This window comes from Pectobacterium parvum, from assembly GCF_020971565.1.
GTDB classification, from domain to species: Bacteria; Pseudomonadota; Gammaproteobacteria; order Enterobacterales; family Enterobacteriaceae; genus Pectobacterium; species Pectobacterium polare.
Genome location: NZ_CP087392.1, coordinates 3,400,507 through 4,323,252 on the forward strand (window position 1 = coordinate 3,400,507; position 922,746 = coordinate 4,323,252).

779 protein-coding genes, 13 tRNA genes, 4 rRNA genes, 2 other RNA genes, 36 pseudogenes, 1 riboswitch and 2 other annotated features (1 of these 837 only partly in view) are annotated in these 922,746 nt (G+C 50.7%); of the genes and pseudogenes, 351 read left to right on the top strand and 483 right to left on the bottom strand.

All coding sequences use genetic code 11. The features are described 5' to 3' along the window. A protein-coding gene (gene rcsD, locus LOZ86_RS15285; protein WP_039486031.1) for a phosphotransferase RcsD crosses the window boundary here: on the top strand, positions 1-2,628 show its 3' portion. It extends 60 nt beyond the left edge of the window; only the last 2,628 of its 2,688 coding nucleotides appear in the window; its start codon lies off the left edge, out of view; the stop codon is at positions 2,626-2,628. Between the two features lie 8 nt (positions 2,629-2,636). Next, on the top strand, positions 2,637-3,287 hold the full coding sequence (gene rcsB, locus LOZ86_RS15290; RefSeq protein WP_005976164.1) for a response regulator transcription factor RcsB: 651 nt from the start codon (positions 2,637-2,639) through the stop codon (positions 3,285-3,287). Between the two features lie 37 nt (positions 3,288-3,324). Here the strand turns inward: rcsB and rcsC are convergent, their stop codons facing one another. Next, positions 3,325-6,180 (bottom strand): two-component system sensor histidine kinase RcsC, encoded by a 2,856-nt coding sequence (rcsC, locus tag LOZ86_RS15295; RefSeq protein WP_072037833.1) that lies wholly within the window; start codon positions 6,178-6,180, stop codon positions 3,325-3,327. Between the two features lie 115 nt (positions 6,181-6,295). Further along, positions 6,296-8,935: a DNA topoisomerase (ATP-hydrolyzing) subunit A gene (gene gyrA, locus LOZ86_RS15300; RefSeq protein WP_039486024.1), complete on the bottom strand. Its 2,640-nt coding sequence runs from the start codon at positions 8,933-8,935 to the stop codon at positions 6,296-6,298. Positions 8,936-9,161: 226 nt separating this feature from the next. On the opposite strand from gyrA, the gene ubiG reads away from it, so the two are divergent. The 6 genes from ubiG to LOZ86_RS15330 all read left to right on the top strand — a co-directional run bounded on the left by ubiG (position 9,162) and on the right by LOZ86_RS15330 (position 15,883). Beyond that, positions 9,162-9,881 (top strand): bifunctional 2-polyprenyl-6-hydroxyphenol methylase/3-demethylubiquinol 3-O-methyltransferase UbiG, encoded by a 720-nt coding sequence (gene ubiG, locus LOZ86_RS15305; protein WP_039486021.1) that lies wholly within the window; start codon positions 9,162-9,164, stop codon positions 9,879-9,881. Between the two features lie 508 nt (positions 9,882-10,389). Beyond that, a complete protein-coding gene (gene nrdA / locus LOZ86_RS15310; protein ID WP_230242255.1) occupies positions 10,390-12,675 on the top strand; it encodes a class 1a ribonucleoside-diphosphate reductase subunit alpha in 2,286 nt (761 codons plus the stop codon). Positions 12,676-12,796: 121 nt separating this feature from the next. Beyond that, positions 12,797-13,927 carry a class Ia ribonucleoside-diphosphate reductase subunit beta gene (gene nrdB, locus LOZ86_RS15315; protein ID WP_039486016.1) on the top strand — a complete coding sequence of 377 codons (1,131 nt, stop codon included), beginning with the start codon at positions 12,797-12,799 and terminating at the stop codon, positions 13,925-13,927. Between the two features lie 3 nt (positions 13,928-13,930). Beyond that, positions 13,931-14,191 (top strand): class I ribonucleotide reductase maintenance protein YfaE, encoded by a 261-nt coding sequence (gene yfaE / locus LOZ86_RS15320; RefSeq protein ID WP_010284079.1) that lies wholly within the window; start codon positions 13,931-13,933, stop codon positions 14,189-14,191. Positions 14,192-14,513: 322 nt separating this feature from the next. Continuing rightward, on the top strand, positions 14,514-15,428 hold the full coding sequence (locus LOZ86_RS15325) for an SPFH domain-containing protein (RefSeq protein ID WP_039486013.1): 915 nt from the start codon (positions 14,514-14,516) through the stop codon (positions 15,426-15,428). Continuing rightward, on the top strand, positions 15,428-15,883 hold the full coding sequence (locus LOZ86_RS15330; RefSeq protein WP_230242257.1) for an NfeD family protein: 456 nt from the start codon (positions 15,428-15,430) through the stop codon (positions 15,881-15,883). The genes LOZ86_RS15325 and LOZ86_RS15330 overlap by 1 nt, the downstream gene beginning before the upstream one ends. Before the next feature lie 37 nt (positions 15,884-15,920). Here the strand turns inward: LOZ86_RS15330 and cueR are convergent, their stop codons facing one another. Next, positions 15,921-16,328 carry a Cu(I)-responsive transcriptional regulator gene (cueR, locus tag LOZ86_RS15335; protein ID WP_039486006.1) on the bottom strand — a complete coding sequence of 136 codons (408 nt, stop codon included), beginning with the start codon at positions 16,326-16,328 and terminating at the stop codon, positions 15,921-15,923. 117 nt (positions 16,329-16,445) lie between these two features. Between cueR and copA the strand changes: the two genes are divergently transcribed. Continuing rightward, complete coding sequence (gene copA, locus LOZ86_RS15340) at positions 16,446-19,169, top strand: copper-exporting P-type ATPase CopA (RefSeq protein WP_165707406.1); 2,724 nt, start codon at positions 16,446-16,448, stop codon at positions 19,167-19,169. Between the two features lie 95 nt (positions 19,170-19,264). Here the strand turns inward: copA and LOZ86_RS15345 are convergent, their stop codons facing one another. Together LOZ86_RS15345 and LOZ86_RS15350 are read right to left on the bottom strand one after the other, a co-directional pair. Continuing rightward, a complete protein-coding gene (locus LOZ86_RS15345) occupies positions 19,265-19,696 on the bottom strand; it encodes a type II toxin-antitoxin system HicB family antitoxin (RefSeq protein ID WP_039486001.1) in 432 nt (143 codons plus the stop codon). Positions 19,697-19,718: 22 nt separating this feature from the next. After that, complete coding sequence (locus LOZ86_RS15350; protein WP_039485998.1) at positions 19,719-19,901, bottom strand: type II toxin-antitoxin system HicA family toxin; 183 nt, start codon at positions 19,899-19,901, stop codon at positions 19,719-19,721. Between the two features lie 185 nt (positions 19,902-20,086). Here LOZ86_RS15350 and LOZ86_RS15355 point away from each other — a divergent pair, with 185 nt between their 5' ends. Together LOZ86_RS15355 and ybaK are read left to right on the top strand one after the other, a co-directional pair. After that, positions 20,087-20,905 carry a TraB/GumN family protein gene (locus LOZ86_RS15355; protein ID WP_039485997.1) on the top strand — a complete coding sequence of 273 codons (819 nt, stop codon included), beginning with the start codon at positions 20,087-20,089 and terminating at the stop codon, positions 20,903-20,905. A gap of 70 nt (positions 20,906-20,975) precedes the next feature. Further along, a complete protein-coding gene (gene ybaK / locus LOZ86_RS15360) occupies positions 20,976-21,455 on the top strand; it encodes a Cys-tRNA(Pro)/Cys-tRNA(Cys) deacylase YbaK (RefSeq protein ID WP_039485996.1) in 480 nt (159 codons plus the stop codon). 107 nt (positions 21,456-21,562) lie between these two features. On the opposite strand, the gene LOZ86_RS15365 is transcribed toward ybaK, so the two are convergent. From LOZ86_RS15365 to LOZ86_RS15390, 6 genes are all read right to left on the bottom strand, one after another. Further along, positions 21,563-22,945, bottom strand: a complete 1,383-nt coding sequence (locus LOZ86_RS15365; RefSeq protein ID WP_039485995.1) for a glycoside hydrolase family 28 protein — start codon at positions 22,943-22,945, stop codon at positions 21,563-21,565. Positions 22,946-23,163: 218 nt separating this feature from the next. Beyond that, positions 23,164-23,571 carry a hypothetical protein gene (locus tag LOZ86_RS15370; protein WP_111778980.1) on the bottom strand — a complete coding sequence of 136 codons (408 nt, stop codon included), beginning with the start codon at positions 23,569-23,571 and terminating at the stop codon, positions 23,164-23,166. 445 nt (positions 23,572-24,016) lie between these two features. Beyond that, positions 24,017-25,003: a GTPase gene (gene yjiA, locus LOZ86_RS15375; protein ID WP_230242259.1), complete on the bottom strand. Its 987-nt coding sequence runs from the start codon at positions 25,001-25,003 to the stop codon at positions 24,017-24,019. Between the two features lie 16 nt (positions 25,004-25,019). Next, the gene (locus LOZ86_RS15380; protein WP_005976130.1) at positions 25,020-25,223 is read right to left on the bottom strand and encodes a YbdD/YjiX family protein; all 204 of its coding nucleotides are present in this window, start codon (positions 25,221-25,223) and stop codon (positions 25,020-25,022) included. A gap of 145 nt (positions 25,224-25,368) precedes the next feature. Further along, positions 25,369-27,522: a carbon starvation CstA family protein gene (locus tag LOZ86_RS15385; protein ID WP_039472414.1), complete on the bottom strand. Its 2,154-nt coding sequence runs from the start codon at positions 27,520-27,522 to the stop codon at positions 25,369-25,371. A gap of 478 nt (positions 27,523-28,000) precedes the next feature. After that, a complete protein-coding gene (locus LOZ86_RS15390) occupies positions 28,001-28,378 on the bottom strand; it encodes a hypothetical protein (RefSeq protein WP_230242261.1) in 378 nt (125 codons plus the stop codon). 150 nt (positions 28,379-28,528) lie between these two features. Here LOZ86_RS15390 and LOZ86_RS15395 point away from each other — a divergent pair. Continuing rightward, positions 28,529-29,856 (top strand): annotated as a pseudogene (locus LOZ86_RS15395) (IS4 family transposase). 10 nt (positions 29,857-29,866) lie between these two features. Here the strand turns inward: LOZ86_RS15395 and LOZ86_RS15400 are convergent. The 3 genes from LOZ86_RS15400 to ushA all read right to left on the bottom strand — a co-directional run bounded on the left by LOZ86_RS15400 (position 29,867) and on the right by ushA (position 35,921). After that, positions 29,867-31,573, bottom strand: a complete 1,707-nt coding sequence (locus tag LOZ86_RS15400) for an SGNH/GDSL hydrolase family protein (RefSeq protein WP_039487893.1) — start codon at positions 31,571-31,573, stop codon at positions 29,867-29,869. A gap of 436 nt (positions 31,574-32,009) precedes the next feature. After that, on the bottom strand, positions 32,010-34,028 hold the full coding sequence (locus LOZ86_RS15405) for a discoidin domain-containing protein (RefSeq protein WP_039487892.1): 2,019 nt from the start codon (positions 34,026-34,028) through the stop codon (positions 32,010-32,012). A 243-nt stretch (positions 34,029-34,271) separates the two neighbouring features. Next, complete coding sequence (ushA, locus tag LOZ86_RS15410) at positions 34,272-35,921, bottom strand: bifunctional UDP-sugar hydrolase/5'-nucleotidase UshA (RefSeq protein WP_039487890.1); 1,650 nt, start codon at positions 35,919-35,921, stop codon at positions 34,272-34,274. Between the two features lie 668 nt (positions 35,922-36,589). On the opposite strand from ushA, the gene ybaL reads away from it, so the two are divergent. Continuing rightward, positions 36,590-38,275, top strand: a complete 1,686-nt coding sequence (gene ybaL / locus LOZ86_RS15415; RefSeq protein ID WP_039487888.1) for a YbaL family putative K(+) efflux transporter — start codon at positions 36,590-36,592, stop codon at positions 38,273-38,275. A gap of 111 nt (positions 38,276-38,386) precedes the next feature. Here ybaL and hemH read toward each other — a convergent pair whose 3' ends face one another. From hemH to LOZ86_RS15455, 8 genes are all read right to left on the bottom strand, one after another. Next, positions 38,387-39,349 (bottom strand): ferrochelatase, encoded by a 963-nt coding sequence (gene hemH, locus LOZ86_RS15420; protein WP_039487886.1) that lies wholly within the window; start codon positions 39,347-39,349, stop codon positions 38,387-38,389. 222 nt (positions 39,350-39,571) lie between these two features. After that, on the bottom strand, positions 39,572-40,216 hold the full coding sequence (gene adk, locus LOZ86_RS15425; RefSeq protein ID WP_039487885.1) for an adenylate kinase: 645 nt from the start codon (positions 40,214-40,216) through the stop codon (positions 39,572-39,574). Between the two features lie 263 nt (positions 40,217-40,479). Continuing rightward, a complete protein-coding gene (gene htpG, locus LOZ86_RS15430) occupies positions 40,480-42,363 on the bottom strand; it encodes a molecular chaperone HtpG (RefSeq protein WP_181892560.1) in 1,884 nt (627 codons plus the stop codon). 180 nt (positions 42,364-42,543) lie between these two features. After that, a complete protein-coding gene (gene recR / locus LOZ86_RS15435; protein ID WP_230242269.1) occupies positions 42,544-43,149 on the bottom strand; it encodes a recombination mediator RecR in 606 nt (201 codons plus the stop codon). Next, positions 43,149-43,478 carry a YbaB/EbfC family nucleoid-associated protein gene (locus LOZ86_RS15440; protein ID WP_005976112.1) on the bottom strand — a complete coding sequence of 110 codons (330 nt, stop codon included), beginning with the start codon at positions 43,476-43,478 and terminating at the stop codon, positions 43,149-43,151. Before LOZ86_RS15440 ends, recR begins: the two co-directional genes overlap by 1 nt. Positions 43,479-43,518: 40 nt before the next feature. Further along, positions 43,519-45,585: a DNA polymerase III subunit gamma/tau gene (dnaX, locus tag LOZ86_RS15445; RefSeq protein ID WP_039487880.1), complete on the bottom strand. Its 2,067-nt coding sequence runs from the start codon at positions 45,583-45,585 to the stop codon at positions 43,519-43,521. Positions 45,586-45,659: 74 nt separating this feature from the next. Next, positions 45,660-46,214, bottom strand: coding sequence for an adenine phosphoribosyltransferase (gene apt, locus LOZ86_RS15450; protein WP_039487878.1), 555 nt, complete (start codon positions 46,212-46,214; stop codon positions 45,660-45,662). A gap of 215 nt (positions 46,215-46,429) precedes the next feature. After that, positions 46,430-46,825, bottom strand: coding sequence for a DUF454 family protein (locus LOZ86_RS15455; protein WP_039487876.1), 396 nt, complete (start codon positions 46,823-46,825; stop codon positions 46,430-46,432). Positions 46,826-47,014: 189 nt separating this feature from the next. Between LOZ86_RS15455 and priC the strand changes: the two genes are divergently transcribed. Beyond that, positions 47,015-47,551: a primosomal replication protein PriC gene (gene priC / locus LOZ86_RS15460; protein WP_039487874.1), complete on the top strand. Its 537-nt coding sequence runs from the start codon at positions 47,015-47,017 to the stop codon at positions 47,549-47,551. Positions 47,552-47,588: 37 nt separating this feature from the next. Further along, a complete protein-coding gene (rsmS, locus tag LOZ86_RS15465) occupies positions 47,589-47,759 on the top strand; it encodes a pleiotropic regulatory protein RsmS (RefSeq protein ID WP_072012465.1) in 171 nt (56 codons plus the stop codon). A 56-nt stretch (positions 47,760-47,815) separates the two neighbouring features. Here the strand turns inward: rsmS and acrR are convergent, their stop codons facing one another. Then, on the bottom strand, positions 47,816-48,457 hold the full coding sequence (acrR, locus tag LOZ86_RS15470; RefSeq protein ID WP_039487872.1) for a multidrug efflux transporter transcriptional repressor AcrR: 642 nt from the start codon (positions 48,455-48,457) through the stop codon (positions 47,816-47,818). 165 nt (positions 48,458-48,622) lie between these two features. Here acrR and LOZ86_RS15475 point away from each other — a divergent pair, with 165 nt between their 5' ends. The 6 genes from LOZ86_RS15475 (at position 48,623) to LOZ86_RS15500 (ending at position 54,792) form a co-directional block, all read left to right on the top strand. Next, on the top strand, positions 48,623-49,816 hold the full coding sequence (locus LOZ86_RS15475; RefSeq protein ID WP_039487870.1) for an efflux RND transporter periplasmic adaptor subunit: 1,194 nt from the start codon (positions 48,623-48,625) through the stop codon (positions 49,814-49,816). 28 nt (positions 49,817-49,844) lie between these two features. Continuing rightward, positions 49,845-52,973, top strand: a complete 3,129-nt coding sequence (locus tag LOZ86_RS15480) for an efflux RND transporter permease subunit (RefSeq protein ID WP_039487869.1) — start codon at positions 49,845-49,847, stop codon at positions 52,971-52,973. A gap of 186 nt (positions 52,974-53,159) precedes the next feature. Continuing rightward, on the top strand, positions 53,160-53,408 hold the full coding sequence (locus LOZ86_RS15485) for a type B 50S ribosomal protein L31 (protein ID WP_015839361.1): 249 nt from the start codon (positions 53,160-53,162) through the stop codon (positions 53,406-53,408). 17 nt (positions 53,409-53,425) lie between these two features. Beyond that, on the top strand, positions 53,426-53,569 hold the full coding sequence (gene ykgO, locus LOZ86_RS15490; RefSeq protein WP_072012464.1) for a type B 50S ribosomal protein L36: 144 nt from the start codon (positions 53,426-53,428) through the stop codon (positions 53,567-53,569). A 597-nt stretch (positions 53,570-54,166) separates the two neighbouring features. Then, entirely contained in the window at positions 54,167-54,535 is a 369-nt protein-coding gene (tomB, locus tag LOZ86_RS15495; protein ID WP_039487867.1) for an Hha toxicity modulator TomB, read from the top strand. Between the two features lie 53 nt (positions 54,536-54,588). Continuing rightward, the gene (locus tag LOZ86_RS15500) at positions 54,589-54,792 is read left to right on the top strand and encodes an HHA domain-containing protein (protein WP_005976087.1); all 204 of its coding nucleotides are present in this window, start codon (positions 54,589-54,591) and stop codon (positions 54,790-54,792) included. A 468-nt stretch (positions 54,793-55,260) separates the two neighbouring features. On the opposite strand, the gene ffs is transcribed toward LOZ86_RS15500, so the two are convergent. After that, positions 55,261-55,357: signal recognition particle sRNA small type (gene ffs / locus LOZ86_RS15505), an RNA gene on the bottom strand. Positions 55,358-55,539: 182 nt separating this feature from the next. On the opposite strand from ffs, the gene LOZ86_RS15510 reads away from it, so the two are divergent. Further along, positions 55,540-55,860, top strand: coding sequence for an MGMT family protein (locus LOZ86_RS15510; protein WP_010282239.1), 321 nt, complete (start codon positions 55,540-55,542; stop codon positions 55,858-55,860). A gap of 19 nt (positions 55,861-55,879) precedes the next feature. On the opposite strand, the gene LOZ86_RS15515 is transcribed toward LOZ86_RS15510, so the two are convergent. Continuing rightward, positions 55,880-56,461 (bottom strand): YbaY family lipoprotein, encoded by a 582-nt coding sequence (locus LOZ86_RS15515; RefSeq protein ID WP_039485508.1) that lies wholly within the window; start codon positions 56,459-56,461, stop codon positions 55,880-55,882. Positions 56,462-56,672: 211 nt separating this feature from the next. Here LOZ86_RS15515 and tesB point away from each other — a divergent pair, with 211 nt between their 5' ends. Continuing rightward, positions 56,673-57,536 carry an acyl-CoA thioesterase II gene (tesB, locus tag LOZ86_RS15520; RefSeq protein WP_039485505.1) on the top strand — a complete coding sequence of 288 codons (864 nt, stop codon included), beginning with the start codon at positions 56,673-56,675 and terminating at the stop codon, positions 57,534-57,536. 56 nt (positions 57,537-57,592) lie between these two features. On the opposite strand, the pseudogene LOZ86_RS15525 reads toward tesB, so the two are convergent. The 6 genes and pseudogenes from LOZ86_RS15525 to LOZ86_RS15550 all read right to left on the bottom strand — a co-directional run bounded on the left by LOZ86_RS15525 (position 57,593) and on the right by LOZ86_RS15550 (position 65,205). After that, positions 57,593-58,914, bottom strand: a pseudogene (locus tag LOZ86_RS15525) (IS4 family transposase). Between the two features lie 185 nt (positions 58,915-59,099). After that, the gene (amtB, locus tag LOZ86_RS15530; RefSeq protein WP_039485503.1) at positions 59,100-60,386 is read right to left on the bottom strand and encodes an ammonium transporter AmtB; all 1,287 of its coding nucleotides are present in this window, start codon (positions 60,384-60,386) and stop codon (positions 59,100-59,102) included. Between the two features lie 39 nt (positions 60,387-60,425). Continuing rightward, positions 60,426-60,764 (bottom strand): P-II family nitrogen regulator, encoded by a 339-nt coding sequence (glnK, locus tag LOZ86_RS15535; RefSeq protein WP_039485501.1) that lies wholly within the window; start codon positions 60,762-60,764, stop codon positions 60,426-60,428. A gap of 360 nt (positions 60,765-61,124) precedes the next feature. Beyond that, a complete protein-coding gene (locus tag LOZ86_RS15540; protein ID WP_039485499.1) occupies positions 61,125-62,903 on the bottom strand; it encodes a SmdB family multidrug efflux ABC transporter permease/ATP-binding protein in 1,779 nt (592 codons plus the stop codon). After that, a complete protein-coding gene (locus LOZ86_RS15545; RefSeq protein ID WP_039485497.1) occupies positions 62,896-64,665 on the bottom strand; it encodes a SmdA family multidrug ABC transporter permease/ATP-binding protein in 1,770 nt (589 codons plus the stop codon). Before LOZ86_RS15545 ends, LOZ86_RS15540 begins: the two co-directional genes overlap by 8 nt. Positions 64,666-64,743: 78 nt before the next feature. Next, positions 64,744-65,205, bottom strand: coding sequence for an Lrp/AsnC family transcriptional regulator (locus LOZ86_RS15550; RefSeq protein ID WP_005976040.1), 462 nt, complete (start codon positions 65,203-65,205; stop codon positions 64,744-64,746). Between the two features lie 280 nt (positions 65,206-65,485). Here LOZ86_RS15550 and LOZ86_RS15555 point away from each other — a divergent pair, with 280 nt between their 5' ends. The 3 genes from LOZ86_RS15555 to queC all read left to right on the top strand — a co-directional run bounded on the left by LOZ86_RS15555 (position 65,486) and on the right by queC (position 68,052). Next, positions 65,486-65,929 carry a hypothetical protein gene (locus LOZ86_RS15555; RefSeq protein ID WP_072012400.1) on the top strand — a complete coding sequence of 148 codons (444 nt, stop codon included), beginning with the start codon at positions 65,486-65,488 and terminating at the stop codon, positions 65,927-65,929. Between the two features lie 156 nt (positions 65,930-66,085). Next, entirely contained in the window at positions 66,086-67,162 is a 1,077-nt protein-coding gene (locus tag LOZ86_RS15560) for a PLP-dependent cysteine synthase family protein (RefSeq protein ID WP_039485492.1), read from the top strand. Positions 67,163-67,356: 194 nt separating this feature from the next. Beyond that, positions 67,357-68,052, top strand: coding sequence for a 7-cyano-7-deazaguanine synthase QueC (gene queC, locus LOZ86_RS15565; RefSeq protein WP_230242277.1), 696 nt, complete (start codon positions 67,357-67,359; stop codon positions 68,050-68,052). Between the two features lie 95 nt (positions 68,053-68,147). Here queC and LOZ86_RS15570 read toward each other — a convergent pair whose 3' ends face one another. The 9 genes from LOZ86_RS15570 to bolA all read right to left on the bottom strand — a co-directional run bounded on the left by LOZ86_RS15570 (position 68,148) and on the right by bolA (position 78,874). Further along, entirely contained in the window at positions 68,148-68,546 is a 399-nt protein-coding gene (locus LOZ86_RS15570) for an acyl-CoA thioesterase (protein WP_230242279.1), read from the bottom strand. Between the two features lie 105 nt (positions 68,547-68,651). Continuing rightward, entirely contained in the window at positions 68,652-69,017 is a 366-nt protein-coding gene (locus tag LOZ86_RS15575) for a helix-hairpin-helix domain-containing protein (RefSeq protein ID WP_039485488.1), read from the bottom strand. 138 nt (positions 69,018-69,155) lie between these two features. Then, positions 69,156-71,036, bottom strand: a complete 1,881-nt coding sequence (gene ppiD, locus LOZ86_RS15580) for a peptidylprolyl isomerase (RefSeq protein ID WP_039485487.1) — start codon at positions 71,034-71,036, stop codon at positions 69,156-69,158. A 269-nt stretch (positions 71,037-71,305) separates the two neighbouring features. Continuing rightward, on the bottom strand, positions 71,306-71,578 hold the full coding sequence (hupB, locus tag LOZ86_RS15585; RefSeq protein ID WP_005976031.1) for a nucleoid-associated protein HU-beta: 273 nt from the start codon (positions 71,576-71,578) through the stop codon (positions 71,306-71,308). Between the two features lie 197 nt (positions 71,579-71,775). After that, positions 71,776-74,157, bottom strand: a complete 2,382-nt coding sequence (gene lon, locus LOZ86_RS15590) for an endopeptidase La (protein ID WP_039485486.1) — start codon at positions 74,155-74,157, stop codon at positions 71,776-71,778. Positions 74,158-74,351: 194 nt separating this feature from the next. Continuing rightward, complete coding sequence (clpX, locus tag LOZ86_RS15595) at positions 74,352-75,626, bottom strand: ATP-dependent protease ATP-binding subunit ClpX (RefSeq protein ID WP_039485483.1); 1,275 nt, start codon at positions 75,624-75,626, stop codon at positions 74,352-74,354. Positions 75,627-75,789: 163 nt separating this feature from the next. Beyond that, positions 75,790-76,413: an ATP-dependent Clp endopeptidase proteolytic subunit ClpP gene (gene clpP / locus LOZ86_RS15600; protein WP_010282141.1), complete on the bottom strand. Its 624-nt coding sequence runs from the start codon at positions 76,411-76,413 to the stop codon at positions 75,790-75,792. A 522-nt stretch (positions 76,414-76,935) separates the two neighbouring features. Next, entirely contained in the window at positions 76,936-78,240 is a 1,305-nt protein-coding gene (gene tig / locus LOZ86_RS15605) for a trigger factor (protein ID WP_039485480.1), read from the bottom strand. Positions 78,241-78,559: 319 nt separating this feature from the next. Continuing rightward, positions 78,560-78,874, bottom strand: a complete 315-nt coding sequence (bolA, locus tag LOZ86_RS15610) for a transcriptional regulator BolA (RefSeq protein ID WP_039485477.1) — start codon at positions 78,872-78,874, stop codon at positions 78,560-78,562. Between the two features lie 323 nt (positions 78,875-79,197). Here bolA and LOZ86_RS15615 point away from each other — a divergent pair, with 323 nt between their 5' ends. From LOZ86_RS15615 to LOZ86_RS15650, 8 genes are all read left to right on the top strand, one after another. Further along, on the top strand, positions 79,198-79,776 hold the full coding sequence (locus LOZ86_RS15615) for a lipoprotein (protein ID WP_010304166.1): 579 nt from the start codon (positions 79,198-79,200) through the stop codon (positions 79,774-79,776). A gap of 59 nt (positions 79,777-79,835) precedes the next feature. Further along, positions 79,836-81,323, top strand: a complete 1,488-nt coding sequence (gene ampG, locus LOZ86_RS15620; protein WP_230242281.1) for a muropeptide MFS transporter AmpG — start codon at positions 79,836-79,838, stop codon at positions 81,321-81,323. Between the two features lie 424 nt (positions 81,324-81,747). After that, entirely contained in the window at positions 81,748-82,710 is a 963-nt protein-coding gene (gene cyoA, locus LOZ86_RS15625) for a cytochrome o ubiquinol oxidase subunit II (protein WP_039514069.1), read from the top strand. A 4-nt stretch (positions 82,711-82,714) separates the two neighbouring features. After that, a complete protein-coding gene (cyoB, locus tag LOZ86_RS15630; RefSeq protein WP_039485471.1) occupies positions 82,715-84,706 on the top strand; it encodes a cytochrome o ubiquinol oxidase subunit I in 1,992 nt (663 codons plus the stop codon). Further along, positions 84,696-85,310: a cytochrome o ubiquinol oxidase subunit III gene (locus tag LOZ86_RS15635; protein ID WP_230242283.1), complete on the top strand. Its 615-nt coding sequence runs from the start codon at positions 84,696-84,698 to the stop codon at positions 85,308-85,310. The genes cyoB and LOZ86_RS15635 overlap by 11 nt, the downstream gene beginning before the upstream one ends. Beyond that, positions 85,310-85,642, top strand: coding sequence for a cytochrome o ubiquinol oxidase subunit IV (locus LOZ86_RS15640; RefSeq protein ID WP_039490482.1), 333 nt, complete (start codon positions 85,310-85,312; stop codon positions 85,640-85,642). The genes LOZ86_RS15635 and LOZ86_RS15640 overlap by 1 nt, the downstream gene beginning before the upstream one ends. Before the next feature lie 14 nt (positions 85,643-85,656). Then, positions 85,657-86,547, top strand: coding sequence for a heme o synthase (gene cyoE / locus LOZ86_RS15645; RefSeq protein ID WP_010282097.1), 891 nt, complete (start codon positions 85,657-85,659; stop codon positions 86,545-86,547). 240 nt (positions 86,548-86,787) lie between these two features. Continuing rightward, complete coding sequence (locus LOZ86_RS15650; protein ID WP_039485465.1) at positions 86,788-88,152, top strand: MFS transporter; 1,365 nt, start codon at positions 86,788-86,790, stop codon at positions 88,150-88,152. A gap of 62 nt (positions 88,153-88,214) precedes the next feature. Here LOZ86_RS15650 and LOZ86_RS15655 read toward each other — a convergent pair whose 3' ends face one another. After that, a complete protein-coding gene (locus LOZ86_RS15655; RefSeq protein ID WP_005976012.1) occupies positions 88,215-88,706 on the bottom strand; it encodes a YajQ family cyclic di-GMP-binding protein in 492 nt (163 codons plus the stop codon). Between the two features lie 188 nt (positions 88,707-88,894). On the opposite strand from LOZ86_RS15655, the gene panE reads away from it, so the two are divergent. Together panE and yajL are read left to right on the top strand one after the other, a co-directional pair. After that, positions 88,895-89,803, top strand: coding sequence for a 2-dehydropantoate 2-reductase (panE, locus tag LOZ86_RS15660; RefSeq protein ID WP_039485463.1), 909 nt, complete (start codon positions 88,895-88,897; stop codon positions 89,801-89,803). Continuing rightward, entirely contained in the window at positions 89,766-90,356 is a 591-nt protein-coding gene (gene yajL, locus LOZ86_RS15665) for a protein deglycase YajL (RefSeq protein WP_039485462.1), read from the top strand. The genes panE and yajL overlap by 38 nt, the downstream gene beginning before the upstream one ends. A 204-nt stretch (positions 90,357-90,560) precedes the next feature. Here the strand turns inward: yajL and thiI are convergent, their stop codons facing one another. Continuing rightward, on the bottom strand, positions 90,561-92,009 hold the full coding sequence (gene thiI / locus LOZ86_RS15670; protein ID WP_039514067.1) for a tRNA uracil 4-sulfurtransferase ThiI: 1,449 nt from the start codon (positions 92,007-92,009) through the stop codon (positions 90,561-90,563). A 252-nt stretch (positions 92,010-92,261) separates the two neighbouring features. On the opposite strand from thiI, the gene xseB reads away from it, so the two are divergent. From xseB to dxs, 3 genes are read left to right on the top strand one after another with little or no spacing between them, the layout of a single operon-like run. Then, positions 92,262-92,510 (top strand): exodeoxyribonuclease VII small subunit, encoded by a 249-nt coding sequence (gene xseB / locus LOZ86_RS15675; RefSeq protein ID WP_010282080.1) that lies wholly within the window; start codon positions 92,262-92,264, stop codon positions 92,508-92,510. Further along, the gene (gene ispA / locus LOZ86_RS15680) at positions 92,507-93,418 is read left to right on the top strand and encodes a (2E,6E)-farnesyl diphosphate synthase (protein WP_039485458.1); all 912 of its coding nucleotides are present in this window, start codon (positions 92,507-92,509) and stop codon (positions 93,416-93,418) included. The genes xseB and ispA overlap by 4 nt, the downstream gene beginning before the upstream one ends. 18 nt (positions 93,419-93,436) lie before the next feature. Next, the gene (gene dxs, locus LOZ86_RS15685) at positions 93,437-95,302 is read left to right on the top strand and encodes a 1-deoxy-D-xylulose-5-phosphate synthase (protein WP_039485456.1); all 1,866 of its coding nucleotides are present in this window, start codon (positions 93,437-93,439) and stop codon (positions 95,300-95,302) included. A gap of 71 nt (positions 95,303-95,373) precedes the next feature. Here the strand turns inward: dxs and pgpA are convergent, their stop codons facing one another. The 6 genes from pgpA to nrdR all read right to left on the bottom strand — a co-directional run bounded on the left by pgpA (position 95,374) and on the right by nrdR (position 99,592). Further along, positions 95,374-95,910, bottom strand: a complete 537-nt coding sequence (gene pgpA, locus LOZ86_RS15690) for a phosphatidylglycerophosphatase A (RefSeq protein ID WP_039485455.1) — start codon at positions 95,908-95,910, stop codon at positions 95,374-95,376. Beyond that, entirely contained in the window at positions 95,885-96,865 is a 981-nt protein-coding gene (thiL, locus tag LOZ86_RS15695) for a thiamine-phosphate kinase (RefSeq protein WP_039485452.1), read from the bottom strand. Before thiL ends, pgpA begins: the two co-directional genes overlap by 26 nt. A gap of 68 nt (positions 96,866-96,933) precedes the next feature. Further along, on the bottom strand, positions 96,934-97,353 hold the full coding sequence (nusB, locus tag LOZ86_RS15700; protein ID WP_010282066.1) for a transcription antitermination factor NusB: 420 nt from the start codon (positions 97,351-97,353) through the stop codon (positions 96,934-96,936). Positions 97,354-97,377: 24 nt separating this feature from the next. Beyond that, the gene (ribH, locus tag LOZ86_RS15705; protein WP_039485449.1) at positions 97,378-97,854 is read right to left on the bottom strand and encodes a 6,7-dimethyl-8-ribityllumazine synthase; all 477 of its coding nucleotides are present in this window, start codon (positions 97,852-97,854) and stop codon (positions 97,378-97,380) included. A gap of 116 nt (positions 97,855-97,970) precedes the next feature. Then, positions 97,971-99,107, bottom strand: a complete 1,137-nt coding sequence (ribD, locus tag LOZ86_RS15710; protein WP_039485447.1) for a bifunctional diaminohydroxyphosphoribosylaminopyrimidine deaminase/5-amino-6-(5-phosphoribosylamino)uracil reductase RibD — start codon at positions 99,105-99,107, stop codon at positions 97,971-97,973. 35 nt (positions 99,108-99,142) lie between these two features. Next, positions 99,143-99,592 (bottom strand): transcriptional regulator NrdR, encoded by a 450-nt coding sequence (nrdR, locus tag LOZ86_RS15715; RefSeq protein ID WP_010282042.1) that lies wholly within the window; start codon positions 99,590-99,592, stop codon positions 99,143-99,145. Positions 99,593-99,809: 217 nt separating this feature from the next. Here nrdR and LOZ86_RS15720 point away from each other — a divergent pair, with 217 nt between their 5' ends. Then, positions 99,810-100,379, top strand: coding sequence for a SadB/YajI family lipoprotein (locus LOZ86_RS15720; RefSeq protein ID WP_039485445.1), 570 nt, complete (start codon positions 99,810-99,812; stop codon positions 100,377-100,379). Between the two features lie 72 nt (positions 100,380-100,451). Here the strand turns inward: LOZ86_RS15720 and secF are convergent, their stop codons facing one another. The 5 genes from secF to queA all read right to left on the bottom strand — a co-directional run bounded on the left by secF (position 100,452) and on the right by queA (position 106,062). Then, entirely contained in the window at positions 100,452-101,363 is a 912-nt protein-coding gene (secF, locus tag LOZ86_RS15725; protein WP_230243168.1) for a protein translocase subunit SecF, read from the bottom strand. A 72-nt stretch (positions 101,364-101,435) separates the two neighbouring features. Beyond that, complete coding sequence (gene secD / locus LOZ86_RS15730) at positions 101,436-103,283, bottom strand: protein translocase subunit SecD (RefSeq protein ID WP_071822569.1); 1,848 nt, start codon at positions 103,281-103,283, stop codon at positions 101,436-101,438. Between the two features lie 27 nt (positions 103,284-103,310). Next, positions 103,311-103,643, bottom strand: a complete 333-nt coding sequence (yajC, locus tag LOZ86_RS15735) for a preprotein translocase subunit YajC (protein ID WP_010282033.1) — start codon at positions 103,641-103,643, stop codon at positions 103,311-103,313. Between the two features lie 109 nt (positions 103,644-103,752). After that, positions 103,753-104,898: a tRNA guanosine(34) transglycosylase Tgt gene (gene tgt, locus LOZ86_RS15740; protein WP_039485440.1), complete on the bottom strand. Its 1,146-nt coding sequence runs from the start codon at positions 104,896-104,898 to the stop codon at positions 103,753-103,755. 96 nt (positions 104,899-104,994) lie between these two features. Continuing rightward, positions 104,995-106,062: a tRNA preQ1(34) S-adenosylmethionine ribosyltransferase-isomerase QueA gene (gene queA, locus LOZ86_RS15745; RefSeq protein WP_039514065.1), complete on the bottom strand. Its 1,068-nt coding sequence runs from the start codon at positions 106,060-106,062 to the stop codon at positions 104,995-104,997. A 236-nt stretch (positions 106,063-106,298) separates the two neighbouring features. On the opposite strand from queA, the gene LOZ86_RS15750 reads away from it, so the two are divergent. The 3 genes from LOZ86_RS15750 to LOZ86_RS15760 all read left to right on the top strand — a co-directional run bounded on the left by LOZ86_RS15750 (position 106,299) and on the right by LOZ86_RS15760 (position 109,385). Beyond that, complete coding sequence (locus tag LOZ86_RS15750; protein ID WP_039485435.1) at positions 106,299-106,880, top strand: acyl carrier protein phosphodiesterase; 582 nt, start codon at positions 106,299-106,301, stop codon at positions 106,878-106,880. Between the two features lie 404 nt (positions 106,881-107,284). After that, positions 107,285-107,887, top strand: coding sequence for a peroxiredoxin C (locus LOZ86_RS15755; protein WP_039485432.1), 603 nt, complete (start codon positions 107,285-107,287; stop codon positions 107,885-107,887). Positions 107,888-108,110: 223 nt separating this feature from the next. Continuing rightward, positions 108,111-109,385, top strand: a complete 1,275-nt coding sequence (locus LOZ86_RS15760; protein ID WP_039485430.1) for a mechanosensitive ion channel family protein — start codon at positions 108,111-108,113, stop codon at positions 109,383-109,385. A 290-nt stretch (positions 109,386-109,675) separates the two neighbouring features. Here LOZ86_RS15760 and proY read toward each other — a convergent pair whose 3' ends face one another. From proY to phoB, 6 genes are all read right to left on the bottom strand, one after another. Further along, on the bottom strand, positions 109,676-111,046 hold the full coding sequence (gene proY, locus LOZ86_RS15765) for a proline-specific permease ProY (RefSeq protein WP_039514062.1): 1,371 nt from the start codon (positions 111,044-111,046) through the stop codon (positions 109,676-109,678). A gap of 141 nt (positions 111,047-111,187) precedes the next feature. Beyond that, a complete protein-coding gene (gene brnQ, locus LOZ86_RS15770; RefSeq protein ID WP_039485425.1) occupies positions 111,188-112,507 on the bottom strand; it encodes a branched-chain amino acid transport system II carrier protein in 1,320 nt (439 codons plus the stop codon). Between the two features lie 668 nt (positions 112,508-113,175). Further along, positions 113,176-114,282, bottom strand: a complete 1,107-nt coding sequence (locus tag LOZ86_RS15775) for a cobalamin-independent methionine synthase II family protein (protein WP_039485420.1) — start codon at positions 114,280-114,282, stop codon at positions 113,176-113,178. Positions 114,283-114,524: 242 nt separating this feature from the next. Then, positions 114,525-115,463 carry a PstS family phosphate ABC transporter substrate-binding protein gene (locus tag LOZ86_RS15780; RefSeq protein WP_230242285.1) on the bottom strand — a complete coding sequence of 313 codons (939 nt, stop codon included), beginning with the start codon at positions 115,461-115,463 and terminating at the stop codon, positions 114,525-114,527. 15 nt (positions 115,464-115,478) lie between these two features. Next, a complete protein-coding gene (phoR, locus tag LOZ86_RS15785) occupies positions 115,479-116,801 on the bottom strand; it encodes a phosphate regulon sensor histidine kinase PhoR (RefSeq protein WP_010281808.1) in 1,323 nt (440 codons plus the stop codon). A gap of 27 nt (positions 116,802-116,828) precedes the next feature. Further along, the gene (phoB, locus tag LOZ86_RS15790) at positions 116,829-117,518 is read right to left on the bottom strand and encodes a phosphate response regulator transcription factor PhoB (protein WP_005975981.1); all 690 of its coding nucleotides are present in this window, start codon (positions 117,516-117,518) and stop codon (positions 116,829-116,831) included. A gap of 294 nt (positions 117,519-117,812) precedes the next feature. On the opposite strand from phoB, the gene sbcD reads away from it, so the two are divergent. Together sbcD and LOZ86_RS15800 are read left to right on the top strand one after the other, a co-directional pair. Next, positions 117,813-119,051 carry an exonuclease subunit SbcD gene (gene sbcD / locus LOZ86_RS15795; RefSeq protein ID WP_039485415.1) on the top strand — a complete coding sequence of 413 codons (1,239 nt, stop codon included), beginning with the start codon at positions 117,813-117,815 and terminating at the stop codon, positions 119,049-119,051. Continuing rightward, entirely contained in the window at positions 119,048-122,731 is a 3,684-nt protein-coding gene (locus LOZ86_RS15800) for an SbcC/MukB-like Walker B domain-containing protein (protein WP_039485413.1), read from the top strand. Before sbcD ends, LOZ86_RS15800 begins: the two co-directional genes overlap by 4 nt. Before the next feature lie 3 nt (positions 122,732-122,734). On the opposite strand, the gene mak is transcribed toward LOZ86_RS15800, so the two are convergent. Further along, positions 122,735-123,646, bottom strand: a complete 912-nt coding sequence (gene mak / locus LOZ86_RS15805) for a fructokinase (protein WP_039485410.1) — start codon at positions 123,644-123,646, stop codon at positions 122,735-122,737. A 289-nt stretch (positions 123,647-123,935) separates the two neighbouring features. Between mak and rdgC the strand changes: the two genes are divergently transcribed. Next, positions 123,936-124,865 (top strand): recombination-associated protein RdgC, encoded by a 930-nt coding sequence (gene rdgC / locus LOZ86_RS15810; RefSeq protein ID WP_039485408.1) that lies wholly within the window; start codon positions 123,936-123,938, stop codon positions 124,863-124,865. 93 nt (positions 124,866-124,958) lie between these two features. Here the strand turns inward: rdgC and LOZ86_RS15815 are convergent, their stop codons facing one another. Next, positions 124,959-126,749 carry a methyl-accepting chemotaxis protein gene (locus LOZ86_RS15815; RefSeq protein WP_039485406.1) on the bottom strand — a complete coding sequence of 597 codons (1,791 nt, stop codon included), beginning with the start codon at positions 126,747-126,749 and terminating at the stop codon, positions 124,959-124,961. 537 nt (positions 126,750-127,286) lie between these two features. On the opposite strand from LOZ86_RS15815, the gene LOZ86_RS15820 reads away from it, so the two are divergent. Further along, positions 127,287-128,033: a GntR family transcriptional regulator gene (locus LOZ86_RS15820; RefSeq protein WP_230242286.1), complete on the top strand. Its 747-nt coding sequence runs from the start codon at positions 127,287-127,289 to the stop codon at positions 128,031-128,033. On the opposite strand, the gene LOZ86_RS15825 is transcribed toward LOZ86_RS15820, so the two are convergent. The 7 genes from LOZ86_RS15825 to LOZ86_RS15855 form a co-directional block, all read right to left on the bottom strand. Beyond that, on the bottom strand, positions 128,007-128,984 hold the full coding sequence (locus LOZ86_RS15825; RefSeq protein WP_039485401.1) for a PfkB family carbohydrate kinase: 978 nt from the start codon (positions 128,982-128,984) through the stop codon (positions 128,007-128,009). The genes LOZ86_RS15820 and LOZ86_RS15825 overlap by 27 nt on opposite strands. Further along, entirely contained in the window at positions 128,984-129,985 is a 1,002-nt protein-coding gene (locus LOZ86_RS15830; RefSeq protein ID WP_230242288.1) for an ADP-ribosylglycohydrolase family protein, read from the bottom strand. Before LOZ86_RS15830 ends, LOZ86_RS15825 begins: the two co-directional genes overlap by 1 nt. Next, positions 129,982-131,262 carry a nucleoside permease gene (locus LOZ86_RS15835; RefSeq protein WP_039485397.1) on the bottom strand — a complete coding sequence of 427 codons (1,281 nt, stop codon included), beginning with the start codon at positions 131,260-131,262 and terminating at the stop codon, positions 129,982-129,984. The genes LOZ86_RS15830 and LOZ86_RS15835 overlap by 4 nt, the downstream gene beginning before the upstream one ends. A gap of 275 nt (positions 131,263-131,537) precedes the next feature. Further along, entirely contained in the window at positions 131,538-131,822 is a 285-nt protein-coding gene (gene ppnP / locus LOZ86_RS15840; RefSeq protein WP_039485395.1) for a pyrimidine/purine nucleoside phosphorylase, read from the bottom strand. Positions 131,823-131,962: 140 nt separating this feature from the next. Next, complete coding sequence (gene aroL, locus LOZ86_RS15845) at positions 131,963-132,484, bottom strand: shikimate kinase AroL (RefSeq protein WP_039485393.1); 522 nt, start codon at positions 132,482-132,484, stop codon at positions 131,963-131,965. A 281-nt stretch (positions 132,485-132,765) separates the two neighbouring features. Next, a complete protein-coding gene (locus LOZ86_RS15850) occupies positions 132,766-133,815 on the bottom strand; it encodes a type II asparaginase (protein ID WP_039485390.1) in 1,050 nt (349 codons plus the stop codon). Positions 133,816-134,021: 206 nt separating this feature from the next. Continuing rightward, the gene (locus LOZ86_RS15855; RefSeq protein ID WP_039485388.1) at positions 134,022-135,668 is read right to left on the bottom strand and encodes a multidrug ABC transporter permease/ATP-binding protein; all 1,647 of its coding nucleotides are present in this window, start codon (positions 135,666-135,668) and stop codon (positions 134,022-134,024) included. A gap of 704 nt (positions 135,669-136,372) precedes the next feature. On the opposite strand from LOZ86_RS15855, the gene LOZ86_RS15860 reads away from it, so the two are divergent. The 4 genes from LOZ86_RS15860 (at position 136,373) to LOZ86_RS15875 (ending at position 156,305) form a co-directional block, all read left to right on the top strand. Beyond that, positions 136,373-150,982 carry an Ig-like domain-containing protein gene (locus tag LOZ86_RS15860; RefSeq protein ID WP_230242289.1) on the top strand — a complete coding sequence of 4,870 codons (14,610 nt, stop codon included), beginning with the start codon at positions 136,373-136,375 and terminating at the stop codon, positions 150,980-150,982. A gap of 512 nt (positions 150,983-151,494) precedes the next feature. Further along, complete coding sequence (locus LOZ86_RS15865) at positions 151,495-152,946, top strand: TolC family outer membrane protein (RefSeq protein WP_039485382.1); 1,452 nt, start codon at positions 151,495-151,497, stop codon at positions 152,944-152,946. Positions 152,947-152,985: 39 nt separating this feature from the next. Further along, positions 152,986-155,124: a type I secretion system permease/ATPase gene (locus LOZ86_RS15870; protein WP_230242298.1), complete on the top strand. Its 2,139-nt coding sequence runs from the start codon at positions 152,986-152,988 to the stop codon at positions 155,122-155,124. An 11-nt stretch (positions 155,125-155,135) separates the two neighbouring features. Further along, entirely contained in the window at positions 155,136-156,305 is a 1,170-nt protein-coding gene (locus tag LOZ86_RS15875; RefSeq protein WP_039485378.1) for an HlyD family type I secretion periplasmic adaptor subunit, read from the top strand. A 94-nt stretch (positions 156,306-156,399) separates the two neighbouring features. Here LOZ86_RS15875 and LOZ86_RS15880 read toward each other — a convergent pair. Then, positions 156,400-157,606, bottom strand: a pseudogene (locus LOZ86_RS15880) (glycoside hydrolase family 28 protein). Positions 157,607-158,183: 577 nt separating this feature from the next. On the opposite strand from LOZ86_RS15880, the gene pelI reads away from it, so the two are divergent. Then, positions 158,184-159,227 (top strand): pectate lyase PelI, encoded by a 1,044-nt coding sequence (gene pelI / locus LOZ86_RS15885; RefSeq protein ID WP_039485375.1) that lies wholly within the window; start codon positions 158,184-158,186, stop codon positions 159,225-159,227. A gap of 101 nt (positions 159,228-159,328) precedes the next feature. Here the strand turns inward: pelI and uxuA are convergent, their stop codons facing one another. Beyond that, complete coding sequence (gene uxuA / locus LOZ86_RS15890; RefSeq protein WP_039485372.1) at positions 159,329-160,525, bottom strand: mannonate dehydratase; 1,197 nt, start codon at positions 160,523-160,525, stop codon at positions 159,329-159,331. Between the two features lie 263 nt (positions 160,526-160,788). Continuing rightward, on the bottom strand, positions 160,789-161,523 hold the full coding sequence (locus tag LOZ86_RS15895) for an FCD domain-containing protein (RefSeq protein ID WP_039485370.1): 735 nt from the start codon (positions 161,521-161,523) through the stop codon (positions 160,789-160,791). A gap of 211 nt (positions 161,524-161,734) precedes the next feature. Here LOZ86_RS15895 and LOZ86_RS15900 point away from each other — a divergent pair, with 211 nt between their 5' ends. The 6 genes from LOZ86_RS15900 (at position 161,735) to LOZ86_RS15925 (ending at position 167,060) form a co-directional block, all read left to right on the top strand. After that, entirely contained in the window at positions 161,735-162,928 is a 1,194-nt protein-coding gene (locus LOZ86_RS15900) for an alpha/beta hydrolase (RefSeq protein WP_230242305.1), read from the top strand. A 198-nt stretch (positions 162,929-163,126) separates the two neighbouring features. Next, a complete protein-coding gene (locus LOZ86_RS15905; RefSeq protein ID WP_230242307.1) occupies positions 163,127-164,371 on the top strand; it encodes a SpoIIE family protein phosphatase in 1,245 nt (414 codons plus the stop codon). A 13-nt stretch (positions 164,372-164,384) separates the two neighbouring features. Next, positions 164,385-164,939: a SiaB family protein kinase gene (locus tag LOZ86_RS15910; RefSeq protein ID WP_039485363.1), complete on the top strand. Its 555-nt coding sequence runs from the start codon at positions 164,385-164,387 to the stop codon at positions 164,937-164,939. A gap of 1 nt (position 164,940) precedes the next feature. Beyond that, positions 164,941-165,393: a DUF1987 domain-containing protein gene (locus LOZ86_RS15915; protein WP_039485361.1), complete on the top strand. Its 453-nt coding sequence runs from the start codon at positions 164,941-164,943 to the stop codon at positions 165,391-165,393. Continuing rightward, positions 165,380-166,087: a GGDEF domain-containing protein gene (locus LOZ86_RS15920; protein ID WP_039485359.1), complete on the top strand. Its 708-nt coding sequence runs from the start codon at positions 165,380-165,382 to the stop codon at positions 166,085-166,087. The genes LOZ86_RS15915 and LOZ86_RS15920 overlap by 14 nt, the downstream gene beginning before the upstream one ends. A gap of 79 nt (positions 166,088-166,166) precedes the next feature. Beyond that, on the top strand, positions 166,167-167,060 hold the full coding sequence (locus LOZ86_RS15925; RefSeq protein ID WP_230242309.1) for a LysR family transcriptional regulator: 894 nt from the start codon (positions 166,167-166,169) through the stop codon (positions 167,058-167,060). Here the strand turns inward: LOZ86_RS15925 and LOZ86_RS15930 are convergent. The 3 genes from LOZ86_RS15930 to LOZ86_RS15940 form a co-directional block, all read right to left on the bottom strand. Next, positions 167,057-167,782, bottom strand: a complete 726-nt coding sequence (locus LOZ86_RS15930; protein WP_207783197.1) for a sulfite exporter TauE/SafE family protein — start codon at positions 167,780-167,782, stop codon at positions 167,057-167,059. The two genes, LOZ86_RS15925 and LOZ86_RS15930, sit on opposite strands and share 4 nt — an antisense overlap. A gap of 610 nt (positions 167,783-168,392) precedes the next feature. Continuing rightward, positions 168,393-169,463 carry a lytic murein transglycosylase B gene (mltB, locus tag LOZ86_RS15935; RefSeq protein ID WP_039485354.1) on the bottom strand — a complete coding sequence of 357 codons (1,071 nt, stop codon included), beginning with the start codon at positions 169,461-169,463 and terminating at the stop codon, positions 168,393-168,395. Positions 169,464-169,601: 138 nt separating this feature from the next. After that, complete coding sequence (locus tag LOZ86_RS15940; protein ID WP_039485351.1) at positions 169,602-169,943, bottom strand: zinc ribbon domain-containing protein YjdM; 342 nt, start codon at positions 169,941-169,943, stop codon at positions 169,602-169,604. A 320-nt stretch (positions 169,944-170,263) separates the two neighbouring features. Here LOZ86_RS15940 and LOZ86_RS21565 point away from each other — a divergent pair. Beyond that, a pseudogene (locus LOZ86_RS21565) lies at positions 170,264-171,175 on the top strand (IS3 family transposase). 78 nt (positions 171,176-171,253) lie between these two features. Here LOZ86_RS21565 and LOZ86_RS15955 read toward each other — a convergent pair. Then, a complete protein-coding gene (locus LOZ86_RS15955) occupies positions 171,254-172,468 on the bottom strand; it encodes a tyrosine-type recombinase/integrase (protein ID WP_039485349.1) in 1,215 nt (404 codons plus the stop codon). 514 nt (positions 172,469-172,982) lie between these two features. Here LOZ86_RS15955 and LOZ86_RS15960 point away from each other — a divergent pair. Then, positions 172,983-173,474, top strand: coding sequence for a YhfG family protein (locus LOZ86_RS15960; RefSeq protein ID WP_039485346.1), 492 nt, complete (start codon positions 172,983-172,985; stop codon positions 173,472-173,474). Beyond that, positions 173,467-174,051: a Fic/DOC family protein gene (locus LOZ86_RS15965; protein WP_039485345.1), complete on the top strand. Its 585-nt coding sequence runs from the start codon at positions 173,467-173,469 to the stop codon at positions 174,049-174,051. Before LOZ86_RS15960 ends, LOZ86_RS15965 begins: the two co-directional genes overlap by 8 nt. 180 nt (positions 174,052-174,231) lie before the next feature. Here the strand turns inward: LOZ86_RS15965 and LOZ86_RS15970 are convergent, their stop codons facing one another. From LOZ86_RS15970 to LOZ86_RS15995, 6 genes and pseudogenes are all read right to left on the bottom strand, one after another. Next, a complete protein-coding gene (locus LOZ86_RS15970; RefSeq protein ID WP_230242311.1) occupies positions 174,232-176,559 on the bottom strand; it encodes a phage/plasmid primase, P4 family in 2,328 nt (775 codons plus the stop codon). 10 nt (positions 176,560-176,569) lie between these two features. Further along, on the bottom strand, positions 176,570-176,782 hold the full coding sequence (locus LOZ86_RS15975; RefSeq protein ID WP_039481839.1) for a hypothetical protein: 213 nt from the start codon (positions 176,780-176,782) through the stop codon (positions 176,570-176,572). After that, positions 176,775-176,972 (bottom strand): host cell division inhibitor Icd-like protein, encoded by a 198-nt coding sequence (locus LOZ86_RS15980; RefSeq protein ID WP_039481836.1) that lies wholly within the window; start codon positions 176,970-176,972, stop codon positions 176,775-176,777. The genes LOZ86_RS15975 and LOZ86_RS15980 overlap by 8 nt, the downstream gene beginning before the upstream one ends. 44 nt (positions 176,973-177,016) lie before the next feature. Then, positions 177,017-177,316 (bottom strand): annotated as a pseudogene (locus LOZ86_RS15985) (ash family protein); the annotation flags it as partial. Between the two features lie 8 nt (positions 177,317-177,324). After that, entirely contained in the window at positions 177,325-177,549 is a 225-nt protein-coding gene (locus tag LOZ86_RS15990; RefSeq protein ID WP_039481834.1) for a hypothetical protein, read from the bottom strand. Then, positions 177,546-177,806 carry a helix-turn-helix transcriptional regulator gene (locus LOZ86_RS15995; RefSeq protein WP_039481831.1) on the bottom strand — a complete coding sequence of 87 codons (261 nt, stop codon included), beginning with the start codon at positions 177,804-177,806 and terminating at the stop codon, positions 177,546-177,548. The genes LOZ86_RS15990 and LOZ86_RS15995 overlap by 4 nt, the downstream gene beginning before the upstream one ends. A gap of 532 nt (positions 177,807-178,338) precedes the next feature. Here LOZ86_RS15995 and LOZ86_RS16000 point away from each other — a divergent pair. Together LOZ86_RS16000 and LOZ86_RS16005 are read left to right on the top strand one after the other, a co-directional pair. Continuing rightward, complete coding sequence (locus LOZ86_RS16000; RefSeq protein ID WP_230242313.1) at positions 178,339-179,142, top strand: capsid protein; 804 nt, start codon at positions 178,339-178,341, stop codon at positions 179,140-179,142. After that, complete coding sequence (locus LOZ86_RS16005) at positions 179,139-179,387, top strand: ogr/Delta-like zinc finger family protein (protein WP_116156036.1); 249 nt, start codon at positions 179,139-179,141, stop codon at positions 179,385-179,387. The genes LOZ86_RS16000 and LOZ86_RS16005 overlap by 4 nt, the downstream gene beginning before the upstream one ends. Positions 179,388-180,723: 1,336 nt before the next feature. Here LOZ86_RS16005 and LOZ86_RS16015 read toward each other — a convergent pair. From LOZ86_RS16015 to gpt, 9 genes are all read right to left on the bottom strand, one after another. Continuing rightward, complete coding sequence (locus LOZ86_RS16015; RefSeq protein ID WP_230242315.1) at positions 180,724-181,137, bottom strand: hypothetical protein; 414 nt, start codon at positions 181,135-181,137, stop codon at positions 180,724-180,726. A 17-nt stretch (positions 181,138-181,154) separates the two neighbouring features. Beyond that, on the bottom strand, positions 181,155-182,420 hold the full coding sequence (locus LOZ86_RS16020; protein WP_230242317.1) for an ORC-CDC6 family AAA ATPase: 1,266 nt from the start codon (positions 182,418-182,420) through the stop codon (positions 181,155-181,157). Next, the gene (locus tag LOZ86_RS16025) at positions 182,420-183,592 is read right to left on the bottom strand and encodes a tyrosine-type recombinase/integrase (protein ID WP_039486944.1); all 1,173 of its coding nucleotides are present in this window, start codon (positions 183,590-183,592) and stop codon (positions 182,420-182,422) included. Before LOZ86_RS16025 ends, LOZ86_RS16020 begins: the two co-directional genes overlap by 1 nt. Before the next feature lie 162 nt (positions 183,593-183,754). Continuing rightward, positions 183,755-183,830, bottom strand: a tRNA-Thr gene (locus LOZ86_RS16030). An 846-nt stretch (positions 183,831-184,676) separates the two neighbouring features. Beyond that, the gene (gene proA, locus LOZ86_RS16035; RefSeq protein WP_039486946.1) at positions 184,677-185,930 is read right to left on the bottom strand and encodes a glutamate-5-semialdehyde dehydrogenase; all 1,254 of its coding nucleotides are present in this window, start codon (positions 185,928-185,930) and stop codon (positions 184,677-184,679) included. 10 nt (positions 185,931-185,940) lie between these two features. Beyond that, positions 185,941-187,044: a glutamate 5-kinase gene (gene proB / locus LOZ86_RS16040; RefSeq protein ID WP_005975751.1), complete on the bottom strand. Its 1,104-nt coding sequence runs from the start codon at positions 187,042-187,044 to the stop codon at positions 185,941-185,943. A 123-nt stretch (positions 187,045-187,167) separates the two neighbouring features. Beyond that, positions 187,168-187,542 (bottom strand): sigma factor-binding protein Crl, encoded by a 375-nt coding sequence (gene crl, locus LOZ86_RS16045; RefSeq protein WP_039486949.1) that lies wholly within the window; start codon positions 187,540-187,542, stop codon positions 187,168-187,170. A gap of 104 nt (positions 187,543-187,646) precedes the next feature. After that, entirely contained in the window at positions 187,647-188,897 is a 1,251-nt protein-coding gene (frsA, locus tag LOZ86_RS16050; RefSeq protein WP_039486951.1) for an esterase FrsA, read from the bottom strand. Between the two features lie 227 nt (positions 188,898-189,124). Next, positions 189,125-189,583, bottom strand: a complete 459-nt coding sequence (gene gpt, locus LOZ86_RS16055) for a xanthine phosphoribosyltransferase (RefSeq protein ID WP_039513955.1) — start codon at positions 189,581-189,583, stop codon at positions 189,125-189,127. A 331-nt stretch (positions 189,584-189,914) separates the two neighbouring features. Between gpt and pepD the strand changes: the two genes are divergently transcribed. Next, positions 189,915-191,375 carry a beta-Ala-His dipeptidase gene (gene pepD, locus LOZ86_RS16060; RefSeq protein WP_039486953.1) on the top strand — a complete coding sequence of 487 codons (1,461 nt, stop codon included), beginning with the start codon at positions 189,915-189,917 and terminating at the stop codon, positions 191,373-191,375. Positions 191,376-191,441: 66 nt separating this feature from the next. Here the strand turns inward: pepD and dinB are convergent, their stop codons facing one another. Next, on the bottom strand, positions 191,442-192,500 hold the full coding sequence (gene dinB, locus LOZ86_RS16065; protein WP_039486954.1) for a DNA polymerase IV: 1,059 nt from the start codon (positions 192,498-192,500) through the stop codon (positions 191,442-191,444). 75 nt (positions 192,501-192,575) lie between these two features. Further along, positions 192,576-193,376, bottom strand: a complete 801-nt coding sequence (locus tag LOZ86_RS16070) for a helix-turn-helix transcriptional regulator (RefSeq protein WP_039486956.1) — start codon at positions 193,374-193,376, stop codon at positions 192,576-192,578. A 251-nt stretch (positions 193,377-193,627) separates the two neighbouring features. Here LOZ86_RS16070 and LOZ86_RS16075 point away from each other — a divergent pair, with 251 nt between their 5' ends. Continuing rightward, positions 193,628-194,398 (top strand): class I SAM-dependent methyltransferase, encoded by a 771-nt coding sequence (locus tag LOZ86_RS16075; RefSeq protein WP_039487032.1) that lies wholly within the window; start codon positions 193,628-193,630, stop codon positions 194,396-194,398. 464 nt (positions 194,399-194,862) lie between these two features. Further along, positions 194,863-195,597: a peptidoglycan meso-diaminopimelic acid protein amidase gene (gene dpaA, locus LOZ86_RS16080; protein WP_039486958.1), complete on the top strand. Its 735-nt coding sequence runs from the start codon at positions 194,863-194,865 to the stop codon at positions 195,595-195,597. On the opposite strand, the gene LOZ86_RS16085 is transcribed toward dpaA, so the two are convergent. Next, the gene (locus LOZ86_RS16085) at positions 195,568-196,335 is read right to left on the bottom strand and encodes a class II glutamine amidotransferase (RefSeq protein ID WP_039361094.1); all 768 of its coding nucleotides are present in this window, start codon (positions 196,333-196,335) and stop codon (positions 195,568-195,570) included. The two genes, dpaA and LOZ86_RS16085, sit on opposite strands and share 30 nt — an antisense overlap. Positions 196,336-196,491: 156 nt before the next feature. Beyond that, complete coding sequence (gene lpcA / locus LOZ86_RS16090; RefSeq protein WP_005975726.1) at positions 196,492-197,073, bottom strand: D-sedoheptulose 7-phosphate isomerase; 582 nt, start codon at positions 197,071-197,073, stop codon at positions 196,492-196,494. 349 nt (positions 197,074-197,422) lie between these two features. Here lpcA and fadE point away from each other — a divergent pair, with 349 nt between their 5' ends. Both fadE and yajD read left to right on the top strand, forming a co-directional pair. After that, a complete protein-coding gene (gene fadE, locus LOZ86_RS16095; RefSeq protein ID WP_039486960.1) occupies positions 197,423-199,870 on the top strand; it encodes an acyl-CoA dehydrogenase FadE in 2,448 nt (815 codons plus the stop codon). Between the two features lie 254 nt (positions 199,871-200,124). Then, positions 200,125-200,475 carry an HNH nuclease YajD gene (yajD, locus tag LOZ86_RS16100; protein WP_010282592.1) on the top strand — a complete coding sequence of 117 codons (351 nt, stop codon included), beginning with the start codon at positions 200,125-200,127 and terminating at the stop codon, positions 200,473-200,475. Positions 200,476-200,540: 65 nt separating this feature from the next. Here yajD and mtnK read toward each other — a convergent pair whose 3' ends face one another. Beyond that, entirely contained in the window at positions 200,541-201,743 is a 1,203-nt protein-coding gene (mtnK, locus tag LOZ86_RS16105; protein ID WP_039486962.1) for an S-methyl-5-thioribose kinase, read from the bottom strand. A 135-nt stretch (positions 201,744-201,878) separates the two neighbouring features. On the opposite strand from mtnK, the gene mtnA reads away from it, so the two are divergent. Further along, a complete protein-coding gene (gene mtnA, locus LOZ86_RS16110) occupies positions 201,879-202,913 on the top strand; it encodes an S-methyl-5-thioribose-1-phosphate isomerase (RefSeq protein WP_039486963.1) in 1,035 nt (344 codons plus the stop codon). A gap of 360 nt (positions 202,914-203,273) precedes the next feature. Here mtnA and LOZ86_RS16115 read toward each other — a convergent pair whose 3' ends face one another. Genes LOZ86_RS16115 through LOZ86_RS16125 form a run of 3 tightly spaced genes read right to left on the bottom strand, consistent with a single transcriptional unit; the run spans position 203,274 to position 205,119 of the window. Next, positions 203,274-203,819, bottom strand: a complete 546-nt coding sequence (locus tag LOZ86_RS16115) for a 1,2-dihydroxy-3-keto-5-methylthiopentene dioxygenase (RefSeq protein WP_039486965.1) — start codon at positions 203,817-203,819, stop codon at positions 203,274-203,276. After that, a complete protein-coding gene (gene mtnC, locus LOZ86_RS16120) occupies positions 203,816-204,505 on the bottom strand; it encodes an acireductone synthase (RefSeq protein WP_039486968.1) in 690 nt (229 codons plus the stop codon). The genes LOZ86_RS16115 and mtnC overlap by 4 nt, the downstream gene beginning before the upstream one ends. After that, a complete protein-coding gene (locus LOZ86_RS16125; RefSeq protein ID WP_039486970.1) occupies positions 204,502-205,119 on the bottom strand; it encodes a methylthioribulose 1-phosphate dehydratase in 618 nt (205 codons plus the stop codon). The genes mtnC and LOZ86_RS16125 overlap by 4 nt, the downstream gene beginning before the upstream one ends. 188 nt (positions 205,120-205,307) lie before the next feature. Here LOZ86_RS16125 and LOZ86_RS16130 point away from each other — a divergent pair, with 188 nt between their 5' ends. After that, positions 205,308-206,465 carry a pyridoxal phosphate-dependent aminotransferase gene (locus LOZ86_RS16130; RefSeq protein WP_039486972.1) on the top strand — a complete coding sequence of 386 codons (1,158 nt, stop codon included), beginning with the start codon at positions 205,308-205,310 and terminating at the stop codon, positions 206,463-206,465. Then, a complete protein-coding gene (locus tag LOZ86_RS16135) occupies positions 206,453-207,220 on the top strand; it encodes an amidohydrolase (RefSeq protein WP_039486974.1) in 768 nt (255 codons plus the stop codon). Before LOZ86_RS16130 ends, LOZ86_RS16135 begins: the two co-directional genes overlap by 13 nt. A 30-nt stretch (positions 207,221-207,250) precedes the next feature. Here the strand turns inward: LOZ86_RS16135 and hpxK are convergent, their stop codons facing one another. The 7 genes from hpxK to LOZ86_RS16170 all read right to left on the bottom strand — a co-directional run bounded on the left by hpxK (position 207,251) and on the right by LOZ86_RS16170 (position 214,120). Next, the gene (gene hpxK / locus LOZ86_RS16140) at positions 207,251-208,513 is read right to left on the bottom strand and encodes an allantoate amidohydrolase (RefSeq protein WP_039486976.1); all 1,263 of its coding nucleotides are present in this window, start codon (positions 208,511-208,513) and stop codon (positions 207,251-207,253) included. After that, a complete protein-coding gene (locus tag LOZ86_RS16145) occupies positions 208,510-209,754 on the bottom strand; it encodes a pyridoxal-phosphate-dependent aminotransferase family protein (protein WP_039486977.1) in 1,245 nt (414 codons plus the stop codon). The genes hpxK and LOZ86_RS16145 overlap by 4 nt, the downstream gene beginning before the upstream one ends. A 93-nt stretch (positions 209,755-209,847) precedes the next feature. Then, positions 209,848-210,591: an amino acid ABC transporter ATP-binding protein gene (locus LOZ86_RS16150; RefSeq protein WP_014916424.1), complete on the bottom strand. Its 744-nt coding sequence runs from the start codon at positions 210,589-210,591 to the stop codon at positions 209,848-209,850. Next, positions 210,572-211,225: an amino acid ABC transporter permease gene (locus LOZ86_RS16155; protein ID WP_029368898.1), complete on the bottom strand. Its 654-nt coding sequence runs from the start codon at positions 211,223-211,225 to the stop codon at positions 210,572-210,574. The genes LOZ86_RS16150 and LOZ86_RS16155 overlap by 20 nt, the downstream gene beginning before the upstream one ends. Beyond that, positions 211,225-211,890, bottom strand: a complete 666-nt coding sequence (locus LOZ86_RS16160) for an amino acid ABC transporter permease (protein ID WP_039486979.1) — start codon at positions 211,888-211,890, stop codon at positions 211,225-211,227. The genes LOZ86_RS16155 and LOZ86_RS16160 overlap by 1 nt, the downstream gene beginning before the upstream one ends. A gap of 12 nt (positions 211,891-211,902) precedes the next feature. After that, on the bottom strand, positions 211,903-212,688 hold the full coding sequence (locus LOZ86_RS16165) for a transporter substrate-binding domain-containing protein (RefSeq protein WP_480285509.1): 786 nt from the start codon (positions 212,686-212,688) through the stop codon (positions 211,903-211,905). A 592-nt stretch (positions 212,689-213,280) separates the two neighbouring features. Then, positions 213,281-214,120, bottom strand: coding sequence for a MurR/RpiR family transcriptional regulator (locus LOZ86_RS16170; protein WP_039486985.1), 840 nt, complete (start codon positions 214,118-214,120; stop codon positions 213,281-213,283). A 188-nt stretch (positions 214,121-214,308) separates the two neighbouring features. Between LOZ86_RS16170 and LOZ86_RS16175 the strand changes: the two genes are divergently transcribed. From LOZ86_RS16175 to hpxZ, 4 genes are read left to right on the top strand one after another with little or no spacing between them, the layout of a single operon-like run. After that, the gene (locus LOZ86_RS16175) at positions 214,309-215,895 is read left to right on the top strand and encodes a gamma-glutamyltransferase family protein (protein WP_039513960.1); all 1,587 of its coding nucleotides are present in this window, start codon (positions 214,309-214,311) and stop codon (positions 215,893-215,895) included. A 26-nt stretch (positions 215,896-215,921) separates the two neighbouring features. Next, entirely contained in the window at positions 215,922-216,134 is a 213-nt protein-coding gene (gene hpxX / locus LOZ86_RS16180) for an oxalurate catabolism protein HpxX (protein WP_039487034.1), read from the top strand. Continuing rightward, on the top strand, positions 216,131-217,621 hold the full coding sequence (locus LOZ86_RS16185; RefSeq protein ID WP_111778857.1) for an AtzE family amidohydrolase: 1,491 nt from the start codon (positions 216,131-216,133) through the stop codon (positions 217,619-217,621). Before hpxX ends, LOZ86_RS16185 begins: the two co-directional genes overlap by 4 nt. 43 nt (positions 217,622-217,664) lie before the next feature. Beyond that, a complete protein-coding gene (hpxZ, locus tag LOZ86_RS16190) occupies positions 217,665-218,051 on the top strand; it encodes an oxalurate catabolism protein HpxZ (protein WP_039486991.1) in 387 nt (128 codons plus the stop codon). 46 nt (positions 218,052-218,097) lie between these two features. Here the strand turns inward: hpxZ and LOZ86_RS16195 are convergent, their stop codons facing one another. Beyond that, entirely contained in the window at positions 218,098-218,490 is a 393-nt protein-coding gene (locus tag LOZ86_RS16195; protein WP_039486993.1) for a VOC family protein, read from the bottom strand. Between the two features lie 670 nt (positions 218,491-219,160). On the opposite strand from LOZ86_RS16195, the gene proV reads away from it, so the two are divergent. Genes proV through proX form a run of 3 tightly spaced genes read left to right on the top strand, consistent with a single transcriptional unit; the run spans position 219,161 to position 222,656 of the window. Beyond that, the gene (gene proV / locus LOZ86_RS16200) at positions 219,161-220,363 is read left to right on the top strand and encodes a glycine betaine/L-proline ABC transporter ATP-binding protein ProV (protein ID WP_039486995.1); all 1,203 of its coding nucleotides are present in this window, start codon (positions 219,161-219,163) and stop codon (positions 220,361-220,363) included. Then, complete coding sequence (gene proW / locus LOZ86_RS16205; RefSeq protein ID WP_230242319.1) at positions 220,356-221,624, top strand: glycine betaine/L-proline ABC transporter permease ProW; 1,269 nt, start codon at positions 220,356-220,358, stop codon at positions 221,622-221,624. Before proV ends, proW begins: the two co-directional genes overlap by 8 nt. 27 nt (positions 221,625-221,651) lie before the next feature. Next, the gene (gene proX, locus LOZ86_RS16210; protein WP_039486999.1) at positions 221,652-222,656 is read left to right on the top strand and encodes a glycine betaine/L-proline ABC transporter substrate-binding protein ProX; all 1,005 of its coding nucleotides are present in this window, start codon (positions 221,652-221,654) and stop codon (positions 222,654-222,656) included. Positions 222,657-222,760: 104 nt separating this feature from the next. Here proX and LOZ86_RS16215 read toward each other — a convergent pair whose 3' ends face one another. Beyond that, positions 222,761-223,651, bottom strand: a complete 891-nt coding sequence (locus LOZ86_RS16215) for an alpha/beta fold hydrolase (RefSeq protein WP_039487001.1) — start codon at positions 223,649-223,651, stop codon at positions 222,761-222,763. A 90-nt stretch (positions 223,652-223,741) separates the two neighbouring features. Here LOZ86_RS16215 and LOZ86_RS16220 point away from each other — a divergent pair, with 90 nt between their 5' ends. Next, entirely contained in the window at positions 223,742-224,323 is a 582-nt protein-coding gene (locus LOZ86_RS16220) for a CGNR zinc finger domain-containing protein (RefSeq protein ID WP_039487003.1), read from the top strand. A gap of 135 nt (positions 224,324-224,458) precedes the next feature. On the opposite strand, the gene LOZ86_RS16225 is transcribed toward LOZ86_RS16220, so the two are convergent. Further along, positions 224,459-225,619, bottom strand: coding sequence for a lactonase family protein (locus LOZ86_RS16225; protein WP_039487005.1), 1,161 nt, complete (start codon positions 225,617-225,619; stop codon positions 224,459-224,461). 158 nt (positions 225,620-225,777) lie between these two features. Here LOZ86_RS16225 and LOZ86_RS16230 point away from each other — a divergent pair, with 158 nt between their 5' ends. The 7 genes from LOZ86_RS16230 (at position 225,778) to LOZ86_RS16260 (ending at position 233,351) form a co-directional block, all read left to right on the top strand. Then, a complete protein-coding gene (locus tag LOZ86_RS16230; RefSeq protein ID WP_039513963.1) occupies positions 225,778-226,998 on the top strand; it encodes an MFS transporter in 1,221 nt (406 codons plus the stop codon). A gap of 195 nt (positions 226,999-227,193) precedes the next feature. Next, on the top strand, positions 227,194-227,925 hold the full coding sequence (locus tag LOZ86_RS16235) for an AzlC family ABC transporter permease (RefSeq protein ID WP_039513964.1): 732 nt from the start codon (positions 227,194-227,196) through the stop codon (positions 227,923-227,925). Beyond that, the gene (ygaH, locus tag LOZ86_RS16240; RefSeq protein ID WP_039513966.1) at positions 227,922-228,251 is read left to right on the top strand and encodes an L-valine transporter subunit YgaH; all 330 of its coding nucleotides are present in this window, start codon (positions 227,922-227,924) and stop codon (positions 228,249-228,251) included. The genes LOZ86_RS16235 and ygaH overlap by 4 nt, the downstream gene beginning before the upstream one ends. Positions 228,252-228,440: 189 nt before the next feature. Then, positions 228,441-228,956 (top strand): transcriptional repressor MprA, encoded by a 516-nt coding sequence (mprA, locus tag LOZ86_RS16245; RefSeq protein WP_039318163.1) that lies wholly within the window; start codon positions 228,441-228,443, stop codon positions 228,954-228,956. A gap of 274 nt (positions 228,957-229,230) precedes the next feature. Next, a complete protein-coding gene (gene emrA / locus LOZ86_RS16250) occupies positions 229,231-230,406 on the top strand; it encodes a multidrug efflux MFS transporter periplasmic adaptor subunit EmrA (protein ID WP_039513970.1) in 1,176 nt (391 codons plus the stop codon). A gap of 56 nt (positions 230,407-230,462) precedes the next feature. Further along, complete coding sequence (emrB, locus tag LOZ86_RS16255; protein WP_207783187.1) at positions 230,463-231,959, top strand: multidrug efflux MFS transporter permease subunit EmrB; 1,497 nt, start codon at positions 230,463-230,465, stop codon at positions 231,957-231,959. 207 nt (positions 231,960-232,166) lie between these two features. Further along, positions 232,167-233,351 (top strand): NupC/NupG family nucleoside CNT transporter, encoded by a 1,185-nt coding sequence (locus tag LOZ86_RS16260; RefSeq protein ID WP_039513975.1) that lies wholly within the window; start codon positions 232,167-232,169, stop codon positions 233,349-233,351. A 49-nt stretch (positions 233,352-233,400) separates the two neighbouring features. Here LOZ86_RS16260 and LOZ86_RS16265 read toward each other — a convergent pair whose 3' ends face one another. Both LOZ86_RS16265 and LOZ86_RS16270 read right to left on the bottom strand, forming a co-directional pair. Continuing rightward, a complete protein-coding gene (locus LOZ86_RS16265) occupies positions 233,401-233,835 on the bottom strand; it encodes a DUF3574 domain-containing protein (RefSeq protein ID WP_039487021.1) in 435 nt (144 codons plus the stop codon). 69 nt (positions 233,836-233,904) lie between these two features. Further along, a complete protein-coding gene (locus tag LOZ86_RS16270; RefSeq protein ID WP_039487023.1) occupies positions 233,905-235,056 on the bottom strand; it encodes a tRNA/rRNA methyltransferase in 1,152 nt (383 codons plus the stop codon). 249 nt (positions 235,057-235,305) lie between these two features. On the opposite strand from LOZ86_RS16270, the gene trxC reads away from it, so the two are divergent. From trxC to pssA, 4 genes are all read left to right on the top strand, one after another. Beyond that, the gene (gene trxC, locus LOZ86_RS16275; protein WP_039487025.1) at positions 235,306-235,725 is read left to right on the top strand and encodes a thioredoxin TrxC; all 420 of its coding nucleotides are present in this window, start codon (positions 235,306-235,308) and stop codon (positions 235,723-235,725) included. 182 nt (positions 235,726-235,907) lie between these two features. Then, positions 235,908-236,621 carry a tRNA-uridine aminocarboxypropyltransferase gene (locus LOZ86_RS16280; RefSeq protein WP_039513984.1) on the top strand — a complete coding sequence of 238 codons (714 nt, stop codon included), beginning with the start codon at positions 235,908-235,910 and terminating at the stop codon, positions 236,619-236,621. A gap of 32 nt (positions 236,622-236,653) precedes the next feature. Next, the gene (locus tag LOZ86_RS16285; RefSeq protein ID WP_039487026.1) at positions 236,654-239,305 is read left to right on the top strand and encodes a bifunctional acetate--CoA ligase family protein/GNAT family N-acetyltransferase; all 2,652 of its coding nucleotides are present in this window, start codon (positions 236,654-236,656) and stop codon (positions 239,303-239,305) included. A gap of 197 nt (positions 239,306-239,502) precedes the next feature. After that, on the top strand, positions 239,503-240,858 hold the full coding sequence (gene pssA / locus LOZ86_RS16290; RefSeq protein ID WP_039487028.1) for a CDP-diacylglycerol--serine O-phosphatidyltransferase: 1,356 nt from the start codon (positions 239,503-239,505) through the stop codon (positions 240,856-240,858). Positions 240,859-240,968: 110 nt separating this feature from the next. Here the strand turns inward: pssA and LOZ86_RS16295 are convergent, their stop codons facing one another. The 11 genes from LOZ86_RS16295 to rluD form a co-directional block, all read right to left on the bottom strand. After that, positions 240,969-242,249, bottom strand: coding sequence for an MFS transporter (locus LOZ86_RS16295; protein ID WP_039487030.1), 1,281 nt, complete (start codon positions 242,247-242,249; stop codon positions 240,969-240,971). A 303-nt stretch (positions 242,250-242,552) separates the two neighbouring features. Further along, positions 242,553-242,668, bottom strand: a 5S ribosomal RNA gene (gene rrf, locus LOZ86_RS16300). A gap of 37 nt (positions 242,669-242,705) precedes the next feature. Then, positions 242,706-242,781: transfer RNA gene (locus LOZ86_RS16305), tRNA-Thr, on the bottom strand. 18 nt (positions 242,782-242,799) lie between these two features. Beyond that, positions 242,800-242,915 (bottom strand): 5S ribosomal RNA (gene rrf / locus LOZ86_RS16310). 124 nt (positions 242,916-243,039) lie between these two features. After that, a 23S ribosomal RNA gene (locus LOZ86_RS16315) occupies positions 243,040-245,949 on the bottom strand. A gap of 220 nt (positions 245,950-246,169) precedes the next feature. Further along, positions 246,170-246,245, bottom strand: a tRNA-Ala gene (locus LOZ86_RS16320). Between the two features lie 42 nt (positions 246,246-246,287). Next, a tRNA-Ile gene (locus LOZ86_RS16325) sits at positions 246,288-246,364 on the bottom strand. A gap of 73 nt (positions 246,365-246,437) precedes the next feature. Next, positions 246,438-247,979: ribosomal RNA gene (locus tag LOZ86_RS16330) — 16S ribosomal RNA — on the bottom strand. The 16S, 23S and 5S rRNA genes sit together here with 3 tRNA genes alongside, the layout of an rRNA operon. 491 nt (positions 247,980-248,470) lie before the next feature. Next, entirely contained in the window at positions 248,471-251,047 is a 2,577-nt protein-coding gene (gene clpB, locus LOZ86_RS16335) for an ATP-dependent chaperone ClpB (RefSeq protein WP_039514225.1), read from the bottom strand. Between the two features lie 133 nt (positions 251,048-251,180). Next, positions 251,181-251,906: a purine nucleoside phosphorylase YfiH gene (gene yfiH, locus LOZ86_RS16340; protein WP_039488070.1), complete on the bottom strand. Its 726-nt coding sequence runs from the start codon at positions 251,904-251,906 to the stop codon at positions 251,181-251,183. Between the two features lie 43 nt (positions 251,907-251,949). Further along, the gene (gene rluD, locus LOZ86_RS16345; protein ID WP_039488071.1) at positions 251,950-252,927 is read right to left on the bottom strand and encodes a 23S rRNA pseudouridine(1911/1915/1917) synthase RluD; all 978 of its coding nucleotides are present in this window, start codon (positions 252,925-252,927) and stop codon (positions 251,950-251,952) included. Positions 252,928-253,061: 134 nt separating this feature from the next. Between rluD and bamD the strand changes: the two genes are divergently transcribed. The 3 genes from bamD (at position 253,062) to pheA (ending at position 255,965) form a co-directional block, all read left to right on the top strand. Further along, entirely contained in the window at positions 253,062-253,796 is a 735-nt protein-coding gene (bamD, locus tag LOZ86_RS16350; protein WP_039488072.1) for an outer membrane protein assembly factor BamD, read from the top strand. A 320-nt stretch (positions 253,797-254,116) separates the two neighbouring features. After that, positions 254,117-254,455: a ribosome-associated translation inhibitor RaiA gene (gene raiA, locus LOZ86_RS16355; RefSeq protein ID WP_039488073.1), complete on the top strand. Its 339-nt coding sequence runs from the start codon at positions 254,117-254,119 to the stop codon at positions 254,453-254,455. 195 nt (positions 254,456-254,650) lie between these two features. Then, positions 254,651-254,776, top strand: a sequence feature (Phe leader region). A gap of 28 nt (positions 254,777-254,804) precedes the next feature. Next, entirely contained in the window at positions 254,805-255,965 is a 1,161-nt protein-coding gene (pheA, locus tag LOZ86_RS16360; protein WP_039488074.1) for a bifunctional chorismate mutase/prephenate dehydratase, read from the top strand. Positions 255,966-256,029: 64 nt separating this feature from the next. On the opposite strand, the gene tyrA is transcribed toward pheA, so the two are convergent. Together tyrA and LOZ86_RS16370 are read right to left on the bottom strand one after the other, a co-directional pair. Then, positions 256,030-257,151 (bottom strand): bifunctional chorismate mutase/prephenate dehydrogenase, encoded by a 1,122-nt coding sequence (tyrA, locus tag LOZ86_RS16365; protein ID WP_230242326.1) that lies wholly within the window; start codon positions 257,149-257,151, stop codon positions 256,030-256,032. Positions 257,152-257,157: 6 nt separating this feature from the next. Further along, the gene (locus tag LOZ86_RS16370; RefSeq protein WP_039488076.1) at positions 257,158-258,231 is read right to left on the bottom strand and encodes a 3-deoxy-7-phosphoheptulonate synthase; all 1,074 of its coding nucleotides are present in this window, start codon (positions 258,229-258,231) and stop codon (positions 257,158-257,160) included. Positions 258,232-258,480: 249 nt separating this feature from the next. Here LOZ86_RS16370 and btsR point away from each other — a divergent pair, with 249 nt between their 5' ends. The 4 genes from btsR (at position 258,481) to LOZ86_RS16390 (ending at position 262,115) form a co-directional block, all read left to right on the top strand. Beyond that, the gene (btsR, locus tag LOZ86_RS16375) at positions 258,481-259,197 is read left to right on the top strand and encodes a two-component system response regulator BtsR (RefSeq protein ID WP_010306189.1); all 717 of its coding nucleotides are present in this window, start codon (positions 258,481-258,483) and stop codon (positions 259,195-259,197) included. Positions 259,198-259,279: 82 nt separating this feature from the next. Then, positions 259,280-259,594 (top strand): DUF2799 domain-containing protein, encoded by a 315-nt coding sequence (locus tag LOZ86_RS16380; RefSeq protein WP_373425766.1) that lies wholly within the window; start codon positions 259,280-259,282, stop codon positions 259,592-259,594. A 60-nt stretch (positions 259,595-259,654) separates the two neighbouring features. Continuing rightward, complete coding sequence (locus tag LOZ86_RS16385; protein WP_230242335.1) at positions 259,655-260,863, top strand: IS256 family transposase; 1,209 nt, start codon at positions 259,655-259,657, stop codon at positions 260,861-260,863. Positions 260,864-261,176: 313 nt separating this feature from the next. After that, positions 261,177-262,115: a class I SAM-dependent methyltransferase gene (locus LOZ86_RS16390; RefSeq protein ID WP_039483930.1), complete on the top strand. Its 939-nt coding sequence runs from the start codon at positions 261,177-261,179 to the stop codon at positions 262,113-262,115. 348 nt (positions 262,116-262,463) lie between these two features. Here LOZ86_RS16390 and LOZ86_RS16395 read toward each other — a convergent pair whose 3' ends face one another. The 4 genes from LOZ86_RS16395 to LOZ86_RS16410 all read right to left on the bottom strand — a co-directional run bounded on the left by LOZ86_RS16395 (position 262,464) and on the right by LOZ86_RS16410 (position 265,929). Next, entirely contained in the window at positions 262,464-263,522 is a 1,059-nt protein-coding gene (locus LOZ86_RS16395; RefSeq protein WP_230242336.1) for a site-specific integrase, read from the bottom strand. Between the two features lie 95 nt (positions 263,523-263,617). Then, positions 263,618-263,953, bottom strand: a complete 336-nt coding sequence (locus tag LOZ86_RS16400) for a hypothetical protein (protein ID WP_230242338.1) — start codon at positions 263,951-263,953, stop codon at positions 263,618-263,620. Between the two features lie 202 nt (positions 263,954-264,155). Further along, on the bottom strand, positions 264,156-265,058 hold the full coding sequence (locus LOZ86_RS16405; RefSeq protein WP_230242340.1) for a hypothetical protein: 903 nt from the start codon (positions 265,056-265,058) through the stop codon (positions 264,156-264,158). A gap of 13 nt (positions 265,059-265,071) precedes the next feature. Continuing rightward, entirely contained in the window at positions 265,072-265,929 is an 858-nt protein-coding gene (locus LOZ86_RS16410) for a phage repressor protein CI (protein WP_230242342.1), read from the bottom strand. A gap of 122 nt (positions 265,930-266,051) precedes the next feature. On the opposite strand from LOZ86_RS16410, the gene LOZ86_RS16415 reads away from it, so the two are divergent. Genes LOZ86_RS16415 through LOZ86_RS16425 form a run of 3 tightly spaced genes read left to right on the top strand, consistent with a single transcriptional unit; the run spans position 266,052 to position 267,137 of the window. Beyond that, positions 266,052-266,387 carry a Cro/Cl family transcriptional regulator gene (locus LOZ86_RS16415; RefSeq protein WP_230242344.1) on the top strand — a complete coding sequence of 112 codons (336 nt, stop codon included), beginning with the start codon at positions 266,052-266,054 and terminating at the stop codon, positions 266,385-266,387. A 38-nt stretch (positions 266,388-266,425) separates the two neighbouring features. After that, entirely contained in the window at positions 266,426-266,935 is a 510-nt protein-coding gene (locus tag LOZ86_RS16420; RefSeq protein WP_230242345.1) for a phage regulatory CII family protein, read from the top strand. Between the two features lie 13 nt (positions 266,936-266,948). Then, on the top strand, positions 266,949-267,137 hold the full coding sequence (locus tag LOZ86_RS16425; RefSeq protein WP_230242347.1) for a hypothetical protein: 189 nt from the start codon (positions 266,949-266,951) through the stop codon (positions 267,135-267,137). Between the two features lie 23 nt (positions 267,138-267,160). Here the strand turns inward: LOZ86_RS16425 and LOZ86_RS16430 are convergent, their stop codons facing one another. After that, positions 267,161-267,331 carry a hypothetical protein gene (locus LOZ86_RS16430; protein WP_230242349.1) on the bottom strand — a complete coding sequence of 57 codons (171 nt, stop codon included), beginning with the start codon at positions 267,329-267,331 and terminating at the stop codon, positions 267,161-267,163. A 133-nt stretch (positions 267,332-267,464) separates the two neighbouring features. Here LOZ86_RS16430 and LOZ86_RS16435 point away from each other — a divergent pair, with 133 nt between their 5' ends. The 8 genes from LOZ86_RS16435 (at position 267,465) to LOZ86_RS16475 (ending at position 272,908) form a co-directional block, all read left to right on the top strand. Further along, the gene (locus tag LOZ86_RS16435; protein ID WP_230242350.1) at positions 267,465-267,641 is read left to right on the top strand and encodes a hypothetical protein; all 177 of its coding nucleotides are present in this window, start codon (positions 267,465-267,467) and stop codon (positions 267,639-267,641) included. Next, entirely contained in the window at positions 267,638-268,138 is a 501-nt protein-coding gene (locus tag LOZ86_RS16440; RefSeq protein WP_230242357.1) for a replication protein B, read from the top strand. Before LOZ86_RS16435 ends, LOZ86_RS16440 begins: the two co-directional genes overlap by 4 nt. Before the next feature lie 66 nt (positions 268,139-268,204). After that, complete coding sequence (locus LOZ86_RS16445) at positions 268,205-268,447, top strand: DUF2732 family protein (RefSeq protein ID WP_230242359.1); 243 nt, start codon at positions 268,205-268,207, stop codon at positions 268,445-268,447. Beyond that, positions 268,447-268,755: a DUF5405 family protein gene (locus LOZ86_RS16450; protein WP_230242372.1), complete on the top strand. Its 309-nt coding sequence runs from the start codon at positions 268,447-268,449 to the stop codon at positions 268,753-268,755. The genes LOZ86_RS16445 and LOZ86_RS16450 overlap by 1 nt, the downstream gene beginning before the upstream one ends. After that, positions 268,755-268,979: a TraR/DksA family transcriptional regulator gene (locus tag LOZ86_RS16455; protein ID WP_230243169.1), complete on the top strand. Its 225-nt coding sequence runs from the start codon at positions 268,755-268,757 to the stop codon at positions 268,977-268,979. The genes LOZ86_RS16450 and LOZ86_RS16455 overlap by 1 nt, the downstream gene beginning before the upstream one ends. 187 nt (positions 268,980-269,166) lie before the next feature. Continuing rightward, on the top strand, positions 269,167-271,470 hold the full coding sequence (locus LOZ86_RS16460; protein WP_230242374.1) for a replication endonuclease: 2,304 nt from the start codon (positions 269,167-269,169) through the stop codon (positions 271,468-271,470). Continuing rightward, on the top strand, positions 271,467-271,775 hold the full coding sequence (locus tag LOZ86_RS16465) for a hypothetical protein (protein WP_230242376.1): 309 nt from the start codon (positions 271,467-271,469) through the stop codon (positions 271,773-271,775). The genes LOZ86_RS16460 and LOZ86_RS16465 overlap by 4 nt, the downstream gene beginning before the upstream one ends. Positions 271,776-272,692: 917 nt before the next feature. Next, the gene (locus LOZ86_RS16475; protein WP_230242379.1) at positions 272,693-272,908 is read left to right on the top strand and encodes a hypothetical protein; all 216 of its coding nucleotides are present in this window, start codon (positions 272,693-272,695) and stop codon (positions 272,906-272,908) included. A gap of 183 nt (positions 272,909-273,091) precedes the next feature. Here LOZ86_RS16475 and LOZ86_RS16480 read toward each other — a convergent pair whose 3' ends face one another. Beyond that, positions 273,092-274,300 carry an IS256 family transposase gene (locus tag LOZ86_RS16480; protein ID WP_230242335.1) on the bottom strand — a complete coding sequence of 403 codons (1,209 nt, stop codon included), beginning with the start codon at positions 274,298-274,300 and terminating at the stop codon, positions 273,092-273,094. Between the two features lie 85 nt (positions 274,301-274,385). On the opposite strand from LOZ86_RS16480, the gene LOZ86_RS16485 reads away from it, so the two are divergent. Continuing rightward, positions 274,386-275,099: a hypothetical protein gene (locus LOZ86_RS16485; RefSeq protein WP_230242381.1), complete on the top strand. Its 714-nt coding sequence runs from the start codon at positions 274,386-274,388 to the stop codon at positions 275,097-275,099. Between the two features lie 305 nt (positions 275,100-275,404). On the opposite strand, the gene LOZ86_RS16490 is transcribed toward LOZ86_RS16485, so the two are convergent. Further along, entirely contained in the window at positions 275,405-275,698 is a 294-nt protein-coding gene (locus LOZ86_RS16490) for an Arc family DNA-binding protein (protein WP_230242397.1), read from the bottom strand. A 296-nt stretch (positions 275,699-275,994) separates the two neighbouring features. Between LOZ86_RS16490 and LOZ86_RS16495 the strand changes: the two genes are divergently transcribed. The 3 genes from LOZ86_RS16495 to LOZ86_RS16505 all read left to right on the top strand — a co-directional run bounded on the left by LOZ86_RS16495 (position 275,995) and on the right by LOZ86_RS16505 (position 277,351). Further along, entirely contained in the window at positions 275,995-276,672 is a 678-nt protein-coding gene (locus LOZ86_RS16495) for an ORF6N domain-containing protein (RefSeq protein ID WP_230242399.1), read from the top strand. Between the two features lie 86 nt (positions 276,673-276,758). Continuing rightward, on the top strand, positions 276,759-277,013 hold the full coding sequence (locus LOZ86_RS16500) for a type II toxin-antitoxin system HicA family toxin (RefSeq protein WP_116238280.1): 255 nt from the start codon (positions 276,759-276,761) through the stop codon (positions 277,011-277,013). After that, on the top strand, positions 277,010-277,351 hold the full coding sequence (locus LOZ86_RS16505; protein WP_039288288.1) for a type II toxin-antitoxin system HicB family antitoxin: 342 nt from the start codon (positions 277,010-277,012) through the stop codon (positions 277,349-277,351). Before LOZ86_RS16500 ends, LOZ86_RS16505 begins: the two co-directional genes overlap by 4 nt. Before the next feature lie 32 nt (positions 277,352-277,383). Here LOZ86_RS16505 and LOZ86_RS16510 read toward each other — a convergent pair whose 3' ends face one another. Both LOZ86_RS16510 and LOZ86_RS16515 read right to left on the bottom strand, forming a co-directional pair. Further along, on the bottom strand, positions 277,384-278,403 hold the full coding sequence (locus LOZ86_RS16510) for a phage portal protein (protein ID WP_230242401.1): 1,020 nt from the start codon (positions 278,401-278,403) through the stop codon (positions 277,384-277,386). Further along, positions 278,400-280,169: a terminase ATPase subunit family protein gene (locus tag LOZ86_RS16515; protein ID WP_230242402.1), complete on the bottom strand. Its 1,770-nt coding sequence runs from the start codon at positions 280,167-280,169 to the stop codon at positions 278,400-278,402. Before LOZ86_RS16515 ends, LOZ86_RS16510 begins: the two co-directional genes overlap by 4 nt. Positions 280,170-280,308: 139 nt before the next feature. On the opposite strand from LOZ86_RS16515, the pseudogene LOZ86_RS16520 reads away from it, so the two are divergent. From LOZ86_RS16520 to LOZ86_RS16570, 11 genes and pseudogenes are all read left to right on the top strand, one after another. Continuing rightward, positions 280,309-281,164, top strand: a pseudogene (locus LOZ86_RS16520) (GPO family capsid scaffolding protein). A 50-nt stretch (positions 281,165-281,214) separates the two neighbouring features. Then, positions 281,215-282,342 (top strand): phage major capsid protein, P2 family, encoded by a 1,128-nt coding sequence (locus LOZ86_RS16525; RefSeq protein ID WP_230242416.1) that lies wholly within the window; start codon positions 281,215-281,217, stop codon positions 282,340-282,342. A 3-nt stretch (positions 282,343-282,345) separates the two neighbouring features. Then, positions 282,346-283,005, top strand: a complete 660-nt coding sequence (locus LOZ86_RS16530; RefSeq protein ID WP_230242418.1) for a phage terminase small subunit — start codon at positions 282,346-282,348, stop codon at positions 283,003-283,005. Between the two features lie 91 nt (positions 283,006-283,096). Continuing rightward, entirely contained in the window at positions 283,097-283,600 is a 504-nt protein-coding gene (locus tag LOZ86_RS16535; protein ID WP_230242420.1) for a head completion/stabilization protein, read from the top strand. Next, entirely contained in the window at positions 283,600-283,803 is a 204-nt protein-coding gene (locus LOZ86_RS16540) for a tail protein X (protein WP_230242422.1), read from the top strand. The genes LOZ86_RS16535 and LOZ86_RS16540 overlap by 1 nt, the downstream gene beginning before the upstream one ends. Beyond that, positions 283,794-284,015, top strand: coding sequence for an HP1 family phage holin (locus LOZ86_RS16545; protein ID WP_033071244.1), 222 nt, complete (start codon positions 283,794-283,796; stop codon positions 284,013-284,015). Before LOZ86_RS16540 ends, LOZ86_RS16545 begins: the two co-directional genes overlap by 10 nt. Then, positions 283,999-284,508: a lysozyme gene (locus tag LOZ86_RS16550; protein ID WP_230242423.1), complete on the top strand. Its 510-nt coding sequence runs from the start codon at positions 283,999-284,001 to the stop codon at positions 284,506-284,508. Before LOZ86_RS16545 ends, LOZ86_RS16550 begins: the two co-directional genes overlap by 17 nt. Next, positions 284,505-284,864, top strand: a pseudogene (lysB, locus tag LOZ86_RS16555) (Rz-like lysis system protein LysB); the annotation flags it as partial. The gene LOZ86_RS16550 and the pseudogene lysB, both read left to right, overlap by 4 nt. Further along, entirely contained in the window at positions 284,785-285,075 is a 291-nt protein-coding gene (gene lysC / locus LOZ86_RS16560; protein WP_230242431.1) for an Rz1-like lysis system protein LysC, read from the top strand. The pseudogene lysB and the gene lysC, both read left to right, overlap by 80 nt. Continuing rightward, positions 285,038-285,493: a phage tail protein gene (locus LOZ86_RS16565; protein WP_230242445.1), complete on the top strand. Its 456-nt coding sequence runs from the start codon at positions 285,038-285,040 to the stop codon at positions 285,491-285,493. Before lysC ends, LOZ86_RS16565 begins: the two co-directional genes overlap by 38 nt. Continuing rightward, positions 285,486-285,935: a phage virion morphogenesis protein gene (locus LOZ86_RS16570; RefSeq protein ID WP_230242447.1), complete on the top strand. Its 450-nt coding sequence runs from the start codon at positions 285,486-285,488 to the stop codon at positions 285,933-285,935. The genes LOZ86_RS16565 and LOZ86_RS16570 overlap by 8 nt, the downstream gene beginning before the upstream one ends. Positions 285,936-285,963: 28 nt before the next feature. Here LOZ86_RS16570 and LOZ86_RS16575 read toward each other — a convergent pair whose 3' ends face one another. Next, the gene (locus LOZ86_RS16575) at positions 285,964-286,305 is read right to left on the bottom strand and encodes a HigA family addiction module antitoxin (RefSeq protein WP_039512487.1); all 342 of its coding nucleotides are present in this window, start codon (positions 286,303-286,305) and stop codon (positions 285,964-285,966) included. Positions 286,306-286,359: 54 nt separating this feature from the next. Continuing rightward, positions 286,360-286,674, bottom strand: a complete 315-nt coding sequence (locus LOZ86_RS16580) for a type II toxin-antitoxin system RelE/ParE family toxin (RefSeq protein ID WP_015841346.1) — start codon at positions 286,672-286,674, stop codon at positions 286,360-286,362. Between the two features lie 344 nt (positions 286,675-287,018). On the opposite strand from LOZ86_RS16580, the gene LOZ86_RS16585 reads away from it, so the two are divergent. After that, on the top strand, positions 287,019-287,684 hold the full coding sequence (locus tag LOZ86_RS16585) for an ORF6N domain-containing protein (protein ID WP_039512486.1): 666 nt from the start codon (positions 287,019-287,021) through the stop codon (positions 287,682-287,684). A 41-nt stretch (positions 287,685-287,725) separates the two neighbouring features. Here LOZ86_RS16585 and LOZ86_RS16590 read toward each other — a convergent pair whose 3' ends face one another. Continuing rightward, on the bottom strand, positions 287,726-288,778 hold the full coding sequence (locus LOZ86_RS16590; RefSeq protein WP_230242448.1) for a hypothetical protein: 1,053 nt from the start codon (positions 288,776-288,778) through the stop codon (positions 287,726-287,728). A gap of 102 nt (positions 288,779-288,880) precedes the next feature. Here LOZ86_RS16590 and LOZ86_RS16595 point away from each other — a divergent pair, with 102 nt between their 5' ends. The 13 genes from LOZ86_RS16595 to LOZ86_RS16655 all read left to right on the top strand — a co-directional run bounded on the left by LOZ86_RS16595 (position 288,881) and on the right by LOZ86_RS16655 (position 300,791). Next, the gene (locus tag LOZ86_RS16595; RefSeq protein ID WP_230242450.1) at positions 288,881-289,516 is read left to right on the top strand and encodes a phage baseplate assembly protein V; all 636 of its coding nucleotides are present in this window, start codon (positions 288,881-288,883) and stop codon (positions 289,514-289,516) included. Beyond that, the gene (locus LOZ86_RS16600) at positions 289,513-289,857 is read left to right on the top strand and encodes a GPW/gp25 family protein (RefSeq protein WP_039512482.1); all 345 of its coding nucleotides are present in this window, start codon (positions 289,513-289,515) and stop codon (positions 289,855-289,857) included. The genes LOZ86_RS16595 and LOZ86_RS16600 overlap by 4 nt, the downstream gene beginning before the upstream one ends. 3 nt (positions 289,858-289,860) lie before the next feature. Beyond that, positions 289,861-290,769 carry a baseplate assembly protein gene (locus tag LOZ86_RS16605; RefSeq protein ID WP_161546603.1) on the top strand — a complete coding sequence of 303 codons (909 nt, stop codon included), beginning with the start codon at positions 289,861-289,863 and terminating at the stop codon, positions 290,767-290,769. Further along, entirely contained in the window at positions 290,762-291,373 is a 612-nt protein-coding gene (locus LOZ86_RS16610) for a phage tail protein I (RefSeq protein ID WP_161546604.1), read from the top strand. The genes LOZ86_RS16605 and LOZ86_RS16610 overlap by 8 nt, the downstream gene beginning before the upstream one ends. Further along, the gene (locus LOZ86_RS16615) at positions 291,370-293,505 is read left to right on the top strand and encodes a phage tail protein (RefSeq protein ID WP_230242457.1); all 2,136 of its coding nucleotides are present in this window, start codon (positions 291,370-291,372) and stop codon (positions 293,503-293,505) included. The genes LOZ86_RS16610 and LOZ86_RS16615 overlap by 4 nt, the downstream gene beginning before the upstream one ends. Positions 293,506-293,819: 314 nt before the next feature. After that, positions 293,820-294,989 carry a phage tail sheath protein gene (locus LOZ86_RS16620; protein ID WP_230242459.1) on the top strand — a complete coding sequence of 390 codons (1,170 nt, stop codon included), beginning with the start codon at positions 293,820-293,822 and terminating at the stop codon, positions 294,987-294,989. 14 nt (positions 294,990-295,003) lie between these two features. Then, positions 295,004-295,525 (top strand): phage major tail tube protein, encoded by a 522-nt coding sequence (locus LOZ86_RS16625; protein WP_039512476.1) that lies wholly within the window; start codon positions 295,004-295,006, stop codon positions 295,523-295,525. 67 nt (positions 295,526-295,592) lie between these two features. Next, the gene (locus LOZ86_RS16630; RefSeq protein ID WP_230242461.1) at positions 295,593-295,889 is read left to right on the top strand and encodes a phage tail assembly protein; all 297 of its coding nucleotides are present in this window, start codon (positions 295,593-295,595) and stop codon (positions 295,887-295,889) included. Between the two features lie 14 nt (positions 295,890-295,903). After that, entirely contained in the window at positions 295,904-296,026 is a 123-nt protein-coding gene (locus LOZ86_RS16635; RefSeq protein ID WP_010310409.1) for a GpE family phage tail protein, read from the top strand. Then, positions 296,019-298,841 (top strand): phage tail tape measure protein, encoded by a 2,823-nt coding sequence (locus tag LOZ86_RS16640; protein ID WP_230242463.1) that lies wholly within the window; start codon positions 296,019-296,021, stop codon positions 298,839-298,841. The genes LOZ86_RS16635 and LOZ86_RS16640 overlap by 8 nt, the downstream gene beginning before the upstream one ends. Before the next feature lies 1 nt (position 298,842). After that, positions 298,843-299,328, top strand: coding sequence for a phage tail protein (locus tag LOZ86_RS16645; protein ID WP_103161057.1), 486 nt, complete (start codon positions 298,843-298,845; stop codon positions 299,326-299,328). Continuing rightward, the gene (locus tag LOZ86_RS16650) at positions 299,325-300,485 is read left to right on the top strand and encodes a phage late control D family protein (RefSeq protein ID WP_103199360.1); all 1,161 of its coding nucleotides are present in this window, start codon (positions 299,325-299,327) and stop codon (positions 300,483-300,485) included. The genes LOZ86_RS16645 and LOZ86_RS16650 overlap by 4 nt, the downstream gene beginning before the upstream one ends. An 87-nt stretch (positions 300,486-300,572) precedes the next feature. Next, positions 300,573-300,791, top strand: a complete 219-nt coding sequence (locus tag LOZ86_RS16655) for a DNA-binding transcriptional regulator (RefSeq protein ID WP_103161059.1) — start codon at positions 300,573-300,575, stop codon at positions 300,789-300,791. A 161-nt stretch (positions 300,792-300,952) separates the two neighbouring features. Here LOZ86_RS16655 and rplS read toward each other — a convergent pair whose 3' ends face one another. From rplS to ffh, 5 genes are all read right to left on the bottom strand, one after another. Then, complete coding sequence (gene rplS / locus LOZ86_RS16660) at positions 300,953-301,300, bottom strand: 50S ribosomal protein L19 (protein ID WP_039483928.1); 348 nt, start codon at positions 301,298-301,300, stop codon at positions 300,953-300,955. Positions 301,301-301,363: 63 nt separating this feature from the next. Beyond that, positions 301,364-302,119 (bottom strand): tRNA (guanosine(37)-N1)-methyltransferase TrmD, encoded by a 756-nt coding sequence (trmD, locus tag LOZ86_RS16665; RefSeq protein WP_039483926.1) that lies wholly within the window; start codon positions 302,117-302,119, stop codon positions 301,364-301,366. Positions 302,120-302,157: 38 nt separating this feature from the next. Further along, positions 302,158-302,706: a ribosome maturation factor RimM gene (gene rimM, locus LOZ86_RS16670; RefSeq protein WP_039483924.1), complete on the bottom strand. Its 549-nt coding sequence runs from the start codon at positions 302,704-302,706 to the stop codon at positions 302,158-302,160. 18 nt (positions 302,707-302,724) lie between these two features. Continuing rightward, complete coding sequence (gene rpsP / locus LOZ86_RS16675; protein ID WP_010285998.1) at positions 302,725-302,973, bottom strand: 30S ribosomal protein S16; 249 nt, start codon at positions 302,971-302,973, stop codon at positions 302,725-302,727. A 157-nt stretch (positions 302,974-303,130) separates the two neighbouring features. Next, complete coding sequence (ffh, locus tag LOZ86_RS16680) at positions 303,131-304,492, bottom strand: signal recognition particle protein (RefSeq protein WP_039483922.1); 1,362 nt, start codon at positions 304,490-304,492, stop codon at positions 303,131-303,133. A 170-nt stretch (positions 304,493-304,662) separates the two neighbouring features. Between ffh and LOZ86_RS16685 the strand changes: the two genes are divergently transcribed. After that, complete coding sequence (locus tag LOZ86_RS16685) at positions 304,663-305,457, top strand: cytochrome C assembly family protein (RefSeq protein ID WP_039483921.1); 795 nt, start codon at positions 304,663-304,665, stop codon at positions 305,455-305,457. A 69-nt stretch (positions 305,458-305,526) separates the two neighbouring features. Here LOZ86_RS16685 and luxS read toward each other — a convergent pair whose 3' ends face one another. From luxS to LOZ86_RS16755, 14 genes are all read right to left on the bottom strand, one after another. Beyond that, positions 305,527-306,042 carry an S-ribosylhomocysteine lyase gene (luxS, locus tag LOZ86_RS16690; RefSeq protein ID WP_014916315.1) on the bottom strand — a complete coding sequence of 172 codons (516 nt, stop codon included), beginning with the start codon at positions 306,040-306,042 and terminating at the stop codon, positions 305,527-305,529. Between the two features lie 153 nt (positions 306,043-306,195). Beyond that, the gene (gshA, locus tag LOZ86_RS16695; protein ID WP_039483919.1) at positions 306,196-307,749 is read right to left on the bottom strand and encodes a glutamate--cysteine ligase; all 1,554 of its coding nucleotides are present in this window, start codon (positions 307,747-307,749) and stop codon (positions 306,196-306,198) included. Between the two features lie 82 nt (positions 307,750-307,831). Next, complete coding sequence (locus LOZ86_RS16700) at positions 307,832-308,260, bottom strand: YqaA family protein (protein ID WP_039483917.1); 429 nt, start codon at positions 308,258-308,260, stop codon at positions 307,832-307,834. After that, positions 308,257-308,823 carry a fructose-1-phosphate/6-phosphogluconate phosphatase gene (gene yqaB, locus LOZ86_RS16705; protein ID WP_039514161.1) on the bottom strand — a complete coding sequence of 189 codons (567 nt, stop codon included), beginning with the start codon at positions 308,821-308,823 and terminating at the stop codon, positions 308,257-308,259. The genes LOZ86_RS16700 and yqaB overlap by 4 nt, the downstream gene beginning before the upstream one ends. 398 nt (positions 308,824-309,221) lie before the next feature. Continuing rightward, positions 309,222-309,298: transfer RNA gene (locus tag LOZ86_RS16710), tRNA-Arg, on the bottom strand. Between the two features lie 52 nt (positions 309,299-309,350). Continuing rightward, positions 309,351-309,427: transfer RNA gene (locus LOZ86_RS16715), tRNA-Arg, on the bottom strand. Between the two features lie 71 nt (positions 309,428-309,498). Further along, positions 309,499-309,575: transfer RNA gene (locus LOZ86_RS16720), tRNA-Arg, on the bottom strand. A gap of 8 nt (positions 309,576-309,583) precedes the next feature. Beyond that, positions 309,584-309,676, bottom strand: a tRNA-Ser gene (locus tag LOZ86_RS16725). Positions 309,677-309,970: 294 nt separating this feature from the next. Beyond that, positions 309,971-310,156 carry a carbon storage regulator CsrA gene (gene csrA / locus LOZ86_RS16730; protein WP_005972168.1) on the bottom strand — a complete coding sequence of 62 codons (186 nt, stop codon included), beginning with the start codon at positions 310,154-310,156 and terminating at the stop codon, positions 309,971-309,973. A gap of 324 nt (positions 310,157-310,480) precedes the next feature. After that, positions 310,481-313,108 carry an alanine--tRNA ligase gene (gene alaS, locus LOZ86_RS16735; RefSeq protein ID WP_230242471.1) on the bottom strand — a complete coding sequence of 876 codons (2,628 nt, stop codon included), beginning with the start codon at positions 313,106-313,108 and terminating at the stop codon, positions 310,481-310,483. Between the two features lie 137 nt (positions 313,109-313,245). Continuing rightward, positions 313,246-313,740 carry a recombination regulator RecX gene (gene recX, locus LOZ86_RS16740; RefSeq protein WP_039483909.1) on the bottom strand — a complete coding sequence of 165 codons (495 nt, stop codon included), beginning with the start codon at positions 313,738-313,740 and terminating at the stop codon, positions 313,246-313,248. A 45-nt stretch (positions 313,741-313,785) separates the two neighbouring features. After that, positions 313,786-314,859, bottom strand: coding sequence for a recombinase RecA (recA, locus tag LOZ86_RS16745; RefSeq protein ID WP_039483907.1), 1,074 nt, complete (start codon positions 314,857-314,859; stop codon positions 313,786-313,788). Between the two features lie 107 nt (positions 314,860-314,966). Further along, the gene (gene pncC / locus LOZ86_RS16750; RefSeq protein WP_039483905.1) at positions 314,967-315,461 is read right to left on the bottom strand and encodes a nicotinamide-nucleotide amidase; all 495 of its coding nucleotides are present in this window, start codon (positions 315,459-315,461) and stop codon (positions 314,967-314,969) included. Positions 315,462-315,696: 235 nt separating this feature from the next. Next, positions 315,697-316,032: a hypothetical protein gene (locus LOZ86_RS16755; RefSeq protein ID WP_039483904.1), complete on the bottom strand. Its 336-nt coding sequence runs from the start codon at positions 316,030-316,032 to the stop codon at positions 315,697-315,699. Between the two features lie 481 nt (positions 316,033-316,513). On the opposite strand from LOZ86_RS16755, the gene LOZ86_RS16760 reads away from it, so the two are divergent. The 3 genes from LOZ86_RS16760 to LOZ86_RS16770 all read left to right on the top strand — a co-directional run bounded on the left by LOZ86_RS16760 (position 316,514) and on the right by LOZ86_RS16770 (position 319,525). Then, positions 316,514-317,002 carry an SRPBCC family protein gene (locus LOZ86_RS16760; protein WP_230242473.1) on the top strand — a complete coding sequence of 163 codons (489 nt, stop codon included), beginning with the start codon at positions 316,514-316,516 and terminating at the stop codon, positions 317,000-317,002. An 82-nt stretch (positions 317,003-317,084) separates the two neighbouring features. Then, a complete protein-coding gene (locus LOZ86_RS16765; RefSeq protein WP_039483901.1) occupies positions 317,085-317,759 on the top strand; it encodes a MarC family NAAT transporter in 675 nt (224 codons plus the stop codon). A 233-nt stretch (positions 317,760-317,992) separates the two neighbouring features. Then, complete coding sequence (locus LOZ86_RS16770) at positions 317,993-319,525, top strand: sensor domain-containing diguanylate cyclase (RefSeq protein WP_225969836.1); 1,533 nt, start codon at positions 317,993-317,995, stop codon at positions 319,523-319,525. A gap of 299 nt (positions 319,526-319,824) precedes the next feature. Here the strand turns inward: LOZ86_RS16770 and LOZ86_RS16775 are convergent. Further along, a pseudogene (locus tag LOZ86_RS16775) lies at positions 319,825-320,462 on the bottom strand (MFS transporter); the annotation flags it as partial. Between the two features lie 115 nt (positions 320,463-320,577). Next, positions 320,578-321,451 (bottom strand): annotated as a pseudogene (locus LOZ86_RS16780) (LysR family transcriptional regulator). Positions 321,452-321,665: 214 nt separating this feature from the next. Between LOZ86_RS16780 and grxB the strand changes: the two are divergent. Next, positions 321,666-322,301, top strand: coding sequence for a glutaredoxin 2 (grxB, locus tag LOZ86_RS16785; RefSeq protein WP_230242475.1), 636 nt, complete (start codon positions 321,666-321,668; stop codon positions 322,299-322,301). Positions 322,302-322,391: 90 nt separating this feature from the next. Here the strand turns inward: grxB and LOZ86_RS16790 are convergent, their stop codons facing one another. The 3 genes from LOZ86_RS16790 to pvcA form a co-directional block, all read right to left on the bottom strand. Further along, positions 322,392-323,732: a glycosyltransferase gene (locus LOZ86_RS16790; RefSeq protein WP_111778439.1), complete on the bottom strand. Its 1,341-nt coding sequence runs from the start codon at positions 323,730-323,732 to the stop codon at positions 322,392-322,394. 11 nt (positions 323,733-323,743) lie between these two features. Continuing rightward, positions 323,744-324,598, bottom strand: a complete 855-nt coding sequence (locus tag LOZ86_RS16795) for a TauD/TfdA dioxygenase family protein (protein WP_423805535.1) — start codon at positions 324,596-324,598, stop codon at positions 323,744-323,746. 64 nt (positions 324,599-324,662) lie between these two features. Continuing rightward, positions 324,663-325,622 (bottom strand): L-tyrosine isonitrile synthase, encoded by a 960-nt coding sequence (pvcA, locus tag LOZ86_RS16800; RefSeq protein ID WP_370829037.1) that lies wholly within the window; start codon positions 325,620-325,622, stop codon positions 324,663-324,665. 911 nt (positions 325,623-326,533) lie between these two features. On the opposite strand from pvcA, the gene mutS reads away from it, so the two are divergent. Next, entirely contained in the window at positions 326,534-329,098 is a 2,565-nt protein-coding gene (mutS, locus tag LOZ86_RS16805) for a DNA mismatch repair protein MutS (protein WP_111778440.1), read from the top strand. A 71-nt stretch (positions 329,099-329,169) separates the two neighbouring features. Here mutS and nlpE read toward each other — a convergent pair whose 3' ends face one another. Beyond that, the gene (gene nlpE, locus LOZ86_RS16810; RefSeq protein ID WP_039483889.1) at positions 329,170-329,865 is read right to left on the bottom strand and encodes an envelope stress response activation lipoprotein NlpE; all 696 of its coding nucleotides are present in this window, start codon (positions 329,863-329,865) and stop codon (positions 329,170-329,172) included. Positions 329,866-329,938: 73 nt separating this feature from the next. Continuing rightward, positions 329,939-330,493 carry a YaeQ family protein gene (locus LOZ86_RS16815; protein WP_039483887.1) on the bottom strand — a complete coding sequence of 185 codons (555 nt, stop codon included), beginning with the start codon at positions 330,491-330,493 and terminating at the stop codon, positions 329,939-329,941. 240 nt (positions 330,494-330,733) lie between these two features. On the opposite strand from LOZ86_RS16815, the gene LOZ86_RS16820 reads away from it, so the two are divergent. Together LOZ86_RS16820 and rof are read left to right on the top strand one after the other, a co-directional pair. Continuing rightward, positions 330,734-330,934 carry a YaeP family protein gene (locus tag LOZ86_RS16820; protein WP_010285748.1) on the top strand — a complete coding sequence of 67 codons (201 nt, stop codon included), beginning with the start codon at positions 330,734-330,736 and terminating at the stop codon, positions 330,932-330,934. After that, a complete protein-coding gene (gene rof / locus LOZ86_RS16825) occupies positions 330,921-331,181 on the top strand; it encodes a Rho-binding antiterminator (RefSeq protein WP_029367608.1) in 261 nt (86 codons plus the stop codon). Before LOZ86_RS16820 ends, rof begins: the two co-directional genes overlap by 14 nt. Before the next feature lie 125 nt (positions 331,182-331,306). On the opposite strand, the gene tilS is transcribed toward rof, so the two are convergent. From tilS to rpsB, 19 genes are all read right to left on the bottom strand, one after another. Beyond that, positions 331,307-332,641 (bottom strand): tRNA lysidine(34) synthetase TilS, encoded by a 1,335-nt coding sequence (gene tilS / locus LOZ86_RS16830; protein ID WP_039483885.1) that lies wholly within the window; start codon positions 332,639-332,641, stop codon positions 331,307-331,309. Next, entirely contained in the window at positions 332,631-333,020 is a 390-nt protein-coding gene (locus LOZ86_RS16835; RefSeq protein WP_039483883.1) for a VOC family protein, read from the bottom strand. Before LOZ86_RS16835 ends, tilS begins: the two co-directional genes overlap by 11 nt. A gap of 126 nt (positions 333,021-333,146) precedes the next feature. Further along, positions 333,147-334,106 carry an acetyl-CoA carboxylase carboxyl transferase subunit alpha gene (accA, locus tag LOZ86_RS16840; protein WP_039483881.1) on the bottom strand — a complete coding sequence of 320 codons (960 nt, stop codon included), beginning with the start codon at positions 334,104-334,106 and terminating at the stop codon, positions 333,147-333,149. Between the two features lie 12 nt (positions 334,107-334,118). Then, positions 334,119-337,601, bottom strand: a complete 3,483-nt coding sequence (gene dnaE, locus LOZ86_RS16845) for a DNA polymerase III subunit alpha (RefSeq protein ID WP_230242477.1) — start codon at positions 337,599-337,601, stop codon at positions 334,119-334,121. An 86-nt stretch (positions 337,602-337,687) separates the two neighbouring features. Further along, positions 337,688-338,284, bottom strand: a complete 597-nt coding sequence (rnhB, locus tag LOZ86_RS16850; RefSeq protein ID WP_230242479.1) for a ribonuclease HII — start codon at positions 338,282-338,284, stop codon at positions 337,688-337,690. 7 nt (positions 338,285-338,291) lie between these two features. Beyond that, positions 338,292-339,443: a lipid-A-disaccharide synthase gene (gene lpxB, locus LOZ86_RS16855; RefSeq protein ID WP_230242480.1), complete on the bottom strand. Its 1,152-nt coding sequence runs from the start codon at positions 339,441-339,443 to the stop codon at positions 338,292-338,294. Between the two features lie 3 nt (positions 339,444-339,446). Then, positions 339,447-340,235: an acyl-ACP--UDP-N-acetylglucosamine O-acyltransferase gene (gene lpxA, locus LOZ86_RS16860; protein WP_198998342.1), complete on the bottom strand. Its 789-nt coding sequence runs from the start codon at positions 340,233-340,235 to the stop codon at positions 339,447-339,449. Between the two features lie 4 nt (positions 340,236-340,239). Then, the gene (gene fabZ / locus LOZ86_RS16865; protein ID WP_005975923.1) at positions 340,240-340,695 is read right to left on the bottom strand and encodes a 3-hydroxyacyl-ACP dehydratase FabZ; all 456 of its coding nucleotides are present in this window, start codon (positions 340,693-340,695) and stop codon (positions 340,240-340,242) included. A 102-nt stretch (positions 340,696-340,797) separates the two neighbouring features. Beyond that, a complete protein-coding gene (lpxD, locus tag LOZ86_RS16870; protein ID WP_039483876.1) occupies positions 340,798-341,820 on the bottom strand; it encodes a UDP-3-O-(3-hydroxymyristoyl)glucosamine N-acyltransferase in 1,023 nt (340 codons plus the stop codon). Between the two features lie 3 nt (positions 341,821-341,823). Then, positions 341,824-342,321 carry a molecular chaperone Skp gene (skp, locus tag LOZ86_RS16875; RefSeq protein ID WP_039483875.1) on the bottom strand — a complete coding sequence of 166 codons (498 nt, stop codon included), beginning with the start codon at positions 342,319-342,321 and terminating at the stop codon, positions 341,824-341,826. Between the two features lie 143 nt (positions 342,322-342,464). Continuing rightward, positions 342,465-344,894 (bottom strand): outer membrane protein assembly factor BamA, encoded by a 2,430-nt coding sequence (gene bamA / locus LOZ86_RS16880; protein WP_039483874.1) that lies wholly within the window; start codon positions 344,892-344,894, stop codon positions 342,465-342,467. A 35-nt stretch (positions 344,895-344,929) separates the two neighbouring features. Further along, positions 344,930-346,285, bottom strand: coding sequence for a sigma E protease regulator RseP (gene rseP, locus LOZ86_RS16885; protein ID WP_230242482.1), 1,356 nt, complete (start codon positions 346,283-346,285; stop codon positions 344,930-344,932). Positions 346,286-346,306: 21 nt separating this feature from the next. Continuing rightward, positions 346,307-347,164, bottom strand: coding sequence for a phosphatidate cytidylyltransferase (cdsA, locus tag LOZ86_RS16890; RefSeq protein WP_039483871.1), 858 nt, complete (start codon positions 347,162-347,164; stop codon positions 346,307-346,309). A gap of 9 nt (positions 347,165-347,173) precedes the next feature. Then, entirely contained in the window at positions 347,174-347,935 is a 762-nt protein-coding gene (ispU, locus tag LOZ86_RS16895; RefSeq protein WP_230242484.1) for a (2E,6E)-farnesyl-diphosphate-specific ditrans,polycis-undecaprenyl-diphosphate synthase, read from the bottom strand. A 198-nt stretch (positions 347,936-348,133) separates the two neighbouring features. Next, positions 348,134-349,330 carry a 1-deoxy-D-xylulose-5-phosphate reductoisomerase gene (gene ispC, locus LOZ86_RS16900; protein ID WP_039483868.1) on the bottom strand — a complete coding sequence of 399 codons (1,197 nt, stop codon included), beginning with the start codon at positions 349,328-349,330 and terminating at the stop codon, positions 348,134-348,136. Positions 349,331-349,580: 250 nt separating this feature from the next. Further along, complete coding sequence (frr, locus tag LOZ86_RS16905) at positions 349,581-350,138, bottom strand: ribosome recycling factor (protein ID WP_039483866.1); 558 nt, start codon at positions 350,136-350,138, stop codon at positions 349,581-349,583. 260 nt (positions 350,139-350,398) lie between these two features. Then, positions 350,399-351,124, bottom strand: coding sequence for a UMP kinase (gene pyrH / locus LOZ86_RS16910; protein ID WP_005975910.1), 726 nt, complete (start codon positions 351,122-351,124; stop codon positions 350,399-350,401). Between the two features lie 155 nt (positions 351,125-351,279). After that, a complete protein-coding gene (tsf, locus tag LOZ86_RS16915) occupies positions 351,280-352,131 on the bottom strand; it encodes a translation elongation factor Ts (RefSeq protein ID WP_010296401.1) in 852 nt (283 codons plus the stop codon). A gap of 134 nt (positions 352,132-352,265) precedes the next feature. Then, a complete protein-coding gene (rpsB, locus tag LOZ86_RS16920) occupies positions 352,266-352,991 on the bottom strand; it encodes a 30S ribosomal protein S2 (protein WP_039483864.1) in 726 nt (241 codons plus the stop codon). 344 nt (positions 352,992-353,335) lie between these two features. On the opposite strand from rpsB, the gene map reads away from it, so the two are divergent. The 4 genes from map to LOZ86_RS16940 all read left to right on the top strand — a co-directional run bounded on the left by map (position 353,336) and on the right by LOZ86_RS16940 (position 358,217). Further along, positions 353,336-354,130, top strand: a complete 795-nt coding sequence (map, locus tag LOZ86_RS16925; RefSeq protein ID WP_014914446.1) for a type I methionyl aminopeptidase — start codon at positions 353,336-353,338, stop codon at positions 354,128-354,130. Positions 354,131-354,172: 42 nt separating this feature from the next. Beyond that, on the top strand, positions 354,173-356,887 hold the full coding sequence (gene glnD, locus LOZ86_RS16930) for a bifunctional uridylyltransferase/uridylyl-removing protein GlnD (protein ID WP_039483951.1): 2,715 nt from the start codon (positions 354,173-354,175) through the stop codon (positions 356,885-356,887). A 28-nt stretch (positions 356,888-356,915) separates the two neighbouring features. After that, the gene (gene dapD / locus LOZ86_RS16935) at positions 356,916-357,743 is read left to right on the top strand and encodes a 2,3,4,5-tetrahydropyridine-2,6-dicarboxylate N-succinyltransferase (protein WP_010284812.1); all 828 of its coding nucleotides are present in this window, start codon (positions 356,916-356,918) and stop codon (positions 357,741-357,743) included. A gap of 84 nt (positions 357,744-357,827) precedes the next feature. After that, complete coding sequence (locus LOZ86_RS16940) at positions 357,828-358,217, top strand: DUF3461 family protein (RefSeq protein WP_010284811.1); 390 nt, start codon at positions 357,828-357,830, stop codon at positions 358,215-358,217. Between the two features lie 73 nt (positions 358,218-358,290). Here the strand turns inward: LOZ86_RS16940 and LOZ86_RS16945 are convergent, their stop codons facing one another. From LOZ86_RS16945 to syd, 4 genes are all read right to left on the bottom strand, one after another. Continuing rightward, complete coding sequence (locus tag LOZ86_RS16945) at positions 358,291-358,746, bottom strand: flavodoxin (RefSeq protein WP_039472270.1); 456 nt, start codon at positions 358,744-358,746, stop codon at positions 358,291-358,293. Positions 358,747-358,801: 55 nt separating this feature from the next. Then, a complete protein-coding gene (truC, locus tag LOZ86_RS16950) occupies positions 358,802-359,587 on the bottom strand; it encodes a tRNA pseudouridine(65) synthase TruC (RefSeq protein ID WP_039483948.1) in 786 nt (261 codons plus the stop codon). Beyond that, positions 359,580-359,930 carry a YqcC family protein gene (locus LOZ86_RS16955; RefSeq protein ID WP_039483862.1) on the bottom strand — a complete coding sequence of 117 codons (351 nt, stop codon included), beginning with the start codon at positions 359,928-359,930 and terminating at the stop codon, positions 359,580-359,582. Before LOZ86_RS16955 ends, truC begins: the two co-directional genes overlap by 8 nt. Positions 359,931-360,751: 821 nt before the next feature. After that, positions 360,752-361,300, bottom strand: coding sequence for a SecY-interacting protein (gene syd, locus LOZ86_RS16960; protein WP_039483860.1), 549 nt, complete (start codon positions 361,298-361,300; stop codon positions 360,752-360,754). Between the two features lie 70 nt (positions 361,301-361,370). Between syd and queF the strand changes: the two genes are divergently transcribed. The 3 genes from queF (at position 361,371) to xni (ending at position 364,756) form a co-directional block, all read left to right on the top strand. Then, positions 361,371-362,219 (top strand): NADPH-dependent 7-cyano-7-deazaguanine reductase QueF, encoded by an 849-nt coding sequence (gene queF / locus LOZ86_RS16965; protein WP_039483858.1) that lies wholly within the window; start codon positions 361,371-361,373, stop codon positions 362,217-362,219. A 317-nt stretch (positions 362,220-362,536) separates the two neighbouring features. Next, complete coding sequence (gene ppnN, locus LOZ86_RS16970; protein WP_010284789.1) at positions 362,537-363,901, top strand: nucleotide 5'-monophosphate nucleosidase PpnN; 1,365 nt, start codon at positions 362,537-362,539, stop codon at positions 363,899-363,901. Between the two features lie 72 nt (positions 363,902-363,973). Beyond that, positions 363,974-364,756, top strand: coding sequence for a flap endonuclease Xni (xni, locus tag LOZ86_RS16975; RefSeq protein WP_039483856.1), 783 nt, complete (start codon positions 363,974-363,976; stop codon positions 364,754-364,756). Positions 364,757-364,809: 53 nt separating this feature from the next. Here the strand turns inward: xni and rlmM are convergent, their stop codons facing one another. The 4 genes from rlmM to LOZ86_RS16995 all read right to left on the bottom strand — a co-directional run bounded on the left by rlmM (position 364,810) and on the right by LOZ86_RS16995 (position 368,091). Continuing rightward, on the bottom strand, positions 364,810-365,910 hold the full coding sequence (rlmM, locus tag LOZ86_RS16980) for a 23S rRNA (cytidine(2498)-2'-O)-methyltransferase RlmM (protein ID WP_039483854.1): 1,101 nt from the start codon (positions 365,908-365,910) through the stop codon (positions 364,810-364,812). After that, complete coding sequence (locus tag LOZ86_RS16985) at positions 365,903-366,298, bottom strand: DUF423 domain-containing protein (RefSeq protein WP_010296354.1); 396 nt, start codon at positions 366,296-366,298, stop codon at positions 365,903-365,905. Before LOZ86_RS16985 ends, rlmM begins: the two co-directional genes overlap by 8 nt. A gap of 110 nt (positions 366,299-366,408) precedes the next feature. Then, on the bottom strand, positions 366,409-367,332 hold the full coding sequence (locus LOZ86_RS16990; RefSeq protein ID WP_039483852.1) for a transcriptional regulator GcvA: 924 nt from the start codon (positions 367,330-367,332) through the stop codon (positions 366,409-366,411). Positions 367,333-367,869: 537 nt separating this feature from the next. After that, positions 367,870-368,091 (bottom strand): YgdI/YgdR family lipoprotein, encoded by a 222-nt coding sequence (locus LOZ86_RS16995; protein WP_005975888.1) that lies wholly within the window; start codon positions 368,089-368,091, stop codon positions 367,870-367,872. A gap of 183 nt (positions 368,092-368,274) precedes the next feature. Between LOZ86_RS16995 and csdA the strand changes: the two genes are divergently transcribed. After that, on the top strand, positions 368,275-369,480 hold the full coding sequence (gene csdA / locus LOZ86_RS17000) for a cysteine desulfurase CsdA (protein WP_230242486.1): 1,206 nt from the start codon (positions 368,275-368,277) through the stop codon (positions 369,478-369,480). Between the two features lie 3 nt (positions 369,481-369,483). Next, on the top strand, positions 369,484-369,939 hold the full coding sequence (gene csdE, locus LOZ86_RS17005) for a cysteine desulfurase sulfur acceptor subunit CsdE (RefSeq protein ID WP_039483849.1): 456 nt from the start codon (positions 369,484-369,486) through the stop codon (positions 369,937-369,939). A 51-nt stretch (positions 369,940-369,990) separates the two neighbouring features. Here the strand turns inward: csdE and tcdA are convergent, their stop codons facing one another. The 3 genes and pseudogenes from tcdA to mltA form a co-directional block, all read right to left on the bottom strand. Then, positions 369,991-370,803: a tRNA cyclic N6-threonylcarbamoyladenosine(37) synthase TcdA gene (gene tcdA, locus LOZ86_RS17010; RefSeq protein ID WP_039483846.1), complete on the bottom strand. Its 813-nt coding sequence runs from the start codon at positions 370,801-370,803 to the stop codon at positions 369,991-369,993. Positions 370,804-370,890: 87 nt separating this feature from the next. Further along, positions 370,891-371,226, bottom strand: a pseudogene (locus tag LOZ86_RS17015) (Asp-tRNA(Asn)/Glu-tRNA(Gln) amidotransferase GatCAB subunit C); the annotation flags it as partial. 18 nt (positions 371,227-371,244) lie between these two features. Further along, positions 371,245-372,381, bottom strand: coding sequence for a murein transglycosylase A (mltA, locus tag LOZ86_RS17020; RefSeq protein ID WP_039512986.1), 1,137 nt, complete (start codon positions 372,379-372,381; stop codon positions 371,245-371,247). 272 nt (positions 372,382-372,653) lie between these two features. On the opposite strand from mltA, the gene LOZ86_RS17025 reads away from it, so the two are divergent. The 3 genes from LOZ86_RS17025 to LOZ86_RS17035 all read left to right on the top strand — a co-directional run bounded on the left by LOZ86_RS17025 (position 372,654) and on the right by LOZ86_RS17035 (position 373,028). Further along, positions 372,654-372,730: transfer RNA gene (locus LOZ86_RS17025), tRNA-Met, on the top strand. 72 nt (positions 372,731-372,802) lie between these two features. Continuing rightward, positions 372,803-372,879: transfer RNA gene (locus tag LOZ86_RS17030), tRNA-Met, on the top strand. Between the two features lie 72 nt (positions 372,880-372,951). After that, positions 372,952-373,028, top strand: a tRNA-Met gene (locus LOZ86_RS17035). A gap of 172 nt (positions 373,029-373,200) precedes the next feature. On the opposite strand, the gene amiC is transcribed toward LOZ86_RS17035, so the two are convergent. After that, on the bottom strand, positions 373,201-374,445 hold the full coding sequence (gene amiC, locus LOZ86_RS17040; RefSeq protein WP_039483843.1) for an N-acetylmuramoyl-L-alanine amidase AmiC: 1,245 nt from the start codon (positions 374,443-374,445) through the stop codon (positions 373,201-373,203). 365 nt (positions 374,446-374,810) lie between these two features. Between amiC and argA the strand changes: the two genes are divergently transcribed. Then, entirely contained in the window at positions 374,811-376,154 is a 1,344-nt protein-coding gene (gene argA, locus LOZ86_RS17045; RefSeq protein ID WP_174866179.1) for an amino-acid N-acetyltransferase, read from the top strand. A gap of 83 nt (positions 376,155-376,237) precedes the next feature. Here the strand turns inward: argA and LOZ86_RS17050 are convergent, their stop codons facing one another. Further along, positions 376,238-377,434, bottom strand: coding sequence for an L-talarate/galactarate dehydratase (locus LOZ86_RS17050; protein WP_010286465.1), 1,197 nt, complete (start codon positions 377,432-377,434; stop codon positions 376,238-376,240). A 326-nt stretch (positions 377,435-377,760) separates the two neighbouring features. Between LOZ86_RS17050 and LOZ86_RS17055 the strand changes: the two genes are divergently transcribed. After that, a complete protein-coding gene (locus tag LOZ86_RS17055; protein ID WP_039483839.1) occupies positions 377,761-378,783 on the top strand; it encodes a LacI family DNA-binding transcriptional regulator in 1,023 nt (340 codons plus the stop codon). 76 nt (positions 378,784-378,859) lie between these two features. Here the strand turns inward: LOZ86_RS17055 and recD are convergent, their stop codons facing one another. From recD to LOZ86_RS17095, 8 genes are all read right to left on the bottom strand, one after another. Continuing rightward, the gene (gene recD / locus LOZ86_RS17060) at positions 378,860-380,725 is read right to left on the bottom strand and encodes an exodeoxyribonuclease V subunit alpha (RefSeq protein WP_230242488.1); all 1,866 of its coding nucleotides are present in this window, start codon (positions 380,723-380,725) and stop codon (positions 378,860-378,862) included. Next, positions 380,722-384,303: an exodeoxyribonuclease V subunit beta gene (recB, locus tag LOZ86_RS17065; protein WP_230242490.1), complete on the bottom strand. Its 3,582-nt coding sequence runs from the start codon at positions 384,301-384,303 to the stop codon at positions 380,722-380,724. The genes recD and recB overlap by 4 nt, the downstream gene beginning before the upstream one ends. After that, positions 384,300-387,236, bottom strand: coding sequence for a pitrilysin (gene ptrA, locus LOZ86_RS17070; RefSeq protein WP_230242492.1), 2,937 nt, complete (start codon positions 387,234-387,236; stop codon positions 384,300-384,302). Before ptrA ends, recB begins: the two co-directional genes overlap by 4 nt. Before the next feature lie 96 nt (positions 387,237-387,332). After that, complete coding sequence (gene recC / locus LOZ86_RS17075; protein WP_039512993.1) at positions 387,333-390,731, bottom strand: exodeoxyribonuclease V subunit gamma; 3,399 nt, start codon at positions 390,729-390,731, stop codon at positions 387,333-387,335. Positions 390,732-390,788: 57 nt separating this feature from the next. Next, the gene (locus tag LOZ86_RS17080) at positions 390,789-391,184 is read right to left on the bottom strand and encodes a prepilin-type N-terminal cleavage/methylation domain-containing protein (RefSeq protein WP_039483834.1); all 396 of its coding nucleotides are present in this window, start codon (positions 391,182-391,184) and stop codon (positions 390,789-390,791) included. Then, positions 391,171-391,626, bottom strand: coding sequence for a YgdB family protein (locus LOZ86_RS17085; protein WP_225969797.1), 456 nt, complete (start codon positions 391,624-391,626; stop codon positions 391,171-391,173). The genes LOZ86_RS17080 and LOZ86_RS17085 overlap by 14 nt, the downstream gene beginning before the upstream one ends. After that, positions 391,623-392,249, bottom strand: a complete 627-nt coding sequence (locus LOZ86_RS17090; RefSeq protein ID WP_072012372.1) for a prepilin peptidase-dependent protein — start codon at positions 392,247-392,249, stop codon at positions 391,623-391,625. The genes LOZ86_RS17085 and LOZ86_RS17090 overlap by 4 nt, the downstream gene beginning before the upstream one ends. Beyond that, positions 392,243-392,746, bottom strand: a complete 504-nt coding sequence (locus LOZ86_RS17095) for a prepilin peptidase-dependent protein (RefSeq protein WP_039483831.1) — start codon at positions 392,744-392,746, stop codon at positions 392,243-392,245. Before LOZ86_RS17095 ends, LOZ86_RS17090 begins: the two co-directional genes overlap by 7 nt. 222 nt (positions 392,747-392,968) lie before the next feature. On the opposite strand from LOZ86_RS17095, the gene LOZ86_RS17100 reads away from it, so the two are divergent. Beyond that, a complete protein-coding gene (locus tag LOZ86_RS17100; RefSeq protein WP_230242493.1) occupies positions 392,969-393,238 on the top strand; it encodes a hypothetical protein in 270 nt (89 codons plus the stop codon). Here the strand turns inward: LOZ86_RS17100 and LOZ86_RS17105 are convergent. Further along, entirely contained in the window at positions 393,235-394,563 is a 1,329-nt protein-coding gene (locus tag LOZ86_RS17105; RefSeq protein WP_161546580.1) for an IS4 family transposase, read from the bottom strand. The genes LOZ86_RS17100 and LOZ86_RS17105 overlap by 4 nt on opposite strands. A gap of 417 nt (positions 394,564-394,980) precedes the next feature. Here LOZ86_RS17105 and LOZ86_RS17110 point away from each other — a divergent pair, with 417 nt between their 5' ends. Beyond that, complete coding sequence (locus tag LOZ86_RS17110) at positions 394,981-395,217, top strand: hypothetical protein (RefSeq protein WP_039483828.1); 237 nt, start codon at positions 394,981-394,983, stop codon at positions 395,215-395,217. A gap of 45 nt (positions 395,218-395,262) precedes the next feature. Here LOZ86_RS17110 and thyA read toward each other — a convergent pair whose 3' ends face one another. The 4 genes from thyA to rppH all read right to left on the bottom strand — a co-directional run bounded on the left by thyA (position 395,263) and on the right by rppH (position 400,071). Beyond that, complete coding sequence (gene thyA, locus LOZ86_RS17115) at positions 395,263-396,057, bottom strand: thymidylate synthase (RefSeq protein WP_039483826.1); 795 nt, start codon at positions 396,055-396,057, stop codon at positions 395,263-395,265. Between the two features lie 36 nt (positions 396,058-396,093). Then, on the bottom strand, positions 396,094-396,960 hold the full coding sequence (gene lgt / locus LOZ86_RS17120) for a prolipoprotein diacylglyceryl transferase (protein WP_039483944.1): 867 nt from the start codon (positions 396,958-396,960) through the stop codon (positions 396,094-396,096). A 318-nt stretch (positions 396,961-397,278) separates the two neighbouring features. Beyond that, on the bottom strand, positions 397,279-399,525 hold the full coding sequence (gene ptsP, locus LOZ86_RS17125; protein WP_230242495.1) for a phosphoenolpyruvate--protein phosphotransferase: 2,247 nt from the start codon (positions 399,523-399,525) through the stop codon (positions 397,279-397,281). 12 nt (positions 399,526-399,537) lie between these two features. Next, positions 399,538-400,071, bottom strand: coding sequence for an RNA pyrophosphohydrolase (gene rppH / locus LOZ86_RS17130; RefSeq protein ID WP_010282870.1), 534 nt, complete (start codon positions 400,069-400,071; stop codon positions 399,538-399,540). Positions 400,072-400,767: 696 nt separating this feature from the next. Between rppH and mutH the strand changes: the two genes are divergently transcribed. The 4 genes from mutH (at position 400,768) to LOZ86_RS17150 (ending at position 404,107) form a co-directional block, all read left to right on the top strand. Further along, entirely contained in the window at positions 400,768-401,463 is a 696-nt protein-coding gene (mutH, locus tag LOZ86_RS17135; protein ID WP_010282867.1) for a DNA mismatch repair endonuclease MutH, read from the top strand. 277 nt (positions 401,464-401,740) lie between these two features. Continuing rightward, complete coding sequence (locus LOZ86_RS17140; protein WP_039483823.1) at positions 401,741-402,457, top strand: TerC family protein; 717 nt, start codon at positions 401,741-401,743, stop codon at positions 402,455-402,457. Positions 402,458-402,632: 175 nt separating this feature from the next. Next, entirely contained in the window at positions 402,633-402,851 is a 219-nt protein-coding gene (locus LOZ86_RS17145) for a YgdI/YgdR family lipoprotein (protein ID WP_039483821.1), read from the top strand. 194 nt (positions 402,852-403,045) lie between these two features. Beyond that, positions 403,046-404,107, top strand: a complete 1,062-nt coding sequence (locus LOZ86_RS17150) for an NADP(H)-dependent aldo-keto reductase (protein WP_039483819.1) — start codon at positions 403,046-403,048, stop codon at positions 404,105-404,107. Positions 404,108-404,165: 58 nt separating this feature from the next. On the opposite strand, the gene LOZ86_RS17155 is transcribed toward LOZ86_RS17150, so the two are convergent. The 3 genes from LOZ86_RS17155 to trmB form a co-directional block, all read right to left on the bottom strand. Then, complete coding sequence (locus tag LOZ86_RS17155; protein WP_039483818.1) at positions 404,166-404,879, bottom strand: YggN family protein; 714 nt, start codon at positions 404,877-404,879, stop codon at positions 404,166-404,168. A 114-nt stretch (positions 404,880-404,993) separates the two neighbouring features. After that, positions 404,994-405,338, bottom strand: coding sequence for a YggL family protein (locus LOZ86_RS17160; protein WP_039483816.1), 345 nt, complete (start codon positions 405,336-405,338; stop codon positions 404,994-404,996). A 1-nt stretch (position 405,339) separates the two neighbouring features. Then, complete coding sequence (gene trmB, locus LOZ86_RS17165) at positions 405,340-406,059, bottom strand: tRNA (guanosine(46)-N7)-methyltransferase TrmB (protein ID WP_039472184.1); 720 nt, start codon at positions 406,057-406,059, stop codon at positions 405,340-405,342. Between the two features lie 165 nt (positions 406,060-406,224). Here trmB and mutY point away from each other — a divergent pair, with 165 nt between their 5' ends. The 4 genes from mutY (at position 406,225) to LOZ86_RS17185 (ending at position 409,913) form a co-directional block, all read left to right on the top strand. Then, entirely contained in the window at positions 406,225-407,331 is a 1,107-nt protein-coding gene (gene mutY / locus LOZ86_RS17170; RefSeq protein ID WP_039483814.1) for an A/G-specific adenine glycosylase, read from the top strand. Further along, the gene (locus LOZ86_RS17175) at positions 407,328-407,600 is read left to right on the top strand and encodes an oxidative damage protection protein (protein WP_014700955.1); all 273 of its coding nucleotides are present in this window, start codon (positions 407,328-407,330) and stop codon (positions 407,598-407,600) included. The genes mutY and LOZ86_RS17175 overlap by 4 nt, the downstream gene beginning before the upstream one ends. 52 nt (positions 407,601-407,652) lie before the next feature. Further along, positions 407,653-408,726, top strand: a complete 1,074-nt coding sequence (mltC, locus tag LOZ86_RS17180) for a membrane-bound lytic murein transglycosylase MltC (RefSeq protein ID WP_039483813.1) — start codon at positions 407,653-407,655, stop codon at positions 408,724-408,726. Between the two features lie 95 nt (positions 408,727-408,821). Continuing rightward, complete coding sequence (locus LOZ86_RS17185; protein ID WP_230242496.1) at positions 408,822-409,913, top strand: helix-turn-helix domain-containing protein; 1,092 nt, start codon at positions 408,822-408,824, stop codon at positions 409,911-409,913. Here the strand turns inward: LOZ86_RS17185 and LOZ86_RS17190 are convergent. The 3 genes from LOZ86_RS17190 to LOZ86_RS17200 form a co-directional block, all read right to left on the bottom strand. Then, entirely contained in the window at positions 409,876-410,919 is a 1,044-nt protein-coding gene (locus LOZ86_RS17190) for an alpha/beta hydrolase family protein (RefSeq protein WP_230242498.1), read from the bottom strand. The two genes, LOZ86_RS17185 and LOZ86_RS17190, sit on opposite strands and share 38 nt — an antisense overlap. Before the next feature lie 216 nt (positions 410,920-411,135). After that, a complete protein-coding gene (locus LOZ86_RS17195) occupies positions 411,136-411,969 on the bottom strand; it encodes a phosphoenolpyruvate hydrolase family protein (RefSeq protein ID WP_106389063.1) in 834 nt (277 codons plus the stop codon). Between the two features lie 12 nt (positions 411,970-411,981). Further along, positions 411,982-413,205: a Tm-1-like ATP-binding domain-containing protein gene (locus LOZ86_RS17200; RefSeq protein ID WP_039483808.1), complete on the bottom strand. Its 1,224-nt coding sequence runs from the start codon at positions 413,203-413,205 to the stop codon at positions 411,982-411,984. Between the two features lie 288 nt (positions 413,206-413,493). Here LOZ86_RS17200 and LOZ86_RS17205 point away from each other — a divergent pair, with 288 nt between their 5' ends. Next, a complete protein-coding gene (locus tag LOZ86_RS17205; protein ID WP_039483806.1) occupies positions 413,494-414,123 on the top strand; it encodes a TetR/AcrR family transcriptional regulator in 630 nt (209 codons plus the stop codon). 79 nt (positions 414,124-414,202) lie between these two features. Continuing rightward, on the top strand, positions 414,203-414,943 hold the full coding sequence (locus LOZ86_RS17210) for an SDR family oxidoreductase (protein WP_039483804.1): 741 nt from the start codon (positions 414,203-414,205) through the stop codon (positions 414,941-414,943). A 72-nt stretch (positions 414,944-415,015) separates the two neighbouring features. Here the strand turns inward: LOZ86_RS17210 and LOZ86_RS17215 are convergent, their stop codons facing one another. Then, the gene (locus tag LOZ86_RS17215; RefSeq protein WP_165717303.1) at positions 415,016-415,168 is read right to left on the bottom strand and encodes a hypothetical protein; all 153 of its coding nucleotides are present in this window, start codon (positions 415,166-415,168) and stop codon (positions 415,016-415,018) included. Positions 415,169-415,250: 82 nt separating this feature from the next. Between LOZ86_RS17215 and ansP the strand changes: the two genes are divergently transcribed. Then, positions 415,251-416,702 carry an L-asparagine permease gene (ansP, locus tag LOZ86_RS17220; protein WP_039483800.1) on the top strand — a complete coding sequence of 484 codons (1,452 nt, stop codon included), beginning with the start codon at positions 415,251-415,253 and terminating at the stop codon, positions 416,700-416,702. 60 nt (positions 416,703-416,762) lie between these two features. Here the strand turns inward: ansP and LOZ86_RS17225 are convergent, their stop codons facing one another. Continuing rightward, positions 416,763-418,916, bottom strand: a complete 2,154-nt coding sequence (locus tag LOZ86_RS17225) for an ornithine decarboxylase (protein WP_039483798.1) — start codon at positions 418,914-418,916, stop codon at positions 416,763-416,765. Between the two features lie 231 nt (positions 418,917-419,147). Further along, positions 419,148-419,279, bottom strand: coding sequence for a hypothetical protein (locus LOZ86_RS21365; protein ID WP_258210277.1), 132 nt, complete (start codon positions 419,277-419,279; stop codon positions 419,148-419,150). Positions 419,280-419,786: 507 nt separating this feature from the next. On the opposite strand from LOZ86_RS21365, the gene LOZ86_RS17230 reads away from it, so the two are divergent. Both LOZ86_RS17230 and LOZ86_RS17235 read left to right on the top strand, forming a co-directional pair. Next, a tRNA-Phe gene (locus LOZ86_RS17230) sits at positions 419,787-419,862 on the top strand. Positions 419,863-420,021: 159 nt separating this feature from the next. Then, complete coding sequence (locus LOZ86_RS17235) at positions 420,022-421,275, top strand: tyrosine-type recombinase/integrase (protein WP_111778446.1); 1,254 nt, start codon at positions 420,022-420,024, stop codon at positions 421,273-421,275. A 790-nt stretch (positions 421,276-422,065) separates the two neighbouring features. Here the strand turns inward: LOZ86_RS17235 and LOZ86_RS17240 are convergent. The 8 genes from LOZ86_RS17240 to dynA form a co-directional block, all read right to left on the bottom strand. Further along, on the bottom strand, positions 422,066-424,126 hold the full coding sequence (locus tag LOZ86_RS17240) for a peptidase domain-containing ABC transporter (protein ID WP_181892557.1): 2,061 nt from the start codon (positions 424,124-424,126) through the stop codon (positions 422,066-422,068). Continuing rightward, positions 424,116-424,895, bottom strand: coding sequence for an HlyD family secretion protein (locus tag LOZ86_RS17245; protein WP_230242500.1), 780 nt, complete (start codon positions 424,893-424,895; stop codon positions 424,116-424,118). Before LOZ86_RS17245 ends, LOZ86_RS17240 begins: the two co-directional genes overlap by 11 nt. After that, positions 424,879-425,385 carry an HlyD family secretion protein gene (locus tag LOZ86_RS17250; RefSeq protein WP_230242501.1) on the bottom strand — a complete coding sequence of 169 codons (507 nt, stop codon included), beginning with the start codon at positions 425,383-425,385 and terminating at the stop codon, positions 424,879-424,881. Before LOZ86_RS17250 ends, LOZ86_RS17245 begins: the two co-directional genes overlap by 17 nt. Positions 425,386-425,501: 116 nt before the next feature. Continuing rightward, positions 425,502-425,819, bottom strand: coding sequence for a hypothetical protein (locus tag LOZ86_RS17255; RefSeq protein ID WP_111778449.1), 318 nt, complete (start codon positions 425,817-425,819; stop codon positions 425,502-425,504). Between the two features lie 35 nt (positions 425,820-425,854). Next, complete coding sequence (locus tag LOZ86_RS17260) at positions 425,855-426,031, bottom strand: helix-turn-helix domain-containing protein (RefSeq protein ID WP_392391503.1); 177 nt, start codon at positions 426,029-426,031, stop codon at positions 425,855-425,857. Positions 426,032-426,067: 36 nt separating this feature from the next. Continuing rightward, positions 426,068-426,598: a DUF2975 domain-containing protein gene (locus LOZ86_RS21575; RefSeq protein ID WP_111778451.1), complete on the bottom strand. Its 531-nt coding sequence runs from the start codon at positions 426,596-426,598 to the stop codon at positions 426,068-426,070. A gap of 873 nt (positions 426,599-427,471) precedes the next feature. After that, positions 427,472-427,639, bottom strand: coding sequence for a dynobactin A family peptide antibiotic (gene dynB / locus LOZ86_RS17270; protein WP_161546621.1), 168 nt, complete (start codon positions 427,637-427,639; stop codon positions 427,472-427,474). 15 nt (positions 427,640-427,654) lie between these two features. Continuing rightward, on the bottom strand, positions 427,655-428,887 hold the full coding sequence (gene dynA, locus LOZ86_RS17275) for a dynobactin maturation radical SAM/SPASM protein DynA (RefSeq protein WP_111778452.1): 1,233 nt from the start codon (positions 428,885-428,887) through the stop codon (positions 427,655-427,657). A 570-nt stretch (positions 428,888-429,457) separates the two neighbouring features. On the opposite strand from dynA, the gene LOZ86_RS17280 reads away from it, so the two are divergent. The 9 genes and pseudogenes from LOZ86_RS17280 to LOZ86_RS17320 all read left to right on the top strand — a co-directional run bounded on the left by LOZ86_RS17280 (position 429,458) and on the right by LOZ86_RS17320 (position 434,685). After that, entirely contained in the window at positions 429,458-430,381 is a 924-nt protein-coding gene (locus LOZ86_RS17280) for a hypothetical protein (protein ID WP_111778453.1), read from the top strand. Positions 430,382-430,513: 132 nt separating this feature from the next. After that, positions 430,514-430,699, top strand: coding sequence for an AlpA family transcriptional regulator (locus LOZ86_RS17285; RefSeq protein WP_111778454.1), 186 nt, complete (start codon positions 430,514-430,516; stop codon positions 430,697-430,699). Positions 430,700-430,724: 25 nt separating this feature from the next. Next, on the top strand, positions 430,725-431,312 hold the full coding sequence (locus LOZ86_RS17290) for a DUF2857 domain-containing protein (RefSeq protein WP_181892555.1): 588 nt from the start codon (positions 430,725-430,727) through the stop codon (positions 431,310-431,312). Beyond that, on the top strand, positions 431,302-431,511 hold the full coding sequence (locus tag LOZ86_RS17295) for a TraR/DksA family transcriptional regulator (protein ID WP_111778456.1): 210 nt from the start codon (positions 431,302-431,304) through the stop codon (positions 431,509-431,511). Before LOZ86_RS17290 ends, LOZ86_RS17295 begins: the two co-directional genes overlap by 11 nt. Before the next feature lie 399 nt (positions 431,512-431,910). Next, a complete protein-coding gene (locus tag LOZ86_RS17300; RefSeq protein ID WP_111778457.1) occupies positions 431,911-432,141 on the top strand; it encodes a hypothetical protein in 231 nt (76 codons plus the stop codon). A 78-nt stretch (positions 432,142-432,219) separates the two neighbouring features. Next, positions 432,220-432,930: a lytic transglycosylase domain-containing protein gene (locus tag LOZ86_RS17305; protein WP_146754364.1), complete on the top strand. Its 711-nt coding sequence runs from the start codon at positions 432,220-432,222 to the stop codon at positions 432,928-432,930. Next, positions 432,930-433,223 (top strand): TrbC/VirB2 family protein, encoded by a 294-nt coding sequence (locus LOZ86_RS17310; RefSeq protein ID WP_111778458.1) that lies wholly within the window; start codon positions 432,930-432,932, stop codon positions 433,221-433,223. Before LOZ86_RS17305 ends, LOZ86_RS17310 begins: the two co-directional genes overlap by 1 nt. Positions 433,224-433,235: 12 nt before the next feature. Further along, positions 433,236-433,469: pseudogene (locus LOZ86_RS17315) on the top strand (VirB3 family type IV secretion system protein); the annotation flags it as partial. Positions 433,470-433,534: 65 nt separating this feature from the next. Continuing rightward, positions 433,535-434,685 (top strand): IS3 family transposase gene (locus tag LOZ86_RS17320; RefSeq protein WP_106389060.1). Its coding sequence is split into 2 segments (ribosomal slippage): positions 433,535-433,769 and positions 433,769-434,685, totalling 1,152 coding nucleotides; the frame shifts between segments, so codons are not numbered across the junction. Between the two features lie 20 nt (positions 434,686-434,705). Here LOZ86_RS17320 and LOZ86_RS17325 read toward each other — a convergent pair. Beyond that, a pseudogene (locus LOZ86_RS17325) lies at positions 434,706-435,221 on the bottom strand (ParA family protein); the annotation flags it as partial. 259 nt (positions 435,222-435,480) lie between these two features. Between LOZ86_RS17325 and LOZ86_RS17330 the strand changes: the two are divergent. Then, a pseudogene (locus LOZ86_RS17330) lies at positions 435,481-436,739 on the top strand (tyrosine-type recombinase/integrase). A 130-nt stretch (positions 436,740-436,869) separates the two neighbouring features. On the opposite strand, the gene LOZ86_RS17335 reads toward LOZ86_RS17330, so the two are convergent. After that, on the bottom strand, positions 436,870-437,040 hold the full coding sequence (locus LOZ86_RS17335) for a hypothetical protein (protein WP_181892603.1): 171 nt from the start codon (positions 437,038-437,040) through the stop codon (positions 436,870-436,872). 140 nt (positions 437,041-437,180) lie between these two features. On the opposite strand from LOZ86_RS17335, the gene LOZ86_RS17340 reads away from it, so the two are divergent. The 3 genes and pseudogenes from LOZ86_RS17340 to LOZ86_RS17350 all read left to right on the top strand — a co-directional run bounded on the left by LOZ86_RS17340 (position 437,181) and on the right by LOZ86_RS17350 (position 439,695). Beyond that, positions 437,181-437,522, top strand: coding sequence for a hypothetical protein (locus LOZ86_RS17340; protein WP_039483796.1), 342 nt, complete (start codon positions 437,181-437,183; stop codon positions 437,520-437,522). 912 nt (positions 437,523-438,434) lie between these two features. Next, positions 438,435-439,178: a MobC family replication-relaxation protein gene (mobC, locus tag LOZ86_RS17345; RefSeq protein WP_039483795.1), complete on the top strand. Its 744-nt coding sequence runs from the start codon at positions 438,435-438,437 to the stop codon at positions 439,176-439,178. Positions 439,179-439,236: 58 nt separating this feature from the next. Next, positions 439,237-439,695, top strand: a pseudogene (locus tag LOZ86_RS17350) (type II toxin-antitoxin system CcdA family antitoxin). Positions 439,696-439,893: 198 nt separating this feature from the next. Here the strand turns inward: LOZ86_RS17350 and LOZ86_RS17355 are convergent. The 12 genes and pseudogenes from LOZ86_RS17355 to LOZ86_RS17410 form a co-directional block, all read right to left on the bottom strand. Next, entirely contained in the window at positions 439,894-440,724 is an 831-nt protein-coding gene (locus tag LOZ86_RS17355) for a TauD/TfdA dioxygenase family protein (RefSeq protein WP_039483789.1), read from the bottom strand. Position 440,725: 1 nt separating this feature from the next. Next, the gene (locus tag LOZ86_RS17360) at positions 440,726-441,901 is read right to left on the bottom strand and encodes an MFS transporter (RefSeq protein WP_039483787.1); all 1,176 of its coding nucleotides are present in this window, start codon (positions 441,899-441,901) and stop codon (positions 440,726-440,728) included. Further along, complete coding sequence (locus LOZ86_RS17365) at positions 441,898-443,055, bottom strand: M42 family metallopeptidase (RefSeq protein ID WP_039483786.1); 1,158 nt, start codon at positions 443,053-443,055, stop codon at positions 441,898-441,900. Before LOZ86_RS17365 ends, LOZ86_RS17360 begins: the two co-directional genes overlap by 4 nt. 51 nt (positions 443,056-443,106) lie before the next feature. Continuing rightward, positions 443,107-443,946 carry a GNAT family N-acetyltransferase gene (locus LOZ86_RS17370; protein WP_224718532.1) on the bottom strand — a complete coding sequence of 280 codons (840 nt, stop codon included), beginning with the start codon at positions 443,944-443,946 and terminating at the stop codon, positions 443,107-443,109. A 36-nt stretch (positions 443,947-443,982) separates the two neighbouring features. Further along, a complete protein-coding gene (locus LOZ86_RS17375) occupies positions 443,983-444,720 on the bottom strand; it encodes a thioesterase II family protein (RefSeq protein WP_072012370.1) in 738 nt (245 codons plus the stop codon). Positions 444,721-444,722: 2 nt separating this feature from the next. Continuing rightward, positions 444,723-446,648, bottom strand: coding sequence for a beta-ketoacyl synthase N-terminal-like domain-containing protein (locus LOZ86_RS17380; RefSeq protein ID WP_230242509.1), 1,926 nt, complete (start codon positions 446,646-446,648; stop codon positions 444,723-444,725). Then, positions 446,648-451,435, bottom strand: a complete 4,788-nt coding sequence (locus tag LOZ86_RS17385) for a non-ribosomal peptide synthetase (protein ID WP_039513009.1) — start codon at positions 451,433-451,435, stop codon at positions 446,648-446,650. Before LOZ86_RS17385 ends, LOZ86_RS17380 begins: the two co-directional genes overlap by 1 nt. Before the next feature lie 32 nt (positions 451,436-451,467). Further along, positions 451,468-455,079: an SDR family NAD(P)-dependent oxidoreductase gene (locus LOZ86_RS17390; RefSeq protein WP_230242511.1), complete on the bottom strand. Its 3,612-nt coding sequence runs from the start codon at positions 455,077-455,079 to the stop codon at positions 451,468-451,470. A gap of 45 nt (positions 455,080-455,124) precedes the next feature. Beyond that, complete coding sequence (locus tag LOZ86_RS17395; RefSeq protein ID WP_225969798.1) at positions 455,125-456,060, bottom strand: phosphopantetheine-binding protein; 936 nt, start codon at positions 456,058-456,060, stop codon at positions 455,125-455,127. Positions 456,061-456,096: 36 nt separating this feature from the next. Beyond that, entirely contained in the window at positions 456,097-459,285 is a 3,189-nt protein-coding gene (locus LOZ86_RS17400) for a type I polyketide synthase (protein ID WP_230242524.1), read from the bottom strand. 693 nt (positions 459,286-459,978) lie between these two features. Beyond that, a complete protein-coding gene (locus tag LOZ86_RS17405; RefSeq protein ID WP_039483778.1) occupies positions 459,979-460,173 on the bottom strand; it encodes a type II toxin -antitoxin system TacA 1-like antitoxin in 195 nt (64 codons plus the stop codon). Positions 460,174-460,651: 478 nt separating this feature from the next. After that, positions 460,652-460,783: pseudogene (locus LOZ86_RS17410) on the bottom strand (helix-turn-helix domain-containing protein); the annotation flags it as partial. Positions 460,784-460,801: 18 nt separating this feature from the next. Between LOZ86_RS17410 and LOZ86_RS17415 the strand changes: the two are divergent. After that, on the top strand, positions 460,802-461,050 hold the full coding sequence (locus LOZ86_RS17415; RefSeq protein ID WP_039483776.1) for a helix-turn-helix domain-containing protein: 249 nt from the start codon (positions 460,802-460,804) through the stop codon (positions 461,048-461,050). A gap of 14 nt (positions 461,051-461,064) precedes the next feature. Continuing rightward, the gene (ccdA, locus tag LOZ86_RS17420; protein ID WP_039483773.1) at positions 461,065-461,283 is read left to right on the top strand and encodes a type II toxin-antitoxin system antitoxin CcdA; all 219 of its coding nucleotides are present in this window, start codon (positions 461,065-461,067) and stop codon (positions 461,281-461,283) included. Between the two features lie 120 nt (positions 461,284-461,403). On the opposite strand, the gene LOZ86_RS17425 is transcribed toward ccdA, so the two are convergent. From LOZ86_RS17425 to LOZ86_RS17490, 14 genes are all read right to left on the bottom strand, one after another. Then, positions 461,404-461,697, bottom strand: a complete 294-nt coding sequence (locus LOZ86_RS17425) for a type II toxin-antitoxin system TacA family antitoxin (RefSeq protein WP_039483771.1) — start codon at positions 461,695-461,697, stop codon at positions 461,404-461,406. Positions 461,698-461,903: 206 nt separating this feature from the next. After that, positions 461,904-462,404, bottom strand: a complete 501-nt coding sequence (locus LOZ86_RS17430) for a serine acetyltransferase (protein ID WP_039461785.1) — start codon at positions 462,402-462,404, stop codon at positions 461,904-461,906. 26 nt (positions 462,405-462,430) lie between these two features. Further along, entirely contained in the window at positions 462,431-463,825 is a 1,395-nt protein-coding gene (locus tag LOZ86_RS17435) for a DUF4832 domain-containing protein (protein ID WP_039483769.1), read from the bottom strand. Positions 463,826-463,863: 38 nt separating this feature from the next. Further along, positions 463,864-464,271, bottom strand: a complete 408-nt coding sequence (locus LOZ86_RS17440; protein ID WP_039483767.1) for a hypothetical protein — start codon at positions 464,269-464,271, stop codon at positions 463,864-463,866. 2 nt (positions 464,272-464,273) lie between these two features. Beyond that, the gene (locus LOZ86_RS17445) at positions 464,274-465,386 is read right to left on the bottom strand and encodes a glycosyltransferase family 4 protein (RefSeq protein WP_039483765.1); all 1,113 of its coding nucleotides are present in this window, start codon (positions 465,384-465,386) and stop codon (positions 464,274-464,276) included. 1 nt (position 465,387) lies between these two features. Beyond that, positions 465,388-466,599, bottom strand: coding sequence for a glycosyltransferase family 4 protein (locus LOZ86_RS17450; RefSeq protein WP_039483939.1), 1,212 nt, complete (start codon positions 466,597-466,599; stop codon positions 465,388-465,390). A 9-nt stretch (positions 466,600-466,608) separates the two neighbouring features. After that, positions 466,609-467,598, bottom strand: coding sequence for a glycosyltransferase family 2 protein (locus tag LOZ86_RS17455; RefSeq protein ID WP_039513016.1), 990 nt, complete (start codon positions 467,596-467,598; stop codon positions 466,609-466,611). Further along, positions 467,591-468,973, bottom strand: coding sequence for a hypothetical protein (locus LOZ86_RS17460; protein ID WP_039513017.1), 1,383 nt, complete (start codon positions 468,971-468,973; stop codon positions 467,591-467,593). Before LOZ86_RS17460 ends, LOZ86_RS17455 begins: the two co-directional genes overlap by 8 nt. Further along, positions 468,970-470,181 carry a lipopolysaccharide biosynthesis protein gene (locus tag LOZ86_RS17465; RefSeq protein ID WP_039483759.1) on the bottom strand — a complete coding sequence of 404 codons (1,212 nt, stop codon included), beginning with the start codon at positions 470,179-470,181 and terminating at the stop codon, positions 468,970-468,972. Before LOZ86_RS17465 ends, LOZ86_RS17460 begins: the two co-directional genes overlap by 4 nt. A 13-nt stretch (positions 470,182-470,194) precedes the next feature. Beyond that, a complete protein-coding gene (locus LOZ86_RS17470) occupies positions 470,195-472,327 on the bottom strand; it encodes a GumC family protein (protein WP_039483758.1) in 2,133 nt (710 codons plus the stop codon). A 2-nt stretch (positions 472,328-472,329) separates the two neighbouring features. Next, a complete protein-coding gene (locus LOZ86_RS17475; RefSeq protein WP_029368636.1) occupies positions 472,330-472,887 on the bottom strand; it encodes a polysaccharide biosynthesis/export family protein in 558 nt (185 codons plus the stop codon). A 1-nt stretch (position 472,888) separates the two neighbouring features. Continuing rightward, positions 472,889-474,175, bottom strand: coding sequence for an outer membrane beta-barrel protein (locus LOZ86_RS17480; protein ID WP_039483756.1), 1,287 nt, complete (start codon positions 474,173-474,175; stop codon positions 472,889-472,891). Then, positions 474,165-475,556 carry an undecaprenyl-phosphate glucose phosphotransferase gene (locus LOZ86_RS17485; RefSeq protein WP_039483755.1) on the bottom strand — a complete coding sequence of 464 codons (1,392 nt, stop codon included), beginning with the start codon at positions 475,554-475,556 and terminating at the stop codon, positions 474,165-474,167. The genes LOZ86_RS17480 and LOZ86_RS17485 overlap by 11 nt, the downstream gene beginning before the upstream one ends. Positions 475,557-476,269: 713 nt before the next feature. After that, positions 476,270-477,226 carry an AraC family transcriptional regulator gene (locus LOZ86_RS17490; RefSeq protein ID WP_039483754.1) on the bottom strand — a complete coding sequence of 319 codons (957 nt, stop codon included), beginning with the start codon at positions 477,224-477,226 and terminating at the stop codon, positions 476,270-476,272. Between the two features lie 115 nt (positions 477,227-477,341). On the opposite strand from LOZ86_RS17490, the gene LOZ86_RS17495 reads away from it, so the two are divergent. Continuing rightward, positions 477,342-478,529 (top strand): MFS transporter, encoded by a 1,188-nt coding sequence (locus tag LOZ86_RS17495; protein WP_039483747.1) that lies wholly within the window; start codon positions 477,342-477,344, stop codon positions 478,527-478,529. Between the two features lie 130 nt (positions 478,530-478,659). Here LOZ86_RS17495 and LOZ86_RS17500 read toward each other — a convergent pair whose 3' ends face one another. Then, on the bottom strand, positions 478,660-479,082 hold the full coding sequence (locus tag LOZ86_RS17500) for a MarR family winged helix-turn-helix transcriptional regulator (RefSeq protein ID WP_039483745.1): 423 nt from the start codon (positions 479,080-479,082) through the stop codon (positions 478,660-478,662). Positions 479,083-479,240: 158 nt separating this feature from the next. Between LOZ86_RS17500 and LOZ86_RS17505 the strand changes: the two genes are divergently transcribed. Beyond that, on the top strand, positions 479,241-480,260 hold the full coding sequence (locus LOZ86_RS17505) for an alpha/beta hydrolase (RefSeq protein WP_039483743.1): 1,020 nt from the start codon (positions 479,241-479,243) through the stop codon (positions 480,258-480,260). A gap of 693 nt (positions 480,261-480,953) precedes the next feature. On the opposite strand, the gene LOZ86_RS17510 is transcribed toward LOZ86_RS17505, so the two are convergent. Together LOZ86_RS17510 and LOZ86_RS17515 are read right to left on the bottom strand one after the other, a co-directional pair. Continuing rightward, positions 480,954-481,175 (bottom strand): hypothetical protein, encoded by a 222-nt coding sequence (locus LOZ86_RS17510; RefSeq protein WP_039483741.1) that lies wholly within the window; start codon positions 481,173-481,175, stop codon positions 480,954-480,956. A gap of 318 nt (positions 481,176-481,493) precedes the next feature. Continuing rightward, a complete protein-coding gene (locus LOZ86_RS17515; protein ID WP_039483738.1) occupies positions 481,494-482,081 on the bottom strand; it encodes an NAD(P)H-dependent oxidoreductase in 588 nt (195 codons plus the stop codon). 117 nt (positions 482,082-482,198) lie between these two features. Here LOZ86_RS17515 and LOZ86_RS17520 point away from each other — a divergent pair, with 117 nt between their 5' ends. The 3 genes and pseudogenes from LOZ86_RS17520 to LOZ86_RS17530 all read left to right on the top strand — a co-directional run. Then, on the top strand, positions 482,199-482,801 hold the full coding sequence (locus tag LOZ86_RS17520; RefSeq protein WP_039483736.1) for a TetR/AcrR family transcriptional regulator: 603 nt from the start codon (positions 482,199-482,201) through the stop codon (positions 482,799-482,801). 203 nt (positions 482,802-483,004) lie between these two features. Then, on the top strand, positions 483,005-483,556 hold the full coding sequence (gene cueP / locus LOZ86_RS17525) for a copper-binding periplasmic metallochaperone CueP (protein WP_039483734.1): 552 nt from the start codon (positions 483,005-483,007) through the stop codon (positions 483,554-483,556). Positions 483,557-483,759: 203 nt separating this feature from the next. Then, positions 483,760-484,173: pseudogene (locus LOZ86_RS17530) on the top strand (transposase); the annotation flags it as partial. Positions 484,174-484,576: 403 nt separating this feature from the next. Here LOZ86_RS17530 and LOZ86_RS17535 read toward each other — a convergent pair. The 15 genes and pseudogenes from LOZ86_RS17535 to LOZ86_RS17605 all read right to left on the bottom strand — a co-directional run. Beyond that, on the bottom strand, positions 484,577-485,410 hold the full coding sequence (locus LOZ86_RS17535) for a crotonase/enoyl-CoA hydratase family protein (RefSeq protein ID WP_052012055.1): 834 nt from the start codon (positions 485,408-485,410) through the stop codon (positions 484,577-484,579). Positions 485,411-485,412: 2 nt separating this feature from the next. Beyond that, positions 485,413-486,612 carry a hypothetical protein gene (locus LOZ86_RS17540; protein ID WP_039483732.1) on the bottom strand — a complete coding sequence of 400 codons (1,200 nt, stop codon included), beginning with the start codon at positions 486,610-486,612 and terminating at the stop codon, positions 485,413-485,415. A 20-nt stretch (positions 486,613-486,632) separates the two neighbouring features. Further along, on the bottom strand, positions 486,633-487,376 hold the full coding sequence (locus LOZ86_RS17545) for an outer membrane lipoprotein-sorting protein (protein WP_039513019.1): 744 nt from the start codon (positions 487,374-487,376) through the stop codon (positions 486,633-486,635). Further along, the gene (locus LOZ86_RS17550) at positions 487,373-488,587 is read right to left on the bottom strand and encodes an ABC transporter permease (protein WP_039513021.1); all 1,215 of its coding nucleotides are present in this window, start codon (positions 488,585-488,587) and stop codon (positions 487,373-487,375) included. The genes LOZ86_RS17545 and LOZ86_RS17550 overlap by 4 nt, the downstream gene beginning before the upstream one ends. Then, entirely contained in the window at positions 488,584-489,246 is a 663-nt protein-coding gene (locus tag LOZ86_RS17555; protein WP_039513023.1) for an ABC transporter ATP-binding protein, read from the bottom strand. Before LOZ86_RS17555 ends, LOZ86_RS17550 begins: the two co-directional genes overlap by 4 nt. After that, positions 489,246-489,908 carry a hypothetical protein gene (locus tag LOZ86_RS17560; protein WP_039483725.1) on the bottom strand — a complete coding sequence of 221 codons (663 nt, stop codon included), beginning with the start codon at positions 489,906-489,908 and terminating at the stop codon, positions 489,246-489,248. Before LOZ86_RS17560 ends, LOZ86_RS17555 begins: the two co-directional genes overlap by 1 nt. Next, positions 489,905-491,239 carry an N-acyl amino acid synthase FeeM domain-containing protein gene (locus LOZ86_RS17565; RefSeq protein ID WP_039513026.1) on the bottom strand — a complete coding sequence of 445 codons (1,335 nt, stop codon included), beginning with the start codon at positions 491,237-491,239 and terminating at the stop codon, positions 489,905-489,907. Before LOZ86_RS17565 ends, LOZ86_RS17560 begins: the two co-directional genes overlap by 4 nt. After that, on the bottom strand, positions 491,226-492,086 hold the full coding sequence (locus tag LOZ86_RS17570) for a carbohydrate kinase family protein (RefSeq protein WP_230242526.1): 861 nt from the start codon (positions 492,084-492,086) through the stop codon (positions 491,226-491,228). Before LOZ86_RS17570 ends, LOZ86_RS17565 begins: the two co-directional genes overlap by 14 nt. Further along, positions 492,074-493,012, bottom strand: coding sequence for a hypothetical protein (locus LOZ86_RS17575; protein WP_230242528.1), 939 nt, complete (start codon positions 493,010-493,012; stop codon positions 492,074-492,076). Before LOZ86_RS17575 ends, LOZ86_RS17570 begins: the two co-directional genes overlap by 13 nt. Positions 493,013-493,024: 12 nt before the next feature. Then, positions 493,025-494,221 (bottom strand): beta-ketoacyl synthase N-terminal-like domain-containing protein, encoded by a 1,197-nt coding sequence (locus LOZ86_RS17580; RefSeq protein ID WP_039513031.1) that lies wholly within the window; start codon positions 494,219-494,221, stop codon positions 493,025-493,027. After that, a complete protein-coding gene (locus LOZ86_RS17585; protein ID WP_052012054.1) occupies positions 494,214-494,702 on the bottom strand; it encodes a 3-hydroxyacyl-ACP dehydratase FabZ family protein in 489 nt (162 codons plus the stop codon). The genes LOZ86_RS17580 and LOZ86_RS17585 overlap by 8 nt, the downstream gene beginning before the upstream one ends. After that, a complete protein-coding gene (locus tag LOZ86_RS17590; protein WP_039483717.1) occupies positions 494,686-494,961 on the bottom strand; it encodes an acyl carrier protein in 276 nt (91 codons plus the stop codon). The genes LOZ86_RS17585 and LOZ86_RS17590 overlap by 17 nt, the downstream gene beginning before the upstream one ends. A gap of 82 nt (positions 494,962-495,043) precedes the next feature. Then, complete coding sequence (locus LOZ86_RS17595) at positions 495,044-495,772, bottom strand: SDR family NAD(P)-dependent oxidoreductase (RefSeq protein WP_111778868.1); 729 nt, start codon at positions 495,770-495,772, stop codon at positions 495,044-495,046. Between the two features lie 688 nt (positions 495,773-496,460). Continuing rightward, positions 496,461-496,859 (bottom strand): hypothetical protein, encoded by a 399-nt coding sequence (locus LOZ86_RS17600; protein ID WP_039483715.1) that lies wholly within the window; start codon positions 496,857-496,859, stop codon positions 496,461-496,463. Further along, a pseudogene (locus tag LOZ86_RS17605) lies at positions 496,856-497,179 on the bottom strand (conjugative transfer ATPase); the annotation flags it as partial. The pseudogene LOZ86_RS17605 and the gene LOZ86_RS17600, both read right to left, overlap by 4 nt. Positions 497,180-497,324: 145 nt before the next feature. On the opposite strand from LOZ86_RS17605, the gene LOZ86_RS21625 reads away from it, so the two are divergent. Further along, positions 497,325-497,660, top strand: coding sequence for a DDE-type integrase/transposase/recombinase (locus LOZ86_RS21625; RefSeq protein ID WP_488656300.1), 336 nt, complete (start codon positions 497,325-497,327; stop codon positions 497,658-497,660). 9 nt (positions 497,661-497,669) lie between these two features. Here the strand turns inward: LOZ86_RS21625 and LOZ86_RS21630 are convergent. Further along, positions 497,670-497,720 (bottom strand): annotated as a pseudogene (locus tag LOZ86_RS21630) (hypothetical protein); the annotation flags it as partial. Here LOZ86_RS21630 and LOZ86_RS21635 point away from each other — a divergent pair. The 4 genes from LOZ86_RS21635 to pspG all read left to right on the top strand — a co-directional run bounded on the left by LOZ86_RS21635 (position 497,705) and on the right by pspG (position 500,917). Then, a complete protein-coding gene (locus LOZ86_RS21635) occupies positions 497,705-497,878 on the top strand; it encodes an integrase core domain-containing protein (RefSeq protein ID WP_479687431.1) in 174 nt (57 codons plus the stop codon). The pseudogene LOZ86_RS21630 and the gene LOZ86_RS21635 sit on opposite strands and share 16 nt — an antisense overlap. 727 nt (positions 497,879-498,605) lie before the next feature. After that, positions 498,606-499,232: a LysE family translocator gene (locus LOZ86_RS17615; protein WP_039483685.1), complete on the top strand. Its 627-nt coding sequence runs from the start codon at positions 498,606-498,608 to the stop codon at positions 499,230-499,232. A 224-nt stretch (positions 499,233-499,456) separates the two neighbouring features. Next, a complete protein-coding gene (gene dusA / locus LOZ86_RS17620) occupies positions 499,457-500,479 on the top strand; it encodes a tRNA dihydrouridine(20/20a) synthase DusA (protein WP_039483682.1) in 1,023 nt (340 codons plus the stop codon). Positions 500,480-500,644: 165 nt separating this feature from the next. Continuing rightward, entirely contained in the window at positions 500,645-500,917 is a 273-nt protein-coding gene (gene pspG / locus LOZ86_RS17625; protein WP_039483681.1) for an envelope stress response protein PspG, read from the top strand. Between the two features lie 399 nt (positions 500,918-501,316). Here pspG and LOZ86_RS17630 read toward each other — a convergent pair whose 3' ends face one another. Further along, positions 501,317-502,300 carry a quinone oxidoreductase gene (locus LOZ86_RS17630; RefSeq protein ID WP_039483679.1) on the bottom strand — a complete coding sequence of 328 codons (984 nt, stop codon included), beginning with the start codon at positions 502,298-502,300 and terminating at the stop codon, positions 501,317-501,319. A gap of 247 nt (positions 502,301-502,547) precedes the next feature. On the opposite strand from LOZ86_RS17630, the gene dnaB reads away from it, so the two are divergent. The 3 genes from dnaB to LOZ86_RS17645 are packed head-to-tail and all read left to right on the top strand — an operon-like array spanning position 502,548 to position 505,709. Then, a complete protein-coding gene (gene dnaB, locus LOZ86_RS17635) occupies positions 502,548-503,954 on the top strand; it encodes a replicative DNA helicase (RefSeq protein ID WP_039483678.1) in 1,407 nt (468 codons plus the stop codon). Positions 503,955-503,995: 41 nt separating this feature from the next. Continuing rightward, positions 503,996-505,078 (top strand): alanine racemase, encoded by a 1,083-nt coding sequence (alr, locus tag LOZ86_RS17640; RefSeq protein ID WP_039483676.1) that lies wholly within the window; start codon positions 503,996-503,998, stop codon positions 505,076-505,078. Next, complete coding sequence (locus LOZ86_RS17645) at positions 505,071-505,709, top strand: hypothetical protein (RefSeq protein ID WP_039483673.1); 639 nt, start codon at positions 505,071-505,073, stop codon at positions 505,707-505,709. Before alr ends, LOZ86_RS17645 begins: the two co-directional genes overlap by 8 nt. A gap of 40 nt (positions 505,710-505,749) precedes the next feature. Here the strand turns inward: LOZ86_RS17645 and LOZ86_RS17650 are convergent, their stop codons facing one another. The 8 genes and pseudogenes from LOZ86_RS17650 to uvrA form a co-directional block, all read right to left on the bottom strand. Then, positions 505,750-506,247 (bottom strand): M48 family metallopeptidase, encoded by a 498-nt coding sequence (locus tag LOZ86_RS17650; RefSeq protein ID WP_039483672.1) that lies wholly within the window; start codon positions 506,245-506,247, stop codon positions 505,750-505,752. Positions 506,248-506,330: 83 nt separating this feature from the next. Beyond that, positions 506,331-507,524 carry an amino acid aminotransferase gene (locus LOZ86_RS17655; protein WP_039483670.1) on the bottom strand — a complete coding sequence of 398 codons (1,194 nt, stop codon included), beginning with the start codon at positions 507,522-507,524 and terminating at the stop codon, positions 506,331-506,333. Positions 507,525-507,588: 64 nt separating this feature from the next. Beyond that, positions 507,589-508,029 (bottom strand): annotated as a pseudogene (locus LOZ86_RS17660) (YitT family protein); the annotation flags it as partial. Between the two features lie 14 nt (positions 508,030-508,043). Next, positions 508,044-509,373: pseudogene (locus tag LOZ86_RS17665) on the bottom strand (IS4 family transposase). A gap of 81 nt (positions 509,374-509,454) precedes the next feature. Continuing rightward, positions 509,455-509,640: pseudogene (locus tag LOZ86_RS17670) on the bottom strand (YitT family protein); the annotation flags it as partial. Positions 509,641-509,890: 250 nt separating this feature from the next. Beyond that, positions 509,891-510,370 (bottom strand): Lrp/AsnC family transcriptional regulator, encoded by a 480-nt coding sequence (locus LOZ86_RS17675; RefSeq protein ID WP_039483666.1) that lies wholly within the window; start codon positions 510,368-510,370, stop codon positions 509,891-509,893. Positions 510,371-510,778: 408 nt separating this feature from the next. Further along, entirely contained in the window at positions 510,779-511,198 is a 420-nt protein-coding gene (locus tag LOZ86_RS17680) for a secondary thiamine-phosphate synthase enzyme YjbQ (protein ID WP_039513034.1), read from the bottom strand. Positions 511,199-511,213: 15 nt separating this feature from the next. Then, positions 511,214-514,048 carry an excinuclease ABC subunit UvrA gene (gene uvrA / locus LOZ86_RS17685; RefSeq protein ID WP_039470146.1) on the bottom strand — a complete coding sequence of 945 codons (2,835 nt, stop codon included), beginning with the start codon at positions 514,046-514,048 and terminating at the stop codon, positions 511,214-511,216. A gap of 324 nt (positions 514,049-514,372) precedes the next feature. Between uvrA and ssb1 the strand changes: the two genes are divergently transcribed. The 3 genes from ssb1 to LOZ86_RS17700 all read left to right on the top strand — a co-directional run bounded on the left by ssb1 (position 514,373) and on the right by LOZ86_RS17700 (position 524,191). Next, entirely contained in the window at positions 514,373-514,933 is a 561-nt protein-coding gene (gene ssb1, locus LOZ86_RS17690) for a single-stranded DNA-binding protein SSB1 (RefSeq protein WP_039483661.1), read from the top strand. A gap of 583 nt (positions 514,934-515,516) precedes the next feature. Next, positions 515,517-515,798: a hypothetical protein gene (locus LOZ86_RS17695; protein ID WP_039483659.1), complete on the top strand. Its 282-nt coding sequence runs from the start codon at positions 515,517-515,519 to the stop codon at positions 515,796-515,798. A gap of 191 nt (positions 515,799-515,989) precedes the next feature. Continuing rightward, complete coding sequence (locus tag LOZ86_RS17700) at positions 515,990-524,191, top strand: RHS repeat domain-containing protein (RefSeq protein ID WP_039483657.1); 8,202 nt, start codon at positions 515,990-515,992, stop codon at positions 524,189-524,191. A 522-nt stretch (positions 524,192-524,713) separates the two neighbouring features. Here the strand turns inward: LOZ86_RS17700 and LOZ86_RS17705 are convergent. Further along, entirely contained in the window at positions 524,714-525,628 is a 915-nt protein-coding gene (locus tag LOZ86_RS17705) for a LysR family transcriptional regulator (RefSeq protein WP_230242530.1), read from the bottom strand. Between the two features lie 223 nt (positions 525,629-525,851). On the opposite strand from LOZ86_RS17705, the gene LOZ86_RS17710 reads away from it, so the two are divergent. Beyond that, on the top strand, positions 525,852-526,691 hold the full coding sequence (locus LOZ86_RS17710) for an arylamine N-acetyltransferase family protein (protein ID WP_039483653.1): 840 nt from the start codon (positions 525,852-525,854) through the stop codon (positions 526,689-526,691). 71 nt (positions 526,692-526,762) lie between these two features. Next, positions 526,763-526,921 (top strand): annotated as a pseudogene (locus tag LOZ86_RS17720) (Rpn family recombination-promoting nuclease/putative transposase); the annotation flags it as partial. A 2-nt stretch (positions 526,922-526,923) separates the two neighbouring features. Here LOZ86_RS17720 and LOZ86_RS21580 read toward each other — a convergent pair. Beyond that, positions 526,924-526,998, bottom strand: a pseudogene (locus tag LOZ86_RS21580) (DUF2913 family protein); the annotation flags it as partial. A 189-nt stretch (positions 526,999-527,187) separates the two neighbouring features. Further along, positions 527,188-529,695 carry an OspG family effector kinase gene (locus LOZ86_RS17725; protein WP_230242532.1) on the bottom strand — a complete coding sequence of 836 codons (2,508 nt, stop codon included), beginning with the start codon at positions 529,693-529,695 and terminating at the stop codon, positions 527,188-527,190. A gap of 304 nt (positions 529,696-529,999) precedes the next feature. Between LOZ86_RS17725 and LOZ86_RS21585 the strand changes: the two are divergent. Both LOZ86_RS21585 and LOZ86_RS17735 read left to right on the top strand, forming a co-directional pair. Next, positions 530,000-530,137, top strand: a pseudogene (locus LOZ86_RS21585) (Tn3 family transposase); the annotation flags it as partial. Between the two features lie 617 nt (positions 530,138-530,754). Next, positions 530,755-531,213, top strand: a complete 459-nt coding sequence (locus LOZ86_RS17735; protein WP_039483651.1) for a GNAT family N-acetyltransferase — start codon at positions 530,755-530,757, stop codon at positions 531,211-531,213. Between the two features lie 67 nt (positions 531,214-531,280). Here LOZ86_RS17735 and LOZ86_RS17740 read toward each other — a convergent pair whose 3' ends face one another. Genes LOZ86_RS17740 through LOZ86_RS17765 form a run of 6 tightly spaced genes read right to left on the bottom strand, consistent with a single transcriptional unit; the run spans position 531,281 to position 539,065 of the window. Continuing rightward, the gene (locus LOZ86_RS17740; protein WP_230242534.1) at positions 531,281-532,318 is read right to left on the bottom strand and encodes a LacI family DNA-binding transcriptional regulator; all 1,038 of its coding nucleotides are present in this window, start codon (positions 532,316-532,318) and stop codon (positions 531,281-531,283) included. Continuing rightward, positions 532,318-533,370: a carbohydrate ABC transporter permease gene (locus LOZ86_RS17745; RefSeq protein ID WP_039483648.1), complete on the bottom strand. Its 1,053-nt coding sequence runs from the start codon at positions 533,368-533,370 to the stop codon at positions 532,318-532,320. The genes LOZ86_RS17740 and LOZ86_RS17745 overlap by 1 nt, the downstream gene beginning before the upstream one ends. Before the next feature lie 8 nt (positions 533,371-533,378). Further along, entirely contained in the window at positions 533,379-534,377 is a 999-nt protein-coding gene (locus LOZ86_RS17750; protein WP_039470140.1) for a carbohydrate ABC transporter permease, read from the bottom strand. 23 nt (positions 534,378-534,400) lie between these two features. Next, positions 534,401-535,492, bottom strand: coding sequence for an ABC transporter ATP-binding protein (locus LOZ86_RS17755; RefSeq protein WP_039483646.1), 1,092 nt, complete (start codon positions 535,490-535,492; stop codon positions 534,401-534,403). 2 nt (positions 535,493-535,494) lie between these two features. Further along, on the bottom strand, positions 535,495-536,601 hold the full coding sequence (gene bglB, locus LOZ86_RS17760; protein WP_039483644.1) for a beta-galactosidase BglB: 1,107 nt from the start codon (positions 536,599-536,601) through the stop codon (positions 535,495-535,497). A 1-nt stretch (position 536,602) separates the two neighbouring features. Next, on the bottom strand, positions 536,603-539,065 hold the full coding sequence (locus LOZ86_RS17765; RefSeq protein WP_111779014.1) for a hypothetical protein: 2,463 nt from the start codon (positions 539,063-539,065) through the stop codon (positions 536,603-536,605). Positions 539,066-539,643: 578 nt separating this feature from the next. On the opposite strand from LOZ86_RS17765, the gene LOZ86_RS17770 reads away from it, so the two are divergent. The 8 genes from LOZ86_RS17770 to LOZ86_RS17805 all read left to right on the top strand — a co-directional run bounded on the left by LOZ86_RS17770 (position 539,644) and on the right by LOZ86_RS17805 (position 547,762). Continuing rightward, positions 539,644-540,951, top strand: coding sequence for an ABC transporter substrate-binding protein (locus tag LOZ86_RS17770; RefSeq protein ID WP_039483639.1), 1,308 nt, complete (start codon positions 539,644-539,646; stop codon positions 540,949-540,951). Continuing rightward, positions 540,948-541,499, top strand: a complete 552-nt coding sequence (locus LOZ86_RS17775; RefSeq protein WP_230242536.1) for a glucosamine kinase — start codon at positions 540,948-540,950, stop codon at positions 541,497-541,499. Before LOZ86_RS17770 ends, LOZ86_RS17775 begins: the two co-directional genes overlap by 4 nt. After that, complete coding sequence (locus LOZ86_RS17780) at positions 541,496-542,401, top strand: glucosamine kinase nucleotide-binding domain-containing protein (RefSeq protein ID WP_230242538.1); 906 nt, start codon at positions 541,496-541,498, stop codon at positions 542,399-542,401. The genes LOZ86_RS17775 and LOZ86_RS17780 overlap by 4 nt, the downstream gene beginning before the upstream one ends. A gap of 41 nt (positions 542,402-542,442) precedes the next feature. After that, complete coding sequence (locus LOZ86_RS17785; protein WP_039483632.1) at positions 542,443-544,260, top strand: metallophosphoesterase; 1,818 nt, start codon at positions 542,443-542,445, stop codon at positions 544,258-544,260. A gap of 444 nt (positions 544,261-544,704) precedes the next feature. After that, a complete protein-coding gene (locus LOZ86_RS17790) occupies positions 544,705-545,415 on the top strand; it encodes a metal ABC transporter ATP-binding protein (protein WP_230242540.1) in 711 nt (236 codons plus the stop codon). Then, positions 545,412-546,266, top strand: coding sequence for a metal ABC transporter permease (locus LOZ86_RS17795; RefSeq protein WP_039483630.1), 855 nt, complete (start codon positions 545,412-545,414; stop codon positions 546,264-546,266). The genes LOZ86_RS17790 and LOZ86_RS17795 overlap by 4 nt, the downstream gene beginning before the upstream one ends. A gap of 40 nt (positions 546,267-546,306) precedes the next feature. Continuing rightward, positions 546,307-547,185: a metal ABC transporter substrate-binding protein gene (locus LOZ86_RS17800; protein WP_039513038.1), complete on the top strand. Its 879-nt coding sequence runs from the start codon at positions 546,307-546,309 to the stop codon at positions 547,183-547,185. A 106-nt stretch (positions 547,186-547,291) separates the two neighbouring features. Further along, entirely contained in the window at positions 547,292-547,762 is a 471-nt protein-coding gene (locus LOZ86_RS17805) for a lipocalin-like domain-containing protein (RefSeq protein ID WP_039483627.1), read from the top strand. 26 nt (positions 547,763-547,788) lie between these two features. On the opposite strand, the gene LOZ86_RS17810 is transcribed toward LOZ86_RS17805, so the two are convergent. The 3 genes from LOZ86_RS17810 to dtnK form a co-directional block, all read right to left on the bottom strand. Beyond that, positions 547,789-548,604 carry a DeoR/GlpR family DNA-binding transcription regulator gene (locus LOZ86_RS17810; protein ID WP_039483626.1) on the bottom strand — a complete coding sequence of 272 codons (816 nt, stop codon included), beginning with the start codon at positions 548,602-548,604 and terminating at the stop codon, positions 547,789-547,791. A gap of 143 nt (positions 548,605-548,747) precedes the next feature. Beyond that, positions 548,748-549,728 (bottom strand): D-threonate 4-phosphate dehydrogenase, encoded by a 981-nt coding sequence (locus tag LOZ86_RS17815; RefSeq protein WP_039483624.1) that lies wholly within the window; start codon positions 549,726-549,728, stop codon positions 548,748-548,750. Next, positions 549,721-551,049 (bottom strand): D-threonate kinase, encoded by a 1,329-nt coding sequence (gene dtnK, locus LOZ86_RS17820; protein ID WP_039513040.1) that lies wholly within the window; start codon positions 551,047-551,049, stop codon positions 549,721-549,723. The genes LOZ86_RS17815 and dtnK overlap by 8 nt, the downstream gene beginning before the upstream one ends. Before the next feature lie 236 nt (positions 551,050-551,285). Here dtnK and LOZ86_RS17825 point away from each other — a divergent pair, with 236 nt between their 5' ends. The 6 genes from LOZ86_RS17825 (at position 551,286) to LOZ86_RS17850 (ending at position 557,285) form a co-directional block, all read left to right on the top strand. Further along, positions 551,286-552,422: an iron-containing alcohol dehydrogenase gene (locus LOZ86_RS17825; protein WP_039483621.1), complete on the top strand. Its 1,137-nt coding sequence runs from the start codon at positions 551,286-551,288 to the stop codon at positions 552,420-552,422. 68 nt (positions 552,423-552,490) lie between these two features. Beyond that, complete coding sequence (locus LOZ86_RS17830) at positions 552,491-553,375, top strand: dihydrodipicolinate synthase family protein (protein WP_039470120.1); 885 nt, start codon at positions 552,491-552,493, stop codon at positions 553,373-553,375. Between the two features lie 37 nt (positions 553,376-553,412). After that, the gene (locus tag LOZ86_RS17835) at positions 553,413-554,828 is read left to right on the top strand and encodes a sodium:solute symporter family protein (RefSeq protein ID WP_039483619.1); all 1,416 of its coding nucleotides are present in this window, start codon (positions 553,413-553,415) and stop codon (positions 554,826-554,828) included. A gap of 3 nt (positions 554,829-554,831) precedes the next feature. After that, positions 554,832-556,019: a sialidase family protein gene (locus LOZ86_RS17840; protein WP_039483616.1), complete on the top strand. Its 1,188-nt coding sequence runs from the start codon at positions 554,832-554,834 to the stop codon at positions 556,017-556,019. 62 nt (positions 556,020-556,081) lie between these two features. Next, positions 556,082-556,549, top strand: a complete 468-nt coding sequence (locus tag LOZ86_RS17845) for a NanQ anomerase/TabA/YiaL family protein (RefSeq protein ID WP_039483614.1) — start codon at positions 556,082-556,084, stop codon at positions 556,547-556,549. Positions 556,550-556,595: 46 nt separating this feature from the next. Further along, entirely contained in the window at positions 556,596-557,285 is a 690-nt protein-coding gene (locus LOZ86_RS17850) for an SDR family NAD(P)-dependent oxidoreductase (protein ID WP_039483611.1), read from the top strand. A 45-nt stretch (positions 557,286-557,330) separates the two neighbouring features. Here LOZ86_RS17850 and LOZ86_RS17855 read toward each other — a convergent pair whose 3' ends face one another. Beyond that, the gene (locus tag LOZ86_RS17855; RefSeq protein WP_039483608.1) at positions 557,331-558,521 is read right to left on the bottom strand and encodes a LacI family DNA-binding transcriptional regulator; all 1,191 of its coding nucleotides are present in this window, start codon (positions 558,519-558,521) and stop codon (positions 557,331-557,333) included. Between the two features lie 304 nt (positions 558,522-558,825). Between LOZ86_RS17855 and LOZ86_RS17860 the strand changes: the two genes are divergently transcribed. The 8 genes from LOZ86_RS17860 (at position 558,826) to LOZ86_RS17895 (ending at position 565,006) form a co-directional block, all read left to right on the top strand. Beyond that, positions 558,826-559,269, top strand: coding sequence for a PTS sugar transporter subunit IIA (locus LOZ86_RS17860; RefSeq protein WP_039483606.1), 444 nt, complete (start codon positions 558,826-558,828; stop codon positions 559,267-559,269). Positions 559,270-559,291: 22 nt separating this feature from the next. Continuing rightward, positions 559,292-559,579: a PTS sugar transporter subunit IIB gene (locus LOZ86_RS17865; RefSeq protein ID WP_039470109.1), complete on the top strand. Its 288-nt coding sequence runs from the start codon at positions 559,292-559,294 to the stop codon at positions 559,577-559,579. Positions 559,580-559,593: 14 nt separating this feature from the next. Next, the gene (ulaA, locus tag LOZ86_RS17870; RefSeq protein WP_039483604.1) at positions 559,594-560,853 is read left to right on the top strand and encodes a PTS ascorbate transporter subunit IIC; all 1,260 of its coding nucleotides are present in this window, start codon (positions 559,594-559,596) and stop codon (positions 560,851-560,853) included. Between the two features lie 53 nt (positions 560,854-560,906). Continuing rightward, the gene (fsa, locus tag LOZ86_RS17875) at positions 560,907-561,572 is read left to right on the top strand and encodes a fructose-6-phosphate aldolase (protein ID WP_039483601.1); all 666 of its coding nucleotides are present in this window, start codon (positions 560,907-560,909) and stop codon (positions 561,570-561,572) included. Positions 561,573-562,162: 590 nt separating this feature from the next. Continuing rightward, entirely contained in the window at positions 562,163-562,921 is a 759-nt protein-coding gene (locus LOZ86_RS17880) for a transporter substrate-binding domain-containing protein (RefSeq protein ID WP_039483597.1), read from the top strand. Positions 562,922-562,927: 6 nt separating this feature from the next. Then, on the top strand, positions 562,928-563,608 hold the full coding sequence (locus tag LOZ86_RS17885; protein WP_039483594.1) for an amino acid ABC transporter permease: 681 nt from the start codon (positions 562,928-562,930) through the stop codon (positions 563,606-563,608). After that, a complete protein-coding gene (locus LOZ86_RS17890; protein WP_230242542.1) occupies positions 563,605-564,330 on the top strand; it encodes an amino acid ABC transporter ATP-binding protein in 726 nt (241 codons plus the stop codon). Before LOZ86_RS17885 ends, LOZ86_RS17890 begins: the two co-directional genes overlap by 4 nt. 1 nt (position 564,331) lies before the next feature. Beyond that, complete coding sequence (locus LOZ86_RS17895) at positions 564,332-565,006, top strand: amino acid ABC transporter permease (RefSeq protein ID WP_039513044.1); 675 nt, start codon at positions 564,332-564,334, stop codon at positions 565,004-565,006. Positions 565,007-565,091: 85 nt separating this feature from the next. Here LOZ86_RS17895 and yacL read toward each other — a convergent pair whose 3' ends face one another. Then, positions 565,092-565,451 (bottom strand): protein YacL, encoded by a 360-nt coding sequence (yacL, locus tag LOZ86_RS17900; RefSeq protein ID WP_010286830.1) that lies wholly within the window; start codon positions 565,449-565,451, stop codon positions 565,092-565,094. Positions 565,452-565,656: 205 nt separating this feature from the next. After that, on the bottom strand, positions 565,657-568,254 hold the full coding sequence (gene acnB / locus LOZ86_RS17905; RefSeq protein ID WP_230243171.1) for a bifunctional aconitate hydratase 2/2-methylisocitrate dehydratase: 2,598 nt from the start codon (positions 568,252-568,254) through the stop codon (positions 565,657-565,659). Positions 568,255-568,699: 445 nt separating this feature from the next. Here acnB and LOZ86_RS17910 point away from each other — a divergent pair, with 445 nt between their 5' ends. Then, on the top strand, positions 568,700-569,206 hold the full coding sequence (locus tag LOZ86_RS17910; protein WP_039483583.1) for a DUF3060 domain-containing protein: 507 nt from the start codon (positions 568,700-568,702) through the stop codon (positions 569,204-569,206). Between the two features lie 143 nt (positions 569,207-569,349). Here the strand turns inward: LOZ86_RS17910 and LOZ86_RS17915 are convergent, their stop codons facing one another. Continuing rightward, positions 569,350-570,750, bottom strand: coding sequence for an RtcB family protein (locus LOZ86_RS17915; protein WP_039483580.1), 1,401 nt, complete (start codon positions 570,748-570,750; stop codon positions 569,350-569,352). Positions 570,751-571,010: 260 nt separating this feature from the next. Here LOZ86_RS17915 and LOZ86_RS17920 point away from each other — a divergent pair, with 260 nt between their 5' ends. Next, the gene (locus tag LOZ86_RS17920) at positions 571,011-571,322 is read left to right on the top strand and encodes an ArsR/SmtB family transcription factor (protein WP_039317193.1); all 312 of its coding nucleotides are present in this window, start codon (positions 571,011-571,013) and stop codon (positions 571,320-571,322) included. A gap of 81 nt (positions 571,323-571,403) precedes the next feature. Here LOZ86_RS17920 and LOZ86_RS17925 read toward each other — a convergent pair whose 3' ends face one another. Then, the gene (locus LOZ86_RS17925; RefSeq protein ID WP_039483577.1) at positions 571,404-573,698 is read right to left on the bottom strand and encodes a TonB-dependent siderophore receptor; all 2,295 of its coding nucleotides are present in this window, start codon (positions 573,696-573,698) and stop codon (positions 571,404-571,406) included. A gap of 422 nt (positions 573,699-574,120) precedes the next feature. On the opposite strand from LOZ86_RS17925, the gene LOZ86_RS17930 reads away from it, so the two are divergent. Continuing rightward, positions 574,121-575,104: a helix-turn-helix transcriptional regulator gene (locus LOZ86_RS17930; RefSeq protein ID WP_039513047.1), complete on the top strand. Its 984-nt coding sequence runs from the start codon at positions 574,121-574,123 to the stop codon at positions 575,102-575,104. 107 nt (positions 575,105-575,211) lie between these two features. After that, a complete protein-coding gene (locus LOZ86_RS17935) occupies positions 575,212-576,540 on the top strand; it encodes an MmgE/PrpD family protein (protein ID WP_039513048.1) in 1,329 nt (442 codons plus the stop codon). A 138-nt stretch (positions 576,541-576,678) separates the two neighbouring features. Here LOZ86_RS17935 and LOZ86_RS17940 read toward each other — a convergent pair whose 3' ends face one another. The 6 genes from LOZ86_RS17940 to LOZ86_RS17965 all read right to left on the bottom strand — a co-directional run bounded on the left by LOZ86_RS17940 (position 576,679) and on the right by LOZ86_RS17965 (position 585,245). Continuing rightward, entirely contained in the window at positions 576,679-578,391 is a 1,713-nt protein-coding gene (locus tag LOZ86_RS17940; RefSeq protein ID WP_039483571.1) for a hypothetical protein, read from the bottom strand. 113 nt (positions 578,392-578,504) lie between these two features. Further along, positions 578,505-579,683 carry a dienelactone hydrolase family protein gene (locus LOZ86_RS17945; protein WP_230243172.1) on the bottom strand — a complete coding sequence of 393 codons (1,179 nt, stop codon included), beginning with the start codon at positions 579,681-579,683 and terminating at the stop codon, positions 578,505-578,507. A 224-nt stretch (positions 579,684-579,907) separates the two neighbouring features. Continuing rightward, complete coding sequence (locus tag LOZ86_RS17950) at positions 579,908-580,531, bottom strand: hypothetical protein (RefSeq protein WP_127156317.1); 624 nt, start codon at positions 580,529-580,531, stop codon at positions 579,908-579,910. Between the two features lie 247 nt (positions 580,532-580,778). After that, the gene (locus tag LOZ86_RS17955; protein ID WP_039483568.1) at positions 580,779-582,686 is read right to left on the bottom strand and encodes a rhamnogalacturonan lyase; all 1,908 of its coding nucleotides are present in this window, start codon (positions 582,684-582,686) and stop codon (positions 580,779-580,781) included. 190 nt (positions 582,687-582,876) lie between these two features. Next, positions 582,877-584,061 (bottom strand): MFS transporter, encoded by a 1,185-nt coding sequence (locus LOZ86_RS17960; protein WP_181892605.1) that lies wholly within the window; start codon positions 584,059-584,061, stop codon positions 582,877-582,879. Further along, a complete protein-coding gene (locus tag LOZ86_RS17965) occupies positions 584,058-585,245 on the bottom strand; it encodes a serine hydrolase domain-containing protein (protein ID WP_230242544.1) in 1,188 nt (395 codons plus the stop codon). The genes LOZ86_RS17960 and LOZ86_RS17965 overlap by 4 nt, the downstream gene beginning before the upstream one ends. A 115-nt stretch (positions 585,246-585,360) precedes the next feature. Between LOZ86_RS17965 and LOZ86_RS17970 the strand changes: the two genes are divergently transcribed. Then, on the top strand, positions 585,361-586,257 hold the full coding sequence (locus tag LOZ86_RS17970) for a LysR family transcriptional regulator (protein ID WP_230242546.1): 897 nt from the start codon (positions 585,361-585,363) through the stop codon (positions 586,255-586,257). 62 nt (positions 586,258-586,319) lie between these two features. Here the strand turns inward: LOZ86_RS17970 and lpdA are convergent, their stop codons facing one another. From lpdA to pdhR, 4 genes are all read right to left on the bottom strand, one after another. After that, positions 586,320-587,744 (bottom strand): dihydrolipoyl dehydrogenase, encoded by a 1,425-nt coding sequence (gene lpdA, locus LOZ86_RS17975; RefSeq protein WP_230243173.1) that lies wholly within the window; start codon positions 587,742-587,744, stop codon positions 586,320-586,322. Between the two features lie 332 nt (positions 587,745-588,076). Beyond that, positions 588,077-589,963 carry a pyruvate dehydrogenase complex dihydrolipoyllysine-residue acetyltransferase gene (gene aceF / locus LOZ86_RS17980; protein WP_039483563.1) on the bottom strand — a complete coding sequence of 629 codons (1,887 nt, stop codon included), beginning with the start codon at positions 589,961-589,963 and terminating at the stop codon, positions 588,077-588,079. 14 nt (positions 589,964-589,977) lie between these two features. Continuing rightward, positions 589,978-592,641 (bottom strand): pyruvate dehydrogenase (acetyl-transferring), homodimeric type, encoded by a 2,664-nt coding sequence (gene aceE / locus LOZ86_RS17985; RefSeq protein ID WP_039483562.1) that lies wholly within the window; start codon positions 592,639-592,641, stop codon positions 589,978-589,980. Between the two features lie 141 nt (positions 592,642-592,782). Then, positions 592,783-593,547, bottom strand: coding sequence for a pyruvate dehydrogenase complex transcriptional repressor PdhR (gene pdhR, locus LOZ86_RS17990; protein ID WP_039483559.1), 765 nt, complete (start codon positions 593,545-593,547; stop codon positions 592,783-592,785). A gap of 680 nt (positions 593,548-594,227) precedes the next feature. Between pdhR and LOZ86_RS17995 the strand changes: the two genes are divergently transcribed. The 3 genes from LOZ86_RS17995 to LOZ86_RS18005 all read left to right on the top strand — a co-directional run bounded on the left by LOZ86_RS17995 (position 594,228) and on the right by LOZ86_RS18005 (position 598,134). Then, a complete protein-coding gene (locus LOZ86_RS17995; protein ID WP_039483555.1) occupies positions 594,228-595,586 on the top strand; it encodes an amino acid permease in 1,359 nt (452 codons plus the stop codon). Between the two features lie 183 nt (positions 595,587-595,769). Beyond that, a complete protein-coding gene (locus LOZ86_RS18000) occupies positions 595,770-597,203 on the top strand; it encodes a glycoside-pentoside-hexuronide (GPH):cation symporter (protein WP_230242555.1) in 1,434 nt (477 codons plus the stop codon). Beyond that, on the top strand, positions 597,181-598,134 hold the full coding sequence (locus LOZ86_RS18005) for a glycoside hydrolase family 43 protein (protein ID WP_181892610.1): 954 nt from the start codon (positions 597,181-597,183) through the stop codon (positions 598,132-598,134). The genes LOZ86_RS18000 and LOZ86_RS18005 overlap by 23 nt, the downstream gene beginning before the upstream one ends. A 51-nt stretch (positions 598,135-598,185) precedes the next feature. Here the strand turns inward: LOZ86_RS18005 and ampE are convergent, their stop codons facing one another. Beyond that, entirely contained in the window at positions 598,186-599,040 is an 855-nt protein-coding gene (gene ampE, locus LOZ86_RS18010) for a beta-lactamase regulator AmpE (RefSeq protein WP_039483552.1), read from the bottom strand. Further along, positions 599,040-599,612, bottom strand: a complete 573-nt coding sequence (gene ampD / locus LOZ86_RS18015) for a 1,6-anhydro-N-acetylmuramyl-L-alanine amidase AmpD (RefSeq protein ID WP_039483549.1) — start codon at positions 599,610-599,612, stop codon at positions 599,040-599,042. The genes ampE and ampD overlap by 1 nt, the downstream gene beginning before the upstream one ends. A gap of 419 nt (positions 599,613-600,031) precedes the next feature. Between ampD and LOZ86_RS18020 the strand changes: the two genes are divergently transcribed. From LOZ86_RS18020 to hofC, 5 genes are all read left to right on the top strand, one after another. After that, on the top strand, positions 600,032-600,892 hold the full coding sequence (locus LOZ86_RS18020) for a nucleoside-specific channel-forming protein Tsx (RefSeq protein ID WP_039483546.1): 861 nt from the start codon (positions 600,032-600,034) through the stop codon (positions 600,890-600,892). A 144-nt stretch (positions 600,893-601,036) separates the two neighbouring features. After that, positions 601,037-601,927 (top strand): carboxylating nicotinate-nucleotide diphosphorylase, encoded by an 891-nt coding sequence (nadC, locus tag LOZ86_RS18025; protein WP_039483543.1) that lies wholly within the window; start codon positions 601,037-601,039, stop codon positions 601,925-601,927. Between the two features lie 314 nt (positions 601,928-602,241). Continuing rightward, positions 602,242-602,688, top strand: a complete 447-nt coding sequence (gene ppdD, locus LOZ86_RS18030) for a prepilin peptidase-dependent pilin (RefSeq protein WP_039483540.1) — start codon at positions 602,242-602,244, stop codon at positions 602,686-602,688. Positions 602,689-602,690: 2 nt separating this feature from the next. Next, positions 602,691-604,175: a type II secretion system protein GspE gene (gene gspE / locus LOZ86_RS18035; RefSeq protein ID WP_039483538.1), complete on the top strand. Its 1,485-nt coding sequence runs from the start codon at positions 602,691-602,693 to the stop codon at positions 604,173-604,175. Then, complete coding sequence (gene hofC, locus LOZ86_RS18040) at positions 604,172-605,377, top strand: protein transport protein HofC (protein WP_039483536.1); 1,206 nt, start codon at positions 604,172-604,174, stop codon at positions 605,375-605,377. Before gspE ends, hofC begins: the two co-directional genes overlap by 4 nt. A gap of 82 nt (positions 605,378-605,459) precedes the next feature. Here the strand turns inward: hofC and LOZ86_RS18045 are convergent, their stop codons facing one another. Next, on the bottom strand, positions 605,460-606,500 hold the full coding sequence (locus tag LOZ86_RS18045) for a GMP reductase (protein WP_039483533.1): 1,041 nt from the start codon (positions 606,498-606,500) through the stop codon (positions 605,460-605,462). A gap of 416 nt (positions 606,501-606,916) precedes the next feature. Here LOZ86_RS18045 and coaE point away from each other — a divergent pair, with 416 nt between their 5' ends. The 3 genes from coaE to yacG all read left to right on the top strand — a co-directional run bounded on the left by coaE (position 606,917) and on the right by yacG (position 608,558). Next, complete coding sequence (gene coaE, locus LOZ86_RS18050) at positions 606,917-607,543, top strand: dephospho-CoA kinase (protein WP_039483531.1); 627 nt, start codon at positions 606,917-606,919, stop codon at positions 607,541-607,543. Next, entirely contained in the window at positions 607,536-608,288 is a 753-nt protein-coding gene (gene zapD / locus LOZ86_RS18055) for a cell division protein ZapD (RefSeq protein ID WP_039483529.1), read from the top strand. Before coaE ends, zapD begins: the two co-directional genes overlap by 8 nt. 75 nt (positions 608,289-608,363) lie before the next feature. Continuing rightward, positions 608,364-608,558 carry a DNA gyrase inhibitor YacG gene (yacG, locus tag LOZ86_RS18060; protein WP_039483526.1) on the top strand — a complete coding sequence of 65 codons (195 nt, stop codon included), beginning with the start codon at positions 608,364-608,366 and terminating at the stop codon, positions 608,556-608,558. A 44-nt stretch (positions 608,559-608,602) separates the two neighbouring features. Here the strand turns inward: yacG and mutT are convergent, their stop codons facing one another. The 3 genes from mutT to secM all read right to left on the bottom strand — a co-directional run bounded on the left by mutT (position 608,603) and on the right by secM (position 612,419). Next, the gene (gene mutT / locus LOZ86_RS18065) at positions 608,603-608,998 is read right to left on the bottom strand and encodes an 8-oxo-dGTP diphosphatase MutT (protein ID WP_039483523.1); all 396 of its coding nucleotides are present in this window, start codon (positions 608,996-608,998) and stop codon (positions 608,603-608,605) included. A 90-nt stretch (positions 608,999-609,088) separates the two neighbouring features. Then, positions 609,089-611,791, bottom strand: a complete 2,703-nt coding sequence (gene secA, locus LOZ86_RS18070; protein ID WP_039483521.1) for a preprotein translocase subunit SecA — start codon at positions 611,789-611,791, stop codon at positions 609,089-609,091. Between the two features lie 112 nt (positions 611,792-611,903). After that, on the bottom strand, positions 611,904-612,419 hold the full coding sequence (gene secM / locus LOZ86_RS18075; protein ID WP_181892606.1) for a secA translation cis-regulator SecM: 516 nt from the start codon (positions 612,417-612,419) through the stop codon (positions 611,904-611,906). 26 nt (positions 612,420-612,445) lie between these two features. Here secM and LOZ86_RS18080 point away from each other — a divergent pair, with 26 nt between their 5' ends. After that, entirely contained in the window at positions 612,446-612,973 is a 528-nt protein-coding gene (locus LOZ86_RS18080; protein ID WP_039483515.1) for a DUF721 domain-containing protein, read from the top strand. Positions 612,974-612,991: 18 nt separating this feature from the next. Here the strand turns inward: LOZ86_RS18080 and lpxC are convergent, their stop codons facing one another. From lpxC to mraZ, 16 genes are all read right to left on the bottom strand, one after another. Next, positions 612,992-613,909 (bottom strand): UDP-3-O-acyl-N-acetylglucosamine deacetylase, encoded by a 918-nt coding sequence (gene lpxC / locus LOZ86_RS18085; protein ID WP_039295256.1) that lies wholly within the window; start codon positions 613,907-613,909, stop codon positions 612,992-612,994. A 104-nt stretch (positions 613,910-614,013) separates the two neighbouring features. Next, positions 614,014-615,165 carry a cell division protein FtsZ gene (ftsZ, locus tag LOZ86_RS18090; RefSeq protein WP_039483513.1) on the bottom strand — a complete coding sequence of 384 codons (1,152 nt, stop codon included), beginning with the start codon at positions 615,163-615,165 and terminating at the stop codon, positions 614,014-614,016. A gap of 68 nt (positions 615,166-615,233) precedes the next feature. Beyond that, positions 615,234-616,490 carry a cell division protein FtsA gene (gene ftsA / locus LOZ86_RS18095; protein WP_039483509.1) on the bottom strand — a complete coding sequence of 419 codons (1,257 nt, stop codon included), beginning with the start codon at positions 616,488-616,490 and terminating at the stop codon, positions 615,234-615,236. A 71-nt stretch (positions 616,491-616,561) separates the two neighbouring features. Then, positions 616,562-617,386 (bottom strand): cell division protein FtsQ, encoded by an 825-nt coding sequence (gene ftsQ, locus LOZ86_RS18100; RefSeq protein ID WP_039483507.1) that lies wholly within the window; start codon positions 617,384-617,386, stop codon positions 616,562-616,564. A 1-nt stretch (position 617,387) separates the two neighbouring features. Then, complete coding sequence (locus LOZ86_RS18105) at positions 617,388-618,308, bottom strand: D-alanine--D-alanine ligase (protein WP_039483504.1); 921 nt, start codon at positions 618,306-618,308, stop codon at positions 617,388-617,390. Between the two features lie 8 nt (positions 618,309-618,316). Beyond that, positions 618,317-619,777 carry a UDP-N-acetylmuramate--L-alanine ligase gene (gene murC / locus LOZ86_RS18110; protein WP_039483501.1) on the bottom strand — a complete coding sequence of 487 codons (1,461 nt, stop codon included), beginning with the start codon at positions 619,775-619,777 and terminating at the stop codon, positions 618,317-618,319. A 62-nt stretch (positions 619,778-619,839) separates the two neighbouring features. Next, a complete protein-coding gene (gene murG / locus LOZ86_RS18115) occupies positions 619,840-620,931 on the bottom strand; it encodes an undecaprenyldiphospho-muramoylpentapeptide beta-N-acetylglucosaminyltransferase (protein WP_230242563.1) in 1,092 nt (363 codons plus the stop codon). After that, positions 620,928-622,130 carry a cell division protein FtsW gene (ftsW, locus tag LOZ86_RS18120; protein ID WP_039483495.1) on the bottom strand — a complete coding sequence of 401 codons (1,203 nt, stop codon included), beginning with the start codon at positions 622,128-622,130 and terminating at the stop codon, positions 620,928-620,930. Before ftsW ends, murG begins: the two co-directional genes overlap by 4 nt. After that, a complete protein-coding gene (gene murD / locus LOZ86_RS18125) occupies positions 622,130-623,446 on the bottom strand; it encodes a UDP-N-acetylmuramoyl-L-alanine--D-glutamate ligase (protein WP_039483493.1) in 1,317 nt (438 codons plus the stop codon). Before murD ends, ftsW begins: the two co-directional genes overlap by 1 nt. 3 nt (positions 623,447-623,449) lie before the next feature. Then, a complete protein-coding gene (gene mraY, locus LOZ86_RS18130) occupies positions 623,450-624,532 on the bottom strand; it encodes a phospho-N-acetylmuramoyl-pentapeptide-transferase (RefSeq protein WP_230242565.1) in 1,083 nt (360 codons plus the stop codon). Further along, on the bottom strand, positions 624,526-625,887 hold the full coding sequence (gene murF / locus LOZ86_RS18135; RefSeq protein WP_039483490.1) for a UDP-N-acetylmuramoyl-tripeptide--D-alanyl-D-alanine ligase: 1,362 nt from the start codon (positions 625,885-625,887) through the stop codon (positions 624,526-624,528). Before murF ends, mraY begins: the two co-directional genes overlap by 7 nt. After that, positions 625,884-627,371 carry a UDP-N-acetylmuramoyl-L-alanyl-D-glutamate--2,6-diaminopimelate ligase gene (gene murE, locus LOZ86_RS18140; RefSeq protein WP_039483487.1) on the bottom strand — a complete coding sequence of 496 codons (1,488 nt, stop codon included), beginning with the start codon at positions 627,369-627,371 and terminating at the stop codon, positions 625,884-625,886. Before murE ends, murF begins: the two co-directional genes overlap by 4 nt. Continuing rightward, on the bottom strand, positions 627,358-629,121 hold the full coding sequence (locus LOZ86_RS18145; protein WP_039483483.1) for a peptidoglycan glycosyltransferase FtsI: 1,764 nt from the start codon (positions 629,119-629,121) through the stop codon (positions 627,358-627,360). The genes murE and LOZ86_RS18145 overlap by 14 nt, the downstream gene beginning before the upstream one ends. A 23-nt stretch (positions 629,122-629,144) precedes the next feature. Next, on the bottom strand, positions 629,145-629,465 hold the full coding sequence (ftsL, locus tag LOZ86_RS18150) for a cell division protein FtsL (protein WP_039278301.1): 321 nt from the start codon (positions 629,463-629,465) through the stop codon (positions 629,145-629,147). Beyond that, the gene (rsmH, locus tag LOZ86_RS18155; RefSeq protein WP_039483478.1) at positions 629,462-630,406 is read right to left on the bottom strand and encodes a 16S rRNA (cytosine(1402)-N(4))-methyltransferase RsmH; all 945 of its coding nucleotides are present in this window, start codon (positions 630,404-630,406) and stop codon (positions 629,462-629,464) included. The genes ftsL and rsmH overlap by 4 nt, the downstream gene beginning before the upstream one ends. A 2-nt stretch (positions 630,407-630,408) precedes the next feature. Then, a complete protein-coding gene (gene mraZ, locus LOZ86_RS18160; protein WP_039483476.1) occupies positions 630,409-630,867 on the bottom strand; it encodes a division/cell wall cluster transcriptional repressor MraZ in 459 nt (152 codons plus the stop codon). A gap of 890 nt (positions 630,868-631,757) precedes the next feature. Here mraZ and LOZ86_RS18165 point away from each other — a divergent pair. Next, positions 631,758-632,195, top strand: a complete 438-nt coding sequence (locus LOZ86_RS18165; RefSeq protein ID WP_010681525.1) for an L-alanine exporter AlaE — start codon at positions 631,758-631,760, stop codon at positions 632,193-632,195. Between the two features lie 67 nt (positions 632,196-632,262). On the opposite strand, the gene cra is transcribed toward LOZ86_RS18165, so the two are convergent. From cra to LOZ86_RS18185, 4 genes are all read right to left on the bottom strand, one after another. Continuing rightward, positions 632,263-633,267, bottom strand: a complete 1,005-nt coding sequence (gene cra, locus LOZ86_RS18170) for a catabolite repressor/activator (RefSeq protein WP_039483474.1) — start codon at positions 633,265-633,267, stop codon at positions 632,263-632,265. A gap of 267 nt (positions 633,268-633,534) precedes the next feature. Then, the gene (gene ilvN, locus LOZ86_RS18175) at positions 633,535-634,026 is read right to left on the bottom strand and encodes an acetolactate synthase small subunit (RefSeq protein ID WP_039483471.1); all 492 of its coding nucleotides are present in this window, start codon (positions 634,024-634,026) and stop codon (positions 633,535-633,537) included. A 2-nt stretch (positions 634,027-634,028) separates the two neighbouring features. Beyond that, positions 634,029-635,747 carry an acetolactate synthase 3 large subunit gene (gene ilvI, locus LOZ86_RS18180; protein WP_039483468.1) on the bottom strand — a complete coding sequence of 573 codons (1,719 nt, stop codon included), beginning with the start codon at positions 635,745-635,747 and terminating at the stop codon, positions 634,029-634,031. Between the two features lie 486 nt (positions 635,748-636,233). Then, complete coding sequence (locus LOZ86_RS18185) at positions 636,234-638,039, bottom strand: AMP-dependent synthetase/ligase (RefSeq protein WP_039483697.1); 1,806 nt, start codon at positions 638,037-638,039, stop codon at positions 636,234-636,236. Positions 638,040-638,449: 410 nt separating this feature from the next. Between LOZ86_RS18185 and leuA the strand changes: the two genes are divergently transcribed. Genes leuA through leuD form a run of 4 tightly spaced genes read left to right on the top strand, consistent with a single transcriptional unit; the run spans position 638,450 to position 643,158 of the window. Then, complete coding sequence (gene leuA / locus LOZ86_RS18190) at positions 638,450-640,048, top strand: 2-isopropylmalate synthase (RefSeq protein ID WP_039513059.1); 1,599 nt, start codon at positions 638,450-638,452, stop codon at positions 640,046-640,048. Then, entirely contained in the window at positions 640,048-641,139 is a 1,092-nt protein-coding gene (gene leuB / locus LOZ86_RS18195) for a 3-isopropylmalate dehydrogenase (protein ID WP_039483462.1), read from the top strand. Before leuA ends, leuB begins: the two co-directional genes overlap by 1 nt. Before the next feature lie 2 nt (positions 641,140-641,141). Next, the gene (gene leuC, locus LOZ86_RS18200; protein ID WP_230242567.1) at positions 641,142-642,542 is read left to right on the top strand and encodes a 3-isopropylmalate dehydratase large subunit; all 1,401 of its coding nucleotides are present in this window, start codon (positions 641,142-641,144) and stop codon (positions 642,540-642,542) included. A gap of 13 nt (positions 642,543-642,555) precedes the next feature. Further along, entirely contained in the window at positions 642,556-643,158 is a 603-nt protein-coding gene (gene leuD / locus LOZ86_RS18205; RefSeq protein WP_039483456.1) for a 3-isopropylmalate dehydratase small subunit, read from the top strand. Between the two features lie 63 nt (positions 643,159-643,221). Here leuD and LOZ86_RS18210 read toward each other — a convergent pair whose 3' ends face one another. From LOZ86_RS18210 to LOZ86_RS18230, 5 genes are all read right to left on the bottom strand, one after another. Beyond that, entirely contained in the window at positions 643,222-643,533 is a 312-nt protein-coding gene (locus LOZ86_RS18210) for an AzlD domain-containing protein (RefSeq protein ID WP_103160829.1), read from the bottom strand. Then, positions 643,530-644,264 carry an AzlC family ABC transporter permease gene (locus tag LOZ86_RS18215; RefSeq protein ID WP_103160830.1) on the bottom strand — a complete coding sequence of 245 codons (735 nt, stop codon included), beginning with the start codon at positions 644,262-644,264 and terminating at the stop codon, positions 643,530-643,532. The genes LOZ86_RS18210 and LOZ86_RS18215 overlap by 4 nt, the downstream gene beginning before the upstream one ends. A 227-nt stretch (positions 644,265-644,491) precedes the next feature. Continuing rightward, the gene (locus tag LOZ86_RS18220; RefSeq protein WP_039513064.1) at positions 644,492-645,328 is read right to left on the bottom strand and encodes an AraC family transcriptional regulator; all 837 of its coding nucleotides are present in this window, start codon (positions 645,326-645,328) and stop codon (positions 644,492-644,494) included. 218 nt (positions 645,329-645,546) lie between these two features. Then, entirely contained in the window at positions 645,547-647,166 is a 1,620-nt protein-coding gene (locus LOZ86_RS18225) for a methyl-accepting chemotaxis protein (RefSeq protein ID WP_039513065.1), read from the bottom strand. Between the two features lie 445 nt (positions 647,167-647,611). Continuing rightward, entirely contained in the window at positions 647,612-647,797 is a 186-nt protein-coding gene (locus tag LOZ86_RS18230) for a hypothetical protein (RefSeq protein WP_111779007.1), read from the bottom strand. 74 nt (positions 647,798-647,871) lie between these two features. On the opposite strand from LOZ86_RS18230, the gene LOZ86_RS18235 reads away from it, so the two are divergent. Both LOZ86_RS18235 and LOZ86_RS18240 read left to right on the top strand, forming a co-directional pair. Next, the gene (locus LOZ86_RS18235) at positions 647,872-648,111 is read left to right on the top strand and encodes a type II toxin-antitoxin system CcdA family antitoxin (protein ID WP_052237773.1); all 240 of its coding nucleotides are present in this window, start codon (positions 647,872-647,874) and stop codon (positions 648,109-648,111) included. Positions 648,112-648,113: 2 nt separating this feature from the next. Further along, the gene (locus LOZ86_RS18240) at positions 648,114-648,422 is read left to right on the top strand and encodes a CcdB family protein (RefSeq protein WP_039513069.1); all 309 of its coding nucleotides are present in this window, start codon (positions 648,114-648,116) and stop codon (positions 648,420-648,422) included. A gap of 142 nt (positions 648,423-648,564) precedes the next feature. On the opposite strand, the gene sgrT is transcribed toward LOZ86_RS18240, so the two are convergent. Further along, positions 648,565-648,729, bottom strand: coding sequence for a glucose uptake inhibitor SgrT (gene sgrT / locus LOZ86_RS18245; RefSeq protein ID WP_039513071.1), 165 nt, complete (start codon positions 648,727-648,729; stop codon positions 648,565-648,567). 90 nt (positions 648,730-648,819) lie between these two features. On the opposite strand from sgrT, the gene sgrR reads away from it, so the two are divergent. The 4 genes from sgrR (at position 648,820) to thiQ (ending at position 653,956) form a co-directional block, all read left to right on the top strand. Further along, positions 648,820-650,478 (top strand): HTH-type transcriptional regulator SgrR, encoded by a 1,659-nt coding sequence (sgrR, locus tag LOZ86_RS18250; protein ID WP_111779006.1) that lies wholly within the window; start codon positions 648,820-648,822, stop codon positions 650,476-650,478. A 37-nt stretch (positions 650,479-650,515) separates the two neighbouring features. After that, a riboswitch (TPP riboswitch) is annotated at positions 650,516-650,612 on the top strand. An 83-nt stretch (positions 650,613-650,695) separates the two neighbouring features. Then, positions 650,696-651,676 carry a thiamine ABC transporter substrate binding subunit gene (thiB, locus tag LOZ86_RS18255; RefSeq protein WP_146752746.1) on the top strand — a complete coding sequence of 327 codons (981 nt, stop codon included), beginning with the start codon at positions 650,696-650,698 and terminating at the stop codon, positions 651,674-651,676. Further along, positions 651,652-653,259 (top strand): thiamine/thiamine pyrophosphate ABC transporter permease ThiP, encoded by a 1,608-nt coding sequence (gene thiP, locus LOZ86_RS18260; RefSeq protein WP_230242569.1) that lies wholly within the window; start codon positions 651,652-651,654, stop codon positions 653,257-653,259. The genes thiB and thiP overlap by 25 nt, the downstream gene beginning before the upstream one ends. Continuing rightward, complete coding sequence (thiQ, locus tag LOZ86_RS18265) at positions 653,246-653,956, top strand: thiamine ABC transporter ATP-binding protein ThiQ (RefSeq protein WP_039278251.1); 711 nt, start codon at positions 653,246-653,248, stop codon at positions 653,954-653,956. The genes thiP and thiQ overlap by 14 nt, the downstream gene beginning before the upstream one ends. A gap of 4 nt (positions 653,957-653,960) precedes the next feature. On the opposite strand, the gene LOZ86_RS18270 is transcribed toward thiQ, so the two are convergent. After that, positions 653,961-655,583, bottom strand: coding sequence for a family 43 glycosylhydrolase (locus tag LOZ86_RS18270; protein WP_230242570.1), 1,623 nt, complete (start codon positions 655,581-655,583; stop codon positions 653,961-653,963). A gap of 517 nt (positions 655,584-656,100) precedes the next feature. On the opposite strand from LOZ86_RS18270, the gene ilvB reads away from it, so the two are divergent. Together ilvB and ilvN (LOZ86_RS18280) are read left to right on the top strand one after the other, a co-directional pair. Beyond that, the gene (gene ilvB / locus LOZ86_RS18275; RefSeq protein ID WP_230242572.1) at positions 656,101-657,765 is read left to right on the top strand and encodes an acetolactate synthase large subunit; all 1,665 of its coding nucleotides are present in this window, start codon (positions 656,101-656,103) and stop codon (positions 657,763-657,765) included. A gap of 5 nt (positions 657,766-657,770) precedes the next feature. Beyond that, the gene (gene ilvN, locus LOZ86_RS18280) at positions 657,771-658,082 is read left to right on the top strand and encodes an acetolactate synthase small subunit (RefSeq protein WP_039278862.1); all 312 of its coding nucleotides are present in this window, start codon (positions 657,771-657,773) and stop codon (positions 658,080-658,082) included. Between the two features lie 34 nt (positions 658,083-658,116). Here ilvN (LOZ86_RS18280) and LOZ86_RS18285 read toward each other — a convergent pair whose 3' ends face one another. Then, complete coding sequence (locus LOZ86_RS18285; RefSeq protein WP_039483424.1) at positions 658,117-658,887, bottom strand: DedA family protein; 771 nt, start codon at positions 658,885-658,887, stop codon at positions 658,117-658,119. 361 nt (positions 658,888-659,248) lie between these two features. On the opposite strand from LOZ86_RS18285, the gene LOZ86_RS18290 reads away from it, so the two are divergent. From LOZ86_RS18290 to rluA, 4 genes are all read left to right on the top strand, one after another. After that, positions 659,249-660,829 (top strand): sensor domain-containing diguanylate cyclase, encoded by a 1,581-nt coding sequence (locus tag LOZ86_RS18290; RefSeq protein WP_230242580.1) that lies wholly within the window; start codon positions 659,249-659,251, stop codon positions 660,827-660,829. 111 nt (positions 660,830-660,940) lie between these two features. After that, positions 660,941-663,307, top strand: a complete 2,367-nt coding sequence (locus LOZ86_RS18295; RefSeq protein ID WP_039513081.1) for a DNA polymerase II — start codon at positions 660,941-660,943, stop codon at positions 663,305-663,307. Between the two features lie 185 nt (positions 663,308-663,492). Beyond that, on the top strand, positions 663,493-666,396 hold the full coding sequence (gene rapA / locus LOZ86_RS18300; protein ID WP_039483419.1) for an RNA polymerase-associated protein RapA: 2,904 nt from the start codon (positions 663,493-663,495) through the stop codon (positions 666,394-666,396). Positions 666,397-666,564: 168 nt separating this feature from the next. Beyond that, positions 666,565-667,218, top strand: a complete 654-nt coding sequence (rluA, locus tag LOZ86_RS18305) for a bifunctional tRNA pseudouridine(32) synthase/23S rRNA pseudouridine(746) synthase RluA (protein WP_039483417.1) — start codon at positions 666,565-666,567, stop codon at positions 667,216-667,218. Positions 667,219-667,300: 82 nt separating this feature from the next. Here rluA and djlA read toward each other — a convergent pair whose 3' ends face one another. Beyond that, complete coding sequence (djlA, locus tag LOZ86_RS18310) at positions 667,301-668,191, bottom strand: co-chaperone DjlA (protein ID WP_039483414.1); 891 nt, start codon at positions 668,189-668,191, stop codon at positions 667,301-667,303. A 185-nt stretch (positions 668,192-668,376) separates the two neighbouring features. Here djlA and lptD point away from each other — a divergent pair, with 185 nt between their 5' ends. From lptD to apaH, 6 genes are all read left to right on the top strand, one after another. Further along, complete coding sequence (lptD, locus tag LOZ86_RS18315) at positions 668,377-670,740, top strand: LPS assembly protein LptD (RefSeq protein WP_039483691.1); 2,364 nt, start codon at positions 668,377-668,379, stop codon at positions 670,738-670,740. A 218-nt stretch (positions 670,741-670,958) separates the two neighbouring features. Next, positions 670,959-672,254 (top strand): peptidylprolyl isomerase SurA, encoded by a 1,296-nt coding sequence (gene surA / locus LOZ86_RS18320; protein WP_230242582.1) that lies wholly within the window; start codon positions 670,959-670,961, stop codon positions 672,252-672,254. Continuing rightward, on the top strand, positions 672,254-673,255 hold the full coding sequence (gene pdxA, locus LOZ86_RS18325; RefSeq protein WP_039483407.1) for a 4-hydroxythreonine-4-phosphate dehydrogenase PdxA: 1,002 nt from the start codon (positions 672,254-672,256) through the stop codon (positions 673,253-673,255). The genes surA and pdxA overlap by 1 nt, the downstream gene beginning before the upstream one ends. Beyond that, a complete protein-coding gene (gene rsmA, locus LOZ86_RS18330; RefSeq protein ID WP_039483405.1) occupies positions 673,248-674,066 on the top strand; it encodes a 16S rRNA (adenine(1518)-N(6)/adenine(1519)-N(6))-dimethyltransferase RsmA in 819 nt (272 codons plus the stop codon). Before pdxA ends, rsmA begins: the two co-directional genes overlap by 8 nt. Positions 674,067-674,078: 12 nt before the next feature. Continuing rightward, positions 674,079-674,456: a Co2+/Mg2+ efflux protein ApaG gene (gene apaG, locus LOZ86_RS18335; RefSeq protein WP_039483402.1), complete on the top strand. Its 378-nt coding sequence runs from the start codon at positions 674,079-674,081 to the stop codon at positions 674,454-674,456. Between the two features lie 2 nt (positions 674,457-674,458). Continuing rightward, positions 674,459-675,316 carry a bis(5'-nucleosyl)-tetraphosphatase (symmetrical) ApaH gene (apaH, locus tag LOZ86_RS18340; RefSeq protein ID WP_039513085.1) on the top strand — a complete coding sequence of 286 codons (858 nt, stop codon included), beginning with the start codon at positions 674,459-674,461 and terminating at the stop codon, positions 675,314-675,316. A 37-nt stretch (positions 675,317-675,353) separates the two neighbouring features. Here the strand turns inward: apaH and LOZ86_RS18345 are convergent, their stop codons facing one another. Together LOZ86_RS18345 and LOZ86_RS18350 are read right to left on the bottom strand one after the other, a co-directional pair. Beyond that, a complete protein-coding gene (locus tag LOZ86_RS18345; RefSeq protein ID WP_072012364.1) occupies positions 675,354-675,548 on the bottom strand; it encodes a hypothetical protein in 195 nt (64 codons plus the stop codon). A 142-nt stretch (positions 675,549-675,690) separates the two neighbouring features. Then, positions 675,691-676,212 carry a DMT family transporter gene (locus LOZ86_RS18350; protein ID WP_039483399.1) on the bottom strand — a complete coding sequence of 174 codons (522 nt, stop codon included), beginning with the start codon at positions 676,210-676,212 and terminating at the stop codon, positions 675,691-675,693. Positions 676,213-676,323: 111 nt separating this feature from the next. On the opposite strand from LOZ86_RS18350, the gene LOZ86_RS18355 reads away from it, so the two are divergent. Beyond that, positions 676,324-677,229 (top strand): LysR family transcriptional regulator, encoded by a 906-nt coding sequence (locus tag LOZ86_RS18355; protein ID WP_039483396.1) that lies wholly within the window; start codon positions 676,324-676,326, stop codon positions 677,227-677,229. A gap of 79 nt (positions 677,230-677,308) precedes the next feature. Here LOZ86_RS18355 and folA read toward each other — a convergent pair whose 3' ends face one another. The 3 genes from folA to LOZ86_RS18370 form a co-directional block, all read right to left on the bottom strand. Next, a complete protein-coding gene (folA, locus tag LOZ86_RS18360) occupies positions 677,309-677,791 on the bottom strand; it encodes a type 3 dihydrofolate reductase (RefSeq protein WP_039483393.1) in 483 nt (160 codons plus the stop codon). 223 nt (positions 677,792-678,014) lie between these two features. Then, positions 678,015-678,449: a threonine/serine exporter gene (locus LOZ86_RS18365; protein WP_230243174.1), complete on the bottom strand. Its 435-nt coding sequence runs from the start codon at positions 678,447-678,449 to the stop codon at positions 678,015-678,017. Between the two features lie 26 nt (positions 678,450-678,475). Continuing rightward, positions 678,476-679,249: a threonine/serine exporter family protein gene (locus tag LOZ86_RS18370; protein ID WP_230243175.1), complete on the bottom strand. Its 774-nt coding sequence runs from the start codon at positions 679,247-679,249 to the stop codon at positions 678,476-678,478. A 220-nt stretch (positions 679,250-679,469) separates the two neighbouring features. Here LOZ86_RS18370 and LOZ86_RS18375 point away from each other — a divergent pair, with 220 nt between their 5' ends. Further along, positions 679,470-680,084, top strand: a complete 615-nt coding sequence (locus LOZ86_RS18375) for a LysE family transporter (protein WP_039483389.1) — start codon at positions 679,470-679,472, stop codon at positions 680,082-680,084. 32 nt (positions 680,085-680,116) lie between these two features. On the opposite strand, the gene LOZ86_RS18380 is transcribed toward LOZ86_RS18375, so the two are convergent. From LOZ86_RS18380 to LOZ86_RS18405, 7 genes and pseudogenes are all read right to left on the bottom strand, one after another. Further along, complete coding sequence (locus tag LOZ86_RS18380; RefSeq protein WP_052237774.1) at positions 680,117-680,857, bottom strand: thioesterase II family protein; 741 nt, start codon at positions 680,855-680,857, stop codon at positions 680,117-680,119. A 59-nt stretch (positions 680,858-680,916) separates the two neighbouring features. After that, positions 680,917-681,231, bottom strand: coding sequence for a tryptophan 2,3-dioxygenase family protein (locus LOZ86_RS21590; RefSeq protein ID WP_225969804.1), 315 nt, complete (start codon positions 681,229-681,231; stop codon positions 680,917-680,919). A gap of 125 nt (positions 681,232-681,356) precedes the next feature. Next, a pseudogene (locus tag LOZ86_RS18385) lies at positions 681,357-685,493 on the bottom strand (amino acid adenylation domain-containing protein). Between the two features lie 60 nt (positions 685,494-685,553). Further along, positions 685,554-685,718 carry a hypothetical protein gene (locus tag LOZ86_RS18390; protein WP_156890162.1) on the bottom strand — a complete coding sequence of 55 codons (165 nt, stop codon included), beginning with the start codon at positions 685,716-685,718 and terminating at the stop codon, positions 685,554-685,556. A 60-nt stretch (positions 685,719-685,778) separates the two neighbouring features. Continuing rightward, positions 685,779-686,486, bottom strand: coding sequence for a diiron oxygenase (locus LOZ86_RS18395; RefSeq protein WP_165708205.1), 708 nt, complete (start codon positions 686,484-686,486; stop codon positions 685,779-685,781). 14 nt (positions 686,487-686,500) lie between these two features. Further along, on the bottom strand, positions 686,501-686,785 hold the full coding sequence (locus LOZ86_RS18400; protein WP_165708202.1) for a 2Fe-2S iron-sulfur cluster-binding protein: 285 nt from the start codon (positions 686,783-686,785) through the stop codon (positions 686,501-686,503). A 180-nt stretch (positions 686,786-686,965) separates the two neighbouring features. Further along, positions 686,966-688,132: a multidrug effflux MFS transporter gene (locus tag LOZ86_RS18405; protein ID WP_039487122.1), complete on the bottom strand. Its 1,167-nt coding sequence runs from the start codon at positions 688,130-688,132 to the stop codon at positions 686,966-686,968. Between the two features lie 104 nt (positions 688,133-688,236). On the opposite strand from LOZ86_RS18405, the gene LOZ86_RS18410 reads away from it, so the two are divergent. Continuing rightward, entirely contained in the window at positions 688,237-689,004 is a 768-nt protein-coding gene (locus LOZ86_RS18410) for an AraC family transcriptional regulator (RefSeq protein WP_039487123.1), read from the top strand. Positions 689,005-689,081: 77 nt separating this feature from the next. Next, positions 689,082-689,168: pseudogene (locus LOZ86_RS18415) on the top strand (LysE family translocator); the annotation flags it as partial. 89 nt (positions 689,169-689,257) lie between these two features. Here the strand turns inward: LOZ86_RS18415 and carB are convergent. The 8 genes from carB to ribF all read right to left on the bottom strand — a co-directional run bounded on the left by carB (position 689,258) and on the right by ribF (position 701,065). Next, entirely contained in the window at positions 689,258-692,482 is a 3,225-nt protein-coding gene (carB, locus tag LOZ86_RS18420; RefSeq protein ID WP_039487125.1) for a carbamoyl-phosphate synthase large subunit, read from the bottom strand. 14 nt (positions 692,483-692,496) lie between these two features. Further along, positions 692,497-693,645, bottom strand: coding sequence for a glutamine-hydrolyzing carbamoyl-phosphate synthase small subunit (carA, locus tag LOZ86_RS18425; protein WP_039487192.1), 1,149 nt, complete (start codon positions 693,643-693,645; stop codon positions 692,497-692,499). 446 nt (positions 693,646-694,091) lie between these two features. Then, a complete protein-coding gene (gene dapB, locus LOZ86_RS18430; RefSeq protein WP_039513099.1) occupies positions 694,092-694,913 on the bottom strand; it encodes a 4-hydroxy-tetrahydrodipicolinate reductase in 822 nt (273 codons plus the stop codon). Positions 694,914-695,362: 449 nt separating this feature from the next. Beyond that, positions 695,363-696,313: a 4-hydroxy-3-methylbut-2-enyl diphosphate reductase gene (gene ispH / locus LOZ86_RS18435; protein WP_230242584.1), complete on the bottom strand. Its 951-nt coding sequence runs from the start codon at positions 696,311-696,313 to the stop codon at positions 695,363-695,365. Next, a complete protein-coding gene (gene fkpB / locus LOZ86_RS18440; RefSeq protein ID WP_039487132.1) occupies positions 696,294-696,767 on the bottom strand; it encodes an FKBP-type peptidyl-prolyl cis-trans isomerase in 474 nt (157 codons plus the stop codon). The genes ispH and fkpB overlap by 20 nt, the downstream gene beginning before the upstream one ends. Then, entirely contained in the window at positions 696,767-697,282 is a 516-nt protein-coding gene (lspA, locus tag LOZ86_RS18445; RefSeq protein ID WP_094371036.1) for a signal peptidase II, read from the bottom strand. Before lspA ends, fkpB begins: the two co-directional genes overlap by 1 nt. Next, the gene (ileS, locus tag LOZ86_RS18450) at positions 697,279-700,092 is read right to left on the bottom strand and encodes an isoleucine--tRNA ligase (RefSeq protein ID WP_230242591.1); all 2,814 of its coding nucleotides are present in this window, start codon (positions 700,090-700,092) and stop codon (positions 697,279-697,281) included. The genes lspA and ileS overlap by 4 nt, the downstream gene beginning before the upstream one ends. Before the next feature lie 31 nt (positions 700,093-700,123). After that, the gene (gene ribF / locus LOZ86_RS18455; protein ID WP_230242593.1) at positions 700,124-701,065 is read right to left on the bottom strand and encodes a bifunctional riboflavin kinase/FAD synthetase; all 942 of its coding nucleotides are present in this window, start codon (positions 701,063-701,065) and stop codon (positions 700,124-700,126) included. Between the two features lie 425 nt (positions 701,066-701,490). Between ribF and rpsT the strand changes: the two genes are divergently transcribed. Further along, positions 701,491-701,754, top strand: a complete 264-nt coding sequence (gene rpsT / locus LOZ86_RS18460) for a 30S ribosomal protein S20 (protein ID WP_010681770.1) — start codon at positions 701,491-701,493, stop codon at positions 701,752-701,754. Between the two features lie 35 nt (positions 701,755-701,789). Here rpsT and nhaR read toward each other — a convergent pair whose 3' ends face one another. The 4 genes from nhaR to dnaK all read right to left on the bottom strand — a co-directional run bounded on the left by nhaR (position 701,790) and on the right by dnaK (position 707,368). Then, positions 701,790-702,704, bottom strand: coding sequence for a transcriptional activator NhaR (nhaR, locus tag LOZ86_RS18465; RefSeq protein WP_039487137.1), 915 nt, complete (start codon positions 702,702-702,704; stop codon positions 701,790-701,792). 32 nt (positions 702,705-702,736) lie between these two features. Next, positions 702,737-703,933 (bottom strand): Na+/H+ antiporter NhaA, encoded by a 1,197-nt coding sequence (gene nhaA / locus LOZ86_RS18470; RefSeq protein ID WP_039487139.1) that lies wholly within the window; start codon positions 703,931-703,933, stop codon positions 702,737-702,739. 282 nt (positions 703,934-704,215) lie between these two features. Continuing rightward, positions 704,216-705,352 (bottom strand): molecular chaperone DnaJ, encoded by a 1,137-nt coding sequence (gene dnaJ, locus LOZ86_RS18475; RefSeq protein ID WP_095700661.1) that lies wholly within the window; start codon positions 705,350-705,352, stop codon positions 704,216-704,218. 108 nt (positions 705,353-705,460) lie between these two features. Continuing rightward, positions 705,461-707,368 (bottom strand): molecular chaperone DnaK, encoded by a 1,908-nt coding sequence (dnaK, locus tag LOZ86_RS18480; RefSeq protein ID WP_039487142.1) that lies wholly within the window; start codon positions 707,366-707,368, stop codon positions 705,461-705,463. A 483-nt stretch (positions 707,369-707,851) separates the two neighbouring features. Here dnaK and satP point away from each other — a divergent pair, with 483 nt between their 5' ends. Then, positions 707,852-708,427 (top strand): acetate uptake transporter, encoded by a 576-nt coding sequence (satP, locus tag LOZ86_RS18485; RefSeq protein WP_039487144.1) that lies wholly within the window; start codon positions 707,852-707,854, stop codon positions 708,425-708,427. A gap of 114 nt (positions 708,428-708,541) precedes the next feature. Here satP and LOZ86_RS18490 read toward each other — a convergent pair whose 3' ends face one another. After that, complete coding sequence (locus tag LOZ86_RS18490; RefSeq protein WP_230242594.1) at positions 708,542-709,879, bottom strand: MFS transporter; 1,338 nt, start codon at positions 709,877-709,879, stop codon at positions 708,542-708,544. Between the two features lie 122 nt (positions 709,880-710,001). Continuing rightward, the gene (mog, locus tag LOZ86_RS18495) at positions 710,002-710,589 is read right to left on the bottom strand and encodes a molybdopterin adenylyltransferase (RefSeq protein ID WP_039487148.1); all 588 of its coding nucleotides are present in this window, start codon (positions 710,587-710,589) and stop codon (positions 710,002-710,004) included. 387 nt (positions 710,590-710,976) lie between these two features. Here mog and LOZ86_RS18500 point away from each other — a divergent pair, with 387 nt between their 5' ends. After that, on the top strand, positions 710,977-712,065 hold the full coding sequence (locus tag LOZ86_RS18500; protein ID WP_039487151.1) for a GGDEF domain-containing protein: 1,089 nt from the start codon (positions 710,977-710,979) through the stop codon (positions 712,063-712,065). A gap of 76 nt (positions 712,066-712,141) precedes the next feature. Here the strand turns inward: LOZ86_RS18500 and tal are convergent, their stop codons facing one another. Beyond that, positions 712,142-713,095: a transaldolase gene (gene tal / locus LOZ86_RS18505; protein ID WP_039487153.1), complete on the bottom strand. Its 954-nt coding sequence runs from the start codon at positions 713,093-713,095 to the stop codon at positions 712,142-712,144. A 438-nt stretch (positions 713,096-713,533) separates the two neighbouring features. Here tal and yaaA point away from each other — a divergent pair, with 438 nt between their 5' ends. Next, positions 713,534-714,307, top strand: coding sequence for a peroxide stress protein YaaA (gene yaaA, locus LOZ86_RS18510; protein WP_039487154.1), 774 nt, complete (start codon positions 713,534-713,536; stop codon positions 714,305-714,307). 46 nt (positions 714,308-714,353) lie between these two features. Here yaaA and thrC read toward each other — a convergent pair whose 3' ends face one another. The 5 genes from thrC to LOZ86_RS18530 all read right to left on the bottom strand — a co-directional run bounded on the left by thrC (position 714,354) and on the right by LOZ86_RS18530 (position 720,149). Further along, a complete protein-coding gene (gene thrC / locus LOZ86_RS18515) occupies positions 714,354-715,643 on the bottom strand; it encodes a threonine synthase (RefSeq protein ID WP_039487156.1) in 1,290 nt (429 codons plus the stop codon). Between the two features lie 3 nt (positions 715,644-715,646). After that, complete coding sequence (gene thrB, locus LOZ86_RS18520; RefSeq protein WP_039487159.1) at positions 715,647-716,576, bottom strand: homoserine kinase; 930 nt, start codon at positions 716,574-716,576, stop codon at positions 715,647-715,649. Positions 716,577-716,578: 2 nt separating this feature from the next. After that, positions 716,579-719,038 (bottom strand): bifunctional aspartate kinase/homoserine dehydrogenase I, encoded by a 2,460-nt coding sequence (thrA, locus tag LOZ86_RS18525; protein ID WP_039487160.1) that lies wholly within the window; start codon positions 719,036-719,038, stop codon positions 716,579-716,581. A gap of 90 nt (positions 719,039-719,128) precedes the next feature. Then, positions 719,129-719,244: a sequence feature (Thr leader region), on the bottom strand. After that, positions 719,183-719,269 carry a thr operon leader peptide gene (thrL, locus tag LOZ86_RS21595; RefSeq protein WP_072012441.1) on the bottom strand — a complete coding sequence of 29 codons (87 nt, stop codon included), beginning with the start codon at positions 719,267-719,269 and terminating at the stop codon, positions 719,183-719,185. (Overlaps the previous feature by 62 nt.) A gap of 193 nt (positions 719,270-719,462) precedes the next feature. After that, positions 719,463-720,149 carry a tRNA/rRNA methyltransferase gene (locus tag LOZ86_RS18530; RefSeq protein ID WP_039487163.1) on the bottom strand — a complete coding sequence of 229 codons (687 nt, stop codon included), beginning with the start codon at positions 720,147-720,149 and terminating at the stop codon, positions 719,463-719,465. A 751-nt stretch (positions 720,150-720,900) separates the two neighbouring features. On the opposite strand from LOZ86_RS18530, the gene arcA reads away from it, so the two are divergent. Further along, on the top strand, positions 720,901-721,617 hold the full coding sequence (arcA, locus tag LOZ86_RS18535; RefSeq protein WP_010300511.1) for a two-component system response regulator ArcA: 717 nt from the start codon (positions 720,901-720,903) through the stop codon (positions 721,615-721,617). A gap of 54 nt (positions 721,618-721,671) precedes the next feature. Here arcA and creA read toward each other — a convergent pair whose 3' ends face one another. Then, the gene (gene creA, locus LOZ86_RS18540; protein ID WP_039487165.1) at positions 721,672-722,154 is read right to left on the bottom strand and encodes a protein CreA; all 483 of its coding nucleotides are present in this window, start codon (positions 722,152-722,154) and stop codon (positions 721,672-721,674) included. A gap of 205 nt (positions 722,155-722,359) precedes the next feature. Here creA and robA point away from each other — a divergent pair, with 205 nt between their 5' ends. Further along, positions 722,360-723,247, top strand: a complete 888-nt coding sequence (gene robA / locus LOZ86_RS18545; RefSeq protein WP_039487168.1) for an MDR efflux pump AcrAB transcriptional activator RobA — start codon at positions 722,360-722,362, stop codon at positions 723,245-723,247. Here the strand turns inward: robA and gpmB are convergent. Beyond that, positions 723,236-723,886 carry a 2,3-diphosphoglycerate-dependent phosphoglycerate mutase GpmB gene (gene gpmB, locus LOZ86_RS18550; RefSeq protein ID WP_039487171.1) on the bottom strand — a complete coding sequence of 217 codons (651 nt, stop codon included), beginning with the start codon at positions 723,884-723,886 and terminating at the stop codon, positions 723,236-723,238. The genes robA and gpmB overlap by 12 nt on opposite strands. A gap of 50 nt (positions 723,887-723,936) precedes the next feature. Here gpmB and yjjX point away from each other — a divergent pair, with 50 nt between their 5' ends. Then, positions 723,937-724,476, top strand: a complete 540-nt coding sequence (yjjX, locus tag LOZ86_RS18555; protein ID WP_039487172.1) for an inosine/xanthosine triphosphatase — start codon at positions 723,937-723,939, stop codon at positions 724,474-724,476. A 3-nt stretch (positions 724,477-724,479) separates the two neighbouring features. On the opposite strand, the gene trpR is transcribed toward yjjX, so the two are convergent. Both trpR and sltY read right to left on the bottom strand, forming a co-directional pair. Continuing rightward, positions 724,480-724,827 (bottom strand): trp operon repressor, encoded by a 348-nt coding sequence (gene trpR / locus LOZ86_RS18560; RefSeq protein ID WP_039487173.1) that lies wholly within the window; start codon positions 724,825-724,827, stop codon positions 724,480-724,482. A gap of 72 nt (positions 724,828-724,899) precedes the next feature. Then, on the bottom strand, positions 724,900-726,834 hold the full coding sequence (sltY, locus tag LOZ86_RS18565; protein ID WP_052237775.1) for a murein transglycosylase: 1,935 nt from the start codon (positions 726,832-726,834) through the stop codon (positions 724,900-724,902). Between the two features lie 361 nt (positions 726,835-727,195). On the opposite strand from sltY, the gene ettA reads away from it, so the two are divergent. Beyond that, a complete protein-coding gene (ettA, locus tag LOZ86_RS18570; protein ID WP_072012442.1) occupies positions 727,196-728,863 on the top strand; it encodes an energy-dependent translational throttle protein EttA in 1,668 nt (555 codons plus the stop codon). Positions 728,864-728,939: 76 nt separating this feature from the next. Here the strand turns inward: ettA and LOZ86_RS18575 are convergent, their stop codons facing one another. Together LOZ86_RS18575 and LOZ86_RS18580 are read right to left on the bottom strand one after the other, a co-directional pair. Beyond that, complete coding sequence (locus tag LOZ86_RS18575; RefSeq protein ID WP_039487176.1) at positions 728,940-730,643, bottom strand: methyl-accepting chemotaxis protein; 1,704 nt, start codon at positions 730,641-730,643, stop codon at positions 728,940-728,942. A gap of 254 nt (positions 730,644-730,897) precedes the next feature. Next, positions 730,898-731,806: a LysR family transcriptional regulator gene (locus LOZ86_RS18580; RefSeq protein WP_039487179.1), complete on the bottom strand. Its 909-nt coding sequence runs from the start codon at positions 731,804-731,806 to the stop codon at positions 730,898-730,900. A 136-nt stretch (positions 731,807-731,942) separates the two neighbouring features. On the opposite strand from LOZ86_RS18580, the gene LOZ86_RS18585 reads away from it, so the two are divergent. Beyond that, a complete protein-coding gene (locus tag LOZ86_RS18585; protein ID WP_161546653.1) occupies positions 731,943-732,944 on the top strand; it encodes a zinc-binding alcohol dehydrogenase family protein in 1,002 nt (333 codons plus the stop codon). A 54-nt stretch (positions 732,945-732,998) separates the two neighbouring features. On the opposite strand, the gene serA is transcribed toward LOZ86_RS18585, so the two are convergent. Beyond that, complete coding sequence (gene serA, locus LOZ86_RS18590) at positions 732,999-734,231, bottom strand: phosphoglycerate dehydrogenase (RefSeq protein WP_039487182.1); 1,233 nt, start codon at positions 734,229-734,231, stop codon at positions 732,999-733,001. 294 nt (positions 734,232-734,525) lie between these two features. Continuing rightward, positions 734,526-735,185, bottom strand: coding sequence for a ribose-5-phosphate isomerase RpiA (rpiA, locus tag LOZ86_RS18595; protein ID WP_039317220.1), 660 nt, complete (start codon positions 735,183-735,185; stop codon positions 734,526-734,528). Between the two features lie 240 nt (positions 735,186-735,425). Here rpiA and LOZ86_RS18600 point away from each other — a divergent pair, with 240 nt between their 5' ends. Continuing rightward, positions 735,426-736,319 (top strand): LysR family transcriptional regulator ArgP, encoded by an 894-nt coding sequence (locus LOZ86_RS18600; RefSeq protein WP_039487185.1) that lies wholly within the window; start codon positions 735,426-735,428, stop codon positions 736,317-736,319. 251 nt (positions 736,320-736,570) lie between these two features. On the opposite strand, the gene LOZ86_RS18605 is transcribed toward LOZ86_RS18600, so the two are convergent. The 8 genes and pseudogenes from LOZ86_RS18605 to tkt form a co-directional block, all read right to left on the bottom strand. Further along, positions 736,571-737,296: an oxidative stress defense protein gene (locus LOZ86_RS18605; RefSeq protein ID WP_039487196.1), complete on the bottom strand. Its 726-nt coding sequence runs from the start codon at positions 737,294-737,296 to the stop codon at positions 736,571-736,573. 247 nt (positions 737,297-737,543) lie between these two features. Next, positions 737,544-738,158, bottom strand: a complete 615-nt coding sequence (gene argO / locus LOZ86_RS18610; RefSeq protein ID WP_230242596.1) for an arginine exporter ArgO — start codon at positions 738,156-738,158, stop codon at positions 737,544-737,546. Positions 738,159-738,408: 250 nt separating this feature from the next. Beyond that, positions 738,409-739,257 (bottom strand): small-conductance mechanosensitive channel MscS, encoded by an 849-nt coding sequence (gene mscS / locus LOZ86_RS18615; protein WP_039487190.1) that lies wholly within the window; start codon positions 739,255-739,257, stop codon positions 738,409-738,411. 115 nt (positions 739,258-739,372) lie between these two features. Further along, positions 739,373-740,698, bottom strand: a pseudogene (locus LOZ86_RS18620) (IS4 family transposase). Positions 740,699-740,825: 127 nt separating this feature from the next. Continuing rightward, the gene (gene fbaA, locus LOZ86_RS18625; RefSeq protein WP_039487408.1) at positions 740,826-741,902 is read right to left on the bottom strand and encodes a class II fructose-bisphosphate aldolase; all 1,077 of its coding nucleotides are present in this window, start codon (positions 741,900-741,902) and stop codon (positions 740,826-740,828) included. A 137-nt stretch (positions 741,903-742,039) separates the two neighbouring features. Next, a complete protein-coding gene (pgk, locus tag LOZ86_RS18630) occupies positions 742,040-743,203 on the bottom strand; it encodes a phosphoglycerate kinase (protein ID WP_039487407.1) in 1,164 nt (387 codons plus the stop codon). Positions 743,204-743,275: 72 nt separating this feature from the next. Beyond that, positions 743,276-744,292 (bottom strand): erythrose-4-phosphate dehydrogenase, encoded by a 1,017-nt coding sequence (epd, locus tag LOZ86_RS18635; RefSeq protein WP_230242598.1) that lies wholly within the window; start codon positions 744,290-744,292, stop codon positions 743,276-743,278. Between the two features lie 314 nt (positions 744,293-744,606). Continuing rightward, complete coding sequence (gene tkt, locus LOZ86_RS18640; protein ID WP_039487402.1) at positions 744,607-746,601, bottom strand: transketolase; 1,995 nt, start codon at positions 746,599-746,601, stop codon at positions 744,607-744,609. A gap of 410 nt (positions 746,602-747,011) precedes the next feature. On the opposite strand from tkt, the gene loiP reads away from it, so the two are divergent. Then, complete coding sequence (loiP, locus tag LOZ86_RS18645; protein ID WP_039487399.1) at positions 747,012-747,764, top strand: metalloprotease LoiP; 753 nt, start codon at positions 747,012-747,014, stop codon at positions 747,762-747,764. A 676-nt stretch (positions 747,765-748,440) separates the two neighbouring features. Next, on the top strand, positions 748,441-748,986 hold the full coding sequence (locus LOZ86_RS18650; RefSeq protein WP_010295421.1) for a helix-turn-helix transcriptional regulator: 546 nt from the start codon (positions 748,441-748,443) through the stop codon (positions 748,984-748,986). Between the two features lie 22 nt (positions 748,987-749,008). On the opposite strand, the pseudogene LOZ86_RS18655 reads toward LOZ86_RS18650, so the two are convergent. The 17 genes and pseudogenes from LOZ86_RS18655 to LOZ86_RS18735 all read right to left on the bottom strand — a co-directional run. Continuing rightward, a pseudogene (locus LOZ86_RS18655) lies at positions 749,009-749,231 on the bottom strand (IS4 family transposase); the annotation flags it as partial. A 6-nt stretch (positions 749,232-749,237) separates the two neighbouring features. Continuing rightward, positions 749,238-750,247: pseudogene (locus tag LOZ86_RS18660) on the bottom strand (transposase). A gap of 173 nt (positions 750,248-750,420) precedes the next feature. After that, positions 750,421-751,584 (bottom strand): hypothetical protein, encoded by a 1,164-nt coding sequence (locus LOZ86_RS18665; protein ID WP_230242600.1) that lies wholly within the window; start codon positions 751,582-751,584, stop codon positions 750,421-750,423. Then, positions 751,574-752,809 carry a M20/M25/M40 family metallo-hydrolase gene (locus LOZ86_RS18670; protein ID WP_039487396.1) on the bottom strand — a complete coding sequence of 412 codons (1,236 nt, stop codon included), beginning with the start codon at positions 752,807-752,809 and terminating at the stop codon, positions 751,574-751,576. The genes LOZ86_RS18665 and LOZ86_RS18670 overlap by 11 nt, the downstream gene beginning before the upstream one ends. Next, the gene (locus LOZ86_RS18675) at positions 752,799-753,698 is read right to left on the bottom strand and encodes a hypothetical protein (protein ID WP_146752740.1); all 900 of its coding nucleotides are present in this window, start codon (positions 753,696-753,698) and stop codon (positions 752,799-752,801) included. Before LOZ86_RS18675 ends, LOZ86_RS18670 begins: the two co-directional genes overlap by 11 nt. Then, on the bottom strand, positions 753,695-754,654 hold the full coding sequence (locus LOZ86_RS18680) for a phosphotransferase (protein ID WP_039487392.1): 960 nt from the start codon (positions 754,652-754,654) through the stop codon (positions 753,695-753,697). Before LOZ86_RS18680 ends, LOZ86_RS18675 begins: the two co-directional genes overlap by 4 nt. Further along, positions 754,651-755,631 (bottom strand): NAD-dependent epimerase/dehydratase family protein, encoded by a 981-nt coding sequence (locus LOZ86_RS18685; protein ID WP_039487389.1) that lies wholly within the window; start codon positions 755,629-755,631, stop codon positions 754,651-754,653. Before LOZ86_RS18685 ends, LOZ86_RS18680 begins: the two co-directional genes overlap by 4 nt. Before the next feature lies 1 nt (position 755,632). Continuing rightward, on the bottom strand, positions 755,633-756,511 hold the full coding sequence (locus tag LOZ86_RS18690; RefSeq protein WP_039487388.1) for a hypothetical protein: 879 nt from the start codon (positions 756,509-756,511) through the stop codon (positions 755,633-755,635). Beyond that, entirely contained in the window at positions 756,489-757,481 is a 993-nt protein-coding gene (locus LOZ86_RS18695) for a lysylphosphatidylglycerol synthase transmembrane domain-containing protein (RefSeq protein ID WP_039487385.1), read from the bottom strand. Before LOZ86_RS18695 ends, LOZ86_RS18690 begins: the two co-directional genes overlap by 23 nt. Then, positions 757,478-758,173: a phosphatase domain-containing protein gene (locus LOZ86_RS18700; protein WP_039487383.1), complete on the bottom strand. Its 696-nt coding sequence runs from the start codon at positions 758,171-758,173 to the stop codon at positions 757,478-757,480. The genes LOZ86_RS18695 and LOZ86_RS18700 overlap by 4 nt, the downstream gene beginning before the upstream one ends. Then, positions 758,167-759,342, bottom strand: a complete 1,176-nt coding sequence (locus LOZ86_RS18705; protein ID WP_230242602.1) for a DegT/DnrJ/EryC1/StrS family aminotransferase — start codon at positions 759,340-759,342, stop codon at positions 758,167-758,169. The genes LOZ86_RS18700 and LOZ86_RS18705 overlap by 7 nt, the downstream gene beginning before the upstream one ends. After that, positions 759,339-760,070, bottom strand: a complete 732-nt coding sequence (locus tag LOZ86_RS18710) for a DUF3750 domain-containing protein (RefSeq protein ID WP_111778612.1) — start codon at positions 760,068-760,070, stop codon at positions 759,339-759,341. The genes LOZ86_RS18705 and LOZ86_RS18710 overlap by 4 nt, the downstream gene beginning before the upstream one ends. Continuing rightward, positions 760,070-760,726 (bottom strand): CDP-alcohol phosphatidyltransferase family protein, encoded by a 657-nt coding sequence (locus LOZ86_RS18715; RefSeq protein WP_230243176.1) that lies wholly within the window; start codon positions 760,724-760,726, stop codon positions 760,070-760,072. Before LOZ86_RS18715 ends, LOZ86_RS18710 begins: the two co-directional genes overlap by 1 nt. A gap of 88 nt (positions 760,727-760,814) precedes the next feature. Beyond that, on the bottom strand, positions 760,815-762,179 hold the full coding sequence (locus LOZ86_RS18720; RefSeq protein WP_052012109.1) for a nucleotide sugar dehydrogenase: 1,365 nt from the start codon (positions 762,177-762,179) through the stop codon (positions 760,815-760,817). A gap of 308 nt (positions 762,180-762,487) precedes the next feature. Further along, positions 762,488-762,634: pseudogene (locus LOZ86_RS18725) on the bottom strand (IS5/IS1182 family transposase); the annotation flags it as partial. 241 nt (positions 762,635-762,875) lie between these two features. Then, positions 762,876-764,858: a biosynthetic arginine decarboxylase gene (speA, locus tag LOZ86_RS18730; RefSeq protein ID WP_039487380.1), complete on the bottom strand. Its 1,983-nt coding sequence runs from the start codon at positions 764,856-764,858 to the stop codon at positions 762,876-762,878. Further along, positions 764,851-765,009, bottom strand: coding sequence for a hypothetical protein (locus LOZ86_RS18735; protein WP_165707522.1), 159 nt, complete (start codon positions 765,007-765,009; stop codon positions 764,851-764,853). The genes speA and LOZ86_RS18735 overlap by 8 nt, the downstream gene beginning before the upstream one ends. A gap of 558 nt (positions 765,010-765,567) precedes the next feature. On the opposite strand from LOZ86_RS18735, the gene metK reads away from it, so the two are divergent. From metK to ruvX, 7 genes are all read left to right on the top strand, one after another. Continuing rightward, positions 765,568-766,719, top strand: coding sequence for a methionine adenosyltransferase (gene metK, locus LOZ86_RS18740; RefSeq protein WP_010295424.1), 1,152 nt, complete (start codon positions 765,568-765,570; stop codon positions 766,717-766,719). Positions 766,720-766,841: 122 nt separating this feature from the next. Then, entirely contained in the window at positions 766,842-767,354 is a 513-nt protein-coding gene (locus LOZ86_RS18745; protein ID WP_039487412.1) for a SprT family zinc-dependent metalloprotease, read from the top strand. Between the two features lie 96 nt (positions 767,355-767,450). After that, entirely contained in the window at positions 767,451-768,149 is a 699-nt protein-coding gene (endA, locus tag LOZ86_RS18750; RefSeq protein ID WP_230242604.1) for a deoxyribonuclease I, read from the top strand. Positions 768,150-768,247: 98 nt separating this feature from the next. Then, positions 768,248-768,982 carry a 16S rRNA (uracil(1498)-N(3))-methyltransferase gene (gene rsmE / locus LOZ86_RS18755; protein WP_039487375.1) on the top strand — a complete coding sequence of 245 codons (735 nt, stop codon included), beginning with the start codon at positions 768,248-768,250 and terminating at the stop codon, positions 768,980-768,982. A gap of 11 nt (positions 768,983-768,993) precedes the next feature. Next, on the top strand, positions 768,994-769,953 hold the full coding sequence (gene gshB / locus LOZ86_RS18760; RefSeq protein WP_010285797.1) for a glutathione synthase: 960 nt from the start codon (positions 768,994-768,996) through the stop codon (positions 769,951-769,953). Positions 769,954-770,035: 82 nt separating this feature from the next. Next, positions 770,036-770,599, top strand: coding sequence for a YqgE/AlgH family protein (locus LOZ86_RS18765; RefSeq protein ID WP_039487374.1), 564 nt, complete (start codon positions 770,036-770,038; stop codon positions 770,597-770,599). Continuing rightward, entirely contained in the window at positions 770,599-771,018 is a 420-nt protein-coding gene (ruvX, locus tag LOZ86_RS18770) for a Holliday junction resolvase RuvX (RefSeq protein WP_039487371.1), read from the top strand. Before LOZ86_RS18765 ends, ruvX begins: the two co-directional genes overlap by 1 nt. 61 nt (positions 771,019-771,079) lie before the next feature. On the opposite strand, the gene fbp is transcribed toward ruvX, so the two are convergent. Then, positions 771,080-772,084: a class 1 fructose-bisphosphatase gene (gene fbp / locus LOZ86_RS18775; RefSeq protein ID WP_039487368.1), complete on the bottom strand. Its 1,005-nt coding sequence runs from the start codon at positions 772,082-772,084 to the stop codon at positions 771,080-771,082. A gap of 169 nt (positions 772,085-772,253) precedes the next feature. Here fbp and mpl point away from each other — a divergent pair, with 169 nt between their 5' ends. Continuing rightward, on the top strand, positions 772,254-773,639 hold the full coding sequence (gene mpl / locus LOZ86_RS18780) for a UDP-N-acetylmuramate:L-alanyl-gamma-D-glutamyl-meso-diaminopimelate ligase (protein ID WP_039487367.1): 1,386 nt from the start codon (positions 772,254-772,256) through the stop codon (positions 773,637-773,639). Between the two features lie 113 nt (positions 773,640-773,752). Here the strand turns inward: mpl and LOZ86_RS18785 are convergent, their stop codons facing one another. The 11 genes and pseudogenes from LOZ86_RS18785 to LOZ86_RS18835 all read right to left on the bottom strand — a co-directional run. Continuing rightward, on the bottom strand, positions 773,753-775,051 hold the full coding sequence (locus tag LOZ86_RS18785; RefSeq protein WP_039487366.1) for an adenylosuccinate synthase: 1,299 nt from the start codon (positions 775,049-775,051) through the stop codon (positions 773,753-773,755). A gap of 99 nt (positions 775,052-775,150) precedes the next feature. Next, complete coding sequence (locus tag LOZ86_RS18790; RefSeq protein WP_039487365.1) at positions 775,151-775,351, bottom strand: DUF2065 domain-containing protein; 201 nt, start codon at positions 775,349-775,351, stop codon at positions 775,151-775,153. A gap of 127 nt (positions 775,352-775,478) precedes the next feature. Beyond that, positions 775,479-776,471 carry a protease modulator HflC gene (gene hflC / locus LOZ86_RS18795; RefSeq protein ID WP_039487362.1) on the bottom strand — a complete coding sequence of 331 codons (993 nt, stop codon included), beginning with the start codon at positions 776,469-776,471 and terminating at the stop codon, positions 775,479-775,481. A gap of 3 nt (positions 776,472-776,474) precedes the next feature. Then, a complete protein-coding gene (gene hflK / locus LOZ86_RS18800) occupies positions 776,475-777,731 on the bottom strand; it encodes an FtsH protease activity modulator HflK (RefSeq protein WP_039487360.1) in 1,257 nt (418 codons plus the stop codon). A 96-nt stretch (positions 777,732-777,827) separates the two neighbouring features. After that, positions 777,828-779,108 carry a ribosome rescue GTPase HflX gene (gene hflX, locus LOZ86_RS18805; protein WP_039487359.1) on the bottom strand — a complete coding sequence of 427 codons (1,281 nt, stop codon included), beginning with the start codon at positions 779,106-779,108 and terminating at the stop codon, positions 777,828-777,830. Between the two features lie 94 nt (positions 779,109-779,202). Then, a complete protein-coding gene (hfq, locus tag LOZ86_RS18810) occupies positions 779,203-779,502 on the bottom strand; it encodes an RNA chaperone Hfq (protein WP_010285823.1) in 300 nt (99 codons plus the stop codon). Between the two features lie 244 nt (positions 779,503-779,746). Then, positions 779,747-780,682: a tRNA (adenosine(37)-N6)-dimethylallyltransferase MiaA gene (gene miaA / locus LOZ86_RS18815; protein ID WP_039487358.1), complete on the bottom strand. Its 936-nt coding sequence runs from the start codon at positions 780,680-780,682 to the stop codon at positions 779,747-779,749. Next, complete coding sequence (mutL, locus tag LOZ86_RS18820) at positions 780,675-782,684, bottom strand: DNA mismatch repair endonuclease MutL (RefSeq protein WP_039487355.1); 2,010 nt, start codon at positions 782,682-782,684, stop codon at positions 780,675-780,677. The genes miaA and mutL overlap by 8 nt, the downstream gene beginning before the upstream one ends. 51 nt (positions 782,685-782,735) lie before the next feature. After that, positions 782,736-784,406: an N-acetylmuramoyl-L-alanine amidase AmiB gene (gene amiB, locus LOZ86_RS18825; protein ID WP_039487353.1), complete on the bottom strand. Its 1,671-nt coding sequence runs from the start codon at positions 784,404-784,406 to the stop codon at positions 782,736-782,738. Then, complete coding sequence (gene tsaE, locus LOZ86_RS18830; protein WP_039487351.1) at positions 784,403-784,885, bottom strand: tRNA (adenosine(37)-N6)-threonylcarbamoyltransferase complex ATPase subunit type 1 TsaE; 483 nt, start codon at positions 784,883-784,885, stop codon at positions 784,403-784,405. Before tsaE ends, amiB begins: the two co-directional genes overlap by 4 nt. Positions 784,886-784,929: 44 nt before the next feature. After that, positions 784,930-785,370: pseudogene (locus tag LOZ86_RS18835) on the bottom strand (NAD(P)H-hydrate dehydratase); the annotation flags it as partial. A gap of 235 nt (positions 785,371-785,605) precedes the next feature. Between LOZ86_RS18835 and ahpC the strand changes: the two are divergent. Together ahpC and ahpF are read left to right on the top strand one after the other, a co-directional pair. Further along, positions 785,606-786,169: an alkyl hydroperoxide reductase subunit C gene (ahpC, locus tag LOZ86_RS18840; protein ID WP_039487346.1), complete on the top strand. Its 564-nt coding sequence runs from the start codon at positions 785,606-785,608 to the stop codon at positions 786,167-786,169. A 128-nt stretch (positions 786,170-786,297) separates the two neighbouring features. Then, positions 786,298-787,860, top strand: coding sequence for an alkyl hydroperoxide reductase subunit F (gene ahpF, locus LOZ86_RS18845; protein WP_039487344.1), 1,563 nt, complete (start codon positions 786,298-786,300; stop codon positions 787,858-787,860). Positions 787,861-788,387: 527 nt separating this feature from the next. Here ahpF and queG read toward each other — a convergent pair. The 21 genes from queG to LOZ86_RS18950 form a co-directional block, all read right to left on the bottom strand. After that, the gene (queG, locus tag LOZ86_RS18850) at positions 788,388-789,527 is read right to left on the bottom strand and encodes a tRNA epoxyqueuosine(34) reductase QueG (RefSeq protein ID WP_039487342.1); all 1,140 of its coding nucleotides are present in this window, start codon (positions 789,525-789,527) and stop codon (positions 788,388-788,390) included. Positions 789,528-789,651: 124 nt separating this feature from the next. Next, complete coding sequence (locus LOZ86_RS18855) at positions 789,652-789,906, bottom strand: phosphopantetheine-binding protein (protein ID WP_052012108.1); 255 nt, start codon at positions 789,904-789,906, stop codon at positions 789,652-789,654. An 88-nt stretch (positions 789,907-789,994) separates the two neighbouring features. Further along, the gene (locus tag LOZ86_RS18860; protein ID WP_207783148.1) at positions 789,995-792,967 is read right to left on the bottom strand and encodes a hypothetical protein; all 2,973 of its coding nucleotides are present in this window, start codon (positions 792,965-792,967) and stop codon (positions 789,995-789,997) included. A gap of 10 nt (positions 792,968-792,977) precedes the next feature. Next, the gene (locus LOZ86_RS18865) at positions 792,978-793,394 is read right to left on the bottom strand and encodes a hypothetical protein (protein WP_146754369.1); all 417 of its coding nucleotides are present in this window, start codon (positions 793,392-793,394) and stop codon (positions 792,978-792,980) included. Then, positions 793,375-794,535: an IpaD/SipD/SspD family type III secretion system needle tip protein gene (locus tag LOZ86_RS18870; RefSeq protein ID WP_052012024.1), complete on the bottom strand. Its 1,161-nt coding sequence runs from the start codon at positions 794,533-794,535 to the stop codon at positions 793,375-793,377. The genes LOZ86_RS18865 and LOZ86_RS18870 overlap by 20 nt, the downstream gene beginning before the upstream one ends. 130 nt (positions 794,536-794,665) lie before the next feature. Continuing rightward, positions 794,666-795,913 carry an IpaC/SipC family type III secretion system effector gene (locus LOZ86_RS18875; protein WP_161546661.1) on the bottom strand — a complete coding sequence of 416 codons (1,248 nt, stop codon included), beginning with the start codon at positions 795,911-795,913 and terminating at the stop codon, positions 794,666-794,668. A 99-nt stretch (positions 795,914-796,012) separates the two neighbouring features. Beyond that, a complete protein-coding gene (gene sctE / locus LOZ86_RS18880; protein ID WP_230242620.1) occupies positions 796,013-797,914 on the bottom strand; it encodes a type III secretion system translocon subunit SseC family protein in 1,902 nt (633 codons plus the stop codon). 20 nt (positions 797,915-797,934) lie between these two features. After that, positions 797,935-798,450 (bottom strand): type III secretion system translocator chaperone SicA, encoded by a 516-nt coding sequence (gene sicA / locus LOZ86_RS18885; RefSeq protein ID WP_039481697.1) that lies wholly within the window; start codon positions 798,448-798,450, stop codon positions 797,935-797,937. A gap of 107 nt (positions 798,451-798,557) precedes the next feature. Further along, positions 798,558-799,721 (bottom strand): EscU/YscU/HrcU family type III secretion system export apparatus switch protein, encoded by a 1,164-nt coding sequence (locus LOZ86_RS18890; protein ID WP_165707524.1) that lies wholly within the window; start codon positions 799,719-799,721, stop codon positions 798,558-798,560. A gap of 15 nt (positions 799,722-799,736) precedes the next feature. Continuing rightward, positions 799,737-800,501: a type III secretion system export apparatus subunit SctT gene (sctT, locus tag LOZ86_RS18895; protein ID WP_161546663.1), complete on the bottom strand. Its 765-nt coding sequence runs from the start codon at positions 800,499-800,501 to the stop codon at positions 799,737-799,739. 12 nt (positions 800,502-800,513) lie between these two features. After that, positions 800,514-800,768, bottom strand: a complete 255-nt coding sequence (gene sctS / locus LOZ86_RS18900) for a type III secretion system export apparatus subunit SctS (RefSeq protein ID WP_039481701.1) — start codon at positions 800,766-800,768, stop codon at positions 800,514-800,516. After that, on the bottom strand, positions 800,765-801,436 hold the full coding sequence (locus LOZ86_RS18905; protein WP_039481703.1) for an EscR/YscR/HrcR family type III secretion system export apparatus protein: 672 nt from the start codon (positions 801,434-801,436) through the stop codon (positions 800,765-800,767). The genes sctS and LOZ86_RS18905 overlap by 4 nt, the downstream gene beginning before the upstream one ends. Continuing rightward, a complete protein-coding gene (locus tag LOZ86_RS18910) occupies positions 801,429-802,349 on the bottom strand; it encodes a FliM/FliN family flagellar motor switch protein (RefSeq protein WP_161546664.1) in 921 nt (306 codons plus the stop codon). The genes LOZ86_RS18905 and LOZ86_RS18910 overlap by 8 nt, the downstream gene beginning before the upstream one ends. Next, positions 802,346-803,305, bottom strand: coding sequence for a SpaN/EivJ family type III secretion system needle length determinant (locus LOZ86_RS18915; protein ID WP_052012025.1), 960 nt, complete (start codon positions 803,303-803,305; stop codon positions 802,346-802,348). Before LOZ86_RS18915 ends, LOZ86_RS18910 begins: the two co-directional genes overlap by 4 nt. Then, on the bottom strand, positions 803,286-803,711 hold the full coding sequence (locus LOZ86_RS18920) for a type III secretion system protein (RefSeq protein WP_230242622.1): 426 nt from the start codon (positions 803,709-803,711) through the stop codon (positions 803,286-803,288). Before LOZ86_RS18920 ends, LOZ86_RS18915 begins: the two co-directional genes overlap by 20 nt. A 19-nt stretch (positions 803,712-803,730) precedes the next feature. After that, complete coding sequence (sctN, locus tag LOZ86_RS18925; RefSeq protein WP_039481710.1) at positions 803,731-805,026, bottom strand: type III secretion system ATPase SctN; 1,296 nt, start codon at positions 805,024-805,026, stop codon at positions 803,731-803,733. 18 nt (positions 805,027-805,044) lie between these two features. Continuing rightward, a complete protein-coding gene (locus LOZ86_RS18930) occupies positions 805,045-805,452 on the bottom strand; it encodes an InvB/SpaK family type III secretion system chaperone (RefSeq protein WP_039481712.1) in 408 nt (135 codons plus the stop codon). A 14-nt stretch (positions 805,453-805,466) separates the two neighbouring features. Further along, positions 805,467-807,518 carry an EscV/YscV/HrcV family type III secretion system export apparatus protein gene (locus tag LOZ86_RS18935; protein ID WP_039482445.1) on the bottom strand — a complete coding sequence of 684 codons (2,052 nt, stop codon included), beginning with the start codon at positions 807,516-807,518 and terminating at the stop codon, positions 805,467-805,469. 48 nt (positions 807,519-807,566) lie between these two features. Next, the gene (locus tag LOZ86_RS18940; RefSeq protein ID WP_111778547.1) at positions 807,567-808,691 is read right to left on the bottom strand and encodes an HrpJ domain-containing protein; all 1,125 of its coding nucleotides are present in this window, start codon (positions 808,689-808,691) and stop codon (positions 807,567-807,569) included. 15 nt (positions 808,692-808,706) lie between these two features. After that, positions 808,707-810,476, bottom strand: a complete 1,770-nt coding sequence (gene sctC, locus LOZ86_RS18945; RefSeq protein ID WP_111778546.1) for a type III secretion system outer membrane ring subunit SctC — start codon at positions 810,474-810,476, stop codon at positions 808,707-808,709. Beyond that, positions 810,469-811,323 (bottom strand): helix-turn-helix domain-containing protein, encoded by an 855-nt coding sequence (locus LOZ86_RS18950; protein ID WP_230242624.1) that lies wholly within the window; start codon positions 811,321-811,323, stop codon positions 810,469-810,471. The genes sctC and LOZ86_RS18950 overlap by 8 nt, the downstream gene beginning before the upstream one ends. 422 nt (positions 811,324-811,745) lie before the next feature. On the opposite strand from LOZ86_RS18950, the gene LOZ86_RS18955 reads away from it, so the two are divergent. The 8 genes from LOZ86_RS18955 to LOZ86_RS18990 are packed head-to-tail and all read left to right on the top strand — an operon-like array spanning position 811,746 to position 816,551. After that, a complete protein-coding gene (locus LOZ86_RS18955; protein ID WP_161546665.1) occupies positions 811,746-813,035 on the top strand; it encodes a PrgH/EprH family type III secretion apparatus protein in 1,290 nt (429 codons plus the stop codon). After that, positions 813,028-813,294 carry a type III secretion system needle filament subunit SctF gene (gene sctF, locus LOZ86_RS18960; protein ID WP_039481722.1) on the top strand — a complete coding sequence of 89 codons (267 nt, stop codon included), beginning with the start codon at positions 813,028-813,030 and terminating at the stop codon, positions 813,292-813,294. The genes LOZ86_RS18955 and sctF overlap by 8 nt, the downstream gene beginning before the upstream one ends. A gap of 50 nt (positions 813,295-813,344) precedes the next feature. Beyond that, on the top strand, positions 813,345-813,668 hold the full coding sequence (gene sctI / locus LOZ86_RS18965) for a type III secretion system inner rod subunit SctI (protein ID WP_039481725.1): 324 nt from the start codon (positions 813,345-813,347) through the stop codon (positions 813,666-813,668). Beyond that, complete coding sequence (sctJ, locus tag LOZ86_RS18970; RefSeq protein WP_039481727.1) at positions 813,668-814,465, top strand: type III secretion system inner membrane ring lipoprotein SctJ; 798 nt, start codon at positions 813,668-813,670, stop codon at positions 814,463-814,465. The genes sctI and sctJ overlap by 1 nt, the downstream gene beginning before the upstream one ends. Beyond that, positions 814,455-815,012 (top strand): hypothetical protein, encoded by a 558-nt coding sequence (locus LOZ86_RS18975; RefSeq protein ID WP_039481731.1) that lies wholly within the window; start codon positions 814,455-814,457, stop codon positions 815,010-815,012. Before sctJ ends, LOZ86_RS18975 begins: the two co-directional genes overlap by 11 nt. Next, positions 814,990-815,676 (top strand): type III secretion protein, encoded by a 687-nt coding sequence (locus tag LOZ86_RS18980; RefSeq protein WP_161546666.1) that lies wholly within the window; start codon positions 814,990-814,992, stop codon positions 815,674-815,676. The genes LOZ86_RS18975 and LOZ86_RS18980 overlap by 23 nt, the downstream gene beginning before the upstream one ends. After that, positions 815,666-815,995: a hypothetical protein gene (locus LOZ86_RS18985; RefSeq protein WP_039481735.1), complete on the top strand. Its 330-nt coding sequence runs from the start codon at positions 815,666-815,668 to the stop codon at positions 815,993-815,995. The genes LOZ86_RS18980 and LOZ86_RS18985 overlap by 11 nt, the downstream gene beginning before the upstream one ends. A 55-nt stretch (positions 815,996-816,050) precedes the next feature. Continuing rightward, a complete protein-coding gene (locus tag LOZ86_RS18990) occupies positions 816,051-816,551 on the top strand; it encodes a lytic transglycosylase domain-containing protein (RefSeq protein WP_106389049.1) in 501 nt (166 codons plus the stop codon). A 1,393-nt stretch (positions 816,552-817,944) separates the two neighbouring features. On the opposite strand, the gene LOZ86_RS18995 is transcribed toward LOZ86_RS18990, so the two are convergent. Next, positions 817,945-818,691, bottom strand: coding sequence for a transcriptional regulator (locus LOZ86_RS18995; protein WP_052012027.1), 747 nt, complete (start codon positions 818,689-818,691; stop codon positions 817,945-817,947). Between the two features lie 1,093 nt (positions 818,692-819,784). Between LOZ86_RS18995 and LOZ86_RS19000 the strand changes: the two genes are divergently transcribed. Next, positions 819,785-821,866, top strand: coding sequence for a DUF4034 domain-containing protein (locus LOZ86_RS19000; protein WP_039481737.1), 2,082 nt, complete (start codon positions 819,785-819,787; stop codon positions 821,864-821,866). A 399-nt stretch (positions 821,867-822,265) separates the two neighbouring features. On the opposite strand, the gene LOZ86_RS19005 is transcribed toward LOZ86_RS19000, so the two are convergent. From LOZ86_RS19005 to LOZ86_RS19035, 7 genes are read right to left on the bottom strand one after another with little or no spacing between them, the layout of a single operon-like run. Further along, on the bottom strand, positions 822,266-824,380 hold the full coding sequence (locus LOZ86_RS19005) for an amino acid adenylation domain-containing protein (protein ID WP_230242626.1): 2,115 nt from the start codon (positions 824,378-824,380) through the stop codon (positions 822,266-822,268). Further along, the gene (locus tag LOZ86_RS19010) at positions 824,377-830,709 is read right to left on the bottom strand and encodes a non-ribosomal peptide synthetase (RefSeq protein ID WP_165707526.1); all 6,333 of its coding nucleotides are present in this window, start codon (positions 830,707-830,709) and stop codon (positions 824,377-824,379) included. Before LOZ86_RS19010 ends, LOZ86_RS19005 begins: the two co-directional genes overlap by 4 nt. A gap of 22 nt (positions 830,710-830,731) precedes the next feature. Next, positions 830,732-831,517, bottom strand: a complete 786-nt coding sequence (gene dhbA, locus LOZ86_RS19015; protein WP_039481742.1) for a 2,3-dihydro-2,3-dihydroxybenzoate dehydrogenase — start codon at positions 831,515-831,517, stop codon at positions 830,732-830,734. Positions 831,518-831,522: 5 nt separating this feature from the next. Next, positions 831,523-834,666, bottom strand: a complete 3,144-nt coding sequence (locus tag LOZ86_RS19020) for a non-ribosomal peptide synthetase (RefSeq protein WP_230242628.1) — start codon at positions 834,664-834,666, stop codon at positions 831,523-831,525. Further along, on the bottom strand, positions 834,663-835,538 hold the full coding sequence (locus LOZ86_RS19025) for an isochorismatase (protein ID WP_039481747.1): 876 nt from the start codon (positions 835,536-835,538) through the stop codon (positions 834,663-834,665). Before LOZ86_RS19025 ends, LOZ86_RS19020 begins: the two co-directional genes overlap by 4 nt. A 10-nt stretch (positions 835,539-835,548) precedes the next feature. After that, positions 835,549-837,174, bottom strand: coding sequence for a (2,3-dihydroxybenzoyl)adenylate synthase (locus tag LOZ86_RS19030; protein WP_039481749.1), 1,626 nt, complete (start codon positions 837,172-837,174; stop codon positions 835,549-835,551). After that, positions 837,171-838,367 carry an isochorismate synthase gene (locus tag LOZ86_RS19035; protein ID WP_039481752.1) on the bottom strand — a complete coding sequence of 399 codons (1,197 nt, stop codon included), beginning with the start codon at positions 838,365-838,367 and terminating at the stop codon, positions 837,171-837,173. Before LOZ86_RS19035 ends, LOZ86_RS19030 begins: the two co-directional genes overlap by 4 nt. A 343-nt stretch (positions 838,368-838,710) precedes the next feature. Between LOZ86_RS19035 and LOZ86_RS19040 the strand changes: the two genes are divergently transcribed. Continuing rightward, a complete protein-coding gene (locus tag LOZ86_RS19040) occupies positions 838,711-839,958 on the top strand; it encodes an MFS transporter (RefSeq protein WP_080728036.1) in 1,248 nt (415 codons plus the stop codon). A 217-nt stretch (positions 839,959-840,175) separates the two neighbouring features. Then, positions 840,176-842,137 (top strand): TonB-dependent receptor domain-containing protein, encoded by a 1,962-nt coding sequence (locus tag LOZ86_RS19045; RefSeq protein ID WP_039481756.1) that lies wholly within the window; start codon positions 840,176-840,178, stop codon positions 842,135-842,137. Between the two features lie 49 nt (positions 842,138-842,186). Here the strand turns inward: LOZ86_RS19045 and LOZ86_RS19050 are convergent, their stop codons facing one another. The 8 genes from LOZ86_RS19050 to LOZ86_RS19085 form a co-directional block, all read right to left on the bottom strand. Beyond that, positions 842,187-842,903, bottom strand: coding sequence for a 4'-phosphopantetheinyl transferase family protein (locus LOZ86_RS19050; RefSeq protein ID WP_039481759.1), 717 nt, complete (start codon positions 842,901-842,903; stop codon positions 842,187-842,189). A 172-nt stretch (positions 842,904-843,075) separates the two neighbouring features. Then, positions 843,076-844,353, bottom strand: a complete 1,278-nt coding sequence (locus LOZ86_RS19055) for a NupC/NupG family nucleoside CNT transporter (protein WP_039481762.1) — start codon at positions 844,351-844,353, stop codon at positions 843,076-843,078. 316 nt (positions 844,354-844,669) lie between these two features. Beyond that, positions 844,670-845,467, bottom strand: coding sequence for a TatD family hydrolase (locus tag LOZ86_RS19060; RefSeq protein WP_039481764.1), 798 nt, complete (start codon positions 845,465-845,467; stop codon positions 844,670-844,672). A gap of 114 nt (positions 845,468-845,581) precedes the next feature. Further along, the gene (locus LOZ86_RS19065; protein WP_010284712.1) at positions 845,582-845,770 is read right to left on the bottom strand and encodes a CsbD family protein; all 189 of its coding nucleotides are present in this window, start codon (positions 845,768-845,770) and stop codon (positions 845,582-845,584) included. A gap of 154 nt (positions 845,771-845,924) precedes the next feature. Continuing rightward, positions 845,925-846,086 (bottom strand): DUF1328 domain-containing protein, encoded by a 162-nt coding sequence (locus LOZ86_RS19070; protein WP_003019081.1) that lies wholly within the window; start codon positions 846,084-846,086, stop codon positions 845,925-845,927. 155 nt (positions 846,087-846,241) lie between these two features. Next, positions 846,242-846,850 (bottom strand): molecular chaperone OsmY, encoded by a 609-nt coding sequence (gene osmY, locus LOZ86_RS19075; RefSeq protein ID WP_161546668.1) that lies wholly within the window; start codon positions 846,848-846,850, stop codon positions 846,242-846,244. Positions 846,851-847,373: 523 nt separating this feature from the next. Then, positions 847,374-848,963, bottom strand: coding sequence for a peptide chain release factor 3 (prfC, locus tag LOZ86_RS19080; RefSeq protein WP_039481772.1), 1,590 nt, complete (start codon positions 848,961-848,963; stop codon positions 847,374-847,376). Positions 848,964-849,169: 206 nt separating this feature from the next. After that, positions 849,170-849,865 (bottom strand): YtjB family periplasmic protein, encoded by a 696-nt coding sequence (locus LOZ86_RS19085; RefSeq protein WP_039481775.1) that lies wholly within the window; start codon positions 849,863-849,865, stop codon positions 849,170-849,172. Positions 849,866-850,021: 156 nt separating this feature from the next. Here LOZ86_RS19085 and serB point away from each other — a divergent pair, with 156 nt between their 5' ends. From serB to nadR, 3 genes are all read left to right on the top strand, one after another. Next, positions 850,022-850,999: a phosphoserine phosphatase gene (gene serB / locus LOZ86_RS19090; protein WP_039481779.1), complete on the top strand. Its 978-nt coding sequence runs from the start codon at positions 850,022-850,024 to the stop codon at positions 850,997-850,999. A gap of 17 nt (positions 851,000-851,016) precedes the next feature. Further along, positions 851,017-852,399, top strand: a complete 1,383-nt coding sequence (gene radA / locus LOZ86_RS19095; protein WP_039481782.1) for a DNA repair protein RadA — start codon at positions 851,017-851,019, stop codon at positions 852,397-852,399. 119 nt (positions 852,400-852,518) lie between these two features. After that, on the top strand, positions 852,519-853,772 hold the full coding sequence (nadR, locus tag LOZ86_RS19100) for a multifunctional transcriptional regulator/nicotinamide-nucleotide adenylyltransferase/ribosylnicotinamide kinase NadR (RefSeq protein WP_039481785.1): 1,254 nt from the start codon (positions 852,519-852,521) through the stop codon (positions 853,770-853,772). Here nadR and LOZ86_RS19105 read toward each other — a convergent pair. The 3 genes from LOZ86_RS19105 to zapA all read right to left on the bottom strand — a co-directional run bounded on the left by LOZ86_RS19105 (position 853,769) and on the right by zapA (position 855,043). Beyond that, positions 853,769-854,416, bottom strand: a complete 648-nt coding sequence (locus LOZ86_RS19105; RefSeq protein WP_039481787.1) for a 5-formyltetrahydrofolate cyclo-ligase — start codon at positions 854,414-854,416, stop codon at positions 853,769-853,771. The genes nadR and LOZ86_RS19105 overlap by 4 nt on opposite strands. Positions 854,417-854,455: 39 nt before the next feature. After that, a non-coding RNA gene (gene ssrS / locus LOZ86_RS19110) (6S RNA) lies at positions 854,456-854,639 on the bottom strand. 74 nt (positions 854,640-854,713) lie between these two features. Then, on the bottom strand, positions 854,714-855,043 hold the full coding sequence (gene zapA / locus LOZ86_RS19115; RefSeq protein WP_010284667.1) for a cell division protein ZapA: 330 nt from the start codon (positions 855,041-855,043) through the stop codon (positions 854,714-854,716). A 186-nt stretch (positions 855,044-855,229) separates the two neighbouring features. On the opposite strand from zapA, the gene LOZ86_RS19120 reads away from it, so the two are divergent. The 4 genes from LOZ86_RS19120 to ubiI are packed head-to-tail and all read left to right on the top strand — an operon-like array spanning position 855,230 to position 859,664. Then, on the top strand, positions 855,230-855,817 hold the full coding sequence (locus LOZ86_RS19120) for a YecA/YgfB family protein (protein WP_039481789.1): 588 nt from the start codon (positions 855,230-855,232) through the stop codon (positions 855,815-855,817). Positions 855,818-855,874: 57 nt separating this feature from the next. Next, a complete protein-coding gene (gene pepP, locus LOZ86_RS19125; protein ID WP_039481790.1) occupies positions 855,875-857,200 on the top strand; it encodes a Xaa-Pro aminopeptidase in 1,326 nt (441 codons plus the stop codon). 45 nt (positions 857,201-857,245) lie between these two features. Continuing rightward, positions 857,246-858,424, top strand: a complete 1,179-nt coding sequence (gene ubiH / locus LOZ86_RS19130; RefSeq protein WP_039481793.1) for a 2-octaprenyl-6-methoxyphenyl hydroxylase — start codon at positions 857,246-857,248, stop codon at positions 858,422-858,424. Between the two features lie 28 nt (positions 858,425-858,452). Then, positions 858,453-859,664 (top strand): FAD-dependent 2-octaprenylphenol hydroxylase, encoded by a 1,212-nt coding sequence (ubiI, locus tag LOZ86_RS19135; RefSeq protein ID WP_039481796.1) that lies wholly within the window; start codon positions 858,453-858,455, stop codon positions 859,662-859,664. A gap of 64 nt (positions 859,665-859,728) precedes the next feature. Here the strand turns inward: ubiI and LOZ86_RS19140 are convergent, their stop codons facing one another. Next, positions 859,729-860,754 carry an NADP-dependent oxidoreductase gene (locus tag LOZ86_RS19140; RefSeq protein ID WP_039481797.1) on the bottom strand — a complete coding sequence of 342 codons (1,026 nt, stop codon included), beginning with the start codon at positions 860,752-860,754 and terminating at the stop codon, positions 859,729-859,731. 94 nt (positions 860,755-860,848) lie between these two features. Then, the gene (locus LOZ86_RS19145) at positions 860,849-861,355 is read right to left on the bottom strand and encodes a TIGR00645 family protein (protein WP_039481799.1); all 507 of its coding nucleotides are present in this window, start codon (positions 861,353-861,355) and stop codon (positions 860,849-860,851) included. A 326-nt stretch (positions 861,356-861,681) separates the two neighbouring features. Here LOZ86_RS19145 and rhaT point away from each other — a divergent pair, with 326 nt between their 5' ends. The 5 genes and pseudogenes from rhaT to LOZ86_RS19170 all read left to right on the top strand — a co-directional run. Then, entirely contained in the window at positions 861,682-862,716 is a 1,035-nt protein-coding gene (rhaT, locus tag LOZ86_RS19150) for an L-rhamnose/proton symporter RhaT (RefSeq protein ID WP_039481802.1), read from the top strand. 201 nt (positions 862,717-862,917) lie between these two features. Further along, positions 862,918-863,433, top strand: a complete 516-nt coding sequence (locus tag LOZ86_RS19155) for a hypothetical protein (RefSeq protein WP_039481804.1) — start codon at positions 862,918-862,920, stop codon at positions 863,431-863,433. Between the two features lie 16 nt (positions 863,434-863,449). Continuing rightward, positions 863,450-863,836, top strand: a complete 387-nt coding sequence (locus LOZ86_RS19160; RefSeq protein ID WP_039481805.1) for a DUF2750 domain-containing protein — start codon at positions 863,450-863,452, stop codon at positions 863,834-863,836. Between the two features lie 95 nt (positions 863,837-863,931). Next, complete coding sequence (locus LOZ86_RS19165) at positions 863,932-864,252, top strand: hypothetical protein (protein ID WP_207783150.1); 321 nt, start codon at positions 863,932-863,934, stop codon at positions 864,250-864,252. Positions 864,253-864,481: 229 nt separating this feature from the next. Next, a pseudogene (locus LOZ86_RS19170) lies at positions 864,482-864,957 on the top strand (integrase core domain-containing protein); the annotation flags it as partial. Between the two features lie 80 nt (positions 864,958-865,037). Here LOZ86_RS19170 and LOZ86_RS19175 read toward each other — a convergent pair. The 4 genes from LOZ86_RS19175 to pepA form a co-directional block, all read right to left on the bottom strand. Beyond that, positions 865,038-866,213 (bottom strand): hypothetical protein, encoded by a 1,176-nt coding sequence (locus tag LOZ86_RS19175; RefSeq protein ID WP_039481809.1) that lies wholly within the window; start codon positions 866,211-866,213, stop codon positions 865,038-865,040. A 432-nt stretch (positions 866,214-866,645) separates the two neighbouring features. Continuing rightward, complete coding sequence (locus LOZ86_RS19180; protein ID WP_039481811.1) at positions 866,646-869,501, bottom strand: valine--tRNA ligase; 2,856 nt, start codon at positions 869,499-869,501, stop codon at positions 866,646-866,648. A gap of 12 nt (positions 869,502-869,513) precedes the next feature. Beyond that, entirely contained in the window at positions 869,514-869,963 is a 450-nt protein-coding gene (locus LOZ86_RS19185) for a DNA polymerase III subunit chi (protein WP_010284626.1), read from the bottom strand. Between the two features lie 363 nt (positions 869,964-870,326). Continuing rightward, the gene (pepA, locus tag LOZ86_RS19190; RefSeq protein WP_010284628.1) at positions 870,327-871,838 is read right to left on the bottom strand and encodes a leucyl aminopeptidase; all 1,512 of its coding nucleotides are present in this window, start codon (positions 871,836-871,838) and stop codon (positions 870,327-870,329) included. Between the two features lie 282 nt (positions 871,839-872,120). On the opposite strand from pepA, the gene lptF reads away from it, so the two are divergent. The 6 genes from lptF to LOZ86_RS19220 all read left to right on the top strand — a co-directional run bounded on the left by lptF (position 872,121) and on the right by LOZ86_RS19220 (position 879,047). Next, a complete protein-coding gene (gene lptF, locus LOZ86_RS19195; RefSeq protein WP_230242630.1) occupies positions 872,121-873,236 on the top strand; it encodes an LPS export ABC transporter permease LptF in 1,116 nt (371 codons plus the stop codon). Further along, a complete protein-coding gene (gene lptG / locus LOZ86_RS19200; RefSeq protein WP_039481817.1) occupies positions 873,236-874,312 on the top strand; it encodes an LPS export ABC transporter permease LptG in 1,077 nt (358 codons plus the stop codon). The genes lptF and lptG overlap by 1 nt, the downstream gene beginning before the upstream one ends. 218 nt (positions 874,313-874,530) lie before the next feature. Then, positions 874,531-874,615, top strand: a tRNA-Leu gene (locus LOZ86_RS19205). A gap of 163 nt (positions 874,616-874,778) precedes the next feature. Further along, positions 874,779-876,050 carry a tyrosine-type recombinase/integrase gene (locus LOZ86_RS19210; RefSeq protein WP_230242637.1) on the top strand — a complete coding sequence of 424 codons (1,272 nt, stop codon included), beginning with the start codon at positions 874,779-874,781 and terminating at the stop codon, positions 876,048-876,050. A 715-nt stretch (positions 876,051-876,765) separates the two neighbouring features. Then, on the top strand, positions 876,766-878,625 hold the full coding sequence (locus LOZ86_RS19215; protein WP_039513592.1) for a DEAD/DEAH box helicase: 1,860 nt from the start codon (positions 876,766-876,768) through the stop codon (positions 878,623-878,625). Beyond that, positions 878,622-879,047, top strand: coding sequence for a hypothetical protein (locus tag LOZ86_RS19220; protein ID WP_039513589.1), 426 nt, complete (start codon positions 878,622-878,624; stop codon positions 879,045-879,047). The genes LOZ86_RS19215 and LOZ86_RS19220 overlap by 4 nt, the downstream gene beginning before the upstream one ends. A 484-nt stretch (positions 879,048-879,531) precedes the next feature. Here LOZ86_RS19220 and LOZ86_RS19225 read toward each other — a convergent pair whose 3' ends face one another. Together LOZ86_RS19225 and LOZ86_RS19230 are read right to left on the bottom strand one after the other, a co-directional pair. Then, positions 879,532-879,780, bottom strand: coding sequence for an ogr/Delta-like zinc finger family protein (locus LOZ86_RS19225; RefSeq protein WP_072037848.1), 249 nt, complete (start codon positions 879,778-879,780; stop codon positions 879,532-879,534). Further along, entirely contained in the window at positions 879,777-880,535 is a 759-nt protein-coding gene (locus LOZ86_RS19230; RefSeq protein WP_039513588.1) for a hypothetical protein, read from the bottom strand. Before LOZ86_RS19230 ends, LOZ86_RS19225 begins: the two co-directional genes overlap by 4 nt. Positions 880,536-881,074: 539 nt before the next feature. Between LOZ86_RS19230 and LOZ86_RS19235 the strand changes: the two genes are divergently transcribed. From LOZ86_RS19235 to LOZ86_RS19270, 8 genes and pseudogenes are all read left to right on the top strand, one after another. After that, positions 881,075-881,335 (top strand): helix-turn-helix transcriptional regulator, encoded by a 261-nt coding sequence (locus tag LOZ86_RS19235; RefSeq protein ID WP_039513585.1) that lies wholly within the window; start codon positions 881,075-881,077, stop codon positions 881,333-881,335. Further along, a complete protein-coding gene (locus LOZ86_RS19240) occupies positions 881,332-881,556 on the top strand; it encodes a hypothetical protein (protein WP_230242638.1) in 225 nt (74 codons plus the stop codon). The genes LOZ86_RS19235 and LOZ86_RS19240 overlap by 4 nt, the downstream gene beginning before the upstream one ends. 8 nt (positions 881,557-881,564) lie before the next feature. After that, positions 881,565-881,867 (top strand): annotated as a pseudogene (locus LOZ86_RS19245) (ash family protein); the annotation flags it as partial. A 44-nt stretch (positions 881,868-881,911) separates the two neighbouring features. Then, positions 881,912-882,109, top strand: a complete 198-nt coding sequence (locus tag LOZ86_RS19250; protein WP_230243177.1) for a host cell division inhibitor Icd-like protein — start codon at positions 881,912-881,914, stop codon at positions 882,107-882,109. After that, a complete protein-coding gene (locus LOZ86_RS19255; RefSeq protein WP_005973630.1) occupies positions 882,102-882,296 on the top strand; it encodes a hypothetical protein in 195 nt (64 codons plus the stop codon). The genes LOZ86_RS19250 and LOZ86_RS19255 overlap by 8 nt, the downstream gene beginning before the upstream one ends. Continuing rightward, positions 882,293-882,559, top strand: a complete 267-nt coding sequence (locus LOZ86_RS19260) for a hypothetical protein (RefSeq protein ID WP_039513580.1) — start codon at positions 882,293-882,295, stop codon at positions 882,557-882,559. The genes LOZ86_RS19255 and LOZ86_RS19260 overlap by 4 nt, the downstream gene beginning before the upstream one ends. Beyond that, a complete protein-coding gene (locus tag LOZ86_RS19265; protein ID WP_039488121.1) occupies positions 882,556-882,897 on the top strand; it encodes a DUF5375 family protein in 342 nt (113 codons plus the stop codon). The genes LOZ86_RS19260 and LOZ86_RS19265 overlap by 4 nt, the downstream gene beginning before the upstream one ends. A 10-nt stretch (positions 882,898-882,907) precedes the next feature. Further along, complete coding sequence (locus LOZ86_RS19270; protein ID WP_230242640.1) at positions 882,908-885,232, top strand: phage/plasmid primase, P4 family; 2,325 nt, start codon at positions 882,908-882,910, stop codon at positions 885,230-885,232. A gap of 53 nt (positions 885,233-885,285) precedes the next feature. On the opposite strand, the gene LOZ86_RS19275 is transcribed toward LOZ86_RS19270, so the two are convergent. Both LOZ86_RS19275 and LOZ86_RS19280 read right to left on the bottom strand, forming a co-directional pair. Beyond that, positions 885,286-885,765: a GNAT family N-acetyltransferase gene (locus LOZ86_RS19275; RefSeq protein ID WP_039481845.1), complete on the bottom strand. Its 480-nt coding sequence runs from the start codon at positions 885,763-885,765 to the stop codon at positions 885,286-885,288. After that, positions 885,756-886,028, bottom strand: coding sequence for a type II toxin-antitoxin system TacA family antitoxin (locus LOZ86_RS19280; RefSeq protein WP_039481848.1), 273 nt, complete (start codon positions 886,026-886,028; stop codon positions 885,756-885,758). The genes LOZ86_RS19275 and LOZ86_RS19280 overlap by 10 nt, the downstream gene beginning before the upstream one ends. Before the next feature lie 290 nt (positions 886,029-886,318). Here LOZ86_RS19280 and LOZ86_RS19285 point away from each other — a divergent pair, with 290 nt between their 5' ends. From LOZ86_RS19285 to LOZ86_RS19295, 3 genes and pseudogenes are all read left to right on the top strand, one after another. Continuing rightward, positions 886,319-886,570: a type II toxin-antitoxin system Phd/YefM family antitoxin gene (locus tag LOZ86_RS19285; RefSeq protein ID WP_005973616.1), complete on the top strand. Its 252-nt coding sequence runs from the start codon at positions 886,319-886,321 to the stop codon at positions 886,568-886,570. Further along, positions 886,560-886,839: pseudogene (locus LOZ86_RS19290) on the top strand (type II toxin-antitoxin system RelE family toxin). The gene LOZ86_RS19285 and the pseudogene LOZ86_RS19290 overlap by 11 nt, the downstream one beginning before the upstream one ends. A 605-nt stretch (positions 886,840-887,444) precedes the next feature. Next, positions 887,445-887,975, top strand: a pseudogene (locus LOZ86_RS19295) (tyrosine-type recombinase/integrase); the annotation flags it as partial. 446 nt (positions 887,976-888,421) lie between these two features. On the opposite strand, the gene LOZ86_RS19300 reads toward LOZ86_RS19295, so the two are convergent. Both LOZ86_RS19300 and LOZ86_RS19305 read right to left on the bottom strand, forming a co-directional pair. Continuing rightward, positions 888,422-888,706: a helix-turn-helix domain-containing protein gene (locus LOZ86_RS19300; protein ID WP_005971242.1), complete on the bottom strand. Its 285-nt coding sequence runs from the start codon at positions 888,704-888,706 to the stop codon at positions 888,422-888,424. Continuing rightward, entirely contained in the window at positions 888,696-889,025 is a 330-nt protein-coding gene (locus tag LOZ86_RS19305; protein WP_039481852.1) for a type II toxin-antitoxin system RelE/ParE family toxin, read from the bottom strand. Before LOZ86_RS19305 ends, LOZ86_RS19300 begins: the two co-directional genes overlap by 11 nt. Positions 889,026-889,329: 304 nt before the next feature. Here LOZ86_RS19305 and LOZ86_RS19310 point away from each other — a divergent pair. The 3 genes and pseudogenes from LOZ86_RS19310 (at position 889,330) to LOZ86_RS19320 (ending at position 892,409) form a co-directional block, all read left to right on the top strand. Then, a pseudogene (locus LOZ86_RS19310) lies at positions 889,330-889,746 on the top strand (GNAT family N-acetyltransferase). 90 nt (positions 889,747-889,836) lie between these two features. Further along, complete coding sequence (locus LOZ86_RS19315) at positions 889,837-890,958, top strand: ribosomal protein uL16 3-hydroxylase (protein ID WP_039481856.1); 1,122 nt, start codon at positions 889,837-889,839, stop codon at positions 890,956-890,958. A gap of 296 nt (positions 890,959-891,254) precedes the next feature. After that, a complete protein-coding gene (locus LOZ86_RS19320; protein WP_039481858.1) occupies positions 891,255-892,409 on the top strand; it encodes a lipase family protein in 1,155 nt (384 codons plus the stop codon). 64 nt (positions 892,410-892,473) lie between these two features. Here LOZ86_RS19320 and LOZ86_RS19325 read toward each other — a convergent pair whose 3' ends face one another. Genes LOZ86_RS19325 through LOZ86_RS19340 form a run of 4 tightly spaced genes read right to left on the bottom strand, consistent with a single transcriptional unit; the run spans position 892,474 to position 897,192 of the window. Further along, complete coding sequence (locus tag LOZ86_RS19325) at positions 892,474-893,667, bottom strand: ABC transporter permease (protein ID WP_039481863.1); 1,194 nt, start codon at positions 893,665-893,667, stop codon at positions 892,474-892,476. Further along, the gene (locus LOZ86_RS19330; RefSeq protein ID WP_039481866.1) at positions 893,661-894,776 is read right to left on the bottom strand and encodes an ABC transporter permease; all 1,116 of its coding nucleotides are present in this window, start codon (positions 894,774-894,776) and stop codon (positions 893,661-893,663) included. The genes LOZ86_RS19325 and LOZ86_RS19330 overlap by 7 nt, the downstream gene beginning before the upstream one ends. Further along, the gene (locus LOZ86_RS19335) at positions 894,776-895,774 is read right to left on the bottom strand and encodes an HlyD family secretion protein (RefSeq protein WP_230242642.1); all 999 of its coding nucleotides are present in this window, start codon (positions 895,772-895,774) and stop codon (positions 894,776-894,778) included. Before LOZ86_RS19335 ends, LOZ86_RS19330 begins: the two co-directional genes overlap by 1 nt. Beyond that, positions 895,771-897,192: a TolC family protein gene (locus LOZ86_RS19340; RefSeq protein ID WP_039481872.1), complete on the bottom strand. Its 1,422-nt coding sequence runs from the start codon at positions 897,190-897,192 to the stop codon at positions 895,771-895,773. The genes LOZ86_RS19335 and LOZ86_RS19340 overlap by 4 nt, the downstream gene beginning before the upstream one ends. A gap of 1,373 nt (positions 897,193-898,565) precedes the next feature. On the opposite strand from LOZ86_RS19340, the gene LOZ86_RS19345 reads away from it, so the two are divergent. From LOZ86_RS19345 to LOZ86_RS19355, 3 genes are read left to right on the top strand one after another with little or no spacing between them, the layout of a single operon-like run. Continuing rightward, positions 898,566-900,122, top strand: coding sequence for a type 2 periplasmic-binding domain-containing protein (locus LOZ86_RS19345; protein ID WP_080728038.1), 1,557 nt, complete (start codon positions 898,566-898,568; stop codon positions 900,120-900,122). Next, complete coding sequence (locus LOZ86_RS19350) at positions 900,119-900,520, top strand: fucose-binding lectin II (protein WP_039481874.1); 402 nt, start codon at positions 900,119-900,121, stop codon at positions 900,518-900,520. Before LOZ86_RS19345 ends, LOZ86_RS19350 begins: the two co-directional genes overlap by 4 nt. A gap of 10 nt (positions 900,521-900,530) precedes the next feature. Next, positions 900,531-900,932: a fucose-binding lectin II gene (locus LOZ86_RS19355; RefSeq protein WP_039481877.1), complete on the top strand. Its 402-nt coding sequence runs from the start codon at positions 900,531-900,533 to the stop codon at positions 900,930-900,932. Between the two features lie 234 nt (positions 900,933-901,166). Here LOZ86_RS19355 and aspA read toward each other — a convergent pair whose 3' ends face one another. The 3 genes from aspA to LOZ86_RS19370 form a co-directional block, all read right to left on the bottom strand. Then, positions 901,167-902,606, bottom strand: coding sequence for an aspartate ammonia-lyase (gene aspA / locus LOZ86_RS19360; protein WP_039481878.1), 1,440 nt, complete (start codon positions 902,604-902,606; stop codon positions 901,167-901,169). Positions 902,607-902,842: 236 nt separating this feature from the next. Beyond that, positions 902,843-903,838 (bottom strand): LysR family transcriptional regulator, encoded by a 996-nt coding sequence (locus LOZ86_RS19365; RefSeq protein WP_039481880.1) that lies wholly within the window; start codon positions 903,836-903,838, stop codon positions 902,843-902,845. Positions 903,839-904,455: 617 nt separating this feature from the next. Next, positions 904,456-904,791, bottom strand: a complete 336-nt coding sequence (locus LOZ86_RS19370) for a hypothetical protein (RefSeq protein ID WP_039481884.1) — start codon at positions 904,789-904,791, stop codon at positions 904,456-904,458. A gap of 930 nt (positions 904,792-905,721) precedes the next feature. Between LOZ86_RS19370 and LOZ86_RS19375 the strand changes: the two genes are divergently transcribed. Continuing rightward, the gene (locus LOZ86_RS19375; RefSeq protein ID WP_039513572.1) at positions 905,722-906,183 is read left to right on the top strand and encodes a lysozyme; all 462 of its coding nucleotides are present in this window, start codon (positions 905,722-905,724) and stop codon (positions 906,181-906,183) included. 313 nt (positions 906,184-906,496) lie between these two features. On the opposite strand, the gene LOZ86_RS19380 is transcribed toward LOZ86_RS19375, so the two are convergent. Beyond that, on the bottom strand, positions 906,497-907,399 hold the full coding sequence (locus LOZ86_RS19380; protein WP_039481888.1) for a LysR family transcriptional regulator: 903 nt from the start codon (positions 907,397-907,399) through the stop codon (positions 906,497-906,499). Between the two features lie 181 nt (positions 907,400-907,580). Here LOZ86_RS19380 and LOZ86_RS19385 point away from each other — a divergent pair, with 181 nt between their 5' ends. Next, positions 907,581-908,348: a type 1 glutamine amidotransferase domain-containing protein gene (locus tag LOZ86_RS19385; protein WP_039481891.1), complete on the top strand. Its 768-nt coding sequence runs from the start codon at positions 907,581-907,583 to the stop codon at positions 908,346-908,348. Positions 908,349-908,350: 2 nt separating this feature from the next. Here LOZ86_RS19385 and LOZ86_RS19390 read toward each other — a convergent pair whose 3' ends face one another. Then, positions 908,351-908,575 carry a hypothetical protein gene (locus LOZ86_RS19390; protein ID WP_039481893.1) on the bottom strand — a complete coding sequence of 75 codons (225 nt, stop codon included), beginning with the start codon at positions 908,573-908,575 and terminating at the stop codon, positions 908,351-908,353. 71 nt (positions 908,576-908,646) lie between these two features. Here LOZ86_RS19390 and LOZ86_RS19395 point away from each other — a divergent pair, with 71 nt between their 5' ends. The 6 genes from LOZ86_RS19395 (at position 908,647) to LOZ86_RS19420 (ending at position 917,689) form a co-directional block, all read left to right on the top strand. Next, the gene (locus LOZ86_RS19395; RefSeq protein ID WP_039513567.1) at positions 908,647-910,035 is read left to right on the top strand and encodes a glycoside hydrolase family 1 protein; all 1,389 of its coding nucleotides are present in this window, start codon (positions 908,647-908,649) and stop codon (positions 910,033-910,035) included. 220 nt (positions 910,036-910,255) lie between these two features. Beyond that, positions 910,256-911,197, top strand: a complete 942-nt coding sequence (treR, locus tag LOZ86_RS19400) for a trehalose operon repressor TreR (RefSeq protein WP_039482468.1) — start codon at positions 910,256-910,258, stop codon at positions 911,195-911,197. A gap of 111 nt (positions 911,198-911,308) precedes the next feature. Then, a complete protein-coding gene (gene treB, locus LOZ86_RS19405; protein WP_039513566.1) occupies positions 911,309-912,730 on the top strand; it encodes a PTS trehalose transporter subunit IIBC in 1,422 nt (473 codons plus the stop codon). Between the two features lie 29 nt (positions 912,731-912,759). Further along, entirely contained in the window at positions 912,760-915,465 is a 2,706-nt protein-coding gene (locus tag LOZ86_RS19410; protein ID WP_230242643.1) for a glycoside hydrolase family 65 protein, read from the top strand. Beyond that, positions 915,462-916,133: a beta-phosphoglucomutase gene (gene pgmB, locus LOZ86_RS19415; protein WP_039481905.1), complete on the top strand. Its 672-nt coding sequence runs from the start codon at positions 915,462-915,464 to the stop codon at positions 916,131-916,133. Before LOZ86_RS19410 ends, pgmB begins: the two co-directional genes overlap by 4 nt. 65 nt (positions 916,134-916,198) lie before the next feature. Beyond that, positions 916,199-917,689 carry a carbohydrate porin gene (locus LOZ86_RS19420; RefSeq protein ID WP_039481907.1) on the top strand — a complete coding sequence of 497 codons (1,491 nt, stop codon included), beginning with the start codon at positions 916,199-916,201 and terminating at the stop codon, positions 917,687-917,689. An 87-nt stretch (positions 917,690-917,776) separates the two neighbouring features. Here LOZ86_RS19420 and LOZ86_RS19425 read toward each other — a convergent pair whose 3' ends face one another. The 4 genes from LOZ86_RS19425 to spy all read right to left on the bottom strand — a co-directional run bounded on the left by LOZ86_RS19425 (position 917,777) and on the right by spy (position 922,587). Further along, positions 917,777-919,687 carry a beta-glucoside-specific PTS transporter subunit IIABC gene (locus LOZ86_RS19425; RefSeq protein ID WP_230242645.1) on the bottom strand — a complete coding sequence of 637 codons (1,911 nt, stop codon included), beginning with the start codon at positions 919,685-919,687 and terminating at the stop codon, positions 917,777-917,779. 316 nt (positions 919,688-920,003) lie between these two features. After that, positions 920,004-920,366 carry a CopM family metallochaperone gene (gene copM / locus LOZ86_RS19430; protein ID WP_039481911.1) on the bottom strand — a complete coding sequence of 121 codons (363 nt, stop codon included), beginning with the start codon at positions 920,364-920,366 and terminating at the stop codon, positions 920,004-920,006. Between the two features lie 70 nt (positions 920,367-920,436). After that, positions 920,437-921,906, bottom strand: a complete 1,470-nt coding sequence (locus tag LOZ86_RS19435; protein WP_039481913.1) for a GGDEF domain-containing protein — start codon at positions 921,904-921,906, stop codon at positions 920,437-920,439. A gap of 192 nt (positions 921,907-922,098) precedes the next feature. Continuing rightward, positions 922,099-922,587, bottom strand: coding sequence for an ATP-independent periplasmic protein-refolding chaperone Spy (spy, locus tag LOZ86_RS19440; RefSeq protein WP_039481915.1), 489 nt, complete (start codon positions 922,585-922,587; stop codon positions 922,099-922,101). Positions 922,588-922,746 lie beyond the last annotated feature (159 nt).

The following is a 922,746-nucleotide window of genomic DNA, read 5'->3' on the forward strand; positions in this document are numbered from 1 at the left end:
GGAACATTCGGCTATAGCTACATCAACAATCTGCTAGCGGACAAAAAACATTCGCTAACGGCAATTGCCCAAGGCATACAGAAACGCGTCGATACCTACCGTTTTTTCACCTATCAAATATACGGCAACTTGAATAACGAACCTTCTGCTAGCGACCCCAACATTAGCGCCATTAGTTTAATGCCAAATGTTTTCTACGTAGAAAAAAACGGTCAGAAAACGGACGCCCTTATTTTTGGGCAACATGATAAAAAGACGCTCATCTCAGTGCGCCGGATATCCCGTTATCTCGATATCCTCTGGGGTGCCGAGAATAACGTCTACTCCATGTACTATCTGAATGGCATCGACAACAGCCTGACGATGATTTCTACGCAGACACTGAAAGATATCTCCTCACAGTTTCGTGGCAATTATATAACGGTCATCGCTGAAGCCCGTCGTACAGAAATGCTGCAACAGGCGAATGTGCTAGACGAGCGCGAAAGTTTTTCTCCACTGCGTAAATTACGCTTCTATAACGACTACTATTTTACGCTGCGTACCACATTCAATCAGCCAGGTCATCTGGCAACGATCCTGGCGTTCGATCTGCCGATTAACGATTTAATTCCAGACACCATTCCGCGTGAACATCTTATGCTGAAGCCGGATACACCTGCGGCCAGCAATATCGACAGCAGTGGTAACGACGAAGGCACGACAGACGTGCAGTTTCACGGTTCCAATATTGAAATTTCCGCCACGCTCGTAAATGCCCCAATAAAAATCGTTTTTCAGGTACCCGTAAAAGTCCTGATTATTGATTCATTGCGTAATAACGTCTGGCTTCTGCTCCTGAATCTGGTTCTGCTGAGTGTATCCATTGCAGGCTTTTATCTTTTCCGTCGGAAAAATACGCATCCTAGAGAAGATTTATCTTATCAGTTGGAAAAAAAACTGAATATTTACCGCGAAATGGCAAGCAAAATTCCAATGGGTTTGCTGGTTTATGATTTCAGCAGCAACAAAGTGGTCATGCAAAACGAGCGTGCAGAGCAGCTGCTTCCGCACCTGAGCCTGCAAAAAATCACCAATATGGCGGACGAGCATCAGGGCGTCATTCAGGTCACGATTAATAATGAGATGTATGAAATACGCCAAATCCGCAGCCAATATTCACCTGACTATTGCCTCTTCCTGCTGCGTGAACAGGATAAAGAGATTCTGGTACAGCGGAAATTGCTGCTCGCCCAGCGTGAATACGAAAAGAATATTCATGCCAGAAAACGGTTATTCCAAAACCTGCTCAGCGAATTCAAACAGCCGCTGATTTCACTGCGACAGCATATTCAGGCGCTACGCCACAGCGAGACAGCAACCGTACCGACGCCCACACTGGATCAGCTAACGGCGGATACCCGCTGCGCGATTGAGCTGCTGGAAAATATTGCCTTGCACGAAAAGCTGGAAGCGCAGGAATGGAATGTGGTCAACGAGAGTTTTTCACCACTGACGGTTATCGACCATGTTCTCCTTGAGCTGCTGCCACGATTGAATCAAAAAGGTCTGACACTATTCCATCATTACAATCTGGATATGAATCAAACCTACGTGGGCGATGTCGAGCTGTTGAAAAAGACGCTGGCGCTGTTGCTGAATTATTCGGTGACCAATACGGATTACGGCAAGATTACGGTGTCGATTGATAGAAAAAATAATGAGTCGGATACGCTGATTATTCAGATCAGCGATACGGGTACGAATGTTTCAGGCAAAGAGCAGGAAAATATTCGGCACCCCTTCCTGCATCCTGCAACTTCCGATCGTTTCGGACAAAATTCAGGATTGACCTTATTTTTGTGCAATCAACTCTGTAATAAACTGGGCGGCGCGTTAACTATCAACAGTAAGGCCGGATTAGGCACACACTATATTCTGACGCTAAAACTGGAGCCAGAAGCGCTTCCCGTTGAGGAAGAAAAACTGCTGGATGGTATTACCGTTCTGCTGGATGTGACGTCTGATGAAGTACAGCATATTGTCGGCAATATGCTGACGGGCTGGGGTGCGAATTATCTGGTTAGCGATGAACGTCAGATTAATCAGGAAGCGGATATCTGCATGACTGATGACCCGGAGAAAAAAGCAGATTATACGCTACTGTTGAGTCATGACGATGGCACCGTAACGCCTTTGGGCCCGCGCCGTTTGCGGGTAAATTATAATATCAGCCACCTCCTGCTGGAGGCATTACTTAAGCTGATTGAGCTACAACTGGAAAAATCACCCGATTCGCTACAGGAAGGGGAACCGGATAATGTCGAATTTTACGCCGAACAATTGGCAGCAAGCGACTATTATTCGCTGTTCGTGGAGACAGTACCGGATGATTTAAAGAGGCTGTATACTGAAGTGGAAGCAGGCGATTTTCCGTCGCTTTCGCAGACGGCACACCGGCTGAAAGGCGTGTTTGCCATGCTTAATCTGCATCCAGGCAAACTGTTGTGTGAACAGCTTGAACAGCATATTACCGCGCATGATAGTGAACAGATCGAGGCTAACCTTCATGAAATTGAGAGGTTTGTCAGTGCATTACTATCCCCAGTAGAACCTAAAGGGCAGCAAGGTAGCCAACAAGATGAGTAACCAAAACGATGAGTAACTTAAACGTAATTATTGCCGACGACCATCCTATTGTCCTTTTTGGCATCAAAAAATCGCTTGAGCAGATTGAATGGGTCAATGTGGTTGGCGAATTTGAAGACTCAACAGCGCTGATCAATAATCTACCTAAGCTGGACGCTAATGTTTTAATCACCGATTTATCCATGCCAGGCGATAAATACGGCGATGGTATTACCCTCATTAAATACATTAAGCGCCATTTCCCTCACCTTTCTATTATTGTTCTTACCATGAACAATAATCCGGCGATTCTGAGCGCGGTGCTGGATTTGGATATCGAAGGCATCGTGCTGAAACAGGGTGCGCCGACCGATTTACCCAAAGCGCTGGCTGCCCTGCAAAAAGGGAAGAAATTCACGCCGGATAGCGTATCCAAAGTGCTGGAGAAAATCAGCGCCAGCGGCTACGGCGACAAACGCCTGTCCCCGAAAGAAAGTGAAGTGCTGCGTTTGTTTGCAGAAGGCTTTTTGGTTACCGAAATCGCCAAAAAACTGAATCGCAGTATCAAAACGATCAGTAGCCAGAAAAAGTCAGCCATGACTAAGCTGGGCGTCGAGAACGATATCGCCCTGCTGAATTACCTGTCTTCCGTTAACGGCGGCGCGACGCAGGTAGACTAAGCATCTCCCCTCCTGCACCGGCAGCCGCTGGTGCAGGTTATTCCTCGGATGTTCTCGCATGACGCACCACGTTACTGTAATGCGCCAACGCCTGCTGCAACGTATCCAGCGTAACCGGTTTTGACAAACAGTGATCCATCCCAGCCCCGAGGCAACGCTCTCTTTCTTCCGCCAACGCATTTGCCGTCACGCCGATAACCGGGAAACGTAACCCCTGCTCGCGCATACGTCGTGTGAACAAATAACCATCCATATTCGGCATATTGACATCCGTCAACACGATATCAATATGGTTTTTACTCAACACACTCAGACCATCTACGCCATCATTCGCCGTCATTGCCTGATAGCCCAGAGAGCCTAGCTGATCCGCCAGTAGTCGACGATTGATCGGGTGATCGTCAACCACCAGAATCATAATGTCACCATTCTCAGCTCGTACATAGTTAGTCAGCGGCAGTGAAATCTCTGTACGAGTCTTATCCTCGTTTTCTGAACGATAGATTTTTTCCAGCAAATCCGGCAGATGTTGAGGTGTGGACGCCCCTTGCACCCAGTGCCCGTCGCTCACTTCCTGCGCTGACCCAGTATGCGCGCCGCTCATCACGATATGCGCCCGAACGTTAACGGCCTCTTCTGACACGTAATCGCTAATCATCACATCATCAGGTGACACAGTTTGATTCTGGTAACGCGCCACCTGCAACCCTTGCTCCTGTAACAGCGTCAGCAGATAAGCCTCCAGCCGGGCATTGCGTATCCTCAACCAACAAATTTTCCCTTGCAGGCTGGCGTTGATCGCCGCTGGAGCATAGCGCGCTTTATACAGCGGAATTCGGACACCAAACAGGCTGCCAAGCCCAGGTTCCGACTCAATGGTAATGTCTCCATCCATCAGATTGACCAGCTTTTCACAAATCGCCAGCCCTAAGCCTGTCCCCTGAAAATGACGCTGAACACCGCTCCCAGCCTGGAAGAACGGGTCAAACAGCTTCACCGCCTCGCGAGGCTGAATGCCCACGCCAGTATCACGCACCACAAATTCCAGATAACCATCGCGGCAGCCGACTTCGAAAATGATGCAGCCTGTGTCCGTGAATTTGATGGCGTTACTCAGCAGGTTAGATAACACCTGCTGCAAACGTACGGGATCGCCGAACAGGCTGACCGGTACATTGGGATCGATAAAGCAGTACAGCGTCAGGCGTTTTTTGACCACCAGCGGGAGATAGTTGCTGGTGATGTGGCTGATGACTTCATGCGGTGCAAACTCACACGCTTCGATCTTCAGCTGTTCCGACTCAATCTTGGAAAAATCGAGGATATCGCTGATGATTTTCAGCAGCAGCGAGGAAGAGTTGCTCATCGCTGCAACCAGACGGTTGGCATCCTGCGGCAGCGATTTGGTTTGCAGTAAATCGAGGTTACCGATAATCCCGTACAGCGGCGTACGTAATTCATGGCTGACAGTAGCCAGGAACATCGATTTAGACTGGCTTGCCTGCTCGGCGGCATTCGCCATTTCCTGTAGCGACTCTTCCATTTTGACCCGCGCACTGACGTCCAGCAGCACACAAATCGCCACGTTTTCATTACGATAGCGCGAATGGACAAAGCTGATTTGCAGGTGATGATTGCGGCTGGTCATGACATCCACAAACTTGGACTGCTGCTCGCAAATAATGCGGGTAATTCGCAGCCTATCCTCGTGGGTCAACAGGTTGAGATAGTTGTGCGCCAGCTCGTTACTGAGGATGTTCGTGCCGTCATTAATACGCAGGATACAAATACCGACTGGTGCCGATGCGACAATTTTGCGGTTGAATTGCTCGTTTTCTTCCAGTTGGAATGCATTGATTTCCGATGGCAACAGCATTTTCCGCTCAAACACCAGCACCAGCACAAACAGCAAGATAGCCGAGAGCATATTCAGCACCAGCATATTGATCATCAATGCGCTGATATGGGAGATCAACACCGTCAACGGCAGCGAATATACGATGCTGAATGATGTCGGCGACAGCGACTTCTTCAGAATGAGTTCATCATACCCATTCACATAGCCAAAATAGTTATGATCGGAGGGATAACCGCCAACCGAAGAAGCGTACCGCTCTTTATCATCGGAAAACTGCAAAACCACCTGATTATATTGATCCAGCAGCCGGGCACTGATCGGAAATTTACCCATGGTGACGAAGTCATCCAGACGAATCGTCTGTTCAATCCCCATGATGACTTCCAGCTTGTTATCCACATATATCGGCGTCAGCGCATATAAATAGCCGACATCGGGAATAGAGGCAGGGGTAATCCAATAGACCGTTTCATCGCGTCCAGTTTGGGGGCGACTCTTCTTCTGATCCTGAAACCGATCCTGCACATTTTTAAGCAAGTTATCACGGTCGAGCGACTGGTTACGGATGCCAAAATCAACCATGCAGCGCCGATCGCCGCCGACAAAAAAGACCCGATTAAGATCGTAGACGGCAGAGAAATTATCCTGCCAGCCGTTGAAAAAATGGCTCAATGAGAGCAGCGCCGCATTCCCGCCATATTGCGTGGAACACGTCGCGCCGGGAGCCAGTGCATAAACGGAAACACCAGGGCCCCCTTCCGTTGGCGGCTCTGCCTTTTCTCTTGCCAACATCAGGCGATTTACCGCCAGATACTGGAGTTCGCGCACAATATCCGATGCGTGTCGGATGTAACCCTGCGACTGATCAAAGCTGAGGTTATATTCCTGCCGCAGCTCTGATTCTTTTTCATTCAATACTTTAGTGACATAAAAAACGGATATCAGCGCGCACAATACCCACAGCATGACCGCCAGAACCCGAAATAAATAGCGGGACACCTTTAATGTGGTCTGGAATGAGGCGAGATATTTCAAATGGATACCGTTGAATAAGGGAAGAACCAGTTGGCTGATACACTACCGAGAGTCGATAAAAAAAGCCAGCGCATTGCGCTGGCTTACTCTACTCATTCCGGTTTAATAAAAAGGCTTATTCGTCATCTTCAGCGATATCATCATCGCCATCAATGTCATCGATAGCATCATCGTCTTCGGCAACTTCGCCTTCAACTTTTACCACGCCATCCAGCTCCTCATCTTCTACCGGCTCAGCAACGCGTTGCAGGCCGACAACATGTTCGTCTTCCGCCGTACGAATCAGCGTGACACCCTGCGTGTTACGGCCAACGATACTGACTTCAGACACGCGAGTACGCACCAGCGTTCCCGCATCGGTGATCATCATGATCTGGTCTGCGGCATCAACCTGAACCGCGCCAACCACTTTACCGTTACGTTCGCTGACCTTGATAGAGATAACCCCTTTCGTCGCACGCGACTTGGTCGGGTACTCGCTCACAGCAGTACGCTTACCAAAGCCATTTTGCGTGACGGTCAGGATATCGCCTTCGCCGCGAGGAATGATCAGAGAAACGACGCGATCTTCGCCTTGCAGGTTGATACCACGGACGCCCGTTGCCGTTCGGCCCATCGAACGCACCGCCTGCTCGGAGAAGCGAACCACTTTGCCTTCCGCAGAGAACAGCATCGCTTCATCGCTACCGCCGGTCAGGTCAACGCCAATCAGCTCGTCCCCCTCGTTCAGGTTAACCGCGATGATCCCCGCACTACGCGGACGGCTGAATTCCGTCAACGCCGTTTTCTTGACCGTACCGCTCGCAGTTGCCATGAAGATATGGCGGCCTTCTTCGTATTCACGCACTGGCAGAATCGCGGTAATACGCTCATTCGGCTCAAGCGGCAGCAGGTTGACAATCGGACGACCGCGCGCACCGCGGCTGGCTTCCGGCAGTTGATACACCTTCATCCAGTACAAGCGACCACGGCTGGAGAAGCACAGAATCGTGTCGTGGGTGTTGGCCACCAGCAGACGATCGATAAAGTCTTCTTCTTTAATACGAGCAGCAGACTTGCCACGACCACCGCGACGCTGGGCTTCATAGTCACTCAGCGGCTGATACTTCACGTAACCCTGATGAGACAGCGTAACGACAACATCTTCTTGGTTGATCAGATCTTCGATGTTGATGTCAGCGGTGTTCGCCGTGATTTCCGTACGGCGCTCGTCGCTGTATTGCGTTTTGATCGCTTCCAGCTCTTCGCGGATCACTTCCATCAGGCGCTCAGGGCTATTGAGGATATAAAGCAGCTCGGCGATCTCCGCCAGCAGCGCTTTATATTCATCAAGCAGCTTTTCGTGCTCCATGCCGGTCAGTTTCTGCAAACGCAGATCCAGAATCGCCTGCGCCTGCGGTTCGGTCAGGTAGTAGTGACCGTCACGGATACCGAACTCTGGCTCCAGCCACTCTGGACGCGCAGCATCATCGCCCGCACGTTCCAACATGGTAGCCACGCTACCTAGCTCCCATGCTTGTGCGATCAGCGCGGCTTTCGCTTCAGCAGGTGATGCAGCACGACGAATCAGTTCGATAATCGGATCGATGTTCGCCAACGCAATCGCCAGACCTTCCAGAATGTGGGCACGGTCACGGGCTTTACGCAGTTCAAAAATGGTACGACGCGTCACCACTTCACGGCGGTGGCGCACAAACGCAACCAGAATGTCCTTCAGCGGCATGATCTTCGGCTGGCCCTGATGCAGAGCGACCATGTTGATGCCGAATGACGTCTGAAGCTGCGTCAGGGAATACAGATTATTCAGTACCACTTCGCCCACGGCGTCACGTTTAATCTCGATGACGATACGCATACCGTCTTTATCAGATTCGTCACGCAGTGCGCTAATACCTTCGATACGTTTATCTTTGACCAGTTCGGCGATTTTCTCGATCAGGCGCGCTTTGTTCACCTGATACGGAATTTCATGCACGATGATGGTTTCACGTCCGGTTTTCGCGTCTGCTTCCACTTCAGCACGCGCACGGATGTAAATTTTACCGCGCCCAGTGCGATAGGCTTCTTCAATGCCACGTCGGCCATTGATGATCGCCGCCGTCGGGAAATCCGGGCCTTTGATGTGCTCCATCAACTCTTCGAGGCTGATGTTTTCATCGTCGATATACGCCAGACAGCCGTTCACGACTTCTGTCAAGTTATGCGGTGGAATATTCGTTGCCATCCCGACGGCGATACCGGAAGAACCGTTAACCAGCAGGTTGGGAATACGCGTAGGCATGACGTCAGGAATCTGCTCGGTGCCGTCATAGTTCGGCACAAAATCGACCGTCTCTTTTTCGAGATCGGCCAGCAGTTCATGAGCAATTTTCGACATGCGAATTTCGGTATAACGCATGGCCGCAGCGGAGTCGCCGTCAATCGAACCGAAGTTGCCCTGACCATCAACCAGCATGTAGCGCAGTGAGAAAGGCTGCGCCATACGCACGATGGTTTCATAAACGGCAGAGTCACCATGTGGGTGGTATTTACCGATGACATCCCCGACGACACGGGCGGATTTTTTATACGGTTTGTTCCAGTCGTTACCCAGTACGTTCATCGCGTACAGTACGCGGCGGTGCACCGGTTTCAGTCCATCACGAACATCTGGTAATGCACGCCCGACAATAACGGACATCGCATAATCCAGATACGAACTTTTCAGTTCGTCTTCAATGTTGACCGGTGTGATTTCTCTGGCAAGGTCGCTCATGTAGCCGCTATCCCTCTATTTAGGCATCTACCCGAGTTCAAAAGGTGAAAAATTATATCACAAACCGCCGTTTCGGGGGAAACTCCCTTCCGCCCTAAACAGACTGTTTTCCCGATGGACTTTATTCCTCAGATATCCCTTAGAGAAAACGGACATCGCTGCACGTTGCAGCGCGAAGGGAGTATACTCGCGGCAGGATAAAGATGACGAAAGGCAGTGATGACACATGAATGTAGAAAATCAAACTCCGAACGTTGACCATCAGGAGATTGCCAAATTTGAGGCTATCGCTTCACGCTGGTGGGATTTAGAAGGTGAATTCAAACCATTGCACCGCATTAATCCGCTGCGTCTGGGCTATATTTCGCTGCACGCGGAAGGCCTGTTCGGCAAGAAAGTGCTGGATGTCGGCTGCGGCGGTGGCATTTTAGCCGAAAGCATGGCGCGTGAAGGCGCGGACGTCACCGGGCTCGATATGGGCGCAGAGCCGTTGCAGGTCGCGCGTTTACATGCGCTGGAAAGCGGTGTCGCCGTCGATTATGTGCAGGAAACGGTAGAAGCGCATGCACATGCTCATCCGAGCCTCTACGATATCGTCACCTGTATGGAAATGCTGGAGCACGTTCCCGACCCACAATCCGTGGTGCAGGCTTGTGCCAAGTTGGTCAAACCCGGTGGACACGTCTTTTTCTCCACCATCAACCGCAATGCGAAAGCGTGGATGATGGCCGTTATCGGTGCCGAGTACGTGCTCAAAATGGTACCTCGCGGCACGCACGACATTAAAAAGTTCATTCGCCCAGCAGAACTGATGCACTGGGTCGACAGTACACCGCTGCGTGAAAAGCATATCACCGGGCTGCACTACAATCCGCTGACGGACCACTTTAAACTGGGTCCAAACGTGGACGTGAACTACATGCTGCACACTCGCCACGATAAATAGAAAAGCATGCAGCTAGAGGTGATGGGCACCAGATTTTGAGTACTCACCCAGTAAAAAATTAACCGCAGGGCACTCCCCTGCGGAAACAAAAAACCCATAATATCATCACCTTTGTTGCTACTGTGTTAACTACAGGCAACTTAATAATCAAACAGTCCTGACTTTATCTTTCTGTTTTGTGACTTGATCAATATCATAATTTTCAACACGAACAATAAAGCGGCAACCGAGTAAATATTTCATTTTTTATCGCCAAGGGCTAAAAAGATGAGATGGCCCAAGCAAACAGGTAGTTACCGAATCAATCACATTTACTCCCCTGAGTTATCCACAATTACTCCGTTTTTGTTCACTTGCAATAACATCCTTTTCTCATTATTTTGTTACCAAACCAAACCCACCCCCTACATATAGTGTTTGCTCTCGGCAAAAAGGCACAGATGTGCCTTGCGTGTCGTTTTTGCATGTGCTAACGACAGAGGGGGAAAATTAACAGGTATTACTTCTCATGAACCAAAGCCTCCTAGTTACCAAACGCGATGGCAGTAAAGAAAGAATCAATTTGGATAAAATCCACCGCGTCATTACCTGGGCCGCAGAAGGTTTACACAATGTCTCCGTTTCTCAGGTCGAACTGCGTTCACACATTCAGTTTTATGACAGCATCAAAACCTCTGATATCCATGAGACCATCATTAAGGCCGCAGCCGATCTGATCTCCCGCGAAAGCCCAGATTACCAATATCTGTCCGCGCGTTTGGCTATCTTCCATTTGCGTAAGAAAGCTTACGGCCAGTTTGAGCCGCCGGCCCTGCTGACCCACGTCACCAAAATGGTCGAACTGGGCAAGTACGACAAGCACCTGCTGGAAGACTATAGCCAAGAAGAATTCGCACAGATGGACGCTTTCATCGATCACTGGCGTGACATGAATTTCTCCTATGCGGCGGTTAAACAGCTGGAAGGGAAATACTTAGTACAAAACCGCGTCACCGGTGATATCTACGAAAGCGCCCAGTTCCTGTACATTTTGGTCGCCGCCTGCCTGTTCTCTCGCTACCCGCGTGAGACACGTCTGGATTACGTTAAACGTTTTTATGACGCAATCTCTACGTTCAAAATTTCCCTGCCGACGCCAATAATGGCGGGCGTACGTACGCCAACACGTCAGTTCAGCTCTTGCGTGCTGATCGAATGCGGCGACAGTCTGGATTCCATCAACGCGACCTCCAGCGCTATCGTGAAGTATGTTTCCCAACGTGCGGGTATCGGCATTAACGCGGGCCACATCCGTGCGCTCGGCAGCCCGATTCGCGGCGGTGAAGCATTCCACACCGGCTGTATTCCTTTCTATAAACACTTCCAGACAGCAGTGAAATCCTGCTCTCAGGGCGGCGTACGCGGCGGGGCTGCCACGCTGTTCTATCCGCTGTGGCATCTGGAAGTGGAAAGCCTGCTGGTGCTGAAAAACAACCGTGGCGTAGAAGGCAACCGCGTTCGCCACCTCGACTACGGCGTGCAGCTGAACAAACTGATGTATCAGCGTTTGGTAAAAGGTGAAGACATCACGCTGTTCAGCCCGTCTGACGTACCGGGACTGTACGACGCCTTCTTCGCCAATCAGGATGAGTTCGAGCGCCTGTATGTGAAATATGAACAGGATGGCAGCATTCGCAAGCAGCGTATCAAAGCAAGTGAGCTGTTCTCCCTGATGATGCAGGAACGCGCGTCTACAGGCCGTATCTATATCCAGAACGTTGACCACTGCAACACGCACAGCCCGTTCGATCCGCAGATTGCCCCCGTTCGCCAGTCCAACCTGTGTCTGGAGATCGCATTACCGACCAAACCGTTGAATGACGTGAATGATGAAAACGGTGAAATCGCGCTGTGTACGCTGTCGGCTTTCAATCTCGGTGCAATCAATAGCTTAGACGATCTGGAAGATCTGGCGACGCTGGCCGTGCGTGCGCTGGATGCGCTGCTGGATTATCAGGATTATCCGATTAAAGCCGCAGAACGTGGTGCGATGGGCCGCCGCACGTTGGGTATTGGCGTCATTAACTTCGCCTACTATCTGGCGAAAAACGACGTACGTTACTCCGACGGCAGCGCCAACGGCCTGACGCACAAAACGTTTGAAGCGATTCAATACTATCTGTTGAAGGCGTCGAATGTGCTGGCACGCGAACAAGGTGCTTGCCCGTGGTTCAATGAAACCACCTATTCGCAGGGTATTTTGCCTATCGATACCTATAAGCGCGATCTGGATGCGATTTGCAACGAACCGCTGCATCTCGACTGGGAAGCGCTGCGTAACGACATCAAAGAGTATGGTCTGCGTAACTCCACGCTGTCTGCGCTGATGCCGTCTGAGACCTCATCTCAGATCTCCAACGCCACCAACGGTATTGAACCACCGCGCGGCCACATCAGCGTCAAAGCGTCCAAAGACGGCATTTTGCGTCAAGTGGTGCCTGAGTACGAAACGCTGAAAGACGCTTACGAACTGCTGTGGGATATGCCAAATAACGACGGTTACCTGCAATTAGTTGGTCTGATGCAGAAGTTTGTCGATCAGGCGATCTCTTCCAACACCAACTACGATCCATCACGTTTCCCACCAGGTCGAGTACCGATGAAACAGCTGCTGAAGGATCTGGTCACGGCCTATAAACTCGGCGTTAAAACGCTGTATTACCAAAACACCCGTGACGGCGCTGAAGACGTACAAGACGACCTGCTGCCAGAACCTCAGGACGACGGCTGCGAAGGCGGCGCGTGTAAGATTTAAGCCAATAATGAAAGGCTGCCGATGCAGCCTTTCTCTTTTATAGCAAACGTCGCTGCCCGCCCCTTCTGGGCCTTCACAAGCGGCGTTAAAAAATGCTCCCTGCATTTTTTTGGAGAGACTCATGGCCTATACCACTTTTTCACAGAACAAAAACAACCAACTGCTAGAACCGATGTTCTTCGGTCAGTCGGTTAACGTTGCGCGTTTCGATCAGCAAAAATATGAAATTTTCGAAAAACTGATCGAAAAACAACTGTCCTTCTTCTGGCGTCCAGAAGAAGTCGACGTGTCCCGCGATCGCATCGACTATCATGCTCTGCCCGATCATGAAAAACATATCTTTATCAGCAACCTGAAATACCAAACACTGCTGGATTCGATTCAGGGACGTAGCCCGAACGTGGCACTGCTACCGCTGATTTCTATCCCTGAGCTGGAAACCTGGGTAGAAACCTGGGCTTTCTCGGAAACCATTCACTCACGCTCCTACACGCACATCATTCGTAATATCGTGAACGATCCGTCGCTGGTATTTGACGATATCGTGACTAACGAAGAGATTCTGAAGCGTGCCAAAGATATCTCCGGTTACTACGATTCGCTGATCGAAATGACCAGCTACTATCATCTGCTGGGTGAAGGGTCACATCAGGTTAACGGCAAGACCGTGACCGTGAATCTACATGCGCTGAAAAAGCAGCTGTATATCTGTCTGATGAGCGTAAACGCGCTGGAAGCGATTCGCTTCTACGTCAGCTTCGCCTGCTCGTTTGCTTTTGCGGAACGCGAACTGATGGAAGGCAACGCCAAAATCATCAAGCTGATCGCCCGTGATGAAGCGCTGCACCTGACCGGCACACAGCATATGCTGAACCTGATGCGTTCCGGCCATGACGACCCAGAAATGGCGCAGATTGCCGAAGAGTGTCAGCAGGAATGTTATGATCTGTTTGTGCTCGCCGCTCAGCAAGAAAAAGAGTGGGCTGAATACCTGTTCCGCGACGGTTCGATGATTGGCCTGAACAAAGATATTCTGTGCCAGTACGTGGAATACATTACCAACATCCGCATGCAGGCGGTTGGGCTGCCGCTGCCGTTCCAGACGCGCACTAACCCAATCCCGTGGATCAACGCCTGGCTGGTGTCCGATAACGTACAGGTCGCGCCACAGGAAGTTGAAGTCAGCTCTTATCTGGTCGGTCAGATCGATTCAGAAATTAGCGACGACGATCTGAGCGATTTCCAACTGTAATCGATGAGCAATCCAACGATCACACTGCGCACATCCGGTGCGCAGTTTTCCTGTTCAGACGACGGCCCTTCCCTGCTGGATGTGCTGGAATCTAACCGAGTCAGCATTGAATATCAGTGCCGATCCGGCTATTGCGGTTCCTGTCGGTTGCGTCTGGTAAAAGGCAGAGTAGCGTATCGTCAAACTCCGCTGGCCTGCATCCAACAGGATGAGATCCTTCCCTGCTGCTGTATGCCGCAGGGCGACATCGAACTCGATATTTAGTCCCTACCAATCCTCCTATCGCTCTCGCTAGCAGGCGCATTTCCTGCCCGCATTCATACTTAAGTGAGTTACACTATCTACAGACATCGTCTTTCGACTGATATATACCCTAAATAATTCGAGTTGCATGACAAAACGTTAGCGTTTTGAACAACGCTTTGCGTTGACCCTTTAGGGCAAGGCTCATTTATGGCCTTGTAACGCGGAGACCGAGCGAATCCCCAGGAGCTTACGCGAGTAAGTGACTGAGGTGAGTAAGAGAATCCAACGCACATGCAGCCTGAAGTATGACGGGGATAAAACAAACTGGAGGTTTTAGAACATGCTCACCGTCATTCCTATTTTGATCTTTGTTGCACTCATCATTGTCTGGTCAGGCATCAAAATCGTACCTCAGGGATATCAATGGACTGTGGAACGGTTTGGTCGCTATACCAAAACGCTGATGCCGGGGCTGAATCTGGTCGTGCCGTTTATGGATCGCGTTGGTCGTAAAATCAACATGATGGAACAGGTATTAGATATCCCCTCTCAGGAAATTATCTCTCGCGATAACGCCAATGTAGCCATTGATGCCGTGTGTTTTATTCAGGTGATCGATCCCGCGCGGGCCGCCTATGAAGTTAGCAATCTGGAACAGGCTATCGTGAACCTCACCATGACCAACTTCCGTACGGTGCTGGGTTCCATGGAGCTGGACGAAATGCTGTCTCAGCGCGATAGCATCAACACCCGCCTGCTGCACATTGTTGATGAAGCCACGAACCCGTGGGGCGTGAAAATCACCCGCATCGAGATTCGTGACGTACGCCCGCCAGCTGAACTGATTGCCGCCATGAATGCGCAGATGAAAGCAGAGCGTAACAAGCGTGCCGATATTCTGGAAGCCGAAGGGGTGCGTCAAGCCGCGATCCTGAAAGCCGAAGGGGAAAAACAGTCGCAGATTCTGAAAGCCGAAGGCCAGCGCCAATCCGCCTTCCTGGAAGCAGAAGCGCGTGAGCGTGCGGCAGAAGCAGAAGCACAGGCGACTAAAATGGTGTCCGAGGCCATCGCAGCAGGCAACATTCAGGCGATTAACTACTTTGTTGCCCAGAAATATACCGACGCCTTGCAGCAGATCGGCTCCTCCAATAACAGCAAAGTGATCATGATGCCGCTGGAAGCCAGCAATCTGATGGGCGCTATTGGCGGGATTACGGAGCTGATTAAAGACAGCAAAGATAGCCGAGGTCAATAATGGGCATTGAACTGGTGATGGAAAATGCGCACTGGTTCTGGCTGTCGCTCGGCGGTCTGCTTTTGGCCGCCGAAATGCTGGGTGCCAGTGGCTATTCGCTGTGGAGCGGTTTATCGGCGGTATTGGTTGGGCTACTAACGGGGGTGATGCCGATGGGCTGGCCATGGCAGGGAACGATTTTCGCCATCCTGACGATCGTTACGGCACTGCTCTGGTGGTATTGGCTGCGTAAACGAACGCTGTCACGCCCACAATCGATGCTCAACCAGCGCGGACAACAGTTGGTTGGCCTGCGCGCGACGCTGACCGACCCGGTGATCAACGGTTTCGGCCGGGTAAACATCGGTGACAGCAGCTGGCGTGTGAAATCAGAACAGGATCTGCCCGTCGGCACGCAGGTTGAAGTGATTGCCATTGATGGTATCACGCTGTATGTGCGCCCGATTGAGCACTAACATAACGCATTATTTGGGGGAGCCTGTCTCCCCTTTATCACTTTTTTCTCTTTTGACAACAGCCTGCCAGATTATTGATTATCGGACAGTCTGCGCCCCCATCCCCCGGACACTGTTCTGCCAGTGCCAGTAAATGTTCACGCATCGTTTTCAGCTCTTCGATATGCATCTCGATTTCCTGCACTTTCTGCAAGGTTCGCGCTTTTACATCCGCACTTCGCCGCAGCGGATCGTTAAATAACGTAACCAGCTCTCGGCATTCATCCAGATTAAAGCCAACCTGACGCGCCTGACGCAGCAGCGTCAGCTCTTCGACATGATGCTCGTCGTAGCTGCGGTAACCATTTTCAGAACGCAGCGGCGTAGTCAGAAGTTCTTTCTCTTCATAGAAGCGAATGGTTTTACTGCTAAGACCGGTTTTTTTTGCAACATCACTGATATTCATGATTTCCCCCTTGACCCTCCCCTTGCTAGAAGGTTTACCTTACCCAATAACTAGTAGAAATCAGATGGCCGGTCAACGTCTTTCGCCGCCGGCTGTGATCACGGGAGAAAAATTACTATGTCACAAACCGTCTTGTTGTCATTGCAGGGACTGACCTGCGGACACTGTGTCCAACGCGTTAAAAAAGCACTGGACGCGCTGCCTGCGGTCGAACAAACCGACGTCACCCAACAGTACGCCAGCGTCAGCGGCGACGTTGATTCCCAGACGTTGATCGACACCATTGAGCAGGCTGGCTACGAAGCACAGCTTGCTACTACGCCGGATGTGTCCCTCCAGCTTTCTGGCCTGAGCTGCAATCACTGCGTTGCCGCTACGCGTAAAGTGCTGGAAGCCATTCCCGGCGTCGTGGCGACGGATGTCACCACAGAGCAGGCAACCGTTTATGGCAACGTTGAGGCCACAGCACTGATTAGCGCCATTGAAGAAGCCGGCTATCACGCCAGCGTGCAGGAGAACATTCACCCAAAAACTGAGCCGCTGGCACAGGTAGCGACGACGCCGGAAGCGCTGCCAGCGGCCGAGAGTACTCTTCCGGCAATGACAACACTCGCCACCCGCGATGACGACAGCGTACAGCTCCTGCTTCAGGGCATGAGCTGCGCCAGCTGCGTGAACCGCGTACAAACGGCGCTGCAAAACGTCAGCGGCGTCACACAGGCGCGGGTGAATTTGGCCGAACGTAGCGCGTTGGTCAGCGGTCACGCCGAACCGGAAGCGCTGATCGCCGCCGTTGAGCAAGCGGGCTATGGCGCGGAAATTATTCAGGACGAAGAAGCTCGCCGCGCACGCCAGCAGCAAACCTCTCAGCAGGCTATTCGCCGTTTCCAATGGCAGGCCGCGCTGGGATTGCTGCTTGGTGTGCCGCTGATGCTGTGGGGCGTACTGGGCGGCAGCATGAGCCTGACGCCGGAAAGCCAAACGCCGTGGCTGGTCATCGGTATTTTGACGCTAGCAGTGATGGTGTTCGCTGGCAGTCATTTTTACCGTAACGCCTGGCGCAGTCTGAGAAATGGCACCGCGACCATGGATACGCTGGTCGCGCTGGGAACGGGGGCAGCCTGGCTTTACTCTATTACCGTCAACCTGTGGCCGGATCTTTTCCCGATGGCGGCGCGTCACCTTTACTACGAAGCCAGCGCGATGATCATCGGTTTAATCAACCTCGGTCATGCGCTGGAACAGCGTGCTCGTCAACGCTCTTCGCGGGCGCTGGAACGGTTACTGGATTTGACGCCCCCCACCGCTCGCGTCGTGACGCCGGAAGGTGAAAAATCCATTCCGCTATCCGACGTGCAGGCCGGCATGACGCTGCGTCTGACAACCGGCGATCGTATTCCTGTCGATGGCGAGATTTTGCAAGGCGAAGTGTGGGTGGATGAAGCCATGCTGACCGGGGAACCGATCCCGCAAGCCAAAACGTCCGGCGATACGGTTCACGCAGGTACGCTGGTTTCCGACGGCAGCGTCCTCTTTCGCGCGGACGCGATCGGCAACCAAACCACCCTATCGCGCATCATCCGACTGGTCAGGCAGGCGCAAAGTAGCAAACCCGCTATCGGCCAGTTGGCGGATCGTATTTCTGCCGTGTTTGTTCCCGTCGTCGTGGCCATCGCCCTTCTCAGCGGCGCAATCTGGTTCTTCGTGGGGCCACAGCCGCAGATGGTCTACACGCTCATTATCGTCACGACCGTCCTGATCATTGCCTGCCCCTGTGCACTTGGTCTGGCAACGCCGATGTCGATTATTTCCGGCGTCGGGCGTGCCGCAGAGTTTGGCGTGCTGGTGCGTGATGCCGATGCCTTACAGCAGGCCAGCAAGCTGGATGTACTGGTGTTTGACAAAACCGGTACGCTAACCGAAGGACAGCCGCGCGTTGTGGCGATTCATACCTTCGCCGACGTGACGGAAGCTCAGGCGTTAGCCTGGGCGGCTTCGCTGGAGCAAGGCTCGAATCACCCACTGGCAAAAGCGATTCTTGAACGCGCAGAGAATCTGACGCTCACGCCAGCCGAACAGTTCCGTACGCTACGTGGCCTCGGCGTCAGCGGCAAGATCGGTGATGCATACCTGCTGCTGGGGAATCCAGCGCTGCTCAAACAGCATCAGGTCGATATCACCGCAGGCGAAACGCTGATCAATGAGCAAGCTCAGCGCGGTATCACGCCGGTATTGCTGGCGGCAAATGGCCACATCATTGCGGTGTTTTCCATCCACGATCCGCTGCGAGCGGATAGCGTCAGCGCCTTGCAGCGTCTCCACCAGCAGGGCTATCAGCTCGTCATGCTAACGGGAGACAACCCGATCACGGCGAAAAGCATCGCGAAAGAAGCGGGTATCGACCAAGTGATTGCTGGCGTGCTGCCAGACGGCAAAGCGGAAGCCATCAAAAAGCTACAGGCTCAGGGCAAGCGCGTGGCCATGATTGGCGACGGCATCAACGATGCGCCAGCACTGGCGCAGGCCGATGTCGGCATTGCGATGGGCGGCGGCAGCGATATCGCTATTGAAACCGCCGCTATCACGCTGATGCGCCACAGCCTGCACGGCGTCGCCGATGCGCTGGCGCTGTCCAATGCCACGCTGCGCAACATGAAGCAGAACCTGCTGGGCGCGTTTATCTATAACTCGCTGGGGATTCCCATTGCCGCAGGCGCGCTCTACCCGCTAACCGGAACGCTGCTCAGCCCAGTGGTAGCTGGTGCCGCTATGGCGCTCTCCTCCATCACGGTGGTCAGCAACGCTAACCGCCTGCTGCGTTTTAAACCTAAAAATCAGTAATACAAACGCGGCGCGTCTCAAGAACGCGCCGCGTTTTCCTTTGCCGAAAATCATCGTGATTTTTATCGCTGGCAACCAGACCTATTCAACCGCGCTTACTCTAGTTCATGGCGTGCAGCTTCTGCCAAAAAATGGCTGCGATCGCGATAAGTACTCGGCTGCTCTCGTACGCGATTATCAATACGCTGTATCAACGTATCGGGAAGAGAAATGTTCAATCGCTGCGGCTTTCCCTCAAAAGCCGATAGATCGACATCCAGCACGAACCAACTATCATAGTCCGCAAAATCTGGCATCGCCGCATAGATGAGGTGTCCAGCGTCGTTAAGTCGTCTAATATCCAGATTTCCGCGACTCACGGCTTCATCAATAAGGGTTAAAATCGCTTCTCGCGCCATGCGTGCAATCTCTTGCTGGCTGTCTGCCGCAGAGAAGCAGCCGTAATCATCAGTACACAATGCCGGAACGATCAGCCCATATGCCGTAGCATCATCTTTTGGCGTTTCAACACCGACTGAAAAAAACATATTACCTCCGAAAAGGCAGGGATCAGATCCCCGCCATTTTTTTGATGGATTTGACAGTGCCAAGTGGTAAATCCTTTTTTGGATGCGGCACTGGAAACGTTTTTCCAGTAATGGGTGACCACCATATTTGGTGACTCCCGCCGTTATGCCGTTTGCACTCACAACCTGCCGCTGCCAGCTCCTTTATCAGGTCGGTTGATTTCATGTATCCTCCTAACCTGATTTTTATTATACACACCAATACACACCCATCAATATTTACGTATAGAAAGAATCGATAGGAAGTGAGTAGCCAAACACGTAGGCTTCCGTGCCCTTAGGAGTGGTATACCTTGTATTGTTCCGCATCTAGCGTTTAGCATAGTTATTCCACATCAGGAGACGGAATCAATGGGGCAACTGCTGCGTAGAATCGCGACTTTTCTTGGCTTTATCTCACCGCTGGCTTATGCCTACCCGGCGATAGACGTTCAGCTTGCCAATGAACGGCAACTGCATCTGGTCGGCAGTATTCATATGGGCAGCAAAGATATGGCACCGCTGCCCGATACGCTGCTGCAACAGCTTCGGCAGGCGACCGCACTTATCGTCGAAGCTGATATATCCGATTCGCATTCCCCCTTCGGACACAATGATGCCGAGCCGCCGCTCGTACAGCGCCTCAGCCCGGAAAACTACCGTCAGCTGCAAAAAATCTGCGAATCACTCTCTTTCGATGAGAGCAATATCAGTACGCTTCCGGCCTGGCAGGCCGCGCTGATGCTGCAAGCCAGACAGGCGCAGTTGCTGGGCTTACGCCCCGACTACGGCATCGATTATCAATTGATCAACGCCGCGAAATCTCACGGTATTCAGGTTATCGAATTAGAAGGGCAGCAGACGCAGGTTGATTTGTTACAACAACTGCCGCAGGGCGGCCTGCTGTTGCTGGAAGATACGATTAAACACTGGCGTACCAACGCGCATTTACTACAAACGATGGTGGGCTGGTGGCTAGACAGCAGACCCGGCAAATATACGCCGGATATCCCCGCGACGTTCAGCAATGAAATGACCGACCTGCTGATGGGCCAGCGTAACCGCCGCTGGCAACAGCAGCTTCAGGCGTTGCCACCTGGAAATTACGTTGTGGCCGTAGGGGCACTGCACCTGTATGGCGATGAGAATTTACCTACGCTGCTCACAAACGGCCATTCAGCAACCCCGTGAAAGAACACGTTATGGCGCGTAGCCGCGTCCGCAAGATAAAGCCCGCTACAGGGTTAAGGATAGTGAAATCATGACACCCGCAGTCAATCTGCTTGAAAAGAACAAGGTCGCCTTTACGCTACACAGCTACCACCACGACAGCGACGAGACCAATTTTGGCGAAGAAGCGGCCAGAAAGCTGGGGCTGAATAAAGCACAGGTTTATAAAACGCTGCTCGTTTCTCTGAATGGTGATGCAAAAAATCTCGCCGTGGCCGTTACGCCAGTCGCTGGCATGCTGGATCTCAAGAAAGTCGCTCGCGCGCTGTCGGCTAAAAAAGCGGATATGGCCGATCCGATCATCGCTCAGCGTGTCACGGGTTATCTGGTAGGTGGAATCAGCCCGCTGGGGCAGAAGAAACTGTTGCCGACCGTGATTGATGAACCGGCGCGCCAGTTCGGTACTATTTTTATTTCCGGTGGTAAACGGGGGTTGGATATTGAGCTGTCGGCTGATGATCTGGCACGCCTGCTGCGCGCCACTTTTGCCGATATCGCCAAGCATGATTAATGCCCGCCATTAAACGAACATAACCAGCCAGGCGATGAGCATCAAAACGAAGCAGATAGCAGAGGACTCCACGGCCAGTGTGTCCCCTGCTACCGCTTCATGATCGATTACTGATCGACTTTCGCCCCTTTATCCAACTGCATCACTGGGCCCTCTTTCACATTCAGCGTCAGGCCTTTGGTTTGCAACTCCGCATTCCTTACGCGAATGCCTTTATCCGCATCAATGCGCACATTATCAAAGTGGAAACCACTGAGCGGGGCTTCCGGTACGCCGATAATGTAAGCCGCGGCCTTGGTCTTACCGGTTGACTCCAGGTTCTCGATCGTCACATTGCTGAAATGCGGCGTCTTGTATTGATCAAACGGCTGCTCTGGATCGGTATCCGGCGGATAAATCTGCTCACCCATCGTGAAGCCGCCTTCGGCCAGCATCTTGTCTACTTCAGCTTGCACAATCGGCGCAGCTTTGTAGTAAGCGGCAAAGACCAGCGGGATTTCAACATCCACCATTTTGGTATTACGGTAAGTGATGTTTTTCACTTCGCCGCCTTTACCACGCAGGGTTTTAATGCGGATACCGTACATGGAACCTTCGAACTGATTGTTTTCAACCAGCACGTTATTCACACCGCCGGAGGTTTCGCTGCCGATAGAGATGCCGCGCCCCTGCTTCAGGATATTGTTGGCGATATAGATGTTATCCACGACGCCATTCGGAAAACGGCTATCCGGTTTCTCGGCTTTTATCGCGATGTGGTCGTCATTACAGTCGATATAGTTGTTGGTAATACGGATATTCTGGCTGTCGATCGGGTCGATAGCATCGGTATTTGGCGCATGCCACGGCGACAGAATCCGAGTACCGTTCACATCCACATCATGCGAGTAACGCATCACAACGTGGAAGCTCGGGGAATGCGTAAGCGTGACGCCATCCACCAGCACATTATTAGAGCTTTTGATATAAATCAGACGTGGACGATCGGTACCGCCTTTCTTGCCGGTTGCACGAATATTCTCACGCCAGCGCTCCCACCAGACAGCGCCCTGCCCATCAATGGTACCCTGGCCAGTAATAGCCACATTCTGTGCATCAGCAATACTGATAAAGGGAAGCCAGCCATTTTCCGCTTCAGCGTACTTGGTTTTTTCCGTCGCGCGATACGCGGCTTCTTCGGTCGACGCGACGATGGTCGCATCTTTTGCCAGATCCAGCCTGATGTTACTTTTCAGGAACAGCGGATCAACCAGATAATTACCGCGAGGAACGTGTACCGTTCCGCCGCCAGCCGCAGCACAATCATCAATCGCTTTCTGGAAAGCCTGGGTATTCAGTGCGATTTGTAGGCGGTGGCCTTCGGCCCCGTATTGCGTGACGTCACAGATTTTATCTGGGAATTTTACGGAGCTGGCAGCTTGTGCCGAACCAGCCTGAATACCCAATGTGATGCAGGAAGCCATTAATGACAGAGCAAGACCACTACGCATACTTAACCTCACTAAAAAATGAAATATCGTTTTAATAAAATACCATTCCTATTCCATTAAAAAGCGAGAGGCGATCACGTTTTAGATGTATTCGTAATAATTACAATAAGGTAAGAGTTTTTTCGTGCAATTGCCCTATTGTCATCCTGTTGATTCACACATTGCAGGTACCATACTCTACGAGACAACCTGCCGCACAACGACTATTCTTAAGAAATCTAGATAAGATTTTCCTTTCCGAAAAGGATAATCGTACGATCTGACGTTGAGAAATATGTAGGCTCGTTTAAATTCCTCTCATCTTTTTTTGATTTAATTGAATTATCAACAATATTTTTAATACCAGGTGTTAATGCTAAGTTAGTTATTTTTTGCTGATCAGAATTAGTCATCGTAGTTTTTCCCTTTGACATCTCTTCTAGAAAATAATTATATTGAGGGATTTTACCCTGTATAAAAAAGTCTCTTTTTGAATTTTTAACTACAACCTCACGATATAACCTTTCATTTTTCACAGTAATAATCCGCTCAGCAAATGAGCGATACTTATTATTATCCTTTGCTAGCTCAAAGGCTGCACTACTACTACGAAATATGCTAGCCCGTAGATAAGTCAATATTTTCATAAAATATTTACCACTCCTTTTACATCGTAATAACTCTACAAATGGTTATACTCCAGTTTATCCACAAACGAAATATAGATAATGAGACCGGATGAATTTAATAAAAATGTTGATTGAGTACAATTCATACTCACAAAATTATTAATTAAACTTCACATTAAATACAAATTAATTAAATGATAGCCAAAATAAAAGAAACAACCATAAAAAAACGATTTTACGAAAAAAATTAATAATGCAGAGAAAAACAATCATTACGGAAAAGTTTCCATGCCATGTATGTGGAATGAAAATTTATCCTTTGTAACCAACGCTTGACTGAACTGCCAATATAGCCTCCCGGTGGTTCATTAACCCCGGATAACATTCAGAATAAAAAAGAAGTGGAACTGAAAGAACCCGTTTAGGCTGGCCTGAATGACCAGCCCAGATAAGATAAATGGCGTTATGCCGTCAGGCGAGCGAAAGCATCACGGATTTCCTGTTCAGGTAAATCCACACCGATAAACACCAGCACGCCTTTTCTTTCTTCATCAGGCTGCCATTCTCTGTCCCAGTCGGCGCTATACAAGCGCTGAACGCCCTGAAACAGCAAGCGGCGGTCATCACCGTTGATGGCCAGAATACCTTTATAACGCAGCAGATTATCGGAGAATTGCAGCAGCAGGTTTTCCATCACATCAGAAACAGACTGAAGCTCAACCGCCTTATCGAGATAGACAACAATTGATTGCACGTTATTCTTCGCGGGGGCAACAAAGCGGAATACGGGCGTTTTCACGTCCAGCTTGTCGCTGAGGACAAAACCGTCGATGTTAAACAGCACACTCAGATCGATATCGCCATGGACGACAGGGTAGATCGGTGCACGCGCATTAATGCGCTGAAGGCGTGGTAGCAGCGTCTCGTCTTCGCTTGCCACGTCGGTTTTGGTCAGCAGTATGCGGTCGGCATAACCAATCTGCGACTGCGCGATGGTGAACTGATCGAGCTGCTGCTGTGCATGTACTGCGTCCACCAACGTGATAATCCCGTCCAGAACAAAGCGTTCACAGATAACTTCATGCGAGAAGAAGGTCTGCGCCACCGGCCCTGGATCGGCCATACCGGTGCATTCAATGATGACGTGATCAAAATCCAACGTGCCGTTATCCACGCCATCAATCAGATCGAGCAGCGCATCGGCCAGTTCATTGGACTGCGTACAGCAGATGCAGCCGTTGCTCAGCGTCGTAATCTGGCTGGCACGTTCACCTATCAACGTATTATCAATCGGGACTTCGCCGAATTCGTTTTCAATCACGGCAATCTTGTAGCCGTGCTCGGCATTCAGAATATGCCGTAATAAGGTCGTTTTTCCTGCACCAAGAAACCCGGTCAAAATGGTGACATACACGGGTTTCGTCACATCAGAGGATAAAGGTTGAGTCATAACAGGTCCCAAGTCGTTAACAGCAGCGCATCCCGCCTTTGCCGTCTCCACCATAACGCGCCTGCTGGCGTTCGCGGAAGAATTCTTCGTACGTCATCGCAGGTTTATCCGGGTGATTAGTCTGCATATGCTGCACATAGGTATCATAATCTGGCATACCGACCAGCATACGCGCCGCCTGGCCCAAATATTTTCCTGCTTTTCCCAGATTGCCAAACATCATTACCTCCAGACCATCGCCTGCAATAGCGGCTAGATAAAAAATACCCTGTATAACGTTATACATTATACAGGGTATCCGTACCCGTCATCTTTCACGTTCAGCCTTGCTAGCTGTCTCGCAAAATCTGACGGGCGTGAATCGCTTAGTGGCCGGAAGAGACTTTCACGCCACCTTCAGGAACCGGAACATACGGGGTTTCCTGATCGGTACGTTCAGCCACTTTACGTGCAGCCAGTGCCGCTTTAATACCGTACGCAATAATACTGTACACCACGATCAGGAACAGAATGCTCAGACCGGCGTTGGTATAGTTGTTCGTCACGATGTGGTTCATGTTCGAAATCTGCTGTGCGCTCAGATCGGCACCGCCTTCCGCAATTTTGCCCTTGAACATGTTCGCCATGTAGAAGAAGCCTTCCAACTGAGGATTGTCGCTGAACAGTTTCAGACCCAGCGCCCAGGTAGTACAGATCAGCAGCCAAATCGCCGGAACCAGCGTGACCCAGATGTACTGCGTACGTTTCATCTTAATCAGGATAACCGTACCCAGAATCAGCGCCACGGCAGCCAGCATCTGGTTAGAGATACCGAACAACGGCCACAGGCTCTTCACGCCGCCCAGTGGATCAACCACGCCTTGATACAGCAGGTAGCCCCACAGACCGACGCAGCCCGCCGTACCGATCATACCGGCAATCAGAGAGTCGGTTTTCTTCAGGAACGGAACGAAGTTACCCAACAGATCTTGCAGCATGAAACGGCCAGCACGCGTACCTGCATCCAGTGCCGTCAGAATGAACAGCGCTTCAAACAGAATACCGAAGTGATACCAGAAGCCCATGTTGGCACCAGGAATGATCTGGTGGAACACGTGTGCGATACCGACAGCCAGTGTTGGTGCACCGCCTGCACGGTTCAGAACGGAAGGTTCACCGATGTCTTTCGCCGTTTGCAGAATCTGCTCTGGAGAAATCACGAAGCCCCAAGAGCTAACGGTCGCCGCCGCGTGTGCGGATACGTCCTGCAGTTGTGCCAGAATCATCGGCGCATCGGCTGTACCCAGACGGTGCAGATCCGGCATCGTAATACCCAACGCCGCCGGCGGGGTATTCATCGCGAAGTACAGACCCGGTTCAATGATAGACGCTGCAACCAGCGCCATCACTGCCACGAAAGATTCCATTAGCATGGCGCCGTAACCGATGAAACGCGCATCGTTTTCGTTAGCCATCAATTTCGGCGTAGTACCGGAAGCAATCAGCGCGTGGAAACCAGACACCGCACCACAAGCGATAGTAATAAACAGGAACGGGAACAGCGTACCTTTCCAGACCGGACCGGTGCCATCCACAAACTGCGTTACCGCTGGCATTTTCAGATCGGGGTTCAGAATCACGATACCAATCGCCAGACCGACGATGACACCAATTTTCAGGAAGGTCGCCAGATAGTCACGTGGCGCCAGAATCAACCATACTGGCAGCAGTGCGGACACAAAAGCATAGCCAATCAGCGTATAGGTGATGGTCGTATCTTTGAAGGTCAGCGCCGGGCCCCAGTACGGGTCATGTGCCACTACGCCGCCAAACCAGATTGCCAGCACCAGCAGCACGATCCCGATCACCGAGATTTCACCGACTTTACCCGGACGGATAAAGCGCATGTAGACGCCCATAAACAGCGCGATTGGCACCGTAGAACATACGGTAAAGACGCCCCACGGACTTTCTGCCAGTGCTTTCACCACAATCAGCGCCAGTACGGCAAGAATGATGATCATGATAAGGAAGCAGCCGAACAGCGCAATCGTACCCGGGACTGGGCCTAATTCTTTCTTAACGATTTCGCCTAATGACGCGCCGTTACGACGGGTCGAAATAAACAGGACCATAAAGTCCTGCACAGCACCTGCCAACACCACGCCGCCCAGCAACCATAAGGTGCCCGGCAAGTAGCCGACCTGCGCAGCCAATACCGGCCCAACCAGCGGACCTGCACCTGCGATAGCGGCAAAGTGGTGCCCGAACAGGACGTTACGGTTCGTCGGCACATAGTTAAGACCGTCGTTATTCACAACGGCGGGGGTTGCTCTGGTCGGATCTAACTGCATGACTTTTTGTGCGATATACAGGCTGTAGTATCGATAAGCCACGAGGTAAACGGCGACAGAGGCAACAATAATCCATAATGCACTAATATGCTCACCGCGACGTAGTGCGACTACGCCGAGGCAAGCAGCCCCGATGATTCCAAGAATCATCCAAGGGATGTGTTTAAGAATGGCGTTGCTCTTCATAAGACATCCTTCAATTAAAAATCACAATCGTTTGATTTTGTTAGCTGTAGAAAAATAAACCCTGGTAATGCGTCGTGCGATAACGCGGGTTATCGCGTATTTCAGATAAAGGAAAATAGTGGCGGCACATTACGCCATCGCGTGCGCGCGTGGGGCGGGTATTTGGGTAGGCGGCAGAATAGCGAGCTAAGCGGTTAGAATGACGCAGTAAGTGGCTGGGGATAAATTGGGCGGTATAAAACGAAAAGGCCGCGACGTTCGCGGCCAGTAGAATGTTAATGTGATAAGCGATTACGGAACCTGATATGCCAGCTTGTAATTGCGGTTAGCGTTGCGGCATTAATCTGTGCCCATGAGCCAGCTGATGTTAATAATTTCTGAGTTACTGACTGTGCTAACGGAGTATATATTGTACGCACACTAATCTGATGCGCCGCGCGATAAATGCAGCACATCAGGCGAGATAAATTACAGATTTCTAGAGACCGCCGATGACTGTAACTCTGAACGACGTCGGATTGATGAGTGCATTAGCCGCATTATAAAACAGAATCCTGAACGAGTTCGTCGTCTTAAATACCACTCTATGGATGATGAACGATGCGTCTTCTGTATATTCCACGTCAACTCTATAGTTATCAGTAACAAGATTGGCCATGCTTATATTGAATTGGCCAACAGCTTCAGTTGTGCATCCTGTAACGAAACCAGTAACCGTGTTACTAGACCCCCTTCTGAACAACGTCCCCACCACCCCGCCGTTGATGTCATTATTTTTAACGTTAGACCAGCTATCGCAGACCAGCCCCTCTAATGACACAGGCCCAGCATTCTGTCCTGATGCGAATGTAATCATGTGCCACCCCGCCGTTGTCACATGCAAATAGCCTGCTGTTGCGAGTTGAGAAAATCGCTCAGTAGCCCTAATGCTGATCAGTTAAGGATCAGTTGAACGATCCAATAGCTGTGTAAGAATCCGGAAGTGTTCTTCATTTCCGGATTTTTTATGCGTATCTCTCAGGCCATCGACCTCGTTTCACGTTACGATTCGACCCGTAATCCTTTGACTTCTCTTGGCGACTTTCTTGACCCAGAACTTATTGCCCGTTGCCTTGCTGAGTCCGGCGTGGTCACCCTGCGTAAACGCCGTCTTCCTCTCGAAATGATGGTCTGGTGCGTTGTCGGCATGGCGCTTGAACGTAAGGAGCCGCTTCATCAGATTGTCAATCGGCTGGATATTATGCTGCCCGGTAACCGTCCCTTTGTTGCTCCCAGCGCGGTTATCCATACCGACAGCGGCTCGGAAGTGACGCCGTTCGACGGGTGTTCACGCACACCGCTCACTTGTGGCACAACGCTGTGGCGCATCCCCACTGGTGTGGATTGACGTTACTGGCGATGGATGGCGTCGTCTGGCGCACACAGGAAACACCTGAAAATGATACCGCCTTCCCGCGCCAGACTTACTGCGCAAACCCTACCCTACCCGCAGGTCAAAATGGTCTGTCAGATGGAGCTGACCAGCCATCTGATAACCGCAGCAGCCTTCGGTACGATGAAAGACAGCGAATATACCCTTACTGAGCAACTGATAGACCAGACCGCAGATAATACGCTGACGCTGCTCGATAAAGGGTATTACTCATTAGGGTTGCTGAATGCCTTATGAAGCGTGCGGGAGAACACCGACACTGGATGATACCGCTTAAGAAAGGTACCCGTTACGAGGAGGTCCGGAAACTGGGAAAAGGCGATCATCTGGTACAGTTGAAAACTACGCCACAATCCCGCAAAAAATGGCCGGGACTGAGTACAGAAGTGACAGCCCGATTACTGACCTATAGCCGTAAAGGAAAAATCTATCAGTTACTGACTTCGATGACTGATGGCATGCGTTATCCGGGAGGTGAAATGGTTGAGCTTTACAGTCACCGTTGGGAAATCGAGTTGGGTTACCGTGAAATCAAACAGACAATGCAACTGAGCAGACTGACACTGAGAAGCAAAAAACCGGAACTTGTGGAGCAGGAGTTATGGGGTGTGCTGCTGGCGTATAATCTCGTGAGATATCAGATGATTAAAATGGCCAGTCAACTGAAAGGTTACTGGCCAAATCAGCTGAGCTTCTCAGAATCCTGCGGGCTGGTCATGAGGATGTTGATGACGCTTCAGGGTGCATCGCCGGGTCGTATCCCTGAACTACTGCGAGATCTGGAGAGTATGGGACAGATGGTGAAGCTGCCGATAAGAAGAGAAAGAACCTTCCCGAGAGTGGTGAAAGAAAGGCCTTATAAATATCGAAAAGCGAAGAAAAACAGCCAGTCAGTTGCTTAACTGACTGGCATTACTCAGTAGCCCGGTTTTTTGATGTGTCACCCGAAATCGAACGCCTAGAAACAATGTAGTCTGGGTCTTGTAAAATGGTAGGGATTTCAACATTTGACGGATACAACGGCTGACGTTCGCCATTATTCAGAATCATGTCAACCATCCACGGGCCTTTTGCATGAAATGACGGAAAAATTAATGAATTATCGTCCTTGATATAAACCGCGATTGTCACGGCCCCGCCAACAGGGTCGTTGGGTAACATAACCCCGACAGCCTCTGGATCGTCAGCAGCACCGAGAAAAGGCGGCGAGGTGCCGTTAGTAAATTCGTTCCTCTTCAATGTAACGTTAGACGATACAGGGGCATAAAATATGTGAGGAAGGACTACAGACCCCTGCCGCATGACGCACGGTCTTTTGTAATCCTGTTGCATAAAGACAGCGGCCAGCTTCTTACCCATTATCGATAAGAATTCTTCACGTAGATGAACACCATCGAACGCCGATTCGCTCAAACCATACTGCCGAATAACGTCCCGCTTGGTATCAATAAACATACATCCGAATTCATTCGCGACCGATTTAACCGCTGAGTCATATACCCATGAAACATAGCCCTCTGTCAGATTACCCATCGGAGAGATATTTGCACCACCGACAAACTGTGTAGTGCCCAGCAATACTACACATCGGCGACGTAACAATTCTCTCGCGACAAACTTACGCATGACTACAGAAAAATTTTTACCGCTATAGAGAGAATCGCCGTCTACATTTTCGGGCACATTGCCGTTATTGGTTGCGGCTTTAATATCATTGATGCCCAACATAATTGTTGAAATATCACCGTCCAAACCATCATTAATCGTTCGGATATAGTGGACTAATGCTGTATCCCCTGCATGCGCCTGATTCTGAGACGTCCATACTGACTGCGTTAATGACGACATAACCTCTGCTATCACAGCGGGGTACGTCACAGACATTTGCCCGCCTCCTGGGCCTTGCGCCCATGTGATGCTGTCTCCATAACTGATCATTTTGATGGGTTTATTAGTCCGCAGCTTGGCTTGATATTGTGTATAGCTGAGATTTTCTAACTCATTTAGTTTGTCGTAATCGTCAAACTCTAACATCCCACCATTCGAGACTAACTTATGCAGTTCATCGTCAGATGTGATTTCCGAGCCTGCATGACCGAGGATAATATTTCGCGATGACTTATACACAAATGTATAACCGACATCCGTTAAATAAACGCGCTGGCCATCAATAAACCGCTCAAATGTTTTTGCATTGGCCAATGTGAGACGAATGACTTGCAGGCCACCGACCATTAAAAACCCTGTAGGGGCGGCCAGCTCGCTTCGTAGCGCCACATCGCCAACGTTAACGTTAATCCAGTTGCCATCGTCATCCGGGGATGCCCCAGAGATAACATGAGGTTCATCAAGATTACCTGCGTAGCGATACCATGAACCCTGATAGTTCACAATCTGGGTCGGCAATGAGATTTCCAGACCTATCTCCCATATACCTAATTGAATCCACCCCAGACCATCAAAGGCTGTGTTGAATTTCTGATACAACCAGCGCGTTCTATTTGCCAGGTCCCTTAACGGTTTATTCGCAGTACCATCCGGTCCACCACCAACGGGGTCGTTACGCTCTATTTGATAAACGCCTGCTGTCCATTCTGGCGATTCAGGTAAATTAGCCATTTTTTCTCCTGGTGTATTAATACACGAACTTGTGTTCTTCGTTATAAGTGATGGCGCGGAATTCATTAATCATTGAGATACGCCCAAACATGCCCAGTTCTATTGACGTTTTTTTGCATATCGGACAATATTAATGGCATAGTTTCTAATCCGACGAGGTTATTGCCTGTATTAATCAGCTCTAACATGCCAACGGGATCGATATTGACGCGGTAGAATTCGAACAGCGTTTTCCTGCTATTCTCTGCCAGATTGAGGGGCGTACTAAGTTCGGACTCCTAGAGCCCTCTCTTCACCATTCATGCATAGGGAGTATTATTTATTTTTTATAAAAATTATTTTAAATCGATTTAATAACTTACTGTTTCATGTTCTGTAAAATTTAGAAAAAAGCCGCGATATACGCGGCTATTGAAATAGGTCATCGGGAGAAGAATTATGGAACCTGATACGCCAGTTTGTAATTACCTGCCGTCGAAGTACGGAATGTCACGCTGTCCGTGCGCCAGCGGATTTCCACTTCCGAAGGTGACTGCACTTTCCAGCTTGAGGCATCGTTGACATTCAGCACCAGTCGATCAATGGTCGCTACGTCGGTGACCGGGTCAGTGATATCGAGTGCAAATGCAAACACGAGTGAATCCAGTACGCCGTTATTGGATGAGAACAGCTGCGTCCACTGCGCCACCGTAATACCGCCGAGCTCGGCTGGCGTCATACCGTCCGCAATCAGTACTTCTGCACCAGTGGTATCAGTTGAAAGCGTACCAACATCAACCCACATCCCGTTCCGCAAGACATGCCAGTTAACTAGATCTCGTGTGACAGCAACACGCACTTTACCCTTGCCCGTCTGCGTTGCGGTTAGCGTTGCTGAATTAACCTGTGACCACACCGCCACACTCGGCAGACTTTTCTGTATTGCAATTTGAGAATGCGGTGTATAGAGAACATTTACATCAATATTCTTAGATGAAAAAATCGTTACCGGCAGTATTCCTAACAAAGACGACTCGGGGATTACACCAGATGACAAAAAGCCAGTCTCATAAAAGTCTGCCGCCACAGAAGGCGCCGGGACAGATGTTAATACTCCATTGCTAGCCGAATACCACTGGCCATCACTACTATTAATCAACAGGCGATCGCTGCGAAATATTTCAAGCTCGCCAATTTGGACATGCGCACCACCGTTTTGCCCTGTGATTAAAATACGGAAAGATGAATAAAGCGTGTTATTGGCAAACGTATATTCTCGAACTTCCCCCATCGCATCGCGAGTATCATTAGAGACCGTATGTAACGTATGCCATGTTGTACCGTCATTGCTCCCCTGAAACATCCATGATTTCGGGCTGAGTGGCGTTGAGTGCATATTTTCGTTTGTGATTCTGTATGTATCAATTAATACAGGGGCCACCATAGTAATGCGCAACCAATGCGGGTTAGCCGCTGTTGGTACCGTGCTGGATGCCCAGTATCGATTTAACGTTCCATTGAATGCTGTCCATGCCGCATATTGCGCTGAATACTCGGATGATGCATCAACAGTGTAACCAGTTGGCATATTATTTGCCGTCATTTCAGGAATTAGCGTTTTATTAACAGCATTAATCGCATCAAGTTCAATGCTCTCACCGTCTGCTCTGATTTGCGCCGAATAAAAACGACCGGATTGATCTAAGTGATATCGCGTTCCAACATAGGGATGCAATGTGTTATCAAAAATAGCAGCATCAGTTACGCTGTAGTTGTCCTCGCTAGATACGCCGAAATCATCAACAACGTAAGTCTGATTTGCTGCACCCGCTTCTTCTTTCAGCGCATACGCCGCGAGATTAAATGTATTTTGTGGACGAATGTTGAACACATGGTTTTGCCCTGCCGTTGCGCCCTGACGATCGGCAGCGATATAGCCAGAATTGCCGCCGGAACCACCAGCAGCACTGATGATGGTTTTCTCATTCACCGGGTTATAGCTCAGCGTCACGCCCGCTCCGGCTTCCAGCGAGGAATGGATGAGCTGCTTCGTTTTTTGCGTGTAGTCGGTGATGTCCGCTGTGGTGTGCGTGTGATCCGCGGCCGCAACGCCCATTTGCGCTGGCGTCAGTGAGATATCACCGCTGCCCAGCAGTGATTGATCAAAGAGCGTGCGGATGTTGGTGCCAGAAATTAATGCATCCTGCTTTGCATTCCAGACTGCTTTTTCATCCGGCGTGGCAAATTTTCTGGTAGCAGTTTCAGTGATCTGATCGGCCGTATAGTCGCCGGGCTGTACGGTTACGACACCGGTGCGCCCAAATACGGAGGCAACGCCAGAAACACCGGGCTCCTGACCACCGCCATTGTCTGAATGGCAGCAAGTATGGGAATCAACTTGAATAGGGGGATTAACAGCACATGTTGATTTTCCCGTGCTGCCACAGACGTTGATTTCAATATTTACGTTTTTCATAGTACCGACTACTCCGTTAGTTAGGGTGTATCAGGAGTATCGTGTATTTGGCAGGTCGGTTATTTTAAAGCACTTTACTAAACATAAGATTATTTAATCAATTAAATCAGCAAATTAGATTTAATGCTTTTTGGTAGTTAAAAGTTTAAATGCGGCATGATTATCTCAGGATAACACCCAAAAAAATGGCGGTTTATGTCATCAGCAAAGAGACAAAAACCGCCATCACTATTTGTTAATTTGTTACTTATAAACAATCTCGCCTTTCGGCGCGTAGGCTTCCGCATCCAGCGGAGAATGCTTCTCGATATACTGCTTCAGCACTTCAGCGTCGACAAAACCGGTGTTCACATAGCTCGGCAGATTATCAAGACGCGGATAACCATCGCCACCCATCGCATTAAAGTTCAGCGTTGCCATACGGTAAACTTTATCTGCCTGTAACGGCTCACCTTTGATTTTCACGTTCTTCACACCCTGCCCGTCTGCCGTCAAGCTGACGTTAAGGAATTGCGCATAGGCACCAGAATCCACCTTTTTATTGGCGGCTACGGCCAGATACTTCTCAACGTCGCTGCCTTTCATATCCACATAAACCAGCGTGTTGGCGAACGGCTGAACCTTCAGTACATCTTTATAGGTGATATCACCGGATTCGATCGAGTCGCGTACACCACCGCCGCTCATGATGGCAAAATCAGCCCCAGCACGCTCAAGCTGTGCAGACAGCAGCAAGTGCGCCAGATTGGTCTGACGGAAACGCACCTGATTGCGATCGCCTTCCAGCTTGCCTTTCACGCTACCGATCTTAATGCCCAGCTGCGCCTGCCCTTTCTCCTGGAACGGCGTCAGCATTTTCATAACGTCAGAATCCTGCGTGATTTCATGCGTATAGAAGACACGTTCGGTTTTGCCGTCTTTCTCTACCTTTTTCTTCAGGTTGATCGGAATCAGCTGGTAATGCTCAAGTTTCAATTCACCATTGCGGAATGTGAAATCAGCACGACCGACATATTTACCCCACTCATGTGCCTGAACAATCCAGGTGCCGTTCTGACGATCGGGTGCACAAGGCGTGCCCGGCACATAATCCACCTGCTTTTTATTTTCCTGCGCCATACAGACCGGATCCTGCGAGTGGCCACCGACAATCATGTCCAGATATCCAGCAGGCAGGCTACGCGCCATTTCCACATCACCCGGCGCATTAGAACCGTGATTACCGTCGTCATAGTGTCCCATGTGCGTCGCGGCAATAATCACATCCGGCTTTTCGCTCTTCCGCAATTGCTCAACAACCTGCTTCGCTTCTGTCGAAGGATTACGGAATTCGATATCGGTAAAATACTCAGGATTGCCTAATTTGGCCGTATCGTCCGTTGTCAGGCCGATAACCGCGATTTTCACACCTTGCTTGTCGAACAGGGCATAAGGCTTAAATAAGCGCTGATTGGTGCTTTTTTGGTAGATATTGGCTGATAACAGCGGGAATTTCGCCCATTTCTCCTGCTGACGCAGAACAGACAGCGGATTATCGAATTCGTGGTTGCCAAGTGCCATTGCATCATAGCCGACCATGTTCATACCACGGAAATCTGGTTCTGCATCCTGCAAATCGGACTCAGGCACACCGGTATTAATATCACCACCGGAAAGCAGCAGTACGCTGCCACCTTTACTCGCCACTTCCTGACGAATCTGATCGACCAGCGTTTTTTGTGCGGCCAATCCATATTCACCGTGATCGTTATGCCAGAAGTGACCGTGATGGTCATTGGTATGCAAAATAGTGATGGCGTATGTTTTGTCTTTTTCCCAAGCCATTGACATTACAGGTGTTAGCGCGAGCGATACCGCCATCGCACATCCCAGAGCTTTTATTGAAAAGCGCATGATAAATCTCCGTTTATTTTAAAGACCCAGTGGAACCACTGAGAAATTCACCACACAAACTAGCACAGCAAGATGAACAATGCGCGAGGCGCATTCACGCTGTCCGTCAGCAATGTGCGGTAGCCGACAAAATCAGATTAGGTATAGCAGCGAGAGTGATATCACGCTGACTTGCCACTGTCGCCACGCCGTCACGAACTCTTGCTAATATGGATACTTCATCGGAATAACCCAACGACACACCGTTTATCCCCTATTTCCTGGGGTTTCACGTCAGTGGATAAAACCATTCCGCTGAATACACGGGAAAGCCGTAGGGCATTACAGCCAATAACATCATGCTATCAGAATAATTACGCATGTTTATCAACGCTTATCGCGAGAAACCATCCCTAAATCTGTGTTAGACTACCTTTAACTGGAGAAACTGATATTTTTCATAAAATACCACTTTTATCCAAGCAACATTTCGCTATATGCAATAGAATTTATCTATACCCAGAGTAATTGGCGTTGCAGCCAAACAGCAAACGAACGAATCCCAATACGCTTTTCGGTACATAATAAAAGTCATAAGGGTACGTAAGCGCTGCTAACCACGCTGTAACTTCAAAGCAAGAAGGGTAAATCCGCTCAATTACGTTTCACCTATGGCACAAGGAGTTGGGATGCATGCTGCAACACCGCTAATTTCTACTATCGCTGGGGGGCTGGTTCTTGCCTTCCTCCTTGGTATTCTGGCACACCGCCTGCGTATCTCCCCCCTTGTTGGTTACCTTGCCGCAGGCGTTCTTGTCGGTCCTTTTACACCCGGTTTCGTTGCCGATACCTCACTGGCATCAGAACTCGCGGAACTTGGCGTCATCCTGCTGATGTTTGGCGTTGGCCTGCACTTCTCGCTGAAAGATCTCATGGCGGTAAAGTCCATCGCCATTCCCGGTGCGATAGCCCAGATTGCCGTGGCAACGCTACTTGGAATGGGGTTATCCTCCATGCTGGGTTGGAGCCTGGCGAGCGGCCTGGTTTTTGGCCTCTGCCTGTCCACCGCCAGTACCGTGGTTCTGCTACGCGCGTTGGAAGAACGTCAGCTTATAGATAGTCAGCGTGGTCAAATCGCCATCGGCTGGCTGATTGTGGAAGATCTGGCGATGGTCCTTACGCTGGTTCTGCTACCAGCCTTCGGCGACATGATCGGCGCTGAGCATGCCGACACCAGCAAACTGCTGGCCGATTTAGCCTGGACCATCGGCAAAGTCATTGCGTTTATTACCCTGATGATTGTGGTTGGTCGCCGTCTGGTACCGTGGGTGTTGGCAAAAAGCGCCAGCACCGGTTCACGTGAGCTTTTCACGCTGGCGGTGTTAGCCATGGCACTGGGTATCGCCTTTGGCGCGGTGAAGCTGTTTGATGTCTCCTTTGCTCTCGGCGCATTCTTCGCTGGCGTGGTATTGAACGAATCTGAACTCAGCCAGCGTGCGGCACACGACACGCTGCCGCTGCGCGATGCCTTCGCAGTACTGTTCTTCGTTTCCGTCGGTATGCTGTTTGATCCGATGATCCTGCTGAACGATCCGATTTCCGTGCTGATCACGCTGGCCATTATCGTGTTCGGTAAGTCAGCCGCCGCCTTCGTGCTGGTCCGACTCTTTGGTCACTCCAAGCGTACAGCATTAACGATTTCCGCCAGTCTGGCGCAGATCGGTGAATTTGCCTTTATTTTGGCCGGACTCGGTATTGTGCTGGGTCTGCTGTCCGAAGAAGGGCGGAATTTGGTACTGGCCGGTGCCATTCTCTCCATCATGATAAACCCGCTGCTGTTTACGCTGCTTGAACGCTATCTGGCGAAGAACGAAACAATAGAAGAGCAGATCGTAGAAGAAGCGATTGAGGAAGAGAAACAAATTCCTGTCGATATGTGCAACCACGCGCTGCTGGTCGGCTATGGTCGCGTTGGTAGCCTGATTGGTGCCAAGCTACATCAGGCTGGGATTCCCGTGGTCGTGATTGAGAATTCGCGTACACGCGTCGACGCACTGCGTGAGCAGGGAATTAAAGCCGTATTGGGTAACGCCACCAAGCCTGAAATCATGGATATTGCGCGTCTGGACTGCGCCCGTTGGTTATTACTGACGATTCCGAACGGCTATGAGGCGGGAGAAATCGTCGCGGCGGCTCGTGAGAAGCGTGCCGATCTGGAGATTATCGCTCGTGCGCACTATGACGATGAAGTCAGCTACATTACCGAACACGGTGCCAACGAGGTGGTAATGGGTGAGCGGGAAATCGCCAATAGCATGATCACACTGTTGAAGCTGGATGACATTCCACCAGCACCTCAGGCGTGCCCTATCTAAATGGCTACACGTTAGAGACAAAAATGGCGGGCCTATTTGGCCCGCCATTTTTTTTACGCTGTGCGATATCGATATGCCTGAAAACGTCGCCAGACAAAAAACCGTCGTTCCCTACTCGGCTTTACTCACTAGCTGTTCCAGCAGATCAATGTGCAGCGGATCGTCATTGAGTGCAGGAATATAGTGGAATGCCTCTCCGCCTGCATGCAGGAAGATTTCACGGTTCTGTTCCTGAATCTCCTCCAACGTTTCCAGACAGTCAGCGGAAAAACCGGGGCACATAATCTGAATATGTTTGATTCCCTGCGCGGGTAGTCCCTGTATGGTTTCATCCGTATATGGTGTCAGCCAGGGTTCACGGCCAAAACGCGACTGGAAGGTCATCATTATTTTGCCTTCCTGCAGCCCCAGCGCGGCAATCAGTGCCTCTGTGGTCGCACGACAGCGTTGTGGATAGTCATCCCCTTCATTGGCATACCGCTCGGGGATGCCGTGATAGGAGATCACTAATCTGTCGGGTTCGCCGTGTTCAGCAAAAGACTGCTCGACACGGTGCTTCAACGCCGCAATATAAGCAGGATGTTCGGCGTAATCACGGATAAAGCGAATCGCAGGCAACTGACGATTATCACGCAGCTGTGCCGCTAATCCATCCCACACGGCCGCGGTCGTTGAGCAGGAATATTGCGGATACATCGGCAATACCACCAGTTGCGTGACACCCTGCGCCAGTAGCTTATCCAACGCTGAACGTAGGCTTGGTGTGCCATAGCTCATTCCCAGCTCCACGGGCGTTTCCGGCATGCGTGCAGCCAGTGCCTGCTGCTGTCGGCGGCTAATCACCAACAGCGGCGATCCCTCTTCCATCCAGACCGACTGATAGAGCTTCGCCACTCGCGGTGAGCGGGTTGGTAGGATGATACCGCGCAGCAGCGGCCACCATAGCAGGCGCGGCGTATCCACTACGCGCCGGTCACTTAGAAACTCTGCCAGATAACGGCTCACCGCCTGCGACGTCGGGGCATCGGGTGTCCCTAAGTTCACCATCAGCACGCCGTATTTCTCTTGTTTCATCGCCGTCTTCCTTTTATGGAGAAGCAGGCTTTCTCTCAGCCCACCAGTGCGTAACATCAGATTCCTATTGTAGCGAAAAAAAGCTAAACAAATACGGGTAGATAGCAGGGATAACGCCGATGCTATCAATAGAGGAAACAAAGCCAATGAGGATCTCAGAACGAAAAAATGCCAGACGATCGTCTGGCATTCAGATAGCGGAGTATGATTCGCTTAGAAAAATTAGCCCAGAATGGTTTCCAGCTCTGCGCGAACTTCTTCCACTTTACGCGTACCTTCCACTTTGAAATAGCGCGTATTACCTGCATCAGCTTCTTTCTGATAGTAAGAAACCAGTGGTGCAGTCTGCTGATGATACTCAACCAGACGCTTGCGAACGGTATCTTCCTGATCGTCCTTACGAATGCTCAGCTCTTCGCCTGTCACGTCGTCTTTGCCTTCAACTTTAGGCGGATTGAATTTTACATGATAGACACGACCGGACGCCGCATGAACGCGACGGCCAATGATACGATCGATGATCAGTTCGTCAGGAACTGCAAATTCGATGACGTAATCCACATTGATGCCTGCATCTTTCATCGCATCAGCTTGTGGAATGGTGCGTGGGAAGCCATCCAGCAGAAAACCGTTACGGCAATCCTCCTGGGCGATGCGCTCTTTAACCAGAGCAATGACCAGTTCATCAGTGACCAGTTTACCTGCGTCCATGATTTCTTTAGCCTGCTTGCCCAATTCAGTACCCGCTTTTACCGCTGCACGCAGCATGTCACCCGTGGAAATCTGCGGAATACCGTATTTCTCCATGATGAATTGAGCCTGAGTACCTTTGCCTGCGCCCGGAGCGCCCAGCAGAATAATACGCATCGCGTAAATCCCCTTGCTATGTAATATTTATAAAATAAATTTGAAAAACGCTAAACCATACCATTCCAGACGCTTATGCTCAAGGAACGGGCTCGCTTCAGCAACGCGCAGGCAGATGAAAAAAAGCAAGATACCTAAAAATACGGTTTGCCGTCCGCCCAATGTTGCCATTCAGTGTAGACGAAGAAACGCCCAATAACGGATGGAAACGTAAAATCGGGGGGAAGACCCCGGTTGGCACCGGGGTCTAGAGGACATCAATATCAGGCACTTAACAGCTGATTCATACGGCGGATGAACAGGTTCGGATCGTCCAGCGTACCGCGTTCAGCCAGCAGAGCCTGATCCAGCAGCAGTTCGACCCACTCGCCAAACTCAGCGTCATCAGAAACATCCGCTGCGCGTTTAATTAACGCGTGTTCCGGGTTCAGTTCAAAAATGTACTTCACTTCCGGTGCTTGCTGGCCTGCCGCAGCGAACAGTTTCGCCATCTGCGTGCTCATCTCGTCCGCATCCGTTACGACAATCGCAGGCGTATCGGTCAAACGGTAGGTGAAACGCACATCTTTAACGCGCTCGCCCAGCAGCGTTTTCACACGCTCAACAAACGGCTCCAGCGCTTTCTGTGCTTCTTTCTGCGCATCGTTTTCTTCGTCAGCCAGTTTATCCAGCGTATCGTCCGCTTTGCTGACCGACTGGAAGGATTTACCGTCAAATTCGGTCAGGTAGCTCATCATCCATTCGTCAATACGTTCGGACAACAGCAATACCTCGATACCTTTCTTACGGAACAGCTCCAGATGCGGACTGCTCTTCGCCGCCGCATAGCTGTCTGCGGTGATGTAGTAGATCTTGTCCTGACCTTCCACCATCCGGCTAACGTAATCTTCCAGCGATATCGTCTGTGCGGAGCTGTCGGATTGCGTGGTAGCAAAGCGCAGCAGTTTCGCGATCGCTTCGCGGTTGCTGCCATCTTCCGCTGGGCCTTCTTTCAGCACCAGACCAAACTGTTGCCAGAACGTCTGGTATTTTTCTGCGTCGTCTTTCGCCAGTTTATCCAGCATTTGCAACACGCGTTTAGTCAGCGCATTACGCAGGTTCTGCGTCACACGGCTGTCCTGCAAAATCTCACGGGAAACGTTCAACGGCAGATCGTTAGAATCAATCAGGCCACGAACAAAACGCAGGTAGTTCGGCATGAACTGCTCGGCGTCATCCATAATAAAGACGCGCTGAACGTACAATTTCAGGCCGTGTTTATGATCGCGGTTCCACATATCCCACGGTGCATGGGCGGGAATGTAGAGCAGGCTGGTGTATTCCTGCTTACCTTCTACACGGTTATGGCTCCAGCTCAGCGGATCGGTAAAGTCATGGGAGATGTGTTTATAAAACTCGTTGTACTCTTCATCGCTGACTTCAGACTTACTGCGCGTCCACAGAGCCTGTGCCTTATTAATTTTTTCCCAGCTAACGGTGGATTCACCGCCTTCTTCTTCGCTTTCCGTCCGAGATTCAATTTCTACCGGCAGCGCAATATGGTCGGAATATTTGCTGATGACGGAACGCACACGCCAATCATCCAGGAATTCGTCTTCACCTTCACGCAGATGCAAGGTGATTTCCGTACCGCGATCGTCTTTGGTGATGTCAGCGATGGTGTAATCACCTTCACCGGCTGATTCCCAATATACACCCTGATCGGCATTTGCACCTGCAGCACGGGTGCGTACAGTCACTTTATCCGCCACGATAAAGGCTGAATAAAAACCGACACCGAACTGACCAATCAGTTGGCTATCTTTAACCTGATCGGAACCCATAGATTCCAGAAAAGCCTTGGTGCCAGATTTCGCAATCGTACCGAGATTATCAATGACTTCGTCACGGCTCATGCCGATACCGTTGTCAGAAATCGTCAGGGTGCGTTTTTCTTTATCCGTAGACACGCGCACGCGCAGGTCGCCATCACCCGCATACAGTTCTGGTGCGGACAGCGCACGAAAACGTAATTTATCTGCCGCATCGGAGGAGTTGGAGATCAATTCACGCAGAAAGATTTCTTTGTTGGAATAGAGTGAATGGATCATCAAATGCAGGAGTTGCTTAACTTCGGACTGGAACCCGCGAGTTTCTTGGCCTTTCATGCTCATTGTTGCTTACCTCAATCCTAATATTATTCAGGCTGATTAAACTGACGATAAGTAGCAAGTGGGGATAAACCAAGGTGATTTCAAGGGGTAAATTTCAGCGAAAAAAGAAAACGGTGAGATGAAAGAAGAAAACAAGACTGTGGCTGCCAGATAATGATGCTGGCAGCCGACAGATTAAAACCGGAAAGGCTGACGACCCGCGAGTGAATGGGAAAGCGTGGTGCCATCGACCATTTCCAGCTCACCGCCAACGGGAACACCGTGTGCAATGCGGCTGGCCATCACACCGTGTTGTGCGCACAGTTCAGCGATATAATTCGCGGTGGCATCACCCTCTACCGTCGGGTTGGTAGCCAGAATCACTTCGCTCATCGATTCCACTTGCAGACGTTCTTCCAACCGCCCCAAACCGATATCGTCTGGGCCAATGCCATCCAACGGTGACAAATGCCCCATCAGAACGATGTAACGACCCGCAAACTGCCCCGTCTGTTCAATGGCATGAATATCAGCGGGACTTTCTACCACGCAAATCTGCCCGTTTTGCTGGCGGCGCGGGTTCGAGCAAATCGCACAAACGTCCTGCTCGGTAAATGTCCGGCAATCGCTACAGTGACCGATTTCGGACATCGCCCGCGTCAACGCCTGCGCCAGACGCATACCGCCACTGCGGTTACGTTGCAGTAGCTGAAACGCCATGCGCTGCGCCGACTTGGGCCCAACGCCCGGCAGGCAGCGCAGCGCTTCCATCAATGATTCAAGAAGCGGACTGGTCTGCATCAGAACGGCATCTTGAAGCCCGGCGGCAGTTGCATACCGCTGGAAACCGACGCCATTTTCTCTTTCTGCGTTTCAGCAATACGACGAGCGGCATCGTTGAACGCCGCAGCGATCAGGTCTTCCAGCATCTCTTTGTCGTCTTCCATCAGGCTTGGATCGATCTCAACACGGCGGCAGTTATGCGCACCGTTGATCGTGATTTTCACCAGACCTGCACCCGATTCGCCCGTGACTTCCAGATTCGCCACTTCTTCCTGCATCTGCTGCATTTTTTCCTGCATCTGCTGGGCTTGCTTCATCAGGTTGCCAATTCCACCTTTACCAAACATAGTTTTCTCTCTATCACGTCGGGCTGCGCACTCGCAGCGGTTAAACAGGGCGGATACTTTCTTCGTCCAGTTCCGCATCAAAGAAACGCCGCAGCGTTTGAATCGTTGTATCGGCTAGAATCGACTGACGCGCCTGCGCCAATTTCTCTTCATAGATAGCCTGACGCCACTCCAGCGGCGTTCGCACCGCTGGGTTGTCATCTTCAGTAATCAGTAATTCTACAGGATGCCCATAGTGAGCCGTCAATGCATCTGCCAACGTCTTTTGCGCCGCAGGCGAATTGAGATGTCGCTGGGAGGAACGCAAATGTAGATGAATTTTGCCTGCCTCTTCACTCTCTTTAAACGCATTGAGTGCCAATTGTTGTACCAGCTTTGGCAACGTCAGGCGATGGATTTCCGCCGCCCATGCATCGCGCTCCAGTGACTCTTCCGCTAGCCGTGCCGCCAGTTCCGGCGTTTTTTCGTGCTCTAATGCCGAACGCAGCGCTTTTGGCGTCGCGACGTCAACCTTCTCTTCTTCAACTTTATTCTGCGCCCGCCAACGATACGCTTCCGGCTTTTTGGGCTCAGAGGAAGAAGTTTTCGCGTTTTGCCGTTGAATGCTGCGCTCAGTCACGGAAGCCAATCGCTCCAGCGCTGAGGTTGCCGGCCGCGTGTTGTCAGACGCTGCCGGATCAGCCTTTTTTGGTGGCGTACTCCCCTGTTTTCGCAGGAGCTGACTGCGAGCCTGCAACAGCTGAGACGTTGCATCAGGCAGTTCGCTCTCGCCATGCGGTTCCTCAGCCCCCGCAGAAGCAGGCACATCCCCTAACGGCGGCGCATACGCAGAGGCATCCATCGGCGTTTCAGGAGCGTAAGATGACGGTGGTACGTCTTCATGAAACGCCGCGTTTTGCGGCGTCGGCGCACGAAGCGGTGCCGATACGGTAGCAACCGGCTGCTGCACTAGAGGCTGGATGGAAGGCGCAGCCTGAGTTGGCGCGACACTCGCGGGTTTCACAGGTTCAGCAATTATCTGGCTGGGGTGAAACGCTAGCGCTCGCAGTAGCGTCATTTCAACGCCCATCCGACGATCTGGCGCAAAAGGCAGTTCTTTGCGGCCAATCAGCATCGTCTGGTAATAAAGCTGCACGTCCGCTGGCGGCAACGCACGCGCTAAATCTCGCATACGGGCTTCAACCGCAGCGTAATCATCACCCAGCGCAGCAGGCAGAAGTTGGACCATCGCAATACGGTGCAACAACGTCTGGGTTTCTACCAACAGTGATTCCCAATCCACACCCCGTGCCGCGACCTGATCTAGCAGCGACATGACCTGTGCACCATCGCCTTTCGCCAGCGCTTCAATAAGTGCTAGCGGTTGCTCATCGTCCAGCGTGCCCAGCATGTGGCTGACGGAATCCGTCGTCACCTGCCCTTGCCCCATAGCAATAGCCTGATCGGTCAGACTCAGCGCATCACGCAAGCTCCCATCAGCAGCACGAGCCAGAAGCTGTAGCGCACGCGGCTCACTGACGAGATTTTCTGCCTGTAATACCTGTTCCAGATGCGCACGAATCTGTTCGACATCCAGCGCTTTGAGGTGAAATTGCAGGCAGCGCGACAGAATGGTCACAGGCAGTTTTTGCGGATCAGTGGTCGCCAGCAGGAATTTAACATGCGGAGGCGGTTCTTCCAGCGTTTTCAGCAGCGCATTAAAGCTGTGGCGCGATAGCATGTGCACTTCGTCGATCAGGTACACCTTGAATCGCCCACGAGCGGGGGCGTACTGCACATTATCCAGCAGATCGCGCGTGTCTTCGACTTTAGTGCGAGACGCGGCATCGATTTCGATCAAATCGACAAAACGGCCCTGTTCGATTTCGCGGCAGTTATCACACTGACCACAAGGCGTTGCCGTCACGCCCTGTTCGCAATTCAGCCCTTTTGCCAGCAAACGGGCAATCGACGTTTTCCCGACACCGCGGGTGCCAGAAAACAAATACGCGTGATGAATTCTGCCTAGGGAAAGGCCGTTAGCTAACGCGGTCAGGACATGCTCCTGACCGACAACATGGGTAAAGGTTTGGGGACGCCACTTACGGGCAAGAACCTGATAGCTCATCAATACCGCAACAGTCGAGTTATTGAGGCGATCATGCTAACACAGCCACGCCGCTATCGGCGAGACTGTTATGATTAATGTCCGGGGAAGTCAACCAGGCTATAGCAGGTTACACCCATCTCGGTCAGGCGTTGCTCGCCACCCAGATCGAACAAATTGATGATAAAAGCGGCATCATTGACCGAACCACCCAGACGACGGATCAATTTCACCGTCGCTTCGAGCGTACCGCCGGTTGCCAGCAGATCGTCGATCACCAGCACATTATCGCCCGCGGAGATCGCATCTGCATGAATTTCCAGCGTATCTGAACCGTATTCCAGTTCATAGCTTTCACTGATAGTCGGACGTGGAAGCTTGCCCGGTTTACGCACGGGAACAAAACCCACACCCAGCGCCAACGCAACTGGGGCACCAAACAGGAAACCACGCGCTTCCGTCCCGACAACTTTCGTCACACCGGTGTTGCGGTAACGGTTTGCCAGCATCTCAATACTGGCCGCATAGGCCACAGGATCTTCCAGCAGGCTGGTGACATCACGGAACAGTATGCCCAGCTTAGGATAATCGGGGATGCTTTTGATACTGTTTTTAATTAATTCTGCCTGCTGCGCTGTTACGGTCGTCATAGTTGTGCCTGATAAAACGTTCTGAACATACCAATGCCGGTCGCCACAAGGCTTTCATCATCGCATGATGCGATGAATAGGCATTATGACAAAGAGGAAAAATGGCGACCCGTGCACGAAAACGGTCAAATCTAGTCAAAGTGACGGATAAATGCAACCACCCGCACTCTGGGTGTGTATTTTTTGTCTGTCCGTCACAGAGGCCACCGCTTACACTATCTTTTCGGATTCGCGCTCTGCGTTTGTTGTTCTGGATCAATCACGGGTAAACGAAGCATGAAGGTCAGCAAAATAGCCAAAATGACCAACAGCAAAATCCTGACCCAAACGAGCTTAACCAGCCAGAGCGAAAGCGCGAACGTTAACAGAATCATGGTGACAGCCTTCCATTTTGCACCCGGCGGCAACGCCCGATGTTGCTGCCAATGGCGCAGATAGCTGCCAAACCAAGAACGGTACAGTAACCAGTCATGGAAACGCGGGGACGAGCGGGCAAAACACCAGGCGGCCAGTAGCAAGAAAGGCGTTGTCGGTAATAAAGGTAACACGACGCCCAGCGTTGCCAGCACAACGGAAACCCACCCCAATATCATCAGCAACACGCGATACATATTCACCTTTATGCTTTATCCACTACAACTATGTGTTGTCTACGACAATGTCATCACACTTTATCACCACCTTGCCCGATGAATTAGTTAAGATATCCTCATACCGTGTATTAAGGCGACGTAGACTCACAGTGTCGATCTACCAAGCACCGACTCGCTGAATCATCAGCCTTACCGTAAGGGATAAAAGTGAACACGCATCGATTGCTGCAGGCGCTTGAACAACAAATTAATACGCTGGCGAAAGAGCTTGAACCGCTGGCGGATAAAGCCGTGCCGCAATCGCGCTTTGATCGTCAGCTTTTTAGCAGTTACGGTACCCGGCTACGTGACTATCGCGCCGAAGTTGAACAAAACCTGCACGTGATAAAACAATTAGTCGCAGAGCAGCGCACCGATCGCGTGGCGTTTCTGGCTGAAAAATTGGTCAGCCAGATAGCCGCATTGCAGCGTGAACTGGCGACGCAATCATTACGCAGGCAGGAGCAAAATGCAGCCCCACAACCAGAAGATGTGTATCACAAGCTGGCGGAGCATCAGGATTATGAACGTCGTTTGCTTTCCATGATTCAGGATAGAGAAAGCTTGCTTACCACGCAGACGCTCTTCAGCGAGCAACAGCGATTACAAAAAGAGCTGGCAGCGCTGGAAGGAAGGCTATCACGCTGCCGCCAGGCGCTATCGCGCTTGGAGCGTCAGATAGAACGCCGAGAGCAAGGACTATAGCGCGGCGGCTTCGCCGAGAAAAAAGAGGAACCGCTTCATGTCACTTGAAAACGCCCCACCCGACGTCAAGCTGGCGGTCGATTTGATTATGCTGCTGGAAGAAAACCAGATCGAACCACGTATCGCGCTGGCAGCATTGGAGATTGTACGCACCGATTTTGAAAAGAAGATCTCACAAGAAGAAGGTGACACTAAATCCTCTGCCTAAAGCAAAAATAACTCAGCACGTAAAGGCAACAGATGTTAGCGCCGTCGATCAATCGCTTACTCGGCGGATTTACGGAGCGCCGGGCTAAAATGCAACATATCGATAAAGGCATCTACCAGCGATGGGGCTTCCTGATCGAGATCGAAACTTTCCGGCATAAATAGCCAGTTCTCCATCACGCCAGAAAAATAGGCACGCAGCGCAATCGCCGCACGACGAGGATGAATATCTGTCGGCAACATTCCCAGACGGATGCACTCAATCAGATTATCTTCAATATCGACATAACAGGAGAGATAAAGCTCTTTGCGCGCATTGTACGATTGCAACATTTCACCGACAAACTCACATTTGTGAAAAACGATCTCCATAATGGATCGCCAATGCGTATCATTAACGGTTAAACGCAGCATATAAATCAATAATTCACGCATCACGCGGAGTGGATTATCAGGAAATTTTGTCTGATACTCTATTTCAAACTCACTGATCTTTGACTCTGCTAACGCCCAGATCTCATCAAAGATTTCGGCTTTGTTCTTAAAATGCCAATAAATAGCACCGCGAGTCACACCAGCAGCAGTCGCAATGTCAGACAATGAAGTTGCAGACACACCATGCTCAGAGAACACTCTTAACGCAGTATCCAGTAGCTGTTGCCGAGTTTCCTGAGCCTGTTTTTTGGTTTTTCGTGCCATGATAATTTGGTTTTTCGTGCCATATCGCTGTATTTGAAGGAAAGCGAGATTTACATACATTCAAGTATGTATGTAACATAGCACGAACATAAGACTATAGCAGCAATGGGTTTTTGAGCTTGTGATCCATTGGTCAATTTCAAATCGGACACTTGAGGTTTATCTATGAACAAAAACAGAGGGCTAACGCCTCTGGCGGCAGTTCTGATGCTTTCCGGCGGCTTAATGCTCGCAGGATGTGATAGCGGCAATAATCAGCAAGGCGGCGCACAGCAGCAGATGCCTGAAGTGGGTATTGTTACGTTGAAAACGGAAGCACTGAATGTCATGACCGAACTGCCGGGCCGTACAAGTGCTTACCGCATTGCTGAGGTTCGCCCACAGGTTGGCGGGATTATTCTCAAACGCAACTTCGTTGAAGGATCTGACGTCAAAGCTGGTGCATCGCTGTATCAGATCGATCCTGCGACATATCAGGCAAGCTACAACAGCGCCAAAGGTTCACTCGCTCAGGCTCAGGCTCAGGCAGAAATTGCCCGCTTGACCGTTAATCGCTATAAGCCATTGCTGGGCACCAACTACGTCAGCAAGCAGGATTACGATCAGGCCGTCGCTACATCCCGTCAGGCTGATGCTGCGGTTCAGGCTGCCAAAGCGGCAGTGGACACAGCACAAATCAATCTGGCTTACACCAAAGTCAATTCGCCAATCGAAGGCCGTGTAGGTAAATCTACGGTAACGGAAGGCGCATTGGTGGCAACAGGACAGGCAACGGCATTAACAACCGTGCAGCAACTTGATCCGATCTATGTTGACGTCACGCAGTCCAGCAACGATTTCCTGCAACTGAAGAAAGAGCTGGAAAACGGCACGCTGAAACAAAGTGAAGGCAAAGCCAATGCCCGCCTGCTGTTGGAAAACGGTACTGAATATACTGAGGCAGGTACATTAGAATTCTCTGATGTCACGGTAGACGAAACCACCGGTTCCATCACACTGCGCGCTATTTTCCCGAACCCACAGCATAACCTCCTTCCCGGAATGTTTGTACGCGCTCGCCTCGATTCCGGCGTGAACCCAACAGCCTTGTTAGTTCCTCAGCAAGGTGTTACCCGCGATCCACGTGGTCAGGCCACGGCGATGGTGGTTGGGGAAGGCGATAAAGTAGAACCCCGCACGCTTAAAACGAGTAAGGCAGTTGGTGACAAATGGTTAGTTACCGAAGGCTTGAAAGCGGGCGATCGCGTTATCGTCACTGGTCTGCAAAAAATCAGACCCGGTGCGCAGGTGAAAACTAAAGAAGTCGCTTCAGAAAATCAGCAGACGCCGCAAGCGTCAGCAGAACCCGCGAAGTCTTAAGACGTTCTAACAGGAGCCGGTATAATTCATGGCTAAGTTTTTTATAGATCGACCCATTTTTGCATGGGTGCTCGCCATCATGGTGATGCTGACGGGGTTGCTGGCAATTGTTAAATTACCTATTGCCCAGTATCCAACGATCGCACCACCTGCGATTGAAGTAACAGCAAATTATCCAGGGGCCGATGCATCAACGCTGCAAGATTCCGTGACGCAGGTTATCGAACAGAATATGAACGGTATCGATAACCTGATGTACATGTCATCAAGCAGTGACTCTTCAGGTACAGTGCAGATTACGCTGACCTTTGACGCAGGTACGGACGCGGACATCGCGCAGGTTCAGGTGCAGAACAAACTGCAACTGGCCATGCCGCTGCTGCCGCAGGAAGTACAGCAGCAAGGGGTTAACGTTCAGAAATCAAGTAGCAGCTTCCTCATGGTTGCCGCCTTCATTAGTGAAGACGGTAAAATGTCGCAGGAAGATATCGCTGACTACGTGGCTGCTAACGTTAAAGATCCTATCAGCCGTACATCCGGCGTAGGTGACGCACAGCTGTTTGGTGCTCAGTATGCGATGCGTATCTGGCTGGATCCAAACAAACTGAACAACTATCAGTTAACTTCAGGTGATGTCACTGCAGCAATCAGAGTCCAAAACAACCAGATCGCAGCAGGACAACTGGGGGGAGCACCACCCGTTCCCGGCCAACAGTTGAACGCCTCAATCATTGCTCAAACTCGACTGAACTCAGCAGAAGAGTTTTCTAAAATCCTGCTGAAGGTTAACGCTGACGGCTCTCAGGTTCGTCTTAAAGACGTTGCCCGCGTTGAATTGGGCGCAGAAAGCTATGACACGATTGCACGTTACAATGGTCAGCCCGCTGCTGGTATCGGTATCAAGCTGGCGACAGGCGCGAATGCGCTGGATACCGCAACTGCCGTAAAAAACTCACTAACAAAACTGGAAGAGTTCTTCCCTTCTGGCATGAAAGTGGTTTACCCGTATGATACAACGCCCTTCGTTAAGATCTCGATCAACGAAGTAGTGAAAACACTGGTAGAAGCCATCGTACTGGTATTCCTGGTTATGTATCTGTTCTTGCAGAACTTCCGTGCCACGCTGATCCCAACCATCGCGGTACCGGTCGTGTTGCTGGGGACATTTGCTATCCTCTCCGCGTTTGGTTATTCCATTAACACCTTGACGATGTTCGCGATGGTTCTCGCCATCGGGCTTCTGGTGGATGACGCCATCGTCGTCGTGGAAAACGTGGAACGTGTCATGGCGGAAGAAGGTCTGCCGCCTAAAGAAGCGACAAAACGCTCCATGGAGCAGATCCAAGGTGCGTTGGTCGGTATTGCACTGGTCCTGTCCGCGGTATTCGTCCCAATGGCGTTTACCGGTGGTTCGACAGGGGCAATCTACCGCCAGTTCTCCATCACTATCGTTTCTGCAATGGTGCTGTCGGTTCTGGTCGCATTGATTTTGACACCTGCTCTTTGTGCAACGCTGTTAAAACCGATTGCCAAAGGCGATCACGGTGAGAAGAAAGGCTTCTTCGGCTGGTTCAACAGACTGTTCGAGAAAAGTACCCATCACTACACCGATAGCGTGGCAAACATCCTGCGCAGCACGGGTCGTTATCTGGTCATCTATCTGCTGATTGTTGTGGGTCTGGCAGTGTTGTTCTTACGTTTGCCCGCGTCCTTCCTGCCAGACGAAGACCAAGGGGTTCTCCTGAATATTGTTCAGTTGCCTTCCGGTGCGACGCAGGAAAATACGCAGAAAATCATGGACAGAATGACGCAATACTATCTCGACAATGAGAAAGGTAACGTCAAGTCTGTGTTTACCGTGACGGGCTTCGGGTTCTCTGGTCGTGGGCAGAATGCCGGTCTGGCTTTCGCCAGCCTGAGTGACTGGAGTGAACGAAGCGGCAAAGAAAATAAAGTTCTGGCGATTGCAGGCCGAGCAAACGCAGCCTTTAGCCAGTATAAAGAAGCGATGGTTTTCGCAGTCAACCTTCCTGCGATTATCGAACTGGGTACCGCAACAGGTTTCGACTTCCAGTTGATTGACCAGGCTAACCTTGGGCACGCGAAACTGACGGAAGCACGTAACCAACTGCTGGGCATGGCGGCACAACGTCCTGATACGCTGGTGCAAGTTCGTCCTAACGGGATGGAAGATACACCGCAGTTCCGTCTCGATATCGATCAGGAAAAAGCACAAGCGCTTGGTGTGTCACTGTCGGATATCAGTTCAACATTGGCAACCACGCTGGGTGGTTCTTATGTAAATGACTTTATCGATCGCGGTCGCGTGAAGAAAGTTTACGTTCAGGCCGATGCGCCTTTCCGTATGTTGCCGGATGACATCAAAAACTGGTACATCCGCGGTAGCAACGGACAAATGGTGCCATTCTCTGCATTCACGCAGAGCCACTGGGAATATGGTTCACCGCGTCTGGAACGTTATAACGGCCAACCATCCATGCAGATCCAAGGTGAAGCCGCGCCAGGTAAGAGTACCGGTGAGGCCATGGCACTAATGGAAGAGTTCGTCACCCAATTGCCGCAGGGTATTGGCTACGAATGGACGGGTATGTCCTATCAAGAGCGGTTATCAGGCAACCAGGCACCGGCAATCTATGCCATTTCACTGATTGTTGTGTTCCTGTGTCTGGCGGCGCTTTATGAGAGCTGGTCAATCCCGTTCTCCGTCATGCTGGTGGTTCCATTGGGGATTATCGGTGCGTTGATTGCGGCGAATATGACAGGTCTTGAAAACGACGTTTACTTTAAGGTGGGCCTGCTGACAACCATAGGGCTATCGGCGAAGAACGCCATATTGATTGTCGAATTTGCTAAAGATCTGATGGATAAAGAAGGAAAAGGACTGATTGAAGCAACGCTTGATGCCGTTCGTATGCGTTTACGTCCAATCCTGATGACATCACTTGCCTTTATCCTCGGTGTTATGCCGCTGGTAATCAGCAGTGGTGCCGGTTCCGGTGCACAGAACGCCGTTGGTACTGGCGTAATGGGCGGGATGATTACCGCAACCGTGCTGGCTATCTTCTTCGTTCCTGTGTTCTTTGTTGTTGTCCGCCGTCGCTTCGGCAAGAAAGTCGACGACACAACAGCGCACTAAGACCGAACATCCATCGATGTCTCCCCTAAAAGGCCGCCTAGCGGCCTTTTTTACGCCCCTGCCCAGCTTCGTCGTCTCTAGAGTGGCTTAGAGAATGCTGACGTCTACCGAAACATAATAGTTGATCCTGATGCTAAAAAAGCGCAACATAATGGATATGTTATAACATAACAACCAGAGGCAACTATGAAAGCGGGTATTCATCCTGACTATCGCACAGTGGTATTTCATGATACCAGCGCAGATGTCTATTACAGGACTGGGTCAACCATTAAAACCGATCGAACCATTGAGCTTGAGGGTACCAGTTACCCTTACGTCACCATTGACGTTTCTTCGGCATCGCATCCCTATTATACCGGGAAGCAAAAAGAATATTCCAAAGAAGGCAGCACAGCGCGCTTCCAGCAGCGTTTTGGGAACTTCTTCAAGTAATCAGAGAGGGCTATTAAATGCAGGTGCTTAGTTCGCTACGTTCAGCAAAGAATCGTCATAAAGATTGTATTGTGGTCCGCCGTCGCGGGCGCATTTACGTTATATGCAAATCCAATCCACGCTTTAAGGCCGTGCAAGGCGGGAAAAAGAAAAAAGGTTAATCTTTCTCGCGCCCATCCCGATACAGTCAGTGTTATGACGCTAACAAGACTGTACGGGATGATTCGCATGAAAAAACTGCTGAAACAATAAGATAACGCATACCAATACCTCTTATCCGTTAAGTAATCTCTTCGCATTCCTTCTGCCATTTCTCATATTTTCAGATAGAAATAATTAAATAATCAGCAGCCGAGTTTATTCTATGCTCATTGTTACAACAAAAATTCTGAGAATTAATCAAAATAAATAGCAGTGAAAACCTTACCTATTATCCGCGAACTTTATGAACACTTTTGCTATAGTCATATATAGAACGACGTAACCGTAACCAGCATGGTATAGCTATACTTAAGGTTAAGTCATGAGATGTTGGTATTTACGCCAACGCTATTTCGCGACATAGTAGATACAGGGAGGTGCGATAGTCACTGTTTTCTCATTCATTACAGAACAAATCACAATGGTTCAACGCCCTGTCTGTAACAACATGAATACGAAACAACGTTAACGTTTTATCTTGTAAGCTTCATCAGTCTACCTGTTTACCAGGTGTTAACCGCTGTAACACTGAATAACGGCTTAACGGAGGGATTGATATGGATGAGTACACACCAAAACATTATGATATTGCCCAACTCAGATTCTTATGTGAGAATCTGTGTGACGAAAGCATAGCAACGTTAGGTGATAGCAGTCACGGCTGGGTCAATGATCCAACATCTGCGATCAATCTCCAATTAAATGAACTTATTGAGCATATCGCTACGTTTATTCTCACATTTAAAATAAAATACCCTAACGAAAGTGAGCTTTCAGAGCAGGTGGAAAAGTATTTGGATGATACTTACGTCTTGTTTAGCAACTATGGTATTAATGATGCTGAACTACGGCATTGGCAGAAGTCCAAAGCAAAATTATTCGGAATGTTCTCAGGGGAGAACGTCTGTACGCCTGCTAAAACTTAAGCAATAATTTATTTATATTTTTTAACCACCAGGTACTGTTTGCATAGGCCATTATGAAAAAAATCGACTATTTGATGCGTTTGCGTAAATGCACAACCATTGACACCCTCGAACGCGTTATTGAAAAAAACAAGTATGAACTCTCCAATGATGAACTGGAGATGTTCTTTTCCGCAGCCGATCATCGTCTGGCAGAACTGACGATGAACAAACTCTACGACAAAGTGCCTACTGCGGTATGGCGATACGTCCGTTAATTCCCAACGGAACACATAAAAAACCGACATTAAAAACATTGTGCCGATAATATTATCGGCCTTTGTTTTTAATTATTTTTTAACATATTAATGGAGTAAACTTGTAACAAATTGTATTTTTAATATTAAGTAAAAATGAACTTCCCCTTATATCTCTACGTTTATTTATCCATCACTTGTCATTTATAACAACTGCATCGATAACATCACTAATAGTATATCCAGTGATGAAAACAGAAGAGGTAATAATTGGTGCAATGATTACTCACTAGGTAAAGATGCACTGTATCCTTCCGAAGAAACAAAGAACGGTAAAACGGAAAGTGACAGTTCAGATCTTACGTATGCCAGAGAGCAGATTTATGACAGAGAATTGGCATATGGCAGAAAGCGTTGGGTTTACACGCAGAAGAAAACGAAAACAACTCTGGCGATGAAACGACTACCGATGGCACAAATTGGTGGAGACCCTGCCAGCTACATCCCGGCACACACGTCTCCTGCTGCGGCTGCTTCCTTCCGGACCTGACCGAATCCACAGGTTAGTGTTGCGGGAGAACCGACAGGGCCTCCATTGACGACTTCATAACAGCTTGCACATGATAACCACGCGTCACAAAGCGGTGAGCATTATCGGCGATGGGATAGGCAATTGCAAGCTAACACAGACTAACCGTTGTTTTCTTACCCACCCCACTGTGCCACTATGATGCTCAATCGGTTTAGGAACAGCAGGAACATCCGCTGATGTCAGAAGAAAACGATAATTTCCGTCAGCGCGTTTTTCAAATCGTCGCGGCAATCCCTTACGGAAAAATAGCGACCTATGGCGACATCGCACAGCTTGCCGATTCACCCAGAGCATCCCGACAAGTCGGCGGAGTATTAAAACGTCTGCCGAAAGACAGCAAACTTCCCTGGCATCGGGTAATCAATCGTAAAGGCGAAATATCGCTGGTTGGTGGAGATTATGTGCGTCAAAAGTCAGCGCTACAGGCGGAGGGCATTATTTTCAATCGTCAGGGAAAAGTTGATCTTGCGAAATACCGCTGGCAATACGCGCCATAACGGCGCGTATCCAGATGAATTACCAGATGGTCTGTGGTGCCGTAGATGACGAGCCAGGCTGCCCCTGAAGCATATGAGGGGTCTGGTTCGTCGGATTAGACATTATTGATTCCTGATTTTTCGCCGGTAAGGGAACAGAAGCGACAGGTACCAGCACCAAATCGGTGTTATTTACCCCGTTGCTAATAACCGGCAATACATTCTCCGTCACCATGACGATACGATTATCGATTGCAATCGCAGCGCTGAGTAAGATACGCGCATTGGGCTGGATATCAGCCGGGTTATACGGTAGCTCGAATTGGAAAGGAGCCTGCTTTCCTTCTGTCCGCGTCACACGCTGGGTAATCACTTTTGAAGGCGCATCCGCCAGCGATGCATCAGACACCGTAACGGTCAAAACGGCGTTGTGAGGTAGCGCAATGCGCTGACGAATATTCACCGTACCCGTTACCGCAGGCATCGCGACAACTGGATGCTGTGAAGAAATACTGGTGACAGGGGCGCCAGTCTGAGGAGAAACGCCATAATCACTCCTCTGTGCGCATGCAACCAGAGTCATCGATAACGTGATACAACCTAAGGTATGCCATAATTTCATTCGGTCAGTCTCCTTTATTACTGTCAGACTACCGGTATCGAAAACCGGCACTCATAAATAGTATGATTCACCCAACGCAATAATTATGGTGCAAAATTCTGATATTTTCCTTAAATCCACATATTTATTGTAGTAAAAAGCCATAAAAAGACATTTTACACCTTAAAAACAAACAGATAACTCGCCATTCGCATCCATTGGGGCCGATACCATGAGTCAATCACTACAACACCTTCTCGACCTCCTGCATTTAGAAAAGCTCGAAGAAGGGCTATTTCGCGGACAAAGCGATGATTTGGGGCTGCGTCAGGTCTTTGGCGGGCAAGTCGTTGGCCAGGCCATGTCGGCCGCCAAACAGACTGTCCCCGTCGAGCGCAACATTCACTCTTTCCACAGCTACTTTTTGTTACCCGGTGACAGTCAGAAACCGATTATTTATGACGTTGAAAACCTGCGCGATGGCAACAGTTTCAGCGCCAGACGCGTTAGAGCTATCCAGAATGGTCGCCCCATTTTTTATATGACGGCGTCATTTCAAAGTCATGAAGAAGGGTTCGAGCACCAGAATGTGATGCCAAACGTCACACCGCCAGAAGATCTGAAATCTGAGCAGGAAATCGCACAAGACATGCAGCACCTTCTGCCGCCCCGCTTTCACGATAAATTTATTCAGGCCAGCCCGATTGAGATACGCCCGGTTAAATTCCATAACCCGCTACAAGGCGAAGTGGACGAACCGGTGCGACACGTCTGGTGCCGTGCCAGCAGCCCGCTACCGGACGATAAGCGTATTCACCAATATCTGCTCGGCTATACGTCTGACTGCAATTTCCTACTCACGGCCTTGCAGCCTCACGGCGTTGGCTTTTTGGAACTGGGTATGCAGGTCGCCACCATCGATCACTCGATGTGGTTCCATCGTGATTTCCGGCTGGATGACTGGCTGTTATATACCGTGGAAAGCACGTCTGCATCCGGTGCTCGTGGTTTCGTTCGTGGGCAATTTTATACTCGGGAAGGCGTGCTGGTTGCATCCAGCGTGCAGGAAGGCGTCATGCGTCGCCGCCAGCCGTAAACCTTGTGACAGCCTCGTAATGTAAAAAACACCTCATCAGAAGTAATGCCAGTCAGTTAAGCAACTGACTGGCTGTTTTTCTTCGCTTTTCGATATTTATAAGGCCTTTCTTTCACCACTCTCGGGAAGGTTCTTTCTCTTCTTATCGGCAGCTTCACCATCTGTCCCATACTCTCCAGATCTCGCAGTAGTTCAGGGATACGACCCGGCGATGCACCCTGAAGCGTCATCAACATCCTCATGACCAGCCCGCAGGATTCTGAGAAGCTCAGCTGATTTGGCCAGTAACCTTTCAGTTGACTGGCCATTTTAATCATCTGATATCTCACGAGATTATACGCCAGCAGCACACCCCATAACTCCTGCTCCACAAGTTCCGGTTTTTTGCTTCTCAGTGTCAGTCTGCTCAGTTGCATTGTCTGTTTGATTTCACGGTAACCCAACTCGATTTCCCAACGGTGACTGTAAAGCTCAACCATTTCACCTCCCGGATAACGCATGCCATCAGTCATCGAAGTCAGTAACTGATAGATTTTTCCTTTACGGCTATAGGTCAGTAATCGGGCTGTCACTTCTGTACTCAGTCCCGGCCATTTTTTGCGGGATTGTGGCGTAGTTTTCAACTGTACCAGATGATCGCCTTTTCCCAGTTTCCACCTCCTCGTAACGGGTACCTTTCTTAAGCGGTATCATCCAGTGTCGGTGTTCTCCCGCACGCTTCCAGCATTCAGCAACCCTAATGAGTAATACCCTTTATCGAGCAGCGTCAGCGTATTATCTGCGGTCTGGTCTATCAGTTGCTCAGCCAGGTATATTCGCTGTCTTTCATCGTACCGAAGGCTGCTGCGGTTATCAGATGGCTGGTCAGCTCCATCTGACAGACCATTTTGACCTGCGGGTAGGTAGGGTTGGCCGCAGTAAGTCTGGCGCGGGAAGGCGGTATCATTTTCAGGTGTTTCCTGTGTGCGCCAGACGACGCCATCCATCGCCAGTAACGTCAATCCACACCAGTGGGGATGCGCCACAGCGTTGTGCCACAAGTGAGCGGTGTGCGTGAACACCCGTCGAACGGCGTCACTTCCGAGCCGCTGTCAGCCTGGATAACCGCGCTGGGAGCAACAAAGGGACGGTTACCGGGCAGCATAATATCCAGCCGATTGACAATCTGATGAAGCGGCTCCTTACGTTCAAGCGCCATGCCGACAACGCACCAGACCATCATTTCGAGAGGAAGACGGCGTTTACGCAGGGTGACCACGCCGGACTCAGCAAGGCAACGGGCAATAAGTTCTGGGTCAAGAAAGTCGCCAAGAGAAGTCAAAGGATTACGGGTCGAATCGTAACGTGAAACGAGGTCGATGGCCTGAGAGATACGCATAAAAAATCCGGAAATGAAGAACACTTCCGGATTCTTACACAGCTATTGGATCGTTCAACTGATCCTTAACTGATCAGCATTACTCATCAGAAGGTGGTTTAGGACTGATAATAAAGCAGGCGTGGAGTTTCCCCCACGCCTGCTTATTTGTACTCAAATGATCTCACTGATTAATTTACGCGATCTTATTGGTTGTAAGCACTCTCGCCATGGCTGTTAACGTCCAGACCTTCGCGCTCTTGATCTTCAGGTACACGCAGGCCGACAACCATATCCGCGATCTTGAAGGCGACAAATGCCACTACGCCAGACCACACCAGACAAACCATCACGCTGAACAGCTGCACCCAAACTTGGTGTGCCATCGTCACGCCTTCCGCATAGCCAGTACCGCCCAGTGATGCAGAGGTGAATACGCCAGTCAGGATACAACCAACGATGCCGCACACGCCGTGAACACCGAACACATCACACGGGTCATCCACACGCAGCCATCTTTTCAGTACCGTTACGCCCCACAGGCCTGCAACACCACCAGTCAGACCGATGATCAGTGCACCGCCGACGCCAACCGTACCCGCAGCAGGCGTGATTGCCACCAGACCCGCGATACAACCAGAGCATGCGCCCAGCAGAGAAGGCTTACCTCGAGTCATCCACTCACCACCAACCCATGCCAGAATTGCAGCAGCCGTCGCGACAACGGTATTCAGGAAAGCCAGAGCAGCGATACCGTTCGCAGCACCTGCAGAACCCGCATTGAAACCAAACCAGCCGATATACAGGATCGCCGTACCGATAAACACCATCGGCAGGTTATGCGGTTTGAAGGCTTCTTTGCCAAAACCGGCACGTTTTCCCAGCAGGTAAGCACCAACCAACCCAGCAACCGCGGCGTTAATATGAACGACCGTGCCGCCAGCAAAGTCCAGCGCGCCATCCGCAGCCAAGTAGCCACCGCCCCAGACCATGTGCGTCATCGGCAGGTAGGAGAATGTCAGCCACAGCGCCACGAAGATCAACACGGCGGAGAAACGAATACGCTCAGCAATCGCCCCGACAATCAGCGCAACCGTGATACAAGCAAAGGAAGCCTGATAAGCCACGTGCACGAACTGATAGAAGGTGCCACTGATGGATTCAATCCCGATGCCTTTCAGCATAAAGGTGCTGAAACCACCGAAGAAGGCATTACCTTCGCTGAAGGCCAGGCTATATCCGTAAACCACCCACAGGATACAGACCATCGCGAACGTTACGCTCACCTGCGTCATCATGGACAGTACGTTCTTAGAACGAATCAGGCCGCCGTAAAACAGTGCAATGCCCGGTATAGTCATAAAGAGTACCAGTACGGTACAAATCATAATAAAAGCGTTGTCCGCTTTATCAATCGTCGGTGTCGCAGCCATTGCCCAGGTCGGGAGTAATGCCGCCACACCGAGACCTAATGAAGAGAGTAGTTTTTTCATTTTCATCCATCCCTATTTACGTATCTACGCTAGGTGTTGTTAAAGTGCGGCTTCGTCAGTTTCACCCGTACGAATACGGATAACTCTTTGCAATTCGGCGACAAAAATTTTGCCATCACCAATTTTTCCGGTGTACGCGGATTTGCTGATGACGTCGATCACTTCATCCAGTTGGTCGTCTGCAATCGCGATATCAATTTTTACCTTAGGTAAAAAGTTAACGCTGTATTCCGCGCCGCGGTATAGCTCCGCGTGTCCTTTCTGACGACCAAACCCTTTCACCTCAGTGACGGTGAGTCCCTGGATGCCGACAGAAGATAACGCTTCACGTACATCTTCCAGCTTGAATGGTTTTATCACCACAGTAACCAGTTTCATTTATCTTCCCCCTAGCCATTATGTTCAGGCTTTCGCCCGTCACTTGTTCGATTACATGCTCTATGAAGTCGGTCTACGTCATGACTAAAGCAAAGGGTGTGCCATAAATGATTTATCTGGCACAAATCAGGAAAGAGAACGCAATTAACGATAAGAAAGGGCAAAAATAAAACCCGGTGGGGAAAGAAGTGTAGGAAGAATCGGGCGAGAATTGCACTAATTTAGTGCATAACGAGTATTTTCAGTGCAGCGGGGGGGAAACCTGAATCATGATGCTTATTGATGGTGCGAAGCCATGAATAGACTGTCGGTCTGCACCACACAAGGCGGTGCAGACCGAGATACTATCTCAGGTAAGTCTCAGTGCGCAGGGCAAGGCTCCGTGCTGGTGGCGGCAAGATCCTCTCCGGCGAGCTGCAATTGATACATTTGATAATAGCGCCCCTGCTGTTGCAGCAGTTGCTCATGCGTTCCCCGCTCAACGGTTTGCCCACGATGGAGCACCATAATCGTGTCGGCCTCAACGATAGTGGAAAGCCGATGGGCGATGATAATCAAGGTCGTTTGTTCCCTGATAATGCGCAGCGCCTTTTGCACAGCCTGCTCCGTACCCGAGTCAATATTCGCCGTCGCTTCATCGAGAATCAGGATTTTAGGCGTTTGCACCAGTACTCGCGCAATCGCCAGCAACTGCTTCTGTCCGGTAGACAGGTTATTCCCCTGCTCACCAATGCGCGTGTGCAATCCTTCAGGGAAAGCATGAACCAGTTCGGCAAGCTGCACCACTTCCAGCACGCGCCAGACGGCCTCTTCGCTGATATCACGTCCCAGCGTTACATTCACAAACATGGATTCCGCCAGCACAACCGGATCCTGTTGCACCATTGCCACATTTTGGCGCAACACCGCATGGGAAAGCGTCGACAGCGGACGGCCATCAAGACGAATCTCGCCCTCATCCGGCGCGTAATACCCCATAAGCAAACTGGCTAGCGTACTTTTCCCACTGCCGGTATGTCCGACCAGCGCGACGAATCCGCGCTCAGGTATCGTCAGAGAAATATTCTGTAGCACACGTTTTTCTGTGCCATACGAGAAAGAAACCTCGTCAATATCGACGCGCCCCGTCGCCAGAGGACAATCATCATCACCGTAGCTTTGCTTTTTGCCATCCATCAATTCAAAGATGCGCTCACCAGCGACGATCGCCTGCTGTAGCATGGACTGCTGGGTTGTCAGTTCAATCAGCGGTTCATTCAGACGGCCCAAATAGTTGATAAACGCGTACAAGACCCCGACGCCAACCGCTCCCATTGAGCTGAAACCGAATTGGATTAATAAGCCACACAGCACCATTGCGGCAAACAGACTCAGCAACGGCCTCAGCAGGAAACCTTCCAGACGCAAGGCCTTCATCCGCGCTTCATAATGTTCATAGCTGGCTGCACCCAATTTCTTGCCAAAGCGAGCCTGCTGGCGAAACTGCTGAATGACGCCCATGCCATTAATCACTTCGTTGAAACCATCATTAATGTCGGCCAGATAGCTTCGTACCTTGCGCACAGTCGGCGTACTAAAGCGATGGTACAGCACCATAACCGTCGCTACCGCAGGGAAAATCATCAACGCAACCAGTGCCATCTGCCAGTTCAGACTGAACATCGCCACCAGCATGGCACCAACCAGCGCCGCACTGCGTAATACCGTTGACACCACCATGACGTACAGGTCTTTGACCACTTCGGTGTCATTGGTAACGCGTGAAATCAGTTGCCCGACAGGCTGCGTATCAAATGTACTCAGCGGCTGGCGCAACGCCGCATCCATCACATCAATACGCAGTTGCTGAACGACACCGACCGCGACTCGGTTAAACAGCAGCGTCTGAAAATAGTGCAGCGAGGCCGCCAGAATTTGCAGCAGGATATAGACCATAGCCAGACCAGCTGCAATCGCCAGCGGGAATTGGCCTTTTGCTATCAAATCATCAATAAAATAGCTCACTAACACAGGGCCTGAGACTTCAGCGATTGCGGCAATCCACAGCATCAGGACGCCCTGCATCAGCGGTTTTCGCCAGGGGGAACCATAGGCCAGCAGACGTTTCAGGGTTGGCCAAAACTGTTGAGGGCTATTCATTTTTCGTTCCTTCCAACTGCGGCACATCATCCAGCGCCGCCTCCAGCTGTTGATAACGGTACATATCCCGATACCAGCCAGGTTGTGCCGCCAGCGTCCGGTGTGTACCACGCTGCACCGTTTGTCCTTGCTGCAACACCACAATTTCATTCGCTTCGGTTAAGGCCGACAGGCGGTGTGCGCTAATGATCACCGTCCGTTTTTCACCCCATGTTTTGAGATTCTGTAAAATCTGGTGTTCCGTTCGCCCATCAACCGCAGACAACGCATCGTCCAGCACCAGAATTTCAGCATCCAGCAATAATGCACGGGCAATCGCGATCCGCTGTTTTTGACCGCCTGATAGCATTACGCCGCGCTCTCCGACCTCTGTCTGATAACCCTGAGGCAAACGCAGAATGTCGTCATGCACGCTGGCAAGCCGTGCCGCTTCTTCAATCTCTTGTTGGGTAGCATCAGGCCGACCCAGTGCGATGTTTTGCGCCACCGTATCGGAAAACAAAAAGGGCATTTGCCCCACAACGGCAAAACGGTTCCGCAGTTCATCCAACCGAATAGCGCTCAATGGACGATCGTGATAACGAATCTCTCCCGACTGGGCATCGAAATGACGCAATATCAACGCCAGCAGCGTACTTTTTCCCGATCCTGTCGGTCCACATAGCCCCAGCATATTGCCCGGTGCCAGCGTAAACTGAATATGTTGTAAAGCATCACGGGTATTATCCGGGTAGCGAAACGCGGAGATATTCACCTCAAGCACACCCCGCTCGGCAGGTAATGATTCCTCACCGTCTTTCACCACGAGCTCTTCCGCAAGCAGCTGTCGAATACGGCTATATGCCGCGCTACCACGCTCAACAATATTAAACATCCAGGCCAGCGCCAGCATCGGCCAGATCATCAACCCCAGATACATGACAAAGCTGGTCAACAAGCCTAACGTCAGCGAACCGTTAATCACCATCCAACTGCCGCCACCAATCGCCAGCAAATTCGACAGCCCGACGGCAATATAAATCGTGGGATCAAAGCGGGCATCAACTCGGGCAACGTGCATGTTCTTGGCACCAGCATCTGCCGCAACCTGCGCAAAACGCGCGGACTGATAGTTTTCCAACCCGAAGGCTTTAATCATTCGAATGCTGGTCAAACCTTCCTGCGCCTGATCGTTAAGCGAAGAAAACGCGGCCTGTGCGGATTTAAAACGGTTATGCAATTGGGTGCCATAACGTTTGATGAAAATCGCCATGACCGGCATCGGAAGCAGCGCCAGCAGGGTCAGTTCCCAACTGATTTGAGTACACATGACAACCAGCACGGCACAACCCATCACCATCGAATCGACCAGAGTCAGCACGCCCTCTCCGGCGGCAAAGACCACGCGATCAACATCGTTAGTCGCTCGCGCCATCAGATCGCCAGTTCGGTGACGTTGATAAAATGCCGGATGCTGGCGGCTCAGTTGGCGGTAAAAATCCTCTCGTAGCTCAACCGCCAACTGGTATGACGCACCAAACAAGAACACTCGCCACACATAGCGCAGCAGATAGACCATGACGGCAGTCAGCAGCATCACGCCAATCCACTTCATCATTTCGGTCATCGACATGCCGTGCTGCGTTACACCATCGACAATCACGCCGACCAGTTTAGGGGGCAGCAATTGCAGAATCGCAATCGCAATCAATAGCGCAACAGCACCCAGATAGCGCCGCCATTCGCGGCGAAAATACCAACTCAGTTGAGCAAACAGTCTCACGCGGTTTTCATTCCAATAGCCAAACGGGTCATGACAGACTCAGACAAGTGATTATACAAAAGACGGATATACGATGAATCACAGGGATAAGGGCAGTGCCGTGGTATGTTTGATTCGTTCCATAGCAAAGCTAGATGTTACATCGACCAGCCCGGGAATACCATTCACCAGCCGCTTATAGAAATCATCATAGCTTTTCATATCAGCAACCTGAACCTGCATCAGGTAATCGTATTCGCCAGCCATACGATAGAAAGCCAGCACCTCCGGCATGTCGGACACTACGCGGGTGAAAGTCTGATACCAGTCACGGTTGTGCTGCTGCGTCTTCAATAAGACAAACGCCGTCAGCCCTAACCCCAGGCGCTCATTATCCAGCAACGCCACCCGAGCCCGGATGATTCCTTCCTCCTCCAGACGCTTCAGTCGTTTCCAGCACGGCGTAGATGTCAGATTAACCGCATCGGCCAGCGTCTGTAGTGAAAGTGTGCAATCCTGTTGCAGCATATTCAGCAGTGTGCGATCAATTTTATCTAGCATAGTTTTACCTAATATAGCCCGCCGATAGAAAACCTTGCCCTACTTTCCCCCATTAAGAGAGAAAAGCAATGTTCTTCCCATTAAAAATCGCCTTCAATATTCACTGACAACATCAAAAAACCACATCACCATTCGATAATGAAAAATCATAATGGATTGTATAATATGGAATTTCATTACCTTTTACAGAAGGTAATACGATAAGCAGACAGATTGATTTCTACAATTCATTACGCATCAGCCAGTGACGTGTTTTATGCCAATCAGGAGTGGCGAAACGATGACAAAGGATAAAAACAATAAACTCAGTACTATAGGTATGATTTTGGGCGCAATCGGATTAGTGATTGCCGTATCTTACTTTTGGGTCGGACCATCAACACCAGAAGTACCGATTGAAGAGCGAATCGCAGAAAAAATTGTCTCCATCCGTGATACTACGTTGGATAGATTAATAGGAAAAGCGGCGCCCACACCACCACAGCAATCCTCATTCAATGAAGAGCGGTTAGTGATTGCAGCAACATCCGTATTAGGTTGCCTTGCGATAATTTTCGCTGTTTTCGGCTTCGCTCGCCGTGAATCCACCAGACCTTGCATGAGCGCAGCCATGCTTGGTATCGCTGTGATCGCATTCCCTTTCATTATCAGTGCCATCAATATGGCGTTCGCTTTAATGGCTCTCGTTGTGCTAGCTGCAGCCATCGCCATGTTTTTTGGGTAAGCATCCCTCAGCCATGAAAATGGAAAATATTCCCAAAAAACCAGAAATAAAGAGTAAATAATTTCATTAAATTGGTCATGAAGAGATAAAAAGATAACCTTTTTATCCTGAAAACTCGTTACTCTATTCGCATCACTGCCTAACCGAGTTTTCATCATGACCAATGCCTGGGTTAAAAATGCCATCAGCGCTATCGAAGCAGATTTTCAGCGTTCGGCTGATACGCATCTTATCCGTCTAACCCTGCCGGATTATCCGGGTATCTATTTTTACCTCAAAGATGAAAGCACGCATCCCAGCGGCAGCCTGAAGCATCGCCTAGCTCGTTCCTTATTTCTCTACGGGCTGTGCAACGGCTGGATTAAAGAAGGCACGCCGATTATCGAAGCATCATCCGGCAGCACCGCCGTCTCAGAAGCCTACTTTGCACGTTTGCTTGGCCTGCCATTTATCGCCGTCATGCCCTCCTGCACCGCAAAAAAGAAAATCGAGCAAATCGCTTTCTATGGCGGACGCTGCCATTTTGTCGAGCAGGCGGGACAAATCTATGCCGCATCCGAACAGCTCGCACAAGAGATGAACGGCCATTATATGGATCAGTTCACCTACGCTGAACGTGCCACCGACTGGCGTGGCAACAACAATATTGCCGATAGCATTTACCGCCAAATGGCACGTGAACCGCATACCGTGCCGGATTACATCGTGATGAGCGCAGGAACTGGCGGTACGTCAGCCACGCTCGGACGCTACATTCGCTATCAGGGGCTGGATACGCAACTGGTCGTCGTCGATCCAGAAAACTCCGTCTTCTACGACTGCTACCAGCAGCGTGATCGTTCCATCACTGGCCCGTGCGGCAGTCGGATCGAAGGTATTGGTCGCCCGCGTGCCGAACCGTCTTTTATTCCTGACGTCATTGATAGCATGATCAAAGTGCCGGACGCTGCCAGCATCGCAACACTGTACTGGCTGGAAAGTGTGTTAGGTCGCAAAGCGGGAGCCTCTACCGGCACCAACGTCTGGGGGATGCTGCAACTGGCCAAAGAGATGGTGAACCGGGGTCAAAAAGGCGCGATTGTGACCCTGCTTTGCGACAGCGGCGAACGTTATCTGGACACCTACTACAACAGCAACTGGGTAGAAAAAAATATCGGTGACATTAGCCCTTATCTCAGTGTACTGAACAACTCAGAGATAGCTCACCTTTCCCCTGAATCCAACCTGACGTGAGGCTAGCGTATTCCGCATGCAGTCGCAGCGCTGAATGCGGGCTATTTTCTAGGTAACATGGTTTTTTCAGATAACCGAGCTTTTCAGATAACAGGTTTTTTCAGCTAACAGAGCTTTTCAGGTAAAATAGCGGCTTTACACCGCAGTGCGTTACAGACGTATTGCGGTTAACGTCGCGTTAAGGTGAATGAAGAATGAAGCGTGCTGTTGTCGTTTTTAGCGGTGGACAAGATTCCACAACCTGCCTGATTCAGGCTCTGCAAGATTATGATGACGTCCACTGCATCACCTTCGATTATTGGCAACGCCACCGCGCAGAAATTGATGTCGCTCGGGAACTCAGCCAGAAACTGGGCGCAACGGCGCATAAGGTTCTGGATGTCGGCTTGCTGAATGAGCTCGCCACCAGCAGCCTGACGCGTGACAGCATTCCTGTTCCCGATTACGACGCTAATGCACAAGGCATCCCCAACACTTTTGTTCCGGGAAGAAACATTCTTTTCCTGACGCTCGCCGCTATCTACGCCTATCAGGTTGGTGCAGAAGCCGTCATTACCGGCGTGTGTGAGACCGATTTTTCCGGTTACCCAGATTGTCGCGACGAATTCGTCAAAGCGCTAAATCAGGCTATTGTTTTAGGTATTGCCCGCGATATCCGTTTTGAAACCCCGCTGATGTGGCTTAATAAGGCCGAAACCTGGGCGCTGGCTGACCATTACCAGCAACTCGATACCGTTCGTTACCACACGCTAACCTGCTATAACGGCATCAAAGGTGAGGGGTGTGGTCAATGTGCCGCCTGCCATCTGCGAGCAAACGGGCTTGCACAGTATCAAAATGACTCCGTGGCTGTCATGGCATCGCTGAAGCAGAAAGCAGGGTTACGCTGAGACTTCACGTCGCCATACAAAACCCTACACGCAGAAACATTACACAATGTAAAAACAGCAGGCCATGCTTACAGAGAGTGGCCTGCTGCTTCATGTTAACGGCGAATCTCGTTTAGGTGTTCCAGCAACTCTCCCTCCAGCGGCAGTGATTTTTGCGTCGATAAATCGATACAGACAAACGTCAGCGTGGCATCCGCCACATCGCTTTCATCAGACACTCGGGTTATCTTCTGACTGATCACGCCACTCTTCGTATTCATCTGCAGTAATTCACTATCAATACGCAGCACGTCACCGAGAACGGTAGGCTTGCGATAGTTGATATTGATGTTCACCACGACGAAAGCGATATTGTTGCTATGCATCCAGCCAAAAGCGGGCAACGTTTCCAGCCATTGCCAACGCGCTTCTTCCAGAAACTCCAGATAGCGCGCGTTATTAACGTGCTGATAAACATCAATGTGATAACCACGAACGGTAATGAAAGTCTGCATGGCGGTAATACTCCTGTGACAACACCAACAACTGGTATGACCTGATAATTAGCCTAGCAGAGGTTCGCAGCCCAGAGGAAGTGCTCGACTGGGCTGCGACTGATATCACAGTTTTAAACGAGAGAGATTTCGCTCAACCAACGCAGCCCCAATTCCCGGGACCTCAGTTAATTGATCGATCTGGGTAAAAGGACCATTTTGCTCACGATAGTTAACGATCGCTTCCGCCTTTTTAAGGCCGACACCGTTCATTATTTCCGCCAAATCAGCAGCGTTTGCTGCATTAATGCTTACCTTATCCTCGTCACCATCAGGAAGCGTTGCTTTTTCCGCTTTCTGATCTGCTGGGGCAGACTTCACCGCTGTCGCCGTACTGTCGGCGGCTTTAGGTGCCGCCTGCCCCAGTAATGGCAACCCAGACAAACTCATTCCGATGATTAAACACAGTGCTTTTATTCCTGATTTTTTCATGCTGTTTCCTCCTTGTGTGTGACAGCACGGCTACCTTGCCGCAGACCCATCAACACCGCAAACAGCAGAATTTAAATGTGGAAAAGGCCGCGAAAGCGGCCTTTTGTTGTTGCAACGATTTGCAAATTTTTGCGGAGCTTATTGCTGTTCTTGCGCCGCATTGCCCATCTTGATTTTCGCTTCACTACGCAAGCTGGACAGCAGAGAATCAAACAGCGCGCCCAGAGAACCTTGCTGAACCTGGCTGGAAAACTGTGTTTTCTGCTCATCATTTAGCTGATGTGGCGTCACGCTATCCAGCGCGACCAGCACGACATTACCGGCTTGATCCTGAGTAATCGCATAAGATGGCTTATCTTTCTCTGGATGTGGCATAGCAAAGATTGCTTCGGCCGTTGCATCACCCTGAGAGATAGAAGACATCGTTTTTGCCTCACCAAAGCTCAGACCTGCAGCTTTAAGCGCGTCGTCTTTGCCTTGTTTCAGCTCAGCCAGAATTTTTTCAGCGTCTACACGAGTCTGCTGTTCAGCTTTCTGACGTTTCAGCGTCTCTACGATCTCGGTACGAACCTGATCCAGAGGGCGAGTACTTTCAGGCTTGTGCTCAGTGATACGCAGAACGAAAGCACGATCGCCGTCGACGTTAATCACATCGGAGTTGTTGCCCGCAGCACCGTTTTCGCCCAACAGCGCACCGCTAAAGATAGCCTGCGTTACCGGCTGGAAGTTCAGCGCAGCGGGAACTTTCTCACGCGTAAACCAGTCGGTCTGCGTTGCTTTCACGCCGGCAGCTTCTTCTGCTGAAGCCAGAGATTCGTTGTCATTGCTGGCCGCTTCGCTGACTTTTTGTTGCAGCGCATAGTAACCATCCTGCGCTTTCTCGTGCTTCACTTTCTCAGCGATCTCGGCACGCACTTCGCTCAGCGGTTTGACCTGCTGCGGCTGAACATCATCCAGACGCACAACCAGATAGCCAACAGATGATTTAATCGCTTCGGAAACCTGACCTTTCTCCGTCAGTTTTGCCTGCTTCAACTCATCAATCATGCTGTTTTCGTCCATCCATCCCAGATCGCCACCGTTGCGGCGCGAGATAACGTCCGTTGATTTTTCTTTCGCCAGCGTAGCGAAATCACCACCTTGTTTCAGCGCATCCAGAACAGACGCTGCATCGGCCTCATTCTTCACCTGAATAACGCTGAATTTTTTGCGCTCAGGTTGGGAATAATCGCTCTTGTTCTGTTCGTAGAAATCGTTGATGGCAGCATCGTCTACTTTCACGCCGTCCATGATGCTTGCCGCATCCAGCGAGATATAGCTGACTTTGAATTCTTCTGGTGCGATGAAATTTCCTTTGTTTTGATCGTAATAACTCTGGATCTCATCGTCAGCAACCGTCTGCGCTTTCGCCTTGGCAGCAATATCAATGGTTGCAACACGGACAACGCGATCTTGTGCAGCCAGTTTCACCAGGTTATCGATCTCCTGCGGCAGCAGGAACGCGGTATTGCCAAAGCCACGAATCAACTGCTGTGAAGTCAGTTGTTTACGCAGCATCTGAGCATACATATCCGGTGTGACGCCAAGACGACGAACCTGATCCAGATACTTTTCATTATCAAAACGGTTGTTGGTCTGAAACGTGGGAACGTCAAAGATCGCCTGTTTGATTTGCTCATCACTGATGTTAAGTCCCAGCTTGTTGGCATACTGATCCAGCAAGGTTTCATCAATGAGTTGGGAGAGTGCCTGCCTACGCAATTGCTGCATGTAGCCGTCATTACTCGCCAGAAGAGAGAAATTCTCACCCAAGGCTTCCTGCTGACGACTGCGTTCGTTCTGTACCGCCTGCTCAAGCTGTGCGCGGGTAATTTCCTGCCCGTTCACCTTTGCAGCGTAATCTCCTGAACCACCAATAAGATAATCACCAACGCCAGTTAGAACGAATGATGCGATGATCAAAGCAAGAATAATTTTGAGCACGACGTTATTCGCGGCCGTACGTAAATTGTCCATCATAATGTGACAACACTCCGCTGTAGAATGGATAAAACTCCCTGCGCTGGCCGGAGCCATGCATCCTTGCGATTGCTATAGCCCAATACAAGGCTAGGGCGCATTTAAGCTTATTGCCCGCCACGTTTTGCCATGTGTCGGGTATGTATAGTCCTAATAAATAAAAGGCACATCATAAAATGATGCGCCTCGTATCTTACCCTACCAATATCATTGCGTCAGGTATTGTTTGGCACCCAAAGTGGTTATCAGCCAAACCTGTGACGTAATAATCAGTTAACGGCGTCTTTCAGCGTTTTACCAGCACGGAATCCTGGTACTTTCGCCGCAGGGATACTGATTTCTTTACCAGTTTGCGGGTTACGGCCGGTACGAGCAGCACGTTCACGCACTGAGAAAGTACCAAAACCAACCAAAGCAACATCATCCCCTTCTTTCAGGGATTCGGTAACGGAACCAATAATTGCATCCAACACACGCCCTGCTGCCGCTTTGGAAATATCAGCATCTGCGGCAATTTTGTCGATCAATTGTGACTTGTTCACTCTGTCATCCCCTCTGGAATTCTCTTATCGCGCTTCATTGTCCCAAGACGCGACACGTGACTTATTATCAATACTGTCATGCCTAGCCAGTTATGGCTAAAACTAACAGTGCTCTAACTTAGCGGTACAAAAAAAAGCTGGCAAGCACGATTTCACTCACCAGCCCTGATTTTCTCAAGGGTTTTTGCGACAGGTCACTATTTTGCCTTGGCTTTGGTCTTGGCTTTAGGCGCCGTGACCACCTGCATGCCAGAAGGCGCATTCAGCAATGCGAGTGCCAATACTTCCTCGATACGTTTCACCGGATGGATTTCCAGATCGGCAATCACGTTCTGTGGGATATCTTCCAGATCGCGTTTGTTGTCATCAGGAATCAATACCGTCTTGATGCCACCACGGTGTGCTGCCAGCAGTTTCTCTTTCAGACCACCAATCGGCAGTACCAGACCACGCAGGGTAATCTCACCCGTCATCGCCACATCGGCACGCACCGGGTTCCCGGTCAAACAAGAAACCAGTGCGGTACACATAGCGATACCTGCACTCGGACCGTCTTTCGGCGTTGCACCTTCTGGAACGTGAACGTGGATATCACGCTTCTCGTAAAAATCAGCATTGATGCCTAATTTTTCTGCACGGGCGCGAACCACGGTAAGCGCAGCCTGAATCGACTCCTGCATGACCTCACCCAACGAACCGGTATAAGTCAGCTTACCTTTGCCCGGTACGCAGGCAGTTTCAATCGTCAACAGATCGCCGCCAACTTCCGTCCAGGCCAGTCCGGTCACCTGCCCTACGCGATTTTCATCGTCCGCACGACCATAGTCAAAACGCTGTACCCCAAGGAAATCCTTAAGGTTATCGCCCGAAATCTGGATATGCTTAGTGGATTTATCCATCAACAGCGTTTTTACTGCTTTACGGCACAACTTGGAGATTTCACGCTCCAGGCTACGCACGCCAGCTTCACGCGTGTAATAACGGATAATGCCAACAATCGCGCTGTCTTCTACCGAGATCTCACCATTTTTCAGCGCATTACGTTCGATCTGTTTCGGCAGCAGATGCTGTTTGGCGATATTCAGTTTTTCGTCTTCGGTATAGCCGGAAAGACGAATGACTTCCATACGGTCAAGCAACGGTGCTGGGATGTTCATCGAGTTAGACGTCGCAACAAACATCACGTCGGACAGATCGTAGTCGACTTCCAGATAGTGATCGTTAAACGCCACATTCTGTTCAGGATCGAGTACTTCCAGCAAGGCAGAGGCCGGATCGCCACGCATATCAGAAGACATCTTGTCGATCTCATCCAGCAGGAAGAGTGGGTTTTTCACACCAACTTTTGCCATTTTCTGGATCAGTTTGCCCGGCATTGAACCGATATAGGTACGACGGTGCCCGCGGATTTCCGCTTCGTCACGCACGCCACCCAGCGCCATACGCACATACTGACGTCCAGTCGCTTTGGCGATAGACTGACCGAGCGAGGTTTTACCCACGCCTGGCGGCCCCACCAGACACAGAATCGGCCCTCTGATCTTGCTGACACGGCTCTGTACTGCGAGATATTCAAGGATGCGTTCTTTCACGCGATCCAGACCATAATGATCGGTATCCAGCATTTCCTGCGCTTTCAGCAAGTCTTTCTTCACTTTGCTACGCGCATTCCACGGTACCTGCACCATCCAGTCGATATAGCTGCGCACCACTGTCGCTTCCGCTGACATCGGTGACATCATTTTCAGCTTTTGTAATTCGGCTTCGGCTTTCTCACGCGCGTCTTTCGGCATTTTCGCCGCTTCAATCTTGCGTTTTAACGCTTCGTGTTCATCCGGTGCGTCATCCATCTCACCCAGCTCTTTCTGAATCGCTTTCATTTGCTCATTCAGATAGTACTCACGCTGGCTTTTTTCCATTTGCTTCTTAACGCGGCCACGAATCCGTTTTTCTACCTGCAACAGGTCTATTTCGGATTCCATCATCGCCATCAGATACTCCAAACGTTCAGTAATATCGAACATTTCAAGTACAGACTGCTTATCAGCCAATTTCAGCGGCATGTGCGCAGCAATGGTGTCGGCCAAACGCGCAGCATCATCAATGCTGTTCAGCGATGTCAGCACTTCCGGCGGGATCTTCTTGTTCAGCTTGATGTATCCCTCAAACTGATTGACCGCCGTGCGCATGAGCACTTCTTGCTCGCGCTCATCAATCGCTGGGGAATCAAGATATTCTGCGTGTGCAGCGAAATGTTCACCGCTATCAGAAAGCGTCGTAATACGCGCACGCTGTAACCCTTCGACCAGCACTTTTACCGTGCCGTCCGGCAGTTTCAGCATTTGAAGAATTGAGGCTACCGTCCCTACCGAGAAAAGATCGTTAATACTTGGCTCATCCGTTGAGGCTTCTTTCTGTGCCACCAGCATGATCTTCTTATCATGATCCATTGCGGCTTCAAGGCACCGAATCGATTTCTCCCGACCAACAAACAACGGAATGACCATGTGCGGATAAACCACCACATCGCGCAATGGCAATACGGGGATTTCTATGCGTTCGGAACGCTCAGGGTTCATAGAGCTCTCTCTTAGTTTCGTTTCCGCCATAGGTTATGGGAATCTCGTGAAACGCGGTTTTCACGGGTTTCATCAAATAGGTATTTGAGTATATGGGGATAAATGTCTCACATTCAACGACCAGCATGCGTGTAAAAAACAAATGGGGGATAAAATCCCCCATTTTTATTTTTTGATACAGCCAAATTGATTAATTATTCGCCGGAAGCCTGCTGTGTCTCAGGTTTGCCATAGATCAGCAATGGTTCGGACTGGCCCGCAATAACGGATTCATCAATGACGACTTTATCCACGCTTTCCAACGATGGCAGGTCATACATGGTATCCAGCAAAGCAGCTTCAACGATAGAACGCAGACCACGTGCACCGGTTTTACGCACCATCGCTTTCTTAGCAATCGCCGTCAGCGCTTCATCGCGGAATTCCAGCTCAACGCCTTCCAGATTGAACAGCGCCTGATACTGTTTGGTCAGCGCATTCTTCGGCTCACGCAGAATCTGAATCAGCGCGTCTTCGCTCAGTTCTCTCAGCGTAGCAACGACGGGCAGACGACCGATAAACTCAGGAATCAAACCGAATTTAATCAAATCACCTGGCTCAACCTTGCCCAACAACTCGCCTTCTGTCGCTTTATCTGCGGTGCCTTTAACCGTTGCGTTAAAGCCGATGCCGCGTCCCGTGTCGGTACGCTGCTCAATCACTTTGTCCAGACCCGCGAACGCACCGCCACAGATAAAGAGGATCTTGGAGGTATCAACCTGCAAGAACTCCTGCTGCGGATGCTTACGGCCACCCTGCGGTGGAACCGCTGCGATAGTACCTTCGATCAGTTTCAGCAGAGCCTGCTGAACGCCTTCACCCGATACATCGCGGGTAATCGATGGGTTGTCTGACTTACGAGAAATCTTGTCGATTTCATCGATGTAGACAATGCCACGCTGCGCTTTCTGCACATCGTAATCGCACTTCTGCAACAGTTTCTGAATGATGTTCTCAACATCTTCACCGACGTAGCCCGCTTCAGTCAGCGTAGTCGCATCCGCCATAGTGAACGGAACGTCCAGGAAGCGCGCCAGCGTTTCAGCCAGCAGCGTTTTACCGCTCCCCGTAGGACCGATCAGCAGGATGTTACTTTTACCCAGTTCGATCCCGTTGCTGCTGTCACCATTACGCAAGCGTTTATAGTGGTTATATACCGCAACGGCCAACACCTTCTTGGCCTGCTCTTGACCGATGACGTAATCGTCAAGGTGGCGGCGAATTTCGTGTGGCGTCGGCAACGCACTGCGCTCACGGTGGGGCGCTACTTCCTTAATTTCTTCGCGAATAATGTCGTTACACAAGTCAACACATTCATCGCAGATATACACCGACGGCCCGGCAATCAGCTTACGCACTTCATGCTGGCTTTTGCCGCAAAAAGAGCAGTACAGTAACTTTCCTGAACCGTCTTTGCGCTTATCTGTCATGAGTTAAACCTCTTTTTCGTCTTTTGCCCGCAGGCCAACCACAGCGATACCGCTACAACGAACGCCGATACTTATAGCTAATACGCGTAAAATAACCTCGCACAACAGACTATCGGTCGAACACTGATTTTTAGCTACACCAGATCGCTAATATGGCGAATTATTACCCACGGTTAGTGAATACGGAGTCTACCAAACCGTAGTCTACTGCCTCACTGGCAGAGAGGAAACGATCGCGCTCGGTGTCTCTCTCTATCGCTTCAAGAGGCTGACCCGTATGTTTCGCCATCAGCTCATTCATCTTGGCTTTCACTTTCAGTATTTCTTTTGCATGGATTTCAATATCCGTTGCCTGCCCCTGGAAACCACCCAATGGCTGGTGAATCATGACGCGCGAGTTAGGCAGGCAAATACGTTTGCCTTTGGCTCCCGCCGTCAACAGGAACGCGCCCATGGAACAAGCCTGTCCCATACAGATCGTGCTGACATCCGGTTTGATAAACTGCATGGTGTCATAAATAGACATACCGGCAGTAATGACGCCACCTGGAGAGTTAATGTACAGATAAATATCTTTTTCTGGGTTTTCAGCTTCCAGAAACAGCATCTGTGCCACAACCAGATTCGCCATGTGATCTTCAACCTGACCAGTCAGGAAGATTATCCGTTCTTTTAGCAGACGGGAATAGATATCGTAAGAACGTTCCCCGCGAGAGGTCTGTTCAACCACCATCGGCACTAACGCCATATGAGGTGCTTGTCTTTCTTGTTCGCCACTGTATGACATTCACGTCTCCTAGATAAAATGCGTCCGGCACTCTTAGCGTTGTTCAATCAATTGCATTGTTCAATTCTACTAGAGATAGGGGGGGATGACTACGGAACCCTGTCTCGTCCTTGCTGAACAACCCATACGGCCGAGAATCCTTACCTGCTGTGCCTACTTTTCCTCTTCAGTGAGTGGGGGCACACGCATTGTATTTCAAGCTTACACTATCAATCGTTCTCTATTAAAGAGCCAATTATTTTATTCTTAACTCGTTATCGGAACGGCAACGCTGCAGTTTAACTCGTTGCCTTACCTGACAAATTCGCAGCCTGAGTTAACTGTATGACTTAATAGTAGTGCAATTTCAGGCGGTCATTCCTCGTGTATCCCCTGACAGGAACACCAAATACGACGTAGCATCCAAACGATCATCATCAGTATTGCACAAAGCACCAAGCAAAAAGCCCGCGCCATAAGGCACGGGCTTTTGATAGGGAAGCATCCCCGCTACGCAATAAACAATGTTGATATCAACAAGGTTTATGCCGTAGTCGTTTGATTCATCAGTTCGTTGAAGCTTACTAATTTCTCAACAACTTTCGCTTTAGCAAGCACGGTTTCTACCGCTTGCTCTTCCAGAGCGACGTTACGCATGTTGTTCAGCAGCTCTTTGTTTTTGCTGTAGAACTCGATAACTTCCTGCGGATCTTCGTAAGCAGAAGCCATCTCTTCGATCAGTGCATTAACGCGTGCTTCGTCAGCTTTCAGCTCATTGCTGCTGATGACTTCGCCCAGCAACAGACCGATAACAACGCGGCGTTTAGCTTGCTCTTCGAACAGCTCACGCGGTAATTCCTGCGCTTGCTTCTCGTTGCCGCCAAAACGCTGTGCAGCCTGACGACGCAGAACGTCGATTTCGCCATCGATCAGTGCAACTGGCACGTCGATTTCGTTGGCGTTGATCAGTCCGTCCAGAACCTGAGTTTTAACACGGTTACGCACCGCGCCTTTCAACTCACGTTCCATATTTTTACGAACTTCAGCACGCAGACCTTCCTGAGAACCATCAGCCACGCCGAAACGTTTGATGAATTCTTCAGTCAGTTCAGGCAGCTCACGCTCTTCAACTTTCTTCAGGACGATAGCGAACTGAGCCGCTTTTCCTTTCAGGTTTTCAGCGTGGTAATCTTCTGGGAAGTTCACGTTGATAGTGAATTCTTCACCCGCTTTGTGCCCAACGATGCCATCTTCAAAGCCTGGGATCATGCGATTCTGGCCCATTGCCAGAACGAAGTCAGACGCTTTTCCGCCTTCGAAGACTTCACCATCGATAGAACCGGTGAAATCGATCGTTGCACGATCTTCCGCTGCCGCAGCACGGTCAGTTTCTTTCCAGGTAGCCTGTTGCTTACGCAGCGTGTCCAGCATGGTATCAACGTCAGCATCAGTGACTTCAACAACCGGTTTTTCAACTTCGATTGCATCCAGACCTTTCAGCTCGACTTCTGGGTACACGTCAAATTCAACAGAGTAAGTGAAGTCGCCACCTACGGCATATTCGCCAGGGATGTAGTTAGGCGCGCCAACTGGATTAATTTTTTCTTTGATGATCGCGTCAACAAAGTTGCGCTGCATCAGGTCACCCAATACGTCCTGACGCACAGAGGCACCATAACGCTGAGCAACAACATTCATCGGCACTTTGCCTTTACGAAAACCGTCAATACGTACTTTTTTGGCCGTGTTGACCAGCTCGCTCTTCACCGCACTCTCAATGATGTCAGCAGCAACGGTAATCGTTACGCGACGTCCCAGACCTTGAGTTGTTTCAACTGAAACTTGCATCTTATTACCTCAAAAAATCACAGTGATCGGTCAACCCCAAAACTATTCTCGCGACGAAAAACTCTCACGACAGCGACACTTACTCAGACTGCCGCCACCGAAGGCGTACAGCTCGAATCAACCTCGCAGAACCGGGAAATTGCCAACCCCGTCCTTGTAGTCAGAAGCGTCCCGAATACATTCAGGAAAAAATTAGACGCGTATTATAGCGATATAGAGAGGATGAGTCGAGAACGGCGGGCGGACTATTACAGCAACGGATTCACACTTTTGTCAGTAACCCGCCCTGAATATGTCAGGAACGGGCCATATTAATGACTTAAGAAAGGATGCCAGCGCCACCGCAAGGCGGTGAAGAAGGTACGGCATTTTGCAAACTGGTCCACTCTTTTGCCGTATAGGTATGCAGCGCTAACGCATGCACTGACCCTGCCAGCTCCGTAGCCAGCACGGCATAGACTGCACGATGTCGACCAATCACGCGTTCGCCTGTAAATTTATCGCTGACCAGTACAACTTTAAAATGGCTTTCTGCTCCCGCAGGCACGTTGTGACGATAACTCTCATCAGTCACTTCTAAATGAACGGGTTCAAAACCCACACGCAGCTTGTCTTCTATCGTTTCACGCATCATACGGCTACCCTTTCGGCTTGGGGAAAATTTGATATCAACGCGACATGACTGTCATTCACCGATGCCCGAATCATTATAACCTCATCGTTTTTCAACCTGTTATGCGTAAAAACAGCATCGCGAGAAGAAAGCTGTACGCTACGGGTTGATATATCATCGACGGTCTTGATGTGATAAAAACGGTTTTTCTAGGTCAAAAGCGTGAAAAAGATGAATTTCAGGACAATTTACCTGCTATCGGATCTTTTTCCTGCCTGTGGCGATGATATGATATCAACAATATTTGTCAGCTCACCACACTAATCATTACTGAGAAAATACGAATGTTAAAAAAATTATTTTTCCCTCTTCTGGCCGTAATTCTGCTTGCAGGATGTGCAGCAAAAAGCAACACCTTGAACATCACCCCAAAAATTAGCGTGCCTTCTCAGGATCCGACGCTGATGGGCGTAACGATTAGCATCAATGGTGCAGACCAGCGCGCCGATCAGGCTCTGGCGAAAGTGAATCGCGATGGCCAACTGATTACGCTGACGCCTTCTCGCGATCTGCGTTTCCTGTTGCAAGAAGCGTTGGAAAAGCAAATGACCGCACGCGGTTACATGATCGGAACTGGTGGCCCAGTCGCCTTGCAGATCGTGGTTAACCACCTGTACGCTGACGTCTCCGAAGGCAACCTGCGCTACAACATCACCACCAAAGCGGATATCTCGATCATTTCTCAGGCAGCGAATGGCAACAAGCAGGTGAAGAACTACCGCTCAACCTATAATGTTCAGGGCGCGTTTACTGCCAATAACGAAAATATTACCAATGCCGTTAACACGGTGTTAGGCGATGTCATCAACGACATGGCGCAAGACACGACTGTAAGTAGCTTCATCAAAGAAAACGCCCGTTAATTTCTGTACGCCGCTTCCCTTGCTCCTGAACGCTCACGGAGCAAGGGAAAGGACTTTTCATGTTTAGTCGCATCATTGCTTTATTCAGCCAACGTAATTCGCTTTTTATGCTGTTGCTTGGCTTCGCTTCCGGTTTACCACTGGCATTGACATCAGGCACATTGCAAGCTTGGATGACCGTCGAGAATGTCGATCTGAAAACCATTGGTTTTTTCTCTCTGGTTGGTCAAGCCTACGTCTTCAAGTTCCTGTGGTCCCCACTGATGGACCGCTACACCCCACCGTTTCTCGGCAGACGCCGCGGCTGGCTGATTCTCAGTCAACTTCTGCTCATTGCTGCCAGTATTGGTATGGGGTTTATGAACCCGGCACGCGATCTCTGGTGGCTGGCCGCGCTGGCGGTTCTGGTCGCGTTCTGCTCCGCGTCTCAGGATATTGTTTTTGATGCCTATAAGACGGATTTACTTCCCCCTGAAGAACGCGGTACGGGTGCAGCCACCTCGGTATTAGGTTATCGTCTGGCCATGCTGGTTTCAGGCGGACTGGCACTGTGGATGGCCGATCGCTATTTCGGCTGGCAGGCCACTTATTGGTTAATGGCAGGATTAATGCTGATTGGTGTATTCGCCACCCTGTTAGCGCCGGAACCACTGAATAGCCAGCCTGCGCCGCGCACCATGGAGCAAGCAATTGTTGCCCCCTTGCGTGACTTCTTCGCACGCAACAACGCCTGGCTCATTCTTCTACTTATCGTGTTATACAAACTCGGCGACGCCTTTGCAGTCAGCTTGACGACAACTTTCCTGATACGGGGCGTTGGCTTCAATGCTGGTGATGTCGGGCTGGTTAATAAGACACTTGGACTCTTCGCCACCATCGTGGGAGCCATTTACGGCGGATTACTGATGCAGCGGCTCTCGTTGTTCAGAGCACTGATGCTGTTTGGTATTCTTCAGGCGGTATCGAATGCGGGATACTGGCTGCTGGCTATCACAGATAAAAGTCTGTTCACCATGGCCAGCGCTGTCTTTTTGGAGAATCTCTGCGGCGGTATGGGAACGGCAGCATTCGTCGCGCTATTGATGACACTGTGTAATAAGTCATTTTCAGCCACACAATTTGCTCTGCTTTCCGCCCTTGCCGCTGTCGGACGGGTTTACGTTGGCCCCATAGCAGGCTGGTTTGTCGAATCCTACGGCTGGGCATGGTTCTATCTGTTCTCGATTTTTGCCGCATTACCGGGACTGGCAATCCTGATGATTTGCCGTGAAACGCTGGAATTTACCCAGAAAACCGATACTTTTCAGTTACGCACACATTTCCAGAATTATTACAAGAAGACCATACATGTGCTGGGATTAGGTGTGATCGTGCTGGTATTGTGGCTCATGCTGCTGATCAGCAATGCACTGGAATGGTCCTCATTGCCTCTGTTGGCAGAATACCTGCTCGCCGCAGGCGGCACGCTCGCTCTGCTAGGCATTTTCTTCGGTAGCTTGCTGGACTATCTGTCACTCCGGTGCACGTCCAAACAGTCCGCGCACTAACGATATTCGTTCAGGCAGCGCTCATCTGCTGCCTGAACCTATTACATCATTCCTTTATTTAATTATTTTTTTCATAATTATCTTGCTAGAGGGAATTTTATTTCCTCGTAAAACCCGCCAGAACTAATTTCATTCGTTATCAAAAACACAGATTGAGCAAAAAATTTCACCAAACTAAAAATAGAAAATAAGCGTTAGGATACGTTGTAATTTCTTATTATCCATCCATACTCTCATCTGGGTAGCCACTTAATTTGCTGTTTTTCAATACCATTTTTATTTTGGTTATCTTTGTGACATTAAGGGCAAAAAACAGCAACAATCGGCTGACATAACCTTAATCATGTTTACAGTGCAGTAACCTTCCCGTAAAATGCCCGCTCGCATGAAATGATAATAGAGCCCTTGTTATTGAGGTCGCTAGATGAGACTCAAGAAATACAATAAAATTTTTGGGATGCTGTCTTTATTTGCAGCCACTGTTCTACTGAGCGGTTGCGATATGGCGCTGATGAACCCCAAAGGAGAAGTCGGGTTAGAGCAAAGATCGTTAATACTGACTGCCATCGGGCTGATGTTGATCGTTGTGATTCCCGTTATCGTTATGACGATAGCTTTTGCCTGGAAGTTCCGTGCTTCCAATGAAAAGGCAAAATATACCCCGAACTGGTCACATTCCAATAAGATAGAAGCAGTAGTCTGGACTGTACCAATTATCATTATCGTTATTCTTGGCACCATTACCTGGAAGACGACTCACTCGCTTGACCCTTACAAGCCGCTGGTATCAGACGTCAAACCTATCAATGTCGAAGTTGTTTCGCTTGATTGGAAATGGCTGTTTGTTTACCCGGATCTGGGTATCGCGACGGTTAACGAGCTGGCTTTTCCTGCCAACGTGCCTGTTGCGTTCAAGATTACATCCGACTCCGTGATGAACTCCTTCTTCATCCCTCGTCTTGGTGGACAGATTTACGCCATGGCCGGAATGCAGACGAAGCTCCACTTAATCGCTAATGAACCGGGCAAGTATGACGGTATCTCTGGCGGCTATAGTGGTAAAGGCTTCTCTGGTATGAAGTTCACCGCGATTGCCACGCCAACTCAACAAGAGTTTGACCAGTGGGTTGCGAACGTTCGGTCGTCCCCTAAGACACTGAATACCATGGATGAATTCAACGCGTTGGCTAAACCAAGTGAATTCCATCCTGTCGAATACTTCTCCACTGTCCAGCCGGATTTGTTCAATAATATTATTCGCAAATTCACAGGCAACGACATGAACATGCAACATCATGGTGAAGGCATGAAGCCCGACGAAAACATGCAACACGGTGAGGGTATGAACATGGGCGAGCATAGCTCGCACAAAGGAGCCGAGGGATAATACGATGTTCGGAAAACTTACACTCGATGCGGTTCCGTATCACGAACCCATTATTATGGTCACCGTGGCGGCGATCATCGTTGGCGGCCTTGCGCTGCTGGCGGCAATAACCTATTTCGGTAAGTGGAAATGGCTGTGGGCCGAATGGTTCACCTCCGTAGACCACAAGAAAATCGGTATCATGTACATCATCGTCGGTCTGGTGATGATGATACGTGGTTTTGCCGATGCCATCATGATGCGTGGCCAGCAGGTGCTGGCCTCTGCCGGGCAAGAAGGCTTCCTAAACGCTCACCACTACGATCAGATTTTCACCGCACACGGTGTCATCATGATCTTCTTCGTGGCAACTCCGTTCGTTGTTGGCTTGATGAACCTTGCGGTTCCCTTGCAGATCGGTGCGCGTGACGTTGCTTTCCCCTTCCTGAACTCCCTCAGCTTCTGGCTGTTTGTCGCTGGCGTTATCTTGATCAACCTCTCTCTCGGGGTAGGTGAATTTGCGCAGACTGGCTGGGTGGCGTATCCGCCGCTTTCAGGAAAGGAGTACAGTCCCGGCGTCGGGGTCGATTACTGGATATGGAGTCTACAGATATCCGGTATAGGTACCACGCTGACAGGTGTTAACTTCTTCGCTACGATTCTGAAGATGCGCGCACCGGGCATGACGCTGATGAAAATGCCAGTGTTTACCTGGACAGCACTGTGTACCAACGTGCTGATCATTGCCGCATTCCCGATATTGACCGTGACCATTGCGCTGCTGACGCTTGACCGTTACCTCGGCACCCATTTCTTTACCAATGATATGGGTGGCAACATGATGATGTACATCAACCTGATTTGGGCATGGGGTCATCCTGAGGTTTACATTCTGGTACTGCCAGTCTTCGGTATTTACTCCGAAGTGGTTGCGACCTTCTGTAAAAAACGGCTGTTTGGCTACACCTCACTGGTGTGGGCAACGATTGCGATTACGGTTCTGTCGTTCATCGTTTGGTTGCACCACTTCTTTACCATGGGGTCCGGCGCGAACGTCAACGCCTTCTTTGGTATAGCCACCATGATTATTTCAATCCCGACCGGGGTTAAAATCTTCAACTGGCTGTTCACCATGTATCAAGGCCGTATCGAATCCAACTCCGCGATGCTGTGGACCACGGGCTTCATCATCACCTTCACCATCGGTGGGATGACCGGGGTACTGCTGGCTGTACCGGGCGCGAACTTTGTCCTGCACAACAGTCTGTTCCTGATTGCTCACTTCCATAACGTGATCATCGGCGGCGTGGTGTTCGGTTGCTTCGCAGGTATTACTTACTGGTTCCCGAAAGCCTTTGGCTTCACCCTGAACGAAACTTGGGGTAAGCGCGCATTCTGGTTCTGGATTATCGGCTTCTTCGTTGCCTTCATGCCGCTGTATGTCCTCGGCTTCATGGGAATGACGCGTCGTCTGAGCCAGCAAATCAACCCTGAGTTCCACGCTTTACTGGTTGTGGCCTCCATCGGCGCGGTATTGATTGGTATCGGCGTACTGTGTCAGGTTATGCAGTTCTACGTCAGTATTCGTGACCGTGACCAGAACCGCGATCTGACGGGTGATCCGTGGGGTGGACGTACGCTGGAGTGGGCAACCTCTTCTCCTGCACCGTTCTATAACTTCGCTATCGTGCCACACGTCAACGACCGTGACGCATTCTGGGAAGCGAAAGAGAAAGGTGAAGCTTACAAGCGCCCTGCCAGCTATGAAGAGATTCACATGCCGAAGAACACCGGCGCTGGTGTGATTATCTCCGCATTCAGCCTGGTATTCGGTTTTGCCATGATCTGGCATATCTGGTGGCTTGCTATCGCTGGCTTCGCTGGCATGATTGTGACCTGGATTGTGCATAGCTTTAATCAAGACGTGGATTACTACGTGCCGGTTAAAGAAATTGAGCAAATTGAGAATCAGAATTTTGATCAACTCAGTAAGGCAGGCGTGAAACATGTCAACTGAAACTCTGACTAACCACAATACTACCCATGCCGAGCATGGGCACCACGACGCAGGAGCCAACAAAGTATTCGGCTTCTGGGTCTACCTGATGAGCGACCTGATCATTTTCGGGTCACTGTTCGCAACCTATGCGGTACTGGTTAACGGTACTGCGGGTGGCCCAAGCGGGAAGGAACTTTTCCAACTGCCTTTCGTGCTGGTGGAAACGTTCGCGCTGTTGTTCAGTAGTATTACCTACGGCATGGCGATGATCGCCATGAATAAGGGCAACAAATCTCAGGTTAATACCTGGTTAGGCGTGACCTTCCTGTTCGGTCTGGTGTTTATCGGGATGGAAATCTATGAATTCCATCACCTGATCGCTGAAGGCTATGGCCCAGATCGCAGCGCGTTCCTGTCTGCCTTCTTCGCACTGGTCGGCACCCACGGGCTGCACGTAACGGGCGGTCTGATCTGGTTGGTCATCATGATGATTCAGGTGTCCAAGCGTGGCCTGACTGCAACCAATAAAACGCGTCTGATGTGCCTGAGCCTGTTCTGGCACTTCCTCGACGTGGTATGGATCTGTGTCTTCACCGTTATTTATCTGCTGGGGGCAATGTAATGAGTCATTCAACAACCGATCATGCAGGTGCCAGCCACGGCAGCGTGAAGTCATATGTGATAGGTTTTGTTCTGTCTGTAATTTTGACAGTGATTCCTTTCAGTATGGTCATGAGCGGCACAGCCTCACATAGCGCCATTCTTTTCACGGTGGTGGGATGTGCCGTTGTTCAGATTCTGGTACATCTGGTGTACTTCCTGCACCTGAATACGTCCTCAGAAGAGCGCTGGAACGTGGTGGCTCTTGTGTTTGCCGTCCTGATTATCGCTATTGTCGTCGTGGGCTCCATCTGGATTATGATGAGCGCACACCACAATATGATGATCCAGTAACAGAGCCGTAAAAGATGATTAAGCAATACCTGCAAGTTACTAAACCAGGAATTATTTTCGGAAATCTGATTTCCGTTATCGGTGGATTTCTCCTTGCGGCCCAAGGCCGCATTGATTATCCCCTGTTTTTCGCCACCCTCGTGGGTGTGTCGTTAGTCGTTGCATCTGGCTGCGTGTTTAACAACGTCATTGACCGCGACATCGACAAGAAAATGGAGAGAACCAAAAATCGGGTTCTGGTAAAGGGACTGATTTCGCTGAAGGTAACGCTGGTTTACGCATCGCTGTTAGGTATTGCAGGCTTTGCTCTGCTTTACATCGCGGCTAACCCGCTGGCCATGTGGCTGGCGGTGATGGGCTTCGTCGTGTATGTCGGTGTGTATAGTCTGTACATGAAGCGGCATTCTGTTTATGGCACGCTGATTGGCAGCCTGTCTGGCGCGGCACCACCGGTTATCGGTTACTGTGCCGTCAGCAACCAGTTCGATGCTGGCGCGTTGATTCTGCTGCTGATCTTTAGCCTGTGGCAGATGCCGCACTCATACGCGATTGCGATTTTCCGCTTCAAGGATTATCAGGCCGCCAACATCCCGGTACTGCCTGTTGTGAAAGGTATCTCCGTTGCGAAACACCACATCACGCTGTACATCGTGGCGTTTGCGGTAGCGACGCTGATGCTGTCTCTTGGCGGCTATGCCGGCTATAAATATCTGATCGTTGCCGCAGCAGTTAGCGTCTGGTGGTTAGGTATGGCGCTGTCGGGCTATAAAAATGCGATTGATGACCGCGTATGGGCAAGAAAACTGTTTGTTTTCTCCATTGTCGCGATTACGTCACTGAGCGTCATGATGTCTGTGGATTCAATGGCACCAGCGCATGAAATTATGCTGACCTACCTGCGTTAATCATAAGCAGCGTTACAGGCATTTAATAAAAACAGGTGGCTCGTCCGCCTGTTTTTTTATGACCCGCTTCCTGCACGCGCCCTTCGTCTCGTCGCAAAAGCGACGTTGAAAAACGCTCCCTGCGTTTTTTTCTTTTCCCCCTCCCCTACTTCCTCCCCCGCCAAATCACGTAACAAACCTATCGTTTACTGTCTGGCCAATAACGCACTAAAATAGCGCCAATTGTTTTCAGAGGTACGCATGAACGATAATAAAATGACCCCTGGCGAATTACGCGCCACATGGGGCTTGGGAGCCGTTTTTTCACTGCGCATGCTTGGCATGTTCATGGTGCTGCCTGTTCTGACCACGTACGGCATGGCCTTGCAGGGCGCGAGTGAAGCGCTGATCGGTATTGCGATTGGCATTTATGGCTTAATGCAGGCTATTTTCCAGATTCCCTTTGGTTTGGTCTCCGATCGTATCGGTAGAAAACCGCTGATCGTCGGGGGGCTGCTGATATTTGCACTCGGCAGCGTCATCGCCGCACTAAGCGATTCCATCTGGGGCATTATCCTTGGTCGGGCATTGCAGGGCGCTGGCGCGATTTCTGCCGCCGTCATGGCGCTGCTTTCCGACCTGACGCGTGAGCAGAACCGAACCAAAGCCATGGCGTTTATCGGCGTCAGCTTTGGTGTCACCTTCGCTATCGCCATGGTCGTTGGGCCTATCGTTACCCACGCCTTCGGTTTACAGGCGCTCTTCTGGGGCATCGCCCTTCTGTCACTCGCTGGTATTGTCATCACGCTGACCTTGATTCCTTCTGCGCCTGCACACGTCCTGAATCGAGAATCGGCGATGGTACGCGGCAGTTTCCGCAAAGTGCTCGGCAATAGCCGCCTGCTGAAACTGAATATCGGCATCATGTGCCTGCATATTTTATTGATGTCGAGCTTCGTCGCCCTCCCCCGCGTAATGGAATCTGTGGGCTTGGCGCCGCAGGACCACTGGAAAGTCTATCTGGTCACGATGCTGATCTCTTTTGTCGGCGTCGTGCCTTTCATTATTTATGCTGAAGTGAAAAGGCGAATGAAGCAGGTCTTCATCGGCTGCATCGTGGTGCTGATCGCCGCAGAAGTTGTCCTATGGAAGGCAGATAACCACCTCTGGCAAATTATCATTGGTGTACAGCTGTTCTTCCTGGCTTTCAACGTCATGGAAGCTCTGCTGCCCTCGCTGATTAGCAAGGAATCACCTGCGGGATACAAAGGCACTGCGATGGGCGTTTACTCCACCACGCAGTTTATCGGTGTGGCCATTGGCGGGAGCATCGGCGGCGGGCTGTTTGAGCTTTATGGTGCCTCAGCCGTGTTTATGGCAGGCGCGGCGATTGCGGCCATCTGGCTACTCGTCAGCGTCACCATGCAGGAGCCGCCTTATCTCAGCAGCCTGAGAATCGCGCTGTCCGATTTAGCATTGCAGGATAGTGAATTGGAACAGAAAATTCGTACCCAGCCCGGCGTGGCCGAAGTGGTCATCGTGCCGGATGAATACAGCGCCTACGTGAAGATCGACAACAAAAAGACCAATCGGCAGCAGTTAGAACAATTAGTGGGTCAATCCTAACGCATCATGCAAAAGGCCAGCTTTCGCTGGCCTTACTGTTCATCGGCGGATGACTAAACGTATCAATCGCGGAAGTTGGTAAACTGGAACGGCTGTCCCAGATTTCCGCCGCGAATCAACGCCATCACACCCTGCAAATCATCGCGTGATTTACCGGTGACGCGAACCTGTTCCCCCTGAATCTGCGCCTGCACTTTCAGCTTGCTGTCTTTAATCAGCTTGATGATTTGCTTCGCTAGCGTCGTTTCAATACCTTGCTTCAGCTTCGCTTCCACGCTGTACGTTTTTCCGCTGTGTTCCATTTCTTCTGGGATCTCCAGCGCACCGCCTTCAATACCCCGCTTAACCAGCTTTTCGCGCAGAATATCAACCAGCTGTTGTACCTGAAAATCAGACTCGCTGGCCACTTTGATACTCTGTGATTTCTCATTCAGTTCAAAGCTGGCCGGAACATTGCGAAAATCCCAACGGGTGCTCAGATCGCGCGTCGCATTTTCCACCGCGTTACGGACTTCCTGCATATCAATTTCCGAAACAATATCGAAAGATGGCATAATTCGCTCTCCTGACAAATTTGGCTGGCGAGCATAATAACCGCTCTTCTGCGATAAGCAAGATGCCAGACACGATCCCGTTTTTTACTCTGCATCAGGTAAACAGGCCGAATAACACAAGATCGTGACATGAATGATAGCCTATGATGGCTGAACAACCGCGCCCGCATCGAATAAGGGAGACACACATGAAGATCACCGTTCTTGGCTGTGGCGCGCTGGGGCAACTTTGGCTCGCCGCGTTACATCAGCAAGGGCATGATGTCCAGGGATGGCTGCGCATTCCGCAACCGTATTGTCCAGTCAATGTCACGATGCTGGACGGCCAGCACTGTAATCTCAACCTGACAGCGAACGATCCCGATCATCTTGCCCAAAGCGAACTTCTGCTGGTGACGCTAAAAGCGTGGCAGGTTTCCAATGCCGTTACCGTGCTGTTGCCGCAGCTCAACCCGCATTGCACGATTCTGCTTTTACACAACGGGATGGGCACACGAGAAGAATTGCCGTCGCTGCAGCAGCCACTGGTGATCGGTATTACCACCCACGCAGCCAGACGCGATGTAAATAACGTCGTACACGTTGCGGCAGGCACAACGCATATTGGCACGTTTAACGGTGACAGTAGCCAAAGCCATTTAGCTGAAGTGCTGCATCAGGCCTTGCCGGATGTGGCCTGGCACACCAACATTAGCGCCACCTGCTGGCTGAAACTGGCGGCTAACTGCGTTATCAATCCGCTGACGGTGCAATATCACTGCACCAATGGCGAGCTTTCTGCCTACCCGGAACTGATTGTGTCACTTTGTCAGGAAGTGGCCAGCGTCATGGAACGGGAAGGCTTCCACACATCGCCAGATAGCCTGCTGCTCTACGTGAACCAAATTATTCAGAACACCGCGGCAAACACCTCATCAATGTTGCAGGACATCATCGCTCAGCGGCATACCGAAATTGATTACATTACCGGGTATTTACTGCACCGTGCACGTCTCCACGGTCTGACGCTCCCCGAGAATGCCCGTCTGTTTGACTACATTAAGCAAAAGGAAAATGATTATGACCGCATCGGCACTGGTGTGTCTGGCACCTGGTAGTGAAGAAACTGAAGCCGTCACGACCATCGATTTGCTTGTCCGAGCGGGTATTCAGGTCACGCTTGCCAGTGTAGCCAGCGATGGCAATCTGGAAATCGTCTGCTCACGCGGGGTAAGGCTGCTGGCGGATGCCCCACTGGCTACCGTCGCCGATCGGCCTTTCGATGTGCTGGTGTTACCGGGCGGCTTGCAAGGTGCGGAGTGCTTCCGCGATAGCCCAATACTGGTGGAATGCATTCGACAAGCACATCTGGAAGGGAAAATTGTCGCTGCGATGTGTGCAACGCCTGCGCTGGTGCTGGAATATCATCAGCTGTTCCCCGTCGGAAACATGACGGGCTATCCTGCGTTTAAGGATAAGATTGCACCAGAAAAATGGATAGAAAAGCGCGTCGTCTACGATCCACGTGTGAATCTGTTAACCACACAAGGGCCAGGCACCAGCATGGATTTCGCGCTGAAGATCATTGATTTACTGCTGGGAAAAGAAAAAGCCGCCGAAGTCGCCGCACAACTCATCCTGCCGCCGGGAATTCATAATTATCGCGATTGAGGCTGACGAAAAAGGCGCTTGCGCACGTTCTGTCGTTGATAAACCTATTTGGGGAACGAAAACGGTGATAATGGAATAGAAGAGTAAAGCGTCCGCGCCAGGGATGGCGCGGCTCGAGCTTACAGGGACGTACTTGCAGCGTCTTTACGATCTGCTCGACGCACTTTGTCAGCAAGTCTAAGGCGCTTGCGCGCCTTATTCCTATTACGGACGGTATACCTTCACATTGCTGAAACCTTGCTCACGCAGGTACAGCGCCTGCAAGCGGCTCATCACGCCACGCTCGCAGTAAAGTAGATAGGTTTTACTCTGATCCAAATCGCCAAACTGCGTACCCAGCTTGTAGAACGGTAAGGATTTGATTTCGATCTGATCCAGCTCAAGCGGTTTATCGTCCTGTTCATCCGGCGCGCGGATATCCAACAGCACGTCAGTTGGCGCAAACGACGCGACCGTTTCGACTTCAACCACATCTTGCTTCGTCTGCTCGGCGATCTCACGGATATCAATATTCCGTGCTTCACTCACCACGCGATCCAAGATAGCAAAATCAAAGTGGCCTTCTTCGGCCTCAATCTTCGCTTTCACTGCCTTCACCGTCGGGCTTTTAGAGATCACACCACAGTATTCCGGCATCGTTTTGGCGAAATCTTCCGTCCCCAGCTCACGAGCCTGTTTGATAATGTGCTCTTTATCATGAGAAATCAGCGGACGCAGAATCAGGGTATCGGAGGCATTATCGATCAAACGCAGGTTGGTTAGCGTCTGACTGGACACCTGCCCTAACGCTTCACCAGTCACCAACGCCTGAACACCGTAACGCTCAGCAACTTTGGAGGCCGCTCGCACCATCATGCGCTTCAGCACGACGCCCATCTGGCCATCGTCGACCTTCTCGAGAATTTCACCCACGACAGGATCGAAGTCGATAGCAATAAAACGCACCCGATGCGAGCTACCAAAGCGGTTCCACAGATAGTGTGCGACCTGTTTCACCCCAATCTCATGGGCTGCACCACCCAGGTTGAAGAAGCAGTAATGCACACGACATCCGCGACGCATCAACATATAGCTGGAGACACCGGAGTCAAAACCACCGGAAATCAGTGACAGCACATCTTCCTGCGTACCGATCGGGAAGCCGCCGATACCTTCATAGCGCCCTTTAATCAGCAGCAAACGGTCCTGCTCGATTTCCAGATGCACGGTGACCTGCGGTGCAGTGAGATTGACTCGTGCCGTTTCAATGTGCTGGTTCAAACCGCCGCCGACGTAGCGTTCTACGTCCTGTGAGCTGAATTCATGCTTACCGCGACGTTTCACTCGCACGCAAAACGTCTTGCCTTCCAACCGCTCACGGTACAGCGCCAGCGCTTGTTCAAAGATATTGTGCACGTCGGTGTAGGCGTGATCTTCAACTTCCAGAATATGGTGAATGCCCGGAATTCTTGTCAGCGCATCACGAATCGCCTCACGCTGGCTTTCGTCTTTGGCCCGAACTTCGATATGATCCCAGTGACGGACAACCGCCAGCGTTTCATCATAGTGTTTTAATACGTTGCGAATGTTTCCGGTTAGAATCTTGATAAAGCGCAACCGCACAGATTGGCTCTTGATGGTGATTTCCGGGAACAATTTAATGATAAACTTCATGGTGGCTGTCGTTACTTGGTCAGAAAGGCGTAAATAAATTTACCCTGAGCACTAAAATCACGTTATCGGTAAAATCAGCCAGAACAGAGATGATTTTACCAATAGCATCCAGGGCGCGGAGTATATCATTATATGAAGATATACTGTGCGCTTTAACCGTATAATTGTTGCGCATCCACAGATGACCACACGCAACACCACGCTCTGCCGCCACAAGCCAACGGCGTATAACACCAGGATTCTGAAACCACTATGCCTAAGAAGACCGAGCAGCCAGTCAGCTTTGAAAGCTCGCTGAACGAACTGGAAAAAATCGTTACCCGCCTCGAATCAGGCGAACTGCCGCTGGACGATGCGCTAAATGAGTTTGAGCATGGCATCCAGCTTGCTCGTCAGGGGCAGCAAAAACTGCAACAGGCGGAACAGCGCGTACAAATCCTGCTGAGTGACGATCCCGAGGCACCGTTGTCACCGTTTACGCCGGATAACGATTCGCTATGACCGATTTCAGTACGCAACTGGATGCACATTACCAACGCACTAACCGTATGTTGGGGCATTTCATCGCCGATCTCCCCTTTCAGAGTAGTCCACTGGTCAATGCGATGGAGTATGGCTCACTCTTAGGAGGCAAACGCCTACGCCCGTTTCTGGTTTATACTACTGGCGAACTGTTTGGCGTGCCGTTAGAGAATCTGGATGCGCCTGCTGCGGCAGTAGAATGTATCCATGCTTATTCACTGATTCATGACGATCTGCCGGCAATGGACGACGACGATTTACGTCGTGGACAGCCAACCTGCCACATCAAGTTTGGCGAAGCGAATGCCATTTTGGCAGGCGATGCATTGCAAACGCTGGCATTCTCCATTTTGGCCGATGCTCCGATGCCGCAGGTCTCTGACCGCGATCGGCTGGCGATGCTCTCAGAATTAGCTCATGCTAGTGGTGTAGCGGGCATGTGTGGTGGTCAGGCTTTCGATCTGGAAGCGGAAGGCCATCAGGTCGATCTGGCCGCGTTAGAGCGGATTCACCGCCACAAAACCGGTGCCTTGATTCGCGCGGCTGTCCGATTAGGCGCACTGGCCGCCGGTGAAACAGGCCGCGCTGCGTTGCCCCATCTGGATCGTTACGCTAACGCGATTGGGCTCGCTTTTCAGGTTCAGGACGATATTCTCGATGTTGTTGGCGACAGCGCGACAACAGGCAAACGTCAGGGTGCAGACCAGCAACTAGGTAAAAGCACCTATCCCAGTTTACTGGGGTTAGATAACGCACGAAAAAAAGCACAGGAGCTCTATCAGGAATCACTGGCATCGCTTGACGATCTCGTCGCATCCAGCTCAATTCCCCTGAATATTGCCCCACTACAAGCGCTGGCGAATTTCATCGTTGAACGCGATAAGTAATTACCTAATGAGTCTCTAATGAGTTTTGATACCGCGAAGTACCCTACATTGGCGTTAGTGGAAACACCGGATGAACTTCGGTTGTTGCCAAAAGAGAGCCTGCCAAAGCTGTGCGATGAGCTGCGCCAATATCTGCTGGACAGCGTCAGCCGTTCAAGCGGCCATTTTGCTTCAGGGTTAGGGACGGTTGAATTAACGGTTGCACTGCATTACGTCTATAACACCCCTTTCGATCATCTGGTGTGGGATGTCGGCCATCAGGCTTATCCGCACAAGATCATTACCGGCCGTCGCGATCGTATTTCAACGATCCGTCAAAAAGGCGGTTTGCACCCTTTCCCATGGCGTGATGAAAGCGAATATGACGTATTAAGCGTCGGGCATTCATCCACCTCAATCAGTGCCGGACTGGGCATGGCCGTTGCGGCCGAGCGTGAAGGCAAAGGACGTCGTACCGTTTGTGTGATTGGCGACGGCGCGATTACCGCAGGCATGGCCTTTGAGGCGATGAACCACGCGGGCGACATCAAATCCGATCTGCTGGTTGTGCTGAACGACAATGAAATGTCGATTTCAGAAAACGTCGGCGCACTGAACAACCATCTGGCGCAGCTGCTATCCGGCAAGCTCTACGCCAGCCTGCGCGAAGGCGGTAAAAAGGTCTTATCCGGCCTACCGCCTATCAAAGAGCTGGTGAAACGCACCGAAGAACACCTTAAAGGCATGGTCGTGCCAGGCACGTTATTTGAGGAACTGGGTTTTAACTATATCGGCCCGGTTGACGGTCATGACGTTCAGGCGCTGGCGCATACGCTGAAAAATATGCGCAGCCTGAAAGGCCCACAGCTCCTGCACATTATGACGAAGAAAGGCAAAGGGTACGCCCCTGCCGAGCAGGATCCGATCAGCTGGCACGCGGTGCCGAAATTCGATCCGGCCAGCGGCACATTGCCGAAAAGCAAAGAAGGTGCCCAACCCACCTATTCCAAAATCTTCGGTCAATGGCTACAGGAAACGGCTGCCAAAGACAGCAAGCTCATGGCGATCACACCTGCAATGCGCGAAGGTTCGGGCATGGTGCAATTCTCCCGCGACTATCCACAGCAATATTTTGACGTTGCGATTGCCGAACAGCATGCCGTAACGTTTGCTGCGGGTCTGGCTGTCGGTGGTTATCATCCGGTTGTCGCCATTTACTCGACTTTCCTGCAACGTGCTTACGATCAGGTCATCCACGATGTCGCGATCCAGAATCTACCCGTTCTGTTTGCTATCGATCGCGGCGGTATTGTTGGTGCGGATGGACAAACCCATCAGGGCGCGTTCGATCTCTCTTTCTTACGCTGTATCCCGAACATGATCATCATGACGCCTAGCGATGAAAATGAGTGTCGCCAGATGCTGCACACGGGCTATCACTACCAGAAAGGCCCTACGGCAGTGCGCTATCCGCGCGGAAACGGTACGGGTACGGAACTGACGCCACTATCAGAACTGCCAATTGGTAAGGGTGTGGTACGTCGTCAGGGCGAAACGATCGCGATTCTGAATTTCGGAACGCTATTGCCGGAAGCTCAGATTGCAGCAGATAAGTTGAATGCCACGCTTGTCGACATGCGTTTTGTTAAGCCGCTGGATGAAGCGTTACTGGAAGAGCTGGCGCAGTCTCACAGCACGTTTGTGACGCTGGAAGAGAATGCGGTCATGGGCGGCGCAGGGAGCGGTGTGAATGAATTCCTGATGGCGAAACGCCTTGCTGTCTCGGTGCTGAACATTGGGCTACCGGACGTCTTTATCCCACAAGGCTCGCAGGAAGAAATCCGTGTCGATCTGGGCCTCGATGCCGCTGGCATTGAGCGCAGAATCACGCAATGGATGGAATAAGCGACTCACGATAACCGGGGCACATGGCCCCGGTTCAATAATAATGTCAGTGATTCAATAGCGTTGTAACGTCAGAATATCGGCCAGTGATAGCCGATGAAATAGATAATTCCCGCAGAGATCACCCCCGCGACGACATCGTCGATCATGATGCCCATACCGCCATGCACGTTGCGATCGAACCAGCGAATCGGCCAAGGTTTCCAGATATCCAGACAGCGGAAGACGACAAACCCTGCCGCCACCCATTGCCAGTTATCCACCGGAATCGCCATCAGGGTAATCCACATGCCGACAAATTCGTCCCAGACGATGCTGCCGTGATCGTGAACGCCCATATCTTTCGCGGTCTGATGACACAAGTAAACACCGATACAAATGCTCAGCATCACCAAGAGCGAATACAATTCAAGCGGCAGGAACGACATGAGATACCACAGTGGAATCGCCGCCAATGATCCTACCGTACCCGGCATCCAGGGAGACAGACCGCTGCCAAACCCAGTTGCCATCAGGTGCCACGGGTTACTCAGCCGTAAGCGGCGTTTTGCCACTTCAGCACCTTTCGCCTTGTTCGCAGAGTCAGTTTTGCTCGCTAAAATGGTCATACCCCTTCCAGTTCAGCTCGGTCGCTTTATTATCTCTGAAAAAGCGTAGCCCTTCAGAGGAAGGCCCGATTTGCCCGATGCAGGTGTAGTCAGCGCCGAGATGCCCCAAGGCCAGTTCCAGCGCACCGCGGTTAATTTCCGGCACGGTAAAGCACAGCTCATAATCTTCGCCGCCAGATAGCGCCCAACGCAACGCCTGTTCTTCATCGACGCAGCCTCGCAACCAATCAGATTGTGGGATCGCATCCAGATTAATACGCGCACCGCACTCGCTGGCTTTAAGTATATGCTGTAGATCGGAGATGAGGCCGTCGGAAAGATCGATAGCCGAGCTGGCCAGATCGCGCAACGCCTGACCTTGCAGGATTCTCGGTTGAGGACGAAGGTGACGCTGGATCAATCCCTGACGTGCCTTTTCATCCTCAACGTGCAATGTATTCTGGAGAATAGCCAGACCAGCCGCGCTGTCGCCTAATGAACCGGTAACATAAATCCAGTCACCAATTCTGGCTCCGCGACGCGTCAACGCACGGCCTGCTGGCACCAGACCGTGGATAGTCAGCGTCAGGCTCAGTGGACCACGCGTCGTATCACCACCCACCAACTGCATACCATAATAATCAAGCAGCTCAAACAAGCTGTCGCTGTACGCGGATAGCCACTGGCTATTGCTTTTAGGTAGGGTAATGGCCAGAGAAAGCCAGGCAGGATCGGCGCCCATTGCAGCCAGATCGCTTAAATTGACCGCCAGAGATTTGTAACCCAGATCGGCGGGATCGATATCAGGTAGGAAATGAACGCCAGATACCAGCGTGTCGGTACTTACCGCTAGCATCTGCTTATCTGCCACCGTCAGTAACGCACAGTCATCACCGATGCCTAACTCAACATCGCGACGTGAACTTCGGACCCGATTAAAATAGCGGGCAATAAGGTCAAACTCACCTTCAACCATAACCTTTCCAGCCAGCCTATCATTCAAAAGCGATCAGGGCCGGATATCCGGCCCTGATTCGATTCGTTTTACTTCTTGCCTTTCCGTACACTCGGAGCAGCTTTGTCTAGCACGCCATTCACAAACTTATGGCTATCTTCAGCACCGAAGATTTTAGCCAGTTCGATGGCCTCGTTAATCGCCACCTTGTAAGGAACGTCTTCGCGCTTGCTCAGCTCAAACATCGCCAAACGCAGAATCGCTTTTTCAACCTGTCCCAATTCCTCAATTTGACGAGACAGGAAAGGTGCCATCAGTTGATCAAGCTTCTCAGCCTGAGTGGCAACACCCGCCAGCAATTCACGGAAATAGGTAATGTCGACATCTTTGACATCCTGCTCGCTCAGGAATTGGTGTTCAACATCGGCAATATCATTTTTAGATAACTGCCAGGAGTAAAGCGCTTGAACCGCACATTCACGAGCGCGGCGACGAGCAGCAGGTTTCACGGAATTCCCCTTACTTAATCAGGCTTACTTAATCGCTTTCAATACATTAATCATTTCTAGCGCGGTCAAGGCAGCTTCAGCACCTTTGTTCCCCGCTTTCGTACCGGCACGCTCAATCGCCTGCTCAATGCTTTCCGTCGTCAGAACGCCGAAAGCAACAGGGATTTCACTGTCCATCGCAACAGAGGACAGGCCTGAACTACATTCGCCAGCAACAAATTCAAAATGCGCTGTTCCACCACGGATGACCGTTCCCAGAGCAATCACGGCATCATATCCGCCATTTTTCGCGCTTTTGGTCAGCGCACGAACCGTCAATGGCAGTTCGTAAGCACCCGGCACCCAGACAACGGTGATGTTTTCGTCTTTAACCTGACCGATGCGTTTCAATGCATCAATCGCACCGTCCAGGAGGCTGTCGTTAATAAAATGGTTAAAACGCGCAATCACAATCGCCACACGGGCATCAGGAGTAGCAACAACACCTTCAATAACGTTCATAGCATTCCTTGTATCTGGTCTTTATGGCCCGCTAGGGGGGCGGATTCTATCATAATTTTTGTTGGCACGTATCCGGTTTTGTTGGACCTGCACCACGTATTGTATTTACATACACATCAGAATTTAGGTTTCAGGCGCAATCGCAAATCTGAGCCAATCTGGCGAACGTCTGCGATATCAAATTCCGGTGCCTGAGACAACTGATCCAGCCCAGGCAAGAGGCACAGCGAACGGGCATTTTCACCCAACAGTTTGGGGGCAAGATAAACGATAAGTTCATCAACAACGCCAGCATTAAGCAGCGCACCGGCCAGACTGGCCCCGGCTTCAACCCAAACGGAGTTAATCTGCCGTCTCCCCAGCACCATCATCAGCGCCACCAGATCAACGCCGCCATTGTGCTGCGGTAACATCACTTGTTCAACGCCCTGCGGCCACGCCTGTTCGTCCGCCTGCACGCGCGCCAGCCAGGTCTCACCCGGTTGGCTCACAATCCGATGCTGTGGCGTGACGCGCTGTCGACTGTCCACAATCACCCGCACGGGCTGCCTGAGATCCGCTTCTGAATAGCGTTTCTGTACATCGGCACCCAGCTCTGACCAGCGTACGGTAAGAGAGGGGTCGTCAGCTAACACTGTCGCACTGCTGCTCAGAATCGCTGCGCTCTCTGCACGAAAACGTTGCACATCCTGCCGTGCCTGCGGTGAAGTGATCCACTGGCTTTCTCCCGACGCCATCGCAGTACGCCCATCCAAAGACGCCGCCATTTTGAGCTGCACGTAAGGAAAGCCCGTCCGCATACGTTTCAGGAAGCCTACATTCACCTTCTCTGCTTCAGCCATCATCAAACCATGACTGACGGCAATCCCCGCTTGCTGTAGGCGATGCAAACCACGACCCGCTACCTGTGGATTCGGATCCTGCATTGCAGCAACCACGCGGGAAACGCCAGCAGCAATCAACGCATCGGCGCAAGGTGGCGTGCGGCCATGGTGGCTACACGGTTCCAATGTGACGTAGGCCGTCGCACCACGTGCAAGTTCCCCCGCCATTCTCAGCGCATGTACCTCAGCGTGTGGCTCACCAGCACGAAAATGATAGCCTTCACCTACAATTTCGCCATCACGAACAATCACACAGCCAACATTGGGGTTGGGTGCGGTCGTGAAACAACCACGGCGCGCCAGCTCTAACGCGCGCGCCATGTATAATTCATCCTGCGGCAAGTGGCCGTTTTCCTGAAAAACGCTCATTCCCGAACCTCTTATCTCCGTCGCGTTGACGCGACTTAATCCTGCAAACGCGCAATCTCTTCGCCAAATTCGCGGATATCTTCAAAGCTGCGATACACCGATGCAAAGCGGATGTAAGCCACTTTATCCAGCTTTCTCAACGCTTCCATCACCAGATTCCCCACCATCTTGGTGGTAACCTCACGTTCTCCGGTGGCACGAAGATGAGATTTAATGTGATTAAGCGCCATTTCGACGTCATCAGAACTGACTGGCCTTTTTTCCAGCGCTTTCAGCATGCCGCTACGCAATTTATCTTCATTAAAAGGCTCGCGTACTTCATTGCTTTTGATGACTCGCGGCATCACCAGTTCAGCCACTTCAAACGTGGTGAAACGTTCATGACAAACCAGACACTGCCGACGACGACGGACTTGCGAACCTTCGCCGACCAGACGGGAATCAATGACTTTGGTATCAACAGCGGAACAAAACGGGCAATGCATGATGTGTCCTGACCAGTAATCCTTAACGTAGCGACAGTTTACCCTGAATTAACGGACTAACCAAAACTCCTGATCCACGTTGCGAAGGGTTTCGCATCTCTCCCGGTAATAGGATGAAAAAAGCTGTCTCACCTATGACTTAGGCTTAATCGCAGCTAAACTCAGCAACAGGGATCAACGGATCAATGAATAAAACATCGAAAGGGGAACCACAGATATGAGAACCCGATATCGCGTACTGACCTTCCTGCCAGCACTGCTTTTGCTCGCAGGATGTGCTGAACAGCGCCAGATGCCCAAATTGCAGAATCAGATAGGTCAACTCAATCAGCAATTACAAACGCTGACCGATCAGGCCACGGCATTAGAGCGACAAAATGCGTTGAATTCCCAGTCCACCTCCGGTGTTTATTTACTGCCAGCCGCGCAAACCAGCACCGTATTGGAAAGCAGTATTGGCAGACTCAATGTATCGTTGCGCAATATCGAGACTGAAGCGAACGGAACAAGCGCGTTGCTACACATTCGTACGCTTGATGCGAAGGGGCTACCAGCTTTTGGCGCACAGCTTGACTGGGGACGGCTCGATCCCGTGAGTGGGAAGCCTTTAGCTGGCGATACGCAAACACAGTCCTTTGTCGTCTCCCCGACTCTGTTACCAAAAGCCGAAGCGATTATTGAATTGCGCCTGAGCGGCCTGCCGCCGGAAGAACTCGGCTTTGTTCGTTTGCATCAGGTTCAGGAAATACAGAGTCCGCCGCCTGTTGCCGCAACCGAGTCCCCCTAGTAAACGTATTTCCCCAACGCTAAGATGCAAAAAACCCCGCAAGCGGGGTTTTTTATGTTTACAGTCAGCAGATTAAGGCAGGATAGACGGTTGGTCCGCCCCTTCTTTTTCCACTTTCTGAACGATCAGGTGTTCACGCTTCATACCCAGTTTCAGCGCCAGAGCGGAAGAAACATAGATAGAAGAGATCGTACCGATGATCACACCGATAAACATCGTCAACGAGAAGCCATGCAACAATGCACCACCGAAGACCATGAGAATCACAATCATCGCCAACGTGGTCGCAGATGTGATGATGGTACGATGCAACGTCTGTGTCAGAGAGATGTTGGTAATCTCGTAAGGCGTGCCACGACGAACCTTGCGGAAGTTCTCACGAATACGGTCAGATACCACGATCTTATCGTTAAGTGAATAACCAATTACCGACATCAGCGACGCAATGATCGTTAGGTCAACCTCAATAGAGAACAGAGATAGCAGACCCATCGTGATGATCGCATCGTGCGCCAAAGCCAGCACGGCACTCATCGCCAGACGCCATTCAAAACGAAAACCGATGTAAATAAGGATAGCAATCAACGCAGACATCAGCGCCAATGCGCCCGCCTGTGCCAAATCGCTCCCCACGCTCGGCCCGACAAACTCAATACGTTTCACCGTCGCATGCTGCTGGAAGGTATCATTCACCACCTTCAGCACTTTGTTACCGAGCGCTTCGTTCTCGCTGCCAGAAACGGGTGGCATACGCACCATCACATCACGGCTGCTACCGAAATTCTGTACCTGCGGCTCTGAAAACCCAGAGGTCTCTAATGAACTACGCAGGACATCGAGATCGATCGGTTGCTCAAGGTTGATCTCGATAACCGTACCACCGGTAAAATCGAGTCCCCAGTTGAAACCACGCACACCCATAATCGCGATAGAAGCGATGATCAGCAGACCGGAAATGACAAATGCCAATGTATCCCAGCGCATGAAATCATAGACTTTACGTCCATGATTGAGTTGTTCAATGTTGTATTCCTGTTCCTGTGCCACAACGCACTCCTAGATAGACAGTTTGTTGATACGTTTACCGCCGTAAAGCAGGTTAACGATGGCACGAGTACCGACGATCGCCGTAAACATTGAGGTCGCAATCCCAATCGCAGTCGTGATAGCAAACCCTTTGATAGAACCGGTACCAACCGCATACAGGATGATGACTTTAATCAACGTCGTGACGTTCGCATCAACAATCGAACTGAATGCACCTTTGTAGCCCTCATGAATGGCCTGTTGCACAGAGCGACCATTACTGAGTTCTTCTTTGATACGTTCGTTAATGAGTACGTTAGCGTCGACGGCAACCGCCAGCGTAAGCACGATACCCGCGATACCTGGCATGGTCAGCGTCGCCCCCGGTAGCAGCGACATCACGCCGACAATCAACACCAGATTAGCAACCAGCGCACTAGTCGCAATGACACCAAACTTCTTGTAGAAGAAGACCATAAAGAGGATCGATGCGATCAAGCCCCACAAGCAGGCTTCCAGCCCCTGAGTGATGTTTTGCATCCCCAGCGTTGGCCCAATGGTACGTTCTTCAACGATTTGGATCGGCGCAATCAACGCACCCGCACGCAACAGCAGAGAAAGCTGACGCGCTTCGTTCGGGTTATCAATACCGGTAATACGGAAGCTGTTACCCAGTCGCGACTGAATCGTCGCTACGTTGATCACTTCTTCGTGTTTTTCCAATATCGAACGGCCAGTCGCATCTTTCTTGCCACTGTCTTTGTATTCCACAAAGAGCGTCGCCATCAGCTTGCCGATACTGTCTTTGGTGAAGTTGGACATGGTGTTGCCACCCGCGCTGTCCAGAGAAATATTCACCTGAGGCTGGTTATATTCATCCGTACTCGATGTCGAATCGGTAATATGGTCGCCCGTCAGAATCACACGCTTGAACAACACCACTGGTGAGCCGTCACGCATGTTTTTCACTTCAGAGTCGCCCGGCACACGGCCGTTCGCCGCTGCGGTTGCATCAGCATTACTGTTGACCAGACGGAATTCCAGCGTAGCGGTTGCACCAAGAATTTCTTTCGCGCGCGCCGTGTCCTGAATACCCGGTAACTCAACAACGATACGGTCAGCACCCTGACGCTGTACCAGTGGTTCAGCAACACCCAGTTGATTCACACGGTTACGCAGGATATTGATGTTCTGCTGTACGGCGTATTCACGTGCTTCACGCAGACGTTCGTCAGACATCACTGCGCGCAGCAGGTTGCTGCCGCTGCTGCTGAGAACCAGATTGCGGTGACGAGTCGTCAGATAGTTGATGCCCTCATCACGCGTTTGAGCATCACGGAAACGAATTTCGACACCGTAATTATCAATTTTACGCACGGAGGCATAAGGAATGTTCTTCTCACGCAGATCGCTGCGCAAAGAGTCCATTGTTTGTTCTTGTAGTTTACCCAGCGCCGTATCCATATCCACTTCCATCAGGAAGTGAACGCCGCCGCGCAGGTCAAGCCCCAACTTCATCGGTTCAGCGCCCAACAACCGCAGCCAGGTTGGCGTAGCAGGTGCCAGGTTAAGTGCAACGACGAACTTTTCGCCCAACTCATTCACGAGCGCTTCACGCGCACGGAGCTGAACATCAGGGTTAGAGAAGCGAGCCAGAATTGCACCGTTTTCCAATGCAATCGACTTACTGGTAATGTTCTGTTCTTTTAAAACATTCTGGACTTGGATCAGCGTCGTTTCGCTGGCGGCGGTTCCCCGCGCGCCAGTAACTTGTACCGCCGGATCCTCACCATATAGGTTAGGAAGTGCGTAGAGCAGGCCGACAAACAACACCACGACCAGCATCAGGTACTTCCACAAAGGATAACGATTTAACACGGCAGTTCCCTTCGGGAAAATCGGAAATTACAGGGCCTTAATCGTGCCCTTCGGCAGCACGGCAGCCACGAAATCACGTTTGATAACCACTTCATTGGTCTCGTTCAACGCAATCGCAATATAGCCAGTTTCGGACACTTTGGTTACGCGACCAACCAGACCACCGGTCGTTAAGACTTCATCGCCCTTGCCGATAGAATCCATTAACTTTTTGTGTTCCTTGGCGCGTTTTTGCTGAGGACGCAGGATCATAAAGTAGAAAATCAGACCAAAAACGGCCAGCATAATAACCAGAGAGTACGGGCTTCCCTGAGCCGGAGCGCCGGTTGCAGCTACAGCATCGGAGATGAAAAGACTCATTTAAATATCCTCTTTTTTGTCAAAAGATAAGCTATCAAAAAGATAAGTTATCAACCTTACAATCGTGAAAACGCTTCACAGCAAAATGCAATTCATAGCAAACGGGCTGTCAGTTGCTTGTGGCAACGTCTTTTTCAGCAAGCGGCGGAATGGGTTTGCCTATCCGTTGGTAAAAATCCACCACAAAGTGCTCTAATTTACCCTCTTCAATGGCCTGACGTAAACCCGCCATTAAACGCTGATAATAACGCAAGTTATGAATGGTATTGAGTCGTGCTCCGAGTATTTCGTTGCAACGGTCAAGATGATGCAAGTAGGCGCGGCTATAATTGCGACACGTGTAGCAATCACAGTGTTCATCCAGCGAGCTGACGTCATCTTTATGCTTCGCATTGCGGATTTTCACTACGCCATCAGTCACGAAGAGATGCCCGTTACGTGCGTTGCGCGTTGGCATCACACAGTCAAACATATCGACACCGCGGCGAACACCTTCGACTAAGTCTTCCGGCTTGCCAACGCCCATCAAGTAGCGCGGTTTATCTTCTGGAATCTGCGGGCAAACGTGCTCCAGAATACGGTGCATATCTTCTTTCGGCTCACCGACAGCCAAACCGCCCACAGCGTACCCATCAAAGCCAATGTCTACCAGCCCTTTTACGGATACATCACGTAAATCTTCGTAAACACTTCCCTGGATAATACCGAACAGCGCATTTTTATTCTCCAGCTCATCAAAACGCTGACGGCTGCGTTTTGCCCAGCGCAGTGACATCTCCATCGAGCGCTTGGCGTAATCCCAATCGGCAGGATACGGCGTACACTCATCAAAGATCATGACGATATCGGAACCGAGATCGTGCTGAATCTCCATCGATTTTTCCGGGCTAAGGAAAATCGAGTCCCCGTTGATCGGGTTACGGAAATGCACGCCCTGTTCGGTAATCTTGCGAATATCGCCGAGGCTGAACACCTGGAAACCGCCGGAGTCCGTCAGAATCGGGCCGTGCCAGTTCATGAAGTCGTGCAGATCGCCATGCAGCTTCATGATTTCCTGACCGGGACGCAGCCACAGATGGAACGTATTGCCGAGCAGAATCTGTGCGCCGGTCTCTTTCACTTCTTCCGGCGTCATGCCTTTCACCGTGCCGTACGTCCCCACGGGCATAAAAGCCGGGGTTTCCACTACGCCACGTTCAAAAATCAATCTACCGCGTCGCGCACGGCCGTCCGTTGTTTGTAATTCGTACTTCACTTAGCCTCCAGCATCAGAAAAACAGTCTGATGGTAATGATGTATTAACGCCTGACAGAGCGTGGTCTGTGGCGTTCCTATTATGTGGAAAGCGGGTTTATCCCACTTTTTCCTGTTCGGCCATCGGGTTATGCGTAATGAACATCGCATCACCGTAGCTGAAAAAACGATATTGCTCTGCTACCGCCTGACGGTAGGCAGACATCGTGTTCTGGTAGCCGGCAAAGGCCGACACCAGCATGATTAACGTCGATTCGGGTAGATGGAAATTGGTCACCAGCGCATCGATAATGCGGTAGTGATAGCCCGGATAGATGAAAATTTTGGTATCGCCGAAGAACGGTTCGATTGGCGCGTTATGGCTGGCCTGCGCGGCACTTTCCAGTGAACGTACCGAGGTGGTGCCAACGGCGATTACGCGGTTTCCCCGCGCTTTGCACGCCAAAACAGCATCAACGACGTCTTGTGGCACTTCGGCATATTCGGCGTGCATGATGTGATCTTCGATCGTATCGACGCGTACAGGCTGGAAAGTCCCCGCACCCACGTGCAGCGTCACGAACGCCATGTCGATGCCTTTCTCGCGCAGCGCGGCCAACATCGGCTCATCAAAGTGTAATCCCGCCGTCGGTGCCGCTACAGCGCCTGGACGTTGGCTATACACCGTCTGATAAAGCTCACGGTCGGCGTCTTCATCAGGCCTGTCGATATAAGGTGGTAACGGCATGTGGCCGATATCATTCAGGATCGACAGAACATCGCGGGAATCATCGAAATGCAGCTCGAATAGCGCATCATGCCGAGCCGCCATTGTAGCTTTGACGTTTTCGTCATCACCCAGCAGCAGCTCTGTGCCTGGCTTCGGCGCTTTTGACGCTCGAACGTGCGCCAGCACCCGATGGTCATCCAACACGCGCTCGACCAGCACTTCCAGTTTGCCGCCGCTGGCTTTACGGCCAAACAGACGAGCAGGAATCACGCGCGTATTGTTGAACACCAGCAGATCGCCGGGATTCAGTTTATCCAGCAAATCGGTAAACACGCCGTGCGTCAGATTTCCCGTCGGCCCGTCCAGCGATAGCAGGCGGCACCCACTGCGTTCCGCTTGTGGATAATGGGCAATCAATGATTCAGGAAGTTCAAACGAAAAATCGGCAACACGCATGGCAATTCACTTAGCTGTAATACATTAAAAATGGGCGGCCTAGTCTAGAGCCGCAAGCGCATGGCTGCAAGAAATAAGCATCTGAGTCGTGGAATGCATTATACCCAATAGATTTCGAGATACAGGAAGGCGGCAACTGAGGGAGTCCCTAGGAGCTTACATCAGTAAGTGACTGGGGTGACCAAGGGCAGCCAACGAGCCTGTCACTCGAAAGATGAAGGGTATATACTAGCGCCATGAATTTTCTTGCCCACCTCCACCTGGCCACGCTGGCCGACAGCTCCCTATTAGGTAATCTGATGGCGGATTTCGTGCGCGGCAACCCGCAGGACAGCTACGCTGACGAGATCGTCGCGGGTATTCGTCTGCATCGTCGCGTTGATTCACTGACCGACAGCCTGCCGGAAGTCAAACAGGCGCGTCAGTATTTCAGCGATGAATTCCGCCGCGTTTCGCCGATTACGCTAGATGTGCTGTGGGATCACTATCTTGCGCGTCACTGGCTACAACTGGTGCCGGACACGCCCTTGCAAACCTTTATTGACGGTGCGCAATCACAAATCGAGCCGCATCTGGCCCTGACGCCTGAACGCTTTCAGAACCTGAATCGCTATCTGTGGCCGGAACGCTGGATGACCCGTTACGCAGAGCTGCCGTTTATCGCCGATGTGCTGCACAGAATGTCGGTACGCCGTCCGAAACTGGCAGCGCTGTCCGGCTCTTTTCAGGATATCGAGCAGCACTATCACCAATTTGAAATACTCTTCTGGCAGTTTTATCCACGGATGATGCAATTAGCGAAAGCGCAGAAACTGTAAGAACGCGATTTTTCCGTTTTCTACGCGATATATACCCTAAATAATTCGAGTTGCGTGACAAAACGTTAGCGTTTTGAACAACGCTCTGCGTTGACCCTTTAGGGCAAGGCCCATTTATGGCCTTGTAACGCAGCAACCGCGCGAATCTCCAAGAGCTTACACAAGTAAGTGACTGGGGTGAGTAAGGGCAGCTAACGCACAAGCAGCTTGAAGTATGACGGGGATATTGCCCTTTCCGTCAAAAGGGATAATGTAGTCCCTTGAAAGGAAATAGCGATGAGTTCAATAGGCAGAAACTATCTCATTGATTGGTCTCTTTGCCTGTATTCACTCAGGTAGAGTCCCTATACTAGTCGCTGTTTTTTATATCATCCGATCACTAACCGCTATCTACAGGAGTAATTATGGTCCTGGTAACTCGTCAAGCCCCAGACTTCACCGCAGCTGCCGTTTTAGGCAGTGGCGAAATCGTCGAAAATTTCAACCTGAAGAAGCACATCAGCGGTAAAGCTGCCGTGATCTTCTTCTGGCCGATGGACTTCACCTTCGTTTGTCCGTCAGAGCTGATTGCTTTCGATCACCGCTATGCCGAGTTCAAGAAACGCGGTGTGGAAGTGGTTGGCGTTTCCTTCGACTCCGAGTTTGTTCACAACGCATGGCGTAAAACCCCTGTGGACAAAGGCGGCATCGGCGAAGTGCAATACGCGATGGTTGCTGATATCAAGCGCGAAATCCAGAAGGCCTACGGCATTGAGCACCCAGAAGCGGGTGTTGCACTGCGTGGTTCTTTCCTGGTCGACAAAAACGGCGTAGTTCGTCACCAGGTAGTGAACGATCTGCCGCTGGGTCGTAACATCGATGAAATGCTGCGTACCGTTGACGCACTGCAATTCCATGAAGAGCACGGCGAAGTGTGCCCAGCGCAGTGGGAAAAAGGTAAATCCGGTATGGGCGCGTCACCAGACGGCGTAGCCAAATACCTATCTGAGAACGCAGACAAGCTGTAATTCCTCATCCTGCCGACAGGGCAATATGATGACCAAGCCAGTTGCGATGCGACTGGCTTTTTCTTTGCCTGCCATTTATCCCTCTATTCTTCTTCACCTCTCACTGCCTCTTCCCTGCGATATCTTAACTAATACAAAAGGTTGACTAGGGGCGCTAAATCCTTAGCCTTAAAGCCACATCGTGTTAATGCACGACAGATTCATTGGAATAAAAGGAGAACGCATGCAACAAAACCTCACGCTGTGGCTGAGAGAAGCTGAGATACAACACGCGGGCATCATTGCGTTACTGATTGTTCTTGGGCTGATATTGCTCATTTCTGCCGTCATCCACCTGATTTTGCATCAGATTGTGCTGAAAAAAATGGTACTGCGTTCGCTCAATAAGCCGGGGAAAACCGAGGGGCATGGGTGGAAACAGGCACTGACGCAACACAACTTGTTTAATCGGCTGGCCTTCTTGCTGCAAGGGGTGATCCTCAATATTCAGGTTTTTGTGTGGCTTCCCGCGCAGAGTGAAACCCGCGAAACTCTGATCATCTGTTCCCAAGTGTGGATCATGATTTTTGCGCTGCTGTCCCTGTTTTCGCTGCTTGATGTTCTGCTCAACGTTTCCGCCCGAACCAAAGTCGCGGCCCAATTGCCGCTGCGCGGTATCTTCCAGAGTCTGAAGCTGATCGCCACCGTCGTTATCAGCATTATGGTAGTGTCACTGCTCATCGGGAAATCCCCGCTGATTCTGATCAGTGGGCTAGGCGCGATGGCCGCCGTCCTGATGTTGGTGTTCAAAGATCCGATAATGGGATTGGTCGCGGGCATCCAACTCTCCGCCAACGACATGTTAACGCTGGGAGACTGGCTTGAAATGCCGAAATACGGCGCTGACGGGGCCGTTATCGATATCGGACTGACAACGGTAAAAGTGAGAAACTGGGACAATACCGTCACCACTATTCCCACCTACGCATTAGTCTCCGATTCTTTTAAGAACTGGCGTTCGATGTCCGAATCTGGGGGCCGGCGCATCAAGCGCAGTATCAATATCGATACCACCAGCGTGCATTTTATGACGGAAGACGAGCAGGCCCGATTGCTGCGCAGCAAGCTGCTGTCGCCTTATATTCAGAACAAGAAGAGTGAACTAGAGCAACATAATGCGCAATCCGACTCAGACCTGGCATCACCGCTGAACGGCCGTCGTTTGACGAATTTAGGCACTTTTCGCGCCTACCTTCAGGTTTATCTACGTACGCATCCGGGTATTCATAAAGGAATGACGCTGATGGTGCGGCAGCTTGCGCCAACGTCAGAAGGGGTACCGCTGGAGATTTATGCGTTTACCAACACGACCGCCTGGGTCGATTACGAAAGCATCCAATCTGACATTTTCGACCATATCTTTGCGATCTTACCGGAGTTCGATCTCCGCATTCATCAAATACCAACCGGCCACGATATGCGGGTCATGGCACAGCAAATGACGGCTCCGAAAGCGTAATATCTCATGCAAAGGAACGAAAGCGGCTGACAAGCCTATTTACCGAATGAAAACGGGAGTAACGGAATAGAAGAGTAAAGCGTTTGCGCCAGGGACAAAAACGTCAGGAACGTTTTTGAATGTCGTTTGCGACGGCCCTGCAAGGGTGAATCTCAGGGATGAGATTCATATTGCGCAAGCCGAGCGTACATGGACGTATTCATAGCGTCTTTACGATCTATCCGTTACTCCCGCTCTGCGGACTTTGTCAGCAACCTCGCTTCTTCTGACAGCAGGCGACTAGCTTAATGCTATGCCGCTACCGCGTTCTGACGCTTCTTCTTCCAGACATAGCCCACTAAAAGCAGCACTATCCAAATGATGCCGACATACAGCGACACACGCGTGTCCGGGAAGTAGCCAATCAAACCAATGATGAAGAACAGGAAGACGATGCCGAACACGGAGGTCACGATGCCACCGCGCAGTGGGAACGCCAGCGCTTTCACTTCATCCGGGCTCAGACGACGGCGGAAGGCGATCTGAGAAAACAGAATCATGATCCACACCCACACCGTTGCAAACGTTGCCAGTGAAGCAATCACTAGGAAAACTTTGCCGGGCATAATGTAATTCAGGTACACCGCTACCAGCAGCGCCATCATCATCACAACCACCGTGACCCACGGGATACCACGCTTGGAAAGACGGCTAAACACCTTCGGGGCATGCCCCTGCTCCGCCATCCCGTGCAGCATTCTGCCGACGCCGAAGACATCGCTGTTAATCGCCGACAGCGACGCGGTAATCACGACAAAGTTAAGGATACCTGCCGCCGCCGTAATGCCCATATGCTGAAACGTCAGCACGAACGGGCTTCCGTTAGTGCCTACCTGATTCCACGGGTAAATCGACATAATGACGAACAGCGTGCCGACATAGAACACCAGAATACGCCATGGCACAGAGTTGATCGCACGAGGGATAGACTTCTGCGGGTCTTTGGCCTCACCGGCCGTAATCCCGATAATCTCGACGCCGCCATAAGCAAACATCACCAGTTGCAGCGACAGAATCATCCCCATCACACCGTTACTGAAGAACCCGCCATTGCTCCAGAGGTTGTGGATACCCGTCGGTTCCCCCCCGTTGCCAATCCCCCAGATGATGATGCCGATCCCGGCCGCGATCATGATGATAATGGTAGCCACTTTGAAGAAAGAGAGCCAAAACTCCAGTTCACCAAAGGCTTTCACATTCATCAGGTTAATGGCACCAATGATGAGCACCACGCTCAGAACCCACACCCAGTGCGGCACGGCAGGGAACCAGACGCCCATGTAGATGCCAAACGCGGTCACATCGGCAATGGCAACAATCAGCATCTCAAAACAGTAGGTCCAGCCGGTGATATACCCCGCTAATGGCCCGAGATAATCCTGCGCATAGCGAGAAAACGAACTGGACTGCGGGTTGTGCACCGACATTTCACCCAGTGCGCGCATGATGATATACGCGACAACCCCACCGATCAGATAAGCCAGTAATACACTGGGGCCAGCCATTTGGATCGCACTCGCGGAACCATAAAACAGACCGGTTCCGATCGCCGAGCCAAGGGCGATAAAGCGGATATGCCGCGTGCTTAACCCACGCTTGAGCTTGGAGGATGGTTGTTCCATTGATAAGCAACCCTGTCTTATATAAAGGAAAATTTTACAAAAAGAAAAACCACAGGCAAAAACCTGTGGTGCATAAACCCAACCTTGTGCTGGAGCAGTACGCTATCCCTACCGCCCCAGCGCTATCAGGCATTAACGATGTTATTGATGTACCGTAACTTCCTGACGACCACAAAGTCTGTCGTAAATCACCGCAACCAGTAAGATCAGCAGTGACGGTGGCAGCCAGGCCAACCCTTGCTCGCTCAGCGGCAGGTTGAGGCTCCACTCTGGCAACAGCGATTTGAAGGCCGACGATTTTACACCATCAATCATGCCAAATAACAGACTGACTAACATGACCGGGGCAACAATACGTGAAGCGCTATTCCACCAACGCAGCGTAAAGCTCAATAAAACCAGAATGATACACGGTGGATAAATCGCCGTCAGTACAGGAATGGAAAGTTGAATCAGGTGGCTTAAGCCCAGATTAGACACCACCATCGAGAACGTTCCCAACACAAATACCAGCGTGCGGTAAGACAACGGCAGGTATTGCGCAAAGAATTCAGCACAGGCACAGGTCAGCCCCACCGCTGTCACCAGACACGCGATGAAGATTAACAACGCCAGGAAGCTGCTTCCCATATTGCCAAACGAATGTTGCACATAGGCATGGAGAATTTCAGCACCGTTCTGCGCCTGCGGCACCAGTTCACCACTGACGGAACCGAGCTGGAACAGGCTCAAATAGACTAATGTCAGGCCAATACCGGCAATCAACCCCGCCCACATGGTGTAACGCGTCAGCAGCACAGAGCTGGTCACCCCACGCGAGCGCGCAGCATTAACGATCACGATACCAAAGACCATTGCGCCCAGCGTATCCATCGTCAGATAGCCGTTAACAAAACCATTAGAGAACGGCAGTTGCTCATACGTTTCTGTCGCCGGGATAGGCGAACCGGCAGGCCACAGCACCGCAGCAATACCCAGTACCGCCAGCGCAATAATCTTCAACGGTGCCAGCACATGGCCGACCGTATCCAGCAGTTTGCCCGGATACAGGGAAATCGCGATCACAATGGCAAAATAAATCAGGCTATAAATCAGTAGCGGAGAGGCTCCGTTGCCGACTAAAGGCGCCAGACCGACTTCAAACGAGACGGTTGCCGTGCGCGGCGTTGCGAACAGTGGCCCAACAGCCAGATAGCACACGGTCGCCAGAACAACACCGGCCTTTTTACCAATCGGCGAGCTCAGCGCATCAACGCCACCGCCAACCCGGGCAAGCGCGATCACGGTCAACACCGGTAGACCAACCGCCGTCAGCAGAAAACCGAGCGCTGCGGTCCAAACGTGCTCTCCGGCCTGCAATCCCACCATAGGCGGAAAAATAATATTTCCTGCCCCCACGAACAAAGCAAAGGTCATAAAACCTAATGCCACGATATCTTTGGAAGTTAAACGATGACTCATAGTTATGTCGTGTTGCCTGTATCAAATCGATAAAAAGAAAACGGTGCCGTTTATCGCCGCCTGAAGCCATTCACAAAGGGCTAGCGCGAAGCTGACGCCAACGCTCTGGAAACGCGAAAGATGGCGGTCATATACTCTAAATAATTCGAGTTTCAGGACAAAACGTTAACGTTTTGAACAGCGCTTGCGCTGACCCCAAAGGGGTGAGGCCACAAGGCCGAATAACGCGGCAAGCGAAGCAATCCCGATGAGCTTACTCAAGTAAGTGATTCGGGTGGCTGAATGCGGCCAACGCACATGCAACTTGAAGTATGACGAGTACAGAGGAGTTATTTTTGCACAGCCATATTGGGTGCTAAGTAAAACGTTTATAGCGTAAAAAGACAAGTAGAGATCCAAAAACCAGAGTATCAAGCCTAACTATGCCAAAAAGTAAGAATATAAATTGGTTTATCCTGATTTGCATAACACATGATTTGCGCATTTATCGATATTTCATTGCAATAAAACTGACAAAAACCCGAATAAAATGCGTTGTTCGATCATAAAAAAACATATTTCACAAAAGCGTCGTGAATAGAAAGCCGGATAACGGCCACAAAAAAGGCCGGATCGTATGATCCAGCCTTTGTATGTCTGTTGCAGAATAGCGCGCTACCTCATCGGTATCACCACACGCGATTGGCGATATCCACAACAAGTTTCAGCTTATTCCACTGCTGCTCTTCCGTCAGGCTGTTGCCTTCTTCCGTTGAAGCAAAGCCACACTGCGGGCTCAGGCAAATCTGGCTGAGATCGACATATTTTGCCGCTTCCGCGATGCGCGCCTGCACCACCTCTGCCTCTTCAAGTTCACCGTTCTTCGTGGTGATCAGTCCCAGCACCACCTGCTGATGGCCCGGCTTCACAAAACGCAGTGGCTCAAACCCACCGGCTCTCTCGGTATCGTATTCCAGGAAGAATTCATCAACATTCACTTCGCCAAACAGAATCTCTGCCACAGGCTCGTATCCGCCTTCAGAAATCCAGGTCGAGCGGAAATTACCGCGACAAACGTGTAAACCGATAACCAGATCCGCAGGCTTATCAGCCAGCGCTTTATTCAGCACATCCGCATAGGTTCGCGCCAGCTGCGCCGGATCTTCACCACGTTCACGGATCTGACGTTTTTGATCGTCAGAGCACAGGTAGGCCCATACGGTGTCATCCAGTTGCAGGAAGCGGCAACCAGCGTCATAAAATGCGTGAATCGCATCGCGCCAGGTTTGTGCCAAATCGTCGAAATAGTCCGCCAGATCGGGATAAACCGTCGCATCAATCGCTTTGCGGCCGCCACGGAAATGCATCACGCTAGGGCTTGGAATTGTCATTTTAGCGACGGCATCGCCAGAAATGCTGTTCAGGTAACGGAAATGATCGAGCATCGGATGCTGAGGATTGAAACTCACTTTATCCACGACGCGAATCGCATGGGATTTGGTCTGAATACCGTTGAATTGAATACCGTGATCGGCTTCGTAGCGCTCCACGCCGTTCAAGTCGGCAAAGAAATCGAAGTGCCACCAGGCACGACGCAATTCACCATCCGTCACAACCTGCAGGCCCGCTTCACGCTGCTTTTCTACCACCCGCAGAATCTCACGATCTTCAATGCTACGCAGCGCAGCATCATCAATCTCGCCCGCCTGATGTTGAAGACGTGCTTCCTTGATCGCTGCTGGACGCAAGAAACTGCCGACGGTATCAGCACGGAAAGGGGATAAGGTATTCGCCATATGTCGCTCCTGACATGTTGCCAGCACCGATCTTCAGGAAAGAAGCATGCTGACAGATAGTTTCAATGTGAAATATTTGCCCAAAGGGATAGTTACATTTAATCTTATTTAGCCATCTGGACGTCTAAATTTAAAACTATCCTGTCACGGGGCGAATCACAGGGCAATAGAAGAATTTTCACGTCACATGAAGAAAATTCATCTAACGTGAAAACATCGCAAATTCGTAGTGGAAAGAGAAATTATTCCGGCAGGCCAATCAGCTGACGCGCCTGACGACGCGTTGCTTCCGGCAGTGGCAAATAACCATCCTGATTCACCAACGACTGCCCCGTTTCAGACAGCACACGTTCTAGAAATGCCGCCGTCAGCGCTTCCAACGGTTGGCTGGGTGCTTTGTTCACATAGATATAGAGATAACGGGTGTAGGGATACAAACCGCTGCGGATATTTTCAGTCGAGGGGTAGATGTAGTCGGTGCCTTGTGCGGCTAACGGCAGCATTCTTACGCCGCTGGTACGAAAGCCCACGCTGGCATAGCCGATAGCATCGGTTGACGCCGCAACCGCTTGTACAACAGAGGCTGAACCGGGCAACTCATTAACCTGGGGAAGGAAATCGCCACGGCACAGCGCCTTTTGCTTAAAGAACCCATAGGGTCCCGACGCCGAGTTTCGCCAATAGCGCAGTAGCGTGCGTTTTTCCCAACTGCCGTGCAGGCCGAGATCGCCCCACTGTTTTATCGGCTGGTGGTTACCGCAGCGCTGCGTAATCGAAAAGATGGCGTCCAGCTGCGACAAGTTCAATCCAGGCAGCGGGTTATCCTGATTGACCAGCACAACCAGCGCATCCATCGCCACCGGTACCGCCAGCGGCGGGTAGCCATAGTGCTGGACGAACGCCTCAATTTCGCTGGCCTTCATCGCCCTGCTCATCGGCCCAAGCTGCGCGGCACCCGATGCCAGAGACGTCGGCGCAGAGGACGACCCAGCGGCCTGAATCTGTAAATTCACGTTCGGGTAATGCTGGCTGAAATCCGCCGCCCAGAAGGCCATCAGGTTAGCCAGCGTATCGGACCCCGCGCTGGAGAGGTTGCCCGCCAGCATCTGACGAGGTTGTGCGGAGCACAACGCGCTGAGCAGCAGTAAAAAAGCGCCTGCAATACGAGTGGCGGATGTCATAGATAGCGTTTTCCGTCAGGCTGAAGGTTTCACCGTATTTTCAGCCAGAGAGGCAGGGACAATCAACCGATTCGGCAACGTAAAGACGAAACGTGAGCCCAGACCATCCTCACTCATGATTTCCAGACGGGAATCGTGATGGCTGAGCGCATGCTTAACAATCGCCAGCCCCAGTCCGCTGCCGCCCGTTTGTCGTGAGCGCGCCTTATCCACACGATAAAAGCGTTCCGTCAGGCGCGGCAAGTGCTCGGCCGCAATGCCCGGCCCGTTATCGCTGACCTGAAATTGCGCGCCCTGCGGGATCTTCTGCCAGCAAACTTCGATACGCGTTCCCGCTGGCGTATGGTTGACCGCGTTATACACCAGATTGGATACCGCACTGCGAAGCTGTTCTTCATTACCAAACACGCGGAGGCTTTCGTTCACACGAAAGACGATCTCATGACGCCCCTGACTCAGCGTCTGCGCTTCGCGCTGCAATACGCGCAGCATCAATGGAATATCGACTTTTTCATTCAGATCGATTGCCGTCGCCGCCTCAATACGGGACAGGGTGAGCAGTTGTTTGACCAACCCGTCCATGCGTCGAGTTTGCTCCTGCATGGTATTCAGCGCTTTCCCGCGTAGCGCCGCATCCAGCGTTTCTTCTTGCATCATTTCCAGATAACCCTGCAACACCGTCAGCGGCGTACGCAGTTCATGGCTCACGTTGGCAAAAAAGTTACGTCTGGCGCCTTCAAGCTGGTGCATTTGCGTAATATCACGCACCACCATCAGTAGCTGGCCTTCGGAATAGGGCATCACGCGGAATTCAACATGGTGGGAATTATTCAACTGCAGCGTGAGAGGACGGCTAAAATCCTGTCCTTTCATGTAATTCGTGAATTCGGGATAGCGCAATAAGTTAAGGATATTCTGACCGTTATCTTCCGGCCAGCGGAAATTTAACAGGTGCTGCGCCAGATGGTTACACCAGAAGATCGTGCCTTCTTCGGTGGTGATCACCACGGCATCGGGTAAGGATTCGGCACCGCTGCGAAAGCGCTTAATCAGAAGCGCCAGTTCACGACGTCGACGTCGATTACGCAACTGCATCTGATAGAGCCCGTAAAACAGCGGCTCCCAGCTCCAGCGACCAGGTGGTGGCGTCATGCTGCGGTCAACCCACAACCAATAAGAGAGTTTTAGCTGGTTATAAAAATTCCAGCACAGTAAGCCTAATACGGCGACCAGCAGAAACCAGGGCAGATAGCCAAAAATCAGCCCCAGCAGTAAAGCGGGCAAACAAAAAAAAGCTAGCTCCAATGCCAGCCTTTTCCAGGATAAACGTTCTAGCACGTTAATGTGTCTCCGGTTACGATCACCTCAGTAACGCGTTGAAAAACGGTAGCCCGTTCCCCGAACGGTTTGCACCATTTTGTCATGTCCGCTGGTTTCCAGCGCTTTACGCAGGCGACGAATATGGACGTCGACAGTACGATCCTCAACATAAACGTTAGTGCCCCAAACGTGATTCAGCAACTGCTCCCGGCTATAAACACGTTCAGGATGCGTCATAAAGAAATGCAGCAGTTTAAATTCCGTCGGTCCCATGTCCAACGCGTGCTCTTCGGTCGTCACGCGATGTGAGGAAGGATCGAGGCTCAGGCCACGCATTTCAATCACTTCTTCCACTGCCATCGGTGAAATCCGACGCATCACGGCTTTGATACGCGCCACCAACTCTTTGGGTGAAAACGGTTTGGTAATGTAATCATCCGCTCCCACTTCAAGCCCGCGCACGCGGTCTTCTTCTTCGCCACGCGCGGTTAACATCATCACCGGAATATCACGCGTCAGTGCTTCGCGCTTCATATGCTTGATGAATTGCAGGCCCGACCCACCTGGCAGCATCCAGTCCAATAACACCAGTTCCGGGAATGGCTCCGACAGTTGCGTTACCGCGCTGTCATAGTCTTCAGCTTCAACGGGTTGATAACCATTTTGTTCCAGTACAAAGCAGACCATTTCACGAATTGGTGCTTCATCTTCCACGACTAATATGCGTTTTGCCATTGTTAATCCTGTCGTTAATCATCGTCGCTGTTAGCAGGCGGAGGCATTATGCGTCAGTTTTATGACAGATTTATGAAAAACGCACGGACCGCTCTGCACGATTGTTACAGCGCGTACATCCGATTTTTCGAGCCGCTTTCCAAACTCCTGATTCCACCGCGACAGCCGCCATCCCTGCTATATATAATCATGGCATTACGATGACAAAGCACCATGGCGACGACACACCCTTTCACATAATAAATAATGACAACGTCATCCACCGCCACGCGGCATGAATATCGAGAGAACACGATGCGCATTATCCACACCGCCGATTGGCATTTAGGGCAATATTTTTATACCAAAAGTCGCGCTGCTGAGCATCAGGCTTTTCTAAACTGGCTTATCGTTCAGGTGGAACAACATCAGGTCGATGCCATTATCGTTGCTGGCGATATTTTTGATAACGGCTCGCCCCCCAGCTATGCGCGGGAAATGTATTATAGCTTCGTGGTCGCGCTACAGCGCACAGGCTGCCAGCTCATCGTTCTCGGTGGTAACCACGATTCTGTCGCGATGCTAAACGAATCCCGCGAGCTGCTTGCCTGCCTGAACACACGGGTGATTGCCTGCGCCAGCGACGATCCGGCCCAACAGGTGCTTCTGCTGGAAAACCGTCAGCGGCAGCCCGGTGCCCTGCTCTGTGCAATTCCTTTTTTACGTCCGCGTGATGTATTGACCAGCAAAGCCGGGCAATCCGGGGATGAAAAACAGCTGGCGCTACAGGAAGCGATTACCGCGCACTACCAGCAGTGTTACCAACTGGCTTGCCAAAAGCGCGACGAGCTTGGCCTGCCGCTGCCGATTATCGCAACCGGGCACCTGACGACGATTGGCGCAACCGCCTCGGAATCCGTGCGCGATATCTATATTGGTACGCTCGATGCCTTCCCTGCTCAGGCTTTTCCTCCTGCGGATTATATCGCGCTCGGCCATATTCACCGCCCACAGCGCGTGACCCAAAGCGAGCACATTCGCTACAGCGGTTCGCCCATCCCGTTGAGTTTTGATGAACTAAACAGTGAAAAATCCGTTTGTCTGGTGAGCTTTGCACCTGACACGTCACCGCAAACACCTCCGCAGATAGACATCCTGCCGATTCCCATGACTCAGCCGATGCAGCTGATTAAAGGCAGCCTGAGCGATATTGAAAAACAGCTGGCCACCTTCCAGAACTATCAGGGCGATAAACCCGTGTGGTTGGATATTGAAATCAACACGCAGGATTATCTGAGCGACATGCAAAAACGCATTCAGGCGATGACCGAGAACCTGCCCGTGGAGGTGTTGCTGCTGCGCCGCACGCGTGAACAGCGCCTGCAGGCGATTACCCGACAGGACAAGGAAACGCTGAACGAACTGAGCGTACATGACGTTTTTGAACGTCGTCTGGCAACGGAGACAGACATGGAAGACAGCCGCCAGCAGCGTGTTCGCACGCTGTTTAATCAGGTTATTGATGAACTGGAAAATAGCGAGACGGCCAAATGAAGATTCTCAGTCTGCGCTTAAAGAACCTTAATGCGCTGAAAGGCGAATGGAAGATCGATTTCACACAGGAGCCGTTTTCCAGCAACGGCTTATTTGCCATTACCGGCCCGACCGGCGCGGGAAAAACCACGCTGCTGGATGCGATCTGTCTGGCGCTGTATCACGAAACGCCACGGCTTGGCCTGCTTTCCGCCAGCCAGAATGACCTGATGACGCGTAATACCGCAGAGTGCCTTGCTGAGGTTGAGTTCGAGGTTAAAGGCGTCGGATATCGCGCCTTCTGGAGCCAGCGTCGGGCAAGAAACGCGCCAGACGGCAACTTACAGTCTCCCAAAGCTGAACTCGCGCTCATTGAAGACGGCAAAATTCTGTGTGAAAAGCTCAATGATAAGAAAGAGATGATCACACAGCTCACCGGGCTGGATTTCGGCCGCTTCACGCGATCCATGATGCTGTCGCAGGGGCAATTTGCCGCCTTCCTCAACGCCAAAGCAGATGACCGAGCGGAACTGCTGGAAGAGCTGACCGGCACGGACATCTACGGCCTGATTTCCGAACGTGTCTATGACAAGCACAAGCAGGCAAACGTCGCACTGAACACGCTACAGGCGCGCGCATCAGGCATTCAACTGCTGACCGATGACCAGCGTCAGCAGGTGGAAGAACAGCTTGCCGAGCTGATCCAGCAGGAGCAACGGGGCAACGTAGAACGTGAGCAAGCGCTGACTACGCTGCGCTGGTTTGAGCAACTGACGCAGCAGCACGCTCAGCTAGCCAACACGCAGGCGCAACATGCGAGCGCCGAATCCGCTATTCAGCAGGCTAAACCGCAGCTCGACAGGTTAACTCACAGCGAACCAGCAGAAAAACTGAGGCCGCTACATCAGGAACGAGAGCGCTATCGACAGGAATCTCTTACGCTGGCACAGCGTATTGAACAACTGACCGGGAAGCAGGCCGCCGAGCAGGTGATGTTAACCGCGCTACGCCAGCAGGAAGAAAAAGCAGAGCTGGAGGTTAGTGAGCACAAACGGGTACGCCAGCAGCAAGAGCAAGTGATCAACGAACAGGTTGTGCCACTTGACCATCGCATTACTACGCTGGTGCAACAAAAAGTGCAGCAGCAGGATGAACTGGCAAAAACACAGGCTCGTCTGCACGCCGATGAAAGCAAACAAACCCAGACAGCGGCAGAACAGCAGCAGGCTACACAGCAGCTTGAACAGATCCAGTCTTACCGCCAGCAACACGCGCATCATCAGCAGTGGGGAGAACAACTTCCTCTGTGGCGCACCCAGTTCCGGCAATTGCGCCAGCTTCAGGACGAGCAAGAGAAGCTGAAGCAAAAACAGACGCAGCACACCGCACAGTCGGCAGTGCTACAGCAAGAGACGGTGACGCTGGCGGCAGAGCAGCGTGAACAACAAGCGGTCGTTGATGCCGCCCGTCAGCAGTTCATGCAACACGATGAGACACAGCAAAAACAGGACGCGCACCAGTCGCTTTCCACCCTGCAACAGCAGTTTAATCAACGCATTGACCAGCGCGCTGAACGCCAACGGCTCGCGACAATCAGCGACCAGTTCCAGCGCCTGCACGTTCGCAAACAACAGTACCTAGCCAAGCAGGATGAGGTACAAGGGCATATCAGCCAGTCAGAAATATTGAAGAAACAGCAGCAATCTGAGTATGAGCAGCGAAGCCAGCATCTGGTCGATCTAGAAACGGTGCTCCGGCAGGAAGAGCGTATCGTTAAGCTGGAAGCCGAACGCCAGCGGCTCCAGGCTGGAGACGCGTGTCCGCTATGTGGTTCAACCGAGCATCCGGCTATCGAACGCTATCAGGCGCTGCAACCGTCTGAAACCCAAAGCCGCCTGACGGCGCTACAGCAGGAAGTGAACCAGTTAACGACAGCGCTGGCGAATACGACTGCACAGTTGGCCTCGCTAGCGCAACAGCGGGAACAGCTACAACAGGAGATCGCTCAGCTCGATAGCGAACATCATGCCCTGCGGCAACAGTGGCAAGATGTCAGTGAGCGCTTACAAGTTAACTACACGCTGGAACAACCGGATGAGATCGCAGTCTGGCTTACGCAAAATGAAGCCGAAGAACAGGCTATTCGACAGCAGATTACCGCACGCGAGCAATTGCAAAAACAGTGGCAGGAAAGTAAGGATTTACTGACTGCCGCAGAGGCAGTGCAGCGGGAACTCGACCAGAAAATCGCGCTCAACACCCAGCAGCAAACTTCGCTAAGCGTTACGCAGCAAGAAATCGAGCTGTCGCTGCAAAACGTGCACCAGCAGATCACGCAGCACACTCAGGAAATCACGCAGACGCTGGCAACCTTAAGCCTTGTTCTACCTGAAGCCGACGCACAGAATGACTGGCTGGCTCAGCGCGAGAACGAGTGGCAGGTCTGGAAAACCAAAGAACAGGAGCAATCTCGCTTAGTTCCTCTATTAGCAACGCTGGAAAGCGATCTTCAGCATCTGAATCGCAGCGTGACCGAGTCAAAACAACAGCTCCAAACCCAGCAACAGCACGTGGAACAGCTCCTCGCGTTGCTCAACGCGAGCCAAAAAGAGCGACAGGCACTTTTCGGCGACAGACAAATCGCGGCTGTACGCGAACAGCTACAGCGCACCAGCCAGCAGTATGACGATGCGCTCAGGCTAGCCCTGTCAGCTCGTCAGCAAACCGAAACGGCGTTGAGCCGTCTGACGGGAGAGCTGGCTAGCACGCAACAGCAGTATGAACAGAGCACGCGCCAGCATGAAAGTGCGACCGAACGTTTTATTCAGGCTTTGCAACAAAGCACTTTCGCCGATGAAGCCACGTTCCTCAATGCGCTGCTTGATGAGCAGGAACGCCAGACGTTGCAGGCATGGAAGGAAGAACTGTATCAGCGTTTGCAGCAGGCGGCGGCCCTTCATCAGCAGGCTGAGCAGGATCTGCTCGCCCATCAACAAAAGCGCCCCGCTTCCCTGATGGAAGATGCCACGCAGGAAGCGGTACAGCAACAGTTGGCAACGCTGGATGAAACGCTGAAAGCGAACCTGCGGCAGCAGGGAGAGTTCCAGCATCAGTTGGCTAACGATCGACAACATCGCCAGAACCAGCAAGATTTGCTCAATGAGATCGCCCAAAGTCAGCAAATATATGACGACTGGAGCTGTCTTAATACGCTCATCGGTTCACAAAGCGGGCATAAATTCCGTAAGTTTGCTCAGGGGCTAACGTTGGATCATCTGGTTTATCTTGCCAATCTCCAGCTTTCCCGCCTGCACGGGCGCTATATGCTGAAACGGAAGCCCGGCGACGATCTGGAGTTGCTGGTGATGGATACCTGGCAAGCGGACGCCGAGCGTGATACGCGTACGCTGTCCGGCGGCGAGAGCTTCTTAGTGAGTTTGTCGCTGGCGCTGGCGCTATCCGATTTGGTCAGCCACAAAGCCAGCATCGACTCGCTGTTTCTGGATGAAGGCTTCGGCACGCTGGATGCCGAGACGCTGGATATCGCGCTGGATGCCCTCGATAATCTGAACGCCTCCGGTAAAACCATCGGCGTCATTAGCCATGTCGAAGCCATGAAAGAGCGTATTCCGGTACAGATCAAAGTGCAGAAGGTTAACGGGCTAGGCGTCAGCCGGCTGGCGCCGCAGTACGCCGTTTAGCCATTATTCCGTCTTCGGCCAGAGCCATGCGGCTCCGCGTACCCCGCTGGAGTCGCCGTGTATGGCCTGAAGCACGGGCGTTTCGCACTCACCGCCGAAGATCCACGGTTTAATCTTTTCCGGCACGGTCTGATAAAGGCGAGCAACGTTGCTCATTCCGCCCCCCAGCACCACGACATCGGGGTCGAGCAGATTAATCACATGCGCCAGCGATTTTGCCAGACGATGTTCATAGCGCTGTAACGCCAGCTCTGCGACAGGGTCGCCCTGCTCCGCTAAGGCAATAATCGCCTCGCCCTTGTGCGGCTGACCGCTCAGGCGTTGGTAATCCAGCGCAAATCCCGTACCGGAAATAAAGGATTCAATACAGCCGGACTTGCCGCAGTAGCAGGGAACCGTCTGCCGATAGCGCAGCTCATCGTCATCCATCCAGGGCAGCGGGTTATGCCCCCATTCACCCGCAATACCGTTGCCGCCGACGTGAGCCTGACCGTTCAGCGCAATGCCCGATCCGCAGCCGGTTCCGATAATAACGGCGAAAACGGTCTGCTTGCCTGCCCCAGCACCGTCAACCGCTTCTGAAACCGTGAAACAGTTCGCGTCATTGGCAACCCGCACAGGCCGATTCAGCAGCGTGGCGAGATCGCGATCCAGCGCCTGACCGTTGAGCCAGGTGGAGTTGGCATTTTTTACCTTACCGGTAAACGGCGATAGCGTACCGGGGATCCCCACACCGACGCTACCTCGAGAGCCGGTCGCTTTTTCAGCCATCTCCACCAGCGTGGCGATAGTCCGCAGCGTTTCCGGGTAGTCATTTCTTGGCGTCGGCATACGCTGCCGAAAACGTTCCTGCCCCTCGTCATCCAGTGCAATGACTTCCGTTTTCGTCCCGCCTAGATCGATACCGATTCTCATGATGTCTCCCCGCGTGTTGTAAATAGGCCAGAGTAAATTCACTACCGACCTGAAAACGTTCTGATTTATAGATAGAAACCCTAAATAATTCGAGTCGTGCAGCCAACGCACATGCCGCTTGAAGTATGACGGGTATAACCAGAGAAACCAATCCGCTGCCATTCAAAGCGTGATAGGTATTCCTCTGAATCCCGGTATTTTATTCCACATAACCGTCTCGAATTCGTTATCATGCGCGCAACATTACAAACCCGCGTGCAAACCTGCGCGCCCAGTCAGGGATAACACCATGTTGTGGTTTAAGAACTTAATGATTTACCGCCTAAGCCGAGACAGCGTGCTGTCCAAAGATAACGTTTTATCTGCGGATGAACTGGAAAAACGGCTCAGCGCTTTCGCGTTCACCCCGTGCGGTAGTCAGGATATGATGAAAACGGGTTGGGTATCGCCGATGGGATCCCATAGCGATGCCTTAACGCACGTCGTTAATGGGCAAATCGTTATCTGCGTCCGCAAAGAAGAAAAAATCCTGCCGTCCCCGGTCATCAAGCAAACCCTTCAGGCCAAGATTGAACGTCTGGAAGCGGAACAGCACCGCAAGCTGAAAAAAACCGAAAAAGACTCGCTGAAAGACGAAGTGCTGCATAGCCTACTGCCGCGTGCATTCAGCCGTTTCAGTCAGGTTTGGCTGTGGATCGATACGGTTAACGGCCTGATTATGGTCGATGCTGCCAGCGCCAAAAAAGCGGAAGATACGCTGGCACTGCTGCGTAAAACGCTGGGTTCGCTGCCTGTTGTACCGCTGACGATGGAAAATCCTATCGAACTGACGCTGACCGAGTGGGTTCGCTCCGGTGAACCAGCGGCAGGTTTTGCGCTACAGGATGAAGCAGAGCTGAAAGCCATTCTGGAAGACGGCGGCGTTATCCGCTGTAAAAAACAGGATTTGGTCTGCGATGAAATTGCCGTACACATTGAAGCTGGCAAACTGGTTACCAAGCTAGCGCTGGACTGGCAGGAACGGATTCAGTTGGTCTTGTCTGAGGACGGTTCGGTAAAACGCTTGAAGTTCTCTGATACGCTGCGGGAACAAAACGACGATATCGATCGGGAAGATTTTGCTCAGCGGTTTGATGCCGATTTCATTTTGATGACCAGCGAGCTGGCGGCATTGGTTGCAAATCTGATTGAGGCGCTGGGCGGAGAAGCTCAGCGTTAATACTGTTGACTGTTAATGCAGTCGATTGTTAATGCAGTCGGCGATTGCCCGCCAGCGTTCTGGCGGGCAATACCTCTTTAGTGCCTGAACCCGTTAAACTCGGAATGCCCCGACAACGGCGTTCAGTTCTTCAGCTTGTGACTGCAACGCACCCGACGCAGCGGCAGATTCCTGCACCAGCGCGGCGTTTTGTTGCACCATCGAATCCAACTGTGCGACCGCTTTGTTGATCTCGTTGATGCCACGCATTTGCTCATCTGCCGCATGCGTGATTTCAGACATCACCGAACTCACCGTAGAGACGCCGCCGACAATTTCATTCATCGTGTCGCTGGCCTGACGAACCTGCACGGAGCCAGAGGTCACGCTGGAGACCGTCGCTTCAATCAGCGCTTTAATTTCTTTTGCGGCCTGCGCACTGCGCTGTGCCAGACTGCGAACTTCACCAGCAACCACGGCGAAACCACGCCCCTGTTCGCCCGCTCGCGCGGCTTCTACCGCGGCGTTAAGCGCCAGAATGTTAGTCTGGAATGCAATGCCATCGATCACACCGATGATATCGCCGATTTTGCCAGACGCGACCACGATCTCTTCCATCGTGACAATCACATCGGACACCACTTTTCCGCCCGTACCGGCATCTTTCGACAGCAGCAGCGCTTTGGCGTTAACCTGCTGTGCAGAACCTGCCGACTGCGTGACCGCCGCAGAAATTTCTTCCAGCGAGGCTGCGGTTTGCTGAATGCTCGACGCCGCAGATTCAGTACGCGCAGAGAGATCGTTGTTCCCCGCAGAGATTTCATCCGCCGCGACCTGAAGCGATGCACTGATATCCCGAATCTGCATCATTACCTGACTGATCTTATCGACGAAGATATTAAACGAGCGCGCAATTTGCGCCACTTCATCATACCCTTCATCCGGCAGACGCTGTGTCAGATCGTTATTACCGCTGCTGATATCATCCATCGCATCGCGGATTTGCAGCAGACGCTTGAGCGCTGAGGCAATGATGAAACCAATCACCAGCGTGCCCAGCAGAGCGATAACGACTAGCGTGATCACAGAGGTAGACAGCAGAGAACGCATGCCCGCTGTCGCTTCGGCTTTATCCAACGCCACCAGCATGAACCAGTTCGTGCCAGCAATCGGTTTTGCCACCACGAGCTTTGTCGACCCAGAAAAATCCACATCGCGGGCGCTATCTGCGGAAAGAATGTCGTTCAGATCGATCCCAGGAGCGATGTCGGTGATATTTTTCAGCGTCAGTTTTTCATCCGGGTGAGCAATGATCAGACCGCTACGCTCGATAAGCACACCGAAGCTATCTTTGGCTGGGTTAATCGCTTTGACGTTTTCAATCACGCTGTTCATCGTGACATCGCTACCGACGACGCCTCTGACCGTTCCGCCATCCACCACGGAAGCAACGAAAGAAACCACCAGTGTATTCGTCACCGCATCAACGTAGGGGGCTGTGACCAGCGGTTTGCCCTCTTTCACCGCCTGCTGATACCAGGGGCGGATCGTTGGGTTGTAATCGGGAGGAATACCGCCAGAATCGGCAAACTTGGCCGTGCCGTTGGCATACCCCATGTACACATTCAGGAGGCCGCCGGATGCCGCAAGCTGTTTGAACAGCGGAATCGGATCCTCATCAGTCATGACACGGTCATGCAACGCAGAAATCATCAGCGTTTTAGAAGCAACCCAGTCGCTAATCGCAATACTATGGCTAGTAGCTACCGCATTCAGCGTATTCTGGATCGATTCCTTATTAGCGTTATTGGCGATGGTGTAATTAAGAAAGGTATTGATAACCAGTGAAAGCACAACAATGGTCGAACAGGCCGCAAGGATGCGGGAGCGAGTCGTTTTCAGCATAAAATACTCTTTGCATAGAATAGTTATACTATCCATAACGGCACAGCAAAATAAAACTTGAATGCGATCACATTCCACAACCGCCATTTATCTTAAAACGCAGAAAAATAATTAATACGTTCAACCAAACCTTTATACAAAAAAAGACACCAAATGGACTTCCAACCAACAAACCAACACGAAAACCCAGTTTAAAGAAAATAAAAAGAACAAAAAACTTATTCACCCCCATAACATAAAATTATCGGTGAATGCCGTAATCTGTTGTATTTTAACAATCATGGGATTATTCCTAATAACCACGACATTCTTTTACGCTATTAATTAATAAACACCATTAAATAAAATAACTCATATATGGAATTAATGATGAGCGTTACAAAGAATAGATGACGTTTTCGTGACAGGTAAACATGCTAAAAATCACTAAATATACTTTATTTTATGTGGCAACGCCGCGATTGCCATTTTCAGTATAGAGGCAATAATACCAGTGGTATTATTGCCTCTACGCAAACCGATCAGGATCAGAGAAGAATGGAACACGCGCATACTCGATTAATAGAACAGCTTACTCAGCGCTTTGCGACAGCAGATAATACCCCACTCTATCTAAAGTTTGCCGAAACGGTAAAAAACGCCGTGCGCAGCGGTGCATTGGAACATGGCAATATTCTGCCGGGAGAACGTGACCTGAGTCAGTTAGCCGGCGTATCCCGCATTACCGTGCGCAAAGCGATGCAAATGCTGGAAGAAGAAGGCGTGGTGACCCGCGTGCGCGGCTACGGGACGCAAATCAATAATATTTTCGAATATTCGTTGAAAGAGGCGCGCGGATTTTCACAGCAGGTCGTGCTGCGGGGCAAAAAGCCCAATACGCTGTGGGTAAACAAACAGATCGTAAAAAGCAGCAAGGAAGTGGCCGAGCAGTTGGCTATTGCGCCAGACACCCCCGTTTTTCTGTTGAAACGTATTCGCTATGTGGATGAGGACGCCGTTTCGATTGAAGAATCGTATGTTCCTGTTGTTCTGATCGCTGACGCTGAAGATATCGGCGTCTCGCTTTATGACTATTTTCGTAGCCAGAACATCAATCCGCAGCGTACACGCAGCCGCGTCAGCGCCCGTATGCCCGATGCCGAGTTTCAGTCACACATTCAGCTTGATAATAAAGTACCGGTTCTGGTCATCAAGCAGATTGCGCTCGACCCGCAGAACCGGCCCATCGAGTACAGCATCAGCTATTGCCGTAGCGATCTATACGTTTTCATCTGCGAGGAGTAACCGCGTACGCAGTTCATCCAACGTAGGCGCACAGTCTCCGCCGCGGTGGCTCACGACATACGCCGCAACGGCGTTCCCCAGCGTGACGGCATCGGCCAACGGCCACCCAGCGGCCAAACCAGCCAGCGTCCCGCCCGCGTGACTGTCCCCTGCCCCGATAGTATCCACCACCGTTGCCGGAAACGGGGCGACGATGCCTTCAGAAGCCGCATCGAAATACCACGCTCCCGCTTTGTCTTGACGAATAATCACTGGGGCACGATACGCCGCCTGCCAGGCTCGTCCCAGCGTTTGCACATCAGCCGACACGCCGAGCATGTCCGCCGCCACATCCGCTTCCTGACGATTAAGGGAAACCACAGGGCGAAGCGCCATAATGCGAGCCATCAGGCTTGCCGGTATATCGGCAATGCGTGGGCCAAAATCGATGAATGGCGTGACGTTATGCAAATTTTCCAGCCAGCTCACCAGCCGTTCACCGCACGGTGCCGCCAGTTGATAGCCAGAAAGGTAGACCAAACTCCCCGATGCGACGGATAACGACGCCAGCCAACTGTCGCTCCACTGATTCTCAACCCCGCTGAAGGACATAAAAGTCCGTTCACCGTCCGGTTCAACCAGCGCCAGACACCAGCCGTTGTCTCCCGAATCGGTTTGTACCACCGTGGTGATGTTTTGCTTTTCCAGACTATGACGAATGATATCCGCCCACACGCCCTGCCCGACAGGCAAGGCGTTTTGTGCGGCTATCCCAAGGCGTTTAAGCGCAATGGCAATATTCAAGGCACAGCCGCCAATATTCACACTTTGCTGCTTCAGTTCGATATCACACCCGCGATACGGCAGGGCGTAAGCATCGGCAATCACGTCAATCACCGCCGCCCCGATGATGGTCAGCGGCTGACGTGTCGTTAGCCCATCCAGTTTTGCGGCAAGTTCGCTGGCCTTCATCACGCCTCCCGTGCGGAGCGGTATTGCTGGAGCAGGCTGGCGTAGCGACGAAAATCAAGCTGGTTAATGTCATCCAGCTCCTGCTTCAGCGCGGCATCAATCGCCGTGACCCCGTGCAGCGCACCGCATATTGCGGTTGCCATCGCCCCGATAGTGTCGGTATCCCCTCCGAGGTTGGCGCACAGAATCGCACAGCGATTTGGATCGGTCTGCGCCAATTCAACCATCGCGATGGCGGTAGCAACGGATTCAATGGTGCTCGTTCCCGCGCCAATCAGCTGATAAAGCTGCTCGCTAGCGCTTTCCGTCCCGTTTGCACGGCGCACGATACTCAGTGCCAGCTCCAGACGTGCGGCAAGGGAGGCGCTAAACGTCGTGATACGCTTTTCCTGCGCGTGGCGTGCCACAGACGGCAACGCATCGACAATCTCCTGCCAGCTGGTACCGTCAATCGCCCGGGAAATCGCCCAGGCAACGACGACCGCTCCCGCAATCGCCAAATCGGATTTATGGGTCGGGCTGGATGCCAGCGCCACCTGATCGATGAATTCATCAAGATCGTGCGCAGGCAGCAGACAGCCTAGCGGGGACGCCCGCATCGCCGCGCCGTTCGTGACGCCATTATTTTCCAGCTCGCTGACCGGTGTGCCCTGACGAATCGCCTTCAACGCAATTTTAGAGGTTGGGCCGAGTACATTCTTATTAAATGCATCGAACGATTCCGCCCATTTCAGGATGTGGCGGCCAATCGCATCGGCATTGATGTCGCCATCACATTCAATGATGGCATCAGCCAGACTCAGCGCCATCGAAGTATCATCCGTAAACTCACCACGGCCAAAATAGCACGCCGCATTGTTTTCCGCCGGGCCGGGTAAAAAGCGATCAATCCAGCCAAAATGCGCTTTCACACGCGTTCGGGGCCACAGTTCCGATGGCATGCCCATCGCATCCCCTACAGCCTGGCCGTATAAGGCACCGAGAATACGTTCTTGTTTCATTTGCTTTCCTCTGTACTGAAATGCTTGTTTTTTGCACCGTCTACATCAATGGTCGAGATCGTCTTATCCGATTCACGGAAAAACAGGATAAAGATCAGCGCAATAATCGCGATCATCACCGCACCAAACAGCCACATGCCGGTCCAGTTAAAGGTCAGGCCGTTCACCGGCTCACCGTGGGCGAAAAGTTTCTCCATCATCACGCCACCCAGACGATATCCCAACAGGCTGCCGAAGCCCTGACAGCAGAGCGTAATCAGCCCCTGCGCGGCCGTGCGCATATGCACCGGCGCTTTTTTATCAACGTAGATATAGGCGGTCACATAGTAAAAATCGTAACTCACGCCGTGCAGCAGAATGCCGAGGAACAGCAGTGCATACGTGAAGTAGTGGTAAGCGTCGCCGTAGACGAAAAAGACATAGCGGATAGCCGCTGTCACCAGCCCCAGCAACAATACCTTTTTAATACCAAAACGCTTGGTGAAAAACGGCAGAGCCAGCATAAAGAAGATTTCAGAGAATTGGCCCAGCGTCATCCAGCCTGTCGCATTCTTCATACCGACTTCGGTGAGGAAGCCCGTGGCAAAAATGTAATAAAACGCCAGCGGCATCGCGAATAAGAAGGAGCAGACAAAAAACACCAGAAAGTTTTTGTCTTTCAACAGCACAAGCGCGTCCAGCCCCAACATGACCTTAACATCCATCTTGCCAGTGCTTTTTGGTGGCGTATTGGGCAGGAAAAAGGCAAAGACGCCGAGCAACGCTGAGCTGGCAGCGGTAATCAGCAGCGGAACATTGGTGGGCGAAATATCGCTAAATCCAAGCCATGTCGGCAGAAAACCACAGACGATCCCGGAGGCGATCCAGCCAATCGTTCCCAATACCCGGATGCGTGGAAAATCCCGTTCTACATCGGCCACATGCGAGAAGGCGATGCTGTTAGTCAGTGCAATCGTCGGCATGTAGGTCAACGAATAGGCCAACAGCAGCGGGAAGAAATACATAAACTCCGTTTGCTGCGCCGCCAGGTACATCAGTATCGCCCCGGCGAACATCAATACCGCCAGCACTTTTTGCGCGGCAAAGAAGCGATCGGTGAGCGATCCCACCAGTATCGGCGACAGAATTGCGGCAATCGCAGTACAGGCATATGACCAACCGATTTCACCCGCCGTAAATCCGCTTTTGCTCAGATAAAGCCAGAGTGGAACGAACCAGGCTCCCCAGATAAACCATTCAACGAACATCATGAACGACAGCTTTGCTGTAGTTTTCATATTTACATCCTTCATGACAGAGTAAGGTACACCTTTAAAATACCAATTAATAATACCTTTTAAATACCTTTGCGTTCATTACTTGAGCTACTTAACATTTTTGCAGCATTATTTATTACCATCCGGGGAAGAATGGCAGAGAAAGGCGCTAACCGCGCTGGGGGAATAAGGGGAGTAAGGCAGGACTAGGATAAAAAACGCCGCGTTATGTCGTACATAACGCAGCGAGAATGATCTACTCTACAGAGATAGAATAGCTATTACAGGTACTTACACTACAGGTACTTACACAGATAAGAGGTCGGTTCGACCACCTGTAAGTTGAACTCACTTTTTCCCGGAACGAAAAACGTTTCTCCCGGTGTGAAAACCTGCCAATCCGGTGCGCCTGGCAGCAGTACTTTCAATGCTCCGGTGATCACCGTCATTTCTTCCGGCTGTGCGGTTCCAAAGGTGTATTCACCCGCATCCATGACGCCGACACTGGCGCGGCCAATGCTGTCGCCTTCAAAACCGATTGATTTGACCTTCCCTGCAAAATACTCATTTACATTCAGCATAGCGCGGCACCCTATCATCGAAAAAATTCAGGAAATTCATCTTAAAAGGAGAGTCGAGCCACTGTCACGATCTATTCATTGAAAGTTGGTGTTCGGTAACACTGGCTGGTGATTATTTTGCCAGTATCCGGCTCACCGACCTATGCAGCCGACGAGCGCAGCGCTTTCAACACGCTTGCCACAATCGCTTCCGGCGTTTGCGATGCATCGATGACGTGGTGCGCGACACCGCGATAAAGCGCCTCGCGCGCGGCCAGTACATCAGCCATTTCCTCGGCAATAGGGCGACCGGTCAACGTCGGCCGCTGATTATCCTGCGGGTTTTCTTCCAGCCGCTGAGCTAGCAGTTCGGCATCCGCATGGAGGTAAATGACGGTGCCTTTATCATGCATAAAGCGCCGATTGGCTTCCGCCAGCACCATACCGCCGCCTGTCGCGACGATGCAGCGGTTGGACGTCACCTGCTGAAGCGCCAGACTTTCGCGCTGGCGGAACCCATGCCATCCTTCCTGCGCAACCACATCAGCCACCGTCATATTGGTGGTCTGCTGCATAAACAGGTCGGTATCGACAAAGTCATATCCTAACGCCTGCGCCAGTTGATGCCCAACGGTGGTCTTCCCACAGCCTCTGGCACCAACCATAAAAATGGGGTGTGTCATGTAATGACGTATCCTTCTTTTTTACTCACCTATTCCGTCATATTTCAAGCTGCACGCGCGTTGGCTGTCCCGCAACTCGAACTATTTCGGGTATCCAAGATAAATGGGGGTGATTACCTGCTTTGTCGTGGGCTGAATCATACCGATAAAATCAACAGAGAGGGAAGTGACTTCTCAGTGGAAACGAAAAGTTGAATAACCAAAAGTAAAAATGGGATGACAGGAAATAAAAAGCCCCGTGTTTAAAGGCGGGGCCATCACACTACAAATCGATCGGGTGATTAATACGCGTGGAAATAATCCTGAATTACCGCTGGGTTCGTCGTTTTCGTCAGCGCCAGCATCAGCAGAATGCGTGATTTAGCCGGGCTCAGAGAATCGGCAACCAGACCCGGTTGGCCCGCATCCGGTGGCACGATGCCGCTGCCGGTACGGCTGGAACGCACAACAACGATACCTTTGCTTTCCGCTTTACGGATACCGGCGTCGCCGCGCTTGGATACGCTACCTGCGCCCATTCCCGCATACACGATGCCTTTTACACCGTGTTTGATAGAGGCATCATACATATATTCTGGATCGTCCTGATAGCCATAAATAATGTCGACAGCTGGCAGTTTATCTACGTTGGTCACGTCAAATACGGAACGCGTGGTGTGAACTTTATCCAGACGCGTCTGGTAATAAACTTTGTCACCGATAATCACGCCCAGATAACCTTCTTCTGGCGCTTTAAAGGTGTCCAGCGTAGAAGCGTTGGTTTTGCTGATGAAACGAGCAGAACCAATACGGTCGTTCAGCACAACTAAAACGCCGCGACCGCGAGAGTTTTTATCCGCTGCCACTTTTACTGCGCCGTACAGGTTCATTGGGCCGTCGGCACTGATTGCCGTTGCCGGACGCATCGCGGCGACAAAGACCACCGGTTTGTCACTCTTCACCGTCAGGTTCAGAAAGTAAGGCGATTCGTCGAGCGTATCCGTACCGTGCGTAATGACCACGCCATCAACATCGCTGCGTGCCAACAGCTCGTTCACACGCTTGCTCAGCTTCAGCAGCACGTCGCTGGTCATATTTTCACTGCCGATGCTGGCAACCTGCTCGCCTGAAATATTGGCAAGCGTTTTCAGCTCTGGCACTGCTTGAATCAGCGTCTCTACGCCCAACGCACCGGCTTTATACCCCGTGGTTTGCGTATTGGCCGCAGCGGAACCGGCAATCGTACCGCCCGTGGCCAGAATGACAATGTTAGGTAGATTTTCTGCCGCATTTGCCAGAGACGAAAAACAAACAAAAACAACAACGAATAATGCGTTAAATATCCTTTTCATAACCTATACCAACTTATTGAGTTAAGTGGCAGACCAGATACGTCAGGTGACTGATCTGTAAGTAAAAAACGTCCACTCTGTTAGCAGCCTGCCAACATTGGCGCTTATTCTGCCCCAGAACTCAACGAATTAATATATGCCTGTCAGACTTCACGTTAACGATGTGTGATGCCTCACAGCACGGCATTCCACCGCGCCGATTTACGTTACCGACTAATCTGCGCCACGGCATCCTGCGAAGCCTGTTCACGCGCGTCGCCCGTCAGCTCTGACAGCGTTCCCTGATGCATTTCAAGCAGGCGATCGGCGTGTTCAAAGTAGTGATCGTCATGGCTGATCGCCACAATCGTTTTCCCCAATGCGCGCAGCTGCGGTAACAGCTCAAGATAGAACACACGGCGGAATTGCGGATCCTGATCGGCCGCCCATTCATCCAGCAGCAGGATGTCCCGCTGTTCGGCGACGGCCAGCAGCAGCGCCACACGCTTACGCTGCCCCTGAGAAAGCTGTAAGTTCATCACCTGATGATTCTCCAGCGTCAGCTTATGCCGCATGTTCAGGCGATCCAGCCAGCTATCGACCAGCGCCGTATCCGGCTCCGTTCCGTGCGGCCCCATCATCTGCCCGAACAGGTGGAAGTCGGTAAAGATGGCAGAAAATAGCCTTTGGTAATCCTCGCGCGTTTCCGCCGTAACGGGCCGGTTATCCAGCAGCAGCGAGCCGGAAACCGGGGTATAGAGCCCCGTCAAGAGCATCGCCAGCGTCGATTTTCCGCTGCCGTTGCCGCCAATGAGAAACACCAGTTCACCACGCGTTATCACCAGATTGATCGGTCCGACTTCAAAGCCGGAATCGTCATAGCGAAACACCACGTCACGCAGCTCCAGCGTGTGCCAGCCAGCAGGGGCAGCCGCAGCGGAAAACGGTTCCTGATAATCCGCTAAATCGAAACGTTTCAACTTATTAAACGCGACTTGTGCGCTCAGCAGCGTCGGCAGTGCGCCAACGGCCTGTAGCATCGGCGTGCGTAAAAACAGCAGCGTCAGTGAGTACGTCGCTGCCACATTGGTATCCGCCCAGCCGAGGTTATTTGCCATGAAAAAGACTGCGCCAATCACACCCAGCATCATAATATTCGACCAGTTCACCGCACTCAGGTGAAAGGTGTCAGCACGAATCACATTCTGCCGGTAATCCTGCGCATTAGCCTGATAAACCTCTTCATACAGTTTCTGCGCCCGTTCACGATTGAGTGTCAGCTCTTTACGCCCGTTAATCACGGTTTCGTAATCTTTCTGAAGACGATCTTCCGCTTCCCGCACCTGAGTCAGATGGCGATACACGCGGGAAACCAGCATAAAACCGCCCCAGAGCGTTATCGCAATCCACACGGACGTCACCACCAGCATTTTGGGGGAGAGCCAGGCCAGATAAGCGGCCGAACCGATGGTAAGCACAATGCCCTGAATCAGCTCCGGCAGACGCACAAACGCAATCGTGATATTGCGGATATCGCTGGACAAGCTGGCAAGCAGTTGCGCACTGCCGATCTGTTCGATACGGGCAATGTTAGTGTCCAGAATACGCTTGATAAATTGCCCACGTAGGCGATAAACGAAATGGTGCCCCAGCGTGGTCAGCGCTAGTTGGGATACCAGCGTGACGCCCATCAGGAGCAACAGCAAGCCCAGAAATTGCGGCAATACGCTCAACGACTGATTGACCGTTTCAATCAATTGCAGGTTGATAAAGGCAATAAGCCCAATGCCCAGCGCGGCACTCAACAGACTTAACAGGATAACGGCCAGGAAAGGCCAACGGTACTGCTGGTAAACAATGCGGAGCAACTCCATAACAACCTGGTCTCTCTGATGAAAACAATCGCTCGCAGTGTAATAGGGATGACCGTGATATCAAGAATAATTCTCATATCCAGCGTTATGCCAGATGCCCTACCCCAAATTCCCCATCCAGCCTCGTTAGCATAGCGCATTAGAACCCATGATGAATTATCACTATTAGTTATCAATTTACCGGTAGCTCGCGTCGTTCACACTCATTTTTCACCGCCAATAATAAACACCAAATTGATACAAACAATACAGATAACGTCTCCCCCTGCACGGTAAATTATCTGAGCCTACCCGCACAAAAAACGTATTACCATATCATCGTGAACACTAAGTGATGGTAATTAAATATTATAATTATCGTAGTAATTATTAGCTATAGAAGCTAACACTGCTAAGTTATTTAATACGTAAGAATATTGTCATATTTCTTATTTTCAAAACATTTCAAAAAAGTTGGATTTTTAGTTAAACCGCACCTATAAATATCAAGAATAGGACAAATTTCATACAATTCAGATTCCCTATGAAAAGGAGCCTACGCAGTACTCAAATTAGCCATACTTTCTTTATTTTTTTCTAAACTAGGTCTGTTTTTGTGCGCCATTTTTGGTTGCACATATACCTATACACTCCCGTTGCCCAATCGATTTGCCGGGGGGATATATCCAGACAATGGTTGCAAATGATAAGCAAGAGGCTATTTCATGTCAGATATGAATGTTATTGCTGGAAATGTGAATATCCTGTCGCGCCAGAATGGCCAGTTCATAGAAAACGTTCTACAGGGTACGAGAAACGTCGAACTTCTGGAAAGCAGCACCGTTCGAATCTATGGTACACCCGACGTGGTGTCTCGCTATGAGCGTGTTGGCGACGATCTTATCTTGCACATGAGCGACGGAACCACCGTCCGCTATGAAAGCTTCTTTACTCTGGATGCCGCGGGCTACCACAGCGAGCTGGTTTTTGACGATGGCACTCGACTCATCCACGCGCAGTTCTCCGGTGCGGCAGCAGCAGAAGGTGCCGCACTCACGGCGGGAGCCGTTGCCCTTACGCCAGAATACTCTGCGCTAGATAATATGACGTCATTACTGATTGGTAGCGCTGCAACCAGCACGCTATCAGCAGCTACGTTAGGAGGAATTCTGGGTGCTATCGCGATCGGTGGGGCGGCTGTTGCTGTCGGGTCGTCGAGTGATGATAATAAGCCAACAACACCATCGTCCCCTTCTCCAGAGCCTTTAACCATCAATACCTTCGCTGGCGATAATATTTTGAATCGTGTGGAGGTAGGCCAATCCCACATTCTCAGCGGAAACACAAATGGCGTCAGCGCAGGCCAAACCGTCACCATCACGTTGAACGGCATGATTTACACCACCACCATTGCCGCCGACGGCAGTTGGCGTTTTTCTCTGCCAGCGGATGCGTTTACTGGGCTGCAAGACGGCATTTATATGTTAAAAGTGAGCGTACCGGGTGCCGACGGCGTCATCCTTGAAAAAAACCTCGATATCACCCTTGATACCTTACCTCCGAATTTGACCGTTGATAAATTCACCGGTGATAATTACCTCACCGTCAGAGAACTAGCAAACGGCCAGATTCTCAACGGAACCGGTGAAGTAGGCCAGAACGTCAGCATCACGCTGAATGGAAAAACGTATACCACAACCATTAATGCCGCCGGTAACTGGACCCTGACCGTGCCCGCCGCAGACCTTCGTGCTCTGAGCGAAGGTGAACACGCCTTGTCGTTCACGATCAGCGATAATGCTGGCAATATCACCGTGGTCAACCGCACCATTATTGTCGACACCACGCCACCGGAGCTGTCCCTGTCACCGTTTACCGGAGACAACAGACTCACCGCTGACGAGCTCCAGTCCTCACAAGTTGTCTCCGGTACGGCTTCCTTATCGGATGTCGGCCAGACAGTTACGATAACGTTTAACGGCACAACCTACACGACGACAGTAGGAAGCGACGGCGCCTGGAGCGTACTTATTCCTTCCGGTGATATCCAGGCGCTGGCTAACGGCACCTACAGTCTGGTGGCGTCATTAACGGATAAAGCAGGCAACACCACCACGCTGCCGCCCCAAACCATCACGGTGGACACCAACGCCGAAGCGGTCAACATCAGCATCATCTCATTTGATAATCGCCTGAATGCTGTGGAAGCAGGGCAGCCGCTAACGATTGATGGCACGACGGCCAACGTTGCCGCAGGCCAAACCGTCACCGTGATATTGAACGGGAAGCCCTATACCACCACAACGGGAGCAGACGGCAAATGGTCTTTGGACATCCCCAGCGCCGACCTGCTTTTGCTGTCAGACGGCAGTAACACCCTGACTGCCAGCGTACAGGGAATCAGTGGTGATACCGTCACCGTCGACCGCACGCTGGACGTTCATATCAACACGCTCCCTTCCATTACGCTGACACCGCCTTTCGCCGACGGCGTATTAAACGGAGCAGAAGCCGTGCAGGATCAGGTCATCCGCGGGGAAACCGGGATTAGCGGCAGGGGCCAAACTGTCAGCCTGACGATCGGCGGGAATTACGTTACCGGAACGGTGGATGCCAACGGAAACTGGACGGTCACGATCCCTAAAGACGTGCTGCAAAGCCTGCCCTCGGACAACATTAGCGTGCTGGAGATCGTCGTCCGCGATATCGCCGGCAACGAAACTATCGTCACGCAGAATATCACCGTGGATACGACGCCGCCGACGCTCACCGTCTCAGCAATTGCTCAGGACGATATCCTCAATGGTGCAGAACTGGCCGTTAATCAGGTGGTCAGCGGGACCGCATCGCTCAGCGAAGCCGGTCAAACAGTCGCCGTGACGCTGAATGACAAACCCTACACCGCCACCGTCGGCAGCGACGGAAACTGGAGCGTCACGCTGCCAACGGCCGATCTGGTCGCTATCGCAGACGGTAACCAGAACCTGACCGTTACGCTGACCGATGCCGCAGGCAACACCACAACGGTTACCCGCCCGCTGACCATTGACAGCGGTACGACCACCGCGCCAACCATTACCATCAATAATTTCGCGGACGATAACGTCATTGATGGCGCAGAAGCAAAAGTTAGCCAGCAGTTGAGCGGGATCACCACCCACGTTGAGGCGGGGCAGGTTGTCACCATTGGTCTGAATGGAAAAACCTACCTTGCCACCGTGCAATCCGGCGGTGTCTGGAGCATCAACGTTTCAACCGCAGATATCGCCCTGCTGGCGGACGGTGCGCATAGCATTAGCGTTAACGTGAGTAACAAAGCGGGCAACGCCGCGAGCGGAAGCCAGAATATCAACGTCGATAAGTCTGGCGACAGCATCGCCATCAACATTGTCGCCAGCGATAACCTGTTAAGCCGGGCAGAATCCCTGCAACCGCTGGCGATTAGCGGAAATACCGCCAATGTCCCTGCTGGGCAGACGGTGACCGTGACGCTGAATGGAAAGAACTACACCACCACCGTGGCCGCCGACGGCAGTTGGACGCTGCAAATCCCCAGCGCCGACCTCCAGCTTCTATCAGACGGCAATGCCACCATCACCGCCAGCGTGGATGTGACGGGAAGCGCTGCCGTAACGGACAATCACACGCTCGGCGTTCACATTCATACCTTGCCGCAACCGACGATGGATACGCCATTCGGCAACGGTTCACTGAACGGTGCAGAAGCGCTGGTCAGCCAGACGATTACCGGCCACACCGGCATCAGCGGTACGGGGCAGAGCGTTATTTTGTCCCTCGCCGGGAAATCTTACACGGGTACCGTTGATACTACGGGCAAATGGACCGTTACCGTTCCTGCTGCCGATCTCCAGCAATTGCCGGAAGGCAACAACACGCTGTTGGTGACCGCGCAGGATGCCGCGGGCAATCAGGCGGGTAAAACGTTTGTTAGCCCAACCGACTTTACGACCCCTACCCTGACTATCGGCACTATTGCAGGCGATGACACTATCAACCTGGTCGAATCGCAAAGCAACCAGACCGTCAACGGCACCGCCTCAATCAGCGAAGCGGGTCGTACTGTCGTTATAACTTTCGATGGGCAATTCTATACCGGCGTTGTCGGTAGCGATGGCAACTGGAGCATCAACTTACCTACAGCCGCCCTGCGCGGCATGGCCGATGGCAGCTACAAACTGTCAGCCTCGCTAACCGATGCAGTCGGCAATACCGTCAGCATCGAAAAATTCATTGAGCTCAGTGCGGATCCAGCATTCCAGCCAACGATCTTCGTTAACCCTTTCGTTAATGAGAATAACGTCATCACCGCGGCCGATCTCAAAGTCAGCCAGTGGCTGACGGGCACCAGCGCGAATGTGGAAACCGGCCAAATTGCGACCATTCTTCTCAACAAAAAACTCTACTTCGCCGCTATCAAGAGCGACGGAAACTGGAGCGTGGAAATTCCGGCTGGGGACATGGCGCAACTCACTGAGGGAACGGTGTCCATCAGTGCACAGGTCACGGATCTGGCCGGTAACAAGGGAAACTATGAGAACTGGTCCAATGTTGATATAAGTAACGACAGTATCTCCATCAGCATTGTCGCGCTTGATAACCAAATTAATCGCCTTGAAGCCTCACAGCCGCTGACTATTTCAGGTTCAACGGTCAACGTCGCCCAGGGAGAAAGCGTTACCGTTACGCTCAATGGCAAGACTTACACTAGCACGATTGCTGCAAACGGGAGCTGGAGCGTCACGATCGACAGCAGTGACATACTTGCCTTACCGGATGGTACAGCAACCATTACCGCCAGCGTCGCCAACCCTGGAGATAATCCGATAACTGTCAGCAGAAATGTTGATATCCATATTAATAACCTGCCACAACCAACCATTGACCAGCCTTTTGGTGATGGAATACTAAACCTCATTGAATCAACCCGCGGACAGAACCTGACAGGAAAAACCGGGATCGCCGGAGGGAGCCAAAGCGTCATCGTCACGCTGAACGGCAAAACCTATACGGCAACCGTGGATAATCAGGGGAATTGGAATGCTTCACTTCCCGCCGCCGACCTGCAATTTCTGCCAACTGGCGTACAGACCATCCATGTAGAAGCAACGGACAGTGCGGGCAACAACATACAGAGCATTCGCGATATTACCGTCGATATGGTTCGCCCTCTTCTAACGCTGAAACCACTGACCAGCGATGGCATCATCAACGCTGCCGAGAGCCTGAACGATCAGGCGATCTCCGGTAATGCGCTACAATCCGATGCCGGGCGCACCGTCATTGTCACGATCAACAACAAAAATTATCAGGCTCAAATTCAGGCAGACGGCAGTTGGAGCGCTACAGTACCCGCCGCCGACCTTCAGGCGCTGGCTGACGGTAATTACACCGTGACGGCAACATTGACCAGCGCATCAGGCAACAGCGCCACCAGCACTGGGTCATTCACGCTAGATGCCAATCCGGCCAACTTACCTCTGCTCACCGTCAACGCCATCGCGCTCAATAACATCATCGACGGCGGTGAAATCAATGTTGCGCAAATCATCAGCGGCGGTAGTCTGAATGTCGAGGCTGGACAACGCGTTACCATTACGCTCGGTGGCAGTACCTATACCGCAACAGTCGACAGCAACGGCCTGTGGCGTGTTAGCGTGCCGTCTGTCGATCTCCTTCATCTGGCACAAGGCACGCATACCGCCACGATCGGCGTTAACGATGCCAGCGGCAACCCAGCAACACTTAACCAGACGATTACGGTGAATACCTCTCTGAGCGGCATTGCCATCGATACCGTCGCGGGTGACGACAAACTGAATCAGGCCGAAGCCGCGCAAGATCTGACCATCAACGGCAGCAGCCAGAATGTGGCAGCGGGCACGACCATCACGATGACATTGAACGGAAAAAGTTACGCTGGTGTGATACAACCGAACGGCGCATGGAGCATCACCGTATCCTCGGCAGACGTCAGCACGCTGGCCGACGGCAATACACCCCTCACCGTAACAACGGTAGACAGCGCAGGAAACGCGTTGAGCGGCAGCCGTACGATCGATGTGTTCACCCACAGCAGCCCGACACTCACGCTGAACACGCCGTTCAGCGACGGCATACTCAATGCCGCAGAAGCGGGCGTGACTCAGACGCTCAGCGGCACAACCGGTATCGCCTCACCAGGGCAAACCGTCACCGCCACACTCGGCGGCGTGACGTACACAGGGATCGTGGATACAGCAGGTAACTGGACGATCTCTCTGCCTGTGAATGGCCTGCAAAATCTGCCGAATGGCATCACAACATTGCAGGTTAGCGTCAGCGACGCGGCCGGAAACGGCAGTACCTTAACCAGCAACATAACCGTGGCTCGCACGCCGCCTACGTTGACAACCACCAGCGTTGCTACCGACAACATCCTGAATAGCATCGAAGTACTGAGCAATCAGTTGCTAACTGGCACCGCCTCATCATCCAGCACGGGGCAAACCGTTACCAGCACGTTGAATGGGAAAACTTACAGCAGCACCGTCGGCAGTGACGGCACCTGGAGCATCACCATTCCGTCAGCCGATCTGAGTAACCTGTCCGACGGCAATTACAGCATCGTGACACGCTTGACCGATGCCGCAGGCAATACCACGACCACAACGCAGACCATTATCGTCGATGCCAGCCCGCTCAACGCGCCGGTCGTCACGATTGGTACGTTCGCTGGCAACAACATTATTGACGGGGCGGAAGCTCGGGTCAGCCAAATGATCAGCGGCACCAGTAAAAACGTTGAGCAAGGCCAGACGGTAACGATTAGCTTCAATGGCAAGGCGTATACCGCACAGGTTCTGTCGAATGGAAGCTGGAGCACCACGATTTCGGATACCGACATGGCACTGCTGGTTAACGGCAGCCAGACGATTACCGTCAGCGTGAGCGATGCCTCCGGCAATACCGCGACATCCAGCAGCACCGTCACGGTGAATACTAACGCGAGCGGCTTGTCTATTGCGCCAATCACTGGGGATAACCAGCTAAACGCGCTGGAAGCAACAAACGGCATTACCATTAACGGCGGAGCCGTCAACGTCACGGTGGGCACGGATGTCAACGTCATACTCAACGGGAAAACCTACACCGTACAGGTGCAACCAGACGGTACCTGGAGCGCCACTATTCAGCCTGCCGATCTGCAAGTGCTGGGGGATGGTGTCATCACCGTTAACGTCACGGCCGTCGATCAGGCGGGTAATGCCCTGTCGGGTATGCAACAACTGGGCGTCAGTATCAATAATCCACCGGTAGCCTCGCTGCATATGCCATTCAGCAACGGTTACCTGAATCTCAGTGACGCACTGGCCGGACAGACACTTTACGGCACGACGGGCCTTCGCGGTGCTGGGCAAACCGTCAGCATCACCATTGGCACCACGGTCTATTCCGGTACGGTTGACGGCAGCGGTAACTGGAGCCTACAACTGTCACCGAGCGTTCTGACTCCGCTGGCAGACGGGCTACTCAACATTTCCGTGACCGTCAGTGATGCGGCAGGCAATACGTCAACCGTTCAGGGCAGCGCCTTCGTTGACTTGACGCCACCGGTGCTGACCATCAATCCGATTGGCATTGACGATATCATCAACATCGCGGAAAGCCTGCTGCCGTTGGAAATTACCGGCACATCGCCCCTCAACGATAGCGGTCGTCCCATCATTGTTAACGTCACTATCAATGGACAGATCTATCAAGGGCTGGCGCAGGCCGATGGCACCTGGAGCGTCACCGTGCCTGCCGGCGACCTGCAAAACATGCCGAACGGTATTACAGCAATCACCGCGACCTTGACCGATGCGGCAGGCAATACCGGCACAGTCAGCCACTCGATTACGCTGGATACCGATCCGGCCAAAGCGCCGACTCTGACCATCACCACCCTGTCGAACGATGATTACCTCAATCTGGCCGAATCAGGCCAAGCGTTGACCATCAGCGGCGGCAGTCAGAATGTGGAACAGGGCCAGCAAGTTACCATCACGCTCAACGGTGGAATTTACTTCGCCACCGTGGGGTCGGATGGCAGTTGGAGCGTGCAGGTTCCTGCAACGGATGCTGGCAACATCCCTGACGGCAAGCAAACCGTGAATGCCAGCGTAACGGACGTGAGCGGCAACCCCGGTTCAGCGACGCATAGCATTACCGTCATCACCGATGCGACTAACCTGCCAGCTATCACCATCGCCACCCTATCTGGTAACGATGTCGTCAGCGCGCAGGATACGCAATCTGACCTGCTCATTTCTGGTTCAACGACGAATGTTCAAGTGGGACAGCGCGTCACGGTGACGCTGAATAGCAAAACCTATCTGGCGACCGTTGGCGCTGACGGTAACTGGAGTACGACCGTTCCCGCTAGCGATGTGCAAAATCTGCCGCAGGGCAATCAGAATGTGACCGCAACGGTCAACGACATCGCACAGAACCCGGCTACGGCCACCCATCCGTTCACAGTCGATACCGTTCCACCGCTGCTGTCTATCGACATGTTGGTTGACACCAGCGACATCGGTTTGGCGGACGCACTAGCCGGACTACCGCTGAGCGGCAAGGCCGAAGCGGGTCTTCTGGTTACAATAAAAGTCGGTACGGCCGTCTATAGCGCTGTCGCCGATAGCAACGGCGTCTGGCAAATCACCGTTGCGGCAAACGACCTGCTGGCGTTGGGCGACGGAGTGAAAACGCTGCAAGCCAGCGTGACCGACGGCGCAGGTAATGCCAGCGCCGCCAGCATTGATATCACGCTAAAAACGCAATCACTCCCGACACTAACGCTGGATTCGCTCTATGACAACAACGTCCTGACTATCGCGGAGCTGGCGACGGCAACGACCATTGGCGGCAGTTACACCAACCTGCCCGTCGGGACAGTGATTCAGGTCACGATAGGGACTTACACTACGACGGGCGTGACACTCGCGGGCGGTCTGTGGAGCGCCACTATCCCGGCCAATGCGCTTAGCATTCTGGCAGATGGCAACATGCAGGTCAGCGCGACGGTCACAGACAGCGCGGGCAATACCGGCAGTGCGAGCGGCACATTGGATGTCGTCATTCACACCAATTTCGCCATCAGCATCGCCACCCCGTTTGTCGACGGCGTGCTCAATCAGGCAGAAAGCACGGTGGATCAGTTGCTGACGGGCACGACGGGGCTCATCGATCCAGGTCAGAGCGTGTCTGTCTCGATCACCAACGGTACGATCACCTCCACCTACAGCGCTACAGTGGCAGCAAACGGTCAGTGGAGTGTGATGCTACCCGCAGCCGATCTCGCTGCACTGGGTGATGGTACACAAACCATCAATGTGACCGTGACGGACCATGCAGGCAATACCGGTTCAGGCAGCGGCTCCTTCACCAGCGTCATTGTGGGTGTTCCCGTCGCCTCGCTGGATACCCCGTTCGGCGATGGCAAACTGAGCCTAGATGATGCGCAGCCGGGCGCTATACTTTCTGGACAAACGGGGCTCACCAGCAACGTGGGGCAAACCGTGTCGGTCAGCATTAACGGTACCAGCCTCCCCGCTACGGTAAATGCCGACGGCAGTTGGTCGTTATCGCTGGATCGCCAGACGCTAATTGATCTGCCGGATGGCACAGTGAATTTCACCGTCATCGTAACCGACACCGCGGGCAACACCAGCACCACAGTAGCCACGGCGAATGTACTGACTACCACCCTGCCTGTGGCAACGCTGGACCTACCGTTTGGTGACGGCATCCTGAACGCCACTGAAATTCAGGCCATCCAGACATTGACCGGTAAAACCGGTATTACCAGCGCGGGTCAGGAAGTCATCGTGACGGTGACCAATAAAACCACGCTGGTCGACACCACCTTTACCGCCACCGCTGACGGCTTAGGAGGCTGGTCCAGAGAGCTAAGCCTTGCCGATTTGGCGATCTTCACCGAAGGCAACTACAGCATTAGCGTTAAGGTCACCGACTGGGTCGGCAATACCAACACCAGCGCCTCGCTCGACGTGAGTTCGGCACAGACGCTGCCAGCGCCGATTATCGACATGGTGCCGTTCGGTATTGATAATATTCTGAGCGGTGCCGAAGCCGCATCCGCACTGACCTTCTCTGGCCGCACGCAGATTGGCGGCAACGGGCAAAGCGTTAAACTGGAGATCGACCTCAACAGCATTCGCTACACCGCAACGGTGGATGGTCTCGGCAATTGGTCCGTTACGCTGCCCCCTAATGCGCTGAACTCGCTGAGCGACGGCCAACATACCATCACCGTCACCGCCGTCGATGCGGCCGGCAACGTAGGGTCTACGCCGATCGTCTTTAATAGCGATCTCACGCCACCGACCATCACGCTTAATACGCCGTTTGACGATGGTTACATGAGCATTGCAGAAGCCGCTACGCTGCTGGGCAGGACGCTAAGCGGTACCGCGGGCGATGCGGTAAACGTGAGCGTCACGTTTGGAGGACAACCCCTAGTCGTACAGCTTAGCGGGGGAGTCTGGACCGCAACGCTCACCCCTACCCAGCTTTCCCAGCTTGCCGACGGTACGCAAAATATCAGCATCACGGCCACGGACAGCCTCGGTAACAGCAGTACATTGAATTCTCAGGCCTACCTCGCGATTCAGGCCGCACCGACCATTACGATTTCGGCCTTCGCCGGTCTGGACGGTCTGACCTATGCGGAAAGCCGAGCAACGCAGGCCGTCAGCGGGACGTCGACCGGACTGCAAATTGGCCAGAACGTGACCGTCAGACTGAATGGCCAGGATTACCAAACCAAAATTCTCAACGGTGGCTTATGGAGCGTTGACCTCCCGTCCTCTGCATTGCAGGTATTGTCCAACACGACCTATTCGCTTTCCGTCAGTGCGCAGGACCGGGCCGGGAACCCAACGCCAGCATCCAGCGTTAACTTTACTGTTGACCTGACGCAAACTCAGCCCATCATGACCATTAACCCCATCTCGACCGACAACATCATCAATGCCGTCGAGATCAATGGCAACATTACGATATCTGGGCGATCTATCGGCCCAACAGCACCAGGCGCCAGCGTACAGGTTTCAGTCAATAACGTGATGCTGCCTGCGCCCCTTCCCACCACCGACAGCAACGGTAACTGGAGTATCACTATCTCAGCCCTGCCGGCCTTTGCCGGCCAGGGATCGATCAACGTGACAGCAACGTCTCCGGACGCCACCACGACAGTCGCCGTCATCGTGGATACCGTCGCGCCCGACTTGAATATTGTCGCATTGGCGACGAACAATGTGCTCAATGCGGCTGAAATGAGCACAGCGCAGGCGATTACCGGTACCGCCTCCATCTCAGAGGCTGGACAAATTGTCACCATCGTCCTGAACGGTAAAACCTACAGTGCTCAGGTTGGTTCCCTTGGCGCCTGGAGCGTCAATGTCCCAGCCGCCGATCTGGCACAGTTAGCCGACGGCAACTACGTCATCACCGCGACGCTGTCGGATAAAGCTGGCAATACCACAACGGATACGCAGGTCATTACCGTTGATACCGATATCCCGCTACTCAGCGTCACGCTGTTCGATGACAACATCCTGACGCTGGCCGAAGCCGTGGCGGGCGCAGCGATTACCGGCAGAGGCGAAGCGGGTGCCACCGTCACCTTAACCGCCGGGCCGCTGACGGGTACCACAACCGTCGGCCTCGACGGCAACTGGAGTCTTCCAATCTTGTCCGCCAATCTGCAAAACCTGATTGACGGGCCGCAGGTCATCGGCGTGACGTTGACCGATACGGCGGGCAATACCGCGCACCTTGATGTCACGCTGGATGTCGCACTGAACAAAACGCTCGGCGCAGGCATTACTGATATCTTCGGTAACGATGGCATCCTCAATCTGGCCGAATCACTGTTGACGCAGATCATCAGCGGTAACGCGACCGGCAACTATCTGGGCGCGAAAGTACAGGTCACCGTGTTGGGCACCACAGTGGAAGGCACCGTCGGCGCCAACGGCTCCTGGAGCGTTGCCCTGCCTTCGAACGTGTTCACTGGTTTAAGCAATGGCGTGCTGGCGGTTAACGTCGACATCGTCGATTCACACGGCAACGTGAAGAATCAGCTAGTCAACATTGACGTGTTGAAATCCCTGCCGGTCATTGACTCTGTTGTGGCCTTCACGGATGGCGCGCTGAATGCCGCAGATGCCACGACCAGCCAGATTATCAGCGGTATCGTCAGCAATGTGAATATCGCTGCTGGCGCAACGGTCGCCGTGACATTGGGCACCAAAATTTACACTGGGATTACCGTCGGTGCAGGCGGTGCCTGGAGCCTGTCCGTTCCTGCTCTCGACCTGCAAGCCTTGCAGGACGGCACGCTGGCGCTGGGCGTTGCGGTCACCGATCATGCGGGCAATACCGCCAGCCAGATAGTGAACATCCCGACGGTCATCAAGAACTTGCCGAGCATTACCCTGAATCCGGCCTTTGGCGATAGCCTGCTGAATCTGGGCGACCTGCTGGTCAACCAAACCCTCAGCGGCACGGCTACCGGTCTGGCAGGCAGAACCATTACGCTTAGCATTGCGGGTTCACAGACGGTCACCGCGACCGTCGGTCTGGACGGCAAATGGAGCGCCGCGGTTACCCCAAGCATACTGGGTATTCTGCAAGGGCTGGGCAGCGGTGATTTCACCGTGACCGCCACCGCGACTGACAGCGTAGGCAATAGCGCCAGCGGCAATGCCGGCATCAAGTTCGATTTTGCCCAGCCGGTGATTACGCTGAACCCGGTATTTGGCGGTGATGGTTTCCTCAACGCGGCAGAAGCGCTGGTGGCGCAAACGATCGGTGGCGTGGTCACCAATGCCAGCGCCGGATCGCAGGTTGCCGTTACCCTTGGTGGTAAAACCTTCCTGTCTACGGTCGGGACAGGTGGCGCGTTCAGCCTGACGCTGCAACCGTCCGATCTCAGCACGCTGCTCGATGGCAGCACCACGCTGAATGTGTCGGTCACGAATGCTTCCGGCAATACCGGCACGGTCAATAACGCTATCAATATTATTGCCAAAAACCTGCCGACAATTAGCCTTGGCTCACTGTTTGGCGGTGATGGTTTCCTCAATGCCGCAGAAGCCGCGTTGACGCAGACGATTAGCGGCACCACCACTAACGCCGTCGCGGGATCGTCTGTCGTGATACGCATTGGCACCCTGACGCTAAATGCGACCGTCGGCAATGACGGCACCTGGAGCACCAGCCTCACACCGCTGCAACTGTCCGGCCTGACGAATGGTAACCTCACCGTCAGTGCTACGGTAACCGACCCAGCAGGCAACAGCACAGGCATCAGCACGGGCATCAACATTGCCATATTGCCGCCGACTATTACCCTTAACCCGTTGTTCAACAACGGTGTCCTGGATCTCCCCAGCCTGTTGAGTACGCAACTCATCGGCGGGACCACGGCCAATGTACCCGCGGGCACGGCGATCAACGTCACGCTGGGCAGTAAAACCTACACCACAACGGTCGGTGCAAACGGCAGTTGGAGCCTGCCGGTCCCTAGCCTCGACCTGAAAGCCCTTGCGGATGGCGTCACTAACGTCGGTGTTCGTCTGGTCGATGCAGCAGGTAACGTGGGCACACAGACCAGTACCGTCAGCGTAGCGATCAACGGCCAGCCAACGCTGACCATCAGTCCACTCTTTGGCGGTGACGGCCTGCTCAATGCCGTCGAAGCAGCGGCGGGTCAGGTCATCAGCGGAACCAGTACCAATGCGATAGGCTCCACAATCCAGATCTCACTGGGTGCCAAGACCTACTCTGCCGTGGTGCAAAGCAACGGGAACTGGTCCGTCAGCCTGCCTTCACTCGATCTCAACGGTTTGACTGACGGCACGCTTTCCCTCAACGCCTCTCTGACCAACGCAGCAGGGAAAACGACCAGCGCGGGCGCCTCAATCGGGGTGGGCGTTCATACACTGCCAACGGTCAACCTCGGTTCCCTGTTTGGCGGAGACGGCTACCTGAATCTGGCCGAAGCGGGCATAAACCAGATCATCAGCGGAACCACAACCAACGCGGCAGGCGGTAACGTCACGCTGACCGTGGGCGGACTCGTGCTCAACGCCGCTGTTGCCAGCAACGGTACCTGGAGCATCAGCGTCCCGAGCGCCAACCTGCTCAACATCGCCGATGGCAATTTGTCCGTCGGTGTCAAAGTCACTGACCTCTATGGCAACACTAACAACACCAGCAGCAATGTGGTCGTGAAAACGCACCAGTTGCCGCAGTTGGGTATTGATGCGGTGGGATCGCTGATTGGTAACACGGTTGGCCTGCTGGCGAACGGCGTCACCGTCAGCGGAACATCGCGCTACGTGCAGCAAGGGGCCAAGGTAACCGTCACGCTGCTCGGCCAGACGCTACAGGGTACCGTCGGCTCCGATGGCAAATGGAGTGCGCAATTCAGCAGTTCGCTACTGGGCATCAACATCCTCAACGTAGGGGCGATTTTGACCGCGCTATTGGGAACGGCGGTTGAAGCCTCCGTCACCGATCAAGCGGGCAATTTCACTGGCGTGTCTGCCGGATTAACCTCCGGTATCTCCCTCGGGTTGCCGCTGATGAGCATGATGGCACTGGATGTTGACGATAGCAGCGTCGCTCAGGTGTCTTCGCTGTCTGACGGACTGACCGATAGCGGGGAAAGCACCGATGTGCAACCCCTTCATGTCAGCTCGAAAATGGCGGCGGCTGCGCTCAGCGAGACGCACACCATCGACAACAGCGCCAGTACCGATGTGGAAGAGAGCGTTTATGCCATCGGCGGTGTCGTCATCAGTCTGGCCGACGGCAGTGTGCAAACAGGTACAGATGTCGAAGGCGGTGAAGGCGACGATCTCATTACGCTCTCAACGCTCGATTTCATTCAGATCGATGGCGGCAACGGGATTGATACGCTGGTTCTGGATGGTACCGAGCTCAATCTGGATCTCACCGCGCTGGGGTTGAAAATCGACAACGTGGAAATCTTCGATTTAGGCCAAAACGGCACCAACAGCATCACGCTGGATCTCGACCACGCCCTGAATGTCACCGACCGACCAGAAGATGACCTGCTGATCGTCGGAGGCGAAGGCAATCAGGTGAACCTCATCCCAGGCGAAGGGGCATGGAGCACGGTAGGACTGCGCGATATTGATGGTCAGCGCTTCGACGTCTACCACCATTCATCGTTAGATAGCGCCAACAACCTGGGAGATGTACTGGTGCAGCAAGGCCTGCTCGTCAATATGGTGTAACGGTGTTTTAAGCGCTGGCTCGATCAAGGGCTGCTGCTTATACACAAATGCGGAGATCAACGCGGATTTTATCGCTATCCGGCGTAAAAAATTATGCTGAGGAGATAGCAGGTTTAGGATGAGCCGCATGGACGCGGCGAAAGCTTGCGCCACGTCGGACAAAAACGTCAGAGACGTTTTTGAACAGCACTTGTGCTGGCCCGAAGGGCGAGCCCCGTTTATTGGGCGAGTAAACGTGTCGCAAGCGGTCCGTTAAACCTGATACCGACGAAGGCACCGCGTAGCGGCATAATTTCCGCCAAAAGCCTGGGGTCTCGGGGCGAGCGGCGTTTGAGCCGTCCCGAGTCGGGCGCGTGCTACGAGGTAGCATAAAAATAGCGCCATTATCGCGCACGAAACAGCCTCAACAGCAGCATAGATACGTGTCCAAGAGACAGAACGAAACGGCCTCGTAGTGGCACAAATATGTGTAAAGGGACTAAAACAAAGAGTGATGAAAACAGGGGTCATTGATGCACAAACCATTTTTTATCAGATTTTTCATCAGGGACATGTTTTTTTTGCGTAATCGCGCTTTTTTGACTCGCACATTACGCCATCACACACCGCGTTGTGTGCTGAAGATCGTGCTGACGACCGGGCTGGCCTGCGGTGGCCTTCCTTTCCTCTATAGCCCGCCGACGTTCGCTCAGGCTGTCGCGTTTGACTGGTCCGCCGCACCAACAGAACAGCAGGTCGACAGTCTGGATCTCAAGCAGGCTATTCTCCGCGCGTTCGCACGTAACCCACAAATCGCGCAGGCCTCGGCGCAAATTCGCGTCGGCGAGGCCGATCTGCGCGTGGCGCAAAGTGCCTGGTTCCCGCAAATCGGCCTGAGCGGCAACGTCGGCCGGTCAGATCAAAGTGATACTGGCGGCACGATGAGCAACAACTCCACGGCGGGTCTTACGCTGAAACAGCTTCTGTACGATTTCGGTAAGACGGGCGGCAGCATTGATGAACAACACAGCCTGTCAGATGCTTATCGCTATCAGCTTTACGGCACCATGACCACGGTCGGCCAGCAAACCTTGCTCACCTACCTGAAAATCAAACGCTATCAGGAACTGAGTCTGGCGGCCGAGCGTAATATCACATCGCTCAGTGTGGTAAAAGACACCGCGACGCTCCGCGCCGAGGCTGGTCTCAGTACGCAATCCGACATTCTGCAAGCGGAAACCCGCATCGCAGGTATGCGAGCAACGTTGGAACAATATCGGGCACTGGAACGTTCCTCGCTGGCACAGCTCAGCGTGTTAACTGGCGTTCTCCCCACCGCCCTGCCCGACCTGCCCCGCGCGCTGCTGCAACAAAAAATTACGCTCAAGGCGCTCCCGTACCAGCAGAGTAATGCGGTGCTGAGCGCGCAGTCCAAACAAGAGGCCTCGCGCCACCGGATTCGTCAGGCGGAAGCTCAGCACTTTCCCACCATTGCCGTACAGGCAGGCCGTACCCGCTATGAAACCGACAGGCGTAATTACTGGGACGATCAGCTACAGCTGGTGGTAGAAGCCCCGCTTTATCAGGGCGGTGCCGTCAGCGCACGCGTTGATGCGGCGTCAGGCACGCGCGAAGCGGCGCAGGCCGAAGTCGAAGCGGCGAAGCTGGATATGAACCAGAAAGCCTCAACGGCCTATGCCGATCTCATCGGTGCGCAGCAGCGTGAAAAAGCAAGCCAGCAGCAAATTACCAGCGCGACCTACACCCGCAACGTCTATCAGGATGAATACAAACTCAGCAAGCGCAGCCTGAACGATCTGCTCAGCGTTGAGCAAGACGTGTTACAGGCCGAAACCTCACGCATCGGCGCGTTATACGACGGCTGGGAGGCGACGGTTAACTATGCCGCTGCCGTCGATAATCTGCTGGATATGCTGGGTGTTGAACGTCATCAAGCTAGTGGCGAGACGCTACCGTCGCTGTAAGCCGGCTTGCCTGCCGGATAAGAACATGCAGGAATATCAATGACACACGTTACCCAAACTGAAGTCTGGATTGCCGCGATGGCTCGCGCCGCCGCCCACTATGGACAGGTGGTGGATACCCAGTCGGTACGCCAGCAAATGCGCTGGTACGAACAGCAGCCGATTGCCCGCCAGTTAGAACAAATCAGTCACCTGATGGGATTGAGCATCAGCCTGCGCCACACGGAGAAACTCCGCTGGCGCAACCAGATCTTACCAGTATTGGCGGAAACCGATGATGGCGGCGTCATCGTCATCGAATCATTGAATGATGAAGGCATTGCAACCTACTGGCTGAATGACGGCGGCGATCTTCAGCGCGAAGCCGAACTGACAGAACTCATCAAACACAGTCAGGGGATTATCGTGCTGGTCGGCATCGCGGAACGCGGCCGCGATACCCGCATCGATGATTTCGTTAAACCGTACCGCAAGCACTGGTTCTGGCAGCACTTTCGCGGCGCAAAACGACAGATCGGGGAAATTTCTCTGGCGTCTATCGTGGGTAACGTTCTGGCGCTGGCGGGGATTCTGTTCTCCATGCAGGTGTATGACCGCGTGATTCCGGCGCAGTCGATCCCCACCCTGTGGGTGCTGTTTTTCGGCGTGCTGCTGGCCGCCGCATTAGAGTACGCCATTCGTTTGTCACGCACCGTTGTCTCCGATTTGATGGGCAAAAGCATCGACCTGAACGTATCAGGCATGCTGTTCGCCCGCGCGCTGGCGATAAAAAACGAGGCCCGGCCGAAATCTACTGGCTCGTTTATTTCTCAGCTGCGGGAAATCGATCAGGTGCGTGAACTGCTGACCTCAACGACCGTCGGGGCAGCCGCTGACATGCCGTTCGTCTTGCTGTTTCTCGGCATCATGGCGATGATCGGCGGCCCGCTGGTGTTTATTCCTATGCTGGCGATCCCGCTGATTGTGATCCCCGGCCTGATGCTGCAATGGCCGATGGCGAAGCTCGCCAAAGAAGGGATGCGTGAAAGCGCATTGCGCAATGCGGTGCTGGTCGAGTCCATCGAAGGGATCGAAGATATTAAAGCGTTGCAGGCTGAACCCTACTTTCAGCGCCAGTGGGAGCAAACCCACGAAGTCAGCGCCGCCATCGGGATGAAGCAGCGCGTGTGGGGGGCACGGCTCAGCGGCTGGGCATCGACCGTTCAACAGCTCACCTATGCTGGCATGCTGGTTTTCGGCTGCTATCTGGTGATGGCAGGTGATATCACCACCGGTACGCTTGTGGCCTGTAGCCTACTTTCCTCCCGCACCATCGCCCCGCTCATGCAGCTAACGATGGTATTTTCCCGCTGGCAGCATGCGAAAACCGCCATGACCGGGCTGGATGACCTCCTGCAAAAACCACTGGATCGGCCGGAAGACGGCAAAATGGCACACTGCCCGATCCTTCAAGGGCACTTCCAGTTGCACAACGTGCAATACAGCTACGACCCAGAAAAGGGCGATACCGCCTTGCAGGTCGGCAAGCTGGAAATCAAACCGGGCGAAAAAGTGGCACTGCTGGGTAAGGTCGGCGCGGGGAAATCCACCCTGCTCAAGCTGCTTGCCAATCAGGCAACCGCGACGCGCGGCAAGGTCATTATTGATGGCGTTGATATCAGCCAGATCGATCCGGCGGATGTCCGCCGCCAACTGGGCTTCCTGTCACAGGAATCACGCCTGTTCTTCGGTAGCCTGCGGCAAAACCTGATGCTCGGCAATCCGCACGCCACCGAACAGGAGTTGTTGCAGGCGCTGCGCATTAGCGGCGCGCTCAGCCTGATCCAACAGGATGCTTCCAGTTTGGATCGCATCATTCATGAAGGCGGGCGCGGTTTATCCGGCGGGCAGAAACAGATGATCCTTCTCAGCAGGATGCTGTTGCGTAATCCCCAGATTGTGCTGCTGGATGAACCCACCGCCTCGATGGACGAACAGTTGGAAAGCCACGTTATTCAGCAATTAAGCAACTGGCTAACCGGCCGTACGCTGGTGCTGGTGACACACCGTCCGGCGCTGCTCAAGCTGGTCGATCGCGTGGTCGTCATGGATGGGGGACGCATCGTGGCAGATGGCCCGCATGACCAGATTTTGAAGGCGGTCAGCCAACCGGCAGATACCGCACAGAGCGTGGCGTAAGGGGAAATACAATGAGTAGCATCACGATCCACGATGACCTGAAACGCCAGGGTCGGCGCGTCTCCGTCATTATCTGGCTCAGCCTGCTGGGGCTGATCGTGTTTTTTATCTGGGCCAAATTCGCCGTGCTGGATGAAGTCTCCGTCGGAAGCGGCAAAGTCACGCCATCAACCCGCGCGCAGGTGATTGAAAGCCTGGATGGCGGGATCATCGGTCAGCTGTATGTGCAGCAGGGCAACGTCGTCGAGAAGGGTCAGGTGCTAGCGCAGTTGGATATCAACCGCTTCCAGTCCGTCTACGGCGAAGCCTTCTCCCGCGTGCAGACGCTGCGCGCCTCCGCCGAACGGCTGCACGCCGAACTCAGCAGCGCACCGCTAAAATTTAGCGAAGAAACCATGAAGGAACCGGCGCTGGCCGCACGCGAACGTCAGCTTTATGAATCACGCTTGCGCAATCGCGATGAAACGGTCGCCAACCTGCAACAGTCTATGCGGCTGGTAGAACAAGAGCTGCGGATGACGGAGCCGCTGGTGCAGCGCGGTGCTGCCAGCGCCGTCGAGGTAATTCGGCTACGCCGTCAGATTAGCGAAATTCGCGGCAAAATCGACGAAGCTAACAACCAATATGCCGTGCGGGCGCGTGAAGAACAGGTCAAAAACAACGCCGATCTGGAAGCACAGATGGAAGTAGTCAGTGGGAAAGCCGATCAGCTAAAACGCGCGACGATTACGTCACCGGTACGCGGGATTGTGAAAGACATTCAGGTAACAACCGTGGGCGGCGTGCTGCAACCGGGCGGCAAGCTGATGGAAATCGTGCCGCTGGAAGATCAATTGCTGATAGAAACGCGCATCAACCCGCGCGATATTGCCTATATCCGGCCGGGTTTGCCCGCCACGGTAAAAATCACCGCCTATGATTCTTCCATCTACGGCAATTTAACGGGCGAAGTCGAAAGCGTGTCGCCGGATACCCTTCAGGACGAAGTCAGGCGCGATCAGTTTTATTATCGGGTCTATGTGCGCACCACGCAGGCGGAGCTGACCAACAAAGCCGGGGAAAAATTCCCCATCGTGCCCGGCATGGTCGCCAGCGTTGAGATAAAAACGGGTCAAAAAAGCGTGATGGACTATCTGATTAAACCGCTGAATAAGGTCAATGAAGCGCTGCGTGAGCGTTAAACTCGCACCCGGAACAACGAGTGGCAGTGACAAACAGCAGCGCCGCACGGTTCCCCGCGCGGCGCTGTTATGACAGAACGATGTCTTAACCGCGTTATTTCTTAACGTTGACGTTCTTGATTTGCCATGTACTGTCGCTCGTCAGTTTGACGTTCTTCATGGTGACTTCTATCGGCTTTTTCGCGTTCTCGCCGTTCAGTACCACTACGCCTTTGGTTTGGGACGTAATATCTTTAAACGTAATGTCGCTCCAGTCAGGAACATTACTTCCCTCTTTTTTCTCATATACCGTATCAATCACGATCGGCTTCGCCACATTTTTCATGACGACATTGCTATACCGAACGCCAGTGACCTGCCCTGCCGCCGATTTGTCACTTTTAATACGTAAGCCATTCGTGGTGCCATTCATGTTCAGGTCATCGACGGTTACATTGTAAACCCCCATCGTTTCGCTGCCGATCGACATACCGTGGCCAGTTCCGAATTCGTTATGCAAAATGGAAATATTGCGCGTTTCGGCACGGCCTTTATAGGCTTTGATCGCCACGTTATCGTCACCCGTCGAAATATTGCTGTGGGCAATAGTGATATTTTTTGATGACATCGGATCGATACCGTCGGTGTTTCTGGCGGTGGACGGTGTTTTGATCGTGGTTTTCCACGCGGTGAAACCATCACCATCACTGAATACCACATGGAAGTTCGGGGAATTAATGAGAGAGATGTTATACAGCGTGAAATTCTTGCTCTTATTAATCTGAATCAGCCGGGGAGTATTCTGTTTTAACTTTTTCACTTTGGCATCGGCGGCCAAATCCCACCAGCTCACTTTTTTATCTTGAAGCTTCACGCCGCCTTGCCCATCAATAGTGCCCGGCATAGATTCCGCTACCTGTCGTACTCGTTGCGGTAATAAACGCGTCACAGCCTTTACCGTTTTTATCGACGACGCCGCAAGACGATGGCGCGTTCTCAAAAGACTTGGCGTTATTCACAGCACGTAAGGTCACCCCTTTGTCGATTAATAAGCTCACGCCAGAAGGCAGAGAAAGCGGACCGCTCAGAAAGACGGACGAACTCCCTGTGCTCAGCCTTACCGCTTTTCCTTGCCCGCAATTATTCAGAGCCTTTTGAATCGTACTCGTGGCCGTACTGCTGTCCGCTTTAAGCACCGTACAGGAAGACGGTGCTTTCGGTTCACTCACCGTTCGTGAGTCAGAAGCAAACGCCGATGCGCTGAACAGACCTAATAGCCCCAATGATAGTGATAAAACTCGCTTGCCTGATTGGTATTCCATGTCAAACCTTCCCTTATAGATATCCGCAATTTTATTGTGACTAAAAAGGAATGACGCATTTTCTTTATTTAATTAAGAAACATGAAACACCTTTATAGAAACTAAAAATTGTCGCATATGAATATGTAGATTAATAAAAGTCCATTTACATAAAACTTTGCTGATGTTTATCAAGAAAAGCATTCAGTTTTACGCATGGTTAAATTATCACCAGAAAATTAAATGGCACATCAACGAAACGTGGAAACAAATCGAATACTGTCATGCGCAGCAATAGGCGAGTGATAAGATTTCCACCTCGCCACATCATTAATTTCTCTTATCCTTTAACAAGAACCTTCCGAATATTTATTAATTTCCATAAAATAATTAAATGAAATATAATAAACGAGCAATAAAATTAAATATAAAATAATCACAGGCTAAATTAAATAATCTGATTAACCTCAATAAAATCGACGAATTATTATTCATTTCATATTCCCTGCTATATAATCCTTCCCGATGCGCAAGGACTCCCTCTTTATTTGGAATAAATAAAGAGAAAAACATCCGTTTAATTTACAAGGAAAAACACATGTTTAAGTATTTAACACCGATATTTTTATGCACCGCTGCTATTTCTTTTCAGGCTCAGGCTGATGACACCATGCTGATGCTGCTGAAAAAAGATAATGCCACCTATTTAAGCTGGTCTACCGATGCAGGCAACGTTGTTCGCCAGGATGTGTATCGCAGCACCAGTAGTGCGCAGGCAGGCAGCGAAAAAATCGCAGAGCTCAATTCCACAGACAGAACCTTTACCGATTTAAGCGCCAATCCACAGTCAGACTATTGGTATTGGGTGGATACCGTTAGCGGCAATAATAGCGTTCTGAAATCTAATGCTGCCTCAACAGCACCTGCGCCATTACGTGCAGCGCCGCTTAAGGCAGCGAGTCCAGAATGTAAAGCGGGAGCGGTAATTAAAGATAAAACCGTCGACTGCGGTGGTATTACTCTGGGTCTGAGCTGTAGCGGTGACAGTGATAAACAGCCTCCTGTTATCACGCTGGAAAATGCCACCATTAAGAACCTGCGCATCTCTGAAAAAGGCGGTTCTGACGGTATCCACTGTAAGTCAGGCAACTGCCGTATTGAAAACGTGATCTGGGAAGACGTTTGTGAAGATGCGGCAACCAACCTGGGTAAAACCATGACCATCGTTGGCGGTGTTGCCCACAACACCGCCAATGGCCCTGGCGGCAAGCCGGACAAAGTGCTGCAACAGAATGCCAAAAACAGCCACACGATCGTACAGGGCAACTTCACCCTGACCGGTCAACACGGCAAACTGTGGCGCTCTTGCGGTGACTGCACCAACAACGGTGGCCCACGTAACCTGACCATCATCAGCGCAACCGTTAACGGCACCATCGACAGCATCGCTGGCGTAAACCGTAACTTTGGCGATGTCGCTGAAATCCGCGATTTGCGTATTAAAGGCTACAAAGAAGGTAAACCGCCGGTATGTGAAGAGTTTAACGGTGTAGAAAAAGGGAAAGGAAAGTCCGATAAATACGGAGAGTTCTGGGATACCAAGAACTGCAAAGTCAGCCGTTCAAACGTTAAGCCGCTGTAATTCTGCCAGCAGAATTCACATATAAATTAATACCTCCTCTGGGGTCCTGACGCATCCATCTTCAACAGACCGTGCTATCAAGCACGGTCTGTTTCATTTCATCATCCTTGCTGCAATTCGGTAAACAGCATGCGCTTCAGCGCCAGCTCGACACCACGCAGTTCCGCCAGCCCTTTCAACCGCCCAATTGCCGAGTATCCAGGATTGGTTTTCTTTTTCAGATCGTCCAGCATCTGATGCCCGTGATCTGGCCGCATCGGGATCGGACGGCGATCGCCCGCCTTCTGACGCCGCAATTCTTCCGCCAAAATGACCTTGATAATCGCCACCATATCCACATCCCCCTGCAAATGCGCCCCTTCATGGAACGAGTTGGGATTGTCTTCCCGACAGGTGGCACGCAGATGGGTGAAATGCACGCGATCGCCGAACGTTTCCAACATCGTCACCAGATCGTTATCAGCACGTACGCCGTACGATCCTGTGCAGAAGGTAAAGCCGTTATGAAGGCTATCGACCGTCTGTTTCAGCCAGCGCATGTCGTCAATCGTCGACATCACGCGCGGCAGCCCCAGGATCGGACGCGGTGGATCGTCAGGGTGAATGGCAAGACGAAGGCCGACAGCCTCCGCAACGGGCACAATCTCACGGAGGAAATGCCCAAGGTGCTCACGGAGTTTCGCATGGTCGATACCATCATATTCCGCCAGACGGCCACGGAATTGCTCCAGCGTATAGCCCTCTTCAGAGCCCGGCAGCCCGGCGATAATGTTGCCCGTCAGGCGCGCGATATCCTCTTCGCTCATCGCACGGAAGTAGTCGGCAGCCTGTGCCTGTTCATCCGCCGTATAATCTTTTTCAGCACCATGACGCTTCAGGATATGCAGTTCAAAAGCCGCAAAGGCGATATGATCGAAACGCAGCGCTTTTGCACCATCCGGCAGAACGTATTCCAGATCGGTTCGCGTCCAGTCCAGTACAGGCATGAAGTTATAACACACCGTATCGATCCCGCACTGCGCCAGGTTACGTAGCGATTGCTGATAATTGGCAATATGCTGCTGATAATTCCCCGTCTGCGTTTTGATCTCTTCATGAACCGGCACGCTTTCTACTACCGACCACACCAGCCCTTTCGCCTTCAATTCGGCTTTGCGCTTTTCAATCTCTTCAATCGACCAGATTTCGCCATTCGGGATGTGGTGCAACGCCGTCACCACGCCGGTCGCACCAGCTTGCCGCACATCATCCAGTGAGACAGGATCGTTCGGGCCGTACCAACGCCAGGTTTGTTCCATACCGAGTTACCCTTTTATTTTCGTCAAGATAGTGAGTTGTCGTCGAGAATAGGAAAAGCCTACCTCACCGGGGCAAGCTGTCAAACGAAACTCACGAATTGATTGACCAATTACACAAAAAATTCGCACTTTGGACTAACATCATGCGTATTCAGGCTGAAATCGTGAGGGGGAAAGTCAGAAACGAATTATTTGGTCTGATATCTTTTCTCTCCGTACACCAATGCGATGCCAGAGAGAAAAGTTACACAGGGAAAGGGGAGTCAGGATTCCAGACGTGAAGGGACAGACTCGAACAGGTAGCCATCAAAGGCCGGATCGTCCACGTTCGAGATTTCAAGCAGTTTAATTTTTACGTTTTCCAGATGCTGCCACATTGCCTGACGCGCCATGTTCACATCGCGGCGAGACACGGCACGCAGGATTTTTTCATGATCGTCCAGCCACTGGCGCTGATAGCTGAAATCATCGGTATGGGAGTGAATACCTTGCCACATTGGGCTGCGTTTACGCGCCTGCCACACCTCATACACCATATTGGCTAAGACGCTGTTTTGGGTAGACTGCGCCAGCAGGCAATGGAATTGTTCATCGGCGCTTTCATCCACGCTGCCGTTCTCAAGCGACGCCCGTTCTTGTTCAATGGCCTGCCGCATTTTCACGATGTCGCTTTTGGTCGCCTGCATCGCGGCAAACGCTGCGACTTCGCCTTCCAGCAGTTGACGCGCCTGCATCAGCTCGAAGGGGCCATAGCCGCTGTCCACCACGCTGTCTTTTCCCTGTGCGCTCGGCAGCTGCATGACATAAACGCCAGAGCCTTTACGCACCTCAATCAGCTTTTCCAGCTCCAGCATAATCAGCGCTTCACGCACCACGCTGCGGCTGACGTTGTAGGTTTCAGCAATATCACGCTCGGGAGGCAAGCGGTCGCCAATCTGATAGTTTCCCTTCAGAATTTCCGCGCGAAGATTGTCGCCAATCTGCTGATATAAACGCATACCGCCATCCCTTTATTCAACATCGGCCATCGTAATATTGGCCTGACCAAAAGACAGAAAAAACGCCAGAGTTGTCTGAAGTATAACATGAAGCCATACAGCGCCGCACGTTGAGCAATCTGCATACGAAATGATTTCGGATATAGTGTTGTCAACACGCCATTATCCCGTTAGCGATCAGAGTGATATTGCCAGAAGGCAAGGAGCATAAATGACAATAAGCGTATTCCGGTTCGTTTCGTGGGGAGCCTGGAAACGGGTGATGGCAGGTCTGTTCGTCCTCATCGGCGTACTTTTCATGGTGGGATGCAACAGCAGTCCGCGCGACATCACGCCATTAGGGCAAACCTCATTCGAGCGTTACCAGCAAGACACCACACGCTGGGTCGCTGAGCACCGTGCCTTTCAAACCACGGATAAGCAGTTGGAATTACGTTGGAATACGCCCAGTGAAACCCGCCCCCTCGGCCAACCGCAGAAAGCCATCTTATTGGTACACGGGTTGGGCGATTCACCCGGTTCATTCACAGACATCACCCCCAAATTGGTCGAACAAGGCTTTCTGGTCAGAACCGTGTTGCTACCGGGTCATGGCACCCGCCCCTCCGCTCTGTTGCACGTCACCGTCGATGACTGGCGCAGCGTAGTCGCCGAGCAGGCGGCCATCCTCAGCAAAGAGGTCGATGAGGTTTATCTGGGCGGCTTTTCCACTGGCGGCAATCTGGTACTGGAATACGCCTTACAGCATCCTGAAATCAAAGGGCTGGTACTGTTCTCCCCCGCGATTAAATCCAACGAAAAATATGCCTTCATGGCGCCGGTGCTGTCCGTGTTTACCGACTGGCTGATGCCGCCGCGCCCCGGTTACCCCCAGCAGTTGGCAACCCGCTATATGCGCGTGCCGACCAACGGTTTCGCCCAATATTATTATTCCAGCAGCGGTGTGCGTTCAGAGCTCGCCAAAAAGCCGTATGACAAACCGGTGTTAATTGTACTGGCGGAACATGATTCTGTCGTCGATACGACTTACCTTGTCGACACGTTCGATAAGCAGTTTACCCACCCACGCAGCCGTCTGATCTGGTATGGCGATCGCCCTGCCGGTATCCATTCCTCACGCGTGTTGGTGCGGACAGGCTCGCTGCCCGACTGGCGCATCAGCCAGTTCTCGCACATGTCGCTCCTGTTCTCACCAGACAATAAAGAGTACGGCAAAGCCGGAGCGATCGTCATCTGCGCCAACGGACAACCCCTGAACGACCTGAAAACCTGTCAGGACCGCAGCACACTGTGGTATTCCGACTGGGGATACGTGGAAAATGGCAAAACCCATGTGCGCCTGACCTTTAACCCCTACTTCGATTGGCAAAATCAGATCATGGCCAACGTACTCGACGCGCAATAACACAGGTGTCTCCCTAAATAATTCGAGTTGCAGGCAGGCGGCAACCGCGCGAGTCCCCAGGAGCTTACGCCAGTAAGTGACTGGGGTGAGTAAGGGAAGCCAACGCACCTGCTGCTTGAAGTATGACGGGAGTTGTCATCATTTGGTCATCAAGGGCATGTATTTTGACTTAAAGATAAATACGCCCAAAGATTAACCATGATCGCCATGCCCGTTCCTTGCGCCCGACCACTCCTCCGGGGTACACCGGTAGCGCGAGATCTTTGCATTCCTCTGCCGGACGTTTCTCCTAACACCGACAACGCCACCGTATTGCAGTTGTTCAGTAAGAATAAAGAGTGGGTCAGCCTGCCTGTGGTGGAGGATGGACGCCCTTTCGGCTTAATCAACCGCCATATTTTTCTCTCGCAGATGTCCCGGCCTTTTTATCGTGAACTGTACGACAAAAAGAGCTGCATCGCGTTTATGGATAAAAATCCGCTAATTGTCGATGCGCTGGCGTCATTGAACGACGTCGCCGATCAAACGGTGATTACCGGTGATAAATCGCTGACGGACGGCTTTATGATCACTGAGAACGGGCGTTATATCGGTATCGGATTAGGCATCGATCTGATCAAGGCCGTCTCCGATATGCACCTGTGCCAACATCAGCAGATTATGCAGAGCATTGAATATGCCAGCGTGATTCAGACAGCGATGCTGACAACGTCGACACAGGCGATGTCCCGCACGCTTGCCGACTGGTGTTTAGCTTGGGAACCGCGAGACTGTGTCGGCGGCGACTGTTATGCCTTTAAAACCTATCAGAACGGCTGGCTTGCCGCCGTCGCGGACTGTACCGGACACGGCGTACCCGGCGCATTCATGACCCTGATTTTCTCTTCCGCGCTGGAACAGGCGCTGACACAGCACGGCCCGATGCTACCAGCGCAGTTATTACAGGCAATCAACCGTCATATCAAAGATACGCTGGGGCAGCGTGACGAAGCGCGTCAGCTTTCTACTTCTAACGACGGCTGCGACGCGATGCTGGTGTTCTGCGATATGACGCGAAACACGCTGACGTTTTCCGGTGCGCGGATGCCCGCTTTCATGTTGCAACGCCAGACCGGAGAGCTAACACCACTCCAGTGCGACCGTATGGGGGTCGGCTATACCGAAACGCCTTATGACTACCAGTGGTCGAGCTATGAATTGCCGCTTCATGACAACGATATATTTTTCACCACCACGGATGGATTGACGGATCAAATCGGCGGGGAACGCCGGATTATGTTTGGTAAACGTCGCCTACAGGAGTACCTCCAGCACCATCAACACCAGCCGATGCGCGAACTGGCTAACCAGCTCCTGCCGGCACACAAGATCTACCAGGGCGATCAGACCCGACGAGACGATTTAACATTTTGGGGCTTCCGACATTGTTCGACTTTTGTTTAATCAGGCAGACAGAATGATGCCAAACATCAAATACACTGAATTTTTTTCGCCCTCACACCAGCATGACATCACGCTGTATTACGTGGGCTATTTTTCACAAAACATCATCAGTTCACTGGCCGAAACCATGCGGCTACAGCTGGAGAAAAAACAGCTTCCTGCTGGCATCCGTCGCCGACTGTTCTCTACGTTCGTCGAAATGGTGCAGAACATTACCCGCTATTCCGCTGCACCGCTAACCGCGCTCGATCACACCGCCGAAGTCCGTCATGGCTCGGTGTGTCTGGGTTACGAAAATGGGAAATACTTCCTGTTGTGCGCCAATCCGGTACACCCCGACGATGTCGAGACGCTGCGAGGACGTCTTGAGCCGCTGCGCGGCATGACGCTTGATGAAATCCGACTCGCCTACAAAGTCTCTCTGCGTGATGAAACCCCGTCATCAAGCAAAGGCGCGGATATGGGGCTGTTGACCGTCGCGCGTGATGCCAGTGAGCCACTCCAGTTTACGTTTCGGGCCGATGCATCAACGGGGCTATCTACGTTTTATCTGAAGGCAATCATTTGACATGAAAAATATAACAACCCTAAGCAACCTCCATATTTCGGGGACATCCTGTACCCCGACGGTTGATTTTCACTTTGACACACACCGTCTTTATCTTTCCGGCGAATCTTATCCTGAGAACGCTGCGGCGTTTTATCGCCCACTGCTCACCGAGATTCAAGCGTACCTGCACGCGTTAACAACCTACGCGGAAACCATGCCGCCGGATGAAGCGCTGCCGAGCATCGAAATTCACGTTTCCCTGATTTACTTCAACAGTTCCAGCACCAAGATGCTGTTCAGTTTATTCAATCTGCTTAATCAGGCGGCTGAACAGACGCTCTCAATTGCGCTGTATTGGTATTACGACAAAGACGACGATATTGCGGAAGAATTTGGTGAAGAGCTTCACATCGATTTCCCTGCCCTGACCTTTCACAGCACAATTTTGAGTGATAATCATGAGCACAATTGAATTGTTTACACCGGAATACGACATTCTGCTCGCCGCGCGCAACATCGCTAACCAGCAGGAAAGACCAGCAGAAGTCTATCGCGACACGCTGCTGGCGTTAACCGACCACTATCAGCGGCTGGTACGTGAGTCGCACCGCCTGATTTCGCGCAGCGACCGGGCGGAGAAAGAGCTGAACCGTCTGAATGCACAGCTCAATCAGTTGGCCGTCGAGTTGGAATACAAAGCCAGCCACGATCCGTTGACCAGCGTGTATAACCGTGGCGCGATTATTGAACGCATTAACCACGCGCTGGAGCGCAGTCAGGCCGCGCTCATCGTGCTGGATATCGACCACTTCAAGCAGGTGAACGATACCTATGGTCACCCAACCGGCGACGCCGTGATCTGCGATCTGGTCTCACGCGTGCAGCACGTGCTGAATACCTCGAGCAGCATTGGTCGCGTCGGCGGTGAAGAGTTCACGATCCTGCTGGAAGGGCACACGCTCATGCAGGCCGTCTCGCTCGCCAGCCGCCTGCATCAGGATCTCAACAGAATGCCGCTCAGCGTACTGCCGCAACAGCGCGTTACTGCCAGCTTCGGCGTCAGTTGGGCCCCACAGAAAACCCGTTTCGATGCGCTCTACAGTGCCGCAGATGTCGCGCTCTATCAGGCCAAAGAAAAAGGCAGAAATCGCGTGGAGTTTCAGTAAGTCGCAGGCTGGGCGATTGCCGTCGCCCTGACTCACGACCATAATAGTGGGTATCGGCTTTTCCGAGACAGATTCCCCTATGCGATTCGATTTAACCGATCTCCGGCTGTTTCTCAATATTCAGAAAGCAGGCAGCATTACCGGTGGCGCAGCGGCGTCCAGCCTGACCGTGCAGGCTGCCAGCGAGCGAATCCGGGGAATGGAAGAGGAACTTGGCGTACCGCTGCTGCTGCGCTCAAAGGCGGGCGTCTCGCTCACCGACGCAGGCTTTTCGCTGGCACACCATGCCCACATTATCCTGCGTCAGGTAGAACATATGCGCAGCGAATTACACCAGTACAGCAAAGGGCTGCGCGGCCATATTCCGCTACTGTGCAACTCTGCGGCGCTGAATGAATATTTGCCTGCCCTGCTGGGCCGCTATCTGGTGGTCTGCCCGCAGATATCCGTCGCGGTGAATGAAAAACTCAGCCGCGATATCATCAGCGCTATTCGTAATCAAACCGCCGACCTTGGCATTGTGGCCGATTCCGTACCGCTCGACGGGCTGGAAACACGACCGTTTCGTCAGGACGAACTGGTGGTTGTGGTTCCCCGTGACAGCATCTGGTCTGACGCACAACAGCTCACCTTTTACGCCATTGCCGACGCCGAATTTATCGGGCTTAGCGAAGGCGCGGCCTTGCAGGAGCACATCGACGAGCACGCCAGAAGGCTGGGGAAGCGCCTGAATTACCGCGTGCGTCTTGCCAGCTTCGATGCCGTCACGCAAGTGATTCACAGCGGTATCGGCATTGGTATTCTTCCGCGACATGCCGCACAGCGCATGATGGAACGGCTGGCGATTCACACGATTCCGCTGTCAGACGACTGGGCAATGCGTAATCTGGTTATCTGCGCCCGCCAGTTTTCCGCGCTGCCCGGCTATGTTCAGGATTTCGTGGCTTTTATTACGGCAGAGAGCGCAGATTAAAGCAGCCCGCGTGCAGCCATATATCCGCCTAGCGCCACCAGCCCGATAAAAAAACAGCGCCGGAAAACCAGTTCGCTAATCGCGTGGCGCAGGCGTTGCCCAATAATCATACCCAGCAGCGCGGGAATCAGCGCCAGCACCGATTGCCAGAGATCGATGCCCTGTAGCCCGACGCCCTGCATCAGCTGTATCGCCAATCCCAGCGTGGAAACGGTAAACGCCAGCCCCAGAGCCTGTACCAGATCGTTTTTATTGAGCCGCAGGCATTGCAGGTAAGGCACGGCGGGAATTACGAAGACGCCCGTTGCCGCCGTGATAGCGCCGGTGATGTAGCCCACCAGCGGCGACAGCCAGACTTCGTGACGACCGGGCTGCGGCAAAGTCGTCGCTACGATACCCCACAGGCCATAAACCACCAAAATGCCGCCGAGCGCCGCGCTCGTCCATGACGATGGCGAAGTTAGCGCCGGCAGGCCATTCCAGAACGTCCCAATAATGATCCCAGCAAACAGCGTCCAAAACCGTTTAATCAGGCTAAGAAAGGCGGGGCCGCAGGCGAGCTGCCAGATGTTGGTCACTAGCGAAGGAACGATCAAAAGCCCTGCCGCGCTGGCGGCGGGCATTACTAGCGTTAACAAGCCCATCGCGATCGTTGGTAATCCCAGGCCAATCACGCCTTTCACCACTCCAGCCAGCAGGAACACCACCATCATCGTCGTCATTTATTGCCTCGGTTTGCAAAGCATATTCTTATAAAACAGTAAGATAGGAAAGAATAAAAAAACGCTACGAATGAATATTCCAACGATGCGACAAGCCTGTCTATGCGGATTGTATTGAGGGTGATTCAGGGAAAATTGGAGGTAAAGAGAGGACTAGGATTCTCGGGGTCACATCTTTATGCAGGTTCAGAGGCCGTTTCGTGCGCAACAATACCGTTATTCTCATGCTACTTCGTAGCACGCGCCCGACATAGGGGGCTCAAACACCAGCCCCCTATGAACCCCGGCTGTTGGCTAAATTATGTCGCTAAAGCGGTGCCTTCGTCGGTATCAGGCTTAGAGGACCGCTTGCGACACGTTTACTCGCCCCATAAACGGGGCTCGCCCTTCGGGCCAGCACAAGTGCTGTTCAAAAACGTCTCTGACGTTTTTGTCCGACGCGGCACTGGCTTTCGCGGCATCCATGCCGCTCACTCGGCGGTCATGCCCACCGCTGCATAATTTTTACGCCAGATAACGGCCAGACCCGATGGCATCCTTACATTGTGTATAAGGAGCTGCACTTGCGAAAGAGAAGACGGATACAGCATACGCAGTACCCGCAAATATCTTAGCGAGCGCGGCCTACAGCCTCACCCAGTTGCCATACGGCCATCGCGTAGTGCGTGCTGTGGTTGTAGCGCGTGATGGTGTAGAAGTTCGGCAGTCCGTACCAGTATTGGTAACCCGTGCCGATGTCCAGCCGCAGCAGGCTGGCTTCACTGTATCCCGCCAGCGAATGCTGTGGCGTTAATCCCGCGGCCTGTAATTCCGTGAGCGAGTAGCGGGTATTAAAACCGTTCGGGAGCAGAGGAGCCTGACCATTTGCCTGCACCGCCACAGGGGCGCCTTTCACCCATCCGTGCGCTTTGAAATAATTGGCTACGCTGCCAATCGCATCCACCGGATCCCATAAGTTGGTATGTCCGTTGCCGTCGAAATCCACCGCGTAGTTCTTGAATGATGACGGCATAAACTGCCCATAGCCCATCGCGCCCGCGTAAGAACCGCGCAGGCTGAGCGGATCGTTGCCTTCTTTACGCGCCATCAGCAGGAAGGTTTCCAGCTCGCCCGCAAAGTAATCGGCACGTCGCGGGTAATCAAACGCCAGCGTTGCCAAGGCATCAATAATGCGCGTTTTCCCCATCACTCTGCCCCAGCGGGTTTCAACGCCAATAATGCCGACGATGATCTCAGGCGGGACGCCGTAAATGTTCTGAGCGCGCTGTAGTGCATCCTGATATTGATTCCAGAACGCCACGCCGTTCTGCACGTTGTCTGGAGTAATAAACTGATTGCGGTAGCGGTTCCAAGATCCGTTCGGCCCTGAAGGCGGGCGCGATGTCGGGGCTTGTTTATCCATCAGACGGATCACCCAATCCAGACTTTTCGCCTGCACCAGCACATCATGCAGCTGCTGGCGGTTAAAGCCGTGCTCCAGCACCATTTTATCGACAAACCGTGCGGTAGCCGGATTGGTCGCAAAATCACCGCCTAGCGGATGGACATTGTGTGCGGGTTCAAGCAGGAAGCCACCTTTAAAAGGATTACCTGAAGGCGCTTCTGCGGGAGGAGGGGCCGGCTGACTGCTACAGGCCGAGAGCAAAACGAGCAGAGGGAGAAAACGAACCAAATGACGCATCAGATATCCGTATAGCCAGGTAAGAAATCAATACAGGCTATGGTAAAGGATTGTCTGATGTGAAAAAACCAGCCAGAGGTGAAAAAATGCAGCGCGCCGCTCAAATAGAAGACCAACGCGCGCGTCATCACATCCGAATCAGTTCTTCTTCACAAACTCGGACTTCAGCTTCATCGGGCCGAAACCGTCGATTTTACAATCAATATTGTGATCGCCTTCAACCAGACGAATGCCCTTCACGCGGGTGCCAATTTTCAGCGGCGTTGAGCTGCCTTTTACTTTCAGATCTTTAATGACCGTTACTGTATCGCCATCCGCCAGCAGATTGCCGTTAGCATCTTTTACCACTAAAGCGTCATCCTGCGCTGGCGCATCGCCTGCTGCCGACCACTCATTTCCGCATTCAGGGCAGTTAAGCATCTCGCCTTCTTGCCAGATATATTCAGAACTGCATTTTGGACAATGAGGTAACTGTTGCATGATAAACTCCTGAAAAATTCACAATAAAAAAGTAATAAATATCATTAGGTAACTACCATATTTTCGATATTTTACCCTTTTATGCATATTTTTGATAGTGAAGCCGCGTTTATCGTGACTTTACGACGCATCTGACGCCGTTTCGCCTCTTGCCGCCAGAAACGCAATCAAGGCCTCTTGCGTTAGTGCTTTGGAATACAGCCAGCCCTGCGCATAAGCGACACCAAAGCTTTTCAGATAGGCTTCCTTGTCGTGGCATAGTGAATTTGTCCATCTGAATAGAGGTGATATTCTCACCTCACAACAACACAGGCGACACAATGCGAAGACGTTTTAGCTCCAAGTTTAAACGGAAATCTGCTCAGTTAGTTCTCCACCAAAATTACACCGTCTTGGATGCCATGAATGTCGGCTTGTCTACAATGGCGCGCTGGGTAAGGCAGTTACGGGAAGAGCGGCAAGGTAAATCGCCCCAAGCCTCCCATAACACCTGAGCAGCGTTATGGTGCACCGCGTCTCGCTGACGAACTGCCGAAATACAATGTCAAAACCATTGCCGCCAGTCTGCGTCGTCAGGGGCTGCGGGCAAAGGCCGCACGCCGGTTCAACCCGGTCAGCTACCGTAAGCACGGCCTGCCGGTATCGGAGAATCTGCTGGCGCAGGACTTCAGCGCCAGCGGCCCGAACCAGAAATGGGCAGGAGACATCACGTACTTACGCACAGATGAAGGCTGGCTGTATCTGGCGGTGGTCATAGACCTGTGGTCACGTGCCGTTATTGGCTGGTCGATGTCATCACGGATAACAGCACAGCTGGCTTGTGATGCATTGCAGATGGCACAGTGGCGAAGAAAGCGACCGCAGAATGTGATTGTTCACACCGACCGTGGTGGGCAGTATTGTTCAGCGGCTTATCAGGGGGTGCTGGAGCACCACAACCTGCGTGGGAGCATGAGCGCCAGAGGCTGCTGTTACGATAATGCCTGCGTGGAAAGCTTCTTTCACTCACTGAAGGTGGAATGTATTCACGGAGAACGCTTTATCAGTCGGGAAATCAGAATTGAACTCGAATTGAGTGTTTTTCATACAAAAACAGATGGAATGGCGGGAGAGCTGTCACTGGGCGGGGTGTAGAGCTATTTAGCAATAAGTGCTATTTATTTTGCTGTTTTAAGGTATTTTACAATTTTCATATTAATCAATTAGTTAATCAATATCAGTTTAAATTCTGACCTAATTCTTATCTGCTTTAGCCAAGAAAAAGGGCTATGCCCGTTAAGACATAGCCCTTCTTTCATCAGCAGTTATCCTTACCCACGTCGATTAAACGCTCCCTGCACCACATTGCCGCCTTTCTCAAGGCTTGCCATGTAGTCGGCATACCATTGCAGCATCTCACGTCTGCCATCGAGATATTGCGCATGGTTGTAGGTGCCACGGATAGCATTCTTATCCACATGCGCCAGTTGGGTTTCAATCCATGCGGTGTTATAGCCCTGTTCATGAAGAACGGTGCTCATGGTATGACGGAAGCCGTGACCCGTAATCCGGCCTGTATAGCCAATTCGCTTAAATACCTGATTGATACTGGCTTCGCTCATGGTCTTACTTGGATCATTGCGTCCCGGAAACAGTAAAGGAAATTGCCCCGTCATTGCTCTGATTTGTTCGATAATGGCTAACGCTTGGGTAGAGAGCGGGATGATATGGGGACGGCGCATTTTCATGCGTTCAGCAGAAATTTCCCATAGCGCTTTCTTGGTATCGATTTCTGACCATAACGCACCGCGCAATTCACCTGTTCTCAGGCCAGTAATGATCAGCAATCTCGCTGCCAGCACCATCAGTTCACTACCAGAGTAGCCAGCAAGGGCTTTAAAGAAGGCCGGAAGCTCTTCAGTGGTTAGGAACGGGTAATGTGTGGACTCATGCCCTTGCATGGCACTGGTGAGATCTGGCGCGGGATTATACTCAGCTCTGCCTGTCACGATGGCGTAGCGAAACACTTCGCCGCAGCGTTGACGCACTTTCTTGGCTTTTTCGGTCGCTCCCCTGTCTTCCATTTTTTTCAGCACGTTTAGCAATTCCAGCGGCTTAATGTCTGCAACAGGGCGTTGACCAATGAACGGGAAGACGTCTTTGTTGAACGCTTCAAGAATGTCAGAGGCATACCCCGCTGACCATTTCTTCACTTTCATGCTGTGCCATTCGAGTGCAATTTGCTGAAAGGTATTTTTTACTTCTTCGATTTGAGCTTGTTTGCTTTCTTGCTTAAACGCACTCGGATCAACGCCATTAACCAGCAGCTTTTTAGCATCATCTCTTTTGCTTCTGGCATCGGCTAAGGTAATGGTCGGGTAGACACCAAACACCACACGTTTTTCTTTACCTGCGATCCGGTATTTCATGCGCCAGCTTTTGGTGCCGTTAGGGAACACCTCCAGATACATGCCCCCACCATCCGCTAACTTGTAGGGTTTATCTTTAGGCTTGGCAGTCTCTACCTGTCTGGCATTGAGCTTCATTTGGGGGCATCGGCTTTAGACCGAACACGATATGCCCCACCGATGCCCCCAACTCACCGTAGATTTCTGTGAACGTGAGTAGACGAGCAGAGACAATAAGAGCCGTAAAACCGCGTATTATAAGGGTTTAAAGGGTGTTTGAGTAGACTTAGGGAGACGTTAAAACGTAATAATAGGAGTCGAACCAATCCACATATATAATTGTTTTTATTGATTATTTTTTGTTATTAAAATTTTATTTATACACATACCTATACACATCGGCGCTTGAGACCCAAAAAGCAAACGCAAAACTTCGCTGTGAAATATGCACAATACCGCCCAATAAAATGATTTTTTGAAAAACTGTTCACCCTCTTCACCTTTCATTTTTTATCTTTATTTTTAGTGAGTTAAGTGGTGAACAGCGAGTGAACAGGTGACGAGTTACTCATCACCAATGCAGGTAAGATACTGCTAGGCTGCAATTGTGGTACTCTTTATCGCATATATATGCGGATTAAAGGTGAAGCACATGCGCTATGAAATGGCAGTACTCGCGGCTCTGATACAAGAGGATTACCCGAATACGCAATCTATCGTCACCGCTACAGGTATCTCTGAAAGAAAAGTACAGGAAGTGCTAAACACGCTCCAGTCAACGATGGATATCAGCATATCACGCGTAAAAAGTGGCAAACGGCAAGCTTTGTCTATCTCGTCATGGGGCGTGTTTGGTGACGGGGAACGGCTGATCGAAAAACTGAAAAACACCGACCTGTCGATATTTAGACAGCATCGGAAAATCACCACAAAAGTGTTGCCAAACAAAACGCGATCCTCGCCTATGGTGACGCTGGATGAAAAGCGCGATTACTACAATCAGGTGAAACTCAAAAACTATCGGGATAGTATGCGTCTTGAAGGGTTCAGCGTTGAGGATACGCCGCTTCCCGCAGACAAACAGGAAAGGGAAGCTCTGAGAAAAAACCTGATTGCTATGTATAAGGCGAGTGGTTATGTCTGATAAATACGGCTCAGGGCAAGATCCTTATACCTACCCCGATAGCGATGTTCTGATAAACAAACTCGGCATCAATGATGACAGTCAATTCGACGATGCGGAGCGTCAGTTATCCGAATTAGCTGTTCTCGATAATGATTTTGAAGAACCGCCTTACGACCTGCATTATTGGTGTGGGCTGCACGGAAAAATATTCGGGGATTTATTCGATTGGGCAGGAGAAATACGGCGTATTGATATTTCTAAAGGTCAAACACGTTTTTGCACCGTATCTCGTATTGAAATTGAAGCCAATAAAATATTTATGCGGCTATCCAATGATGATTTTTTACAAGGCCTTGAACGTCCAGCGCTAATAACTCAGTTAGCAGAATACTATTCAGATTTGAATGTAATTCACCCGTTTCGGGAAGGCAATGGACGTTCTCAGCGTTTATTGTTCGAGCATATGATTATCAATTGTGGCTATGGTGTCTCTTTCGAAAATATCGGCGTTCAGGAATGGCTAGCGGCTAACGTGGCCGGATACCACGGCAATACTCGACCATTAACCGATATTTTTGAGAAAAGTATTCTCTGACATCCCCAATAAAAAGATTTTGTACAAAACTGTTCACCCTCTTCACCATGGTTTTTTATTTTTATTAATCAATAAATTAATGCGTGATGAGTCGGTAAATAGGTGATGAGTCACTCGTCACCCTTTGAAGTATCTGGACGTAAAAAAACCGGCCGGAGCCGGTTTTGTCGTTTCTGGTGTCTACCTCGCTATCTCACATTTGGGTAGCCAGTCGGCATCGGATTCGTCTTTCAGCTCTAGATTGGTCTGTATGCCCTGCTTGGTTCTGCCCTTGAGGTAACTCTGCCCGTATTCCGACATCATGTTAGGCAGCACCTTACCAAAGGCCGTCAGGCTGATCGGCTTCTGGTGGCCGTGCGACTCCATAAAGGACAGGTAGGCGTGATACAGGTATTTACGCGGGTTGCGTGGCGTGATGTTGGCGTTACCCATATACAGCCCGGTGGTGTCGCCGTGCGCCAGCAGGTAGCCGCAAAAATCAACCAGCGGGTCAGCCTGCCGTTTGATTTCCAGTGCCTCAGCGGAGTGTTGCTGTGCCTGTAACAGCGTCCGGGCGTCGTTTGGCTCTTCAAAGCGTTTCATCAGGTGACGCACAATCACCGCCAGTTCAGCGCGGATTTTCTCTTTCAGCTTGGGATCGCGTTCACTGGCCGGGATGGTTTCGCCGAAGTGGATAATCACCCGGCGACGGGACACGCCGCCGCTGCGGTCGCTAAAGCGCATCGGAGAGTTGTTCACGGCCAGAATCACCGCCGGTATCCGGGTCGAGTAGGCGTCACGGTATTTCGGGTCAACCATCACCGCATCGCCGCCGGTAATGGCCTTGATGCCTGCACCGTCACCGCTCCATTTTTCTTGGTCAGGCAGGACGATTAAGGAGAAGCCAATAATCGACGAACGTTCACGCGACGATTCAATGGTGTTGATGGTGGCCGCCGTGGTGTTGTCCTCCCCGGCCAGCATGGTGGCGATTTCGGCCAGAATACTCTTGCCGCTGCCGCCGGGGCCGGTGACTTCAAGGAACAGTTGCCAGTCGTAGCAGTTCGCCAGCACCATAAACAGCGCGGCCAGAATACGCTCCTGTTTATCCGTGTTGTTCCCGGCGGCACGGGTCAGCCAGCGCCAGAAGTGTGGGGCGTTATCGGCAAGATTTTCCCCGGCCTTAAACGGCGTGTAATCCACATCATTGACGGTATTCAGCCAGTGCTCCCGGCGGTGCGGTTTAAATTCCCCGCTGACGGTATCAAACACCCCGTTACGAAAACCGATTAACCGACGCTGGGGCTTTTCCTGCATCGGGATAATCAGTTTCAGGGTGTCCAACACGCTGCCAATCCCGGACGCGGTAAAGGGCGCCTGTATCTTCTGAAACAGTGCCGCAATATCCCGGCTTAACAGGCGATAAGGCAGGACTTTCCACGCGCCGTTCTGGTACTGGAAGAACGTTTCCCCAAAAGCGTCAATCGCCAGCGTATCGCGGTAGTGCTCACGTATCTTCTCCGCTTTCTCGCTGGCGCTCATGGCCTTGAATTCAGCCTCGCCCAGCGACGCAAACGGGCTGACCGGCTCTGATTGGGTAAACGCATTCAGGTGCTGCCGGGTGGCATCGGCACCCTCAGCAAGATACACATCATTCCAGTCACCAAATACTGGCGGCAGCGCGACACGGCCATTGATGGCAGTAGCGGCCTGTTCGGCTTTGGTCTGGCCGGTGCCGTTCTCGTCCCGGTCAGCGGCTATCAGCAGTGTGACCGCCGGGTGGCGGGTTTTCAGCGCACGGGCAAGGGATGGCAGGTTGTTCGCGCTGAGCGCGACATAGACCGCATCATCGGTTAACTGATGCAGCGTTAAGCCGGTGGCGTAGCCCTCGGCCAGCCAGATAACGCTGGCCTGTTTGCCGCTGAAACAGTGAAAGGTGCCTTTGACCTGTCCGCCTTTTAACGTGCGCTTGTCACCCTGTGCGTTGATAAGCTGGAGATTCACCACCTCCCCCTCTGGTGTGGTCAGCGGCACCAGTACATCACCGGGCTGATAGGCAACACCGCCCACGCGCAGCGGCTTACTCTGTAGGGTGGGCACGGCCATATCCGGCCAGCCTTTAGCGCTCAGGTAGGTGTTACCGGACTGTATCACTGCCTCTTTCAGTTTCGCCTGAGCCTGAACCGCCGCCCGTTGCCGGGCGGCCTCGCTGTCTGCGTCGTCAGATGTTGGCGCTGTCGGGCTGTCCGGCAGGTCGCCCAGCCATGCGCCTACTTTCAGGGCGGCTTCTGTCGGCGTCAGGTTCAGGGCTTTCTCAACCAGATTCAGGCCGTCACCCGCGCCGCACTGGTTGCAGAACCATGTGCCGCACCCCGCTTTGTTATCGAAGCGGAAACGGTCTTTGCCCTTGCACATCGGGCAGGCGGTATGCTGCCCGGTGGCACCAATGCGAATACCCACTGCCGGGAGCAGTTGCGGCCAATGGCCGCTGGCGCGTTTCACAGTCTGTGTCACGGTAAGGTGTGCCATGTGTCGCCCCTTAATGCAGTGTGGTGTCGGTGTAGTCAACGTCGCTCAGGTCGCCGAGCGTGTCAGGTGTATCCAGCGTGGCCGAGAGCACTTCCAGCCGTTCGGCCAGCACAAACAACAGCACCTCTTTTGCCATCGGGTTATCCAGTTCAATTACGGCATGGGTTAAGGCGCGGCACTGGTCGGTCAGCTCTTCTGGGGTCAGGGGCGTGTCATCAAACATGGCGTGTACTCCGCAGCGGCAGACGGCCAGCAAACGACAGTACATAGTCACGCGCCAGCAGACGGCGGGCGCTGATTTCATCTGGGGCGATAACGGCTTCACGGTGCGGTAAGGCGCGTAATTCGGCTCGACGCACGGCCAGAAACAGAAAGGTAAATTGCGGGTGTGACGGGGTGAGGGTCGTAGCCATGTGGCATTCTCCGTTGAGTAGCGAAAGCTGCTACCACCGAAGTTCTCACACTTGGGTGGTAGCCCAGACGGGGGTGAGAAACCGGCCTCAACGAACACCGGCCAGCCCGAAGGCTGCCCCGCCTGAGCCACCATTGTTTGGATGCAATAACGGCTAAAAAGCTGCCGCACATTATGCAGGTGTGCTAAGGCTGCGACGTAAAAAAAGACGCATGGCGCGTCTGGTGTCGCCGTTGAGTAACTCGGGTTCTCACGCCCGGCTACCGATTTTGCGGCAGCGGCGAAACTATAACGCCAAAAAGCCCCGGCAGGCAAGCCGGGGAAACGGATAAATTGCGCAGTCATGAACAGCCTCAGCAGTTGGTCAGCGCATCACCGGCACGGGATGCGTAGTAACGCCGGGGAGAATCAGAGGTGGCGGGCGTCGGTGCAACGCTCAGCAGCAACGCCCCGAAACGCTGTTCACGGGCGGCAACGGTGGCCGGGTTACGGATAGCGGGAAACAGTTGGTCGCACAGACTGAGGGCTTCCCGTTCATCAAGTGTGACCGACTGCCCGGCGATAGTTAAGGTGATCATGCGTGGTTCTCCTGTTGACGGGCGGCGATACGCTCGGCCACCCAGTGATGAATTTCGGACTCAACCCACGCGACGTTCTTCCCACCCAGTGGGACTCGGGCGGGAAAGGCCTTGCGGCCGCTCAGTTCATACAGCGTTGAGCGAGAAATGCCGGTGACGTGCAGCACTTCCGGTAGACGCATTAAGCGCTCTCTGACCGGATGCTGTGGCATCGGGGGCATAGCAGGAATGGGGGCTGGGGGGATGGCTGACAACATGTGGCGCTACCTCGTTAATGTCCGCCCGGCTCTGGCCGGATGGCGCTGGATTTCTCTGGTAGCTCGCTATTATGTGAATATTTTCGGAGACCGCAACAAGGGGAAGTTGTGCTATTGATGATACAAACTGGTTAAATATTCGCCTTAGATCGCATTTTAGTGCAGTGTTATGCAACCACGTGCAGCAATGTACATTGCTAATAATTCCTTTCTTTATTTTTCCTCCCAGCTATAGATAAAAGTTCTAAAAAAGCCGCTCGCCAGAAAAAAGGCTCAAAAAAGCGGGTGAACAGTATGAACACTCGGTGAAGAGTTCCTTATCAACTCTTCACCCATTTATTTATTGATTTATCTATTCTTTTTTCTCAGATGAAGAGTAGTGAATAGTTTTATAAAAGAGTTAGTTCTCAATTGGGGGGCGGCGTGCTGTAGAGATTGTTTTGTGTGGGAAGTGACACAACCAGCTCAGATAGCGGGAGTTGTGTGGTGAGCGGCAGAATAGCTTCAGGTTGAAAACACAGAGAACCCGATAATGAAAACTGACATGCTTACCGCAGTACTGAAAACCATTGGCAGCACCCAGGATGAGAAAACACGTAATCTCATCGACAGTGCTCTGAACGTCATGAATGAAAAGGCCAGCCATAACGCCACCGTCAGCACAAACAACGCGCTGGAGTCATTCAGCCAAGCAAAAGCCGCCCACACGGAGAATATGCTGAAACTGAACGATATCGGCGCAGCCATTACCCACAGTGAGAAAGAACGCCATAATGCCCTAGAGGAAAGTGCTGAGGCAGATCATAACTGGCGTACCCGTTTCCGTGAATTGCGCGGTGTGATGACCCCAGAATTGAAAGCTGAACACGGTAAGCGAGTGACCGGTCGTGAGCTGGCAGAAGAATTCACCACGCTGATTGCTGAACTAGAGGCCGAAAAATCTCGTGCCATGCTGGCCGCCTGCACATCCGGAAAAGCTTACGTCAATTCCCATCTGGAGGCATTCTCCGTCTACGCTCAGAGTGAATGGACGGCAGCGATGAAAAATATTAGCCCTGCTATGGTACGGGCTTTCGCCCTGCGCCTGCGTGAGCTGGAAATGAGAGGAGAGGAACCCCCCCATAACACTCTGTTTCAGGAACTGGGTGCGCATGTGCTGACCCAGAGCCACTATTACACCTTCAATATGGAACAGGAACCGGTTATCTCACAGCTTAACCTCCACCGTCCGGCACTCACCGGCGTTGATATGGATCTCTACAAAAGTCCGGCGCGTCAGATGGTAATGAACAAAGAGTTGGCACAGAAAAACAAAACACAAGGGGCGAAGCCATGATGCACTGCCCGTTCTGCGGCCACGCTGCCCATGCGCGAACCAGTCGCTCGTTATCGGAGAACGTTAAACAGCGCTATCACCAATGCCGGAATATTGAATGCTCAGCAACTTTCCGGACACTGGAATCGATAGAGGAAATTATTCAGCCATCGAACCGAAAAGATCTGCCGGTGCCGTATATTCCGTTATCCCCGGCCATGCAGAAAAAATATAAGGATTATCCAGCCTCAACCCTGCGGAGTTAATTAGTCAGATTATAATTTCATTACCGTCAGCATCAGGAAGTCGCCCGCCATTGCGCGGGCTTTTTTGCGAGCTTTTTTCTCTGGCTAGCGATTTTTTGACCGTGCATGCATACGGTGCATGGAATTGCATGCAATACTTCCCCCTGAATCTGCCCTACAGCGCCAGTACTGGCGCGGCCTGAGCGCTTCCATGCAACTGCATGAAAAGCGCTACACAAAGCGGGCAGGCGTGGCGGGGATAGCATTGCGCGCGAGAGTGTTTAGACGTGATTCATGCCGCACCGCTGTGCCACAGTTTTGAGGTTCCCGTTTGAGTATCGTACGTGGGATTAGTTTTTCACTGGTGCGTATGAAATGCGATTGGTGGGGTCTGGAAGGGATATAAAAAAGCCTCTGGTCATGCTGTTAGCTACTTTTCTGTCCGTTTGCACGGCTTAAATGCGATCACACAATTAATCTCTTCCATTCGTTCCTGTAATAGAATCAGTTCGATCCTGAAAAATACTAGGCTTACCTGCTCTTCATCCCCAAAACCGCCTGTGTCATTCGGGATAACCCACATCATTTTCGATGGCACACACGGCAGGAACCTGCAGACCGTCACGGCTGGTGTTTTTTCATCTTTCCTCACTAGCTAAATGGCGCAATTTTAATACTGTCTGGTTTGCTTTTAGGTTCACAGATAGACAGGATTTTGAAATTTCCTAGCCTTATTGTATTACACGTATAGCTTATCTATGTCTGTGCCACGTTACGTGGCATCAGCCATGTACGTAATTGTAGCCCGCAAATGCGAAATTCTGATAATACTTGAGCCAAAAACAGCATCACTAACTAGTTCAGTTATACCGTGTTCAGCAAGCTGATAAATAGTTTTGCATAATAGCGCTACATTTATTGGATGCAGTACCCCGTCAGCATTGGCCTTGCACGATGAGAAGTCGAACATCAATGTGTGAAGTTATTTATATTCCAGTAGCCCGTACATTTTCTGATTGATATCCGGTTCCAGCAGATGAAATGCGCGTACACTTCAAGTGTGGTATAACTCCTTGTGTGAATAAACAAGTAAAAATAGCTCTCACCATCATATCAATTTTTTCATTTAATCTATTTTTAAACCAGATATGTTAGCGAAAACTCAATCAACACTCTGTTAATTTATAAAAAAAATTAGTGTATTTACATATCTATTATTCATAAAATATGAAAACCGAAAGACCACACTTTCATTAAAAAAAATCACAACTTGCATTAATAGAATACAACCCAATAAGATAATATAGAAAAAAGGATTTTTTTTAAAACAACCCATATTTCACATTTTAATTAAAAATTAAATCACCTTATCAAAACAATTATTACACAGCCCTTGTTTTACATATGCAGGATGATTTACATCGATAGGTTTTTTACACGATAGATGAGGACAAATGAAAGCTTCTCCAATATCCATCATAAAAGCCTGAAAAAAAGAATCCTCTAAAGAAATTCGTCTAATCTCTCTCAATTCCTTAATGTTAATGTCATTAATAACGCTAGTATCTAATTTATTTTTTGTTATATTCAATGAATTATAGCATCCATAATCTATGGAATAAACGTTATAAGAAACCCCTGCATGATCTTGATGCGAGTAACCGCTTTTCCGTAAATGTATCACTCTAAAATCAATAAGATTTTGTATATGCTTATTATTTGAATATTTCTCTGGAATGAGAAAATGCATAGACTTCTTTTTTTCGATCACTTCTTGCACAATTTTAGTTAAAAGATTTTTTCAATTTCATTTTTATCAACCTGTTCTTTTTTATCTTTTTCATACCATTCGGCATTTGCAGAACGCAAATTCTTAACGCTTATCCTTAATGCACTTGAGCTAGAAGAAAGCATAAACCTATCATAACTATTCAGGAAAAGATTCATGAAATCCCGAGGAATCCCCGCGCAAGCAATTAAAATTTCATTCAATGAGACATTTGCAAACATAATATTAATAAAACTATCTTTTGTTTTTTTCTCTTTTTTAATTAAAGCATCTATTTCATTTTTATCTATAGATGAAAGATGTTTATACAAGAGATCATTAAAAAAATCTCGAGTTTGATTTTTGTTTACTTCAAATACATATCTTAGATCTAAGTGATAGCCGAATATGTCCCCACCATCCTCTAACCCAAAGAATTTATTATCATTCTTGAACCCAAGATTAGTTCTATTTGGAATTGCAGCAATTTTTGTAATAACACTTATAGCTGAAAATGTTTTCTTAATTATCTCAGCTAGCGCTGGCTGTGTATCTTTAGATATCTCAGACCACTCATCAAGCAAAATCATAATATATCTCACCCCTAAAGATTCAATGATTTTCTCGATGGTATTTGTTATATGAAGAATAGAAATATGCATTCTAACTTCTGTTTTTTTTGATTCCTTAATTGAACCCTCAGCAGATAGCTTCAAGCTAGGATTCTTGGATACTTCCAAACCGCCATTAATGCTCTTCACTTCTTCTTCTGACACAGTAAGATCATTTGTTTTTTTCAGTTCTCTTCCATCAAATTCCAAATACAGTTCTGAAAATAACTCTTTTAATTCACTTAGCTTAATTTCAAATAAAATTTGATTTTTAGTATCAAACTCGCTCATCTCCAAAATAGTAGGGATATTTTGATAAAGTGAATATGATACTTCTTGAATTAAATACTTAAATATTAGCACAACATTTACATCTTGACTCTCAGAACTAGTTGGAATCAAAGGTATAATTCGTCTTAAATCTATATAAACAGGAAATATTTTATCCTTTGAGAAATCATTCAGTACATCTTCTGACAAAGCTTTTAAAAGATGAGTTTTGCCAGAGCCTCTTCTCCCATAAATAACACTATTATTAATATTATTTATATTCCTTATATTTTCATCTCCAGAGTAAAGTTCAAGATAGCTACTATAGTCAATTTTTTCAGCTCTGATATTATTGGCTAACTTGCTAATACAATTTCTTATTTCAGTTTTTTTAATACTCATCATTAGTTCCCTTTCACAAGAAATTCACTATACCAAGAAATCATATCTCGGCGTTGTTCAAGATAAAGAGCATGGTTGTAAGTCCCACGAATACTATTTTTATCTACATGCGCCAACTGCATTTCAATCCATGCAGAGTCATAGCCTTGTTCATGCAGGATAGTCGACATGGTATGCCTGAAACCATGCCCCGTTAGCCGTCCCTCATAACCTATATGCTTTATCATACGGTTGATGCTTCCCTCGCTCATGGGCTTATTGGGATCGTTCCGACCGGGAAACACATATTTATAGTTGCCACTGATGGTTTGTAGTTGGCTTAACAAAGATAGCGCTTGTGTGGACAAGGGGACAAGATGAGAACGTCGCTTTTTCATTCTTTCCGCTGGGATTTCCCAGATTGCGTGCTCGAGATCAAATTCTGACCACTCTGCCGCACGGAGCTCTATCGTTCTCACGCCGGTCAACATCAGCAGTTTGGCCGCTATTTGCACTAATACGCTACCGGTATAGGACTCAACCGCCTGAATTAACGCCGGGATCTCATCAGCTTTAAGGAATGGGTAATGCTGTGCTTTGTGCGTGGTAAGTACACTAGTCAAGTCCGCAGCTGGGTTGATCTCTGCCCTCCCCGTTGCGATCGCATAGCGGAATACCTCGGAACAACGCTGGCGAACCTTTTTCATTTTCTCTAATGCACCGCGCTTCTCCATCTTGCGCATGACATTCAGCAGTTCTAGCGGTTTTATCTCTGCGATGGCACGTTTCCCCACATAGGGGAAAATATCATTCCTGAAGGCTTCCATGATGTCAGAAGCGTACCCCGTCGACCAACGCGCACTTTTCATGGCGTGCCACTCACGCGCGATTATTTCAAAGGTATTCTCTGATTCAGACATCAGATTAAGTTTTTGTGCTTTGCGATGCTCGCTTGGATTAATACCGTCTAATACCTGCTTACGTGCTTCATCGCGTTTTTTACGCGCTTCAGCCAGACTCACCAATGGGTAAGCGCCGAAAGAGATCATCTTGGGCTTACCGCCGAAACGATAGCGAAAACGCCAGCTTTTGCTGCCTGTCGGCTCAATAAGTAATGAAAGCCCTAAGCCGTCACCGAGTGTATAAGGCTTTTCTTCAGGCTTCGCGCTACGAACCTGCATATCGTTGAGTGCCATGTGTATAGGAATCCTTTATCTAACCTGTCTATACACAATCCTATACACATTAATACCCGGATGTCACTGGACAATATCGGACGCACATGGACGTAAAAGTAGCAATAATAATTGATTTTAAAGGATTTTATGGACTTTCTCGGATGTATTCGGAGGAGCTAGTGGTGCCGATAATAGGAGTCGAACCTACGACCTTCGCATTACGAATGCGCTGCTCTACCAACTGAGCTATATCGGCTTTGGGATCGTCGTGACGAGAGCCTGACGTGAACTACGGGGTGACAAATTAGTGATAATGGCACGTCAAGTCAAGCGTTTGGCGATCGTCTGCTGATTTTATCAGCATCCACGCTGTTCTGATAATTTTCCGTGCTAATAGCGTCATATGCTATAGTTTTTCGGCTTAACGGACACGCATGTGGAGCATGTTTCCTATAGTCACCCTCTTCTTCGGGTGAAGTACCAGAAAGATGGTCCCTAATCATGTGAAATCACTCCCACCTAATTACGCCGCCATTTCATAATCCACCGGTGTTTGATAACCCAGCGTTGAATGTTTGCGACGACGATTAATAAAACACTTCGATATAATCGAGTATCGTATTCATCGCCTCTTCTCTGCTGACAAACGCTTTCCATTACCACATTGTCGTAACAGCAACCCTTTCCACTCATTGAGCAGCGTAAGTCGTTATCTTTCAGTACGTCACTGATATGGAAAAGAATGCTCGTGAAACCGCCGACTCAATCCACTCTGCCGCAGAGAAGCATCAGCGTTAATGTGAAATAACGCGTTATTGTAATAGAGGATAAGTAATTATTACCCTTTATCCTCCGATAGCAAGACAGGTTATGTATTTGTGAAACGCCCACAAAGCATAGCCTGTTACTATTGGAGGATATTTCTCTTATGCGGTTATTTTATTGCGTTTGTATTGCTGTATTAAACTTTAAGTTAACTACATATAACACAGCAAAAAATCACAATTGGAATGAGATGTTTTATTTAGAAAATATCTGAAGTAAAAAGCGGAATAAAAATAACGCTGCGCATATCTCTTTGATATACGCAGCCATTAAGTAATTAGGCGCGAATCAAATCGTCGCCATAACCAATCCACTTATAGGTGGTCAGCGCTTCCAGTCCCATTGGGCCGCGCGCATGCAGTTTCTGGGTACTGACCGCCACTTCCGCGCCCAGACCGAACTGACCGCCGTCGGTGAAGCGCGTACTGGCGTTGACATACACCGCAGAGGAATCCACTTCACGCACGAAGCGTTCCGCATTGCTCAAGGAACGCGTCAGAATCGCATCAGAGTGCTGTGTACCATATTCGCGAATATGGGCAACTGCCGCATCCAGATCGTCCACCAGCGTAACGTTCAGGTCGTTAGAGAGCCATTCATCGTTATAGTTGGCCTCTTCCACCGCAACGACGCTTGCCGGGCCACCGGTCAGATAAGGCATCGCTGAAGGGCTAGCGTGCAGCGTAACGCCCGCAGCGGCCATTTTCTTGCTCAGCTCTGGCAGGAAGCGGTCGGCAATCTGTTGATTGACCAGCAGCGTTTCCAGGCTGTTGCAGGCGCTAGGGCGCTGCACTTTGGCGCTTTCAATGACCGTCAGCGCTTTGTCGAAATCGATGCTGTCGTCAGCATAGATGTGACAAACGCCGATACCACCGGTGATGACCGGAATCGTCGATTGTTCGCGACACAACTTATGCAGACCAGCACCGCCACGCGGAATCAGCATATCCACGTAGCGATCGAGCTTCAGCAACTGATTGACCAGCTCACGATCTGGGCTTTCAATTGCCTGCACCGCAGCGGCAGGCAGGCCGCACTGCGACAGCGCCTGCTGAATCACTTTTACTGTCGCCGCATTGGTGCGGTACGTCTCTTTTCCGCCGCGCAGAATCACCGCGTTACCGGTTTTCAGGCACAGGGACGCCACATCAATGGTGACGTTCGGGCGCGCTTCATAAATCACCCCGACCACGCCGAGCGGCACGCGGCGACGCTCCAGCTTAAGCCCGTTATCCAGCATGCTGCCGTCAATCACCTGCCCTACCGGATCGGTCAGGCGACAGACCTGACGCACATCGCTGGCAATCGCGCTCAGTCTGTCCTGCGTTAAGAGCAGGCGATCCTGCAACGCCTCACTCATGCCATTTTGGCGCGCATCGGCTAAATCCAGCGCGTTAGCCGCCAGAATCGTCGCACTCTCGGCTTCCAGCAAATCCGCAATCGTCAGCAGCGCGCGGTCTTTCTGAGCCGTGCTCAAGACCGCTAGCTGATAAGAGGCCGCTTTTGCCGCTTTACCCATTTGTTCAAGCATCGCGAACTCCTTAATTGATAATCATATCGTCGCGGTGGATAGCCACCGGACCATATTCGTAGCCAAGAATATCGGCAATCTGTTGAGAGTGGTGTCCGGCAATCATACGCAACGCATCGCTGTTATAGCGCGTCACGGCATGCGCCACATCGCGGCCTGCCAGACTACGCACGCGGATCACTTCACCACGAGAGAAGTTCCCTTCTACGGTGCGGATGCCTTTAGGCAACAGCGAACTGCCGCGTTCGAGGATCGCCGAGAGCGCACCATCATCGACGGTAATTTCCCCCGCAGGTGGAGCACCGAAAATCCAGTGTTTGCGGCTTTCCAGTGGCGCATCGAGCGCATGAAAACGCGTTCCGACGGAGATGTCGGCAATCACATCGCCAATCACACCCGGTTTGCTGCCGGCAGCAATCACTACATCGATACCGGCACGGCAGGCCACATCGGCAGCCTGCAATTTGGTCGACATGCCGCCCGTTCCGAGGCCAGATACGCTATCGCCCGCAATGCTGCGCAGCGCATCGTTGATGCCGGTGACTTCACGGATCAGCTCCGCATCAGGATTATTGCGCGGATCGGCGGTAAACAGCCCAGCCTGATCGGTCAGCAGCAGCAGCTTATCTGCATCGGCCAGAATCGCCGCCAGCGCAGACAGGTTGTCGTTGTCACCGACCTTGATCTCGGCGGTCGCAACGGCGTCGTTTTCATTAATGACCGGGACGATATTGTTATCCAGCAGCGCTCGCATGGTGTCGCGCGCGTTGAGGAAACGCTCACGATCTTCCATATCCGCACGCGTCAGCAGCATCTGCCCGACGTGGATACCGTAGATGGAAAACAGCTGTTCCCACAGTTGAATCAGGCGACTTTGACCCACAGCGGCTAGCAGTTGTTTGGTCGCAATCGTGGCCGGGAGTTCGGGATAACCCAAATGTTCACGCCCGGCGGCAATCGCCCCAGAGGTAACAATAACAATCCGATGCCCTGCCGCATGTTGCTGCGCACACTGACGCACCAGTTCAACAATGTGGGCGCGGTTAAGACGGCGCGAACCGCCGGTTAGCACGCTGGTGCCCAGTTTCACAACCAAAGTCTGGCTGCCGCTCATAATTTTTCTGCCGTTGAATGTCAAAAAATAAGAATAAGGAAAACGTTGTAGCAGGACAGACGCGTTATGCCAACAGGCACAACGCGAAAACCTGCGAATAAATCGGGGATCGTCAGGGAAGTATCACGGTCGAGCGACGAGGGTACAGGCGGGTTCCAGCGCGTTAACTTGCTTCTCCAATCGAACATGGAAAGCCTTTCTGGCATTTTCCACCTGTTCCATCACGGCTTTATCCTTGATTTTTTCCTCACGCCAGTTGCCTTGTTTATCAAACAAACCGTAGTGATACTCATAGGCAAAACCTGTGCCGGTATCTTCCAAATTCAGCCACCAGCCCCAGAATTCCCGCTGTTCTGGCGCGGGCTTGATGTTGACACAGACCGCCAGGCAATCAAAGAAGAACGCGGTATCCTCGCACTGCGCTTCACGGATATAAGGCCCCAACGACGTAAAGTTTTTCATGAGTCGGCTTTTGGGGTGTCCACTCGGTAACATCATCTACGATCTCCTCTGGTTGAACATTCTTTTTAGCAGAGAATGGTAATTTATCAACCAATTGGCACAAGGTTACTGCTCGATGCTCACGTTTTTATCCATCATGTTCAACACACTTTATCCTGCAACCATCTGCTGATTTGCTGTAGTGCGCGGTGGAAATTCTGATACACCGGCGAGAAATTAACCGGCAGCAGTTTCCCTTGTGCGGATGAATTCACAATCATGCTGGCCTCTTCTTTCGGGCAAAGCGGATCGTTATCCCAGTAGCCTGCCAGCATCGGTGTCGGGCAACGGCGCCCTAACAGCCCCTGCGTTTTCAGCGAATAGCGCCCCAGCTCGGTTTTCAGCGAGGCATCTGTCGAGAACGGCATACCCAGCCGACTCGCCAGTACATCCATAAACATATCCGGCACCTGCTGCTGGCGATCCGGATCGCTTAACAGGTGGTGCACGACGGGGCCAAGACAGGCCACACCGCATAAGCGCTGCGATTCCAGATATGCCAGACGAACGGCAATATTGGCACCAAAACGGAAGCCAAACGCCACAACGCGGGTGTGATCGACCCACGGGACATCCGGCAGCGCACGCAAGACCTGCTGATGCAGGAAACTGGAATCCTGAGTCAGTTTCCAACGGGAAGAAAATCCAACGGAGGGAACATCAATCGTCAGCATTGCCATGCCCGCTGGCGCAAAATAGTCCTGAAACAGGCGATGATAATCGCTCTGCAACATTTCCAGGCTGCCGCACATAAGCACAGTAGGGAAAGGCGCTTTCGCCTGCGCTGGCATATGCAGAAAACCGGTCAGCGTACCGCCGCCCGTAATCGGGAAGGTCAGTTCTTTGAGTTCATAAGGCAGGTACTTGGCGGCCTCTTCATAGGCGCGGTTTGCCAGCGTTTGTGCCTGTTCCGCCAGCTCATCGCCTTTAATATGCGGATAGGCAGCAATGCTGTAGAGGTTGGCAGCATTCAACCAGAGTTGCCCGGTTTGTGCCCCGTCTTCATTCTCGAGCGCCCGCTGCTGCCAGTCTGCCCCCTGCTTCGCCCATTCATAAATCCAGTTGCCGCCTCGGTAGCCGATCACCGTATCGAGCAGTTGCTCGTTGCTTCTGTCGGCCTTACTGGCAGCAATGCGCGACAGCACGTCTTCGATTTCCCACGGGTCGACACCACGCCAAATCCACATCAGCCGGTTAATCAACCGATACCAACTGCGGGTCTTCTCCCCTTCCAGCGTAGAATGCAGCCCCTGCACATCCTGACTATTCCGCGCACGTCTGACCAACGTCGAGGTTTCTGGATGTTTAAAGGACGGTTTGAATAGCGTTTCAGACAGGTTAGCTTGCGCCACAGCAGCCTCCGTTAATGTAAACCGCTGTTAGCGGACATCAGACGACTTCTCGTCACCCATTAAAGTGTAACGAATTCAGGCCAGAGAAGACAAATATCAACGGCAGAAACACACGATCAGATCAAAGCTTGCGTCAGATAAAGATGAGGTTCAGAAACAACCGCTGTCAAAAACAACAATGCCCGGCTAAACCGGGCATTGTTGGAAACGAATATTCGCTCTGACGATTAACGGCCAGACAAAGGCGGAACAAAAACCACGCCCATATCCCACGGCTGTTCAATCCAAGTATCCTGTGGAATATCAATCACGTAGTCATCGACCAGCGGTTGACCAGCAGGTTTGGCGAAAATGGTCACAAAGTGCGCTTTCGGGTACATATCACGAATCGCCTTCGCCGTACCGCCAGTATCAACCAGATCGTCAACTACGATGAATCCTTCGCCATCTCCCTCGGCACGCTTGATGACTTTCATTTCGCGTTGGTTGTCATGGTCATAACTGGAGATGCAAACGGTATCAACGTGACGAATGCCCAGCTCACGCGCCAACAGCGCGCCAGGAACCAGACCACCACGACTAACAGCAATGATGCCTTTCCATTGTTCGGCAGGCAGTAAACGCTGTGCCAGTTTACGGGCATGAATTTGCAACATATCCCAGGTTACGACGTACTTTTCGCTCATAAAATATATCCCAGCCGAATAAAAAACGGCTTAAGTTGAGTCTGAGGGGGGAAAAAGGTTGCGCGAGATTATAGATAGCCAACAACATAAAAACCAGTTTTTCTCAACGTGAGAATCGAGTTTTTCCTGACAACCTGCGCCCTGCCGGGCCCATTGGTTCATATTGCAGCAGGAAAAGTAAGACGGGGCCGACGGCAATTCCCCTGCTTTGATGGAAAATGATATTCTGCGTTGACGCGCCATGTTCTGTGGCTAACCGCGATTAATTTTTAACCTGTAGCGCCTGCACGCCAGAGTGCGAAGATAGGTGGCTAAAAAGGAGACTCAAATAGTGTCTGAATTATCTCAACTTTCCCCCCAGCCTCTATGGGATATTTTCGCCAAAATCTGTTCTATTCCGCACCCTTCTTATCATGAAGAAGCGCTGGCCGAGCACATTCTGGAATGGGCTAAAGAAAAAGGCATCTATACCGAGCGCGATCAGGTCGGCAATATTCTGCTGCGCAAAGCGGCAACCGCAGGTATGGAAAATCGCAAACCTGTCGTGTTGCAGGCGCATCTGGACATGGTGCCGCAAAAAAATAACGACACCGTACACGATTTCACTACCGATCCAATTCAGCCTTACGTTGACGGTGAGTGGCTGAAAGCACGCGGCACCACGCTGGGCGCGGATAACGGCATTGGTATGGCTTCTGCGCTGGCGGTGCTAGCCGATCCGAGCGTCGAGCACGGTCCGCTGGAAGTGCTGCTGACCATGACGGAAGAAGCCGGTATGGATGGCGCGTTTGGCCTGCAACCTAACTGGCTTCAGGGCGAAATCCTGATCAATACCGATTCGGAAGAAGAAGGCGAAATCTACATGGGTTGCGCTGGCGGTATTGATTTCATCACCCGCCTGCCGCTGGTGCGCGAGCTGCCACCTGCCGGTTACCACACGCTGAAGCTGACGATTAAAGGGCTGAAAGGCGGCCATTCTGGTTGCGACATCCATCTGGGGCTGGGCAACGCCAACAAGCTGCTGGCACGTTTCCTGTTCGAGCAGGCGAAAGCGCTGGATATCCGCATTCTCGATCTGAATGGAGGAACGCTGCGTAACGCGATTCCGCGTGAAGCCTTCGCCACGCTGTCACTGCCTGCCGCTAACGTCGAGCAGTTGAAAGCGCTGAGCCAGGATTATCTGGCTGTGCTGAAAAATGAGCTGTCCGCCGTTGAGAAAAACGTGACCGTGCTGGTGGAAGCCAGCGACAGCAACGAGCATCCGCTGACGCAAGACAGCCGCGATCGCCTGCTGGCATTGCTCAATGCCACGCCGAACGGCGTGGTCCGCATGAGCGACGACGTCAAAGGCGTGGTGGAAACGTCGCTGAACCTGGGCGTTGTTACGATGGAAGACGATCACGCGGAAATTATCTGCCTGATTCGTTCGCTGATCGACAGCGGTAAAGACGCTGTTGTTGGTACGCTGACAGCGCTGGGCCAATTGGCTGGCGCGAAAACGTCACCGAAAGGCGGCTACCCAGGCTGGCAGCCGGATGCGCATTCGCCGATCATGGCACTGGTTCGCGAAACGTACCAGAAGCTGTTCAACAAGACGCCGAGCATCATGGTGATTCACGCCGGTCTGGAATGCGGCCTGTTCAAGAAGCCGTACCCGGACATGGATATGGTTTCCATCGGGCCGACCATCACTGGGCCACACTCGCCGGATGAGCAAGTGCATATCGGCAGCGTCGATCTGTACTGGAAATTGCTGACAGCGCTGCTGAAAGCGATTCCGCCACGCGCGTAATCACGTAGTCGTAAAAATCAGGGCGGCGCAGAGACGTCGCCCTTTTTTATCCTCAACTGAACAGCCTTATCCCCAATCAAACACCAGCTGTCGCTCAATTTGCGGGTCGAGCAGCGTCACATGTAGCCCAACCAGCCGGACGCCTCTGGATTTACGCCGCTCCTGCCAGGTTTGTTGCGCGATCTTCAACAGATCCTGTTTATTCAGCACTGGCCACACATGCTCCTGCGTCGTTTGCTGAAAATCATCAAACTTGAGTTTGACGCCCTGACGCGCAATATGCAGGTCGGGCTTCACCCGTTTCAGGCGGACTTCCAGCTCCTCATAAAGCTCTTCAATCAGGTTTTCACACTGCTCCCAGTCGTGAATATCCTGCGCCAGCGTCTTCTCCACGCCGACCGACTTCCTCAGCCGATCGGGTGAAATCCGTCGCTCATCGATCCCCTGACATCGCTCCCACAGCACGCGGCCAAATTTGCCAAACTCTTTAAGCAGATCCGCCAGCGCATACACTCGAACATCCGCACAGGTGTGCAGGCCACGCTCTTCCAGCCGTTTCGCCGTTACCTTCCCGACACCGGGGATCTTCTCCAGCGGGAGCGTCAGCAGGAAATCATCCACCTGCTCCGGTGTAATCACATATTGTCCATTCGGCTTATTTAACTCAGAGGCGATCTTCGCCAGAAATTTGATCGGCGCAATCCCCGCCGAGGCGGTCAGATTCAGTTCATCGGCGATGGTTCGACGGATGTCTTCGGCGATGCGCGTCGCTGAACCGTTGCAATGCGGGCTATCGGTGACATCCAGATAGGCTTCATCCAGAGAAAGGGGTTCGATCAGCGACGTGTAGCGGGAGAAGATCTCACGGATTTGGCGCGAGGTGGACTTATACACCTCCATGCGCCCCGGCAACAACGTGAGGTGTGGGCACAGGCGCAAGGCGGTTGCCGTTGCCATCGCGCTGCGGACACCGTAGCGTCGGGCAGGATAGTTAGCGGTGCTGATGACGCCACGGCGATCGGCGCTCCCACCAATCGCCAGAGGAATATCGCGCAGGCGCGGGTTATCACGCATCTCAATTGCTGCGTAGAAGCAGTCCATATCAACATGAATGATTTTGCGCATACTGACCCTCCGACAGCACTGTATGAATATACAGATCAAAGTCAGTATAGACAAGCTGCACGATGCCTGCCGCGTTTACTGGGCGATCAGCATCACCAGCTTAAATTCGCTCTGCACGGCAGGGTGGAAAGTCTGTTGATGATAGGCAATATCGCCAAGCAAAGGATGATGGAAGCGTCGCTCGCCGCCTTCACGCGCGGTTACCGCCTGCTGCGACCACCAGAGATTGAACTCACGGCTTTCTTCACACAGCGACATCACGATTTGCCGAACGGCGTCAGTCGGTGCGTAATGGCTTGATTCCGCACGGAACTCCGCCACCACCCGCTTCGCTCGTTCCGGCCAATTGACCACCAGCGATCGTGCCAGCGGGTTCAGAAACATGAAACGCAGCAGGTTCGGCTCGGGATCGTGTCCCAGCCATCCGGCAAACAGCTGTTCCGACGGCGCATTCCACGCCAGCATATTCCAGCTGCCATCCAGAAGATACGCAGGACAAGTGATGTGATACAGGCTGGCGGCAACCTGCGCATCCGGCGACGTTGCCCTACTCTGCTTCTGAGGATCCTTCACGCCAGCAAGGCTAAAAAGATAATCGTGCTCTGCGGGTTCCAGTTTTAACGCCTGCGATACACGGAGCAGCGCCGATGCCGAAGCGGACACATCACGCCCCTGTTCAAGCCAGGTATACCAGGTGGTGCTGATACGGGCGATTTGCGCCAGCTCTTCGCGGCGTAGCCCACTGGTGCGCCGCCGCCCGGAGGCTGGCAGGCCGACCATTTCCGGCGTAGTCCGCTCACGCAGCGCCCGTAAGAAAGCCCCCAGCGCTTTTGGGCCGCTCAGAGAATTGGCAGGTATAAACGAATGTGCAGACATAGTCAGGTGCCCTTTTCATCCCGCTCGTATAGGTGGCTTACGATGACAGCAGCGCTAATGCAAGACATGTTAATCAAACAGGGAGTATTTTATACCCGTATAAATGCTCATATTGTACCCGTATTTTTTCCTCACTATAGTGTTCTTAGACCAAGGATAGTGTTCTCAGACCGACGTCTTCTTTAGTGGCTGGCGCGCCGCCGTTTAACCCATGATAAAACGAAAGCAATTCAGATAAAGCGAGAGCAATGATGGAAGAAAAACAGAACCATAATCATCGCGTCGAACACCAGTTCGGCTCACAGGCGCAGAACTACCTGACCAGTGCGGTGCATGCGCAGGGCAAAGATTTAACCCAGTTGGCTGCTTTATTAGCGCCCTTTCCGCAGGCGCGCGTGATCGACGTCGGCTGCGGTGCCGGACATGCCAGTTTCGTCGCTGCACAGGCCGTCGCGGAAGTTATCGCCTACGATTTGTCTTCCCAAATGCTGGACGTGGTGAGTCAGGCTGCCGCAGAAAAAGGGCTGAATAACATCCGCGTTCAGCAAGGCGTAGCCGAGTCTTTACCATTCGAGGATAGCAGCGCAGATATCATCATCAGCCGTTATTCCGCGCATCACTGGCATGATGTCGGACAGGCGTTACGTGAAATGCGGCGCGTCCTGAAACCGGGTGGGCGCGTGATCATGATGGATGTCGTTTCGCCCGGTCATCCGCTGCTGGACAGCTATTTGCAGACGGTAGAGAAGCTGCGCGATACCTCACACGTGCGCAATTACGCGCCGGGCGAATGGCTGAGCCTGTTTACCGATGCTGGGTTTATCGTGCGTAACGTCACCAGCGACAGGCTGACGCTGGAGTTCAGCAGTTGGATCGCACGTATGCGCACGCCAGAACATTTCGCTGTCGCGATTCGCGAACTGCAAAAAACGCTGCCGGGCGAGGTGGCACAGCATTTTGACGTACAGGCAGACGGTTCCTTTGTCACCGACATTATGATGATAGAAGCCACCCGCGCCTGATACGCTTTCTCCGCAATTAACGATCTCAAAACGATCTCAAATTGGACGGCCCGCATCCTTTCGGGTCGTTTTTTGTAAATGTTATTTTTTAGCGCTTTTCAACGCTTGATTAATATGAAACCAATGATAATGTGATTTCGTTTTCGTCGTTACCTATTCGCCGACGAAATAGATACCAATAACGGTTGTTCCAACGCCTTCTCGCCGAGCGCACTGAAAGCGTAGCGGGGATACCGCGTATATACCCTAAATAATTCGAGTTTCAGGACAAAAACGGCAAGGCGTTTTTGAACAGCGCTTGCGCTGACCCCGAAGGGGGAGGCCATAAGGCCGAATAACGCGGCAAGCGAGGGAATCCCGATGAGCTTACTTAGGTAAGTGATTCGGGTGAGTGAACGTAGCCAACGCACATGCAACTTGAAGTATAACGGGTATAGCAGACAATTTTATTATCAGGAACCATAATGCAAAAAATCGCGCTGTCGTTTGCGATGTTGTTTTTTTTGCCTTCTCTTGTTGTTACCAGCGCCGCCAGCGAGACCGCACCGCCGCTAGCGCCGATAGCAAAAGAATTAAAACAGCAATTATTAGGCTCTCCGATCTATATTCAGATCTTTAAAGAAGAGCGGATATTCGAACTTTATGCGAAAGTCGGTAACGAATATCGTTTATTGGAACAATACCCCATCTGTAAATATTCGGGCGGATTAGGACCAAAACGCGTTGAAGGCGATTTAAAAAGCCCGGAAGGTTTCTATCAGGTTGACCTGCGTCAGCTCAAGCCAGACAGCCAATATTATCGCGCGATCAATATCGGCTTCCCCAACGATTATGATAAATCACAGGGATATTCTGGTCGCTATTTGATGATCCACGGTGAGTGTGTGTCGGTTGGCTGCTATGCCATGACCAACACCTATATGGATGAGATTTATCGCTATGCCGAAGCCGCATTACGCAACGGGCAGGCGAAGATTGATATCGCCATCTACCCGTTCCGTATGACGGAACAGAACATGCAGCGCCACCGTAATTCCACCTACGCCAGCTTCTGGAAACAGCTTCAGCCGGGGTACACCTATTTTAATCAGCACAATAAGCCACCGGCCGTCACGGTGTTTAACGGGCAATACGTCGTTAACCCACCGTTGATGACTAGCCAGCCGACCTTAAAGTATGCGCTCGCCGAAACAAAATAGAACGAATTCACCTGGCATAATCTGATGCCAGGTTTCGTTACCCGTTAGCGGCTGCGTCGCCAGCACGGTGACGACATCATTGGGTGTCGTCTGCTGCTGAAAATCAATCTCTACATCCTGATCCAACAGCGTCGCTTTACCAAACGGCGCGCGGCGAGTGATCCAGTAGAGTTTGGTTGAGCAATATCCCATCACAAAGCGCCCGTCCGACAGCAGCATGTTAAACACGCCTTTCTCCCGCAAGACATCTGCCTGTTTAGCGATATAGCGGAATACCGCTGGCCAGTTACCCGGCGTGCGCGGGTAGCGCTCAGCCAATTGGGACAGCAGCCAGCAGAAAGCAAATTCGCTGTCCGTCTGGCCAACAGGGCGAAACATGCCCGTTTTCAGGGTGTTGTAGCCTTTCAGTTGCCCGTTGTGGGCGTACGTCCAGTTCCGCCCCCACAGCTCACGCGTAAAGGGATGGGTATTTTCCAGCGACACCGCGCCGCGATTGGCCTGCCGGATGTGTGAAACCACTGCACACGATTTGATAGGGTAATCCTGTACCAATCGCGCAATCGGCGAGTTATAGCTTGGCAGCGGATCTTTGAACGTACGACAGCCGTTCCCTTCATAAAAGGTAATGCCCCAGCCATCCCGATGCGGTCCGGTTTTCCCACCGCGCTGTATCAGCCCGGTAAAGCTAAAGCAGATATCCGTCGGTACATTCGCGCTCATCCCCAGCAGTTCACACATCTGACTTTCTACCCTTCCCTTCTCGTCATATTTCAAGTTACATGTGCGTTGGCTACGCTCACTCACCCGAATCACTTACCTGAGTAAGCTCATCGGGATTCCTTCCCTTGCCGCCTTCCTGAAACTCGAACTATTTAGAGTCTATTATTAAGCGGCTTACTGATCCGCCATCTCTTTTTCAATCAGCTGAATCAGGATGTGAATCGCTTTGATATGGATTTCCTGAATACGGTCGGCATAACCGAAGTGCGGCACACGAATTTCCACATCGGCCGAACCTGCCATTTTACCGCCGTCTTTTCCGGTCAGCGTAATGACTTTCATGCCTTTCGCTTTTGCCGCCGCAATGGCTTTAATAATGTTGCCGGAGTTACCCGAAGTGGAAATCCCCAGCAGCACATCGCCTTCACGCCCCAGCGATTCAACATAGCGAGAGAAGACAAAGTCATAGCCAAAATCGTTGCTGACGCAGGACAGGTGGCTCGGATCAGAAATCGCAATGGCCGGATAGCCCGGACGGTTCTCGCGGTAGCGACCCGTCAACTCTTCGGCAAAGTGCATGGCATCACAGTGTGAACCACCGTTACCGCAGGAGATCACTTTACCGCCCGCTTTAAACGCGTTAGCCAGCAGCACCGCAGCATTTTGAATCGACTGAATGTTCGCATCATCACTCAAGAAATTATTCAGTGTTTCTGCCGCTTCTTTCAGTTCACTACGGATTAAATCCTGATACATGGAATCCTCTCATTTTGTCTGGTGACAACATTCTTTTCTGTTCAGCAGTGTAGCGGATCGTGCCAACAGCGAGAAGCGCGTAATCACGGGATTGAGAGGATCGCTGATGCCCGTCAGAAAACACACGACTGCCGCTCGGTTTGTGAAGTGAGTTGTAATTATGATGTAAACGAATTGATAAAAATAATCAGATAAACTACAACGAATATAAGCAACAGGTCAGACCTCTTATGATATTGACCTACTACGCCTTATTTCACTGATAACACGGTTCTCGCTTTCTACTGCCACACAACGCTCGGTGGAAAGCTGAAAACCCTCAATTCGATCACAATGCTGGAGACACGTTATGGTTGCTGTCAGTATCCTCCTCCTACTGATTATCATCGGCGCGATGTTTTATCATCGGCTCAGCCTGCTGCTTGGCAGCGCCATCCTGCTGGCCTACTTCGCAGCCATGTCCGCCATGTTGCTGTGGCCCGTCTGGCTGATGATTCCGCTCGTGATTCTGCTGATTCCGATTACGGTTCCCTCTCTGCGTCAAAAGCTGGTTTCCGCTTCCGCGCTGCGCATGTTCCAGAAAGTGATGCCGCCAATGTCGAATACGGAAAAAGAAGCGATTGATGCCGGGACAACCTGGTGGGAAGGCGACCTGTTTCGCGGCGCGCCGGACTGGAAAAAGCTGCATAACTACCCGCGTCCGCAGTTGACCGCCGAAGAGCAGGCGTTTATCGACGGGCCAGTTGCTGAAGCCTGCCGAATGGCAAACGACTTTGAAATCACCCACGAACGCGCCGATATCCCGCCAGAACTGTGGGAATATTTAAAAGAACATCGCTTCTTCGCCATGATCATCAAGAAGCAGTACGGCGGGCTGGAATTCTCTGCCTATGCCCAGGCGCAGGTGCTGCAAAAACTGGCGGGCGTCTCCAGCATTGTGGCGATCACCGTCGGCGTGCCTAACTCACTCGGCCCCGGCGAACTACTGCAACACTACGGGACAGAAGCGCAAAAAGATCACTACTTGCCACGTCTGGCACGCGGTCAGGAAGTCCCCTGCTTTGCGCTGACCAGCCCGGAAGCGGGTTCGGATGCAGGTTCGATTCCCGATACCGGCATTGTCTGCTACGGCAACTGGCATGGCGAACAGGTCGTGGGCATGCGCCTGACCTGGAATAAACGCTATATCACTCTCGCCCCCGTCGCTACCGTGCTGGGGCTGGCCTTTAAGCTGTATGATCCCGACCATCTGTTAGGCGATCAAGACGACGTAGGCATTACCTGTGCGTTGATTCCGACGGACACCGACGGCGTTAAAATCGGCCGCCGCCATTTCCCACTGAACGTGCCGTTCCAGAACGGCCCGACGCAGGGTGAGAACATTTTTGTTCCGCTGGATTACATCATCGGTGGCGCGAAAATGGCAGGTCAAGGCTGGCGTATGCTGATGGAGTGTCTGTCGGTCGGACGCGGTATTACGCTGCCGTCCAACTCTACTGGCGGGCTGAAGTCGATTGCCCTCGGCATCGGCGCTTACGCCCACATTCGCCGCCAGTTCAAAATCTCCATCGGTAAGATGGAAGGTATCGAAGAACCGCTGGCACGCATCGCGGGTAACGCTTACGTGATGGACGCCGCCGCAACGCTGATTACCAGCGGCATCATGCAGGGTGAAAAACCGGCGGTGCTCTCCGCTATCGTCAAATATCACTGTACCCACCGCGGTCAGCGCAGCGTGCTGGATGCGATGGATATCGCTGGTGGTAAAGGCATCTGTCTTGGCCCGTCCAACTTCCTGGCACGCAGCTATCAGGGCGCACCGATTGCGATCACCGTGGAAGGGGCGAATATCCTGACGCGCAGCATGATCATCTTCGGGCAAGGCGCCATCCGCTGTCACCCCTATGTGCTGGAAGAGATGGCAGCCGCGCAGGAGAACGACGTATCACGCTTTGACCGTTCGCTGGTGGGTCACATCGGTCACGTCGGCAGCAACACAGTGCGCAGCTTCTGGCTTGGGTTGACCAACGGCCGTCTGAGCCGTGCGCCAGTGAATGACAAAACGCGTCGCTACTATCAGCAACTCAACCGACTCAGCGCGAATCTGGCACTGCTGGCGGATGTGTCGATGGCGGTATTGGGCGGCAGCTTGAAACGTCGTGAGCGTATCTCCGCGCGTCTCGGGGATATTCTCAGCCAGCTCTATTTAGCTTCCGCGACGCTGAAACGCTATGAGGACGAAGGACGTCAGAAAGCAGATTTACCGCTGGTGCACTGGGGCGTGCAGGACAGCCTGCATCAGGCCGAGCAGGCGCTGGACGATCTGCTGCGTAACTTCCCGAACCGTGCCGTCGCAGGACTGCTGACCTTTATCATCTTCCCGCTGGGTCTGCGCTGTGCTGCGCCGTCTGACCGCCTCGATCATGAGGTCGCGAAGATTCTGCAAACGCCGTCAGAAACGCGCAGCCGTCTGGGACGCGGTCAATATCTGGTTGCCAGCGAGCACAACCCTGTCGGGCTGCTGGAAGAGGCGCTGTTGGATATCATCGCCGCCGAGCCGATTTACCAACGCCTGTCGAAGGCCAGCGACAAAGCGCTGCCGTTCATGCGATTGGATCAGTTGGCAGAACAGGCGCTGGTGGAAGGTCAAATTACCGCAGAAGAAGCGGATATTCTGACCAAAGCCGAAGCCAGCCGCTTACGTTCAATCAACGTGGATGACTTTGCGTTCGATGCACTGGCCGCCAACAAGCCCGCGCCCGTAGCGCAACCGGAAAGAAAAACCGAAGCAGCATAAATAGAATCAGGCTGGGTTATACCGGCCTACTCCTACCATTGAGCGGTAGTAACGGATAGATCGTAAAGACGCTGTAAACACGTCCCTGTGCGCTCGGCTTGCGCCATCCCTGGCGCAAACGCTTTACTCTTCTATTCCGTTACCACCGTTCCCGTTCGATAAATAGGTTCGTTAACGCTCTTCCTATTCTTTTCTTTAAAGGCACATCAGTTGTAAAATCTACGCCATCTTTCCTTCTGAATGAAACCCGACACATGGCTTACATCCCCAAGAACTACGCCAGACTTGAAAGCGGCTACCGCGAAAAAGCGCTCAAACTTTTCCCGTGGGTATGTGGTCGCTGTTCACGCGAATTCGTCTATTCCAACCTGCGTGAATTAACCGTTCACCACATCGACCACGATCACAGCAATAACCCGGAAGATGGCAGTAACTGGGAAATGCTGTGCCTCTACTGCCACGACCATGAGCATTCGAAATATACCGATGCAGATATGTACGGTTCGACCGTCGTTGCAGGTGAAGATGCGCAGAAGGATGTCGGGGTTGCTACCCATAATCCTTTCGCGAATTTGCAGGCCATGATGAATAAAGGGAAGAAATAATCGGTTTGCCGCTCCCATCAGATTCTATGAGGGGAGCGGTTATAAAATAGCGTGGCTAACGACGACTAAGCACCGCTCTGTCGTACACGCGCCAGCAGCGCATCCACATCCGCAATATGCGGAGCCGCCAGCACTAACGTTCTGCCCAGCGAAATAGCATGACGCTGGCACGCTAAACGCGCTTCCGTCTCCTGAATGCCGTCCAGATCGGCGACGTGCGCCAGCCCAATCGTGCGGCGAATCAGTTCGGTGCCGCAGTAACCAACGACATCCCGCCAAACCTGCTGTAAAAACAGCACGGCATAGCCTGATTCCGCCAGCGCAGGATCGCGGCTTTCATTTTCGCTCAATGCCAGAAAACGGGCGGAAAAGGTCTGCCACAGCGTACGGATATCTTCCAGGCGTCGTTCACGCCCCGCCGCCGCCTCGCGCGGTGCCAGCAGCCCTGGCAGGCCGCAATAATTCAGCAGCAGATTGCCGATTGCCGTGCCGACATCAAAGCCAATTGGCCCGTAGAAACCAAATTCAGCATCAATCGCTTTTAAGCGCCCTTCTGCCACAAAGATCGATCCACTGTGGATATCGCCGTGCAGCAGCGCCTCAGCTTTGCTCAGGAAACCGTGCTTCAGTCCGGCAACCGCCAGCTTCAACGCCCGATCGTCACGTAATGCCTGCACATCCGGCGTCAGCGCGGCGTCAAACTGGTTTCTTTCATGATCGATATAGGGGTCGGTAAAGAAGAGATCTTCGGTAATCTGACACAGCTCGGGGTTGGTGAACTGGCTTACCGCCGCTTTCTTCTCATGCGGATGCTGATGAAAATCAGAAGTGTGGAATAACGTCTGCGCCAGATATTCTCCCAACTGTGCCGCCGCCTGAGGATAATCCGCACCGTTAACCAACTCGCTGCGCCAGATGCGATGATCAGAGAGATCTTCCTGCACCATCACCGCCAGTTCAGGATCGTGATAGAGTACGGTCACGGTATGCTGCGGACAAAACCGCGCGTGCGTCAGCAACGTTTCGGCCTCAATACGGGCTCGGTCCAGCGTCAGCGGCCAGGATTCCCCGACGCAGCGCACATAAGGCAGCGCCTGTTTGACGATCACTCGACTAACGCCCGCTTCATCTTTAATTTTAAACACCAGATTCAGATTGCCATCGCCGATCTCTTCTGCGGCTACCAGCGTTTGCGGCTGACTGACACCGCCGTACTGGCGGGCATATTCAACAGCGTCATCCGCCGTAAAAGTGCGGTAAAGTGACATTCCAACCCCTCGCTATTCTGAAATCAAACTTATTCTGGAATTAAAAATACGGACATAAAAACGTTCGGACGTCTATACATCTATCAGGCATCTTGGCAGAATAAGAATATCGATGCAACATGGATTTAACGACCTATGCAGACACTTAACACAACCAGCCTGAAAATCGTTGATAACCAACTGTGGATCCTCGACCAGCAGGCGCTACCGCAAGAAAAACGCTGGAGCCCTTGCCCAGATGTTGCGTCACTGGTTGAGCATATCCAGACGCTGCGAGTACGCGGCGCACCACTGATTGGCCTGTCCGCCAGCCTGCTACTCGCGCTGCTAGCCGAGAGGGGACTATCGCAGGCCAAACTGGCGCAGGCGCTGGAGACGTTGCGGGCATCGCGCCCTACCGCTGTGAACCTGATGAATAATCTGGATCGCATGAAGCTGGCGCTGGCACAGCCGCAGTTTGTCGAGGCGCTGGTGCAGGAAGCCCTGCGTCTGGTAGAAGAAGATCGCGCGCTGTGTGAACGCATTGCCGATCATGGCGCAGCGCTGGTGAAGCCAAACAGCCGCTTGCTGACCCACTGCAACACCGGCGGGCTGGCAACGGCAGGCATCGGCACCGCCATCGGCGTGCTGCTGCGCACACATCAGCAGGGAAAAGTCGCGCAAGTGTGGGTCGATGAAACGCGCCCGCTATTGCAGGGCGGACGCCTCACGGCCTGGGAACTGGGTGAGCTAGGCATTCCTTATCAGCTCATCTGTGATTCGATGGCCGCTAGCCTGATGGCGCAGGGTCAGGTCGATGCGATTTGGGTCGGCGCTGACCGCATTGCCGCCAACGGCGACGTCGCCAATAAGATCGGCACCTACAGCCTCGCGGTACTGGCGCACTATCACCAGATTCCATTTTACGTCGCCGCACCGCACACCACGCACGATCCCGCATGCTCGGACGGTCAAGCCATCCCTATCGAACAGCGCGCCGCCACCGAAGTCACCGGCGTTTCCGGCAGCTTCGGCCACTGCCAATGGGCACCGCAGAACGCCGCGGTCTACAACCCAGCGTTTGACGTCACTCCCGCCGAATTAATCAGCGGCTGGGTACTCGACACTGGCGTGGTCAGGCCACAGGACGTGAAAGAAGGGATATTTCAGACAGCATTGAAAAGCAATTGAATGGTAGAAAACGCCATTTTTCTATGCCCGATAGCGTGAATATTTCGGGCGTGTTAATTGCTCTATTCTTCTGTAATTTCATCACACGCCCGACAAGGAGCGCTCAATTGCCGCAGCTCCTTGACCACTGGCTTTTGGCGTGAATTGTGCCGCTACGCGGTGCCTTCGGCGTTCATGATTGCTTGGGGGCCGCCAGTGACGCGTTCCCGACGCGGCACTGGCTCTCGCCGCATCCATGCGGCTCACCCAGCCCTCATGCCCACCTCAGCACAATTTTTTACGCCTATAAAAAATCGGTCAGATGCTTACAAGCATCTGACCGATAAAAATTCCCTTTCATCTTAAATGATTAGCGGTGCGCTAGCGCTCCAATTTCGGATACGCATCCGCGATCTTGTCGCCGGTAAAATGCGCGATCCAGCCTTCTGGGTTATCGAACAAGCGGATGGCGGTGAAGTGCGGTTCCAGTCCCATATCAAACCAGTGCGCCGTGCCCGCGGGTACTGACAGCAGATCGTTCTTCTCACATAAGATCTGGTAAATCTTGCCGTTCAGGTGTAGGCAGAACAGTCCTGCGCCTTCCACGAAAAAGCGCACTTCGTCTTCGTGATGCACATGCTCGGATAAAAATTTGGTGCGCAACTCCGCACGCTGCGGATTATCGGAACGCATGCTGATGACGTCCCAGCTCTGATAGCCTTTTTCTGCCACCAGTTTGTCGATTTCATGCTGATAGGCCGATAGCACTTCTTCAGACGACGGCGCGTCGCTCAGTTTCTGGCTGGCTTCCCAGCGTTCAAAACGTACGCCGATCTCGTTCAGCTGTTTCTGAATCGCCTCGGCATCCTGACTTTGCCAAATCGGCTGGCTCGCATCGCTGTCGCTAAAAATGGTTAATCCACTCATTGGGCGTACTCCGGTAAGTCGATCTGGTCAAAACGTGCCACCTGACGGTGACGGCTTACGCTATCCGCATCATCACGAATAAGCTGACAGGTGTGCCAACCGGCTTCCTGCGCGGCATCCAGCTCCTGACGAATATCCGACAGGAATAACAGTTGCTCAGCAGGCAGCCCGATGGCTTGCGCAATCGTGCGATAAGAATCGGTCTCGCGCTTCGCTCCGACGCGGGTATCAAAATAGTCGCTGAACAGCGGGCGCAGATCGCCGGCGTTGCTATAGCCGAACAGCAACTGCTGCGCTTCCACCGACCCTGACGAGTACACATACAGACGCAGGCCCTGCTGCTGCCATACGGCGAGCTGCGCAGCCACTTCAGGATACAGATGCCCCTGAAAATCGCCGTTACGGTAGCCCGCACGCCAGATAATGCCTTGCAGCTGCTTCAGCGCGGTGGATTTACGATCTTCATCCATAAACTGGTTCAGCGCGGTAATCAGCGTCTCGCTATCCGCATCGGGCTGACCTAGCTCCTGACGCAGCGCGTCCAGCGCCTGCGCGATCTCAGGATCGCTACCGTTCTGCCGAACGGTGTCGGCCAGACGCTCGCGGGCATAAGGAAACAGCACGCTGTGAACAAAACGAATATCGCTGGTGGTACCTTCAATATCCGTCACAATCGCGTTAATCATGCTTTCGCCTCCAGCAGTCGCCGTTGCAATTCGCATTGGAACAGGAACTCTAGCCCTTCCAGATGACGACGTGCTTCTTTCACCGTCGCCCCCCAGCAGTAAAGGCCGTGGCCGCGCACCAGAAAGCCATAGCGAAGCGGCGTGTGGCTGGCGTACTCGGTTACCCGCTGCGCCAGCGCCGGAATATCCTGATCGTTATCGAAAATCGGGATCGCCACGCGATCCAAATGGGTGGTTTGCCCCGCCAGCGACTTTTGCATTTCGTAGCCGTGCAGCACCAGTTCAGCGCCCTTCTCTACCCGAGACAGCACCGTCGCGTTCACCGAGTGCGTGTGCAGCACCGCGCCAATAGCCGGCTCGCGGCGATACAGCAGCGTATGCAGCCCCGTTTCCGCCGACGGCGTGCGACCGCTCGGCACATGGTTAGTGGCAATCTCCACCAGCAGGAAATCCTCTGCCTGAAAGCTGCCTTTATCTTTACCCGATTCGGTAATCAGACACTGCGCTTCATCAAGGCGTACGGACATATTGCCGCCCGTCGCCGGACACCAGCCCTTTTCACCTATCCAGTGGCAGGCCGCAAGCAGCGCCGTCAATTGTTGATTTTCAGTCATGAGGCTTCCCGTTTTTGGTTCATTTTCTGGCAACTTTTCTGGATGCTTTTTGGCGATTTAGACGCTTTCGTTATGTCTTAGCACATAAAAGCATTTAGCCGTTTAAACGTCCAAGCGTCTTGATTGCCAAATACTAACAGCATGTTATATTACCAAGCAATACAGGCTTGCAGGAGTTCCACCCCGCTATGAGCGCCGCTCTGATCCCCGACAGTAAACTGCCTTCGCTGGGCACCACCATTTTTACCCAGATGAGTGCGCTGGCCCAACAGCATCAGGCCATCAATCTATCACAAGGTTTCCCTGATTTTGACGGCCCGGACTATTTACAACAGCGGCTGGCGTATCACGTCAGTCAGGGCGCTAACCAATATGCGCCAATGACCGGCGTCGCGCCGCTGCGTCAGGCGATTGCCGAAAAAACAGAAGAACTGTACGGCTGGCGGCCGGATGCCGACAGCGAAGTGACCGTCACGGCGGGGGCGACCGAAGCCCTGTTTGCCGCCATTGCAGCGCTGGTGCGTCCCGCCGACGAAGTGATTTGTTTCGATCCCAGCTATGACAGCTATGCGCCCGCCGTCACACTGGCGGGTGGCGTACTCAAGCGCATCGCCTTGCAGCCGCCTGCGTTTCGCGTGGACTGGTCGCATTTTGCTGACCTGCTGAACGACCGCACTCGTTTGGTCATCCTGAATACGCCGCACAATCCGTCCGCCACCGTCTGGCAGAAGGCGGATTTCGAGCAGCTGTGGCAGGCGATTGCCGCACGTAACATCTTTGTGCTGAGCGATGAAGTCTACGAGCACATCTGTTTCGACAGTGAAGGACACGCCAGCGTGCTGGCCCATCCGTCGCTGCGCCAACGCGCGATTGCCGTCTCATCGTTTGGCAAAACCTTCCACATGACCGGCTGGAAAGTCGGCTACTGCGTCGCACCAGCAGCCTTGAGTGCGGAAGTGCGTAAGGTTCACCAGTACCTGACGTTCTCCGTGAACACGCCCGCGCAGTTCGCCATTGCCGACATGCTGCGTGAACAGCCGCAACACTGGCGCGAACTGCCCGATTTTTACCGCGCACGCCGCGATCGTTTCATCAAGGCGCTGGCAGACAGCCGTTTTGACATTCTGCCCTGCGAAGGCACCTACTTCCTGCTGGCGGACTATCGGGCGATTTCCGATCTGGACGATGTCAGCTTCTGCCGCTGGCTGACCGAACACGTTGGCGTCGCGGCGATTCCGCTGTCCGTCTTTTGCGCCGATCCGTTCCCACATACGTTGATTCGACTATGCTTTGCTAAACAGGAAGCAACGTTGGATGCCGCTGCGGAGCGTTTATGTCGACTTTAAAGATTTCATTGCTGCAACAGCCATTGGTCTGGCGCGATGGCGAAGCTAACCTGCGCCACTTCGATACCTTATTAGCGGAGATGAGCGGGCGTGATGTGATTGTCCTGCCGGAGATGTTCACCACCGGCTTTGCGATGGAAGCCGCCAAAGGCAGTCTGGATCAGTCGGTTGTAGAGGCGTGGCTGCACCAGTGGGCGCAGAAGACGAATGCGCTGATCGGCGGCAGCGTCGCGGTAAATACACCGAAAGGCGCGGTGAATAGGTTCCTGCTGGTCGATCCGCACGGCGAGGTGCATCACTATGATAAGCGCCACCTGTTCCGCATGGCGGACGAACACCACCACTATCAGGCAGGCACGGAGCGCGTCACCCTTGAGTGGCGCGGCTGGCGCATCTGCCCGATGATCTGCTACGACCTGCGTTTCCCTGTCTGGTCACGCAATCGACAGGATTACGATCTGGCGCTGTATGTCGCCAACTGGCCAGCGCCACGAGCCGCACACTGGCAGACGCTGCTGGCGGCGCGTGCCATTGAGAATCAGGCCTACGTTGCGGGCTGTAACCGCGTCGGTACCGACGGCAACGGCCACAGCTACCGTGGCGATAGCCTGATTATTAATGCGCAAGGGGACATTCTGGCCTCTGCCGCTCCCAACCAGCCTGCCCGTCTGGACGCCGAGCTGTCGCTGGAAGCGCTGCAAAGCTACCGGGAAACCTTCCCCGCCTGGCGCGATGCCGACCGCTTTACGCTGTAATGGCTGTAGCTGTAATAGATGTCGCTGTCATTACTGTGCAGAGGCGTGGTAGAACACCGCCTGATAGAACGCCTGTAGCGCCAGCGCCACATCTGCCGTGGTAACGGACTCGTCAGGATGGTGGCTGATGCCGCCGCGGCAGCGGACAAACAGCATTGCTACCGGCCAGCATTCGGCAATCGCAATCGCATCGTGCCCCGCACCGCTTGGCAGCATCAGCGTTTTCCCCTGCACCTGCGTCACCGCGTCGTTTAATACCGACTGCAACGCGGGATCGCAGCGGGTTGCTGCAATACGATAATACTCTTCGGCGCTGAACTGGCAGCCGCGCTGGTGCGCGATAGCCTGCCCTAGCGTCAGTAGTTTTTGTAGCAGCGCATCCAGCGGCGCATCTTCCGGCCCTCGAATATCCAGCGTCATCTTCACCTCACCGGGAATGACGTTCGCCGCACCCGGTAAGCACTGCAATGTGCCAAACGTGGCGACCAGATGCGGATCGCTTTCCCGTGTGATCCGCTCGGCCTGCGCCATCCAGTCGGCCGCTGCTGCCAGCGCATCCTGCCGCTGCGTCATCGGCACCGTGCCCGCATGCCCCGCCAGCCCGAGGAACGTGCAGTTGAGTCGCCGTGCCCCGTTGATGGCGGTGACCACGCCCAACGCCAGATCCTGCTGCTCCAGACATGGCCCTTGTTCGATGTGCAATTCCAGATAGGCGGTGATATCGCTGACCGGACGTGCCGCCAGTGCCACCTCAAGCGGATCCAGTCCCGCAATGGTCAACGCCTGCGCCACACTGGTGCCTTCGGCATCCTGACACTCCAGCCAGTTCTCCGGCCAGGTACCCGTTATCCCCCGACTGCCCAGCAGCGTAATGCCAAACCGCGTGCCTTCCTCATCACCGAAGCCGATGATTTCCAGCGCCACAGGCAAACGCATCCCCTGCTGATGGAATGCGCGTACCACTTCAATCGCCGTCAATACGCCCAGCATGCCGTCATATCGTCCGGCATTGCGCACCGTATCCAAATGCGAACCCAGCAACAGCGCTGGCGCATCCGGTGTTAATCCTTCATAGCGGCCACAAATGTTACCCACGCTATCCTGCCAAACGTTCATGCCCGCTTCGCGCATCCATTCTCCCACCTGCGCATTGGCACGCAGGTGCTCCAGCGACAGATAAACACGGGTCAGTTGGCCGGGCGTTTCGCTGATTTCAGCCAGCACATCGCAGCGCGACATAATCTGCTCAGCGGCGGCCTGTGCGGCAGCAGGCAACATCAACATTTCACTCATGCACGTCCCTCATCTGCCGCGTAGTAATTCCAGGCGGCCTGCAAAGCCTCGCCCTGCACGGTGCGGAAACCAAGACGATTCAGCACCGCCTCCAGCGCCGTCAGCGTTTGCATCACGCAGTCTTTACGCGCGTTGTAGCCCATCGTCCCGATACGCCAGATCTTGCCCTGAAGCGGGCCAAACGACGTGCCGATCTCAATGGCGAAATCTTCCAGCAGCAGCTTACGCACCTGCTCGCCGTGGACGCCGTCAGGAATCACCACGCCCAGTACGTTATTCATTTTGTGGGTTAGTGAGCCAAAGGTATCCAGCCCCATTCCCTGAATCCCCGCCACCAGCGCACTACCATGCAGCGCATGACGGGCAATGCTGCGATCCAGCCCTTCCTCGAGGATCGTTCGGGCACACTCGCGTGCGGCGAACAGCATGCTCGTCGCCTCGGTATGGTGGTTCAGGCGCTCTGGCCCCCAATAATCCATCACCATGCCCAGATCGAAATAGTTGGAATAGATCATCTCGTCGTCGCCATCCTGATGGGCGTCCGTTCGGATCCCCTGCTCAATACATTTGCGACGACGGATCACCGCTTCCATCTGCGGGCTGAGCGTGATCGGTGAGCTGCCAGACGGCCCGCCCAGACACTTCTGCAATCCAGCGGAAACCGCATCCAGTCCCCATTTATCCGTTTCCAGCGGGTTGCCGCCAAAAGAGGCCGTAGCATCGGTATAGAACAGTACGCCGTGACGGCGGCAAATCTCGCCCAGTTCCTCTAACGGTTGCAGCATGGTGGTCGACGTATCGCCCTGCACCGTCAGCAGTAAACGCGGGCGTACCGTTTTGATTGCATCTTCGATTTGATCCGGCGAGAACACCTCGCCCCACGGCACTTCAATGGTATGAACGTCAGCACGACAGCGGCGGGCAATCTCGCACAGCAGATGACCAAAACGACCAAACACGGGTACCAGCACCTTATCGCCGGGGCGGATCGCCGACAGCAGAATCGCTTCAATGCCCGCACGCGAGGTGCCGTCTACCAGCATCGTCCAGCGGTTTTCCGTGCGGAAAAGCTGACGATAGAGCTCCATGACCTGATTCATATAGTTGGTCATCGCGGGGTCATACTGACCCACCAGCTGGCTAGCCATTGCCCGTAATACGCGCGGATCGGCATTGATCGGCCCCGGCCCCATCAACAGGCGATGAGGGGGATTAATTTGCGCGTACAGTTCGCTGTTCATGGTTATCTGCTCCAGATTCTTTACGTTACTGGTCTGCTAATCGAATGATTTCATGCACATTTTCGTGCGTGATTAGCTCAAAAGAGAGAAGCCTTACGCTTCCGATAGTCCTCGGACCGAGGCGATGAACTGTTTCAGTTCGCGGGTCTGCGGGTTAGCGAACAGCGTTTTGCTGTCGCCCTGCTCCCAGACCGTGCCCTGATGCATAAACACCACGCGGTCGCCCACTTCACGGGCAAAATTCATTTCATGCGTCACCAGAATCAGCGTCATGCCTTCTGCGGCCAGCTGTTCCAGCACTTTCAGCACTTCGCCGACTAATTCAGGATCGAGCGCCGAGGTAATTTCATCGCACAACAAAACTTTCGGGTTCATCGCCAGCGCACGGGCAATCGCGACGCGCTGCTGCTGGCCGCCCGACAGGTTGGCAGGATAGTAGTGAAGGCGCTCACCCAGCCCCACCTTTTTCAACACCCGCTCGCCCAGCTCACGGCACTCCGCCGCGCTTTTACCCAGCACGCGGCGCGGTGCCAACATCACGTTTTCCAGCGCCGTCATGTGCGGAAACAGATTGAAGTTCTGGAACACCATCCCGACCGAACGGCTGATTTCTCTCGCCTGCGAATCCCTGTCGGTCACCGTCATTCCGCCCAGCTTGATGCTGCCATCCTGATAGCCTTCCAGGCCGTTCATACAACGCAAAAGCGTGCTCTTACCGGAGCCGCTGCGCCCGATGATCGAAATGACCTCACCCATTTCGATATCCAGATCCACACCTTTCAGGACGTGGTTCTGGCCGTAATATTTTTGAACCTGATTAATGGTGATGAGCGGCATTGAATTTCTTCTCCAGATAGCGGCTGTAGTAAGAGAGCGGATAGCACATCAGGAAGTAGCCCAGCGCCACCAATCCGAACACTTTAAACGGCTGATAGGTCACGTTATTCAACATGGTTCCCGCCTTGGTAAGTTCGATAAACCCGATAATCGACGCCAGCGCGGTGCCTTTAATCACCTGCACGGAGAACCCCACGGTAGGCGCGATGGCGATACGCATCGCCTGCGGCGCAATCACCCGATAGAGCGTCTGGCCGAAATCCAGTCCGAGGCAGCGCGACGCTTCCCACTGCCCTTTAGGCAAGGCTTCCACGCTGCCGCACCAGATATCCACCAAAAAGGCGCTGGTAAAGAGCGTCAGCGCCAGTGCCGCCGCCGTCCACGGGCTCACATCAATGCCGAACAGCGCCAGCCCGAAAAAGGCGAGAAACAGCTGCATCAGCAGCGGCGTGCCCTGAAACAGCTCGGAATACAAATGAACAAGGCGCGTCGGCCATTTGCGTTTAGTCAGCCGCAGCAGCATCAGTGGAAAGGTCACTATCGCGCCGCCGATGAAAGCCGTCAGCGACAGCAGTAGCGTCCAACGTGCCGCCAGCAGCAGGTTGCGCACAATATCCCAGTCGGTAAATGTCATCATGACTGATTCCCCAGAAAGCGCCGACCCGCTAGCAGTAAGAGTTGTCGCATCAGAACAGACAGCATCAGGTAACACAGCGTGGTTGCCAGATACACTTCAAAGCTCAAAAACGTACGGGACTGAATCAGGTTGGCAGCAAAGGTCAGTTCCTCGTAAGACACCTGCGACACCACCGACGATCCCAGCATGACGATGATGCACTGGCTAACCAGCGCCGGATAAATCCGCTGGAGCGCGGGCGGCAGAATCACACGCAGGAAAGTTTGCATCCACGTCAGCCCCAGCACGCGGGCGGCTTCCCACTGGCCTTTCGGCGTCACCTGAATCCCCGCGCGAATAATCTCGGTGCTGTATGCCCCCAGATTGATCAACATCGCCAACAGCGCGGCCTCTCCCGCTGTGAGCTTCAAGCCCAGGCTCGGCAAGCCGAAAACGATGAAGAACAGCTGAACCACAAACGGCGTATTGCGGATCAGCTCGACGTAGATACCCCAGAGCCGACTCAGCAGGGTGGGCTTGCCGCTGCGCAAGGCCGCACCGAAGATGCCGATAGCAATGCCGCCGAGGGTTGCCATGACCGTCAGTTCAATGGTGACCCACAACCCCTCCAGCAGCTCAGGCCAGAACGGAAACAGCGCGGAAAAATTAAGCTGATAGGTCATGGCGTGCTCCCGTTAAGCCTTGATGCTGGCCGGCAGCGGCGCTTTCAGCCATTTTTCCGACAGGGTATTGAGCGTATTGTCTTTCAGCGCCTGCTCGATCAACGCATCGACTTTCGCTTTCAGCGCAGGCTCATCTTTTTTCAGCCCGATGTAGCACGGCGAATCTTTCAGCATAAACTTCGCGACTGGCGCTTTCGTCGGGTTCTGCTCGGCGATAGCCGCGACAACCAGGTTACCCGTTGCAACATATTCCACCTGCCCGGACAGGTACGCCGACAGCGTGGTGTTGTTATCTTCGTAGCGTCGAATCTGTGCGGCCTTCGGCGCGATATCCGTCAGCACCATGTCTTCTACCGCACCGCGCGTAACGCCGATGCTCTTGCCTTCCAGCGCTTCAGACGATGTCAGCGTGCTGTCTTTCGGCCCAAACACGCCGAGGAAAAACGGCGCGTAGGCGCGGCTGAAATCGATCACTTTTTCACGTTCGGCGTTTTTGCCCAGACTGGAGATCACCAGGTCAACTTTGTTGGTTTGCAGATACGGCACGCGGTTAGCACTGGTTACCGGAACCAGCTGCAACTTTAGTTTCAGCTCTTTCGCCAGATAGCGAGCGATATCGATGTCATATCCTTGCGGTTGCAGATCCGTTCCCACCGATCCAAACGGCGGGAAATCCTGCGGGACGGCGACACGCAGCACACCGCGCTTCTCGATATCCTGCAATTGATCGGCCATCGCGCTACCGGCCTGAACCAGTAACATTGCCGCGCCCATCACCGCCAGTAACCCTTTTTTGATGCCCAGTTTATTGATCAACATCGTCTCTGCCCCCGGTTAGTATAATTGAAACGAAAGATTCTTTAAAAACAAAAATTGAAACCATCGTTGCAGATATTAAGCAAGGAGTGTGCCAGATTACCTTTGCGCTTTTTGTGCTGTTGGTTATGAAGAAACAACATGAGGAGTCAGAGAGTTTTTCTAAAATATGGGATAGCGCTATGGATATGTAATATCAGTGAAAAATTTCGTGCGTGATACTCAGAAGTTAACCTTGTGGTTTTTATGTTTTATTCGCGTCAAGAATTACGCTGAGGTGAGCATGACCGCCGGATGAGCGGCATGGACGCCGCGAAAGTCAGCGCCGCGTCGGGAACGCGTCGCTGACGGTCCGTGTTACGGGCATGAACACCGAAGGTACCGCGAAGCGGCGTAATTCCTCGCAAAAAGCCTGGGTTCATAGGGCAAGCGGCGTTTGAGCTGCCCTATGTCGGGCGTGGCGCTGTGTCACAAAAATAATCCAGTGCTATCACGCCCGAAACGAGCTTTCTGGCTATATGGCAATCAATTAAAATGCACCGAAAAAGTGCACCAGCACCATCCCAACGCCCCATTAGCGTTGCTCTAGCTCATCCAGTTCACCATAAAGATCCACGATCTGGTGGATGCGTTGGCGTCCGTCACGCAGCATTTCATGCAGTAGCGCGTTGCTGATCACGTTCACCAGACTCATGGCAGAGGAATAGCTGTCAAACGCCGAGACACTGTCCAGTGGGACGCACAGCGACCAGGTTGCCAGCGACATTAGCGTACTCACCTGTGGTTCGCACAGCAGCAGCACAGGCACGCCGCGCTTTTGCAGCTGCGCCAATAGCGGCTGAATCAGGCGCGGACGGCGGCGAAAAGCCACTACAATCACGACATCCTGCGCAGTAAGATCCACCAGCTCTTCGGATAGCGTCTGCCCCGGCTGTGTCAGCAGCGTCACCTGTTGGCGGATCTGAAGTAACTGTTGGCGCAGGTGCAGCGCCACCGGATAGCTATTGCGCAACCCAATCAGACACAGGCGCTGCGCCTGCATCAGCGCCTGAATCACCGCGCCAAACTGCACGGGGTCAATCTGGTTTATCCACTGCGTCAGGTTCGCCATTTCCTGCTTGTAATGCCGCGCCAGCAGCGTGTTCCCCTGCACAGCATCTCGGTTATCTGCCAGCGGCATCCCACTTTGGCGCAGCGTTCTGAGTTCATCGCGCATGTCACGGTAGCTGGGGTAGCCCAGCCGTTTGAACAACCGGCTGACGGTCGCTTTGGAGACGCCGCTCAGCCGCGCCAGTTCGGCGCTGTTGTAGCTAATTAAATCGTCAAAGTGATCGAAGATGAAATCCGCGACACGCTGCTCCTGCGGTGAAAGCTCACTGTAGCGATCCCGTAATCGTTCATCTATTTGCATCATCGTCTCTCATCCGTTGCGCTTGCTGTAACGTTTGTTTCATGTCGCAGAACATAGCACAGGATTGTCAGGATGATATAGATACCCTTCCAGCACCGCATACAGACTTTCCTCTGCACCGAAAAACTGGAACGCAGTTTGCTTATAGCTAGGGTTAATAGAACTCATCACCCTTAAAAAGGAATCCTGAAATGATGCAAAGCAACACCGCCCCGCTGGGCATGGCGGTAGCACCTCATCATTTAGCCAGTGCCAGCGCGTTAGCGATTCTGCGTGAAGGCGGAAACGCCATTGAAGCCATGGTCGCGGCGGCGGCAACCATTGCCGTGGTGTACCCACATATGAACGGGATCGGCGGCGACGGGTTCTGGCTGATTGTGCCGCCACACGGAGAGCCGATTGCTATTGATGCCAGTGGGGCGGCGGGATCGCTGGCCTGCCGTGAGTACTATCAGGGCGAAAGCCGCATTCCGCACCGCGGTCCTAAAGCGGCGCTGACGGTCGCAGGCACCGTCGGTGGCTGGCAGGAAGCGCTGACCTATTCACAAGAAATAGACGACACACCGATGCCGCTGGCCCGCCTGTTATCTGACGCGATTCGCTATGCGGCTGACGGAATTCCCGTCACGCAGTCTCAGGAAGATGCACTCACCCAGCGCTATCACGAACTGAACGATTGTCCGGCCTTTAGCCAGCTGTTTATGCCGCAGGGGAATATCCCACGTGCGGGCAGTCGTTTCACACAGTCGGATTTAGCCGATACCCTGACGACGCTGAGTATTGAAGGGCTGGACAGTTTTTATCGCGGCTCCGTCGCTGCCAAGCTGTCGGCACAGATGGCGCAGCTCGGTATGCCGCTGACGGCTGACGATCTGGCACATTACCGCGCCAAGCGAACAACGCCGCTGGTGCTGAAGCACAGTAAAGGCGACATCTATAACCTCGCACCGCCGACGCAGGGTCTGGTGTCGCTCGCCATTCTCGGTCTGACCGACCATTTAGACATGGAAGATCTGAACGACAGCCAGACGATCCACCGTATTGTCGAATCGACCAAGCTGGCATTTGGTCTGCGTGACCGCTTCATTACCGATCCCAAGCTGATGACGCAGGACGTTCAGGCGCTGCTGGAAAACGATGCGCTCGGCGTGCTGGCCCGGCAGGTCGATACCCGCAAAGCCGCACCGTGGGGAGAAGGGAAAGGCCCCGGCGACACTGTCTGGATGGGCGTATGCGACAGCAGCGGCCTGTGCGTCTCTTTCATTCAAAGCATTTACCACGAATTTGGCAGCGGCGTGGTATTGCCGGGAACTGGCGTGCTCTGGCAAAACCGCGGGGCTTCGTTCAGCCTCGATCCGGCACACCTGCTGGCGTTAGAGCCCGGTAAGCAGCCGTTTCATACCTTAAACCCTGCCGCCGCACGCCTGTCCGATGGACGTACCATGGTCTACGGATCAATGGGCGGCGACGGGCAGCCTCAGACGCAGGCGGCCATCTTTATCCGTCACGTTCAGCAAGGGCTGCCGCTGCAACAGGCGATTACCGCTCCGCGCTGGCTGCTGGGCCGCACCTGGGGACAGGTATCCGATACGCTAAAGATCGAAGATCGCTTTAAACCCGCCACCGTGGATGCTCTGCGCCAGCTCGGTCACGACGTCGAGCTCTTGAGCAGCTTTAGTGAAACGGTCGGCCACGCGGGGGCCATCGTACGGCACACCAACGGCATGCTGGAAGGTGCCTTCGATCCGCGCAGTAACGGCAGCGCGGCAGGTTTTTAATCATGACTCAACAGGGAGAACACCGCATGACGACACCATCTATCGATAACGACACGTTAGCCGCCTATCTTCAGCACATGGAAACGCTGCTGGCGCTGCAACTCAGTCAGGAACAGCGTCAGGAGCTATTAGTGCAGTTCAGCCGCATTCACGCCATGGCACAGCCGCTGATGGATTTTCCTCTTGATGAGCATCAGGAAATTGCCGGGGTTTATACACTAGGAGCTTATACGCTATGAGCTTACACGCCAGAAGCGCGTCCTCATCATTATCTATCCGGCAGATTCAGCAAGGTTTGCAGGCTGGCACGTTCTCCGCCAGAGAGCTTGCACAGCAGGCGCTGGGCACCATTGAGCAGGTCAACCCCACGATTAATGCCTACACCCATGTCACCGGCGAACGCATGCTGGCAGAGGCTGAGCGTATTGATGCCAGCCGCCAACGCGGCGAAACCTTGCCTGCACTGGCTGGCGTGCCTTACGCCGTCAAAAACCTGTTTGACGTCAGTGGCGAAACCACGTTGGCGGGTGCCGAGCTTTTCAGCCAGCGACCACCCGCCGCACAGGACGCCTTTGCCATCCGCCAGCTCGCTAGTCAGGGCGCGCTGCTGTCCGGCATGTTGAATATGGATGCCTATGCCTACGGCTTTACCACCGAAAACAGCCATTACGGCCCCACGCACAACCCGCTCGACACACAGCGCATCGCGGGTGGATCGTCTGGCGGATCGGTCGCCGCCGTCGCAGCTGGCTTGGTTAACTTCACGCTGGGCAGCGATACCAATGGCTCGATCCGCGTGCCGTCGTCGCTCTGCGGCATTTTCGGACTAAAGCCGACGTTTGGCCGTTTATCACGCCACGGCAGCCACCCGTTTGTCGCCAGCCTCGACCATATCGGCCCGCTGGCGCGTAGCGCAGACGATCTAGCCTTGGTGTTCGACGCCTTACAAGGTCGCGATGAACACGATCGTTTTCAGGCCAAGCAGGAAACGCAGCATACCGCAGCACAGTTGGAAGCGGGCAGTGATGGATTACGCTACGCGGTACTCGATGGCTATTTCTCCACCTGGGCCGGCGAGGAAGCCAACGCCGCCGTCCGCCAAATCGCGCTGGCGCTGGGCGCACAGGACAGCCTGATGCTAACCGATGCCGCACTGGCACGTAGCGCCGCCTTTATTCTGTCGGCCAGTGAAGGGGGCAACCAGTATTTGCCTGCCTTACGCACGCAGCCTGAGCGCTTCGAGCCCCTGTCACGCGAGCGGCTGCTGGCAGGCACGATGATCCCCGCAGCCTGGTATGTGCAGGCTCAGCGCTTCCGTAATTATTTCCGTCAACAGACGCTGACGCTGTTTGAGCACACCGACCTGCTGATCGCCCCAGCAACGCCCTGTTCCGCTACGCTCATTGGGCAGGAAACCATGCGCATTAATGATACTGACCTGCCCGTCCGCGCCAGCATGGGCATGCTGACACAGCCGATCTCTTTCGTCGGGCTGCCCGTCGTGACAGTACCGGTAGCGACCGCGAGCGGCCTGCCGATAGGCGTGCAGATTATTGCCGCACCGTGGCGCGAGGATCTTTGCCTGCGGACGGCGTGGGCGCTGGAGCAGCAGGGCATCACGTATACCCGTCATACTTCAAGTTGCATGTGCGTTGGCTGCGCTCACTCACCCGAATCACTTACCAGTGTAAGCTCATCGGGATTCCCTCCCTTGCCGCCTGCCTGAAACTCGAATTATTTAGGGTCTCTACCCTGTGAGGAAAGAAAATATGTTGCCTGAGGATATTAACCAGCCGGATGTGCTGGCCGACGTGACCGCCGCGTTCTATCGCTATGAGCAAGCCTTAACGGGTAATGACGTTGCGGTGCTGGATGAACTGTTCTGGCACGATGAAAAAACGGTGCGCTACGGTGCGGGAGAAAATCTGTACGGGATCGAAGAAATTCGCGCCTTTCGCCTCGCTCGCCCTTCTACCGGTCTGGACAGAACCCTGCGTAATACGGTCATCACCACTTATGGTCATGATATGGCCGTCGCCAGCACGGAATTCACCCGCGCAGGCAGTACGAAAATTGGTCGCCAAATGCAAACCTGGGTAAAAATGCCCGAAGGATGGCGCGTTGTCGCCGCCCACGTCAGCCTGATGAGCGAGTAGCAAAGGAGGATTCTCCCCCTCTTGCCATATCTACCGACCCACACCCTCAAGGCTGACGGTGATACACCGCTTCAATGTTGTAGCCATCGGGGTCGTGCACGAAGGCGGCATAATAATCCTGATGATAATGCGGGCGCAGCCCCGGCGGCCCATTATCTATGCCTCCTGCCGCCATAGCGGCGACAAAGAAAGCCTCAACATGTTCTCGCGAGGCGGCGCTGAACGCAAAATGCACCGCCGGACAGGGCTCGCCCTTCGATTGATAAATCCAGAACTCGCCACCGGGATCGCTGGACTGCCCATATCCTTCCATCACGGCAAAACTAACGGCAAATGACATGTCCTTAATCAAGCGATAACCCAACGGCTTGAGCGCCGCTTCATAGAATTGTCGGCTACGGGCAATATCCCTCACCGGAATGCTCAGGTGATCTAACACGATGGCTCCTTTTCGATAATCATTGTGGGTGATATTTAGCCACTATAACCACGCTCTTATCATGGATAACATGATCGCGATCGGCAAAAGAGAAACACGCGATGGTTCACGAAACATCCCATCGAATCAGCGCTGCCACCCTGCTTTTATTCCCCCTCAATATGACAGATATATTATTCAGAACACTCTCATTTATTCGTGGGAATTAACGCAATCATTTTACCCGTAATATCTTTGCTATACTGTATAAAATACCGACAGATATCATAAGTAAAAAATGTACTTACGTCGGTCTATTTGAGTGTCTATAACCCGAAAATTGTGATTTATTCATCATATTATTCCATTAGTGGAATTCACTATAACCAGCGGTTTATCCACTATCAGAAAAGGTTATATCCCCCGCAAATACAACACGTAGAAATCAACAGGTAACACACTGTTATAAAAAGAATTACCCATCCAATAAAAAATCATAAAGATCACGTAAATTATGAAGATAAGGCAATAATAATAGTACTGCCGTTATCGCGAATATTAACCTGATGAGAAACATCCCTGAGGCAATCAAGGGTTGTCTCAGAATCTGAGTATGGTAGGGTAGATTATGTTTAATCATTATCAGGGTTAGGTTATAGAATTATAAACGACACAGGAAAACAATAATTTCATGGCAATTAAACTTGAAGTAAAGAATCTTTATAAGATATTTGGCGAGCATCCTGACAGAGCATTTAAACTGATTGATAAAGGCCTGAGCAAAGATCAGGTATTTGAAAAAACAGGGCTTACTGTCGGCGTGAAAGATGCCAGTCTGGCCATTGAAGAAGGCGAGATATTTGTCATCATGGGGTTATCCGGTTCCGGCAAATCAACCATGGTACGCCTTCTCAATCGTCTGATCGAACCCACGCGGGGTGAGGTGCTGATCGACGGTGAGGATATCTCCAAGATATCCGATACCGCGCTGCGTGACGTACGCCGCAAGAAGATCAGTATGGTGTTCCAATCCTTTGCGCTGATGCCGCATCTGAACATCCTCAACAATACCGCGTTTGGTATGGAGCTGGCTGGCGTGCCGAAAGTGGAACGTGAGCAAAAAGCGCTGGATGCCTTGCAGCAGGTTGGCCTGGAAGCCTACGCCGCGTCTTACCCGGATGAGCTGTCCGGCGGGATGCGGCAGCGTGTCGGTCTGGCGCGTGCGTTAGCGAACGACCCCGATATCCTGCTGATGGATGAGGCGTTCTCCGCACTCGACCCGCTAATCCGTACTGAAATGCAGGATGAGTTAGTCAAACTCCAGTCTCGTCATCAACGCACTATCGTCTTTATCTCGCACGATCTGGATGAAGCGATGCGCATCGGTGACCGGATTGCCATCATGCACGGCGGTGAAGTCATTCAGGTCGGGACTCCCGATGAAATCCTGAATAACCCAGCCAATGACTATGTGCGCACCTTTTTCCGCGGTGTCGATATCAGCCACGTATTTAGTGCCAAGGATATCGCCCGCCGTCGCCCGGTCACCTTAATCCGTAAAACGCCCGGCGTGGGCCCACGCTCCGCGCTGAAAATCCTTCAGGATGAAGATCGTGATTACGGCTACGTGCTGGAAGGCGGAAAACGCTTCATTGGCGTCGTCTCGATTGATTCACTGAAGCAGGCGCTGAAAGAACAGCAGCCGCTGGAACAGGCGTTACTGCCCGAACCTGCTCCCGTGCCCGCAGATATGTCACTCAACGAGCTGATTTCTCAGGTCGCACAGGCTCCCTGTGCCGTTCCTGTCATCGGCGAGAACCATGAGTACATTGGCATCATTTCCAAAGGAATGTTGCTACAGGCACTGGATAAGGAAGGAGTGACCAATGAGTAAATCAACATCAAATCCGTGGGACAACACCACGGCACAAAATCAGCCAGCCAATCAGGGTGCAACCCCTGAACAGGCTAATGGCGCACAGCAAAACGATCCGTGGGCAGCCAGCACGCAGAGCGCACCCGCCGATCACGCCCCCACACAGCATGGCGCGACGCCTGACAGCGCAACACAGAGCGATCCTTGGTCCACTGACGCGCTCGCTCAGGATGCACCGGCTAACGGCAGCGATGCCTGGAGCACCGCACCAGCTCCCGATGGTTCAACCGATGCCGCTCATCAGGCTGCACAATCGGGCAGTGACTGGTTAAATAGCACCGCCCCTGCGACACCCGAGCATTTCAACCTGCTCGATCCGTTTAAGGACACGCTGATCCCACTGGACACTTGGGTCACCCACGGGATCGACTGGGTTGTGCTGCACTTCAGACCGATCTTTCAGGGCGTTCGCGTCCCGGTCGACTTTATTCTGGGCGGCTTCCAGCAGTTCCTGCTGGGAATGCCCGCGCCGATCGCCATTCTGGTGTTCTCGCTGATTGCCTGGCAGATGTCCAGCTTAGGTCTGGGCATCACGACGCTGCTCTCTCTGATCGCGATTGGTGCGATTGGTGCCTGGTCGCAGGCCATGATCACGTTAGCACTGGTGCTTACTGCTCTGTTCTTCTGCGTGTTCATCGGACTTCCCGTGGGGATCTGGCTGGCGCGTAGCGAACGGGCAGCGAAGTTTATCCGGCCGCTGTTAGATGCCATGCAGACCACACCCGCGTTCGTCTATCTGGTGCCGATCGTCATGCTGTTCGGTATCGGTAACGTGCCGGGCGTCGTGGTGACAATAATCTTTGCCCTGCCGCCGATTATTCGCTTAACGATTCTGGGTATTCGTCAGGTGCCGGCCGATTTAATCGAAGCCGCCGAGTCATTCGGTGCCAGTCCGCGCCAGATGCTGTTTAAGGTTCAGCTCCCGCTTGCCATGCCGACCATCATGGCCGGTGTTAACCAAACGCTGATGTTGGCACTGTCGATGGTGGTTATCGCCTCGATGATCGCCGTAGGCGGTCTGGGCCAGATGGTACTGCGCGGTATTGGTCGTCTGGATATGGGTCTGGCTGCTGTCGGCGGCGTCGGGATCGTTATTCTGGCGATTATTCTTGACCGCCTGACGCAGTCTCTGGGACGCGATCGTCGCAGCAAAGGCAACAAAAGCTGGTACGCCAGCGGCCCGATTGGCCTGTTGACCCGTCCTTTCATCAAGCAGTAACGCACGATAAAAACAGAGGGAATCATGATGCGTAACACCAAACTTTGGGCCGCCGCCCTGACTACCGCCCTGTTGAGTACGCAGGTTTACGCCGCAGACACCGCGCAACCTGGTAAAGGCATTTCCGTTATTCCGGTGCAAAGCACCATCTCCGAGGAAACGTTCCAGACGCTGCTGGTCAGTCGCGCATTGGAAAAGCTGGGCTATGACGTGCAGCCTCCGCGTGAAGTGGACTACAACGTGGCCTACACCTCAATTGCCTCCGGCGATGCGACGTTTATCGCCGTGAATTGGGATCCGCTGCACGCCGATCAATACAAAGCCGCCGGCGGGGACGCGAAGTTCTACCGTCAGGGTGAATATGTCTCCGGTGCCGCGCAGGGTTATCTGATCGATAAGAAAACGGCTGAGAAATACAAAATCACCAATATTGCGCAGCTAAAAGATCCGAAAATCGCCAAGCTGTTTGATACCAATGGCGACGGCAAAGCCGATCTGACGGGCTGTACGCCGGGCTGGGGATGTGAAGCGGCAATTAATCATCACCTTCCTGCCTATGGCTTAACCAACACGGTAGAGCATAATCAGGGCAACTATGCGGCGATGATTGCCGATACCATCACCCGCTATAAAGAAGGCAAGCCGATTCTGTACTACACATGGACGCCGTACTGGGTGAGTGATGTGCTGGTGCCGGGACGTGACGTGGTCTGGTTGCAGGTACCTTTCTCTTCTCAACCGGGTGAAATGAAGGATGTCAGCACCAAGCTGCCAAACGGGGCTGACTATGGCTTCCCTGTCAACACGATGAAGATTGCCGCGAATAAAGCGTGGGCCGAGAAAAACCCAGCAGCGGCGAAGCTGTTCGCCATCATGAAGCTGCCGATTGCTGATGTGAATGCGCAGAACCTGCGTATGCATGAAGGTCAGGGTTCACAGAAAGATATCGAACGTCATGTTGATGGCTGGATTAAAGCCCACCAGCAGCTGTTTGACGGCTGGGTGAAAACCGCCGCTGACGCCGCGAAATAATCACTGGTAGACGAACGCCCCTTTCACAGAAAGGGGCGTTCGTTTTCTTCGTTCCCGCCACAACACGCCGCAAGCCTGACGCCTCACCAAGCCCAATCAGAAAATCATTTTATATTGCCATCCAGGAATGCGTGGATGACAGGGATGATGTCATTTGCATGCGTTTCTAAAGCAAAGTGTCCGGTATCATAGAAACGGATATCAGCATGAGGAATATCCCGCTTCCACGCTTCAGCACCGGCAGGCAAAAAGTAAGGATCGTGGCGACCCCAGACAGCAAGCAGCGGCGGTTGCTTCTCACGGAAGTAAGCCTGGAATTCAGGATAGCGCTGAACATTGGAGGCGTAATCCAGTAACAGATCCAGTTGAATATCCGCATTGCCTGGACGGGACACATGCAGCCCTTCAAGGGTGTATCCATCAGGAGAGACAAGACTGGTATCACTGACGCCTTCTAAATACTGCCATTTCACGGAGGCTGCTGTCGGAAAATCATGAAGAGCGGCACGGTTCTCTGCCGTCGGTGATTGCCAATATCGTCTGATCGCATCCCATCCTTGCGCCAAACCTTCTTCATAAGCATTACCGTTCTGCGAAATAATTGCCGTAATGCGATCGGGATGGGTCGTGGCGAGACGCCATCCAACTGGTGCGCCATAGTCATGAACCATGATCGCATAGCGCTGGAGCTTCAGCTGTTCGGTGAACCGATCGATCGTCTTCGTCAGGTTGTCAAACGTATAGTCATACTCATCGCTTCCCGGCGATTCCGTGAAACCGAAGGACGGCAGATCGGGAGCAATCACGTGATAATTCTCAGCCAGCACCGGAATCAGTTCTCGAAACATGTACGAAGATGCAGCAAATCCATGCAGTAGCAAAATGCTGGGTGATGATGGCTTTCCTGCTTCACGATAGAAAATGTTGACGTTACCCACCAGCTCATAGCGGTAGCGGACTTGGGTTTCGGGTGTCGTTGCTATATCAGTATTCACAGTCTCTTTCCTATGTAACCATTAAAGTTGATATTTGAAGGTTACACACATTTAGTGTAACCTGTCAATGTCATTTTAAGGGTTACATCAATGCACATATCACCGATAACTCAGCCTCACTTTCTCGCGAACAATCTCGCGTTGGACCTCATCAACAGTGCATTTGGAACAGGAGACGAGTACCACGACTGTTTGACGGATGACGCAAGTGTCATCGCCTGGCTTAAAGCGGCTAAGCAACTGCCTGAAAATTTTACAGACGCACCGACAGGCCTGATTCAAGATGCTCTGGCACTGCGTCAGGCAATGGTTCAGATAATAGAAGCCGTCCGATCAGGTAAGGAATATAACCCTGAACGAATAAACCAAATTCTTGATAGCGGACGACCGGTGAGAATGTTGGAATGGAATAGTCAGCAGGCTGGTTTCAGCGTAGTTGAATGCAGAAGAGATAACAGCTGTGCCAGCTTACTTGAACCGGTAGCAATGGCATTCGCTGCACTGGTTTCCGGGCCTGAGGTTAAATATATTCGCCAGTGTGAGGCGCACGACTGTACTCTATTCTTTCTGGATACCACCAAGTCACATCGTCGGCGATGGTGCAGCATGGCGCTCTGTGGCAACAGGATGAAAGTCGCGGCATTCCGCTCGCGTAAGCAGGAAGCAGACTGACAGCGTCGACAATGAACGTGAACGCAGCACATGAAAAAACGTCAAAAGTACGCGTTCAATCCATCAGTTAGATGGCCTTCTCTTTGCATGACGCCCCTTTCACAGAAAGGGGCGTTTTTCATAGATAGGCGACAATTACGGCAGATTAACGATTTCGACCCAGTTCGCGCCTTTTCCAGTCGGGTATTGCCCAACTCGCACTAAATCCCCGTTATCCTGATTGATGCGATACACCGACAGCGACGTCGATTTTTCACCGCTGGCGATCAGGAACTTCCCACTTGGATCGATCTGAATACCGCGCGGCTGCGTTTCCGTCGGGTAGCGCGTGATGTATTGCAGCTGTCCGGTTTTCGGTTCTACCCGCAGCAGCGCAATCGTGCTTTTGGTACGTTCCGATACGTACAGGAATTTTCCATTTGGCGTCAGACGTAAATCGGCGCTCCATATTTGCGGACGGCTGTCGGTGCTATTTTTATCCGGCGTAATCGTTCCCGCTCGCATTCCTGCATCGGCTGGCACGGTGTCCGTGTAGTCCAACAGCGTGAGCTGCCCTGTATTTTCATTCAGCGCCAAACGCGCGACTTTGCCGGACAGTTCATTGCTCACATAGAGCGTTTTATTATCTGGCGATAACACCAGATGACGCGGCCCGTTTCCTTTAGGCAGCGTAATTTCTGCCGGTTCATTTGGCGTCAGCGTGCCGGTTTTCGCATCAAACCGGAACTGCACGATTTGGTCGCTGCCCAGATTGCTGGCAAAGACGAACTTATTTTTGCGATCGGCAATAATACTGTGTGCTTTCTCGCCTGTTGGCACCACAGTGACGACACTCGCGTTCACCTTGCCGTCTTTATCAATGCCATTAACCGCGACTTTATTACCGCCGTACGAGGCGCTGAACAGCCACTTTCCCGTGCGGTCCGTCGAGATGTAGGCCATGCTGTCCGGCAATTCTGCTTTGCCTAACGGGCTCAGCACGCCGCTTTTAGGATCGATTTTATAGCTAACCGCCGAGTAAGGAATGCCGCGCGTCGCAGCATAGAGGAAGGATTTATCGGGGCTAATAGCCATCGGCATCACTTTCGCGCCTGCGGCGGCTTTCCCAATAGCGGTTAATTCACCGCTTTGCGTGTTGAGTGTGTAGGCATCGATTGCGCCGTCAGTGGCAGCAGAGACGTAGACGGCCGTTACCGCCTGTGCGCCCGTCGACCACAGCGCTGCTGCGGGCAGAAGTGCACATCCCATTAACACTGCAACGCTTTTTTTCTTAAATATCTGATAATGCTTAAACATAATGTCCCCTGTCGATAATGTTATGACGCTGGCGATAAGCTAAATCAATATCATTAAAAACAAAACAAACTTAAGAAGCGTAAAGATATTCTGGTATCTCATTAGGCTCTGCCGGATACTATACCTTCTGCTTTTAACATCATATTAACGTTCACACTATGTCTCTTCAGCAACAATCTGTATCACCCCAACCGCAACAAGGGCTTAGCCTGTCTTTGACCCTGATTATGTCTGTCGCGACCGGTCTTGCCGTCGCCAGTAACTATTATGCCCAGCCGCTGCTGGAGACCATTGCCAGAGTCTTTGCGCTTTCCGTCAATCAGGCGGGGTTCATTGTCACCGCTGCGCAGTTGGGTTATGCCGTCGGTCTGTTGTTTTTGGTGCCGCTAGGGGACATGTTTGAACGCCGGACGCTGATTGTCGGCATGACGCTACTTGCCGCAGGCGGGATGCTGATCACCGCCTCTGCGCCCACGCTCTGGATCATGATTGCGGGTACGGCGTTAACCGGGCTGTTCTCCGTTGTCGCGCAGCTGCTGGTGCCTCTGGCCGCCACGCTGGCGACGCCGGAAACGCGCGGTAAAGTCGTCGGAACGATTATGAGTGGCCTGCTGCTGGGGATTCTGCTGGCGCGTACCGTCGCAGGTGCACTGGCTTCACTCGGTGACTGGCGCACCGTGTACTGGGTTGCCAGCACGCTGATGGTCATCATGGCGCTGATTCTGTGGCGGGCATTGCCGCGCATTCCTCAGCAAAATACGCTGAACTATCCGCAGTTGCTCGTCTCAATCTTCCGCCTGTTCTCCACCACCCCGCTGCTGCGCACGCGGGCCATCCTCGGCTGTCTGTCTTTTGCCAATTTTAGCATTCTGTGGACGTCAATGGCCTTCCTGCTGGCCTCACCGCCCTACGGTTATTCCGAAGGGGTTATCGGCCTGTTCGGGCTTGTCGGTGCGGCCGGAGCCTTAGCAGCATCACGCGCTGGGCGTTTAGTCGATCAGGGCAAAGCCAAGCCGACCACCAGCGTGGGGATTATCCTGCTTTTGCTGTCGTGGGGCTTTATCGCGCTCGGCATTCATTCCGTGGCGGCGCTGCTCATTGGCATCATCGTGCTGGATCTGGCGGTTCAGGGCGTACACGTGACCAACCAGAGCGTGATCTACCGTATGATGCCCGAAGCACGTAATCGCCTGACATCAGGCTACATGACCAGCTATTTTATCGGCGGCGCGCTGGGCTCGCTCCTTTCAGCATCAGCTTACCAGCAGTGGGGCTGGCTCGGCGTCTGTGCCGCAGGCGGCATTATCAGCCTGTTGAATCTGCTGGTGTGGTGGCGAAGCCATCATCACGAAACGCAGGAAGCGATGGCGGCGCTATAGTGCCTTCATAGACCTTCGCATTTGTAACACGCTCGCGTGAGACTGTCTCATTTGAGACAATTTCTCGCGAGAAAATTACACCCGATACCATTTCGTCAAAAACCATCACGCCAGTTACGCAATAACGTGAAATTCCGGTGACGCTTTGCTAGTGTTACCGGTTAATTTCCTTTAAGAACAAAACATATCAAGCCAGTGAAGACATTAACCCCATCTGCACCGACAAAATCTGCATCTTTTAGCGAAGGCGTATTTGATAGCCTGCCGATTGTTATCGGCTACATGCCCGTGGCATTCGCGTTTGGCATGAATGCCGTCAAACTAGGGTTTACCCCGCTGGAAGGCATTTTCCTTTCTTGCATCATTTACGCTGGGGCCAGCCAGTTCGTCATCACCGCCCTGCTCAGCGCAGGCATGTCCATCTGGGTAGCGGCGTTGACCGTCATGGCGATGGATATCCGCCATGTGCTGTATGGGCCGGCATTACGGCATCGCATTGCACAACAACTACCGACCCGAAAAACCGCGCTGTGGGCGTTCGGCCTGACGGACGAAGTCTTTGCCGCAGCCGCCACCCGACTGGCGAAAGATAACCGACGCTGGTCAGAAGACTGGATGATGGGCGTGTCACTGCTCGCTTGGCTTTCATGGGTGCTAGGCACAGTGTTCGGAGCCATGTTCGGTAACGGCCCGCTGAATGATTACCCTGCTGTAGAAGCGGCGCTGTCTTTCATGCTGCCCGCACTGTTCCTGAGCTTTTTACTCGCATCCTTCAGGCGGAAACAGAGTCTGGTCGTGGCCTGCGCACTCGGCGGCGCGCTGCTCGGTCTGCTGCTTTCCTCCATCCCGGCCGCAATACTGTTCGGCATTCTCAGCGGCTGTCTGGCTTCGCTGGTTAATCCTGCCACGCCACAGGTGAACGCATGAGTACAGAAGTCATTCTTATCGGGCTGATTGTCGGGCTGGTGAACTACCTTTTCCGCTATTTGCCTCTGCGATTGAGCGCCTCACGCGCTTCCGGTTCGCTGCAACGCGGCAAAAAAGCGCTGTTGCTTGATAGCATCGGCATTGCCTCCATCTGTGCACTGCTGATTGTTTCCAGCGTGCCGGATATTCTCGCACATCACGAAAAGCTGCTGCCAACCTTAATAGGCTTTATTACGCTGACAGCCTGTTTTTATAAAACCCGTAGTATCGTCTTATCCACATTACTGGGTGCGCTATGTTACGGCATTGCCTTTAAACTGCTTTGAATCCGCAGTATAAATTATCAAATAAGATTTTGATTTAAATAAAGTAAGCAGTTAATTATTCTTTATTTCAGCTATTCTCCGCTTACTTTCTGTCACAGAAATAAGCACAATTTCCCACCTGAATGCCGTTTACCCACTTAGTAACATTAGTTACTATGCACACCGTGATTAATGAGGTTTATATAAGAAATGGACAGTTCATTCACACCTATAGAACAAATGCTCGATCTACGAGCTTCACGCAAACCCGACTTCCCGCGTCAGGAAGTATTACTGCTGCGTTTGTTCATGCACGTACAGGGCAAAATCCTGGAACACAGAAACAGAATGCTGAAAGAACAGGGCATCAATGAAACCCTCTTCATGGCATTGCTGACGCTGGAATCTCAAGAGTCTTATAGCATTCAGCCTTCAGAGCTCAGTGCAGCGCTGGGATCGTCGCGCACCAATGCAACGCGCATCGCTGACGATCTGGAGAAAAGGGGCTGGATTGAACGACGCGAGAGCAGCAGTGACAGACGTTGCCTGCACCTACATCTGACAGAAGAAGGCAAAGCGTTTCTTGGCCAGTTGATTCCACCACAGCACCACAGCCTCCATGTGCTCTGTTCGGTACTTGAATCTGGTGAGCAAAAACAGCTCGAAAGCCTGATGAGAAAGCTCTTGGTTCGGCTGGATGAGATGGACGAGTCAGTCAACGAATAACAGAAAAAACAACAACAAAAAACAATAGTCAGCACCTTTCCCCCCGGAATGATCCGATGCTTATGTATCGGGCGGAGGCGTTTTGCTGCAAAAAATAGGCATAACCTCTTCGCAACCGCGATATGCGGCTTAGCAAAACGGCAATCTCACGCTCCGGGCGGGCGACCTTAAGCCCCCCGGGCCGCACAGCAATATGAATTCATTGCGACTATCGCCAGGCTGCTGTGTCTGGTGCGATAGCCGATACAAAGAAAATAAGAAGAGAGAGAACAGCATGAGTGAAAGTGTGGAAAATCAGGTGCCGCAGACGCCACAAAGAAACAAGAAACAGCAACGTAAGCGTGTGCTATCACTGCTAACGTTTATTTTCGTCGCGCTGGGCTGTGTCTGGCTGGTTTACTGGTATCTGATTCTCAGGCACCACCAAAGTACCGACGACGCCTACGTCGCCGGTAATCAGATTCAGATCATGGCGCAGGTCAGCGGCAGCGTCACCCATGTTAACGTCGATAATACCGATTTCGTTAAGCAGGGACAGATTCTGGTGGAGCTGGATCCTACTGATGCTCAGCAGACGTTTGAACGCGCGAAAACCGGACTGGCCAATAGCGTACGTCAGACACACCAGTTGATCATCAACAGTAAGCAGTATCAGGCTAATATTGAGTTACGCCAAACCGAGCTGAACAAGGCACAAAGTGACTTGAGCCGCCGGGAAGCGCTGGGCAGCGCCAATGCCATCGGGCGTGAAGAAGTGCAGCATGCTCGCGATGCCGTCGCGACCGCCAAAGCCGCGCTGGAAGTCGCCAGACAGCAATATCAGGCGAATCAGGCAATGATTCTGGATACGCCGCTTGAGAAGCAACCCGCCATACAGCAAGCCTCCGTAGAAATGCGCGATGCCTGGCTGGCGCTACAGCGCACCAAAATCGTCAGCCCGATTGACGGCTATGTCTCACGCCGTAGCGTGCAAATTGGCGCGCGTATCTCTTCGACGTCAGCACTGATGGCCGTGGTTCCAGCCAATCACCTGTGGGTCGATGCGAACTTCAAAGAGACGCAGTTAGCCAATATGCGCATCGGCCAACCGGCTACCGTGATCGCGGATATCTACGGTGACGATGTCGTGTACCAAGGAAAAGTAGTCGGCCTTGATATGGGGACCGGTAGCGCGTTCTCTCTGCTGCCCGCTCAGAACGCAACTGGCAACTGGATCAAGGTCGTTCAGCGCCTGCCCGTGCGTATTGAGATCGATCCGAAGCAGATTGCCGAACATCCGTTGCGTATCGGTCTGTCCGCACTGGTTAATGTCGATACCGCCAATACGGAAGGCAGCGCGTTAGCAGAAACCTCACGCACCACGCCAGCCTACCAAAGTGATGCTTTGACGTTGAATCTCACGCCTGTTAATCAGGAAATCAGCGCCATTATTCAGGCGAACGCCGGTTAATCGGGCAGGAGAGAAACGTGCAGAGAGAACCGCTTAAAGGTGCCAGTCTGGCCTGGATGACCGTTGCTCTGTCGCTGGCAACGTTTATGCAGGTGCTGGACTCCACCATCGCCAACGTCGCTATTCCGACTATCGCCGGTAATCTGGGTGCGTCCAACTCACAGGGAACGTGGGTCATCACCTCGTTCGGGGTCGCCAACGCCATCTCTATTCCTATTACCGGCTGGCTGGCCAAACGGTTTGGGGAAGTCCGCCTGTTTTTATGGTCAACGGCACTCTTCGCCCTGACATCCTGGCTGTGCGGAATGTCCACCAGCCTGGAAATGCTGATTTTCTCCCGCGTCTTGCAGGGGATTGTCGCCGGGCCGCTGATCCCGCTGTCACAAAGTCTGTTGCTCAGCAATTATCCCCCCGCCAAACGCAGCATCGCTCTGGCGCTATGGTCGATGACCGTGGTCGTCGCGCCGATCTGTGGCCCGATTCTGGGCGGCTGGATTAGCGACAACTACCACTGGGGCTGGATATTCTTCATCAACGTTCCGTTGGGCATCGCCGTGGTGTTTATTGCCATGCAAACGCTACGCGGGCGGGAAACCAAAACCGAGATCAAGCCCATCGACACCATCGGGCTGGCATTGTTGGTTGTCGGTATCGGCAGCCTTCAGATGATGCTCGACCGGGGCAAAGAGCTGGACTGGTTTAACTCGACAGAAATCATCACCCTGACCGTGGTGGCAGTGATTGCGATCGCCTTCCTGATTGTCTGGGAGCTAACGGACGACCACCCAGTGGTGGACTTGTCGCTGTTTAAATCGCGCAACTTCACCATTGGCTGTCTATGTATCAGCCTCGCCTATATGTTTTACTTCGGGGCGATCGTGCTCTTGCCGCAGCTGTTACAGGAGGTGTATGGCTATACCGCCACCTGGGCTGGGCTGGCATCCGCACCGGTTGGGCTGATGCCAGTGTTACTGTCGCCGATTATCGGTCGATTCGCACCGCGTCTGGATATGCGCAAACTGGTGACGTTCAGCTTTATCATGTATGCCGTCTGTTTTTACTGGCGCGCGTACACCTTTGAGCCGGGCATGGATTTCGGCGCATCGGCCTGGCCACAGTTCGTTCAGGGGTTTGCCGTCGCCTGCTTCTTCATGCCGCTGACCACCATCACGCTGTCCGGGCTACCGCCGGAGCGTTTGGCAGCAGCATCAAGTCTGTCGAACTTTACCCGGACGCTGGCAGGATCGATCGGGACGTCGCTAACCACCACGCTCTGGACACAGCGCGAATCGCTGCACCATGCGCACCTGACGGAATCTATCACGCCCTATAATCCGATAGCGCAGGAAACGTACCAGCAGCTTCAGGCGATGGGAATGAGCCAAACGCAGGCCTCAGCCTACATCGCAGAGCAGATTACCGCACAGGGACTGATTATTTCTGCCAACGAAATATTCTGGGCCGCAGCGGCCGTATTTCTGGTCCTTCTGGTGCTGGTCTGGTTCGCTAAACCGCCCTTTACCACTGGCGGTGGAGGCGGTGGCGCGCACTAACTCGCCGTAAGCTTTCTGTCCCCTTCCGTCAGCAACTGGCCGAAGGGGAACCCTCTTTTACCCTTTCCACCGTCCCCTGATTATTCGAATACGTCTCGCCATCCTTATAGCGCGGTAGCGAATAAGGATTTACAGATTCGGGATAAACATATTTTCACATTCCGATTACAATGCGCCTCTTTTATTCGGGGATTACGTGGTTCTTTTATGTCACAGGTTTTACATTTCATTTTGGCAACGGCGGCAATCTTTTTGCTGGCACTGCTCGTCAGTCACGACAGAAAACGCATCCGACTGCGCTTTATTGTGCAACTGCTGGTGATTGAAATTTTGCTGGCCTATTCCCTTTTACATTCCAGCATCGGGCTTAACGCGATTAGCGCCTTTGCCGGTTTGTTTGAAAAGCTATTATCTTTCGCTAATCAAGGCACCGATTTTGTGTTCGGCGGGATGAACGCGCAGGGACTTTCCTTTATCTTCCTCAATGTGCTCTGCCCTATCGTCTTTATTTCTGCGCTGATCGGCATTTTGCAGCACTGGCGAATTTTACCGTTTATTATCAAAGGTATCGGCACGCTGCTGTCCAAGGTGAACGGGATGGGGAGGCTGGAATCGTTTAACGCGGTGAGTACGCTGATGCTCGGGCAGTCAGAGAATTTTATCGTCTATAAGGGCATCCTCGCCGACATGTCGCCACGGCGGATGTACACAATGGCCGCGACGGCAATGTCGACCGTGTCCATGTCGATTATCAGCGCCTACATGACCATGCTGGACGCCAAATACGTCGTTGCTGCGCTGATTCTGAATATGTTCAGCACCTTTATCATTCTGTTGATCATCAACCCTTACCAGCCTGACGACGAACCAGAACTGAAGCTGGAAAAGCTGCATGAAGACCAAAGCTTCTTTGAAATGCTAGGGGAATACATTCTTGCCGGATTTAAAGTGGCGATGATTATCATGGCGATGTTGATCGGCTTCGTGGCCTTGATTGCCGCCGTGAATGCGCTGTTCAGCACCGTCTTCGGTATTAGCTTCCAGGCGATTATGGGCTATGTCTTTTCACCGCTGGCCTGGCTGATCGGTATTCCGTCTTCCGATATCCTGAATGCGGGCAGCATCATGGCGACCAAGCTGGTGGCGAATGAATTCGTTGCCATGATCGAACTGAAGAAGATCGCGGCAGAGATGTCGCCACGCGGCCTGGGGATTCTGTCCGTATTCCTGATTTCCTTCGCCAACTTCGCATCAATCGGCATTATCGCGGGTGCCATCAAAGGGCTGAATGAAGCACAGGGCAACGTGGTATCGCGCTTCGGCCTGAAGCTGGTTTATGGTTCTACGCTGGTGAGTTTACTGTCTGCGGCAGTGGCGGGATTGGTGCTGTAATATTTATAGATTGAAAATCATCAGCCCCGTTTCAGGGGCTGATGAAAAATCAGAACGCGACGCAGACGGGTGCATCAATCCGCATGACGGATTCCTGTGCGAAACGTGATTTGTAAGTCGTACGCAACGCTTCAATATCACGCTCCCGATCGGGGCCGTGAATCAACATCAGCGCCTTGCTGTTCTCTCGGGCAACCACGCCATCATTCCCCAGCCATTGTCCTTTGGCATCAAACACCGTCAGCCCGTCTTTAAAGCGTGGCGTAACGTCACCATCCAAAAAGGCTTTCCACTCGGCATCTGAAATCACCGGGCCAGCGGGACGATTCAAACCAAAATAAAGCGTGGTCTGCACCTGTTTATCGCCAATCTGACACGCATCAGCGGCTGTTGCAGCGGCAGCGGACGAGCGCGGCAGCGAGTTGCAACCGCTTACCAGCAATGTACCCAACAGTAACGATACCGCGATAATTTTCTGCTTCATTAATCGTTCTCTCATCCGTGGTTACACCGACTCAGGGAGCCCATTCTCCCTGAGCGTTGACGCGTACTATCAGGCCTGGTTCTGTCGCCACCACTCGGACAGCAAAATGCCCGTAGCGACGGAAATATTCAGACTTTCAACCTTACCGGTACCGCCGATAGAGACTTTCACGTCCCCCTGCTGCCAAGCGCTATCCGACAGACCATCACCTTCCTGACCCAGCACGATCACGGTTTTCGCCGGAAGCGTCGCTTGCGACAATGCCGTGCCTTTATGGCTGGACGTGGTCACGATGGTATAGCCTGCGTTACGGAACTCCGTCAACACGGACAGGAAATCGTCAGCGTTGATCGCTTTAACGTGTTCCGCACCGCCTTCTGCCGTGCGTACGGCTGCACCGGATTCCAGCAGCGCCGCATCCTGCACCAGCACGCCTTTCACACCGAAATGCGCGCAGCTGCGCATAATGCCGCCGAGGTTGTGCGGGTTACCCACATCTTCCAGCGCCAGTACACAGTCTTGCTCGCCAGCCGTTTTCAGGTACTCACGCACATCCATTCCCTGACGCTTTTTAATCAGGAAACACACGCCGCCGTGGTGCTCGGTGCCGGAAGCCTTAACCAGCTCTTCCTCTTCCACGACATGGTAAGCCTTGCGGTTTGCCGCCATCCAGCGCAGTGCATCGCGGAAACGCGGCGTCACTTCTTGCAGGAACCAGGCTCGAACGATCACTTCAGAACGGTTTTTAAACAGCGCCTGACAGGCATTTTCGCCGTAGACACGTGTTTCTTCCTGACGCTGGCGACGCAGTTGCTCAGGATCGATATGGCTCTTGCCTGTGATACCGCCATGGTCCGGCGTTTCGCTGTCGCTTGGCGCACGGGACACGGTTTTCCACGGTGATTCATAACCACCGGTATCGTCACCGCGCGGCCGGCGAGGCTTATCACCGCTGCGTTCGTTACGATCTTTATTGCCCCACGGCGATTTCGCATTGCTATCGCCGTCGCGGGACGGATTTTCCCGGGCATAGCGCGGGTTAACATCACGTGGATGCTTCGGCTTTTCGCGTTGATCGCGAGAGCCGCCGCCATCACGCCGATCGCCACGGCGATCTCTTTCAGCAGGGCGCTTGTTTTTATTCTCTTTCTCGCCCTCATCATCACTGCGGACGTACATCACACGGACTTTGCCGCTTTTACTATTGAATGAATCGCTCATTGTTCTCTCCACCTACGCGCTGGGCGCGAAGATTACCTTATGTACACCCGCTTAGCCACACGCTTGTGGTAAAAGAGCGCTAACAGTCAGAAGCTATTGTAGCTATTGGGCAAACCACGTTGTTGCCATAATGTCTCCCCACCATAATTTATTCACGCTTAAGCAACATATTGCTGACTTTCCAATGCCGCATTGCGCGCATTTTATCAGCGACATCTTTATTTTAGCCCTTTTATCTGAGGCCCTGTTATGAATACGGTATGTGGATCTTGCCAAACAACCAATCGCCTGCCAGAAGAGCGTGTTGATGACCATGCAAAGTGTGGTCGTTGTGGAGAAACCTTATTCAGCGGTGACGTGACCAATGCCACAGAAGCGACGCTCGATAAGCTGTTACAGGACGATCTTCCCGTTGTGATCGATTTCTGGGCCCCTTGGTGTGGCCCCTGCGTCAACTTCGCCCCGGTGTTTGAAAATGTCGCGCAAGAGCGTAGCGGGAAAGTCCGCTTTATTAAGGTCAATACCGAAGCCGAACCAGCACTCAGCGCACGTTTCCGTATCCGCAGCATTCCAACCCTCATGATCTTTAAACAGGGCCAGATGGTCGACATCCTTAACGGCGCGCTGCCAAAAGCACAGTTCGAGAGCTGGCTGGACGAATCACTATAGAGAATTAGGGTAGGAGCGTAGGTATTATTGTCTCCTACCCTTTTGGTCAACCCGCCTGTCGATTAGAATGTCGCCTTTCTGAATCAGCTTCTCAATGATGAAAACGAAGCAGGTTCGTTGCAGAATCTCATGGCGCCATCTATTTCATGCTCAACCATCCTTTAATGGTCAACCGTCCCCTCATGGACAATGCCGTACTCCGCCTGCGCCAGCAACGTCTTGAGCAGTCAACCAAACCGTTTCGCGCCCGTGGCTGCCGCGTAGTACGCTGCCAGCAGTGTTTATTACCCGCAACCAACTGCCTGTGTCACACCATTCAGGCGCAGGAGTCCCGCAGCCGCGTCTGTCTGGTAATGTTTGATACCGAACCGTTAAAGCCGAGCAATACCGGACGTCTTATCGCCGATATTCTTCCTGAGACGCAGGCGTTTCGCTGGTCACGCACCGAGCCCGATCCCGAGTTGCTTGCTATTCTGCAAAACCCGGACGTTCAGCCGTATCTGGTTTTCCTTGCCGATGCAGCGGAGGAAGGACGTCAGGTGTTTCACCAGCTTCCCGCAACGGAAAAGCCTGCGCTATTTGTCTTACTCGACGGTACCTGGCCGGAAGCGCGTAAAATGTTCCGCAAAAGCCCTTATCTGGACAACCTGCCAATCCTGTCGCTGAATGTAGAGGCACTGTCCCGCTATCAACTGCGTGAAGCAAGCAGCGCAGGGCAGCACTGCACCGCTGAAATTGCCATCGCTCTGCTTGCACAGGCGGGGGATATTGTCGCGGCCGATGCACTATCACAGCATTTTGACCGTTTCCGACGACACTATCTGGCAGGGAAACCGCATCACAGCGTGCGGGAAAATTTACCCACCGTCACAGCACAAGCGGCAGAAAGCGTTTAGTATCAAAGGGGATTGATCTGAAGGAGTGACGCATGAGCCAGCGCGGATTGGAAGCACTGTTACGCCCTAAGTCTATCGCCGTTCTCGGCGCGTCAGAAAAACCGGGAAGAGCCGGCTTTCTGATGATGAAAAACTTGCTGGACGGCCATTTCAGCGGCCCCGTGCTGCCTGTTACCCCGAAATATCGTGCCGTTTGCGGCGTGCTGGCCTACCCGACGGTCGCCAGCCTGCCGATGACACCCGATCTTGCCGTGATTTGCACCAACGCCAGCCGTAATCTCACGCTGTTAGAAGATCTGGGGCAAAAAGGCTGTAAAACGGTCATCATTCTCTCCGCACCGCCAACCCAGTTCAGCGAATTAAAAGCCTGCGCCGTGCGCTACCACATGCGCCTGCTTGGCCCCAATAGCCTCGGGCTACTCGCGCCCTGGCAAGGCCTGAATGCCAGTTTCTCCCCTGTCCCGATTATGAAAGGCAAGCTGGCATTCATTTCGCAGTCGGCCGCCGTATCCAACACGATACTGGACTGGGCGCAGCAGCGCGGTATTGGCTTTTCCTATTTCATTGCACTGGGCGACAGTCTGGATATCGATGTCGACGACCTGTTAGATTTTCTGGCACGCGATGGAAAAACCAGTGCGATTCTGCTGCATCTGGAACATATCAGCGATGCGCGCCGCTTTCTTTCCGCTTCTCGTAGCGCATCCCGGAATAAACCGATACTGGTTATAAAAAGCGGGCGCAGCCAGCAGGCACAGCAACTGTTGAATGACCAGCGCCACGGTTTGGATGCCGCCTACGATGCAGCAATTCAACGTGCAGGTTTGTTACGGGTACGGGATACACATGAGCTTTTTTCCGCGGTGGAAACCTTAAGCCACCTGCGGCCGCTGCGTGGTGAACGCCTGATGCTGGTGAGCAATGGCGCATCGCCCGCTGCACAGGCGTTGGACCAGTTCCTCAGTCGACAAGGCAAGCTGGCACAGCTCAGCGAGGCGACCCGACAAGCGCTACAGGAAGCGCTGCCGTCGACCGTCACGATCGGCAATCCGCTCGATCTGCGTGATGACGCGACTGCGGCTCGCTATCTGGCAGCGGTTTCAGTATTACTGGACAGCGATGAAGTCGATGCACTCTTAATCATTCACGCGCCCAGCGCCGCGGCTCCCGGCACCGATAGCGCATCTCATCTAATCACGCTCTTCCAACAGCATCCGCGTGGGAAAAGAATTACGCTGCTGACCAACTGGTGCGGTGAGTTCTCCTCGCAGGAAGCACGACGTTTGTTTAACGACGCAGGCATTCCGACCTATCGCACGCCAGAAGGCGCGGTCACGGCATTTATGCATACCGTCGAATATCGACGTAATCAGAAACAGCTAAAGGAAACTCCGGCGCTACCGCTGAATTTAGGCATCAATGCCAGTCAGGCACATGCGCTGATTCATCAGGCGCTGTCAGACGGCGTGACGCAGCTCGACACGCATGAAGTTCAGCCGATCCTGCAAGCCTACGGTTTGGATACGTTACCCACCTGGATTGCAGGTGACAGCGCGGAAGCCGTCCATATCGCCGAGCAAATTGGCTACCCAGTCGCGATTAAGCTGAGATCGCCAGATATTCCGCATAAATCGGAAGTTCAGGGCGTCATGTTATACCTGCGAACCGCGAGAGAAGTCCAGCAGGCGGCAGATGCCATTCTTGACCGAGTGAAACGCACCTACCCACAGGCACGCATTTACGGCCTGTTAGTGCAGAGTATGGCAAATCGCGCTGGTGCGCAGGAACTTAGAATTGCCGTCGAGCAGGATCCCGTTTTCGGCCCGCTGATTATGCTAGGAGAAGGCGGTGTTGAGTGGCGAGAAAAACAAGCTGCCGTCGCCCTGCCTCCGCTGAATATGACGCTAGCCCGTTATTTGGTGCTGCAAGCGGTAAAAGGCGGCAAAATTCGAGAATACAGCGCGCTGCGTCCGCTGGACATTCCCGCACTCAGCCGCTTGCTGGTTCAGGTATCCAACCTGATTCTCGACTGCCCTGAGATTTCCCGGCTAGACATTCATCCTCTGCTGGCGTCTGGGGACACCTTTACGCTGCTGGATGTCACGCTGCATCTGACACCATTCAGTGGCGATCCGCAGTCAAGGCTGGCAATCCGCCCTTATCCACACGAGTTGGAAGAAACGGTCACCCTCAAAAATGGTGATAGCTGTCTGTTCCGGCCAATTTTGCCGGAAGATGAGCCGCTACTCAGTTCGTTCATTGCAAGAGTGACGAAAGAAGACCTGTATTACCGTTATTTCAGCGAAATTAATGAATTTACTCACGAAGACTTAGCCAATATGACACAAATTGACTACGATCGTGAGATGGCATTCGTTGCCGTGCGCCAACTCGGTAAGGAGACTGAGATTATTGGCGTGACGCGTGCGATTTCCGATCCGGATAATACGGATGCGGAATTTGCCGTGCTGGTGCGATCCGATCTAAAAGGGCTGGGCCTTGGCAGACGCCTGTTGGAAAAGCTGATTGATTACGCCAAAGCGCATGGTCTCTCCCGCTTGACTGGCATCACCATGCCGCATAATCAAGGTATGATCCAGCTGTCCAAAAAGCTCGGTTTTCACATCGACGTACAATTAGAAGAGGGAATTGTGACACTGGAATTGCCGCTGAAGAATGGATAGCAAGACGTGACATGGCTCTTGCAACGGGAATTGTGATACCGATTCAATGGCAAAACAGACTCACAATAGCCGGAAAGTAATGGTATTATCGCCCATTCGGCTACTCCTTAACTTTTGATAATGACCAGAAGGTCATATACCCTAATTCAGTTCGAAGTATGGTGGGTATAAACTGATGAGAGAAGAAACGCACTGTGATGCTGTCAAATTTTAAACGCAATAAATACCAACAGCACCTTGCACAACTGCCCAGAATTCCTCAGAACGCAGATGATGTTCAGACGTTGCATTCGCCTGAGCTTTTCCGCACGACGCTGATTAACGCCATTTTGAGTGCTAAAAAACGCATCTATATCGTGGCGTTATATCTTGAGCGCGATGATGGCGGCATGGGGGTTCTATCCGCAATTTATGAAGCCAAACGGCAGTGCCCAGAGCTTGATGTCCGTGTTCTGGTAGACTGGCATCGTGCTCAGCGCGGCAGGATCGGCGCAGTGGCAGAAAATACCAATGCCGATTGGTATTGCGATATGGCGAAAAAACATCCAGACACGCATTTCCCTATCTATGGTATTCCTGTCAACACGCGCGAAGCCTTGGGCGTGCTGCACCTGAAAGGCTTCATTGTCGATGACACAGTCATCTACAGCGGGGCCAGCCTGAATGATGTTTATCTGCACCAACATCAAAAATACCGTTATGACCGCTATCAGCTGATTCATAATCCGGCATTGGCCGATACGATGGTGCAATATATCCAGACCATGCTGTCGGCTCCGGCAGTACAGCGGTTGGATCATACCGACCGCCCGAAGAGTCTGGAAATCAAAAATGATATTAAGCAGTTCCGCCAAACGTTGCGTACTGCCAATTATCAGGCTCCGGAACACAGCGCGGACGCGAACGAATTAACCGTCACGCCACTGGTCGGGTTAGGAAAACAAAGTCCGCTGAATAAGACCATACATCACCTGATGTATTGCGCTGATGAGCATGTGGTTATCTGTACCCCCTATTTCAACCTGCCAGCGCTGCTGGTGAGAAATATCATCCGGCTATTACGAGACGGTAAAAAAGTAGAAATTATTATCGGTGATAAGACCGCTAACGATTTCTATATTCCAGAAGACCAGCCTTTCAAAATCATCGGCGCGTTACCGTATCTCTATGAGATCAACCTACGCCGTTTTCTGAGTCGTCTGGAACGCTATATTGAGAATCAGCAGCTTGTTGTGCGGCTATGGAAAGACGGTGATAATAGCTTCCATCTGAAAGGCATGTGGGTAGATGACAAGTGGCAACTGTTGACGGGGAATAACCTTAACCCGCGCGCATGGCGTCTGGATCTGGAAAATGCCATCCTGATTCACGATCCTCAGAAGGTTCTATTGCAGCAACGTCTGGACGAGCTGGACACGATCAGGACGCACACTCACGTCGTACAAAGCTATACGGAACTGGAGAGCATTGCGCAATATCCAGTGAAAGTCCGCAAGTTGATACGACGTCTGCGCCGTATCCGTATCGATCGACTCATCAGTCGTATTCTCTAAGATCCGTGCTCTGCTTTAAAAAAAACCTCGGAAGCCGAGGTTTTTTTATTGTCATTTGGGAGCCTGGCCGGTGCAGCTGCCAGCCAGGCGTTATGGCAGCGATCTGAAAACTAAAGCTTCATTCCCTTGCCTCTGCGATGCAGCGTCAATGACACAATAAACGCAACAGCCCCCATCACTGAGACGTACCAGAAGAAGGCCGTTTCCATACCAAACGATTTCAGCGAAAGTGCAACATACTCAGCCGACCCACCAAACAGCGCATTAGCAACCGCATAAGATAAGCCTACGCCCAATGCCCGGACTTCAGGCGGAAACATTTCTGCTTTTAAAATGCCGCTGATGGACGTGTAGAAACTGACAATAATCAGTGAAAGCATGACTAACGAGAAGGCAATGACAGGGCTCGTCACACTCTGTAGCACCGTCAGAATGGGAACTGTCAGCAATGCAGCAAATCCGCCGAAACAGAGCATTGAGCTACGACGGCCAATCTTATCCGACATCGCACCAAAGAACGGCTGCAGCAGCATAAAGATAAACAGTGCGAGGGTCATTAATCCGCTAGCTGTTTTCGCATCCATTCCGGCTGTATTCACCAGATATTTTTGCATGTAAGTGGTAAACGTATAAAAAGCTAAAGAACCACCGGCCGTAAAACCCAATACGGTAATAAAAGCGCGACGATGTTTCCACAAACCCGCAAGCGAGCCAGCATCTTTATGTCCGCGGGTTGTTTTATCAGAGGTTTCATTCAAAGAGCGACGTAAATAAAGCGCAACAATCGCCAAAACAGCGCCGAGAGCAAAAGGAATACGCCATCCCCACGCCCGCAGATCCTCATCACTCAGAACCTGTTGTAATATCACAACGACTAACAGCGCCAGCAGCTGACCGCCAATCAGCGTGACATACTGGAAAGAAGCATAGAACCCTTTCCTTCCCTCAACAGCAACTTCACTCATATACGTTGCGCTCGTGCCGTATTCTCCACCGACAGAAAGCCCCTGAAATAAACGGGCTAATAACAGTAAAAAAGGAGCCCAGGTGCCAATGGTTTCATATCCCGGTAAACATGCAATAACCAGAGATCCAAAGCACATCATGCAGACTGAAATTAGCATTGAATTTTTACGACCATGCTTGTCAGCAATGTAACCGAAAAGCCAACCGCCTATCGGTCTCATTAAAAAGCCTGCTGCAAAAACCCCTGCGGTTTGTAGTAATTGAGTGGTGGTATTTCCCGAAGGGAAAAAGATATGGGCAAAATAGATTGAGCAAAAGGAATAAACATAAAAATCAAACCACTCAACCAAATTACCCGATGAAGCGCCAACTATAGCTCGGATACGCTGACGCGTATCTTTCGCATTTTCCGTTAGATCAGTCATCCTATTTTATTCTCCTGTTTTTTCGGGCATAAAACGATGCCCGCTATAGTAAAGCAGCACTTAAACCCTGAGGCAAAAAGTTCCTGATTGTAATAATTTATTAATGTAACAACGCAAACCGTGCCTTTAATTATCCTTAACTGAAACACGGATAAATAAAGCGGTAACAAACAGGACGTTATTATGAGGTGGGTTAATAAGAAGATAAGCAGAGTCTATTCAGGTAAAAGGAAGAGTTTACTATCCTGAAATAGAAATAAACAAAAGGCCATCCTGTAAGGATGGCCTTTTATCTTAATTGAAACCTGGCAGTTCCCTACTCTCACATGGGGAAGCCCCACACTACCATCGGCGCTACGGCGTTTCACTTCTGAGTTCGGCATGGGGTCAGGTGGGACCACCGCGCTATCGCCGCCAGGTAAATTCTTTTTTAAGCCGAACATTAACCTAAATAACTGGTGCTGATACCCAGAGTCGAACTGGGGACCTCACCCTTACCAAGGGTGCGCTCTACCAACTGAGCCATATCAGCGCACCTGTATAATTTGATGCCTGGCAGTTCCCTACTCTCACATGGGGAGACCCCACACTACCATCGGCGCTACGGCGTTTCACTTCTGAGTTCGGCATGGGGTCAGGTGGGACCACCGCGCTATCGCCGCCAGGCAAATTCTGTTTCATTCCAACCGTTATACCTCACTTTTCAGTGTGCACAACCATCAGAACCAATCTTTGAACAAGCTGATTATCAAAATCTCTTTGAGTCGTCTCAAAACACCTTCGGTGTTGTAAGGTTAAGCCTCTCGGGTCATTAGTACTGGTTAGCTCAACGTATCGCTACGCTTACACACCCAGCCTATCTACGTCGTCGTCTTCAACGGCCCTTCAGGGGCATCTAGTGCCCAGGGAAGACTCATCTCGAGGCAAGTTTCCCGCTTAGATGCTTTCAGCGGTTATCTCTTCCGCACTTAGCTACCGGGCAATGCAATTGGCATCACAACCCGAACACCAGTGGTGCGTTCACTCCGGTCCTCTCGTACTAGGAGCAACCCCTCTCAATCTTCCAACGCCCACGGCAGATAGGGACCGAACTGTCTCACGACGTTCTAAACCCAGCTCGCGTACCACTTTAAATGGCGAACAGCCATACCCTTGGGACCTACTTCAGCCCCAGGATGTGATGAGCCGACATCGAGGTGCCAAACACCGCCGTCGATATGAACTCTTGGGCGGTATCAGCCTGTTATCCCCGGAGTACCTTTTATCCGTTGAGCGATGGCCCTTCCATTCAGAACCACCGGATCACTAAGACCTGCTTTCGCACCTGCTCGAGCTGTCACTCTCGCAGTCAAGCTAGCTTATGCCTTTGCACTAACCTCCTGATGTCCGACCAGGATTAGCTAACCTTCGTGCTCCTCCGTTACGCTTTGGGAGGAGACCGCCCCAGTCAAACTACCCACCAGACACTGTCCGCAACCCGGATTACGGGCCTACGTTAGAACATCAAACATTAAAGGGTGGTATTTCAAGGTTGGCTCCACGCAGACTGGCGTCCACGCTTCAAAGCCTCCCACCTATCCTACACATCAAGGCTCAAGGTTCAGTGTCAAGCTATAGTAAAGGTTCACGGGGTCTTTCCGTCTTGCCGCGGGTACACTGCATCTTCACAGCGAGTTCAATTTCACTGAGTCTCGGGTGGAGACAGCCTGGCCATCATTACGCCATTCGTGCAGGTCGGAACTTACCCGACAAGGAATTTCGCTACCTTAGGACCGTTATAGTTACGGCCGCCGTTTACCGGGGCTTCGATCAAGAGCTTCGCCTTGCGGCTGACCCCATCAATTAACCTTCCGGCACCGGGCAGGCGTCACACCGTATACGTCCACTTTCGTGTTTGCACAGTGCTGTGTTTTTATTAAACAGTTGCAGCCAGCTGGTATCTTCGACTGATTTCAGCTCCGTGAGCAAGTCACTTCACCTACCATCAGCGTGCCTTCTCCCGAAGTTACGGCACCATTTTGCCTAGTTCCTTCACCCGAGTTCTCTCAAGCGCCTGAGTATTCTCTACCTGACCACCTGTGTCGGTTTGGGGTACGATTTAATGTTACCTGGAGCTTAGAGGCTTTTCCTGGAAGCGTAGCATCGGTTACTTCATCACCGTAGTGACTCGTCATCACGCCTCAGTGTTAATGATGACCCGGATTTACCAAAGTCATCCACCTTCACGCTTAAACCGGGACAACCGTCGCCCGGATAACCTAGCTTTCTCCGTCCCCCCTTCGCAGTAACACCAAGTACAGGAATATTAACCTGTTTCCCATCGACTACGCTTTTCAGCCTCGCCTTAGGGGTCGACTCACCCTGCCCCGATTAACGTTGGACAGGAACCCTTGGTCTTCCGGCGTGCGGGTTTTTCACCCGCATTATCGTTACTTATGTCAGCATTCGCACTTCTGATACCTCCAGCAGCCCTCACAGGCCACCTTCGACGGCTTACAGAACGCTCCCCTACCCAACAACACCTAAGTGTCGCTGCCGCAGCTTCGGTGCATGGTTTAGCCCCGTTACATCTTCCGCGCAGGCCGACTCGACCAGTGAGCTATTACGCTTTCTTTAAATGATGGCTGCTTCTAAGCCAACATCCTGGCTGTCTGTGCCTTCCCACATCGTTTCCCACTTAACCATGACTTTGGGACCTTAGCTGGCGGTCTGGGTTGTTTCCCTCTTCACGACGAACGTTAGCACCCGCCGTGTGTCTCCCGTGATAACATTCTTCGGTATTCGTAGTTTGCATCGGGTTGGTAAGTCGGGATGACCCCCTAGCCGAAACAGTGCTCTACCCCCGAAGATGAATTCACGAGGCGCTACCTAAATAGCTTTCGGGGAGAACCAGCTATCTCCCGGTTTGATTGGCCTTTCACCCCCAGCCACAAGTCATCCGCTAATTTTTCAACATTAGTCGGTTCGGTCCTCCAGTTAGTGTTACCCAACCTTCAACCTGCCCATGGCTAGATCACCGGGTTTCGGGTCTATACCCTGCAACTTAACGCCCAGTTAAGACTCGGTTTCCCTACGGCTCCCCTATACGGTTAACCTTGCTACAGAATATAAGTCGCTGACCCATTATACAAAAGGTACGCAGTCACCCTGATTAATCAAGGCTCCCACTGCTTGTACGTACACGGTTTCAGGTTCTATTTCACTCCCCTCGCCGGGGTTCTTTTCGCCTTTCCCTCACGGTACTGGTTCACTATCGGTCAGTCAGGAGTATTTAGCCTTGGAGGATGGTCCCCACATATTCAGACAGGATGTCACGTGTCCCGCCCTACTCATCGAACTCACAATCTGTGCATTTTTGTGTACGGGACTATCACCCTTTACTGTGCGACTTTCCAGACGCTTCCACTAACACACAAACTGATTCAGGTTCTGGGCTCCTCCCCGTTCGCTCGCCGCTACTAGGGGAATCTCGGTTGATTTCTTTTCCTCGGGGTACTGAGATGTTTCAGTTCCCCCGGTTCGCCTCATTACGCTATGTATTCACGTAATGATAGTGTGTCGAAACACACTGGGTTTCCCCATTCGGGTATCGTCGGGTATAACGCTTCATATCAGCTTACCGACGCTTATCGCAGATTAGCACGCCCTTCATCGCCTCTGACTGCCTAGGCATCCACCGTGTACGCTTAGTCGCTTAACCTCACAACCCGAAGGTGTCTTTGATTAATCAAAGTCACTGTCGTGCTGCGATTATTTGAGAGACTCATTGACACACTGACACGCCATTCATACCCGTAGGCATCAATGCATGTTCAGCTGTCATGTTTCAATTTTCAGCTTGTTCCAGATTGTTAAAGAGCAAAACGTCGCAGTGCACCCAAACAGGTACACTCTGAAGTTTTCTATATAGCGAGTATTGATGGTGGAGCTATGCGGGATCGAACCGCAGACCTCCTGCGTGCAAGGCAGGCGCTCTCCCAGCTGAGCTATAACCCCATCGTTGCTTACAGATACCTTAGATACCACTCATGGGAGAGTTGGTAGGCCTGAGTGGACTTGAACCACCGACCTCACCCTTATCAGGGGTGCGCTCTAACCACCTGAGCTACAAGCCTATTAAGGTATTTCTGCTCGTTATTTTCATCAGACAATCTGTGTGAGCACTTCACTTAACACACATCTTTTTGGTAAGGAGGTGATCCAACCGCAGGTTCCCCTACGGTTACCTTGTTACGACTTCACCCCAGTCATGAATCACAAAGTGGTAAGCGCCCTCCCGAAGGTTAAGCTACCTACTTCTTTTGCAACCCACTCCCATGGTGTGACGGGCGGTGTGTACAAGGCCCGGGAACGTATTCACCGTAGCATTCTGATCTACGATTACTAGCGATTCCGACTTCATGGAGTCGAGTTGCAGACTCCAATCCGGACTACGACGTACTTTATGAGGTCCGCTTACTCTCGCGAGGTCGCTTCTCTTTGTATACGCCATTGTAGCACGTGTGTAGCCCTACTCGTAAGGGCCATGATGACTTGACGTCATCCCCACCTTCCTCCGGTTTATCACCGGCAGTCTCCTTTGAGTTCCCGACCGAATCGCTGGCAACAAAGGATAAGGGTTGCGCTCGTTGCGGGACTTAACCCAACATTTCACAACACGAGCTGACGACAGCCATGCAGCACCTGTCTCAGAGTTCCCGAAGGCACTAAGCTATCTCTAGCAAATTCTCTGGATGTCAAGAGTAGGTAAGGTTCTTCGCGTTGCATCGAATTAAACCACATGCTCCACCGCTTGTGCGGGCCCCCGTCAATTCATTTGAGTTTTAACCTTGCGGCCGTACTCCCCAGGCGGTCGACTTAACGCGTTAGCTCCGGAAGCCACGCCTCAAGGGCACAACCTCCAAGTCGACATCGTTTACAGCGTGGACTACCAGGGTATCTAATCCTGTTTGCTCCCCACGCTTTCGCACCTGAGCGTCAGTCTTTGTCCAGGGGGCCGCCTTCGCCACCGGTATTCCTCCAGATCTCTACGCATTTCACCGCTACACCTGGAATTCTACCCCCCTCTACAAGACTCTAGCCTGTCAGTTTTGAATGCAGTTCCCAGGTTAAGCCCGGGGATTTCACATCCAACTTAACAGACCGCCTGCGTGCGCTTTACGCCCAGTCATTCCGATTAACGCTTGCACCCTCCGTATTACCGCGGCTGCTGGCACGGAGTTAGCCGGTGCTTCTTCTGCGGGTAACGTCAATCGATAAGGTTATTAACCTTACCGCCTTCCTCCCCGCTGAAAGTGCTTTACAACCCGAAGGCCTTCTTCACACACGCGGCATGGCTGCATCAGGCTTGCGCCCATTGTGCAATATTCCCCACTGCTGCCTCCCGTAGGAGTCTGGACCGTGTCTCAGTTCCAGTGTGGCTGGTCATCCTCTCAGACCAGCTAGGGATCGTCGCCTAGGTGAGCCATTACCTCACCTACTAGCTAATCCCATCTGGGCACATCTGATGGCGAGAGGCCCGAAGGTCCCCCTCTTTGCTCTTGCGAGGTTATGCGGTATTAGCTACCGTTTCCAGTAGTTATCCCCCTCCATCAGGCAGTTTCCCAGACATTACTCACCCGTCCGCCGCTCGTCACCCAGAGAGCAAGCTCTCCTGTGCTACCGCTCGACTTGCATGTGTTAGGCCTGCCGCCAGCGTTCAATCTGAGCCATGATCAAACTCTTCAATTTAAGATTTGTTTGATTTGCTTCTACTCGAGAAGCGATGCTCAAAGAATTAGTAACTGTTCATTCGTAATGAATTTCACTGTTGTTCACTCTTCAAGACTTTTTATATCGTTTAAGATACGGTCTTGTGAGTGCCCACACAGATTGTCTGATTAAATTGTTAAAGAGCAGTGCCACTTCATCGGTGGCGCGGGCTGCATATACTATGCTTTTCCGCTGTGAAGTCAAATCATTACTGATTGCCTTCGTTGAATCTTTTTGCTGTCACCACAACCGCATGTCGCTGTTGCCGTGTCAGTGGATGCGCATTATAGGGACTTCTCGCACGCTGACAAGCGCTAAATGCAAATTATTTCCCAACCGTTCAAAAACAAAACAAGAAACAGTATTTAGCACACTTAACATACAAAAAATGGATATAACCTGAGCTTAATATGTAAAAACGGGGCATCCATAAACGAATGCCCCGTTGCCCGCTTACCATTTCACTCACATTATTCTTGTCGTGCGACTATCTGTTCGCCTTCAACATCTAATGTGATCGGTTTACCAGGTATCAATTTTCCCCCAAGCATCTGCTGAGCGAGTGGGTTTTCTATCAATTGCTGTATCGCTCTTTTAAGCGGACGCGCGCCATAGACAGGATCAAACCCAACTTCCCCGAGCATATCTAAAGCTGCATCCGCGATCGTGACACTATATCCGCGCTCTTCAAGACGCTTGTACAGTCTCTGGAGCTGAATTTGTGCTATCGACGTAATATGCGCCCTTCCCAGTGGGTGGAATACCACGACTTCATCGATACGGTTAATAAACTCAGGACGGAAGCTGTGGCTAACGACATCAAGCACCATATCCCTCATTTCGGTATAGCTGCGCTCACCAAAACGTTCCTGAATAAGATCAGATCCCAAATTGGATGTCATGATAACCACAGTATTACGGAAGTCGACCGTTCTGCCCTGGCCATCAGTAAGGCGGCCATCATCTAATACCTGAAGTAGGATATTGAATACATCAGGGTGTGCCTTTTCGATCTCATCCAGCAGAATGACCGAATAAGGACGACGACGCACCGCTTCCGTTAAATAGCCCCCTTCTTCGTAACCGACATACCCCGGAGGCGCACCGACCAAACGTGAAACCGAGTGTTTCTCCATAAACTCAGACATATCAATACGCACCATGGCGTCGTCACTGTCGAAGAGGAAAGTCGCCAGCGTTTTGCAGAGTTCCGTTTTCCCAACGCCTGTTGGCCCAAGGAACAGGAACGAGCCAATAGGACGATTCGGGTCAGATAGCCCAGCCCGACTACGACGGATAGAATTCGCTACCGCTTCAACGGCTTCGTTCTGCCCAATCACACGCTGATGCAGTTCATCTTCCATGCGTAATAATTTTTCTTTCTCGCTTTCCAACATGCGAGAAACAGGAATCCCAGTCCAACGCGCCAGCACATCAGCAATTTCAACATCCGTTACCCGATTACGCAGCAAATGCATCGTTTTTCCTTCCTGCTGCGTTGCTGCTGCCAGTTGTTTCTCCAGCTCAGGGATTTTGCCGTATTGCAGCTCAGACATTATTCCCAGATCGCCCTGACGGCGAGCCTGTTCCAGCGCGATTTTTGCCTGCTCTAAAGACGCTTTAATATTCTGCGTTCCCGTGAGTGATGCTTTTTCTGCTTTCCACTCTTCTTCTTGTTGGGAATATTCACGCTCTTTTTGGTCAAGTTCCGCACTCAGCAATTCAAGCCGCTTTTGGCTGGCTTCATCAGATTCTTTTTTCAGCGCCTGTTGTTCCAGCTTTAACTGGATGATTCGGCGTTCCAGCCGATCAAGCGGCTCTGGTTTCGAATCAATCTGAATACGAATACTGGATGCCGCCTCATCAATCAGGTCAATCGCTTTATCCGGCAACTGACGATCCGCGATATAACGATGAGATAACATGGCTGCCGCAACAATTGCCGGGTCAGTAATTTGTACATGATGGTGCAATTCATAGCGCTCTTTCAGCCCGCGCAGAATCGCAATCGTGTCTTCAACGGTCGGTTCAGCGACAAACACTTTCTGGAAACGACGCTCAAGGGCCGCGTCTTTTTCAATATATTGCCGATACTCATTGAGCGTTGTCGCCCCGACACAGTGCAACTCCCCACGAGCCAGTGCGGGTTTTAGCATATTGCCGGCATCCATCGCGCCATCGGCTTTACCTGCCCCCACCATCGTATGGAGTTCATCAATAAACAGAATGACGTTGCCTTCCTGTTTAGACAGATCGTTGAGCACGCCTTTCAAACGTTCTTCAAACTCACCACGATATTTCGCACCCGCCACCAGCGCGCCCATATCCAGTGACAGTACTCGCTTGTTTTTCAGGCCTTCAGGCACTTCACCATTAACGATACGCTGGGCCAACCCTTCCACTATCGCGGTTTTACCCACGCCGGGTTCACCAATTAATACCGGGTTATTTTTGGTACGACGCTGTAGGACCTGAATAGTACGGCGAATTTCTTCATCACGTCCGATCACCGGATCGAGCTTGCCTTGCTCCGCTCGCTCCGTGAGGTCAATAGTGAATTTTTTTAATGCCTGGCGCTGATCTTCAGCCCCTTGATCGTTCACTTGCTCCCCTCCTCTCACTTGAGAGATAGCATTTGTTACACCTTGCTGCGTAACACCCGCCTTTTTCAAAATATCCCCCAGCGTGCCACGAGACTCCAGCGCAGCAAGCGCGAAAAGCTCCGAAGAGATAAAGGTATCGCCACGCTTTTGCGCCAGCTTGTCGCACATATTCAATACGCGGACTAACTCGTTCGAGGGTTGAACATCACCATCAGTGCCTTCAACCTGAGGCAAACGCGCGATTGCCTGGTCGATTTCGGTTTTCAGGTGATTAAGATTGGCTCCGGCAACAGTCAGAAGTGGACCAACAGTTCCACCATCCTGATGAAGCAAGGCACTCATCAAGTGAAGTGGTTCAATAAACTGGTGATCGCGCCCAAGGGCAAGAGACTGGGCATCAGCAAGAGCAAGTTGGAATTTGTTGGTAAGACGATCCAGACGCATAACACCTCCCATACACTGGTCAAAATTGCTACTGGAGATTAAATGAGGTCATCCCTCAAAAATTTCAAGGTTATTTTGCCAGTCGTGACAGGATTTAAATGTTACTTGTCTTGGATCGTCTTAATTCAATAGGTTATATCAGCCAGATTAAACTTGCCATACGGCCAGTCACGCCATCACGCCGATAAGAGAAAAATTTGTGAGGCTCGCTCACAGTACAGGCATTTCCACCAAAAATTTGCGTTACCCCTGCGGCACGTAAACGCAGACGTGCCAGTTGGTAGATATCGGCAAAAAATTTGTTTCCTTCAGGCCGAAATGCAGAGGCCGCCGCCGCATCATGCTGAATAAATGCGTCCCTAACCTCAGGGCCGACCTCAAAGGCATCAGGCCCGATAGCGGGTCCCAACCACGCCATAATTTGCGCGGGTTGCGCACGGAAACAGGCTAACGTTTCTTCCAATACCCCCGCGTGCAATCCCCGCCAACCAGCATGCGCGGCAGCGACTTCGTCACCGTTGATTGCACAAAAAAGCACGGGCAAACAGTCAGCCGTCATCACCGCACAGACTTTTCCTTTCTTATCTGTATAAGCGGCATCACCGCAAACAGACGTTGGGGACACCTCACCAATACGAATCACATCGGTGCCATGAACCTGTTCTAGCCAATCCGGCATAGCAGGAAGGCCAGCCAGCTCCACCAGCGTTTGCCGATTTACGGTGACGTGCGCGGGCTCATCGCCCACATGATTCCCCACATTTAGCGAATCATAAGGTGCGCGACTACACCCGCCAATACGCGTCGTACTACAAGATTTCACACTTTCTGGCAAAGGCCAGTCGGGGTATATCAGCATAGTCCGTCACCTCTATAAATCGGCACTTATCGTATTGAATACATTACCAGTCGAGCTGATCCTTAAACGCTTCGGTATCAGCTTTCAGTGCTTCAATCAGATCGACCATATCCTGTGGCAATTCCGCATGCCATTCCATGTGAATGCCAGTGATAGGATGGTAGAAACGCAACATGGTGGCATGCAGCGCTTGACGATCGAACCCACGCAGCATCTCAATAAAATCCTCCGAAGCGCCTTTTGGCGGGCGAGGACGACCACCGTATAGCTGATCGCCAACCAGAGGATGATTAATATGTGCCATATGCACACGAATCTGATGGGTGCGCCCCGTCTCCAGACGCAACCGCAAACGGGTATGCGCTCGGAAATGTTCCATAATGCGATAATGTGTCACGGCAGGCTTACCCATTGGGTGCACGGCCATATGAGTACGCTTGGTTGAGTGACGAGCAATAGGCTGCTCGACCATGCCACCCGCAGTCATCGAACCAATCGCAACGGCTTCATATTCACGAGTAATTTCACGCGCCTGTAGCGCCTCAACTAAACGCGTCTGTGCGGGTACGGTTTTCGCGACCACCATTAGCCCTGTCGTATCTTTATCAAGTCGGTGCACAATCCCGGCACGGGGCACATCGGCAATCTCAGGGTAATGATGTAACAAGGCATTCAATACCGTGCCATCTGGGTTACCCGCTCCGGGGTGAACCACCAGATCTCTGGGTTTATTGATGACCAGGATATCCTGATCTTCGTACACGATATCCAGTTTGATATCCTGTGCTTCCCAGCGTGCTTCTTCTTCAATCAATGCATCAATGGCTACCGATTCGCCGCCAAGTACTTTCTCTTTTGGCTTATTGATGACATTGCCGTTAATCTGTACTCGATTCTCAAGAATCCACTCTTTTATGCGGGATCGTGAATAATCAGGGAACAATTCGGCCAAAGCCTGATCTAAACGTTGTCCGAGTTGAGATTCGGCCACCGTTGCGGTGAGTTGTACTTGTTGTGCCATATTATGCAGCTTCTTCGTTAACGTTGGGTTTTGACGGCGACGCCGTTTAAAATAATGTACTATTGTAGCTGGTCTAAATCGGGAGCTTAACGGACAGCCTCCCGGAATAACATTCTGAGGATAATCAAAACGTCATGACGCGTATGAAATATCTGGTGGCTGCCGCCACGTTGAGCCTGGCGCTGGCTGGTTGCTCCAGCAATTCCAAAGATGCGGTTCCTGATAGTCCGCCATCTGAAATCTATGCCAATGCTCAACAAAAACTGCAGGACGGCAACTTTAAAGCAGCCATCACGCAGTTGGAAGCACTGGATAACCGGTATCCCTTTGGCCCCTACTCGCAGCAAGTACAGTTGGATTTGATCTACGCTTACTACAAATCCGCCGAGCTGCCATTGGCCCAAGCTTCTATTGACCGCTTCCTGCGACTCAACCCGACCCATCCAAACGTGGATTATGTCCTGTACATGCGCGGCCTGACCGACATGGCGCTGGATGATAGTGCGTTACAAGGCTTCTTCGGCGTTGATCGTTCCGATCGCGATCCGCAGTATGCCCGCACCGCATTTCGGGATTTCAGCAAGCTCATTCAGGGATATCCGAACAGCCAATACGCCACCGACGCAAACAAGCGTTTGGTTTACCTCAAAGAGCGTCTGGCCAAGTATGAACTTTCTGTCGCGCAATACTACACGAAACGCGGCGCTTATGTGGCAGTAGTTAATCGCGTTGAGCAAATGCTGCGTGATTACCCAGATACCCAGGCAACAAAAAATGCCCTGCCGTTGATGGAAAATGCCTACCGCGAACTGCAACTGGCCACTCAGGCGGACAAAGTCGCAAAAGTCATCGCGGCGAACCCAGCATAAACGACAAGTAACACACAGTAATAAGACGGCAGCTTCGGTTGCCGTTTTTTATGGTTCGATCGGTTGGCCATGCATAGATGAGCAGAAAAAACAGGTTGGCGGTAGTCAATAATAGCGCGGTAGCGTCAATACATCCTATCAATAATGGCACAGGCCAGATGCCTCCTCAAGTACTTCCCTCCTATTCCCAATGATGCTTCACAAATCGCATTTTCTTGACAAAAAGTGACGAAAAAAAGCGATCAACATCACGCTTTTTGTCACAACTCACTGTATGCTGAAATTATCCAAGACGGACATAGGCAGAGAGGTAAGTTTATATGACTATTAATATTACCAGTAAGCAAATGGATATCACCCCCGCAATTCGTCAACATGTCGAAGACCGTCTTTCTAAGCTGGATAAGTGGCAAACCCAGTTGATTAACCCGCATATTATTTTGTCAAAAGAACCACAGGGTTTTGTAGCAGATGCCACTATCAGTACGCCAAACGGCCCGCTGGTTGCCAGCGCCAAACATGACGATATGTATGCCGCCATCAACGAACTAATTGCCAAGTTGGAGCGCCAGTTGGACAAACTCCAACATAAAGGTGAAGCCAGACGTGCGGTAGCGGGTGTCAAAGAAGCGAATCTCCAGCCGACGCAAGAAGAGTAACTCATCCTCTTTACCTCAATATAACGCGCCCGAGGGCGCGTTTTTGCATTTCAGGCGTCGTAATCCACGTCCTAAAAGATCCAACGCAATACCTCGTTTAAAATTGCGCTCGGCGATTTTGTATTGACAGGATGAAAAGCCAACAGTTACCTTACCTACTCAGAATCTGGATATCCTCCTGACTAACCGAGTAAACATGATAAATAAACTGTTCTTCTTCGTATTCTTTTTCACCTTCCCCTGATTTGGGAGGCGATTCGTCGTAAGAGCAAGAATACGAAGACGAACAAAAAAGCCTCCTGACCAGGAGGCTTTTTTTATATAAGAACATAAGACAGGTAACAGCATCATGACAGACAACCCATTACTGGCACTGCGAGAACGCATCAGCGCATTGGATCTGCAATTAATTGAATTGTTGGCACAAAGACGAGAACTCGCGCTGGACGTTGCCCGCAGCAAATTGCATTCGCATCGCCCAATTCGTGACAAAGAGCGTGAGCGTGATTTACTGGACAAACTGACCGCCGCTGGGAAAAAGCATCATCTTGATGGTCACTACATTACCCGCTTATTTCAGCTCATCATTGAAGATTCGGTACTGACGCAGCAGGCACTCTTGCAGCATCACCTCAACCAAACAGCGTCACACTCTGCACGTATTGCGTTTCTCGGCCCGAAAGGATCTTATTCCCATCTCGCCGCTCGCCAATATGCCGCGCGGCACTTCGAGCAGTTTGTTGAGTGTGGTTGCCTGAAATTTCAGGACATCTTCAACATGGTGGAAACTGGGCAAGCGGACTATGCCGTTCTGCCGATTGAAAACACCAGCTCTGGCTCGATCAATGACGTCTACGACCTGCTACAACACACGGCTTTATCCATCGTCGGCGAATTAACCAATCCAATCAATCACTGTGTTTTAGTTGCCACCGATACGTCATTGGAACAGATCGAAACGGTTTACAGCCATCCACAACCGTTCCAGCAGTGCAGCCATTTCATTAACCGTTTTCCACACTGGAAGATTGAATATTGTGAGAGCACGGCCGCGGCGATGGAAAAAGTGGCCGCACTCAACTCACCAAAGGCAGCAGCACTCGGCAGCGAAGCCGGTGGTCAGCTTTATCAGCTACAGATGCTGGAACACGATCTGGCAAATCAGTCACAAAACATTACTCGCTTTATTGTATTAGCACGTAAGCCAATTGACGTGACGGAACAAGTGCCGGCAAAAACCACGCTAATTATGGCAACCGGCCAACAGTCAGGTGCGCTGGTAGAAGCGCTGTTGGTATTGCGTGATAACGGCATTGTAATGACCAAGCTGGAATCCAGACCGATCAACGGTAATCCGTGGGAAGAGATGTTCTATTTGGACGTACAAGCCAACCTGCGCAGCGATGCCATGCAGAAAGCGCTAAAAGGATTAGCCCCCATCACCCGCTCATTAAAAGTGTTGGGCTGCTATCCGAGTGAAAACGCCGTACCCGTCGAGGTTAACGAATAATTGAAAAAGCCATCCTGGTATCCCCGGGATGGCTTCTTAAACACAACCAAGATAGCGAACGTACTTATTGACGAATATCGTTTGCCTGACGCAAAAGCACCCGGCTCTCCGCCTGAAAGCGTTTGGCATAGTCGCCAAACCAGTGTTCGACTTTCTTGAAGCGGTTAATAAATTCGGCTTTATCCGTCTGCTCCAGTAACTCAATCGCTTCGCCAAAACGTTGGTAGTAACGCTTAATCAACGCCAGATTATCCGCTGAAGACATAATAATGTCGGCATAAAGCTGCGGATCCTGCGCAAACAGCCGACCAACCATGATCAATTCCAGACGATAGATTGGCGATGACAGCGCTAATAACTGTTCAAGCTGCACATTCTCTTCCGCTAAATGCAGACCATAGGCGAATGTCGCAAAGTGACGCAGCGCCTGAATGAACATCATGTTCTGATCGTGTTCAACTGCACTGATACGATGCAGGCGCGCGCCCCACACCTGAATCTGTTCCAGTAACCACTGGTAGGCTTCCGGCTGCCGACCGTCACAATAGACGACAACCTGCTTGGCAAGACTACCGCTGTCTGGCCCAAACATAGGGTGTAACCCAAGTACCGGGCCACTATGCACCGCCAGCATCGCCTGAAGCGGGCCATTTTTTACCGATGCCAAATCAACCAAAATACAGTCATCAGGTAAAGCAGGCAGACGGGCAATAACCTGTTCAGTCACGTGAATCGGCACGCTAACAATCACCATACCGGCATCAGACAGCAGTTCATCAGCACGCGGCCAATCATCTTGCTCTAGGATCCTCACCTGATAGCCCGACAGCGTCAGCATTTTCTCAAACAGGTTGCCCATTTGACCGCGGCCACCGATGATAACAACTGGGCGCAACTGCGGGCACAGCGTTTTAAAGCCTTTGTCGTTTTCACTGGTATAAGATTCGCGCATGGTGCGCCGCAGGATATCCTCAATGAGATCCGGCGGAACCCCCCTCGACTCTGCTTCTTTACGACGTGAGCTGAGCATGGCCGCTTCACGATCGGGCGCATAAATGGGCAAACCATAGCGGCTTTTAACTTCACCCACTTCTGCCACCAAACGCAACCGACGTGATAACAGCGCGACAAGCTCCTTATCTACCTCATCTATCTGATCACGCAATACGGTCAGTTCAGCTACCATCTTTTGTTACTCTCCTGAATGTTTCACACGTGCAGCGCTCAGATCTTGATGAACGGAACGCAGCAACGTCTCTGTACTTTCCCAACTGATACAGGCATCCGTGACCGATACACCGTAGCGCATATCTGAACGCGGCTGTTCTGAAGACTGGCTCCCCTCGTTAAGGTGGCTTTCCAGCATCAAACCTATAATGGAACGATTTCCCGCCTTGATTTGTTCAATCGCAGATTCAACAACAAGTGGCTGACGGCGGTAGTCTTTATTCGAATTACCGTGGCTACAATCTATCATCAGCGCAGGTCTCAGTCCCGCTTCCTGCATCTGTTTTTCACATTCGGCGACATCTTGCGCACTGTAGTTTGGTTTTTTACCGCCGCGTAGAATCACATGACCATCAATGTTCCCTTGCGTTTGCAGCAGACAAACTTGCCCAGTTTGGTTGATACCAACAAAACGGTGCGGCATCGCGGCGGCTCTCATCGCGTTGATCGCTGTTCCCAGACTGCCGTCCGTGCCGTTTTTGAACCCGACAGGCATCGACAGGCCGGAAGCCATCTCACGGTGCGTTTGTGATTCTGTCGTACGTGCACCGATAGCCGACCAGCTGAACAAATCACCCAAGTATTGCGGGCTGTTTGGATCAAGCGCTTCGGTCGCCAGTGGCAGACTCATATTGACCAGTTCCAGCAGCAACCCACGCGCGATATGCAGCCCTGCTTCCACATCAAATGAACCATCCATGAACGGATCGTTGATGAGCCCTTTCCAGCCCACGGTGGTACGCGGTTTTTCAAAATAAACACGCATGACAATGTAGAGGCGATCGTTTAATTCAGCAGCAAGCGACTGCAGGCGACGCGCGTATTCCAACGCAGCATCCGTGTCATGAATAGAGCAAGGCCCGCAGACGATCAGCAACCGATCGTCACGACCATGAATGATATCCGCAATGGTTGCTCTCGCTTGCGCAATATCGCGCTGCTCTGCGTCGTTAAGCGGAAACTTGGCTTTCAATTCATCGGGTGTAATTAAAACCTGCTCTGCACTGATATTAATATTGTTAAGTGAATCTTTTTGCATGATCCCATTCCTGAAGAGTTCGGTATGTTCGCGATCGCCTGTAAAGACGACTGTCTGTACAACCTGCCTACGCGTGATGTTTACACCATAACACGAACCGTAAAGATTTCAATCCACTTAGTGTAAATAAAAAATTACCACCCTAAGTATTGCCAGAAAAACGATATCTGCCAGCCCTATCACTTCCCGATACAACCATGCTAATCCCTGGCGTGAATAATGGTAGAATCACGCCAACAAGGGGGAAGGATGCTGAAAGCCATAATCATCGACGACGAACAGCTGGCACGCGAAGAGCTCAGCCTGCTGCTGGAAAATGAGTCTGATATCACCATCATTGCACAATGCAGCAATGCGCTGGAGGCGATACCGGCTATCCATCGGCTGCAACCGGATGTGATTTTTCTGGATATACAGATGCCAAAGGTTAGCGGATTAGAGCTGGTCGCCATGTTGGATCCAGAAAATATGCCTTATGTCGTCTTCGTGACAGCCTATGATGAGTACGCGGTGAGGGCATTTGAAGAGCATGCTTTTGACTATTTACTTAAACCACTGGACGCACAGCGGCTAAGCAAAACGCTAAATCGTTTACGTCGCGGCGTCAGTGTAAATAAAAACGTACAGATAATTTCAGAGCCCTTGCTTCGCCATATTCCCTGTAACGGACACAACCGTATTTTTTTGCTCAAGATTGAGGAAGTCGAGTATCTTTGTTCAGAACTCAGCGGCGTACACGTCGTGGGGGTCAGCCAGTCTGGCTATACCCAACTTTCATTGAAAACGCTAGAAGAGAAAACGCCTTTCGTCCGTTGCCATCGCCAATACATGGTTAATACGGAACAGCTGAAAGAAATCCAGTTAATGGAGAACGGCGCAGCAGAAGTATTGACGCATACGGGAAAACACATCCCCGTCAGTCGCCGCTACCTCAAATTACTGAAAGAAAAATTGGGCATCGCCTGATGCGATGCTTCTTCAGGGCAATGGCCGAAACATTGAAGGTTTGATGATGAAATACAGTTATGTCTTGGCTGTAATTCTTTTAATGACAGCATGCCAAAGCAACGTCCCGTCGCTATCGGCTAAAAGTGAGTCAGGCTTCTGGTACGAAACAGGTTATCAGGATGCAATCTCTGGCATGGTCGTAAAGGACGATAGCACTTTGCAGGAATGGTTTGGTAATCCCCAAGTTGACCGTGAAACCTACCTGCGTGGCTATCAGGCCGGACAGTCGGCTTTTTGCGGTACAGATAACATGGAAGAATGGGGAAAAGCAGGGAAAAACTTTCCCGCTAGCTGCGACGGCGTAGAGAATGCGGAGATATTGCGAGCTCGCTGGCAACAGAGTCTGAGACTGTAATTAAAATTGTGTAATTGCCTGTTTTTGATATGTTCACTCCAGCAAAGGAGACAGGCAATTATGGACGAAAAGAAACTCAAAGCCCTCGCGGCTGAACTGGCTAAAGGTCTTAAAACCGAAGCCGACCTCAATCAGTTTTCCCGTATGCTGACGAAATTAACCGTCGAAACGGCGCTCAATGCGGAGCTGACTGACCACCTCGGGCATGAGAAAAACGCCCCCAAAACAGGTTCAAACACCCGTAATGGCTACTCGTCAAAAACGGTGTTGTGCGATGACGGCGAGATAGAACTGAACACGCCGCGTGACCGTGAAAATACCTTCGAACCGCAGCTGATTAAGAAGAACCAGACGCGCATTACGCAGATGGACAGCCAGATTTTATCCCTCTACGCCAAAGGAATGGCCACCCGCGAAATCGTCGCTACCTTCAAAGAAATGTACGACGCTGATGTGTCGCCCACGCTGATATCTAAGGTCACCGACGCGGTAAAAGAGCAGGTTACTGAGTGGCAAAACCGGCAACTGGATGCGCTGTATCCCATTGTTTATATGGACTGCATTGTCGTAAAAGTCCGTCAGAATGGCAGTGTGATAAACAAAGCTGTTTTCCTGGCCTTAGGTATTAATCTCGAAGGCCAGAAAGAATTACTGGGTATGTGGCTGGCCGAAAATGAAGGCGCAAAGTTTTGGCTGAACGTGCTGACGGAGCTGAAAAATAGGGGTCTTCAGGACATCCTGATTGCCTGTGTGGACGGGCTGAAGGGCTTCCCGGATGCGATAAACAGCGTCTACCCCCAGACCCATATCCAGCTGTTCATCATCCATATGGTGCGTAACAGCCTGAAATACGTATCCTGGAAGGACTACAAAGCGGTCACCAGCGGGCTGAAGGCGGTTTATCAGGCCCCGACCGAAGAGGCGGCACTGATGGCGCTGGATGCGTTCGCGAAAGTCTGGGACGATAAATACCCGCAAATCAGCAAAAGCTGGCGTGCGCACTGGGAAAACCTGAATACGTTCTTCAACTATCCACCGGATATCCGCAAGGCCATCTACACCACAAACGCTATCGAATCGCTGAACAGCGTAATCCGTCAGGCGATAAAGAAACGTAAAGTGTTCCCGACAGATGACTCGGTACGGAAAGTGATTTATCTGGCGATCAGGGATGCGTCGAAAAAATGGAGTATGCCGATCCAGAACTGGCGACTGGCGATGAGTCGTTTTATTATCGAGTTCGGTGACCGCCTGAGCGATCACCTTTAACGACTGGGCAGTTACACAGAATTACTGACTGGCTCCAGAGTCTGCCTTAACACTTTCTCAAAGATAAAACGATGAGCCATACTCACCAGTAATTTAGCTGGCAAAACGCTATGGTTCATCGCATCTGGTAACAATTCTACTCACTTTTGTACTCACACAGAAATACATCAGACATACCTGCCCTCTATCATCGCTCACATAAAATAATCACATTCAGTTATTAACAACCTGATACTGAGATACCGAAGAATCATATCCCACTGATAGCTAAATCTATTATTCCTGATAGCGATTGATATTATGGAGTGCTCATATGTCCGGTTCAAACAAGCCTCATAACCCGTCTCTCAATAGCAGTTCAAGACTCTTATCACACGCTACTTCATCACAGGAAAGCCATGATGAACGAGTCGCTGCGGTAAAGAACAATATTATCGAGTCCGGCGACCATCCTGGCATTGCCGTAGAGGAACAACTCGCGATTCTGGAGGCGTTCTCCCACCTTGAGCTAGGCAAGTTTTTACTAAAACATCACGGGTTAAATGCGTACTGGACGCATAATGTGATAACACATCAGCCAGCTCACTATGTTAATCCACTCGAAGAAATCATCTATACACAGTTACCCAGCGTTTTGGCAACACGTGAACGATTTGGTATTTTCCAACGCTTACTTCAAGAGCTCTTGCGCCCCGATGCCATCATGGTATCTGTCCCTTGTGGCATCATGGCCGATTTACTGCTGTTGGACTATACGCGACATCGAGATGTGAAATTAATCGGGATCGATCTGGATAAACAGGCGCTGGAAGAAGCGTATAAACTTGCCAGTCAGCAAGGGCTGGAAAATAAGATATCGTTGGTACTTGCTGATGCCTGGACAATTGATTTGGCAGCACAAGCAGATGTGATTACCAGCAACGGACTCAACGTCTATGAACAAGATGATGACAAAGTTACTGAGCTTTACCGCGTGTTCTACTCTGGGCTGAAACCTGGAGGTACGCTGATAACCAGCTTTATGACACCGCCACCGACTCTGTCGCAAGATTCCCCATGGATAAATACCGATCCGAAATTGCTGGCCCTCCAATCTGTACTTTTCTCACGCATTATCGGGGCAACATGGACAGCGTTTCGTACCCACAAACAAACACAGTTGCAGCTAGAGCAGGCAGGATTTACAGATATTCAATTTATTAACGATCATATGCATATGTACCCAACAGTCATCGCGAATAAACCGTTCTGAACAGGATAAAAGCGGTATCAACACGATATTTTGATCGCCGTAACCGATCAATATTGAAAAATTGATCTGTATAAACGTTTATAAAATAACCATCTCTAATGTCATCATGGTACTGAAATTCAAACAATAATGATGGCACCAGGGAAAACCAAGCCCACCAAGATGGTGGGCTTTTTACTGCCATCATGCATAAAAAAAGGGCTTAGCCTTTGGCTAAACCCCTTATCAATAACAACTTTCGGATGTTGCGAAAGCGCTATCTTAGTTAAGACGCTTTTCCACGACCTCATTTAAAAACATACACTTATCATATAAAACAAGATGTTATGTGGTTATAGATGGTAATGTTTAGTAGCCTTTATTATTCTCTGCCGCCACTTTGCCGCCACTGTAACCAGCTAAAGGGTTAAGGTGGGCGGCTTCTTCCAGATGGTCAGGGGCAAAGTGTGCGTACCTCATCGTTTCGCGAATATTGGCATGTCCAAGGATGCGCTGTAGCACCAAAATGTTCCCGCCGTTCATCATAAAATGTGACGCAAAAGTGTGCCGTAAAACGTGGGTGTTTTGCCCTTCAATAAGCTCAATGTTTGTTAAAGCCAGCATCTTTACAAAATCCTGATAGCACGGCTGGAACATCTTCCCTTGTAATTCTGATAACTCATCATGAAGCCAACGCGGGATCGGCACCGTCCGGTTTTTCTTACCTTTGGTTTTGAAGAACGTCAGCTTATACGGCGATAGCTGAGAACGGGTTAACCTTTCTGCGTCACTCCACCTTGCCCCCGTTGCCAGACACACTTTAACAATCCGCGTCAGGTAAATTTTCCCATAGCGTTCGCAGGCATCCAGCAATTGTTGAATTTGAGATGTTGTCAGCCACGACATTTCGCGATCGGCTTCTTTAAAGATGCGCATCCCTTCTAACGGATTAGGTAACGTCCACTCCCCTAGCCTTTTCAGCTCATTGAACATCGCGTAAAGGTATTGGTGTTCTCGGTTCACCGTGATTGGTTTAGCTATCCACATTTTGGGGTCAGAGTGGTAGCCGTTATCAATTTCACCACGTAGGCGTTTATCCCGGTAATGCGCCCAGTCTTTCGCTGTCAACTTAGAGGCCACGGGGTCGCCCAACCCGTTACAGATGATACGTAGTTTACCCATGCGCGATTTACTGGCACTGAGTGCCTGCCCATGCAAATTATTCCAAAGCTCAATCAGTTCACTCAGGTTGCGGCGATCCTCTTTCTCACCCAGCCACGGTTTATCTTCAACCTCACGCATGGTGTAGGTTTCAAAGGATTCCGCTTCACCTTTTGTGTTAAACGTCTTTCTTATTCGCCGGGAGTCTCGCCCGTTTGGGTAGCACTCACACAGCCATTTCCCGTTGGATAATTTTCTTACTGACATCTATTTTTATTTCTAATTGGTTAGTTTGAGAAAATACGTGCCTTCATCAACTTCGCGCAATGTACAAAAAACACCATTGAATATGAAGTGATATCTCACTCAGACTCATTCGTAAACACAGCAACAGTTTTAGTGAGGATGCTCTCTAACTCTTTTTTACTCACATTCTCAGCGGTGATTTCTTTTATCTTTTCGTTTTCTATTGCGATATGGATTTTTCGACCTTTCCTATTTTTCAGCCACTCGACGATGACATAGGCCAATAGAGCAAGATAAACGCTGGCATCTTTTGTCTTGTATACAAAATCGATAACGTCTTCTACTGTTGTGCTGGCGCTGAAACACTCTATTTTACTTAACTCAATACCGCGCTTAATGCATAATTCCCGAAAATCATCATCAACTCTCAAACGGATGCTTTGATACTCCATAGATATACTCCTTTATGCTCATACAATTTACAGGCGCCTGAGATTGACAAAAATGCTCATCAGCGCAGCGTTTGACATGTTACTGTTTGGCGAGGTTCATCGGCACATGGACAAATCTTGCTTGGCCACAAGTAAAGAAAATCTAAAGAAAGGAATCGGTATTGTACTAATAAAATAAAAATAGAAAAAATCATTATTTTTATCATTGATTTCTTACCCCATTCCTTTTTAAAAACTCTCCCCAAACTGATTTCAACACTGCAATATCACTATCATATATAGACTCAGTATTAAATGATGACAATCCATCCATGAATTTTTCATACTCATCACCATCCTCCGCAGCAGCATTATAAAAAGACATATTTGGAATGACATTACCCACAAGACTATTAATCACATCCTTCAGCCTACCGTGATTTTTACATTGTATGTAACCCAAACCAGCTTGAAAATAAAACAATGCACTTAGGTTGTAATTCCCATTTGACAAACACCCCCCCGCGACGGAGTTATTTATTCTAGCGAGACTTTCCGCTCTAAGATTTTCTATTTCAGACTTATATTCACCTTCTATTCTTTCCGTAACTTCACTTATGTTGCTTTTTAATTCAAGAAACCCAGCCTCGTTTTCAATGCGGATATCGTCCTTTAATTTTAATAATTCAGAATCCATCTCACCCCTTATATTTTCTTGCAAGCTAACACTTTGGATTTTAATTAATCTAGTTTGATAGGATGATATGACAAGAGGTATAACCACCCCCACAACACCTATCATAGCAGTGATTAGCAGTAGCAAGTTGTTAAAAGACTTTGAATAAAAAGAATCAACCTTATCTAATATTTCTATCGCATCTCGTTTTTCTTTATTTAGAGATGATACTTTCTCAGCCAATTTAGCAAGATTCTTCTCATCATCATAATAAGTGAATTCATTTATATTAGACTTCGTACCTACTGAAATGGTCGGATGATGAATATCATTAGCATCCGTTTTTTTATCGTCAGCAATTGAATGTGGCGATAGAACAACAAGAGTTAAAAGCAATAAAATCTTGCTGATAATTCCCTGAGCATTTATATAAAAAAAGCTCATATCCATGATAATAAAATCCTTATATTGCTGTTTTAAAAATAATAGTAACGATACCTTTTACAACCACTTCACCGACGGTGCAATCGAACTCACCATCACGACCACTGACGATCAGTTTATTACCCGGACGCCGCGATACAGAATACACATCTAAGGTTCCATCAATATCTAAAAGCCATGTACCGTTAGATATTTCACCCTCACCCATTTCTACCAGCCAAGCGTCTTTACCTGAGCGTATGTAGCATAGTTTTTCTTGAGTAATACCCTCTGGTAAAAATGATGCATCAATAGCACAAAATCCATCTTCTTCTAATTTACCAGCCAGCAGACGTTTTTTATCAATGGTGATGGTTTCTGGTGCATGGTCATCGACTCCTTGCACTGTCGTTGCTTTGCCCTTCCCCGTCGCCAGCCACTCAAGAGAAACGCCAGTATCCAGCGCACAGGCAATGACTACATCACCGGGGAAAAAGTTACGACGAATCCATGTGCTAATCGTCGCGGTAGAAATTCCCAGCAGGTCACCTAACTCTTTTTGTGTTCTGAATCCGTAGGCGTCCATCATCCGACGCAGCACTGCTTTCCCGCCTGATGCGAGTATCTGATCGTAAAGCGGCTTGCCTTTTAAAGCCTCCGCATCGGTTTGCAAATGCGAATTTTCAAATTCCCCTGTCACAAGCCAACTTACATCAGCACCAGTATCAAGGGCACATTGTACAATTACATTTCCGGGAACCTGTCCACGCTGTAGCCAACTAGCGACATTACTCTTAGCAATACCAAGCTTTTCCCCTAACTCCTTTTGCATGGTAAACCCATAAGAAGAAAGGATTCTTTCCAATACATCGCTAACCACTGCATTTTCAAGACGCATAAACCACCACTATGGACGCTATATTTTGTTTACAGTTAAACAAAAGCGATCTAAAGTGCTCCCATCAGCCAAGATGTGAACATAACCAAACATTACTATCAACCAACGCAGGATAATGCGATATGCAAACCGCAAAATCAACCGAACGATCTCAGGAAGGTGTTGTTTCAACGCTCAATCCTGAGCAATTCCAACAGTTAGCCACCGTATTAACTATCGCGTTAGAACCAATGCTGCGTGCCTCAATGGCGGATGTTATGACCGTCGCCGAGTTCTCTAAAGTAAGTGGTGTCAGCGATAGCCTTGTCCGTAAATGGCTTGATGACGGCACGCTTATCCGTGCAGCAGCAGGTAAAGGCCGTGCAGATAAATCTCGCGTTTTAATCAACGTGGTCGCATGGCGTGAGCGTTTGCGCCAGCAGGCCGTCAATTGCCGATACATCACGTCAAAAGCGTAATCAACAATTCGATTATTCAAACTAAAGGGAATTTCGGCATGTTTGATTATCAGATTTCCATACACCCACACTTTGACCGCGCCTGTCAGGCGTTCGCGTTAAAGCACAATCTGGCGAAGCTGGCCGGACAGGTGGGCATGAACCATCAGACCCTGCGTAACAAACTGAATCCAGACCAGCCGCACAGACTGACCTGTGACGAGCTGATGACCATCACCGATGTCACCGAAGACGCCACGCTGATCGATGGGCTTTTGGCACAGCTTAATTGCCTGCCAGCCGTGCCAGTGAATGAGGCAAAGGCGGAACGGCTAACCACGTATGTATTGCAGGCCACCGCCGCAGTGGGCGCGGTTGCTGCTGAAAGCATATCGGATGAGCGTATGACGCCAGTGCGTCGTCATAACGTGATCGAGAGTATCAACGCGGGTGTGCGTTATTTGTCGCTGGTCGGCTTAACGTTGCAGGCGCGTATTCAAGCTAACCCCGCGTTAGCGTCAACCGTAGATGCACTGAGCGGTATTAGTGCGTCGTTGAATATTGGGTGAGAATAAGGAGTTTATGAAAAATTTTATTGTATTAGTAGACAATGAAAAAAAAGTAATCATTGATGCTAGTGAGGTTAAATGTGTTCACGCATTCAACTATGCAGATGAAGAAACCAAGATTTTATTAAATGGCAATAGTTCAGTGCGAGTTAATTTGTGTATTGATGTGGTTCTGGAAAAATTAGGGATAGCTATTTTGTGAGTAAGGGGCATAAGCCCCTTATTCTATTCCCATTCAGAAGCTTGTAGTTTTTCATCAAGCTTAGCTTCGAGCCACTCATAGTGTTTATCGAAGTCACTCTGAATATTGCCAAGAGAAATGCTGTCATCACGAATCATTTTTATAACTTCCAGTGTTTTGCTGAAAAGGAATAACGTTTTCTCATCTGTACTCATAACCAATTTCCTTGTGGTTGATTGTTTTGGCGAACTAATCCTACCACAGAACCATGCGCCGGGCATGGCTAAAACCCGGCATCTATTTGCAACCGTCTATCCGTGGGCGGTTACCAATAGGAAGGAGGAAACCATGCAAGCACCAATATCAATCGCGCCGTTCCTCTGGTGGCACCAGACGGAGACAAAGCCCGATTTTACGATCACCAAAGGCAAAGGCCGTCAGGGGATCATCATCCGTACCCGCTCGGCGAATTATGCCCAGCGGGCTATCCGTTCTATCAAGTCAGTGATACGGGGGAAAGTATGACAGCCTTTACCGTCAGCAGTATGCAGAACTTACCCGCCGGGCTGCGTAACGTGATCGGCAAACACTTTGCGGATAGCCGCTGGCGTGAAACCTGTGCCTATTACAACAGCCTGCATGAGCGTGACCGTTTGACAGTCTGCTTTCATGCACAGATGAAAAAGAGCCAGACCGTTTACCGTCTGGAAGAAATACCAACCGCAGAGCGTGAGCGGATTGTTTGCGCGATTGATGAACTGCGCCGGGCTTTTTCAAAGGGGCGTAATCGGGGCGTAAATACTTCAACGTTTCTGAGTTGGTTAAATGTCGGCGAGAGAAAAACCCTATTTATGCACGCTGGGTTAACTGAAAAAGAATTTAATCAACCCTATTGGCGCATTGACGATGAATCATGCCAATGGCGTAAACCAATATTACGCGCATTAAATGAGCTTGTGAGTTTATTTGAAGCAGCCCCCGACATTCTGACGGCAATTAAACCCGAAGAATATCTGAGTTAAATCCACCTGAAATTAATTAGGCGCTTAACCGCGTCGGGAATCCCTTTATCTGAAGATTATATGCACATGTATAAAACAGTAGGTCAGGCGATGAACCGTAAAGCCGGAAGTGAAGGCGTTCAGTTAATGCTTTCTCAGGCACGTAACGAGGCGAAGGCGGATGCGCACGTTTCGTTTTCTTGTCGTTTAAATGATTTAGCCACTCACGTTTCTATTCATGAATTAAGTAATTTGGAAATTATCGAATTATTACGTCAGGAAGCTGACACTTTTTATCATTCACGCTTAGATATTCAGGAGGTGATGTAATGGAAAACCCCGCTTATAACCGCGTCGATATTAACGGCAATTATGCAATAGCTAAAGTCGGCTATGACTTTGCGCTGGGTGAAATTAAATGCGGGAAAGAAGACGGCGACCAGCCTTATTTATCCACACTGGCCGTTTATCAGAATCCCGTCAGCCTCATTAACGATTTTGTGCATCGTGCTATCGCCACCGAAATTTGGCGCGGGAACGTCACCGATGCAAAGAAACTGCTGACCGAAAGCAAACGCTTTGCGGCGCTGTGCCAGTCGGCATTTGACCAGCTCAACAACGATAAGGAGCACGAGTGATGCCGGATTTAATGGACATGGTGCAGCAGCGCCAGCAAGACATGTTAGACCACCAGATCGCCAACGCTCGGAACAGATTGCCTGTTGTATCTGCGTGTATCGGCGAAGAGTGTGATAACCCCATTCCCGAAGCGCGCCGCGCTGCAATCGTAGGCGTGACCCGCTGCGCGCCCTGTCAGGATATTCTCGAAAAGAAACGTAAGCATTATCGGGGTGGGTTATGAGTTCTATTTCTTTTACCTGTGGCAAGAAACAGATTTCAGTACCTAGCGAAGATGTTGCTTTTTACTTTCCGTCAATCGTCGAAAACGGCACTTTCTTTGTGACGACGAAAGATGGCAAACAGTACAGAGCAACCAGTTTAAGAGAAAATACAACTGCCCACCGGGGCGTGTGCTCCGGCGCTACGCTATGAATCATACCCACCGGGTGCGCTCCGCTCCCACCCCACCGCCACCTTTCCCCAGCAGCACCCGCGAGGCGTTCGTGGGTGCGCATTCATGGAACGCCCCGCGCCCGGCCATCGTGCCGGAAGAAAGGCAGCTTACCCGTGAGGAATGGACTCAGGGGCAAGCCGTTTTAGCAAAAATTGACCAGCAACCGCACTTCCTGCGCGAGATCTGCCTGAGTCGCTACGTTTACCTGCAAAAAAATAAAGGTCAGTTAAGCGCCCATCGTTTTCTGGTTAACAGCTTTATGCAACGTATGTGGCCGCGTATTGAGGCAATCAACACCCGCCATGCCATGAATCGCCATGCCTGCGAGCGTTTCCTGTCTGAATCTGACGCCTATCAAACGCTACCCGGCATGAATGACAAAGCGCTGGGGCGTCTGGCTGCGCGTATTTCCGGCCAGATATTTTCTGCGTATGAGGAACTGAGCGATGCCATGAAAGAGGAGCTCGGCGGCCAGCCTGATGCACTCTTTACCGATGCAGCACAGGCCGAGCTTTTCGGCCATGTCGCCAGCATGGCGCGTGCGTTCAATATTACCCCGCTGTTCTGGAAGAACTACCGCAAAGGTACGCTGGATATACGCAAGGCGATAGCCAGCGTTTCCCGTCTGATTAATGAGGAATGGTGGGCTCGCCAGCTTAAAGCCCAGCGTACCCGCTGGCGTGAGGCGCTGAATATTGCCGTCGGTCAGGTCAGTAAAAAAGCGTCACCCTATGCCAGCAAGATGGCGATCCGCGATGTACAGGCGCGTCGCCTCGCCAACATGGATTACCTGAAAAACTGTGAACTGGAGAACGTCGCAACAGGCGAACGTATAGACCTGATCGACAAGGTAATGGCAAGTATTTCTAACCCTGAAATTCGCCGTATGGAGCTGATGAGCACAATCGCCGGGATTGAGCGTTACGCCAGCGAACAGCGCGACGTCGGGATGTTTATCACCATCACTACCCCGTCGAAATATCACCCGACCCGCGTGATCGGCAAGGGCGAAAACGAGAAAGTCCAGTTTAACCGGAACTGGGACAATGAAGCCTTTACGCCGAAAGACGGCCAACGGTATCTGGTCAGGATATGGGGAAAGATGCGCACGGCATTTAAAGACGCAGATCTGAAAGTTTACGGGATGCGTGTTGTCGAGCCACACCACGACGGGACACCACACTGGCACATGATGCTGTTTTGCAAGCGCATACATCGCCAGTCAGTCATCGACATTATGCGACGCTATGCCCTGAAAGAAGACGGCAACGAACGCGGCGCAGCAAAATACCGCTTTGAATGTAAGCACCTCAATAAAGGCGGCGCGGCTGGCTATATCGCTAAGTACATCGCCAAAAATATCGACGGCTACGCGCTCGATGGTGAGATCGACAAAGACACAGGAAAGCCCCTGCGGGATATGGCAGCCGCTGTTACCGCGTGGGCGTCAACGTGGCGTATCCCCCAATTTAAACCTATCGGTCTCCCCACGATGGGCGCTTACCGCGAATGCCGTAGCGGCACGTTACGTAGCGTCAATCTTACTGACCAGTTTGACGAACAGGTCGAAGCGGTTCGCTTTGCTGCTGACGCTGGAAAATTTGACGCCTACATGACCGCACAGGGCGGCGCGAATGTTTCCCGTGAGCTGCAAACGGTACGCGTTGCGCGCCGGGTGTCGGACAAGCTCAACGAGTATGACGAAGAGGTGCAAAAGGTTGTCGGGATTTTCGCCCCGCACTTGGGCGAAGGACATGTTTTTGAAACCCGGACAACCGAGTGGCGCATCGTTTCTAAAGCCGTTGCCGTTGAGCCTTTGACTTTAAAAAGCGCCCCCGGCGCGCCTCGGAGTCCTGTCAATAACTGTGGGTTGGGTTCTCAACGGTCGGGCGCAGATGTCAAAAAGAAGGCTGAAAACAGCGGCATAGCGGCGACATCAGAAACCGACAACCCAGCGATTGACTGGAGTGACGACGCGGCTGTGAGGGCGCTAGGAATGCGTCTGCGTGAACAATCCGTCAGGAAAAACCATAAGCAACGAGACTTTAACCCCAATACCCTCCGCGATCCGTCACCGTCAGCCAGATTGACGGGTGAAGAACGGGAGCGGATACCCCGCATTCAGGGTGATTTGATGCAGCGCGGCATCACCGTGCAGCGCTGGGAGCTGGAAGCGCTGGCGCGTGGGGCAAAAATGAAAGTTGACGGCGAACTTATTTCATACCCGGTTGCTGATGAGTGGCCGGGGTTTAGTAATCAGATGGAGATTTTTAAATGACCAGTGTCAATCAGTTGATTAGAGCACATGTTAGCAAGCTAGAATTTTTGCGTAATACATCATCAAAAGTGATGCAGGAATTTGCGGATGAACTAGGATGCGGAAAAGATAATGAGTCAATTTTGGATGCTATTATTGAGCTTAAACAACAAGTTATAAAATTAGAGGCGCGGTCAGTCAATTTGCCATCATTGCCTATTCTCGGTAGTAATGCTGAGTGGTATCAGGGGTTTGCAGCCGGGGCGCGTTCTATGCGGAAAGATTGTATAGGGGCAATAAACGCCGCAGGCATAGGGGCAAAATAATGCATCAGTTAACGCGAGAAATTCCGCAATTTACGTTGCGCCACCTGAAATTAGCCGGGGTAATTCAACGCTTACAGGACATCATGGTTAAAGAAAATATTACACCAGATGAGTTGGTTAGTTGTTCTGAGGCGGTCAGAGATAGCCAGAGGCGAATAGATTCAGTTTTGCAGAGAAAAAACGGGGGAAATAATGTCTAAATCCCCACCAGTCTAGCGGGTCGGAGGGTTGGAAAACTCAAGGCTGGCATTCTTTAAAGTTGATTTTGTGACATGTCGCTGCGTGAAATGTTTTAGTGACATGCCACGCCTTTATTGCGGTGATGGACACATAACAAATCAATCACACGTAGCGAACTAAGTGATTGACGAAAATTTCAATATGTAAAATACTGTATGCGCATACAGTAAAAATAAGGAAATGGCACCCCTTGGAAAACACGGAACACATACAAGCCATTTTGTCGCGGGTTCAGTTAATCGCTGACATATCGTTAGTGGCTCAGTGCGATGTAGACGAATTAAAAACCGCAATGTCAATCATTGCGGATTTGGCGAACGGCACGATAGAAACCAGAGAAAGCTGGCAGATTAGTGAAGTGCCAAGATTACTAGGATATCTAAAGAACAGCTAAAAAGGTGAAATAAACGTCTATAGGCAGTCAGTAAAGTGTTGAAAGTCCTAAAAGCACTTGCAAAGCATCTTGACTTAGACTTAAGTTAGAGGAACAAAATAATGATCTAAATGTCATAACAAGTAGATGTTGGTGCAAGCGAATTGGTTCTTTGTTGCTAATAAGGCGTTTGAGACGTAGAATACGCCGCCCATCTTTAAGGCATCATAGTAGGATGATAGTTACAAAAGATAGCAATAACTACCTGATAAACGGAATTTATCATCTCATAACGGAGGTTATCATGCCTAAATTACTCATGAGATTATTTGGCGTATCTTCACACGTAGAGATGATTCAACGCCTTCATGAAGCAGGTATAAAGGATATCGAGGTCACTGATCGAGGTGGACTTGTTGTAAATAATGCTCATGAAGGTATGGCAGAAGAACGGGCTGACGCAAAACGAATTGTTGCTGAAGACACGGAAGAGATAAGAAACCAAACTAGCGCAGGATAAGCCTATAAATGTTTGCATTGCTAATAATCCCGCTACTTGTTAGCGGGTGTCTTATTGCTACTTCGCCAAATAACTTTAAATTATACTTCAAACTGCATAGATATGATGGGCAGTTATTATATATGAAGGCGGCGACTTACGGAACGTTGAGCCTGTCAGTAATTCTGTGTAACTGCCCAGTCGTTAAAGGTGATCGCTCAGGCGGTCACCGAACTCGATAATAAAACGACTCATCGCCAGTCGCCAGTTCTGGATCGGCATACTCCATTTTTTCGACGCATCCCTGATCGCCAGATAAATCACTTTCCGTACCGAGTCATCTGTCGGGAACACTTTACGTTTCTTTATCGCCTGACGGATTACGCTGTTCAGCGATTCGATAGCGTTTGTGGTGTAGATGGCCTTGCGGATATCCGGTGGATAGTTGAAGAACGTATTCAGGTTTTCCCAGTGCGCACGCCAGCTTTTGCTGATTTGCGGGTATTTATCGTCCCAGACTTTCGCGAACGCATCCAGCGCCATCAGTGCCGCCTCTTCGGTCGGGGCCTGATAAACCGCCTTCAGCCCGCTGGTGACCGCTTTGTAGTCCTTCCAGGATACGTATTTCAGGCTGTTACGCACCATATGGATGATGAACAGCTGGATATGGGTCTGGGGGTAGACGCTGTTTATCGCATCCGGGAAGCCCTTCAGCCCGTCCACACAGGCAATCAGGATGTCCTGAAGACCCCTATTTTTCAGCTCCGTCAGCACGTTCAGCCAAAACTTTGCGCCTTCATTTTCGGCCAGCCACATACCCAGTAATTCTTTCTGGCCTTCGAGATTAATACCTAAGGCCAGGAAAACAGCTTTGTTTATCACACTGCCATTCTGACGGACTTTTACGACAATGCAGTCCATATAAACAATGGGATACAGCGCATCCAGTTGCCGGTTTTGCCACTCAGTAACCTGCTCTTTTACCGCGTCGGTGACCTTAGATATCAGCGTGGGCGACACATCAGCGTCGTACATTTCTTTGAAGGTAGCGACGATTTCGCGGGTGGCCATTCCTTTGGCGTAGAGGGATAAAATCTGGCTGTCCATCTGCGTAATGCGCGTCTGGTTCTTCTTAATCAGCTGCGGTTCGAAGGTATTTTCACGGTCACGCGGCGTGTTCAGTTCTATCTCGCCGTCATCGCACAACACCGTTTTTGACGAGTAGCCATTACGGGTGTTTGAACCTGTTTTGGGGGCGTTTTTCTCATGCCCGAGGTGGTCAGTCAGCTCCGCATTGAGCGCCGTTTCGACGGTTAATTTCGTCAGCATACGGGAAAACTGATTGAGGTCGGCTTCGGTTTTAAGACCTTTAGCCAGTTCAGCCGCGAGGGCTTTGAGTTTCTTTTCGTCCATAATTGCCTGTCTCCTTTGCTGGAGTGAACATATCAAAAACAGGCAATTACACAATTTTAATTACAGTCTCGGAACGTTTGCCGTTTTGTTCTCAATTTTTTTTGCCTATACAGTTAAATTTATATTCCCAGATATAAAACTTGTAACGTGGACGTCTGATTTTATAGACTTTAGCAAGGATTATAAATCTAACAGAGCGGCGGCTTGGCTTATACTTCTTTCTTTAGCGTCAATTATATTCTCAATAATATATTTATTATTAATAAGATTAGCAAACTATTTAACGGCAACCGCCCTTCTTAAGCTCATTAAAAGTAATGGAATTTTTAAAGACGCAAGTCTTTCAATGAAAAACAATTCTCCTAATGATGATGCGGTTCAAAGTCTGGATTTTTATAAACAAGCCATTAGGCTTTCCGCATTGGCTTCTGTTCTGCCAGCAGGTTCGTTAGGAAGGCTTTTTTTTGATTCTGCGACAAAAAGAAAGAATGTCCTAATAACGTTAAAAAGTAGAAAGGTTTATGTTGGTCGAGTAAAAACCATAAGTGAACCGAATGAGATAGATAGCCCTAGTCAAGAGATATCAATAATACCATTAATGTCTGGATACAGAGAGAAGGACACATTGCGAATTTTCTTCATTAATGATTATGATGGCCTAGACTCTGTCGATACAGGAATTGTTATCCCAACTACCGAAATTTGCCATGCATCTTGGTTTAATATGGATATACACAAAGAAGTTGATAATAACAGAGAAAAAAAAGCGATTGAAAACTCTAATTTAACGAATTGTTAATTACCTAGCAGAGCAATGCATGCATAACCCGCATGATTTTGCATGATGATCTACTGCCAATTTATCCCCGTTAACGCCACGGCTGGCGCGGATCGCGCTGGATCGTGCGAGTGCATGAAAACCGACACACAAAGCGGGCAGGCGTGGCGGGGATAGCATTGCGCGCGAGGGTGTAAAGGCGTGATTCATCCCGTGCCACTGCGCCCCGCTGTGAGGCGTTCCGTATTGATATCATGCGTGGAGTTGGTTTTTCATTAGTGCGCGTAGAACGCGATTGGTGACGCTGGTGTTGCCGCTTAAGTTCTTTAGCCCAACCGTTCTTCCAGTGATCGTAGTCGTTTTTCAATTTGTTCTAGCAATTTATAGTATTTGTCAGCTCCTTCTCTATCGTACTGAACTTCTGCTGTGATCAAGCGATCAGCGATTTCTTGCTGTTGCATCCTCGCCTCATCAATTTCTTGAGCTGTACGAAGTGCTTTTTCTATTGCTGCTACAGCTTCAGCATTAACAGAACGCTTATTTCTTGCGGCAAGTGAATGCAACTCTTCCTTCAACTCCTGAGGTAGTCGAATATTAATTTTTGGTTCATCTCTAGCCATAACACCCCCATCAACGAATGATCGTTGACATGGTGGCACCGTGGGACTACATTATCAATGGTTCCACCGTGCCACCATCAAGAGGGTAATATGACGCCGGAGATATGACAGATAAAAGCAAGATTGCCGATAGAGCTTAAAGAGTCGATGTATTCGATAGCAAAAAATCATGATAGGTCAATAAATTACTTGTTTATCAAAGCCGTATCTGAATACATCATTAAATATGGCGAAGCCCCAACTGCGGTAACAGCTAGGGCTTCTATTTCGTCCCCATCCCCACAAGGATAAAAGACATGAATAGTGTAAACGAAATAGTTTTACATAACACGTCCGTTGGTTCAGTTTCCGTTGAATCCCTGTCTATCATCGCTCACAAAGATTTGCCTGTTATCACTACAGAACTCTTAGCGCAACTGTACGGAACGGACTCCGATAATATTAAGAAGAATTTTAGTAGAAATGCAGAACGCTTCACTGAGGGAAAACACTACTTCAAGTTAACCAGTGATGAATTACGCACTTTCAAACACAAAGTGACAGATTGTCCCTTTGTGAAAATTTCCAAAAATATAAGACATTTAATGCTTTGGACGGAACGCGGCGCAGCGCGTCACGCGAAGATGCTTGAAACCGATCAGGCTTGGGATGTGTTCGAGTGGCTGGAAGAAAGCTACTTCAACCCACAGGCTAAAGCCGTTCAGCCCGAACAGAAAAAGCCTGTTCACCCTTGCGAACTGGAATTTTATATTCCTGAGACACCGCTTATCTTCAACCATATCCAGACTTCGCAACTGAATGCGTTATTCAAATCGGTGGAATATCTGACAATGGATTTTTGGCCGCATATGCAAGCACTGTTCCCAACATTGGACTGCAAACACGGTTCCGCCGTAGAAACCGTTAACCTGTTGATGCGGTTATTGAAAGAAAAACGAGAAGAGTGTGATTTACTGGCGCGACAGCAGCCATAATTGACACCAAATAACGACACTAAAAAAACAACTAATGGTATCACTTTTTGATACCATTAGTTTACTTTGCATGGTACATTTTCTCTATGAACAAACGACACCAGAAAACGCTGTCAGATGTCTTTTCCCGTCCGGTTAGCGGTTCGATAAAGTGGAGTGATATTGAATCGTTGTTTATCGCACTAGGGGCAGAAGTACACGAAAGGGAAGGTTCAAGGGTTGCGGTACTGCTGAACGGTGAGAAAAGGATCTTTCATCGCCCACACCCCAGACCAACCACTGACAAGGGGGCGGTTAACTCCATTCGGATATGGTTAGACAGTTTAGGGGTACGACCATGATTAATACACTGCAAATCGACGGCCACACTGCCGTCATCGCTTTTGACCCAGAAATTGAGATGTTTAGAGGGGAGTTTGTCGGGCTTAACGGCGGCGCGGATTTCTATGCTTATAGCGTAGAAGAGTTGAAAAAAGAAGGTGCCACATCGCTTGCCGTATTTCTTGATGAGTGCCGCCATGATGGCATTGAACCGTACAAATCTTATAGCGGTAAAGTGACCACTCGCCTCACGCCGGAACGCCACGCAGCGTTAGCAGTAACGGCACAGGCCAACGGGGTGTCAATTAACGAGCTGTTAAACGAAGGCGTCGATCTCGTCATTGAGCGTCATTCATAATGACAAGGCCACCGTATCGGTGGCCTCATTCATTACCCCTCTTGTAGCTTGTAGGGCTTAAACGCGATCACCTCCATCCCCACCACATCATTAATTTCCTTCATTCGTTCCTGTAGTGGCGTCAGCTCGTTCCTGACAAACACCTGACTCGCCTTTTCTACATCCCCAAACCCCCCGGTATTATTCGGGATAATCCCCATCATCTGCGGCGGTACGCGGTGGGCGCTGAGCAGATCGTCACGACTGGCGTTCTTGATGTTAAAGAAGTCGTCTTTTGTCGCTACCTCGCTGAGCGGCACAATCTTGATACCGTCGGGTTTACCATTGGGCGCGTAGAAAAACAGGTTCTTAAAGTTCCCCAGCCCCTTGGTGTTATTCATCGCAGAGCGTAGCCGTTCTACGTCTGTGCCGCTTTGTGCTGCGTCGGTCACATACATGATGTAACCCGCGTGCGCGCCATTCTGGTAATACTTGCGCCGAAACAGCGTCGCCGACTCATTCAGCCACGCCGAGTTCAACGAGCTGATATATTCCGGCAGGCCGTACATTTCCTGATTGATATCCGGCTCCAGCAGATGAAACACGCTCCCCGGTTCAAAGCGGTGCGGCTCTTTGAATGACTGCACGAACCAGTAAACATCCTCTTCAACCCCGCGCCGGGTGTATTTGGCCGGGCTGGAATCTAGGCGCAGGATACCGCCCGTGCGGTTCAGGCGCTTTTCCAGAAACGCATTACCAAACACCAGATAATCCAGCGCAAAGCGGCTAAAATCCTGCTGACTCAATAGCGGGTGCGGGATAAACGTACTCGCCAGAATGTTACGTTTCACGTAAATCGGTGAGCTGTGGTGTACCGCCGCACGCAGGCTTTTAGCCAGTCCACTGAAACTGATCGGCGGCTCAATCCATCGGCCATTATGGATACATTCGGCATAGTCCAAAATGTCGCGGCGATCAAGAACGGCGGACGGCTCACCAAAAGTGAAAGCCTCTATCGGCTGTGCTTGGCTGACGGGTGCTGATGTTGGCTGGCGATATTTACGCTTTTTCATTCGTTAAAATCCAAAATGCTGACAGGGACATGACCGTTAATCGCGGTCAGGGGTTCGTTTAACAGCGCGTGCATGGTTGCCCATGCCACATCGGCGTGGCTGATTTCTTCGCTGCGGCTGGCTTCGTAAGTGGTGCGGTTACCGCTGGCCGTCATGGTTTTGCGTATGGCCATAAATGATTGGGTGATGTCGGTGTGACTGGTGTCGTACTCCAGTCGCCCACTGGTGATGGTGTCTTTTGCCTTGAGCACCATCGCGGTTTTAATTTCCGGTGAGTATTTGATTTCGCGTGCTGCGGGGAAGAAACCGCGTACAAGCTGGTACACACCCTGACCGATGCCCGTTGCATCAATGCCGATGTATTCGACGATGTATTTTTCCGTCAGCAGCTTGATAGCGTCGGCCTGTGCGGCAAAGTCCATGCCCTTCCACTGAAAGCGCTCCAGAATGCGGAACTTGCCGCCCGGTGCCTGCGGCGGTGCTAGTACCACACAGCCCGCGCTGTCGCCCGTGTGTGACGGGTCGTAACCAATCCAGACGGGTTTATAGGCAAACGGGCGCAGCGCGTAGGGGTTAAAGTCTTCCCACTCTTCCAGTGCATCGACCATGCAGCGCTGTAATTCCTCAAACGGAAACACCGACGCTTTATCATCGACAAACTTGCACATCAGCAGGTTTTGATATTCTGCCGGACTGTATTCAAGCGTGAGTTGGTCGAGGTCGAACAGATTACAGCCTCCGGCCAGCGCATCTTCCACCGTCACAATCTGCCGCCACTGCCCGTCACCACACAGCACGCCGCCGGAAAGGTTGGCATGGCTTAAATCCAGATGGAGGTGATCGGCCTTGTTGCTGCGTCCCTTGTTGAACAGCTCGCCCGACCAGAACGGGTAAGCGCTGTGTGCCAGACTCGACGGCGTGGAAAAGTACGTGCTGCGCCATTTCTTGTGCAGTGACATGCCGCTGGCGACCTTACGCAGCTCCTGAAACTTGGGTATCCAGAAATATTCATCCAGATACAGATTTCCTGTGTAGCTCTGCGCGGTGCGGATGTTGGTGCCGAGGAAGAACAGGCGCGCCCCGTTGGGCAGCACCATCGGATCGCCTTTCAGGTCAACATCAACCAGTCGGGCAAAATCAATGATGTAGTTTTTAAAGACGTGCGCCTGCGCCTTACTGGCACTGAGGAAAATCTGATTGCGCCCGGTGGTCAGCGCATCAATCAGCGCCTCCCGCGCAAAATAGAACGTCGCCCCAATCTGACGCGATTTTAAAATATTGCGGATACGGTGCTGGAGTCCGGCCTGATGCCAGCCGCGCTGGTACTCGAAAATCTCACTCAGGAAAATGTCGTTCAGCTTCTCGATGGCCGACTCGCTGAACATATTCTTTTCCGGTGCCTTGCGTTCACCCTTGTTGCGGTTGCGCACGTTGGGATTGAGATCGGCCTCGTTGCCTGTCTGGCTGTAACGGTTCACCCGCGCCAGCCGCTCAATCTGACGGCCTAGCAAGTCGATTTCTTTGTAGTCATGCCCCTCCTTTTTCGTCTTCATGATGAGCTGAATCAACCGCGCTTCCAGACTGGCTTCCACACGCGATACCGGGGCGATAGCGTCCCAGCCGTCGCGCTGCTTCCAGCTCTGAACGGTCGGCGTTTTCTGGTTCAGCATTTCCCCAATCTGACGCACCGAAAAGCCCTGCCAATAGAGCAAGGCTGCTTGTCGTCGTGGGTCGCTGATGATGGTGGTATCGATGGCTGTATTCATGACGGCAAGGCTACGTCAGCGCCGACCGTCCCCGCCTTAAGTGCCTGTTGTGCCAGCGGTTAGCGAACCGTGATTGATGGCACGGCAAGGTGTCACGCCGGATACTCGCCCCGACTTCCCGCAAACAACGGATGAGAAAATGGCAAAGAAAGTTTCTAAGTGGTTCCGCGTTGGTGTCGAGGGCGATACCTGCGACGGTCGCCTGATTGACGCGAACGATATTCAACAGATGGCGGATACGTTCGATCCGCGTGTCTATGGTTGCCGCATCAACATTGAGCATCTGAAAGGCTTGCTGCCTGACAGCCCGTTTCGTCGTTATGGCGATGTCGTCGAGCTGAAAGCGGAAAAGATTGATGATGATTCGGCTATCAGTGGCAAGCTGGCGCTGTTCGCCAAAATCACCCCGACAGATGAACTGGTGGCAATGAATAAAGCCAGTCAGAAAATCTATACCTCCATGGAGATCCAGCCCAATTTTGCCAACACAGGCAAAACCTATCTGGTCGGTCTGGCGGTCACTGATGACCCGGCCAGCCTCGGCACGGAAATGCTGGAGTTCAGCGCCAAAGCCAAACACAACCCGCTGGCAACCCGTAAATCGTCCCCGGAAAACCTCTTTTCTGTCGCTACCGAAGTGACGCTGGAGTTTGAAGATCTGCCGGACGTGGAGCCGACACTGTTGTCACGCATCAAAACCCTACTGAGCCGCAAACAGTCCAGCGATGACACCCGTTTTACTGATGTGCATGAAGCTGTGGCCGAAGTAGCCGGACAGGTACAGACCAATGCCGACAGCGTGGAGCAGCGTTTTACCCAGCTTGAGCAGCGCCAGCAGCAGGACGTTGCCACGCTGACGCAGAAGCTGAGCGCCAGTGAGCAGCAGTTAACCGACCTCAAAGCGACGCTGGACGGCACCGAAAGCCTGTCGCAGAAGCGACGCCCCCCCGGCGACAGGTGGCGACGGTGAAGCCTCGTTGCTGACCAACTGCTAACCGGGGTGTAGCCCCCTCGCCCCCCTTTTTCAGAAAGAACAGGAAAAACAATGCGTAAAGAAACCCGTTTTAAATTTAATGCCTACATGACCCAGCTTGCTGCGCTGAATGGTGTTGAGGTGGAAACCCTGAGCAAGAAATTCAGCGTTGAGCCGTCCGTCACGCAGGCGCTGATGGAAGTTGTGCAAGAGTCGTCCGACTTCCTGACCCGCATCAATATCGTGCCGGTTGCCGAGCTGACCGGGGAAAAAATCGGCCTCGGTGTGTCCGGGTCGGTTGCCAGCACCACGGATACCTCAAGCGGTGACGAGCGCGAAACCGCCGATCTGATGAGTCTGGAAGCGCGCCAGTACAAGTGCGAACAGATGAACTTTGATTTCCATATCCGTTACAACACCCTTGACCTGTGGGCGCGTTTTCAGGATTTCCAGTTGCGTTTACGTAACGCCATCGCCAAACGTCAGTCGCTGGATTACATCATGGCCGGATGGCATGGCGTGAAACGTGCGGCGACCTCTGACCGTGCTAAAAACCCGCTGTTGCAGGATGTGGCGGTGGGCTGGCTGCAAAAATACCGTAACGAATCAGCCAAGCGCGTGATGGGGCGTGTTGTCGCGGAGGATGGCACCGTGATTTCCGAGCAAATCCGTGTCGGTGAGAACGGCGATTATGAAAGCCTCGACGCGCTGGTGATGGATGCGACCAACACCATGATCGACGAATGGCATCAGGAAGACCCCGACTTGGTGGTGATTTGTGGCCGTCAGTTGCTGTCCGATAAATATTTCCCACTGGTCAACAAACAGCAGGAAAACAGCGAAATACTGGCCGCTGATGTGATTGTCAGCCAGAAGCGCATCGGCAATCTGCCTGCGGTGCGTGTGCCGTATTTCCCGGCCAATGCCCTGATGATCACCCGTCTGGATAACCTGTCTATCTACTACATGGACGACAGTCACCGCCGCCACATTGAAGAGGTTGCCAAGCGTGACCGTATCGAAAACTACGAATCCATTAAGCAGGATTACGTCGTGGAAGATTACGGCGCTGGTTGCGTGATCGAAAACATCCAGCTCGGTAAGTTCCCGAAACCGCCGGAAGCGGAAAAAGCCGCTGAGCCTGCCGCGCCAGGCACTGAAAACCCGACTGACACCCAAACCGATAACACCGGAGCCTAAGCCATGTTAAGCCCCGCCCAGCGTCACATGATGCGGGTGTCGGCTGCTGAGGCGTCGCAGCGGGAGAATGATCCGCTGCGACAGGCCACCGGATACGAGCAAATGCTGTTCCGGCTTGCAACTGACAAACGCACGTTAAAACAGGTGCGCTCAATGGAGCGTAAAGCCGATATGAAAAATGTCTTGCTGCCAGGCTATGCGCCGTGGGTGGCTGGCGTCCTTGCCAACGGTCGCGGCGCGCAGGACGCGGTATTGATGACGGTCATGGTGTGGAAGCTCGACGCCGGAGACGTCCCCGGCGCGCTGGAGATTGCCCGTTATGCACTCCAGCACAAGCTGGTGATGCCGGAGGGCTACACCCGCCCGACGCCGTACCTGTTAGCCGAGGAAGTCGCTGACGCCGCGACCCGCGCCCATACCGCCGGGCAGGCGGTCAACATTGAGCTGCTGATCGACACGCTGACGCTCACCGACGCCGAAGACATGCCCGACCAAGTGCGCGCCAAGCTGCACAAAATCATCGGCCTGATACTGCGCAGCGGCAAGCCTGAGCAAGCCCTGTTTCACCTGAAACGCGCCTTTCAGCTTGATAGCCGAAGCGGTGTGAAAAAAGACATAGAGCGGCTGGAAACGGCGCTGCGCAAAGCAGCGGCCAGCCGTTAACCCAACGCGCCCCGCGCCGGGCGGCACACAGGCCGGAACAGTTCACTGTTTTCTGTGCCTGTGTCCACCGCCCACCTATTCAGAGGTTGTCATGACGACAATGATTTTTCCCGCGAAAGCGGAGCCACGCCCGGATGCGGTGGTTATCCCTGTGCCTGCGCAACAGGATGCCGTAATCGAAAACACCTTTTTCTGGCCGGACGTGGAGCCGGGAACGCTGCGCACGCTGATGCGCCTTGAGAACACCGTTACGCCGGAGCGCCTGCGCCATGCAGCGCTAACCGCGATTTCTGAGGTTAACGCCGAGCTGTTCGAGTACCGCCGGGAGCAGATGGCGGCAGGCTTTACCACGCTGGCCGCCGTTCCCGCCGAAAAGCTCGACGGCCAGAGCGAGAAACACCATCACTATCTGCGTGCGGTCAACGCCATTACTACGGCGACGTTGTACGAGCGCTACCGGAGCTATGACGCCAGCGCCAAAGGCGACCGCAAGGCCGATGCGCTCAACGGAACGATTGATGAGCTGTGGCGCGATGCGCGCTGGTCAATCAGTCAGTTGCAAGATAAGCCCCGCTGCATCATCGGGCATATCTGATGAACGTTATCGCCCGGCAGGGCGATACGCTCGACGCCCTGTGTTATCGCCACTACGGGCGCACGCAGGGTGCGGTTGAGGCGGTGTTAGCTGCTAATCCGGGGCTGGCTGAATTCGGGGCAATTTTGCCCCACGGTACCGCCGTCACTCTGCCGGATATTGCTGCCGCTCCTGTCGCAGAAACGGTGAGTTTATGGGATTGAATATGGAAAGAATCACGTCGTTTATCGCGTACTGGATAAGCGTTGCGCTGGCCTTTTTCGGCGCGATGACGCCGCAGGATTTCGCGGCCTATTTCGGGGCGCTGGGAGTAGTGTTCACCGTCGGCGTTAACTGGTACTACCGCCGAAAGAGCTACCAGCTATTGAAGACTATCGATAGTCCCCGCGAGGTTATCCATGAAATCACTCGTTAAACGCTGCATTATCGCCACGGTGTTAGCGCTGGCCGCGTTAGTGCCGGATTTTTCATTGCTGAAAACCTCACAAAACGGGTTAGCGCTGATTGCCGACCTTGAGGGATGTCGCTTAAGCCCCTATCAGTGCAGCGCAAATGTGTGGACGAACGGGATCGGGCACACATCAGGCGTGGTGCCGGGGAAGACCATCACCGAGCGTGACGCGGCGGTCAATCTGGTTGCCGATGTGCTACGTGTCGAAAAGGCGCTGGCACGCTGCATGGCCGTTAACATGCCGCAGGCCGTCTATGATGCCGTCGTGAGCTTTGCGTTTAATGTCGGTGTTGGCGCGGCGTGTCGCTCTACGTTGGCGTTTTTCATCAACAAAGGCCAGTGGCGCAGCGCCTGTGACCAGCTATTACGCTGGGTCTATGTCAACGGCCAGATATCGCGGGGCATTGAAACCCGTCGCCAGCGTGAGCGCGCCGTCTGCCTTAAGGGGGCGGCATGAGCACGTTCACCCGCGTAATTCTTGTTGTTGCCGTGTTGTTCATCGTGCTGCTGTTCGTGACTAAGCGGCAACTGTCTGACGCGGAAAAACTGATTAGCGAACAGAGCGCAATGCTGGTTAAACAGTCGCTTGCTCTGCTGGTCAGGGCTGGGGTGATCGACGCGTTGCAGTCCAGCGCGATACGCAACGAACAGGCACAGACGGAACTCCGAACGAAACTGTCACAGGCCGGGCAACTGGCCGCGTCCCGCGATAAAAAAATCATGAGGTTGCTGAATGAAAATGCCGATCTGCGCCGCTGGTATGGCACTGCTTTGCCTGACGACTTTAAGCGGCTGCACACCCGCCCCGCCTTTGACAGCCCCGACGCTTATTTACGTTGGCTGTCCGAAGGTAACGAGCTGCCCGATACCGGGAAGCAGCCCGGAAACGAACGGTGATTTAAGCGCGGATAACCGCCAACTGGAAAGCGCGCTGGTGAGCTGTGCGCTACAGGTCGAAACCATCAAACACTGTCAGGAGCAACACGATGCTGAAACCCAACAGCCTGCGCAGCGCCTTAAATGACGCGGTGCCGGTACTGAAAAATAATCCCGATATGTTGCATATCTTTATCGACAGCGGCGCGGTGGTGTCTACGCTGGCCGCGTCGCTGTCGTTTGAAAATCAGTACACGCTGAATCTGGTCATCACGGATTTTACTGACGATATCGACTGGCTACTGGTGCCGATTCAGGCGTGGTTACGTGAGAATCAGCCGGATATCACCCATGACCCTAAGGGCTTTACCTACATCGCCGACATTAACGATAACGGTAGCTGTGATATCAGTATCAGCCTGAAACTCACCGAGCGGGTGATCGTCAAAGAAGTTGATAAGGCGCTGCACGTCACCCACGCGCCAGAGCCGCCGTTACCTGTCCCCGTAGCGCGCCCGACATCGCTGTACATCAGCGGTGAGTTAGTGAGTACGTGGCATGAATGAGCTTAAGCCGTTTGACGACAAGCTGGCCGGGCTGATTGCCAGCCTGTCGGCGTCTGGGCGTCGTAAGCTGGCCGGAACGGTGGCAAAAGCCTTGCGCGGCAGCCAGCAGCAGCACATAAAACAGCAACAGGCACCGGACGGCACAGCCTATGCCCCGCGCAAAGCCCAGCCAATCAAGGGCAAGAAAGGCCGGGTGAAACGGCAGATGTTCCAGAAGTTGCGTACCGCCAAATATCTGAAAGCCAAAGGCACCGCCGATGCGGCCAGCGTGGAATTTGCCGGGCGGGTGCAGCGCATGGCGCGGGTGCATCACTACGGCCTGCGTGATCGGCCTAGCCGCAACGGCGACGATGTGCAATACGAGGCACGGCCGCTGCTGGGATTTAGCGATCAAGAGATAAAAAAGGTTGAGGGATTACTGATAGAACACCTGAGTAAATGAAATCAGCCCCGCGAGTGCGGGGCAAACATCACGATACGTCTTTCACATTTTCATCACGTTGCGCCAGAAAATCTTCCAGCGTAGTGATCCGGCTAATTTCTTCCTGAGTTCGTGCGTCGTTTTCCACTTCCCACACGTCAACGCTATTTTGCAGGTTCAGCCAGAAATCAACTGACGTATCAAATGCTTTCGCCAACCGGAATGCCATATCAACCGTTAACTTACGGTTGTTGTTAACCAGTGCGCTGATTGTGTTACGGTGGACATTCAGCATTTCCGCCAAGTCATTAATCTTCAAACCTGTAGGTTCTAGATATTCATATAACAGGACATCGCCTACGGATGTCGGCTTGCGTTGTGCCTGTGCCATATATTTTCCTTCGGTCTACGGGTCTACGGGTCTACGGGTCTACGGGTCTACGGGTTATTTGTGCTTTTTATAACCATGGTCGTCAAGATAGATATCCTCTGCTTTACCATCAACCCATTTAAAAATCAGGCGATATTGGATATTTACTCTGATGGATGAATATTCCCCCAATGGCGGATTAAGGTTCTCGTATCGGTTCCCCGGCGGCGATCTTAGGTCTTTTGCTGAAACCGCCGCGTTGATGATATCCAGCTTGCGGGACAAGGATGTAACCACATCGGCAGGTATCTTTTTATGCGACTTGCCATACATAAAAAAATCTTCCAGCCACTGATCCCGAAAGCTATGAATGCTGCGCATTTTTTGCATCCGTCGCTCCCTCGTTTGTTGTGCATGCAATTATAATGCACTCGCGCACTGTGCACAAGTGCATAAACAAAACGGTTGATTTTACCTGACAGTTTCCGCTATGGTTCGCTCCACGAGGCGTCGAAACCTCTCCATTAGCGGTCAGAACCAACCCCGAAAGTGTTGGCTTTTTTATGCCTGTCATTCAGTGAACGCATAGCGCGGTCACACCCCGATCAATGTCGGGAGGGCGACGAATACAACACCCGCAAGGGGAATTAGTCCGCGGTATCTTTTGGGCCGTTTCGAACCTCCCGGCACCACTCCGTTAGTGGTACTTCGAAAAAATCCAAAAGAGGTCAGCCATGACTAACCAACTATCTGTAGAAAACCTGTCCGTTATTACTCACAGCAATATTCCAGTCGTTACTTCGGATCTACTGGCGCAACTTTACGGTACGGAAACTGCGCGTATCCGACAGAACCACAAACGAAATAGTGATCGTTTTGTTGAAGGAAAGCATTTCTTCAATCTGAAAGATACTGATTTACAAGACTTTAAGAACAGAGTATCTAAAAGATACTCTGTTGATAACAACAGACCCGATTTAAACGGGGTAGTCGGTAAACGTGCTCGCAGCCTCATCCTCTGGACGGAACGCGGCGCAGCCCGCCACGCCAAGATGCTGGAAACCGATCAGGCATGGGATGTGTTCGAAAAGCTGGAAGAATGCTACTTCAACCCGCAGGAAAAAGCTGTTCAGCCACTACCGCAAAAACCTGTTCACCCTTGCGAACTGGAATTTTATATTCCTGAAACACCACTTATCTTCAACCATATCCAAACCTCGCAACTCAATGCGTTATTCAAATCGGTGGAATATCTGACCATGGATTTTTGGCCGCATATGCAAGCGCTATTCCCAACACTGGATTGCAAACACGGTTCAGCGGTTAATACCGTGAATCTGTTGATGCGGCTGTTGAAAGATAAGCGCGCAGAGGCAGATGAGTTGAGTAAACAGAACTGATTTATAGATAACTGCCCCGCAGGATGGCGGGGCTTGATTTGTTATTTTTTAACACTTTCAATCAATTTCGCTATTTGTTCAACCCCGTCAAAGGTTGAAGGGATTTTATCTTCTGATGGCATGATGTTTGAAAAAATCACATTCTCGAACTTCCTTAATGACTCTTTATCCCTCATATTTTCAGCATATTCGGCATAGCTCTGAATGAAAGCGCAAAGAGATTTGCGCAATTCAACCTGAATTATTTGTGACTTAATAGACTGATAGTTGTTTAATGATATTTTGAAGTAGTATATAAGAATAAATGTCAGGGTAAATGTAGGTATCAGCATCAGACTGAGATTAGATTTAATTGAAAATTCCGGACCAAAAAAAAGAATAAAAATCTCACCCAATAGAGGAATTACAGCAATGCACCCCATCAACTTCATATTGAATAAAGATGTATTTAATTCTTTTTCTTTTGTTTTTGAAAGTTCATCAAAAGCCTTGTGCAACCCTACGAAATTATAAGCCTTCTCGTACTCGTCAAGATTTTCTTTTATAGTGCTAACTATTTTAATTTTCTCTTTTATTTCTTCATCCCAATCACTCATGCGTTTTTTTAATGAACTCTCGGACTCTGCGGCTAGTTTAAAATCCCTAATGTCTTCAGACTGATATTCATTCCGCATTAAATCAAAAGGCATGGAGTTAAGCGCGAAGTCTATTCGCGTATAGGATCCCCCCGTAAAACTACTTCTCTCTTCAATAACAAATGGTTTGATGTCGCTAAAATCATCTAATTCATTAGGTTGTTTAAAAATCCTTTCCATTAAAAACCTAAATGCAGTTGAAAATAAATAATTAAACTCCTCTTCGCTTCCTCCCCTACTGTTCATTGCAACAATGAAATCATCACCAATCTTCTCTATATTGAACTCTGTGCATTTACTCCATTCATCAGGATTCTTTAACATATCTTTCAAGATAACCTTCAAATATCCATTTCTTCTCTTTTTAAAATCAGTACTTGTATCTCTACGTTGACTTTCAAAATAATTAATAAATTCATTAATTGAATTTTTCACACGAGACAAGTTGAAAAAAACCATATTCAAACATCCTGTTCAAGAGAATAAATAAGCTTTGTTGTTCCATGAACGAAACAACGCCAAAGGTTTGAGTAAGTCATTCAAAGTATCCACCATGAAACAATGAAAACACAAGCCACCCTTACCGAAATCCAGCGCTTATTGCGCAATCTGATCCGTGTCGGCGTCGTGACCCACGTCAACACCGCGGACGTCCTCTGCCGGGTACAAACCGGAGGCATGACCACGGGCTGGTTGAACTGGTTAACCCGCCGTGCCGGACGTTCACGCGACTGGTGGGCACCGTCCATCGGTGAACAGGTGTTGATCCTGTCCATCGGCGGCGAACTGGACACCGCCTTTGTGCTGCCCGGCATCTATTCCGATGACAACCCCGCGCCGTCGGCGTCTGCCGATGCGTTACATATTGATTTTCCCGACGGCGCAGTGATCGAGTACGAACCCGCAACCGGGGCGCTGACCGTCAGCGGGATTAAAACCGCCGATATCACCGCGTCGGAATCCCTCACCGCTACCGCGCCAGTGGTCACCGTGAACGCATCCACGCGCATCACGCTGGACACGCCCGAAGTGGTCTGCACCAACAAGCTGATCACCGGAACGTTGGAAGTACAAAAAGGCGGGGAAATGCGCGGCAATATTCAGCATTCCGGCGGGTCGCTGTCGTCCAATGGCAAAGTGTTGCACACCCACAAACACCCCGGCGACAGCGGCGGCATAACGGGTGCCCCACTATGACGGCGCGTTACCTCGGTATGAGCCGTGACAGCGGCCAGCCCCTCGGCGACCTTGAGCACATTCGCCAGAGTGTGCGCGATATTCTCATCACGCCCGTCGGGTCGCGGGTGATGCGCCGGGATTACGGGTCGCTGCTGTCAGCATTAATCGACCAGCCGCAAAATCCCGCAGTGAAATTGCAGGTAATGGCCGCGTGTTACATGGCGCTACTGCGTTGGGAACCACGCATCACGCTGACGGCCATCAACCTGACAAGCACATTCGACGGCAAGCTGGCCGTTGATATCACGGGCGTGCTGGCTGACAGCAACGCCGTTTCCCTTTCTGTTCCTGTGAGCTGACACATGGCGATGATTGATTTAAGCCAGCTTCCCGCGCCTGCCGTGGTGGAAGAGCTGGACTACGAGGCAATTTACACCGAGCGCAAGGCGATGCTGCTGTCGCTCTACCCAGAAGACCAGCGCGCCGCCGTTGCCCGCACGCTGGCGCTGGAATCCGATCCGCTCGTCAAGCTGTTGCAGGAAAACGCCTACCGTGAACTGCTGTGGCGGCAGCGCGTCAATGAAGCGGCACGCGCCGTGATGGTGGCCTTTGCGCAGGGTGATGATCTTGACCAGCTCGGCGCTAACTTTAGCGTCTCCCGTCTGGTTATCACCCCGGCTGACGATTCAACCCTGCCGCCAACGCCTGCCCTGATGGAATCCGATAGCGATTTGCGCCTGCGCATTCAGCAGTCTTTCGAGGGATTAAGCGTTGCCGGGTCGGTTGGGGCTTACCAGTACCACGGACGCAGCGCCGACGGGCGTGTAGCGGATGTGTCGGTTATCAGCCCCAGCCCGGCCAGCGTCACCGTGTCGGTGCTGTCACGCGAGGGCGACGGCAGCGCAAGCCCAGAGCTGGTCGCTATTGTTGCCGCTGCACTCAACGGCGAAGACGTGCGCCCGGTGGCTGACCGGGTAACGGTGCAATCCGCCGCCATTGTGCCGTATGAGATTGATGCCACGCTGTATCTATATCGGAGTCCTGAAGCGGAGCCAGTGCGCGCCGCCGCCGAACAGAAGCTGAAAGCCTATATCAGTGCGCAGCACCGATTGGGGCGGGATATTCGCCGCTCGGCGATTTACGCTGCGCTGCACGTCGAGGGCGTGCAACGGGTCGAGCTGACGACACCCGCCGCCGATATCGTGCTGACCGCCGGGCAGGCGTCCTACTGTTCCGGCTATCGGTTGGGTGTAGGCGGTGCCGATGAGTGATCCCCGCTTGCTGCCTGTCGGGTCGTCCGCGCTGGAAGTGGCCGCCGCCACTGCCTGTGCCGAGATTACCCGCGTACCGGTTCCCCTGCGCCTGCTGTGGAACCCGGACACCTGCCCGGCACATTTGCTGCCGTATCTGGCGTGGGCGTTTTCCGTTGACCGCTGGGATGAGGCGTGGCCGGAGAGCGTGAAACGTCAGGTGATCCGCGATGCGTTCTTTATCCATCGTCACAAAGGCACCATCGGTGCGCTGCGGCGCGTGGTGGAGCCGTTTGGTTATCTGATCCGTATCAGCGAATGGTTTCAGAACGGCGGCGAGCCAGGCACGTTTCGCCTGGACATTGGCGTGCAGGATAGCGGCATTACCGAGGAAACCTTTTACGAGCTGGAGCGGCTGATTGCCGACGCTAAGCCCGCCTCCCGTCACCTGCTGGGGCTGAATATCAACCTCGACACACAGGGCGCGGCCTATGTTGCCGCTACAACATACAGCGGCGATGACCTGACCATTTACCCCTATTTTCCTGAAACCATTACTGTGTCCGGTCTGGATGTGGCCGGGGCAGCACTTCATTTAATCGACAACGTGAGCGTAACCGCATGAGCGCAACCTATTTTGCCCTGTTAACCAACATCGGCGCGGCCAAACTGGCTAACGCCACCACGCTGGGTAGTCGTCTGAACATCACCCGGATGGCCGTGGGTGACGGCGGCGGCGTATTACCAACCCCAAACCCGGCACAAACCAAGCTGATTAACGAAAAGCGCCGGGCGGCACTCAACAACCTGAGCATTGACCCGAAAAACCCCAGCCAGATTATCGCCGAGCAGGTGATCCCCGAAAATGAGGGCGGTTGGTGGGTGCGGGAAGTCGGCCTGTTTGATGACGACGGCAATCTGATTGCTGTCGCCAATTGCCCAGAAACCTACAAACCGCTATTGCAGCAGGGAAGCGGCCGCATTCAGACCGTGCGCATGATTTTGATTGTCAGCAGTACCGACGCCGTGACGCTGAAAATTGATCCGGCTGTCGTGCTGGCAACGCGGGGTTATGTGGATGATGCACTGGCGGAGCATGAAAAGAGCCGCAAACACCCTGACGGGACGCTGACGGCAAAAGGCTTTGTGCAACTGAGCAACGCGACGAGCAGCGACAGTGAAACGCTGGCCGCTACCCCAAAAGCGGTGAAAGCGGCAAATGATAACGCCAACGGGCGTGTGCCGTCTGGCCGCCGGGTAAACGGTAAAGCGCTGACAGCAGACATTACGCTGGGTGCTGGGGATGTCGGAGCATATACCAAGCTGGAAACCGACACAGCCGTTTCTGTTGCGACTAATGCCGCGAACACTGCCGCCACCGCAGCAGCCAACGCCAACACGAACGCCAATGGTCGCGTGCCGTCCGGGCGTACTGTCAACGGTAAAGCGCTGTCGGCAGACATCGCGCTGGGTGCCGGGGATGTGGGGGCATACACCAAAGCCGAAACCGACACCCGCGTCACCGCAGCAACCACCGCCGCGAATAATGCCGCTACGGCAGCGACTAACGCGAATACCAATGCCAATGGACGTGTGCCGTCTGGCCGTACCGTTAACGGCAAAGCGCTGTCGGCAGATATCGTGCTGGGCGCCGGGGATGTCGGGGCGTACACCAAAGCCGAAACCGACACCCGCGTCGCCGCAGTAACCACCGCCGCGAATAATGCCGCTACGGCAGCGGCTAACGCCAACACGAACGCCAATGGCCGTGTGCCGTCTGGCCGTACCGTTAACGGCAAAGCGCTGTCGGCAGATATCGCGCTGAGTGCCGGGGATGTCGGAGCATTAACCGATACGCAGGCCGCGCAAAAATACGCGCTACGTTCAATTAAAATCAACGGGAAGCCATTGTCTGCTGATGTCAATTTATTAGCGGGTGATATTGATACATGGAATAAAACAGAATCCGATGGGCGCTTTCTGATGAAATCGGCAACCGCTGCCGCTGCAACTAGACTGGCAAACCCTCGCAAAATTAACGGCGTGGTATTCGATGGAACAAATGACATACAGTTAAATTTAGGTATTTCATTAAAAGCATTGGTGCAATTTTCCACAGAGATGTGGCTGCAAATCAATCTAACCGCAATTGATACTAATACTGTCACCATCACAATTAACGATGCATCGAGAGGGTTATACGTCGTACCTAATCAGACACAACTTGTGCTGTGCGAGAATGATGCAACAACCATTACAGCCAACGGTGTGTCCTATACTCGATTTAATATGTTGGGACGGTTTGCAATACCCCGCACACCGACTAAAAACCCTGATGGTTCGACAACATATACAATCACATACCCCAATCACAGGATAGCCGTGGGGCAACAGAAAGCCGTCAGGCTGGGCGCATTTATTTACAGAGAGCTGGGTTGTACCTATCAAGGGCAGGCCAGCAACTACGACGGCCTAATGTATCATCATAAAATTGCACTCAATTCTGCTGCTAGCAGTATCAATGTCCCTGTCATCGGTTATGCAGCGGCGAGTGTTGGCGATTGGTCGTCGGCGGGCGTTAATAATGCTGGGCTGTTGGACGCAGTTGGTTGGGATATTTTCTCACGCGACAATTATGGCACCAACGTATCAGCCTTTATGTCTACACCTAACTTATTGTTAGCCTCTACATCATTCGGAACGCTGGAGAGATGTTCACGTAACCCAATGGTTACTGTCATCGTATATGACTTCTGAATAACGCTATGGTGGGTGTTGCCGCCATCTAGAATTGATCGCTAGCACCGATCAATAACGCCTAATCGATCTGTATAAACGTTTATAAAATAGTCACCCAAAATGCCATTATGTTGTTGGTTTTAAAAATAATGACATGTCAGGGAAAGCAAAGCCCACCGTTAGCGAGACGGTGGGCTTTTTTTTGTGCCTGTTTTCCGTCTCTTTGTTGTACCAGCCCCCACCGCACCCGCATCACTCGCCCATGCTCGCACCACACCGGACAATAACCGCTCCTAATGCAGCAATAATGCTATTAGCTGGAGCCTGAATGTATGAGTGATTTTCACCACGGCGTGCAGGTCGTCGAGATTAACGACGGTACGCGCGTTATTTCTACTGTATCAACGGCCATTATCGGCATGGTGTGTACCGCCGCCGATGCTGATGCGGCAACCTTTCCCCTCAATATCCCGGTACTGATTACCAATGTGTTGTCTGCCGTCGGCAAGGCCGGGAAAAAAGGCACGCTGGCCGCTGCCCTGTCTGCCATCGCCGACCAGTCCAAACCCGTCACCGTTGTGGTGCGTGTGGCCGAGGGTAAAGATGAAGCCGAAACCATCAGCAATGTGATCGGCGGCAGCGACGAAAACGGCAAATACACCGGGATGAAAGCCCTGTTAGATGCCCTGTCGGTAACAGGCGTGAAGCCGCGCATTCTCGGTGCGCCGGGGCTGGACTCGCTGCCCGTTGCCACGGCGTTAGCGTCCATTTGTCAGTCGCTGTGTGCTTTTGGTTACGTCAGCGCGTGGGGCTGCAAAACCCTGTCGGACGCCATTAATTACCGGGAAAATTTCAGCCAGCGTGAACTGATGGTGATCTGGCCGGATTTTATCGCGTGGGACACCACGGCCAACGCCAGCGCCACAGCGTATGCCACCGCCCGCGCTCTGGGATTGCGTGCCAAAATCGACCAAGAGACAGGCTGGCATAAAACCCTGTCTAACGTCGGCGTGAACGGCGTGACGGGTATCAGCGCCTCGGTGTATTGGGATTTGCAGGCACCCGGCACCGACGCGGATTTACTGAATGAAGCAGGTGTCACCACGCTGGTTCGTAAGGACGGCTTCCGCTTCTGGGGTAACCGCACCTGTTCTGACGATCCGCTGTTCCTGTTTGAGAACTACACTCGCACCGCACAGGTACTGGCCGATACGATGGCCGAAGCACACATGTGGGCGGTGGATAAGCCTGTTACGCCAACGCTTATCAAAGACATTATCGAAGGTATCAAGGCGAAATTCCGTGAGCTGAAATCTAACGGCTACATCATTGATGCCGATTGCTGGTATGACGACACCGCCAACGATAAGGAAACGCTCAAGGCTGGGAAACTGTATATCGATTATGACTATACCCCCGTTCCCCCACTGGAAAATCTCACCCTGCGCCAGCGCATCACCGATAAATATCTGGTGAATCTGGCCGCGTCGGTCAACAGCTAAGGAGCTACCGCGCTATGGCACTGCCTCGCAAACTAAAATTTATGAACCTGTTCAATGACGGCATGAGCTACATGGGTGTCGCCACAGCCGTTACGCTGCCGAAACTCACGCGCAAGCTGGAGAACTATCGCGGCGGCGGCATGAACGGCACCGCGCCGATTGATTTTGGTCTGGACGATGACGCGCTATCGATGGAATGGACAATGGGCGGATTCGCTGACGAAACGTTGTTGGCACAGTATGCCGCACCGGGTGCCGATGCGGTGCTGCTGCGCTTTACCGGGTCGTATCAGCGTGACGACACCGGGGCAATTGTGACGGTAGAGGTTGTGATGCGTGGCCGTCATAAAGAAATCGACGGCGGCGAAAGCAAGCAGGGCGAAGACACAGAAACCAAAATTTCCACTCAATGTACCTATTACAAGTTGACCGTGGACGGCAAAGAAATGATCGAGATTGACACCATCAACATGATTGAGCGTGTCAACGGCGTTGACCGTCTGGAACAACACCGCCGGGCGATTGGTCTGGCGTAACCCTGTCCGGCCAGCCCGGCGCTGGCCGACTTCTTTCTATTTTCTATTTGAACACAGAGGCAACATCATGAACAAACACGACAACGTGGTCACACTGGAAACCCCTATCAAGCGCGGCGAAACCGTCATCGACACGATCACCCTGATTAAACCGACTACCGGAACACTGCGCGGCGTCAGCCTGGCGGCGCTGGCCGGGTCGGACGTCGACGCGATGATTAAAGTACTTCCGCGCATGACGCTACCAGCACTGACCGAAAGCGAAATCACCCGCCTTGAACTGCCGGATATGATTGCCATCGCAGGCAAGGTGATCGGTTTTTTGACGCCGAAATCGCAACAGGGAACCTCCCCCGAGGCCTGAGTGTTGATGAGCTGATGGCGGATATCGCGGTAATTTTTCACTGGCCGCCATCGGAGTTGTACCCAATGACCCTCACCGAGTTGATCCTGTGGCGCGACAAGGCGCTGAAACGCAGCGGACACCATAACAATGAGTAACACTCTACAGTTAAGCGTTTTGCTGAAAGCCGTGGACAGTGCGACTCGCCCGTTTAAGGCGGTGCAAACCGCCAGTAAAAAACTGTCGGGCGATATCCGTGATTCACAGACCCAGCTCAAAGACCTGAACGCACAGGCCGGGCGTATCGACGGTTTCCGCAAGACAAAAAACCAGCTCGGCGAAACAGGCGCAGCACTCCAGCAGGCGCAGGCCAAAGCCGCCGAACTGTCGGCGGAACTGCGCAATAGCGAGAATCCCACCAAACGGCAGGCGCAGGCGCTGGAGCGGGCGAAACGTCAGGCCGCCACGCTAAAAACGGAGTATGGCCAACTGCGCCAGTCGGTACAGCGCCAGCGTACTGAGTTAGAGCAGGCAGGCATCAGCACGCGCAATCTGTCCGGCGCGGAACGCCAGTTACGCACGGACATCACCCAGACAACGACGCTGCTTGACCAGCAACGCGCCGCGCTTTCCCGCGTCAACCAGCAACAGGAAAAACTGAACGCGGTCAGAAAGCGCTACGAGAAAGGCGCGGAAATCACCGCAGGTGTGCGCAATACCAGTGCGGCGGCGTTTGGCCTCGGTTCCGCGGCGCTGTATGCCGAAAGCCGCCTGATTGCGCCCTCGGTACAGGCCGACGGACACGGGGCGCGTATCGCGGCACAGACGGGCGGAAATGCTGCCGACGGCGAACAGTACACCCGCGTTATCAAAGAGGTTAACGCCTCGGGTGTAAGTAACGACCTCAACCAGATAGCGGACGCGGTGGCTGCGGTGCGCAGCACATTGGGGGCGATGGGAGACGTCGGGGAAACCGAGCTGGCGCGGATATCGCGGAAAGCGCTGGACATACAAACGGCGCTCGGTGGCGATGCAACCGAGAGTATCCAGATAGCCGCCATCATGATGAAAAACGGCCTCGCGAAGAACAGCGACGAGGCGTTTGATTTGATGGTATCCGGGATGCAGCGCGTGTCGGCGCAGATGCGCGGCGAACTGCCGGAAATCCTGCACGAATATTCGACCCACTTCCGCAACATGGGATTCAGCGGATCGGAAGCCATGACGCTGCTGGTTGAGATGGCGCAGCAAGGCAAGTTTGCGCTGGACAAGACAGGCGACGCTGTTAAAGAGTTCTCGATCCGTGGGTCGGACATGTCCAAAGCCAGCATTGAAGCGTATGACGCCGCCGGACTCAATGCCGCCAAAATGTCTACCGCCATTGCCAGCGGCGGCGATAAGGCGCGGGCGGCAATGCAAAAAACCGCCAACGGTCTGCTAAAAATCAAAGATCCGGCAGAACGGGCAAATGCCGCGATTGCTCTTTTCGGTACGCCGATTGAAGACCTGTCGATTGACCAGATACCGAAATTTCTGGCGGCGCTGGCCGGAGCCGAAAACAAGCTGGGTGATGTGTCCGGGGCGGCTGACCGCATGGGCGATACCCTGCGCGATAACCTTGAGGGGGATATCGGGCGGCTACAGGGCTCGATGGCCAGCCTGCGCTTTAACCTGTTCAATGACGATGACGGCGCACTGCGCAAACTGACGCAGGCCGCGGCGGAGTGGTTAACCCGCGTCAATGAATGGGTCAAGGCTAACCCGGAGCTGACGCGGCAGATAGTGATGGTGGGTGGCGCTGCCACGGCGTTAATTACTGTGCTGGGCGGGATCGGGCTGGTTGCGTGGCCTGTCATGAGTGGGATTAACGCATTAGTCGGCGGAGCGGGTTTACTGAGTGCCGGATTACGGTTCGCCGGAACACGCGGTATTACGCCGCTGTCAGGGGGATTAAACCGCCTCGGCGGCATGATCGGCTGGCTGGCAAAGTCGCCGCTGATGCTGCTACGTGCCGGAACCTCTGCGCTGACCTCGGTATTCGGGGCGGTCAGTAACCCGCTGACCATTATCCGGGGCGCGATGTCAGGGTTTGGCCGGGTGCTGATGTGGCTGTTTACGTCACCGCTGGCACTGCTGCGCACTGGCATTACGCTGGTTGGCAGTGCGTTAGGCGTCCTGCTGTCTCCCGTCGGGCTGGCCGTCGCGGCGATTGTCGGCGGTGCGCTACTTATCTGGAAATACTGGGAGCCGATTCAGGCCTTTATCGGCGGCGTGGTTGAGGGATTTGTTGCAGCAAGTGCGCCGATTATTGCGGCGTTTGAGCCGCTCCAGCCTGTCTTTACGTGGATTGGCGACAAAATCCGGGCGCTGTTTGGCTGGTTCGGTGACCTGCTGAATCCGGTCAAATCGACTGCCGCAGAGCTGGACGGTGCGGCCAGCATGGGGAAACGGTTCGGTGAGGCACTGGCTAACGGGCTGAACATTATCATGCACCCGCTGGAGTCGCTGAAAAAAGGCGTGTCGTGGCTGCTGGAAAAACTGGGGCTGGTTGACGAGAAATCGAAGAAGCTGCCAACCGCTGACAGTATCCTGCCGCCACAAGAGGCCGCCGCGCTCAAGGTCGGCGTGAGCCGTGCACCGATTCCGCAGGGCGATGACGCACAGGCGATTGCTGCCCGATACAGCGGAGTGAGTAAACCGGAAACAGTAGCGGATCCGGCGACCATCACCCACCGTCAGGACACGGCGGCGATGGCGTCAGCGAACATGTCTGCTTATCGCCCGATAGCGCAGACGGTTCAGACCAGTGCCGCATCGTCCCCGGTCAGCATTCACGCGCCGATCAGTATCGTTGCCCAACCCGGCCAGAGTGAAAAAGGCATCGCGCAGGAAGTCGCCCGTCAGCTTGAACAGCGGGAACGGGCGGCGCGGTCACGCGCCTTCAGTCAGTACAGTTATCAGGGAGGTGAATAAGATGATGCTCACGTTAGGGCTGTTTGTGTTCCAGCTCCAGACCCTGCCTTACCAGAACATGCAGCGCAACGTTGATTACCGCTGGCCGTCAAACAGTCGCGTCGGCCAGCGCCCGGCGTTGCAGTTCTTAGGCATTGAAGATGAGAAAATCACGCTGTCAGGGGAGCTGCTGCCGGAAATCACAGGCGGCACGCTGTCATTGTTGATGCTGGAGACGATGGCCGATCAGGGACGCGCATGGCCGCTGATTGAGGGTAGCGGCACCATTTACGGCGTGTTTGTGGTGAACAGTATCAGCCAGACGAAAACCGATTTTTTCACCGATGGCCGCGCCCGGCGGATTGAGTTTACTATCACGTTAACCCGCGTCGACTCGTCGCTGTCTGCGATGCTGGGCGATTTACGCCAGCAGGCGGAGGGATTGATCGGCAGCGCCGGGGAAATGGCTAACCGGGCGCAATCCGCCATTGGGGGGTTATTCGCATGATTAACCCGCTGAACGTTCGCGCAGGCAGCAAAATCGCCCCGGCGTACCTGCTGCGCCTCAATGAGCAGGACATTACAACCGCTATCAGTCCGCGCCTGCTATCACTGAGCCTGACGGATAACCGAGGCTTTGAGGCCGACCAGCTCGACATCGAGCTGGACGACAGCGACGGGCTGTTGCAATTACCCCGCCGGGGCGCGGTGCTGTCGGTGTTTTTGGGTTGGGAAGGTGAAGCGCTGATCGGTAAAGGTGATTTTACGGTGGATGAAATAGAACATCGTGGCACGCCGGATACGCTGACAATCCGAGCGCGGAGTGCTGATTTTCGCGGGTCGCTGAATTCGCGGCGTGAGCTGTCGTATCACGACACCACACTGGGGGCGATTGTTGAACAGGTGGCGAAGCGTAACAACCTTGCGCCGATGCTGGCTGACGGATTCGCGGGGATAAAAATTCCGCACATCGACCAGACGCAGGAAACCGACGCGGTATTTATTACCCGGCTGGCTGAGCGCAACGGGGCAATCGTGGCGATCAAAGCCGGGCGTTTGCTGTTTATCCGTCCCGGAACGGGGAAGACGGCCAGCGGCAAGCCCATCCCGCAGCAGATTATTGAACGCAGCGACGGCGATCAGCACAGTTTTAGTCTGGCTGACCGGGGCGCGTACACGGGCGTCACGGCAAGCTGGCTGCATACCAAAGAGCCGCAGCCTGAAAAGCCCAAAACGGTAAAGGTAAAACGTCAGAAAAAAGTGCTATTACATCAGGGGCCACAACCCCAGAAGACACACCCTAAAGCGAAAAAGGCAAAGAAGGAGCCAGAAGCCCGTGAGGGGGATTATCTGGTTGGCACGGATGAAAACGTGCTGGCGCTGACCACGGTTTTTGCGACTAAAGCACAGGCCACGCGCGCTGCACAGGCGAAGTGGGACAAGCTACAACGTGGTGTCGCGGAGTTTTCTATTACGCTGGCAATGGGACGCGCCGACCTGTTCCCGGAAACGCCGGTTCAGGTGAGCGGATTCAAACAGGTGATCGACGAACAGGAATGGACAATCTCAAAAGTGACGCACAGTTTGAGTAATAACGGCTACATTACCGCACTGGAGCTGGAAGTGCTGCTGTCTGATGTTGAGTATGAGGGAAGTGAACAGTAATTCATTTTCAAATCAATATTTGAAAAATCGAATAAAGTGATATGATTGACGATATAAACCAGACAGGACGATAAGGCGATTTACGAAATGATGCATTGCCCACTCTGCCAAAATGCAGCGCACGCGAGATCCAGCCGCTACATTACGAACAAGACAAAAGAGCGTTATCACCAGTGCCAGAATATCAACTGCGGTTGCACATTCAAGTCAATGGAAACCATCGCGGATATTATTATGACGCCGGGCGATGTTAAGCCCGTCCCGCCACACCCTGATCGGTCAAATCAGGGAACACTCTGGATTTAACACAGCAACCTAAAGCCCGCGAAAGCGGGTTTTCTTTTGCCTATCTGTCGCCACTGCTTTTTCTCTGCCGCCACTTTGCCGCCACTTAGATAAAAAAAAGCCTAGCATTTGCGCTAGGCTCTTGAAAAATAACAACATTCGGATGTTGCGAAAGCGCTATCTTAGTTAAGACGCTCTTTGATACGAGCAGACTTACCAGTACGCTCACGCAGGTAGTACAGTTTGGCTTTACGCACGGCACCACGACGTTTAACAGTAATGCTGTCAATAACCGGAGAGTGAGTCTGGAATACACGCTCCACGCCTTCGCCGTTAGAAATTTTGCGAACAGTGAATGCAGAATGCAGACCGCGGTTACGAATAGCGATAACCACGCCCTCGAATGCCTGCAGACGTTTTTTGCTGCCTTCAACAACCCATACCTTCACTTCTACGGAATCACCCGGACGAAATGCAGGTACGTCCTGCTTCATTTGTTCGTCTTCGATTTGCTTAATAATGTTGCTCATAATATGTCTCTTACCCTAGGTAAACTGATAGTTGGGTTCGCCAGGTCAAACCGGCGTAACCACCTAATACTCTTGTTGCTCAGACTGATATTCACGTTGGAATTCAGCCAGCAACCTTGTTTGCTCGTCAGTCAGAGCTAGGCTTTTCAGAAGTTCAGGTCTTCTAAGCCAGGTTCGGCCCAGCGACTGCTTCAATCGCCAGCGACGTATTTCCGCATGGTTGCCAGACAATAACACTGCCGGAACGTCCATGCCTTCCAGTATTTCAGGGCGAGTGAAATGAGGGCAGTCCAGCAATCCATCTGCAAAAGAATCTTCTTCTGCTGAAGCCTGATGTCCCAGAACGCCCGGTATAAAGCGGGCAACGGAGTCAATCAGGGTCATCGCTGGCAGTTCCCCACCGCTGAGTACGTAATCGCCGATCGACCATTCTTCATCAATTTCGGTTTTAATTACGCGCTCATCAATCCCTTCGTACCGTCCACAGACCAGAATCATTTTCTGGTTCGTAGCGAGTTGATGTACGCCTTGCTGATCTAATTTACGGCCCTGAGGTGATAAATAAATCACTTTCGCGCCTTCGCCTGCCGCTGCTTTTGCTGCGTGGATCGCATCCCGTAAAGGTTGCACCATCATCAGCATTCCGGGGCCGCCGCCATAAGGCCGATCGTCCACGGTGCGATGCCGATCGTAAGTGAAATCACGAGGACTCCAATACTGTACGTTCAGCAGGCCATTTTTAACTGCCCGGCCAGTGACTCCGTAATCAGTAATCGCACGGAACATCTCTGGAAACAGGCTAATCACCCCAATCCACATAGTCTCGTTCCGCTGGATACTACTGGTCGATTCAGAGTTCAAAAACCAGGATCCCAATCTACTTCAACAGTTTGAGCAGAAAGGTCGACGCGCTTAACAACCTGTTCGGTGAGGAACGGAACCAGCCGTTCCTTGACTCCGAAGGCATCTTTCAGGTTGGCCTTTATTACCATCACATCGTTCGAGCCGGTTTCCATCATGTCGATGATTTTACCTAACTCATAACCGGCTACGGTCACGACCTGACAGCCAATAAGATCCTTCCAGTAATAATCACCTTCACCCAGGTCGGGCAGTTGTGACGAATCTACGACAATTTCACAATTGGTCAGTAAATTAGCCGCATCACGATCATCAGCACCTTTCACTTTGATGATTAGGTCCTGATTGTGATACTTCCAGCCTTCAATCTCGACAAGCTGCCAACCGCTTTTACTCTGGATGAACCAAGGTTGATAATCAAAAATGCTCTCGGCATCTTCGGTGGATGAAAACACTCTGAGCCAACCTCGGATGCCATATGCCGACCCTATCTTCCCCATCACAATCGGGTTAACGGGAGGTTTAGGGCTGAGTTGATTGCTCATTATCACCACCGCAACAGGTTATGCTGCTTTTTTAGCGTCTTTGATCAGCGAAGATACGCGATCAGACACAGTTGCACCCAGACCAAGCCAATGCTCGATACGGTCCAGATCCAGACGCAGGGCTTCTGCTTGACCAGATGCGATTGGGTTGAAGAAACCTACGCGCTCGATGAAACGACCATCACGCGCATTGCGGCTATCGGTCACGACTACTTGATAGAAGGGGCGTTTTTTCGCGCCGCCACGTGCCAAACGAATTGTTACCATAACATCCTCTTTAGTGAATAAAACAACTGGGCTCCATCGAGGAACGGAGCCCAGTATGTCATATAAAAAGCCCGAAAATTTTACTCATTTTGGCGCAAAAAGCAATCTAAAGCGTATAATCACGCCAAGAGTTTCTCTACACCATCGATTTCGGTGATTAACGCCTCGGGAATCCAGGTGGCATCATCCCTTTCATACCGCGCATCATTTTCGCCAGACCGCCGTTTTTCATCTTCTTCATCATTCGTTGCATATCATCGAACTGTTTCAGAAGACGGTTCACGTCCTGTACCTGCATGCCGGAACCTTGCGCGATACGACGTTTACGCGACCCTTTAATAATTTCAGGTTTGGCACGCTCCTGACGCGTCATCGAATTAATGATCGCCTCCATACGCACCAGCACCTTGTCGTCCATTTGTGACTTAACATTATCAGGCAGTTGGCCCATGCCCGGCATTTTGCTCATCATGCTTGCCATGCCGCCCATGTTGCGCATCTGCTTGAGCTGGTCTAGGAAATCGGTCAAATCAAACCCATCGCCCTTCTTCAGCTTATTAGCAAGCTTTTCTGCCTGTGTGCGATCGACCTTGCTTTCAATATCTTCAATCAGTGAAAGCACATCGCCCATACCGAGAATTCGCGAGGCAACGCGCTCAGGGTAGAACGGCTCCAGCGCTTCGGTTTTCTCGCCGACACCGAGGAATTTAATTGGCTTGCCAGTAATATGGCGGATAGACAACGCCGCACCGCCACGGGCATCACCATCAATTTTGGTGAGGATCACACCGGTCAGCGGCAGCGCTTCATTAAAGGCTTTCGCCGTATTCGCCGCATCCTGCCCCGTCATGGCATCTACCACAAACAGCGTTTCAACCGGCTTAATCGCCGCATGAACCTGCTTGATTTCGTCCATCATCGCGTCGTCAACGTGGAGACGACCCGCGGTATCGACTAACAGGACATCGTAGAACTTCAGCTTAGCGTGTTGTAACGCCCGTTCTACGATAGCAAGGGGTTTTTCCTGGACGTCTGACGGGAAGAAATCGACACCCACTTGCTCTGCCAACGTTTCCAACTGTTTAATCGCCGCAGGGCGATAAACGTCAGCTGAAACCACCAGCACTTTTTTCTTATGCTTTTCGCGCAGGAATTTACCCAGCTTGCCCACGCTGGTCGTTTTACCCGCACCTTGCAGACCGGCCATCAGAACAACCGCAGGGGGTTGCGCGGCAAGATTCAGCTCGGCGTTGATTTCACCCATTGCGCTGACGAGTTCATTTTTAACAATCTTGACGAACTCTTGGCCCGGCGTAAGACTTTTATTGACCTCATGCCCGACAGCACGCTCTTTCACGCGATTGATAAAATCACGTACCACAGGTAACGCGACGTCGGCTTCCAGCAATGCCATACGCACTTCACGTAGCGTTTCTTTTATGTTGTCTTCAGTCAACCGCCCGCGGCCGCTGATATTGCGCAATGTGCGCGAGAGTCGATCGGTTAAATTTTCAAACATATCTCATGCTCAACGTAAGACAGGCCGCCAGCGCGACACGAATGGAAGAGATTATACACAAAAGCGGGAACGATCTCAGCGCTGCTGACGGAGAACTGTTGGTGCCCGCGACGACTAACGCTATACTGATTCTTCATTTTACCTAGTTGATATTTAATAACCTAATCTGTATGTCTGTTTTCGCTATTGTGGCGCTTGTCGCCTACACACTCAGCCTCGGACTGATTATCCCCAGTCTGCTGCGCAAGAACAGTGCATATCGTCGGCTGGCAATACTCTCGGCCAGCGCTGCGCTAATTTGTCATGCAGTGGCGCTCTATCAACGCATTTTCGATGTTCAGGTCGGCCAAAACCTTAGCTTGCTGAATATCGGCTCGCTGGTCAGTCTCATCATCTGTACGGTTATGACAATTGTCGCCGCGCGCGATCGCGGCTGGTTTATTCTCCCTATCGTCTACACCTTTGCGCTGATCAATCTGGCCTTCGCCAGCTTCATGCCGAGTGAATTTATTACGCATCTGGAAGCGTCACCGGGTTTGATGATCCATATCGGTCTGGCACTTTTCTCTTATGCAACCTTGCTGATTGCGGCACTTTATGCGCTCCAGCTTGCCTGGCTTGATTATCTGCTCAAGAATAAAAAGCTGGGGTTTGCCGCTGACATGCCGCCGCTGATGGGCATTGAACGTAAGATGTTTCACATCACGCAGATTGGCGTCATCCTGCTCACGCTAACGCTCTGTACCGGTTTGTTTTATATGGATGACCTGATCGATAACAAAGAGAACCTACACAAAGCCGTGTTCTCCCTGTTTGCCTGGTTCATCTATATTCTGCTGCTCTGGGGACATTACCATGAAGGATGGCGGGGACGGCGCGTCGTCTGGTTCAGCCTGATCGGCGCACTGATGCTGACGCTGTCCTACTTCGGCAGCAGGGTTATACAGCACTTCCTCGCAGTCTGACGCGTTCCGAGAACAAAAAAAGAGAACCCACTTTCGGTTCTCTTTTTTTATCTGCGCATATCCAACAAACTAGATATGTAGCTCAGCCAATTTATCTTTCGGCAGTGCCAGATCGTCATTTTGGTTGATACCAATATCGTGATCAACGATGTGCTGAGCAATGTCCTGCGCTTCCTTCAGTGAGTGCATCTCATAGGTGCCACACTGGAATTCGTTCAGCTCAGGAATTTTACGCTGATCAGTCACTTTCAGAACGTCCGCCATCGCCGCTTTCCAGGAATCAGCAACGCGTTGCTCATCCGGTGTGCCAATCAGGCTCATGTAGAAGCCCGTACGGCATCCCATCGGAGAAATGTCGATAATCTCAACGCCATCACCGTTTAAATGATCGCGCATAAAGCCAGCAAACAGGTGCTCTAGCGTGTGGATGCCACGCTCTGGCATGACTTCAATGTTCGGACGACAGAAGCGCAGGTCAAATACCGTGATATTGTCGCCATGAGGGGTTTTCATGGTTTTAGCAACCCGAACTGCGGGTGCGGCCATACGAGTATGGTCAACGGTAAAGCTGTCTAATAACGGCATAATTTCACCTCCTCAAAGAAAAAAATTCATTTTTTCTCGTTTCCGAGAACTTTTCCTTTTTATGCGAGTCTGACTTACTGAAAGACGCGCATTTATTATCATCATCCCTATTAGAGATGTTTATTTGGCCACAGTTTCTGTGGCCTTTTCTTTTTAATGCGTTGCCAGATAGTCGTCAAAATTCATCGTATCTTCAGACTCAATCTGACGTTGACGCTGCCAGGAGTTCTCGCTCGCAGCAGCCAATTGTTCTTCCGTCAACACCTGCAGCGGCTCGCTGCTGAGCATTTTGCGGTATTCTTCCGCTAAATTCAGCCCCACGCTACCATTGCCTTCTTGCTTCATCAACGTTAATAGTCGACCAGAGAACGTCGTTTCTGGATCGTCAAAACCGACAAGCAGCTCATCGCATACCTGCTGATAGTGTGGTTGATTGTTTTCCGCGTCCAGCACTTCCGCAACGCGACGTAAATCCGCAAACAGAGATTTTCCCACCTCAGCAATTGGCTGCTGGATGGTTTCACATCGCATACCCACCGTTTGCCCTGGTTTACGTCCTTCCAGAATCACTCGATTCCAGTTTTTACGCGTACACAGTAGCTCATCAGCGCTCATTTCAGGCGCATCTGCCAGCGCACACCAGATCAGGAATAAATCCAGGAAACGAACCTGGCTTTCACTCACCCCGGTCGGAGAGAAAGGATTAATATCCAGTGAACGCACTTCGATATATTCGATTCCGCCACGCAACAAGGCATCAGATGGCGTTTCACCCGCACGCGTCACACGCTTCGGACGAATCGGCGCATAAAGCTCGTTCTCAATCTGCAAAACGTTCGTATTCAATTGTAGATAACGACCATCCTTCTTCATACCAACCCGAGCATACTCCTCAGATGGCGTTTTTATCGCGCGTTTTAACGCAGCGACATAGGTATCCAAGTCGTTAAACGTAATCCCCAGATTGCTCTGTGATTTATTGGTATAGCCTAAATCACTGAGACGCAGAGAGGTCGCATAAGGCAGATAAAGCATGCCTTTTTCCGTACGCTCAAACGGCAGTGCGGTTTCCCGGCCTTTAAGGAAAGAAGAACAGATCGCCGGAGAAGCACCAAACAGATAAGGTATCACCCAGCCAAAGCGGTAATAGTTACGGATCAGTCTGAAGTATCCCGCAGATATCGCTTTTTTCCCGCTTTCTGCATCAGTCACTCCTTCTCGTGCCTGCCAGAATGACAGAGGAAGAGAGAAGTTATAATGCACGCCGGAAATAGTCTGCATCAACGCGCCATAGCGGTTTTTCAGCCCTTCACGATAAAGCGTTTTGAAGCGCCCAATATTTGATGAGCCATACTGTGCCAGCTCTATATTTTGCTCGCTGTCGATAAAGCACGGCATGCTCAGTGGCCACATCCGCTCATCGCCCAGATTGCGGGAAACGTGACGATGAATATCACGCAGAAACGTCAGCAGATGATCGACATCTTTATCGACCGGCGTAATAAACTCTAACAGCGCTTCTGCAAAGTCTGTCGTAATCCACGGGTGTGCCAACGCCGAACCCAATATCTCGGGGTGCCCAGTCGTAGCAAGATGTCCGTTTGCTGTTACACGCAATGTTTCGCGTTCAATTCCACGCTGAATACCCTTCACTGCCAGTGGGTGTTTTTCCAGCCAAGAAAGTGCTTCTGAAATGTCCGGGATCAAATCGACCTCCCGTTGTTAAAATGTAATGGTTGTAAGCATAATTGAAACTCAGCAGCACTCACCAGTTCGCATTGCAATCTGGTTAAGACCACCACGCCATCCCCTGTAACGTTATACCCGTCAATACGATATACCGCAGCGCTTTTCCAATACCGATGAAAACCGCCGATTGCACCCAGGGCATGCGTAGCCAACCCGCTAACACGCACAATAAATCGCCTACTACCGGCACCCAGCTAAATAACAACGCAGCGCAGCCATAGCGCTGTAACCAGCGCATGGCCACCGAATACCCAGCTTGTTGTTTTGGCTGAGGGAGTAAGCGCCCTATAAAAATATTTGTTAACCCACCCAGCGTATTTCCTACCGTTGCCACAGCGACCAACAGGTAGGGCTTTGCGCTGTCAGCAAGCAATAACGTTACCAGCAGCACTTCTGAACTGCCAGGCAACAGTGTTGCACTGAGCAGGCTACTCCAGAAAAGAGAAAAAACAGCCCAGAACTCACTCACAATGTATGGACGTCAACCACGGCCATGTTAGCGCGTTTAGCGGCTTCAATACCGTAGTCTGCATCTTCAAACACGATACAGTGTTCCGGTGCGACAGAAATCAACTCAGCGCAACGCAGAAAGGTATCGGGGAAAGGCTTATGCTGAATAACATCATCAGCCCCAACGATTGCATCAAAATAATCATGCAACCCCAAATGCGTTAGCAATCTATCAGCCATGCCATGCGTGCTACCTGTGCCAACTGCCATAGGACGCCGTCCGCGATAGTGCTTAACAACATCAATCAGCGGCAGTGGTTTTACCGTATCCAGCAGCATTTCCTCAACAACAGCGGTTTTTTCCGCCGCGAGTTGGTGAGCATCAATATCGGCCTGATGACTGTCGATAATACGCTGTGCAATACGCCAGGTGGGCGAGCCGTTCAATGCTGTCATGGCACTGGCATCATATCTCATACCATATCGGGCAAGAACCTGATCCCACGCTTTATGGTGCGTTGGTTCGGTATCAAGCAGGGTGCCATCCATATCAAAGATCAGCCCTTGATAGCGATCGTACATCATGACTCCATGATCACTGAAAAGAGAGCTTACTTTATCGTAAAGTGAAAACGTTGTCGCTTACTCAATAACCTTATAAAAAACAGGTTATTACCCCCAGAGTAGTAAGACAGCCTTCATTGACTCGTCGGCTCGATCTCAATATGTAGGCAAGGGAGAGGTAAGAATGAATACACGGACGTGATGAGAAAAATATCGTTCTGATATCAGCAAAATAAAGGGCAGTGCCGCTATAGCGCTAACAATATGATAAAGAGTAGTTGGGTAAAACAGAAATGAGGCATCGGAGAAAATCATCTGGTTTGCTTAGCACTTCGGGCTGTAGCTAAAGCAAGATTATGCTTATCGATTCGTGCTAAGGAAAAAAACAACACTGGGATTCTATTTACATCGAAATATGGTGCATCCGGGAGGATTCGAACCTCCGACCGCTCGGTTCGTAGCCGAGTACTCTATCCAGCTGAGCTACGGATGCAGAGTGTGGTGCAGAAACAATGGGGTGAGCAATTAAACGAGATACTTAAGAATGGTGCATCCGGGAGGATTCGAACCTCCGACCGCTCGGTTCGTAGCCGAGTACTCTATCCAGCTGAGCTACGGATGCATTAGTAATTCTTCATCTGCGACAAAACTTGCTTTCACTAATACTACTTGCCTTGCAAAGGCAGTATTTAATGGTGCATCCGGGAGGATTCGAACCTCCGACCGCTCGGTTCGTAGCCGAGTACTCTATCCAGCTGAGCTACGGATGCATATTAAATGGCGGTGAGGGAGGGATTCGAACCCTCGATGCAGCTTTTGACCGCATACTCCCTTAGCAGGGGAGCGCCTTCAGCCTCTCGGCCACCTCACCTTACATTACCTGATTTGCTACTAAGAACTTCTTGTTAGTGCTCACCGGTACTGCGTGGCGCACATATTACTTTCCCAGACTTATAAGTCAAACAATTTTTCCCACCTTGCGTTCGTTTGAACAATTCGCATCCAAGACGCGCACTTTCACAACAAAAAGTCTATTTTATCGACAGTAAAACAGGCGGTTACCTTGCCAAAGGAAGCGCACAGTAAAAATGGATATATCGATAATTGTGTGGGGGAAAAGCCGGAAATAACAATTGCGTCCCGCGAACACGAGACGCATTGTCAATCAATATGACGTTGGTTGAGATTTTTCGGCCTGAATACGCTGATAGATCTCTTCACGGTGGACAGAAACCTCTTTAGGCGCATTAACACCAATACGCACCTGGTTGCCTTTCACTCCTAATACGGTAACCGTTACCTCATCGCCGATCATGAGGGTTTCGCCAACTCGACGAGTCAAAATAAGCATTCTTTGCTCCTTGAAAGATTATAAAGAGTCGGGTCTCTCTGTCTCCCCGCCATTATCCATCATGTGCCGTGAAAACGTAAACCTAGACGATGGTATAACCACACCATCACACTCCGGTTTGTCACTACTTGTTAGTTTAGTCGATATCAGTAGCTTGTGCTTTTGTTATCACAACAACAGGACTGAGCATGTAAAGCTTCAGAATATCTGAAGGTAACACACTTTCTATCCTGCTTGCCGGATCCTTTTCCGCAGACAAAAACGCCACAACCAGAAAGTTATGGCGTTTTGTCGGATAACACGAATAAAACGTTATCTGTCGTTTTACAGCTTAGCAGCAACCCAAGATTCAACGCTTGCCAGCGCAGCAGGCAGTGCAGACACGTCTGAGCCACCGGCCTGAGCCATATCTGGGCGACCACCGCCTTTACCGCCAACCTGCTGGGCAACAAACCCAATCAGTTCACCGGCTTTTACACGGTCAGTCAGATCTTTCGTTACACCAGAAATCAAACTAACCCGACCTTCTGCCGCCGTTCCAAGAACGATAACAGCAGATCCAAGCTGATTCTTCAGGTCATCAACCATCGTGCGCAGCAGCTTAGGATCCACGTTGTCCAGTTGCGTAACCAGCAACTTCACACCGTTAACCTCTTTTGCTTTTCCAGACAGCGACGAGCTTTCCTGTGCTGCTTGCTGAGCCTTCAACTGCTGAAGCTCTTTCTCCAACGCACGGGCACGATCCAGAACAGAGCGTACCTTATCCGTCAGGTTGTGACTATCCCCTTTCAGCAGTTGCGCGATGTCTTGCAAAACATCACTTTGGCGATGCAGTGCAGACAGCGCATTCTCACCTGTGGTCGCTTCAATACGACGCACGCCGGCAGCAGTGCCTGATTCAGAAATGATCTGGAACAGGCCAATATCACCGGTACGGCTTGCGTGCGTGCCGCCACACAGTTCAATGGAGAAATCACCCATTGTCAGAACACGGACATGGTCGTCGTACTTCTCGCCGAACAGCGCCATTGCGCCCTTCGCTCTCGCATCATCCAGCGCCATGACATCCGTTTGCACGGTAAGGTTACGGCGGATTTGCGCGTTAACGATATCTTCAACCTGACGAATCTGCTCAGGTTTCATCGCTTCCGTATGTGAGAAGTCAAAACGCAGATAGCTATCGTTAACCAGAGAGCCTTTCTGTGCAACGTGATCGCCCAGAACCTGACGCAGCGCAGCATGTAGCAGGTGCGTCGCAGAGTGGTTCAGACGAATGCGATCGCGACGTTGGCTATCAACATTTGCATCAACGCTGTCGTTAACACGCAGCGTACCCTGAGTCAGTTTACCGACGTGGCCGATTGCCTGACCGTATTTCTGGGTATCCTGAACGGCAAAGCTGACGCCCGCATTTTTCAGTTCACCCTGATCACCAACCTGACCACCGGATTCACCATAGAATGGCGTTTCGTTCAGAATCACAACCGCTTCATCACCTGCCGCAATCTGATCAACCGCGTTTCCATTGTGATAAATCGCAATAACCTTCGCTTGCTGCTGCGTTTTTTCATAGCCGCAGAACGGTGTGTTTTCATCTACACGGATGAGGCTGTTGTAATCTACGCCAAATCCGCTGGCTTCACGTGCACGCTGGCGCTGAGCCGTCATCGCAGCTTCAAAACCTTCTTCATCGACTTTCAGGCCGCGCTCACGGCACACATCCGCAGTGAGGTCGACAGGGAAGCCATAGGTGTCATACAGGCGGAAGGCCGTTTCACCATCAAGAGTATCCCCTTTCAGGTTTTTAATTTCTTCGTCCAGCAGAGACAAGCCGCGTTCCAGCGTGCGGGCAAACTGCTCTTCTTCCGTCTTCAGCGCCTGCTCAACCACAGACTGCTGTTTTTTCAATTCTTCTGCGGCTGGCCCCATGACTTCAATCAGCGGTGCAACCAGTTTGTAGAAGAAAGCATCCGTAGCGCCCAGCATGTTACCGTGGCGCGCAGCGCGGCGGATAATACGGCGCAGAACATAACCACGGTTTTCATTAGATGGCATCACGCCATCGGCAATCAGGAACGCACAAGAGCGGATATGGTCGGCGATAACACGCAGCGATTTATTGGTTAAATCCGTCGTTCCGACGGCTTTCGCTACCGCCTCAATCAGCGTTTTGAACAAATCAATGTCATAATTTGAATTGACGTGCTGCAAAACAGCAGAAACGCGTTCTAACCCCAGACCGGTATCAACGGAAGGTTTTGGCAGTGGCAACATTGTGCCGTCAACCTGACGGTTGAACTGCATGAACACCAGATTCCAGATTTCGATATAGCGATCGCCGTCTTCATCAGGGCTTCCCGGCGGGCCACCTGCGATGTGCTCACCGTGATCGAAGAAAATCTCGGTACATGGACCACACGGCCCCGTTTCGCCCATCTGCCAGAAATTATCAGAGGCGTAAGGTCCGCCTTTGTTATCACCAATACGAATAATTCTTTCGCGCGGTACGCCAACTTCATCAGCCCAAATGTCGTAGGCTTCATCATCAGTTGCGTATACCGTTACCCACAGTTTTTCTTTCGGCAGATTGAACCACTGAGGAGACGTCAGCAATTCCCACGCATAGCGAATCGCATCATGCTTGAAGTAATCACCGAAGCTGAAGTTACCCAGCATTTCAAAGAAGGTGTGGTGGCGTGCGGTATAACCTACGTTTTCCAGGTCATTATGTTTACCACCGGCACGAACGCAACGCTGCGAGGTTGTCGCTCGGACATAGCTACGTTTATCCAGACCGAGGAACACATCTTTGAACTGGTTCATACCCGCATTGGTGAATAACAATGTCGGATCGTTGTTCGGCACCAGAGAGCTGCTATCAACAACCTGGTGTCCCTTACTGTGGAAAAAATCGAGAAACGCTTGACGGATCTCAGCGGTGCTCTTGCTCATAATTGTCCTGGAATCAAGCTAGAAGAACAGATCGCGGGCAAGGTTAGTCCAGCATGCTGACGTTACCGAGCAACTCACGAACAAAAAGTGGGAATAAGATAAATTTTCTTCGATGGGAAGTAAAATCCCGTGTGCGTTCAATCTGAAAAATTCGTATAAATTGACTGGATTTCTTCATGAAAGAAGCCACGATAGAGCAGATATCGCTGATGTTTGACTTTGTCTTTCCATTCATCGGACAGAGGGTGCCCGAATTTTCGTTCCACAACCGATTTCGCCAGCGCACACCAATCGATATCACTCTCGTTTAATGCCGTGGCTAACGTCGTTTTATCGATTCCTTTCTGGCTTAGCTCCATTTTGATTCGTTGGGCACCATAGCCTTTGCGGCTCCGGCTGCTGATATAGCGGCGAGCATAGCGCTCGTCATCCAGCCAACCATGTTCCTTGCAGTACGCAATAGCCGCTTCCACATCTTCTGCCGCAGCGCTGGCTGTGGCTTCGTCTGCTTCATCTTCTGCTTTTGCACTTTCTGACTTATATAAATACGCCGCACATTTGCGGCGTATTTCGGTTTCACTATAATCGCGAACAGAAAGCACATTCATCGCATAGCGTAATGGTTTATTCATCCATCTACCCGCTGAAGTGCTCTGTCGGCGATAATTCAGCCACCATTAAAATTCTTCGTTACCTTCACCAGCGAGTTCATCTTCGTCACGGCTATTTCCAGCAGCGGCTGGCGTCAGTTCATTGCCTTTGTGCAGCAGCATTTCACGCAATTTCTTATCCAGTTCCGCAGCAATCGTCGGGTTCTCTTTCAGGAAATTACAGGCATTCGCTTTACCCTGACCGATCTTGTCGCCGTTATAGCTATACCAGGCACCGGCTTTTTCGATCAGCTTGTGTTTCACACCCAGATCAACCAGCTCACCGTGGATATTGATGCCTTCTCCGTACAGGATTTGGAATTCAGCCTGTTTGAACGGCGCTGCCACTTTATTCTTCACGACTTTCACGCGGGTTTCGCTGCCGACAACTTCTTCGCCTTCCTTGATAGCGCCAGTACGACGAATATCCAAACGAACGGAGGCGTAAAACTTCAGTGCGTTACCACCAGTGGTGGTTTCAGGGTTACCGAACATCACACCGATTTTCATACGAATCTGGTTAATGAAGATCAGCAGCGTATTCGCTTGCTTCAGATTACCCGCCAGTTTACGCATAGCCTGGCTCATCATACGTGCAGCCAGCCCCATGTGGGAGTCGCCGATTTCACCTTCAATTTCTGCTTTCGGCGTCAATGCCGCAACGGAGTCGACGATGATAACGTCAACAGCGCCAGAGCGCGTGAGCGCATCACAGATCTCCAACGCTTGCTCGCCGGTATCCGGCTGAGAACACAGCAGGTTATCGATATCTACGCCAAGTTTTTTCGCATAAATCGGGTCCAGCGCATGCTCAGCATCGATAAACGCACACGTTTTGCCTTCACGCTGAGCGGCAGCAATAACCTGTAAAGTCAGCGTTGTTTTACCGGAAGATTCTGGGCCATAAATCTCAACGATACGCCCCATCGGTAAACCACCGGCGCCCAGTGCGATATCCAGGGACAAAGAGCCTGTAGAAATGGTTTCAACATCCATTGAGCGATCTTCGCCCAACCGCATGATAGAACCTTTACCAAATTGCTTTTCGATTTGGCCCAGTGCTGCCGCAAGTGCCTTTTGTTTGTTCTCATCAATAGCCATTTCTGCTCCTGTCATGCGGCGTAAAGCTGCTGTCTCTACGCGGCTGCTTAATCATGAATTACCGAATAATTACTGACATTATACTGTATACACATACAGCATCAAGGTTATTTTTTCAGAAACGTGTCGAGCAACGTTTGCAGCGCAAAATGGACTGATTGCAAACGCACCGCGTTTCTGTCTCCGCTGAACCGCATTGTCCAGGCGAATGCCCCACCCTGTTTGTCTGTGAAGCCAAACCACACCGTGCCGACAGGCTTCTCTTCGGTTCCCCCGTCTGGCCCAGCGACGCCGCTTACCGATATAGCAAAATCTGCATCAGCGGCCTGCAAAGCCCCTGCTGCCATCTCATTGACGACGGCTTCACTCACCGCACCATGCTGTTCCAGTGTCTCTGCGTTCACATTCACCAAACGCTGCTTGGCCAGATTGCTGTATGTCACAAAGCCGTAGTCAAACCAGCCAGAACTACCCGCGATATCGGTAATAGACTTAGCCAGCCAGCCTCCGGTGCAGGACTCTGCACATGTCAACCTGGCACCACGCGCCTTCAGTTTTTCGCCCACCAAAGCACTTAACCGCAGAATGTCAGCTTCCGTCATTGCCGCCTCATCTTAATCAAGGATTGTTGGGTCAGGGTAACACTTTTCCCCGAAAAAGACGTCTTGCTGCACGGTATGCGAAGCGCCTAGCAAAGAAGATGAAAGAGGGATGAAAATCGAAGAAGATCGAATAAAACGCCGTCGAATAGTCAGAGAGAATATAGCACTACCCTAATAGATTGTCGGTCGGCGGGAATACAGAGGGAATAGGAGTAATTAATAGTGATGGCGCAATTTACATACAGCCAGCGCAACTGGTGCATCGCCAGTCCTGCTTATTTATAGCCTGAAAGAAATATCTAAAATAACATTCTTCGATAGGGACATTATTTTCTTCAAAGCTATCGGCCAGCCAGTCGATATTTTCCAGAATCCAATCATCCTCATCTAACCCGTCCCGGTACATTTCATCATCAGGATCGATGATAGAGTAGATCCCCATCGTTCCCATATGATTCTCTTTATATTTTTCCGGCAGCGCGAAGTCTTTTTCTCTATAAGATATTAACCAGTGGCCGTGGCAAAGCAGGTTGCCATTACGGCTCCACTTAGCAACAAATGGGTTACTCATATTTATTCCTACCAGCATAAACGCTAGCTATAAACGTATCACGACATATTTATAAAGTATAATCACCTCACAATCAATGTGCTATTTACAAGCCAGAATATAGGGATAAACATCTTTTACACATTAATAGGTAGGAACCCATTAGCGATAAATTGATAAATATCAATTCACATGAAATAAAACATCTAGACAGGGAAAGATAAATAAAAAAAAGCCCACTAAAAATAGTGGGCGGGGTACTGCTATTATCGTTATGTAAAAACCCTGGTGTTTTGCGGCACTTCATTCGGCTACTGTCTGATACTTACAGTACCGAACCAACATTAACGCAACATTAGGCGTGTAAAAATTCTGACGATTGCTGTGATAGCCTGCACCATCACTATCGCCACCGTCTCCGCTTTGCTTCATTGGTCGAGATCGGTCAGAATGGCGTGAATATGCCAATAAAGGGGTAATAATCCATTAGGGAGGATGACGGGTGTTTCCCTCTTTCTTAAGAAGAACCGCAGCGAAAAACGGCAGTTATGCCAATGAAATCAGCAGCAGCATTACGATCAATCGCCCGGCAGAACGCTTGTTTGATCTCTGGCGCAAACCGGAAACGTTGCCAATCCTGAGGGGCCATTTCGCCAGTATTGAGATACTGAACTATACCGACTCTAACTGGCGGATTAACACGCCAATTGGCGCGCTCATTGAGTGGCAGGCTCGTATTATTGACGAAAAACCGGGGGAGTATATCCACTGGCGTTCGCTGGAAGGGGCACGGGTTCCGAATGAAGGTCGGCTTTCTTTTCAACCTGCCACATCGGAAGCGGGTACAACCGTAACGCTGACCATTCGCTACAACCCACCGGGCGGCTTGATCGGGAAAAAGATCGGCCAAATGTTTGATATGTTTTCTCGCGATATGCTGACAAAAACGCTCTATCGTTTTAAAAAATTAGCGGAGGATGAACTGGCCTAAGCCGCGCCAGACATCATAGCGACAGGTCATCCTTGACCGTTTTCCTGAACTGACGAAAGTGCCCCAATAAAAGGAACGTAGAATGCTGGAATTGATTCAAACCATTGGTCTTGGTCTGGTGTTAATCCTACCACTCGCGAACCCACTGACAACGGTAGCGGTATTTTTGGCAATGTCCGGCAACATGAGCCAAGGGGAACGAAATCGTCAGATCTTTCAAGCCTCACTCTACGTCTTCATCATTATGACCGTCGCGTACTACGCGGGTCAGGTCGTAATGAATACCTTCGGAATTTCCATTCCTGGGTTGCGCATTGCCGGTGGGCTCATCGTGGCATTTATCGGTTTTCGCATGCTTTTTCCTCAGCAAAAGCCAGAACATGCACCTGAAGTCAAAAGCAAAAAAGAAGAAATCAACGACAGTTTCTCCGCCAATGAGGTCAATATCGCTTTCGTGCCGCTAGCGATGCCCAGCACCGCGGGGCCAGGAACCATTGCCCTCATCATTAGTTCTGCCTCACAAATCAAGAGCGGCGTTGATATCACGCCATGGGTGATTACCGTTGCCCCCGTACTCACGTTTATGTTGATCAGCCTGATCGTCTGGCTCAGTCTGAAAAGCTCTGGCCTGATTATGCGTCTGATCGGGAAAAGCGGCATTGAGGCCATTTCACGGCTGATGGGATTTCTGCTGGTTTGCATGGGCGTGCAGTTCATCATTAACGGTACGCTGGAGATCGTACATACCCTGCATTAAGTTGAAGATGCTAGAGAGATATCAATACGTTGCCAGATAGCCCAATTAGCGTCTATAACTTTGAATGGCGGATTTATTCATTGGTCGCAAGCGATACCCCTGCCCGTGTTACATAACAAAAAGAAAGCGTTACTTTGCTTACCTAGCGGAAAATAGGTGCGGCCAACAATGAAAATAAAAAACGATTCCCAATCAATTTGCGTTCACTCATTTTATCTCTCGCGATTATCAGCATGATCATCACGCTGACCAATGCCTATATTGCTGTTTATAATGTACAAAAAAAGCTCATTACCGATCAGATACTGAGTTCAAACCTTAACTATTCTTCCAAGTTAGCGGCGACCACAGAAAGTTTTTTATCTTCGTCACTGCAGGAGCTGGCTTACAGCGCGATGTCGATAGCGGACAGTTTTAATGACGATGCGACGCTACTGGAAAAAAGTGAGCAGACATACCGCATGAGCCAGAGTTTTAACTCTATTTTCGTTGCGGATACCCAGAATCAGATACACGCGGTTTACCCAACCTCGCTGAACCTGAAAGGAAGCACGCTGACCTCTGATGCCAGCAAGCTGGCGCTCGTGGAACAAAAGCCGTTAATCAGTCAGCCTTATATTTCAGTTACGGGCAATCTGATCGTGCTGGTTTCCTCCCCGATAAAAGACAAACAGGGAAATTATCTCGGTTACATCGGCGGAACGATTTATTTAAAAAATCAAAGCGTCTTAAACGAATTCATGAACACCCATTTCTATAACGATTACTCCAGCGTTTACGTGATCGATAAAAGTGGAATTGTTCTCTACCATCAGGATAAACAGTGGGTCGGCAAGCCCGTCAGCGACGAAAAAATCAAAGCGGTGTTTCGGAACAAGAAGAGTGGCACCGCCGCCATGCCCGATATGCAGGGCACGCCATCTCTTGCAGGTTTTGATACAGTCAAATCATCCGGCTGGATCATCATTACCTTGCACCCTTCTCAAACCGTTATCGATTTGCTCGACAGCGTGATGCGTTCCGTTGTATACGAAGGTGCACCGGTGATGATATTAACGCTGATTGCACTCACCCTACTCGCTTTCTCTATTGCCAATCCTCTGCGCTTACTGGCCGTTTCTGCCAGTAAAATGGAGGAGCCTGGCGTCATTGAAAAAATTAAGAAAGTCCCCTCTTGGTATTTTGAGGTTGACCAGCTAAAACGCGTCATTCTTTTCGGTACTCTGCTGCTGCACAAGCGAATCGGCAAACTGAGTTTGCAAGCCCACACCGATCCGCTCACCGGGTTGCTCAATCGCCGTGGCATCTATGAAAGCATTGAACTCATTCTCTCAAAGAGCAATCAGGTTGCCGCCATCGTGATTGATATCGACCATTTCAAACGCGTGAATGATACCTACGGACACAATATCGGCGATGACGTCATCAGGCTGTTGGCGAAAAATATAAAACAGAGCTCGCGTGAATCCGATCTGATTTGCCGCACTGGCGGAGAGGAATTCCTCGCACTTCTGCCCGATACGGACATGACGCAGGCCGCTGATATTGCTGAACGGCTGCGTAAAAAAGTGGAAAAAATGCCGCTGCCAATTCCTGAGAACATCACGATTTCACTCGGCGTCACCTGTTTTATTCCGGGAATGGAGCAGATCGATAGCGTCTTGAAAATCGCGGACGACGCCCTCTATCAGGCAAAGCATGAAGGCAGAAACCGAGTCGTTATCAAAGTCGTGTCCGATCATTCAGTTAATCACGACACGGAATAGACACGCTCAACACGAATCTCGCGAGCGGGAAAGCAGGCAAAAAAAACCCGCACAAGGCGGGCCAAGGTCATTCTAATGACAGGGATGGTTAACTAACACAACACTCACAGAGATGTGAGGTACTGACAAGGGATGGAAGGACTATAGCAAGCCAAATGTATAGTATTGTCATCAGCAAGTAAGGTTAGTCTACCGGTTGTAAAACAACATTGGTGAGACTTCCCAGCCGCCCTGTCTGGCTATTTCAGCCTGCTTTCCCCCGGTCACAATGACGCTTTTTGGGTTTTCATCAGCGTAACCAGCAGCGCCTGAATCAGCGTAGCTTTACGCAATGCGCGTTCATCCTGCCACAGCGTCACCAGCGAACGCATCAGCTCACGGTAACGAACGGTTTGATTCGATGGCGAAGCCGGTAACATTCTTCCCATTGCCCACGGCCCACCAAGCCCGCAACCGTACGGCTAAGCAGAATGCCGCTAAGCAACCCGCTCATCACCGTTCCAACAATCGCGCCGCGCTGTTTCGCATCGGCAAGTGCCGTCGCAGCCGGAACAATCTGCTGTGCGGCGGTCGCCCCAAAACCGATGAGCAACGAAGCCCCTAATAACGCGACAGCTGATGTCGACAAGGCCGCAAATGCAGAAACCAGTGCCAACATCAAAAATTGCCACACGATCAGCCGACGGCGGTCAAACTTATCGCCGAGCGGAACCAGCAGTAGCAGCCCCAAGGCATAGCCCAGTTGCGTCACGGTTGGAATCAGTGAGGTTGCCTCGCTCAACCTAAAGCTTTCGCCGATCACACCCAGCATCGGTTGGTTGTAATAGATATTGGCAACAGAAATACCACTGGCTGCCGCCATTGAGAAAATCAATACGTTGCCGGGAGCCTGCTGCGTTCTGATATCGGCTTCGCTGGATAATGTACTCATCATCATACCTGTCTGTGTGCTTCCTGCCGGAAGTCGGCAGGTGATGAGCAGAGCATAAGACGTCGCACTCATTCCCAATAGAGAGGTAAAATGGATATCAGTTATTCCGAATAGGAATATTTCAGGAGAAAAAATGCTGGACGAAATCGGTAAAAATTCTGGCGCGGGCTGATATCATGCGGCCTCTGGGGTAGACAGCCCACAGATCCATCTTACCCAGCGACCATGAATCCAGCGCGGTGACGACCTGCCCGCTTTCAAGCTCTGGTGCAAACATCCATTCCGATGCCACAATCAGTTCTACACCGGATAGCACCGCTGCACGCACGCCTTCCGCCGCAGAAACACGGATACGCCCATTGGGTAATATTGTGGTCTGTGTTTCACCCTGAGAAAAAATCCAGCGATCGGTTCTCTCTCCCTGCAAATAGATGACGGCAGGATACGCAGCCAGAACGTCAGGAGAAGCTGGCACACCATGACGCGCGAAATAGTCAGGGGTCGCCAGCAGGCGCATGGAACACGATGCTAACCGCTGGGCAATCATCCTTCATGTCGCCCAAACGCAGTGCCACATCAATGCCTTCCGCAATCAGATCGATCGGGCGATCGTCCAGAATGACATCAATATTTAGCTGGGGATGCTCGGCCATGAATTCATGGAGCTGCGGTATGATGAGCTGTCTGGCAAACGTCACGGGTGCACCGATGCGTAGCCGCCCAGACAGCGCAGCGCTTCCGCTAACCACATGCTCTTGAGCATCCCCCAGTACCTTTAACGCCGGGGCGATTTGCTCATAAAAATTCTGCCCGGCTTCTGTCGGCGTCAGCCCTCGGGTAGAACGGAGCAACAGCGGCGTTGCCAGCTGATTTTCAAGCTGCATGATCGCTTTGGACACCGCAGGCTGCCCAATACCGAGCCTGCGAGACGCGGCGGAAAACGACCCCGTTTCAAAAACGCAGATAAATGTTTCCAGCGCGCTCAGGCGATCCATGATTTCTCTTCCGCAAAAGGGGTTTCACTGCATCATACAGGAATCTGGTACGGGTCACGCGATCCACACCGCGCCCTTCTTTTCCCTGCCATCGCCATCTTCAGGCACATTCGCTTTACCGCCAACCGCATCAGGTATTACTCTGATGGAATGACTTGTCATGTCAGGGCTGGCAAATTTTTGCGGCCTTTTTCAAAATCTTACGAGGCGATGCATGAAACTTTTCATTTACGAACACTGCCCATTCTGTGTCAGAGCCAGAATGATTTTTGGCCTGAAAGATCTGCCTGTTGAGCAATCCGTCATTATGGAAGGCGACATCGACACGCCAACGCGCATGGTGGGCCGCAAAGTGGTGCCGATCCTACAGAAAGAAGATGGCAGTTTCATGCCGGAAAGTATGGATATCGTCCACTATGTCGACAGCAAGCAAGCGCCGTTAATCGCCGAAAAACCGGTTGATGCTGAGATTGAAGCCTGGTGTAAGTCCGTTTCCAGCGCGGTATTTAACCTTGCTGTTCCCCGTTTTACGAAAGCCGATTTCAAAGAGCTTTCCACGCCAGAGGCGCGCTATGCCTACATCCTGCGCGAAGAAAAAGCCTTCGGCGATCTGGATGCACTGCTGGCGAAAACGCCGGAACTGATTGCGGAAGTGGAGCAGAAACTCGAGGCGTTGGAGCCGCGTCTGGCAAATGTCAGCGTCATTTCTACCACCGACTTTATTCTGTTCCCGATCTTACTGTCGCTTACGATCGTGAAAGGCGTACAGTTTGGCCCTAACGTTCACGCGTACCTTAAGCGTGTCTCAACAGCCAGCAAGGTCGACTTGTTGACCGATAAAGCGCTGTAGGGTTAATCGCATTCGAATAGCGTTATGGGGCACAGTTTTGCCCCATAACACGTAGCGGGTTTCAACACGTTATTACGTATGAAATAATAGCTAAATGCGAAGCAGAGAAGTATCCCTATCTGATGTTATACCGTCCTCCTTTAGCGAACATTCCTTTGTAAAACACAGCGCATTAGCCTCAGCCTGAATCAGGGCAAGCGCATCATGGCTTGCATAATCTGCCTTAATCCATCTTGCACGCTGTAAATAGCTGGGATCTTCCAATATCTCAATGACAGACTGCTTAATCTGCTGTTCACTCGGCGTACTGGTTTGCAGGTTAATCCCACATTTGGCGAATACCACGCGCGCAGCACCTTCCTGTTTATCTTCCCCTACCCCTGCCACAATTAAAGGAACGCCCTCTTTCAGCGCAGCATTAATCGAACCATATCCGCCATTGCTGATGACGATCGACGCTCTTGGCAACCAATCGTCATAAGAGAGGAAGCTCACCACTCTGGCATTTTCAGGCAAGGATGCTTGCAGCGAATCAATCGAACGCCCTCCGGTGGTTACCAGCACTCTGACAGGTAAGTCAGCTAATGCGCACAGTGTTGGCCCAATGAGCTGCTGGAGATCGACATTCGCCAATGTGCCTTGTGAAACGATAATAAGTGGCCGCTTGTCGTCCGGTGCCCACCATTGCGGAACACGTTCTGCGGCAGCATGGTGGGATAATGGCCCAATAAATCGCACGCTTGGTGGTAAGTCATCACGTTGATACTCAAGCTCAGTTGTGGATAACTGCAAGAAACGATCGCAGCGGCCAATCAGCGTATCCATAAAAGGTTGTTCGAGCGGCTTTCCTCCCGACTGCACCATTGCATGATTAAACGCGTGCTGCACCTCGCTCATCAGTCCCCGCGTTTCCTCATCGACCAGCTGTTCATGGCTCAGGTCGGGCGGCAGCAATTTGGGAGGAATGCGAGGCCCATAGAAAACAGAATCTCGTGTCGAATAGGACAGCGGCGTAACGCCTATTACGATGACGGGCGGCCGTTGCACGGAGAACAGCAAAGGCAAGACGCCATAAAAACAATTTTCAACGATGAGCAAATCGGCGTGGGTCTTTGCCAACGCTTCACGCAGTTGGCGATCCAGCAGTGGAATCGGTGCTGCAAAGAAATCCTTCAGAGCAAGAGCCATCTGTGCGTTACCTGGCGGCAACATCGCGCGTTGAGGGAAATGTTGTTCAAGGTGCCGGTAGTCGAAATCAATGTCATCGCTAAAAGGGATGAACCCGACGCCAGCGGCCTCCGCCTGCTCACGGAACAACGCACCGCTAAACAACGTGACATCGTTCCCCTGCTCAACCAGATAGCGAGCGATAGTCAGTAACGGGTAAACATGCCCCGGCGTCGCCATCGCCGCCATAAGAATATGTGCCATGATGCTTTTCCTTATGCTGCGTTATCAATGCAGGTGTTCACACAAATCGGGGTGCCCTGAATATGCACACGCTGGAGGTGGCGTGCAGACTGCGCCGTAAAGGCTTCACGACCATGCAGCAGCGAGAAATTATCGGCTACCACAACATCGCCCTGTAGCCATTGATGCGCATAGTAATAACGGGGATCGTACAAATGCTGCCGTAACGTCTGACTAAATGCGCTTTGCGTTTCCGGCGTGACATTGTGGTATTCCAACACATGTTGGTTAAGGAAACGCTCCCCTTCGGTAGGCGGCTCGTTATAACGCATAATCTCCCCCGTGCCGTTGGGATGCGGGATGACCAATGGAGAGGTGACTTCACCGCCGTAATGCACAACAGCTTTAATACGATAAGTAATGGAAACACGTCGCCACTCATCGACTAACGGTGCGCCGGCCTCAGCCAACAAGCGTGTGGTATCGACAAAAGTGGTTCGCCCGCCTTGCTGCTGCCCCGGCGCAGAAACACAGTGGAACAGTTGAAACTCGGGTATGGTTGGTTTGTACATACCATCCCAGTGCAGCGGCACATAGCTGTTATCAAAGATGTGATCCTTGGTATCCGCATGTTCCTTCACGTCCAACACGGCGCCAAAAGGCCACATCATGATTTCCCCCCATTGGCCGGCATACTCAGTCAATGTTTCAGGATCGGAAAATCCAGAAGAAAACCCACGCAGTACCAGGAGATGATGTTCTCGGGCGAGTTCACGCAAGGTATCAATCGACAGTGTTGCGACACTCTGCCCCGCTTCAACCGGCGTCAATAACATACCAAAAGGGGAAAGCAATTCGATGCGACAGCTCATGCTATTTTCCATCATGTATATTCCTTTATTAGATGACAATATCGATGTCTCAGTGAACGATAAGACGAAAACAGTACGCTTATGCCATATCAGGCTGTTTAACTAAGTAATGGCTAGGCATACCGCGGATCTCCACGATTTCACCGTCCAATTGCTGTGCATCCACATTTTTCATTAGCACAAACTGCCCATTAACATTGGCGGCAACACCATGCCAGGGTGTCAACCAATCGTCCTTGGTGGGCATCATATGAATACCCAGCTTCAGACTGTCCGAAGGCTGCGGGTGAATAGACAACCGAATGGCGTCTGGGAATTGTTCAGCAAGCAGATTGCCCCATGCCCAACTGCGTTGAATAACGCTACACGCGCGTTTTTTGGCATCTTTCTGTAATGCCGCATTAGAGCCGGTATAGTCAGGCCTCAGGCTATCTTCATAGAGGAAACGGGTCATTGAGCGATAAAGCTGCAAACCTTCTTCGCTCTGCATGAGCTGCGCTTTCACTTCCTCTTCTGAATCAGCGTAATTCTCAACCAACTGCTGGCGAAGGCGATCATAATCAGCGGTGAGCGCCGCCATATTCTCTACATCTTTAAGATTAAAAACGCTGAGATAAACGGCACCCAGTTCATGCAGTAAATTTTCAATTTCATCCTGATAAATATTAATCGTTTCGTCGCTGGTCCCAATCAAGTCACCAAATACATGCCCATCCGAGCAAAGACGGATATGCGCACCGGGTGGATAATAAAGCTGAATACGCTGACATAACGAATTCAGGAAGATCAAGGACAACCGTTCCGCCATATCTGGCGTTCTTCCCAACACCTTATAAGGACTAGGAGATTTAAACGGAAACGCAGGCAGAATGAGTTCAATTCGACGCTCTTCTTCAACAAAGGCACGAATTCTGGGTAGTTGAACTTGAGTCACCTGAGACTCTTCTTCACTAATTGATTTCGTCAACTGGGTAAATCTACGCCGATATTGAATTAACTCACTTAATATTAGCGATGAAACTAATTCATTATTCACCATATACAAAATAACCTCATTACTTTACATTAATTTTAAAAAGGAAATAAACTGCATAGCAGTGGCGTAGAAACAATAGAATAAAATCCTTACGCGAATACAAAAAAAAACTGAATGACATATTCAGTTTTTTTATTTAAAACATTAGCACCCCATTCCGAATGTCAAATGAATATAAAAATCAATAAAAAGTGTAACTCATAAAAAATACGCCTAAATAATAACATTGATAAACAGAGCCTCAATTACCGCTGGGCCATTTCCTTTTTACCAATACCATGCAAGCGTCTTAACACCGTTCTCCAAATAAAGAGCAGCTAAATCTGTAGCCCGCGTGTTGTCGATATTGGGAAAAACTCGCAGCACTAATCAGTCGGTTCACTACATTGATTTTTTCCTCGCATTCTACGTCGTTTTGCTTTGTTTGCTTCACCGTCTGAGCAATACTGAAGCCGCTTCGCATACATAATCAATATTGGCAAAATCAGATACATTTCCAATAGTAGCTCTGATAACTTCCTGTGAAATTTTCCCTCCGGTTGCTGTTTGTTATACAAAATCCAAACCACGCTGGATAAAGTAGGTTTTTCGTGGCACTGATTGCTACACCAAGGTCTACGAGTGAATCACAGTGGGTATCAGTGATAAGATAGAGTTTTCGCATTGGGTTAGACACAGAGATGGCACGACCATTCAGAAGCGAAAAATGGCTTCACATCGACAAATAACACATTGATTATAATAGGCTGATTGAATGTCATTTTCAGTGATGCAATCCTAATGTGTATCAGCCGATCAGGATGTATGCTGCACCTTACTCTGGTATACAAATTTATGGGTTTAGGTGGATTTTTGACAGTTTTACAAGCAGCTATCTGAACTAACAAATAGAGTAAAAACTGAGTAAAATCAATATGAAAGATTCTACCGACAAGGACTTCACTGCCCACACTCCCATGATGCAGCAGTACTTTAGGTTAAAAGCTGAACATCCGGAAATCCTGCTGTTTTACCGCATGGGCGATTTTTACGAGCTGTTCTATGACGATGCCAAGCGGGCTTCTCAACTGCTGGATATTTCGCTGACGAAGCGCGGTGCCTCCGCAGGGGAACCGATACCGATGGCTGGCGTTCCTCATCATGCCGTTGAAAACTACCTTGCCAGACTGGTGCAAATGGGCGAATCCGTCGCGATCTGCGAACAGATCGGCGATCCAGCCACCAGCAAAGGTCCGGTAGAACGCAAAGTTGTCCGTATCGTCACGCCGGGAACCATCAGCGACGAAGCGCTATTGCAGGAAAAGCAGGATAACCTGCTGGCAGCGATATGGCAGGACGGTCGGGGATTCGGTTATGCCACTCTGGACATCAGCTCTGGACGCTTTCGCGTCAGTGAACCCGCCGACCGGGAAACCATGGCGGCCGAATTGCAGCGCACTAACCCAGCGGAATTACTCTACCCTGAATCCTTTGAGTCCATGGATTTGATAGAAACTCGCCATGGGCTTCGTCGTCGTCCGCTGTGGGAATTTGAACCTGATACGGCACGCCAGCAGCTCAATCTGCAATTTGGTACCCGCGATTTGACCGGCTTTGGCGTAGAGCAGGCGAAGCTTGCGCTACGGGCAGCCGGATGCCTGCTGCAATACGCGAAAGACACCCAGCGCACCTCGCTGCCGCATATTCGCGGCATTACGATGGAACGCCAGCAAGACGGCATCATCATGGATGCAGCCACCCGCCGTAACCTTGAACTGACGCAGAATCTGTCCGGCGGTGTAGAAAATACGCTGGCCGCCGTACTGGACTGCACCGTGACGGCAATGGGCAGCCGAATGCTGAAGCGCTGGATTCACATGCCCAGCCGCGATATTGAGGCGCTCAAACAGCGCCAGCAGGCTATCAGCGCGTTGCAGGACATCACGCCCGATCTGCAACCCTCTCTGCGGCAGGTCGGCGATCTGGAACGTATTCTGGCGCGACTTGCGTTGCGCACGGCACGCCCACGTGATCTGGCGCGTATGCGCCACGCTTTCCAGCAGTTTCCCGATATTCGTGAGCAGCTTGCGCCACTGGATACCGATTCCGTTCGTCGTCTGGTCAGCCTGATTGGACAATTTGATGAGCTACGTGATTTGCTGGAACGCGCCGTTGTCGAAGCACCACCTGTGCTGGTACGTGACGGCGGTGTCATCGCGCCGGGCTACCATTCAGAGCTGGATGAATGGCGTGCGCTGGCTGAGGGTGCCAGCGATTATCTGGATCGTCTGGAAATTCGCGAACGCGAAAAATTGGGGCTTGATACGCTGAAAGTCGGTTTCAATGGCGTACACGGTTATTACATTCAGGTTAGCCGTGGCCAAAGCCATCTGGTGCCGATCCACTATGTACGCCGCCAGACGCTGAAAAATGCCGAACGCTATATCATCCCCGAGCTGAAAGAATACGAAGACAAAGTTCTGACCTCGAAAGGCAAAGCGCTGGCGCTGGAAAAAGCGCTATATGATGAGCTTTTCGATCTGCTGTTGCCTCATCTGGCCGAGCTTCAGCAAAGCGCAGCCGCATTGGCTGAGCTAGATGTTCTGACGAATCTGGCTGAACGCGCCGATACGCTGAATTATGTCTGCCCGACGCTGAGTGATAAACCTGGCATCAAGATTACGGGCGGTCGTCACCCCGTCGTCGAACAGGTGCTTCGTGAACCATTTATTTCGAACCCCCTGTCGCTAGCACCACAGCGCCGTATGCTGATTATCACCGGCCCCAACATGGGCGGGAAAAGTACCTATATGCGTCAGGCCGCACTGATTGTGCTGATGGCGCACATCGGTTGCTTTGTGCCTGCGGATCAGGCGATCATTGGCCCCGTCGATCGTATTTTCACTCGTGTGGGTGCCGCCGACGATCTGGCCTCTGGCCGTTCTACCTTCATGGTGGAAATGACAGAAACAGCGAATATTCTGCACAATGCCACGGAAAACAGCCTGGTGTTGATGGACGAAATCGGCCGCGGAACCTCAACCTATGACGGCCTGTCGCTGGCCTGGGCCTGCGCCGAAAATCTGGCGAGCCGCATCAAAGCGATGACGCTGTTTGCAACGCACTACTTTGAACTGACCACTCTGCCGGAAAAAATGGAAGGCGTAGTGAATGTCCATTTGGATGCACGCGAACACGGCGATACCATCGCCTTCATGCACAGCGTACAGGATGGCGCAGCCAGCAAAAGTTATGGCCTTGCCGTCGCCGCACTGGCTGGCGTACCGAAAGAAGTGATTAAGCGCGCACGCCAGAAGCTGAAGGAGCTGGAAACGCTATCGAATAATGCGTCATCCAGCCATATCGATGGCGCACAGTTGGCGCTGCTGAGCAATGATGAGCCGTCACCGGCCATTGAAGCGCTGGAAGCCATCGATCCTGATGCGCTCACGCCGCGTCAGGCGTTGGACTGGCTTTATCAGCTAAAGAAAATGCTCTAACGCGAGTTAGAGCGAGGCAAATCGATAGCAAAAAGGCACTGAAATCAGTGCCTTTTCTTTTTAATGCTGCGTTAGTCTATCTGTGTATCGCAGTTTGCCCGCGCGTTCATGCGTGCGTTATCGCTGCTGTTAGGTACCACCGCTTTCACCATCTGCCCTTCTTCCATTGATGGAATCACAGCAAAATGCGCGGTAAAGGAGACCAGCACCGGTTCACCTGCCGACGCCGTCGTACGAAGGTACAACCTTTCCAGTACGGCATTATTCGCCACCACAAACGTTTTTCCGGTTGCGCAGTCAGAGAACGTTGCAGCATCCGCCAGATAGCGGTACATGCCCTTCATCGACATCGGCGTATCCGGCAATGCTTGCTCGGTTGCCGTCAGTTGGCGAGGAAGAGAAGAATTGATGGGCAGCCCTTCCTGATCCAGCATTTCAAGAGAGCTATCAACCGGGCGGAAGTAGCGTTTTTCGCCCGCGCTATCCGTCAGCACCAGCTTGTCGGCAGTGCGCCGCCATTGCCCATAGGAAGCAAACGTGTTGTTGCCCTCTCGCGTCGTTTGATACTGCTCACGCAGAACAAAAGTCCCGTCTTTTTCCAAAAACAGTGACGTATCAACCCCTCCGCAGTCCGCACAGGGTAAAACGCCACGATAACTTTGCGCCATTGGTTTAAGGGGTTCTTCCTGAACTTGCGAGCGGGTATGACACCCGATCAACCCAGAAATCCCTGCAATCAACAGCACACCGATAGCCAGTTTTTTCATCATTATTTTCCTGCCGTCTCTGCCCTGTTTTTATCGTTCTTACTCAACGATCTGGAATATATCCAATCTGTTATCATCCCTGAGTCTGAGGAATTTTCCACTCAGAAAATGCTATTTCCAGACTATTCTTATCGTCAGATAACCAGATCGTGCCTTCCTGTATCGTTGCCTGCAATGACATAGTGCGTTGAACCAGTCCGGCAAGCTGAGCCAGCTGATTATCATCCAGAAAACGGATAGCCAGATTCTTGTACCCAGAGACCTTGCCCGATATTGCACTCCACCAAACCTGTGCCGCACGCTCGCTGTAGGCGTACAACACCACGGAACGGGACTGATTGCAGGCTTTTTTGAGCCGTTTTTCATCCGGCAGGCCTAGCTCAATCCACAGTTCCAGTTCCATCGTATCGTTACGTCGCCAGATTTCCGGCTCGTCATCTGCGCTGAGCCCTTTGGTAAAGCGTAGATTTTCATCAGCATGGCAAATCCACGCTAAAAGCCGCAGCATCATGCGCTGCTCAGTTTCAGACGGATGCTGGGCTATCGTCAGATTCGCGTCGTGAAAAAAATTCCGATCCATATCGGCAATATTGATTGCTGCTTTGTAAACCGTTGCTTTTAATGCCATCAGTGACCTCGTCTTTATTCCCTCCTAGTTTACTTGAGTTAGTGCCATCCTCACAGTAAAGGTGATATCTGCCACGTAACCGATAGATTAGGCCTCTAAGGACTACTGATATCCTGTTAGTGCCTATGCTATAGTCGGTTTGATAAATAGAGTTTATCTTCGTAGGCTTACAACATCGCGCACCACAGCAAGTGATGATGCATGAATATCTACCGAGCTAAGCTTTTAAGGGAGGATATAGTGCAAGAATACTGTGAATTAGTACGTCGCTTATACGCAGAGATCGCCAGTGGCGATCTGGGCTATATACCCGATTCGCTGGGTTGTGTTTTGAAAACCCTGGATGGCATTGCCGCGAATGATGCGTTGCCATCCTCCGTCAGGGAACAGGCCGCTTTTGCCGCCGCTAACTTATTGGTGAGTGATTATGTCAATGAGTAATGAATATCAACCCATCAACTGTGATGATTACGACAGCCTGGAAGCCACTTGTCAGCAGAATTTGACGCTGACGCTGGAACTACGCAATGGTGAAGTTGTGACCGGTAAAGCCAGTGATATGATCTCACGTAAGCAGGTCGAATATCTGGTGATTGAAGCCTCAGGCACAACGCGCGAGCTGCGTCTCGACCACATCGTCAGTTTCAGTCATCCTGAAATCGGGAAGGTCGTCGTCAGCGAATCCTGACAGACTTTTCCTTTCATTCAGCGGCAAACGCTGAACAAATGCTTCCAAAACGGACAACGCAGGTTGTCCGTTTTTATTTCAGCGTTTTTGCTTCAAGTTTTTCCCATGGCTTATTTTTCCCAAACTTATTTTTCCCAAACCATGTGCCATACAGGATGGTTCTCTCTCGCCTGCCCTTCTCGCGTGACGAATCGTCCCACTGCCGCAATCAGCTGCTCGTTGTAGAACACCAGCGGCGTACGGTCGCGCCACCAGGGCGGAACGCCCAACTCCTGCCAGAGTTTCTTGATTTGTCGCCCGTGAGCTCTGCCGACAATATGCACGGTTCCGCTGGTCGAAAAACGAATGCTCACCGACTCACCATTTTCCGGCGCACGAACCGCCACACCGCTATCGGCCCACGACAGCGTGCCCAGATTATCGGGTAGCGATAACGGACATGACGGCGACTGCCACGGGATAATGTGGTCTTTTAGCGACGACATTAGCGGTAGCAGATAGAGATGCTGACGAAAACGACGAACCTGCATCTGATTCAGTTGCAATACCGGCTCCGCATCCTGACGGCTCGTCGCGATTTCATCCCAGAGTCGCTGTAACTGTTCACGTGCGGGCATGGTCGCCCCTTGCTGCGCTAGCCAGCGACGCAGGAGTGCAAAACGACGCACCGGACTTAGCGGCAGCAGGCCGTCAATGCTCAGCGCACCATCCGGCTGGCATAACGCCTGCAATGATTCCTCCAGCAGCTCATCTAGCAGTTGTTCCTGTTCGGCACAAAGCTGAGCGCTACGCGCCACGGCGGAGGAGAAATGCGGCCAGCGCTGCGTCAATCGCGGTAAGATCTGATGACGTAGAAAATTGCGGTCAAAACGTTCGTCCTGATTGCTGTCGTCTTCAATCCAGCCAAGCTGATGCCACTGCGCATACGCCTCCAACTGCAAGCGAGAAATGCCTAACAGCGGACGCACAAGACGATGATGACCGAGCGTACTTTGAGCCGCCATCGCAGATAACCCGGCAGGCCCGCTGCCGCGTTTAAGCGCCAGTAAAAAGGTTTCGCTTTGGTCATCCAGATGTTGTGCCGTCAGCAAGGCTTCGCCCTCTTGCAGATGCGCTCGCAAAGCCTGATAACGTGCCGTTCTGGCCGCGGCTTCGATACCGCCGTTCTGCGCCTCAACCGTCACCGACAGCGAGGCAAAGGGCACCTGCCAGCGTTCACACTGCTGACGACAATGTTCAGCCCAGCTATCGGCCAGCGGATTTAACCCATGATGAATATAAGCCGCACTAATGGGTAGCCCAGAACGCTGACGCAGAGCCACCAGCAGATGCAAGAGCACGCTAGAATCCAGACCACCGCTGTAGGCCAGCAGGATCGACCCGCATCCGGCCGTTTGCGTCGCGATCGTCTGGAGCAATCGATCATCAGGTTCGGTGTGGTCCACGGTATCAGATCTCATACAGTTCTAAAGGCAAGCCGTCAGGATCGGCGAAAAAGGTGAAGCGCTGCTGCGTGTCAGGATCGACCCGGACAGGTTCACAGATAACGCCGGCCTGTTCCAGCGAGGCGACCGCTTGTTCTACGTTAGCTACGGCAAAGGCCAGATGGCGCAGGCCACAGGCTTCCGGGCGACTCACGCGCGCAGGTGGATAGGGGAAAGAAAATAGCTCAATGGTATAACGCCCATTCAGCGAGAGATCCCCTTTCCACGACTGCCGCGCTTCACGGTAGACCTCGTTGTTCAACGTAAACCCTAGCACATCACAGTAAAATGCCTTGCTGCGTTCGTAGTCAGAGGCAATAACCGCAATGTGATGGACATCGAGCAGCTTCAGCATGCTTCAAACCCTCATAGCAAAAAATCCGCTGTCATTTCTGACAACGGATTTTCAAAGTAACGCCAGAATCGCCTGATTGATAACACATCAATCAGACAATCACCTTATCAGCAGTAACCACTGTACTTAACAGTAACCATAGTTCATCAAACGCTGATAACGGCGGTTCAACAGCTCTTCTTCCGTCAGGCCGTCGAGGTCGAGCAGGTCGGCCAGCAGCTGTGCTTTCAGAGACTCTGCCATCACCGGGACGTTACGGTGCGCGGAACCCAGCGGTTCAGGGATCACGGTATCGATCAGTTTCAGCTCTTTCAGACGTGGCGCAATGATGCCCATGGCTTCCGCCGCCAGCGGCGCTTTATCTGCGCTCTTCCACAGGATAGACGCACAGCCTTCCGGTGAAATAACCGAGTAGGTGCTGTATTGCAGCATGTTGACCTTGTCACCCACGCCGATAGCCAGTGCACCACCGGAACCACCCTCACCGATAACGGTACAGATGATTGGCACACGCAGCGTCGACATTTCACGCAGGTTACGCGCGATAGCCTCAGACTGACCACGTTCTTCTGCGCCAACGCCCGGATAAGCGCCCGGCGTGTCGATAAAGGTGATGATCGGCATCCTGAAGCGATCGGCCATTTCCATCAGGCGCAGCGCTTTGCGATAGCCTTCCGGTGCTGGCATACCGAAATTACGGCGAATCTTTTCTTTGGTTTCACGTCCTTTCTGATGACCAATGATCATCACCGGGCGCCCCTCTAAACGGGCAATCCCGCCGACAATGGCTTTATCGTCGGCATAGGCACGATCGCCAGCCAACTCATCAAAGTCGGTAAAGATATGCTTAATATAATCAAGCGTATAAGGACGTTGTGGATGGCGCGCTAATTGCGCAACCTGCCAGGCACCCAAATCGGCGAAGATTTTGCGCGTCAGTTCAACGCTCTTCTCACGCAAGCGCTGGACTTCTTCGTCCAGATTAATATCCAATTTTTCGTCTTGACGGCTGACTGCGGTCAGCGAGTCAATTTTCGCTTCCAACTCTGCAATCGGCTGCTCAAAATCAAGAAAATTCAGACTCATAGTATTCCTATATTAGTCAAATTCCAGTTCCACCTGCTCATTACCCACTAATCCGCGCAGCTCGTTCAGTAGCGCATCGGCAGGCGTTACACGCCATGCTGCGCCGAAACGTAACCGGGCGCGCGCATCTTCACGCTGGTAATAGAGATGCACTGGGATCGTCCCCGATCGATGGGGTTCCAACGATTGGCGGAGACGGTTTAATAGCTGGTCATCAATTTGCCTGTCAGTCAGCGAGATAGCAAGCCCGCGCGCGTATTTTTCCCGCGCTTCACTGATATCCATTAACTCTCGGACGGTCATTTTAAGCCCGCCGCTGAAGTCATCAAAGCTGACCTGTCCACTGGCGATAAGGATACGGTCTTTCTCAAGTAAATGCTGATATTTTTCCAATGCATCGGTAAACAGCATTATCTCAAGGCGACCGGAACGATCGTCCAATGTACAGACACCAATACGGTTACCCCGCTTGGTGACCATGACGCGAGCCGCCAACACCAGCCCAACGGCAGTGGTCATTTTACCCCGATCCGTCGGGTGCATATCTTTCAAACGCACGCCACCGGCATAGCGTTCAATTTCCTTAATATATTGCGTGATCGGGTGGCCAGTCAGGTACAACCCCAGCGTCTCCCGTTCACCATCCAGCACCACCTGCTCCGGCCACGGCGGTACAGTACTGTAGGATTGCTCAACCTGTTCAGGCGCATCGGCCAGCACGCCGAACATATCCACCTGACCGATGGCTTCCGCTTTCGCATGCTGATCGGCAGCCTTCAGCGCATCAGGCAATGAATTCATCAACGCGGCACGATGCGGCCCCAGACGGTCAAATGCCCCAGACATAATCAGCTTTTCCAGCACGCGGCGGTTCAGTTTCTTAATGTCGGTACGCGCGCAGAGATCAAACAGCTCTCTAAAATAGCCGCCCTGATTACGCGCTTCGATAATCGCCTCAATCGGGCCTTCACCCACGCCTTTAATCGCACCGATGCCGTAAACAATCTCGCCATCGTCGTTAACGTGGAAGTGATACAGCCCGCTGTTGATGTCCGGAGGCAGGATTTTTAGCCCCATCCGCCAGCATTCATCAACCAGACCGACCACTTTATCCGTGTTGTCCATATCGGCCGTCATCACCGCCGCCATGAATTCTGCCGGATAGTGCGCCTTCAGCCATAGCGTTTGGTAAGACACCAACGCATACGCTGCGGAGTGAGATTTATTAAAGCCATAACCGGCGAATTTTTCCACCAGGTCGAAAATCTTAATCGCCAGTTCGCCGTTTACGCCACGAGATTTGGCACCATCTTCGAAGCCACCACGCTGCTTCGCCATCTCGACCGGGTTCTTTTTCCCCATCGCACGACGCAGCATGTCCGCGCCGCCCAGCGTATAGCCCGCCAGAACCTGCGCGATCTGCATGACCTGTTCCTGATACAGGATAATGCCGTAGGTCGGCTCCAGCACGGGCTTGAGTGACTCGTGCTGCCATTCGATATCAGGATACGAAATCGCTTCACGACCATGCTTACGGTCGATGAAGTTATCCACCATGCCGGATTGCAGCGGGCCTGGGCGGAACAGCGCCACCAGTGCGATCATATCCTCAAAGCTGTCGGGTTTCAGTCGCTTGATCAGGTCTTTCATGCCGCGCGATTCAAGCTGGAATACCGCCGTGGTTTCCGAGCGTTGCAGCATATCGAAGCTTTTCTTATCGTCGAGCGGGATCGCCGCAATATCAATCGGCTCCTGCCCTTGCTTCGCGCGACGGGCATTAATCATCCCCAGCGCCCAGTCGATAATGGTCAGCGTACGCAGGCCAAGGAAGTCGAACTTCACCAGCCCGGCATATTCCACGTCGTTCTTATCAAACTGGGTAACCGGATGGTTCCCTTCCGAATCACAATACAGCGGCGCAAAATCGGTAATCTTGGTGGGAGATATCACCACCCCACCGGCATGTTTACCGGCGTTGCGCGTTACCCCTTCAAGCTTGCGCGCCATATCGATGAGGGCTTTAACTTCCTCATCGGCTTCATAAATTTCCGGCAACTGCGGTTCAGCAGCAAACGCTTTTTCCAGCGTCATGCCCGGATCGGGCGGCACCAGCTTTGAAATTCGATCGACAAACCCAGAAGGGTGTCCAAGCACGCGCCCGACGTCACGAATAACCGCTTTCGCCGCCATCGTACCGAAGGTGATAATCTGCGATACCGCATCACGCCCGTACATTTCCGCGACGTGATCGATGACCTTGTCGCGTTTTTCCATACAGAAATCGACGTCAAAGTCAGGCATGGAAACACGTTCAGGGTTGAGGAAGCGTTCGAACAGCAGGTCGAATTCCAGCGGATCCAGATCGGTGATTTTCAGCGCGTAGGCGACTAACGAGCCCGCACCGGAGCCACGCCCCGGCCCAACAGGCACATCGTTATCCTTCGACCACTGGATAAACTCCATTACGATCAGGAAGTAACCGGGGAATCCCATCTGGTTGATGACGCCCAGTTCAATATCCAGACGCTCATCATATTCAGGCCGACGCTCAGTGCGCACTTCCGGATCGGGGAACAAGAATTCGAGACGCTCCTCCAGCCCCTTTTTCGAGCACTGAACCAGAAAATCTTCCGTACTCATGTCGCCAGTCGGGAACTGTGGCAGGAAATACTCACCCAGACGAATCGTTACGTTACAGCGCTTGGCAATTTCAACGCTGTTCGCCAGCGCTTCGGGGATATCCGCAAACAGCTCGCACATTTCCTCTTCGGTACGCATGTACTGTTGAGGGCTGTAATGACGTGGGCGTTTGGGATCGTCAAGCGTGTAGCCGTCGTGAATAGCCACGCGGATTTCGTGAGCGTCAAAATCATCGGTGCTGATAAAACACACTTCATTGGTTGCCACCACGGGCACACCGTGCTTCGTCGCCAATTCAACGGCGGCATGCAAATAGCTTTCTTCATCGGGGCGGGACGTGCGGATCAGTTCCAGATAGTAACGCTGGGGGAAGTGTTCCTGATAGAAGGCCAGACACTGTTCAGCTTGCGTCTGGTTACCGCGCAGCAAAAATCGGCCAACATCACCTCGGCGGCCGCCAGATAGTAAAATCAGCCCTTCCTGATGCTCAATAAGCCAATCTCGGTCAATCGTCGGCCCGGCAGCGCCATAACCTCGTTGATAAGCGTGGGAAATCAGCAGCGTCAGATTCTGGTAGCCAGCATTATTCATGGCCAGGACGGTAAGATGCGCGAGCTCATCACCCAATTCGTCGCTTTCGACACAGAAATCTGCGCCGATAATGGGCTTGATTCCCGCACCATGCGCGCCGCCATAGAATTTAACCAGCCCACACAGATTGGTAAAATCAGTAATCGCCAGCGCTGGCATGCCGAGTGCTGCCGCTTTTTTTACCAGCGGGCCGACTTTGGCTAGCCCATCGATCATGGAATAGTCACTGTGAACACGCAGGTGAACAAAACGTGGTTCGGCCATCTCCAGATCCCAGAATTTATCGATTAGTCAGCATGGCAACGGCACGTTTACGTGCCCACGCCATACCGAGAGTGAATGATGATGTTTTACGCCAGACCTAATGCACGTTTGACTGGCGCGAAGCTCCGACGGTGAAACTCAGTGGCGCCCAGTGCGGCCAGTTTCTCCAGATGAAAAGCCGTTGGATAGCCTTTGTGTTGGGCAAAACCATAAGCGGGGAAGCGTTGATCTAACTCGACCATCTCACGATCGCGAGTCACCTTCGCCATAATCGAGGCCGCGCTGATTTCTGCCACGCGGCTATCCCCTTTAACGACCGCCTGAGCGGACATCGGCAAGGCCGGGCAACGGTTGCCGTCAATGAGAACAAAATCAGGCACGATAGCCAAACCGGCAACCGCACGCTGCATTGCCAGCATGGTAGCATGCAGGATATTCAGCTGGTCAATCTCTTTCGGTTCCGCACGGCCAAGGCTCCACGCCAATGCCTTCTCTTTGATTTCATCATAGAGCGACAGTCGACGTTTTTCACTCAGCTTTTTGGAATCCGCCAGCCCGACAATTGGCCTAGTCGGGTCAAGAATCACCGCAGCCGTCACGACCGCACCAACCAGAGGGCCACGGCCCACTTCATCAACGCCAGCGATGCAGGTCGCCTGCGGATAGATAAATATTTCACTCATGGTCTTATTAACATGGCTTTACTAATTCCAGTACCGCCTGAGCCGCTTGCTCATCGGCGTTACAGCGGATCTGCTGATGCAAATCCACAAACGTCGTGCGTAGCTCAGCCATTTTTTCCTTATCGGCAAACAGCGGCAGCAGCGCTGCGGCCAGCTTATCCGGCGTACAATCGGTCTGTAGCAATTCCGTCACCAGCTCGCGCCCAGCCAGCAAATTCGGCAGCGATACCCACGGCGTTTTGACCAGACGCTGTGCTAGCCAGAAGGTAAAGGGCTTCATACGATAACCCACAACCATCGGACATTTAGCCAGCATGCACTCCAATGCTGCCGTACCGGATGCCAATAGCGCCGCATCACTAGCAATCATGGCTTCACGCGCTTGCCCATCCAGTAGATGCACGCGTAGATCGGGCGCCACGCTACTTTTTATCCGCTCGAACTGTTCACGGCGCTTGCTGTTGACCAGCGGAACCACGATTTCCAGATCGGGAAAATGCTGGCGTAGTAACACAGCCGTATTGAGAAAATCTTCGCTAAGCATTTCAACTTCTGCACCGCGACTGCCCGGCAGCAGCGCCAGACAAGGCACATCGGGCGCAATACCTAACGTCGCACGTGCAGCCAGCTTATCGGGATGCAGCGGCATAGCATCAGCCATCGTATGACCGATAAAGCGACAAGGGACATTGAAACGATCGTAAAACGCTTTTTCAAAAGGCAAGAAGGCCAGCACCAGATTGGTCGCTTTACCTATTTTGAAAACGCGTTTTTGACGCCATGCCCATACGGAAGGGCTGACGTAGTGAATAGTATTGATACCGCGCTTTTTGAGGTTGCCCTCCAGCGTGATATTGAAATCAGGTGCATCAATGCCGACGAAGACATCGGGCTGAAGCTCGCTAAAGCGCTGGGTTAAATCCCGCCGAATTTTCAATAGGCGAGGAAGCCGTTCAAGCACTTCCACAATACCCATGACAGCCAGCTCTTCCATCTCGTACCAGGCTTCACAGCCTTCGGCCTGCATACGCGGCCCGGCAACACCGACAAACCGCGCATCGGGCACCTTTTCTTTTAACGCCCGGATCAGGCCTGCGCCAAGGATGTCGCCGGAAGTTTCCCCGGCGACCAGCCCAATAGTCAAAGGACGTGATGACATGGATTAACGAATGATGCCGCGAGTAGAACGGGCAAAGAAATCGGTAAACGCCTGCACCGCCGGGTATTCAGCCGCCAGCGCTTCAATTTCCGGTTTCACTTCGTCCAGCGTTTTACCGCTGCGGTAGAGAAGCTTGTACGCGTTACGGATCGCGTGCAGGGTTTCTTTTTCGAATCCACGACGCTTCAGGCCTTCAATATTCAGGCCAAACGGCGTGGCGTGGTTACCCTGAGCGATAACATAAGGCGGTACATCTTGCGCCACACCGGAGCATCCACCAACCATGACGTGAGCACCGATGATGCAGAACTGGTGTACAGCCGTCATCCCACCAATAATCGCAAAATCATCGACGGAAACGTGGCCGCCCAGCGTCGCGTTATTCGCCAGAATACAACGGCTACCCACTACGCAGTCATGTGCGATATGCGTGTTGATCATCAACAGGTTATCGCTACCGACTTTAGTCAACCCGCCGCCCTGTGTCGTGCCGCGGTGAATCGTGACGCTTTCACGGATGCGGTTACGATCGCCAATCTCAACGCGGGTCGGTTCCCCAGCATATTTGAGATCCTGATTCACTTCACCAATTGACGTGAACTGATAGATTTCGTTGTCGCGACCAATTTTAGTGACGCCATTGACGACGACATGTGATTTCAGCACCGTCCCCTCACCGATCTCAACCTGAGAACCGATATAGCAGAAAGGGCCAATATGAACGCCAGCACCAATAATGGCACCGTCTTCAACAATCGAACTAGGGTGAATAAAGGCGGTTTGATCAATCACGTTATCAGGACTCCCGACGGCGAGCACACATCATTGACGCTTCACAGGCCACTTCGCCATCAACTTTGGCAACACCTTTAAAGCGCGCAACGCCGCGACGCTCTTTGATGAATTCAACTTCAAGGATCATTTGATCGCCTGGCTGTACCGGGCGCTTAAAGCGCGCTTCGTCAACAGCGGCGAAATAATACAGCTCACCCGGTTCCAGTTTACCTACGCTTTTAAACGCAAGAATACCGGTAGCCTGAGCCATGGCTTCCAGAATCAACACGCCGGGAAAAATCGGTTTACCCGGGAAATGCCCCTGAAAGAAGGGTTCGTTGAAAGAGACGTTTTTCACCGCCCGCAGAAACTTCCCTTCTTCAAAATCCAGTACCCGATCAACCAGCAAAAACGGGAAACGGTGCGGTAATAATTCTAAAATCTCTTCAATATTCAGAGTATGAGTGTCAGTAGTCAAAATACTCTTCCTGTCCATAAAAAACTGATGCCATCAACAACACGGCCTGCGCAGACCCTAAATTAGGTGTCTTCAGGCAGGCCGCAAATAAAACGCGAGTGATTAAACGTTATCGACTTTTCGTTCAACGGCTTTCAACCGTTTGCTTATCTCATCAATATTCATCACCAGCGCTGCAGTTTTGCGCCACACTTTGTTGGGTTGCAAAGGAATGCCCGAAGAGTATACCCCAGGTTCTGTGATTGGTCGCATGACCATCCCCATTCCCGTTACCGTCACTTTATCGCAGATCTCCATGTGCCCGTTAATCACGCTGGCACCACCGATCATGCAATAACGACCAATTTTCAAGCTACCCGCCATAATGACGCCACCCGCGACCGCGGTATTGTCGCCAATCACGACGTTGTGCGCAATCTGACATTGGTTATCAATGATAACACCATTGCCAATGACCGTATCATCCAACGCACCACGATCGATGGTTGTGCTCGCGCCAATCTCAACCCGATCGCCAATTCTGACCGTTCCCAACTGTGGGATCTTCACCCAGTTGCCGCGATCGTTGGCATAGCCAAAGCCGTCAGAACCGATCACGGTTCCCGACTGGATCAGGCAATGCTCACCCAGCTCAACGCGGTGATAAATCGTTACATTTGCCCACAAGCGGGTACCGGTACCAATGCGGGCATCTTTGCCGATAAAGCAGCCGGGGCCAATGACAACACCCTCACCCAGCTGTGCACCAGATTCGATAACAGCATTTGCACCAACGGACACGTTCTGGCCCAGTGTCGCGTCTGGAGCAATAACCGCACTCGGCGCAATATCGGTTGCTGGCTGCGGCGTGGTGTCCAGCAGCTGTGCCATGCGCGCATAGGTAAGGTAAGGATTCTTCACTACCAACGCAGCAACCTGACAGTAAGGTAAATCCGCTTCCGTCAGCACGACCGCTGACGCTTGCGTCCCGGCCAGTTGCTCACGGTAACGACTGTCGGAAAGAAACGTAATTTGCCCAGTTTTTGCCGAATGCATAGAAGCAACACCGGTGATGACGATATCGCCATCACCGTGTAATTGTGCATCCAACTGTTGAGCTAACGCGTCCAGTCGAATTGAATACATGGTTTATTTAACCTGTTTCAGCACATCGGCAGTAATGTCTTTAGCATTGGCGACATACGCAACAGCGTTAGCGTCAATCACAACATCATAGCCTTCTTTGGTTGCAACGGCTTTCACCGCATCCTGAATACGGCTCAGGATTTTGTTGCGTTCTTCATTCTGGCGGCGGCGGTTGTCCTGGTCAAAAGCCTGAGCTTTAGTAGAGAACTGCTCGCGCTGCGCCATGACGTCTTTTTCCATTTTGCTGCGATCGCTCGCTTTCATGGTAGAACCATCACGTTGCAGTTTCTGCATCTTGCCCTGTAAATCGTTTTCCATCGATTGCAGTTCAGAAGCACGACCTTTGAATTCGTTTTCCAGCTGTTTGCCAACGGTTTCACGCTGCGGCAGCTGTTGGAAAATGCTGGAAACGTTAACAACGGCAATTTTGTCAGCAGCCTGAACGCTGGCTGAAGCAGCCAATGCTAAACCGAGGCCTGCGGCACATAACCACTTTTTCACTATAAACTCCTCAACCTAACCTAATTTGTGTCTTAACACTTTAATTATGAGCATCGCGTCATGGTATGAACGTCTTATGTTCAACCATTCCTATCCATGAACAACGATGCGATATTCCCTGCATACGACCTATTGACGTCACACTACCAGGTTTTGCCAATGTTAAACTGGAATTGTTCCGACTTGTCTCCATCGTACTTTTTAACCGGCTGGGCATAGGAGAAGACCAATGGCCCAAGCGGAGACATCCATTGCAACGCGATACCGCTGGAAACACGGAAGTTGCTCGCCTTGCTGTAATCCGGCACGCCTGCGTCAATCGTTTCCTGTGTATTTTTCCAGTTGGTATCCCATACCGTACCGCCATCCACAAAGAAGGAAGTCCGTACGGAGCTCGCGTATTTATCACTGATAAACGGTGTTGGCACGATCAGTTCTGCACTCAATACCGCCATCGCGTTACCGCCAACGGCATCATCCAGATTGGTTTTATCAATCGGGCAACCGGAATAAGACGTCGCACCCACCGCACAGTTGTAATATGCCGCTTTAGGACCAATCGTGTTCGACTGGAAGCCACGTACCGTACTGGAACCACCGGCATAGAAGTTGTCGTAGAACGGCACTTCTTTGCTACCGATACCATCCGCAAAGCCTGCGCGCGTACGGCCCATCACCACCCATTTACCGCTGTCGCTCAACGGGTAGTAGCTCGCCGAATCAAACGTCAGTTTATAGTATTCGTTGTCCGAACCTGGCACGGCAATCTTGGCATTCGCAGACGCACGTGTTCCTTTCGTCGGGAAGTAGCCGCGATCCAGATTGTTATAAGACCATCCGGTGTTCAGGAAGAAATCGTTCGCTTTGAAGTCAGCGCTGGATTTGACGTTTTCGCCAACCACGGATGGATTAACACCCACGGAATCCAGATAACGCCACATCGCCACCTGCGGTCTCATATCCGACAGATCGTTATGCACATAATCCAGACCGACACGCAGTGAGTTATTCTCGTTAATCGGGAAGCCCAAGGTGCTGCCAACGCCATAGCTCACGTTGGTATAGTCGGACAGATCGGCGTCAGATGCCTCAAATTTGTTATAGAAGACACGGCCACCGAGGCTAACGCCATCAACGGTAAAGTACGGGTCAGTCAGTGACAGCTCGACATACGTCTGGTAGTCGTTTTTAGTCCCGCTGATACCAACGGAGTTACCCGTTCCCAGCCAGTTGTCCTGCTGAACCCCAGCCTGGAAACTCACGCCACTTTCTGTACCGAAACCGACACCAAAGTTGAATGTACCCGTATTACGCTCTTTGACTTTATACGTTACATCAACCTGATCGGCCACGCCGGGAACGCGCTGCGTTTCTACATCAACGCTTTCAAAGTATCCCAGTCGGTTCAGACGCTCTTTGCCCTGCTCAACCAGATCGTTACCTAACCAGGCACCTTCCATTTGACGCATTTCACGGCGCAGAACGGAGTCTTTAGACGTGTCGTTACCGTCAAAGCGGATATGACGCACATAGAAACGGTTACCCGCATCGACGTTGATGTTTAATCTCACCGTCTTATCTGCGTCATTAATTTCCGGCTGTGTAACCACGCGCGGATAGGCATAGCCATAACGACCTAGCAGTTTCTTGATGTCCTCTTCCATCCGAGTCACTTTCGTCCCGTTGTAGAGTTCACCTGGTTCGACCTTCGTCAGCCCTTCGACTTCCGCAGAGTGACCAGCCAGATTACCTTTCACCGTGACGCCAGACAGCTTGTACTGCTCACCTTCCGTCATATTGATGGTGATATAAATACCTTTTTTATCCGGCGTCAGGCTCACTTGCGTGGAATCAATGTTGAAACGCGCATAGCCGCGATCCAGATAGAAACTCCGTAACGTTTCCAGATCGCCAGACAGTTTTTGTTTCTGGTATTTACGATCGCCAACTACGTTCCACCACGGCACTTCGTCACGCAGTTGGAAGCGGGAAATCAATTCGTCGGAGCTGAACGCTTTGTTACCGACAATATTAATCTGCTGGATCTTGGCGGAAACGCCTTCTGTGAAGACCAGTTTAAGGTCTACACGGTTACGCGGGAGTGGCGTGACAACGGCTTTAACCGACGCACTGTACTTACCCACGCTGTAGTAGAAATCTTCCAGTCCTTTTTCGATGTTGGTGAGCGCCGTGCGGTCTAACGCTTCACCGACGCGCACGCCGGATGCCTCCAAGTTTTCTTTCAGCATGTCGTCTTTGACGGACTTATTGCCGGAAAACGTGACGCTGGCGATTGTTGGACGTTCTTTCACCTGCACAATCAGCGTTTCGCCATCGCGCAGGACACGAACATCTTCAAAATTTCCGGTCGCAAACAAGGCACGGATGGTGTTACCGATATCATCGTCACCGATGGTATCACCAACGCGGACTGGCATACTGAGTAATGCCGCCCCGACGGCAACCCTTTGCAGGCCCTCGAAATGAATGTCCTTCACTACGAACCCGTCTGCACCGTATACGGTTGCGCTGCTAAACAGCAGCGACGCTATGAGCAACTTTTTGATCGCCATCGTTGTTATGCGTTTTTCCTAACCTAATCCCGCGCCTAGAGACGAGAGAAATCATTGAAAAGTGCGAGTCCCATTAACAACATCAGCAACACTGTACCAATGCGATAACTAATGTCCTGCACACGCTCAGAAACCGGCCTGCCCTTCAGCTTTTCAACCGCAAGAAAGAGCAGGTGTCCACCATCCAATACCGGCAGAGGGAACAGATTGATGATCCCCAAATTGACGCTGATTAAGGCCAAAAACATCAGGTAATAAATCAATCCATAATCTGCTGACATTCCTGCGCCCTGAGCAATCGAAATGGGACCGCTCAGGTTGTTCAGCTTAACATCACCCATAACCAGTGTCCCTAACATACTGACGGTCAGTTTCATCAGTTGCCAGGTTTTATCTGTTGCTTGGTAGATCGCGCTGAATGGCCCATACTGGCGCACAGTCCTGTATTCTTTAGGCAGTGGCGTCACGCTTGGCATTACGCCTGCCAGCCCTTCAACTCTGCCACTTCCCACAGATTTGCTGCCTGGCGTTAACGTCAACGGCACCGTTGAACCATTGCGCTCCACCTCCAGAGCAATAGATTGCCCGGGGTTATCACGCACGGCGATGACAAAATCACGCCATTGCGCTAGCGCCTGCCCGTCGACTTTAACGATCCTATCTCCGACTTGCAAACCTGCTTTTTCCGCCGCCGAACCCGCCTGCACCTGATGCAATACGGGTTCAATTTGCGGACCACGCGGAATAATCCCGAGCGAGGCCGCAGGATCTTGCTTATCAGGCTCAAACTGCCACTCGCGCAAATCCAGCGTTTTCTGGACGACACGGTCGGAGCCTAAAGGTGCAGTTCCGATCACGACATCGCTATCGCCGATTTTACCGATCAGCGCCAGACGCGCGGTATCCCAATCAGGCGTTTCGATACCATCAACGGACTTTAGTTCCGTTCCCGCCGACATTTCCGCCTGCGCCGCGATGGAGTTGGGCAGTATTTCACCCACGACGGGACGCACGCCCGGTACGCCGATAATAAATACCAGCCAGTACGCCACAATCGCAAACAGAAAATTGGCAATCGGCCCAGCGCTGACAATAGCCGCACGTTGCCAGACCGTTTTACTGTTAAATGACTGGTGACGGAATTCTGGCGCGACCGTGTCGACACGCTCATCCAGCATCTTCACGTAGCCGCCAAGTGGGATCAGCGCAATCACGAATTCTGTACCGGTACGATCGCGACGACGCCATAGTGCACGTCCGAAACCGACTGAGAAGCGTTCTACCTTCACACCACAGCGGCGCGCTACCCAGAAATGTCCAAATTCATGGACAGTGACCAGCACACCCAGTGCGATGATAAACGCGGCAAGATTCCAGAGAAAACTCAGCATAAATAGCTCTACCGCTTTATTCTAAGCCACTTTAAACAGCAGCAGCATCAGGCAAGAGAACACAGGAACCGCAGCCGTCAGGCTGTCGATACGATCGAGCACGCCACCGTGCCCCGGAATCAAATGGCTACTGTCTTTGATGCCCGCCTCGCGTTTGAACATACTTTCCGTCAAATCACCCAGCACCGAGGCCAGCGCAGCCGCAATAGAACAAATCAACAACGTTGCTGGCGCTACCGTTAACGGCGCATAAAGGCTAAACAGCACAGAGATAAGCGCCGAGGTTGCCAGCCCACCGAGAAAGCCTTCCCAGGTTTTGCCTGGCGAGACTTTTGGCGCAAGTTTACGCTTACCAAACAGTTTTCCGAACATATAGGCACCACTGTCCGCGCCCCACACCAGCAGCATGACGTACAGCAGCCACCAAGCACCCGCGAATGGGTTAACCGCGTAATTGTAATGGCGAAGCGCGACCATGCCCCAGAAAAACGGCACGATCGTCATAATACCGAACACCAATCGCAATGTGCGCGAATGACGCCAGAATGAGGCGGAAGCCGGATAGAACAGTACCAGAAACAGCGCCCCCCCCCACCACACCAGTGATGACCAGAGCGCGATGCTGATTTGCGGAATATGCACGGAATAATGGTAGGCCGGGAGTGATAACAACATCAGCGCCAGCAAGAAACCACACAGGATCGCAAGCCATAGGCGTTGGCCATAAGAGGCAAATCCCGCCAGCTGACCCCATTCCCATGCCGCCAGCATACAGACAGCCAACGTAACAAGCGTGAATCCCAGAGGAGGCAGCAAGAAAAGTGCTGCAATAACAATCGGGATCAAAATAAAAGCAGTAATCAGGCGATACTTCAGCAAAAGTTCCCCCTAGGATGCATCAGCATCGATAGGTGTTGTTCCCCCGAAGCGGCGCTCGCGTTGTGCAAAAGCATTCAGCGCACCTTCAAAGACTTGTTCATCGAAATCAGGCCAGAGGACATCAGTAAAGTAAAGTTCAGCATAAGCAATTTGCCACAGAAGAAAATTACTGATGCGGTGTTCTCCACCGGTTCTGATCACCAAATCAACCGGAGCCACATCATGCAGACAGATGTACTGACATAATGACGCTTCATTAATGCTATCAGGTCGCAGAATACCTTCCTGCACCTGCTCTGCAAGTTGTCGTACTCCCTGAATAATATCCCAACGGCCGCCATAATTCGCGGCAATATTCAGTGTGAGCCCCTGATTCTTTTCCGTCAGTACTTCTGAACGACGAATTCGCTCTTGTAAACGCGGACTGAAGCGGCCGATATCGCCAATGACCCGCAAGCGAACATTGTGCTTGTGCAGGCTTTTCACTTCGCTGTCCAGCGCTCTAACAAACAGTTCCATGAGTGCGGAAACTTCCTGCGCCGGACGGTTCCAGTTTTCACTGCTAAATGCGTAAAGTGTCAGTGCATCCAGCCCTTGGCTCACTGCAAAACTGACCGACCGCCGCACAGCCTTTACACCAGCCTGATGGCCAAAAATCCGCATTTTCCCCCAGCTTTTCGCCCAGCGACCATTGCCATCCATGATAATGGCAACATGCCGCGGCCCGGCGGGTGGCAGATCGTTAGTATTTTTTTGATTATCGGACGGCATAACGCGTACTTATTTCCTCAAGCAAGAAATACAACAGTTCTTCCGTAACATCAGATCCCGTTAGCGCAAAAAAAGCCGTGAACGATCACGGCTTAGCTTCACGGTCGATTAAACAACTTTCGCATAATCAACCATTGAGTGGCGCAGACTATACCACCTCCACCGCACATGAACAAATTGTGCCACGGCGTTATCCAGCTATCGCGCGTAATGTGTCAGGGTCTGTGTTGCGACCTGTCTGGCCCAGCGGTCGATAAACAAAACATCATCAACGCTGGCGGGTTCTGGCAATGTAAGTTGTTCAATGACATGCCGATTTACCGCCGCGATATCCGTAAAACGAATCTGCGACTGCAAGAATGCTGCCACTGCAACTTCATTCGCCGCGTTCAGTGCCGTGGTGGCCGACTGACCGTGATTACAAGCATCAATAGCGAGCTGTAAGCAAGGATAGCGCGCATAGTCCGGTGCCAAAAATGTCAGCGCGCCAATCTGGCAAAAATCTAACGCTTTTGCCCCCGATGTCACGCGTTCAGGATAAGCCATTGCATGAGCAATCGGCGTACGCATGTCGGGCGATCCTAACTGCGCCAGAACGCTGCCATCACGGTAACGCACCATCGAATGAATCACTGACTGCGGATGAATAATGACTTCCATCTGTTCGGCAGAAGCATTAAACAACCAGCGCGCTTCGATATACTCCAGCCCTTTGTTCATCATCGTGGCAGAATCAACCGAAATTTTGCGCCCCATTGACCAATTTGGATGCGCGCACGCCTGATCCGGCGTCATGTCCGCCAACGCCGACACCGGAGTTTCACGAAACGGTCCACCGGAGCCGGTCAGAACAATACGTTCGACCCCATGCTGCGACAATGAAGCGTAGCCTAATTGGCGCTGAATTTGCTCAGGTAAACTCTGAAAAATCGCATTATGTTCGCTATCAATCGGTAAAAGCTGTGCGCCACTTTGCGCTACGGCGTCCATGAAGAGACGTCCGCAGGTGACCAGCGATTCTTTGTTCGCCAACAAAACCTGTTTTCCGGCATGAATTGCCGCTAGCGTTGGCAATAACCCTGCGGCTCCCACAATCGCGGCCATCACCTGATCGACGCCATCCAATGCAGCAAGGTCACATGCTGCCTGAACTCCCGTCAGCACTTCCGTTTTACAACCATATTCCGCCAACTGCTGGCGCAGAGCAGTTGCAGAGGCTTCATCAGCCATTGAGGCATAGGCGGGTTGGAAAGTGAGGCACTGCTCTAGCATCAACTTGACGTTGTACCCGGCGGATAACGCGCGTACGGCAAATTTATCGGGATTGGCTTTAATCACTGCCAGCGAACTGACGCCAATAGAGCCGGTGGAACCAAGAATTGTCAGTTGCTTCATTAAAAATGCTCTGAATAACCGGATTTGATGACAGGAAGGTACACGAGTCTGAGGCGATTACCATGATATATCTCTGCTATCGATCACAGTCACGATAACCGCAGGCATATACACAGCAAAAAATTGTTTACTACCCAGAGGGGCTAGCCTTCACCCATTCCTTACATGATCATTGTATAAAAAATAAAGCGCCGCAGGAAATTAGGGGGCATCCCACAGATTTCCTACGACGCAATATCCAACGTGCTGATTAGAACTCCATCAGCTCCGCTTCTTTTTCTGCCAGTGCAACGTCCACTTTCTTAATGAAGTTGTCAGTCAGTTTCTGCACGTCGTCCTGAGCGCGACGTTCTTCGTCTTCACTGATCGCTTTATCTTTCAGCAGCGCTTTTAGTTTGTCGTTCGCGTCACGACGCACGTTACGTACAGAAATACGGCCCTGCTCTGCTTCGCCACGAACCACTTTGATCAGATCTTTACGGCGTTCTTCCGTCAGCGGTGGCAGTGGAACACGGATTACGGTGCCAGCAGAAGACGGGTTCAGGCCGAGATCGGAGGCCATGATCGCTTTCTCAACCGCTGGGCCAAGCGAACGATCGAAGACCGAAATCGCCAGCGTGCGGGAATCTTCTACGACAACGTTAGCAATCTGACGCAGTGGTGTCGCGCTGCCATAGTAATCAATATGAATACCATCGAGAATACTAGGCGATGCACGGCCAGTACGGATTCTGTTGATCTGGTTTTTAAACGCTTCAACACATTTGTCCATGCGCGTTTCAGCATCTTTTCTGATTTCATTAGTCACGTTGTGAACCCTTGAAAACTGGTTGCCTGGCAGGCCATGTCAGTACATGACCCGGTGAATAATTAAGCCAGCGCGCGGCTGGCGTATGGCATAACGCCAAGGAATCTATACCCTAAATAATTCGAGTTGCGTGAAGGCGGCAACCGCATGAATCCCCAGGAGCTTACTCAAGTAAGTGACTGGGGTGAGTAAGGGAAGCCAACGCACATGCAGCTTGAAGTATAACGGGTATAGTACCCCATAATTGGCGTGAGACGTTATTACTGACTAATCAACGTCCCTTCTTTTTCACCCATGACAACGCGACGCAGTGCGCCAGGTTTGTTCATGTTGAAAACACGGATCGGTAAATTATGGTCGCGTGCCAGCGTAAACGCGGCAAGATCCATCACTTTCAGCTCACGTTCTAACACGTCTTGATAGGTTAGCGTTTCGTACATCGTCGCTGAAGGATCTTGTACCGGATCGGCAGAATAGACGCCATCGACTTTTGTCGCTTTCAAGACGACATCCGCTTCAATCTCAATGCCGCGCAGGCAAGCCGCTGAATCCGTGGTGAAGAAAGGGTTGCCTGTTCCAGCGGAGAAAATCACTACGCGGTTATTACGCAGCAGGCTAATCGCTTCTGCCCAGCTGTAATTGTCACAGACGCCATTCAGGGGAATGGCAGACATCAGACGAGCGTTCACATAGGCACGGTGCAACGCATCACGCATTGCCAGACCATTCATGACAGTCGCCAGCATTCCCATGTGGTCGCCCACAACGCGGTTCATACCCGCTTTAGCCAGACCCGCGCCACGAAACAGGTTACCACCGCCGATAACTACACCGACCTGAATGCCTAACTCAACCAGTTCTTTCACTTCCTGAGCCATGCGATCCAGAATGCTCGCATCGATACCAAAACCTTCAGTTCCCTGTAAAGCTTCGCCACTGAGCTTCAGCAGGATTCGTTGATAGACGGGTTTTGCATTGGTTGCCATGGTGTTCTTATCCTACAGGCTGTCGTCGTATTGGGGGGTTGTAAAAATCAAAACTGTTCCACCCAGCCCCTATCTGAATGCAGGAAACCAAGCGTACTAAAACTCTTTGGGCTGGATAAAAAGGAACCGCCAACTGGCGGCTCTTTTTTTTGCTATTAAGACTGCTTGCTCATCGCTGCAACTTCAGCAGCAAAGTCAGTCTCAACTTTTTCAATACCTTCACCCACTTCGAAACGGATGAAGTTAGTCACGTCAGCGTTGTGCTCTTTCAGCAGTTGACCAACAGACTTAGCTGGATCCATAACGAAAGGCTGGCCAGTCAGAGAAACTTCGCCGGTGAATTTCTTCATACGGCCTTCAACCATTTTCTCTGCGATTTCTTTCGGCTTACCAGACTGCATCGCGATTTCCAACTGAACCTGGTACTCTTTCTCTACCACTTCAGCAGACACGTCTTCTGGCTTAACGAATTCAGGCTTGCTTGCGGCAACGTGCATAGCCAGGTGTTTAACCAGCTCTTCGTCAGCGCCTTTAGCAGCAACCAGAACACCGATGCGCGCACCGTGTTGGTAGTTACCCAGAACTTCGCCTTCCAGAGCAGAAACGCGACGAATGTTGATGTTCTCACCAATTTTCGCAACCAGCGCAACACGCTCTTCTTCGAACTGTGCTTTCAGCACGTCAACGTCAGTGATTTTGCCTGCAACCGCAGCATCCAGCACTTTGTCAGCAAACGCCTGGAAACCACCATCTTTAGCAACGAAGTCGGTCTGGCAGTTAACTTCCAGGATCACAGCGTAGTTACCGTCGATCTTAGTCTTGATCACGCCATCAGCAGCAACGTTACCTGCTTTTTTCGCCGCTTTAATCGCGCCGGATTTACGCATGTTTTCGATTGCCAGCTCGATGTCGCCGTTAGCTTCAACCAGCGCCTTCTTACATTCCATCATGCCCGCAGCGGTACGCTCACGCAGCTCTTTTACCAGGGATGCGGTAATTTCAGCCATTCTAAAATCCTCGGAAGATTTTTTCTGCCTGGTCGTCACGACCAAACAGCTTTAAAAGTGAAAAAGGGGCCATAAAAAGGCCCCTAACCAAACTAGTACTACCTGGTTAATAAGGGCTCAACGAGCCAGACTTATTATTCAGCTTCTACTAAGCCTTCTTCTGCCTGCACAGCCAGATCTTGAGAACGGCCTTCGCGGACAGCAGTAGCAACAGCGCTCAGGTACAGGTTAACTGCACGGATTGCGTCATCGTTACCAGGGATGATGAAGTCAACGCCATCTGGATCGGAGTTGGTATCAACCACTGAGAATACCGGAATACCCAGGTTGTTAGCTTCTTTGATTGCGATGTGCTCGTGATCGGCGTCGATAACGAACAGCGCGTCTGGCAGACCGCCCATATCTTTGATACCGCCCAGGCTGTTTTCCAGCTTGTCCAGTTCACGAGTGCGCATCAGCGCCTCTTTTTTGGTCAGCTTGTCGAACGTGCCGTCTTGAGATTGGGTTTCCAGATCTTTCAAACGCTTGATGGACTGACGAACGGTTTTCCAGTTAGTCAGCATACCGCCCAACCAACGATGGTTCACGTAGAACTGATCGCAGTTGTTGGCCGCATCTTTTACCGCTTCGCTTGCTGCGCGCTTGGTACCAACGAACAGAATTTTGCCTTTGCGAGAAGCAATTTTGCCCAGCTCAGCCAAAGCGTCGTTGAACATTGGTACAGTTTTTTCAAGGTTGATGATGTGAACTTTGTTACGTGCACCGAAGATGAATGGCTTCATTTTCGGGTTCCAGTAACGGGTCTGGTGACCAAAGTGTACGCCAGCCTTGAGCATATCGCGCATGGAAACAGTTGCCATGATTACCTCTATTAATTAAGTATGGGGTATGCCTCCACATGTCCCATTGCGCCGACCCCATCCGGTGAAACACCTCAGGAGCACCCCGGCGAACGTGCCGACATGTGTGTGTTATTTACACAAAGTGAGTTTAGTCGATGTCGTTGAATATCGTATAACCGATATCCAGCCGGATCATCGGCGCGCTTTATACCATAAATCCCCCAGCGACACCAACTTTTGTTATTCAATCGTCCACTAATCAGAATGATAGTTTGGCAAGCCAGCAGCATGGCTGGTAACATAAGTTATTAGTTATCGCTCTTAATTTTTTGTGCTTAACAGGCACCTGCGGACAATCATCAATGGCAATTTCAATTAAAACTCCTGAAGACATCGAAAAAATGCGCGTAGCTGGCCGTCTGGCTGCCGAAGTCCTGGAAATCATCGAACCCCACGTGGTACCGGGCGTGAGTACTGCCGAATTAGACAGAATCTGTCACGATCACATCACCAACAAGCAGCAAGCTATTTCTGCTTGTCTGGGCTACCACGGCTTCCCGAAATCCGTCTGCATCTCCATCAACGAAGTGGTGTGCCACGGCATTCCTAGCGAAGAACGCATTTTGAAAGACGGCGATATCGTCAACATCGACGTCACCGTAATCAAAGACGATTTCCACGGCGATACGTCAAAAATGTTTATCGTCGGCAAACCGACCATTCTGGGTGAGCGCCTCTGCCGCATCACGCAGGAAAGCCTCTATCTGGCGCTGAAAATGGTTAAGCCGGGCATTCGCCTGCGCACGCTCGGCAAAGCGATCCAGCAGTTTGCGGAAGGGAATAACTTCTCTGTGGTGCGTGAGTATTGTGGTCACGGCATCGGCAAAGGCTTCCACGAAGAGCCACAGGTTCTGCACTACGATGCAGATGACGGTGGCGTCGTGCTGCAAGCGGGTATGGCATTCACGATCGAGCCTATGCTCAATGCGGGTGATTACCGCATCCGTACGATGAAAGACGGCTGGACGGTAAAAACCAAAGATCGCAGCTTGTCGGCACAGTACGAGCATACTATTGTGGTAACCGATAACGGCTGCGAAATAATGACGTTGCGAAAGGATGACACCATCCCCAACATCATCACGCATGAACAGTAAACACTAAGCCGGCAGATGCCGGCTTTTTTTATGGGCTGCGCTATGACAGATAACCGATTTTCGCCAGACAGTACGCCACCTAACGCGTCCTCATCAAACAGCCCTATAGACCCCATTGCGCCAGTACAGTTGCCCGCCTCACCGCTGACCTATGCTGATGACATGCTGAATTGTCAGACGTTAAAACAGCAGTTGGAACTGTTTCAGCTTTGGCTCGGTTCAGAATTCCGTTCCGGCGTCAGCGCAGAAAAGCTGATTGATGCCAGAACCTTGTTCATCGATCGCCTGTTGCAGCGACTGTGGTATTTCTACGGCTTTGAAAATATCTCGCAAGCTGCGCTGGTTGCCGTAGGCGGATATGGCCGTGGTGAACTGCACCCGCTTTCCGATATCGACGTGCTGGTATTAAGCCAGACGGCACTCAGTGAAGAGCATTCCCAGCGTGTCGGCCAATTCATCACCCTACTGTGGGATTTGAAGCTGGAAGTCGGCCATAGCGTCAGAACGCTGGAAGAGTGCTTACAGGAAGGACGCGCAGATATTTCCGTCGCGACCAACCTGATCGAATCCCGCATGATATGCGGCGACGTCGCCCTGTTTCTCTCGCTGCAAAAAAACATATTCAGTGATGAATTTTGGCCGTCAGACACGTTTTTCCCGGCAAAAATCGCCGAACAGCAGGAACGCCATCAGCGCTATCACAGTACCAGCTACAATCTGGAACCCGACATCAAAAGCAGCCCAGGCGGGCTACGCGACATTCACACGCTACTGTGGGTGGCGAGACGCCACTTCGGCGCGACGTCACTCAATGAAATGGTCGGTTTCGGCTTTCTAACCGAGGCTGAGCGTAAAGAGCTGAACGAATGCCAAAGCTTTTTGTGGCGCATCCGCTTCGCGCTGCATCTGATCCTACCGCGTTACGACAACCGACTGCTGTTCGACAGGCAGTTGAATGTCGCACAGCTGCTGCAATATCAGGGCGAAGGCAACACGCCAGTCGAGCGCATGATGAAGGATTTCTACCGAATGACGCGTCGCGTCAGCGAGTTGAACCAGATGCTGTTGCAGCTCTTTGACGAAGCGATTCTGGCGCTGGATGCGAGTGAAAAACCTCGCCCGATTGACGATGAGTTTCAGCTACGCGGCAATCTGCTGGACCTGCGCGATGAAAACCTGTTTATCAAAAAACCGGAAGCCATCATGCGCATGTTCTACCTGATGGTGCGCAACCGCGACATCAGCGGCATTTACTCCACCACGTTGCGCCAACTGCGCCATGCTCGTCGCCATCTCGCCAGCCCGCTTTGCACCATCCCAGAAGCGCGCCAGCTGTTCATGAATATTCTGCGCCATCCGCATGCGGTAAGCCGCGCGCTGCTGCCTATGCATCGCCACAGCGTGCTGTGGGCCTATATGCCGCTGTGGGGAAATATCGTCGGTCAGATGCAGTTCGATCTATTTCACGCTTATACGGTGGATGAGCACACGATCCGCGTTCTGCTCAAGCTGGAAAGCTTCGCCGACGAGAATACGCGACCCCAGCATCCGCTATGTGTAGAGCTCTACCCTCGCCTGCCTCAGCCTGAATTATTGCTGCTGGCCGCGCTGTTCCACGATATCGCGAAAGGCCGTGGGGGCGATCACTCTGAGCTGGGCGCGCAGGATGTGCTGGAGTTTGCGGCACTGCACGGGCTGAATTCGCGTGAAGCTCAGTTGGTTTCCTGGCTGGTGCGCTGCCACCTGCTGATGTCGGTCACCGCACAGCGTCGCGACATTCAGGATCCCACCGTCATTCAGCAATTTGCCACCGAAGTGCAGAGCGAAACCCGCTTACGCTATCTGGTCAGCCTGACAGTTGCGGATATCTGTGCCACCAATGAAACGCTGTGGAACAGCTGGAAACAGAGCCTATTGCGTGAACTCTATTTCGCGACGGAAAAACAGCTGCGCCGCGGCATGCAAAATACCCCAGATTTACGCGAACGCGTCCGGCATCACCGCTTGCAGGCACTGGCGCTGCTGCGTATGGACAATATTGACGAAGAGGCGTTGCACCATATCTGGAGCCGCTGTCGGGCCGATTATTTCCTGCGCCACTCGCCAAACCAGCTTGCCTGGCACGCGCGCCACTTGCTGGAGCATGATGTCAACAAACCGCTGGTGCTGATCAGCCATCAAGCCAGCCGTGGCGGTACAGAGATTTTTATCTGGAGCCCAGACAGGCCTTATCTTTTCGCGGCGGTCGCAGGTGAACTGGATCGGCGCAACCTCAGCGTGCACGATGCGCAGATTTTTACCAGCCGCGACGGCATGGCGATGGATACGTTCATCGTGCTGGAACCGGACGGCAGCCCGCTGGCGCAGGATCGGCATGAAATGATACGCCAGGCGCTGGAGCAGTCGCTGACGCACCGACATTACCAACACCCGCGCGTACGCCGACCGTCACCCAAGCTGCGGCACTTCAGCGTACCAACGGAAGTCAACTTCCTGCCGACGCACACGGACAGACGCAGCTACATGGAGCTCAGCGCGCTTGACCAACCGGGGCTGCTGGCACGGATCGGTGAGATTTTTGCCGATCTCAACCTGTCGCTGCACGGCGCACGCATTTCCACGATCGGCGAGCGGGTAGAGGATCTTTTCATTCTGGCCGACAGCGACAGACGGGCATTAAAGCCGGATTTACGCCTTAAATTGCAAGAACGGTTGACAGAAGCCCTTAACCCAAACGATAAAGTACCATTGAGTTAATTTTTACAATCAGGAAAGAGAAATCAGGATGCACCAACAATTACAGAACATCATTGAGACGGCTTTCGAGCGCCGCGCTGAAATCACTCCGGCAAACACCGACACCGTCACACGTGAAGCCGTCAATCAGGCTATCAACCTGCTGGATAGCGGCGCCCTGCGCGTTGCAGAGAAAATCGACGGCCAGTGGGTTACCCATCAGTGGCTGAAGAAAGCCGTGCTGCTCTCTTTCCGTATTAACGATAACCAACTTATCGAAGGCGGAGAAACACGCTTCTTCGACAAAGTACCAATGAAATTCGCTGACTATGATGAAGCGCGTTTCCAGCGTGAAGGCGTGCGTGTTGCACCGCCAGCCAGCGTGCGTCGCGGTGCTTATATCGCACGTAATACCGTGCTGATGCCGTCTTACGTCAACATCGGCGCTTACGTTGATGAAGGCACGATGGTCGATACGTGGGTAACCGTCGGTTCTTGTGCTCAGATCGGTAAAAATGTTCACCTGTCCGGCGGCGTCGGTATCGGTGGCGTTCTGGAGCCGTTACAGGCTAACCCAACCATCATCGAAGATAACTGCTTCATCGGTGCGCGTTCTGAAGTCGTGGAAGGCGTTGTCGTTGAGGAAGGTTCCGTCATCTCCATGGGCGTGTTCATCAGCCAAAGCACCCGTATTTACGATCGTGAAACCGGTGAAATTCACTATGGCCGCGTCCCAGCTGGCTCCGTTGTGGTTTCCGGCAACCTGCCGTCCAAAGATGGCAGCCACAGCCTGTACTGTGCAATCATTGTGAAGAAAGTGGATGCGAAAACCCGCGCTAAAGTGGGTATCAATGAGTTATTACGCTCCATCGACTAAACTAGAAACGGCGGGTTAATCACCCGCCGTTTTTTTATGCTCAAACGATAATCAGGACTATCTAAAAACCGAGAAGGTGGCGCTATGTATGACAATCTAAAAAGCCTGGGCATTACCAATCCCGATGATATCGATCGCTATAGCCTGCGTCAGGAAGCGAACAACGACATCCTGAAGATCTATTTTCGTAAAGATAAAGGCGAGTTTTTCGCTAAAAGCGTGAAGTTCAAATATCCACGTCAGCGCAAAACCATCGTGGCCGACAACAGCGGACAAGGCTATAAAGAGATCAACGAGATCAGCCCAAATCTGCGCTATGTGATTGATGAATTAGACAAGATCTGCCAGCAGGAACAGGTTGAAGTCGATCTGAAGCGCAAAATCCTTGACGATCTGCGTCATCTGGAAAGCGTGGTTTCCAACAAAATTACCGAAATCGAAGCGGATTTAGAGAAACTGACCAAGAATCGCTAAGCGCGATTATCTCAACAAGCCGCAAACGAAAACGGGAGCACGACAGGCTCCCGTTTCTCATTTCAGCACAGCATCACTGCGCGTCAACCAAATCAGCCCATGCTTCAACCCACGGGCATGAAATCACTTCTGGCTCAGGATGTTCGACGGCATCAACGTCCAACACGTCGCCCAGGCGCTTAGCCCCGATTTCCTGCAATAACGCATCGAAAAGATGGCCACCCGCACAGAAATTCGGGTAACTGCTGTCACCCAGCGCAATCACGCCATAGCGCAGCGCGGGCTGGTAACCGCCTTTTTCACGCAGTGCGGCATAAAGCGGAACAATAGAATCAGGTAACTGGCCTTGTCCCGTCGTCGACGTGACAACTAAAACCGTATGTTCGCGGTAGTCCAGCCAGGATTCCAGCGTCGCATCTTCAAAAACCTTAACCTCGTGGCCACGGTCCTTGAGAATATTTTCGGCTTCTTCGGCCACCAGCAATGCATTCCCGTAGACCGTACCAACAAAAATACCAATCTGCGCCATGCTTCTGACTCCCTTTTTAATTCAATATATTTAATTAAAAGTAATACGCCAGATATTACCCGACGGAATGCTCGCTATCCTGACCTGAGTCGGCAGGAAACTCAACCCCTTCAAACTCAGGGAGAATCCCCTGCCAGCCAAACTGTGTCATCACGCCCTGCCACGGTGCATCCCAACGCGCCTGCAACCTCAATGGTTGTCCGCTCACCGGATGATTCAGCTGCAACTCGCTGGCATGCAGCATGAGCCTGCCGCAGGAGAAGTGCGATTCCATACCGCGATTGTGTCGCAAGTCGCCGTGCGCGGTATCGCCGATAATCGGATGGTGGATATGTGACATATGGCGGCGGAGTTGGTGCTTGCGTCCGGTCTGTGGCTTCAGTTCCATCAGACTGTAGCGTGCCGTTGGGTAACGGCCGATGGCAACCGGCATCTCGACCTGCGCCAAAGAACGGTAATGCGTGACAGCAGGCTGCGGTGCCTTATCAGGATTGGTAAATTTGTCGGCGATCTTGTCCAGCTCTTCAGTGAGCGCATAATCGATCACACCGTCATCCAGTACATAGCCGCGTACAACGGCATGATACATTTTCTGCATCTGGTGTGATTCAAACTGCTGGGATAACGCCCGCGCGACATCGCTGGACAGCGCGAGCAGCAACACACCGGATGTTGGCCTATCGAGACGATGAACGGTATACACGTGCTGGCCGATCTGATCGCGCACGGTCTGCATCACCACGACTTTTTCTTTGCGATCCAGCCAGCTACGATGGACTAACCAGCCGCTGGGTTTATTGACGGCAACCAGATGCTCATCCTGATAAATAATCTCAAGCATCGTGCGCTGCGCCATCCTGTGTATCCGGGCGGAACAGCTCATCAAGCTGCCCGATACGCAACAGAACCGCCGCCGTCTCTTCTGGCGCCCCTTCCAGCGCTTCTTCAAAATAAGGCAGCAATACCAGCTCTGCGGGCAGTGCGAGCTCGCTGTCCAATAAGGCATGCATGCGCGGCAAAAAGACCCACTGCAACCACTCTTCGGGTTTCATGGTATCGAGGCTGAAGGGCTCCGTGCTGTTAAACGCCTCCTCTTCCGGCGGGACGACCTGCCAGAAAGGGCTTTCCCTCAACGCGCGCTCAATATCGAATAATGACTGACGAACCTGGTTCTCTCTACTCATGCGGTTTCTCGCCCTTGACGCCAACAGTAATGGCGGCAAAGCATAGCACTGATATCAGCCTGACCCAATCGTCGCATTTTGGCTATACGCTATCGATGATAACCCCTGAATCCAATCGTCACAGGCAAAAAATTGGGGGTACTGATTGCTCAGTACCCCCGGTTCGTTTTATAGCTATCCCGCTACACATTTGCATCCCTGCTCATCCGTGAAAACTTTTCCTTTTTGGTCGTCCTAACCCACAATCCTTGCTGGCGTCCCACTTTCGTCCTGACGTGTCCATCCTGTATCTTCCGTGATTCAATCCCTTTAGGCTCCTGCCCCACCGATATTCCTAATCGGCTCTCGGTCTCCTTCCTGGAGGTGTCCCTGATTTCATCCTGAAACCATGTTTCTTCCTGAAAACCGTTCTTCTTCCTGAAAACAACGCTTCTTCCTGAAGCTACTGTTTCTTCCTAAAACAGTGTTTGTCCTTAAAACAGTGTTTCTTCCTAAAACAATGCCTCTTCCTGAAACAATGTTTCTTCCTGAAAACAACCCGAGTGCAGTAACGTTATTTTGTTACCTATAGTAACTGTTACACACACTGTAACCGGTTACTAACTTAAGTAATAAGATGTATTAATTGTCAGCTTTCAGCAAGGGGTAATTGACAGTGTTTCTCAACACCCCTCAAGTGACACTGCGGATTTTTGTTATAATTAACTAATTAATAATGAAAAAATTAAAATGAAACATATTTTCAACATTAAAGATAAGACATTTCTTACAGAGAATGTAAGAGATCTCTCACAAAGCAGAAAGTGAAATTCGATTAACCATTAGATCGCTAACGGATTAAGGCCAGAAAGAAACATCGCCAGCGTTGGCGCTAAGGTCTGACGTTTTTTGGTGCCGAATTCTTCCAGGATGATTTCCCCGGAAACATTACACAGCGACACCATTGTCAGCTCCGAATCGGTCGTCGCTAAAAACAGCGTTGGCGTGAGCTTAAGGCGTTTTTGCGTTAATAAATGACCAATCAGATTCTCCTGCATTCGGGTGAAATCCTCTTCACTCCACACCTGCAACAGCTGGCACGATAGCGAATCAAACTGTGCCGCCATATCCCCGGCATACTGCGCGGTGTAAAAAGCATGAACGTCAGGATGCAGGCTGATTTCCAAAGCACGTTCCACACCATCCAATGCGGCTGAAGGCACAAAAGGCTGTGGCGACCAGTAAACCGTATCGTCATGATTTTCGACAATACACGGGGAAGGTATGCCGTAAAGGGCTTCACTGGCAGGCAAATGCCCCTTTTCCTGCTGCCAACAGGCAACATAGCGCTGGGTAAACGCCGCCAGTGCTGAAATAACCTCATGTTCCATAATTTTTCTCATCACTCTTTTAGTCAGGTTACACTATTCGCCATCACGCTTATCACATCAAGGTAACAGCATGTCCGTCTATGACAAGCATCAGGCCCTGAGCGGGCTGACACTGGGCAAACCCACTCCTTACCACGACCACTATGATGCCGCACTTCTGCAACCCGTGCCACGTAGCCTGAACCGCGATCCACTCGGCATTTATCCTGATAGCCTGCCTTTTCATGGCGCGGATATCTGGACGCTCTATGAGCTTTCCTGGCTAAACAATCGCGGCGTGCCTCAGGTGGCCGTGGGTGAAATGCATCTCAATGCGGAAAGCCTGAATCTGATTGAATCAAAAAGTTTTAAGCTGTATCTGAACAGCTTTAATCAGACGGCATTCGACAGTTGGGAGAGCGTACGCGCCACGTTAGCCAAGGATCTGGCGCATTGTGCACAGGGGGATGTCAGCATCACGCTTTTCAAACTCAGCGAGCTTGAAGGCCAGCCGCTAGCGGGATTCACAGGCGATTGCATTGACGACCAAGACATTCAGATCGACAGCTACGACTTCAACGCCGACTATCTGGCGACCAACGAACAGGACGCGCCAGTCGTTGAAGAAACGCTGGTCAGCCACCTGCTGAAATCCAACTGTTTGATCACCCATCAGCCCGACTGGGGCTCGGTACAGATTCATTACCGCGGCAAGCGAATCAACCGTGAAGCGCTGCTGCGCTATATTGTCTCGTTTCGTCATCATAACGAATTTCACGAACAGTGTGTGGAACGAATTTTTAACGACATCATGCGCTACTACCAGCCGGAAAAACTTAGCGTGTATGCCCGCTATACCCGACGCGGCGGGCTGGACATCAACCCGTGGCGCAGCAACACCCCGTTTAACGCGCCAAATGGCCGCCTGCCGCGCCAGTAACCGACCGATAAGTCGCAGGCTTGCACGGTAATATGCGTAGCGTCACGCAAGTTAGGCAGCAGACTTCTGCCAACATTGGAAAAAATGATGGCAGCGCGTTAAGGTGGTGGCCAGACAACAGAAGATCCATAACGTCTGAACGGTGCTCAAGTAGGTTTCATTTAGGTTCGCGGTATTTAACGCATGCGCGTTCCGCGTGGTGTCTTAAATGAATGACATTCGTGCCGTGCTGCTGAAACGTCGAGCGTGTAACAACGGAACGTGCTCTCGGCAGCCAGCATGGCATCGCGAATTATATTGCGTTTCAAGGAGCAAAATTGATTACACATATCAGCCCATTGGGATCGATGGATTTGTTATCGCAGTTGGAAGTGGACATGCTGAAAAGCACAGCCAGCAGCGATCTCTACCGTTTGTTTCGCAACTGTTCCCTCGCCGTACTGAATTCCGGTAGCCAGACAGATAACAGCAAAGAGTTGCTGTCTCGTTATGAAGATTTTGATATCAACGTGCTGCGCCGCGAGCGCGGCGTCAAACTGGAACTGGTGAACCCACCGGAAGACGCTTTCGTTGATGGCAACATCATTCGAGCCTTGCAGGCTAACCTGTTCGCCGTATTGCGCGACATTCTGTTCGTCAACGGCCAAATCGCCAGCGCAGGCCGCTATCAGAACCTGAATCTGGAAAATTCCGCCCATATTACCAATCTGGTGTTCTCTATCCTGCGTAATGCCAGAGCGCTCCACGTCGGAGAAGAACCGAACATGGTGGTATGTTGGGGCGGCCATTCGATTAATGAAATCGAATACCAGTATGGCCGCAAGGTAGGCAGTCAACTCGGCCTGCGTGAACTGAATATCTGCACGGGCTGCGGTCCGGGCGCGATGGAAGCCCCGATGAAAGGTGCCGCCGTCGGTCACGCGCAGCAGCGTTATAAAGAAGGACGCTTCATCGGCATGACTGAACCGTCCATCATTGCCGCTGAACCACCGAATCCACTGGTCAATGAACTGATCATCATGCCGGATATCGAAAAGCGTCTGGAAGCGTTTGTCCGTATCGGACACGGCATCATTATTTTCCCCGGCGGGGTCGGAACAGCGGAAGAGTTCCTCTATCTGCTCGGCATCATGATGAACCCAGAAAACAGTGAGCAGGTGCTGCCGATTATCCTGACAGGGCCGGAGGAAAGTGCAGACTATTTCCGCGTGCTGGACGAATTCATCGTTAGCACACTGGGCCGTCAGGCGCGTCGTTACTATTCGATCATCATTAATGACGCCGCGGAAGTCGCCCGTCAGATGAAGAAAGCGATGCCGCAGGTGAAAGAAAGCCGCCGCCACACGGGCGATGCCTACAGCTTTAACTGGTCACTGCGCATCGCACCCGATCTGCAACTGCCGTTTGAGCCGACACATGAAAATATGGCCGACCTCAATCTGCACCCGAATCAGCCGGCTGAAGAGCTGGCTGCTGCGCTGCGTCGGGCATTCTCCGGCATTGTGGCTGGCAACGTGAAGGAAGTCGGTATTCAGGCGATTGAACAACGTGGGCCGTACAAAATTCACGGCGACCCGCAGATGATGAAAAGCATGGATACGCTGCTACAGGGCTTTGTCGCCCAGCAGCGCATGAAGCTGCCCGGCAGCGCCTATATTCCCTGCTACGAAATCTGCTCATAACGGTTCGCCGATCGCTCGTACCTATGTGGGGAAGCCCAGCTTCCCCCCTCTTATCACATCAGGAATTACGCGATGCCCGTCCATTTGCTGATTGTCGACGCGCTCAATCTGATACGTCGTATTCATGCGGTACAAGGTTCACCCTGTATCACGGCATGCCAACATGCGCTGCATCAGCTCATACAGCACAGCCAGCCTACGCACGCGGTCGCCGTCTTTGATGATGAAGATCGCGATACCAGTTGGCGTCACCAACTCTTGCCGGACTACAAGACAGGGCGCACACCAATGCCGGATAATCTGCAGCAGGAACTCCCGCAGATTAAAGCGGCGTTTGCCACCGTTGGCGTAGCAAGCTGGCATAGTCCCGGCAATGAAGCCGACGATCTGGCGGCTACGCTGGCCGCCAAGCTGTCATCCGCAGGTCATCAGGCAACGATCGTGTCGACTGACAAAGGGTATTGCCAGCTATTAGCTCCACACATTCAGATCAGGGATTACTTTCAGAAACGCTGGCTGGATCTGCCGTTTATCGAACAGGAATTTGGTGTGTCGCCGCAACAGCTTACGGACTACTGGGGGCTGGCAGGCATTAGCAGCAGTAAGATTCCGGGCGTCGCAGGAATCGGCTCTAAAAGTGCCGTACAGCTTTTGCAACAGGCAGGGAGTCTGGAGGCGTTGTATCAGCAGTTGGATGCCGTACCAGAGAAGTGGCGTAAGAAGCTGGAACTGCATAAAGAAATGGCGCTGATCAGCCGTCAGGTTGCGACGCTGCGTACCGATTTAACGCTTAATGGCAATCTACAGCAGTTAAGATTACCGGTGCAGAATAGCGCTCAGCCGCATTCTCACTAGCGGATGAATACGGATGCGTACCTGAGTGACCCCAGATACGCATCCGCTCGAGACTATCGCTCGTCGCGGCGGCCAGGCACCTCGCTCCAGAAACGACGAACATGCACCGTGATTTCTTCACGGTCATGATACAAATGCTTGGCATGCACCTCAGCATTAACGCCATTTTCGCTTAGGCGCTCACGCAGCACGGCCAGATTCTGCGACACTTCTTCATAGCGCTTCTTCATCGGCAATTTCAGGTTGAATATCGCTTCACGACACCAGCCCTTGATTAGCCAATCACTCATCAGGCTGGTGACTTTCGCGGGCTTCTCCACCATATCGCACACCAGCCAATACACGTTATTACGCGGTACTTCGAAGCGGAAACCATCCGCCTGATGGTGCATCACCTGTCCAGAGTCCATTAGGCTCGGTGCCATTGGCCCGTTGTCTACGGCATAAACCATCATGCTGCGTTTAACCAGTTGGTAAGTCCAGCCGCCGGGGCAGGCACCTAAATCCACCGCGTACATGCCGCTACCCAGACGCTCATCCCACTCGTCGGCAGGAATAAAGACGTGAAACGCTTCTTCCAGCTTAAGCGTCGAACGGCTTGGTGCATCGGAAGGGAACTTGAGGCGTGGAATACCCATATAAAACGGTGAATTGTTATTGCTATAAGAGTAACCGGCATAGCAGCAGCCAGGCGCAATGAACAACACATGCAGCACCGGACGATCCGCTTTTTCATAACCCAGCAGAATTTTATGCTCGCGTAATGCAGCGCGCAGCGGCACGGTGAATTTGCGGCAGAACTTCATCAGCTCTTTACTTTCGTTGGTGTCAGGGACTTCGACGCGCAGATCTCCCGCGCGCTCAATGGCTCCCGTCAGCATACCAACGATTGGCGTGATGCGGTCTTCCGGCGACAGGTCGCGCAGCAGTTCACCGCTCAAGAACATCTGGCGAGCAAAAATCAGCTCATGAAACGGCAGCGTTTTGACCAGACGTTCGGCATCTTCATGCTGATAGCATTCAAACACAACGTAGCCACTGTTCTCTTTTACCCGCGCAAAGCCAAAGGCATTATGCTCCGTGGCTTTTTCCGTTATTTCCGCCGCACACTCTTTCTCAAACCCAGGGCGGCAATACAAAATGACTTTATTCATGGCGTTTAGCCTTTCTCTTCAGACGCAGTGCGCCAATCAATATTAATATCCACCCCACCAGAAAACAGGCTCCGCCAATCGGCGTCACATAAACCCACAGTTTCAGGTGAGAAAGCGCCAGACAGTACAAACTTCCGCTGAAGAGTACCGTTCCCAACGCCAGAAAAACGCTGCTCCAGTAAAACCACAGATTGGTTCGCTGTTGCATCGCAACCGCCAGCGCCAGAATCGCCAGCGTGTGAAATGCCTGATATTCAAGGCCGGTATGTAGCCAGCCCAGCTCCGTTGCGCCCAGCGTTTTGCTGAGAACGTGAGAGCCAAACGCGCCTAGCGCGACAAAAGTGAAGCCGCTGATAGCAGCAAACACCAGCATGAAACGACTATTCATCGTATTTACCTATAATCGTTGTTGCCTATAAACGAGGTTGCTGACAAAGACCACCGTTTTCATTCTGCAAATAGACCTGTCATCAATCTTCGACAGCCAGCGACACGATTTCAGCGAGTTACGCTGTCATAGCGAAAGCGAAATTTTTCCTGTTCGCTGGCTGCCCGCGCCAGAATCCAATGGCGAAAGGCGGCTATTTTACCCAGTTCTGCCTGGCTGTCATGACATACCAGATAAAAAGCATTCCGGCTGACCAGCACATCGTTAAACGGACACACCAGTCGCCCAGCTTCGATTTCCGTCTGCGCCATCACATTATTTGCCAGTGCTACGCCCTGTCCGTGAATCGCCGCCTGCAACACCATCGCGCTGTGGCTGAAAATCGGCCCTTGCTGCACGTTAATCTGCACGCCAAGCTGGCGCGTATAGGACAACCAGTCACGACGTGATGCATCGTGCAACAGCGTATGGGCGACCAGATCGTCCGGCGTTTTTAACGGGTGATTCCCCGTCAGCAACACTGGCGAGCAAACCGGCAACAGATATTCGGCGTACAGCTTTTCAACCCGCAACCCGGGCCAGTTTCCCCGACCGTAGAAAATCGCAACATCGACATCATCCGCCAGACGATCTTCGTCGCGATCGACCGCCTGAATACGCACATCAATCCCTGGATAGTCGGAGTTAAAGCTCGAAAGGCGCGGCACCAGCCAATGGATAGCAAAGCTAGGTAGCAGGCTAACCGTTAACGCGCCTTTGGCGCTTCGGGATTGCAGCTTACGGGTTGCATCATTCAAAGAGGAGAAGATCTCTTTGATATCAAGATAGTAACTTTGCCCTTCTTCCGTCAGTAGCAGGGAGCGATTACGGCGGCGGAATAATTTAAGCCCCAGGAAATCTTCCAGTGACTTAATCTGGTGGCTGACGGCAGCCTGCGTAACAAACAGCTCTTCTGCCGCTTTGGTAAAACTTAAATGGCGAGCCGCCGCATCAAAAACGCGCAATGCGTTGAGCGGAGGGAGACGTTTTGACATGAATGAAATCTTTTGGTTTACGCTAAGTCAGCGATTTATCAGGCACATTCGTACCCAATAACGCTTAAGGTGCAGAAAGGCGACAAGCGGAAATCGCCCCAGCCGATCCGCTGTCTGCGCGTTCAAAGCCATCGACAGCGACCAACCTCTCCACAACGAAAAGATGACGGGTACAACTATTAGTTTTTGTAATCCGAGACATTATAATTTGTCCGTTGAGGATGTACCAGCAAATACCTATATTAGCGCAACTTCCTGGGCCGGAACGAAAAGTGCGGAGGGGTGACCTGAGGTGCTTTTGGCTTGTGGTTGTGATGTTGTGTTTGCTATTTGTTTGTCTGCCTTTTGCAGATGTGGTAGCGAGTCTACCCTATTCACTTCCTGTACATTTACCCTGTCTGTCCAAAGTGATTTTTTGTGTAGCACCGCAAATTGCGGTGCTTTTTTTTGCTTACGTTTCACACCTGAATGCCATGACAGGCTTATCTAGTATCTGGCACGGCTTAACAGGCAATGTGTGATGATGGGCAAACGGTACTATTTCCCTTTCGCCATTTCTTTCACATTATCACGGTTAATTTGCTGCTGCTGACCGTAAGCATCGGTATAGCTGATCATACCCGTCTCATCATCAACCTTCGGTTTCCCCTCTGCGACGATGGTACGACCGTCATTGGTATGCATGACGTAATTACTGGAACAGGCTGCCAGAGAAAACGCCATCACGATAGCGGCAAAAATAGAAATTTTATTCTTCATAGTTAACCCTCAATAAATTTAAATGTTTTCTAGTTAACCTTATGCATCAGGAAATCCTGAAAATTAACACTTTAAAGCGTAGCAATAGTTGCTTTTTTTTCCATAAAATCGCATTAGGCATAGTCCTAAACTTGTCTCTCTCGACAAAATGGGACAGGATCTGCCCTCCAAAAGAGGATGCTCATGACACCGTTTAACCCCGCCACCTTTCGCCAACAGTTCCCCGCTCTCCAGCATTCGACTGTCTATCTTGATAGCGCCGCGACCGCACTGAAGCCGCAGCCCGTCATTAATGCTGTGCAGGCGTTCTATGGCAGCGAGAGTGGTACGGTGCATCGCAGCCAGCATCGCGGCGCGCAGGCGTTAACCCAGCGTTTTGAATGCGCTCGTGAGCAAGTTGCCACGTTACTTCATGCAGACGATCCGCGTTCCATTGTCTGGACCAGAGGCACAACGGAAGCGATCAATCTGGTCGCGCAAAGCTATGCCCGTCCTCGCCTTCAACCGGGCGACGAGATCGTCGTGAGCGAAGCGGAACATCACGCTAACCTCATTCCGTGGCTGATGGTGGCGCAGCAAACGGGCGCGAATATCGTGAAGTTACCGATAGGCGCAGACTTCTTGCCGGATATCGAACAGTTAGCCACGCTGATCACGTCAAAAACCCGCCTGTTAGCGCTAGGGCAGATGTCAAACGTGACAGGCGGCCAGCCCGATCTGGCGCGTGCGATTGCGCTGGCCCAGAGTTATGGCGCGGTCGTCATGGTTGACGGCGCGCAGGGCATCGTTCACTGCCCGCCCGATGTACAGGCGCTGGATATCGATTTCTACGCATTTTCCGGGCATAAGCTGTATGCCCCAACCGGGATCGGCGTGCTGTACGGCAAAACTGCCTTGCTGGAAAGCATGATGCCGTGGCAAGGCGGCGGAAAGATGATGACGCAGGTTTCCTTTGACGGCTTTAAACCGCAGGCGATTCCACAGCGTTTTGAGGCGGGAACGCCGCACATTGCCGGTGTGCTGGGCCTGTCTGCGGCACTAGACTGGCTGACCACGCTGGATTGGCACGCCGCAGAGCAGCATAGCCAGCAGTTGGCACAGCTTGCCGAAACGCAACTAGCGCAGTTTCCTGGCTTTCGCAGCTTCCGTAGCCCGCATTCCAGCGTATTGTCCTTTGATATTGCCGATGTCCACCACAGCGATTTGGTTACACTGTTAGCCGAAAGTGGCATCGCACTGCGCGCCGGGCATCACTGTGCGCAGCCGCTGATGGACGAGCTCGGCGTCAGTGGCACGCTACGCGCCTCGTTTGCCCCGTATAACAACCAACAAGATGTTGCTGCGCTGATCGCCGCGATGGGCAACGCCCTTGAATTACTGATCGACTAAACCATGACCCAGACAACTGACACCACGCATCCTTTTGGCCACCACACCACCATCGCCGACCTGCTGGCGCGCTTCGATGCCTGCCGCGCATGGGAAGATCGCTATCGGCAGCTCATTTTGCTGGCAAAGGCATTGCCAACACTGCCCGATGTGCTGAAAGTCGAGGAAATTTCATTATCCGGCTGTGAAAATCGCGTCTGGCTAGGCTATCAACGTCAGGAAGACGGCACGCTGCATTTTTACGGCGACAGCGACGGGCGCATTGTGCGGGGATTACTGGCGGTATTGTTAACCACCGTTGAGGGAAAAACGCCAGAAACGCTATTACAGCACGATCCGCTGGCGCTGTTCGATAAGCTGGGGCTTCGTGCGCAGCTCAGCGCTTCGCGTTCAAGCGGGCTGGCGGCGCTGGCCGCCAGAATCAAGGAGATTGCCGAACAAGAGGCGGCGGGCAAATAGCGGAGTTCGCGCTATTTCTGCGCCGCAGGCTGGTATGTCACAAACACTCTGTCACGTCGCAGACGCTCTTTCTCTTTTCGCCATCATCTTCTTCAACGCATGAGAGACCGCAACGAACCCAAAGGTTGCGGTGACCATCGTCGCAGCACCAAAGCCTGATGCACAATCCATACGCATCACCCCATCAGCCGTACTGCGCGACGCACAGACGGAGCCGTCAGGCTGCGGATAAACCAGCGGTTCGCTGGAAAACACGCAGTCGATGCCTAGCTTCCCTTTGCTGTTCTTCACCACGTTAAAATCGTGCTTTAACCGCTCACGCAGCTTGGCAGCCAGCGGATCCTGAATCGTTTTCGCCAGATCGACCACCTCAATGCGGGTCGGATCGATCTGCCCACCCGCACCGCCGGTTGTCACCACAGGGATCTTATAGCGGCGGCAGTAGGAGAGTAGTGCCGCCTTCGGGCGCACGCTGTCGATGGCGTCAATCACATAGCTGAAATTCTGGTCGAGCAGCTCGGCCACGTTTTCCGCGCTGATGAAATCATCCACGCAGGTGACGTGACACTCCGGGTTAATTGCCAGAATACGTTCAGCCATCACTTCCGTCTTCGACTGCCCAGTATGCTGACGCAGCGCGTGGATCTGCCGATTGGTATTACTGACACACACATCATCCATATCGATCAGCGTGATCGCGCCGATGCCGGTACGCGCCAGCGCCTCAGCCGCCCAGGAGCCGACGCCACCAATGCCAATCACGCAAACGTGAGCCTGAGAAAACAGCGCCAGCGCCTGTTGACCATATAACCGCGCGGTGCCGCCGAAGCGTTGCAAATAGGCTTCGGATAATTGCGTACTCATTCAACCAACCTTACGAAAACAAAATCACAGGAAAATAAAACCGCGAGAAAAAGCGGCTCAGGATAGCGCTAAACTCGCACGACATCCACCAGACAGCTCATGGCGTTCACGTAGCAGAGACGGCGACAGATTACGGCTGTTCTCCTGTGCGACCAGATCGAGAGCGACATCCCAATCCACTTCAACAAAATCTTCCCGGCCACGCAGCGTTCTGTCGCTATTTTCGCGTTTCTGAAGCTAGGAATGGCGCATCGAAGGCCGACGGATGCGTAGGTCGGAATACACCAGCAGCACAATGGAATCGAGCATGTCGGATGGTGCCGGATCGTCGGCAAACAGCTCGCAGAGAATCAGCTTGCCGTCTTCAACCACAGCGGTAAACGCGCCCCAGTGCGCAAGATGTGGATAATGTTTAATCGCTATAACAACCTCAGAGAAGAATCAATTTTGTTGATAATTAACCAGCAGTGAAGATCCTGAACCGTTCATCGGGCTGCTTTGCGCGTTCTTCAAGACCCAGACCCGGCCATAGTGGTTATAGAAACCCGCCGAGTGACCGGCATCCGGCCCAATGCCCTGATACATATCGAAGTGCTGGCCTTTAATCGCTCCGCCAACATCCAGCGCAATCATCAGACGCATTTCATACTTGCCAGTGAATTTACCTACGTTATCCAACAGCGGCACTTCCATTAGCAGAGCCGTACCTGCCGGAATCAGCGAACGGTCAGAAGCGACGGAGGCTTTTGCCACCAGCGGCACGGCGCTTGCCCCTTTGACGGGCGCAGACATCATTGGCTTAAAGAATACAAAGGAAGGATTCTGCTCAAACAGCTCACGCACTTCATACTCGGTATGCTGCTCCGCCCACTTGCGGATGGCCTGCATCGACATGTCTTCACGTGCAACTTCACCACGGTCGATCAGCACCTTGCCAATACTGCGATAGGCGTGGCCGTTTTTGCCCGCATAACCGAAGAACGTCAGCGGGCGTCCATCGCCAAAATCAATATAAGCACTGCCCTGTACTTCCATCATGAAGTTATCGACCAGCGAATTGGTCCAGGCGAGAACCAGTCGCTCATCCAGCGCGCCTGAATAAATGCCGGCACGATCCGGCAGGCGACTATTCTTTCTGCCCTTCGACGGCATAGCATATAAAGGATGGCGGAATTCACCCTGACGGGTATGGCGCGCCTGCAACACTGGCGTGTAGTAACCCGTGAACTGCACGTTACCAAAGTTATCAACGCCTTCCATCTGCCAGGCGTTCAGACCAAACTTGCTCAGCTCGCGGGTGTCCGCGCCTGACATCATCCAGCTTTCAATCGCCTGAAAGGTCGTATTATTGCGCGAATACAGATTAGGTGACGCCGACCGGATTTCAGAAACCTGAGTCATGAAATCCCGCGCGTTGACCGGTTTTCCTTTGGCACTAGGTTCATTCACCAATTCTAGAGGCTGGTTGAGGTGACCATCTTTATATTGCTGCCCGCGATCGGTTGGCCTGGATTGGCACCCCGCCAGAATGGCAATGACCACTGCGGTCAGCACGTACTTTCCCCACCGTCCCTTCATCTTTTCGCTCGCTTTTTACATCAAAAAATTTACCGTCGAACGATAACAAACAGCTATAGAGAAAGGAATGGGGGAGCGTATAAATCCGCAGAGCAAGGGTGTGCGGTTCGGTACGCCGCATAGCAAAAATCTACATTTCCTTTAATCACGCCCATTACGTTCACAAAACAACCCATCCGGTGGTAAATCAATCACCTGAAGACCTAATGCTGCTTTTTTTACAGAAATAGGTTGCATCAATGTTCATCGAGAGTATAGTGCGCATCCACGGACGCGGGGTGGAGCAGCCTGGTAGCTCGTCGGGCTCATAACCCGAAGGTCGTCGGTTCAAATCCGGCCCCCGCAACCAATTGATGTGAGTCGTCCATCAAGAGAAGTGAAGGCAGTAAAAGATAGTCAGTAGTAAAAAAGTCAGTACGGACGCGGGGTGGAGCAGCCTGGTAGCTCGTCGGGCTCATAACCCGAAGGTCGTCGGTTCGAATCCGGCCCCCGCAACCAATTGATGTGAGTCGTCCATCAAGAAAAGTGGAAGCAGTAAAAAAGAGTCAGTAATCAATAAGCTAGTACGGACGCGGGGTGGAGCAGCCTGGTAGCTCGTCGGGCTCATAACCCGAAGGTCGTCGGTTCGAATCCGGCCCCCGCAACCAATTAATACTGTCTTTCATCAAGTTCTGTTCGATTAAGAACGCAACGATAAAGCACCTTAACGGGTGCTTTTTTGTTTTCTACGCATTATCTGTTTCTACTGCCCCAGACATCTTCCTTCTGAACCGCGCCAGTTAGGCGCGGTCATCGTACGAGTTACATCGGCAACATCAACTACCGCTCAGCCTGACTGGCAAAGTAGGCTTTAATTCCTGCAAAAATGGATTCCGCAATTTGCTGCTGGAAATGGCTGGTGCGTAGCTTGCGCTCTTCTTCCAGATTACTGATAAATGCCGTCTCAACCAGAACAGACGGAATATCCGGCGCTTTCAGTACTGCAAACCCGGCCTGATCGACGCTGTTTTTATGCAGACGATTCACCCTGCCCAGTCGGGTCAGGATCTCTTTACCAAACGTCAGGCTGTCGCCAATCGTCACGGTCTGCACCAGATCGAACATGGTGTGATCCAAATAGCGATCGCCGCTCATGCTCACGCCACCGATCAAATCCGATTCGTTCTGGGTCTCTGCCAGAAATCTGGCGGCGGTACTGGTTGCGCCTTTCTTTGACAGGGCAAAAACCGACGATCCTCTTGCCGATCGATTGGTAAACGCATCCGCATGAATCGAAATGAACAGATCGGCACGCTGCTTGCGCGCTTTCGCCACCCGCACGCGCAGCGGAATGAACACATCTTCATTACGCGTCATATACGCTTTCATGTTGGATTCATTATCGATCAGCTTGCGCAGGCGGCGAGCGATTTGCAGCACGATGTCTTTCTCGCGCGTTTTATTCTTGCCAATCGCGCCGGGATCTTCACCGCCGTGGCCGGGGTCGAGCATGATAATCAGCGGACGATCCCGCCCGGCTTTCCCGGCTTTCGGCGCTTCTGCCGGCAGCGTACGTTCCAGATCGCCTTTGTTATAATCCTCCAGCAGTGCCAGCAGCGGATCTTCTTCGTTGTCGTAACGACCTGCCGCAGGATACAAATCCAGCACCAATCGATGCTTGAATTCAGCCACTGGCCCTAGCGTAAAGACTTTGGTCGTCGCCTGCTGCTTGAGCTCCAACACCAAGCGTACCGTGGTTTTATCAAACTGGCCGATGCGCGCTTCTTTAATCAGCGGGTCGTTATCCGACGTAAACTGGCTGGCTACCTCCTTCAGTACGCTGTTCAGATGAACATTTTCGATATCCACCACGATGCGTTCAGGATTACTCAGACTAAACTGTTTATATTTCAGCGGGTGATTGGATTCCAGCGTGACGCGGGTATAGGCGGAGGACGGCCAGACGCGCACGGCAACGACCTGCGTTGTCGCCGCTATTCCTACCCCACTTACGCTTAACAGCCAGGTTGCTGCTGCGCTTTGTAATAGACGCCGTCGAGTCAGATGATGATTCGAATGAGACATGCCACTCCGATCTGATTGCTGTGCGCTATCCTGCATTGTTGTGTTGCGAATGCGCGGGATAGGCCATTAAAAAATGAATAAAGGTAAAAATTGTCAAAAACTTTAACGAATCTATTCCATGCTGTCATGCAAAAATCCTATTCATGCCCGTCATACTTCAAGCCGCATGTGCGTTGGCTTCCCTTACTCACCCCAGTCACTTACTTATGTAAGCTCCTGGGGACTCGCGCGGTTGCCGCCTTCCTGCAACTCGAATTATTTAGGGCATGGTCTCAAGATGAAGCATTAATCCTCGCTTTTCTGGTTAATACTTCCTCTTGCCTTTTACGTCATAAAGAATAAAAATACAGAAATTACGAATAAAAATGCAAAGAGGGCTCGCAGTGAAGGAACGGAGTACAGAACTGGTTCAGGGCTTCCGCCATTCAGTTCCCTATATCAATGCCCACCGCGGCAAAACGTTTGTCATCATGTTAGGTGGCGAAGCCATTGAACATGCCAACTTCTCTAGCATCGTAAATGATATCGGGCTGCTACACAGTCTGGGGATCAAGCTGGTGGTCGTTTATGGCGCTCGTCCCCAGATCGATGCCAATCTGACAACGCATCACTACGAGCCTCTCTACCATAAAAACACCCGCATCACCGACAGCACCACGCTGGAGCTGGTCAAGCAGGCAGCAGGAATGTTGCAGTTGGACATCACCGCCCGGCTGTCGATGAGCCTGAACAACACGCCGCTGCAAGGCGCCCACATTAATGTCGTCAGCGGTAACTTTATTATCGCGCAGCCGCTTGGCGTGGATGACGGTGTGGACTATTGCCACAGCGGCCGTATTCGCCGCATTGATGAGGAAGCCGTTCACCGCCAGCTGAATAGCGGTGCCATTGTGCTGCTCGGTCCGGTTGCGGTTTCAGTCACCGGTGAAAGTTTCAATTTAACCTCGGAAGAGGTCGCGACCCAGCTCGCTATTAAGCTGAAAGCGGAAAAGATGATCGGCTTCTGCTCCTCGCAGGGCGTAACCAATGAAGAAGGCAACATCATTTCCGAGCTGTTCCCTGACGATGCACAGCAGCGTATTGATGCGCTGGAACAGACTGGCGATTACCATTCGGGGACGGTCCGATTCCTGCGCGGCGCGGTCAAAGCCTGCCGCAGCGGCGTACGCCGTAGCCACCTGATCAGCTATCAGGACGACGGCGCGCTGCTGCAAGAACTGTTCTCACGCGACGGCATCGGTACGCAGATCGTGATGGAAAGCGCCGAGCAAGTTCGCCGGGCGACCATCAATGACATTGGCGGTATTCTGGAACTGATCCGCCCATTGGAAGAGCAAGGTATTCTGGTCAGACGCTCGCGCGAGCAGTTGGAAATGGAAATCGACAAATTCACCGTCGTGGTACGTGATAACCTGACCATCGCCTGTGCTGCGCTTTACCCATTCCCAGAAGAAAGCATCGGCGAAATGGCCTGCGTCGCGGTTCACCCGGATTACCGCAGTTCATCACGCGGCGATATGCTGTTACTGCGCGTTGCCGCTCAGGCGCGTCAGCAGGGTCTGCAAAAGCTGTTCGTGCTGACAACGCACAGCATCCACTGGTTCCAGGAACGCGGCTTTTTACCCGCCGAAGTGGAAATGCTGCCGAAGAAAAAGCAGGCGCTGTATAACTACCAGCGTCGCTCGAAGATTCTGGTGCTGGATCTCTGAGTTATTCCACTCGATAACGCTTCTCGTGGCCGATCGTAAAATCGGCCACGCTGTTTTCATTCGCTCACGATGTTTTCATCCGCTTATGGCTGCTTGCCAAACTCACAGCTCAGCGTTGTCCACTTCCTTGCCTGTTCACTCAGCGTAAATCCTAACCCCAGACGATCGGATACCCACATGCGCCCATCGCGCAGCTCTAGCTGCTCGTTGAAAAGTGGATTCAGCCACTCGAAGTGTTCCAGCCAGGGTTCAATCGGATAGGCCGCAGCCAGATGCAAATGCACTTCCATCGCAAAATGCGGTGCCAGTTTACGACCGTGCTTCGCAGCCAAATCCATAATTTTCAGGAAAGGCGAAATCCCACCCACACGCGGTGCATCCGGCTGGACGAAATCACTGGCGTTACCGAGGATCAGCTGTTCATGCTCGCGGAAGCTGGTCAGCATCTCGCCAGTGGCAATCGGCGTATCCAGCGCGGCCGTCAGCGCTGCGTGACCTTCCACATCGTAGGCGTCCAGCGGCTCTTCAATCCAGATCAGATTAAAGGCTTCCATCTTTCTGCCCATCCGAATCGCCGTTTCGCGATCCCACTGCTGATTGGCATCCACCATCAGCGGGAAGTCATCCCCCAGCGCTTCACGCACCGCGGTGAGGCGACGGATATCTTCCGCCGTATTCGGCTGGCCGACTTTCAGTTTGATCCCGCCGATGCCGCTTTCACGGGAGATCACGACATTTTTTAATACCTGATCCAATGGCGTATGCAGGAAGCCGCCGGAGGTGTTGTAACACTGCACGGAATCACGGTGTGAGCCCAGCAGCTTAGACAGAGGCAGGCCCGCACGCTTGGCTTTCATGTCCCACAGCGCGATGTCGAGCGGAGAAATCGCCTGTACTGCCATGCCACTGCGGCCAACCGATGCGCCAGCCCACAGCAGCTTGGTATAGATCTTATCGATATCGTTCGGATCTTCGCCCAGCAGATTATCGGCAATCTCTTTCGCATGGGCATAAATGCCCTGTCCGCCCGCTCGCTTGGAGTAGCTGAACCCGACCCCTTCAAACCCATCACGACTGCGGATTTCCGCAAAAATAATGGCGACTTCGGTCAGGGGTTTCTGCCTTCCGGTCAGTACTTTCGCATCACTAACCGGCGTTGCCAGCGGCAAAAACGCCAGAGAGAGTTTTACCCATTCGATTCGATCGCCCGACTCGGCAGCCGTCCTGACGTTCGTGACTTTTGCATAGCTAACTGCTGCTGAATTTGCACTGATGGTCATGTCTTACCTCGTAAAATGATTGCGCTAACATTCATAAACAGAAGGAAGATAGCGATAAATGAAGAAAAAACATGCAATGCATATCACATAATAATCATTATCACGATAAAACCGTCCATCAAGAGACAAAATTAATGATTGCGCAATCACCACAAAAAGTTAGAGGATACAGCGGAAATACCGCCTAGCCAGCTCTTGGGCCAGCCCGAAAAAGCGAGACAATTCGGCAGGTTGTCAGAAACACAGGCGACTGGTAAACCGATGTACCATCAACGATAATCCAGCGACATGTGAATATGCGCGCAGCCTCAGAAGGGAACCCGTGATTGAAACGCGATAAGAACGCCAGCAGCATGCCGCCGCGTGCTCCCACGCTTGAAGATGTCGCGCGTGCCGCAGGCATTTCGCCCATGACCGTCAGCCGCGCGTTGAACAATCCGAAGATTGTTCGTGCAGAAACCGTGAACAAGGTGATGGAAGCGGTCCGCGCCACAGGTTATATCCCCAATATGTTAGCGGGCGGGCTCGCCTCCCGACGCAGTAAGCTGATCGCCGTCGTTGTACCGCAAATCAATAACAACATGTTCGTTGATACCGTTCAGGCAATCAGCGATGAGCTGGCCGCACGCGGTTACCACATGCTGTTGTGCGTTGCTGGCTATACCAATGAATCCGAGGCAGAGATTGTCGCTACCCTGCTTTCTCGTCGCCCAGACGGGATCGTCCTCACCGGTATTCACCACACGCCCGAACTCAAACGTCTTCTGCTCAACGCCACGATCCCCGTCGTTGAAATCTGGGATCTCACCCCGACGCCGCTCGATATGCTGGTCGGTTTTTCCCATGAAAATATCGGGAACGCTATTGGGCACTATTTGCTGGGTAAAGGACATTCGCGCTTTGGCCTTGTCTGGACCGAAGACACGCGTGCCGGATTACGTAAGAAAGGCATTTACGACCTCATACAAAAACAGCCGGAAAGCTACGTGCGTGAAGCCATCGCCCCGTGGCCTGCGACGCTGGCGTTAGGGCGACAAGGGCTGAGTGAACTTCTGGCTAATGGCGACGTTTTTGATGCCATCATTTGCAGTTCCGATACGCTGGCGCAAGGTGTGATGATCGAAGCGGCTGCCAGAGGATTAGCGGTGCCGGGGCAACTGGCAGTCATGGGATTTGGCGATCTGGATTTCGCTGCACACAGCAAACCGACGATTACAACGGTCAGGGTTGATCGCTGGAAGATCGGCACCGACGCAGCGGCAATGCTGGCAGAAAAAATTGAGGGGAAGAGCGTACCCTCTCCCATCGTGGATATCGGTTTTTCACTGATTGAACGCGAGTCTGCCTGACGTTCTATTCATCACATTTGATTGCCCTCACCGACTCGGCCCGCCGTGGGCCTTGCCAGCCTGCAACACAAATGATTTAAGGTGTGTCGCCATTCATCAGTGCGCTAATTCTCTCTTCCAGGCCGCTATAGCGTTGCGTTGGCGTTTTCACCGCTCGGCAGAGAATACGGACATCGGTATAGAGTGACAAACGCTGGCACGCGCGGGTGATGGCGGTATACACCAGCTCCCGCGTCAGCACCGGCAAATAGTGGTTAGGCAGCACCAGCGCCGTATGATCAAACTCCGATCCCTGTGATTTATGCACCGTCATCGCATAGGCCGTTTCATGCGGCGGCAGACGGCTTGGCGTAACGTCTTTGGTTTCGCCATTTGGCAACGGGAAAAATACGCGCAGTTCCCCGCTTTCTCCCATCATGGCAAGACCGATATCCCCATTGAACAGACCCAATGCGGCATCGTTACGTTCAATCATGACCGGTCGGCCGGAATACCAGCGGTTAAGCGGATTACGGCTGCGCTGAATCAGCCCAGCCTGATGCAAAGCCTGCTCGATGCGCTGATTCAGCCCTGCTACGCCAAATGGCCCTTCGCGCAATGCGCACAGCTGGCGATAGCGCTGGAAGGCAAGCAGCACAGCATCCGGCGTGGATCCCGTAGCAACAAGCTGTAGATAATCACGATACCCTTCGACACACTGTGCCAGCATGGCCTGATACTCTTCAGCATCGGTTAACGGGCTACAGGTAATGTCGGCAAACTCGCCGTTTAACACCGCACGCACACGCGCATCATCACCGCCGTTAACCGCCAGCGCCAGTTGACCAATCCCGGAATGCGGATCGAAACGGTAGCTCCGGCGTAACAGACAAATACTGTCACTGACTGTCGTCTGCCCTTCAGGGCCGCTTTCATCCAGTTGACAGCCCGTCAGTCGCAGCAATTGCTGCGCCCGCTCACGGCTATAGCCAGCCTCGGCAAAACGACAGATATCGCCCAACACCGCACCCGCCTCGACGGACGCTAACTGATCGCGGTCACCCAGAAAGATAATTCTGGCGTGTGGCGGAAGCGCAGCGATCACATTTGCCATCATCGGCAGATCGACCATCGAGGCCTCATCCACAATCAGCACATCCAAATGCAGCGGGTTGTCCTGATGGTGACGCAGGCGCTGACTGTCTGTCACCGCGCCCAAAAGACGATGCAGCGTTGTCGCTTCCTGCGGAAACGCATCCCGCAGCCGAGGCTCTACCGCAAGACGGTGCAGCGCCTGCCCCAGCGACTCCGTGAGCCGCGCAGCCGCTTTCCCAGTCGGCGCAGCCAGTTGAATACGCAACGTCTCTCCCGTATTCAGCTCAATCAGCGCCGCCAGCAATTTGGCCACCGTCGTCGTTTTCCCCGTTCCCGGCCCGCCGGAAATAACCGCAATGCGGCGCGTCAAGGCGACAGCTGCGGCGACCTTCTGCCAGTTAATCTCTTCGCCTGCGTCAGGAAACAGCCGATCCAGAACCGCTCGGATCGCAGATTCATCAACGGGTAGCGTATCGCGCTCGCTGGCAATAAACCGCGCCACGCGCCCTTCGCTCTGCCAGCTACGCTGTAAATACAGCTTTTCTCCTTGCAGCACCAGCGGCGTCGGCTGGCTGCCGTCGCTGACGGCATCGGACGCCAGTAAGCGCAGCTGCCATGCGGAAACCGTGTTTAGTCCTGCCGCCGCAAGCAACTGTTGCGCCAGTTCAGGCTCGCGGCCGTCAAACAGCGTCTGCGCCTGCAAATTCTCCAGCGGTAAACACACGTGCCCCGCCCCCGAATGTGCACTCAGACAGGCGGCGGCCAACAGCAGATCGGGCTGCGTTTCATCCGCCAACATTCTGGCGAACTGAACATCCAGAGGGCGCAGCAACCGCCGCGTCAGTGCCGTTTCAAGTAACGCAATCATGAGGGAATTCCTGTATCAGCATCGTCAGGCGTCTTTCCCTTAAAGAGTGCATCAAGCCCGAAAACAAATTCAGCAGAGGGACGACAAGCAAAGATGCCATTGCCGGGGTGAGACGCTTCAACGCCGCGTAAAAACAGATAAAACACCCCGCCAAAATGACGCTCATAGTCATAATCCGCAATGCGATGACGCAGATAGCGATGCAAAGCCAGCGTGTAGAGCTGGTATTGCAGGTCATAGCGATGTTCGGCCATCGACTGCATCATGGCCGTTTGGGTGTATGCACTGGCATCAGGGCCGAGCCAATTGGACTTATAGTCCAGCAGGTAATAACGCCCTTCCCAGCGGAACACCAGATCGATAAACCCTTTCAGCATGCCTTTCACCTGCTGAAAAGAGAGCGCCGGACAGCGTGCAGATAGCGGATCGTGATGCTTTGCCAGTCGATCAAGCTGCGCTGCCTGTATTGGCGCGTCAATCGGGATATAGAACTGTAATTCGGCCTGCTTATCGGCGTTATCCAGCGCCGATAGCGCGATCCCTTGCTCATTAAGCGGCGTATGTAAAAGCGTATCCATCCACGCCTTTAACACCGGGTGCCAGTATGCTTCAAATCCCTGTAGCTGTAACTGCTCGGCTAGCCAGTCATCCTCAACGGGCTGAGTGAAATCCAGCGTTTCAAACAGGCTATGTAAAAACGTACCCGGACTCGCGCCGCGCGGGAACGTATGCGGTGTCAGTTGGGTTTCATCCGCTTCCTGACGTTCGCCTATTGCTTCGATATCCAGACGCGGCACCAGATCCTGCGCACTGGCAGAACCATGCTGCTGAAGCCCCGAATAGCTGGTTACTCGCCAGCCGTCGCGCAGCTGGCGTTCGATGTGGCGAGCCCGCAGCTCTGCCAGTTCCGGTCTATCCGGCTGCCAGCGCTGTTCTTCCGTAGCCTGTAGCGGTGTCAATGCGACACCGTCGCCAACCATGCCTTCCAGCTCGCTGACTAACGTGGCGGCCTCGGCTTCTTTACCGCGCTGGAGTAAATAGCCCAGCGCGCTCTGGTGCATATCGCTGCTGCCGTCTTTCTTACGCGACCGCTGAACGGGGGCGACACCCACGCTACAGTGATAGATAGAACGGGTTAGCGCGACATACAGCAAACGTAAATCTTCCGCCAACCGCTCTTCTTCCGCCAGCGTCTGGCTTTCTTCATTATTTTGCAGATCCAACACGGCCTGATAGCTTTCGCGATCGTGGTAAATCCCCTGATCCTGCACGCGGAAGTTACTGATAAAAGGCAGCCACACCAGCGGGTATTCGAGCCCTTTCGATTTGTGGATCGTCACGATCTGCACCAAATGACGATCGCTTTCCAGACGTAGCTGCTGGTTCTCTGCCTGCGGATTAGGTTGGACAATCTGCTGTGATAGCCAGCGCACCAGCGCATGTTCGCTATCAAGCGTTGCCGAGGCATCCTGCAATAACTCGCCGATATGCAGAATATCGGTAATGCGGCGTTCGCCCTCCGCACTCGCCAGCAGGTTCTCCGCCAGTTGATGTTGACTCATCAGCGCACGCAGCATCGGCAGTACGCCGCGCTGACGCCACAGAGCACGGTAACCTGCAAATTCATCCACCAGCGCATCCCACGCGGCTTCGCTTTGTCCTAATGCATCAACCTGTTCAGCATCCAGATCCATCAGAGTCGTCGCCATCGCGCTGCGTAACGTACGCTCCTGCTCCGGTGCCAGCACCGCCTGCAACAGCCACAACATATCGCTGGCTTCTGGCGTGCTGAATACACTGTCGCGATTGGACAGATACACCGAAGGAATGGACAAACGGCTCAGCGCGTCACGAATCAGCGAGGCTTCACGTCGGCTACGCACCAGTACGCTCATGTCAGATGCTCTGACCAAACGGCGGGAATCGTCGGTGACCAGCCAGGCTTCATTTCGCTGACTGGCCGCCAGCCAGTCACGAATCTGCGCCGCACACTGACGCGCCATCTGCTGCTGATAATCTCCTACGCCAATCGGTTCTGAACCCGTTAGCCAGAATTGCAGCGCAGGCTGAGGCTGCCCCGCGACCTCAAACACCAGACCGCGCTTGGACTCGGCAGGCTTAACTGGCAGGAAAGGGATATTTTGAAAAATAAAAGGAGAGTCGAGGCGTTCAAACAGGCGGTTAACACCACGTACCATCTGGTGCGACGAGCGCCAGTTCGTACCCAACGTATAATGCGCGGCTATTTCTCCGCGCGCGTGCATGTAGGTAAAAATATCCGCACCGCGAAACGCATAAATAGCCTGCTTAGGATCACCGATCAGCAGTAGCCCACACTGCGGCTGCCCGACGTACAGCGTTCGGAAAATACGGTACTGTTGGGGATCGGTATCCTGAAATTCATCGATCATCGCTACCGGATAGCGTTCGCGAATCGCGCTGGCAAGCTGTTCACCACTCGGCTGCTGCAACGCAACATCCAGACGGCTCAGCAGATCGTCAAATCCCAGTTCTGCTCGCTGCCGTTTTTCCTCACTTACCGACTCCCGAATCGCCGACAGCGCGCGAACAATGACTAAATCGCGCAGCGACAGCGGCGCTTCAAGCAGCCGTTCGGTCTCCTCAAAGAGGGTATGGACAGGCGGCTCACCTTTCTTCGTTTTCTCAATCAACGTTTGCTGGGTAAATCTCACCAGATCTTTCGGCAACTGATAATCCAGCGTCGGCTGCTCTGCCCACAGCGTGACTTTTTGTAGCCAGTTGGGAAGATGCTTACTGCTGTAGCTGCGTTTATCGACGCCAGAAGCACTAATCAACGCTTCCAGTTCCGCTGCCGACAGCAGCCAGCGTTGTTTATACGCATCGATCGTCGCCACGATCTTTTCATGTCGACTCAGCAGCGTTTCATCTTCTTCTGGCGGCAAGCGAAACGCAGGGGCTTCACCGTGCAGATAAGGCGCCAGATCGGCCAACAGGTTTTCCGGCCCTTTCCACTCCAGACCGACAATACGTGCGACCTCGACCGGCAGCGGATAGCAATAACGACGCCAGAAATCAGCGCAGGCCTGACGGCGCAGCGGCTGTTCATCTTCTATCAGCACCTGTTCGAAAAGCACGCCAGATTCAAACGCATTGGTACTGAGCATACGCTGGCAGAAGCCGTGGATCGTGTAGATCGCCGCTTCGTCCATTTGGCGTTCGGCCGCCAGCAATACGTCGGCCGCACTGCGGTGGTCCGAAATCTCCGCCAGCAGCTGCGCTAGCGAAGTATCTTTAGGCTTTCCCGCCTCTTCACCCTGCGCGCTTTTACGCAGGCAGGCGATGCGTAAAGCGTGGATTCGGGCACGAATACGCTCTCGCAGTTCTTCGGTCGCGGCCTCCGTAAAGGTCACAACCAGAATTTCTTCGACCAATAGCGGACGTGGATACGCGGCTTGCTTGCCCAGCCCGAGCAACAGGCGCAGGTAAAGCGCAGCCAGCGTATAGGTTTTCCCCGTTCCGGCCGACGCCTCAATCAGCCGCTCCCCGAGGAGCGGCAACGTCATGACGTCTAATGATTGCGGCGCGGCATTTTTCATTCTGCTGAAACCTTACCAACAGCTTCTGATGTTACTGGCGCAGGGATCATCGTAGGTGCTTTCTCACGCGGTAACGTTTTCTGCAATGAAGACGCATCCGCGTAGGTATGCCATCCTTTCGGTGCGGCATAGTCGGCTTTACCATGATGGCTGCCAGAAACCTGCGACAGAATCGCCAGGCCTTCAGGCTTCAGCGCCTTCTGGAAGAAATCGGCCAGTTGCGTCACCGTCAGCGGTTTGATTTGTTCGAGCAGTTTCTCGCGTGAATCAAAAGCGAAGTTTTCCCGATCCAGATCGCGACGCAGTCGGCTGGCCTCTTCGCCTAAGGTTTGCGGGCGCTGGCTCAGCTCATTCATCACGCCTTGCTTATACTGCTCAAACTCTTCTTTACTCATTTCGCGCAGTCGTTTTTGCGCTTTCAGGTAAAAATCTTCATAGCGCTGATACAGATAAGCAGGCTGTTTGCTGTTGCTTTGCAGCAGGAAGGCAATGCCCAACTGTCGGCCGACCGTGGTTGGGAAGGCAAACACCGCGTAACCCAGTTGCTCTTCCGTTCTCAGTTGGCTATAGAACCAAGGCTGAACGATCTGCCCCAGCACCGAGCTATACGCCATGCTTTCCGTTTCCGAATACCCCGTCGGTACATACACCGCGGCTAACGCAGAATCCGTGCTGCTGCCCGGGCGTTGCAGATTAGCAAGCTGCGGCTTACTGACTTTGACATCATCGCTGCGCGACAGATTTTCGCCACCAGCCTTCAGATGCGCCTTCAGCGTATTCGCCAGCTCGGTGACTTTCTCTGGTGCCAGATTGCCGACGACCAGCATTTCCGGCGTGGCTTTTTGCAGCAGGTCTTTGCGGTAGTTAACCACATCCTGTAAACGGATATTCTTCAGCAGGTTACGACGTTCTGCGCGCTCAAAGTAAGGCAATTGCGATATCGCCTGAACGGGCTGCAACGCCTGTTCAAAGGCTTTTGATTTCTCTACCGCATCCAGCTGCTGTATGTACCAGGATTTCGCCTGCTCCAGCTGTGCTTCCGTCGAAGTAAAGGAGGCGTAGCCATCCGCCAACGTCAGCAGCAACCGTGGCAAATGCTGGGTATAGCCATTGGCGCTAATCACCAGACCATCATTGCTGCGGGTGGAGAAACTGATGCCGCCGATCGAAGCCTGATAGCTCAGTTCATCCAGCGCCAGACCTGCCAGATAATCGTTTAACGCAAACAGCACCTGATTACGGGCGGTACTGCGCGCTTCCTGATTACGCAGGAACAGCGTGATTTCCGCTTTCGGCTCATCAGCGAAGTAGTGGCTTGGCATATACAGCACGCGCAGCCCCGGCTGATTAAGCAGGAGTGTCGGTTTAGTCATCGCCTTATCGGCTTTGATCAGGGAGAAATCATCCGGGATATAAGGGTTTATCGTCGGCAACGACAGTGACATTTTCTGCCCCAGCGTTTTCCATTTTGCGAATGTTGCTGACGGGATTTTATTCATCTCGTACGGCGCATCGACGAAATAGGCCACTTTATTATGCGGCTCATTCGGGCTGATGACCCAGACGCGCGCGTTCTGCGGCGTCATCTCGTCCAGTCGTGCGGCGATAGCTTTCGGATCGTAGCGATCGGCAACATACTGCGCATCCAGCGTATGTTCGACCGGCACGCGCAGCATGGTATCCACCAACCATTCGATGTAGTCCATATCACGGCTGATGGACGGATATCGGAAATCCAAATCCAGAACATGCGCGATCTCATCAAAATAGCGCTGCTGAATCCCCTCGGTGCGGATTTGTTGCAGGTAACGGAATATCGCCGCGATCACTTCATCACGCTGTGCCAGACCTTTATCGGTCAGCGAGGCTGAAATAGCGAACATGCCGCCATTACGGTCGATGATCGGCGAAGAACCCGCCCCGATAGACTCAACCAGCCCTTCCTTTTGCAACCAGTCAGAGAGCGTATTCTGGCTGCGGTTGCCGATCAGATAGCTAATGTAGGTATCCGTCTTGCTGCGAAATTCCTGGCTAATATCGCTGACGCGAAACTCAATGCGCAGCTGTTTTCTTGGCTGAGCAGGAACATAGTGAATCATTACGCCGCGCTGCTTTTCCGTCGCCACAGGAACGGTAACCGCAGGAACACTGGCGTTGTGATTAGGAATGCGCCCGAATGTATCAACCGCCAATTTCGCCAGTTCAGGCAGAGGTTGATTGCTGTAAATCACCCCTTTCATCAGGTTGGCGGAGTAGTATTTCTGATAGAACTTCACCAGCTCATCATGCAGTTTGCTGCCGGGTTTATCGCTCAGGGTTTCAAGATTCCCCCCCGAAAAACGCGCGCTTGGGTGCGCTGGGTTCAGCGTTTCCGCCCCCACCTGCGCCATGCGGTGACCGTCGCGCGAACGCGCCATGGTTAATTCCGCATTGACCGCGTTACGCTCACGATCGGCATTCACCGGATCGAGCAGCGGTTCCGCAATCGCATCCGCCATCCGATCTACGGCTGGTCGCAGCGCATCATTTTCTACTTCCAGATAAAACGCCGTACGGTAAGACGCCGTGCTGGCATTGTGGCTACCGCCATGCTTTTTCAAAAACTCGGACAGCGCCTCTGGCTCTGGGTAACGTTTCGATCCCATCAGCACCATGTGTTCGAGGTAATGCGCTAATCCCAGTTGATTATTGGGATCGTCCAGCGAGCCAATAGGCAGCGCCAGTGATGCCAACGATTTGGGTGCCTGCGGATCGGAAACCAATAGAACGGTCATTCCATTATCCAGTTTGATCGCCTGATATTGCCGCGGATCTTTTTCGCTTTTTCGAATCGTCTGAGCCAGCGGCTGCCAGCCCGTCTCAGCCCAACTCGCCGGAAGCCAGAATGTGAATAAAAGAAACCACCCGGTAATCCAGACCCACTGTTTACGCATGCAATTCTCCAACCTCATATCCATCACTTTTCACGTTGCAGTGCGTTATCTTCTCGCACCTCGAAATCGACTCGGGCATTACCCAAAACAAACTCATCACGCCAGATTAGAGCGGAACGGTGGCAGTAGCCAAATTTGCGCCGCTTCAATCACCTCATTCATTCGCTTTTCATCCAACTCACGGATAATGCGTTGCAGGTAATAATCCTCACCTTCTCCCCGCATTCCCATGTTGCCCTGCCAGGCTTGCAGTAAACGGGCGCGCGCTTTGTTCTGCGCTTCCTCATCCGACCGCAGGCTGTCGCTTTCACGATCATAACATTCAGCCAGCCAGGCGCTCCCCGCTTTATTGAGCAATAACAGCGGCTTGTTCATTCCCTGACGATAGCCATCCAGCATGACAGACAGATGTTCTCTGGCCTGCGCTTCCGACAAGGCAGCAAAGCGCCACGCCGTATCTTCCCGCCCATACAGCCGGCTTTCACCCTGCCCGCCCGTTGCACAGTAGGCCAGATGTTCCAACCACAGCGTAATGCCATCCTTCATGGAAAGCGTGCCGGGACGCCAACGCAGCAAACCATCCGGCTGCACCTGATTCAGCCAGCCGCTGATGCGCACGCCGTCAAGGAGAATATCCACTTCCCGACTCACCGACAGCGACGGCGTTAATTCATCACGCACGCGCGCAGCCAACTGCGCCATCTCCTGCTGCTGTTCCTGCCAGTAAATTTCGCCGAACGCGCCATAGGGTAACTCACCCGCAGCTCTGGCACGACGATACAGTTTTTCGTTATCGCCTTCATTAATCAAGGTATTAAGCAACTCGCTATTCAATTGATAGCGATTAAGGCTATCAACCACAAAGGGCTCTTCATCCAACAGCTCATCGCTGTGCAGCATAAAACTCACGCCAAGCCGCAGCTGAAAAAAGGCTCGCACAGGGTGACGATAAAAACGCTTTAAATCGTCCAGACTGACATCCCTATCGCTCGCTCTTTCGGACAGCGCTTCACGATCGAAATCAGGCTGAGCTTCTCCTTTCTGGTTCGCCGCCGCCAGCCACTCGGCCGCAAAGCTCAACGGCTGCGGTGCAGACAGGAAGTTATTCGCATCAAAAGGCATGCGGCTATGTTCGCGGCACAGGTGCTTCACCACGCGCTCCGCGCTGCTATCGATATCCAGCGCTTCATCGCCCGGCAGGACGTAACTTTGTGCGATATATTCCGTCAGTTCGCTGACCAATACGGAAGGATAGCGGCGCGTATTATCCTGAATCGAGCGACCGATATAGCTGATATAAAGTTTGTGCTGCGCCGACAGAAGCGCTTCAAGAAACAGGTAGCGGTCATCATCACGTCGGCTACGATCGCCGCGCTTGATTTTCCGCCCCATCAGATCGAACCCGAGCGGTGGCAGCGTTCGAGGATAAACGCCATCATTCATGCCCAGCAAACACACGACCTTGAACGGGATGGAACGCATCGGCATCAGCGTACAAAAGTTGATCGAACCAGCCAGAAAACGCTGGCTGAGCCGCTCCTGATCGAGACGCCGCGACAGTTCATCACGTAACCGGGAGATTGGCACCTGTTGCGGATAATGCGCCATCGTGCCCATACCAATCACGTACTGCCACTGTTTTTCCACCAATGCCAGCGCCGCTTCGGTCTCGCTGTCAGCATCAAAGAAGGTTTCGATCAGCTCTCGACATAGCGGTAGCCAGTCAACAAGCACGCGCGGCTGAGACAGGCGCTGACGCCAGTGGTGGATCTGCATCAGCAGTTCGGCCAGTTGACCAGCCAGTTCGGCAATCAGGCCGCTGGATTCATCATAAGGCAGCACGCCCTGCCAGTCGCCGACCTGACTGTCCATCGCATAGCCCAGCAGCATTCTCGTCAGGCCGAAGCGCCACGTATGCTGCCCCGTTGGCGGCAGCATCAGATCGCGCACATTGTCGTCATCCAATCCCCAGCGCACACCTGATTCCACTACCCACAGGCGCAGACGCCGTAGGCCTTCTTCCTGAATACCGAAACGCGCAGCCAGCGCGGGCACTTCAAGCAATGCCAGAACCTGTTCCGCCGTAAAACGGCTCGTCGGTAAATCCAGCAGGCTGATTACCGCCTGCAAAGCGGGATGCGCATGTCGCGCACGCTGATCGGAGATGGCAAAAGGCAGGTAGCGGTTATCTGGCGCGTTGCCAAACACCGCCTGAATAAACGGCGTATAGCTGTCGATATCCGCCATCATCACAATAACATCGCGCGGCATCAGCTCAGGATCGTCGGCCATCATGGCCAGCAGCCGATCGTGAAGCACTTCAACTTCACGTTGCGGGCTGTGGCAAGCGTGAAAATCGATCGAACGATCGTCGAGAGCCAGCAGGCGTTTTTGCATGCTGGTGTTCTGCGTGTCGTGACTGACGGCCACTACCGCGTGGTCTTCCAGCTCAAGAATATCGCGCTGCAAGGTTTGCAGCAGGTTTTCGCCATCCGACTCAACAAAAGCGTCGATCTCCTGCACGCCATCCAAATCAGCCAGCAGATAAAGGTTATCGCGTCCCAGTTTTCCCCACGATGCCAGCAGCGGATTATTAATCGACTGTTTACCGTCATCGTTGAACAACGCTTCTGCCAGTAAGGGAGCGCGAAATAGCGGGCGGGTTTCATCAGTCTGCTCGCCGTCAAAGCGATGTAAGCGGCGGTGGCGGGCTTTTAGCTTCGCCAGAAATTTATAATCCTGAATGTCACTCCAGTAATGGCGGCAGGGATTGGTAAATAGCAGATGCACATCAATATGACGCGCCAGCGCGTTCAACGCCTGTAAATAGATCGGGGGTAACGCCGAAATACCGCAGATAAAAACGCGTGGCGGCAGGCCTTTCGGGCACGTTTTTGCCTGTTCTAACGCAGTAATAAAGCGTTGATACAGAATCGCATGGTGCCATTCAGGCTGCGCCAGCTCGCGAGTGTAGTCCACCAGCGCACGCCACAGCGCCGACTGCCACAGCTGGTTCCCGCCGAGATCGTCAACCTGTTTCCCTTCTTGCCATGCCTTGATCCACTCGGGGCGATAAATCAGGTATTGATCGAAAAGATCCGCCACGCGTCCGGCAAGCTGATGCAGCTTTCGCTGGTTATCATCATCCTGCAAATAGTGGTTAAGGGCCGCAAAATCCGGCTGAGCCAATAAATCGGGCAGCAAATGCATGAGCTTCCACGTCATCGCATCCTTGCTGAAGGCGCTTTCTTTTGGAATATCCGGCAGCACATGGCGACACATATTCCACAAAAAAACACCGGGCAGCGGGAATTGAATATTGGCAGCAATCCCGAAGTGTCCAGCCAGTTCAATTTGCAGCCACTGCGCCATCCCCGGGCTTTGAACTAAAATCACTTCCTGCTGGAAAGGATCCGCAAGCGGCTGACGTTTTATCAGCTCAACCATCAGTCTTTTCAAGATATCTAACTGATTGGAGTGATAGATTCTAAACATTCTGGCTCCTGCTCGCCGCGGCTTACGATTTATAATTCATAGTTTACCCAAGTATGCCTATCCAACAGGCGATGACAGGCAAAACCAACGGTTTAGTGTAGCCTGATAGCGACGTGGCGTCATGACTCTTGCCGTTACCTGACGGCATTCTCCATTCTGTCGCTGCTCTAACACGCTAAACTGCCAGTTTTTACTCGCAAGAGACGCGGTATTATCACTATCAGACGGATTATACCGTACACCCGCTTCATAGGCCTCCAACTGCTGCATCGCCAATCGCCAGGCCTGACGCTGCTGCAACTGGTGTTGAAATGACTGCTGCAAGATCTGGTGATATTGCAGTAACCCCATCAGCGACACAGCGAACAGCAGCGCCGCCACTAGCGTTTCCGGCAGGCTAAAACCAAATTGATGGCTCGCAACCCCCTTGTTCAGCGCGCTATTCTGTTGCATCACAGCGTGTCACCTCCTTATCAGGACAAAAATCTAGCCAGCCGCTACTCAATGGTTGAATCGCAATCTGTCCCGACGACTGTGCTGAAAAGGACACGCGTTGGTACAACGTCAACGGTCGCGCTGAAGCAGGAAGAGTCCCTTCGCCACGCAGTAATCCTTGCTCCCCATCCGAGGCCGCACGCAAGCACACTACGAGCTGTTCTGTCGATAACTGCTGACACTGCCAGCTTTCCGTTAGCGTGATCCAACGCTGCCCTCTTCCCCAGTTCAGCGAGGACAATGCCTGATTGAACGCTCGCAGATAATGTCGTTCATCGTTCCCCACCTGAATAGCAGCATCAAGCTGGCGTTGCAAACCAGACATCAACAGCAGGCCGATAATGGCGATGAGCAGCACCATAGCCAGCGTTCCACTTCCCTCCTGATGTCCTTTTCTCATTGGTTGCGCCCAAGAATAAGGCGAGTGGTATGCTGCCGAACGGCAGGACGCTTGGCCCAATAACCAGCCAGTTGTAATTCATACAACGCCGTATTATTTTGTGCAGACAGGCGCTGTAATCGGAACACCGTGAGCACCACTTCCTGCGGATCAAACAGTTTCTCCCACCTGTCGCCCTGACAGTTATGCGCCCCGCTCTGAATTTCCAACGACCGACCGCGCAGGCGATAGCCAAAAGATTCCGCATCCTGCTGTTCCCCACCGTCCCAAACCCCATTCCGGTTCAGATCGTAAGAGACATTCAGACAGCTGTTTTCCGCCTCCCCCGGATAGTTCCCTATGCTAATTGCCTTTCCCTGACAGGTTCCCGCACAAAAACCAGCCCGACGGATATCTTTCTCAACCCCCATCGCCACCTGACTGAACAATTGCTCCAGCCGGAAAAGCTGTGCGCTGTCCTGACTTTGACTGCGCAATAGAGGGTACAACTGTGCCGCCGACAGCATAATCAGGCTACCTAAGCTCAGTGCTAACAGGATTTCCGGCAGAGTGAATCCACTCTGCTTACGCCTCAGCCTTGGTTGCCTTAACACGGTCGGTCTCAACGCTATCGGTTTCAGCATAGGGGAATCGCCAGAACAGCCTGCGCCTCGCTGCACAGACGTATCCGTCCTCTCACCGAGATGATGAGACGCAGCTGACCCGCAGAATTCGACAATGATATGTGTCCGGCCTGTGCCGCATTACGCAAACCAAAGAACGTAAAAACGTTGCTTGTGAACTTTGCCAGCACAACATCCTGCGTGCGGCGAACAAACTGTCCCGGATGGTTCTCACGGCACGTCTCCTCTGCCTGTTTTTCATTCAGCCCCGTCACCATGCACCATAGATCACCCTGCGGTATGAGCTTCGCCGTGCGGGTTTCGTTATGCCAGTAGGCATTCACCTGAACCCGACTCAAAAAATCCAGCAGTTGCTGTGCACTCTGCTCCAGACGAATTGCTTGCTGATACTGAATCCAGCCATGCAAACCGCCACCCGCCATCAGCGCCACAATCGTCAGCACCACGAGTAATTCAAGCAAGGTAAACCCTCGCCGTTGTCGATTCCCTGTTTTCATGGCGTCAGGATAGTGAGTCTTATCTGCAAAAACAGCGCATTAACAGCGCTATACGCGGCGGCTCGCAATGTTTTACTGCAACGATGTAACAACAGAAAAAGCGTGCGGAGAGGTAGGAGAAACGAAGGAATAGCAGGAGAAACCACGCAATGAAGGAGGTAATGTCACACCCCGAGTAAGTCGGTGACAAGGAGGAATCGAACTCAGGATAAGGAGATCGAAATGAAATCAACAACAGTGAGAGAAAATGGGACCTCGGCTCTGGAAGTGGCAAATCGTTACTTTAGTACGGTTAACCTTGGTATGTCAGTTTCCCCAATGAACCAGGATGATGTTGACTGGTGCATTGCTCTTGCCAGAGAAAGCGATTTCGATATTGACTGGCGCTTGGCAAAAATGAGCCTTTACGCTGATAGTGAATTCGGGTTTATCTTTAAGATCGATACTGACATACCAATAACCAAACCCGACGGGGTAATGCCAGTCAGTTAAGCAACTGACTGGCTGTTTTTCTTCGCTTTTCGATATTTATAAGGCCTTTCTTTCACCACTCTCGGGAAGGTTCTTTCTCTTCTTATCGGCAGCTTCACCATCTGTCCCATACTCTCCAGATCTCGCAGTAGTTCAGGGATACGACCCGGCGATGCACCCTGAAGCGTCATCAACATCCTCATGACCAGCCCGCAGGATTCTGAGAAGCTCAGCTGATTTGGCCAGTAACCTTTCAGTTGACTGGCCATTTTAATCATCTGATATCTCACGAGATTATACGCCAGCAGCACACCCCATAACTCCTGCTCCACAAGTTCCGGTTTTTTGCTTCTCAGTGTCAGTCTGCTCAGTTGCATTGTCTGTTTGATTTCACGGTAACCCAACTCGATTTCCCAACGGTGACTGTAAAGCTCAACCATTTCACCTCCCGGATAACGCATGCCATCAGTCATCGAAGTCAGTAACTGATAGATTTTTCCTTTACGGCTATAGGTCAGTAATCGGGCTGTCACTTCTGTACTCAGTCCCGGCCATTTTTTGCGGGATTGTGGCGTAGTTTTCAACTGTACCAGATGATCGCCTTTTCCCAGTTTCCGGACCTCCTCGTAACGGGTACCTTTCTTAAGCGGTATCATCCAGTGTCGGTGTTCTCCCGCACGCTTCCAGGCATTCAGCAACCCTAATGAGTAATACCCTTTATCGAGCAGCGTCAGCGTATTATCTGCGGTCTGGTCTATCAGTTGCTCAGCCAGGGTATATTCGCTGTCTTTCATCGTACCGAAGGCTGCTGCGGTTATCAGATGGCTGGTCAGCTCCATCTGACAGACCATTTTGACCTGCGGGTAGGGGCCAGGTTGGCCGCAGTAAGTCTGGCGCGGGAAGGCGGTATCATTTTCAGGTGTTTCCTGTGTGCGCCAGACGACGCCATCCATCGCCAGTAACGTCAATCCACACCAGTGGGGATGCGCCACAGCGTTGTGCCACAAGTGAGCGGTGTGCGTGAACACCCGTCGAACGGCGTCACTTCCGAGCCGCTGTCGGGCCTGGATAACCGCGCTGGGAGCAACAAAGGGACGGTTACCGGGCAGCATAATATCCAGCCGATTGACAATCTGATGAAGCGGCTCCTTACGTTCAAGCGCCATGCCGACAACGCACCAGACCATCATTTCGAGAGGAAGACGGCGTTTACGCAGGGTGACCACGCCGGACTCAGCAAGGCAACGGGCAATAAGTTCTGGGTCAAGAAAGTCGCCAAGAGAAGTCAAAGGATTACGGGTCGAATCGTAACGTGAAACGAGGTCGATGGCCTGAGAGATACGCATAAAAAATCCGGAAATGAAGAACACTTCCGGATTCTTACACAGCTATTGGATCGTTCAACTGATCCTTAACTGATCAGCATTAAACCCGACGGGGCTTGTATTTGTTCGTTCAACACGACAAACCATATATTAAGCATTGAGTTACTTCAGAATTTTTCAAAAAAGGGATCTATCCTAGATGGGAAAATGCTGACTTATTGTTTAATCATCATCCTATTTTTCCTCATCAAGGTGGAAGGTGAAGGCGTTTATATTCAAAGCCCAGTCAATGAAAAAGTTGCTGATTATTATATCAAAAGTCATCAATTTTTAGATGTAAACGGGGATAAATCTATTCTCTTTAGCTCGGCAGATGATTTACTCAACTGGTTTATATCGTATTCAAATCGGGGATAGCACATTGAGGAAGAGTAAATAATGCGCGACAATGCGGCTAATAAATCGTCATTTTTCGAGGTGATTATGAATAAAGAGCCGACAGATTACCGTGTAACTGTGTCATCTCGACAGATGAAACCTCATGCTGGTCGCAAAATGCAAATTACCAGTGAGGAAGAACTATTTACTCTAATGCTTATCGCGGCAGATGGGGTTAGAAATTCCCCAGCACCATCGATTCAGGAAGCGGTAGGTCCGTTGCACAAAGATAAGTAACAAAAAGGGCCGCATTACGCGGCCCTTGAAAACATGGGGGAGGCTTTAGATCGCAACCGGTGCTTTGATGGCGGGATGTGGATCGTATCCCTCGATTTCAAAGTCCTCGAAGCGGTAGTCGAACAGCGTATCCGGACGACGCTTAATAACCAGTTTAGGCAGCGCGCGTGGTTCACGGCTCAACTGTAAATTCGTCTGTTCCAGATGGTTGTTGTACAGATGCGTGTCGCCACCAGTCCAGACGAAATCACCGACATCCAGATCGCACTGCTGCGCCACCATATGCACCAGCAGCGCATAACTGGCGATGTTGAACGGCAGGCCGAGGAAGATATCGCACGAGCGCTGATAAAGCTGGCAAGAAAGTTTGCCATCCGCCACATAGAACTGGAAAAACGCGTGGCACGGTGCCAGCGCCATTTTGTCCAGCTCACCCACGTTCCAGGCCGACACGATAATACGGCGAGAATCTGGATCCTGTCTCAACTGGGTCAGGACATTCTTCAACTGGTCGATCTGACGGCCATCTGCGGCACCCCACGAACGCCACTGTTTACCGTAAACCGGCCCCAAATCACCGTTCTCATCCGCCCATTCGTCCCAAATGCTGACTTTATTTTCATGCAGATAAGAAACATTGGTATCGCCGTTCAGGAACCAGAGCAGTTCATGGATAATCGAACGCAGGTGGCATTTTTTGGTGGTAACCAGCGGAAACCCGTCCTGCAAGTTGAAACGCATCTGATGGCCGAAAATAGAACGCGTGCCCGTGCCGGTACGGTCGGCTTTCGGCGTGCCCTCTTCAAGCACTTTTTTCATCAGATCCAGATACTGTTTCATACTACCTCACCACAAATATTAAAGAAGGACGGCGGATTATTGCTGTGCAGGCTGACGGCGATAGGCCCAGACCATCATCAGAATACCGGCGATCACCATCGGCAACGACAGGATTTGCCCCATGCTGAACAGGCCGCCAAACAGCCCCAGCTGCGCATCCGGCTGGCGGAAGAATTCAGTAATGATTCGGAACATGCCATAACCGATCAGGAAAAGCCCTGAAACGCTGCCCATCGGCCGAGATTTACGAATAAAGAGATTCAGAATGATAAATAGCGCCACACCTTCCAGCATCATTTGATACAGCTGGGAAGGATGACGAGGCAGCATACCTAATTGATTAAAAATCGCCTGCCACTGCGGGTTGCTGACAGCCAGCGCCATATCTTCGCCGCGCGAGCCAGGAAACAGCATGGCCCACGGCGTATCCGTCGTCACGCGTCCCCACAGTTCGCCGTTGATGAAGTTACCCAACCGGCCAGCACCAAGCCCGAAAGGAATCAGAGGGGCAATAAAATCAGCAACCTGGAAGAAATGGCGTTTGGTGCGATGCGCGAACCACAGCATGACGCAGATGACGCCCATTAAACCGCCGTGGAACGACATGCCGCCATCCCAGACTTTGAAAAGATAGAGCGGGTTTTCAAGAAATGATGGGAAGGCATAAAACAAGACGTAACCCAGACGCCCGCCGACGAAGACCCCAAGGAACCCCATATACAGTAGGTTTTCGACTTCATCTTTGGTCCAGCCGCTACCCGGTTTATTCGCCCGACGCACCGCCAGCCACATGGCAAATATAAAACCCACCAGATACATCAGCCCATACCAGTGCAGCGCCAACGGGCCAATCGAGAAAATCACGGGATCAAACTGAGGAAACGCCAGATAGCTTGTCGTCATCATTCACCACATATTTTATTGTGTTATCCCTGTTTTCGGGATCGTCATTGATAGGCAAAAGGCAGGAGAATGAATCCGTTCCTGCGAACCGCGGTGGCGAATCATAGCATACGCACCCACGCTCGTTGATCGCATCGGGGAAAAGTTCTGTAAAACATTAATACTCGTCATACTTCAAGTTGCATGTGCGTTGGCTGCGCTCACTCACCCGAATCACTTACTTAAGTAAGCTCATCGGGACTCCTTCACTTGCCGCCTTCCTGAAACTTGAATTATTTAGAGTATATTCATAACGAAGGACCGCACCGCCGCGACAGATTAGGGTCCGCCGCGAATCAAGCCGCCCAATCCGCGATCTTCTATGAAAATCGCCGCCCACTGTCGGACTTCCGTTGCGCTCTGCGCACTGAGCAATTGCTTCACCAGCGCCTGCGATTCAGCCAGCGTAATTTGGCGCAGCAGATATTTAATTCGCGCAACGCTACGTCCATTCATACTGAGCGAGCGATAGCCCAACCCCGTTAGCAATAGCGCACCAAGTGCTTCTCCCGCCATTTCACCGCACACGGAAAGCGGAATGTTATACCGCTCGCACTCGACGGCAATCATATTCAACGCCTGCAACATGGAAGGGTGCAGACTGTCATAAAGCGATGCCACGTGGGCATTGTTACGATCGACTGCCAGCAGATACTGTGTCAGATCGTTCGTGCCAACCGAAACAAAATCGATGCGGGAAGCCAGATGAGGGAGCAGGAACAGCATCGACGGGACTTCAATCATGACGCCAATGCGCGGCTTAGGCTGGGGGAAGCCCAGCAATTCTTCTACTTCGCCCGCAGCCTGATCGATCAGGCGACGCGCTTCACTGATTTCATCCAGACTGCTGATCATCGGCAGCAGGATGTTGAGATTGCCAATATGCGCGTTGGCGCGCAGCATCGCGCGCACCTGAATCAGAAAAATTTCAGGCTGATCGAGCGTAATACGAATGCCGCGCCAGCCGAGACACGGGTTCTCTTCGCTAATAGGCAGATAAGGCAGCGGCTTGTCCGCGCCAATATCCAGCGTGCGCAGCATCACGGGGCGCGTAGGATAAAGCGCCAACATGCTTTGATATTGCGCCATCTGCTCATCCTCGGACGGAAATCCGCTTTGCAGCATAAACGGAATTTCTGTACGGTACAGCCCCACACCATCAACCTGATTGATAAAGCGTTTTTCGTGTTCAGCGCTGAGCCCCGCATTCAGCATAACCTGAATGCGTTCGCCGCTTTTCAGCACGGCAGGCTGTTCCATTTCGCCTTCGGCCAGGCGGGTCAGCTCATTTTCTTCCGTCAGCAGGCGCTGGTATTCCTGTACCAGCACGGGTTCAGGATCGACCAGCAGCTCGCCGCGATAACCGTCGATGATCAGCAGGCGCTGATGCAGCAGATCGGGCTGAATGTCCGCGCCCACCAGCGTCGGAATCCACATCGCACGGACGAGAATCGCCGCATGCGAATTGGCGGCCCCGTCATAGACAACAACGCCCGCTAGCCGCTCCGGCGGCAGCTCTGCCAGCAGCGTGGCCGTTAATTCATCCGCCACGAGGATAAAGCGCTCAGGCCATTGCCCCATGACTTGTGCGTTATCGTCGAGGTGGAATAGCAGCCGTTGCCCCAATGCGCGCAGATCGCCCGCCCGCTCGCGTAAGTAGGTATCCTGCAAATTGGTGAACTGCGCAGCAAAACGCTCGATCACCAGCTTCACGGCCCACTCGGCAGCATTGCCCGCATCCACTTCCTGAAAGAGTTCACGCTTGAGCCGCGCATCGTTCAGCAAGTGCGAGTACAAATCGAAAATCGCCGCGCTCTCTTTCTGCGCGCTGGCGCTAAACCGCTTGCTGAAGCGGCGAAATTCCGCCGTTGCTTCTTCCAACGCCTGCGTTAAACGGGAGCGCTCACGCTCGCTGTCCAGACTCGATGCGGGGAAAACCTGTTCCAGAGAAGGCTGGGTGCAATCCTGCCAGCCAGGGGCAATCGCCACACCGGGTGCAGCTACCAGCGCTTTAACGCGCGTCTGACGGTATTGACCGAAGAGCGTTTTTATCTGTGAAAGGGAAAGAATAGCGGCCATCTGCGTGGCCAGCGTCACCATGAACGACTCTTCGTTTTTATCAAACTGACGATGTTCACGCTGCTGCACCACCAGTACGCCCAGCAGGTGGCGACGGTAGATAATAGGAACGCCAAGAAAAGAGCGGAAATGTTGCTCTTTCACAGCGGGGATATATTTAAAGCTGGGATGCGCACGAGCATCAGCCAGATTGATGGGCTCAGCACGTTGCCCGACCAGCCCGACAATGCCTTGCCCAAACGCCAGCGTAACCGTGCGCCCGCGCGGCTTTTTCAACCCGCGCGTTGCCATCAGGTAATAACATTGACGATCGTGATCGGCCAGATAAATGGAACAGACTTCCGTGTCCATAGCCTGACAGGTCTCATTGACCAGAATGTCCAGCGCATCACTAAGGCGGGCCGTTGCCGCAACGTTTTCGACAATTTCTCGCAAGCGCGTGAGCATAATGTGCCTGAATTACCCTCTTTTTCGCCGGGGACCGGATGGCGTAACCACCCGAGCCGCAACACTCTCCTGAAGCAGTATCACCGGATTGATAAATTCCTTCATCACGCGACGATACACATCTCGCTTAAAAGAGACGACCTGACGTACCGGATACCAGTAACTCACCCAGCGCCAGCCATCAAATTCCGGCGTGCCGCTGCTCTGCATATTGATATCCGACTCATTACACATCAACTGTAGCAAAAACCATTTCTGCTTTTGGCCGATACAGACCGGTTTTGTATCCCAACGCACCAAACGCTTTGGTAATTTATAGCGTAACCAGTTACGGGTAGATGCCAATACGCGCACATCCTTTTTTCTTAACCCGACTTCTTCAAACAGTTCGCGGTACATCGCCTGCTCAGCACTTTCACCGGGGTTAATCCCCCCCTGCGGAAACTGCCAGGAGTGCTGACCATAGCGCCGGGCCCACATCACCTGCCCCTGCCGATTACAAATTACAATACCAACGTTTGGGCGGTAGCCATCATCATCGATCACCGGACTACCTCGATAAACATCAATGCAAAGATGACCTGATTGTTTCACACTCCCGTCAGGTGGTAAACCACTGCTTAGAAAGCATGTGATACGAATAAAAGTAAGATAACCCACAGATAAGATCAAAGTTATAAACATGTGAAGACCGGAATCGGCAATTTATTCACTTTTTCTGTGGACATCTTTGTGCAGAACCCATGAAGAAGTGAGTAAAACTCATTTTTAATGAAGAAAAAATATTAATGCGAATTAGAAAATAGTGCTTTTTATTCATTAAATTACAAACCATTTCACTTGAAATTGCGACCCCTTATTTTTTGTTCAAATGGCATACAACGCAAGATTGGCGAAAGATCGCACTATGCCGATTTTATCCACAGGGAATACCTCAAAGTCAGGCAATAAATAGGCAAAAACAGCAAAAAGGTCGGGAGTCAAGGCTGTAAATCGAACCAGTAATTCATGTTTATGTGGGTTATCCAAGAAATCTGTGGATAACCTAGTGTAAGATCCTGTTTATTGTCGGTGGCTACACGTGCACAGTTTGCAAAACAGTGTTAAGTGATCGCCATCACACTAAAAAAAAGCACTACGAATCATGCTATTATTGTTTTTCTCCACAGTTTTTCAGGCTGTGCGTTGGTATTCTCTATCTATTGTATTTTTTTTGAGCGGAAAAATATCGGGCTATACGCTATGAATTCACCCACGGTTCACACGACTGCGCCGCCAAGTGAGCACACGTTGCTGGAACGCGCGCAATCCCTCGCGGGTTATAATCTCGCGGAATTAGCGGACATCGCTCGCCTGCCCCTTCCTGCCAACCTGAAACGTGATAAAGGCTGGATTGGTATCTTGCTGGAGCGTTTTCTGGGTGCAAGCGCAGGTAGCAAGCCCGAGCAAGATTTCCCCGACATCGGCGTTGAGCTAAAAACTATCCCCATTGATGAACAGGGCAAACCGCTGGAAACCACGTTCGTCTGCGTCGCACCGTTAACAGGCAACAGCGGCGTGACGTGGGAAAGCAGCCACGTACGACACAAGCTCGCGCGGGTACTGTGGATTCCGGTGGAAGGCTCGCGACACATTCCGCTGGGGGAACGCCGTATTGGCACCCCGCTGATCTGGAGCCCCAATGAAGAAGAAGAGGAACAGCTGCGCTGCGATTGGGAAGAGTTGATGGATCTGATCGTGCTTGGTCGGGTAGAAAGCATCACCGCCCGACATGGTGAAGTGCTACAGTTACGCCCCAAAGCGGCAAATAGCCGGGCATTAACCGAGGCAATTGGCGAATTTGGTCAACCGATTCTGACCTTGCCACGCGGCTTCTACCTGAAAAAAACCTTTACCGCGCCGCTACTGGCCCGCCACTTTATGCAGCTCAGCAGCTGAATTTCATTAGCACGATGCTTCACCAGCGCCCCGCTTCATCGTACACTAACCTTATACGCCGCACTCTATTACGCAGCAATCGTGCGACAAGGGAATCGATCTGGGAAAAGCCTGACGCCGACCCAGAGTAAAAAACCAGAGCAAAAGGGACACCAGCACACGGCTGCAATGCGAAGTATGACGAGTATATTTTCACGACATCACACTTTCGCTTGCTTAGTCCCCGATCTGGCAGAGTATAATATCGTTTACGTTTCGTTTAAGGTGTGTTGATATAATGTTTGATTGGATTGTTGATCCGAACGCATGGTTGGCATTGGGAACGCTGACTATTCTGGAAATCGTTCTTGGGATCGATAACATTATTTTCCTGTCTCTGGTTGTCGCCAAACTGCCTAAAGCCCAGCAAAACAAAGCTCGCCGCATCGGGCTGATGGGTGCGATGTTAATGCGTTTGGGGCTACTCGCTTCTATTGCCTGGGTCATGCGTCTGACTGACCCGCTGTTTACCGCATTCGACAACGAGATTTCCACGCGCGATCTGATTCTGTTCTTCGGGGGGCTCTTCCTGATTTGGAAGTCGAGTATGGAAATTCACGAAACCGTCGAAGGCGGTTCAGAAGACCATACTTCCAAGGTGTACTCTTTCTTTGGCGCGATTGTGCAGATCATGCTGCTGGATATTATCTTCAGCCTGGACTCGGTGATCACCGCCGTTGGTCTGTCTGACCATCTGTTTATTATGATGGCAGCAGTCATTATCGCCGTTTGTGTGATGATGTTCTCCGCGCGCCCTATCGGCGAGTTTGTCGAACGCCATCCGTCCGTCAAAATGCTGGCCTTGTCGTTCCTGATCCTAGTCGGGTTCACCCTGATTCTGGAAAGCTTCGACGTTCACGTACCGAAAGGCTACATCTACTTCGCCATGTTCTTCTCGATGTCCGTCGAGGCGTTGAACCTGCTGCGCAGTAAAAAAGAAAAAACGACGCACTGATCGCCGCATAGCGAGCGCTCACGATAAAGGCGACCTAATCAGGCGGCGACCAGCCGCCTGATTACACAACATTAACTCTCTCCAAACACATTTTTTCCATTATTCCTACGTTATCCCTCGCAACCATTTGCTAGACTCCCCCCTAAGCTTTGGCATTGATGAACAGGTTAATATGATGAAAGTACGGATTAAAATGGCAATCACACTGGCGTTATTATTCACTCTGGCGGGCTGTTCCAGTGACTACGTGATGGCGACAAAAGAGGGGGAAATGCTCCTGACGCAAGGAAAACCCGTACTGGATAAAGATACCGGGCTGCTCAGCTATACCGATGAGCAAGGTAATCAGAAACAAATCAACCGCGATCAAGTCTCCCAGATCGTGCAGCGCTAACCCGATATTTTCCCCATCGAATGACGCTCTTCGGCAAAATCCTGCTGAAGAGCAACAGAAGAAACTTCCCCACTCACCACGGCTTCGTTTATAGTCGAATTCAGGTGTGTTTTCCCAAACTCATTGGAATCGCAGCAAATCATGCGGAATGACGGGAAATGCGCCTGCTATTTTCAGACATAAGGAAGCTGGCAATGCAATATCACCGTATTCCCCATAGTTCTTTAGAAGTGAGCGTGCTGGGTCTTGGTACGATGACCTTTGGCGAACAGAACAGCGAAGCAGACGCTCATGCCCAGTTAGATCACGCCATTGCCGCAGGTGTTAACCTGATTGACACAGCAGAAATGTACGCCGTTCCTCCACGCCCGGAAACACAGGGGCTGACCGAGAGCTATATCGGTTCCTGGCTGAAATCCCGTGGCGGACGTGAAAAATTGATTGTGGCCAGTAAAGTCTCCGGCCCTGTACGCGGAAACGATAACAGCATCCGCCCACAGCAGGCGCTGGACAGAAAAAACATCCGTGCCGCGCTGGATGCCAGCCTGCAACGCCTAAACACCGACTATATCGACCTCTATCAGTTGCATTGGCCACAGCGCCAGACCAACTGTTTTGGCAAGCTGAACTATCAGTATACGGATGACAAACCGCAATATACTGACGACAAATCGGTAGTAACGCTGCTGGAAACGCTGGAAGCGCTGAATGAGCAGGTGCGTGCCGGTAAGATCCGCTACGTCGGCGTCTCCAACGAAACCCCGTGGGGCGTGATGCGCTATCTGCATCTGGCGGAAAAGCACGACCTGCCGCGTATCGTGTCGATTCAGAATCCCTACAGCCTGCTGAACCGCAGTTTTGAAGTTGGCTTAGCGGAAATCAGCCAGCATGAAGGCGTGGAACTTCTCGCCTATTCGTCACTGGCGTTCGGTACGCTGACAGGGAAATACCTGAACGGCGCGAAACCGGCCAATGCGCGTAACACGTTGTTTAGCCGCTTCACCCGCTATACCGGCCCGCAGGCTCAGGCAGCGGTTGCCGAGTACGTGGCGCTGGCGCAAAAGCACGGTCTGGATCCGGCGCAAATGGCATTGGCGTTTGTGCGCCAGCAGCCGTTCGTCGCCAGTACGCTGTTGGGCGCAACCACGCTGGAACAACTACAAATCAATCTCGACAGTCAGAACCTGACGCTGGACGGCGAGATCCTTGATGAACTGGAAGCGATCCACCGTCGTTTCACGTTTCCTGCGCCGTAAACGCCAAAAAACCGGGCAATGCCCGGTTTTCTTTAATATCGGTATACGTCGTGAATACTTATTTCAATGACTGCAACAGACTCTTGCGCTGATTTTCCAGCGATGTGACGCGGCCGCATACATCATTGCCAAAACGCTGGAACTCCAGTTCCTGATTGTTCCACTCGGCCTGAATCGCTTTCTGCAAACCACCGAGGTTGCCCATCATCGCCTGTAGTGGGTTGCCGCCGCTGGACATCTGTTTTACGCCCATCTCGTTCAGGCTGTCCTGCAAAACGCCGCCCATGCTTTGCTGCACGAGCTGCTTGCCATCTTGCTCAACTTGCTTAATCGCCTGATGGTGGAACGTCAGGCCATCGGTGCGGTGTTCGATAATTCGGTTCATCTGCTGCTTGAGCTGTTTATCCAGCGTAGTCAGACGATTGCGCACATTGCTGTCGCTGCCAAGCTCCTGCACGATGACGTTATCCAGCGCGACTCGCGCTTTTTCAAGATGCTGTTGTGCGCCCTGATCGATCCACGGCAGCTGCTGGCGTAAATCCGCCTGATAAGCTTTGGCTTTCTGGCGCTGTTCGGCATTCAGAGTCAGCGGTGTACCGTTACGGACGATATCGCCCTGCGGGGAGAGTTGTAAGTTGCCGCTGGCACCCACGACCTGTACGTGTTGCGGACTGATAATGATGTCGTCCTGCGGGTTCACGTTGCACTGGTAGGCCGCCTGCGCTTGCCAAGACAGCAACATCAATAAACCCAAGGTTATTTTACGCGACATATTTTCTCCTGAAGAAAACAACGGCAGTAGCGGGAGAGCGGCAATCCGCCCTTTGATGAGGCGGATAACGCCTGAGCCAGAATCAGCTCAGGCATGCCTTGATAAGACCAAGGATTACAGCAGGTGTTCTGGCAGATCCCACCAGATATCGAACAGATTGCTGACTTTCACGTCCGTCAGTTTCTGCTCTTCCAGCCAGCGGCTAACCAGTTGGCGATGCTCTTCGGTGCAGTGACCAATTTTTTGCAGACAGATCAGGCCTTCCCAGAGCAGATAACCGCTGCCTTCAAAGGCCAGTCCTTCTGGTTCAATGACGTCGTCAACGAACTTATCCATCAGCTGATCGATATCTTCTACGCTAGTGCCTTCTGGAAAGCGGAAGCTGACAGAAAAACCTAATTCCTGAAACTCATCAATGTGAAGCTTTTTACGTAAACGACGGCTACGAGCTTGTGCCATTTTATTTTATCCTCTCAAACATCAGATCCCACACGCCATGCCCCAAACGCTGGCCGCGTGCTTCAAATTTCGTCAGCGGACGGGACTCCGGCCGCTCAACGTACTCATTATTATTGGAAAGATTACGGTACTCGGTGACAGAGGTCATCACTTCGAGCATATGTTGTGCATAAGGTTCCCAGTCTGTTGCCATATGGAACACGCCGCCGACTTTCAGCTTACTCTGTACCAGTTGGACAAAAGGCACCTGGACGATACGGCGTTTATTATGGCGGGCTTTGTGCCACGGGTCTGGGAAGAAGAGTTGAACCATGGACAGTGAGCCATCCGGGATCATATTCATCAGCACTTCGATCGCATCGTGACACATCACGCGCAGATTGCTGATTCCCGCCTCTTGTGCGGCAGCAAGACAGGCTCCCACGCCCGGCAGGTGAACTTCGATACCGAGGAAATTCTGCTCAGGATGCTGTGCCGCCATCGTCACCAGCGAGGCGCCCATCCCAAAACCAATTTCCAGCACCACCGGCGCGTCACGACCAAATAGCGCGTTAAAATCGACCAGCTCGGTCTGATATTCCACGCCCATCACCGGCCAGTAGTTATCCAGCGCCAGCTGTTGCCCGTTAGTCAAGCGCCCCTGACGGCGGACAAAACTGCGGATACGACGCATCGGGCGCCCATTTTCATCAAATTCCGGTGAAATGACGTTGTTAATCATAAAGAGTGCTTACTTGCTGTCCGATTTCGTTAATGAAACGCGCATTATGCAAGGATACCGTGGTTTAGCAAGCCCACTGCCTCGGAAAGTTCCGGTTTACAGCACATTCACTCTGTGCTGGAATCACTATCAAACTTTTTACCTGCCGGATAGTGACCCCATTTTATGATGCAAGCGCAACAGTTCGCCCATCAGGTGCTGGACTGGTATCAACGCTATGGCCGCAAAACCCTGCCGTGGCAGCTTGAGAAAACTCCCTATAAAGTATGGCTATCCGAAGTGATGTTGCAACAAACGCAGGTCACCACGGTTATTCCCTATTTCCAACGCTTTATGGAACGCTTTCCGAACGTAAACGCCCTGGCGGCAGCGCCGCTGGACGAAGTGCTCCACCTGTGGACCGGGCTGGGCTACTACGCCCGCGCGCGCAATCTGCACAAAGCGGCACAGACCATCGTGTCACGTCACGGCGGCGAGTTCCCCACCACTTTTGATGAAGTCGCGGCATTGCCGGGCGTCGGGCGTTCCACCGCCGGCGCGGTGCTGTCGCTCGCGCTCGGCCAGCATTACCCGATTCTCGACGGTAACGTGAAGCGCGTGCTGGCACGCTGCTACGCTGTTGACGGCTGGCCGGGCAAGAAAGAGGTTGAAAAGAAACTGTGGGCGCGGAGCGAAGACGTCACGCCAGCCGAGGGCGTCAGCCAGTTTAATCAGGCGATGATGGATCTCGGTGCGATGGTCTGCACCCGCAGCCGCCCCAAGTGCGAACTGTGCCCGCTGAACACCGGCTGCATTGCCTACGCCAACCACAGCTGGGCGCAATACCCCGGCAAGAAGCCGAAGCAGACGCTGCCGGAGAAAACCGGCTGGTTCCTGCTGATGCAACAAGGTTCTCAGGTCTGGCTGCAACAGCGCCCTGCCGTCGGCCTGTGGGGCGGGCTATTTTGCTTCCCACAGTTCAGCGAACGTCGGGAATTGGAACTCTGGATGCACCAACGCGGTCTGAATCCTGATGGATTGCAACAGCTTGTCGCGTTCCGCCATACCTTTAGCCATTTTCATCTGGATATCGTTCCGCTCTGGCTGGACGTATCGCAGACCGATCGCTCACAAAACAGGTCCTGCATGGATGACGATGCAGGTCTCTGGTATAACTTAGCGCAGCCGCCGTCTGTCGGACTGGCCGCCCCAGTAGAACGCCTGCTGAGGGAGTTGGCTCACCCGCAGTCAACACGTTTGAAAGCCTGCGAAATTGATGAGGAAGAAGCATGAGCAGAACGATTTTTTGTACTTTTTTACAACGCGACGCCGAAGGGCAGGATTTCCAGCTCTATCCCGGCGATCTGGGCAAGCGCATCTATAACGACATTTCCAAAGAAGCCTGGGCGCAGTGGCAAACCAAGCAAACCATGCTGATCAACGAGAAAAAACTCAGCATGATGAATGTTGACGACCGTAAGCTGCTGGAACAGGAAATGATCAAATTCCTGTTTGAAGGAAAGGACGTACACATCGAAGGCTATACGCCTCCGAGCCACTGAGATGGCGGGCTTTCGGGCCCGCTTACGTCCCCATTCCGACACGGCTTGTTATATGAAGAAAATGTTAGCTCTGCTGGTGATTGCACCACTGCTGGTTTCCTGTTCAGGAAACAAAGGGAATGCCAACGACGAAGAGTTTCTCAAGGATACCAACGCCTTCGATATTTTGATGGGCCAGTTCGCCAACAACATCGAAAATATCTGGGGGATGAATGAAGTACTGATCGCCGGCCCTAAAGACTACGTCAAATACACCGATCAATATAAAACGCGTAGCCACATCAACTTTGATGCCGGTTCAATCACGATCGAAACCATTTCGGCAACCGACTCCGTTGCCAGCCTGCGTCAGGCGATTGTCACCACCCTGCTGATGGGCGATGACGCCAGTAACACCGATCTGTATTCCGACGCTAACGATATTCAAATCAGCCGCGAACCGCTGCTGTACGGACAGGTGCTGGATAACACCGGACAGCCGATCCGCTGGGAAGGTCGTGCCGCCAGCTTTGCGGATTACCTGCTCCAGAACCGTCTGCAAAAACGCACCTCCGGCATGCACGTTATCTGGTCGGTCACGATGCAGCTTGTCCCTAACCATCTGGATAAGCGCGCGCACAAATACCTGCCGCTGGTGCGTAAGGCTTCCGAGCGTTACGGCATTGAAGAGTCGCTGATTCTGGCGATTATGCAGACAGAATCGAGCTTCAACCCTTATGCCGTCAGCCGTTCCGATGCGCTGGGTCTGATGCAGGTGGTGCAGCACAGCGCAGGACGCGACGTCTTCAAGATGAAAGGGAAAGGGGGGCAGCCGAGCCGCAGCTATCTGTTCGATCCAGAACAAAACATCGACGCGGGTACCGCCTATCTGTCGATTCTGAAGAACAGCTACCTGGCCGGCATTGAGAACCCGACGTCAAAACGCTACGCCGTCATCACCGCATATAACGGTGGCGCAGGCAGCGTGTTGCGCGTCTTCTCCAGCGATCGCGATCGCGCCGTGGGCATGATCAACAACATGTCACCGAGCGATGTCTACCAAACGCTGACGACGAAGCATCCGTCTGGCGAATCACGTCGCTATCTGAACAAAGTGAACACGGCACAGAAAAATTACCGCCGCTAATTCACGCGCACCACAGAACGCTGCGCTACCGGGTTTATTCCGGTAGCGCGGTTTCATCAGACCAGATAGCTACCATAACGTTGTTGATAAACACGATGACCGCGATTCCTTTACCGTTTATTACCGCATTTCTGCTGGTTATTTTGTTTTTTCGCATCCAGTTTCTGGCTATTCACAACCATTCCCATAACAAGAACACCCAAAAGCGCAGTGCAACGGCAGAAGCGGTACTCATCGGCGTAAGCTGTTTTGCCCTGACGCTGGTGGCGTTACGTTGGGGCAGCCATGTTGCCTTACCCGCGTTTATTCAACCCGCGATTGCCGCATCGATTCCACCGCTGTTATGGCTGTGTCTTTTCCCCCACGGCGACAAGGCCGCAGAGGACATAACCCGCAGACATCGACGATCTCTCTGTCATCTGTTACCACCTTTACTCATCCTTGGCGCAAGCGCCATCCAGAGCAGAACAACCGTTCCGCTCATCGATCTGATGCTGGTGAGTATTTACTTCGGCTCTGGGGCAGCGCTGATTTACAGTGCTCACCGTCGGCAAACGTCATTACCTAGATGGAAAAGCGCGCCGTTTATCGCCGGGCTGTATGTGCTTATCTCCGGCGCTATAGACACCGTCATTGCACTGGATATCGCGTTCTACAGCGGCAATAGCGCGGCGACCATCATCACCGCGTTCCACATCGTCATGCTGGCGATATTGACCCTGCTGATCGTCACACACCGCTCGTCCCCGCAGGCAGGGCTTGCCGCGCCACCCGATCCGAAGCCTGAAGCTGTCCCTGCCACCAATGACGAACACCAGCTCGCGAAAGCGTTAGATGATTTCATCCGCACTCACGCGCTGTACACCGATCCGGGCATGACGCTTCAGCGCCTGAGCAGGCGTATGGGCATACCGCTCAGACGCCTGTCCGAAACCATCAACCGCGTTCACGGTCGTAATTTCTCGCAGGTGATGAACGAATATCGCATAGAGGAGGCTAAGCGCCTCCTCAGCCAAACGGATGACCGAATCACGGATATCATGCTGGCCAGCGGATTTCAGACTAAATCAAACTTCAACCGCGAATTTTTGCGGCTAACGGGGATGAGCCCCAGCGTCTGGCGTAGTCAGTACCCACTTCAGGAACAGACTACGGCTTCCGCCACGCCGCCTGAAGAAAATCGCTGACATCCTTCCCTATTTCCTGATGGATCTGCTCACGCGAACGCTCACCGCCGTCGAGACAAATCATGCCATCGCCCGGGCTCTCGGCGTTGATGATTTCAACAGCACCCGGCTTACAAAGCTGCATAAAGCTAAAATGCGTTGCGTCGGCAATTTCCTTATACGCTGAATGCGCTGGTGACAGCTTCTGCGCCAGATAGTGAGATTCCAGCTCGGCAGGTAGCTCGTCATTGGGATACCCCGCCGCCATAATCAATACGGGAATGTTTATCGCCGCCAGACTCTCTGCGGTAAACCCTCGCGCCAGCCCCATATCCAGCGAGACCACCGCACTGATGCGTGGATCGGCGAGTGATTTATCAAGCTGCGCACGCGATGCGGCACTTTTTGCGACCTGCATCTTTTCATAAACTTTGCAGGACGCCAGCCCGACGTGCGTCAGACAATCCTTCTCAAACTGTTCGGTATTGAAACGCCCACGAGCCAGCGCCAGCACCGTCCATCCCCCCAGCGAGTGACCCACAGCAGCAATGCGCTTCGCATCAACCTGCCCCGTCTTCTCTGGCGTAGCGAGTAATGCCGTAATGACGCGGCTGAGGTCATGAGGGCGTTGCCACAGAGCCTGAGCGTTCTCAGGGCGCATGTCTTTCGTCGTGGTTCCAGGATGATTGGGCGCAGCGACAATATAGCCTTGCTTAACCAACGCCTGCGCCAGCCAGAGTTGATTAAACCAGCTCCCGCTATAGCCGTGTGAAACCACAATCAAAGGATGTTCACCAGATTCCGGCTCGGCATTTTTACTCACCACAATGCCGGGAAAAGCAATATTTTCACCAATGGTCGTCGTCTGCGATGGTGACGAAGCCGGATAAAATACGGCGACGTCCAACGGCCTATTAGTGGCCTCATCCGCTAACGTTATTTGTTGAAACCCAATGCCCGCGCTTGCCATAACGCCAAAGCTGAGTAGTAAGTTCGTGAGTAGTCCTATCGTGATACGCCATGTCATACCTATTTCTCCGAAGTTTCCGTGCTGTGAAAAATAGCATTTATAACAATAACTTTCGTACCAACGCGACCTAAAACGCTATTTAGTACCTCTGTTTTATACACAAAAAACTACGGCCAGCATGTGCTGGCCGCATTCCCTGATATTGGCACAAAATTTACCCGTATTTCTTCCTGCTTTAGGACGTCGGTTAGGTATAGAGCCAAAAAAAGTCTGTTAACGCTTAATTTTTTTAAATTGCTGTGTCGTAGCCGTTAATGCGGTTTCTGTCGGCAGCCGCTCCATAGAGCTGGCACCGTAAAAACCATCACACTGCGGGCAGTGATCCATAATGAACTGTGCGTCCTGCGGTGTTGAAATCGGTCCTCCGTGGCACAGCACAATCACATCCTTACGGATGGATTTTGCCTCACGTGCCCAGTGATTAATCAACGGAACGCAATCCGCCAGATTAAGCGCGGTTTCCGCACCAATATTGCCACCAGTGGTTAACCCCATGTGCGGCACAATAATATCCGCCCCCGCTTTCGTCATCGCGACCGCATCTGCCGCACTGAACACATAAGGCGTAGTCAGCATGTCTTTCTCATGCGCCAGACGAATCATGTCCACCTCCAGCGCGTACCCCATTCCGGTTTCTTCCAGATTGGCGCGGAAATTACCGTCAATCAGCCCAACGGTTGGGAAATTCTGCACGCCAGAAAAACCCAGCGCTTTCAGATCATCCAGAAATTTATCAAACAGACAGAAAGGATCGGTTCCGTTCACGCCCGCCAGTACTGGCGTGTGCTTCACCACCGGCAGCACCTCTTTCGCCATATCCACGACGATCTCATTCGCGTTGCCGTAAGCCAACAGACCAGCCAGCGAACCTCTCCCCGCCATGCGATAGCGCCCGGAGTTGTAGATCACGATCAGATCGATGCCGCCCGCTTCTTCACATTTCGCGGAAAGCCCCGTTCCCGCGCCACCGCCGATAATCGGCTCACGGCGGGCGATCATGTCGCGGAATTTTGCCAGCAGTTCCTGACGATTTATGCCTGACATCATGCTTCTCCCTTCTTATTTCACTAACGCCCGAAACGCATCGACTGCGGCATGGGCAAATAAAGGATCGTTAATATGGAAAGGCAGACGAATAATCTGTCGTCTTGCCGTTTGCTGCACGACACTCTCCAACGTGCTGATAAACGCGTCACGGGCTTCTGGGTGCCAGAACGCCTGATTCGGCGCATCCAGTGCGGAGAAGCCGCCTTCCGGGATCAGGAAGCGCACCTCGCCTTCACAGCGGTTGAGCTTCTCCCCAATCCAGCGCGCCATCGCGATATTTTCGTCTATCGTGGTCCGCATCAGGGTGACCTGCGCGTTGTGGTTGTAGAACAGACGGTGCGCGTATTTCTCCGGCACGCTAGCGGGAGAACCAAAATTCACCATATCCAGCGCACCGCAGGACGCCACGTAAGGCACCTGCGTCTTGGCTATCGCATCAAACCGTTCCGGCCCGCAGGCCAACACGCCATCAAACAGTAAATCGCACACCTCAGTCGTTGTAAGGTCGAGCACGCCAGTGAGCAAATGGCTGTCCACCAGCTTTTCCATCGCTTTCCCACCGCTGCCCGTCGCGTGAAAGACCAGACAGTCAAACTCCGCTTCCAGCAATGCACTGGCTTCCTGAATGCACGGCGTCGTGACACCAAACATGGTCAGGCCAATCGCGGGCTTATCGTCATGATGCTCCTGGATATGAAACTTCACGGCGCCGGCGATCTGGTGCGCGGCGTTGCCGAGAACCTGACGAGAAATGCGGTTCAGGCCCGCCACATCGGTAACGGAGTACATCATGCTGATATCGCTGGCACCGATGTAACCGGAGATATCGCCGGAGGCCATCGTCGACACCATCAGCTTCGGCATACCAATCGGTAACGCCTGCATTGCGGGCGTAATCAGCGCGGTTCCGCCGGAGCCGCCGAGACCCAGCACCCCGGCAATATCATCGCGGGACAGCATAAAGTGCTCAAATGCAACGGCCATGGCGCTAATTGCGTGCCCTCGGTCATGGCAAAACACCGCCGATGCGCCCTGCGGATGGTAAGATGCCACCGTTGCGGCGCTGATATCTGTCGCCTCTGACACTTGTGTATCAGCTGACGGTGGTGTCGTTGACAGATCGACCGTGACCGTTTTTAAGCTTGTAGCGGCAATCAAATCGCGGACGTAAATCTGTTCCTTTCCTTTAGTATCAGCGGTACTTGCAATATAAACGCTGCCAACTTCACTTCTCATTTGGTATCCCTTCCACCGTTAGCGAAACAATTAACAGATTGATATAAATAGAAATTATAAAATTACAAAAACAGACAAGATTAATTTGTCGCCATATTGAGACTTGAGTATCAGAAAGACAAATCATTAAATACCCAAATGAGACAAAAGTCTCAAAATGTTATGTATGGCATTACATTAACAGTAAGAAAGCTTGACGTGGCACAAGAATCACTCAATTTGCTATAGTTCAGGCGACAACGCCGTGCTGCCCGATAGCGTCCGGCCCGAAAATTCAATGAGGTCTATGTGATTGAACGGGATGAAAAACTGACATCAACACGGGCGAAAACCCGTCGTTTACTAATTGATACTGCCATGAATATGTTCGATCAAGGCATATTCCCTTCCATTACGGATGTTGCCGCTGCGGCTCAACTTTCACGCGCGACGGCCTACCGCTATTTTCCGACGCAAAGTGCGTTAGTCTCCGCTGTTGTCGGCGAAAGCCTTGGCCCGATTCTGGCGTGGCACCCGACACAGCCGGACGCCAGTGAACGCGTTTCTGAGCTGCTGCACTTTGCTTACCCAAGAATGCTGGAGCATGAAGGTGCGCTGCGTGCAGCGTTACATCTGTCACTACAACAATGGGCCGATCGCCGCTCCAATCGCCTGCATACAGATACGCTGACACGCGGCAATCGTAAACGCCTGCTCAAAATTGCCACCGAACCGCTGGAAGGAAAAATCACGCCGGAAGCACAACAGCGGGTGATTTATGCGTTATCGCTTATTTATGGTTCGGAGGTTTTCCTGGTGCTGAAAGATATCTGGCATTTGGAAGAAGACGGCATTCAGGATGTCACGCAGTGGGTCGCCAAAGCCATTTTACGGCAGGCGGAAGAAGATGCCGCACAGGCAGCGTCACAGAAAACCTAACGAACACATTCATGCTGCGTTCCGCTCTGTCGCCGGGTACGCAGCAACGGAAGCACACACGTTGCCAAGGGAACATATGATGCTGAAAGGTAAACGCGCGATTGTCACCGGCGGTGGTCGCGATTTTGGACAAGCGGTATCCATCTGGCTGGCTCGCGAAGGGGTGAAGGTCGATCTTTGCGCCCGCAGATTGGCCGATGCACAGGCCAGCGTCGACATCATTCATCAGGAAGGCGGCACCGCGCGTGCGTATCAGTGCGATATTGCCAATCCTGATTCGGTCAGCAATTTTTCCGCTCAACTGCTGGAAGACAGCACGCCCGTCGATATTCTGGTACTCAGCGCCGCACAATGGCTGGAAGGCGTATTGGGGGAAGAAGACACCGATGCGGATATCGTCAGCACCATCAACTCCGGCCTGACCGGTTCTATTTTGCTCACCAAAGCGCTATTGCCGAGCTTACACCGTTCACAGGGTGCCGATATTCTGGCGATGGTTTCCGTCTGCGGCGTACCACAGTTCCATGACTCTATCGCCCACCCCGCGTTCTTCGCCGCCAAGCACGGCATGAGCGGCTTTAGCCAGAATCTGGCACATCATGTCGCGCAGGAAAACATTCGCGTGACGGGGTTTTATCCACCAGATTTTGAGGTCACTGGCTTTGATCACAGCCCCGCGAGCGGGGAAAAAATGGGCGAGCATCTGCTGAACGCCCGTTCGATATGGGAAACCATGCGTTTCGTGCTTATCCAGCCGCGCAGTTGCCATATCAACGCCATCCATTTTCAGGGGCCGACGCGCGCAGATATCGGCGTGTAACCCATCACCTTTTGCGTTTCATCCCGCTCCGGTATTTATCACATAACCGGGGCGGTGAAGGGTGTTCCCCGCCTAACGCACCGCGTTCCCCCACACCATCATGCTCTGACACACTTTCCTTCCATCCATTTTTTGCCACAGCACGCAGGAAAAGGTAGCATCGCTGCCGTTGTTTTCTGCCATGCGGCTGACCGTGCTCAGCGCACTATAAAATGTCGCGAACAAAAACGTAATCAATTGAATTTTAAATAATAATAGCGAACGCATCGCCACGAGATGCGTGACAGACAGGAAAACACGGACACCAATGACAGAACATTCCTCCCCTCACGGCGAGCGTCATGCCGCTGAACAGCGTCTCCATGAAAAGGGTTATCACCAAAGTCTCGGCAATCGCCATGTGCAGATGATCGCAATTGGCGGTTCCATCGGCACCGGGCTGTTTCTTGGCGCAGGTGCGCGTCTGCAAATGGCAGGGCCAGCGCTGGCGTTGGTCTATCTGGTTTGTGGCATTTTCTCCTTTTTCATCCTGCGCGCGCTGGGCGAACTGATCGTGCATCGCCCCACCAGCGGTAGCTTCGTGTCGTACTCGCGTGAGTTTCTGGGTGAAAAGGCCTCCTACGTGGCAGGCTGGATGTACTTCCTCAACTGGGCGATGACTGGGATTGTCGACATCACCGCTGTCGCACTCTACATGCACTACTGGGGTACGTTTGCCGATGTCCCACAGTGGCTGTTCGCGCTGGGTGCGCTGTCTATCGTCACGCTGATGAACCTGATTGGTGTGAAGTGGTTTGCCGAAATGGAGTTCTGGTTTGCGCTGGTAAAGGTCGCGGCTATCGCCATTTTTCTGGTGGTCGGCACGGTCTATCTCGGCACGGGCAGCCCGCTGGATGGCAACACGCCCGGCCTGCACCTGATTACCGATAACGGCGGCCTGTTCCCGCACGGCATTCTGCCTGCACTGGTGCTGGTTCAAGGGGTGATATTTGCCTTTGCCGGTATCGAGATCATCGGTACCACCGCAGGCGAATGTAAAAACCCGGAGCAGGTGCTGCCGAAAGCAGTCAACAGCGTCATCTGGCGTATTGGCCTGTTCTACGTCGGTTCTGTCGCGCTATTGGTCTGCCTGCTGCCGTGGAACGCCTATCAGGCCGGACAAAGCCCGTTCGTGACTTTCTTCAGCAAGCTGGGCGTTCCCTATATCGGGACGATCATGAATATCGTGGTGCTGTCCGCTGCGCTGTCCAGCCTGAACTCTGGCTTGTACTCGACGGGCCGCATTCTGCGCTCGCTGTCGCTGGGTGGTTCGGCTCCCGCTTTCCTGTCGAAAATGAGCAGCCAGTCAGTGCCGTATACCGGTATTTTGGTCACGGTCGCCATCCACATTATCGGCGTGGTGCTGAACTACGTGGTGCCATCGCAGGTATTCGAGATCGTCCTGAATATCGCCTCGCTCGGCATTATCTGCTCCTGGGCGTTCATCATTCTGTGTCAGATGCAGTTGCGTAAAGCGATTCGTCAGGGCAAAGCCAAACCGGTGGCGTTCAAAATGCCCGGTGCGCCCGTGACATCGTGGCTGACGCTGGCTTTTCTGGTGAGCGTATTGGGATTGATGGCGTTTGATTACCCGAACGGCACCTGGACGGTTGCAACAATTCCGGTATTGGCGATCATGCTGATGATCGGCTGGCGCGGGCTGAAAAAGCAGCGTGACACGGTGAAACTCGCCAACCAGCAGGAATCCAGCCTGCGTTAAGACAGAAAAAACTCAGGCTCGTTTCCGAGCCTGAGTTTCATGAGCTGAAGAGAAAGGCAATTACTGTTCTACCACGTAACCGTACAGACGCTTGCTGCCATCTTCTTCCGCAACGCTGTAAACGCCCTGCAATTCCGGAGAGAAGCCCGGTAACAGGTTAATACCCGCTTCCAACGCCAGAAAATAGCGCTGTACCGCCCCGCCCCAGGTTTCCCCCGGCACGACACACAGTACGCCCGGCGGATACGGCAATGCCCCTTCTGCCGCGATACGGCCTTCCGCTTCGTCGATAGGAATCAGCTCGATATTCCCGCGCACAAATTCCCTGTTAGCATCCTGTGGCAACATCACCACGGACGGAAACTCGGTTTTGCGGAACATCGCTTTTTGCAGATCTTTCACGTTGTGCTGCGCGTAAAAATCATGCATTTCCTGACACAGCCGACGCAGTCGGTAGCCGCGATAACGCTCTTTGTATTTCTGGTACAGGCTAGGCAGCACTTCACTCAGCGGCGCATCGCGGGCGATCAGCGTCTCGAAATGCACCAGCGCATTCACCAGCTCCTGCATTTTGGCAGCGTCTTCCGCTGGCGTTAGCAGGAACAGGATTGAGTTCATGTCGCATTTTTCAGGGATAATGCCGTGCTCGCGCAGATAGTTAGCAAGGATCGTCGCCGGAATACCAAATTCGGTATAATCGCCGCTAGTCGCATCAATGCCCGGCGTCGTCAGCAGTAACTTGCAAGGATCGATAAAATACTGATCCTCGGCGTACCCTTCGAACGCATGCCATTTCTCGCCCGGCTCAAAATTGAAGAAGCGCACGTCCTGCGCGATCGTCTCTGTATCGTGATCCTGCCAGAGCGCGCCGCCTACCGTCACGGGTACGAACGGTTTGATGAGCGAACAACGCGTCAGCAACTGCTTACGCGCCTCAATGCCCAGCTTCACGCAGTCCATCCACATACGACGCCCGCTTGCCCCTTCATGCATTTTGGCATTGACGTCTAGGGCAGCAAACAGCGGATAAAACGGGCTGGTCGAAGCATGCAGCATAAAGGCGTTATTCAGCTGCTTATGGTTGCAGAAACGACGCTGGCCTTTGATGTGGGTATCTTTCTTGTGGATCTGCGAAGTCTGGGAGAAACCGGCCTGCTGCTTATGTACCGACTGAGTCACGAAAATCCCCGGATCGTTCTCATTCAGATCCAGCAACAGCGGCGAGCACTGCTCCATCATCGGGATAAACTGCTCGTAGCCGACCCAGGCGGAGTCAAACAGAATGTAGTCGCACAGATGCCCGATGCTATCGACCACCTGACGCGCGTTATAAATCGTGCCGTCATAGGTGCCGAGCTGGATGACGGCCAGACGGAACGGGCGCGCCTCGTTGGCACGTTCCGGTGCAACTTCCGCAATCAGCTTGCGCAGATAGGCTTCGTCAAAACAGTGCGCATCCACGCCGCCGATAAAGCCGAACGGATTGCGTACGGTTTCCAGATAGACTGGCGTCGCACCCGCCTGAATCAGCGCACCGTGATGGTTGGATTTATGGTTGTTGCGGTCAAACAGCACCAGATCGCCACGCGCCAGCAGCGCGTTCGTCACCACTTTGTTCGCAGAGGAGGTGCCGTTCAACACGAAATAGGTTTTATCGGCGTTAAACACGCGTGCAGCGTGCTTCTGCGCCTTCTTCGCTGCCCCTTCATGGATCAGCAAATCGCCCAGTTTGACGTCCGCGTTACAAATGTCCGAACGAAAAACGTTCTCACCGTAAAACTCAAAAAACTGACGCCCCGCCGGATGCTTGCGGAAGAACTGACCGCCCTGATGCCCCGGGCAGGCAAACGTCGTGTTTTTCATGTTGACGTACTTGGTCAGCGTATCGAAAAACGGCGGCAATATCGCATCCTGATAGGCTTTCGCCGCACGCTCCAGCATGTTCGCATGCTCACCTTCATCATCGAGAATCAGCCATTCGCTACCCGCAGGCAGCACATCTAACTCTTTATCTTCATCAGGCTCTTCGACAAACGCCGGAATACTAAAACCGGTGTGCTGCAATATCGACAGAATACCGCTGCGGGCTTCCTCAATAGAAACCACGACCGCCGCCACATCAGTGAAGTCAGTCTGACTCAACGCGACAATCTCGCGCGTTGTGATTAAACGGGTGGCAACCGCTGCATTCGCCGCAATTTTTAACTGTTTCATGTAACCAAACCCAAACGGTTAAAGGTAAGTGTACGTGCCTGGAAGACACCGTTCAGGGATAACAATCCCGACCAATCACAATGCCAATCAATAACGACAAGCGTATGATCCCTACAGGTAAACTGTAGGCTAAGAATGGAAAAACTGGAGCCAGCACCATCCGATAGACATCAGTAAAAGCAGAGGCGGACTCTATTTTTACTCATGCCTAACAGCGAGCGAACGAACGCCTCACCGCATGGTGAAGGAGGATAATCGACGGGGAGAAAAGTAAATCGCGCAGTGGTGAGAAGAAGAAACGCGCAGCGACGTCATCAACGAACTGGCGCAAGCAGGCTGCACCATGAGCAATGAATCTGACATATCGGCGATCCTCTTTAGCTAACGCTAACTACGCTTAAAGGGGCGTTCAGGTGAACGAGACGTTAAAAACCGCGCAATAGTGGCATTATTCTTCATCAAATTCAACAATCCAGCCCGCACTCAAGACGGTAAAAAGTGCAACGAAACATGCCGCGCGCATCGGGAAGAAACATTACCACGCTATACCCTAAATAATTCGAGTTTCAGGACAAAACGTTAGCGTTTTGAACAACGCAACGCGTTGGCCCGTAAGGGCGAGGCTCATTTATGAGTCTCGTAATGCGGCAAGGAAAGGAGTCCCGATGAGCTTACTCAGGTAAGTGATTCGGGTGACTGAGCGAAGCCAACGCACATGCAACTTGAAGTATGACGGGTATAAGCGTGCTGAAAGGATCGCCAGGAATCGGCTAGCAAATAATACAATTGCCTGAAAATAGCGCAGGCGCTCCGCTTTGTGACAGAAACCCGTTGACGCCACGCGGCCAATACGGTTTAATGCGCCCCGTTGCCCGGATAGCTCAGTCGGTAGAGCAGAGGATTGAAAATCCTCGTGTCCTTGGTTCGATTCCGAGTCCGGGCACCACCTTTCCTTTTTTATGCTTCCTTATCAATCCCTATGTTGTTGTGATTCAATAAGTTGGCGTAAAAATCTTTTCCGATGCGTTTTGATTTATCCCTTCGTATCGGGGAATTTGTGGGTCAGATTGCGGGTCATTCAGTTCGACAACTGGAGTGACCATACATGTTAACTGACAGCAAAATCCGCTCAGCAAAACCTCTCGCAAAATCATACAAACTCACCGACTCGCAAGGCCTGTACCTATCGGTATCGACCAGTGGCGCTAAGCTATGGTATTTCCGCTATCGCCTCAACGGTAAAGAAAGTCGTCTGGCCTTTGGCCCTTACCCTCAGACTACGCTGGCGGAAGCCCGTGAAAAGCGCGATGCAGCGCGGAAGCTACTGGCGTCTGGTATCAGACCCTATCAGCGTCGCAAGACACATAACAATACCGTTGATGAATCCCGCACATTTCAGTATGTCGCGACAACATGGCAATCCAGCAACCTTAAACTCTGGTCTGAAACCCACGCCGATAAAATTCTCACCTGCCTGAAACGCTACGTTTTCCCCACCATTGGCGCAATGGATATCGCTCAGGTTGAAACCCGCCACTTGGCGCAGCTTGTGAAGGCGATTGACGATAAAGGTGTACATGACGTCGCCGGTCGGGTGCGTCAGCATCTGACCAAAATCATGCGCCACGCGGTACAGCAAGGAGTAATCAAATATAATCCAGCTTACGATCTGGATGGAGTCGTGACCCCGGTCAAGACCCAACATCACCCTGCCCTGCCGCTAAAACGCCTGCCTGAACTGCTTGAGAAGATAGATAGCTACAAAGGCCGGATACTAACCCGTCTGGCGCTGGAATTAAGCCTGCATGTTTTCCTGCGCTCCAGTGAGCTACGTTTTGCCCGCTGGGATGAATTCAACCTGAAAGCGCATATCTGGAGTGTGCCCGCCCAGCGCGAAGCCGTAAACGGCGTGCGATTCTCAGAACGCGGTGCCAAGATGAAGGATGAACATCTGGTTCCGCTATCACGGCAGGCGGTCACCCTGCTGAAACAGATTCAGGCGATTTCCGGTGAGTCGGTCTTCGTTTTTCCGGGCGCACATACTCTGAACAAGCCGATAAGTGAGAACACCATCAACAAGGCGCTGCGAGTAATTGGCTACAACACCAGAACCGATGTATGTGGCCATGGTTTCCGCACAATGGCTTGTAGTGCCCTGAATGAATCAGGTCTGTGGTCAAAAGACGCCATTGAGCGGCAGATGAGCCACAAAGAACGCAACAGCGTGCGGGCTGCCTACGTGCATAAGGCGGAGCATCTGGAAGCGAGAATAGAAATGATGCAGTGGTGGTCGGATTATCTCGATGAATGCATAGAAGGGTATGTTGCACCTTACATATTTGCACGACAGCATAAATAAAATAATTTTTGTTGTCTAAATGGACTAGACTCTGAATATCCAGGATAACAGGTATCACTTAAGATTTACCGAAACACAGTGGCAATTCCAGATGGTTAATACAGCGCTGACGAATAAAAGACAGAAAGTGCCAAGTATTATCATAAACAGCGTGGGCCGGATATGTTGTTTAAACAGCTCCCGAAATAATTCGGTGTAACTGCTAATGTGTATTAAAGATGACCGCGCTGTCAGTCAGCGAACTAGATAATATAATAACTTATTGCCAGCCGCCAATTCTGGATCGGCATATTCCATTTTTTAAAGCATCCGTCATCGCTAAGTAAATTGTAAATAGACTCATTTTAGTTTCACGCACTTCCTGATATTCTGGCAGTTGAAGTTGTATTCGGTATTCTTCAGGTATTGGGCTGTTCAGTGATTCATTCAAACGTTCACAGTCATATTCTGACAGCCATTTCTCCGGAATTTTGCAGAACACATCTTTAACTAATGAAATTTATCATTACATAACGTTTTAATTGCATTTGCTATTTTTTAATGAAGATTCAGCACAATCGGAGTTAGAATAATTAACGATATATTTCTGCCATGTCCGCTGAACGTATTGCTGAGCCACAGCATTTTTCGCAACTTCTAAAGTACAGGATACTATTATTCAGTTTCCTGTAGATTTGATTATTGTTATGAAGGCGTGAGCACATGCAACGTCACGGCGTCACTAATCTAAATAGAAACGCACACTGGTTGCCACCTCTATATGCCGCTAACAAGGCATATACATCCATTTTTACAGTCGAAAAATTCTATTTGCGAATTTAATAGTTGATTGTCTGTGCGCTATAACTACTCGAGTAATATTTAATTCACTAATAGAAATATTTATTATCTTTTCATTCTCATCATCTAAGTGGCTCGTCGCTTCATCTAAAAAAAGTATCCGTGGTTTTTTATATAAAGCTCTGGCTATCATAATCCGTTGCTTTTGCCCTCCCGATAAAGAATTACCTAGCTCACTTATTTCCGTAAGATATCCCTTAGGTAAACCAGTTATAAACTCATGGATATTACATCTTTTAGTGCAGCTAATAACAAAGCTCATATCTGCATGTTCATCAAAACATGTAATATTGTCGATAACAGTACCGGACAAGAGTTTATCTTCCTGCAAAACACAAGCGATAATTTTTCTATAATCTTTTAAGCCAGAACTGTAAATTGAAACGCCATTTACAAAAACATCTCCTTTTGTAGGCTGTATTAGGCCTGCCATTATTTTCAATAAAGTTGACTTGCCAACTCCTGAGTCACCAACAATTGTTATATTTTCCCCATAATTTATTTTTAGTGAAACATTATTTAAAACGTTTTCTTTTTCGTTGAAAGAATAACATACATTTTTAAGCTCAATTTGAGGGTGGGAATTTATATCACTATAACAAAATTCATTAGATGCGTGGAAGTCTTTTTCTTGAAGAGCTACTTCAGCGATTCGCCTGCCATGCAAATCAACTATTTTAAATCTAAGCATAATATCGACAATGTTAGAGAAACGATCAGCAAATACTCCTCTATATGAGTTAAAAGCAATAAACATCCCTATACTCATATCATGAGATATAACCATAGAAGCGGACAAAAACAAGATAATCACTTGTTCCACTGAGACAATTAAGGAATTCACTTCCAAAAATAACATATTGAACTTATCTATATTTATTTCGGCATTATTATTTTTAACTAAGAGGTTTAGCCAACGGTCATTTCTTATTTGCTCCATACTTAATGATTTAATGGTAAGGAGGCTATATAGTGTCTCCATAATATGAGAATTACTTTGAGCATTGGTGATTATTTTCTCTTTTTCTAGATTTTGGTATTTATCATATGTTAACACGCGCAACAATGCATAAAAAAATGAAAATCCAAGAACAACAGCGACAAGCCAGCCCCCATAGAAAAGCATCATTATTGTAAGTGATATAATCATTATCAAATCGATAACACCACGAATTAAAACCTCGCTATACGTTTCCTTTATAAAATTAAGTGAATCAAATCTATCTCTAATATCACCAAGTTTTTTGTCATTAAAGAATGACAAAGGTAGATTTATTAGGTGCCAAAAAAAACTACTTTTCCATTGAATATCCAGAAGAGATGTCATTACAATAGATATCCAAGAGCGAATCAAACTAGCTATGGTTTTAAATATAACAAATGCGGCAAGTCCAAGGCAAATAACCACTAGCAAATTTGAGTCTTTAGATATCACTACATTATCCATTATTAATTGTGTACCGATTGGTAGCAAAAGATTTATGATCTCTATTAATATAGATAATGTAATTAGTTTTGAAAAAAATGATTTTATATTTTCTATTTTAAAAAAAAGCGTCCAGACATTCATCCCCCCCCCTTTTTTAGTGAATTCTGTTTTTTTATAAACCTCATATACATCAACGAGATCAAGGGGCATGTTTTCTTTTATCAATCCTTTTTTCGTATCAAAAACAAGATAATATTTATTAGTTGTTTTTAGTATTACTATGAATTCCCCGTTTGCTTTTTTTGCTAAAACTGGTGTTTTTTGCTTTGTTTTTTCTTCTTTAAAATTTACTTTTCTGATAATTAGATTAGAAGTTTTCGCCAGAAAATCTAGATTTCCTTTTTCTTCAGTGTGCAGCAGGGCTTCATTACATGAAAATTCACCAAGCTCAGTTTTCAAATACCGCCCAAGAAAGGCGAAACAAGATGTAATGTTATTGTTTGAAATTAAGTCGTTGTAGTAAACCCCTACGCTGTTAAAGAACTGTAATTTCAATTGCCTAATAATATGACTATTCATCATCCACACCTTTAATTGCATTATTTATTTTATATATAGGAGAGAAAATCCAATCATATAAACGCCTTGAGTCATATGGTATTATGATATGAGCTATCATGTTATTTTTTAACTCAAAGTTATTGTTTTTCAATTTGACATTTTGTTTTATGTTGGATATTTTTATTTTGTAAAACGTTAAAGAACCACTATATTGCTCTGGCAATAGATTATATTGAGAAATTTCTTCTTGCGACGCAGATACATTAGATATAAATGATACATTCCCGTTAAATTGTCCATATTGCTCATAAGGAAAAGCATCATACCGAATAACAACTTCATCGTTAACTTTTAAATACGGCATAACATAATTAGGTACCCAAGAAATTATTTCATATTGTTTTTTTTGAGGAGCAACCTTCATGAGAATATTACCATTCTTTATCTGTTCATCAATAGAAAAATTTACAGACTCGATGATACCAGAGATCGGTGATGGTATAATTAACTCCTCTGCAACTTTAATTTCATTTAGCTTGTTTTGCAAGTCTAATATTTCACTTCTCTTTAAGCCATCTGATTTATAATTGTCACTTTTTATTTCTTGTATTCTGTTTCTCAAATCGATAATTTTTGTTTTTATTTCATTTTTCTGCAACAACACAGATTGATATAAGTTATATTGCTGATAATAATTATAGGACTGATTTAATAATTGTTCTTTAGTTATTAATCCTTTTTTTAAATACCCATCAAACTCAACTTTATTTTTTTTAAAAATAAGTACCATTATTTATATCAACTTCAATTTTATTTATGTCTATAAGTAACTCGTTGTATTGGTTTATTTGTTGTTCTAACGAATGTATTCTTTCTTCTGAAAGATTATTTTGGTCAACGATTATTTTATTTGCTATTCTTATTTTTTCTTGTATATTCCTTGAACGTAAGTATGTTTCTTCCCCATCTTTTATAACGGCACTTGAATTAATAGATAGTAATGGCTCACCTTGCTTGACTAAGTCCCCTGGGTGATAAAAAATTTTTTTTATAATTCCTTGATTAGTGGCATATATATTTATTGTTTTAGGGTGACTAATTATCTCACCTTCTAGTTCAATTTTTTTTGATAAGTTACAAAAGAATAATAAGTAAAAAACAACACATAAAAATAAAACCAATAAATAATATACAATAGATGAGTTAAATGTATTAATTAAAAGAGCGTCACCATTCCATTTCATGGGTTCATTATAATTACTTTTATTATCTTTGTTCATACTAGCACCAGTGACGTAGTTGTATAGTATAGAAGCATAAAAAGTGAATAATGATTATTCCCATCTCATTTCTATTAGAATGTAATAGCAAGAGACAGGAATAATCACAATGAATGTTACAAAATATTTTCAATCAAACAATCTTTAAATGCTTTGACCTCATGTTGCTCAGCATTACTAAGTTCTTTGTTCGTATTATCGCTTATTGACATACTCCCCTCTGGTTTCAATTTACTTTTTGATGCATCAATTGTAACATTTAAATTCAAAGAGTAAGTTCTACCATTTTCAGGCAATAGTTTTGCGCATTGACTAATTATTCCGACATGTTTTAATTCTGTTGGACTCGGCGTTTGTGACGTTTTTGCATATGTAATAGCAGGAGCGATACATATAATTATAGCACTTAAAAGATATTTTACATTTGTACTCATGATATCACCTTTGATTATCGGTTGATTATGTAGAGTTATTCTTCGTATTGAAGAATATCTCCAGGCTGACACTCTAAAACCCTACATATTTTTGCTAATGTATTAAATCTTATTCCTTTCGCCTTCCCATTTTTTAGTATAGATAAGTTTTGTTCCGTGATACCGATCTCTTCCGCTAAATAACGAGATGTGATTTTTTTCTTAGTTAGCATTAAATCTAAATTGATTTTGATAAACAATATTGCCACCTAAATGATATTGTCGTAGTCTAATTTTATATTGAATCCATTTTTAATTATAATGGATAATATATATATAAACCCACTTAAATATAACCCTAGAAATTGCCCCCAAGAAAATGATAGCATAATGAGTCTATCTCCTGGTGGATTTCCATATGTAAGTATGTATGAGGTTATAGGCACTACTACGATATCAGATAATGACCAATATAGAATCAAAATAGAAAGTTTTTTCAAACGTATCACATTGGATGCGCTGAATATTTTCATTTCAATGACGCTCCTATATAGTACATTTGTGCTATGGAGAATTCTTATTAAGAACACAATAGGAATAGATGATAAAATAGCACCTATAATTGAATGCTGAAATCCAAGACTATATAAATCTGGATTTGCCCTAATTCTATCTGCAAGAAATAACCCTAATCCACTTGGAGAAAAATCATTAAACCAAGTATATATATTCATTATCAGCACTGTAGCCATTATGATATATGTAATAAAGATCATTAGGTTAATAATCTTAGTACTCATTTTACGCCCATTGTTTATTGTTTAACATTAAGTTTTTATTGTATAGCGATAAAAACCTTTGTCAAGTCACTTTATGACTTAATTTCAAAACATATAACAAATTGAATTATAAGTAATTTATTCGGGCGCTTGCAGTTTCTGTCTACTTTACAGTAAAAAATGACGAGATGCTTCGGTACTATAAAACGACTATGATGAATCATTATCGATTAACCCACTCGGTGAAAGACGCCTGTGAGGCTCTCAATCGGGAGATGAATACATTTATCCTCTACAATAATCAGATATATCTTGTTTTCATCCGAAATTGCTGCTATGACCATCATCGCTCAGCACGATCGGTGATTTATTTCTTTTTGGTGATTGCTCAGACTGAGTTCCCTTTGAAATGGCCTATTATTGAAAATGTCATTAGACGGTACCTTGCATAACTTCTTGTAAAAGAATCGAATGAAACCTATTTCACCATCGACAAATAATTTCTCGCCATTTTGTCGAAACATATAGCAATACGCCGGTATTCTTTTTATTGGGCAAACATATCTCCAAGACGTAGCTGTGGTGGTAAGCGTCATTGGCAAACCGAATGTGCCCGAATGAATACATTTTTTAGATTTTCGGGAGTCTAACCGTTTTTCCATGTTCAGGGTATTGCGAAGTATACGCCCTAAAGAAAACCAAGAAGCTTCATGCTACCGTTCTGCCACTGAACACCGATTCCACCCAAAAGACATAATGCGATCTGGATTTCGTGGACTTGTCCGAGACTCAGCACGATGTTTAACAGGAGACTATTTGTGTCTGTTACCAGATGGATGGGACATTCTCCAAGGTCACCACCTCCTTAGGAGGTGGTGACCTTCTACTATTTAACTAGAAACGATATTTATGTACGTTTGAATTCCATGATGGAACTGCCGCATGTTTAATTAATTTCTCTAACGCAATATGATCCAAATCTTTAACTTTGCTATCTTTCTGTACCATAGCACAATCCAATAATGCATTACTTAATACAGAACTACGTTTATTAGTGTTCATATAGCATCCTTAATTTTAACTTATTTGGTTAACAGGGATAATTATTCCTTTCTTTGATTTGTGGAAATCTAAGTAGTCATTTAAATACGCCTTAGTTCCACCCAAACCATCATCCATATGATTTGTAAATGGCGCAGAAGGGAGAATACCTTTCTCCTGTAACCTCAGTTCGACATGTTCATACATCCTTTTCAAGCTAGGACAATAATAATCTTTCAATCTATAATTTCCAGAGTAAAATTTATATGATCTGGATTGGCATCCTCCGTGACAAACATGTTGCCACTTGCATTCAGTGCAATCGTCATTTATTGGTCTATTTCTCCATTCATATGCAATTTTAGAATTAAATAAATTTAAAAGTGGTTGTTCATTTATGTTTCCATAAATTAGGTCATCATGACCAGATAAACTTGCGCATGGATAAATATATCCCAAAGGATCAGTGGTGCAGTTTGCATTCCCACACTGTGACATACCCATACAATCGGCTGCACGGCCAGCAATTATCGCTTGAGTTTTCCTTACGAAATCAGATACCTGAATATAATCATCATCACCAGCATCAAACCATAAATCATATACCTTTATCCATGGTTCGGAAAATTCATCAGCATCTAAACCTAAATCTTTGTAATTATCATTGGCTCGACCCGATTTTATTAATGGAATAATATTAAAGCCTATTTCTTCTTGTACAAAGAATTTATAAAGGTCTTCAACTTGGTTTTTATTGGCTTTGCTTACTACCAAGACACTACCAAACGTTATCCCTGCCTCCTTAAGTTTTTTGGCCCCCTTCATTACATTACTGAAGCTACCTTTTCCATTTTTATAAACACGGTTAGCATCATGTGTATTTTTATCGCCATCAATAGACAAACTTATAGCAAAATCATGCTTATCTATAAAATCTATCCACTTATTATTAATTAATGTACCATTGGTTTGAATCGTGTTTACATAACTAATGCCATTGCAGTATTTTTTTTGAAATTTAATGACTTCTTGGTAAAAATCAAGACCTACAAAGAAAGGTTCCCCCCCATGCCATATAAATTCTACTCCTGTAAAACCTCCTACAATCTCCACATAAGTAAATGTTTCCTTAATAACTTTTTCGAGAGTATTTATACTCATAATTGGCTTTCTCTCATCCTCATTATAGCAATATCGACACGATAAATTGCATAGATGAGTAGGCTTTATTACATTAATAAAATTCATAAACCCGTCTCCCGAAATCATAATCACTTACAAAATGTAGGTGTATATTGAAGATCTACCAACCAACGATGATACTTTTATGATCTAAATCAATATTTTTAGTTCGTGGTGTTGCTGAACCTGTCAGGTTAACGTCAGTTGACCTTAACGTATGCCTTAAAAATCAGGGGTAAACCAGATTTAACTGAAAGACACCGGATAATAAAAAATTCTCAATCCCAGAAGGTATGAAGGTTTTAGTTAATTTTCCGTAGTAAACCAAATGCTGCACGACAAGAATCTATTCGGTGATAGACACCTTGAACGGGTCAGGCTTACCCGGATGTGGAACTATGGAGGCTTAACGCGAAGATGACAAATAATCCTCCATGCCGGTATAACGCCGTATAAGTCTGACGAGAGCACCAAAAATGACGGGCAATGCACGGATGAACATACCTTGCCGAGTAAGAATAACATTTCCCACGATTAACTCCTTAGCATCGCTAGATCGTTTAAGACTGTCAGTTTTACCCATTGTGGGCTCGTTTTACATTGGCATGTGGAGAATTTTTACTTTACATCAGTACAAATATGTCAGGAGTTCACGTCATGAAAAAACAAGCCTTCTTTTCAAACAACAGAAGCAATGTGGCAGACTGGATGACTATTCAGGAAGCAATTAAAACAACAGACAAGATAACAAAAAGAAATTTTACAGCCAGCGATATCTATCGCCACGCCTTATGTGGTAACATAAATCTTTCCATTTACTTCCAGTCTCCCGTTATTTTACGCAAGATAAGAATATCACATAATAAACTAACACTACGACCAGTAGGTCATTCATTAATCAACCAACTCTGCCTTCTTAATAAAAACAGTTTAATAAGCAGTAAAAATCTAATCTTCAGTACCGAGGGTAGATATATCTACCCTGCTGAACAAATCATTGACACGAATTTGGCCGGGTATGAGTATACAATAATAAAGCGTTTACTGGCCCGTTCCCTGAATATTCAATTGCCTTCTGTTGATATGGACGAGTTCAATTATGGAATCTCAGTCACACTTGATGGAGATATATTTCAGACGTTTGAAAAGATCACCATTCACGAAAGGATATGTCAGCAAATAAAGCGCCTTCCTAAAAAAACGTTTTCTGATGAGTATCAGAGCGCCTTGCAGAAATTTATGGTACAGAACTTTTGTAAAAAATGTTTTCCAATCCATGACCTGCCGCAGGACGCCTGTTTTGTCATCAGACATACGGAGCTGAAAAAATTAATCGACAATCCCACAAAATCCTCCCCCCAGTTATCGTCATCCACGCGGATATCCACGCCATTATCCCGCCTGTTCTGGCTCGCCTGCAAACATAATGAGGTAATCAGCCCGTTAATCAGGCAGCCCTATAAACTGCTGGCTATTTTTGAACAATGGGCATCCATTGACGGTATCACTGACCATCTAAGCGGTGATACGTTAAAGAACGCGCTTGAGCGCGGTTCTCCCGCATTGGTTACCACACGATAATTTTTCTGCTGGTATGAAGCCCCGTATTAAGGATACTGTAACCCGTAATACGGGCTTACCAGCTTCCCTCCACATCTCCCACTGTGTTTTTATCTTCTCAGTGCATACCCTATTTCCGCACTGGAGGAAAGTATGACATCACACCAGCTTTTACGTCTGAAACAGGTTGAAGAAAAAACCGGACTGAAACGTTCGCAAATTTATCTGTACATGAAAGAGGGCACCTTTCCCCGTTCAATAAAGATCGGCCCGGCCAGTGTGGCATGGCTCGAATCTGAAATTGATGAATGGATCAACCTCAAATTAGCCAACCGCTGAAAGTATTTAAGAGAGGTACAGAATCATGATCCCGTCCCTGAATTACGCCGTATTAACAGACGCCCTTCACGCGCTGAAAGAGGATAATATTCGCCATTGTGAATCTCTGGGATTTACCTTCGACGAAATTAATACCCTCAGTCAACTATCGCTTGATGAGCTGTTTATTCTCAGCCGAGCGACGGCACCCTTTATTTCCGTCAGTGTCCGCCATGATGTTTTGCATTATTTACTGACGCAAGCCCGCCAGGAATGCCAGCGGCAACAACAGATTAACCGGGCGATCCGGTTGGGTGGTTCGATAGCTCTGCTTAATCAGTATTTTGGCCTCACTTCCAACGAAGTCTGTCTTCGCCGACGGTTGCTGGGTGTCAGCGTGCCTTATGGCCGGACGCCAGAACCAGACGAACAGACAGATTCGGCTATCTGGCAGCAATGGCAAAAGTGCCGGGTGGAAAATCTGGCCTCCCCGGAAGCGCTGAGAGCCATGATGCAGGTCACTGAAACGCTGCTGTCGCAGACGGAAGGGCTGCCACTCAACACTGTCTGGAAGCGTATTGCGCAGTGTGAGCACGAAACTGCTGCTCACAGGAGGGCACCACATGCCGGATGAAATCGATCGCGATCAGGAATTTAATGAGCGACAACTGGAAAAGATGATTGAACAAAGCCGTTTCAGGCCGGGTGAAACTTCCTCGCTATTCCACTGCCGTTTCTGCGGCAACCCCATTCCGGAAACGCGGCGGCAAACATTGCCGGGTGTCGCAACCTGTACGGAATGTCAGGAGAAAATTGAACGCAGAAGACGTTAATATTATTAAATAACGTGCAGGGATATCATTTCCCTGCACATCTTTATATGTATTTATCTGTATCAATAAATAAAATTTTCATCATTCATTCTATGCCTTCCTCGTCCTTCTTCCCTCTGAATTACTCCACCATTTAACTCTCTCATTTTCGTTTTGAGTTTACTGTTCATAACACAGTCCCAATCCCCCATTCTGAAAACAGCGTTACTTAATAACTATCCTGATGGGCATTTATTCGCCTGCCTCAGGTATTGCTCTTTAAAAATAAGGTTCGGGCTGTCACATAACCACAATTCAGGGTGCCGCTGAATGTTCTCGCTGACCCGTTAAAACCGGAATGCAGGATCGGAATGTGATCGAAGAAATCATCTTCAACAATTTTAATTAAACGAGGACACTATGAGAAAGCCTGTTTATTACGCATATATTGCCCAGGAAAGTCATCCGGACTCTCAGGGTGAGAAAAATACCTGGTGGACAAAAGTCGGAGTCGCCTTTCCCCACCATGGTAAATCCGGTCTGAATATTGTCCTGACGCCCGGTATTGCCGTTTCCGACAAGCTGGTCCTGCTGGAGCCCCGGGAGGAAAATAGCCCACCACAGGATACAGGCTCCATCGAAACCATGTAGTCCCCCCCCCCCTTAATTCTGATCCCACAGCATGCAGTGTCAGCAGGCTCTGCATGCCACCTGTTTACTGAGGTCATCATGCTTTCCACCACAGCCTTTCTGGCGGTAGCCATGCAGTGCGCCGCCAGTATTCATCCGTCCACTGCACTCTACGTGGCACGGGTGGAATCCGGTTTTAACCCTTATGCCATCGCTGAGATTGTCCCGAAGGCCGGACCCTCTTCCCGCGATAAATACATTATTTCTCACCTGCCAGCCAGTCGGGGAGATGCAGAGCATATTCTCCGCCGCCTGGCAGCACAGGATCGCCGTTACTCTGTCGGGCTGATGCAAATCACCAGCACCAATTTCCGCCATTATGGTGTGTCCGCCACAGAGCTGCTTGATCCCTGTACCAATCTGTCCATCTTTGAACGCATTCTCAGTGACTGCTACCGGCGCGGCGGCACGCTGAAAAGAGCGCTGAGTTGTTATTACTCCGGCAATTTCAGTACCGGGCAACAGCCTGAAACGGCTTTTTCCGGAACGAGCTATATCCAGCGAATCGGTTATGCGCCGGGATCATCCCGCTATGCTGTCCCCGGAACCCGTGAGGACAAATCATCTGTTTCCACTCCTCTGAAAATCGCCCCTGCCGGTGACTCATCCCGTCACCACCTGATCTGGCCCGGAGTCGTCGTCCGTGGCGTCCCTGCGAAACTCCGCCAGGAAAAAATCTTCATCGCGCCCTTCTCCGCACCGTCAGTGCACCGGAGCCTCTCCCTGTCACCCCGTAAGGAGGAAGAATAATGATACTTTTCCGCAAGCTAAAAGCTGTGATCAGCCCCGTTTCGGCCTGTACGCTGACAACTTTTTCTGCAACCCCGGCACTGGCCGACGGATTTCAGCGGGCAAATACTGTCATGCAAAAAGTCTCCACCGGGCTGCATGGTCTGGCGGCTATCACGATCACCGTGGCCGTGATCTGGATTGGTTACAAGACCCTGTGGAAAGGCGAGAGCCTGTCACAGTGCGGCTACATCATCATTGGCGGCATTTTAATTGGCGGAGGCAGTGAAATCGGCGCTCTGCTGATGAGCTGAGAGGCTGAACATATGGCAAAGCTGCTCAAGGCAATGAAACGCCCGGCGGCGCTGTGGGGGGTGCCAATGGTGCCCCTGCTGGCTGTCACGGGTGTAACCATCATCGTTGCTGTCTGGACTTCCGTCGCTCTCCTGTTCTTACTTCCTGTGCAATTTCTGGTGATGAAGTCCCTCACCAGAAATGAACCGATGCGGTTCAGTCTGATTGCCGTATGGCTGAGAGCGAAGGGAAAGCCGGTAGCAAACTGAATAGACCCGGGTTTCGTAGACACTTTTTTGCCTCATAATGGAGGCCTAATTAAGGAGTGTTTATGTCAGTCAAAACGTTCACTGAAGAATTCAAAATTGAAGCCGTAAAACAGATCACTGAGCAGGGGTACCCTGTATCTGAGGTCTCCTCTCGACTTGGTGTATCCACTAATAGTCTTTACGCATGGGTTAAGCGCTACCAGAAGCCCGAGCCGCAGCGTAAGCAGGACGATGCACTTCAGCATGAAGTAAAGCGCCTCAGGCAAGAACTTAAGCGAGTAACTGAAGAGCGGGATATCTTAAAAAAGGCCGCCGCGTACTTTGCAAGAACGTCAGGCTGAAGTACGCCTTCATTAAAAAAATGTCGTCCTTTTATGCTGTACGCAGGTTATGCCTGGTTCTTGGCCTCCATCACAGCGGTTATTACCAGTGGCTAAAGCGGCCTAAATCTTTGCGTACCCGGCAAGATGAACGGCAAACAGGCTTGATTAAACAACTGTGGCTTGAAAGCGGTACGGTTTACGGCTATCGAAAAATCTGGCTCGATATGAAAGATCTGGGTGAATGCGTCGGACGTAACAGGATCGCGCGCCTGATGAGGCTCGCTGAACTAGCATCTCAGACTGGATACCGAAAACGACGCTATTACGGTGGCGGAAAGCCTTCTTTTGCCAGTCCAAATTACCTTGAACGCCAGTTCGTTGTCCCAACCCCAAATACGCATTGGGTGAGTGACATGACTTATATAAGGACGCATGAGGGTTGGCTGTATCTGGCTGTTGTTCTTGATCTCTTCTCACGCAGGGTTATCGGCTGGAGCATGGGCGGACGAATGACCGCTGAGTTAGTAATGGATGCATTATTGATGGCGGTATGGCGACGTAAACCAACGGCAGAAGTATTAATCCATTCAGAGCAGGGCTCTCAATATACGAGCGAAAGATGTCAGCATTTTATGACAGCTCACAATTTAAAAAGCAGCATGAGTCGTCGGGGTAATTGCCATGACAACGCAGTGGCAGAAAGCTTTTTCCAGTTGCTAAAACGGGAACGCATAAAGAAACGGATCTATAAAAATAGGGAAGAAGCGAAGGCGGATATCTTCGATTATGTCGAGATGTTTTATAATGCTAAACGCCGCCACAGTGCCTGTGAGGATCAAGCCCCTGCAGTTTATGAAAGTGCCTGGTTCATGAGGCACGGAACAGTCTAGGAAACTAGGGTCTATTCAAACCGAGACATTAGACGAACAGTTCCGCGCATGAATTCCCGAACATCAGGAAGTATGGGTTTAATCACGCCAACGACATTTTCTGTGGCTGCCAGAACAACGAGTTCGACCATCACACCGGCAGCGCCTTTCGAGTCAATCATGATAACGTCGTAGCTCTGAAAACTTTGATGTTGAAGGATGTTCTTGAGACGCATGCGCCCATCAGGGGCGTGAAGCATAGCAGTGGGGAGACGATCATCAGGATCGTTGGATATGATGAGATCGAGGTTAGGTATGACTGTTCGAGAAATTATGCTGTCTGGTTGGTTTAGATCTGTTGTCTGCATTAACAGCTCAAACAATCCAAACGGAGCCTCATGCTCCAGTGCATAAATACTACTGGCAGTAGGCTGCGAATAGTCGCCATCAATAAGCAAAGTCTTTAACCCTGCATCAGCAAAAAAACCTGCAAGATTAGCAGCTTGAGTCGACTTACCTTCGCCGCCTTTTGTCGAAATTACGGGTAAGATTTTCATTTTGCACACTCGGTTGAACGTGCAGCTTTTTTGCGCCTATCTCAGCACGAGGATTGAAAATCCTCGTGTCCTTGGTTCGATTCCGAGTCCGGGCACCACCTTTCCTTTTTTATGCTTCCTTATCAATCCCTATGTTGTTGTGATTCAATAAGTTGGCGTGAAAATCTTTTCCGATGCGTTTTGATTTATCCCTTCGTATCGGGGAATTTGTGGGTCAGATTGCGGGTCATTCAGTTCGATGAACGGGAGTGACCCTCATATGTTAACTGACAGCAAAGTCCGATCCGCGAGACCTCTCGCAAAATCTTATAAGCTCACCGACTCGCAAGGCCTGTACCTCACGGTATCCGCCAGCGGCGCTATGCTATGGTATTTCCGCTATCGCCTTGGCGGTAAAGAAAGCCGTCTGGCCTTTGGCCCCTATCCTCAGACTACGCTGGCAGAAGCCCGTGAAAAGCGTGATGCGGCGCGTAAATTGCTGACATCCGGCATCAGCCCTTCTCAGCTTCGCAAAACGAACAACCCCGCCGTTGATGAATTCCGCACCTTTCAGTATGTCGCGACGGCATGGCACACCAACAGCCTCAAGCTCTGGTCAGACGCGCACGCCGATAAAATCCTAACCTGCCTGAAACGCTACGTTTTCCCTACCATTGGCGCGATGGATATCGCGCAGGTTGAAACCCGTCATCTGGCACAGTTGGTTAAGGCGATTGACGACAAAGGCGTGCATGACGTCGCCGGACGGGTACGCCAGCATCTGACCAAAATCATGCGCCACGCCGTCCAGCAAGGCGTAATCAAATATAATCCGGCTTACGATTTGGACGGCGTCGTGACCCCGGTTGTAACCCAACATCATCCCGCCCTACCGCTGAAACGCCTGCCCGAACTGCTGGAAAAGATAGAGAACTACAAAGGCCGGATGCTCACCCGTCTGGCGCTGGAGCTGAATCTACATGTGTTTCTGCGCTCCAGTGAACTGCGTTTTGCCCGCTGGGATGAATTTAACCTGAAAGCGCATATCTGGAGCGTACCCGCCCAGCGCGAGGCGGTAAACGGCGTGCGATTCTCAGAGCGTGGCGCAAAAATGAAGGATGAACATCTGGTGCCGCTGTCACGGCAGGCTGTCGCCCTGCTGAAACAGATTCAGGCGCTTTCCGGCGAATCGGTTTTCGTTTTTCCCGGCGCACATACCCTGAACAAGCCGATGAGTGAAAACACCATCAACAAGGCGCTGCGCGTAATTGGCTATGACACCAAAACCGAAATCTGCGGGCATGGTTTCAGAACCATGGCCTGTAGCGCCCTGAACGAGTCCGGACGCTGGTCAAAGGATGCGATTGAGGGCAGATGAGCCACAAAGAGCGCAACGGCGTGCGGGCGGCTTACGTGCATAAAGCGGAGCATCTGGAAGCCAGAATAGAAATGATGCAGTGGTGGTCGGATTATCTGGACGTCAACCGTGAAGGATATGTCGCACCGTATATTTATGCGCGGAGTCATTCGGCTGGCTAACGCGCTGCGCTTGTTGGCTCCTGACGGGGTTTCTATGTGATAGAAAACCCGTCAGGAGCGTTGTCATAAAATCATTCGAGCATTCTGCCAAACGTCTCGGTTTGCTACATCGACTGACTTTAACCACCGCTCAGCCTTTTGGTTCAATACCGCGAGCCTGGAGTTCCTTACGCAGAACACGCTTTATCCACGTAGCCAATGTCTTGTCGCCATCTTTATGGGCTTGTTCTTCTAATTGCGCACGAAACTCGTGGGACAGTCGAATTTGATACTGGTCTGTTTTGGATTTTTCACTTGACATTGTAATTACAAATTCCATAGCATGGTATAGTTGTAATTACACCGCAATTACATGGTGTTTTGCAACAGTAAAGAGCGAAGCCCGGCAGTGCTAGGAACACTAACCGGGCTTCTGACCACAACATTATGAGGACTAATGCTATGGCTGACACCGATAGTAACACGGGCTCGTCTTATCAATCACTGCCGGATTATGAGAACCGTTACTCCGCCATGAGTGCCGCTCTGGCTCGTCTGGACTTTTCACACATGAGCAATGATGAACTCTCTCTGGTCACTGAGTATTGCGTCGAAACACAAGCCGGGCTTTGCCATTGCCTGAATTTCATTGGCGATGCGCTGATTACCTTTGCTGATAATGACGTGTGTGAATCGACGCCAGAAAGCTTGTGCCAGTTGGGTCATGGGTTAACCGCAATCAGTTTACTCATCCCCGCCCTTACCACGATGCACAAACGCGCACACTCACTCACCGCCAGATAACTATCTGAATATGTTCTGCCTGATTAAAGCTCTGCCGTGGATGACTCACGGTCAGAGCTTTTTTGCTTTCGTGGCTCAATAACCATAATTCTTCCCATCCGATATTGAGTTGTTTGCAGGCAACACCGCCCTTTCCCGATAGCCTTCCCTACTGGCTAATTCCAGCATGGGAGCAGACATGCCAACACGTTTTATGTTCGCAACATTTACAGCACTCACAGGCCATTCAGGCACGACGCAGGACGCGACGGGGTTAGGCGGTTGAATGCCTGCGCCTCTCGGACATTCAACCGTGGCGTGAGGCGAGTAAATTCAATTTCACAGAAATTGCTAATTTGCGTCGCCCGAACCCACCCGCGAGCGTTTCCCCCAAGGGAAACCGAGCAGGCCGGGGGGAGCCGAATAAATTTTGCCGCCCCAGCGAGCAAAAAGACGCGCCCACGCGTCGGTTTATTTGGGGGGCATCAGCCCCGCACACCGTCGCGGCTAAGTCTCCGGCCACAAGCCGGTAGCGAGGCGCGACTACCCACTTTGAAGGCGTTTTCCCATTTTTTCGCTGACCGGAACGGGCAAAAGAAAAAGTGGGCTAAAAACGGCGTCTCAAAGGGGGTAGTCGCGCGTAACACGCGACGGTGTGCCGCCGTTGACGTTGGGGGTTTTGGCGTGGCGTGCAGCCGCGACATTACCCCCATGTGCCAGGCAATAAGGGCGTCCAGCCCGCATGAACTGGCACACGCCGTTCTGTGCCGGGAAATATATTTTTCGGCACATGACCGCATCGCGGTCACCTCTTTATCCCCACAAGATCGCCTCATGACGTCGACTCATGCCAGTGGGCGAAGGTATTCCCTCATGCAATGAGGCGATAAAACCGAAAGAGCGAACACCCCAGTAAAATGCGAAGGAGGAACCATGCTGATTTCTGATTACCGTGAACGCCGGGCGCGTAGTCACGAAAAAATGCGACTTCTGCTCACCTTTCTGAAAGAAGAAACCTACAGCGATTTTAAAACGCTGATGCTGCTTTTTGATTATAAAAATCACAAACCGCTGTATCTGTTGCTGGCAAAGGCCATCGACATGGGATTCATTCAAAAGCAGACGTTTTGCACAAGGATGGAGAAAATCTCACTGTGGGGGATCACCAACGACGGATTATCCGTTGTCGTCACACCCCATGAGGATGGTTTTCCTGCACGGTTTGAGCCCTCGAAAGTCACTGGCTGGACGCTGATGCAGCGCCTTGATCGTCAGCTAGCACGGCTCCTTCTTGAGAAGAAAGGCGCTTATGGGTGGATCAGCGGCGCTGATTCAACATTCCGTAGCCGCTATAAGGTATATCATCGCCCGGCCGGGGTGATAACGTTACCAGACGGAACCGTCATCGCCGTTGAGACTGAACGCCATCTGAAAACCAAGGCACGTTATCAGGCGATTATCACCAACCATTTGCTGGCCCGCACTCAACAGCATTGGATGTACGTTTTCTACATCGTGCCCGATCCACAGAAAAAACGGGCTATCGAACTGCTGTTCAATAGCGTGAAATACGTCATCGTGGATCATCAACATATCCCACTGGAAACGAAGCACCGTAATGTTTTTCGGGTTTATACGTTTGAGGAGTTGAAGAGGTTGGAGTTGAATTTTGGCTAATTACTGAACAACTATGTGAAGTATATACTCAGAGTGTGCATAAAAGAGGATCACTATCATGAAACACCGCGTCAGCGTTACCGTGGACAAAGACAATTATCAGGTTCTGAGTGCTGCCGGAGTCAATATTTCCGGGCTGGTGAATGACGCCATTGGCAAAGAAGCCCGCCGCATCAAAGCTGAGGAGAGGAAGAAGGAAAACCGCGAAGGGTGCTTGATAGAAAAAAGCACCACGCTGTCGAAAAGGTCCTGTCTGGGCGAAGCGTTTACTTATACCACTGAACCAGTAGGATACGCTGTGTTACTACTTCGATGATGGCCAGACAGAGCCTGACAACAACGCATCTGAGCGGCGTTACGCACAGTATGTCTGGGAAAGAAAAATTATATCATCCTCAACTGCGACCACTGTGGTAAGCTTGGAGCATTGCTGTATGGCCTGCTCGGAACGCGCAGGCTGAACGGTATTGATCTGAAAACCTATTTTCGCCATCTTCTGAGCGTGCTGCTGGAGTGATCCGGCAACAAAGTGTCCGTGCTGCTGCCATGGAACGCAGCTCTTACCGCTAAACAACCATCAACACGGCACTGAATTAGGGTCAGTGTTAGACATATACTTAAGTCTATCTCTTAAATTAAGAGACTTCCCCTGCCTGGCTTTTTACGAGGCTCACTCAATTACGACGTCTGTATATCAGTTAAATGGGGTGTAAAATTACACGATGACGACTCTGCGCATAATACGTGCCTGACCTGCCGGCACTGCCCCGTCTCCGGTGTGTAATGTCGAACCATTATCCCATATCACTAAGTCCCCCTCCTTGTACTGATGCGCGTAAATATAATCCGGCTTTTCACAATGAGCATAAACGGTACTCAGGCAAGACTGGCTCTCTTCTTCCGTCATACCTGATATTGCGTCTGTGTGAGTCCAGTTAACATAAATTGATTTACGCCCTGTCTCTGGATGTGGACGCAACACAGAATGCAGAGTATCAGGTCGCTGATCTTCAGGTTCAATAGTTAACATAAAACCGCGTTCCTGGCAGCGCTGCATCAGTTTTTGAGAAAAACCGAAAATAGCCTGCTTATCCTCCAGCTTTTCCTTAAGTGCCAAGGGTAAATCATCGCAGGCTGCCAGCGTATTACAGAACAGCGTCTTTCCACCTTGCTCAGGAACTTTCTCAGCATAAAAGGTAGTAAACCGTGGGGGCTCTTTTTCATAACACATATCGGAATGCCAGATAGGAAACCCAGGGCCGGGATACCCTTGCGCCTCACCATTTTTCTGAACGTTAGTCACATAAGTCATTTCCGGCCATGGGCAGGTATTCTTTTTCAGCGGGTGCGGAAAAATGTCTCCTAATTTACGGCAAAAGATAATCTGTTCTTCAGGTGTTAATTGCTGCCCTGAAATAACCACTACCTGATGATTTATCACGAGCCTGATCAAGGACTCAGCATCTGACTGATCGATTGACTTTACATTAATTCCGGTTACTTTGAGCCCAAATCCCAGACTCAGTTCTGTATGTTCAAATTCCATATCATACTCCGTATTTAATTTTAACAATTGAAACAGCACTAACAGCCAGAAAAGAAACAATGAGAACCATCACACTCAAATCGTAAATTTCGTGTCTGAAAAAAAACAGCAACAGGCCAGTGATCAGAAAAGTGATGAAAAATTGCTGAAATCCCTGAAAAGCAGCAGCCTGAACCGGTATATCGGGAAATGTTTGTAATGCAGCAGAAATGGCAGGTCCGAAATAAAGGCCACAGTTTACTTGCATCATCATTATCCAGGTAACAAACCCATAAAAAGGCAATTCATAGAAAACAGTGACCGTTGCTAAAAAAGCAGACAATACTATCTGAGCTATCAGGCAGTGCTCCAAAAGCAGCCCTGAAGGCTCTTTCTGCCGTGATAGAGCACCCATGTAGCTGCCAATCATGAAACAACCCGAAGCTATAGAAAACAACAATGCAAGCGCCAATTTGTCCTGCAGATAGACCGTATGCACAATAAAAGGCGAGGTAGAAAAGAATAAAAAGATCCAACTCATGCCTGCTGATGAACATATAGCATAACGCCAGAATAGAGGACTCCGTGCAATCTGCCCGTAATATTGCAGAGGCGCAGGCTGCGTGCGCCAGTAAAATAAAGGACTAACCCGAAAAAATAAAAGCAGAATCAGGCACCCCGTCAACGCGAGCATAAAAAATATGCCACGCCAGTTAGCCCCTGTGTTGAGAATTGCAACACCCACCAGAGGTGCAAGCAATGGTCCAAGGCTAGTTATGCCTGACAGAATACTGTGTCCTTTGGTTACCTGTGATGCTGTAAAACTTTGTGTGATTAATGCCATTGATATAACCAGTGTTGTACAGGACGCCAAAGCCTGCATAAAACGCAACACGAGTATTCCGGTATAAGATGTTATGAACGCAATACCTGCTGAACTCAAAATAAACAACACAATTGCCAGCAAAAATAATTGATGATCGCTGAAACGGGTGGCACCCAACCCGACCAGGAGCTGGCAAAGAGCAAAACCCAGAATAAAAATATTCAGCATCCACTGCATCTGACCAGCGGTTAACTGGAGAGACACGGCCATGTCAGGCAGCGCTGGCAAGAGCATATCCATTGCCAGCGCCCCCAGAAGCGCTGGCAAAGTCAACATTAGCATGATCAGCCAAAATCTACGCTGATGGTTCATAGCTTATCCCTGCTTATCTCCTGTAACGCCACTTTGAGTAACTGAAGCATGGCATCATAATCCTGCCGCGCCATAATTCCCCATTGACTGTGAGCATAACGTACCGGTAGAGCCAAATTAATGGCTCGGACACCCTTTCCAGAAAACTGTAGCGAAGAGGCATCCTGACCGTAACTGTGTTCACTCTCCCACTGTTTCGGAATATTGTGATCACGGGCTACATCATGAATAAACGTCACTAACCGAGTATCGGGTAACATACTTCCGTCGTAGATGAACAAAGCCGGCCCAGCACCCAGTATGGGGGTAGTTTCTTGGGTAAATTGAGTAGGGTAATCTTTTGCAATGCCCGCTTCCAGATTCAAAATCACATCAGCATCAACCTGCCCAGCCAGCGCGGCGGCGCCTCGCATGCCGACTTCTTCCTGTACGGTTGCAGCAAAGGTGAGATTGAGATGTTGATAAGTTTCAGGGTTTTTACTGATGTCAGCCAGCAGTTCGGTCATCATGGCAAGAAGAGCGCGATCGTCAAATGCTTTAGCCGCATAGCGTTTACCCGGATCCAGAATCGTGAACTCAGCGGCCGGCGTGATAGCTAAACCAGGCCTGACACCTCTATCCAACAGTTGCTGCCGAGTAAGTCCCGTATCAAAGAATAGTTTTGCCGATGTGACCGCTGGAGGAACGCTGAAATCATTGAGTACATGCGGTGCATCCATTCCAGTGAAAGCAGGCAGCGTTTTATCGCCAATCGAAATATTCCAGCGATGCCCCCATAAAACATGATCTATCCAACCTCCTAATGGTTTTGCTTTAATATATCCTCGCTCATCAATATCTGTGATGATAAACCCTACCTCATCCATATGAGCCATGATCAACACATGGAGATTGTTTTTTGATTTCTCTGATTCTTTGTTTTTAATCCGCGCAATAACATTACCTACATTGTCAATGGATATATCAACATTATTATTTTTCCACAGTTCGATTATGACATTTCGCACAGGCCCTTCAAAACTACTTGCGCCTGGAAGATTCGTTAGCTTTTCAATTAAACTTTCCGTTTCATCCTGTGCGTTAATCGAGAATGAAAAGAAGTATGACATTAAAGTCAAAAATAAAAATATAGTCGTACTCAGGGAACGATACATATCATCTCTCAAAGAATAAAAATTAAAAAACGGTATTTACATGCCCTTGCATTAGGCCGTAGCAGACAGATTCCATACTTCAAATTTACCGGAAATTTTGAAACCAGATTTCTTGTAAATATTCAGTCCATCAGGAGATGCCTGAAGCACGCAAATTTTTGCTTGTTTTTTCTGTGCTAACTGTAAAGCACTGTGAAACATCTCGCTACCAAAGCCTTGCCTACGCCATTTTTCCGGCGTCGCAATATCAAAAACTCCTGCAACATTGTCTTTTAAATACAGGGTAGCCGTCGACACAGGTACCCCATCCAGATACCCTACCAACTGAATAAGATGTTCATCCAGACGAGTACAATGTTCACCTGCTGCCTGATAAATTGCACGGATGTTTTCTGCTTCAACAGGGTTACCCGGCTCGAATATAGCTGATAAAACCTGTCCAAAATCCCGAAACCGCACCGGACTATCACAATATTCGATGCAAGATAATACTTTTTTCGGACAAGCTGGTATCGGTGCAGTCAGAGGAAAATACATTCCTACATCATTTTCTTCATGACACCAGCCTGCCTGTTCCAATAACTCTGCAATAACCGTCGTGGGTTCAGCAAACCACCACGCTGCTGGCATATTTCTTTGACGATAATATTGGGTAATATGCGTAATATCTTCCTGTGATGTCGGCGTTCCAAAAACAGTATTAAAGGTATCAGAGCGTTTACCACAGTCGATGTACTGAAGTCCGTTAAGGTAGCGTACCTGCATATCCGGCAACTGCCGAGCTAGAGAGGAAAATTTTTCAGAAATATTATCCGACATATAAAAACTGACATTCACTTCATTGATGTTAATCATATTTTTCTCTGTATTTTTAATGATCATATCGTGCATACGTATTTTTACCTATCGTTAAATTGGGTGAATTTATTAATTATTTCCAACCGGAGTTAAGACTTCACAGATAAGCCTCATTACATTTTCTGATTGCTGGTGATGATAAAAATGATCACCTTTATGAGGATAAAAGGCGATGTTCTCTCCGCTGGAAAATCGCCTCCATCCGTCAATCATCTTTTGTGTGATCAAATCATCCTCCGTTCCCCATAAAATATGGATCGGGGTCCGCAAAGGTTCAGATATCGGACTGACATACTTTTCACACAAGCAAATATCCTGGCGTAATGTGGCCAGGAAGGGATACAACAGTTCTGGCTGCTCAAGCAAGAAAGTCTCTGTCCCTCCCATGCCTGCCAGCTCTCGGATTAATTGTTTATCACCCAGACCAGTAAGGCTTCGGATAATCGGTTCATCAGGTGCCCGGCAACCTGAAATAAAGAGAGCATGAGCAGGCTTATCCCAGTAACTTTCCATTTTACACGCCAGCTCAAATGCAATCAGACCTCCCATGCTGTGACCAAAAAATACTATCTTTTTATCCATGAGATTTTCTAGTTCAGGCATTATCAAATCTGCCATTGACTGGATACTATCGGGCATAACGTCTTCCCTTCTGGCTCCACGGGCTGGCAATTGCAAATATCGGCAATCCGCATGCTGAGAAAAATACCTGAACCAAGGCATATAAGCCTCACCGCAACTGCCGGCATGAGGAATAAAAAGGATGACAGAATCTGCTCTGTTATTACGTACCGGGCTGAGATACACAGTCACATCTCCTCATAATCAGTAGTGACTTCCTGTGGCACTACGTCTGCTTTCTCACTGTCCTTCTGTTTCAGCCGCCTGACAAAATGGCTTAGCTTTGGCGCAGCGTAGATATCGGCGATATTCACGGTGGTGAAGCCCTGCTGCTTTAATGCCTGTATAAGTTGAACAGAAAGCAGAGAATTCCCGCCTGCTTCAAAAAAATGGGTGTCAGTGGTGGGTTTATCACTGAACCCTAGGCATTTTTGCCAGGCCGCGACAATCAGGGTTTCGGGATCGCTATCACGTCCCCCCCCTTCAGGCTGAATGAAGTTCTTGCCGGACTGATCAGCTGGTGACGGGATGCTGTGGCTGTCAAGAGGTGTCGCTGGTAGCGCGATTCTGTACAGCCCCTCATTTTTATTCAGTGCTGGCGGAGCATCCTCACAATGCATAATGCTCAGGGGAGTCCCGTCAGCAACCTGCTGTAACTGCTGCTGCCAGTGCTCCCAGTTCTGTACAGCCAAATGACAACGGCAGCTGTATTTTTCAGAAAGATAACGTTGTTGAAGCGTCCAGGCGCAATATGGCAGTGTGTCAGGCGACATGGATTTAGTCGCTTCGCGCAACTGACGTGCCAGTTCCTGTACCCCCTGCCCAGTGGATGCAGCCAAAGGGATAAGGAAGGGCCCAGTTATATGCTTCATTTCTCGTGGTGGTGCCGCGCCCAATACCATATGCACATTTGTTCCACCAACGCCAAGCGACGTGACGACGCTCATGCGTGATGCACCACGCCATGGCAAGGGCCGGGCATGTAAAGCAAAAGAAGACGTGCCTTTGAGCATCGTGCCGGTCTTGTGAGGCTGCGGATAGATCAGTTGGTTGTGGAATGACAGCAGACATTTTGCAACGCCCGCAAGGCCACTTGCCGCATCCAGATGACCGATATTTGCTTTGATACTCCCGAGTGAAGGGAGCGGCATCTGGCAACCATAGACTTCACTCAAGGCAGCCAGCTCAATCGCGTCCCCCATACTTGTTGCCGTACCATGACCTTCTATAAAGCCAATATCGCTGGCTTTTACTCCCGCCACTTTTAACGCACGCTGCATAACGGCAATCTGTTGGTCAATACTCGGTGCCGTGAAACTGACCTTTTTTCTACCATCATTATTAACTGCGCTGCCCTTGATTATGCCCCAACACGGGGCTCCCTCCAGCAGTGCTTGTTCCAGCGGTTGCAGTACGAGCACAACCGCCCCGGTCCCGCCAATAGTGCCATCAGCATCTTCAGTAAAAGGGCAACAGGAGCCGGATGAAGAAAATATCATTCCTTCACTGACAGGGTATGCTTCCTTTAACGGCAATGTCAGTGAAACACCTGCGACAAGCGCAATAGAGCACTCTCCCATTCGTAAAGCCTGGCAAGCCTGATGCAAGGCAGCAAGACCACTGGAACAGCCGCTTTGTACCGTGATTGCAGGCCCCGTGAGGTCAAGATGCCAAGCAATACGCGTCGCTAAAAAGTCTTTATCATTGGCGAGCAACAGGTTATAGCGGGCAATAGCATTGTCTGCATCCTGTTCCAGACAGGCCCGCCAGTGAGACTGATTAGCGGAGCAACTGGCAAACACGCCACATTCAATAGCCTGTCGGCTACTAAGCGAACGATATCCGGCAGACTCCAACGCTTTGACTGCTTCCTCAAGCGCCAGTCTGTGTTGCGGGTCCAGACGGCTGGCCTCCGCTTCAGCCAGCCGAAAATACTGGGAATCAAACCAGTCGTGCCGTTGAATTATTCCTCTGGCACCCACTCTGTCAGGATGCTCGTTATCAAACCGTTCAATTGCCGACCCAGCATCAGCCAACAATTCATGAAGTTGCCACGGTGTGTCACTTGCGGGCAGGCGAACACTCATTCCTGTGATTGCGATATCCATAGTCATTAGATCGTTTCTTCCTCAAAAAACTGGTCAACCAACCGTTGTTGGTCACGGATGCAGGGATGGCGAAATATGTCAAGTAAAGTAATAACAGGTTGCTCCAGCAATTTATTCAACTGCTGAACCAGCAATGCCGCCTTGATTGAGCTGCCACCCGCTTCAAAAAATGGCAAATCATCTGGCAGGCTTTCGTGGCCAAGGATTTGCTGCCAGATGTACTGTACCGGTTGTGTTGGATGCTGTTGAGAAAGACCTGTGTCCGTTAACGGGTCAGGCAGTTGACTTTCATCTATTTTGCCGTTTACCGTTAGCGGAAGGGCGGCAATACGCATCAGCTTCTCGGGGATTGCCCATACAGGCAGCGATTGCGACAAACGTTTTGTAACCGTTTGCGGCGTAATATCCTGTTCCGCGACATACCAGGCGGCCAACATGCGTGTACCACCGCCTATGTGAATCGCTCTTACGACACAAGCCTTTATGCCCGGAATCTGTCTGAGTGTGACGCTGATTTCATCCAGTTCAACGCGATGGCCGTTGATTTTTACCTGTTTATCCAGCCTGCCCAAGTAATACAGTTGCCCATTGCCGTCAGCAACAGCCAAATCACCACTAAAGTAATAGCGATTTGTCTGACTGACTAGTGTGCCAAACCGCTGCTGATTGAGCGCCGGCGAGTTAAGATATCCGGGACTCACCCCATCTCCGCTGATACACAATTCGCCAGGAACGCCAACTGGGCAGAGCAATCCTCGTTTATCCCGCAGTACAATTCCATTATCTGCAAGCGGCTTGCCGATACATGACATCGTGTCGTCGGGGGACATCTCATGCACAGTGGCATGAACAGTAATTTCAGTGATGCCGTACATATTGATCAGGCGAGTTTGTTCTGAGCCGTAACACTGCCACCACGGATTTAAATCTGCCGGACGTAACGCCTCTCCACCAAAAATAATCATCCTCGGGCGATGATTTAACGTCGTACCCGTGGTCCCAATGAAGTTACGGAACGCAGTGGGTGTCAGACTTAATACCGTAATACAGTGTTGATCCAACAAGGAGGCGAAGCCGACCATGTCAGTTGCCAGGGCTGGAGGAACGATGACTAGACGCCCACCATAGAGTAAGGCACCAAATATTTCCCACACTGAAAAGTCAAATGCAAAGGAGTGAAACAACGTCCAGCTATCCTGCTCGCCAAAGTTGGCCCATTGTTGACAGGCGCTGAACAGTCTGCAGACGTTATGATGCGTTACAGTGACACCTTTAGGCTGCCCTGTTGTCCCAGACGTAAATATGACATATGCCAGATCGTCTCCGGAAACCGATACTGGTGTCATACTCTGGTTCGGGCGCAGGAGCACGCTGTAATGAATGTCTTTCGACGCAGGTATGACCGAATCATCCACCACCGTCAGGCAAACTTTACTTTGTTGAGCAATATAGTGATTTCGCGCAGACGGATTACGGGGATCAAGCGGCACATAGAAAGCACCTGTACGCAATACCGCGCATAAAACGGCAATCAATCGCCAGCCTTTTTCCATACTGACACCGACGGCATCGCCCGGTTTAACCCCTGAAGCCTGTAATCCAGCGGCTAGGCTTTCCGTTTCCTGCCACAGCCGGGCATACGTTATTGCGGTATCGTCATCCTGAACAGCAATACGGCTGGAAAAGATTTCTGCACTGGTGGCCAGCCAACTCACCAGCGATGTAGCAGTTGCCACAGGGGAGGATTCCTGCAATGCCTGTAATAAAGGCTGCTGCGCTAGAGGAACTGGGTTGATTTGACGGAGTACCGTGTCTTCCATCGCGCAGCCCTGACAGAGGAGTTGTTTGAACAACTGGGAGAGTGTGCTTACCCATTCCGGATAAACCGTGTCTCCCTGATATTCAAAAATCACTCTTAAATCGCCCTCTTCCGTCACAATAGCGGAAACCACCAGCGGTGCTTTGGCTTCCTGAGGCTGATAAAAATCACAGCGAACAGACAGGTCAAAAGATGTTCCCATGCCCTGTAGAAAATCCATATAGCTAAATAGCGTACTGAACATGGCATCTTTATCTGCCACACCTTCCAGATCGGCCATTATTCCGTCTATGGCTACGTCCTGCCAGGCCAGACTATCACTGAGCTGTTTCTGAATTTTCCGGAGCACATCCCCCGCGTTGCTCTCATCGTTCAACTGACAACGTAAAGGCAGCGTATTGGTCATATTCGCAACACAACGCTGTAACTCTGATTGCTGGCGGTTTGCCACAGGAGTGGCGATCACTATGTCCTGATTTCCGCTTAATCGCTGAAGCGCGATAAATAATGTCGTCATGAGCAATACCGGCAGCGTGACGCCTTTTTCACGCCCTTTATCTACCAGCTCTTGATGTACCTCACGGCTGAAAGTCCAGGAGAGTGAGCCATCGGGTACATTGCACAACGCCTGAGGCCAGACAGGTTTTGACTGAAATCCGTTCAAAACGTCTTGCCAGTAAGACTGGGCGGCCCGCCGACGTGCCTCATCGGGTTCAGTTATCACATCAGTTATCACATAAGTCGCTGGTGCTGAATGCCTCTCATCCCGGTAAAGTGATGCGATGTTCTGAAGCAACGCACGTAAGCCAAGCCCGTCCACTGCAGTATGAGCGATTGAAAGCAACAACGTGCTGCCCACAGCATGACCATTGTTAAGCAACAATGCCCGAACAGGAGGCTCAGACTCCAACTGAAATGGAATCGCATAAAATGCAGATAGTTCACCGTCTGTGCCCGTACCACATTCCTGCCGCCACACGTCATCCAGACATGCAGGACGATAGCAGGCCCCCTGCTCATCCGGTTCGATACAGCAAGATAAAGCCCGACTCCTGTGAAGCACGGTGAGAAATGACTGTTTTAAGCGAGGAACATCGACGCCCTCATCAAAACATAATGTTACTCCGATGTTGTAGCAGGCTCTGGCACGATGCGTTTGATACACCTTAAACATGCGGTACTCAATTGCACTCAAGCGATCGGCTTCAAGCGTAAGTGGCGCCGAAACCGCCCCAACAGACACAGGCATCCTTTGAATCTGTTGTTCCAGATCCCTGAGAGTGACGTTCTGGCTCAGCAAAGTATCAAGACTCACTAACTTACCGAGCTGTGTGCGGAGCAGTGTCTGAAATCTCACAGCAGAAAGGGAATCCCCACCCTGCGCCATGAATGCCGCATCTTCATCAGGAACTGATCCAAGCGCCTCTGACATAAGCTGTATAACTGGAGACAATGGGGGTTCACTTGAGAGTGATAATGTCTGACTCCATTCCTCACTGAGGGTTCGTCGACAAATTTTACCACTCGTTGTCCGCGGCAGCACTACTGAACGGATATGCCACACATGCGGCATCATATAAGGGGGGAGCATTGCCTGTAATCGACTTAGGCAACGGGCAGTAAAATCGCCGTCCGGCTCATTAATATCGCTTTTTACCACAACAGCAATCAACTTTTGCTGTTCCTGGTGTGTGTTATCTACAATGATGGCGGCTTCGCGTACCTCATTGAGTGTCAGTAAGGACTGTTCCAGCTCTTCCAACTCGATGCGGTAACCGCGAATTTTGACCTGAAAATCCATACGTCCATGGAAATGCAGAATGCCACTGCGATCCTGATGCCCCCAGTCACCAGTCCGATAGATACGCAACAACTGTCCTTCCTGCCCACGGATAAAAGGGAAGCGTTCAGCGGTAAGGCTGGGATTATTGTGGTAGCCTTCAGCCAGCCCGTTGCCCGCCAGACATATCTCTCCCGGTTCACCAAACTCCACCAACTGCAGTGCATCATTTAAAATAAATGCCTGGCTTCCCTCAATGACCCGGCCAATCGGTACAGGCCCGCTTTCCGGCCGTTCTTCTTCCCTCAAACTTCGATAAACAGTTGAGTAGGTTGTATCTTCTGATGGCCCCCACAGGTTGCATATACAGCTCACTTGGCTGCACTGGTAAATGTCATTAACCAGCTTCCAGTGCAGTGCTTCTCCCGCCAGATTCACCGTCGTAACACCCTGAGGGATCGCCTGTGCACGCACCAGTTCGCGAGCCGCTGAAGGCACCGTATTAATTAATGTCAGCACAGCGTAGCTGGACGATGGCGTCAACAAGTCAAGTGCAGAATCAACCAGATAGAGGGACGTTCCCGCAGCCAGAGGAACAAAAATCTCAAAAATAGCCAAGTCAAAGGTGATGGTTGTGGAAGCGAGTACACATTTCAGCTGTTTAGGCGAATAAAATGCCAGAGCCCAGTCCGTTAATGCATCCACACTGGGGTGACCGATGGCAATCCCCTTAGGCTTGCCGGTGGAACCTGATGTATACAGTAAATAAGCTGTATCACTAGAATGTTGTTGAGGCAGCATGTCGGCCATGGCTGCATTATTTTCTGTCAGCTCGCTAATATGCCATAGCTGGCAGTCTGTTGCAGTCGGAGGCTGCGTGTCATAGACAATGGCTGCTGGTGCACTTTCGACAATAATACTTTGTCGCCGCGCCTCCGGATGCCGAGCATCAAGCGCAACAAATGCACGTCCACTGTGCCAAACTGCCAGTAATGCCGCAATTAAATCGGGTGTTCTGGACAGATGAACAGCCACAGGTCCCGGCTGCGGGATCCGACGGAAATGTTCCGCCAGCGTTAGAATTTTTTGCGCCAGTTGGTAGTAACTAATTTTATCCTGCTGCCAGTAAATAGCAGGCGCATTCGGCCGAAGCTTTGCGTGATTCAGCACGCGCTCAATAATGGAACCATTCATTTCTTATCTCTCTTATCATCCGTTGATACAAATTAAGCAATCTGGGCTTTGTCCATATATTCACGCGCTAACTGTTCAACGTGAGCTGCAAATTCCCGCACGGTTGGATGTTCATAAATCGCCATGGCGTGCATCTTGATGGGGTAGTCTTTTTTAAGAAGACTTATCAGTTGCAGAACGATTAAAGAATTCCCACCTAACTCAAAGAAATTGTCATCATTACCAACCCGATCGATGCCTAACAATGCTTCCCAATGTTTTGCGACGGTAATTTCATACGTTGAGAGAGGATCTTTCCACGAGGTTTGCACAAACTCATCCCTACTACGTGAGATCAGCGTTACTTTCTGCGTCAGCGACGCAACAGATCCCACTCGCGACCAGTTTTCAATAACTTTGTTGAAATCGAGTGTGGAAACCACGACACGGGAACCAAAAGTAGTAGAGAATAGTCGGCGATAGACTTCAAAAATCTCATCCTGAGACATTTTGTTTTTAATATGCTCACGGCTAAGTTCTTTGAACTGTGGCTGTGCAGAATAGTTTCTGGCCCGCGCTTCGTTCACAGCACCCCAGTTAATCGCCAGCACCTGCGTGTAGCCGCGTTGATGGCAGTGCTCCGCCCAGGCATCCACAAAAGCATTCGCAGCCGTATTGTCAACCTGACCCAAGCCACCGATGATGGCATTCATGCTGGAGCAAAGCAGGATGAAATCAGGATTAAGTGGCAGGAAAACATCACAGAGATTCATTGTGCCGGCAATTTTAGGCGAGAAGACCTGTTCCAGCGAATCGCGCGTCTTTGTATGGATCATTCCGCTGTCAACCGTTCCGGCAGCATGAATAACGCCATCCACACGTCTGTGACGCGTCTGTAATAATGTATTAATCTGGACTAAGTCTTGCAGGCAAGTAATGTCCGCCGTCAAGATCTCAACTCTGCCCCCCAGATCTTCAATTCTCTGTAAATGCAGTATTTTTTCGCTGACAGTGCTCTCACTTCCGTGCTGTTCCAGCCAGCTTTGCCACTCTGAACGGGCAGGAAAACGCGTGCGGGTAGTCAGGTAGACCTGTGCCTGATAATTCAGTGCCACAAACTCCGCCAGTTCCAGACCAAAATTGCCAAGTCCGCCCACAATAAGGATAGTTTTGTTACCGGACAGCAGACTTTCGCCCAGCTGTGTTTCTGACACGCTATAACGTGCATAGTCTTTTACAAATCTATGGACACCTCTTATGGCGATTTCGCTGCTGCTGCCACTGCCCATCTCAGCCAATATCATCCGAATCGTTTGTTCGGCCTGAAAATTAGGCGCGATATCCACCAGATGACACTGGATGTCCTGGTATTCTTTGGGCAACACTTGTGAGATGCCAAGCAACGTAGACTTTGCTGGTTCAATATCCTCTTCACCAACGATGCTGATCATTCTGTCTGCAACTAGTAACGTATGAAAATTCACCGTTAGCGCTAGCTCATTATACGCCTTACACCAGGCAACCATGGTATACAGCCCTTGAGACTGAATGCGATCTGTTGTCTCATCTTGATTACCCAGACACCACAGATGAACCACCCAGTCGGGCAACATAGCGGTTTCAGCCAAATCCTGAATCAGCAACTTCATGTGCATTTCATTGCCGGGCTCTATACGATAATGATCGTCGCCCAGTCGGGCATATTTTTCCCCAGCGACTACATGTAACAGACTCGCACCCTGTTGGATTAATTCCTCGCTAAACTGCCCGGAAAAACTATCGTCATGATGGAACATCAGTATGCGTTTACCTGTTAAATTAACGGGCAAGGCAGAGATGCGCTGCTTTTTCCAATAGGGTGTATAAAACCACTGGGAAATATCACTGATTTTTCCATTTTCAGTTGACTGTCCCTGTTCTGTATTGAACGCTTCCGCATCGATCCAGTAATCATGAGCTTGAAAAGGATACCCAGGTAAAGGAATACGTCGACAGCTCTGGGGAAAAGACGTGTTGGTAACAATGTTGCCATCGCTTAACCAGAAATCAGACAGTTGCACCGCCGTCGCCTGCTGAGCTTCCTCCAGCGTCCAGCTACGACTCGCCGTAACGGCCATACACTCAACAGAATCAGCCATTGACAGTTTGTCGCACAAATCACTCACTGAATCTACGACACAGCCCCAGCGATATTTAAATGCGCTACGCCCACTCAATAATGTCCAGGCAATGTCGGTTAATTGACTTTCAGGATGCTCCTTCAGCCAATCATGCATCCGCTTAACCTGCTGAAACACGACCTCGGGAGTACGAGCACTAAAGCCGATAAAGATAGGTGTACCTGCTACCACTGTCGGCCTGACGTCAGCAGGTGCCTGCTCGAGGATCAATGCCCCGTTTGTTCCACCTACGCCAAATGAGCTGATGGCAGCAATGCGTTGGTGCGACGCGGAGGGTTGCCACTCAGTCAGACTTTGCGGGATGGTAAAAGGAGACTGATCAAGTCTGACAGCAGGATGGGGCTGGGTATAATTTGCCAGAGGTGAGACAGATTGATACTTCATGTCCTGAATGACTTTGAGCACAGCTGCGAGCCCAGACAACGCGTCCAGATGTCCGATATTGGCTTTAACCGTACTCAGCGCCACCGATCCCGCAGGCAGCCCGTCAAACACCTTTGTAAGCGCTTCAAATTCAATCGGATCACCAACACTGGTGCCGGTACCGTGCGCTTCTATATAGGTAATATCCTGAGGCTCCAGTTCCGCATTTGCCAGCGCACCAAGCATGACTCTGATCTGACCCGACACCGAGGGTGCCATGTAGCCAACTTTATCGCAGCCATCATTGTTTATGGCTGTAGCGAGAACGACTGCATGAATGCTGTCACCATCCTTAATGGCGTCTTCATAGCGCTTGAGCACAAGAAAGCCGACACCATTGGTAAAAATCGTACCATCCGCATCTGCGGAGAAAGGTGCACAATGGCCAGAATCGGACTGAATACCATCCTGTTCATGGTGATATCCATATTGATAGCGTGGTTTAATAACCGCTCCTCCTACCACCGCAATATCGATATCAAACTGTAATAAACTCATACAGGCTTCATGAATGGCAACCAGTGAGCTCGAGCATCCACTACGAAGATTTACTGCTGGCCCTTGCCAGTTAAAATGATAAGCAATCCGCGAAGCCATGAAATCGGGTTCGTTCAGATAGAGAAGTTGCGTTTGCTCATGTAAATCCGCTCGCTGGTGATACTGGACAGCAAGGTTTTCATTAAAATAGCTGTTCACAGCCGAAACGGTATAGACGCCAGTTGGCACGGAAATCTGATCGGGTGCATAACCTGCGTGTTCACACGCCAGCCAGGCATATTCCAGTGATTTTCGGATCTGCGGATCCATATAAGCAGCTTCTTTAGGGTTATAACCAAAAAAAGCAGCGTCAAACTGACGATAATTTTCGGGACCACCGCCAACGGGACGGAAGCTGGGTAGTTGATAAAATGAGGCAGGCAGGTGTTTGGCAATCTCTTCCTGTGTATAACGTCGGATACCTTCTTTTCCCTGTGAAGTCAGTTGCCACAGTTGCTCTGCATCAGGACAACCCGGTAATGAGCCGGCGTAACCAACGATCGCGATTTTATTACTGTCATTCATGGATATGTTTCCCGATAGTTCCGTTAAAAAGGGATAAAACGTGAATTAAGCGCGTTTGCTGTTCTGGCTCTGGCGACGCCTTTGAGCTCGTTGGGCAGCATCGGCACGGGCCGTGTCGAAACTTATGTTGCCGGTAATACTGGCAGCCAGTTTGCGGACAGTGGGATATTGAAAAATATCCACCATGGACATAGAGGCGTTGACAGACTGATTCACTTGCCCGGTCATTCTTAAAGCCAGTAATGAATGCCCGCCCAATTCAAAGAAATTGTCGTCAATACCTATTCCATGCAGACCAAGTAATGATTCCCAGACCGCAACAATTTTTTCTTCGGCAGTCGTTTGGGGAGGCTGATATTCGCTCTTCATGTCAGGACGAGGGGCTTTTTGTGCCGATGCATCATCTACAGAACTCGCCGTTTCGTGATGGCTTTCGACCCATTCCCGATAACGCTGTTGAAAGTCAACACTGGAAATGATTCGCTGCCCCTGCAGATCCTGCCAACATTGCCAGAGAAACCGGCGTCCCTGAGCTGGCTGCATTGCATAGCGATTAAGTTCAGAGCCGAATGCTCCCTGACGGAAATGCTCAGGCACGTCTTCGTCATTTCCAAATTCCCATGCTTCCCAATTCAGCAGTGTCCAGCGCGAAGGGTGATGCCGACGAAGCTCGGCAACGGCAGCATCGAGCCAGGCATGCATGGCTCCGTAGATATACATACCGATACCGCCAAGCGCAGATGAAATTGATGAAATGACATGGCAATGCGGTACCTCAAGCGAAGAGGCAACTTCTGCCATGTTGTTCAACCCTTGGCTTTTTGCCGCAAAGCTCAGCTCGCAGAATGGTGCGTCCACATCGCGGATTAGCTGATAATGCATAGATGCATCGATACCAGCTGTATGAATAAGTACGTCCAGACTCCCCATATCCGCTCTGGCTTTCTGGCATGCGGTCATCAACGAGGAGACTGACTGCACATCTGCTTCCCCCAGCGTCAGACGTCCCAGCCACCGTTACATCAATGCATCAATCCGGTCAGCGCGTTGCATACCTGCCTTAACACCCTGCTCTCTTAGGCTCTCGAGCGAGCTACGCTGTAGCAGACAGACATGTGCCTGACTGTTTTCAAGAAAGACCTTGGCATACTGGAGCCCCACCTGCCCACCACCGCCTAGGATGACTACGGAACGGAGCGGTGTTATTTCACCACTGCTTTTTTCCGTTAGCGGTGCAGCGAGAAATCCTTCACCAAACCGATCAGCATCTCGCAGAGCGACCACGACAGGCCACCGGGCAGTCACTTCATGTGCCAGTAGCACCTCATTCTGCCCGTCTGTATCAATCAAACGGGTCGTCAAGGCAGGGTACTCCTGGTTGAGTGACTTGACAGCAGAAGTCAAGGCTGCCAGTGCAGGGCAAGGGGACGCCAGCAAATCGACGGCAGACTGGGTAATGATCCGCAGGCAACGAGCCCCCTGTCCCCGCCAGTTTCTTACCATCTCCAATAAGATCAGCAATGGTTTGAAGGTTTCCCGGCGAAAGGTCTCAGGATGTAATAACAGTAAGATATTGTCAGGAGCCTCCTTCATCATCTTGTGGCAGGACTCTGCCTCAAACGAAATGATGCGCGTTCTGGCACCTTGACGGGTCAGTCGGCTGCATAACATGTCAGCCATTCCGGCTGTAGCAGAGGAACCATCCGTTATGAATAACCATTCACCCGTACTTTCCGTCCCCCTTTCCGGCCAAGTTAGCGGCACCCAGCAGGGCTGATAACTGTTCAGAGTCAGCCGTTCAGTACGCTGTTTTTCAGTCCAGCACTCAGTTAACTCAAAGGGATAGCCGGGTGGCACAGGTATAGCAGGTACTGGCCGACGGTCATGAATGTTCTGCCACTGAATGTTTATCCCCTGCTCCCACAACCGACCAAAAGCTGTCATCAATACCTTATCTGCCTGCTCTGACTCTGCCGGATGCGGTAAGACGTTAATACAGGGATGATGCGTATTCTGAGAAGCCAGTGCTTTCAGCGTATGTCCGGGACCTACTTCAATAAAGCAGACCGCCTTGTCCGTGACAGCAGCCCTCCTGACCGCCGCAGCAAAGGCGACCGGTTCACGCATCTGACGTACCCAGTAATCCGCCTGACTGATGTGTGCAAAGGGTTCAATCTGTCCAGTAAGTGTTGATATCACCGGTATCTGTGTGGCTGAAAAAGATGCGTTCTGAAGAGCCTCACGAAACGCAGGCAAAATCGGCTCAAGTAGTCGGGAGTGAAACGCACGCTTAACTTTTAAAGGTTGACAAAAAACTCCTACCTGCTGAGCACGGGTCATAACCCGGGAGAGTTCATTTTCGCTGCCGGAAACAACACTTAACGTGTCACTGTTGAGCGCGGCAATATCCACTTCTGTCCCGTGCAAAAGTGAGGGCAACAACTCTGCGCCAGCCATGATGCTGCACATAGCGCCAGGCGCTGTCTGTTGGATCAACTGTGCCCTTACAACAACCAAGCTTGCTGCATCCCGAAAGCTCATTGCCTTTGCTGCAACCATTGCCGAATATTCGCCAAGACTGTGGCCCAGCATCAGGTCTGCCCTGATACCGCAATGGCTTAAATATTCAGCCAAAGCAACCTCCAGCGCTAAAAGTCCGGGCTGGGTATGTTCAGGCATATGAATTTCATGCTGCAGTTCGAATAATATCGCGCGATAATCTTTACCCGACAACTGATGCAGAATGGCTAATTTTTCATCTAGCCTCTCGCGAAAGTAAGTCGAAGATTCGTATAACTGTTTCCCCATACCTGCATACTGCGAACCCTGTCCGGTAAACATCATTACGATGGAAGGCATAGTGTCCGGAACAGTAACGCCGCTTCCCGCATTTTTCACACCCGCTTTCAATTCCTCAATGCTGTGTGCAATAACACTCTGACGTACAGGAAAGGCGGTTCTTCCGAATCGGGTCATCGCCGCTGCCTTTTCAATAGCACGGTCATCTCCCTGCCACCCTGCCCAGCGGTTCCGAACCCTGCCCAACGCTTTTTGGCTAGGTGCCGAAAGTAAAAAGAGATGTGGCGAAGAAGATAAAGCAGAGGATGCCGTCAACACAGGTGCCCCACTCAAAATGACATGGGCATTTGTGCCACCAATGCCCAAGGCGCTAATGCAGGCGTAACGAGCATTTTCTGCCAGTACCCGAGGTTCGGTGTTAATAAAGAAAGGCGAGTCTTCTAGCGTAATATGTGGATTAAGATGCTCGAAATTCAGTTGTGGGGGAAGCTGACGATGCTTCAACACAAGGCAAGCTTTAATGATGCCAGCAAGGCCACTTACGGTATCCAAGTGTCCCAGGTTAGCCTTTACAGATTGCAATGCGCAGGTAGGTTCCGCAACTGATTCCGTGGGCCATGCTTCCCGAAGCGCTGCAAATTCAACAGGATCGCCTAATCGGGTACCTGTTCCGTGCGCTTCATATAAAGCAATGTCTTCAGGCGCAATATTGCTTATTTTCATTGCCCGCTGAATAACACGACGCTGACCGGATACAGAGGGTGCGGTAAAGCCTGCTTTATCCGCTCCATCGTTATTCAGTGCACTACTTTCCAGCACACCTAAAATGTTATCGCCATCTTCAAGTGCTTTATGCAGAGGTTTGAGAACCAGAGCGGCAACACCATTCGTGAAGACGGTACCGCTGGCATCACGATCAAAAACACGGATCTTGCCATCTACAGACCGTATTCCACCAGCCAGATAATCGTATCCCTCACAGTGAGGAGCTGCCAGTGACACGGCTCCCACCAGTGCCATCTCGGCCTGTCCTGTTAATAAAGCAACACGGGCCTGATGGAGAGCAGCCAGTCCAGAACTGCATCCACATTGTACGGAAAATGCCGGTCCTGTCGTGCCAAGTTTCCAAGCAATGCGGGTTGCCAGGAAGTCTGGAAGGTTACCCAGTAAGGCCTCATTTTCCGTTCCGGCCTGCAATTCACCTGCCAGATTTTGCAACAGATAATGGTTCTCACTGGCCGAGGCGAATACCGCCGTAACCGGTAACGATTCCCTGTTCATATAGCCAGCATTTTCCATTGCCCACCAGCAATGTTGCAGCAGATGTCGGTGCTGCGGGTCCATTTTGCTGGCTTCATGATAAGAGTAACCAAAGAAGTGATAATCAAAACCTTTCAGATTTTCCACCCCCCCAAGCCTTGACGTATTCATCTCCGGGGCAGGAAGCGTTATGGAAAAAACAGCGTTTATTTACTAACCCCTCCCACAAATCATTATCATTTCTAACCGATGGGAATTCAAATGAACTTCCTATAATAGCGATTTTTTTCATAAAAAAGACAATATCCGTATAAAAACAATTATTAACATAAGTATTTTCAAATAAATAAATTAAAAACCAATTTAAAAAACATAAGAAAAAATAAAGCATTAGCACAAGTTACAGAATTAAATGAAAAGAAATTCTTATGCATATCCATGATTGTGATCTGTGTCACCTCTTCTGTTAGGATGGCTGCTCGTCGCAAATTCTGATGAAAGATAAGAAGAGATCGTGAGGTGAATTTCAGTAGAATGTAAATCAGCGCACTTACTAGAAGCCCCTTCTATAACTGGCGTAACAAGGCTAAAGCGGAGAGAAAACCAGTACCCAGGGAAGAGAAAATAATAGACTAGTGGTCAGCAAAAACGCGCTTTGCAGTGAAAGGCGGTGGCGCTAGGATCACGGTTACGAATCGCATTAACCGAAACGGGATTTGGTGAGCACACAGGCGACTATATCAGCCTTCTCCCGTCACAAATTGTTCCCCAACTGGCAGATAAAGGACTCTTTCTGGCAAGTGAGCGAATTGATTAAGCCCCTCAGGAGTTTTGTAGTGGTTAAATGGTTTTGCAAAGCGCGGCATTTGGTGCAGGAGGCTGATCCAAATGAGCAAGGAATTCCTGATAAGCATCTGGACCTGCCATGATAATCTGCAGATCGATCAACACCACTTCAGTAACGGCTTGTTCATCGGGCTCGGTACGTAAATTTAATGCCACGCGTTTAGCAGAAACGTTTTTTGCTGCCGACATAATGTTATCTCTCGCAGTTCCCTCTGGAGAGTAATTATACAGTTTGCAGATACCATGGGGAATCGAACCCAAGGAACGAACCTGATATTTCTTTATCGCATGTATCCCATCATTCTGATCTATCTATGAAAATACAGGTCAATCTATGGGTCTTGACAACTGGCACGATTAAAATTTATGCTAGATTTCAGTTTAATAGAAAGCTGAATGCTCCCGAGTCCGGGCACCACTAATTCTTAACCCTCGCCTTTGGCGGGGGTTTTTCGTTGCTGGCGTGTGGACTCTCCATCGAACTCCGTTCGATTATTCGCCGCAAGCGGCTCACCCTTTCAGGGCCAGCGCGACAAGCGCGCTGTTCAACGCCTCCGGCGTTTGTCCGAGTCTGGGCACCACTAATTTAAAAAAACCAGCCTAACGGCTGGTTTTTTTAAATTAGTGGTATAGGGTTCTGAACTGGGTTCGGTTCTCTACGAGCGTGCTATCCCGCCTCCCCTTCCCCATGATTCGGGCTCATACTCTGATAGCGTGACGGCCAGATATCCTCCGGCTGCTTTCCCAATGCACAAGCAATTAACCTTTCGCCTTTGGGCTAATGTCTTGTTAAGAAATTATCTATGGGGTTGAATCGATGACTTCTGTTTACTCTGATGAATATCAAATCGTTATCAAGGTATTACGTGAAGCACGCATTGCCAAAGGGATCACGCAGGGAAATCTCGCGCTCGCGCTGGATCGTCCCCAATCGTTTATCGCCAAAGTTGAGAACGGGGAAAGAAGATTAGACATCGTAGAATTCATCCATATCGCCCGTTTACTTTCTCTAGACCCCGCCAGCATTATTGCTAAGATCCCTGCAAAATATAAAGCGCTTGGTTAAAGAGGAGCACGGCAATGAAACACCGCATTAGCATGGCCGTGGACAAAAACGATAATCAGATTCCCAATGCTACCGGGGTACCTATTTCTGGTCTGGTGAATTATGCCATTGACAGAGAAGCCCGCCGTATCAAGGCTGAGGAGTGGAAGAAGGAAAACCGCGAAGGGATCGAAGACGTCGCCCAATTTATCGCGCAGAATGGTTCCTTTGCGGATGAAAACAGGAACTGGTGATCGTGTAATTCATTGTTGATCTGTAATACGCCAGCACATTGACATCATAGTAGTTAGACTCCACGCCACAACAGAATGAGGATAATGCATGTTTGACCTAGATAAGCTCTGAAGTGGAGATCATTTTTTCTGTTCCCACGGAGCGGGCGTTTGCATGGTTTTACGCAATGCAGCATTCGGTGAGGGAACCTGATCCAAGCGGGCGAGGAATTCCTGATAAGCGTCTGGATCTGCCATGATGATGCGCTGATCAATCAACACTTCCTCTGCGGCAGCGCGGGCAGCATCAAGTACAAAATCAGTGAGATTTTTTCCTCTGACCTTCGCTGCACGATCTATCAGATCGCGTTCGTCAGGCTTGATGCGTAAACTCAATGTTTCGCATTTCGCAGAAACGCTGTTCGTCGCTGGCATGATGTTATCCTCTGGCACACGCTTTGTATATTAATCATATAGATAACGTAACGCTAATGTCATTACGACTTATCGATGTCGCAGGAAATTGCGACCGAAGGAACGAACCGAGTATTTCTTTATCGTATGTGGCCCATCATTTTAGTAGACAGCAAGAATGGCAACCCGCTGTCACATGACATTCGCATAGAAATGAGCATACACTCTCAATTCAATTCTCTGGTTCCATACCCCACGACCACTTTTCCGGCAGCAAGGCTTTTTGTTACCACGGTTCCGGCGCCGACTTTTACGTTATCACCTAATGTAATGTCGCCTAGCAGAATGGCATTGGCACCAAGCTCCACCTGATTACCCAGCACAGGGCTTTTGGTGACATGACCTTCACGGTTTATCACGCTACCAATGGTGACTCCCTGCCGTAATGTACAGTTCGCCCCGATGATTACATCGGAATTCACCACAATACAGTGCGGATGATATATTTTCAGCCCAAAACCGATTTGAGTTCTGTGCGGAATTTCCACACAGAACAGCCACTCATTAATCACTTTATTCAGGACAACAAAAGGAACGCTGATAATTTTCAGCAGCGCATTTGATGACTGGTAAATGGTTGAAAGGCGAAACAGCAGTATGACTAGTTTAGCTTTAATACTGCCCGCCGCTTTTATTTCACACCATACATGGCCGATATTTTTCAGCATATGAATATCTATTCTTAATTCCGTGCTCAGCGCACCGTTACCGTGGAAATTCGATACCAACCGTCAGCTTGCTTGCCCTCGTTGGCGAGATTAATTCGCGATACTCCCTTTGCGTCCAGCATCGCCATTTCAATATTATACTGCCCGGCTGGCAGCGCTTCCGGCATCGCCAATTGGTAGACGAAGGTATGCTGTCCTGGCAACCAAGTGCGGATGTCATCAGCCATTTTTCCCATGCTCATTACGGTGTTGGCATCATTCACCACACGATAGGCCACATCATATTTCAGATAAATGGGCGCTACGCCGTCGTTAAACCACTGCTGGTTTAACGTCAGGCTCTGCCCTTGTGCCAGTTCAGACTCATGAGTTAACGAGGCCAGGCGAAAACGATAGCCGAGTTTGGTCAGCGCGTTATCCACAATGTCCCGATATTCCGTCGGCACGCTGCGCGATTTCAGATTAATGGTGCTAGCATGCTGTGCCAGCGCCCAGTCAAAGGCCACCTGCACTTGCGCACGAGTATAGTGCTGCACGCTCTGCCACTCCGACATATGACCACAGATTTCCAAACTCACCGGCGCACGTTGCCACGCAGAGCTAAAATTTGGATAAAGCGCCTCCGCGTTTTGCAGTCGCTGCGGGTAATCATCTTGCATGTGGCTCCATGTGGTCGAAAAATTATGCCAGTCTCCCCAGCAATCCGCGCGCCATCCAGCACCTTGCTTCACTGCGCTGGCCAACGTGTCGCCGCCGTTAATGAGCATAATCTTTGGGCTGTTGGGAAACGCGGCAAAATACATTTCAACGTACTTATCCAACTGGGCTGATGTGTAGCGTTCAATCAGCGGCGTAATGGTCGAGAAATTGGTGTTGTGCCACTCGCCCCATGACCCCACCAACCCAATATCGATATAAGCCAAATTCGAATTACCGTCATAGCGCAGCCCAAAAGCATTAAGCAAACGCTGGCTATATTCGATAAACACCGGGTCGTCCAGATCCGGCACAAAGGTTTTTTTGTCCGGCGTCCATTCGCCCTTGATGCCTTTTTGGATCAGCCAGTCAGGAATCTTCGAACCACTGGCAGGCTCATCAAGCGCCATAAAGCGCAACCCCACGTTCATCGGCGGTTGATGCTGGCTAGCCAGTTCGAAAATAGCGTCCACGGCTTGAAAATTATATTGGCCTTCTGCTGGTTCGAGTTCATTCCAGTACAAACGATCATATTCAATGCCGGTGTCGGGATAATCAGCCAGCGACAACGTTGTACCATTACCCTTGTTAAAGCTGGCGACGCCAGTACCTGGATTCGTTAGCGGGCCAGTTAGCCCTCTGGGGGTGACGGTCGTCATCACGCCATCGGCCACACCCAATACAGAAAATAGCAAACCTCCTACAGCGATAATTTTACAATGCACTTATGACTCCTTATTTCCACATCAGCAGAAACCGGAGGTCAGTGATCCTTCAGGCTGAGCCACCAATCCCAAATTCCTAAGTGGAAATGTGGGAAAATATCAATACCCAAGGCAGACTTAATCATGTAAAGCATCAATAGCGCCGCAAGCATGCAGGAAAAGCCAGTAAACAGGATCAACGCAGTCAGCAGTATGCGAGATAGCGTTGACTCTTTGCGTGGACGCTTGCGGTGATCCAGACCGAACAAAAAAACGAAGTAATAGCGCTTGTTAAAAAAAGGGAAACTCTTACGCACGTCGACCCAATGCATTGAAGATGCCGTAATCGACAACACCGCCTGCTCAACGGCCAGCCGCTGTTCCGAGGTCAGTTCTGTATCGGTTTTTCCATCAAGGGCTTCATAGAAGCGCTCAATGACTAACGGGCGTTTATTCGATTCATTCACTATTAACCTATTGATTTATTTACTGCGGTGTAAACGGCCATCGTTTGTTCTGCGATTTGTTGCCAATTATACCTTTGTAAATATTCAGAGTAATCAACAGATAACGATTTAGAGCGCAGCGTGATTTTTTCGGATAAATCCGCCACATCTCCTACATTGAAATAAGTTTCTGGCGCTAATTTCACCTCCAGATTGGCTGGAATATTGCTGACCACGGCAGGCAATGAGAATGACATGGCCTCCAGCAACGCAATGGGTAACCCTTCATGATATGACGACATCACAAAGAGTTTAGCCTGTGAGAAAACAGTTTGTAGTTCCTGGCCGGTTAAAAATCCGGTCAGAATCACATTCGGGGTTTCATGGGCTAACTGTTTTAATCGCATGCTATACGCAGTGGGGTGATCGGCATCGCCAACCAAAACCAGTGGCATCGAGACACCCGATTGCCGATAGGCCGCGATAAGATCATGCAGGCCTTTTTCTTCCACGAAGCGGCCAACCGCAACCAAATAGTGTTGTGGCTGAAGAGAAAAACGCGCCAATACTTGATTGATAACGTCCGCAGTGAGTCGCTGGGGTAGATTCACACCGTTATAGATAAGATGGGCATCATCGCGTCCATATTTCTGCTTGATCATATTATTAATCACTTCGGAGATCACAATCACTTCATTGGCATATTTCACTGCGACCTTTTCACCCAGCATTAAAATCTTCTTTGCCAGGAATCCCCATTTATGGCGGTCATAGTCTGGGCCATGATGAGTAAAAACCACTTTTTTACCCAGCAAACGTAAAAGCGGCACCACCAGGCCCGGACCAATAGCGTGAACATGCACCACCGTGGACTGATCAAAGCAGGTGATAAATGCCGCCAGCACCGAATGAACAATAGCCTCTAATGAACGCTTTTTCGGCGACAGTAAAGCGCGAGTCATCACGCCTCGATATTGTGATTTTTTATAATTGACATAAGGTGAACGTGCGAGAACACAAATATCCACGTCGAATTGCTGTTTAATCGTCGGATATAAATTTTGGCAATGTGTTTCCACACCACCCAACACGTTTGGAATACCACGTGTTCCCAGAACGGTAATTTTCGTAGTCATATTATTTTTCGATTAATATTTCCCGATAAAGCGCTAATAGAGATTCTGTGTGTTTACGTAATGAATATTTTTCGCGAAGACGTTGGCGCGCATTTAATCCCATTTCTCTGGCTTTTTGCGGATTCAACGTCAGGTCATCCAGCACATCGGCTAATGCCTGCACATTGCCGGGTTCGAATAAAATGCCGTCTATCTTATCGCGAATTTGTTCAGGTATACCGCCAATACGCCCGCCTACCACCGGTTTAGCGAATGCCATCGACTCCAGTACCGACATTGAACAGTTTTCATAGTATTCGGAAGGAACCACCACCGCGCGTGCGTATTTAATCAGCCGGTTAAGTTCTTCGCCCTGCTGTTTATAACCCAGGAATTCCGCATGCGGAAATTGCGCGACCAAATCGTTATACAGCGGCCCGCTGCCCGCAATTTTTAACGGAATTTTATTCCGCATTTTCTGATGCGCCCTGGCAAGCGTAGCAACGCCTTTCTCCCGACTCAGGCGACCAATAAACAGCAAATAACCGTCGTCTTTAACATCCTCCTCCGGCAGGCTGTCATTAATGCCGTTCACAATCACGTCAATACGAACATTCGGCAGCTTGCGCATTAATTGGTTACGCAGAAATTCGCTGGGCGAAACGATCACATCCAGCGCCTGATAGTTTTTGGCAATATTCTGCCAGGCACCTTCTAACGAAAGCAGCAGACTTTTCGATGCAGAACCTTGCTGGCACCGATATTTAAAAGCGTTAAATACCGAACCGGTTAAACAAGCGTCACAGACTTTGCCATCGCGCAGCATGGTGTACGAAGGGCAGATAATCTTGTAGTCATGAGCCGTTAACACGGTTTTACACCCAAATTGACGGGCAATTTTAATCAACGACGGCGTGAGCTGGTGGTAGATATTGTGAAAATGAACAATATCCGGCTTTTCTTTACGCAATAAAACCAGCAATTTCTTACATGCCTCAGCATTATGAATAAAGTTAACCGCGGTTTTAATTGCCCCAATCGCACTGCTGTTTTGATGATAATCCACATTACCGACAAAATAGGGCGCGTAGTCTGACGGGAAGTTATTTTCATGCTGCATAGAGAAAGCGATAACGTCAACGCCAGCCTTTTTCAACATATCAATCTCTTGAAAATAAACCGTTTCAGCGCCGCCCTTAATATAGAAAAATTTATTGACCAATAAAACTTTCATCATACCTGCCTATTCATGAATAACCTTGCTGCTTGGTGGTGTCATAGGGTCGCGCACGGGTCTGGTTAACCCTTTTATCAATCCCGCAGAAAACACAGCCAGGTTCATCACACTCTGCACCCCGTTCAGTAGTGAACGGTTCTTAATCGTTTTTAATGCCACAAAAGCGAGTAACGGCAGCAACGCAGCACCAATAACAGTGGCGTTAAACGTCAATAAACTCATCAACAGCACCAGCAGATAAACCGCAAAAACTGCCTCGTTTTTAACGATATGCAATGCCTCACGGAAATAAGGCATCCCCCATGCGCTGCGTAAAAGCTCGCCCGGTGCCCAGAGAAAACCGTTCCGCCAACGATATTGCAGCATTTTATATGTTGGCATGGTGTACGACGTGTGACGGAAATAAGGCACATTAAGCCGATGTAATTTATAGTGGGCATAGCGCAGACGAATGCCTAATTCAGCCTCTTCATAACCATGCAAGCTGCGGTTGGTGAGATAACCTATTTTTTCAATTGCCGAGCGGCGGTATAAACCCCCACCACCTAAATGACCGCAGTCGCCCAACGGATATATTTTATGAAGGCGCTGTTTACGTGATGTAAACTCATAGTTCGCCGCGCCATCCATCTCTACCGTTCCAGCCACGCCAGCGTAATCAGGGTGTGCGGTTAAAAATGCGATGCCCTGCTCAATAAAGCCATCTTCCAGCTCCATATCGCCGTCCATTAGCAGCAAATAATCCCCCTGACTGTACAGGTAACCAAGCTGATGCCCCACACCGCAGCAGCGTTCGGACGGTTCAGTCAGCGACACCACGGTAATGCCTTTGGCGCTGGCAAGCTGCTGAGTGTTGTCGGTTGATAAGCTATCGGCAACAATGATTTTATGGGGGTAATCCACAATATGGCGACGAATACTGTCGATGGTTTTTTCGATGCATTCCGACTCATTGAATGTCTTAATACTCACTGAAATAAAAGGTTTATCACTCATACAGTTTTCCGATATAACGGCGGACAGAATGGCGAATCACCAGACTTGAGCCCAAAGATAAATAAAATAGGAATTGCAGCATGGGAATAATCATCAGGATCTGGCTATAAGGTAGACTCAACAGACACCCAACCACAAAAACGTTAAAGGCCGGAGAAAAACTCAGCAATTTCAGGTCCTGTTGGTCTAATTTATTACGATCTAGTCCCGGCTTTGGCTGCGTAATGACTAAGATATAAATAATTAACCCGATGAAAAATAGCGTTCCAACCACGCCGACTTCCCATAGCAGCACACTTAATGAGGTTGAATCGATGATCAGGTTATAGATAATATTCAAAAAACCGGGAGAGACAGCGCTGCCGCTATTTGTCGCATTTAATCCATAGCCAAACAACGTACCGGAGATCCCCCACATATCGTGATTTTTCAGCCAGAAAAATAGCGTAGTAAGACGCCCAAGCTCACCGGATTCCATAATGTAGCTGGTATCAAAAATATAATTCAATGAATCCAGAAATACGCTCATCGCGCTTTTCGTCGGGTCGCCACCAAACGCCGAGGAGTAACCCGAGGCCAAAATGGTAATCGCTACGGTAATCAGTAACGCCATGCCAGTGAAAATCAGCAAAATTGCTTTCAGGTTTATGCTATTCATGCCTTTGATGTAGCTCGGCATTAACCAAACCCAGACCAGTAATAACGGTGAAATCAGGATCACAAATTTCACTTCCCCCAGGATACACAAGCTAAATCCCAAAACGATATGCAGCGCCGTGGATTTAAACGACGTCAAACCATGTTTAAATTCCGAGACTTTCAGCAGCATAATCAACAGGCAGAACAACCCCATCGCCGCGGTATTTCCTCCACCCATCGGGTCGCCGCCGAAAGTGCCGACTACCGAGTCCCATTTTTCGTCTTCTCCCCGCAATGCTACCCGCCGCGGCAAAACAAACAACACCTGATAAATCACCACTGGGAACTGCGCGTAGAACACCCAATACAAACTGCGGGTCACGCGATAAATCTGTGATTCGCGGCAAAATCCCAGCAGCAGGCAAAACATCATCAGCGACAATGCAACCTCGTTTTTAAACCCAACGATAGTGACGGTTATTCCGCCCTGTAACAGGGTTGATAATCCCGCCATCGCCAGAAAAGAGAGGTAAAGCGTGAGAACCATCAATTCCTGCGTATCCAAATGCAATCTATCGTAGCGAGTCTGCATAATCAGCAACCCCACCATGTTCAGCGCCAAAATAAATGGTAACCACAGCACCGCCAGAAAACCGGTGAAATACTGCGTCAGTCCGCAGAATACCAGCGTGATAACAACATAAACCTGTAGGTAGAGCCCGGTATTCAAGCTCATGATTCTGTCATCATATTTTTCAGCCCATTAGCACGTTTGTTTACTTTGAGATAAATAAACGCGTAGCGTACAAATGTCAGCACAGAAAAAAGAATCATTGATGTGGCATAGTGATTATAAAAATAAGGCACAATCACAAATGCGATTAATACCACACTCAACTGCTCTAATTGAATACGCAAAAAATAGCGATGAGAGCCAAATATTAGTTCGATCACCGTCAGCGGACACACCGCCAGCGCCGGAAATAAATAAGGCAACATATAGCGAGAGGTTGGAATGGAGTTAATCCATTCCTCGCTAAAAAAAAGATGCATCACCAACGGATAGAAAATAAATACCCCTAGAGTGCAGATCACTCCCGACATCAATAATACCAGTCGGACTTTTTTGAACTCATCATAGTTGAAACGTTTATTTCTGAAATCGGTAGACCAGGTTGAAAAAATAGAATGACGCACTGCATTGCCGATGATCACCACCGGAGACAAACAAAAACGGCTCACCACCGAGAAATACCCCGCTGTCAACGCGGAAAACCAAAAATTAATCAGCATAACCGGCAAATTACTATTAACCATCGCCAGCACTTCGGCGCTGCCAACGCGGGTGAGATGATGAGCATGCTGATGAAAGAAAGCCCTATTACGTTGCGGACTAAAATGTCCAAACGTAATGGTGTGAATATTGAACGAGAACAGAATACATCCGCTAATCAGCACCATCATGGCGCAGGCCCAGGACCAATAAAACGCGGTGGTATGTGAAGTGAACACCAGCGAAAGCACGACCACCACCGAGACGGCGAGTCGCTGAAAGGCCAGAAAACGGTAGTTACCCTCGCGCAGCGACAAATTCTCCGAGATCAGCACCAGCGCATAGGACAGCGTGAGCAGATAGAGAAAGAACACATTTCGCTGAAACAGCCAAGCGGTCAACATCGCATAGGGCACAGCGGTAAGCAGGCTTTGCAGTGTGCTGAACACCACACTTTGCGCCAGTTCACTGTCTTGCTGTTTCGGAATCAGCAGTTGCGATGCAAAGGTACAGACCTGCGCCCCCACCAACACGATGCTGTAACTCAGCGCGTAGATCCCCACCTCGGCCATGTTGTATTTATGCGAAATCAGCCAGATAGACAGCGCGCCAATCAGTTGTGAAACCACCGATGAACCCGCAATGGTAGAAATGCTTTTTAGTAAACTCATCTTTTTCATAAACTCACAGGTGACCAGTACTGTCGATTAGCGCATTCATACGATGGTTCAGGGAACGTATCCCCTCTTTGGTTTCGAGGTTTTTATCCGCAACCCGATTCATTACCGCGCCAATCAGCACCGCGCGGTGGTGTTTAACGTTCTCAATGGCATTAAGCACATCACCCGTACGCCACTCGCCGGCTTTCAGCACAAAAACCACCCCGTCGATTACCCGGCTAATGAGTTGACTATCCTGCGTTTGATTCACTGCTGCCACATCAACGATTATTCTCTGATAGCGTGTTCTCAGCTCTGCCATCAACGTCACGACATGTTCGGACGACAGCATCAGTAAAGAAGACATCAAGGCGTTGCCACGCGGCAGGAAGCTTAAATTTTCACTGATTGTCACCAGTGCGGCATCCAACGGTGACTGCCCTTGCAGCAGTTCCGCCACACCGATAGCGGAAGGGAGCGCCAGGTCTTGCGTCAGCCCGCCGTCGTTAAAGAAATCCAGGTCGATAAGCAACGTTTTTTGGTCAGCGCTGAAAGATGTCGCCAGCAAATGCGCCAGCAACGATCGCCCTTCGCCATGCTCTGCCGAGCTGATGGCAATGGCCTGGCAGGATGGATGCGATAACAAAATGTGGGTTCGCATGCTGTGGACAATATCGACGTACAGCGGCGCTTTGGTTATCAAACGCACAACCTGTGAGCGCTTCACGCCACTGGCGAAGATGCGAATTTCCCCCACCGGCGCCACATTCAGGCGCTTTTTCATCTGGCTGATACTGTTGATTGAATTATCCAGCGCGGCTCTCACGATGAAGTAAACCACCGAGAAAATCAGGGTTAGCATGACAACCATCACCAGCAGCATCACTTTATTGGGTTTCGACGGGTGGTCCGCCGGCACGGCAGGGTCGTAAAGTACCGCGTCCGGCTCTAAATAGTTACCTGCCAGCGTCTGCTCTTTGGTGCGCTGATAGAGCGCCTTATACAGCTCTTTTGTTTTATCCAACGCGGTGATCAGGTTATTGTATTCATCACGTTTAGACGCTAGCGTTTGGAAATCCGCTTTCTGTTTCTCCAGCAGTTGCTGATAATATTTTTCATCCCTCAACGCCGCCTGATACTGCTTATTCAGCCCCGCTTCCAGTTCGAGTAACACGGTGTGGGTCTGCTCTTCAATCGCCTGAACCTGGGCTTCGGCTTCTAAAATTTTGGTATGCTTCAGCCCGTAGCGTTTCCGTAACTCGTATAAAGAACGCCGAGCCTGAATCAGCGCAATGCGCAAATCCTGAATTTGGGCATGATTAGAAATATCAGGCAGAGAAATGATGTTTTCCAGCGACGTACCCACGTTCAAACGCACGCTGTTGTAGTTCGTTTCCGCCCTGATGCGATGTTGGGTGGCATCCGCTAACTTGTTGGTGACGATCCCCAGTTGTTCAGTTTCGAAGCCATCCACGCCGCGGAAAGTCAGCAGCCCTTCTTTCTTCAGAAATTGGTCGATAACGGCCTGTTGCTCGACGACTTGCTGCCACACCTCTTCCATCTGTTTTTGGTTCAATGTTTTGGCTTTCAGTGTCTTGAGGTGCTTTTGCCTGGCCGTATAGTCAATAAATGCCTGCGCCGCACCGTTAGCGATGTCGGCCGCCAGCTCAGGCGACGCCGATTCGTATGAGATAGTGGCGAGATGCGTGGTGCGAACGCCAGTGATAGTGAGGTTTGCCACTATCGAATCCAGTGCGTGATCGACCCGCTGTTGCTCATCGCCACGGTTATCCGCATTTTTGTTTATATCGCCGTTAAACGCTGGATTTTGGTCCAGCTTGATGTCCCGCACGGCTTGTTCCAGCACAATACGCGACTGCATCAATGCATACTGGGTTTCGTAATAGCCGCTACGGGTGGAATCATAACCATCGACCTGCGGCAAAGGCGAAACGTTATCCTGCTGTGCTTTAAGCAGTACCGTTGCGGTCGACACATATTTGGGCGTGATCATGCCAATCAGCGGGTAAGCCACTACCGCCACAATCAGGCCGGCCAGCATGATCTTCCAGCCGTTCTGTTTGATCTCTTGGGCAAATCTGGAGAAATCGATGATGCTTTCCAGTTTTCTGCCATTTTCCACGATAGATAGACTCATGGTCAGAAAAAGCTCATACCAACAATCACGGTATCGCCAGGATGAACCACACGTCTTACATCAACATTTTCAATCAGTTGATTGCTATTCGATAGACGAATACCCACATCCTTGCGGTCTGCGCGATCGGTAAATCCGCCGGCCAGCGCCAACGCTTTTTCAACGGTTAAGCCCGGCTCGTAGGCATACCCGTTCGGTTTCTCCACTTCACCAGTGATATAGAATTTCCGGAACTCGGCGATGCTGACCGTCACCATCGGATTTTGCAGATAGTCGCCGCGTAGGCGATTAGCCAACTCCTCGCCCACCTGCTCTGGTGTTTTCCCTTTCAACACCAGTTGGCCAATGTAGGGGAAGGTAATCGCGCCGCTTTTATCCAGCATGAACTTCATCGTCATCTCCGGCTCGCCGTACACCAGAATATTTACAGCATCGCCTTCATCTAACTGATAACCGGTGGTTTCACTTTCAGGTTTGTCCATTTGCCGCTGGCTCGGCGGGGAGCATCCCGCTAGCCAGACGCTGAGGGACAGAAAAATGCACAGTTTTATTATTTTCACGTTAGATCTGTACCTTAGCCGTAAACATAATCAGAGCGTTATCACGGCCCAGCATTCTGACGACCTGGCGATCGCCGTTAGAGCCAATAAAGAAAGAATCGCTATCTTGATTGGAACGTAGCGTGTTCAGTTGATACTTTAATTCAACGTTAATAGAGGGCCTGAAGTTATAACTCATGGCGAATGTGAACACCCTGTTTCTGTCTTTACGATCTCGCGGGTAATTCTTGTAAACGTCCGTCAGGTATGAATAGTCAAACGTGGTGGAGAAACGATCGACGAGCCAAAAGTGCTGATAAGAGATGCCGTATTTAGAAACCAGGATATAGCCGCCGATTTCTGACGGGTCTTTGATATGCTGCGACGTATGTGCGGTAAAAACGGATTGTTTAAGTGGTTTCCACTCCGTCTGAATATCCCAGTTTATCCCGCTAAAACGCCTGGAATTCGGGTTATTATCGAATGTCTTGTATAGCCAGGACACATTGGCATCAATACCGGTTTTTCCCGTAAGTTGCGATTTAATGCCGAATTCCAGATAGTATTCATCATTATCTTTTTGCGAATCGATTTCATAACGTCGCTGATTACCAATAAAACGGTAGCGAAAGCGCGTTGCCGACGAGTATTGGTCAGATAATTCGGCGATCAAACCGTTCTCGTACCATTCCTGCCCAAGAACATAGTTATAAAAATCAATATCGGTATTTTTAATATCCTCCGTGCGGCCTAACCGCAGTTTTCTAAACAGCAGCGCGACGTCGGCTTTACCGCGCCCTTTCAGCGCGCCATAGCTATAACGCAATTCACTGTTGAAAAGCGCAGTACTCAACGGCGAATGAATACCGAAATCGCTGAACTGTTGTGGTCGAAAACCTTCGGTAATACCGCGCCCACGCACTTCGTGCCCAAGCGCCTCCTCGAGACTGAGCGTTAATCCATGCCTCAACCCGTAGCGCCATGCGCCATTAAAGCGAAAGAAATGGTCGGTGTAATTATCCGCCGGATCGCTGTCGTAACGACGATAATCACCGGAATACATCAACAGATATTGATCCTGATAACGCGCGCCAATGGCCTTAATCATTGGCCTGAGGCTCTGAAAATGAGAACTCACCGCATTCTGATCATCAGCCTGATAGGTCACGTTATTCTCATGCCCATAGTCCAGACCCACCTGGCTTTGAAAATCAATACCGGCGACACCGATATGCGATTTCGGCATCAGGTCGGCCCAAGATGGGAGGGGGATTATCATTCCAGCGGCGATGACCAATTTAGTACGCATTTTCACCGATAAAGCCTTTGAAAATGGTTCTAAAGATAATTTTGATATCCAACCAAAGGGACCAACTCTGAATATAGGCAATATCGTAGTGAACTCGTTTTTCCATTTTATCGAGGGTATCCACTTCGCCGCGATAACCATTAACCTGCGCCAAGCCTGAAATTCCAGGCTTCACTTTATGGCGGATCATGTAATTCTCGACTAGCTGGCGATACTGCTCGTTATGCACGACGGCATGAGGACGCGGGCCAATAATCGACATCGTCCCTTGCAATACATTGAAAAATTGCGGCAGTTCATCCAGCGAAGTCCGGCGTAAAAATGCGCCAAAACGCGTAACACGCGGATCGTTTTTAGTCGCCTGCGTCACGACGCCGGCGTTTTCCATCACGTGCATCGAGCGGAATTTCCACACTTTGATTTTATTGCCGCTCAGGCCATAACGATCCTGCTTGAATAACACCGGCCCCCGTGACGTCAGTTTGATACCAATAGCAATCACCAGCAGCAATGGCGAAATCATCAGCGTAATAACGCCACCAATCACTAAATCCTCAACGCGCTTAATCACCGAGCCAATACCATCAAACGGCGATCTGAAAATACTGATGGTCTGAATGTTATTGATGGAGCGAAACTGCGATACGTATGAGCTGTAGGAATAAAGATCGGGAATGATATAGGTATCTACCGTCGTATCGGACATCATCGACAGAAAATAACGAATGCGTTGTAGCGCAACCATTGGCAGCGCAATATAAATCTCATCCACTCTGCCCGCTTTAGCCTCTTCAACCAGCTTACTCACGTTGCCTTTAAATTGGCTCTTAAACAGATATCCACAACGGGATGGGCTACGATCGTCGTAAAAAGCCAATTCTAACTGCATGTTGGCATACTCTTTAAGCAATGCTTTTTCCGCCGCTAACCCACCGGGTGTTAATCCCACAATAGCAATTCGGATCCGCTTTTTAGTCGTAAATTTAAACGTAATTAAACGCGTGATATAGAGGCTACATAGCGAAAGAATATACCAGTAAAGCGTTGCGGAAAAATATACATTATCGAATTTATGCAATAGACCCAGCGAGTACAGCGTACCGGCATAATTCCTGACTAACTCCACAAAGATGACCGAAAATAATGCGGAACCCCACAGTCTTCGCTGCCCACCAGGCTGCATATTTTTAAGGCCATGGTGATATAGACCAGTATATTCTCCAATAAGTAAAAAAGAGGTTGAGAATAGCAGGCTAATCATAATCACATCATCGAAAGCGCCCATCATAAATAGACTAGCGCTGACTATTAATGTCAAATTGATTGATAAAAAGTCCATCAATTTAATAACAAAAAAATCATTTCCATAGGAAACATTCATCTGATTAGTAGACACTTTTTAATATTAATCCATTAAGTTTTTATCATTAACTCTTTTCCGTGCCGGATAATATATCACATAAAAAAATTTAGAATAACAATCAAATCAGTCTTAAAGCTTTTTTAGGAAAACACACAAACTGCTAGTACCCACAACCATAATAATTAACATATGAAATATAATTCCTCATATCAGTAACTTCTCTAAATATTTATTTTTTCATTATTTGATTTTAAATATTTGCATTTGATAATTATTCCAACGTGATGGATAAGCGTAAAATTTCGCCGTTCAGGCAAGTCTGCTCCTATGTTTTTTGATTCAATAAATTCTGAATATCCCCAATGGCCCGATTATCTCCGCGATAATAAACAGATGGCATATCTTTATCTCCTCATTAAAATGATATTCATCAGACATACATTGTCGCTATAAACATTTTCAAAAATAACAGCAGAGATAAAAAAATAAATCCGTATTTTGGCGTAGTTTATTTATCGTGATGGGTTATTGTTGGTGGGGGAAATATCTGGATTATCCGTGATGATGTAAACGGCAAAAGCATAACGACACCATCAGCCGTTATGCTCTTCATTCTGTATGATATCGGAAGATCTCTAAAAATGAATGGTTCGCTTTACTGGGATACTTACAATCCCCCCAGTAGAAACGATCGATACGACGGCCACGTTAGCTGCAAATACCGCTCCCCATCAAACCTCCTCAGAAATCTTGCCGATTTCCCGCAGCGCTCCCGGTGCGTGGCCCACGATGCGTTTAAATGCCCGGCTGAACGCCGCCAGCGATCCGTAACCCAGACGTAGCGCCACCGTTTCAATCGCCTGATGCTCATGCCGGATGTACTGGACAGCCAGACGCATACGCAACTCGCTGAGATATTTCGCGGGTGTGGTGCCGGTCGCGGAGAGAAAACGCTCGGCAAAAACGGAGCGGGAGGTGCCCGCCTCTTTTGCCAGCTCCGCAACGCTCCAGTTTACGCCCGGCTGCTGATGCATCGCATAAATCGCTCGGCTCAAGCGCGGGTCGCGCAGTACCTGCACCCAGCCAGTCGCTTTACCGCAGCCGGCTTCAACCCATCCACGCACAATGAGCGCCGCGACCACATCAGCCAGTCGCGCCAGAATGCCGGCAAACCCTACCTGACGAGTCATCGACTCACGTTCCATGGCCGCAAGAATCGGATGAATTTCCGGCCAGGTCGACATCAGGCGGCTCACCATCATGACTTCCGGCATCGCTTTGATCAGCGGCTGCATTCCGCCCAGCTCAAAATCCATGCATCCGCTGAAGATCACCGTGTTTTCGGTATCGGGACACGGTTCACCGCCGATCGCACACACAGAATTGCAAATCGCTTCGCTTGGAAATGCCGACACCGGCGTGACGTCAGCCTTTTCATCAGAGAGCAACGCATGCGAATTCCCGTTGGGGATAAACAGTGCGTCCCCGCTTTTTAGCACAAACGTCGCGCCACTCTCCATGCGCAGCAGCGCCGTACCCTGGCTGACAAAATGAAACTGCGCTCTGCCGGGCTCATAGTGAAACGCCACACCAAAGGGGGCATGGGTTTCAATTCGGCGATATGTCACCCCGGAAAGACGCATCCCACGCAGAAGCTCGCTGATTAAATCGGGTGACTGAACGGTCATGACGGCAACTCCGGACGAATAATCAATAAGTGAAGATTATATGTCATAGATCGTCCATGTGGAACGTTCTATGCTTCGTGACGGTTGTCACATTTTTCTAACGAGAGAGCAACAGATGAATTCATGTATAGCGGCAAGTGAGGCCATCACGCCCGCAAAACCCGCCTGGCGAGCCGTTTATTCACTGGGACTGGGGGTATTTGGCCTGATTACGGCTGAGTTTCTACCAGCCAGTTTATTAACGCCGATGGCGACAAGTTTAGGCGTCACGGAGGGAATGGCAGGCCAGGCGGTGACCGCAACGGCACTAGTCGCGCTGGTGACCGGCTTGCTCATCACATCGGCAACTAAAAGCATCGACCGCCGTTGGGTGTTGATGTTTTTCTCGGTACTGCAAATCATCTCCAGCCTGCTGGTGGCGTTTGCCCCCAATCTGCATGTGTTGCTATTTGGACGTTTACTGCTAGGGATTGCCATTGGTGGATTCTGGGCCATGTCCACCGCCACGGCGATGCGCCTTGTGCCCAAGGATAAAGTGCCTAAAGCGCTAGCGGTGATCTTCTCCAGCGTCTCGATTGCCACCGTTGTTGCCGCACCGCTTGGCAGCTATCTGGGGAGTTTGATTGGCTGGCGAAACGTCTTTATCCTCTGCATTCTGCCGAGCGTTGTGGCGCTGTTTTGGCAATTGTGGGTGTTACCATCGATGAAGCCGGAAAGCAGCGGTAGCCTGGGAACACTGCTTCGCGTGCTGCGCCGTCCGGGCATGATCGGCGGACTGCTGGCAACGGTGCTGATCTTCAGCGGACATTTCGCCTTCTTTACCTACCTGCGTCCGTTTCTGGAAACTGTCGGGCAGGCAAGCGTCGAAAATATTTCCCTGATTCTACTCGGCTTTGGCCTCGCCAATTTTGTCGGTACTTCGATTGCCGGTTATCTACTGGCGCGAAACTTGCGCCTGACGCTGGCACTGGTGCCATTTGTGATGGGCGTTCTGGCTCTGACCATGGCGGCCTTTGGACATCTGGCAATGCTGGACGGTCTGCTGGTCGCGATGTGGGGATTTGCGTTTGGTCTGGTTCCCGTGGGCTGGTCAACCTGGCTTGCGACAACCGTACCGGACGAAGCCGAAAGCGCGGGCGGTTTACTGGTAGCATCGATCCAGTTTGCGATCGGGGCTGGCGCAGCGGGTGGCGGGGTGATATTTGACCTCAACGGAGCCAGCGGCGTGTTTGCTGGCAGCGGATTATTGCTGGTATCAGCAATGGTGATTGTTTTTGCGGGCGTGCGAGTTCGCGCACAATAACATGCTATGCCACACCTGAGAGTAGGTGTGGCATCTGTCACTTACCATCCTGTTTGATCCGTTCGCATCGCCAGATCGACCCGAAAATTCGAAAATCCTCGATAGGAAATCGAGCTTTTCCCCCACCCGGCTATAATTCTTCCAGCAGATTTTTAGAAAGCTGTCGCAGCATATTCAGATCCTCATCCTTCATACGCATAGAGCAACGCATCTGATTTGGCAGGTCGACAATCCGTTCTTTCAACGCAAGCGCCTTGTCAGTCAGCACCACTTTTTTCATGCGTTCATCACCCGAAACCGCAACCCGGTTTAAAAATTCCTTGGCTTCCAGTTTCTGGACAAGCGGCGTCAGCGTGCCGGAATCAAACAGCGTTTTCTCACTCAGTTCTTTGAGCAGGATATTGTCCTGATCGTACAGGGACAGAAGGACGACAAACTGCGGGTAAGTCAGATCGAATTCTTTCAGCAGCGGCCGATACTGGCGAATCAGTGCATTGGCGACCGAATACAGAGAGAAGCACAATAGTTCACCCAAGGTACTGTTTTCTTTCATTTTAAACACTCCGTTACTCACAAGCTTAAAAAAATTATAAATAATGTTTGACCAAAAGTAACTTGCACGCAAGTATATATCTAGCTATTAAATCGCATTAAAATTAAAATCACCCTTGTGAACCTATCAACCGCACGATTTTAAAAAAGGCCAATATCATGAAAACCATCTCCACCATCCTGACGTCTGCCGTATTCGCTTCTATGACATCCGTCGCTTCTGCGCAGCCGATCAACACCCCTGCGCCGACCGCTGGCGTACAGGCATTTCTTGATGTTCTGAATTCCGGTAAGGGCAAACCGATAGAGCAGATGACTCCACAGGAAGCGCGTCAGGTTTTGATCGGCGCGCAACAGGGCGTGAAGCTGCCAGCCGCACAGGTGTCTGAAAAAACCATCCAGGTGAACGGTCAGGCTATTAAGCTGAAAATCGTGAAGCCGGAAAATGCATCAGGTACGCTGCCGGTGTTCATGTTTTTCCATGGCGGCGGCTGGGTGCTCGGTGATTTCCCAACCCACGAACGTTTAATCCGCGATCTGGTCAGGGCGTCTGGTGCCGCCGCGGTGTACGTGGATTACACCCCGTCCCCTGAAGCACGCTTCCCTGTCGCCATCAATCAGGCTTATGAGGCGACGCAGTGGGTGGCCGAGCACGGTCAGGAAATTGGTGTGGACGGTAGTCGTCTGGCGTTAGTTGGCAACAGCGTCGGCGGCAATATGGTCGCTTCTGTTACCCTACAGGCTAAACAGTTCGGCGGGCCGAAAATTCGTTATAACGTCATGCTGTGGCCTGTAACGGATGCGAACTTCGATAACGCGTCCTATAACCAGTATGAAAAGGGCTATTTCCTGACGAAAAATATGATGAAGTGGTTCTGGGATAACTACACGACTCACGCGGCAGACCGTAATAACATTCTTGCCTCCCCACTTCGTGCCAGTACGGAACAGTTGAAGGGCTTCCCGCAGACATTGATTCAGACGGCAGAGCTGGACGTACTGCGCGATGAAGGCGAAGCGTTCGGACGTAAGCTGGATGCAGCTGGAGTGCCCGTGACCGTGACTCGCTATAACGGCATGATTCATGACTACGGTCTGCTGAATCCGCTGAGCGAGGAGCCGACAGTCATCACCGCACTGGAGCAGGCAGGCGCAGAGTTGCAAAAACATCTGAAATAACGGCTTGATATAGCAACGGTTCCAAATGATAAAAGCCCTGACTATATTAGCCAGGGCTTTTAAGGTACTGCAGATTTAAGATTTAACATTCATTGACTTAATAACATCTTACTACTATCGATACTGCTTCAAATGTACACGTTTATAACAGATAATATTGGGTACTAAAATGAGCTAAACCTCCCTATATTTACTGATTTAAACACTCTGCCAACCTTATCACCATTCAAAGATATGGCAGGTCAACAAGTACATCCCCCATCGCGATAGAGACTCTTTGATGCGTGGCTTTACTCATGTTGCGATATTTTTCACATCACTAAACCAACACGTAATCGCAACCAATAAAAACAAAATCATGGCCTTACATCATCGCGCTTTCGTCCCCTTTTTGCGATTGTCGGTACTGACTACGTGGCCTTAAAGCATTATCGAGTGAGGATTATGAATATTTCTCAACATCGATTACCCATATAACAATACTTCGTGACCTGTATCGCAAAATTCGTGTTAAAGAACATATTCACTGTCTTTAACATCACAGCAGCTTGAAACTTAGCTGCCGTTGGTAACTAATTTACGGATTTTAAAAACCATGTCAATACTGTTTTTAATAACATGATTTTAATAACAGTAGTCATGAGATCACCATGAGGAAAACGTAGGAAAACTAAGCCCCCACGGTATTCAACACTACGCCGCCGCGCTTAATTTAATCTCAACGACCGTATGACCAGTGGTTATTTTCTTTGTACCAACGAGGGTTAATCCACTTAACGTCAGAATATCTTCCATATCTTTCAACGTTCTGTATCGCGTGCCATCTTGGCAGATGACAGATTGAAACAGCGCATTCATCAATAACCTTGGTGAGGTTTCTTCATGCTCCAGCAAAGGTTCGATGGTTAATAGCATCGAATTCCCAATTGATTGCGCGATGGCTTTTAATATTTTCAGACAGGATTCGTCGATCCAGTTAAATATGCCCAGCGGAATTCATATATTTCCCTTTATTATCTAATTTCATAGCGAGGATGCGTTTACGATCTAGCACGTCATTGATGCCGATACGCAAAGTATGCTGAAATGAGGCTAAAAATATATCATCCGTTTGGCCAAACGGTAATCAGCCATCTACCATACGGCCAGAAGAAATAAGGGATTAAAACGTCATGATTTAAAGACGCTATTATTTTAAAAATAGGATTTGTTGTCTATGGCTTAAAATAACGATTAGCGGAAAACGCGCCCACCAATATTGCGCGCGGCGTCGATATACACCTCTGGCGTTTCCATTTCCGGCATCAGCAGTATTTCAGACGTCAATACTGGCGCACCACAGTAGTCAAAAATCCCGTGTGCGATCTGGACATGAAAGGCGTCTGCATAGCCATGCTTTTCAAATGTTCTCTGGTTGACTGCACCCAGCGCCACAAGGTGTACCGGTAAATGCCCCAGCTTCTTTATCACATTTCCATCGGCGGTTTCTTCATAGGCCCAGCCGTTTGAAAACACGCGATCGATCCACCCTTTCAACAACCCCGGCATGGACCACCAGTAAATCGGGAACACCAGCACCAGCGCATCTGCGTTATCAATACGGGATTGCTCAGCACTGACGTCAGGTGGTGTTGCACCTGTACACTGGAAAGCCGCTATATCTGGCACAGAAAACACAGGGTTAAAGCCTTCCTCTGTAAGATCTGCGATTTCAAACGTATTTTCTGGGTTTGCCCCAGCGATCCCTTCCGCAATTGCGGTAGCGACACTGTGAGTGAGTGAGGTATGAACAGGATGAGAAACGACAAGTAATGCATGCATTCCGAGTACTCCCTATTGCTATAAAACAGCGTCAGATATAGTCTTATATACTAACAGTAACCTACTATTAGTAAGTTACTTTTGGTACATAAGAATGTCAACAGGATAATATCGCCAATGTCCAAGCCACAGGCACGACAGCGTTTATCAAGAGAAGATCGCCATATACAGCTGATCAAAGCCGCTTGGCAGATTATTCGGGAAGAAGGTACGGAAGCGCTGACGCTCGGGCATCTGGCGGAACGGGCTGGTGTAACGAAACCGGTGGTTTATGATCACTTTACTAACCGTTCGGGGCTGTTAGCTGCACTTTATAAGGAATATGATGCTCGCCAGACAGCGATTATGGATGACATTATCCGTAAAACTGAGCCCGTACTCGATAAGCTGGCTGCGGTGATTGCTACTTCGTACATTGATTGCGTACTGCTTCAGGGCCGTGAAATGCCCAACGTCATGGCGGCGCTCACCGGAACCCCAGAGCTTGAACAAATCAGGCAGGAGTACGATGCCACCTTCACGGAAAAATGCCGCGATCTCTTTGCCCCATTCTGCGCGGGTAAACCTCTCCATGACGCCGCGCTGCGCGCCATGCTCGGTTCCGCCGAAGGGTTATCTTATGCCGCTGTAAAAGGGATTATTACGGAACAACAGGCTAAAGATGAATTGTTCCATGTGGTCGTCTCTATGGTACAGAGATGTAGCGCTCAGCACCTATAAAACAGAACCTGAATCCACATCAATAATGACGCTAATATCACCGCCATTCACATTAATTCAAAATTGACCAGCATCAATAAAAAACCAGTAAATACATTAATTTACCTTTCTATACATCCCGCCTTTTGACCTTCCCGTAGGGGGAAGGTGTAACGTTATAACCTGTGATTCCAGATGATGACTCTTATTGAGAGGAAATGATAATGAAGATAAAAATGATGGCGGCACTGTTCACTCTGACGTTAAGCACCCCAGGTTTTGCCGCGGTAACGGACGCCAGCGCGTTTCTGGCAAAGCAAGGTCTGGCGGGGAAAACGGTCGAGCAGATCGTCGATGCTATCGATCAATCGCCGCAGGCCAGGCCATTACTCTACAGCGCGTCGATTACCGGCAAAGCACTGAAATTATCGGATGGGCAGCAGCAGTACAGCTATCCGCTGGGCAATAAATTCTATCTCTCATTCGCTCCTTATATTCAGCAAACTCATCCCTGCTTTAATCACAGCTTATCTGGGTGTCAGGGTGAACTCGCCAATACCGCATTTGACGTAAAAATCACGGATAAAACAGGTAACGTTATCGTGCAGAAAACACTGAGCAGCCATCAAAATGGCTTCGTTGGTGTATGGTTGCCGCGCAATATTGAAGGAACGATTAATGTCACCTATCAGGGACGCGTGGCAAGTTCGCCCTTTGCAACCTATGACGACAGTCAGACCTGCATGACGACATTGCCATTGAAAGCACGGGCCTAGCGGAAAGAAGCCGTAAGACGCTAAACTACCGAATGATCCGGCTAAGCTCAGCAATGAATATGATATGCGATAAGCCTACAGATCCCGCTCTGGTTTCTGTAGAGCCTTGATGAATAACAGGAATTCTAGCTGTAGTGGCATAGTGAATTTGGCCATCTGAATAGAGGTGATACCATCGCCTCATAGTCAAAACAGGTGACATTATGACCGGACGTAACAGACGCAATTTTAGCCCAGAGTTTCGCCTCGAAGCTGCCCAGCTTGTACTCGATCAGCTCTACACCGTTGCCATTGCGATGAATGTCGGCAAATCCACGATGGATAAATGGGTTCGACAACTGAAAGAAGAGCGAGCGGGGAAATCACCCATAGCTTCACCCATGACACCTGAGAAAATTGAGATGCGTGAGTTGAAGAAAAGATTACAAAGCCTTGAAATTTAAAGGGATATATTAAAAAAGGCTACCACGTTCTTGATGTCAGACTCCCAGAACAATTCTCATTAGTTGAGAAACTCAGGGCGCGGTTTCCTGTTGCCGTTGTGTGCAACGTATTTGGGGTTCATCGCAGCAGTTATAAATACTGGCGGCAGCCCAGGAAGCCTGACGCCACGAGAGTGCTCTTACCCACCATTAGTGAACACTCCTTAGGCAGATACTCGTCTAAGGTGCGATCATCGCTGCAATACGTCAGTAAACAACTCTATATGTAATAATGAAGATTTACATCACAACCCCTTTTTGGCAATACAGGATATAGTGGTTTCATTGCAGGAAGAAATCGCACTGTTCATTAACAAGCGGAATATGTCTGTCACATCGTAAAATGGAAACTGGTCATAACACTCTGATCCTGCGCTTTATGACTACTAATCATGAAGGTTTCAGCCAACACACCAGCCAGTTCCCCTTCAGGTACTAGTTCATCAGAAAGATGCTGGCAACAGATTTCGGCGATTCCAGCATTGAGTCCCAAATCCTTGCAGCCCTCCAATCGACATTCGTCGTCCCCACGCTGATCTTACCTTCTCTGCTGCGTTGCCGCATAAGCGATCAATGCAAGCTGCCGCCGGTTTAGATTCATAATACCCTCCACCCACTGCTCAGCAAAAAAGCGTAACTCTGACATCGGCAACGTCTTAGAGTATTTATAGATACGCGATAATTGATAACTCGCAGGAGTATTCATGCGCTTGAGGAATGTCCTTAATGCATATTCCCCCTGCCCATCTGGAATAACTTGACTCACCAGTCCCATATTGAAAAGCTGTTGCGCTGAGAACATCTCACCCGAAAGGAAAATACGTTGATAATCCCCTCTGCGAAGCACACGAGATAGAATGGAAGCGGCCCCCATCCCCGGAAAAATACCCAGCTTAATTTCAGGAAACGAAAAATTTGATGACTCGCTGGCAATGAGATAATCACAGGCCAAGGCAGCCTCAAAGCCACCGCCAATACAGTCGCCTTCAACCAACGAAATGGTCGTTATCGACTTATTGATACCATAATAGAGGTAGTGAATAAGATCGACGCATTTGTCAGCATAGAAGCGAAGTTTATCTCTATTTTTCTCCTCTGCTAACAAGTAAAACAGATCAAGATCGGCGCCAAGATTAAAAATTTCTGGATATCCTGAACGCAGCACAAAAAAATTGAGGGATTCTGAACAAGCCAGATCACCATGCGCAATTTTTGTCATTCCATTCAACATAGCATCCACCCGCTCAGCAGAAAAAAAAGGGGGACTTTCGCTACCCAACACCACTTCAAAACTGTGAAAATCCGGGTAATAAAATGCAGAACAGTCCTTATAAATGTCATAACGTTCCGGATTACGCGTGGTCAGAACCATGATCAGCGACTCTCCCAGAAATATAGCCAAGACAAAAAAACGCCATAATTTATTGGGTTACCGCCATATTCACTCTTCCCCTTTCCCTGATAGAATTCAAGGCTGGCTCTTAGTGTTGAATTTGTCGATAGCTGGCCAATCATGGTGCTCCGCAGAAAATGACTATTACGTTCTAAATCATAAATTAAAGTTTGTTCCAGCTTGATATCATCATTAACAGGGATATCACTAAATCGTAAAAAAAATTTATTTTTATGCCGATTACGCAAATTAAGATATTGAGAGACATCGACATATTTTATTTTCCCTGTGGCTACTGCTCCAGAGATATTTTCATACTCATCCTTGGTATAACCATGTTGGTTATACCAGTACTCGGAGTTAATATTGATACCATTATCAAATGTATATTGTGCACCAACGACCAGATCAGTAAAGAGTCCAGACTCGCGATGAAAATCTCCCTGTGCATCAACTACTGCACGATTTCTTTTATCTGAAAGTGAGTTTTCAATATAACCCGTAATCTTATCGGTAAAGGTTGTTGAAATATTAACCCCTATAGCATTGATGTCATTATGGTAATATGAAATCCCTGCATCGGTATTAAGAAAAGGGAAATTATAGGCATATTGTAACCAACTGGAATTTTCTGATGGCGAATAGTAGAACTGCACAGAAGAAGATGAAAAATAGTTGATTAATCCAATGATATCATCACCTTTTATCTCAGACCGCCGTTGCTGATCTGCCAGATGCCGATCCTGAAATTTATTTGCATTAAGGAAGTCGGTTGGATTATTTCCAATCGCTACACCATTTACTAACTGCCTACGACCGAGATTTAAAATAAATGTGTCGGTGACAGAATAATCGAAAAGTGCCTCATCAACGAAGATATCCGATTGATCGTTGTACTTATCAAAAGAATATTTCTCGCTAGCCCTTATTTTTACTGGTACTGAGAGGCGTTGATACTGGTAGCGGGAGGAGAAGTGAGCCATTAGTTGTGCATAGTTGTCAGAGTATAGGTTGAAATCCTGACTGTTCCTATATTTTCCCCCCTGATATGAATAGCTACGAAGATCGCTCTGCAACTGATAATTGAAATCAGCATCTTCAGCGCTGCTCAGCAGCGGGATTATAACCAGTGACCACAATCCGTATATAAACCATGGCCGTTTTACAGCACGCTTCTGCATAAAGTCCCCGACTTATCCTGCTATCTTATTCTGTTCAGATAGGATGGCTGATAAAATGCTTCCGGCGTTTTTTCCAGTAAAAACTGGCTATAGGTCAATGTTGTCGTGTTATTGGTGTTAACACTGTCGTTAATTACTAACTTCACTGGCCGTTCACTGCCCAAAACCGTGGAGTATTCAATATAGGCTATTGTTTTTAACTGCTTACCTGACAATGCATAAAAATCTGCTTTAATTGGCTTCAAGCTGTGCTTATCGACAGTTAATACCACTTTTCTGTATGGCGTCGATGCTTCTTTGGCCTGTAACTCAAGTTCAATAACTTGCTGGGATTGCTCGTTTTTTGTCACTGCTGAAATCGGGTTATAGTCGATGTTAAAAACAACGCGCGAAATATCAGCATTAGAAGCAGCACCAACCAGTTGCTGCTGAGGTGATATTCTCATCGCTCGGCTAGTGCCAGGTATATATATCCACATATTTCGGTCATCTAACAGGATAACCCGCCCCTTATTTTTTACCGGTTTGGTATACTGCACTAGGCTTTTCGTGCTGTTGTTGACTTTCACGATATATTCGCTAATAGATTCACCCTTATTAACATCGGCTGTAACCGTAAAAATAAAATCACTCCCCGGCGCTCGAATATTATCGACCCGCGTCAGTATCGCCTCTGGTGAAAGCGTCAAATCCGGTTTATCAGCCGCCATTAATGCCATAGGCAGCATCATTGATAGGAAGAGGGTAATAAGTCGTGTTTTCATATATGGGTCAGCGCCTCGACAATATCCTTTTTGGCTGCAATAATTGCTGGATATAATGAAGATATAGTTGCAGTTATCATCGACATCATAAAAGAATAAAAAACAACAGAAAAATCGATATTAATATGTGCAGTATATCCGTTGGACATCCCTGGCGGAGCCGGTATCGCTATACCACCTGAAAGGTTAATAATCTCAGCAAATCCTGTTCCAGCGACAACACCAATGACACCACCAAAAATACCGATAATAATGCCCTCACTAATAAATAACCCGATGATTGAGAGCCTTGTCTGCCCTATAGCACGTAACGTGCCTATCTCACGAAATCGCTCAAAAACGGACATACTCATCGTATTAGTGATACTTAAAATAACAATAATCGATAAGACAATAAAACTAAGCTTAAATATGGAGGTATACAGATTGACCACTCCCTGATAAAACTCAGCAAGCTGCGTCCACTCTTTGTATTCATACTCACTACCGATAATCGTGTCGATTGTGCTGGCAACTGTAGATAAGCTTTTGGAGTCATCCAGTAACAACACCAGATACTCAATTTTTTCTGTATCAAATAATCGTTGCAGATGTGCCAGGTTCATTTTTACATAAATTTTGTCATATTCTTTTGCCGGTGTACGTACGATACCGACAATCGTACAATCCACGGCATTGATTGCATCGTCAAAACTCGAACTGAGTATCGTCGCGGTATCCCCCACCTTAGCCGCGAGACCTTTCGCAAGTTGGCTGCCCACCACGCACTCATCATCATGGCCTTGCTCAATTTGTCTGCCTTCAACCACAATCTCATAATTAGAGAACTCCTCATCCCTTTCCGGCATCACACCGATTAATTTGGCAGATAGCGTCGCCTGGCCAACCGTAATCAGTCCAGACCCGGTGAGTCTCCTTGATATTGTGCTGATATGAGGCGTTGTTTCCAACGTTGCTTCCAGTTGCTGTGGCGACGAGATCAGCAGTTCTCTGCTCTGAGATGCCCCTTGCTCGAAATAGCCACGTTTAGCAATCTGAAAATGGCCCAACTGGGTTCTTATAGTCGATTCTCTGAGTCCTTCAAAGGTGTAATTAATAAAACCACCAAACACAATCATGGCGCTCATCGCTGCCGAGATCGAAAGAAAAATAATCGCTGTCCGACGTTTGTTCCTGAAGACATTACGCAGAGCTAACAGTGCTGTAGTCATATGACTCTCCCGTCTGTCATATTGATCACTCGCTGTGCGAAGTTGTATACGTTGGCATCATGAGTGGCGAAAATAAATGAGATCCCATGTATGCGATTCATCTCCGCTATAAGGTTCAGTATTATTTTGCTATTTTCACTGTCTAAATTTGCCGTCGGTTCATCCGCTAAGACATATTTAGGTTTTGTAATCAACGCCCGGGCAATAGCGACTCGCTGCCGTTGCCCTCCAGACAACTGATCCGGACGATGTTGTCGAAACGACATCAGACCCACATCATTAATAATGTCTGCGACGCGTTTTTTGCGTTCCGCTTTTTTGACGCCCTGTAAGATCAACGGATACTCGACATTTTCATCAACTGATAGAACCGGTAATAAATTAAAGGACTGAAAAATGAAGCTAATATTATTCCGACGAAATAATGATTTCTGATAATCATTAAGCGTGTTCGTCAGTTTATCCAGCAGAAATACCTCTCCCGCATTCGGCGTCAGCAAACATCCTAGAACATTTAATAATGTAGATTTTCCACTACCTGAAGATCCAGTAATTGCCACCATTTCAGATGTAGCAATGTCCAGAGAAACATTTTGCAATGCCAATATTGTGCTATGTCCCAACGAGTATTGATGACTCACCTCTCGAATCCTAATCATTACAGTTTCCCTTTCGACTTATTAGCCCATTTAGACTCACCATCGGCGGAAACTGATTTTTTGAAGAAATCGACTGCCGAAGATGCATTACCAACATCTTCAGCAAGAACGCCTAATTTATAATAAAATTCGCTTTGATTATCGGGAGTGAGTGAGAAATGGGAGGTTAGGTACAAATAATCATTGAAAGCCATTTTTTTACGATTGAACATATCGGGTAAACCGTAAATCACGCTGGCACGGATTACTCTTACCTGATAATTATCATCGGTGGCATTCACCGCTTTATCCAGCATGCCGAGTCCTTTATTGACATAAGTAATTTTTTTATACACTGCACTGCTGTCTCTGGCTAACATGGCGTAAGAACTGCCCAGCCAAGCCAAGGCTAACATATCTTCAGGTGCTGACTGGCAATAACGACTCAGATATTCAACTGCCTGTTCAGAAGCCTTATCTTTCTTATCAAGTGCTAACTGGTGCCATGCGATACCCATTATTTTTAATGCCTGAAGATCTTTTTCAGCTAGCGGCCGATATTGTTCAATTACCTGTTCCAGCTTGGTTGTCGTACGCATGCTGAAAAGCTCATCTTGCATGTCAGCCAGCACACCAAACGATGACAATAGTGTTAAAAATATAACCCATCGTAATTTTTTCATTTTGCAATATCTCCGACTGGATTTAATAAATTCCTGATATCTTTCACTTCTAATTCCCATGGTCGATTACTGGTTTTTTTAAGGTAATAACGCAGTGCCGCCCGCTTATACCATCTTTCAAGCAAATAACGATTAACGTAATCAATAAACCCATATTTACTCGCCTCATCGCGATTCTTTATTATGAGGTTAGAAAAATTCATAATGACCGGTGTGCACAACGTGCCGTACGGTAATTTCACTCGAGAGCGCGGGTCTGATGGGGGAAAAAGTAGATGAAAGCCCAGTTTCATATACAGCGTCACCCGATGTGTCGCCGCATTACCGATAATAAAGGAAATATCTTTCTCCAACGCCAACTCAATTAAGCACTTAAATAGTCCGGTAATAACCTCCGGTCTTTCCCGATATTTTTCGTCAATAGAAAACCGCCCTGCCTGCAATATGAAGCCAACGCGTTTTAAATTCTGAAGATCAAGGTTAGATTCATGTTCAATCGGCAGAGGCACCTCATTAGCCAGTACACATCGGATACATCCCACCATTTTTTCGCCATCATAGGCACAAAAAATCAGCACATTATCATTGCCATCAAATGCTGAATTCGCAATCTCGTGTTGTAATTCATTTAATAACAGGTGGCTACGCTGTTCATCAGACAGCACTTTTTCGATAAAAAATTTCTGATACTCAGCAGAGTTTCCGATAATTCTTTTGAAGTTAAAATTATTAATTGAAAACTTATCTTTTCGAATATTGCCATTGCCAAACCATACAACGCTAAAAAATATAGTCAGCAGGCCTGCCATAATGCAAATCGCATAAGGAACGAGGATGAATTCAATTTCAGGAACAAACCAAACACTAAAAAAAAGTGACAACAGATAAGCCTGTAGCCATATAGCAGAATTAGTATAATGCAGCGTTCTTAATCCTCTTCCAGCAGAATAAAATGCGGTAAAGGGTTTTCCTGCTAACAACAACCCACCAACAAGCAATGCCAGAGAGGTAAATATAATAATTCCTGCGCGATGTCCAATATAGATATCAAACCAGGATAATATAGTTAAAACAACATACATCAGTAGCATAAAGATAGAGACCGGCGACCGAATATTGTGCTTCAGCTCAAGGACAACAATAAGCAGATAACAAGACAACGCAATCACAAAAGCAATTTTTAGGTCGATAAAAAAGATAAAACCAAGACAAAAAATAAGATTAACCAGAGAGATAAACATGAAGAAAACAGGGAAAATTCTGTCATCCTTACGTTTAATCTCACTATTATCCATTTCATTCTCTTTTGCTACCAGATTACCGGAATTCATTCATACACCTCCGGATAAATGACTCGTTGCAGCCAGACTCCAGCAGGGTTGCTATCCAGGGAAGTGCAGCCAGATAACCTGCTTTTATCTGTTGAAAAACCATTGCATCAGCTCGTGAGAGTTGATGGCTGAGATAACCAGCCACTAAACCGATCAACAGATCACCACACCCGACATCAGTTGTGACAGTTCGTGGCATAGCGGGTGCGAGTAATTCTCTCTCTTCGCCAGAAATTAACTCAGATCCATGACTGCCATCTTTCACCAGCAGAAACTTGTTCTTTTGCGCAAGAAATGTGGCAAAAAAACGTTTTCCCAGTGAGCTGTACTCATGCCTCGTGATGGTAATCATATCCACATAACGGAGACACTGACGCAGCTCTTCCCCCCTGATGGCCAGCCAGTTCATATTGAAGTCCATCAGCGTTAGCTGTGGCTGCGTTTTGGTTAAAATCGAGCAATACCATGCAGGATCGCCATTTGCCAGCACCACCAACGCCCCATTCAGTAAGTCGCTATTTTTTTCGCTTTTCCAGATAGCAGGCATGCCATCAAGTTTGCCATTCCCTTTACTACCGAGAACATTTTCGCTATGCCAGGTCAGCAATGGATTGTTAATCGAGGTCATGCAGCGATCATCACAGGATAAAAGTTCAATAACAGAACGCTCATCCTCACTCATAGAGTGACTTACTGCCGCCATCATCCTCGAATGGAGGCCCATTAAACGCATTCCTGTTGATGCATAAACTGCTGGACCGCCAATCCAGGCTCTGGCTGTCGGATAGCGCATTCTCATGATCAATCCAGCAACAACAGGGATATGATCCATTTCTACCCCTTCCATTCCAACCCCAGGACAAAACCACCGAGGTTTTCATGACCACACTTCACTATGATTCTATGATTCTTCGCTTCACTAACCGACTGGTGAATGAATAACGGTAATAACCATGAGGTAAATGCAGTCAGTTCACTTTTTAAAACCATTTCATAATAAGCGCGATCTGTTCGCCATTCTGGGGGGAACTCAATCTGTTCGCCGGGCGAATAACGATAGATAATTTTAAATTGCCATCCTGTGGCTTTTTGGGTTGGAGCCGAAAGGACTATTCCGCTGGCACCATTGAACAACAAGCCCGCATGCGCATAATTAATATGCTCGGCAGCAATCTGGTGCGGAGGGCTCACCTCTTCCGCGCACAACAGTAAAATTTCTTGCGCACGTTGATAGTGAAAACAAAGTGCCGCATATTCCAGTGCTGAACAGGCTCTCATCATGCCATCAAGAAACGTTAACGCAGTGGCATGCAGATTGTGTGCGGCGGCGATCTGCGTGGATATCGCGCTGGGTATCGAACTGGGCAGCAGCATGGTATCTGTCTCATTCCAGCCATCGCGTACACCAACGGATTCAAATTCCCAGGCAATCGGCAACGTTGACGAACTTGATACGCAGGTAATACCGATATTCTCACCAGACGCATGGCAATATTTAATAAATTCCTGCCCTAGCGTTGAGGCAAAAATCGTCGCTTTGCTGGCAGATCGGGAACGCGCCACACCGCTTTTTTTTCTGATGGCGAATGGCACATCAACCACGCCACGTTCAATCTCATCTTGCAAGATGACGGCAGAAGACTCATTAAAGTTGCAGGGCGCAGCAGGCGACTCTCCCACCCCAGGCACGGAAATAATCGGCAGGCAATCAGGAGCCGTCAGCCAGCCGAATACGTTGATCAAAGGTCCATCAATAACAGGAATCGCTTTCATGTCGATGACTCTCTAGTTGTTAGCATCGAGAATTAATGCTGCATTAATTCCACCAAATCCTAATGCCGTAACCAGCGCAACACCGGAACCTGGCGCAATATAGCGCGGTTCATTCAGAACCACGTCTAAGTTGCTGAAGACATTATCTGTTGAATGCGCTACATGCGGCAGAACGCCACTTTGCAAGGTTTCGCAAGCAGCTAACACATTGAAGCAGCCGGATGCCCCCATCGTGTGTCCCAATACTCCCTTGGTTGAAGTGCAGGGCGGGGATGTCTCACCGAAAAGAATCTGTGCGGCTGCAGCTTCTGTTTTGTCGTTCTGAATCGTTCCGGTGCCATGCCAGTAAATGGCTGAAATATCACTGGCAGAGAGTTTGGCCTGATTTAGCGCCTTCTGAATAGTCCAGGCGACACCTTTCGGAGCCGGCTCCACCATATGCGCGGCATCACAGTAAACGGAGGTGGCGACAATGGTACCTTGCACCTCTTCTTTTTTGAGAATGCCCTTTCGCGCCAGTAGTAGCGCCACCGCACCTTCACCTACCGTCGTACCATCACGGTCAGAACTGTAAGGTGTGCATCCACGTTGCGACATGGCACCAATATTATTAAATGCGACGGTGGCCACTCTGGACAGGGTATCAACCGCAACAAGCAACACCGCGTCAGCAATACCGAAATCAATCATGTCACAGGCATATGATCCTGAAACCAGTGAAGTAGCACAGGCCGCCGAAGTAGTAACACCTTGTAAATTTCGGCCAATGCCACGATTAACCGATGCGATCAGACCATCGGACAGCAATCCTTCAGCAATATCATCATTTAATCTGTCACGCGCATTTTCTGCATCTAGATCGACCAGTGTTGAAAGCGGTCCCGGATCGCCATGAGAGGTGGCTACAACAATCAGTATCCTCAGGTTTTCATCTTGCTGATATAAGCCATCAAGCATGTCTTTCATTTGGCTGGCGACAAAAAATGCCGCATCATTTGTCCTATTTTTAAAATCAGTATTATCAGAGATAGTTTCAATAATCGATAATGGCGGGCTATCTGGCCAGCCGCGAATAAAATGCTTACCGGTCGAGAACATCGCCTCACCGCGCAGCAATTTATTCCAGCATTGCTGCCAACCATTACCAACATTTGACAGAACAAAACATTGTTTCGCGATATCGATACTGTTGCGATAGTGATTACTCATCGAGTCCACCCTTGCTGAGAAATGCCCCAACACCAGAGACCTTGCAGACTTTCCTTTCTCCGGCAAATATCACGCCTTCATAGAAGGTCTTACCAGCAACAACATCGGTAATCGATAAATACCCTGTGATCAGTTCCCCAATCCGCGCCGGCGAGATAAACTCCCCTTTACAGCGGCCTAAAACAGCAGTTTGTTCACTTGGTGGCGCCTGAGAAGTCAGGGTGCTTAACAACATCGTTGCCTGCCCCATAAATTCAATGAGAAGTACCCCAGGCATAATACTGGGACCATCAGCCAGATGAGCCGCCATCATCGGATCAGCTCCTGAGATCGCTTTATTTACTACGATGCTTTTTTCATCCCAGCGCACAACGTTGTCAATTAATAGCCAAGGTGAACGATAAGGTACTAACCTAATAATTTGATGGTAGTCAAGTTGCTGCGGATAGAGATTGATGAGTTGCCTATTTTCCATCAGCATCGTTTTTATTCCGGATAAGTTTCACGATAAGTTCACGCAAGTCGTTACCAGTTAATATTTTCGGCATTTCCGCTTCCGGTACTTTTACCTTGAATCCCTTTTGCATTTCGACTAATAATGCCACAGCACCCAGCGAGTCCATTTCATATTCTTCATAAAAATTAGCTGACATGCTAAATTCATCGAGTTCTTTATCAAGCGCTACCTCTACTATTTCTTTTATTTTATTTTCGGTCACAGCCATAGAATTATCACTCATTATTATTTCCTTATTTTTTAATTAAAAAATCAAGTCAGATATTTAGCACCATCATAAAATTTAACAGTTGGGTAATAAATAGTTAGGCTGCTGTCATGCCACCATCAACCTGAATTATCTGGCCGGTTATATAGCGAGCTTCAGCTGTTAACAGGTAATCAACCAAGCTCGCGACATCTTCGGGCTTACCGACTTTTCTTAAAGGGGTTTTCTTCAATAGCCTTTCTACAGACTTTGGCGGAGTATCCTTAACCATTCGACTTTCAATAATACCTGGCGATACAACATTACAGGTTACTCCATAGCGTCCTAATTCCACCGCGATAACTCGACACATCGACTCCAAAGCGCCCTTAGTGGCTGAATAACTTAACTGGCCGGGATTACCTTTTGTCGCCGAGACAGAGCTAATTAATACAATCCTGCCATCCTCTTCCGTCACGATTTTTTTTGCGACCTCTCGGATTAAATAAAATGCACCATTTAAGTTAGCATCAATAACCGAATGCCATATCTCATCAGAAATAAATGAAATAGCAGAGTCTCTCACAATACCAGCACAATAAACCAGATCAGGACTGGCGCCAAAATCGCGTTCAACTTTAGTGACAAGTTCGGTCACTTGCGCAGAATCTGTGACATCAATCTGATACCAAATTGCGGAAGGTATATCGACCGTTGGCGCAGAACGAGGAGAATGGGTTAATGCCAGTTTTCGACCAGACTGACTTAATCTCACAGCTACCGTTTCGCCAATATTTCCACTAGCACCAACGATCAAACATGGGCGGCCTTCCAATACATTCGTCATTTCAGCCTCTTTGAAAATAATTTATTGTGATAAAAAACTCATGATTACACCGATATCTTACAAAGACACTTAAATAAGACTAAACCATAAACTTAAATTCATATTAATTATTTTTATCTTCACTAAAAATATACTTTTAAACACATAACTAAAACTGCGACAAATATCTCATTACCAACAGCAACTCATATATTTATTAATGACTCGTTGAGGATTTATTGAGATTTTATTGGGCTTTATTGAGGGTTTGTTGAATAAACCAGAGTTGGCCGACAGGATAGCTCCCGCCGATACACTCGTTATGCGATCTAGGCACTATCCGGCATATCCAACAACATCATTCGGGTCTGAACTCGCTGTGCTAGAATAAACTGCGCGACAGTAAGACGCCAGCAAGTCCCCCCATGCTCCATACTGGCAACGTTGACGTCGCATGCGGATAATGGAAAAAATTCTTTTTTTTGAACAAGTATAACTATTGCAATTGAGTATATTCCCGCAGATACGACTTTAGCCAGACTCTAAACGCAACCGATAGGACTGAGTAATCATGTGGTTATAGCATGTACTGCCACCGTAAAAAACAGTATGGTATCAACAACTTCACCCCACTAACACGCCTGCGGCTTGTTCAACTGGTACAGGCTCCGCAAAGAAAAACTTTTGCGAATCCGCACCAGTTCCCGATTTACTCTTTTTCGCCTGTCACCTGCTCAATAGCTTTCAGCAACCACATCATGTCTGTCTCATCGGAGACATTGATGTACCAGCATACGCCACGCGCGTATTCATTATCATCTGGCCATACGGTATTGCCGGCAACCGTAATGAGGAGATCAAGCGCCTTTCCTGTCGGATCGCTAATATGTACCGAAACGCAGAAACGGTTTCCTACACGATGAGGTAACACCGAAAGTTGAGCTGGGCAGGTCAGGCGTTTTCGCGCCTCATCGCCCAACTTCGCAAGCTGGCTAGCGTCTCCTTCTCCAATACGGGCAACACCTTGCGGAGGCATATCAAACAGGACTGAAAACGGGAGCGCATTATCCGGTACCACTTCAGGTTTAGACATCGTTAATCGCTTCACGCCGCCTCCGCTTCAGTCATGATTCCTCTTGCCTTATCCCGTTTTTTCGCCACCAGAAAAACTGCTTCCAGCTCACTACAACCATGTTCGTTCATCAGTTGCTGGCGTTCCACTTTTTCTTCTTTTTCTGTCATACCCAACGCCAAGTAAAGGCTGGGAGGAACAGCTCTGAATAAGGCTTCTACCCGTTTAGCCAGAACCACACCTTCCGTATAGCATCGGGGTAACTTTGTCGCAGAGAGCAACATCGCCTTTTGCTCTTCATTCAGATTTTTGAACCGCGAGATTTGCTCCACTTCATCCGGAGGCATGGTCAGACACGGTAATCCCCCCGAAAAAGCGGTGTGTTTATAAGTAGAATTTTCTCGTAATCTGAACTGGAGATTTAGTCTGTGTTTTTTGTACCTGCGTAATGTCAAAGGCTTCAGGTTCAACCACAAAAGGGTATACCGGATTTATTGCGAGTTGTCGCTGAACATGCGAATCAAGCCGAAAAAACGGCTGAAACGGGATAAACCTGAACCGCTGGCGGTGCCTGAAAACAGAAACGAATGCTGGTCGATGGACGTCATACATGATCAGCTATCGGATGGTCGTTCAGTCCGTTTGCTGAATGTTATTGATGACTTTAATCGTGAAGCACTGGCAATTGAGGTGGATTTTTCCCTGCCCGCCAGTCGGGTAATCAGAACGCTGGAACAACGTATTGAGTGGAAAGGGAAACCGACGGCAATACAGTGTGACAACGGGCCGGAATATACGGGGAAGATACTGATGTCATGGGCGGTTCATAGAATATAACCCTTCGTTTTATTCAGCCCAGCAAACCTCAGCAGAATGCCTATATTGAACGATATAACCGGATGCTGCGTTATGACTGGCTGGGGCAATACCTATTTACATCACTGGATGAATTGCAGAATTATGCCACTCAGTGGCAATGGTTTTATAATAACGAACGTCCGAATATGGCGTTGAATGGCTACACACCGATGCAGCATATTCAACGCATAATCTGATTCTACTTATCACCTCTGCTAAAGATGGGGGGGTTACCATTGACCATCGGATGAAACGAAGTTATCCAGCATACCCAAATATGATTTTTTTATTTCATCAGAAAGAATTTGAGCAAGCTCTTTCTCTTCAGTTATTTATATCGCTAATAAAAACCACCTTCTTATTCATATATTCGCCTATAAAATCATTAAAAAAAATCGCTGTGCTATCAAATTTCTCTTGTATAAAAAATAAATACCCGCGTAGAACCTCATTTACCATCGAATAGATAATGCTCCGGCTGGAACAGCCTCTCGATTGGGCTGAAGCAGGGCGTCAAAGACAAACCAATCTGCGCACCTTGATACTCACACGGCTGACGCCGCATCTATTTAGTACCGTAAATTGGGCTACCATAGAAACAGGCAACATTCCACAGTTTGTTCCAGCTCTGCAAGTACACTAGATGGCACAATATTTTTTATAAGCTTTTCTAATATATACCTTAAATGATTCGATTTGCAGGAAAGTGACAAGAGGGGCGTTGTTTAAAAAATGTCAGGCTTATCGTATGTCAGGCTTATCGTTATGTATCCCACCAGCGCCAGCAACAGAATATTGATAAGGAGGACAAACAGCATCCCCCCTTTTCTGTTACCATCCCGTGTTGAAAAACTAGCAATATATATGTGAATATATATCGTTTCATATTATCGCTTTCACAGTGAACTACACGCAGGAGAAACCATGAGCCTTCACCTCTGGCTGGCTTATACAGGCATCATCATCGCCCTGATTGCCATTCCGGGCCCATCAGCCTTGATCAGCATGTCGCACGGTTTACGCTACGGCGCTTCACGCGCAACCGCAACCGTACTCGGCGGCGTCAGCGCGGCAATGATATTGATGTCCTGTTCAGCATTGGGGTTAGGTGCCATCCTCGCGGCGTCAACCACCGCATTTATCGTATTAAAAATTATTGGGGCGGTTTATCTCATCTGGTTAGGCATCGCGTCATGGCGTTCCAAGGATATGAGCACCACGGAGCAGGACGTGCAGGACGCCTCGGCTCCAGGCTGGTTTCCGCTATTCCGTAAAGGCTTTCTGGTCGGGATCAGCAATCCGAAAGATCTGCTGTTTTTCGCCGCGCTCTTCCCAAACTTTATCGATACCAGCGCCCCGCATACCTTGCAGCTCATCATTCTCGCTGCGACCTGGGCAGTCTTCGATTGCAGCATTATGTTCATCTATGCCTGCACCGGCCGCCGTCTATCTGGCCTTTTCTCCAACCCGCGCCGCATTAAGCTGTTTAACCGCTCGACGGGTGGGATCTTTATTCTCGCAGGCACGACATTGGCAGCATCAACGCGTTAATTAACGGGCTCCTGCAGCCTTCATGCTTGCAGGAGCAATACCATGACGAAATCAGCAATGCCCTTCTCATCTCTATCCGATAGCGACTGCGCGATCGCTTCTCTATGTTATAGTGCGTTTTACCGTCTCTGTTAGAGCCTGAAACAAGAAGGGCAACAGGGATGCTGACAACGATCAAACCAAACAACACCGCCAGACACACACCAAACGATGACTGACAAACTATGACCGACGTAAAATCAGGTACGCACAACACGGTATCCACTGGCTCCCGCGCTTCTCGCCTTAACCGCTTCTCCATTGCGCCGATGCTCGACTGGACCGATCGCCATTGCCGTTATTTTCTTCGCCAGTTGACTAGCCAGACGCTGCTGTATACCGAAATGGTGACAACAGGTGCGATTCTTCACGGCAAAGGCGACTATCTGGCCTACAGCGAAGAAGAACACTCCCTGGCACTGCAGCTCGGCGGTAGCGACCCGCAAGCGCTGGCGCAGTGTGCCAAACTGGCAGAACAGCGCGGCTATGATGAAGTTAACCTGAACGTCGGCTGTCCGTCCGACCGTGTACAGAATGGCCGTTTCGGTGCCTGCCTGATGGGCGAAGCAGCGCTGGTGGCAGACTGCATCAAGGCGATGAAAGACAGCACCTCTATCCCGATTACGGTGAAAACCCGCATCGGCATTGACGATCAAGACAGCTATGAATTCCTGTGCGACTTTATTCAAACCGTCGCCGAACGCGGCGAGTGCGGTACCTTTATCGTCCACGCGCGTAAAGCTTGGCTATCGGGCCTGAGCCCGAAAGAGAATCGGGAAATCCCACCGCTGGATTATCCGCGCGTTTACCAGCTCAAGCGCGATTTCCCGGCGCTCACCATTGCCATCAACGGCGGCGTCAAAACGCTGGAAGAAGCCAAAACGCATTTACAGCATCTGGACGGCGTGATGATGGGCCGTGAGGCTTACCAGAATCCCGGTATTCTGGCGCAGGTTGACCGTGAGCTATTTGGCATCGACACCACCACGCTGGATCTGGCTGGCGTGGTGCGAGCCATGTATCCCTATATCGAGCGCGAACTCTCTGGCGGCGCGTCATTAGGCCACATTACGCGCCACATGCTCGGCATGTTTCAGGGCATCCCCGGCGCTCGCCAGTGGCGACGCTATCTGAGCGAGAACGCCCACAAACCCGGTGCCGATGCTGCGGTGGTAGAGCGTGCGCTGGCGCTGGTTAATCTGGTTTAAAAAATACTAATAGTTAGTTTTTTTCATCAACACTCTTTCCTTTCTCTTCCTGACGCCGCTGGTAAATCAATCACTTACCAGCGGCACATCTTGGCACGATTCTTGTTATAGCTTATGTAGCACGCAGAACTTTTCTCTGCGGTTTAACCGCTACAGGAGCACACCATGTTGGAAATTTTCTTCGTTATTGGCTTTTTTATCATGCTGATGTTGACGGGCGTGTCACTGCTGGGCGTGATTGCGGCACTGTTTGTCGCGGCCCTTTTTATGTTGATTGGCGGGCTGTTTAGCATCGCGATAAAGGTGCTGCCGTGGCTGATTGTAGCCGTCGCGGCGGTGTGGCTGTGGCGCAAATTTAGCGGTCGACCTGTCTACAACTCACACCGCTATACCTATCGAAAATACACGTATCGCCAGCGCAACGGGAATGAGTGGTAATGCCAGAAAGGGAAAATCTGGGTTACACGAAAATGAGTTGCACACGAAAATGATGGGCAAGGCCGTGTTTAACACGGCCTTGTTTGAATACTACATGTTTTAGTACGGCCTGTTTTAGTACAAAAGTGTGCGCCAGCAGATATTTTTTCCCGGATGTGGCTGCTAGGATGACGCCACAGTTTGACACCCGATTGTTGTTTACAGGGTGAGCAAACTAAACATGGTAAATAAACCATGGTGGCAAAAAGCCACACGATTTCATCATCGTCAGGGAAATAATAGCCGCACAGCGGCACTTTCGTGACGATCACCACGCTGTACCCTACATACAGTCTGATGAAATTAGCGTAACGGCCAAGGCCTCCCCTCGGGAGGCCTTCTGCTTTTCAGAAACAGACATTAGGGAATCAGCAGACATGAGCCCTGCGTACTGCGGCTTTCCAGTGCCCTATGAGCAGCCTGCGCATCCGCCAGCGCGAATTTCTGGTTCTGCGGCACATCTACCGTAATCGCCCCGCTGGCGATCAGTGAAAAGAGTTCATTGCTGGCCTGTTCGAGTTCGGCACGGTTCGTCACGTAGCCAAACAGCGACGGACGCGTGACGAACAGCGAGCCTTTCTGGTTCAAAACCCCCAGATTGATGCCGGTGACCGGCCCGGACGCATTACCGAAGCTGACCATTAATCCGCGACGGCGCAGGCTATCGAGAGAAGCTTCCCAGGTATCTTTCCCAACGGAGTCATACACGACGTTAACCTTCTGCCCATCGGTCAGTTCTGCGACGCGCTGTGCAATATTTTCGGTACGGTAATTAATGGTCGCCCAGGCACCTGCCTGTTTTGCCCGCACCGCCTTCTCATCGGAACCCACCGTCCCGATCAACTTCGCCCCCAGCGCCTTTGCCCACTGGCAGGCAATCAGCCCAACGCCACCCGCTGCGGCATGGAACAGGAAGACTTCATTTGGCTTGATTTCATACGTCTGGCGCAGCAGATAGTAAACCGTCAACCCTTTCAGGAAAGAGGCCGCAGCCTGCTCAAAGCTGATGGCATCCGGCAACAGCGCAACCTTCTCCGCCACCACGTTATGCACGTCGCTATACGCGCCCAGCCCAGACTGCGCATACACCACGCGATCGCCAACTTTCAGCACGCTAACCCCTGCCCCGACTTTCGTCACGACGCCTGCCGCTTCGGTTCCCAGCCCGGAAGGCAAATCAGGCACCGGATACAGGCCGCTGCGAATATAGGTATCGATAAAATTAATGCCGATGGCGCGGTTCTCAACCTGAACCTCTCCCGCCGCGGGGTCGGCAGGCGTGAAATCCACATATTGCAGAACCTCTGGGCCACCATAAGCTCGGAACTGAACGCGTTTTGCCATGTTATCTCCTTAATCGTGACAGGTTCGTTATCTCTCTATAATACATATACCCTAAATAATTCGAGTTTCAGGCAGGCGGCAAGCGAAGGAGTCCGATGAGCTTACTTGAGTAAGTGATTCGGGTGACTAAGCGAAGCCAACGCACAGGCAACGTGAAGTATGACGGGTATATTGTGTTATTTCGGACGAGTGGCATATACAATGCCCCCTAATCCAATAGCAGATCAACCGGTAAAGAACCCGTTTCATGGCAGAGAAAAGACCCACCAATAAATCGAATGGACCCCGTGACCGCCAGATGGAAGGTCTGAAACTTCCGCCACATTCGCTGGAAGCGGAGCAATCGGTATTGGGTGGCCTGATGCTCGACAATGAGCGCTGGGATAATGTCGCCGAGCGTGTTGTTGCGAACGACTTCTATAACCGCGCCCACCGCCTGATCTTCACCGAAATGCATCGTTTGCTGGAAATGAGCAAGCCGATCGACCTGATTACGCTGTCCGAATCGCTCGAACTGCAAGGCTCGTTGGAATCCGCTGGCGGCTTCGCCTATCTGGCTGAACTGGCAAAGAACACGCCGAGCGCTGCCAACATTGGTGCCTACGCCGACATCGTGCGCGAGCGCGCCGTGGTGCGTGAAATGATCTCCGTCGCCAATGAGATCGCCGATGCCGGCTACGATCCACAGGGTCGCAGCAGTGAAGATCTGCTCGATCTGGCGGAATCCCGCGTCTTCCAGATCGCCGAAAACCGCGCCAGCAAAGATGAAGGCCCGAAAAGCATCGACCGCATTCTGGAAGATACCGTTTCCCGTATCGAGCAGCTTTACCAGAAGCCGCACGATGGTGTGACGGGGGTCGATACGGGCTATCAGGATCTCAACAAGAAAACCGCCGGCTTACAAAAATCCGATTTGATTATTGTGGCAGCCCGTCCATCGATGGGTAAAACCACCTTTGCGATGAACCTGTGTGAACATGCCGCCATGACTCAGGAAAAGCCCGTGCTGATCTTCAGTCTGGAGATGCCCGGCGAACAGATCATGATGCGTATGCTAGCCTCCCTGTCTCGCGTGGATCAGACCCGCATTCGTACCGGTCAGTTGGACGATGAAGACTGGGCGCGTATTTCCAGCACCATGGGTATCCTGCTGGAAAAACGCAACATGTACATTGATGATTCCTCCGGCCTGACGCCGACCGACGTTCGTTCCCGCGCTCGCCGCGTGTTCCGTGAGCATGATGGTCTGAGTCTGATCATGATCGACTACCTGCAATTGATGCGTGTGCCGTCACTGTCCGACAACCGTACGCTGGAAATTGCGGAAATTTCCCGCTCGCTCAAAGCGCTGGCAAAAGAATTGCAGGTTCCGGTCGTCGCCCTGTCGCAGCTTAACCGTAGTCTGGAACAGCGCGCCGATAAGCGCCCGGTTAACTCGGATCTGCGTGAATCCGGCTCCATCGAGCAGGATGCCGACCTGATTATGTTTATCTATCGTGATGAGGTCTATCACGAAAACAGCGACCTGAAAGGCATCGCTGAAATCATTCTGGGGAAACAGCGTAACGGCCCGATTGGTTCCGTTCGTTTAACCTTTAACGGGCAGTGGTCGCGCTTTGATAACTATGCCGGCCCACAATATGACGATGAATAACGCAGCGCTCAGCAATGACAACACTGCACTAAGGAACAAGAATGAAAACGGCAACTGCCGTCATTAACCGGCGTGCTTTGCGCCACAACCTGCAACGTATCCGTCAGCTAGCGCCTGACAGTCAGGTCGTTGCCATCGTGAAAGCCAACGCCTACGGCCATGACATGATCGACGCTGCCCAGACCTTTTCCGACGCTGATTGCTACGGCGTCGCTCGGCTCTCCGAAGCGCTGGCACTGCGCGCCGCGGGTATCACCAAGCCAATCGTCCTGCTGGAAGGCTTTTTCTCCGCTGACGATCTCCCGCTGCTGGTGGAACACAAGCTAGAAACCGCCGTTCACAGCCCTGAACAGCTTGCCGCACTGGAACAGGCCACGCTGCCACAGCCGATACCCGTGTGGATGAAGCTCGATAGCGGCATGCACCGCCTTGGCGTTCTGCCGGAACACGCCGACGCGTTTTGGCAGCGCCTGACCGAATGCCGCAATGTGGTTCAGCCAGTCAATATTATGAGCCACTTTTGCCGTGCCGATGAGCCTGAGGCGGGAACCACCGAACGCCAGCTCGCCTGCTTCGATGCCTTTACGCAGGGTAAGCCCGGCGCACAGTCCATTGCGGCTTCCGGCGGCATTCTGCTGTGGCCGCAGTCGCATCGCGATCGCGTTCGCCCCGGTATTATTCTCTATGGCGTGTCGCCGCTGGATAACGAAGACGCCGCGCATTTTGGCTTCCAGCCTGCGATGACCTTTACGTCTCACCTGATTGCGGTACGCGAACACAACGCGGGCGAATCTGTCGGTTACGGCGGCACCTGGACCAGCCCGCGCAATACCCGTCTGGGTGTGGTCGCCGTCGGCTATGGTGATGGCTATCCGCGCTGCGCCCCAGCCGGTACGCCTGTGCTCATTAATGGCCGTGAAGTGCCGCTTTCTGGCCGCGTATCAATGGATATGATTACGGTGGATTTAGGGCCGGATGCGCAGGACAAGGTCGGCGATGAGGTCATTCTTTGGGGGCCAACGCTACCGGTTGAACGCATTGCCGCGCATACGGGTGCCAGCGCCTACGAGCTCATCACGCGCTTAACCCAGCGCACTGCGTTGGAATACGTCGACGGTGAGTAAAAACGGACCGACTGGTTTTTATCGGCAGGCTCCTGGCTTGCCGACCTTAAAACGAGTTATCTACTATGCGGCAAGCTGGCTTGCCGTCTCCGCTATTCTGACGCTGTTTGCCCTCATAAATTTCTACACCCTGAAACCAACGGATGTCGGCGGCACGCTATTTGGCGGCATGTTTGATGCGATGTTCGATTTGATCTACTGGTCTTGTGCTGCATCGGGATTCTGCTTTCTGGCGCTCTTTCGACTTTCAGGATGGCGTGTTGCTTGGATACTCGCAGGGCTGGTGCAAATCGGTATCAGCGCCCTGTGGCGCATTCAAGATTGGCAGGCGTATGAAAACGAAGAGCTGATACTTTCCCCGATGCCCGGTGAACTGTATGTTTCCATGCTGGTAGGCGCAGGCATGACCGCCATCGGCGTTGTGAAATATCGACACGCGCGGCGCAACCCAGTCGCTCCACGCCCAACGAGTGCTAAAACGGTCGCCGCATTGCTGCTGATCGCGCTTTATCTGGCATTCCCTCTGCACCTCTACCTACGCGAACCTCTCCCCCACTGCGCCTTCAGCCCCAGCGGTCAGCAGTTAACAGTGTGTCTGGGAGACAATGACGAGCGGATCATTGTGGAGTAATGGATTTACTGCCGCATAGACAGCTTAGAAAACGTAGATCCTAACCCGCATTTATTTCCCGCCAATTCAGCCAGATTCGCATATCAAATTCCAACTGATGATAATCAGGATCCATATGGCAGCAAAGTTGATAGAAGGCCTTGTTGTGGTCTTTTTCTTTTAGGTGGGCGAGTTCGTGTATCACGATCATCCGCAGGAAATCTTCCGGCCCGTCACGGAATAGCGTCGCTATTCTGATTTCGTTATTGGACTTTAATTTTCCACCCTGCACGCGCGCCACAAAGGTATTGGTTCCCAGCGTCCCTTTTATCGGATTTTGTTTATTGTCGTAAAGCACCTTTGATATTGCTGGGGCGTTTTTTAGATAGCGCTGTTTCAGCTCAGCGACAAACTGATAGAGCGATTTATCACTCTGGATCGGATGGCGAGCAGGGTATCTTTTTTCCAGCCAGAGGCCGAGTTTGCCTTGATCGAGAAGCGTTTGTGCTTGTGCAACAATCGTTGGGGGATAGCCGTTCAGGTAGCGTAGTTGGGTCATGGGATTTTTATCACACAGGCCACTGAGTTAAGCGAGTTCACAACGGTGAGTCGGTTAAGCCAGTGGCGTTGTCATTTTACAATTTACTGAATCGCGGCGAAAGCCGCAGCGACGCGCTGGACGTTGCTGTGGTTTAGCCCCGCCATACACATACGGCCGCTGGCGATCAGGTAGACGCCGAATTCTTCACGCAGACGATCGACCTGTTCCGGGCTGAAACCGGTGTAGCTGAACATGCCGCGCTGGGTGAGCAGGTAATCGAAGTTACGGTTCGGCAGCGCATTTTTCAGTGCTGAAACCAGCTCCTGACGCATGCTCAGAATGCGGGTGCGCATCTCTTCAACTTCCGCTTTCCAGTCAGCGTTCAACTGTGCGTCGTTCAGGACTTTAGAAACTACCTGTGCGCCAAAATTCGGCGGAGAAGAGTAGTTGCGGCGAACGGTGGCTTTTAGCTGGCCCAGCACGCGCTGTGCGCTATCGGCATCGTCGCACACCACGGAAAGACCACCAACGCGCTCGCTATACAGTGAGAAAATCTTGGAGAACGAGTTGGCGATGAGTGCCGGAACGCCCGCGCTGGCAACGGCGCGAATCGCATAGGCATCCTGCTCAATCCCGAGACCAAAGCCCTGATAGGCGATGTCCATAAACGGAATCAGCTCACGCTGGATGATGACCTCAATGACGCGATCCCACTGTTCGGTGGTGAGGTCGGAACCGGTCGGGTTGTGGCAGCACGGATGCAGCAGCACGATGCTGCGTGCTGGCAACGCTTGCAGGGTGGCGAGCATGGCGTCAAATTTCACGCCCAGGTTTTCGCCATCGAAATACGGATAGGTGTGAACGTTAAAGCCTGCGCCCTCAAAAATCGCAATATGGTTTTCCCATGTTGGATCGCTGACCCACACCTCTGAGTTCGGGAAGTAGCGTTTCAGGAAATCCGCACCGACTTTCAGCGCACCAGAACCGCCCAGCGTCTGGATGGTGGCGATGCGACCCGCTTCCAGTACCGCATGGTTTTCACCAAACAGCAGGTGTTGGATTGCGGTACGGTAAGGCTGTAACCCTTCCATCGGCAGATAAGAGCTCGCGCTCTGTGCCGGCTGTTTCAGGCTGCTTTCGGCCGCGCTGACGGATCGCAGTTGCGGGATAATATTCTGCTCGTTGTAGTAGAGCCCGATACTCAAATTGATCTTATCCGCTCTTGGATCCTGTTTGAATTTTTCCATCAGAGACAGGATAGGATCTCCGGCATAGGTATCAACGTTTTGAAACACAGTGTAGCTCTCCTGAGTGTGTCATTTTTATGGGTACCGCAACCCCGACGATGGTGGGGGACAATCAGGCCGCGTAACGGCCGGGGCGATGGTTCATCGCGATAATCAGATTCAGAATGGTTGCCCCCAGAATCGAAGCAATCAACATCGGTATGCTTACCACGAACAGGGAAGTCAGCACAATCACAACGTCAACGCCCATCTGGAGTTTTCCCGCTCGCAGGCCGTATTTGTCCTGAAGATACAGCGCCAGAATATTCATACCGCCGAGGCTGGCCTTATGGCGGAACAGCACCACGAAGCCGATACCGGTGATGATATTGCCAAATAGCGTGGCGTAGAACGGGTTGAGCTGATCGAAATGAACGAACATTGGGTGCAGGTCTGAAAACAGAGAAACCAGCCCGACGGCGCAGAACGTTTTCACCGTGAATTCCCATCCCATGCGGCGCACGGCCAGATAATAGAAGGGTAGATTCAGCAGGAAAAAGGCAACGCCAAAGGAGTAATGCCAGTCAGTTAAGCAACTGACTGGCTGTTTTTCTTCGCTTTTCGATATTTATAAGGCCTTTCTTTCACCACTCTCGGGAAGGTTCTTTCTCTTCTTATCGGCAGCTTCACCATCTGTCCCATACTCTCCAGATCTCGCAGTAGTTCAGGGATACGACCCGGCGATGCACCCTGAAGCGTCATCAACATCCTCATGACCAGCCCGCAGGATTCTGAGAAGCTCAGCTGATTTGGCCAGTAACCTTTCAGTTGACTGGCCATTTTAATCATCTGATATCTCACGAGATTATACGCCAGCAGCACACCCCATAACTCCTGCTCCACAAGTTCCGGTTTTTTGCTTCTCAGTGTCAGTCTGCTCAGTTGCATTGTCTGTTTGATTTCACGGTAACCCAACTCGATTTCCCAACGGTGACTGTAAAGCTCAACCATTTCACCTCCCGGATAACGCATGCCATCAGTCATCGAAGTCAGTAACTGATAGATTTTTCCTTTACGGCTATAGGTCAGTAATCGGGCTGTCACTTCTGTACTCAGTCCCGGCCATTTTTTGCGGGATTGTGGCGTAGTTTTCAACTGTACCAGATGATCGCCTTTTCCCAGTTTCCGGACCTCCTCGTAACGGGTACCTTTCTTAAGCGGTATCATCCAGTGTCGGTGTTCTCCCGCACGCTTCCAGCAAGCATTCAGCAACCCTAATGAGTAATACCCTTTATCGAGCAGCGTCAGCGTATTATCTGCGGTCTGGTCTATCAGTTGCTCAGCCAGGTATATTCGCTGTCTTTCATCGTACCGAAGGCTGCTGCGGTTATCAGATGGCTGGTCAGCTCCATCTGACAGACCATTTTGACCTGCGGGTAGGTAAGGTTGGGCCGCAGTAAGTCTGGCGCGGGAAGGCGGTATCATTTTCAGGTGTTTCCTGTGTGCGCCAGACGACGCCATCCATCGCCAGTAACGTCAATCCACACCAGTGGGGATGCGCCACAGCGTTGTGCCACAAGTGAGCGGTGTGCGTGAACACCCGTCGAACGGCGTCACTTCCGAGCCGCTGTCGAGTATGGATAACCGCGCTGGGAGCAACAAAGGGACGGTTACCGGGCAGCATAATATCCAGCCGATTGACAATCTGATGAAGCGGCTCCTTACGTTCAAGCGCCATGCCGACAACGCACCAGACCATCATTTCGAGAGGAAGACGGCGTTTACGCAGGGTGACCACGCCGGACTCAGCAAGGCAACGGGCAATAAGTTCTGGGTCAAGAAAGTCGCCAAGAGAAGTCAAAGGATTACGGGTCGAATCGTAACGTGAAACGAGGTCGATGGCCTGAGAGATACGCATAAAAAATCCGGAAATGAAGAACACTTCCGGATTCTTACACAGCTATTGGATCGTTCAACTGATCCTTAACTGATCAGCATTAACGCCAAAGGAGACATTTGTCAGATAGTGGGTAAGGAAAGCGATGCCAGCTGTGCCGCCAGTGAGGGCACCGGCCTGACGCAGCAGAATGACGCCAAACGATACCATCAGCGTGCCGATCAGTATCGCCAGAATATCTTCCAGCAGCGTGTGTGATATTTTTTGTGTGGGAATAACGTTATCCATGGTGAGCACTCAACAGACTGTCGTAAAAACATGTGCTTACCAAAGCAAGAATCGCACCAGATAGTGCTGCTTAGCGTCTGGCGTCTGCATAATCTCGCCTGCGATAAGAGCAACGTATTGAATTATATAAATGAAAATAATGCGTGATTCATGCGTTTTTTATTATTTATTTGTCTTTTTCGTGCATTTTTTTCGGATTTGTTGCGTGAAATACTTATTTCCTGCACCAAATAGAGGCAATCGCCCCAATTCAGGGCAACGCAGGCAGTTCTGGCATCATCAACCCGTTCTCTTTGAGGCGGTTCAATACCACGGAGGTTTTCAGGTGCGCGACGCTCTTGTTCTGCGACAGAATCTGGCTAATCAGCGTGCTGAGTCCGGGTAGATCTGCCACGGCGACTTTTAACAGATAATCGGCATCACCCGTGGTTTTATAGGCGTCGATGATGGCGTCCACTTCCCCCAGCATCTGGTGAAAGCGCTCAACGTATTCGCTGGTGTGGTTGATCAGTCGCACTTCAATCAACCCCAGACATTCCAGCCCGACCGCGTTCGGCGACAGGCGGGCATGATAGCCAAGAATCATCTGTGCCTGCTCCAGTGCGATGCGACGGCGGGAACACTGCGAGGCGGAAAGCCCAACCAGATCGCTCAGTTCCTGATTGGTCAAGCGGCCGTTCGTCTGTAGCAGCGTCAGGATTTTCAGATCGAAGTCATCAATGTGGTACATCGCGTTTCCTAAACAGTATCAGGCAGTCGGCCAAACAGACTACCAGCTTTTTAAGCCACGTTGCCTATGAGTTTTTTATTGCTGATTTTCAGCACGTTTTATTTTCTAAGCTGCCTATGCGGCAGTGAACAATCCAGGGCGCATAGCGGCTTTGCATTACCTTTTCTAAGCTGCCTGTGCGGCAGTGAACCAACTATCAATTGTTCTGTGTTAGTTGTTACTTTTCTAAGCTGCCTGTGCGGCAGTGAACAAACGAAGGAAACAAAGGTTCAGGTCGATTATTTTCTAAGCTGCCGTATAGGTAGCTTAGAAACATTGCGTAGTGCCCATAACAACACAGCGGTTCACTGCCGTACAGGCAGCTAGATACTTATCAGAATGCGTCGCTAGCGCGACGCATTTCGGGAGCTATTCCCCGTTGAGTGTGACAACCAGCGAGCGGCTGCCGCCGTGGTTACGATGTTCACACAGGTAAATGCCCTGCCAGGTGCCGATATTCAGGCGTCCGTTGGTGATGGGAATCATCAGGCTGTTGCCCAGCAGGCTGCCTTTCAGGTGCGCGGGCATGTCGTCGCTACCTTCATAAGTATGACGGTAGTACGGTTCATTCTCCGGCACTAACCGATTAAAGAAACTCTCGAAATCTTGCCGCACCGTGGGGTCGGCATTCTCATTAATCGTTAGCGCTGCCGAGGTATGTTTGATGAACACGTGCATCAGCCCAACGTTTATCTGGCGCAGAGCGATAACCTGCGCCAGTATTTCGTCAGTCACCAGATGGAAGCCTCTGGCTTTCGGCTTCAGGCGGATTTCATATTGTGCCCACATCACCGCCTCCTGATATCAGGCTTCGCGCGCCAAAATCGGTCGCAGGAAGCGCGCTGTGTGAGACTGTTCGCACTCTGCCACCGTTTCCGGCGTGCCGGAGACCAGAATTTCCCCGCCGCCGCTGCCGCCTTCCGGCCCTAAGTCGACAATCCAGTCTGCCGTTTTAATCACATCCAGATTGTGCTCAATCACCACGATGGTATTACCCTGATCGCGCAACTGATGCAGAACGGTAAGAAGCTGCTGAATATCGGCAAAGTGCAGGCCAGTTGTTGGTTCGTCGAGAATATACAGCGTCTGCCCAGTTCCGCGTTTCGACAGCTCGCGTGATAGTTTCACACGCTGCGCTTCCCCGCCGGATAGCGTGGTGGCCGACTGCCCAAGGCGAATGTAGGACAGGCCGACGTCGATCAGCGTTTGCAGCTTCCGCGCCAGCGCCGGAATGGCATCAAAGAACTCTCGCGCCTCTTCAATGGTCATATCCAGCACTTCATGGATGCCTTTGCCTTTGTATTGAATCTCCAACGTTTCGCGGTTATAGCGCTTGCCTTTGCACTGGTCACACGGCACATAGACATCCGGCAGGAAGTGCATTTCGACCTTAATCACGCCGTCGCCCTGACAGGCTTCACAGCGCCCGCCGCGCACGTTAAAACTGAAACGGCCGGGGTTGTAGCCACGGGTACGGGCTTCCGGCACGCCAGCAAACAGTTCACGAATCGGCGTGAAAATACCGGTATAAGTTGCAGGGTTGGAGCGCGGCGTACGACCGATCGGGCTTTGATCGATATCGATCACCTTATCGAAATGTTCCAGCCCCTGAATCTCGCGGTGTGCGGCAGGCTCTGCCAGCGTTGCACCGTTCAGTTGGCGCTGCGCCAGTGGGAACAAGGTATCGTTGATAAGGGTCGATTTACCCGACCCTGACACGCCGGTGATGCAGGTAAACAGCCCAACTGGCAGCGTCAGCGTGACGTCTTTCAGGTTATTGCCCTTCGCGCCAATCAGCTTGAGCACTTTGGTCGGATCCGCAGGCACGCGCTGTTTCGGGATTTCAATCTTGCGTTTACCGCTGAGGAACTGCCCCGTCAGCGAATCCGGCACCGCCATGATCTCTTCCATCGTGCCTTCTGCGACAATCTGCCCGCCGTGCACGCCCGCACCGGGGCCGATATCAATCACATGGTCAGCGGCGCGAATCGCATCTTCATCATGTTCCACCACAATGACGGTATTGCCCAGATTACGCAGGTGAATCAGGGTTTCCAGCAGGCGCTCATTGTCGCGCTGATGCAGGCCGATAGACGGCTCATCCAGCACGTACATCACGCCAACCAGTCCGGCACCGATCTGGCTCGCCAGACGAATGCGCTGCGCCTCGCCGCCGGACAGCGTTTCCGCCGAACGGGAGAGCGACAAATAGTTCAGCCCGACATTCACCAGAAACTTGAGTCGATCGCCAATCTCTTTCAGCACTTTCTCGGCGATTTGAGCGCGTTGTCCACTCAGCTTCATGTTCTGGAAAAACGTCATCGCATGGCCGATGCTCATATCGGAAATCTGCGGTAGCGTCGTCTGCTCGACAAACACGTTACGCGCTTCTTCACGCAGGCGCGTTCCGCCACAGCTGGCGCAGGAACGGTTACTGATGAATTTCGCCAGCTCTTCGCGCACCGCCGTGGATTCCGTCTCTTTATAACGGCGCTCCATGTTGTGCAGCACGCCTTCGAACGGATGGCGACGTATCGAGGTATCGCCGCGATCGTTGATATATTTGAATTCGACGTTCTCTTTACCGGAGCCGTACAGAATCACTTTCTGAACCGCGGCGCTCAGGCTTTCAAACGGGGCATCGACGTCAAATTTGTAGTGCTCCGCCAGTGAGCGCAGCATCTGAAAATAGTAGAAGTTGCGACGGTCCCAGCCGCGAATTGCGCCGCCTGCCAGCGACAGCTCGGCATTTTGTACCACGCGGGACGGATCGAAGAACTGCTGTACACCCAGACCATCACAGCTTGGGCACGCGCCCGCCGGATTATTGAACGAGAACATGCGCGGTTCCAGCTCATGCATGCTGTAGCCACACACCGGGCAGGCAAAGTTCGCCGAGAACAGCAGTTCAGGCTGCGTCGGGTCGTCCATATCCGCGACCACCACGCTACCACCAGACAGATCCAGCGCGGTTTCGAATGACTCAGCCAGCCGCTGCGCCAAATCGTCGCGCACTTTAAACCGGTCAACGACGACTTCAATGGTGTGCTTTTTCTGTAATTCCAGCTTCGGCGGATCGGACAGATCGCACACTTCGCCGTCGATACGGGCGCGGATATAGCCCTGTGAAGCCAGGTTTTCCAACGTCTTGCTATGTTCGCCTTTGCGATCTTTCACAATCGGCGCCAGCAGCATCAGGCGTTTGCCTTCCGGCTGCGCCAGCACATTGTCCACCATCTGGCTGACCGTCTGCGCATCCAGCGGCACATCATGCTCTGGGCAGCGCGGTTCACCCACGCGTGCAAACAGCAGACGCAGGTAGTCATGAATTTCGGTAATCGTCCCGACCGTGGAACGCGGGTTATGCGAGGTGGATTTCTGTTCGATAGAGATGGCGGGCGACAGCCCTTCTATATGATCGACGTCCGGTTTTTCCATCAGCGACAGGAACTGACGGGCGTAGGCGGAGAGTGATTCCACATAGCGCCGCTGCCCTTCGGCATACAGCGTGTCAAACGCCAGCGATGACTTACCCGAACCAGACAAACCGGTGATTACAATCAGCTTGTCACGAGGAATTATCAGGTTGATATTCTTTAGATTATGGGTACGAGCACCACGAACTTCGATCTTATCCATTCACACACTTCCCGGAATAAAAACGGTTTGTCATCGCCTCTCGAACGGAGAGAGCCGGTACGAAACCAGCAATTATGGCATAAAAAAAACGCCAGACGCGTTTTTTAACGTCGCTTGCGACGGCCCGATAGGGTGGCAAGCAGGGATAGCTTGCCATAAAAAAAACTGAATGAATATCCAGTATTAAACCCGTTTACTTTGCAAACGCTGCAAATCTTACTTTCATTTCTGAAGCCATTTCGCAGGTATGACAGAGCGTTCCCCACATGGTAAGATTGATCGTTTAGACTTAAAATAAATCTATCGATTCATCAGGAGACGAGCATGGCCAGCAGAGGCGTTAATAAAGTGATTCTTGTCGGGAATCTGGGTCAAGACCCGGAAATCCGCTATATGCCGAATGGTGGTGCAGTTGCCAACATCACGCTGGCTACGTCGGAAAGCTGGCGTGACAAGCAAACCGGTGAGCAGAAAGAGAAGACCGAATGGCACCGCGTGGTCCTGTTCGGCAAACTGGCAGAAGTCGCGGGCGAATACCTGCGTAAAGGCTCTCAGGTTTACATCGAAGGCGCACTGCAAACCCGTAAATGGGCCGATCAGGCTGGCGTAGAGCGCTACACCACCGAAGTCGTCGTTAACGTCGGCGGCACCATGCAAATGCTGGGTGGACGCCAAGGCGGCGGCGCACCAGCAGGCGGTGGCAATGCAGGTGGCGGTCAGCAACAAGGCGGTTGGGGTCAACCTCAGCAGCCGCAGGGCGGCAACCAGTTCAGCGGCGGTGCGCAGTCTCAACAGCGTCCTGCACAGAACAATGCTTCCGCAAACAATGCTCCAGCGCAAAGCAACGAACCACCAATGGATTTCGACGACGACATTCCGTTCTGAAGATGACCTTAGAGTTATTAGTAAAGAATTAAATATAAGTCCCGTTATTACGGGGCTTTTTATTTACCAAGGCTGAGTCAGCGTCTCAAAGCTCACCAGATTTGATTACACAACGGTAACCCTGTCGTACAAAATCATTAATGAAATCCCCACCCCAAGTTATAAAATATTAAGATAAATAATTAATAAAAATCTATATTGTCATTATCGCTCTGCGTATATTATTTATTGAATAATAAAATTATCACAAAAAAAATAAATACAAATAAATATTTTACACTTTATGTCATTATTTTTTAGGTAACCACTAAAGACATCGTTATCAAAATAACTTATGAAATATGAATAATTATGCCCCTCGCAAAAAATGATCTAGCTAATAATTTACATGGTTACAATAAGGTCATTTAAAAATAAAAACAATGAGATAAAAAACAATAGTCACAAGCTATTTTTATATCATCAACATTGACAAAACCATTCATTGGATATAAATTAATATTGCACCAATTTTATTAAATAGCTAACAAAAACATCCCTGAAATAAAACATCGCTACAATTACTTATTAATAAGGATAAGCTATGTCCACTACAAAATTTCAAGTTGTCAAAATTCAATCAGGTTCACCACAACATATAGATTTCGGAACTCGTGTACTTAATGCCTCTGTCGCAGTTCAAGCCTTTGAACTTTCTTTCGGTAATACTGACCACCATTTAAAAACCATCAGCGTTGCCAGCTCAATATCAAGTTTTAGTGGCGACCGCGTAACCATTTCTGCAACCTGTTTTATGGAAGACCAGTCCAACCATAAAGCCTATGGCAGCGTCAACGTTCTGGTTATCGCAGAATGTGATTCCTAATTTTATATTTCTCTTTTTTTATTAATTATATCGCAGGTAGCAGAAATGCTATCTGCGATTTTGAGTACCAGCACACCGTTCAGAATACACGGTTAAAACGTCAGAAATCCATTATCTTCACTACATATTACCGTCTCTAACTTCATCTATACATCCTGACTGATAACGCTTCATGAAAAGGGTATAAGAAAATGAAAAACAGCACGAACAGTCAAATCCCACAAATACGTCCAAGCCAATTCGAAAAAAACATCAACAATATATTTAAAGACAGTGTTAATTTATTTCGTGGTGATCTAAACTTACCTTTAGATCTGGTTTCACTAAAAGGAAGGAATAAACTGGATGTGAAGGTGACGGCATCCTATGGCAGTAATGTTAAAAATGAAACTCATCAATCAAATGCCAGCGCGCCAACCAGTATACTGGGGTTAGGCTGGAAACTGCCTTTTGAAAGAATAGAAGTAGAGACACGAGGAAATGCCTCACCGGACGACAATACCTATAAAATTTATACCAATAATAGCGTAACAGAACTGATAAGAACAAAAAATGAATGGAAGCGTGCGACACTTTCCAGTAATAGCACTAACACTTTAAACAAAGGAAAAATAGATTCAACCATTCAATCTCAATTTATTGAATCTGGAATAGAAATTGATATTAACGCTAGTGTCAATACCGTCAATCAGAATCAACAATGGAAAATCAACGATAGCCAGAATCAACGTATTTTTATCGTTAATAACCAAGGCTCTCACCTGATTGTCCTTTCCGGCGGTTTTTCTTTTGAATGTTTCCAATATGATTTCAGTAAAATTTTATATTACCCAGAGTTTGAACGCTGGGAAATTGTAAAAGACGATGGCACCAGCTATTTTTATGGTGGAATAATCCCAAATCAACACGTAATTCAATGGAAAGTAAGATGGGGTAATTGGTCAGGGCAATCTGCGCTGACACATCTCGAGGATAAAACATTATTGCAATCAAGATTCGCAGCAGTCTGGAATCTGGCGCAAATCGAGAGTCTCTGGGGAGATACGATCGCTTTCAACTATGATGTGGTTGAGCAGCAGGTTGGTGACAGTGGGCTATCGTTTACTAAGGCCTGCTATCTTTTAACGATAACCGACATGTTTCACCGCACCATTAACTTCAACTACAAGGAAAAACAGTACGATATCAGTTCCCCTGCTGGCCCGCGCGAATACCTGTCTCCACATTGGAATGCTCCCTATACACAAATCCCAAACAATCAACCTAGCCCCTATCAGGACAGATACGAAACGCGTTATCTGGATCATATTGTCGTCAATAATCCTAAAGGTGCTCTACTTTATACCGTGCAACTGGGTTATGACATTAGCAGCAATTTCAGCCACTACACAAAAAGTGACAACCTCTACGGCGATACGGTCAAACGCACGCTGACCAGCATACAACGCACGTATGCCAACCAATCTTCTCTGCCAGATTTGCAACTCAGCTACTGGGCTGCAGGCAGCGTTAACGCTGGTGCACTAAGCCGCGCTATTACGCCCGATGGAGCCGATATCGCCTACCAATACAAACAGCAGACGTTGCCACTTTGTGACAGGCAACGGCAAATTACTAACCCCTGGCCACGCACCGCAAAGCCCCGAGTCTGGTTCGGCGCGGACTATGTGGTCAGCCTATGGCTAAACGAATCGACCGACCAAATCCATGTCACGCTCTATACCTGGTTAGGTCGATGGCAACAATGGGTACCCAAGCAGCAGATAATTAATGCCGCATTTGATATCAATAGTGTGAACGTGGTTACCAGTACTGATTTTGCCTGTCTGACCTATTCCAGCCCACAGAATGAAAAATCAGGCGTACACGTTTACCATAAAGATAACCGCAAATGGGGGGAATGGCTCGAAACTGCACCGATAAATGCAAAAACCGCTCATTTACAAATCGCTGCGGGTGATAATTTCTTCGTTACTTGTGATAAAGATAACCGCAAGCTACTACGCTACACATGGAATAGCTTTGCCAAGTCATGGATTATTGAAGAGAGATCCTCCGATCTTGCAGCAAATAAGCCAAACAGCAAACCTTACATCACCGCTACAAACAAGTACTACGCTATCCTGGACTATTCGCCAGAAAGCGGCGGCTCACATCACAATACATTCACGCTCTACTATCAGGACGGTGGCGAGCAATGGCATACCGGCGCGTCCACAACGCTAGCCTTTACAATAGGCACTAACCCAGCAAACAACTTTGGGTTTGCCAGCAGCGCCTCGTTTATTGCGCTGACTTACATTACTCAGGAAGTTTCTCTTAGCGTTGATTACACGATTAAAGTTCTGGAATGGGACGCTACTTTTAGCACGATAAAGAGTGTCGATTTCCCCTGCAGGTTACCGAAAAGTAATCCATCTAAAGTGATTACCATTCCTTTTATTGCCAGGTTCATTAACAACAGCATGATTGCTTCTGGCCCTCATTTGCTGCGTTACAACGGCGCATCATGGCTGTTCAACAAGAGCCTAAACTTCCGCGATACCTGTAGCGATCAGGACATAAACTGGTATGCCTATGGCACCGATTACGCCATTGCCGTCAGCAATCGAGAATCTGCCGTACAAGCTAAACTCATCGGTTACGATCCAGCAACCCAAATTACCCGTTGGGATAACAGCGCCACGGACTTATATAGCAAAGATGGCCCAACATCAGCACGGAAAATACATTTCTTTCCAACAGCAGGTGCTGATATTGCCACTATGGGAAATCGTATCTATCAGCGTGGCTCATGGCGTAATTGGCAAGATGCGGTAAACCACTATCAGGAAGTGCCGTATGAAATAGACAGCACCACCATGATCAATCAGGGACCACGTTTTATTTCTTATCTGAATTTAGCGGGAAGTGCGGTCAAAGATACGACGGTCTGGCCATTTCTCAACCAGAATCTTGCCAATAAAGACATTATCGTCCAACGCTACTTCACACAGATCAACACTGACGGACAAATTAAAACCAACATTAATGGTCAATACCCTTCTGGTCTCTCCACTTTTGTCACTTACTTGCCACTGGAAAAGAGCTTTGATAACGCAGAAACCCTGACACTGAACCGTTATTTAGATAATACCCTGCAAGGTACGCTGGTGGATTATTGCGTCGATACCGTCAGTATCAATGACGGCTATACCACCAGCACGACAGCGTATATCTTTGATATCGCGACAGCGACCTGCGATCCAACCGGCGCCGTGTTTAAGTATTACAAAAGCACCTATTATCCGGGTACAGATACGCCAGCCATCCCTCGTTTTGGCTATACCGAGAATCATTACTTCAATGGATTAACCAGAAAAAACCAGAAGGTAAACGTATCAGACCAGGATGATTCAGGCCTTCTGGATGGCCAACTTATTGAACAAAAAACCTTCGATAGCAACAATATTCTGCTGGTCCATGAGCAAAAACATATCGAAGTATTTACAACGCTCAACGTCAATGGCGTACAACGTGATTTGTTTGGCGGCTACATCCGCAGCACCACCAACACGAGCATCAATGATGGCCTGCAGACCACAACGAGCTACATTTATGACAGCCAATTTGGCAAGCTTGTAGAAGAGACATTTGATAATGTCACCCGTGACGGTACGGTGGAAACGATCGCTAAACATTATAGTTATGCTTACCAGGCCTACCCATGGTTCTTGCTTAAGCACGTGATTGACGTTCCTTTCATGCATTTTGACTCAGTCACCACTCCAGCGAGTGGTAGTAAGAAAGGGATTATTTCCGGCAGCTTGCAACAATACCTTCCTCACTCACGCCAATACCCCATTTCTGGCCACCCTGCACCAACGGTGTGGGCAGCAAGCACTGCGTATATCCTGCAACAGGCTCCTGATGACACCGCGCCAGAGAACCCACATCTCGTCGCTTCCAATCCTGGCACATCATGGTTGAGGATAAATAGTATCCTGCACAGGCGCTTTTATGGCGCCATCACCTGCGCGAGCGATGCCACGAAACAAGTAGAAAGTACTCTGTGGGATAAAGACGAAATTCTACCTATCGCGACCTTCACCAGCAAAGACGATAACACCTGTGATTTTGTCGGTTTTGAACCCTATGAAACCTATGCGCTGAACTGGCAGTCATCGACTAGCAAGGGAACAATCGCAGACTACCTCGTCTCTGGCAATGCCTGCACGGGTACCAATAGCTTTAAGCTTGTGGCTCATAGCACCCTGTTGCGGACAACACCGCTGCAACACTCGCAAACGGCCATCATTGCTGGCTGGATAAAAGCGGAAAAAGGGTTTCTGACCAACGCGGGCAACGTTTATCTGGAAACACGCTCAGGAGGCGGTGAACGTAAAAAAGTGGTAATTATCCCTACCGATGAAGCGAAATGGGTGTACTGGCAGGCGGTCATCGACTATCAGGGAGACGGAACGCCTCTCCCACTTACGGTTGCATTCACTAATGAAAAATCTTCCACTTACCTTCTGATCAACAATATCAGCATTACTCCGTTGGCCAGCAATATGGAAGCGAAATTCTACGATCCGATCTACTGGGATGAAACAGCCACACTCGGCAACAATGCCGACATAACACGTTATGGTTACGATTCGCTGCGTCAGAAATTCACCGAAGTCGGTCCACAAGAAAACAGCAAAAGAGGTTCGGTAAGCTACGCGACGAAAAGCTGGAATAACGCACAGCCCTTTGTCTATCCTCAAAACGACCCATCCAGCAGTTGTGACATCATGGCGGCTGAAGGCGGCCTCTATGAAACCTTTATGGACGGCGAACAAACTTGGGATCGGTGGCTCCGAGACAGCGCAGCTGCCTGGCGGCTTAATAACGGCCAGCTCTATCACACAGGCTCAGCCGTTAACACTATTTCATGGCGCACAACTCAGCAGCATGATCGCTATGCTATTGGCGTTACCCTATCCTCTTCTTCCTCTCAGAATGTCGCTTTTGGTATCGCTATCGGTAATCACTTAAACGCCAAATGGCAGTCATCAACGGGCTGGACGCTGGAACTGAACGGCACAACACACAAAAACAGCAAGCTTAATGGTCAAGTGCCCGCAACCGTCTTGCTGATCCCCGTTAATGGTGCGGTACTCTTACTTGCCGATGGCCGACAAGTTTTTGCGATAAAAAATCCGACACCGATTAGTGGAGAATGCGTTTTTTCAGCACTGGGCGAGCTGCAATTGGCTAATCCTGTGACGTATCGCTTACCTCAAATTTCAATGAGTTATAAAAACGCTAATCGACAGGATATACAGTCTCAGGTATTAAATAGCACACAGTGTCTGGTTAAAGAAAAGTGCTATGACGCACTAGGGAACTGCATCGCTGAAACCAAGATAGCGACATTTGACAACACACTCTTCGGCTACCGCTCAGGGTTTGTCAGCAGGCTGGATAGCACAACGGGCATGATGAGTGGCGAAATCAGCACGCTTTATCCACAAGATGAAGGATACCCGTACAGCGGTACTCTTTATGAAGCGTCATCACTGAGGCGGCCACTCAAAAAAGGATTACCTGGTAAACTGTTTGCCATCACTAGTAGCAATAACCATACCACCCAGATTAGGTATGCCGTTACCGATCAGAAAAGTATCGCGGGAATTCTATATCGCCCTGGCGAATTATTGGTTACCGCGCTGACCGATGCTAATGGCTCTCAGGTTCTAGACATTAAAGATCGCAGAGGGCAAACGTTAGGCAAACAGACAAACGCAGATAACACTGTTGTTGATGCCGTTCAGCAACTATTTGATACTGCCGGAAATATCCAAAAAACCCTACATCCAAATGCCTTTTTAGAAGGCAATGATGCTGGGGCATTTACGACCAATAATCGCTATAACTTCCTGCAACAGCTTATATCCCGCACAATGACAGATACGGGAGAAACACGCTATATCTACGATGCCGCAGGTCGTTTACGCTTCAGTTCGACGCCACTAACAGTCGAGAAAGGAACCATTCTCTATAAGAAATATGACATTCTGGGCCGTATTGTTGAAGAAGGAGAGGTTCCACGTTCCTGGGGAGATGGCATCCAATTACAGGACATAGCAAACAACGATCCACATTACCCACAGAGCAACCTCTGGGAAACCCAGAATAGCTATGACGGAACAGGGGAAGACGTCACATTGCGTGGGCGGTTATGGAAAACGCAGAAACGAAACGCCAGCGGAGCAATAGTCGAGAATAGCTACGGCTACGATCGCTACGGCAATACGACACGCACCACCCTGAGCGTGCCAGAGAAAGCCGCGCAAACCACGACATATACTTACAACAATCTGGGTAATACCACGCGTATTGATTATCCAGCTGGTGCTCCCGTTCCCAGCGTCATTTATACCTACAATGACATGGGGCAGAACACCGCTGTCGGTACGGAGAACGAACCCGAAAAATTTGCCCAATACCGCTATCACGCTGACGGCAGCCTCGCCGGAGAACAGCTTAATAACACAGGAAGCCGTCCGCTTGTGCGTCGTCTGGCTTACAATTCTCCAGGATGGATAACAGAAATTACTAACCAGTATGCTGACGGTAGTCCACTACTCAAACATACTTTTAGCTACACATCCGGTGGCTATAACGACTCAGGTTACTACAACGGTAACATTGCCAGCGCCACCAGTGAAAACGGCATTAATCCAGAAAACACATTTACCTACCGCTACCAGTACGATAAGCGCAGCCAACTGATTGTTGCTCAGCACAGCTCTCACGCTGACTACAGTCTTGGCGTCGGCCACCCACTCACTTTCGATCCTAATGGCAACATCCTGTCTCTTCAGCAAGGAAGCGCACTGCGTACATATGATTACCTAAAGAACAGCAACAAGGTTGTCGCCGTCCATAACGATAATGCGCCAACACAGCATTACGGCTATGACACATTCGGCAACGTCACCGCCTCATCGCATCGTCATATTGCACGAATCGACTACAATGCATTGAATAATTTACCGCAGCTCGTTTCACTGGAAGATGGCAACTCGCTGGAATTTACCTATAACGGCCTTAATCAGCGCGTTATAAAGAGGCAGAGTAACGGTACACAAACGTTATATGTACATGGGCTGAGTGATTTTCCACTGATAGAGGCTGGGGAAAATCATACCCAATATATCTATGGCATTGGTGGCCTATTGGCGATGGTAAAAAACCAGGCAACCTACTATGTGCTGAAAGACTTACAGGGTTCGGTACGCGCCATCATCGCAGATGACGGTACCGTCGCTACCATGCTGGATTATATGCCTTTTGGTCAGCTATTTGCCAATAGCGTCGGTACGCCAGAGATCGCACACTATCGTTATACCGGCCAAGAGTTTGATGCTGAACTAGCAATCTACAACTATCGTGCACGTTTCTACGATCCTCAGCTTGGGCGTTTTTACTCGTGCGATCCCAGGTTCCAATATGGTGGTCCCTTCGTTTATTGCTACAACAACCCCGTCAACCAAACTGATCCTTCGGGTGAAATAGCGCCAATTCTGGTCATTTTGCTCATGGGGGCGCTGGTTGGTGCGGTAATTGGCGGCGGCGTGGCAGCCTACACAGGCATTCAATCCGGGCTAAAAGGCGGCGCACTGGCGGGTTATATCTTTGCCGGAGCAGGAATTGGCGCCGTTGCAGGCGCACTATCCGCAGCAGGTGGGGTCGGCGCTTTTGCCGCTGGGTCGGCGGCGGCAGCGGCAACATCGACAACGGCAGGCGGCATCATCGCGGGATCGTTTGTTGGAGCGGTCTCCGGAGGTGTGATTGGCGCTGCACAAGGTGTCAGCCAGCATTTTGTCAATGACGCCTTCGGCGTCGCCAACTCGGGAACCTGGCAACAATCGATGCTCAGCGGTGCGGTTACGGGTGCGATTGGTGGCGCGATCACTGGCGCGGTCTCCGGTGCAGGCGGCGCGTTTGCATATCAACAATCGAAGATTTACGACAAAATTATTGGTGCAGGTAACAGGCTCTCATTCAGCCCGTCATCGCTTACTGATGTCAGCAATGCCTACAGCTCGTTTGGCAGCCTGGGGGTCGTACCACAGTCTACTCAGCTCAGTCGCATACCCGTAATAAAAACCCTGCAAAGCCTCACGATGGGCAAATTAACGATACCAGCGTTTGGTAGTATAACAGGGGCAATAGCCAAACAGGGTGCGAAGCCATTTCTCCCTGCGTCAGGTGGAACAAATAGCTCGTCATCCACATCACAGAATCAGCTCCCTTCATTCTACGGACAACAGGCCTATAACCCGTCAATGGGCGGCAGCGTAGGGATGCAGGCGGCGCTAATCATGAACCCATCGAACTGGAATAACAACAAAGCGTAACCGTATTGCAGATGAGGAAAGTGGCGCGTCCTCATCTGCATAACGAATGAAAAGAGAAATGTATTTTTGGCTGCACAATGGGTGATCTTCCTCGCCAACATCGGTACTCGATCAATACGTAGCCAATGGCGCCACAGCAAATCAGCTGCTGGCTTTGGTCACCCCACAAGTCACCAAACCAGAAGTATCTCCCACCATGACTATATCGTATTGCTCAATTTATCAGCTGGGAACATATCACTGGCAATACAGATCGTTGACGCAGGCGATGCCAGCCAAAGAGAGGGATCCGTTTGGGAAACGAAAATTATTGTACGTTGAGGCTATTTTTTGAGCATACAAATTTGGGAAGATGTTAGTTAGTGAGTTACAGGGGTTGTACTTAATCGCTCTACATGTGTGATTATTCTTCACCGTTTTCCTAGTCGTTAACAACTCATACCGTCATTACGGCATCAGAATAATCAGCACCAGACGGACTGAGTTGCCCAGCCTACTGGTGACACAGGCTATTTTACAGGTTTACGGATGCGTATTTTCATTATCCGACGGTACACGACTTTTCTCCCTCAGAACGAAGGCATTGTCCGTACAGAATTCTATATAAGCTCTGGCAGCCGCAGAAACATACCTGTGCTTTTTATATACCAGATGCAACGATGAATAAGGCAGGTGCGTCTGAGGGAGGATCTCAATCAGTTCACCATTGTGAATGTATTCAGCAGCAAAAAACGCGGGCAATTCGGTAATGTAGTCACCTGCCAGAACCCCCTCACGCAAATGAAGATAGTCATTTACCATGAAGATGGTTGGAACATCATAGGCATGCTCACCCAGTATCCAGACAGGACGAGATCCTATCGCGGAACCCCATGCGGCACAGGGGAACTTCATGAGGTCTGTCGGCTCTTTGGGGAGGCTGCTGTTCAAAAAAAGTTTCGGGCTGGCGACCAGAATATGCCTGAAATCCATCAGATGGCGCGCCACGATATCATCATCAGCGACGCTTCCGACCCTTAGCGCAACATCAATGCCTTCAGAGATTAAATCCACGCGGCGTTCGGTCGTATAAACATTTATGGCTATACTTGGGTACATTCGCTGAAACTGCCTGATGATTTCCCACCATGGTTCAAGTGACTGGGGTATAGTCAGGCGCAGTCGCCCGGTAATATGGGGATCGCCGATTGCAAGAAAGTGATCAGCATCATTAAGTATATCTATGGCCGAACTCGTCTGGTTCAGTAATTTTTTTCCCGCTTCTGTTGCCCTGCAACCCTTAACTGTTCGTTCGAGCAGAACAACATTCAGTTCATGCTCGAGTTCAGCGATCCTGCGACTCAGTGTCGGAAGCGGTATGTTGTTCTGCCGTGCCGCAGCAGAAAGACTGCCACTGCGGGCTGCCAGTACAAACATCTTTAACGCATTTAAATCCATTCAATCCTCTCAAAAATGAAAGCATAGTTCTCAAATTAGTCGCTACAGCATGTTGAATTCGGATATTACAATACAACTGTTTCAACCAATAACGGCAATGATTATCGTGGAAATACAACGTCTGAAGCGGCGCTTCAACAGTTCGGAGTAGTTCATGACTTCCCCAGATTTCAGAGCTGTACTCCCTGATAAAAACTATCAGATATGAAAGGATAAAAATAACATGAATGACCTGGTAGCAGCCTACCTAAACCGCCTTGGTCTTGATGCCGAACCACCGTCCCTCCAGGCACTAACCCGAATACATCAGGCTCACGTTGAGCGGATACCTTATGAAACTTTCTGGATCCACCTTGCAGAGAGTTGGGGAATTGCCTCGATGGAGAGCTTCAGAAGGGCTGCAACAACCCCGCGAGGTGGTTACTGCTTTCAGCTTAATGGCGGCTTATATACACTACTTTCTCAGCTTGGCTACCGGGTGAGCATTAACCCCGCAAATGTCCACGGAGCTGAAGGTCCAGAACGAGCAACGCTGGAAAATCACGTTGCAGTCATCGCCGAGGGATTGCCGTGCGAAAGCAATCCCGATGGCCGATGGTGGGTTGATGTCGGCCTTGCTGACGCGCTGCATGAACAAATGCCTCTAATGAACGCTACCGTTTACCAGGGCCAGATGCAGTTCGTAATGGAGGCAGTCGGCGAGGGTGGTGTTGGTGACTGGCACCTCACAACCGACCCATCGTGCTGGGTCGCCGGTGTAAGTATGGCCGACCAGCCAGCTGATATGAGTGATTTCATGGACCGACATTACTTTAACGTACACTCGCCAGAATCCGGATATGCAAGAGTTGTCACCGCACAGCTTCGGCAGCCGAACGGTAAAGCGATACTACGGGGCTGCGTTCTGACAAAAACAGAAGGCGACGTCGTGACGACTCATATCTCCGAGACTCTGCCAGAATGGTTGGATGTACTGGCCGGCGAATTTGGACTGACTTTTGAAAATGTTCCCGACAAATCACTGACAACATTGACTCGCTCAATTCCCTGTTTTTGCCACTGACGGCGACTCAGCCAGTCCTTACGCAACATCGCGACCATCAGATCGATAAGCATGTTATTGATGGCGGTTATGAGGATAGCCTGCGCCCCTATTTCAGCGACGAGTTCTACAGTCTGAGAACCACAACCGGTGATGATGGATATATCCACGTACTCATAGAACACCAGTCCACTCCTGACAAACACATGGCGTTCCGACTTCTTCGTTACGCGGTTGCCGCTATGCAACGCATTCCATCCTGTCTGGCCAGCGCAAACGCCACTAGGGCGTACCATGCAAGATGACCCGATTTTTCTGTCAGCGTCACGCTGGCTCACTTCCTGTATCAAAATTCATTTCGCGATTCAGCTGGTGTCGGTATTAATCCGTGTCATCGCCCGCATGTCGTCAGGCCGCCGACAGAATAATAACCGGTCGACATTAAAGGGTTCCGTTTCAGCTCGGCAACCTACATTTGAATAATGTTGATGCGCTGTTCCCTCTGCTAAACGTGTAATTAACTTTTCTTTCTATCTATCTCTCTTAAAACATCATCAAAGATATGTTTGAATTTCTCTCTCATACTATTAGTTTGTGACTGGCTAACTATCTCACCTTTTGGTAAAAAGTTGGCAGAGTCAAAGTCCACAATAAAAAACTCGCCCTTGTTATATATAACATTCCCTTTATTTATATCGTAATGTACAATTCCATTATTTTGCAATAAGCGAGATAGTTTCTCAGGATGATTACTGGTTTTGATTGCCGTTTCTATTTCGTTTAAAAACTCAGTGTTAGATGAACTGTTAACATCACTTAATACATACCCATCTATTTTCTTTAATTTCACTGACACAGATGCAGAACCATCTTTGAATGGGGTAATACTTACTTCACCTGCCCTATCTCCATAATACCTGTTGAATCCTTTTGCATTGTTATTTGCTGCAACAAGCCTGGATTTGTGATGCTCGTCAATACGACCCTTATATATTTTATTAACAAACCCATTCCCCATATTATAAACTTCACTGATGCTTCCCGTCCCAATGATTACTGGGTTAATGTTGATAATTTTTTCAGGAATGAATTTATTATTTATATAATCAACGTTTACTTTATCACCATTACCCAGCCGGATAAATGGCAGACCTTTTCTTTGTTCTAATTTCATGTATTCGTTTTTGATTCTTATGTATCTATTCCCATCAGCATCATATCTTAACCCCTGATGGTCAGGGGCCGAAAGCTTGCCTGCATCCACTTTCTCAATAATCATTGCTGGGTCAATTATTTTCTCCAAATCTTTAGATACATAAATAGACGTTTCTCGCTCAAATAACCAGCTACTACCATCCCACTCAATCGGATGGCCTGCCTTCTCAGGAAACTTCATGTCATATACTTCGTACAGGACCCCCTGCCCCTGGTGTTTGGTATTCCTTACGGGAACCAGTTCGCCGTTCATTTCAGCATATCGTCCCCAAGGATAGTGACCGGAATCACCCATTCCTTCCTGTACATATATATTACCATTCCCATAATAGTTATGATTATTGTTTCCCCTTGGAACATAATAGAACCCATCTTCTTTATTTACTTTTATTTCATTTATAATGTCAGTCTGCTTATTACTGAAGACAGGATGTTTATTATGTACGCTGAGATGCCATGTTCGTGATAATGGCTCCATATAAACCGGAACAAATTCTTTTATTCCTGACGCTTTATTTACTACGATTTCATATTTACCAATAGCATTCTTATGAAGCTCATAATTTTCACCACATAGTCTTATCTGTCGTTTTCCCTCACTGATTTCGACATTGAGTGCCGATGAGTCAAAACTATCCGCGTAACGCCATGAAAGGTTATTTTCATTAAAAATAACTCTTCTTTCCAGCAATTCCGGCTTTACCGCATCAGGGTGGTAAGTAATGAATTCATTATTTTTTTCAGTCGGCTTGAGATAAACCTTGCGACCGTTGTCATTTATTACTCCTTTTCCCTGCTTCAGTTCCAGCAGAATTTCCTTTCTGATACCGGAGTGTAGGCTACGAGTGTAAAAGGCAGCTCTCTCACGCTCCGGAAAAGCATGGAGAAGTTCTGATGGTTTCACTTTTCCGGTACCTCCCCGGGACGTAAATGCCAGCCCGCCCACATCAAGAGATGTTGACAGTTCCGCAATAAACAACCTTCTGAATCGTTCTGCACAGATTTCATTCCCCTGATTCTGATAATATTCTCGGCGTTTGACATTTGCTATAAGCTTCCCGATTAAGGGCTTAATTCCCAGCGTAAGAATGTCAGTAGATATGTTGAGGCCATCAGCAACCCCTCGTTCCTCCGGAGAAGGCCTGCCATTCGGATTATTATCATAAATCATACGGAACGGATTTTCGGCTCTCTGAGCCTGAAATAAAAGCACTTTTCCCTGGTTTTCACCCTGCGCATCCAGCACTTCCTCTTCAAAAGCGCAGTGTTTTTTTATATGTTCTCCCGTTCTTGGATCCAGTTCTCGTAGCAGTGCCCGTTTCGTTCGGTTGGTGCCGGCATTCTCATTATCTAGGTGAACAGCAACCATCGGCATGCCAGCGGCTTCCGACCGCAGCCTCAGTTCAACATCCTCGCTTTCATCTGCAGTCAGTTGCCCGTCTGATACCAGATACTGTACTAGGCTGGAAATCAATTCGTTCTTCTTCTGCTCACCTGTAACAATATAGCTGTCGCTTTTCAAATTCCGGACGATACCTGCTGCCATTGTTGATTCTGTTTCAGCCAGTGGCACTGGCGATGCATCCGCTGCCGGAAATCTCAGTGGGTCACACTGAGCTATAAACTGACCTGTTTCATACAGTGCATTCGCAACCGGACTTAGCATGGCACTGAAGCCAGTGTCACTGTTATCTGAATGCGCTGTATTTCGGGAAACTGAAGGAGATAAGCCGTTGTCTCTGTCAGAGACGAATCCAGGGGGGTCCGCCGAAAACAGATTATTGGTAAGCCTGACCTGGCTTAGCAGCATTAACAACGGAACCGCTATGTCCTGTCGCGGATTTCTAGTCTGGTACGATAGTCTGCTCAGTTCTTCGTGAGAATTGACTACTCTGTTAATACTGCTTCCTAAATGGTGTATTTCATCCGGAGTGGCAGAGTGGTCTAGATTTATGCCCTGAGCCTGTGTTGTCGAGTTTCCCCTGCAATTGTCGTGTAGCTTATTCTGGTAAGCTCCAGCTGAAACTCTGTGCTGCGATGCTGACACTGGCATGATTAACCCCCTTTCCGTGTAAAAATAGCTTAATCGCATATCTGTGCCTGTATTACTTTCAATGAACAACACGATCGTTTACTACAACTCAGCGCTCCTGTCGCAATTACTGGAGTGACAGGAAGCAGAAGGCAACGCAAAAAGCATTGAGATGCTGACCCAGATATCGCTGGTGGCCTGGCAGCACATTTTGCTGAATAGGCAAATTAACGCATTTAGCCTTAACCGGTTCGCGTGTCGCCAGCCGAGCCAAGCGAATCAGAAAGGCAATCTCTGCAACCTGTAATGAATCCTTGTGCAAACAGCCAACGCGGTGAGACCTTCAAATCACCATTGCTGACGACATCAATATCCAGACGCATAGGGAGTATTAATTGTTTGTATCTGGCAAGCCGTTGCGTGGCCTGCATCAAGTTTGCACTACAACGCGCCGCGAAAAGAGGTCTTCCGGTAACCCCGCCCGGCGTAATACATGTTCAGGCCGAAAGCCAAAATCCTTTAGCAGAGTCCGCCAGCCAATATCTAAAGGAAAGCCCTGATTACGAGTCATTCAATCTCCATTGTCATGTGAGAAGCAGGCTTACACGTTAACCCTACTGAAATGAGTATATGCCAACGCGCAATGCCGGATATATGCAAAGTGCGCCAAAAAAACCGGCAAGTTATGTCATTTCATGTATCGGGCTATAGGGAGTGAAAATTGGTCTGGTCCCCTCTCAATAAGTGGAGGGGTATATCCGTCTATTTGATTGCTATTTTATTCCGGTAAATATCAGCCCAATTGCCAGCACTTATCCACGATAATAGGAGAATAAAATGATGAATACAGAACAAGAAATTATTGTTAATTCCGTTGAGCCAGAAGATCACGCGCAGTGGCTGCCCTATTGGAAGAGTTATCAGGAATTCTATAAGGTGCAGCTTTCTGATGAGGTCACAGAAGTCACCTGGAATCGCTTTTTTAAAGCCGATATTCCCGTCTATTGCGCGGTAGCGAGAGAAGGATTACATATTGTGGGCTTCGTGCACTTTGTTTTTCACGATTCCACATGGGGAGTAAATCCTTATTGTTACTTAGAGGATCTGTTTGTTGCTCCGACCGCTCGCGGTAAACACGTTGGGAAAAAACTGATTGAATACGTGAGAGAACAGGCACAGGAAAAAAGCTGCGATCGGCTGTATTGGCATACTCAGGAAACCAATAAAACAGCCCAGCGACTTTATGATTGGGTGGCGGAAAAGCCCAGCGTCATAGAATACAGAATGCCGCTTTAACTATAGTACTTATGCAGAAACTATAGTGCTTATGCAGGGTGAAACTTCCCTGTAAATAACGTCCCACTTACCCCACCCGCCGCACCGATTCTCTGACCACTACCTGTCCGGCCAGCTCGGTGCGCTGGGCTATACCAAGCGCCTGTGCTGGCGTCATTTGCTGCGCCAGCAGCTGTAGCGCCGCGCGGGCGATGGTCTCAAACGGCAGATGCACCGTAGTGAGCGAGACTGGCAGCATGTCGAACGGCAGGATGTCGTCCATGCACATCACGGACATATCCTCCGGCACCCGCAGCCCGTGCTGATACAGCGCATCGATCACGCCGATGGCCTGATTATCCGCCGCGCAGAAAATCGCAGTGACACCCAATCTATCCGGGTTGGCCGTCAGCCAACGCAGCAGCGCGTCACGCGCCGTGCGTGGGTGGAAATCCGGCAGCGAGAGGATCAGATCCTCATCCACTGCAATCCCCACCTGCATGAGCGCATCCCGATAGCCGCGTTCTCGCTGTTTGATCGTCATGCGCGACGTCCAGGTCAGGTGCAGGATCCGCGTATGCCCTTGCTCGATCAGGTAACGCACGCCCGCCGCCGCCGCATAGTGGTTGGCGGGCGTGACGCTGCTCAGGCGCATCGAGGGATCTTCACCGTTGATCAACACCGCCGGAATGCCGCTTTCTGCCACAGCGTTCAGCAGCGTCGGGTGATCGTCATTCACAATCAGAATGCCGCTCTCTTTTCCGCCCTGAAGCTCACGCAACAACTGCTGTTCGTTAATGGTGTCGTGCTCTCCCAGAAACGGACGCAGCTGGATATTGCGTTGCAGACAGAGCGTTTTCAGGGCGTTAATCAGCGTCAGTGACACCAGATTGTACTCACTCTCCAGCATCAGGTTGCGCGGCGTCGCCAGCAGAATGTGGCGCAGCGGTTCCGTCTGCGCGACGGTCGCTTTAGCTACTTTATGCAGCGGATAGCCCTGCTCGGTAGCAATCGCCATGATGTGCTGCCTGACTTTGGCGCTGATCGGTGCTGTCCCGTTCAGCGCGCGGGAAACCGTGCTGATGGAAACCCCCGCGCGGTCAGCAATATCCTTGAGTGTCGCCATTATTTCATCCCCGTGTTGGCAATCCCCGTCGTGATGTATTTTTGCAGGAAGACGAACACCGCCGTCACCGGCAGAAGCGAAAGCATCGTCATCGCCAGTATATAGTGCCACTGCACCGAGAACTGCCCCTGAAACGCATTCAAACCGATTTGCAGCGTAAAATTATCCTGACTGGAGAGGACGATCAGCGGCCAGAGGAAATCATTCCAGCGCCAGATCACCGAGAATATCGCCAGCACCGCCAGCGCAGGGGCGGTTAACGGCAGGATGATCTTCCAGTAAATGCGGAACTCGCTGGCGGCATCGATACGCGCCGCCTCGATCAACTCATCGGGGATTGTCAGCATATATTGCCGCAGCAGGAATACGCCCGTCGGCGTCGCCACCGTGGGAATAATCACGCCCCACAGGTTATCGCCCATGTTCAGGCCAATCACCACCAGGAACGTCGGCACCATCACCACCGACAGCGGAATCATCATGGTGGAGAGAAACAGCGTCAGCACCGTACCGCGCCCGCGAAACTCGTATTTCGACAGCGCAAACGCCGCCATCGAACTGAGCAACAGGGTCAGCAGCGTCGCCATCACCGTCACGAACACGGTGTTCTTCAGGTAGGTGGCAAAGTGGAACTTCGTTATCGGCGTCGTGTAGTTCTCCGTCTCCAGATGCAAGGCCTTCATCGGCACCAGATCTTTCGTCGATACACGCACCACCTCACTCGGCGCATCTGGGTTCACCAGCTGTGCGATCAAGCCGATGCGCCTGACCAGCGCCATAGTTTTCGCTTCGCCGTCGTCCTGCTTAACCTGCCACAGTTCCAGCGGCTTCGGGTACTCCGGCAGCGTGATGGTGTCCGCCGCCTGCGGCAGAAAACTGGGCGGAAAGCGGTTGATCTCCGCGGGCGTTTTGAACGACGACATCGCCGCCCACATCACCGGAATCATCACCAGCAGCGTACCCACCACCAGCCAAACCCAGCTCATGATATCCGTTATGTGAATTCGCCCCGGATGACGGGTTCTGGTGAGAAATGCGATTATTTTCATCATGGCTCCCGTTATTTTTTCCCTTCCAGCCGACGCGTCAGCAGGAACTGCAACGCCGTCAGGATCATCAGCACCACGCCCATCAGCACCGAGGCCGCCGAGGCCAACCCGTAGAGTGACGCGTTTGACGAAAAGGCCGTCTGGTAGATGTACTGCACGATAAAACTGTTGGCCGTGCCGGGGCCGCCGCCGTTGGTCAGCACCCAGGCTTCATCGAAGATCTGCACGCTGTTGATGGTCAGCAAAATCACCACCACCAGAATGTTCGGTGCCAACAGCGGCAGCGTCAGGCGATAGAAACCACGCCAGCGCGAGGTGCCATCCACCGCCGCCGCCTCATAGATATCACGCGGGATCGCCTGCAATCCGGCCAGCAGGATCAGGGTATAAAATCCGACATGAAACCAAACGGAGACAAACACCACCCAGAAGCGCGAAAACGTCGGGTCGAGCAGGAAGGTAATCGGCTGCCCGCCCAGCGACGACAGCACCAGATTCAGCAGGCCGTTGCGGTTAAGGAACCACTGCCAGATCAGGCCCACCACCACCGGCGACAGCAGCACCGGATAGAAGAACATGGCGCGGAAAAAGCCACGGGCGATAATTTTGCGGTTGAGGATCAGCGCCGTCACCAATGCTACCAGCAGCGTGCAGAGCACGTTGAAAAAGGTGAACGACACCGTGTTGTAAACACCAGTCCAGAACAGATCCTGTTCACAGGTCGATGGCTCGGCGTAGTTGCCGCAACTCAACAGTGTGGAAAAGTTATCCACGCCGACGTAAGGGCGTTCCCACAGCAGGATATTGGTGCCGCCGGTAAAGGCGTAGCACACCGCCAGCAGAATCGGAATAAAGACAAAAACGGCGAACAGCAGCATATTCGGCGCGATAAAAAACCACGGCATCACTTTGCGACCACCGAGTTTTTGTAGCAGATTCACCGCTTTTTCCACTGGCGTTACCAGCTTATCGATCAGCGATCCTGCGGGCAGTAAGGCAATCTTTTTCATGTCGTCCTCTCCCGTCGCGATAATTAGTGCTCGGTACAGCGCGGCAATGTGTCATCCGTTTTGCCGTCGAACAGATGGCAATACGTCGGCGGGAAGCGGACAAATACCGATTCACCCGCGGCGAACTCGCGATGCTGCGCCAGATGGACGATCATCTCATCGTCAATGCCGCTCATTCGCCCGTAGATAAAGGTTTCATGCCCCATCATTTCGCAGCGATCGACGCACAGCGCCATGCCCTCGCCGTCCTCTACCAGCTCGCAGTGTGAAGGACGAATGCCGAGTGTGACGTTCTGCCCGACGGTGCCGATAAACGGCAGCACAAGACGATTACCCGACGGGCACTGCACTTCAACCCCGTCCGCGCAGGTGGCGACGATCTGCGCCGGGAACATATTCATGCGCGGTGAACCAATGAAGCCCGCGACAAATTTGTTTTTCGGCCGATTGAACAGCTCCAGCGGCGTACCAACCTGCTCGATGCGGCCGGCATTCAGCACCACAATACGCTGCGCCATCGTCATCGCTTCCACCTGATCGTGAGTCACGTAAATCATGGTCGTGCTCAGCTTCTGGTGCAGACGAGACAGCTCACCGCGCGTCTGCACGCGCAGCTTGGCATCCAGATTGGAGAGCGGTTCATCAAACAGGAACAGGTCGGGTTCACGCACGATAGCGCGACCAATCGCCACACGCTGCTGCTGCCCACCCGACAGCGCACGCGGTCGGCGATCCAGATACGGTTCCAGCCCCAGCATGCGGGCGGCTTCATCAATACGACGAATGATTTCGTCTTTGGGGAAGTGCAGGTTCTCCAGCCCGAACGCGAGGTTCTTGCGCACCGAGAGGTGCGGATAGAGCGCGTAAGACTGGAACACCATCGCAATCTTGCGCTCTGCTGGCGAGAGATCGTTCACCTTGCGGTTGTCGATCCACAGCTCGCCGCTGCTGATCTCTTCCAGCCCGGCAATCATGCGCAGCAGCGTGGATTTTCCACAACCCGACGGGCCGACAAAGACCATGAACTCGCCGTCATGAATCGTTAAGTCCACGCCTTTGATGATGCTCACCGCACCATAATTTTTGTGGACGTTCTTTAGTTCCAGACTCGCCATTGTCAGCCCTCGCAAACAGAATCTAACTGTGCCAATAACATCAGCATGACCAGCGCCTGCCCGTAAGGCACGGCGACATTGGGAATATCGCGATAGAACTGTAAGTCGTGTCCCATCGCCGTGCCGTCCGAGACACCCTGCACCACGCCCTGTGCGTCAATCTGCGCCACCACGGCGGCATAGCCTTTTTCCAGTACGTCCTGCGGGAAATCGTGCAGCATGCCCAATCGACGTGCCGTCAAAATCCCTGCGATAAATCCGGCGCTGGCGGACGTCTCCAGCGGTGAATCTGGGTCATCCAGCAGCGTGTGCCACAGGCCTGAATCGTGCTGGCAGCGTGCCAGCGTTGTCGTTTGCTGTTCCAGAATCGCTTCCAGCGTGCGCAGTACCGGCGCGGACAGCTGATCCTCCGCCAGCACCCGCATTTCCGGCAGCACCAGAGTGATCCAGGCGTTACCGCGTCCCCAGAACGCATTGGCATAGTGATGGCGACCGACGAACGTCCAGCCGTGATACCACAGCCCGCTGCGCACATCGGCCAGATAGCGTGCATGTGTGACGAGCTGGTATTCCGCCTCTTCGATCAGATCGCGGCGGGAGAGTAATTTCCCTGCGACCACCAGAAACAGACCGGCCATAAACAGCGTGTCGTCCCACAGTTGTCCGGTATTCGGCCGCTCTTTCACCGTGTGCTGGAAACCTCCGTCCTCGGTTTTCGGCAGCGAATGCAGCAGCCAGTCAGCCCAGTCGCTCACAGTTTCACGCCACTGCGCAGGGGAATCTGGCTTGTCCTGACACAGCAAGGCCAGCACCAGCATCGGCGCCGTCGAGTTGATCTGGCGCGGCGGCAGCCCGGCATCCAGCTTTTGCTGATACCAGTTCGCCAGCGTCGTCAGCATGGTGTCGTCCTGCGTCAAATGCGCCAGCTTCCAAAAGCCGTACAGCCCGACGCCCACTTCCCAGTCCCACTCCTCAAATTGAATCGCCAGTCCGGCGTCCGGCGCATCGTCCTGCGTCACGCTGTCGATCGCTTTCAGGCGGCAAAATGCCCGCGCCACCTGCGCCAGCAGCGCTTCGGTTTGTTGTCGGTTAAGTGAACTTGTCTGCATGTCATGGGTTTCCTGTGTTGAACTGCGGGACGACCGGGACATCGTCGGGGAAAACGAAAGGCTGCTGCGCCACGCTGAATCCTACCGCGTAGCTAAAGGCCAGTTCGCCGTAATCGGGATCGTCGATACGTACGCCGTCACTGTCCTGTATCAGCGAACGCCCGCGGAAACGGTCAGCGAACGCGGCAAATCCTTGCTCGCCATCACCGCTGTCCACGGCAACGAACCAGACGTTCTGCTCGCCATACGCCCGCAGTTCGCCTTCCGCCTGCTGACCTGCGGTAGCAAACGGCTGTAATCCGGCGGGATTATGAAACGCGGCATAGCCGTTGCCGCCACGTACGAAGCACCAGACATCTTCAACGATGACGTCATCCAGCGCGGTTTGTGGCAGATAGAGGTGTGTCCACGGGCGGATATCCTGTTGCAGATCGAACACCATCAGCGCGCGATTACGATGTTGCATCAGGTGCGGCAAGCGTCCGTTACCCGCCCAGTAAGAAGGACGGTGTACGCCGTCAGGGCGATCCTCGCCGGGGTGGTTCACCCACAGGCGGGCGGCATAGTGCGTACCCAGCCGCACATCCAGCAGATGCTGCTGGTGCCCAGGCTGGTCGGGGTGATGATCGAAAACGGAAGAAAAGGCAACGTCGCGCTGCTTCCAGGCGATGATGCGGGCGCTGCGGTTCAGCCCCTGCACCCAGCGAGCTTCTGCACCGTGCAGCAGTGACCAGTGCGCGATCCGATCCGTCGTTTCCGGTGGCTGATAGTCGCTCAGGCACAGCAGCGGCAGCGCGGCGCAGTGCGGAATCAGCCAGCCCTCGCCCCACATCAGCGCACACAGGCCGGACAGTTCGGTCAACATGCCGGAGCGCAGCTCTTTATCGTAGGCACGCCCCATTGTGCCAACCGCGACGCCGTTCTGATGTACCCACGCCGTCATCAGCATGATGCGGTCAATCACCACGCGAGATTTCTCGCGCAGATCGGCATCCTGCGCCAGCTCGTACAGCGCCACCAGCCCAATCAGATCGATGGGGTAATAGGCGGCCGAATTCCACTCCACCAGCCCGTGTTCCAGAATGGAATCAAACCAGCGCGTCAGGTGTTCGTGGGCAATCGCCTTTTGCTCCAGACCACGGCGGCCGCTGCATGGGAAGGTGTCATCAGGGAAGTTTTGCCCAGCCAGATACTGCGCGACGTGGAAACACAGGCAGTGGTTTTCGCTCCAGAACCACATGGTGTCGTTGCCCGGTTCATCGATCCAGTAGCGGAAACCGAGAATCGCGCTGCGCACGCGCCGCCAGTCCTGCGGCGGCAACTGCTGCCCCTGATAGCGCTGCCACAGCCAAATCAGCGGCACCAGTTGGAAATCAGCACAGTCTTCGCGGCGGCTGATTTTCTGCAATGCGCTGTTGAGAATCGGCGCGGCGGCATCGCAGCCCTCGCCCGTCGCGACAATCGCCAGCAGCCGCCCGAGGCGCTCAAAACCGTGCAGCGCGGTATGGCGTAGCACCGCTTCACGCCGTGCGGCCAGCGTCGGTAACGCGGGCATCGTTTGCTCAGGCAAGCGCCCAAAGCTGAGCGTTCGCGTCAGCGTAATGCCGTTGCAGGTCGCGGCGCAGACCAGATCGTAATAGCCCACCAGAACCGCAGGCAGATCCACCTGCCAGCCCAGATTGCCAGCAGGCAGCGTTTGTTTCTGCTGCCATACGGGGACGGATTCGTTGACGTTGCCAATCAGCCGATGCGCCATCGTCACGGATTCCGGCAGCGGCTGCGTGCTGTTCAGCACCAGCACGGGCGGTTGGATCAGGTTATTTTCCAGCGTCAGCCCGTTCACCCAGCTATCCAGCGCGGTCAGCTGTGTGCTGAGCGCCGCGTCCTCATCAAGCTGCCAGAAAAGCGTGTCGTCTCCCTGATAGCACAGGCTGAACAGGTAGTCGGTATCACGCTCGCACAGCTCTTCGCTATGCAGCACCAGCGTGTTCGTCCCTGCTTTCAACGGCAGCGTGACAGTACAGGTTTGTTCGGTATTGCGGGTAAACGGCGTAAAGCGGGTAATCGGCTCACCGTTCAGCCACAGCGTGACGCCGCCGCAGGTGCTAAGTGTAAACGGTGCCGCCTGCGCGCTGTCGCTGTGAATCACGCAGCGGGAAAAGCGCTGCACGTGAACCGGACACGGCCAGAAATCGCTGAAATTCACGCTGCGGCTTTCATCACCGCCGCTCCACATCAGCGGGAAGCGTAAATCGTCCGGCAGCGCCACGTCGCGCTTTGCCTCTTCCTGTAAAAAACGCACGCGACAGGGCAGCACGCCGACATCGACAAAACCGTTAATAAAGCGGTAATTCACCTTATCCGGCAGCGTATCCGGCTCGGCGAAATAACGTTTTTCCGTCAACTCGGTGATGAGAAACCGATTAATGACACCGTTCTTCTTTAATTTCCAACCGATATTCATACGGAATCCTGTTTACGGCGTTGAAAAATAAAATAACGAAAATGTATGGCGGCACTTATTTGCACTCTCGCTGTGCACACCCTGCCAATATTTAGGGCAGCGGGTCATTCCCTGCACCGTGATATCGCAATAAGAATGCAAATTTGCATTAAATTGTCATTTGCATTCATTTATTGATATTTCGCATTAATAAATAAGATTATCGCGTTTATATGTGTGATTAATATCACAAAAATGCTTTATTTAAATCAACATTTAAAATATCTTTAACCTGCTTCACATAAATCAATCAGCGTTCTGTCCATGATTGCATGATGAAAATGACAGATGAATGCAAATTTGCATTAATTAAAAGACAACATAAAAAACAGAAAGAAATAAGCCCCGTTAACAGCGACAGGGTATTTACGTCATTAATCAAACATATACTCTAAATAATTCGAGTTTCAGGCAGGCGGCAAAAGAAGGAGTCCCGATGAGCTTACTCAAGTAAGTGATTCGGGTGAGTGAACGCAGCCAACGCACATGAAACTTGAAGTATGACGAGTATTAAGATGTGCTCACCAACGGAGAGGTTTATGATGCGTTCCAACACCGCGTTATTTTTTTCCGCCCTTGCACTGGGGTTATTCAGCAGCAGCGCGTTAGCCGCCAAAACGCAAATAACATTTTTATATAGTGACGACGATCCCGAATTAGTGCATTTCATGGAGCAGAAAGTAAAATCTTTCTCCCAGAGTAATGAGCGCATCGATGTGAATTTTGTCAGCACCGGCTATAACGCGCTGCAAACACAGTTACCGATGCAGTTGGCAGCGGGTTTAGGCCCGGATATTGCCAAAACCACGCAAATGGGGCTGCTCGGCTATACGCTGGATTTGCGCCCCTACCTGAAAGATCCGGCCGCCTTTGAGAAACGCTATAGCGCCGGTATCGAAAAAATCATGCGCGTGAAAGGCGTGCATAAAGCGGATGCGCTGCCGGGCTTTGTCGCTTCCTGGACTGCCGATCTGCCGTTCGTTAACGTGACACTGTTTGAACAGGCAGGCGTTCCTCTGCCGCAGCCGGGCTACACGATTGATGACTTAATGAAAGCCTCGAAGCGGGTCGCGGAAAAAACTGGCGTGCATATCCCCTTCACCATTGACCGCAGCGGTTTCCGCTTCTCCGGCCCGGCCTATTCTTACGGTGCACGTTACGATAAAGACGGGTTGATCAACTTCCCGGACGCAGCAGCGCAGCAGTGGATTAAAGATCTGAAACGCTGGTCAGATGAAGGCGTGTTCCCGCGTGAAATGTGGGGCGCGGCGGGCGGCGGTCAGTACAAGAGCATGGCGGACGATTTCGTGAACGGCAACATCGTGACCTACTTCTCCGGCAACTGGCTGTTGAACCAGTTCAGTAAGCAGATTGGCGACGGTTTTGACTGGAAAGTGCTACCTGCACCTTGCAAAGAGAAATGTATCTCGATGGGCGGTGCGACCTTCATCATGCCGTTCACCACCACCAAACACCCGCAGGAAGTCGCCGAATTCATGGAGTGGCTGGGCAGCGAACCGCTGCAACGTGAGATCGCCGAGCGCTTCAATATCATCGTCGGCGCGGATATTCCCGATCTGCACTACCAGACCAAAGATAAGCACGTGATCGACGGCCTGAACACCGCGCGCGAAGAGATCAAAAAGATCCCGTCTTATGTCTTTGATTGGGAACGTATGGAAAGTCTGGGCGCGAACGAGCTGTACCCGATCATCCTGACGCGCTTTACCCAATATCTGAACGATCAGGTGTCGTTTGATGAGTATCTGCGCCTGACGTCCAACGATGTGAAGCGCCTCAACGAAACGATCGCGACGAATCAACAACAGCGGAAAAACGCACCGTGAAATGGCATCTAAGGGCGATCGACATCGATGGCGATCGCCCTTTTGATCGCATGAGCGAAAGCACGATATGCGAACAGCGCTGGCCGGGGCAAAACCGCTATCTGCTGGTCACCGGTGGTTTCACCCGGCTGTTGCACTGGCATGACGGCCTCCTGACCTGTCGCGGCGGCGACAGCTTCCCCCTCAGCAACCCGGCCAGCCTGTCGCGGCTGGGGCTGTGGGCGGTGCAGGAGATGCTTCAGGCCGTTGAAGGCATCACCCTGCTGACGCCACTCAGTGAAGCGCTGTTCCTGCACTTCGATAAGCATGTCGATCGGGTTATCGATTGGTCAAAACAGGCGCAGGCCACAGACTACACCACGCTCGGGCACATTGTGCTGGCGCATCCACAGGACGCGTTGGCGGTGCAACTGCTGACCCGTTGCGCCAATGAGCTGAGCCTGCTACTCAACAGCCTACCTGACTCGCAGACGGAAGCGATTAGCCTCAGCGGCGATCTGGCAGTTGCCTGTCTTCCCTATCTGGATTCTGGAGCGCACGCATCATGACAACATGGCTCTATGCCGGTGTAGATGGCGGCGGTACAGGCTGTCGGGCACGCATTTATCAGGCCGACGGTACGCCGCTCGGTCAGGGACACGGCGGTCGCGCCAATCTGCTGCTCGGCGTGGAAAGCGTACGTCAATCGGTGGACGATGCCATCGCGCAGGCGTTGAAGCACAGCGGGCTGTCGCCGGATGACGTATCCCGGCTGAAAGTCGGGCTGGCACTCGCCAGTGCAGAACATCGTGCCGCCTACGAGGCATTTCTGGCGTTGCCACATCCTTACGCGAGTCAGGTGCTCAATACCGATGCGCTGGGCGCCTGTCTGGCCGTCAACCAAGGGAAAGAGGCGGGCGTGGTCATTGCCGGAACCGGCTCCTGCGGGCTGGCGTGGCAGAACCAGACGATTACCGCCTACGGCGGCCATGAATTCCCGATTTCCGATCAGGGCAGCGGCGCACGGCTTGGGCTGGCGGCGCTGCAACATACCTATAATGTGCTGCAAGGCTGGTGCGCACCGTCTGCGCTCAGCCAGAGTATCGACGATGTCTTTTCCGCCAGCACCGCGCCCACGCAGGCCGCGAACACACTCGACGCGCTACAGACGTTTAGCCAGCAGGCGAAACCGGGCGACTATGCACAGTTCGCTCGCCACGTATTTGACTGCGCTCAGCAGGACGATAACGTTTCTCACGCGCTGCTGGCGCAGACAGCCAGCGAAATCAGAATGCTGCTGGCCGCCGTGGCACGCCACGCAACACCTCGCTTATCGCTCATGGGCAGCATCGGCTTACACATTCGCCCGTGGCTGCCGGACGAGTGGCAATCCCAACTCGCCGCCCCGAGGGGCGATGCGCTCGACGGCGCACGATTGATTGCCTGTCATGATTATGCGTTATACCGCTAGTCCTTTGGGTTCGACCAGCAACCCCGCCTATGGAGATAGTCATGGAATCACTCACTCGTAGAACTTTCGTCAAGCTCGGCGCAGGCAGCGCCATTACGCTGGCTGGCGGCTTTTTTCATGCTAACGCCGACACGACCGCGGGGCCGCTGCGCATCGCCATCATTTCGGATGTCCACGTCCACAATATCTACGGCAACTACGATTTTGACGGCCTGCCGGATGCGCAGACCGGAAAAAAGCTGACCATTCGCACCCTGAAAGATTCGGTGAATTCGACCCGTATCTTCAATGAGCCCTACTTTGCGCTGCTGGCCGCGCTGGACGAACTGGCAAAGCAGCAGGTGAAATACGTGGTGCTGTCCGGCGATTATTCTGATGACGGCCAGCAGCCCACCGTTGAAGGGATTGCCGCTATCCTGACGCAGTATGAACAGCGCCACGGTATGCGATTCTTCGCCACGCCCGGCAACCACGATGTCAATCGTCCACAGGGTGATGATTCCTGGCAGAGAATGCTCAACGCCGACGGCAGCAGCACCATGCTGAGCAGCAAACCCGGCGTTAAACTTGGCGACGCGCAGTCGCTGATTGTCACCACCAAGATGCAGGCACTCGGCTATGAACGTGGCCTGCCGCTGATGAAGCCGTTTGGTTTCTTTAAACGCGACGACTTCCTGCACTGGGAAACGCCGTTTGGCGACAGCGACGAACTCAGTAAACGCCAGTATCTCGCCCGCTCGCCGGACGGCAGCAAGCAGTGGAATATCGTGGACGCCTCCTATCTGGTGGAACCGGAAGCGGGACTGTGGCTGCTTTCCATCGATGCGAATGTGTATCAGGTCAAAGACGGCCCGGAGAAACGTGAAGGGATTGAAGGCTACTCCACCAGCAGCAACACGGGTTGGAACGCGCTACTGACCGAGAAACCGTTCATGCTGCCGTGGGTGAAATCGGTGGTGCAGCGGGCGAAAGCGCAGAACAAGAAGCTGCTGGTATTCTCGCACTATCCGCTGGTCGATTTCCTCGATGGCACGGTAGAAGATGAAAAGCAGCTGTTTGGCAGCAACAGCTTCATTAAACGCACGCCACGGCCGGAGGTTGCCGAACAGGCGCTGGCGGCCGGAATCCGCCTGCACTTCAGCGGCCACCTGCACGTTAACGACACCGGCGTGTATCGCAGTTCACAGGGAACGCTGGTGAATGTCGCGGTGCCATCGTTGGCCGCTTACCCGCCCGCTATGAAGCTGGCAACGCTGCATAGTGACCGAGTCGATATCGATACGCTGGTCCTGCGCAACGTGCCGCAGTTCAACCATCTGTTCCCGTTCTATCAGAAAGAGTTGGAGCGCACCGGTGAGCCGCTAGGCGACATTCTGAAAAGCCGCGATTATTACGACTTCCTGCACCATCATCTGGCGCTGTTGGTACGCCAGCGTTTTCTGGTGAAAGACTGGCCGGAGGATTTATCTCCCCTCATCAATACGCTGAACTGCGCCGATCTCCTGTGGATTGCCCTGCAGCAGGAACCGCTCAGCGCCAAATTGCTGCCTGACGCCGCCGAGCGCAAACCGAATGCGGTTGCAGGCACAGATGGGTTACAGGATATTTCGTTGCTCACGCTGGTGACCGACTGGTATTGCCTGCGCAACGGCAGCGATCTCGCCTGGCAGGACATTCCGTCTGCGCGGGTGAAACAGTACCGCGCCCTGCTGACGGCCTACACGCCAACAGCCACGCTACCGCCGGACAGCCTGCAATACCGCTTCGGCCTGATGCTGAAAATCCTCGCTGGTTACATCAACGATGAGCCAGCGACTCGCTTTGTGGTTGATATGCAGGGGAATTTCGTCACGGTGTGATGTGTTCATGTAGCCATATTGGTCATGCGGAGGGGGTTTCGTGCGCTTCAAACACCGTTCTCTTCATGCTACGTCGTAGCACGCGCCCGACATAGGGGGCTCAAACACCAGCCCCCTATGAACCCCGGCTTTTGGCGGAAATTATGCCGTGAAAAGAAGAGCCATCGCGATATGAGTTGGCTGGGTTTTGTCAGCAGTGAAGCGCACGAAACATCGCTCCCCAGCCTCATCAATCACACCAAATCCCCCTAATCCGCTTACATAATTTTTTACCTATTCCCTCTATCATCATCGATAAAAATTGGTATGTTATAATATAACAATTTAGATTTTACCGATGATAATGACAAGTTTTTACTCCCTCTCCGCGCTGAAGCGCGTTTTACTGGTTTCCCTGCTGTTGGTGCCGTTGTGGCTGTTGGTTGAATGGGCGGTGGTGTTGCCATGATTGCCCTTCAGGAACTGGCCTTTGGCTATCGTCATCAGCCACCGCTCGCGACGCTCAGCGGGTGCTTTCATCAAGGTTCGCTGACGGCGATTATTGGCGCAAACGGCAGCGGAAAATCTACGCTGCTGAAAACGCTGGCGGGTCTGTTGCCACCGCTTTCTAGTTCGTTCAGCCTCGGTAACGGCTGCAAAGATAACGCTATCGGCTATTTACCGCAGCTCTCCGAATTCGATCGGCAATTCCCTATCAGCGTGCGCGAGCTGGTGCTTATGGGGTCGCTGCCCCATCGCGGGTTGCTGCGAGGTATCAACGCCAACTGGCATCGAAAAGCGACTGACGCACTCGACGCCGTCTCCATGGCGGATTTCGCCGATCGACATATTGGCGTCCTGTCCGGTGGGCAGCTACAGCGCGTGCTCTTCGCGCGGCTGCTGCTGACACAGGCTCCCATCATTCTGCTGGATGAGCCTTTTACCGGCATCGATAGCCACACCACGCGGACACTCTTGCAGATCATCGAGCAGCTTCACGCCGAAGGCAGGACTATTCTGGCCGTGTTGCACGATCTGGAACTGGTCGGGCAGCATTTTCCCAACATCTTGCACCTCACCCCAGACGGCCCTCACTGGGGAGAGACTCAGCCCATATTACATAGTCTGCGCAAGGCCGACAGCGATACGCCAACGCTCAGGATCGTCACATCATGATGCTATTTCACCTCATTACTTCTCCTTTTGCCGAGTTCGGTTTTATGCGCCGTGCGCTGGTCGGCTGTCTGGTCATCACGCTGAGCGCCGCGCCGCTGGGCTGTTTCCTGCTGTTGCGGCGTATGAGCCTGATTGGCGATGCGCTGTCGCACGCGGTCTTACCCGGTGTCGCCATCGGCTACCTCATCTCTGGGATGTCGCTGCTGGCAATGGGGATCGGCGGCTTTATCGCCGGACTGGCCGTCGCCATGCTCTCCGGCTTTGTCACCCGCCACACGGAGTTAAAAGAGGACGCCAGCTTCGCCGGATTTTACCTCGGCTCGCTGGCGCTCGGCGTCACGCTGGTATCACTGCGCGGTTCCAGCATCGATCTGCTGCATGTGCTGTTCGGCTCGCTCCTCGCCGTGGATCGCGCCGCGCTGATCGACATTGCACTGATCGGATCGACCTCTTTGCTGGTGCTGGCCGCTCTCTATCGGGCGCTGGTGATTGAATCGTTTGACGTGACCTTCCTGCGCATCAGCTCAGGGCGCTATCGGGCGTTGATCCACGGGCTGTTTCTGTCGCTGGTGGTACTTAATCTGGTCGCGGGGTTCCAACTGTTAGGCACGCTGATGACGGTCGGCATGATGATGCTGCCTGCCGCTAGCGCACGGTTCTGGACGCAGCGCCTGCCCATGATGATCGGCATCGCGGTGCTGCAAGGGATGCTCGCCAGCCTGATCGGGCTGCTGTGGTCCTACTATGCTGAGTTGCCCGCCGGGCCCACCATCATTCTGACGATTACGCTGTTTTTCTGTTTCTCGGTCTGCGTTGGTCACAACGGTGGGCTGTTACGCCTGCGTCGGTGACCGATGAATCTCGTTATCTGCAACTGTCTGTGAGGGAAAAATGAAACGTTCACTGTTAGCTATTGCGTTATCCGGCCTGCTGCTTAGCCCACTGGCGATGGCAAAGAACCTTGATGTTGTCGCCAGCTTTTCCGTGCTGGGCGATATGGTCAGCCACATCGGCGGCGATCGCGTTACCGTCACCGATCTGGTGAAGCCTAATGGCGATCCACATGAATTTGAGCCTTCTCCGAAAGACAGTAAAACGCTGGCTAGCGCCGATCTGGTTTTCGTTAACGGGCTGGGGCTGGAAGGGTGGATCGACCGGCTGGTCACCGCCTCCGGCTACCGTGGCGACGTCATCACGGCATCAACCGGGATTGAAACCCACACTATGGTGGAAGACGGCAAAACGGAAACCGATCCGCATGCCTGGAACAGCATGAGCAACGGCGTGGTCTATGCGCACAACATCGTCAATGCGCTGGTGAAAGCCGATCCAACGAATGCCGATGACTATCGCCAGCAGGGTGAAGCCTACATCAAACAGCTACAGGGACTGGATAGCTACGCGAAGAAAACGTTCGCCACCATTCCACCAGAAAAACGTAAAGTGCTGACCAGCCATGACGCGTTCGGCTATTTCGGCCAGGCCTACGGCGTGAAGTTCCTGTCACCGGTGGGCTACTCCACAGAATCGGAAGCCAGCAGCAAAAAAGTGGCTTCGTTGATTAAGCAAATCAAGCAGGAGAAGGTGAAAAGCTACTTCATCGAAAACCAGACCGACGGACGTCTGGTGAAGCAAATCGCGACGGCCAGTGGCGCACAGCCCGGCGGTGAGCTTTACCCGGAAGCTCTGACCGACGCCTCCGGCCCCGCGGCAACCTACACGGCGGCGTTTAAGCACAACGTCGATACCCTCGCCGCCAGCATGAAGTAAGCCTCATTCCTGCCAGTGTGACATCGCTGGCAGGAACCCTCTATCTACCCGCCCTCTGGAAAAGATTCACTACACTTAACCCATACGCTATTTCCAAGGGGGATCTATGACATCGCAATCTTTCAACAGCAACGGGTTACGTCAGAAACTTCGCGGGCTATGGTTTCTGGAATCCTTCATTGATGTACTGGATGACGGCAGCGTGGTTGACATGACGGGGAAAGGGGCGACTGGCTATATCCAGTATACCGACGATAACTGGATGACGGTGCAAATCATGGGCAGCGACAGAGTGCCCTACGATACGGGCCTCATGACCGGTGGCTCAGAGCAGCAGTTAATGCAGACCGCCGCCACCTACTTCGCCTACGCAGGCCGTTATGAAACCGATGACGCAGAACAGACCGTTACGCACTATCTGGATTATTGCCTCATTCCTAACTGGATTGGCTCCAGCCAGCTGCGCTACGCGCAGTTCAGTGAAAACGACACTCGCCTCTGTTTAACAACGGACCCGATGACGTTCAACGGCGTGGTGCATAAACCTGAACTCAACTGGCGGCGGCAGTCGGCCTGACACAAAGCGTCAGGCACACATCCGGATTACACCAGCGTCAGATTGAACGTTTTGCCTTTCAGCTCCGTTTGCACCTCGGGTGCTAACGCGCTGTCGGTGATGATATCGGTTAGCTCCGACAGGGGCGTGACGCAGAACAGTGAGTACGCACCGTATTTACTGCTGTCGGCCAGCAGTATCCGGCGGCTGGCATTCGCGCCAAGATCTTGTTTTACTCCCGCTTTCTCTTCCGTCGGCGTAGTGACGCCTTTATCCAGACTCCACGAGTTGCAGCTAATAAACGCGATATCGGGGTAAATACTGCGTAACAGACGTCGGCCGTGTTCGCCGATGCAGGACTGGCTGCTGTCATCGATACGCCCACCAATAATCGTCACTTCAATCTGCTTGAACTCAGACAGGAACAGCGCAATTTGCAAATCGGCGGTAATGACGCGCAGCGGCAAATGCGTCAGGTTGCGCGCCAGCTCCAGCATGGTCGTTCCCGCATCCAGCACCACCGCGCTGCCCGGTTTAACCAGCGTCGCGGCATAGCGGGCTATCGCCTGCTTTTCTTGAAGGCTACGATGTAATTTCTCATTCGTGGTCGGCTGGGAAGGGATAAAACGATTGAGCGTCACACCACCATGACTGCGGCTAATCACCCCCTGCTCGTCCAGTTTGATCAAGTCACGACGGATCGTCGCTGGGGAAGCGTCGATCACGGACACCAGTTCATCTACCGTCACCAGATTATGGCTTTTCAGGTAATCCATAATCTGATCAAGACGGCTCTGCCCTTTTACTTTATCCCCGCTCATGCGGAAAGCATCAGTTAATGTAGGATCCACGGCGATATCCATCTTGCTGTTATCGAGTTATTTTAAGTTATTGCTTCTTGATTGCAGGATACCAGAAACCTTCCCGAACGCGGGAAGGAAGATATCCTGCAATGTGCACTGTAGCTTAAAAAACCGTGCTATCAACGGTGATGCGTCACCGCAAATCAGGCCAGCTGCATGGCGAGCTGGATAGAGATCGCCATACTTTCGGGCTTCGCTTTACCTGTCCAGGCAATGTCAAACGCCGTGCCGTGGTCAGCAGACGTGCGGATAAACGGCAATCCGGCGGTGATGTTCACCCCATCATAGAAGCCTAGCAGCTTCAACGGAATGTGGCCCTGATCGTGATACATCGCCACCACCATGTCGTACTGGCCTTCATACGCCTGTAGATAGACGGTATCCGGCGGGCATGGACCATAAACATCAATACCTTTGGCCTTCATGGCTTCCACCGATGGCGACACAATTTTGATCTCTTCGTCACCAAACAAACCATTCTCGCCCGCATGCGGGTTAACCCCGGCAACGGCGATACGCGGGTGGGTAAAACCGACGCGCTTGAGGAAGACATCCGCCATGTCGATCACCGTTTCCACGCGATCGCGGTTCAGCGTATCCAGGAATTTACGCAGCGCGATGTGCGTTGAAACATGGATAACCTTCAATTTATCGGTATACAGCACCATCGCATAGTCGCGGCTGTTGGTCAGCTTCGCCAGCAGCTCGGTGTGGCCCGGATAGAGATGGCCCGCCGAGTGCAGCGCTTCTTTATTCAGCGGCGCGGTGGCAATCGCATGGACTTCACCTGCCATCGCCAGCTCAGTCGCTTTCTTGATGCAGCGGTAAGCCAAATCGCCCGCCTGCGCCTGAACAACGCCAGGCTTCAGCGCCAGAGGATCTTCCAGCGGCTCATCAATCATGTTGATGACGCCCGGCGCGAAGACCGCGTCAGCCGGTTTATCAATGATTTTCAGCTCTACGCCTGGCACGATATTCAGCGCCAGAATACGTTGCATCGTCTGTACACAGCCCACCACCACAGCGGATGCGCCGGAAAGCTCGCCTTCGGCCAGAGACTTGATAATAATTTCCGGTCCAATCCCTGCCGGATCACCCATCGTTACCGCAATAATTTTACTCACTGACCTTCTCCTCAATAAAACGTAAAACGTCGAGCAAAGTAGTTTCGTTGCCAAAACCCCCCGCTTTAGTCATCACAGGGGTCGTGCCGACAACGCTGTTCAGCAGGTATCCCCAGGGCACACAGGATGCGATTTGCCCCTTAATCTGAAAGCCGGTCGCGCCTAGTGCGGTTGCCACAGCAATCGCAATGTCACCACCGGATAAATACAGTCCGCCCGGCAGACGCCGGTTAGCACTGTCCGCAGTCAGGCTGTCTAGCGCCTGAACAATATTGCGCGTAAGTTCCCCCAGAGAGTGGCTGATCGTTTCGCCAAGCTGCTGTCGGCTGAGCCCAAGCTGCTGGCACCGCGCGTCGATCTCGAAGCGCTGATTTTCGTTATGACAGGGTCGAATAATGCAGTGATTACCCTTCATCAGCGCCTTCACTGCGTCCTCACACTGGGATGCCATGACGGTGGATGAATCGGCTGAAAAGAGTGCGTTGATATCGATCTCAACCAGCGTGACATCGCTGCGCAGCCTGACGGCCGCAATCTGTTTTTGAGCGATATCGCTCATCGACCCGACGACAGCCAGCAGCGGCCTTTCTGTCTTACGCGTAAAATTCTGCGCATTCGCCAGCGCTTCACTCAGGCCCGCCGAGCCGACCAGCAAAGGGCGAAACGGCAACGTTCTGGCAGCATCAACGATATGTGTCAGATCGCCCTGCTCGCCCGTATCAAGAATAATCAGACGTACGCCTTCGTCCGCCAGTTGCTGCAAACGGTGGGCTAAATTGGCCTGACGGACGTCATCAAGGTGTATTTCCGCCACGGGTAAAGCGGTTTGCTCTGCCAGACGGGCAGCGATAGAAGCAGAGGTCACCGGCGTTTTGGGATCGCTGGCAAATTCCGTGTCGGTAAGCAGACGGCCATTCACCCAGACTTCACCTTTGCGGGTCACACGCCCTAGCGTCGGCGATGCCGCAGCAATCAGCGCGACGGGCACGTCTGCCGCAGACAGTGCGGCAGCGATTTCCGCCCCCAGATTCCCACGCAGCGTCGAGTCAATTTTCTTGATAATCCAGCCTTGTCCACCGGCTGCCTGCCAGGCTGCAACCGCTTCGGCGGTGCGTTGAGACGCCACGTCGTCACGCACCGCACGGCTATCGGTGTTGATCACCACCGCATCACCCAGTAAATCCGCATGCAGTTTATTAACGTCAAATACGACGCTAACCCGCGCGCCCTGCTGCGCCAAACCGACGCCCGCATCATTGGCACCCGTAAAGTCATCAGCGACCACTAATACCTGTTCTGCTGATTGCTGCACGTTTGACATACTTCATCCCCGGTTCATGATTACCTGATAATGATTATATTGAATCACATTTGATTATATGTGAGCAATATCAAATTATTTAAAAGGAATTTCACCTATAAATTATCACCACGATGTGGCAAATGGCGTTTAGACGTGATGAGAACCACGTCATTTGACTGAAAGCAATCACCATCGCAACCATTATCATCATAGCGATAACGCTCTGGCGAAAGAGAAAAGGCAAGGTAATAAGCATGAACATCAATAGCACTATCCTCAGCGGTTACCGGGTACTTCAGGACATTAGTCACCTGTTGGCAGCGAAACAGCACGTTTTATTTGTCACCGACAAAAACATCGTCGGGCTGCCTGACGTTCAGGCGCTGATCGCACAAGTTAAGCAAGCCGTTCCGCAGGTTCTGTTGGTTGATCATGTTCCTGCCGAACCAAGCCAGCACGACGTTGCCCAGATATTGAGCCAACTCAATCAAATCCAAACCGATCTGGTCATCGGCGTGGGCGGCGGCAGCGTACTGGACGTCGCCAAACTGCTTTCCGTACTGTGCGCGGGCGATGAAACCGTCACGCTGGATAGCCTGCTGGCAGGAGAGAAACCGACTCGCCGCACGACATCCCTGCTTATCCCGACCACCGCAGGAACCGGCTCAGAAGCCACACCGAATGCCATTCTGGCAATCCCGGAAAAAGAGACCAAAGTCGGCATTATTACGCCAGTGATGCTGCCGGACTACGTTGCACTGGTGCCGGAGCTGACCATCAGCATGCCGTCGCATATCGCTGCTTCAACCGGTATCGATGCGCTCTGCCACCTGATCGAGTGCTTCACCTCGACGATTGCCAACCCGGTCAGCGACAACTACGCGCTGATTGGCCTGAAAAAGCTGTTTGCCAACCTCGAAACCTCCGTGCGCGAGCCGAGCAACATGGAAGCCAAGCTGAACATGCTGTGGGCGTCCTACTACGGCGGTGCCGCCATTGCCCACTCCGGTACGCACTTGGTTCACGCCATGTCTTACCCGCTGGGCGGCAAGTACCACATCCCGCACGGCGTGGCGAACGCCATCCTGCTCGCCCCTTGCATGCGTTTCGTGCAGGACGCCGCACAGGAGAAATTCGCACAGGCGTATGACCTGCTGCCGGATGCCGATCTGACGCTCAGTACAGCGGAAAAAGCACAGGCGCTGGTGACCTACTTCAGCGAATTGGTTAAACGACTCAACCTGCCTAACACCTTACAGCAGCTCGGCGTCGAAAAAGACCACCTGCCGTACCTGGTTGATGCCGCGTTACAGGTTCAGCGCCTGATGAAAAACGTGCCGACACAGGTCAGCGCCGACGACGTCCGTGAGGTTTATCTGACGCTGTTTTAAAGCGCGCGGATTTAGGTAGAACGGTTTTAACTTTTCATCTTTTTGATTACGTGTCACGAGGAAGAACAATGAGTAAAAATATTACCGGCGTACTAACTGCCATCGTCACGCCGTTTGATAACCAGGGCGAATTTAACCCCGCTGCTATGCGTCTTCAGGTTCAGCGCCAGATGCGCTACGGCAACGGTATTTTTTGTAACGGCACCAACGGTGAGTTTTTCGTGCTGCACACCGATGAGAAAGTCGCCGTCACTGAAACCTGCGTTGATGAAGTTGCCGGAAAAGTGCCGGTTGTTGGCCACATCGGTGAAATCTCCACGCGGGAAACCATCAAGCTCGGCAAGCGCATCGCCGCGCTGGGTGTCGATGCCGTTTCGGTCATCACCCCCTATTTCATCCCACTCAAACAAGAAGAACTGATCGCCCACTACACCGCCGTCGCCGATGCGCTGACTGTGCCGGTGTTTCTCTACAACATTCCTGCACGCACGGGGAATACGCTGGCGCCGGAAACCGTCCGCACGCTGGCGGATCACCCGAACATCATCGGCATTAAAGACAGCGCAGGCAGCTATGAAAGCCTGAGCGGTTATGTGCAAGCGGTGAAAGGTGTACAGGGTTTTAACGTACTGAATGGCCCAGACTCGCTCATTCACCAGGGCTTTGTTGACGGCTGCTCCGCCTGTATTTCCGGGCTGGCTAACGTGGCACCGGAACCGATCAGCCAGATTTGGCACCGCTTCAATGCGGGTGACATCGAAGGCTCCCGTCAGGCACAAGAACAGGTTGCCGAGTTGCGTAAGACACTGTACGCCATCGCGTTCTCACCGGCTGTGGTGAAAAAAGCACTGGCGATTATGGGTGAAGATGTCGGCGTCAGCCGCTATCCGATCCAGTTTTCCGCACAGGATGAAGACAACATCCGCAACATACTTAGTCAATTCTCGCAGTAACAGAGAAATATCAATTTCCACTTAAGGCCGAGAAGATATGAACCATTTTAACTTTACTGACACCCTCATAATCGTTGGGATGATTGTGTTTTATATCGCATTCACCTCATGGTTAACCTACAAGCTCCGCAGTAAATCGAACACCGAGTTCATGGAAGGCTCACGCGCGCTACCGGCGTTTATCGTCGGTATCCTGCTGATGACCGAGTTCATCGGTGCCAAATCCACCATCGGTACGGCACAGTCTGCCTTTGAGAACGGCTTTGCCGCATCATGGTCGGTGATTGGCGCCGCCATCGGTTTCCCGCTGTTTGGTATGATTCTGGTGAAGAAGATTTATAACACCGGGAAAATCACCATCTCCGGCGCGATTGCCGAGAAATACGGTACCAGCACCAAGAACATCATTTCGATCATCATGATCTATGCGCTGTTGCTGGTGAACGTGGGCAACTACGTCAGCGGCGCGGCAGCCATCGCCACGGTGTTGAAAGTCTCCCTGCCTGTCGCCGCGCTGATCACTGCCATCGTCAGTACTTTCTACTACTATTTCGGTGGTTTGAAAGGAACGGCCTACATCACGCTGATCCACAGTGCCGTGAAGTACGCTGGCGTCATGATCATTCTGTTTGTGGCATTGAAAATGACCGGCGGCTTTAAGCCAATGATCGAACAAATGCCGGATTACTACTGGACGTGGGACGGCAAGCTCGGTGCCAGCACTATCTTCGCCTGGCTGATCGGGACTATCGGTTCTATCTTCTGTACGCAGTTCGTGATTCAGGCAATTTCGTCAACGAAAGATGCCACTAGCGCCAAACGTGCTACCTGGGTTGCCTTCTTCTTCTGTATGCCGATTGCGCTGGCTATCGCGGTCATCGGTGTCGCAGCGAAGTTTGCCCACCCTGAAATCAACAGCCTGTACGCGATGCCTGTCTTCCTGCAAGACATGAACCCATGGCTCGCCGGTCTGGTCACCACGTCACTGGTTGCGTCTATCTTCATCAGCGTGAGTATGGTGGCACTGGCTATCGTTTCCCTGCTGATTAAGGATTTCTACGTTCCTTACTGGAAACCGACGCCAGAAAAAGAAATGAAAATGACTCGGATCCTCTCGCTTGTCGTAGGTTTCGCGCCGCTCATCTTCGTTCTGTTCGTCCCTGAAATCCTCAAGCTGTCATTCTTTACGCGTGCCATTCGTCTGTCGATTTCTGTGGTTGCCGTCATTGCGTTCTACCTGCCGTTCTTCGGCAGCGCCCGCGGTGCAAACGCCAGCCTGATCTCCGCCTGCGTGGTCACCTCTGTTTGGTATATTCTCGGCAACCCATACGGAATCGATAACATGTATGTCGCGTTAGTTACCCCTGCTGTCGTCATACTGATCGACCGCATGATTCCGAACAAAGCGAACAAAATCAAAACCTCTCCAACTGAAAATAAATCGGGAGCCTGAGTCATGAGTAGCGAAATCATTACTGTGGAACGTAGCGGAAAAGTTCATCACGCAGAAGGCGATGCCGCGCGTCTGGATGCCTACATTCCATCGGAATGCCCGCAGAATCATGCGGCCAACCTGCTCCATCTGCCGAACGGCGATGTGCTGTGTGTCTGGTTTGGCGGTACCCAAGAAGGGATTGCAGATATCTCTATCTACATGTCCCGTCTGGTGAAAGGCAGCGATAGCTGGAGTAAAGCCGTTAAGCTGTCTGAAGATGCTACGCGTTCCGAACAGAACCCAGTTCTGTTCCTCGCACCGGATAACGTGCTGTGGCTGCTGTACACCGCACAGAAATCCGGTAATCAGGACACTGCGATTGTGCGCTACCGCCAGTCTACGGATTTGGGTGCGACCTGGGGCGAGATCGGCACGCTGCTCGATCAGCCGGGCACCTTCATCCGCCAGCCCATCACCGTGCTGAAAAACGGCGACTGGCTACTGCCGGTGTTCTACTGCCGCGTTCAGCCGGGTGAGAAATGGGTCGGCAACGATGATGACAGCGCCGTAAAAATTTCCAGCGATCAGGGGAAAACCTGGCAGGAATACCCGGTGCCAAACAGCACCGGCTGCGTGCATATGAACATCACTCCGTTGCACGACGGTACGCTGCTGGCGCTGTATCGCAGCCGCTGGGCGGATTTCATCTACCAAAGCCGTTCAACGGATGGCGGTAAAACCTGGTCAGATCCCGTGCCGACCGACTTGCCGAACAACAACTCGTCCATTCAGGTGACGACGCTGGAGAATGGCCATCTGGCGCTGGTGTTCAACCATATGAGCGCTGCCGATGCCACCGAACGCCGTCTGTCGCTGTACGATGAAATCGAGGATGAAGAAGACAAAGCCAGCGATGCCAAAATACCGGAAGTGCAAGCCGGTGGCCGTAGCGCCTTCTGGGGTGCCCCACGCGCGCCGATGACGCTCGCCATTTCGGAAGACGGCGGTAAAAGCTGGCCGTGGCAGCGTAATATCGAAGTGGGCGACGGTTACTGCATGACCAATAACTCCACGGAGAAGCTGAACCGCGAGTTCTCTTACCCCAGCGTCAAACAAGCGCAGGACGGTAAGCTGCACGTAGCGTTCACCTACTTCCGTCAGGCGATCAAGCACGTCGTGGTGAGTGAGGAGTGGGTCAAAGCGAACTAAACCGCGCTGCTTTTTCTCTTTGTCAGCGGGGGGCTCTCCCCCGCTATCTTCAGGATACTATTATGATTGCAGGAAACCTCAACGCCCTCAAACTCGCCACGCTGCCCGATGCACTGTGGGCTATTCTGTCCGCACCGAGCATGTCGTTAGCTGAACTGAATGCGCTGCCCGAAGGCCGTTATCAGCCGGAAGGTGCCGAATGGTTCTACAACATCGGCACCGTGAACACCGCACCGCGCGCCACACGACATACCGAATTTCACAGCAACTACCTCGATATTCAACTGATTCTGGAAGGCGAGGAGATTATCGGTTACGGTCTGAATGATGTGCATGGTCAGCCCGCAACTGAACGTAAGCCGGATCTCTATATTCTGGATAACCCACAGGTGCCGCATCAGATCCACCTGCGGGCAGGCGACTTCGTCACCTTCTATCCGGGCGAAGCGCATCAGGCACTGTGTGCGATTAACGACAGCCCTGCCCCGGTCAAAAAAGCCGTGTTTAAAATCCCCGTCACGTTATTGTAATTAAGAATGGTTGCATCAAAGCCGTTAAGTTTGATTAAGGAGACACATGTCAACGACAGCCCCTAAACACGCCCTGATTACCGGTAGCAGCTCAGGGATCGGTGCCGCCATCACACAAAAATTACTGGCGGAAGGCTGGCGGGTAACCGGCCTGTCACGCAAGCCGGGTGACTATTCACATCCACACTTTACCCACCGCGCGGTGGATATCATGGATACGCCCGCACTGACGGCCATTCTGGACGAGATTGCGCAGGTTGATGCCGTGATCCATGCCGCTGGCATTATGAAAGCGGCCCCACTCGGTCAACTTTCGCTGGAAGACGGTGAAACGCTGTGGCGATTGCATATCAACGCGGCGCAGGTGCTTGCCGACCGTCTGGTCGATAAGCTGCCGCAAGGTGGCCGAATTGTGCTGCTGGGCAGCCGCACGTCGAGCGGTTCAGCAGGACGCAGCCAGTACGTCACCACCAAATCCGCAATGATCGGCATGGCAAGAAGCTGGGCAGCGGAACTGGCTCCACGCGGCATTACGGTAAACATCGTCGCGCCGGGCGCAACGGAAACGCCGATGCTGACGATGCCGGGCCGCCAGAGTTCTCCGCCGAAGCTGCCGCCAATTGGGCGCTTCATCCAGCCACAGGAAGTGGCCGATCTGGTGGGTTACCTGCTCTCCCCGTCTGCCGCAGCCATTACAGGGCAGCAGTTGGTGATGTGCGGTGGCGCATCGCTGTAGTTCATCACGATTTCCTAACTAAACCGGCCCCACAGGCCGGTTTAGTTAGCTGCTGGCGCGCGGCTCAAAGATGAATTTCACTTTTTCCTGTACGGGTGGATGCTCGTCGTTGTCCATCATCGCGAGCACCAAACGCCCAACCTCCGTACCCAGCTTTTCATAGTCCAGCCGCATCGCGGTGAGCGCTGGGAACGTGTGCTCACATTGTTCAGAGCCATCCAGACAGGCAATCGCCAGATCGTAAGGGACTTTCATCAGGCGGCGCTGGCATTCAAAGAGCGCGCCCAGCGCTATTTCCTCATGACTACAGATAATCGCATCCAGCTCCGGCTGGTTTTGCAGCAGTTCCGTCATGGCGTAGCGGCCAAACTGTAGGCTGGGGGCTTCCGGGATCGTAATTTTCAAATCTGCATTGTGATAATGCGCCAGCATGGCTTTATTCCAACCGTTCAACTGCTGTTTTTGCAAACGGTTATCCGTATGAGCGCCGATATAAGCCACGTGGCGATACCCCTTTTCCAGCAGCGACATCGTCAGTTGCTCCGCCGCTTCGGCAAGGGCGATATCAATATTGATATTCGCACTCAGCACGTCAGCGCCGGAAACGTTCACCGTAATAACGTTACTAGCCTGAATAATGTCTCGGGTTCGCTGTGAGAGTTGCGCACTGAATAACACCAGCGCTGCTGGCCGCTGCTGCAGGAGTTTTTCGACCATGCCCGCTTCGGTATGCTGGCGATATTCATGGCAGCCCATGATTAACGGAACGTTATGTTTGCCGACTGCCTGTTGCAGCGCCTGCACAAAACGCACGCTGGCGCGATCTTGCTGAAAAGGATAAAGCACCGCGATAGCGGGTTGATAGGCTGATGCCAGCGCGCCTGCGGCCTGATTCGGTACATAGCCCAGCGTTTTTATCGCGTCATTGATTTTCTTCTGTGTCGCATCAGAAACCAGCCCTGGCTCCCGCAACGCGCGGGACACCGTCATCGCGCCGACACCAGCATGGCTCGCAATGTCCTGTAGCGTCACGCGACTCGTACTCTCGGTGAGCTGGCTGGCCTCTTGATTGGGTTCATAGCCTAATGCTCTGGCGGCCAGTTCCACTTTGCTGCGTAACTTTTCAGAGACCAGATCGGGTTTGCGCATCACACGCGATACCGTCATCGTCCCTACGCCCGCGTAGTCGGCGACATCCTGTAGCGTAACCTTACCGGTACTGCGACGCTTACGCATGCTCACTTCCTCTCCATTCGTCATTTTTCTCATCGCACGGTCGCGATAACAGCCTGTTACGTCATTGCCTTCAGGCTAGCGTGAAGGGCGAACACCCCGATTTCTCGACTCATTCACGCCGTGCTATCGCCGTTCATAGTGTGCCTGTGATAACACGGGGGAACAAATAATGCCCCCGCTTGTGCTAAGCAGGTCACAGTTAATGATAACCATATCAGTTAGCGCTATCTTTTTAGATGTTAATCACATTATTTTCGAAGCCGGCACACTATCCTGCGTTCAGAATGATACAGAGGTGACTCTAATGCTTAACACTTTACTAACACCAGACGTTGTTCAGATTTTACCTGCCTGTGATGATTGGCGTCACGCTATCGCCTTGTCCTGTAAGCCTTTACTGGATAACGGTTCGATTGAACCCACCTATGTTGAGGCGATCTACCGCTCTCATGAGGCCATCGGTCCTTACTATGTCGTCGGCCCAGGAATTGCCATGCCGCATGCGCGCCCGGAAGACGGCGTAAACCAGCTCGCCGTCAGCCTGACACTGATTCGCGACGGCGTGGTTTTCCATTCCGAAGGCAACGATCCCGTGCATTTACTGATTGTTCTGGCCGCCACGGACAGCAACAGCCATATCGATATTATTTCACAGCTCGCTCAGTTGTTCGACACGCCTGATGACGTCGCCGCGTTAATTAACGCGACGGAAATAGAACAGGTGCTTTCCGTTATTTCTCGTTATTAATTGCCACCAGAGGACACAGATTATGAAAATTACAGTCGTATGCGGTAACGGCCTGGGTACCAGCCTGATGATGGAAATGAGCATTAAAAACATCGTTAAAGAACTCGGCGTGGTTGCTGACGTGGATCACGTAGATTTAGGTTCGGCGAAAGGCACGGACAGCGACATTTTTGTCGGTACAAAGGATATTGCCGATCAGCTCGTCGCGCAGGCAGTGGGGGGGAAAATTGTGTCCCTGAGCAACATGATCGATAAAGTGGCGATGAAAGAGCGCCTGTCGGTCGCCCTGACAGAACTTGGCGCATTATAAGCGAGGAATCAACAATGGAATTCTTCCGTTTTTTAATGAGTGATGTGCTGTCTGAACCCTCCATATTAGTCGGTTTGATTGCGCTTATCGGCCTGATTGCACAGAAAAAACCGGTTACGGAATGCATCAAGGGGACGGTGAAAACCGTCATGGGTTTCCTGATCCTCGGGGCGGGCGCGAGCCTGATCGTGTCCTCGCTGGGAGATTTCGCCCAGATTTTCCACCATGCGTTTGGTATCGCCGGTGTAGTACCGAACAATGAAGCCATTGTCGCGGTAGCACAGAAGAACTTCGGCACCGAGATGGCAATGATTATGTTCTTTGCGATGGTCATTAATATCGCAATCGCCCGCTTTACGCCGTGGAAATACATTTTCCTGACTGGCCACCACACGCTGTTTATGTCGATGATGGTTGCCGTAATTCTGGCGACTGCGGGCATGAAAGGCGTGCTGCTGATTACCGTTGGGTCGCTGGTCGTTGGGGTATCGATGGTGCTGTTCCCTGCCATTATTCACCCGTATATGAAGAAAGTCACAGGCTCGGATGACGTCGCCTTTGGTCACTTCTCGGCGATATCACAGCTGCTGTCAGCGTTTATCGGCAGCAAGTTTGGTAATAAAGAGAAATCAACGGAGGACATGGAAGTACCAAAGAGCCTGCTGTTCCTGCGTGATACGCCAGTTGCCATCGCTTTCACCATGTTTTTCATCTTCATTTTCACCTGTCTGTTTGCCGGTCCGGAAGCGGTGAAAACGATGAACGCTGGTGGGAAAAACTGGTTCATGTTTTCGCTGATTCAATCCATTACCTTTGCCGCTGGCGTGTACATCGTGCTGCAAGGCGTGCGGATGGTGATTGCGGAAATCGTGCCCGCGTTTAAAGGCATTTCTGACAAACTGGTTCCCAATGCTAAACCAGCATTAGATTGCCCCGTTGTCTTCCCGTATGCCCCGAATGCCGTTCTGGTCGGCTTCCTGAGCAGCTTTGCGGCTGGGGTGATCGGTATGGTTCTGCTCTACCTGATGGGATTGACGGTGATCATTCCCGGCGTGGTGCCGCACTTCTTCGTCGGCGCAGCGGCTGGCGTGTTCGGTAACGCTACCGGTGGACGTCGCGGTGCGATTCTAGGTTCTTTTGCCAACGGACTGCTGATTACCTTCCTGCCTGTTTTCCTGCTGCCGGTGCTGGGCAGTATCGGACTGGCGAACACCACGTTCAGCGATTCCGATTTCGGCGCAGTGGGGATTCTGCTGGGCATTATCGTGCGCTAAGTCCGCATGATGAATGTCATCCAACAGACCGGTTTTAGTTAACGGGGGAAATGATGGAATTCTATTTAGATACGGCGGATGTCGCCGCAGTAGAACGACTCGCTGGCGTGTTGCCGATTAAAGGCGTGACCACCAATCCGAGCATTGTCGCACGCGGAAAATCCGATATTTATAGCATGCTGCGGGACATGCAGGCCGTTATCGGCACGGAAGGACAGCTGTTTGCTCAGGTGATGTCGCGCGATCCTGACGTGATGGTGGAAGAGGCATTGAAGCTCAGGGATGTGATTCCTTCTCTGGTCGTCAAAGTGCCGGTGACGCATGCGGGTTTGAGTGCCATCAGGCAGTTGACGGCGCTGGATATTCCCACTCTCGGCACCGCCGTATACGGTGCGGGGCAAGGGTTTTATGCCGCGTTGGCTGGCGCTCGCTATATCGCGCCTTACGTCAACCGCATTGATGCACAGGGTGGCGATGGGATTGTACTCGTGAAAGAGCTGCAAACCCTGATTAACCTGCACAGCCCGCAGACTCAGGTGCTGGCGGCTAGCTTTCGCACGCCGCGTCAGGTGCTGGACTGCCTGCTGGCGGGATGTCGGGCGATTACCGTCAACCCTGCCGTGGCAGAACTGTTCCTGCAAGATCCTGCGGTTGAAGATGCGCTTAACCGGTTCGATCATGACTGGCAAGCACGCTTTGGTCATGCCGATCTTGGCTAATTGATGTAAAACACCACTCGCTCGCCGGGTGGTGTTACCACTGTTTGCAAACCCACCTCTGCTACCCCTTCTCGCGGATTCAAAGGCGAGCGCTGAATCACCAATCTCCCCCACACCAGATCTCATGCGAACACGCGATATCTCAGCGTAGCCGCAGATCGGTTCTCCCATAAGATAATTGATTGGACAAAATTTGCACATTAAGAAAGAGGTGATTATATTTATCATTCAGTAGTTCTTTTGGTGATAATAACGATAACCAATAGTTACAATATAAAACTACTTGTCTTGTAAGTTTAAATTAAGGTTTAAATGGCGCATTGCTGAGGCTCTGTATTCTGGCAGAAATACGGCTCTTGTTTGAAATGTGGCTTTTACCCTTTGTCGACAGCGATAGTGGCAATACTTTTCTCCTATGGTTGATTCAAAATACGTATGTATCTTCCTACCCTAAATAATTCGAATTTCAGGCAGGCAGCAAGAGAAGGAATCCCGATGAGCTTACTCAGGTAAGTGATTCGGGTGAGTGAACGTAGCCAACGCACATGCAACTTGAAGTATGACGGGTATATTACATTCAGGAGTCCAGCATGTTACTCAAAACGTTTTTATTAGGCACAATTTTAGGAATAACCTCATTTACGGTTTTCGCCGCCAATCCTGTCGATGGAAAGACACTTAACGTTGCGGTTTCTCCCGCTTCACCACCGATGCTATTTAAATCCGCTGACGGTAAATTAGAAGGGATCGATCTTGAACTCTTCTCTTCTTATTGCAAGGAGAGAAACTGCAAACTGAAAATAACAGAATACTCATGGGATGGCATGCTGGGTGCCGTAGCAAGTGGTCAGGCTGATGTCGCATTTTCAGGGATATCCATCACGGATAAACGTAAGAAAGTCATGGATTTTTCCGCTCCCTATTATGTGAATTCATTTAATTTGGTGAGCTTGAATAATCGCGACATAGACTTGAGCGATCTGAAAAATTTACAAAAATACTCCGTAGGGTTCCCCAGAGGTATGGCTTACGCCGATTTGATAAAAACCGATCTGGAACCCAAAGGGTATTACTCGCTCAGCAAAGTTAAACTTTACCCCTCTTATAATGAAACCATTGCCGATTTGAAAAATGGCAATCTAGATCTCGCCTTCATAGAGGACCCGGTTTACTTTAACTACAAGAACAAGCAAAAAGCCCCGATTGAAAGCCGCTATGTTTTCAAAGGCGTTGACCACCTTGGGTTTGCCTTTAAGAAAGGTTCACCGGTGCGCGATGACTTTAATACCTGGCTGAATGAACAGGGTGAAGCAAAAATATCGGGCATCGTAGATAAGTGGATGAAATAAAAAACGATGTCATCACAAGACATGATAAACATCTATTATTTCTTGTTTGAAGGTGTCAAGTACACGCTCATCGTTACATTGACGTGTTTTGCATCAGCCTTGGTTATTGGGTTAACCGTCGCCGTGTTACGGCGACTGGTTTCTCCCTCGGTGAAGAACATACTGGATATTCTGGTCTTCATTTTTCGTGGTATTCCCGTTTTAATCGCCGTTTTCCTCGTTTATTTTGGCCTTCCGGCAATAGGCCTGAGCATTCCCCCCCTGCTTGCCATGAACATTAGCATTGGATTAATCAGCGGGAGTTATCTTGCGGAAGTGTTCCGCGGTGCGCTTCAATTGGTCGATCCGTCAGAGATTACCGCCGCCAAGACCGCAGGTTTAGGGAAATTACAAATTATAAGATACATCGAGCTACCACAAATGCTCCGCTTTTCCGTTCCTGGGGTAGCCAACGAATTCTCATCGGTATTAAAAGCCACACCTTTTGCCTACACCGTGGGTATACCAGAAATCACCAAGCAGGCCATGTCCCTGACCGCAGTCACGATGAACGGTCTGGTCATTTATACGCTGGCGGCAATCCTTTATTTTCTCATTTACAAATTATCTATTATCGCCGTAAGGCGGCTTGAAATGAGATTTCAGGTAACGGGCGATGGCTTGAAAAATCAGGGTGGCAATAGATGACGTTAATAGAATTATGCGAGGTCAGTAAGACACTCGGTAGCAAAAAGGTACTGGATAATCTCAATTTACAGATTGAGCATGGCGAAATAAAAGTCGTTATGGGCCCACCTGGCTGTGGCAAAACGACGCTGCTGCGCTGTCTGGCCCAGCTTGAAAGCCCGGATACGGGTAATATATTTTTTCATGGTCAGAACGTTGCCGATAAAAAATTTAATATTCTCGATTTCAGGAAAAAAATTGGATTCGTTTTTCAGAACTACGCGCTATACCGCCATCTGAACGTTATGGACAATATTACTCTGGCGCTGCGTAAAGTCTTTAACGTCTCCGAACGTGATGCCAGAACTAAAGCCTTATATGAACTGGAAAGGCTGGGGATGGAGGAGCACGGTATGAAATACCCTTCACAGCTCTCTGGCGGCCAGCAACAGCGCGTTGCTCTCATCCGCGCTCTGGTCACCGATCCTGAAATCATTGTGTTTGATGAGCCGACATCCGCCCTCGATCCGCTCATGACCCGTGAAGTGGGTTCGCTCATTAAGCAGCTTCACCGGCGGAAAGTCACCATATTATGCGTCACCCACGATATACGTCTGGCTAAACAGCTGTGTGACAGAGTGACCTTCCTAAACTATGGCAGGATCCGGGCCGAAGGATCTTTCGCAGAGCTGTCAGCCCTCAATGGCGAACCGGACATTCATTATTTTTTTGGAGAAAAGTAATATGCTTGCCGGATGGATGAGTTTTTATCACGAGCTGATAGATCAGCTTCCTCTGGTGCTTGATGGAATCAGCGAGACAGTAAAGCTGGCGATAGTGGTTTCTCTCACGGGCTTTTTCTGGGGCATTGTTATTTTTTTTCTGAGTATCAGTAATCGACCTGCCGTTAAAAAGCTAACAGAAATGTATATGGACTTCTTTATCGGCACGCCATTAATTCTTATTTTATTTGTCATGTATTACGGCTTGCCACAAATCGGTATTAACTTGTCGCCTTTCGCTGTCGCGGTAACGGGATTTACCCTGAATATCGGGGCTTATAACGCCGCCTATATGACCACCGCTTATAACTCCCTGAACAAGTACGAGGCGGAAGCAGCCGTCGTACAAGGGTTTAGCCAGTGGCAAATATTCCGCTTAATGATATTACCTCAGGTATTAATCACCTCAGTGCCCGCACTGACTAATCAGGTCATTAATAATATCAAGGACAGCACTATCGCTTTCCTCATCCAGTACACTGAATTTTTTTCCCGCATTCAGGAAGTCGCGGCAACTAACTTTGAGTTTTTCAGTGCCTACCTGTTCGCTGCGCTGGTTTACTTAGTCCTGATTTCTTTTATTGTGCTGCTGTCCAGAATCATTGAACGCAAGCTGCTTGTCCTCACTCAGGCCTAACCTGACAGTGAGCGATGATGGATGCAGATAACGGTCAAAGGTTCCCCGCGTACTGATTCCAGCACGCTTTTCCTTCACCGTTCTGTCAATGCAGGACGAATTCGCGGTACTTTTCCACCAGCGTCAGAAAATCATCCAGACCGCATAAAGACAGGCTCTCTTCATCGTAATAACTCATGCCCTCTTCCAGCTCATCCGTGGTGAAAGACAGCTGATTTGCCTGCACCATCACTTCTTCTTCATCCAGCGACAGCGTGTATTCATGGCCCACGCGCCGCCACTGCCGCTCGCTGCCTGCGACGGAACGCGCTGCATCTTCGACGTCAGTCAATATCGTCAGTTGGCCTTTCACTTCTTCATTGAACCAGTGCCCGATCGCTTCATGTCCCATCGACATACGAACGATGACCTGGCCCGTCACATCCCGCAAAAATTCATAGTCCATGATGCCATCCTCACTGTTATGTTTCTTTTGTTCAGTTTAGTCACCTCTGCCCCCTATCGTCGTGATACGCCTTCACCTTTCATGCTGCAAAGGCACGATGCCAACCGCCAATGCACAGGCAGCGTGAGGTATGACGCGTATAAAACGGGCAGAAAAAAAGGAGGCACAAGGCCTCCTTCGGTGTAGAGATGCGAACTATAGCGAGTTAGACCGCCGTCTGGAAGATCACGCTATCCGCTTTCTCGGTATATTGACCTAACTGGTCAAAATTCAGATAGCGATAGGTGTCCTGCGCGGTTTTATCCACCTGCGACATGTAGGTCTGGTACTCTTCTGACGTCGGCAAGCGACCCAGCAATGAGGCAACCGCAGCCAGTTCGGCAGAGGCCAGATACACGTTAGCACCGGTTCCCAAACGGTTCGGGAAGTTACGAGTCGAGGTAGAAACGACCGTCGCACCATCCGCTACGCGCGCCTGATTACCCATACACAGCGAGCAGCCTGGGATCTCGATACGCGCTCCGCTCTTACCAAACACGCTGTAGTAGCCTTCTTCGGTCAGCTGTGCCGCATCCATCTTGGTCGGCGGCGCAACCCACAGGCGGGTCGGCAGCTGGCCTTTGTGGCTATCCAGCAGTTTACCTGCCGCACGGAAGTGACCGATGTTGGTCATACAGGAACCGATGAAGACTTCATCAATCTTCTCGCCCTGCACGTCAGACAACCAGCGCGCATCGTCTGGATCGTTCGGCGCACACAGGATCGGCTCTTTGATGTCGGCCAGATCGATGTCGATCACCGCGGCGTACTCGGCATCGGCATCCGCTTCCAGCAGTTGTGGATCGGCCAACCATTTTTCCATGCCCTGAATACGACGCTCCAGCGTACGACGATCGCCGTAGCCTTCGGAGATCATCCACTTCAACAGCACGATGTTGGAGTTCAGATACTCAATGATCGGCGCTTTATCCAGCTTGATCGTACAGCCAGCCGCAGAACGTTCCGCCGAGGCGTCGGTCAGTTCAAACGCCTGCTCGACTTTCAGATCTGGCAGACCTTCGATTTCCAGAATGCGACCAGAGAAGATGTTCTTCTTGCCTTTCTTCTCAACGGTCAGCAGGCCTTGCTTGATGGCATACAGCGGAATGGCGTGAACCAAGTCGCGCAGCGTAATGCCCGGCTGCATTTTGCCTTTGAAGCGCACCAGAACGGATTCCGGCATATCCAGCGGCATCACGCCCGTCGCGGCAGCAAACGCCACCAGACCGGAGCCCGCAGGGAAAGAGATACCGATTGGGAAACGGGTGTGGGAGTCACCGCCCGTACCGACGGTATCCGGCAGCAGCATACGGTTCAGCCAGGAGTGGATAACACCATCGCCCGGACGCAGCGATACGCCGCCACGGTTCATGATGAAATCAGGCAGCGTGTGGTGCGTGGTCACGTCAACCGGCTTCGGATAGGCCGCGGTGTGACAGAACGACTGCATCACCAAATCAGCGGAGAAGCCCAGACAGGCCAGATCTTTCAGCTCGTCACGGGTCATCGGCCCGGTGGTGTCCTGTGAACCTACAGACGTCATCTTCGGTTCGCAGTATTCGTCAGGGCGAATACCCGCGACGCCACAGGCACGTCCTACCATTTTCTGCGCCAGCGAGAAGCCTTTTTTGCTGGCTTCAACCGCTTTGGAAATACGGAAGATATCGCTGTGCGGCAAGCCCAGTGATTCGCGCGCCTTGGACGTCAGTCCACGGCCGATAATCAGCGGAATACGGCCACCAGCGCGGACTTCATCCAGCAAGACGTCGGTCTTCAGCGCAAAGGTCACCAGCACTTCATTGGTGTCATGACGACGCACTTCACCTTCATACGGGTAGATATCAATCACATCGCCCATATTCAGATCGTTCACATCGACTTCGATCGGCAGCGCACCGGCATCTTCCATCGTGTTGAAGAAGATCGGAGCGATCTTGCCGCCCAGCACCACACCACCGCCGCGTTTGTTCGGGACGTGAGGGATATCATCCCCCATGAACCACAGCACGGAGTTGGTTGCCGATTTACGCGATGAACCGGTACCGACAACATCACCGACGTAAGCCAGCGGGAAGCCTTTCTTGTTCAGTTCTTCGATCTGTTTGATCGGGCCCACGGCACCAGGTTGATCGGGATCGATACCTTCACGGGCGTTTTTCAGCATCGCCAGCGCGTGCAGCGGGATGTCAGGGCGTGACCAGGCATCAGGTGCCGGAGACAAGTCATCCGTGTTGGTTTCACCGGTGACTTTAAAAACGGTAACGGTAATTTTTTCCGCCAGTTTCGGGCGGGACAGGAACCACTCGGCATCAGCCCAGGATTGAATCACTTTCTTGGCGTGCGCATTGCCTGCTTTCGCCTTTTCTTCCACATCGTAGAAGTTATCAAACATCAGCAGCGTGTGGGACAGCGCTTCGGCGGCAATCGGTGCCAGCTTGTCGTTGTCTAACGCATCAATCAGCGGATGAATGTTGTAGCCCCCTTGCATGGTGCCCAGCAGCTCAATCGCTTTTTCCTGGGTGACCAGTGGGGAAGTGGCTTCGCCTTTGGCGACGGCAGCCAGAAAACCGGCCTTCACATAGGCGGCTTCATCAACGCCGGGGGGGACACGGTTAATCAGCAGGTCAAGCAATACTTCTTCTTCGCCCGCCGGGGGATTCTTGAGTGACTCAACCAGCGCGGCCATCTGCGTGGCATCTAACGGTTTAGGAACAATCCCCTGCGCAGCCCGGTCGGCTACGTGCTTACGATATTCTTCTAGCACGACGTTCTCCTCGCTCTCATTGTCTTCATTATGCCCGGCGCTCTTGTTCCCGCTTGTGGTGTCCATGCCTGGGTGCCAGCGTGTGGATGTAAGGTAGTAGAGTGTCCGGTCCAGCCTCGTCAGCATATCAGGATTTGAATTGATTGTTAATTCGTTCACATAATAGCAACATTAATTTTTATTCAACTATGCTATGTGCCCAATTTCACTATCACTAAAAAATGCCGACATCAGCAGAATAGCATGTCCCTGACGGCGCACACTAACTATGCTGAGTTAACCACATAATAGGTAAGTTTTTAACAACATAGCGCGATTAATCATCGTTTGATGGCGTAGCGATAATCAGAATGTTCGCAATAGAGTCGGGAAAAGTGTTAACAGATGATAGGTGCCTTCACGGCAATGATGCCGGATGACCTCTTTGATCACAGGAAAAAACGCCATGAAGATAACACGGTATCTGCCAATGGTTTTCGTCTCTGCTTTCGCATTCACCGCATCCGTCTATGCCGCCCCTATCGAGCTGGAGGGGATCGGTTTAACGCGCGATATTCCTTGTAATGGCAATGATGTCACTATTTCAGGCAACGGCAATCACATCGTACTGACCGGCAAATGTGCCGATATTTCCGTCGCGGGTTCCGAGCACAACATCACGTTCGATACCGCCACATCGCTCACCGTAACCGGTTCAGAGATTGCCGCCACAGGTCAATCGACAGGTGACTTGACTGTCGCCGCGTATAAAAACACCATCCGCACGCACATCCTTGCCGAGGATAAACCAGCGAAGGTGAATGTGACGGGTACGGAACATCATCTCGATCTGGATTTTAAAGGCCCCGCCGTTGTTTCCTTCAATGGCATCAGCAACCGTCTCTCATGGGGAGGAACAGAGCCGAAACTCTCTTCTAGCGGTGCTAATAACGTCATCAAGCAAAAACCATAATTTGCTGCGTTTATTCCTATGACAGATACCTGACGAACGGATTCCGGTAACGAAGAACACACGACCCAATCGACAGCTCGCCGATTGGGTCGTCATTTTTAGTACAAAGACTATCGAATCACTTCCCGCTAGAGCGGGTCACATCAGGCCTTAAACGTCAGCCACGGGCGTAGCCGTGCTACAGGTTGAATCAGCCCTGACTGCGCCTGAATATCAATCACAGGCGCAACCGGTTTATAGGCTGCTGGCGCTTCTTCCCGCAGGCGTTCGTCTTTCAGCGTGATGCATTGCCAAGGCAACGTATCTGCCTGCTTCGCCGTATCGACCTTGTTACGCATACTTTGCCGCCGTTCGGCACGCCCCGCACCGTGTGAACACGACCACAGCCAATCGGGATTTCCCTTCCCTGTAACGAGATAAGAGTAATCGCCCATTGAACCGGGAATCAGCGCAAATTCCCCGGCTTTGGCGGGCGTCGCCCCTTTACGATGCAGATTCATTCCATGTTCCGGCAGGATAATGTTATGCGACAGATCGACCACCAGCTTGCTGGCGTCATGCGTAAACACCTGCTTCCAGGAAGAGCGAATCAGTTCAGTCAGCACGATCCGGTTGATCCACGCATAGCGGGCGGCGACGCCCATGGCTTCCATATAGTCCGTCGCCTGCTCATCAACCAGACCAAACAGGCCGGATGTCGGATATTTCTCTCCCGCAGGCCAACAGGCTCGCGCTTTATCGATCCCACGCTGGCCGACATAAAAGCCCACGTCCCGTGAACCTGTGTGAATCATCACCACGACTTCGCCTTCCTGTACGCCGGCCTGATACGCCGCGTGCCTGTCCAACACGGCATCGACAATTTGCAGCTCAACGAAATGGTTACCCGATCCTACCGTGCCCAGACTGGAAGGTCGAAGTATCTCGCGAGGCGCAAAAAACGGCTCAGGCGCATGCCGACTATTGGCACGAACCGCATCGGTTCCGGCGATGGAGCCGAGTTCCGCCGACAGCCGCCGGAAGTCCACCTCCTGCCAAAGCCCCTGCTGAGGCAGTGTCGCCAGCCACGCGGACAACCCCTCATCAAAGAGCGCAGAAAACGAATCCGGCGTAACGGGAACATCACGCCGATCCAGCAGTAACGTGTTTTTGAGTGACTGAATCAGCGCAGGTTTGTGCTCATCCGCATCCGTATGATGCACGCCCGTCGTCAGCAGTCGCATGCCGCAATTGATATCCGTCCCAATCGCCGCAGGGATAACGAAGTTCTCCGTTGTGGCGACAATGCTGCCGACGGGCGCAAGCGTACCGGGATGGAAATCCGGCGTCGCGCGAGCAGCACAGACGCGTGCATCGCTGCCCGGTAGGTGAACCGAGGCGAAATCCAGCAGTTGCTGAACCGCCTTTTCTTCCAGCGGCAACGTGTCCGGCAACAGAACCTGCGCTTCCGCATGCTGCCTGCGGAGATGATAAATAGAATGTTGGTAATCGGTGTCTATCCCCAAACGGGATAAACGTTTTTGTAAGCGAGTAAATGTAGACATGGTGCTACCTAGAAAAACAAAAAATCGCTCCTCCCGTTTCGGAGAGAAGGTTGTTTTTCCTGCAGCAGCAGATTCAGGAAAGGATGTCGCGCCATTCTAGGGAGGAACGCCCCTATTGTAAACCGCTGGTCGCATCGCGCTGGCTCCGTTATGCGCTGTTTTATCGATGTCAGTCATTATCCTCGCTCATGGCCAAGGGTATGATAAGCTCAATATATTAGGCATCACTAAATTAGTCAGTTACGCAGGATGGTAGGAACATGGCGTTGAGCAATTCGGATCGGGAATTCATGCAGGACGGTGCGGCAAAAGCAGCAGCGATGCTGCGCGCGATTGGCAACGAGAACAGGCTACTGGTGCTTTGCCTGCTTATCGAGCACGGCGAAATGTCGGTTGGCACGCTGCTTGAACACATCCCACTCAGCCAGTCCGCCCTCTCGCAGCATCTGGCAAAAATGCGTGAAGAAGGGTTGATTAGCTATCGGCGCGAATCACAAACGCTGTACTACCGCATCGAAAATCAGGACGTGGAAAAAATCGTCGCCACCTTAAAAGGCATTTTCTGTCCCTGATAGCGGCAACGGCACGCCATAAGAAATGCCACGGCACAATAGCACCGTGGCGTTCGCGATTCAGTATGACGGATATAACACTTAGAACGACGTATTCACGCTAACAAAGAAAGTCCGTCCCGGTTCGTTATAGGTTGCCGCACCGGCACCCGCGATGGTAACCACGTTATTGTTCACCACATCCTGCGCATTACCCGCACGGAACAGGCGTTTATCAAACAGGTTATCGACACCGCCGGTCACGCTCAGGTTCTTGTTAAACTTATAGGTACTGCTTAACCCGAACAGCGCATAAGGGCTTAACTCATTGGTTGCGCTACCCGTTACGCGCTCACCTTTGTAGTTATATTTCTTCGGCTTCTGGCGACCATACCAAGTCACATCGGCCAGGAAGGAAAGGCTCTCCGTCGCCTGCCAGTCCACCGATGAATTCAGGGTAAACTCCGGCGTAATTGACAGATAATCGCCCGTGGTTTTATTTTTCGATTCCAGCATCCAGGTCAGGTTGTTACGCCAGTTGATGGTCTCCGTGACGGGAACGGTCAGGTTACCTTCCAGTCCCTGAATAACGGCTTTCGGCACATTGCCCCACTGGAAGATATTGGCATTAGCATATTGAGCATTGGTGCCGCCCACCGCTTTGCCGATGACATTGTTGCCTGCTTCAATCTTGTTGCGGTAATCGTTATGGAAATAGGTGATGCCAGCGATCAATCCATCACGGTGAAACTCCAGACCAATTTCTTTATTCAGGCTGGTTTCCGCCTTCAGGTCTTCATTACCGATCAGGTAGCAAGACGTGCCGCCAGCACAGCCCTGTCCACGGCTATAAAGGAGATAATTCTCGTTAGTCTGGTATAAGTTCGGCGCTTTGTAAGCACGAGCAATACCTAACTTCAGCGTATAGTCGTCACCCAGTTCCTGCGACAGGTTGAGCGACGGGCTCCAGTTGGTGCCGGCCGTGCTGTGATGATCGACACGCAGTGCTGGCGTCAGCATGGTACTGTCCGTCAGTTGGACGTTATCTTCCACGAAAGCGGAAGCCAGACGAGCAGCGGATTTCTCACTACGACCGCTGCTGCTCAGTGAACCCACACTGCCCGCTTCGGTTGTCGTCTGCAAGTTCGAAACCGGATCCTTCATCTTCTGCTCGTTCCACTCAACCCCGAACGTGAGCACCTGATCGACCCAGACATTTAGTGGAATATTGACTTCGTTATGTGCAGTGAAATTATCCAGCGTTATCGTGCCATATTGGTTCGGACTCGTCGTATCAAAAATCCCTTCTAAACCGCCAGACAGTCCCTCAAGGATACGGGTATTGTGCGTGCGTTCGTATTGCAGGTACGACGTAGAGCTGACGCCGCTGTCCCAGTAGCCGCGATGCGTGACCGCAAAGTTCTGGCGGTACATGCGGTTGGTTTCCTTGCCGTAATTACTCACGACAAGCGGGTTGGTGTTGGTATTTTGCGAATCGCCCGCATAGATATTGCCCTGACGGCTGGAACCCGCTTCGAACTCCAACGCCTGCTGCTTGGTCATATCCCAACGCAACAGGCCGTTGATATCTTTATTACGCACGCCTTCACGCCCGGAAGGCAGTGAAGCTGACTGATTGCCCGCGCGTGCGGACTGATGCCCTTGGTTAATATCGCGTGCATCAGCCTCGGTTTTATTCAGGTTGCCGTACAGACGGAAGCTCAAGCTGTCAGTCAGTCCGCCCATCAGGCTGAAATCGGTACGCTTGGTGGCACCTTCTGAACTATGCTCCGGCGCATTCAGGTAGGTGTTCCAGGTGCCATGCCATTCCTGACTTGGCTGTTTGGTGATGATGTTAACCACACCGCCCGCTGCGCCGTTACCATAACGCGCCGCGGCTGGGCCGCGCAGCACTTCAATGCGCTCGACCATATCGGCAGGCACCCAGTTGGTATCACCACGGGTATCGCGCTCGCCGCGCCAGCCGTAACGTACTGCCGTACGGCTCGACACGGGTTTGCCATCCACCAGAATCAGCGTGTTTTCCGGTCCCATGCCGCGGATATCGATCTGGCGATTGTTACCGCGCTGGCCGCTGGTTGAGTTACCGGACAGATTGACGCCCGGCATGGTGCGAATCAGATCGGACAGATCGTTAGCAGGCGGACGCTTGCTGATATCTTCAGCCGTAATCACCGACACGCCCGGAGCCTGACGGGTTTGCTCAGCCGCCGTCACCACCATCGTATCGCCCGATGCTTTACTTTCGGCCTGATTCTGCACCTGAGGGGCAGGTTCTGTTGAAGGCGAGGTCTGCGCAGCGCTCAGAAACGACGTCATCCCGCAGCTAACGCCAATGAGCGTCGCCAGATAACGACGCGATTGTGGTAGTTTCATCAAAATTATCCTGCCCTGTAAGAAATGAATAAGTAGCCTGAAAAAGGATCAACATCGCAGCCGGTACAGCGACACCTAACGACAATCAGCAAAACGCTGAATAACGGCGGAGATAAAACGCGCAAACGTGGCGGTTATCGGGGAGAAGCGTCATGCCAATGGCATTATGTCGTGTTGTTATGAAATGCTGTGTGTAATCAATCAGCCCTTTTCTCCGCATTGCCGGAAATGGAAAATGCATTTATCGTGCAATGTGACGTCCTCAACGAAAAATGCTATTGAGAAGTATTTGCATTACCATTTTGGCGCGGTCATTGTTACATTTGTTATTCAGGACGGGGTTTGCTCTAGCAGCAAAATGTTTTGCCAAAGCATCAAAATGGAAGGCGCAGGTCGAAGGGTTTAATCAGGTAGGTAATCACGTGCGCAGCTTCACTCAGTCATCAAAGCCGATCTATAAAGATCATATCGTTCAGCAATCGAGTCTGGTCGCGAATAATTACCGTTTTATCGGGCCTCGGCTAATCGATAACACGCCAGTGCTATTCGGGTCGTTCACTGTCGTACAGCTCAATCCCCATCTGATCCTGCATACTGCGGATGTGATTAATCGCCACAACATGAAAACTCAAAACCTGCTGGATGGCGCGATCAAGCTGGCCATCGTGGTCAGTGGCAACGCACATATCTCATTTGGCCATCAGGAACTGCATCTGGGAGAGAGTCAGCCCGCCTCGCTGATTGCACTAACGGAGCCGACGATGTTTACCCGAATCGGCAAGCGTGATGAATATGAACGAACGATTACGCTGACGTTCGACAGGGAATGGCTGTACGGCAATATGATGGATACCGTTGGCGACTGGCAGGCCATCCACGATTTCACGCAGACTCACCTGGCAATACACCTGTGGACACCGTCCCGACAGGCATTGGCGATTGCCTTACAAACGCTGGACGCTGAACCTTGCCAAACGCCGCTCCAGCGCCTTTATCTGGAAATGCAGTGTATGAGCCTGATTATCGAGGCGTTTACCTCATTGACCGCCAGCGTGGCGCAGGACAAAAGCAGCGGCGTTACTCTGCGCAGCTACCACCGTATTCAACAGGTCAGAGACATGCTGGAAAGCGGTAGCGCCGACCACCTTTCGATGAGTGAAATCGCCAAAAGCGTCAACATGAGTGAAAGCACGCTACAGCGCCATTTTCGTCAGACGTTCAATATGAGCGTGTTTGAATACCTGCGTAACTGCCGTTTGCAGCGCGCCATGCTGGCCTTGCAGAAAGACGGCATCGGTATTGCACAGGCAGCCAGCATCGCCGGTTACAACAGCCCCGCCAACTTTGCCACCGCCCTGCGCCGTGCATTCGGTATTACGCCGGGACAGCTAAAAGACCGTTTCTGATCCTCAATCACTAATAACCAAATGGAATTTATTATTCCGTTTGGTTATTAATCGCTATTCAGCGATGCGCAGTAAATTAGTATTTTTCTGCCAGCACATGACTATCCATGACCAATCAGACTGATATCACCGCAACGCTTGCCCACCACATCATCCATAGCGCCCCCAATCGAGAAGCGATTGATGCCGCCCGCGACGGGGTGACTGACTTTGTTTCCACCGCACTTCCCATCGCACAGGGAGCGATTGCCGATAGCGGGCTTGCGCCGTTAAAGCAGGTCTTCAGCGGCACGGACAGCCTGACGCGCAGTCTGATCCTGGGTTATGCCGGTCACGTACTGGACTTTGACGATTATCATCCGGCGTTTCGTGGACATCCCAGCACCGTCATTCTGCCTGCCCTGTTTGCCCTGGCAGCAGAAGACTCATCCATCACGGAAGAAGCATTTTTGACGGCGTATGTGATCGGCGTGGAAGCCGCAGGCAGAATCGGGCTGGCATGCGGCCCGCGTCATTACAGCCTCGGCTACCACAACACGGCTACGCTCGGTGCTATCGCCGCTGCCGCAGCCGCCGCACGTCTGGCTGGTGCCTCGGTAGAACAGACGCAAACCATTCTTGGCTTGGCTGCCACACAGGCCGCCGGGCTAAGAGCGCAGTTTGGTTCAGCGGTCAAACCGCTACATGCCGGGCTTTCCGCCAGAGCGGGGTTAACCGCCGTCAAGCTGGGCTTAGCGGGCTTCGAGGGCAACGAACAGCAGGTGATTGACGCCTTTCTTGCCGCGCACGGCGATCAAAAACAGCAGCCGGAGTTGCTGGTTGAAAACTGGGGCGCGCCGTGGCGCATGCTGTCTCCCGGTCTGGAGTTCAAGCGCTACCCGACCTGTGGCGGCACCCACAGCGCTGCCGAAGCCGCGTTTGCACTGCGGGAACAATGGCATAAGCAGAATGGTGCGGATGCCGATCTGGCCGATGCCATCGAACATATCACGGTGACTTTCCCACCGGGCGGCGATGTTGCTCCTTTTATCCGTAACGCGACCAACGGCGTAGAAGCACGGTTCAGTCTGGAATATGTGATTGCGGCGGCGCTGATTGAAGGGGAACTGAAGCTGGCACATTTCTCGGAAGCCCCGGTTGAAACTACGATCTCCGCGCTGGCGAATCGCGTCATACGCCGCGCCGATGAAACCGCGCCGCCTGACGAGCTTGACCCGGAAGCACGTTTTCATGAGGTTACGCTGCACCTGCGTGACGGCAGCACGCTAATCCATCGCACCACACGTCAGGAAACCTCAGCGCGCCCCACCGATCTCCGTGCCAAGCTGCAGCAAACCATCGGCTCGCTGACACATCTCGACAGCAGCCAGATCGCCGACCGCTGCGCATTACGGCAGGAAGGCGATCTACGCTATTTGCTTGGGCTACTGTTTTAACAAAATACTGGTTTAACGGGATGCTGTTTTAGCTGGATGCGAGGTGCTGTCGATAACCGTCATTATCGACAGCACCATTACTGGCAATGCCATGACCGCCAATACCATTACCGACAACCACCACGCAGTCAGATCAAATTAGTCTTTCTGATGGGAAAGCCATTTCCCTTTTTCATCAAATACCGTCACGCCCGGCACTCTGGAGTAATTCCCTTCCCCCTCTGATTTATAGTGGGTCGCCAGTATGTGGGGAAAGCGATAGTCAAAATTGAAATAGCCATCATCAGGATTCTTGACGATCAGCTTGCCCGTGCTGTCGATGAGACCTTCTTCTACCTTGAAGTAGCGATTATCAAGGTTGTTTTTAAAAGACGTCGCTTCGCCATACGTAAACAGGTTCTTTTTCTCTTGCGCGGAAATAGCTGGGAATCGCGTCACATCAAGCTGACGTAATACATGCAGGAACATCAGGCGTTCCAGCGGCGTTCCTGCATCTTTCGGGACTAAAAATTGTAATGTGAGTCCACTTCCCACATTCACATCGTATTCATAGCCGACAAACGCGCTGTCGCCATAAATAAAGATGTTATCAACTTCTTTACCTTCAGGGACGATCTCTTTGGTTTCAGCCATGAGTTCAGGAATCGACTGAGGAGCGACCTTAAAATAAACATCGTACTTAAATACTTCCGACGGGAATTTTATTTCAATGCGCGTTTTTGACATGCTCCGTTTAATAAAGCGCTCAGGCTTTTCCATGCGCTGTTCGAGTGCTTTCCAGATAGCCTGATGCATTTCTGCGATCTTAAATTCATCAGTAATCTTTACACCATACTTCGCTTCCAATTCCGGCTGAGATAATGCCAGATCGTACATCGACAATGCCTGCTCGCCGCGGTAACGTTCATCCATCGTACGCAGTACAGCAAATGCATTGGCTAACGAGACAACATCTTCAGCATTCGCTAACCCAATAAAGTAGCGTTGCTTAGCCTCATCATATTGAAAATAGACGGCTTCCAATTTGCCTTGTTGGTTATCGTATGCCGCGCCGTTTTCCGACTGGAATAACACGCCCTTTTGCCCTTTCAGCCACAACGCCAGATTAAAATCTTCTTTCGCCGCGCTAACACTAAACAGGTCAACGTCGGTGTTATTCTGCTTATCCCGATAGGTGTAGATCTGCGTGTCTTTATTTTCTCGGTCGATGAGTAGACGCCCCATCTTGCGAATATACATCCCGTGATCTCGTAGGCTCAGCTTGTCGTACATGCTAAACGGCAGCTTAATCGTGAAATATTCTTCGGGATAAAAGGGAATACCGGGAAAATCATCCATCGGCGCGCTGTTAAATGCCTCTTTCTCTTCAAGAAGCTGCGCCTGATAGGCTTTTTTTCGTTCGTCAAAACGCTGCTGGATTTTGAGTAAATCGGGTGACTGTGCTTTTGTCTTTTTCAATACCATAGTGATTTCACAGTAATAAAATGCACAGGCTGATTTTTTATCTGACACAAAGTGAACCGTGTTCTTTCCATCGATTTTTAGCGTGTGCAACATACCGTTTATCTGCACTCGGTTATCTTTGATCTCCCTGGTATATTCGCCATCCGAAGTAGTGTAAATCACCTGCGTCGGCGTCAGATTGAAGTAGATATCGTCTTTAATGCCTTTGAAGCTTTGTGTGATATTTTCCTGAAGCTCATCTCTGTTTTTATTGGCTTCAGGATGTTTACTGTTATCAAACACAACGCGAACATCCTCAACCAGATATTTTCCCTCGCTAAGTGTTTCCTCTCCATTACAGCCCGACAGCCATAGCGCCATCATGATAATACCCAGATATTTCCTCATCACTTCGTCCCTGTAAAATTAAAAAACCTCTGAATGCCGCGGCACGCAGAGGCGAGTCATGCATCAGTAAGCTGATGTTATCAAAAAACTTATTATAATTCAGGCATTTACAGCTAGAGCTTTAGCCATTGGTCTAAAAAGCTAAAGACTTCTTCCTGCTGTTCCTGATAGAAAACGTGCCCCAGCTCAGGCCAGATTTTGGTTTGCAGCTTGCTGTCCGCCCGCTGGGATTGCCACACCTTGTGCATTTTAGCGTAAGCATCTTCAACGGATTGCGTCGGGAACAGTTTGTCTTGACCACCGTTAAATAGCAGCATCGGTTTTGGCGCGGCGACGCTCGCCACATCAGGGAAATCAAAGCGCGTCGGTTGCCCCGGATGCAGCATGTAGAATGCCGACTGCCCTCTCAGCACATTGTTGCCCGGCGTCATCAGGCCGTCATACGTGCCAATCCAGGATACCGCTGCCGTTGCCGCTACCTTGTCGGACAGCGCGGCGAGCTGCCAGGCACGATAGGCACCCCTCGAGAAACCCACGACGCCAATACGTTGCTTATCAACCTGTTCAAGCGATGCCAGAAAGTCTGTCGCCCGCATGTCTTCGTAGGCCATCAGCCCCGCGAGTGAGCGCCCCAGATTAAAGAAATTGCTCGCCAGCGCCTGCTGCTGCTCATATTTAATTGGCCCGCGCGATCCCCAACCTAGCGCATCGACCGCCAACACCACATAACCCCGCTTCGCCAGTTCATCCCCGACAAAACGGCCGGTGAAGAACTTATCGGCCCACGCCTGTGCAGAATCGAGCTGCTTGTCATTGCCCCACGGCTTGATCATCTTCTCTTTGCCGATATCAAACTTCGCGCCGTGATCGTGCAGCAGGATCACCGCAGGATGCGGCCCCGCGCTTTTTGGCGTCAAAAGCAACGCATCTACGCGGCTTTCATCGGTCAGGTTGAAAGCGACTTTCTCCGCCGTATAGCTGCCGCGATCCTGTTTTTCCATCGTCTGCGGGGCAAAGTCTTTGGTGGAATCCGGCGTCAGGAGCAGCGAACGCAGCGTTTTTCTCGACTGGGCTTGCCATTCGCTAAAATCCGTAAAATTCCCCGATAGCCAAGAGTCCGAGTAGGTCATCTGCTGTTTAAGCTGCGGATAAAATGAAGGCAGTCCTTCATCCGTCACCGCCTGATCTGTCACGGGTTGAATCGTAGGGTTCATATCGTTCGCCATCAGTGAAGGGCTGGTCAGCAAAGCCGCCAGTAGCCAGACAGAGGAGCGTAAGGTATTAAGATTCATCATAACCTCAAAAATAAAACGTCGTTTCTTTTTTAGGTTTGATTGTAATTGACGCCGCTAAAAATAAACGGACGGAACGCGCATTCTGCGAAGCGACTGGCAAAAAAGGTTCGTCGCAACAGCGTAGGCGCAGAGGGGAATACCACACACGTCAGCGATCAGAGTGTTCAATTTATTGCATAATAACGATTTGAAATCGCTTAACGTCTCAGAGCAGAACGACATCAAGCGGCTGATTCGTCTCGTTTGCGTTCAGCCACCAGCACAACTCCTTTTCGCGATTCATTAGGCGCAAGGCTCCATATATCGCTTTCGGGAATGCTGCGACCATCGTATCGAATCCGTTCTCCGTCATACGGCCAGAAAGTACGTTGTTCTGAGTCGAACACAAATACCTCAATGCCAACCTCTTTACGTGCCATACGCGCCCACAACGCCTTCCCTCCAGGGAATTGAACGTTATCGCTAACCAGCACGATACCGTCGTTAATGAGCGCCTTATACATAGCGCTGGCGACATTGGCGTTTCGTTCACGTTTGGTGACAATCACGCCTTCAACCTGAGTAAGGTAGTCACTCACCGGTTGCAGGTTCTCGTAATAACCTATGACAGCCAAAATAGTTTCGGCATCGTCGTCGCTGTTACGGGATTTCAGATCAATCTTTGCGACAACAACATGCCGTAAATCACCGTTAACGTCATCAGGCTCTCCATATATGGCAACGGCATGATGCCGCTCATTATGGATATAAATATCCACAGCGCGACCGTTCACACTCGTTTCGCCAATTTTCCGATATTCCCGCGCCATAGTGGCGGGGCTATATGACATTGGAAGAATCGCCATATCAAAACTCCCGCTATCGTTGAGGACTGGTGACATTATAAGCATAGCCTGTTGCACTTCGTTGGGGTCTATAATACCAAACATCATGCGTGTTTATTAGCCAATTTTCGCAACAGCATTATCCTCGCTAACCTTGAGCCGGGCAGAATCAGGAATCATTTAGTTCGCACTAATCCGTGATACACCCCCAGATAACCCGATACGTTGGAAGAAAAATCGGCACGATCGTCATCGTGCCGAGAAAACATTATTTAGGTACGGTATAAACACTTTCCCATTTTACCGGAAACGTCATTCCTTCACCAAGATAGAAGCTGGTATGCGGCGGCTGGTTATAGCCCGCATTCTGAGCCGCGACTTGTGTCCGATAGGCCGGGTCGTGCATCAACGTTGGCATACGGTATGTGGTTTCCGACGTCGTGCTGAAAATCTGTAGTTCGCTACTATCAGACTTGGGAATAATGAACTCTTCACGCCAGTCGCCAAACAGATCGGCACTCAGGACGGGTGTCGCTTTCGTCCCATTTATCCACGTCCCCGAATTGTAGGTATAAGCGCTGAACACCCGCTCGGTTTTCTCTTTAGCCGGTATCCATTTATCAATCGTCGCGCGATCCCATGACTCACGCAGCAGATCGCCATCCCACCAGATAGCAAAATTGATTTGCGATGGTTTCTTATCGGAAATCCGCTCGCCTTTCGTATTAAACAACCCGCCTTGCGAAGACCAGCATTCCACCCCTAAGTGAGCGGGATCGACATCCATACAGACGCCGCGCCCATTATCACCACCCGAACCGTTACTATATCCCCAAAGGATCTTGCCCGTGGCGGCATCGTGCATCTCCATCGCGTTATTACCATACTGGCTCGCGGACTCATGCACCATAAAGACCTGCTTACCGGTACGCGAAGGATCGAGCACGCCAAAGTGCAGCGCATCACCATGTCCCAAGCCAGTGGAATTCAATAGCTTGCCGTTGCTGCCGATCGTTGCTGCGCCAAAGATAATGTCGTCTTTCCCATCGCCATCCGCATCGCCAGTACGAAGGTGGTGTGCGCCTTGCCCATACGCCGTGTTCAGCACATCACCAGCCGTTCCGCTGTCATACGTCCAGCGTTTCGTCAGCTTGCCATTACGCCAGTCCCACGCGACAACCACGGCGCGTCGGTAATAACCACGCGAAAATACCGCACTAGGGCGTTCCCCATCAAGATAGGCGACACCCGCCAGAAAACGGTCAACGCGATTACCATAGCAGTCACCCCAGCCGCACACATCACCACGTTCGGGGAGGTAATCCACTGTCGCCATCGCTTTCCCGGTTTGGCCATTAAATACCGTCAGGTATTCAGGCCCAGTGAGAATATAACCGTTGTTACTACGGTAATCCGCCTGACTATTACCGATAACCTTTCCTGTACCATCCACCGTACCATCGGCGGTTTTCATCATCACTTCCGCTTTGCCATCACCATCCAGGTCATACACGATGAAATCGTTGTAATGTGCTCCAGATCGGATATTCCTTCCTAAATCAATGCGCCACAGCCGCGTTCCATCCTGCTTATAGGCATCAATATAAACGTTGCCAGTGTAGCCAGAGTGCGCATTATCTTTTGAGTTACTCGGTGCCCACTTGATCACATACTCGTATTCGCGATCGCCATCCAGATCGCCAACCGATCCATCATTCACACCATAGGAATAGGTGTCACCCTTTGGCGTCACCCCATCGGCAGGTTTCTTTAACGGAATAGACTGATAACGCTGGCCGTTCAGTACTGATTTAGCGACGTCCTCTTTTCCTTCGACGCCCTTAATGACCGGACGTATCGCATAAATAGAATCGGCTTTACCATCCGGATCGATAAAGTTAGTCGTTGTACTCAGAGGGGAAGGATTGATGAGTTGACCATCTCGATAGAGATTAAAAGCAATGTTTTCGGGGTCAGTAGCGAAAAGCCGCCAGCTTAAAAAAACATGTTTCGATGATTTGAATGCAAACAGTCCGCGATCCAGCAATTCAATTTGCTTACTTTTTCCTGCCGCATAAGCCGACGTCATCAGCCCATCCTGCCCACCGCCCATCAGTGTAGCAAGCAATGTAACAGCAATGACGCCGGCTCGCGGCGTTGATAAATAGCGTTTCATTTTCTCTCCTTGATTACGTGAAGAATGCCCTTACTCCCGTTGTACAAATTGCATACAGGCATATCCACGCCAGATTAGTACAGCAGCGTAATTATCAATCACGAAAACAAGGCAAGAAATCATGGCGTCTATGTATGATAAATAGACAGTTTATTGCGCTAGAAAAATCACAGACAAAAAATCCGGCACCTTACCGTCGTGCGGTGGGGAACCCATGCTGTCTGGCAGACCACACCACAACGAACGTAATCAATAACAGCACCAGCAGCACCGGAGAGAAGGCGGCAACGCCGAGGCGCTCCAGCAGAACACCGCCGATGATACCGCCCCCTGCAATAGCCATGTTCCAGGCGGTAACCAACATAGACTGCGCCACGTCGGTCCCCCCTTTCGCCGTTCTGACAAGAGCCGTCTGGAATAACGTCGCTGCACCGCCGAAGGCGACTCCCCAGACAGCCACTGCCGCATAGACCACGGCCAGTACATCACCTGCCACGCCAAGCGCCAGTACGGACAGACAGAACAATGCTGAGCAGCCAAGCGTCAGGGCGCGCAAATAACGGTCAATCAGTACGCCGACGATCCAGATACCCACCAATGATGCGACGCCGAATACCAGCAGTACCAGACCGGTCTGTGCAACCATGTCCACCGCCGCGAGAAACGATGCAATGTAGGTGTAGAGAATGTTATGCGCCAGTACAAAGGCCAAGACTGCGCATAACACGGGTCGCACGCCTGCCATGGTGAACACCTGCCCCATGGATAGCCTCTTGCCTGTTGATTGCCCAGCGAAATCCGGCACCTGAATACGTACCCACAACATGAGCACGACTGCCAAACCACTCATCATCCCGAAACACATTCGCCAGCCGATCACGTTGCCAAGAAAAGTCCCCGCGGGTACACCGAGCGACAAGGCTAATGGCGTGCCGACCATCGCTATCGCAATAGCTCGTCCCTTCTGGTGTTCAGGCACCATACGGGCAGCATAGCCCGCCAGCAGCGCCCACAGCAGCCCAGCGGAAACACCCGCTAGAAAACGCGCCGCCATCGTTAGCACGTAGCTACCGGAAAATGCAGTAATAATATTGGCGACAGCGAAACCTGCAATGGCTGCTAGCAGCAACTGGCGGCGACGCACACCTTGCGTAGCGGCAGTCAGCGGGATTGCTGCCATCAGGGAACCCATGGCGTAGATAGTGACGGTTTGCCCGACCCAGGCTTCGGACACCGCCAAACCTTGCGCCATTTGCGGCAGCAAGCCCGCTGGCAGCGCTTCGGTCAGGATAGTGATGAACGCTGCCGTGGCTAATGCCAGCAATGAGGCAACGGGCAGCCTGTCACGGTGTATATAGGTCAGTGAGGCAGTCATTGCGCAGCCTCCAACTCGCCATACACGGCATCACGCAGGTCGGTGACAAAACGCCCCGACATCCCTTCGTACATCGTGTTGGTGAAAGCCACTACGCTCAAACCTTGTGTTCGATCGACAAACCATGAATGACCGTAGGCACCTCCCCAACGCCAGGTGCCTGATGATTCCGGCGACTCGGCTAACAGCGGATCGCGTAAGACCGAGAAGCCGAGGCCAAAACCGCAGCCCGGTGCATTGGGCAGTTCCAGCCCCTGCGTCTGATCGCGCCCCATCTCCTCGATCAGCGCGTCAGGCAGCGGGACGCCGCCCCCTTTACGCAGGGCTTCCAGCAGGCGCAACAGATCCCAGGCCGTGCCTGCCATGCCAGCACCACCTGATGGAAAAGCCTGAGGATCAAAGATGCGAGCAGGGCTGTACGCAATGCCAATTGCCCCTTCAAAGGGAGAAACCGTTTCACCTTCGGTCAGGCGATGCGGCTGCGGGGTGTCGTTCACGTAAGCAGTAGTCAGGCGCGAGGGGTCGCGCACAACGAAGTCGGTATCGTGCATGCCCAGCGGGTCGGTCACCAGTTGGCGAACCGCCTCGTTCAATGACGTACCGTGGATGCGTTCGATCAAGGCTCCCAAGACATCGGTTGCCAGCGAATAACCCCAGGCTTCACCCGGCACGTATTGCAGGGGAACGCTGGCGATACGACGCAGGTTCTCAGTCAGGCTGATACCAGAGGCATCCATACCGTCTGAGATACCCGCCTGTGCATAGGGGCCGTCTGCATGGGGCTCGAAAAAGCGGTAGCCCAAACCCGCGGTGTGGCTAAGCAACTGCCTCGCGGTAACGCGAGCAGGGCTACCGTCGGCCAGCCGGAGCTGGAACGTCGGCATCCAGCGAGTGATATCCTCATCCAGATCGAGCCGACCTTGCGCCACCAGTACCAGTGCCGCACCCGACACGATGGGCTTGCTGACAGAAGCCAGCCGGAAGATGGCGTCCAGCGCCATAGGGCGGGCGCTTTCCCGGTCAGCCCATCCTGCGGCCTGCTGATGAATCAATTCTCCGTTGCGCGCGACCAGCACGACAGCACCGACCAAACGCCCATCGATCAGCGCCTGTTGAACGACGGCCTGAATTCGTGCAGAGAGAGAGGCTGTTGAGGCATCCAGAGAAAATACGGGAGTTATCACGGGTGTTCCTTTTATCAATGAGTGTTCCCGTTACGATAGAAAATCGACAATTAAAGAAAAAGTAGGCTACTGTTCCTTAATATATGGAATAAATTGTCCGCAATAGAGAGGGAATATGGATAGCCTGAATGGCCTGGCGGTATTTGTGCAGGTGGCCGAAACACGCAGTTTCATTGCCGCTGGCCGACTGCTGGGCGTGTCAGCGTCTGCGATAGGCAAAAGCATCGCTCGGCTTGAAGAAAAATTGGGCGTGAGGCTATTTCACCGCAGTACGCGCAGCATCACATTAACCGCCGAAGGCTCATTATTTCTGGCGCGTAGCCGGCGAATTTTGGCTGAGATCGAAGCAGCAGAACTGGAACTGTCGCAGACCAGCGCCGTACCACGCGGACGCCTGCGGGTAAGTTTGCCGTTGGTCAGCTCATTGGTGTTGCCCATACTCGGCGAATTCATGCGTGACTACCCTGAGATCGAACTGGATTTGGACTTCACCGACCGAATGGTGGATGTCATTGAGGAAGGTTTCGATGCTGTGGTACGGACAGGAGACCCCGTTGACTCACGCCTCACCGCACGGAGGCTGGGCGCCTTCCGTTCTCTGCTAGTCGCTGCGCCAGACTACCTTACCCGGCGTGGCACCCCTCAGATACCTGTCGATCTGATGCAGCACGCCTGTCTGCACTACCGCTTTCCCAACAGCGGCAAGCTGGAGTCGTGGGCGCTACGACTTCCCCCCGGCGAACCAGAGTTACCATTACCCACTTCGATGGTCTGCAACAATATCGAAACGCGCCTCTGTTTCGCACTGCAAGGGCTGGGGATCGCCTACCTGCCAGACTTCTCCATCCGTGAACCGCTGGCCAGCGGCCATCTACAGCCGATCCTGACCGACTATGTGGAGCGCAGCGGCGTCTTCTATGTGTTGTGGCCTGCCAGCAAACACCCGTCACCAAAAGTACGGGCACTCGTGGATTTCCTCTGCGCGCGAGTATTTCCCGCCTCTGATACGTAAAAAAAATCCGGCACCTATAAAAGGTGCCGGATTGAATTCACGCTAGTCGAACCTGAGCGAACTTACTTCTTCTTCGCTTTCGGGTTCGGCAGGTCGGTGATGCTGCCTTCAAAGATTTCAGCCGCCAGACCAACGGACTCATGCAGCGTTGGGTGCGCATGGATGGTCAGTGCGATATCTTCTGCATCACAGCCCATCTCGATCGCCAGACCGATTTCGCCTAACAGTTCACCACCGTTAGTCCCAACAATCGCACCACCGATAACACGGTGAGTTTCTTTGTCGAAAATCAGTTTGGTCATACCGTCAGCACAGTCAGACGCGATAGCACGGCCAGACGCTGCCCATGGGAAGGTCGCGGTTTCGTAGCTGATGCCTTTCTCTTTCGCTTCTTTCTCGGTCAGACCTACCCAGGCCACTTCCGGTTCGGTATAGGCGATAGAAGGAATCACTTTCGGATCGAAGTAGTGTTTCTTACCGGAGATCACTTCGGCAGCAACGTGGCCTTCATGCACACCTTTGTGCGCCAGCATCGGCTGACCGACGATGTCACCGATAGCATAGATGTGCGGCACGTTGGTGCGCATTTGCTTATCAACGTGGATGAAGCCGCGATCGTCAACTTCCACGCCCGCTTTGCCAGCATCCAGGTTTTTGCCGTTCGGTACACGACCGATAGCAACCAGAACCGCATCGTAACGCTGTGGCTCGGCTGGCGCTTTTTTGCCTTCCATCGTCACATAGATGCCGTCTTCTTTGGCTTCTACTGCCGTCACTTTGGTTTCCAGCATCAGGTTGAACTGCTTGCTGATACGCTTGGTGAAGACCTTAACGACATCTTTGTCAGCAGCCGGGATAACCTGATCGAACATTTCAACAACGTCGATCTGTGAACCCAGAGCATGGTAAACGGTACCCATTTCCAGACCGATGATACCGCCGCCCATAACCAGCAGACGTCCTGGGACGCTTTTCAGCTCCAGCGCATCGGTAGAATCCCCTACGCGCGGGTCATCATGAGGAATGAAAGGCAGTTGGATTGGACGTGAACCCGCCGCGATAATCGCGTTATCGAAGTTGATCGTCGTTTTGCCGTTTTCGCCGTCAACTTCCAGCGTGTTGGCACCTGTGAATTTGCCCAGACCGTTAACCACTTTAACTTTACGGCCTTTCGCCATGCCAGCCAGACCACCGGTCAGTTGGGTGATGACTTTTTCTTTCCACAGACGGATTTTATCAATGTCGGTTTTAGGTTCACCGAACACGATACCGTGCTCCGCCAGTGCTTTTGCTTCTTCAATGACTTTAGCAACGTGCAGCAGGGCTTTGGAAGGGATACAACCCACATTCAGACACACCCCACCCAACGTGGAGTAGCGCTCTACCAGTACGGTTTCCAGACCCAAATCCGCCGCGCGGAATGCAGCAGAGTAACCCGCGGGGCCGGCACCAAGTACCACTACCTGAGCTTTAATTTCAGTACTCATCATGACCTCTTAATTGTTTTCCGGCGGGTCTGTGACGTCACACCCGTCGTCTTTCAAGTGGCAGGTGCGTTAGCATCGTGTCTTCACTCCAGTCACTTACTTGAGTAAGCTCCCGGAGATTCAGCCCCTTGCCGCCTTCCTACCACCCGAAATCCATAGGGTGCATTTTTAATAACGCCCTCTTCCACCGGGACGTGTCTTTGCCGCTGTAGTTTACAAAATCGTTAACAATTTTGAAACAACAAGCGACTAACGATTTGTCCTTGATCACTGACAGCTGTAACAAGTAACAGCTTATCAGAAAAAAGCCGGCCGTCAGGCCGGCTTTTCGATTACATCACCAGACGGCGGATGTCAGACAACGTATTGTTAATGATGGTAATGAAGCGAGCACCATCAGCACCGTCAATGACACGGTGGTCGAAGGACAGAGACATCGGCATCATCAGACGCGGAGTGAACTCTTTACCATTCCAGACCGGTTCCATCGCGGACTTAGACACACCAAGAATAGCGACTTCCGGCGCGTTGACGATCGGCGCAAAGTGCGTAGTCCCGATGCCGCCCAGGCTGGAGATCGTGAAGCATCCGCCCTGCATTTCGCCTGCGGTCAGCTTACCATCACGGGCTTTCTTGGAGATCGCCATCAGTTCGCGAGACAGCTCAGTGATGCTCTTCTTGTTCACGTCTTTGAACACCGGAACCACCAGACCATTCGGGGTATCAACCGCAACACCGATGTTGATGTATTTCTTCAGCGTCAGACGTTGCGCGTCTTCAGACAGGGAACTGTTGAAGCGTGGCATCTGCTCAAGAGCAGCGGCAACGGCTTTCATGATGAAGACAACTGGGGTGAATTTCACATCCAGTCTGCGCTTCTCAGCTTCGGCGTTCTGCTGTTTACGGAACGCTTCCAGATCGGTGATATCCGTTTTGTCGAAGTGCGTAACGTGCGGGATCATCACCCAGTTACGGCTCAGGTTAGCACCAGAGATTTTCTGAATGCGGCCCAGTTCCACTTCTTCCACTTCACCAAACTTGCTGAAATCAACTTTCGGCCATGGCAGCATGCCCGGCAGACCGCCGCCAGCGGCAGCCGCTGGTGCAGACTCAGCGCGTTTCACTGCATCTTTCACATAAGCCTGAACGTCTTCGCGCAGGATACGGCCTTTACGACCAGAACCCTTCACTTTCGCCAGATTCACGCCGAATTCACGTGCCAGACGACGGATAACCGGCGTTGCGTGAATGTAAGCATCATTCTCAGCGAACTCGCTCTTGCCTTCTGCTTTCGCAGCCGGTGCAGCAGCAGGTTTTGCCGCTGGAGCTGGTGCAGCCGCCGCTTCTTGCTTGGCAGCTGGAGCCGCCGCAGGTGCAGCGCCTTCCACTTCGAAGACCATGATCAGTGAACCGGTTTTCACTTTGTCGCCGGTGCTGATTTTGATTTCTTTAACCGTACCCGCGAATGGTGCAGGAACTTCCATTGAAGCTTTGTCGCCTTCAACGGTGATCAGTGATTGCTCAGCCGCGACTTTATCGCCAACTTTAACCATCACTTCAGTCACTTCAACTTCGTCACCACCGATATCCGGTACGTTGACTTCTTTCGCCGCAGAGGCCGCTGGCGCAGCTGCTGCAGGAGCAGCGGCTTGTGCCGGAGCGGCAGCAGGTGCTGCACCCGCGACTTCGAATACCATGATCAGAGAACCGGTAGAGACTTTATCGCCGGTGCTGATTTTGATCTCTTTAACCGTACCTGCGAAAGGTGCCGGGACTTCCATAGACGCTTTGTCGCCTTCTACGGTGATCAGAGATTGTTCAGCAGCAACAGTGTCGCCCACTTTAACCAGTACTTCGGTCACTTCAACTTCGTCACCGCCGATATCCGGCACGCTGACGTCTTTCGTCGCAGATGCTGCTGGTGCAGCAGCCGGAGCGGCTTCTTTCTTCTCTTCTGCCTTAGCAGGTGCAGCGTCAGCTGCACCGTCGGCGGAATCGAAAATCATGATCAGTTTGCCAGTTTCAACTTTGTCACCGACAGAGACTTTAATCTCTTTCACGACACCAGCCTGCGGAGAAGGGACTTCCATAGAAGCCTTATCACCTTCAACCGTGATCAGCGACTGATCAGCTTCAACTTTGTCGCCAACCTTCACCAGCACTTCGGTGACTTCAACTTCATCTGCACCGATGTCCGGTACGTTGATTTCGATAGCCATGTAATCTTTACCTCTTATGCCAGACGCGGGTTGACTTTATCTGCATCGATGTTGAATTTAGTGATGGCATCAGCAACCACTTTCTTATCGATTTCACCGCGTTTAGCCAGTTCACCCAGAGCCGCAACCACGACGTAAGACGCATCCACTTCGAAGTGGTGACGCAGGTTCTCACGGCTGTCAGAACGACCGAAACCGTCAGTACCCAGTACGCGATAATCGCTCGCTGGGATGAAGTTACGGATTTGCTCAGCAAACAGCTTCATGTAGTCAGTAGATGCAACCGCTGGCGCATCGCTCAGTACCTGAGCCACGTAAGGTACGCGCGGCGTTTCGGTCGGATGCAGCATGTTCCAACGCTCACAATCCTGGCCTTCGCGTGCCAGTTCAGTGAAGGAAGTCACGCTGAATACGTCAGAACCGATACCGTAGTCTGTCGCCAGAATCTGAGCCGCTTCACGTACGTGACGCAGGATAGAACCTGAACCCAGCAGTTGAACTTTACCTTTGCTACCTTCAACCGTTTCCAGCTTGTAGATACCCTTACGGATACCTTCTTCCGCACCCTGCGGCATCGCAGGCATGTGGTAGTTTTCGTTCAGCGTGGTGATGTAGTAGTAAATGTTTTCCTGCGCTTCACCGTACATGCGGTGCAGACCGTCATGCATGATGACAGCAACTTCGTAGGCAAATGCCGGATCGTAGGAAATACAGTTCGGGATAGTCAGAGACTGAATGTGGCTGTGACCATCTTCGTGCTGCAGGCCTTCGCCGTTCAGCGTCGTACGACCTGAAGTACCACCGATCAGGAAGCCACGAGCCTGTTGGTCACCCGCTGCCCAGCACAGGTCGCCGATACGTTGGAAACCGAACATGGAGTAGTAGATGTAGAACGGGATCATCGGCAGGTTGTTGGTGCTGTAAGACGTTGCCGCCGCCAGCCAAGAAGAACCTGCGCCCAGCTCGTTGATACCTTCCTGCAGAATCTGACCTTTCTGGTCTTCTTTGTAGTAAGCAACCTGCTCACGGTCCTGCGGAGTGTACTGCTGGCCTTTCGGGCTATAAATACCGATCTGGCGGAACAGACCTTCCATACCGAAGGTACGCGCTTCGTCAGCGATGATTGGAACCAAACGATCTTTGATAGATTGGTTCTTCAGCATCACGTTCAGTGCACGTACAAACGCGATAGTGGTAGAGATTTCTTTATTCTGCTCTTCCAGCAAAGTGCGGAAATCTTCCAGCGTTGGCAGTTCCAGTTTTTCGCTGAAGTTAGGCTGACGAGAAGGCAGGTAGCCACCCAGCGCCTGACGACGCTCGTGCAGGTACTTGTACTCTTCAGACTCTTTATCGAAAGTGATGTACGGCAGTTTTTCGATGTCGGCATCAGACACTGGCACGTTGAAGCGGTCGCGGAAGTAACGCACGCCATCCATGTTAACTTTCTTAACCTGGTGCGCGATGTTCTTACCTTCAGCCGCGTCGCCCATACCATAACCTTTAATGGTATGCGCCAGAATAACGGTTGGTTTGCCTTTGGTGTCCTGCGCTTTTTTCAGTGCAGCGTAGACTTTCTTCGGATCGTGACCACCACGGTTCAGTGCCCAAATTTGATCGTCGGTCCAGTCTTTAACCAGTTCTGCCGTCTCCGGGTATTTACCGAAGAAGTGCTCACGCACATAGGCACCGTTTTTGGATTTGAAGGTCTGGTAGTCGCCGTCGACGGTTTCTTCCATCAGTTGGATCAGTTTACCGCTGGTGTCTTTACGCAGCAGTTCGTCCCAACGGTCGCCCCACATGACTTTGATCACATCCCAGCCAGCGCCGCTGAAGATACCTTCCAGCTCGTTGATGATCTTACCATTACCGGTAACCGGACCATCCAGACGTTGCAGGTTACAGTTGATGACGAACACCAGGTTGTCCAGTTTTTCACGGGTCGCGATAGTGATCGCACCTTTGGATTCTGGTTCGTCCATTTCACCGTCGCCCAGGAAGGCATAAACGGTTTGCTTAGAGGTATCTTTCAGACCACGGTTTTCCAGATATTTCAGGAATTTAGCCTGGTAGATGGCGCCAATCGGGCCCAGTCCCATAGATACAGTCGGGAACTGCCAGAAGTCCGGCATCAGTTTAGGGTGTGGATAAGAAGACAGACCGTTACCGTGAACTTCCTGACGGAAGTTGTTCATTTGGTCTTCAGTCAGGCGGCCTTCAAGGAAGGCACGAGCGTAAACGCCCGGAGAAATGTGGCCCTGGAAGTAGACCAGGTCGCCGCCGTCCTGCGCAGTGCGAGCACGGAAGAAGTGGTTAAAGCACACTTCATAGAAAGTGGCGGAAGACTGGAAAGAAGCCATGTGGCCGCCCAGATCCAGATCCTTTTTAGAAGCACGCAGTACTGTCATGATCGCGTTCCAGCGGATTGCTGAGCGAATACGACGTTCCAGATCCAGATTACCAGGGTATTCCGGCTCGTCTTCCACTGCGATGGTGTTGATGTATTGACGTGCAGCTGTACCAGCAGCAACGCTGACACCGCCTTTACGTGCTTCACTCAGAACCTGATCAATCAGGAACTGGGCGCGTTCAACACCCTCTTCACGGATGACCGATTCGATCGCCTGCAGCCAGTCGCGGGTTTCGATCGGATCCACGTCATTATTTAAACGATCTGACATGGTTATTCCTTATCTTCTCTAATCAGTTAGTTTATGGAGCCTGTCTTCCTGCATTCTGAGTTAGGTTTCATCCTAAGCAAAACGCATGAAGACAGGCTCATCGTCGTCATTACCGCATTCAGAGCCCCAAATTACGGATGCTCAATCCCTGCGTTGCTGGAGCCGACGCAGCGATCTCTCGCGCCGACTATGTTCCCGGTTAAGATCCAGCAATACTTCCTCAATAAACGCCAGATGACGGTGTGATGCTTCGCGCGCCTTTTCCGGCTCACGGGCAACAATCGCCTCAAAAATGCTGGCGCGATGAATGCTAACCTGAGCCAGCACTTCACGGCTCAAATAAAGCAATTCAAAATTCTGCCTCACGTTCTGTTCGAGCAGCGGCCCCATACAGCGCACCAAATGCAGCAACACCACATTATGCGTGGCTTCTGTTACAGCAACCTGATACTGCATAACGGCTTCTGATTCGGCGTCCAGATCGCCCGCTTCCCTCGCCTTCTCAATCACGGCATGACAATCCCGGATACGTTGCAGATCCGACTCTGTGCCACGCAACGCAGCATAGTAGGCAGCAATGCCTTCCAGCGCATGACGCGTTTCCAGAAGATCGAACTGTGATTCGGGATGTGTGCTCAGTAATTCTGCCAGCGGATCGCTGACGCTTTGCCATAGATTGGCTTGAACGAAGGTACCACCACCCTGACGGCGCAAAAGGAGACCTTTGGCTTCCAGGCGTTGAATGGCTTCTCTCAGAGAAGGGCGGGAAACATCGAACTGTTTTGCCAGTTCGCGCTCCGGTGGGAGCTTCTCGCCGGGGCGCAAGGTTCCCTCAAGAATCAGAAACTCCAGCTGCTGTTCAATCACATCTGACAGTTTGGGCTGACGGATCTTGCTGTATGCCATAATGAATTCTTCTCTGCGAATGGCGCGGAGTCAATTGGTAATACCAATTTCAAAAACGTGACGCTAAAGTAACAAAGTATTCACCTTCTGTCCATAAGGACCTTGAGCTAAATCACCAATCCCACCAGATTTTAACAAATGCACGAGAAACATGCGGCAAAGTGCTAGCCCGCCTGTGGTATTACCATTAATCCCCTCTGTCTATATTTTAACTTTTTTGAAACGAAAAGCAGGCATTGCTGAACCGTTTAAATACGAAAGTAGTGAATTTTAATTCAAAAAATAAGAATTTTTATTCTCAAAAGAAAAGCATAATCCTCCGCAACGCCACATTGTGGTAAGCACGCTTTTTACAGCAGGGATAAAGAGATAATAAAAGGGAGTAAGCCTAAAGAGGTAACAGCCCACTCCCATCCTAAAAAACCTCTCTCGATTTTCTTGTCATCAGGCTCTTAATAAAGAAGGGTGAAAATTTTGATGTAGCGATAGTTTTTAATTATCAGACTATAAGAAATCAGTGCAATCTTGCGCACTTACCACTATTCTCTGGCAAACGGTAGCGGTTTCATTATTTAAAGAAACACCACCCGTAAAAATAAAATTACACAAACGTACAGTCACTAATACGCGTGTTCGTTCACACCGTGTTTTTTACTTGCACTGGCAGAGGGTTAAATTTGATGGATAATCAACAAACGGACGGCACGCTAAAGCGTGGTTTGAAAAACCGTCATATTCAGTTGATTGCCTTGGGTGGCGCGGTAGGTACTGGCCTCTTTCTTGGTATTGCGCAGACAATCAAAATGGCCGGGCCATCGGTCCTGTTAGGCTATGCAATTGGCGGCCTGATCGCGTTTCTCATTATGCGTCAACTGGGCGAGATGGTGGTTGAAGAGCCGGTAGCCGGATCGTTCAGCCACTTTGCTTATAAATACTGGGGCGATTTCGCGGGCTTTGCATCGGGATGGAACTACTGGGTGCTGTATGTGCTGGTCGCTATGGCCGAGCTCAGTGCCGTGGGGATTTACGTCCAGTACTGGTGGCCAGATATTCCGACCTGGGTATCCGCCGCCGTCTTCTTCCTGCTGATTAACGCCATCAATCTGGCGAACGTCAAAGTCTATGGTGAGATGGAATTCTGGTTTGCCATCATCAAAGTCGTCGCGATTATTGGCATGATCGTCTTCGGCGGCTGGCTGCTGCTCAGCGGTACGGGCGGGCCAGAAGCAACCGTAACCAACCTGTGGGCGCAGGGCGGGTTCTTCCCGAACGGCGTGCTCGGTCTGGTGATGGCGATGGCCGTGATCATGTTCTCATTTGGCGGGCTGGAACTGGTGGGGATTACCGCGGCAGAAGCGGATGACCCAGAGAAAAGCATTCCACGCGCCACCAATCAGGTTATCTACCGCATCCTGATTTTCTACATCGGCTCACTCGCTATCCTGCTGTCACTGTACCCGTGGGACAAGGTTGTGGAAGGCGGTAGTCCGTTCGTCATGATCTTCCATGAACTGAATAGCAACGTCGTAGCAACGGTGCTGAACATCGTGGTACTGACCGCTGCGCTGTCTGTTTACAACAGCTGTGTGTATTGCAACAGCCGCATGCTGTTCGGTCTGGCGAAACAGGGTAACGGACCGAAAGTACTGAAAACTGTCGATGCTCGTGGCGTTCCGGTTGTTGCTATCGGTATCTCCGCGCTGGCAACGGCGCTGTGCGTGCTGATCAACTACCTCATTCCCGGCAAAGCGTTCGAGCTATTGATGGCGCTGGTTGTGTCTGCTCTTGTGATTAACTGGGCGATGATCAGTCTGGCACATCTGAAGTTCCGTTCACAGAAGGACAAAGAAGGTACGGTGACCAAGTTTAAAGCGCTGCTTTATCCGCTGGGTAACTACATCTGTCTGCTGTTCCTGGCGGGTATATTGGTCATCATGTTCCTGACGCCGGGCATTCAGATTTCCGTCATGCTGATTCCGGTATGGCTGGTTATTCTGGGCGTGGGCTACTTTATCAAAAAGAAAAATCTGGCGACGTAAACCTCAGCGTTCACCACATCCTTTTTCACGGCCGACTCTGTCGGCCATTTTCATATTTGCAGCCTCCATCACACTTTGCTCCACCCGACCCGTTTGTCCATTTTTGCAACCGATTTCATACGCTCTTTTATCCCTATCGAGGGGAATAATCGTGCTTACACGTTAAGCACAGGAGTCGTATTCATGAAGAACAACGCACTGTCCGTTAAAGAAAAGATTGGCTACGGAATGGGTGACGCAGGATGCAACATGATTGGCGGGGCCATCATGCTATTTCTGAGCTATTTCTACACCGATATCTATGGGCTCTCGCCTGCCTTGGTCGGCACCCTGCTACTCTCCATTCGCGTCATCGATGCCGTCACGGACCCGATTATGGGCGCGATAGCCGATCGCACCCAAAGCCGCTGGGGTCGTTTTCGGCCTTATCTGCTTTGGGTCTGCGTGCCCTACGTTCTGTTCAGCGTCCTCATGTTTACCACACCGGACTGGAGCTACAACGGCAAAGTCATCTACGCTTTCGTCACCTATTTTCTGATGTCGATGACGTACACCGCTATCAACATCCCCTACTGCTCACTTGGCGGCGTGATCACCGCAGACCCACATGAGCGGGTTTCTTGTCAGTCATACCGCTTCATTATGGTCGGTATCGCCACACTCATTCTCTCTTCAACGCTGCTGCCTATGGCAGAGTGGTTCGGCGGCGAGGACAAAGCGCGCGGCTCCCAAATGTCGATGGGCGTAATGGCGATCATTGCCTTATTCATGTTTCTGTTTTGCTTTGCCACCGTTCAGGAGCGAATTAAGCCCGCCATCCCCACCAACGATGCGCTAAAAGCAGACTTGCGAGACGTCTGGAAAAACGACCAATGGCCGCGCATTCTGCTGTTAACCCTGTGCAACGTCTGCCCTGGATTTATTCGCATGGCGGCCACGATGTACTACGTCACTTGGGTGATGGAAAAGTCCGTCTCATTCGCCAGCCTGTTTATTAGTCTCGGCGTGGTCGGCATGATGTTCGGCAGCGCATTGGCGAAGCCCCTGACCGACCGTTTTTGCAAGCTGAAAGTGTTTTTCTGGGTCAACATCGCACTGGCGATCTTCTCCAGCGCCTTCTATTTTTTCAACCCTCACCTGACCAGCTTTATTCTGGTGATGTACTTCCTGCTGAACATTCTGCACCAGATCCCGTCCCCGCTTCACTGGTCGCTGATGGCCGATGTGGATGACTACGGCGAGTGGAAAACCGGCAAGCGAATCACTGGGATCAGCTTCTCCGGCAATCTGTTCTTCCTGAAAGTCGGGCTGGCGATTGCGGGTGCGATGGTCGGCTTCCTGCTGTCCTACTATGGTTATGATGCCAATGCCCCACAGCAAAATGCCGAAGCCATGAACGGCATCATTATGTTGTTCACCCTTATTCCCGGCGTAGGCTATTTGATTACCGCAGGCGTTGTGCGTTTGCTGAAGGTCGATCGCCAGCTCATGCAGCAAATACAAATCGATCTGGAAAAACGCCGTAATAACTATCGGGAACTGAGCGAGAGCCGCGACAGCCAATCACCCAACGTCAAAAGAGGAGGAGAGAATGATGAACCCACATCAATGGCCTAACCCACTGATTGAACAACGGGCAGATCCTTTCATTCTTCGCCACACGGATGGACAGTACTATTTTATTGCCTCGGTACCTGAATACAATCGGCTCGAAATTCGCCGGGCCAGTTCGCTGGAAGCTCTTGCCCACGCGACCCCGGTAACGATCTGGCGCAAGCATGAGCGCGGCCCGTTAAGTGCGCTGATTTGGGCACCGGAACTGCATGTGATTAATGGCAAATGGTATGTCTATTTCGCCGCCGCACCGACGGAAGACATCAAAGACGGCTTATTCCAGCACCGCATGTTTGCGTTGGAATGTGCAGACAGCAACCCGCTAAAAGGCAACTGGGTCGAAAGAGGCCGGATTTATACGCAATTCGATACCTTCTCGCTGGATGCCACCCACTTTGAACACAAAGGCAAACGCTACTATCTGTGGGCGCAAAAAGATCCCGCTATTTCAGGTAATTCGAATCTGTATCTGGCGGAAATGGAAAATCCGTGGACGTTGAAAGGCACGCCGGTCATGTTGAGCAAGCCGGAACTGCCGTGGGAAGTGATTGGTTTTAAAGTCAACGAAGGGCCCGCGGTCATTAAGCACGGCGAACGTCTCTTCATCACCTATTCCGCCAGCGCCACCGATGAAAATTACTGTATCGGCTTACTGTGGGCGAATGCAGGCAGCGATCTGTTGAACCCGACAAGCTGGCATAAATTGCAGCAACCAGTCTTTACCACCAGCCGGGAAAACCGGCAATTTGGGCCGGGCCATAACAGCTTTACTCAAACAGAAACGGGCGAAGACGTTCTGGTTTACCATGCCCGCAACTACACGGAGATAGAAGGCGATCCGCTGTATGACCCGAATCGCCATACGCGGATTAAAACCTTCATCTGGGATCGTGACGGTATGCCCGTGTTCGGCGAACCACCCGCAGACAGGTAATAAGCGAGAAATGGGTGCGCTGGGACGTCCGTTGGGACGTACATGTAGAAATCAAACCAGCGCACCGTATATCGTCAGGAGCGCGACGACGACCACTAATGCTAGCGTCACTTTTTTCGCTAGCGTGACGGCGGCTTTGGGCGTCTCCACAGGCTCAACGTGGGATTCACGCGCCAGAGAGAATTGGGCCAGTTGAGTCAACACCCAATACTGTGAACTGCGAGAATCCCCCAGCGAGGCGAACCAGGCAGGCAGCGCTTTCTCGCCGTGCCCCAGCAGTGCGTAAGCGGCACCGACCAAGCGGGCAGGAATCCAGTCAAGCCAATGCAGTAAACTATCGACACCAGACTGCGCGCGCTCCAGCGGGGTGTGGTGGCGGGCAAGCCAGGTCTGTCTGGCGCGTAAAAACGCGTACCCCATCAGAGCAATCGGCCCGTAGGGTCCGGCAACGATAAACCAGAACAGTGGTGCTAAATAAAACCGGAAATTTATCCACAGCAGCGCATTTTGCAGCTCTTTCAGTTGCTCTTCTTCTCCCGTGCCAACGGGCAGACCGTGAATCAGCGCCAGTTCAGCCGCCATTTCCCGGCGGGCATCCGCCTCACCGCGCTGTGCAGCCTGCAAATAGCGCCGATAGTGCTGACGGATTTCACCCGCACCAATGCACATCAAGCTGATGATAATCCACAGCAAAAGAGAAATCAGGCCGAATAGAATACCGCTCGTGAGCCACAGCAGGCCCGCCACGATGCCCATGCAGCAGAGCGTCAGGAACAGCGTTTGCAATAAAGACGGAGCTGGTACGTGCCGGAACACGACCTCAAGCCGATGATCGATCTGCCAGTGCTCGCCCTGTTTGAACAAGCGTTCCCATGCCAGCGTAAGCAACAGTGTAAACAGCGTCATTAATCCAGACTCCCTTTGTTCTCTGTCCAGTTTTCTTGTAGCAGACGATGATAGCCGTCCCAGTCAAATGCCGGTCCGGGGTCGGTTTTACGGCCCGGCGCAATGTCGCTGTGTCCGGTAATGCGCGACGGCGTAATAGGATAGGCCCGCATCAATAGGCGTGTAATCGCCACCAGCGAGTGATACTGCTGCGCGGTAAAAGGCAGCGTATCCGTCCCTTCCAGCTCAATGCCAATAGAGAAATCATTACAGCGTTCCCGGCCTTCAAACACCGACACACCGGCATGCCAGGCGCGCCGATCGAAAGGCACATACTGTGTGATTTGCCCATCGCGGCGAATCAGGCAGTGTGCCGCGACGCGTAAATGGGAAATGTCGGCGAAATAAGGATGCGCAGTGGGATCCAACGTCGCCGTAAACAATTGATCAATATACGGACCACCAAACTCGCCGGGCGGCAGACTGATATTGTGGATCACCAGTAGGGAAGGCACCTCATCATTCGGGCGACCATCATAATGCGGTGAAGGCGTGTGTGTAATGTCGGATAACCAGCCATTTTCCAAAAGCATCGGCGATAACCTCGCATCGTATCGTTTGCCGGCTGAATCAGGCGAAAAATCAATTTCCGGAGTAAAAACAATTGTAGCCAAAAGGTCCTTGTATCCAAGATACCATGTTTCACGCCGTGCTATCTATTCAACTGGGTATCAATAGGTTTTACCGTTCGTTTTGTGATATTCCCGTCGCTTTCCTGCCTGAATGCAATCCCGATACTTTTTTAGTAAGGTGAAATTCCTAACACCATTATGTGATTAAAATCACATTACAAATGTAATAGCATAATAAAAGGCAATCGTTTTCGTGCATTGCGTCTATTTTTACTTAAAATGCATGACAAAATTATCTTCTGATTTTTTTAGATATTACCAAAACTTATTTTGCGGTCTTACGTACGACGCACATGACGTCTAACACTATGGTACTTAACATGAAAAAAACTTTCGCCGCAGGCGCGTTGCTCGCACTGTCATGCTCAATGCCTGTTCTTGCCGACAGCAATAAAGCCGAATATCTGTCCGACTGGTGGCACCAGAGCATTAACGTCGTCGGTAGCGCCCACACCCGTTTCGGGCCGCAACTGAACAGCACGACTTACCTGGAATACGAAGCATTTGCGCGTAAAGACTGGTTCGATTTCTACGGTTACGCCGATGCGCCTAAGTTTTTTGGTGGCGATCCCGACAGCCGTGGCATTTGGGACAAAGGCTCTCCGCTGTTTGTCGAGATCGAACCACGCTTCTCAATTGATAAACTGACGGGAGCTGACCTGAGCTTTGGTCCGTTTAAAGAGTGGTACATCGCCAATAACGTTATTTACGATCAGGGTCGCAACAGCGGTTCACGCCAAAGCACCTGGTACATGGGCTTAGGTACCGATATTGATACCGGCACCGATCTGTCCCTCTCACTGAACGGCTATGCCAAATACCAATGGCAGAACTACGGCGCCGCTAACGAAAACGAGTGGGACGGCTACCGTGTAAAAGTGAAATACTCTTACCCACTGGGCTCAATGTTGGGCGGCAACGTCTCGTACATCAGCTTCACCAATTTCGATTTTGGCTCAGAACTGCGTGATAAATCGAATTCAAGCCGCACCAACAATTCCATTGCCTCCAGCCATATTCTGGCGCTGGGCTACGACCACTGGCACTACTCTTTCGTCGCTCGTTATTTCCACAACGGCGGCCAATGGGCTGATGGCGCAGAACTCAATTTCGGCAAAGGCCCGTTTGAAGTGAAATCTACCGGCTGGGGCTACTATCTGGTCGTTGGTTACAACTTCTAAAATCGCCTCCCCTTTCCGGCGACCACGGATGTTCGCCGGAAGATTAATAACAGTAACAGTTTGAATTGTAATAATTATTCATTCTGGATGTCCTGATATAAACAAGGTAGCATAGACCTCCGAATCCCCCTTCGGAGTTTTGTCATGTCAACGCGTCGCTACAGTCAGGAACAACGCCAACAAGCCTTGCTCGCTCGTATTGCACAAGATATCCCCGCCAGCGTGCAACTGGCCTTGCGTGAAGATTTAGGTGGCATCGTCGATGCTAATCAAGACATTACCGCGCTTCTGCTCCCCGACAACGAGACCGTCAGCGCACGCATTATCACGCGTGAAGCAGGCATATTCTGCGGCACGCGCTGGCTTGAGGAAGTCTTTTCTCAATTAGGCAACACGACCACGATCGTCTGGCACGTTGCCGATGGCGACGCTATCACGCCCAACCAAACGCTGTGTGACATCACGGGGCCAGCCAAACAGCTCCTGACAGGCGAACGTACTGCGCTGAATTTCCTGCAAACGCTGTCCGGCGTCGCAACCGAAGTCAGCCGTTATGTTGCCGTATTGCAGGGAACGCGTACTCGACTGCTGGATACGCGCAAGACGCTGCCGGGGCTGAGAACCGCGCTGAAATACGCCGTATCATGCGGTGGCGGAGACAACCACCGACTCGGTTTATCCGACGCTTTCCTGATCAAGGAAAACCACATCATCGCCGCAGGCTCAATCAAAAATGCGGTAGAAAAAGCACAGTCTTTACGCAGCGATGTTCCGGTAGAAGTTGAGGTCGAATCACTGGATGAATTACAGCAGGCGCTGGAAGCGGGCGCAGATATCGTCATGCTGGATAATTTCAGTCTGGACAATATCCGGGAAGCCGTTAACACCACACAAGGCCGCGCATTGCTGGAAATATCCGGTAATGTCACCCTCGACACGCTGCGTGGCTACGCGGAAACGGGCGTGGACTATATCTCCGTGGGGGCGTTAACCAAGCACGTACAGGCACTGGATTTATCCATGCGCTTTATCTAAGCGCTCTTCTATTTCTACCAGCGAGGTGCCATTTCGCACCTCGTTCACCTCTCGACATCTCATCCTCTCGTACACCATCGTAACGACACACACGGTAAATCCTGCGCGGACTTCCTGTCCCGACAGCGTGAAAATTGCGTCTCTGTTCGCAAAAAATTTTCAATCCTCTGCAAGTCTCTAAAAACATGTCGTAGCGCTTTCCTGTTTCATATTTCTCTGCTCGTCAGCCTTCGCCCCCTTTTCTATGCTGCCGCCATCCGTATGGATTTCTGCACCGAAGCCTTTCATTTATGTGCCACAACAGGGAAATCGACATGATAAAACAGCAAGGATTTACGCTGATTGAGCTGATGATTGTTATTGCGATCGTCGCCATCCTCAGCGCTATTGGCGTACCGGCTTATCAAGGCTATCTGCAAAAAGCTGCGCTAACGGACATGCTTCAAACGATGGTGTCTTATAAAACGCCCGTCGATCTCTGTGGTCTGGAAAATGCCGCTTTTACGGCCTGCAATACCGGTAGTCAGGGAATTCCGGGTAGCAAATCTTCACGCTATGTTAGCGCCGTTAGCGTCACTCAAGGAGTAATTACGCTGACTGGCCAATCCACTCTGCAAGGGCTGCGCGTTATTCTGACGCCAACGTGGGATACCGAAATCGGATCTTCACGCTGGACGAAAAACTGTGCCACGGATAGCAACGCAGAGAGCCTGCAATCCGCCTGTCAGGACGTTTTTCGTTTCGATAATACGGCAGGCTAATCATGACAGACTCCTCCTTCACCTCCGAGCATACGCTCAACGAGTTGCAGACACTGTGCCGACGTTATCAGGCGCTGCTGCTCAGTCTTGATGAACAAACGCTGTCGGTGGCCGTCACGACTTCCCCTTCTGCGGAGATGATTGCCGCGCTGCGTTTCGCCAGCAATCGCCGTATTATGGTGGAACAATGGCCACAGGCCAGAATGGAACAGCAGCTTAACCCAGTGAACGCCGTTGCCGAGCCCACAGAAACCTACCATGCCAGCACTTATCACAATATTCATAACAACAGCACCGAGCAACAAGATCATAACGACGACTCCCCCGTTGCACAATTTATCCACCAAACGCTACGTCTCGCCGTTCAGCGGCGCGCGTCTGATATCCACTTTGAGCCGTTGCTAGATAGCTACCGCGTACGCCTACGCATTGACGGCGTGCTACAGGCCATATCCGCACCGCCGCCTGAACTGACAAACCGTATTACCGCGCGGCTGAAAATCATGGGCAAGCTGAACATCGCTGAGCGGCGATTGCCGCAGGACGGTCAATTCAGTCTAACGCTGGATCAACAAGCCTATTCGTTGCGCATCGCTACGCTGCCCGTACAACAAGGCGAAAAAGTCGTACTGCGTATTTTGCAAACGCATCAGCAGGAGCTGGCACTGGATAAACTTGGGCTCACCGCAAAGGCGTTACAGCAGGTGATTAGCGTGCTGAGCGCCTCACAGGGGATGCTACTAGTCACGGGTCCAACGGGCAGTGGAAAAACTGTCACGCTTTACAGCGCAATACGCTGGCTAAATGAGTGCAGCCGCAATATCTGTAGCGTGGAAGATCCGGTCGAAATTCCCTTGCAGGGGATCAACCAAACGGCAATCAATCCCAAAGCCGAACTGGGCTTCGGCCGAATTTTACGAGCGCTGCTGCGACAGGATCCAGACGTCATTATGATCGGTGAAATCCGTGACGCTGAAACCGCAGAAATTGCGGTAAAAGCCGCACAAACCGGCCATCTGGTCATGTCCACGCTGCATACCAATTCTGCCGTAGAAACGTTAACTCGCCTCAGTCATCTGGGCATCCCCGGTTACCTGTTAGCCGCGGCGCTAAAACTCATCATCGCACAACGCCTTGTTCGTCGGTTATGCCCGCACTGTAAAACCCCAGGAGAACCGCTACTTTCACTACCCAATGACGTATGGCAAGGGCCACTGCAACATTGGCAAGCCCGCGGCTGTAGCCACTGTTTTTCTGGCTACTATGGTCGCGTCGCGCTCTATGAATTGTTGCCTATCACGCCAGATTTTCAGGCAGCGCTAGCAGGCAACGCCAGCACAGGGGAACTATCTGCACTCTCTCGCCATGCCGGTTTTCCAACGTTGCTGGCAGCAGGGCTTGAGTTGGTCAACGACGGCCTGACCTCACTTGCTGAAGTCTACCGTGTGGTGGGCGATGAGCGGTCAATGAATCAGGAGGCGAAATGAGGCTACAGCGCTTATATCACTGGCAGGCCATCACGTCCGAGGGCGAATTTATCGATGGAGAACTCATTAGCACACATCGCCAGCACGCCTATGCCAGCCTGATTGCACAGGGTTACCAGCCGCTTCTTGTAAAAGCCGGCCATTATCTGTCGCTGCGCTACTGGAAACGTGAGCAGCTAGGCGAGTTAATCAAACAGCTTGCTGCCCTGCTACAAGCCGGATTACCACTGCTGGAAGCATTAAAACTGGTGTCGGAACAGCACGATCGCCTCGGCTGGCGCTGCGTATTACGGGATGTGCGTACCCACGTTGCTCAGGGAAGCTCACTGTCTGAAGCACTACAGGAATATCCTCACATCTTTCCCGTTCTGTATCGTTCCCTCATTGCCGTCGGCGAGCTAACCGGCAAGCTGGACGCATGCTGCCTACAGCTCGCCCAGCAGCAAGAAAAACAGTCCAGGCTGCAACAGAAAGTCATCAAAGCCTTACGCTACCCCTGCTTTGTTTTAGCCATCGCCATGCTGGTCAGCATGATGATGTTAACGCTGGTTCTGCCCGAGTTTGCCTCGCTCTATTCCTCGTTTGATACGCCGTTGCCGTGGTTTACCCGTCAGTTGATTTATCTGGCAGAAATCATATCTGACTACGGACTGATTGGATTACTGATGCTGATTTGCCTGATGGTGGGGTACGCCCGCTTGAGGCAGAGACGGCCATTATGGAAAACCCGAGAGCAAGAATGGCTGCTGAAGCTTCCTATCGTATCCAGCCTGTTACGCGGTAAATCGCTGAACCAGATATTCCATATTCTCGCCATGACGCAACATGCTGGCTTGACGCTCCCTGAAGGGCTGGATGCCGCTGCGACGATCCGTCACCCACTTTATCAGGCCGCACTTCAACAGATACAGGCGCAGCTACATCAGGGGACGTCGCTATACCATGCCACACAGCATCACGCCATACTGTTCCCTGCGCCCTGTCCGCAGTTGATCCGCGTGGGGGAAGAAACCGGTGCGTTGGACGCGATCTTTACACAACTGGCAGAATGGCATGAAGGTCGGGTACAACAGCAGGCAGACATGCTGACACAAACGCTGGAACCGTTGCTGATGATGGTCGTCGGGGGAATGGTCGGGGCACTGGTGATTGGCATGTATTTGCCTATCTTCCAGTTGGGGAATGTATTGGCCGGTGCCTGAACCGACCAATACAGCACGACAACGTTTACACGTTAGGCCGCCCCCCCATCACTAACAGCAAGACGGCGCGTAACAGCGGCAACTATCCGTTGAAAATACGGTTTTCCTGTTCGGCCACGCGGATAAACGTTGTACGCTTCGTCAGCTCTTTCAAACGGGATGCACCGACATAGGTACAGGCCGATCGCAGGCCGCCAAGAATATCGCGTACGGTATTGTCTACCGGACCACGCAGAGGCAATTTCACGGTTTTTCCTTCTGCGGCACGGTACTCCGCTACGCCGCCAACATGACGCTCCATCGCAGATGCAGAACTCATGCCGTAGAACAGCATCATTTTCTCACCGTTTTCTTCCACGATGGTGCCTTCGCATTCGTCATGCCCTGCCAACATACCGCCCAGCATGACGAAATCGGCTCCGCCACCAAATGCTTTCGCGACATCGCCCGGCATGGCGCACCCGCCGTCGCTCACGATTTGCCCACCGAGACCATGTGCTGCATCGGCGCATTCGATCACGGCAGAAAGCTGAGGATAACCAACACCCGTTTTAACGCGCGTCGTGCAGACAGAACCAGGGCCAATACCGACTTTCACAATGTCCGCACCGGAGAGAATCAGTTCTTCCACCATTTCGCCAGTCACGACGTTTCCAGCACAGATAACCTTGTCTGGACAGGCCTCACGCGCTTTTTGCAGGAACGTGACGAAGTGCTCGGAATAGCCATTGGCTACATCGATGCAGATGAATTTCAGCTCAGGCGACAACGCTAAGATTTGCTTTAACTTGATGAAATCAGCCTCAGATGTCCCGGTCGAGACCATTACATGGCGTAATACCGATGCTGGTGCGCGCTGCACAAACTGAGACCATTGCTCGACAGAATAGTGTTTATGGACAGCCGTCAGAACATCAAAAGAGGCCAACACCTCCGCCATACTAAACGTACCCACGGTATCCATATTCGCTGCGATGATCGGTACGCCGGACCAGTTGCCGCCAGCATGGAGGAAGGTGAATTGACGTTCCAATTCAACGTCGGAGCGGCTTTTCAGCGTCGAACGCTTTGGCCGGATGAGAACGTCTTTAAAGCCTAACTTTAAATCTTCTTCAATACGCATGAGGTTCGAGTTCCTGGTTAGTGACGGCGGAATGCTCAGTATCGTTACTGAGCGATACCCTAAATAATTCGAGTTGCAGGCAGGCGGCGACCGCACGAGTCCCCAGGAGCTTACTCAAGTAAGTGACTGGGGTGAGTAAGGGAAGTCAACACACATGCAGCTTGAAGTATGACGGGTATAATCATTTCTGAAAAAATAATGCCCTTTACCAGTGACGTTATCATACGCAGGAATAATCCTGCGGCAAGACTGCGATTTTCAGTTTATTTGGGATAAAATCAGAGAAATTTACCTATCACCCAGCAAGTGATAACGTAAAGCACACTGCGGTTGATACCTGATTGACTTCAGGGGGACGGGAAGATATTCCTCACCCTTGAAAATAGTAGAAGTGTTAACTTTTCAACACGGGTGCAATGACATACATCGTAGCCTTAACGGGCGGTATCGGCAGCGGAAAAAGCACCGTAGCCGATGAATTTGCCAAATTAGGGGCCACCATCGTTGATGCGGATATCATCGCGCGTCAGGTAGTCGAGCCTGGGGAACCCGCACTGGATGCCATCAGGCTCCGGTTTGGCGACGCTATGCTCAATGCTGATGGTTCATTGAACCGTGCCGCACTACGCCAGCGGATTTTCTCCTCACCAGAGGAGAAACAGTGGCTGAATAATTTACTCCATCCGTTGATCCACCAAGAAACACAGGCCCGGTTTCAGGCTGCATCCGCACCGTACATTCTGTGGGTCGTCCCTTTACTGGTGGAGAACGCTTTACAACAGCGGGCACAGCGTATTCTGGTCGTTGATGTAGACAAAGAAACACAGCTTGCACGTACGCTGGCCCGCGATGGCATCAGCCAGCAACAAGCAGAAAACATACTGGCAGCACAGGCTACCCGAGAACAGCGCCTGGCTTATGCCGATGATATTATTGATAACAGTCGCTGCCCAAACGAGCTGGCTCCACAGGTTGCGGAATTACACCGCCAGTACCTGGAGCTCGCCGCCTCCGCAGCCGACAGGATGACTAAGAATGAGTGACGCTCCCTCAACGATTTTATTCGAATACCCGCTGAACGAAAAAACGCGCACCTGGTTGCGTATCGAATCGTTATTGCAACAGTTGCATCAAAACCACTCCCTGACTGATATGGGAGGCGCTCTGACATTTTTTCGTGCCATAGCCGAGCTGCTCGATGTATTGGAACGTGGAGATGTACGCACCGAGCTGCTGAAAGAACTGGAGCGGCAACAGCAAAAACTGCTGCAATGGAGTGATGTGCCGGGCGTTGACATGGAACGCATCCATACGCTGCGCCGTCAGCTAAAAGATTTATCCAGTACGCTGATGGCGGCACCGCGGATGGGGCAGTTCTTACGGGAAGATCGCCTGATTGGCATGGTTCGCCAGCGGCTCGGTATTCCCGGCGGATGCTGTAGTTTCGACCTGCCTACCCTGCATAGCTGGCTACATCAGCCTCAGGCGCTGCGCGAGAAATTAGTTTTCGGTTGGCTTAACTCCTTGTCACCGCTCAAACAAGCGCTGGATATGATCCTGGAACTGATCCGCCACTCAGGTACGTTCCGCCCGCAGACCAGCCTGAACGGCTTCTTCCAAGACAATGCCTCCGATGCTGACCTGCTACGTTTACGCCTTAAACAGGAACATCAGCTCTACCCGCAGATATCCGGCCATAAGACACGCTATGCCATCCGTTTCCTGCCATTAGATAGCGAAAACGGCCACATTCCTCCGCGTTTAACATTTGAACTGGCCTGCTGCTAGACTCAGCCCTGACAAACCAGAATGCGTTAAGTAGCAAATATGTGTTAAGTAACAAATAGAGTGAAAAAGAATCTTATGACAACAGAAATTACGACGGTGAAATGCCCAACCTGCAAGCAGGCAGTCATCTGGGATGAAACCAGCATCTATCGCCCATTTTGCAGCAAACGTTGTCAGCTCATCGATTTGGGTGAATGGGCTGATGAAGAAAAGCGCATTCCAAGTGATGATATGGTTTCTGATAGTGAAGACTGGAGCGAAACGCAGTAATAACCACGTTTCGCGATAGCGGTTTTCAGGCAGGTAACGTTAGATTAAAGCGATTTCAGCCAGTGGATCATCTCTGCATTTGCTGGCGGAAATTCTTCCTCACGTAATTCTTCTACGCTCACCCAACGAGATTCCTGACCTTCCCGACCATAGGGTTCCCCCTGCCACGTTTCAACCAGAAAGAAATGAAGCGTGATGATTCTCTCTGGCGTAGAAAACGTTTTGTCGTTTAGCGGCTGTGGTGCGCTGGCTTCGATACCCGTTTCTTCACGCAGTTCACGAATCAGTGCCTGCTCTGGCGTTTCACCTTCTTCAACTTTACCGCCAGGAAATTCCCACATCCCTGCCATATGAACGCCATCAGGGCGGCGAGCAATGAAATATTGCTGATCCGCATTGCGGATGATGCCTACCGCGACGGATAACTGTTTTTGCGTCATGACACTTCCTATCAGGTTCTTATCAAGTAAAAGGCGGTCAATGACCGCCCTTATACTTATCACATTTTAATCACTGGATTCAGCGGTCAATTATTTCTGTAAACGACCGTGGCACTGCTTATATTTCTTGCCTGAACCACATGGGCAAGGATCGTTACGTCCAATCTTACGGTCTGCCTGAGCTGGTGAGCCCGTATTCAGGCTATCTTCTTCCTGATGGCTAAACTGCTGCTGCTGCGCCAAACGCTCAGCTTCTTCACGGCGTTGCAGCTCCAGCGCTTCAATTTCTTCTGGCATTCTCACCTGAACTTTGCTCAGCGTACTGATCACTTCATATTTCAGTGATTCCAGCATCGCGGCAAACATAGAGAACGACTCACGCTTATATTCTTGCTTCGGATCTTTCTGTGCATAGCCACGCAGATGGATACCCTGACGCAGGTAATCCATTGCCGCCAGATGCTCTTTCCACAAGGAATCCAGCGTCTGCAACATCACGCCTTTCTCGAAGTTGCGCATGACCTCAGTGCCGACCACTTCTTCTTTGCGATGATAAACCTCAAGCGCCTGCTGGAAAATACGCTCACGCAGCGTTTCTTCGTGCAGCTCAGGCTCTTTATCCAGCCACGCTTTGATCGGCATATCCAGATCGAAGTCGTTCTTCAGGCGCTGTTCCAGACCTTCCGTATCCCACATTTCTTCCAGAGATTCTGGTGGAATATAGCTGTCGATAGTCGCTTTAAACACATCCTCACGAATACTGGTGATGGTTTCACTGATATCGGATACATCCAGCAGTTCGTTACGCTGTGTGTAGATCGCACGACGCTGGTCGTTCGCCACATCATCGTATTCCAGCAGCTGTTTACGAATATCAAAGTTACGGCTTTCCACTTTGCGCTGTGCGTTAGCAATCGCCTTGGTGACCCACGGGTGCTCAATCGCTTCGCCCGGTTTCATACCCAGTTTACGCATCATGTTAGAAACGCGGTCGGAGGCAAAAATACGCATCAGCGCATCTTCCATCGACAGATAGAAGCGTGATGAACCCGCATCCCCCTGACGGCCGGAACGACCACGCAGCTGGTTATCGATACGGCGAGACTCATGGCGCTCTGTACCGATAATGTGCAAACCACCCGCAGCCAACACTGCATCATGACGCACTTTCCAGGCCGCTTTGATTTCTGCAATTTGCGCATCATCCGGGTTTTCCAGATGTGCGACTTCTGCCTGCCAGCTACCGCCCAATACGATGTCCGTACCACGACCGGCCATGTTGGTCGCGATGGTGACTGCACCTGACTGACCCGCCTGCGCAACGATGTCCGCTTCCATGGCGTGGAATTTCGCATTCAACACATTGTGTTTGATGCCCGCTTTTTCCAGCGCCTGAGAAACCACTTCGGATTTCTCAATGGAGATTGTACCGACCAGAATAGGCTGACCTTTTACGGAGCGGTCTTTGATATCTTCAATGATGGCATCGATTTTTTCCTGCTCGGTCATGTAGACCAGGTCAGGCAAGTCTTTACGAACCATCGGACGGTTGGTCGGCACCACAATCGTATCCAGCTTATAGATAGAGCTGAATTCGAATGCTTCGGTATCTGCCGTACCGGTCATCCCCGCCAGTTTTTCATACAGGCGGAAGTAATTCTGGAAGGTAATGGAAGCCAGCGTCTGGTTTTCATTCTGAATGGCCACCTTCTCTTTCGCTTCCACAGCCTGATGCAGACCATCGGACCAGCGACGCCCCTGCATGGTACGGCCAGTATGTTCGTCGACGATGATCACTTCACCGTCTTTCACAATGTAATCGACATCGCGGGTAAACAATACGTGCGCGCGCAGCGCGGCGGTCACATGGTGCATCAGCATGATGTTGGTCGGAGAGTACAGCGACTCACCCTCTTCCATAATGCCTTCTTTCACCAGCAATTCTTCTACCAGAACCAGACCACGTTCGGTGAGGTTAACCTGACGCGCTTTCTCATCAACAGAGAAATGGCCTTCGCCGAGGAAGGTATCCGAATCGTCTTTCTCCTGACGGATCAGGTGGGGGATGATTTTATTGACGCTGATATAAAGCTCAGAGCTGTCTTCAGCTGGGCCGGAAATGATCAGCGGCGTACGCGCTTCATCGATCAGGATGGAGTCAACCTCATCCACCAGCGCGTAGTACAACTTACGCTGTACGCGTTCTTCTGGACTGAACGCCATGTTGTCACGCAGGTAGTCAAAACCGTATTCGTTATTGGTACCGTAGGTGATGTCTGCCGCATAGGCTTCACGCTTCGCCGGAGCAGGCATTCCCGGCAGGTTGATACCAACGCTCAGGCCAAGGAATTCAAACAACGGACGGTTATTTTCGGCGTCACGCTGTGCCAGATAATCGTTCACAGTAACCACGTGTACGCCACGACCAGTCAGCGCATTCAGGTATGCAGGCAGCGTTGCCGTCAGCGTTTTACCTTCACCGGTACGCATCTCCGCGATGCAGCGCTCGTTCAGTACCATACCGCCGATAAGCTGCACGTCGAAGTGACGCATGCCAAATACACGCTTACTGGATTCACGGACTACTGCGAAGGCTTCCGGCAGCAGGTTCTCTAGCGACTCACCTTTTTCCAGACGGGCACGGAACTCTTGCGTTTTCGCTTGCAGTTCTTCATCTGAAAGTTTCTCCATTTCTGGTTCGAAACGACCGATGACATCAACATTTTTACGCATACGACGCAGCGTACGATCGTTACGGCTACCAAAAATTTTGGTTAGGATATTCATGACCATAATAGTTTTAATCTCACAAGTGCCACGTATCCAGTGGCAACACAACATCGAAAAACTGAGAAACTCAGCAAAAAACGAGAGTAATTTCTTCAGCTAATTATCCACTACACTTTCAGCTGAAAAGATGAGGCCCTGCACGGATGCCGCGGGTTTGGGCAAGCCAGATGCCGATTTGATGGTGTGCCTGAGGATAAAAAGTGACGCGCCCAGCATGGGGGGAGATCACTAAGGGATAGTGAGAATTCTGCGTCAACAACGCATTTAGCGTATCCAGCAAAACCAGAGAATGGGGTTGAAGATCGTCAACCCGCTGGGCACTGGCCGTCTGTGGCGTCGTCAACGCAAAAGAAAGATGACGGATTACCGTGCGAATCGCATGTTGATGCCAATAATCAACGCTGTAGGACGAGCGTCGATGCGCTTCTTTCAGCGCGACCAGATCGGTAAGGTTCAGCGATACGTTATTCTGGCGACTCACGCTGGAGCTTGAATTCGGGAGTGAGGCGATATCCTGTGAGTCGTTCAGGCTTGTCGGCAGGCCAAGACTCGCCGCGACCATCCCTAATAAGAGATGCGGCCAGAAATAACGTCTGCCAAATTGTCGCCAACGATTTAGAATACCAATCACGAGTAACATCCACCGGAGCCAGGTCTATGCGTGATAGCCGCCCACAATCACTGGAATTTCTGTTTGATAACGCATCCATGTCGGGTAAAGGCCCGCTACAAGATGTGCAACAGCGCGCTATCGCCTTATTAAAACTCAACCGTGCCGTACGCGGGTTATTGCCTGCACCGTTGCACCCATGGTGCCGCGTCGCTAATTACCGGCAAGGTTTACTGATACTGGAAACCGCCAACGCCAGTTGGCTGATGCGGTTACGTTACGAACAACCTGCATTGCTCTCTGCATTACGCGCACAAATACTACCATCATTGGCTTCAATCGACATCAGGATTAATCCAACGCTTGCCGCAAAAGGGCATGAAATCGTGAAAAATAGTGACATTTCAGCGACGGAAAATACCCATGACAAACCGTTGCGTCAGTTGAGTGAACAAAGTGCGGAGACATTGAGGACGTTAGCAGGCAATAGCCCGGAAAAACTCAGAAAGATATTAGAACGACTGGCTTCGCTGGCCGGAGAGAGTACCAGTAAAACCAGTCGTAATAAGAAGTGATTACTTCAAGTTCAAGCGTTACGCCAGCACGATAGACGGTGCTTTAAATGCCAACGGCATTTCAGCTTCGTCTTCAAAGGTCACGTATTCCCACGCTTCCTGATTTGCCAGCACAGCCTGCAACAGTTTGTTGTTCAGTGCGTGTCCAGATTTAAACGCAGAAAACGCACCGATGATGTTGTGGCCACACATAAACAGGTCGCCGATGGCATCCAGCATTTTATGGCGGACAAACTCATCTTCAAAACGCAGACCGTCTTCGTTCAGTACGCGGTAATCGTCAACGACGATGGCACAATCCATACTGCCGCCCAGGCACAACCCACGAGACTGCAAGTATTCGATATCGCGCATGAAGCCGAATGTACGCGCACGGCTGATCTGGCGAACAAACGCATCAGCGGAGAAATCCAAACGATAGCGCTGGTTGCCCGCATCAATCGCTGGGTGATTGAAGTCGATAGTGAAGTCCAAGCTGAAGCCGTTAAACGGTTTCATCTCGGCCCACTTGTCGCCATCTTCAACGCGAACGGACTGTTTGATACGTACGAATTTTTTGGCACAATTCAGCTCTTCGATACCAGCATCTAACAGCAGGTAAACGAACGGGCTGGCGCTGCCATCCATAATTGGAATTTCCGGCGCGTCAACATCAATGACAATATTGTCAATGCCCAACCCTGCAAGCGCAGCGTTAAGATGCTCCACCGTAGAAATACGGACGTCATGCTCATTAACCAAGCAAGTACAGAGCATGGTATCACGCACGGATTTTGCATCAGCCGGAAAATCAACCGGGGGATTCAAGTCTGTGCGGCGATAGATGACCCCGGTATTTGCCGGTGCAGGACGCATGGTCAACGTGACCTTCTTGCCGGTATGTAACCCGACACCAGTCGCCTGAACAATACGTTTTAATGTACGTTGTTTGATCATCATTTTATCTCGCATGTTACTGAACCTACCGACCTAGTATACACCAAGCTCGGTGGCACAGTTTAGCACAAAGAGCGGAGATTCCAACGTTATCTGGCAGCAAGTTAGTCTGCCTGCTTACGCAGAAACGCTGGGATATCCAGATAGTCTGGCTCTTTATTCGTCTGCGAATTCTGGTCGTTAACCACTTTGGCCACCGGTTTTTCCTGCGCCAGTGGCGTCATACCGTGTTGCTGATAACGATGATCCATCACAGGCTGGCTGGCCTGCTTGTTAGTCACCAGAGTAATCTCAGGACGCTTGTCCATGCCGATACCCGTCGCAACAACCGTGACACGCAGTTCATCATTCATTTCTGGGTCAAGCGACGTACCGATTACGACTGTCGCATTATCGGACGCGAATGCACGGATGGTGTTACCTACCGTCTCGAACTCATCCAGACGCAGGTCAAAGCCCGCTGTGATGTTGACCAACACGCCACGTGCGCCGGACAGATCGATGTCTTCCAACAGTGGGCTGGAGATCGCCATTTCAGCGGCTTCTTCTGCACGGTCTTCACCACGAGCAACACCGGAACCCATCATGGCATAACCCATTTCGGACATCACGGTACGCACGTCTGCAAAGTCGACGTTCATCAGACCTGGACGTGTGATCAGCTCGGCAATACCCTGCACCGCGCCTTTCAATACATCGTTTGCCGCGCCAAATGCATCCAGCAGGGAGATACCGCGACCCAGCACTTTCAGCAGTTTGTCGTTTGGAATGGTGATCAGCGAGTCGACGTGCTTAGACAGCTCGGCGATACCCTGCTCTGCAAACGCCATACGCTTTTTGCCTTCAAAGTTGAAAGGCTTGGTCACCACAGCGACGGTCAGAATGCCCAGATCTTTTGCAACTTCAGCCACAACTGGCGCAGCACCTGTACCTGTACCACCGCCCATACCCGCGGCGATAAACACCATGTCCGCACCTTCCAGTGCTGAACGCAATGCTTCACGATCTTCTTCAGCCGAATTACGGCCGACTTCTGGGTTAGCGCCTGCACCCAGACCTTTAGTGATGCCACTGCCAATCTGAATCGTCTGGCCAACAGCCGTTTTGCGTAATGCCTGCGCATCCGTGTTGACCGCGAAGAATTCGACGCCTTCGATGCGCTCACGCACCATGTGTTCGACGGCATTACCACCGCCGCCACCGACGCCGATGACTTTAATCACCGCGTCGTTGGTTAATTCCATTGGTTCAAACATAATTTCTCTCCGTTTGTGCCTGTAACTGCGAGATCATAAAACTGTGCCAGGTGATCTCTTTGATAACATTAAAATTCTTTCCTCAACCAGCTATTGATTCTCTTAAACCAGTTGCTCACTGAGGTACGTTTTTCGACTTCATGCTCACCACCCAGATGAGATTCTTTTCCGTAATGCAGCAACCCAACCGCCGTTGAGTAATAAGGCTCTTGGGCATAATCCGTCAGCCCTGTTATATTCATCGGTTGTCCAATACGCACCTGTGTATGGAACACACGCTGCGCGCAGGCCGCCAGGCCGTCTATTTGCGCGGCACCGCCTGTCAGCACGATCCCTGCCGCCAGATGGTGTTTCACGCCTTGTTGACGCAACTGCTCCTGCAACTGTAAAAGTTCATCGTTCACCAAGTTCAACAGCTCGGTGTAACGTGGTTCAATCACTTCCGCCAATGTCTGTCTTTGCAGACTGCGGGGTGGACGTCCTCCAACGCTCGGGACTTCCACATTCTCATCTTTGCCAACAATCGCGCCTAATGCACAACCGTGGCGTACCTTGATCGCTTCGGCATCCGTCGGCGGCGTACCAAATGCGTAAGCAATATCGCTGGTAACCACATTGCCCGCATACGGAATCACTTTAGTGTGTCGCAATGCGCCGCCGGTATAGACCGCAATGTCCATTGTACCGCCGCCGATATCCACTACGCACACGCCCAGCTCACGTTCGTCTTCAGTCAGAACCGCATAACTGGAAGCCAGTCCCGCAAAAATCAGCTGGTCGACTTTTAAGCCGCAGCGTTCAACGGCTTTAACAATGTTCTTCGCCATATCGTTATGGCAGGTTATCAGGTGGACTTTCGCCTGCATGCGCACGCCAGATAAGCCAACCGGATTTTTAATCCCTTCCTGATAATCGATCGCGTACTCCTGTGGAATCACATGGAGAACACGATGTTCATCACGCACGCGCACGGATTTAGCGGTATGCACCACGCTTTCCACGTCGTCCTGCGTAACCTCTTCTTCTGAAATAGGCACCATCCCTATTTCATTCTGGCAGCTGATGTGTTTTCCCGAGAGCGCCAGATACACGGAAGAGATCTGGCAGTCTGCCATCAACTCAGCCTGATCAATAGCACGCTGAACACATTTAACGACCGATTCCAGATCGTTTACGCCGCCTTTATCCATACCGCGTGACGGGCAACTGCCTACGCCAATAATGTTGACCATGCCGTCGGGCAGAACTTCCCCTACCAGCGCAGCCACTTTTGCTGTACCGATTTCCAGCCCAACTACCAGTTTTCTGTCCGTCGACTTGATCATTGTTGTTTAGCCTGTGCCTGTTTCTGGTTACTGTTCTGTTGCTGATCAATGTCTTATTGCTGACCAACTCGTTACCGATCACCGTGTTGAGGTTGATCACTGTGTTGTTGATCAAGCAAGGCTGGAGCCCAGCCTATCGCAGCCCCGCTGTCGTACCGCAAGTCCACATGGCTGATACGTTTGTTTTCGCTCTGAGCCTGCCGCTGCAACAGCGGATACAGCTCGATAAAGCGTTGCAGACGTTTAGCCCTATCGTCCCGCCCTAATTCAAGGCGAGTATCATCGTCTAATCCTAGTTGCCACGAATGCCGCGCACTCATCGCCACCATTTTTAACGTAAACTTCCCAGCGGCCAGCGTCTGATTTATTGTGCGATAGCCTTCCAGCACTTCTGCTTCACTACCTTCCGGGCCATACAGCAGCGGCATCTTGCGATTGCCAATACGTTCGGCGGGTACACTGAACGAATTTCCTTCTGCATCAACCATTAGCTGATCATTCCAACGCGCTACCGGAACATATTCAACCAGATGAATCTTTAATTCGTCCGGCCACTGCTTGCGCACGCTGGCCTGTTTTATCCACGACAGACGCTCGATCTGCTGCTGGATCACGTTCACATCCTGTGTCATGAACGTTCCCGGCGACCCCAACGACAAAATGGCCTGACGGATATCGTCGTTGGTGGTGTACTGCCTTTCCCCTGTCACTGCCATGCGGGAGAGCGGTAAGCGGCTGGCATCTTTCATCCACCCCACGACTATCCAACTTCCCCAGACGATCGTCCCTATCACCATCAGCAGGAAAATCATCCCTGCCAATTGGCCTCCATTACTGCGACGTGTTCCTTTCGTTTCAGGCTCTCGTCCGCGTGTATTCAGCGCTGCCTGCGACATATCAGCCAGCGAGCCCTAAAATTTTCACGACCAGTTGTGAGAAAGTCAGTCCACATTGGCGCGCCGCCATAGGAACCAGACTGTGGCTCGTCATCCCCGGAGACGTATTCACCTCAAGCAGATAGAAAGCACCGTCGCTATCCAGCATAAAATCGACGCGTCCCCATCCGCTGCAATCCACCGCACGGTACGCTGCCATTGCCAGTCCAGCTAACGCCTGCTCTTGCTCGTCCGACAAACCACTCGGACAGAAATACTGCGTATCATCCGACAAATACTTCGCTTCATAATCGTAAAACGTACCCGCAGGCTGAATACGAATTGAAGGCAATACTTCATCACCCAGGATAGCAACCGTATACTCTGGGCCAGTTAGCCATTTCTCGACCAGAACATCATCGTCGTGACGAAATGCTTCTTCCAGTGCCGCAGGCAGTTCGCTAAGCGTATTCACTTTGCTCATGCCGACGCTGGAACCTTCACGGCTTGGCTTGACGATCAACGGCAGCCCGAGATGGGTGAACTTCGCCAGCAACGCATTTGCCGCCGTTTCTGAGTATTGGCGACGATCCAACGCCACGTATGGCGATACCGGTAATCCCACCGTTTGCCACACCTGTTTGGTGCGGAGTTTATCCATCGTCAGTGCGGATGCCATGACGCCACTACCGGTATAAGGCAGTCCCAGGAATTCCAGAACGCCCTGCAATGTGCCGTCTTCACCACCACGTCCATGCAACGCGATGAAAACGTTGGTAAAGCCTTCTTCCTTCAACTTTGTCACGGGGAAGTCGCGAGTATCAACTGCATGCGCATTGATGCCTGCTTCTTTCAGGCCAGCCAAAACCGCCTGACCGGAAAGTAACGACACTTCACGTTCGGCAGAGGTTCCACCAAGCAATACAGCAACTTTCTCAGTCATGATGTTCCTCATTCACTCATCTGCGGCTGTAATCTGGAATCAGCCAGTTTACGCGCTAATTTACCGATGTTGCCTGCGCCCTGAACCAAAATCAGGTCTTCACCTCGCAGCGCCTGTGACAACAGTTCCGGTAAAGTATCCACATCCGTCACCAGAATCGGATCAATCTTACCTCTTCCGCGAATCGTACGGCACAGCGAACGGCTGTCCGCGCCTGGAATCGGCGACTCTCCGGCGGAATACACTTCCAGCATCAGCAGTACGTCAACCTGTGATAACACGTGCGCGAAATCGTCATACAAATCGCGGGTTCGCGTATAGCGATGCGGCTGAAAAATCATGACCAACCGCTTATCCGGCCACCCAGCACAGGCGGCTTTAATCGTGGCATCGACTTCCGTCGGATGGTGACCATAATCATCCACCAACATCGCCGTACCGCTTTGACCATTCACCAGTTCAAGCGGGTACTCACCGAGAAAATCAAAGCGACGGCTGGTGCCTTGAAAACGCTCAAGGGCGCGTAGAATCGCCTCGTCATCAATACCTTCATCCGTTGCTACGGCAACCGCCGCCGCCGCGTTGAGCGCATTGTGACGCCCCGGTGCATTCAGCGTGACGTTTAACAGCGGCTTGTCTTTCCGCTCCAGCGTAAAGTGCCCTTGTGCGCCAGTCTGGCGATACCCAGCAACACGTACATCGGCATCGTCGCTAAAGCCATACGTGGTGATATGACGACCCACGCGTGGCAGCAGCTCACGGATTACCGCATCATCAATACACATCACTGCTTGCCCGTAAAACGGCAGGTTGTGCAGGAAATTGATGAACGTCTGCTTCAGGTTCTCAAAATCGCCCTGATAGGTGTCCATATGGTCGGCTTCAATGTTGGTCACAATCGCCACCATCGGCTGCAAGTGCAGGAAAGACGCATCGCTTTCATCTGCTTCTGCAATCAGGTAGCGGCTTGAGCCCAAACGCGCATGCGTTCCTGCCGCCTTCACTAATCCACCGTTCACAAACGTCGGATCCAGTCCCGCTTCCGCGTAAATACTGGTGACCATCGCCGTTGTCGTTGTCTTACCGTGCGTACCTGCGATCGCAATACCGTGACGAAAACGCATCAGTTCTGCCAACATCTCGGCACGGCGGATCACTGGAATGCGTGCATCATGCGCGGCAACAATCTCGGGGTTATCCGCCGTAATCGCGCTCGATACCACCACCACACTGGCGTTCAGAACGTTCTCCGCACGGTGGTGGAAATAAATCTGCGCGCCAAGTTCGGTCAACTGCTGCGTCACCGCATTCGGAGCCAGATCGGAACCGCTAATCTCATAACCTTCGTTAGCCAACACTTCGGCGATACCACCCATGCCAGCACCGCCGATGCCGACAAAGTGTATGTGCCGGACGCGATGCATCTCGGGCACGATTGAACGTAGTTTCGCCAGTTGTTGAGTATTCACTTTATTCTATCGCTACCTTGTAGCGTCGTCGCACAGCCTTATGTTCGACAACGTTGTATTAATTAACCATGAGCCACATGTGTGGCCCGACTGCCTGCCGCTGCACTGACTTCCGCCGCAACCCGCTCGGTTGCATCTGGAATGGCCACTGCGCGGGCTTTTTGCGCCATTGTCAGCAAGGTTGCGCGATCCCAACTGGACAGCACCTCGCTAACAGCCGCCACGCTGAACTGTGGCTGCTCAATAATTTTTGCCGCGCCTGCCTTTTCCAACGGCAGCGCATTCCAGTATTGCTGCCGATCTTTATGTTGGAACGGGACAAACAGCGCCGGTAACCCAGCCGCCGCAATTTCACTCACGGTCAATGCGCCGGAACGGCACACCACAACATCCGCCCAAGCGTAAGCTGCCGCCATGTCATCAATAAATTCGGTAATCTTGTGCTGCGTCTGCCCAACATCCTGATAGGCCTGTTGAACGGTTGATAACGCGCCTTTACCGACCTGATGCCAAATCGTCACGCGATCGCCCAACTGTGCCGCCACGCCGGGCAGCGTTTGGTTCAGCACTCTTGCACCTTGACTACCACCAACAACCAGCACCCTCACAGGGCCTGAGCGATCGGCTAATCGTGTTTCCGGCGCAGGCAATGCCAACACATCGGTTCTGACCGGGTTCCCCACAACATCTGCTTTAGGAAATGCGCCCGGAAATGCCTGCAATACCTTTTTGGCGATATGGGATAACCAGCGGTTGGTCAGCCCTGCAATGCCATTTTGCTCATGCAGTACGACCGGAATGCCACACAGCCAGGCAGCCAAGCCACCAGGGCCGGAAACATAACCGCCCAGACCCAACACCACATCAGGCTGGTAGCGACGCATAATCGCGCGGGCCTGACGCACGGCCTGAAAAATACGAATCGGCGCGCTTAACTGCGCCCAAATGCCTTTACCACGCAAGCCAGAGATGCGGATAAAATCAATTTCGATACCATGCTTAGGCACCAAATCGGCTTCCATACGATCCGCTGTACCTAACCAGCGAACCTGCCAGCCCTGCGCCATCAGGTGGTGCGCAACCGCCAGCCCTGGGAAGACATGCCCGCCCGTACCGCCAGCCATCACCATCAAACGCTTGCCTTCGCCACTCATCGGGCACCTCTCGTAAACGCCTGCGCTTTCGTCAGACGCGTTTCAAAATCAATGCGTAACAGCAAAACAATTGCCGTCGACATAATGATCAAACTGGAACCGCCGTAACTGATCAGCGGCAACGTCAGCCCTTTCGTCGGTAGCATCCCCGCCGCCGCGCCTACATTCACCAGCGTCTGAAAGCTGAACCAGACACCGATAGAACACGCCAGAAAGCCCGAAAAACGCTGATCGATCTCCAACGCTCGCTTCCCGATAGACATCGCACGAAAAGCGACGAAGAATATCATTAACAACGCTAAAACCACACCGATATAGCCGAGTTCTTCACCTAAAATAGAGAAAATGAAATCGGTATGTGCTTCCGGCAAATATTCCAGTTTCTGTACTGAATTCCCCAGCCCTTGCCCCCAGAATTCACCGCGTCCAAATGCCATCAAGGACTGCGTTAACTGGTAGCCGCTGCCAAACGGATCGTCCCATGGATTCCAAAAAGACGTCACACGGCGCATACGGTAAGGCTCAGCGACAATCAGCAGGCCAACGGCAAACACGCCACAGCCGATGATCGCCAGAAACTGCCACATCTTGGCGCCAGCCAGAAACAACATCGCCAGCGTCGTAATAAACAGTACAACCACGGTACCGAGGTCAGGCTGTGCCAGCAGCAGCACCGCCAACACCACCATCACGCCCATTGGTTTGCAAAAGCCCCAGAAGTTATTCCGCACTTCTTCAACTTTGCGCACCATGTAGCTGGACAGGTAGCAAAACAGCGCCAGCTTGGATAATTCCGCAGGCTGAATACGCAATGGCCCCAGCGAAATCCAGCGTGATGCACCGTTGACCGAGCTTCCGACTGCGAGCACCACCAGCAGCATGACCATGGAGAGCAGTAGCAGCACAGGGCTGTAACGTTGCCATATCTCCATCGGGACACGCAGCGTGATTAACGACAAGCCAAATGCTAACCCCAGATAAATCGCATCACGCTTCGCGAACAAGAACGGATCGCTAGCAAGACGCTGCCCAACAGGCATGGAAGCCGACGTCACCATCACAAAACCAATCACGGCCAGCCCAAGCGTCAACCACACCAATGTTCTGTCGTACAGAACAATGCTGAGCGTATCGCTTTCGCGCGTTCCCATCACCCAGCTCTTGATGCGCTCGATAAACGCCAGCCCGAAGAACCGCATCAGCCTAACTCCTCCGCCAGACGAGCGAATTCATCGCCTCGCTGTTCAAAACTGCGGAACTGATCCAGGCTTGCGCAGGCTGGTGACAGCAACACCATATCGCCCGGCTTTACGCGTTCGGCGATGATACGCATCGCCTGCTCCATCGTTTCTGTCTGCTCGGCAATGTCTGGACGCAATGCAGCCAGCTGTTGCCCATCCTGACCGAAGCAGTACACATGAATGTGGTCGCCCTGCAAATACGGTACCAGCGGCGAGAAATCGGCAGATTTACCGTCACCGCCTAACAGCAGGTGCAGCGTGCCTTCTACCGCCAAACCGCTCAATGCAGCCTCGGTGCTGCCCACATTGGTGGCTTTAGAATCATTGACCCACCGTACGCCCTTGCGCTCAAAAGCCATTTGAAAGCGATGAGGCAGCCCGGTAAATGACGTCAACGCCGTCAGCGCAGACGCACGTGGAATCTTCACTGCATCAGCCAGCGCCAGCGCTGCCAATGCGTTCGTATAGTTGTGCTGCCCGACCAGCTTGATTTCACGGGTATTGAGCACACGTTCGCCGTCCACCCGCAGCCAGGTTTCTCCCTGCTGGCGGTTAAGATGGTAATCACCAACATCGACGCCAAAACTGCGACAGCGCGCATCCGCACCGCGAACCGGCATGGTCAGCGCATCGTCAGCATTCACAACACACAAATCTGCGTGTTCATAAATACGCAATTTCGCCGCGCGATACTGCTGTAGACCAAACGGATAACGGTTGGTGTGATCTTCCGTCACGTTCAGAATGGTTGCCGCAGCGGCGTGCAGGCTACTCGTCGTTTCCAATTGAAAACTCGACAGCTCCAGCACATAAAGCTGAGCAGGCTGTTCAAGCAGTTGCAGTGCAGGTAGGCCGATGTTGCCACCCACACCCACCTGCCAGCCTGCGGCACGCGCCATTTCACCGACTAGCGTCGTCACCGTGCTTTTACCGTTAGAACCGGTAATTGCCACAATCGGGGCTTGCGCTTCACGACAGAACAGTTCGATATCGCCAACGATCTCAATGCCAGCGTCGGCAGCGTCACACAGAATCGGCGTTGCCAACGCAACACCAGGACTGGCGACGATCAAATCCGCGCTCATCAGCCAGTCTTCATTCAAGCTACCGAGGTGTCGTTCTACCTGCTCCGGCAGCTTATCCAGACCTGGCGGACTGATGCGGGTATCCACCACGCGCGGTACGACATCGCATGCGAGAAAGAAATCAACACAAGAGAGCCCGGTCAGACCCAACCCGATAATGACGACTTTTTTACCCTGATAGTCCACCATGTCTTACCGTACCTTCAGCGTTGCTAGGCCAATCAGCACCAGCATCAACGAAATAATCCAGAAGCGCACAATCACGCGCGGTTCCGGCCAGCCCTTAAGTTCATAATGATGATGAATCGGCGCCATGCGGAAAATCCGCTGCCCGCGCAACTTAAAGGACCCGACTTGCAAAATCACCGACAGCGTTTCGACTACGAAGACACCGCCCATAATCACTAACAAAAATTCCTGACGCAGCAGGACCGCGATAGTCCCCAACGCGCCGCCCAGCGCCAGCGACCCTACGTCACCCATAAAGACCTGCGCCGGATAGGTGTTAAACCACAGGAACCCAAGCCCAGCGCCCACAATCGCGGTACAGACGATCACCAGTTCACTGGCATGACGGATATACGGAATGTGCAGGTAACCAGCAAAATTCATGTTCCCCGTTGCCCATGCCACCAGCGCAAAGCCCGCCGCAACAAACACGGTCGGCATGATTGCCAAGCCATCCAGACCATCGGTCAGGTTTACCGCATTACTGGTGCCGACAATCACAAAGTAGGCCAGCGCAACATAGAGCAGGCCCAATTGCGGCATTACGTCTTTGAAGAACGGCACAACCAGCTGCGTGGCTGGCGTATCTTTTCCGATGGAATACATGGTGAAAGCCACCACGAGCGCAATCACCGACTGCCAGAAATATTTCCAGCGGGCAATCAACCCCTTGGTATCCTTACGGACCACTTTGCGGTAGTCATCAACAAAACCGACCGCGCCATAGCCTGCTAACACTAGCAGTACGCACCAGACATACGGGTTAGACAGATTTGCCCACATCAAAACGGAAACGATAATCGCCACCAGGATCATCACGCCGCCCATCGTCGGGGGTCCGCGCTTACTGAAATGTGATTCTGGCCCTTCGTTACGCACAACCTGCCCAATCTGCAAACGCTGCAGCCAAGCGATCATATGCGGTCCCATCCATAGGGAAATAACCAATGCGGTCAGCAGGCTGACAATGGCGCGGAACGTCAAATAAGAAAAGACGTTAAAACCGGTATAAAGTTTGGCCAAATGTTCGGCCAGCCATACTAACATTGCGCATTCTCCTGTAATGCATGTACAACCTGCTCCATCGCAGCACTGCGTGAGCCTTTGACCAATACGCTGATGACGTTATGTTCTGACATCAGCACCTTCAAACGTGAAACCAGCGCGGCTTTATCCTGAAAATGCTCACCATTGCCACTGGCAGTGCCGATCAATTCACTCAATGTTCCCACACTTAATACGCGATCAATGCCTGCAACACGCGCCGCTTCGCCCACTTGACGATGCCACTCAGGGGCTTCATCACCCAGTTCGCCCATATCACCAACGACCATCACGCGGTAGCCCGGCATCTCCGCCAGCACCTGTGCCGCCGCCGTCATTGAACCGACATTGGCGTTGTAGCTGTCATCCAGCAGCAGTTTGCCTTCAGACAACGCAACCGGAAACAACCGCCCCGGCACCGCCTGAAGCTGAGATAACCCAGCTTTAACGGCTTCCAGCGTCGCTCCGACGGACATCGCCAGCGAAGCCGCCGCCAGTGCGTTCGAGATGTTATGTCTACCCGGTAAAGGCAGCAGAACCTGCGTTTCACCAAACGGTGTATGCAGAGTGAAACGCGTGCCTTGCGCCAAAACATCTACGTCGCTGGCAAAAAAATCGATATCGCAAGCAGCCTGCGGTGAGAAACGCCAGACGGTTTTATGATTCAGCATGACCTGCCAGTGCGGGAAATCGTTGCTGTCCGCATTCACGATCGCTACGCCATCTACTGGCAAACCAGAAAAAATCTCACCTTTCGCCTGCGCCACGCCAGCCAGTGAACCAAAACCTTCCAGATGCGCGGCAGCTAAGTTGTTGACCAACGCGCTTTCCGGCCGCACCAGATCGGTGGTATAGGCAATCTCACCAATGTGATTCGCCCCCAGCTCAATCACTGCGAACTGGTGTTCCGCCGTCAGACGCAACAGCGTTAGCGGCACACCGATATCGTTGTTGAAGTTACCAGCGGTATACAACACGGAGCCACACTGGCGCAGAATCGCCGCCGTCATCTCTTTAACCGAGGTTTTGCCGGAAGAGCCTGTCAGGGCGACAACACGCGCCGTTGACTGCTGACGAATCCAGGCACCTAATTGACCCAGTGCCAGACGCGTATCGCTCACCAGCAGCTGCGGCACATCGATATGTAAGTGCTTACTGACTAAAAGAGCCGCCGCGCCGCCTTTCACTGCATCAGCAGCGTAATCATGCGCGTCGAATTTCTCGCCTTTCAGCGCAACAAACAAACCGCCGGACGTCAACTTACGCGTATCGGTTGAAACATCTTCAATTTCAATATCTTTGCCAATCAGCTGCGCATTCAGCACCGTGGCAAGCTGCTGCAAGGAGACGCGAATCATGCAATCACCCCCAACAGGCGGGCAACGGTGATACGATCGGAATAATCGAGACGCTGATTGCCAACCAGTTGGTAATCTTCGTGCCCTTTACCCGCAACCAGCACCACGTCATTTTCCTGCGCCTGCATGATCGCGCTGGTAACCGCTTCAGCACGTCCGTGAATGACCTGAACGCGCCCAGCATCCAGCAATCCGGAGAGAATATCTGCCACGATCGCCTGAGGCTCTTCGCTACGCGGGTTATCATCGGTAACCACAACGCGGTCAGCCAGTTGTTCTGCGATACCGCCCATAAGTGGGCGCTTACCTTTATCACGATCGCCACCACAGCCAAACACACACCAGAGTTTCCCCTGACAGTGCAAGCGCGCCGCTTCAAGCGCTTTTTCCAGCGCGTCTGGCGTGTGAGCGTAATCCACAACGACCGTTGGTTTTGCTTCAGCATGGAAAACCTCCATGCGGCCACATACGGGTTGCAGATGAGAACCCGCGATGACCAATTTATCAAGCGGATAGCCCAGAGACAGCAGCGTTGCCAGCGCCAGCAGCATATTACTGACGTTAAACGCGCCCATCAGACGGCTTTCAATTTCGCCATGCCCCCAGCTTGAATCAAACGCGATCGTGGCACCATTGTCGTGATAATCAATCTGTGTCGCTTTCAGCCAGCGCCCACGGCAGCCGGGGACCAGATTGTTCTCCATAGTGACAGCAACCGCATCCGGCAGCTTCGCCAACCAGCGCAGCCCAACCTCATCATCAGCGTTGATAATCATCTGCCCGACGCTATGCTCGGCGAACAGCGCCCATTTAGCCGCTTCGTAGCTTTCCATATCGCCATGATAGTCAAGATGATCGCGGCTCAGGTTAGTGAACACCGCCACCGCGAACGGCAACGCAGCCACACGATGCTGCACCAGACCGTGCGAGGACACTTCCATTGCGGCGAACGTCGCGCCTTGCTCTACCAGCTGGCTCAGTACCTGCTGAACATCGACAGCAGATCCTGTCGTATTCTCTGTCGGAATCGCCCGACCCAATAGGCCATTGCCTACCGTGCCCATCACGGCACTCGTTTCGCCTAATGCCTGACTCCACTGGGCCAGAAGCTGAGTCGTCGTCGTTTTTCCGTTGGTTCCCGTTACGCCAATCAGCTGTAACTTTTCCGCAGGCTGCTGATAAAAACGGCCTGCCAGCACGGACAGTCGCTGGTTCAGATTGCTGAGATACACCACTGGCACACCGTGCATTTCGCGAACGGCGCCATCAGCGGCCTCACCTTCTGCTTCGGCAACAATCGCTGCTACGCCTTGCGCAATTGCCTGCGGAATATAGCGCCGTCCATCTGCTTTGTGCCCGACAATCGCGACAAACAGATCCCCGGCAGCCGCAACGCGGCTGTCTAATGTCATTTCCCGCAGCGCGCACGCCGGAGTGTCTTGCACCCACGGCGCAAGTAAATCGCGCAAATTACGATCTGCCACCTGATCCCTCTTCTCTATTAATTACAAAATCGTTTTTGTCGCCCGTCGGCAAGGCATCCGGTTCGATATTCATCGTCCGCAAAACGCCGCCCATGATGGCGCCAAAGATCGGCGCAGAAACCGCGCCGCCGTAGTACTTCCCTGCCTGCGGATCGTTAATCACAACAACCAGAGCAAAGCGTGGGTTACTGGCTGGTGCCACACCCGCCGTGTAGGCAATATATTTGTTGATGTATTTGCCATCTGGGCCAACTTTCTTAGCCGTACCGGTTTTAATCGCAATGCGGTAACCTTTGATGGCCGCCTTGGTACCGCCGCCGCCGGGCAGCGCCACGCTTTCCATCATGTGCACCACGGAACGCACCAGCGCCTCAGGAAAAACACGTTCACCTGGAACGGGTGGATCAACTCGGGTAATCGACAGTGGACGATAAATGCCAAAACTGCCGATCGTGGCGTAGACTCGCGCTAACTGTAACGGTGTTACCATTAGCCCGTAGCCGAAAGAGAAGGTGGCCCTCTCTATGTCAGACCACCGTTGTTTTTGAGGGTATAAGCCACCGCTTTCTCCGACCAACCCCAAATTGGTCGCTTTTCCTAATCCAAAGCGCGCGTAAGTATCTACTAGCGCAGAGGAAGGCATCGCTAACGCCAGCTTGGACACGCCAACGTTACTCGACTTCTGAAGCACACCCGTCAGCGTCAATTCGCTATAACGCGCCACGTCTTTGATCTCGTGACCATTGACGTAATACGGCAGGGTGCTGAGTACACTGTTTTCTTTCACGACCCCGCGCTGTAGCGCCGTCATTACCACCATCGGTTTAACGGTAGAGCCGGGTTCGAAAATGTCGGTAATCGCGCGGTTACGCATAATGTCTTGCGGCGTACCCGCCAAATTGTTCGGGTTATAAGACGGGCTATTCGCCATTGCCAGCACTTCGCCCGTATTCACATCGACCAGTACGGCCGTGCCTGACTCAGCTTTGTTAAAGGCAACTGCGTTATTGAGTTCACGGTAAACCAGCGCCTGCAAACGCTCATCAATACTGAGCGCCAGATTGTGTGCAGCCTGGCTGTCAACGGAGGAGATATCTTCAATCACGCGGCCAAACCGGTCTTTACGCACAGTTCGCTCACCGGGTTGCCCAGTCAGCCAGCGGTCAAAACTTTTCTCAACGCCTTCAATACCCTGTCCATCGATATTGGTGAAGCCAATGAGGTGAGAAGTAACTTGTCCAGAAGGATAATACCGGCGAGATTCCTGCCGCAGATTAATGCCCGGCAGCTTCAGCTTATGGATATATTCACCAATAGCTGGGTTCACCTGACGTGCCAGATAAACGAAGCGACCTTTAGGGTTAGCGTTAATCTTGGTTGCCAACTGATCCAATGGGATATCGAGCGCATCAGACAGTGCTTTCCAGCGCGTATCTAACGTAATCCCGCCACGATCGTTCACTTCTTTCGGATCGGCCCAGACGGCATTCACCGGCACGCTGACGGCCAAAGGACGGCCAGCACGATCGCTTATCATGCCGCGTGCCGTTGGCACTTCCTGTACGCGCAGAGAACGCATATCCCCTTCACGCACCAGTTTGTCTGGGTTGATGACCTGAAGATAAGCCGCACGCGCCATCAAGCCAACCATCGCAAGCAGGATACAGCCGCAAAGCAACGCAAAACGCCAGCTAACAAAGCTGGCTTGATCTTCCTGGCGCTTTAACTTTCCTGTACGGGCTGCTTTCATGCTTAGCTGGTTGCCTATTTAGTTCATTGCTTAACCACAATGTTTTCCTGTGACGGATCAACGTGCCCCATTTGCAGTTTTTCCGTCGCGATCCGCTCCACGCGGCTATGATCCCCTAGTGAGTTTTCCTCCAGGATCAGGTTTCTCCATTCGATATCCAACGCATCACGCTCCAGCAGAAGCTGCTCGCGTTCTGCTGTCAGCAGGCGTGTCTTATGCGCCGTTGTAACCACAAATACCGCAGAAACCAGTACGGCAACCATCAGCAACACCGGGAGCTTTGCATGACGCAGCAAATCTTCACCAATGACGCCAACCAGAGTATGCCGCTCGTTACCGATCACGCTGGCAGTCTCTCAGCGAAGCGCAGAACAGAACTGCGCGCGCGTGGGTTTTCCGCAACTTCTGCTTCCGAAGGCATCAATTTCTTGCCGACAGCTTTTAACGTCTGCCCGCCCTGGCTGCGCAACTGTTCTTCCGTTAACGGTAGGCCAGCTGGCACCTGTGGCCCACGGCTCTGATGGCGAATAAACCGTTTCACAATCCGATCTTCTAACGAGTGGAAGCTGATCACCGACAGACGCCCCTGCGGAGCCAGTACGCTCAATGCACCTTCTAGTGCACGTTCGATCTCTTCCAGTTCGCTATTGATATAAATGCGGATCGCCTGAAAACTGCGCGTTGCCGGATGTTTATGTTTTTCCCGAAACGGGCTAGCGGCAGCGATCAATTCGGCGAGTTCTTTCGTCCGCGTCATCGGATCGAGACGATTACGTTCCACAATGGCGCGGGCAATACGCTTGGCAAAACGCTCTTCGCCGAACGTTTTCAAAACCCAGACAATATCGTCAGCTTCCGCTTTCATCAGCCATTCAGCAGCGGACAAGCCACGTGTCGGATCCATACGCATATCCAGCGGGCCATCGCGCATAAATGAGAACCCGCGTTTAGGGTCATCAAGCTGAGGAGAAGAAACGCCAAGATCGAGTAGAACACCATCGATCTTTCCGGTCAGTCCGAGTTCCGCAACATACTCCGCCATGGCGGAAAACGGCCCGTGAATAATAGAGAAACGAGGATCGTCAATCGCCTTGGCAGCTTCAATTGCCTGAGGATCGCGATCGATAGCTAACAGACGCCCTTCCGGCCCCAGTTGGGAAAGAATCAGACGAGAATGGCCACCACGACCGAATGTACCGTCGATGTATATGCCGCCGCTGCGAATGTTCAGGCCATTTACTGCCTCATCCAACAGGACGGTGGTATGTTTATAATTTTCCAGCATGACTATAGCGATAGGTCCTGCAACCGCTCAGACAAAGGTTCCTGAGTCGATTGTTCAGCGTCAATATCATCCCTGACCTGTTGATACCAAGTCTGTTCATCCCACAGTTCAAACTTGTTGAACTGCCCGACTAGCATCACTTCTTTTTTGAGGTCCGCATGCTGCCTTAACGTATTCGCAATCAACAAACGCCCTGCACTATCCATTTGGCACTCGCTGGCATGCCCCAATAACAAACGCTGAACACGACGTTCAGCAGGGTTCATGCTCGACAAGCGTGACAATTTTTGTTCAATAATTTCCCATTCAGGTAGGGGATAAAGCAGCAGGCATGGCTGATGCAGGTCAATGGTGCAAACCATTTGACCTTGCGATTCCCCGTTCAGAATTTCCCGATATCGGGTAGGCACAGCAAGGCGCCCTTTACTGTCGAGGTTAACCAGCGTAGCTCCACGAAACATACCTGAATTACCCCTCCATAACCTTTTTCACCACTTTACCCCACAAAACCCCACCGTTAAGAGTGTACGGAGGGTATGAAAACCTTGTCAAGCCAGAGCTGGCGCGCTTTGGGATTATTCCTGAATGAATTGGGGGCCTTCATAGAGGTAAAAGGAATAAAGAGTCAGAATTAACAAAGATTAACATCATGATAATTTGAGATAAATTCATGGCGGAACGAGAACATTGCAAACATATAGCCACCAACTCCGGTATATCGGTTATTTTTATTGTCACAAGCTGATACCAAAGACAGCGGTTTTCAGAATAGTCTTACCAAGCCAAACACCTTGAATACCAAGGCCTACACAAGTCCGCAGCATCATACCGTAGCTGTTAACATCTGCTCAATGTCACATTTTTAACATCAACATCGCCGATTCTTCATTAATCAGCCGATTTACGTTAATTGATGCCCCTACTGACGAATGCGGTTTCCTGAAAATAAAAGCAGATTCAGGAAACGTGCCGAATAAATTGAGCGCCCCCCATCCTCAAAGACACATCAAAAATGAGGCACCACAAGCAACCCTGTTTTATCGGTCATCTACTCACTTCCTTTAATGCTTTAACGCAATTCCCTCTCACGCAGAAAGGCCTTTCACTAAAAAAACATAACCAATTGTTTTTTAATAATTTTAAATCCCTCATCGCGATAAAAAAACGGGAAAGTTACCGGACAGACATAAAGTAGCGGGAAAGTATAAAAAACACTCACAAATAAATATTTTTACCTAGTACAAAGCCAATCATGCAGTGATGTAAACTACACAAACAAAATAAGGCATGACAAAAAACCATGCCAAACCATTACACCAGTTTATCCGCCCTAAGAATGGAGCAACCAGGAATGTTTTCCCCGACGTCACGATTGCGAAGTGCCACCGCAGATACCTTTGCGCTCGTTGTCTATTGTTTCATCACCGGCATGGCGATAGAAATCATGCTTTCCGGTATGAGCTTCGAACAATCGCTGTCTTCACGCTTGTTATCTATCCCCGTCAATATTGCCATTGCCTGGCCGTACGGGCTTTATCGCGATCGCGTGTTGAATATGGCCAGACGTCACGGTGGTGAACATTTCCTGGTGCGCAGCGTTGCCGATCTGTTTGCCTATGTCAGTTTCCAATCGCCGGTTTACGCCATCATTCTCTGGTCTATCGGGGCAAACCCCGCGCAAATCCTGACCGCAGTGACCAGTAATCTGGTGGTGTCGATGGTGACGGGCGTGATATATGGCTACTTTCTGGAATATTGCCGTCGGCTATTCCGAGTCGCCTTGCCGTAAAAGTGAATTGAGGCTGGGTAAGGAAGAAGCGCCATAGCAATCTATGGCGCAAAAAAGCAGGTAGAGATTACACGCGACTCAGTGAGCCACGGCGGTACAGATTACGTCGGATACGATTCAAACCTGGCTTCGGTCTTTTCGGCTCATCCAGACTGGCCAACACCAACTCCAGTACGCGTTCCGCGACTTCACGATGGCGCTGAGCGACAGACAATACCGGGCACTCCAGATAATCCAACAGCTCATTGTCCCCAAAGGTCGCGATAGCCAGATTATTCGGCAAACGCCCGTTAATCCTCAGGTTAACATCCATCACCCCCTGCAATAACGGGAATGAGGTGGTGAATAACGCTTCGGGCATAGGATTATCTTTCAAATAATCCATAAACGCAGCAGCGGAAGCCACACGTTCATAGCTATTGGAATAAAGGTAATTCACTTCGCGCGGATCGCCCGCCCACGCCTGACGGAACCCTTGCTCACGCAAGAAACTGACGGAAAGCTCAGGCAAGGCACCAAGATAAAGTACCGATTTCGCAGGCATTTTCCTTAATTCTTGCGCCAGCATTTCAGCATCTTCAAGATCGGCTCCCACCACGCTGGTGAAGTGCTCACGATCTAACGCCCTGTCTAACGCAATAATCGGCAGACTGCCGTTTATCCAACGTTGATAAAACGGGTGCTCTGGCGGTAATGCGGTGGAAACAATAATCGCGTCGACCTGACGCTGCAACAGATGCTCAATACACCGCATCTCGTTGTCCGGCTGATCTTCTGAACACGCAATTAAGAGCTGATATCCGCGCTGTCTGGCCTGACGCTCCAGATAATTAGCGATGCGCGTATAGCTGGTATTTTCCAAATCGGGAATAACCAAACCAATTGAACGCGTACGCCCGGCACGTAATCCAGCCGCGACGGCGTTGGGATGATAATTGTGCTCCCTGACGACAGCCATGACTTTCTCAACGGTCTTATCGCTGACGCGATATTGTTTTGCTTTCCCGTTAATGACATAGCTGGCTGTCGTGCGTGAAACACCCGCAAGACGCGCGATTTCATCCAGTTTCACGGTAACCCCTTAGTAGGCCGGAAAATAAGTAGGCCGGCGCAATAAATAGTGTGATGACCATAAAATCATCATGGATATGGCGTAGATCTAACAGCAGAAGCTTTTGTACGGCAACTGCTTTTATCACGTTACCCACATATTTCAAGCTGCCATATCAATAATGGATGTCTTTTAAGCTGAATATATTGTGTCTATATAAGATAAGGGAAATAAAAAGGCCCGATACGATTATCGGGCCTCTTAAAAGAAAAAGCAGCGAAAAGTCGATTAACGCATGATTTTATCGCCGCGCGCTACGCCGACGATACCAGAACGCGCCACTTCAACAATTTCGGACACTTCACGTACGGCGCTGAGGAACGCATCCAGTTTATCGCTGGTACCAGCAAGCTGTACGGTATAAAGCGAAGCGGTAACATCTACGATCTGGCCGCGGAAAATATCGGCGCAGCGTTTCACTTCTTCACGACCATAGCCTGTGGCCTGTATCTTCACCAGCATGATCTCACGCTCAACGTGCGCGCCCTGCCCCAGCTCGCTGACGCGCAGGACATCCACCAGCTTGTGCAGCTGCTTTTCGATTTGCTCCAGCACTTTCTCATCGCCTACCGTCTGGATAGTCATACGAGATAGCGTTGGGTCTTCGGTTGGTGCCACCGTCAGACTTTCGATGTTGTAGCCGCGCTGGGAAAACAGGCCGACGACACGTGACAAGGCGCCTGATTCATTCTCAAGTAATACTGATAAAATCCGCCGCATGATCAGGTCCTCTCCGTTTTGCTCAACCACATTTCATCCATCGCCCCGCCGCGAATCTGCATGGGGTAAACATGCTCGCTGCTGTCGATGTTGATATCAACAAACACCAGGCGATCTTTCTGCGCCAGCGCTTGCAACAGCTTACTTTCCAGTTCGTCCGGCGTATCGATAGAAATCCCGACGTGACCGTACGCTTCAGCCAGCTTGACGAAATCCGGTAGCGATTCCATATAAGAACTGGAATGGCGGCCAGAGTAGATCATATCCTGCCACTGCTTCACCATACCGAGGAAACGGTTGTTCAGGTTAATGACCACCACCGGCAGATCATATTGCAGCGCCGTAGAAAGCTCCTGAATGTTCATCTGAATACTGCCGTCGCCCGTTACGCAAATCACCGTTTCTTCCGGCAGCGCAAGTTTGATACCCAGTGCTGCAGGCAGGCCAAAGCCCATCGTGCCCAGTCCACCGGAGTTCACCCAGCGACGCGGTAAATCGAAAGGATAATACAGCGCGGCGAACATCTGGTGCTGGCCAACGTCCGATGCCACATAGGCTTTGCCTTCGGTCAGCCGATGCAGCGTTTCAATCACCGCCTGCGGTTTAATCTTGTCGCTGTCGGTGCTGTATTTAAGACAGTGACGCCCACGCCACTGTTCGATCCCCTGCCACCAGTCGCGCAGCGCATCAAACTGCTGCTGTGCGCCATCTTGCGCCAGCAACTCCAGCATCAGGCTTAATACCTGTTTGGCATCGCCAACGATGGGAACATCAGCATTGACCGTTTTGGAAATCGACGCGGGATCGATATCAATATGCAATACCGTCGCATTCGGACAGTACTTCGCCAGATTATTCGTCGTACGGTCGTCGAAGCGCACCCCGACGGCGAAAATCACATCGGCGTTATGCATAGCCATGTTGGCTTCATACGTTCCGTGCATCCCCAGCATACCGAGGCATTGACGGTGCGTGCCAGGAAAACCGCCCAGCCCCATCAGCGAGGTTGTCACTGGCAGGTTCAGTTTTTCGGCCAGCGTCAGCAGTTCTTCGTGGCACTCTGCGTTAATCACGCCGCCACCGCTGTAGATAATCGGCTTTTCTGCCGCCAGCAGCGTTTGCAACGCACGACGAATCTGCCCTTTGTGCCCTTGAACCGTCGGGCTATAGGAGCGCATGCTGATGCTTTCGGGATAAACGTACGGCAGCTTATTCGCCGGATTCATAACGTCTTTCGGCAGATCGACCACCACGGGCCCCGGACGTCCGGTTGATGCCAGATAAAACGCTTTTTTCAGGATCGTCGGGACATCTTCCGCTTTCTTGACCAGAAAACTGTGCTTCACGATAGGGCGAGAGATCCCCACCATGTCGCATTCCTGGAAGGAATCGTAGCCAATCAACGAAGTCGCAACCTGACCGGACAACACCACCATAGGAATGGAGTCCATATAGGCAGTAGCGATACCGGTAATGGCATTGGTCGCACCGGGACCAGACGTGACCAGCACCACGCCGACCTCACCCGTCGCGCGCGTATAGCCATCCGCCATATGTACCGCACCTTGCTCATGCCGCACCAAAATATGCTCGATACCGCCAACCGTATGCAGGGCGTCGTAAATATCCAACACCGCACCGCCCGGATAACCGAACACATGTTTTACGCCCTGATCGATCAACGATCGGACCACCATTTCGGCGCCTGACAACATCTCCATGGGTCTGCCTCTTTTGTTCAGAAAGCGGAATCCGCCTCTGTATTGACCGGGGGAAATCCCCGCGCTCACATTGTATTAATACTGTTAACTTTTAGTATATCCTAAATAATTCGAGTTTCAGGAAGGCGGCAAGGAAAGGCACCCCGATGAGCTTACTCAAGTAAGTGATTCGGGTGACTAAACGCAGCCAACGCACATGCAACTTGAAGTATGACGGATAGACAACAATACGAAATATTATAGGGATTGCTAATAACCCATTAACATAACGCCAGATTATGACGCAGACAAACGGCAAAAAACCACCGCCCTTAATCGTGCCTAGGGGAAATCGAACGTGAGGGAAAAAGGAACTGAGATAAAATACTAACTGGGAACCTTCAGACCTGAGAGATCGTCCATAAAGGCCACAAATTACAGAGTGAAATATTGAGGCCGAAAACCACATTTCTTTTCAGGAAACGCGCTTCTCGGCCTACGACATCATCAAGACTCTGCGTACATCGCATCAATTTCCAGCTGGTAACGCTGGTTGATGATCTTCCTACGCAGCTTGAGGGTTGGCGTCAATTCCCCTTCCGCCATCGAAAACGGCACTGGCAGCAGCGTGAATTTCTTCACCTGCTCCACGCGGGAAAGCTCCTTCTGCATCTCCCGCAAGCGCTGTTCGAACAGCTCAATAATATGGCTGTGGCGCAGCAGCTCCAGACGATCGTGGTACTTCAGGTTGATGGAGTGAGCGTATTCTTCCAATGCTTCGAAGCAGGGAACAATCAGCGCAGACACGTACTTACGCGTGTCCGCAATAATCGCAACCTGTTCGATGAAGCGATCCTGTCCCAGCGTGCCTTCCAGATGCTGCGGGGCAATATATTTACCGCCGGAGGTTTTCATTAGGTCTTTCAACCGTTCGGTAATAAACAGGTCACCATTGGCATCCAGTTCCCCCGCATCGCCGGTTTTCAGCCAGCCATCTTCGGTAAAGGTTTCTGCGGTTTCCTGCGGACGGTGGAAATAGCCCCGCATGATGGTCGCACCGCGTACCTGAATCTCTTTTTCCTCGCCAATGCGGACCTCAATGCCCGGCAGCGGCGTACCAATAGAGCCCAGGCGGAAGCGACCTTCCTCCCAGCAGGAAACCGTCGCACAGGTTTCTGTCAGGCCGTAACCATAAATAATGCGAATCCCGATCGACCGGAAAAACAGAATGATATTGTCATCCAGTCGCGCGCCTGCGGCTGGCATAAAGCGAATCTCGCCTCCCAGCAGTTGGCGTAGTTTCCCTAACACCAGACGGTCTGCATAGTGGTGCATAACGCGGCGGAAGAAACCGCCCTTCTTCGCGGTCTGGTTCGCCAGAAAAGCGTGTTGCCCCTGCGCGACAGCCCAGTTAAATAGCCGCTGGCGATACCACGGCGCCTGCGCCACTTTTTCATGGATCGCGCTATAAACTTTCTCATAAAAACGCGGTACGGCGCACATCACCGTCGGCTTCACCGCCTGCATCGCATCACGAACCAGATTCGTGTCGTTGAGATACACGTTCTGGGCACCACGATGCATGATGACAAAGCTCCACGCACGTTCAAATACGTGGGAAAGCGGTAAGAAACAGAGCGATACGTCGTTTTCCGACATGCTTAAACGATCATCATGCAGCTTAAGCTGCATCGCCATGTTGGTGTAATCCAGCATGACACCTTTCGGTTCACCGGTAGTGCCAGAGGTATAAATCAGCGTAAACAGATCGTTGAGATCGCGGCTGTCGATGCGCGTTTGCCATTCATCACGCCAGAAATCGTCTACGGCCTGCGCTTCAAATTCATGCAGAGATTGCGCGATGTCGCTACCGCGTAGGTTAACGCCCTCGTCCATCACGATGATGTTTCGCAGCTGCGGGCACGTATCCCGCAGCACCAGCAGCGCATCCAGCTGATCCTGACCGCCGACGAATATCGTACGGATATCGGCATCATTGATGATGAACGCCGCCTGCGACGCCGTATTCGTGGCATAGATTGGCACGCTGATCGCACGCAGGTGCAGCAGCGCCAGATCGGCCAGCGACCAGTTCATTGAGTTATGAGAGAAAATCGCAACCCGTTCCTGAACATCCAGCCCCAGCGCTAAGAGCGCGCTGGCAATGCGCTGAATGCGCTGCCCAGCCTGTGTCCAGGTGAGCTGCTGTTCGCCCGCAGGCGTCCACTCGCGCAACGTAATACGGCCTGCGCAGTGATTGATTCGATCTTGGACCCGGTGCACCACATGGTATGGCTGTAAATGATTATTCATCTGTAAAAGAATTTCTAAGGGGGAAGAATTTGACAGCGTTTCAGCGTACAGCTGTACATTATTTGGCGTGCAGTCTACCGTCATTGTTCAAAACCGCAACGATCTTTCGTTCATTCGGCGCAGGCTATCGCTGGTTTACTTGACGCACATCACACCAATCAAAAGTTGACATAACCCTGATAATCGCGTACCAATAAAGGAACACCTAATTTTAGATGACGAGACACCATGTTCAACTTTACTGTCCTACTAGGCCTACTACTAAACGCATCCTTCTTGCGCGGTAGGTTTGTGGGCAGAGTTCAGAACTAAGTTTCTCGCCACACGATACAAAAACCCGCGCTGATGCGCGGGTTTTTTTTTACTCGCCGAGCGCCAAGTACAAGTAGACACGACAAGGAACTAAACCGATGAGCGAGCAAGTCATTATTTTCGATACCACATTACGTGATGGTGAACAGGCTTTACAGGCGAGTCTGAGTGTAAAAGAGAAGCTGCAAATTGCCTTCGCCCTGGAGCGTATGGGCGTTGATGTTATGGAAGTTGGCTTTCCTGTGTCCTCTCCCGGCGACTTTGAATCTGTTCAGACGATTGCCCGCAATATCAAAAATAGTCGTGTGTGTGGCCTGACCCGCTGTGTCGAGAAAGACATCGATGTCGCCGCAGAGGCACTGCGTGTCGCAGAAGCGTTCCGTATCCACACCTTTATCGCGACCTCACCGATGCACATCGCCACGAAGCTGCGCAGCACGCTGGATGAAGTGATCGAACGCGCCATTTACATGATCAAACGCGCACGTAACTACACAGACGACGTTGAATTTTCCTGCGAAGATGCGGGCCGTACGCCAATCCCAGACCTGTGTCGCGTGGTTGAAGCCGCCATCAACGCCGGTGCTCGCACCATCAATATTCCTGACACCGTCGGCTACACCATGCCGCATGAGTTCGGCAATATCATCGCCTCATTGTATCAACGCGTTCCGAATATCGATAAAGCCATCATTTCCGTTCACACTCATGACGATTTGGGTCTGGCCGTCGGCAACGCCATGGCGGCGGTGCATGCAGGCGCACGTCAGGTAGAAGGTACATTGAACGGTATCGGCGAACGCGCGGGTAACTGTTCACTGGAAGAAGTCATCATGGCGATCAAAACCCGCCATGACATCCTGAATGTACACACCAATATCAATCATCAGGAAATCTACCGTACCAGCCAGTTGGTCAGTCAGATTTGCAACATGCCCATCCCTGCTAACAAAGCGGTTGTGGGTGCCAATGCCTTCGCTCACTCCTCTGGTATTCACCAGGATGGCGTGCTGAAGAACCGTGAAAACTACGAAATCATGACGCCGGAATCTATCGGCCTGAAAGAAGTCCAGTTGAACCTGACTTCCCGTTCTGGTCGCGCGGCGGTGAAACACCGCATGGAAGAGATGGGCTATCAGGACAGCGATTACAATCTGGACGACTTGTATTCTGCCTTCCTGAAACTGGCGGACAAGAAAGGTCAGGTCTTTGATTACGATTTGGAAGCGCTGGCCTTTATCAACCGTCAGCAGGAAGAGCCAGAGTTCTACCATCTGGATTATTTCAGCGTTCAGTCCGGCTCCAGCGTGATGGCAACCGCCTCTGTCAAACTGATCTGCGGCGAAGAAACCCAGTCAGAAGCCGCAACAGGTAATGGCCCAGTGGATGCCGTTTATCAGGCGATCAACCGTATTACGGGTTATCAGGTTTCGCTGGTCAAATACCAACTGACCGCCAAAGGCCAGGGTCGTGATGCGCTGGGTCAGGTTGATATTGTCGCGGATTATCAAGGGCGTCGCTTCCACGGCGTCGGTCTGGCAACGGATATCGTTGAATCTTCCGCGCAGGCAATGGTAAATGTATTAAACAACATCAAACGTGCTCAGCAGGTAGAAAAAGAAATTCAACGTCTGCAGCAGCACAGCAACCAACAACAAAACGATAGCAAACAACAAAACAGTCAGGAAACAGTGTGATGACAAAGAGCTACCATATCGCCGTTTTACCCGGAGACGGCATTGGCCCAGAAGTAATGGCGCAGGCCCATAAAGTACTGGATGCGGTACGTCAGCGTTTTGGCATCCGCATTACCACCAGCGAATATGACGTTGGCGGTATCGCCATTGACCGTCAGGGCACGCCGCTGCCGCAGGCAACCGTCGCAGGCTGTGAGCAAGCCGATGCGATTCTGTTTGGTTCCGTGGGCGGCCCGAAATGGGAACACCTGCCGCCGGCAGAACAGCCGGAGCGCGGTGCGTTATTGCCTCTGCGTAAGCACTTCAAACTGTTCAGCAACCTGCGCCCTGCTCGTCTGTATCAGGGGCTGGAAGCGTTTTGTCCGCTGCGTAGCGACATCGCCGCGAAAGGCTTTGATATCCTGTGCGTCCGCGAACTGACGGGTGGGATCTACTTCGGCCAGCCAAAAGGTCGTGAAGGTAGCGGTCAGTATGAGCGCGCTTTCGATACCGAGGTGTATCACCGTTTCGAGATTGAGCGCATCGCCCATATCGCGTTTGAATCCGCTCGCAAACGTCGCAGCATCGTGACCTCTATCGATAAAGCCAACGTGCTGCAAAGCTCGATTCTGTGGCGCGAGATCGTCAACGAAGTCGCACAGCACTATCCCGATGTGAAGCTGTCTCACCTGTATATCGATAACGCAACGATGCAGTTAATTAAAGATCCGTCTCAGTTTGACGTGATGCTGTGTTCTAACCTGTTCGGTGACATTCTGTCCGACGAGTGCGCCATGATTACCGGTTCAATGGGCATGCTGCCTTCCGCAAGCCTGAACGAACAAGGCTTTGGCCTGTACGAACCGGCTGGCGGTTCCGCACCGGATATCGCTGGCAAAGACATTGCCAACCCGATTGCACAGATTCTGTCGCTGGCACTGCTGCTGCGCTACAGCCTGGGTGCGGATGATGCCGCAGAGGCGATCGAAAAAGCCGTCAATACCGCACTGGCTGAAAGTTACCGCACTGCCGATCTGGCAAGCACTGGCAGCGCGATCGGCACCAATGAAATGGGCGACGTGATTGCGCGCTTCGTGGCGCAAGGGGCATAACCATGGGTAAGACGTTATATCAAAAATTGTTCGAAGCGCACGTGGTTCATGAAGCGCCGAATGAAACGCCGCTGCTGTATATCGACAGACATCTGGTACACGAAGTGACTTCCCCACAGGCCTTCGACGGCCTGCGCGCGAGGGGCCGTAAGGTTCGTCAACCGGGGAAAACCTTCGCGACCATGGACCACAACGTGTCCACGCAGACCAAAGACATCAATGCCAGTGGCGAGATGGCTCGCATCCAGATGCAAGAGTTAATCAAGAACTGTGCAGAATTCGGCGTTCAACTGTATGACCTGAACCATCCGTATCAGGGTATCGTTCACGTTATCGGGCCTGAACAAGGGATGACACTGCCGGGTATGACCATCGTCTGCGGTGACTCACACACAGCAACACACGGCGCGTTTGGCTCACTGGCTTTCGGTATCGGTACATCGGAAGTGGAACATGTGCTGGCGACGCAAACCCTGAAGCAGGGTCGCGCCAAAACCATGAAGATTGAAGTCACCGGCGATGCCCCACACGGCATCACCGCAAAAGACATCGTGCTGGCGATCATTGGTAAAACCGGTAGTGCAGGCGGTACCGGTCACGTGGTTGAATTCTGCGGTACCGCTATTCGTGCGCTGAGCATGGAAGGCCGTATGACGCTGTGTAATATGGCGATTGAAATGGGCGCGAAGGCAGGTCTGGTTGCACCGGACGACACCACTTTCAACTACTTGAAAGGCCGTCAGTTTGCACCGAAAGATGCCAACTGGGACGCCGCCGTTGCGTACTGGAGCACGCTGAAATCCGATGATGACGCGCAGTTCGACACGATCGTCACGCTGGACGCCGCTCAGATCGCACCGCAGGTCACCTGGGGCACCAACCCCGGTCAGGTTATCGCTGTCAATCAGGAAATCCCTAGCCCTGACTCTTTCAACGATCCGGTAGAACGCGCCTCAGCGGCCAAAGCGCTGGCCTATATGGATCTGCAACCCGGTATCAAACTGACCGACGTGAAGATCGATAAAGTCTTCATTGGCTCCTGCACCAACTCGCGTATCGAAGATTTGCGCGCCGCAGCAGAAATCGCCAAAGGGCGTAAAGTCGCCGCTGGAGTTCAGGCTATCGTCGTACCCGGCTCCGGCCCGGTAAAAACCATGGCGGAGTTGGAAGGGCTGGATAAAGTATTCATCGAGGCGGGCTTTGAGTGGCGTTTACCGGGCTGCTCCATGTGTCTGGCGATGAACAATGACCGTCTGAACCCCGGCGAGCGTTGTGCCTCAACCAGCAACCGTAACTTTGAAGGCCGTCAGGGTCGCGCTGGCCGCACCCATCTGGTCAGCCCGGCAATGGCTGCGGCTGCCGCAGTGACGGGTCGCTTTGCCGACATCCGCGAGTTGAATTAAGAGAGAAACCGACATGGCTAAATTTACTCAACACACAGGTCTGGTGGTTCCTCTGGATGCCGCTAACGTCGATACCGACGCCATCATTCCTAAGCAGTTTCTGCAAAAGGTGACGCGTACCGGTTTCGGCCAACACCTGTTCCACGACTGGCGCTTTCTGGATGATGCGGGCCAACAGCCCAACCCTGAGTTTGTGCTGAACCAGCCGCATTACAAAGGAGCGAGCATCCTGCTGGCGCGGGAAAATTTCGGCTGCGGCTCTTCCCGTGAGCACGCGCCATGGGCGCTGACCGATTACGGCTTCAACGTCGTTATCGCTCCGAGCTTCGCCGATATTTTCTACGGTAACTCGTTTAACAACCAGCTGCTGCCAGTGAAATTGAGCGACGAAGAAGTGGACGAGCTGTTCAAGCTGGTTGACGCACAGGAAGGTATTACCTTCACGGTCGATCTGGAAAATCAGGTCGTTCAGGCGGGCAGCAAAAGCTATCCGTTCGAAATCGACAGCTTCCGCCGTCACTGCATGATCAACGGATTAGACAGCATCGGCCTGACGCTGCAACACGAAGCGTCTATCACCGAGTATGAAAAGAATCAGCCTGCATTTTTGAACTGATTCAAGATTACAGATAGCCCGCACTTTATTGCGGGCTTTTTCTTTTGGAAGCATGACGGGAGATTACAACAACGCGGCAATCAGATAAAAAGCCAGCATACTCAAAAGCACCGCGACGACTATATTTCTGATAAAGAATGAAATTACGACACTCACTATCGCGCCGAGAAAGTACGGGTTATCAGGAAAAGCGCGAATCACGCCATGGTCCATTAAAATAATCGGTCCGCAAATCGCGGTGAGTAAGCAAGGTGCGGAATACTTTAATGCTCGGTGGAGTAACACCGGAATTTTTACCGGTACGGCAGGTTCAAGAAAAATATAGCGATTAAAAAACACGATCCCTGCCAAAACGAATATCAATAACCAGCTCATTTTTCTTCCTTAAGCACAAACGCGATGAATACCGAGAAAAACATGCCGCCGACGCCGGCAATAGCAATAGCGCCTTCTACCTTGAAATAGGTCAATAACATCGACAATAGCAGAGAGAACAGAACGCCAGCGAAAGTACTGATTTTCTTTATCATCGGAACAACAATGGTGATGAACGTAGCAACGATAGAATAATCAAGATGATACTTACCCAAATCGGGCACGGATGACGCCATGACCACGCCAAGAATACTGAAGATATTCCAAAAAATATAAAAGGTGAAACCCGCACCGATTAAATAGCTGGTGCTAACGTTGTTCTTACGGTCTTTCTTTTCACTGAGTGCAAAAAGCTCGTCTGATAATAAAAACCCAATAGGCAGCCGCTTTCTTAATTTCAACGTTGAAACATATTCTCGTAGCGTCAGGCCATATATCAGGTGCTGTGCGGTGATAAAGAAAACGGAGATTAATAGCGTCGCGACATTCGCCCCGGACATAAGTAACCCGAGCGAGACGAGCTGCGCCGCCCCCGCGAAAATAATCGCGGACATCCCGATACTTTGTCCGACAGATAATCCCGACTGGATAGCCATAGAACCAGCCAGAATGCCCCAGGGCACCACGGACAAACAGAGCGGCAGCATTTCAACCACGCCGGTCATAAAATGCTTCCACGGACTAACGGTGTCTTTTGATTCAGACAATGAACGAGCTACGGTGTTTTCCATATAACATTGCACTACCATAAAAATCGATAGCGGAAAACTAACAAAACGTTGTTTAAGAGTATTGGATGAATTTGCTCCCCCTCTGCATAGAGAACAAGCCTATTAATACCCTAAATAATTCGAGTTTCAGGAAGGCGGCAAGGGAAGGAATCCCGATGAGCTTACTCAGGTAAGTGATTCGGGTGAGTGAACGCAGCCAACGCACATGCAACTTGAAGTATGACGGGTTATTGGTTGCCTTTAGCAAACTCGCCCGGCGTCAGACCCAAAGAGTTTTTGAAATGACGATGAAAGTGGCTCTGATCGGTAAAACCACACGATACGGAGACATCAAGGATAGCACCACCTTTACGTAATAGTGTCTTAGCCTTGCGCAGGCGAGCCTGAATCAAGTAAGCGTGAGGCGTAATCCCTACCACTGCTTTAAACTGTCGTAAGAAGTGCCATACACTGAGTTCAGCCAGCGCGGCCAATTCAACGAGAGCCAGTTCTCTCTCGGGATAGCTGTCCATAAACGCTTTAACGTTCAATATATTTTGGGTCGCAACGGGCAGCATCTGTGGCGTCAGGCGCGTCTTGCTGTAGCGCATCGTCAGCCAGGTTAATGACGACAACAGCAGCGTTTCTTTCAATAACATATTGCCTGGCTGAGCGAGCATATTGAACATCATGAGCAACTGCTCCGACAGACCGGGATCGTGAACAACCGCGTCGGGAAACCACGGAATGGAATCCTTTGAGCATTGAAGATCCTGATTAATCGAACGAAAAAGATCGGGATGCGGATAAATGGCGCGATAGGCCCAGCCAGTTTCAACCTCGGAACTCCCCGTGTGCACATCGTCCGCGTTCACCAGAATGATGTCACCTTTGGGCGCAACATGCTCAGCGCCAGAACGATAAAAACGCTGAGCCCCCTGCTCAATTACGCTGATGCAATACGTATCATGAACATGGCGAGGAAAACGCTGTTGGTAGTACTGCGCCTGCAACATATCCAGACCCCCTAATGCCTCCAGGTGTCTGAAATGAGTTTGCTCTTGCACTACCGACTTTTTATGCACGCGTTAACCCTCTTATCATTTGTACAAAATTGCTCTGGCGGAAACGGCATAGGCATACTTCTTATAGCCAGAGACAGCGTACCTGTTCACTGATTCAATCAGAAGCAGATTCACATCCCCATACTGGAAAAAACAGCGAAAAAAAGCCAGCAACAGAGCTGCTGGCCATTGATGATGCATTCTTGTCTTTTTAGCGATCTTGTCTTTTGCCCACCGGATTACATCAGATGAAATCGGGACACACCAAGATTCAACCGCTCAGCCTGCTGCTCGAGTGATGAGGCAGACGAGGAAGCTTCCAGCACCAACGTCGCATTTTGTTGCGTAACCCGATCCATTTCCGATATCGCTAACGACACCTGATTGATGCCGCTGCTTTGTTCATCAGACGCCAGCGCGATCTCATTCATAATGCGGGTGACGTTATTAATTTCAGCCACAATCTCGGACATCGCTTTACCCGCTTCGGATGCCAGCGTCGTTCCCTCTGTCACTCTGGCTTCGGATTCTTTAATCAGTGCGGCAATTTCCGTCGCGGCATTAGCCGAGCGCTGTGCCAGATTACGCACTTCTCCTGCGACTACCGCAAATCCTTTACCCTGCTCGCCCGCTCTCGCGGCTTCAACCGCCGCATTCAGTGCCAGAATATTGGTCTGAAATGCAATCCCGTTAATGAGCGCGATAATCTCAGAAATCTTGTCTGAACTCTTGGCGATATCCGCCATAGACCCCACAACCTGTTCAACTATGCTGCCACCGTTCACCGCTTTGGATGAGGTATCCGTCGCCACAACGCTGGCATGGTGCGCATTATCGGTATTTTGCTTCACCGCAGCCGTGAGTTGCTCCATGCTGGCCGCCGTTTCCGCCAACGCCGCAGCCTGCTGCTCTGTTCGTGCAGACAAATCCGTATTACCGACGGCAATTTTCGTCGAACTGCTGTGAATCGACTCTGCACTGTCGCGTACCGAGCCAACCGTTTCGGAGAGCGAATCCTGCATTTGCTGGATGTTGTTCCCCAAAATACCGATTTCATTCCGCCCGACATCCACACTCGTGCGTGTTAAATCTCCATGCGCGATTGCCTGTATGCGTGACACCCAATACTGCACTGGGTTAATAATGACCCGACGAATTAATAAGAACGTCATGCCCGTTAACACGAGCGCCAGAATAAAGGCGCCCGTCATGAGCGTATAGCCCAGCGTGGAATGCCTTTCAGCCGTTACGTTAATATTTTTTGCCATCTCAACCCGATAAAGATAAGACGCCTTCAACGGCACATCATACTCATCGTCCAATTTAGACATGGCCGTCGACTCAAATGCATTGAGTTCTTCAACATTGCCCTTCTTCGCTATGTCAAACATGGGTTTGATACCGTGTTCGACATAATCGCCATAGCGCGCTTTTAATTCATTATCGCGGGCGAGTTCAACATCAGAACGAACCGACCTATTTTGATACCCATTAAACATTTGCTGAGACATCGACAGACGTTCTTCTGCCGCTTTCATACTCGCATTGTAGTTATCAGTAAGGCCATTACGTAAGTGATTCACAGCATGTAGCAAATTCATACGCGCTGCACGCATATGATTAGCACTATCAACGAGTTCCATTCGAACATTCAATTCCAACGTCGAGCTATTTAACGATTGTTCAGCCTGCTTAAGGAAATAGGACGATGTGGAAACTGCCAAGGCAAAAAGTAGTAAAACACCAGAAAAAACAATGACGAAAAGAGGTGTCAGTTTGATGTTGTGTACGCCAGGTGCAGCGTGCCAAGGTTCTGGTTTTTCGTAAATCGCTATTGACTGATAAGGAACATCGCTCATTTTTACATCCGTCGAGTTATTCAAAAAATTGCTGTGAAGTAAATTGAAGGTAAGCAATAAAAAATAAAATCCTGCTACATGTTACATAATATTTAAAGATTTTGACAATGTGCGTTAAACACAAGATAAAAAACAGGGGACTATAAAAAATAATTTTATCCATAGGATCGCCATCACAAAAAAATGCCTATAATTTCAACGAAAATAGTTTCCAATAAAAACAGTTTGTAATGAAAACCATTACACTAAATTAGTGAATTATTTTAGTCATTATTCTTACATTAATATTAAGCATAAGAGAAAAACAAATTAACTGAGTCATTCTTTTTTATTGAAAATAAACACGCTTTAACATTCAACATTACTGATTGATTCATTATTTCGTCATCCTGAATATAAAAGCGTCGCGCTACGACATGCTCAGGTTAATGTTCACAGATGATCCTCATGCTTCGGCACGTTGTTGCCCATCTGAACCGGTGGAATAACCTGCCATAAACATGCCCGACGTCTTTTTCTGCGGCATGTTTCTTCTCCAGTCTTCTTCTTCGATTTGCTTTTGCGAAGCCGCGCGCAGGCCGATCACGCCGTTTAATCGCCAGCGAAATAAGCGGGTATATTTAATTTCCATGGAGGTTGCGATACACCAGAACCAAACGTATAATCATTACACGTGCTATTACACGTGTAATTTTCGGAGACCTTATGCCCGTAACAAGCATTCGCCATAAAAAAACGGTCAGTGTGACGCTGGAACCCATGCTGCTCCAACAAGCACGTGAAGCCGGGATTAACCTATCCGCAATACTCACCGAGGCGTTGAAGAGAGAAATTCGCCTTTCTGAAGGGGAAAAATGGAAGCAGCAGAACCAGAAGGCACTGCAGGAACTAAACCGTATCACAGATAAACACGGCTTATTATCCGACGATGACAGGACGTTTTAAGCATGCAATATAAAGTTTACCGTAATAACGGTAACAGCAACTCATACCCTTACCTGCTCAATGTCCAAAGTGACATCATTGGGGAATTACATACCCGTCTGGTAATACCTTTGTTTCCATTAAACAAAGTTGCCAGACCACCAGCGCGAAGGCTAACGCCGATAGTCACTGTCGAAGGCAATGATTACCTGATAATGACCCATGAGATGGCGAGTGTACGCCGCTCACAACTTGGTCATGAAGTGATGGATGCGCAGATGTACCGAAAAACAATCAAAGACGCCGTTGATTTCCTGCTGGATGGGTTCTAAGTGGAAAATCCCTTTCCACCATGCAAACCATCCACGACAGCCAAAATCTGGCGGCAGGTCAACACCATAAAAAAAGCCAGCGAAAAAAACTCGCTGGCTGGTGAAACATCACCATTACTCAGAATACGTTTCTTTGCGTCACCTAGAGCCAATGGCGATACTCGTCATCAGACATGTCTTTCAGGTGCCACTGCGTTGCCTGCTGCAATAATGCAATGCGCTGCTGGGTAGACATCCACCGAAACCACTTCGCTTTACAGGCCGATAAGTAGGTTTGATAGAACTGATACAAACTGGAAATCGCCATAAGCCACCTCCCCTCTTTCCTTGTTGCAAAGTATCGACGTAATATAGGGAAAGATAAATTGATGACTTTAGTGCAGGGAGTTCCTCTTTTATGTCTTCCCCTCGATTGCAACAACAGTTCATCCGCCTGTGGCAACACTTTCAGGGGCAAACCACCGACACCACGCTGCAAGAGTTAACCGGGGTGTTGAACTGTTCACGCCGCCATATCCGCTCATTGCTGAACGCGATGCAGCAGGAAGGCTGGCTCATCTGGCAAGCCGAAGCTGGAAGAGGAAAGCGCTCGCAGCTCTCCTTTGTTTATACCGGATTGGCGCTACAGCAACAGCGTGCCGAAGATTTGCTGGAACAGGATCGCATTGAACAACTGGTGCAGTTGGTGGGTGACAAGGAGGCGGTGCGCCAGATGCTACTTGCCCACCTTGGGCGGAGCTTCCGGCAGGGGAAACACATTCTGCGCATCCTCTATTACCGTCCTTTACGCAATTTACTGCCCGGCTCGGCGCTACGGCGTTCAGAGATGCACATTGCCCGGCAAATTTTCAGCGGACTCACCAATATAAATGAGGAAAATGGGGAAATTGAACCCGATCTGGCTCATCACTGGCAGATGATCTCCCCCCTGCATTGGCGCTTCTATCTGCGCCCAGCCATCCGCTTTCATCATGGGCGCGAGCTCACAATGGATGACATCACCACATCACTCTCTCGTCTTATTCCGCTTCCACTCTTTTCTCATATTGAAGCCGTAACGTCGCCGATGCCATTCGTGATCGATATCCAGCTAAACAGCCCAGATAAATGGCTACCGTGGCTATTAGGCAGCGTGCACGCCATGATTTTGCCGCAAGAGTGGAAAACGCTACCGGATTTTGCCCAACACCCGATTGGCACCGGCCCTTACGCCGTGGTGCGTAATAACAGCAATCAACTGAAGATCCACGCCTTCGATGATTATTTTGGCTATCGGGCGTTGATTGATGAGGTCAATATCTGGGTCCTGCCGGACGAACCGGAGGAAATGCCGGTGTCCATCCAGCTCCAGTCTGACAATTCTCGTCACGAACAGTTAGAAAGCCGGATGGAAGAAGGCGGCTATTTCCTGCTGTTCGACAAGCGTTCGCCGTTAGCATCACGACCGGAAGCGCAGCAGTGGCTCAGACAGGTATTTAACCCGATTTCGCTACTCAACCACGCCAATACCAGCAACCAGCGTGACTGGTCACCGGCCTACAGCCTGCTGCCGCGCTGGCACCATCACCATCCCGATGTGCCGCAATCCCTTCCAAAAGGGCTGACTGAAGTCACACTCACGTTCTATCAGGCGCATCCTGAATACCGGATATTAAGCGAGATTATGCGCACGCTACTGGCGCAGCACGGCGTCACGTTGCATATCCAGACGGTCAGCTACGAAGACTGGTATCAAGGCAATGCCGAAAGCGATATCTGGTTTAGCAGCGTGAATTGTTATTTGCCGCTCGAATTCTCCCTGTTCGCGATGCTCTACGAACTCCCACTGGTGCAGCACTGTCTGGATGACGATCTGCATGCGGACGCGCAGCAGTGGCGCAATCACTCACTGCCGATGGCGGAATGGTGTGAAAAACTGATCGATAGCGGCCAACTGTATCCGCTGTTGCACCACTGGCTGCAACTTCAAGGGCAGCGCAGTATGCGCGGCGTCAGGATGAATATGTTGGGCTGGTTTGATTTTAAATCCGCCTGGTTTGCACCGCCGGAACGCTGAGAGCCTTTCGCCGCCCGACTTAACCCTTTACAATGTGCCGTTCTCAACGGGGTGCGGAAAATTTTTCGCTGAGAAGATACCCGTCGAACCTGATCCGGTTAATACCGGCGAAGGGATTTGAGAGTGCGGCTTATTGCTGCCTCAAAGTCCTTTGCCACCCTATGATTCTCAGGAGTGCAAAGTGTTAAATCAATTACTACACCGTTCAGCCACCGCGCTGAAAATCAGCCTGCCTTGCCTGTTACTACTCTCTGCTTCGGCCTTCGCCAAGCCTGCGCTTACCGTTTATACCTACGATTCGTTCGCTTCCGAATGGGGTCCGGGCCCTATCATCAAGACCGCATTTGAAAAAGAGTGCGAGTGCGAACTGAATTTCGTCGCACTGGAAGACGGTGCCTCGCTGCTAAACCGTCTGCGTATGGAAGGCAAAAACAGCAAAGCGGACATCATTCTGGGACTGGACAACAACCTGTTGCAGGCAGCAGAACAAACCGGCCTGTTTGCGCCACACAATTTGGACACCCGCGCCGTCACGGTGCCGGGCGGCTGGAACAATAAGACGTTCGTTCCTTATGACTACGGCTATTTCGCGTTTGTGTATAACAAAAATACGCTGAAGAACCCGCCGAAAAGCCTGCATGAGCTGGTGGACAGCAACGAACCGTGGAAAGTGATCTATCAGGATCCACGCACCAGCACGCCGGGACTCGGTCTGCTGCTGTGGATGCAGAAAGTGTATGGCGACGATGCGCCGCAAGCCTGGCAGAAGCTGGCGAAAAAAACCGTTACCGTCACCAAAGGTTGGAGCGAAGCCTACGGTCTGTTCCTGAAAGGGGAAGCGGATCTGGTGCTGAGCTACACCACGTCGCCAGCCTATCACATCATTGAAGAGAAGAAAGACAACTACGCAGCAGCGACCTTCAGCGAAGGGCACTATCTGCAAATTGAAGTCGCCGGGCAGCTGGCGTCCAGCAAAAATCCCGAGCTGGCAAAACGCTTTATGCAGTTCATCCTGAGCCCAACCTTCCAACAGGCTATTCCTACCACGAACTGGATGTATCCGGCGGTTAAAACTGATCTGCCAGCAGGCTTCGCGACGCTCGCGGTGCCGGAAAAAGCCATGCAGTTCAGCGCGCAAGAAGTCGCTGACCAAAGGACACAGTGGATTCAGGCATGGCAACGCGCCGTCAGCCACTGATCGGCGGACGTCTGTGGCCAGGGTTACTGGCCACAACGCTGTTAATTTCCGTTGCCGCACTGGCTTTCGGTGCCCTGTGGCTACAGGCGCCAGAAAGCCAGTGGCGCACGCTATGGCATGACAGCTATCTCTGGCATGTCATCCGGTTTACCTTCTGGCAGGCCTTTCTCTCTGCGCTGTTTTCCACCGTTCCGGCGATCTTCCTTGCCAGAGCGCTGTATCGACGTCGCTTTCCCGGTTACCGCTGGCTGCTACGATTGTGCGCAATGACGCTGGTGCTGCCCGTGCTGGTCGCCGTTTTTGGCCTGCTCAGCGTTTATGGTCGGCAAGGCTGGCTGGCCTCTGCGCTGGGCTGGTTTGACCTGAAATACACGTTTTCGCCCTCTGGGTTGCAGGGCATCCTGCTGGCGCACGTCTTCTTCAATCTGCCTCTGGCAACCCGATTGCTGTTGCAGTCGTTAGAAGGCATCGCCACCGAGCAGCGTCAGTTGGCGGCCAATCTGGGCATGAACAGCTGGCAGCATTTCCGCCTGCTGGAATGGCCCGCCCTGCGCCGACAGATTTTACCCACGGGCGCGCTGATTTTTATGCTCTGCTTCGCCAGCTTTGCCACAGTGCTGTCGCTGGGCGGCGGCCCGCAGGCAACCACGATCGAGCTAGCTATCTATCAGGCATTAAGCTTTGATTACGATCCGGGGCGCGCGGCGCTGCTGGCGTTAATTCAAATGGTTTGCTGTCTTGGTTTGGTACTGCTGAGTCAGCGACTGGGACGCATTCTACCGGTCGGCAGCACACAACAGCTTGTCTGGCGCAACCCGCAGGATAGCGCCTTAAGTCGCCTCACCGATGGCCTGCTGATTGGTGCGCTGTTGCTGCTGGTCGTCCCTCCGTTGCTGGCCGTGGTGGTGGATGGCGTGAACCGATCGCTGGTTACCGTGCTGCAACAGCCTGTACTCTGGCAAACGCTGTTTACCTCGCTGCGCATTGCCTTAGGCGCGGGGCTGCTGTGTCTGGTGCTGACCATGATGCTGCTCTGGAGCAGTCGCGAGCTCAAATTACGCCAGAAGCCACTCTACGGACAGTTGATGAACCTGAGCGGTATGCTCATCCTCGCCATGCCCGGGATTGTGCTGGCAACCGGCTTTTTCCTGCTGCTGAATAACAGCATCGGGTTACCGCAATCCCCTTACGCTCTGGTGGTGTTCACCAACGCTCTGATGGCGATTCCTTACGCGATCAAAGTGCTGGAAAACCCGATGCTGGACGTTGCCGAACGCTACAACCGACTCTGCACATCGCTGGATATTCGTGGCTGGCAGCGGCTGAAGCTGATCGAACTCGCCGCGCTGAAACAGCCGCTGGCGCAGGCGTTAGCCTTTTCCTGCGTGCTGTCGATTGGTGATTTCGGCGTCATCGCGCTGTTCGGCAATGAGCAGTTCCGCACGCTGCCGTTCTACCTGTACCAGCAAATTGGTTCCTATCGCAGCGCCGACGGCGCAGTCACGGCGCTACTGTTAATGCTGCTGTGCTTTATGTTATTTACCCTGATTGAGAAACTGGCAGGCCGTCATGATCGCGCTTGAGAAATTGACCTACTTTTATCAGCACTTGCCCATGCGTTTTGATTTTCACGTCAAACCGGGCGAGCGCATCGCCATCCTCGGCCCCAGCGGCGCAGGGAAAAGTACGCTGCTGAATCTGGTGGCGGGTTTCCTGATGGCGGACAGCGGGGAATTACGGCTTAACGGTGAATCTCACCGCGAGACGCCGCCCGCTAAACGACCAGTTTCGATTCTGTTTCAGGAAAATAACCTGTTTCCTCATCTGACGATCGGGCAAAACATCGCGCTGGGGCTTCATCCCGGCCTGCGATTGAGTGCAGAACAGCGCGAGACGTTACGGCAGATCGCCGATCGGGTTGGTCTGGCGGATCTTCTGGACCGTCTGCCCTCGCAGGTTTCCGGCGGACAGCGCCAGCGCGCGGCATTGGCACGCTGTCTGGTGCGTCACCAGCCCATTCTGCTACTGGACGAACCGTTCTCGGCACTCGATCCTGCGCTGCGTCAGGAGATGCTCGATCTGGTTGAAAGCGTGTGTCAGGAGCGTGAGTTCACGCTGTTGATGGTGTCCCACAATCTGGATGATGCCATGCGGATCGCGAAGCGTACGGTACTGATCGTGGACGGGCAGATTTATTATGATGGGTCGACTCAGGCGTTACAGGATGGCAGCGCCGAGGCAGCCGCCATCCTGGGAATTTCACGTCCGTCTTCGGATTGAGAAATTAAGGCAAAGCCTGATAGCGCAGGTTGCTGAACGTCACCTCGCCTTCGCCCGAAGCATACAGGGCAGGCCGCAAACTGAGGAAGTCATACGCGACGTTGTGATGGTAGCCGGAGACTTCCATCTGCACCGGGTATTTCTTCCACGCTTCCTGATCCGAGGTTCGGGTGTAGAACGTCACGATATGGCGATCGTTTTTCATCCGAATCTGCACCTCATTGCCCGTAATATGCGGCAGTTTCTTCTCCGCCCTTTCCAGCCCGTAGCGATGCATGACGGTGCCATCCTGATTAAACGACAGCCCGACGTACAGCTTCGCGTTGTAGAACAGCAGTAAACCAGCCTGCGCACCGGGAGCAAAGTTCGCCGTCACTTCAATTTGATAAGCCTGATCGCCGGGGATCATCGTCAGCGGCGCGCTGTCTTTCGGCGACGTGCCTTTTGCTTTTAGATGCAGCTTGCCGTCGCTAAGCGTAACCCGCTTTAGCTCTTCCGCATTGGCGCGGTAGAAATGCCAGCGTGCAGGAAATTTCTCGTCGGTAAAGCTATCAGACCAGCCAATGCCATGAGGCACCGCTTCGCCCCCTTCCGGTTTGCGAATCGGTTTGCCCGTATCGAATCCGGCTGACGTAAACCAGCCGTCATCGCCCCAGACAATCGGCTCCAGCATCGCCTGCCGCCCCAGCGTCATAAAGCCGTTTTCATAGCCGTGATACACCATATACCAGTTTTTATCCGGTCCTTCGATCAGCGTCGCATGGCCGCGCGACCACCACTTCTCTGAACGATCCTGCGTACGGATAATCGGGTTATGCGGCGAGTTTTCCCACGGGCCGTTGATCGATTTAGATCGCGCGGCAATCACCATGTGCCCAGTCGGTGGCCCAGCCGTTCCACCTTCCGCCAGCACCATGTAGAAGTAGTCACCGTGGCGCAGCATCTTCGGCCCTTCCTGCGAGAAGCTTTCCACATCCCACTCTTCCGGGTACTGCCATCCCTGATAGACCACCGCCATGTCACCAACCGTCGATAGCCCGTCGTCCGTTAATTGCACGCGGTTGCCACCCGACATAAAGATGTAACGTTTGCCATCCTCTCCCACGACGTGGCCGGGATCGCTGGCTGGATTTTTCAAGCCAGTGTCTTTCGGCGGCGTCCACGGGCCGTGGATATCATCGGCGGTAATCACATACAGCGTTTTCTTTTTCGTCCCTTTGGCATCGATAATCCGGTTGGAGGTAAAATAGATATAATATTTGCCGTTGTGTTTCACCAAATCCGGTGCCCAGATCGCATCGACAGGCGTCGTGATCGCCGGGCCGAGCGGTTCCCAGTTCACTAAATCGCGCGAGTGCCAAATCAGCAGACCGGGGATGTCGTCAAATGACGAGAAGGTCATGTAATAGTCATCCCCATCCTTGATACTCGTGGGGTCGGGATGATCGCCCGCAATAATCGGATTGAGATAACAGCCATTGCCCAAATCCGCCTGACGCTGCTGTTCAATACCCCGCATCCATTCGTTGGCAGGGCCAGCCTGACAGGCCATCGCCGTGCCGATACCCATTGCCATCAATAAGATACCGCTTAATATGCCTTTCCCTACCGCTCGGGACACGCCCATTTATCACCACCCACTATCCCAATGATTATTTTATAATTTATAACATTGAAACCCTGTTCCAATTGTGAAAACAGTCACGCTTCTCTTGGTTATACGGCGAAAAATCAAGCGGTAATAACACTGTGCCATTTTCAATATATTGTGACCACTTCGACATATTCAGTTTTTATCCCTTGTAGGTATTGTGTCTTTTTGTGCTGCTGTGCTTATATGAATTGGCGATTGAATAACTCATTCAAACACAACACTCGACCGCAATTAGTTCGAACATAACTAACTTGAACATAAATAGGATTCCCGTGACGCACTACACTTCTTCCACTTCAGCACTACTACACACCGCGCATGTTGACGCGGTCGTCGTCGTGCGCGTGGTCGTCGTGGTCGTCGTCGGCAGCGCGCCGTAACGGGTTCCGAATCGAAGATTCTCAAACCCCGCCGGCGCAAGCCGAGCGGGGTTTCTTGTTTCTACCCTCCCCGCTCCGACACCGCACCGGCCCTGATGAAGGATGTAAACATGCGTTATACAGGCGCTCAGTTAATTGTTCGGCTGCTCGAACAGCAGGGTATCACCACCGTAGCGGGCATTCCCGGCGGCGCGGCCCTGCCGTTATATGATGCACTGGGTCAAAGTAAGACGATTCGCCACGTTCTGGCTCGCCACGAGCAAGGCGCTGGATTTATGGCACAAGGCATGGCGCGAGCCAGCGGACGCGCTGCGGTTTGCATGGCTTCCAGCGGGCCGGGGGCGACCAACCTGCTCACCGCCATCGCCGATGCCAAACTGGATTCGATCCCGCTGGTGTGTATCACTGGTCAGGTGCCTTCCAGCATGATCGGTACCGATGCGTTTCAGGAAGTCGACACCTACGGCATTTCTATTCCCGTCACCAAACATAACTATCTGGTTCGCGACATCAACGAGTTGCCGCGCGTGATTCCAGAAGCCTTTCGCATCGCGCAGTCGGGCCGTCCCGGTCCGGTGTGGATCGATATTCCAAAAGACATTCAGAATGCGACCATTGAGCTGAGCGAACTGCCGGGCGTCTTTCCTCTCGATACGCCACCCGCCATCGCTCAGCAGGAAATCGAGCGTGCTGCGGCCATGATTAATGCGGCTCAGCGTCCGGTGCTCTATCTGGGCGGCGGGATTGTTAGCGGTGTCGCGCACGAACAGGCGGTTCAACTGGCGGAACGCTCTAGCCTGCCAACCACCATGACGCTGATGGCGCTGGGAACCATGCCCGTCGATCATCCTCTGTCGCTCGGGATGCTGGGTATGCACGCCGCACGATCAACCAATCTGATCTTACAGCAGGCAGATTTGTTAATTGTGCTGGGTGCGCGTTTTGACGATCGCGCGATTGGTAAAGCGGAGCAATTTTGCCCGCAGGCCAGTATCATTCACATCGATATCGATCCCGCCGAATTGGGCAAGATCCGTCAGCCACACGTGGCGATCAACGCGGATGTTGCACAGGCGCTGGATCAGCTGCTGCCGCACATTACATCACAGCAGCGTGATGTTTGGCGTACCACCGTTCGTGGTCTGCAACAGGAATTTCCTTTCAGCATGCCGGGCGCTGACGATCCATTAAGCCATTATGGTCTGGTTCAGGCCACGGCACAGGCGCTGACGGATGATGCCATCATCACAACCGATGTCGGTCAGCATCAGATGTGGGTCGCGCAGTCTTATCCGCTGCGTCGTCCGCGCCAGTGGCTGACATCCGGCGGGTTTGGGACGATGGGTTTTGGCCTGCCTGCGGCGATTGGCGCGGCGCTGGCTGAACCGGATCGCACCGTGGTGTGTTTCTCTGGTGATGGCAGCCTGATGATGAATATTCAGGAAATGGCAACCGCGGCAGAAGAAGGACTTAACGTAAAAATCGTCCTGATGAACAACCAGTCACTCGGTCTGGTTCACCAGCAACAGGATATGTTTTTCCAGAAGCGCATCTTCGCGGCCGATTACCGCTACAGCGCGAATTTCCTCGCGATTGCCGCAGGCTTCGGCTTTGCAACTTGCGATCTGAACGCCGCCGCCGATCCACAGGCCGCGCTGCAAGAGATGCTCAATCAACCAGGTCCTGCGCTGATCCACGTACTTATTGACGCCAATGAAAAAGTGTTACACATCGTGCCACCGGGCGCCGCGAACATCGATATGATCGGAGATTAATGACTATGTCAATTCAACCAACTTCGCTAACGCAAGCAACGTCAAATCAGGTCACGCTGGAACTCTCGGTGCGCAACCACCCCGGTGTGATGTCACACGTTTGCGGCCTGTTTGCCCGCCGGGCATTTAACGTGGAAGGCATTCTGTGTATGCCGCTGGCAAATGGAGAGGAAAGCCGGATCTGGCTACTGGTCAAAGATGACCAGCGGCTACAGCAAATGATCAGTCAGGTGGAAAAGCTGGAAGACGTCCTTCAGGTTCGCCGTCACGGTGAAGAAATGCGTATTTTCGAGCAGGTCGCCGAGTTCTACTGCTAAATGGCTTGGCCGGGTCTTCCCGGCCTGCCCAACATTACCCGTTTAGCACCTGCCATAGCAGATGGCGGTAAACTGGCATTAGCGGGTGCTGAATCAGTACGACCAACAAGGCAACCGCCGCCACGGACATCACGAGCGCGACCCAGCGTAGGCGTCTGAGCGGCATCTTTCTGCTAAACCAGTCATGATGTTTACGCTTATCACTGCGCCACCAGCGCAAGTTTAGCCAGCCTGCGTTCCACACCATGATGGCAGTAATCAGCAGCAGCCATTTAAATCCTGCGCTGTTCGTCCCCGCAGGAATATCAATCGCGACACCAGCCAGAATGCCCGGTAAGAAATAGGCCGGCGGCCACAGCAGGCAGCCGATGATATTCGGCACGGCAAATTTATAAGGCGGTAGCCCCAGCATCCCCGCCACCATCGGGATAAGCGGACGGGTCGGGCCGACAAAACGCCCGATCAGTATCGTCGGCATTGGATGCTGATACAGGGCATATTCGGTTTTACTCAGCAGCGCCTGATGCTTTTTCAGGAAAGACCAGTTATGCAGCGGTGCCTTAAAACGCATGCCGATGAAATAGGAAATCCAGTCCCCTAGCAGGCAACCGATAATCCCTGCCCCCCACGCCGGGTAAAGCCCCATTTGTCCGCTGCCGATCAGTGCCCCCAGCGTTGCCATCATCACCGTTCCCGGCAACAGCAGCCCTACCAAAGCCAGAGATTCGAGAAAGGCAACCAGCATGACGGCGATCAGTGAATACGCTAGCGATTGGGTAACCAGATGATCCAGCCACGCTTCCATAAAATCTACCCGTACGTTATAAAAACAAGGATTGTCTGGATCATAGCAGAAGCCGTCAACTCCTGATTTCACTTCATCATTCAATTGCCGATACAGCAAAAACCCAGCAGTATACTCCTAAGAATATGTAGCGAGGTTTATCTATCCAGTGTTGAGGCTTTCCCTGCCTTCAGGTGGTGAAAGCGTACACGTTTTGATAAATATCAACTATTAAAATTATTAGGGCACACCTAATATCATTTTCCAATTCAAGCTGTTAGCACCACTTCAGTAACGCAGTTTTCTGGTCAATTCTTTTGCACCGACGGGCATCAACACTTATGATAGTGGTCATTTTTTGCCACCGTGCCACACTGCCACTATGTTTTTTAAACTATTCAAACATGTCGGATTACGACGTCTTATCCTACTCTTGGCAGTGGCGAGCGCCTTGGTGACGCTGGCAAACAGTTTTTATGCCAGCTATCGCGTCCAGCGAGAACTCCTGATTGATAACACGCTTGAAGCCAACCGCGTTTACGCCACCAAACTCACGGCGATGACCCATTCCTTCTTTAAAGAAGCCCAGCAGCAGCTCGCCTACAGCGCCAATATCATCGCCACCCAGATGGATGATAAGGTCAGCTTGCTTAAAGAAGCCGACCGCCTGCGGCTACAGACTAGCAATTTCAACTCTGTCGTCATTGCAGATGAAAAAGGTATCGTCAGAGCCACGTCACCCGATACGTTCCAATTAATCGGGAAAAGCCTGACAACAGACGGCGCTCTTGAAGCCCTGAAAGAAAAGCAGCCTCTTATCAGCCAGCCCTATGTGTCTGCCGCCAATAACTTCATCGTACTGATATCTTCGCCGATTTTCACACGGGACGGCCGCTACAAAGGGTTTATCGGTGGATCAATCTATCTTAAGCAGCCCAGCGTTCTCAATACATTGTTAGACAAACATTATTACCGCGACGGTTCTTATATTTATGTCACCGATAAGAACAAAAGAATGCTGTATCACCGCGATATCGAGCGGATTGGTAAAACAGAGACCAACAATCTGGATATCGATGTACAACATGAGAATAACGGCAGCCAGCATATGCTGAACTATCTGGGTGATAAGATGTTAGCGGGTTACGCCGTTGAATCTACCTCACAGTGGCAGATTGTGGCGCTCCGTCCAACCGACATTACGCTGAAACCGCTGGATGGCCTGATGCTAAATGTGCTGCGCCACACGCTCCCACTCGCGCTTTTGACCATCTTCTGCGTCTGGCTGCTTGCTCGGCTCATCGCCCAGCCTCTGTGGCTATTGGCGCGTAGCGCCAATAAGATGGATGCAACGGACGTTTCCGACGATATTCGAAATATTCACTCCTGGTATTTTGAAGCCTCACAGCTCAAACAGGCGATGTTACTGGGTATCGATCTACTCCAGCGCAAGATTGGTAAGTTGCGTTCTGAGGCACACTCAGATCCAATGACCGAACTGCTCAATCGTCGTGGGTTGGATAGCGTTCTCCGCTACTGGCAGATGGGGCAGAAAAATTTTGCGGTCATCGCGCTGGATATCGATCGCTTCAAACGCATCAATGACACCTACGGTCACGATGTCGGCGATAATGTTATTCGCTATCTCTCACAGCTGATTCGCACCAGCTCACGCGATTCCGACATTCTGTGCCGCAGCGGCGGTGAAGAGTTTTTGATCCTGCTGCCGGAAACCAGCCTGGATGTCGCACTCAACATTGCCGAACGGTTGCGGCAGCGCACACAGGAATCAACCATTCCTGTCGTAGGTAGCATTACGATCTCATTGGGTGTCGCGCTGTGGCAGCCGAGCGTGAGTAATATATCGATCGAGCGAACCTTCAAACTGGCGGATGAAGCCCTATACCAAGCCAAACAGGAAGGCCGCAACCGTGTGGTCTCTGCCTCCAGCGGAGAGCAGTAATCCAATCCCCCTTCTTTATATACAGGTGATGTTGCTGGACATTACCTGTATAAATAACCATACTTATCCCTACCATCCTTCCCTATCTCGCTTGCTATAAAAGGCCGCTTAGTGACTCAGGTTCGTCAGGGGCTTCTACTGACCCGCCACTGGAACGACACACCAGCCGGCACGCAGGTTGAATTCTGGCTGGCCACCGATGAGGGCCCGCTGCTCGCGCGCCTGCCAGTACAGCAGGCCGTTGCCTTTATTCCCGCACAGCAGGAAGCCCGCGTCAAAACGCTTTTACAGCAGGAAAAACGCTGGCAGTTAAAACCGCTCGACATGCAGGATTTCCAACATCAGCCGCTGCTGGGGCTGTATTGCCCGCAATACCGACAGCTGCTGCGGCTGGAGAAATTACTGCGTGAAGGCGGCGTTCAGGTCTACGAAGCGGATATTCGTCCGACGGAACGCTTTCTGATGGAGCGCTTTATCACCGCGCCCGTGTGGTTTAGCGGCAACGCCGCGTCAGATAGCCTGCTGACGGAAGCACGCATGAAACCGAATCCCGATTACCGCCCGACGCTTAAACTGGTGTCATTGGATATCGAAACCACCCGCCACGGCGAGCTTTACTGCATCGGGCTGGAAGGCTGCGGACAGCGTCAGGTTTACATGCTCGGCCCACCGAACGGCACACCTGCCGAGCGCGAGGATTTTACGCTTGAGTACGTTGCCAGCCGCCCGATGCTGCTGGAAAAGCTGAATGCCTGGATGCAGCAGCACGATCCCGATGCCATCATCGGCTGGAATCTGGTGCAGTTTGATCTGCGTGTCTTGCAGAAACATGCCGAGCGCTACAACATTCCACTCAAGCTGGGGCGCAACGGACAGGCGTTAGAATGGCGGGAACACGGTTTTAAACAGGGGCATTTTTTTGCCAGCGCGACTGGCCGTTTGATTATCGACGGCATTGAAGCGCTCAAATCCGCGACGTGGAATTTTGCCTCGTTTAGTCTGGAATTTGTCGCGCAGTCGCTGCTGGGGGAAGGCAAAGCTATCGACACGCCCTATCAGCGGATGGACGAGATCGACCGTCGTTTTGCCGAAGATAAGCCCGCTCTCGCGCGCTATAACCTGCAAGACTGCGAACTGGTCACGCGTATTTTCGACAAAACTGAGCTGCTGCCTTTCTTGCTAGAGCGCGCCAGCGTCACCGGGCTAGCAGCCGACCGCAGCGGGGGTTCCGTCGCCGCATTTTACCACCTCTATTTACCGCGCATGCATCGCATGGGTTACGTTGCCCCGAATCTGGGTGATGTCGCGCTTGAAGCCAGCCCCGGCGGATTTGTGATGGATTCGCGTCCCGGCCTGTATGACTCGGTGCTCGTGCTGGATTATAAGAGCCTCTATCCTTCCATTATCCGTACGTTCCTGATCGATCCGGTCGGGTTGGCGGTAGGAACGCAGAATCCTGACGCTCAGCACGCCGTCTCCGGCTTTCGCGGGGCGTGGTTCTCCCGCGAACAGCACTGCCTGCCGGCGATTGTCGAGCAAATCTGGCAAGGGCGTGAAGCGGCGAAGCGCACCAATAATAAGCCACTGTCGCAGGCGTTAAAGATCATCATGAATGCCTTTTACGGCGTGCTGGGCGCGACAGGCTGTCGCTTCTTCGATCCGCGTCTCGCCTCTTCCATCACCTTGCGCGGCCATGAAATCATGCGCAAAACGCGCGAACTGATCGAGGAACAGGGCTATCAGGTGATTTATGGCGATACCGACTCCACCTTTGTCTGGCTGAAGCACGCGCATAGCGAAGAAGAAGCAGCAAAGATTGGCAACGCGCTGGTGCAGCACGTTAACCACTGGTGGACACAGCATCTGCAAGACACTCAGCAGTTGACCAGTGCGCTGGAGCTGGAATTTGAAACGCATTTTCGCCGCTTCCTGATGCCAACGATTCGCGGCGCGGAACAAGGCAGTAAAAAACGCTACGCCGGCCTGATCGACACGCCACAAGGCGAAAAAATGGTGTTCAAAGGGCTGGAAACCGTGCGCACCGACTGGACACCGCTGGCGCAGCAGTTTCAGCAGCAGCTCTATCTGCTGATCTTTCAGCAACAGCCTTATCAGGACTGGCTGCGGGACTATGTCGATCGCACCCTGAACGGGGATTTTGACGATCTGCTGATCTACCGTAAACGGCTGCGCCGCCGGCTCGATGATTACCAGCGCAACGTGCCGCCCCACGCCAGAGCCGCGAAAATCGCCGATGACTATAACCGCCAGCAGGGACGACCGCTGCAATACCAAAACGGCGGCTGGATCAGCTATGTGATGACCGTCAATGGCCCCGAACCATTGGAAACCCGGCATGCTCCGCTGGATTACCAGCATTATGTCGAACGCCAGCTCCAGCCCGTCGCGGATGCCATTCTACCGTTCCTGCACGACGATTTTGCTACGCTGGTAACAGGTCAGATGGGCCTGTTTTAAATGGCAGACATTCATGTTTTTAGATGAAAGGGGTTAATTCGCGCCATAGCAAGTTTGAGGGGTGACGAACGCACCGTCATCTATTACCATAACGCCCTTTCTGAATTTGCATCAGCAGCATTATCGGCAACCGATAATGTAATCAGACATTCCTCCGACACAGACGAACATCGAGCTAAGAATTTATGCCTTTTACACTTGGTCAGCGCTGGATCAGCGATACGGAAAGCGAACTTGGACTGGGAACGGTTGTTGCCGTCGATACACGTATGATTACGCTGCTTTTCCCTGCCAGCGGTGAAAACCGACTTTATTCCCGCAGCGACGCCCCCATCACCCGCGTGATGTTCAATCCCGGCGATACCGTCACCAGCCATGAAGGCTGGCAGCTCAAAGTGGATGACGTGCGAGAAGAAAAAGGGTTGCTGGTGTATTGCGGCCAACGCCTGGACGATGAAACGTCGGCGGAACTGCGTGAAGTCTTCCTCGACAGCAAACTGACGTTCAACAAACCGCAAGATCGCCTGTTCGCCGGACAGATCGATCGTATGGATCGCTTTGCTCTGCGCTATCGCGCCCGTAAGCACCAGAACGAGCAGGCTCTGCAACAGTGGGGCGGATTGCGTGGCATGCGTGCCAGCCTTATCCCCCATCAGCTTCATATCGCTCATGAAGTCGGCCAACGCCACGCGCCACGCGTTTTGCTGGCGGACGAAGTCGGTCTGGGAAAAACCATTGAGGCAGGGATGATCATCCACCAGCAGCTGCTGGCGGGTCGTGCCAGTCGCGTGCTGATTGTCGTGCCGGAAACCTTGCAACATCAGTGGCTGGTCGAAATGCTGCGCCGCTTTAACCTGCTGTTCTCACTGTTTGACGACGAGCGCTATGCCGAAGCCAAGCTGGACAGCAGCAATCCGTTTGAAACTGAACAGCTGGTGATCTGCTCACTGGGATTTGTTCAACGCAGCGCCCAGCGCTTTGCGCAGCTCGTCAACGCCGACTGGGATCTGCTGGTGGTGGATGAAGCCCACCATCTGGTCTGGAGCGAAGAAAGCCCTAGCCCGGAATATCAGGCCATTGAAACGCTGGCACGCGCCACGCCAGCCGTTCTGCTCTTAACGGCAACGCCAGAACAGCTCGGCCAACAGAGCCACTTTGCGCGCTTACGCCTGCTCGATCCCAACCGTTTCCACGACTATCAAGAATTCGTTGCTGAACAGCAGCAGTACCGCCCGGTTGCCGATGCCGTCACGCTGCTGTTAGCAGGCGAAAAAGCCCAAACGGCTGAACTGAATGCGCTAAGCGATCTGCTGGGCGAGCAGGACATTGAACCACTGCTGAAAGCCATCAACAGCGACAGCGATGACAATCAGAAGGCGCGTCAGGAACTGATCACCATGCTGATGGATCGCCACGGCACCAGCCGTGTGCTGTTCCGTAACACGCGTCAGGGGGTTAAAGGCTTCCCGCATCGTGTCCTGCATCAAATCCGCCTGCCGCTGCCGGCGCAGTACCAAACGGCGATTAAAGTGTCCGGCATTATGAACGCGAACAAGGCGCTGGAAGTCCGCGCCCGCGACATGCTGTACCCGGAACAAATTTATCAACAGCTCGAAGGGGACGATGCCACCTGGTGGAACTTCGATCCACGCGTAGAATGGTTACTGAACTACCTGACCGCCAATCGTGATGAAAAAATCCTGGTGATCTGTGCACAGGCAGCCACCGCGCTACAGCTGGAACAAGTGCTGCGCACGCGTGAAGCCATCCGCGCCGCCGTCTTCCATGAAGGGCTGTCGATTCTTGAACGTGACCGTGCCGCCGCCTATTTTGCTTCTGAAGAAGAAGGCGCACAGGTGCTGATTTGTTCAGAGATCGGTTCCGAAGGCCGTAACTTCCAGTTTGCCAGCCATTTAGTGATGTTCGATCTGCCGTTTAACCCCGACCTGCTGGAACAGCGTATTGGTCGTCTGGACCGTATCGGGCAGGCAAAAGAAATTCAGATCATGGTGCCGTATCTGGAAAATACCGCGCAGGCCTTGCTGGTACGTTGGTATCACGAAGGATTGGATGCGTTTGAACACACCTGTCCGACGGGCCGTACCATCTATGACGCGCACCATGCGCAGTTGATCGAGCGACTGACGACGGTCGGTGAACAGCAGGGACTGGATGAGTTTATCCATGTTTGCCGTCAACAGCACGATAGCCTGAAGCAACAGCTTGAACAAGGCCGCGATCGCCTGCTGGAAATGCATTCTAACGGTGGCGAACAGGCTCAACTGTTAGCGCAGGCCATTGCCGAAAAGGATAATGACGTCAATCTGGTGACGTTCGCCCTGAACCTGTTTGATATTGTTGGCATTAATCAGGAAGATCGCAGCGATAACCTGATCATCCTGACGCCATCCGATCATATGCTGGTGCCAGACTTCCCGGGCCTGCCGCAGGACGGCTGTACGATCACCTTCGATCGCGATCAGGCGCTCTCCCGCGAAGACGCACAGTTTATCAGTTGGGAACATCCGCTCATCCGTAACGGACTCGATCTGGTGCTGTCCGGCGATACCGGAAGCTGTGCAGTGTCGCTGCTGAAAAATAAAGCGCTGCCAGTCGGCACGCTGCTGGCTGAGCTGGTTTACGTGGTGGAAGCACAGGCACCGAAACACCTGCAACTGACCCGCTTCCTGCCGCCAACACCGGTTCGCCTGCTGATGGACCGTAAAGGCACCAATCTGGCGGAGCAGGTTGAGTTTGAGAGCTTCAACCGCCAGCTCAACGCCGTAAACCGTCATACGTCCAGCAAGCTGGTGAATGCGGTACAGCCCGATGTTCACGCCATGCTGCAACAAGCGGAAGCGCTGGTAGAAACGCAGGCGTGCCAGCTCATCACCGAGGCTCAGGAGCAGGCTGACCTGCAATTGCGCCGCGAACTGGAACGTCTGGAAGCGCTGAAAGCCGTCAACCCCAACATTCGTGAAGATGAGCTGACCGCACTGGAAAACCAGCGCGAGCAGGTGCTGAGCAACCTGCACGAAGCCAACTGGCGTCTGGATGCTATTCGTCTGGTTGTGGTGTCACATCAGTAAACGTTTCTGACAGCGGTATAGGCATAAACCTCATACCGCTGTTATAAAGACACGTTGTTTGCAAAATCGAGATACACGGGCATACCACGGGGCGAGGTCTCCCTGCGGGAACCTCATCCCCGTGTTCTCCCTAATATCACACATTATATGTTGTCTGAAGGTGCTCCGATGGAACCCTATAACCCACCTACCGATCCTTGGTTGCATATTCTGTATCAGGATCAGCACATCATGGTGGTGAATAAACCCAGCGGTCTGCTGTCGGTTCCCGGCCGCGCGCCAGAACACAAAGACAGCGTCATGAGCCGCATTCAGGCTGACCACCCGACGGCAGAATCTGTGCATCGTCTGGATATGGCAACCAGCGGCGTGATTGCCGTTGCACTCACGAAAGCCGCAGAGCGTGAATTAAAACGTCAGTTTCGCGAGCGCGAACCCAAGAAATCCTACCTTGCCCGCGTCTGGGGACATATGGCGCAGGATGAGGGCGTCATCGATCTGCCGCTGATCTGTGACTGGCCGAACCGCCCGAAACAGAAAGTCTGCTTTGAAACAGGAAAATCGGCACAGACGGAGTATCAGGTACTGTCGCGTGACGCTGACGGTACAACACGCGTCAAACTGATGCCGATTACTGGTCGCTCTCATCAACTACGTGTCCACCTGCTCGCGCTGGACCACCCTATCCTCGGCGATGGCTTTTATGCGCATCCCGATGCCAAAGCGCTGGCCCCCCGCCTTTTACTGCACGCACAAGAACTGGCCATCACCCACCCAGCATTCAATACCCCAATGCACTTTCGTTGCGAAGCGGATTTCTGAAGCAAACTCACTGACGGTATTTGCAAATCGGGTTTGGTGGAGCAGTAAAACGGGGAAGTAATAAGAAGAGGAAGGATGCGGATTATTTTGTCTGATTCGCGCTTTTCAACAGTTCATAGGCGGCCTGAATATCCTGCGCTTTGCGTTTGGCCATCTCCATCATCCTTGGCGAAAGCTTCTTGGCGACCAGCTTATCGGGATGATGTTCGCTCATGAGTTTGCGGTAGGCGCGCTTAATCGTCACGGCGTCATCGCTGCTGCGCACGCCCAGCGTACGACAGGCACTTTCGACTGTTGGCCCTCGCGGCGGTGAGGCTGGACGTTGGCCGCCATAAGAGTGTCCGTTGGAGTAGCCCCCGCTGGAGTGACCGTTACTGTGGCGCTGATGCGATTTACCGTTCTGGCGTGACTGATTCTGCCGCGACTGCTGCCCCGTGGTACTTTCCATATTCCGCAGAAAAAACTCAAACTGCTCACGCGTCACGCCCAGCTCATCGGCAATCACGTACAACACGCGTCGCTCGTTCGGATGCAGAACGCCATCAACAAACGCGACCTGAAGCTGAATTTCCAGAAACATCTTAATTAAATCAAAACGTCCCAGACAAGCATCGCGCAGCTTGCGTAATTTTATTCGCAGAGGGAAATGGGTGGTCTTTCCTTCGCGGAATGCCCGTTGAGCGGCAGCTCTGGCCTCACCAAACAGCTCAAGACGGTCCATCATTTTGGTCGCGATCTTGATATCAGCTTCCGTCACCCGGCCTTTGGATTTGGTCAGGTGTCCCATGGCCTGAAAGGTCGTGAGAAAGAACAATGACTGACGGGTAGACTGAGCGGAGAAATAATCACGGCGACGCGATGCCCGGGCTTTGTCAATCCAATGCCCCATCAGTAAGCCCATGATCATTCCCCAGATGCCAGCACTTGAGACGATTCCCAGCGCCAACCCCAGCAACTTTCCCCAATACCGCATATACTCCTCAAATCCTCATGCCGTCAGCCAAAAATTGCTTTATCATACCTGTCATTTATCTTTGCACCTAACGGCGGTGCGTATAGGCGGTGGGGATTTAACACTGGCGCAACGCTAACGAGTGATATAGTCTCTGACCGTTTGCCGGCATGATGCCCCTGATGACGGAACACCTGATACCACGTATGAAAAAAAGTTTCCCAACTCTGCTGGCCACTCTGGTTTGGTCGGCGCTTTACAGCCAGCACGCGCTGGCCGATCTCGCTCAACAGTGCATGCTGGGTGTACCTACGTACAACAGACCACTGGTAACAGGCGATCCCAACCAGCTGCCGGTCAATATTCAGGCCGACAAAACCGAAGCCAACTATCCCGACAATGCCAAATTCATCGGCAATGTTAACATCCAGCAGGGTAACAGCGTCATGACCGCCGAACAGGTGGAGCTGAACCAGTTGGATCCGGCAACGCAGGGTAGCACACCCACGCGTACTATTACCGCGACGGGAAATGTCCACTACGACGACAATCAGGTCATCCTGAAAGGCCCTAAAGCCTGGGCCAACCTGAACACCAAAGATACCGACGTCTATGAAGGCGACTATCAGATGGTGGGCCGTCAAGGGCGTGGTTCCGCCGACAAAATGAAAATGCGTGACAGCAATCGCTACACCATTCTGGAAAACGGCTCCTTCACTTCCTGTCTGCCGGGAGATAATAGCTGGAGTGTCGTCGGTTCGGAAGTGATTCAAGACAGAGAAGAGCAGGTTGCTGAAATCTGGAACGCGCGTTTCAAGATTGCTGGTGTACCTGTATTCTATAGCCCGTATTTACAGCTTCCTATCGGCGATAAACGACGCTCTGGCTTCCTGATCCCCAATGCAAAATATGGTAGCAGCAATGGCTTCGAACTGCTGACGCCCTATTACTGGAATATCGCCCCTAATTTTGACGCCACGATCACCCCGCATCTACAAACTAAACGTGGTATGCAGTGGCAGAACGAATTCCGCTACCTGACCACACCGGGTCTTGGTGTCATTCAGTTCGACTGGCTGCCCAGCGACAATGAATACGCCAAAGTCTCCCCGCAGGATGATAACGACACCCGCTGGCTGTTCCACTGGGGTCACAGTGGCGTGATGGATCAGGTGTGGCGTTTTGACGCGGACTACACGAAAGTCAGCGACGACCGCTACTTCACCGATCTAGACTCGCATTACGGTTCGACCACCGATGGCTACGTCGCCCAAAAGCTCAGCGCAGGCTATGCGAACCAAAACTGGAACACAACGCTGTCCACCAGACGGTTCCAGGTCTTTTCCAATGCGACCAGCCGCGACGTCTACCGTGCTGAGCCACAGCTCGATATCAATTATTACCAGAATGATATCGGCCCGATTGATATGCACCTTTATGGTCAGGCGGTAAAATTTACCAACGTCAACGACAATCGGCCGGAAGCGACTCGTCTGCACGTTGAGCCAACGCTGAATCTCCCGCTAGCAAACCGCTGGGCCAGTCTGAATACCGAAGCGAAGCTATTAGCGACGCACTATCAGCAGGACAATCTGGATCGCTATCGTGCCGATCCTACCGTCACCGACGTCAATAAAAACGCACTCCAAAGTTCCGTTAACCGTGTCATGCCGCAATATAAAGTCGATGGAAAAATGGTCTTTGAACGCGAAATGGACTGGTCGCAGGCCTATACCCAGACGCTAGAACCTCGCGCGCAATATCTCTATGTCCCCTATCGCGATCAGAGCAGCATCCATACCTATGACTCTACGCTGATGCAGACCGACTATTCCGGCCTGTTCCGCGATCGCAGCTACAGCGGCTTGGATCGCATCGCGTCCGCGAACCAGATTGCGACCGGTGTCACTACGCGTATTTATGATGATGCATTGGTTGAACGTTTTAACGCTTCTATTGGTCAAATCTATTACTTTGATCGTCCACGTACCGGTGACCGCAATACGTCACTCGATAAAAGTGATAACAACGGTAGCCAGGTGTGGGCCGGTGATTCCTTCCTGAAAATCGATGACAGTTGGGGCATTCGCGGGGGTCTGCAGTATGACAATCGTCTGAACGAAGTCGCGCTGGGCGACGCCGTGTTAGAATACCGTCGTGATGCAGAACGTCTGGTGCAGTTGAACTACCGTTACGCCAGCCCTGAATATATTCGCGACATGTTGCCGAACGTGACAAATCAGGGTTCTCAACAAGGTATTTCGCAGGTCGGTATCACTGCGAGCTGGCCGATCGTTGAACGTTGGGCGGTGGTTGGGGCTTATTATTACGACACCAAGGCTAATCAGCCAGCAAACCAGCTGATTGGTTTACAGTACAATACCTGTTGTTGGGCCGTGAGCGTCGGTTATGAACGTAAAATTACCGACTGGAACAGCGCCAGCCGCAGCAGCGAATACGACAACAAAGTGTCGTTTAATATCGAATTACGTGGTTTAAGCAGCAATTACGGTCTGGGTTCCGACAAAATGCTTCGCTCGGGTATTTTGCCTTACCAGCGCGCATTCTGATGCAATACGGAGTTCTTATACACTAAATAATTCGAGTTTCAGGAAGGCGGCAAGGGAAGGAATCCCGATGAGCTTACTCAAGTAAGTGATTCGGGTGAGTGAACGAAGCCAACGCACATGCAACTTGAAGTATGACGTGTATAGATGTAGCAAACAGGCTGTCTCACTGAAACGTTGGAACTTTTAACCCGCCTTGCGGATGAAATAATGGGAAAGGTATGAAGAACTGGAGAACGCTTATTCTCGGATTGGCACTGAGTGCCTCTACCGCGTTCGCAGCACCACAGGTGGTTGATAAAGTCGCAGCAGTGGTCGACAACAGCGTCGTGTTGGAAAGTGATGTAAACAGTCTTTTGCAGTCGGTAAAACTGAATGCCCAGCAGGCCGGGCAGCAGTTGCCGGATGATGCCACGCTGCGTCATCAGATTACCGATCGCCTGATCATGGATAACATCATCCTGCAAATGGCGCAGAAGATGGGTATTCAAGTGACGGATGAGCAGTTGAATCAGGCGATTACCAATATTGCCGCTCAGAACCGGATGTCTCTGGACCAGCTAAAAAGCCAATTGGCTTATGAAGGTCTGAACTACAACACCTACCGTAACCAGATTCGTAAAGAGATGCTGATTTCGGAAGTGCGTAACAACGAAGTCCGTCGTCGCATTACCGTACTGCCTCAGGAAGTCGATACGCTGGCTAAGCAAATCGCCACCCAGACCGGTGAAAACGATGAGCTGAACCTGAGCCACATTCTGATCCCATTACCGGAAAACCCGACTCAGCAGCAGGTTGATGAAGCGGAAAATCTGGCAACATCGCTGGTGAAGCAAATCAGTGAAGGCGCGGATTTTGGTAAGCTGGCCATTACTTATTCATCTGATTCTCAGGCGCTGAAAGGCGGCCAAATGGGCTGGGGCAAGCTGCAGGAGATCCCAACGCTGTTTGCCGAACGCTTAACGCAGGCGCAGAAAGGTCAGGTCGTCGGCCCGATCCGTTCTGGTGTAGGTTTCCACATTCTGAAAGTGAACGATATTCGCGGCGGTAACAAAAGCGTATCGGTAACTGAAACGCATGCTCGCCATATTCTGATCAAACCGTCTGTCGTCATGACGGACAGTCAGGCGCAAGCCAAGCTGGCCGAAGTGGCACAGCACATCAGAAATGGCAGCACCGATTTCGCTTCACAAGCCAAACTGCTCTCTCAGGACCCAGGTTCAGCGAATCAGGGCGGCGACCTTGGCTGGGCGTCTCCAGATATGTACGATCCAGCCTTCCGCGATGCGTTGTTGAAACTGAAGAAAGGCGAAATCAGTCAGCCTGTCCATTCCTCTTTTGGCTGGCACCTGATTCAACTGCTGGATACCCGTCAGGTTGATAAAACCGACGCGGCGCAAAAAGAGCAAGCGTACCGTATGATCTTTAATCGTAAGTTCGCTGAAGAAGCGCAAACCTGGATGCAGGAACAGCGTGCAGCGGCCTATGTCAAAGTGATTAATGGTGCCAGTAACTAATGCAGACTGAGAGCAATACGCCACGCGTTGTGATCACCCCCGGCGAACCCGCCGGGATTGGCCCCGATCTGGTGATTGCTCTAGCTCAGCAGGCTTGGCCTGTAGAGCTAGTGATCTGTGCGGATCCTGATCTGTTACTCAGTCGCGCATTGCAGTTGTCGATGCCGCTGACGCTGCGTGACTATCAACCCTGTCAGCCCGCACAGCCACAGCAGGCAGGTAGCCTAACCATTCTGCCGATCGCTGCACCGGCAACCATCATTCCAGGTGACTTGACTGTCGCTAACAGCGCTTATGTTGTTGAGACACTAGCACGTGCGTGTGATGGCTGTCTAAACGGCGAATTCGCCGCGCTGATTACCGGCCCGGTACATAAAGGCATTATCAACGATGCTGGTATCCCATTCAGCGGGCACACTGAATTTTTCGCCGATCGCAGTCACTGTGAACGTGTCGTCATGATGCTGGCAACGGAAGAACTGCGCGTCGCCTTAGCGACCACGCATCTGCCGCTTGCAGCTGTTTCTGCGGCGATTACCCGCCAGAGTCTGCACGAAGTCATCACGATTTTGCATCATGACTTGCAGACAAAATTCGGTATCGCTCAACCGCAAATCTATGTGTGTGGGCTAAATCCTCATGCCGGTGAAGGCGGCCATATGGGCCGTGAAGAGCTGGATGTGATTAACCCCGCGCTGGATGAACTACGGCAGCAGGGCATCACGCTGGTTGGGCCGTTACCTGCCGACACGCTTTTCCAGCCTAAGTATCTACAACACGCTGACGCCGTTTTGGCGATGTACCACGATCAAGGGCTCCCAGTTCTGAAATATCAGGGCTTCGGGCGCGCCGTTAATATCACGTTGGGGTTACCTTTTATTCGTACGTCGGTCGATCACGGTACAGCGCTAGAGCTGGCCGCAACCGGCAGCGCCGACCCCGGCAGCTTCATCACGGCATTAAATCTTGCCATTAAAATGATAAAACACAGTAATGAATAATCGCGTACACCAAGGTCACTTCGCCCGTAAACGTTTTGGGCAAAACTTTTTGAACGATCACTTCGTGATCGATAGCATCGTTTCGGCGATTCATCCTCAGCCAGGTCAAGCGGTCGTCGAGATCGGTCCCGGCCTCGGCGCGTTAACTGCGCCCGTTGGCGATCGGATGGATCGTTTTACCGTTATTGAGCTGGATAGGGATCTGGCAGCACGGTTGGAAAAACACCCAACCCTGAAAGATAAACTGACCATTATTCAGCAAGATGCCATGACGATCGATTTCGCCGCGCTCGCTGAACAGGCTGGGCAACCGCTGCGTGTTTTCGGCAACCTGCCGTATAATATTTCCACACCGCTGATGTTCCACTTGTTCACCTATACTCAATCTATCCGCGACATGCACTTTATGTTGCAGAAAGAAGTGGTTAACCGTTTAGTGGCGGGTCCGAACAGTAAAGCCTTTGGGCGTTTGAGCGTCATGGCACAATATTATTGCCAGATAATCCCGGTGCTTGAAGTGCCACCGGAAGCATTCAAGCCCGCGCCTAAAGTTGATTCTGCCGTCGTGCGACTTGTTCCTCATGCCGAGATCCCCTATCCAGTCAAGGATATCCGCGTATTGAGCCGCATCACGACGGAAGCGTTTAACCAGCGCCGTAAGACATTGCGTAACAGTCTGGGCAACCTGTTCACCCCAGAAATCCTCACCGAGCTGGGGATCAATGTCACCAGTCGCGCAGAGAATGTGACCGTTGAGCAATATTGCCGATTGGCGAACTGGCTGAGCGAGCATCCTGCAAAACAGGAATAACTGGAGTTCATCATGATTAATGCGCCCCGTGTTTGTTTACAGGTTCAGAGCTTCTACGTGGAATCACAGTCGGAGCCTGATGAAGAACGTTTCGTGTTTGCTTACACGATTACGATCCGCAATCTGGGGCGTCATGAAGTCCAGCTTTTGGGGCGTTATTGGCAGATCACCAACGGTAACGGTCGCCAGACTGAAGTTCAGGGTGAAGGTGTCGTCGGCGAACAGCCGATTATCCAGCCCGGCGGCGAATTCCAATATACCAGCGGTGCCGTCATAGAAACGCCTCTTGGCACGATGGAAGGCCACTACCATATGGTTGACCATCAAGGTAAAGCGTTTCAGGTCCCAATCCCCGTTTTCCGTCTGGCTATCCCTTCACTGATACATTAATTATGTCTACCTATTTAGTTGGCGATGTTCACGGCTGTTACGTTGAACTCAACGCACTATTGGCGCAAGTTTCCTTTAATCCAGAGCAAGATACGCTTTGGTTAACCGGCGATTTAGTCGCTCGCGGGCCGGATTCGCTTCAGGTTCTGCGCTTTGTTCGTTCCCTCGGTTCCTCTGTCCGTATGGTGCTTGGCAATCACGATCTGCACCTGCTAGCCGTTTATGCGGGTATCAGCCGTAATAAGCCGAAAGATCGTCTCAACGAGCTCTTTACCGCACCGGACGCCGACGAGCTTATCAACTGGCTACGCCGCCAGCCGATTCTACAGGTTGATGAAGAATTGAAGCTGGTGATGGCGCACGCGGGCATCACGCCGCAGTGGGATCTGCCGACGGCGCTGATGTGCGCACGCGAAGTCGAGTCGATCCTGAGCAGCGACAGCTACCCGCTTTTCCTCGATGCCATGTATGGCGATATGCCGAACCATTGGAGCCCAGAGCTCAGCGGTCTGGCTCGTCTACGCTTTAGTACCAACGTCTTTACCCGTATGCGCTACTGCTTCTCCGGCGGACAGCTGGATATGCTCTGCAAAGAGCCGCCAAGTCAGGCCCCTTCTCTGCTAAAACCGTGGTTTGAGCTGCCGAGCCAGGTTGCCGAGGAATACGCTATTGCCTTCGGACATTGGGCATCACTGGAAGGGAAAGGCACACCGGAAAACATTTACGCGCTGGATACCGGGTGCTGTTGGGGGGGAGAACTGACGATGCTGCGTTGGGACGATAAGCGCTATTTCACGCAACCATCACTCTCATCAAACACCGAACTCTCTGGCGAGATCGCACCCTTATCGGGTGAGTAAAGGCGAGAAAGCATTGACGCTATCGCCAGTGCTGGTTTCATAGAAAAGGGAAAGCCGTCCCAGACTGAGCCTTTTGGGATGGCGGCACGACCAACTCCTCGGTGGGAATCGACCAGATGCCACCGCCAAGAAACCCAGCTAAACCAACGGCTTCTACGTCGCCTGATGGTAATTCACGGCGGCGTGGATCGCTCAGACGGTCAGTATTCAGATTACTGTTTCTATTCGTCATGCGTACTGTCTCCTACCTATCAAACACTGCGACTCAACGGCATTTCGATTTAACGACGAAAGCCGTTACCCGTTTTGATACTAACGATGACAGATGACGGAAATGTGACCCTTTTCGTAGGCAATGGAGAGTTAGCCCCTCACTATGGTTGCTTATGGGCTTCAACGGCGGGTTTGGTCAGCGGTTGAGAAGCCGCAGAATATTGCACCACCAGCATCCCCATAATGATTAACGCGACACCCGCGATTCGCCCCAGCGTCGCAGGCTTCACTGCCAGCCCCATCAAACCAAAATGATCGATCATCAGCGATGCCACAACCTGACCGACAATCACACAGACGATAAAACCTGACGCCCCGAGCTTTGGCGTCAGCAATAATGCGGCGGTGATATAAGCCACGCCCGCCACTCCGCCCAGCCAGATCCACCACGGCCCCTGCAAGGCATTACCCAGCGCTGGCGTGGGCACCCGGGCAGCAAACAAAATCGGCAACAGCACGCAGATGCTGACCAGCAGGGACACCAGCGTTGCCCAAAGCGGATGACCTAACGAGCGCCCCAGCACCGCATTGCTGGCAGCCTGAAAAGGCACAATGCTTCCAGCAAGCACAGCAATACCCAGTGGCAGCAATGATGAGAGAGAAAAAGAAGAGAATAACGACATGGAGCCCCCTGATTCACAATATAAAGTTCACAACACAATTGGGATGTTCCAATACTCACTCATCCATTAAACTGATGGAAATTCGTAATTCATACGGAAGGCATTCATAGAATGGATGATTTACGTCGCATCGATATGAATCTACTGCTCACGCTTCATGCGCTGTTGACGGAAAAACACGTCACGCGAGCAGCGCTGCGCCTGCACCGCAGTCAGCCTGCCGTCAGCCATTCATTATCACAGCTTCGCCAGATTTTTAACGATCCGCTATTAGTTCGGCGTGAAGTCGGTCTGACGCTGACGACCCGCGCTCAGGCGCTACTCGGCCCGCTGGAACAGGCGCTTGATCAGTTGAACGCGTTGATCCAGACACCGCAGTTCGATCCGCGCCATAGCACGCGGCATTTCCGGTTAGCGCTATCTGATTACGGAACAAACGCAGTCTTGCCAACGCTCATGCGGCATCTACGCGTGCAGGCACCCGGTATTTCGCTGGCTGTCAGTCATGCCGGCCGTGAAATGATGCTGGCACAGCTGATCGATGGAGAAATCGACTTAGGCCTTGGCGTGTTCCCTGAACGCCCATCCGAGGTACACGCCGAGCTTCTCTTTGAGGAACAGTTCGCCTGTCTGGCCGACCGCACCACGCTGCCGAAAAACGGTACGCTGTCGTTTGAGGCATGGCTAGAACGGCCACATATTCTGGTCACGATGCATCCCGATTCAGCCAATGAAATTGACAGCGCGTTGGCTGCAAGCGGCCTAGCGCGCAACGTCGTACTGACGCTGCCCCACTGGCATGCCGCCATCAATCTCATTGCCGGTACTGACCTGATTTTGACCGCTGCACGGCGCAGCATGGCTCACATCACTACGCCAGACTTACACATTTTTACGCCGCCGTTCGTGATACCCAACTTTGCATTCCAGCAGGTATGGCATACGCGACGCGAGAGCGACCCTGCACATCGCTGGCTGAGAAAAGCCATTTGGGATAGCTGTCAGGTGGGGAAATAAAGCATCAGGTCAGAAACGAAAAAACCCGCAAAGGCGGGTTTAGCTATTCATCGACAGAATGTTATCGCAGGAAAGGCGCTTAGCGGCGTTCCAGAATTTCGAAGCAGTAACTGTGTGAGTTGCGCTCATCAGCATCATGGAATTCGCTGAAAACAGACTGCCATTCGTCCGGCTCATAGTCAGGGAAATGCGTGTCACCTTCCACTTCAGCATCGATGTGCGTCAGATAGAGGCGGTTAGCCTGCGGCAGCATTTGTTGATAGATACTGCCGCCGCCAATCACCATCACTTCCTCTACGTCGCCCGCCGTCGCCAGCGCAGCATCCAGCGAAGAGACCCAGGTCACACGATCGTCATCACCAGGATGATTGCTGACGACAATGTTCAGTCGGCCGGGCAGCGGCTGACCGATAGAACGGAAAGTATTACGCCCCATAATAATCGGCTTATTAAGCGTATTACGCTTAAACCATGCCAGATCGGCTGGCAAATGCCACGGCATCGCGTTTTCCATACCAATCACGCGATCCACTGCCAGTGCAGCAATCAAACTAATAACCATGGTGAAAAAACCCTATAGGTCAGAAAATTGCTGACACTATACACTAAATAATTCGAGTTGCATGAAGGCGGCGACACAGCGAATCCCCAGAAGCTTACGCCAGTAAGTGACTGGGGTGAGTGAGGAAAGCTAACGCACATGCAGCTTGAAGTATGACGGGTATATACGGAAAGCCCTTTCGCTCGTCAATATAGATACAAGACCGAAACGTAATATAAGCGTTTTATACTCCCGGCCGTTTACGGTAGAGCCAGATCCCCGGTAAAGACAGACCGATAGAGAGCGCGCCGACGATAAAACTGGCCTTCAGGAAATTGGTCATCATGGCGTTCATCAGCGCTTCGCTGTAGCCAAGATGCGAAATTTCCACCACCGAAATCATCGCCGTGTAGGCAGAAATGCCGGGGAACATCGGGATCACCGCCGCTACGGTAAAGACTTTCGGATGCGCCAGCAGCCAGCGTGACCAGCGAATACCGATGATGCCAATTAGGATCGCCGCCAAAAACGACGCCCACTCGATATTCATGCCGAAATGTATCGCCAGAAACCGTACGCCATGCCCGACACCGCCCAGCAGCGCACAGTAAGGCAGCACTTTCAGCGGTACGTTGAAGACCATCGCAAACCCCAACGCAGGGACTGCCGCCAGCACCATATCCTGCAACAGTGCCCACAGTAAACTTAAGCCCCTCCGCGTAGCCCCCACAGCGACATCGCCATCACGACCCCAATACAGGTTGCCAGAGTCAGTAAACTCGCGACCGTCCAGCGTGCCAGACCGGTATTCACGTGCCCTTTAAACATATCGGCCACGGCGTTAATCAGCGGGAAACCGGGAACCAGCAGCAGCACGCTCGCCGCCATCGCTACCGTCGAGGTTTGAGAAAAAGCGGGTAAACGCATCAACAGCCCGGATGCCGACGTCGCAACAAACGCTGTAATACAGAAGTTAATCAACGGATTCAGGTGTCGCGCCGTAAAGATCTGTCGGACATACATCGCCAGACCGCTGGCAATCAGCGTGATGATAAACGCATCCCACCCGCCACCGTTCAAACGGCTGAAGCAGCCACAGGAAAGCGCGACAACGGACACCATCAGCCAGCGCGGATAGCGCAGCGGTTTGATATTTCCCAGACGCTTTTCTACGCCCGCCACATCCAGCAGTTTATGCTCGGCCATGATGACCGCATGCTGAACTTCAATCACGACGTGCATATTAATGCCGCGATCCACATTCTTGCGTGTCGACGTCATACAATGCCCCTGCATGATGGTGGTCAGTACAATCGAATTTGCTGAGATGGAGCTCTCAACGCTATCAGCACCGAGCGCCATACCCAGCCGTGACGACAGCTGTTCAACCACCATACTCTCCGCGCCATGCTGTAACAGCAGCAGCGCACATTGAATGCACAGTCGGGTTATTTCCCGCTGCTGTGGCGCTTCATCCATCCGTTTTTCGCCACTTAGTAGTTTTGCACTACTTAATAGTTCACGGTTCTCACGTTCACTGACCATGTTGTTATCTCAACCTGCCCCTGAAATTAACCACAAAAAACCAAAGGATAATTGTTAACATATCGCCGCCGAATAACCAATAAGTGTGATGCGAATTCATTATTCTGACGCTATCATTGCAAACGTTCTTACTATTTCACTCTCTGGGATGACCATGTTAGAAACATCGCTGTTTGTCGCCACTATCGCCACGCTGGGGATGCTCTCTCCCGGCCCCGACTTTTTCCTCGTCATCAAGAACGCGACACGCTACCCACGCGTTGCCGCACTGATGACCGCGTTTGGCGTAATCTGCGGCGTGGCAACTCACATGGCATACTGCGTCGCTGGGCTAGCCGTCGTCATCACCACCACGCCGTGGCTGTTTAATGTACTGAAATATGCGGGCGCCGCCTATCTGATCTGGATCGGTATTCAGACATTATTATCGCGTGGCGGCGGCAAGATGGACATTTCACAACAGGGGCAGCAAAACGTCAGCTTGAAAAAAGCCTTCCTGCAAGGCTATCTCTGCAATCTGCTTAACCCAAAAGCCACACTGTTCTTTCTGGCGATGTTTACACAGGTGCTGAACATTCACTCCGGCCTTGGTGAAAAACTGTGGTACGCCATGATCATCTGGCTGCTTTCTGTCGTTTGGTGGCCACTGCTGGTGCTGCTTTTCCAAAGCGAACCCGTGCGGCGCGGACTGGCTAAAGCGCAAAGACTAGTGGATAAACTGCTGGGGACGGTGTTGATCGCGTTGGGTATCAAAGTGGCGCTGGGTTAACGCCTGAAATGTGATATCAGGCCAAGGGATGATTACAGAATACAAAATTTACGTTGAATAGCCCTTATCACACTTTCCCTGTGCTGATAAATAAACATGTGATCACCTGGAAAATTCTGTTGTTGAAAATGACCGCAGGCCAGTCTTTCCCAATCACTTACATCCTGTTGTTCTACCCAGCAATCATCTTCACCACTAAGGAATAACACTGGCGAAGAGCAACGGGTTTCCATAGGGAAAACCAGTTGGTTTGCAAGATACAAGTCGGCACGTAGAAGGGGAAAATAAAAATCAAGCAAGTCTGCATTGCTGTAAACCGCAGCGTGAATTGCTCCTGATTCACGTAACACTTCTATCATCGAGCTACGCGTCAACCTCAGCAAGTGATGGTGCCTAGCGGCATAAGGAGTAGTACACCCAGAGACAATGAGCTGTGCGGGCGGCTGAGAACTTTGCAACGTAACCGCCAGCGCCAATCTGCCGCCCAAGCTGTGCCCCAAATAGATACAGGGTTTGTCTTGTATCAGCCTCAGCGCCTGTACAATGTCATCAATCAGGCGCTGAGGCTGGCAAGCAAGCGTTTCTTGTATGCGTTCTTCGCGGCCAGGATACTGTACAGCAAACAGCTCTATATTCGGATGCAATTGCTCAGCCCATGAACGGAAAATGCTGGCGCTGCCCCCCGCATGGGGAAAACAAATTATCCGCACAGAGCCTTGACTATGCGGCGTGAATTTTTTTAGACAACGTTGAGCAGTGAGTAAATGCACCATGTATGTAGGCCTTCCTTACCAAAAACATTAAAAATAAAAGAAAGTGATCTCCCTTTTACTTAACAATTGATTGAATCCCACAGTTCTTCAAAGATCGGCGTAAATAACGTGGATTTTAAGTAATCAACTCCCGACGACCCTCCCGTACCTCTACGCTGACCAATCGTTCGCTCCACTAATTTAATGTGCCGATAGCGCCACTCTTGCAATAACGAATCCAGATCAAGGAGCTGGTTCAACAATAAGGATTCGCATGAGGGCTGTTCCAGAGAAGTTTTAATGACATTCCCAATACTATTGGTTGATCCTTCCAAGCGGTCAGTGCAACGCAATAAATGGTTTTTAACCGCCCCCCACAATGGTACCGGCCGCATAATATCTCTTAACTTCTGCTGGATATCTTCATTTTCAATGTGTTGCTGCAATTTCTTACCATTTTCTTTCCCCAGAAGAGCCTCGATTCCAGCAAACTGCCAAGACTGAAACCCGCTTGCAGTGCCTAGATAATGCCCACAGAGAACGTGTCATTGCCCAATGATTGCAAAGTCTGCGCAATACGATCAGAGACAGTCCACAATTGCCCATAACTGTATTGCTCATGCTCACAACAGACCGCAATATCGCCAGGCCTGTTATGAACAATACAACGAATCTGTTCTAGCAGCGTACCACGTGCACTCATATTCCCATTACTCGCCTGCTGCAGTAACCAGCGTTGTTCTGCTTCGCAAAGCGGATTGATCGACGCAAGTTTCGTCGTCGATGAACAAGTCAGCAATTCTCCCAAGATTTGAGCATAGTTACCCAATATCATCTGTATCGTCGCATGATGAAATAATTCTGAGGCATAGTGCAATTCAATCTCTAGACCATCATTTTCCAGACTGAAATTCCACGTCATATCGAACATGGAAAATCCAGATGTCACAGGCAGGCGCCGCAATGTGCAGCCATATAAATCCGTCTTACAAATATCCCCTGCATTTTGCAAAACCGCCATAATTTGAAAGAGTGGGTTTTTGTTCGATACACGTTCGTGATCGATTAAATGGAGGATCCGATCAAAAGATAGATACTGATGTCGCCAAGCATTTACACAGATCGATGACGTTTTACTAATTAAGCTCCCGATCGTCTCTTCTGTACTCAGTTCAGTTCGTAAAGGCACGGTGTTCACATGAAAGCCACTGACTGACTCGACATCCACATCGTCACGTGCAGCAATAGCTGTGCCGATGACAATATCCTGCTGATTCGTATATTTACTCAATAAATAGTTCAGTGCGGCAGTTAATATTACAAAAGGCGTTACCCCCCACTGCTTCGCTCGTTGTATCAAGCATTCTGCAAGAGCGGTATCAAATTGATAATGAGCATTCTCTCCTATATGGCTCGGCGATACAGAACGTGGCTTATCCAGTGGAAAATCCAGTTCTTTACACCCACTCAAATGTTGCTGCCAGTAGGCTGAATCGCCCTCATAGGGTCGCGTCATTCGGTTATTAACAAGGTCTATCGTCTGTATTTGCGGGGACAATATGGCCAATGATATATGGCGGTTCAAATCATTATATCTCTGCCACAAATCATTAAGGATTAAGCGTTCACTCCAAGCATCCGTAATGATATTGTGCTTCACCTAAATCAATACATGATGTGCTTCATCGAATTGCACCAATCGCAGAATAACAGGAGGACGTTCAGTAATATCAAATGGCGTAGCACACAAGCTTTTTACTAATGCATCCAGAGACTGATACTGGCTACCGATACAGTAATCACATAATTTCAACGACACATGAGGCTTAGCATACTGATACGCAACCCCCTGTGATTCACCGAATATTGTTCGCAAACTTTCATGCTTTTCATAGACAAAATTAACTGAATCCTCAAACAATTCCAGATCCAGTGGACCGCAAATTTCTACACAGACAGGCAAATTGTAACTACAGTCATCTGGGTTCAACGCACTCAGATACCACAAGAGATTCTGTTGTGGGTTAAGCGGTGCACGCCGCTCCTCACTAAGGAGAACGGTTGTATGAGCTACGGTGGCCTGTTCATCAATATACTCAGCTAGGCTGCGAATAGTATTATGCTGAAAGATATCCGCCAGATTCAGGCGACAATGAAGATCTCGGGAGGTCAACGCTACAATTCTACTCATAGTCAATGAATGTGCGCCCAGGCTAATAAAATCCTGGGTTACATCCACATAAGCACAGCCAATTGCATCAGCAACGATCCGCTCCAAAAGTGCTTCGGTCTCTGTTTCCGCCTTGGCAACTCTGCTATCAGCGTCCTCCAACGGCCTATTCTCAAGTTGCCGTCTATCAACTTTACCGTTGACGGTCAGCGGTAAAGTTGATAGAAAAACAAACGCACTAGGGATCGCCGCAGAATGAAGCTGCGTTATCAACGAATAACGTAAGATATCTGCTTGTAGCGTGGATGAAGATGGCTGCACAAATGCCACCAACACCTTGCCGACACGTTGCTTGCTAGCAACAACACAAACACTTTCAACCTGAGGATGGCGGCGAATAGCAGCCTCTATCTCGCCAATCTCAATACGAACCCCTCTGATTTTGACTTGATTGTCTTTACGGCCAATAAAAACAATATTGCCTTGCTCATCCCATTTAGCGATATCGCCAGTTTTGTAGATCCGTTCAGGATACGGATTACCTGGCAAAGGCAGCATCACAAATTTCTCATCGGATAGGGCTGGTTCATTCAGGTAACCATGGGCAAGGCCCACACCAGCAATACAGAGTTCCCCTTCAAAACCTATAGGTAAAAAATTGTGCTGGGCATCAAGAATGTAACAGCGATAATTTTTTAACGGCTTACCAATGCAATTCCATGCAACACCATCACGATATTCACACAAAGATGTTGCAATCGTCGCTTCCGTTGGGCCGTAGCCATTGCATAGTCGGGTTCGGCTAGACCACCAAGCGATCACATCCGCTGGCGGCGCATCCCCCATTACAATCATAGAACGAAGTCCATGCCAATCCTCATGTGGCAGCAGTTCAAGAATAGCGGGTGTGAGGGTGACGTGCCCTATTTCATTCTTTACCAAATATTGATGCAGTGCAGTAACATCAGAATGTAAGACATCAGGTGCTAAGTACACGGCAGAACCGCTAACAAAAGCACCAAATATATCCCAACCAAACGCATCAAACCCCAACGATGCAATACAAAGCACCCTACTTTCGAGCTTTAATCCTATAAAATCACGGTGATTTTGCGCGAGATTACTAAGCCCAACTCTCGTGACCATGACTCCTTTAGGTTTACCCGTCGTGCCTGAGGTATAGCAGATATAAGCCAGTCCTTCTGCGGGAGTCTGAAGTATTCGATTATCCACCTGTATTTGCGCAAAATTGATATTATCAGGATGTAGGCAAAGAGACTCTCCCGCCTGTAACAGAGTTTCTGCAAGAATCAACACTGGCCGCACATCATTCAGAATATGTTGGTTACGTGCCGCGGGAGCCTGTGGGTCAAGTAACACATAGGTTTTATTACTTTTCAAAATACCCAGTAGCACAATCAGCAATTGTGCGGATTTTTGCATAGATACGGCTATTACCGCGTTTGCCTGTCCACTCTGTTCCTGTAACCAACAGGCCATTTTGTCTGAGAGAGAATCCAATTCACCGTAGCTATAACTGCGTACATCCGTATGCAAAGCAATAGACGTTGGATACTCATTGGCTATGTTGCGAAACAAAGTAATGACATCATTTTTGAGCAGTGCTTTATCTTCCGTAGAATTAAACAAGCTCAACTGAGCCAGCTCTTCTGGTTCAACAACAATTGGCGCATAAACGGGATCCACGTCAGCCACCAGCAATGCACTCAGATAGCGGGTAAAATATTGAAAACGAAAATCATCTCCCATAACTTTAATCAAGGCACCATTACCTTGTGGGTGTATGCTGATCATAGTACGGGTTTGCACATATCTACTTTTTCTTAACGCTCCCGTTTCATTAAAAAAAAAGTGATATAGAGGTGGATTACCTGTCGATGTATTGACCGTCGAGAAATCAGTATCTGGTAACCAAATATGGTACGCAAAATCACTAGCACTCCCCCCATCCGTTTGATCACCGAAACGGCGTAGTAGAAGAGGAATCAACTTGCCAAGACGCTCTGGCGTTTCTGCAAAGAATTTTTCATCAAGTAAGTTAGATATTTCAAAATCATCAGGCACGCCTCCCCGTGAAAATTCAACAGTGATATCGGTAAGCTGATCTCTCACCCACTTAATTCTATATTGTGATTTATCTGTTTTTTCATTGAAAACACACTTACAAATACAACCAGAGTCCTCCTGACTAATAGAATAAAAAAATAAAAACTCAGCCTTCTCTAAAAAATCACTATCGCTAACAATGTCTTTATTTGATGCAATAAGAATGATATTTTTTGAGAACCCCTTCAACAACTCGATTTTATGAGGGTAATTTTCCGTTGTTACGATAAAATCAAACTGAGTATTAACACATGATGATTCAGAAAAAAAGCAAACCTGATGACCATATTCCATTACATCTTCAAAAAACGATTCACCAAGAAATAAATCACTAACAAAACCAATATTTAACATTTCCATAGAATATCCCTACAATATTAATTAGTCATGATAAATATCAACCATTCACCCTCTAATTAATCAAAAAAATACATTATTATTTTTTATCGGAAGATCAGAAAGAATACCTGCCTTATCAAGAGAAACTAACATTTGACCTGTAATGATATTATTGGTCTCCCAAGGTTTGGTCGTAACAGGAGGATAAGTGTCAGCAATAACTATAGAAATATTTTCTTCACTCATATTGAGTTCCTGCAAAACTCTCTCGCCAATAGACTTTGAAATAGTATTCGTTACATATCCTTAAATAAAAGAAACAATAGATTCCTTCATTGCATCCTTCATCGCGCAATCACTGTGCTCCCAAATATATTCAAGTACTCGCTGAGAAAAACGAGCATGGCGTCCTTCATCAGCAACATGATCTTTCATTACTAAGTAAAAAGATGGAAAGATATTTTCGTTATCAATTACATCAATTAAATCTGTCGTCAATGCTTGTTCTGAAAGTGAAACACAGAGCAGTCGGACTAAATCCTTCAATTCCTGAGGTACCAAACACAATGCTATCGTTAGAGCGTATGAGGCTTCAGTATATTCAGGCATAGATATCATTGCGGTATCGGTCATCTGTTCAACTTGATTGATCAAATCCAACGCAACCAAGGCATGGTAAGATTCATCCACGACAACGGTTAAAGCTTCTAATCGCATTTCCTCTGGAAAATGTACCCCAACTGCATTTTTATAAAGCTTATAACTGGATTCATTTATAATATCTAATTCAATATTAGCAATGCCGTACAAATAATGATAAAAAGTCTGTATCTGTATGTATCGAATTGCATCCTCTCCCAATTCAATTACAAGAGGATGTATACAAATTGGTAAACGCTCGGGAGGAAAGAAAAGGGTAGCTAGTTTAGCTTGTTCATTAATAACACAGCGTGGTCGAGATCTAACAATGGCAGCGCGATCCCATTTCTTTAACGTGTTTTCTATCATATTCATACTAGCACCCTTATTTAATAAAGCTCAAATTCAGCATCTGATTTAGGATAAGAACAACAGGCAAGAATAACGTTCTCTTTTATTTCATCGTCAGTTAATGATGTTTGGTTTTTTTGATGAACATGTCCTCTAAGCAAAATTATTTTGCAACAACCACACTGACCTTTTCGACATAAACTTGGGATGTTTAACCCCTTAACTTCCAAACTATCTAATAATGAAATATCAGAGCGACATAAACCAATATCTACTCCTTCAAAAAAAACCTGATAACAATCAGATTTTATTATTTCCGACATAAAAAACCTCCAAGACCAGAAAAAACACTCATCCATTTAAAATATAAAGCCTAAAAATATTTCCAATCGTTTATTATCACTATATTAAAATACACGTAGCAATACCGTTCACCATTGAAATTAAAGGTGGGGAATAAAATAATCGTGAAAGCATAAATTTTCAGTAATAATTAAATAAAGCTATTGGTAATTTTCTGATTTTTCTATGCACTGTCTTTTTTCTTCATATACAACGATCAATGCTAGAAATAGCATACACAGGCTGCTCAGCGTCAACACCATACCTAACCGCTGCGAAAAACCAGCAATGACCAATCCTCCTCCAAGCATTAGATAATACATCAATCCAAGGATTGCTCCGGCAGTGCCCATGCACTCTTTATAATGACGGAGAGCACGCGCCAAAATATTAGGGATAGCCATGCCATAGGCCATTACTACCAGTAGCATAGCCAGCACAAACCAAGGAGTATCTTCCATCATAAAAACCAATCCTCCTCCTACCAACGCCAATACACACGCCAGCATCAATAACGCAGAAAAGAGCCAATTCCTAGCAACGAGTGATTTATTTACTATCGCACCAATAGCCACCCCAGCGGCTAGTACCACACCTGTATAGCCAAACCATTGTTGTGGGATATTAAGTACTTCAAAACGAAATGGGGCAAGTTGGTAATAGCTGAACATACAAATGTTGAACAGCGCTACCAGCAATGCGCTGCACCAAATATCGCCATCTTTTATCATACGTCTAAGCGTACTGATGAAGGCACTTGGTGCTGTCTGTAGCGGTCGTGTTTCCGGCAATCGCCATGTAGCGTAACAAAGTAGCAGTGCAGCTAAAATTGCAAGGCCAGTAAATACTCCCTGATAGCCCCAGTAGTGTGTCAGTAGCGCTCCACTCAACACTCCAACGGCTGGACTAATCGCCATCGCAATTCCCATCAGAGAAAAGACCTGTGCCAATTCGTGACCATCAAAACGATCGCGGATAACCGTTTGTGTACCAACGGATCCCACTGCTGCACCAAACGCAGCCAAAATGCGAGCAGCAAGTAAAATAGCAAAAGAGCTACAAAATACAGCAATAATGGAAGCCAACATGTATAGCCCTAGCCCCGATAAAATTGCAGGGCGTCTCCCGATCACATCACACATACGCCCCCAAACGACTACACCAATAGCAAAGGCGAAAAAATAGAAGGATAACGTTTGTGCGGCTGCTCCAGCACTGACATGAAAACCTTCGGCAATATGCGTTAGCGCTGGGCTATAGATGGTTTCCACAACTTGAGGAAACATCATCATCGAGGTCGCCAAAGTCAGAGTCAATTTGCGTTGCATAATGAGCCATGTAACTGATTTGTTAAAGGATAAGATAAAATAGCATAATCGCTCATTCGACATTACAATATAAAGGACATAAAATTTACAAAATCAGACATTGTATGGCATGGATTACCGCTGAATCAGAATTCAGTCCAGATAGGTATGAGAGTAGCGTCGTAGGTATCGCATCTGAGCTAGCACAACACGATTCTGGCATCCATTGGCATAAAATGGGTCAGCTACTCTTCAGCCAGCAAGGGTGTATGCGTATTACCCTTAACGAAAGTGTCTGTTTTTTACCACCAGCACGCATCGCCTGGATTCCCTCAAGAGTTGTTCACCGAGTACAAATACGTGGTGTGGTGGGCTATCGCTCAGTGTACCTTGATCAGACACGCTACCCGACTCTTGCAGAGCGTGTCGAAGTACTTAACGCCACGCCACTTTTACGGGAAGCCCTAGAGCGAATTGCTTTTGCTGATTTTGCAACCGACTGGCAGCACGGTTCTGCCAAGAATATTCTGGCCGTTTGTCTAGACGAACTTCAGTGTGCCCACCGTGAACTCACTGTTCTTCCGTTACCGAAAGATAGGCGGCTACAATGTTTAAGCAAAATGGAATCCCCCCCGCCATTGCACACACTGGCACGTTACAGCGGAGCATCAGAGAAAACGATCAGTCGTATCTTGAGCCGAGAAACGGGGCTCAACTATCAACAATGGCGCCAGCAATGGCGACTGTTCAAAGCAATTGAATTATTAGTGGAAACCCGTCCACTTTCTGAAATTGCCAGTATTCTTGAGTTTTCTAACGATAGTGCCTTCGCTACATTTTTCAAGAATATGACAGGAAAAACACCAAAGGCCTATATGGCAAACCGAGACTGATCGTACAGAAAAAGAAAAACCAGATAATTAAATATCCAGTCGAGAACACAAAATTCCCTTCATTTAATCGACGTCGTCCAATACGAGCTAAAGCACAGAAATTAGTGGATAAACTGCTCGGCACGGTATTGATCGCGTTGGGTATCAAAGTGGCGCTGGGTTAACACGCAAAATGGCCCCATGAAAAAAGCCAGCGCTGTTACCAACGCTGGCTTTTATTATCCGCTTACCGCCGCTTACGGAAGTCGGTCAATCAGCCTTTAATCATCGCATGCATTTCCTGCACGGAAGTGACCTTCTCCGTCGGATCTGCCGTCAACGACATTGCCGTAGCAAAACCGCCGTTCAGCGTCGTGTCGTAGTGCACCTTGTATTGCAGTGCGCTGCGGCGAATCAGCTTGGAATCTTCAATCGCCTGACGCCCTGCGGTGGTGTTGACGATGTAGGTGTACTCACCGTTCTTGATGCGATCCTGAATGTGTGGACGACCTTCATGCACCTTGTTCACCAGACGCGGATTAATGCCCGCTTCGCCAAGCTCAATTGCCGTGCCGTGCGTCGCATCCAGCTCAAAGCCGTATTTCAGCAGCTTGGCCGCCAGATCCACCACGCGAGCTTTGTCGCCTTCACGTACCGACAACAGCGCACGTCCGGTTTTCTTCATGTGCGAACTGCTGCCCAGCATCGCTTTAGCAAACGCTTCAGCAAACGTGCGGCCTACGCCCATGACTTCACCGGTTGAACGCATTTCTGGCCCCAGAATCGGATCAACGCCAGGGAATTTGTTGAACGGCAGCACCACTTCTTTTACCGAGTAATACGGCGGGATAATTTCTTTCGTGACGCCCTGCTCAGCCAGCGTTTTGCCAGCCATCACGCGTGCCGCGACTTTCGCCAGCGGAACACCGGTTGCTTTAGAGACAAACGGTACGGTACGCGCCGCACGTGGGTTCACTTCAATCAGATAAACTTCATTATCCTTCACCGCGAACTGCACGTTCATCAGTCCGCGAACGCAGAGTTCAAACGCCAGTTTTTCAACCTGCTGGCGCATCACGTCCTGAATCTCTTTGCTCAACGTATAAGCCGGCAGTGAACAAGCCGAGTCACCGGAGTGAACGCCCGCCTGCTCGATATGTTCCATAATGCCGCCAATCAGCACGCGCTCGCCGTCACAAATCGCATCAACGTCGACTTCGATGGCATCGTCAAGGAAGCGGTCTAACAGCACCGGCGCATCGTTGGATACGCTAACCGCGTTTTGGAAGTAGCGACGCAGGTCGATTTCGTCGTACACGATTTCCATCGCGCGGCCGCCCAGAACATAAGAAGGACGGACAACCAGCGGGTAACCAATGCCACGCGCTTTTTCTACCGCTTGCTCAATGGTCGCGACCGTGGCGTTAGCCGGTTGCTTCAGCCCCAGACGATTAACAGCCTGTTGGAAACGTTCGCGGTCTTCTGCACGGTCAATCGCATCCGGGCTGGTGCCGATAACTGGCACACCCGCAGCTTCCAACGCACGCGCCAGTTTCAATGGCGTCTGGCCACCGTACTGCACAATCACGCCTTTTGGCTTCTCGATGCGGACGATTTCCAGCACGTCTTCAAACGTTACTGGTTCGAAGTACAGACGGTCAGACGTATCGTAGTCTGTTGAAACGGTTTCCGGGTTGCAGTTGACCATGATGGTTTCATAACCATCTTCACGCAGCGCCAGTGAAGCGTGGACGCAGCAGTAGTCAAATTCGATCCCTTGACCAATACGGTTCGGCCCACCGCCCAGTACCATGATTTTGTCACGATCCTGAGTTGGATTGGCTTCACACTCTTCTTCGTACGTGGAGTACATGTAAGCTGTATCGGTCGAAAATTCTGCCGCACAGGTATCGACACGCTTATAGACCGGATGCAGGTCGAACTTATCGCGCAGCTTGCGAATTTCGCTTTCCGCCACGCCAGCCAGCGTCGCCAGACGCGCATCGGCAAAGCCTTTACGCTTCAATGCCCGCAGGAAATCAGCATCCAGCGCGGTGACACCTTTTTCAGCGACCTGCTCTTCCAGACGCACCAGCTCTTCAATCTGCACCAGGAACCAGCGGTCAACGTTGGTCAGGTTAAACACGCCGTCGACAGACATCCCCGCACGGAAGGCATCGGCGATGTACCAGATACGCTCGGCACCGGCATCTTTCAGCTCGCGGCGGATTTTGGTCAGCGCTTCTGGATCGTCCAGATCCACTTTCGGATCGAAGCCGGTTGCGCCCACTTCCAGGCCACGCAGCGCTTTCTGCAAGGATTCCTGCTGCGTACGACCAATCGCCATCACTTCACCCACAGATTTCATCTGCGTGGTCAGACGGTCGTTAGCACCAGCGAATTTTTCGAAGTTGAAACGTGGAATCTTAGTCACAACGTAGTCGATAGCAGGTTCGAAGGACGCTGGCGTACGACCACCAGTGATGTCGTTCATCAGCTCATCGAGCGTGTAACCCACAGCCAACTTGGCCGCGATTTTCGCAATCGGGAAGCCCGTCGCTTTAGACGCCAGCGCGGAAGAACGTGATACACGCGGGTTCATTTCGATGACAATCAGACGGCCGGTTTTCGGGTTTACCGAGAACTGAACGTTAGAACCGCCTGTTTCTACGCCGATTTCACGCAGTACCGCCATCGAGGCGTTACGCATGATTTGATATTCTTTGTCGGTCAGCGTTTGTGCCGGTGCAACGGTGATGGAGTCTCCGGTGTGGATCCCCATGGCATCGAAGTTCTCGATTGAGCAGACGATGATGCAGTTGTCGTTCTTATCACGCACCACTTCCATCTCATACTCTTTCCAACCGATCAGCGATTCATCGATCAACAGCTCTTTGGTTGGGGAAAGATCCAGACCACGTTCGCAAATCTCTTCGAACTCTTCACGGTTGTAAGCGATACCGCCACCAGTGCCGCCCATCGTAAAGGAAGGACGGATGATGCACGGGAAGCCGACGTCAGCCGCAACCGCCAGCGCTTCTTCCATATTGTGTGCAATACCGGAACGCGCGGTATCCAGACCGATCTTCTTCATTGCCACGTCGAAGCGGCGGCGATCTTCTGCTTTATCAATCGCATCCGCCGTTGCACCAATCATGGTCACGCCGAATTCGGCCAGCACGCCCTGACGTTCCAGTTCCAGCGCACAGTTCAGCGCAGTCTGGCCGCCCATTGTTGGCAGCACCGCATCTGGGCGCTCTTTTTCAATGATTTTGCGCACTACTTCCCAGTGAATCGGCTCGATGTAGGTCGCATCGGCCATTTCTGGGTCGGTCATGATAGTTGCCGGGTTGGAGTTCACCAGAATAACGCGGTAACCCTCTTCACGCAGCGCTTTACACGCCTGTGCACCAGAGTAGTCAAACTCACACGCCTGGCCGATAACAATCGGGCCTGCGCCCAGAATCAGGATGCTTTTAATATCTGTACGTTTTGGCATTTTCTCGCTCCTGATTATTTAGCTGAAGAACGGTAAGTCTGAATCAAGTCAATAAAGTGGTCGAACAGCGGCGCGGCATCATGCGGGCCTGGGCTCGCTTCTGGGTGACCCTGGAAGCTGAACGCGGGCTTATCCGTGCGGTGAATCCCCTGAACCGTATGGTCAAACAGGGATTTATGCGTAACGCGCAGCGTGGCAGGCAGATTATTTTCATCAACCGCAAAGCCGTGGTTCTGCGCGGTAATCATCACACAGTTGTTATCCAGATCTTTGACCGGATGGTTGCCACCGTGGTGGCCCAGCTTCATTTTGATGGTCTTCGCACCGCTTGCCAGTGCCAGCAGTTGGTGGCCCAGACAAATACCGAATACCGGAATATCCGTTTCCAGGAAGGTTTTGATCGCACGAATCGCGTAGTCGCACGGTTCCGGGTCGCCCGGGCCGTTAGAGAGGAAAATGCCGTCTGGATTCAGCTTCAGTACGTCCTCAGCAGGTGTCTGCGCCGGAACGACCGTCAGGCGACAGCCGCGATCCACCAGCATACGCAGAATGTTGCGTTTCACACCGTAGTCATAAGCAACAACGTGGTAAGGCAGTTCGCTTTCGTTTTTTGCCGCCGGCAATTCATCTTCCAGCGTCCAGCTTCCCTGTAACCAGCTGTAGCTTTCTGGCGTCGTCACTTCTTTTGCCAGATCCATGCCCTTCAGCCCAGGGAACGCTTTCGCTTTCTCCAACGCGACGGCAGCATCCGGTGCATCACCCGCAATGATGCAGCCATTCTGTGCGCCTTTTTCACGCAGCAGACGGGTCAGTTTACGGGTATCGATATCAGCAATGGCGACGATGTTGTTGCGTTTGAGGTATTCAGACAGGCTTTCTTCACTACGGTAGTTGCTGGCAATCAGAGGTAAATCGCGAATCACCAGGCCTTGAGCCTGTACAGAGGGGGATTCTTCATCGTTGGCATTGGCGCCGACATTACCGATATGGGGATAAGTGAGAGTGACAATCTGGCGGGAATAGGAAGGATCAGTAAGGATTTCTTGATAACCGGTCATCGACGTATTGAAGACCACTTCCCCCACTGCCGACCCTTCTGCCCCAATGGCCCGACCGTGGAATTGGGTTCCGTCTTCCAGAACCAATAGCGCTGACTTAATCAAAACACCCTCCAAGGAATAAACAATCACGTTATTTGCATATTAATTCAGATTTGAGTCACTAAATCAATGCAAAAACTACCTGTAAGGCCAATTTTTGGCAAATTGGGCGCATTTTAATGATGGTCTTCCCGATTGTCTACCCAAACCGCTTTTTTTCTCTTATTTTTATGCTTTACGGAATAAATAGTGGCCCACTGACGTAAAAAACCCTATCAACTGAGATAAGTAAACGGTTGCGAGACAACATCGTTAAAATAAGGATAAAAAATCGCCAGCAAAGGAGATTTCGGGAGCAACAAGGAAGAATTGGTGCTAAAAAACCGAATTAAAGACAGAAAAAAAGAAACAACAAGATGAAATTTACACGCAATAGGTAAAAATAAAGGTGATATTAAAAATAACCACCTTTATCAGCTAGATATAATTCAATTACAAACAATTAAATACTATAAATCATCCAAAGAAAGCACATCTCTCATATCAAAAATCCCACTTTCTTTCGAACTAACCCAGACAGCGGCTCTTACTGCACCATTGGCAAACGTCATACGGCTGGATGCCTTGTGGGTAATCTCAACGCGCTCGCCAATGTCAGCAAACATCGCCGTATGTTCACCGACAATATCGCCCGCTCGCACGGTAGCAAAACCAATGCTTTTCGGATCGCGTTCACCCGTATAACCTTCACGAGCGTACACGGCACAGGACTTCAGATCGCGTCCCAGCGCATCGGCGATCGCTTCGCCCATCGCCAGTGCGGTACCCGACGGCGCATCCACTTTGTGGCGGTGGTGTGCTTCAATGATTTCGATATCAGTATAGTCGCCCATGACCTTGGCCGCTTTTTCCAACAACTTCAGCATGACATTGACGCCAACGCTGAAGTTCGCCGCAAACACAATCCCGATATCCTGTGCAGCCTGCTTAATCGCCGCTTTCCCTGCGTCATCAAAGCCAGTTGTGCCAATAATCATGCCTTTACGGTGCTGACGGCAAAATTCCAGATGCGCTAAGGTGCCTTCTGGGCGGGTGAAGTCGATCAAAATATCGAAATCATTCTGCACGGCATCCAGGCTTTCATTCACGGTAATACCGCTTTTCCCCAGCCCGGCAAGTTCACCGGCATCGCTGCCTATCAGAGACGAACCCGAACGCTCCAGCGCCGCACCCAATACCACGCCGTCCATTTGCTCGATGGCCTGAATCAGCTGGCATCCCATACGGCCACCTGCACCTACAACCGCAATACGAATGGATGAATCCTTCATAAGGTCTCTCTCTTTTTGATCCTGACGACATAAAAATAACATCAGGTTAACGGGCGCAGCACACTATCGCCAGCGGATTTACCGCCAGATTAGAAAATACTGTTTGATGCCGCAGAAAATCAGCAAAACTGTCTCACCACAGACAGCAAAATGGCACATCAGCGCGATGAAAAACCGCAACGTATTTGGAGATAAGCAGAAGCGGTCAAAATTAAACCACATGGTATAACGCATAAAAATTCATTTTTATGCATTAACATTTTCATGAGTGAATACAGGGGGAGATATACCCTAAATAATTCGAGTTTCAGGAAGGCGGCAAGAGAAGGAATCCCGATGAGCTTACTCAGGTAAGTGATTCGGGTGAGTGAACGCAGCCAACGCACATGCAACTTGAAGTATGACGGGTATAAAAGCGGTAAGGCCAAAGCCCTACCGCAGAAACAACATTAATCTATCTGTTTGACGTCAACACGCAGCTCTTTGGGCACTTCAAAGACGATGTTTTCTTCACGTCCCTGCATTTCAACAGCAACCTTGCCGCCCAATTCTTTCAGGCGCTGAATCACCTGTTGTACCAGAATATCCGGTGCTGATGCGCCTGCGGTCACCCCAACATGTGAAGCGCTCGCTAACCATGACTCTTGGATATCTTCGGATGAATCAATCAGATAAGCCGCTTTCCCCGCACGCTGTGCCAATTCAGCCAGACGGTTGGAGTTTGAGGAGTTTTTAGAGCCTACGACAAAAACGACATCCGCCTTATCCGACAAGTGGCGAACGGCTTCCTGACGATTAGTCGTGGCATAGCAGATGTCATCTTTACGCGGGCCGACAATCTGCGGGAAACGCTCACGCAAGGCATCAATCACCGCATAGGTATCATCAACAGAAAGCGTGGTTTGCGTCATAAAGCACAGGTTGCTTTCGTCTTTTACCTGTAGCTGCCAGACATCCTCAGGGGACTCCACCAGATACATGCCGCCGTCCGCACTGCTGTACTGCCCCCTCGTCCCTTCAACTTCAGGGTGTCCAGCATGCCCGATAAGAATCGCTTCTACGCCTTTCTTACTGGCTCTGGCCACTTCCATATGCACCTTGGTCACTAGCGGACAGGTCGCATCGAATACCGTCAGATCGCGGTTTTTGGCTTCATTACGTACCGCCTGCGAAACGCCATGTGCAGAGAAAATCAGAATCGCACCATCCGGCACGTCTTCAATCTGCTCGATAAAAATCGCGCCACGTTCGCGTAATCCGTTGACCACATAGCGGTTATGTACCACTTCATGACGGACGTAGATCGGCGTACCAAAAAGCTCCAGCGCACGTTCCACAATGCTGATAGCCCGATCGACACCAGCACAAAAGCCGCGTGGATTAGCCAGCAGGATCTGCATGTGTCACCTCCTGTTGTACGGGATCGATATCCAGCACTTCAAGATCGAAGGTAATCGCCTGACCGGATAGCGGGTGGTTGAAATCCACGGTGACCGACTCTTCGGTCACATCGCGGATAATCCCCGGCATATCATTCCCGGCAACACCGCTGAACAGCATGATGGTGCCAACATCCGGCACACCGGTCTGGGCAAAATCACGACGCAGGAAGAACTGAATCAGGTTCGGATTAGTCGGCCCAAAGGCCGACTCCGGCGGCAGCGTAAACTTGCGTTTATCGCCACGCTTCAATCCCAACAGATGTTGTTCCAACGCGTCAGACAGGCTGCCATCGCCAAGGCGAAACAGCGCTGGCTTGCCGCGTTCACGCGTAGATTCAGCCGCAGAGCCATCCTCTAGCGTCAGAATAAAATGCACCAGCAGCGCGCTGTTATGCTGAACACTCTCGGACATCAGTGACCCTTTTGCTTAACGGTATCAGTATCATCATGCGTACTGAAAAACCCTTCCAGTACGATGAGCGCCGCACCAATACAGATAGCGGTATCGGCAAGGTTAAAGGTAGCGAAGTGCCAGTCACCGACATAGAAGTCGATGAAATCGACAACAAATCCGTGCCATGTCCGGTCAAACAGATTGCCCAGTGCGCCGCCGATAATCAGCGAATACGCAATGTTATTGAGCCGCTGTTTGACGCTGCCACGGTACATCATCACCAGCAGGGCAACCACGATAGCAATCGCAATGCCGGCAAAGAACCAGCGTTGCCAGCCGCCTTTATCCGCCAGGAAGCTGAATGCTGCGCCGTAGTTACGGGCGTAATGCAGATTCAGAGAAGGCATCACTGGCACCGTATCCCCCAGCGCAAAGTGTGCAAGGATCCACTGTTTGCTGCCAAGATCGACAATTAAAACCAGTATCGCCAGCCAAAGCCAGCGCAGTCCACTCGAACAGATCTTATTCATCAGACAAATTTACGCTCTTCGCCGTTACCGCCCACGTTAGTCGCACAGCGACCACACACTTCAGGATGCTCGGCATTGCTACCGATATCCGTCTCGTAATGCCAGCAGCGTGGACACTTGTGCCCTTCTGCCTCACTTAAGGCAATTTTCAGTCCGGTGAGTTCCGTTGCCTGCGCGTTATCCGGCGCATTTTCATAACGTTCCACCAGCGCTTTTGATGTCAACAACGCAAAGTGCAGTTCCTGACGCAGCTGGCTCAGCTTGCCCGCCAGATTGGCATCGGCGTACAGCGTGACGGAAGCTTCCAGCGATCCACCGATGAGTTTGTCATTACGCGCCTGCTCGATGACTTTGTTCACTTCGCTACGCACTTTCAGGACATCCGCCCAGAACGCATCGTTCATGGTTTCTGCGCTATCCAGCGCGAACAGACCGTCATACCACTCTTCGGTAAAGACGTACTGCGCACGCTCGCCTGGCAGGTAATTCCAGATCTCATCTGCGGTGAAGGACATAATCGGTGCCATCCAGCGCACCAGTGCTTCAGAGATATGGTACAGCGCGGTCTGGCAGCTACGGCGTGCGACGCTGTCGCCTTTTGCCGTGTACTGACGATCTTTAATGATATCCAGATAGAACGAACCCCTCTCGATCGAGCAGAACTGCATCAGGCGTTGTACGACGCGGTGGAAATCATAGCTTTCATACGCTTCGAGGATCTCTTCCTGCGCCGCTTTCGCACAGCCGACCGCCCAGCGATCCAGCACAACCATATCTTCTGGTTTCACCATATGTTGCTGTGGATCGAACCCATTCAGGTTCGCCAACAGGAAACGCGCGGTGTTACGGATACGGCGATAGGCATCGGCGGAACGCTTCAGGATCTCATCGGATACGGCGATTTCACCGGAGTAATCCGTTGAACCGATCCACAGACGCAGAATGTCAGCACCGAGTTTGTTCATCACGTCCTGCGGGCTGACGGTATTCCCGATCGACTTGGACATCTTGCGGCCCTGACCATCAACGGTGAAACCGTGGGTCAGTACCTGACGATAAGGCGCTTTGCCTTTGATCGCCGTAGAGATCATCAGGGAAGACATGAACCAACCGCGATGCTGGTCAGAACCTTCCAAATACATATCCGCTTCATGGCCGCCAAATTCAGGGCGAACATCGACTACGGACGCGTGCGTCGATCCAGAATCGAACCACACGTCCAGCGTGTCTGGCACTTTGACGTAGTTGTCAGCATCTGCGCCCAGCACGTCGGCCGGATCGAGATCCCACCATGCCTGAATACCATCAGCTTCAACACGCTTTGCCACGGCTTCGATCAGCTCAGCGGTACGCGGATGCAGTTCTTCCGTCTCTTTGTGGACGAACAGCGACATTGGCACGCCCCAGGTACGCTGACGGGAGATACACCAGTCAGGACGGTTGGCGACCATCGCTTCGATACGCGCCTGACCCCAATCCGGGATCCACTGCACGCCTTTAATTTCAGACAGCGACTGCTTACGCAGGCCTTTCTGATCCATGCTGACAAACCATTGTGGCGTCGCACGGAAAATGATCGGCGACTTATGACGCCAGCAGCACGGGTAGCTGTGCTGCAATTTCTCTACGTGCAGCAACATGCCTTTTTCACGCAGGATTTCAACGATCAGGTCGTTGGCTTTGAAAACGAATTTGCCATCCAGTTCAGGATAGGTACCGCTCAGGTAGCAGCCGTTCGGCCCCACCGGATTGGCGATTTCCAGATTGTATTTCTGGCTGATCACATAGTCGTCAGGACCGTGACCACCGGCGGTATGCACCGCACCGGTACCCGCATCCAGCGTCACGTGCTCGCCCAGAATGGCCGGTACGTCAAAGCCCAGGAACGGATGTTTGAAACGCAGCAGCTCAAGTTCTGCGCCTTTGCAGTCGCCCAGCACTTGCCACTGGGTCACGCCTGCACGCTTCATCACGCTTTCAACCAGATCGGCCGCCAGAATCAACGCCTGACCGTCAGTCTGCACCAGTTGATAATCGAACTCTGCATTCAGTGAAATCGCACGGTTTGCTGGCAGCGTCCACGGCGTCGTCGTCCAGATCACCAGCGAAACAGGGCCGTCTACGCTACTCACGCCGAATTTGGCTACTACCGCGGCCACATCGCTGGCGTTAAACGCGACATCAATGGATGGAGACGTTTTGTCGTAATACTCAACTTCCGCTTCCGCCAGCGCGGAACCACAGTCGGCACACCAGTGAACCGGCTTGGCACCCTTGTGCAGGTGGCCGTTTTCAATGATGCGGCCCAGCGCACGAATGATGTTCGCTTCGGTTTTGAAATCCATCGTCAGGTAAGGACGATCCCAGTCGCCCAGCACGCCAAGACGAATAAAGTCGGCTTTCTGACCAGCCACCTGCTCTGCCGCATATTTACGGCACTCAGCGCGGAATTCTGCGGCGCTGACTTTCTCGCCCGGCTTACCGATCAGCTGTTCTACTTTCAGTTCAATCGGCAGACCGTGGCAGTCCCAGCCCGGCACATAAGGGGAATCGTAACCAGACAGGCCTTTCGATTTAACGATAATATCTTTCAGAATCTTGTTAACTGAGTGACCAATGTGAATGTTGCCGTTCGCGTACGGAGGGCCATCGTGCAGAATGAAGGTCTTCTTTCCCTTCTTCGCATTGCGAATAATCCCGTATAGATCCTGCTCATACCAACGTTTCAGCATGTCAGGTTCGCGCTTGGCCAGATCGCCACGCATCGGGAACCCTGTTTCCGGCAAGTTCAGGGTAGTCTTATAGTCACTCATTAGATTCTCGATTTCGTTTCGGCTAGAAAAATTAAACCGGTGTCTTTAACCCGAAGAACGTCCGGGCTGTCACCACATCATCGGCGATTTGCTGTTTTAACGCATCGAGCGAAGCAAAACGCTGTTCATTACGGATCTTTTTACGCAGTACGACTTCAATATGACGACCATAGAGGTTCATCGTCACGTCCAGCAAATGCACTTCAAGCTGCTGGCGTTTGTCACCGTTTACGGTCGGACGCGTGCCAATATTGGCAACGCCCGGTAGCGGTTCTTGTCCCAGCCCAAAAACGCTGACGGCATAGACGCCGCTAACAGGGGAAACCTGACGTTTCAGCGGCAAGTTGGCGGTAGGGAACCCAATGGTTCGCCCCAATTCTTTACCATGTTCTACGCGCCCAGAAATGCTGTAAGGATGACCCAACAGGCTTTCTGCCAGCTCAAGCTCATCACGACTGAGCGCCTCACGTACGGCAGTGCTGCTAACCCGTTTGCCGCCGTTACAAAATGAATCGGTGCTGATGACATCAAATCCCGAATCACGCCCAGCCTTCTGTAATAACAGGAAATCTCCCTGACGACCAGCCCCGAAGCGGAAGTCATCCCCCACTACCAGAAACTTCACGCCCAGTTTTTTCACCAGCAGGGAAGAAACGAACGTCTCGGCCGCATTGGCGGCAAACTGCGCGTCGAACCTGACGCACAGAAGATAGTCCACGCCGGCCTGCGCCAAATATTTTACTTTGTCACGCAGACGCGTCAGGCGTGCGGGTGCTTTTTCCGCTGCAAAGAGCTCCAGCGGCTGCGGTTCAAAAATCATGACCATCACTGGCAACCCACGTGCGCGACCTTCCTGCTTCAGTCGTTCAAGCAGCATTTGGTGTCCGAGGTGCACGCCGTCAAAATTACCAATAGTGAGCACACAGCCGTAATGGTGTGCCCGAAGATTGTGTATACCGCGAATTAGCTGCATGGCTGGCCCAGAACAAAGGGTTAATATTATGGAAATCGGCGGATTATACCTTGTACAGCGAGTAAGGTTAACCCGCGATTCGCGCCTTTTGCAGTCACGCTGTAAATCGTGCCGGTATTTGCCCATTTTTTAGCGGAATCATCGATAGACGGCGCCCAGACGCAGAATATCTAGGTCGTGGATAGCACACACAATCCAACTTTACCGATGACAGATAGAGCTTTATCAAACTCAGAGTGAATTTATGATGCGAAAAGCTGTATTCCACCGCGTGAAGCTGCTAAAATCCTGCGCCATCACAACGTAACAAGTGTCGACGTACAAACGACGCTTATTTGCACAAATCCATTGACAAACGAAGGCTAAACGAGCATATTCCACGGCCTTTGAATTGTCCTCGATTGAATATATTTGGGAGTTGGACCTTGGCTAATATCAAATCAGCTAAGAAACGCGCCGTACAATCTGAGAAGCGCCGTAAGCATAATGCAAGCCGTCGCTCAATGATGCGTACTTTCATCAAGAAAGTATACGCGGCGATCGCTACTGGCGATAAAGAAGCGGCACAGAAAGCTTTTAATGACATGCAACCAATTGTGGACCGTCAAGCAGGTAAAGGCTTGATCCACAAAAACAAAGCTGCACGTCATAAATCCAATTTGGTTGCGCGCATCAACGCCATGCAATAATCACGCATCTGCGTGTTGTTGCTAAAAGAACCGGCCTAGGCCGGTTTTTTTGCGTCTGTAGTATCACAGAAAAGCGCTGAAAAATCTGCGTTACAGACGCGCTGCACCGCCGGATGTTGGATCATTCTGGCCGCAAAAATCGCATAATACTCATCCTGAATGTTCTCGATCCTACCGATTTCGACGATATCGCCCTGCTGGTAGATTTCATTGGCATATAGCGATGGCGCAACGAAAATCGCGTCGTGGTTAATGCCGAACGCCGTCATCAGCGCCGCATCATCAAATTCACCCAAAATGTTCACCTGAATATTCTGCGCGGTAAACCAGTTCAGCAGTTTCCGCCCGAGCATGGTTCGCCGACCAGGAATCAGCAGCTTACGTTGTTCAAGGTAGGCAGGGAAAGGCAGATCAGGCTGCGGACGTTTACAATAAAAGCTCACAGCACATTCACCCAGCTTGAGTGAAAATAGGCCTTCCTGCTGTGTCGAATCCACCGGACAATCCGACAGAATCATATCCAGCTTATGCTGGCTCAACTGCTCCAGCAGCATTTCGTGCGTCGACTCAAAACAGCGTAAATGGATATGTTCCTGTTCCGTTACGACCGTTTCCAGCACCCTGCTCACCAGCCGTTTAGACAGTGCATCGGCCACGCCGACATCGAATAACAGGTTCGATTCTTTGCGGTAGTTCACAATATCCAACATTTCCTGGCTAAGCTGGAACATGCTATCCGCATAGCGAAAAACCAGCTGTCCCAGCTCCGTCGGTTCCAACCCGCGCCCCTTACGTTTAAAGAGCTTGCCCTGTAAACGCTCTTCCAGGCATTTGATTTGCCCGGTAATAGTCTGCGGCGTTAAGAACAGCGTCTCTGCCGCACCCGCAACGGATCCCGACTTATAAACCTGCCAGAAATAATAGAGATGATTAAAATTCAAATGAGACACACCCGCCCCCTCTTCGCTCCTCCGGCATAGCATCAACCCTTACACGGTTGCATCGCCTTGTCCAGCGTAGGCAACACCCCGCGTAGCGCCAGATAGCCAAGCAGCGCCGCCAGCCCCGATGCCAGCAAAATCCCCAGCTTGGCATAGGTAATCAATTCCGCATCGCCGCCGGAGAAGGCCAACAGCGTAATGAATATCGACATGGTAAAGCCGATGCCACACAGCACTGACACCGCCATAATCTGGCTAAAGTGAACACCTGCGGGCAGACGCGCGTAGCCCAGCCGGATGGTTAGCCAACTGAACAAGGTAATACCCAGCGGCTTACCAATTAGCAGCCCGGCGGCAATACCAAGGCTCAAAGGGGAAAACAGTTTTTCCAGCACAATCCCCTGCAACACAATACCTGCGTTCGCGAAGGCAAACAGCGGAATAATCAGAAACGCGACCCACATTTGTAAGCCATGTTCCAACGTGGTTGCCGGAGAAGATTCCCCGTTGGACGTGCGCAAAGGAATAAAGAATCCGACAATCACCCCAGCTAACGTCGCATGAACGCCACATTTTAGAATGCAGACCCACAGGACGATCCCCACCAGCAAATAGGCGGAGGTTTTACCAACCTGCTGCCTATTCATATAGGCTAGCGCCGCAATCGCCAGCACCGCACCGCCCAGCGCAGGCCAGAAGATCTGTTGTGTATAAAACAGGGCAATGATCAGGATCGCCCCCAGATCGTCAATGATCGCCAGCGCTAGCAGGAAGACTTTCAGCCCAGCGGGAACACGCTTGCCCAATAGCGTCAGCACACCAACAGCAAACGCGATATCTGTCGCTGCGGGAATCGCCCAGCCAGCACGCGTCACCTCATCATTGGCGTTGAAAAGCAGAAAGAGCAAGGCAGGAAAAATCATTCCGCCCACCGCAGCCGCCAGTGGCAGCATCGCCTGCTGACGGCTGGCTAACGTGCCTTCAACGAGCTCGCGTTTTACTTCCAGGCCAATCAGCAGGAAGAAAATCGCCATCAGCCCATCGTTAATCCACAGCAGCAGGTTCTTATTGATTTCCAGTGCGCCAAACCGCATTTCCACCGGCATCATCAGGAATTGTTGATAGCCAGCGGCAGTCACAGACCAGTTGGCAAACGCGATCGCCAAAACTGTTGCCATCATTAGCATCACACCAGCGGCGGCATCCAATCGAATAAAGCGACGAATCATTGTTATCATTAACTTAATCTCCCATCAGGCACGAACGCTAATACCGCACGTTCGCTTTCTTGCTGGCAAGATTACGTGACCCAACGACTCGTTAAAAGTAGATTAAAACTGGCTTAATCATCGTAAAAATCGATCTATTGAATTGAGGATCTAGAGGAAGGAATAAAAAACATCGGGCGTTTTTCAACGTTGCGTAGCAACGGCTGCAGGGTGGCGGACAGGGATCTCCGTCATAAAAAAACCGGCAGGTTTTACCCCACCGGTTTCTTATCACGCGTTAACGACAAACCATTAACGGGTTAAATCATCGAAAAATTTCTTCACGCCATCGAAAAAGTTTTTCGAGCGAGGGCTATTTCTCTCGCCAGACGGGCCACCAAAGCTCTCATCAAGCTCTTGCAGCAGTTGTCTTTGACGCTCGTTCAGGTTAACCGGCGTTTCTACAACCACACGGCACAGCAGATCGCCCTGCGCACCGCCACGTACCGATTTCACGCCTTTGCCACGCATACGGAACAGTTTCCCGGTTTGCGTTTCCGCAGGCACTTTCAGCTTCACGCGGCCATCCAGCGTCGGGACTTCAATCTCGCCGCCTAATGCTGCCATCGCAAAATTGATCGGCACTTCGCAGTACAGATTGTTTTCTTCACGCTGGAAGATCGGGTGCGCTTTAACCTGCACCTGAACGTACAAATCACCTGACGGTGCGCCGTGCTCGCCCGCTTCGCCTTCACCAGACAAACGGATACGGTCGCCCGTGTCCACGCCAGCCGGAATTTTCACCGACAGCGTTTTGCTCTTCTCTACGCGACCATGACCATGACATTTGATGCACGGATCTTTAATGATCTTGCCGCGACCATGACAGTGCGGACACGCTTGCTGCACGGTAAAGAAGCCCTGACGCATCTGAACCTGACCATTACCATGACAGGTCGGACAGGTGATCGGGGAGCTACCCGGCTTCGCGCCGTTACCGTGGCACACATCACACTCTTCGAGTGCGGGAATACGGATCTCTTTGGTGACGCCACGTACCGCTTCTTCCAGCGTCAACTCCATGTTGTAGCGTAAATCGGATCCACGGCTCGCGCGCTGACGGCGACCGCCGCCAAAAATGTCTCCGAACACGTCGCCAAAAATATCACCAAAATCGGCACCGCCGCCGCCAAAGCCACCGCCGCCTCCGCCCATACCACCTTGCTCAAACGCCGCGTGACCGTACTGATCGTAGGCTGCGCGTTTTTGCGAATCGATAAGGATTTCGTAGGCTTCTTTGATCTCTTTGAACTTGGCTTCTGCCTCGTTATCACCAGGATTACGGTCCGGGTGATACTTCATCGCCAGACGCTTGTACGCTTTCTTTATTTCGCGCTCATCCGCGTTTTTAGCAACGCCCAGGCTTTCGTAATAATCTTGCTTCGCCATTTCTTTTCCTGCCCCTCAACATGCATGCACGGGCGCAGAGTTTCCTCGACGCCCGTGCTGATTGCCAGCAATAGCTTTGTGACAGCTACTGCGCCCGCTCAAGGGCGATTACTTTTTATCTTTAACTTCTTCAAACTCAGCATCAACGACATCGTCGTCGCGACGAGCAGAGGCATCATCAGCGGCACCTTCAGCACCTGGCTGTGGCTGAGACGCTTCCAGCAGCTTGCCAGAAACCTGAACCAGCGCCTGAATTTTCGCTTCGATGTCTGCTTTGTCTTCGCCTTTCAGCGCGCTTTCCAGCGCTTTCAGTGCATCGTCAATCGCAGTTTTGTCATCAGCGGCCAGTTTGTCGCCCACTTCTTCCAGCTGCTTACGTGTGCTGTGCAGCAGGTGATCGCCCTGGTTACGAGCCTGAACCAGCTCTTCAAACTTACGGTCAGCTTCAGCGTTCGCTTCTGCATCACGTACCATTTTCTGGATTTCTTCTTCGTTCAAACCAGAAGATGCCTTGATAGTGATTTTCTGCTCGCGACCGCTGTTTTTGTCTTTCGCGGAAACGTGCAGGATACCGTCGGCGTCGATGTCGAAGGTCACTTCGATCTGTGGCATACCGCGCGGCGCTGCTTGAATACCATCCAGGTTAAACTGACCCAGAGATTTGTTGTCATGCGCACGCTTACGCTCACCCTGCAGAACATGGATCGTTACCGCAGACTGGTTGTCTTCCGCCGTCGAGAATACCTGACTGTGTTTAGTCGGGATCGTCGTGTTTTTGGCGATCAGCGGAGTCATCACGCCGCCCATGGTTTCGATACCCAGAGACAGCGGGCTTACGTCCAGCAGCAGAACGTCTTTCACGTCACCCGACAAGACACCGCCCTGAACCGCAGCACCGATAGCAACAGCTTCGTCCGGGTTCACGTCTTTACGTGGCTCTTTACCGAAGAAGTCAGCAACTTTCTTCTGTACCAGAGGCATACGCGTCTGACCACCAACCAGAATCACGTCCTGAATTTCAGAAACGGACAGGCCAGCATCCTGCAACGCCACTTTCAGCGGTTCCAGAGAACGGTTTACCAGCTCTTCTACCAGTGATTCCAGTTTCGCACGCGTCACTTTGATGTTCAGGTGCTTAGGACCAGTAGCGTCCGCCGTGATGTACGGCAGGTTAACGTCGGTCTGCTGTGCAGAAGACAGCTCGATCTTGGCTTTTTCTGCGGCTTCTTTCAGACGCTGCATGGCCAGTGGATCATTACGCAGGTCGAAACCTTGCTCTTTCTTAAATTCGTCAACCAGATAGTTGATCATGCGGCTATCGAAGTCTTCACCACCCAGGTGCGTATCACCGTTGGTCGCCAGAACTTCAAAGGTTTTTTCGCCATCAACTTCGTCGATTTCGATGATGGAAATATCGAACGTACCGCCGCCCAGGTCGTAAACCGCGATAGTGCGGTTGCCAACTTCTTTATCCAGACCGTACGCCAGCGCTGCCGCTGTCGGTTCGTTGATGATACGTTTGACTTCCAGACCCGCGATACGGCCGGCATCTTTAGTCGCCTGACGCTGCGCATCGTTGAAGTAAGCGGGTACGGTGATAACCGCTTCGGTGATGGTCTCACCCAGATAGTCTTCCGCCGTTTTCTTCATTTTTTTCAGCACTTCAGCTGAAATCTGCGGCGGAGCCATTTTCTGATCTTTCACTTCCAGCCATGCATCGCCATTATCTGCCGCGATAATTTTGTACGGCATGATGTTGGCATCGCGCTGAACTTCTTCGTCTTTGAAACGACGGCCAATCAGGCGCTTGATAGCAAACAGTGTATTTTTCGGGTTGGTCACTGCCTGACGTTTAGCCGGTTGGCCAACCAGAGTTTCACCATCTTGCGTATAAGCAATGATTGAAGGCGTGGTGCGATCGCCTTCGCTATTTTCCAGTACTTTTACCTGAGTACCGTCAATAATCGCGACACAAGAGTTGGTTGTACCCAGGTCGATACCAATAATCTTACCCATCTAAACATCTCCACTAAAAAGTCATATTCGGTGTGGTGGTTAAACCTACTGTGCGGGCGAAATGTCATTTTTCAACAAGATTTCTCGTTTTCTAACGACACACCCTCGTTTTTCATCAGCAGCACACGTTTCATTTTCATGCTAACCACCGATGTAACGGCCCGACACACGCCTTTGCGGCAGGTCAAACTGTTTCGGTTGGAAATAAGATGGGGCCAACATTTCTATCATCAAGGGGGGAAGATGAAAAAAAATGACCTTTATCCCTCGTACGATCAAACTATTCTGCCTTCCCCATGTTGTGTCCGTTCCAAACGCCCGATATGATGCCGCGCTCGTCACAGAAATGGGGACATTTCCCTACATAATGGCGGGCAATAACACCTAAACGACACCTATCCCAACGTGATTGGCGCACTCGCTAACCTTAATGCCGCGCCCGACGCGAAGGGACTATTAATAATCTGTTATTGCAGAGGATTTATGAGCACGAACACGTTGGCAAATCCTGGTCCATTAGGACTGATGGGCTTCGGGATGACCACTATTCTGTTGAACCTGCACAACGCAGGCTTTTTCCCACTTTCTTCCATCATTCTCAGCATGGGTATTTTCTACGGCGGTATTGCCCAGATTCTGGCTGGCCTGCTGGAATATAAAAAAGGGAATACGTTTGGCGTGACCGCATTTACGTCTTATGGCGCATTCTGGCTGACGCTGGTTGCCATTCTAATGCTGCCAAAAATGGGTCTGGCGGAAGCCAGCGATGCGCAATTCCTTGGCGTATTCCTTGGTCTGTGGGGCGTCTTCACGCTGTTTATGTTCTTCGGTACATTCGGCACCAACCGCGCTCTGCAATTTGTCTTCGGCAGCCTGACAGTGCTGTTTGCGCTGCTGGCCGTAGGCAACTTTACCGGCAACCACGCTCTGCTGACCTTCGCGGGTTACGAAGGCATCATCTGTGGCGCCAGCGCGATTTATCTGGCAATGGCTGAAGTGCTGAACGAGAAGTTTGGCCGCACCGTACTGCCAATTGGTGCTCGTGGCGCGTCTCACTAAGTTCTGACGCCATACCCGTACCGACGCGCTCCTGCGTGACATGCAAACGAGCCCTGTCAGATTGACAGGGCTCGTTTGTTTTTGATGACGCGCTATTTTTTGATAACAGCGGGCTTAAACCTCGACAGGCGAACGATCGCGCGCGTCACTATCGGCCGAAGCACACGATTCCGCATCCAGATCGCGTTGCAAATAAATACCCAACAGCAATCCCACGGCAGCCAGCGTCAGGACGTAGAAGGCCGGTGCCATCGGCGTCGCCTTCATAATCAGCGTCACGAAGACGGGCGTCAGGCCACCGAAAATAGCGTAGGAAACGTTGTAGGAAAAAGAAATCCCAGAGAAGCGCACCGCCGCTGGGAACGCCCGCACCATGACATAAGGCACGCCGCCCACCACGCCAACGCTGAGCCCCACAATCGCATAGCTGACAAAGAGCAACGTCGTACTGCTTGCTGCCGAGCTATAAAAGAACCAGCTACAGGCAGCCAGCGACAGGCTACCCACAATAAACAGCTTGCTGGCACCGAAGCGGTCAACGAGTAACCCCGCGCCGACGCAGCCCACCATCAGCGCAATCGTTGCCAGACAGTTCGCCTGCAATGCCAGCGCAGCAGGAATGCCGTGGACTTTTTGCAGGTAGGTCGGTGCCATCAGAATCACGACGACAATGCACGCAGATAGCAGCCAGGTCAGCAGCATGGAAACCACAACCGCACGTTTATGATTTAAGACGACAGATTTCAGCGGCAGCTCTTCTGCCAGCTTTTTCTGCTCACGCATTTCCATAAAAATGGGGGTTTCCTGCAACCAGCGGCGCAGATACATAGCGACAAGACCGAATACCCCGCCAATAAAGAACGGCAGACGCCAGCCACCGCCCGACATCTGCTCTGGCGTGAGCACCGTGTTCAGCAACGTCGCGATCAGCGAACCCAACAGAATCCCCCTCGTTAAGCCGGCAGTCAGCGTACCGCAGGCAAACCCAATACGGGCACGAGGCACATGCTCCGCAACGAAGACCCATGCGCCGGGGACTTCCCCACCGATTGCAGCACCTTGCAGCACACGCATTAATAGCAGTAAAAGCGGGGCCGCAATGCCAATGGCTTCATAGGTCGGCAGCAAGCCCATTGCCAGCGTCGGTAACGCCATCAGCAATATGCTCAGGCTGAACATTTTCTTACGTCCGCTCTTGTCGCCAAAGTGGGCCATGATGATGCCCCCAAGCGGGCGGGCCAGATAGCCTGCGGCGAAAATACCGAACGTCTGTACCTGCCGCAGCCATTCAGGAATATCTGGTGGGAAAAAGAGATCGCCAATCACGGCGGCAAAGAAGACGAAAATAATAAAATCGTAAAACTCTAACGCGCCACCCAGCGCAGCCAGAGACAGCGTTTTATAGTCCTGCCGGTTCAATCGGCGAGGATGGGCGTGTTGATCCTGAGTCATAAGTTACCGTGCATTGCCAGAGTGAGAAAAACATCACCGCAGTGTGTAAAGTAGAAGTTACTATAGCGGCAAAATTCTTATACACCAGCAAAGCTGAATCTTATGTTTCAAATTGCCTAACTTCAGTCTTTTATTTCGCGCACGGCATTTTTAGGGCGAAAAGCTGCTACCACATCCGCATTGGTTTCAATATAAGGGCCTTCCAGCAGCTGGATACAATACGGTACGCTGGCAAAAATACCGGCCACAACCACCTTGCCATCTGCATCTTTTAAGCCTTCCAACGTTTCCTTAATTGATTTGGGTTGTCCTGGAAGATTAAGAATCAGCGCCTGTTTACGCAGCACGCCCACCTGACGGGAGAGGATCGCGGTAGGAACGAAGCGCAGGCTGATCTGTCGCATTTGTTCGCCAAACCCTGGCATTTCTCGATCGGCAACGGCCATCGTGGCATCCGGCGTGACATCACGACGTGCGGGCCCTGTTCCTCCAGTTGTCAGCACCAGATGACAGCCGCGTTCATCAACCAGTTCACACAGCGTTTGTTCAATCATCGGCTGTTCATCCGGCACCAGCCGGGTTTCCACTTCAAAAGGCGTGGTCAGAGCGCTGCGGAGCCAGGATTCCAGTTCTGGGATGCCTTTATCCTGATAAACCCCGCCGGAAGCGCGATCGGATACAGAGACCAAGCCAATACGCAATACGTTCATAAGCACCTCAGTTTAAACAAAACACCAATTTTATCAGGATATTGACGACTTTTAGCAAACAATTAGCTCTCATGAGGAAATTCACACGATGTTCGTTATCTCACGCGAGTGCAGCATGACATTTGATAATAATTATTAAATAGCGTCTCAAAAAAATTAAAGGATAACTTAAATTAATAATAACGCGACGCAATTAAAATTTAAGAATAGCTGGCGAATAAAAAAGATCGCCTACCTATTAAGAGCAGGTGAAATAAGCCGATAGATTAAAGAGAAAAGGATGATATCCACCACGACAGAACATCACGTTAAATCAAATAATATGATAAAATTAAAGCACTTCTTTAGTATCACAATAAGTAAAAAAGCCCTATCAAGGAAGTCGCCATGAACGATCTTAAGTATAAGATACTTAAACTTTTTGCCCATCCGACATACGCTTTTCTTCTGTTCGGGGCGATTTCCTTTATCTTCACCATCATTATTATGCATGAAGCCAACAAGTCGACTTGGAAAACAGAACGGATAAATCTCGATACCGCGATCAAAACCTACGGTTCCTACACCAACAGCGGTGAAGTAACAGAAAGCGATATGATTCGGCAATCCGGTACTTATTTATTGTCACGTACCAGAACATTTGCCTTTAACACGCGGGATTCGCGTAGCGAATGCATAAACAAGCTTTCCTCTTCCGATCTCAACTTCAACGATATGGCCGTAATTCGCACCTGCCAAAATAAACTGCCCTCTATCGGGGACTATGCAGGTAAAAACACGCTGACAATTATTTTCCCTATTCTGTCGCCAACCGATGAATTGCTGGGTATCTGGATAAGAACGACGTCAGAAAATCCACCGCCATCATTTGTCCAGACGCTGTTTTCTCTGTCCTCACTTCTCGTTATTACTGGCAGCGTGATGCTCTTCGCTATTTTAGGCAGCCTGCTGTCCGTGCTGACGAAAAAATATTTGGTGGAATTACCCATCATCGCGCGGTATGACGATCTCACCGGCTATTTACGGCGAGACGCGTTCTTTCTGGCCGCCAATAAAGCCTTTAGTATCGCCAACCTAACCAAGCGCCCCGTTAGCGTCATTCTGATCGACATCGACTACTTTAAGCAGGTGAATGATAGCTTTGGGCATAGTGTCGGGGATGATGCGTTGAAGTTTGTTGCCGACACCTTCAAGAAATCATTTCGCCGTGAAGATATTTTTGGCCGGATTGGCGGCGATGAATTCGCGATCGTCTTACCGAATACCGGATTAGACGATGCGTACACCATCGTGGACAAAGCAAGAGAGCGTGTTAGTGACACACCTTGTGAAACAGCCGCTGGGGCTATCAGGCTGACGGTCAGTATTGGGTTGGTTGAATACTATATCGCTGGGGAAGATCTCAGCGAGGTCATGAAGCGTGCCGATGATAATCTTTATATCGCGAAGAAAACCCGTAACGCGACGGCGAAATAGGCCGATTCCCGCCACAACGCCATACTACAGACAAAAAAATAGCCGGAATTCCCGGCTATTTTTATCAGCAGAATGCTTACAGTAAATCTGCAATCATCTTTTCCAGTTTTTCCTGGTCGATAGCAAACTTACGGATCCCATCGGCCAGTTTATCAATCGCCATTGGGTCCTGGTTGTGCTGCCAGTAGAACTCAGCTTCCGTCATTTTCGCCGGACGGACTTTCACTTCACCGACGTAAGACAGCTTGCGGACGATCTCGCCTTCGCTTTCTGACAGCTCTTTCAGCAGAGCAGGTGCAATCGTCAGACGGTCACAACCAGCCAGTTCCAGAATCTCACCGACGTTACGGAAGCTCGCACCCATCACGACGGTTTCATAGCCGTGCTCTTTGTAGTAGTCGTAGATTTCGCTAACGGAAACCACGCCTGGATCTTCATGCGGCGCGAATTCTTTCTTATCGCCATTGGCTTTGTACCAGTCAAGAATACGGCCAACAAACGGTGAAATCAGGAACACGCCCGCTTCAGCACAAGCGCGCGCCTGTGCAAAGGAGAACAGCAGCGTCAGATTACAGTTGATGCCTTCTTTTTCCAGCTGCTCCGCCGCGCGGATACCCTGCCAGGTGGAAGCCAGTTTAATCAGGATACGCTCGTTGCTGATGCCTGCGTCGTTGTACAGCTTGATCAGGTGTTTTGCCTTCGCCACGCTGGCTTCGGTGTCATAAGACAAACGCGCATCCACTTCTGTGGAGATGCGGCCTGGGATCAATTTTAAAATTTCGAGACCGATATTGACCGCCAGTTTATCCGTGGCATCCACGACCTGCTGTTTACGATCGCTGCTCTGCTCACGCGCCCAGGCAATCGCCTCGTCGATAAGCTTGCGGTATTCAGGAATTTGCGCAGCGTTCAGAATCAGTGAAGGGTTAGTGGTCGCATCTTGCGGCTGGTACAGTTTCATTGCCGCAATATCGCCGGTATCAGCTACAACCGTGGTCAGTTGGCGTAGGGAAGTCAGTTTATCCGTCATGTTGGCATGTCTCGTTGTTTATACGTGGTGCTCGTGAATGAAAATAGCTCGTATATGAATCGACTTGTTATCTAATCTGGTGGCCGTCTGTTTTGCGCCGAAATCTGATAATAACACGCGCACTTTCCCGTGCAAGCCAGCCTTTTCCCACTCGCCCCTGCAACAGCGGTTACACGCCGATAAGACGCAATATTTTCCCCTTCCCGAACGCGATTGAGGCGTGAAAGACGAGGCGTATTATCGCTATACCCCAAATAATTCGAGTTGCAGGAAGGCGGCAATCGCACGAATCCCCAGGAGCTTACTCAAGTAAGTGACTGGGGTGAGTAAGGGAAGCCAACGCACATGCAGCTTGAAGTATTACGGTATATCGCCGTTTTCTTACTGCGTTCTTGCTATAGTAGTACCATCAGAAATCAGACCGACAGGACATGGCGCATGCTTATTACTATTTCACCCGCAAAAACGCTCGACTACACCAGTCCTTTGGCAACGACGCGTTACACCCAGCCGGAACTTTTGGACTATTCCAGCCAGTTGATTGGCGTGTGTAAAAAATTGACGCCAGCACAGATCGCCTCGTTGATGAGCATCAGCGATAAACTGGCTGACCTGAATGCAGGCCGCTTTAGCGATTGGCAGCCGGATTTTACGCCGGAGAACGCGCGTCAGGCGCTGCTGGCGTTTAAGGGCGACGTCTATACCGGATTGGCCGCAGAAGATTTCAGCGAGGATGACTTCGATTTCGCCCAGCAGCATCTGCGTATGCTGTCAGGTCTGTATGGCGTGTTGCGCCCGCTGGATTTGATGCAGCCGTATCGGTTGGAAATGGGCACCAAACTGGAAAATAAAGCCGGTAAAGATCTCTACAGTTTCTGGGGCGATACCATTACTGAAAAGCTGAATCAGGCGTTGCGCGATCAAGGCGACGATGTGCTGGTTAATCTGGCATCGGACGAATATTTCAAAGCCGTTAAACCGAAAAAGCTTAATGCCCGACTGATCAAACCCGTCTTCTTGGATGAGAAAAACGGTAAGTTCAAAGTGATCAGCTTCTACGCCAAGAAAGCGCGTGGCCTGATGAGTCGTTTCATTATTCAAAACCGCCTGACTCAACCGGAGCAGTTGAAAGCGTTTAATCTGGAAGGTTACGGCTTCGAAGCAGCAGAATCTTCGGCTGACGAGCTGGTGTTTAAGCGCCACGAACAGTAAACAAAAGAAGGGAAACAGGGCGGAGCATTCCGCCCTTTCAATCGATTTATTCTGGCAGCGACATCAGGAACTCACGCAGCTTCGCGAAATCATCCGGGAAGTTGTGCGACAGCAGATCCAGATCGGCGCGCTCAGCCAGCGCTTCCGGCAGATCCAGCTTTTTGCCCAGAATGTCTTCTACGCTTTCCTTGAATTTCGCCGGGTGCGCCGTACCCAGGAACAGACCGAACTCACCGGCTTGCAGCTGATCGCGCAGCAGACGGTAAGCAATCGCAGCATGCGGCTCAGAGAGATAACCTAGCGCATCCAGCTCATGCATAGTTTCTTTCGTGGTCTCATCGCTCACCGCGCCAAAGCCCAGCGTTTTCAACTGCCAGTTCTTACGGCGGAACAGTTCTTCAACACGCGGCCAGTTGTTCGGCTGGCTTACGTCCATCGCGTTGGATAACGTTGCCACCGTTTTATTCGGTTCCCATTTTCCGTTGATCAGGAAGCGCGGTACCGTGTCATTGGCGTTAGTCGCCGCGATGAAGCGCTTAATCGGCAGACCCAGTGATTTCGCCAGCAGGCCAGCGGTCAGATCGCCGAAGTTACCACTCGGTACAGAAACGACCAGTTGGTTACGGGCTTCCTGCGGCAGCTGTGCAACAGCTTCAAAGTAGTAGCAAATTTGCGCCAGCAGACGGCTGATGTTGATGGAGTTCGCTGAGTTCAGGCCAATCGCCTTTTTCAGTTCTTCATCATCAAACGCCTTTTTCACCAACGCCTGACAGGCATCGAAATCGCTATCGATAGCGATGGTGTGAATGTTGCCACCCAGCGTACAGAACAGTTTTTCCTGCAACGGGCTGATCTTGCCCTGCGGATACAAAATCACGACGCGGACATTTTCCAGACCGTAAAAGGCGTGCGCCACAGCGGCACCGGTGTCGCCAGAGGTCGCCGTCAGAATAGTAATTTTTTCGTCGCCAGACACTTCCGTCAGCATTTGCGCCATAAAGCGGCCGCCGAAGTCTTTAAAGGCCAGCGTCGGACCGTGGAACAGCTCCAGCGCAGCAACATCTTCCGCAACTGGCGCGATAGGTGCCGGGAATGCAAAGGCGGCTTTCACACGCTCGAACACGGTTTCAGCCGCGATCTCGTCGCCAATATACGCAGACAGAATACGGCTGCTGCGGGTGACAAAATCCAGATCCAGCAGGGCGTCAATTTCAGTACGCTCAAATTCCGGCAGTTCCAGCGGGAAGAACAGCCCCTGTTGGCTACCCAACCCTTGCTTGATAGCCTGAGCAAAACTGACCTGCTCGTTATGATCTTTAAGGTTGTACAGTTTCATGCATTATCCCAGTTTTCGTGCGCCAGTCGTATCAAGACGGCAAATATGAACAAAACCTTCATCGTTCTGCAAATAGTTATCCCGCAGCCAGTCGGCCAGACGCTGTGCGCTCGCCATGTCGTTGCAGATGGAGAATAACGTCGGGCCAGAGCCGGAAATACCGCAGGCCAGCGCCCCGATATCTTCAGCAGCCTGGCGAGCGGCGGCAAAGCCGGGCAGCAGTTTCGTCCGATAAGGTTCCGCGATGACATCCTTCATCAGTTTCGCCGCCAGCTCAGCCTGTCCGGTATGGCAAGCGTGGATAAAGCCGGCCAGATAACGGCCGTGGCTGATGCAATCCTGACGACGATATTGCGCAGGCAGAATCGCGCGCGCTTCAGCAGTGGAGACTTTAATCCCCGGATACGCCATGACCCACAGCCAATCATCGAATGACGGCACAGACTGGCTGATGATACCGTTCTCTTCCAGCATCAGTTGGACGCCGCCGAGGAAACACGGAGCCACGTTATCGTAGTGAACGCTGCCGGAAATGCGCCCTTCCAGCTCACCCATCAGTTTCAGCAGACGGGTATCATCAAGCGGCTTACCGCAAAATTCGTTCATCGCCATCAGCCCAGCGACGACAGAACAGGCGCTGGAACCGAGCCCGGAACCAATCGGCATGTTCTTTTCGAGCGTCATCGCTACTGGCACAGTTTTGCCAATTTCCTGACAGAACAGCTCCCAACATTGATACACAATGTTTTCTTTCGGGTTGTCGGGCAGCTTGCTAACAAAGTGCCCTTCACTACGCAGGCTAAACAGATCGGCGGCTTCAACAGAGACGCAATCCCCCAGCAATGAGCCGTCTACTGGCGAGACGGCCGCACCCAGCACATCAAACCCGACGCTGACGTTACCGATTGATGCAGGTGCATACACCTTAACCATAATTATGCTCCCAACTTCCATGACAAGGTGCGCAGCAGATCTGCGAACACACCAGCAGCGGTAACATCGTTACCCGCGCCATAACCGCGCAACACAAGCGGCAGTGGCTGATAATAACGGCTGTAGAATGCCAGCGCATTCTCGCCATCTTTGACTTTAAACAGCGGATCGTTGCCGCCAACCGCACTGATCTTGACCTTACAGCGGCCTTCTTCAATCACGCCGACATAGCGCAACACTTTACCTTCATCACGCGCTTGTGCAACACGGCTGGCAAACTCGTCGTCTGCCGTTGGCAGGCGCTGCATAAAGCTGGCGACATCGCCGGAAGCATCAAAGCTGGCAGGCAGAACGGATTCCACTTCAATATCGCCCAGTTCCAGCAGATAACCCGCTTCACGCGCCAGAATCAGCAGTTTACGCGCAACGTCCATACCGGACAGATCGTCGCGCGGATCGGGTTCGGTATAGCCTTTTTCTTTCGCCTGCGTGGTCGCTTCCGACAGCGACATACCTTCATCGAGTTTACCGAAAATAAAGGACAGCGAGCCAGAGAGAATACCGGTAAAGCGAATCAGCTCATCACCCGCATTCAGCAGATTTTGCAGGTTCTCAATCACTGGCAGACCGGCACCGACGTTGGTGTCATAAAGAAAACGACGACGGGATTTCGCCGCGGCGCTACGCAGTTGGTGATAGTAATTCATCGACCCCGTGTTGGCTTTCTTGTTCGGCGTCACGACATGGAAACCGTCGGCCAGGAAATCCACGTATTGATCGGCCACGGCCTGATTCGACGTACAGTCAACGATCACCGGGTTCAGCAGATGGTATTCTTTAACCAGACGGATCAGACGACCCAGATTAAACGGCTCGCGGGCTTTACCCAGCTCTTCATGCCAGTTTTCCATCGAGATGCCGTTAATATTGGTCAGCATCGCTTTGGAGTTGGCGATCCCACACACGCGCAGGTCGATATGCTTGTCTTTCAGCCACGGCTGCTGACGGTGGATCTGATCCAGCAGTGCGCCACCCACGCCGCCGACGCCGATAACAAATACGTCGATTACCTGATCGGTGTTAAACAGCATTTGGTGGGCGACGCGTACGCCAGTGGTGGCGACATCGTTGTTCACCACGACAGAGATAGAGCGCTCGGACGAGCCCTGCGCGATAGCCACGATATTGATATTTGCCGTCGCCAATGCCGAGAACAGACGAGCTGACAGGCCGCGCAGCGTGCGCATGCCATCGCCCACCACAGAGATGATGGCCAGACGCTCCATCACATCCAGCGGCTCTAACACGCCTTCTTTCAGTTCCAGATAAAATTCGTCTTCCAGCGTCTTTCTGGCACGCGCCAGCTCGTTTTGCGAGACGCAGAAGCTGATGCTGTATTCGGAGGATGACTGCGTAATCAGAACAACGGAGATACCCGCGCGTGACATCGCGGCAAACACGCGCGCTGCCATGCCGATCATGCCTTTCATACCAGGGCCGGACACGTTAATCATCGCCATGTTGTTCAGGTTGGTAATGCCTTTCACCGGATACTGGGTATCCGTGCTGTCCATGCCGATGAGCGTGCCAGGAGCCTGAGGATTTTCGGTGTTTTTGATGAGGCAGGGAATTTGGAACTGGGCGATAGGTGCGATGGTGCGAGGGTGGAGGACTTTGGCGCCGAAATAGGACAGCTCCATCGCCTCCTGATAGGACATCGATTTCAATAATCGAGCGTCCGGCACCTGACGCGGATCGCAGGTATAAACGCCGTCCACATCGGTCCAGATCTCACAACAGTCGGCACGCAAACACGCAGCCAGCACCGCAGCAGAATAGTCAGAGCCGTTGCGGCCCAGTACGACTAATTCACCTTTATCATTACCGGCAGTAAAGCCCGCCATCAGGATCACATGATCTTTCGGGATGGCACTTTCAGCGATGCGGCGGGTCGATTCTGTGATATCCACAGTAGACTCAAGATAGTGTCCCTGCGCCAGCAGCTTCTCGACCGGGTTGATAACGGAGACCCCATAGCCGCGTGCCTGAAAGACCGCTTCCATGATGGCGATAGACAGTTTTTCCCCTCGGCAGATGATCGCAGCGTTCACGCTGTCAGGGCACTGGCCCAGCAGCGCGATGCCGTGCAGAACGTGTTTCAGCTGTGCAAATTCCTGATCCACAAATGCCTTCAGGCGGGCATGGTCAAAGCCGGGTTGAGACGCGGCAAGGCCTTGCAGCAGCGAAGAAAAGATCGTTTCGGCGTCATTTAAATGAGGCAGGATATCTTGTCCGGCGACGGTTTTCTCAATCATGGCAACCAGATGGTTGGTAATTTTCGCCGGAGCGGACAATACGGTAGCCACCTGTCCCTGGCGCGCGTTGTTCTCGATAATGTCGGCAACGCGTGCAAAACGCTCCGCATTCGCTACTGAAGTCCCGCCAAATTTCAACACTCGCATTTTTATCTGTTCTCCTGAATTTCTGCCAACCAAACGCCGGAAGCGTTTTTTGTATGCCGCTTACAGACGGCGTTTTGGATAACCTGCCATAAAAAAAAAGCCCGCACTGTTCGGTGCGGGCTTTTTCTGGAATCTTTATATGCGTCAGCCCGCACCGTTACTGGTTGTATCGGTGATGGTAATAATCGTGGTGATTAGGCTGATAGTGCGCATGCTAAAATTGAATCTCATTAGAAGTAGAGTTATCTGCCCTATTAGTTAGGCCAATCGCCCTTTGAAGTCAACGGATTTCTTTTTTTTCTTCTCGCCAAAGGAAAAAGTCCTGCCGCTCAACCCACTGCCTAAACAGAAATAAGCCGGACAAACCGTTGTCAAAATACGTGACTCAAGATGTTCGACTGCCAAAAAAGCCATCTCTGCTATCTTATTTCGGCAACCTTTTTTCAATGTCGTGTAGCAAGCGATGGAGCATCGCCGTATCGCGTTGCTCTAAACGACCCAGCCGCTGATGCAGCCAGTCCCGCAGTTTTTCATCGTCCTCAACCGCCAGATTAACCAGTAGCCGCTCCATACGATCGCGCAGTGCCGACAGTTGCCCCGCCACCGCTGGCTGCGTTGCTTCCGGTTTGACCTGCATGAGTTCAGCCAGTTGGTAACAATACACCATCACCGCCTGACCAAGATTCAGCGAGGGATAATCCGCTTTCATCGGCACACCGGTCAACACATCCGCCAGTTCGAGTTCTTCATTCGTCAGGCCAACATCTTCACGACCAAACACCAGCGCCGCAGACGCCATCCATTGAACTTTCTCCTGCAATACGCCAGTCAGTTCCGCTGGCGTGCAGTAATAGCGATACTTCGCCCGGCTGCGCGCGGTGGTCGCGACCGTAAAATCGACATCTGCCAGTGCTTCAGCCAGCGTGGAAAACTCCTGCACGTTATCCAGAATATCGCCTGAACCGTGCGCTACCCAGCGGGCGGCGGGCTCTTGATGTACCGTGCTACCGACAATACGCAAGCTGCTGAACCCCATCGTTTTCATCGCACGAGCTGCCGCCCCTACATTTTCAGCCCGAGCGGGCTCAACCAAAATAATATGAAACTGCATAGACTCCTCAGTATGGGTTACATGCGTTTTGGCAATAGTTTACCTGCTCGCCAAACAACGCGGCCCTGTAATCGATAACAATTTATTGATGACGACGATTTATTGATAACGACAATTTGTTGAGTATCACGATGAAAATTTAACAATAAACCAACAACATTTCCGACATCAACGCAGCCTTCGGTAGGAAACATCGGTGAGTCCAAAAAGTGGGCGGGAAGATAAAACCCTAATAAAAATAAGGTAAATTATTTTATTTCAATAAGTTATAAAACTACCAGCGACTGTGTAGCGCCAATTATGATTATTGGCATTTGCTATGCTAAATCGTTCATAAAAAGTGCTAAATTGTGACGTAAACTGGCAATCCTATAAGTGTTTATCACAAAATAGTTAACGTGCTAAAATGAAATTTGATATATGTCAACAGAACCGTAGATTTATCAGCAGGCAAAATCTGTGCTTACTGTTATGTTGCTGTTAATAAGGTTAAACTGTGCGCCACTTTGAGCGCAGTTAAATTAGCGCCACGCTCACCCGCTAGCAGTACCTCTAAGTGGGTAGAGAATGAACACCAGTAACGCATTTACGTACTTTAGTCTGACGTTGAGCGAGAGCGTAGTTTACCTCGGTAAGCTCCAGGGAAATACCCGGAATAACTGGCGTTGTAGCCAGCGGGCCAGCAGGGTATGACAGCGACTTCTGTACTTCCGATTTCTATAATTTAAGTTGGCAATTTTAGGTAGCAAACATGCAGACGCCGCACATTCTTATTGTTGAAGACGAGCTAGTAACTCGTAATACCCTCAAAAGCATTTTTGAGGCGGAAGGATACGTTGTTCACGAAGCCACTGATGGCGCAGAAATGCACCACATTTTGTCTGAGAATGACATCAATCTGGTGATCATGGACATCAACCTGCCAGGAAAGAACGGCCTGTTGCTGGCACGTGAATTGCGCGAGCAAGCCACCGTTGCCTTGATGTTCCTCACCGGCCGCGACAATGAAGTCGATAAAATCCTCGGTCTGGAAATCGGTGCGGATGACTACATCACCAAACCGTTCAACCCACGTGAACTGACGATCCGCGCCCGTAACCTGCTGTCACGTACCATGAATCTGGGCAGTGGCACTGAAGAGCGTCGTCTGGTGGAAAGCTATCGTTTCAACGGCTGGGAACTGGACATCAATAGCCGTTCTCTGATTAGCCCGGCTGGCGAACAATACAAGCTGCCGCGCAGTGAATTCCGCGCCATGCTGCACTTCTGCGAAAACCCGGGCAAGATTCAATCTCGTGCGGAATTGCTGAAGAAAATGACGGGTCGCGAGCTTAAGCCGCATGACCGTACCGTTGACGTCACCATCCGTCGTATCCGCAAGCACTTTGAATCGACAGCTGATACGCCAGAAATCATCGCGACGATCCACGGCGAAGGCTACCGCTTCTGCGGCGATCTGGAAAATTAATTCCCTCAGCCGGAACAGGCTTCTGTTCCGGCTGTTTTCCCTTCTTACTGCACGTTACTCAGTCTTTCCCCACGGCATAACCGGCACCGCACTTAACGCATTCTTCGGCGAACCATCGACTAAGCGATCGGAGTAAGCGAGATAGATCAGCGAGTTACGCTTTTGATCGTAAAACCGCACGACCTGCAACTTCTTGAAAACCAACGATGTTCTTTTCTGGAATACTACGGAGCCGCGATCGCCACCGTTTTTGATTTTATCAGACAGCGTGATCGTCCCAACCTGCTGACAGGAAATCGCGGCGTCCGCAGTGTCTTCCGCCAACCCTAACCCGCCCTTGATTCCGCCTGTTTTGGCTCGGCTGATGTAGCAGGTCACGTTTGGTACATCCGGATCGTCAAACGCTTCCACTACGATCTTATGATCCGGCCCCAGTAGCTTAAAGACCGTATCGACAGATCCAACTTCTTCCGCACTGACAACGCCGGCGGTAGATAGCAATAGCAGACCCGCTCCCACGATGCGCTTTATGTTCATATTTCAGGTCCTGTGACAATTCATAACAAACGGTTAATAACCACAATTAAAAAGGGGATGAGCAAAATAAACCGCTATAATCTCCCTCCTTATCCAAATTACCTGCGGAACATTTTCAAAAATCTTCGGCAGTACCAAAGTGAAAATATTGCTATGATGCGGGATCTCAATACGCTCGCGCTCAATGTGTTTGATGAGGAAGATTATGGATCAAGCCGGTATCATACGTGACTTGCTTAACTGGCTGGAAAGCCATCTCGACCAGCCGCTATCACTCGATAATGTGGCGGCGAAAGCGGGTTATTCCAAGTGGCATCTGCAAAGAATGTTCAAAGATGTGACGGGCCATGCCATTGGTTCATATATCCGAGCGCGGAGATTGACCAAAGCGGCGGTTGCACTCTGCCTGACCAGTCGCCCTATCCTTGATATTGCCCTGCAATACCGTTTCGATTCACAACAGACGTTTACCCGCGCGTTTAAAAAGCAGTTTGCCCAAACGCCAGCGTCTTATCGTCGTTCCGATAATTGGAATACTTTCGGCATTCGTCCGCCGATCCGGCTTGGTGCATTTACCCTGCCACAGCCACAGTTTGTCACCTTGCCAGAAACGCAGCTTATTGGCCTAACGCAAACCTATACCTGTCGTCTGGAGCAAATTTGTAACTTCCGTACGGAAATTCGCGTCCACTATTGGCGTCAGTTTTTGGGAGAAACCCGCTGCGTCCCACCGGTACTTTACGGGCTACATCATTCACAGCCGAGTAAAGAGAAAGACGACGAGCACGAAGTGCTCTACACCACCGCGCTGGAGCCACAGTATCTGCCCGATGATATCCACACTGGCGAGCCCATCACGCTACCGGGCGGCGACTACGCGATGTTCGTTTTTGAAGGCCCGACAGACGATCTACAGGATTTTATTATCAGCCTGTATGACACCTGTCTGCCGACCTTCCAGCTCACGCGTCGCAAAGGGTTTAATGCCGAACGTTTTCACCCTAGCCGCGATACAGACGGGGAAATACCCGACATCATTCGCTGCGAGTATTTCATTCCCATCCTGCACGCAGAGCCGCTCTCAGCGCTGTAATTCATCCAGTGCCGGAATATCCAAATGCGAAATATCTCCGGCCGTTTCCACCACCCAACCCGGTGCCAGCCATGGGCTTTGCTGATAATCAATGCGCGACAGGGAACAGTTGCGCAGTCGCAATCGCCGTTCAGCCGATGCGGGTAACCCCAGAACCGTACTCAGCAAGCACCCCAGCGCCATACCATGGCTAACCAGCAAAGGACGACTTCCCGCTGGCAACGCCAGACAACGTTCCAGAACACCGTGCATGCGCAATGCCACATCAACCATCGATTCGCCTTCCGGGATGCGGCCATCAGGTGTGCCATCCACCAGCCCTTTACGCCACTTTTCTTCCTCGGCTGTCAGCGAATCCAAATCGCGGGCTTCTAACACGCCCATATTCAACTCACGTAACCTGGGCTCCAGGATTATCTGGCAATCACCACAAGATTTAGCGATGATTTCTGTCGTCTGACGCGTTCTTCCGAGATCGCTGGTAAAAATATGCGTAATCCCTAACGTCCTGATTCTTTCAGCAACTTGCTGTGCCTGTTGCTCACCTCTTGGCGTCAGCGCACTGTCCGATTGACCTTGAATACGTCGAGCCACATTCCATTCCGTTTCGCCGTGGCGAACAAGATATACCTGTAACATGGTTATTTTCCGTTATACTGCGTCAAATTAACTAAAGGTACGAAACTGTTATGTATCACGTTGTTGCTGCAACTACCAACCCGGCAAAGATTAAGGCTATTACTCTGGCATTCACCGATGTCTTTGGTGCAGAAAACTGCCGCATCGAAGGCGTTGACGTCGACAGTGGCGTCCCGCGCCAGCCTCTCGGCTCTCTCGAAACCCGTACAGGCGCAAGAAACCGCGTCATGATGGCGCGCCAGGTGCGTCCAGAAGCCGACTTTTGGGTCGGTGTCGAAGCAGGCATTGAAGAAAGCATGACGTTCGCCTGGATGGTGATCGAAAATGCTCACCTGCGCGGCGAGTCACGTTCCGCAAGCCTGGTTCTTCCAGAAAGTATATTACATGGTATCCGTGAAGGGCGGGAATTAGGCGATGAAATGGAACGTTTGACGGGCGTTCAGAATATCAAGCATAAAGGGGGTGCCATCGGCGTCTTCACCGACGGCAAATTATCACGCACTAGCGTGTATCATCAGGCATTGCTGCTGGCACTGGTGCCGTTCCATAACCCGATCTACCAGATTCCCGTTCAGACAACGACACAGTAACCGTTACGCGTTGTCACCCAACGGTTTATCTGTCGACAGCAACTGCGCTTCCAGCCAGCTTTTTAACGCGGGGGGCGCGGCTTTCAAACTGTTTGAACCGCGCGTAATCGTCGCAATGCCCGCACCTAACTCGCTTTTCAGCTCACGCTGGCTCATTTCACCCCGCATTAGCTCCTGTATAATTCGCACCCGCGTTCCTAACGCAGTACGCTCATCCGGCGTTAGCAGGAGTTGGAGCAGCGGCAATTGAAGATCCTCCGCAATAGACTGCTGCAATAGCGCGACAAAGCGTAACCAGTGCTCATTGTCTTGTTCAGAAAGTGCCGGGTCGATCAGCGATAACGGAGTCATAACGGGCTGCCATACTATTTAACTAGTACGGCAGCATAACACAATTTCAGGCAACGAGCGCAACGCCACGTCTCAATAACGCCGCTGCCATTCCGCATCCGTCAGCACACTGGCTGGCTGGTTCAGGAAATAGCGATAGAAGACGTCATACGCCAGCACATTTTTCACGTAACCCCGTGTTTCCGAAAACGGAATACTTTCGATAAACGCAACGGGATCGATACGCCCGGCGCTGTTTCTCAACCAGGTATTCACACGCGATGGTCCGGCATTATAAGCCGCGGAAGACAGAATGCGGTTACGGCCAAATGTCTGGTACACGTACTCCAGATAGCTCGTCCCTAACAGGATATTGGTTTCGGGATCGAACAACTGGCTGCTGTTCGTATAGAACGTGATATTGCTCATTTTGGCCGTATGCTGCGCCGTCGCGGGCATCAACTGCATCAGGCCCGATGCACCAACCGGGGAACGTGCTTTCGGGTTCCAGGCGCTTTCCTGACGAGCAATCGCCATTGCATAGCTCTGACTAATGCCTTTCCCCTGCGTTTCACGGCGGAATTCATCGTTCCAGGCCAGCGGGAAACGCTCTTCCAGATGATCCCACAGCTTCGCGACAATCGTCGCCTGTACGCTCAAATCCGCCCAGCGCTGTTCAAACGCATAGCGAGCCAGTGCTTCCTGCTGCGGCTTGCTACGATTCGCCACCAGCCCGACCCATTCGCTGCGCGCCAGATTATCCATCTGCCAGAACATCAACTCCCGCACGCGAGTGATTTCCGGTAGCTGAGACAAAGAAGGATCCGGCTTCACCGCCATCATGATAGTCATCGGATAGCGCTCGTTCAGTTTCTGTGCCGCCGCCATCGGATAGAACCCGCGTTCCTGCATCAGGCTGCGTAAGATCGTCTCGCCTTCCTGCCGTTTGCCCTGATCCAACAATGCTGCCGCGCGCCAGTAGCGCCATTCATCTTTCTGTAACGCATCCGCCGGTAAACGCGCCATCCAGCTTGTTAGCCCCTGACGATCGCCTGCCCCCAGCGCCATACGCACGCGGCGTTCCAGCAACGTGGTCGACGTGCTCTGCCGCACCACGCCATCCCGCCACTGCGCCTGCTCTGGCGTGGCATCGTTGCCCATCAAACGCCAGGCAATCGTTTCTTCCATCTCCTGACGTTCTGCCGCACTCATTTTCTGCAAACGGGCAATGACTGGCAGCATCGAACGGGCATTATCGGCATCCTGACGCGCCGTGCGCGTAAAGGCCGACAGCGTGACTTTACGGGTGAAATCCGTTGGTCCAACGGTACGAGCGAAACTCTCCAGCGAATTCGGATCGTTCTGGAGTTTCAGCAGCGCATCGCCCATCGTTTTATAGTCGTCAGGCAACTGCTTGATGAGGTAACTCACCAGACTGCCGCTACCTTCGTCCATCGCCAGACGCGCGCGTTCCAGCGTCGTCAGCGGTGTCTGCTCGCCGGCCTGCTGCCAGACGGAGAAGAGTTTATCGCACACGGTAGGGAGCGAGCGCCCTGTCAGCCAGATATCACGCGTGGCTTCCCACACGCCCTGACGCTGACCGGTTGCCCACTGGGCGTAATAAAAGTTACAGCGGGCGCTGACCGGCTTCGGTGGCTGGGGGCTAAATGCCAGCAGCCCGATCCAATCCTGACGACGCGCCAGTTCATTCACAAAGCTGGTAGTCAGGTTGCGGGCGGGCGGCAGCGTCGGGTGCGTTGCCATAAACTGTTTTACCTGCGTCGCGCTGACCTGACTCAGATCCTGCGTGAGCGAACGGTATTCAAGATAAGGATAAAGAGGGTAACTGCGCAGCGTTGGCATCAGCTGCGCGACCGTGTCCATCTGGTTGCTGTCCCATGCTTGCTTAACCTGCTGATAGCGCTGACGCTGTTCGTCCAGAGAATCCGCCAGCACATGGCCGGAAAACCCAGCCAGACATATCGCCGAAACGGCGTACCACCAATGACCCGCTTTTATCACCTGCATTAACCTCATCCGTTATCGAACTTGCTATCGGCATCCTTCATCGTATCGATCCCCCTATCCTACTGGGCAGATTCAATGAGTGTGGCACATCATGCCAGACAACGATATGCCGATCCGCAAACCGATTCTGAAATTCATCGCGCGGGCCTACGTCTCAGATCGGCCATGGCAAATCGCCGGATAGCTGGGATCGCAGGCTGAAAACCGCTACACTTCATACTTAGAGTAATGCGCTTAGAATAATCGATCGCTGCCAGAGTATTTCCTTAGCAGCGATTTAGTATTAGGTAACACAGTGCTACATATGGTCACCCGCTTATGGTGACAAATCATAGAGATAAGAGAGAGGCGAAGTCGCAACGTGGCTCAATATGTTTATACCATGCATCGCGTCGGTAAGGTCGTACCGCCGAAGCGTCACATTCTGAAAAACATCTCCCTCAGTTTTTTCCCCGGTGCCAAGATCGGCGTGCTGGGTCTGAACGGAGCCGGTAAATCAACGCTGTTGCGTATTATGGCTGGCATTGATACGGACATCGAGGGCGAAGCTCGCCCACAACCTGGAATCAAAATCGGCTATTTGCCGCAGGAACCGCAGTTAAACACGGAGCACACCGTTCGTGAATCCGTGGAAGAAGCGGTGTCTGAAGTCGTAACCGCACTGAAGCGTCTTGATGAAGTCTATGCGCTCTATGCTGAGCCGGATGCAGACTTCGATAAATTGGCCGCAGAACAAGGCCGGTTGGAAGAGACCATTCAGGCGCATGACGGTCATAATCTGGACAACCAGCTAGAGCGCGCCGCCGATGCGCTGCGTTTGCCTGAGTGGGATGCGAAAATCGCCACCCTGTCCGGGGGCGAACGTCGCCGTGTGGCACTGTGCCGTCTGCTGCTGGAAAAGCCGGACATGCTGCTGCTCGACGAACCAACCAACCACCTGGATGCCGAATCTGTCGCCTGGCTGGAACGCTTCCTGCACGATTTCGAAGGCACCGTGGTGGCAATTACCCACGACCGTTACTTCCTCGATAACGTAGCAGGCTGGATTCTAGAGCTGGACCGTGGCGAAGGTATTCCGTGGGAAGGCAACTACTCTTCCTGGCTGGAGCAGAAAGATCAGCGTCTGGCACAGGAAGCCTCTCAGGAAGCGGCACGCCGTAAATCCATTGAGAAAGAGCTGGAGTGGGTGCGCCAAGGCGCGAAAGGCCGTCAGTCCAAAGGTAAGGCACGTCTGGCACGCTTTGAAGAGCTGAACAACACCGAATACCAGAAACGTAACGAAACCAACGAACTGTTTATTCCGCCAGGTGCTCGCCTCGGCGATAAAGTGGTGGAAGTCTCCAACCTCAGCAAGTCTTACGGCGAACGTCAGCTCATCGACGGGCTGTCTTTCTCCGTACCGAAAGGCGCAATTGTCGGCATTATCGGCCCGAACGGTGCTGGTAAATCGACTCTGTTCCGCATGATGTCCGGTCAGGAACAGCCGGATGGCGGCACAATTGAGCTGGGTGAAACGGTGAAACTGGCGTCAGTCGACCAGTTCCGTGATTCGATGGACAACAGCAAAACCGTCTGGGAAGAAGTGTCTGGCGGGCAGGACATCATGCGTATCGGCAACACCGAAATGCCAAGCCGTGCTTACGTTGGCCGTTTCAACTTTAAAGGGGTTGATCAGGGCAAACGCGTTGGCGAGCTATCCGGTGGTGAACGCGGCCGTCTGCATCTGGCGAAGCTGTTGCAGGTAGGCGGCAACGTGCTGCTACTCGATGAACCTACCAACGACCTGGATATCGAAACCCTGCGCGCGCTGGAAAACGCCCTGCTGGAATTCCCTGGCTGTGCCATGGTGATCTCGCATGACCGTTGGTTCCTCGACCGTATCGCAACGCACATTCTGGATTATCAAGACGAAGGTAAAGTGGAATTCTTCGAAGGTAACTTTACCGAGTACGAAGAGTACAAGAAGCGTACGCTGGGTGCCGATGCGCTGGAACCACACCGCATCAAATACAAGAAAATCGCTAAATAAGCCGTCATCGAACGTGATAAACAAATGGCCCGCATTGCGGGCCATTTTTCTTTCCAATACTGCTTCACTTACCTAATCAGAACGTTTCCCAGTTTTGACTATCGCTACCTTTGCTACTGGCTCCAGCGAGGGCCATCGCTGGCGCTAAGCGCGGTTGCGGCGCAGCCTTCGGCAAGGATGATTTCAGTCTCTGAGCCACGCCAGCCAGTTTGAATACCGCGACAGCCTGCGTCAGACGTGCAGCCTGTTCTTCGAGTGAAACGGCTGCTGCCGAGGCTTCCTGCACCAACGCCGCATTCTGCTGCGTCGCACTATCCATTTCAGACACGGCCTGACTCACCTGACCAATGCCACGGCTCTGTTCGTCAGAAGCGGAAGCAATTTCACCCATGATGTCGGTCACGCTGACAACCGCGCGAACAATCTCACCCATGGTTGTACCTGCCTGAGACACGAGCCCAGACCCTGTATCCACCAGCCGGCTCGATTCGCCAATCAGCCCTTCAATTTCTTTCGCTGCCTGTGCGCTACGCTGCGCCAGACTACGGACTTCACCCGCCACCACGGCAAAACCACGCCCTTGCTCACCCGCTCGCGCGGCTTCTACCGCCGCGTTCAGCGCCAGAATATTGGTCTGGAAAGCGATACTATTAATGACGGACGTGATTTCGGAAATACGGCGTGAACTGGTAGAAATATCCTGCATGGTATCCACCACGTTCTTCACGATCTGTCCGCCCCTCTCTGCTTTTTCAGAGGCATTTTTCGCCAACTGGCTGGCGTGATGGGCATTGTCAGAGTTCTGTTTCACCGTCGCGGTCAGCTGTTCCATGCTCGCTGCGGTTTCTTCCAGCGCGGCCGCCTGCTGCTCGGTGCGCGAAGAGAGATCGACGTTACCTGCCGTAATTTCTGACGATCCTTGATAGATCGAATCCGCACCTTCGCGCACGATCGTAACCGTATCTGTCAGCTCCGCCTGCATGTTCTGGATATTCGTCCCCAGAGTGCCGATCTCATTACGTCCCATCGCCATCGGTGGCTGTGTCAAATCACCCGCCGCGATCTTCTGGATACGATCAACCAGTCTGTTGATTGGCGCGAGGATCACATTACGCACCATGATGTAGGCCATAATCGCCATAATAATAGCCAGGGCAAATGAGCCCGCCATCATCCAGTAACCCAGTTTGGCATTATCTGCCGCACGATGGTTGATATCCTGCGCAGCCTTTGTCAGTTCCCCCACTTTTTTACGCACTGGGATACTAAACGCTTCATCTAACGTGCGGGTGAGTGAACCTTCCAGTGAAATAAGATCTTCAAATTCCCCGTCGTTTGTCGCTTTCTGCATAGCCAGAATCGCGTTATCACGGTAGTTGGCGTATGACTTAAGAATTTCATCATCCAGCGCTTTTTCGCTCTCCAGTTTGTCTGGACGCGCGATATATTCATCCAAACGCTTCTGTGAGGCTCTGACTCGCCCAACCGCTTCTGTGGAAGCCGCTTTGAACACCGTGTGATCGCTAATACGGTTTGCTGCGCCTGCCTGAATGAACAGTAATCTGGCAACCCGCAGTTGATCGAGGCTACTGCTGATACCAGCCCGGATATCAGACAATTCATTAGCCTTATCCAGGGAATCATTACTCTGCTTTAAGAAATAGCTCGCTGTGCCAATAGAAAGCGCAAATAAAATCAGGATAATTGAAAAAAGAGTAATAAATAACGAAACGAGACGTATATTGTTGATGTAACTCAACTTCTCTTTTTGAACAGACATCGGTTGCATTCCCATTTTCACCATCACTGGTCTATATTATCTCTGCCATTATTGGTGCGGCAGAGCCCAGATATCATCGTGACAATCACGCCACGCAGGACAAACCTTTCATAAAAAAGTCAAAAGGAACCACGGTTGTTATCGGCATTTTCAGTCTAAAACGTACCTAAAATAAGTTGATGGCAATCACGTTTCAATAAAAATTAAAAAACATCTATAAAAATGAAACAACAATATTATAGGTACGACAATCTCTACTGCTTTTTCAAAAACGCTGAGTAATCATCCAACGCGTGATGCTGTAAAACAAAGTCGATAAAACACGCCAATGCGGGTGAATTCAGCTTGCGGCTGGGGTACACCAGATAAAGCTCGTTGGCTTCCACCTTCCAATCCGGCAGAACCCTGACCAGTTTTCCAGAAACGGCTTCATCCAGACAGAGAAAATCCGGCAATAGCGTAATCCCAGCCCCCGCAATGGCGCACTCGCGGGCGTAAAGCAGGTTATCCGTGATATGCGAATCAGGGAGTAACCAGCGATAGAGTTCCGAACCGCGATGCAGGAGCCACTCCGTCCAGGCATGATGCGCAATACAGCGGTGTTGCTGGAGCTGTTGTGGGTGGAGTAATACCGAGTGTCGCGCCAGATAGTCAGGCGATGCCAGCAAGTATCGCGGGGTTTGCCCAAGCGAACGCCCAATCAGTGAAGAGTCATGCGGTTTACCGGTACGAAAAGCAACATCAAAACCTTCCTGTACCAGATCAATCACATCATCTGAAATCAGCACATCCAGCGATACCGCCGGAAAGCGCTGCTGAAACTCGGCGGTGAGCCGCGCCAGCAACGTAGAACCTAATCCTGCCGGGCTGGTGATGCGCAGTCGCCCGCTGGGGTTATCACGCAGGCGCTGTACGGCGAGATCGGCACGCTCGCTGGCTTGCAGCATCTCCTGACAGTGAATCAGGTAGCGCTCCCCCGCAAACGTCAGATTGAGCTGACGCGTCGTTCGGTTCAGCAACCGCAGGCCAATCTGCTGTTCAAGCTGGCTAATGCGCAGGCTCAGGCTGGATTTTGCCAGCCCCGCTTTTCGCGCCGCCTGTGTAAAACTGCCACACTCGGCCACCAGCGCAAACAGCGCCATATCCTGTAATTGTTTAAACATGATTGTTCACCACAGACGAACACTGCATTATTTATTGTCCATCTTATCAGTCCTATCTCTGTGTTCTACACTTTGGCTTATGCAAAAATAGGTTTTATTCACAAAACCAGATTCTGAAAATAATGAGGAACAGACCATGACCGCTCATGCGATAGCCGTTGATCCACAACAACCAGAAAATTTCATTGCCATCACGCAGGATATTCCTGAGCCCGGTGAATACGATCTGTTAGTCGGCGTAAAAGCGATTTCCATCAATCCGGTGGATACCAAAGTTCATGCTGGATTGCGTCAGAATGGATTACAGCAGCCCCGAATTCTCGGCTGGGATGCCAGCGGTGTCGTACTGAAAACCGGCAGCGCCGTGAGTGACCTTCAGGTAGGCGATGAAGTCTGGTACGCCGGTGATATCACCCGCCCCGGCAGCAACACCACCCATCAGTTGATTGATTCACGTATCGTAGCGCGCAAGCCGGTGTCTCTGGACTGGGCCGCCGCCGCCGCACTGCCGCTCACCGCGCTGACCGCCTGGGAAGGGTTATTCGAGCATCTGAAGATACAGCAGGCCGACAGCGACAAAACGCTGTTGATTATCGGCGGTGCAGGCGGCGTAGGATCTCTCGCGATTTCTCTGGCGGCATTGCGCAGTTCGGTAAATATCATCGCCACTGCGTCACAGCCTGACTCGGCAGAGTGGTGCCGCCAGCGCGGTGCCCATAAGGTCGTGGATTACCGTAATCTGGTCGAGTCTCTGGAAAAAGAAGGGATCAAACAAGTCGACTATATTTTCTGCCTGAACGACACGGACGGCCACTGGGATGCCATCAGCAAACTGATCGCGCCGATGGGGCACATCTGCACCATCGTGGAAAACAAAAACCCGCTCGACCTGACGACGCTGAAACTCAAAAGCGCGGCGCTGCACTGGGAATTAATGTTTACCCGCAGCATGTTCACCACGCTGGATATCGCGGAACAGGGGAATATTTTGCACGAAGTCGCACAGCTGGTTGATGCAGGAAAACTTCAGGGAACCGCCAGCGAAGCGCTGCAAGGGTTAACGGTAGAGACGCTGAAGCAGGCTCACGGTAAAGTGCTGGAAGGGCATATGCGCGGCAAGATCGTTATCACGCTGTAATAACGCAATCAGCCCCTTTCGGGGCTGATTAATAACGCACTGATCAATCACACATCAGAACAGCAGACGAGCACGAATGGTGCCAGGAATTGCCTTCATCAGCTGCAGTGCCGTTTGCGCACCGTCAGTTTCGACGTCAATGACCACATAACCAATTTCAGGTGTCGTTTGCAGATACTGCGCGGCAATGTTAATGCCCTGCTCAGCAAAGATCTGGTTAATTTTGGTAATCATACCTGGACGGTTTTCATGGATGTGCAGCAGGCGGCTGGCGCGTACGCCATGAACAGGCAGCGACACTTCTGGGAAATTCACCGCAGACAGCGTAGAGCCGTTGTCTGAATATTTCGCCAGTTTTCCAGCGACTTCGTCACCGATATTTTCCTGCGCTTCCTGTGTGGAACCACCGATATGTGGCGTCAGCAGCACGTTGTCAAACTCGCACAGCGGCGACAGGAACGGATCACTGTTGGTTGCCGGTTCCTGTGGGAATACGTCAATCGCCGCACCGGACAAATGCTTGCTTCTCAACACGTCGCACAGTGCAGGAATATCAACCACCGTACCGCGAGCAGCGTTAATCAGGATTGAGCCCGGCTTCATCAGCGCCAGCTGTTCCGCGCCCATCATATTCTGCGTGCTTTCATTTTCTGGCACGTGCAGACTTACTACGTCGCTCATATTCAGCAGGTCGGACAGGTGGCGCACCTGCTGAGCATTACCCAGCGGCAATTTACTTTCAATATCATAGAAGTAAACGTGCATACCCAGGCTTTCAGCCAGAATACCTAACTGCATACCGATGTGCCCGTAGCCGATGATCCCCAGCTTTTTACCACGCGCTTCAAACGATCCCACCGCCAGTTTTTCCCAAACACCACGGTGCGCTTTCGCGTTCGCCGACGGGATACCGCGCAGCATCAGCAGCATTTCGCCGATCACCATTTCTGCCACGGATCGGGTATTGGAAAAAGGTGCGTTAAATACCGGGATACCGCGCTTGGTCGCGGCCGACAGCTCAACCTGATTAGTCCCGATACAGAAACACCCTACCGCGATCAGTTTTTCCGCAGCAGCAAAAATCTCTTCTGTCAGATGGGTACGCGAGCGGATACCCACAAAATGCGCATCGCAGATGGAGGCTTTCAGCGCCTCTGGATCCAGTGCACCTTTATGGAACTCGATGTTGGTGTAACCCGCTGCACGCAGGTTATCCAGCGCGCTCTGATGCACGCCTTCCACTAACAGAAACTTAATCTTGTCTTTTTCCAATGATACCTTTGCCATTTCCCGACCTTATTTTCAGACTTCAAATGTGACAGAGTGCTAAATAGCTTCTGCCAACATAACAAAAATTACGCAGTCAGCAATACAAACGATTGCTTCGCCCAAATCGCGCCACAGAGGAGCGCGCCTGATTTATGGCAAAAAATATTGCCAAAGATGTGCATCGCCATATCGACGATAAATAAAATAAGAAAATGTGATATTAAGTACCAAAAATGAGCCGTTAACTAAATGGATTTTTTTAGCTAAAAAATTTCTGACGTGGGGGTTCACCACGCCAGAACGATCGCGCACTCATTTAACGACGGTTTTTACACCCTCAGCCGTGCCGACTAACGCGACATCTGCACCGCGGTTGGCAAACAGCCCAACGGTCACGACGCCTGGGATACCATTAATATGGTTTTCTACCGCGACCGCATCCATGATATTCAGGTTGTGTACATCCAGAATGACGTTGCCGTTATCCGTCAGTACGCCCTGACGATAGACCGGCTGCCCTCCCAACTTCGCCAGTTCACGCGCCACGTAAGACCGCGCCATCGGAATGACTTCGACCGGCAGCGGGAATTTGCCCAGCACATCAACCTGTTTGGATGCATCGACAATGCAGATGAACTGGCGCGACAGTGCAGAAATGATTTTCTCGCGGGTCAGCGCTGCACCACCGCCCTTGATCATCTGCATGTGGCCGTTGATCTCATCCGCGCCATCCACGTAGACATCCAGCGAATCCACATCATTAGCGTCAAAAACGGGGATACCCAGACTTTTCAACTTTTCCGTCGAGGCATCCGAGCTGGAAACCGCGCCTTTGATTTGATGTTTTATTGAACCCAGCGCATCAATAAAGTGTGCTGCCGTCGATCCGGTTCCTACTCCCACAATGGTGTCGGGGCGGACGTAGTCGAGCGCTGCCCATCCCACTGCTTTTTTCAGTTCATCTTGCGTCATAATCTGCTTCTGGCCTGTAGAATCGATATACGAAAACGTGTGCGTATTATAGAACATGCACGTTGGGGAAAGCGTGCAAATTCACTGCACCGCTGATGCATTATTTCATGCACATCACTCCACACCTACCCTGCTGAATCGTGATTGCGCACAATAACCAAAATAAGATTTCTGCATGGCAAATCTGCAAAATGTGGCATAGTGAAAAAAAACAGACTCATTCAGAGGATTTTGACTTTCATGAAACGCCCGGACTATCGAACGCTTCAGGCTCTGGATGCCGTCATCCGCGAGCGTGGTTTTGAACGCGCTGCCCAAAAACTGTGTATTACCCAATCTGCCGTTTCGCAGCGTATTAAACAGCTGGAAAACCTGTTCGGCCAGCCGCTATTAGTCAGAACCATTCCACCTCGTCCGACAGAACAAGGGCAGAAACTGCTGGCTCTGCTTCATCAGGTCGAGCTGCTGGAAGAAGAGTGGCTGGGCAATGAAACTAACAGTGATATCCCGCTGCTGCTGTCGCTGGCGGTGAACGCCGACAGCCTCGCAACCTGGCTGCTGCCTGCGTTACAATCGGTGCTGGTCGATTCACCGATTCGTCTTAATTTGCAGGTAGAAGATGAAACGCGCACGCAGGAAAGGCTGCGCCGGGGTGAAGTGGTCGGTGCGGTGAGTATTCAGTCTCAGCCGCTGCCAAGCTGTCTGGTAGATAAACTGGGCGCACTGGACTATCTGTTTGTCGCCTCACCGGCCTTTGCCGAGCGCTATTTCCCGAATGGCGTGACACGCTCGGCGCTGCTGCGCGCACCGGCGGTCGCCTTCGACCATCTGGATGATATGCATCAGGCTTTTTTACAGCAGAACTTTGATTTGTCGCCGGGCAGCGTTCCCTGCCACATCGTGAATTCATCGGAAGCGTTTGTACAGCTGGCGCGTCAAGGCACTACCTGCTGCATGATCCCACACCTGCAAATCGAAAGAGAACTGGCGAATAACGAGTTAATCGACCTGACGCCGGGGCTGTTTCAGCGCCGGATGCTCTACTGGCACCGCTTCGCGCCGGAAAGCCGGATGATGAGGAAAGTGACGGACGCCCTGCTCTCGCACGGTCATCAGGTACTGCGGCAGTCATAACGTACTGAGAAAGTGATACTGGCATCGTGATAAAAACCAACAGGCCAGTTGCAGAGTGATGACAATCCTATTTACCGAACGAAAACGGGAGTAACGGAATAGAAGAGTAAAGCGTTTGCGCCATGGATGGCGCAATCCGAGCTTACATGGACGTACTTGCAGCGTCTTTACGATCTATCCGTTATTCCCGCTTGGTGACCTTTATCTGCGACCTCAAACAGGGCAGTATCATCAATGCGTTTACGCGGTAATTACTGCGTACGCTGTAGCTCAAACACGACATCCACCTGATCGTCAAAGTGAATGGTTTGCTGTTCATAGGTTTGTGCCGCTTCGCTTTGCGCTGCTGCGTCTGCCGTTTTAAACATCCGTGCCATTGGCATCGGCTGATAGTTGGCAACGTGATAGCGAACGCTGTAGATCGGCCCCAGCTTGGCGTTGAAGCCCTGCGCCAGCGCTTCCGCCTGACTTGTCGCCTGCTCGATGGCTTTCTTACGCGCTTCATCACGATAGGTTTCTGGGTTAGCCACGCCTAATTCTACCGTGCGAATCTCATTCAGCCCCGATTTCAGCGCCCCATCCAGCAGCTCGTTCAGTTTATCTAACTGGCGCAGCGTGACTTCCACCTGACGCACCGCACGATAACCTTTCAGCACCGAGCCACCTGTTTTCAGGTAGTCATATTCTGGCTGCGTACGTAAATTGGCGGCATTGATATCTTTTTTCTCAATGCCATTTTTACCCAGAAAATCAAAATATTGTGCAACGCGGGCATCGACCTGCTTTTTCGCTTCCGCCGCATCCTTCGATGACACGCTCACTTCAATCGCCAGACGCGCGATATCCGGTGTCGCATCTACGCTGGATGTCCCTGACGTTACGATATGCGGACCATCCGGCAATTCCGCAGCCTGCGCGGCGATCGACACACCGCCAAATCCTATCGCAGCGGCCAACGCCAGTGCATTGAGCTTCATCATACCTCGCTTCACACTCTCTCCTTACTTATGTTTCGTCACGCATGCCGCTCGCAGATTATCTGTATCAATAGATTGTCCGTATCAATAGATTGTCTGTGCCAACACGGTATCTTCCAGAATGAAAGAGACAAGACGGATTGCTTTACCGACCAACATAACGCATTACCAACTCCACACAATATAGGTGAATTTCTGAAACACGGCGTAAGGTGAGGTTATTTATTTCCAACCAGTATTCCAACCATTATTGCCAGCCGTGACGCGCCAGCTGCAAAGCAATGCCCCACATCACTACGCCGACAAAAAAGTTGATGACCCGCTGTACCCGCGGTGTATTCAGCCACGGCGCCAGCCAGGAGGCCAATAGCGCCAGAGCAAAGAACCAGGTGAAGGAAGCCGTCATCGTTCCCAGCGCAAACCAGCTTCGGGCATCGTCCGCAAACTGGCTCCCCAGACTCCCTAGCACCACAAAAGTATCCAGATAGACATGCGGATTAAGCCAGGTCACCGCCAGCATGGTAGCAATAATGCGCCAGCGACTTTGTTTCATCACTTCGGCGCTGGCGAGCGCAATATTCTTGCTGAAGGCCATTTTCATCGCTCCCCAACCGAACCAGAGCAGAAACGCAACGCCGCCCCACGTCACCGCGCCCAGCAGCAGTGAAGACTGCCTCAGCAACGCGCTACCGCCAAAAATACCGGCGGCAATCAGCACCATATCGCTCAAGGCACATAACAGCGCCACCATCAGGTGATACTGTCGGCGAATTCCCTGATTCATCACAAACGCATTCTGTGGCCCCAGAGGCAGAATCATCGCCGCCCCTAACAAAACGCCCTGTAAATACACCGCCCACATACTTCTCTCCTACGCCGTTTATTGTTATCGCGGGGAGTGTATGGAAGCCAATGAGATAAGTGAAATTGAATATTCTAACGCTACATTAGCTAAGCTAATGCGCTGAAGGTAGAGGCAGGCCGTGTCGGACGAGAAGATAATTTCTGACGATGCACCATGCCGATAAGGACAGGGTGCATGTCTGGTCGATCATGCCAGCGGGTTGATGCTGGCGGTTTCACTGCGGGCGCTAAGCTATGTAGATACTGCGTTATGCAGAGGGTGCATCGTTATGCAGGTGCACATCCATCTGCGGATAAGGAATGCCAATACGGTGCTCATCCAGCACGCGTTTAAAGCTTTCCAGCAGATCCCAATACACCGCCTGCGCGTCGCCATTGGTTGTCCACACCCGCACCACAAAATTCAGCGATGACGCCGCCATTTCATTCAGGCGAATCGTGACGCCCTTGTCGTGCTGGATGCGTTCATCCGCCGCGACAATATCGCCCAGCAGCTTTTTCACCATGTCGATGTCGGCGTCATAGGCTACGCCGACAATAATTTCGGTACGGCGATCCGGTTCACGCGAGCTGTTGATGATGTTGCCAGCAATGATTTTGCCATTCGGCACCACGATGATTTTGCCATCAGACGTGCGCAGCGTCGTCGAGAAGATCTGTACCTGCGTAACCGAGCCAGACACGCCGCCCAAATCCACCCATTCGCCGGTACGGAAAGGCCGGAAAATCACCAGCAAGACGCCCGCTGCAAAGTTGGCTAACGACCCCTGTAATGCCAGACCAATAGCCAAGCCAGCGGCACCCAATACAGCAATCACCGATGCGGTCTGTACGCCAACCCGACTCAATACCGCAATCAGCGTGAACGCGATAATGCCATAGCGCACCAGCGCAGACAGGAAATCGGCCACGGTTGAATCGATAGAACGGTTAATCATCAGTTTGTTGATGGTGCCGGAGACGATCCGAGCGATCACCAGACCAACGATGAGGATCACTAATGCTGCGACGATATTCACGGCATACTGCAAAAACAAGCTCTGGTGTGTCACCAACCAGTCCCCTGCCTGATCCAACCCCGTATTAAGTTCTTCCATTTGAACGCTCCTGTTTTTTAATCACTGGGAAAGCATAACGCCCCTAACTGAAACCGCAACATGGAGTCCCAAAAGCCCCAAAAATTAAGGCTCCCGTAGGAGTAATGCCAGTCAGTTAAGCAACTGACTGGCTGTTTTTCTTCGCTTTTCGATATTTATAAGGCCTTTCTTTCACCACTCTCGGGAAGGTTCTTTCTCTTCTTATCGGCAGCTTCACCATCTGTCCCATACTCTCCAGATCTCGCAGTAGTTCAGGGATACGACCCGGCGATGCACCCTGAAGCGTCATCAACATCCTCATGACCAGCCCGCAGGATTCTGAGAAGCTCAGCTGATTTGGCCAGTAACCTTTCAGTTGACTGGCCATTTTAATCATCTGATATCTCACGAGATTATACGCCAGCAGCACACCCCATAACTCCTGCTCCACAAGTTCCGGTTTTTTGCTTCTCAGTGTCAGTCTGCTCAGTTGCATTGTCTGTTTGATTTCACGGTAACCCAACTCGATTTCCCAACGGTGACTGTAAAGCTCAACCATTTCACCTCCCGGATAACGCATGCCATCAGTCATCGAAGTCAGTAACTGATAGATTTTTCCTTTACGGCTATAGGTCAGTAATCGGGCTGTCACTTCTGTACTCAGTCCCGGCCATTTTTTGCGGGATTGTGGCGTAGTTTTCAACTGTACCAGATGATCGCCTTTTCCCAGTTTCCGGGCTCCTCGTAACGGGTACCTTTCTTAAGCGGTATCATCCAGTGTCGGTGTTCTCCCGCACGCTTCCATAATTCAGCAACCCTAATGAGTAATACCCTTTATCGAGCAGCGTCAGCGTATTATCTGCGGTCTGGTCTATCAGTTGCTCAGTAGGGTATATTCGCTGTCTTTCATCGTACCGAAGGCTGCTGCGGTTATCAGATGGCTGGTCAGCTCCATCTGACAGACCATTTTGACCTGCGGGTAGGGGCCAGGTTGGCCGCAGTAAGTCTGGCGCGGGAAGGCGGTATCATTTTCAGGTGTTTCCTGTGTGCGCCAGACGACGCCATCCATCGCCAGTAACGTCAATCCACACCAGTGGGGATGCGCCACAGCGTTGTGCCACAAGTGAGCGGTGTGCGTGAACACCCGTCGAACGGCGTCACTTCCGAGCCGCTGTCGAGTATGGATAACCGCGCTGGGAGCAACAAAGGGACGGTTACCGGGCAGCATAATATCCAGCCGATTGACAATCTGATGAAGCGGCTCCTTACGTTCAAGCGCCATGCCGACAACGCACCAGACCATCATTTCGAGAGGAAGACGGCGTTTACGCAGGGTGACCACGCCGGACTCAGCAAGGCAACGGGCAATAAGTTCTGGGTCAAGAAAGTCGCCAAGAGAAGTCAAAGGATTACGGGTCGAATCGTAACGTGAAACGAGGTCGATGGCCTGAGAGATACGCATAAAAAATCCGGAAATGAAGAACACTTCCGGATTCTTACACAGCTATTGGATCGTTCAACTGATCCTTAACTGATCAGCATTACTCCCGTAGGAGCCTTAGCATCAAATCATGTTTACGTCGTCTGACTTACAGCACGTCAACAGCATTAAGCTCTTTGAAGGCTTGTTCCAAACGAGTCACCATGCTTGCCTGTGAGGCACGCAGCCACACACGCGGGTCATAGTATTTCTTGTTCGGCTGATCGTCGCCTTTCGGGTTGCCCAATTGGCCTTGCAGATACGCTTCGTTTTCTTTGTAGTATTTCAGGATACCTTCCCACGTTGCCCACTGGGTATCGGTATCGATGTTCATTTTCACTACGCCGTAGCTAACGGAATCTTTGATTTCCTGAGCGCTGGAACCAGAACCGCCGTGGAATACGAAGTCCAGGCTGTTGTGCGGCAGGTTATGTTTCTTGGAAACATATTCCTGAGAATCACGCAGGATGGTCGGGGTCAGCTTCACGTTACCTGGCTTGTATACGCCATGCACGTTACCGAAAGAGGCAGCGATAGTGAAACGTGGGCTGATCGCGTTCAGTTTGGTGTACGCGTAGTCAACGTCTTCTGGCTGGGTGTACAGAGCAGAAGCATCCATGTGGCTGTTATCCACACCGTCTTCTTCACCACCAGTACAACCCAGTTCGATTTCCAGGGTCATATCGATTTTGGCCATACGCGCCAAATACTTAGAGCAGATCTCGATATTCTCTTCCAGAGACTCTTCAGACAGGTCGATCATGTGAGAAGAGAACAGCGGTTTGCCAGTCGCAGCAAAGTGTTTTTCACCCGCGTCCAGCAGGCCATCGATCCACGGCAGCAATTTCTTCGCACAGTGGTCGGTGTGCAGAATCACTGGCACGCCATAGTGTTCAGCCATTTGATGCACATGATGAGCGCCAGAAATCGCACCCAAAATTGCCGCCTGCTGACCTTCTGCTTTCAGGCCTTTACCCGCGATGAATGCTGCACCGCCGTTAGAGAACTGAACGATGACTGGCGCGCGCACTTTGGCTGCGGCTTCCAGCACAGCATTGATTGAGTCGCTACCGACACAGTTCACTGCTGGCAAGGCGAATTTGTTTTCTTTTGCTACTGCGAAAACTTTCTGAACGTCATCACCAGTGATGACACCGGGTTTTACGAAATCAAAAATTTTAGACATGTTACGTGTCCCGTTTCGTTGGCCGTGGAGGGGTTAAAGAGGTCGATGTTAAATCGACAGGCTGTCTCGACACGAGATTGTGAACATCACATATCGAGACAACCACAGGAAAGGGGAAAAGCGCCCCTTACCTTAAATTATTGCTTGGCACGTTCTTCCAGCATAACCACTGCTGGCAGTTTTTTCCCTTCGACAAATTCGAGGAATGCGCCACCACCGGTAGAAATGTAGGAGATTTTATCTGCAATACCAAACAGATCGATCGCAGCCAGCGTATCGCCGCCACCTGCAATAGAGAACGCGTCGCTATCTGCGATAGCACGGGCGATGGTCTCGGTTCCTTTACGGAAATTAGGGAATTCGAAGACGCCAACCGGGCCATTCCACAGGATGGTCTTGGCATTCTTAAGAATTTCAGCCAGACGCTCAGCGGACACATCACCCAGATCCAGAATCTGCTCTTCGTCTTTGATTGCCGTAACAGACTTCAGCGTTGCAGCTGCAGTTTCAGAGAATTCTGACGCGACACGCACATCGCTCGGTACAGGAATATCACAGGTTTCCAGCAGCTTTTTCGCTTCTGGAATCAGGTCAGCTTCGTACAGGGATTTGCCCACGTTGTGGCCTTGTGCAGCAACGAAGGTGTTAGCAATACCGCCACCAACGATCAGCTGATCGGCGATTTTAGACAGTGAATCCAGTACGGTCAGTTTGGTGGAAACTTTAGAACCACCAACGATAGCAATCATCGGACGGGCTGGTTTGCTCAAGGCTTTACCCAGCGCTTCCAGCTCACCAGACAGCAGCGGGCCCGCACAAGCGATAGTGGCAAATTTACCCACGCCGTGGGTGGAAGCCTGCGCACGGTGTGCTGTACCGAATGCGTCCATTACGAACACATCACACAGCGCCGCGTATTTCTTGGACAGGACTTCGTCGTCTTTCTTCTCGCCTTTGTTAAAGCGGACGTTTTCCAGTACAACCAGCTCGCCTTCGGCGACATCAACACCATCCAGGTAATCTTTCGCCAGACGTACAGGAGAAGACAGTTTCTCTTTCAGGTAGTCAACAACGGGCAGCAGAGAAAACTCTTCGTTGTACTCGCCTTCGGTCGGGCGTCCCAGGTGGGAAGTGACCATAACGCGAGCGCCTTGTTTCAGGGCGATTTCGATGGTCGGCAGAGAGGCACGGATGCGCGCATCAGACGTCACTTTCCCTTCTTTTACTGGTACGTTCAGATCCGCACGAATAAGAACACGTTTACCAGCCAGATCCAGATCGGTCATCTTAATTACAGACATGGTGAATCCTCTTGTTGATTCTCTTTTAAAGTTGCTTGAGCGAGATAGCGACCCTAGATCGCCACCGTCGTACTAGAAACCGCTGGCCGCCATCGCCCGTGTTGTATCCAACATCCGGTTGGCAAAGCCCCATTCGTTATCGCACCAGACCAATGTTTTAATCAGATGCTGACCACTGACCCGTGTCTGCGTACCGTCGACAATGGCACTGTGCGGATCATGGTTAAAATCAGCCGACACTAGCGGCAATTCAGTGTAATCAACTATACCACGAAACGACTCATGCGCTGATTTTTGCAATAGTGCGTTAATTTCATTCACATTTACGGCTTTCCTGACGCTAACGCTCAGGTCAATTGCCGTGACGTTAATCGTCGGTACACGCACCGAGATCGCCTCAAAACGATCGACAAACTGCGGAAAAATACGGGTGATCCCCGCCGACAGTTTAGTATCTACCGGAATGATCGACTGGCTGGCGGCTCGTGTACGCCGCAGATCGTGATGATAAGCATCGATCACCGGTTGATCGTTCATCGACGAGTGAATCGTCGTCACCGTACCATTCTCGATACCAAAGGCATCATCCAGCAGTTTGATGACCGGGATAATGCAGTTGGTCGTGCAGGACGCATTGGAAACAATGCGGTGCCCGCTTTCCAACTGATGGTGATTGACGCCAAACACCACCGTGGCATCCAGATCCGTCGTTCCCGGATGAGAAAACAGCACTTTCTTTGCACCTGCCGCCAGATGGGCTTCCCAATCTTCCCGGCTACCGTAAACGCCGCTGCAATCCAGCACGATATCGATACCGAGTTCTCGCCAGGGCAATGGCTGAATCTCTGTCTGATGCAACAGACGAATACAGTCATCACCGACATAAAGCTGGTCGCACTCCTGACGCACATCCCACGAAAAACGGCCGTGACTGGAGTCGTACTTGAGCAAATGCGCCATGCCTTCCGCGCTCGCCAGCTCATTAATCGCCACAACCGTAATCTCGGCTCGACGGCCCGATTCATACAACGCACGTAAAACACTGCGGCCGATGCGGCCAAAACCGTTTATCGCAATACGAATCGTCATGGCGTTCCTTGTGATTCCTTGTGTCGTGGCAGAGTTACCCAGCGCATAGGATATACCCTTCTTAGACACCAGAGAACCCCTGGAGAAACGCCGTCAGCACAACAACTGAAACGCTTCAGCTAGAATAAACGAATTAACGCATAAAAGAAATATTCTCGTTTGGCACACGCCAGAAGAGTGACCTGCGTCATAAAAATGAAAAAGCCGCGATCGGGGGGCAGACAACTCGCATCGAGAGGTGGGTTAAATTAAGATGAAAAAAAAGCCGCCAGCGTTAGCTGACGGCTTCTCATATCGAGATTAACGCGGCGGGATTACTTCAGCAACGCCTGCGCTTTTTCAACGACGTTATCGACAGTGAAGCCGAATTCTTCGAACAGCATCTCAGCCGGAGCCGATTCGCCGAAGCTCGTCATGCCGACAATCGCGCCGTTCAGGCCGACGTACTTGAACCAGTAGTCCGCGATACCCGCTTCAATTGCTACGCGTGCCGATACCGCTTTTGGCAGCACCGCTTCACGATAGGCAGCATCCTGCTTGTCGAACGCATCCGTAGACGGCATAGACACTACGCGCACCTTGCGGCCTGCGGCAGTCAGTTTGTCATACGCGCCAACAGCCAGTTCAACTTCAGAACCGGTGGCAATCAGGATCAGCTCAGGTTGACCGTCGCTGTCTTTCAGCACATAGCCGCCTTTTGCCACGTTCGCCAACTGCTCAGCAGTACGTGGCTGCTGCGCCAGATTCTGACGAGACAGGATCAGCGACGTCGGGCCATCCTGACGCTCGATTGCGTATTTCCACGCCACCGCCGTTTCCACCTGATCTGCCGGACGCCAGTTGCTCATGTTCGGCGTCACGCGCAGGCTTGCCAGCTGTTCAACCGGCTGGTGCGTCGGGCCGTCTTCGCCCAGACCGATGGAGTCGTGGGTGTAAACGTAGATGCTGCGGATTTTCATCAGCGCGGCCATACGCACGGCGTTACGCGCGTATTCCACAAACATCAGGAAGGTCGCGGTGTACGGTACAAAGCCACCGTGCAGCGCAATCCCGTTGGCAATCGCCGTCATACCGAATTCGCGCACGCCGTAGTGGATGTAGTTGCCCGCGTGGTCTTTATCCAGTGAAACAGAACCAGACCAGATGGTCAGGTTGCTCGGAGCCAGGTCAGCAGAGCCGCCCAGGAATTCCGGCAGCAGTTTGCCGTAGGCTTCCAGTGCGTTCTGTGACGCTTTGCGGCTGGCGATTTTCGCCGGATTCGCCTGCAAATCGTCGATAAATTTCTGTGCGTCAGTCTGCCAGTTGGCTGGCAGTTCACCGCCGGTGCGGCGTTTGAACTCGGCAGCCAGCTCAGGGTACGCGCTGGCGTAGGCGGCAAACGCCTCGTCCCAGGCCGCTTCCTTACGCTGACCGGCCGGTTTGGCATCCCATGCGGCATAAATGTCAGCCGGGATATCAAACGGCGCGTGCGCCCAACCCAGCTGTTCGCGGGAAGCCGCGACTTCCGCATCACCCAGCGGTGCACCGTGGGAATCGTGCGTACCGGCCTTGTTCGGTGAACCGAAGCCAATCACGGTTTTGCACATCAGCAGCGACGGCTTGTCGGTAACCAGCTGTGCTTCGCCGATAGCGCGCTTGATAGCGTCCGCATCGTGACCGTCTACGCCGCGCACAACGTGCCAGCCGTAGGCTTCAAAGCGGGCAGCGGTATCGTCGGTAAACCAGCCTTCAACGTGGCCGTCAATGGAGATGCCGTTGTCATCATAAAACGCGGTCAGTTTGCCGAGCTTCATGGTGCCTGCCAGCGAGCAGACTTCGTGGGAAATCCCTTCCATCATGCAGCCGTCACCCAGGAAGGTGTAGGTATGATGGTTAACAATCTCGTGGCCCGGACGGTTGAACTGTGCTGCCAGCGTACGCTCAGCAATCGCCATACCCACTGCGTTGGCAACACCCTGACCCAGCGGGCCGGTGGTGGTTTCAACGCCGGCAGTGTAACCGTATTCAGGGTGGCCTGGGGTTTTGGAATGCAGCTGACGGAAGTTTTTCAGTTCTTCAATCGGCAGGTCGTAGCCGGAGAGATGCAGCAGGCTGTAAATCAGCATGGAAGCGTGGCCGTTGGACAGCACGAAGCGGTCACGGTTGGCCCAGTTAGGGTTGGTCGGATTATGGTTAAGATAATCGCGCCACAGCACTTCGGCGATATCGGCCATGCCCATCGGTGCACCAGGGTGACCGGATTTGGCTTTCTGCACCCCATCCATGCTCAGCGCACGGATAGCATTGGCAAGTTCTTTACGAGAGGACATGCTTGACTCCAGATCGGATTGAACGACTGATTTTCTTGAATAATTTATAAAAAACAACAATTTAAACAAGAATGACAAAATAAATATGATTACAAATGTACATGAAAAGCAGAGGGAATGCACATGGAACCGTGAGCAAAAAACAGGGATTTATCGGCTAACGAATCAATGGCGGTTCTTTTGCCAATTGTGCAGTGGATTGCAGCGCCATACGCACTGTTTTCCAGTGGGTTTACCTTTATCCACAGCCTCTTTTTGGAACGCACCGGAAACAAAATTCATGGCCTACGGGCTATCAGAAAAAATGCAAATCAGATTTTCCGATCTATTTATCAATACCGTTTTCGGGTACCTTAAAGCCGCTTTTTTGATATTAAAAAATAAACATTAATCGTATAGAGATGATTTTTATGGCTATTCGTTCTTCTGTACTGGCGCTGTGTGTCGCAACCTTGCTGACTGGCTGCCAGAACTTAAACACCAGTACTTTAATGCAATCCGGCGCACAGGCTTTCCAGGCGGCAACACTCAGCGATGCTGATGTGAAATCGCTCAGCAATCAGTCCTGTGAGCAAATGGATAAAGAAGCAAAGATTGCCCCTGCCGACAGCAAATATACACAGCGCCTGAATAAAATTGCAGATGCACTGGGTCATGACATCAACGGTACACCGGCCAACTATAAGGTTTATCTGACAAAAGACGTTAACGCTTGGGCAATGGCTAACGGTTGCATCCGCGTATACAGCGGCCTGATGGATATGATGAATGACAATGAAGTGGAAGGCGTTCTCGGCCACGAAATTGGCCACGTTGCGCTGGGCCACACGCGTAAAGCTATGCAGGTTGCCTATGCGGCGACTGCCGCACGTACTGCAATCAGCTCTGCGGGTGGTGTAGCGGCGTCCCTGTCACAGTCTCAGCTCGCCGATCTGGGAGAAGAACTGGTTAATTCCCAATTCTCTCAAACTCAGGAAACGCAGGCAGACGATTACTCCTTCGATCTACTGAAGAAACGTGGCGTCAAGCTGGAAGGTCTGGCAAGCAGCTTTGAAAAGCTAGCCAAACTGGATGCCGGTCGTGAGAGCAGCATGTTCGATTCTCACCCTTCATCAGAAGGCCGCGCGAAACACATTCGTGAACGTATTGCTGCTGGGAAGTAATTCCACACCCTGATTACTTGCAAAACGTCTACCCAAGGGCAATTGAAAAAATCTCAATTGCCCGCTAGTCATCCGACCACTATCATCCCCATCATATTCACGGTAAGCTGTTACATAACAGCTATCTGCAATCGCTTCTATCTTCTTCATGATAGGATTTAAGAATTAATAGATATAAATAGATAGCTATTTTCAATCATATTTACTTTCCGTTCTCTTTTTAAGAAACGAATCTCGGCAGATTTCCAGATGTTGGAAGCAGCACTCCGCGAATGCGGCGGCATACGGAAAACAGACAATCGCGATTAACACAGAGACATCCGTCGCAATAAACAAGAATGATGGAGTAACCCCCTGTATTTAAAGATAGAAATAAACCAGTAAATCAAGCATACTATGTTAAACCAATAAAATTTTTTCCAGTTTGATCATATAGATATATGATAAAACCTGTTGTCGCGCCCGCAGGTTTCTCTAGAAGCTCCACCTTTTTAGCGATTTAAAGGCATTTCAGGATCGCGATTTCTTAATAACTGGACAACATCAGCAACGATTATTGGTTTATGGCCACTTTCAGACAATAAACTCATATGTGTTAAAAATCATGGATGTGAGAATTTTCAGTAAATGCAATTTTACCACGGTGGGATTACGGGAAATCCTATCTAGTATCTCTATGCTCTCGATAAAACCCGTCAACAGGTTTACGCTGCAGCAAGGAAAGAAGAAATGTATTTTCATCATTGACGGTAGCAGCGAGGGCTTTGAGGAATACTACGAGTCGATAAGAACTCACTTTTATAATATGGCGTCGTCGTTCGTTATCATCAATAATTCTCCCAATCACCCTCCCGTGTGCATTGACGAAAAAACGATTCTTATTTCAAAGTCAGCAGCCATCGATTCTTTTTATAAATTACTCGATTTCGTCCACCTTCATGACCGCCGTTTATTCAGTCCCGTCAGACTGTCAAAATCTGAATATGCCGTATTCCAGCATTGGTGTGCGGGCTACACAGCGGAAGCGATTGCCGATATCATCGGATTAAATAAGAAGTCAGTACTGAACAGCAAATCACGATTACTGAATAAATATGGCGTTCAGGATAAAAACTCTTTACTGCTTATTGCTAAAATTATCTTCAAAGACAGCGTCATTGAAGAATTTGATTCCCTTCCAAAACCAGCAGCCGATATCAATATGAGTAATTCGCTTATCTGAGTAACGCCAACCAGAAAAGGAACTAACTGGTTGTTTTTAAAAATTTTCCGTATTTTTCTTGCGGCCTTTCTTTTACCACTCGAGGAAGGCCCTTTCCCTCCGTATCGGTAATTTTACCAGTTGACCCAGACTCTCCAGATCACACATCAACGCCGAGATCCAGCCAAGTAAACCCCCTGTAAACTCATCAACATTCTCATGACCAACCTGAATGACTCTGAGAAGCTCAGTTGATTCGGCCAATGTAGTGGTCAAGTAATATTAGCCACCGTTTTACAGTTAAGAACGGTATCTGTTCTCGGATTCTTCCGGTGGTAGTCCACCGTTGTACTGGTGAGGCCTGACGCAATTGTAGTCGTTCAATATATAACCACTGATTTGTCGCCGAGCCTCGTCCTTGTCTGCGTAACCATATGCAGGGACCCATTCTGTTTCCAGACTACAGAAGAAGCGTTCCATTGGACTGTTATCCCAGCAATTTCCTCGCCGACTGGCGCTTTGCTTTATTCTGTAACGCCAGAGGCGTTGATATTTCAGGCCTGTATACTGGCTTCCTTGATCACTATGGAACATGACATCCCGCGGTTGACCACGTACCTCATATGCCATTCGCAAGGCATTGCTTATCAGTGCTATATCGACATTTGCTGACAGGCTCCAGCCAACCACTCTGCGGGCAAAAAGATCCATGACGCCCAGCACGATAACGACTCATCGGGACACCGTTGTGGGTCAGCATATTAGCCAGAGTGCGTGCACCTGCGGAGCCACGACTCTGGTTCCATGCCCGGCGTATTTCACTGTACAACCTGAGCTGTGCCGGATTAATGGCATCGCGTCGCTTCAGCCAGTACCGGTAACTGCTACGGTGTATTTCCAGCGCGGAACAAAGGCTGACAATCGTGTGGCTGTCGCTCAGCCTAGCAACTATCGTGAACCGTTCAGCGAGTCGGACATCAAGAACGCGGTAGCCTTTTTTAATATCGTGTTCTGTTCCTCCAGACGGCGAACTTGCTTCTCCAGCTCACGGATGCGCTGGCGTTATGGGGGGAGGGCGTAATCCCCTTACGCTCTCGTCTGAGCAGGCGTACCCATGCCTCGAGAGTGGAAGAGCCGACGTTCATTGACTCACTGGCTTCGCGATATGAGTATCCCTTATAACAATAAGTTGAGTATATTCCAGCCTGAACTCGGAGGAGAAGGTACGCTTAGTTTTTTTGTTCATTAAGTCACCTGTTTTATGTTGAGGTGAGAATATCACCTTTAACCAAGTGGCCAAATTTACTGTGCCACGACACTCCTCGTTTCCAACTAGTGAAGCAAGGAGAAGGAATGTATTCTGTGGAAATACCATTTAATCAATGCGACTCATCAACGTATAAAGGCCAATAAAATCTAATTGATAAAACAGTAAGATTTTTTTACAGCGTTAATTTATAGAGTAAGAACAGATTTCAATAAAATTTCATACTCATAGTCGGTTAAGTCAGTGCGATAGGGTAAAATAAGGCTTGAGTTAGCAAGCTTTACGCTTTCCGAATCACTTCCTCCTATAATTTCGTAGTTAAATGGAAGGTTTAACTGCGATAAGGGGAAGTAGTACCATGTGGTTTGTATACCCATTGCCGCCAATTGCATACTGAGTTCATAGCGATTATTAACTAACAAAAAGAAAACGCTAGGGATATCTGAAATATCGCTTAAGGCTAAGAATGAACCATTTCCTAGAGTTTTCTTTACGGCCAAAGAAAGGGCATGGAATTTCTTATGATTTTGTGCGTGGTGACTAATGTAACATTCAAGGTTGGTTAAAGCAGTAATGAAACATGCCTCAGAAACGGTTGGGCACGGAGCTGTAAAAAAATCATAATCGTTCAAAAAATCACTTAACTTCGCATAAATTTTTTTATTCCCATAACTGGTAGAAAGTACATTACCAGATGGTAAGCCGGAGTTTAAAACCTTGGTTCTATTGACATAAAAAAAACGCTCCATTTCCCCTAAAATAATAGCACCGCCGCCATTTCCACGACACTTCTTCGATTTACCGAAAGATATTAGAATAGCACTATATGGAGCGTAGTATCCGGATGTAAAATTTGGAAATGATTGGGCATCATCGATAATAACCTTAACCTTCCGCTCTATCAGACTCTTTATCAATGCATGATTTCTAGCTCTAGAACCAAGCAAGGAAGGTATAATAATGGCCTCAAAATCGTTATTGTAAAACAGTATCTCAGGAGCATCCCAGTTATTTAATTCATAAAGAACAGGAGTTAGTCTAAGGCTTAAAATTGCACTTAATAGTTGTGGGCAAGAAAAATTTGGTAGTGCAACACGCCTGAAACCAGGAATCTTACATTTATACATATACAAAAGATCATATAAAGCTCTTGTTGCTGATGCAGTAAATTCAATATTGTATGGATTTACGCAATAGTGATTAGCTACAAATTCTGATAATTTCTTTAGTATATCGACATATGATTCAAAACTGAAAAAGTCTTTAATGCACTTAGAGCCAACATTTTCCTTACCATAAAGAGGAACTTTTATTTTTAAAGGTTGCTTAGGGAACCTATCATCAATAATCATTAAGGTACCTCACACAACCAGAAAGTGTCAGGCAGTGTATTTCCTGCCATTGCTTGAGACATATGGATTCATCAATACTATGAGCATCCTTCAAATATCCAGGACCAAATATAACAGTTGGTATATTGTATTCTTTATATAGTCTTGCATCACAGGGGCTTGGAAAAAGGCTAGAATCACTACTAAAGGCTGATGAGTCTGTATTAGATTTATTAAGTATATTTTTAGCTAGTGACGAAATTTCATAAGAAGCGCCTTCAAAATTGAAAGAAGAAAAGTAACATGAAACATCCATAGTGGAACATATAAGTTCAATTTCAGTCTTCAGGTTGTCAAGTAAAAATGAAAAAGGGTAAAAAATTGTACACTCGGCTTTACAGCTGCCTAAAGGAATAGCAGCCTCTTTCCCGCCTCCGATTATACCTAAATTAAAACGAAAGCCAGAGGTTGAATATTTCTCTTCTAGACACTTCAAAGCCTTGCAGAGCTTCCAAAATGCATTATTCTCTGGGGTAGCAACTCCCATATGTATTGGCAAGGCTTTTGCCTGTAGTATGCAATGGACGAAACCCAATGACTCAATGCACATTCTTCCATCGCTGGGTTCCGAAATAAGGCACTCTGTTTTTGCAGACAACAAATTACGACATTTCAAAAATTCCAGTGAGCGAAGCGTACCATTACCGCCAACTTCCTCGTCAATAACCGATACAATTACTACCTTGCCAGTCCATTTGGTTCTGTTTTCGGCAAGCCATTTACCTATCAAAATATTACTGACAAGCCCCATGAGCATGTCGGTGCTTCCGCGTCCATACAGTCGATTGTTCAAGATGAATGGTTTTCTCCAACCATCCGTCACTGTCCATAAAGCTTCATCATAGACATAGTCAACATCAATGTGGCCGTTTAAAATTAATGTAGGGCCCGGAGAAAAACTATCAAACACAGCAACTACATTATACCGAGTTAAGTTCTGATAATTTTCGAAAATATCGCCGAAACAAGATACATCCACATAGTCTTTAAGATGGGATAAATCATCCGCGCAGAACTCATCCCAAAAAAGTTGATCGCAACCTATTTCCTGGAGGGTGTTACAAACTATTTCCTGTGCCTTTTTCTGACCAGGTAAACCAAAAGCTGGGTAACATTCAATCAATGATGTCGCCAAATTCAAAGAAAAAGATAAATCAGGTATGTATTTAACGTTATTATTTTTCATGATTTCGCCCCCAGTCAATCATTTTGATCATATTCTTCCTTAAATAATAGTTTGATTCTTGTACTTCAAAGACGACTTTTTCTGAACTTGGACGAAGTGCAATAAATTTCCATGCATCTATATATACGCTCTCATCTAAAGTACCTTTATAAGGTAAAGTCCCTTCCTCACAGTAATGTTTGGACATCGGTGCTGAGATGCCTTTGAAAGCAGAAAAATGCCAATGAACTATAATATCCTCAAGTTCTTTAAAGCCATTGTAATCTACTAACATTTTGTTTGGGTAATAATAATCATCAATTGACTCTTTAATTGAGTATTCGATACTTGCAATAGTGCTTGCAAAATGACAAAAATCCCAAACAACATTTATACCAGTTCCGCGAAGCTCTTTAAAATCTGAAGGGAAAACAAAGGTAGGATCTATCTCAATTCCATAGTTATCCATCACGGGCATGTTTTCCAAGGCTAACCATGAACTAGTTTTGGCCTTAGAAGTTAAATCATCCAAAACATCTATAACACTACGTCTTGTGTCAGTTAAAGAGTTTTTACTCCACCATTCGAAATTATGTATTTGGTTTGAATGAACCACCATCCCAGCCATGCCTAAGTCATTCACCCTGCTAAAAGCTTCATAAAGTCTTTTTTTTACAAAGGGGTCATTTACAAAATTACAATTATTAATTGGGAAGTGGAAAGAAACATTTCTAGAACCATACATTTTGATGGCATAAGATATGTTATCCCAAATCTTCCCCCATGAAGTATCAAAAAGATCACTCATATTGAATATTGTTGCTTCTACAGCCCGTATTTCAGACGTTTCAGGCATAACCATTTGCGTCCTATCTGTAGCTAAAAAAGGCGAAGAAAAAGTAATCATCATACCTCCAGGACGTTATTGATAATATCGATAATAGTATTTTTTTGTTTTTCCTCGATAAAGTTATGGAATCGTAGTACATAGTCATTTTCATTATCAGTTCCGATTGTCAAAATCGAAAACATGATACAATTCAGAATAATTGTGTCATAAAAGAACTCTGCTTTTATACCTTGCTGACGCAAATAATTTTTGAAAGGGAGTAAAAATGAAAGCATACAAGCTTTATCAATAAATTGATCTGCAGTAGTTGAGAATTCCATACTTCCAATAACAATGTCAGTAAAAGGATGCCCAATGTAGGCATCACCAAAATCGATAACACCTGAAATAACGCCATTATTAAATATGACATTGTCGTAATAAAAATCCCCGTGAACTAAACCTTCATCAAGGTTAGAAAAATAACAAGCGTGGTTAGCGCGTTTAAAAAAGTCATCGAATGCTAACACTGTTTTGACATTGAGAAGAGATGCAAGCCGAGATGATTGATTTCGAAAAAGCTTGTGAACTTCTTCATAATCATTGCGCGGAATTGTAGCTTCACTATACCCTAGAGAATAAGTCAACATCTTAGAGAGCATTTCGCCCGCCTGCTGTGAAATCTCTGGAGTTAGCTCTCTCTGGCTAATCGTTCTCCCAGGTATACAGTAATAGCAGAAGGCAATTAAATCATCATCGTTAAAAAAATAACTTCCATTACGAAGCTTAATTATTTTAGGGACAGGGATATTTTTCTCTGAAAAATAAATCAATGACATTACTTCCATTTTAACTTGATCTACTTCAAACCCTTTAAAATAAACTCTAATACAAATATCACCTTCAGGTGTTTTCGTAAAAAAACAGTTTGAACTATAGCCTTTATCAGAAACTATAAAAGGCCCCTGAGACTGAATTCCAGCCTCTTCAACAATTCTATTAAGAATTGAATCTGCTATACAGTTTTTGCTATTCACTGGCATCTCCTTTTACCATCAACGTTCTCTACCCAGGCGATGACATCTTTGATACCGTCCTCTAACGACACTTTAGGCATATGGTTCAGCAGGTCTTCAGCCCGCAGTGTATTAGGTCTTCGGTCAACTACATCAGGAGTTGCATCACCAGCAATCATGATTCTTGATTTAGATTCAGCAAGCAATACTACTAAGGAAGCTAAATCTTTCATTGACAGATAACAATCACTATTCCCTACATTGAATATGCAGTTATGTTCATCAAAAGGTAAAATTGATGCACTGATTACCGTGCTAACAAAGTCATTGATATGGCACCATGAACGTCGTTGTTCACCGTTTCCAGAAATTTTTATATCTTTATTGTTCACTGCATTTGTAACTAAGGCTGTCATAGCATTAGTCCCATAACGATTAGGTCCATACACATTGAATGGTCTAATAATAACGTAAGGAAGTGAGTGTTTCTGACTATAAGCCTTACAATAAAACTCCCCCATCATTTTACTTGCTGCGTAGCACCAACGCATTGAATCGTTATTAATGATAAAAGAATTCCCTTCATCTGGTTTCGTTGCCTCGGGACCATACACTTCACTAGTGCTGAAAAATATGAATTTCTTAAGGGATACTTGCTTTATAGCAAAATCTAGACATTTTCTTAAACCAAGTATATTAACATCCATTGTTTGGATTGGTTCGTCTGCAACAAGTTTGATGCCTAAAATAGCCCCCATATGGAATATATAATCATAGTCCATATCAAGAGCTTCATATGTTTCACTTAGAGAGCAATCCTTTTTTAAAAAAGTTATATTTTTTAGCTCATTAATTTTTTCATAAACTGCCGCATCTGAATGTTCAGATGCTATATCTACAACTGTAATCCATTCAGATCTATTGTGGATGCTTGATATCAATTTCCTTCCAATAAACCCTAAGCCACCGGTAATCAATACCTTTCCAAAATTTTCCATGTTAGTTTCCTTCTATTGATAAATAAAATGACTTTTTAGCGCCCCACATTTTTTTTGATCTATCCAAATTAATTGAATGACTACTACCAAGATTTAATCGACTTTTGGATTTACATTCTTTTTTGATAACATAATTAAGTATTCCATAATTTGCATTTAACAAAGAGAATTCTCGATCCCAGCCATTTAGGAAATGGAAAACCTCATTTACATTAAATATAAATACTGATGCTGCAATAATTTTATTGCCATACATGGCCTTAATGATGTAACCATTTTTATTTGACATATAAATGCCAAGTATTAATTCATATGGTGTGAGATAACAAGCACCGACGTTTGCTTGTGTTTCATTTATCAATTTTGTGATTTCTCCAACGTCTTCTAAGCATGCATCCGTTATCGAAATACCCACACGTTCTGATTTTCTGATTGCAGTTCTAACAGATGTAGAAAAACTATTAAATATAGAGTCATAGCCACGATGATCAAAGTAAAGAATGCGGGTAGCTAAGCCATTGTCTAGATCACTAATGACACCTGGTATAGATACTACTTTACTTAATGTAAAATTGGTTTCATTTTTAAATTTCGTGTATAGCTCATTGTATTCATTCAATGTCATTCCCGCTGAGTGAAGAGGCAAAAATCCGCCATACCCAACAGTGCCAGAAATATAACCTAGACTACCCCATGGCCCCCCGAATGAAAGTGACAATAAGTAATTCTGATTTTTTGAATTCAGATAAATAGGCTCCCAAGAACCACCAAAAACATTAGATAGCAGAGTGTTCCACCAAGAAGTATGGAATACAGTTGAAAAAGGACTTTCCAAAATAATAAGATCCCACTGTTCTTTACTCAATACGGTTACATTCATAATTTTTCTCTTTGCTTAATAGCCTCTCGACGGATAAATAAGCCCATATGACAAACGTTGAAATAAAAATTGATACCACATAGGTTAGATGCATGCTTAAAGCAAACGCAAGATTAGCGTTGATATCATTAGAGAATGGTCGTAGCGCAAGCATCACCGAAGTATGATAAGTACCGATGCCACCTTGTATTGGGATCATCATTCCGACCGTACCGGCAAGAAAAACAAAAAGTGACTGTTTAATTGTAATATGATTACCAAACACAGCGATTAACGCGTAGTAAGTTTGTAAATAATATAGTAGCCAAGCTGTAGAGGAAAGTAAAAACAAGACCATCCCAGCATAAGTGAAATTAAAATATCTCATCGAAGACTTAAAATAATTAATAAGTGTTGCCAAAGCCAGTCTGGCTCTTGCAAACGCTTTTACCTTTTTTATAAACAACCAAAAGAAGAGAGAAATTACAGTTAATATTCTCAATACCATGGCAATGACGTCTGTCATTGAATCACTTAGGGTTACTAATTTAAAGCCAGCATATGCAGAAAACATTAACAACGAAATGACTATCACCGCATCAGTAATTCGTTCTAAGATGATGCCTGACATTATTTCAGTGAATTTACCACCACACTTACGCTGGGTGACTTTGATTCGGATTAATTCACCACTTCTGGGAATGATCAAATCGCTAAGACACCCTAATGAAATACAAAAGAACCCGAAGGCAGATGACATTTTACGTTTTTCATTACATTGATGTTTTTTCCAACGAATACCTTTGATGTAGTTACCTGCTATACCACAAAATCCAGACAATAATATATAATGTAATTCTGCATGTTCAAATTGTGAAATGATGCTATCGATATTGAAACTTGATGATAATAAAAAACAACACGATACTATGATGAAGGTTAATATAATTAGAATTATAGAGATCATGTTTATTTTATTTATTTTTTTCATATATCACCATTTATCCTATATAAGAACCTCTCTTGTCTGAAGGAGAGTTTACAGCGATTACGTAACTTGCAAATGTCTGCAATTGCTTCATCGGTGCTTTTGTTAAATCCCCTCTTTTTTAGATAAATTGCAGCCATTAAGAGTGTTCTTCCATGCCCTTCAGCGCAATGTATAAAAATGGGCTTGTGGCATTTATCGATGACATCAATAAACCGCCGGATGTTTTCATCTGAGGGATAACTATCATCAAGAATTGGGATACTGTAGTAATCTTGCGTTGATGGCTTAGGGATAAACTCCACTGTTAAATCAATGACACTTTCAACAACGCTAGGAAGTCTATTGTAATTTATAAGTCGACCTATATATAACTCATTATTTACTTTCTGAAACTCTCGACTTTGATTAGATTTCAATCTTTGAACTTTAAAGTAAAAAATATTAATGATATAAAAAGGCAAAAGGATTAAGAAAGAAAAAGTTTTACTTAATCCATCTACATTTTTTAAGAATATTTTAGTACTGTTGAAGAAATAAAAAACAGTTAATGTTATCATCACAATGGTAAACCATGTAAATACCATTACTAAAAAAGAATTAACGCTGACATATGCTATAATTCCGAAAACAAAACCTAGTAATGCATATTTTAACTCCTCTTTACGATATTTGATGAGAGACTTTATCAGCATTGTTTTAACCCCTTTTCAAGTAAAGAAATCACTTTAACTACATCCTGATCGCTTACGCCTTCGTGCATTGGAAGTGAAAGGATCGAGGTATACAGTTTTTCACCATTTTTTAAATTCACTTTCGGGATGCTCATAGCTCTGTATGCAGAATGAAAATGTAATGGAATATAGTGTACTTGTGTTTGTATACCCTGCCCAAGTAAGTAAGACATTAATTTTCCTCTGAGAAACCCCTCTCCTTTAAAATCAATTTTTACAGGGAATATATGGTAAGCGTGTTTATGACGCTCAGACTGAGGCTCTCCTAACGGTTCAACAAGATTGAATCCTTTCAAGAAATCATGGTACATTGATGCTACTGCTCTATGTCTAGTTAATTTATCCTCTATAGACTCAAGCTGTGATATCCCTAATGCAGCGTTAAGATCAGACATGCGAAAGTTGTGACCAATGACCTTTATATCGTATAGCCAAGGATATTTTTGCTGATTGCCTTCATCCCTAAATATTCCATGGTTTCTGTACATTCTCGCTTTTGAGGCAAGTTCACTATTATTTGTAGTGAGCATGCCACCTTCGCCAGTTGTAATGTGCTTAGTCGGATGGAAGCTCCAGACAGCAAGATCACCTTGAGTGCCGCAGTGCTGGAAGTTTGAATTTTGAAAGCTTTTAACTTGCGCTCCGAGCGCATGGCATGAATCCTCAACGACATCTATTCCGTTTTGTTTTGCAATTTCTGTTATGCTAATCATGTTCGCAGGGTGACCAGCAAAATGAACCACAAATACTGCTTTCGCGTTTAGTTTTAGATTGCAAGCAAGTTGTATCCCATCCAATAAACTTTGCGGACACATATTCCCATCTTTTAGGTCAACATCAACAATTATTGGAGTTGCTCCCACATATATAATACTATTAATAGTTGCTGCAAACGTGTTACAGGGTACAAATACTGCGTCACCTGCTTTAAGACCTAGAATAATCGAAGCGAGATGTAATGCTGCTGTCCCACTTGAAACGGCTATAGCTTCTTTACACCCGACAAATGATGCGAATCTTTGTTCGAATTTTGAAACTGAAATTCCACCTGTCAGAAATTCATCTCTAAGAGCTTGAATAAGTGCATTTTCATCTCGCTGACTAATTGTTTGCTTTGATACTTTTATCATAAACTTCCCGGTAGATTAACATTGAATTTATTTATATCGAACTCATAGTTCAACCCCATAATAGTAACAGTCACTAATTCGCCATCCTTCCTATATTTAAATAATGAGCTAAGTAGTTTTCCCTCCCTGTCTTCATTTGTAAACCCAGTCGCATAATTATATGTTTTTCCGATAGCTGCCGACGGTAAATATGCCTTTATTTCGGGTGTGTGATCTATTACATACTGAGTGAAAGTATTACAATTTGGTCCAGGCCAACTTCTGTACATATTTTGGTAAGGGTAGTTGTCAATTGCATTTTTCACAGTTTTGATTAAATGCTCTGCCTCGGGGCCATTGACCTCATAAATAAGAAATGCTTTGCTACCAAACCACGCTTGGTCTGGTCGTCGCTTGTTTACTAAAAAGAAATTTTCCTCTTCGTCTGGGATGTCAGGGTCATCGTCCATTTCATAAGTAGTATATTCACTATCAGATTTACTTTTTATAGCAACCCAAGTGTGTATTGCAAAAGCACCTCTTAACCCGAGTAATCTAGCGCCATATATTTGTATGGATGATTCTTTACTTCCTAATGGTAATGCTATTCCACCCGAAAACCGTGTTTCAGGGCCATAGGACTTGGGAAACACTAACTTTCCTTTAATGACATTTTCAAGAGGAACTGCAAGTAATGTTATTAAAATGAAAATTGACATTCCTAATACTGAAAAAATCAATCTTCTCATTATTGAATACCCTGAGTCACTTTAAAATTATTTTTGTAATCATGATAAGCAATTATGGATAAAATTACATACAGTAAAGGATAGATAAGAGAAACCATAACCAAGGTATAAGAATATTTTGGCATGGTATAAAATATAGCCAGTAAAAAAATCAGCCAAAGTGTGCCACCAACATTAACTACTTTACTATATTTATATGCTCCCCTCGCTCTCAGGAACATAATTGGTAGTAATTCTGCGATTGCTACTACATGCAACAAAACCACAATTAAATAACGACTAAACGCACCGTCTAGGATATAGAGATATAAGCAAAGGATACTGTAAAATGCTGGAAAACCTTGAAAAAAACCTGCGGAATGAGCTTTTTTCTTTACCAAGCAATAATTGAATAAACTTGCTATTAATGGAACAGAAATGAAAATAATTGATTCATTTGGAATCCAACCGGCTTTGTAAATTAAGATTAATGGTAGGAACGTCACGTTAATGAAATCCACTAAGTAATCCATCTTTACCCCATCAATGAAAGGTGTATATCTTGTTACATTAACGCTTCTGGCTAAGGTTCCGTCCGTTAAATCTATAAGAATGGAAATCATCATCCAAATGATTGCTGTTCTTATATTATCAGAAAGTATTGAGTTAAATATCATCACCGAGCACAGTAAACCTGACGATGTATATAGGTGCGCAACCAAACTAATAATTACATTTGTGGTTAATGGTTTAATGATCATTTGTTTATGCTCTTTTTATATTTTCCGGTAGTTCTTTATAGATCCCCCTAGCATCAATAATAAGCTGGGCACTCATTACTAATTCTTTATAATTAAATTGGGTATGGTCTGTTGCGATAAGGATAGCATCATACTTATCAAATTTTTTCAGTTCTAAATTCTCACACAGGAAGGTTCTCTTCTTAATGTTTATTCTATCTATGTAGGGATCAAAGAATGATATATTTACGCCTTGCTCAATAAGTAACTCAATTATTTTAATCACAGGTGAATCTCTTATGTCTCCCACATCCTTTTTGTAAGATACTCCCATAACTAATATATTACTGTTGAATAAGGATTTTTGGGATTTATTTATTTCTACTTGAATCTTGTTAACTATATAATTTGGCATGGCAAGATTTATATCTTCAGCAAGCTCAATAAATCTTGACTTTATACCGTATTCTTTACATTTCCAATTTAAGTAATGCGGGTCAACCGGTATGCAATGCCCTCCTATTCCTGGTCCAGGATAATAGGGTGTAAATCCAAATGGTTTTGTCGAAGCCGCATTGATCACTTCAAAAATGTCAATGCTCATCTTGTCCGCAATCATTTTCAGTTCATTAACTAAACTAATATTAATAAACCGTTGTGTGTTCTCTACGATTTTTGTCATTTCGGCAGCCCTGGGGCTACTAACTGGTACTATTTGATCGACTATAAGCGAATATAGTTTTTCCATAAGGAATTTGCATTCATCGCTGCACCCAGAAACAATTTTGGGGATTTGGTTAAGATCAAATTGTTTATTTCCTGGATCTTCTCTTTCTGGTGAGTAACCCAAGAAGATGTCATAGCCGATTGAAAATCCATTTTTTTTCAGAAATGGGAGGATGATTTCTTCAGTTGTTCCGGGAAAAGTTGTGCTTTCTAATGAAATTAAAGTTCCTTTCTTTATGTGCGGAACTAGACTTTCTAATGCACTTTCGATGTATGACATATCTGGGGTGTTGTTTACAGTTAATGGCGTGGGTACACAGATGATAATCACATCCATATCATTAACAATTGATGCCTGAGAAGTGAAGCATATCTTCGAACCGTGCGCTGCTTGGTTAAAGTAGCCCTCACTAATATGTGGTATTGGTGATATTCCTTTTTGGAGACTTTCAATTTTAGCTTCGTCAACATCATAGCCAACTACACTAAATCCGGTCTCACCCAACCGCTTAATCAATGGGATGCCTACGTAGCCAACCCCCACAACCATAACATTAGATAAAGTTAACGAAATTTTTTTGTTAAGCCTGTCAAAGTATTCACTATCATTAAAAGTATTAATAATTTCATTTTGTACTACTTGATCCGTAGTTTTATTCAACATTTGTACCTTTTCCTTGTCAGTAATTGACGGATATAACCAAATGTTATGTAAAGAATAATTTTCAACAAAAAAACATCAGGGAAGCCTAATCCGTGTTAATTTCAAAAACATTACAAATAAGTTACATATTTAATAATTAAGACATCAATCCTACTAACCAATTCACTTGATGGCAGCCCCCGATAACATTGAATTAATTTGTTGTTTTATGTCGTTATTAATATGCCAATTTCGTTAAAGGGATACTCAACTGACGGCTTTGTTGAATAAATAAATTTCGAGGTATAGCAAAACCGTTCCCTCACCACTCAGGCAATGCGCACACGGTGCGGCATACCCAGTAACGTCATCATATTTAACGCTTTCACTAATGCCATTGATTCACCCACCTGTGCATCGTAGTTCCGCAGCGTCAACCATCCTCCACACACTTTCTTTACTCTCGACATCGTTGTGTAGCAGGAGACAAGATCAAGAACCTGAGCGATACGCATAAAAAAATCCGGAAATGAGGAACATTTCCGGATTTTTACACAATGCCTGGATCGCTTAACGGCTCCTGAACTGATCGGCATGACTCGCTTATCTGAGCGATAGTCGAAAAAAGGGATGTTCACCCGAATCACTTATCTGTGTAAGCTCATCGGGACTCCTTCCCTTGCCGCCTTCCTGAAACTCGAATTATTTAGGGTATACTCACTCTTCATCTTCCAAATAAGTATAGCCGTACAGCCCGCTTTCAAACTCCTCCAGGAACTGCGCCTGAAGTTCGGTATCCAGGTCAGTTTCTTTCACCTGATCGCGGAAACGGGTCATCAGCACTTTGGGGTCAAGCTGCACATATTCCAGCATGTCGGCAACCGTATTCCCTTCGTCAGACTCTTCAATCTCAACGGTGCCATCCTGGAAGACAAACACGTCAACGGTCGACGTATCGCCAAACAGGTTATGCATATTCCCCAGAATTTCCTGATAGGCACCGACCATAAAGAAGCCCAGCAGCGGCGGGTTTTCTGGATCGTAAGGCGGCATTGGCATCGTCGTCGCGATCCCGTCACCATCGACATAGTGATCTATCGTACCATCGGAATCACAAGTGATGTCGAGCACGACAGCACGGCGCTCAGGCGGCTTGTTTAACCCTTCCAACGGCATTACTGGGAACAACTGATCGATCCCCCATGCATCCGGCATGGATTGGAACAACGAGAAGTTGACATACAGCTTGTCAGCCATCCGCTCCTGTAATTCATCAATCACCGGCCGGTGCGCACGGTTGCTCGGATCCAGCTGTTCCTGAATCATCTGACAGATGCTCAGATAAAGCTGCTCTGCTTTCGCACGCTGCGTCAGATCCAACATGCCGTGCGTGTATTGGGTATGCACATCGTGCAAGTCCATCTGGCTATCGTGCAGCCATTCACGCAGCGAACGGCGTTTCCCTGGCTGCTTGATTTCTTTCCAGGTTGACCACAGGCTCTCCAGCGCACGCGGATCGCCTTCTTCCGGCTCAGTCGGGTCACTGAACTCGTTGCGTTCAACCCCGATAATATTGGAAACCAGCACGGTATGGTGCGCGGTTACCGCACGGCCAGATTCGGTGATAACCGTTGGATGTGGCAACCCGTTTTCGTTACAGGCATCACCGATGCCCCAAATCACGTTGTTGGCGTATTCGTTCAGGCCATAGTTCACTGAGCAATCAGACTGAGAGCGCGTGCCTTCATAATCCACGCCCAACCCGCCACCGACGTCGAAGCACTGAATATTTACGCCCAGCTTATGCAGTTCGACATAGAAGCGCGCAGACTCACGCACGCCCGTCGCAATATCACGGATATTCGCCAACTGCGATCCCAGATGAAAATGCAGCAGTTGCAGGCTATCCAACCGCCCCGCTTCGCGCAGCATCTCAACCAGTTGCAGCACCTGAACCGCCGCCAGACCAAACTTGGATTTTTCACCGCCGCTGGATTGCCACTTGCCCGACCCCTGAGAAGCCAGACGCGCACGGACGCCGAGGCGCGGCACCACATTCAAGCGCTCGGCTTCTTCCAACACCAGCCGAATTTCGGACATCTTCTCGATGACCAGATAAACCTTGTGGCCCAGCTTTTCGCCGATGAGTGCCAGACGGATGTATTCACGGTCTTTGTAGCCGTTACACACAATCACCGTGCGGGTCATGCCCGCGTGACCCAGTACCGCCATCAGCTCCGCTTTTGAACCGGCTTCCAGACCCAACGGTTCACCGGAATTAGCCAGTGACTCAATGACGCGACGATGCTGGTTAACCTTGATCGGATAAACCAGAAAATACCCGCCTTCATAGCCAAACGATTCGCGAGCCTGTTTAAACGCCGCGTTAATAGAACGCAGGCGATGCTGGAGGATTTGCGGAAAGCAGAACAGCGCAGGAAGGCGCTGATGGTTATCTTTCTGCATATCTTTGACCAATCTGGCCAGATCGACGCGAGCTTCTGGTACGTCAGGATCCGGGCACACGCTAATGTGGCCGAGTTCATTGACGTCATAGTAATTATTGCCCCACCAGGCAATATTGTAAGTACGAAGCATTTCGCTGGCATTACGGTCATTCATGGCAACCTCCTGCATAGAGCGCAAATTTTCATGTTTACCCGTCGCTGACGAGCCGTGATGAATCATGTCGTCAGACATAACGAACCTCTTCTTTTTCTAGACTGCGGATCACATCAGTACCTGAATAAACAGCCCACATGAGCATACCTGCAACATGCGGCATCGACAGTGAAAAAACCGGCGTAGTGAAGTATGCCGTCACTTTATTACTCTTATTAGTGTAAAACACGTTGTCAGGCTCCGTGTTACGGGTCGATAAAACTCGTTGTGAAAACCACCGGGCGAACGTGACCAGAAAGACGCTAAACGCTTCTGGCAGAAAGAATAACAGGCAGGTTAACCAGCCCTAGAGTCCTGTGTCGAATTTAAAGACAGGCTACGTCGAGAAACGGAAAAGAAGGGTTGAGTCGCGGACGCGGTAGCGTCAAAAGGGACATATTGCGAACGCAATACACTCAGTAAACAACGGATCATTAATCCTACCACCTCCACGTGCGCCGCAGGCTATGCGGTCAGCTATCAATAAAAAATTCAAGATATCGCGGGTTGCATCACCGCTCGCCGTTTATACCGACATGCTGCTGGAAAAGCAAAATGAAAATTACCGCTAGTCATCTCTTGTAAAAGAAAAAACGGCCGATGATAAAAGGACGATGGCGTGCTAATGCGAAAAACTACTGGCACTGAGACCAAAAGGTGACCTAGAATAGCCATCCAGATGTTAATCCGTCTATACCGATTAACTGATACACTGCTTAACGGCTTTGATTTGAAGGTAAAGAAACTCATGGCTAAACACCTTTTTACGTCCGAGTCAGTCTCTGAAGGACATCCTGATAAAATTGCTGACCAGATTTCTGATGCGGTTCTCGACGCCATTCTGGAGCAAGACCCAAAAGCGCGTGTCGCTTGTGAGACTTATGTAAAGACCGGAATGGTGTTAGTCGGTGGTGAAATTACTACCAGCGCCTGGGTCGACATTGAAGAAATTACCCGTCGTACCGTGCGTGATATTGGTTATGTCAATTCTGAAATGGGTTTTGATGCCAACTCTTGTGCCGTACTAAGCGCGATTGGCAAGCAGTCTCCTGACATCAATCAGGGCGTTGACCGCCGCGATCCTCTGGAACAAGGCGCAGGCGATCAGGGTCTGATGTTCGGTTACGCGACCAACGAAACCGACGTCCTGATGCCAGCACCCGTGACTTATGCACACCGTCTGGTTCAGCGCCAGTCAGAAGTCCGCAAGAGCGGTTCTCTGCCGTGGCTGCGCCCAGACGCAAAAAGTCAGGTTACGTTCCTGTACGACGATGGCAAGATTGCTGGCATCGATGCCGTGGTGCTGTCTACTCAGCATTCAGAAGACATCAGCCAGAAAGATCTGCATGAAGCGGTGATGGAAGAGATCATCAAGCCAGTTCTGCCTGCAGAATGGCTGTCTGCCAATACCAAATATTTCATCAACCCAACCGGGCGCTTTGTTATCGGTGGCCCAATGGGTGACTGCGGCCTGACTGGTCGTAAAATTATCGTTGATACCTACGGCGGCGCGGCACGTCACGGCGGCGGTGCATTCTCCGGTAAGGATCCGTCTAAAGTAGACCGTTCTGCTGCCTATGCTGCACGCTACGTTGCCAAGAATATCGTCGCGGCTGGTCTGGCCGATCGCTGCGAAATTCAGGTGTCCTACGCTATCGGCGTGGCAGAACCGACTTCCATCATGATCGAAACCTTCGGCACAGAGAAAGTGTCCACCGAGCAACTGACGCTGCTGGTGCGCGAATTCTTCGATCTGCGTCCTTACGGCTTAATCCAGATGCTGGATCTACTGCATCCGATTTATCAGGAAACGGCTGCCTACGGTCACTTTGGCCGCGAACATTTCCCGTGGGAAAAAACGGACAAAGCCGCAGAGCTACGCGAAGCTGCGGGCCTGTAATCTGGTGATGCAATAAACACCAAACGGCGAATGAGAGTTCGCCGTTTTTCATTCTACCTCCCCTGAATTTCCCTCCGCTTCGCCTATTGCGTCTCCCTGCCACTCAATTTATGCTCACAGCAATGAACACACCCCGAATCCCCATTGCCAGCCATCAGGCTGTGATGCGCTGTCTGCGTGATAAATTGCAGCAGGCTAACCTCACCTTGCAGACGGACTACACCGAGCCAGCAGTAAATTACCAGCAACGCGGTTCAACGGCAGGAACGGCCTGGCTGCAACACTGGGAAATTCGGCTGAATCCCGTCTTGTTGCAGGAAAACCAGCAGGCCTTTATCGATGAAGTGGTTCCCCATGAGTTGGCTCATCTGCTGGTTTATGCACGTTTTGGCCGTGTCGCCCCGCATGGCAAGGAATGGCGCTGGATGATGGAAAACGTGCTGTGCGTCCCGGCAAAACGCACGCATCGGTTTGCGGTGCAATCCGTACAGGGGAAAACCTTCACCTACCTGTGTGATTGCCAACGGCATGAGTTGACGATCCGTCGGCACAATCGGGTGCTGCGCGGCGAAACAGAATATCGCTGTCGTCGTTGCGGGAAAACCTTACGTCATGATGTAAAAAGTTCTATTTAAAAGGGAATTTCCAGTTTTAAAAACTGCTTTTGCATTTGCCTGCCGACGAGACATCCGGTAGTCTGCCAACTTTACAGCCAGTGGATTATTTGGAATATGCTACGCAAAATTCTCGCTATCGCCGCCGTAGGCGCGGGTCTGTTTTCGGCCACCGCGCTGGGTCAAAACATCAATAATTTTTCGCAAGCAAAAGCCGCCGCAGTCGACATTAATCGCGATGCGCCGGGTTCGTTCTACTGTGGCTGCAAGATTACGTGGCAGGGCAAAAAAGGTACGCCCGACCTTGAAGCCTGTGGCTATCAAGTGAGGAAAAATGAGCAGCGTGCCAGCCGTATCGAATGGGAGCACGTTGTACCCGCCTGGCAGTTCGGCCACCAGCGCCAGTGCTGGCAGGATGGCGGCAGAAAGAACTGTAACAGCGATCCTGTCTACCGTGAGATGGAAACCGATTTGCATAACCTGCAGCCCGCTATCGGCGAGGTAAACGGCGATCGTGGTAATGCCATGTCTGGGCAATGGAACGGGGGTGCATCCCAATATGGTCAATGCGAGATGAAGGTCGACTTCAAAAATAATCTGGCAGAACCGCCCACTCGCGCTCGCGGCCAGATCGCGCGTACCTATTTCTACATGCGCGACCGCTATCAGTTACGTCTTTCCAGCCAGCAAACCCAGCTGTTCGAAGCCTGGGATAAGCAATACCCCGTCACACAGTGGGAATGTACCCGCAATCAGCGCATCGCCGCAAAACAGGGAAACCCGAATCCCTACGTTCAACAAGCTTGCCAGCGCTAGTTCGTCTACCTACTATAGCGAATCAATTTCCAGCGTAACCGCCGTCAGATGACGGTGGTTTTGCGCCGTTCTATTTTATTCAAAGGTCTGAATCCAGTATGCGAGTACCACGCATTTTTCATCCCGAAACGCTCCCCCTTAACGGCGGTGAAGTCGAGCTGAGTGACGATGCCGCCAATCATGTGGGTCGCGTGTTACGCATGACGACAGGTCAGTCATTGCAGCTGTTTGATGGCAGCAATCATGCCTTTGATGCAGAAATCATCGCGGCTGGCAAAAAGAGTGTGCGCGTTCGCTTCACAGCAGGTAAGTTGGAAGATAAAGAATCGCCCCTACATTTACATCTGGGACAGGTGATGTCGCGCGGCGAGAAGATGGAATTTACCATTCAGAAATCCATCGAGCTGGGCGTCAATGTGATTACCCCACTGCTTTCTGAACGCTGTGGCGTCAAACTGGATGCAGAGCGTATGGAGAAAAAAATTAGCCAGTGGCAGAAAATTGCGGTCGCCGCCTGTGAGCAGTCCGGCCGCAATTGTGTGCCGTTGGTGCGGCCAGCGATGACGCTGGAAGCCTGGTGTGCAGAACAAGACAACGCGTTGAAATTGAATCTGCACCCACGCGCCACACAGAGCATCAATACGTTACCACTGCCGGTCGATCGGGTCAGGCTACTGATCGGCCCGGAAGGCGGGCTCACCGCCAGTGAAATTACCATGACCTCAGAACACGGATTCACTGATATCCTGTTGGGGCCACGCGTCTTGCGCACAGAAACCACTGCACTCACCGCCATGACCGCCTTACAGGTACGTTTCGGCGATTTGGGGTAAAGGAGAAAAGAATGATCAAACTCGGTATCGTGATGGACCCGATTGACACCATCAATATCAAGAAAGACACCAGCTTTGCCATGCTGCTGGAAGCACAGCGCCGTGGTTGGGAACTGCATTATATGGAGATGAACGATCTCTATATGCATGCGGGTGTCGCGCGTGCAACAACGCGTCGCCTGAGCGTCCAGTACGATTACGACGGCTGGTACGATTTCTCCGGTGAACAGGATATTGCGCTGGAAGAGTTGGATGTGGTGCTAATGCGTAAAGATCCGCCGTTTGATACGGAATTCATCTACGCCACCTATATCCTTGAACGTGCGGAAGAGAAAGGCACGCTGATCGTCAACAAGCCGCAGAGCCTGCGTGATTGCAATGAGAAGCTGTTCACCGCCTGGTTCCCGCATCTGACCCCTGATACGCTCGTTACGCGTCGTGCCGACAAACTGCGTCAGTTCCATGAAAAACACGGTGACGTCATTCTCAAACCGCTAGACGGCATGGGCGGCGCGTCTATTTTCCGTTTGAAGCAGGATGATGCCAACGTCTCAGTCATCATCGAAACGCTGACCGAACACGCAACCCGCTACTGCATGGCGCAAAACTATCTGCCTGCAATTAAAGATGGCGACAAACGCGTACTGGTGGTTGATGGCGAACCCGTGCCTTACTGCTTGGCGCGTATCCCGAAAAGCGGTGAGACACGCGGCAATCTGGCAGCCGGTGGCCGCGGCGAAGCGCGTCCGCTGACCGAAAGCGACTGGAAAATCGCCCGTGACGTCGCACCGACCTTAAAAGCCAAAGGCCTGATTTTCGTCGGTCTGGATATTATCGGCGACCGCCTGACAGAAATTAACGTCACCAGTCCGACCTGCGTGCGTGAAATCGAAGCGGCTTACCCGGATGTTTCCATCACTGGCATGCTGATGGACGCCATTGAAAAACGTCTGGCTGCACGTACCCGCTAAGACCAGAGACACTGACACGCTACCCGGCCCGCGCAATACGGGCCGTTTCTCCAACGCTGACGGATATCGATTAAAATACACAATGAATTTACAGCATCACTTCCTCATTGCTATGCCAGCACTACAGGACTCTGTATTTAAACGTTCGGTGGTCTATATCTGCGAACATAATGAAGACGGAGCCATGGGGCTGATCATCAACAAACCGATGGATCAGTTTTCCGTGGAAAATGTGCTGAAAAAGCTAAAAATAGACCCAACGCCGCGCGATCCCGCCATCCGATTGGATAAACCCGTCTTTGTGGGTGGCCCACTGGCGGACGACCGTGGCTTTATCCTACATACGCCCTGCTCCGGCTTTGGTTCCAGCATCAGTATTTCTGAAGACACTATGATCACCACGTCAAAAGACGTGCTGGAAACGTTAGGCACACCCCAGCAGCCGAAAAATACGCTGGTCGCCTTAGGCTATTCCGCCTGGGAGAACGGCCAGTTGGAAGAGGAACTGCTGGATAATGCCTGGCTGACGACGCCAGCCGATCAAGACATTCTGTTCCATACGCCCATTGCCGAACGCTGGCGGGCGGCGGCTAGAAAGTTGGGCATCGATATTCATAATATCTCCACTGAAGCAGGACATGCCTGATGAGCAGCAGAACCATTCTTGCCTTTGATTTTGGGACAAAAAGTATCGGTGTCGCCATCGGTCAGGAAATTACCGGTACGGCACGCGCACTGACATCATTCAAGGCGCAGGAAGGGATACCCGACTGGCAAAAAGTGGAGAAGCTGTTGTCAGAATGGCAGCCTGATCTGGTCGTCGTCGGCCTGCCGCTCAACATGGATGGCACCGAGCAACCGCTGACGGCACGGGCACGGAAGTTCGCTAACCGACTGCATGGCCGTTTTGGCATCGCTATTGAGCTACACGATGAACGTTTGAGTACGGTAGAAGCGCGAGCCGATCTCTTCGAACGCGGTGGCTTTAAAGCGTTGGATAAAGGGAGCGTAGACGCTGCCTCTGCGGTGATTATTCTGGAGAGTTGGTTCGAAGCACAGCTTTAAAGGCAATCCCGTGTAGCCAAGTCGACCACACGGGACTATATCAACGACTAATTAATGTTAATTAGGCGTCTGGGAATTCACGGATGAAACGTTCGACGTCATCAACCATGGATTCTGTTCCTACGAAGAACGGTGAGCGCTGATGCAGCTTCTCTGGCGTGATATCCAGAATACGGTTTTTACCGTCGCTAGCCTTACCGCCCGCCTGCTCCGCCAGAAACGCCATCGGGTTGCATTCGTACAGCAAACGCAGTTTGCCTTTCGGATAGCTCGCGGTGCTTGGGTACAGGTAAATTCCGCCTTTCAGCAGATTACGGTGGAAATCTGCGACCAGTGAACCGATGTAACGCGACGTATAAGGACGCTGCGTTTCTTCATCCTGTTCCTGACAGTATTTGATGTATTTCTTCACGCCAGCAGGAAACTTGATGTAGTTCCCTTCGTTGATGGAATACATATTCCCTTTTTCCGGGAAGCAAACTTTTTCATGCGAGAGACAGAATACACCGAGCGACGGATCGTAGGTAAAGGCGTGAACGCCGTGACCCGTGGTATACACCAGCATGGTTGAAGAACCGTAAACGATGTAACCCGCAGCAACCTGCTGACTACCCGGCTGCAAGAAGTCAGCTTCCGTGACTGACGTACCCAGCGGCGTAATACGACGATAAATAGAGAAAATCGTACCGACAGAGACGTTCACATCAATATTCGACGAACCGTCCAGCGGATCCATCAGAACCACATACTTGGCATTTTCCGCCTTATCACCTTCAAAGATAACAATTTCGTCTTCTTCTTCGGAGGCAATACCTGCCACTTCACCACGCGCTTTTAATGCAGCTTTCAGTTTCTCATTGGCATACAGATCGAGCTTCATCTGCACTTCGCCCTGAACATTAGAAATGCCGCTGGCTCCCAGGATATCAACCAGACCCGCTTTATTGATATCACGGTGAATAATCTTGGCACCCAGTTTAATAGCAGACAGCAGCGCGGTAAGCTCACCTGTGGCGTGAGAGAAATCGTGCTGTTTTTCGACGATAAATTCGCCTAACGTTTTCATAACACTATTCCAGAATCTACGGATGAAAAGCGGTTTCATTTCTGCACCGCCAACGTTTGCGCATGCAGTGTAGCCCAAAGAGAAAGTGAGTACCTAGTCAAATCCATTTCTTATGGCGGATTCATAGCGTTAGAATGTGACACAGACTCACTGTGAAGATGGAAAATGTATGCGTATTCATATTTTAGGTATCTGCGGCACCTTTATGGGTGGCCTTGCCCTGCTTGCTCGTTCGCTGGGGCATGACGTCACAGGCTCAGATGCAAATGTTTATCCCCCCATGAGTACCTTACTTGAAGAGCAGGGAATCACGCTGATTCAGGGCTACGATCCGGCACAGCTTAGCCCCGCACCTGACTTAGTCATCATCGGTAATGCGATGACGCGCGGAAACCCGTGCGTCGAAGCCGTACTGGAACAGGGATTACCTTACGTTTCCGGTCCACAGTGGCTGCATGATTATGTGCTGCGCGATCGCTGGGTAATTGCCGTTGCAGGAACGCATGGCAAAACCACCACAGCGGGGATGGTCACCTGGATTCTGGAAGATTGCGGCTACCAGCCAGGCTTTGTGATCGGTGGCGTTCCCGGCAACTTCACCGTTTCCGCACGCTTAGGCGACAGCCCGTTCATGGTGATCGAAGCCGATGAATATGATTGTGCATTCTTCGACAAGCGTTCCAAATTCGTACACTACTGTCCAAGAACGCTGGTGCTCAACAATCTTGAGTTCGATCACGCCGACATCTTTGACGATCTGAAAGCCATTCAGAAACAGTTCCATCATCTTGTGCGACTGGTGCCGGGCAGCGGGAAGATCATCCTGCCAGCCAATGACCTTAACCTCAAACAGGTGATGGGAATGGGATGCTGGAGTGAGCAGGAACTGGTTGGTGAAGAAGGCACATGGCGGGCACAAAAAGTATCGACCGATGCCAGCCAATATCAGGTTTACCTGAATAAAGAACTCGTCGGTGAAGTCCACTGGAAGCTGGTGGGTGAACACAACATGCACAACGGGCTGATGGCCATCGCTGCCGCTCACCACGTTGGCGTACTCCCTGCTGATGCTTGCCGCGCACTGGGTGGATTTATCAACGCACGCCGTCGCCTTGAATTACGCGGTACAGAGCATGGCGTCACGGTTTATGACGATTTTGCGCACCACCCGACTGCGATTCTGGCGACGCTGTCGGCGCTACGTAGCAAAGTTGGCGGTACAGCGCGTATTCTGGCCGTACTTGAACCCCGTTCGAACACCATGAAATTGGGAATGTGCAAAAACGAACTGGCTCCGTCATTAGGCCGCGCCGATGAAGTTTTCCTATTCCAGCCAACACATATTCCGTGGCAGGTGGTAGAAGTTGCGGAAGCCTGCGTACAACCCGCTCACTGGAGCGCGGATATTGACACGCTGGTAGAAAACATCGTCAAGACTGCACAGCCTGGTGACCACATTCTGGTGATGAGCAACGGTGGGTTCAGCAACATCCACAATAAACTGCTGGATGGCCTGAAGAACAAAGCGCAGAAGGCGAAAGAAGCTCAGGAATAACAGGTAGAAGCCGTCGTTGCTTACATCACGGCGGCGAAACGGTAGATAGCAAAGAGGACGGGAATCCCGTCCTTTTTCATCTTCGCATCACCCATTATTAATGGGTGGCAAAATCAAGCGTCGAACGGATCGCGCAACACCATCGTTTCGCTACGATCTGGGCCGGTAGAAATAATATCAATCGGCACGCCAGTGATTTCTTCGATACGTTTGATGTAGTTCAGCGCAGCCTGCGGCAGTTTGCTGTGATCTTTCACGCCAAACGTGCTTTCAGACCAGCCCGGCACTGTTTCGTAAATCGGCTCAAGACCTTCCCAGCCTTCAGCAGCCAGCGGAGTAGTATCCACTTCGGCGCCATTCGGCAAACGATAGCCTACGCAGATTTTAATCTCTTTCAGACCGTCCAGAACATCCAGCTTAGTCAGGCAGAAACCGGACAGCGAGTTGATCTGTACCGCACGACGTACGGCAACCGCATCCAGCCAGCCGGTACGACGACGACGACCCGTTGTCGCGCCAAACTCGTTACCTTTCTGAGACAGATGTTCGCCGACTTCTTCAAACAGTTCAGTCGGGAATGGACCTGCACCTACACGGGTAGAGTAAGCTTTCACGATACCCAGTACGTAGTCTACATAGCGTGGACCCAGACCAGAGCCGGTAGCAACGCCGCCCGCAGTGGTGTTTGAGGAAGTCACGTATGGATAGGTACCGTGGTCGATATCCAGCAGCGTACCCTGCGCGCCTTCAAACATGACGAAATCGCCACGCAGGTGCGCTTTGTACAGCAGATCGGAAACATCAACGACCATCGCAGTCAGAATATCAGCAATCGCTAACACGTCGTCCAACACTTTCTGGTAGTCGACAGCATCAGCTTTATAGTAGTTAACCAACTGGAAGTTATGGTATTCGACGATCTCTTTCAGTTTGACGGCAAAGGTTTCTTTATCAAACAGATCGCCAACGCGCAGACCACGGCGAGCAACTTTATCTTCATACGCAGGACCGATACCACGGCCAGTCGTACCAATTGCTTTCGCACCACGCGCTTTTTCACGCGCGTTATCCAGTGCGACGTGATAAGGCAGGATTAACGGACAGGCTTCAGAAAGCAGCAGACGTTCGCGTACCGGGACGCCACGCGCTTCAAGCTCCGTCATTTCTTTCATCAATGCGTCAGGCGCCAGCACAACACCGTTACCGATGATGCTGACAACATTTTCACGCAGAATGCCAGAAGGAATTAAATGAAGGACGGTTTTTTCACCGTTGATAACCAGCGTGTGGCCAGCGTTGTGTCCGCCCTGATAGCGCACAACATATTTAGCCCGTTCAGTCAGCAGGTCAACGACCTTGCCTTTACCTTCGTCACCCCATTGGGTGCCCAGTACGACGACGTTCTTACCCATTTCAAGAATCACCAGGTTGCTTAAAAAAGGATTCTACCATCTCATTTGGATGCTTTCAGTACTTTTAGCACACGATTGCGCACATTTTTCCGCTTAATTTTAGCCACCCATCCGGCTACGCAACATGTAGTAGATCACGCACCCAGCAACAACTATTCCACCGCCAAAACGACGCAAAATAGTATCCGGCAACTGCGCTATCCCCAAAATCATACGCCGCCAGAGACCGGGAAACAGCAGCGGCCCCAGACCTTCGAGTACCAAAACCAGCCCGAGCGCCAGCCAAATCGTTGAATTCATAACAACCCCTTTTCCCGCTTCAAGTACGAACAGGACCAAAACCCGTGGATTTGTCTCTGCCAGAAAATGGCAAAAAAAAGCCCGGAGATATAACCCGGGCTTGATGAAAGACGTCAGTTAATGACTATCAGCGGCGTGGCAACACACTGTCCGGTGACTTCATGTAGCGGAAGAAGTCACTATCTGGGCTGAGAACCATTACGTCCTGATTACTACTGAAGCTGCTTTCATACGCACGCAGGCTACGAATGAAGGAGTAGAAGTCAGGATCTTCACTGAATGCGTTAGCAAACAGTTTCGCCGCTTCGGCATCCCCTTCACCACGAGTGATACGTCCTTGACGTTCAGCTTCAGCCAGCGTACGGGTAACTTCATAGTCTGCCGTCGCTTTCAGCTTTTCAGCTTCTTCCTGACCTTGTGAACGGTGGCGACGTGCTACCGCTTCACGCTCTGCACGCATACGTTGGTAAATCGCGTCAGACACTTCAGTTGGCAGGTTGATCTGCTTAATTCGCACATCGATAACCTCAATACCCAGCGCAGCCATACTGTTAGGGTTGATATGAGGTTCGTTGCTCGTGGTCTCTTTCTCAACACGCGCAGCAGCAGAAGCAATCGCATTATCGGCTTCAGTCGTTTCACCGGTACCAGTATTCAACGCTTCACGCACGTCAGACATCAGTTGACCACGCGAGTCGGTAACAATGCCTTTCACATCCAGACGACCAATCTCGGAACGCAGACGGTCACTGAATTTACGTTTCAGCAGCACTTCAGCCTGAGAGATGTCACCACCGCCCGTTGCCAGATAGTAGCGGCTGAAATCGCTGATACGCCATTTGAGGTAGGAATCGACAATCAGGTCTTTCTGCTCTTTAGTGATAAAGCGGTCAGCCTGGTTTTCCATCGTCTGGATACGGGCATCCAGCATTTTCACTGAGTCGATAAACGGAATCTTGAACTGCAATCCCGGTACATAGATCAGCGGCTTATTCTCGTCATCACGCAATACTTTGCCAAAACGCATCACAATGCCGCGCTGGCCTTCCTGCACCACAAACAGTGACGCATAGACCACCATCAGTACCAGGATCAAGATAAATAGTAAGGGCTTACGCATCGATTATTCTCTCCCTACTCGAGTGAGGTCATCACGCTGCGCATTTGCTCTGCGCTGATCCATGATATTTCCATTGTTACTGCTACGCGTTTGGTTGCTATTCGCCGCACCGCTGCTGTTGCTAGGCAAACGCAGTGGATTAGCACTGCTGTTGTTGCTTTGCGTATTTTCACCGCCTTGTCCGCGCAGCATCTGATCCAACGGCAGCACCATCAGGTTGCTCCCTTTGTCATTAACCAGAACTTTACGAGTATGGCTCAGCACGCGTTCCATCGTTTCGATATATAAACGCTCGCGGGTGATTTCTGGCGCAGCTTTATATTCCGGTAAGACTCTGGCAAAACGGGCAACTTCACCCTGAGCTTCCAGAACGGTACGCGTTTTATAAGCGCGAGACTCCTCCAGAATACGTTGAGCCTGACCGTTAGCACGCGGCTGTACTTCGTTCGCATACGCTTCCGCTTCACGAATATATTGCTGTTCGTTTTCACGTGCGGCAATCGCATCATCAAACGCCGCCTTAACTTCTTCCGGCGGACGCGCAGTCTGGAAGTTGACGTCGAGCAGCGTGATACCCATGTTGTACGGACGAACCGTTTCTTCCAGTACACGCTGGGTATCCGTACGCACGATGGTACGGCCTTCCGTCAAAATTTTGTCCATCGTGTATTTACCAATAACGCCGCGCAGCGCACTGTCAGTTGCCTGACGTAGGCTGTCATCCGCATTGGTTACACTGAACAGATATTGTTCTGGCTGCGTGACACGATACTGCACGTTCATTTCAACGCGCACGACGTTTTCATCCGACGTCAACATCACGCCCGACGTCGCCAGTTCACGCACCGATTCAACGTTCACCGCGCGAACAGAATCGATAAAGGTCGGTTTCCAGTTAAGACCCGGACTAACCAAATGGCTGAACTTACCAAAGCGCGTTACGACACCGCGTTCCGCTTCTTTAATGGTATAGAAACCAGTAGCAGCCCAGATGACAACCGCAGCGACGGCAGCGATACCGACGATCCGGCCACCCAATGCTGGGCCACCAGAATTTCCACTGTTGCTTGAGCCAGAACCTTTTCCGCCACCCAGATCGCTGAGTTTTTTGCTCAGTTTACGGAAGATGTCGTCCAGATCCGGCGGCCCCTGATCTCGGCCACCTTTATTGTTATTTCCGCCAGAGTTGCCGCCATTATTGCTGCTGCTCCCCCACGGGTCGCGGTCTTGTCCGTTATTACCGGGCTGATTCCACGCCATGTTTTAGCTCCATTCTTTATGATAAGTGTTCTTCAGGTTCAATATCCCAGAGTCCGTCAGACTATTTCACCGTTCAGACTGTTTATGCCAGTCAAATCAGACAATATAGTCCATCAGTTCCTGCTCTTTTTTGCAGAGGCGGCGCCAGTCAGCAATCGGCATACGAATAACCAGACCAATTTGCCCATCCTCTTCAATCCATTCTTTTTCTATTGCCTGAAGCTGGTAAAAACGACTACGCAAGCGTCCTGCCTGCGGGGGAAGATGCAAGGTATGTTGTGCGATTTCCCCGGAAAGCCGCTCAGTTAATGCCTGAAATAGCAACGGAATACCGTCGCCAGTCTGTGCTGAAAGCCAGACCCGCACCGGTAGGTTCTCTTCGTTGCGATCGATACGCGGAACGAAATCATCCAGCATATCAATTTTGTTCATTACCAACAGCGCAGGTATTTCGTCCGCCTCAATTTCCGCTAATACGTCATCAACCGCTTCAATGTTCTCGTCAAGACGAGGATCGGCAGCATCAACAACGTGCAGCAGCAGCGAGGCCTGACGTGTTTCCTGTAATGTAGCCTTAAACGCAGCGACCAAATCATGGGGCAACTGCCGGATAAAACCTACGGTATCCGCCAACACCGTATCACCAACATCATCCACTTGAATGCGGCGCAATGTTGGGTCCAGTGTGGCAAATAACTGATCGGCGACATAGACACCCGCCGATGTAATCTTGTTAAACAGCGTGGATTTACCCGCGTTGGTATAGCCCACCAGCGAAACAGTGGGGACATCGGCACGAACCCGTGACCGGCGCCCTTGTTCACGCTGTTTTTCTACCCGTTCAAGACGCGACAGTATCTGCATGATACGGTTACGCAATAAACGACGGTCGGTTTCAAGCTGGGTTTCACCTGGGCCACGCAAACCGATACCGCCTTTCTGGCGTTCAAGGTGCGTCCAGCCGCGAACCAGTCGGGTCGCAAGGTGGCGCAGCTGTGCCAGTTCTACCTGTAATTTCCCCTCGTGCGTACGCGCTCGCTGGGCAAAAATATCTAAAATCAGTCCGGTACGATCGATCACCCGGCACTCGCACAAACGCTCCAGGTTACGTTCCTGAGCTGGCGTCAGCGCATGATCAAACAGCACGACGAACGCGCCAGTTTCTTTTACTGCCTGAGCAATTTCTTCAGCTTTACCTTCCCCGACAAAATACTTGGGATGAGGCGATTTACGGCTGCCAGTAACCACCTGCAAGGATTCAATACCGGCAGAAGAAACCAGAGATTCAAACTCCAGCAAATCTTCCGTATCTCTATCTTGCGAAAAGAAAATATGAACTAATATAGCCCGTTCACCTGATTCATAACGGTCAAACAAGCGAGTAACCTCTCAAACGAGCAAAAAACACCACAGCGAAGGAGCCGAGCGATGCGTCCAGCTCTCCCGCGCCGTGGTGAATTGACAATACGCCTTATTCGGCGTCATCAGCTTCCTGCGACTGCTGCTGAGCAGTCGTGTTACTACCGTGATAGTTGTTGCTGCCGCCAGGATTGTTGCTATGGTGAGAGACTGGGCGAGAGGGAACAACTGTAGAGATGGCGTGCTTATAAACCATCTGACTTACCGTGTTTTTCAACAAAATCACGAACTGATCGAAAGATTCGATCTGACCTTGCAACTTAATACCGTTAACCAAATAAATCGAAACTGGAACACGTTCACGACGCAAAGCGTTCAAGAACGGATCTTGCAAAGATTGCCCCTTAGCCATTCTATATTTTCCTTATTTGTATGTTGTTTGTAACAAAGAACCCTATGGCTCTAAAATAACGGTGTAAAAAAACTTGCACGCTGAGACTCACCGATTGTACACAATCACTCAACCTATGCACTAACAACCTGTCCACTCGTCATACTTCAAGTTGCATATGCGTTGGCTGCGCTCACTCACCCGAATCACTTACCTGAGTAAGCTCATCGGAACTCCTTCCCTTGCCGCCTTTCTGAAACTTGAATTATTTAAAGTGTATTACCTTGTCCAGTGCTTCGGTCGGTTTTTCGCTATCCAGCCAGCAGACATCATCCCAACCGCGCAGCCAGGTCATTTGGCGCTTCGCTAACTGACGCGTCGCACAAATTCCCCGATAAACCATCTCATCGTAATCAATTTCACCGGATAAATATGACCACATCTGGCGATAACCAACACAACGAATAGAGGGCATATCCGTATGAAGGTCATGCCGAGCAAACAATGTCCGGGCTTCTGTCTCAAAACCTGCCGCCAACATCTGATGAAAACGCTGTTCAATCCGCTCATGCAACAATTCACGCGTCGCCGGGGCGATAGCAAACTGATGAACCTGATAGGGCAGCGCGTCGCCAGACGTTTTTGTCAGTTCAGTTAAAGTGTTACCTGAAACGAAAAAAACTTCCAGTGCTCGCGAGAGTCTCTGCGGATCATTTGGATGAATCCGAATTGCTGCTACCGGATCGATCTCACTGAGCTGCCGATGCATCGCTTCCCAGCCGATTTCTTTTGCCTGATCTTCAATGCGTTGACGTACAGCAGCATCGGCTGACGGCAGAGGAGAAAGTCCCTCTAGCAGCGCCTTGAAATACAGCATCGTCCCCCCGACTAACAGGGGAATGCGCCCGGCAGCGGTAATGTCCGTCATCTCACGTAGCGCATCGCGGCGAAAATCGGCCGCAGAATAGGATTCTGTCGGATCGAGAATATCGATTAACCGATGCGGGGCCAGTGCCAGCTCTTCCGCACTCGGTTTCGCCGTCCCAATATCCATCTCTTTATAGATGAGGGCGGAATCTACGCTAATCAACTCTACCGGCAAATATTCTCGTAACGCCATTGCCAATGCCGTTTTTCCTGACGCCGTCGGCCCCATGATAAAAATGGCGGGCGGCAACGACGCTTGTTCTACATCACTCATGCTTTAAAGCCTTGATGGCATCCTGGATGTCCATCACAGATAAAAGTTCAGACGGCGGCGTTTTCGCCAACTGCGGACAAAGCCGCTCGACATCCGCCAGTAATTGTATGGCCTGAGAATGGCTCCAGCTTTCCTGTTCGCTCTGCAATCGCGTTGCCATCCATGATGCCAACACGCCAGGTTCCACCTGCTGTGTCTCAACCGTTTGATAGTTGGCCAGATAGCCTACCAGTTCGGAAATCAAGTTTTGTAAATTTTGTTGGCGCAATGGTAAAGGTACGGCACGCAATGTGGCACGCGGTGACTCAACCACGACTTCAATACCAAAACGCGCCAGCAAAGCATGATGGGCAGATAAAACGTTCAGCTCAGATTTACTCAACGTCAGGCGCTGCGGGATCAATAACGGCTGCGCCCGCAACCCTTCTTCCGACGGTGTCAACTGCACCGCTTTTAGATAACGTTCAGCAACGGAAAGCGACAGCATCGCCAGTCCCTTATGGTACTCCAACAGCGCGTAGCACGGCGGATAAACCGTCAATACCCGCCCAAAACCGTTTGATTGACTTTCCAGCGGTGATTCAACCGACGCACGTTGCTTGTTATTGCTGGCTGCGGTGTCCGTCGCAGTTAGATTTGGTGGTGCGTCATGCGATACCGTGGAGGGGACAACCCTATCCGGCGACATAATGTGATTCGACGGTACAGAAATACGCTCGCCAGACGACGGCGGTGCACTTGCTGCGTTATCCGCTGGTTGCAGCAGCATCTTATACAAATCACCTTGCTTCTTCTGGTACGGATTCTCTGGCTGATAGACGGAATAGGCAGATTCTCTCGCCTGACCGGAATGACCCGCGCGCGGCGTTTTCCCACCATACGACGGCGAACTATCGGTACGTGACGGCTGGGCAAAGTGGTTTTCACCTGCGGCAGTGCGGTTTTCCTGCTGCCATTGCACGGGTTTCCCAGTCTCCGGCTCTGTCATACCAAGCGCCGGTGAGGATGCCTGTTGCAGAACGGACATCACCGCCTGATAGATGAAGTCATGCACCAGACGCGCCTGATGGAAGCGTACCTCATGCTTGGCAGGATGCACATTGACATCCACCTGATGCGGGTCGATCTCCAGATACAGCACATAGGCGGGCTGCTGCTCGTCACTAAGCTGATCCTGATAAGCCTGCCGAATAGCATGATTAATCAACCGATCGCGCATCATGCGCTGGTTTACGTAGCAATACTGCATATCAGGCAGCTGTTTCGCGCCAACCGGATCGGCCACCCAGCCATGAATGGTGAGATCGCCGTGTTGCCATGATACTGCCAGCGCATGTTGCAGGAATGTCGCACCGCAGATGCTGCCCAGACGGCGTTCATACTGGCTTTTATCCGGCGCTGCACGATACTGCCGCATCAGCTTACCGTTATGATGCAGCGTGATGGCAACACCGAAACGAGCCAGCGCGATACGGCGCACCACCTCATCAATATGGGTGAATTCGGTTTTTTCGGTGCGCATAAATTTACGGCGGGCGGGGGTGTTATAAAACAGATCCAGCACTTCCAGCGTGGTGCCGACAGGGTGGGCGGCGGGTTTGACAGTCACCGCCATGTCGCGCCCTTCGGCATAAGCCTGCCAGGCTTCGGATTGTTCGGCGGTGCGTGATGTCAGGGTTAGACGGGAGACGGAACTGATACTCGCCAGCGCTTCGCCGCGAAACCCCATACTAACGATGGCTTCCAGATCGTCGAGCGTCGCAATTTTGCTGGTCGCATGACGTGCCAGCGCCAGCGTTAATTCATCCTTTCCGATACCCGAGCCATTGTCACGAATACGGATCAGCTTCGCGCCACCGCGTTCTATGTCGATATCAATCCGGGTCGCGCCTGCATCCAGACTGTTTTCCACCAGCTCCTTCACGACCGAAGCCGGACGCTCAACCACTTCTCCGGCAGCGATCTGGTTAGCCAGTTGTGGTGGCAACACCTGAATCGGCATGGCGTATCCCTCTTACTATCTTCAATCTATCGACATCGTCAGCATGAAGAATCAGGCAGACGGAATAACCAGCGTTTGCCCCAGCTGTACCGTGCCGGAGCGCATATTATTCGCCTGTTGGATCTCTTTCATACTGACACCGTAACGGGCTGCAATCGCACTCAGGCTATCACCCTTTACGACCTTATGCTTCACCGGCGCGGCCTTTTTGGGCGCAGGTGTTGATGCCGTCTGCTTCGTTCCGGTAGCGGGAATATTCAAACGTTGCCCAACCCAGACGATGTCCTTGTTCAGCTTATTCACGTCACGCATAGCCGCGAGACTGACGTTATAGCGTCGCGCGATGGAAGAAAGCGTTTCACCACGCGCGACTGTGTGACGCAAGCTGCCTGCACTCGCTTTGGCTGCCGTTACGCTGGTGCCGGATGCCACCGTATCACTTGCCGCCGACTGTAGCGGGCGGCTTTCCTGCTTTGGGAGAGATTGCATCGGATGAGTTTGGAAATAGCTCCTCAGCCCTCGATAAATCGCAGTGGCGACTTTTTCCTGATAGTCGTTACTTCCCAACAGCCGTTCTTCTGCAACATTGGTGATAAATCCGGTTTCCACCAGCAGAGAGGGAATATCCGGCGAGCGCAACACACCCAGACTGGCATGTTCAGGACGTCGTTTATGCAGCCCCCCAACGCGCTGGAGTTCACCTAGCACCTTGGTCGCCACGTCATATCCAACGCGCTGGGAGTGGCCAAATTGCAGATCCAGCACCGCCTGACTGAGATAAGGATCGGCACTGCTGTTCGCCAGTAGATCGCCCGCCCCGCCCAGCAGCTCAGACTGCTTCTCATGCTGCTCCAGCCAGTTTGCCATTTCACTGTTCGCACGGCGGTTGGACAGCACCCAAACAGACGCGCCTTTGGCATTACGGTTCGGTGCCGCATCCGCGTGAATCGACACTAACAGGTTCGCACCCTGCTTACGCGCCACGTCCGAACGCCCCATGACGGAGATAAAGTAGTCGCCGTCACGCGTCAGCACGCCTTTAAAGGCCGGATCGTTATTCAGTAAGACTTGTAACTTACGCGCGATAGAAATGGTGACATTTTTCTCCCGCAGCCCGTTCGTGCCAATCGCCCCTGGGTCCTGCCCACCGTGCCCCGCATCAATCGCCACAACGACGCGTTCCTTCCCCTGCTGTGCTGGCGCACGAGTAGATGACGAACGGGTATTGACGGCAACAGTCGGTTTGTTGGTAAAAGGATTTTTGGCTGGTTCTGCCGGCGCGCTATTTTGCTGGCGTGAAGCCGGAGGCGCAGAGGTTTGCACCGTTTTGGCTTTATCGCCGGTGATGGTGAAGACAACAACGTAGCCCGATCCTTCTTTTTGCGTCACGGCCCGCGTTTTAGCCGCCTGAGTTAAATCCAGCACCAAACGCAGGCTTTGTGCATCCTGCGCGTTACTGGTTCGCACACGCTTAATCAGATTTTGCCCGCTGAAATCCAACGGCAGCCCCTGAATAATGCCAGTCTGACGAATATCGATGACCACTCTGGCGGGGTTACTGAGCGGGAAAAAAGCATAAATAGGCTGACCGCTAAAGCTCAGGCGTACCGTGGCCTGGCCTGACGCATTGTCCACCTTGATATCCGACAGATTGGCTGCCCACGCCGTTCCTGCCAGCAACAGCCATACGCCGATGAACAGCTTAACCATACGACTCATCATGATTCTGTTGTTCCTGGCTGAAGAGAAAAACGTTGTAACATCGCATCTCCCGTCGCAGAGACAGCGGACAGTTCAGCCTGTCGGCCCTGATCCTGATAGCGCAAACGCAGTTCGATATCAGCCTCGGGCAGCACACCAGCCCCCTGCTGCGGCCATTCAATCAGGCAAATGGCATCCTGTGTCAGATAATCGCGGATCCCCATAAACTCCAACTCTTCCGGGTCGGCCAGTCGATAGAGATCAAAGTGGTAGACCGCCAGCGGCAATAACGCATAAGGCTCGACCAGCGTATAAGTGGGGCTTTTGACATTGCCCTGATGACCGCGCGCCTGTAGGAACCCGCGACTAAACGTCGTTTTCCCCGCACCGAGGTCGCCATAAAGGTGGATAACACAAGCACCGCCACAGGCTTTCGCCAGCGCCGTGCCTAAAGAGATCGTTGCTGCCTCATCCGGCAGAAGTAAGACTATTTTTTTCATTCTATCTATTGTTCTAAAAACATCGGTTCTAAAAACATCGGCTCGGGATTTCCCACATCAGAAATGGCAACCTCTTCTCGATCATCGCGGGTAGTCACCGTTCCCGTACCTTTTAATACGACAACGCCGCCATCGCGTTTAACCAACGTTGTGACCGCAAGTAATCGATCACTTTCGATATCAGCAACGCGGCAACTTAGTAAACGTGCCGCTTCTCCGGGGTGAGGTGTCAGCACGCGATTCTGCCGCTTATGCGGATTGATTGCCAGCAGGTTAAGCATATCCGCATCCCACAACATGGGTTTGTTACAATTTTCTACCAGACGCAGCGCGCTTTTATCCCAGTCATCCTGCCCTAAATCGGGTTCAATCACCACGACATCCGCCTATTCCAGCCTTTGTCGTCAACTCTTGCACCATTAACGTAGGTCAACCGCCAGAGACGCCAACGGATACTGGTTGTAAGTAAGTACTCGCACTATTCCTAAATCGCAGAGTGAAAGAGAATTCTGCGGCTACGAGACAAAGGCTGGTTCAATTCCCTCGCTACCCACTATTGCTATGTATGCTAGTTAAAGCGATTTTTAATATACCGAGTGCGCCTGACGTAGCAGATCGCAAGTTAGGTATTGCTTATTGATTCGATAAAGACAACGGATTGGTGATAGCGATCACATTTCTGTACTTTAGCCACATGCGAAAACACATGAGGATAAAGTGATGTCAGTAATTAATACCCAAGTTAAACCATTCAAAAACATGGCTTTCAAAGACGGTCAATTCATTGAAGTGACTGAGAAGAACATCGAAGGCAAATGGAGCGTGTTCTTCTTCTATCCGGCTGACTTTACGTTTGTCTGCCCGACCGAACTGGGTGATGTCGCTGACCACTACGACGAATTCCAACAGCGTGGCGTGGAAATCTACTCTGTTTCCACTGACACCCACTTCACGCACAAAGCATGGCACAGCAGCTCTGAAACCATTGGCAAAATCAAATACACCATGATCGGTGACCCAACGGGCCAACTGACGCGTAACTTTGAGAACCTGCGCGAAGCAGAAGGCCTGGCCGATCGCGGTACGTTCATCGTTGACCCACAGGGCATCATCCAAGCGGTAGAAATCACGGCTGAAGGCATTGGCCGCGATGCCTCTGACCTGCTGCGCAAAGTGAAAGCGGCGCAGTACGTGGCTTCCCACCCGGGCGAAGTGTGCCCAGCCAAGTGGAAAGAAGGCGAGGCTACGCTGGCACCGTCTCTGGATCTGGTTGGCAAAATCTAAGCTAACACCTCGGAAAATATGACTGTTTTGTCGGGTGCGTTGCACCCGATTTTTCTGGCCCGGCCTTTTGGGGCCAGCACCCAGCACGATTTTGCTTTTGTACCTACTTGCCTAATTAAGGACGACCAATGCTCGACAATACGATGAAAGTCCAGTTGAAAGCCTATCTGGAAAAATTAACCAAACCTGTTGAGTTGATTGCGACTCTGGATGACTCCGCCAAATCTGCTGAAGTCAGAACCCTGCTGGCTGAGATTGCTGAGCTGTCCGATCGGGTAAGTTTTATTGAAAAGAATGATCTGGCAGTACGTAAGCCGTCATTCCTGATTACCAATCCAGGTTCCCAAAGCGGCCCGCGTTTTGCCGGTGCACCGATGGGACACGAATTTACCTCCCTGATTCTGGCGTTATTGCAGGTGGGCGGTCATCCGTCGAAAGAGGCGAAAGAATTACTCGACCAAATCCGCCATCTTGACGGTTCGTTCCACTTTGAAACGTATTACTCGCTGTCCTGCCACAACTGCCCGGACGTGGTGCAGGCACTGAATTTAATGGCGGTGCTGAATCCGAATATTACTCATACCGCGATTGACGGCGGTGTGTTCCAAGATGAGATTCAAAGCCGTAATGTCATGGGCGTTCCCACCATTTTCCTGAATGGCGAGCATTTCAGCCAGGGGCGGACGAGCCTCGCAGAGATTGTGACTAAAATCGATACTGGCGCAGGCGCTAAACAAGTTGAGAAACTGAACCAACGCGATGTCTATGATGTGTTAATCATCGGTAGCGGCCCAGCGGGTGCAGCAGCCGCGGTCTATTCGGCGCGTAAAGGCATCCGCACCGGGTTAGTCGGTGAGCGCTTTGGCGGTCAGGTACTGGATACCGTCGATATCGAAAACTACATTTCCGTGCCGAAAACGGAAGGGGCCAAACTGGCGACGGCGCTGAAGAGCCATGTTGATGACTACGATGTCGATGTGATCGACGCGCAGAGTGCAGAAGCCTTAATTCCTGGCGGTGAACCGGGTAAACCGCATCAGGTGATCACCATATCCGGCGCGACGCTGAAAGCGCGCAGTGTGATCATTGCGACCGGCGCACGTTGGAGAAACATGAATGTACCCGGCGAAGATCAGTACCGTACACGTGGCGTAACATACTGCCCGCACTGTGATGGCCCGCTGTTTAAAGGTAAGCACGTCGCGGTGATTGGCGGCGGAAATTCCGGTGTCGAAGCGGCTATCGATCTGGCTGGCGTGGTGAAACATGTCACGCTGCTTGAGTTTGCCCCAGAACTGAAAGCGGATTCGGTATTACAGGAAAAAGTACGTAGCCTGCCGAACGTTGACATCATCCTGAATGCGCAAACCACCGAAGTGAAAGGCGATGGGCAGAAGGTGACGGGGCTGAGCTACAAAGATCGTATTACCGATACGGTGCATGATGTCGCACTGGAAGGGATCTTCGTGCAGATTGGCCTGTTGCCTAACACCCACTGGCTGGAAGGCACGGTAGCCAGAAACCGCATCGGTGAAATCGAGATCGATGCTAAGTGCGAAACCAGCGTGAAAGGGGTCTTTGCTGCCGGCGACTGTACGACGGTGCCGTACAAGCAGATCATTATCGCGACGGGGGAAGGTGCAAAAGCGTCCTTGAGCGCCTTTGATTACCTGATCAGAACCCGTGCATAACATCGATCTGTTGAGGACGAAGGTGGACATATTTACCATCCTTCCGCTTCTCTGACGACGATCTTAACGTTCCGCGCGGCGATGCCTCATAAAGAGGTGTCGCCGCGTTTTTGTTTTTGATCATAAAATTCCCCTTCGATCGTAAAAATTAGATCTCAGCCCTTGCTAAAGGACAATAAGAAATCCATAATGCTCGCCGCTTTGTGCTGTTGCCCGTTTTTTACTGTCTACACAGCATCATATTTCGAGCACAAGCGTTACCTCAAATCCACATCATTTTTTATCGGTTAATACAAAAAATAATATTCTTCTTAACAGACTTATCCACAGGCTGTCTGTTGGTTATTTATTAATCACGCTATATTTTTGATAAAATACTGTAGTGTATCTTATTGATATATATTCATAAATTTTACTTATAAAACGGTATAAGTATCACTTGTACTTTTTGTGACAGTTGATTGCCAACGGTTTTTTTTATTTATTCACAGCGCGTGCGACAAACTGATGACAAGAGTTTGAGTGCCTCACGCATCACGCGGTAATCCTTTCTCTACTGCACGAATAAGTCGCTTTTTCTGTGTGGACTGGACGTCAATTTCCAGTAACGCGCGACGTTCCAACTGCTGACGAATCGCCCAGTGGATATGTTCATCCAACAGTTCGCTTTCACCCAGACGAGCTTGCAGTGCTAGCACGATACTATCCTGATAGGGTGCATTCCCCAGTGCGACGGCAATATTACGTAGCCAGCGGAGATGACCGATGCGCCGGATCGGCGATCCTTCCGTAATGCGCAGAAATTTCTCTTCATTCCAGCCGAATAGCGTCAGTAGCTCTGGCGTGTGCAGTGCGGCACGCGGGCTGAAATCCGCCTCGTCGGTAAGCTGTGAAAACCGATTCCACGGGCAAATCAGCTGACAGTCATCGCAGCCATAGATGCGATTACCCATTAGCGGACGAAACTCTTCAGGAATCGGACCTTCCAATTCGATAGTCAGATAGGAAATGCAGCGGCGGGCATCAACGGTATAAGGTGCGACAATTGCGCCGGTTGGGCAGGTGGTCATGCAGGCGACACAGCGACCGCACTGTTCTTCCTGTGGGCGATCGACGGGCAGGGGCAAATCGATCAGCAGTTCGCCGAGAAAGAACCAGGAGCCTGCTTCTCGGTTCAGAATTAGTGAGTGTTTACCAACCCAGCCAAGTCCGGCTTTCGCAGCCAACGGGCGCTCCATAATGGGCGCGGAATCGACAAAGGGGCGAAAATTCAATTCACCGCAGTATTCCTGAATCTGGTCACCGAGCTTTTTCAGACGCTGGCGTAGCAGCTTGTGGTAATCGCGGCCCAGCGCATAACGGCTAACGTAACCGAGCTCTGGGTTTTTTAAGGTACTGGCGAATGCGGCTTTGGCAGGCAGGTAATTCATTCGCACGCTGATGACGCGCAGTGTGCCGGGTAGCAGCTCATGCGGACGCGCCCGCAGCATACCGTGGCGCGCCATCCAGTCCATTTTCCCGTGGTATTGCTTATCCAGCCAATCCTGAAGCCGAGGTTCTTCTGCGGACAAATCGGTGTCGCAGATGCCGACCTGCTGGAACCCCAATGCCTGCCCCCATTGTTTGATGTGTTGTGCTAATTCGTTGAGATCGTAGGGGTATGACATGGGGAACCGTAAAAATGTGCTGTCTTTTCCCGATTTTATCACAAAATAAGGCTACTCTGGGGCACATGGTTGCGGCATTGGCTCTTGCCTTGGTTTCCCGAAACAATAGCCAACAGGCTGAGCCTTATTGCCTTAATGCCACCATCATAAATTCAACAACCTGCTCTACCGTTAGCTTGCTCGTGATTTGTGAACGTTCCAGCACTAAGCCAAGATCTTCCAGTTTTATCAGAAAATCAACTAACTCCACAGAGTCCATTGCAATATCCTTGATCAGGCTATCCTGTGCTTTAATCTCAGCAGGCGCCGTGCCATTAACCTGATAAATAACATCACATATCAATTCAAACACATTGTTTTTTATTAGCAATGAATCCAACCTTCACCTCCGCTGGTTTTTTAAATTGCCTCCGCTTTTCTGAAGCGCTTAAAAGCTTGTCGACGACTTATTCGCGCCTCTGTTCATATCAAGAGTTCATCGTTGATTTTTCGAGCTTATCTTCCGGTTCCTGTCGGCGCTTGTCGTTCAGGGAAGACCAACTAAAAGAACGACTTAAATCCCTCTTGACGTCGACCCGATTAAAATGCAGCGGCTCTTTGCTTTGACGACGGTTAAACACGTCAGGAGTACGATTAGTGGTATAGACAGAAGCAGATCGTGTCTGCGAATTTAGGCTCGGTAAAGATTGTGCTTTCCTTAAAAGTTGACTGCTTTGATCAATAGCTGGCGATGTTGAGCCATTTGTTGATGGCATCCGCTTCTTTACCTTGGTGTGAAAAGGAGTAAACATAGGCTTCGGCTTCACCTTTGAAGCCGAATCGGTAACATCCTTCGCGTTAGCATTCCGAGCCCCATTAAGTGACGTTGAAGAAGCAGACTTCTCGGGCGGAGGCGGAGGCGGCGTCGGAATCCCTTGAGGGCTAGACTTCTGTTGCTGATGCGCGATGTCCCCTGCCCCCAAGTCTTCCGTTACTTTGTCTGTCTGTGCAATATGAGTGGCAGAGCTCGTTTTCGGTTCGTTCATGGCTTCATTAGCTAATGATGCGGTAGTTCCAGCTATCGGTTTTAGCTGTCTCCCTTTCCTTATTTCGTTAAGAAGCTCTTCGCTAAGAGCTTTGTTGGTAATAGGTGTTTTCGGTTCGTTCCGAGCCCCATTAAGTGACGTTGAAGAAGCAGACTTCTCGGGCGGAGGCGGAGGCGGCGTCGGAATCCCTTGAGGGCTAGACTTCTGTTGCTGATGCGCGATGTCCCCTGCCCCCAAGTCTCCCGTTACTTTGTCTGTCTGTGCAATATGAGTGGCAGAGCTCGTTTTCGGTTCATTCATGGCTTCATTAGCTAATGATGCGGTAGTTCCAGCTATCGGTTTTAGCTGTCTCCCTTTCCTTATTTCGTTAAGAAGCTCTTCGCTAAGAGCTTTGTTGGTAATAGGTGTTTTCGGTTCGTTCCGAGCCCCATTAAGTGACGTTGAAGAAGCAGACTTCTCGGGCGGAGGCGGAGGCGGCGTCGGAATCCCTTGAGGGCTAGACTTCTGTTGCTGATGCGCCATGTCCCCTGTCCTCGAGTCTTCCGTTACTTTGTCTGTCTGTGCAATATGAGTGGCAGAGCTCGTTTTCGGTTCGTTCCGAGCCCCATTAAGTGACGTTGAAGAAGCAGACTTCTCGGGCGGAGGCGGCGTCGGAATCACTGAGGCAGCAGATCCCTGTTGACGATACGTGCCTGTATCATCACCTTCCCCTCCGTCTTCCTGACTAACAAACGAAGCCGGATAAGCAGTAGTCCTAAACATATCCTCAGTATTCTGATCTGCCCCCTTCTCTTCGCTATGCGGCATAGTTGTACGCTCTTGCTTATTGCGCTCCGTTTGGGAGGAGAGAGGATCCCGCTCTTGTTTCTCATTTTCGGCAAACTTCTTTTTCATTTCCTGAATAACTGCACCGTACTGTGTAATAACCTCATTTTTAAGGTCGGGTCCATAATTATAGTTATATTCCGGTGGTAGCGGTGGCGGTGGCGGGTTCATTGAATTTGGCGCACCTTGCCCGTGCTGCTGTGGCGGGTTCATTGAATTTGGCGCACCTTGCCCGTGCTGCTGTGGCGGGTTCATTGAGTTTGGCGCACCTTGCCCGTGCTGCTGTGGCGGGTTCATTGAATTTGGCGCACCTTGCCCGTGCTGCTGTGGCGGGTTCATTGAATTTGGCGCACCTTGCCCGTGCTGCTGTGGCGGGTTCATTGAATTTGGCGCACCTTGCCCGTGCTGCTGTAGGGAATTATCCGGCGTGTACGCACTGACACTCTGCAAATTAGGGAGCACTCCACCACTCTCCTTAATAAAAGCATGTGAAGAGGCGGCTTTTATAATATCATCGAGCAGATTAACCCTGTCTTCCTTTGTCAAATCACCTTTCGTCAGTACAGAGTCGAGAGCAGCATTCCAATCCATCCCCCGATTATTCACTAAACCCGGATGATTATTATCCCGTGAACTTGAAGAGTTATTTCCTGAGATTGAAGCATTTCCCCCGTTAATATTAATAATGGGGACCCCCCCCCCCCAACCATTCCCCTGCATCTGTGCTCCCGGAGTGGCATCGGGTAATTTAGCAGCAGGCGGTTCAGGGTTAAATGCGCGATCTTTCTGAGGGCGCGACTCGGTTGGGTGATAACGCAATGCCTTACACAAGCTAACAGTATCATCCCTGAAGAAGGAGAAATAATTATCCATTGCTCTCCAGTCATTTTTTTGGTCAGTCAGTTTAGCTACATCTTCTTTCACTATAGAATAAAAGCGTTCTACTTGCTCAGTGAAAATATTTTCATGAGAACGTTCAATAAGAGGATTTTTTCTTTCCCACGCCTCAGTGCAAAGTTTATAATATTGAGTGGCAATATGATTGAGTGCATCTTTACCATAATCATTCCATAATTTGGAAAGTTTCTTATCAACGTTGTACCCTTTCTTCGCGTTCCCCTTACTCAGGGTCTTAACAATATCGTTAAATATCTTTTTATCTTTACCCTCAGGTATGTGAGGTTGAAGGGCGGCTAACAACCTTTTTATTGCCTCCCCCTCCTTATTTAATTGCTTTTCGGCAAGTTCATGAGGAATCGTTCTGCAAGCAATATCATTGAATGCCTGAAATGCCTTATTTGTTTCATTTGGATGTTCTTTAAACGCCTCAGCCGCTGGGCTATTGTGGCTTTTGATACTATCGAGTATTTTTAGAAAATTATTTTTATTTCTTTCTGTGGAAAGATCATCGATCGTTAACGAGAGAACTGACTCTTTTTGATTTGTTTTAAATTCATCACCTGGACTATTTGTGACACCGCTGACACAATTTTGTATTGACGGTTCGTAATTCATTGGATGATGAACTTTGGCTTCCACTGTAATGGGAACTGACGCTGCACTCGCATTACTAAGATTAATTTCCGACATTAAAAGCTCCTTAATTATCTTTCTTAAAACATGAGAAACAAGATGTGAAGAAGGAAGCCACTCCCCCCTTATCTAAATCAGGAGAAGAAGATGTTTCTCTATCAACGCTTGCTGACAATGTAGGAACACGAATGCCGGTAGGAGAACCAACAGATTCACACTTATGCACTTGCTCCGAACTAGTACTCACTCTGCGGATATTTTGACTAATTGACCCCCAATAATCACTCGAGGAGCGAGCACCTATTACAGGAGAAGGGGTATTACTTGATTGAGCATAATGACCAGAAACACCATTGTAATCATTGAAATGATTGGTAACAGTGAAATTAGCATCGCGATAAGCTGTTCCAGTTCCGATAGTCATAAATATTCTCTCCGTTTTTAAATTTTTATAAAAAATATTATTACAACGACTTGAAAACATCCTTCGCGCTTTCACCTAATGAACTGATCGTACCGCTTAGTGCCTTATTCAAATTATCAAATATGCTGTTTGCCTGGCTGTAGCGTTGAGCAAATGACTGCATATTACTTTGTAATGCACTGCCGGAAGAATTAAAAGTGGCAAGCCAAGCCTGATAGCTGGCAGTCGAAGGATAATATCGATCATCGGTTATAGTAATATTAAGATATGATGGATAAGTATTTTTTACAGCCTTATCATACTGGTCAAGATTAAATATAATAGCCCCATCATCTTCGACATGATAAGCAGGTTCAAGCGTGGCTCTCATATCATCTTTTTCCTCCTGAGTCATTTTATCCCAGTTTTTTACGTTCCCAGCGGGAGAATGATCTTGCACATAACGATCGAAATCAGTGTATCCCTCCCTCATGCACCCCATATCAAACCCGACAGTGTTGCCATCTTCACCTGCTGATACCGCTTTAGAAGAAGCCAGTTGCACACATTTATTATATTCTTCATACATTTCGGTATACTGCAGCATTAAATCAGCATAGAAATCGACATAGTCTTCTTTGATTGCTCGAATCGCATTAGCAATGGTCGCCCACAGTTCGGCATAGCTAGTGCCCGTGGTAAACTCCCCATCACGCTTTCCATTTCCATTAACCTGTTCAAGCTCATCTTTTACTTCTGTGACTTCTGCCATATTTATTTTCGCAATGGCAATAGATAGCTGATTGTAGGCGAATGTCACCTTTGGCTTATTAAGGCTAATTTCATGTCGAATATCCTCAACCGCGCGGGCGCATTCCTTTTCAAGGTATATCGCTTTAGCTTTGAACGCAGCACCATCAGCACTGTCAGAACACTCTGCATTTTTATCAAAAGCGTCTCTCATCTTCAGTAATGCACTACCCATCTTACTACGTTTTAAAACCGGTTCACCAATATCTAAACTATGCATTTCCGGCGATTCGCCAAACGCTTTGGAACTATTTTTACTATTTGAAGATGCTAATATGGATAGCAACGTTTTCAATAAGGTACTATTAGCTATGGGCGCTGGTTCAGTGTAAGACGTAATATGAGGTTCATTCAGTCCTGTTTGAATATAAACCGGAACACTAACCTGACCAAGAGATACTGTCATGTTCATAATAAATTCCTGTCACCGTCGTTCTCAAACGATACGGCATACGTATTAAAAAACGATAGAACAATGTAATAAAGGAATGGTACAGATGAAACGGAGATAAAATCTCCGTTTCATGACGTTGGGCTACAAATTACCCCATCCGTCCTGCGATAGCGGATGCGGTGTCATTTCTACTACGCTGTACACTTTCTTGCATCTGGCGCAGTGCTGCAGCCATCTCCTCTGTTTTCTTCCCTGATTGCTGCTGCGTGTTTGATGTTTCGTTATGAACATCTTTGTCGGTACGAGCCAAGTCAGCCTCTTTGGCGTCTCTGGCACTCGCAACACGGTAGCTATCTTCAATGATGTGGTCAGTAGTTCTTAGCGTTGTATTAGCATAAACTGTGCCTGCTTGAATTTGCTGCGATTTTAGAGTGTTTTGAGAGTGAACATTACGCAGCGTGGTTGCTTCATGATTAGTCACTGGTCGTGAATGATTCATGACTGACGTCATGCCAGAATCTGCCTCGACGCCTTTACTTACCATATTGTCAGAGCTACCGATTACTGAGTTTTTGTGTTCGCCCAACTGCTTTTCTATACTAACGGCCGGTCCCAAGTTATTCTTGATTGAGTCAGATTCAGCCTTCATAGCTTTGGTTGAAACGACTGTCGTTGCAAATTGCCCAGTCATATTCAAAGCGCCGCCAGCAATAGATCCTGTCAAATTCTGCCGTGCGGCATCAATGCCATGATTTCCGCTACGGGTCGTTGACGTTACTGCATTGATCATAGACTTTGCTGAATTTTGCATCTCTGTGGATCGAAATGAAGTCAGCACCTCAATCATTTTATCCACGCAATAATTTATGTTAAGCACCAAGTGTCTGTATGCCGCAGAGACTGCGGTAATATCCGTTCCTCCTTCGACAGGAGCCGTCGAACGAGCCTGCCCATTTGGGGAAGCGCTACTCGCAGCCAATGATTCCACAACAGACCTGCTGCTCTCGCCTGTTCTATTACTTCCCTGCGTGAAATTAGCCAATAACAATGATGAAGAGAAAAAACTAGCCACGTGAGTCAAAACACGTTCAACTATATTCGCATCCTTTCCTGCCAGCAAAACATCAGATGATTTAATGACTTCCCTCGCCGCCTCTGCATTTATTTTACCAGCAACCATGGTAGGAGCGGATAGCGTAGGAATAGCGTTATCAACTACCTTATAATTATCGTTGTATGGGTTTTTTATACCAACTTCACGAATCAAAACATCAACATTCTTAGGATTTTCTCCTTTTTGGATAGCAGCCTTATTTTCTGTATTATCTGATTTATCAATTTGAACTTGATCTGGCAGAGATAAAGGACGTGAACCGCTAGTAACTTGCATATTCATAATAAAAAACCTCTTTTTATAAAAAGATATACCCACAACACTTCAACCTGCATGTATCATTGCTGCACAATGAGAATGCATTAGGGTATAGATACCGTATTATCCAGCCACGACACTCATTCGTTTGGTAATATATTTACCTGCTTGCATTTGGTTATCAGCAACGGAAGAAATATTTTTAATAATAGCATTAGCACTTTCCAGGCGCTTGCTGTAGTTATCCACCAAGCGATCCATCATTTCATTTAGCATACGCTGTAGCATAATATTATTCAGGATACTTGCCTTTATTTTTGCCGCATTAACCACCATATTTGCAGCAACAATATTTCCTGTAGTCTGTATCGAAGTATTGGCAAGCGAAGCGATAGTTTTTGTCATATTCATGCGTACAGACCACTGCCCCATTTTGACCGAATCCATGCCAACCGCACGCCCAATTCCCCCACTCATTTTTTTAATCGTGTCGCCGACCACATTATTCATCATTTTTTGCATCGTGCTCTGAATGGCTTTTTTAGCAACATCACCACCAAGTTTTTTCATGACGACATCACCAAGTTTACTTGCCGCACTCCCTGCGAGCATCACTGCACCAATCAATATCACCGCTGCACTAATCGCTCCTATAATCTGCCCTATAAGTTCAGATGTGTTTTTATCAAGACCGAGCGATTCAAGAGCTTTAGCATATATTTGAGCCAGAAACTCCATCAATGGCTTTATAATATGATCCATTAAAGGCTTCAGTGCAGCCTGCATGAAGGAGTACCCGTCATTAACAGCCTGGCATATTTCATCCCCAATCGCTAACGCTAGCCCTACAGCCGCGATTGCCAGAGATGCCCCGCCCGTAAAAGCGGCACCAATAAAGCCCACAGCAGTAATCGCCCAGCCTAAAACTTTGGCAATGCACCCCAGAGTTTTTTGCAGTTCCTCAGCTTTACGTACCTGCGCGTCGTATTCTTTTGCCTTTTTTTCCGCATCTTTAGCAGCAGCTTCAGCGAGTTTCATCTTCAAATCAGCCGCTGCGTTAAGCTCTTCGTCTGCGCTCTTGCTGAGCAGCTGAGAAATCAGAGCCATTAGAAATGTGAGGCTTTTCGTGTTTTCATCACGTTGTTTACGCTGAGCTTCAACGACAGAGTGCTGCTGTGGAGAAAGAGAACTCACCATAGCGTTAGACTTAGCCTGTGTCGCATTGAGTTCCGCACGAGACGCATTTTCCGCTTTAATTGCAGCAGCGAGTGGACCAGCAACGAAATTTTCATGCGCAGATTTTGCATTAATCAAATTAGCCTGAGCCAGCGCTACCGCGGTTCTGGCTTCATCAATTTGCTGTTCTAGTTCTGGAGAAACTGGATTCTGCTCTGCAGCCTGACGTTCAAGTTCGCTCAATGTACTCTGCGCTTTATTCAATGAGGATTGCGCACTGTTAACATCCTTCTCTAGCTTATTTGCCTGATTTTGTGATGTTTTTAAGGAATCAGCATTTTCAGCCCACTGAGTCCCCTGTGCTTCAAGCGTCGTGACCAGTTCAGAATACGCACTTTCCATTCCCGCCATCATGGCATTATAGCTGTGGACTTGCGCATTCAGTTTTGCAATTGAGCTGTCATTGGTAAGCTGAGCTATTTTTCCTAACAACGCATTCATTTCAGCAGAGGCGCTGAGGCGTTTATCTGCACGAATATTTTTATCACTCTTGTTGACCTCCTCGCTTCCTTGCAGCAACCTCAGTTGAGGAATATCTTGTTGAGCAAGATCTGCTCTTTCGCCGTTGCCACTCATTGCGAGATGCGTATTCTGCAACACCTTCATTAGCTGCTCAGGCTGTAGTACCTGAATGGCTCCTTTGATTTGACCTAATTGGGAATGACTTTTTAATGCCGAATTTCCAAAACGCTTCGTCAGATCACTCTGTCTTTTTAGCTCCGCTTGGCTAGCCTCTGAGCTTCCCTTGATGTGATCGAACGTTCCAAAGCCATCAAGCTGCATATTCATTACTAATCCTCACTTATCATTTATTTCTCAGAGCCATCGACCTCTTCGTCATTACTCATTTCATTTAACGCTAGTAGGTAATTCTGAGATCTTTCATTCAGCACAGGGTCGTTGCATCTATCAACAACAATTTCAAAACACTTCTTAGCTTGTATCGAATGACGCATCATCAGATTACACTGACCAGCATAGAACATAGGTCGGTAGTCATTTTCTGATAACGTATAAGACAAAGCATAGAAATCAATCGCCTTGGGGTAATTACCTTTCAACTGATATACTGCGGCTAACCCCATTGCATAGTCAGGATTATAGAAATCATAAATGCACAAAAAGCGGAAAAGCGACTCAGCATCATTTAATTTCCCATGGTGATAAAAGTCATAAGCTAGTTTATAAATACCGCTCATCGTTTCATGGGAAACATCATGAACGTTTTTTAAGGTTGCTCCACTCTGAATGGCATCTATAATACCAATTGAGTAATCATAGACTTCATCATCATCGGAGGTATCTGTTATATTTTCATTAATCATTCTTGCCTCTACACCGTTAATTCAACTTCCCAAATCAAATACAAACAGTGAAATCTATCAAAATCTTACTGTTCAATACCGATATTTAATATCAAAAAACCGCACAATTAAGAGGTTTTCGTTTCTGGCAATGGCTCAACCTGTTCTGGTACATGAGTATTATCTTCTGTAGCATCTTCTGTAGCATCTTCTGTAGCATCTTCTGTAGCATCTTCTGTAGCATCTTCTGGCAGAACCATCCCAGCCGCTTCAACCTGTCGCAACCAAATGAGTATATCCATGACTTCCATTAACACATCATCATTCAGTGAAATAAAGCTGTACTTCCGATAAGAATGGTAAATTCTTCTTGTCATTAAAATATGGCGAACAACCGGCACACCTATTTTCTCCGCATAGGCAATGGCAGCTCTCGCTTTCATATTTGTACTACGAAGAGCGATAAACGGGAGCATAGCAACTTCTGGATTAAAATAAATGCCAATCGCGATATGTGTCGGGTTAGCAAGCACAACTTCAGAGTTTCTAATTGCCGCCATCTCCTCACCTGAAAGAATTTCTTCATGAATCCGGCGTCTGGCGCTCTTAATTTCAGGATTACCATCATTTTCTTTATGTTCTTGTTTGACCTCATGCTTATCCATTTTTATATCGCGAAAATGAATAAAATATTCAGCAATAAAATCAGCAACCAAAATGAACAAAGCCCAGGCAATAAAAACTAGCACTGCTTTAAACGCCAGCGAAACCCATACGCTGACCAGTTGAGGGATATTACCATTATAGATGTTTAAAGCTTGCTTGATATCATTATTTACTAAGCTGTAACAAGTACAGATAAACACAATAAGATAGCAGATGGACTTAACAAACTCTTTGATTGTTCTAACATTAAAAATCTTCTTCACACCCTCTACGGGGTTCAATGCTTTAAAATTCAGCTTTATTGCTTTTGTCGCAATAGAAAATCGGGTTTGCAATAAAGTCATCCCTGCCCCAACTAATATACAAACAACGATAAAGGGCAGCGTAATATGTAAAAAAACAAGCAAGAGTTCAATTAGAAAATCATTTATACTCATGTCAGCGTTGTGTAACAACGCCATATAATAAAGAGAAAAAAAACGACCAAAATCGATAGCATGGGAGAGGAAATAGATCCCGACCAACAAAATAGCTGTGGTGACAAGATCTTTACTTTTAAATGTTTGCCCTTTCTTTGCCGAGTCTTTACGACGTTTATTCGTTGGTTTTTCTGTTTTTTCAGCCATCGTCGCGGCTCCCTATCAGGATAAAAAGTGCTGAAACATCGTCACAGAAAACATCTTCAAGGGTTTTTCTGATAGCGCTTGAAAGCCGTAGAGCAAAAAAACAGTAAAAGCGATGAAACTTTTGATAGTTAGTGACAGTGAAAACGAATTGAGCTGGGGACAATAGCGCGCAAAAACACCAAGTAAAATTTCCGCTATCATTAATATAATCAACACTGGTGCAGCCAACATAATACTGCTCTGTACCAAAACCATCAGTAAATTCCCCGCCTCCATCCAGTTAAAGTCTTTAAGCTCACTACCACGCGGAAAAACACGATAACTTTGTGCCATCGCTTCCATCAACAAACGCATGCCATTCTGAGCAAAGAAGATCGCGCCGAATGCAAAGTTCAGAAAGCCAGACAACACAGAGCTTTGCACACCATTAACTGGATCGATACTGTCGCTAATCGTTGCACCACGTTGGTTATCAAGAATTTCCCCCAAACCAATCACAACCCAAAAAGGTAAGCATAAGCACATAGCTAAAATTAAGCCAACGACGCACTCTTTCACCAAAATAACTAGCAAGCCTTGTTCTGGTGAAACAAGCTGCTCAAAGCAAGGCCATAAGCCAATAATGGTAAGAGAAATTATCACGTTCTTAATTATCAGATGTGACAATACGCGCTCCCCTAATATTGGCAACATGTAGAAAACTATCGCCAACCGCGCATAAGCCACAGCAAAAATGAGAATATTGTGCTGAAAATTAAGGTAGAATGCAGCAAACAGCATAATTTTATCGTTTCATCGAAACGCCATATAAAAAACATTGGTTGTGAAATTAATCATTTCAGCAGAAAACCACTCAATTAACATAAAAATACTGGCAAACACAGCCAACATTTTCAAACCAAATGGCAACGTTTGCTCCTGTATTTGCATTACTGTCTGAAAAAGCCCGACGATAATACCAACGACCGTAGCAAAAGCGATAGGAACTGCAGTTAGCTTTAATACAACAAGCATAGCCGAGTTTCCGATAAATAAAATATTATTCATGATATCATCAAGTCAGTGTATTGTGAAATTAACCCCTTGGTTAACAGACTCCAACCATTCATTGCAACAAAGAGAATCAATTTTATAGGAATTGATATTGTCACTGGGCTCATCATCATCATTCCCAGAGCCAATAATATACTAGACACCACCATGTCAATAACCACAAAAGGAACATAGAGATAAAAAGCAATTTTAAAAGCACTTTGTATTTCACTTAATGCGTAGGCAGGCATTAGCGTCATGATCGGTAAAGCACTTAATTCGTGATCATCAATCTCTGGTTCAGGAAGCGCTTCATTTCTCTGTTGTACTTTATTGAAAAAACGAATCAGATCGTGATCAGAATAACGCACCAAATACTCCCGATAGCTCCCCAACCCTTGATCGACCAGTTGTGTAACTGAGCGGCTATCATTAAAATCAATATGATTAGTTTCGATATAATTAGAAACACGCTGACAAATTGGCATCATAACAAATGCCGTTAGGATAAGTGCTACGCCATTTAAGGTTAACGTAGAAGGCACTTGTTGAATACCAAGTGCGTTACGCACCATAACTAATACAATGGAAAATTTAATGAAGCAGGTTCCTCCTGCAATAAGAAAGGGTAGCAGTGTAAAAAAAGATAATAATGCGATTAAAGAAATATCATTGTTAAACATCTGAGCAACTCGTTTCGCCACCTGAAAAGTTACCAAGTTGATAAATCTCAACGGCTAGCGCACCATTTTCCAGCGCAATTAATTCTCCATGAGCAAAATATTTTCTATTTAAATAAATTTTCACCTTTTTCTCAGCATCAGCACTGAGCGGCAGCGAGCTACCAGCTCTTATATTTTCTAAATCGGCCAATACCATGCTATGACTATCAAGAACAAATTCGATATTTACTGGAATATTTGACCAGTCAAACAACACTTCTTCTTCATCACAATAATCTTCCGAAAATTCATTCAATTGTTCTTCCACAATAACCTCTTGGCTCTGGTAACTAAAACGAAATGCTCTTTTCCCCCCGATAGTTAACACAGGGGAGTAATGCTTAATCAGTAATAAATCCCCAGCGGTAGCCCCCATTAACACAGAGAGCGATAACTGGCTATGGCCTAGCACATATTGCAATGTAAAAGGGAGAGCTTTCACCCATAACGACTTAATATCCCCTTCTGCATACCCACTTGGCCAAGTAAGACACAATAGCGGGCAGGGTTGGGTAGGCAAAGAGAGTAATTTCTCTGGCAGCGGAAGCATCGGCAAGGTTAAATGGCGTACATACCAAACTGTATTTTCTTCTAACATAAACGCTAACTGCATGGTATCTAGCCATCGAACCAAATAGTCAATCGGCACTTGCACCCAAGGAATCCCCGGCAGTTGTGCATTCATCTCCCGCAACCACAGATCAACATCCAGGAAAGCTTCTGCTTCCACACCTTGCTCATTGTGCAGTAGCACATGCAGGTAGCGACAGTTCGGCTGCGCGGTGATGATTTTTCCCTCTGCAAACCGACTGCGGTGCTGCTCTAATACCGTCTGACCAAGGCTTTTCACGCGTAAATGGCTGCGCAGACTCATTCTTGTTCCTCATCCTGAGTATCTTGCTGCTGCTGGTGACGTTCACGCTCCTCGTTATCTTGCTCAGGTTTCAGCAGCTCTGGCGCATGACCGGATAAATGCACCATTTGCCTGGATAAAACATCAGCGGCGCGCGTATCTGAAGGTAACAGCGTAATATTCGCGTCGCGTCTTGCCTCGGTCGGAATAGAGACCTTGACTGAGTGATCGCCAGCCCAACGCTGGAAGGGATAACTGATATCGAATGAACGGCCTGCAGCATCATGTTTGCTAGCGGTGGTAGAATTTTGCACCGTTTTTTGCAACATGTTGTGCATCGAAGCACTCTGATTTTCACGACCTTTCGCAATTTCTGTAGATTGTGTCAGTGTCTGTAATTCCGCAAAAGACAAGTGTGCATTCGTTATAGCCGCATTAGCTGCTGTAGTATCAGGTACTGATTTTTTCTGCTCCATAGCCGATTTGCCATTCAAAACTTGTGGAGCGGGCGACACACTCTGCATCAACGAGACATAGGAATGGCTTGTATTATTTTTACTGATACCGATACTGCTATTATCGGTATTGAGCTTGTCACTATTTTGTCCCGAAGATAAAGCTCCAGCTAGCGCGGAGCCATTGGCTTTCACTGCCGCCAGAATAAACATACGGCGTAGATGCTCACCACTGGAATTGGTGGCTAACCATTCTGTCGCACCGGGCAAATTTTTTGCTGCATGAGGGCGTTTTCTCACATTATCTTCTATGGAGGAATAGCCTCCACCATGAACCTGGCTTTTACTATCCGGCAGTTGGATATGACGTGCTACGCCAGCAGAAACCGCTAATATTTCATCCTTCCTTCCCCTTTTCTTTTTATAGACTTGCTCGACAAAAGCATCTTTATCTAAAGGCATATCAGTGTAAATATCGCTTTCACACTTAACTATCGGTGTTTCAAAAAGCCTGTCTACCATAGCCGGCTATCTCCTGAATGTCATTTTCGATATTATTTTCACTACGGCGTAAATACTCACGACGGACCCGTTTTAAGTAGAAGGAAAGCTTGTAATGCCTTTTATCCAGCACTGTCATTGCAGCGCGGTACTGATGAAGTTCTCTCTCTGTAGTACCTTGTTCGTCTTCAAGCTGTTTTATTTTTTGAATAATGAATTGTTGCCTATTTAATAAAGCACCTTGGCGCCGAATTCCTGCATAAATATCGTCCCGACTGACCAAACCAAAAGGCGTGAGGCTTTTCATTTGTTGGTCAATAGACATACTCTCTTGCTGGTTCTGAACAATAAGCGACTTTATTTGTGAAAGACAATTTTCAGCTTTCGTAATATTACCGTGTAAAATATCCTGCTTATGCTCAAGCATTTGTACGAACCCGCGTCCTCTACGCCACACATTCATACAATTTCTCCAGACAGACCTGTATTGCTGCTTTCTCTGTTAAGGGTTGCTTTAAGAACATTTCCATTTCACTCTTCTTATCAAAGGCCACATCGTTGGCTTTATTTTCACCACTACGGTATTCACCGAGGTCGATATAAAGTTGCATATCACGTTGACGCACCAGCAGCTCCCGGAACTGCATCGCCAATTGCTGATGTTTACCTTCTGTGACCTGAGGGAATACCCGGCTAATGCTCTGTAGCACATCAATAGCGGGGTAATGGCCTTTTGCCGCCAATTTCTGACTCAGATAGATATGACCATCCAGAATAGAGCGAACTTCATCACCAATAACATCCGGCTCTTCTTCATTTTCTATCAGTACAGTATAAAAAGCGGTAATTGAACCTGTCAGAAAACGCCCTGGACGTTCTAGCAATTTTGGTAATGCCTCAAAAACAGAAGCCGGATAACCACGCCGTGCTGGCAGTTCCCCCATACTCAGTGCCACATCTCGCAGGGCGCGAGCATAACGGGTGATCGAATCAACAAATAGCAACACATTTTTGCCCTGCTCGCTAAAAAATTCAGCGATGGTAGAAGCAACTTGCGCGGCATTACAACGTTCGACACAGGAACGGTCAGAAGTCGCATACACCAAAATGATTTGTGACCGCTTGGCAGAATGGCTAAGCGTTTCAACAAATTCGGTCACTTCGCGACCACGCTCACCGATCAGCCCGATGACATAGACATCCGCTTCAGAATGCTCAATAAGCATGCTCATTAAGGACGTTTTACCACATCCGGCAGCAGCAAAAATACCAATGCGTTGCCCACGACCACAGGTGAGCAAGCCATCAATAGCTCTGACACCTGTAGCCAAAGGTGTGTCGATTGGCAGTCTTTGAGTAAAATCACGCGGCATCCCGCAGGCTTCAAGGCTCTTACCACCAATGAGTGGCATGACTGGATTCTCATCCAGGCGCCCACGGATATTTCCCGTCGCATCAATGATCGCACCAGCCATGCTTTCATGAACTTCTATACGAAATGGCTTACCAGTAGGCAACAGCATATTATTCCGAGAGAAACCTTGGTTATCAGTAAGTAAACTTAATAAGGTATGTTCCTTATTAAAACCAATCACCTGAGCAAAACCCAGTACTTCAGGTTCAAGTATGGATTTTTGAATTTCGCATATCTCGCCAATTCGCGTACTGGGAAGGTGTGCTTCAATAATATTTCCCTGAATACGCAATGGATGAGCTAGATGAACAAGACACAGCGCGACCATATTGCTAAACCTCAGTAACTAAATTAATACTCTACGATAGTCCTGCATAATTGACAGGTAATGATTCAACATCTCCATAAATGCATCAGAAGATGTTAGAGATGGCTCTTTTACCTGTGCACGTAGTTCTAAAATCCCGTCGATGGGATATAAGCAAGGTTGCCCAGCATAAAATATGCTTTCATTATAATCCAACATCAAAGGAAAGAGATTGGCACTACAATAAGATAATGAGGAAATATTGTAGTCACAAAGTTTTGCCCAAACCCAAACTTCATCATCTTCACTTTTAATATGAATAGTAGGAATATCATCTTTCATATTAAGAGAGATAGTCGAATGGTTGCTTAACCCCGCCTCCAGTATGTCTTCAACACCAGCATTATTTAACATTTCGGAAATCAACGCTACAACATCATGTTTCATTTAACTACCTCTAATTAGCTTTCAAGGGAACTGATAACATCAACATCTACGCCAGCAGAAATTTCACCAAAAGAAATCACTTCCATTTCTGGGTAGCTCCCTTCAATAATTTTCTTTACAAACCGACGGATATCAAGCGAAACCATCAGAACAATATCTCTAGCATTGATGCCATTAGTTTTGATGCTCTCTTCAAGGCTACTAATTATATTTTCTGTCTCTGGGGGAGATAAATTAATAAACGTCCCACCAGATGTCTGACGTATTCCACCACGTACCGTACTTTCCATATCATGAGACATGACTAGCGTTCTGATACGACCATTAACGGCAAAGCGATTTGAAATATAGCGCGATAATCCCCCTCTCACATGCTCAGTAAGCATAATTGGATCTTTTTCCTTAGGCGCCCACTGCACTAATGCTTCAAGAATCAACCGCATATTCCTGATAGAAATACGTTCCTGCAACAATCGTTGAAAAACTTCAGTGATACGTTGAACCGTATTATTTCGATAACATTCCTTTAACAACTCCGGATATTTTAATTCCAGATCATCTAATAATGTTTTCGCTTCTTGAATACCAAAAAACTCAGAAATATTATGTACCAGCAAGGTAGAAACACAGACATAAAATTCATCGATTGCATTGCGGGTGTAGTAACCGAGTTGATGAATTTTCTCACACCGTGAGTCTGGAATCCAATAGGCATATCCTTGGGGAACCTCTATCATTTTGACACTCTTATCAAGCATCACTAACTCATCACCACGCATTAACACCTTACTCATTTCTGGGAAAATATCATATACAGAAACGGTAATTTCATTAATAGCAACACTTAACTTTCCACGTTCAGTATTTTCATCATAATTCATCAGAACATTAGGCAAACGCACGCCATATTCAACAAAAAAATTTCGTTTCAATAAAGAAGAAAAATTATTGTCCTGAAAATATTTCTCGTAACCTTTCCAAGCTGTAATAATCAACGGTATTGTTTCTGGTATATACTCGCCATCAATCATCACGGGTTTGCTCTTCGACTGACTTTTTTCTTCATCTCGCAAATCGACTGCATTCGTCTTTTTCTCTTTCTTTTCGTCTGATTTATGCTTTAAAAATATCCCCAGTAAAATAAGTGCCAGCAAAGTAAAAATGGGTAGAGGAAATCCCGGCAACAGGCCAAGTGTGAATGCCAAAAACGCAGTAATAGCCAGGATGAATTTGTTAGAGAACATATCCTGTATAATTTTCGCCCCTAGGTTATTGCTCTCGCTGTTATTTACCCTAGTAACGATCAATCCACCACTAATAGAAATCAGTAATGCAGGAATCTGAGCAACTAATGCATCACCAATCGTCAGCAGCGAATAAAGTGATAGCGCTTGAGATATGTTCATACCATTTTGTATGACACCAACAGAAATCCCTCCAATAAGGTTAACAAAAATGATAATAATACCAGCTATTGCATCTCCCTTGATAAATTTCATTGCGCCATCCAACGCACCATAGAGTTGACTCTCCGCTTCTAAATCGGAACGACGCCGTTTTACCTCATTCTCATCAATCACACCGGCTTTAAGATCTGCATCAATGCTCATCTGTTTGCCCGGCATTGCATCAAGAGAAAAGCGCGCAGCCACCTCAGCAATACGTTCGGAACCTTTAGTAATGACGATAAATTGTACAATAGTCACGATGAAGAAAATAACAAAACCAACTACCAGGTTATCCGCAATGACAAATTCACCAAAACTGGTAATAATCTCACCTGCATCTGCGTCTGCCAGAACCAATCGACTAGTACTAATAGAAATTGCCAACCGGAATATTGTACTAATCAATAATATAGAGGGAAATGTAGAGTAATCGAGGATCCTGTTAATATAAAAAGATCCTAAAAAAATGAGCAAAGACATGGTCAGATTAAGACCAATTAAAAAATCAACAAGATAGGTAGGCAATGGAATAATCAGCATTACCACAACCATAATCATCATCACCAGAATAATCAGTTCCGGTCTTGATCTAATTTGTGAAGCGAAATTTTGTAGCATTTTTACCAACACATTAATTAGCGAAAGAGATCATCAGAAAACGAATTATTATTTGTAGAAATCATTCCATATCCCTGTGTTTTTTTCTTTTTTACTTAGAAACTTCATTAACGTAGCAGTAAAATCCAGAACAACATCCCGATATTCTGGAACGGCATAGAGAAAATCCGGTGTATTATTATAAATATTTCGTAATGTTTGGATAACCATCGCACGATGCTTAATTAGAAGCAACGACATGTAATCTTGACTAAACATTTTCAACACAGATTCAAAATTCTCAAAATCAATTAAGCCCGTCATATAAAGCTTCACTATCTGTTCTTCGTCGACGATTTTCTGCTTATTTACCATCTGTTCTCGAAATGGAAATGCAATAAAATCTTCAAGCAGATTGTGATCTAACGTATGAATAGAACGCGCATAAGAAAGTTTTTTACCTAACGGACCAAATTCGTCAAAATGAATGCCTGGCTGACTCGCCTTCATATCCGCCACTAACGCGGATAGCGTAAAAGCTAATAGGCATTGGCGATTATGACAGCCATATTCATTAATCCAGCTTTGGTAGATAAGTCCTGCGGGCACATCCAACTCAAGAAAACTCAGATAGCTACTGCGTAAATCTTTTGCTGAAAGCGGCCTATCTCCCTCTGCGTTACTAAAGCGCTTGGCAATATAACCGACATTGATACCCGATTGCATTTTTTTACTATCACTGAAGTTTTCTAAATCTTTAATCGCTTCTTTAACTTTTTTCTTTCGTAGTTCCGATAACTTACGGCTAAGCAGTAATTCACGTAATGCCAGCATTAGATCGCTATCATTCGGAAAATGCCCGCGAGCAAGATTAAGTAAATTCCTTAAATCATGTGTTTTAGCAACTTGCTTAATAAGCGAGCCAAGTTTTTCATCGGCCGTATCTTCAAGCATTGAAGATACGAAATCATTATCCGCTGAATCATTTTTCCGACCAGACTTGCTAAAACGGCCAAACGCACTAATCAAATCGGCCATTTCCTGTGCCGCATTGCTCATTTCTTCTTGTAAGCTAGCCAGTGGAGCCTGTTCTGCAATCTCATCAGACACACGATGAGGCGCACGGTTAGCTGGACTTTGAGAGTTAGAGCGATGCGGTTCTACAGGCCCTACAGAACGAATAACAGGCAACATTTATTTAGCCCAGCCTTACTGTTTGTTCATATTTTCGCGAAGCATGGACACCGTTGATTTCAACGTAACTTCACTCCCTGACAGCGTGCGACCTAAAACCGAGTTATCATCATCACGTCCCTGCCACGTTTCTCCATTTACCATTAACCGTGGTTGAATAAGGAATAAACGCACCATTTTTTTATGGCTTACATAGCTATAGTCAAATAACCCTCCCAGAAAAGGAATATCACGCAGTACTGGGATTCCCAGACTATGGTATTCATCCTGATCGCGGCTGTATCCTCCAACTAATAAGCTATAACCAACGGGAACCCGTGCTTCCGTACTGATCTGAGTGTTATTAACCATAGGAATACTATCTACATTTCCAGTTTTGCCATTAATATCAATTGGCACACCACCATCCTGAATATTTAGGGTCATTTCAATTTCCTGCTGGCGTGGGGACAACCGTGGCAATACACTAATCATGGTTCCATATGTAATCTTTTCCAATGAGGAGGTTCGCTCTCCTACTAACTTGGCGTAAAAACTGCTATTATTATCAAACAGCGCGGGAACATTTTCCTGAGTCAAAATTTCCGGGCGCGAAACAACCTGTGCATTGCCTTTTTGAGCAAGGGCGGAAACATCTGCCAGAAAGTTAAAACTGTTCTCCGGAGTCAACGAACTGGTATTAAAAGTAACACCGCCATTTGATATTTTTGCGGCAGCCTGCCAACGTACACCCAATTGATTAATATCGTCTTTTGAAACATCAATAATCCACAATGAAAGCTGAATTTGCTGCTTCGGTATATCAACTGCACTAACCAAATCTTCAACAAAACTAACCTGTCGTTCTGAGCCTTGTACTAACAGGCTATTCGTAGCGGAATACGCCACAATATTGATACTATTCTCATTTGTAGGCTCATTGGAGCTTCTACTAGAAGCTTGGCTGGCAGCACCAAGTGATGGTAAAGGAGGAAAATTTCCACGCTGACTAGCAGAAGCTGTGTCTAACGCATGCTGGGTATCCGTATCAACGGTAATACGGGCAGACGCGGCGAGGCGACCGCCAGTACCGTAAGAATTATTCAGCAACTGGTTTAGTACTGTAGCAATCCCAGGTACGATCACTGGCGCATCTCGCTGCGTATAAGTACGATCGTTAACAAAAGCATTCTTTAATTTAATGACACGGATTACGCTTTCTCCTGTCCCTGGTTGAGCATAGGTCGCATCAATATACTTTGCAGCCGCTGTGATCAATTCCACATAGACAGGTGGCCCAGAAACATAAAATGACCCTGCCTGCCCATTAGAACGTAACGGAAAACGCTCATCGTAAAGACCTGAAGATTTAAGATAAGCAACCAAACGATCAAAAGGTGCATATGCTAGCCTCACCACGCTACTCTGAACTTCACTGGTGTCGTAGACGTAAATAGAGCTGCCATCATCGTACCAAATAAGTCCCGTACGTGAAGCGAGCGTACTCAGTAGCTCCCTCGGTCGACTGAGATCAAAATTTCCAGAAACCCGTTTCTTAGCCGCTTCGGAACTGGCGATTATAGGCTTATTTATCGCACCGCCTAAAACATAAAACAATTGTTGAACGCTATTATTATTGGCAACATAGATATTTTCATCTGCACGATTCGTATCAAAACGCTCTGTAGGATGTACCTGTGAATTCCCCTGTTCAATCAGCTCCGCGGAGATTTCATGACAAAATAATATTCCTACCATTACGACAAAAAAACCACATGTGCTTTTATTAAAAAATTTGCTACTCATGAAGAAAACCTTCTAATCTTTTAAATTCCCGTGGGGTAATGCCAAACAGTGACTTTATTTCACTAGAAAAATGAGAGGATGAGGCATACCCATTATCTCCAGCGACAATTGAAATAGATTTATTTTTTTCAATAAGTTGTAAAACGCTAGATGCTGCACGCCATAATCGCAATTGTTTTTTTGGCCCGCAGGAAAACGCATTGTTACAGAGCTTTCTAAAATAAGATTCAGATACACCGTAAACTTTACAGACGTTATAAAGTTTATTCACACCTCTACTTTTTTCATCACTCATCAATTGTGATAATAAAAAATAAGCTATCCAATAGCTTTCCATGTTGCGTACGAATGTAAACATACAGTCAATAAAATTTTCCCTCTGCTTCAATCTATGACTTATCAGCATATTAAAAAAATTATTTTTTTCATTTTCAACTGACGAAAAGAAGCTACGTTTAGACGCCATTGCAGCAAGGTTTTTGGTAACGTCGTTATCACTACCAGAAAGCCTGCCACATACTTTTTCTTGATAGTCTAAGAAGGAAAATAGCGTGGTTATTTGTGACATGGGAAAAATTTCAATAACCCACTCACCTTGTAATTTTAAAACCATACTATCTTGGGTTGCTAACACAGCAGAAGTGGACATACAATGTTGATGTTCATTATCCGAGTGCATAATAAAAGACAGCGCAGAGTATTTACTCATCGGCCTAGCAAACAGCAATATATCATTTACTTCCAGCACTTCATCTTTTAGGACGCTGCATGAATTCATCCCACTTCCATCAGGCTGCTGCACACTTGAATGACCGTATGGAGCTAATCTCACATTCGCCATAATCATAATTTTCACCTCACGAATTCTATTTATTCGCATACAACATGGAATAAATTATATTTTTTACAAAAAACGAAACATGCTAAAAATTTGTACCAAAGACGGAAATAAAAGCATAAACATGCGGTATTTTCCTCACTACGCACCCTAACGTTTCGCTTAATCTAACAGAAAGAAAATAGCGGTCAATTGAGTTGAGGCGTTTTTTGAAAAAATCATTTTTTTTTAAAAAAATTAAAAATAAAATCAAAAAAAATAATTTGCCCTACAAACTCGTTATGTCTATAGTATGCGGCGTGCTTTACTAAAGCTCACATTTTTTTGTTTATCAACGCATACACCGCTAATACAACCGAATGGCTCAATACATAACAAAAAAATTGAGCATAACAACAGACAGAAGAATTAAATTAAAACGGTTCATTTTTATGAATAACCAAATGAAAGAAAAAACTGACGAAATATCAGTAAGTGATATGCCATTACATAATTTTACAATAAAGTTGCTATTTGGCCCTATGTTTGGTTGCGAACTGAATGTTACCGCTGGCGATTATTTTTTGATTATCAACCCAAGTTCTACACTGCAAGGTGAAACTGCTGGGCTCTCATCGGTACAAGAACATGCCGTACACTATACATTAAATACACTGTATATTCCTTGTAGTGTTCCTTCACCAAACATAATACTACGTCTGTCACATCGGCTGGTAAATGAAGAGAAAACGGGATACCGTGTAGAGGTTCTTGATGTTTTAGGAAATAAAAGTGTACTCATTGATGAAAACGAAATATTCACGCATGAACATATCTGTTTTGCTTTTAAGCAAAGCGAAGGAATCTGGCCAGAGGACATAATAAACTATAACCGTCAGTCCACTGAGCCGAAAAATGATCATGTTTTAACTAATCATGACATCGCTAATTTTTTTAAAAAAAGAAAAAATCGAGCGATCGCTTTTGGTTTATTCCTTCTTTTTTTATTGCTAATTTCAGCCTCGGTTGTTTGGTATAAAAAAGTTGAATCTGATCGACATGTACTAACATTAAATAGCGTGCTTTCTGGTTCACCCTCACCTCTGGAAGTGGTGAAAAGTCGTGATGATAAAACTATCTTCGTTCTTGCACAGAAGCTACAAGAAATGGAATGGGCGCAAGAAGCACTATTCATCAAAATTAAAGATAACCAAAATGTCGTTCCTGTATGGCTAGCTCAACACAGAGAAGATACTGTAGCAATGTTGTACCAAGCAGGCTATCCGGTTTTACAACTTGATTACAGTACTCCCCAGCACCCTATTCTGGCAATTTACCTACCGTTATCCAAAACAGAAGAAGAAAATTTAAGATCGGTCCTCCTCCAAAAGATTCCTTTTGCCACGGACATAAGATTTATCGTTAAGAATAAAGAACAGTTATTAAAAGAAGCCAAGCTGGGTCTTGATCGGCTTCATATCGCTTATCGAAAAGTCAATACCGAGGTGGGCTATTCGCTGATAATACGTGATGCACTCAGTGACAGCGTACTAACATCTTTGAGCCAATATATAAAAAATTTTAGCAATAAATGGGGCAGCAACATAATCAATTTTTCAATCAATCTTGATGAAAATTGGTTGCAAGATAAATCCTATGTAGACTCCTCTAACGGATATCTGTTCTTGAACCCTCGCCATTGGTACTTTCCACTCAAAAAGAGAGACATAAATTATGACTGATCTAGCACACCCAAAGTTAGGGTACAACAATGATTATTTTTTAGATGATATCTCCGGAGCCTTTGAAGAAGGAGCCGAAGGTATGATGAAAGATCTAAATGCAGCACAGGAGGAACTGCAAAAAGATCCATCTAATCCAGCAGTATTAGCCAACTACCAGGCAAAATTGCAGGAATATACCCTTTTCCGTAGTGCGCAAACTAGTACAGTTAAAGCCTACAAAGACATTGGGGCTAGCATTATTCAAAACTTCCGTTAATGTTTAGGGCACAGGAACTCCCTGTGCATATTTTTTTATTAGGATATCGCATGAGCCAACCAGTTGAAGCATTATTATCGCTAACGCGTTTAGCCCCCAAAACTTCCATACAAGAAGATCATTCATCTATCCGCGTACACGATCAAAATTTTAACAATCTAGTTTCCAGCACGTTTAATAAAATTAGTGAAACAGATATGCAATTCAAAGACGTCATTAATATATTAAGTCAATCGCCAGAATATACCAGTGATCCACAAAAACTATTAACGCTGCAAAGTTACATAGGTGAATATAGTAACTACGTGTCTCTTGTTAGTACATTAGTACGTAAAGGGGTCAGTACTATTGAAACACTGGAAAAAGCACAGTAATGATAAAAAAAATATTTCAGACGATTAGCATTTTATTTACGGTATTGATGTTGTCAGCTTGCCGTGAAGATGCCGTCCTTAATAACTTGACTCAAGAACAGGCTAACCAAGCGTTGGCCATTTTACAGCAGCATAACATTGCTGCAAGAAAAGATGGCACATTGAAATCAGGCTATACCATCGCAGTTGATAACAGCGAGGTCACGGCTGCGCTTTCTATTATTAGCCAATATAAATTACCTTGGTCTACCGACGTACAAATAGCGAATGCATTTCCAGAAAATTCTTTAGTTTCTTCACCAAATGCAGAACAAGCCCGTGTAATCTCTTTGCAAGAACAAAGGCTGGAACAGTCATTAAAAATTATCACTCAAGTAGTTAATGCTAAAGTACATATAAGTTACCCCTCTTTTACTAATGATCTCGGAAATAAAAAGACAAGCAGCCATGTTAGTGTTTTAATTTCTTTCAAAGGAGAAATTGATGAAAACACGTTTATTTCTAAAATTAAATTATTAATTAAGAACAGCTTGGATGATATACGCTATGAGAATATCTCGGTCGTACTTTTCTCTGCTCCACTCATTCAGTATGCTTCACCGATAAAATCGCCAGCATCTATACCAAGCTTGTGGACAATACTTCTTATAATTATTGCCGTGTGCGCAACAGCGATAACCTCGTATGTACTCTATAAGACCAGCAGGCAACCGCCTATTGATCAGAAAAATAACAATGTAGAAACAGATAGTGAACCGCTGGATAAAGATAAAGGATCGCTCAATCATGAAAACTAATATAGAACAGATGATAAGTATCTTATACTATCCCATAAGTTACACCGATCTGAGTCATTTACCAGAAGAACTACTGGTAGATGAAATATGGGACGATACGTTGATAAATTACTGGTTACTTACTCAATATAAACTTGAGGATCTATCAGTAAATAGTACGCCGTACGACCCAATATCATCACTCATATTCACACATTGGCAGAAAATACCCACAATTGCCCACCTAATCGGTGGATATTTACTACGTAGTCAATTGCTGAGTCAGGGTGCATCGTTGTTAATAGACCATCAATTGCTAACATTTATCTCTCTCCCTCTTGTGCACCACGTAGAGATGAAAAATGTAACGCAGCACATGGATACTTATGCGTGGGGTATGGCATTTATTCTTAGCCAGCTTGCTACTTTTCCAATAGCGCTGAGACAGCGCCTTTTTCTCAGTTTTCCAGCTCAAATGACATTACCAGAACATCCAATGTCAAGTCACCCAGACCATATCAATTTGTTAAGAATGGCAATCACTTATGCGAACGATTACCAAAAATGAATTACCGAAAAATTTTAGTAAACTCACGTTAATTAAATCCAGCGAACGGGCTAGATATCGTCGTATGGTCAATGCACTGGAAAGTACACTCAGGCGTTGCAGTGAGATACATGAAGAATATGAATCCCATACAGTCAAGTTAAGAGAAAACTGCGAAAAAGAGGGTTTTTCAACAGGCTTTCATCTCTTTTTTTCTCAGTTAATCACAATGCTGGATCAATATGAAAAACTGCAAAATTTGCGTATGGTCAACATGCGTGAGCATTTGATTGTAGCATTAAAATCTTCGTTACACGATCCTGTCATTGTTGAGCGAATTATTCACCACTTACAAGAGAAATGCGGACATCAAAAAGATCTAAAAATTGTGATACCAAAAATTATTCCACTTCCTGATGGTGTCGATACCTCTCATTATCAATTCACCGATGATAATCATATTACTGTACAGAACGAAACGGAAGCAATCAGATTTCCGAGTGAATCACTTTGTTGGGAATGGATCCACTATGCAGATAATGAAATAGATTCATTAAACAAAAAATTAAATGGCGTTATACCCGAGACTCTCGCTAGCATCGCTACAAAGCTAACTTTATTATGCAAAAAAGAAAATAGCAGTAACACTATCGACGATAAGGAAAAAACCAACGATGAATATTGAAAAAATAATTCAACATAATTCTAATTATCATAACCAATCCAGCACAAATGAAAAATCAGACTTTCATGATAAAGTATTAAAATGTGCTAACAAAAAATGTATTGATAGTAGTCATAAAGAACTATTGGAAAAATTAGCGTCGTATTCACCCAACACAGAAAAAGAAGAATTGTATACATCTTATGATGAATTAAAAACCGTGACAGATGATACTAGCCCACCTCTGGATAATAATCAGATATGTCTATTAATATTTTCAAGTGCGTTTATGGCGAGAATGTTACAGCCTGATTATCTCCTTTCATACGACGATGATTAATTATCACAAAATAACCAGGCCTAATAATTCCCAGCTAAAAGCTGGGATATATATCATGATGAAGAGAAATATTATTTTCACCCTGCCGTTCTTTTTTCCAACACTGGTAACGGCCACAACACAGCAGTATGACTGTATTACTGAAGCAGCAATGTGCTTTCAAATTAATCCACTATTAATTAAAGCAATTATTTTTCAGGAATCTGGAAATAGACAGCATGTCGTGACAAAAAATAAAAACAACACAGTAGATATTGGGCTGATGCAAATAAATAGCATTCATTTTAAAGAGCTTAGCTCGATCGGTATATCAGAGAAAACACTACGCGAGAATAGTTGTGCTAATGTGTTCTCCGGCACATGGATACTACATAAGACTATTCAGCGACATGGCTACTCTTGGGATGGAATCGGTAACTATCATTCTAGCACTCCGCGCCATCATGATAGATACATGAAAAAAATCATCTCGATTATTGCGTATAAAAAAAGAACATTGGATGGAATACACATTACGTTGCAGGACGATATACGCCATAAATTTAAATGCAATTAAAAAAACCTGAACTTATAAAAAACCATCCATTGTATACTTGTCATACTTTAAGCTGCATATATGTTAGCTGCATTTAAATACTCGATCCGTTATGGCCTCACCCTAAAGGATCGCTAGAAGCAGTGTTCAAATCTACTTCCATAAAGTCCCTCTAAGAATTATTTACCAGAGTAAATCTCATTAGAAGGTTTTTTTATGCCGTCATCTATATTAAATTAATTTAATCTTAACAATAATCGTGATAACACACTTTTATTTCTATTCATGTAGTTATTTATATTTGTATTTTCATAACTTTTATTTATATTTTTTTAATTTTCTAAAAAACAGCACTTTCATGCTTCTATATAAAACAATTCATTTTTGAATAAAAATCCTTTGAAACAATTCCTTTATTTCCCTCTAAAGTATTAGAGCTTTTTTTTTAAATTCATTATTACAATTAGAACTCAGTGAATAATACATTAAATCTCTAGAGGTATTAACAACATCTTCACTAAGTTCATCTCTTATAAATTTTAAATAGTTAAGACTTTCTTTATTGTGTTTTTTATAATCAAACCCATTAACCGTAGTATTATCACCACAATTAACAACAATATTATTAATTCTATATTAAATTTTATAAATTAATAATTCTTTCTCTTTTTTCATACTGGAGCATTGTTTTCCCAATCTTTATCTTAACGAGTTAGTGATATTTTTGACATCTCTTAAGTCTCTAACAAAACATTTATTCAATTCTTCTTTAATCCCCCCCCATTTTTAACAGAGTCGATTTCATCGAATAAATTCGCAACTTTTAATAGTTAATTTTTTAAATTTTATATTAGTACCGTCAATTACTTTACTCAAAAAAACATTAATTCTTCCAGCGCTAACCTGTGGTGAAAACATGTTAACCACCTCATTCGTGAATAAAAAATAATAGTAATACCATTGGCATTATAGCATATACAAAAAAACCACTCATTCGAAAAATAAAGTCAAGTATTAAGTGAGATACAAATTTCAGGACAAAACGTAAAGCGTTGGTCCGTTAGGGTAGAGGGAAGCACACGCAAGGATGCCGAGTAGCGTAGCCAATGTACAGACGACTTAAAGCATAACGAGTATACAACAACATAAAATATATTAGAGTGGTCATGAATGAAAAGTACTTGGCGAGATATACTAATAAATATTTTTTAAACCCGATAAATTGCGTGCTATGGCCAGATCGTAGCAGATAAATCACTTAGAGCCTATCCCAGTAGGCGTTATTGGTGCAACGAGTTTGGACTCGAACAGCGCGCGGAAACCGAGGCGTACACATAATACATGAAGGTTTCGAGCACTGCTTAGATTCAAAATAGAAAATAAAGTAGCCCTAATGGGATAGGTTCTAGTACCGTCAATAATTATTCCAAGTATAGGTGCTATGTTCCTCGCCAGAGGAACACGTTACATTTTTTTCTTTTTTATTACAAAATAAAAGATCATCTTTGTCATTATAAAAATAATTTTCATTCCATATAAAATCTTTACGAACATGAGCACGTTCTTCATTTAGAATTAAAGGGATTTCTCGCATTTTTGATCCTCTAAAAATCAGTACGGCCATAAAAATAACGATGCCACAGGTAAATAACATAAATATTTTTTTCGGAAAAAATCCTTTTTTAGATAAAAATCTACTCGCGAAAGAGGGTTCATAGAGAAATGAAAATTTCGATTCGGCTATAGCATGCTTATTATCATCAAGTACTTCAGGACTGCCATTTTTCCAAAAAATATTTTCCTGCTCGACTTCATAAATATTTACCTCTGGTGTACTAAAAGATGGCGGTGTTGCAAGCTGATAGCCTAGTTTAGGGATCGTAGTAATAATATTTTTATTTTTGTCTTCCAGAATTCGCCTCAATGAGCGAATCACTTGTGCAATACTTTGCGAAGTGACATACCCTCCCTGCCACACCTCTGTCAAAAAATCATCTTGTGAAACAGGCTGTGGATATTTTCGGCATAGAAGCGCGAGAACATCAGCTTCCTTTTTTCTTAATTGGTAAACTTCTTCATCTTTTGTCAAGCTTCTCATTTTGATGTTGAAAGAAAAATTAAGAAAATAAACCAGCCCGCCATTTATTGATGTATCTTTCATACCTAATCCCATGAATGCTTTGTTTCATATAATTCATCGTAAAATAAATTTTTGGCACAATAACTAAAATTATACGCTTATAGGAACAGCAACAATTATTTACAACATAAAATTAACAAACCGTGTAAGAACATGTGAAAATACGATAGGAAATATTTTATTATTGAATAATGATAACGGACACAGTCTATCGACCGTTTTTTAAACAAAACGCAAACGAAGTATATCAAAGTGATGATGCGCATAGTATTAGAAGCAGAGATAGAGGATATTTTTATTAATAAACAACAGCTTTCAGTTTTATCGTCAAACAATTTAATTTAAACAACATCCAAAGTTAATCAAATACTCTAATGAAGATTTTATTTATTTTCTCGCTTACATCATACCCAAGAGAGCTTAAGATTTTTCAAATAAATTATTATCTTACGCTACCCCGCCTAGCTTTCGCCATCAAAAAGTTGGGTGGGGTAGCCAAGATTTTTTAGGAAGAAGCCCATGGAAATAACTCACCTCTACCTCCAGTGACAATAACATCAGCATTCAATTGGCTCTACCAAAAAACGCCTCAAGCAAGAATGATCGAAAAAACATAAGGCAAATCTTTCACTTTTTAAGATTATTCTGCATATAGATTATACTCAGTTAAAATAGCCCGCCGTGCGTAAAAACCAACTAACTAAGTACAATTCGCCACTGTTCTTACAATAATACGCTAGTCAGCACGCTTAATTATGCATTTCATCCTTTTTCATACGGCATTAATTACAAAATTTTAAAAAATCATTTACATTCCAGTAAAAACTGATGCATCTATATCAATTTATCAGGTATTATTTTAACCATGACCAAATAGATGCGATGAATACCAGTACAGAGAAACAGTATCAATATACACACGGTACAGAGATTCAAAGAGCACACTATTTGTTCCCTATGGGGTCATCCCCCAAATTGTCGGTGTTATCTGGGCACTCAATTATGTATTGTTCGATATCAAACAGATAACAACCCAAAATTCACCAGCACATGCCGATAACAAAGCGCGATGCTGTCGGCGTGATGACTCAACAACAGGCTAAAAATTTACGCTATGACATTAATTTCTGAATCACTCACCGCATTGGTGAAGCGCCGCGCGCAGCTGCGCGAGATGTTCGCGACGCATCAATTCGATGCACTTGATACCCTGCTGGAACAAGAACATCAGGTTTGGCTGGACGGCCCGAACCTGCCTTATACCTATCTCTGGCACGTCAATTCGCTCTTTGACCCAGCGGTATCTGATGCCGATACCCTGCCGCACTTGCAGGCATGGGTTGCCGCACGCCCTGAGAGCTATCACGCCACTTATCTGACAGGGCAATATTGGGAGAACGCCGCTGCACGGATTCGTACCTCAAATGGCGGAGAATATGTCGAAAACGATCGCTGGATGGGAGCGGAACTGGCTCGCGATCTGGGCGTCGCGGCATACCTGCGCGCCAGTGCTTTACATCAGCGGCCTGCTCTGACCTTTTCACGCCTGTTTCGTTTGACCTGCTATTTAGGGGAACCACAGTGGCTCGGCGTCTTACTACAAGGCGGTGAGCCACTGACCTACGCACAGCGTCAGGCGCAGATTGAACCCGAGCTTTGGGAAGCCGGTCTACAGCACCTGCGTAATGAAGGTGCACAAGAACTTGTTGAGCTTCCTGTTGCTCTGCCCACTTCGCTGCCGGCCAGAGAGGAACACGAATGGGAAGAGCCTATGCACTACTGGCTGCGTGCCACCTTAGCCGTTCGTCCACAGGACGTAGAAGTGCGCAAAGAGTGCGTTTACTTCCTGTACCCACGCTGGGGCGGCAGCCATGAGGTCATGACACAATTTATTGATGGACCACTGTGTGAAGTGCTGACAGAGCAGGAACGTAACAGCCTGCGTGTGACGCAGTGTTGGGACTACCTTGGCTATGCCGCACTCATTCCAGACGCAGACGATACCGAAAGCATCACATACTGTCGGGAAACGTTCGACTGGCTGCTGGGTCTGGAACTCTTTCCTGAAACCCGCGCGCGTGTTTTACGCCAGTACGCCTGGTTCCTCAGCCACTATGCACGCATTGAGGATGAAAACGGCATCCACTGGAATAAAGCGGATATGCAACTGGCCTACGATCTGATGGTTGAAGCGTGGCAGGTTGATCTTCCTGAAACACATCCTGATGAAGATGCACTCGACACTTTAATAAGCTGTGTGAATTTTGCTGGTATCGAAGACCGTTTCCCGTTGATGCCAAAATTTCTGGAACGCTGTCAGGCGTGGGCTGATTCAGCGTATGAAACCACTATTGCCGCACTCGCCAGTAAATTTGGTTTCTATGGCATCGCTCAAGGCCAGTTCGACAGCGATGCGTTACTCGCCCGTTGCCGCACTCTCGAGTCCGATGTCAATTTTGGCCAAGCCGCCGCTAACCTGTTTGAGTCGGTTTCTGAAGAAGCGGGCGTATTCTTGATGCACGAGGCCGCCGACTGGGGAGAAGCCTCTTCAATGGCAGCGCTCTCCGATTTATATTCCGGGCATTTGTCCCGCCGTAACGGGCGCGATCCTTCGCCTTATGAAGATCAAGAAAAAGCGAAATACTGGCAGGAAAAAGCCGCAGACGCAGGCAATGAATTTTGCCAGTACAACATTGCCTATGGCCTGGTAAGAGATAATGAAACGCTGTTGCCAGAGCAGTACCAGCGCGCACGCGAACTGATGTTCGGCGTACTGCATCGCCCCAACGTGGGGAGAACGGTGTGGACGCGCGCAGCAAGGGAACTGAGCACGCTGCTGCTGTTTAGCAACATTGCGGAAGATCAGGCAGTCTGTGTGGATGTGGTCCTGCCTGAATTATGGAACGACGAGGAGGATGCCAACCGCGACTATGCGGCGGGTTACTATGCCCATGCTTTCCGTACCGGCGCGGGCGTCGCCCAGAATAGCTATCTGGCCAAAGTGTGGATCGACCGCGCGCTGGAAATCAGCCCTGATAGCCAGTACAACCGCGATCGGGCGAACGAAATCTATCAACGCAGCGGCATGCTGGGCGGCGTTCGCGCCAAAATGGGCTTTAGCCGCGATAAAGCGCAAATGGATGCGCGTGGACGTGCCATCACGTTTGGCGATGACGCCGATCAAGAGCACCAGTAAGCTACAACCGATTTCCCTCTGATCGTGCTGTTTTATATACAAATAATATAGCGGCGAAACTGGGATTGATCGTTACCCGGCGTAAGAAATTATGCTGAGGAGGGAGCAGGCTTAGGATGAGCCGCATGGATGCGGCGAAAGCTTGCGCCACGTCGGGAACGTGTCGCAAGCGGTCCGTTAAGCCTGATACCGACGAAGGCATCGCGCAGCGACATAATTTAGCCGGAAGCCAGGGTTCACAGGGCGACGGCAACTGAGCCGCCCTGTGCGGGCGCGTGCTACGAGGTAGCATGAGAATAGCAGTATTGTGGCGCACGAAACCGTCTCCGCATTCACATAGAATGTGACCAGGAAGCTGCTCATCGCAGTGAAATAGCAGCACCGCTGCCCCACTGACTATCAGACGTCCGTCAAACGCTTGCGATCAACCTTGCCGCTGCCGGTTTTGGGCAGCTTGTCGAGCACCACAACGCGTCCCGGCACCATGTAAGCCGGTAAGAACTGATGCAGCTGTTTGCGCAGCGCCAGTTTAGTCATCTCCGAGCCGGGTTTATATTCCACGTAGCCGACCAACACCGCCTCATCTCCCTCGCCCTGAAGTTTGACGGCCGCATCCTGCACCTGCTCGATCCGCTTCAATTGCGCCTCGATCTCCCCTAGCTCGATGCGAAACCCTCGTAATTTCACCTGATCGTCGAAACGCCCCAGATACTGATAACGATCGTCCGCCAGCAGCCGGACTTTATCGCCGGTGCGGTACATTCTCTGCCCGGATTCCTCCTGTTGAATAAAACGATCCTGCGTCAGATCGTCACGCTGCCAGTATCCGCTGCTCAGCGCGTCACCGAGAATGCACAGTTCGCCGACCATCCCTTCCGCCAGCGGATGACGATCATCATCGGTCACCAGATGCTGATAGCCCGCCAGCGTGTTGCCCAGCGCGACCGTGTGCTGGTTCTCCAACGCCGCGCCATCAATCTGCGCCATCTGCGACCAAATTGTCGCTTCGGTTGGCCCAAAGCAGTTCCACAGCGTCCTGCACCGGCTGACCAGACGCTGCGCCAGTCGCAGATCCAGCGCTTCACCGCCGCAGAGCGCGACCAGATCGGGTTTGCCCTGCCAGCCTGCTTTGAACATCATGCGCCAGAAAGCAGGCGTAGCCTGCAAGATGTTGATCTCAGGCCGAGTCTGCAAGTACGCCGCGACCGCCTGCGGATCTTTGTACTCCTCGTGCGTGGTCAGGTGCTGTACACCGCCAACCCACAGCGGCGCAAACACTTCCAGCATGGAGATATCAAACGCCAGCGTGGTAATCAGCAGCCAGTTGGCCTTATCCGTTAAAGCCAGCCGATCGACGCTGGCATGAATAAAGGTTTGCAGCGCTCGCTGACCAATCACCACGCCTTTCGGTTTCCCCGTCGAACCGGAGGTAAACATCATGTAGGCCGCCGTTTCCGGTCCACCGTCCCGCGCCAGCTGTACGCTCGCCGTGGAATCGCTGGCGGCGTACGGTAAATCGCACAGGTTCAGTATCGGACAGTCAAACGCCAGCGAGCCGCCGGTATAACCGTCCTGCAAGACCGCTGCCAGCGCCGCTTCCTGCTGAATTGCCTGTAGACGCTCCCCCGGAAAATCCGGCTCCAGCGGCACAAACGTCACCTGAGAAAACAGGCAGGCCAGCAGCGCCGCTACAGTGTCAGGCTGACGGCTAAGGTGCAGCCCCACACGCTGACCAGCCGTCACCCCCTGCGCCGCCAGCGCCTGCTGAATCAGCGCCACACGTTGCAGCAGCTCCCGATAGCGAATTTCGCGTTCCTGAAAGACGATCGCCACGCGATCCTGACGCGCTTCCTGAGTCAGGCGCGCCAGAAGTTCATCATGCAGCGCGTGCGTCGTTGCTCTGTGCGGTAGCGGCACCACCTGCGGGCTGAGGCGAATCTGTGCCAGCCGTTCCCAGCGCGGTGCCAGCAGGCCATCAAGTAGCTGCGTCAGATCGCGGGCAATACGCTGTAGCTGCCGATTGTCGAACTGCCCACTAGGCGCAGTCAGAATTAACCGATCGTTCTGAACCTGTACGATCAGCGCCACGTTTTGCGCCGCTTTTTGTACTACCACAGGTAACAATGCCATCTCCCCCACGATCAGCAGGCTGCTAAACAGCGCATGCTGGGTATCTTCTGCCAGCATTTCTGACGCAGACTGCGGATCGCACGACGATCCCACGGCAGCGATCCATTCGCTGACGAGACGATCGCGCTGGTGAAAATGCACGATCAGCGGCCTTACGTTGTCAGGAAGATCGGCCGTGACGAACGCCGCACACACCTGCTCTTCACCACTGTATTTGTACAGCAGCCAGCTCCACGCCGCGCTCACCAGAGACGTGGGATAGTGCTTAATCAGTTCACTGCTGTGCCGCTGTTCACCGTGCGCGGCACCCACCCGCTGCCCGAAGGCCGTGGGCTGTTGGATATCCGCCAGCGGATTCCCTACGGCTTCATCATTCCCTGTCATGACAGCGTTTCCTCATTGGCGGTAACCCTCGACTGTGCCAGATACCCGCTCAGCGCCTGCGGTGACGGGTAGCGTTGTAATAACGCCACGCTCACCGGCTGCGCTAACGCCCGGCTCAATGCCTGTGCCAGCGCAATACGCTGGAGCGAATCGACACCGCTTTCACACAGCGTCTGCGACCAGAGGCCGGATTCACTGGGACTAGGTTTACTGAGATGTAGCGCCTGCGCCCACACGCGCAGCAGCGACTGGGCAGACGGCGTATCAGGCAAGCCAACGTGGTTACCCGACGCGGTTTGCTGTGTCGTGTCGCGTGCCGCCGCTTTACTATGTCCGATAATCTCGGCTGGCTGCTGTGGTAAACTATTCACCAGCGCCACCACTTCGTCATGCCAGCGCATCAGCACGCGACGCGCCTGCGCACTGTCCAGTACATCGGCATCAAACTCGAAGCGCAGCAGCATGCAGCCTGCCTGCTCACGCACCACCAGATTTAGCGGCATCTCGACTTTTTCGTAGGCGGCTGAGAATTCGGGAGATAACCGATGCGGCTCATCAGCACGTTGGCCCTGCTCCACTTTTGCACCAGGATAGTTTTCATAAATAAACAGGCTGTTGAACAGACGCGAACGTCCGGCCGTCAGCGCAATCAGCGACTGCGTAGCATGCTGATTCATCGCCATCAGCTCATTCTGCAACTGCACCAGATGCTGTTGCAGCGATACCGGCTGCTGCCAGCTCAGCGCCAACGGCAGGCTGTTGATGTACAGACCCACGCTGCTCGCCACGTCCTCCACCGGACTTTCCCTGCCCGACAGCACATTCCCGACAATACTGACCGAATCACCGGTCGAGCGCGCCAGCAACCGGTGCCAGGCGTATTGCGCGATAATGCTGTGCGTAACGCCCACCTCGCGGGCAAAGGCAATCAGTGCAGACTGATCCTGTTCGTTCAGGCTCACGCCGGTGACCTGTGGTTCAACCTGCGTCAGGTGCTGGCTGAGATCGGCGCGTTTCCCCGCCGCCGCAAACAGCATCGCTACATCGTTCGTTTGCGTCAGCAGCGGCTGCCGCTGCTGCCAGAAGGCATCGACAGCGGGCTGCTGCGCCACGGCGTGCAGCGCGTGACCCACATAGGCGCGATCCACCTGAATCGCGGATGTTTCAGCGCGCATCAGCAGCAAATAATCACGATGTACCGCGCCCAATAGCTGTGGACCACTCCAGCCATCAATCACGCTGTGGTGACAGCTCAGGAGCACCCGATAATCCTGCTCACCCAAACGGAAACAGGCAATGCGCAACAGCGGCGGCTGCGACAAGTTAAATCCGGTGCGTAAATCCTGCTGGCGATAGCGCTCGATAACCGCCAGTGGATCGACCTCCTGCGCCACATCCTGATAGTAGAAAGGCAGGTCTGCCTGCGTCACAATCACCTGTACGCTGGCACACTCGCTTTCCAGCGCGGCACGCAGCGCCGGGAAACGCTGAATCTGACGCTGCCATGCCTGACGATAGCCTTCCACGTCCAGCGCCTGGGCATAGCGGATCGGCGTTTGCAGATGGTAAGCATCGTCCTGTGGACAGCGCAGGCGGTGATACAACATTGACTGCTGGAGCGATGACAGCGGCAGCAGCGTGTCGATGTCATAACGCTGCGACAGGCTATCGAGTTGCGTCTGGCTCAGCGTCACCGCCGGGAAGTCACTGGGGGTAAAGGCGGTGCCGTGGTTCAGCTGTGCCAAACAAGCTTCCGTCAGCGCACGCAGATTTTCCGTCAGTCGTGCCATCAGGCGTTCGCTGTCACGCTGGTTGAGGCAACCGACCTGACGCAGCGTCAGCTGTCCGCCCGCAATACCACCGTGGAGACTGATAACCTCCGCCGGTTTATTCTCCGTCGCGACGCAGCCTCCCGGCGCGACATCTACCGGACGCCACACACCAGCCGCCTGAACCGACAGCCCGAGATAGTTGAACACAATCGGCGACAGCGTTAGCGAGCTGCCCTGCGGGTGATGGTAGCGCAGCGGGTTAAAGCCGACGCCTTTATCCGGCACCTGACGCAGCTGTTCCTTGCTGGATTTAATCAGGGAAGTCCAGTCAGATCGATCTTGCAGACATACCGGATAGGTGCTGGTAAACCACCCCACCGTGCGGCTGACATCCAGCGTCGGATCAATCGCTTCACGACCGTGCCCTTCCAGCATGATGCGTGCTTTGTCGCCCCAGCCGAGATCGTTTAGCGTACGGGTCAGCGCTGCCAGCAGCAGATCGCTGACTTCGGTATTAAAGGCACGATTCGCTTCGCTCACCAGTTGGCCTGTGGTTTCCGCATCCAGCGTCAGAATCGCTGCACTGGCCTGGCCCTGCGGATCTTTCGCCGCCAGCAGCGCCGTCTGATCCACGCCGTCTTCCTGCGCCTGCCAGTACGTCAGCTGTTCCGCATGCTGCGTAGCATAGTTACTCAGCGCCGTGCCCCACTGGCGATAGCTCGACGTTTTCGGCAACAGCGGTTCACCGAGGTACAGCCGCTCCAGATCGTCGACCAGAATGCGCCAGGACACGGCATCAATCACCAGATGGTGGAAAGCAAGGAACACAGCCATGTCGGCCTGCGGATGGTGCCGCACCAGTGCGGCGGCCATCGTTCTTCCCTGCGCGGGATCGAATTCACTCTGCAACGCGGTAAACGCCTGTTGCAGGCCGTCGTCACCGAGCTGGCGATAATCCAGCGTCGACACCACAGGGCAAGGCACATCCGTCAGATAGCGCTGCCCGTCGGCATCACAGGCCAGACGCAGCGCGTCATGCTGCGCCATCAGCGCCTGCAACATCGTCGTCAGGCGTTCGGTATCCACGTCCGGCAGTTGGATCATCGCCGCCTGATTCCAGTGTTCAGGGCGTGCCAGCGGCTGTTCCATAAACCAGCGCTGAATCGGCAGCAGCGCGAATTCGCCTTCCAGCGCGCCCTGCTCCGCGACAATCCCTGTGTCACGGGTATTCTGTGCCAGCACGCGGCACAGACGCCGCACGCTCTTCGCCTCGAAAACGTCTTTCACCGTGCAGACATAGCCCGCGCTGCGCAGACGGGTGGTCAGTTGAATACTAAGGATGGAATCGCCGCCTAAGCGGAAGAAATCATCCTCAACGCCCAGCGGCGTATTCAGAACGCTGCGCCAAATCGCCAGCACGTCCGCTTCCAGCGGATTATCGGCTTCACCGTCGCCTTCATTGGCCTCAAGCACTGGCGGCAGCTGTTTCGTATCGAGTTTGCCATTCGGCGTCAGCGGCATGTCTTCCAGCAGAATCAGCCGGAAAGGCACCATGTATTCGGGCAAATGCTTCGCGACATCAATCAGCACAGCGGCAGGCTCTGGGCTGCTGCTACCGGCTTTCACCGTGCCATAGGCGACCAGCGCCGGACGGTTCCCGACCTGCGCCACGATGACTTTAACCTGCTTCAACAACGGACAGACCGCCGCCAGCTGTGCCTCGATTTCACCCGGCTCAATGCGGTAGCCGCGCAGCTTAATCTGCTCATCAATACGGCCACAGTATTCATAGTCGCCGTTGTTCAGCAGTCTGGCCTTGTCGCCCGAGCGATAAATGCGCAGCGTCGCCGTGCCGTGTTCGACATTATTTACATCACTCAGCGTGATATGTTCAAAGCGGCTGGCCGTCATCTGTGGCTGATTGAGGTAGCCACGCGCCAACCCAAGCCCCGCAAGACACAGTTCGCCCGGCACGCCCGCCGGACACAGTTGCCCGGCCGCGTCCAGAATCAGCGCCTGAATATGCGCGATGGGTTTCCCGATGGTGACAGGCTGACCTTTACGCAGGCGGGTGCTCAACGCGGTGACGGTACACTCCGTCGGCCCGTACATGTTGTACAGCGCGACCTTATTGGCCCAGTTTTCCACCACGGCATTCGGGCAGGCTTCACCGCCCATGCCAATCGCCTGAATGCCATTAACGTGCTGTGGATCGAGAATCGACATCAGCGCCGTCGGCAGGATCAAGTGCGTCGCACCCGTCTGTTCGGCCTGCACAATCGCCCGATCGTTGGGCTCGCCAAACGCCAACGTGCCACCGCTGCTCAGCGGCAGCAGCGTCGTCATGTTACCGGCGTCAAACGAGAGCGACATGCAGTTGAACATGGTACTTTGCGGCGTGAACGCGATGCGATCGCGATGATCGTCCAGCAAATTGATCAACGAACCGTGTTCGATCATGACGCCTTTCGGCAGACCGGTCGATCCCGAGGTGTAGATCACCTGCGCCAGCTGTTGGGCATGGCGCGGAATGGCAGGCGGTTCATCGCCCGGCAGATCGTGCCACTGTGCGACAACATTAGGATTGGTCAGATCGATGCACTGTTCGGCGGACCACTGTGCCAGCTGCTGCCCATCGCCGCCGAGAATGACGGCAAGATTGGCATCGGTAATGATGTGGCGCAGCCGCTCCGGCGGATAGTCGGGATCCAGCGGCACATAGGCAGCACCCGCTTTCCAGACGGCCAGCAGCGCGATGACAAAATAGCGATCGCGTTTCGCCAGCACGCCAACCAGCGACTGTTCGCCCAGCCCCTGACGGTGCAGCCAGTGCGCCAGTTGATTCGCCTGCCTGTTCAGCTCAGCGTACGTCAGCGTGTCGGTGCGCTGTTCGCCATCAAAGGCTATCGCCAGCTGCTGGGGATCGCGCTGGGCGATTGCCTCAATCACGTCGGTTACCGTCAGCTGCGGCTGCGGATAGCTACGCGGCAGTTGCTGACTCTCTGCCAGCACGGCGTCAAATCGCTCCGCTTCCATCAGCGGCAGATGCCAGACATCGGTTTCCGGTGCCTCAACCACGGCCTCAATCAGCCGGATAAAGCGGTCGGCGTAATACTGGATCGTCTGGCGCTCAAACAGCGCGGTGGCAAATAGCCAGTCCAACCGCACCTCGCCCATCAGCTCCGTCACCTTGACCGAAATATCAGTCTTGGCAGGCAGCACCGGCGACGTTTCTTCCGCTGCATCACAGCCGGGGATCAGATCGTTGAAATCCACTTTGGCCTGATACACCAGCATCACCTGGAAGATCGGATTGATCGCAGTGGTGCGATCGGAACCGATCGCCTCGCTCAGCGCTTCAAAACGGTAAAGTTGATGATCGAAAGCCGACAGATCCTGCTCGCGGCAATATTGCAGGTAATCGACAAAACTCTGGCTGTCCTGCAACTGGGTACGCAGCACGATGGTGTTAACGAAAAAGCCGACGACGTCTTCGATATCCGGCCGCTCGCGGTAGGCCAGCGGTGAACCAATGACGATATCTTTCTCGCCGCTGATGCGCGCCAGCATCAGGGAGAACACCGCATGCAGGCCAATGAAGTTAGACGTATTGTAGCGCTGACACAGGCGTTTGAATTTATCCCACAGATCGTTGTTGATCGCGGAGAAGATCACCTCACCGCCGCTGTTCTGGTGCGCCGGACGGGGTTTATCCAGCGGCAGGCTGTGCACCTCGGGGATCCCCGTCAGTCGCTCAACCCAGAACGGTTTGAATTCATTGTGATAATCCAGAAACGAGGCCGAATTGAACCAGTGTGCGTAATCGATATAGTTAAGCTGGGTCGGCTCGACAGGATAAGGCTGGCGGTTTTGACAGGCCAGAAAAGCCGGTTTGAAGTCCGCAAACATATTCTTCACCGACCAGCCATCGGAAATAATATGGTGCTGGGTGATCATCAACACGTGCACCCGTTCACTCATCTTCACCAGCCGCACGCGGGTGAGATCGCCTGCCGTGAGCTCGAACGGGCGGCTGATTTCCGCTTTTACCTGCTGTTGCAAGCGCGCTTCCCGTTCCGCTTCTGGCAGCAGCGAGAAGTCATCATGCTGTATCACAAACGGTTGATAGGCATCGATACGCTGCTCACCCTTGCCCTGTTCATTGACCACAAAGCGGGTGCGCAGGCTGGCATGGCGCTGCGCCAGCGCGTCAAAGGCAAACTCCAGCGCGGCAACATCCAGCGTGCCGGTCAGGCGAAAATAGACCGGCATATTGTAGAGGTGTGACTGCTCTTCGTACTGTTCGATAAACCACAGTCCGCTTTGCGATGACGATAGCGGGCCAGACGTCGCATTCTGCGGCGTGATGGGGCGCTCAAACGCCTGCTGCGCCGTCAGGCAGCGCACAATGGCGTCTTTGTTTTCCTTAATCGTGCGCCCAATGTCTGCCGTGATCGCATCTTTGTTGGACTGCGAAATCAGCTGCCCTTGTGCATTCAACGCCAGACGAACGCCCTGCCGTTCCAGCTGCTTTAACAGCGTTACGATATCTTTCATGACTTGTCACTCTCTCAGCAAATCAGGCCGTCAGCGTTGCCCCGCCATCCACCACTACGTCCTGCATGGTGATGTGGCTGGCCAGATCGGAAGCCAGAAAAACCACGGTATTGGCAATCTCTTCCGGCTGAGCAATCTTGCCCAGCGGGATTCCCAGTTTGTACTGGTCAGGAAAGCCCGCGATAGTGCGCTGTTCGGCATCGGCGTTATGCCACATGCCACGCTGCATCGGCGTATCCGTCGATCCCGGCGACACCAGATTGCAGCGCACGCCGTAAGGCGCCAGTTCCAGACCCGCACAGTGAGACAGGCTGGTGAGCGCCGCTTTTGACGCGCAGTACGCCGCCATCTGTAGACGTGGCACATGCGCGGCATTCGAGCCGACGCAGACAATTGCGCCACGGCGCTGCTGCTTGAAATGCGGCACCAGCGCGTTTAGCAGGTAAAACGCACCGGAGGCGTTGACGTTGATGCACTGATGCCAGTCGTCCACGCTCAGCGCATCGATGTCACCCAGACGCAGAATCCCGGCGGCATTGACCAGAACATCGAGCCCCGTTTCTGCCAGCTGCCGGCGACAGACCGCCGCCACGCTGTCCGGCTCGCTGATATCCAGCGTCACGCAGGTAAACGGACATTCCTGATACGAAGAGTCCTGATGTCGGAATGCGCGGTCGAAGCCGATCACGTTCGCGCCCAGTGCGACAAACTGGCGGGCAATGCTTTCGCCAATGCCGCTCGCCGCACCGGTGACCCAGACGGTCTGGCCGCTGAAATCAAACTGAAGAGGTTGTGCCTTGTTCATCATTTTCCCTACCACACCATTTCCACGCTGTTTTCATCCTGTGACAGCCTGTCGTCCAGATAGCGGCAGAAGTCGCTGAGCTGGGGATGATCGAACACATCAGACACCTTGATGCTGACGGAAAATTCGGCGGCCAGACGGTTAACGATCTGGATGGTCTGCAACGACTGTCCGCCCAGTTCGAAGAAGTTATCCCGCGATTGGATCCCCGACACGCCGAGGATCTGCTGCCAGATGGCGCTGACCCGGTTCTCGGTTTCGTTGGCTAATGCCTGCGCCGGTGCTTCGTCGCGGTATTCCGCTAATAGACGCTTGCGATCGACCTTGTTGGAACCGGTTTTCGGCAACTGGCGGAAGGCGCGATAATCGGTCGGGATCATTGCTGGCGGCAGAACGCTGCCCAGACGCTGCTTCAGCGCACGCGCATCAATCTCGCCTGCTTTCGTGGCGACAAATGCCACCAGTCGCCGCACGCCGTTGGGGTAAACAATGCCCTGCACACAGGCTTCATCAACGTCCGGCTGCGCCAGCAGATGGGCTTCAACTTCGCCAGGCTGAATCCGGTAGCCGCTGATTTTAAACTCGTTGTCCATGCGCCCGAGGTACAGCAACTGTCCTTTCTCCAGCCGCACTCTGTCACCGGTGCGGTAAGCAGGAAGCGCCTGATCGCCCACCGCCAACTGAGTAAACGCCGTGTGTTCTGTACCGATATAACCAGCTGCCAGCGTTGGCCCCAGCAGCACCAGCTCGCCTTCCATCGCAGGGCGATCGCCCGCCGCCAGAATCAGCGCGTTGACACCCGCCAGCGGCAGACCGATAGGAAGCTGTGCCACTTCGGCAGACTGCGTTTGCAGATCGCAGCTGGTTGCCACCACCGTGCTTTCAGTTGGGCCATAGGTGTTGATTAAGCGCAGCGTGTTCGGCGCATGGCGTTGCCACTGTGCCAGCTGTTCGGGGTACACCGCCTCACCGCCGATGATGATGGCACGCAGTGCGGAAGGCATGGTTAGCGTGCCGGTTTTCAGCCCCACCACCCATTCGTTCCAGAATGCGGTCGGCAGATCGAGCAGCGTAATCGCCTGTTCTTCTACCTGTTCGACAAAGGTCGGAATCGATTCCAGCATCTCGTCGGTACGCAGCACCAGCGTCGCACCACTGGTCAGCGTGACGAAAATTTCCTCAATGCTGGCATCAAAGTTAAACGGGGCAAATTGCAGCACGCGATCCGCCGCTCGCAGGCCGTAGCGTTGACATGCTGCCGCCGTGAAGTGATCCAACGCGCTGGCACCGATCTCCACGCCCTTCGGCAATCCGGTCGATCCCGAGGTGAACATGACATAGGCAATCTGCCCGTCTCTCGTTTCCACAGGCGGCAGCGCGGCAGCCTGTGCGCTGGATGACAGAAGATGCCCCGCCAGAACGATCTCGCCGGAAAAGACCGACGCCAGCCGATGCTGATAATCCGCCTGCGTCACAATCGTGCCTAGCCCGGCAATCTGGATGATGTGCTGCTGACGTTCGTGCGGCTGTTCAGGATCGAGCGGCACATAGACCGCGCCACACTGCATCACGGCCAGCAGGAAAATGATGGTTTCCGGGCTGCGGTTCAGCATAATGCCGATGCGCTCGCCGGGCTGAATACCACGCTCATGCAGCGCAGCAGCGGCCTGACCGCTCAGATCCAGCAGTTGCTGGTAGCTGTACTGTCGATCGCGCTGCGTCAGCGCCAGATGATGCGGGTTTTTGCGCGCCTGCTTGGCAATCGCCGTCAGAACCGGTTCAACAAAGGGTTCTGGCTCGCGGCTGGTGATCAGCGCCAGTTCACGTTCTTCACGCAGCCAGCGTCCCAACAGCTCGCCGCTGGTTTGCTGCGGCTGTGCTAGCCAGCGCTGAAGCAGCGTGAACAGCGTTTCTTGCAGGCTGGCAAGCGCTTCTGGGCTGTAACAAGCCGGGTTGGCATCAAAATCCAATACCGGTGTGCCATCGGGTTTGAAATGGATCTCGATCGTCAGATCTTCTACCGGCCCTGCGCTGAGATTCAGCGTGCTGGACGACAGCGATCCGTAATTGAGCGGATGATCGAACGGCATGATATTGATCAGCGGACCGAAGAGCCGCTGTTCACCACCGACGCGGTTCAGATCGCGCCGTAAATGCTCATAGCGATAATGTTGATGACGACGCAGCGTGCGTTTGGTGCGGGCAACCTGCTGCGCCAATGTGACAAAGTCCGCCTGTTCATCTACCTGAATGCACAGCGGCACGATATTCATCTGCATGCTCGGCACCGTCAGCGAGGCGGATCCGATACGGTTCATCACCATCATGCCGAACGTCAGCCTGTCGCTGCCGGATACCAGCTTGAGGTGTGTCGCCAGCATCGCCAGAAACAGATCCGGCCAGCTGATTTTGTTGCCTTCACACAGCGCCGTCAGCGGCTGCCAAATATCCGTCGGCAACACGCTGCTCTGGCGTAAAAAACGCGCCGCAATCGGTGCTTTCTTCTCGCTGAAACTGGCTGGTTCCGGCATCGCATTCAGCGTTTCCAGCCAGAAATCACGCGCCTGCGCCGTCTGCCCGCTGGCATCACGCTGCTGTTCTTCTTCCAGCACCTCGCTGAACGGTCCGAACTCCGCCACCGCCACGGGTTGCCCCGCCGTCAGCGCAGTATAGATCTGGGCGATACGTTGAAACAGCATCGTCGTGCCAAAGCCGTCCAGCGCAATGTGGTGAACGCAGCTGTAGAGAAAATCACGCTTTTCACCGCACAGCAGCGCAAAGCGACAGGGTAAGCCGTTCAGCAAATCCAGCGGCCGAGCAATTTCCTCACGCGCCCATTGGCGTATCGTCTGCTCTTCATCCTTCATCGGCGCAGGCAACAGTTCAATAATCGGCAGCACGCCAATCTGCACTGGCAGTTGTGAAGCCACAAAGCCGATCTCCGGCTGGTCGGCATGTTCACCGGCAACCTCAACAAACTGGCAGTACAGGCACTCACACTCCATGACCGCCTGACGGATCGCGCTCAGCATAGCTTCAATATCGACCTTGCCATCAAACGCGATGCACTCTGCCGTGTTGAACGTCGCCTTATCATCGTTCAGGGCATGACCTAACCACAGTCCGCGCTGCGCAACGCTCAAAGGCTTCATGATGCGGCTCCCTGCTGTTTTTCGATCAGCGCCCACCAGGCATTCAGGCTAGGGTTACGCGCCAGATCGACAAAGCTCAGCGTGACGCCCTGATTACGCCATTCAGTCAGCAGCGACATCATGCGCACCGAATCCAAACCGTAGTCGATCAGGTTTTCATCTTCATCGAACTGATCCTCTTCTTCGTCGATCAAGGTCAGCAGGTGCGCTCTCAGTCCTTGTTTTGTCAGTGCCTGTACCATTTTTGCTCCTGTGAGTTCTGCCGTGCTAACCACCCGTCCGGCGCGCGTTGCCACATATTTCAGCGCCATCTGGTGTTCCTGAAGTGAGAAATCCGCCACTGCATCGCCGACCATGAACGGCTTGATGTCGCGCATAAAGGCATCCGTCGCGGTAATCATGCAGCCGATATGCCCGTAAACGCCGCAGATAATCAGCTGATCTTTGCCCATCTCTTTCATCATCGGTTCCAGCGGTGAACGGTGGAATGCGCTGTAGCGCCACTTCACCAGCACCGTGTCGTGCTCATCCGGTGCCAGCGCACTCACGACACGTTGTTTTTCAGGGTGATTATTCAGCCCTGCGCCCCACATGTCGTTCAGCAGCGCCCGGTCGGCCGCACTTTGCTCGTTCGGCTGCGCGGTATACACCACCGGAATCCCCTGTGCTTTGCAGTAGGTTCGCAACGCCACAATGTTCTCGATCAACTGCTGCGCCAGCGGGCTATCCGCGCCATAGAAATTCACGAAATAGTCCTGCATGTCGTGAATCAGCAGCACCGCGCGCTCAGGCTCAAACGCCCAGGAAACCTTGTTCTCAGGGAAATCCTGTGCACGCGGCAGGGGATAAGAAGCAATAGAAGGGATTGCCATCACAAAATCCTTATTTATTTTGAGTGCTAAGTTGGGTCTGAATGCGCTGACGAAGTGATTTCTTATCAATCTTGCCGACCGGCGTAACGGGCAAGGTATCGATCATCTCGAAGCGGTCCGGCAGTTTGAATTCAGCAATACCCTGATTGCGAAGATATTTTCTTAACGTGATGGCTTTCAGCGAGAGATCGCTAACCACCAGAAAAGCGCAGCTCTTTTCGCCCATAATCGGATCAGGCATGGACACCAGCGCGGCATGAAGAATGCCGTCATGCTTGAGCAGCAGGTTTTCGATCTCTTCCGCAGCAATCTTTTCACCGCCTCGGTTAATCTGATCTTTTTCCCGCCCGACCACACGCAAATAGCCATCTTCGGTCATCTGCACCACATCGCCCGAGTGGTAGAAACCTTCGCTGTCGAAGGCGCGGGCGTTGTGTTCCGGGCTGCGGTAATAGCCGCGGAAGGTATATGGACCGCGCGTTGCCAGCAGTCCCGCTTCGCCTCTCGGCACCGGATTACCGTCGATGTCCAACACCTTTACTTCATCATCTGGGCTCATCGGATAGCCTTGCGTCGTGAACGTGTGCTCGTCGCTGTCGTCCAGTCGGGTGTAATTCACCAACCCTTCCGCCATGCCGAGCACCTGCTGTAGCTGACAGCCCAATACCGCCGGAATACGACGGGCGACGGTTTCACTCAGCTTCGCACCGCCCACCTGCAAGATCTTCAGGCTACGCAGTGCGCCACCAAACTGTTCGGCTGCCTGGATCCACAGCGCAGCGGCGGGCGGCACCAGCGAGGTAATATCGATCTGATGGAGCTCGATCAGCGGGAAGCAGGTCATCGCCCCCGGATCCGGTGCCAGCACGACGCGTCCACCGGCGTAAAACACGCCGAGTGAACCGGGCGAACTTAACGGGAAGTTATGCGGGGCGGGCAAGGCACACAGGTAGCGGGTGTGTGGCGTCAGCTCGCAAATTTCCACGCTGCGGCGCACGCTGTAGTAATAATCGTCATGAGTGCGGGGAATCAGCTTCGGCGTGCCGGTACTGCCGCCAGAAAGCTGGAAGAAAGCGACCTGCCCCGACGCAGAAGGCTGATACTGGCTGGTTGATGCGCGCGGCTGCAACCAGTCTGACAGACTGTGCCCCAGCGGGCTGTCGCCGAGTATCACCACCGTTTGCAGGCGGGGAACCTGCGTCTGTAGCCGATCCAGAAATTCACCGTTGCCGAACAGCGAATGTTCAGCCGAGGCGATCAGTAAGCGCGGTTCGATCTGCGTGGCGTACGACAGCAGCTCCAGCTTGTTATGGCTGAACAGGGCGTTAACCGGCGCGACGCCCATTTTCAGCAACGCAAAAAAGGTCAGATAAAACTCGGCCACGTTCGGCAACTGTACCAGCGCGGTGTCGCCACAGCGCAGGCCGCTTTCCGTCAGGCGCGATGCCAGTGCGGAAGACTGTCGATCCAGTTCCCGATAGCTCCACTCGCGCTCGCCGCACACCACCGCAACGGCGTCGGGCTGCGTCGCCAGATGGCGCTCCCAGGCATCCGTCAACGGCAGACCGACCCAGTATCCCTTGTCGCGATAACGCTGTGCCAGTTCCTCTGGCCAGGGCGTAAATTCAATACTCATAGTCCATCCACACCTGAGTTAAGCCCAAACGCATTCAGCATCGTGTTTAATTTGGCGGCGGTTTCAGCCCATTCATCCTCGGGGACAGACGCCTCAACAATGCCCGCGCCGGCAAACAGGCGGACTTTGTTGTGTTTGATGGTGCCGCAGCGAATCGCTATCGCCCATTCACCATCGCCGTTGGCATCACACCAGCCGACGATGCCGCTGAATACGCCACGATCGTGCGGTTCCAGTTCAGCGATCAACTGGCGCGCTTCCTGCGTGGGGAAGCCACACAGTGCGGGGGTCGGATGGAGCTGGCAGGCGACCTGAAGCGCCGTCATTTCTGGGTTCGCCAGTTCACCGCGGATAGCGGTAGACAGGTGCCACATGGAGGCGGTGTGCATCAGCGAAGGGACCGATGGAATCGTTAACGACGCGCACAGCGGCATCAGGCGTTGGCGGATGTCGTCCACCACCAGCCTATGCTCATGCTTGTCTTTACCCGATTTCAGCAGGCGCTGACTGTTCAGGTAATCCAGATGTTCATCGTTCATTCGTCGCGCCGATCCCGCTAGCGGATTAGAGACAATGACGTTCCCCTGCTTACGCAGCAGCAGTTCCGGGCTAGCACCTAGCAAGACCGAACCATCCGGCAGCGGCAGTGAGAAGTGATAGCCACCCGCGTTCTGCACCATCAGGTTATTGAGGATCGTTTGCGCCTTAACGGGGCTCGCTAGCTCAATGTCTAGAATGCGTGACAGCACCGCTTTGCTCAGTTCACCACGGCGGAAACGCTCAACGGCCTCTGCCACGATGGACTTGAACTGACATTCGTCCGGGACGCTGTTTAACGTTAACGCGGTTGGGCCCGCAGCCGTGTGCTTACGGGCACGGCTAACGAGTTCAGACTTCGTCGTAACGGTATAACTATCAGGGATATAGAGACAAGACGGTTGCGTGGTATCAAAGGGAATCGCCCCCACAACAATAGGCAGCGACTGCCCTGCCTGGCGCGCTCGCTGGAATGCCTGCGCGATTGCAGGGCTAAGCCTGTCATCGTGCGAGCCTGGAACACAAACAGGGGAAGAAATACGTTCAAATAAGCCAGAAGTAGAAAGGCTTCGGTGTTCCGATGCATATAAAAAAGCGGTTTGTTCCGAATAGGTTAGCCCGCTAGATGCTTCAGTTTCTGTAATCAGTGTATCCACAAGACAGCTCCTGCGCTCGCAAATTAAATACCAATGATTATTAAAATCATTATCATTTATATTAAGCGCAGTTAAATTACACTGAAGTAACGTGTTCGGTCAATCCTTCCACAGAATGGTAATTCACGCCCAGTAATTAGGGGTTAAATTGATGTTAATCAATTTTTTTGTGTATGTTTCAGAACGGATAATAGTTAGCAACAGGAATGTATTGATTATAAAACCCACATCACAAATGATAATGAAAATACTTATCATTTGTTGTCATGGAAATTAAGCTACGCTAGACTGCGCAAATATTTTACTAACTGTGTCTAAATGTGAGCCTGTCATGGATGAAAGCATGTACCGCCCGCACACCCGATCTGTTGTGCACCTGGCGTTGCTAATTAACATGCTTTCCCTCGGTAGCCTGATGATGGTGATGCCGTTAGGCCCCGATTTCATCAGCGCGCTGTCGATGGATGCCAAGAACATCGGCTACATTAGCGGCGGCGCAACGTTTGCCTCTGCCATTGTCGGTTTCCTCGCCGCTCCCTATCTGGACAGATTTAACCGTAAACATGCCCTGATCGTCCTGCTAACGCTACGCTTTGGCCTGACGGCTGCCTGCATGTTTGCCACCAGTCAAACCCATCTTCTACTGCTGTTTATTCTGGCGGGCTGCGTGGCCGGGCCGGCATCCGGTGTCTTGATGGCGGCGGTTGTCGATATTGTGCCGGCCAACGAGCGCGGAAAGCAGTTGGCCTATGTCGGCATGAGCTTTTCGCTCGCGGCGATTGTCATCATGCCGCTGTCGCTGGAGTTGGCGCACCGTATTAACTGGCAGGCACCGTTTTATACTTTCGGCCTTGGCGGCCTGCTGCTGGTGTTGTTGGTGCTGTGGCGCTTTCCGTCAATGCCGCCGACGCACCGGGCTCAGCAAGGTTCTTCGCCCACGACAGCACCCGCTTCGGTATTACATGAACTGCTAGCATCCCCGCTTTTCCTGTTGGGGCTGACGATCATGTCGCTGCAAATGTTCGGTCATTTCCTGCTGATCCCGCATTTTTCGAACTACTTTCAGTTCAATCTGGCTTTCCCACGAGATGATATTTCCCTGCTCTATCTCTGCGGTGGACTGGCAAGCATGGTGACCATGCAGCTGTGCGGCAATCTGTTAGATCGGGGATATGCCAGCCGGACGATTGTCGTCACGACGCTGCTGCTGGCCGTTGTGATTCTCTGCGGTTTCGTTTTGCCTTTTTCACTTTCCCTGTATCTGGTGTTCACCCTGTTCATGGCGCTTAGCGCAGCCCGCTCCAGCAGCACGCTGGCGATTACTGCGGGTATTCCGCTACCGCATCAGCGCGCCGCGTTTATGTCCTATCAGGGAACTGCGGCCAACGTAGCGTCAGGGCTTGCCAGCGTCGCGTCTGCCGCTTATCTGAGCACCTCTGCCGAGGGAAAAATTGACGGCTTCTCACAGCTCGCTATCGCCAGCGCCGTATTCGCACTGGCCGCCATGCTGCTGACCCTGCGCCTGATTCCGCAGTTGGCTGAACGCAGCCGAAAGATGGCCGCACGCCAGCCTGCACAGATTACACCCTAAATAATTCGAGTTTCAGGCAGGCGGCAAGAGAAGGAATCCCGATGAGCTTACTCAGGTAAGTGATTCGGGTGAGTGAACGCAGCCAACGCACATGCAACTTGAAGTATGACGGGTATACAGGGCAATAAACCGATCGGCAGCGAATGGGTCGGCGATATACGCAATACAACGCGCTATTTACGGGGATATTTTTCCACTCTTTGATGGGGTCTTTGACATGCAGCTAAAACCGGAAAGTCGTTTTTCATATCATCATTTTCCACACAGCAAGGTGTATCACGCCCTGCTGATGACCGGATTACTGGCACTGCCTGCACTTGTACAGGCAGAAAACGCGGCAGATGAAAAAATCGTCGTGACAGCAACACAGACGAAACACACCACACTAAGCGCCCCCGCTAGCGTTTCTGTCATCACCCGCGCCGAGCTGGAAAAGATGTCGGTGAATAACGTTACCGACGCGGTAAAAAAGCTGCCGGGCATTAACATCAATCCCTCTACCAGCTATGGCCGTAATGAAATAAAAATCCGTGGCATGCGGGCAGACTACACGCTGTTGCTCATCAATGGCCGTCGGGTTAATTCCCGTGATGCGCTTGCAGGCAACATGGGGAACGATTTCGATCTGAGTGCGATTCCTATCTCCGCCATCGATCGTGTCGAAGTCATTCGTGGCCCGATGTCTTCGCTGTACGGTGCCGATGCGTTAGGCGGCGTTGTTAACGTCATCCTGAAACAACCAGGTAACGACCTCAAAGGCGAAATTGGTTATAACTTTGAAGCACCAACAGAAGGTTCTGGCGGCGATCATAACCGTCTGAACGGTTATATCAGCGGTCCACTGATAGAGAATACGCTACTGGGAAGCCTGCTAGCCGATGGCGGAAAACGTGACGCATGGAAAACGGAACAGTCGATCAATCAGAATACCGATGCGCTGGAGAAACGCGATAATTACAACGTAATAGGAAACCTGACGTGGCTGCTTGATTCCCAACAGAGTCTGGATTTTGACGTAACATATACCAAAGATGACCGTGATGTGCATTGGAATAACTATGGTACTGCGGTGCGTAACATCCAAAAAATGGAGCGACTGGGACTGGGGTTAACGCACAACGGCAGTTGGGATAACGCCGATACGCGTCTGCGCTACTTCTATGAAAATGTGGAATTGATGGATAATTCCCAGCTCAATAATGGCAAAGCAGATATTACGCAGGACAACCATACCGTTGATGGACAGGTTTCTGGTTATCTGGGCGACCATCTGCTAACCGGTGGCGGAGAATACCGTCTAACCTCACTGAAACACAGCATGAATCTGCCTAACGGCACCATTGACGTGAGCCAGGGAGCACTCTTCCTGCAAGATGAGTTCAAACTTGCCGATCTGGCATTAACCTTCGGTGGGCGTGTCGACAAACATGAGACGTACGGTACAGAATTCAGTCCGCGCGCTTACGCTACCTATAGCCTCACCGACAACTGGGTGATAAAAGGCGGCGTAAGCAAAGCGTTTAAAGCCCCATCAATTGCACAGTCATCTGAGTCGTATGCCATCGCAGCCTGCCGTGGCCGTTGCCAGACGGTGGGTAACCCTGATCTGAAACCCGAAACGTCAATCAGTTATGAAATTGGCACCGCTTATGAAGCCGAACGCTTTGGTGCAGGCGTTACGCTATTTAATAACGATATTAAAGACATGATTCAGGTCCAGACTTGGGACAGAGTCGCTACACGTCTCACTTACGAAAACGTCAATAAAGCACGGATTCAGGGTATTGAAACCTCATTCTGGGTCGATGTGACAGATGACTTAAACTGGACCACCAACTGGACCATCGTCGATGCTGAAGACCGCACCACCAGAATGCGTCTGAAGCAAACACCGAAAAATACGGTTAACACACAGCTGAACTGGCAGACGCTAGATAACTTATCAACCTATATTTCTTACCAGTACACGGGTAACCAGTATCTGTTTGATAAAGAAGTCAGCAAGACACGCGGCTTTAATACCGTGGATATCGGTGCCACCTATACGCCAGTCAAAAACGTGGATCTGAAACTGGGCCTCACAAACCTGACTAACGAAAAACGGGACTACGTTGCCACCAATAACGACTACTTCCTGTCTGGGCGTACGGTGTATGGCGGCGTGAGCTATAAGTTCTAATGCCGATACGTTCTCATTAATCGCTCTGAGCCCGCTAACGCGGGCTTTTTTAGCAGCAGAGAAACGTGGTGACGTCGTACTCTCTTAACAGATACGCGCCCTTAAAACGGCGTCCGGCATAAAACGTTGGCGTCAGATCGGTCAGCAGTTCCAGCTCGAACTCGCGTTTGGTGATATCCAGCGCCACCAGTCTGGCGTCCAGAAAATCGAAATAGTGCCGGACCTGCGGGTAAAGCGCCTTAAACAGGCTCTCCTTCGCCGAGAAGCCGATCGTCAGTAAACAGCTAAATGCTTCTTCCCGCTCCTGAAACCATTGGAACTCTTCATCGCCAATGATGCCGGGCCACAGCGACTGCGCACGCTCGTCGGACATAAATCCTTCGATATCCACCCCCACGCACGATAGCGCATCGCTCCGTAAATGGGCGGCGCAGAGCACGCTGTCTTTGTTATGGCTCAGCGAACCGGCAATATTGCCCGGCCACTGCGGCGAGCGGTCTTCCCCGCTATGCAGAACAAAGCCAGGGTGTTCCAGCTTGTTCAACACGTGTTTGGCCACACAGCGTCCAGCCAGAAATTCGGCACGTCGTTTCGGCACGGCACGCTCTAGCGCGTCGGAGAAAGGAATGTTCGCCTCGGCAAAAAGCGCGTCGTCGTAGGCGGACAAATGGAAATGGCAGCGAGCAGTAATACCTGGGTAGGCGGCACCATCCGTTGCCCGTGGAAAAGTAATCCATTCAACATCATCAATAAAAGCAGAAAGCATGTTACTCCACTCAGGTAAGCGAATCGCACCCACACTCGGTAAACATCGCGTAGACCACGCCTAAACCCGAAATAAAGCAGGGCGTTAAACGAACAATGGGCGACTTTCACCGCACATCATCCCTATAGCCTGTTTACATCTACAAAGCCTGGCACTACATAGTCAGAAAGAGCTACAAAGCCAAAAAGAACCCAGCGATGCAGGCGCTCATCAGGTTAGAAAGCGCGCCTGCCGCAACTGCCTTCAAACCAAAGCGGGCAATATCCTGCCGTCTGCTTGGTGCCATACTGCCCAAACCTCCAATAAGAATAGCAATAGAGGAAAGGTTAGCAAAGCCACACAGTGCGAACGAAATCACAGCTTTGGTATGATCCGAAAGAACCTGCAAGCCCGCAGCCTGTACCACGTCATCCGGTTTCAGATATTCACTGAAACTCATGTAAGCAACGAATTCGTTGACGATCAGTTTTTGGCCAATAAACGAACCAGCAACCGCTGCTTCGCTCCAAGGAATACCAATCAGGTATGCAACGGGCGCAAAACACCAGCCCAGAATCAGTTCCAACGACAAGTTCGGATAGTCAAACCAACCACCAATACCGCCCAGAATGCCGTTCAATAATGCAATTAATGCGACAAATGCCAATAGCATCGCGCCCACATTCAGCGCCAGTTGCATACCAGAGGCAGCCCCACTTGCCGCCGCATCAATCACATTTGCTGGACGATCATTCTCGTCGACAAACCCAAGCATATCTTCGTGGTCATGCGTTTTTTCCGTTTCCGGCACCATCAGTTTGGCGAACAGCAACCCACCTGGTGCAGCCATGAAGGACGCAGCGATCAGGTATTCCAGCGGTACGCCCATCTGGGCATAGCCTGCCATCACCGAACCTGCGATAGAAGCCAAACCGCCACACATCACAGCGAACAGTTCTGATTGCGTCATGTTGTTAATATACGGACGCACCACCAGCGGCGCTTCTGTCTGGCCAACAAAGATGTTAGCCGTAGCAGAGAGCGATTCGGTTCGGGATGTTCCCAACAGTTTTTGTAATCCACCGCCCAGCAGTCGAATAACAAACTGCATGACGCCCATGTAATACAGCACAGCAATAAGAGAGGAGAAAAAGACAATAACGGGCAACACGCGGAGGGCAAAGACAAAGCCGCCACCGCCAAATACTTCGAACATTTTGTCGGAAACCAGACCGCCAAAAATAAACGAAACCCCTTGGTTTCCGTAGGCGATAACGTTTGCTACACCGCCCGTCATACCCTCCAGAATTTTGCGCCCTACTGGTACATACAGCACCAGTGCACCGATACCGATCTGAAGAATGAAAGCACCAGCTACGGTGCGCAATCTGATAGCTTTACGATTATTGGACAGCATAACCGCAAACAAAATCAGAACAATCATGCCGATGAGACTCATAACGAGTTGCATGTGCAGTTCCCTATAACGCGTGAAAAAAGTGAGAGCATAATAAAAATCGTTTCGCCAGAACAGTAAGCTCGTTCTGGGGAACCGAGTATAAAGACAGGCCGATAATGGTCGCTAACTTATGTCACAAATACATACAACATCGAACAGTCCAAAACACTGAAAGGTGATCTCCATCACAATTTCATGGTTGGTATATGAAATCGAAATGACGGTTATGTTCGTTGTTGCACAGAAATAAGAGAAAAGCGGAAGCAAAGATTCTTCCACTTGGGGGAATGGCTGTGGTGTAACGGATAGCGTCGTAACACTCTCAGCGTTATGACGGGGTAAGCCGTCCAAACAGCCTGAACGAATTCTGCAACAGCGCCTCGGCAATCTCTTCAGGCGATTCTGTACGTAACTCACACAGCGTTTGAAACGCGCACGAAATACGCTCGGGTCGGTTGGGTTGTCCTTGATAGCCACTCATCGGCATATCAGGTGCATCAGTTTCCAACAACAGCCGATCTAACGGCAGCTGTGCGATCGCCTGACGCGTTTTATTCGCTCTGTCATAGGTAATGGTTCCCCCTACGCCGATGTAATAGCCCAGCCGGATAAAGGCCTGCGCCTGCGCCAGGCTGCCTGCAAACCCGTGAACCACGCCGGTACGTGGCACGTCGATACGGCGGAGTAATTGCGCCAGCCTGTCGTGACTGCGTCGCGAGTGCAGGATCGTCGGGAGGTCGTATTTTTTCGCCAGCCGAAGCTGAGCCTCAAGAAAGGTAAGCTGCCGCTCAAACTGCGGTTCCGGCATATAGAGGTCCAGCCCAATCTCCCCCACCGCCACCAGCTTTACAGGTAGCTGGCGCAGTTCCTCTTCCAGACGGAGCAGGTCGCTTTCCTGATGTTCAGCGATATAAAGCGGGTGAAGGCCCAATGCGGCGTAAAGCGGAGAGTAGGTGCGAGAGAGCGTCAACACGCGTTCAAAATGCTGAGAAGCCACAGCCGGAATAATGATGCGTTCAACGCCAGCGTCTTGCGCCAGCCGCAAGCTTTCCGGTGCATCATCATAGAATAGGGGGAAATCAAAATGACAGTGGGTATCGATAAAGCGGTGTCGTTCAGAAAGCACGTTGCTTCTCTCCGTCAAAATTAGGCCCGTCAAGACGAGGCGACCTAATCTACGCCCAAGAACTATCCTGCCAAAGCCTCATGGCAGAATCGGACTTGTCGTTACGGTGAGGCCTCAGTGTAACGTGGTTTTTTCTGAGGATACCTCTTCGTGCGCTTTTCCGTAACCCTCTTGCAAGACGCCGGACAGGTAATCGTTACTCCCTTCCAGCCAGGCGCAGTCGCTGTCAAACCAGTCGGCCCACAGCGCCAGGAAATTCCCTTTCCACTGTTTCCATTTGCCAACAACGATATCGCTATTCATCATAACCCTCCTGATAAACTGTCGAAATGCAGCAAATACGCGGGTAGTGTCAGTAGAAGATAGTGTGCCGGTAAAATGTGACAGCCGCGTGGCGCGGCTGTGTGCTCTGTATGACATTTCTTTCTATGGAGAAAGAATGAAGGAATGTGCTGTGCTACGGCCGTTTTCGACCCGTAAACAAGCTAACCAGAAACAGAATAATACCGACCACAAAGACGATTTTCGCCGCGCCAGCTGCTGTACCGGCCAATCCGCCGAAACCCAGTGCTGCCGCGATCAGTGCAATGACTAAAAATATAATGCCCCAACGAAACATACGCTCTCCTTACCAGACAAAAATGAAAAATAATCATGGTGGTCATCCTGACGCGCTTCTTGCGTCCTGACTGCGTATCCACAAGTGGTGTTTTATTGTGCGGATTAGGTAGGGTTATCCGCGACTACGGATAACCCTGTACGGTATGGCGATGGTTATTTCACTGCCAGGTCGTTCTTAACGCTTTTCACGCCGTCAACGGCCTTCGCAATACTTTCAGCTCGGTCGGACTGCGCTTTGCTGTCCACCTCGCCGCTCAGCTGCACGACGCCAGCCTGCGTTTCGACTTTCACTTTACGAGACGGAACAATGTCATCTGCCAGCAGTTTGGCTTTAATCGTGCTGGTAATCACTGCATCATCGGCATAAGCACCAACCGATTGTGATTGGGAATCTTTCACCTGCAATTTGTCGCTGACAGACTGCACATCCTCAACCTGCGTAGCGATTTGCACCGCACGGGTGCTCAATTCCTGACTACCGACAAAGCCGCTCAGCGTAACGACGCCATTTGATGTTTCAACGGAAATGTCGCTGCTGGTAATCGATTTGTCTTCCAACAACGCACTCTTCACTTTTGCTGTGATAGCGCTGTCACTGACGTAGCCAGAGGCTTTATTAGCGGAGCTATCGATTTTTGCACCAGTTGTGTCCGCGATACGTTCTACTTTCTGCCCTAACGTTTCCTCAGCCATGGCACCGCCGGCCAGAATCAAACCCAGAGCAACTACGATCAGCGATTGTGTCAATTTGGTCTTTTTCATCGATGTCTTCCTTCTTATGCTCTTCTATAAACCCGAAATAACCGATTTGGGTCACGTTAACGCCTGCACCGTCATCAGCAAATCAAGGTGATAATGACGTTATCAACACTCAGATGATTCCCTCTACTTGCATAAAAAAATCAGAGCATTGAATTGAAAAGGCGAAACAAATAAAAATAATGAACCAACTTAAATTGCGCTAACAGTTGAACAAGCTAAATCAGTTAACACGCTGTTAACTATAGCCTACAGAATGGAAAATCACAGGGGAACAAGGGAATGTACACAGCAATTCAGATTTGTCTGTTGCACCGAGACGAGAAATCACAGCAGGGGAAAAGCAATACTAATACATTGTTTTAAATACATTTAAAAATAAAAACACCCGGTAATTTTGGCCGAAAGCCAAGCATAACCGGGTGATGATTATTTTAACAACATGGTCACGATTTAAACGCTACAGTCACGATGATTTTCATGAAACCGTAGCGCCACCAATCCATGTCATTATAAAAATAAAAAATTAATGCTCGCGCGTTTGGTGGAACTTCACTTCTGGATAGCGTTCCCGCGTCAGGTTCAGGTTCACCATCGTCGGTGCGATATAGGCCAGATTATCGCCGCCATCCAGCGCCAGATGCTGTTCGTTCTTACGCTTAAATTCTTCGAATTTCTTCACATCGCTACATTCAACCCAGCGCGCGGTAGAAACGTTCACTGACTCGTAAATCGCCTCAACGTTGTATTCCGTTTTCAGACGAGCAACCACCACATCAAACTGCAGCACACCGACCGCACCCACGATAAGGTCGTTGTTGGTCAATGGACGGAAAACCTGTACCGCGCCTTCCTCAGACAGCTGTACCAGCCCTTTAAGCAGCTGTTTCTGCTTGAGCGGGTCACGCAGGCGGATACGACGGAACAATTCCGGCGCAAAGTTGGGGATACCGGTGAATTTCATGTCTTCACCCTGCGTAAACGTATCACCAATCTGGATAGTGCCGTGGTTGTGTAACCCGATGATATCGCCGGGGTAGGCTTCTTCAATGTGGGAACGATCGCCCGCCATAAAGGTCAGCGCGTCTGAAATCACCACGTCTTTGCCCGTACGCACCTGACGCAGCTTCATGCTTTTTTCATATCTCCCAGACACCACGCGCATAAACGCCACGCGGTCACGGTGTTTCGGATCCATATTGGCCTGAATCTTGAACACAAAGCCGGTGAATTTCTCTTCCGCCGCCGTCACTTCACGGGTATCCGTTTTACGCGGCATCGGCGCAGGAGCCCAAGCGATTAGCCCATCCAACATATGGTCAACGCCGAAGTTCCCCAGCGCCGTACCAAAGAAGACCGGAGTCAGTTCACCTGCCAGAAATGCGTCCAGCTCAAATTCGTGCGACGCCCCTTGCACCAGCTCCAGCTCTTCACGCAGCTGTGCAGCCAGCTCTTCGCCAACGGCGGTATCCAGTTCCGGGTTATCCAGCCCTTTAACGATGCGCACTTCCTGAATCGTATGGCCTTTACCGGTCTGATACAGATAGGTTTCGTCTTTATAAAGGTGGTACACGCCTTTGAACAATTTACCGCAGCCAATCGGCCAAGTAATCGGCGCGCAGGCAATCTTAAGCTCGCTCTCGACTTCATCCAGCACTTCCATCGGATCGCGGATGTCACGGTCAAGTTTGTTCATGAACGTCAGAATCGGGGTGTCGCGTAGACGAGTGACTTCCATCAACTTACGCGTACGATCTTCGACCCCTTTTGCAGCGTCGATCACCATCAGGCAGCAGTCCACCGCCGTCAGCGTACGATAGGTATCTTCGGAGAAGTCTTCGTGCCCTGGGGTATCCAGCAGGTTAACCAGACATTCGCGGTAGGGAAACTGCATCACGGACGTGGTGATGGAGATACCACGCTGTTTTTCCATCTCCATCCAGTCGGATTTCGCATGCTGGTTCGAACCACGCCCTTTTACCGTACCGGCAGTCTGGATCGCCTGTCCGAACAGCAGGACCTTTTCGGTAATCGTGGTTTTACCGGCATCGGGGTGAGAAATGATAGCGAACGTTCTTCTTTTGGAGACTTCGCGGGCGTATTCACTTGGAGACATGATTTTCAGGTTTCTTTTGTTAGCCACCCGGCGTCAGCATCAAGTCAACAACACACCGATGTCAGATCGTCAGGCAAAGCGGAAATAAACTGTAGCCGAGTATTTTCCCTGATTTAACGTGCAGACACAATCGGTGATGGCATAAACAGCAAGGCAGGGCTCTATCGTCTGCCTTGCTGTTTATTTAGTACTAGGCTGTCAGCACATCAGAGGCTTTTCTCTTCCCCGTCTTTTTTCACGACCGCGCCACTGTCTGGCTGCGTGTCATTTTCGGTCTCATCTTCTTCTTTCACTGGCGTACTTGCCGTAAGAAGATAAGGCGACTGCTGCCAGCGAGTACGGCGATTCTGCAAGAGCGTGCGGGTCAGAATGATGCCGATAGCCAGTGAAAGCAAAATCATCAGACGCAGAATATTGGTGGTGTTATCGACCTGTCTGGCTTCGGTCGCCAGAACATGGGTATCTAAGGTAATCCGCAGGAAGCCAATCGGCCCTTCTTTTCCCTCAATCGGCTGAACCAGTTGATGGTTAAAGTAGCTACCGACCCGATTGCCGTCCAGCGCCAACCGGTCTCTCAGTTGCACTTGCTCACCGATATGCGCCACCAGCGAGCCGTCCTGCTGATATACGCCAGCATCCAGAATGCGGCTGTGATCGGTAAGCTGTTTGAGGATGGTATTAATTTTTTGACTATTATCATCCACGCTGCCCATCAGCGGAGAAAGGCTGTAAGCCACCTGTCTGGAGAGCGTACGTGCCAGATCTTCAACCTGTTCAGATCGCGCCATCTGGTGGCTCAAACTGAAATAGGACGCACCTTGCATTAATACCACTAGCAGAGCGAGGCAAATCAGCACAATTGCCGTGCGGTGTAGACGAAATTTCACCCGGGCGCGAACCATGATAATCCTTACACGATTTGGATACTTTCATGTTGCCAGAAGCGCCGACGATAGGATAGCTTGTTGCCCAGTTTTTGGAGGGATATGTTTGGTCGACGCCGCATCCCTCTTTATCGCACGACTTTATCGCACTACTGCCAGCAGAGGATTTACCCCATGTCGAATAGTCTGACCTATCGTGATCTCCCGAATGAGATCAACTGTTGGCCGGGACTGCCACTATCACTGAGCGGTGACGAAGTGATGCCGCTTGACTACCGCGCTGGCGACACTGGCTGGCTGATTTACAGCGACGTCCTCGATAAGAACCTGATTTCCCGCTACCAGCGTAAGCTGGGGAGCGCGATGGTGATCGTGAGCGCCTGGAACGTGGGCGATTATCAGGTCGTGCGTTTAGCGGGCACGCTGATACCACGCGCAACCAAGCTGGCCCACGAACTAGGCATCGATGTCGCGGCTATGCGTAACGCGCCAACGCTGCGTTCGCCGGGTTTACTGGTGATGGACATGGATTCCACTGCGATTCAGATCGAATGTATTGATGAAATCGCCAAACTGGCGGGTACAGGTGAGTTGGTAGCCGAAGTCACCGAACGCGCGATGCGCGGCGAGCTGGATTTCGCTGACAGCCTGCGACAGCGCGTAGGAACATTAAAGGGTGCCGACGCCAATATTTTACAAACAGTGCGTAAAACGCTGCCGCTGATGCCGGGCCTGCGTAATATGGTTAGCCAGCTTCAGGAAGCAGGCTGGCACGTCGCGATTGCATCGGGCGGTTTTACCTACTTTGCCGATTATTTGCGTGATGAGTTAGGTCTGATCGCCGCCGTTGCCAACGAATTAGGCATGCAAGACGGCAAGCTGACCGGCGACGTCATCGGCATGATTGTCGATGCAAAATATAAAGCGACCACGCTACAACAGCTGGCGGAAAAGCTGGAAATTCCAATGCATCAGACCGTTGCCATCGGTGACGGCGCGAACGATCTGCCGATGATCAAGGTAGCCAGCTTAGGTATTGCCTATCACGCCAAACCGAAGGTCAATGAGCAGTCTGCGGTGACCATCCGTCATGCCGATCTGACTGGCGTGCTGTGCATCCTTAGCGGCAGTATGAGACACGAAAAGCGTTAATCAGTTGGAGGTGATACGTGGCAAAAGCCGTCAAACGGGCATTTGTATGTAATGAATGCGGGGCTGACTACCCGCGCTGGCAAGGGCAGTGCAGTGCCTGCCATGCCTGGAACACCATTACCGAAGTCCGCCTGGCCTCGGCGTCAGTATCACGTTCCGACCGTCTCACCGGCTATGCGGGCGAAAGCGCTGGCGTCAGCCGGGTACAGAAGCTCTCGGAAATCAGTCTTGAAGCTCTGCCGCGATTTTCTACCGGCTTTCAGGAGTTTGATCGCGTTCTGGGCGGCGGCGTCGTTCCCGGCAGCGCCATTCTGATCGGCGGTAGCCCCGGCGCGGGTAAAAGTACCCTACTGTTGCAAACGCTCTGCAAGCTGTCAGAAAACATGAAAACCCTGTACGTCACCGGCGAAGAATCGTTGCAGCAGGTGGCAATGCGGGCACACCGCCTCAATCTGCCGACTCAGAATCTCAACATGCTGTCGGAAACCAGCATCGAACAGATTTGCCTGATTGCCGAACAGGAACAGCCGAAGCTGATGGTGATCGACTCCATTCAGGTCATGCATCTCGCCGATATTCAATCGTCTCCCGGCAGCGTGGCGCAGGTGCGTGAAACCGCCGCCTACCTGACCCGCTTCGCTAAAACGCGCGGCGTTGCTATCGTGATGGTCGGCCACGTCACCAAAGACGGTTCGCTCGCCGGGCCAAAAGTATTGGAACACTGCATCGACTGCTCCGTGCTGCTGGACGGCGATGCCGATTCCCGCTTCCGTACCCTGCGCAGCCATAAAAACCGTTTCGGTGCCGTTAACGAACTGGGCGTATTCGCAATGACGGAACAGGGGCTACGCGAGATCAGCAATCCGTCGGCAATTTTCCTCAGCCGTGGGGACGAAATCACGTCCGGCAGTTCGGTCATGGTGGTGTGGGAAGGTACGCGTCCGCTGCTGGTCGAGATTCAGGCGCTAGTGGATCAGTCGATGATGGCCAACCCGCGTCGCGTCGCGGTCGGGCTGGAGCAAAACCGCTTGGCGATCCTGCTGGCAGTGCTGCATCGCCACGGCGGCTTGCAGATGTCGGATCAGGATGTGTTCGTGAATGTTGTCGGCGGCGTTAAAGTCACCGAAACCAGTGCCGACCTGGCGCTGCTGCTATCGCTGGTCTCCAGCTTCCGCGACCGCCCGCTGCCGCAGGATCTTGTCATCTTCGGTGAAGTCGGTCTGGCGGGAGAAATCCGCCCGGTTCCAAGCGGACAAGAACGGATTACCGAAGCCGCCAAGCACGGCTTCAAACGCGCCATCGTTCCTCATGCCAATATGCCGAAGAAAGCCCCTGCCAGCATGCAAGTGTTCGGTGTGAAAAAGCTAGCCGACGCGCTGGCAATCCTCGACGATCTCTAAACGGACCACAGAAGGCCATCCGCCCCTTCCATCCTGAGCTAAACAGGGGATGAAAGCGTAGCGGATGTTGTCCTGTTCTGTGGTATTTTGTTTAGTAAGCTAAACAAGAGTGCTGCACCATGTCATCATTTGATTACCTGAAATCCGCTATCCGGCAGAAGGGTTGCACCCTACAGCAGGTTGCTGACGCGACCGATATGACCAAAGGCTATCTCAGTCAATTACTTAATGCCAAAATCAAAAGCCCTAGCGCACAGAAGCTGGAAGCGCTGCATCGCTTTCTTGAACTGGAATTCCCGCGCTACGAAAAGAACATTGGCGTCGTCTTCGGCAAGTTCTATCCGCTACACACTGGCCACATTTATCTGATTCAGCGTGCCTGCAGCCAGATCGATGAACTGCATATCATTTTAGGTTACGACGAACCACGCGACCGCCTGCTGTTTGAGAACAGCTCGATGTCACAACAGCCTACCGTCAGCGACCGCCTGCGCTGGCTGCTACAGACCTTTAAGTATCAGAAAAATACTCATATTCACGCCTTCAATGAGCAAGGAATGGAGCCTTACCCGCACGGCTGGGATGTATGGAGCAAAGGGATTCAGGCGTTTATGCAGGAAAAAAGCATCACACCGAATTTCGTCTATACCAGCGAAGAGCAGGATGCCGCACAATACCGCGAGCATCTGGGCATTGAGGCTGTCCTGATCGACCCGCAGCGCTCCTTTATGAACATCAGCGGTTCGCAGATTCGCCACGATCCCTTCCGTTACTGGGACTATATCCCGACTGAAGTGAAGCCGTTCTTTGTGCGTACCGTTGCCATTCTTGGCGGCGAATCCAGCGGTAAATCCACGCTGGTGAATAAGCTGGCGAATATCTTCAACACCACCAGCGCCTGGGAATATGGCCGCGATTACGTGTTCTCCCATCTGGGTGGCGACGAGATGGCGTTGCAGTATTCCGACTACGACAAGATTGCGCTGGGTCAGGCACAGTACATTGATTTTGCAGTGAAATACGCCAATAAAGTGGCCTTCATCGATACCGATTTCGTCACCACTCAGGCGTTCTGCAAGAAATACGAGGGGCGTGAGCACCCGTTCGTTCAGGCGCTGATCGATGAATACCGCTTCGATCTGGTGATTTTGCTGGAAAACAACACGCCGTGGGTCGCCGATGGGCTGCGTAGCTTAGGCAGCACCACCGCCCGTTCGGAGTTCCAGGATCTGCTGAAAACGATGCTGGCTAACAATAATATCCCGTACGTTTACATCAAAGAGTCGGACTACGATTCGCGTTTCCTGCACTGTGTGGAATTGGTACAGCAGATGTTGGGCCACGATCGCTCGCCTGAACCGCTCAAAAGCTAGCGCGTGTTCCACTGCCAATGGCGGGAGGGGGTAATAATTTCCGGCAACGGAATATCCCAGCTTTCCACTGGCAGTGCGTCAACCTGCTGACAATCGTGAGCCAGACCGATCGGATAAGGCCCACGCGACATCTGGTTGCGATACTGCAAAGTACGGTCGTAAAACCCCCCCCCCATACCAAGCCGCTGCCCTAGATGATCAAACGCCACCAACGGCGTCAGCAGGACGTCCAACTGCGGTAACGGCAGCGCCTGACGCACATCCAGACGCGGCTCCATAATCTTCAGACGATTGCGTACCAGCTCAGTGTCCGGCGCATAGCGCAGGAACAGCAGATATCCGGCGCGAAACGGATGCAGGACCGGCAAGTAAACACGTTTCCCCTGCTGCCACAGCTGTTGGATCAGCGGGGACGTATCCAGTTCGCCATCAAATGACAGAAATACCGCCACACTCTCTGCCTGTATGATTTTCGGGTGCGCCATGACGCGCTCACACGCCTGTTGTGCAAAGTACGTCTGCTGCTCTGGCGTCAGTAAACGTCGACTTTGCCGCACAGCCTGACGAATCTGCTGACGCGATGCTGTCGTAGAGGAGAGTGACGTATCGAGAAGTGCCGAGGAAGATGGATCAGAAAATGACATGGGCTGCATTCGCCACGGGTCAAGAATGATAAAAGAAAGGGGATCTCCGAGATGCCGCCGCAGGCTGTAACCCTTGAACCCTTGGTTCAAGGTGAACATAACGTCGCAGTTTTAAGGCTTCTCGGACGAACCGAGCTTGCTCACCAACCGCAGAGCATTACATTCTGTTGGTATTAAATATCGGCTCAGGGGACTGGCCTGCTGACAAACATCTCAGAGAAATTTTATTCGTTACTCGCGATAAACCTTAGCACGTCTTATCGCGTAAAAACACCGTACTTTTGTCAAAATATGACGTTATTCAAATTGTGCGCCCTGACGTTCGGTGATCTTGCCCTGCTCCAGCAACGCCTGTTCGATGGTCTGCTGCAACATACGAATACGCTGTTCCATATTCGATGCATAATCACGCGTCTTACCCCGTTCCTGCGCCAATTCATGGCACACGTTCAACGCGGCAATAAACACCAGTTGCTCAGTGTTTGTGACTCTAGTGCGAACTTTAAGATCTTGCAACCGCTGGTTAAGATCTTCCGCAGCCTGATTCAACGCATCTTGTTGTTCTGGCGGGCAATTCACTCTTAACGAACGGCCAAAAATTTGAATATCTACTGGTTGTGCAGACATACCACCTTCCTGCCTTTTGTCGTTCTTGCGCCCGCGTGCTGCATAGCATTACACGTTACATCGGGTTCGTTAAAGCGGGCGCAACTATATATAGCCGAGATCTAAGATACAAGCCCTTTCTGGTATCGAAAGGGAGCTTGGTGGTAGCATAGCACGAACCCATCCAGCCAACGATGACGAATCCGCATGTCTATAGAGAATACGCTTCCCGCCTATGAAGGCCTTGACCAACTGCTTCACCAACAGCAAGTCGCGCTGACCGCAGCAGAAATGCACGGTTTGATCAGCGGGATGCTGTGTGGTGGAAACCATGATGACAGTTGGAGAACGCTGGTTTTTGAACTGACTAACGAAGGCATGGCGTTTACCCAGACGCTGTCACAGCCGCTTCAGGACCTGTATCAGGCCACGAGTGAAGCGTTGGAAGAGGATGGCTTTCTGTTCCAGCTTTTCCTGCCGGACGACTCGCTGGATGACGTGAGCGTGTTCGATCGCGCCGACGCACTGGCAGGCTGGGTCAATCACTTCCTGCTTGGGCTGGGCGTGGCTCAACCGCAGTTGAACAAAGCCAAAGGCGAGCTGAAAGAAGCCATCGAAGATTTACGCAACATCGCACAGCTTGGCTACGACGAAGATGAAGATCAGGAAGAACTGGAGCAATCGCTGGAGGAAGTGATTGAGCATGTTCGCGTTTCTGCCATTTTGTGCCATATCGAATTTACCAGCCAGCGCGTTGTGACTGCGCCCGAGCAGCAAAAGCCGACGCTGCATTGATTTTTATGCAAGGCCGAAGGGAAAGGTAACCGCACGGACTATTTTCAGGAGCAGGTGATGAATCCACAAGAATTTCTTCGTCGTCGTCAGGGTCTGTTGGAAAAAATGGCACCGGGCAGCGCGGCGATTATTTTTTCTGCGCCGGAAGCGCAGCGCAATGCCGACAGTGACTATCCTTATCGTCAAAATAGCGATTTCTGGTATTTCACCGGCTTCAACGAACCCGAAGCCGTGCTGCTGCTGGTAAAAAGCGATGTAAAACATCATCACAGCGTAATCTTCAACCGCGTACGCGATCTGACAGCCGAAATCTGGTTTGGTCGTCGTCTCGGTCAGGAAGCGGCACCAGCCAAACTCGGCGTTGACCGCGCACTGCCATTTGGCGAAATCGGCGCACAGCTGCATCTCTTATTGAATGGGTTGGACGTGGTATACCACGCGCAAGGGCAATACGATTATGCCGACAAGCTGGTCTTCGCCGCGCTGGATACCTTGCGCAACGGTACGCGTCAGGGCTTTGCTGCCCCCGCTACGCTGACCGACTGGCGCCCTTGGGTGCATGAAATGCGCCTGTTCAAATCGCCTGCTGAAATCAGCGTGATGCGCCGTGCCTGTGAGATTACCGCACTGGCTCACACCCGCTCGATGCAGAAATGCCGCCCCGGCATGTATGAATATCAGCTTGAAGGCGAAATTCATCACGAATTTACCCATCACGGCGCGCGCTATCCTTCTTACAACACCATCGTCGGCAGCGGTGACAACGCCTGTATCCTGCATTACACCGAAAATGAAGCGCAAATGCGCGACGGCGATCTGGTGCTGATTGACGCCGGCTGTGAATACAAAAGCTATGCTGGCGACATTACCCGCACTTTCCCCGTCAACGGTAAATTTACCGCACCACAGCGTGCCATTTACGACATCGTGCTGCGCTCACAGTTGCGCGCGCTGGAACTGTTTGGTCCGGGTCGCAGCATCCGTGAAGTGAACGAAGAAGTGGTACGCATCATGGTCAGCGGGCTTATCAAGCTCGGCGTGCTGAAAGGTGAAGTGGAAGAGTTAATTGCCGAGCAGGCACATCGCCAGTTCTTCATGCACGGCCTCAGCCACTGGCTGGGTCTGGACGTGCACGATGTAGGCAATTACGGTACCACCGACCGAGGCCGTCCGCTTGAACCGGGTATGGTTCTGACCATCGAGCCGGGTCTTTACATCGCGCCCGATGCCAAAGTGCCGCAGCAGTACCGGGGAATCGGCGTACGTATCGAAGATAACATCGTGATCACCGAAAACGGCAACGAAAACCTGACAGCTGGCGTGATCAAAGACGCGGATGCCATCGAAGCGCTCATGGCACAACAGCATGACAAGCAACACTAAGCAGCCCTTTCAAAGGGCAACGGCATAATTGCAAAGGACAACAGCATGGCGGTCATGATTGTCGGTGCCGGGATGGCGGGCGCAACGCTGGCGCTGGCAATATCGCGGCTTTCGCAGGGTGCAATCTCGGTTGACCTGATCGAGGCACACTCGCCACTCGACAAGGAACACCCAGGTTTTGACGCACGCGCCCTCGCGCTGTCTGATGGCACACGTCAGCAGCTAGCAGCGTTGGGCATCTGGCAAGCGCTGTCGGGTAATGCAACGGCGATAACCGACATTCACGTCAGCGAACGCGGGCACGCCAGCGTGGTGAACCTGAAGGCCTCGGACTATCACGTTCAGGCATTAGGCCATGTGGTTGAACTGCACGACGTCGGACAACGCCTGTTTTCCCTGCTGCAACAGGCTCCGGGCGTGCGCCTGCACTGCCCGGCCAAAGTGGTTGCCGTCACGCGGACGCAGGATAATGCGACGCTAGCGCTGGACGACGGCACCGAGCTAACGGGTCAACTGCTGATCGCTGCCGACGGTTCGCGCTCCATGCTGTCGCAGTCCTGCGGGATTCAATGGCAGCAGCATGATTATGATCAGATCGCGACCATCGCTAATGTGACGACTGCCGAACCCCATCGCGGCCGCGCGTTCGAGCGATTTACCCCGCACGGCCCGCTGGCGCTCTTGCCGATGAGCAATGGTCGCTGTTCGCTCGTCTGGTGCCATGATAAGCACCGTCAACATGCGGTCGATGGATGGAACGAAGCCGAATTTCGCCAGCAATTACAGCAGGCTTTTGGCTGGCGTCTGGGCCAATTCACCCACATCGGCGAACGCCACAGCTATCCACTGCGCTTACTCACCGCCAGCCAGCATATTAGCCATCGGCTGGCGCTGGTGGGTAATGCGGCGCAAACGTTGCACCCGATTGCCGGACAGGGCTTTAATCTGGGGATTCGCGATGTGATGTCGCTAGCGGAAACCCTCGTCGACGCAGCAAAAAATCAACAGGATATCGGCCAGTACACGGTACTCAACCGCTATCAACAGCGGCGCACGCCCGATCAACACACCACGGTGGCGATCACCGATGGACTGATCAGGCTGTTCGCTAACCGCTATGCCGCGCTGGCCGTCAGCCGCAATCTGGGTCTGATCGCCATGAATAACCTGCCGCTGATGCGCGACGCCTTTGCTCGTCGCACGCTGGGCTGGGTAGAACGTTAATTAAGCTCGCCAACAGGAAAAGACGGAAATGCAATCATTCGACGTGGTTATTGCCGGTGGCGGTATGGTCGGTCTGGCGCTAGCCTGCGGCTTACAGGGCAGTGGTCTGCGTATCGCCGTGCTGGAGAAACAGGCGGCTGAACCTCAGCCGCTCGGGAAAGACCATGCCCTGCGCGTCTCCGCCATCAATGCCGCCAGCGAATGCCTTCTGCGCCATATCGGCGTCTGGGAAAGCCTCGTGGCGCAACGCGTCAGCCCTTACAACGATATGCAGGTATGGGACAAAGACAGCTTCGGCAAAATCAGTTTTAGCGGCGAAGAATTCGGCTTTTCCCACCTTGGACATATCATTGAAAACTCGGTGATTCAGCAGGTACTGTGGCAACGCGCCTCTCAGTTAAGCGACATCACCCTGCTCTCCCCCGCATCATTAAAACAGGTCGCCTGGGGCGAGAACGAAGCCTTTATTACGTTGCAGGACGACAGCATGCTGACCGCCCGGCTAGTAGTCGGTGCGGACGGCGCCCATTCGTGGTTGCGTCAGCATGCGGATATTCCGCTAACCTTTTGGGACTACGGCCATCACGCGCTGGTCGCCAATATTCGTACAGAACATCCTCATCAGTCCGTCGCGCGTCAGACGTTTCACGGCGACGGTATTCTGGCGTTCTTGCCGCTGGACGAGCCTCACCTTTGTTCAATTGTCTGGTCGCTTTCACCGGAACAGGCTCAGGCGATGCAGAGCTTACCTGCCGAAGAATTCAATCGTCAGGTCGCTATGGCGTTTGATATGCGTTTGGGGCTGTGTGAACTGGAAAGCGAACGTCAGACTTTCCCACTGACCGGACGCTACGCTCGCAGCTTCGCGGCACACCGGCTGGTGCTGGTCGGCGACGCGGCGCACACCATTCACCCGCTGGCGGGGCAAGGTGTCAATCTGGGCTTCATGGATATCGCCGAACTGATTGCGGAAGTGAAGCGCTTACAGGCGCAGGGCAAAGACATCGGCCAACACCTTTATCTGCGACGCTATGAACGCCGCCGCAAACACAGCGCTGCGGTGATGCTCGCCAGCATGCAGGGGTTCCGCGAACTGTTTGACGGCGATAACCCGGCGAAAAAGCTGCTGCGCGATGTCGGTCTGGTGCTGGCGGATAAACTGCCCGGCATTAAACCCATGCTGGTACGTCAGGCAATGGGATTACACGATCTGCCAGACTGGCTTAGCGTCGGGAAATAATAAAACCAGAATAGATAATAAAGCTCGCCGCTTAAGCGGCGAGTCTGGTGTATCAAGCCTCGAGTCAGACTCTGACCACTAATTTGCCAAAGTTGCGACCGTGCAACAGGCCGATAAAGGCTTCGGGAGCGTTTTCCAGCCCGTCGACGATCTCTTCCCGATATTTGATCTTACCTTCCTCCACCCACGGCGAAACGTCCTTCCAGAACTCATCGAAGCGATGACCATAATCATCAAAGATAATGAATCCCTGCATCCGAATACGTTTCTTTAGGATCGTCCCCATCAGCAGCGGTAGGCGATCTGGCCCATCCGGTAACCCTGTCGCATTATAGCCAGAGACTAATCCGCACACCGGAATGCGCGCCGAGGTATTCAGCAGCGGCAGCACGGCGTCAAAGACTTTCCCGCCGACGTTTTCAAAGTAAATATCGATTCCCTTCGGGCAGGCTTGTTTCAGCTGTTCTGCAAAATCATCCGCTCGGTGGTCGAGGCAAGCATCAAACCCCTGCGTCTCAACCGCGTAGCGACATTTCTCCGCGCCACCCGCCACGCCAACAACCCGACAACCTTTCAATTTCCCGATCTGGCCAACCGTCGCGCCGACTGGGCCGGTCGCGGCAGCCACCACCAGCGTTTCACCCGCTTTAGGCTGGCCGATATCCGTTAGCCCCATATACGCGGTGAAGCCCGGCATACCCAGCACGCCCAATGCGTAGGAAGGATTTGTCGGCGACTGACCCAGATTGGTTAATCCTTTGCCGTCGGAAATCGCATAATCCTGCCAGCCGCTGAAGGACAGCACCCAATCATCGGTCTGATAATCCGGGTGTTTTGACTCCACCACGCGGCTGATTGTCCCGCCGACCATCACGTCATTCAATTCGACAGGTTTGGCATAAGAAGGGGCGTCACTCATGCGGCCACGCATATAAGGGTCAAGGGAAAGGAACACAGTACGCAGCAGGATATGTCCTGAATCGACCTGTGGGACAGGCTGCTGATCCAGACGGAAAGTCTCTTGTGTTGGCGCGCCGTGCGGGCGTTGAGCCAGAACCACACGGCGGTTAATTTGATCGGTTTGCGGCATAATATCCTCCATTAAACAAAGCGTATTGATAAAATCACTTCGTTAACAATAGGATCTGTTCGTTCTTCTGGCTACGCAAACCGTGCGGCGTTTATTATGCCGTTTTGCTTTTTTCGTAACGCGACATGCGATCCAGATACCCCATGACAAGTGCAGACAGCACAAACGTCAAATGGATAATCACGTACCACATCAGCTTGTTATCCGGGATATTACGGGCATCCATGAATACGCGCAGCAGATGGATCGACGAGATAGCGACAATCGAGGCAGCGACTTTATTTTTCAGCGAACCGGAGTCCATCTTACCAAGCCAGTTCAGCTTTTCTCTGCCTTCGGTGATATCCAATGCCGAAACAAAGTTTTCGTAACCGGATAGCATTACCATCACCAACAATCCGCCAACCAGCGTCATATCGATCAGTGACAGCAGCACCAGCACCAAATCCGCTTCCGCAATATCGAAGATATTGGGCAGGACGTGGAACACCTCCTGGAAAAATTTGATCGCCAACGCCAGCAACCCCAGCGATAACCCAAGGTAAACAGGGGCAAGCAACCAGCGCGATGAGTACATCAGATTCTCAATAAAACGTTCCATAACTCACTATATACAGGTGAAAAAAGAGGGAAATAATAGCGAAAAGTTCTGCTGTGGTGTTAATCAATTCTTGAGCAGAACGCACCATTTACAGAATGCTCCGCCCCGTCTTGCCCTCAGTGAGGATTTCCGCATTTTGTGATCAGATCGACCCTCACCTTCAAACCGATGCCGTCCTCCCGCTGCTCGTGGCACGCATCTGAAGGTTCACCCTTTTTCACCTTCCTACACTGTCTAGCGCCAGCAGGTCTGGCAACAATCATACACTGCACTCTACATTCAGAGCCGAATACAGGCTTACCACAAAATAAAACAAGGGGTTACGCATGAGCAATCCTATTTTGCTTGGTATTTTCTGGCACTTCATCGGTGCGGCCAGCGCGGCCTGCTTCTATGCGCCGTTTAAGCAGGTCAAAAACTGGTCGTGGGAAACCATGTGGTCACTGGGCGGATTTTTCTCGTGGATTATCCTGCCCTGGAGCATCAGTTGGTGGCTACTTCCTGATTTTTGGCGTTACTACGGTTCGTTCGATATGGCGACCCTACTCCCCGTCTTTCTCTTCGGCGCGATGTGGGGGATCGGCAATATCAACTACGGCCTGACGATGCGCTACCTTGGCATGTCGATGGGCATTGGTATTGCCATCGGCGTGACGCTGATTATCGGCACGCTGATGACGCCCGTCCTGCAAGGCAAGTTCTCCATTCTGTTTGGCTCGGCGGGCGGCCAAATGACGCTACTGGGCGTTCTGGTCGCAGTCATTGGCGTCGCTATTGTCAGCTATGCCGGTTTACTGAAAGAGCGTGCGCTCGGTATTCGTGCCGAGGAATTCAACCTGAAAAAAGGGCTGATTCTGGCCGTGATGTGCGGCATCTTCTCCGCAGGCATGTCCTTTGCGATGGATGCCGCGAAACCCATGCATACCGCAGCACAAACGCTGGGAATCAATGCACTGTATGTCGCACTCCCCAGCTACGTGGTGATTATGGGCGGTGGCGCCATCGTCAATCTGGGTTTCTGCTTCATCCGCTTGGCGACCTGCAAAGGGATTTCATTAAAAGCCGATCTGGCACAGGCTAAACCGTTACTGATTGCCAACGCACTCTTCGCCATTCTGGGCGGCGTCATGTGGTATTTGCAGTTCTTCTTTTATGCCTGGGGACACGCCAACATTCCGGCTGATTACACCTATATCAGTTGGATGCTGCACATGAGTTTCTACGTACTGTGTGGCGGTATCGTCGGCCTGCTGTTTAAAGAGTGGAAAGCCGTTGGTCAGAAACCAGTGCGTATGCTAGTTCTCGGCTGCGTGGCCATTATTCTGGCGGCAAATATTGTCGGGTTAGGCATGGCCGCGTAAGCACCTTATCATCGCGTTCGGTGCCATCAAAGCGAGTACCGAACGCGATGACAATAGCCTTAACCGATTGGCGGAAAAAATACGTTGAGTCGTTGATATTACTGTATTCCTCCCTATATCCTGCCGTTGTAAAGACGCCATTATTAATCATGGTGTGAATCCAATTTCATCGGTTAAACACCCCAAAAATAAGGATTAGTAGTGGAAAATGCAGAAAAGAGCGCTTTCTTCGTACTATTAAAAGCGTTTGACAGATTGGTCGATGTCCTTCAATCGATGGACATGACTTTACCGAAAGCGGTTGTTGTACTTACGGACGATCTCTGGAGTTACCTTGCCTCAGAGACGCAAGACATAAACATCAACCCAGCGCTTGAGGCTATTGATGCTACCGTGGTGGATGAACAGGGTGCGAATAGCGAAGAGATTTTAAAAAATCTGTATTTGTACGCATTTTCTGATTTTTTGATGTTTTTCTCCGAGGGAAAGGCAAGCTTAGAGGCAGCGGTGCCATCAATTATTGACGCTTATGATTACATGGCGGCTCAACAATTTTTACTCAACGAGAAGGAAGGAAAAGCGGTCATGTTGAGTGATGATGACGAGAAGAAAATAAAAAGCGATCCACGATATGTGGGGGAACTTACTGCGCTAAAAACCGACAGGGCTTTTGCTGAAAACATCGTTCTGTGGGACAACGTGGTGGCATTCCGATGAGGATATTATTTAAATAATGACGAGAGCGCATCCTAAAAAAATTGAAAGTATTTATCGTTTAGACTCGCAAGAAAGGTGTGATTACTTTATCCGTAAGATTACTGATTTTGAAATTGTCTGGGGATTATTTAATGAGGGGTGGGCAACGGCAACATCCGGTCAAAAAATGGCTATTCCCTTCTGGCCTGAGGAAAATTTTGCCACATTGTGCGCTCATGGTAAATGGGCGGGATTCACAGCAAAAGCGATTGAGCTAAACGTATTTCTATCACATTGGCTCCCTGGAATGCAGAACGACGGTAGAATATGTCAAATTTTCCCCGCGCCAAGTGAACACGGTTTTTTCATTCCCCCAACAGACTTACTGCACGCCATTAAAGAAGAACGTGAACAATACGAATGACCAAGGGGAAATGAGATGTCAGACGTTTTTAGCAAAATAGCCAAGCTTTCCCCGAGAGGTTTGCAACGCTATGCCTCCACTTGTTTGCAGGCCTATTGCCACGCAAAATTGATTCACATCCCGCGATCGATGCATTGATAGCTCACCTTAATCGTTACCCTGAGAGTGGTAGTCTGGTTGAATGGGAAAGAAACGGCGTGTTACTGCCGCTAAATGGCCGGGGAGATGAGATACCGCAAGATCTTACCCTGTCGATTTCACCTCAGGATATTGAAGATTTCACTTATCTTGTTGATACAACGGTAGAGGTCGGAATCGTGGATATGTATGGAACACCAACAACACTTCCGGTTGAGTTTGTAGGAAAGATAGCCATGATTCTGTCCCAAAATAATATCTACCTACCTGAGATTTAGGTAAAAATAAATGTCGTATCCAGAATGGCAAGAATATTGAGACAAATGAAGAAGCGCTTCGCGCTGTTCTGCTCGAAATGAAATCCAAGTCAGGTCCTGATAAGTACAGCGATCGCCGCTCGCATGGGGGTAAGCTAACCTACGGTGAGCCGCCTTGAGAGAAATGTTTCTAATGCAAGTATCTCAACCTTACAACAGTATGCCGCTGCTTGCTGGTTGGCGTCGGTGCTATCCGCGATACGGCTTCAAGAAGCTGTCTCAGATGTTATGCAGGTAAGGGCATACATGGAACCACAAACGTATTCATCGTATTTATTGTTTACTGAAACTGAATTTTCGTCGTAAAGGAAAGTAATGTTTGCCAGTGCGTAACCCAGCACCACTAGCAATGCCAAAGTACTTAAACCAGGGCTGGCGTCGCTGACATTGGCGCAGTGGGCGGAAGAGCATGGTGTGCCGCTGGAATTTATTAAACTGGGTAAGCCGACACAAGATGCTTTTATTGAACGCTTTAACCAAACGTATCGAACAGAAATACAGGATTTTTACCTGTTCAGAATACTGAATGAGGTCAGAGAAATTACGGAACGCTGGCTGCATGAATATAACAGCGAGCATCCCCATGAATCTCTGAATAACCTGACGCCGGAGGAATATCGGCTAATGGATGAATACCCAGAAATCTCAAAAAGTGTGTGGAACTAAAACAGAGGCGCTTACATACAGTCATCTACTCAAGGAACATATTATCTTTACTTGGTATCACTGATTTAGGCATCCTCAAGTTATGCACCTCCTTTTCCTCTGCCTTTTTCGTCAAAAAATGATTGAATGTCTGTTATATTCATGACTTGTGAATTTGTATCTACATTCTTAATTGATTTGGATAACTGATTCATGTTTTTCATATTAGGAATTCCAAACCCTGCGAGCTGTAAGATAAAAACGGCATTTGTGTCTGCATTAGAAAAAGCCATTTTCTTCAATTTAGATTTATCAGTTAAGATCATCTTAAAGAATTTAGAATGTACATTTTTTGGATTTAAATTCATTTTTACAATTTCATCATCTTTGTAAAATGATGGTCCGAATGTATATCCATTAAAATTTAAAAAATTACCATTAGCACTTATAGATAAATCGATAGTTTTCTTATTTAATGCATCAAAAGTACTAAGTTCATGTAACCGTTCATTATCTCTGGTTATAGATAGGTTTGGAGTTAGATGATAAAAGTAATCTTTAGTACCTAATGAATGTGATATTTCATGAAGAAAAATATGCGTAATCGTTGCACTATCAGCTTTGAAAATGGAGTTATAGATAATAATTTTTTTTGTTAAGCTAGAGTAAGATGCCAAAACTTCATCTGGATGCATATCTCTAGAAAATATAAAATCATTATCCATGTTAGAACAAAAAAATTCAACAGCAGAATTTAATTTTACGACACCCTCAGCTAGTTTCTGGGCATCTGACTTATCAACAATTAACCCTATTTTTCTCTTATAAAACTCAGCAAGCTCAAGATATGAAATTTTTCTCATATTAAACATTGCCATATTACATATTTTTCTCGAATTACTTAATATGTCCTTTATAATAAAATAACAATTAGGATTAATTTCCCGCAAGTAAGATATAGGTGCGACCCAAGTATATATATTTCCCGCTATGAAAAAATGGTTTCTTATCTTAAATATCCCATCATCGTGATGCTGGGAGGGTAATAGAGAGGTTTGATTATGAGTATCTCTCAATAGCGATTCATTTAGAAGTTTACAATGGCCGTTCTTAATGTTTCTGAAAAACCTGTTCAAGCACGTATCATTACTATTTGCAACAGAAATCAAATTATTGATTAAGAAAGATATTTTATTTTCAATACTCGAGCGTACTTGTTCTTCAATGGAGCAAATGGAATGTAGCTTAGCACTAGTTCCCAAACTTATTTTATTCATAAATGCAGCTTCCTATGCTTGACGAATCACTGAGCACGGCGCTAAAAAGCTATAAACATTCAATTCTACTAATTTACAAATGGCAAAACCATCAAAAATCGATCCTGACGCATTTTACAGTATAGCAATACCGTCCTCTATGGAAAAACCAAGAGCAAAGTGAGCGACGTCATGAAACAAATTTCACCAAAACGTAAAACGGCTGCATAAACCAAATGACACCTGCTCTTATCCATGACTGTCCTTTTATTTCCCCTAATCCGTTGTTGGACAACATAATAGGTTTCTGGCATGACTCGGTTTTTACAGGTAGAGCCAAAACCAAGTTGATAACTACGTCCACAAGATGTGGTTTGTATTTATGAACAAAAAGCCTCGTTTTGCAACGAGGCTTTCGTACTTACCGTACTACCGCTAGAAAATCGGTGAGCGTTACAGCGCAGCGATGACCGCGTGTTGCTCCAGCAGTTTGGCTTTCGCTACGGCGTAGCCGTCCAGCTTCTCACGCTCTTTGGCAACGACCGCTTCCGGTGCGCGTGCCACAAAGCCTTCGTTGGACAGCTTGCTTTCGATGCGCTCAATCTCGGCTTCGATTTTCGCCACTTCTTTCGTCAGACGATCCAACTCTGCCGCTTTGTCGATCAGGCCTGCCATCGGAATTAACAGCTCGGCACCCTCGATGAGTTTAGTGACGGAAACCGGACCTTTGTCGCCCGCAGGCAGCAGCGTAATGCTTTCCAGACGCGCCAGCGTTTGGATGAAGCTGCGGTTCTCTTCCACGCGACGCTGTGCTTGCGCAGTGACATCACGCAGTAAGACTTCCAGCGGTTTGCCCGGCGCGATGTTCATTTCTGCGCGAATGTTACGCACAGCGATAATCGCCTGCTTGATCCACTCCAGATCGTTCAGCGCCAGCGTATCTTCCTGCGCGGCATCGAACTCAGGGAACGGCTGCAACATGATCGTGTCGGCGCTAATGCCTTTCAGTGCTTTAACACGTAGCCAGATGGTTTCGGTAATGAATGGAATAATTGGGTGTGCCAGACGCAGCAACGCTTCCAGTACAGTAACCAGCGTGTGACGCGTACCGCGCAGTTCCGCTTCTGAACCGCCATTCATCACGGGTTTCGTCAGCTCCAGATACCAGTCGCAGAACTGGTTCCAGGTGAACTCGTAAAGAATGTTGGCCGCAATATCAAAGCGATAGCCGTCCAGCGCCTCGCGGTAGGCTTTCACCGTGCGGTTGAATTCTGCCAGAATCCAGCGGTCGGCCAGTGACAGCACTTTCTCGCCTGCGCCAAAGCCGCAATCCTGATCTTCGGTGTTCATCAGCACAAAACGGCTGGCGTTCCACAGCTTGTTACAGAAGTTGCGGTAACCTTCCAGACGCTTCATGTCCCAGTTGATGTCGCGACCCGTTGAAGCCAGCGCCGCCAGCGTGAAGCGCAGGGCGTCTGTACCGTGAGGCTCGATGCCGTTCGGGAACTGTTTCTCGGTACGCTTGCGGATTTTTTCCGCCAGCTGCGGCTGCATCATGTTGCCAGTACGTTTTTCCAGCAGCGCTTCCAGCGAAATACCGTCCACCATATCCAGCGGGTCGATAACGTTCCCTTTGGATTTGGACATCTTCTGGCCTTCATCATCACGGATCAGGCCGGTCATGTAGACGGTATGGAATGGCACTTGTGGTTTGCCGTCTTCATCTTTGATGAAGTGCATGGTCAGCATGATCATGCGGGCAATCCAGAAGAAGATGATGTCGAAGCCGCTGACCATCACGCTGCTTGGGTGGAAAGCTTTCAGATCGGGCGTTTGTTCTGGCCAACCCAGCGTAGAGAACGTCCACAGCCCGGATGAGAACCAGGTATCCAGTACGTCTTCATCCTGATTCAGAACGACATCGTCAGCGAGGTTGTTTTCACTGCGTACTTCCGCTTCGGTGCGACCGACATAGACGTTGCCATTGGCATCGTACCAGGCCGGAATGCGGTGACCCCACCACAACTGACGGGAGATACACCAGTCCTGAATGTCGCGCATCCAACTGAAGTACATGTTTTCGTACTGTTTTGGTACGAACTGGATGCGGCCATCTTCTACCGCTTCCACTGCCGGTTTAGCCAGTACGGCAGCACGCACGTACCACTGGTCGGTCAGCATTGGTTCAATGACAACGCCGCCACGGTCGCCGTAAGGAACGGTCAGATCGTGCGCTTTGATCTCTTCCAGCAGGCCAAGCTCATCGAATGCGGCGACCAGCGCTTTACGCGCGGCAAAACGCTCCAGACCCTGGAAGGCTTCAGGAATGTCGCTGCTGCAAGCGGTGCTGGCTTCGCCATTGGTATCAAAAATTTCAGCGCTCTGGCGGATATCACCGTCGAATGTCAGGATATTGACCATCGGCAACTGGTGGCGTTTACCGACTTCGTAGTCGTTGAAGTCGTGCGCTGGCGTGATCTTCACGCAGCCTGTGCCTTTTTCCATATCGGCATGTTCGTCGCCAACGATCGGAATACGACGGCCAATCAGCGGCAGGATCACTTCTTTGCCGATCAGATCCTTATAACGCGGATCTTCCGGGTTAACGGCGACGCCGGTATCACCCAGCATGGTTTCAGGGCGAGTGGTCGCGACGACCAGATAGTCTTTCCCTTCAGCGGTTTTCACGCCATCGGCCAGCGGATAGCGCAGGTGCCACATCGACCCTTTCACTTCGCGGTTTTCTACTTCCAGATCGGAAATCGCGGTGCGCAGTTTCGGATCCCAGTTCACCAGACGCTTGCCGCGGTAAATCAGGTCTTCTTTATACAGACGGACAAAAACTTCTTTCACCGCGTTGGACAGGCCTTCATCCATGGTGAAGCGCTCGCGTTCCCAGTCAACGGAGTTGCCAAGACGGCGCATCTGATTGGTGATGTTGCCACCGGATTCGCCTTTCCACTGCCAGATTTTGTCGATGAATGCTTCGCGGCCGTAATCGTGGCGAGTTTTGCCTTCTTCTGCGGCGATCTTGCGCTCAACGACCATTTGCGTGGCGATACCGGCGTGGTCGGTACCTGCCTGCCACAGGGTATTTTTACCCTGCATACGTTGATAGCGGATCAACGTATCCATAATGGTTTGCTGGAAAGCGTGACCCATATGCAAGCTGCCGGTGACGTTGGGCGGCGGGATCATAATGCTGAAGCTTTCTTTACTCGTGTCGCCGTGCGGCTTGAAGTAGCCTTGCTTTTCCCAGTGTTCGTAGAGCGGCTGCTCGATATCTTGCGGGTTATATTTCGTTTCCATTATGCTCAAAATTCAGTGAGTTGGCGGCGTAGCCGTGGTCAATTGGAAGCCGACGCTGCGATAGGTTTTATAGCGGTCGCGCGCCAACTGTTTCAAGGAGTCTTCGTAAGGGACAAAGTCTATCACTTCATGGAAAGCGGTGGCAAAATCTGCGAACTGCGGCAATAGGCTGATCAGCAGATCCCGTGGCGCGTTGCCACGCCGCTGTGGCCAGGCCAGTTCGACCGGTGCGCCGTGACGCGGCCCTTCGCCTGCCAGATTGTGCGGCACGAAGGCGTTGGGATCGCGTTGCCACAGTGCCTCGTCCAGTCTGATGGCCTGCTGCTCGTCTTCACAGGCAATCAGCACGCGCTTTCCTGCTCGCCAACGTTCTGCCGCCAGATCGCATGCCAGTGCCTCATGGGCGCTGAGCTCACCGCTTTTGCTGTCGTGTTCGAGAAGATAGAACGTTGCGTTTTTCATTGTTTACACTATTGATAAGGGCCGGAATATCCGGCCCGATTATACTCGTCATATTTCAAGTTGCATGCGCGTTGGCTGCGCTACTCGGCCACTTTCGTGGACCTCGCCCCTTTGGGGCCGCTGCAAGCAGCGTTCAAACCTACCTCTGCCAGGTTTGTCAGTCACCCGAATCACTTACCTGAGTAAGCTCATCGGGATGAAATGAGAGACGTCCTGCCTCTCACCGAAGGCCAGCCGTTGGCTGGTCAAATTCGTTCCCGACGAATTTGTCCTTCTCTTGCCGCCTTCCTGAAACTTGAATTATTTAGAGTATAAGAACAAAAGTCATCGCTGGCTTTGGTCATCGCCGTTGACGTGAAAGTCTTATTCTACGTCGTTCTGTCCGGCGCGGTTAAGCAGGAACTGTGATAATAGCGCGACCGGGCGACCCGTTGCGCCTTTGGCTTTACCAGAACGCCAGGCCGTGCCTGCGATATCCAGATGCGCCCAGCTGTACTTACGCGTAAAGCGCGACAGGAAGCAGCCTGCGGTAATCGCACCACCCGGACGGCCGCCAATATTCGCCATATCGGCAAAATTGGATTCCAGCTGTTCCTGGAATTCGTCTGTCAGCGGTAGACGCCATGCGCGGTCGCCAGACTGCTCGGATGCGCTCAACAGCTCGTGCGCCAGCGGATTGTGGTTCGCCATCAGCCCAGTGATGTGGTGCCCCAGCGCAATCACGCACGCGCCAGTAAGAGTCGCGACGTCAATCACCACGTCCGGCTCATAACGCTCGACGTAGGTCAGCGTATCACACAAGACCAGACGGCCTTCCGCATCGGTGTTCAGTACTTCTACCGTTTGGCCGGACATCGTGGTCAGCACGTCGCCCGGACGGTAGGCACGCCCATCGACCATGTTTTCACAGCCCGCCAGCACGCCGATGATATTCAACGGTAGCGCCAGCTCGGCCGCCATGCGCATCACGCCGTAGACCGTGGCCGCGCCGCACATGTCGTATTTCATTTCGTCCATGCTGTCGGCAGGTTTGATGGAGATGCCGCCGGAATCGAACGTCAGCCCTTTACCTACCAGCACAATCGGGCGGGTTTCCGGGTTTGGATCGCCTTTATATTCGATCACAGACATCAGCGATTCATTCTGCGAGCCCTGACCCACGGCCAGATAGGCATTCATGCCCAGCTCTTTCATCTGCTGTTCACCAATCACGCGCGTGATGATGTTCTGGCTATAGGTATCGGCCAGTTGACGCGCCTGCGAAGCCAGATACGCGGCATTACAGATATTCGGCGGCATGTTGCCGAGATCTTTCGCGGCTTTGATGCCCGCAGCAATCGCCAGACCGTGCTGAATGGCGCGCTCGCCGCTGGTCAGCTCACGGCGCGTTGGTACATTGAATACCATTTTACGCAGCGGACGGCGCAGTTCGACCTTGTTGCTCTTAAGCTGATCGAAGGTGTACAGCGTTTCTTTTGCGGTCTCGACGGCCTGACGCACTTTCCAGTACGTGTTACGGCCTTTCACGTGCAGCTCGGTCAGGAAGCAGACCGCTTCCATCGAGCCGGTTTCATTCAGCGCGTTGATCGTTTTCTGAATCACCTGTTTGTACTGGCGTTCATCAAGTTCGCGCTCTTTACCGCAACCAATCAGCAGAATGCGCTCGGAAAGAATGTTAGGTACATGGTGCAAAAGCAGTGATTGCCCCACTTTGCCTTCTAATTCACCACGGCGAAGCAACGCGCTGATGTAGCCGTCGCTGATTTTATCGAGTTGTTCGGCAATAGGGGACAGACGACGCGGTTCAAACACGCCGACGACAATGCAGGCACTGCGTTGTTTTTCCGGGCTACCGCTTTTTACGCTGAACTCCATGTACTCTCCTGAATCTTAAAGACAACGGCGGGGGCAACGGCTAGAATGTGACACTCCGTAATACTTCCCGGCGTTGCGTTAACATAACCTGTGTTAATCTTAACGACGTAACGAACCTGTTTTAGTGACTAATAAGCAGGTTCTGATACAACAGCTCAAACGCAGTGTGTTGTAATACCGTTTTAGCTAAGAGGGCAGCCAAAAATGAGTATAAATGGCGCGTTAGCGAAGAAACTATCGATTTTCCTGCAAAAAGACAAGTTTTCACAGGCGTAATTAAGCGTGATCATCATTCGATATCTGGTACGGGAAACCTTTAAGAGCCAACTGGCCATCCTTTTCATTCTGTTACTGATTTTCTTTTGCCAGAAATTAGTGCGGATACTGGGCGCCGCTGTTGATGGTGAAATCCCGACAAATTTGGTTATCTCCCTGTTGGGATTGGGTGTGCCAGAAATGGTGCAGCTTATCCTGCCATTAAGTCTATTTCTTGGCGTATTGATGACGTTTGGCCGCCTCTATGCGGAAAGCGAGATCACCGTCATGCACGCCTGCGGGTTGGGCAAACGCGTGTTGCTGAAAGCCGCGCTGGCCTTGGCGGTGTTCACTGCCATTATTGCAACGATTAACGTCATGTGGCTCAGTCCGTGGTCGTCTCGACATCAGGAAGAAGTGCTGGCAGAAGCGAAGGCGAACCCCAGTATGGCTGCGCTAGTAGAAGGGCAGTTCCAGTCTGCACAGGGCGGCAATGCGGTGCTGTTTGTTGGCAATGTCAAAGGGTCGGAGTTTGAGCACGTCTTTCTGGCACAGCTGCGCCCCAGCGGGAATGCTCGCCCTTCGGTCGTCGTCGCCGATCGCGGTCATATTACGCAGAACGAAGATGGTGCGCAGGTCGTGACGTTGGATAACGGTTCGCGTTACGAAGGCACGGCGCTGCTACGTGATTTTCGTATCACGGATTTCACCAACTATCAGGCCGTGATTGGTCACCAGAGCGTGACGCTAAACAATAGCGACGTGCAACAAATGGGTATGCAGACCCTCTGGCATTCGGATGCGCACGATGCGCGTGCAGAGTTCCACTGGCGGCTGACGTTGATTGTTTCGGTGCTGATCATGGCGCTGATGGTGGTGCCACTGAGTGTGGTGAATCCACGTCAGGGTAGGGTGCTGAGTATGTTGCCTGCGATGCTGCTGTACCTGATTTTCTTCCTGCTACAAAGTTCGCTGCGTTCTAACGCCAGTAAAGGCAAAATCGATCCGATGGTATGGGTCTGGCTGACCAACCTGACGTACTTCGGTATCGCTGTGATGCTTAACCTCTGGGATACCGTGCCGATGCGCAAAGTGCGCGCCCGCTTTAAGCCTCGTACTCTTAGAACACAAGGAGCGGCCTGATGTTTGGTGTATTAGACCGCTATATCGGCAAAACGATTTTCACCACCATCATGACGACGCTGTTCATGCTGGTGTCGCTCTCCGGCATCATCAAGTTTGTCGACCAACTGCGTAAAGTTGGGCAGGGTGAGTATTCGGCGCTGGGCGCAGGGCTCTACACGCTGCTCAGCGTACCCAAAGATATTGAGATCTTCTTCCCGATGGCGGCGTTGCTCGGCGCATTACTCGGGCTGGGCCAGCTTGCGACCCGCAGCGAACTGGTGGTGATGCAGGCCTCTGGCTTTACCCGCTTGCAGATTGCGACGGCCGTGATGAAAACGGCAATCCCGCTGGTGCTGCTGACGATGGCGATTGGCGAATGGGTGTCTCCGCAAGGGGAACAGATGGCGCGCAACTACCGTTCTCAGATGATCTCCGGTGGGTCGATGATCTCTACGCAGGGCGGACTGTGGGCAAAAGACGGCAATGACTTTATCTATATCGAACGAGTGACGGGCGATAAAGAGCTGTCTGGCGTCAACATCTATCACTTCGACGATCACAACAAGCTGCTATCTGTGCGCTATGCGGCCTCTGCCGAGTTTGAAGAGGACAGGAATGTCTGGAAGCTCTCGCAGGTTGATGAGTCTGATTTGAGCGACGGTAAGCAGATTGGCGGCAGCCAGACGTTCAGCGGAGAATGGAAAACCAACCTGACGCCGGATAAGCTCGGCGTGGTGGCGCTGGAGCCGGATGCGCTGTCGATCCGTGGGCTACATAATTACTCCAAATACCTGAAACAAAGTGGGCAAGAGTCGAATCGCTACCAGTTGAACATGTGGAGCAAAATCTTTGCACCAGTCTCAGTGGCGGTGATGATGCTCATGGCGGTCTCTTTCATCTTCGGCCCGCTGCGCAGCGTATCGGCGGGTTCACGCATCGTGATAGGCATCAGCTTCGGCTTCCTCTTTTACCTGCTGAATGAGATTTTCCGTCCACTCAGCTTGGTCTATGGTATCCCGCCAATTCTGGGCGCTATCTTGCCGAGCTCGGTGTTTCTGTTCATCAGCGTAGCGCTGCTGCTAAAACGCCGATAGAACCTAGTAATCCCGAAAAAGCGCCGAGTGGATAACCCCCTCGGCGCTTTTTTATTGCTCTCAATAACGCTCATTCACACATAATAGTGAAGGTAAAAAAGTCATAACACGTTGCTAGAGATGATTTTTTCAGCACTTAACCGAACACAGAGTGGATTAACGTTGCGCGTGGGCCGTCAAACGGTATAATGCACCCGTTTTCCGCATACTACTTCTGTGCCGAAGTGGCGAAATCGGTAGACGCAGTTGATTCAAAATCAACCATCGAAAGATGTGCCGGTTCGAGTCCGGCCTTCGGCACCATTTAGTAGTTCGAGAACATCCGTAACAGTCCGTAAGTTACTAAAAAGAAAGCCGAAAGGCTTTTTTTTTGTCCTCAATAGTCCGAGCACATCCGTTGCAATCCTGACCCCACAGGGGGCATAATTGGGGGCATCCCCACTTCGATTAGAAATGTGCCCCCAAAATGAAGCTCAATGCCCGCCAAGTCGAGACTGCCAAGCCAAAAGAGAAAACTTATAAGATGGCAGATGGCGGCGGTCTATATCTTGAGATCACCACGCGGGGATCGAAATACTGGCGCATGAAGTACCGCCGCCCAATCGATAAGAAAGAAGACAGGTTAGCTTTTGGCGTATGGCCGACGGTTACCCTTGCCGATGCTCGTACTAAACGTGATGAGGCCAAAAAGTTGCTGGTTCAGGGAATTGATCCTAAAGCTGAGCAAAAAGAAGTACAGGCAGAATCCGCAGGAGCATATACCTTTGAAACGGTCGCCCGTCAGTGGCACGCCAGTAACAAACGCTGGGGGGATTATCATCGATCGCGGGTTATCCGGTATTTGGAAATGTACATTTTCCCCGAAATCGGCGCATCTGATATCCGTAAGCTGAAAACCAGTCACCTTCTGGCACCGATCAAAGCCGTGGATGCATCGGGCAAACATGACGTCGCTCAACGGCTGCAACAGCGCATTACGGCGATTATGCGTTACGCTGTCCAGAATGATTACATCGAGTCTAACCCGGCTGGTGATATGGCCGGGGCGCTAACCACGACTAAAGCTCGTCACTATCCAGCTTTACCTTCTGTCCGGTTCCCTGAATTTCTTTCGCGTCTGGCGTCCTACCGTGGCCGATTACTAACCCGTTGTGCGGTAGAGTTAATGCTGCTGACGTTCGTCCGTTCCAGTGAACTGCGTTTCGCTCGGTGGCGCGAGTTTGATTTTGATAGCGCTGAATGGCGTATTCCCGCACAACGAGAAGAAATTGAAGGTGTGAGATATTCCTATCGGGGCATGAAAATGAAAGAAGAGCATGTTGTGCCGCTGAGCAATCAGGCGCTTGCTGTACTGGAAAAACTGCATGCTTTGAGCGGTGACAATCCCCGGCTTTTCCCTAGCGATCACAATCCTGAAAAAGTGATGAGCGAAAACACGGTCAATAGCGCGTTGCGTACTATGGGGTATGACACCAAGACGGAAGTGTGCGGCCACGGTTTCAGAACGATGGCGCGTGGTGCGCTGGGTGAGTCTGGCTTGTGGAGCGATGACGCAATAGAACGCCAGTTAAGCCACTCTGAACGTAATAATGTGCGTGCGGCATACATTCATACGTCTGAGTATCTTGATGAACGTCGTTTAATGGTGCAATGGTGGGCGGATTATTTGGATGCAAACCGGGAACGGTATGTTAAGCCGTATGATTTTGCGAAGAAATCTCTCCTAGAAAAGCCGTAAAATAATTACTATCTGTTGTTTTAAACAAAGAAAATGCTTAATTTTTCACCAATTCCCTAAAAATACTCTATTTTTAAGAGAGATATCTCATATATTCCAGAAAAGCACGTAGGGTACGCCAAAGGTGTGGAAAGGCGTTTGGCTATGCGATTATTATTGGCTGTGCAGAACACCGTTCGGCAAAAAACTTGGCAAAATAGGTAACTGTACAGAAGTAAAAATACGATCTCTTTCTATAGTTGAAGCGTTATCCGCCTATCAGATGCCTTAAAGCATACGCTTCCAGCATTACACAAAGGATGTGTTAAAAGAGGAGGAAGATGTGTATGGCTCATTTTACCTTGCTTAGCACAAGTGATAGATTTATTTAGTCAGTTAAGCTCTATCACTTGTTACTATCTTCCCCCCCTTAATTGGACGGAATGACTGTAAAAAGCCTAAAAATTAAGTAAAAGCGTTAGCTAATTGATTAAGTTGTTGGGCTATAAGGGAAAAGCCTCTGGGCATGATTTTAAGCGCATATCATCAACGATACTTCTTGGGGCGATTGGCTTAGTAATGGCCTAGATTGAGATGCTGAGTATTCATGTGGGTAAGAACAGTATAGTGGTGAGGGCAACCACGTCTAGTATCTTGAAGGTAAGGGCGAATGCTTCAATTTTTTGTGGTTCAGCTTTACTCTCCAAATATTTATTAAATTTTAAGGATAATAGGAATGTCTTATTTTTTTGATACGGTAGTCAATATTGAAGGTAATACAAAGCTAAGAGCACCTCAAATTGAGGCGTATATTAAAATTAAAGAGTTCTTTTCTGATGAAGAAAATAAAGAAGCCCTAGTTGTTCTTCCAACAGGAACAGGAAAGAGTGGGTTGATATCCATAGCCCCATTTGGAGTTGCGCATAAGAGAGTTTTAATAATAACTCCAGGGCTGATCACAAAAGATAGTATACGAAAAACTCAAGAGGTTCTTGCTGATAATTTTTGGGTGAACTTTGACATAATATTCAGTGCGAAAGATATACCCATAGTTAATGAATATCTAGCTGAATTGTCCGATGAACATCTGGCTAGCAGTCATATTGTTTACTCAAATATTCAGAAAATCACATCATCTCGTGGCAATGGGTTGATAGATAGGGTATCACCCGATTTCTTTGATTTAATTATCATAGATGAAGCGCATCACGCTCCTGCTCAAAGTTGGCGGGATACTCTTCATCATTTTTCAAATGCAAAAATATTACATGTCACTGGCACACCTTACCGAGGCGATAATCAAGAAATTCCGGGGGTGAAAATTCATGAAACTCCTTTGTCTGAGGTTATGAGAGATAAATATGTAAAATGGCTTAGAAAAGAAACGGTTAATGCGCATGATTTATTTTTTATTACATCAGAGCAACCCGGAGTGAAATTAACAAAAGAGCAAATTTTAATGCTCAAAGATAAAGAGTGGATTGAGAAAAGCATCGCGTTATCAAAAGAATGTTCTTTAGATGTTATTGATCATAGTATTGCAAAGCTTAGTGAGCTTAAAGTTTCATCCCCCCAAGTTCCGCATAAAATATTAGCGGTAGGTTGTAGTATCTCTCATGCAGAAGACTTACTTATTTGGTATAAAGACAGAGGCATGAGTTCTGTAATTGTACATAGTGAAATGGAACCAAGTGATTTATCTGAGGCATTGGTGAAAGTGGATCGCCACCAATGTGATGTAGTCATTTCTGTTAATATGCTAATGGAGGGTTACGATCATAAATATCTCACTGTTCTCGCGATCTTCCGACCATACAGAAGTCTTAACGCTTTTGCTCAAGTAGTTGGAAGAATTTTACGTGTTATTCCTGAATCTGAAATTACACATTTTGAAATTGATAACAATGGGATAGTTATATTCCATGAAGAAATTGGTTTAAATGTCATGTGGGAGAATTTTCAAAAGGAGGTTGAAAAAGCGCGACGAGCGGTAGTTAGAGAATATACTTTCACTGATAGAGATTATACTGAAAGAGGAACAGAGTTAGCGGGAGTAGAAAGCGAGAGTGTTTATATCAGTGAGACGGATTCTTACTTAGATGATATTGATTTTAATGCTCTCTTTGAGCAAAAGAGACATGAGGTTAGTGATTCGGTCACACAAAAAATAGATTTAATAAAAAAATCTGGCGTAGATATTCCGGATGAAACATTGGAAGCATTGCGTCAAACGTTGGCTGAAAAAGAAGTTCAAAAAGCGGCTGAATTCATAGATCCCGAGTTAATCGAGAAAAGACCCCATCAAGCAAGAAAATTAATGAGGGAGATCTTAAAAAAACGTGCTCAGGATGGTGTTTCTAATTTATTGATTGATAATGGGATTGGTGAAAAAAGCTCAGAGTTGTATCATGTTTTTAATCGCCATGTTCCGTATATACAGACAACGGACGCTAATGATGGTATCTTGGTAAGATATGTGTTTCTGAAGCTATCCAAAGCCTATGGGCCTGTTGATAAGCGAGATAATAAAACTCTTCTTCAATCAATTAATGATTTGGATAAGGTGCTCGCGGAAGTAGAGAGGATGATTAAATGACAGACTATACTCATATTATGAAAGAAATTAAAAAGATAATATCTTTCTGCATGGTGAAAGGGGTTCAACCTCATGAATTAGTTACCTCAATATTTGAGTGTGAGTATCAAAATGTAGAAGTATATAAGAAAGGGGACTTTGTCCATCTGATTCTGACGTATTTAGATAGTCATGATGATGGAGCTAATCTTATCAAGATGAAGTATATTTATAATAATAATCATCAATTGCTCTCTGTCGCGCAAAAAATTGATTCATCAAGTTATAAAACCCAATGGGATCGCAATGAAAAACTTGATGAGATGCTTAATAAATTGGCAGCAAAACTTCCTAAAGATAGCAAAATTATTAACCAACTCAGGGAGAAAATCCCTGATGAATATAAAATGGTTTTCTACCCTCATCTCAAAATTGCTATTTAATCCTTCTCATAACTAGGCCGCCATTTTAGGCGGCTTTTTTATAATCTCCCGGCATTCTTAATATTTTCTCTACGATCTAACCTGATTAACTGTAGATGCTCTTTGCCTATTCTGCGGATGCCTAAGAGGGGCTTTCAAGCTCCATACTACTTTACCCTTCGAGTGAACTATCTCTCAACGTACTCACAGCTTGTTACTTTGGTATGAGGTATGCCGGTGTGCTAAATGCCCGCGCGCGCAATGCTATCCCCGCCACGCCTGCCCGCTTTGTGTAGCGCTTTTCATGCAGTTGCATGGAAGCACTCAGGCCGCGCCAGCACTGGCGCTGTAGGGCAGATTCGGGGGTAAGTATTGCATGCAATTTCATGCACCGTATGCATGCACGGTCAAAAAATCGCTAGCCAGAGAAAAAGCTTGCAAAAAAGCCCGCGCAATGGCGGGCGATGTCCTAACGTTGACGGTAATGAAATTATAATCTGGCTAATTAATTCCGCAGGGCTGAGGCCGGGTAATGCTTATATTTTTTCTGCATGACTGGTGATAACGGAATATCCGGCACCGGTAAATCTTTTCGGTTCGATGGCTGAATAATTTCCTCTATCGATTCCAGTGTTCGGAAAGTTGCTGAGCATTCAATATTCCGGCATTGGTGATAGCGTTGTTTAACGTTCTCCGATAACGAGCGACTGGTTCGCGCATGGGCAGCATGGCCGCAGAACGGGCAAGACATCATGCTTTTTTCCCCCGAACTTTTAACGCTTCCTCTTTTTCTTTTAATTCACGGAAAAATTTCATTCTTTGTGCCGGGCTTGCCACAGGCTCAAAATAGGAATGCGGCAATGAAGGAGAATTCAGTCCCAACGATGACAACACCAGCTCGTTACTCATATCAAAGCGGTAGTTATCCGTTTTCACTCTGAGATTTTCAGTAACCAAATCCATTACGACTTTTTCGGGTTTCTGATAGGCGATCCCTTGTTTATATTCAGAGGTGGTGATATCCAGCATATGCCGTTTTAACTTAATCGCCCGGATCAGATTTGTACTGATGTTATTTAACGCCTGATTAAATTCCCATTCAGCATAGTCTCGAAGGGCGCTGGCGTGAGCATCGCAACAATCTTTTGCTGAGGCGTAGCACTTCGCTTTCTGTCTAAGCTGCTCTATTTCCAATTGTGCCAGTAGCCCATCATATTCTTGTGCCAGTTCACGTTGTGCCAACCGCTGTAATTGCTGGCTTTTTAATTCTTCCGTCATTTCGCCACGTGCCGCAAGAAAACGCGCACGCCAGTCGGTATCAGAAAGCTGATTTTCCGCTTCCGTATTGGCTTTCTGCTCTTTGGCTCGTGCAATAGCGGTATCGATGTTGTCCAGTTCGCTAGCGTTGGCAAAGTGTTCCGCTCGTCTCTTCTGGTATTCATCAGCCGTTTTTTTCAGGACATCAGGCGGGGTTACGGGTTTATCGGTTTGTTCTGCCTTCTGGCTCATGGTCATTCTCCGTATTGGGTGAGTGTCTGTTGGCTATTGTGCAATTCACCACACAACTCCCGCTATCTGAGCCTGTCCTGCCATCAACCACACAAAACAATCTCTACAGCAGGTCGTTTCCCTAGTTGAGAACTAACTCTTTTATAAAACTATTCACTACTCTTCACCTGAGAAAAAAGAATAGATAAATCAATAAATAAAGGGGTGAAGAGTTGATAAATAACTCTTCACCAAGTGTTCATACTGTTCACCCGTTTTTTTTGAGCCTTTTTTCTGGCTAGCATGTTTTACGATGTTATTTCCTATAGATAGCGCAGTGATTAATAGCCATAAACACGTAGACTTTTCTCAAATGAGAAACAAAGGAAAACTAAGAGAAACAATGACAATCCGGTGGCAAACAAAGCCTATTTTTTGCTCACCAATGACACAACAGCCCCTTGTTGCGGGCTCCGAAAATATTCACATAATAGCGAGCTACCAGAGAAATCCAGCGCCATCCGGCCAGAGCCGTGTGGACATTAACGAGGTAGCGCCACATGTTGTCAGCCACCCCCCCAGCCCCCATTCCTGCAATGCCCCCGATGCCACATCATCCGGCCAGAGAGCGCTTAATGCGCCTGCCGGAAGTGCTGCACGTCACCGGCATTTCCCGTTCGACGCTGTACGATCTGAGCAGCCGCAAAGCCTTTCCCGCCAACGTTTCACTGGGTGGGAAAAGTGTCGCGTGGGTTGAGTCCGAAATTCATCACTGGGTGGCCGAGCGTATCGCCGCCCGTCAACAGGAGAACCACGCATGATCAACTTAACTATCGCCGGGCAGTCGGTCACACTCGATGAACGGGAAGCCCTCAGCCTGTGCGATCAACTGCTGCCCGCCATTCGTAATCCTGCCACCATTGCCGCCCGTGAACAGCGTTTCGGCGCGTTGCTGCTGAGCATTGCACCAACGCCCGCCGCCTCTGATTCTCCCCGGCGTTACTGCGCATCCCGTGCCGGTGATGCGCTGACCAACTGCTGAGGCTGTTCATGACTGCGCAATTTATCCGTTTCCCCGGCTTGCCTGCCGGGGCTTTTTGGCGTTATAGTTTCGTCGCTGCCGCAAAATCGGTAGTCGGAATTGGCGTTCCGAATAACTTCAAGGCGACTCAGACGCGCCATGCGTCTTTTTTTTATGTCGCAGCTTTAGCTCTATTGCATGTTATGCGGCAAGTTTTTAGCCGTTGTTGCATCCATACAATGGTGGCTCAGGCGGGGGCTTCTTCGGAAGCGCCGGTTTCCTTGAAGTCCGGTTACGCCAACCCCGTCTGGGCTACCACCCTTGAAATTGGCGTTTCTGGTGGTAGCGATAACCGTTACTTCAAGGAGACTGCCACATGGCTACGACCCTCACCCCGTCACACCCGCAATTTACCTTTCTGTTTCTGGCTGTGCACCGCGCCGAATTACGCGCCTTACCGCACCGTGAAGCCGTTATCGCCCCGGATGAAATCAGCGCCCGCCGTTTACTGGCACGTGACTATGTACTGGCTTTTGCTGGCCGTCTGCCTGTTCAGGGGGTTAGCCATGTTTGATTCTACCCCGCTGACCCTTGATGAAATCGCCGACCAGTGCCGCGCCCTGACACATGCCGTCATCGAGCTGGATAACCCGGTAGCCAAAGAGGTGCTGACGTTTGTACTGGCTGAACGGCTGGAACTGCTGGCCGTGACGCTGCAAAGCCCGGAAGCGCCGGAAACCGACAACGGGGTGAGCGCATGAATAGCTTAGCCGCCCGTCTCAATAACCATGATACCTATCCCATTCCCCACGCTGACTACCTGCGCCTGACCTATGCGCACCGCGTCGGTGTGATGTTTCTCGATATGCTGGACGCCCAGCAATGCAGTATGACCGCCGCCAAACCCAATACGTTACCGGCCGATGATATGGCCGCACTGGTGGCGCTGCTGACTGACCAGATAGGCCACGTCATGACCCACTGTGAAGCCCACCTTTTCACCGCACGGGAGACAGCACAATGAACATCAATAATCAGTCCTGCATTCCGCTGGAAGTGCGTACTGCTGTGTATCGCCGCGCTGTGGCACAGGCCTATCTGGATAACTGCCGGGAAACCGGCATTGCCCTGAACTGTAACTTAAGCGAACTGGAAATCGCCATTGCGCTGGAGCTGGAGGGCGCACACGTGCGTGAGCATGGCACCGCCACCGGGATGGAAATCGCCTGTGCCATGCTGGGCGATATGGTGCAACCCACGTTACTGACCGATAAACCCCGGTTAACCGCGCTGGGGCATATCATTATGGGGGCGCTGTGCCAGTGCGCGACAGCGGCGACCCCGACCACCACACTGCATTAAGGGGCAACGCATGGCACACCTTACCGTGACACAGACTGTGAAACGCGCCAGCGGCCACTGGCCGCAACTGCTCCCGGCAGTGGGTATCCGCATTGATGCCACCGGGCAGCATACCGCCTGCCCGATGTGCGAGGGCAAAGACCGTTTTCGCTTCGATAACAAAGAAGGGCGTGGCACATGGATTTGTAACCAGTGCGGCGCGGGGGACGGCCTGAATCTGGTGGAGAAAGCCCTGAAACTGACACCGACAGAAGCCGCTGTGAAAGTGAGCACGTGGCTGGGCGACCTACCGGACAGCCCGGCAGCGTCAATGCCTGAAGAAGACAGCGAGGCCGCCCGGCAACGGGCGGCGGTTCAGGCACAGGCGAAACTGAAAGAGGCGGTGACGCAATCCGGCAACACCTATCTGAGCGCCAAAGGCTGGCCGGACGTGACCGTGCCAACCCTTACAGGCAAACCGCTGCGCGTGGGCGGTGTTGCCTATCAGCCCGGTGATGTACTGGTGCCGCTGACCACACCGGACGGTGAGGTAGTGAATCTCCAGCTTATCAACGCACAGGGTGATAAGCGCACGCTGAAAGGCGGACAGGTGAAAGGCACCTTTCACTGTTTCAGCGGCAAACAGGCCAGCGTTATCTGGCTGGCCGAGGGCTACGCTACCGGCTTAACGCTGCACCAGTTAACCGGTGATGCGGTGTATGTCGCACTCAGCGCGAACAACCTGCCGTCCCTTGCCCGTGCGCTGAAAACCCGCCACCCGGCGGTCACGCTGCTGATAGCCGCCGACCGGGACGAGAACGGCACCGGCCAGACCAAAGCCGAACAGGCAGCCGTTGCCGTCAATGGCCGTGTCGCGCTGCCGCCAGTGTTTGGTGACTGGAATGATGTGTATCTTGACGAGGGCGCTGACGCCACCCGGCAGCATCTGAATGCGTTTACTCAACCAGAGCCGGTCAGCCCGTTTGCGTCGCTGGGCGAGGCCGAATTCAAGGCCATGAGCGCCAGCGAGAAGGCGGAGAAGATACGTGAGCACTACCGCGACACACTGGCGATTGACGCTTTCGGGGAAACGTTCTTCCAGTATCAAAATGGGGCGTGGAAAGTGTTGCCCTATCGCCTGTTAAGCCGGGATATCGCGGCGCTGTTTCAGAAGATACGGGCACCCTTTACCGCGTCCGGGATTGGCAGTGTGTTAGACACTCTGAAACTGATTGTTACGGTGCAGGAAAAGCCCCGGCGTCGGTTAATCGGTTTTCGTAACGGAGTATTTGATACCGCCAGCGGGGAATTTAGACCTCATCGCCGGGAGCACTGGTTACATACCGTCAATGACGTGGATTACACCCCGTTTAAGGCCGGGGAAAACCTTGCCGACAACGCGCCGCACTTCTGGCGCTGGCTGACCCGAGCCGCCGGAAACCACCCTGATAAACAGGAGCGCATTCTGGCCGCGCTGTTTATGGTGCTGGCGAACTGCTATGACTGGCAACTGTTCCTTGAAGTCACCGGACCCGGCGGCAGCGGCAAAAGTATTCTGGCCGAAATCGCCACCATGCTGGCCGGGGAGGACAACACCACAGCGGCCACTATCAATACCATTGAATCGTCCCGTGAACGTTCGTCGATTATCGGCTTCTCACTCATCGTACTGCCTGACCAAGAGAAATGGAGCGGTGACGGTGCCGGTATCAAGGCCATTACCGGCGGCGATGCGGTGATGGTTGACCCGAAATACCGTGACGCTTATTCAACCCGTATTCCGGCGGTGATTCTGGCCGTCAATAACTCACCGATGCGTTTTAGTGACCGCAGCGGCGGCGTATCCCGCCGTCGGGTGATTATCCACTTCGGCGAAACCATCCCGGCCAGCGAACGCGATCCCAAGCTGAAAGAGAAAATCCGCGCTGAACTGGCGGTGATAGTGCGTCACCTGATGAAACGCTTTGAAGAGCCAAACGACGCCCGGGCGCTGTTACAGGCACAGCAACACTCCGCTGAGGCACTGGAAATTAAACGACAGGCTGACCCGCTGGTTGATTTTTGCGGCTACCTGCTGGCACACAGCGACACCACCGGGATGTATATGGGCAACGCCAACATTACGCCGCGCAACCCGCGTAAATACCTGTACCACGCCTATCTGTCTTTTATGGAGTCGCACGGCCACCAGAAGCCGATAAGCCTGACGGCCTTTGGTAAGGTGCTGCCTAACATGATGTCGGAATACGGGCAAAGTTACCTTAAAGGCAGAACCAAGCAGGGCATACAGACTAACCTTGAGCTGAAAGACGAATCAGACGCCGACTGGCTGCCCAAATGCGAATCGGCGAGGTAGACACCAGAAACGACAAAACCGGCTCCGGCCGGTTTTTTAATGGATAGAGAAAGTTACCAGAGTGGTAGAAGCAATGTGCTAGGCTGGATTTCCGAGGACGTAAAGCCCCAATGCAGATAAAAATCTTTTGCTTCCTCAGACAGCGCATGAACTAATAACGCTTTTGTTCCCACCTGTTCAGCAACCTGCTGGGAACGCAAGACCGCATCTTTCAATAGTCCCGCGCCAATCCCCCGACGGTGATAACGTTCATCTACCGCCAGACGGCCCAAGACTAATACGGGCAGCGGATCAGGCATATTGCGTCGTAACGCACCCGATACGGATTGACGCTGTACGCTGCCGGTTGCCAGCGCGTAAAAGCCAATAACCTGATTAGCACCCGATTCACATACGACAAAAGTGCGTGATGCGCCAATGGTTTGATTCTTGAGCGCCTTACGTTTCAGCCAATCATCCAGTGACGGTTCTGAACTTCGGAAATCAACCACGGCATGCTGAGGTAATAATAATTCAGGTGCCGTTATTCCCACGGTGATTTCCTGTCTAATAACGCCTGTAACCGCTCATTGGTTGCGACAGGTTTTTCTAACGCGGTAATAAAGGCATCAAATTGTGATTCATCAACCAGAAACAGGCGTTGATCCAATAGCACCTCTTCCGCCTCACGACATGCAGCCTCAAGGATAAAATCAGTACGTGACTTTGAAAGCAGTTTCGCGGCAACGTCTATCAGTTCCCGTTGTGATGATTTCGCCCGAATGTTGATCGGTGCCTCTTTTGCCTCTGTTCTCATAAAGGCCTCCTGTGTAGCTAATCGTTATACAGAAATCATAATCAATTGTGTAGCAAATAGCTACACACAGATTAAATATCACTATAGGGTGACGAGTGACTCATCACCTGTTCACCGACTCATCACCCATTAATTTATTGATTAATAAAAATAAAAAACCGTAGTGAAGAGGATGAACAGTTTTGTGCAAAATCTTTTTATTGTGGCAGTGCGTTTATACCGTGATGTTGCTGCTTTTTTGGTTAAGTGCTAAATTTAGTATCAAATATCATACTTAAAAGGGCCTGATTATGTCCGTACAACCTATCCTTGCAAATGCAGCCGTGAGTATCAGCGACTTTAAAAAGTCCCCTAATGCCGCGCTTAAAGAAGCTAACGGCGAGCCTGTAGCTGTGCTAACCAATGGCCGTATCTCTGGCTATTATGTTTCTCCTGAAACATGGGAAGCACTGGCCGATTATCAGGAAGATATCGAACTTGCCAAAATTGCCCGTTCCCGGATGAAGGGGAAACGTGTGAAGGTCGATCTGGATGAGTTATAAGTTGGAGTTTGAGATGATGCACTGAAAAAATTTAAGAAGCTGTGTGTATCCGTACGGGAGCAGTTTAAAAAGATACTCAACGACATATTGCTTAATCCCCCCACATACCCACCAATCGCCTGCATGATGTGACAGATTGCAACAAGATTAAGCTCAAGCCTGCCAGATACCCATTAGTGTATCGTGTGATCGATAACGGGATGCTACCGCTGACCGTAGGTAAACGGGAACGCTCAGAAGTTTATAAAACAGCGAAAGACCGACTATAAACGCGGATGTCTTAAACTCGCGGCTTCCTTGCTATGCAGCATACCTACCATCAAGGTGATGAGTAACTCGTCACCTGTTCACCAACTCATCACCTATTAATCTATTGATTATTAAAAATAAAAACCTCTGGTGAAGAGGGTGAACAGTTTTGTGCAAAATCTTTTTATTTTGGCTGAGTCGTTATCATTAAGTGTGTTCGGTTAGGATCCGTTGCACGGAATCGAATCCGAGCGGATGATAATAGATCTCATTTATAGGGTTTTATCTGTATCTCTCTGATATATAGCTAAAAACCACATGGGGGCACAAAAGGGGGCATAAATTATTTATATAATAATTTTATCCTTTATATTCATTATCTTATTTTAATACATGAGTCCGGCCTTCGCACCATAGTATGAAAATCAAGTCACCTTAGGGTGGCTTTTTTTATGTCCGTAATCGTCCAGTAACATCCATATCTATCTGTAAAGTAACAATTTTAGTTTAATTTCCCTCTCCGCTATTTTGTCCACAGTGGTCTTTCTTCGTCCATTGACATCCAGATGATTTGGGGGTCAAGATGAGGGTCAATTCACTTCGATTATGAGTTGACCCCCAAATTATGGCACTGACCGACGTTGTTGCCCGTACCGCCAAGCCTCGCGAGAAAGCCTATAAGCTCGCGGACGCGCATGGCCTATATCTTTTGGTGAGTCCTAACGGCTCTAAGCGCTGGTATCTCAAATATCGCTTTGAAGGTAAGGAAAGCCGGATTGCATTCGGTGCCTATCCGCTGATCTCGCTGGCGAAGGCCAGAGAAAAGCGTGATGAGATACGATTGCTGCTGTTGGAGGGCATCCACCCAACGGAAAAGCGGGAAGAAGAAAAAGAGCAGGCGCAAGAAGCGTTGAATACTTTTGCGAAGGTCGCGCAGGACTGGCACCGGAACATTAGCCAAAACCGCTGGTCAGAAACACACGCCGGACGGGTATGGCGCGATATGGAACGAAATCTCCTGCCTGCTATCGGGCATCGTCATATTGCCGACCTGAAAACTAAAGACCTGCTGGAGCCGCTGAAAGTCGTCGAACAGAACGGTCATCTTGATTTGGCGTCACGGCTGCGCCAGCGTGTCACCGATATCATGCGCTTTTACCACTGGTAACGCACCTCGCTGGGATATTAACCCAAATGAGTTCGCTCGAATTTTGTATGAAAAAAATTCTAATGTTAGAACTTATTACGCCGCATTCTTACGTTGTGTGGCAGCATCACAGTATTCTCTGCAAAATTTCTGAACGTTCAGATCGTGTAAATAGTATTTTTAATAGATAAAATAATGAGTTAATTATTTCCTAGGATAGGGTGTAGTTTTAAAATGAAACTATTTTTCATCCTACATTAAGCACCGCGCCAGCCCTTTTTGGGATGGGCTGGCGCTCATTTTTCTTATGTAGATGATTTTCCCGCTGCTCATAATACCTAAGTATCATTTCCGCCAGATCGTCTTCTACATGTAGAAATAGCAAGCGGAACCTGTAGCTCCAATGCTAACCGGCAAGCCAGTGCAAAATCTGGCTTATGAATACCGTGCTAATCTTAACCCAGCGACAGCTTAAGCTGCATCCCACAAGCAGCGGCATACCGTTGTAAGGTTGAGATACTCGCACTGGAAACATTTCTCTCAAGGCGGCTCACCGCAGGTTGGCTTACCCCCATGCGAGCGGCGATCTCTGTACTTGTCAGACCTGACTTAGACTTCATTTCGATCAGAACAGCGCGAAGCGCTTCTTCTTGAGTTTCGTCCTCATACGCTTTTTTAACTTCAGGATTAGAAAGCGCTTTCGCTTTAACTTCAGAGAAGTTGATACCTTTAACTGCCATCTTTCAATTCCTCCCATCTTGACTTTGCCAGCGCTATTTCAGATTTCGGGGTCTTAGGGATTTTCTTTACGAATGTCCTTAAAATATAGATCTTACGTCCTTTTACGTAAGCAAAAAACGTTCTGCTTATGTCTTTTCTACCAACCCGTAGCTCAAACAACCCACCTTCGATGATGTCCGTGTCTGGATATCTTAGCTCGGGCCCTTTAGCTTCAAGTTTTTCAAGCCCTTTAAGCGCTTTAAGCGCTTTTGCCTGCATAACAGGTTCGAGGTCATAAATTTCGCTTGCAGCTTCGGGGTGAAAAATCAATTCATACATGTCAGTCCCCTTATTAACGGGGGATATAACTCATAAGTTATAATAACTCAAGTGTTATATTTAACGTATATCGGCAGAGTAAAATATTAGCAAACTATCCCCCACCTGATTTTCATGACTCTGTTAAAAATGTCTATTTATTATTGAGTTAAGTTATTCCCCCACTTTGCATCTATATATGTGCTTATGCTGAAACGTAGTACCTGCGTTGGGTTACTTGCAGGGCTCCCTGAAACCACATTTTCAGCTGCACGTTATTTATACAAGGCCATTGCTTTTAATAAACAGGAGCTGGGGAAGGCGAGTGGAATTAATCGTGACGCACAACATTACCGATAGCGATCGGGAAGCACTTTTTGCGGGACTGAGAAGCTACAACCATCGGTTTATTAATCCATCCTCCTTTGGGAAGATTGGAATTTTTCACCGAAATAGTGCAGGGACTATGCTTGGCGGGCTGATCGCAACCCGTAAAGGATTATGACTGTGTATTGATTATTTGTGGGTTGGAGAAGAGTCCAGAGGTCTGAAGCTCAGCAGCGTGTTGGTGAAGGAAGCAGTGCGTCTTGGATGCCGTCATGCGCTTGTGGATACGTTTAGTTTTCAGGCACTTCCCTTCTATGAAAAGCAAGGTTATCAGCTGCAAATGTCTTTACCTGATTTTCCTGAGGAAGGCATGTTAAGGCACTATCTAATAAAGAAAAATATGCAGACTGCATGATAGTTACCCACCCATTGACTAATGACAAAGTAGATAGGGCATGGCCTTCTTTATAATCAGGCCCGTTTCTCTTCTCACTGGTGTGGACTCATGGCTTACCAACTTAATCTTAACTGGCCTGAATTCTTAGAAAAATACTGGCAAAAACAACCTGTTGTATTGAAGAACGCCTTCCCGAATTTTGTCGATCCAATTACGCCGGATGAGCTGGCGGGGTTGGCGATGGAGGCGGAGGTCGATAGCCGTTTGGTCAGCCATAAAAATGGTCAGTGGCAGGCCAGCAACGGGCCGTTTGAGCATTTTGATAATCTGGGTGAAACCGGTTGGTCGCTGCTGGCTCAGGCGGTGAACCACTGGCATGCACCGTCTGCTGAACTCGTGAGTCCGTTCCGCGTGTTGCCAGACTGGCGTTTAGATGACCTGATGATCTCCTTTTCCGTACCGGGCGGCGGCGTGGGGCCGCATATCGATCAGTACGATGTTTTCATCATTCAGGGAATGGGCAGCCGCCGTTGGCGCGTGGGCGACAAGCTGCCGATGCGTCAGTTTTGCTCGCATCCTGCGTTGCTGCATGTCGATCCTTTCCCGCCGATCATTGATGAGGATCTTGAACCGGGCGACATTCTCTATATTCCGCCAGGCTTCCCGCACGATGGCTTCACGCATGAAACCGCACTCAACTACTCCGTGGGATTCCGTGGGCCGAACGGTAGAGATTTAATCAGCAGCTTTGCTGACTACGTACTGGAGAACGATCTCGGCGGTGAGCACTATAGCGACCCTGATTTGACCTGTCGGGAGCATCCGGGGCGGGTTGAGGCATACGAGTTTGACCGTCTGCGCGAGATGATGATCGACGTGATTAATCAGCCAGAAGCGCTGAAAGCGTGGTTCGGTCGCTTTGTGACGACGCCGCGCCACGAACTGGATATCGCTCCGGCAGAGCCACCTTACGAGCAGGATGAGGTTGTGGGTGCGCTGATGGACGGTAGCGTGTTGACGCGTCTAAGCGGGCTGCGCGTTCTGGAAGTAGGCGGTAGCTACTTCATCAACAGCGAACCGCTGGACACGGTCGATCCGAAAGCGGCGGATGCGCTGTGTCGCTATACCGTTCTTGGTAAAAAAGAGTTGGGTGAGGCGCTGGAAAACCCAGCTTTTGTGGCTGAGTTAACTGCGCTGGTTAATCAGGGCTACTGGTTCTTCGACGAATAAACCCCCTTCTCCGTCGCGGCTTCCGAGCATGTATTGCATGACGTGATTCGGGAACCGCACATTATCACTCGAATGAGTCGCTGTATCAAAAGCGTATAGGTTCTCCCTGTTAATATTCGAATATCAGCCTGATATCGGTGGCACCAATATGAATATCGTTATGGCGTTAGTTTTCCTTGGCTAAGAATTAGCTAGCTATTTAATTTATTAAAAAATATTCGAATGTGGCATCACTTAATCAATAGTTGGACTACCTTTTAGGGTGATACCAAATCAAATAACTCTGGAGAGGTGTAATTTTTCCTTTGCCTAAAATAAAGCAAAAACTCTTAACGTTATTTCTCGTCATATCAGCCGGTATGATGGTTCCGTTTTCTTCCGCAAAGACGAAAATACCGGGCACCTTAGTAGAAAAAACGGTACTAGATACGAAGAACGGCTTACAGGAAGCCGCAGAGCAATATCTGATACGATATCGCTCTCTGAGCGGCGTGGATGGGAAAAGCGCACGGGAAGATACCGGTGCCGTTTTCATCCCGAAAGGCGAAATGCCAAAAGGGGGTTGGCCAGTCGTGATATGGACGCACGGGACGGTCGGCGTGGGAACATCCTGTGCCCCCTCTCTTAATCCGCGTTCAGAACGGGATGTGCAGTATCTGAATACCTGGCTATCGCTGGGGTTTGCGATCGTGGCTCCGGACTATGCTGGGCTAGGATCTGCTGGGCTACATCACTACCTTAATGCCCGAGGGGAAGCATGGAGCGTGTTGGATAGCGTAAAAGCTTCGCTTAGCACATTCCCAATGCGCAATCAGTTGACTATCATCGGCCAGTCGCAAGGGGCACACGCGGCCTTTGCGAGTGCTGGTTACCAGCCGGACTATGCGCCGGATCTGCATATTGTCTCAACCGTTTTAACCGGCACGCCTTATTTTGATGACAAGACCTCTGCGGCGGATCTGTTTGCCGGAGGAAATGGAGAGGGTGGCGATCCTAAAATCCCTTATATGATGTATATCTATCTATCGGCGACCGATACCAATAAAGAGCTGAATGTTAATGACTATTTCACGCCGAAAGCCGCTGCCCTTGTCGATGACGCACGTACAATGTGTATCGGCGAGCTGACGCAAAAAGTGATGGAAGAGGGGCTGAATGCGGGCAATAGCCTGAAGCCTGCGATCCAGACATTACTGGATCGCCAAACCGCGAGTTTGCGCTATAAAACACTAGACATTAGCCAGCCGGTCTTTATCGGGATTGGAACCAGCGACATCAACGTGCCGACCGCGATGCAGCGCCACTTTGCGAGTGATGTCGTTGGTGCAGGGACGTCAGCAGATGTGCATGAATATAAAGGGATGAGTCACAGCGAAACGGTTAACGTTTCACTGCGTGATTCTGTTCCCTTTGTGTTGGAAAACGTGTTAGCTGATACGGCAAAACCGTAAGCCTCTTGTCTCGGCGTGTCTACCGGGACATTGTTTTTCCTTTTATCGGTGATTCTTCTAGTCATCAATAGTGTTCCTGCCATCGACGTGCGGCTTGGCTTTCTCGGCGGTATTGCCGTTGCCGATACGCTAACGTGATCCACGCTAGCAGGCCGTACAGCACTGCCAGCCTCCACAAATGCCACCAAAATGCGCCGATCTGGGCAAAGTCAGCGCCCATCTGATTAAGACGCAATATTCCCTGAATCGTGAAGACAGCAGGTATCCACTGTGCAAGCCAGTTCAGAGGCGCGGGGATCATTTCAACAGGCCAAATGAAGCCAGAAAGAAACACAATCGGGATGGAGGACAGCAGCACTGCCTGACTGGGGAGATCTTTGCGCGTAAAGGCGGCGCCCAGTACCACGCCGAGCCACAGCGTTGAGAGCAGAAAGGGCAGCGCAAACAGCAGCAGTTGGCTCATGCTGGCTTCGCGTGCAATGCCGTACGCATCGAGACAAAAGCCGAGCATGTAGAGCAACGAGAGCAGGTACGCACCGCCAACGACCAGCGTACGGGCCAGCAGCAAACGCCAGGGTGCGGCATATTGCCAGTAGCGAACCTCACCAGACTGCGTGCGCTGATTTTGTCCGGCACCGAGCAGGCCGCACCCCATCAGCAAAATCTGGTGCAGTATCAACATGAAAACACCGGGAACTACGTAATCGACATAGCCCATGGTCGGGTTAAATACCGGCACGGCATGCAGAGAGGTGGCCTGCCACTGTGAGCTTGCGGCGGGTATGCCTTCCCCCTGAGCCAGCAGCCGAGCGACTTTAACCTGTGCGCCTGCGGTGCCGCCGACGGTCGCCAGAGACTGCGCGATCGCACCGTAGATCAGGAAGTAGCTGGCATCTGCCGAGTAGCTGACCGTGACGCTTTTCCCTTGCATGATATCGCGGTAGAAGTGGCGAGGAATGTAGAGGATCCCTTTTGCTTCGCCATCCAGAAGCAACGTTTTTGCGTCATCCAGCGTATTGCGCTGCGCCACCAGCCTTACTTCCGGTGTGGAATCGGCCATAAACGCCAGACGACGCGAGAGCTGGGTGCCATCTTCATCAACCAACACCACCGGCAGTTCACGTGGCGTCTGGGCGAGGTAAGGGCGCGGATAGAGAAAGGAATAGAGCAGGATACCGCCGAACAGGGTGAGCAAGATCGTCGGATCGCGCAGTAAACTGCGCAGCTCAAACCGGATGAGTTTGGCGAAGGTCAGCATGCTGCCTCCTTGCTACCTGACCGATAGCGCCACAGCGTGAGCGGTAGCAGCAGCCAGAATAGGGCGAGCGCCGCCAGCGCGGGTGCGATCTGAATGAGTCCGGCACCGTAGCTGGTGATGGCAATCGCGATATCACCGTAGTGGGCGACGGGCAGCAACTGCCGCCAGAACGTGGCGAATGTCTCCATTGCTGCAGCCGGAAAGGTGATGCCCATGAACGCAAGTCCGGGGGCCATTAACGCCCCGACAATCGAAACGGCACGTGCTGGGTCGCGAATCAGTGCATAGAAGGCCATGCCTAATGCGACGCAGGCACCTGCCGTCACGCCGATCGAGATGAATAGCAGCAGTGCTGAACCGTTGAGCGGGTAATTAAGCAGGCTATACAGCGCATAGCTCCAGACGCCACCCCATGCCCAGCCGATCAGCCAATGCGTCAGGAATTTAGCACCGATGGCCGCCCAGTCCTCTGGCAGCCAATGTGCTCCGTACCGATCCTCCCGAGCCAGCGTATTCAGGCCGTATAGCGCGAGCAAAATCGACCAGATCGAGGGAATAATCGCGTTCAGCAAAAATTGGGCGTAGTTAGCATTTTGATTAAACAGCGCGGTAATCTGTCCGCCAATCGGCACTGCCAGCCCTTTGGCTTCGGGAACGGCGGCACCCTGAGCCAGCGCCTGCACCACGGCGATCTGCCCGTTGAACGTCCCTGCCACCAGCGCCAGCGAACTGTTGATGACCTTTGCAATCAGGACGAACTGCCCGTTATTCCATGCGGTGATGGTGGGTGAGGTTCTCAGGCGAATATCACGCTCAAAGTGGCGTGGGATCACCACCAGCGCGTAGATCTCGCCGCCGCGCAATGACGTTGCGCCTTCTGCCACTGTCGAGAATTGATGGTTCAGGTTGAAAGACGGCGAAGCATGCAGCTCTCTGGCAAACTGGCGCGACATCGTGCTGTTATCCAGATCGATCAGGCCGATGGGGAGTTCGCGCACAATCGCGCCGGATAACGTCCACCAGGCAATCAGCATGGTGATTAGTGGTAACCAGAGTGCTAGAGCCATCCCCCAGCGGTCACGCCACAGCGCCCTCCATTCGCGCATCATCACATTTCTACCAGTGCGCTCATGCCGACGCGCAGCCCGCTAATGGGTTGAATCGGACGCGCCTCCACTTCGAACGTCCGCATATCGAATCCTTGTCGGGTATCCGTTGCGCGCCACGTGGCGAAGTCGCCCATGGCGGAAACGTAAGACACCTTAAACCGGAATGTCTGGTTGTTCAGCGCCGGAATTCTTGCCTCGAATTCGGTGCCCATCGCAAAGCGTTCAAGGAGATCCTCGCGCACCGCCAACTGAATCCAGATGTCACGCATGTCCAGCAACGTGACCACAGGAAAGCCCTGTGGCGCAATTTCGCCGCTGCGCAGTAACACGTTACTGACTTCTCCAGTGTGCGGGCTGACGACGCGGGCCTCTGCCAGATAGGCTTCCACTTCAGCGACGGAGCCAGCGGCCATGCGGACTTTTTCCTCTGCGGCTGCCTGCGTTTCTTTCCGTGTGCCTTCCTGCGCCATTTGATATTCCTGCCACGCCATCCCCTCGGTATAGCGTGCAGCATCCCATGAGGCTTTGGCTTCATCCCGCTTTTGCAGCGGCAGTACGCCTTCTTGATAGAGATTCTGCACGCGCAGATAGGTCTTATGGCTTAGCTCCGAGCCGGCTTTGGCTTTTTGCCACTGATCTTTGGCGGCGGCGATTTGCTGCTCACGAGCCCCTTTTTTGGCCTCCAGCGCCACGGCTCCTGCCGCAGCTTCACCCGCTTTTGCCTGTTCCAGCTTCGCGTCCAGCTCCGGCGTCAGGAGCGTAAAGACGAGATCGCCGACGTCAAGCTGCTGGCCTTTTTGTACCTGCACCTCTGCAATACGGCCAGCCACTTTTGACGAGACTGAATACTGCTGTGCTTCGATTTGTCCTTGTAGCCGTACCGGTTCGGGCTGATAGGCAAACCAGAAGCGATAGGCTATCCAGACAACCACAATCAACAGAACGGCCTGAAGGAGCCATTTTCGTTTTGAACGTGAAGAGGGCTGCGGTTGTATCATGGCGTTACCTGTATGGCGTATTGGGTCTGGTAGTCAGAGAAACGGTTTATCTGGCCGGAAATTGCCATCAATCTGGCGATGGACACCACGTAACGATAGGCTGCAGAGGCGCGTTGCGTTTTGGCACCAGCGAGTTGGTTTAGCGCATCCACGACGTCCAGCGAGGTAGACATACCTTGCATAAATGCCTTGTTGCGTAGCTGGACGTTCTCTTCGGCCAGTTTCTCCGTTGAAGACAGGGAATTGAACTCTTCCAGCGCCAGCCGGGCTTCTCGCCACGTACTCTCGACTACTATTTCAAGATTCTGCCGCATATCGGCTTCCAGATAATTAACCTGCATTTCTGCACTTTTCGCGGCGGCGATAGTGTCGGAACGACCTTCTCGGCTGATGAGCGGGACGGAAACGCCGACGCCGACCATCCAGCCCGGCGTGGTTCTGGCCGCTAGCGTGTCCTGCTCATAGAGTTGATAGTTACCGAACAGAAATACGTCAGGAGCGTATTTGGCGCGCTCAATACGGATGAGATCCTTAGCCTGATCGCGCTTGGCAGAGAGCACCTTTAGGCCGGGATGCGTGTTGAGCGTTTGTTTCACCAGCGCAGGCAGTTCGGGGAGCGTTTTGTTGACGAACAGCGAAGACGAAGGGGTTGCGTCTTCGGTCTTGATCAGCTTTGCGAAGACCATTTCGGTGGTCTCCATACTGCGCCGCGCCTTTTGTGTTTCGATACGCGCCATGTCATAAGCGGACTGGGCGGACAGCACCTCGACTCGGGCGATTTGGCCTTGCGCTTCCAGCTTGCGGGCGTGGTCATAGTGCTGTGCCATACCTTTCTCTATATCCTGACGCGTCTTCATCACCTGATGTGCCATCACCACGCCGTAATAAGTCTGTGCCAGTGCCTCAAACTGCGCCAGCGTGCGGACGATCAGCATCTGTTCAGCTTCATTGGCCTGCGCAGAGCGAATCGATTGTGCCGCATCAATCCGGCCTCCGGTAAATAACGGCCAGACGACCTGAACGGAGCTGGTTATCACATTTTGTTCTGTGAAACGGGTGACGAAGGGATTGCCGCTGGTATTAATCAGCTGATTTAGCGCGGCGAAGATGTCCCGATGGTTCGACAGCGGATTTAAGTCGCGCGCGTCCAGCTCGACAGGTTTATCGAGGCGCGTATAGCTTGCGCCCACGTTGACCTGCGGCCAATAGAGTCCTTTGGCGGCTTCTTTCAGGAACTGCGCACGATCGACCCCAGCGTGTTCGGCGGCAATACTGTCATCACTTTGCAGCAGGCGAGCCCAGGCCTGATTAAACGAGATGGTTTGCCCAAATGCCGTGGACGACCAGCACTGTAACAGCAGCAGTGCGACGGGGAAATAAGCCAGAAGCCGGATTTTTCCGTGTGTTATTTGAGGCATGTCAGGTGAAATCATCCTTTTACCCAAATACTGCCAAATTGATAGAAATCAGCCTGCTGGAAACAGCACAAGGCTTGTCCGTTTTTATATGATAGTAGTTTTCTGTAATAATAATAACCAAGCGAATAGTTTCATTTTTATCTAAAAGCCAGTTTTTGATTACACTAATGTAGTGTGGTCTAAATTTTAAATTATTCAAATAATAGAGTGGCTTGAGTAAGAGCAGTCAATGCACAAGCAGTTTGAAGTATGGCGGGTGTAAATCTTGTAGTGCCATAACAGTTTCTATATGCTTTTAGGGTTAAAAATATTGTGTGAATAGCTTAATGTGAATTAAATTAAGGTGTTGGCTTTTTATTTTTGAGTGATGGCACTTCTATTTTAAATGAAGATGGTGAGGTTTTTTAATTTCTCATGTGCGCACTAATTTTTATTGAGAAGTAATATTTCTGTCATGCTTGAAGTTATTTGTTTGCTTATGGTCGATTAATTTAATGGCGAGAGGTAAACCAGACTCTATTTATCTCGCGTTAACGTCGTTCAAAACGTCTATCCTCCGTACGACTACAATTAATCGATAAATTTGTTGTAAGTTAATTAACATTAGTCTATATCTAATTTAATTGCTAATGATCTTGCCTCTCATTTTATTAGGTGGCTAATTATTTCGTATGTTCGCACTAAAATAAATAATAATCATCATATTAATACCATTAGTCATGATGTTAATAGTGTTTTCATGGAAATATAATCAGTGAATGCTGAATGTTTTTTATTTTATGCATCTAAAAGATAATGCGCTCGATATGAATGTTGAATGGATATTCTGAATATGATGGTTGAATAGAACATCTCAAGATCGTTCAATTTACTGAATTAAAATGAAATAGATAACCAGGGTCAGTATCATCTCCCCCAACTGAGGAATGCTACAGAATTTTTTTGGTATGGCAGATAGTTTTACTGCCACAGGTTTATACCCTAAATAATTCGAATTGCGGACTAACGGTAATGTTTGAACAATGCACATGCGGCTTGAGGTATGACGGGTATATCTACAAAAAGTCATCATGTATTCGACCTACATATTAGGTGCAGAGATACGGCAGATAATTTATCTGGCGGTATGAAACGCCAAAGTTCAAGAGCAGGGATGATGAGCCTGATTTATTTATGATTCGTACATCCACACAGAGAAAATGTAGGGTTCTGAAAAATAGTGTTAGTGATGTTTTTAAAATCGTTAAATCAACATTGATAGGTTGAGTTAATGTATTTATTTTTGGGGGTTGCATTTGTTTTTTTAGTGTAAATAACGCAGTTTAGGATTTTTTTGTTAATTTTCACATACTAAAGTAATAGAGGATATTATTATGGTTTCTCTCTGTCAGATGACGGTGCGCATGATCGTTATTGTGCTATTAGCATTAAGTAGTATGAGTGTATTGGCGGGGCAGTTGATCCTTAAAAATATCTCATCGGATCCGATCACTTGTACCGTGGATGGCTGGACAATATCTTCCGGAAATAATTTTGACTGGTTTATCAAAGTCGAGCCTGGTCAGTCCTTTTATGTTGGGCAGAATACCAGTCGACCTTATTCACCCATTATCAACTGGGTAAAATGTAATACTTTGCAGACGAGGGCAATGAACATTACGCCGACAGGGCCGAACCAGACGTTGGTGCTCAATGGTCAGCAAACACGGGTACTAAATGTGTCGCTTTATCCTTACTTGCCGACGTTACCCACGGATAATTTTGAATCTCTGGTGGCTTGGGTTGTACAAACCTGGCAGTCGCAACATCCAGAAGTATTACTGAACGCGGTGTTGAGCCAGGAAGTTAATATTTATGATTTTGCAACGCTCAAGACTCTGCTTGGCAAAGAGGGATTTGATGTCATTGAACTGGACTTGCTTTATCTCGGTTATTTGGCTGATAACAAACTAATCAATCCAGCACAGATCGCTGGTGATATGCCTTGGCCTGTGGCAAAAGAAGGAGCTACCTATAAAGGCCAGTTATGGGCGATCCCGAGTTGGCTGTGTATGAATTTTCTCTATTCTTTTGACCCAGCTATCGCACAGCAAAAAAACCTGTCGCAATTGTTGGCATGGTTGAGCTCGACCCCCTCCGCCATCACGAAATTGGTGGGGAGCTTTAATGGTAGCTGGGCCATTCCTTCAGATTATATCAATACCTATGTGCAAACCTATGGTTTGTCATCCTTGCCGCAGTCAATGCAAATGCCGCCGGACAATGCAGTGATCAAACAATTAGTTTCGTTGTCGGATACATGTGAAAAAAATGGTGTTAACCCCTGTACCAACAATAAGTTCCACAATTTGCCTAATGGTTCCAGTGAACAGGTATTTGCGAGTAGGCAGGCCAGTACGGACATGGGTTTCTCTGAGCAGTCATTTTTCGTGAATCTCTATCGCTCACCACAAAACGCGCCATTGTATGTTACGCCAGTGCCGTGGGGGGAAAAACCGCAGCCTCTGCTCTTCCAGGATGGGTTTGTTTCCAGCGCAGCAACTTGTGTACCGGGTAGCCGATGTGCCAGCGACGCGCAGGCTTTCACAACCATGATGACCAGTGTGGCAACGAAAAATTATATCGTGCAATCGCAGGATCTTGCTGTGGGTACGCCGTGGCGTACATTGCTGGTGGCAAATCAGGCGTTCTGGCAACAACCGCTGATTACGGGGAACCGTTATTATCAGCAACTGCGACCTATTTTCTCTACTGCGGCACCTTTTCCGAATAGTTTCACTCAGCAAGTACAAACCGATATGAGCAACCAGATTTGTGCGGCTTTAAAACAGCAGCAGCCTTCGTTTGTGTGTAAAACCGGGATGCAATTGAATGAAGTAGCCCGTAAAAGCTCGCAACCACTAACAGTTAAAAACAAGGGGGGATTATGAGTGTCGGACCTGTTTCCGGAAATGGTATTGCCATTTCCTTACCGCAAGGAAAAACAGTGTTCTGGACTGTGAACGTCCAGGCATCTTGGCAGCAGTTTGTTCAGGTACGTGACAGCAATAACCAGCTTGTGTTCCAGGCCAGTGGTGCATCCCAAGGTGGACATTCTCCCACGCAGATTGGTAACGGCACATTTGTGACGACTGGGAATGGTACCTATACCATCTACCTTGGTGTTAACAATGGACAATCTTGGTCACAGGTGATGTGGGATGAAATAACGCTGAATATTGGCAACAAAATCTATTCCAGCGGTTTCAATTTCATTACTGAAGATGGTGCGGATCAAGACTTTAATGATACCTGCCTGACATTAACTTGGTTTAACAGCATTGGTTAAGGAGTAAGTCATGTCGATCGGTCCTGTCAGTGGTGGTGGTATCGCCATCAGTATTCCACCTGGTAAGGTAGTGTTCTGGTCAGCGTTAGTGCAAAGCTCTGCTAACCAGTTTATTCAATTGAAAAACAGTCAGTCGAGTTCGGTCTTTAGCGTGCAGGGGGCAAGTTCAAGAGGCGGTACGCCTACACAGATTGGCAGCGGTTTTTTTCAAACTGATGCTGTGGGGAAATACACAATCTGGATCGGCACCAACGGTGGTCAATCTTGGTCCCAGGTGTTGTGGGCTGAAGATGTGATTACTCGTGGTTCTTCTGTGTTCTTTGGCAAGTATGTTTTTGCCAGCGAAGATTCTACCGACTATGACTACAACGACTCGTTCATTCAGCTGCAATGGTTTGAAAACGTTGGATAATATTTTTTATCAACAAAGGGACGTCTGATGACGTTCCTTGTTTCCTCTGAAGTGTGGAACAGTCTTGTATCCACGTTACTTGAAAATGTAGCGTTGATTCAGTGCTATACGGAAGCAGTGGTATGGCTCATGTGAGTAGCTAACTTACTCTTTCAAGTGGATTGGCCATATAAGGGCTGTGAATGCAGGCACAAGGGTAACTCCCCTGTGCCTGATATTTGTTGCAAAGATTAATTAAACGGCTTCGTTTTCGTCGGTATAGCGTTTGGCTTTGTAGGCCGGATGCATCAGGTTCTGGATAGAGAAAATGTCGTCCAGCTGTTCTTCGGTCAGCAGGCCGCGCTCCAATACCACTTCACGCACGCTCTTACCGGTTTCGGCACAGATTTTCCCAACGATATCGCCGTTGTGGTGGCCGATGAACGGGTTCAGGTAGGTCACGATACCGATAGAGTTGAAGACGTAAGCTTCACACACTTCTTTGTTGGCGGTGATGCCGTTGACGCATTTTTCCAGCAGGTTGTAGCAGGCATTAGACAGAATCTGGATGGATTCGAACATCGCTTGTCCGATAACCGGTTCCATCACGTTCAACTGCAGCTGACCCGCTTCTGCCGCCATCGTGACGCAGGTATCGTTGCCGATGACTTTGAAGCACACCTGATTGACCACTTCGGGTACGACTGGGTTAACTTTGGCTGGCATGATGGACGAGCCTGCCTGCAATTCCGGCAGGTTGATTTCGTTCAGGCCAGTGCGCGGGCCAGAAGACAGCAGGCGCAGGTCATTACAGATCTTCGACATTTTAACCGCAACGCGTTTCAGGGCGCAGTGCATCATCACGTAAGCTCCACAGTCGGAGGTTGCTTCGATCAGGTCTTCAGCCGGCACGCAAGGCAGGCCGCTAACTTTTGCCAGATGTTGAACAGCCAGCTTCTGGTACTCATCCGGCGTATTCAAGCGCGTACCGATGGCGGTTGCGCCAAGATTCACTTCCAGCAGCAGTTCAGCGGTGCGCAGCAGGTTACGATTTTCTTCTTTCAGCAGTACGTTGAACGCATGGAATTCCTGACCGAGGGTCATCGGCACGGCGTCCTGCAGCTGGGTACGGCCCATTTTCAGGATGTTTTCGAACTCTTTCGCTTTGCGCTCAAAGCCATCGCTCAACTGGGTAATTGCTTCGACCAGTTTCAGGATGGAGGTGTACACCGCGATACGGAAGCCAGTCGGGTAGGCATCGTTGGTGGACTGGCATTTGTTCAGGTGGTCGTTCGGGTTCAGGTATTGGTATTCACCTTTCTGGTGACCCATCAGTTCCAGACCGATATTCGCCAGCACTTCGTTGGTGTTCATGTTGACTGACGTACCCGCGCCGCCCTGATAGACATCGACAGGGAATTGGTCCAGGCACTTACCGTTATTCAGTACTTCATCACAGGCTTGCAGAATGGTATCGGCAATTTTACGTGGGATGGTTTGCAGTTCTTTATTCGCCAGCGCGGCCGCTTTTTTTACCATCACCATGGCGCGGACAAATTCTGGAATATCGCTGATGGTACTATTGCTGATATAAAAGTTCTCAATTGCGCGCAGCGTATGGATACCATAATAGGCATCAGCAGGGACTTCACGGGTACCTAACAGGTCTTCTTCGATACGGATATTCGTTGACATAGTTCTTCTTCCTTTTTCTTGTTCGATGTACATAGCATCGTTTTCAATATTAAGATGATGATTTATTAGGCTTTGTCTTTCCTGTTTTTTGATTTTCAGGTAACACGAACCCATCACGATTTTTATAAAATCATGGTTAAAAAGAGTTCTCGGGGAGACGAACGTTGAATACGCATCGTTAAGTGGCTAGTGGTGGATATATTTCTCCATTGTTCTGTCTCCCCTTCATTAATCGGTTATTCCATATTCTCTGGGTTAATCTCAACCAGTTTTTCTATTCCACGGTTCAGCGTTTTCAATTTCGGAATAAATACGGTTTTAATAATGTTATCTGTGACATCGCACGCCTCTTCAAAGAACGCGCTGTATTCATCACGGTGCCCGACAATATACAGCGAGCGCTTGATATTCAGCTGTTCCGGCATATGCGTCAGCACTTCTCTGGAGTGCGCAACGGATTGCAGGAAACTGAGCGGAGTGGTTACCGCCCAACCAATACCTGCCGCCACCATCGACGTTAAGGTATCCGCATTATCAAATTCGAGCATGTTCGGCACGCGGACATCGATGCGGCGCAGGTAGCGCTCAATCTGCATCCCAATCTGCGAGTTCCGGTTAAAGCGCACCAGCGGTAGTGCCGAGGAAAGCTCGCGGATGTCCTCGACCGTTTTGATGCGTTTACGATAATCCGGTGGCGTGATAATGAAATAGCCTTCGGAAAACAGCTGATGACGCACCACACTATCGCTGTCGATCAACGGGTCGCTGGTGACGATCAGATCCAGCTCGCGTCGCATTAACGCCTCACCCTGCTGCGGGCTAAGTCCAGTACGAATCAGCAACTGCGACGAACTCTTCATCAAACTCTTGGTAAACACCGAACCGCAGGTGATGGCAAACGAATCCACCAGGCCGATACGCAGGTCAGGCTTAATCCCTTTTCCTGCTTCTAGCACCTGAGCCTTGAGGTTCGCGATCTCCTCCGTCAGGATTTCTCCTCGGTTTTTCAACGCAATGCCGTAGGGCGTCAGGACAAAGGGGCGACGAGCCCGGTTAACCAATTTGACGCCGAAATCTTCTTCCAATAACCGGATCGTTTGCGAAATAGCTGAAGGCGTCAGGCCTAACCGCGTGGCGGCTGCCGTCATGCTTCCTGCTTCTGCCATCGTCACAAAAACATAGACGGCATACATATCGATCGATTTATTGGCGGACACTGTGCGTTTAACCATGTGAGTTTGCCTACGCTGCAAGGTGAATGTCGTCGAAATATGAAGCGTTAGTCTATCTCATCTCGCTGACTACGACCTCGCTAACTGATACCAGAGTAGTCGGCTAACTTCAGAAAAAATACAGGTCGCGTCACTGATTAATTTTTTCTTATTTCTAGCTTTAGCGGATCTGAAGATGATGCATAAAGAGAACCTAGGTACTACCTGCCAGAGAGATTCTGCTTTGCTGATGCTATTCTCCCCGTCCTCAGGGGTTGCCTCTTAGTCATATTTTTTATGCAAACTGAGAGACGGTTTCGTGCGCCATAACACCGATATTTTTATGCTACCTCGTAGCACGCGCCCGACTCGGTACGGCTCAAACGCCGCTCGCCCCGAGACCCCAGGCTTTTGGCGGAAATTATGCCGCTTTGCGGTGCCATCGATGTTCATGAGCACTGGTCGAGCCGCCAGTGACGCGTTCCCTACGCGGCACAGGCTTTCGCGGCATCCATGCCGCTCACTCGGTGCTCATGCCCACCGCTGCATAATTTTTTACGCCGGATAACGGCAAAGCTCGTGATGAATCCCTGTATTTGTGTATAAAAGACAATATACAGGGGGATAACGCATTATTTTTACTGCGTAGCGAGTAATGAATCACCCACTGGTGTTACTGTTCGAACGTGACGTTCTGCCTGTTCACACATTTCCAGCAGTGCAGGAATCAGGTGCGCGGTGGCGTTGAGGCACGCGCCGAGCTGGCTGAGGCTTTCTTGTGGCAGTTCAACGTCATTTTGCAGCGTGTCGCCGAGGTAGTGCAGGCCGTGGCACAGGCCTTCAACTGATTCGGCGGCAATTGCGCCGAGATCGCAGAGCTGAACGTCATCTAACTGCGCGAAAGGCAGGCTGGCGATCAGGTCGCGGAAAATGGTAATGGTGCTGTCAGCGGGTGTGGCGTGAGTGTCCGTCATGGTCATTTTTTCCTTGAGATAATTAAGTTCGCCACCACACAAGGTTCCAAATTCGGGTGGTGACACAGACAGGATTGGAACCCCGGCTCTCAAGAAGACCGGTCAACCTTGCGGTTGCCCTGCCTGCGTCACCGTAAAGAGTGTGCACGCAGCCCCTGAAAAAACAAAGTGTTTTTCAGTCTTGAGATGTTCGGGGTTCCAAGCCGGCTGCGGATGTTGCCGCAGCACAGAGACTCTATTCCAACGATGAAAAGCGTGAAATAGAGTGGATGGATTTACAGTGGAATTACAGCGCGTTTTGGAATGATGTTCGCAGAAATGGGCTTAGCTCTGAAAATAATCAGACTTCTTCTTTTATTTTAATTGTCTATAGCAAAAGATAGTATGATTTTTGCGAGAAATGACGGCGGAGAGTTATTTTGAAACAATTCACATTTGTTAACGATGATGCTGATTGAGTTGCATGAAAAAGCCATCGCTGCGTTCATTGAAGGACAGATGCTCTATTCATTGGCATCATTACCTCATTTGGCATATACCGCTTGCCTTATATACATAACAAGATTTATCTACATACACTGACAAGATAGTTTCAGTTAAAAAACCAGAAATATAGTAACAGTTAGCGATAAATTACTTTACTAAAAAAACCATCATAATAAAACACAGTAAAACCACCTGACAATATACTTTAAAAACACAACTAATTTTTATTTACATGAAATTAATTAATAACCTAAACTTCATATAATATTATTGTTTATAAATAAAATTGAATTATTAATAGCAATCAAAAACCAAGAAAATAAAAAAACAGCCAACACATCAATATAGGAATGTAACTCACAGTAATCAAGCGAATAATTTATCGCACATTTTATTGATAAGCATACCAAATTCGTACTCTCCCACACAACATAAGAGGAAAAAATGGCTAATATCCCAGAAAAAATCAACGATGCCGGTCTTAATCTTATTAAGAGCTTTGAAGGTCTAAGGCTAACAAAATATCTCGATACAGCAGGTAAATGGACTATTGGATATGGCCATTTAATACGACCAAATGAAAATTTTGATAATGGAATTACCTCTCAAGAAGCTGACTTACTGTTACAGCAGGATGTAAAGACAGCGGAGGCGGGTGTTCAGCGCTACGTGAGCGTTGACCTCAATGGAAATCAATTTGGTGCATTAACATCATTTACTTACAACCTAGGAGTAGGAAATCTGAAGGCATCGACACTATTACGCCTGCTAAATCAAAGAGAGTATGATGCCGCTGCGGCTCAGTTTCTACGCTGGAACAAAGCTGGGGGACAAGTTGTAAAAGGGCTTACACGCCGTAGAGAAGCAGAAAAAACGCTTTTCCTACAGCCTACCATGCCACACTAATAGTTAAAGAAGTATCATGGCGATGCTTCAAATTAGTTGAGCTTAGCATATAACACTTGATTTGAGGTTCTCTCATGATCAGCGTGAATATTCACTTTTCCCGTTGCCAGTTTGCTCAGGTTTATCACCATAGTTAGAATCTTAAAGACCATAACAGATATAGGTCGCTCACATCCGCAGAGATTCAGAATTATATCAATCTGTATGGGAAGAGCATAAGGTCAACGTTGAAATTAAGTGATCGCACACTCGCCCTCTGATAAAGGGGGCTTTACCAGGTTATTTGCACAGCGCAATGCTTTGAAGAATGCATTCACGTCTTAATCACCTGCGAACACACATCGATAAACGCGCGCAATTTGGGTTGGTTCCTCGCGGCTCTTGAGAAATAAAGAAAGAGGCCGTCATTTCCCGGCGAGAGATCGAGTAACGCGGCTTCCAGCGTGCCGTTTGCCAGTTCGCGCGAGGTATGGAAAGTGGATGAATAAATAAGCCCGACGCCCCTGACCGCGAGGCTACGCATGAGCTCGCCATCGTTCACGGTAATGGTACCGGCTGGCTCAACTCTTACCGTTTCTTTATTTTCGACAAACTCCCACCGATAAATATCTCCCTTTTCAGGGCGACGAAAGCGAATACATTCGTGGTGCTCCAGATCGTGCGTCGCTTTAGGCTTACCGTTCGCTTTGAAATATTCCGGCGACCCGAATACCGCCCACTTAAATGGTGGAGAGAGCCGTACTGCAATCATATCCTGTTCGATATAGGAACCGATCATGATGCCAGCATCATAGCCTCCAGAGACGAAATTATCGTGACGATTACTCACCGTGATATCGATATTCAAATTCGGCCATGCCTGACGAAATGCAGGGATGAGGGGTTCGATGACATGGGGTAATGCCAGGCGTTCTACGATCAGCTTCAACGTCCCCGATGGTTTTTTTGCCGATTGAGCCACATCTTCAAAACCTGTTGCGATAACGTGTGCTGCAGGCCCGATTCTCAGCAGCAGGTCTTCCCCTGCTTCCGTCAATGCCATCTTGCGCGTCGTGCGGTGGAAAAGTAGCACGCCGAGGCGATGCTCCAGTTTCTGGAGCGACAAGCTCACCGATCCCGGTGTCTTACCCAGATCGAGCGCGGCTTTACGAATGCTCAAGCGTTTCGCTATAGCCAGAAATTCTGCCAGTCCATCAAAGCTATCGGATTGCCCCATCAGGGTTCCTCATCGTCATGCAATACAGGGATCATCAAACGCATTTTACGATAATTTATCACGTCAATATAAAGTGATTACATCGATTTTTTAAACAATGCATTCCACTTTTACCGCCTGTTCCCCCCCCATTATCACGGATATAGTGGCGACCATCACCACCTGCTGAAAGGAGTTTTTTATGTCAATCATCAAGCGCTGTGCTGGTCTTATCGCCGCGATGGCTGTGTTTGCCGCAGCCTCCCCCGTTTTCGCCCAGAACAATCTGAAAGAAGAGAAGGTATTAATCGTCGTTTCCAGTTTGGATAAAAAAACACCCGATCTCGTTGGCGGCTTCTGGCTTCCTGAATTGACCCACCCAGTCGAAGTATTCGACAAAGTCGGTCTGTCTTACGATATCGCCAGTCCCAAAGGTGGGATGCCTCCGTTTGACGGATTCGATCTCAAAGATCGGGCGAGTCTGGATTTCTGGACGAACCCGGAACACCGCAACAAACTGGCTAATTCAATCCCACTGGCAAAGGTTGATCCCGCGAAATATAGCGCGATCCTGCTGGTTGGAGGACATGGACCCATGTGGGATTTCGTCAACAATCCTGAGTTGATCAACATCGTGCGTACCATGTACGAGAAAAATGACATCATCAGTGCCGTTTGCCACGGTCCGGCAGGCTTGCTGAATGTGAAGCTCAGTAATGGTGAACTGTTGATTAAAGGCCGTCGCCTTACCGGCTTTACTGCGGAAGAAGAAGCGTCCCGTAATTACGACAAGATCGTTCCGTTTGAACTTGAAGCGGCGTTGAAAAAGGATGGCGCAACATTCGAAGAAGCACCAATCTTCGAAAATAAAGTCGTCGTTGACGGGCGACTGATCACTGGTCAAAACCCAGCATCCGCTCAAGCGCTTGGCGAAGCCGTCGTCAAGGCGCTGCAAGCGAAAGCAAAGTAACGTCATGAAGCCACGGCGTTAGGGGGTAAAACGCCTAACGTCTGGCAACACCGAATCGCGCCAGCAGAGATGGCGTGACTCGCGTCACATAACCAGACGGGGGCATTGCCGCAGAGATTCAGGATTGTATAGTGTACTAACAAGACGTTACCGCCAATGGCGGGCGAGACTTGGGCAGAGGTGAGTAGCACTACTCTCTTCTGCCCAAGTTTTTTTTTGCCTGTCATCCGGTAGTTCCCTGTGCGGAACCCGCGTCCGGCGCAGCGTAATGATGTAGAAAACGATAAGGAGAAATACCATGAAAGCATTCCCCGACGGATTTTTATGGGGCGGTTCAGTCGCAGCAAACCAGGTCGAAGGCGCATGGAATGAAGACGGTAAAGGTATATCCACCTCCGATCTTCAGCTAAAGGGCGTGCATGGTCCGGTGACAGAGCGCGATGAGAGCACTAGCTGCATCAAAGATCGGGCTATCGATTTTTATCATCAATACCCGCAGGATATTCAGCTGTTCGCCGAAATGGGGTTCAAGGTGTTGCGCACCTCCATCGCCTGGACGCGCATTTATCCCGTGGGCGACGAAACAGAGCCTTGCGAAGCCGGTCTGGCCTTCTACGATCGCCTGTTCGATGAAATGGCAAAGCATCAGATCCAGCCACTGATTACGCTGTCGCACTATGAAATGCCGTACGGCCTGGTGAAAAAGCTAGGAGGCTGGGGCAACCGTGCCGTCATCGACCATTTTGAGAAGTATGCGCGTACCGTTTTCAGCCGCTACAAAGACAAAGTGAAGCACTGGCTGACCTTCAATGAAATCAACATGGCGCTGCACTCGCCTTTTACAGGTATCGGGCTGAGCGGCGAACCTACGAAGCAAGAGATTTATCAGGCTATCCACCACCAGTTGGTTGCCAGCGCACGCACGGTAAAAGCCTGCCACGAGATCATCCCCGATGCCAAAATTGGCAACATGCTGCTGGGCGCGGTGCGCTACCCCATGACCTGCCATCCGAAAGATGTGCTGGAAGCGCAGAGCAAGAACCGTGAATGGCTGTTCTTCGGTGATGTTCAGGTGCGCGGCATCTATCCGGCTTGGATTCAGCGCTATTTCCGCGAAAATGGCGTCGAACTCACCATTACCGCACAGGACAAAGACGACCTGAGCCACACCGTGGACTTTGTCTCGTTCAGCTATTACATGAGCGGCTGTGCGACCTTCGAACCGGAAAAATATCAATCTTCACGCGGTAATATCATCCGCCTGATTCCTAACCCGCATCTTGAAGCGTCCGAATGGGGCTGGCAGATCGACCCCGAAGGCCTGCGCTTCCTGCTAAATGAGCTGTATGACCGCTATCAGAAGCCGCTGTTCATCGTGGAAAACGGACTGGGCGCACGCGATGTGGTGGAAGAAGACGGCAGCATTCACGACAGCTACCGCATTGATTACCTGCGTCGCCATCTGATTCAGGTGCGTGAAGCCATCGACGATGGCGTCGAGCTACTGGGCTACACCAGTTGGGGGCCGATCGATCTGGTCAGTGCGGGCACCGCGCAGATGTCAAAACGCTACGGCTTTATTCATGTCGCTCGCGATGATGACGGTAAAGGCACGCTGGAACGTCGGCGCAAAGACAGTTTTTACTGGTATCAGGATGTGATTAACAGCAACGGGAAGTCGTTGTAACAATATCGTTGTAGCAGTGCAGAAAACCAGAAGGCGTACACATTTGTTGCCTTCTGATCTATTCAGGGATGGGTTATCCATTCATGACGTAGTGGACTAGCTGGCATTCCTATCAAAAATTTTGAAGTTATACAGACTGTGAGCCTGTAATTGTTAAGTATGGGCAACTATATTAACATCGCAAGTCTTAAGAGACGTCTTGTATTGGAATACAGTGACCGTGCATAAATTGACGATAAAAGACATAGCGGCCCTTTGTAATGTGGGGAAATCGACTGTTTCCCGTGTAATCAATAACGACCAGAAAGTTAATGAGGTGACACGCAAAAAAATACTCGCGGTGATTGAGCAGTATCAATTCACGCCGTCGAAATCAGCCCGAGCGATGCGTGGATTAGCGAACAAAACCGCTGGGATTATCGTAACCCGCCTTGATTCCTATGCAGAAAACCAAACGGTGAGAGCCATTTTACCCCTTTTGCATGCTAATGGTATCGACCCCATTATTCTGGAAAGCCAGTTCGATCCTAAAAAAGTTGATGAACATTTAACAATGTTGGAACAGCGAAAGATTGATGGGGTGATATTATTCGCATTCACCGGGGTCTCCAGTGAACAGCTAGCTTCCTGGCAGCAGCGTATCGTCATCATCGCTCGTTCATTTGACGGTTATACCTGTGTTTGCAATGACGATACAGGTGCCGTGAATCATCTCATGGAATTCTTACATCAAGAAAAAAAATTCAGTGAAATTGGTTACGTCGGTGTTGATTTACAAGATGAAACAACTGGGTTACTACGTTTTAAAGCTTACGAGAATTATTGCCAGCAACATCAATTAACCGTTAATGCCGAATTAGGGGAGCTCAATTATCAGAGCGGTTATTCGCTCGCAAAAAAGGTGGTTTCTACGCACCCCCAAGCCATTTTATGTGCCACAGACTCATTAGCGTTTGGAGTACAAAAATACTTAAAAATTCAAAACATTAATGATATTTTTGTTGCTTGTATTGGTCGTAACGATTTACTAAAATTTTTATTTCCTGAAACAAAAACCTGCCGTTTAGGCTTCCGTGAAAGCGGTGAAATTTCCGCAAAATTATTGATCAACATCCTTGACGGAAAATCTCCACAAAAAAAACGCACTATTTTAAAACCATAAGTTAAAAATATAAATTATGTGACACTCATCAATTTATGGGAACGTTCCCATTGAGAATGCGTGTGTCTCTACGTATTTTAAATTAAAGATACGAAACTAGAGAGAAACCACATGAATAAAGTAATAAGCTTTGATGTGATAGATCAGATAATCAAATTAATTGGCGGTGAAGATAATATCATTACCGTTTCTCACTGCCTAACTCGCCTACGGTTCGTATTGAATAATCCAGAGACAGCAGACATTGAAGGAATTAAAGACATTCCTGTAGTAAAAGGATGTTTCAACAATGCAGGGCAATTCCAAATAATAATAGGGACGGATGTAGATGCTTACTATAAAGAAATGATAAAAAAAATAAACATCACAGGAACCAGCAAAGAAGAAGCAAAAGTTTCCGCCCAAAAAAATATGAAATTTTGGGAGCGATTAATTTCGAATTTATCTGAAATATTCATCCCGCTATTACCCGCTTTAATCTGCGGTGGTTTATTGCTTGGTTTAAGAAACGTCATTGGAGAAATGCCAGTATACGGCGATAAAACGCTGATCTCGACATATTCATGGCTCCAACCAATATATGACTTCTTATGGTTACCATGCGAGGCAATTTTCCATTTCTTGCCTGTAGCCATCTGCTGGTCTACGGTAAAAAAAATGGGCGGCACCCCCATACTGGGTATCGTATTAGGCATTACGCTGGTCTCACCGCAATTAATGAATGCCTATGCTACCGGAAGCCAGATTCCTGATAGCTGGGATTTCGGGATTTTTGCCATTCAGAAAGTCGGTTACCAAGCTCAAGTGATCCCTTCCATTTTGGCTGGGCTATTCTTGGGTTGGTTTGAAGTTAGATTACGCAGATACATTCCTAATTACCTGACATTAGTCATCGTCCCCATCATCACTATATTGGTTTCTGTTACCGTTGCCCATACCATCCTTGGGCCGATTGGCCGTCTTATCGGCAATGGCATTTCAGAAGGGGTTCGCTATTTAATGCTAGGCGATTTTGCCCCCATTGGCTCGATGATCTTTGGCTTTTTCTACTCACCTTTAGTCATCACTGGCCTGCACCACACGACCTTGGCAATCGACATGCAATTGACACAAAGCGTGGGAGGAACACCGATTTGGCCAATCATCGCACTCTCAAACATTGCACAAGCTTCTGCAGTTGTCGGCATCATTTTGATTAGCAAAAAACATAACGAGCGTGAAGTAACTATACCTGCCGCGATTTCCGCTTACTTAGGCGTGACTGAGCCAGCCATGTACGGCGTCAACTTACATTATCGCTTCCCGATGCTCTGCGCGATGATCGGTGCTGCATCAGCGGGACTTATTTGTGGCTATGCTCGTGTGCTTTCTAACGGAATTGGTGTAGGAGGGATCCCTGGTATTCTGTCAATTCAACCGACATTTTGGGGGGTTTACCTTATTGCCATGATCGTCGCCATCGTTATCCCAATCGTATTGACAATGACTGTTTATCGTTACCAACAACGAAAAGGCACCTTGGTCACTTCCTAATAAATTCCAATATTTAAAAAGAGTTCAACATGCATTATCTCGCTATCTTAATAAATAAAAATGGACTTGATGCCTCCTTAGATGAGATTAAACATCACTATGATATGGAATGGAATTCTTTATCCACCAAGGCATGTTTAGCAGCATTAAGAGAGATACAAAGCGATTTCTCTTTGGTAAAAGGTGGGTTTATAAGCGGAGAAAAATTGCCACATTACCCGCTATTTTGTATCGAATTGGCTAATCAAGAAATTATTAATTTAGAAAAGGAATTTTCGGAAATTTTTAATGTGCCATTTATTGCTAAAGAGTATGCAGACACACTCACCCCTGCCAGTCTGAAAAAGGCTATCGAGCAGCAATATGATGCGCTCAGTTGGGGAATTAATTACTGCGGGTTTACCGCAGGGAAAGAAGAATACGCCGTAGAATCGCTATTAACGGTAGCAAACGGTTATTTAGGTGTACGTGGCGCAATGCCTGATATGCAGGAAAATGATGCGACATACCCCGCGACTTATCTTGCTGGGTGTTATAACCAGGCTCAATCAAATGTTGCTGGTCATACGGTCACTAACGAGGATTTTGTCAATGCGCCAGACGCACGTGCGATCCGGATTAAAATCGGCAACGGTGATTGGTTAACGCCCGAAACCAATAAAAATATTGCGCTTTATCGTAATCTTTCTCTAAAAAATGGCGTGCTAGAACAAAATTGGCTGGTGGAGGACGAACAACAACGCCAAATTCAAATCCGCAGCCAAATACTGGCGGATATGTCTCACCCTACTCGTTTCGCAATTGAGTATTGCTTCACACCTCTTAACTTTGATGGTGATATCACCATCAGCACCCACATTGATGGGGAAACACATAACTATGGCGTAGCGCGTTACCGTAGCCTCGCGTCACATCACTATGAAGTGCTGTCTTGTAATGTGTTAGGTAAAAATGCCTATTTAAATGCAAGAACCCTTCAATCGGAAATCGGGATGGGATTTTCCTCAACAATACGAGGGAATTTCTTCACAGAAAAAGATATTCACATTCAGGAAGAGCCGAATAAGGTTAGCCAATCGATCACATGCCCTGTAGTACAAGGGAAAACTTACCAGTTTGAAAAAAGCGTCAATATTCGACTGTCGACGGTATTTCCCGATGAGTGGCACATTGCAGATGAGTCGGCATTAGTGGATTTTGCTACACAATTAAAATCCACTGAACAGGCATGGGCATCACTGTGGAAGAAAGCAAACATTACTATTGATGGCGATTTGATGTCTCAAAAACTCCTACGCCTTCATACCTATCATTTACTCTGTTCTTGCTCACCTTTCAGCAATGAAAGCTACCAGCTTGATGTGTCAGTAACAGCAAGGGGATTACACGGCGAGGCCTATAGAGGGCATATATTCTGGGATGAAATATTCATCTTGCCTTTTTATATCATGCATTTTCCTCAAACTGCCCGACAGTTATTGATGTACCGATATAAGCGTCTACCTGCTGCGCGCCACGCAGCAAAAGAAGAAGGCTATGAGGGCGCGATGTTCCCATGGCAATCAGGCCATGATGGTACTGAGCAAACGCAGATTGTTCACTTAAACCCACTCAATGGTGAGTGGGATCCGGATTATAGCCGCCTACAACGGCATGTTTCGTTAGCGATTGCCTATAATATTTGGCTGTATTGGATCAATACCAAAGATAACGAGTTCATGGAGTCTCATGGTATTGAAATACTTATTGAAATTGCTCGATTCTGGTTAAGTAAATCTCAGTGGAATGAAATAACCCAGCGTTACTCTATTCGAGGTGTGATGGGTCCTGATGAATTCCATGAACACACTGTTGGTAGTGAAACCGATGGGCTCAAGGATAATGCTTATACCAATTTGATGGTTTCATGGATGTTTTCGAAGTTAGCTGAATTACGTCAGCAATTTGACACCCATCTTATCGATACCGTTAATACAAATTTTTGGACTGAAATCGATCATGTAGGGAAAAACTTATCTTTAATTATCGAAGATGACATCATTTCACAATTCGATGGTTACTTTGATCTAATAGAAATTGACTGGAAGCACTATAGAAAAAAATACCAAAATATTTATCGTATGGATCGTGTTTTACGTGCTGAAGGAAAGAGCGCAGATCATTATAAAGTTGCAAAACAAGCTGATGCCTTAATGATATTTAATAATTTCTCTGAAGATTGCGTAACAGAGATATTAAAAAACATGGGATATCAACTAAGAAAAGATTATGCAAAAAAAAACCTGCATTATTATCTGGAACGTACATCTCATGGTTCTACACTGTCGCGCATCGTGCATGCTCAGCTCGCGAACGACATCAATTTTCATGAACTATCCTGGAAATTATACCGCGAAGCGTTGTCTTCCGATTATCAGGATATTCAAAGTGGTACTACCGCTGAAGGTATCCACACCGGAGTTATGGCCGCGACGTTAAATACGACAATCATCGCTTATGCAGGGGTAGATATCCGTCACGCGTGTTTACGAATTGCACCGTCACTGCCAAAGGGGTGGGAATGTATTCGGTTCAATCTACAACATCGTGGCATCCAGTATTATTTTGTTATTTCACATAAAGAAATCATCATTTCTGCCAGCGAAAATGCCCAGGTAGAGATTAACCATAAAAAACACTTCGTAATCCCAAGAGTTGATTTCTCGTATAACTACACTGAAGGTCGAAAATCATGAATAACGGTTTCATCTTTGATTTAGACGGCGTTATTGTAGATACCGCACATTATCACTTTATAGCATGGAAGCATCTCGCCAATAGAATCGGAATAGATATCGATGAGGAGTTTAATGAAGCGTTAAAGGGAATCAGCCGTGGAGAATCCTTGGAAAGAATTCTCCAACATGGCAGGAAATCAAGTGAGTTTGACGCAGGGGAAAAAGAAAAACTGGCTCAAGAAAAAAATGAGTACTACGTCAATCTGCTTAACCAGTTAACTGAAAAAGATATCCTCCCCGGTATTCTTTCATTTATAAAAAGGGCAAAAGAACTTGGCATTCCATGCGCCATTGCATCCGCATCAAAAAATGCCAAATCTATTTTAGAAAAACTAAATATTAGCGATTATTTTCAACATATTGTTGACCCAGATACCTTGAAAAATGGGAAGCCTGACCCTGAAATTTTTCTAAAGGCGGCGGAGTCTATCGGTGTCGAACCTCACAATGCAATAGGGTTTGAAGATGCCTTGTCGGGCATTGCTGCATTGAATAAAGCAAAAATATTTTCGGTGGGTATCGCCGAAAAAAAAGAAAGTCTTATTGAAGCTAAGATGGTTGTCCCCTCATTAAATAACATATCCCCTGATATGTTATTTGAACAAAAAAAATTGAAAAGTGAGTAAATCTTACTCAAAAATATTTTATCCGATTATTGGTAACACTTTACATAGAAAAAGAGGAATAAATGATGAGAATAAATAAGCTATCGTTAGCGATAGGGTTTTTACTTAGTGCCTCTCCTTTATTAGTTAACGCAGAGAGTTCGTTAAGCGACATTGAAGCACGTTTAAACTCTCTTGAGAAACGAGCGGTAGATGCCGAATCAAGAGCGGCCTCTGCGGAACAAAAAGCAGCGAGGCTTGAGCAATTAATAACGAATAAGAATACACCGCAAAAAATCGCGAATTCAGTGAATATAGAGCAGCGTATCACTACTCTTGAGAAAAATTCAGATCAGGCTCAAGCGAATGCCACACTGGCTAATGAAAAAGTCAATCAATTAGAAAAACGACAAAGCGTCGCTGAAAAATCTAACAATTTTGTGGCAAATAACAGCGATTGGGGCACATTAAAGCTATATGGCGATGTCGAATTTAACATTGATGGTGCAAGCCGCAAAGGCCAAATCACCTCAATGCACACTCAGGCTGGGGATGGCTCTGGAGACTTTAAGGATAAAGAGCGCTGGGATTTGAATGGGCGCATCTTGATTGGTTTAGACGGAGAGCGAGCGCTTTCTAATGGGAACCGTGCCGGATTTAAGGTACAACCTTTGGCCAACATGTCCGGTTCTATGGGTCTCGATGATGCCGTCTTCTATTTTGGTCAAGATAATAAGTGGAACTTCAAGATTGGCCGATATGAAGCCTACGATATGTTCCCACTTAACCAAGATACCTTCGTTGAACACTCGGGAAACAGCGCCAACGATTTATATGCAGACGGATTTGGCTATGTCTATATGATGAAAGAAGGTCGAGGAAGAAGTGATAATGGCGGAGCCATGAATTTAAGTAGCACTTACAATGATTGGTACTTCGAAGTGAACACATTAGTTGAAGATGGTAGTAAGGTGTTCCAAGATGGAAAATATCATGGTAGACAATTAGATAATCGCAAAAACGTGATTTACGTTCGCCCTGTGGCCGCATGGAAAAAAGATAACCTCACCGTTGCGGGAGCTATAGACGCTAACGTTATACACAATGCCTACGGTTACCAAAATACAGATGGGAAATTTGAAGACCAATCTCGCCGCACTGGCTATGGCCTCAATTTTAATTGGGATAACTTAAAAGATAACGCTGAAAATGGCATCGCTGCTAACTTAAGCACGGCATATTTAGATGCGAAAAACGAAAGTGATTTCTCAATTGGCGGCAACGTATTATGGCGCAAGCTACAAGTTGGTTATATTTATGCACATAATGACATTAAATATTATCAACGCGATATCAATCTCAACCCCGGCCAAGAAAAATCGCTACGCCCCGGTAAATATGATATCCACACTGTATTTACTTCTTATGAATTACCTAGCATCTTAGAGATGGATAACTTTAAAACGTACCTTGGCGCATATTATTCATATATCAATGGCCGTGGAGAAATGACTTCCGTGGACAGCAGTGATAAAGATCGCTATGGCGCACGTATTCGTTTTAAATATCTATTTTAAACTTAAAGGTAAAGTCCATCGGTTATGATAAACCGTTGGACTTTTTTATGTGAGACGACGTGTTCACACGCCGTCTGGTTTATTGCATTACGCCAGCGCGATCACCGTCTCTCCCACCACCAACTGACGAGTGGATCCTGGGCTGAATAGGTGGTACTCATCCGCATTCGTTACTACCATCGGCGTCACGGTATCGTAGCCTGCCTTCTGGATTGCTTCCAAATCAAACTCCAGTAGCAGTTGGCCTTTTTGCACCTTGTCGCCTTCTGCAACGTGCATCTGATAATGCTGGCCTTCCAGCTGTACCGTGTTGATGCCGACATGGATCAGAATCTCCGCACCGCCCTGCGAAAGAATGCCGACGGCATGGCCACTCGCGAACGTGCTGGCAATCACGCCATCCACCGGCGAATAGATGCGCCCTTCCTGCGGCAGAATGGCGACACCCTGCCCGACGATGCCGGAAGAGAACACCTTGTCATTTACCTCTTCCAGCGAGATCAGTTCACCTTTTGCTGGCGACCCCAGCTGTTCAGCCGTTTCAGGTGCGTCTTTCAGCGGCAACGCATTGGCGTGCTGGCGCGAGGCTTGCGCAGCCGGTGTCGCGGTGGGCGAATGCATGGGAGCAGGCGTACTCTCGGCAGGCTGCGTCGGTTCATCAAACCCAACGATAACCGTCAGAACAAAACTTGCCACGAAAGCAATCGCACAGCCAATGAGGAACCCAACGAAGCCTTCACCATAGAAAATCGGCAGTGTCAGCAATCCAGGCATCCCCATGGAAATCGCCGAGCTTTTCGCATAGCCTGCGATAGCCCCGCCCATTGCCGCGGCGATCACCGCACAGATAAACGGTTTTTTCAGCTTCAGCGTGACGCCGTAGACACCAGGTTCCGTGATACCAAACAGTGACGCAATGAACGAACTCCCCGCCAGCGCTTTGAGCTTCTTATCTTTGGTTCGCACCATCACGCCTAATAACGCACCGGATTGAGCAAAGACAGACGGGCTAGATGCCGCTTTAAGGTAACTGTGTCCCATAACGGAAATATCATTGATAAAGACGGTCACGAAACCCCAGTGAATACCGAAAATCACTAAGATCTGCCATGAAGCCGCAATCAACGCACCAGCAATGATCGGGTTAAAGCTATAGATGCTAACAAACAGTGAAGCGACGAGTTTACTGGCCGTGATACCGATTGGGCCAATGGTCATCAGCGTTAACGGCACCATCAGCGTTAATAGGAAGAACGGCGTTAAAATGTTACGCACACTTTCGTGAATATGACGATTCAGGAAACGCTCGAGATAGGACATCAGCCATATGCTGAAAATAATCGGGAGCACCGAGGATGTGTATTTCATCATCACGACCGGCAACCCTAAGAAGGTTACAGGCTGGCCTGCCTCAAATAGCCCTTGTATTGAGGGATAAACCAGCGCGCCCGCAATCGATACTGCCACGAAAATATTAGTGTCAAACTTACGCGCGGACGTAATAGCCAACAGCATAGGCAAGAAGTAGAACAAGCTGTCAGAGGCCGCATGCAGTATCACATAAGTACTTTCTTTTGGACCTAACCACCCACAGGCAATAACAATCGCCAGCGCACCTTTCAGTACACCCGCTGCCGCCATTGCTCCTAGCAGCGGGGTGAAAATACCCGCGACCAGATCAATTAGTCGTCCCATCATAGAAACCGATTTTTCATTTTCTACCGGCTTCTGTTTATTCGCACCATCTTCCAGTAAACCAGAGATGGAACCAAAGGCGCGGTACACTTCCGGCACCCGATTCCCAATAACGACCTGCAACTGCCCTGAAGCGTTCAGAACCGTAATGACACCGTCCTCTGCCTCCAGCGCTTCCATGTCCACTTTGCTGTGATCAACGATCTTAAAGCGCAAGCGTGTTGCACAATGAACCAGAGTGGAGACATTCGCCTCTCCCCCGACCAACCTCAAAATATTTTCAGCTAGCACTTTGCTATTCATAATGACTTCCCGTTTCGTCAATGGCTGCAACTGCCCAATACACGTCATCCCGCTTGTTGTCCGCTGGCCAGCTAGAAAATAAGCAAAAAAAAACCTGGATAAAGCAGCGTGCTATACGCTGCTTTATCCAGGTCTCGCCCAGAAAATTCTGGTGACGTCCTTTCCTGTTTTCTAACAAGTTCACGCGGAGAAAGCTATCTCTACGTTTTATTCTGTGAAAACAGTCACTAAATTTTTACCAATCGGGTGAAGCCGCCCACTCCACGGCGTGATAAAAACAAAATGGCGCCTCTCCGAAGAGGCGCCATCAGCAAATTTACGGCTTGCTCTGCTTCTTCAGCCAGGCTTCCATTTGGTCGATCTCCGGCTGCTGGGCTTTGATAATCTCTTCCGCCAGCTTGCGCAATTCCGGGTCTTTGCCGTATTGCAGCTCCGTTTTTGCCATATCAATCGCGCCGCGGTGATGCGCAATCATCCCTTTGGCAAAGGCAACATCAGGGTCGCTGGACTGCATCCCTTTCATCATATCGCTATGCATCGCATCCATCCCTTGCTTATACGCCTGCTGGGAGGACGACGCGTCGTTCGCAGCACCGTGGCCACTATGCGCGCTGTCGGCCGCGAACGAGAGAAACGGAACCAGCAACGCTGCCGTTAATAACAAATGGACTTTCTTCATCACAACCCCTCAATCAGTCACAGTAGGTTTGAGGGTAGACGTTCCAGTAAGGGGAAGGTCAAGGAAAGAGTCAGGCCTCTTCGACCAGACGCATACAGACACGATTACGCCCCTGCGCTTTCGCTTTATACAACTGCTCGTCCGCCAGCCCGATCAGATCGTAAATATTGCCGCCTTCATACTGGGGAAACGTGGCAACGCCAATACTGGTTGTAAAACGGATTTCCCGGCCGTCGGACAGCGTCAGCGCCGTGGATTCCGTAAGATGCCGCAGCGCTTCAGCCATCGCTTCGGATTGCTCAGCCGTCAGGTCGTAAGCCGCAATCACGAACTCCTCCCCACCCCAGCGGCAAAGGATGTCGCTCGGACGAATCGTAGCGCTCAGCATACGGGCAAAGCTGGCGATCAGTTCATCACCGCAGGCATGACCGTAGGTATCGTTGACCTGCTTAAAATAATCGATATCCAAAAACAGCAGCGTTAATTGGCGCTTTTTCTTATTCATCAGCACGCCCTGCCGCCCGTTCAACATGCTGAGAAAAGCGCGGCGATTGAACGTGTTGGTGAGCGCATCCTTCAGGCTGCTGCTTTCGATGATTTTAATCAACCGCCGGTTCATCGAGACAAAATGAGAGACGCTTAGCATCGCCATAATTAACATAGCGATATTCAGGCGCGCCGTAGTGAGAAACGAGTTAATGTACGCTTCGGAATTCGAATCGATGAGTATACCGACCTGATTAATATAGAGATAATTCAGTATTACGCCGGTAATCGCACAGAGCAGCGACATGATCGGAAAAGAGTAATTGAACGCACACAGCGTGAGTGGAATAACGGACAGCGTAATCAGACTGGCATCAAGGAAAAAGAGGCTCACTAATAAGAAAATAATGAAGACCAGAAAGGGAAAGATATTTTCTCTGATGTTCTTAGGGCACAGCGGAATATTCCGTAGCGCACGCAGGATGTCTTTACCCCGCAGGAAAAAGAACGCGAGGATAATGCCGGTTCCCAGTTGTTCGCTGAACCAGTCCATAAACTCGGCATAGCGGTTTCCCGTATCGTAAACATACGCATAAACCCCATACGCCACGCCGGATAAGAACGCGCCGACAAACGTCGAAGCGAAAATAATGTAGACGTAATATTTGCTGAATTTTTCAAATGTCGACCACTTTCCAGTAAACCGACACATCAGGCAAAAGGCGCACCAGGCCGACACCACAAAGACCATATTGCACAAACATAACAGCACCTTGGTTTTTAACGGTGAGCTATTATCCATCAATAACGCGGCCGACAGCATCGCCGCATAGCTCACCAAAAAACCGATACCGATAGAGAACGTTTTACCTGTTATCGTCCCTTTTCTGGCTCTGAAAATGATCATGAGGCAAAAAACCAGAATGTTGGCGGGCCAAAACAGCGACAGCTCATCCAACACACGAAAACGAAATCCCAGACAGCTCACTATCAGAGTGGTCAGAAACAGCAGCGGCATGAACTTTATAGTTTTCAACGTCAAATCGTGATTCATCTGTCCTTTACCGCCCGCTGTCCGATCATTTCACCTGCTGTCTCCGCGTGAGAATAGCATTAATCATTTCCCTACTCACAGTGGGATGGCGGCGGGAAAATAAATAAAAAACCACCGGACCGAGGCATTACCCGTGAGGTAATACGTCAATCCGGTGGTCTTGTTGACTCAGTGAGTTATCTTGCGGACGCGTTATTCCGCTGGGACAGGTTTGCCGTCAGGTTTTGGCGGTTGAGTCAGTCGTTTTTCAAAATTGTCGTTGTACTGCTTTTTCTGCTCTGGCGTCAGAACGTTGTAAATTTTGTTCTTGGTTTCCAGTCCGTTAAGCATTCTGGCCTTGTGCGCGGCGTCGGCTTTATCCAACTGTGCCTGTGCTTTTGCGGCATCAAACGTATCGGATGCAACCAGGCTATGCATATCACGACGATCGTCCTGCATCGCTTTGTGCATTTTCTCTCGGGAATCTTTCATGATGTCTTTAATTTGCTGCTTCTGCGCTTCCGTCAAATTCAGCTCCTTAAACATCGCATCCGGCCCCATCATGCCACGATGCTCCCGACCCTCTTTCATCATCATCTTGTGTTCCGGGCCAGGACCTTTCGGGGCATCATTAGCATGCGCGATACCTGCCGCGCCCAATGCCAAAGAAGAAGCAACCAGCATTGCAGTGAGTTTACGCATATTCTATTCCTCTCTCTGAATTGACTTGTCGACGGCGAGTGCCGTGCTACGAGAGAAAGTATAGGCCCGACACCTTCAGTTAATTAGAGTAAGGGTAAATCTCTGCAAGTGTCGGCTCCACATTTGCGGCAATTATGGAGAATGAGGAGGAATTGTGTA

Bases quoted from the DNA above. Each gene is read 5' to 3' on its own strand.
- rcsB (WP_005976164.1), top strand. From the start codon at position 2,637: ATGAGTAACTTAAACGTAATTATTGCCGACGACCATCCTATTGTCCTT.
- gyrA (WP_039486024.1), bottom strand. From the start codon at position 8,935: ATGAGCGACCTTGCCAGAGAAATCACACCGGTCAACATTGAAGACGAA.
- ubiG (WP_039486021.1), top strand. From the start codon at position 9,162: ATGAATGTAGAAAATCAAACTCCGAACGTTGACCATCAGGAGATTGCC.
- nrdA (WP_230242255.1), top strand. From the start codon at position 10,390: ATGAACCAAAGCCTCCTAGTTACCAAACGCGATGGCAGTAAAGAAAGA.
- nrdB (WP_039486016.1), top strand. From the start codon at position 12,797: ATGGCCTATACCACTTTTTCACAGAACAAAAACAACCAACTGCTAGAA.
- yfaE (WP_010284079.1), top strand. From the start codon at position 13,931: ATGAGCAATCCAACGATCACACTGCGCACATCCGGTGCGCAGTTTTCC.
- LOZ86_RS15325 (WP_039486013.1), top strand. From the start codon at position 14,514: ATGCTCACCGTCATTCCTATTTTGATCTTTGTTGCACTCATCATTGTC.
- LOZ86_RS15330 (WP_230242257.1), top strand. From the start codon at position 15,428: ATGGGCATTGAACTGGTGATGGAAAATGCGCACTGGTTCTGGCTGTCG.
- cueR (WP_039486006.1), bottom strand. From the start codon at position 16,328: ATGAATATCAGTGATGTTGCAAAAAAAACCGGTCTTAGCAGTAAAACC.
- copA (WP_165707406.1), top strand. From the start codon at position 16,446: ATGTCACAAACCGTCTTGTTGTCATTGCAGGGACTGACCTGCGGACAC.
- LOZ86_RS15345 (WP_039486001.1), bottom strand. From the start codon at position 19,696: ATGTTTTTTTCAGTCGGTGTTGAAACGCCAAAAGATGATGCTACGGCA.
- LOZ86_RS15350 (WP_039485998.1), bottom strand. From the start codon at position 19,901: ATGAAATCAACCGACCTGATAAAGGAGCTGGCAGCGGCAGGTTGTGAG.
- LOZ86_RS15355 (WP_039485997.1), top strand. From the start codon at position 20,087: ATGGGGCAACTGCTGCGTAGAATCGCGACTTTTCTTGGCTTTATCTCA.
- ybaK (WP_039485996.1), top strand. From the start codon at position 20,976: ATGACACCCGCAGTCAATCTGCTTGAAAAGAACAAGGTCGCCTTTACG.
- LOZ86_RS15365 (WP_039485995.1), bottom strand. From the start codon at position 22,945: ATGCGTAGTGGTCTTGCTCTGTCATTAATGGCTTCCTGCATCACATTG.
- LOZ86_RS15370 (WP_111778980.1), bottom strand. From the start codon at position 23,571: ATGAAAATATTGACTTATCTACGGGCTAGCATATTTCGTAGTAGTAGT.
- yjiA (WP_230242259.1), bottom strand. From the start codon at position 25,003: ATGACTCAACCTTTATCCTCTGATGTGACGAAACCCGTGTATGTCACC.
- LOZ86_RS15380 (WP_005976130.1), bottom strand. From the start codon at position 25,223: ATGTTTGGCAATCTGGGAAAAGCAGGAAAATATTTGGGCCAGGCGGCG.
- LOZ86_RS15385 (WP_039472414.1), bottom strand. From the start codon at position 27,522: ATGAAGAGCAACGCCATTCTTAAACACATCCCTTGGATGATTCTTGGA.
- LOZ86_RS15390 (WP_230242261.1), bottom strand. From the start codon at position 28,378: ATGATTACATTCGCATCAGGACAGAATGCTGGGCCTGTGTCATTAGAG.
- LOZ86_RS15400 (WP_039487893.1), bottom strand. From the start codon at position 31,573: ATGGCTAATTTACCTGAATCGCCAGAATGGACAGCAGGCGTTTATCAA.
- LOZ86_RS15405 (WP_039487892.1), bottom strand. From the start codon at position 34,028: ATGAAAAACGTAAATATTGAAATCAACGTCTGTGGCAGCACGGGAAAA.
- ushA (WP_039487890.1), bottom strand. From the start codon at position 35,921: ATGCGCTTTTCAATAAAAGCTCTGGGATGTGCGATGGCGGTATCGCTC.
- ybaL (WP_039487888.1), top strand. From the start codon at position 36,590: ATGCATGCTGCAACACCGCTAATTTCTACTATCGCTGGGGGGCTGGTT.
- hemH (WP_039487886.1), bottom strand. From the start codon at position 39,349: ATGAAACAAGAGAAATACGGCGTGCTGATGGTGAACTTAGGGACACCC.
- adk (WP_039487885.1), bottom strand. From the start codon at position 40,216: ATGCGTATTATTCTGCTGGGCGCTCCGGGCGCAGGCAAAGGTACTCAG.
- htpG (WP_181892560.1), bottom strand. From the start codon at position 42,363: ATGAAAGGCCAAGAAACTCGCGGGTTCCAGTCCGAAGTTAAGCAACTC.
- recR (WP_230242269.1), bottom strand. From the start codon at position 43,149: ATGCAGACCAGTCCGCTTCTTGAATCATTGATGGAAGCGCTGCGCTGC.
- LOZ86_RS15440 (WP_005976112.1), bottom strand. From the start codon at position 43,478: ATGTTTGGTAAAGGTGGAATTGGCAACCTGATGAAGCAAGCCCAGCAG.
- dnaX (WP_039487880.1), bottom strand. From the start codon at position 45,585: ATGAGCTATCAGGTTCTTGCCCGTAAGTGGCGTCCCCAAACCTTTACC.
- apt (WP_039487878.1), bottom strand. From the start codon at position 46,214: ATGACGACCGTAACAGCGCAGCAGGCAGAATTAATTAAAAACAGTATC.
- LOZ86_RS15455 (WP_039487876.1), bottom strand. From the start codon at position 46,825: ATGTATCGCGTGTTGCTGATGATATTGGGGTGGGTTTCCGTTGTGCTG.
- rsmS (WP_072012465.1), top strand. From the start codon at position 47,589: ATGTCACTTGAAAACGCCCCACCCGACGTCAAGCTGGCGGTCGATTTG.
- acrR (WP_039487872.1), bottom strand. From the start codon at position 48,457: ATGGCACGAAAAACCAAAAAACAGGCTCAGGAAACTCGGCAACAGCTA.
- LOZ86_RS15475 (WP_039487870.1), top strand. From the start codon at position 48,623: ATGAACAAAAACAGAGGGCTAACGCCTCTGGCGGCAGTTCTGATGCTT.
- LOZ86_RS15480 (WP_039487869.1), top strand. From the start codon at position 49,845: ATGGCTAAGTTTTTTATAGATCGACCCATTTTTGCATGGGTGCTCGCC.
- LOZ86_RS15485 (WP_015839361.1), top strand. From the start codon at position 53,160: ATGAAAGCGGGTATTCATCCTGACTATCGCACAGTGGTATTTCATGAT.
- ykgO (WP_072012464.1), top strand. From the start codon at position 53,426: ATGCAGGTGCTTAGTTCGCTACGTTCAGCAAAGAATCGTCATAAAGAT.
- tomB (WP_039487867.1), top strand. From the start codon at position 54,167: ATGGATGAGTACACACCAAAACATTATGATATTGCCCAACTCAGATTC.
- LOZ86_RS15500 (WP_005976087.1), top strand. From the start codon at position 54,589: ATGAAAAAAATCGACTATTTGATGCGTTTGCGTAAATGCACAACCATT.
- LOZ86_RS15510 (WP_010282239.1), top strand. From the start codon at position 55,540: ATGTCAGAAGAAAACGATAATTTCCGTCAGCGCGTTTTTCAAATCGTC.
- LOZ86_RS15515 (WP_039485508.1), bottom strand. From the start codon at position 56,461: ATGAAATTATGGCATACCTTAGGTTGTATCACGTTATCGATGACTCTG.
- tesB (WP_039485505.1), top strand. From the start codon at position 56,673: ATGAGTCAATCACTACAACACCTTCTCGACCTCCTGCATTTAGAAAAG.
- amtB (WP_039485503.1), bottom strand. From the start codon at position 60,386: ATGAAAAAACTACTCTCTTCATTAGGTCTCGGTGTGGCGGCATTACTC.
- glnK (WP_039485501.1), bottom strand. From the start codon at position 60,764: ATGAAACTGGTTACTGTGGTGATAAAACCATTCAAGCTGGAAGATGTA.
- LOZ86_RS15540 (WP_039485499.1), bottom strand. From the start codon at position 62,903: ATGAATAGCCCTCAACAGTTTTGGCCAACCCTGAAACGTCTGCTGGCC.
- LOZ86_RS15550 (WP_005976040.1), bottom strand. From the start codon at position 65,205: ATGCTAGATAAAATTGATCGCACACTGCTGAATATGCTGCAACAGGAT.
- LOZ86_RS15555 (WP_072012400.1), top strand. From the start codon at position 65,486: ATGACAAAGGATAAAAACAATAAACTCAGTACTATAGGTATGATTTTG.
- LOZ86_RS15560 (WP_039485492.1), top strand. From the start codon at position 66,086: ATGACCAATGCCTGGGTTAAAAATGCCATCAGCGCTATCGAAGCAGAT.
- queC (WP_230242277.1), top strand. From the start codon at position 67,357: ATGAAGCGTGCTGTTGTCGTTTTTAGCGGTGGACAAGATTCCACAACC.
- LOZ86_RS15570 (WP_230242279.1), bottom strand. From the start codon at position 68,546: ATGCAGACTTTCATTACCGTTCGTGGTTATCACATTGATGTTTATCAG.
- LOZ86_RS15575 (WP_039485488.1), bottom strand. From the start codon at position 69,017: ATGAAAAAATCAGGAATAAAAGCACTGTGTTTAATCATCGGAATGAGT.
- ppiD (WP_039485487.1), bottom strand. From the start codon at position 71,036: ATGATGGACAATTTACGTACGGCCGCGAATAACGTCGTGCTCAAAATT.
- lon (WP_039485486.1), bottom strand. From the start codon at position 74,157: ATGAACCCTGAGCGTTCCGAACGCATAGAAATCCCCGTATTGCCATTG.
- clpX (WP_039485483.1), bottom strand. From the start codon at position 75,626: ATGACAGATAAGCGCAAAGACGGTTCAGGAAAGTTACTGTACTGCTCT.
- clpP (WP_010282141.1), bottom strand. From the start codon at position 76,413: ATGTCATACAGTGGCGAACAAGAAAGACAAGCACCTCATATGGCGTTA.
- tig (WP_039485480.1), bottom strand. From the start codon at position 78,240: ATGCAAGTTTCAGTTGAAACAACTCAAGGTCTGGGACGTCGCGTAACG.
- bolA (WP_039485477.1), bottom strand. From the start codon at position 78,874: ATGATGCGTGAAACGATAGAAGACAAGCTGCGTGTGGGTTTTGAACCC.
- LOZ86_RS15615 (WP_010304166.1), top strand. From the start codon at position 79,198: ATGTTAAAAAAATTATTTTTCCCTCTTCTGGCCGTAATTCTGCTTGCA.
- ampG (WP_230242281.1), top strand. From the start codon at position 79,836: ATGTTTAGTCGCATCATTGCTTTATTCAGCCAACGTAATTCGCTTTTT.
- cyoA (WP_039514069.1), top strand. From the start codon at position 81,748: ATGAGACTCAAGAAATACAATAAAATTTTTGGGATGCTGTCTTTATTT.
- cyoB (WP_039485471.1), top strand. From the start codon at position 82,715: ATGTTCGGAAAACTTACACTCGATGCGGTTCCGTATCACGAACCCATT.
- LOZ86_RS15635 (WP_230242283.1), top strand. From the start codon at position 84,696: ATGTCAACTGAAACTCTGACTAACCACAATACTACCCATGCCGAGCAT.
- LOZ86_RS15640 (WP_039490482.1), top strand. From the start codon at position 85,310: ATGAGTCATTCAACAACCGATCATGCAGGTGCCAGCCACGGCAGCGTG.
- cyoE (WP_010282097.1), top strand. From the start codon at position 85,657: ATGATTAAGCAATACCTGCAAGTTACTAAACCAGGAATTATTTTCGGA.
- LOZ86_RS15650 (WP_039485465.1), top strand. From the start codon at position 86,788: ATGAACGATAATAAAATGACCCCTGGCGAATTACGCGCCACATGGGGC.
- LOZ86_RS15655 (WP_005976012.1), bottom strand. From the start codon at position 88,706: ATGCCATCTTTCGATATTGTTTCGGAAATTGATATGCAGGAAGTCCGT.
- panE (WP_039485463.1), top strand. From the start codon at position 88,895: ATGAAGATCACCGTTCTTGGCTGTGGCGCGCTGGGGCAACTTTGGCTC.
- yajL (WP_039485462.1), top strand. From the start codon at position 89,766: ATGACCGCATCGGCACTGGTGTGTCTGGCACCTGGTAGTGAAGAAACT.
- thiI (WP_039514067.1), bottom strand. From the start codon at position 92,009: ATGAAGTTTATCATTAAATTGTTCCCGGAAATCACCATCAAGAGCCAA.
- xseB (WP_010282080.1), top strand. From the start codon at position 92,262: ATGCCTAAGAAGACCGAGCAGCCAGTCAGCTTTGAAAGCTCGCTGAAC.
- ispA (WP_039485458.1), top strand. From the start codon at position 92,507: ATGACCGATTTCAGTACGCAACTGGATGCACATTACCAACGCACTAAC.
- dxs (WP_039485456.1), top strand. From the start codon at position 93,437: ATGAGTTTTGATACCGCGAAGTACCCTACATTGGCGTTAGTGGAAACA.
- pgpA (WP_039485455.1), bottom strand. From the start codon at position 95,910: ATGACCATTTTAGCGAGCAAAACTGACTCTGCGAACAAGGCGAAAGGT.
- thiL (WP_039485452.1), bottom strand. From the start codon at position 96,865: ATGGTTGAAGGTGAGTTTGACCTTATTGCCCGCTATTTTAATCGGGTC.
- ribH (WP_039485449.1), bottom strand. From the start codon at position 97,854: ATGAACGTTATTGAAGGTGTTGTTGCTACTCCTGATGCCCGTGTGGCG.
- ribD (WP_039485447.1), bottom strand. From the start codon at position 99,107: ATGAGCGTTTTTCAGGAAAACGGCCACTTGCCGCAGGATGAATTATAC.
- nrdR (WP_010282042.1), bottom strand. From the start codon at position 99,592: ATGCATTGCCCGTTTTGTTCCGCTGTTGATACCAAAGTCATTGATTCC.
- LOZ86_RS15720 (WP_039485445.1), top strand. From the start codon at position 99,810: ATGAGAACCCGATATCGCGTACTGACCTTCCTGCCAGCACTGCTTTTG.
- secF (WP_230243168.1), bottom strand. From the start codon at position 101,363: ATGCGCTGGGATACATTGGCATTTGTCATTTCCGGTCTGCTGATCATC.
- yajC (WP_010282033.1), bottom strand. From the start codon at position 103,643: ATGAGTCTTTTCATCTCCGATGCTGTAGCTGCAACCGGCGCTCCGGCT.
- queA (WP_039514065.1), bottom strand. From the start codon at position 106,062: ATGCGTGTTGCCGATTTTTCGTTTGAACTTCCTGAATCATTGATTGCC.
- LOZ86_RS15750 (WP_039485435.1), top strand. From the start codon at position 106,299: ATGAATTTTCTTGCCCACCTCCACCTGGCCACGCTGGCCGACAGCTCC.
- LOZ86_RS15755 (WP_039485432.1), top strand. From the start codon at position 107,285: ATGGTCCTGGTAACTCGTCAAGCCCCAGACTTCACCGCAGCTGCCGTT.
- LOZ86_RS15760 (WP_039485430.1), top strand. From the start codon at position 108,111: ATGCAACAAAACCTCACGCTGTGGCTGAGAGAAGCTGAGATACAACAC.
- proY (WP_039514062.1), bottom strand. From the start codon at position 111,046: ATGGAACAACCATCCTCCAAGCTCAAGCGTGGGTTAAGCACGCGGCAT.
- brnQ (WP_039485425.1), bottom strand. From the start codon at position 112,507: ATGAGTCATCGTTTAACTTCCAAAGATATCGTGGCATTAGGTTTTATG.
- LOZ86_RS15775 (WP_039485420.1), bottom strand. From the start codon at position 114,282: ATGGCGAATACCTTATCCCCTTTCCGTGCTGATACCGTCGGCAGTTTC.
- LOZ86_RS15780 (WP_230242285.1), bottom strand. From the start codon at position 115,463: ATGACATCCGCCACTCGTATTGCAGGCGCTTTTTTACTGCTGCTCAGC.
- phoB (WP_005975981.1), bottom strand. From the start codon at position 117,518: ATGGCAAAACGCATATTAGTCGTGGAAGATGAAGCACCAATTCGTGAA.
- sbcD (WP_039485415.1), top strand. From the start codon at position 117,813: ATGCGCATTATCCACACCGCCGATTGGCATTTAGGGCAATATTTTTAT.
- LOZ86_RS15800 (WP_039485413.1), top strand. From the start codon at position 119,048: ATGAAGATTCTCAGTCTGCGCTTAAAGAACCTTAATGCGCTGAAAGGC.
- mak (WP_039485410.1), bottom strand. From the start codon at position 123,646: ATGAGAATCGGTATCGATCTAGGCGGGACGAAAACGGAAGTCATTGCA.
- rdgC (WP_039485408.1), top strand. From the start codon at position 123,936: ATGTTGTGGTTTAAGAACTTAATGATTTACCGCCTAAGCCGAGACAGC.
- LOZ86_RS15815 (WP_039485406.1), bottom strand. From the start codon at position 126,749: ATGCTGAAAACGACTCGCTCCCGCATCCTTGCGGCCTGTTCGACCATT.
- LOZ86_RS15820 (WP_230242286.1), top strand. From the start codon at position 127,287: ATGGAACACGCGCATACTCGATTAATAGAACAGCTTACTCAGCGCTTT.
- LOZ86_RS15825 (WP_039485401.1), bottom strand. From the start codon at position 128,984: ATGAAGGCCAGCGAACTTGCCGCAAAACTGGATGGGCTAACGACACGT.
- LOZ86_RS15830 (WP_230242288.1), bottom strand. From the start codon at position 129,985: ATGAAACAAGAACGTATTCTCGGTGCCTTATACGGCCAGGCTGTAGGG.
- LOZ86_RS15835 (WP_039485397.1), bottom strand. From the start codon at position 131,262: ATGAAAACTACAGCAAAGCTGTCGTTCATGATGTTCGTTGAATGGTTT.
- ppnP (WP_039485395.1), bottom strand. From the start codon at position 131,822: ATGCTGAATGTAAATGAGTATTTTGCAGGGAAGGTCAAATCAATCGGT.
- aroL (WP_039485393.1), bottom strand. From the start codon at position 132,484: ATGACACACCCCATTTTTATGGTTGGTGCCAGAGGCTGTGGGAAGACC.
- LOZ86_RS15850 (WP_039485390.1), bottom strand. From the start codon at position 133,815: ATGAAAAGGATATTTAACGCATTATTCGTTGTTGTTTTTGTTTGTTTT.
- LOZ86_RS15855 (WP_039485388.1), bottom strand. From the start codon at position 135,668: ATGGAGTTGCTCCGCATTGTTTACCAGCAGTACCGTTGGCCTTTCCTG.
- LOZ86_RS15860 (WP_230242289.1), top strand. From the start codon at position 136,373: ATGTCAGATATGAATGTTATTGCTGGAAATGTGAATATCCTGTCGCGC.
- LOZ86_RS15865 (WP_039485382.1), top strand. From the start codon at position 151,495: ATGCACAAACCATTTTTTATCAGATTTTTCATCAGGGACATGTTTTTT.
- LOZ86_RS15870 (WP_230242298.1), top strand. From the start codon at position 152,986: ATGACACACGTTACCCAAACTGAAGTCTGGATTGCCGCGATGGCTCGC.
- LOZ86_RS15875 (WP_039485378.1), top strand. From the start codon at position 155,136: ATGAGTAGCATCACGATCCACGATGACCTGAAACGCCAGGGTCGGCGC.
- pelI (WP_039485375.1), top strand. From the start codon at position 158,184: ATGTTTAAGTATTTAACACCGATATTTTTATGCACCGCTGCTATTTCT.
- uxuA (WP_039485372.1), bottom strand. From the start codon at position 160,525: ATGGAACAAACCTGGCGTTGGTACGGCCCGAACGATCCTGTCTCACTG.
- LOZ86_RS15895 (WP_039485370.1), bottom strand. From the start codon at position 161,523: ATGCGTTTATATCAGCAGATTGGCGACAATCTTCGCGCGGAAATTCTG.
- LOZ86_RS15900 (WP_230242305.1), top strand. From the start codon at position 161,735: ATGACAATAAGCGTATTCCGGTTCGTTTCGTGGGGAGCCTGGAAACGG.
- LOZ86_RS15905 (WP_230242307.1), top strand. From the start codon at position 163,127: ATGATCGCCATGCCCGTTCCTTGCGCCCGACCACTCCTCCGGGGTACA.
- LOZ86_RS15910 (WP_039485363.1), top strand. From the start codon at position 164,385: ATGATGCCAAACATCAAATACACTGAATTTTTTTCGCCCTCACACCAG.
- LOZ86_RS15915 (WP_039485361.1), top strand. From the start codon at position 164,941: ATGAAAAATATAACAACCCTAAGCAACCTCCATATTTCGGGGACATCC.
- LOZ86_RS15920 (WP_039485359.1), top strand. From the start codon at position 165,380: ATGAGCACAATTGAATTGTTTACACCGGAATACGACATTCTGCTCGCC.
- LOZ86_RS15925 (WP_230242309.1), top strand. From the start codon at position 166,167: ATGCGATTCGATTTAACCGATCTCCGGCTGTTTCTCAATATTCAGAAA.
- LOZ86_RS15930 (WP_207783197.1), bottom strand. From the start codon at position 167,782: ATGACGACGATGATGGTGGTGTTCCTGCTGGCTGGAGTGGTGAAAGGC.
- mltB (WP_039485354.1), bottom strand. From the start codon at position 169,463: ATGCGTCATTTGGTTCGTTTTCTCCCTCTGCTCGTTTTGCTCTCGGCC.
- LOZ86_RS15940 (WP_039485351.1), bottom strand. From the start codon at position 169,943: ATGCAACAGTTACCTCATTGTCCAAAATGCAGTTCTGAATATATCTGG.
- LOZ86_RS15955 (WP_039485349.1), bottom strand. From the start codon at position 172,468: ATGAAGCTCAATGCCAGACAGGTAGAGACTGCCAAGCCTAAAGATAAA.
- LOZ86_RS15960 (WP_039485346.1), top strand. From the start codon at position 172,983: ATGCGCTATGAAATGGCAGTACTCGCGGCTCTGATACAAGAGGATTAC.
- LOZ86_RS15965 (WP_039485345.1), top strand. From the start codon at position 173,467: ATGTCTGATAAATACGGCTCAGGGCAAGATCCTTATACCTACCCCGAT.
- LOZ86_RS15970 (WP_230242311.1), bottom strand. From the start codon at position 176,559: ATGGCACACCTTACCGTGACACAGACTGTGAAACGCGCCAGCGGCCAT.
- LOZ86_RS15975 (WP_039481839.1), bottom strand. From the start codon at position 176,782: ATGTTTGATGACACGCCCCTGACCCCAGAAGAGCTGACCGACCAGTGC.
- LOZ86_RS15980 (WP_039481836.1), bottom strand. From the start codon at position 176,972: ATGGCTACGACCCTCACCCCGTCACACCCGCAATTTACCTTTCTGTTT.
- LOZ86_RS15990 (WP_039481834.1), bottom strand. From the start codon at position 177,549: ATGATCACCTTAACTATCGCCGGGCAGTCGGTCACACTTGATGAACGG.
- LOZ86_RS15995 (WP_039481831.1), bottom strand. From the start codon at position 177,806: ATGTTGTCAGCCATCCCCCCAGCCCCCATTCCTGCTATGCCCCCGATG.
- LOZ86_RS16000 (WP_230242313.1), top strand. From the start codon at position 178,339: ATGAAAACTGACATGCTTACCGCAGTACTGAAAACCATTGGCAGCACC.
- LOZ86_RS16005 (WP_116156036.1), top strand. From the start codon at position 179,139: ATGATGCACTGCCCGTTCTGCGGCCACGCTGCCCATGCGCGAACCAGT.
- LOZ86_RS16020 (WP_230242317.1), bottom strand. From the start codon at position 182,420: ATGATGAGTATTAAAAAAACTGAAATAAGAAATTGTATTAGCAAGTTA.
- LOZ86_RS16025 (WP_039486944.1), bottom strand. From the start codon at position 183,592: ATGGCACTCAACGATATGCAGGTTCGTAGCGCGAAGCCTGAAGAAAAG.
- proA (WP_039486946.1), bottom strand. From the start codon at position 185,930: ATGCTTGAACAAATGGGTAAAGCGGCAAAAGCGGCCTCTTATCAGCTA.
- proB (WP_005975751.1), bottom strand. From the start codon at position 187,044: ATGAGCGGCAGCCAGACTTTGGTTGTGAAACTGGGCACCAGCGTGCTA.
- crl (WP_039486949.1), bottom strand. From the start codon at position 187,542: ATGATGTTACCGAGTGGACACCCCAAAAGCCGACTCATGAAAAACTTT.
- gpt (WP_039513955.1), bottom strand. From the start codon at position 189,583: ATGAGCGAAAAGTACGTCGTAACCTGGGATATGTTGCAAATTCATGCC.
- dinB (WP_039486954.1), bottom strand. From the start codon at position 192,500: ATGCGCAAAATCATTCATGTTGATATGGACTGCTTCTACGCAGCAATT.
- LOZ86_RS16070 (WP_039486956.1), bottom strand. From the start codon at position 193,376: ATGTCTGCACATTCGTTTATACCTGCCAATTCTCTGAGCGGCCCAAAA.
- LOZ86_RS16075 (WP_039487032.1), top strand. From the start codon at position 193,628: ATGGAAGAAAAACAGAACCATAATCATCGCGTCGAACACCAGTTCGGC.
- dpaA (WP_039486958.1), top strand. From the start codon at position 194,863: ATGCAAAAAATCGCGCTGTCGTTTGCGATGTTGTTTTTTTTGCCTTCT.
- LOZ86_RS16085 (WP_039361094.1), bottom strand. From the start codon at position 196,335: ATGTGTGAACTGCTGGGGATGAGCGCGAATGTACCGACGGATATCTGC.
- lpcA (WP_005975726.1), bottom strand. From the start codon at position 197,073: ATGTATCAGGATTTAATCCGTAGTGAACTGAAAGAAGCGGCAGAAACA.
- fadE (WP_039486960.1), top strand. From the start codon at position 197,423: ATGGTTGCTGTCAGTATCCTCCTCCTACTGATTATCATCGGCGCGATG.
- yajD (WP_010282592.1), top strand. From the start codon at position 200,125: ATGGCTTACATCCCCAAGAACTACGCCAGACTTGAAAGCGGCTACCGC.
- mtnK (WP_039486962.1), bottom strand. From the start codon at position 201,743: ATGTCACTTTACCGCACTTTTACGGCGGATGACGCTGTTGAATATGCC.
- mtnA (WP_039486963.1), top strand. From the start codon at position 201,879: ATGCAGACACTTAACACAACCAGCCTGAAAATCGTTGATAACCAACTG.
- LOZ86_RS16115 (WP_039486965.1), bottom strand. From the start codon at position 203,819: ATGAGTGGATTAACCATTTTTAGCGACAGCGATGCGAGCCAGCCGATT.
- mtnC (WP_039486968.1), bottom strand. From the start codon at position 204,505: ATGATTAACGCGATTGTGACGGATATTGAAGGTACCACCAGCGATATT.
- LOZ86_RS16125 (WP_039486970.1), bottom strand. From the start codon at position 205,119: ATGACTGAAAATCAACAATTGACGGCGCTGCTTGCGGCCTGCCACTGG.
- LOZ86_RS16130 (WP_039486972.1), top strand. From the start codon at position 205,308: ATGAGCGCCGCTCTGATCCCCGACAGTAAACTGCCTTCGCTGGGCACC.
- LOZ86_RS16135 (WP_039486974.1), top strand. From the start codon at position 206,453: ATGTCGACTTTAAAGATTTCATTGCTGCAACAGCCATTGGTCTGGCGC.
- hpxK (WP_039486976.1), bottom strand. From the start codon at position 208,513: ATGAGTGAAATGTTGATGTTGCCTGCTGCCGCACAGGCCGCCGCTGAG.
- LOZ86_RS16145 (WP_039486977.1), bottom strand. From the start codon at position 209,754: ATGAACAGCGAACTGTACGCGCAAATTAATCCCCCTCATCGCCTGTTG.
- LOZ86_RS16150 (WP_014916424.1), bottom strand. From the start codon at position 210,591: ATGCCGCTCATCACCATTAATCAGGTTCAAAAATATTACGGCCAGAAC.
- LOZ86_RS16155 (WP_029368898.1), bottom strand. From the start codon at position 211,225: ATGACATTTACCGACTGGGATATTGTGCGCAACCTGCTGCTGGCGGCA.
- LOZ86_RS16160 (WP_039486979.1), bottom strand. From the start codon at position 211,890: ATGACCTATCAGCTTAATTTTTCCGCGCTGTTTCCGTTCTGGCCTGAG.
- LOZ86_RS16170 (WP_039486985.1), bottom strand. From the start codon at position 214,120: ATGATGCAAATAGATGAACGATTACGGGATCGCTACAGTGAGCTTTCA.
- LOZ86_RS16175 (WP_039513960.1), top strand. From the start codon at position 214,309: ATGATGCAAAGCAACACCGCCCCGCTGGGCATGGCGGTAGCACCTCAT.
- hpxX (WP_039487034.1), top strand. From the start codon at position 215,922: ATGACGACACCATCTATCGATAACGACACGTTAGCCGCCTATCTTCAG.
- LOZ86_RS16185 (WP_111778857.1), top strand. From the start codon at position 216,131: ATGAGCTTACACGCCAGAAGCGCGTCCTCATCATTATCTATCCGGCAG.
- hpxZ (WP_039486991.1), top strand. From the start codon at position 217,665: ATGTTGCCTGAGGATATTAACCAGCCGGATGTGCTGGCCGACGTGACC.
- proV (WP_039486995.1), top strand. From the start codon at position 219,161: ATGGCAATTAAACTTGAAGTAAAGAATCTTTATAAGATATTTGGCGAG.
- proW (WP_230242319.1), top strand. From the start codon at position 220,356: ATGAGTAAATCAACATCAAATCCGTGGGACAACACCACGGCACAAAAT.
- proX (WP_039486999.1), top strand. From the start codon at position 221,652: ATGCGTAACACCAAACTTTGGGCCGCCGCCCTGACTACCGCCCTGTTG.
- LOZ86_RS16220 (WP_039487003.1), top strand. From the start codon at position 223,742: ATGCACATATCACCGATAACTCAGCCTCACTTTCTCGCGAACAATCTC.
- LOZ86_RS16225 (WP_039487005.1), bottom strand. From the start codon at position 225,619: ATGTTTAAGCATTATCAGATATTTAAGAAAAAAAGCGTTGCAGTGTTA.
- LOZ86_RS16230 (WP_039513963.1), top strand. From the start codon at position 225,778: ATGTCTCTTCAGCAACAATCTGTATCACCCCAACCGCAACAAGGGCTT.
- ygaH (WP_039513966.1), top strand. From the start codon at position 227,922: ATGAGTACAGAAGTCATTCTTATCGGGCTGATTGTCGGGCTGGTGAAC.
- mprA (WP_039318163.1), top strand. From the start codon at position 228,441: ATGGACAGTTCATTCACACCTATAGAACAAATGCTCGATCTACGAGCT.
- emrA (WP_039513970.1), top strand. From the start codon at position 229,231: ATGAGTGAAAGTGTGGAAAATCAGGTGCCGCAGACGCCACAAAGAAAC.
- emrB (WP_207783187.1), top strand. From the start codon at position 230,463: ATGACCGTTGCTCTGTCGCTGGCAACGTTTATGCAGGTGCTGGACTCC.
- LOZ86_RS16260 (WP_039513975.1), top strand. From the start codon at position 232,167: ATGTCACAGGTTTTACATTTCATTTTGGCAACGGCGGCAATCTTTTTG.
- LOZ86_RS16265 (WP_039487021.1), bottom strand. From the start codon at position 233,835: ATGAAGCAGAAAATTATCGCGGTATCGTTACTGTTGGGTACATTGCTG.
- LOZ86_RS16270 (WP_039487023.1), bottom strand. From the start codon at position 235,056: ATGAGCGATTCATTCAATAGTAAAAGCGGCAAAGTCCGTGTGATGTAC.
- trxC (WP_039487025.1), top strand. From the start codon at position 235,306: ATGAATACGGTATGTGGATCTTGCCAAACAACCAATCGCCTGCCAGAA.
- LOZ86_RS16280 (WP_039513984.1), top strand. From the start codon at position 235,908: ATGGACAATGCCGTACTCCGCCTGCGCCAGCAACGTCTTGAGCAGTCA.
- LOZ86_RS16285 (WP_039487026.1), top strand. From the start codon at position 236,654: ATGAGCCAGCGCGGATTGGAAGCACTGTTACGCCCTAAGTCTATCGCC.
- pssA (WP_039487028.1), top strand. From the start codon at position 239,503: ATGCTGTCAAATTTTAAACGCAATAAATACCAACAGCACCTTGCACAA.
- LOZ86_RS16295 (WP_039487030.1), bottom strand. From the start codon at position 242,249: ATGACTGATCTAACGGAAAATGCGAAAGATACGCGTCAGCGTATCCGA.
- clpB (WP_039514225.1), bottom strand. From the start codon at position 251,047: ATGCGTCTGGATCGTCTTACCAACAAATTCCAACTTGCTCTTGCTGAT.
- yfiH (WP_039488070.1), bottom strand. From the start codon at position 251,906: ATGCTGATATACCCCGACTGGCCTTTGCCAGAAAGTGTGAAATCTTGT.
- rluD (WP_039488071.1), bottom strand. From the start codon at position 252,927: ATGGCACAACAAGTACAACTCACCGCAACGGTGGCCGAATCTCAACTC.
- bamD (WP_039488072.1), top strand. From the start codon at position 253,062: ATGACGCGTATGAAATATCTGGTGGCTGCCGCCACGTTGAGCCTGGCG.
- raiA (WP_039488073.1), top strand. From the start codon at position 254,117: ATGACTATTAATATTACCAGTAAGCAAATGGATATCACCCCCGCAATT.
- pheA (WP_039488074.1), top strand. From the start codon at position 254,805: ATGACAGACAACCCATTACTGGCACTGCGAGAACGCATCAGCGCATTG.
- tyrA (WP_230242326.1), bottom strand. From the start codon at position 257,151: ATGGTAGCTGAACTGACCGTATTGCGTGATCAGATAGATGAGGTAGAT.
- LOZ86_RS16370 (WP_039488076.1), bottom strand. From the start codon at position 258,231: ATGCAAAAAGATTCACTTAACAATATTAATATCAGTGCAGAGCAGGTT.
- btsR (WP_010306189.1), top strand. From the start codon at position 258,481: ATGCTGAAAGCCATAATCATCGACGACGAACAGCTGGCACGCGAAGAG.
- LOZ86_RS16380 (WP_373425766.1), top strand. From the start codon at position 259,280: ATGACAGCATGCCAAAGCAACGTCCCGTCGCTATCGGCTAAAAGTGAG.
- LOZ86_RS16385 (WP_230242335.1), top strand. From the start codon at position 259,655: ATGGACGAAAAGAAACTCAAAGCCCTCGCGGCTGAACTGGCTAAAGGT.
- LOZ86_RS16390 (WP_039483930.1), top strand. From the start codon at position 261,177: ATGTCCGGTTCAAACAAGCCTCATAACCCGTCTCTCAATAGCAGTTCA.
- LOZ86_RS16395 (WP_230242336.1), bottom strand. From the start codon at position 263,522: ATGTCAGTAAGAAAATTATCCAACGGGAAATGGCTGTGTGAGTGCTAC.
- LOZ86_RS16400 (WP_230242338.1), bottom strand. From the start codon at position 263,953: ATGGAGTATCAAAGCATCCGTTTGAGAGTTGATGATGATTTTCGGGAA.
- LOZ86_RS16405 (WP_230242340.1), bottom strand. From the start codon at position 265,058: ATGGATATGAGCTTTTTTTATATAAATGCTCAGGGAATTATCAGCAAG.
- LOZ86_RS16410 (WP_230242342.1), bottom strand. From the start codon at position 265,929: ATGCGTCTTGAAAATGCAGTGGTTAGCGATGTATTGGAAAGAATCCTT.
- LOZ86_RS16415 (WP_230242344.1), top strand. From the start codon at position 266,052: ATGCAAACCGCAAAATCAACCGAACGATCTCAGGAAGGTGTTGTTTCA.
- LOZ86_RS16420 (WP_230242345.1), top strand. From the start codon at position 266,426: ATGTTTGATTATCAGATTTCCATACACCCACACTTTGACCGCGCCTGT.
- LOZ86_RS16425 (WP_230242347.1), top strand. From the start codon at position 266,949: ATGAAAAATTTTATTGTATTAGTAGACAATGAAAAAAAAGTAATCATT.
- LOZ86_RS16430 (WP_230242349.1), bottom strand. From the start codon at position 267,331: ATGAGTACAGATGAGAAAACGTTATTCCTTTTCAGCAAAACACTGGAA.
- LOZ86_RS16435 (WP_230242350.1), top strand. From the start codon at position 267,465: ATGCAAGCACCAATATCAATCGCGCCGTTCCTCTGGTGGCACCAGACG.
- LOZ86_RS16440 (WP_230242357.1), top strand. From the start codon at position 267,638: ATGACAGCCTTTACCGTCAGCAGTATGCAGAACTTACCCGCCGGGCTG.
- LOZ86_RS16445 (WP_230242359.1), top strand. From the start codon at position 268,205: ATGTATAAAACAGTAGGTCAGGCGATGAACCGTAAAGCCGGAAGTGAA.
- LOZ86_RS16450 (WP_230242372.1), top strand. From the start codon at position 268,447: ATGGAAAACCCCGCTTATAACCGCGTCGATATTAACGGCAATTATGCA.
- LOZ86_RS16455 (WP_230243169.1), top strand. From the start codon at position 268,755: ATGCCGGATTTAATGGACATGGTGCAGCAGCGCCAGCAAGACATGTTA.
- LOZ86_RS16460 (WP_230242374.1), top strand. From the start codon at position 269,167: ATGAATCATACCCACCGGGTGCGCTCCGCTCCCACCCCACCGCCACCT.
- LOZ86_RS16465 (WP_230242376.1), top strand. From the start codon at position 271,467: ATGACCAGTGTCAATCAGTTGATTAGAGCACATGTTAGCAAGCTAGAA.
- LOZ86_RS16475 (WP_230242379.1), top strand. From the start codon at position 272,693: ATGCCTAAATTACTCATGAGATTATTTGGCGTATCTTCACACGTAGAG.
- LOZ86_RS16480 (WP_230242335.1), bottom strand. From the start codon at position 274,300: ATGGACGAAAAGAAACTCAAAGCCCTCGCGGCTGAACTGGCTAAAGGT.
- LOZ86_RS16490 (WP_230242397.1), bottom strand. From the start codon at position 275,698: ATGGCTAGAGATGAACCAAAAATTAATATTCGACTACCTCAGGAGTTG.
- LOZ86_RS16495 (WP_230242399.1), top strand. From the start codon at position 275,995: ATGAATAGTGTAAACGAAATAGTTTTACATAACACGTCCGTTGGTTCA.
- LOZ86_RS16500 (WP_116238280.1), top strand. From the start codon at position 276,759: ATGAACAAACGACACCAGAAAACGCTGTCAGATGTCTTTTCCCGTCCG.
- LOZ86_RS16505 (WP_039288288.1), top strand. From the start codon at position 277,010: ATGATTAATACACTGCAAATCGACGGCCACACTGCCGTCATCGCTTTT.
- LOZ86_RS16510 (WP_230242401.1), bottom strand. From the start codon at position 278,403: ATGAAAAAGCGTAAATATCGCCAGCCAACATCAGCACCCGTCAGCCAA.
- LOZ86_RS16515 (WP_230242402.1), bottom strand. From the start codon at position 280,169: ATGAATACAGCCATCGATACCACCATCATCAGCGACCCACGACGACAA.
- LOZ86_RS16525 (WP_230242416.1), top strand. From the start codon at position 281,215: ATGCGTAAAGAAACCCGTTTTAAATTTAATGCCTACATGACCCAGCTT.
- LOZ86_RS16530 (WP_230242418.1), top strand. From the start codon at position 282,346: ATGTTAAGCCCCGCCCAGCGTCACATGATGCGGGTGTCGGCTGCTGAG.
- LOZ86_RS16535 (WP_230242420.1), top strand. From the start codon at position 283,097: ATGACGACAATGATTTTTCCCGCGAAAGCGGAGCCACGCCCGGATGCG.
- LOZ86_RS16540 (WP_230242422.1), top strand. From the start codon at position 283,600: ATGAACGTTATCGCCCGGCAGGGCGATACGCTCGACGCCCTGTGTTAT.
- LOZ86_RS16545 (WP_033071244.1), top strand. From the start codon at position 283,794: ATGGGATTGAATATGGAAAGAATCACGTCGTTTATCGCGTACTGGATA.
- LOZ86_RS16550 (WP_230242423.1), top strand. From the start codon at position 283,999: ATGAAATCACTCGTTAAACGCTGCATTATCGCCACGGTGTTAGCGCTG.
- lysC (WP_230242431.1), top strand. From the start codon at position 284,785: ATGAAAATGCCGATCTGCGCCGCTGGTATGGCACTGCTTTGCCTGACG.
- LOZ86_RS16565 (WP_230242445.1), top strand. From the start codon at position 285,038: ATGCTGAAACCCAACAGCCTGCGCAGCGCCTTAAATGACGCGGTGCCG.
- LOZ86_RS16570 (WP_230242447.1), top strand. From the start codon at position 285,486: ATGAATGAGCTTAAGCCGTTTGACGACAAGCTGGCCGGGCTGATTGCC.
- LOZ86_RS16575 (WP_039512487.1), bottom strand. From the start codon at position 286,305: ATGGCACAGGCACAACGCAAGCCGACATCCGTAGGCGATGTCCTGTTA.
- LOZ86_RS16580 (WP_015841346.1), bottom strand. From the start codon at position 286,674: ATGCAAAAAATGCGCAGCATTCATAGCTTTCGGGATCAGTGGCTGGAA.
- LOZ86_RS16585 (WP_039512486.1), top strand. From the start codon at position 287,019: ATGACTAACCAACTATCTGTAGAAAACCTGTCCGTTATTACTCACAGC.
- LOZ86_RS16590 (WP_230242448.1), bottom strand. From the start codon at position 288,778: ATGGTTTTTTTCAACTTGTCTCGTGTGAAAAATTCAATTAATGAATTT.
- LOZ86_RS16595 (WP_230242450.1), top strand. From the start codon at position 288,881: ATGAAAACACAAGCCACCCTTACCGAAATCCAGCGCTTATTGCGCAAT.
- LOZ86_RS16600 (WP_039512482.1), top strand. From the start codon at position 289,513: ATGACGGCGCGTTACCTCGGTATGAGCCGTGACAGCGGCCAGCCCCTC.
- LOZ86_RS16605 (WP_161546603.1), top strand. From the start codon at position 289,861: ATGGCGATGATTGATTTAAGCCAGCTTCCCGCGCCTGCCGTGGTGGAA.
- LOZ86_RS16610 (WP_161546604.1), top strand. From the start codon at position 290,762: ATGAGTGATCCCCGCTTGCTGCCTGTCGGGTCGTCCGCGCTGGAAGTG.
- LOZ86_RS16615 (WP_230242457.1), top strand. From the start codon at position 291,370: ATGAGCGCAACCTATTTTGCCCTGTTAACCAACATCGGCGCGGCCAAA.
- LOZ86_RS16620 (WP_230242459.1), top strand. From the start codon at position 293,820: ATGAGTGATTTTCACCACGGCGTGCAGGTCGTCGAGATTAACGACGGT.
- LOZ86_RS16625 (WP_039512476.1), top strand. From the start codon at position 295,004: ATGGCACTGCCTCGCAAACTAAAATTTATGAACCTGTTCAATGACGGC.
- LOZ86_RS16630 (WP_230242461.1), top strand. From the start codon at position 295,593: ATGAACAAACACGACAACGTGGTCACACTGGAAACCCCTATCAAGCGC.
- LOZ86_RS16635 (WP_010310409.1), top strand. From the start codon at position 295,904: ATGGCGGATATCGCGGTAATTTTTCACTGGCCGCCATCGGAGTTGTAC.
- LOZ86_RS16640 (WP_230242463.1), top strand. From the start codon at position 296,019: ATGAGTAACACTCTACAGTTAAGCGTTTTGCTGAAAGCCGTGGACAGT.
- LOZ86_RS16645 (WP_103161057.1), top strand. From the start codon at position 298,843: ATGATGCTCACGTTAGGGCTGTTTGTGTTCCAGCTCCAGACCCTGCCT.
- LOZ86_RS16650 (WP_103199360.1), top strand. From the start codon at position 299,325: ATGATTAACCCGCTGAACGTTCGCGCAGGCAGCAAAATCGCCCCGGCG.
- LOZ86_RS16655 (WP_103161059.1), top strand. From the start codon at position 300,573: ATGATGCATTGCCCACTCTGCCAAAATGCAGCGCACGCGAGATCCAGC.
- rplS (WP_039483928.1), bottom strand. From the start codon at position 301,300: ATGAGCAACATTATTAAGCAAATCGAAGACGAACAAATGAAGCAGGAC.
- trmD (WP_039483926.1), bottom strand. From the start codon at position 302,119: ATGTGGATTGGGGTGATTAGCCTGTTTCCAGAGATGTTCCGTGCGATT.
- rimM (WP_039483924.1), bottom strand. From the start codon at position 302,706: ATGAGCAATCAACTCAGCCCTAAACCTCCCGTTAACCCGATTGTGATG.
- rpsP (WP_010285998.1), bottom strand. From the start codon at position 302,973: ATGGTAACAATTCGTTTGGCACGTGGCGGCGCGAAAAAACGCCCCTTC.
- ffh (WP_039483922.1), bottom strand. From the start codon at position 304,492: ATGTTTGAAAATTTAACCGATCGACTCTCGCGCACATTGCGCAATATC.
- LOZ86_RS16685 (WP_039483921.1), top strand. From the start codon at position 304,663: ATGTCTGTTTTCGCTATTGTGGCGCTTGTCGCCTACACACTCAGCCTC.
- luxS (WP_014916315.1), bottom strand. From the start codon at position 306,042: ATGCCGTTATTAGACAGCTTTACCGTTGACCATACTCGTATGGCCGCA.
- yqaB (WP_039514161.1), bottom strand. From the start codon at position 308,823: ATGTACGATCGCTATCAAGGGCTGATCTTTGATATGGATGGCACCCTG.
- csrA (WP_005972168.1), bottom strand. From the start codon at position 310,156: ATGCTTATTTTGACTCGTCGAGTTGGCGAAACCCTCATGATCGGCGAT.
- alaS (WP_230242471.1), bottom strand. From the start codon at position 313,108: ATGAGCAAGAGCACCGCTGAGATCCGTCAAGCGTTTCTCGATTTTTTC.
- recX (WP_039483909.1), bottom strand. From the start codon at position 313,740: ATGAATAAACCATTACGCTATGCGATGAATGTGCTTTCTGTTCGCGAT.
- recA (WP_039483907.1), bottom strand. From the start codon at position 314,859: ATGGCTATTGATGAGAACAAACAAAAGGCACTTGCGGCAGCACTGGGC.
- pncC (WP_039483905.1), bottom strand. From the start codon at position 315,461: ATGACGGAAGCTGACATTCTGCGGTTAAGTGCTTTGGTGGGCGAAAAA.
- LOZ86_RS16755 (WP_039483904.1), bottom strand. From the start codon at position 316,032: ATGAGTAACCCATTTGTTGCTAAGTGGAGCCGTAATGGCAACCTGCTT.
- LOZ86_RS16765 (WP_039483901.1), top strand. From the start codon at position 317,085: ATGCTGGAATTGATTCAAACCATTGGTCTTGGTCTGGTGTTAATCCTA.
- LOZ86_RS16770 (WP_225969836.1), top strand. From the start codon at position 317,993: ATGATCATCACGCTGACCAATGCCTATATTGCTGTTTATAATGTACAA.
- grxB (WP_230242475.1), top strand. From the start codon at position 321,666: ATGAAACTTTTCATTTACGAACACTGCCCATTCTGTGTCAGAGCCAGA.
- LOZ86_RS16790 (WP_111778439.1), bottom strand. From the start codon at position 323,732: ATGGCACATATTCTTATGGCGGCGATGGCGACGCCGGGGCATGTTTAC.
- LOZ86_RS16795 (WP_423805535.1), bottom strand. From the start codon at position 324,598: ATGATGGAAAATAGCATGAGCTGTCGCATCGAATTGCTTTCCCCTTTT.
- pvcA (WP_370829037.1), bottom strand. From the start codon at position 325,622: ATGGTGAATAATGAATTAGTTTCATCGCTAATATTAAGTGAGTTAATT.
- mutS (WP_111778440.1), top strand. From the start codon at position 326,534: ATGAAAGATTCTACCGACAAGGACTTCACTGCCCACACTCCCATGATG.
- nlpE (WP_039483889.1), bottom strand. From the start codon at position 329,865: ATGAAAAAACTGGCTATCGGTGTGCTGTTGATTGCAGGGATTTCTGGG.
- LOZ86_RS16815 (WP_039483887.1), bottom strand. From the start codon at position 330,493: ATGGCATTAAAAGCAACGGTTTACAAAGCAGCAATCAATATTGCCGAT.
- rof (WP_029367608.1), top strand. From the start codon at position 330,921: ATGTCAATGAGTAATGAATATCAACCCATCAACTGTGATGATTACGAC.
- tilS (WP_039483885.1), bottom strand. From the start codon at position 332,641: ATGAGATCTGATACCGTGGACCACACCGAACCTGATGATCGATTGCTC.
- LOZ86_RS16835 (WP_039483883.1), bottom strand. From the start codon at position 333,020: ATGCTGAAGCTGCTCGATGTCCATCACATTGCGGTTATTGCCTCTGAC.
- accA (WP_039483881.1), bottom strand. From the start codon at position 334,106: ATGAGTCTGAATTTTCTTGATTTTGAGCAGCCGATTGCAGAGTTGGAA.
- dnaE (WP_230242477.1), bottom strand. From the start codon at position 337,601: ATGGCCGAACCACGTTTTGTTCACCTGCGTGTTCACAGTGACTATTCC.
- rnhB (WP_230242479.1), bottom strand. From the start codon at position 338,284: ATGAGTGAAATATTTATCTATCCGCAGGCGACCTGCATCGCTGGCGTT.
- lpxB (WP_230242480.1), bottom strand. From the start codon at position 339,443: ATGTCATCACGTCCTTTGACTATTGGGCTGGTCGCCGGGGAAACTTCC.
- lpxD (WP_039483876.1), bottom strand. From the start codon at position 341,820: ATGTATTCAATTCGACTGGACGCGTTAGCTCAACAGTTGGATGCACAA.
- bamA (WP_039483874.1), bottom strand. From the start codon at position 344,894: ATGGCGATCAAAAAGTTGCTCATAGCGTCGCTGCTGTTTAGCAGCGCA.
- rseP (WP_230242482.1), bottom strand. From the start codon at position 346,285: ATGCTGAGTTTTCTCTGGAATCTTGCCGCGTTTATCATCGCACTGGGT.
- ispU (WP_230242484.1), bottom strand. From the start codon at position 347,935: ATGCCGTCCGATAATCAAAAAAATACTAACGATCTGCCACCCGCCGGG.
- ispC (WP_039483868.1), bottom strand. From the start codon at position 349,330: ATGAAGCAACTGACAATTCTTGGTTCCACCGGCTCTATTGGCGTCAGT.
- pyrH (WP_005975910.1), bottom strand. From the start codon at position 351,124: ATGGCAACCAATGCAAAACCCGTCTATCAACGAATCCTGCTGAAGCTC.
- tsf (WP_010296401.1), bottom strand. From the start codon at position 352,131: ATGGCTGAAATTACCGCATCCCTGGTAAAAGAGCTGCGTGAGCGTACC.
- rpsB (WP_039483864.1), bottom strand. From the start codon at position 352,991: ATGGCAACTGTTTCCATGCGCGATATGCTCAAGGCTGGCGTACACTTT.
- map (WP_014914446.1), top strand. From the start codon at position 353,336: ATGGCAATTTCAATTAAAACTCCTGAAGACATCGAAAAAATGCGCGTA.
- glnD (WP_039483951.1), top strand. From the start codon at position 354,173: ATGACAGATAACCGATTTTCGCCAGACAGTACGCCACCTAACGCGTCC.
- dapD (WP_010284812.1), top strand. From the start codon at position 356,916: ATGCACCAACAATTACAGAACATCATTGAGACGGCTTTCGAGCGCCGC.
- LOZ86_RS16940 (WP_010284811.1), top strand. From the start codon at position 357,828: ATGTATGACAATCTAAAAAGCCTGGGCATTACCAATCCCGATGATATC.
- LOZ86_RS16945 (WP_039472270.1), bottom strand. From the start codon at position 358,746: ATGGCGCAGATTGGTATTTTTGTTGGTACGGTCTACGGGAATGCATTG.
- truC (WP_039483948.1), bottom strand. From the start codon at position 359,587: ATGCTTGAGATTATTTATCAGGATGAGCATCTGGTTGCCGTCAATAAA.
- LOZ86_RS16955 (WP_039483862.1), bottom strand. From the start codon at position 359,930: ATGAGTAGAGAGAACCAGGTTCGTCAGTCATTATTCGATATTGAGCGC.
- syd (WP_039483860.1), bottom strand. From the start codon at position 361,300: ATGGAACATGAGGTTATTTCAGCACTGGCGGCGTTTACCCAGCGCTAT.
- queF (WP_039483858.1), top strand. From the start codon at position 361,371: ATGTCCGTCTATGACAAGCATCAGGCCCTGAGCGGGCTGACACTGGGC.
- xni (WP_039483856.1), top strand. From the start codon at position 363,974: ATGCCCGTCCATTTGCTGATTGTCGACGCGCTCAATCTGATACGTCGT.
- rlmM (WP_039483854.1), bottom strand. From the start codon at position 365,910: ATGAATAAAGTCATTTTGTATTGCCGCCCTGGGTTTGAGAAAGAGTGT.
- LOZ86_RS16985 (WP_010296354.1), bottom strand. From the start codon at position 366,298: ATGAATAGTCGTTTCATGCTGGTGTTTGCTGCTATCAGCGGCTTCACT.
- LOZ86_RS16990 (WP_039483852.1), bottom strand. From the start codon at position 367,332: ATGTCAAAACGTCTCCCTCCGCTCAACGCATTGCGCGTTTTTGATGCG.
- LOZ86_RS16995 (WP_005975888.1), bottom strand. From the start codon at position 368,091: ATGAAGAATAAAATTTCTATTTTTGCCGCTATCGTGATGGCGTTTTCT.
- csdA (WP_230242486.1), top strand. From the start codon at position 368,275: ATGACACCGTTTAACCCCGCCACCTTTCGCCAACAGTTCCCCGCTCTC.
- csdE (WP_039483849.1), top strand. From the start codon at position 369,484: ATGACCCAGACAACTGACACCACGCATCCTTTTGGCCACCACACCACC.
- tcdA (WP_039483846.1), bottom strand. From the start codon at position 370,803: ATGAGTACGCAATTATCCGAAGCCTATTTGCAACGCTTCGGCGGCACC.
- mltA (WP_039512986.1), bottom strand. From the start codon at position 372,381: ATGAAGGGACGGTGGGGAAAGTACGTGCTGACCGCAGTGGTCATTGCC.
- amiC (WP_039483843.1), bottom strand. From the start codon at position 374,445: ATGTCTCATTCGAATCATCATCTGACTCGACGGCGTCTATTACAAAGC.
- argA (WP_174866179.1), top strand. From the start codon at position 374,811: ATGCAAAGAGGGCTCGCAGTGAAGGAACGGAGTACAGAACTGGTTCAG.
- LOZ86_RS17050 (WP_010286465.1), bottom strand. From the start codon at position 377,434: ATGACCATCAGTGCAAATTCAGCAGCAGTTAGCTATGCAAAAGTCACG.
- recD (WP_230242488.1), bottom strand. From the start codon at position 380,725: ATGATTGCGTTACTTGAAACGGCACTGACGCGGCGGTTGCTGCGCCCT.
- recB (WP_230242490.1), bottom strand. From the start codon at position 384,303: ATGAAAAATGCCGCGCCGCAATCATTAGACGTCATGACGTTGCCGCTC.
- ptrA (WP_230242492.1), bottom strand. From the start codon at position 387,236: ATGCGTAAACAGTGGGTCTGGATTACCGGGTGGTTTCTTTTATTCACA.
- recC (WP_039512993.1), bottom strand. From the start codon at position 390,731: ATGTTTAGAATCTATCACTCCAATCAGTTAGATATCTTGAAAAGACTG.
- LOZ86_RS17080 (WP_039483834.1), bottom strand. From the start codon at position 391,184: ATGCAACAGAATAGCGCGCTGAACAAGGGGGTTGCGAGCCATCAATTT.
- LOZ86_RS17085 (WP_225969797.1), bottom strand. From the start codon at position 391,626: ATGAGAAAAGGACATCAGGAGGGAAGTGGAACGCTGGCTATGGTGCTG.
- LOZ86_RS17090 (WP_072012372.1), bottom strand. From the start codon at position 392,249: ATGCTGAAACCGATAGCGTTGAGACCGACCGTGTTAAGGCAACCAAGG.
- LOZ86_RS17095 (WP_039483831.1), bottom strand. From the start codon at position 392,746: ATGAAAACAGGGAATCGACAACGGCGAGGGTTTACCTTGCTTGAATTA.
- LOZ86_RS17100 (WP_230242493.1), top strand. From the start codon at position 392,969: ATGAAATCAACAACAGTGAGAGAAAATGGGACCTCGGCTCTGGAAGTG.
- LOZ86_RS17105 (WP_161546580.1), bottom strand. From the start codon at position 394,563: ATGCGTATCTCTCAGGCCATCGACCTCGTTTCACGTTACGATTCGACC.
- LOZ86_RS17110 (WP_039483828.1), top strand. From the start codon at position 394,981: ATGCGCGACAATGCGGCTAATAAATCGTCATTTTTCGAGGTGATTATG.
- thyA (WP_039483826.1), bottom strand. From the start codon at position 396,057: ATGAAACAGTATCTGGATCTGATGAAAAAAGTGCTTGAAGAGGGCACG.
- lgt (WP_039483944.1), bottom strand. From the start codon at position 396,960: ATGACGACAAGCTATCTGGCGTTTCCTCAGTTTGATCCCGTGATTTTC.
- ptsP (WP_230242495.1), bottom strand. From the start codon at position 399,525: ATGCTCACGCGCTTGCGAGAAATTGTCGAAAACGTTGCGGCAACGGCC.
- mutH (WP_010282867.1), top strand. From the start codon at position 400,768: ATGAATTCACCCACGGTTCACACGACTGCGCCGCCAAGTGAGCACACG.
- LOZ86_RS17140 (WP_039483823.1), top strand. From the start codon at position 401,741: ATGTTTGATTGGATTGTTGATCCGAACGCATGGTTGGCATTGGGAACG.
- LOZ86_RS17145 (WP_039483821.1), top strand. From the start codon at position 402,633: ATGAAAGTACGGATTAAAATGGCAATCACACTGGCGTTATTATTCACT.
- LOZ86_RS17150 (WP_039483819.1), top strand. From the start codon at position 403,046: ATGCAATATCACCGTATTCCCCATAGTTCTTTAGAAGTGAGCGTGCTG.
- LOZ86_RS17155 (WP_039483818.1), bottom strand. From the start codon at position 404,879: ATGTCGCGTAAAATAACCTTGGGTTTATTGATGTTGCTGTCTTGGCAA.
- LOZ86_RS17160 (WP_039483816.1), bottom strand. From the start codon at position 405,338: ATGGCACAAGCTCGTAGCCGTCGTTTACGTAAAAAGCTTCACATTGAT.
- trmB (WP_039472184.1), bottom strand. From the start codon at position 406,059: ATGATTAACAACGTCATTTCACCGGAATTTGATGAAAATGGGCGCCCG.
- mutY (WP_039483814.1), top strand. From the start codon at position 406,225: ATGATGCAAGCGCAACAGTTCGCCCATCAGGTGCTGGACTGGTATCAA.
- LOZ86_RS17175 (WP_014700955.1), top strand. From the start codon at position 407,328: ATGAGCAGAACGATTTTTTGTACTTTTTTACAACGCGACGCCGAAGGG.
- mltC (WP_039483813.1), top strand. From the start codon at position 407,653: ATGAAGAAAATGTTAGCTCTGCTGGTGATTGCACCACTGCTGGTTTCC.
- LOZ86_RS17185 (WP_230242496.1), top strand. From the start codon at position 408,822: ATGACCGCGATTCCTTTACCGTTTATTACCGCATTTCTGCTGGTTATT.
- LOZ86_RS17190 (WP_230242498.1), bottom strand. From the start codon at position 410,919: ATGACATGGCGTATCACGATAGGACTACTCACGAACTTACTACTCAGC.
- LOZ86_RS17195 (WP_106389063.1), bottom strand. From the start codon at position 411,969: ATGATGTCAGGCATAAATCGTCAGGAACTGCTGGCAAAATTCCGCGAC.
- LOZ86_RS17200 (WP_039483808.1), bottom strand. From the start codon at position 413,205: ATGAGAAGTGAAGTTGGCAGCGTTTATATTGCAAGTACCGCTGATACT.
- LOZ86_RS17210 (WP_039483804.1), top strand. From the start codon at position 414,203: ATGCTGAAAGGTAAACGCGCGATTGTCACCGGCGGTGGTCGCGATTTT.
- ansP (WP_039483800.1), top strand. From the start codon at position 415,251: ATGACAGAACATTCCTCCCCTCACGGCGAGCGTCATGCCGCTGAACAG.
- LOZ86_RS17225 (WP_039483798.1), bottom strand. From the start codon at position 418,916: ATGAAACAGTTAAAAATTGCGGCGAATGCAGCGGTTGCCACCCGTTTA.
- LOZ86_RS21365 (WP_258210277.1), bottom strand. From the start codon at position 419,279: ATGTCAGATTCATTGCTCATGGTGCAGCCTGCTTGCGCCAGTTCGTTG.
- LOZ86_RS17235 (WP_111778446.1), top strand. From the start codon at position 420,022: ATGTTAACTGACAGCAAAATCCGCTCAGCAAAACCTCTCGCAAAATCA.
- LOZ86_RS17240 (WP_181892557.1), bottom strand. From the start codon at position 424,126: ATGATGAATAGTCATATTATTAGGCAATTGAAATTACAGTTCTTTAAC.
- LOZ86_RS17245 (WP_230242500.1), bottom strand. From the start codon at position 424,895: ATGGTACTTATTTTTAAAAAAAATAAAGTTGAGTTTGATGGGTATTTA.
- LOZ86_RS17250 (WP_230242501.1), bottom strand. From the start codon at position 425,385: ATGAACAAAGATAATAAAAGTAATTATAATGAACCCATGAAATGGAAT.
- LOZ86_RS17255 (WP_111778449.1), bottom strand. From the start codon at position 425,819: ATGAGTACAAATGTAAAATATCTTTTAAGTGCTATAATTATATGTATC.
- LOZ86_RS17260 (WP_392391503.1), bottom strand. From the start codon at position 426,031: ATGCTAACTAAGAAAAAAATCACATCTCGTTATTTAGCGGAAGAGATC.
- LOZ86_RS21575 (WP_111778451.1), bottom strand. From the start codon at position 426,598: ATGAGTACTAAGATTATTAACCTAATGATCTTTATTACATATATCATA.
- dynB (WP_161546621.1), bottom strand. From the start codon at position 427,639: ATGAACACTAATAAACGTAGTTCTGTATTAAGTAATGCATTATTGGAT.
- dynA (WP_111778452.1), bottom strand. From the start codon at position 428,887: ATGATTTCGGGAGACGGGTTTATGAATTTTATTAATGTAATAAAGCCT.
- LOZ86_RS17280 (WP_111778453.1), top strand. From the start codon at position 429,458: ATGAAAAAACAAGCCTTCTTTTCAAACAACAGAAGCAATGTGGCAGAC.
- LOZ86_RS17285 (WP_111778454.1), top strand. From the start codon at position 430,514: ATGACATCACACCAGCTTTTACGTCTGAAACAGGTTGAAGAAAAAACC.
- LOZ86_RS17290 (WP_181892555.1), top strand. From the start codon at position 430,725: ATGATCCCGTCCCTGAATTACGCCGTATTAACAGACGCCCTTCACGCG.
- LOZ86_RS17295 (WP_111778456.1), top strand. From the start codon at position 431,302: ATGCCGGATGAAATCGATCGCGATCAGGAATTTAATGAGCGACAACTG.
- LOZ86_RS17300 (WP_111778457.1), top strand. From the start codon at position 431,911: ATGAGAAAGCCTGTTTATTACGCATATATTGCCCAGGAAAGTCATCCG.
- LOZ86_RS17305 (WP_146754364.1), top strand. From the start codon at position 432,220: ATGCTTTCCACCACAGCCTTTCTGGCGGTAGCCATGCAGTGCGCCGCC.
- LOZ86_RS17310 (WP_111778458.1), top strand. From the start codon at position 432,930: ATGATACTTTTCCGCAAGCTAAAAGCTGTGATCAGCCCCGTTTCGGCC.
- LOZ86_RS17335 (WP_181892603.1), bottom strand. From the start codon at position 437,040: ATGTCAAGTGAAAAATCCAAAACAGACCAGTATCAAATTCGACTGTCC.
- LOZ86_RS17340 (WP_039483796.1), top strand. From the start codon at position 437,181: ATGGCTGACACCGATAGTAACACGGGCTCGTCTTATCAATCACTGCCG.
- mobC (WP_039483795.1), top strand. From the start codon at position 438,435: ATGCTGATTTCTGATTACCGTGAACGCCGGGCGCGTAGTCACGAAAAA.
- LOZ86_RS17355 (WP_039483789.1), bottom strand. From the start codon at position 440,724: ATGGAATTTGAACATACAGAACTGAGTCTGGGATTTGGGCTCAAAGTA.
- LOZ86_RS17360 (WP_039483787.1), bottom strand. From the start codon at position 441,901: ATGAACCATCAGCGTAGATTTTGGCTGATCATGCTAATGTTGACTTTG.
- LOZ86_RS17365 (WP_039483786.1), bottom strand. From the start codon at position 443,055: ATGTATCGTTCCCTGAGTACGACTATATTTTTATTTTTGACTTTAATG.
- LOZ86_RS17370 (WP_224718532.1), bottom strand. From the start codon at position 443,946: ATGCACGATATGATCATTAAAAATACAGAGAAAAATATGATTAACATC.
- LOZ86_RS17380 (WP_230242509.1), bottom strand. From the start codon at position 446,648: ATGACTATGGATATCGCAATCACAGGAATGAGTGTTCGCCTGCCCGCA.
- LOZ86_RS17385 (WP_039513009.1), bottom strand. From the start codon at position 451,435: ATGAATGGTTCCATTATTGAGCGCGTGCTGAATCACGCAAAGCTTCGG.
- LOZ86_RS17390 (WP_230242511.1), bottom strand. From the start codon at position 455,079: ATGAATGACAGTAATAAAATCGCGATCGTTGGTTACGCCGGCTCATTA.
- LOZ86_RS17405 (WP_039483778.1), bottom strand. From the start codon at position 460,173: ATGTCGGCAGCAAAAAACGTTTCTGCTAAACGCGTGGCATTAAATTTA.
- LOZ86_RS17415 (WP_039483776.1), top strand. From the start codon at position 460,802: ATGACTTCTGTTTACTCTGATGAATATCAAATCGTTATCAAGGTATTA.
- ccdA (WP_039483773.1), top strand. From the start codon at position 461,065: ATGAAACACCGCATTAGCATGGCCGTGGACAAAAACGATAATCAGATT.
- LOZ86_RS17425 (WP_039483771.1), bottom strand. From the start codon at position 461,697: ATGCCAGCGACGAACAGCGTTTCTGCGAAATGCGAAACATTGAGTTTA.
- LOZ86_RS17430 (WP_039461785.1), bottom strand. From the start codon at position 462,404: ATGCTGAAAAATATCGGCCATGTATGGTGTGAAATAAAAGCGGCGGGC.
- LOZ86_RS17445 (WP_039483765.1), bottom strand. From the start codon at position 465,386: ATGACTACGAAAATTACCGTTCTGGGAACACGTGGTATTCCAAACGTG.
- LOZ86_RS17450 (WP_039483939.1), bottom strand. From the start codon at position 466,599: ATGAAAGTTTTATTGGTCAATAAATTTTTCTATATTAAGGGCGGCGCT.
- LOZ86_RS17455 (WP_039513016.1), bottom strand. From the start codon at position 467,598: ATGAGTGATAAACCTTTTATTTCAGTGAGTATTAAGACATTCAATGAG.
- LOZ86_RS17460 (WP_039513017.1), bottom strand. From the start codon at position 468,973: ATGAGCTTGAATACCGGGCTCTACCTACAGGTTTATGTTGTTATCACG.
- LOZ86_RS17465 (WP_039483759.1), bottom strand. From the start codon at position 470,181: ATGAGTTTACTAAAAAGCATTTCTACCATTGCGGGTTCATCGGTGGTT.
- LOZ86_RS17470 (WP_039483758.1), bottom strand. From the start codon at position 472,327: ATGAGTCTATCTATCGTGGAAAATGGCAGAAAACTGGAAAGCATCATC.
- LOZ86_RS17480 (WP_039483756.1), bottom strand. From the start codon at position 474,175: ATGCGTACTAAATTGGTCATCGCCGCTGGAATGATAATCCCCCTCCCA.
- LOZ86_RS17485 (WP_039483755.1), bottom strand. From the start codon at position 475,556: ATGAATGTTTCCTATGGAAATGATTTTTTTGTTATTAAATTGATGGAC.
- LOZ86_RS17490 (WP_039483754.1), bottom strand. From the start codon at position 477,226: ATGACCGTTCAGTCACCCGATTTAATCAGCGAGCTTCTGCGTGGGATG.
- LOZ86_RS17495 (WP_039483747.1), top strand. From the start codon at position 477,342: ATGAATTCATGTATAGCGGCAAGTGAGGCCATCACGCCCGCAAAACCC.
- LOZ86_RS17500 (WP_039483745.1), bottom strand. From the start codon at position 479,082: ATGAAAGAAAACAGTACCTTGGGTGAACTATTGTGCTTCTCTCTGTAT.
- LOZ86_RS17505 (WP_039483743.1), top strand. From the start codon at position 479,241: ATGAAAACCATCTCCACCATCCTGACGTCTGCCGTATTCGCTTCTATG.
- LOZ86_RS17510 (WP_039483741.1), bottom strand. From the start codon at position 481,175: ATGCTATTAACCATCGAACCTTTGCTGGAGCATGAAGAAACCTCACCA.
- LOZ86_RS17515 (WP_039483738.1), bottom strand. From the start codon at position 482,081: ATGCATGCATTACTTGTCGTTTCTCATCCTGTTCATACCTCACTCACT.
- LOZ86_RS17520 (WP_039483736.1), top strand. From the start codon at position 482,199: ATGTCCAAGCCACAGGCACGACAGCGTTTATCAAGAGAAGATCGCCAT.
- cueP (WP_039483734.1), top strand. From the start codon at position 483,005: ATGAAGATAAAAATGATGGCGGCACTGTTCACTCTGACGTTAAGCACC.
- LOZ86_RS17535 (WP_052012055.1), bottom strand. From the start codon at position 485,410: ATGGTTCTGACCACGCGTAATCCGGAACGTTATGACATTTATAAGGAC.
- LOZ86_RS17540 (WP_039483732.1), bottom strand. From the start codon at position 486,612: ATGCAGAAGCGTGCTGTAAAACGGCCATGGTTTATATACGGATTGTGG.
- LOZ86_RS17545 (WP_039513019.1), bottom strand. From the start codon at position 487,376: ATGAAAACACGACTTATTACCCTCTTCCTATCAATGATGCTGCCTATG.
- LOZ86_RS17550 (WP_039513021.1), bottom strand. From the start codon at position 488,587: ATGACTACAGCACTGTTAGCTCTGCGTAATGTCTTCAGGAACAAACGT.
- LOZ86_RS17555 (WP_039513023.1), bottom strand. From the start codon at position 489,246: ATGATTAGGATTCGAGAGGTGAGTCATCAATACTCGTTGGGACATAGC.
- LOZ86_RS17560 (WP_039483725.1), bottom strand. From the start codon at position 489,908: ATGAAAAAATTACGATGGGTTATATTTTTAACACTATTGTCATCGTTT.
- LOZ86_RS17565 (WP_039513026.1), bottom strand. From the start codon at position 491,239: ATGAATTCCGGTAATCTGGTAGCAAAAGAGAATGAAATGGATAATAGT.
- LOZ86_RS17570 (WP_230242526.1), bottom strand. From the start codon at position 492,086: ATGGAAGGGGTAGAAATGGATCATATCCCTGTTGTTGCTGGATTGATC.
- LOZ86_RS17575 (WP_230242528.1), bottom strand. From the start codon at position 493,012: ATGAAAGCGATTCCTGTTATTGATGGACCTTTGATCAACGTATTCGGC.
- LOZ86_RS17580 (WP_039513031.1), bottom strand. From the start codon at position 494,221: ATGAGTAATCACTATCGCAACAGTATCGATATCGCGAAACAATGTTTT.
- LOZ86_RS17585 (WP_052012054.1), bottom strand. From the start codon at position 494,702: ATGCTGATGGAAAATAGGCAACTCATCAATCTCTATCCGCAGCAACTT.
- LOZ86_RS17590 (WP_039483717.1), bottom strand. From the start codon at position 494,961: ATGAGTGATAATTCTATGGCTGTGACCGAAAATAAAATAAAAGAAATA.
- LOZ86_RS17595 (WP_111778868.1), bottom strand. From the start codon at position 495,772: ATGACGAATGTATTGGAAGGCCGCCCATGTTTGATCGTTGGTGCTAGT.
- LOZ86_RS17615 (WP_039483685.1), top strand. From the start codon at position 498,606: ATGAGCCTTCACCTCTGGCTGGCTTATACAGGCATCATCATCGCCCTG.
- dusA (WP_039483682.1), top strand. From the start codon at position 499,457: ATGACCGACGTAAAATCAGGTACGCACAACACGGTATCCACTGGCTCC.
- pspG (WP_039483681.1), top strand. From the start codon at position 500,645: ATGTTGGAAATTTTCTTCGTTATTGGCTTTTTTATCATGCTGATGTTG.
- LOZ86_RS17630 (WP_039483679.1), bottom strand. From the start codon at position 502,300: ATGGCAAAACGCGTTCAGTTCCGAGCTTATGGTGGCCCAGAGGTTCTG.
- dnaB (WP_039483678.1), top strand. From the start codon at position 502,548: ATGGCAGAGAAAAGACCCACCAATAAATCGAATGGACCCCGTGACCGC.
- alr (WP_039483676.1), top strand. From the start codon at position 503,996: ATGAAAACGGCAACTGCCGTCATTAACCGGCGTGCTTTGCGCCACAAC.
- LOZ86_RS17650 (WP_039483672.1), bottom strand. From the start codon at position 506,247: ATGACCCAACTACGCTACCTGAACGGCTATCCCCCAACGATTGTTGCA.
- LOZ86_RS17675 (WP_039483666.1), bottom strand. From the start codon at position 510,370: ATGTACCACATTGATGACTTCGATCTGAAAATCCTGACGCTGCTACAG.
- LOZ86_RS17680 (WP_039513034.1), bottom strand. From the start codon at position 511,198: ATGTGGGCACAATATGAAATCCGCCTGAAGCCGAAAGCCAGAGGCTTC.
- uvrA (WP_039470146.1), bottom strand. From the start codon at position 514,048: ATGGATAAGATCGAAGTTCGTGGTGCTCGTACCCATAATCTAAAGAAT.
- ssb1 (WP_039483661.1), top strand. From the start codon at position 514,373: ATGGCCAGCAGAGGCGTTAATAAAGTGATTCTTGTCGGGAATCTGGGT.
- LOZ86_RS17695 (WP_039483659.1), top strand. From the start codon at position 515,517: ATGTCCACTACAAAATTTCAAGTTGTCAAAATTCAATCAGGTTCACCA.
- LOZ86_RS17700 (WP_039483657.1), top strand. From the start codon at position 515,990: ATGAAAAACAGCACGAACAGTCAAATCCCACAAATACGTCCAAGCCAA.
- LOZ86_RS17705 (WP_230242530.1), bottom strand. From the start codon at position 525,628: ATGGATTTAAATGCGTTAAAGATGTTTGTACTGGCAGCCCGCAGTGGC.
- LOZ86_RS17710 (WP_039483653.1), top strand. From the start codon at position 525,852: ATGAATGACCTGGTAGCAGCCTACCTAAACCGCCTTGGTCTTGATGCC.
- LOZ86_RS17725 (WP_230242532.1), bottom strand. From the start codon at position 529,695: ATGCTGCTAAGCCAGGTCAGGCTTACCAATAATCTGTTTTCGGCGGAC.
- LOZ86_RS17735 (WP_039483651.1), top strand. From the start codon at position 530,755: ATGATGAATACAGAACAAGAAATTATTGTTAATTCCGTTGAGCCAGAA.
- LOZ86_RS17740 (WP_230242534.1), bottom strand. From the start codon at position 532,318: ATGGCGACACTCAAGGATATTGCTGACCGCGCGGGGGTTTCCATCAGC.
- LOZ86_RS17745 (WP_039483648.1), bottom strand. From the start codon at position 533,370: ATGATGAAAATAATCGCATTTCTCACCAGAACCCGTCATCCGGGGCGA.
- LOZ86_RS17750 (WP_039470140.1), bottom strand. From the start codon at position 534,377: ATGAAAAAGATTGCCTTACTGCCCGCAGGATCGCTGATCGATAAGCTG.
- LOZ86_RS17755 (WP_039483646.1), bottom strand. From the start codon at position 535,492: ATGGCGAGTCTGGAACTAAAGAACGTCCACAAAAATTATGGTGCGGTG.
- bglB (WP_039483644.1), bottom strand. From the start codon at position 536,601: ATGCAGACAAGTTCACTTAACCGACAACAAACCGAAGCGCTGCTGGCG.
- LOZ86_RS17765 (WP_111779014.1), bottom strand. From the start codon at position 539,065: ATGAATATCGGTTGGAAATTAAAGAAGAACGGTGTCATTAATCGGTTT.
- LOZ86_RS17770 (WP_039483639.1), top strand. From the start codon at position 539,644: ATGATGCGTTCCAACACCGCGTTATTTTTTTCCGCCCTTGCACTGGGG.
- LOZ86_RS17780 (WP_230242538.1), top strand. From the start codon at position 541,496: ATGACAACATGGCTCTATGCCGGTGTAGATGGCGGCGGTACAGGCTGT.
- LOZ86_RS17785 (WP_039483632.1), top strand. From the start codon at position 542,443: ATGGAATCACTCACTCGTAGAACTTTCGTCAAGCTCGGCGCAGGCAGC.
- LOZ86_RS17790 (WP_230242540.1), top strand. From the start codon at position 544,705: ATGATTGCCCTTCAGGAACTGGCCTTTGGCTATCGTCATCAGCCACCG.
- LOZ86_RS17795 (WP_039483630.1), top strand. From the start codon at position 545,412: ATGATGCTATTTCACCTCATTACTTCTCCTTTTGCCGAGTTCGGTTTT.
- LOZ86_RS17800 (WP_039513038.1), top strand. From the start codon at position 546,307: ATGAAACGTTCACTGTTAGCTATTGCGTTATCCGGCCTGCTGCTTAGC.
- LOZ86_RS17805 (WP_039483627.1), top strand. From the start codon at position 547,292: ATGACATCGCAATCTTTCAACAGCAACGGGTTACGTCAGAAACTTCGC.
- LOZ86_RS17810 (WP_039483626.1), bottom strand. From the start codon at position 548,604: ATGGATATCGCCGTGGATCCTACATTAACTGATGCTTTCCGCATGAGC.
- dtnK (WP_039513040.1), bottom strand. From the start codon at position 551,049: ATGTCAAACGTGCAGCAATCAGCAGAACAGGTATTAGTGGTCGCTGAT.
- LOZ86_RS17825 (WP_039483621.1), top strand. From the start codon at position 551,286: ATGAACATCAATAGCACTATCCTCAGCGGTTACCGGGTACTTCAGGAC.
- LOZ86_RS17830 (WP_039470120.1), top strand. From the start codon at position 552,491: ATGAGTAAAAATATTACCGGCGTACTAACTGCCATCGTCACGCCGTTT.
- LOZ86_RS17835 (WP_039483619.1), top strand. From the start codon at position 553,413: ATGAACCATTTTAACTTTACTGACACCCTCATAATCGTTGGGATGATT.
- LOZ86_RS17840 (WP_039483616.1), top strand. From the start codon at position 554,832: ATGAGTAGCGAAATCATTACTGTGGAACGTAGCGGAAAAGTTCATCAC.
- LOZ86_RS17845 (WP_039483614.1), top strand. From the start codon at position 556,082: ATGATTGCAGGAAACCTCAACGCCCTCAAACTCGCCACGCTGCCCGAT.
- LOZ86_RS17850 (WP_039483611.1), top strand. From the start codon at position 556,596: ATGTCAACGACAGCCCCTAAACACGCCCTGATTACCGGTAGCAGCTCA.
- LOZ86_RS17855 (WP_039483608.1), bottom strand. From the start codon at position 558,521: ATGCGTAAGCGTCGCAGTACCGGTAAGGTTACGCTACAGGATGTCGCC.
- LOZ86_RS17860 (WP_039483606.1), top strand. From the start codon at position 558,826: ATGCTTAACACTTTACTAACACCAGACGTTGTTCAGATTTTACCTGCC.
- LOZ86_RS17865 (WP_039470109.1), top strand. From the start codon at position 559,292: ATGAAAATTACAGTCGTATGCGGTAACGGCCTGGGTACCAGCCTGATG.
- ulaA (WP_039483604.1), top strand. From the start codon at position 559,594: ATGGAATTCTTCCGTTTTTTAATGAGTGATGTGCTGTCTGAACCCTCC.
- fsa (WP_039483601.1), top strand. From the start codon at position 560,907: ATGGAATTCTATTTAGATACGGCGGATGTCGCCGCAGTAGAACGACTC.
- LOZ86_RS17880 (WP_039483597.1), top strand. From the start codon at position 562,163: ATGTTACTCAAAACGTTTTTATTAGGCACAATTTTAGGAATAACCTCA.
- LOZ86_RS17885 (WP_039483594.1), top strand. From the start codon at position 562,928: ATGTCATCACAAGACATGATAAACATCTATTATTTCTTGTTTGAAGGT.
- LOZ86_RS17890 (WP_230242542.1), top strand. From the start codon at position 563,605: ATGACGTTAATAGAATTATGCGAGGTCAGTAAGACACTCGGTAGCAAA.
- LOZ86_RS17895 (WP_039513044.1), top strand. From the start codon at position 564,332: ATGCTTGCCGGATGGATGAGTTTTTATCACGAGCTGATAGATCAGCTT.
- yacL (WP_010286830.1), bottom strand. From the start codon at position 565,451: ATGGACTATGAATTTTTGCGGGATGTGACGGGCCAGGTCATCGTTCGT.
- LOZ86_RS17910 (WP_039483583.1), top strand. From the start codon at position 568,700: ATGAAGATAACACGGTATCTGCCAATGGTTTTCGTCTCTGCTTTCGCA.
- LOZ86_RS17915 (WP_039483580.1), bottom strand. From the start codon at position 570,750: ATGTCTACATTTACTCGCTTACAAAAACGTTTATCCCGTTTGGGGATA.
- LOZ86_RS17920 (WP_039317193.1), top strand. From the start codon at position 571,011: ATGGCGTTGAGCAATTCGGATCGGGAATTCATGCAGGACGGTGCGGCA.
- LOZ86_RS17925 (WP_039483577.1), bottom strand. From the start codon at position 573,698: ATGAAACTACCACAATCGCGTCGTTATCTGGCGACGCTCATTGGCGTT.
- LOZ86_RS17935 (WP_039513048.1), top strand. From the start codon at position 575,212: ATGACCAATCAGACTGATATCACCGCAACGCTTGCCCACCACATCATC.
- LOZ86_RS17940 (WP_039483571.1), bottom strand. From the start codon at position 578,391: ATGAGGAAATATCTGGGTATTATCATGATGGCGCTATGGCTGTCGGGC.
- LOZ86_RS17945 (WP_230243172.1), bottom strand. From the start codon at position 579,683: ATGAATCTTAATACCTTACGCTCCTCTGTCTGGCTACTGGCGGCTTTG.
- LOZ86_RS17950 (WP_127156317.1), bottom strand. From the start codon at position 580,531: ATGGCGATTCTTCCAATGTCATATAGCCCCGCCACTATGGCGCGGGAA.
- LOZ86_RS17955 (WP_039483568.1), bottom strand. From the start codon at position 582,686: ATGAAACGCTATTTATCAACGCCGCGAGCCGGCGTCATTGCTGTTACA.
- LOZ86_RS17960 (WP_181892605.1), bottom strand. From the start codon at position 584,061: ATGACTGCCTCACTGACCTATATACACCGTGACAGGCTGCCCGTTGCC.
- LOZ86_RS17970 (WP_230242546.1), top strand. From the start codon at position 585,361: ATGGATAGCCTGAATGGCCTGGCGGTATTTGTGCAGGTGGCCGAAACA.
- lpdA (WP_230243173.1), bottom strand. From the start codon at position 587,744: ATGAGTACTGAAATTAAAGCTCAGGTAGTGGTACTTGGTGCCGGCCCC.
- aceF (WP_039483563.1), bottom strand. From the start codon at position 589,963: ATGGCTATCGAAATCAACGTACCGGACATCGGTGCAGATGAAGTTGAA.
- aceE (WP_039483562.1), bottom strand. From the start codon at position 592,641: ATGTCAGATCGTTTAAATAATGACGTGGATCCGATCGAAACCCGCGAC.
- pdhR (WP_039483559.1), bottom strand. From the start codon at position 593,547: ATGGCATACAGCAAGATCCGTCAGCCCAAACTGTCAGATGTGATTGAA.
- LOZ86_RS17995 (WP_039483555.1), top strand. From the start codon at position 594,228: ATGGATAATCAACAAACGGACGGCACGCTAAAGCGTGGTTTGAAAAAC.
- LOZ86_RS18000 (WP_230242555.1), top strand. From the start codon at position 595,770: ATGAAGAACAACGCACTGTCCGTTAAAGAAAAGATTGGCTACGGAATG.
- LOZ86_RS18005 (WP_181892610.1), top strand. From the start codon at position 597,181: ATGAACCCACATCAATGGCCTAACCCACTGATTGAACAACGGGCAGAT.
- ampE (WP_039483552.1), bottom strand. From the start codon at position 599,040: ATGACGCTGTTTACACTGTTGCTTACGCTGGCATGGGAACGCTTGTTC.
- ampD (WP_039483549.1), bottom strand. From the start codon at position 599,612: ATGCTTTTGGAAAATGGCTGGTTATCCGACATTACACACACGCCTTCA.
- LOZ86_RS18020 (WP_039483546.1), top strand. From the start codon at position 600,032: ATGAAAAAAACTTTCGCCGCAGGCGCGTTGCTCGCACTGTCATGCTCA.
- nadC (WP_039483543.1), top strand. From the start codon at position 601,037: ATGTCAACGCGTCGCTACAGTCAGGAACAACGCCAACAAGCCTTGCTC.
- ppdD (WP_039483540.1), top strand. From the start codon at position 602,242: ATGATAAAACAGCAAGGATTTACGCTGATTGAGCTGATGATTGTTATT.
- gspE (WP_039483538.1), top strand. From the start codon at position 602,691: ATGACAGACTCCTCCTTCACCTCCGAGCATACGCTCAACGAGTTGCAG.
- hofC (WP_039483536.1), top strand. From the start codon at position 604,172: ATGAGGCTACAGCGCTTATATCACTGGCAGGCCATCACGTCCGAGGGC.
- LOZ86_RS18045 (WP_039483533.1), bottom strand. From the start codon at position 606,500: ATGCGTATTGAAGAAGATTTAAAGTTAGGCTTTAAAGACGTTCTCATC.
- coaE (WP_039483531.1), top strand. From the start codon at position 606,917: ATGACATACATCGTAGCCTTAACGGGCGGTATCGGCAGCGGAAAAAGC.
- zapD (WP_039483529.1), top strand. From the start codon at position 607,536: ATGAGTGACGCTCCCTCAACGATTTTATTCGAATACCCGCTGAACGAA.
- yacG (WP_039483526.1), top strand. From the start codon at position 608,364: ATGACAACAGAAATTACGACGGTGAAATGCCCAACCTGCAAGCAGGCA.
- mutT (WP_039483523.1), bottom strand. From the start codon at position 608,998: ATGACGCAAAAACAGTTATCCGTCGCGGTAGGCATCATCCGCAATGCG.
- secA (WP_039483521.1), bottom strand. From the start codon at position 611,791: ATGGTCATGAATATCCTAACCAAAATTTTTGGTAGCCGTAACGATCGT.
- LOZ86_RS18080 (WP_039483515.1), top strand. From the start codon at position 612,446: ATGCGTGATAGCCGCCCACAATCACTGGAATTTCTGTTTGATAACGCA.
- lpxC (WP_039295256.1), bottom strand. From the start codon at position 613,909: ATGATCAAACAACGTACATTAAAACGTATTGTTCAGGCGACTGGTGTC.
- ftsZ (WP_039483513.1), bottom strand. From the start codon at position 615,165: ATGTTTGAACCAATGGAATTAACCAACGACGCGGTGATTAAAGTCATC.
- ftsA (WP_039483509.1), bottom strand. From the start codon at position 616,490: ATGATCAAGTCGACGGACAGAAAACTGGTAGTTGGGCTGGAAATCGGT.
- ftsQ (WP_039483507.1), bottom strand. From the start codon at position 617,386: ATGTCGCAGGCAGCGCTGAATACACGCGGACGAGAGCCTGAAACGAAA.
- LOZ86_RS18105 (WP_039483504.1), bottom strand. From the start codon at position 618,308: ATGACTGAGAAAGTTGCTGTATTGCTTGGTGGAACCTCTGCCGAACGT.
- murG (WP_230242563.1), bottom strand. From the start codon at position 620,931: ATGAGTGGCGAAGGCAAGCGTTTGATGGTGATGGCTGGCGGTACGGGC.
- ftsW (WP_039483495.1), bottom strand. From the start codon at position 622,130: ATGCGGTTCTTCGGGCTGGCGTTTATCGAGCGCATCAAGAGCTGGGTG.
- murD (WP_039483493.1), bottom strand. From the start codon at position 623,446: ATGGTGGACTATCAGGGTAAAAAAGTCGTCATTATCGGGTTGGGTCTG.
- mraY (WP_230242565.1), bottom strand. From the start codon at position 624,532: ATGTTAGTATGGCTGGCCGAACATTTGGCCAAACTTTATACCGGTTTT.
- murF (WP_039483490.1), bottom strand. From the start codon at position 625,887: ATGATTCGCGTCTCCTTGCAGCAGCTTGCCACGGTGCTGAATGCGCAG.
- LOZ86_RS18145 (WP_039483483.1), bottom strand. From the start codon at position 629,121: ATGAAAGCAGCCCGTACAGGAAAGTTAAAGCGCCAGGAAGATCAAGCC.
- rsmH (WP_039483478.1), bottom strand. From the start codon at position 630,406: ATGCTGGAAAATTATAAACATACCACCGTCCTGTTGGATGAGGCAGTA.
- mraZ (WP_039483476.1), bottom strand. From the start codon at position 630,867: ATGTTTCGTGGAGCTACGCTGGTTAACCTCGACAGTAAAGGGCGCCTT.
- LOZ86_RS18165 (WP_010681525.1), top strand. From the start codon at position 631,758: ATGTTTTCCCCGACGTCACGATTGCGAAGTGCCACCGCAGATACCTTT.
- ilvN (WP_039483471.1), bottom strand. From the start codon at position 634,026: ATGCGGCGGATTTTATCAGTATTACTTGAGAATGAATCAGGCGCCTTG.
- ilvI (WP_039483468.1), bottom strand. From the start codon at position 635,747: ATGGAGATGTTGTCAGGCGCCGAAATGGTGGTCCGATCGTTGATCGAT.
- LOZ86_RS18185 (WP_039483697.1), bottom strand. From the start codon at position 638,039: ATGAATAATCATTTACAGCCATACCATGTGGTGCACCGGGTCCAAGAT.
- leuA (WP_039513059.1), top strand. From the start codon at position 638,450: ATGAGCGAGCAAGTCATTATTTTCGATACCACATTACGTGATGGTGAA.
- leuB (WP_039483462.1), top strand. From the start codon at position 640,048: ATGACAAAGAGCTACCATATCGCCGTTTTACCCGGAGACGGCATTGGC.
- leuC (WP_230242567.1), top strand. From the start codon at position 641,142: ATGGGTAAGACGTTATATCAAAAATTGTTCGAAGCGCACGTGGTTCAT.
- leuD (WP_039483456.1), top strand. From the start codon at position 642,556: ATGGCTAAATTTACTCAACACACAGGTCTGGTGGTTCCTCTGGATGCC.
- LOZ86_RS18210 (WP_103160829.1), bottom strand. From the start codon at position 643,533: ATGAGCTGGTTATTGATATTCGTTTTGGCAGGGATCGTGTTTTTTAAT.
- LOZ86_RS18215 (WP_103160830.1), bottom strand. From the start codon at position 644,264: ATGGAAAACACCGTAGCTCGTTCATTGTCTGAATCAAAAGACACCGTT.
- LOZ86_RS18225 (WP_039513065.1), bottom strand. From the start codon at position 647,166: ATGAGCGATGTTCCTTATCAGTCAATAGCGATTTACGAAAAACCAGAA.
- LOZ86_RS18230 (WP_111779007.1), bottom strand. From the start codon at position 647,797: ATGGAAATTAAATATACCCGCTTATTTCGCTGGCGATTAAACGGCGTG.
- LOZ86_RS18235 (WP_052237773.1), top strand. From the start codon at position 647,872: ATGCCCGTAACAAGCATTCGCCATAAAAAAACGGTCAGTGTGACGCTG.
- LOZ86_RS18240 (WP_039513069.1), top strand. From the start codon at position 648,114: ATGCAATATAAAGTTTACCGTAATAACGGTAACAGCAACTCATACCCT.
- sgrT (WP_039513071.1), bottom strand. From the start codon at position 648,729: ATGGCGATTTCCAGTTTGTATCAGTTCTATCAAACCTACTTATCGGCC.
- sgrR (WP_111779006.1), top strand. From the start codon at position 648,820: ATGTCTTCCCCTCGATTGCAACAACAGTTCATCCGCCTGTGGCAACAC.
- thiP (WP_230242569.1), top strand. From the start codon at position 651,652: ATGGCAACGCGCCGTCAGCCACTGATCGGCGGACGTCTGTGGCCAGGG.
- thiQ (WP_039278251.1), top strand. From the start codon at position 653,246: ATGATCGCGCTTGAGAAATTGACCTACTTTTATCAGCACTTGCCCATG.
- LOZ86_RS18270 (WP_230242570.1), bottom strand. From the start codon at position 655,583: ATGGGCGTGTCCCGAGCGGTAGGGAAAGGCATATTAAGCGGTATCTTA.
- ilvB (WP_230242572.1), top strand. From the start codon at position 656,101: ATGCGTTATACAGGCGCTCAGTTAATTGTTCGGCTGCTCGAACAGCAG.
- ilvN (WP_039278862.1), top strand. From the start codon at position 657,771: ATGTCAATTCAACCAACTTCGCTAACGCAAGCAACGTCAAATCAGGTC.
- LOZ86_RS18285 (WP_039483424.1), bottom strand. From the start codon at position 658,887: ATGGAAGCGTGGCTGGATCATCTGGTTACCCAATCGCTAGCGTATTCA.
- LOZ86_RS18290 (WP_230242580.1), top strand. From the start codon at position 659,249: ATGTTTTTTAAACTATTCAAACATGTCGGATTACGACGTCTTATCCTA.
- rapA (WP_039483419.1), top strand. From the start codon at position 663,493: ATGCCTTTTACACTTGGTCAGCGCTGGATCAGCGATACGGAAAGCGAA.
- rluA (WP_039483417.1), top strand. From the start codon at position 666,565: ATGGAACCCTATAACCCACCTACCGATCCTTGGTTGCATATTCTGTAT.
- djlA (WP_039483414.1), bottom strand. From the start codon at position 668,191: ATGCGGTATTGGGGAAAGTTGCTGGGGTTGGCGCTGGGAATCGTCTCA.
- lptD (WP_039483691.1), top strand. From the start codon at position 668,377: ATGAAAAAAAGTTTCCCAACTCTGCTGGCCACTCTGGTTTGGTCGGCG.
- surA (WP_230242582.1), top strand. From the start codon at position 670,959: ATGAAGAACTGGAGAACGCTTATTCTCGGATTGGCACTGAGTGCCTCT.
- pdxA (WP_039483407.1), top strand. From the start codon at position 672,254: ATGCAGACTGAGAGCAATACGCCACGCGTTGTGATCACCCCCGGCGAA.
- rsmA (WP_039483405.1), top strand. From the start codon at position 673,248: ATGAATAATCGCGTACACCAAGGTCACTTCGCCCGTAAACGTTTTGGG.
- apaG (WP_039483402.1), top strand. From the start codon at position 674,079: ATGATTAATGCGCCCCGTGTTTGTTTACAGGTTCAGAGCTTCTACGTG.
- apaH (WP_039513085.1), top strand. From the start codon at position 674,459: ATGTCTACCTATTTAGTTGGCGATGTTCACGGCTGTTACGTTGAACTC.
- LOZ86_RS18345 (WP_072012364.1), bottom strand. From the start codon at position 675,548: ATGACGAATAGAAACAGTAATCTGAATACTGACCGTCTGAGCGATCCA.
- LOZ86_RS18350 (WP_039483399.1), bottom strand. From the start codon at position 676,212: ATGTCGTTATTCTCTTCTTTTTCTCTCTCATCATTGCTGCCACTGGGT.
- LOZ86_RS18355 (WP_039483396.1), top strand. From the start codon at position 676,324: ATGGATGATTTACGTCGCATCGATATGAATCTACTGCTCACGCTTCAT.
- folA (WP_039483393.1), bottom strand. From the start codon at position 677,791: ATGGTTATTAGTTTGATTGCTGCACTGGCAGTGGATCGCGTGATTGGT.
- LOZ86_RS18365 (WP_230243174.1), bottom strand. From the start codon at position 678,449: ATGGTGCTGGCGGCAGTCCCTGCGTTGGGGTTTGCGATGGTCTTCAAC.
- LOZ86_RS18370 (WP_230243175.1), bottom strand. From the start codon at position 679,249: ATGGATGAAGCGCCACAGCAGCGGGAAATAACCCGACTGTGCATTCAA.
- LOZ86_RS18375 (WP_039483389.1), top strand. From the start codon at position 679,470: ATGTTAGAAACATCGCTGTTTGTCGCCACTATCGCCACGCTGGGGATG.
- LOZ86_RS18380 (WP_052237774.1), bottom strand. From the start codon at position 680,857: ATGGTGCATTTACTCACTGCTCAACGTTGTCTAAAAAAATTCACGCCG.
- LOZ86_RS21590 (WP_225969804.1), bottom strand. From the start codon at position 681,231: ATGCGGCCGGTACCATTGTGGGGGGCGGTTAAAAACCATTTATTGCGT.
- LOZ86_RS18390 (WP_156890162.1), bottom strand. From the start codon at position 685,718: ATGAGTGAAGAAAATATTTCTATAGTTATTGCTGACACTTATCCTCCT.
- LOZ86_RS18395 (WP_165708205.1), bottom strand. From the start codon at position 686,486: ATGAATATGATAGAAAACACGTTAAAGAAATGGGATCGCGCTGCCATT.
- LOZ86_RS18400 (WP_165708202.1), bottom strand. From the start codon at position 686,785: ATGTCGGAAATAATAAAATCTGATTGTTATCAGGTTTTTTTTGAAGGA.
- LOZ86_RS18405 (WP_039487122.1), bottom strand. From the start codon at position 688,132: ATGCAACGCAAATTGACTCTGACTTTGGCGACCTCGATGATGATGTTT.
- LOZ86_RS18410 (WP_039487123.1), top strand. From the start codon at position 688,237: ATGGCATGGATTACCGCTGAATCAGAATTCAGTCCAGATAGGTATGAG.
- carB (WP_039487125.1), bottom strand. From the start codon at position 692,482: ATGCCAAAACGTACAGATATTAAAAGCATCCTGATTCTGGGCGCAGGC.
- dapB (WP_039513099.1), bottom strand. From the start codon at position 694,913: ATGAAGGATTCATCCATTCGTATTGCGGTTGTAGGTGCAGGTGGCCGT.
- ispH (WP_230242584.1), bottom strand. From the start codon at position 696,313: ATGCAGATCCTGCTGGCTAATCCACGCGGCTTTTGTGCTGGTGTCGAT.
- fkpB (WP_039487132.1), bottom strand. From the start codon at position 696,767: ATGTCCGAGAGTGTTCAGCATAACAGCGCGCTGCTGGTGCATTTTATT.
- ileS (WP_230242591.1), bottom strand. From the start codon at position 700,092: ATGAGTGACTATAAGACTACCCTGAACTTGCCGGAAACAGGGTTCCCG.
- ribF (WP_230242593.1), bottom strand. From the start codon at position 701,065: ATGCAGCTAATTCGCGGTATACACAATCTTCGGGCACACCATTACGGC.
- nhaA (WP_039487139.1), bottom strand. From the start codon at position 703,933: ATGATAACAATGATTCGTCGCTTTATTCGATTGGATGCCGCCGCTGGT.
- dnaJ (WP_095700661.1), bottom strand. From the start codon at position 705,352: ATGGCGAAGCAAGATTATTACGAAAGCCTGGGCGTTGCTAAAAACGCG.
- dnaK (WP_039487142.1), bottom strand. From the start codon at position 707,368: ATGGGTAAGATTATTGGTATCGACCTGGGTACAACCAACTCTTGTGTC.
- satP (WP_039487144.1), top strand. From the start codon at position 707,852: ATGAGCACGAACACGTTGGCAAATCCTGGTCCATTAGGACTGATGGGC.
- LOZ86_RS18490 (WP_230242594.1), bottom strand. From the start codon at position 709,879: ATGACTCAGGATCAACACGCCCATCCTCGCCGATTGAACCGGCAGGAC.
- mog (WP_039487148.1), bottom strand. From the start codon at position 710,589: ATGAACGTATTGCGTATTGGCTTGGTCTCTGTATCCGATCGCGCTTCC.
- LOZ86_RS18500 (WP_039487151.1), top strand. From the start codon at position 710,977: ATGAACGATCTTAAGTATAAGATACTTAAACTTTTTGCCCATCCGACA.
- tal (WP_039487153.1), bottom strand. From the start codon at position 713,095: ATGACGGATAAACTGACTTCCCTACGCCAACTGACCACGGTTGTAGCT.
- yaaA (WP_039487154.1), top strand. From the start codon at position 713,534: ATGCTTATTACTATTTCACCCGCAAAAACGCTCGACTACACCAGTCCT.
- thrC (WP_039487156.1), bottom strand. From the start codon at position 715,643: ATGAAACTGTACAACCTTAAAGATCATAACGAGCAGGTCAGTTTTGCT.
- thrB (WP_039487159.1), bottom strand. From the start codon at position 716,576: ATGGTTAAGGTGTATGCACCTGCATCAATCGGTAACGTCAGCGTCGGG.
- thrA (WP_039487160.1), bottom strand. From the start codon at position 719,038: ATGCGAGTGTTGAAATTTGGCGGGACTTCAGTAGCGAATGCGGAGCGT.
- thrL (WP_072012441.1), bottom strand. From the start codon at position 719,269: ATGAGATTCAATTTTAGCATGCGCACTATCAGCCTAATCACCACGATT.
- LOZ86_RS18530 (WP_039487163.1), bottom strand. From the start codon at position 720,149: ATGCAGTTTCATATTATTTTGGTTGAGCCCGCTCGGGCTGAAAATGTA.
- arcA (WP_010300511.1), top strand. From the start codon at position 720,901: ATGCAGACGCCGCACATTCTTATTGTTGAAGACGAGCTAGTAACTCGT.
- creA (WP_039487165.1), bottom strand. From the start codon at position 722,154: ATGAACATAAAGCGCATCGTGGGAGCGGGTCTGCTATTGCTATCTACC.
- robA (WP_039487168.1), top strand. From the start codon at position 722,360: ATGGATCAAGCCGGTATCATACGTGACTTGCTTAACTGGCTGGAAAGC.
- gpmB (WP_039487171.1), bottom strand. From the start codon at position 723,886: ATGTTACAGGTATATCTTGTTCGCCACGGCGAAACGGAATGGAATGTG.
- yjjX (WP_039487172.1), top strand. From the start codon at position 723,937: ATGTATCACGTTGTTGCTGCAACTACCAACCCGGCAAAGATTAAGGCT.
- trpR (WP_039487173.1), bottom strand. From the start codon at position 724,827: ATGACTCCGTTATCGCTGATCGACCCGGCACTTTCTGAACAAGACAAT.
- sltY (WP_052237775.1), bottom strand. From the start codon at position 726,834: ATGCAGGTGATAAAAGCGGGTCATTGGTGGTACGCCGTTTCGGCGATA.
- LOZ86_RS18575 (WP_039487176.1), bottom strand. From the start codon at position 730,643: ATGTCTGTTCAAAAAGAGAAGTTGAGTTACATCAACAATATACGTCTC.
- LOZ86_RS18580 (WP_039487179.1), bottom strand. From the start codon at position 731,806: ATGTTTAAACAATTACAGGATATGGCGCTGTTTGCGCTGGTGGCCGAG.
- LOZ86_RS18585 (WP_161546653.1), top strand. From the start codon at position 731,943: ATGACCGCTCATGCGATAGCCGTTGATCCACAACAACCAGAAAATTTC.
- serA (WP_039487182.1), bottom strand. From the start codon at position 734,231: ATGGCAAAGGTATCATTGGAAAAAGACAAGATTAAGTTTCTGTTAGTG.
- rpiA (WP_039317220.1), bottom strand. From the start codon at position 735,185: ATGACGCAAGATGAACTGAAAAAAGCAGTGGGATGGGCAGCGCTCGAC.
- LOZ86_RS18600 (WP_039487185.1), top strand. From the start codon at position 735,426: ATGAAACGCCCGGACTATCGAACGCTTCAGGCTCTGGATGCCGTCATC.
- LOZ86_RS18605 (WP_039487196.1), bottom strand. From the start codon at position 737,296: ATGAAGCTCAATGCACTGGCGTTGGCCGCTGCGATAGGATTTGGCGGT.
- argO (WP_230242596.1), bottom strand. From the start codon at position 738,158: ATGTGGGCGGTGTATTTACAGGGCGTTTTGTTAGGGGCGGCGATGATT.
- mscS (WP_039487190.1), bottom strand. From the start codon at position 739,257: ATGGAAGAACTTAATACGGGGTTGGATCAGGCAGGGGACTGGTTGGTG.
- fbaA (WP_039487408.1), bottom strand. From the start codon at position 741,902: ATGTCTAAAATTTTTGATTTCGTAAAACCCGGTGTCATCACTGGTGAT.
- pgk (WP_039487407.1), bottom strand. From the start codon at position 743,203: ATGTCTGTAATTAAGATGACCGATCTGGATCTGGCTGGTAAACGTGTT.
- epd (WP_230242598.1), bottom strand. From the start codon at position 744,292: ATGACGATTCGTATTGCGATAAACGGTTTTGGCCGCATCGGCCGCAGT.
- tkt (WP_039487402.1), bottom strand. From the start codon at position 746,601: ATGTCCTCTCGTAAAGAACTTGCCAATGCTATCCGTGCGCTGAGCATG.
- loiP (WP_039487399.1), top strand. From the start codon at position 747,012: ATGGCTATTCGTTCTTCTGTACTGGCGCTGTGTGTCGCAACCTTGCTG.
- LOZ86_RS18650 (WP_010295421.1), top strand. From the start codon at position 748,441: ATGCTCTCGATAAAACCCGTCAACAGGTTTACGCTGCAGCAAGGAAAG.
- LOZ86_RS18665 (WP_230242600.1), bottom strand. From the start codon at position 751,584: ATGATTATTGATGATAGGTTCCCTAAGCAACCTTTAAAAATAAAAGTT.
- LOZ86_RS18670 (WP_039487396.1), bottom strand. From the start codon at position 752,809: ATGAAAAATAATAACGTTAAATACATACCTGATTTATCTTTTTCTTTG.
- LOZ86_RS18675 (WP_146752740.1), bottom strand. From the start codon at position 753,698: ATGATGATTACTTTTTCTTCGCCTTTTTTAGCTACAGATAGGACGCAA.
- LOZ86_RS18685 (WP_039487389.1), bottom strand. From the start codon at position 755,631: ATGGAAAATTTTGGAAAGGTATTGATTACCGGTGGCTTAGGGTTTATT.
- LOZ86_RS18690 (WP_039487388.1), bottom strand. From the start codon at position 756,511: ATGAATGTAACCGTATTGAGTAAAGAACAGTGGGATCTTATTATTTTG.
- LOZ86_RS18695 (WP_039487385.1), bottom strand. From the start codon at position 757,481: ATGAAAAAAATAAATAAAATAAACATGATCTCTATAATTCTAATTATA.
- LOZ86_RS18700 (WP_039487383.1), bottom strand. From the start codon at position 758,173: ATGCTGATAAAGTCTCTCATCAAATATCGTAAAGAGGAGTTAAAATAT.
- LOZ86_RS18705 (WP_230242602.1), bottom strand. From the start codon at position 759,342: ATGATAAAAGTATCAAAGCAAACAATTAGTCAGCGAGATGAAAATGCA.
- LOZ86_RS18710 (WP_111778612.1), bottom strand. From the start codon at position 760,070: ATGAGAAGATTGATTTTTTCAGTATTAGGAATGTCAATTTTCATTTTA.
- LOZ86_RS18715 (WP_230243176.1), bottom strand. From the start codon at position 760,726: ATGATATTTAACTCAATACTTTCTGATAATATAAGAACAGCAATCATT.
- LOZ86_RS18720 (WP_052012109.1), bottom strand. From the start codon at position 762,179: ATGTTGAATAAAACTACGGATCAAGTAGTACAAAATGAAATTATTAAT.
- speA (WP_039487380.1), bottom strand. From the start codon at position 764,858: ATGTCTGACGACATGATTCATCACGGCTCGTCAGCGACGGGTAAACAT.
- metK (WP_010295424.1), top strand. From the start codon at position 765,568: ATGGCTAAACACCTTTTTACGTCCGAGTCAGTCTCTGAAGGACATCCT.
- LOZ86_RS18745 (WP_039487412.1), top strand. From the start codon at position 766,842: ATGAACACACCCCGAATCCCCATTGCCAGCCATCAGGCTGTGATGCGC.
- endA (WP_230242604.1), top strand. From the start codon at position 767,451: ATGCTACGCAAAATTCTCGCTATCGCCGCCGTAGGCGCGGGTCTGTTT.
- rsmE (WP_039487375.1), top strand. From the start codon at position 768,248: ATGCGAGTACCACGCATTTTTCATCCCGAAACGCTCCCCCTTAACGGC.
- gshB (WP_010285797.1), top strand. From the start codon at position 768,994: ATGATCAAACTCGGTATCGTGATGGACCCGATTGACACCATCAATATC.
- LOZ86_RS18765 (WP_039487374.1), top strand. From the start codon at position 770,036: ATGAATTTACAGCATCACTTCCTCATTGCTATGCCAGCACTACAGGAC.
- ruvX (WP_039487371.1), top strand. From the start codon at position 770,599: ATGAGCAGCAGAACCATTCTTGCCTTTGATTTTGGGACAAAAAGTATC.
- fbp (WP_039487368.1), bottom strand. From the start codon at position 772,084: ATGAAAACGTTAGGCGAATTTATCGTCGAAAAACAGCACGATTTCTCT.
- mpl (WP_039487367.1), top strand. From the start codon at position 772,254: ATGCGTATTCATATTTTAGGTATCTGCGGCACCTTTATGGGTGGCCTT.
- LOZ86_RS18785 (WP_039487366.1), bottom strand. From the start codon at position 775,051: ATGGGTAAGAACGTCGTCGTACTGGGCACCCAATGGGGTGACGAAGGT.
- LOZ86_RS18790 (WP_039487365.1), bottom strand. From the start codon at position 775,351: ATGAATTCAACGATTTGGCTGGCGCTCGGGCTGGTTTTGGTACTCGAA.
- hflC (WP_039487362.1), bottom strand. From the start codon at position 776,471: ATGCGTAAGCCCTTACTATTTATCTTGATCCTGGTACTGATGGTGGTC.
- hflK (WP_039487360.1), bottom strand. From the start codon at position 777,731: ATGGCGTGGAATCAGCCCGGTAATAACGGACAAGACCGCGACCCGTGG.
- hfq (WP_010285823.1), bottom strand. From the start codon at position 779,502: ATGGCTAAGGGGCAATCTTTGCAAGATCCGTTCTTGAACGCTTTGCGT.
- miaA (WP_039487358.1), bottom strand. From the start codon at position 780,682: ATGAGTGATGTAGAACAAGCGTCGTTGCCGCCCGCCATTTTTATCATG.
- mutL (WP_039487355.1), bottom strand. From the start codon at position 782,684: ATGCCGATTCAGGTGTTGCCACCACAACTGGCTAACCAGATCGCTGCC.
- amiB (WP_039487353.1), bottom strand. From the start codon at position 784,406: ATGATGAGTCGTATGGTTAAGCTGTTCATCGGCGTATGGCTGTTGCTG.
- tsaE (WP_039487351.1), bottom strand. From the start codon at position 784,885: ATGAAAAAAATAGTCTTACTTCTGCCGGATGAGGCAGCAACGATCTCT.
- ahpC (WP_039487346.1), top strand. From the start codon at position 785,606: ATGTCAGTAATTAATACCCAAGTTAAACCATTCAAAAACATGGCTTTC.
- ahpF (WP_039487344.1), top strand. From the start codon at position 786,298: ATGCTCGACAATACGATGAAAGTCCAGTTGAAAGCCTATCTGGAAAAA.
- queG (WP_039487342.1), bottom strand. From the start codon at position 789,527: ATGTCATACCCCTACGATCTCAACGAATTAGCACAACACATCAAACAA.
- LOZ86_RS18860 (WP_207783148.1), bottom strand. From the start codon at position 792,967: ATGTCGGAAATTAATCTTAGTAATGCGAGTGCAGCGTCAGTTCCCATT.
- LOZ86_RS18865 (WP_146754369.1), bottom strand. From the start codon at position 793,394: ATGTTTTCAAGTCGTTGTAATAATATTTTTTATAAAAATTTAAAAACG.
- LOZ86_RS18870 (WP_052012024.1), bottom strand. From the start codon at position 794,535: ATGAACATGACAGTATCTCTTGGTCAGGTTAGTGTTCCGGTTTATATT.
- LOZ86_RS18875 (WP_161546661.1), bottom strand. From the start codon at position 795,913: ATGAATATGCAAGTTACTAGCGGTTCACGTCCTTTATCTCTGCCAGAT.
- sctE (WP_230242620.1), bottom strand. From the start codon at position 797,914: ATGAATATGCAGCTTGATGGCTTTGGAACGTTCGATCACATCAAGGGA.
- sicA (WP_039481697.1), bottom strand. From the start codon at position 798,450: ATGATTAATGAAAATATAACAGATACCTCCGATGATGATGAAGTCTAT.
- LOZ86_RS18890 (WP_165707524.1), bottom strand. From the start codon at position 799,721: ATGGCTGAAAAAACAGAAAAACCAACGAATAAACGTCGTAAAGACTCG.
- sctT (WP_161546663.1), bottom strand. From the start codon at position 800,501: ATGCTGTTTGCTGCATTCTACCTTAATTTTCAGCACAATATTCTCATT.
- sctS (WP_039481701.1), bottom strand. From the start codon at position 800,768: ATGAATAATATTTTATTTATCGGAAACTCGGCTATGCTTGTTGTATTA.
- LOZ86_RS18905 (WP_039481703.1), bottom strand. From the start codon at position 801,436: ATGTTTAACAATGATATTTCTTTAATCGCATTATTATCTTTTTTTACA.
- LOZ86_RS18910 (WP_161546664.1), bottom strand. From the start codon at position 802,349: ATGAGTCTGCGCAGCCATTTACGCGTGAAAAGCCTTGGTCAGACGGTA.
- LOZ86_RS18915 (WP_052012025.1), bottom strand. From the start codon at position 803,305: ATGGTAGACAGGCTTTTTGAAACACCGATAGTTAAGTGTGAAAGCGAT.
- LOZ86_RS18920 (WP_230242622.1), bottom strand. From the start codon at position 803,711: ATGCTTGAGCATAAGCAGGATATTTTACACGGTAATATTACGAAAGCT.
- sctN (WP_039481710.1), bottom strand. From the start codon at position 805,026: ATGGTCGCGCTGTGTCTTGTTCATCTAGCTCATCCATTGCGTATTCAG.
- LOZ86_RS18930 (WP_039481712.1), bottom strand. From the start codon at position 805,452: ATGAAACATGATGTTGTAGCGTTGATTTCCGAAATGTTAAATAATGCT.
- LOZ86_RS18935 (WP_039482445.1), bottom strand. From the start codon at position 807,518: ATGCTACAAAATTTCGCTTCACAAATTAGATCAAGACCGGAACTGATT.
- LOZ86_RS18940 (WP_111778547.1), bottom strand. From the start codon at position 808,691: ATGTTGCCTGTTATTCGTTCTGTAGGGCCTGTAGAACCGCATCGCTCT.
- sctC (WP_111778546.1), bottom strand. From the start codon at position 810,476: ATGAGTAGCAAATTTTTTAATAAAAGCACATGTGGTTTTTTTGTCGTA.
- LOZ86_RS18950 (WP_230242624.1), bottom strand. From the start codon at position 811,323: ATGATTATGGCGAATGTGAGATTAGCTCCATACGGTCATTCAAGTGTG.
- LOZ86_RS18955 (WP_161546665.1), top strand. From the start codon at position 811,746: ATGAATAACCAAATGAAAGAAAAAACTGACGAAATATCAGTAAGTGAT.
- sctF (WP_039481722.1), top strand. From the start codon at position 813,028: ATGACTGATCTAGCACACCCAAAGTTAGGGTACAACAATGATTATTTT.
- sctI (WP_039481725.1), top strand. From the start codon at position 813,345: ATGAGCCAACCAGTTGAAGCATTATTATCGCTAACGCGTTTAGCCCCC.
- sctJ (WP_039481727.1), top strand. From the start codon at position 813,668: ATGATAAAAAAAATATTTCAGACGATTAGCATTTTATTTACGGTATTG.
- LOZ86_RS18975 (WP_039481731.1), top strand. From the start codon at position 814,455: ATGAAAACTAATATAGAACAGATGATAAGTATCTTATACTATCCCATA.
- LOZ86_RS18980 (WP_161546666.1), top strand. From the start codon at position 814,990: ATGCGAACGATTACCAAAAATGAATTACCGAAAAATTTTAGTAAACTC.
- LOZ86_RS18985 (WP_039481735.1), top strand. From the start codon at position 815,666: ATGAATATTGAAAAAATAATTCAACATAATTCTAATTATCATAACCAA.
- LOZ86_RS18990 (WP_106389049.1), top strand. From the start codon at position 816,051: ATGATGAAGAGAAATATTATTTTCACCCTGCCGTTCTTTTTTCCAACA.
- LOZ86_RS18995 (WP_052012027.1), bottom strand. From the start codon at position 818,691: ATGAAAGATACATCAATAAATGGCGGGCTGGTTTATTTTCTTAATTTT.
- LOZ86_RS19000 (WP_039481737.1), top strand. From the start codon at position 819,785: ATGACATTAATTTCTGAATCACTCACCGCATTGGTGAAGCGCCGCGCG.
- LOZ86_RS19005 (WP_230242626.1), bottom strand. From the start codon at position 824,380: ATGACAGGGAATGATGAAGCCGTAGGGAATCCGCTGGCGGATATCCAA.
- LOZ86_RS19010 (WP_165707526.1), bottom strand. From the start codon at position 830,709: ATGAAAGATATCGTAACGCTGTTAAAGCAGCTGGAACGGCAGGGCGTT.
- dhbA (WP_039481742.1), bottom strand. From the start codon at position 831,517: ATGATGAACAAGGCACAACCTCTTCAGTTTGATTTCAGCGGCCAGACC.
- LOZ86_RS19020 (WP_230242628.1), bottom strand. From the start codon at position 834,666: ATGAAGCCTTTGAGCGTTGCGCAGCGCGGACTGTGGTTAGGTCATGCC.
- LOZ86_RS19025 (WP_039481747.1), bottom strand. From the start codon at position 835,538: ATGGCAATCCCTTCTATTGCTTCTTATCCCCTGCCGCGTGCACAGGAT.
- LOZ86_RS19030 (WP_039481749.1), bottom strand. From the start codon at position 837,174: ATGAGTATTGAATTTACGCCCTGGCCAGAGGAACTGGCACAGCGTTAT.
- LOZ86_RS19040 (WP_080728036.1), top strand. From the start codon at position 838,711: ATGTACCGCCCGCACACCCGATCTGTTGTGCACCTGGCGTTGCTAATT.
- LOZ86_RS19045 (WP_039481756.1), top strand. From the start codon at position 840,176: ATGCAGCTAAAACCGGAAAGTCGTTTTTCATATCATCATTTTCCACAC.
- LOZ86_RS19050 (WP_039481759.1), bottom strand. From the start codon at position 842,903: ATGCTTTCTGCTTTTATTGATGATGTTGAATGGATTACTTTTCCACGG.
- LOZ86_RS19055 (WP_039481762.1), bottom strand. From the start codon at position 844,353: ATGCAACTCGTTATGAGTCTCATCGGCATGATTGTTCTGATTTTGTTT.
- LOZ86_RS19065 (WP_010284712.1), bottom strand. From the start codon at position 845,770: ATGAATAGCGATATCGTTGTTGGCAAATGGAAACAGTGGAAAGGGAAT.
- LOZ86_RS19070 (WP_003019081.1), bottom strand. From the start codon at position 846,086: ATGTTTCGTTGGGGCATTATATTTTTAGTCATTGCACTGATCGCGGCA.
- osmY (WP_161546668.1), bottom strand. From the start codon at position 846,850: ATGAAAAAGACCAAATTGACACAATCGCTGATCGTAGTTGCTCTGGGT.
- prfC (WP_039481772.1), bottom strand. From the start codon at position 848,963: ATGTCTCCAAGTGAATACGCCCGCGAAGTCTCCAAAAGAAGAACGTTC.
- LOZ86_RS19085 (WP_039481775.1), bottom strand. From the start codon at position 849,865: ATGGTTCGCGCCCGGGTGAAATTTCGTCTACACCGCACGGCAATTGTG.
- serB (WP_039481779.1), top strand. From the start codon at position 850,022: ATGTCGAATAGTCTGACCTATCGTGATCTCCCGAATGAGATCAACTGT.
- nadR (WP_039481785.1), top strand. From the start codon at position 852,519: ATGTCATCATTTGATTACCTGAAATCCGCTATCCGGCAGAAGGGTTGC.
- LOZ86_RS19105 (WP_039481787.1), bottom strand. From the start codon at position 854,416: ATGTCATTTTCTGATCCATCTTCCTCGGCACTTCTCGATACGTCACTC.
- zapA (WP_010284667.1), bottom strand. From the start codon at position 855,043: ATGTCTGCACAACCAGTAGATATTCAAATTTTTGGCCGTTCGTTAAGA.
- LOZ86_RS19120 (WP_039481789.1), top strand. From the start codon at position 855,230: ATGTCTATAGAGAATACGCTTCCCGCCTATGAAGGCCTTGACCAACTG.
- pepP (WP_039481790.1), top strand. From the start codon at position 855,875: ATGAATCCACAAGAATTTCTTCGTCGTCGTCAGGGTCTGTTGGAAAAA.
- ubiH (WP_039481793.1), top strand. From the start codon at position 857,246: ATGGCGGTCATGATTGTCGGTGCCGGGATGGCGGGCGCAACGCTGGCG.
- ubiI (WP_039481796.1), top strand. From the start codon at position 858,453: ATGCAATCATTCGACGTGGTTATTGCCGGTGGCGGTATGGTCGGTCTG.
- LOZ86_RS19140 (WP_039481797.1), bottom strand. From the start codon at position 860,754: ATGCCGCAAACCGATCAAATTAACCGCCGTGTGGTTCTGGCTCAACGC.
- LOZ86_RS19145 (WP_039481799.1), bottom strand. From the start codon at position 861,355: ATGGAACGTTTTATTGAGAATCTGATGTACTCATCGCGCTGGTTGCTT.
- rhaT (WP_039481802.1), top strand. From the start codon at position 861,682: ATGAGCAATCCTATTTTGCTTGGTATTTTCTGGCACTTCATCGGTGCG.
- LOZ86_RS19160 (WP_039481805.1), top strand. From the start codon at position 863,450: ATGACGAGAGCGCATCCTAAAAAAATTGAAAGTATTTATCGTTTAGAC.
- LOZ86_RS19175 (WP_039481809.1), bottom strand. From the start codon at position 866,213: ATGAATAAAATAAGTTTGGGAACTAGTGCTAAGCTACATTCCATTTGC.
- LOZ86_RS19180 (WP_039481811.1), bottom strand. From the start codon at position 869,501: ATGGAAACGAAATATAACCCGCAAGATATCGAGCAGCCGCTCTACGAA.
- LOZ86_RS19185 (WP_010284626.1), bottom strand. From the start codon at position 869,963: ATGAAAAACGCAACGTTCTATCTTCTCGAACACGACAGCAAAAGCGGT.
- pepA (WP_010284628.1), bottom strand. From the start codon at position 871,838: ATGGAGTTCAGCGTAAAAAGCGGTAGCCCGGAAAAACAACGCAGTGCC.
- lptG (WP_039481817.1), top strand. From the start codon at position 873,236: ATGTTTGGTGTATTAGACCGCTATATCGGCAAAACGATTTTCACCACC.
- LOZ86_RS19210 (WP_230242637.1), top strand. From the start codon at position 874,779: ATGAAGCTCAATGCCCGCCAAGTCGAGACTGCCAAGCCAAAAGAGAAA.
- LOZ86_RS19215 (WP_039513592.1), top strand. From the start codon at position 876,766: ATGTCTTATTTTTTTGATACGGTAGTCAATATTGAAGGTAATACAAAG.
- LOZ86_RS19220 (WP_039513589.1), top strand. From the start codon at position 878,622: ATGACAGACTATACTCATATTATGAAAGAAATTAAAAAGATAATATCT.
- LOZ86_RS19225 (WP_072037848.1), bottom strand. From the start codon at position 879,780: ATGATGTCTTGCCCGTTCTGCGGCCATGCTGCCCATGCGCGAACCAGT.
- LOZ86_RS19230 (WP_039513588.1), bottom strand. From the start codon at position 880,535: ATGAGCCAGAAGGCAGAACAAACCGATAAACCCGTAACCCCGCCTGAT.
- LOZ86_RS19235 (WP_039513585.1), top strand. From the start codon at position 881,075: ATGTTGTCAGCCACCCCCCCAGCCCCCATTCCTGCAATGCCCCCGATG.
- LOZ86_RS19240 (WP_230242638.1), top strand. From the start codon at position 881,332: ATGATCAACTTAACTATCGCCGGGCAGTCGGTCACACTCGATGAACGG.
- LOZ86_RS19250 (WP_230243177.1), top strand. From the start codon at position 881,912: ATGGCTACGACCCTCACCCCGTCACACCCGCAATTTACCTTTCTGTTT.
- LOZ86_RS19255 (WP_005973630.1), top strand. From the start codon at position 882,102: ATGTTTGATTCTACCCCGCTGACCCTTGATGAAATCGCCGACCAGTGC.
- LOZ86_RS19260 (WP_039513580.1), top strand. From the start codon at position 882,293: ATGAATAGCTTAGCCGCCCGTCTCAATAACCATGATACCTATCCCATT.
- LOZ86_RS19265 (WP_039488121.1), top strand. From the start codon at position 882,556: ATGAACATCAATAATCAGTCCTGCATTCCGCTGGAAGTGCGTACTGCT.
- LOZ86_RS19270 (WP_230242640.1), top strand. From the start codon at position 882,908: ATGGCACACCTTACCGTGACACAGACTGTGAAACGCGCCAGCGGCCAC.
- LOZ86_RS19280 (WP_039481848.1), bottom strand. From the start codon at position 886,028: ATGAGAACAGAGGCAAAAGAGGCACCGATCAACATTCGGGCGAAATCA.
- LOZ86_RS19285 (WP_005973616.1), top strand. From the start codon at position 886,319: ATGTCCGTACAACCTATCCTTGCAAATGCAGCCGTGAGTATCAGCGAC.
- LOZ86_RS19300 (WP_005971242.1), bottom strand. From the start codon at position 888,706: ATGGCAGTTAAAGGTATCAACTTCTCTGAAGTTAAAGCGAAAGCGCTT.
- LOZ86_RS19305 (WP_039481852.1), bottom strand. From the start codon at position 889,025: ATGTATGAATTGATTTTTCACCCCGAAGCTGCAAGCGAAATTTATGAC.
- LOZ86_RS19315 (WP_039481856.1), top strand. From the start codon at position 889,837: ATGGCTTACCAACTTAATCTTAACTGGCCTGAATTCTTAGAAAAATAC.
- LOZ86_RS19325 (WP_039481863.1), bottom strand. From the start codon at position 893,667: ATGCTGACCTTCGCCAAACTCATCCGGTTTGAGCTGCGCAGTTTACTG.
- LOZ86_RS19330 (WP_039481866.1), bottom strand. From the start codon at position 894,776: ATGATGCGCGAATGGAGGGCGCTGTGGCGTGACCGCTGGGGGATGGCT.
- LOZ86_RS19335 (WP_230242642.1), bottom strand. From the start codon at position 895,774: ATGATACAACCGCAGCCCTCTTCACGTTCAAAACGAAAATGGCTCCTT.
- LOZ86_RS19340 (WP_039481872.1), bottom strand. From the start codon at position 897,192: ATGCCTCAAATAACACACGGAAAAATCCGGCTTCTGGCTTATTTCCCC.
- LOZ86_RS19345 (WP_080728038.1), top strand. From the start codon at position 898,566: ATGGTTTCTCTCTGTCAGATGACGGTGCGCATGATCGTTATTGTGCTA.
- LOZ86_RS19350 (WP_039481874.1), top strand. From the start codon at position 900,119: ATGAGTGTCGGACCTGTTTCCGGAAATGGTATTGCCATTTCCTTACCG.
- LOZ86_RS19355 (WP_039481877.1), top strand. From the start codon at position 900,531: ATGTCGATCGGTCCTGTCAGTGGTGGTGGTATCGCCATCAGTATTCCA.
- aspA (WP_039481878.1), bottom strand. From the start codon at position 902,606: ATGTCAACGAATATCCGTATCGAAGAAGACCTGTTAGGTACCCGTGAA.
- LOZ86_RS19365 (WP_039481880.1), bottom strand. From the start codon at position 903,838: ATGGTTAAACGCACAGTGTCCGCCAATAAATCGATCGATATGTATGCC.
- LOZ86_RS19370 (WP_039481884.1), bottom strand. From the start codon at position 904,791: ATGACGGACACTCACGCCACACCCGCTGACAGCACCATTACCATTTTC.
- LOZ86_RS19375 (WP_039513572.1), top strand. From the start codon at position 905,722: ATGGCTAATATCCCAGAAAAAATCAACGATGCCGGTCTTAATCTTATT.
- LOZ86_RS19380 (WP_039481888.1), bottom strand. From the start codon at position 907,399: ATGGGGCAATCCGATAGCTTTGATGGACTGGCAGAATTTCTGGCTATA.
- LOZ86_RS19385 (WP_039481891.1), top strand. From the start codon at position 907,581: ATGTCAATCATCAAGCGCTGTGCTGGTCTTATCGCCGCGATGGCTGTG.
- LOZ86_RS19390 (WP_039481893.1), bottom strand. From the start codon at position 908,575: ATGACAGGCAAAAAAAAACTTGGGCAGAAGAGAGTAGTGCTACTCACC.
- LOZ86_RS19395 (WP_039513567.1), top strand. From the start codon at position 908,647: ATGAAAGCATTCCCCGACGGATTTTTATGGGGCGGTTCAGTCGCAGCA.
- treB (WP_039513566.1), top strand. From the start codon at position 911,309: ATGAATAAAGTAATAAGCTTTGATGTGATAGATCAGATAATCAAATTA.
- LOZ86_RS19410 (WP_230242643.1), top strand. From the start codon at position 912,760: ATGCATTATCTCGCTATCTTAATAAATAAAAATGGACTTGATGCCTCC.
- pgmB (WP_039481905.1), top strand. From the start codon at position 915,462: ATGAATAACGGTTTCATCTTTGATTTAGACGGCGTTATTGTAGATACC.
- LOZ86_RS19420 (WP_039481907.1), top strand. From the start codon at position 916,199: ATGAGAATAAATAAGCTATCGTTAGCGATAGGGTTTTTACTTAGTGCC.
- LOZ86_RS19425 (WP_230242645.1), bottom strand. From the start codon at position 919,687: ATGAATAGCAAAGTGCTAGCTGAAAATATTTTGAGGTTGGTCGGGGGA.
- copM (WP_039481911.1), bottom strand. From the start codon at position 920,366: ATGAAGAAAGTCCATTTGTTATTAACGGCAGCGTTGCTGGTTCCGTTT.
- LOZ86_RS19435 (WP_039481913.1), bottom strand. From the start codon at position 921,906: ATGAATCACGATTTGACGTTGAAAACTATAAAGTTCATGCCGCTGCTG.
- spy (WP_039481915.1), bottom strand. From the start codon at position 922,587: ATGCGTAAACTCACTGCAATGCTGGTTGCTTCTTCTTTGGCATTGGGC.